Here is a 922,746-nt window from a genome sequence, read left to right on the forward strand (position 1 = left end):
ATGAGATTTCCCATTCCGCAAGGAAGTAAGATCCCTGAAAGATGATCAGGTTGATAGGTCTGAGGTGGAAGTGTGGCGACACATGGAGCTGACAGATACTAATCGATCGAGGACTTAACCATATTTTTGAATGATGGCACACCTGTTATCTAGTTTTGAGAGAATAAGTTTTTCGAAAAAACACTTGATTTTCTCAAGAATACATAGTATAATGTTAAATGTCACTGAAATTGTCTGGTGATGATGGCGAAGAGGTCACACCCGTTCCCATGCCGAACACGGAAGTTAAGCTCTTCAGCGCCGATGGTAGTCGGGGGTTTCCCCCTGTGAGAGTAGGACATCGCCAGGCAGACTTCATTCCGCAGTAGCTCAGTGGTAGAGCTATCGGCTGTTAACCGATCGGTCGTAGGTTCGAATCCTACCTGCGGAGCCATTATTGGAGAGCTGTCCGAGTGGTCGAAGGAGCACGATTGGAAATCGTGTAGGCGGTCAACTCCGTCTCAAGGGTTCGAATCCCTTGCTCTCCGCCACTGATACTTATACATAATTACAATTGAAAGTCTGGGCCCGTTGGTCAAGCGGTTAAGACACCGCCCTTTCACGGCGGTAACACGGGTTCGAATCCCGTACGGGTCATTATATGATGGAGGATTAGCTCAGCTGGGAGAGCATCTGCCTTACAAGCAGAGGGTCGGCGGTTCGAGCCCGTCATCCTCCACCATTATATCATCGCGGGGTGGAGCAGTTCGGTAGCTCGTCGGGCTCATAACCCGAAGGTCGCAGGTTCAAATCCTGCCCCCGCAACCAAATTTCAAAATGGTCCGGTAGTTCAGTTGGTTAGAATGCCTGCCTGTCACGCAGGAGGTCGCGGGTTCGAGTCCCGTCCGGACCGCCATTTAAATACTTAGGCTCGGTAGCTCAGTTGGTAGAGCAACGGACTGAAAATCCGTGTGTCGGCGGTTCGATTCCGTCCCGAGCCACCACCTATGCCGGTGTAGCTCAATTGGTAGAGCAACTGACTTGTAATCAGTAGGTTGGGGGTTCAAGTCCTCTTGCCGGCACTGTTTTTTCTAAATTTAATGTGGAGGGGTAGCGAAGTGGCTAAACGCGGCGGACTGTAAATCCGCTCCCTCAGGGTTCGGCAGTTCGAATCTGCCCCCCTCCACCATTTATAGGGGCATAGTTTAACGGTAGAACAGAGGTCTCCAAAACCTCCGGTGTGGGTTCGATTCCTACTGCCCCTGCCAAATTTATGACATCTTGAGATTATGGCGGTTGTGGCGAAGTGGTTAACGCACCAGATTGTGGCTCTGGCACTCGTGGGTTCGATTCCCATCAATCGCCCCATATTATCATTGGGCTATAGCCAAGCGGTAAGGCAACGGACTTTGACTCCGTCATGCGTTGGTTCGAATCCAGCTAGCCCAGTCTCACTTTTTATATCAACTGCATATAATGTATTAAGTCCATTTAAAATGCGGAAGTAGTTCAGTGGTAGAACACCACCTTGCCAAGGTGGGGGTCGCGGGTTCGAATCCCGTCTTCCGCTCCAATTACGGCGGCATAGCCAAGTGGTAAGGCAGAGGTCTGCAAAACCTTTATCCCCGGTTCGAATCCGGGTGTCGCCTTCTTATTGCCGGGGTGGTGGAATTGGCAGACACACAGGACTTAAAATCCTGCGGTAGGTGACTACCGTGCCGGTTCAAGTCCGGCCCTCGGCACCAATTTTACTTACATGGTAAGTTGAATTGGTGTTTGTGTTTTATCATTATAACTAATCATATTAATGATCTACATAAGTAGATCATTTTTTTAATGCTTTGTTTTATCATAACAAGTTAAGTTCCGAGGCCTATTATAAAGCGGCTGTATAGCTAGTCTTTCAACACTTTTATTTTTATTTCCAAAAAAACTTTTTTGAAATACGTTGACACTTTATGAGATCCATGATATAGTTATATTCGTCGGTTAGATACGACGTAAAACTTGCCGGTGTGGCGGAATTGGCAGACGCGCACGACTCAAAATCGTGTTCCTTCTGGAGTGTCGGTTCGACCCCGACCACCGGTATACTGAAAAACCCGTTTCTTAATAGACACGGGTTTTTATTTTTTATTAAAGAAAAGGAGCCGAGGCTCCTTTTTATACTTACTCAGCGTATTGGTCTAAGATCTCTTCTAACACCTCTTCAAGCTCTTCTGCATCTTCAAGCTCTGATTGGCTGAAACGGACGCGTACAAGCTGTTCTCCGTCATTATACATCTCTTCCAGCCATCCTCGCAGTCCTCTTGCCCTGCGGTCGACTTCGAAAATGATTTCCAAACCGTCTTCGTCTAAAAGGAAAATGAGCTCTAATTCATCAAGCATCTGACGATAATATCCGGAAGTCGGAACGAATTCGAATTCTTGAACGAACGGAAGGCGGCGTCGGAAGTAGGGCGCTTGTTCACAGTCTGCTTCGTTAAGACGGAAGCCCAGGTTTTCGATTGCTTCCAGCACATTTTCAATCCAAGGGTGCGCTTCAACGAAAATGCGGTCATGATCGGATTTATCGATACCGCCTTGAATGTCAAGGTCTGTCACCACGGCAACCTCTACTTTCCCTACAGTCATCGGCGTATCTAGAGGCAGAGTGAATGTAAACGGAAATTGATGCTCTTCACCAGGCTGTATGGTAAATGAACCAGTGACCCGGAAAGAATGAATTGTAGCGTATTTCCGGTGCTCTTCATCGTCTTTTACAATGACATACCGTGTGCTAAGCTGTAAATCGATATAACGGATGTCCTGAGCGATTTTTCCGCCTTTGACATGTACCGTTCCCTGTACTTCTTCTCCTGGAAAATATGCGTCTTTTTCTAAAATTGTATCTACTTTTGCAGCTCCAATTCCGGCACTTGCCGCAAGTTTCTTAAAAAATGACATGTTAGATCTTCCCCTTTTTCTTTTTTCTCAACAGATATACGCAAGAAGGAGGAAAAAAGATTCGTTTGATTCATACTTTTTTCCTATTATTCGTCTCGGCCTAGGGACAGACTAAGAATAATATTGAAAATAAAGGAGTGGATGGAAGTGAATAAAGAAAGTTTGGTTGCAGATGAATTACACAGAATGTTTTTGGCTGGTGAGCTGCAAATCACAGTAGAGGAGGATATAAACAATATTTCCGAAAGGCTGAGAAACGGCGATCTCAGTTTAGACCGATTAAGCGGTGAAGACGCGTTTATAAAAGAAACGGTAAATGAGGCTTTAAGAAGAGTGGAGCAATAAAAAAGAGACGGCATCTCATCTTTGAGATCCCGTCTCTTTTTGTGGTCTTTGCTGTAAGATAAATCTAATCGATTTGATTTGGAATTGCTCACCCGAGCCATCCCTTTTCTAACAGAAGATCTGACAGTTCATCATGGAGATAAACAGTTGTATCTAATTGATCATGCAATGCTATTCTGATGTGGGGATTTTCGGCTTCTGTTATTGCGACAGAGTATTTGTTAATGCTGGTTTTTATTGTTGTTAACAAATCAAGAATATCTTTGGGACAAAGACTTTGTTCAATGGGAAACCACCCCCTTTGTTTTTATAGCAGCTCCTGATAAGAAAGTATTTGGCTTTGTTTCTTGCTTCTATACAAAATGCTATAATAAGCAACAAATTTTGTTGGGGGGTGTGATGATGAAGCAGATTATTGCGATGGGGGGCGGGGGTTTTTCGATGGAGCCGGATAATTTGTCCCTCGATCAATATATCCTCAATCAATCAAAACGAGAGCAGCCTCGTATTTGTTTTTTGCCGACGGCGAGCGGAGATTCCAGCGGTTTTATCATGCATTTCAAACACTGGATTGTGTGCCGTCTCACTTATCTTTGTTTAAGCCGCCATCAACAGATTTAACTTCTTTTGTTATGGAAATGGACGTGATTTATGTTGGCGGGGGAAATACGCGGAATTTACTTGTGTTATGGAAAGAGTGGGGGCTTGACCAGATTCTTAGGGAAGCATGGAAGAACGGTGTGGTTTTAGCTGGATTAAGTGCCGGTGCGATCTGCTGGTTTGAAGAAGGGGTGACGGATTCAGCCGGACCGCTGACAAGTTTGAAAAGTTTAGGTTTTTTGCAAGGGAGCTTTTGTCCCCATTATGACGGGGAAAAGGATCGGAGACCGGCATACCACCAGCTGATATCTAACAAGTTCTTATGCAGTGGCTATGCAGCGGATGATGGGGCTGCTCTCCATTTCATAAATGATCAGCTGTTTCAGACTGTGAGTTCAAGGTCGGAAGGAAAGGCATATCGGGTGATGATGGCTGAACATGAAATAGCTGAAATCCCGTTGCCGGTCAAATATTTAGGGTGAAATTGGCTGAATATTATCTATATTCCTCTTTTTTTCAGATTGATTTTATGATAAGATGAGTGCGAAATCAATAGTTACTGGGGGTGCCCGCTTTCGGGCTGAGAGAGAAGGTAAGCTTCTTAACCCTTTGGACCTGATCTGGTTCGTACCAGCGTGGGGAAGTAGAGGAATTGTTTTTGTTATTGTCTTGCTGGGCAATAATATGTTTCTTTCTGACTGTAACCGGGTTCATTTATATGAATCCGGTTTTTTGTGCTGGTTATGGGCTTGATTTTGTCCTTTCAAACGTAGAGAGGGGAAGGAAAAGTAATGCAAAACAATTCAGTGCAGCAAGCCAACATTTCCATTATGTCAAGTTTTTCAGGCAGCAAGAAGGTATACGTGGAGGGTTCTTCTTCGGACATCCAAGTGCCGATGAGGGAGATCCTATTGAGTCCGACGACGGGATCGTTCGGCGAAGAGGAAAACGCGCCTGTGCGTGTCTATGATACAAGCGGACCGTATACGGACCCTGAAGTAACCATTAATATTCAAGAAGGATTAAAGCCGCTCCGCCAAAAATGGATCACAGAGCGCGGTGACGTGGAAGAGTATGAAGGTCGGGCTATAAAACCAGAAGATAACGGTTATAAAAAAGCAAATCCAAACGTAAGCTACCCAGGATTAAAGCGGAAACCGCTGAGGGCGAAGGCAGGTCAAAATGTCACACAAATGCACTATGCAAAAAAGGGGATCATTACACCTGAGATGGAATTTATCGCCATTCGTGAGCATGTGTCTCCTGAATTCGTCAGAGACGAGGTAGCTAGCGGCCGGGCGATTATTCCTTCAAACATTAATCACCCTGAAAGTGAGCCAATGATTATCGGCCGGAATTTTCATGTGAAGATTAATGCGAATATCGGGAATTCAGCGGTTACGTCATCCATTGAAGAAGAAGTGGAAAAAATGACGTGGGCCATCCGCTGGGGAGCGGATACGATGATGGATCTCTCTACCGGAAAAGATATTCATACGACGCGTGAATGGATTATCCGCAATTGCCCCGTGCCTGTGGGAACTGTTCCGATTTATCAGGCGCTTGAAAAAGTAAACGGCGTAGCGGAGGATTTAACGTGGGAGATTTATCGTGATACGCTAATCGAGCAGGCAGAGCAGGGAGTGGATTATTTTACGATTCACGCGGGTGTTTTGCTTAGGTATGTACCGCTGACTGCCAAACGGACAACTGGTATTGTGTCACGCGGGGGAGCGATTATGGCGCAGTGGTGTCTGGCTCATCATCAAGAAAGCTTTTTATACACACATTTTGAAGAAATATGTGAGATTATGAAAATGTATGATATTGCTTTCTCACTTGGGGATGGTTTGCGTCCCGGATCAATTGCTGATGCCAATGACGAAGCGCAGTTTGCTGAATTAGAGACGCTTGGAGAGCTGACGCAAATTGCCTGGAAGCATGATGTTCAGGTGATGATTGAGGGTCCTGGACATGTTCCGATGCATAAAATCAAAGAGAACGTCGATAAACAAATGGACATTTGTAAAGAAGCGCCTTTTTACACATTGGGGCCGTTGACAACGGATATTGCGCCGGGATATGACCATATTACTTCAGCGATCGGAGCGGCGATGATCGGTTGGTATGGGACAGCAATGCTTTGTTATGTAACGCCGAAGGAGCATTTGGGGCTGCCAAACCGTGATGATGTTCGTGAAGGAGTCATTACATATAAGATCGCTACGCACGCTGCGGACCTTGCAAAAGGGCATCCCGGAGCGCAAATCCGGGATGATGCGTTATCGAAAGCCCGTTTTGAATTCCGCTGGCGGGATCAGTTTAATTTATCTCTTGATCCGGAGAGAGCCCTTGAATACCATGATGAAACACTGCCTGCCGAAGGAGCAAAAACCGCTCACTTTTGTTCCATGTGCGGTCCGAAATTTTGCAGCATGAGAATTTCACAGGATATTCGGGATTATGCGAAGGACAAAGAGATTAGTGAATGGGATGCTATTGAAGAGGGGATGAAAGAAAAAGCTGAAGAATTTGTGAATCAAGGCAGCAAGCTGTATAAATAATAGATTGACAGTCGAAATGGAATGCGTTTTAATATAGCTAATATCCATTTCCAGTATTTGCTGATCGGAACACCGAAGGCTCTTATCGTTTAGATAAGGGCCTTTTTTGTATGAAAAAGGAGGGATTATTGATGGGAGTCAAAAAAGAAAAGGGGAGAAAACGATTCAGGAAGCGAAAAACCTACGGGAATCAGATTTTGCCGCTTGAGCTGCTGATTGAAAAAAACAAACGAGAGATTATAAACAGCGCGGAACTCATGGAAGAAATTTATATGAAGATTGATGAGAAGCATACGCAATGTGTAACTAAATATAAAAAAACCCGCTGACTACAGCGGGTTTTTGCATTTCTACATTAAGCATCTTTTTTAATCGGCAATCCAAGGCCTTCTGCCACGCGTTTTCCGTATTCAGGATCCGCTTTGTAGAAGTGCTCGATTTGGCGCAGTTTGATTTCTTCTTTTTCTACCGGCTTCATAGCATTAACGATATTTTCAACAAGGCGGGTACGTTCATCTTCACTCATTAAACGATACAGATCACCGGCTTGAGTGTAGTGATCGTTGTGATCGTAGCTTACGCTGTCAGCGATGCCTTGTACCGGATATGCTGCTTGCTTATCCTCAGGTGACTCTTTTGGACCGCCGAAGCTGTTAGGCTCGTAATACACAGATCCGCCGCCGTTATCATCAAAGCGCATTTGTCCATCACGCTGATAATTGTTTACTTTGTTGCGTGCGCGGTTGATTGGCAGCGCTTGATGGTTTGCACCGACACGGTAGCGGTGTGCATCATGATAAGCAAACAGTCGGCCTTGAAGCATTTTATCCGGTGAAACATCAATACCAGGCACGAGTGTTCCAGGTGAAAATGTCGCTTGTTCTACCTCTGCAAAGTAGTTTTCCGGATTTCTGTCTAGAACCATGCGTCCGACCTCGATTAACGGGTAGTCTTTTTGAGACCAAACTTTTGTGACATCAAACGGATCGAAACGGTACGTGTTTGCATCTTCTAAAGGCATGATTTGCACATATAGTTTCCATGCAGGATAATCACCGTTTTCGATTGCATTGAAAAGGTCTTCTGTATGGTAATCAGGGTTTTCACCGGCAATTTTTGCTGCCGTATTGACATCAAGGTTTTTCACGCCTTGTTCCGTTTTAAAGTGATATTTAATCCATACGCCTTCGCCTTCGGCATTTGTCCATTTGAATGTATGGCTTCCGAAGCCGTGCATGTGGCGAAGTGTTGCAGGAATTCCGCGGTCAGACATCAGGATTGTCACTTGGTGAAGTGACTCTGGTGAAAGTGACCAGAAATCCCATACAGCCGTAGGGTTTTTCAGGTGTGTTTTAGGATCTCTTTTTTGTGTATGGATGAAATCAGGGAACTTAATCGCATCGCGGATAAAGAATACAGGCGTATTGTTGCCGACGATGTCGTAGTTTCCTTCTTCAGTATAAAATTTAACAGCAAATCCGCGCGGGTCGCGAACTGTGTCAGCAGAGCCAAGTTCACCGGCAACTGTTGAGAAACGGATGAACAACGGTGTGCGTTTGCCGACTTCAGAAAGGAAAGCGGCTTTCGTGTATTTAGTTACGTCGTTTGTCACTTCAAAATATCCGTGTGCGCCTGCTCCTTTGGCGTGAACAACACGTTCAGGAACACGTTCTCGGTTGAAATGGGCCAATTTTTCGAGTAAATGTACATCTTGAATTAAAGTTGGTCCGCGAGAACCGGCAGTCATTGAGTTTTGATTATCTCCAACCGGAGCGCCCCAGCTAGTTGTCAGTTTATTTGAACTCATGTTATCACCTCTTGGAATTTATAAGAACATAATATCATCTCTAAGTAAAAAGTCAATATTATTTTATAATTATTATAAAATAGTTATCTCTATTAATCGATATCTAGTATCGAAAGTGTTGAAAAACCTTGTTGTAACAGCTTTTTATGACACTTAATAATTTTTGGAGAAATAATTTTTCCTTCTCTATTTGCGAAACAAGCAGAGTAAGTGATAAACAAGGATATCAAAAATCGTATTTAAAAAAGAGTTGACATATCGGAATAATTTGAATTAACATGTTATTCAAACAAAAAAACAATTGGGCAGCTGATCGGACCGCCGAAGGCTCTCATCTCTACAAGAACAGAGATGGGGGCCTTTTTGTTTTTTTGAAGGCGGGGTTGGCAGAAAGAGAGGGATAAAAGTGGCTGTGACCATCAGCATCAAAGAAAAGGCATTTGTTCAAGAGGGCCGCAAAAACACGGTCTTAGAGAACATAGAATTATCAATCGCACCAGGCGAATTTCTAACGCTTATCGGACCGAGCGGGTGTGGAAAAAGCACCCTGTTAAAGATTATTGCAGGGCTTGATTCTGAATATGACGGGAGTGTGGAAATTAACGGCCGCAGCGTAACAGCTCCGGGTATTCAGCAAGGATTTATTTTTCAGGAACACCGCCTCTTTCCTTGGCTGACTGTTGAGCAGAATATTGCAGCCGACTTGAATTTGAATGACCCAAAAGTCAAACAAAAGGTGGATGAACTGATCGAGATTGTCAGATTGAAAGGATCGGAAAAAGCATATCCGCGCGAGCTGTCAGGCGGCATGTCACAAAGAGTAGCCATCGCCCGGGCCCTTCTGCGGGAGCCTGAGGTGCTACTTTTAGATGAACCGTTTGGTGCACTCGACGCTTTTACAAGAAAACACCTGCAGGACGTGCTGCTGGATATATGGAGGAGGAAAAAAACAACGATGATTCTCGTGACTCATGATATAGATGAATCTGTTTATTTAGGAAATGAGCTTGCGATCCTTAAGGCCAAACCGGGGAAAATCCATAAGCTGATGCCCATTCACCTGGCGTATCCGCGGAACCGGACGACTCCGGATTTCCAAGCGATCAGACAGAGAGTGCTGTCGGAATTCGAGAAAACAGAAGATTTGGAGTACGCAGAAGGATCAGGGATATAGAAAGGGCGGAAGCGGAAATGAAAAAAGGACTCATTGTATTGGTTGCCGTTATTTTTCTGCTCGCAGGCTGTGGAGCAAATGGAGCCAGCGGTGACCACAAACAATTGAAGGAAATTCGTATTGGTATTCAGCAAAGCTTAAGCCCGCTTTTGATCGCAAAAGAAAAAGGCTGGTTCGAAGATGCATTTGAAAAAGAAGGCATCAAAGTGAAATGGGTGGAGTTTCAAAGCGGTCCGCCCCAATTTGAAGGCCTTGCGGCAGACAAACTTGATTTTTCTCAAGTCGGTAATTCGCCTGTGATCGCTGGACAGGCGGCAGGCATTGACTTTAAAGAAATCGGTTTGTCTCAGGACGGCTTGAAAGCAAACGGCATCCTTGTCAATCGAAACAGCGGCATTCAAGACGTTAAGGGCTTAAAGGGGAAGAAAATTGCAGTCGCCAAAGGCAGCAGCGGGTTTGATTTTTTGTATAAAGCGCTTGATCAAGTGGGGTTGTCAGCTAACGATGTGACAATTATTCAGCTTCAGCCTGATGAAGCAGCTTCCGCATTTGAAAACGGATCTGTTGATGCCTGGTCCATTTGGGAGCCGTACTTGTCCTTAGAAACAATGAAACACGGAGCAAAAATCCTTGTGAACGGAGAAAGCACAGATTTATATTCACCGGGTTTTACTTTAGTAAGAACAAAGTTTTCAGAAGAGCATCCAGACGAAGTGGTCCGTTTTCTGAAGGTGTTTAATAAAGCCGTTGTATGGCAAAAGGAACATCTGGATGAAGCAGCGGACTTGTATTCTGACATTAAAGATCTCGATAAAAAGGTCGTCGAAAATGTGCTGAAAAATACTGAACCTCTGAATGAGGTCATCAGTGACGACATTGTGAAAGCGCAGCAGGAAACAGCAGATTTTCAATTTCGAACAAAGGCGATAGATAAGAAGATTGATGTGAAGGATGTTGTCGATAACACTTTTATCAAAAAAGCATTAGAGGAACATTCCTCAGGAGGTGACCAATGATGAAAGCAGAGGCTGCGGGCTCGCTGCCCAAAACGAATGCGGAAGCGGTGCGAAAAAAGCCCGGAAGGAAGAGATACGGCTGGATGAAGGGGCTTTTACTGCCCGCTGTCATCATTGCCATCTGGCAGATCATCGGCGGGCTGGGAGTTGTGTCCGCTACAGTGCTGCCTACACCTGTTACGATTGTTCTGACCTTTAAGGAGCTTATTTTGTCCGGCGAACTGTTCGGCCATCTGCAAATCAGCATTTATCGGGCGGCGCTTGGTTTTTTGCTTGGCGCAGGGCTTGGATTGATGATCGGGATTTTGGCCGGATTCTCCAAACGGACGGAGCTGTATCTTGATCCGTCGTTGCAAATGCTTAGAACCGTACCTCATCTGGCCGTCACGCCGCTGTTTATTTTATGGTTCGGATTTGACGAAGTATCTAAAATTTTGCTGATTGCGCTCGGTGCCTTCTTTCCTGTCTATATCAATACGTTTAACGGCATCCGCGGGGTTGACGCGAAGCTGTTTGAAGTCGCCCGGGTGCTTGAATTTAAATGGCATCAGCAGATATCCAAAGTGATATTGCCGGCAGCCCTGCCCAATATATTGCTAGGCATTCGCTTATCGCTCGGCATTGCATGGCTCGGGCTCGTTGTGGCAGAGCTGATGGGCTCAAGCTCGGGAGTCGGCTATATGATCATGGATGCGAGACAGTTTTCACAAACGAATAAAGTCTTTGCAGGGATTATCATTTTTGCAGTGGTTGGAAAGCTGACGGATTCCTTCGTCAGGCTGCTTGAACGAAAGCTGTTAAAGTGGAGAAACAGCTACGAAGGATAAAAGATATCAAGGGGAGATGAATATGGAAATTCTTTGGTTTATACCGACTCATGGAGACGCGAGATATTTAGGATCTGAAAGTGATGGACGGACTGCGGATCATCTTTACTTTAAACAAGTCGCGCAGGCGGCAGACAGGCTGGGATATACAGGAGTTCTTCTGCCGACGGGAAGATCGTGCGAGGACCCGTGGCTTACAGCGTCGGCACTGGCAGGAGAAACAAAGGACTTAAAGTTTTTAGTCGCGGTAAGACCTGGTTTAATGCAGCCTTCTCTGGCAGCCAGAATGACGTCCACTCTAGACCGCATTTCAGACGGCCGGCTGCTGATCAACGTTGTGGCTGGGGGCGATCCGTATGAGCTGGCAGGCGATGGCCTGTTTATCAGCCATGATGAGCGCTACGAGGCAACAGACGAATTTTTAACCGTTTGGCGGAGACTTTTGCAGGGAGAAACGGTTTCCTATGAAGGAAAGCATATAAAAGTGGAAAACAGCAATCTGCTTTTCCCGCCGCAGCAAGAGCCGCATCCGCCCATCTATTTCGGTGGTTCGTCACAGGCTGGGATTGAAGCTGCCGCAAAGCATACAGACGTGTACTTGACATGGGGTGAGCCGCCTGAACAAGTAAAAGAAAAAATAGAAAGAGTCAAAAAGCAAGCGGCAAAAGAAGGGAGATCCGTTCGATTTGGCATTAGGCTGCATGTCATTGCCCGTGAAACTGAACAAGAGGCATGGGAAGCGGCAGAGCGCTTGATCAGCCACTTGGATGATGACACCATTGCCAAAGCGCAGGCAGCTTTGAGCCGTTACGACTCTTCAGGCCAGCAGCGGATGGCCGTCCTTCATCAAGGCGATCGGACGAAGCTTGAAATCAGCCCGAATCTGTGGGCGGGGATCGGCCTGGTCAGAGGAGGGGCAGGAACAGCTCTTGTCGGTGATCCGCAGACGATTGCCGACCGGATAGCGGAGTACCAGGCACTCGGCATAGAATCGTTTATATTCTCCGGCTATCCGCATTTAGAAGAAGCGTATTATTTTGCAGAGCTTGTATTTCCGCTTTTGCCGTTTGAAAATGATCGGACGAGAAAGCTTCAGAACAAAAGGGGAGAAGCGGTAGGAAACACTTATTTTGTCAAAGAGAAAAATGCATGAGTTTAACTAAAATACAGCCCCCCCGAACATGGTATGATATTCAAAAAAAGGGGGCTTTTTTTCTGAAAACATTGAGAAGCGCGGCAGTCATTTGCCTCATAGCTATGCTGTCTGCATGCGGACATTCAAAACAGATGGAAATCAAAGCGGCGGACATATCAGATCTTGAAAAAAACAGAATGGATGTCGCAGCTTCACAGGCATTCACTGCCGAAGCCGTCAATATCGGTGAAGGTATTTCTTCAGCTGACATGTACATCGAACATTATCAAAAGGGAAAGCTTGTTGAGAGGTTTGGACCGGTTCGTGCAGATTATTCAGAGGAAAAACCCGATACCATACAATTTGTTTATTTTGAGAATGAAGAGGGGGAAGGAAAGAATAAACATACCACCATTCATTTTGGCATTGTGGATAAACAGGGAAATATAGCGGCTGATTCATCGGTGAAACGCGACGATAGCACAACACAGGAAATGACTCAGAATATTTCATCGCCGGAACCGATTACTTTCGAGAAGCCTGCTTTGATCGGCAGCAGTATTAGAGGGACTGACGAGACAATGCACACCTCTGAACATAAAAAAGAGCTCATTAAGCATCAAGATGCGTTACTGTATTATGTGGAATTGCATCATTAGAGTGGGCGGCTTCAAGCCGTCTGTTTTACAAAGCGGTATGCTTGCTTTTTTGAATGGTGCATGATACATTTTAAATCGTAACAATTTCGATTTAAAGGGAGGCTATGTGACTTGGCTAAAAAATCAAAAGTGGCAAAAGAGTTAAAACGCCAACAGCTTGTTGAGCAATACGCTGGTATTAGACGCGAGTTGAAGGAAAAAGGAGATTACGAGGCACTCAGCAAGCTGCCAAGAGATTCAGCACCGGGAAGGCTTCACAACCGCTGCATGGTAACGGGGCGCCCGAGAGCATATATGAGGAAGTTTAAAATGTCCAGAATCGCTTTCAGGGAGCTGGCCCATAAAGGCCAGATTCCCGGTGTGAAAAAAGCAAGCTGGTAAGAAAAAACTCCGGCCGATTACAGCGCGCCGGAGTTTTTTTCGTTTTTCTTGAAAGAGATGACGTAGGAAAGGTGCTGGATGATCATGATGATAAACACAATAATAATAGGGAAAAACGGAATGCGCGATTGAAATAGCGGATAAAAAATGAGAAGAACCGCTGCGGCAGGCAGCGAGAAGTAGACAGCGATATATGACGCGCGACATGCTTTTGCCGTCATCATCTGCTCTCTTTCATCCTGCTCTTCAAACTCATCAGGCAGAAGAAGCTGCTTTCTGGCAGGGCAGCTTTTTTTCTGTAAGTACAAATAAACCGCAGACGCCGCAACAAACAGAATAAAGGGGGTGAGGTTTAATTCAAACACCATCCCGCCGCTCTTTGTGCCGAAAAAAGATGCAATTCCTTCTGACGCTTCAAAGTATGCAATCAGCGTCCAGCATGCAAGGCCAAATAACACAAGGTGAAAAGCTGCTTTTGTTTTCATGCTCATCTTAGTTTTCCTCCTCTAACCAAAAGACATCCTCCATTTTCATGGAGAAGGCTTTGCAGATTTTCAGTGCTAACAGCAGTGAGGGAACATAATCGCCTTTTTCGATAGCAGCCACAGTCTGTCTTGTGACGCCGACTGTTTCTCCTAGTTTTTCCTGAGAATAGCCGAAGCGTGCCCTCAGCTCTTTTACTTTATTTTTCATCATGACGTCTGTCCCCTTCACAATCTCGATTGATTATATTGTATAGTATACTTAACATTATGTAAATGGAACTTAACAACTTTACAAAAAGATAACTTTTTTTCGACAAAATTTTTATATGCCCTTGACGAAAAATAAATAAACATGTAATATAAAAAAAGTCAGAGCGGTACTGTTGCTGACAATCACAAATGCGGGTGTAGTTTAGTGGTAAAACCTCAGCCTTCCAAGCTGATGTCGTGAGTTCGATTCTCATCACCCGCTCCATACATACGTTATTAACGCAGTGTTTCGTTTCTCAGATAAACGAAGTATTGCGTTTTTTTATGTAAAAAAGAACACGACATTCGTGTTCTTTTACGTAAGCCAATGTACTGTATGGGTGCCGCCGTGAATTTGTTCAAACATTTTCGTTAATGATGATAAGAGGTTAACAGCGCTGCTATTCTCAATCGATGGCGGGAAAAAAATGATTTGCAGCATATTCTTAGTCTCGTTTGAAACGGGATAGTGGTTGACGTTGTTTTTGAAATCGCCAAAAATGCCGTTTTCATCAGAGAAAAGCAGTATGTTTTCTTTTTCTCCCAATGAGATCCGGACCGGCTCATGAAGCTTTCCGGCATCATAAATCATAATAGGCAGAGAATATTTTAATGCGAAAAAATCGATTGTGTCATGGGCCGAGTCTTTACTTTCCATGAATTGTTCCTTGGATATCGGGACCAGCATGTCCTCCATTGGGGTTGTTTCTCCCTCAAATGAAGGGTTAAGCTGTTTAAAGAGTTCCTGCCATTCCTTGACGAAGGATTCATCGGATATACCGCCGTCCGCATAGTCGAAAAACAAGGATTCTTGAAACAGGCGGAGTCTGCCTTTCAGCATTTGCGGTGAGGAGCCGACTTCGATATTCTCATAAATGACAGCAGCTGCATGTAAGCCGGCCGCACGTTCAGTAATAACAGAATCAAGTTTGATATTCACTAGCATTCACTCCAGTTACGTGATATCAACCTATTATAAACGCTGTATCGTTTTATCACAAAGAAAGGAGGCTGTGCAAAACATGAACGTTTATCAGCTCAAAGAAGAATTAATTGAATACGCGAAAAGCATTGGCGTGGACAAGATTGGTTTTACGACCGCTGATACTTTTGACAGTTTAAAAGACCGTTTGATTCTTCAAGAATCGCTCGGCTATCTCTCCGGCTTTGAAGAGCCAGATATCGAAAAAAGGGTGACGCCGAAGCTTCTTTTGCCGAAAGCGAAATCTATAGTTGCAATTGCTCTCGCATATCCTTCCAGAATGAAGGATGCGCCGAGAAGCACGAGAACTGAGCGCAGGGGCATTTTTTGCAGAGCTTCCTGGGGAAAAGACTATCATGATGTGTTGAGGGAAAAGCTTGATCTGCTGGAGGAATTTCTAAAAAGCAAGCATGAGGATATCAGAACGAAGTCAATGGTTGATACAGGTGAATTGTCTGATCGCGCCGTTGCGGAACGTGCCGGAATTGGATTCAGTGCGAAAAACTGTATGATCACAACACCCGAGTATGGCTCTTATGTGTATTTGGCGGAAATGATCACAAATATCCCTTTTGAGCCTGATGTGCCGATTGAAGATATGTGCGGGTCCTGCACGAAATGCTTGGATGCCTGTCCGACGGGAGCCCTGGTTAATCCCGGGCAGCTTAATGCGCAGCGCTGCATCTCTTTTCTAACCCAGACAAAAGGATTTTTACCTGATGAATTCCGGACAAAAATCGGAAACCGCCTGTACGGGTGCGATACGTGCCAAACGGTATGCCCTCTCAATAAAGGGAAGGATTTTCATCTTCATCCGGAAATGGAGCCTGATCCTGAGATTGCCAAACCGTTATTGAAGCCGCTTTTGACCATCAGCAATCGGGAATTTAAGGAGAAATTCGGGCATGTCTCAGGTTCTTGGCGCGGGAAAAAACCGATTCAGCGAAACGCCATTCTCGCGCTAGCGCATTTTAAGGATGCTTCCGCACTGCCTGAATTGGCGGAACTGATGCATAAGGATCCGCGTCCTGTCATCAGGGGGACAGCCGCATGGGCAATCGGAAAAATCGGAGACCCCGCATACGCGGAAGAGCTTGAAAAAGCGCTGGAAAAAGAGAAGGATGAAGAGGCAAAGCTGGAAATTGAAAAAGGAATTGAGTTGCTAAAAGCTTCAGGCATGACTAAACAAGGCTTGTCCTGACATACGTATAGAGCAGAAGGAAAAAACACTTGAGATCATCCAAGTGTTTTTTCTCTATAAAAAAGTATGGCGGGTGGGGTGAGCTTGAAGCACATTTTAGAACAATTAGCGGAGGAGCGGCTGGGCTTTCTGGTTAACGGGCATGCTATGAGACAGGAGTCTCAAGTCGGAGACCTTAAAGTCATGGAGCGTAAGAAAAAGCTTCTGGAAAAACGTAAAGTTGACATCATAAAAGCGAAAGCAAAGGCCGTGATTAATCATGTGCGGGTTGAGGATGACGGAACGACCTGCCTTTCGTATACCATCCATTACGAATACGTGTGTAAGGAACAAGATGACAGCTTGTATATAGAAGAGCACATAGAGGAGCGAATGGCTTTCCTGTATGATCACATTTTGATTAGTGATCAGGAAATTGCGAAAAAGCCGGCTGGATTTCATGAAGGGACCAGTATTATTGACTATTCTGAAGCTGAAGAGGAAAGAGAAGCGTTTGGCAGGGCTTTTCAATACGATCGTCTCGGCGCTGTCCAATATGCCGAGAAATTTTGGAACAAGCGCAATCCTGCTTATAAAAATTTCAGCGATAACTGTACAAATTTTATTTCTCAGTGTCTTCATGCAGGAGGCGCGCCGATGCGCGGTCATCCGAACAGGGGATCAGGCTGGTGGATGAAACAAAGCTCATGGAGCTACAGCTGGACGGTGGCTCACTCTATGAAAATGTATTTGTCGAATTCAAAGGCCGGACTGCGTGCGGTGCGGGTGAAATCAGCGGAAGAACTGATGCCGGGCGATGTGATTTGCTATGACTTCGAAGGAGACGGCCGGTTTAATCATACAACGATTGTCGTGGCAAAGGACAAAGGCAATATGCCGCTTGTCAACGCCCAGACCTATGACAGCCGGATGAGGTATTGGTCATATGAGGATTCTACGGCATACACGCCGTCAATACGATATGCCTTTTTTCATATCGTTGATGATACGACAAAAGAGTAATTAATGTTATAATGATGGGCGGATAAGAAAAACAGAGGTGAACATTGTGGCATTACATGTCGTTTTATATCAACCAGAAATTCCCGCTAACACAGGGAATATTGCACGTACTTGTGCAGCAACCAATACAACGCTACACCTGATTCGTCCGCTCGGCTTTTCAACGGATGATAAAATGCTGAAGCGTGCCGGACTCGATTATTGGGAGTTTGTTAACGTTGTGTATCATGATTCGTTAGAAGAATTGTTTGAGGCATATAAAAAAGGCAAGTTTTTCTTTATTACAAAATTTGGCCAGCAGCCTCATACATCATTTGATTACACTGATCTTGACGAGGATTATTTCTTCGTGTTCGGAAGAGAAACAAGCGGTTTGCCAAAGGATTTAATTCAAAATAATATGGACCGCTGCCTGCGTCTTCCGATGACAGAGCACGTCAGATCGTTAAATCTGTCCAATACTGCCGCGATTCTTGTTTATGAAGCGCTGCGCCAGCAAAATTACCGTGATTTAAAATAGTGAAAAAACCCGCTCATCGATGATGGGCGGGTTTTTTTGCGGATGTTGAAATGCTTTGTTTCGTTTTTGGGCTTAACAACGTAACAGTGTTATGTTACAATGTACCCATCAAAGGAGCTGGACTTATGGAAGAACAATTAATCTCTAAAAAAGAATTACTTGAAAGAACATCGATTTCATACGGTCAGCTGTATCGATGGAAGCGGAAAAACTTAATACCTGAGGAATGGTTTATTCGTAAATCCACATTTACAGGGCAAGAGACGTTTTTTCCGAGAGAGGAGATTTTAAAACGTATATCAATGATTCAAAAGATGAAAGAAAATTTGTCTTTGGATGAAATGAGGGAAATGCTGTCGCCGAAAATGAAGGATGTCAGCATGACCGCTGATGAATTGCTTCATAAAGGTTTGGTTTCAAGGCCTGCTCTTGAAGCCTATTCAGAAGACGGAGGAAGTCCGGTTTTTTCATCCAGCGATTTGCTTTCGCTGTTTGTGCTTGAGGGCCTGCTGCAGTCTGGAAATGTCAGCCTTGCAGAAGCAAAAATGGCTGCAGAGGTATTAAAGAAGCATGATACTGAAGAGATTGAAAAACAGACGGAGCTGATTGTGCTCCGCAAGCTCGGTGTCACAACTTGTTTTATAGCGGCTGCGGCGGACAGCATTTTGTTTGAATCATCCGTAAAGGTTGTGGAACGGGTAGATTTATTAAAAGCTTCAGAGGAATTAAAAACAACATTTATGCAGGAGGGCCATCAATGGATGTAGTGGAAAAGCTGGTGATAAACGGATCAGGAAGTTCAAAGGGAGGAACATTTCAATCTGTTGAGATTAATGGCAGCGGGACAGTGGCCGGGGACGTGGAGTGTGACACTTTTTCTTTTAATGGAAACGGAAAAGCCGACGGCAGCGTCAAAGCGAAAGCGGTAACCATCAGCGGTTCAGGAAAGATACATGGAGACGTTGAAGCAGAATCTATCCGGATGAATGGCACTGGTTTTATTCAAGGAGAGGTATCTGCAAAACAATTGAAAATCGCTGGATCATCAACATTTGGCGGCACTGTCAAGGCTGATGGCATTGACATTAGCGGAAAAGCTGTCATGGAAGCAGATTGTGAAACAGAAACCTTTCAATCAGAAGGGAAATGCAAAATCAGCGGGCTTTTAAATGCAGACCAGGTGATCATTAAGCTTTCTGCAGGGGAAAGCTATGTGCGGGAGATCGGCTGCCGCCATCTTCAAGTGACCTGCAGAAAAGGAATGCTGACATTGCTCAGATTAATGCCGCAGCCTGTTCTAACAGCAGAGCTGATCGAAGGTGACGTGATTGAATTGACAAATACAAAGGCGAAAACCGTGCGCGGAAATAAAGTGGTCATCGGCCCGGATTGCCAGATTGAAACCGTCGAATACAGCGGGGACTATACCTGTGATCCAAGCGCGTCGGTTGAAACATCCACAAAGTTGTAAGGAGGATCGTAATGGAGACAACAAAACTGGGAAATTTAAAATTATATGGCGCTGGGCATGCCGCAGGAGGCGCGTATCACAATGTCAGCATCAAAGGAGAAGGTGTAGTTGGAGAAGGGCTGTCTGCTGTAGGCTGCCGCATATACGGAACGGGCCTTTTTCTCGGAAAAGCAGAGACTGAGCGGCTGCGTGTGCTCGGAGAAAGTGAATGTAAAGGCGATCTGACAGCCGGCAAAATCAATATATATGGGACAATGAAAGTCAGCGGCTCACTTCAATTTGATCGATTCAATCTGAAAGGCCAGACTGAAATTGGCGGGAATATGACTGGAGAATCCTGCGATGTGAAAGGGAAGCTTAGCGTAATAGGTGATTGTGAAACAGAAATGTTCCATGTCACAGGCTGTGTTGATGTATCGGGGTTATTAAATTCGGGTGAGATCAAGCTGAGATTGAGCCATGATATAAGCCATGTGCAGGAAATCGGCGGAACAACAATTACAGTGAAAAGACGCGCGAGTTTTTTTAGCCGGAAGAAAGGGAAGCTGATCGCCGATGTCATAGAAGGAGATCGGGTTTATTTGGAGAATACCGAAGCGGCAGTTGTCAGGGGAAAAGAAGTGATCATCGGGCCGGGATGCAGCATCGGAACGATTGAGTACGAAAACAAATGTGAATGCGATCCGCATTCACAGATTAAAGAAAAAACAAAACTGTAAAACATTGTTCTGTTATACAAAAAGGTGCTCTTTCAGGAGCACCCTTTTTTATTCTTTTCCAGGCTTGCTATCGTATCCTGCGGTAAAAATTGATACTAAAAAAGTGACAATGACACCCATCATGATGATTGTTTTCACCGTCTCTCCCCCTCTTCAATTTTTCCGTGCTGTCCGAGTCTGGATGATTCTGTATTTTTCTTTATTATGAACGGTCGCTGTCTGCCTTGTCAACGATGTATAAGTATCTTTATTTTTAAGAAACCAAAGCATGTATCACGAGATGGCGGCATAGATTGTATCAAAGTACCTTATTTGCATAGTGTATCAAACATGATAGAGGAGGTCCTTATGGATATATTAAAGAAAATTGAACAGTACAGAGAGGAAGAGCAGCGGCTGAAATGGGAAGGAACTTTCGCCGATTATTTGGAGATTATTAAAGAAAATCCGATGGTCGCGCAATCTGCTCATTCTCGAGTTTTTAATATGATAAAAGACAGCGGGATAGAGGAGATTGACGGACGCAAGAAGTACAGTTTTTTTGACCGCGAGCTGTTCGGGCTTGAAGAATCTCTGGAGCGTCTTGTGGAAGAGTATTTTCATCCGGCTGCCAAACGTCTAGATGTCAGAAAGCGGATTTTATTGCTGATGGGGCCTGTGAGCGGCGGTAAATCCACGCTGGTCACAATGCTTAAAAAAGGTCTCGAAGCGTACACGCTGACAGATAATGGCGCTGTATATGCGATTAAAGGCTGCCCGATGCACGAGGACCCTCTACATTTAATCCCCCATCATTTACGCGATGACTTTTACAGGGAATACGGCATTAGAATAGAAGGAAGTCTTTCTCCTTTAAATGTCATGAGGCTGGAGGAAGAGTACGGAGGAAGAATTGAGGATGTGAAGGTGGAGCGCATCTTCTTTTCAGAAGATAAGCGTACGGGAATTGGAACATTCAGTCCCTCTGATCCGAAATCTCAGGATATTGCCGATTTGACGGGGAGTATTGATTTCTCAACAATCGCCGAGTACGGTTCAGAATCAGATCCGCGTGCTTACCGGTTTGACGGAGAGCTGAATAAAGCGAACCGCGGGATGATGGAGTTTCAGGAGATGCTGAAATGTGATGAGAAATTTCTCTGGCATTTGCTTTCCTTGACACAGGAAGGGAATTTTAAAGCTGGGCGGTTTGCGTTAATTTCTGCTGATGAGCTGATCGTGGCTCACACGAATGAAACGGAGTATCGCTCATTTATTTCTAATAAAAAGAATGAAGCCCTGCACTCAAGAATCATCGTGATGCCGGTTCCTTATAATTTAAAAGTGTCTGAGGAAGAGAGAATTTATGAAAAAATGATCGCAGAAAGCGATGTGGCGGATGTTCATATTGCCCCGCATACGTTGAAGGTCGCCGCGATGTTCTCAATCCTTACCCGGTTAAAAGAGCCGAAGCGGTCGGATATTGATCTGGTCAAGAAAATGAGACTGTATGATGGAGAAAGTGTGGAAGGATATAATTCTGTCGACGTTGAGGATATGAAAAAAGAATATAATGATGAAGGCATGAGCGGAATTGATCCGCGGTACGTGATCAACCGGATTTCTTCAACGATTATCAGAAAAAATATGGAATCGATTAATTCTCTCGATGTCCTTCGTTCCTTAAAAGAAGGTCTTGATCAGCACCCATCAATTTCAAGCGAGGACAGAGAGCGGTATTTGAATTTTATTTCTGCCGCTCGCAAGGAATATGACGACATTGCGAAAAAGGAAGTTCAAAAAGCGTTTGTGTATTCGTATGAAGAATCAGCAAAAACACTTATGGACAATTACCTCGATAACGTAGAGGCTTATTGCAATAAAAATAAGCTTCGTGATCCTTTGACAGGAGAGGAAATGAACCCTGACGAAAAGCTGATGAGATCCATCGAAGAGCAGATCGGCATTTCGGAAAACGCCAAAAAAGCGTTCCGCGAAGAAATTTTAATCCGCATCTCGGCCTATGCGAGAAAAGGCAAGCGGTTTGATTACAATTCCCATGAAAGACTGCGTGAAGCTATTCAGAAAAAGCTGTTTGCTGATCTGAAGGATGTCGTTAAAATTACGACCTCAACAAAAACGCCGGATGAGCAGCAGCTGAAAAAGGTAAATGAAGTCGTGGCCCGTTTAATTGATGAGCACGGCTACAACTCGACGAGCGCCAATGAGCTGCTGAAATATGTCGGCAGCCTGCTGAACCGATAAGCAACGTGACCCGTCCGAATAGGGCGGGTTATTTTGTCCCATTTTCTAAATAGTTTGTCAATTAAACGTGCATATGTGCATATGATGAATATAAATCTTTTCAAAAGACTTGTTTCATAATCTGGCACAAGCCGGAATACGTATGTATCACGACCACAAATGGTTAAGGAGGGGAATTCATGTCCCAAAATGACAGCGGCCATTTTTTGATTTCTGAGGAAAACTGGTCCCTCCATCGCAAAGGCTTCGATGACCAGCAGCGCCACCAGAAAAAAGTGCAGGAAGCGATCAAAAACAATCTTCCGGACCTCGTAACTGAGGAAAGCATTATTATGTCTAATGGAAAAGATGTAGTGAAGATCCCAATCCGTTCACTTGATGAGTATAAAATCCGTTATAACTATGATAAAAATAAACATGTAGGGCAAGGAGACGGCGAGAGCCAGGTTGGAGATGTTGTGGCCCGGGATGGATCAGACAAAAAACAAGGGCCTGGAAAAGGGCAGGGTGCCGGTGATCAGGCAGGCGAGGATTATTATGAAGCGGAAGTTTCATTAATGGATTTAGAAGAAGCGCTTTTTAAAGAATTAGAGCTTCCGAATCTCCAGCAAAAAGAGCGGGACAATATCATTCATACAGATATCGAGTTTAATGATATCCGTAAAACAGGGTTAACCGGTAATATTGATAAGAAAAGAACGATGATGTCAGCCTTTAAACGAAACGCAATGTCAGGAAAACCGTCGTTCTACCCAATTTATCCGGAGGACCTGAAATATAAGACGTGGAATGACATCACAAAGCCCGAATCAAAAGCCGTCGTTTTAGCCATGATGGATACAAGCGGCAGTATGGGGGTTTGGGAAAAATACATGGCCAGAAGCTTCTTTTTCTGGATGACCCGTTTTTTGCGGACAAAATACGAGACTGTGGAAATTGAATTTATTGCCCATCATACAGAAGCAAGAGTGGTCTCGGAGGAGGATTTTTTCTCAAAGGGAGAAAGCGGCGGAACCATTTGTTCTTCCGTATATCGGAAGTCGCTTGAGCTTATTGATGAAAAGTACAATCCCGCCCGCTATAACATTTATCCGTTTCATTTTTCTGACGGTGACAACCTGACATCTGATAACGCGCGCTGTGTGAAGCTGGTCAATGATATTATGAAGAAGGCCAATCTGTTTTGCTACGGCGAGGTCAATCAGTACAACAGGCATTCAACGTTAATGTCTGCATATAAAAATGTAAAAGATGAGAAATTTAAGTACTATATTTTAAAACAGAAATCTGATGTTTTTCAGGCTCTAAAGAACTTTTTCAGAAATGAAGAGTCTGGTGTAAGCCATCAATTTTCGTAATGAAAAGCCCATTTCAGGGCTTTTTTTTATTTAATAAAAGCAAGAAAACGCTTGCGAAAAAAATACGGGAGAAAAAGAAATTTTTCCTTTGACAAATCTTCTTTCATTTATTAATATTTTATCTTGTGAACTATTATTGAGGAATGAGGTGAAAAGGAGTTGACTGAATCAGAACGTGCTTTGCTCACTTTTGAACAGCTCTTCGATACGTCTCGGGCGATATATAAAAAACAGAAGAAGATATTGGAGATTGTGCTTGAGCCTTTTGATATTACAGTCCTTCAATATTTGCTGATGTTTAAAATTCATCAAAGCGGAAGCACCCCGCTAAGCAAGCTGGCAATGTCGCTTGATCTTAAGCCTGCTTCTGTGACGCGGATGACAGATATTCTGTATAAGCGCCAATTGATGAATCGATATGACAGTCCGGATGACCGCCGTATCGTCATGATTCAGTTAACCGAAGAGGGGGAAGAACTGATAGAAAAAGCCGCTGTGCAATATGCAAAAATGGGTGCCGGCTTGTACCAAAAGCTTGATACCTCCCAGCTGCAGTATTTGCGCAAACTAGCCGGAAGCTTAACGAAGCTTGCTGAAGGCTGTTCAGAAAAAAGCGGTAATTAAAAACTTCTCACATATTTTCACCAGCTTTCCGCAAAATGATAGAGGATGAAACGAAAGGAGAAAACAAAATGAACAGAGGACGTTTAATTCTGACCAACATTATCGGTTTGATTGTTGTTCTTGCAATTATAGCTGGAGGTGCTTACTACTATTATCAAAGCACAAACTACGTAAAAACAGATGAAGCAAAAGTAGCGGGCGATATGGCTGCTATTACTGCTCCAGCAGCAGGTAAAGTATCTGACTGGGATCTGGACGAAGGAAAAACAGTGAAAAAAGGCGACACAGTTGCAAAAATCAAAGGCGAACAAACTGTTGACGTAAAATCCATTATGGATGGAACAATTGTGAAAAACGAAGTGAAAAACGGACAAACCGTACAAGCTGGTACAACAATTGCACAAACGATTGACATGGACAACCTATACATCACAGCAAATATTAAAGAAACAGATATTGCGGATATTGAAGTAGGAAATAGTGTAGACGTAGTAGTTGACGGAGACCCTGATACTACATTTGACGGTACTGTAGAAGAAATTGGCTATGCGACTAACTCAACTTTTGATATGCTTCCTTCTACAAATTCAAGCGGAAACTACACAAAAGTAACACAAAAAATTCCTGTGAAAATTTCAATCAAAAACCCATCTGATAAGGTGCTTCCTGGAATGAATGCATCTGTTAAAATTTCTGAGTAAAACAGATCAGTCATCAAACCATGAAAGGAGGTTGTCTTAGATGGCTACAGGCAAAGAAAAAAATACAAAAAGCCCTATGACATTGCTGATTGTGCTAATGGCGGGTTTATTTTTGGCAATACTAAACCAAACACTGCTTAACGTCGCAATGCCGCACTTAATGACTGAATTTGGCGTAAGTGCAACCACGATTCAATGGCTGACAACAGGTTACATGCTTGTTAACGGTGTATTGATTCCGTTATCTGCTTTCCTGATTACTCGATTTGGCCAACGGAGTCTCTTTCTCGTCGCGATGTTTTGTTTTACGCTCGGTACGTTAGTCTGCGGTATCGCACCTAACTTCTCTACAATGCTGATCGGCCGTTTGATTCAGGCCGTGGGCGGAGGTATCTTGCAGCCGCTCGTTATGACAACCATTCTGTTAATTTTCCCACCTGAAAGCAGGGGGAAAGGAATGGGGATTTTCGGGCTAGCGATGATGTTTGCTCCAGCGGTCGGCCCGACTCTTTCCGGGTGGATTATTGAGCATTATACATGGCGCATTATGTTTTACGGACTTGTGCCGGTCGGCGCAATTGTTATCATCGTGGCTTTCTTCATTTTTAAGAATTTGGTAGAGCCGCAAAAAATCAAACTCGATACACTGGGAGCGATCCTCTCGATTGTCGGATTCGCCTCCTTATTATACGGAGTCAGTGAAGCCGGGTCTGACGGCTGGACCGACCCGATTGTATTGTCTACAGTTATTATCGGAGCCATTGCAATTGTTGCTTTTGTTGTTCAGCAATTGCGTCATGATGATCCGATGCTTGATTTCAGAGTGTTTAAATATGACATTTTCTCACTCTCGAGTGTCATTAATATCATTATAACAGTGGCACTTTACACTGGTATGTTCCTTTTACCGATCTATCTGCAAAACCTGGTCGGCTTTACGGCGCTTCAATCCGGTCTGCTTCTGCTTCCGGGTGCGATCGTTATGCTGATTATGTCACCGATCTCAGGTATTTTGTTCGATAAATTCGGACCGAGACCGCTTGCGATTATCGGGCTTCTCGTGACAGTGGTAACAACATATCAATACACGCAATTGACAATTGATACACCATATACACACATCATGCTGATCTATTCAATTCGTGCATTTGGTATGTCTCTCTTAATGATGCCAGTCATGACAGCCGGGATGAACCAGCTTCCTGCCCGTCTGAACAGCCACGGAACGGCGATGAGCAACACGCTTCGCCAAATCAGCGGATCAATCGGAACAAGTTTAATTACGACGATTTATACAAACCGGACGACATTCCATTATTCACAAATTGCAGATAAAACAAGCACGGCGGACCCGAACTTCCTCCATGCGTTCCAAAATGCAGTTTCGAATTTAATGGTGAATATGAATGTGTCTTATGATACGGCGAAAACATATGTGTACTCACATATTTATAAACACGCGTCACTCGATTCCAATGTCATGGGGATAAATGATGCCTTTATGTGGGCAACCTTATTCTGTGTAGCAGGTTTGATTTTAAGTATCTTCCTGCGTGACGTCAGAAAAGATAAATTGCGTAAGAAGAAAAAAGAGGAGCTTTCATTACTTCCTGCTCCAAAAGAAGCTAAGGAATCTTAATCTGTACAGGGAGGTTTCCTGAATGAAAATTTATGTAGTGTATGATAGTGAAGGCGAACATACTAAAGTGCTTGCAGAAGCAATTGCTGAAGGCGCGCGAGAAAACGACGCGGCTGAAGTGTTCATCGACCATGTAGATCAGGCTGATATCCGCAAGCTTAAAGATATGGATGCGATTATTTGGGGATGCCCAGGGCATTTCGGAACAATCAGCTCCGGTCTTAAAACTTGGATCGACAGACTTGGCTACTTGTGGGCTGAAGGCGAGCTGATCAACAAAGTCGGTGCTGTCTTCTGCACAACGGCAACAACACACGGCGGCTTGGAAATGACAATGCACAATTTAATCACGCCGATGTTCCACCAAGGCATGATTGTTGTCGGACTGCCTGGCAACGTGCCTGAAAACGCACTTTATGGCTCTTATTACGGAGCAGGTGTCACTTGTCCGGTAGACAGTGATGAGTTAATGTCTGAGGAAGGTATTCAGCTTGGACGCGCGTTGGGAAGACGTGTCAGCCAAGTCACAGGAAACCTAACAGCAGGACAGTAAGGAGAGGTTGAAATGGCCATTATTATAGCAATAATTGCTGCTGTCATTGTCATTGCGGCCCTTATTACATTTAACGTCCGCAACGCCTCACCTGGACCTGAGAAGCAAGAAGCAACCGATAGAATCGCACCTCCAGAAGAGGAAAAAAACGAAGCGCATTACCCTGCTGAAGCAAGGGATGCCGAGCATACGCCATCCGTTGTCAAAAACGATTCTCCAAAAGAGAAGCGTGACACAATGGGTGATGATATTTACAGGCAGGCGCTGCAAAAGTTTAAGCATTCTGATGAAGTTCATGCAGAAGAAGAGGTCACTGAGGAAAGTGACAAAATGCAGGACCGCAGCTATCGTGATGCGCTGCTCTCTATGAAAAATAAGAAAAAGTAATGAAAAAGGCAAATCCGTTTACTCATGCGGGTTTGCCTTTTTTGCTGTTTCCATCAATTATGTTTTTATCAAATAAATCCATGGAATATGTTGTATTCCACCTTGATCTAGTGTACTATGTTACTCATACACCGAGGATTTTTTCCGGGAGGTAAAGACATGAATTCTTTTTTAGGTTTATTAAAGAAAGATATCAAGCTTTCAAGAATGTGGCTGCTAGTATGGATATGCGGAATCATTTTCTTATTGGGAACAGGCCATATTATAGCTTCTCGCACGAAAGAACCTCTAGTCATTTTTGGTTTTTTTGTTGCAGTTGCTTTTTTTCTGCTTTTCTTATCTCCTGTTTTTGTGTTTTATCACCTTCGCAAGGAAGGGAAATCACAGCTTTGGCTGTACAATCCAAATGGCGGCTTATGGCTGTTTTCTTCTAAATTGGCAGCATCTTTGCTCTATCAATTTGTGATTCAGTTGGCATTAACAGCCTATGGCATATGGATGTATCATATGCTCTCTGTAAAAAATCTGCTGGAGCATCAAGTTGATATAACGAGTACAGTGGCTTTGCTGAATATGTATGGGCTTATTTCTTCGTTAGATATGTCAGTAACAGTCATTGTATTTTGGACTGTTTTTCACTCTCTCAGAAATTGGCGCGGAATGCGGTGGGCTGCGATGGTTCTGTTGGTTGCAGTGTGGTTATTCTTCGATGAATACATCATAAGCCCTTTGGTTGAATCTCAAAAGCATTTCTGGCCTGTAACAGTCTATTGCAATTTTGATTTCCACTTCCACAATGTTTGGAGATTGGAACTAAAACCTATCCATCTGTCTGTGCTAGGGTTTCCTATTGCTATAGTCATCACGTTCTTGCTGCTCATCATGGCTTCAAAACTGCTTGATCGTAAAGTAGAGGTGTAAATATGGACAATCAATTCCAATCCTCGAAACCGATTTATCTGCAGATCGCTGATCAGATCTTTTATAGGCTGGTCAGGAAGGAGCTGCTCCCAGGAGACAAGCTTCCTTCAGTAAGAGAAATGGCGATTCAAACTAAGGTAAATCCCAATACAATTCAAAGAACGTACAGTGAGATGGAAAGGCTGGGTATTGTGGAGACAAGAAGAGGTCAAGGGACGTTTATTGCGGAAAAAGCAGAAATCGTAGACGAGCTGAAAGACAAGCTGACACGAGAGGTGCTGGAAGGCTTTGTCAAGCAAATGAAAGAGCTAGGGCTAACGAAAGAGGAAATGTTAGAAGGGATTAAAACATTCACAGAGGGAGGCTAAAATGGAAATCAAGCTAGAACATGTATCAAAAAAATACGGCCGCCATACGGCCGTCAATGATGTGTCAATCACCCTATCATCCGGACGGATTTATGGCCTGATCGGACCGAACGGCAGCGGCAAGTCAACGACCCTGAAAATGATGGCTGGCCTTCTGTTTCCGACTTCAGGATTTGTGAAAGTTGATGAAGAGCAGGTTACGAGAGAAATGGTGCGTCAAACGGCTTATCTTACTGAGCTTGATATGTTTTATCCGCATTTCACTGTTAAAGATATGGTGAATTTTTATCAGTCGCAGTTTCCTGATTTTCAAACAGAACAGGCTTATAAGCTATTGAATGAGATGCAGCTGAATCCGGAAAAAAAGATCAAAAAGCTATCAAAAGGAAATCGGGGCCGGCTGAAAATCGTTCTTGCTTTAGCGAGACGGGCAGACGTCATCTTGCTTGATGAACCTTTTTCCGGGCTTGATCCGATGGTCAGGGATTCCATCGTAAACAGCCTTGTGTCGTACATTGATTTTGAGCAGCAGATTGTCGTGATCGCGACACATGAAATTGATGAAATTGAGACTTTGTTAGACGAAGTAATCATCCTCGCCAATGGAGAAAAAGTTGCGCAGCGTGAAGTAGAAGATATTCGTGAACAGGAAGGCATGTCTGTGTTGCAATGGTTTAAATCAAAAATGGAAGTTTGCTAGAAAAGAGGAGGAATATGATGAAAACAGTGTTGGAATTGAAAAACGTGACTAAAAACATCAGAGGCCGAACGATCATTGATGATCTCAGTTTTACGATTCGTGAAGGCGAGGTATTCGGTTTTTTGGGACCAAACGGAGCGGGGAAAACGACAACCATCCGGATGATGGTGGGGTTAATGAAGCTGTCGAAAGGTGATGTCCTCATTTGCGGCCAATCAATTACGAAAGAATATGCCAAGGCAATTAAGCATATTGGAGCAATCGTTGAGAATCCCGAGCTGTATAAATTTTTGAGCGGATATAAAAATCTCCAGCAATACGCAAGGATGGTCAAGGGTGTCACGAAGGAAAAAATTGATGAAGTTGTTGAACTGGTCGGTTTAACAGACAGAATCCACGACAAGGTGAAAACATATTCTCTGGGGATGAGACAGCGTCTTGGCTTGGCACAATGCCTTCTCCACGATCCGAAAGTGCTGATTTTGGATGAACCGACAAACGGCCTTGATCCGGCGGGGATCAGAGAAATCAGAGATCATTTAAAGAAGCTGACCCGAGAAAGAGGAATGGCTGTCATCGTTTCAAGCCACCTGCTGTCAGAAATGGAACTGATGTGTGATCGAATTGCGATTCTGCAAAAAGGAAAGCTGATCGATATTCAAAATGTAAAAGATGAAAACATTGATGAGAACGATACATATTTCTTCCAGGTTGAGCAGCCGAATGAAGCCGCTGCTGTTTTAAATCAGTACGATTTGCTGAGTAAGACAAATGGTGTAGAAATCAAACTGGCTAAAGACGAAGTTCCTGCGGTTATTGAATTGCTGGTGATGCAGCAAATCCGTATTTATGAGGTCAAGGTCATAACAAAATCATTAGAGGACCGTTTCTTAGAAATGACAGGTGAAACAAAAGAGGAGGTTCAACATGCTTAATTTGATTTATAATGAGTGGCTCAAAATTTTCAGCCGTGCCGGAACATGGGTGATGATCGGAATTCTAGGGCTGACAATGGTTGGATTTGCATTTTTGGCGAATCATTTTTCTGCTGGTGAATCAAATTCCCATTGGAAACAAGAACTTCAAGCACAAAACGCCGAATTAAAGAAAGAAATCAAAGAAGATCCTTCACTGAAAGATGGGTATAAAGAAACAATCACACTCAACGACTATCGCATCGAGCATAATATCCCTAGTGACACGGGCTATACGGTATGGTCTTATGTAACGGATTCAGCAAACTTTACCATCCTTACCGGTCTGTTTACTATTATCATCGCGGCCGGAATTGTCGCGAACGAATTTAATTGGGGAACGATTAAGCTATTAATGATTCGGCCGCTCAGCCGTTTTCAAATTTTGATGTCCAAATATATTACAGTTCTCCTGTTTGGGCTCCTGTTGCTGTTGATTTTATTTATCGGTTCTACTTTATTAGGGTTGATCTTCTTCGGGACGGGTGGTGAAACCGCCGCGAATATTCATTTAATCTATAAGGATGGCCATGTCATTGAGCAAAACATGATGGGGCATTTGGCCACAACGTATCTTTCTGAATCCGTCTCGGCTTTAATGGTGGCGACGATGGCATTTATGCTGTCTGCGGTATTCAGAAACAGCTCTCTTGCGGTTGGTTTTTCCATCTTCTTATTGGTTGCCGGTACGACTGCAACTGCATTTATTGCAGCGAAATTTGACTGGGCAAAGTATATATTGTTTGCTAATGTCGACTTGACTCAGTATGTGGATGGCACACCGTTAATAAAAGGGATGACTATGACGTTTTCTATCGTCATGCTGGCGATCTACTTTATCATCTTCTTGTTGCTTGCTTTCGGAATCTTCATGAAGCGGGATATTGCAAACTAATAAAGAAAGCTGTTTTGCATAAGCAAAACAGCTTTTTTGTCAAAATAAAAACTGCAGGTTTGCACCTGCAGTTTTTCATATCAATTTATGCTTACGCTTCTTTAGTAACGTTAGCAGCTTGTGGTCCGCGGTTTCCTTCAACGATTTCAAAAGAAACAGCTTGGCCTTCTTCTAAAGTTTTGAAGCCTTCGCCTTGAATAGCAGAGAAATGAACGAATACATCGTCTTGACCTTCTACTTCGATGAATCCGAAACCTTTTTCAGAGTTGAACCATTTTACTTTACCTTCTAACATGAAATTTCCTCCTAAAGCGATCATAACGCTTAAATTCACTATTCTTGCTCTTAACAAACTTTCAAGACGAAAACTCTTACAAAACTTTCTTCTTAAAGATAGTTCGAACAAAAATAATTACCTTTACTCTACCAGTAATCTTCAGAAAAAACAACTGCTTATTGAAACTTTTTTCGGAAAATACCATATTTATTTTTCAATTTGATATTTATTTGCGGTAATTCATCTGCTTTCTCGATATGTGATCATACGTTTGCCTTAGTATTCCTTCATTTTGGGAAGATAAGTAATAGGAATTGACAACCTTATTGGATATGAGTAAGGTAAAAGTTAATCAATATTACAAATGACAACGTTTATCAACTAAGAGAGCGTATGATTTTTATGTCTGATATTGCTTGCATGCTCTAATACATAGATAGGAGTATGGTCACAATGAAAAAGTGGCTTATATGCAGTTTCGTCCTTGTTCTTCTCGTTTCATTTACTGCATGTTCACCGTCTGCAGAACATGAATCGATAAAAATCGGGATTGCTGAGTCTGACGGGGCAATATGGAACTATATTGCTCAAAAGGCTGAAGAGGCAGGGCTGGATATTCAGCTGATCCCTTTTTCTGATTATGCGGAGTCTGATATCGCACTTGCTAACAAAGAAATTGATGCCAACGCCTTTCAAACCATTTCATATTTTCAGTCGTTCACCCAAAAATACAAACTTAATTTGACGTCGCTCGGGACGACATACATAACGCCTATGGGCATTTATTCAAAACGATATGACCGAATCCAAGATATACCGCGAGGAGCTGTCGTTTCTGTTCCGGATAGAGCGTTCGATTTTGGCAGGGCGCTTACGGTGCTCCAGGAAGCGGGTTTGCTAACGCTGAAAAACGGATTTAACGGAACAGGTTCAGTTGATATGATTAAAGATAATCCGAGACACCTGAAATTAAAAGCTGTCCGGCAACAGGATGCAGTGAGCGGTGCCGACGTGTTTGTCATGAAACCATCAGAAGCAAAAAAAGCGGGCCTGAACCCGAAAAAGCATACGCTAAAGAGCGGCGGACTCATGTCTGAGGAAGAGATGAATTTGATTGTTGTCAGAGCGGAGGATCAAGACCGGGAAGCGCTGCAAACCATTCTTGAGCTTTATCAAGCTGATGATACAGCGGCATTTATAGAAAAAGAATATCAGGGAGATCTTGTCCCGGCTTTTCTGCCTTTGAAACGTCTTTCAGATTGGAAGAATGAATTCGAACATTGAATTCATTCTTTTTTTTCTGAAAAACACACTCTGTTCCGTCCCGTTTCTTTCGCTTTGTAAAGCATTTGATCGGCAAGAATGGGCAAGGATCCTGGCTGTTCCGTATTATTGGGGTAATGAGCGGCTCCTAGTGATATCGTAACTGAAAGCTCTTCGCCGTTTGTTAATACAATCGGTGCATCGCTTACAGCGCTCCTGATCCGTTCAGCGATTCGGGCTGCTTTATCAAGAGAACAGTTCGGCAGGAGAACGGCAAATTCTTCACCGCCGATCCGAGCGGCAGGATCTGTATTTCGGATGCTCTGCTTCAGACGTAACCCCAGCTCTTTGAGCACCTGATCTCCTTCATGATGGCCATATTGGTCATTGATGGTCTTAAAATGATCGATATCCATATAAATCAGTGCAAATTGAAAATGCGGGGTATCGGCCGCCTGCTGATACAGAGCTTTTGTGGTTTCTTCAAACTTTCTTCGGTTATACACGCCTGTTAAAAAGTCAAAGTGCGCCTGAAACTTATATTGTTTAAAAAGAAGATGTGCATTTGTTTCATGATCAATAATATATAAACTGAGCATGCCGCCCGCTATTGATATGATCCAAAAATACAAATGAAGTTCGTATGAATGTAAATCTATAAGAAAATAAAAGGAAAAGGAGATCAAGCTATTTGTGATGATTAAAAGATAGAAAGCATGTTTTAGTTGAACTTTTTTTCTTCTAGAAACAATGAGTGACGGAATGGCAGCGATACAAATGATAATAACCGAGTATAGTGCAGATGTGTTCATCGTAATCAGCAAGCGGCCTGCAGTGATCATGGCCAGGGCCGTTGCCGTTGATACCCAGCCTCCATAAAGAGCGGCAATCATAATAGGGATATTTCGAAGATCAATAATTGAATGCTGATAGGTAAATCCAAAAACCATCAGAATAACCCCGAGCAAACCGCAGGCCAGTCCTTTAACAGCTTGAAAGGATATGCTGTCTTTTTTATGTACTAGCCTTTCTTTAAACAGGTGGGTGAAGAGATAATTAAATGTGATTAAAATGGTCAAATTTACAAACAGTTCTTTCAGCAAATATTATCACCCTTATATAAGGTACTAAAGATGGAAGGGAAAGAAAAGAACAAAAAAGGCATTATATAAGGTTTTTTTACTTGAATTGATAAGTTAAAATAATTCGCACTTGACCCATCGGAATTAGTGTAATATAGTAAATGAGAAAATTTGAAGGGAGAGTTACCTGCTTTGGAGACTTTACTGGTTGTATTACATGTATTTATTTTATTTTTACTTATCTTAGGGCTCTTTGTTATGCAGAAAAAACATGTTTCCTTCTCTAAACGTGTATTTACTGCGCTGGGGCTGGGGATTGTATTCGGATTTGCTCTTCAGCTGATTTACGGCCCGACTTCAAATATAGTCATTCAAACAGCCGACTGGTTTAATATTGCCGGGGGCGGATATGTCAAATTGCTTCAAATGGTTGTCATGCCGCTCGTCTTTATTTCGATTCTCGGCGCATTTACAAAGCTGAAGCTGACAAAAAATCTTGGGAAAATCAGCGGTTTGATTATCGGGATTTTAGTAGCAACAACAGCTGTTGCTGCAGCTGTCGGTATCGCGTCCGCACTTTCATTTGATCTGCAGGCGATTCAGGTTGACCAAGGAAGTACAGAGCTTTCACGGGGACAGGAGCTTCAGCAGAAATCAGAGGATATGACAGCGAAAACGCTGCCGCAGCAGATTGTTGAACTGCTGCCTGGAAACCCGTTTTTAGATTTCACGGGAGCTAGACCGACTTCAACGATCGCTGTCGTTATTTTTGCCGCTTTCCTTGGAGTGGCATTCCTCGGCGTAAAACACAAACAGCCGGAACAGGCAGAAACATTTAAAAAACTGGTTGATGCCGTTTATGCCATTGTTATGCGTGTTGTCACACTCATTTTGAGACTGACGCCTTATGGGGTGCTGGCCATCATGACAAAAACAATTGCAACGAGTGATCTTGACAGCATTCTAAAACTGGGCATGTTCGTGATTGCTTCATATGCCGCGTTAATCACTATGTTTATCATTCATTTGCTGTTGCTGACGTTCAGCGGCTTGAATCCGGTGATTTATTTGAAAAAAGCGGTGCCTGTACTTGTATTTGCATTTACGTCAAGGTCTAGCGCAGGTGCTTTACCGCTGAATATTAAAACACAGAGAAGCATGGGTGTACCGGAGGGAATCGCAAACTTTGCCGGTTCATTTGGTCTTTCGATCGGCCAAAATGGATGTGCCGGCATTTATCCTGCGATGCTGGCGATGATGATTGCTCCGACTGTCGGCCAAAATCCATTTGACCCGGTGTTTATTATCACTGTTATCGCAGTCGTTGCCATCAGCTCCTTCGGGGTTGCCGGAGTCGGCGGCGGAGCGACATTCGCGGCGCTTCTTGTTTTATCATCATTAAACATGCCTGTCGCGCTCGCCGGTTTGTTAATCTCAATTGAACCGTTAATCGACATGGGGCGTACTGCTTTGAATGTCAGCGGAAGCATGACATCCGGTCTTATTACAAGTAAGGTCACAAAAGAAATTGATCAAGGGGCATTTCATGATCAATCCAGAGTGATTGAAGCTGAAGAAGCGTAACATATGAAAACGTGTAATCCGACAGGGATTACACGTTAATAAGACCCATGAACCTTGTAATATAAAGGTTTCATGGGTTTCTTTTTCTCATTTTTGGGGAAGATCAGCCGGCATTGCTGATCAATGGATTGATTTAATTGAAATGAAAATTGCTTTTTTAACGAGTATTCATGGTATCTTGGAAGACGCCAACTAATCTGAGGCACACATAAAAGATTCCTGCTAGACGATGAGTATCCAAATCTAATTCAATCGTGCTTCATTGAATTAAAAAAGTTCATAATGAACCTCTTCGCATTATTTTTCTATTAACATTGAATACTTTCGATACACTTTATAGAAACTGGCCGCAAATAAAACAACCATAAGGGCGGGAAGCGACCTCAAAAGAGCAAATGGAGTTTCAAATAAAAATGCTTTCCAAAACCATTCACCTTTCATACTCCAAAGACCTTCAGTTAAATATAAACCTGAATCCTTATAGATCATATAAGAAAAAAACAAACACATGAAACCTAAACCAGAAGAATAATTCATCAATCTTTTATAATAATTACTCTTTGATTGGCGATCCGAGAAGATTTCATTTTGACCATCATCTTCTTTTTGCCAATATCGAATCCCACTAAGCCAAGGGCCATTTATATAATTCCAACCGAAGTCTTCATATATCGCTTTGTAATCTTTGAACTTTTTCTTTGGTAAAATATCTTGGTAATCCAGTCTGATCACATATCTCTTGTCGGTTTTTACGAAAGTGTATATTCCTAATCCACTAATATTTGTACAACGATAGCCTTTTTGTAATTGCTCGTTCAGCCATTGTTCCTCTTTTTCAATATCAAAAAACATCTTAAATTTCTTCATTCGATTCACTTCCTTCGTACAAGGATAAAATATGCAATAACCTATCTTGTTCCATTTTTAAAATGGCGCTTCCTTCTTCAGTTATCATGTAAACTTTTCTCCGGCCTGACTCTCCAACAGGTTCAATCCAACCATGCTTATTCAAGTTTTCAATTGCACCGTATAATGTACCCGCTGCTAAAATAACAGTACCGTTACTTATCTTTTCTATCTTCTGCATTACGGCATAGCCATGGAGCGGCTCACGCAGAGCTAATAAAATATAATGCATGGTTTCAGACAATGGTAATAATTTGTGTTTCATATCTGCACCCTCTATTCAGTTCGACTATATAGTTCAACTTAATAATAATGTAATACAGTTCAACTGAATAGTCAATAGCATTTTACAACGCTCGAGTAAATTCTTAATGTTGAGTGTTGAAGCAAGAAACAAAATGAAAAGTATTCTGCCTTTTTCAGCTTTAGATGAGTAATGAATCAATAAAGATTGCTTCGGATAGAGTGGCAGCACAAACAAAAAAATCCTTCAAACGTTCTCATTGAACGAAAGAAGGATTTTTTTAGCTCATCAATTGTACTCCAAATAGGCGGAAAAATATAGAAAACAAGAAGTTTAGAAAAAAACACCTTAAAGGCAATATCTATTTGAGCCCTTATGCAATCCGACAGGTTACACGTTTTTTTAACGGCCGGGTTCTAAGTCCTCCAGCATTTCCATCATCGTGTTGTCGTCCATGACATTCATTGCGCTTTGTTCAAAATGGATGGGTTCAGCATAATGCGGCTGTCTTTTTTTCGCGGCTGTCTCAGTTTGCCTAGTTTGAGACTGTGTATGCTGATGCTGTGGTTGCTGCTGTCCTGCGTGCTGGTGCTGACGGCCATTTTGCCGCTGGCTTTGATGCTGCGAACGGTCCTGGTTATCACCGCTGCCGCCGCCAAATGCTTGTTTGACTATGTTTCCTACATTAGAAGCATCAAACGTGTTATTTTCTGAATTTCGTCTGTTCATTTGTCCTGTGATAAACCCGCTGATTCTGTGGCGGATCTGAGGTGATAATGCAGCAATAAGCATAGTTGATCCTATGATCAATGCTGCGGGGCTGATTCCTCTTCGCTGGTTGAACAACATGATCCCTCCTTTGCAGTGTATTCATATTTTCCCCCTCATTAGACAAATTAACCGTTATATTTCCCGGGAAAGCATTTCCTCCAGATTTGCATGCATAATTAAAGCCAGTTAGAAAAACCTATACGTAAAGTGATAAAGGAGGAATTCACATGCTTGGAAAAAAACAAGTCCTTGCGTCTGTGCTTCTTATCCCTTTGCTTATGACTGGCTGCGGTGTGGCCGACCAAGGTGAGGGCAGACGTGATAATAATGATGTAAGAAATGTAAATTATCGAAATCCGGCCAATGACGATATGCGCAATGTAAACAACCGGGATAATGTTGACAACAATGTTACTGATAATGTCAATAACAATAACAATCGTGTAAATGACGATAATAACAACGACCGGAAACTCGAGGTTGCTGATGAAGCAGCTGATAAAGTAACAGACCTAAAAGAAGTAAAACATGCCGATGTCATTGTTGCTGGAAATCAAGCTTACGTTGCAGTCGTTTTAACTAATGGAAATAAAGGTGCAGTAGAAGACAATTTGAAGAAAAAAATAGCCAAAAAGGTAAGATCTACTGACAAAAACATTGATAATGTTTACGTTTCAGCTAACCCTGATTTTGTAGAGCGTATGCAAGGATATGGAAAGCGCATTCAAAATGGTGACCCAATCGCCGGATTATTTGATGAATTTACACAAACTGTACAGCGCGTATTCCCTAACGCTGAATAAATAAAAAAAGCCGCACAATTTGTGCGGCTTTTTCTTTGCGTTAATGACACACTGCGAACTCAGGCTGCATAGAGTAAAAATAAAAAGGTACAAGACGGACCGGCTCAGGGAGGGAGACGTTTGCGGGATGGCATAGGAAAGCGTGCGGCATCCGCTCTATTCCTGTGCGGAGTCCTTGTGATGCTGGCTGTAAGCTCAGCCATCGTATCAAGCGCGATGTATATCCTGTCTTTTCCAGGTCAGGCATCTGGAATAACAAAAGAACAAGTGACGAAGCACATGAAGAAAGAGTCATTCAAACAGGCCGATATTTATTACACTTCTAAGGAAAAGTCCTTACTGCCATTGACGAAAGAAACGCTTGAATATGCGGTCAGTATTAATCAGATTATGATTGGATATTCGAATCAAAAGCCTATTGACATTATTTTTTTTCCTAATGAAAAACAGATGGAGGCTTACTCCGGTTTATTGGATGTAGTCGGTTTTTATTCTGAGCGGGAGCAGTTGATTGGACTGTTGCCTGAAGAGAAAAAGAAACTGTTAGAAGGGGACGAGGTAGCGGTTTATTTGTACCAGAGATTGTTGATTCATGAATACTCGCACCATGCGTTTCATCAGAAATTGAAGGAGCTTGAGACGGATCCCGATGAGTTTCCGTTATGGTTTCATGAAGGGTTAAGCGAGTGGATTGCGAACTATGAATTGCTCATAGATCCGATCACGTTTTCTGTCGTGCCCTTTGACCGTTTGCAGACTGATCGAGACTGGCAGGAAGCCAGAGCCGAATATGACACTGATGTCTATTTGCAAAGCTTTTATATGATCGATGAGCTGACCGGCAAATATGGGAAAGACATTATTTCAGAAATGATTAAGGAAACAGCAAAAAAAGGGGACTTTGAAAAAGGGTTTAAATCAGCAACAAAGGAAAGTCTTGATCATTTTGAAAAGGATTTTAAGAAGAAATTTGAAAAAAACAGTGCGGCATTGGATAGTATCTATCCAATGCCTTTGTTATTAGTGAAGTCCTTGCTGACCCATTCCGCCTTGTGTCGGAGGCATTTGTCCTTGGGCAGGGGCGAATGAATTTCTCAGCTGTTCCATATCCTGCGCATCAAGCTGAGGAACCTGGTAATAGCCGTGTTTGTTTTGGTATAGGAAAATTTCAAATGCCATTTCAACATACTCCTGAATTTGCGCAGACAGTACGCGTCTTACGGCCGGATTTGTCATTTCCAGAGAAGCCATCGTCAGCATAGAAGCTTGTGCTTTAATCGCGCAAAGCATTTGTCGGCTGATGATGCTGTCATCAATATCATTCATGGATTGAACAGGTTTTTTAGGCTGTGACGGCTGCATGCCGTAAACAGTCTGGTTGTCTTCCTTCATCATATAAGTTGCTGTTTTTTGTGAAGGTTCGCTTCCTGTTTTGAAGCATTCTGCAGTTATATTGTATTGAGATGTGATGAATTGATGTTGACGATCAAGGATGTTTAATAATTCTTGATCCTTACAGAATTGTCTCAGCATCATAAACTGATCAAGCACAGTAAGTGTTCCGGAAAGCACCTCATGCATATCAAACATTTCATGTCCGCCATGGTTTTTATGCGGTTTGCCAGGAATACCTTTGTTCATTTGGGATTGCTGCTGCTGATTGAACTGATCCAAACCGAATTCCTCCTTTTTTTTCAGATCAGCTGTATTTTGTGTCAGTCTGCCGCTTATTATGCAGAAGCCTGAAAGGAATTATATGCTGTCTGTCGAAATGATAGACAGACAAAGTCATTGTCATTATGTGTATATTAAGGGAGGAAATATGATGAGGCGTATTCTGCATATTGTGTTGATCACAGCATTGATGTTCTTAAATGTAATGTACACGTGCGAAGCTGTAATAGCAGCTGAACCGCAGCAGCCTATATCAGTTGAGAAGGCAATACAGCAAAAAGAAGGACAGGCGCTTATCGAAGGATATGCAGTCGGCCAGGCTGTTTCCCCGCAGCATTATAAGCTGACAAGTCCTTTTTCAAATGATTATAATGTCGCGCTGGCAGACCGTAAAAACGAGACATCGCCTGATCACATCCTTCCTGTGCAAATCCCCTCCGCCTTCAGAAGCCAATTTGGGCTGCAAACCAATCCGCTTCTTCTTGGGAAAAAGATAACGGTTCAAGGAAAGCTTGAAAATTACTTTAACACGACAGGACTTAAAAACGTTCAGTCGATGAACGTAACCGATGACACGAAAACTCCGCCGGCTGAACAGCCAGTGACCATAAATGAAGCCCGGGGAAGGCTGAATGAAGAAGTAACGATAAAAGGGATCATTACAGCTGATCAAAACGCAATCGGAGGCGGGAAGCTGTCGACCTTTTTGCAAGATGAAACCGGAGGCATTAACATTTATTCGCCATCCCCTGAACAATTTCCCGAATTAAAAGAGGGTATGGATGTCACGGTGACAGGGAAAATCGCGTCTTACCAGGGGCTGAAAGAAATCGTTCCAAGCTCATCAGGCATCAAAATCAACCAGTCAAACCAATCCCTCCCCGCCCCCAAACACTTAACAATCAATGAACTTATTAACGGCAGCCTAGGTGATCAGTATGAAGGACGCCTTGTAAAACTAACCGCTTTTGTTTCCTCAATTCCAAGTTCTCCTGCCGGCGGCGGTTACAATGTAACAATGATTGATGACGACCATCATGCAATGACGCTCCGGGTTATGAATGAAACAGGGGTGATAAACGAGCTTGATGAGGGCAAATGGTATGACTTTACCGGTGTGTTAAGCAGATACCAAACCTTTCAGCTGCTTCCGCGAAAATCGGCTGACCTGAAGCTGCTTGAAGAGCAGCCTGCACCTCCGTCTGCGGAGGGAGAATATGAAGGGATTGTTGACCGGGTCGTTGACGGCGATACCATTCATCTCAAATCTCCGGTGCTTGGCACGACAAAAATCCGGTTTGTAAATGTAGATACACCCGAAACATATCACACACCAAAAAATGACGCAGATGAAAATCAATTAAGATTTGGCAAAAAAGCATCTGACTATCTAAAAACGGTTCTGTCCCCAGGTGATAAAATTACTGTCAAGGTCGGAAGTGAAGCCAAGGACAGCTATGGCAGACTTCTCGGACAAGTCATAACCGAATCAGGATCAAACGTGAACTTAGAGCTTGTGAAAAATGGATATGCTCCGACGTATTTTATTTGGCCGGTTGACAATGAAGAGGATTACCAGCAGTTTCAGGCCGCAGTAGCCACTGCAAAAAAAGACCAAAAAGGAATCTGGAATGAAAACGATCCGCTCATGGAAATGCCGTTTGAATTCAGAGCCAGAGAGCAAAGGAAAGGCTTGACAAGATATGTAGGGGATTCGTCGAATAAAACATATGTGCAGCCAGCTGACTGGAAGAAGGTAGCTGTGGAAAACAGAATTTTCTTCGCTTCAGCAAGTGAAGCGGAGAGCGCGGGATATAAAAAAAGGCAAACGGCACCTCAAGAACATGTGCCGCTTAGAATTCTCAGCATGAATGATTTGCATGGCAAAATTGATCAGCAATATGAGCTTGATCTTGATGGAAATGGAACTGTAGACGGCACGTTTGGACGCATGGATTATGCCGCCGCATATTTAAAAGAAAAAAAGGCTGAAAAGAAAAACTCGCTGATTGTGCACGCAGGAGATATGATCGGCGGAAGCTCTCCAGTTTCCTCTCTTCTTCAGGATGAACCGACTGTAGAACTGATGGAGGACATCGGATTTGATGTCGGAACCGTGGGAAACCACGAATTTGATGAAGGCACGGATGAACTGCTGAGGATCTTAAATGGCGGTGATCATCCGAAAGGCACAAGCGGTTATGATGGACAGAACTTTCCCCTTGTATGTGCCAATTGTAAAATGAAATCAACTGGAGAGCCCTTTTTGCCGGCTTATGACATCATAAATGTGGAGGGCGTACCCGTTGCTTTTATCGGAGTTGTCACACAGTCGGCAGCTGGCATGGTTATGCCTGAAGGAATAAAAAATATCAAGTTTACAGATGAAGCAACAGCGGTGAATAAGGCGGCCAAAGAGCTGAAGAAAAAAGGCGTGAAGGCCATCGCGGTTCTCGCACATATGTCAGCTGAACAAAACGGCAACGCCATTACCGGTGAGTCCGCTGATCTTGCAAACAAAACAGATTCTGAAATTGACGTGATTTTTGCCGCGCATAATCATCAGGTTGTTAACGGTGAAGTGAATGGAAAACTGATTGTTCAAGCGTTTGAATATGGAAAAGCGATAGGTGTCGTTGATGTAGAGATCGATAAAACGACAAAAGACATTGTCAAAAAGTCCGCGGAAATCGTATATGTTGATCAAAGTAAAATCGAACCGGATGTCAGCGCGTCAGACATTTTAAAGAAATACGAAACAATTGCGGAACCGATTATCAGCGAGGTAGTCGGCGAAGCCGCTGTTGATATGGAAGGGGGGTATTCAAATGACGGCGATACACCTCTTGGAAACCTGATTGCGGATGGTATGAGAACTGCCATGAAAACGGATTTTGCCCTTATGAATGGCGGCGGCATACGTGAAGCGCTGAAGAAGGGCCCAATTACGTGGGGAGATCTTTACAATATTCAGCCATTTGGAAATGTGTTAACGAAGCTTGAGATTAAAGGAAAAGATTTAAGAGAGATTATCAATGCTCAAATCTCGCCGGTTTTTGGGCCTGACTACAGCATCAGCGGGTTTACGTATACGTGGGATAAAGAAACCGGAAAAGCAGTTGATTTAAAAATGGCAGATGGCACCGAGATCCAGCCCGATGCCACATATACATTGACTGTCAACAACTTTATGGCGACGGCGACAGGGACCAAATATCAGCCAATCGGACTGCTGGGAAAAAATCCGGTGACAGGGCCTGAGGATTTGGAAGCGACAGTTGAGTACGTGAAAAGTTTTGATGAGCCAATTGCGTATACAAAAGAGGGAAGAATTAAGCTTGCTGAAGCCAGTGATATTGAAGACCCTGTAACAGAAGACCCTATTACGGAAGAGCCTGGAGATGATCCGGTGACGGAGGATCCGATTAAAGAGGATCCAAGGCCAGGTGAAGATTTGCCTGATATAAAAGAAACTCCGGGAACAGCACCGGTTCATCAGCTGCCGCCTTCAGCCATTTCGAGATTCAATGAAATACCAATCAACAACACAAAAAACGCTGATACTGCTAATAGCATCAGCACATTGCCGTTACGAAACGAGGGCGGGGAAAGCGGGTCTGAGCATCCGCTTCCAGATACATCAGCAAACTACTATAACTTTATCGTAATCGGTGCGGCGGTGACATTGTCAGGAACTTATCTATATGTCAGAAGAAAAAGGAGCGCCTCCAGAACGTGAAAAAAGTTATTCCACTATTCATCATTGCTGCCGGCCTATTGATCGCAGGCTATGGAGGCTTTAAATTGATCGATACGAATATGAAAACAGAACAGACATTAAAAGAAGCAAAACTGGCGGCTGAAAAGCCGCAGGAACTTTTGGGGACGAAAAATAGCACAGATCAAGCAAAGAACAAAGCATCATTTAAGCCTGAGACCGGCCAAGCGAGCGGCATTTTGGAAATACCGAAAATCAATGCAGAGCTTCCGATCGTGGAGGGCACTGATGCTGATGATTTAGAAAAAGGTGTCGGGCATTACAAGGACAGCTATTATCCTGATGAAAACGGACAAATTGTGCTGTCGGGGCATCGGGATACCGTGTTTCGCCGGACGGGAGAGCTGGAAAAGGGGGATCGGCTCCGCATTCTCCTGTCATATGGAGAATTCACATATGAAATTGTAAAAACAAAAATTGTCGATAAGGATGACACATCTATTATCACGCTCCAGCATGAAAAGGAAGAGCTGATTCTGACGACCTGTTATCCGTTTTCATACGTCGGAAATGCCCCGAAGCGCTATATTATATATGGAAAACGAGTGACTTAAAAAGCCGAGGCAGTGCCTGCGGCTTTTCTTCATGAAAAATATGTGCGACAAAGGTTTTTCATATCAGCAGGGAAAGGGGCTTCAGCAACTATGAGCTCGTCTGTTATCGGGTGAACCGCTTGTACTTTATTGGCGTGCAGTGCCTGCCTGTTTAGCAGCTTGCTCCCGCCTCCGTAAAGCGAGTCTCCTGTCAACGGATGGCCGAGGCTCGCCAGATGAACACGGATTTGGTGTGTTCTGCCTGTTTCCAGCTCTAATTCAACGAGCGACAGCCGTTCTTTCGCATTGCTGGCCATTACCTTGAAATGAGTGACGGCTGTTTGCCCGCCTGGTGAAACCCGGCGTCTTGTCGGGTGTGATCGGTCTCTGCCGATTGGTGAATTAATTGTCCCTTTTTTCGTCCGTAGCTTACCTTCAGCGATGGCGGTATACGTACGCTTCAGCGTCTTTTTCTCTAACTGCTGGTCTAAGATGGCGTGTGCCAAACGATGCTTGGCAAAAACGATAGCGCCAGATGTATCCTGATCAAGACGATGGACGTGGCGCACCTTACATGTTTCGCCATTTATCTGATAATGATAAGCGATCAAATTAGCCAGTGTGCCGGTTTGCCCATCCTCATTCGGATGCGTCGCGATGCCAGCGGGTTTATTGACGATGAGCATATGATTGTCCTCATATAAAATATCAAGCTCGCCATACTCCGGAATGACCGAAGATGCTTCACTTTCCTGAAGATCAATGAACACACGGTCTCCCTTTTTTACAATCATATTGTTTAAGACGGATTCGTGATTGACCTTTATCTGTTGATGGGACATCCAGTCTTGTATCACTGGTTTAGAAGCTTTGAGCGCTGTTTTGAGTACGGAAAACAGCCATTGGCCGTCCTGTTTTTCATTGATGAGGATCTCAAGCCCTCTGCCTTTTTGGTTCATGTTAAATGGCTCCTTTTCGAAGCGGAAGGCTGCTGTTTCTCATAGGAAACACTTACCTTAGCTTTCGCGTTTTTTTCTGTGCTATTCTTGAGTAAGACTTAGGATATTCGATGGCAAGAAAGGTGATTGACGTGAGAATTGTGAACGCAGCAACTGCAGAACAGGAGAGCTTTATCAAGGAGCTGTCTATGGAGCTGATCCATGATGTATTTCCTCTTTATTTCTCCGAACTGGACATTCAGCGCTTTAAAAAGAAAGGCGTTCTGTCTTTAAATAACCATTATTACCAAGGAACATTAAAAGAAGCATTTCAAATTATGGCTTGTCTGCAAATGATACATATTATCCTGACCAAGCCTTCGCCGCACTCTGATTTGAGTGATCAGGCGATTTTTGAAAAAAACAGCAAGATGCTGAATGATTTTGGGATTTATTTTCCGTTTGCTTTTTCTGACTTTCAAAAGAAGACTAACAAAGCCTTTTTCGGTCAAAGAAGGCTGATATAATCATGTGGCAAGAGCTTTTCTATTTTTAGAAAAGCTCTTTTTGTATCAGAGAAATCATATCATAAAACCTTTCCTCTAACTCCCTTTTTAAACGGCTCGTGTCTGAACATACTAATGATTGAAAGGGGTGCTGACAATGAGTTCAGTTAAAGATACAATGACAACGCAGGTGGCAACCGTTTCTCCGAATCAAACGATTCAGGAAGCGGCTTCTCTAATGAAACAGCATAACGTCGGGGCGATCCCCGTTGTAGAGCAAGGTGTTTTAAAAGGAATGCTGACTGACCGTGACATTGCATTAAGAACTACAGCTCAGGGCCGTGATGGCCAGACACCCGTTTCAGAAGTGATGTCAACAGAACTCGTATCAGGAAACCCTAATATGAGTCTGGAAGACGCGTCGCAGCTGATGGCCCAGCACCAAATCCGCCGCCTTCCTATTGTAGATCAAAACAATCTAGTCGGGATCGTTGCGCTTGGAGACCTGGCAGTCAATCAGATGTCGAACGAGTCTGCGGGATCAGCGCTGACAAACATTTCTCACCAAAACATTCATTAATAAGAAAGAGCTTGCAGTGTGCAGGCTCTTTCTTCACATAAAACCTTACTTTTTGAAAGCAGACTTGTTTCGGGGTATAGTTGAGTGTATACATATGTCTCAATTCGGACTAAAGGAGTTGTACCCAGTGATTAAAGCGTTAATTTTTGATTTTGACGGGCTTATTCTAGATACAGAAACACACGAATATGAGGTTCTTCAGGAAATATTTGAAGAGCACGGCTCAGTGCTGCCGCTATCTGTCTGGGGGAAGGTCATCGGAACTGCTGCGGGTTTCCGGCCATTTGACTATTTAGAAGAGCAGATCGGGAAAAAGCTGAACCATGAAGAGCTCACACAATTGAGAAGAGAGCGGTTCGCCAAACGCATGGAAACAGAAAAAGCGAGACCTGGTGTCGAAGCGTATTTGAATGCGGCAAAGGATTTAGGCTTAAAAATAGGCCTTGCCTCCAGCTCTGATTATAAATGGGTTTCCGGCCATTTGAAGCAAATCGGCCTGTTTGATGATTTTGAAGTTATTCAAACGGCTGATGATGTGGAAGAGGTGAAGCCGAATCCTGAACTCTATTTATTGGCGGCAAAGAACCTCGGGGTATCGCCAGCGGAATGTCTCGCGTTTGAGGATTCTGTCAATGGTTCGATTGCTGCGAAACGTGCAGGCATGAAGTGTGTCATTGTCCCGAATAAAGTAACGGGTACCTTGATGTTTGAAGACTATGATCACAGGCTTGAATCAATGGCGGAGATGGAGCTCGCCCTATTGCTTGATCATCTGAACTCACAAAACTAGAAAGGAGCGAGTAGGTTGTCTGAGAAATTAGATTTGACCCGGTTTGAAAAGAAAATGGTGATCCGCAATATCGAAGAGAAAGACATCGACAAGATTATCGATCTTCAAAAGGACTGCTTTCCAGGAATGGAGCCTTGGAAGCGGGAGCATTTAATCAGCCATTTGGAGCATTTTCCAGAAGGGCAGTTTTGTGCAGAATTCGAAGGTGAAATTATCGGTTCGTGCTCAAGTCTCCTGATTAACTTTGATGAATATGATGACCGTCATACATGGCAGGACATTACAGATGACGGTTATATCACCAACCATAATCCTGACGGCTTGAATATGTATGGAATTGAAGTCATGGTGGACCCGAAGTACAGACGAATGAAGATTGGCCACCGTTTGTACGAGGCGAGAAAGGACTTAGCCAGACGCTTAAACCTGAAAAGCATCATCATAGGCGGACGGATTCCAAACTATCACAAATATGCAGAGGAAATGACAGCGAGAGAGTATGTTGAACAGGTGACACGCCACCAAATTTACGATCCGGTTCTTTCTTTTCAGCTGATGAACGGCTTTACCCTTATGCGAATTAACCCGAACTATCTCCCGGATGATACAGCTTCGATCAAGTATGCGACGCTGATGGAATGGAATAATGTGGATTATCTACCGCAGCAGACAAAACGCTATTATAAATCGGCGTTCCCTGTTAGAATTTGTGTGATCCAATACGAAATGAAGAAAATTTATTCCTTTGAGGAATTTGCGAATCAAGTAGAATACTATGTCGATGTTGCTTCCGACGCAAGATCTGATTTTGCGGTGTTCCCGGAAATTTTTACAACCCAGCTGATGTCCTTCCTTGAGGAACGGTCACCGAGCTTGGCGGTGCAGAGAATTACCGAGTATACAGAAGATTACATCAGCCTGTTTACTGACTTGGCTGTGAAGTATAACGTCAACATTATCGGCGGATCTCATTTCGTCGAAGAGGAAGGCAAGATCTATAATATCGCTTACCTGTTCAGACGGGACGGAACGATCGAGAAGCAATACAAACTCCATATTACGCCGAATGAACGCAAATGGTGGGGGATCAGCGCAGGAGACCAAGTTCGTGTGTTTGATACGGACTGCGGGAAAATCGCGATCCAGATCTGTTATGACATTGAATTTCCTGAGCTTGCCCGGATTGCGGCTGATAAAGGAGCCAAAATCATCTTTACGCCATTTTGTACAGAAGACCGTCAAGGCTATCTGCGTGTCAGATACTGTTCGCAGGCTAGAGCGGTTGAAAATCAAATATATACGGTTATCTCTGGAACGGTCGGAAACCTTCCGCAAACGGAAAACATGGATATCCAATACGCCCAGTCAGGCATCTTTGCCCCGTCTGATTTTGAATTCGCTCGTGACGGCATTGTCGGCGAAACAAACCCGAATATTGAAATGGTCGTCATCGGCGATGTTGACCTGGAAATTCTCAGAAGACAGCGCCAAAACGGTACAGTGCGCCAGCTAAAAGACAGACGGCGTGATATTTATCATATTCAATATAAAAAATAATTCCCAAAAAACCTGCCTGAATTGGCGGGTTTTTTAAAACAAAAGCGGAATTGTTTAGGTGCTATCTTTAAAATAAAAGTAGGTATAGTGGAGGTGCCTTATAGAGTTTCTGTATTTTCGCCATTTCCTATATCATACAGAAAACGGCTAGGCTTCACATTGCTATTGCAATGGCTGTCCAAGTTGTTTCGAGTGCGACCTTTATCAGTACGATGCTGAGCATTGTCACTTTGCCTGTTTTGCTTTGGAAGCTGCATCCTCTTTCTTCTTGAGAAAGGGGATGTTTTATTATTTACGCGGTTTATTGACTCTGACCCGGTCTGGCTTTATATTGAAGGCAGGGAAATCATCACCAAGACATCACATAAAGAGAAGGTCTGTTTCAATTGAATTGGCATTATAGGGAACGCTAATGAAATGGAGATGATGGGGATGGAAAACATTCAGCAAAATCAGGGATTAAAGCAAAAAGATGAGCAATTTGTGTGGCATGCCATGAAGGGAGCGCATCAAGCAGACAGCCTGATAGCCCAGAAGGCCGAGGGGGCCTGGGTAACCGACATAGACGGACGCCGCTATTTGGATGCGATGTCCGGTTTGTGGTGCGTCAACATTGGTTACGGCAGAAAGGAGCTTGCGGAGGCTGCCTATGAGCAACTAAAGGAGCTGCCTTACTACCCGTTAACGCAAAGTCACGCACCCGCAATTCAACTGGCGGAAAAGCTGAATGAATGGCTTGGCGGCGATTATGTTATCTTTTTTTCCAACAGCGGATCGGAAGCAAACGAAACTGCTTTTAAAATTGCCCGCCAGTACCATCTGCAAAACGGCGACCACAGCCGTTATAAATTCATCTCAAGATATCGGGCATACCACGGCAATACATTGGGAGCGCTCTCAGCTACCGGACAGGCGCAGCGGAAATATAAATACGAGCCTTTGAGCCAAGGATTTCTGCATGCAGCTCCGCCAGATATATACCGGAATCCTGATGATGCAGACACGCTTGAAAGCGCAAATGAAATCGACCGCATCATGACATGGGAATTAAGCGAAACGATTGCCGGGGTCATTATGGAGCCCATCATTACAGGCGGGGGCATCCTAATGCCGCCGGACGGATATATGAAAAAGGTGGAGGACATTTGCCGGCGCCACGGAGCCCTTTTGATTTGCGATGAAGTGATCTGCGGGTTTGGACGGACAGGTGAGCCGTTCGGGTTTATGCACTACGGTGTGAAGCCTGATATCATTACGATGGCAAAGGGAATCACAAGCGCGTATCTGCCATTGTCAGCGACTGCTGTGAAACGGGACATTTTCGAAGCGTATCAAGGGGAAGCTCCTTATGACCGTTTCCGCCACGTAAACACGTTCGGCGGAAGCCCGGCTGCCTGTGCTTTGGCGTTGAAAAACCTGCAAATTATGGAGGACGAACAGCTGATTCAGCGATCCCGCGATCTTGGAGCAAAGCTTTTAGGTGAGCTTCAAGCTCTGAGAGAACACCCGGCAGTCGGGGATGTTAGAGGAAAAGGGCTGCTGATCGGAATCGAACTCGTCAAAGACAAATTGACTAAAGAGCCAGCTGATGCCGCCAAAGTAAACCAAGTGGTTGCGGCGTGCAAAGAAAAAGGGCTGATCATCGGCAAAAACGGCGATACAGTCGCCGGCTACAACAATGTCATCCAGCTTGCGCCGCCATTTTGTCTGACAGAAGAGGACCTTTCCTTTATCGTGAAAACGGTGAAAGAAAGCTTTCAAACGATATAATATAAAAGTGAATTATTAAAGGAGCACATGATGAGTTTTCACAACCAGCCGATCTTACCGGCTATTCGCAATATGAAGCAATTTGATGAGTTTTTGAGCAGTTCGTTCTCTTACGGTGTTATTCTTGATATTCATCTCGGGCAGCTGAAGGGCGTGATCAAAGAAGCGCAAAAGCACGGAAAGAACATGATGGTGCACGTCGATCTCATTCAAGGGATTAAGCATGACGAATACGGTGCGGAATTTATATGTCAGGATATCAAGCCCGCTGGGATTATTTCCACAAGATCGAACGTGATTGCCAAAGCGAAGCAGAAGAAAATTTATGCCATTCAGCGCCTGTTTTTGCTTGATACAAGCGCGATGGAGAAAAGCATGGAGTTTATCGGCAAGCATAAGCCTGACTTCATCGAAGTGCTTCCCGGCATCGTTCCGTCACTCATTCAGGAAATAAAAGAGAAAACAGGGATTCCCATCTTTGCCGGGGGTTTCATCCGTACGGAAGAGGATGTAGAGCAGGCATTGAAAGCGGGGGCTGTAGCTGTCACAACATCTAATACCAAATTGTGGAAAAAATATGAAAACTTTTTGACGGAAAGTGATTGACACCGCTTTCATGCACTGATACAATTGCACTAGGTTAATACATTGTGATGGAGAACTCGGAGACCACAGCAGCTCTTTACGGCAAATGTTTATGCACCCGTAAAGCGGTTTGTTGTGGTTTTTTTATTCTCTTCTTCTCTATCATGCTTTTTAATCGTGACTTTAGGAGGAATGTGCTATGACAGCATTTTGGGGAGAAGTCATCGGTACGATGCTGCTTATCATTTTTGGTGCAGGTGTTTGTGCAGGTGTCAATTTAAAGAAATCGCTTTCATTCCAGTCTGGCTGGATTGTTGTTGTATTTGGATGGGGATTGGGTGTTGCCATGGCGGCATACGCGGTTGGCGGCATCAGCGGTGCCCATTTGAATCCGGCGCTAACGATAGCGCTTGCATTTGTAGGAGATTTTCCTTGGACAGAGGTTCCGGTTTATATTGCGGCGCAAATGATCGGAGCGATCATCGGTGCGGTGATTATTTACCTGCATTACCTCCCGCACTGGAAGTCAACGGATGATCCCGCTGCCAAGCTGGGTGTTTTCTCAACAGGGCCCAGCATTCCGCATACATTTGCAAACGTTTTAAGCGAAGTGATTGGGACATTTGTCCTTGTACTTGGAATCTTGGCCATTGGGGCAAATCAATTTACAGAAGGACTTAATCCTTTAATCGTCGGTTTCCTCATTGTAGCAATCGGTATTTCTCTGGGAGGCACCACCGGCTATGCTATCAATCCTGCACGTGACTTAGGTCCGCGGATAGCCCACGCTTTTCTTCCGATTCCGGGGAAGGGCTCATCAAACTGGAAATACGCATGGGTTCCGGTAGTCGGCCCGATTTTAGGCGGATCATTCGGCGGCGTATTTTACAACGCTGCATTTAAAGGGCACATCACAAGCAGCTTCTGGATTGTAAGCGTTATATTGGTTGTGGTATTGTTAGGACTCTATGTTTATACGAAATCACATTCTGCTAAAACATTATCAAATTCTAAATATATTTAAACAAAGGGGAGACATCTTATGGAAACGTACATTTTATCCTTAGATCAGGGGACGACAAGTTCAAGAGCGATTCTGTTTAATAAAGAAGGCAAAATTGTCCACTCTGCTCAAAAGGAATTTACACAATACTTCCCGCATCCTGGCTGGGTTGAGCATAATGCCAATGAAATTTGGGGCTCTGTCCTCGCGGTTATCGCCTCAGTCATCTCTGAATCAGGAATCAGCGCTTCTCAAATTGCCGGCATCGGCATCACGAACCAGCGCGAGACGACGGTTGTGTGGGATAAAGATACAGGAAGTCCTGTCTATAATGCAATCGTTTGGCAGTCCAGACAGACGTCCGGCATTTGTGAGGAACTTCGTGAAAAAGGATATAATGATAAATTCAGAGAAAAAACTGGGCTTTTAATCGATCCATACTTCTCCGGCACGAAGGTGAAGTGGATTTTAGACAATGTGGAAGGCGCGAGAGAAAAAGCGGAAAAAGGCGAGCTGCTGTTTGGAACGATTGATACGTGGCTCATTTGGAAAATGTCAGGCGGAAAAGCGCATGTGACCGATTACTCCAATGCCTCAAGAACACTGATGTTTAATATTTACGATTTAAAATGGGACGATGAACTGCTCGACATTCTAAGCGTACCGAAATCCATGCTCCCTGAAGTGAAGCCGTCCTCTCATGTGTATGCGGAGACTGTTGATTATCACTTCTTCGGAAAAAATATCCCGATTGCTGGAGCGGCAGGCGACCAGCAGTCCGCATTGTTCGGCCAGGCATGCTTTGAAGAAGGCATGGGGAAAAACACTTACGGCACAGGATGTTTCATGCTGATGAATACCGGGGAAAAAGCAATTAAGTCCGAACATGGGCTTTTGACAACAATCGCTTGGGGCATTGACGGAAAAGTGAACTATGCGTTAGAAGGAAGCATTTTTGTCGCAGGCTCTGCCATCCAGTGGCTTAGAGACGGTTTGAGAATGTTCCAGGATTCATCGCTAAGCGAATCTTATGCAGAAAAAGTGGATTCAACTGACGGCGTGTATGTCGTTCCGGCCTTTGTCGGACTGGGAACGCCTTACTGGGACAGCGATGTGCGCGGTTCGGTTTTCGGCCTGACAAGAGGGACAACAAAAGAGCACTTTATCCGTGCGACACTGGAGTCATTGGCTTATCAGACAAAAGATGTGCTTGACGCAATGGAAGCAGATTCAAACATTTCATTAAAGACGCTTCGTGTAGACGGAGGAGCTGTAAAAAACAATTTCCTAATGCAGTTCCAAGGAGACCTGTTGAATGTTCCTGTGGAGCGCCCGGAAATTAATGAAACGACTGCACTTGGCGCGGCTTATTTGGCAGGTATCGCTGTGGGATTCTGGAAGGACCGTTCTGAAATCGCGAACCAGTGGAATCTGGATAAACGGTTTGAACCTGAATTAGAAGAAGAAAAACGAAATGAGCTGTATAAAGGCTGGCAAAAAGCCGTAAAAGCAGCTATGGCTTTTAAATAAAGTAATACTATGGTATAATGGTTACAAGTTAATAAGAACGGTCCTGAGATGAGGAGAGACCACAGCACCAAAGTGTAAGCATGCACTTTGGCTGTTGTGGTCTCTTTTTCTATTTACCGTGACAACAAGGAGGAAACGTAATGATGAAACATCAATTTTCAAGTCTTGAAAGAGATCGCATGCTGACAGACATGACGAAAAAAACATATGACCTATTTATTATCGGAGGAGGAATTACAGGAGCCGGAACAGCTCTTGACGCGGCATCAAGGGGAATGAAGGTCGCACTAAGCGAAATGCAGGACTTTGCGGCGGGAACATCAAGCCGATCAACGAAGCTGGTACATGGCGGCTTGCGCTATTTAAAACAATTTGAAGTCAAAATGGTCGCTGAGGTAGGAAAAGAGCGGGCGATTGTGTATGAAAACGGCCCGCATGTCACTACACCGGAATGGATGCTGCTTCCGTTTCATAAAGGCGGCACATTCGGTTCATTTACAACATCTATTGGGTTAAGGGTTTATGACTTCCTTGCAGGTGTGAAAAAGTCAGAACGAAGAAGCATGCTTTCAGCAAAAGAAACGCTGCAAAAAGAGCCTTTGGTGAAAAAAGACGGCTTAAAAGGCGGCGGGTACTATGTGGAATACCGCACTGACGATGCGAGACTGACCATTGAAGTCATGAAGGAAGCGGTGAAATTCGGGGCAGAGCCTGTGAATTACTCCAAAGTGAAGGAGCTTCTTTACGAAAAAGGCAAAGCCGTCGGCGTATTAATTGAAGATGTGCTGACAAAGAAAGAATATAAAGTGTATGCGAAAAAAATTGTCAATGCTACAGGCCCTTGGGTCGATCAGCTCAGAGAAAAAGACCATTCGAAAAACGGAAAGCATTTGCAGCATACAAAAGGCATTCACCTTGTATTTGACCAGTCTGTCTTTCCGCTGAAACAGGCTGTATATTTCGATACACCTGATGGCCGGATGGTATTTGCGATTCCTCGTGAAGGCAAAACATACGTGGGAACAACAGACACTGTTTACAAAGAGGCGCTGGAGCATCCGCGGATGACAACGGAGGATCGTGATTATGTCATCAAATCAATCAATTACATGTTCCCGGAACTGAATATTACTGCGAATGACATCGAATCCAGCTGGGCGGGGCTGCGTCCGCTGATTCATGAAGAAGGCAAAGATCCTTCTGAAATTTCACGGAAAGACGAGATTTGGACATCTGACTCAGGCCTGATCACCATTGCCGGCGGAAAACTGACTGGATACAGAAAAATGGCGGAGCACATCGTTGATCTTGTCCGTGATCGCTTAAAAGAAGAGGGCGAAAAGGATTTTGGACCATGTAAAACGAAAAACATGCCAATCTCTGGCGGGCACGTCGGCGGTTCGAAAAATCTTATGTCCTTCGTTACCGCGAAAACAAAAGAAGGAATTGCAGCCGGTTTATCAGAAAAAGACGCAAAACAGCTTGCGATCAGATACGGCTCTAACGTAGATCGCGTCTTTGACCGGGTAGAAGCGCTGAAAGATGAGGCCGCGAAACGCAACATTCCGGTTCATATTCTTGCTGAGGCAGAATACAGTATAGAAGAAGAGATGACTGCAACCCCTGCTGACTTCTTTGTCCGCAGAACGGGACGTTTATTTTTCGATATCAATTGGGTAAGAACATATAAAGATGCCGTTATTGATTTTATGAGCGAGCGATTCCAATGGGATGAGCAGGCGAAAAACAAACATACAGAAAACCTCAACAAGCTTTTACACGATGCGGTCGTACCGCTTGAGCAATAAATCATAACGGGCTGTCTGCAGCCCGTTATTTCTTTTTACGTGCCGAAAGGGCCAGATCTCAGGTTATCAAGTGACAGAGGCACCCGCTTCATATAAAATAATGGCATAAGCTGATACATAGGAGGACGAATATGACTTGGAGAAAGAGCTATGAACGCTGGAAACAGACAGAACATTTAGATCCGGAATTAAAAGAGCGCCTTATTGAATTAGAGGGGGATGAACAGGCCCTTGAGGACTGTTTCTATAAAGACCTTGAATTCGGTACCGGCGGAATGCGCGGGGAAATCGGCGCCGGGACAAATCGGATGAATATTTACACTGTGCGCAAAGCATCGGCCGGGTTTGCGGCATACATCTCGAAGCAAGGTGAGGAAGCGGAAAAACGGGGCGTTGTCATTGCTTATGATTCCCGCCATAAATCTCCGGAGTTCGCGATGGAAGCGGCAAAAACACTTGCGACACAAGGCATTCAAACATACGTGTTTGATGAGCTTCGCCCGACGCCAGAGCTGTCATTCGCTGTCAGACAGCTGAACGCTTATGGGGGAATTGTGGTAACGGCAAGCCATAACCCGCCTGAATATAACGGCTACAAAGTATACGGGGATGATGGCGGCCAGCTGCCTCCAAAGGAAGCGGACATCGTCATTGAGCAGGTAAACGCGATTGAAAATGAGCTGACGATCACAGTGGACGAAGAAAATAAGTTAAAAGAAAAAGGCTTAATCAAAATCATCGGTGAAGATATTGATAAAGTTTATACAGAAAAACTGACGTCGATTTCTGTACATCCTGAATTATCGGAAGAAGTAGATGTAAAGGTTGTTTTCACACCGCTGCATGGAACTGCAAATAAACCGGTCAGACGCGGACTTGAAGCACTCGGCTACAAAAATGTAACGGTTGTCAAAGAACAGGAACTGCCGGATTCAAACTTCTCCACTGTTACATCGCCAAACCCCGAAGAGCATGCGGCATTCGAATATGCCATTAAGCTTGGGGAGGAGCAGAATGCAGATATTCTCATCGCGACAGATCCTGATGCTGACCGCCTCGGCATCGCGGTGAAAAACGATCAAGGCAAATATACAGTGCTGACAGGAAACCAAACCGGAGCGCTGCTGCTTCATTACCTGCTTTCTGAAAAGAAAAAACAAGGCATCCTTCCTGATAATGGTGTTGTTCTCAAAACGATCGTCACAAGCGAAATCGGCCGTGCTGTAGCTTCTTCATTCGGCCTTGATACGATTGATACGCTGACAGGCTTTAAGTTTATCGGTGAAAAGATTAAGGAATACGAGGCATCAGGCCAGTATACCTTCCAATTCGGTTATGAAGAGAGCTACGGTTATTTAATCGGGGATTTTGCCCGCGATAAGGACGCCATTCAGGCTGCGCTTTTGGCAGTTGAAGTTTGCGCGTTCTATAAAAAACAGGGAATGTCATTGTATGAGGCGCTCATCAATCTCTTTAACGAATATGGTTTTTATCGTGAAGGGCTGAAATCCCTGACGCTGAAAGGCAAACAAGGAGCAGAGCAAATTGAAGCGATTCTTGCTTCCTTCAGACAAAATCCGCCGCAGAAAATGGCGGGCAAACAGGTTGTCACAGCAGAAGATTACGCTGTAAGCAAACGGACGCTTCTGACTGAAAACAAAGAAGAAGCTATCGACTTGCCAAAATCAAATGTACTGAAATACTTCCTGGAAGACGGGTCTTGGTTCTGTCTTCGTCCTTCTGGAACTGAGCCGAAGGTGAAATTTTATTTCGCCGTAAAAGGATCATCTTTGGAAGACAGTGAAAAGCGACTTGCCGTCCTTTCTGAAGATGTAATGAAGACGGTTGATGAAATTGTTGAGTCGACGGCAAAATAATTCAAGTATGAGCTGGGTCATTGTAAATGATCCAGCTTTTTCTTTTTCTCATCCAAAAGTCTGAAAGAAAATCATCCCATCAGTGAAGTAATGAAATACAAAAAACTGGTATAATCTTAAATACAAGATCAATGCCGGAGTGAGAAACGTGAGCAAAACGAGGATGGAAAAATTAAAAACGCTGAAAACGATTGCGGAAACCTTAAATCAAGGGCACGATATCAAAGCAACACTGGATGAGGTTTTAAAAGAGTTGCTGAGTCTGACAAACCTTCAATCCGGATGGATTTTTCTGATCGAAGAAGATGGGTCTTATACGTTAGCGGCCGACGCTTATCTGCCCCCGGCTTTAAGCCGCAAGGAAAAAGTGCTGATGTGCGAAGGGGAGTGTTACTGCCTGACGAAATTCAATAACGGAGGGCTTAGAAAGGCTGCAAATATCATGAACTGCAAACGCATCGAATCAGCAGAAAACCTGCATTGTTTTGACACAGAAGGAATTACGCATCATGCAACTGTGCCTTTAGAAGACGGGGACAGAAGATTCGGATTGTTAAATGTAGCGGCGGCCGGAAAAACCATGTTTGATGAGGAAGAGCTGCATTTACTCGAGTCTGTCGCCTTTCAGATCGGAACGGCAATCCAGCGTATGAGGCTTTCTGAATATCAACAAAAAAATGCTCTTTTAATGGAGCGTAACCGCCTCGCTCAGGAGCTTCACGATTCAGTCAATCAAATGCTGTTTTCCGTCAGTTTAACTGCCAAAGCTGCGAAGACACTAACAAAAGATGAGAATTTACAGCAGATGATTGATTTCATCCAAAACCTATCACAGGACGCGCTCGCAGAAATGAAAGCGTTAATTTGGCAGCTTCGCCCCGGAGGATTGGAAAAAGGGCTGGCTGAAGCCATTAAAAGCTATGGTGCGCTCATTGGATTGAAGATCATTTTTACACAAAAAGGCTGTCCTGTTCTGACTGATGAGCAGGAGCATATGTTATGGCGTGTCGTACAGGAAGCTTTAAATAACTGCAAAAAGCATGCCGGAACGGATACGGCGTATGTTAGTCTGACTGCTTCTTTGTGCCATGCGGAGCTGGATATCATCGATCATGGGGCAGGATTTCGCTATGAAGCGCATGCCGGTCTGCCTTCACTTGGCATCAAGGGTATGAAAGAACGAGCGGAAAAAGCCGGAGCTAAGTTTTGGATTGAGTCAGCGCTTGGAACTGGAACAAAGCTGTCCATCAGGCTTCCGCTAACAAGCCGAAAAGGAGGGGCGGTATGAAAATTGTCATTGCTGATGATCATCATGTTGTCAGAAAGGGTCTGCGTTTTTTCTTTGCCACCCAGGATGATATTGAAGTTGTCGGAGAAGCTGCAACTGGAATAGAAGCTCTCCGTGTCATCGAAGAGACAAAGCCGGATCTTGTGCTAATGGATCTGTCTATGCCCGAGATGGACGGCATTCAAGCCATTAAAAAAGCAATACAGCAATTTCCGGAGACGAATATCATTGTGCTGACGAGCTACTCTGATCAGGAGCACGTCATCCCCGCGCTTCAGGCAGGCGCGAAGGCGTATCAATTAAAGGATACGGAGCCCGAGGAATTGGTGAAAACACTAAGACAAGTGCATGCTGGCGAATACAAGCTTTCTACAGCTATTATGCCCCATGTGCTGACACATATGAAAAATCAGCACGACCCGGAAAAAGAAAAATACTATCAATTAACAAGAAGGGAAAAAGACGTTCTGACTGAAATAGCGAACGGGAAAAGCAATAAAGAAATCGCAGCATCCTTGTTTATTTCAGAAAAAACAGTAAAAACCCATGTATCGAATCTTTTAGCAAAACTTGAAGCGGCCGATCGCACGCAAGCAGCGCTTTTCGCAGTGAAATATAACCTGAATGGAGAGATCTTAAAATGAACATGTTAGTCATAAATGGCACGCCTAGAAAACATGGCAGAACAAGAATTGCAGCATCCTATATTGCAGCTCTGTATCACACGGATTTGATTGATCTAAGCGAGTTTGTATTGCCGGTTTTTAACGGTGAAGCGGATCAATCTGAACTGTTGAAGGTACAGGAGCTTAAGCAACGCGTTACGAAAGCGGATGCGATTGTATTATTATCGCCTGAATATCACAGCGGCATGAGCGGCGCTTTAAAAAATGCCTTGGATTTTCTAAGCAGCGAACAATTCAAATATAAGCCCGTTGCATTATTGGCAGTAGCGGGAGGCGGAAAAGGCGGCATCAATGCGCTGAACAATATGAGAACTGTGATGCGGGGTGTCTACGCCAATGTCATCCCGAAGCAGCTGGTGCTTGATCCGGTGCATATTGATGTTGAGAATGCTACAGTGGCTGAAAACATTAAGGAAAGCATAAAAGAGCTTGTCGAAGAACTCAGCATGTTCGCAAAAACAGGAAATCCCGGCGTCTAAACGCCGGGATTTGTTTATGTGAGAAGGGCTATTTGATCTTCATAAGTCAGCTCTGTGGCATGATCAATATAACGGAGAAGGGAATACAGCATCTTTTCTAAAACGGCGTAATCCTGTTCAAAATGATACGCATGCAGAAAGTGCTCAATTCGTTTTGATAACAAATCGTCCTCTGTACGCACCATTAAAATTAATAAATTATCCCATTGAGAACGATGGGTGTAATAAAGCGCTTTATCGTAATCGGCATAATCCATGAATCGCTTCTCCTTTCTTGGGTGAGAAGTTCATGATTAGTTTATGCCGCATCTTCTGTTATTGACGGGGCAAAACTTGCCGTCTGCGTCAGTAAAGGGGTAGCAATATGAGGGAGACATAAAATCAAAATGCCTGAATGAAGATATCGCTTTTGGTAAACCTATGAGGGAACATATTCTGGGTACAGGAGACTGAAAAAATGAAATCTCTGCCGTATACCATTGCGCTTCTTTTTTGCGGATTGATTATCGTGTCAATGGCTGCAAAAGGTCATTCAACGGACACAAACGAGTCCGTTCAAAAGTGGGAACAGCTTGCCTGGAGCAAAATTCAGGATGAATATAAGGGCGCTTCATTTTCTGATTATGCTTATATGGGGCGTACAGAGGTGAATGATCAGCAGACGAAAGATGTCTTTCGGGTGACAGTCAGACAGAAAGATGACACTTTTTCTGTTCGGGCCGAAGTCTATTTTCATCCGGTGACAAATCATATGATCAGCATCAACGTCTTTAGGCTCTAATAAAAAACTGTACAGCCGTTAAGGCCGCACAGTTTCTGTTTTTAGAAATATCGTTTTGCACCGAGATAGCGCTGTTTCCAGTAAGAGTTATTCATATTGGAAATGACAACTCCGGAATCGTTGGCATTTATGAATTCCCCGTTGCCTAGGTAAATTCCGACGTGGGAAGGGCCGGCTTTATATGTTGTAAAGAAAACGAAATCTCCGACAGCAGGCTGGCTAACTGATTTCATTGTGTTCCAATATCCCGCTGCCGTTAATCTAGATACGGATGTGACTTTGTTCAGTACATAGTAAATGAATCCGCTGCAGTCAAACCCGGACGGTGTCGTGCCTCCCCAGCGATACGGAACCCCAAGCTGCGCTTTAGCGGCCGAAATCATTGTGTTAATCTTCGCACTCGTTGAGCTGGTGGTGTTTGAAGAACCGGATGAAGACGATGATGAAGCTTTTCCGGAAATGACCAGCTTTTGGCCAACCTGCAAGACATCCGTTTTTAAATTGTTTTTCTCACGAATCCGCTGAGCTGTTACATTAAATTTTTGAGCAATCACCCATAAGGAATCACCGCTTTTCACCGTGTATGTAGTCGTCGTGCCGGAGCTTGCATTTGACGAAGAAGACGACGATGATGAAGAGCCTGAAGATGCTTTACCTGTCAGCTTCAATACTTGTCCAACGTAAAGCACATCTGATTTCAGATTGTTGATATTTCGGATTTGCTGTACAGTCAGGTTATAGTTATTTGCGATTTTCCAAAGTGAATCACCGCTTTTAACGGTATATTTAGTTGTTGCTGAAGTTTGGTTCGATTTGGATGAATTGTCTTTAGAAGACGTATCAGAGCCGCTTGATTTTGTTTTCAACACCTGATTCACGTAAATGGTGTCTGATTTTAAGTTGTTCAAGACCTTCAATTCAGCGATGGACATATTGACTTTGTTTGCAATTTTCCAAAGTGAATCTCCAAGCTGCACCTTATATGTTCCCGTAGAAGATGAAGAACTTGAACTCTTATTAGAACTGCTTTTTGAACTTGAGCTTGAACTCTTATTGGAACTGCTTTTTGTACTGGAACTTGAAGAAACAGTACCGGACACCTTTAATTTCTGCCCAGCACGAATTAAATCGCTGCTTAGTCCGTTTAATTTTTTCAGTTCCTGCACCGTCATTTTAAACTCATTTGCGATCAGCCAAAGTGAATCTCCGCTTTTCACTGTGTAAACAGAACTTCCGCTCTTCTTGGTTGTTGAGCTTGAAGTAGATGAAGAAGTGCTGGATTTGCTGCCTGGAATAGTGAGCGTCTGGCCGATCGACAGAACAGTAGTCGAAAGATGATTGGCGGATGTGAGGGCCGCCACACTTGTGTTATAGGTTTGGGCCAGTTTCCATAAAGAATCTCCGCTTTTGACCTTAATCGTTGCTGCTTCAGCTGGTGTCACTACTAAAGTTGTGCCGACAATCGCAGATGCTGTCAGCCCTGCTGCTAATTTCTTTTTCATCTTAGCTCTCCTTTTTCCCCCAATGATTTTGCATTTGCTGTTTCTTTTTTATATCGGCACATTTGTCTCATCGTTTTGCCTTTTTATAAAATTAGCCATATTATCTTAACAATAAGGGGGAAAAAGGGCATAAAAAAAAGAAGGAATCTTGATTCATTCCTTCAATTTTAAAAGCTTCATGATATCTTCTTTGTTTTTGACGAGGTCGCGCAGTGTGTATCTGTCTAAAACTGCGAGGTAGGCTAAAAGCGCTTCATTCAGCACATGTTTTAAGCCGCACACCGGGGAAATAACGCAGAGATTCTTGTTCGCATCAAAACATTCAACAATATTAAAATCGTCCTCCGTTTTTCTGACAACCTCACCGATGTTGATGTCTTCAGGGTCCATGCCTAATCGTATGCCGCCGCCCCGTCCGCGTATCGTTTCTACGTAGCCGAGCTGGCCGAGCCTGTATATGACTTTCATGAGATGATTTTTTGAAATAGAATACGTTTCGGCAATCTGTTTTATATTTGAAAGTTCTCCGGGACGCTCTGCAGCCAGAAAAATCAACACTCTTAATGAATAATCTGTATAATTGGTTAACTTCATAATAAGACCTCAGAATAAGACATTTTCTATATCTTATCATAATCGATTGAAAAATGAAAAAAAAGGAATTAAAAAACATGCACCCGGCAGGGTGCATGTTTTTTGCTTACATGTCATTCGGCGGATTTTGGTTTTTACGGTTTTTTTCGATTTCTGTGTTTTGCATTTTGCGTTCAAATGTAGACAGATAACGTGATGCAAAATCCTTACCGCCAAGGCCGAAGGATAAACCAAAAGCAAGTGCGAAGCCGCTAAGTACGATGATGAACGCGGAATTGACGATTGTCGCAGCGACACCAAGCTGATCCAGGGCCATAAAGAAAGCAAGTGCGATAATCGTATATTTAGCAATAGGCGCTAAAGACTTGAATTCCTGGCCTTTTATCATGCTTGAGAGCACTTTTCTCACCAATTCTCCTGCGTAAAGGCCGAGTCCGAGAATGAATACTGCGACAAGGACATTCGGCAGATATGCGATGATGCCGGTGGCAATTTCTACGAGGAAGTGCAGCCGAACAATTTGAAGCGCCTCAGCTGTAAAGAGCAGAATGACAATGATTTGCGCAATCATACCGACAACTTGAGACAAGGACAGCTTTGCAGGCGTTCCGGCTTCCATGCCCATTTTCCCTAAGACAGAATCAAAGCCTGCGCGATGGAGCAGTCCGGACACCATGGATTTCACCCATTTTCCTGCCCAGATACCCGCTAATACAAGCACGATGGCAATTATGATGTTCGGAAGCATGTTTAAAATCGTATTCAGCATAGAGACAGCTGGTTTTGAAATGCCGGCGACATCCAGCTGATCAAGCGCTGAAATGACCACCGGAATCATAATGAGCACATAAGCGATTGTTCCGATGACTGCTGAAAGGCTTGTGTCTTTTAAGTAAATTGATAAACCCATACGTGCCGCGAATCTTTCCGTGCCGATGCTTGCAAGGAAATTCGTAATGATATCACGGACAAGGCGGGCAACAAGCCAGCCGATTAATACGATAAGCGCCGCTGCAAATAATTTCGGCAGAAAAGCGAGCACGCTTTCCATCATATTTGTAAAAGGACCTGAAATGCCGCTGATCCTCAAAGAAGATAAGACCCCTGGCAGAAAAACAAGCAGCACGAGATAAAAGACAATTTGTGAAGCGGTATTGACAGCCTGGTGAATATCTTTTCCTTCAGACACCAAATTCCACTTGCGCAGTTTGTCACTCGTGTTCAGCTTCATCCCGATTTTTTTGACAAGGAAGCTCAAAACAGAGGCTGCAGCCCATCCTAACAGCAGAATGAGTCCGGCTTTCAGCACGCTTGGGATCGCAGCTGCAATCGCCGAAAGCATACTGACAAACGGCGATGCCACTGTTGTCAGGTGCAAAATGTTAAAGAATAAAATAAAGACGATGATCAGTGCGATAAAATAAACGACCTTGCTTATGACTTTTTCCGAGGAATAGCGTGAAGGCTTTTTCCCAGCAAAGAGCTTGTCGTCGATTTTTGTTTTGCTGAGTCCTTTGTATACCGCTTTTTCAATGATTTTAGCAATAGCCCAGCCGATTAATAAGACGAGTAAAGCAATGATTACGTTTGGCAGCTTACTGAGATAAGAAGAAAGCACGTCTGCTACATTCAATTGGTATCGCTCCTTTTTCGTAGTATGGTGTGTGTTTACCCACTGATCCAATAAGCAAACAGATGAATGTGCCGGGGGAATTTTTTCTTGCCCGAGTGAGACTATCATCTTTTGTATGGCGGGCTCATACATTATAGATAAGTCCAAGTAGGGGGGATTCGGTTGAACGCGGAGGAGAAGAAGGGATTACAGCGGGCAATTGAGGAAATTACCGAAATTGCAAAAGGATTCGGCCTTGATTTCTACCCGATGAGATATGAAATCTGCCCGGCTGAAATTATTTATACATTTGGCGCGTACGGGATGCCGACAAGATTCAGCCACTGGAGCTTCGGCAAGCAGTTTCATAAGATGAAGCTGCACTATGATCTAGGGTTAAGTAAGATCTATGAGCTGGTCATTAACTCAGATCCATGCTACGCTTTTTTGCTGGACAGCAACTCACTGATCCAAAATAAATTGATTGTCGCACACGTTCTTGCCCATTGCGATTTCTTCAAAAACAACTGCCGTTTCCAAAACACGAAGCGCGATATGGTGGAAAGCATGGCGGCAACAGCTGAACGGATAAAACACTATGAACAGGTTCACGGGATAAAAGAAGTGGAATCTTTTTTAGATGCGATCCTTTCGATTCAGGAGCATATCGATCCGTCGTTGGTCCGACCAAAGCTTCAATGGAGTGTGGATGATGAGGAAGAGGAGATTGAAGAGGCAGCCACGCCTTACGATGATCTATGGTCTTTGGATGAAAAGAAACCGAAAAAACAAGTGAAAAAATCGAAAAAACCGTTCCCGCCGCGGCCTGAAAAAGATATCCTGCTTTTTATCGAGGAGCATTCCCGGGAGCTGGAGCCATGGCAGCGTGATATATTAACGATGATGAGAGAGGAAATGCTTTATTTCTGGCCTCAGCTGGAAACCAAGATTATGAATGAGGGCTGGGCTTCCTATTGGCACCAGCGAATTATACGTGAGCTTGATTTAACCTCTGATGAAGCGATCGAGTTCGCCAAGCTGAATGCAGGTGTCGTTCAGCCGTCCAAAACAGGCATTAATCCTTATTATTTAGGGCTGAAAATATTTGAAGACATTGAGGAGAGGTACAACAACCCGACGGAGGAAATGAAGAAAATGGGCGTGCAACCTGACTCCGGCCGGGAGAAAATGTTTGAGGTCAGGGAGATTGAATCCGATATCTCTTTCATCCGCAATTATTTAACCAAAGAATTAGTCATGCGCGAGGATCTTTATTTATTTCAAAAACAGGGCCGAGATTATAAAATCATCGATAAACAGTGGAAGTCGGTGCGCGACCAGCTCGTAAGCATGCGGGTAAATGGCGGTTTTCCATATTTGACAGTAAACGACGGCGATTATATGAAAAATAACGAGCTCTATATTAAGCATTGGTATGAAGGAATAGAGTTAGATTTGAAATATTTGGAGAAGGTGCTTCCTTATTTATTCCAGCTTTGGGGAAGAAGCGTGCACATTGAGTCTGTGCTTGAGGATAAGGAAGTCATGTTTTCGTACGACGGAAAAGGTGTTCACCGCAGATATTTATAAAAAAGAGGATGCAGCGTTCTGCATCCTTTTTATTTTCCAGTTTTTAAAATATTAAATATGATGTTTGCCTGGTCCGTATTATTAATCAATCCGCGGAATTTTTCTTTTCCGGGGCCGTACGCGTATACCGGTACTTCTTCGCCGGTATGATCGGTACTCGTCCATCCGCTGTTGGAGCGAGTATTAAAAATCTTGATGATGGCTTTGTAGGCCCCTTTGCTTTTGTCAGCCTGTGCAGCTGCTTCAACGCTTTTGATTTCTTCAGATGTGAATTTCAGATTGGCATAGCGGGCGAGCACATCTTTAGCCGGCTTGCCTTCACTGATTTTTTTGGCCATGAATTCAGGTGTTTTCTTAGCGGAGAGAATCGGTTCTGCGTGCCAATTCTTTTCCCCGTTTGCGCCAATGGTAAAGCCGCCGGTTGTATGGTCAGCAGTTGCAATCACAAGTGTATGTTTGTCTTTTTTCGCAAATTCAATCGCGGCTTTATAGGCCTGCTCAAAATCTTTAACCTCGCTCATGGCTCCTACTGTATCATTGTCATGGGCCGCCCAGTCAATCTGGCTCCCTTCGACCATCAAGAAAAATCCTTTTTTATTTTGGTTCAGGCGATCAATTGCTGAAACCGTCATGTCTTTGAGAGACGGTGTTTTACTGTCACGGTCGAGCGCTTTAGCAAGCCCTCCATCTGCGAAAAGCCCGAGCACCTGCTGATCTTTATTTTTTTTCAATGCTTGTTTAGTTGTCACATAGCTGTAGCCGGCTTGTTTGAATTCCTTTGTCAAGTTTCTGTCCTTGCGGTTAAAATAAGATTTTCCGCCGCCGAGCAGCACGTCTATTTTATGTTTGCCTTTTATTTTGTCATCCATATAGCTGTTGGCGATTTGGTCCATGTTTTTCCGTGATTCATTGTGGGCACCATATGCGGCTGGAGTGGCGTGGTTAATTTCAGACGTGGCGACAAGCCCTGTTGACTTGCCTTGCTGTTTGGCCTCTTCAAGTACTGATTTCACTTTTTTCCCGTTTTTATCGACACCAATTGCATTGTTATATGTCTTAACGCCTGTCGCTAATGCTGTTCCGGCTGCTGCTGAATCTGTAATATTATAGTCAGGGTCATCCGGATGCGTCATCATCATGCCTGTCAGGTTCCGGTCAAATTCTGTTAACTTCGGGTTATTCGGTGTGTCACCGTTATTTTTCATAGAACGGTAGGCTTTTATGTAAGGCGTCCCCATGCCGTCGCCTATCATCACAATGACATTTCTGATCTCAGCTTTGTCTTGTTTTTTGGCGCTGGCCTTTTCTGTTTGCTGAAGCTCAGCTCCGGCAAAGATTCCAGCTGTAAGGACAGAAACAGCGGCGATTGGCAGAAGTTTTGATTTCATATTTTGAAACAAACTCATTATTTTCATGCCTCCTTTAATGTATTCCGTTTATCATGTTAGGGAAATTTTGTTAAATGCGGCTGTTGATCATGTAAACAATAAGTAAAGCCTTGTAAGGAAATGAAAAAACGCTTTTCGTTATCTTGCCTTATTTGATGTAAAGCATTCATTTTTCAGAAAAATCTTTACCTCTCTGTCTTTGCATGATATGTTTGTTTAAATAAAAAAACTGCGGATAACCACAGCTCTCCTCGAATATTCTTTATCACTCATTTTTCCGATATGTGAGCCGACCCCGAAAGTTTTTCATTTATTTCCTTTATTTTGAAAAACATCCCATAAAACATGACAAAAGCACTCGTTTTTTGTCACCTTTGCAACGAAAATGAAATATTTAATACCCTTAAAAACTTTTTTTTAGAACGAATAATTAAGAAATTTGTCACATGAAGTCAAGACTATTTCTGATGGGAATCTATCCTTATAATAGAAATCAATAAGATTAATTTAAAAAAAGAGATACATATATAGAGAGTTAACATTTGGGGAGGAAAATATGAAAAAGCAAATCATTACAGCTACGACAGCAGTTGTTTTAGGATCGACGTTATTTGCAGGAGCGGCATCTGCACAAAGCATTAAGGTGAAAAAAGGCGACACGTTATGGGATCTTTCAAGAAAATACGACACAACGATCAGTAAAATTAAATCAGAGAACCACCTTCGTTCAGACATTATTTATGTGGGACAAACTTTATCGATTAACGGCAAATCTACAAGTTCAAAAAGCAGCAGTTCTTCTTCCTCTTCTTCTACATACAAAGTAAAGAGCGGGGACAGCCTTTGGAAAATTTCAAAAAAATACGGCATGACAATCAATGAACTGAAGAAGCTGAATGGCTTAAAATCAGATTTGCTTCGTGTTGGACAAGTCCTGAAACTGAAAGGTTCAACTAGTTCAAGCAGCTCCAGCTCATCAAAAGTGTCATCGTCTTCCACTTCTACTTATAAAGTGAAGAGCGGAGACAGCCTTTCTAAAATTGCGAGCAAATACGGTACTACGGTTAGCAAATTAAAAAGCTTAAACGGCTTAAAATCAGATGTAATCTATGTCAACCAAGTATTGAAGGTGAAAGGAACAAGCACAAGCAGCTCAAAACCTGCTTCATCTTCATCATCTTCAAGCAGCAAAACGTCATCTACATCACTTAATGTGAGCAAACTGGTTTCTGATGCAAAAGCGTTAGTCGGAACGCCATATAAATGGGGCGGAACGACAACTTCAGGCTTTGACTGCAGCGGATTCATTTGGTACGTACTGAATAAACAAACAAGTGTGGGCAGAACAAGCACTGCAGGATACTGGAGTTCTATGAAGAGCATTGCCAGCCCGTCTGTTGGTGATTTCGTCTTCTTCACAACATATAAATCCGGCCCTTCTCACATGGGGATTTACATTGGAAACAACAGTTTCATTCATGCAGGATCTGACGGCGTACAAATCAGCAGCCTGAACAACAGCTACTGGAAGCCTCGTTACCTCGGTGCGAAAAGATTCTAATTTTTAGAGAAAACCCGTTCATTGGAACGGGTTTTTTTCATTAGACGGAGCACAGGCGTTTTGGTTGCTCCTAAAAATGAAAATGTGATAAAAAATCCAAGAATTTTTTTTCTTTCTTATTTTCATAAAGGGCAATCGCGTAAGCGCCGGCATAGGGCAGCTGTACAGACTGATAAGGAATTCTGATCATCTGTTTCTCTGCTAACTCACGCTTTACTGTAGATAAAGGCAGAAATGAAACTCCGAGTCCTTCCTTGATAAACCGTTTCGTTATATGTGTTTGAGTGACCTTCATTGTTCTCACAAATGGAAATGTCATTCTGACTTGACGGAGCAAGTCGTCCCAGTAATCAGGGTGATTGTGGGTCAAAAGCAGGTATTGTTCGAGCACCTCTTTGGCATCAATTTCGTTGTCTTCTATGAAACGCTTATCGGGCGGGGCAACAAGGACGACAGGGTCTTTGTATAGGCAGTGGCAGCTTAAAGAAGAAGACTGTACCTTTAAACAGCTTAGTCCGATATCTGCTTCCCCGGCTTTAATCAGTGACGCGATTTCCGCTGATTCGAAAATTGTAACCGCCATTTCTGTTTCCGTATTCATTGCTGTGTACCGTTTCATGACAGAAGGAAGCACAGTATCTGCAATAAGCGGAGAAACCGCGAGCTGTAAGGTTTGAGAGTAGCCTTGTCTCACTCTGTGAAGCTCTGCCATGCTGTTTTCATAATCATCAAGAAGCCTGAGCGCATACGGCAAATACGCCCTGCCTTCATCAGTCAGCTGGATTTGCCTGCCTTTACGCTCGAACAGCTTGCAGCTGATTTCTTTTTCTAATTGCTTGATATGTACGGTCACAGTAGGCTGAGATAAGAAAAGCGTTTCCGCCGTTTTTCGGAAGTTCTCATATTTTGCAGCGGTCACAAAGGTGTGAAGCCATTTGAAATCCATTTCTATTCTCCCTCTGATTAATATTTTTAATTAATTCCCTTTAAAATATTCATTATTTTTTAAATATTATATTTACTATAATAACAGAAAAGGATAGGGGGAATACAAATGGTACATTACGGATTAAAGGGAATTACATGTGTGGAAACATCCATCAGCCATATTGATGGTGAAAAAGGGCATCTGATTTACAGAGGACATCATGCAAAAGACATCGCACTGAATCATAGCTTTGAAGAAGCGGCTTATTTGATTTTATTTGGAAAACTGCCTTCAACTGAAGAATTGCAGGTATTTAAAGATAAGCTGGCTGCGGAACGGAATCTTCCGGAACATATTGAGCGCTTGATTCAATCACTGCCAAACAACATGGACGATATGTCGGTGCTGAGAACGGTTGTTTCAGCATTGGGGGAAAATACGTACACATTCCATCCGAAAACAGAAGAAGCAATCCGGCTGATTGCAATCACGCCTTCCATCATTGCATACAGAAAAAGATGGACGCGCGGTGAACAAGCAATTGCACCTTCTTCCCAGTACGGACATGTCGAAAACTACTATTATATGCTCACAGGCGAACAGCCTTCAGAGGCAAAAAAGAAAGCGCTTGAAACCTATATGATTCTGGCCATGGAGCACGGCATGAACGCATCCACTTTTTCGGCACGAGTCACGTTATCTACAGAGAGTGATTTAGTGTCAGCCGTCACGTCTGCTCTCGGCACGATGAAAGGTCCGCTGCACGGAGGCGCTCCTTCTGCGGTGACAAAAATGCTTGAAGACATTGGAGAAAAAGAACATGCTGAAGCATATCTGAAAGAAAAACTCGAAAAAGGAGAGCGCTTGATGGGATTCGGCCACAGGGTGTACAAAACAAAAGACCCGCGGGCAGAAGCTTTGAGACAGAAAGCAGAAGAGGTGGCCGGCAATGACCGTGATCTTGATCTTGCGCTGCATGTAGAAGCAGAAGCGATTCGTTTGCTAGAAATCTACAAACCGGGACGAAAGCTGTACACAAATGTTGAATTTTACGCAGCTGCAGTGATGAAGGCCATCGATTTTGACGATGAATTGTTTACTCCGACCTTTTCAGCAAGCCGAATGGTAGGGTGGTGCGCCCATGTACTGGAACAGGCAGAAAACAACATGATTTTCCGCCCGTCAGCGCAATATACCGGTGCCATTCCCGAGGAAGTTCTTTCATAACATATTTTGGCGTTTATTCATTTCTGTCGTGTGGTAACGTTCAGTATCAACCACATGTCTAGGAGTGATGAATGTGAACCCAATGGACAGACAAACAGAAGGACAAGAACCGCAGCATCAGGACAGACAGCCGGGCATTGAGTCAAAAATGAATCCGCTGCCGCTGTCAGAGGACGAGGATTATCGAGGAAGCGGAAAACTGAAAGGAAAAGTTGCGATCATTACTGGAGGCGACAGCGGAATAGGGAGAGCAGCAGCTATTGCCTTTGCTAAAGAGGGGGCTGATATCTCCATTCTATACTTAGACGAGCATTCGGACGCAGAGGAAACACGCAAACGGATCGAAAAGGAGAATGTCCGCTGCCTGCTTATCCCGGGAGATGTCGGGGACGAGAACCATTGTGAACAAGCTGTGCAGCAAACAGTGGACCATTTTGGTAAACTCGATATCTTGGTGAACAACGCCGCTGAACAGCATCCCCAGGACAGCATTCTCAATATTTCAACAGAACAGCTGGAAAAAACCTTTCGCACAAATATTTTTTCCATGTTTCATATGACGAAGAAAGCTTTGCCTCACCTGCAAGAGGGGAGTGCCATTATTAATACGACATCGATTACCGCTTATGAAGGGGATACGGCGTTAATTGATTATTCCAGCACAAAGGGTGCGATTGTTTCCTTTACGCGTTCCATGGCGAAGTCGCTTGCAGATAAAGGCATCAGAGTGAATGCGGTGGCGCCCGGTCCGATTTGGACACCGCTTATTCCGGCGACATTCCCTGAGGAAAAAGTGAAACAGCACGGCTTGGATACCCCAATGGGAAGACCGGGACAGCCGGTTGAGCATGCAGGCGCCTATGTTCTGCTGGCGTCTGACGAATCTTCCTATATGACAGGGCAGACCATTCATGTGAATGGCGGCCGTTTTATTTCAACGTAATCAACGAAAAACCAGCTCAAGAGCTGGTTTTTTTGTGTGGTGAAAAATTTCAAAATAAAAAATTTGTCGATTTTTCTAACAATTTTGTTTTCATTTTTGCAATTTTATATATAATATTGAGTAGGAGAAAGGAATGATTCGCGACCAGTACAAATATAGTAGAAAAAAAGAAAAATGACCATTGTTGCTCATGAATTCAGAAAATTCAAATAAAATATATATAAAAATAGATGATCGGGAGTTGAAGGGGAATGAAAGGGAGCGTTTTTAGGAAGAAAAGCATTCAGGATTTAATCGCTGCGACGAGCGGGGAAAAGTCTTTAAAAAGAGAATTAGGAGCATTTGATTTAACGTTGCTTGGAATCGGCGCCATTATTGGCACAGGAATTTTTGTTCTGACGGGAACAGGCGCAGTCACGGCCGGTCCCGGGCTGACGATTTCATTTGTTGTGGCGGCGTTGGCTTGTTTATTCGCCGCCCTGTCTTACGCGGAATTTGCGTCAAGTGTGCCTGTTTCAGGTTCGGTGTATACATTCACTTATGCGACATTGGGAGAGCTTATGGCCTTTATTATCGGGTGGGATTTAATTTTAGAATACATGCTGGCGGTAAGTGCAGTGTCGGTCGGCTGGTCTGGTTATTTCCAATCGTTTTTATCAGGGCTTGGCATTCATCTTCCGGTTGCTTTAACAGCGGCACCGGGCGCAGTGAAAGGCACCTTTACCCTGTTTAATCTTCCTGCATTCGTCATTGTAATGGCGATCACATATTTGCTTTATTTAGGCATCAAAGAATCAAAAAGAGTCAACAATATCATGGTTATCTTGAAGATACTGGTTGTTCTGCTGTTTATCGCGGTGGCAGCCGTTTACGTGAAGCCGCACAACTGGCAGCCGTTTATGCCAATGGGCTTTGGCGGCGTGTTCAGTGCAGCGGCGCTCGTATTCTTTGCTTTTATCGGATTTGACGCTGTATCCTCTGCTGCGGAAGAGACGAAAAATCCCGCGAAAGATCTGCCTAAAGGCATTATTTTCTCTTTATTGGTCTGCACGATTTTATATGTCACCGTATCAGCAATCATGACTGGGGTTATCCCGTTTGCTCAATTTGCGGGTGTGGATCATCCGGTTTCTCTAGTTCTTCAAAGCGCAGGACAAAATTGGGTGGCAGGCATCATTGATATTGGCGCCGTGTTGGGAATGACAACAGTTATGCTCGTGATGCTTTACGGGCAGACACGCGTCATGTTTGCCATGTCGCGTGACGGACTTGTGCCGGGCTCACTTTCTAAAGTGCATCCAAAGCACAAAACACCTTATGTAGCCACTTGGTTTTTCGGAACGATGTCGGCGCTTCTCGGCTCACTTGTTCCGCTGGATGAACTTGCAAAGCTGGTAAACATCGGGACGTTGTCGGCATTTGTCCTGATTTCTGTGGCAGTTATCGTTTTGAGAAAGAAACAGCCTGATCTTCCGAGAGCTTTTAAATGCCCGGGAGTTCCCGTGATCCCAGGCCTGGCGATTCTGTTCTGCCTGTTCTTGATTTTAAATCTGGGATGGGTGACGATTGTCCGCTTCCTAGTGTGGCTGTTAATCGGCTTGGTAATCTATTTTCTGTATTCAAGAAAGCATTCAAAATTAAATCAATAACCTTTTGATAAAGAGAGCGGCCATACAGGCCGCTCTCTTTTCTGTTCTTGGCAAATGAATCTATAGAAAAGAAGACAAAAATAAGAGATAATATAGGCTGGAAAGGAAGTGACGTTTATTGTCTGAGCAAAAACCAGTCCAATGGGCTTCGAAAATCGGTTTCGTCATGGCAGCGGCCGGCTCGGCTATCGGCTTGGGCGCGATTTGGAAGTTCCCTTACGTAGCGGGGACCAATGGGGGAGGAGCCTTTTTTCTTATCTTCGTGTTATTTACCATCCTCTTAGGCTATCCGCTTTTGGTGGGGGAATTTATTTTTGGAAGACGGAACCAGACGAATGCCATTGATGCATATAAAAAAGAAGCGCCGCGATCAGCTTGGTTTCTTACGGGGTGGATCGGCGTAGCCGCGTGTTTCTTAGTGCTGTCGTTTTACAGTGTAATCGGGGGATGGATTTTGCTGTATATCGTGAAAACAGCGTCAGGATCACTGTCCGGGCTTTCTCAAGCACAGTATGGCGCTCTTTTTGCTTCTATTATCCAAAATCCGGTGCAGACGCTCGCGGCTCAGCTTGTCTTTATGGCACTGACTGTACTCGTTGTCGCAAGAGGGGTTCAAAAAGGGATTGAACGGGTAAGCGCGGTGATGATGCCGATTTTGTTTTTATTGTTTATTCTGCTCGTTCTTCGGTCTCTTACGCTTAATGGTGCAATGGAAGGCGTAAAGTTTCTGCTTGTGCCTCATTTCGGCGATTTGACTCCGGAATCCATATTATTCGCGCTGGGACAGGCCTTCTTTACGTTAACACTGGGGGTTTCGGTGATGGTGACCTACAGCTCCTATTTGCCGAAAACACAAAATATCCCTCGTTCGGCAGCCTCCATTGTCTTGATGAATATCATTGTGACACTCTTGGCAGGTTTGGCTATTTTTCCGGCGGTTTTCTCATTCGGTTTTCAGCCAAATGAAGGACCGACATTGCTGTTTACAGTGCTTCCGGCCGTTTTTGAACAGCTTCCGTTCGGCACGTTGTTTTTTATCGGCTTTCTCGTTGCATTTTTATTTGCAGCCTTAACCTCAGCATTTTCGATGGTTGAAATTATCGTTGCCACAATCGGAAAAGGGGACGAAAAGAAGAGAAAAAAACTGTCATGGACGAGCGGGCTTTTGATCTTTTTGGTCGGAATCCCATGCTGCTTGTCTTATGGCGTTTTGAGTGATGTGCACCTATTTGGCAAAACGTTTTTTGATATTGCCGATTTTACCGTCAGCAATGTTTTGATGCCTTCAGGCGCTCTGTTAATTTCTCTATTTATCCCGCTGAAAATTTCGAAAAGCGAACTCTTGGCTGAAATGCGAAATGGATCAAATGCAGGTAAAGCATTCTTTTACTCATGGTTTTATTTGCTTCGTTTTATCGTGCCGCTTGCCATTATTATCGTGTTCTTAAATTTAATCGGAATTTTATCATTTTAAAAAACAGGCTCCGTTTCCGGGGCCTGTTTTTTATTTAATAAGATGATATCAACGGTGCCCATGCCGTTTTCAGTTTTTGGATGCCGAGCCTGATATCCTCTTCTGACAAACCGCCATAACCGATTAAGACAGAAGTAAAAGGCGTCTGTTCTATATATGAGGGAGACACGGGATAGAGGGTTACACCGTGGTCTGCGGCTGCTTGTATTGCTTCTTCCTCACTTGCTGGAAACAAAAGGCGCAGCAGGATGTGAAGCCCCGAGTTCTTACCGAGAATCTCAACGGTGTTACCCAGTTCAGAGCGGATGGCTTCTAACAGGATAGCGTGTTTTTTTCGGTATAAGCTTCTCATTCTATTTATGTGTTTCTGCCACTCTCCGGTTTCGATGAAGTCTGCCAGTGCCAATTGCGAGTGGGCAGAAACGGTCTGCTTCATTAACTGAGCATTGCTTTTGATCGGTTCCATGAGTTCAGGGGGCACAATCATGAAGCTGAGCCGCAAGGAAGGCAGAAGTGACTTTGAAAAAGTGCCCAGATATATGACTCTGCCATTCGGATCAAGACCCTGTAAAGACGGAATGGGATGGCCGCTGTAGCGAAATTCTCCATCGTAATCATCTTCTATAATGAATGAATTTGTTTCTGCCGCCCATGCCAGCAGCTCCTGTCTGCGGGTAATCGTCATAATGGTCCCAATCGGAAACTGATGCGAAGGAGTCGTATACATGAGATAAGGATTCTGACGGTAGAGCTCATCCGGCAGGACGCCTTCTGCATCAGAACAAATCGGAGTGACATCCATGTGATTTGCTTCAAACATCCTTCTTGAACGGTGAAAGCCTGGTTCTTCAAAACCGATTTTTGTACCTGGCTTTAGCGAAAGGCAAAGAATTTGCAGAAGCACGGTGGTTCCTGCGCCGATGATAATCTGGCCGGGCTCGCAATTTACTCCCCGAGACAGCCTGACGAATCGGGCAATCATGTGTCTGAGTTCGTATTCTCCTTGAGGGTCGCCAGAGGTGTGAAACAATCCGGAATAGCGCTCAAGACTTTTTACTATGCTTTTTCTCCATGCGTTAAAGGGAAAGAGGGTCGGATCAACGCTGCCCTGATGGAAGTCAATAGCAGGTGCGTTCTTTTCAAGTAATCCCGGCTGTGCAGACTGATGAAAATGGTCAGGGGCTGTCGGGAAGCCTGGTTCTACTTCCGCCGCGAACCAGCCGATTTTTGGCTTGCTTTTGACATAGCCCTCAGCAGTTAATTGCTCGTAAGCTCGTTCTATAGTTGCCGTGCTGACATCGAGCAAGCCGGAGAGCCTGCGTTTTGACGGAAGTCTTGTTCCCTTTGTGATTCGCGCATGTGAAATTTCTTGTTTAAAAAAGGTATAAAGCTGCTCATACAGCGGTGTTTTGCTCTTTTTATCAAGAAACGGCGTGATATCCATCTCGTGTCTCCTTTTTATCTGGCATGGTCATTTTTTCTGAGATTGGCTATTTGGCAAATGCCATTTATTAGCTATGATCATTGTAACGAAAGGAAAGGGGATTGAGAAGATGATCCATATGAAACAATTAACCTCGAAAGAAGAATGGGCTGAGTCGTATCCGATTATGAGTGAATTGAGAACAGAACTGGATATAGAGACGTATTTACAAAGGCTTGAAGCCTGTGTGCAGAAAGAATCGTATATGCTGTTTGCCTTATATGAAAATACAGCAATCAGAGCGCTGTGCGGGGCTCTGCCGAGAGTTTCCATTCATAAAGGAGAGCACTTGTGGATTGCGGATCTTGTTACAACGGCACCTTGCCGATCAAAGGGATACGGCAAAATGCTTTTGGATTATGCCTCAGACTGGGCGAGAAAAGCCGGACTTGGTTTTGTCAGTCTTTCATCTGGCCTTCAGCGTAAAGACGCACATCGATTTTATACAGATAAAATGGGTTTTACTATAGAAAGTTATTTGTTCCGAAAACCGGTATAACGAAAAAAAGACGCCTGAAAAGGCGTCTTTTTTAAAAGCCAAACTGTAAATTCGTATCTACAGATACAATGGTATACACACAAATAATCACAAAGAGATTAAGGATGACGCCGAGCAGGCCTGGACCTGTGCGCCCTCTCTTGATGAAGAGTTCAACAACGCCGAACGGAACGGCAGCCATGGCGAACGGAAGCATTTGATAGGAATAAAACGTGACGTTGCTGATAATGGCCAAATTCAGCAACAGCAGGGACAGAACCGCTGTCCCGACAGAGATCCAGCCGAATACATTGTGTTCTTTAAAAATTCTTACCAGTTCCATAATTCCACCTCGCCGACATTCGCTGATTTTACAGATTTATTTTTCAGCATGCGCTGGATTTCCTTGGTTGGCCCTGTAACGACCGAACCGTATACATTGACACCGTTTTTCTCTACATAATCTAATCGGTTATCTACATTCAGGTCTTTCCGTTTTGAAATGACCTGAGCCCATTTTTCGTGTTTGGACATGAATTTTAGGGCGTTGATAAACTGATCGCCATTCGACTTGCCTTTTGTATTAAGGGCGGCCAAGAACTTTGAATCCTTTCCAGGATAGCCAAGAGGTTCTGTGGAAGCTGTCTTATTTGTGTTTTTCTCTGTTTCGATTGCGTTCCACAAAAAGCTCACATCATAGCCTTTGAATTTGTTATACACGTCTTTTGTCGGATATGCACGGTCATATGAAAGGTAGACCTCTGATACCGTTCCTTCAGGCAATGTGCTTAACGTTTTTTCTGCTTTTGCGGTCGTTTGTTCAGACTTGTTTGAAGGATGTGTAAAGTAATGTCCGGTTTTATTCACTTCTAAGTCATAGTAGTTTACTGCCGGCGCTTTTACTTTGTTATAAAACATTTCAACCCGTTCATTCCCTACGGCAGCCGTCTTCGTGCCAATCTGCTTTTGCAGCGGGAATTCCGTATTCATTCCAAATAGCTTCACTTGGCTTTTCAGTCCGGAAGTATCAACAAGAACATTCGGCATGGTCAGGGCTACAGTGACTGCGGCAGTTTCCATAAACTCATTGCCGGTGCTGTGTTTCCCACCCATTCCGTAATAGAGGTAGCTTCCCAGCGTACAAAGCGGCAAAATCATCAATGTCGAAATGACGGCAAGCACAGAAATTCGCAAATAAGACTTGCGTTTGCCGTAGGCTAAAATCGCTTTTTGTTTTTCAGGACTGATGCTGAGATCCCAATCGTTATCGTCCTCTAGTTCGCTGTCAATCAGTTCCTGATATACTTCGAGCTTCTCAAGTTCTTCCTCAAATGCAGTCATTTCCTGGTCGCTCATTTCCCCATTTTTATATTGATCAAAACGCTTTTTAAATTCTTCATTCATCATTAACACCTCTATTATAAAGTGCTTTCAGCCGCTGTCTGGCACGAAATAAAACACTTTTAAAATTCGCCTCTGAAATATTCATAATATGGGATGCTTCTTTGTAGTTTAACTCTTTTAAATAATATAGCGTTAAGGCCTCCCGATAATTATCGGGGAGCTCGGACATATAACCAGTCAGCACTTCCTTTATCTCTACCTGATGGGCAGGACTTTGAACAGCATTTTGAAAGAGGCTTCCGATTAAGTCATCAGAAATGGTTACTTCTTTCTTATGCTTTCTGACGTAATCAATGAAGGCGTTTCGCGCCACTTGAAAAAGCCAGGGCTTTACTTTGCTGTGATCATAGGAGTGAATGTGTATGTATGCCCGCATAAAGGTTTCCTGCAGCAAGTCTTCAGCAAGATGCTTGTCTTTTGTCATGGAGAGCAGGAACCTGTAAACATCATTCATGTACATTTGGTAAATTTCATCGATCGTCACTGCCTTTTCTCCCCTCTATGTTATACACGCATAAGAAAGGTTTAAAGTTGCACATTACATGCAAACGGCTTTTTTATACCTAATCAAACACCATTACTATATAGTACCCAAAAATGGCCGCAAAAGATAGTGCGGAGAAATGTTTAACATTTTTTCCAGAGGGGAAAAGATAGTGAAAAAGTGAAGGAGTGGCACAATGGAATATACCAGTATAGCAGATACAGGAATAGAAGCCTCCAGAATCGGCCTCGGCACATGGGCCATTGGCGGAACGATGTGGGGAGGCACTGACGAAAAAACATCGATTGAAACAATCCGCGCCGCTCTTGATCAGGGGATTACACTGATTGACACCGCGCCGGCTTACGGCTTCGGGCAGTCCGAGGAAATCGTCGGAAAGGCAATCAAAGAGTACGGCAAAAGAGACCAGGTGATTCTCGCAACGAAAACGGCTCTGGACTGGAAGAACAACCAGCTGTTCCGCCATGCGAACAGAGCGAGAATTGTAGAGGAAGTTGAGAATTCTTTGAAGCGGCTTCAAACAGACTATATTGATCTTTATCAGGTGCATTGGCCCGATCCGCTTGTGCCAATTGAAGAAACGGCTGAAGTCATGAAGGAATTATATGATGCGGGAAAAATCCGGGCGATTGGCGTCAGCAATTTTTCAATTGAGCAAATGGATACATTTCGCGCCGTCGCACCTCTCCATACGATTCAGCCTCCATATAATCTGTTTGAAAGAGAGATGGAAGAGAGTGTCCTTCCTTATGCGAAAGATAACAAGATAACAACATTATTATACGGCAGTTTATGCAGAGGGCTGTTAACAGGCAAAATGACCGAAGAATATACATTTGAGGGCGATGATCTGCGTAATCACGATCCAAAATTCCAGAAGCCCCGCTTTAAAGAGTATCTTTCTGCTGTGAATCAATTGGATAAGCTGGCGAAGACACGTTATGGAAAATCAGTGATTCACTTGGCTGTCAGATGGATCTTAGATCAGCCGGGAGCGGATATCGCTCTTTGGGGAGCAAGAAAGCCTGGGCAGCTTGAGGCCCTATCTGAGATTACAGGCTGGACGCTGAACAGTGAAGATCAGAAAGATATCAATACTATATTGGAAAATACGATATCAGACCCTGTCGGACCGGAGTTTATGGCCCCGCCGACCAGAGAGGAAATATAACAAAAGCTGAGGGCGAATCCTCAGCTTTTTGGCGTTTTAACGGGAGAAATCTTAAAAATTAGTACCAGGTAATAAAAAATGTTGTTATAATAGATGACAGAAAGAATCATTGATTACGACAAAGGAAGTGCGATATGTATAAGTTTTGTGCAAATGCTTTAAAAGTTATTCTTTCTCTTCGCGGAGGAGTGAAGGTGTATAACAAAGAAAACCTTCCGGCCGATTCAGGTTTTGTCATCGCGTGTACACATTCCGGCTGGGTTGATGTGATTACACTCGGAGTCGGGATTCTTCCTTATCAAATACACTACATGGCGAAAAAAGAGCTTTTTCAAAATAAATGGATCGGTTCGTTTCTGAAGAAAATTCATGCCTTTCCGGTAGATCGGGAAAATCCCGGGCCAAGCAGTATTAAAACGCCGATTAAGCTGCTGAAAGAAGGAGAGATCGTCGGTATCTTCCCAAGCGGAACAAGAACCTCTGAGGATGTGCCTTTGAAAAGAGGTGCGGTTACGATTGCGCAAATGGGGAAAGCGCCGCTTGTCCCCGCTGCATATCAGGGCCCTTCAAGCGGAAAAGAATTATTCAAAAAAGGAAAAATGAAGCTGATTATCGGTGAGCCTCTTCACCAGGCTGATTTTGCCCACCTGCCTTCAAAGGAAAGACTTGCAGCAATGACAGAGGCTTTGAATCAGCGGATTAAAGAACTAGAGAATAAACTTGATCAGCTATAAGGCGTTCTGAGAGATTGCCCTGAACTGTGAAAATAAGAAAAGCACCTTATACAAGGTGCTTTTCTTATTATGCTTCCTGCTGGTTAGCTGTCTCCAGAAGTTCTTCTTCTTGAAGCTTTTTCACTTCAATATATGCGACGTGATGGCCGTCAATTTCATTAATGATGAATTCGCAGCCCTCTTCGATGATGGAATCATCTTTTTCAACATCGTATTTTTGAGTAAGGAACCAGCCGCCGATTGTATCGACTTCTTCGTTCTCTAAATGAATGCCCAGCAGGTCGTTTACTTGGTCAATTAACACTTTTCCGTCAAGAATATAATGGCCTTCGCCGATTTTGCGGATTTCGCTAATTTCATCAATATCAAATTCGTCGCGGATTTCACCGACAATTTCCTCAATGATGTCCTCAACCGTCACAAGCCCGGCAGTACCGCCGTATTCATCAGACAATATGGCCATGTGGACCCTCTCTTTTTGCATTTTGACAAGCAGGTCTTGGATCGGCGCAGATTCAATGACATGAATGATCGGGTTGACGAATTGAGAAATGGTGGAATCAACAGATACCTCACCGCTTATGCAGGCTGTCAGCACTTCTTTAATGTTAATAACCCCGATAATGTTATCTTTATCGCCCTCTTCCACAGGGTAGCGGGTATATTTTTCAATCTGAATGATGTCCATCATTTCAGAAATCTTGATATCATGCGGAAGGCTGACAATTTCGGTCCGCGGAATCATAATTTCTTTCGCGAGCCTGTCGTCAAATTCAAAGATTTTATTCACATATTTAAACTCTGATTGGTTGATTTCACCGCTTTTATAGCTTTCAGACAAAATGATTCGCAGCTCTTCTTCTGAGTGTGCCAGTTCGTTTTCTGAAACGGTCTCCAGGCCAAATGCTTTGGTCAATAACCGTGCGGAATTGTTCAAAAGCCAAATGAATGGGAACGCGATGCGGTAAAACCAAATCAGCGGTTTCGCAAACAGCATAGACACTGCTTCCGCCTTTTGGATAGCGACTGTCTTAGGTGCAAGTTCTCCGACAACAACGTGTAAGAACGTGATAATGGCATACGCAAAAATAAACGATATGACATGTGAAAGGGAACCTGGAACGTTCATTTGGACGAAAAGCGGGTGAAGCAGCCTTTCAATCGTTGATTCACCTAAAACCCCTAATCCGATGGAAGTCAATGTAATTCCGAGCTGACACGCAGATAAATATTCATCAAGATGCGTGGTCACTTTTTTTACGGCTATTGCTGCTTTATTTCCTTCCGCGATCAGCTGATCGATCCGTGAGCCTCTGATTCTGATAATGGCAAACTCAGATGCCACGAAAAATGCCGTCAGGGCGATTAAAACAGCAACTAAAATCAAATTCACTATGTCCAATTAGAACCTTCACTCTAGCAATGAGAATGAAGGTAACACCTCCTGTTAGATAAAATGGTTTTAACTTAACAGCAGCATAAATGATTGGAACACGGCGAGCTTTTCAGGCGGGAGTTTGCTTTTCAGCTTGTCACGATCCTCGGGCTTCAGCCGTTCAAACCGATGCAAGATTCCGGAGATGTTTTGATTCATATGATCAATTTCTAATGCCAGATTTCCAATTTCATCATCAAGTTTAGCTGAAGAGGGAAACTGGTTCTCCAGTCGATCTTTAATATCGGACAGGGCCAATCGCTGCTTCTTGCAATCTACAATAAATATAAGTCGTTTTAGTGCATTTTCGTCGTAGTAACGGTAATTTGAACAGGATCTGGCCGGCGTAAGCAGACCGAGATTCGTATAATAATCAACTGTCCGTTTCGTTACTCCGGCGAGTGCCGCTAGTTCACTGATGCGATAAGTCTCAGCCCCATCTATATCCCTCCCAACCATCACGTTATAGTTATGAGAATAGTTTAATATATGAACGGTGTCTTGCACAAGTTTATTGTTTTTTTCAGACCGGAATTGGAAGTTGTGGAATTCATCATCTGATTGAAGTAACATAGGAAGATAGAATTTTCAAATTTTTATATGCGGAAGGGACAGATGAAATTGGCTGGGTTATCCCGGGAAGTTGAAGAAAATTTAAATAAAGGATCATGGATTCGCAAGCTGTTTGATGAAGGTGCAAGGCTGAAGAAGGAGTTCGGGGAAGACCAGGTATTTGATTTTTCACTCGGCAACCCGATTGTTGAACCGCCTGAAGCTTTTAAGAGAGCGTTAATAGAGGAAGCTGAAAAAGGCAGCCACGGATACATACAAAATCAAGGGCTTCCTGCAGCGAGAGAAAAAGTCGCGCAATTTCTGGGGTCGCGTTTTGAAGCTGATTTCTCAGCGGAGCGTATCGTCATGACGGTGGGTGCGGGAGGCGCTTTGAATGTTGCGTTAAAAAGCATCGTAAACCCTGGGGAAGAGGTCATTATTCTCGCACCTTATTTTGCCGAATATAAGTTGTATATTGAGAACTACGGGGGAAAGGCCGTCAGCTGCCCGTTGACAAGCCGGTTTGAGATCGACATTGAAGCGGTAAGGCAATCGATCACTCCACAGACGAAAGGGCTGATTCTCAATACACCGCATAACCCCACAGGCACTGTTCTCAGCCAGAAAAATATAGACAATTTAGGCGCTTTATTAAAAGAAATAGAAGAGAAGAGCGGCCAGACGATTTATGTGCTGTTTGATGAACCGTACAGTCAATTAATCTATGATGAAGAGCTGGCAAATCCGTTTCAATCGTACCATCGTGTGATATTGGCCAGCTCATTCAGTAAAGATCTCGGCATAGCCGGAGAGCGGCTCGGGTATATCGGATTGGACAGCCGAATGCCGGATGCGGACCTTTTGATCAACGCTTTTGTGTATTGTAATCGAACGCTTGGATTTGTGAATGCCCCTGTCATGATGCAGCGGGCTGTGGCACGAATGGATGATTTAAGAGTAGACGCGAGCGCTTATAAAGAGCGCCGGGATTTAATGGTAGACATTTTAAAAGAAGCCGGTTTTGAATTTGAAATGCCAAAGGGAGGTTTCTTTGTTTTTCCAAAATCGCCGATTGAAGATGAAGTTGCATTTTGCGTGCATGCCGCCCAAAAATACAAATTATTAATTGTGCCGAGCAGCGGTTTTGGAATGAGCGGGCATTTCCGATTATCCTTCAGTGTGCCGATCGAGCAGATTAAAAACTCACGGGACATTTTCATTTCTTTATATAAAGATTTTGCTTAAGTAGGCAAAGAAAAGAAAACAGTTTTCAAGGCTGTTTTCTTTTTATATCCGCAAAAACCTTCCTCTTCCAATCCAGACAGGCGCAGAATTGACAAGCAGGCATGCAGTTAAGGTTTTCTTCATGATAAAAGTCTAAAAATTAAAAATCATTTTTGGAATGAGTTATGTTACAATAAAATATACAATTTATAATCAAACTTTGACTTTTGGAGGTGGTATGATGGGGCCCTCTGCTTAGGCAACAATACACCGCGTACCTCAATGTTAAGGAAAAATGATTATATCAGGAGGTGACTCCTTATCCTTTGTTGAGAGGATAGGGTTAAATGGACGATATTGACAGTCTGATTTTAATTGGCGTGCTCATTGCTTTAACCGCGTTTTTCGTTGCAAGCGAGTTTGCGATTGTTAGAGTAAGGAGATCCAGAATAGATCAGCTTATCACAGAAGGAAACAAACGGGCGATACTCGCAAGGCGTGTCATTACAGATTTGGATGAATATTTATCCGCATCCCAGCTGGGCATTACATTGACATCAATTGGACTTGGCGTACTGGGTGAACCGGCCTTTGAACGGCTGCTGCATCCACTGTTTGAACCGCTCGGCTTGCCGGACTCGGTTTCACATGCAGCCTCTTTTGCAGTCGCGTACGGCTTGATCACGTTCCTGCACGTTGTTGTAGGTGAACTGGCCCCGAAAACGGTCGCGATTCAAAAGGCAGAACAGCTGACTTTACTGATAGCGGGCCCTTTGCGTTTATTCTATTTGCTCCTGTTTCCGTTTATTTGGATCCTCAATGGATCGGCGCGGCTTTTATGCGGGATGTTCGGTTTGAAGCCTGCATCAGAACATGATGGTTCCCATTCTGAGGAAGAACTCAGGATGCTGTTATCTGAGAGTTTAAAAAACGGAGAGATTAATCCGTCTGAATATAAATATGTGAATAAGATTTTTGAATTTGATAATCGGATCGCCAAAGAAATTATGATACCGCGGAAGGAAATGGCTACTGTGTCAACTAAGATGACGATGGCCGAGATGCTCGAAGTCATGCTGAAGGAAAAATACACGCGCTGGCCAGTCACAGATGGAGACAAAGACAGTGTGATCGGTTTGGTCAATACGAAGCATTTGTTTTCTGATTTGCTGTTTATGACAGAAGAAGAACGAATGAAGATGACGATCCATCCGTATGTGAGGCCGGTCATCGAAGTGATTGAAACGATCCCGGTTCATGACTTGCTGATTAAAATGCAGCGCGAGCGCATTCATATGGCTATATTGTCGGATGAATACGGAGGAACCTCGGGACTTGTGACGACAGAGGATATTCTTGAGGAAATTGTCGGAGAGATCAGAGATGAATTTGATGAAGATGAACAGCCGCTGATCCAAAAGCTTGGCGACGGCCATTATGTGATGGATGGAAAGGTTCGGATCGATCAGGTGAACAGCCTTCTTGGCGCATCGATTCAAGAAGACGTCGATACGGTCGGCGGGCTGATATTAAAAGAAAACATCGATATTGAGGCTGGTGAATCCATTCGCATCGGTTCATATACGATAAAGGTGCTGAAGATGGACGGCCGATTAATCAAGCAAATCGATATAAAAGATGAAGCCGGCAACACAACCGGGATTACGGCGCACCACAAGCTGCCGCTGCCTGAGCCTGTGATGCTGAACAGTGCAACCTTGAGCGAGAAATAAGCTCAAGGTTTTTTTACATTGTGATTGTCCAGCCGCACCAAAATGTCAAAAGCGATCCGCAAAGTGTCAGGGCGATGTACAAGATGCTTTCTATTACACGTTTGGCCATAAGGAGTTGAATACTTTCAACGCTGAAGGTGGAAAAGGTCGTAAAGGCGCCAAAAAACCCCGTGCCGATGATAAGCGAGACCGAAGCATTTGCAACGTGAAGTCCTGTAAATATTCCGAGCCCGAGAGCTCCGAGAATATTGACTGTCAGTATGCCAATGGGCAGGCTCAGACCTTTGGTTTTGGCGGTTATGACATTGCCAAGCCAGAAGCGAAGCATTGCGCCAAGTCCGCCCCCTATGAAAATACCCGCTAGTGTCATCTTTCCTGCAGCCCCTTTCTTTGCTGAATGCCTGCTATGCGCCGTCCCGCAAAAACACCAATCAGTGCAAATATGATCCCTGATATCAATGACGCTGCCACATATAAAAGAGCCAATGAGGGTTGTCCTTGCAAAAGCATCACTGTTTCCTTAGAAAACGTGGACATTGTTGTGAAGCCTCCGCAAAAGCCGGTGCCTAAAAAAGCCGACAGCAGAGGCCGTTTTGCCCCGATCATAAAAAATCCGGTCAAAATGCCTAATAGAAGGCTGCCTGCCGCATTTTCCAGCCAGGTTGCCGCCGGGAACTGACCGGTGTGTATCCATAAGTTTAATCCGTATCGGAGGCAGGCGCCAAGCGCGCCTCCGATAAAAACCGTGCTATATATTTTCATGTTTGCCATCCTTTATGATGAAATCCGGGTAATCTGTAACGATGCCGTCCACGCCCATGGCTTGTAATTTTGCCGCTGTCTTTTGATTGTTGACAGTCCATGCAAATATGTTTAAGCCATTTTTATGGACGGAGCCGATCATCAGACGGTTGAGCCGTGTGTATTTTATATTGACATAGTTTGCAAAAGAGCGGAAGGCCTTCATCTGATTTCTGGACAGCATGCCAAAGTTGGGCCTTGTAATGACCGCTGTCGGAATCGAAGGATAAAGCTCGCGGAACCTTTGGACGGAGCGGAACTGAAAGGATTGAACAATATTATTGATAGAAAAAGAAAATTGCCCTAATAGCTGTCCTACCTCTTCTTCAATTCCGACTTGAGACGGATGGCCTTTTAGTTCAATTAAAAGGCCGATTTTTTTGTGGTAGCGCTTGAGCACCGCTTTCAGGGTCGGAATACGCTCTCCTTGAAAAGCGGGACCGTACCAGCTTCCTGCATCGAGTTTTTGCAATTCCTCCAAGGTAAAATCCTTAACAAAGCCCGATCCGTTTGTTGTTCGGTCAACCCTGTCATCGTGTATCACAACAATCTGCCTGTCTTTTGTAAGCTGGACATCCAGTTCGATCATATCTGCATTCATTTTCACCGCAAGGTCAAATGCTGCAATCGTATTTTCCGGAGCGTAGCCGGATGCTCCGCGATGGGCAATGATGTACAAGCTAAGTCAGCTCCTCGTATGGGCATTTCTGTTATTGTATCAAATCCATATATGCACCGCGATACAAACTGGTGAATTTTTTCTGCCATATCGGAATGGTCCGGGCTGAGGAATGCGTATAACTAAAAAAAGACACTCAGCGTATCAGAACACATTTCGTCAGAAAATTAGGTCTTTCGACATGTTCACAACAAAATATGATCCTTTATAATAGCAAAAAAGGAGGCGAGATCATGGGAAAAGGGAGAATCAGAGTGGAGGAAAGAATTAAAGCCGAAACGGATGCTGAAATGCAAAAAGCAACTCTCCTTGATCAGACACAAACGAAAAAAGGTAAGTGACTGTCCCTATTGAATCTGGCTGATAGATGAATTGAGAAATGACCCCGGCGTTTCGCCGGGGTTTTGTGCTGCAAAAGACATTTAAATGAACATCTTTACGAATATTTTAGTATAATAAACAATTGATTGGGATAGAGGGGAGACAGTCATGCCGGATTATCTGCAGCAGTATTTTACGCTTGATATCATCATTCAAATCGGCATCAGCTTGGCGATTTTGCTGGTGTTTCTTATACTTAGAAAATTATTCACAAGATATTTCTTTAACCTGCTTTTTAATTTGACAAACCGGCCGAAAACAGAAATTTTTAAACAGGTGGTTCTGGCGTTTGATAAACCGGCCAGATGGTTTTTTGTTGCCCTTGGGCTGTTTTTAGCGATCCGGTATTCACCGTTTTTAGATGAGCAAATGCCGGTCATCAGCAAAATATACCGCTCACTGATTGTGGCGCTCTTGTGCTGGGGTCTTTGTAATTTGACCGCAACATCGTCGTTTATCTTCCATAAGGTGAATCAGCGCTTTGAGCTTGACATGGATGACATTCTGGCCCCGTTTTTATCCAAATTGCTCCGTTTTGTGATCATTGCGCTCAGTGTCAGTGTGATCGCTCAGGAATTCAATTATGATGTCAACGGATTTGTAGCGGGCCTAGGTCTTGGCGGGCTGGCTTTTGCGCTTGCCGCGAAGGATACCATCAGCAACTTCTTCGGCGGTATTATTATTATTACTGAAAAGCCGTTTACAATTGGTGACTGGGTGGAGACGTCGACAGTAACAGGATCAGTCGAGGATATTACCTTTAGGAGCACGAGATTCAGAACAGCACAGGGGGCGCTTGTAACGGTGCCGAACTCTACGCTGTCGATGGAAGCGATCACGAACTGGACAAGAATGACCAAACGCCAGATTACGTTTTCCATCCATGTGTCCTACGCTACGCCGATTGAGAACCTTGAACGCTCCATTCATTCTCTCAGAACAATGCTCTTAGAGCATGAGGGCGTTGATAATGAAACAATCATGGTCAACTTTGATACGTTTGCCGACAGCTACTACAATTTATTTTTTAACTTCTATACAAAAACGACGGTTTGGGCTGAAAACCTTAATATTAGAGAGGATATCAACTATAAAATTATTGAGATTTTAGGTGCAGAAGGTGTCCAGTTTGCATATCCCGGCCAAATGGTTGTTGTCAAGCAAAAGCACGAAAGCGACCCATTCCAGGTGAATCTAAATAAAGAGGAAAAGGAACGGGCTTAAAAGAGAGACTTCGTCTGACAGAGGCGGAGTCTTTTTCATGGTAAAATAAGAGAAAAAGGCGGTGTTGAGTTGGAAGCATTCAAAAGTATTCTACATGAAGCACAGCGAATTGTAGTGCTGACCGGAGCGGGAATGAGCACAGAATCAGGGATTCCCGACTTTCGTTCAGCAGGGGGCATTTGGACGGAAGATGCCTCAAGAATGGAAGCGATGAGCCTTGATTATTTTTTAAGTCATCCGCGTCTGTTTTGGCCCAAATTCAAAGAATTGTTCCAGATGAAAATGAGCGGCAGCTTTGAACCGAATGAAGGACACTTGCTTTTAGCTGAGCTGGAGAAGCAAGGGAAGCAGGTCGATATTTTCACGCAAAACATTGACGGTCTTCATAAAAAAGCGGGGAGCAGGCATGTATACGAACTGCATGGTTCTATCCAGACAGCAGCTTGTCCGGCATGCGGCGCCCGATATGATCTTCCCCATTTGCTGGAGCGGGAGGTGCCGGAGTGCACGGCGGCCGGAAACAATGGGGACATTTGCGGAACGGTATTAAAAACCGATGTTGTTCTCTTTGGCGACGCCGTCATGCACTTTGACACCCTTTATGAAAAGCTGGATCAAGCAGATCTTTTATTGGTTATCGGCACGTCTCTCGAAGTGGCTCCGGCTAGATTTGTGCCTGAGGATGCAAGTCTGATTCCCGGCATGAAGAAAGTCATCATAAACCTTGAACCAACGTATTGCGACAGCTTGTTTGACATGGTCATCCATCAAAAAATCGGTGAGTTTGCCCGAAGTTTGGGCATAAAAAAGTGAGCCGCCTTATGCGCCTCACTTTTTTATTCATGAACAGGAACCATTGTGTCCTCTAACACTCCGAAGGAATAGCCTTTTTCTTTTAATTTATTGATTAGTACCGGCAGCGCGTTTACGGTAGCGGGAAGATCATGCATGAGAATCACATTCGGGCGGCCTGAAGAGCTGTGTTCCATATTTTCAAGCTGCTCTAACACGGCCGTCACATACTTTGAATTTCGGTATTTCCAGTCCATGCTGTCAATCGTCCAATCCCAGTACACAAAACCGTCTTTCTCAAGATTGCGGATTTGTGAGGGGGTTAGTGACGGTTTGCTTCCGTAGGGCGTTCTGACAAGAGCGGTTTTATATCCTGTAATGTCCTGCAACGTGTCACGCGCCTCCTGCATTTCTTTTAGCGGAGATGTCGGTGTTTGATAGAACAATCTGTTATTGTGGGTAACGCCATGTAAACCGAGTGCGTGGCCTTCCTTTTCTGCTCTTTTCACAGCTTGTTTGAATTCGTTCATCCGCGGTGACAGCATAAAAAACGTCGCTTTTACATCAGCGCTTTTCAGTACATCGAGCAAGCGGTTTGTAAAGGCTGACGGGCCGTCATCGAAGGTTAAGTAAACCGTTTTATCTCCCATGTCCTGCTTTGTCTGCAGATGTTTTATCAGCAGATCGGGGGAGTCGTTTTTCAGCTTAAGGCTTTCCTTCTCATCTCGAAGCTGTCCGTTAGTTGTGACAGTGACTTCCTTTGCTTTCGTTGAACTGTTAGAATAACCCAAAATCACCATAAGCAAAAGCAGCACACATAAAACTGCTAAACTTGCAAATTTAAAAGCAAGCGAAACTGCAGAAGGAGAAGCCTCTCCTCTCGTTTGTCGCATAACAATCTCTCCATTGGCATAAAATCTCTACATAATGCTGTACAGCAGGCAGCTTATGAAGATGCCTTATGTTTACAACCTATGTATTACCAGTCAAGTATACAGGAATAAAACTGGAAAGCACATAGAAAATTTGTCGAAATGTCAGATTTTAAGGAAAAAATAAACTCCTTTCCGCTATAGATCTCTTGATCTTTCTGTTTTTCAGCTTGTCCAATATGGTAGAATTAGTGATAATGACAGCTTGAATGACATCAGGGACATCTCGAAAAGGGAGGGCTTTTATGAAGGTTTTAGTCAATGGCCGGCTGATTGGGCGCAGTGAAGCATCAATCGATTTGGAAGATCGCGGTTATCAGTTTGGTGACGGCATCTATGAAGTGATCAGGGTGTACAAAGGAGTATTGTTCGGCTTACGTGAGCATGCAGAGCGTTTTTTCAGAAGTGCTGCTGAAATCGGAATTTCACTGCCATTCAGTATAGAAGATCTCGAGTGGGACCTGCAAAAGCTTGTACAGGAAAATGCGGTCAGTGAGGGAGCGGTATACATTCAGACAACAAGAGGTGTGGCCCCGCGAAAACACCAGTATGAAGCCGGCCTAGAGCCGCAGACTACTGCTTATACGTTTACGGTGAAAAAACCGGAGCAAGAGCAGGCAAACGGAGTGGCGGCCATTACAGATGAGGATCTTCGCTGGTTAAGATGTGATATCAAAAGTCTGAATTTACTGTATAATGTCATGACGAAGCAAAGGGCCTATGAAGCGGGAGCATTTGAAGCCATTTTACTTAGGGACGGCGTTGTTACGGAGGGTACATCCTCTAACGTTTATGCCGTTATCAACGGCACGGTGCGAACACATCCGGCTAATCGGCTCATTCTCAATGGAATTACACGGATGAATATTTTAGGACTGATTGAGAAGAATGGGATCAAACTGGATGAGACTCCTGTCAGTGAAGAAGAGTTGAAACAGGCGGAAGAGATCTTTATTTCGTCAACGACGGCAGAAATTATTCCGGTCGTGACGCTCGATGGACAATCGGTCGGAAGCGGGAAACCCGGACCGGTGACCAAACAGCTTCAGGCTGCTTTTCAAGAAAGCATTCAACAGGCTGCTAGCATTTCATAAATGAACGAAGAAAAGAGCCCGCTTTTTACAGCGGGGCTCTTTTTATTTTTTAACAAATCCAATCAAAATGGAGATCATTGGCGATATATAGAGGAAGAACGTAAACGGGATGTAGTCTATGACTGGAACACCAAGTGCGCTCGCCATAAATGCGCCGCTGACGCCCCAAGGAATCAATGGGTTAATTAATGTTCCGCCGTCCTCTAATGATCTTGTCAGAAATTTTCGCTGGATGTTTCGTTTGTCATATAAAGATTTAAATGATTGTCCCGGTATTAATATCGATAAATACTGTTCGCCCGTTGCCAAGTTGACGCCGATGCTTGAGCAGACAGTTGCTGCAACAAGACGGCCTTTTGAGCGGATGCCTTTCATGACGCCTTCCAATAGTGCAGAAATCAATCCGATTTTCTCCATCAATCCGCCGAGTGCAAAAGCAATCATAATGAGAGAGACAGAGCCCATCATGGATTGCAGTCCGCCTCTGTTAATAATTTTAGCGGCTGCCTCATTGTCAGTTTCGAAAGTTGTGCCATTTTGTAAAGCTGTCATAAACGCCTGCAGGCTGCTGTCGGGTACAAAAATAGCAGTCAAAATTCCCGAGGAAATAATTCCGGCAGTCAGAACGGGGATTACTGATACCCGTTTTATTGCCAGCAAAACGACTAAGAGCGGAGAAAGAAGGGCCCACGGTGTCACGTTTGCGGCATCTTTTATTCCGGTTATGACCTGCTGAATATTCTCGGTTGAAGCAGCGTCCGCTGACACTGATGAACCGAGAAAGTAAAACAGAACGACAGTGATGAGCAAAGCTGGAATGGTTGTGCCCATCATATGGCGAATGTGTTCAAAGATCGGTATTTCGCCTATTCCGGCTGCAAAGTTGGTTGTGTCCGACATCGGCGACATTTTATCCCCAAAACAAGCGCCGCATATGACTGCGCCTGCTGTCCATTCAAGCGGAACGCTAGCCGCGCTCGCCACGCCGATCAGCGCTACTCCGATTGTGCTTACAGTTGTCAGGCTTGAGCCAACAAGTGTGCTGATGATCATACATGAAAACAAAGCAGTCAACAGAAGGTGGCTTGGTTCAATAAAGGATAGGGCATAAACTGTCACAGTCGGTATTGCGCCGCTGTACATCCAGGCGCCGATTAAGATGCCGATCAGCGCTAGAACAATAATCGGCTGTACGCCGTTTTTGATCCCATCTACAATCCCTTTTTCAATACTATTCCAGGAAAATCCAAACCATAAAGCTGCTGCTGAAAGCATGACAACACTTAAAAACAGCGGGATATGAGGTTCTACATGAAGCAAGAATAAGCAAGAAATAATAATGCATAACATCAATATAAATAAACCGACGGCTAACGGAAACGTCAGCTTTTTTTGAGAATCCAAAATAACACCCCATATTTATCTTTAATGCTTTTGTGCTTTTGGGCACGAAAGCATTATAACAGAAAAAAACGAAAATCTATGTTTTTTCACAATTATGAATATAAAAGAAGTGAGCACAGGGCGTGCTCACTTTACAATCAGGACGGGTATATCCGATTTCGCTGAAAGCTTTTCACTTACACTTCCGAATATTAGCTTTTTCAGCCTGTTTTGGTCTCTGCTTCCGGTTACGATCATATCGGCAGAAATGCGGTTTGCATGCTCGATAATTGATTCAGCCGGATCGCCTTCTAATATATCGATATCTCCATCTGCCTGCTGTTCATTCAGCATCATTCTGGCTTCGGCGATGACTTCTTCCGTACGGTCTTCATAGATCATTGGCTCAGGTGATGTTACATCCGATATCAGCGGATCAGGAACACTTGTCATGCCTCCGCTGATATAGCTTGCCTCAGCTGCGGGTCTGGGCGGGTCGATGACGGTCTGATTGTCTTTCATATCATGTGAATGGGCGACGGTAATAGCGGCATTTAAGGTTTTAGCAAGATCAATGGCTGTCTGAAGCGCTTTCTTACTATTTTCACTTCCGTCAAACGCAACAATGATACGGTCAGCATGGAACATCCTTCTCACCCTTTCAAAGCGTCTTACAACACTACTACCCGAATTTGAGCACCATTAACCTTTTCCTATTCAAGTAATGATTGACAATAAAAGGTTTTGTTTATATGATGATAAAAAGATGAAATCAGAATGGAAGGAGGATTTGCTATGCCAAGGAATTTGCATGTTTATCAAACAGTTTCATATTGGCGCGGCAAACCTTTTGTTCTGTTTTCGTGAACGGTTTTTTAGGTCGGACCGCGCGCTGAAAAGCGCTGTGCGTAACATATCGGTTAAAAAAGGCATGGAGCTGACGCTTCATGCCTTTTTTATATACAAAATCTAAGGAAAGACAGGTGTATGGGATGTGAAGACCAATACAGAGGCGAGGGCTGTTCGTGCCAAATTGGATGAAAAAAGCTGCAAGGAAAAAATAGAAGGCGGCTGATGAGGAGATGGGGATAGATGTTTTCAGTTTTGAAAAAGCTTGGCTGGTTTTTTAAGGCGTACTGGCTGCGCTATACGATTGCTATTGTCCTTTTATTAGCAGTCAATGTCATTGAAATGTTTCCGCCTAAGCTCTTGGGGAACGCCATAGATGATATGAAAGCAGGGGCATTTACTGCGGAAGGGCTGCTGTTTTATATCGGTATCTTTTTTGTGATGACGGCGGCCGTGTATATCATGTCTTATTTTTGGATGCATCAGCTGTTTGGCGGAGCGAATCTGATGGAGAAAATTCTTCGTACGAAGCTGATGGGGCATTTGCTGACTATGTCGCCGCCGTTTTATGAAAAAAACCGGACAGGCGATTTAATGGCACGTGGGACAAATGATCTTCAGGCCGTCAGTTTAACGACAGGATTTGGCATCTTGACGTTAGTCGATTCTACGATGTTTATGATGACGATCTTTTTGACGATGGGGTTTTTGATCAGCTGGAAGCTGACCTTCGCCGCCATTATCCCGCTTCCAGTCATGGCGATTGCAATCAGTCTATATGGAAGTAAAATTCATGAGCGGTTTACTGAGGCCCAAAACGCGTTCGGGGCGCTGAATGACAGAGTGCTGGAATCTGTTTCAGGCGTGCGGGTGATTCGCGCGTATGTTCAGGAAACAAACGATGTTCGCCGGTTTAATGAAATGACCGCTGATGTTTATCAGAAAAATATGAAAGTGGCTTTTATTGATTCACTGTTTGAGCCGACGGTAAAACTGCTTGTCGGCGCAAGCTATCTGATTGGGCTCGGCTACGGAGCGTTTCTTGTATTCCGGAACGAGCTGACGCTTGGAGAGTTAGTGTCCTTTAACGTTTATCTCGGCATGATGATTTGGCCGATGTTTGCAATCGGTGAACTCATTAACGTGATGCAGCGCGGCAATGCGTCATTAGATCGGGTAAATGAAACTCTTTCTTATGAAACGGATGTGACAGATCCAAAACAGCCCGCTGATCTTAAAGAGCCTGGAGATATCGTTTTCAGTCATGTCAGCTTTACATATCCAAGCTCAACAAGTGACAATCTTCAGGATATTTCATTTACGGTGCGAAAAGGGCAGACTGTCGGGATTGCCGGTAAAACCGGGAGCGGAAAAACGACAATTATTAAGCAGCTTTTGCGCCAGTACCCTCCAGGTGAAGGGAGCATTACATTTTCAGGCGTACCGATTCAGCAAATCCCTCTTGACCAGCTCCGCGGATGGATCGGATATGTGCCGCAGGATCATTTACTGTTTTCACGGACTGTAAAAGAAAATATTTTATACGGAAAACAGGATGCAACTGATAAAGAGGTTCAGCAAGCCATTGCCGAAGCACATTTTGAAAAAGATTTGCACATGCTTCCGTCCGGTCTGGAGACAATGGTCGGTGAAAAAGGCGTGGCACTGTCAGGCGGGCAGAAACAAAGAATTTCGATTGCGAGAGCACTCATGGCGAATCCGGAAATCTTGATTCTGGATGATTCACTTTCCGCTGTAGATGCCAAAACAGAGGCTGCAATTATCAAGAACATCAGAGAAAACCGCAAAGGAAAAACGACATTTATTTTGACACACCGATTATCCGCGGTAGAGCACGCTGACCTGATCCTTGTGATGGACGGCGGCGTCATTGCTGAGAGAGGCACGCATCAAGAACTGCTGGCCAATAATGGGTGGTACCGGGAACAATATGAAAGACAGCAGCTGTTCACTGCGGAAGAAGGGGGAGCAGGGGCATGAAAATAGGAAAAACGTTATGGAGATACGCACTTCTTTATCGAAAATTGCTGATCACAGCCGTCCTTTTGCTAACTGTTGCCGTCGGTGCAGAACTGACTGGGCCCTTTATTGGCAAAAAAATGATAGACGACCATATCCTCGGCATTGAGAAAACATGGTATGAAGCTGCGGAAAAAGATAAAAATGCCGTTCAGTTTCACGGCGTCTCATATGTCAGAGAGGACCGGTTGCAGGAGCCTGTTTCAAAAGCAAAAGAAGCGCATATTTATCAAGTGGGAATGGCGTTCTATTTTGTTGATCAGGCTGTCAGCTTCGACGGGAATAGAACGGTTTCTGACGGGAAGCTGACGATCACAAACGGAGACAAGAGCCGGGCATATGCTGCCGAAAAGCTGACTAAGCAGGAACTTTTCCAGTTCTATCAGCCGGAAATAAAGGGAATGGTGTTTCTGATCTGCCTGTATGGGGGCTTGCTTGTGTTTTCGGTATTCTTTCAATACGGACAGCATTATCTGCTGCAGATGAGCGCCAATCGGATTATTCAAAAGATGAGGCAGGACGTGTTTTCGCACATACAGAGTATGCCGATTCGCTATTTTGACAACCTTCCGGCCGGAAAAGTCGTTGCGCGGATTACCAATGATACGGAGGCTATCAGGGATTTATATGTCACAGTGCTTTCAACATTTGTGACAAGCGGAATCTATATGTTTGGGATATTCACGGCTTTGTTTCTGCTTGATGTGAAGCTTGCGTTTGTATGTCTGGCAATTGTGCCGATTATCTGGCTGTGGTCTGTCATATACCGGAGATATGCGTCATATTACAACCAAAAAATCCGCTCGATCAACAGTGACATTAACGCAAAAATGAATGAGTCAATTCAAGGCATGACCATTATTCAGGCTTTCCGCCATCAAAAGGAAACAATGAGAGAATTTGATGAATTAAATGAATCACATTTTTATTTCCAAAACAGGATGCTGAATTTAAACTCCTTAATGTCCCATAATTTGGTCAATGTCATCCGCAATCTTGCGTTCGTCTGTCTGATCTGGCATTTTGGCGGTGCGAGCCTGAATGCGGCCGGGATTGTTTCTATCGGTGTGCTGTACGCGTTTGTCGATTATTTGAACCGGTTATTTCAGCCGATCACAGGCATCGTCAATCAGTTTTCAAAGCTGGAGCTTGCAAGGGTCTCCGCCGGGCGTGTTTTTGAACTGCTTGAAGAAAAGAATACGGAAGAAGCGGGTGAACCGGCGAAGGAGCGCGCGCTGGGGCGGGTTGAATTTCGTGATGTGTCATTTGCGTATCAAGAAGGTGAAGAGGTATTAAAGCATATTTCCTTTACTGCGCAAAAAGGCGAAACCGTAGCGCTCGTCGGCCATACCGGATCAGGAAAAAGCTCGATTTTGAATCTTCTGTTTCGTTTTTATGATGCGCAAAAAGGTGATGTCTTAATTGATGGAAAAAGCATTTACAACATGTCAAGACAGGAACTCAGATCCCATATGGGCATTGTGCTTCAGGATCCGTACTTATTCTCGGGTACAATCGGATCTAACGTAAGTCTGGATGACGAAAGAATGACTGAAGAAGAAATAAAAAATGCACTGCGGCAAGTCGGTGCTGGGCCTCTTCTTAAGAAGCTTCCGAAGGGCATTAATGAGCCCGTGATTGAAAAAGGCAGCACGCTATCCTCTGGAGAGCGGCAGTTAATTTCTTTCGCTAGAGCTTTGGCGTTTGATCCCGCGATCTTGATTTTAGATGAGGCAACGGCGCATATTGATACAGAGACAGAGGCCGTGATCCAGAAGGCGCTTGATGTCGTCAAACAAGGACGCACCACCTTCGTCATCGCTCACCGGCTTTCAACAATCAGAAATGCTGATCAGATTTTGGTTCTTGATAAAGGAGAAATTGTTGAGAGAGGGAACCACGAGGAACTGATGGCATTAGAAGGCCAATATTATCAAATGTATGAACTGCAAAAGGGACAGAAACATTCCATTGCATAACGCTCAAAAACCCAAAACAATCGTGTTTTGGGTTTTTGGTTTATGTAGTCAATAAGCCAGTCCGACACGGTATCCGACATACTTACCTGTAACAAGCTCACGATATAAAAAGTCCGCAGTATCGCCGACCGAAATGCTTGTGCCGCCCTCAGGCAAAACGTTACGCTCCGTACGATAAACGCCGGTTGCTGTTCCGTCCGGGAGGTAAGTGGGGCAGATGATTGTCCAGTCTAATGATGATTGTTTAAGCATTTCGTATACTTTTGCATGCTCCTTGGCTGCGCGGGTCTGCTTTCGTTTCGATTCATTTGTTTCAAACCGGTATTTTCCCGGTTCATATCGGGAATCTAGGATCCCTGCGGTGCCGATCGTAATAAGCCGTTTGATATGCTGTTCCTCCATAGCGGAGAGAATGTGTGCCATAGCAGTTGACAAGGTATCATCACCATCTGTGCCTAGACAGCTGATCACGATTTCAGCATTCTCCATTATTTTTTTCACATCATCTAAGCGGCGGGCGTTCCCCATGACGGTTCTGTCTTTTGAAAGGGGAAGATCAGCATGTTGAGATCTGATCAGAGCGAAAATATCAAATCTTTCATCTGCTGCAGCTTGTGTTAAAAAGGCTTGTCCGACGCGGCCGCTGGCTCCTAATAAAGCGATTTTCATCAAAAAACCTCCTCGCCTTTCATTATAAAAGGATGTTCTCAGTTTGAACAGCGCGGGAAAGAATACCTGTACAAATAAACAGAACGATGGGAAACATATTCATGAATCATGGATACACTTACGAATTGAACCAGCTCCCAATTCACAATGGTGATGAATGACACCCCGATTCCCTCCCTTTTTTTCTAGGATATGTGGAGCAGGAAAAAAGGGTGACAAAATAAAGAGAGCGCGGAAACCGCGCCCTCTATAGCCATATATTGAATTGTTATTGAACTCTGCCGCCCATTTGCTGCTGAGCGAAAGATACTAAACGTTTTGTGATTTCTCCTCCGACAGAACCGTTAGCGCGAGAAGTTGTGTCCGCTCCAAGGTTAACGCCGAATTCAGAAGCGATTTCAAGTTTCATTTGATCGATAGCCTGAGCTGCGCCAGGAACTAGTAAGTCATTTGAAGAGTTTTGGTTAGCCATGTGTAAAATCTCCTTTTTATTTAGTATGGTTGGGTTAACTGGAGTTGCACCAATCTGTGAACCCTTCTCGGGTGTCACTGCCGCCTCGGCGTAACCCAATGCTTTGCCGGCTTGTTACTACGTATTATGTTAAAATGGCCGGAAACTCATGCGGAGAATTGTGTGGTAAATCTTGAGAAAGCAAAAAAAGCTTAGCCGTTTAGGCTAAGCTAGTCATAAATATGAAAAAGCATCAGTTCATGTATCTCGTTTGTAAGAGCAGGCTCGTCAGCGCGGGCGGGAAACAAGTCTCCCCATTCAATCTCACCGCTCTTATGATAGATGCCTTCATAATGGGTCCCTTTATAATAAAATGAAATTTTCCATCCGGGCAGCTTTTCTTTTGGGAACAAAGGTTTCCAGCTGAAATGAGAAATCATTACGGCCACGCTCCTTACATTTGGTATCAATTGACCTGAATAAAAACGGCTTATGTTCATTGTATCATTGTTTCAGAACATCATTGAAGAGGCCTTAATATGCAGATTGTCCCAGATTTGGATAAAGATAAGCCCGCTTTATTAAAAAAGCGGACAGGTTACGAAGGCCACAATGCTTCAGGAGATGTGATTGCCTTCTCAGATAAATATGACGCGTATTCAAAGCTTCTTCGTTTTGTAAGAGAATCAACATGATGCAAATTTGGATGAGAAAAAATGCTTCGGCCTGGGCGCGAATTCGCTTCAAACATCCATACTTTACCGTTCTGATCAATGCCAAAATCGAAACCAATCTCCCCGATAAACCCCTCGATATGATCATGAAGGACATGGCTTGCCGTCAGTGCCGCTGCAGAAAGCTTTTTTATGACCTCAACTCTTTCAGCGGGATCATCGTATACTTCCGCAAGTGTCTTTACAGTGCCGCCGTTAGAAAGATGTGTTGTAATGCTGTTCTTTCCGGAAATTTTTACGGCGATTGCTGTCACTGTCCATTTTCCTTTTCTGTTTTTATTGGTATGGACACGGAAATCCGCTGGTTTGCCGTGAAATTCGATGAGATCAACACCTTGCTGAATGAGAAAGTCGGACGTGTTGTGCTGTTTTTGAAATTCTGCAAGGAATGAGGCGGCATCGGAATAATCAATCGAAGTAAATGTTTTGGCGTCATTCGTATGCTTTACCGTCAGGCCGCCATCTGTTCTTTTCAGCTGATAAATGCCGGTGCCGAGTGCTCCATTTGCCGGTTTGATATAGACTTTTTTGTATGCGCCACAGAGCTCATCTATCAGCTCCACAGACGGTGTCAGCTCGGATCTAGGCAAAAAGGGTGCCGTTCTCGGATCTTTTTCGAGCAATTGATGAACGTTCCATTTATTGAAAAACGTTTTATTAAACCATGGGATCTGATATTCATCGATCAGCCTCTTTTTTGTATGTTGCAAGAGAAGTGAATCTTCAATTTTTCGGTTCGGCAAACGGTCATAAACGACGTTCGGCAATGGAACGATTTTTTTCTCCCAGCCGTTTTCCCTGTAAAGGAGGCCTTCAATCGTGCCTTCCTCCCAATTGATTTGGTGCGCGCCAAAAACGAAGCAGTAGCCTCCGGCTTGCTCGTGTAACGTGACAAGCTTAGAAAAAAAGAGGGAACGCTCCTTAAATGGACGTTCAAGAGATACAGTAAACCCTGCCGTAAAGATGCCGACTAACGGCCCGATATGCACTGTATGATCATGAATCAGTATATCAGTCCTGCTTCGGTGGGGGAGCAAAAGCTCATGAAACAGATTTTCAGAGAGCAGCACGGTTTGTTCCAGATGCCGTCTGTAAGCAACGTGGCATCTGACAACCTTCGTTCCGAATGCGGCATGCAAAAGTCCGTCTCGCTTCAGCGAAGAGGGCAGAAACAGGGTATTTTCACTGGTTTTGTCTATGCCGATCAAAAACCGTTTAGGATTCACGCGGAAGAACTCCTTTCTGGCTTTGTTCAGAAAACAGATATTGGCAGCGCTTTAGGGGACAAGTGTACAGCTGTTCTTTTTGCTCGGGAGAGACACGTAAGATTGACTTCCTGCCAGGTTTGGAATTGATATCTAAAATCCAAATTCTCCCGTCCTTAGCAAGACATATATCAAGACCGAGTTCAAATAACGGCCCGTAGCGCTCGTCAAGATAATACGGAACCGATTGGGTAATCGAAAACACATCATCTAGTAAGACCACTTGCTGTTTTTTCGGTATATCTTCAAACCAGGAGTCAAATGTCAGCGCATCAGATCCGCCTGACAAATTGGCCAGCAGCCCGTGTTTGTATCCGCGTCTTACTGCCTTTCCGACTGTATTCCATTCACCTGCTTCGTTTTTTTCCATAAACAGACGAATATCACAAGGGTATTGTTCCTTATCTTGAATGTTTAAGTAAGGCTGAAGCAAATATTGATGCTGAAGCACTTTTTTGCACCATGTTTTAAAAGAAGTCTGGTTGGAAAACGTTTTTGTCTGCTTATCCTTTCCGATGTGATAAGTAGCAGTGATGTTTTTCTTGCCCAGCTTCAAAAGAATCACGCCTCTGCCTCCCGCGCCGAATGCCGGTTTAAGGATGCAGGCTTTTTCTTTGGATAAAAAGGATTGAATTTGTTCGTAGCGGTTCACCTTTATCGTTTCGGGAATATAGGGATTGATTACAGAGTGCTGCTGCAAATCGTGAAGGACGGTCCACTTATCGGGAAGACCCCGCCCGATAAATTCCGTTTTCGGATATTTTTTGAGCCACTCAACGATTGGTTTTGCTTTTTGGGAATGTGAATCCTTGCCGTAAAAACAGCGATCATAAATATAATCTGGAATCGCCATTTCAGTTTCGTTCCATGTGCTGCTGGCCGAATGATAGACCGATGCTTTGACACGCAAAGTGTCAGGTAAAATATCAAATGGTGTAAACCGGATGAAACGTATGCCGAATTCGGGTGCTCTTTTGGCCAGTTCTGCGGAATAATCCGCTTCATGCTGGCGGGATAAGGACATAAAACCGAGTGTTATCATGGTGAGACTCCCCCTTTTATTCAAAAGCTGCCGGCGGGTGTCCGCAGCTTTACACTAAATACATGTAAGACGAACGCAGCTGACGGTATTCTACTTTACAGAATACGATTCTTCACCTTGCCCTATTCCAAAAGAACAAGCTGATTTTCTAAGAACAGGAATTTGTCTCCTCGTTTGCTAAGTGATTGCATGAGCCTCTATAATACGTATAGGTACATAATCTATATGAAAAAAGCTGAAGCACAGATGGAGGAAGATGAATAGGAATGGGTATTGCAGGAACCTTTATTTTTATGATCGTGATCGGCGCTGCCATTGGAGCGGTGACCAATCATTTAGCAATTCAAATGCTGTTTAGGCCGTATAAAGCGTACTATTTGTTTGGGAAGCGAGTTCCTTTTACGCCCGGGCTGATTCCAAGACGGCGAGATGAGCTTGCAAAACAAATGGGACTGATGGTAGTCAATCATCTCTTAACCCCTGAAGGCATTAAAAAGCGGCTCGTCTCTGATGCAGCCAAAACGCAGGCTCTTCGAGTGGGGGAACAGCTGATTCAAAAGCTGTCACTTTCTGAAGTGACAGTAAAAGAAGCTCTTGAAAAAGCTGGGATGAAGCGCCCCGAAAAAGCTGCTGATGCATGGATCAGCAGCTGGACCGATGATAAGTTGAATGAGCTTTTCCGCCAATACGGGGACCAATCGTTAAAAGAGCTGGTGCCTATAGAGGTGCAGGAAAAGCTTGAGGAAAAAATTCCGATGATTTCAGGATATATATTGTCACGGAGTGTCCGTTATTTTGAAAGTGATGAAGGAAAAATCCGTCTTGGCAATATGATTGATGACTTTTTAAAAGAGCGCGGCATGCTTGGAAGCATGGTGCAAATGTTTCTTGGCAATTCAAGCCTTGCGGATCGCGTGCTGCCGGAGCTGCTGAAATTCTTGCGGAATGAGGAAACAAATAAATTGCTTTCTGATCTCTTAAAAAACGAATGGGGCAAGCTGAGGGAGTATACGTTTAATGAAGCAGACGAAAAATGGAATGCAAAGGCGCTCATTTTCAGTTTGAAACGAAGAATGCTGCAAGCATTTTCGACTGCCCCTTTCTTCAACAATACGATTGGCACGCTTACCGTCCGCTATGAATCTGAGCTGACCCAGCAAATGCTGCCGGCACTGTTAGACAAATTGCTTGAAGGGATTTCGTCCAACCTTGAAAGTGTCTTAAAACGGTTGCGTCTTGAGGAAATCGTCAAGGAGCAGGTGGATCAGTTCCCGGTGGAGCGTCTTGAAGAAATGGTGCTGTCCATTTCAAAAAAAGAATTTAAAATGATTACCTATTTGGGGGGGCTTCTCGGCGGAATTATAGGCGCGATTCAAGCACTGTTTGTCATCCTTTTTTAAGAAGAAATGGGTTTTGATTAATGAAAGGATCTCCATAGTCTGTTATAGTGGAGTGGTATGTCAAACGGCAATGATGAAAGGAGCTATTTACAATGGCTGTTAATTTTTATGATGTAGCGTATGATCTGGAAAATGCATTACGCGGGAGCGAAGAGTTCACCCGTTTAAAAAACCTTTACGACGAAGTTAACGCAGATGAATCAGCGAAGCGCATGTTCGAAAACTTCCGTGATGTACAGCTTAGACTCCAGCAAAAACAAATGGCAGGAGAAGAGATTACACAAGAAGAAGTGACGCAGGCTCAAAAAACAGTTGCGCTTGTACAGCAACACGAAAAAATTTCTCAGCTGATGGAAGCGGAGCAGCGCATGAGCATGCTGATTGGTGAATTGAACAAAATCATTATGAAGCCTTTGGAAGAGCTTTACGGCAGTGTTGAAGGCTAATAAGCAAAATCCCTTCTTGGATAAGAAGGGATTTTTTATTCATTCAGCAAACTTGGAAATCCAATGAATCTTTTACCTCTCCATTGATGATGACTGATAATGTATGAATTCCTTTGTAATGCTTTCTGGTGGTTAAATCCTTAAAGGATTGGATTCTTGTGTATGATTTCGTTTCGTTTTTTCGTAAATTTGTTTCTGTTATTTTAAATACTTTCTGATGACGCTGGCCTCTTGCTTTTACAAAATCAATTGCGTACTCAATTCTTACTTTTTGATCCCTGTCTGAATGAATATAGAAAGAAAATTCAAGGCTTTCGCCAATAACTATACGTTTGGGCTGGCATGTTAAATCATGTAGTTGTATCGAATCAGCATTTTCATAACCAAAAAGCGCTAAGGCCTGTTTATCACCCTTTTTTAATAAGGTCCGATAGGCGTGTTTGATAATCCAGTCTGTATGGGGATGTGTTCCGTACCATTGATCTGCGACTTTACTCAGTAAATGAGGATGCGTTTTTGATATATCATTAAGGTTGTTGGCCACGCTTTTCCTTACATATAAGGACTCGTCCTGCATCAGCTTCTCAAGGATCGGCAATACGGGGGAAGGGTCCGATTTCAAAGCCGGTATCGATTTTCCCCATGGCAGGCGGGGCCTGCTGCCTTCGCTCGCTAGTCTTCTCACGTGTTCATTTTTATGCTCAGACCATGCAAGCAATTGTGCAATCATCTTTTCTTGATCTAACAGCAAAAAAGGCCTTACAGCAAATTCTGAGGTCGAATATTGCGTAAAGTATTCCAATGCCTTTATTGATTCTTCCCAATGCGCTAACCCGTACTGTTCCACATAATCTGGAAATAAAATTCCGCTGAGTCCTTTAAAATGAGGGGCTGTATCCCGTAAAATTGTGAGCGCTTCAACGTATTGTTTTGGCAAAGTTTCGTATAAAGAAACTGTCACGCGGCGCATCCGCTCTTTTAAAGTGAGTTCAGGCCAGTCCTCCAGCCGTAATGTATCCAAGAATCTGTTTTTGTTAAAATCAGGATAGGATGACCTTACATGATGGATCAACTGAGATATCAGTTCTTCATTATATATTTCTTTTAAATCAGCCATATAAACACCGCTTTTTCGTTTATTATTTATATTGTATGGGAATGTACGTTCTGGATCAAGTGTATAGTCCTAAAAATTAACAACTGATCCTACCACGGATATACAAAAGTTGGTTACTTTTTTTAGTTAAAAAAACCCTTGTCATCGGAAAGGAAAACTGAGATAATAACATTGAAAGCGCCTACACTTACCTATTTCAAATGGATACGGTCGCATATCATGCCGTTATATAGAGGGGATAAGCAACAGAGAGTAAGTGTTCGGAGCGCATCATTGGTCAAACAAGGGGTTCCTGATACATGATTTTTCGTAAATCGAAATAACGATATTAGGGAGAATGGCTGCTTCGATCGTATCCTATCAACAAGCCATACATAAAGTCTGCTGAGCCAGGCTTTTTTTGCTTTAAGAAAAGGTTGTTCTAAACACAGAGACAGGGTCATATCCTATACACAAGTACAGTCATCAAGGAGGGGGACATCTCTGTGTCAAAACAATTGCTTGCCTTAAATATAGATGGAGCGCTGCTTCGGTCGAACGGGAAGATTCATCAGGCAACGAAAGACGCGATTGAATATGTAAAGAAAAAAGGGATTTACGTCACACTTGTGACCAACCGTCATTTTCGCTCAGCACAGAAAATAGCGAAATCGCTAAAGCTTGATGCCAAGCTGATCACCCATAGCGGGGCATATATCGCTGAGAAAATTGACGCCCCGTTTTTTGAAAAAAGAATTTCTGATGATCATACCTTTAACATTGTTCAAGTGCTGGAGAGCTATCAATGTAATATTCGGCTTCTTCACGAAAAGTATTCCATCGGAAACAAGAAAAAGGTGAATTCGAATTTATTGGGGAAAGCACTCATTCATCCGTCTGACCCGATCTTTTATCCAGTCCAGTTCGTTGAATCATTAAGCGATCTCCTCATGGATGAGCCGGTGAGTGCACCCGTCATCGAGGTGTACACGGAGCACGACATTCAGCATGACATTACAGAAACGATTACAAAAGCCTTCCCTGCGGTGGACGTGATTCGCGTAAACGATGAGAAGCTGAATATCGTCCCGAAAGGTGTCTCGAAGGAAGCGGGTTTGGCCCTCGTCGCTTCAGAGCTGGGCCTTAGTATGGATGATGTCGTGGCCATTGGGCATCAGTATGACGATCTGCCGATGATCGAACTTGCCGGTCTTGGGGTAGCGATGGGGAATGCCGTTCCGGAAATTAAGAGAAAGGCAGATTGGGTTACAAGGTCCAATGACGAGCAAGGTGTCGCTTATATGATGAAGGAATATTTCCGAATGCAGCAGCGAAAAGGATTTCTTGATAAGTTCCACATGAAACGTGTGTAAAAAAGCCGCTCGCACCCTGACAGGTGCGGCGGCTTTTTTGCCGGATTGATTTTAGCAGTTTATTTCTGTACACTAAAGAAAGTTTTGAATCTGATAAATTAGGTGATGAAGTTGCAAATTAAAATAGAAGGCATACATGATGACCGCCTGCATCGGCCTCTGCAAAATATTGCAAATTTGTTTTATGAAGAGTGCGAGCTTGCGTATGGCGGAGAGGAGCCCGCAGATTTTGTCATTTCTTTAGCGTTGTCACAAACGGATGAGCATGTGACGGTTTCGGGAGAAGTGAAGGGAACTGGCATAAAGGAACAGCATACAAAATTCTTTTCTCCCGGCATGAATGAAAAAGAAGCTTTTAAGCAAGTGAAAAACACAATTTCTTATGTGTATCTCAATCTTCTTCAGGCGCATACGGGCATTACGCAGAAGTGGGGAATCCTCACAGGAATCCGGCCCACAAAGCTGCTTCATAAAAAACTGCAAAGCGGAATGTCCAAGGAGCAAGCGCATGCTGAGTTGAAAAAAGACTATTTAATTCATGATGAAAAAATCATGCTAATGCAGGAAATTGTTGACCGTCAGCTTGCGGCAGTGCCGGATTTGTACCGAGTAAAGGATGAAGTCAGCATTTATATCGGCATTCCGTTCTGCCCGACAAAATGCGCGTATTGCACATTCCCTGCGTATGCCATCCAGGGACAGGCGGGCAGAGTCGGCTCATTCCTATGGGGACTGCATTATGAAATGCAGAAGATCGGTGAATGGCTGAAGGAGCATGATGTTAAGGTTACAACCATTTACTTTGGCGGCGGGACGCCGACAAGCATTACAGCGGAGGAGATGGATCTGTTGTATGAAGAAATGGTCCGCTCCTTCCCGGATGTGAAAAACATTCGTGAGATTACGGTGGAGGCCGGTCGCCCTGATACGATTACAGAAGAAAAACTCGCCGTTTTAAACAAATATGACATTGATCGGATCAGCATCAATCCGCAATCCTATGAAAACGAAACGCTAAGGGCGATCGGGCGGCACCATACGGTTGAAGAGACCATTGAGAAATATCATCTGTCACGCCAGCATGGCATGAATAATATCAACATGGACTTGATTATTGGTTTGCCTGGGGAGGGCGTGAAGGAGTTCAGGCACAGTCTTTCAGAAACAGAAAAACTGATGCCGGAATCCCTTACCGTTCATACTCTTTCATTTAAACGGGCGTCAGAAATGACGAGAAACAAGCATAAGTACAAAGTTGCCGGCAGGGAAGAGGTTTCTCAAATGATGGAAGACGCGGTAGCCTGGACGAAAGAGCATGGGTACGTGCCTTATTATTTATACCGCCAGAAAAACATTCTTGGAAACCTTGAAAACGTCGGATACTCTTTGCCGGGACAAGAAAGCATCTACAACATTATGATTATGGAAGAGGTGCAGACGATTATTGGCATCGGCTGCGGCGCTGCTAGTAAATTTATTGATCGGGATACAGGGAAAATTACGCATTTTGCGAATCCGAAAGATCCGAAATCGTACAATGACCGCTTCGAGCACTACACGGACGAAAAAATCAAATATTTAGAGCAGATTTTTGAAAAAACGACAAAGCAGCACTGATTACAGTGCTGCTTTTTTTATCCCTGTTTTTTTGCGGGCTGAACCTCAGGCTTCCATTTAAATACCTTGTTCAGCAAGCGGTAAATTCGTTTTGATTCCTTTGTGACAAGCGGTCCCAAAATCGCCAGAATGAGGACATATAATGCGGCAAACGGCTTTAATGTGGCCGACAGTCCGCCGGCTATTCCGAGATTCGCAACGATAATCGAAAATTCTCCCCGCGATACGATCGTCAGCCCGATATTCGATGAAGCCTTATGAGAAAGCCCTGCGCGTCGTCCTGCCACCATTCCGGCGATAAAATTTCCCAGAATGGTCAAAATCACTGCACCCAACGCAAGCCAAACCGCTTCACCAAGCGAAAACGGATCGATGCTGAGGCCGAAGCTGAAAAAGAACATCGCACCGAAGAAGTCGCGAAACGGAACAACGAGGTGTTCAATCCTATCGGAATGCTCTGTTTCTGAAAAGACCAAACCGAGCAGCAGCGCGCCGATTGCTTCTGCTACATGAATCGTCTCTGAAAACCCGGCGATAAAAAAGAGTGCTGCGAAAATGACGATAATAAACACTTCGTTTGAGCGAATGTCCAACAGTTTGTTCAACAGCGGCGGGAGTTTTCTTGCTGCGATAAAAAACAGCAGCATATAACCGAAGGCGATCAAAATGGACAAGAGTGCACTCCCTACGGATGTCGCATCACCTAGTACAAGGCCGGAAACAACGGACAGATATACGGCAAGGAAAATATCTTCAAACATGATGATGCCGAGAATCAATTCGGTTTCCGGATTGGCGGTTCTTTTTAAATCAACGAGCACTTTTGCGACAATCGCACTTGACGAGATTGTGATGACGCCTGCGAGGATGAGGACTTCCAGAAAGGAAAATCCGGTGATAAATCCGTAAAGCAGTCCGAGGCTGAAGTTAATCAAAATATAAATCGTTCCGCCGACCGCGATTGATTTTCCTGATTTGATTAACTTCCCGACAGAGAATTCGAGTCCGAGATAGAAGAGGAGGAACAGTACGCCCATTCGCCCGAAAAACTCGATGATTTCACTGCTTTGAATAAATGTTAGATCAATAATCCCCATTTTCGGCGCGTGCGGTCCAACAAGCATTCCCAGCACAATCAGAAACGGAATAATCGAAAATTTAATTTTATTGGCGATCACACTGGCGATTGCCACAAGCACAAGTGCAGTTCCGACTTCAAATACAAGATGGTCCATCGGGGCTCACACGCCCTCTCCAGAAAGAAAATCGTGAATCAGTTTCTTCAGATGCTTTCTCTCACCTGAGAGGACAAGGGTGTCATTTTCTTCAATAATCGAATCGGCTCCGGGATTTAGGAGTTTTTCCTGGTTGTGTTTGATAATGGCAATCACAGTGACATCGTAATTCTGGCGGACATCAAGCTCTCCGAGTGTGCGCCCGATCGATTTGGCGCCTTTTTCGACCTTAAACCATTCAATAATAAGATCGCTGAAGGCCATTTCAATGGACTCCAGAGCTTGCGGTTTATAGACCATGCCCCCGAGAATAGCTGCAATTTGCCTTGCTTCAGAATCATCCAATGAAATATTTGAAAGAAGCTCATCCGGGTCCCGGTCATTAAACCGGTAAATTTCCCTTCTTCCGTCATCATGAATGATAATCGTCATTTTTTCGTGGCTTCTTGTTTCGATTTCAAACTTTTTGCCGATGCCCGGCAGATCGTTTTCTTTAATATTCAATGAAAATCCCTCCGAATGTAGTGTTGGCAGTATGGGGTGAGTTACAAATAAAACTTGAGCAAATTATATTCGGAGGTAATTAGACTGGTATTTGACAGGGACGGCCAAAGCCTTTTCCAGCCTGTTTATTAGCGGTTCGTCAAGTGGTTTGACAGAGAGCTGCCTGACAGACTGCGCCAGCGGGCTGTACTCTTTGATCAGCTCAGCCGGGTGCATGCTGCCCGGCGACGGGGTTTTTGCCGATTGTGTTTCCTGCGGATATGAAGTCATAGGCACATAGCTGTCAGTGCTTGCTTCAAACTGGGAAGGCAGAACCACGTCCGAAGGGGGAAAGTACACCATAAATAAACTTAACAGAAAACTGATCAGCAATTTATCCATGTTCCTTTCCTCCCTTCTCATCAAGATATCCCTTCTTTTTCACTATATAAAACTTTATGTTTCCATTCAAACAATATGCATTTTTCAGTATCTATTGACCTTGAAAAATAAAAAGGTTTATTTGAGGATGGCGGGGAATGTATAGGAGAAAGAAAAAAAGTAAGCGCATACATGGAGGTGCTTTATATGGAGTTTGTTCAATATGCATGTAATGGGGCCGTTGCAGAGATTATCCTGAATCGGCCTGATGCCCATCACGCCCTGAATGAACAGATGCTGTCTGAATTGAAGGAGGCAGTCGAAATGGCGGCTGCAAGCGAGGCGCTCATCGTTCTCCTGAGAGGAAGCGGGAAAGGCTTTTCGGCCGGCGGTGATATCAGGATGATGACGTCAGAGCATGACCCTGACCAATTTAAACGGCTGATGGATACGATTGAGGCTGTCACCCTGAATTTATATCAGATGAAGAAAGTGACAATGGCAGCCATTCATGGCGCTGCTGCGGGACTGGGCCTGAGTTTGGCGCTTTGTGCGGACATTGTGCTCGCTGAAAAAAACGCCGTCCTCGCGATGAATTTTATCGGCATTGGGCTTGTTCCGGACGGCGGAGGACATTATTTGCTGAAGAAAAGAATCGGTGAAGCAAAAGCGAAAAAACTGATTTGGAGCGGAAAAAAACTATCTGCCTCAGAAGCTGCCGATATGGGGCTTCTTGATGGGACATTTGCCGGAGACCCTGCCGAAGGCGCAAGACCCATTATCGAAACCCTGTTGGCCTCCCCTCTTTTGGCGATGATCGAAACGAAAGCTATTTTTCAAAGCCTCCAGATTGAAGAACTGAAAAAAGTGCTATCCCTTGAGCGCAGCGCCCAAGAGAGAATGAGAAGGACCAAGGATCACCAAGAAGGAATCCGTGCCTTTTTAGAAAAACGGGAGCCGAAGTTTCAAGCGTAACAGATCAGCCAGAAGCTGATCATCTGTGAAACAAAATCAGCTTTCCGGCTGCATTGACTAAACGATGAGTATGACTATGAAGCTCTTTTTCTTTTAAGAGGGCTTCACCATGCGTTTTTGCCGCTTCTTCATGTTCTGCCTCGAATCGCTCGTTTACCAGCGTGTTCCCCGAAGGATCAAATACGGTAAGGAAATAATCAGCCATCAGGTTTCTCCTCCATTTTAAGGTTTATCAGTCTTTCTTCATTTATATTCTAAAAAGGAAATCAAAATCCTTTATTATGCTTTATCCAAAATTAGTATATAATGGGTCAGGGAAGGAGGAGATTCAGTGCTTACAATTGATCACGTAACGAAGACATTTGGAGATTATAAAGCCGTTGACGGATTGGACTTAGATATTCCGGAACAGCAAATGTTCGGTCTGTTAGGCGCAAATGGAGCGGGAAAAACGACGACGTTTCGCATGATCCTAGGATTATTAAGCATTACGGAGGGCTCAATCAGCTGGAAGGGCCGACCTGTGAATTATCATATCAGCAACAAAATCGGTTATTTGCCGGAAGAGCGGGGCCTTTATCCGAAAATGAAGGTAAAGGATCAGCTTGTCTATCTCGCCAGATTAAAAGGGATGGAGAAGCGGGAGGCTGTAAAAGAGCTCGGGACATGGCTTGAACGCTTCAATATTACAGATTACGAGAATAAGAAGGTGGAAGAGCTTTCAAAGGGGAATCAGCAAAAAATCCAATTCATTTCGGCAGTTTTGCATAAGCCGGAGCTGCTTATTCTCGATGAACCTTTCAGCGGCCTGGACCCTGTCAATGTTGAGCTGCTAAAAGAGGCTGTGATCTCGCTGAAAAACAGCGGCGTTTCTATTTTATTTTCAAGCCACCGGATGGAACATGTGGAGGAGCTTTGTGAGAACCTTTGCATATTGCAGAAAGGAAGACCGGTCGTGCAAGGCAAGCTGAAGGAGATCAAGCGCTCCTTTGGCAAAAAGAACGTCACCATTCACTCCGATGACGATCTAAGCTTTTTGCAGTCTCATGAAGGCATTCTACAATGGAAGGAGACGGCCGACGGCGTCAAGCTGCAGATTGCCAATGAAGACATTTCTCAAGAGATTTTTGCGATGCTACAGGGAAAAGGGTTTATCAGAAAGTTTGAGCTTGAAGAGCCGTCACTGCATGATATTTTTATAGAAAAGGTGGGGGCCGTCTATGAATAAATTTTGGATCATGCTTTCTCATACATACAAAAATAAGATTATGGCAAAATCCTTTATTATTTCGACTGTCATCACGGTGCTGCTTGTTTTAGTTGTAACGAATCTGGAGTCGATCATTTCTTTGTTTCAAGGTGACGATGCGAAAGAAAAAATCGCCGTTGTTGATGAAACAAACGAATTATATCCGGTTTTTTCAAAGCAGCTGAAAGCGGTGGATACTGACGGCGATCTTGATGTGAAGCTGTCGAAGCAATCGGAGGATGAGGTCACAAAGCAAGTCAAAGATGAATCACTCGATGGCATGCTCATCATCAAACGAGATGAAAAAGGGACCATTTCAGGAACATATAAAGCGTTAACGATTTCTGATGAAAGCACGTATCAAACGCTGCAGCAGGCGCTGACGCAAACCAAAACAGCTGTCGGAACAGCGGAGCTCGGCGTGTCGCAGGAAACGATCAGCAGCCTTTATGCGCCCGTTACTGTGGGGCAGAAGGCGCTGAAAGAAGGGGCAAAGTCTGAGGAAGAGCTTGGCCAGACGGTAGGGCTTGTTTACATTATGCTGTTCGTCATTTATTTTTCGGTGATTATGTATGCCAGCATGATTGCGATGGAGGTCGCTACAGAAAAATCTTCGCGAGTTATGGAAATCCTGATCTCAAGTATGCCGCCGATCCAGCAAATGTTTGCAAAGCTGCTTGGTATTGGGCTTGTCGGGATCACACAGCTTGCTATTATTATAGGAGCCGGCTCTCTGTCGCTTAAGCTGAACCAAAAGAGCGAAACGGCTTCATCTGTCGGCGGATTCCTTAATTTGACCGACGTATCTGCAACCACTGTCATCTATGCTGTCATTTTCTTTTTGCTCGGATACTTTTTGTACGCGACACTTGCCGCGTTTCTTGGCAGTGTCGTCAGCAGAATAGAGGACGTGCAGCAAACGATCACGCCGATGACGCTTTTGGTTGTCGCCGGTTTTATGATCGCGATGTTCGGTTTGAATGCGCCTGACGCAGGATTTATTACGGTAACTTCGTTTATTCCGTTCTTTACGCCAATGATTATGTTCCTGCGCGTCGGCATGCTTGATATTCCGTTCTGGCAGGCGGCTGTCGGAATCGGAATCACACTGCTCACCATTGTCATACTGGCCGTTATCGGCGCCAGAATTTATAAAGGCGGTGTATTAATTTACGGCAATTCAAGCGCGTTCAAAGCGATCAAACAAGCGCTACGTTTAGCGAAAAACTGATTGGAAAACAGCCTGGGGATTCTCAGGCTGTTTCTTTTTTGACAGAACGTGCATTCGCAAGAATTCGGTGCTAAAATAAGGGTACTTCATCCTGGAAAGGAGCAGAATGTTGACTGATCTAACCTTTATTCATGCGGCAGATCTTCATCTTGACAGCCCGTTTTACGGGATATCGCATCTGCCGGAGCCGATTTTTGCCCGGATTAAAGAAAGCACGTTTGCAAGCGTGAGACATATGATAGACGCCGCAGTGAGAGAGCACGTTGATTTCATTTTGCTGGCGGGAGATCTGTTTGATGAAGCCAATCGAAGCTTAAAGGCTCAGCTCTTTTTGAAAAAACAGTTTGAAAGACTCAGAGAGTGCGGGATTTCGGTATACGTCATCTTTGGGAATCACGATCATCTTGGCGGGGAGTGGACACCGATTGAATGGCCTGAGAATGTCCATATTTTTTCGTCCGCTGTTCCAGAAGAAAAATCGTTTTTTAAAGAAGGCAGGCGCATAGCAAGCATTTACGGCTTCAGCTATCAAGCCAGAGCAGTGACGGAAAACCAAGCCGCCCGCTATCGGAGATCAACTGACGCACCGTTTCATATCGGCATGCTCCACGGCACGCTGTCAGGATCTGAAGGACACGATCCGTATTGCCCGTTTACACATGACGACCTCGTGAAAAGCGGGATGGATTATTGGGCGCTTGGCCATATACATAAACGCCAGGTTCTATCTGCCGAGCATCCGGCAGTCATTTACCCGGGAAACACGCAAGCACGCCATATAAAGGAGGCGGGAGATAAAGGCTATTATCTCGTTCATGTGACAAACGGAGATATATCTTATGAATTTCAGAGAGCGCATGATGTCCTGTGGGAAAAAGCGGCGGTTGATGTGACGGAGGCAAAGAATATGACAGCCCTCTTCCAAATGGTGGAGGACACGTTTTCGAAGCTGCGGAAAAAGGGGAGCCCTGTTTGTGTAAGGCTTGTTTTACAAGGGACGGCGCCGGAATGGCTGCTGGAGGCGCCAAAAGGCACCTTGGATGAGTTTCTTGAAGCTCTTCAGGAACAAGAAGCGGAAGAGGAACATTTCGTTTGGCCTCTTAGATTGGACGATGAGACAGAAAACGAAGCAAACCTAACAAACCTTGATCCTTTTTTTGGCGGTTTATTTGAAGACATTGATCGCAGCGATCTGTCAGACGTGCTGGAAGGGCTTGAGCGGCATCCAGTGTATAGAAGGCACGCGGACCGGTTTAGCCAAGAGGAGGTAAAGGAAATAAAAGAGCAGGCACAGATATTATTGAAAAGACAGCTTAAGGTGCTTGATACATGAGGCGGTGACAGCTTTGCGAATTATATCTTTACATATCTACCAATACGGAAAATTTTCCAATCGGACCTTTCACTTTTCCGCCTCTCCTGTCCAAGTCATCTACGGATTAAATGAGGCAGGAAAAACGACGATGATGTCATTCATTGAAAGTATGCTGTTCGGTTTTCCGAAAACGAAAAAATATGAACCGAAAACAGGCGGTGTCTACGGCGGTGTTCTTGAAGCTGAACATCCTGAGTATGGGGTGCTGAAGATCGAACGGACGAAAGGGACTGCCGAAAAACTAAGCGTGTACACAGAAAAGGGCGAAGTAAAGCAGGGAGATGTTTTAAAGCAGCTGTTCCAGGGCACAGACAGGTCGTTGTACAAAGCCATATATTCGTTCGACGTATTCGGGCTGCAGGAAATTCACGCCTTTAATCGGGACAAGATAGGGGAATTTTTGCTCTTTTCCAGCTTGTTTGGTGCTGAAGCCGTATCGAAGCTTGATTCAAGGCTGACGAAGGAAAGCGAAAGGCTCTATAAACCAAATGGGCGAAACCCTCAATTGAATCAGGAACTGGAAACGCTTAAGCAGCTGGCAGTGAAGCTAAAACAGGCTGAAGCAGAGGAAGCGGGCTATCATCAGCTTCTCGGGGAAAAACGAATGCTTGAAGCCCGCCTTGCAGCCGCGGAAACCGAATTGAAAGAGACGGCGGGACATATCCGAATGATTGAGGGAGCGATTGAGCGAAAACCATTGTTAAATGAAAAAGCGACACTCGAACAGGTGATTGCAGAATTTCCGGAACATGCAGGACAATTTCCTGCTGACGGACTGCATCAGCTGGAAAAATATGAATCCCATCTTCACCCGAAATCAGCACAGCTTGAGGCGCTTCGGGTGAAGATGGCGGAGTTGGACAAACAGAGGCAAAAGCTTATCCCCGATAAAGAACTATTGGCGAAAGAAACGCTGATACAAGAGCTTTCGGCAGCGTTTCATATGTACCAATCCTGTGGAGAACAGCTGGCAGCCATTCAGGCACAGCTGCGCCAGGCGTCTGCGCAGACAGCGGCAGGGCTGGAACAGCTCAATAAAACGGATGAAAATGAGCTCCTGAATATGAACACCTCATATGATTATGAATGGCAGCTTCAGCAAGCGGTGCAGCAATATGTACAGGCAAGAGACAGAAAACGGCAGCTTGACGAGACATTTGAACTTGCCCGGCAAGAGCTGGAAGACACGGAAAAGGCCGTTCGTGCCGCTTCGTCCGCGATTCTTGAAGATAGCCAAAGAAAAGATAAAGAAGCTGCTCTTAGAGCATATGATGAAACACAGGGGCAGCACCAAGAGCAAGCGAAGCTCAGAGAACAGCTAACGTTTTTTGAAAGACAGCAGGCTAAACAGAAAAAGACTGTCATTGCAGCTGGTATGTTGTTCATCGTACTCTTTTCTCTGCTGCAGCAATGGATTCCCGCCATAAGTTTCGGCGCTGCACTTATTGTGTATTGGCTTGTATCAGGAAAATCGTCTTCTCGAAACAGCCGAGAGACAAGACAGCCCATGACGGATATTTCACCAGCAGAAGCTGAAATGCTTAGAGAAGCGTTATGGGAGGATGACCGCAATAAGCAGCACCTTCTCACACAGCGTGCAGCGCTCCAGCAAAAGGAGGCGGCGTATGAAAGGGTCATCCAGCAGTTTGAACAGTGGGAAGCCGAAATGGCGCCGTCCTTTACACAGGTTGAGCGTTTTATGAATGAGCTCGGATTTAAGGAAGATCCATCATTTTTGCTTGATGCATACAGCTTAATGAAGGATGTTAAAAAAGAAGTGAAGAAAAAGCATGAGCTGACCATTGAAGCAGGCAGGCTGAAAAAGCACCGGAGAACATTCGAAGAACGCGTCAGTATGCTTCTTCCCGTGAATCAGAGTCAGGATATCTCCATTTCGGACGCCCTTCACACATTGCGGAAAAACATTGAACGTGAAAAAGAAATTGAGAAGCAAAAAAAGGAAATTGAAACAGATATTCATTATACAAAGGAACAGATGCTTGAACTTGAGCAAGAAATACAGTATTTCCACGCACAGATTGAACAGTTATTTGCCGCGGCTGCTGCAAAAGACAGAGATGCGTTTTTTGCCATAGCCGACATCAGCAGGCAATTGAAGGATACGGAGAACAAGCTTCATCACGTAAACGCACAGCTTCAAGGCGGGTACCCGGAGGAACTTGAACTGGCGGATTCCAATACGCTTTCTGAATTGAAAGATAAGCAATTTGTTGAGAATGAAAGAAAAGAGCGGCTGACTGAGGAGATCGAGCAGCTCCGCAGCCAAATCGCACTGCTCTCAGTCAAACAGGAACAATTAGAGGCTTCGGGATTGGTCTCAGACCTCAAGCTTCAAACCGAAATGCAAAAAGAACGTGTAAAAGAAACGGTTAAAAAATGGGCCTCGATACAAATGGTCAAACAGGTGATCAGAAACAAATTGGAGCGGCATAAAAAAATCGAGCTTCCGCGCCTTCTAGAGACGGCAGGAGAATTCTTCCGCCCTCTGACTGACGGAAACTACCAAACCATTTATTTTTCCGAAACGGATGATTCGATCATGGTTATGCATCGCGATGGAACTGTCTATCATGCGGAAGAGCTGTCACAAGGGACGTGTGAACAGCTGTATACAGCGATCCGATTTGCTTTGGCCGTTACGCGCCAGGGTGGGTCAAAGCTTCCGTTCCAGCTTGACGACAGTTTTGTTCATTTTGATCAGGAAAGGCTGAAACGTGTATTACATGTTCTGTATGATTTATCTGAAGGCGGTAGGCAGATTTTGTATTTTACATGCCATGAGCACGTAAAAGATGCATTTCATAGCAGCCAAATCATCCATTTGGTGTCATAAAAGAGGTTCTATAGCTGAAAATCGGTATGTGATATACTGGTATTATGTAAGATACGGAGGGAGCTTTAATAGAATGGCTAAAGGGATTATGCTACATGAGGTTGGCGAACAGGTGGACCAGTATCTATTGATTAAATCCTCGACGAAAGGGATTGCAAGCAATGGAAAACCGTTTTTGACGCTGATGCTGCAAGACCAGTCAGGCGATATTGAAGCGAAGCTGTGGGATGCCAAGCAAAGTGATGAAGTGACCTATGCGCCGCAGACGATTGTCAAGGTCGTCGGCGATGTTCATCATTATCGCGGGCGCACCCAGCTGAAGCTAAGAAATATCAGACCGGTAAGCGAGCAAGAAAACGTCAATATAGATGATTTTTTAGAAACCGCGCCGATTCCGAAAAATGAAATGATGGATACCATCACTCAATATATATTTGAAATGAAAAATCCGAATATCCAGCGAATCACAAGGTTTTTGGTTAAAAAACACGAAGCTGAGTTTATGGATTATCCGGCGGCTACGAAAAACCACCATGAGTTTGTCTCAGGTTTGGCGTATCATGTTGTCTCTATGCTGAACCTGGCGAAAGCAATAGCAGATTTATATCCGTCTCTCGATCGTGATCTGCTTTACGCCGGTGTCATCCTGCATGATCTTGGAAAAGTGAAGGAGCTGTCCGGCCCTGTTTCCACTTCATATACGGTTGAAGGCAATTTGCTCGGCCATATTTCCATCATGGTGACAGAGCTTTCAAAAGCGGCTGAGGAGCTTCAAATCGATTCTGAAGAGGTGTTAATTCTTCAGCATTTGATTTTGAGTCATCACGGCAAAGCAGAATGGGGCAGCCCAAAACCGCCGATGGTGAAAGAAGCGGAAATTCTTCACTATATAGACAATCTGGATGCAAAAATGAATATGATGGACAGAGCGCTTGAGCGCGTGAAGCCGGGCGAGTATACTGAACGTGTATTCGCACTGGAAAACCGTTCCTTTTATAAACCGACATTTCATAAATAACGTAAAAAGGACTGATGCTGACATATTCAGCTCAGTCCTTTTTGATGCGTCTTTCCCGCACATAACTCGTCTCATTCCCGCATATGGTTAAGAATAAAGAATCTATGCAAAAGGGGGAGGAGTCCGTGTTATTTTTTCCATGGTGGGTGTATCTTTGTATTGTAGGCATCATTTTCAGCGCATATAAACTTGTGGCGGCAGCCAAAGAGGAAGAAAAAGTAGACCAGGCTTTTATTGAAAAAGAAGGGCAGATTTATATGGAGAGGATGGAAAAGGAGCGAGAACGCCGCAGTTCTCAGCAGCATGAAGAAGAAAATCAAAACCATTCCATCGCATAAAAAAAGCTGTGCGGCTCAATGAGCCGCACAGCTTTTTATTATTTAGAATTGCTTGAAGATGAAGAAGTGCTGTTGCTTGTTGAAGATGTATTAAATGTGTCTTTCAGATCTTTATCTTTTACTTCGATGTCAGCTTTCTTCATGACTTTTTGAACAGCTTCCTGAACAGCTGCGTTGTCATTTAATTTTTGTTCAAGCACTTCAGATTTCAGTTCTTTTTTCATATCATCATATTTGCCGCGTTCTTCTGTCTTTTTAATGATATGGTAGCCGTATTGCGTTTTGACAGGATCACTGACTTCACCTGTTTTTAATTTGAATGCAGCTTTGCTGAATGTTTCGTCCATTTGGCCTTCTTTTGCGAACCAGCCAAGATCCCCGCCTTTTGAAGCAGAGCTGTCTGTTGAGTATTCTTTCGCAAGGTCTTCAAACTTCTCGCCTTTTTTCAGCTTTTTCTCTACTTCTTCAGCTGTCTTTTTATCAGCAACAAGAATGTGGCTTGCACGGATTTTGCCTTTTAAGCCTTCCCAGTACTCTTTGATATCGGCGTCTGTAACTTTGATGTTATCTTTAGCCGCTTTTTGTGTCAGCAATTCATATTTTACTTGTTCTTTCAGGTAATCCTTGCCATATTGCTTTTCGAGGGCAGTATATTGATCGCCAAGCTGCGTTTTGTATTCTTTCAGCTTGTTGTCAATTTCTTTATCCGAAACTTTATACTTCTTGTCCAATACTTTTTCTTGCACTAGTTGTGTCAGTACGCTTGCGCCAGCTGTTTTCTTCATGTTTGTGTAAAGCTCGCCTTTTGTTACATCGCCTGCGTCTGTTTTTGCGATGACTTCTTTGTCGCCGCTGCTGCAAGCACTGAGAGCGAGGATGCTTGTAGCAGTGATAGCTGCTATTGCGATTTTCTTCATTGTTTTCAAACACTCCTAATCATTCCAAATTAAATTACCTATGCGTATCATAACATATTGTGGCTTTCTGTAAAAAGATTTTAAATAAAGGGCATTCGTCTAGTCAAACTTTTGCTGATGACATACTTATATATTGATCAAGAAAAGGAGGTATGTAACATGAGCGGAGGATACTCTAACGGATTCGCGTTGCTCGTAGTACTGTTCATTTTGCTTATCATCGTAGGTGCAGCTTACATCTACTAAGCAGCCCGAGGATCGCTTGCAACATAAGCGATCCTTTATTTTCACTAGCGCCTAATCGTTTCAAACATGAATTGCATAACATGTAATTGGTAAATAAAGCTTATTACAGGAGGTGCTTTTTAAGATGGGTGAAGTATTTGCAGGCGGATTCGCTTTATTGGTTGTGTTATTTATTTTATTGATTATCATCGGCGCTTCTTGGCTGTACTAATCAACATAAAAAAGCATAGCTGCTTAATCAGCAGCTATGCTTTCTTTCGTATTTACACTGTAAAGGAGATCTCCACAAACGAAGAGATCAGTAAAATTAATATAGATACATTAATAAATCGGAATACCTTATCTTGCCGCTCTTCAGGAATCTCTCTGACAAGGCATAATGTATTGGTGAGCCTGTTTATGAAATATAAAATAAACACGGCAGCCACGATAAAGTAGAATAAAATGATGGGAGATTCCCCCTCTCTCTGAACTGTCCCATATTACATTACCAAATATTTATTAAAAAAGATAGAATGCAAATTGAAAAATCGCCACCAGCACCAGGGTTTGACTACTTTTCAACAAGAATATCCAAGCCGTCAGCTTCCTGATCAATAAAAGCGGTTTTCGGTGCTTTTATCAGCTTGAGAGCCAGCAGGAAATCAGGCAGACAGTAGCCGGCGTGAATGCCCGAGATCATGCAAAAATAATGAGCGTGATTCGGAAATGCCAGTGCTGCGTAAAACAATACCGGTGTAATCAGCAAGAACGGGCTGACGAGTGAAATCAGCATTGTTGTTTTTGGTATACGTTTCCATGTGCGCATGCGCAATATGTAAAACTTTTTTTCTATTTTTCTTTTTTTGCAGATGATTGGCAGGACATGGATGACTTTATGTACAAATAAAATAACGACGAGCAAACCGCCGAATAAAGATACATATTCATCGCTTAAGCTTGTGCCAGGCCGCAGCAGCTCAAAAGCTAAAAAGGTAGATATAAAAACCAAAATCATAAAACATACAGCAGTTAATATTATGCGAACGGCGCCATAATCCTTCATGAGATTTATGGTCTTCCAGCAATTCATCAAAGTCATCCTTCCATACATCTTGAATAGAATCTCAAAATAATTTACTCCTCCCAAGAGAAAAAATCAATGCTTTTTTAAGAAAAAATATCATCCGGCAGGTATTTTTTTGAAACAAGCAAACAAACTGCGAAATATGGGGTTAGAACTTTCTTCTCAGTGAATTATCAGCTAAAATAAGATTAAAGATAGAAAGAAGTGGTGTGGATGGATTCGATGGATCATCGCATTGAGCGATTAGAATATTACATACAATTATTAGTGAAAACAGTAGATATGGACAGGTACCCCTTCTATGCGCTTCTCATTGATAAAGGGCTGAGCAAGGAAGAAGGGGAAGCGGTTATGAGGATATGCGATGAATTGTCGGAAGAGCTGGCAACACAAAAAGCGCAAGGATTTGTAACCTTTGATAAGCTCCTTGCGCTTTTTGCCGGACAGCTGAATGAAAAATTAGATGTTCATGAAACGATTTTTGCCCTGTATGAGCAGGGGCTTTATCAAGAGCTGATGGAAGTCTTTATCGACATCATGAAGCATTTTGATTAACTGTTTACAGGTTCGAGCTCTTCAGCCGGTTCATCCGCCGCACTGTCCTTTGCTTTTTTCTTCAATTTTCCGTTTACGCTTTCAAAGTCATTGTCAATATTGGTGAGTGACGTTTCGAAAATTTCCATAAAATCATCGCCGTAGATATGGCGTATCATACACATCATTTCTGCCACTTCAGGAAATTTTCCGAATAAATGATACAAAGGCTGTGACCCTTTAAAAACAGCGTTGCGTGTCGGATCAAATTCCTCAAGCAAGCTCCAGAATACCTCGGTACCTTCCTCAGTCAATTGGACATATGTGTTCCTTTTATCATTCAGCCGTTTGGAGAACCTTAAATATCCCCGTTCTTCCAGCTTTTTTGAAAAGTTGAATGCGGTTGATACGTGCATGACCCCGAACTTCGCGATTTCAGAAATGGAAGCTCCATTCAATTGATACGCAATCCATAAAATATGATGCTCATTAATATTCAGGTCATACGGTTTGAGCCATTGCTGCCAATCCTTCTCGATTGATTTCCAAAGCGCCTTGCTAAGCTGAGCCATTTTCTGGGTGAAGACCAGAGCTTCTTTCACATCATAGGGCGGTTCCACTCGATTCATTACGTCACCTGCTTCTCTTTTTCTTTTTCTCTATTATGCCAATAAAATAAAGATTAATAAAGATGAAAATGTAAGAATTTTTTAATAAATTCACAAACCATTGCGGCGGAAGGGTTTTTCGGCCAAAAAAAATACGGGTCCAATTTTGGCCCGCATTTTTTTCTTTTGAATAGGATATTAGTTTTGTAAGGTTTTCTCCAGCTGTCTGATTTTCTCTTCGATATCGGCAATTTCTTTTTGCAGATCCTGCTGGTGAGGCTTGATCTCTTCCTGCCATTTTTTAATTGACGTTTGGAGCTCGCCGCCCACGTCTTTAATAACATCCGTGCTTTCTTTTGCCGCTTTGATCAGCTGGTCTTTTAAAGCAAGCCCGTCTGACTTTAAGCGTTTGATTGTTTCTTCAAAAGAATCATAATTGGTTTTCATTTTTTCACGCAGCTGCTTTCCTGAGGAAGGTGCAGTAAGAAGAACCGCTGCTCCTCCGATGATGCCGCCTACGAATAGTCCTGTTAATAGAGAACGTCCGCTCGCCATTACAATCACCCCGTCTTTTTCTTCAAATAGGATTCATTCAGCATTTTTCATTTTTGTTGAAAGCCTGAACTTCTATACATAGCTTGCTTTATTTTAGCATATTTTTTAAGTGAAAAGGAGGGAGAAGGTTGTCTGTCTTTTTGATTGTGTTATCCTGCATCACCCTTGCCTTCGCTTCAGGCGCTGTTTACTATATCAGACTTCTCAGCCAGGCTGCTTCTTATCCGCCCAAGAAAGTCATCCGGCAGAAAGCGCTTGTTTGTTCAACCGGAACCGCCTTTACACTATGTCTTATCTTTTTCACAAAACTCCTCGCTTAAAACATGCTGACATGCTGCGAGCGCTCTGTTCAAAAAAACCTCTCCCGGAAGCGGAAGAGGTTTTGTGTGACAATTATTTAGCAGCTTCCATAAAGCTTGAACGCCTTAAAATGGTTTGCACAATCGGATAAATAATGATCATTGAGATTGTATTCAGCACAGCGGCCGGCAGAACAACAGCCGCGAACAATGCGGCGAAACCGCCCGGTAAACCGACGATCAATAAAGCTGACGATAGAAACACAATTCCTGATAAGATGGTCCCGATCACTGTCAGCACAGCGGCTGCACCTGTTTTTCGGCTCTTTCTGAACAAAAGAAACAGGGAGAAGAACAGAAACGCTGATACCGGTTTATCAATGATGTTAGGGATCTGTCCAGCTGGAAACGCGGTTGTAAGCGCGGAAATGATTCCGGTCACGATCCCGATGACGAGTACATTTTGCACCCGCGGGAACAGCAGAATGCCCATGAACATCATGATCAGCATCATATCTGGTTTCATGCCGCCTAAAAAGGGCGGAATAATGGAATGAAGCGCTGCGCCGATTGCGGCAAACAGAGCCATAATGACTAACTCTTTTGTTTTCATAACTATGCTCTCCTCTGCTAAGCTTTTTGCCCTCCAATAATATGCTCATCATTTATTGCGAAGGCTTTACAGAATGTGTTATGCAAACAGTATACCAAACGGACGGTTTGCATAGCCAGACTTTTTACTCATTTTCCTGCTGGAATTTCTTCATGAACGCAGCTAATTTTTCACAGTCTTCGAGAGAGACCGCGTTATAAATAGAAGCGCGGCAGCCTCCCACCGAACGGTGTCCGCCAAGGCCGATCATCTTCGCATCTTTTGCTTTCTGGACGAATGTTTTCGTTAATTCGTCATCCCGAAGCGTGAAGGTGACATTCATGCGTGAGCGGCTGTCCTTTCTGGCATGTCCTTTATAGAAGCCGTTGCTTTCATCAATACAGTTGTAGAGAACCTGCGCTTTTTGTTCATTGCGCTGTTCAGCAGCTTCCACACCGCCGTTTTCCTTGAGCCATTCCAGAACAAGGCTCAGCATATAAATCGCAAAAGTCGGCGGAGTGTTGTAGAGTGAGTCCGCTTTGACATGCGTGGAATATTTCAGGATTTTTGGGACGTTCGCATTTTCATTTTTCAGCCAGTTTTTTTTCATGATGACTACAGTCACGCCGGAAGGACCGAGGTTCTTTTGGGCGCCTCCGTAGATCACGTCAAATTTAGACACATCGATTTTTCTGCTTAAAATATCGCTGGACATGTCGGCTACGAGCGGAATTGGAGAATTCGGAAACTCCTGCCACTGAGTGCCGAAAATTGTATTGTTGGATGTGATATGTAAATATGCGCCGTCTTTTACATCCGTAAGGTCAACCTCAGGAATATAGCTGTAATTGTCTGTTTCACTTGTAGCGGTGATAGACGTGTTCCCGAACAATTTCGTTTCTGCCAGTGCTTTTTCAGACCAAGCGCCTGTCATGACAAAATGTGCGGTTTTTTCAGGTGTTAAAAAGTTCATCGGAAGCATTGAGAATTGAAGGCTTGCCCCGCCTTGAAGAAACAATATATCGTAATCTTCCGGAATGCCCATCAGTTCGATTAAGAGGCTTTTCGCTTTTTGGTGCACCGCTTCATACTCTTTGCTGCGGTGGGAAAGCTCCATAACAGACATGCCGGATTCGTTAAAATCAATAAATTCTTTCTGTGCTTTTTCCAGAACTTCCAGTGGCAGCGCTGCAGGACCTGCGTTAAAATTCGTTGTACGTTCCATTATGATCTCTCCCTGTTTTCCACGTTAATGTATAAAATAATACAATTATCCTATCACAAAAATTCAGTTTTTTGATAAAAAATTAGAATTATCAAAAGAAATTGACGGATGTTTGCGGAATGTTCACAAAATAAAATAACCTCATCTTATGATGAGGCCAGGCGTTTTGCGATAGAGGAAGAGATGTTCTGCAGATCTTCCAGTTTATAATCATCAGCATGCGTTTTCCAAACCGCTCCGAATCCATCTCCTTTTCCGTAGCGAGGGATAATATGCATATGGTAGTGGAACACAGATTGTCCAGCTTTTTCGCCGTTATTGTTCAGCGTATTTAAGCCGATCGGTTCAAATTCATCCCGGATAGCGCGGGCGATTTTCGGAACCGCATGGAAATATTGTTTTGCTAATTCATCTGTAAATTCATATACATTCTCAATATGTGTTTTCGGAATGACAAGCGTATGGCCTTTTGTCACTTGGCTGATATCAAGAAAGGCAAGTACATGTTCATCTTCATACACCTTCGCGGATGGAATGTCGCCGGCAATAATTTTACAAAAGATACAATTCTCTGCACAATGCATGAGGGTTCCTCCTTATGAAATTGTTTAGTATGTATACACTCATCGTACCACAGAAATGCAGAAAATAGAAAACAGGATGAACGGCGAGCGTTCACCCTGAATGCAGAGGAAGAGCTTATATGAAGAAAATGTGTTATGCCTTTGGTAAGCACCTCATTTGTCAATAAAATGAAGACTTGTTTAATGCCTAACGATTCCTGCGATAAACACCTCATTTGACAATTTGCTTCATACATGAAGAATTCATCAATTCAGTGAAGAGAAATGGTTTGAGCATTGGACATGTTTATTTTCTATCCAACTGTTTCTAAGACGTCTTTGACAAACACCTCATTTTTCAGTTGATATGCTTTTCCTCTACAACTATTATGATGTCCAGAACCCTGTCTCTTTATGACAGCAAATTCATCATTTGTTAAAAGGGAATTGTTTCAAATCAGGCCTTGTTTTTGGTACTATGAAGAAAAACACTATAAGGGGAGAAACTATGTCTCTGCTATCGGTAAAAGACTTAACCGGCGGATATACAAGGAATCCGGTTTTAAAAAACGTATCATTCACCCTTGAACCGAATCAAATTGTCGGCTTAATCGGGCTGAATGGTGCTGGTAAAAGTACAACAATCAGACATATCATCGGGCTGATGGACCCGCATAAAGGTTCAATCGAATTAAACGGTAAAACGTTTGCTGAGGATCCGGAAGGCTACCGTTCACAATTTACCTATATACCTGAAACACCTGTTTTATACGAAGAATTGACGCTGATGGAGCATCTTGAACTAACAGCCATGGCATATGGACTGTCAAAAGAAACGATGGAGAAAAGGCTGCCTCCGCTTTTAAAGGAATTCCGAATGGAAAAGAGGCTGAAGTGGTTCCCGGCCCATTTTTCTAAAGGAATGAAGCAGAAGGTTATGATTATGTGCGCCTTTTTGGCAGAGCCTGCGCTCTACATTATTGATGAGCCTTTTCTAGGGCTTGATCCGCTTGCCATTAACGCGCTGCTTGAACGGATGAATGAAGCGAAAAAAGGCGGGGCAAGCGTGCTGATGTCAACGCACATTTTGGCAACGGCAGAACGCTATTGCGATTCGTTTATTATTTTACATAACGGCGAGGTGCGGGCGCGCGGCACGCTGTCAGAGCTCAGAGAGCAGTTTGGAATGAAGGACGCGGCGCTGGACGATTTGTATCTTGAGCTTACAAAGGAAGACGCTGGCCATGAATAATATGCTTGATATTTGGCAGTCGCGGCTGCAGGAGCATATCAAAGAAACAAGAACATACATGAAATATATGCTCAATGATCACCTCGTCATTGTTTTGATTTTTTTTCTAGCGGGCGCTGCAAGCTGGTACAGCAAATGGATACGGGACATTCCCGCTCACTTTCCATCCTTTTGGGTGATGGCCGGGCTGTTTTCGCTCGTGTTGACAAGCTCTTATGTGCGAACGCTTTTGAAGGAGGCTGACCTTGTTTTCTTATTGCCTCTTGAAGCAAAAATGGAGCCTTACTTGAAGCAGGCGTTTGTCTACAGCTATGTGTCTCAGCTGTTTCCGCTTATTGCGCTGAGCATCGTTGCGATGCCGCTTTATTTCGCAGTCACACCGGGGGCTTCGCTCGTATCGTATGCCGCGGTCTTTGTCCAACTGTTGCTGCTGAAAGCGTGGAATCAGGTAATGGAATGGCGAACGACTTTCCAAAACGACCGCAGCATGAAACGGATGGACGTCATCATTCGCTTTGCGGCGAATACACTCGTTCTTTATTTTGTTTTCCAATCTGTTTATATGTATGCGCTTCTCGTCTATGTCATTATGGCTGTTCTTTATCTGTATATGTCTTCCGCAGCAAAACGGAAAACATTTAAATGGGAGAGCCATATTGAGTCCGAATTGAGACGAAAGCAGCGTTTCTATCGGATTGCCAACCTGTTTACTGATGTGCCGCATTTGCGAAAGCAAGCCAAACGCAGAGCTTATCTCGACTTTTTGCTGCGGCTTGTGCCGTTTGAACAGCGCAAAACATTTGCCTATATGTTCACCCGCGCCTTTTTGCGTTCGAGTGATTATTTGGGCATTCTTGTCAGATTAACGATCGTTTTCGCGCTGATCATTATGTATGTCTCAGCTAGCCCGCTGATTGCAGCGGTTTTGACTGTGTTTGCCATTTTCATTACCGGCATTCAGCTTCTGCCGCTCTTCGGCCACTTTGACCATCTGGCGCTTCAAGAGCTGTACCCTGTGAAAAAAGAAACAAAGCTGAAAAGCTATTTCTCTCTATTAAAAACTTCACTTAGTATTCAAGCGCTGCTGATGTCTGTTGCGTCTGCCTATGCAGCCGGCTTGACCGGTTTTCTGTACGCGCTGATCGGTTCTGCCGTTCTGATTTTTGTTGTTTTGCCTTCTTATATGACAACCAGGCTGAAAAAGCACGGAAAGCTGTGAACTGAAAAGGGGTAATCAAATGACAGATAATCAGCTGCTGATGCAGGAAGCTTTGCAATGGAAAATGCATTTTTTGCGAAAGGATTCCATGTTTGAACGCTTTTCGAAGCGTGTCCAGACGAAGGTGAATGAACGGATTCCTGAAAAAATCCATACGGTCGTCACCGAGAGTGTGAAAAAAATGGTAGAAGCGACAATGACCGGCTCCAATATCATTACTTATAAAAAGGATACAAGTGCACTGTCGCTCAGTGAAAAAAACGAATTGGCGAAAAAAACGATTATTTCTTATCAGAAGGTGGCGGCTGCTGAGGGAGTCGGAACCGGAGCGGGCGGCATTTTTTTAGGCATTGCTGATTTTCCGCTGCTGCTTTCAATTAAGATGAAGTGTTTATTTACCTTGTCTTCCATTTACGGCTTTGATGTCAAGGATGCACAAGAAAGAATGTTTTTGCTGCTCGTGTTTCAGCTTGCGTTTTCGAGTGATGATGGCCGTAAATCGCTTTTTTCTGTCATCGAAAATTGGGAGACGGAGAAAAAGAGCATCGACTGGAGAGTGTTCCAGCAGGAATATCGCGATTATATCGACGTCGTGAAGCTTTTTCAGCTTTTGCCGGGCGTAGGAGCGGCAGTCGGCGGAATTGCCAATTATAAGCTGCTTGCTCAGCTTGGAGAAACGGCAAGACATGTTTTTCATCTGAGGATATTAAAGGAAACAGCCGGAGAATAAACACTCCGGCTGTTTTTTTATAGCTGATGATAGGTGATCGCAGCGCCGGCAAGGACCTTGGCCGCTGTCAGCATGGCTTTTTCGTTGATATCAAATTTCGGATGGTGGTGGGAATAAACTCGATCTGGCTGTTCGGGAGCGGCACCTGTAAAGAAAAAAGTGCCTTTCACGTTTTGTAAGTAATAAGCAAAATCCTCGCCGCCCATTTGCGGTTCACCGTCAATGACCTGCTGAACGCCCTCGGTATTCTTTGCGGTGCTCACCAAGTGGCTCGTTTCGGCAGGATGGTTCACAACCGCCGGATAACCCTGTTCATAGGTGTACTCATAGGACGCGCCGTGCATGCTGCATATTCCTTTTACAACCGCTTCAATTTCTTTCTCCAGAATGTCCCGGACATTTTCATCAAAAGAACGCGCTGTGCCGATGAGTACTGCTTGGTCTGCGATGACATTAAACGGATTGTCGGCGATGAAGGAGCCTGTCGAAATGACGGCGGATTGAATCGGATTGACTTTGCGGCTGACAATGTGCTGCAAAGAGGAAACGATTTGCGAACCGATCAGGACGGCGTCTTTAGTATCATGCGGATGAGCGCCGTGGCCGCCCTTTCCGAAGACTTTAATCGTAAATCGGTCTGCCGCCGCCATTACGGCGCCGGGGCGGCAGAGAATAGTTCCGAGCGGCTCAGTTGCCCAAAGATGAGTGCCGAATATCACATCCGTGTTTTCTAGACAGCCGTCATCGATCATTGGCTTTGCGCCTCCCGGATAATATTCTTCTGCATGCTGGTGGATCATCACAAATGTTCCCTTCAGTTCATGTCTGTTTTGGTGAAGGACCTTGGCCACTGCGAGAAGAGCTGCGGTGTGGCCGTCGTGGCCGCATGCATGCATGACACCAGGCACTTTGGAGGCGTAAGGGACATCTTTTTCATCTTGAATGGGGAGAGCGTCAAAGTCGGCCCTCAAAGCGACTGTAGGGCCGGGTTCGCTTCCTTCTATATATGCTAAAACCCCTCTGCCGCCAACGTTTGTGCGGATTGGGACTCCTAACGATTCATAATAGGAAGCAATAAATGCGGCGGTTTTTTCTTCTTGAAATGAAAGCTCAGGATACATATGAAAATGGCGCCTGATCTCAACCATTTCTTCAAAACAGCCGTCGAGCTGTTTGTTTATCTCTTTCTGCAGTGTGGATATGGACAAAGCCGCTTCCCCCTTTTCTATGTTTTCCATGATTGTATAGAAAAAGTCTGAATATTTCAACTCGTGCTGTTTTAAAGCATCATCACAGCTGCGAGGGTTGTCACCAAAAGGCCAATCGCGACGGGAATGAAGTTTTTTCTGGCAAGCTCAAAAGGATCAACTTTGCAAATGGCCGCCGCGGGAATCAACGCCCATGGGACCAGTGTTCCTCCGCCCACCCAGATGGCAGAGATTTGTCCGAGCGCGGTCAGAACGGCGGGATCGGCATGGAGAGCGGACGAAAAGAGCTTTGCGATGGAGCCGGCGAGAGAAATGCCAGAAAATCCTGAGCCGTCAAGGCCTGTTATGGCTCCAGCGGCAGTTAATGCAGCGGCGGCAAGTTCCTTTGACATAGGCATCATATGGGATAAAGCAATGCCAAGATCGTTGACAATGCCGTGGGAACCTTTAGGGAGTGAAGTGCCCAGTATGCTTTCATAGCCTGAGTCGCCAAGATAAAAGAAAGCGGCAATCGGGATGACGGGGCCGAAAACCTTAAAACCGAATTTAAATCCGTCAATAAAATAGCCGGTGATTTTTTCAAGCCCTTTATGCTTATACACGAAAAAATGAACGGTAAAGAGGATACAAATTGCAGACCCGCCAATTAACGCGGTTGCATCATTTCCTTGTAGGTTAAACAAGAGCATGCAGGCGATATCTGCAAGAAAGGCAAGCGGAATCAAAAAAGCCAGTATGGACCGCAGGCGTTTTGGCAAGTACAGCGAGTTGTCTTGTTCGCCGGAAAGAACGGGGGAAAAAGAAGCGGGATGCTCCTGTTTTTTGCGTTCGCGCTGAATCATGATAAAGGCAGCGGTTGTTGTTGTCGCACCCATAATCAGCACAAGCGGAATGCTGGCTGAGACGACATCACCGACTGGAATGCCTGCTGCATCTGCAGTCAGCTTTGGCGCCGCCTGAATGACAAAGTCGCCTGACAGGGCAAAACCGTGTCCGAATAAGTTCATGGCCATGGCCGCGGCAAGAGGCGTCAAACCGGCACGTGCGGCTGCGGGGAGCAGGACGGCGCCGATTAAAGCGACACCCGGAGAAGGCCAGAAGAAGAGAGAAATGGCGAACATCAGGCCCCCAATCAGCCAATAGGCAGTCACAGGCCCTCTCACAAGGCTTGCAAAGGGAGAAATCATCGCTTCATTTATCCCTGTTTTTGTTAACAAATCACTCATTGAAACGATAAAGCAAATGATGAAAATCGTGGGCAGCAGTTCGCCGGCCGCATAGATAAAGCTGTGGAATAAACTGCTGACAGAAGCTGAAAGTGAATGGCTGGCCCATAGCGATATGATAAAAATGCCGAATAGAGAAATAAATGTCGTGTCTTTTCTCAGCAGCATAAATAGGATAATTGCACCGATAAAAAACACATACAGAACATGGACAGACAAAATCCCGACTTCCATCATCGATCACTCCTTCCGCTTACAGATTATTCATAGGCGGGCGGAAGGTGCCGGGACAGAGGGGAGGGTTATGATGGAAGATGAACATTGATCTGTTTCAGCTGCTCAATCAGATGATGCCTTAATACTCTATTCGCTTTTTGCAGATGTTTTGGGAAGCATTCAGGAGAAAAAATGACGCACCCTTCAGCAAGCCAGTTTTTTCTATAGGCGATGATGCTTTCCGATGGCTCTAAATATGAATCATCCTCGTGCTGCATCTCGTAATCATCAAATCCGAACTGAAAACCGCAGCACGGGCAGATTTCATGAGAATGATTGCCTTCATGATCATATGGCGGTTCAGCCAATCCCTTAAACCCGCAGACTGGGCAAGTATGCTTCATTTTGCTTTCCTCCCAATAAAATAAGCTGCCGGACATGCCGGCAGCTATTCGACAGCGAAATATGTGGTGACATAGGAAGGCCGGGAGAAGATCGACGTTGTGTCAATTCCGGCAGATGTATCGCGTTTTTTGTGGGCTTCTTTGTAAGAACCGGACTGCTGCCAGTCTTGAAAGGCGCTTTCCGTTTCCCACAAGGTCAGAATGACATAGGTGTCACTGTCAAGCGGACGGAGCACTCGAATTGCTTCAAAGCCAGGCTCGTTTTCGACTTTTCCCGCTCTGTTTTTAAATCTGTTTTCAAACAGCGGACGCCCTTCCTGAGTAACGGCAATATTGTTCAATACTGCAAAACCGGGATGTTTGATCTCTCCGACTTGGTCAATGACTTCATAAGCGTGTGGTGCCTGGAAAACGGTATCTCCGTTTGTTTCATGAATTAAAATGGCGTTTTCCTGCCCCTGCATCAAAAGGATATTTTCTGAGGGATGCTTCTGTACGATCGTTTTTAAAAAATCGGCTGTCCCATATGTAATATAAACCTTCATATCAGCCACCTCCTGCTTGCTAGTATATCAAAACAATGGTATAAGTTTCTATTGGCGAGTGCTTCGAACATAATTCCAAACAATTTTTCCCATACTACCTTTAGAAAGGCGAGGTGAGTTCATGTTTAAGATAAAGAAAAAGAAACTTTTTATACCTATCATTATTTTAGTGTTAACTGCTTTTCTCGCTTTAATAGGATATATTTCAATTATTTTTCTCGGCCATTATGTCATAGATGAAAAAAAGCTTATTCTTCATGCTTCTTCAAAAATTGTTGATCAAAACGGAGATGAGGTTGCAAGCCTGTATACAGAAAATCGCGAGCCGGTCTCGATCAATGAGATTCCAAAGCAGGTCAGAGAAGCGTTTATCGCTGTTGAGGATAAAAGGTTCTATGAGCATCACGGCATTGATGCAAAATCTGTCGGAAGGGCAGTGTATCGCGATATATTAGCAGGCGGAAAGGTGGAAGGCGGAAGCACGATCACCCAGCAGCTTGCCAAAAATATTTTTCTGACACATGACAAAACGTTTCTAAGAAAAACAAAAGAAGTGATCATTGCGATCAATCTTGAACGGGATTACAGCAAGGACAAGCTGCTTGAAATGTATTTAAACCAGCTTTACTTCGGACACGGGGTTTACGGCATACAAGCGGCGTCCCACTATTATTTTAATAAAGAAGTAAAAGATTTGACTGTATCTGAAGGCGCTGTTTTGGCCGCTATTCCGAAGGCGCCTTCTACGTACTCTCCGATTTTGCACCCTGATAAAAATAAGGAGCGGCGTGATACAATTCTAGGCATGATGAATGACCAAGGCTATATCAGTGCGAAAGAGGCTGTCACCGCGCAAGGCCGAACGCTTGGACTGCATGTGAAGAAACAGTCGGAAACACCTTGGTTTGACAGCTACATTGACCTTGTGATCAAAGAAGCGGAGGACAAGTATTCCATTTCTGGGGAGCAACTTCTTCAAGGCGGATACACGATCAAGGTGCCGCTCGATTCGAAGCTGCAGAAGACGGCTTACCAGGTGATGAAAGAGGGAAGCTATTATCCCGGAACAGATCAGAATGCCGAGGGAAGCGCGGTCTTTATTAATAACAAGACAGGCGGTGTAGAAGCGGCCATCGGCGGAAGGGATTACACATCCAAAGGATATAACCGTGTCACAGCTGTCCGCCAGCCGGGTTCCACATTTAAGCCGCTTGCTGTATACGGACCGGCGATGCAGGAAAAGAAATTTAAGCCATATTCTCTATTGAAGGATGAGTTGCAGTCCTACGGAGATTATACGCCGAAAAACTACGACAGCCGGTATGAGGGCGAAGTCACTATGTCTGACGCCATTACGCACAGCAAAAACGCGCCGGCTGTCTGGACGCTGAATGAGATCGGCGTTGAAACAGGAAAATCTTATTTGAAAGCAAACGGCATTGATATCCCTGATGAAGGCCTTGCTCTTGCTCTAGGCGGCTTGGAAAAAGGTGTTTCGCCGCTCCAGCTTGCCGGCGCGTTTCATACATTTGCCGCGAATGGAACGTATACTGAACCCTTCTTTATCTCGAGCATAATAGATGAAGACGGAGAAACAATAGCCGATCATAAAGAGGAAGGAAAGCGGGTTTTCAGCAAGCAGACGTCTTGGAATATGACGAGAATGCTGCAGCAGGTAGTCAAAAAGGGAACGGCCACGTCCGGCACCTATCACGGCGACCTGGCGGGAAAAACAGGTTCTACATCTTATACAGGCGTCTCCGGCGCGACAAAGGACGCCTGGTTTGCAGGCTATACGCCGAAAATAACCGGGGCAGTCTGGATGGGCTATGACAAAACGGATCAAAACCATTATTTGAAAGCCGGGAGCTCATACCCGACGCGGCTGTTTAAGGATATTTTGACACAGGCAGGAGAAACCGGTCATGTGTTCACAAAGCTTAAAAACGTTAAAGAACTGGAAAGCCCGATTGAGCTGAAGCCGGTCAAAACACTCACAGCCGATTACACATTTAAAGCAGCGGGGCTCTTTACTATTGAATTAAAGTGGGACGCTCAAGAGGATGATCGGGCCGTATACAGAATTTATGTAAACAAGGACGGCGAGGAGTCGCTTCTTGATTCGGTTGAAGGGAAGGGAAGCTATGAAATTCCTTATGCCAACTTATTTTCGGGCGCGTCTTATAAAATTGTGCCTTATAATACACAGACAAAAAGAGAAGGGGAAGGAACCGATTACGTTCAGCCAAAATTGTTTTCCTCTTAATGGAATTCGGCGATTTTTTGAACTTTGAGCTACATTTCTATACCATTTGCCTAAAACAAGGTATAGTGTAATAAGTCAAGAAATACGAACGTATGGTTGCCGTATGAAAGGTGGAAATCAGATGAGTAAACGAGAAACGTTTAACGAGACGTTTTTAAAAGCTGCGCGGGGAGAAAAAGCGGATCACACGCCTGTGTGGTATATGAGGCAAGCAGGGCGCTCACAGCCGGAATACCGCAAGCTGAAGGAAAAGTACGGATTGTTTGAGATCACACATCAGCCCGAACTTTGTGCGTATGTCACAAGACTGCCGGTTGAGCAATACGGAGTCGATGCTGCAATCCTTTATAAAGATATCATGACGCCGCTGCCGTCAATCGGTGTGGATGTTGAAATCAAAAACGGGGTCGGTCCTGTGATTGATCAGCCAATCCGGTCTCTGGCGGACATTGAAAAACTCGGCCAAATTGATCCGGAACAGGACGTGCCGTACGTGCTTGAGACAATTAAACTGCTTGTCAATGAGCAGCTGAACGTCCCGCTCATCGGTTTCTCAGGTGCGCCTTTTACGCTAGCAAGCTATATGATCGAAGGCGGCCCGTCGAAAAACTACAATAAAACAAAAGCCTTCATGTACAGCATGCCGGATGCATGGAATCTGCTGATGTCCAAGCTTGCCGACATGATCATTGTGTATGTGAAAGCGCAGATTAAAGCAGGCGCAAAAGCGATTCAAATCTTTGATTCGTGGGTCGGCGCATTGAATCAGGCAGATTACAGAACATACATCAAACCCGTAATGAACCGGATTTTTTCAGAGCTCGCAAAGGAGAATGTGCCGCTGATCATGTTTGGCGTCGGCGCAAGCCATCTCGCAGATGATTGGCATGACCTTCCTCTCGATGTTGTCGGGCTTGACTGGAGACTCGGCATTGATGAAGCCAGATCAAAAGGAATCACTAAAACAGTGCAGGGCAACCTGGACCCGTCCATTTTGCTTGCGCCATGGGAAGTCATTGAGAAGAAAACGAAGGAAATACTTGATCAGGGTATGAAATCAGATGGCTTCATTTTCAATCTTGGCCATGGGGTATTTCCTGATGTCAGTCCCGAGGTTTTGAAAAAACTGACAGCGTTTGTCCATGAATATTCACAAAACAAAAAAATGGGTCAATATTCCTAAGCATATCTTTTGGTATCTTAATGATATCCTGTCAAAATGTTTGTATCAGATCATTAAAGAGGGTGTAAACAGTGAGTAGAAAGAAAATGGGGCTTCTCGTTATGGCGTACGGCACGCCTTATAAGGAAGAAGATATTGAACGTTATTATACACATATCAGAAGAGGCAGAAAGCCTGAACCTGAAATGCTTCAAGATTTGAAAGACAGATACGAAGCGATTGGCGGCATTTCACCGCTTGCCAAAATCACAGAAGAGCAGGCGCATAATCTGGAACAGCACTTGAATGAAATTCAGGATGAGATTACGTTTAAAGCGTATATCGGACTGAAGCATATCGAGCCGTTTATTGAAGACGCCGTAGCAGAGATGCATAAGGATGGCATTACAGAAGCAGTCAGCATCGTGCTGGCGCCGCATTTCTCCACGTTCAGCGTTCAGTCCTACAACAAACGTGCCAAAGAAGAGGCTGAAAAACTCGGCGGCTTAACGATTACGTCAGTTGAAAGCTGGTACGATGAACCGAAGTTCGTGAAATATTGGGTTGACCGAGTGAAGGAAACATATGCGTCAATGCCTGAGGATGAAAGAGAAAACGCGATGCTCATCGTATCCGCACACAGCCTGCCGGAAAAAATCAAAGAATTTGGAGACCCGTATCCGGACCAGCTGCATGAATCGGCGAAATTGATTGCTGAAGGCGCAGGCGTTTCCGAATATGCTGTCGGCTGGCAAAGTGAAGGGAACACGCCTGATCCTTGGCTCGGACCCGATGTTCAGGATTTAACACGTGATTTATTCGAACAAAAAGGATATCAAGCATTTGTATATGTTCCTGTTGGGTTTGTCGCGGATCACTTAGAAGTGCTTTATGATAATGATTATGAATGCAAAGTGGTGACTGACGATATCGGCGCAAGCTATTACCGGCCGGAAATGCCAAATGCCAAGCCTGAATTTATTGATGCTTTGGCAACAGTCGTATTAAAAAAATTAGGACGTTAAAGAAGGCGATGAACATGAGTGACGGCAAAAAACATGTAGTCATCATCGGCGGCGGCATTACCGGTTTAGCCGCCGCCTTCTATATGGAAAAAGAAATCAAAGAAAAGAATCTGCCGCTTGAACTGACGCTTGTTGAGGCAAGTCCGAGAGTCGGCGGAAAAATCCAGACTGTCAAGAAGGACGGCTATATCATCGAAAGAGGGCCAGACTCATTTCTGGAACGAAAGAAAAGCGCCCCGCAGCTTGTTAAAGACTTAGGTCTTGAGCATTTGCTTGTCAACAATGCGACCGGACAATCCTATGTGCTTGTAAACCGCACTCTGCATCCAATGCCGAAGGGCGCTGTAATGGGGATACCGACAAAAATTGCGCCGTTTGTTTCTACGGGTCTGTTTTCTTTGTCTGGGAAGGCGAGAGCTGCTATGGATTTCATCCTGCCTGCTAGCAAAACAAAGGATGATCAGTCATTGGGAGAATTCTTCCGCAGACGTGTCGGAGATGAAGTGGTCGAGAACTTAATCGAGCCGCTTCTATCAGGGATCTACGCAGGCGACATTGACAAGCTCAGCCTGATGTCGACATTCCCGCAATTTTACCAGACGGAACAAAAGCATAGAAGCCTGATTCTCGGCATGAAAAAAACAAGGCCTCAAGGCTCAGGCCAGCAGCTGACGGCAAAAAAACAAGGGCAGTTCCAGACTCTGTCAACCGGTTTGCAGACCCTTGTAGAAGAGATCGAAAAGCAGTTAAAGCTGACGAAGGTGTATAAAGGCACAAAAGTGACCAAACTCAGCCATAGCGGCTCTGGCTATTCGCTCGAACTGGATAACGGCGTCACACTTGATGCTGATTCAGTAATTGTGACTGCTCCGCATAAAGCGGCTGCGGGAATGCTTTCTGAGCTTCCTGCCATTTCTCATTTGAAAAATATGCACTCCACATCCGTGGCAAACGTCGCTTTAGGTTTCCTTGAAGGCTCCGTCCAAATGGAGCATGAGGGCACGGGTTTTGTCATTTCAAGAAACAGTGACTTTGCGATCACAGCCTGTACGTGGACGAATAAAAAATGGCCGCACGCAGCGCCGGAAGGCAAAACGCTGCTTCGAGCATATGTCGGAAAAGCTGGAGACGAATCCATTGTCGATCTATCAGATAATGACATTATCAACATTGTGTTAGAAGACTTAAAGAAAGTCATGAACATAAACGGCGAGCCGGAAATGACATGTGTCACCCGATGGCATGAAAGCATGCCGCAGTACCATGTCGGCCATAAGCAGCGTATCAAGGAGCTGCGTGAAGCACTTGCATCTGCGTATCCGGGTGTTTATATGACAGGCGCTTCTTTCGAAGGTGTCGGCATTCCCGACTGCATTGATCAAGGAAAAGCTGCCGTGTCTGACGCGCTTACCTATTTATTCAGCTAAAACCTCCGCTTTATCGCGGAGGTTTTTTTGATGTGCAATGGCAATATTGTGTAAAAAATGATTGAATTGAACAGCGGGTTATGATACATTTGCATATGTACTTAATGACTAAAATGTTCAAACGGTCAGTTTCGAGGTGAATACAATGTCAATAGATCGAAAAAAGCTCATTTTGGAGGCGGCTACAAAGTCTTTCACGCAGTTCGGGTATAAAGCGACGACAATGGATCTTGTCGCAAAACTTGCGAACGTGGGGAAGGGAACCATTTATACTTTTTTCAAAAACAAAGAAGAGCTGTTTGACGAGATTTTCACTACTTTATTAAAGGAAATGAAGCAAAAAGCGGATGAAGCGATGGAGCCGAACCTTCCGTTCCATGAAAATGTGCACAGAGCGCTGTTTGCCATTCTGGAGTTCAGGAAAACACATCAGCTGACGATTAAAATTTTCCAAGAGAATGCCGAGATTGGTACAATGGCAGTTCAGGAAGTGATCCAGAAAATGGAGCGAGCCATACTGTCTTATATCAAAAGTAAGATTGAAGACGGGATCAAAAGCGGCGCAATCAAGCCGTGCGACCCTGAACTGACAGCCTTTGTGATGCTGAAGCTTTATATCGCGCTCATTTTTGACTGGGAAAAACAACACCCCCCGCTTGATAAAGAGACAATTGCGGGACTGCTTGAATTGTATGTTGTCAAAGGATTGTCAGCGAACTAGATAATCCTTTCTCTTTGCAAGAAAATGACCATTTTTCATGATGAGTCAGTTTTAGAATGGAGGCATCAGGATGAACACAATACGAAGTCAGTGGAAAGACATCGTAACAAGTAAAAAATTATTGATTCCCATCATCGCCATTTTGTTTGTCCCGCTTATTTACAGCGGCGTATTCTTAAAGGCTTATTGGGACCCGTACGGCACAGTTGACCAGCTGCCTGTCGTTGTCGTCAACCAAGACAAGGGAGCAACGTATGAAGGAGAAAAACTTCAAATCGGTGATGATCTGGTCAAAGAATTAAAGGATAATAACAACTTTGATTGGCATTTTTCCAATGATCTCGACCAATCGTTAAAGGACTTATTGAATCAAAAATATTATTTAGTTGTCGAGATTCCTGAGGATTTTTCTAAGAATGCCAGCACTGTATTAGACAAAAATCCGAAAAAATTGGATCTGAAATACCACACAAATGCAGGTTCTAACTATGTAGGGGCAACGATCGGCGAAAAAGCGATTGATAAACTGAAAGCCTCTGTTTCAAAAGAAGTGACCGAGCAATATACGAAAGTTATTTTTGATAACTTTAAAGATATCGCAAAAGGTTTGAGCGACGCGAGCAGCGGCGCGAAAAAAATTGATGACGGCACAAAGGATGCGAAAAACGGAAGCGCACAGCTGAAAGAAAATCTGGCGAAGCTGAAGGAAAGCACCGCTACCATCAGTGACAAAACAGCGCAGCTTGCAGATGGAGCGGCTCAGGTGACGAGCGGCATCCAATCACTTGACAGCTCGCTCGGTAAATTCCAGGACAGCAGCAACCAGATTTATGATAAATCTGGTCAACTTGCAGCAGGATCAGGCAAGCTGACGGGCAAACTAAATGAACTGAATGCCGGCCTTCAAAAGGTGCAGCAGGGCTTACCTGATCTTACAAACGGGCTGAATCAGCTCAACAGTAAAGCACAAGAAGAGTCGGAGAAAGCAGCAAAAGCGGAAAAACTCATAAATGCGCTTGATTTAACACAGCTTGAAACAGCTGTGAACAATCTGGAAAAGTCAGAAACTGCGATGAAGGAATTTAAAAAACAGCTGTCTGACTTTGAAAACAGCTTGAAAAACCGTGATCAGGCATTCAAAAATCTCATCAACTCGAGTGATTTCTTAACAGCGGAGCAAAAAAGCCAGCTGATCAATTCTGTTGAAAAGCAGCTTCCGAAAGTTGATGCGCCTGATTTTGATGAAATTTTAAGTGGGCTTCCTTCAGCTGATCAGCTGCCTGACATCGCAACGATAAAAAGCTCATTGGAAGATGTGAAAGCGGAGGTTGCCCAGGTGAAGGCATTGCCGGAAGCTACCTCTAAGCTTTATAATGGCGCAAAAGCCACTCAAGATGCGATTGACAAATTAACTGCTGGATCTGAGAAGATATACAATGGTTCACAGCAGCTGACAGAAAACCAAAATAAACTGACAGCGGGCATCGGTGAATATAATAAGCAGTTCGCAAAAGCAAAAGCGGGCTCAGAGCAATTGGTGACAGGAAGCAGCCAAGTATCCGGCGGATTGTTTAAGCTGTTAGACGGGTCTAAACAGGTCCAAAGCGGATCATCAAAACTTGCAGACGGATCTGCATCACTTGATACAGGTTTAGGCAAGCTATTGGACGGCACAGGAGAGCTGTCTAGTAAGCTGAAGGATGCGGCTGACCAAACAGGAGATATCGATGCTGATGATCAAACATACGGCATGTTTGCGGATCCGGTTAAAACCAAAGATGATGCCATTCATTCCGTTCCTAACTATGGAACAGGGCTGACACCTTATATCCTGTCAATGGGCTTGTATGTCGGCGGCATCATGCTGACGGTTGTCTTCCCGCTGAAGGAAGCGTCAGGACGTCCGAGAAACGGTTTTGAGTGGTTCTTCAGCAAATTCAATGTCATGATGCTTGTAGGAATCATTCAATCATTGATTGTGGCGACGGTTCTTCTATTGGGAATTGGTCTCGAGGTAGAGAGCACGTGGAGATTTTACGTGTTTACGATCATTACGAGTCTCGCTTTCCTGGCGATGATTCAATTTTTGGCTACCACGATGGGCAACCCTGGACGTTTTATCGCAGTCATTATTTTAGTGCTGCAGCTGGGAGCGAGCGGAGGAACCTTCCCGCTTGAATTGCTCCCGAATTTCTATCAGGTCATCCATGGCGCGTTGCCGATGACCTACAGCATTAACGGATTCAGAGCGGTCATTTCAAACGGTGACTTTGGCTACATGTGGCAGATGGCCGGCGTCTTAATCGGCATCGCCCTCGTCATGATTGCACTAAGCATTACTTACTTTACAATGTTAAGCCGGAAGGAAGAATCATCAGAAGAACAGCCGGCTTCATAAAGAAAAAGAACTTGTTTCCTTGGAAACAAGTTCTTTTTTTGTTACATTCCCCATTTAATAAGCAATCCTGTATAGGTTAATCCGCCGCCAAACCCGAAAAGCAAAACAATTTGATCTTTTTGCAGCTTCCCGGCTTTCACTGCGAGATCGAGCGCCAAAACAATTGAAACCGAAGACGTGTTTCCGTAATGCTCAACACTAGTGAGCGTTTTTTCAATCGGGAACGGTGTTTTTTCACAAATTGACTCGATCATGCGCAAGTTGGCGCTGTGAGGAACAAACCAATCGAGATCATCAGAGCTGAGTCCTGCTTTATGTAAAAGCCGTTCAAATTCGCCAGGGACGGTTCTTGCGGCCCATTTATATACCTCGCGTCCGTTTTGCACCATTTTTCCAGAACCGACAAGCTGCACACCGTTTATTTCATTTCGCAGTCCGGCACGATACAAAATATCGCCGCCGTTCCCGCTTGTTCCTTGTACAGACGCAAGAAATCCCGGCGTCTCTTCATCTCGTTCCACTAACAGCGCACCAGCGGCATCGCCGAACAGAACGCATGTCGTTCGATCGGTATAATCCGTTACCTTTGATAACGTCTCTCCGGCGATCACGAGAATTTTTTGATGAAGGCCAGATGTGATCAATCCATTTGCCAAATGGAGGCCGTAAGTCAGCCCGGCGCATGTCGCATTAATATCCAGCGCGCCGGTGCTTTCCCAGCCGAAATATTCCTGTACGCGGCATGCCGTACTCGGAAAGGCGTAATCGGATGTGGTTGTGGCAACGAGGATCATATCGACATCATCAAGTGTTCCTTTATAACGGCTCTTGAGATTCTTCACCGCTTCTATGCATAAATCAGAGGTAAATTGATGTTCATCTGCAATCCGGCGTTCTCTCATTCCTGTGCGCTGAACGATCCATTCATCAGAGGTATCAACGATCTTTTCTAAATCTGCATTGGTTAAACGTCTGCTCGGCGCATAGGTGCCGATAGCTGTAATTTTTGCTTTTGACATATGAATCACTCCTTATGGTCAGATTATAACACTAGATATTAGTATCTGGTACTAAAAAGAAGGTTTTTTTACAAAAAAAGAGAAGTGTAGAATAGGGAATCTTTGAAAAAGAAAAAGGAGGCTGAAAAATGGTCAGTCAAGAAGCAGTAGTCTTTTTGGCATTATCCGGGGCTATTGCGTTTCTGTTGCCAATCGGGCTGATTGTATGGTTTAAGCGAAAGTATGGCGCCTCGCTTAAAGTGTTTTTTATTGGCGCTCTCACGTTTTTTGTCTTCGCTCAGCTGCTGGAAGGCGGCGTTCATGTTTATGTACTGCAAGTGAATGAAATCACGAAAGAAGTGATGCAACATCCATTATGGTATGGCGTTTACGGCTGCTTGATGGCCGGAATTTTTGAGGAGTGCGGAAGGTATATGATGATGCGATTTTTTATGAAGCGCCATCATACTTGGGCGGATGGTCTGGCTTTCGGGGCAGGCCATGGCGGGCTTGAAGCCATCCTGATTACAGGCTTGTCCTCTATCTCACTTATTGTATACGCATTTGCAATCAATAGCGGGACGTTTGAACAGCTTTTGGTCAATGGCGACGTCAAACGGGCGCTTTTGCCGATACAGGAGCAGCTGCTGCATACTCCTTCGTATGAATGGATGCTGGGCGGAATAGAAAGAATCAGTGCCATTGCCGTCCAAATTGGGCTGTCTCTGCTTGTTCTGTACGCGGTTAAAAGCCGCCGGCCGCTGTTTTTGTTGTATTCTATTCTTTTACATGCACTGTTTAATGTACCGGCGGTTTTATATCAGAGAGGAATCATAGAGCATGCTGCAGCTGTTGAAATCATTATTGCTCTTATAGCGGCTTTATCAGTTTATTGGATTGTAAAAGCAAAAAGGGTGTTTCAATAAAAGGTCCAAGCAGCAGCAATGCCCGCTTGGAAAAATGTGAATGGAAATATTCATTAAGCATGGGTCATCAGAATATTTCTGATTCAGTCTTTACAATGACAGCAAGAATGTCTGTGTTTTTTACAAGAGAAACAATGGTGTTTCTTTTTCTTCTTCTCGCAAGGGTCATGGCATTCTTTCTTTTTCTTGCAATGGTCGTGGAAATCTTTATCGAACCACTCGTCAAAGAACCAAAAATCATCGAACCAATCGTGACAACGACATTTCTGTTCATGTGAATGACGACAGCACATAGAAATCCCTCCTCTTCCCATGCTCTCTACAGCATATGAGAGATTGATAGGAAAAGATTGGACGGGTCCCTCGGGAAAAGAGTATATTTTAAGTAGAAAATAAAAGGAGGAATGCCCTATGACGTCTGTACGTAAAACGATGGAGCTCATTAAAGAACTGGTATCGATCCCAAGCCCGACCGGAAATACATATGAGGTGATCAATTATATTGAAAGCCTTTTAAAAGAATGGAAGGTAGAAACGGTTCGGAACCACAAGGGCGGCTTAATTGCAACGCTTCCAGGACGCGACACATCCCGGCATCGCATGCTGACTGCGCACGTTGACACCCTCGGCGCTATGGTAAAGGAAATTAAAGCGGACGGCCGGCTGAAAATCGATTTAATCGGCGGGTTCCGCTACAACTCGATTGAGGGGGAGTATTGCCAAATTGAAACCGCCTCAGGAAAAACGTACACAGGCACAATCTTAATGCATCAAACGTCTGTGCACGTATACAAAGACGCGGGAAAGGCTGAGCGGAATCAAGAGAATATGGAGATCCGCCTAGATGAACCTGTTCACTGCCGGAAAGATACGGAGGAGCTTGGCATTGGCGTCGGAGACTTTGTGTCGTTTGATCCACGTGTCGAGATCACATCAAGCGGATTTATTAAATCGCGCCATTTGGATGACAAAGCAAGCGTCGCCTTATTGCTCCGCTTAATTCATGAAATTCAAACAGAAGACATTGAGCTGCCGTATACAACCCATTTTCTTATTTCCAATAATGAAGAAATCGGTTACGGCGGGAATTCGAATATTCCTCCTGAAACAGTTGAATATTTGGCGGTTGATATGGGCGCTATCGGTGACGGGCAGGCGACAGATGAATATTCAGTATCAATCTGTGTGAAGGATGCGAGCGGGCCGTATCATTATCAGCTCAGAAAGCATTTAGTTCAATTAGCCGAGAAGCATCATATTGACTATAAGCTTGATATATATCCGTACTACGGGTCTGATGCGTCAGCAGCGATCAAATCCGGGCATGATATTGTGCATGGCCTCATAGGGCCGGGAATTGACGCTTCCCATGCATTTGAACGCACCCATAAATCATCTCTTCGCCATACCGCTAAGCTTCTGTATTACTATGTACAGTCACCAATGGTATAAGGGGGAGGACCAATGAAGATTTATAAGCTGAAAAGCACATTCGGCTGGGAAGGTGATGATGGGTTGGGAGAACAGCTGATTCAGCAGATCCTTGCCGGAGAAAAAACCGCCACGTGCAGGCCGAGATCATTGTATTCAAAAGATGAATTGAGGGACGTTTATCAAACAGCGGGTCAGCTTGTTACCGTTTATGATAAACATGACAATCCAAGATGCAATATAAAAGTGACAGATGTCTTTGAAACCACCTTTGGTGCGCCTGATATGAGGTTAGTCAAAGGAGAGGGCAATGGAGACCGAATTGAGGAGTTTCAAGAGGATCATCGGATGGCATGGGCGGAACTGATCAAAAGCGGTAAACTGGAGCTGAATGAGGATACTGTTTTGATTACAGAACTGTTTGTGCTTGTTAAAGATTAAAAAAGCCTGCGGGGCAAGAACCCCGCAGGCTTTTCATTAACCAGAAATGGTTGCGTTTTGTTCTGTTTTCGATTGGGACATAACAGTTTCTGCTTTCGCAGGATTAAACATGCCTTCCCATTTAGACATCACAACGGCAGCAAGCGCGTTACCAGTCAGGTTGACAACTGTACGTGCCATATCCATGATGCGGTCTACGCCGGCAATAAAGGCAAGTCCTTCAGCCGGAACGCCGATGGTGCCAAGCGTTGCAAGCAAGACAACAAAAGAAGTACCAGGCACGGCAGCCATCCCTTTGGATGTCACCATTAAGACGAGCACAAGCGTAATTTGGTGCCAAATCGTCAAATCAATGCCATATACCTGTGCTAAAAAGAGTGCGGCAATAGATTGATAGAGAACGGAACCGTCTAAGTTAAACGTGTAACCGATCGGAATGACAAATGAAACAATGCCTTTCGGACATCCGATTTTCTCCATTTTTTCCATGATGCGCGGAAGAACCGTTTCAGAGCTGGACGTACTGAACGCCAGTAAGATTTCGTCCTTCATATAAGCAAGGAACTTGAAGATGCTGATGCCGGCAATTTTTGCGACAATCCCGAAAATAACAATTAAGAAGAAAGCAAGCGCGACATAAACCAATCCGACGAGCTTTCCGAGAGAGATAAGAGAACCGAGTCCGAATTTAGACACAGTCACTCCGATAAGAGCGAAAACGCCGAATGGCGCCACTTTCATCACAAGGTTTACAACGTGGAACATGGCATGGGATACACCTTCAAAAAAGGCTAATACAGGCTTGCCTCTTTCACCGATCGCGGAAATACCCAATGCAAATAGTACTGTAAAGCAGATGATGGCTAGAAGATCCCCTTCGACCAATGACTGGAAGAAGTTTGTCGGCACAATATGGAGGAACGTTTCCGCCACTGATTTATTACTTTGTTCTTTTTCAGTTTCAACATATTGACTGATGTCCGATTTTTGAGCTTCGTGTATATTAACTCCTGTACCCGGATGGAAGATGTTTGCAAGGGCTAGTCCGAGAATAATGGCAAAAGTCGTGATGATCTCGAAGTACAGAATCGTTCTGAAGCCTAATTTACCGACTTGCTTTCCATTTCCTGCACCGGCTACACCGATGATTAAGCTGGAGACAACAATAGGAATCACTATCATTTTGATTAAGCGTAAAAAGAGATCCCCGATTGGCTGCAGGTAAGTAGGCAATGCTGGGTTGCCATACCAAATGACGCCAACAATGACACCTAGAATAAGTCCAACGAATATTTGTGTGGCTAATCCAAACTTAATTCTTTTCATAGATTACCTCCCAAAAAACAAAGTATCAACATATATCATGAATAGACATATATTTAATCTCACTATTAGATCAAATTATAATAGATAAGAAATCAATTCGTCTATAGTAAATTATATTTCGAAAATAAAGAATATTCAATGACATTATGATAATCACCAGAATTATCAAAAACAGGTGAGCTTTGACCTAACCTGACTATTATTTCAAAATTAAGAGATATGTGAAAAAATAAGAAAATCCCACGCGTAAGGCGCGGGATTTTCGCTCATTACAAATCGTTTACTTTTATACAGTCATTGCAGATATTACCATAACACTCATGCTGCTCTTCTATCTTTTTTCCGCATTCCGCACACTTTTTCGAAGGCAGGTTTCTAAAAAATTCTGTGATTTTCCCCAGCATAACCAATCCCTCTTTCCCCTTTGTAGTGATTTCATTGTAATATAACAGATTATAAAAATCAACAACTGTTTTGATACAATGTTTAAAACATGCTTTTTTTAAGAAAAATGGGTATATTGAAGGAGGATCAATTTTTTTGAAAAGATAGGAGGACATTATGAAAGTTACAGTTATCGGATGCTATGGCGGTTTTCCGGCCGCAAATGAAGCGACGTCAGGCTATTTGTTTCAGTCAGGTGATTACTCTCTGCTTGTTGATTGCGGCAGTGCCGTTTTGTCTAAGCTGTTCGGATATGTGCCGGCGGAAAAGCTGGATGCGGTCGTTCTGTCTCATTATCACCATGACCATATCGCTGATATCGGACCGCTGCAATTTGCCAAGCAAGTCGGTTCGTTTCTCGGCAAAGGAGAGCATACGCTTCCGATTTACGGACATGATGCTGATATAGAACAGTTTCAAAAGCTTACATATAAAACACATACGAAAGGGATCGCCTATCAGCCGGATCAGCCGTTGACTGCCGGTCCGTTTACGATCACCTTTTTAAAAACGATTCACCCGGTGACGTGCTATGCCATGCGGATTACTGACGGCAGCCACACTGTCGTTTATACTGCTGATTCCAGCTATCAGGATTCATTTATACCGTTTTCGAAAGATGCTGATTTATTGATCTCAGAATGCAATTTTTATGCCGATCAAGACGGAACAAGTGCAGGCCATATGAACAGCCTGGAAGCCGGGCGCATTGCAAAAGAAGCGGGAGCGGGAGAACTGCTGCTGACCCATTTGCCGCATTTTGGCGTGCATGACAACCTTCGCAAAGAAGCGAAAACCGTTTTTAACGGAGAAGTGAATATTGCGAAATCAGGTTTTGTGTGGGAAGGATAAAGGAGGAGCACCATGTTATTTATAGACAATCAAAATATCAATGATCCGCGGATCAATCTTGCTATCGAGGAGTACTGTGTAAAGCATTTAGACCCTGAACAGCAATATTTGCTCTTTTATGTGAATCAACCGTCTATTATCATTGGAAAAAACCAAAATACAATAGAAGAAATCAATACAAAATATGTTGAGGAAAACGGGATTATCGTCGTCCGCCGTTTATCAGGCGGGGGCGCTGTGTACCATGATCTGGGGAACTTGAACTTCAGCTTTATTACCAAGGATGACGGGGACAGCTTTCATAACTTTAAAAAATTCACTGAGCCGGTGATTCAGGCGTTACATCAGCTTGGGGTTGAGGCTGAATTAAGCGGCCGGAACGACATTGTAGTGGATGGCCGGAAAATATCCGGAAACGCTCAGTTTGCAACGAAAGGCCGTATTTTCAGCCACGGCACCCTCATGTTTGATTCAGCCATTGATCATGTTGTATCAGCATTAAAGGTGAAAAAGGATAAAATTGAATCAAAAGGCATCAAATCGATCAGAAGCCGAGTAGCAAACATCAGTGAGTTTCTCGATGATAAAATGACCACCGAAGAATTCCGCAGCCATTTGCTTCGCCATATTTTTAACACAAACGACATTGGAAACGTGCCGGAGTATAAGCTGACGGAAAAAGATTGGGAGACCATTCATCAAATTTCGAAAGAGCGCTATCAGAATTGGGATTGGAACTACGGCCGCTCGCCGAAATTTAACCTTAATCATTCGAAGCGTTATCCGATTGGATCGATCGATTTGCGCCTGAAAGTCAAGAAAGGCAAAATCGAGGACTGCAAAATCTTCGGAGATTTCTTCGGTGTCGGTGATGTATCTGAAATTGAAAACCTGCTGGTCGGAAAACAATACGAACGCAGCGTCATCGCTGATGTGCTCGAAGGTGTGAATCTCAAGCATTACTTTGGGAACATTACGAAAGAGGATTTCCTTGATCTGATTTATTAAGGCAAAACACATCGTTTGAAAGAGCGGTTGTGTTTTTGAAATAATGGAGGCAGGAGGGATTCACATGAAAGTGTTTTTAATCGGAGCGAACGGACAAATCGGGCAAAGACTTGTCTCTTTATTCCAAGGTAATCCTGATCATTCCATCAGAGCGATGGTCAGAAAAGAAGAACAGAAAGCGTCTCTTGAAGCTGCCGGTGCAGAAGCTGTGCTTGCGAATCTGGAGGGCAGCCCGGAAGAAATCGCCGCTGCGGCAAAAGGTTGTGACGCGATCATTTTCACAGCTGGTTCCGGCGGCAGTACAGGCTATGATAAAACACTGCTGGTGGATCTTGATGGAGCGGCAAAAGCCATTGAAGCTGCGGCCATTGCCGGAATCAAACGGTTTATTATGGTCAGCGCCCTGCAAGCCCATCACCGTGAAAATTGGAATGAGGCACTCAAGCCTTATTATGTGGCCAAGCATTATGCTGATAAAATTCTGGAAGCGAGCGGTTTAACCTATACGATTATCCGTCCGGGAGGCCTTCGCAATGAGCCTGGAACGGGAACTGTTTCAGCAGCGAAGGATCTTGAGCGGGGATTTATTTCCCGTGATGACGTTGCAAAAACGGTCATTGCTTCTTTAGATGAGAAGAATACGGAAAATCGGGCCTTTGATCTGACAGAAGGAGATACGCCGATTGCCGAAGCATTGAAGAAACTATGACAGTACTGACACTCAGGGCTTTTTGCTCTTGAGTGTTTTTTTCTGTTTCTCTATAATGGAGGAGAAAGCTTGGCTTCAATAATGAATGACTATTCATTCACTTTAAGGGGTGGGAGAATGAATCTTGTTTCAAAATTGGAAGAAACAGCATCTGAGAAGCCCGACAGCATCGCATGCAGGTTTAAAGATCACATGATGACGTATCAAGAGCTGAATGAATATATTCAGCGATTTGCGGACGGCCTTCAGGAAGCCGGTATGGAGAAAGGGGACCATTTAGCTTTGCTGCTTGGCAATTCGCCTGATTTTATCATCGCGTTTTTTGGCGCTTTAAAAGCTGGGATCGTGGTTGTTCCCATCAATCCGTTGTACACGCCGACAGAAATTGGTTATATGCTGACAAATGGCGATGTAAAGGCAATCGTGGGCGTTAGCCAGCTTTTGCCGCTTTATGAGAGCATGCATGAGTCGCTGCCAAAGGTTGAGCTCGTCATTTTATGCCAGACGGGGGAGGCCGAGCCGGAAGCTGCGGACCCAGAGGTCAGGATGAAAATGACAACGTTTGCAAAAATATTGCGGCCGACATCTGCCGCTAAACAAAACCAAGAACCTGTACCTGATGATACCGCGGTTATTTTATATACGTCAGGAACGACTGGAAAACCGAAAGGCGCGATGCTGACACATCAGAATTTGTACAGCAATGCCAACGATGTCGCAGGCTATTTGGGAATGGATGAGAGGGACAATGTGGTCTGCGCTCTTCCCATGTTTCACGTGTTTTGTTTAACCGTCTGTATGAATGCACCGCTGATGAGCGGCGCAACTGTATTGATTGAGCCTCAATTCAGTCCGGCATCTGTTTTTAAGCTTGTTAAGCAGCAGCAGGCGACCATTTTTGCCGGTGTGCCTACAATGTATAACTACTTGTTTCAGCATGAAAACGGAAAGAAAGATGATTTTTCTTCGATCCGGCTGTGCATTTCGGGAGGCGCGTCCATGCCAGTCGCATTGCTGACGGCGTTTGAAGAAAAATTCGGTGTTACCATTTTGGAAGGCTACGGGCTCTCGGAAGCATCACCCGTTACGTGCTTTAACCCGTTTGACAGGGGCAGAAAGCCGGGCTCCATCGGGACAAGTATCTTACATGTCGAAAACAAGGTCGTAGATCCACTCGGACGCGAGCTGCCCGCTCACCAGGTCGGCGAATTGATCGTGAAAGGCCCCAATGTGATGAAGGGCTATTATAAAATGCCGATGGAAACAGAGCATGCATTAAAAGACGGGTGGCTTTATACGGGGGACTTGGCAAGACGGGATGAGGACGGCTATTTTTACATTGTTGACCGGAAAAAAGACATGATCATTGTAGGAGGATACAATGTGTATCCGCGGGAGGTGGAGGAGGTGCTGTACAGCCATCCGGACGTCAAGGAGGCGGTTGTCATCGGCGTGCCGGACCCCCAAAGCGGGGAAGCGGTAAAGGGATATGTGGTGCCGAAACGCTCTGGGGTAACAGAGGAGGACATCATGCAGCATTGCGAAAAGCATCTGGCAAAATACAAGCGGCCTGCCGCCATTACGTTTCTTGACGATATTCCGAAAAATGCGACGGGGAAAATGCTCAGACGGGCACTGAGAGATATTTTGCCCCAATAAAATGAAAAAGCGAAGCGGTTAGCTTCGCTTTTTCATTTTCAATCTTTTGCTTCTTTTTTAATAATATTTAGCAGCGCCTTTGTATCATTTTTGCTCAATTTGTAGTATGTGCCATCCTTCGAAAAAACGGCTTGCTGGCTGCCGTCAATCCATAGTCTGAATGAGTCATACCGGTCTTTATGAAACTTGATTGTCCCTTCGTAATCAGGGGCTGATGTTTTTTCTGTCTTCACCTGTTTTCCCTGATTCATAATATCCAGCATATCTTTGACGTGCTGTCTTTTTTCAATCTCGATATCTTCCTGGCCGCTTGAAGACAGTGTGATCAAATCCGCGTCTACCGATTGATACACATCGCCTGATCGGCTGTAAAGATAAAAAAATGCTATAAACACAAGACCGATTACCACGATGGCTGCCACTATTTTTTTCATTTGCATCACTCCAAACATTGTTAGTTTTCCCAGCGATCGGGTTTTCCATGCTTAAAAGGGTGGAAAAGTGCGGAACACAGCTTGGTTCTAAGAATTTGAATTTATGATTACAATAGAAGTAACGGGTTGATGTGAGGAGTGAGGCGTTATGCGCAAGTGGATAGCGGCAGCAGGACTTGCTTACGTGCTGTACGGGCTGTTTTTTTATTGGTATTTTTTCCTGTCGGGTGATTCCGCAATACCGGAAGCCGTGAAAGGAACGCAGGCTGATCCGGCTTCTTTCATGAAGCCGTCTGATTTGGCAGTGGCCGAGCAGTATTCAAATATCAAGAATTTTTTATTTTTTATCGGGGTACCTCTTGATTGGTTTCTGTTTTTTGTTCTGCTGGTCAGCGGTGTTTCAAAGAAAATCAAGAAATGGATCGAAGCGGCCGTGCCTTTTCGGTTTTTGCAGACCGTTGGTTTTGTGTTTGTGCTTTCGCTGATTACAACATTGGTGACGTTGCCTTTAGATTGGATAGGCTATCAAGTATCGCTTGACTATAACATTTCCACACAGACAACGGCCAGCTGGGCTAAGGATCAGGTTATCAGCTTTTGGATCAGCTTTCCAATCTTTACGCTTTGCGTTCTCGTTTTTTATTGGCTGATCAAAAGGCATGAAAAAAAATGGTGGTTATACGCCTGGCTGTTAACAGTGCCGTTTTCGCTTTTTCTGTTTTTTATTCAGCCGGTCATTATCGATCCTTTATACAATGAATTTTATCCGCTGAAAAACAAAGAGCTTGAAAGCAAAATTTTAGAGCTGGCAGATGAAGCCAATATTCCGGCTGATCATGTATATGAAGTGAACATGTCAGAAAAAACAAATGCGCTGAATGCCTATGTTACAGGAATCGGGGCTAACAAACGGATTGTATTGTGGGATACGACACTGAACAAACTTGACGATTCAGAAATCCTGTTTATTATGGGCCACGAAATGGGCCATTATGTCATGAAGCACGTTTACATCGGTCTGGCTGGTTATTTGCTCGTGTCGCTCGCCGGATTTTATGTCATTGATAAGCTTTACAAGCGGACGGTTCGCCTAACCCGCAGCATGTTTCATTTAGAAGGGCGGCATGATCTTGCGGCACTTCCGCTGTTATTGCTTTTGTTTTCTGTTTTGAGCTTTGCGGTTACGCCTTTTTCAAATGCTGTCTCGCGTTATCAGGAGAATAAGGCTGACCAGTATGGGATCGAGTTGACAGAGAACAGAGAAGCCGCTGTTAAAACGTTTCAGGATTTGGCCGTGACGGGGCTGAGCCAGGTTGATCCTCCGGTGCTTGTGAAGATTTTCAGAGGCAGCCATCCTTCGATCATGGAACGGATTCAACATGCGGAGAAAGAAGAGAATGTGCCGGAACATCAGGATGCTGACAAATAAAAAGAAGCAGGTATGGAGGAACCTGCTTCTTTTTACTATTATTGTGCAGCTGCTTGTACGTTGATTAACCCTTTTCCATAGTAGAAAGAGTTTCCAAGATATGTTGCAGTGCTTTCTAAACGATCACGGACTTGCGCGTTTGTCCAAGTCGGGTGCTTAGAAAGAATTAACGCTGCTGCTCCGGCAACGTGAGGAGTCGCCATGGACGTGCCGTTGTAAGCACCGTAAGTGCCTCCAGGAAGTGTGCTTTGGATGGATACGCCAGGAGCCATCACATCAAGCTCAGAACCTGCGCTTGAGAATGAAGCTCTTTGGTTGCTGCTGTTTACCGCACCTACCGCAATAGTGGAAGGATATTTTGCAGGGTAGCCGACTGTGCTTGAGCTTCCGGACGAACCTTCGTTTCCGGCAGCGGCAGCAACGACGATACCGCTGGAAACGGCTTTATCAACGACTGTTTTCAGCGCTGTAGAACCAGAAGGTCCGCCAAGGCTCATGTTAATAACATCCATATTGTTGGAAATGGCCCATTCAATGCCGTTAATAATCCAGCTATATTGGCCGCTTCCTGTTGAATCAAGCACTTTTACTGCATATAATGATGCGCTTGGCGCTACGCCCAGAACACCGATTGAGTTATTAAGAGCGGCAATCGTACCGGCTACATGCGTACCGTGAGAACTGCCGTCCTGGTATGGGTTTGTTTCAGAAGGTACGAAGCTTGCTCCGCCTCTGACGTTTAAGTCAGGATGAGAAGAGTCAATTCCGCTGTCGATAACAGCTACTTTTACGTTAGAGCCTGTGTAGCCTTGAGAGTGAAGAGCCGGCGCTTTAATTTGAGAAATGCCATAAGGAACAGATTGCGCATATTCATGTGCAATATGATCTTCTTCCACATATGCAACGCTCGGATCTTTTTTCAATTCTTTTACAGCTTTTTCATCCAATGTTGCTGCGGCCGCGTTAACATACTTAAATTGCTTTTGAACCTTTCCGCCTTTTTCAGAAATAACATCCTTTTTCTTGGCGGAACTCATGGCACTCATTGTCTGTTTAAATCCGACAATGTATTTCTTTTCTGTACTGCTTTTTCCGGCAGCCTGCGCAGACATGTTGCTGAACGCCATCGTAAAGATTAACGTTAACGCAAACAACAAGCTGATCCACAATTTTTTGCTTCTCACTCTTTACCCTCTCCTTTTAAAAAATTCAGAGTAGACTTACTTAAAAGACTATTCTGTGAATTTATTGTAATAGATGGAATAATATTTTAGTAGACCCATTTTTTTGAGATGATTTTATCTCTATTTAGGTATATCATCTCTCGCTATTTCCGTAGAGACTCGAAATAACTATTTTCATACAGAAAAGAACGAAAATAGACATGAGTAAATGTTCATTATGCTGAAATGTCATGCTTTTTTAGGTTAAATGCTCCTGAGTCCCGGCAAATTCCTGTCGAAAAAATTCGTTCAAATGACCTGCATATGCTTCCGTGAGAACAATGGATATTATCGTGATATTTTTTCAAAGCATGATGATAAAAGTATTCTGAAAAATAAACTTTACAGAAAATGGATAGAATGAAAAAATTATTGAGAGGAAGGAAGAAATAAGATGAACATTCGCCAAGCAAAGACATCAGACTCGGCGGCCATTACGCCGCTGTTTAACCAATATCGGGAATTTTATAGACAGGCATCCGATTTGCAAGGGGCGGAGGCTTATTTGAAAGCTCGTTTGGAAAATCACGAGTCTGTTATTTTGATAGCAGAAGAAAATGGAGAATTCATAGGGTTTACCCAGCTCTATCCAACGTTTTCTTCTGTGTCAATGAAAAGGATCTACATATTAAATGACTTATTTGTCGTTCCTCATGCGCGTACAAAGGGAGCCGGCGGCCGGCTGCTTTCTGCCGCAAAGGATTATGCAGAGGAAAACGGGGCAAAATGTTTAACACTTCAGACTGAGCACCACAACCGGAAGGCAAGAAGCTTGTATGAGCAAAACGGCTATGAAGAGGATACCGGATTTGTCCATTATTGTCTCAATGTGCCGGCGAAGTGAAAATGGCGGCTTGATGATTTGGTTTTTTGAACGTTCTTCGGTTACGATATAAATGAAAAGGAGTGTGCCGAATGTCAACGTTATTTCAAGCATTGCAGGCAGAAAAAAATGCCGATGATGTTTCAGTCCATGTGAAAACCATATCAACAGAGGATTTGCCGAAGGATGGTGTCTTGATTAAAGTTGCTTATTCCGGCATTAATTACAAAGATGGTCTGGCCGGAAAAGCAGGAGGCAATATCGTCAGAGAGTATCCGCTTATTTTAGGCATTGATGCTGCGGGTACGGTCGTCTCTTCCAATGATCCGCGTTTTGCGGAGGGGGATGAGGTGATCGCGACAAGCTATGAGCTCGGTGTCTCCCGTGATGGCGGATTAAGTGAATACGCTTCTGTGCCTGGTGACTGGCTGGTGCCTTTGCCACAGAATCTTTCGTTAAAAGAAGCGATGGTGTACGGAACGGCGGGATTTACTGCGGCGTTATCAGTGCATCGGCTTGAACAGAACGGTCTGTCTCCGGAAAAAGGCAGCGTGCTAGTCACAGGAGCAACTGGCGGTGTCGGCGGAATTGCGGTATCGATGCTGAACAAGCGGGGCTATGATGTGGTGGCAAGTACCGGAAACCGGGAGGCGGCTGATTATTTGAAACAGCTTGGTGCAAGCGAAGTAATCAGCAGGGAAGATGTCTATGACGGAACGCTTAAGGCGCTGTCCAAGCAGCAATGGCAGGGAGCGGTTGATCCAGTCGGCGGAAAACAGCTTGCCTCGCTTTTAAGCAAAATTCAATACGGCGGATCTGTCGCAGTGAGCGGCTTAACCGGCGGAGGAGAAGTTCCGGCAACGGTGTATCCTTTTATTCTTCGCGGAGTAAGCCTGCTCGGAATCGATTCAGTATACTGTCCGATGGACGTCAGAGCCGCTGTTTGGGAGCGCATGTCTTCTGATCTCAAGCCTGATCAGCTGCTGACCATCGTGGACAGGGAAGTATCATTGGAAGAAACGCCGGGTGCGTTAAAAGATATTTTGCAAAATCGCATTCAAGGAAGAGTGATTGTGAAGCTTTAACAGGATCAGCTTGCAGAGAATGTTATTTTTCTGCAAGCTTTTTTGTGGACAGGATGTTCAGCTGCTGAACTGCTGTGTCGTGAAACAAGATTTTCCTGTAAGCCGAACTTTCTCTTCCCATTTAAAAAATAATTGGTGATAATGATTCTCATTCCGTGTTATACTACTCTTGGACATCTTAACCATAGAAACTACCAACAGGAGAGACTGGAACATATGAAAAAAACACTGATTATTCTTACAGTTTTACTTCTTTCTGTCTTAACGGCTGCTTGCTCGTCTTCAAGCGGCAATCAAAACAGTAAAGACCATAAAGTGGCGGTAACACATGATTTAGGGAAGACAAATGTGCCTGAGCATCCGGAGCGGGTTGTTGTTCTTGAGCTAGGTTTTATTGATACACTGCTTGATCTCGGCATTACGCCTGTCGGGGTTGCCGATGACAACAAAGCGAAGCAGCTGATCAACAAGGATGTGCTGAAGAAAATTGACGGCTACACATCTGTCGGCACTCGCTCACAGCCAAGCATGGAAAAAATCGCTTCATTAAAACCCGATTTAATTATTGCTGACACGACCCGGCATAAGAAGGTGTACGATCAGCTGAAAAAAATAGCGCCGACGATTGCACTTAATAATTTAAATGCTGATTATCAGGATACAATTGACGCTTCGCTTACGATTGCAAAAGCAGTCGGCAAGGAGAAGGAAATGGAGAAAAAGCTGACGGCGCATGAAGAAAAGCTTAGCGAGACAAAGCAGAAAATCAGCGCGAACAGCCAGTCCGTGCTTTTGATCGGAAATACAAATGATACCATTATGGCCAGGGATGAAAACTTCTTTACATCGAGACTTTTAACACAGGTCGGCTATCGATATGCAATCAGTACGTCAGGCAATAGCGATTCAAGCAATGGCGGCGACTCTGTGAATATGAAAATGACACTGGAGCAGCTGCTGAAAACAGATCCGGATGTGATCATCCTGATGACAGGAAAAACAGATGACCTCGACGCCGACGGTAAACGCCCGATCGAAAAGAATGTCCTTTGGAAAAAACTGAAGGCAGTGAAAAACGGGCATGTATACCACGTGGATCGTGCGGTGTGGTCTCTGCGCCGCAGTGTAGACGGGGCGAATGCCATTTTGGACGAGCTTCAAAAAGAGATGCCGGCTGCTAAGAAATAAAAGAAAAGACAGGCAAACGCCTGTCTTTTTCTTATTTGATAAAGCGGGATAAGTGGCTGTTGATATTATAGTCTTTTATCCGCCATTTTTCTTCTGCAAATTCAATGTTGCTGAGGCAGGCGTTGACGAGACGGGTGCTTTGAAGCTCCGGGTCACCGCCGGATATTTCTGTCAGCAGGGCGTGAATTGCCGCACCGTGCGCCACGATCAGCACCTTCTTGTTTGGATACGCCTGGTTCACTTTTGCCAAACCGCCCATCAGCCTGTCCGTGAGTTCTTCTAAGGTTTCCATATTCGGATAGATGTTATCTGGATAGCGCTTTGTCCGTTCCTCCAGCGGCATGCCCTCCGCGTCGCCGTAATCGCGTTCCTTAAAATCATCCATCTCGACTATCGGAAGATGCAGATATTCATTAATAATTTCCGCGGTTCTTTTCGCTCTTTTCAGCGGGCTCGTCACAATAACATCCCAAGAAAAGTCCTTTACATATTCTCCGGTTTCTCTTGCTTGGCGTTCACCTGTTGCGTTTAGCGGGATATCGGTTTTGCCTTGGCATTTTTGCTGCAGGTTCCAATCGGTTTCTCCATGTCTTACTAAACAAACGGCTGTCATAAAATCCCCTTCCTGACTTTATTCATATCGCTATTATACTAAATCGAAAGCGTGTGTCCTATGAAAAAGCCTATGCAAGAACTTCAAATAATAAAGCCAGTCCAATTCCGCCGCCGCTTCCGATGGCTGCAACCACATATTGACAGTCTGTCCGTCTTTTCGCTTCATAAAACAATCTGGTTACCAGAGCTGCACCTGATGCACCGTATGGATGGCCAAGAGCTAATGCGCCGCCGCGCACATTGATTTTTGAAAAGGGAATGCCGAGTTCTTGCGAGCAGACACAAATTTTGACGGCAAAGGCTTCATTGATTTCAAATAAACCGATATCCTCAGGTGTTACATCGTGTGTATGTAAGAGATTACGGATCGCATCAACCGGTGCCGCGGGCGGATAGTTGGGGTGAATCCCGCTGACAGCGCTGCCGATAAACCGGAGAACAGGCTTAAGTCCCAGGGCTGCCGCTTTTTCTTCTTCCATTACCAAAAGAGCCGCTGCTCCGTCTGCTATGCCACTGCTGTTGGCTGCTGTGACTGTTCCGGAGCTGGTGTCGAAAACCGGCTTTGCACGGGGAATAATCGCTTCTATTGGCCGCGTTTTCAAAAATGCTTCGTCCGTCTCCAATTCCCCGAGAGCAACAACTTCTTCACGGTAAAATCCTTCATCATGCGCGTTCCTGCTGCGTTGATGGCTGAGAAGCGCGTACTCATCCTGCATGCTTCTGCTGATGGAATAGCGTGCAGCCGTATATTCTGCCGCAATGCCCATGTCTGGATCGCCGATCGCATCTGGAGAAAAGCGGGCCCGTTCTGAAAAAGGGGATTGGCTGCTGCTTTCTGAGCCGCCCGCGATATACATCGTGCCGGCTCCCGCTTGAATAAGGCTGCAGGCATAGCGCACAGCTTCAAGGCCTGAGCCGCACTGTCTGTCAATTGTCATTCCGGGAACCGATAAAGGCAGTCCGGCTTGAAGGGCTGACATCCTGGCCAGGTTGCCGCCTCTGCCGGTAGCGTTTCCGAGAATGACCTCGTCAACTTGATCCTCTAGCTTTCGGCTGAGACAGCGGATGATGGGAGCCGCCAAATCCTCCGGCAGGAAGGGCTTCAGCAGTCCGTTTTGATTTCCAAAGATCGTTCGTTTTGCATCAACAATAACCGCATTCATTTATACTGTACACTCTCTTCCAGCCATTTTTTCACTCTGGAACGGGCAATTTTTCCGCTGCTCGTTTCCGGCAAGCTGTCTGCAAACACCCATTTTTTCGGAATTTTATAGGAGGCTAATTTCTGTTTACACAAGGCTTTCAGTGTTCTGGCATTAGCGTTTCCAAGAATGACAGCTACAGCGATTTCTCCCCAATACTCGTCGGGAATGCCAACGACAGCCGCGCTTTCAACCTCTGGGCAGGCGAGAAGCACACGTTCAATTTCTTCTGGGAAAATATTTAATCCTCCGTACACGATCATCCCGTTTTCTCTTCCTGATATGTATAGAAAGCCCTCTTCATCAACGTAGCCCATATCATCCACTGTCATCCATTCATCTGGTGTGCTGCCGTTCACATAGCCGGAAAACCGCATCGGGCTTTTGACAAATATTTTTCCGACTTCCCCTGGCTGACAGCGCTCTCCTCCAGCGTTGCGGATTTCGATCCGGACATTATGAAAAGGGCGGCCCGCTGAATGCGGCTTCCGTTTGCTGTCTTCCGGTGAAGAAAACGTCACAAAACTAAGCTCTGATGTGCCGTAAAAATCGTACAGCTTGAGATGAGGCCATGCAGCGGCAAGCTTCTCCTTGGATTCTGCCGGCCAGTCTGCGCCGGATGAGATGATTTTGACGGGACTGTCGGGAAAACCCTCAATCCTTGTGAGGGCGTCTGTCATCGTCGGTACGGTATAGAGAACACTGATGGATTCACGGCACAGCCATTCCTTCGCTTTGGCAGGAGAAAACTTTTTCAGCAAACAAACGGTTCCTCCGAGAAACAAAGTGCTGACTGCCCCGTATAAGAAGTGAGAGGACATTAACGTCCCGGGAATCAATACCGTGTCATTTGATGAAATCGAAAAATCTGTTTCTGTACAGGTAAAGCTCTCTATCCATGAGCGGTGAGATCGCGTAAAGGCCTTCGGTTTTCCTGTCGAGCCCGACGTAAATCCCATATAAAAAGGGTGCTCCGGATCAATGGTAGGCAAGGGATCAGCGGTTGCTTCAGAAATATCTGCCATACAGTTATCCAGCAAAACAACAGGTGTCTGGCTATCTGTCAGTTTGTTTTTGAAAAAGGCTAAAGTAACCACAAGATCCGCATTGCTTATGGACAGCCGCTCCTTACATTCAGCCGGGCTCCAGCGTGTGTCGATGGGAATGGCTGTGCATCCAGCCGCTGCGGCTCCGGCAAACAGCTGTAAAAACGCCAGACTATTTGGGAGCAGGATCGCCACACGATTCGGCATGCTCGGCTGTGACCGCAGCCAATTTGCGGTTTGAGAGACAAGCCGATCCCAATCATGGTACGTGATTTGCTCCGATTCAGTCTGGATCGCTACACGGCCGGGCGATGTTTCGGCAGTAGATGAATAGGTATGAGTAATTGTCATGTAGTGTCATCCTCCTTTTGTAAACATCGTATCAGAAAGAGACAAGGCTTGAGTGATTTTTATCGCCAGAAATGCAGATACAGCCGCTTTTATCAAATCACCAGGCACATATGCAAGGCTCATGAAGGCGGCCTGTGACAAATCAATATGCATGATAAAAGCTTGTACCGGTATACCAAGCAGATAAATAAAGATGATGCCGAATACGATATGAGTGAAAAAGAGACGCAATACTGTCACCTTCCGCAGCCTGTTAGCGGCTAAACTGATCAGCCATGAAGCGAGGGGATAAGCAATCAAAAAGCCTGCGCTCGGTCCGAAAAACACACCAAAACCGCCTCGTCCGCCGGGCAACAGCGGCGCTCCGAAGGCGACGAGCAGCAAAAAGACAAGCTGGCTTAAGAAAGCAGACTTTGGCCTGAGGATGCTGCCTGCCAACATGACACCAAGCGTTTGCAATGTAATCGGAACAGGTGTAAAGGATAAGAAGAGAGGGGGCATAAAGCCGAGCACTGCCATCAGCGCGGTGAAAATAGCAATATGCATCATGTCGATTAATTTCAGCATGTGAAATCCTCCAAACAGTAATCAAATATGGTTATACAATAAATGCAGGTAATTATTATGTCAACTGATTTTTAATTTAAGTTTACATAATGAACGCAAAAAAACCGGCCGTATCGCAGACCGGTTTTTGATGGTTATTCTTCTGTCAGGATGACAAGCGAATCAACGGAAGCGGCCACATGGGAAACGGCGCGGCTGACTTCCTGAAGTCCTCCAAGAAAGGCTTGCAGATCGACGTCGATTTTGCCTGATTGCTCTTTGCTGATTTTCATGCTGTGGACGATTTCATCGAATAAGCGGTTAATTTGCGTCATTTTTTCTTTACTTTCGCTGACTAGCTCATTCACGTCTTTGATATGCTTGGATACAATGTTGATTTGTGTATTCGTATTGTTCACAAGCTCAGAAACAGTAGAGACGGTTTTTTTCGTATCCTCAGAAAGCTTCCGCACTTCATTTGCCACGACAGCAAAGCCTTTGCCGTGTTCTCCGGCGCGGGCGGATTCAATAGATGCATTGAGCGAGAGAAGGTTTGTTTGTTCAGCTATGCCTGTGACGATGCCGAAGATTTTTTCAATTTGCTGCGCGATTTCATCCAGCTTGACCATTTCTTTTTCGATTTGGACAAGGCTTGTGTCAATTTTGTTCATCTGTTTTTGCTGGACTTCTAGCTCTTTTTTTCCGCCGATCGACTTTTCTTCAACAGTGCTGGATGTTACAGTGCCGGCTTTGGATGCTTGAGAAATGCCTTCAGATTTGTCCACAAGCTCTTGAACTGATCTGCTTGTTTCTGAAAACAGATTGGCAATCGATCCAGAGGTTTCTTGAATTTTCTGATGAAGAAGGTTTTTCTTTTCTTCTTGTTCATCACGGGTTTGGTTGTACTCGCTTTGAAACGCTTCAAGGACAAGCTGCTGTTCTAAGTTCAAGATTTTTGTTGTTGCTTTAATGGCTTTTAGCAGTTCTTGCTGATTTGAAATGGACGCTTCATAAATGTCAATCATTGACAAAAGAAGCTCTTGAAACGCACCCATATACCATTTTGGCAAAAGGCCGATTCTTAAATGGATGGAGGCGATTCGGTTACGCTTTTCAATGAATTCATCATCGATAACGCCTGCAAACATTTCCTGAATATGCCGTTTTAACGTTTGTTTTAAGCGGTCAACTGAGCTGTGATCATTAATGATATCCATCAATGAGCTTTCATGGTCAAGGTTTTTATAAAACGCATCAACGATATTTACGATATTTTCTTGAATGAGTGGCTGAAGCTGCTCTAACACGTAAAGCTCAGCATCTCCCAACCTGACCATTTTGAGCTGTTTTTTGACATCTGCATGTTTGTTTGTGAGCTGAATGCGGTTTTTTTGCTGTCCGTTTGAATCTGAAAAGTAAGCTGTTTCTTGTTTTCTGTCTTTTTTAAATAACAATACAATGATCCCCCTTGGGAAAAATATAATTTTTACTTTTTGGCTTTTTAAGCCTTTTTCTTTTTTATCGGCCAAGGGAAACATGAATGAAGCTGCAGATGAAAAATATTTGAAAAACCGTTCATTAAAATGAACGGTTTAATCGAGATCTATTTGTTTTAATGGTTTAATGGCCGGACCCTCTACAACTTCGCCAGATGGCTTAAAGCGTGACCCGTGGCACGGACAATCCCACGTATGCTCACTGTCGTTCCACTCGACCTCGCAGCCTAAATGGGTACAAGTCGTATCAACGAGATGGAGGCAGCCTGTCTCATCCCGAAATGCTCCCGCTCGCCTGCCGTTTATGGTGACGGCTTTCCCTTCTCCTGGCGAAATGTCTTCAAATTGGACATCAGGCTTTTCAAGCTTTCCTTTAATCAAATGCTTGGCGACATCGGCATTGTAGGAAATCACTTTCTGCAACCCGGGATTCAGATGGAAACGGGACGGAGTGAAAATGCTTTCGTATGGATTGTCTTTTTTCTCCACAAGGTCTGACAATAGAGTGGCTGCGACTGCTGAGGACGTCATGCCCCATTTTTTGAACCCGGTCGCTACTAGAATATTGTCCTCATTTTCCGACATCGGCCCGATAAACGGGATTTTGTCGATCGTCACTAGATCTTGTGTGGACCAATAATATGGAATGCTTTCGATGCCGATGGAGCTTTCGGCCAGTTGTCTCAGTGTTTCATAATGTGTAGACATGGCTTTTCCCTGGCCTGTTTTATGGCTTACTCCGCTGAAGAGAATCAGCTTTTCACCGTTTACAACCGTATAGCGGAGCGCCACTGACGGCTGATCGATACTCAAATACATGCCCTCGGGATACTCGATCTTCGGCTTGATGGCAAGGACATAAGATCTGTCGGAGTACATTCTCGCAGCATATAATCCGCCTCCGTCATAAAAAGGGAAGTGGGAACAGCATATGATAAAGCGGCTCTTAATGGCGTGCCGGCTTTTTGTTACCACTTCGGGCCTTTCGCCTTTTTTGATATCAAGCGCAACGGTCTCTTCATAAATTCGGCCGCCTTTTTGAACAATTTGCTCCAGAAGCGCTTTTAAGTATTGAAGCGGATGAAATTGAGCTTGATTCTTCATGACAAGCGCCAGCTTAGAACCTAAGGGAATTGGAAGATCCTTGATAAGGTCTCTTTCAATTCCGAGCTTTGTGTATGCCTCATGCTCGGTGCGGATTTTTTGAACAGCGTTTTCATTTGCCGTATAAAGATATGCGTCTTGCTCGATCCATTCACAATCAATTTGATGTTCATCCACAATGCCTTTTATGTAATCAATTGCGTTTTGGTTTGCTTCATAATAAAGCCTCGCATGGTTTAATCCGAAATGGCGGATAAATTCGTCGTATATCATGTCATGCTGTGCGGTAACTTTAGCAGTTGTATGTGCAGTGGTTCCGTTAAGAACCTGATTTGCTTCAATCAAAACGACACGGAAGCCTCTCTTCGTAAGTTCATATGCCGTTGTGATTCCCGTAATCCCGCCTCCGATAATGGTGACGTCACATTCAGTGTCCTCTTGAAGCGCAGGAAAAGAAGGCAGGTCAGTTGATGTTTTCCAGTATGTTTCAGGTGCTTCCTTTGCAAAATGTTGATTAGCCAAGCCGTTATACCTCCAATCAGATTTATTCTTAATTTTTCCATATTCTATCTTTTCATACATAGGAAGCAGGCATTGTTCATAACATAATAAGGTTGAAAAGGAGTGATTTCATTGGCGAATCAAAAAAAGAAAACATTACCGCCTCAGCACCAGAACCAGCAGCCTGGTTTTGAATATCTGATGGACCCGCGTCCGGTTTTTGATAAGCCGAAGAAAGCGAAAAAATTAGAGGGCAAAACCGCTATTATTACTGGAGGAGACAGCGGGATTGGACGCGCTGTCTCGGTGTTATTCGCAAAAGAAGGGGCTAATGTGGTCATTGTGTATTTGAATGAACATCAGGACGCCGAGGAAACAAAGCAGTATGTAGAAAAGGAAGGGGTAAAATGCCTGCTGATTGCAGGAGATGTCGGGGATGAAGCGTTTTGCAATGATGTGGTCGGGCAGGCAAGCCAAGTGTTTCCATCCATTGATATATTGGTTAACAATGCAGCTGAGCAGCATGTCCAGCCCAGCATTGAAAAAATCACCAGCCACCAGCTGATGAGAACCTTCCAAACAAACATTTTTTCCATGTTTTACTTAACAAAGGCAGTGCTGCCTCATTTAAAAAAAGGGAGCTCTATTATTAATACCGCTTCAATTACCGCCTATAAAGGCAATAAAACGCTGATCGATTATTCAGCGACAAAAGGCGCGATCGTTACGTTTACAAGGTCCCTTTCCCAGTCGCTTGTTCAGCAGGGCATACGGGTCAATGCAGTGGCACCGGGTCCCATTTGGACACCGCTTATCCCGGCCAGCTTTGCCGCAAAAGACGTGGAAGTGTTTGGTTCAGACGTGCCGATGGAACGCCCGGGACAGCCGGTCGAAGTGGCGCCAAGCTATCTATACCTTGCCAGCGACGATTCCACATACGTCACAGGGCAGACGATTCACGTCAATGGCGGAACAATTGTGAACGGATAATAAAAAGCCAATCCTTGAAGGATTGGCTTATTCGCTCTGCTTGAGCGCTGCATATTCTTTAGAGAGCGTAAGAAACGCATCTTTATCTTTTTCGTCCAAGGCTTTGTTAATTTGGTCCGTCAGCATGGCAAGCCGACGGTTATACAAGGATTCATCGAGCACCATTTGAATGTAAATATCCGTCATTGTGACATCGAATTCTTTTGTTTTTTGCGTGTTGCGGGACTTCATGAGCTCAGTGTACGATTTTTTCTCTTTCATAAAGAATCCCCCCAATGCCTTTTTTATAGTATATGGATAACGGTCGAAAAAATCAATAAATTTTTATAATTTTTAGACAACTAATACTTGGCAATCTATCGACATATCCTGCAAAATGCCGTAAACCGGCAAATCTTATGAAAGTAAAATCGGTTTATTACTAGTCATTTAGTACCAGTAAATATCATTAAAAGATGATTTTATCTTAAATGTTAAAAAAACCTGTCGTTTTACAAAAACAGATGATAGATTATTAGTATAAATTTTGCAGAAAAAGGATGGAGGCCATAATATGAGTCAGAAAACAGACGCACCTTTAGAATCGTATGAAGTGAACGGCGCAACAATTGCCGTGCTGCCAGAAGAAATAGACGGCAAAATCTGTTCCAGAATTATTGAAAAAGATTGCGTGTTTTATGTCAACATGAAGCCGCTGCAAATTGTCGACAGAAGCTGCCGATTTTTTGGATCAAGCTATGCGGGAAGAAAAGCAGGAACTTATGAAGTGACAAAAATTTCACACAAGCCGCCGATCATGGTGGACCCTTCGAACCAAATCTTTTTATTCCCTACACTTTCTTCGACAAGACCCCAATGCGGCTGGATTTCCCATGTGCATGTAAAAGAATTCAAAGCGACTGAATTCGACGATACGGAAGTGACGTTTTCGAATGGGAAAACGATGGAGCTGCCGATTTCCTATAATTCGTTCGAAAACCAGGTATACCGGACAGCGTGGCTTAGAACCAAATTCCAAGACAGAATCGACCACCGCGTTCCGAAAAGGCAGGAATTTATGCTGTACCCGAAAGAAGAGCGGACGAAGATGATTTATGATTTTATTTTGCGTGAGCTCGGGGAGCGGTATTAGAAAAATAGGAAGGAGCTGACCGAACAGGGCAGCTCCTTTCATAAAGCTATGCTGTCGGAATTCCTCCGGTGATGCCATATACCTGAGATGTCACATAGCTTGAATTCTCTGAAGCTAGAAATACATAAACATCGGCCAATTCCACTGGCTGACCAGCGCGATTTAATGGAGCTGGCGGCGTGCCTTGTCCGAATTTCGGGATGTTTTCCGTCGGCTGTCCGCCGGAAATTTGCAGCGGTGTCCAAATTGGTCCGGGTGCAACTGAATTTACTCTGATGCCTTTGGAAGCAAGCTGTTTTCCCAGTCCAACGGTAAAGCCGATAATGGCGTTTTTTGTTGCTGCGTAATCTAACAACATCGGGCTTGGATTATAGCCTTCAACTGAGGTAGTTGTGATAATTGAAGCTCCCTCCGGCAAATACGGAAGCGCCGCTTTTACAACCCAGTAAAGGGAAAAGACGTTCACTTCAAATGTTTTATAGATTTGTTCAGTAGGCAGATCTTCGATGTTTTCGACCGTTTGCTGTTTGCCTGCAACGAGCGCTAGCACATCAAGTCCGCCGAGTTTGTGATGCGACTGTTTGACTAGATCTTGGCAAAAGGATTCGTCGCTCAAATCTCCGGGGATCAGCACTGCTTTTCGGCCTTCTGCTTCAATCAGCTCTTTTACCTCTTCAGCATCTGGCTGTTCCTCGGGCAAGTAGTTAATGGCCACATCGGCACCTTCTCTGGCGTAAGCAATCGCGGCAGCGCGGCCGATACCGGAATCGCCGCCCGTGACAAGCGCTTTTCGACCCGTTAGTTTACCTGATCCTTTGTAGCTTTTTTCTCCGCAATCAGGGACAGGCTTCATGTTCTTTTGCAGGCCTGGCGGCTCTTGATATTGTTCAGGAAATTCATCATGAAAAAATGCTTTTATAGGATTCGTAAGATTTGAATCAGACATCATCAACGCTCCTTTTCTGTTTGGTGTACATTCGTATGTGTACCCCTGAGCATAAGCAGAAAAACATGTTTTGGCAGTTTGAATAGTGAAGGAAAAAGAAAACAAGAAAAAACAAAGACTTCTTCCATATTTATCTTGTCAAATAAGACTATATGAATTATGATAAATTCGATCTATAAATCAACTAAATATTGGGTGTTGGGGGAGTGAATCGTCATGAAAAAAGCTGCCGCGGTTTTGCTGTCACTCGGTCTCGTTTTCGGTTTTTCATACGGAGCTGACCATGTGGCAGAAGCCAAAACAAAGGTGAAGGTCTATAAGAACTGCAAGGAGCTAAACAAAGTATACAAAGGCGGGGTGGCCCGCACATCGAAGGTGAAAAACAAAGGCGGAAAAACGAAGTACAAGCCTTACGTCTCTAAGGCGCTTTATGATGCCAATAAAAATAAAGACCGCGATAAAGATCTTATCGCCTGTGAACGTTAAACAAGAAAAAGCAATCTGATGACCAGATTGCTTTTTCTATTGCTTATGCAGCCTGATCGGCCGCAGCGCTTTTCGCCTTCCTTGTCATAAGGCTGACTGCCATCATGACCGTGATATTCAAAAGCAGGGCGACGATGCCGACATTCAAGTCTTTTGCGGCTTGCGGCAGCGCCGGAAATAAAGTGCCGATGGTCGTTTCCGTCATTGTAATATAAGTAACTGCTCCAACACCTGCAATAATGCCGGCGAAGGCCCCCTGTTTTGTCACCATATTATGCTTGAGCAGGCTGAACAAAAGGGCGGGGAATAGCTGTGTGACAAGGCTGTAGCCCATCAAAAGCAGCGTAACGATGGTATTCCCGCCTTTGAAGGTAAAATAAACCGAAATCAGCGCAATCACCGGCACTAAAAACTTAGCAAGAGCCGATACCTGTTGTTCTGTCGTGCGGGGCTCAATTACCTTGTACACATTTTTTGCAAACAGCGTGGAGGCGGACATTAAGATCATAGACCCTGGCACAAGTGCTGTCAGCAGTCCGGCAGCACCGATAATTCCGACAAACCAAGGGTCAAATGCTTGCAGAGACAGTTTCAAAAGCGATAGATCCCCGTCTGCGCCTTTCAGATCTGGAACTTGCAGGATAGCCGCGAAGCCGACGAAAAGGACGAAGAGCAGGACCAGCTGGTACAAAGGCATGGTGATGGCGTTTTTACGAAACACTTTTGGGTTTTCGGCTGAATACGAAGCGGAAAACGTGTGAGGCCACATGTAAAACCCGAGCGCTGTCAAGAGTACGGTTGAACTGAACCAGGCCACACTTTGTCCCGATTCGGGTAGCGTAAGAAAGCCAGGCTTTGCCGTTTCAATCTGCTGAAACATGTCTTGAAATCCGCCGTAGTAATGAATTGGCAAATACACACCTAAAAACAGAACGACAACCAGAATCATGATGTCCTTCACAACCGATATCCAGGCAGACCCGTGAATGCCTGAAACCATAACATAAACCGTGATGGAAACAGCGCCGATCCAGATGGCGGCGGTCGGGGTGATTTTGCCGTACGAGGTTTCCGATACAATCAGCCCGAGGCCTTTCAGCTGCAGTACAAGATAGGGAATGAGTGCGGCGATGCCGACCAGTGAAACGAGAATGCCAAGCAGCGGACTGTTGTATTTTTTTGTGAAAAAATCAGACTGCGACATCAGTTTATGCTGTTTCGCGTACGTCCAAACTGCTGGAAGAAGCCAGTAAGAAAGGATGTAGGCCAGACATCCGTAGGCGATGATATAAAAGGCTGGACCGCCCTTTCCGTAGGCCCAGCCGCTGCCGCCGAGAAACGTAAAAGTAGTATAAATTTCGCCTGCCATCAAAAGGAAGACGAAAACAGTTCCGAAGCCGCGCCCTCCGACCGTCCACTGCTCCAGGTTCATGTCTTTTCCTTTTTGGGCGCGTATACCGAGAAAAATACTCAAGAGCAGGACACCGAAAATGATGATGAGAGCTGCATTCATTCTGCTTCCTCCTTTTTATTTTCCTTGTCGAGGACATACACAATCGCCATCAGCGCAGAGGTCAAAAGAGCCCACATCACAATATAGGCAAGAATAAACGGCATGCCGAACACATAGGGGGTCACCTTATTTGCAAAAGGGATGCCGAGTAAGATTCCGATAAAGGGCAAAGCGGCAAGAACGTGAATCAGTTTCATAGAATCCTCCTTCTATTTAGGATTGGGGTGTACAAGCCTAAGCGTAATGAAAATGATGTCGCAGATATGGCAGCACATGTCACTTTTTAGGGTGAAAGGCTGTGGTTCGAATTATAAATAAATTTATTTTGTTTGTATAGTGTGAATTGTCTGAAATTAATGCTCTGAATCGCCCGAAGAGGGAACGGGCAGTATGATTCAAAAGGCTCGGAGTCTGTCCGGGGCAAATAGATAGTATGTTAATAATTCGCTGACCTGCTCACGGATTCGCGGATTAAAATAGCGATGGTTTTCTTCATAACCGTCGATGACAAATGTATAGAGCGTAAAGGCTTCATCGCGTTCCGTCTCGCGGATTGCAATTTTTCTTTTCCTCAGTTCTTTTCTGACCTCCATCAAATCCTTTTGTGCTATTTTTAATGATTCGCTGATAAGCTGTTTATAAGGATGCTTCAATTTTAATGTGCTTTCTTCAATTCCGGCGAGATCACGGTTAAAAATCGTAATGGCCATGGGCAAAAAGAGAGCCCGTTCAATTAAATCGTATATTTCCTCCTGCAGATTTGGCATATTGACTCCTTCTTTCTAAGGGAACGTTTGTTCTATTTGTATTCTATATCGGCTGGTGAAATGTTTCAAGACAGAAAAAATCACCAAAACTTTTTAGTTTTCTGCTGATAATGTGTAGAATAAGGATAGACAAACCCGGTAAGGAGTATAAATGTTGGAGCATTTTTTATCCTATTTGACACAAGAACATTTAACTGAATTATTTCAAAGCTATAGGGCTTTCGGTCCGCTCATAGCTGTGCTGCTGCCTTTAATTGAAGCATTTCTCCCGTTTTTGCCGCTGATCGTGTTTGTGGTGGCGAATACGAACTCGTTTGGCTTGTGGGAAGGATTCATCCTGTCTTGGGCGGGATCAACTGCTGGTTCCATTCTCGTATTTTTGATTGTCCGTCAATACGGACAGAGAAAATTGCTTGGATTTATCCGCAGTCATCCGTCTGTAAGAAAGCTGATGTTATGGGTGGAAAGACACGGCTTCGGTCCCATGTTTCTTCTGCTTTGTTTTCCATTTACACCGTCAGCCGCGGTGAATGTTGTTGCCGGTTTGTCAAGGATCGGAACGCGGCCGTTTATTTTGGCGGCAGCCTCGGGGAAGTTTGTCATGATTTTTATGATCAGCTTCATCGGATATGATCTGCACGCGCTGATTACACAGCCGATTCGAACGGTCATCGCCGTATTGGTGATCACTGTCTTATGGTATGTCGGCAAAAAAGTGGAGCGGTATCTGCATGTAAGAGTCAGTCAGCGTGAGCATGATGGAGGGAGACAGTAACATGAAAAAACGGTTTTGGTTTCTTGCCGGTGTAGTGTCCGTTGTTCTCGCCATTCAGGTTAAAAATGCTGTCTTTATTGATTACAAGGTAGAAGGCATCAGTATGAACCCGACCTTCCAGGAAGGAAACGAATTGTTGGTCAATAAATTTTCGCATCGATTTAAAACCATCCATCGTTTTGACATCGTCCTTTTTAAAGGCCCTGATCATAAAGTGCTGATTAAACGGGTAATCGGCTTGCCCGGTGAAACGATCAAATATAAAGATGATCAGCTGTATGTGAACGGAAAGCAGGTTGCTGAGCCATTTTTGAAGCATTTGAAATCTGTTTCTGCCGGCAGCCATGTAACGGGTGATTTTTCTTTGAAAGATGTGACGGGAACAAGCAAGGTGCCGAAAGGAAAATATTTTGTCGTTGGAGATAATCGCATATACAGCTTCGACAGCCGGCATTTTGGTCCAATAAGAGAAAAAAATATTGTCGGTGTGATTTCTGATGCCGAATAAAAAGACGCTAACTGAAGAGGCGTCTTTTTGTATGCCGTTTGGAAAAATGTGTTGAAAAAAAATTTGTAAGGAGCTATAATCAAAATTGTTACGCTCGTAACAAAAATTATATACTTTTTTGATTGAAAGTCCATTTTTATTGGGTTTTGTTCGTTTTGTATGAAACAAAAGGAGTGGTGAATGATGATGAAATATGAAGCAGTGATTATAGGAGGAGGACCGGTTGGATTTATGCTGGCTTCTGAGCTTGCGATGGCCGGAGTGGGAACATGTGTGATTGAACGGCTTGAAAAACCTGTTCCGCATTCCAAGGCGTTGACGCTGCATCCCCGAACGCTGGAGCTCCTTGAGATGAGAGGGATTTTAGAGCGGTTCGTATCCAAGGGAAGCAAGATACTTTCCGGACATTTTTCAATGCTGGATACCCGTCTGGATTTTTCAGGCTTGGATACGAGCTGTCCTTACACGCTTTTGCTCCCGCAGTCCAAAACAGAAAAGCTGCTTGAAGATCATGCACGAAGGCTGGGAACAGAGGTGTTTCGGGGTGCAGAGGCGCTGTCGGTTACGCAAAACGGGGAAGCGGTCCAAACGATTTTTAAGGATCGGGACGGCAGTGTACGGACGATCACAAGCAAGTTTGCCGTTGGGGCAGATGGCGCCGGGAGTACCGTCCGGAAACAGGCAAAAATTGAGTTTCCGGGAACAGACAGCACTGTCACCGCTGCGCTTGGGGATGTGGCGCTCCTTTCTCCGCCGCCGTCAGGCGTGCTGTCCCTTTGCACAAAAGAGGGCGGTGTTATGATTGTTCCGTTATCTCCAGACCGATACCGTGTCGTTGTGATCAGTCCTTATCGCACACAAATGCCGAAAGATGTGCCTGTGACTGAGGAAGAGCTGAAAGCTGATCTCCTGCGAATTTGCGGAACTGACTTTGGTTTAAGCGACCCTTCGTGGATGTCGCGGTTCGGGAACGCCGCGCGCCAAGCGAAACGGTATCGGGACGGCAGAATCTTTCTTGCAGGTGATGCCGCGCATATTCATTTTCCGGCGGGCGGGCAAGGACTGAATGTCGGCCTTCAGGATGCAATGAACCTTGGGTGGAAACTGGCGGCGGCCATCAAAGGCTCTGCGCCTTCATGGCTTTTGGACAGCTACCATGACGAGCGGCACCCGGCAGCTGAAGGGCTCCTCAGAAACACGGAGGCACAGACAAAGCTGATCGATTTCACTCAAGCAGGCCTCCATTTGCGAAGCATGATGTCGGAGCTGCTGGCCTTCCCTGATGTGAATCGATATGTAGCAGGGCAAATTTCTGCACTCGATGTCAGATATGAAGCTGAGCGTACCATGCCGCCGAATCGTTTGAACGGGGCAAGGCTCCCTGACATGAAGCTGATTCTTTCCGACGGCAATTCGGAACGGCTGTACAGCTTTCTCCAAAACGGGACATTCGTTTTGCTGTCATTGAGGCAGGAAGCTGATGATCATATCGAAGTGAAAGGCTTACGTATGGTAACCGCCTCGCTTGCAGAACCGAATGAAAAGTTGCGGGATGTGCATACCATATTGATTCGTCCCGATGGACATGTAGCCTGGGCGGTGGATGCATCAGCGCCCGATTGTTCCGAGGTGATTCCAAAAGGGATAAGCCGCTGGTTTTCCGTCACCAGCCGAGTATAATTCAATTCGATTGTTTCATCTGTAACAAAACGGTATGATAGAAGAAACAATCGAATGAAAAAGGATGGAAAACCCGATGAACACAGATCATACGAAACGCAATCTTTTTGAATTGTATGCGGAGCTCATTCATCAACAGGAGAAATGGGAGGGGCTTATTAAAGCCTTTTTATCTGACGAATTGAGGAAGCTGGATGTAGAGCACGGGAGTAAATCTCAATTGACGATGACAGAAATTCATGTTCTATCCTGTGTCGGGGACAATGAACCAATTAATGTCACGTCGATAGCAGAAAAAATGAATACGACAAAAGCGACTGTATCACGCATCTGCACAAAATTGCTCGGCGCAGGCTTCCTTCACAGAACACAGCTCAGCGATAATAAAAAGGAGGTCTACTTCCGATTGACGCCTGCTGGAAAAAAGCTGCACAGTTTGCACAAATATTATCATCAGAAGGCTGAACAGCGTTTTCTGTCATTTTTTGACCGCTATACCGAGGAAGAGATTCTTTTTGCGGAACGGCTGTTTCGGGATCTGGTGACAAAATGGTATCCGTCGTCAGAAGAAATTGAAGGGGGGCTTCCTAGCATTTTTAAATAAAAAAACACGCACTGCGGTGCGTGTTTTTCACGTTTCTTCTTTCTTTTTCAAGATTGTAACGTAAATCAGATTTCCTCTTGAAGAATGAAATTCAAGATGTTCAGGAATTTGCACTGCTTATACGATATGTCTATTAGTATCTTTATTTTATACGTTTTTTACTGTGTTTTTGATGCTTTGTTTTCAAGTGAAATAGGGTCTTCTGTTTTAGTTCTCCTAATCTTTACAGAAATACCTACTAGAATGACCGCCATAGTTGTAAATATTCCCATGGTTAATAAGATCGTATCCTGATTTAAACTCCATCCAATTAAGAAAGAGATGATCGCTCCTCCGAAACTTGCCGAGGCAATAAATAAACTTGTAACTTCGTCAATGTACTTCTGAATAATGATTGATGCTAGTGTTAAGGCGATGGGAAATATCCCCGCTATACTTAGGCCAATCAAAAATGTACCACTCAATTGAAGTATTGGGTTACTTATATAAGAGAAGGCAATCAACAAAACAATTAAACAACTACAACTAAAAAGAAGGTATTTGGAAAAATCAAGCCTTCTACTTACGAAACCAATTAGTATTCTTCCTATGATGATCCCCACCCAGAAAAAGGAGACACTTATAAGACTAATTTGTTCATTGTCTTGATTTATCATGATTGAAGGTAAAAAATTGGCAAAATTTGTTTCAATTCCGGCATATAGGAAAGCAAAAAATACAAAAAAGCCTAATTGCTTTGATTTTTTTCTATCTCCTATAAAGTATTGAAATGCTCCTCCATCTGGAAAGGTCACTTGTTGGTTAGCATTCTTAGCGTACTCTCGGTTCTTAGACAAGAAAATTAACCACCCTACGAATAGGACGAATAAAAAGGTGAATATACAGTAATACGGTAAAAACCAGTTATTGATATCTATGAAGGAATTAATTAATAATGGGAAAGATAAAGCGCCTAATCCAAAGAGAACTTCCAGCTTACTCATTTTTTCTGCATTACTTTCGAAATTAGCAATAACAAATGAACCAACTGTCGTTTCTAATGTGCCTGCCCCATATCCTAAGAGAAAAGCCATTACAACAATATAATACCAATCCTTAGTTAGAAAAAAGATACTTAACGCTACAAGCATTATTGTCAAAGCTAAAGTAAGTGTCCTAAAATGACTGTATTTCTTAATCATTAACGGTGCGATTAATACTCCGCTTAGAAATCCGGTAAACTGAAAGAAGATTATGACCGAAATATCATCTGTTGTCTTGTTAAAAGCCTCTAATAGAAATGGTGTCAAACTCCCTGTTGATATATGGATAATACCTACTGTAAAAAAGAAAGCATATCCGAATAAATATGTCCCTCTTAACATTCATTACACCCCTATATGAAAAAGCAGGAAAGTAAATTCCTGCTTTTTTAGTAACTTCTCTCTTTGAAATACTAGTTGACTGCTGAAACAGACATTGGTTGAGAGTTGCTGTCTTTCTCAAAGAACATTTCTAACACTTCCTGAGATCTAAAACCATCACTAAAAGTAGGGATCTCAACCCAATCATTCTGAGTTGATGCAATCCAATTGATTAACTCGCTTCTAAAAGAATCAGCCCATCCATAAAACTCGTTTGGCGGATCGTTTAATAGGCTTTGCGGTACTGGGCAGTCTACCACGTTCAAGCCATCTATGAGCTTGTAAACGTGAGGATTACCTGTGTGGTATTTAAACTCTTTTTTGTGTCCAACTACCTCAATGCTAAAACCACAGTCTTCAGGTACAGAACATTTTGATGTGATGATATTTACAAATACCTTGTTCTTCAGCTGGCCATAAATTTCTGCATAGTCATCTACTAGTACCTGTTTATCCTCTTTTGTTTTTACATTTGTGTTCATCTTTGCCCTTACTGATTCTGTGATGAAATCACTCTCAAACAAATACCATACCATGTCGATAAGGTGAATACCCAGATCCCCCAATGAACCACTCGTCTTCCTACTGTTAGCGTCATCTCTCCAAGTAAATTTCTTGCGTCTAAGTGCACTATTTTTCTTGAAGTGTACTTTTATGGACAGGATGTTACCTAGTTCATTATTGATAATTAAGCTTTTTAAGATATTTACGTAAGATAAATATCTATAATTAAATCCCATACTGGCTCTTACGCTCAACCTTTCAGCAGTATCTTTCATTATGCTTGCTTCTTCAAGAGAAATAGCCATAGGCTTTTCACACAAAACATGCTTATGTTTTCCTAATGCTTGCAAAGCATGTTCTTTATGGCAAAAGTTTGGTGATGCTACAATTAAACCTTCTGAGGCATCAATTAGTTCATCTGCGTTTTCAAATGACTTCCCGCCGAAAGTTTTCACAAAGCTTTCCGCGTTTTGTTGATTTATGTCATATACCCCTACTAACTCTGCATTTTTTATTGTAGATAAAGCAGTTGCATGCGCTCTTGCAATACCACCTGCACCTATGATGCCAATCTTCTTCATTTTAATTTCCTCCTCATGATCCAATTAATTTTTTTAAGGTATTAGTAATTCCTTTTGAGTACTCACTATCAGTTATAAGGTGGTGCAAGTTTTTGGCTTCTTGTGTTGCATTTTTTAGCAGATATCCATTCCCTACTGTCTGTAACATACGAACATCATTTCCACTATCCCCAAATGCGATAGCTCTTTCGGTATTTAGGTTGTATTTCTCTAACATAAACGTTACAATTTCATTCTTTCCTGTCCCTATGGGGATAAAATCTACATCATAGCTGTCTTCTGGATCGCCTGCTAAGGGATTACACCGATTTATATTTACTGAAACGCCATATTCCTCGCAGATTTTTTCAATTGCTAATAGGTTTTTCTTGTCGTTTATTTCATCTTGTTCCTGATAGTAGAAGTTATGCTTATACCGTGACTTTCCTAATTGAGTTTGAGGATTCAAAAGAATGTTATGATTTTCATGCAGCTGTTTCACAAGTTTTTCAACCTTTTCTTTACTAAACCCTTCATTAATGCGACTGTTCCACTTGTTATCTTGCTGACCGAAGATATGCTCTGAAAAGTACGTAATTTCAGTTCCAAGATCACTAGCTATAAAATGCGGAAAATATCTAAATTTTCCTCGTCCCATTTTATCGAGAATAGATTCTATACTGCTCCCAGTAACCCATCCGATTATTAGCTCCCCATCTTTACTTTTTTGTTCTAGGTAGTCTTCGAGTTCATAAATGTCTTGTTGCTTTTGTTCGTCGATTGTATGCGGAAAATACGTTTCATCAAAATCACAAAAAACAATATACTGAGGATGTTCAACCGTGGATAACGTTTTATACTCCGATTTCTTGCTTAATAACATGAAACAGTCCCTCCATTACTCTGTCTTGTTCTTCTAAAGTAAATGACGGATATAAAGGCAAATGCAGTACCTGACTATGAGCCTTTTCCGTATGAACCAATGGGAGTCCTGCATACTTGTCCTGTACTAAAGGAGTTTTTTGCATATGAGACAGTATTGGATAATATACATCTGTTTGAACACCAAAATCTTCATCTAATTTAGTCATGATATCTGCTCTATCTTCTGTTCTCACCTTAATAGGAAACAGATGCCATACATGATCTTCACTTAATTCTGGTAATTCAATAAAGCCTTTATTCTGCAACTCTGCTAATTGGGTAATGTATCTATCCGCCAAGAACAGTCTTTTGAAGTTGTTTAATGAAAGGTACTTCATTCTCTCTAAACCAATTGCTGCCTGTAAATTGTCCATTTTTGAATTAAATCCAAAATTGATGACTTTCTTATTTTTCACATTTACTTCAAAACCATGATAACTAAATTGAATGCATTTTTTAGCGAGTTCTTCATTATCAGTTGCTATTGCCCCAGCCTTGCCACATACACCAAAATTCTTATAGGGATTAAAACTTAATGTAGTGATGTCTGCATACTTTCCTAAGTCTGTCAGTCCAATTCCTTGGCAGGCATCTTCAATTACTTTCAATTTATAACGATTTGCGATTTGACGGATATGCTGCATGTCTGAATGTTTTCCGTATAAATGCACAGGTAGAATAAACTTTGTATAAGGAGTTATTGCTTCTTCAATTTTGTCAGGATCGATGCAGAATGTTTGTGGGTTAATATCTACATAGATAGGAACGCCTCCCAAAGCTAACACAGCATTTTCAGTAGCTGAAAAGCTATTAGCCGGCATGATAACTTCATCCCCTGGGTTTAACCCTAAAGCCAATAAACCTATCATAATAGCATCGGTTCCACTGCTTGTTGAAATTACATACCTTTTATGTAAATATGTAGATAAAACGTTTTCGAATTGCTCTAAATAGGGGCCACTCGTAAATTTTCCAGTTGGCAAAACTTCAGTTAATGTATTTAAGATATCTTCCACTTCATCATTGGTTATTAATCTGTCTACAGGCAAAAAAGGGACTTTACTGATTTCACGATTTTTTTGATAGTTGAAAAGATCATGTTCAATATCTATCTTTTCCTTTAATACTTGTTTCCACCGCTCGTTTACAATACTGTCTTCAATAACAAGTTCTTTTCCTTGTACGTCACCTTTTAAGTGTTTTAATAGTGACATGTTTTCTTTGCTTTTACCTGAAATCTTAACCTGTTTTTGCATGAACAGTACCTCCAATGATTTTATAATCTAAAAATTTATTACAAATTTATCCTAATTTCTGAAATCGGTAACATGTCAACAACTTTTTTAAGGAAGGGAAAATATGCCTACAATTGATGAAATAGCAAAATTATGCAATGTGTCTAAAACCACAGTGTCAAGAGTATTGAATAATCATCCGTATGTGTCGAAAGAAAAAAGAGATATGATCTTAAAGGCAATTAACGAACTTGACTACACTCCCAATTATTTAGCTCGGAATTTTAGGAGAAATAAGACACAAACGATAGCTTTATCGGTTCCGAGTATTGACCATCCATTTTTTGCTCAATTAATAAAAGGGGTCTCACATGAAGCACTGTTTAAGAATTACAAGGTAATTGTATTTCAGACCTTTTATGACAAACAGACAGAGCTAGAATTGTTAGAGTTATTGAAGCATAAAGAAGTGGATGGTATTATTCTTGGAACTTTAGAAAATGAATGGGATCAGATATCCCCTTTCTTAAAGTATGGTCCTATCTTATTATGTAATGAATATCATCACTCAGCGGACATCACGATAATTGGGTATGATGAATTTGAAGCTACATACATGGGGGTAGTACATTTAATTGAAAGAGGGCATAAAAAAATTGGGTTTTGTTTTGATACTCCATATAGCGAAGCTCAATGTCAGAGGAAAGAGGGTTATTTGAAAGCTTTACAAGATTACGATTTACATCATAGAAGCGAATGGATATTCGGCGAAATGTTTAATATCGAGGATGGCTTTCGTGTTTTTCATAAGATAAAGGATCTAAAGGACAGACCCTCAGCAATATTTACAGGAAATGATCAAGTCGCCGCAGGGATTATTAAACAGGCGATGAAAAATGGCTTTAAAGTTCCAGAAGACTTAGCTGTAATTGGTTTTGACAACCAATTGATCTGCCAAGTCGTTACTCCGACCATAACAACAATTGATATCCCCGTAATAGAATTAGGTCAACAGGCTGTGTTGAAAATCATCGAGTCCATTTCGGGTAATGCCACTTTAAACAGAAGAATTATTAAACTGCCAACAAAGCTTATTATAAGAGAATCAACGTAACGATAGATTTCCCTTTATCATTTTATATCTTTATATAAGAAAAAGAGGTTATTCATTTTAACCTCTTTTTCAATCGTAAGTCGTCAATTATTTCTTTCATTTCACCCTCTGGCAGCATTCACTTCAAACCTGATCCATTAACAACGAAATATCCGCTTATATTTCCTCATCTCGATGGTTTGCGAATTAAAAGTTCTTGAACCCTTTTTTCAACTAGGCATTACTGCCGCTGATTGAGCTCTTTTTGTCTTTTTTTTCACCATGAAGATGGTGAAGCAGGCGATAAAACGGCGGCAGCAGGGCAATAACCAGAATGACGCGAATGACCTGAACCGCAACGACAAAGGTGGAATCAGCATGTAAGGTAACTGACGTCGTCGCCATCTCTGCAATCCCGCCGGGCGCAAATGCCAGAACAGAAGTGATGAGCGAAATTCCTGTCAGCTCGGAAACGATCACGGCGCTCAAAAACATTGCTGCGATTAAACCGACGGACGAGACAAACCCGACGATGATAATACGGGTGACGCCGGCAAACATGCTTTTATACATCTTAGAGCCGATCGTTGCCCCGAGAAATACTTGTGATACATGGTTAGCTTGTGACGGCCACCATGCCATCATGTCGTGCCCTGTCACCGCAGCTCCGCCAACATGTACAATTGCTACACCGAGCATGCTGCCGAGCAGCCATGGAGCTGGAAATTTTAAAAATTTCGCAGCTTTGCAAGCTCCCCAGGCAGCGAGAATAAGAATGATGGTCCACAAAACGGGAGCGAGCCTAAAATCTGTCGTTGCAGAAGAAATTGTCTCTGCTGCGGCACTTGCGGTACGATCTTGTTTTGTATAGATCAGAATGACTAAAAACGGAATGGAAAGCACCACGAGCAGCACACGCATCATTTGAACGAGGCTGACTATAGCGGTATTGGCGCCTACTTCCTGTGCGATGCTCGGCATGGCGGAAAGTCCGCCGGGAGCGGTGCCGACAAAGCTAGTCATCATATCCGTTTTGCTGAAACGCCAAAGCACATATCCTGACAGCATGGCCAGCAGGATAGACAATATCAGCATAACGCCGACTGAAAACCAATGGTCTTTGAGAACAGAGAGAACGGATAAATTCAGCTTTTGGCCCAATTCGATGCCGAGGATCATCTGCCCGAGGGCGAGCCATCGTCGGTTAATTCCTTTTTGGTCTGGTGCCATCATCAGCCATGCCGGCCGTATCATGGCGAGGCAGCAGGCGACAATCAGTGTTCCGATCATCCATCCAATTGATATTCCGGTTAATGAAAGAATAAACCCCCCGGCTGCACTGATTGCGATAAACCATAGATCTTTGAGGAGATTTTCGTCTTTCTTCAATGTAAAACCCTTCTTCCTTTTTCACGTAACACTCCAATTGTTCACGTAGTGAATGTATTTATTACTATAGTATATTTTTGTTGATAAAGAAATTATGAATTATTTTCTATAAGCGATTCACTTTTCTTATGACCTTGTGTTCGAGCTTTTCTATTGTGTAAGTCAGAGATAAACCCGCTGTCAGCAGACACACGGCAAGAGCGTAAAAAATCACTTCTCCGCCAAATGATGTCAGGATCAGCCCACCTGCCAGCGGTCCGATTGAGCGGGATATATCCCAATGCAGACCATAGACAGCATAAAACCGGCCCAGCAAATGAGGCGGCGCCAATTTCGATATGAAGGTCTGGATGTGGGTTAGCCCGATGCTTTCGCCAACCGTCATCACCGCTGCCGTCACTATAAGCATTGTCAGGGAGGTTGAGCATGCAAAACCGGCAGCCGCAAGGGAGTAGCAAATATAAGTAATGAAAAGGATTGTTTTCATTGAAAGCTTTTCGGTCCCTTTGACAAGAGGAACTTGGAGAACAAAGCTGAATAAAGCTTTTGCCGCCGAGTAGATCGTCAGTATTGACAGATAATCAGAAAACATGTTTTTGCTGAAGAGCCTGTATGTTGTTTCTGTTTGTGCATATAACATGCTTATGGGGAGAGAAAGCAGCAAAAGAAGCAGGACAGGCCTGTATATCATAAAGCTCGCGGACATTTTCGGGGTAACAGCTGGGTGTAGCGGCTTTGTCTCAGGCAGTTTCAGTGCAGCGATCAGAAAGTAGATAAACAATGCCGCAGCATCTAATGCGAATATCCACACGGGGTTATGATTGTAAAGAAGCATCCCCACTAGCGGCCCTGCCGTCAGACCCGCCGAATAGATCGCATTGATGACCGCAAACACTTCCGAACGTCTGCTTTCCGGCGTGCTTTCAGCGATTTGGGCGCGGGAAGCGGGAATGTACAACGATCTTCCGATGCCATTCATGACATAGAGAATAGCGAAAACATACGCATGCTCAGCAAATACAAACCCTGTCATTGCCGCTGATTGAAGAAGCAATGCGGTCAAAATCGCTGTGCGCCGCCCAATCCGGTCCGCCGCCTTTCCTGCAGCGAGCGTCAGGAAAATATCAGCAAATGGCTGAAGGCTGATGATCAGCATTGGCATCATGATACTGCCGTTTAATTGTTCATGCAGATACAGCACCATAAAAGGTCCCATCATTGCACCTGTCAGGCTTGTCAGCAATTCGCCGAAAAAGCGGAGCCGAACGGGAGCGGTATATCTCGATTTTATAGAGTGAAAACTGGTCAACATGTGATCGCCGCCTTTCGCTGTTTGATATAGTAGTAGTGTATAGAAGGGGCGGCGGCCCAAAAAGTGAAGAAAAGAAGAGATAAAAGTTCCCCTTTTGTCGGGAGGTGCGGGGATTGAAGCTGATAGAGCACTACGTGGCGCTTGTAAAAACAGGCTGCGCCGAGTATGGACAAATGAACGAAATGACACTCACTGAGATTGCCGACTGTTTATTTTGTACAGAAAGAAATGCAAAGCTCATTTTACATAAGCTGGAGAACAGCAATTGGATTATCCGGAAAAGCGGGGCGGGGCGCGGCCGCAAATCTAAAATCGCGTTTCTTCGGAGGCCTGAGGAACTGCTTCTTCAAACTGCAAAGGAATATACCATGTCAGGAAAGCTTAAAAAGGCAAAGAAGCTGCTTCAGCAGTATCAGTCCGCGTTTCCGGGGCTTCAAAACGAATATAACATGTGGCTTTCAGAGGTATTCGGATTTGTGACGGAGACAGGCGAGAATGGAGCGAAGGATGTTCTGCGGCTGTTCATCGCGCCTGAATCTGTCAGCAGTTTGGATCCATGCCAAATATTTTTGCGGTCTGAGGGCCATTTCGTCAAACAGATATTTGATACACTCTTGACGTTTGATTCGGATATACAGGAGCCGAAGCCTCATTTGGTTCATGGATGGGAAGAGGTCGAAAAAAAACAATGGAGATTTTTTCTTCGAAAAGGTGTGTCATTTCATAATGTACAGCCGCTGACATCGCGGGACGTTGCGTTTACGTTTCAGCGCTTTTTGGAACTGGGTGACAACCCGTATAAATGGCTTCTGCACGGAGTGAAACAAGTCTTAGAAAAGGGCCCTTATTGTGTGGAGCTCATACTCGATAAGCCGAATGCGCTTTTGCCGTATGCTCTTTGTGATGAACGGCTGTCCATACTTCCGGCAGAACAGGGCGGCGGGAAAAATGGAACAGGGCCTTTTCAGGTGAATCAGCAACACAGCGGGATGCTTGTGCTTGAAGCCAATGAGCGCTACTTCAAGGGACGCCCCTATTTGGATCGCGTTGAGTTTGTGTTTTCTGAGCAAGCCGGAGAGATGAACGGTTTTACCATTCAAGAAAAACAAACATGTCCTGAGCAGCAAACTGTTTTTGATGAGCGGCATGTTCAGTATTTGTCGCTCAATCTGAAAAAGAAGGGGCCTCTTCAGCACCAAAGCTTTAGAAAAGCGCTCCGGCTGCTGATTTCCTCTGAACGGCTCGTTCGTGAAGCGGGAGGGCACCGAAGAATCCCGGTTACGTCCTTTTTGCATCCGAGTTCTTTTGAGTGGGAGGGCGTTTCGCCATCTGAATTGTTGAAGAAAAGCGGTTACGAGGGCGAAACAATCGTGCTTTATACCTTTTCGGAAACGGATCATCGTGAGGACGCCGAATGGATTCAAAATATTTGCGCCCAGCACGGTATCAGGCTTACACTTCAATTCTGTGATGCTGCTGATCTGCGACGGCCGGAAATCGTGCAGATGGCGGATATCATTCATGACAGTGCGACGTTTTATCAAGACAGCGAGTTTGGTTTTCTGCATTTGCTGCTGTCGGAGAACAGTTTCTTGTATCAGCATCTATCTGAAAAGCTGACACAGATTTGCTCAGGAATGAGAGAGCGGATGTTTTCCATGCCTGATCGCTGTTCGAGAATCAACATCCTGCGTGACATTGACCGGCAGATGATACAGGAGCTGAACGCGATCCCGCTGTATCAAAATGTGCTCCAGGTGACATCAAGTAAAAATGTAAAAGGCCTGGTGCTTGATGAAGAGGGATGGATTGATTTGTACTCCGTATGGCTGTCCAAATAAAAAGAGGGTTCTTTTTTGAACCCTCTTTTTTACGCTGCCATGCTGCGGCATTGTTCAGCACAGGTGAAGCAGGCTTTCGCACATGCTTGGCAATGATCATGATCGTGCTTTCCGCATTCAGTGCCGCATGCTTCACAAATATCGGCGCAAAGTGCACAAATTTCTTTCATAAACGGGCTGTCCGTTTGCATGGCTTTGACCGCCAGCGCTCAAATATCCGCGTATTCCCTGTCAAGCCGGATGCAGCCGCTGAGATGATGCTGCACGCTTTCTTGCAAGCATTTAGTGAAACAATGATTGCAAGCCTTCATACAATCGATGCAAGCCTCAATACAAGCTTCAGAATATTGCTCCATGGTTGATTCCCCCTGTATGGCAGTATATGGTTTTATGTTTCCCGGCTGCATTTGAAAAAAACAGGGGAGTGTGTTTTTAGCTGAGGGGATATGTACATATACCCTGAACGGGTATATCTAACGTTCCATCAGATAGTATAGGAACCAGACAGCGTGATTTTGTTCATCACGTGCTGCGCGCGTAAAGACGCCTTTCGCTTTTAGGTTTGACGTTTCCTCGGCCGCACGCAAGTAAAAGTCGACGGTTTCTTGTTCATCTTTAAAAGCGGCGTCCAGTCCTCTTGTGAAATTGTCTGGGCATTCTTCCGTTTGTTTCGGCATGATGTGTTTGCCGGTAATTGAACCATACAGTGTGGAAAATTCACGGAGGTGGCGAATCTCGTCACGCCTGATTTCTTCAATCTGTTTTCTGACTTCATCGCTGTGGGCGAGTTCGGCGAGCTTGCGGTAGCATTGAATGGCACTGAATTCTCCGTTGATGGCCTTCTGCAAATTCCGAATCAAACCAGGATCTTCCCTGTATGGCACCGGATAGGGATAGTAGCTGTAATGCAAGGGGATTCAACTCCATTCTTAGGAATTGGGCTTCTGTAAAAGTATATGTTGGGCAGGGAGAGATGTGCGGAGATAATCAGCTTTTTATATGTGAAAAGGCCGTTTTTACCAATAGATCAGATTGGTCATTTTCGTCAACATTCGATAAAATATATAGAGATAAAAAGAGAGGGGTCTTCTAATTTGGGAGCAGAGTTTTTAGTAGGCAGGTCCGGGAGTGGAAAAACGAAGCTGATCATCGACAGCATTCAGGATGAATTGCGCCGGGCTCCATTCGGGAAGCCGATCATTTTTCTAGTCCCGGATCAAATGACGTTTTTAATGGAATACGAGCTTGCTAAAACGCCAGATATGGGCGGGATGATACGCGCTCAAGTGTTCAGTTTTTCACGATTGGCCTGGCGCATCCTCCAGCATACGGGAGGAATGAGCAGGCCGTTTCTGACGAGCACCGGCGTACAAATGCTCCTGCGGAAGCTCATTGAGGAGCATAAACAGGAGTTCAAAGTCTATCAAAAAGCGAGTGACAAAAGCGGGTTTACCGCACAGGTTGAGCGGATGCTGACAGAGTTTAAGCGCTATTGTCTGGAACCGGAGGATATCCGCCGGATGGCGGAAAGCGGAACGGCTTCTGAGTATCGCGGAGAACGAGTTTTATCTGAAAAGCTCCATGACTTATCAATTCTGTATCAGCAAATGGAAAAAAGCCTCGCAGACCAATATCTTCACTCTGAGGATTATTTGACATTGCTGGCAGAGCATATCCCGCTTGCGGAAGATATAAAAGGCGCCCATATCTATGTGGATGGCTTTTATCAGTTTACCCCGCAGGAATTCAGGGTGTTGGAGCAGCTTATGGTTCATGCGGAGCATATCACGTTTTCGCTCACAGCGGACAAGCCGTCATATGAGCGGGAGCCGCATGAACTGGAATTGTTCAGAATGACGGGGAAAACCTATTACCGCCTGCATCAGAAGGCGAAGGAACTGAATTTGGACATTACGTATAAAGAGCTGAGCGGGACTGAGCGGCATACAAAGACGCCGGAATTGGCGCATCTAGAGGCACAGTATGAAGCGCGTCCGGCCATTCCATACGCAGAAAAACAAGAAGCCCTTACTGTGATGCAGGCCGCAAACAGACGAGCTGAGCTGGAAGGCATTGCCCGGGAAATTCACGCCCTAGTCAGAGAGAAGGGATATCGCTATAAGGATGTAGCCATTCTTGCGCGCCAGCCGGAAGACTACAAGGATATGGTGAAGGAAGTTTTCGCAGATTACGAGATTCCTTATTTCATTGACGGAAAAGCATCTATGCTGAACCATCCGTTAATTGAATTTATCCGGTCAAGCCTTGATGTTCTGAAAGGGAATTGGCGTTATGAAGCGGTGTTTCGCTGCGTGAAAACCGAACTGCTATTCCCGCTCAATGAACCGAAGGCCAAAGTGAGAGAACAGGTCGATCAGCTCGAAAATTACTGTATCGCCTATGGTATTAAAGGCGACCGCTGGACAAAGGGCGATCGTTTCCAATACAGGCGTTTTGTGTCATTGGATGATGATTTTGCGCAGACTGATCAGGAAATCGAAATGGAAAACATGTTGAATGACACCCGCGATTGGATTGTTCCGCCGCTTTTTCAGCTTCAAAAACGCATGAAAAAAGCGAAGACGGTTCAAGAGAAGGCGGAGGCGCTCTATCGTTATTTAGAAGAGACGGATGTGCCGCTGAAGCTGGATCAGGAAAGGCAGCGTGCTGAGGATGGCGGCAGAATCATTGAAGCGCAGCAGCATCAGCAGGCGTGGGACGCAGTCATTCAGCTGCTTGAGGAGTTTGTTGAAATGATGGGAGATGATGAGATTTCTCTTGATTTGTTTCAGCAAATGATAGAAGCCGGCGCGGAGTCGCTTACATTTTCTCTAATTCCGCCTGCGCTTGACCAGGTGTTTGTCGGCAATATGGATTTGTCCAGAATGTATGGCACCTCCTGCACCTTTGTGCTCGGGGCAAACGACGGCGTTCTGCCGGCACGCCCTGATGAAAACGGAGTCCTGTCGGATGATGACCGGGAATGGCTGAAAACGATTGGGGTTGAGCTATCCTCAGGCGGACGGGAGCGTTTGCTTGATGAGCATTTCCTCATCTACATGGCATTTTCAAGTCCGTCTGACCGGCTTTACGTATCGTATCCGATTGCTGATGCAGAAGGAAAAACGCTTTTGCCGTCGATGATCGTTAAGCGGCTGGAAGAACTGTTTCCATATCATAAGGAGCGCCTGTTAACAAATGAACCTGAACAGGTCAGCGATGAGGAACAGCTGATGTATGTCGTGAATAAAAGCGTGGCACAGTCCTTTACCGCGAGCCAGCTCAGGTTATGGACACGGGAATACGACATCAGCGACGTCTGGTGGAGCACGTACAATGTGCTGATGAGTGAGCCGGACAGACTGCAGTCGAAAAAGCTGTTCTCAAGCCTGTTTTTCCGGAATGAAGTGAAGCAGCTTGAACGCAGCGTGTCGAGACAGCTCTATGGTGAACGCATTCAGGGCAGTGTATCGAGAATGGAAACCTTTAACGCATGCCCGTTTTCCCATTTTGCGTCACACGGGCTGCATTTGAAGGAACGGCAATTCTTCAAGCTTGAAGCACCGGATATCGGCCAGCTGTTTCATTCCAGCTTAAAGCTGATTTCTGACAGGCTGCGTGAGCAAAAGCTGGATTGGCGCGATTTAACGAAGGAGCAGTGCGAGCTGTTTTCCTATGATGCGGTAGAACGGCTGGCACCGAAACTGCAAAAGGAAATTCTGCTTAGCTCAAACCGGCATTATTATGTGAAGGAAAAACTGCAAAAAATTGTGACACGTGTGTCCGGCATTTTAAGCGAGCATGCGAAAGCGAGCGGATTCGTACCGATCGGGCTTGAACTGGGCTTTGGAGGAAAAGGGCCGCTTCCGCCGCTGACCTTTCAACTGAAAAACGGCTGTACGATGGAACTCGTCGGGCGAATTGACCGTGTTGATAAGGCTGAAAGCTCAAAAGGCCTGCTCCTCAGGATTGTCGATTATAAATCAAGCGACAAAGGCCTTGACTTAGCGGAAGTATATTACGGATTGGCACTGCAAATGCTGACGTACCTTGATTTATCGATTACACATTCAGCTGACTGGCTCGGGATGAGGGCGACGCCTGCCGGAGTGCTGTATTTCCATATTCATGACCCGATGATTCAATCTAATCTCCCGCTTGGGCTTGACGAGATTGAACAGGAGATCTTTAAGAAATTTAAAATGAAGGGCTTGCTCCTCGGTGATCAGGAAGTGGTTCGCCTCATGGATACAACCCTTCAAGAGGGACGGTCAAATATCATAAACGCCGGCTTGAAAAAAGACGGATCTCTTAGATCAGATTCGGCAGCAGTCGGTGAAAAGGAATTTGATCTTTTGACAAAGCATGTGCGCCGCACCTTCCAGGAAGCGGGCGAACAAATCACCGACGGGCGCGTATCCATTGAGCCGTACAAAATGAAGAACAAGACGCCGTGCACATACTGTGCGTTTAAATCAGTATGCCAATTTGATGAATCACTGGAAGAAAACGAGTATCGCCCATTAAAGGCTGAAAAGGACAAGACAATACTTGAGTGGATAAAAAAGGAGGCGGATGGCAATGAACATTCCTAAACCGGCAGACAGCACATGGACAGATGACCAATGGAATGCCATTGTTTCAACCGGCCAGGATATTCTTGTGGCAGCGGCTGCGGGCTCTGGTAAAACCGCTGTGCTCGTTGAACGAATGATTCGGAAAATCACCGCGGAGGAAAACCCAATAGATGTAGACCGTCTTCTCGTTGTGACATTTACAAACGCCTCAGCGGCAGAGATGAAGCACCGAATCGCAGAAGCCTTGGAAAAAGAGCTTGTACAGCGCCCCGGCTCGCTGCATATCAGACGCCAGCTGTCTCTTTTAAACCGGGCCAGCATTTCGACGCTTCATTCCTTTTGCCTGCAAGTGCTGAAGAAATATTACTACTTGATCGATCTTGATCCGGGCTTTAGGATAGCTGATCAGACGGAAGGCGAGCTGCTCGGTGATGAAGTGCTTGACGAGCTGTTTGAAGACGAATATGCAAAGGGTGAAAAGGCATTTTTTGAGCTTGTTGACCGCTATACGACAGACCGGCACGATCTGGATCTGCAATTTCTCGTTAAACAGGTGTACGAGTATTCCCGATCCCATCCCAACCCCGAGGCGTGGCTGGAAAGCTTTGTTCATTTGTATGATGTATCAGAAAAGAGCGCCATCGAGGAGCTGCCGTTTTATCAATATGTCAAAGAAGATATTGCAATGGTGCTTAACGGGGCGAAGGAAAAGCTCTTGCGCGCGCTTGAGCTGACGAAAGCGCCGGGCGGCCCGGCGCCGCGTGCTGACAATTTTCTTGATGATCTTGCGCAGATTGATGAACTGATTCAGCATCAGGACGATTTCAGTGAACTATATAAGCGGGTGCCCGCCGTCTCTTTTAAGCGTGCCAAAGCAGTAAAAGGGGATGAGTTCGATCCAGCGCTCCTTGATGAGGCGACAGATTTGAGAAACGGTGCAAAAAAACTGCTTGAAAAGCTCAAAAACGACTACTTCACGCGAAGTCCTGAACAGCACTTGAAAAGCCTAGCCGAGATGAAGCCTGTCATTGAAACGCTCGTACAGCTTGTCATCAGCTATGGAAAACGGTTCGAAGCCGCGAAGCAGGAAAAATCAATCATTGATTTTTCTGATTTGGAGCATTACTGTTTAGCGATTTTGACAGCTGAGAATGACAAAGGTGAAAGTGAGCCGAGCGAGGCTGCAAGGTTTTATCAGGAACAGTTTCATGAGGTGCTCGTTGACGAATATCAGGATACCAACCTCGTGCAGGAATCGATTCTGCAGCTCGTCACAAGCGGTCCGGAGGAGGCTGGTAACCTGTTTATGGTAGGAGATGTCAAACAGTCGATTTATCGATTCAGGCTTGCGGAGCCGCTTCTTTTCCTCTCTAAATACAAACGGTTTACAGAGAGCGGAGAAGGCACGGGGCGGAAAATCGATTTAAATAAAAATTTCCGAAGCCGGGCTGATATTTTAGAGAGCACAAACTTTTTATTTAAACAGCTGATGGGCGGCAAAATCGGTGAGGTCGATTATGACGAGCAGGCTGAGCTGAAGCTTGGTGCAGCGTATCCGGACAATGACGAGACGGAAACAGAGCTGCTGCTGATCGACAACGCAGAAGATACGGATGCAAGCGAGGAAGCAGAAGAGCTTGAAACGGTGCAGTTTGAGGCAAAAGCCATCGCTAAGGAAATTCGCAAGCTGATTTCATCGCCGTTTAAGGTGTATGACGGAAAAAAGAAAACACATCGCAATATTCAGTACCGAGATATCGTGATTTTGCTCCGTTCGATGCCGTGGGCTCCGCAAATCATGGAGGAGCTGAGAGCACAGGGCATACCGGTTTACGCCAATTTAACGTCAGGCTATTTTGAAGCGGTCGAAGTCGCCGTCGCGCTTTCTGTGCTGAAGGTGATTGATAATCCGTATCAGGATATACCGCTTGCCTCTGTGCTGCGCTCACCGATTGTCGGAGCAGATGAAAACGAGCTGTCTTTGATCCGGCTTGAAAATAAAAAAGCGCCGTACTATGAGGCGATGAAAGACTACCTGGCTGCTGGTGACCGGAACGATGAGCTTTATCAAAAGCTAAATACGTTTTACGGACATCTGCAAAAATGGCGCGCGTTTTCGAAAAACCACTCAGTATCTGAGCTGATTTGGGAAGTGTACCGCGACACCAAATATATGGATTATGTCGGCGGCATGCCGGGCGGAAAACAGCGCCAGGCCAATTTGCGTGTTCTTTATGACAGGGCGCGTCAATATGAATCAACGGCATTTCGCGGCTTGTTCCGTTTCCTGCGGTTTATCGAACGCATGCAGGAGCGGGGCGATGATCTTGGTACGGCGAGAGCGCTCAGCGAGCAGGAGGATGTTGTCCGCTTAATGACGATCCACAGCAGCAAAGGGCTCGAATTTCCAGTCGTGTTTGCAGCAGGTCTCGGCCGGAATTTCAACATGATGGATTTAAATAAATCGTACCTGCTGGATAAGGAGCTCGGATTTGGCACGAAGTATATTCATCCGCAATTACGCATCAGCTATCCGACACTTCCGCTCATTGCGATGAAGAAAAAAATGCGCAGGGAGCTGCTGTCAGAGGAATTGCGTGTGCTCTATGTTGCATTAACGAGAGCGAAGGAAAAGCTGTTTCTGATTGGCTCATGTAAGGATCATCAGAAACAGCTTGCAAAATGGCAGGCATCCGCGTCCCAAACTGATTGGCTTCTGCCGGAATTTGACCGCTATCAGGCGAAAACGTATCTAGATTTCATCGGCCCGGCTCTTGCCAGGCACAGAGACTTGGGGGATTTGGCTGGTGTGCCAGCACACGCTGACATCTCAGATCACCCGGCTCGTTTTGCCGTTCAAATGATCCATTCCTATGATTTGCTTGATGATGATCTGGAAGAAAGAATGGAAGAAAAAAGCGAGCGCCTAGAAGCGATCCGCCGAGGTGAACCAGTTCCCGGCTCGTTTGCGTTTGATGAAAAAGCCCGCGAGCAGCTGAGCTGGACATACCCGCATCACGAGGTGACGCAAATTCGGACAAAGCAATCGGTTTCTGAGATCAAAAGAAAAAGAGAGTACGAGGATGAATACAGCGGCAGGGCCCCTGTAAAACCGGCTGATGGAAGCATTCTGTACAGACGTCCCGCTTTTATGATGAAAAAAGGCCTGACAGCGGCAGAGAAAGGGACTGCCATGCATACGGTTATGCAGCATATCCCGCTGTCACATGTGCCGTCGATAGAAGAAGCTGAGCAGACGGTTCACAGGCTTTATGAAAAAGAGCTTCTCACTGAAGAACAAAAAGACGCTATTGATATAGAAGAAATCGTGCAATTTTTCCATACGGAAATCGGCGGACAGCTGATCGGCGCAAAGTGGAAGGACAGGGAAATACCATTCAGCTTAGCGCTTCCGGCCAAGGAGATCTATCCTGATGCACAGGAGGCAGATGAGCCGCTTTTAGTGCAGGGTATCATTGACTGTCTCTATGAAACTGAGGACGGATTATATCTATTGGATTATAAGTCGGACCGGATTGAGGGCAAATTCCAGCATGGATTTGAAGGAGCGGCCCCGATCTTGAAGAAACGATATGAAACGCAAATTCAGCTGTACACGAAGGCAGTGGAGCAAATTGCAAAAACAAAGGTAAAGGGATGTGCGCTTTATTTCTTTGACGGAGGGCACATTCTGACATTATAGCGAGATCCAAAAGCTCCGGAATTTCAGGCGGAGCGGGTCTCGTTTTCTATATAAAAGAGAGGTGAAAGCATTTGCGGATTTTACATACGGCTGACTGGCATCTTGGAAAAACGCTTGAAGGAAGAAGCAGGCTGAGTGAACAGGCCGATGTGCTGGATGAAATAAATACGATTGTAAAGGATGAGCAGATCGATGCCATTGTAATGGCGGGGGATGCATTTGACACCGTAAACCCGCCAGCTTTAGCCGAGCAGCTGTTTTATGAAAGCCTGTCTGCGCTTAGCGACAGAGGAAAGCGCCCGATCGTAGTCATTGCCGGAAACCACGATAATCCTGACCGTTTGTCCGCCGCTTCACCGCTGACACATGAAAACGGCATTCATTTAATCGGTTATCCGACAACAGAGCCGATTCATATTGAAGTGCCTTCAGCAGGAGAGCTTTTGGCGGTTGGAGCACTGGCGTACCCATCTGAAGCGCGGTTAAATGAAGTGCTGTCCGATACGTTTGATGAAAAGCTGCTCCGTGATCACTATGATGTGAAAATCAGGCAGGCGTTTGAGCATATGACAAGCCGGTTCCGGAACGATGCAGTGAAGATTGCCGCCAGCCATATTTATGTGGCAGGCGGAAACCAAACCGATTCAGAGCGGCCGATTGAAGTCGGAGGTGCATACACGGTGGCTGCTGAAAGCCTGCCGGCAGATGCTGCTTACGTTGCGCTCGGCCATTTGCATCGACCGCAAACGATCAAGCGGGCGCGGACGCTTGCGCGTTATTCAGGATCTCCGCTCGCCTACAGCTTTTCTGAAGCGGGCTACGCTAAATCAGTGACGATTGTGGACGCAAAGCCTGGGGAAGAGGCCACTTGGCAAGAGGTGTTATTATCAAGCGGCAAGCCACTTGTGAAGTGGAAAGCGGCAAATGGATTAAGTGAGGTGTACAGCTGGCTGGATGAAGGCAGAGATCAGAATGCTTGGATTGACTTGGAAATCCGTGTCGCGGACCAGTTGTCACTTGAAGAGATTCACAGGCTGCGGAAGGCGCACCCGGGCTTTATCCATATCAGGCCGGTTTTTGAAGAACAGAACAAAGACCGGGAACGGATCGAGGTTAAACATGTCTCAATCGAGGACCGCTTTAAGAAATTTTATGAAAAACAAACTGGCGGTGCGGTGCCGGATGAAGAAATGGTGAAGCTGTTTTTAGAGCTTGCATCAGGCGTTGAAGAGGAGGATGCGAAATGAAGCCGATCGCCTTAAGCATTAAGGGGCTCCACAGCTTTAGAGAGGAGCAGACGATAGACTTTGAAGGCCTTTCCGGTGCTGGTGTTTTCGGCATTTTCGGCCCGACAGGAAGCGGTAAATCCTCTATTCTCGACGCAATGACGCTTGCTTTATACGGAAAGGTGGAACGGGCGGCGAATAATACGCACGGTATCTTAAACCAGGCGGAAGATACGCTGTCTGTTTCCTTTACCTTTGCGCTTCAGACGAATCACCAAATCTCATACAAAGTCGAGCGTGTGTTTAAGAGAACGGATGAAATGAAGGTAAAAACGGCACTTTGCCGCTTCATCGAAATCAAGGATGAGCATACGGTGCTGGCTGATAAAGCCAGCGAAGTGAATAAAAGAGTTGAGGAGCTCTTAGGGCTGACGATCGACGATTTTACGAGAGCGGTGGTGCTGCCCCAAGGGAAATTTGCTGAATTTCTGTCTTTAAAAGGGGCAGAGCGCAGGCATATGCTTCAGCGTTTATTTAATTTGGAGCAATATGGAGACAGGCTTGTGAAAAAGCTGAGACGGCAGGCGCAGGAAGCCAATGCGAGAAAAAATGAAATGCTTGCTGAACAGTCCGGTCTCGGTGAGGCGAGCTCAGAGGCAGTGGAGCAGGCTGAAAAGGCTCTCGAACAAGCTGAAGCCCGGCTGGAAGCGATGAGGAAGAACCGTGATCAGGCGAAGGAGCGGTTTACAGAGCATCAGGAGATATGGAATGTCCAAAAGGAAAAATCCGCTTATGAAGAAGAGGAAAAACGTCTCGCAGAAGAACAGCCGCATATAGACAGCATGCAAAAACGCCTGCTGGAAGCAGAAACAGCAGCAGCTCTTAAGCCCTATGCGGACCGGTACGCAGAAGCGATCCAGCATGAGGAGCAAGCTGAAAAGGAACAAACGCTAGCCCAAAAGGATTTAGCAGACCGGACAGCTTTCTTTCAGCAAAAACATGAAGAGTATGAAGCGTGGCGCCAGCATAAAAGCGAGAAAGAGCCTGAGCTTTTAACAGAGCAGGAACAGCTTTCACGCTTGCAGGAAATCGAAATCAAACTGAGTGAGGCCAAGCAAGAGGAAGAGCGCAAAAAGACTGAACTCCAGCAGAAAGAAGAGGCTCTTCAATCTGTCATGAATGAATTGGAGACGGTAACAGACCGCCTGACACGAGGGCAAAACAGACAGACAGAATTGAAACAGCAGCTCAAATCCCTGCAGGTGACATCCAATGAGCGAAAAAGCTGCCATCAGGCCGCAGAAATGGCATTGCGCATCAGACAAACCGAGGAGCAAATCAAAAAAGAGAAAAAACGAAGTGAAGAATTGAACCTCGTGCTGCAGAAGATGAATGAAGAGAAGAATACACTCGTTCAAAAGACGGAAGCGGAAGAACACAACATCATTCAGGCATATGAGGCTGTACAAACTGTGTACCATTTGGTGTGCGAAACGGAACGGTCATTAACACATATGACTGACCAGGCTAGAAAAAGACAACACGCGCTTCACTTACAGCGTGAAAAAGCAAGGGTGGCACTGCTGACAAAAGAGTTAGCCCAAAAGCTGACTGCCGGAAAGCCTTGTCCGGTTTGCGGTTCAACCGATCATGATCCATCTGCCTCAGTACATGAAACATATGAAGCCGACAGCCATCTTGAAGAGGACATTAAACAGACAGATGTATTATTGACGGAAGCTGCAGCTCTCAGCCAGGAGATTCTTTCAGCCAAAATTACGCTTGAAGAACAGTCCGCGCGCTTTATTGAACAGTGCCCGTTTTTGCAGACAATTCAAGCGCAGAACCTTGAAGCGGCAGCTTCCTTCGAACATCAGCCGGTGTATGAAGCATTTGAAACTGCCAAATTTGAATGGAAACGAATCAAGCAGGACATTCTTTCTGTTAAGACACGAATGGCACAAATAATTGGCGCCTATCAGGAGTCTTTAAAAAAGGCCGAGCAGCTTAATGAAAAAATCGGTTTTGAAAAAAGAGAAGCTGACCGTATTGAAAGCATCATCAGCGAGCTTCAATCCTCAATGGACAGCAGTCTGAACATGTTTAAAGAAGCATTTCAGAATCAATCTGTGGACGAAGCAGAAAAATGGCAGCAAGCCATTGAAGAAAAGGACCGGGCTGCAGAAGAATGTGAAAAACGAATTGAGAAGAGTATCGCGTTTCTTGCTGAGCATGAAGCACAAAAGGAAAAACTGCGGGAATTGGGACACCGGCTTGAGCGGGAAAAGCTGGAGCTTCATTATGCGGCTGAACGCATCAAGAGCGTGATAGCTGATTATGAGCACGAACTCGGAGATTATGCAAAAGGAGATTCGATTCAAATCAAACTCCGCTCTGTCCAGCAGGATCTAAAGCTGTTAAAGGAAAAAGAACAATCTTTATATGAAGAACTGCAAAGCGCCCAAATGAAGCTCAACCAGGCGAAAAGCCGCGCTTCGGCAAGCGAGCTCACTCTTCAAGAGGCGAAGGGCAGATTGGAAAAAGCAAAAGCTGCTTGGCTTGAGCATACAAAAAACACCTCCATTACCCGGACTGAGGAGGTTGAACAAAGTCTCATCCCAGCCGATGAACTTGAAAAGATGAAAACCGGCATAGACCAGTTTATGGATAAACTGAAGCAAAATGCTGCAAACTTAAAACGAGTAGCAGAGATACTTGCCGGCAGAGCATTATCAGAGAGCGAATGGAACGAAACCGTTGCAGCATTACAAGAAGCTGAGGACGCATTTGGCGCTGCTATAGAGGAAAAAGGCGCGGCCGCAAAAGCACTGGCTGTCATTCGCGACCATCATAAACGGTTTAATGAAATTGAAGCTGAACTGAAAAAATGGCAGACGCATATCGACAGGCTGGATAAGCTGCAAGCTGTGTTTAAAGGCAATACCTTCGTCGAATTTTTAGCTGAGGAGCAGCTTGAAAGCGTTGCGAGGGACGCCTCAGCAAGACTCAGTATGCTGACAAGACAGCGCTATGCCATCGAAGTAGATTCAGAAGGCGGCTTCGTGATGCGGGATGACGCGAATGGAGGCGTAAGACGCCCGGTTTCCAGTTTGTCTGGAGGAGAGACCTTCCTCACCTCGCTTTCACTTGCTCTTGCGCTGTCTGCGCAGATCCAGCTTCGCGGGGAATACCCGCTTCAGTTCTTTTTCTTAGACGAAGGCTTCGGCACACTGGATCAAGATCTGCTTGATACGGTTGTAACGGCCTTGGAAAAACTTCAGTCAGACAATCTGGCTGTCGGTGTCATCAGCCATGTGCAGGAACTGCGTGCACGGCTTCCGAAAAAGCTGATTGTCCATCCGGCTGAACCGAGCGGCCGCGGTACGCGGGTATCACTTGAGTTGATGTAAGGGAGGAGCGGATATGGCAAAGCAGACTGCCGGAATATGTGAGCTGTGCGGCCGGAGCAATGTCCAGCTGACAGAGCATCATCTCACACCGAAAGAGGAAGGCGGAACGTTTTTGCCGACAGCGATGCTCTGTATTCCTTGTCATAAACAGATTCATGCCTTATATACCAATCAAGAGCTCGCTGTACGTTTAAACGGAATGGCTGAACTCAGAAGCGATCCAGAGCTTGCCCGGTTTGTCAAATGGATCAGAAAACAGCCGCCTGAGAAGCTGATCAAAACTAAGAAATCAAATGAACGAAAAAAGAAAAAATGACTAAAAAGCAGCCCTCTCTTTGCAGAGCGGCTGCTTTTATCCGTTTCCAACCATATCCTGATCGTTGACATCGGGGTCTATATAATTTGTCGCGTTGACTGCATTATTTAATAGAAGGAAATCTCCCGTGTTTCCTGCTCCCGAACCGAGCGCAGATTTTGAAGAGCTTTTCGGAGAAAGGTAAAAGGAATCACCAAAGTTTACGACTCCGCCCGATATGGAATTGATAGCTATAGGCCCGACAATTGCTGGCATAAACGACACCCTTTATCGAAGTCTCTGTTTATTATATGTTCTTGGCGGGCGATTGTGAGCGCGGAGACTGAATCTGTCTGATATGTTTGATTCTCGCATCACCGCGGATAAGCGAAGCTGAACCAGCATGTAAAACAGAAGAGGCGGACACCCCTTGAATTTTGATGCTGCGAACATAAATAGCCGGCACCTCGTGGCAAAATGCGCTTTGTACACCTGTTTCGCGAATCGGCTTCACTGCCTGCTGCTGAAAGATTTGGTACTCCTTTTTGTTAAATGAGCCTTCATTATTGTAAAACGTGGACAGAGAACGCTGAACAGCAAATACTTTTACACTCATATCGATTTCATTTGTGTCGCCAACTTGAAACACACTTGCGATCCCGAGGGAATTACACTTAACTAGTCTGATGCGTGATATGCGTTTAAGCATTATTCTGGCGTAATCGGAGCAAACGGCCCGATAATAAGAGATTCAGGCGGTGTATCAAAAATAGAAGACAGGTAGATGGATTCAGTGTCTCCGATGTGGAAAACGGAGGAACTGGACACACCGTTCATCCGGATGTCCCCGACTTCCAAGCTGCGGTTGATGACTGTAAAGATCATGCTTGCTCATCTCCTTTCATTTCTGATGGAATATGCTCCAGAAAGTGTTCTACAGCGCGGATGACATCACGCTTCACATGCTCAGCGATATGTTCTGCATATTGTGCAGGCGGTGTATTTTCTTCTTTTTTGATATGGGACATATAATAGTGAATCCGGCTGTCCATTTGTTTTCTGATGTCTTCAATAACATGATGTCTGTTTGTATCGTCAAGTCTGCTGTCATATTGGTTTTCAAGCTGTTCCAAAATATCTGGGATTTCTTCGGTTAAGTACATGTCGACATTCTGGCGGATCTGCTGCATGAGCTGAGCGCTCTCTTCCTGCTGCATCATCCCGATTTGCGGTGTCGACTGGCTGACTTCAAAGTTTTGGACGCTGTTCGGGTCAGTCGGATTTAAGCCGATATTCAAAGTCCCGTCGAGCCTTTCAATTTTCAGCTGATCAAATTTATACTCCACACGCTCAATGGTAGTGGCCGGCCGCTGTTTCATCGTATTCATTTCAGTTTGAATCTCTTTCAGCTGACGTTCGAGCTGCTGAATGTGAATCGCCTGCTGCTGAACGAAGGAATTCAAGTTTTGCAGGTAAGAGGAAACAGATTGATCATACATGTTCTTTCACCTCTTTCATATGATTAACGGCCAGGAGGCTGGAGCGGGACCAATGAACCTGTGTCGGGCTCCTGCAGCTGGAGCGGTTGCCCTGAGCCAGAAACTTCTGGTGCCGGTTCTACATAACTCCCTGTATTATACAAATTTGACAGAGACTTGATTGATCCGGCGCTCCCGATTTGCAGAATGGAGGAGTTGCTGATTGATTCCAGCCGGAGATAGTTGATTTGAATGGTTTGATTAATATAGAAGTTCATGAGCCTCACTCCTTTTACGCATTGGCCACGATCGGCTGATCAACCGCATCATTGTCATACACATTCGTCGCGTTTTGATAATTCATCACCTTGAGGCTGTCGCCGGTATTAAAGCTGCCAGCACCGGCAAACGTTCTGACCTGAGCCTGAGGAGAAATCGTAATGCAGTCCCCGATGTGAACGACTCCGCTCGTACCAATCGCATTAATTTTAAACGCTCCGACAATGGCCGGCATACGAGCACATCCTTTGTTGAAAAATTGAAAAAAGACAGGTAAAGTGAAATGACAATTCTGATTTCAATTGGGCTATTCACGATAGCTTATGACAAACGCACATATGTGTGAGAGAAATTTAAAGGGGATATATCGGCTTTTGATGAAAGCGTTTTATTTTTTGGGCCGTTATGTTTAAACATGGTAAAAGAGGATGTTGGGTATAAATTGAGCGGAAATGCGGCGAAGGATGCCGCTATCCGCCTATGGTGATTTTTGTTTATTTCTTTGGTGTTTTTGCGTGTAGAATGCTTTTTGGAGTATGTCGTGCTGCGGTATTCGATTTTTGGGCGGGCACATTCTCGCCCTGAGGTATATCTCAGAAGTGCTGAGCAAAAATCGGAGTTACATGTGGTGTATTCTAATTGTTATAGAAAATGATTTACATACGGGAGTTTTCAAGATATCTCCCAAAAATCATTTCTTCTTTAATCCGGGTATTCAGCAGGATATCCAGCTCTTGGCTGCATTGAATCGTTTCTTTTGAATTCATGCCGTATTTTTGTGCGGTTTCAATTAGTGTGATCCTCATTTCTTCAATTTTACTGTTCATTACGCTATCTCCAATTCTAGATTTTATTTTGATATAAATACAGGATATCGTTAGTATAACCTATTTTGGCTCAAAAGGTTGCCTTTCGTCAATTTGACTAAAAAAGCGACAATTTTTGCTGCGGCCTTTTTTAATGGAGAAAGGACTAAAGTCTTGCTAAGTGTGCTTGCAAAAAGTCCTGCCGTTCCTCCATTTCTCTAAGTATGTTGGTCTGCTCCTTTTCGATTTGAAAGGGGCTTTTTTTGATAAAAGGATCATCAGCAGCACTTTGACAAATGTCAAGGTGCCATTCGTTGATGAGAGGAGATAATCGTTCAATAGTAAACGACCGCTTCAGCACGTTTTTCATTAAGGTGTGATATTGCGACCTGAAGGCGGGAATGGATAGAAGCCTTGACGAAAGCGTCTTTCCTTTTGTCAGAAGCGGGTCTTCTTCATACCATTCTTGTACGGCAAGCGATCTTGTCTCCATCGGGGAAACGTAAAGCCGACCGGATTCGTTTAAACAAAATGTGCAGTAAAAGCCTTGATTGGTGCAGGTGTTGCCGATCAGCCACAAAAAAAACAGCTTGACATCCAGATACAATTTAATCCTTTCAGCCAATTCGTCATCTCCGGCTGTGCGGATCAGTATGAAAAATTCATGTAAGAATGCCGAGGAATCATTGTTAAAAAGGGACAATGGAACCCTTGGATCGGCCGTCTTCACTCCGTAACTCCTTTTACCGGCTGGCTGATGGTTCTTGATGTTCAAATAAATGCCTTCAGGCTGGCCATTGATGGTCAGAAAGCTGTACGAGGCAACGGGAGCAGGTACGCCGATCTGGTCAAAAAAACAATAGGCGAGTCTGCGCCGCATCAGGGACGGATCATCCTGTTCTGCATTCAAAAAAAGTGTCCTTTCACCAAGCAGAGACTTTTCCCAGCTGATTTCATAGGATGCCTTTTCCGCTCTGTCACGCTGTGTGAGAAGAATGGGAGAAACAGATCGATCTGTTACGAAAAGCCCCTTGGCTGTACCTTTCCTTTTCAGCTGCTCCCGATGAAAAAATAAATGCACGCGCTCCATATTCTTTCCTCCTTCTCAAAACGACATTTGTATGATATGTAGAGCAAGCCCGTCCTGAAACGAAATGAAAACGGAATTGAGAAAAAGGGATTTCAGCATTCGACAGAGAATACATGAAGGAGCATTCTGATTTAAAAGATGATGGAGGAATAACATGAAATTTGCGACAGGGGAACTTTACAACCGAATGTTTGTCGGCCTGATCATTGACGATGAGAAAATTATGGATTTGCAGAAGGCTGAAAAAAAACTGTTTGAACTTGAGACGATTCCGGGATCGCTGATTGAATGTATCGCAGAAGGGGATAAATTCGTTGCGCATGCAAGGCAGCTGGCCGAGTGGGCAAAGAAACCGAATGATGAGCTGGGATCATTTATGTATTCATTATCTGAGGTGAAGCTCCATGCACCCATTCCGAAGCCATCAAAAAATATCATCTGCATCGGCAAAAACTACCGGGATCACGCGATTGAAATGGGGAGCGAGGCTGATATTCCGGAGCATCCGATGGTATTTACAAAATCGCCGGTAACGGTTACGGGGCATGGTGATATCGTAAAGAGCCATGAAGAGGTTACCTCTCAGCTTGATTATGAGGGAGAACTTGCTGTCGTGATCGGAAAAAGCGGGACTCGCATTTCAAAAGAAGATGCATATGACCATGTTTTCGGATATACGATTGTGAATGATATCACGGCGCGTGATCTGCAAAAAAGGCATAAGCAGTTTTTTATCGGAAAAAGCTTGGATACGACATGTCCGATGGGGCCCGTGCTTGTACATAAATCATCTATTCAGGAGCCAGAGCGCCTCAAGGTTGAAACAAGAGTCAACGGCGAGCTGCGCCAATCCGGTTCGGCAAGCGATATGATCTTTTCCATTCCGGAATTAATTGAAACCCTCTCAAAGGGGATGACGCTTGAAGCGGGCGACATTATTGCCACCGGTACGCCGTCTGGTGTCGGCAAGGGGTTTACGCCTCCAAAATTCTTGCGGTCAGGTGACAAAATTGATATTACAATTGATCCGATCGGAACGCTGTCAAACCAAATTGGCTGAATAAAACTGGAGGGCGGACCCGGACCCGCCCGTTTTTTCTGATAATCATCTTTGTGACAGAGGACAAGTTCATGGTACTATAAGTGGGGTAATTTATCTGATAGGGGGAACATATATGACACACCTACATATTACGACATGGGTGGTAGCGCTGATTCTGCTTTTCGTCAGCTACTCGCTGTATTCGTCAGGAAGTGCAAAGGGCGCAAAAATCACTCATATGATTCTGCGGTTATTCTATATCCTTATTATTTTGACAGGAGCTGAGCTGTTTGTCCGTTTCGCCAACTGGAACGGAGAATACGCCGGCAAAATGATTCTGGGCATTATCACCATCGGCCTGATGGAAATGCTCCTCATCCGCAAGAAAAAAGAAAAATCAACAGGAGGCCTGTGGGTCGGCTTCGTCATTGTCCTTTTGCTGACAGTGCTGCTCGGTCTGCATTTGCCAATTGGTTTTCAATTGTTTTAATAGAAAAACCTATGAACCCGGCTCTTTGATAGAGCTGGGTTTTTTTATATTTATCCCCTCATATTCCAAATCATTTAAAATAACCTTAAAATTCCCTGTAAGCGGTATCTCGTCCTATGAAATTATGATACCTTCAAGGAGATTCATTATTTTGCAGGAGGGATAACATGAAACGCAGAAAATTCAGCTCGGTTGTGGCGGCAGTGCTTATTTTTGCACTGATTTTCAGCCTTTTTTCTCCGGGAACCAAAGCTGCAGCGGCCGGCGCGATCGATCAGGCGGCTGCTCTGGAAAACGGCAAAGAGCAGACAGGCGCCATGAAGGAGCCGGAACAGGTGAAATGGTACAAAGTGACCCCGGGAGCAACGGATATTCAGAAAAACTCACATATGGCACTGACCGTAAAGAGTGATTCAGTACTGAATGTATCTGTATATCCAAGTAAGGAAAAAGCGCTTAAAGATGAGACGTTTGAGATGTACCGTTCTTTCACAGCGGAGGATGGAAAAAGCGAAGTCATCTTTCCATACGCGTGGAGCGGCCCTTACTATGTAAAAGTTGAATACCTCGGAGAAGAAGAGCCAGAGGACGACGGAACGGCAGAAGCAGCTGCAGAAGCCAAGTATACGATTGGGTATAAAGGCACCAAAAAACAGCCGTCAGATTTAGAAGAGGAAGAAGCTTGTCCGGTTGAAATGAGTGTCGATCAGAAGAAATCAGGAAAAGGCATACTGGATAAGCTGAGAGCGATTCGTGATGAGCAGCTGAGCCAAACAGCAGAAGGCAAAGAACTGACAAGCCTTTATTACAAAGCAGCACCGTTTATCGTTGCAAAGCTCGCACTCAATAAAACAGCAAGAAATGAAATCTATCAGGATCTTGTGACATTAAAGCCGTTATTTGACGATGTGTCAGAAAACGGAGCATCATCTTCGTATAAGGTAACTGAAAAAGATCAAAAAGCGATCAACCGGCTATATGATAAAGCTTTGCAATCAGTCCCGTCTTTCCTTAAAGAGGAGATAAAGAAACAAGCGGACCGACTAAATATGAAGCAGCTGCAAGGCAAAACAGCCGGAGCCATTTTAACAGAAAACAATATTGCAGCAAAAAGTGAAGTTCAGACAACAAAGGTTATTTTCAAGGTGAAGGACAATAAAAGCCTCTCATCCGTACATAATGAAATGAAGGGCTTTTCTGCAAGCGCGCAATCGAAAAAAGACATATCCAATGTGAAAAAGGCAAAGAAACTGTTTGACAATCTGTATTCATTTGAACTTCCGAAAGACGAGAAACAGAACGGCGCATATACGGCAAGCGCCAAAAGGGTCAAAAGCGCTGCTGCGACACTATCCAAGATGTCCAATGTAGAGTTTGCGGAACCCGTACAGGAATACAAAAGCTTGGCAAACGATATTCAGTACCCTTATCAATGGCCGCTTAAAAACAACGGTGAAAACGGCGGTGTCAAAAATGCGGATGTGAAATATGAGCCTGCCAACACATTGCTGTCCAAACGCAAGCTTAACGATACACTCATTGCAGTAGTAGACACAGGCGTAGACAGCACGCTTGCCGATTTAAAAGGAAAAGTAAGAACAGATCTCGGACACAATTTTGTCGGACGGAATAACAATGCAATGGATGATCAGGGGCATGGGACGCATGTCGCAGGCATTATTGCGGCCCAAAGCGATAACGGCTATTCAATGACTGGATTGAATGCCAAAGCAAAAATCATCCCTGTAAAAGTGCTTGATTCCGCAGGTTCCGGAGATACTGAACAAATTGCTCTCGGCATCAAATATGCTGCTGACAAAGGAGCAAAGGTGATTAATTTAAGTTTAGGCGGAGGCTACAGCCGCGTGCTTGAATTTGCTTTGAAGTACGCAGCTGACAAAAATGTCTTGATTGCCGCAGCCAGCGGGAATGATGGAGAAAATGCCTTATCTTATCCTGCGTCTTCTAAATATGTGATGTCAGTCGGCGCAACGAACCGCATGGATATGACCGCTGATTTCTCTAACTATGGAAAAGGTCTGGACATCTCTGCTCCAGGGTCTGATATCCCGAGCTTAGTGCCGAACGGAAATGTCACGTACATGAGCGGAACGTCTATGGCGACGCCGTATGCTGCCGCTGCTGCAGGATTGCTGTTTGCTCAAAATCCTAAGCTGAAAAGAACAGAAGTTGAGGATATGTTGAAAAAGACGGCAGATGATATTTCCTTTGAAAGTGTCGATGGCGGAGAAGAAGAGTTGTATGACGATTATGGCGATCCGATTGAAATTCCGAAGACACCTGGTGTAGACTGGCATTCAGGCTACGGGCGGCTGAACGTCATGAAGGCTGTCAGCGCAGCTGATTTACAGCTTAAGGTCAACAAGCTGGAAAGCACTCAAACAGCTGTCAGAGGAAACGCGAAGGAAGGCACACTTATCGAGGTGATGAACGGCAAAAAGAAACTCGGCAGCGCCAAAGCCGGAAAAGACAATGCGTTCAAGGTTAATATCGCGACTCAAAAACAGGATCAAGTACTGTATGTGAAAGCAACAAAAGGTGATGCGAAAACATCGTATAAAGTTGTCGTCATCAAAGGAAAACCTTCCGGCACACCGAAAGTAAACGCGGTGAAAACGAAGGATACGGCAGTAAAAGGGAAGGCAAACAGCAAAGCGATGATCAGAGTGAAAAACAAATCAAAGAAAGTCATTGCTTCTGCCAAAGCTGACGCAAAAGGAACGTTTTCGTTGAAAATCAAAAAACAAAAAGCCGGAACGGTGCTGTACGTCACGGCTGCGGATACAGATAAAAAAGAAAGCAAGGAAGCAAAAGTTGTTGTTGAAAAGTAACCAAAAAGCGGTGCTCGATGCACCGCTTTTTTATTTGCGCCCCCGTTGGACTGCTGAATACATAATGGATCGCTTTCCGTTTGAAGCCGTCCATTCAAAACGGTCTCCTGTCCCTTCGCTGCTGTAGTGATGCTGCATCGCGCATTGTGCGGTGTCATTTGAAAAGTGATAAAAGGACACACCCTGCCCCGCCGAAGTATTCGAAAGGACTCCTTTATTATAAGAAAAGACGCAATCGAATACGGATAAGCCGAAGCTGTGCAAGTGCTGCAGAAATGCGAGAAAGGTTTCGTCGTCAAGCGAATCCAAAAGCGCCATAAGCGGCCGCTTGACTGATTTCTCATAGCGGATGCGTTCTCCCCCAGAAAGGGAGATGTTTTCTTCACCGCATGCCAGAACCAATTGATCCTGGAAGCCGGCTTGCTCCCACTTTCCTTTATGATGGACCCAGATTGGGCTGTGTTGGAGAGTGTCCGCCAAAAGTATATCACCTTCTCCGTTTTCGATTAAACAGATGCCGTCTTCGATGAGGATGGTGCCGTATTCCCATTTTCGTTCCTCTGTATATATCAATTGTTTCCGTTTCATGCATGCTGTCTCCTTTTTCTTCATTCCTCTCTTTTCTTTCCAATTCAAGCCTGTCCCATACAACTCTTTTATGGACAAATCAACTATCTGCCTATAGATGCATAAACTTACTAAGGTGCTGAAAGAAACGAAATTGTTACGACAGAAACGGGATTGGAGCTGATATCACATGTGTGGAATTACGGGTTGGGTCGATTTTAAAAAGCAGCTCGTCCAGGAAAAACAAACGATGGACAGAATGACAGACACTCTTTCCAAACGTGGGCCTGATGATTCAAACGTTTGGGGGGAGCACCATGTTTTATTCGGACATAAAAGACTTGCGGTTGTTGATATTGAAGGCGGACGCCAGCCGATGGCGTGTACCTATAAAGGGGATACGTACACCATTATTTACAATGGCGAGCTTTATAACACGGAAGATTTGCGCAAAGAATTGCGGGCGCGGGGCCATCAATTCGAACGTACGTCAGATACCGAGGTGCTTCTGCACAGCTACATCGAATGGCAGGAAGACTGTGTCGACCATCTCAATGGCATATTCGCTTTCGCTGTGTGGGATGAAAAGCGTAATCTGCTGTTTGCCGCGAGAGACCGTCTCGGCGTAAAGCCGTTTTTTTACACGAAGGAAGGCTCTTCATTTCTCTTCGGGTCGGAAATCAAAGCAATCCTCGCGCACCCTGATATAAAAGCGCGAGTGGACAGAACGGGACTTTCTGAAATTTTCGGGCTTGGACCGTCCAGAACCCCGGGCACTGGCATATTTAAAGGCATAAAAGAAATCCGCCCGGCTCACGCGCTGACATTTTCCAAAGACGGACTTAATATTTGGCGTTATTGGAATGTTGAAAGCGAAAAACATACGGACAGTTTTGATGACACGGTTGCCAATGTCAGATCGTTATTTCAGGACGCGGTGACGCGGCAGCTTGTGTCGGATGTGCCTGTTTGTACGTTCCTATCAGGCGGTCTGGACTCAAGCGCGATTACAGCGATTGCGGCGGGCCATTTTGAAAAGGAAGGAAAAGCACCGCTTCATACTTATTCGATTGATTACGAAGAGAACGATAAATATTTTCAAGCAAGCGCATTTCAGCCGAATGATGACGGACCATGGATTGAAAAAATGACAGAGACTTTCGGCACGACGCACCACAAATGCGTCATCAGCCAAAAAGATCTCGTTGATCATTTGGAGGAAGCTGTACTGGTCAAAGACTTGCCGGGAATGGCGGATGTCGACTCATCCCTGCTGTGGTTTTGCCGGGAAATCAAAAAGGACTTTGTCGTCAGCCTATCGGGAGAGTGCGCGGATGAGATTTTCGGCGGGTACCCGTGGTTCCATACGGCAGATGTTGAGTCTGGCTTTCCATGGATGAGATCAACGGAGGAGCGGATCAAGCTGCTTTCTGATTCATGGCAGAAAAAATTGAATCTGAAAGAATACGTAAATGCCAAATATGAAGAAACCTTGGCAGAAACGCCATTATTAGATGGTGAAACGGGTGTGGATAAAGCAAGAAGACAGCTGTTCTATTTAAATATGCTTTGGTTTATGACGAACCTTTTGGATCGGAAGGATCGCATGAGCATGGGGGCGAGCCTGGAAGTGCGGGTGCCGTTCGCCGATCACCGGCTTGTGGAATATGTTTGGAATATTCCGTGGGAAATGAAAATGCATGATAATCGGGAAAAAGGCATTTTACGCAAAGCGCTTGAAGGTATTTTGCCTGATGACATTCTGTATCGCAAAAAAAGCCCGTATCCGAAAACACATCATCCGGAATATACAAAAGGCGTCAGCGAATGGCTGAAAACGATCAGAAGCCAAAAGGACTCCGTGCTCCATACCTTGCTGGACAGAAAACAATTAGATCAGCTTTTAGAAACGGAAGGCTCCTCCTTCAAGGTGCCGTGGTTCGGACAGCTCATGAAGGGGCCTCAGCTGATCGCCCATCTTGCTCAAATTCATACATGGTTTGAAGCGTATCGCATTGATATTGACGAGAGGTAGGTTCAATGCAAATGTGATTAAAATCCAGAGATGTATAGATTTAAATAAGAAGGATAGATGAGCAGGGAAATATATGCTCTATCTATCCTTTTTTGTACAACGCACTATCGAATTGCCCCCGCATTCCTTCAATAAGAATGAATAGGTTTTAATGTTCTGCCGATAAAACTAGCTGATACCGGGCTTAACTTTAATTCCCTAGCCCATACAGAAAGTTGACCAATATGGTGAATTTCGTGAGCGATGATATGGTGTAATATTTCATCTCGCGTATATAAAACACCTGTCTCCCAAGGAACGCTTACAAGTTCATCTTTTATTTGATCTGAATGTGTTTGTAAAACATCAATTATTTCAGTTCGGAATGTATTTGAGAGAGATTTCACTTTATTGAGTGTTTGATAATCAGCGAACTGAACAGCGATATCTTCTTTTCCTTGGATAGCACGAATCCAACTATATTCCACATCAATAATATGAAAAAGGGTATATAAAATATTCTCTACTCCGCCAAGACGGTTATTAAGTAATTCTTCAGTGGTTAGTTGATGACACCAAGTAAACCATTGATCTCTAACCTGCCAGTTATATTCAAAAAATTTTATCACTGAACTCACTCCAATACTATCATGTATCATAACAATTAGCCCTTTTTTCCGTGATTCCTCTATTATTGAAGTGATGATTGAGAAATGTTTACATTCTACCTGTTGTATGGCATTAAAAATAATAATGTATATCTCGTCGATGATGCTGTACGTCTTGTTACTTTTACAAAGTAAGAATCGGCATTTTCTTCATATACAATTAGGAAAAAACATACTAGACTTGAAGAAGCAGTGATACATAGGAGTGAGAAAAATGAAAGAGATAAAAGAAGCTTACCAGCAATGCGGACAGATTGTTGGCGAATACGCGCCAGCCTGTTTCAAAGCATTATCATATCTCCCGCTAAAGCAAAGACAAGCCTCTTGGGCAGTATTGTCGTTTTGCCACACGGTGGCCAGTGCAGACGAAAAGGTATTGCCCGCATTTGAAGCTAAAGCTGATCATGTTTACCAAAGGACAAATAACGGTAATCAACATCTATGGAAGGCTTTTGATCATGCGTATCGGACCTTTACATTGGAAAGCGAACCTTTTCGGGAGTTTATTGCCGCACAAAAAGAAGACGCCAAGCCGTATGATGACCTTGATGAACTGCTCATGTACGCATATCGGACGGGCGGTTCTGCCGGATTGATGCTGCTGCCGATACTGACACGCCGAAAACAAGATCAGCTCAAACAAGCAGCCGTCTCTCTCGGCTTGGCCATACAGCTGGTTCGCTTCTTAAGTGATCTTGGCACAGATCAGCAAAAAATCCGCATTCCCCGTCAGGTAATGCAGCAATTCGGCTATACAGAGGCTGACCTCCAAAAAGGCACCGTAAATAAAGCGTTCACAATGACGTGGGAGTATATCGCTTTTGAAGCAGAAGCCTACCTTGAAGAGTGTCAGGATGCCTTGCCGCTATTTCCGCAGTATTCTCAAAAAACGGTGAAAGCCGCTCTTCATTTGTACCGGGCTGTTTTAGAAAAAATCCGGGCGAAGCAGCACGATGTATTTCAACATCACTTCGCTCTCACAGAGACCGAAGTGAAGCAGATTCTCTCTGATATCTAAAAAAACACCCGGCCTTGATTGAGCCGGGTGTTATGCCATACCTTTTTGAATCCAAATACGTGAGCGCCATCTTCTGTACATTAAGATTCCCCGGACCCATTCATCCGCGATAAAAGAAATCCAAATGCCGGCAAGACCGAAACCGAGATGGATGCCGAAAAGATAAGCAAGCGGGAGGCCGATGCCCCACATTGAAATCATTGCCATGTAAACCGGGAATTTCGCATCCCCCGCAGCCCGCAGAGAGTTAATGATAATGACATTAAACGAGCGGCCTGGTTCAAGAATAATGGTCATGGCAATCAATAGGCTTGCAGTTGCTATAATGTCAGGGCTTTGTGTGAAGAGTCCGATCAGGTCTTTTGAAAAGATCGTCATCAAAACAGAGGTAGCCGCAGCAATTCCGAGTGCCCAATATAAGCTCTTCATGCAGCGCTCATAAGCGGCATCAAATTGTTTGCCGCCGATATAACGGCCGATTAAGATTTGTGTACCCTGGCTGATCGCAGTGCCGAACAGCAAAATAAACATCGTAATATTTTGCGTATACACTTTTGTTGTCAACGCCTGCGCGCCCATGATGGCGATAAAATACGTGACAATCATTTGCGACAGGTTGTATGAAAGCTGCTCTCCCGCAGAAGGAATGCCGATTTTCAGCAGCTTGCGCAAATGCTCTTTATGCATATGAAAGACTTTTTTCAGCGACATCTTCAGCTGGATGCGTTTGTTGACAATCACAATCATCGCGATTAATCCGATGACGCGGGCGATAGATGTGGACATGGCCACACCGGCAACGCCGAGGACAGGAAAGCCGAACAAACCGAAAATCACAACAAAGTTTCCGGCAATGTTTAAAATGTTCATGCCGATAGTGACAAACATTGTATCTTTTGTGTAGCCGTAGCTTTTTAAGATCGCGCTGAATGTCATGATTAAAGCCTGAATAAAGGACAGACCTCCGACAACTTGTAAAAAGACTTTCGCATCAGGCATCAGTGCGTTTGATAATCCCATCATATGAAGCAGAGGGACAGCCGCGAAAAAGACGACGGCGCTGATGGCCAGGCTGATGAAGAAGTTGGCGCCGATTGACACATAAGCGACTTCCATGGCTTCTTTCTTTTGCCGTGAGCCTAGAAATTGTGAAATGATAACGGTCGTTCCTGTTGCGATAAAGCTGAACATCACGATAATTAAATTTAAAATCTGGTTGCTGACGCCGACTGCTGCCACGCTGTTATCCGAGTATTGGCTGAGCATCAGTGTATCGGCATTACCCATAAACATATATAATGAGACCTCAATAAAGATCGGCCAAGTAAGCGAAAATAATGAGAACGTTTTGTCAGCGGGTTTTTTCAAAGCAGTTGATTTGAAGACAGCTTGTTTCATAGTGTCTAACCCCTTTCGTAAATAAAATCAACGTTTTAAAGTGTACCTCCATTTCCTTATAATAAAAAGGGATAGAAACGATACTTCTTGTAAAAATCCGACTTAAAAAGGAGGATGATTCAAATGCCTCGCATCCTGTTTACAGTCCCGCCTTTTCCGGTATTTATCGCAGCTGGGGAAGGGGTTTTTAAAAAAGGAGAAACCCATGTGAAACGTGTATTCTCCGTGTTTGATCTGATATATGTCAAACAGGGAACGTTATATATAACGGAAAATGAAACATCGTTTTCTGTTGAAGGCGGCGAGTACATCTTGCTTTCTCCCGGTCTTGAACACTACGGGACGAAGGGCAGTGATGAAGCAACCTCCTACTATTGGCTTCACTTCGATGAACATCGATATGAATTTACGGCAAAGGGAGGCAGCAACTGGTCTGAGCTTCAGCAGGAAAAAGGGAGCTTCGAAGAGCCGGCCCGCTACGGATTGGCCTTGCCGAGAAAAGGCAAGGTGCAGCGCCCGCAGTTTATGGCGCAGCAGTTTGAAAAGCTGATCGATTACTCCGCGGAAAACTCTGATTTGCCGCTCAGAAAGCAAATTTTATTTGAGGAGCTGATGCTGCATCTTCAAAAAGAAGCGTTCCAAATACCGTCTGCGAAAGAGCGGGTAGCCTGGGAGGCGGCCCGGTATTTACAGGAGCACTATAAGGAAAAGACGACAATCAAGGATCTGTCGCTCGCCCTTCACTATCATCAGGATTATGTGAGCCGCTGCATGCAGCAGGTGCTCGGCGTAACTCCGGCACAATACACGAACCGGGTGAGAATGACGGAAGCGAAGCGTCTTTTATCCTCTACAAATGATAAAATGGGCGTTATTGCGGAAACGGTCGGAATGGAAGATCCGACATACTTTTCAAAACTCTTTAAGCAGATAGAAGGCATTTCACCAATTGAATACCGGAAAATCGTCAGCCGGAAAGTTCAATAACCAGACGAGGGATGAACATGAAAACAACAATTTACGATGTGGCAAAGGCGGCGGGTGTCTCGATCACAACTGTGTCCCGTGTGATAAACAATACGGGGAGAATCAGCGATAAAACACGGCAGAAGGTCATGAATGTCATGAATGAAATGGCATACACGCCCAATGTCCACGCCGCGGCGTTAACGGGAAAACGAACGAATATGATTGCTCTCGTGGCGCCTGATATTTCAAATCCGTTTTACGGCGAACTGGCCAAAAGCATTGAGGAAAGAGCGGATGAGCTCGGTTTTCAAATGTTGATTTGCAGCACCGATTACGATCCAAAAAAAGAAACAAAGTATTTTTCTGTGCTGAAACAGAAAAAGGTGGATGGCATTATTTTTGCAACAGGGATTGAAAGCCATGACAGTATGTCTGCTTTGGAGGAAATCGCCAGTGAACAAATTCCGATTGCCATGATTTCTCAGGATAAGCCGCTTCTTCCGATGGATATTGTTGTGATAGATGACGTTCGTGGCGGATATGAGGCTGCCAAGCATCTTCTGTCACTCGGCCACACGAACATCGCCTGTATTATCGGAGACGGGTCAACGACAGGCGAAAAAAATAGAATCAAAGGCTTCCGTCAGGCGATGGAGGAAGCGGGCGTGCCCATTGATGAATCACTTATCATCCAGACGAGATTTTCCCTGGAAAGCGGCAAGGAAGAAGCGGGAAAATTGCTCGACAGGAACGCTCCGACTGCTATTTTTGCCTTCAACGACGTATTGGCTTGTGCCGCTATACAAGCTGCGAGAATAAGAGGCATAAAAGTGCCGGATGATCTTTCTATCATTGGTTTTGATAATACGATACTCGCAGAAATGGCGGCTCCGCCCCTGACAACCATAGCCCAGCCGATAAAAGAGATGGGGCGGAGCGTCATCGAACTGCTGGCAGAAGCAATAGAGGGAAAACGAAAGGCGAAACAAAAAATAGTGCTCCCGCCTGAACTTGTAGTCAGACATTCTACATCACCGCTCAACACATGAGCCCGCTAATGAGCGGGTTTTTTCATTAGGACAGTTGAAGCCAAAAAACATATTGCGTGTAAACCAAAGGCAGTGTAAAATGAAACCATCTTTTGAGAAAGCGCTTGCGCAAAATGGCAGAGCGGATAGAACCGCTGTTTTTTTAGCTGTTAAGAGAAAGCGCTTTCTCAAAGCGAGCCTGAAATGAGATAAAGGAGAGGATGGGACGTGGAACATCAAGTAAGATGTGCAGTATTGGGATTAGGAAGGCTCGGTTATTATCATGCGAAAAATCTCGTCACCAGTGTGCCGGGGGCAAAGCTGGTTAGTGTCGGTGATCCGTTAAAAGGGAGAGCGGAGCAGGTTGCCAGAGAACTCGGTATCAAAAAATGGTCAGAGGACCCGTATGAAGTGTTAGAAGATCCCGGCATTGACGCTGTCATTATCGTAACGCCGACAAGCACACATGGTGATATGATCATCAAAGCAGCTGAGAACGGCAAACAGATCTTCGTTGAAAAACCGCTGACATTAAGCCTTGAGGAATCAAGAGCAGTTTCTGAAAAAGTGAAAGAGACAGGTGTCATCTGCCAAGTCGGCTTTATGAGACGGTTCGATCCAGCATACGCAGATGCCAAACGGCGGATCGACGCTGGAGAAATCGGCAAACCTATCTATTATAAAGGCTTTACGCGCGACCAAGGCGCGCCTCCCGCAGAATTTATCAAACACAGCGGTGGAATTTTTATTGACTGTTCCATCCATGACTATGATATTGCCCGTTATTTGCTAGGGGCGGAAATCACTTCTGTTTCAGGCCACGGCAGGATTCTGAACAATCCGTTTATGGAGCAGTATGGCGATGTGGATCAGGCGCTGACGTATATTGAATTTGACTCCGGCGCAGCGGGGGACGTCGAGGCAAGCAGAACCTCTCCATACGGACATGACATCCGGGCGGAGGTGATCGGGACAGAGGGCAGTATTTTCATAGGGACATTGAGAAATCAACATGTGACCATCCTATCGGCTAAAGGGAGCAGTTTTGATATCATTCCAGACTTTCAAACTCGTTTTCATGAAGCCTACTGCTTGGAGCTTCAGCATTTCGCCGAGTGTGTCCGGAATGGAAAAACACCGATTGTGACTGATATTGATGCGACGATCAATTTAGAAGTGGGTATCGCCGCAACCAATTCCTTTCGAAGCGGCAGGCCGGTACAGCTAGATGTGAAGCGCGCTTATACAGGTATGTAAAAGCTAATATGTTGCATTTGAGGCTTTCCGCAAAAAAAGCAAGGACATTTTAGCCCTTGCTTTCTCTTTTCTCATATAAATAGTACATATAATCAGTAGGTACGCCTAAATGGCCCAGCTGTCTCAGCATGGCGGTTACGTTCCCTCTGTGGTAAGTGCCGTGATTGACGACATGCAGGATGGTGTCTGCATAGGTTGATTCCAGTGTACCTAGTTTCGGATGCTGCATTGTGAAGGTCTGTTCTAAGTCCGTCTGGCGGCTGAAGAAATCATGATACTGTGACTCCAGCTCGGCAGCGTGCTGTTTAATCGCTGCCATATTACCTTGCGCGGACTCTAATTTGCCTGCGCTGTCTATAATCTCTTGGTAGGCCACTCCCGAAAGAACATTCAGCCAAATGTAGTCAGCCCTGCACATATGAAGCAGCACGTCGCTGACAGAAGGAAATACGCTCTTTACTTCTTGATAGGCAGTTCCCTCCGGCAGGTTTTCGATATGGTTAAATATTTTCTTGTTTGCCCATGAATGATAGTCATAAAACTGTTTTGCATCAGTCATCAGCATGCCTCCTTTTCTAAGAAATTCGTTGTTTTCATTCGTTTCTCCTTCAATTGTAAAAGAGTGACACCCCAAAATATCCTGCCGCTGCCCACATTACCGCTGCAGAGCATTTGTTTACGATCACCATTAGCCTGCCGCTCGTATCTATCGTCTGAAACAACCGGCCCGCTATTGCAAGGCTGATAAACCAAATCCAAGACACAGCGATGCAGGCGGCCATAAAGAGCCATTTCTCAAGCCCCGAATATTGAAGAGAGCTCGTGCCGATGACGCCGATCGTGTCCAGAATGGCATGCGGGTTTAAAAGAGAAACAGCGGCCGCAAATGCAACTTGCTTTTTTGGTGTGAACGTATGTTTCTCATTTTGGCTTGTGTTCGGACGGCTGTTCCAAGTCACCCAGCCCATATAGAGCAAAAATAAAAATCCGCCGGCCATCATGACTGTCTCAAACACAGGCAGCTCCTGCACAATGACAGACACGCCCGCAACGGCTAATACGATTAACAGGGTATCGCAGACTGAAGCACTGATGACAGCTGGGAGAGCCCGCCAAATATGCTTTTGCCACGCGCCTTGCTGAAAAATAAACACATTCTGCACTCCCAGCGGCAAAATTAAGCCAAACGCGAGCACAATTCCGTGAATGATTGCATTCATGCTGAAAAAGCTCCCTTCACATTTTTTTCAATCATAAGAGAGATTGTCACTAAAGTCTCCAGCCATTTGGTTGGGTTAGGAACCAGCCAAATGTATAATGTGTAAAAAAGGGGGGCATGACCTTGTCGCAATGGCAGCCAAGCCGAAAGTCGGATGTTCCGCTGCATCGGCAGATCGAACAATATATGAAAGACAAGATTCTTCACGGAGAGTGGGCTGTAGGGACGAAAATCCCCTCACAGAGAACGCTGGCCGGCATGTTTCAAGTCAACCGCAGCACAGTCACAGCAGCCATAGATGAACTCACGTCTCAAGGCTTGTTAGAGGGAAGAAGAGGCGGCGGTACGAAGGTTGTAAACAGTACTTGGAGCGTGCTGGCGGCTGAGCCTCCGCTTGATTGGAGCGATTACGTCCGTTCGGGCATTCATCGCGCCAATTCTTCCATCATTCAAGCTATTAATCAGAACGAACCAAGAGCGGATATCATCAGATTAGGGACTGGAGAACTTTCACCGGATCTTGTGCCTGCTGACACAATTGGACGGATGTTTCAGCAAATCAATCCGGGCGTCCTGTCTTTAGGATATGAGCAGCCGAAAGGAAACCGTAAACTGCGGGAGGCAGTGGCCGACCATTTAAAAGGAAAGAAGATCCATGTGTCACCGGCTGCAATTTTAATTGTGTCCGGTGCACTTCAGGCACTTCAGCTCATCTCAATTGGACTTTTAAAACGAGATTCTGTCATTTTGACGGAGAAGCCGTCCTACCTTCAATCCTTGCATGTATTTCAATCAGCTGGGATGCGGCTTCGCGGCTTGCCGATGGATGATGAAGGGGTCAAAGCGGGGCTTGTTTCTTCTAATCGAAAACAATATGGAGGACAGCTGCTTTACACGATTCCGTCGTTTCATAATCCGACAGGCACAGTCATGTCAGAGCAGCGAAGGAAAGAGATCATCAGCCTGTCAAAAAAAGAGCAGATGCCCATCATTGAGGATGATGCGTACGGTGATTTATGGTTTGAAGAAAAACCTCCGCAGCCGTTGAAAGCAATGGATCATGAGGGCAATATTCTGTATCTGGGCACGTTTTCAAAAACGGTTAGCCCCGGTCTGCGAATCGGCTGGCTTGCCGGTCCGGAGCCGGTTATTGAAAGGTTGGCGGACATTAAAATGCAGACAGACTACGGATCAAGCGGCCTGTCCCAGTGGGCGGCTGCCGAGTGGCTGTCACAGGGGTATTATGAAGAGCATCTGACTTGGGTACGCAGGAAGCTTAAAGAAAGGAGAGACGCCGCCGTTCATTTTCTCGAGCGGTATGCCGGGGACATTGCCACGTGGCGGATTCCCGCAGGCGGCTTTTATATTTGGGTGACATTTCACAAAAACCTGCCTGTCAGCCGTTTCTTTTATGGATTGCTGAAACGGCAGGTGCTTGTGAATCCCGGCTACATTTATGACGGTGAAGACCGAAACAGCATCAGGCTGTCATATTCCTATGCATCTCTTGGAGATTTGGAAACTGGCATTAAAGCGGCAGCTGAAACAGCACGCCGCCTGATGATGTCCTAGGCTTTGGTTATACGATGACAGCTCCCAGTGCCCTGGCGAAGGCAATCGCGTGCTCAGGTGCGATTTTGCAGCCTTTCAATTTGTCGAGGGAGACATGAAGCTGTTCAAAACGGCACGTGCTGATGTCCATGTTTTGAAGGGACGTGCCGGTAAAGCTGGCGCCTTCCAATTCGCATCCGTCAAAGTGTGTCTGCTGGAGCACCGTATCGCTGCATTCACTTTGCATAAGAGCACAGTGATCAAATCGAACTTGTTTCATATTTGAATACGAAAATGAGCTGAAATGTCCGTGGCATTCCTCGAATGAAACATTCCGCAGCGTTGCTTCCGCCACATTCATTCCAACCATTTTTGACTGCTTAACTGAAGTTCTGTGAATGACAGCCCCGCTGAAATCGGCGTTTGATAAATCGCACTTTTCAAAGATCACATCGGTCAGTTCAATATGCCGAAAAGACACATCGATAAAGACGACATTTCTGAATACCGTTTTTTCAACACAGAGTCTTTCGATATCTTCGCCGCAGATGGTACAATCTTCAAACAAATGCATGCTGATTACATCATCCTGCGTCACGGCATCATGAAAATCTGCGGTTTGCAGGTTTTCTGGTATGTTTGGTTTTTGAATTGCGATTTTATTCATGTGATGACATCCTTTGCTGCCCGAAAAACAGAGGCTTCCGGGTTCAATTTAATAGATCGTTAAGGAAATTGATACATATAGTAAAACGTGAAGAGCCTTTTCTTGGTATAGCAGCCCGCTTGTTTTGTAAGCATAAATGGAAAGCTTCCTATACGTCAAGGCGTTTACAGGCCGGGAAAGCCAAAGGGAACAGGAGGAATGCGGAATGGGGCATTACATCAAAACCGAGGAGCATGTGACACTGTTTGTAGAGGATATCGGACATGGAAGGCCGATCATCTTTTTGCACGGGTGGCCGTTGAATCATAAGATGTTTGAATATCAAATGAATGAGCTTCCGAAAAGGGGATTTCGTTTTATCGGCGTTGATTTGCGGGGATATGGGCAATCTGACCGCCCTTGGGAAGGCTACGATTATGACACGATGGCCGATGATGTGAAAGCAGTCATTTATACGCTGCAGCTTGAGAATGCGATTCTTGCCGGTTTTTCAATGGGCGGCGCCATTGCACTCCGTTATATGGCACGGCATGAAGGAGCCGATGTTGATAAGCTGATTTTACTGTCTGCGGCGGCCCCCGCGTTTACAAAACGCCCGGGTTATCCGTTCGGGATGAGGAAGCAGGATATTGACGATATGATTGAATTGTTCAAAGCTGATCGGCCCAAAACACTGGCTGATTTAGGGAAACAGTTTTTTGAGAAAAAAGTGTCTCCAGAGCTTAGGCAGTGGTTTCTCAATCTGATGCTGGAGGCTTCCTCCTACGGGACGATCCACTCGGGCATCGCATTAAGAGACGAAGATCTCAGGAAGGAACTTGCTGCAATCAAGGTGCCGACGCTGATCCTGCACGGGAGAAAGGATAAAATTGCGCCGTTTGATTTTGCGAAAGAGTTGAAGCGCGGCATCAAACAGTCGGAATTGGTTCCGTTTGCAAACAGCGGGCACGGAGCATTTTATGAGGAAAAAGAGAAGATCAACAGTTTGATTGCGCAGTTCTCCAACTCATAAGAAAAAACCCGACATTGATCGGGTTTTTTATATAATTCCTCTGTTTTGAAGTGCGTTAATGATGAGATCAGCTCCATCGGAAATAGAGGTCTGGTCTGACTCAATGATGAAATCGGGTGAAAGCGGCGCTTCATACGGAGAATCGATCCCGGTGAAATGTTTGATCTCTCCGTTTCGCGCTTTTTTATAAAGCCCTTTTGGATCGCGCTGTTCACAAACATGCAGCGGGCACTTCACATAAATTTCGAAGAACTCACCTTTAGGAAAGAGCGCTCTAACCATGTCCCGATCCTCTCTGAATGGAGAAATAAAAGCCGTTAAAATCATTTGCCCGCTGTCGACAAACAGCTTCGCCACTTCTCCGATCCGGCGGATGTTTTCAATCCTGTCACCAGTCTGAAATCCAAGATCTTTGTTTAAGCCGTGGCGGATATTATCACCGTCAAGCACGTAGCTCTGAATGCCCTTGCGGTAAAGCTTTTCATCGACTGCATTGGCCAGCACCGATTTTCCGGAGCCGGACAAACCTGTAAACCAGAGGACGCAGCTTTTGTGTCCGTTTAAGGACTGTCTGTCAGACTTTGAGATGGCAGCGGGATGCCAAATGATGTTCGGATTGTGTGTCATTGCAATTCCCCGCTGTTTTGTTTGATGGCAACAGGCTGTTGGTGAAGTCCCTTGATCAGCACGGCTGCGACCTCAGGCCGGCTGAATTCTTTAGGCGGCTTTTTGCCTTGGCGGAGAAGCTCTCTCACTTTTGTGCCTGATAAGTGGATGTGGTCTCTTGAGCTGTGCGGACATGTTTTGGAGGTGCCCATGTTTCCGCATTTTCGGCAATAAAAGCTGTGCTCAAAAAACATCGGCTTGATGCCCAGCTCTTCCTCTGTGAATGATTGAAAAATATTTTGGGCGTCGTATGTTCCATAGTAGCTGCCGACACCCGCGTGATCACGGCCTACAATAAAATGGGTGCAGCCGTAATTTTTTCGGACGAGCGCATGGAAAATCGCTTCCCGCGGACCTGCATAACGCATGGCGGCAGGGAAAACCGATAACATGACACGATCCTTTGGATAATAGTGATTAAGCAAAGCCTGGTAGCTCTCCATTCTGATATCGCTTGGGATATCGTCTGACTTTGTTTCTCCGACAAGCGGGTGAAGCAGCAGACCGTCGACCGTTTCTAATGCTGTTTTTTGAATGTATTCATGCGCTCTGTGAACAGGGTTCCTGGTTTGAAAGCCGACAATCGTCTTCCAGCCGAGTTTTTGAAAGGCCGCTCTTGTTTCTGCGGGCGTTGCATAAAACTGTTCGAAAGATTTGTCAGGCAGGCGGCTGACCGTGATAGGCCCTCCGATATAGTAATCCGGGCGCGCCAGCAATTTTTTTACGCCTGGGTGGGCAGGATCGTTTGTTTTAAAAACAGACAGTGCTTCTTGTGTTTTATCAGGCTGGTATATATCGGTGACTGTGATCATGCCGTAGGTAACACCGTCTTTCACAAGCTTGACGTGATCTCCGGCAGACAGCTGTTTTGCTGTTTTTTCTCCGACAGGCAGCGTAATCGGCAGGCTCCACGGCAAGCCGTTTGCCAGCCTCATTTCCTTCACAACACGATGATAATCTTTTTCTCCCAAAAAACCTGTTAACGGGCTGTATCCGCCGATCGCGATAAGCTCCAGATCACTCAGTGCAAGCTGATCCAGCTCTGCTTGGCACGCGCACCCTTCAAAATGGCATGCGGGATCACAGCGGTTGATTAATACCCCTCCATGGGGTTCGTTTCCATTCAACGTGTTCAACCTCCAATTATACGTTTCCTTGTTTTCTTTTCTGCGGTTAATGAAAGTTTGACATCAGCGTCTCAACATCATTTCGATTCTCACATCAAGAACCTGCCATCCGCTATTCCTGATGCAGGCCGCATTCTGTTTTCTCCCGTCCGGCCCATCTTCCAGCCCTCTCATCGTTCGGGTCCGGGGAAGGCAATGTACACATTTCACAGCCTATGCTCGGATAATGTTGATCGTGCAGTTTGTTATAAGGCAAATTGTGCAGGCGGATGTACGTCCAAACGTCATCCCATGTCCAGTGGATGAGCGGGCAAATTTTGATGAGCTTAAACTTCTGGTCCAGGTTTACGTATTGAATATGCTTTCTCGTTGGTGACTGCTCCCGGCGCAGTCCTGAAATCCAAGCTGTCATGCCGGACAGGTGCTTTTTGAGCGGTTCAATTTTCCGCAATTGGCAGCAGAGGTTCGGGTTATGCTTCCACAGCTCTCCGCCGTACTTCGTCTCCTGTTCTGTTAAGCTCAGATCGGGTTCGAGCATCTGGATTGCAAATCCCGGATATCGCTCTTTGACGGTCTCGATCAGCTCATATGTTTCCTGAAAATGAAGCCCGGTATCCAAAAAGATGATGTGTGCGTTTTTGTTGATTTTTGATATTAAGTCTAGAAGCACCATTCCTTCTGCGCCAAAGCTGCATGCGTACACAATCTTTTCTCCGTACGTTCGGTAAGCCCACTTCAACACATCGAGCTCATCGATCAATTGATCCGTTATCTGATTGGACAGCATGTCGTTCCATGTGTCATATGTGATGGTTTCGTTCAACGTTTTCCCCCCGTTTGCATCTGCTTTTTTTATCTATTGATCGAGTTATAGGCAGACTATTCATTTTTTGCATAAAGGTTCAGGGTTTTTACGTGCCGCGCCCGCCTAAAATGAGGTGCGGAACCATTAAGAGCCCGGCTGAATATGCTTTTTAGCAAAATGGTTTTATGCCCAAGGAGAGGTAGTATGCCGATTGCCATTTATCAGGGGCATCATCATTCGCTTGCCCCGGCGGACATTAACATCGTCATTGATGTCATCAGAGCTTTTACGGTCGCCCATTATGCGTTTATCGGCGGGGCGAAAGAGATTTTGTTGGTCCGGACAGCTGATGAAGCCTTTGCGCTGAAAGACACCTATCCGGATTATGTTTTGACGGGAGAGGAAAAGGGGGTCGGTATCAGCGGATTTGATTTAGATAATTCTCCAAAACGCATGGCTGGGCAGGATATGGCGGATAAGCGCCTAATCCAGAAAACAACAAACGGCGTCACAGCAGCATTGGGGGCGCTGAACGCAAAGCATCTGTTCGTAACTGGATTTTCCAATGCCAAAACAACGGCAGAGCATGTGAAAAAGCTCGCCGCAAACGATTGTGTCGTGAACATAGTGGCTTCCCATCCATCAGGTGATGACGATATGGCGTGTGCGGAGTATATCAAAGGCATCATTGAAGGGACAAATGCGGTAACGGCTGCGGAGGCGATTCAAAGAATAAAACGCTCTTCTGTTGCGGAGAAATTTTTTGACAGCCGCCAGCCATTGTTTGATTCGGAAGACATCGTTTACTGTACAAAAGAACTGACGGGCGATTTCGTGATGAAAGTGAAACAAGATGGAGAAGTTCCAACGATAGAGAGGGTCATAATATGAATGATTTTTCACTAGAATTGCCAGTGAGAACAAACAAGCCGAGAGAAACCGGGCAGTCCATTTTAATTGATAACGGCTATCCCTTGCAATTTTTCAAAGATGTCATAGCCGGAGCGTCCGACTATATTGATTTTGTGAAATTCGGCTGGGGCACATCATTACTTACGAAAGATCTTGAAGAAAAAATCAGCACACTGAAAGAACATGACATTACATTTTTCTTTGGCGGCACACTGTTCGAAAAGTACGTAAGCCAGAAAAAAGTGAATGAATTTCATCGGTACTGCACCTATTTCGGCTGTGAATATATTGAGATTTCAAACGGTACGCTCCCGATGACAAATAAAGAGAAAGCGGCTTTCATTGCCGATTTTTCTGATGAATTTCTTGTGCTCAGTGAGGTGGGCAGCAAGGATGCGGAATTAGCAAGCCGGCAAAGCTCTGAGGAATGGCTTGAATATATCGTTGAGGATATGGAAGCGGGCGCGGAAAAAGTGATTACAGAAGCCAGAGAAAGCGGAACGGGAGGGATCTGTTCCAGCAGCGGCGATGTCAGATTTCAAATTGTTGACGACATCATTTCCTCGGATATTGATATCAACAGGCTGATTTTTGAAGCGCCTAACAAAACGCTTCAGCAAGGGTTTATTCAAAAAATCGGGCCGAATGTGAATCTGGCCAATATTCCATTTCATGATGCCATCGCGTTGGAAACGCTGCGTTTAGGGCTAAGATCCGATACCTTTTTTCTGTAAAATAGCGGCTGCGGGGCTCTCGTCGTGAAGAGAGCCTCTGCCTATTATTTTTTATGGCGGTACATAGGCGTGAGATAGGGAAGTGAGGTCAGACGGATGTTGTAGATGAAGTCGATGACTCTTGTCGATATCACTTGGCATATGAGGGCTTGAATGACGATGCCCCAGTCAATAATAGACGCGGTGACCATAAAAATGATGCAATTCATGATGAGCAGGATCGTTCCGGGATTCCCACCGCGGTAGATAGAAATCATCAGAGCAAGTGCTCCGAACCCTCCGTTTGAAATTTTATATTTGTATAAAAGTCCGATGCCGAGTCCCAATAACACTGCGCCGCTTGCCAGATCAAGCCACAGATTAGATGTGATATCCGGAAAAACCGCATCAAAGATCAATACCGAGACAGAGGTGACGGTGATAGAAGCGAGGGTGCCGGTGAATGTTCTCATCTCCAGCCATTTTAAAGCGGTAAAAAGCATTGATACATTCACAGCCCACACTGAAAATCCGTGGGGGATTTGAAACAGATAATGCAATAGCACCGCAATACCTGCTGCACCGCCTGTTGGAATATCATGCGGAAATAAAAACAAGGACATGCCGAGTCCCTGTAGTACGCCGCCTACGACAATCATAAACGTAAGTTTTGCTTTCATCAGCAGTTCAGCCATTAAGTCATTTGCTCCTTTATGAAAAGACTTGTCCGCTGTTTTCATTTTATGAGGCTGTCCATTATTTATGTCTCAAAATAAAGAAATGGCCCAGCTTAATATGCTGAGCCATCCCACTTGTAGCGATTGACGATCTCCATATTGATCTCTGTTCCAATGTCTTTTCCTTTCGGGATGTGGACCATTCCTTTTGAAGGCTGCAGGCTGACGAGATCGGTAAAAGGATTCTCCATGACGTCCCACTCGATCGGTTCAATGTGATCGTTCTTCATTTTAGACCATGGGGGCAGACAGGCTTGTGCAAATAAAGCATAGAGCCGTGAGAGCGATCCGTCATATGCATGGGCGGATGCTCTGACGCCGAAATAACGCGCGAGCTGGAGGCAGTCCCGAAACTCATCAATTCCGTTGACATGCATGACATCGGGCTGAATGATATCCAAACAGCGCTGTGAAAGGAGAGGCACATATTGCGCCGGGCCTTTCATGTTTTCTCCGCCGGCAACAGGAACAGACAAACGGCTTCGAAGCATAGCGTAATCCTGCGGCTGATCAAAGGGCAAAGGCTCCTCAAGCCAGCCAATGTTCGTCCATTCGGAGAAATAACGCTCCCATTTAAAAGCCGCAGCGGCATCGTAGCTTTGGTTTGCGTCCAGAATCATCGTAATGGAGCTGCCTGCTGTATGCTGCAGCGCATTGATGTGCCGGACATCCTCCTTGAATGAAGTCCCGCCAATTTTGACTTTGATTTGCTCAAACCCTTTTTTCAACTGGGCTTCAACATTGGAGACTGAGCGGCTGATCCATTGCGGGGAGTCTGAGTACGATTGAAAAGACGCGTACACAGGAATCTCCTCTCTGTATCGCCCGCCCCATAATTCGCAAACCGAACAATCCGCAGCTTTGGCTGCAATCTCTGTCAGCGCCATGCTTACAGCGGAGGCCGCCCGCTGGTGCCATTTTTGAATCGTGCGCACTAATGACAGGCGGCTGCCGGCCTGTTTTCCTAATAGAAATGGGATGATCCGCTTCGTAAAACCGACATGGAGAGCAGGGAGCCAATCAACGCATTCTCCCCAGCCGTCTATCCCGCTTTCGGTGATAATCCTGATGAGATAACAAGTCCGATATCGTTTAAACCCATTGGCATCTCCGTATGGCTTTTCTAATCGGTGAAATAGCGGAAAGGTTTCAATCCGTACAATTTTCAAACTGGGTGCTACCTTTCCTCAGCGGGCTGGAGCCGATTGCCAGCCATTTTAGGGTCTTCTTTTTCTTTTGTTTCTTCATTGTTTTGCTTCACATGGATGAGCATCATCACAAGAATCCCGACAACGAGAGTCAATCCCGCGATGCTTAAAAACATGCCGGGTCTGGACCATTGCATCAGGCGGCCGAAAATCGGAGGACCGATCGCTACCCCTAAGAAACGTACAGAGCCGTACAGCGAGGTGACAAATCCCCGTCTTTCTTTGCCGACAGCCCCGGTAATAAAACTGTTCACACAAGGAAGGACAAGACCTGAGCCTATACTGCTCAGTACAAGAACACTGATAAAAAGGACAAGATTTTCAATGAATGACAGTGCCGCGTAGGATACGGTCATGAACGCCAATCCAAGTACGATCAGCTTTTTCATTAACGATTGCTTTTGCCCGATTTTGCTTCCTGTTGTATAGGACGTCACACACATAACCAAAAGCGGGATCGCTAAAATCAAGCCTTTCTTCACGCCGTCGGTGTCGTATGTTTTTTCAAGAACATCTGAGAGATAAAACAGGATGCCGAATAAAGTAAACAAACAGGTCGCACCTGCTAAATAAGCGGTAAACAGCCATCTGCCTTCATGTTTAAAGACACTTAACAGCCCTTTTGCATATTTTCCGATTGGTGGCGGTTCTTTTTCCTTTTTCTTTTCTTTAATAAAAATCCAAGTCAGTACGATCGAAATGATACAAAACACAGGAAAGGCAAAAAACGCGCCATACCAGACAAGCAGGGCGATCAGCGAGCCAATGATCGGCGATAGCACTTTCCCCATGCCGTTTGAAGCTTCAACAAGGCCGAGCACCTTGCTCTCCTGGGCGCCTTTAAACAGATCTCCCGTCAGTGCCATGGCAATTGGGCCGGTTCCGGCTGCCCCGATTCCCTGTAACGCTCGTCCTGCCATGACCCAAGGGTAGGCATTGTCAAAAAAACCTGCCGCAAACCCGGCTAACAAACCGCCGGCACCATACAAAATTAAGCAGGGAATAATGATGACTTTCCTTGAGAATCGGTCTGCGAGATAACCGACAATCGGAATCGCAAAAGCTGCAATCAAGGAAAATACTGTGATCACGAGACTGACTTGAAATTGTGATAAATGAAGTTCAGATTTCATTTTTGGCAAAATCGGAATAAGCATCGAGTTTCCTAGGGTTAATATTAAAGGGATTGAACCGATTGCTACAACCGTCATTCCGTTATTTTGTTTTGATGATTCCATCTCAGAGCACACTCCTTTTCTTCTGCTTAGAATGTCCCTGATGGCTTCGTTTATTCAGCGATCAGACAGCAAAAAACCGAACAGAAGATACCTGTTCGGGAAAAAAGAGGGTTAACCGAGAGCCTGTGAAATCAAAGCATATAAGTGTCCATTTTGAATAGGCGCTTTTTTCTGAAAGAACAAAAGCGGAGGTTCATCATCTTTACGAAATCCCATTTCTATCAGGCTGTCATGCAGAGACGTGTGTTCACTCGGTATATCGATTCGCATCGGCCCTTGTTTGCCGGCCGCCAGCCTGTTAATTATTTGTGCTGCAACATCTGATGATGGAGCGATGATGGGGCCGAATTTCAAATTGGCCGGTGTCTGTACAGAAAGTCCGTAGCCAATTAGCTGTCCGTCATGATTTCTGGCGATGATACATTCGCATGAAGCAGAAATAAGCTGCTGCAAAAGGTTTGATCGATCTCCGCCAAAGGCAGCCAGATCCGCCGCAGTTAAGTCGTGAAAGTCTTGTTCTCTAAAGGATGTCAGTTCAGCATCAAGCTTTTTTGTATAAGGTTGAAAACTGTGACAGCTGTACTTTCGCACTGAACCTGCCGTATGAAAACCTGCTTTTTCATAAAGCGGCAAACCTTCTTTTGTGGCGCAAAGCCTGATGGCGGTGTTTTCACCCGCTTGGGGGATACAGGCGTTTACCATACGCCGGCCGAGGCCGAGCCGTTGATATTCTTTGTCCACGATCACGAGGCCGATAGAAGCAAGCCGGCCAAACAAAAACAAGCCGATGCAGGAAATAATATCACCGCTGACATTTTGATAGCCGTAAAAGCGTCCTTGCTGGACAAGCAGTGCCAGCTCTTGTTCGCCGTAATCCGGCCACCCGGCTTGCCTGCAAAGCCGCAATAGACTAGGGATATGTTCTTCATGAAGCTTAATCAGCTTATCGATTATCCTCATACAGATCACCTGCTTGTTTCGAGTTTTTTATACATGATGATATGAGTGCCTATGCCGGGAATCTCAAACGGTTCGCCGAGTACTTCCCACCCAAGCTTTGAATAGTAGCCTTTCACATGGCTTCTGGCATTGCACCAGACTGCCTGAACGCCGTTCTTTGCCAGTTTCTCTTCCGCGTGTTTGATCAGCGTGCTCCCGCCTTTTTGATCGCGATATCCTTCAAGCGTTGCCATGCCTCTCAGCCGATATGCTGGGGATTCTGTTATTAATGGCTGATTTTGCGGGGAAAAAGAAGCGATGCTGATCAGCTTCCCTTCAAAAAACGCGCCGAGATGAAAGGAGCCTTTTGCATGATCCTCTTCATATTTGCATTGTTCAATGGATTGATGGGGGCGCAGAATGCGGTGCCGGATTTCATATGTATCTTCCGCGGATATGGTTTTGACTTCGAGCATAATGTTCCTCCTCATGACTGTTTTTCTATATCGTAACACGAATCCCGTTGAAAAAGACCGCCCGATTGGATCAGACAGTCTTTTAAGGGATTAATGCAAAAAGATATTTTGGCGCTGCTCATCTTTTTGCTGAATATATGAAGTGAGCTCAGCGGTTAAGTCAGATCTGAGGAAAGGCGTTATCAAGTAGATGCCGTTAAACAGCTCGCATGCCGTATCCAGCAGGGAGCGTGCAATTGCAAGGCCTTCCGCTTTTTGCTTTTCTTTATCTTCACCGGCATGGGCCATTTTTTCTCGAATCGTATCAGACAGCTTAATGCCGGGAATTTCATTATGGATGAATTCGGCATTCCGGCTGCTTGTCAGCGGCATGATGCCGATATAGATCGGCGTCTTCAGATGTTTTGTTTCGTTATGGATATCGACAAGCTGCTGCTCGGAATAGACAGGCTGAGAAACAAAATAATCTGCGCCGCAATCTATTTTTTTCTCAAGCCGTTTTACCGCTTTATCCAGATGGCGGACGTTAGGATTAAATGCGGCGGCAACTGAGAAATTCGTTTTCTTGCCGAGCGGTTTTCCAGACAGAGACAGACCTTCATTGAATTGTTTGATCAGCCTGATTAAATCAAAAGATGTTAAATCATATACAGACGTCGCACCAGGAAAATCCCCGATTTTAGAAGGGTCACCTGTAATAGCAAGCACGTCATTCAGCCCTAACGTATCAAGGCCCATTAAATGTGACTGTAAGCCGATAATGTTACGGTCACGGCACGTAATATGGACAAGGGAACGCATATCGAGCTGTTGCTTGATGAGAGCGCCGCAGGCAACATTGCTGATCCGCGGGGTCGCCAGAGAATTGTCGGCGAGTGTCAGGGCATCGATTCCCGCTTCTTTTAATTCAGCAGCAGCGGACAGAAATTTGTCAAAGCTCAGTTTTTTCGGCGGATCCAGCTCTACGATAATAGAGCGTTTTTTCGCTGCGATCTCATCCAGGCCGGGCTCGGTTCGCTCGTGATGAACAGAAATGAATTCTTTGGCCCGGGTTTTGACTTCTTTTTCCGTAATCGGAACCAGCCCGCCAACTGCTTCCGCCATCGCCCTGATGTGATTCGGCGTTGTGCCGCAGCAGCCGCCGATAATCCGCGCGCCTTGCTTTCGGAATTCTGACGCGCTGTTTTGAAAATACGTGTCGTCTGTTTCATAGACGAGCCGTCCCTCTTCAAGCGAAGGAAGACTGCTGTTCGGATAAACGGATAAGAATACGTCATCAAAAATTGGCACTTCGCTGAGCGCTTCAATCATGTGATAAGGCCCGAGCCGGCAGTTAATGCCGACGATATCAGCCCCGAGATCCGCAATCGATCGCAATGCGTCAGAAAGCGGTGTTCCGTCCTGCAATACGCCTTGCTCGTGCATGGAGACATTGAGCATAATCGGAAGATCAGTCTCTTTGCGCGCGATTTTCAGCACTTCACGGGCTTCTTCCAAATCATAATATGTTTCTAACAGCAAGCCATCCGGCTCTTCATGCAGCAGCAGATACAACTGCTCGCGGAAGCTGCGCTTAATTTCGTCAAGACTGTACGCGTTTTTATTAAATGTCCGTATGCCGCCCATCGTTCCAAGCACGTATGCATCGCCTGCTGAAGCCCGCGCGATCTTTACGGCCTCCTGATTCATTTTTTTGATGTCATCCTCAAGACCGTGTCTGGATAATTTAATATAGTTGGCCCCGTACGTATTCGTTTGAATAATGTTGGCTCCCGCTTCAACATACGCTTTATGTATGCGCTGAATTTCCTCCGGCTTTGAAATATTGAGCTCCTCAAAACACCTGTCAATGCCATAGGAGTAGAGGAGTGTCCCCATGGCGCCGTCACCGATTAACACCTGTCTTTGCAAATCTTCTAAAAGTCCCATTGTCTGCCTCCTTTATTCACGTCAGCAAGGAAAAAAGAGAAATAAAAAAAGTCCTCTTAAGAAGAAGACTTTGTCAGTGATTTTGTCTCTTCTTATCTTCCAAGCTGTTCGAGCTTGCTGGATTTAGCACCTTGGTCATGGCTGATCGCCATTACACCGGTTGCTGAAGCTTCGTCGGGCCAGTCCCTCTGCTTCTCTTGATAAGAACGGATATGAAATTTTCGTGTCAGGAAGTGCCAAAAGATACCTGGCGTTTTTCCCTTTCTCCAAATTTACCGAAAATAAAGACAATAATCAATAGGAATCAGAAAATTTATGTGAAATTTATAAATTGAACGTCAATTGGCAGGTCTGCTCCCCGCACAGCTGAGATAATCTGCTGCAGGTCATCTTTGTTTTTTCCGGTGACACGCACTTGATCATCCTGCACCTGAGACTTTACTTTCAGTCCGGAGTTTTTGATGATCGTATTGATTTTTTTTGCGTTGTCCTTGTCAATGCCTTGAACAAGCTTTGCACGCTGGCGCACCGTTCCGCCTGACGCGTTTTCAACCTTGCCGTACTCAATGTTTTTTGTCGGTACGTTTCGTTTAATCAATTTGCTGACCAGCACATCTTTCAGCTGGCTTAATTTGAAGTCGTCATCAGAAACGAGGACCAGCTCCTCTTTATCTAAAGAAATGTCACTTTTGCTGCCTTTAAAGTCGTATCGGGTACTGATTTCCTTCAGTGCGATTTGGATTGCGTTTTGCACTTCAGGCAATTCCACCTTGGATACAATATCAAATGAGCTTTCTTTTGCCATATGAAAACCTCCATAACATTTAACTTATGTGTTGATTATAGTAGAATAAAGAGAAACTTCCAACAGAACAAAGAATCAATTTGTGATGATTGGAAAAAATGTTAACAAAATCCGCAGAGAATAAGCGGAACAGGAAGGACGATAGCATGAGACCAGGGCAGCAATTAACCTTGAGTATAGATCACCAAACCGACTTCGGTTACTTTTTAACCGATGGGGAAGATACGATTCTCTTACATAACAGTGAAATGACTGAGGATATCGAGGACAGAGACGAAGTAGAAGTCTTTATATACGTAGACCAGCAGGAAAGGCTTGCGGCCACGATGAAAATTCCGGTCATCAGCGCGGATGAATATGGCTGGGTTGAAGTGGTGGATAAAGTGGAAGATATGGGCGTTTTCGTTGATGTCGGTTTATCGAAGGACGCACTAGTCGCAACTGAGCATTTGCCGCCGTACGAAGATGTCTGGCCGCAAAAAGGGGACAAACTTTACTGTATGCTGAAGGTGACGAACCGGGGGCGCATGTTTGCGAAACCAGCGCCGGAAGATATCATCAGCGAACTGTTTACCGACGCTTCAGAAGATCTGATGAATAAAGAGCTGACAGGTACGGTGTACAGGCTGATCGCATCGGGTTCATTCGTGATCACGGATGACGGTATCCGCTGTTTTATTCACCCGTCAGAAAGAAAAGAGGAGCCAAGACTCGGTTCAAGAGTCACAGGCCGGGTGATTCAAGTGAAAGAAGACGGTTCAGTCAACTTGTCGCTGCTTCCAAGAAAACAGGATGCAATGTCAGTTGATGCTGAGTGCATTCTAACGTATATGAGAACGAGAAACGGTGCCATGCCGTACAGTGACAAAAGCCAGCCTGATGATATCAGAGAACGTTTTAATATGAGCAAAGCCGCCTTTAAACGCGCACTGGGCCATTTGATGAAAAACGGAAAAGTGTATCAGGAAAATGGATGGACATACGAGAAAAAATAGCATGAAAACGGCTCGCCTGCAGCAGACTGCGGAGCGAGCCGTTTTTTTATGTCTAGTTTAATTCATCAACCAGTGTTCTGATTGCCATTTCGCGATCCACATTGTCTGAAATCGCAATCGGCGTAATATCAATGGCGAGAATGATCAGAATCAGGGCACCGGCTGCAGCAACATAAGAAACATAATAGAAATAGTTAGCGGTATCAACAGTGTTGACAAGCTCGGCCTGAACTCTGGATGTATCATCCTTGGAAGCGGCGATTTCCTTTGCTGCTTCTACTTTTTCTTTAACGATTTGACCTGCTTTTTTCAGCAGTTCATCCACTTTCAATGCATCTTTGCTGTAAACAGCTTTCTTCAGGTTATCAAAAAAGTCAGCATCCTCTTTTTTAATATCAGCGACAACCTGATTGGCAAAAGCCTTTGCCTGTTTTGTGTTGAGTTTGTCTGTCATCGCTTTATTAAAGACCTCTGGAAGCTGTTTGCCAACTTCCCCTTGGGCAAACACAAAGCCTTTAAAAATTTCCTCACCTGAATACTCAAGCTGCTTTGCCTGTGCCACACTTTCTTGCTGCTTCACCAAAAACACAGTCGTCACCAATACAACCGACAAAAAAACTAGAAACGCCTTCTTCAAACTGAAACCTCTCCCTTCTTGTGTTTTTTATTCCACAACAGTCTGCGAATATATGTAAATTGAATCGTGGAATCGATAGGAGTGAGATACAATATCAAAATGCCGGCCATGATAATCGAAAAACTGATGAGGCCCAGCATGACTGCAAAAATCTCATGCATAAAAACAGCGATGATCAAAATCAATCTCCAATGCTTCTTCGGCGCAAACAGCGCTGCGAAGATGACAATTTGAACCAGCAGCGTCCCCCATGTCGGAATCACCACGAACGGACTTGTTACAATTGGCTTCGTTAACGCCTGAAAAAAGCCGTTGAAGCCAATGGTTTTTTCCTGGGCAAAATAATAGACGGCCGTTCCGTCCACCCATTCCTGCTGAGACAGCTTAGCGACGGTAGAGTGAAAATAAAGCACCGCCACTTGGATTCTGATCACAAAATAAGAAATAAAAGCTGTTATTTTTCCAAGTGTTCTTTTGCCCTCTATAGGTCTCGTGCTCCAATGCCATTTTCTCGGATCGGTCAGCGTGATGGGAAGCAATAAAAAGGTCATGACGGCTGCTGCCTGCTCGCCTCCGTCGATGACGATCAGCGATGACTGCAGGCTGTAACTGACATACCAATGCAGAACCCCGGTGATTCTGGGGCGCCAGCCAATGACAACAAGCACCAGAATGGCAATGCAGACCCATCTGAAAAGATTTAACATCATATAGTTATTTTCGCCGAGGCAAAAGAGACTGAGATTCATTTTACAAGCTGGATAGCTGCTGATCCCGCTGGCTGGCTTCATAATGAGGCTCGGGTGATTGATGAGCAGCGTCAGCAGGCTGGATAGCGCAATGATGCTTCGCGCGAGGCCGTATACATTTGTCCACGGGTTTCTTTCGTCCCATCTGGTGATGGTCTGTTTTATGTTTTCGAGCATGAAATCACAACCTTGACTATGCTTTTTACCTGATAAGACGAAGGGGTGTATTTAGAATAGCTCCAAGGAACAATATCCTCTTTCGTCAAATAGTAGCTGCCACAAAGCAGCGGGCGGGGAGCGGGTGTTTTTAATTGCACGGTTTTGGCTTTGCTTTTGCATGCGCCGAGGTCCTTTTCTTTACATGCTGTCCACTGTTCCTTGCCGACTTGGCTGTAGATCACGCCCATTTCAACGCCTTGTGACCGCCCATACCGATACAGGCCGAATAGGTTGTCAGCCCTCATATTGGGCCATCTGACCTTGGCGCTGGCATTTTCAGCCTCATATAAGCCGATTGCAGTATCACGCGGATTTTTGCTGAAAAAGCCCCAGCCCTGAGGGAGGATGCTGGACATGAGAAATTTGGAGTCCTTTGTCAGCGGAATCGGGGTTGTCCCTAAGCTGCCAATAATAGAAAACAGAAATAGTGAACCCCAAAGGATTGAAAAAATGACAAAAAATGATATCGATTTCTGCATTCGACTGCTCCTTTTAACCTGAAGAATCGTTTTTACACTTTTCATAATATAAAAACATTTATGTAATAAAAAGGTTAAAAAGTATGAGAAATTCCATTTTTGTTAAAAGGAAAAACAGGACATTTTACACTGCTATATGTGATTGATATATAGTGGTTTTTTCGATATATTTAAACCATGAAAACGAATCAAGTTAATGACCGCTGGATTGTTCAATTTCGAAAAGGGATTTTCGAGCTGGCCATCCTATCCCTTCTGCGTTCTAAACCGATGTACGGTTATGAGCTGACGTCATCCTTAAAAACCACCTCGGCGCTGGCTATTTCAGAGGGAGCGATTTATCCGATTCTGAAACGTATGACCGAGAAGGGATGGATCGAATTTTTTTGGGAAGATTCACTGGACGGCCCGAAAAGAAAGTATTACAAAATGACGCAAAAAGGAGAAGAAATGTTAAAAGAACGGCTGGAGAAATACCTGGAAACCCATCAAGCCTTACTGTCTTTATCGGGGGATTTGCTATGAATGGACAGCTTATCATTGACCGATACATGGAGGAACTAAATGCAGAGCTGGCGAATATGCCTGATGTAGAGAGAGAAAACGCTATCGACGAATTAAAGGGGCATATCACCGCTTTCGTTCAAGACAGAATCAAAGCCGGCCTTAGTGAAGAGGAACTGCAGGAAGCTGTTGAATCTGAATTTTCTCATCCGAAGGAGCTTGCCGAATTGATGATGGGTGATGGGGGAGAGACGAAAAGGAGGAGGTCTTTATTGGGCAAAAGCTGGCTTTCGGTCCTTCTCATTGTCACGATTATCGCCCTGCCGCTGCTGCCGTCCGACTTCAGACAGCTGCCGCTGGCTGTTTATTTAATGGTGCTCGCCGGATATGTATGGAAGCGAAAAAAATTGATGATGTTTGCAGGTGTCAGAAAAAACAAAATGCGCTCTCAAAAGGAGATTGTTACGATTTCGCGAGTCGGTGCGGTTTATCTGCTGTTTTTAGCAGTGCTGCTTCTTTTGAGCCCGTTCCTCAATGCGCTTGTCGTCCTGCTGCTGATTGCAGTAAGCTGCGCCGCTTTTTTTCTTTTTCTTAACATCAAGTAATCTTGTAGGAGGCTGTAAGATGGAAATCAGCATCAATTATCTATTAATTGTCATCGCGCTTTTATTCTTTGTGGTTGCCTATTTTGTCGGAATCAAAAAACAAACCTGGATGCTGGCTGGGTTTAACGAGGCGCGTATACGGGATAAAGACCGGCTGGCCAGAATAGCAGGCTACTTTTTCTTGAATTCCGGTTTGTTCATTTTGCTGAATAGTTTTATCTCATTTCAAGGTCAGGAGCAGCTCATACCTCCGCTTATACTGGCATATGGAGCAGGGGTTATTATTTATGTCAATAAAAAATTAGTAGAGTAGAAAAAGAAGGGCAGAGCGAAATATCTCCGCCCTTCTTTTTTGGGAAAATAAGAACGAAGCACCACATACAAGTTTTTGTATTTTTGATAGGATGAAGAAAAATGGTAGATTCCAAAATAGGAAGGATGTGGTGTTTTGCGCAACCTGACCAAGACATCTCTATTACTGGCCGGCTTATGCACGGCGGCCCAAATGGTTTTTGTAACACATGCCTCAGCTGATCAAAGCATCAAATACGACCATACGTATCAAACCCCTTCATACATCATCGAAAAGTCATCGCAGAAGCCGGTACAAAACACAACCCAGAAAGAATCGCTATTTTCCTATCTTGACAAGCATCAAACGCAGTTTAAGCTCAAAGGGAATGCGAACAGTCATTTTCGCATTTCGAAAACCATAAAGGATCCAAAAACAAAACAAACGTTTTTTAAATTAACGGAGGTTTACAAAGGAATTCCGATTTACGGCTTTGAACAAGCGGTCGCGATGAAGGAAAACAAACAAGTGAAAAGTTTCTTTGGAAAGGTGCATCCGCAAATCAAGGACGTCTCCATCACACCGTCTATTTCTGAGAAAAAAGCAATACATACAGCAAGGCGTGAGCTCGAGGCTTCCATTGGAAAAATCGAATATCTTGATGGGGAACCAAAAGGCGAATTATATATCTATCCACACGACGGTGAATATGATCTCGCCTACCTTGTGAGACTCTCGACATCTGAACCTGATCCTGGCTATTGGCATTATTTCATCGATGCCAAAAACGGAAAGGTCATTGAGTCCTTTAATGCCATTCATGAAGCGGCAGGTACAGGAATCGGCGTATCAGGTGATGAAAAAAGCTTTGACGTCACAGAACAAAATGGGCGCTTTTATTTGGCTGACGAAACAAGGGGAAAAGGGATCAATACATTTGACGCGAAGAACCTGAACGAAACCTTGTTTACGCTTTTGTCTCAACTAATCGGGTATACGGGCAAAGAAATAGTCAGCGGCACGTCCGTATTTAATGAACCTGCGGCTGTAGACGCACACGCAAATGCGCAAGCCGTTTACGATTATTACAGCAAGACATTTGGCCGTGATTCTTTTGATCAAAACGGAGCAAGGATTACGTCTACCGTGCATGTCGGCAAACAATGGAACAATGCTGCGTGGAACGGTGTCCAGATGGTATACGGGGATGGAGACGGTTCGAAATTTAAGCCGCTGTCTGGATCGCTCGACATTGTCGCGCATGAAATCACACACGCAGTCACACAGTATTCCGCCGGTCTTTTATATCAAGGAGAACCCGGTGCATTAAATGAGTCCATTTCTGACATTATGGGCGCGATGGCTGACCGTGATGATTGGGAGATCGGCGAAGATGTCTATACTCCTGGTATTGCAGGAGATTCATTGCGGTCATTGGAGGACCCATCTAAGCAGGGAAATCCAGATCATTACTCGAACCGCTACACAGGAACAGAGGATTATGGCGGAGTCCATATCAATTCGTCCATTCACAATAAAGCAGCTTATCTTCTTGCAGAAGGAGGCGTGCACCACGGTGTACAGGTTGAAGGGATTGGGCGTGAAGCAAGTGAACAAATTTACTATCGGGCTTTAACATATTATGTAACGGCATCTACAGATTTCAGCATGATGAAGCAAGCGGCGATTGAAGCTGCCAATGATTTATACGGTGAAGGCTCGAAGCAATCAGCTTCAGTCGAAAAGGCGTATGAGGCTGTCGGAATTCTATGAGCAAACAAAAACAGTCAGACTCTGTGTCCTGACTGTTTTTGTTTGCTCATTTTCTTAAAAAGAATATCGCCAATGTACCTGGACCGGCATGCGAGCCGATTGCTGAACTGATTGGATGCATAATGATTTCTTTCGGCTTGAACGCTTCCTCAATCAGGTGTTTCATGTCCGTGGCTTTTTCTTTGTTCGCGGCGTAGCTGATCCCGACGGTTTGATCGCTCCAATCATCCCCGCGCTCTTTCATAAGCTCGATGATCCGTTTGAAAAGTTTCTTCTGTCCGCGGATTTTTTCCAGAGGCACAAGCTTGCCGTCCTCCATCTGAAGCAGCGGTTTAATATTCAACAGGCCGCCGACAAAAGCGGACGTTTTGGATATCCGGCCGCCCCTCGCGAGATATGTTAAATCATCAACGGTAAAAATGTGTTCAAGCTGGCTGCAAAAGTTCTTTACAGACGTTTCAATTTCTTGTATTGTATTCCCGTTGATACAGAGATCGGCAGCATGCCGGACAGCCAGACCGTATCCTAATGAAGCGCATTTGGAATCAATGACCCGCAAATCGAAATCGGGGAATTCCTCCTTCACTTCATTGGCGATCATTACAGCTGTCTGATACGTGCCGGAGAGACCTGAGGAAAAGGCAATGTAAAGAGCGGGATCACCTGTTTCGGCATATTGCAAAAACACATTTTTAATCGTTTGCGGTGAAGCTTGGGACGTCTTAGGTGTTTCTCCATTTTGCATCGCTTCAAATATTTGATCCGCATGAATTGTGACTGCATCTTCGAATTCTTTATCGCCGAGAGAAACCCTGAGCGGAATAAAGCCAATGCCTTTTTCTTCAAAATAAGAACGAGGCAAATCAGTAGCGCTGTCAGCGATGAGATGAACTGTCATATTGCTTCCCTTCTTTCCGTTATCGCTCGTTATCATGAGAGTTAAGCCAACTATATCATATTAATTTGCCAAAATCGTGTTCAAATATTTGTTTTAAGGGAAAACATAATAAAGAAGAAAGAGCGGAGGAACATGCCATGGTACTAGATCAAACAAAAAAATTACTCATCGTCATCATCGGCGCTTTACTCAATGCTGCCGGGCTGAACTTATTTTTGATACCTGCAGATGTATATGCCAGCGGATTTACAGGTGTTGCCCAGCTTTTATCAAGCGTCGTTGATCAATATGCCCCCTTTTACATATCGACGGGAACGCTCTTGTTCCTCTTAAACATTCCGGTCGGTATTTTAGGATGGCTGAAGGTCGGCAAATCGTTTACAGTGTACAGCATTTTAAGTGTCGCACTCACTACTCTGTTTATGGGGATCCTGCCGGAAACAAGCCTGTCACATGACATTTTGCTGAACGCGGTGTTCGGCGGCGTCATTTCCGCAGTCGGTATCGGCTTAACATTAAAATACGGAGCTTCGACAGGCGGGCTTGATATCGTCGCCATGGTACTTGCAAAGTGGAAGGATAAACCCGTCGGCACGTATTTCTTCATTCTGAACGGGATTATCATCTTGACGGCAGGATTATTGCAAGGTTGGGAGAAAGCATTATATACCCTGGTTACACTATATGTGACAACGAGGGTGATCGACGCCATTCACACTCGCCATATGAAGCTTACGGCAATGATTGTGACGAAAAAAGCGGACGAAATCAAGGAAGCCATTTACGGAAAAATGGTGCGCGGCATCACAACTGTTCCGGCAAAAGGAGCTTTTACGAACGAACAGAAAGAAATGATGATTATCGTCATCACGAGGTATGAACTGTACGATTTAGAAAAGATCGTCAAAGAAGTTGATCCAAAAGCATTTACGAACATCGTTCAAACGACAGGGATTTTTGGTTTCTTTAGAAAAGACTGACGAAAGCAGGTGGAAGTCGTGAAACGGCTGCTTGTGATGCTCCTCCCCGTGCTGCTTTTGATAGGCTGCGGGAAAGATGAGCAGACAGAACCCGATAAGGAGGTATCAGGCGGAATGGAGAATCAAGAGGTTGTTTTATCTATTGACGCAATTCAGGAGCCTGAACAAATCAAGTTTAACATGTCGCTGAAGAACCAAAGCGAACGTGCTATTGAGTTTCAATTCAGCACAGGGCAAAAATTTGAACTTGTCGTGTATGATTCTGAGCACAAAGAAAGATACCGTTATTCGAAAGACAAAATGTTTACGCAGGCTTTTCAAAACCTGACGCTTGAATCTGGAGAAACATATGATTTCTCTGATGTGTGGAAGGAAGTCCCGGAGCCCGGAACCTATGAGGTCAAGGTGACATTTAAGGGCAGGGCGGAAAATCTCAAGCAGGTTCAGGCTGTTCAGCAGTTTGAAGTCAAATAAGAGGCTATGGCGAGTCGCCATAGCCTTTTTTTATTGCAGTTTGTCCAGCTGATTTTGAAATTGATGCAACTGTTGACGTTCCGCATCTGTCGAATTGGCATACGCAGAAGATACAGCATTTTTGGCTCTCAGAATCGCTTGCTCCTGATCGCCTTCCTCAAAGCCGTTTGTCACCATGACCGCCTGTTGAACAAATGATTTTGCCTGCTGAAACAGTTCATTTCTCATTTAATATTCATACTGCCTTTCAGCCGAGTCTCGTGCCGCGGCATGCTGGTGAGCTTCTTCTAAAGTAGACCGATATGGAAATCTTGCGGCGTGTAGCCCGATGGAGTCTTTACCCTGCTGAATAAACCTTCTGGATTTGCTTCGTTTACCCATTTTGAGACTGCCCCCTTCCATACTTTGACGAGATGAGTCGTCTTCAATAGTATGGTGGGGGAAAGTAAGGTTTATGAGTGGGAAAAATTAATACGGACCTTCTTTAAAGTGAGAAATATTCTTTCAAAAACCTTGCCACGCCGTCCTCTTCATTTGTGGCCGTAGTTCGGTTGGCAATCTGCTTGACCGCGTCAATTCCATTTCCCATTGCAACGCCGCAGCCTGCAAATTCAAGCATTTCCAAATCGTTATCCTCATCTCCAAAAGCAATGATCCGCTCCCTAGGCACGCCGTAATAATCGCTGATTTTCTGCAGGCCGACCGCTTTATTCATGCCGCTTTTGATAATTTCAATGACATGCCACGGAGCGGCCCATCTTCTATGGTCGATCACCTCGGCATGCACATCCGATAAATATGAGCGTATTGCCGGCACATCCTCTTCCTTTGCATGTATGAGTACGGACGTCACATCTTCACCGAGATTTTCCCGCAAGTCTCCGACCGTTACATTTGTTGTGTTCATGTTAAAGGCATCAATCAGGTGCTCATCATGGTAATGAAAGTATACGTCATCAATGACTTCAGCAAGCACGTTATGTACGTTGTAGCTCTCGCTGATATCCACGAGCTGTTTGACAACATCAAGCGGCAGCGACGTATGATACCGTCCCCAGCTGTCGTCTTGCGGATGATGGACAAATGCTCCGTTAAAATTGACAATTGGCGTTGTCAGCTCCATCTGCTGGTAGTACATGGAACTTGAACGATACGGACGGCCTGTTGAGATGCAGACATGATGCCCGTCATCTTTTAGGCGCTGTATCGTCTGAAGGGTGTTTTCAGATATGGTTTTATCATCCTTTAATAATGTTCCATCTAAATCTAATGCGATTAAATAGGGTTTTGTCTCCATGAAAAGCTCCTTTAACCTTAGATTTTGCTTGTTTTGCCTTACTTACAGTGTAGCTTTTTACCATCTTTATTGTCTACATGTTACACTTATGATTATGGTTATCCTAAGGAGGGGCACATTGTGATACAAATTGAGAATCAAACCGTTTCCGGTATTCCGTTTTTACATATTGTAAAGGAAGAGAATAGGCACCGCGCTGTTCCTCTCGTGATCTTTATCCATGGTTTTACAAGCGCGAAGGAACACAACCTTCATATTGCTTACCTGCTTGCGGAGAAGGGTTTTAGAGCCGTTCTGCCGGAGGCTTTGCACCATGGGGAACGGGGAGAAGAAATGGCTGTCGAAGAGCTGGCGGGGCATTTTTGGGATATCGTCCTAAACGAGATTGAAGAGATCGGCGTACTTAAAAACCATTTTGAAAAAGAGGGCCTGATAGACGGCGGCCGCATCGGTCTCGCAGGCACGTCAATGGGCGGCATCACAACGCTTGGCGCTTTGACTGCGTATGATTGGATAAAAGCCGGCGTCAGCCTGATGGGAAGCCCCAATTACGTGGAGCTGTTTCAGCAGCAGATTGACCATATTCAATCTCAGGGCATTGAAATCGATGTGCCGGAAGAGAAGGTACAGCAGCTGATGAAACATCTCGAATTGCGGGATCTCAGCCTTCAGCCGGAGAAACTGCAACAGCGCCCGCTTTTATTTTGGCATGGTGCAAAAGATAAGGTCGTGCCTTACGCGCCGACCCGGAAATTTTATGACACGATCAAATCCCATTACAGCGAGCAGCCGGAACGCCTGCAATTTATCGGAGATGAAAACGCTGACCATAAAGTCCCGCGGGCAGCTGTGTTAAAAACGATTGAATGGTTTGAAACGTACTTATAAAGCACGAAGTTATTAACAAGAGCTGAATTTACGTTATACTGTAGAAAAAAGGAGTGAGGGAACGTGGAAGAAGCATTAAAAGAAAACATCATGGGCGCCCTGGAACAGGTTGTCGATCCTGAGCTTGGCGTTGATATCGTGAACCTTGGTTTGGTATACGACGTTGACATGGATGAAGACGGCTTAACGCACGTGACGATGACACTGACATCAATGGGATGCCCTTTAGCGCCGATTATCGTGGATGAGGTGAAAAAAGCATTAGCGGACCTTCCTGAGGTGAAAGACACAGAGGTTCACATTGTATGGAATCCGCCTTGGACTAGGGATAAAATGTCCAGATACGCAAAAATTGCGCTTGGCATTCAATAAAACAAAAGAGGACAGCCTGATATGTGAGGCTGTCCTTTTTTACAGCTGAAAGGAGTGAAAGGAAATGATGTACCTGCTGGCAGTTTTATGCCCGCCGCTTGCTGTTTTGTTTTCGGGAAAACCGTTTCAGGCCTTGCTGAATCTCATATTGACCTGTATCTTTTGGCTGCCGGGCGCGATTCACGCCTGCTTTATCGTCGCCGACCGCCGTGCCGAAAAACGGGCAAGAAGATAATTTGGAAAAATGAGGACGCAGTCATGGTATAATAGTCATAAAAAACAGCAGGGAGAGCACTATGAAAAAGAAATTGCTTGCATTCGCGCTTTGTACTGGCGCGTATGCGGCCCTGTTTGCGTACTCTGTGAACCCAGAGCAAAAAACAGACACAAGCGAGATGACGGATGTCAGCCGCCTGATGCCTGTAAAAATAAAGCAGACAGTGAAAGGGCAGGAAGAGGAAACGCTCATTGACACAGTCAAAGAGGCAAATCGAAAAAACATAAAAATTTCAATCGCCGGGGCCCAGCACTCCATGGGTGGCCATACATATTATGAGGACGGCATCGTTCTCGACATGACGGGCTACAACAAAATCCTGTCACTCGATCAAGAGAAGAAAACCATCAGGGTGCAAAGCGGTGCAACGTGGAATGATATCCAGAAATACGTGAATCCATACGGACTCGCGGTAAAAGTCATGCAGTCACAAAACATTTTTACAATCGGCGGATCTCTCAGCGCTAATGCACACGGACGTGATATTCGCTACGGCTCGCTGATTGATACAGTCAAATCATTTCGGCTTTTAAAAGCTGACGGGACGATTATCACTGTCACTCCAAAAGATGATTTGTTTACGGCGGTCATCGGAGGGTACGGCCTTTTTGGCGTGATTCTTGATGTAACGCTTGAGCTGACAGATGATGAGCTGTATGTCATGAAGACAGAAAAAATGAATTACAGCACATACTCAGACTATTTTTCAAAGCATGTAAAAGGAAATCCAGATGTCCGAATGCATCTGGCGCGAATTTCAACAGCGAAAAAAGGATTTCTGAAAGACATGTATGTCACGAATTACGTATTGGCTGATCATCAGGATCAACTGCCATCATACAGCGATCTCAAAGAAGATGAGTATACGGGAGCCACAAAGTTTGCACTCGGTTTGTCAAGACGGTATGAATGGGGCAGGAATTGGCTGTGGGACACACAGCAATCCTATTTCCTGAGCCAAAACGGCACAGAGATTTCACGCAATAACGTCATGCGGTCCGAATCAAAGTTTCTTGAGTATGAAAACAATGACAACACAGATGTTTTGCAAGAATACTTTGTGCCCGTGAAGGAGTATGGGTCCTATATTGATGACCTGAGACAAACGCTGTCGGACGAAGATCTGAACCTGCTGAACATTACGATCCGCTACGTGCAGAAAAATGAAAAGGCCGACCTTTCCTATGCGAAGGACGATATGTTTTCGCTCGTACTATTAATAAACGAGGGCTTTTCAAAAGAAGACCAGGCAGATACTGCCCGAATCATCAGGCACATGACAGACGTTGCCATCAAGCACGGCGGCAGCTATTATCTGCCTTATATGACCTACCAGACAAAAGCGCAAATGAGACAGGCATATCCGAAAAGTGAAGCGTTTTTTCAGAAAAAACGAACCTATGACCCGGATGAGCGCTTTATGAATTACTTTTATCAGAGGTATAAATAATGGGGAAAAACAAATTAAAATGGCTGACATTATCACAAAGCAGCGTGTTTTTCGCAAGCAGCTTAATCTTTCCGTTTTATATTCTGTTTGTGAAAAATATCGGCTCAAGCTACACACAGTTCGGTTTTTCCTACGGATTGTTCGGGTTAAGCGGAGCGCTCATTTACCCGCTCCTCGGACGGCTGTCTGAAAGGTTTGACAGCCGTTATTTTCTGCTTCTGAACTCGTGGGGGATGGCTGTTCTGCTTTTATATGTCCCGCATATCGGAAGCGTCGTTCAAGTGTACATCGTCCAAGTGCTGTTAGGGCTCTTTGGAGCGATGCAAAAGCATGGAGAAAAAGTGCTGATCGCTAATTTTACAGACAGCGGAGAGCGTGGAAAGAAGATTGGAAATTACCATTTTTGGACAGCTGTCTTTTCAGCAGCAGCCATTATGCTCGGGGGCTTTCTCGCTGACTTTTTTACAGTGCAAATGATTTTTTATGCAAGCTCTATTCTATATTTTTTGAGTGGATTGATGATGATGAAAACAGGCTGACGCGGTCAGCCTGTTTTTTTATGCGGCTGAAATGCGGTGCCGCATCAACGTTTTTGTGCTGAAGTCATGCTGATTTTTTTGAGCGGAATTTCCATTGAACAGAAAATTTATAAATGAATAAAAATATTAAATATACGATTGAATTAATTTTTATTCATGTTATAATGTTAAATAATTTCACAAAGACCAAGAGGGTGAACTTGTTTTGAAAATAGGAATTGTAGGTGCTACAGGATATGGAGGCACCGAACTTGTCAGGATTCTTTCGCAACATCCTCATGCAGAGGAATGCATACTTTATTCATCCAGCGGAGAAGGGAATGTCTATAGCGAGGGTTATCCTCATCTTACCGGCTTAGCGGATCAGCAGCTGAAGCCGATTGATATGAATACGATCAAACACGAAATAGATATCATGTTTCTCGCTGCGCCGCCCGGAGTATCAAGTGAATTGACTCCAAAGCTGGCAGACGCGGGAATTCCGGTTATTGATCTGTCAGGTGATCTGAGGATACAAGAACCGGCTGAATATGAAAAATGGTATAAACGGACAGCGGCACCGAAGGCGGTGATTCAAGAGGCGGTATACGGTCTGGCAGAACTGAATCAACAGCAAATTCAACAGGCGAAACTCATTGCCAATCCAGGCTGTTTTCCAACAGCTGTTTTGCTTGGCCTCGCGCCATTGGCTCAAAAGAAACTGCTCGATGAATCTTTCGTTATCGTTGACGCGAAGACGGGTGTTTCCGGAGCGGGAAGAAAAGCATCCATGGGAACCCATTTTTCTGAGCTGAACGACAATTTTAAAATTTACAAAGTCAATGAACATCAGCACACGCCGGAAATTGAGCAGGCGCTGAATGAATGGCAGCCAGGCCTCGGGCCCATTACATTTTCGGCTCACTTGGTTCCGATGACAAGGGGCATCATGGCGACGATGTATACCAGATTAACCTGTGATCTATCAGCAGATGACCTGCATGATTTATATTCGGAATTTTACCAAGATTCATATTTTGTGAGAGTGAGGCCAAAAGGTCAGTACCCGCAAACGAAAGAAGTGTACGGCAGCAATTTCTGTGATATCGCCGTGACCCTCGATGAGAGAACGAACAGAGTCACGATCGTCTCGGTAATCGATAATCTAATGAAGGGTGCCGCCGGTCAGGCAGTGCAAAACTTTAATTTGATGAATGGCTGGAATGAAGAAACTGGACTCACCATCACGCCAATTTATCCATAGAACGGGAGAGAATCGAACCATGATTCAGTTAAGTGAAGATCAAATTGTAAAAGTAACAGGGGATGTATCCTCGCCAAAAGGGTTTCAGGCAAAGGGTGTGCATTGCGGGCTGCGCTACTCGAAAAAAGACCTCGGCGTCATTATCAGCGAGACACCGGCTGTGAGCGCAGCAGTTTATACCCAAAGCCACTTTCAGGCTGCTCCGATCAAAGTGACACAAGACAGCTTAAAGCACGGACCGACACTGAAAGCCGTCATCGTCAACAGTGCCATTGCCAATGCCTGCACGGGAGAACAAGGCCTAAAGGACGCATACACAATGCGGGAGAGCTTTGCTTCACAGCTTGGCATTGAGCCGGAGCTTGTCGCTATTTCATCAACGGGTGTCATCGGCGAGCATTTAGACATGGAAAAAATCCACGCGGGGATCGAGCTGCTGAAAGAAACACCTGCGGGATCAGGCGATTTTGAGGAAGCAATTTTAACAACTGATACGGTGATCAAGCAGACGTGCTATGAACTGGCAATCGGCGGCAAAACAGTCACGATCGGCGGAGCGGCCAAAGGCTCAGGGATGATACACCCGAACATGGCCACGATGCTGGGATTTGTGACAACTGACGCGGCAATCGAAGAAAAAGCGCTGCAAAAGGCGCTTCGGGAAATCACTGACGTTTCATTTAACCAAATCACAGTTGACGGAGAAACATCCACGAACGATATGGTATTAGTTATGGCGAATGGCTGCGCCGAAAACGAGTGCCTGACAGAAGACCATCCAGACTGGCAGGTCTTTAAAAAAGCACTCTTGCTCACTTGTGAGGATCTGGCTAAAGAGATTGCCAGAGACGGAGAAGGCGCGACAAAACTAATTGAAGCACAAGTACAGGGAGCGAAAAACAATCTTGATGCAAACGTCATTGCCAAAAAGATTGTCGGCTCAAATCTCGTGAAAACGGCAGTATACGGAACAGATGCCAACTGGGGGCGGATCATCGGAGCCATTGGACACTCCGCAGCTCAAGTGACGGCAGAAGAAGTAGAGGTTTATCTTGGCGGCCAATGCCTGTTTAAGAATAACGAGCCTCAGCCATTCTCTGAATCTCTCGCCAAGGAATACCTTGAAGGAGATGAAATCACCATTGTCATCAAGATGGATGAAGGGGACGGAAACGGGAGAGCGTGGGGCTGTGACCTGACCTATGACTATATCAAAATTAACGCGAGCTATCGCACGTAATAAAGGGGAGCGAAATGAAGAAAACAATCGTTTTTAAATGCGGGGGAAGCGTCATCCGTGAGCTGTCGGAAGAATTTTTTCAAAATCTGAAAGAGCTGATGGCGTCAGGCTGGAAGCTGGCGATCGTACATGGCGGGGGACCGGAAATCACGAATATGCTGAAACGGTTAAATATCAAGACAGAGTTTTCGGGCGGACAGAGGAAAACAACGAAGCCGGTGCTGGAAGTGGCGGAAATGGTTTTATCCGGTTCTGTCAATAAATTTTTCGTTGCTGAGCTTGCCAAACACGGACTGCGAGCCGCAGGCATTTCTGGTAAGGATGGAGGTCTTTTGGAGGCTGATTATCTAGATCCGGAAACATACGGAGAAGTGGGAGAAATCAAAAAAGTCGATGCGTCCATGGTGAACGCGCTGATGGAAAATGGCATCATCCCAGTTATTGCGCCGCTGTCTATGACAAGCGACTGCAAAACGCTGAATGTAAATGCTGATCTGGCTGCTTCAGCAGTCGCCGGAGCGCTTGAAGCCGATAAGCTGATGTTCGTCACGGATGTCGATGGAATCATGAAGGAAAAGCAGCGTCTGGACGTCCTGACCCCTAAGGAGATTCAGATGCTGATCAAGCAGGAAGTGATCACAGGAGGGATGATCCCGAAGGTCAATTCAGCCTTGTCAGCTTTATCAGATCAGGTGTCTGAAGTCATGATCGTAAACGGAAAAGGATCATTCTTCGCAGAACAAACCTTTCAAGGGACAAAAATCGTCAAAGCAAAGGAGGCTGTTTCATGAGCAGCTTGTTTCAAACCTACGGCCGTTGGGATATTGACATCAAAAAAGCAAAGGGAACGTACGTTGAGGATCAAAACGGCAAAACGTACCTCGATTTCATTCAGGGGATTGCGGTATCAAATCTAGGACACTGCCATGAAGCGGTGACAGAGGCAGTCAAAAAACAGCTTGACAGCGTATGGCACGTATCCAACCTGTTTCAAAACAGTCTCCAAGAGCAAGCGGCGCAGAAGCTGGCAGCGCATAGTGCGGGAGATCTAGTCTTTTTCTGCAACAGCGGCGCGGAGGCGAATGAAGGTGCGATAAAGCTTGCCAGAAAAGCAACTGGAAAAACAAAAATCATCACTTTTCTTCAGTCGTTCCATGGCCGCACGTATGCTGGGATGGCTGCGACCGGACAGGATAAAATCAAAACAGGCTTCGGCCCGATGCTTGAAGGCTTTCACTACCTGCCATACAATGATCCTTCTGCTTTTAAAGCTCTTGGGGAGGAAGGCGATATTGCCGCGGTGATGCTTGAAACAGTGCAGGGAGAAGGAGGAGTCAATCCGGCGAGCGCTGAATTTTTATCAGCCGTACAGTCGTTTTGCAAGGAAAAGCAAGCTCTTCTCATTATTGATGAAATTCAGACCGGCATCGGACGGACGGGAAAAGGCTTCGCATATGAGGACTTCGGACTCTCACCGGATATCATTACAGTCGCCAAAGGATTGGGAAACGGCTTTCCGGTCGGCGCTGTCATCGGAAAAAAACAGCTTGGAGAAGCGTTTACCCCTGGTTCTCACGGAACGACTTTCGGAGGAAACATGCTGGCGATGGCTGCTGTGAATGCCACATTGCAAATTGTATTCCAGCCTGACTTTTTGCAAGAGGCTGCTGACAAAGGGGCGCTTTTAAAAGAACAGCTTGAGGCAGAGCTAAAGAGCCCTTTTGTTAAACAAATCCGAGGTAAAGGATTAATGCTTGGAATTGAGTGTGATGGCCCGGTTGCTGACATTATTGCTGAATTGCAGACATTAGGCTTGCTTGTATTGCCGGCCGGCCCGAACGTGATTCGGCTGCTGCCGCCGCTCACCGTAACTAAGGATGAAATAGCAGAAGCCGTCAGCAAGCTGAAACAGGCAATCGCTCATCATTCCGCTGTAAACCAGTGATTTTTTTTCGATATAAAGGCATAAAAATGCATTTTTATAATTAATTATTCATCAAGAGGTGGGCTGTTAGATGGAAGGTTATTTAGTGTTAGAAGATGGGACATCGTTCAGCGGCGAGCTGGACGGTCATGAAAACTGTACGGGAGAAGCTGTTTTTTTCACAGGAATGACAGGCTACCAGGAAGTGCTGACAGATCCATCATATAAGGGACAGATTATTGTATTTACCTACCCGCTGATTGGCAACTACGGCATAAATGAAAAGGATTTTGAAAGCAAGAAACCGCAAGTAAAAGCCGCGGTTGTCTATGAGGCGTGTGATCACTTTTCTCATTATGAAGCGGTATACAGCCTCAAGGAGTATTTACAGAAATGGAACATTCCGCTGTTAACCCATGTTGATACGAGGGCTGTCGTGAAAAAAATCCGGGCAAACGGGACGATGGGTGCGACAGTCACAGCCTCTAAAGAAGGAGCTGAGATTGCCCTTCAACCAGAGAATGTGGCAGAGCAGGCTTCCGCCCAGGAAATCAGCACATTTGGCGACGGGAATAAACATATCGCTCTCATTGATTTTGGCTATAAAAAGTCAATCGCATCATCACTTGTCAAACGAGGCTGCAAGGTTACCGTGGTGCCATACCAGCAAATGGAGGCCGTATACAACATCAAACCCGATGGCATTGTGCTATCGAACGGACCTGGAGATCCGAAAGCAATCCATCCATATTTAGGAAAGATCAAAAGCATCATCAGCCGCTTTCCGACTCTAGGCATTTGTCTCGGACATCAGCTGATCGCGCTCGCGTTTGGAGGGAATACTTTTAAGCTGCCATTCGGGCACAGGGGAGCTAATCATCCGGTCATCGACCGTGAGACGAAACGGGTCTTTATGACAAGCCAAAACCACAGCTATGTGGTTGATGAACAGTCGATTAATGAAGAAGAGCTCACCATCAGGTTTCATCATGTCAATGATACGTCAGTTGAAGGGCTTGCCCATAAAAAACTGCCTGTCATGAGTGTTCAATTCCACCCGGAAGCCCATCCCGGACCTGCGGAAAGCGAATGGATTTTTGATGATTATCTAAAGAATGTGATACCAGCAAGGAGAGAAATCGCGCATGCCTAAAGACACCAGTATTTCAAGCATATTAGTAATCGGCTCAGGCCCGATCATCATCGGGCAGGCGGCAGAATTTGATTATTCAGGCACTCAAGGGTGCATCGCGCTGAAGGAGGAGGGCTACCGGGTCATTCTCGTCAACAGCAATCCGGCGACAATTATGACTGATGAAGCCTTCGCTGATGAAATTTATTTTGAGCCTCTGACAGCAGAAAGCCTGACAGCCATCATTAAGAAAGAACGGCCTGATGGGCTCCTTGCCAATTTAGGCGGTCAGACCGCGTTGAATTTAGCGGTGGAGCTTGAAGAAACGGGTGTTTTAAAAGAGCACGGCGTCAAACTCCTCGGCACATCTGTTGAAACGATACAAAAAGGAGAGGACCGGGAAAAATTCCGTTCGTTAATGAATGAATTAAAACAGCCCGTGCCGGAGAGTGAAATTGTTGATAACGAGGCCGATGCCCTCCATTTTGCGGAATCCATCGGTTTTCCTGTTATTATCAGACCGGCTTACACATTAGGCGGAAAGGGCGGAGGAATCGCCCCTGATAAAGAAGCCTTTACAGCTATGATTAAACAGGCGCTATTAGCAAGTCCGATCAATCAATGCCTTGTCGAAAAAAGCATTGCCGGTTTTAAAGAAATTGAATATGAAGTCATGCGTGACAGCAATAACACATGCATTACCGTCTGCAATATGGAAAATATCGATCCGGTCGGCGTGCATACAGGTGACTCTATCGTTGTGGCGCCGTCACAAACATTGACAGACGAAGACTATCAAATGCTGCGGACAGCAAGTCTGACGATCATCTCAGCACTTGATGTTGTAGGCGGCTGTAACATTCAATTCGCGCTTGATCCATTCAGCAAGCAATATTACGTCATTGAAGTGAATCCGCGTGTAAGCCGGTCATCGGCTCTCGCATCTAAAGCGACCGGTTATCCGATTGCGAAGATGGCCGCGAAACTGGCAGTCGGATACACCCTTGACGAGCTGAAAAATCCGCTCACAGGCTCGACTTACGCAAGCTTTGAACCGGCACTGGACTATGTGATCGTCAAATTTCCGCGCTGGCCGTTTGATAAATTCAAAAACGCAGACCGCAAGCTTGGCACAAAAATGAAAGCCACCGGTGAAGTGATGGCGATTGAACGGAATTTAGAAGCGGCGATACAAAAGGCAGCCGCGTCGCTTGAATTAAAAAATATCGGGACACACCTTCCAGAGCTCAGCGGGTTGTCAATTGATACGCTATGGGATTTGGCAATCACTCCGGATGACCGCAGATTTTTCGTTGTCATGGAGCTGTTGAGCCGCAGCGTCTCGATTGATGACATCCATGAAAAAACAAAAATTGATCCGTTTTTCCTTCATACCTTTGACAACATCATCAAATTGGAAAACCGCCTGATGGAAGCAGGGAGCGATCTCTCTTTTGAATTATTGAAGAAAGCAAAGGAAAAGGGATTCTCAGACGCAACGATTGCCTCGCTGATCAGCAAAACAGAAGAAGAGGTGCGCGTGCTTCGCAAGGAGATGGGCATTACGCCTTCCTTCAAAATTGTCGATACATGCGCGGCAGAGTTTGATGCGAAAACAAACTATTTTTACTCCACATATTTCGGAGAGACCGATGGAGACATCAGCCGCAAAGAGAAAAAACGCGCGCTCATTATCGGATCAGGCCCGATTCGGATCGGCCAAGGCGTTGAATTTGATTACAGTGCGGTTCACGGCGTGCTGACACTGCAAGAGCTTGGGTTCGAAACCATCATGATTAACAATAACCCGGAAACGGTCAGCACCGATTATGAAATTGCGGATCGCCTGTATTTTGAACCGATGACAACGGAGCATATTGTAAACGTGGCGGAGCAGGAGAATATTGATTTTGCAATCGTGCAATTCGGCGGCCAAACTGCAATCAATGCTGCTGAAGCACTCGAAAAAGCCGGCATTACCCTTCTCGGCACTTCGTTTGAAACGCTCGATGTGTTAGAGGATCGGGATCAATTCTATCAGCTTCTTGATGAGCTGGGATTGAAGCATGCAAAAGGAGAAATTGCCTATACAAAAGAAGAAGCCGCTTCAAAAGCGAGTGAGATCGGCTATCCGGTGTTAATCCGCCCATCTTATGTTATCGGCGGAATGGGCATGATCATTGTTGACTCGCAAGCCCAGCTTTCTCAGCTGCTGAATGATGAGGACAGCATGCCATACCCGATTTTGATTGATCAGTATGTGTCTGGAAAGGAAGTCGAAATTGATTTGATTTCCGACGGCGAGGATGTCTTTATCCCGACATATACCGAGCATATTGAACGGGCGGGTGTCCATTCGGGGGACAGCTTTGCCATTCTTCCGGGACCGTCCATCACGAGCGGGCTGCAGCAGGGCATGAAAGATGCGGCACAAAAAATTGCCCGGAAACTTTCATTTAAAGGCATCATGAACATTCAATTTGTGATCGACAATGGAAACATACTCGTTCTTGAAGTGAATCCGAGAGCGAGCCGCACGGTTCCTGTCGTCAGCAAAGTAATGGGCGTTCCGATGATTCCGCTCGCCACACGACTGCTGGCGGGAGCGTCCTTAAAAGATCTAAATCCGACAGTTCAAAATCATCATGGAGTTGCCGTGAAGTTCCCTGTTTTTTCTTCTCATGCGATCCAGGATGTGGATGTCAAGCTTGGACCGGAAATGAAATCAACGGGAGAAGGCATGTGTGTCGCATATGATGCTAACAGCGCCTTGAAAAAAATCTATACAAGAGTCTGGAGTCAAAAAGGCAGCATTTATTTGCAAAACGTTCCGGAAGATGTGAAGGAGTTAGCAGAAAACGCAGGTTTTACAATACATGAAGGAACATTTGCCTCATGGATGGAACAGGAAGGAAAATCGCTCCACATTAATCTGAGCGGTTCTGAAGAAGCACGCAAAGAACGTTTGGAAGCCATGACGCACGGCATCCCCGTCTTTACAGAAGAAGAAACTGTGCGAGCGTTTTTACAAAGCGGTTCAGGCCATCCGCAACCTGTATCTCTCAAAGACCTCTATAAAAAGGAAGTGGCATCATGCACACAGTGACGCAAACCAGTTTATACGGAAAAGATTTATTAACGTTAAAGGACCTTAGTGAAGAGGATATAAACGCCTTGCTCGCAGAGGCCGGTGAGCTGAAACAAAACAAAATTCAGCCTATATTCCATGGCAAAACCTTGGCGATGATTTTTGAAAAATCATCAACGCGGACACGTGTTTCATTTGAAGCGGGCATGGCGCAGCTCGGCGGGAACGCCCTCTTTCTAAGCCAGAAAGATCTGCAGCTGGGGCGCGGTGAGACTGTCGCTGATACGGCAAAAGTGCTGTCAGGCTATGTGGATGCCATCATGATCCGGACCTTTGAACATGAAAAGGTGGAGGAACTTGCCAAAGAAGCTGACATTCCGGTGATCAATGGACTTACCGATAAATACCACCCATGCCAGGCGCTGGCGGATCTCTTGACGATTAAGGAGATAAAAGGGAAGCTTAAAGGCGTAAAAGTCGCATACATCGGTGACGGAAATAACGTGGCGCACTCCTTGATGATCGGCTGCGCGAAAATGGGCTGTGATATCTCAATCGCTTCGCCAAAGGGATATGAAGTGTTAGATGAAGCAGCTGAAGCGGCAAAAACATATGCACTTCAATCCGGCTCTTCTATCACGCTGACAGATGATCCGATTGAAGCTGTAAAAGACGCGGACGTGATTTATTCTGATGTGTTTACAAGCATGGGGCAGGAAGCGGAAGAGCAAGAACGTCTTGCTGTCTTTGCGCCTTATCAGGTGAATGCGGCGCTAGTCAGCCATGCCAAGCCTGACTATACATTTTTACATTGTCTCCCTGCGCATCGCGAGGAAGAAGTGACTGCGGAGATTATTGACGGGCCGAACTCTGCAGTGTTCCAGCAGGCGGAAAACCGTCTTCATGTGCAAAAAGCACTGCTGAAGGCCATTTTATACAAAGGGGAATCATCAAAAAACTGCTGAGCCAAACTCAGCAGTTTTTTTGATGGCAACATATTCACAGCCGCTTAGGCGCATACTACAGCAAAAAGGAAAAGGAGGAAAAACAGTGGGACAGCAGCACCAATTCCGGCCCGGACAGAAAGCGCCTAATAACGGTGTCTACGTAGAAATCGGCGAGACAGGGAGCATGGTTAAAAACCCTCAAAAGGTCCATCTGTCAGCAGGGGAAATGTTTCCCGAAACATCAAACCACAACCGGCTGTGGACCTACAAAAGAAAGCCGTGACCACTAAAAAACCCAAAACAATAAATGTTTTGGGTTTTTGGCTTTTTAATGCTGGCTTGCATTTTTGTTCATAGGCATGATTTCTGCTAAAACCATGATTAAGACATACAGTACAACAGCAATGACAGATGATGTTTTGAAATTATACGTAACGCTGTTCATGCTTGCAACCAAGTAGCATGCCATATGTGATAAAAGGAACGTCCAAATAAAGGCAATAATATATCGCACGTTTCCACCTCGTCCTTCTCATTCTATTCTAAAAGTTATCATACCATACAAAAAGCGAAGGGGGAATCCAATTTTAGCAGAAAGTGAGGTGACAAAAGAGTCTGATTCGTCACACTTTAATGGTAAAATATAAAACGTCAACCAGTATAATAGCCAAAAATGTAAAAGGCTAGGACTTTACCTTATTCGTTTCTTTTCTATTTACATAAGATAGCGTGAGATGAAGTGTGAAAGGAGGCGGGCAAGCGATGGGAATAACGGAAAGATACTTTCAACTGGGAACGGAGCATAATGTCATTCATCTGCCCTATCGCCCGAACGGCTTCGGCATCTTTATCTTGGGGGACAGAACCCACTTTGTCGGACATGATTCAAGCTTTTGGCAGCAGCATTATGGCAGAAATCAGCTTCTGAGCATGTTGATGAATGAAGGATACACTCTTTTTAACAGCAATCTGTTCGGAAGGCATTGGGGGGCGGAAAAAGCAGTCACCTATGCCAAACAGCTGATACATTCTGTGTTGAAGCAGGAAATCCTCAATCCGAAGATTCATATTTTAGCAGAAGGCATGGGTGCTCTCGTGGCCGATGAACTGCTTCGTTTTTCCCCGGATCATATCCGCTCAGCCGCAATGTTGAATCCTTGTCTCGATCTTCAGGCACATTATGAATCGGAAAAAGAAAATAAATTTTTCTATAAGCAATTTTTGAAAGAAGTATCGAAAAGCTACGGAATTTCTGAAAAAGAAGCGGAAGCGCTTCGTTATAAAACAATTCAAAGCTACCCGAGCGGCGTACCGGTTCATATATGGCAGCGTATGACCGGAGCTCCATATCCCTACAGTGTACATGCGGAAGTTTTCAAGGAAAAACAGCAAAAGCAAGGCTCACCGGTCGACATGACATTTCATTTATTTGAGCATCCAAGCAGAATTTATGCATCAATTTGCAAATTCTTTCATAGTCATGAAAAAGAATTATAGAGAATATAATGACAGCAGCCTTCTCTTTTGCGGAGGCTGTTTTGTTTTGGGAAATGAAAAACCGGAAGGGCGGCAGATGCAATGGAATCAACGCTGATTGTAGGTGCGGACGAATTTTTCGGCCTTTCATTATGTGAGCGAATGATGGATGAAGGCATACATGTTGACGTTGTTCTGGCGGAAACAGAAGATAAAATGAGACAAATGTACTTAGAAGAAAGACTCATGTGGCTTGGGAGAAATGAACTCTTTCGCCAGCTTGAACACATTGGAGACCAAAATTATGATACAATTTGTATCCAGTTCGGAAGTTTTTTGCCTTTAGACCAATGTGATTCTCCTTATATTTTAGTATATGAAGAAGACCGAAAAGAATGGGAAAAACGTGAAAAAACAGGCTCGGAAAAAACCGTGATCCTGCCGAAAATGTATGGGCCATGGAAAGAAGAAACAGAGGAAAAAGGCTATTACACAAACGACGTGGCTGACGAGTTGCTGAGATTCCTGTTAGAACCAAGCCGTCATAGCAAAGATCAGCTTTTTGAATTGCAAGTCACAGAGAAAACCTCAAAAGAAGAAGCAAAAACAAAAATTATCGAGTGGAAAAGACAATTTTCATCAATTTTCGACAAATATTAAGAAAAACCTTCCATGTTTCGAGTTTTCTAGATACAATAAACGTATAAAAATAATACATGTTATAGCTTGTCAAAAGGAGTTGAACATGACTTGATCACAAGGCTTGTCATGATCTTTTCTGTCCTCCTTTTATTGAGTGGATGTGGACAAACTCCGTTCAAAGGAAAAATTGAGAAGGTCGGCATGCTCTTTCCTGATACGATTAATGACCTCGTATGGGGCACAAAAGGGTATAAAGGATTACTGAATATACAATCCAAATACAATGTGGACGTCTATTATAAAGAAGGCGTTAAAACAGAAGAAGATATCATAAATGCGATTGAGGATTTTCATAAGAGGGGTGTCAATCTGCTCTACGGCCATGGGAGTGAATATGCTGAGGTGTTTAACTTGGTCGGCGAAGATTATCCAGATATGGAATTCGTCATTTCCAATGCGAAAGCGAAAGCTGATAATGTAACGAGTGTCCATTTTAGCGGGGAAGCAATGGGCTTTTTTGGAGGAATGACTGCTGCCCATATGTCGAAAACGAATCAGGTCGGTGTAATTGCTTCCTTTACGTGGCAGCCTGAGGTTGACGGTTTTATCAAAGGGGCCAAGTATGAAAATCCGGATATAGAGGTAAATACGAAATATACGGATCATTGGGATGATGATACAACAGCAGTAAAGCTTTATCAGAAAATGAAGAACGAAGGCGCGGATGTTGTGTATCCCGCCGGAGACGGGTATAATGTTCCTGTTATTCAGCAAATCAAAAAAGACGGTCTTTATGCCATTGGCTACGTCACAGATCAATCGGATCTGGGCGAGAATACCGTATTAACCAGCACGGTGCAAAATGTGGACAAGGCCTATGAAATCATTGCTGAACAATTTAATAAAGGCACCCTTGAGGGCGGCGATCATTACTACGACCTGAATACGGGAGTCGTTGAGATGGGAACATTCAGCCCGCTCGTCGACAAAGACTTTCAGCAAAGAATCGCCAAGCTGATCAAAACATACAACAAAACAGGCGAGCTGCCAAAAAACGAGTAATGGAGTGACGTCACATGCAGCACGAAAAATCACTTGAATTCTTGCAAATTGCCATGAAATATCTCCCTGAAGCGAAAGAACAGCTTGAGAAATCAGGCATTGAGCTCTCAATGGAGGCCATCCAGCCGTTTATGAATCTATTTACAACGGTAATGGCGGAAGCTTATGAGCTTGGCAAGTCTGACGCTAAATCTGAAACAGAATAAGAAGAAGCCACTTTTTTGAAAGTGGCTTTTCACATGATTTTCTTTTTAATAGCGGAGAGCATGGGCGCAAGCTCCTTTAAAGCGGGCTTGATTTGATCAAGAGAGTTCATAATTGAACCGATTTGGTCCATAATATGCATGTAATGAATCGTCTCTTCGTCGTTTGTCTGAGAAACCTCCTCTTGTTGTTCCTCCTTTTCTTCTGTTGGTTTTGCTGCATCGCCGAACATCATTCTTGAAAACACATCCAACTGCATACGCCTCCTTTCCATATACCATACTCTATGAGTAAGATGAACTGATAGTTTAGACGAATATATTGCCATGTGAAAAAAAATAGGATAGAATTAGTACCTGATACTAATAATTGATCACAACCTGATTGATCTTCTAAATTTAAGATATAAAGGAGTCTTCCCTTATGAAAGCTGGAATACTTGGTGTTGGACGTTACATTCCTGAGAAGGTTTTAACAAATCATGATCTTGAAAAAATGGTTGAAACTTCTGACGAGTGGATTCGTACAAGAACAGGAATAGAAGAAAGAAGAATCGCAGCAGATGATGTGTTTTCATCACATATGGCTGTTGCAGCAGCGAAGAATGCGCTGGAACAAGCTGAAGTGGCTGCTGAGGATCTGGATATGATCTTGGTTGCAACTGTTACACCTGATCAGTCATTTCCTACGGTCTCTTGTATGATTCAAGAACAGCTCGGCGCGAAGAAAGCGTGTGCTATGGATATCAGCGCAGCTTGTGCGGGCTTCATGTACGGGGTTGTAACCGGTAAACAATTTATTGAATCTGGAACCTACAAGCATGTTCTAGTTGTCGGTGTAGAGAAGCTCTCAAGCATTACCGACTGGGAAGACCGCAATACAGCCGTTCTGTTTGGAGACGGAGCAGGCGCTGCGGTAGTCGGGCCAGTCAGTGATGACAGAGGAATCCTTTCATTTGAACTAGGAGCCGACGGCACAGGCGGTCAGCACTTGTATCTGAATGAAAAACGACATACAATCATGAATGGACGAGAAGTTTTCAAATTTGCAGTCCGCCAAATGGGAGAATCATGCATAAATGTCATTGAAAAAGCCGGACTTTCAAAAGAGGATGTCGACTTTTTGATTCCGCATCAGGCGAACATCCGTATCATGGAAGCTGCTCGCGAGCGTTTAGAGCTTCCTGTCGAAAAGATGTCTAAAACTGTTCATAAATATGGAAATACTTCTGCCGCATCCATTCCGATCTCTCTTGTAGAAGAATTGGAAGCCGGTAAAATCAAAGACGGCGATGTGGTCGTTATGGTAGGGTTCGGCGGAGGACTAACATGGGGCGCCATTGCAATCCGCTGGGGCCGATAAAAAAAGGTGAGGTGCACACAAGATGACTAAAAAAAGAGTAGTTGTTACAGGACTTGGAGCATTATCTCCACTTGGCAACGACGTCGATACAAGTTGGAATAACGCAATCAACGGTGTGTCCGGAATCGGTCCGATCACTCGTGTTGACGCTGAAGAATATCCGGCAAAAGTTGCCGCTGAATTAAAAGATTTTAATGTTGAAGATTATATGGATAAAAAAGAAGCCAGAAAAATGGACCGCTTTACACAATATGCGGTTGTGGCTGCGAAAATGGCGGTTGAAGACGCAGATCTTAACATTACCGATGAGATCGCACCGAGAGTCGGTGTTTGGGTAGGCTCCGGTATCGGAGGACTTGAAACACTAGAGTCTCAATTTGAAATCTTCTTAACAAAAGGCCCAAGACGGGTAAGCCCGTTTTTCGTGCCAATGATGATTCCTGACATGGCGACAGGCCAGATTTCTATTGCATTAGGAGCAAAAGGAGTGAACTCTTGTACGGTTACAGCATGTGCTACAGGAACGAACTCCATCGGTGACGCGTTTAAGGTTATTCAGCGCGGCGATGCAGACGTGATGGTCACAGGCGGAACAGAAGCGCCGCTGACAAGAATGTCATTCGCCGGCTTTAGTGCCAACAAAGCGCTGTCTACTAATCCAGATCCGAAAACAGCGAGCCGCCCGTTTGATAAAAACCGTGATGGCTTTGTCATGGGGGAAGGTGCAGGGATTATCGTTCTTGAAGAACTTGAGCATGCCCTGGCCCGCGGCGCTAAAATTTACGGAGAAATTGTCGGCTACGGATCAACCGGAGACGCTTATCATATCACAGCGCCGGCCCAAGACGGTGAAGGCGGAGCGAGAGCGATGCAAGAAGCCATTAAAGATGCAGGCATTGCACCTGAAGAAATTGATTACATCAATGCTCACGGGACAAGCACGTATTACAACGACAAATACGAAACAATGGCGATTAAGACCGTTTTTGGCGAGCATGCGCATAAACTTGCGGTAAGCTCTACAAAATCGATGACAGGCCACCTCTTAGGAGCAGCCGGCGGTATTGAAGCCATTTTCTCTATCCTGGCCATTAAAGAAGGCGTGATTCCGCCGACAATCAATATTCAAACACCTGACGAAGAATGTGATTTGGATTATGTGCCTGATGAAGCCCGCAGACAGGAACTTAATTATGTTCTCAGCAACTCATTAGGATTCGGCGGACACAACGCAACATTAATCTTTAAGAAATATCAATCATAATCAAGCCAAACCGGCTGCCCCCAAAGGGTAGCCGGTTTTTTTTGTGTGCATAGGATTAAAAGAGGAGGCGATCACATGAGTGTAGAACAAACATATAGCTGGCTCAGGAAGGCTGATTCAATAGATGATTTGGCGCATTACATTATCCCGCTTTTTTCAGGTGCGGAGAAAAAGAACTGGAAGGGCATTCTGGGACACCTTCAGCATCATGGGATGTTTAAAAACATAAAAGAGGGTATTCAGACTGTTTCCAAGCTGAAGGAAAAAGGTTTTTACGGACATATCCAAAAGGAAGAACAGTACCTCAAAAACAAATGGCAAGGTCCTGATGTACCAATTGTCACGCTGCCGGTTGATGAACGAAACAGGAGAATTCGTTTAGAATTCGGATCAAAATCAGGACTCGCCTTTCAAGACAAAATGTTCCTTTTTCTTTCGTCAGATTTAGATTTTGGGTCAGTATCTGCCCTTATGACGCATGAGTATCATCACGTTTGCCGGTTAGGTCATCTGACAAAAGAGGAAAAGGATGTCACATTACTTGATACAATCATCATGGAAGGGCTGGCGGAATATGCTGTTTATGAGAGGTTCGGCCGAAGTCAAACGGCTGAATGGACGACTTGGTATACACCGGAGCAGCTTCAGGCTTTATATGAAAAAAAGATTGCGCCCCATCGGGATATCAAACGGGATAATCGATTATTTCCCCAGCTGTTATTCGGCAAAGGATATCAGCCAAAAATGCTTGGATACGCAGTTGGATTCAATATTGTAAAAAAATATTTAACTGCCAGTAAGGCAAGCACCGCAGACGGACTGTCCATTCCTGCTGAAACCTTTTTGGATGCAATGCTTTAAAAGGATAAAATAATGGAATTTCATTAATAATATTACATTTATCCTAAAAAATTCTTGATTTTGCAAAATGATTGTAATAATATACAACTATAAAATTTTTCGATAATTCAATATTATTTATTATTTCTGAATAAAGGGATTGCTTTCTCTTGAAAACGTTTGACAACAAGAGGGGGGAAAGGGGAGCTAGCATGAGCACACTTTTAGAAGTGAATAATTTAAAGACTTATTTTTTCAGGAAAAAGGAGCCGATCCCTGCGGTTGACGGAGTCGATTTTCACATCAGCAAAGGCGAAACCGTCGCGCTTGTAGGTGAATCGGGCTCCGGAAAAAGCATTACTTCTTTATCAATTATGGGCCTCGTCCAAAGCTCAGGCGGAAAAATCATGGACGGCTCTATTAAACTCGAAGACAAAGACCTCACCTCATTCACTGAAAACGATTATTGCAAAATCCGCGGTAACGAAGTATCCATGATCTTTCAGGAACCAATGACCTCCCTTAATCCGGTGTTAACAATCGGAGAACAAATTACCGAAGTGCTGATTTACCATAAAAACATGAAGAAAAAAGAAGCCCGTCAACGAGCTGTTGAACTCTTGCAGATGGTCGGTTTTTCCCGGGCGGAGCAAATTATGAAAGAGTACCCGCATCGGCTGTCCGGCGGTATGAGACAGAGGGTGATGATTGCCATCGCACTGAGCTGTAATCCTAAACTGCTCATTGCTGATGAACCAACGACAGCGCTGGACGTGACAATACAAGCCCAAGTGCTGGAGCTCATGAAAGATCTCTGTCAGAAGTTCAATACATCGATTCTTCTGATCACACACGACTTAGGTGTCGTGTCTGAGGCTGCCGATAGAGTAATTGTCATGTACTGCGGACAAGTCGTAGAAAACGCTACCGTTGATGACTTATTTTTAGAACCGCTTCATCCGTATACAGAAGGCCTGCTTACGTCAATTCCTGTTATAGATGGAGAGATTGATAAATTAAATGCGATTAAAGGCAGTGTGCCTACACCGGATAATCTGCCGCCGGGATGCCGTTTTGCCCCAAGGTGCCCGAAAGCTATGGATAAGTGCTGGACAAATCAGCCTTCGCTTTTGACACACAAAAGCGGAAGAACGGTGAGATGCTTTTTATATGAGGAAGAGGGTGCCGAACAATCATGACAGCAGCTAATCAAGAAACAATCTTAGAGCTTCGTGACGTAAAAAAATACTTTCCGATCCGGTCAGGCCTTTTTCAAAGAAAAGTCGGTGATGTAAAAGCGGTGGATGGTGTTTCATTTTCGTTAAAAAAAGGAGAAACACTCGGAATCGTTGGAGAGTCGGGCTGCGGAAAATCGACTGCCGGCAGAACGATGATCAGACTGTACAAACCGACAGAGGGCCAAATTCTTTTTAAAGGGCAGGATATTTCCAATCTCTCAGAGGAGAAGCTGCGGAAGAGTGTCCGCAAAAATATTCAAATGGTTTTCCAAGATCCATTTGCTTCGTTAAACCCGAGAAAGACCCTGCGTTCCATCATAAAGGAGCCGTTTAATACGCACAACATGTATACCATGCGTGAACGAAACGAAAAAGTTGAAGAGCTGCTTGCAAGAGTAGGGCTTCACCCGTCGTTTGCCAGCCGTTATCCCCATGAATTTTCCGGCGGCCAGCGCCAGCGGATCGGCATTGCCAGAGCACTCACTTTGAATCCAGAGCTGATCATTGCAGATGAGCCGGTTTCCGCACTTGATGTATCCATTCAGGCCCAAGTGATTAACTTGATGGAGGAATTACAGGAAGAATTTAATCTTACGTATCTATTTATCTCTCATGATCTGAGTGTCGTACGCCATATCAGCGACAGAGTCGGAGTAATGTATCTTGGCAAAATGATGGAACTGACCGGCAAGCATGAGCTTTATGACAACCCGCTTCACCCATATACCCAAGCGCTTTTATCCTCCGTTCCGGTTACAAGAAAAAGAGGATCTGTCAAACGTGAACGCATTGTCCTGAAGGGAGAACTGCCTAGTCCGGCCAACCCGCCAAAAGGCTGCGTATTCCACACAAGATGTCCTGTTGCAAAATCGATATGCAAGGAACAAATACCAGAATTTAAAGAAGCTGCTCCCAGCCACTTTGTGGCTTGTCACCTTTATAGCTAATGTTGCCCGCACAGCTTTGAGAGGGGGTATGCACACTACATAAACAACAGCTGAGAAGAACGAACATTTCAAGAGGGGGAATATCTAATGAAAAGACGGAAAACCGCACTGATGATGCTAAGTGTATTGATGGTTCTGGCCATCTTTTTATCAGCCTGCTCGGGATCAAAATCGAGCAACAGCAGCGCGAAAAAATCAGCAGGCAAACCGCAGCAAGGCGGGGATTTGGTTGTTGGTTCAATCGGAGCGCCAACACTTTTCAACTCATTATATTCAACAGATGAATCAAGTACAGATATTGAACAAATGATTTACAGCTTTTTAACGAAAACCGATGAAAACTTAAATGTCAAAATGTCACTGGCGGAAAGTGTGAAAGAGCTGGATGGCGGATTGAAATATGACGTAAAAATCAAAAAAGGCGTTAAGTTCCATGACGGAGAAGAGCTTACTGCCGATGATGTCGTCTTTACGTACAGCATTCCGCTTAATAAGGATTACAAAGGAGAGCGCGGCTCTAACTTTGAAATGCTGAAATCAGTAGAGAAAAAGGGCGATTATGAGGTTTTATTTACGCTGAAATACAAAGACCCTAACTTCTATAACAATACGTTAGACAGCTACGGGATTCTGCCTGAGCACATTTTAAAAGATGTACCGGTTGCAGAGCTTGAAGATAACGAATTTAATAGAAAAAATCCAATCGGCTCAGGGCCTTTCAAATTTAAAGAATGGAAAGACGGACAATACGTGAAGCTTGTTGCCAATGATGATTACTATGACGGCCGTCCGTATTTAGACAGTGTCACGTATAAAATCATTCCTGACGCCAATGCAGCAGTTGCCCAGCTTCAGGCCGGAGATATTGATTTCTTTAACGTGCCGTCAACTGACTATAAGACAGCTGAATCGTTTAATAATGTCAAAGTCGTAACAGATTTAGCGTTAAGCTATACGTATATCGGCTGGAATGAGAAAAATGAGCTGTTTAAAGACAAAAAAGTGCGCCAGGCGCTTACGACAGCTTTAGACCGTGAAACAATGGTGCAAACCGTATTAGATGGGGACGGGAAGGTCGCTTATATCCCTGAAAGTCCGGTTTCATGGAACTATCCGAAAGATATAGAGGTTCCTAAATTTGAATACAACGTCAAAAAAGCTAAGAAGATGCTGAAAGAAGCCGGCTGGGAAGATACTGACGGTGACGGCATCCTCGATAAAGACGGTAAAAAATTCGAGTTTACACTGAAAACGAATCAAGGAAATAAAGTTCGTGAAGACATTGCAGTTGTTGTTCAAGAACAATTGAAGAAAGTCGGGATTAAGGTAACGCCGCAAATCGTTGAGTGGAGTGCATTAGTAGAACAGACAAATCCACCTAATTGGGACTATGACGCAATGGTTTTAGGATGGAGTTTATCAACGTTCCCAGACCATTACGATATCTTCCATTCTAGCCAGTCTGAAAAAGGCTTAAATAACATGTGGTACAAAAACCCTGAAGTTGATAAGCTTCTCAAAGATGCAAAATCAATCAGTGACCGTAACGAATACTCAAAAGCTTACGAAAAGATTTACCAAAAACTTGCTGAAGATCAGCCGTATACCTTCCTTTACTATCCGAACAACCATATGGCGATGCCGGCTAACTTAGAGGGTTATGTGTATCATCCAAAACGCGAGTTGTACCAAATTGAAAAATGGTGGCTTGCCCAATAATTTTCCCTTGCAGGGGAGGGAGTGCGTTTCCTTCCCCTTTGAATTTGAAAAAGAACAACGAAGGGGACAAGAATATGGTTACATATATTATTCGAAGAACGTTATCTTCGATTCCTATTCTTTTGGGAATTACAATTTTGTCTTTCATTATTATGAAAGCCGCTCCAGGGGACCCGATGACACTTATGATGGACCCTACGATCAGCCAGGCAGACAGGGCTCAGTTTATTGAAAAATACGGTCTCAACGACCCTGAGTATGTTCAATATTTAAAATGGCTCGGCAATATGGTCCAAGGTGATTTCGGCACATCCATCATCAGAAAAGGGACGCCTGTTTCAGAACTGATTTTAGCAAGGCTGCCAAACACACTCCTCTTGATGCTGGTGTCAACAATTTTGGCGCTGATCATTTCCATCCCATTCGGGGTAATTTCTGCAAAAAAACCTTATTCGAAGCTGGACTACGGCATTACATTTACTTCATTCATCGGTTTGGCGATTCCGAATTTTTGGTTCGGATTAATTTTGATCATGGTGTTTGCCGTGAATCTCGGCTGGTTTCCAACCGGGGGAGTCGCCACCCTGAACTCAGATTTCAGTATAGTAGACCGGATTCATCATTTGCTTTTACCCGCTTTTGTGCTGGCGACAGCTGATATGGCAGGCTTAACGAGATATACAAGATCCAATATGCTTGATGTTTTAAATCAAGATTATATCCGGACTGCCAGATCAAAAGGTTTCAAAGAGAATCGAGTATTATTTAAGCACGGCTTGCGGAATGCACTATTGCCTGTTATTACGATTTTCGGCTTAATGATTCCTTCCTTTATTGGCGGAGCGGTTGTCGTAGAGCAGATTTTCACTTGGCCGGGATTAGGAAAGCTGTTTGTCGATTCAGCATTCCAGCGCGATTATCCGGTTATCATGGCAATGACTGTGATCTCGGCGGTTCTTGTCGTTGTCGGAAACCTCATTGCAGACATCCTTTACGCGATTGTTGATCCGCGGATCGAATATTAAAAGGAGGGAAACAGAGATGTCAGAGCTACAAACAACTCCCTCGCCGGAGATCAGGCTGAAAGAAAATATTTCGAAAAAGCCAGAAACAATGACAAAGATTTTCTGGGAAAAATTCTCGAAAAACAAACTGGCCATTTTAGGTGCCGTTATTCTTTTTATCATTATTATGTCGGCTGTTTTCGCCCCTTTAATTGCACCTTATCCCCAAGAGCAGCAAAGCCTGCTTGATAAATATAAGGCGCCGGGCCTTGAACATCTGATGGGAACGGATAAATTTGGACGTGATATTTTCAGCCGGATCCTATATGGAGCGCGTGTCTCTTTATTGGTTGGATTTGCGTCCGTAGTCGGTTCGATTTTGATCGGAACGGTTTTAGGAGCATTAGCTGGATACTTCAGAGGAATAGTGGATGCTGTCATCATGCGTGTAGTTGACATTGTGTTATCCATTCCTGATATTTTCTTGTTGATCACGCTGGTCACCATCTTCAAGCCGGGTGTGGACAAACTGATTTTAATTTTCTGTCTCACAGGATGGACCACAACAGCACGATTAGTAAGGGGAGAATTCTTGTCGCTCCGTTCAAGGGAATATGTTCTTGCTGCTAAAACAATTGGAACAAAAACGCACAAAATTATTTTTTCTCATATCCTCCCCAATGCGTTAGGACCGATTATTGTGTCAGCTACGCTGAAAGTGGGGTCTGTTATTCTAGCTGAATCGGCGCTAAGCTACTTAGGCTTTGGAATCCAGCCGCCAATCGCTAGCTGGGGGAACATGCTTCAAGACGCACAGAATTTCACAGTAATGATTCAAGCATGGTGGTACCCGTTATTTCCCGGGCTATTTATTTTAATGACCGTTTTATGCTTCAACTTTGTCGGTGATGGCCTGCGGGATGCGCTTGACCCGAAAAATATTAAATAAAAATGAATATCATATCTGTTATAAAATATCACCAAATCAGAAAAAAGCAGGTCTCCTTTTGTCAGAAAATATACAAAGAGATCTGCTTTTTATGATTCTTACATAAACCCAGTGATTCCAGATTTCCTCAATCTCTTTGGAATAATTTCTCTATCCCTTGCCTATACTGTGGACAACAGTTTTTATAAAAGTGAGGGGTTAGAGATGTTATTTCTTCATGATGTGTGGGTCAATTGGTTTGAAGGGGAAGAAAATGGCTACAATGTATGCCACTTTCACGAATGGCGCAAGGAAGATACGGTTGAGCTTTTGGATCAGGTGCCGCTGTTAAGGGTGCCGTCAGTACTGTTTCATTACATAGAAAACGATTTGTCAGAGCTTCCGAAAGGTTTGCTTGAAGACGTACATCAGAAATCGTACATTCGGAAAAATCATGAGCGGACAAAGCTTGAGTATTGTTTTGTCGTAACAGACGGAATCGGCATTTTAGCTGTCGACACGATCGGCTACACGATCCCTGTCAGAAAAAGCCGTCTGATCCCAAGACAGGAGCAGCTCGTTTATGAAATGGTAAAAGATGTAGAGCCTGAAACATATGAATTTGAGCCAAAGAAGCTGGAATCCTCCAAGGAATATCACATCTTATCATTAGCACCAGAACATGTCAGAGGACTGACGAGAAAAGAACGGCAAATCAAGCAGCTGATGTTTATGGCGCTTGACCAATTAAAAGGGCTGAAAAACCGAGCGGAAATTGGCTACTGGTACACAGAGTGGAATCCGCATATGTATGAACAAATCAAAAGGATGAGCTTTGAAGAGATTTGGGACATGCTGTATAACGAAACAATTGAAGGCTGGTCGGACAAGCACCTAGCTTTTTGCGAAAACCTAATAAAAGGACAGCCTTTTTTCGAAAAGCTTTGGGAAATGGAAAACGAATCAAAGGTCAACTAAAAAAACCGCTCTTTGCAAAGAGCGGTTTTTTGATTAGCGTCTTTTTCTTCCAAGACCCATGGCATTCTCCATTTTTTTCAGCATTTTGTTTGCTGTCCGGTTCGCTCGTTCCGCGCCTTCATCAAGAATCCGGTCTAATTCTTCAGATTCTATCAGCTCGTAATAGCGGTCCTGGATCGGTTTTAATGCGTTCACCACGACTTCTGCCAAATCACCTTTAAACTCGCCGTAGCCTTTTCCTTCGTACTTTGCTTCAAGCTCTTCAATGGTCGTATTGCCGAGGATTGAATAAATTGTAAGAAGGTTGGAAACGCCCGGTTTGTTTTCCTTATCAAATTTGACAATGCCTTCAGAATCCGTTACAGCGCTTTTGATTTTCTTTTCAAGCTGCTTCGGCTCATCCAGCAGGGTAATATAAGCTTTCTGGTTCGGATCAGATTTGCTCATCTTCTTCAGCGGATCATTCAGAGACATGATGCGTGCACCGACTTTTGGAATTTTCACTTCCGGAATCGTGAAGATGTCGTTGTATTTTTTGTTGAAGCGTTCTGCGAGATTCCGCGTCAGCTCAAGGTGCTGCTTTTGATCCTCACCGACAGGCACAAGATCCGTTCCGTACAGCAGAATATCAGCGGACATTAGCGGCGGATATGTTAACAGGCCGGAGACGACAGCTTCATTGCCTTTGGATTTGTCCTTAAATTGAGTCATCCGCTCAAGCTCGCCGATATATGCGACACACTGCATCATCCATCCGGCCTGCGCATGCGCGGGGACCTCTGATTGAATAAACAATGTTGCTTTTTCTGGATCAAGTCCGACAGCTAAGTAAAGCGCTGCGAGATTGCGGATATTCTTTCTAAGCTCAAGCCGGTCTTGAGGAACAGTTATCGCATGCTGGTCCACGATGCAAAAATAGCTATTATAATCATGCTGCAGTTCGACAAACTGCTTCATTGCACCGATATAGTTGCCGAGCGTCACTGAGCCGCTTGGCTGAATGCCTGAAAAAATCGTTTGTTTCATGAAAACATCAACCTCATTTCTTAAAACATAATAAAAAAGGCTCATTCTTCCCCTGTAAAAAAGGGACGAATGAACCGTGGTACCACCCTGATTATTCCATTAAAATGAAATCACTCTGACGTTTGTAACGGAGACTGCTCCGGCTGAGCCTACTTTTTTCCAGTTCGGTCAGCTGCTCCAAAGTCCATTCCACATTGCCCGTTATCTGCTCCCAGCACCGCAGACTCTCTTCAAACAGGTGAAATGTGTACTACTCTTTTTCATAGCAAGCTTTTCTTTTGATTGCTTCATTATAAATCAATTATAACCAATTGTCATCATGAAAAAACATTCTTTTTTCCAGTAAAATTGTAATAATATAAATAACACGGGTGCTGTAAAATCCTTAAATGATAACTGCTATCAGCGTAAAAACAGGCAGATATTATATGTAAAAAGCAATATGGGCAGAAAACACATGAAAAAGTTTTTAATCAATTTATGCTTTAAATGGTAGAAGGATATTATGTTCATGGAAGAAAAACTAACGAAGTTTAAATATTTTAAATTGATAAAATAATATTGCAATAAATTATTTGTTTCATTATAATGAACTTGTTCACTCTATTGGTACAGCTTTTTTACAAAAATAATCAGAAAAGACGGAACAGAATAAAAGTTGTGGAAACTCAGGTTCATTTGTCTGATATTTCTGAGGATTTAGCCGTAAGGAGCTGAAAATTATTATTAGGGGGTTTGCGAATATGAAAAAACGTTGGTCGATTGTCACGTTGATGCTCATTTTCACTCTCGTGCTGAGCGCGTGCGGCTTTGGCGGCAGCGGATCAAACGGTGAAGGGAAAAAGGACAGTAAAGGAAAGACGACACTTAACATTAATATTAAAACTGAGCCGTTCTCCTTACATCCGGGATTGGCAAATGATTCAGTATCAGGCGGTGTCATCCGTCAGACTTTTGAAGGATTGACACGTATCAATGCAGATGGTGAGCCTGAAGAAGGCATGGCTTCTAAAATTGAAACGAGCAAGGACGGAAAGACATATACATTTACCATTCGTGATGGTGTGAAATGGTCTAATGGAGACCCTGTAACAGCACAAGATTTTGAATATGCTTGGAAATGGGCGCTTGATCCTAATAACGAATCACAATACGCTTACCAGCTCTACTACATAAAAGGTGCTGAAGCAGCGAATACCGGCAAAGGCAGCCTAGACGATGTGGCAGTAAAAGCTGTGAATGACAAAACGCTGAAGGTTGAATTAAATAACCCGACTCCATATTTCACTGAATTAACTGCGTTCTATACGTATATGCCGATCAATAAGAAAATTGCAGAGAAAAATAAAAAGTGGAATACAAATGCCGGAGATGATTATGTATCAAACGGGCCGTTCAAAATGACGGCATGGAAACACAGCGGTTCTATTACTCTCGAAAAAAATGACCAGTATTGGGATAAAGACAAAGTCAAACTGAAGAAAATCGATATGGTTATGATCAACAATAACAATACGGAACTGAAAAAATTCCAAGCTGGCGAACTTGATTGGGCCGGTTTGCCGCTCGGGCAGCTTCCGACAGAATCTCTCCCTTCCTTGAAAAAAGACGGTTCTTTACATGTTGAGCCGATGGCAGGTGTGTATTGGTACAAATTCAACACTGAAGCTAAGCCGTTAGACAACGTCAATATCCGTAAAGCATTATCTTATGCGATTGACCGTCAATCGATTGTTAAAAACATTACGCAAGGTGAACAAATTCCGGCTATGGCTGCGGTGCCGCCGACAATGAAGGGATTTGAGGATAACAAAGAAGGCTACTACAAAGACAACGATGTTAAAACGGCAAAAGAATACCTTGAAAAAGGCCTAAAAGAAATGGGCTTAAGCAAGGCATCTGACCTTCCGAAAATCAAATTGTCTTATAACACTGATGATGCACATGCGAAAATCGCTCAAGCTGTACAAGAAATGTGGAAGAAAAATTTAGGCGTTGATGTTGAGCTTGATAACTCAGAATGGAATGTCTATATTGATAAGCTCCACAGCCAAGATTATCAAATCGGCCGTATGGGCTGGCTTGGGGACTTTAACGATCCTATAAACTTCCTAGAATTGTTCCGTGACAAAGACGGAGGAAATAACGATACAGGCTGGGAAAACCCAGAATTCAAAAAATTGCTGAATCAGTCACAAACTGAAACAGATCAAAACAAACGTGCAGAGCTGCTGAAAAAAGCGGAAGGTATTTTCATTGATGAAATGCCGGTAGCTCCAATTTATTTTTATACGATTCCTTGGGTACAAGACGAAAATCTGAAAGGAACTATTATTACTGGAACTGGAGAAATTTACTTCAGAAACGCGTACTTTCAATAAGTCTTATTTGTGAAAACAATAACCTCAAGGTATATGGGGACCTATTTCCCATATACCTTTCTTACTGAAGAATATAAAAAAGTAGAAACCATGGAGGTGTTCCCCCTTGCTAAAATATATCGGAAGACGCTTAGTCTATATGATTATCACACTATTTGTGATTGTAACTGTGACATTCTTCTTAATGCAAGCAGCACCGGGCGGGCCATTTTCAGGTGAGAAAAAGCTTCCGCCTGAAATTGAAGCAAACTTAAATACGCACTATGGCTTGGACAAGCCGCTGTTTGTACAATACGTCAGTTATTTGAAATCAGTTGCAATGTGGGATTTCGGACCATCATTTAAATATAAAGGTCAGAGTGTTAACGACCTGATCAATTCAGGTTTCCCCGTTTCATTCACTCTTGGAGCAGAAGCTATTCTCCTCGCTTTAGCATTAGGTGTATTGTTTGGAGTCATTGCAGCTCTTTACCATAATAAGTGGCAGGATTATACCGTCGCGATTTTAACGATATTTGGTATTTCGGTTCCAAGCTTTATCATGGCGGCTGTTCTGCAATATGTGTTCTCCATGAAGCTTGGGCTGTTTCCGGTCGCGGGGTGGGAGTCCTGGGCATACACCTTTTTGCCTTCAATCGCACTTGCTTCCATGCCGATGGCGTTCATTGCCAGACTTTCCCGTTCAAGCATGATCGAAGTGTTAAACAGTGATTATATCCGCACTGCGAAAGCGAAAGGGCTGTCTCGTCCGTCAGTTACTGTGCGGCACGCCATTCGAAACGCGCTTTTGCCGGTTGTTACATACATGGGCCCGATGGCCGCCCAGGTCTTAACGGGAAGTTTTATCATTGAAACGATTTTTGGGATCCCGGGTCTTGGTTCCCACTTCGTAAACAGTATTACAAACCGTGATTATACAGTCATTATGGGTGTAACGGTGTTCTTCAGTGTCATCCTGCTATTGTGTGTATTAATCGTAGACGTGCTTTACGGCATTATTGATCCAAGAATCAAGCTTTCCAAAGCAAAGAAAGGAGCCTAGGCCATGCAGAACATTCCAAAAAACATGTTTGAACCAGCCGCAGCGAATGCCGGCGATGCAGAAAAAATAAGTAAAAAGAGCCTTTCCCTCTGGAAAGATGCGATGCTTCGCTTCCGCAGCAATAAGCTTGCAATGGTCGGGCTTATCATTATCGTACTTATTATCCTTATGGCAATTTTTGCGCCGGTGTTCTCAAGGTATGATTATTCAACTACTAATCTTTTAAATGCGGATAAGCCGCCTTCAAAAGATCACTGGTTCGGCACAGATGATCTTGGACGGGACATTTTCGTCCGTACATGGGTAGGGGCGCGAATCTCAATCTTTATCGGTGTTGCAGCCGCTGTTCTTGATTTGCTGATCGGTGTCATTTGGGGGAGCATTTCAGGCTTCCGCGGAGGCAGAACGGATGAAATCATGATGCGTATCGCTGATATCCTTTGGGCAGTTCCTTCATTATTAATGGTTATCTTACTGATGGTTGTTCTTCCGAAAGGTCTATTTACGATTATTATTGCCATGACGATTACAGGCTGGATTAATATGGCCAGAATCGTGCGCGGACAAGTGCTGCAGCTGAAGAATCAGGAGTATGTGCTTGCATCACAGACACTGGGTGCAAAAACATCCCGTCTTCTGTTTAAACATATCGTGCCAAACGCAATGGGTTCTATTTTGGTCACGATGACACTGACAGTTCCTACTGCAATTTTCACAGAAGCCTTTTTAAGCTATTTGGGACTTGGTGTTCCAGCTCCGCTGGCAAGCTGGGGAACGATGGCTTCTGACGGATTGCCTGCATTGACCTATTATCCGTGGCGTTTATTCTTCCCTGCCGGATTTATCTGCATTACAATGTTTGGTTTCAACGTTGTCGGCGACGGATTAAGAGACGCATTGGATCCTAAGTTACGTAAATAAGGGAGTGATACGGGTGACACGCCTATTAGAAGTAAAAGATTTAGCAATTTCATTTAAAACATATGGCGGAGAGGTCCAGGCGATCCGCGGAGTGAATTTCCATCTGGATAAAGGGGAGACGCTGGCCATTGTTGGAGAATCAGGTTCCGGAAAAAGTGTAACCTCTCAAGCGATTATGAAGCTGATTCCAATGCCTCCGGGTTATTTCAAACGCGGTGAGATCCTGTTTGAAGGAAAGGATCTGGTGCCGCTGTCCGAAAAAGAAATGCAAAATGTCCGGGGAAAAGAGATCGGCATGATATTCCAAGATCCGATGACCTCTTTAAATCCAACGATGAAGGTCGGTAAACAAATTACGGAAGTGCTTTTTAAACACGAAAAGATCTCGAAGGAAGCGGCTAAAAAACGCGCGGTTGAACTGCTGGAATTAGTCGGTATCCCAATGCCGGAAAAGCGGGTGAACCAATTTCCGCACGAATTTTCAGGCGGTATGAGGCAGCGGGTTGTCATTGCGATGGCGCTTGCGGCGAATCCGAAGCTTCTGATCGCCGACGAGCCGACCACTGCACTTGATGTAACGATTCAAGCGCAAATTCTGGAATTGATGAAGGATTTGCAAAAGAAAATTGATACGTCCATCATCTTTATTACACACGATCTTGGTGTTGTGGCAAATGTTGCTGACCGGGTCGCTGTCATGTACGCGGGACAGATTGTAGAAACAGGTACGGTAGACGAAATTTTCTACGATCCGAGACATCCGTATACTTGGGGGCTTCTTGCATCCATGCCGACACTGGAAAGTTCAGGAGAGGAAGAGCTGACTGCCATTCCGGGCACACCGCCTGATTTGACAAACCCGCCAAAAGGAGATGCTTTTGCCCTGCGGAGCCCTTATGCGATGAAAATCGATTTTGAACAGGAGCCGCCAATGTTTAAGGTATCTGATACTCATTATGTCAAATCGTGGCTGCTTCATCCCGACGCGCCAAAGGTAGAGCCGCCTGAAGCGGTAAAAGCGAAAATGCGTAAACTGGCAAACACGTTTGAAAAACCTGTCTTAGTGAGAGAAGGTGAATGAATTGACTGAAAAACTATTAGAAATCAAACATTTAAAACAGCACTTTGTCACGCCGAGGGGAACGGTTAAGGCTGTAGATGATTTATCATTTGATATCTATAAAGGTGAAACATTAGGGCTGGTTGGTGAATCTGGCTGCGGTAAATCGACAACAGGCCGAAGCATTATCCGGCTGTACGAAGCAACCGATGGTGAGGTGCTGTTTAACGGTGAAAATGTGCACGGGAAAAAATCGCGGAAAAAGCTGCTGGAATTCAACCGCAAAATGCAGATGATTTTCCAAGACCCATATGCATCCCTGAATCCGAGAATGACAGTTGCTGATATTATTGCTGAAGGCCTTGATATTCATAAGCTGGCAAAAACGAAAAAAGAGCGGATGCAACGAGTTCATGAACTATTGGAAACAGTGGGATTGAACAAGGAACACGCGAACCGCTATCCTCATGAATTTTCCGGCGGCCAGCGCCAAAGAATCGGGATTGCCAGAGCGCTTGCTGTTGATCCGGAATTCATTATCGCGGATGAGCCGATTTCCGCTTTGGATGTATCCATTCAAGCGCAGGTCGTGAATTTAATGAAAGAACTGCAAAAAGAAAAAGGGCTCACATACCTGTTTATTGCTCACGATTTATCGATGGTCAAATACATCAGTGACCGCATTGGCGTCATGTATTTCGGGAAACTGGTTGAGCTTGCGCCGGCAGATGAGCTTTATGAAAATCCGCTTCACCCATATACAAAATCATTGCTTTCTGCGATTCCGCTTCCAGATCCGGACTATGAGAGAAATCGAGTTCGCCAGAAATATGATCCGTCCGTCCATCAATTAAAGGATGGGGAAACGATGGAATTCCGTGAAGTCAAACCGGGACATTTTGTGATGTGCACGGAAGCCGAATTTAAAGCTTTTTCATGATTCATCAATCCTTCAAGAGAAATCTCTTGAAGGATTTTTTTGCGTCCTCATAGAAAGTGAGAATGATAACATTTACAATTAGAGGAAAAAGCGGAGGCGAAATACGATTCAATTTCTGCATAACAAAAATGTTTTTGCGCTATTGCTGTCTCAATCTTTTCAATCCTTAGCAGGAGTCCTCGTCACAATCGTTTTAATGGTCCGGGTCTATGAAATGACTGACTCCGTTTTTTTGGCGGGCCTTATTTTATCGTTCATGTCGTTTGCGAGTATAGCAGCAAGCTTTTGCGTCTCTCCGGTGCTTCGCATTCTCGGTTTTAAAAAGGTGCTTGCGGGAGCGAATCTGCTGAGAGCGGTCTTTACAATCCTGATGGCATACAGCGTCACTCATCACGGACAGGCATTCTTTTGGATTACGCTGCTGTTTGTGTTTTGTTTTTCCTTCGCGGGCGCTTTTTTTCAGCCGGCAAGATTTGCGCTGTTGCCGATTATTGTTCCAAAGAAGCAATATGTAAAAGCGAATGGTGTGATCTCCCTCTCGAATCAATTGTTCTTAACAGCAGGCTGGGGCCTTGGAGGCCTTCTGACGTACGCCGTCCCTTTTGAACTCGTTGTCGGCGCTGCCATTTGCCTGTTTGTTCTATCGGGAGCTTCCATCAGTGTGCTGCATGTAAATGAAGAAGAGGCTGCAGGAACTGCTGAAACAGCATCTGTCAGAAGTATATGGAAGGATTTAATGATCATCCCTATTGTAAGAGACATTACTGTAATGGACATGATAGAAGCTTTGGCGGGTTCCGTATGGTCATCTGCCATTCTCCTCGCATTTACTGCGGCTGTTTTGCATGAAACAGAGGTGTGGTGGGGGATGTTTAACGCTTCCTATTTTATAGGCGCAATTGTCGGCAGTGTGATTGCCATTCGTTTTTCTTCTTTTTTTGAGCGGAATATGGGCTATGCCATTATGTTCAGCTCGCTTGTAATGTCGGCGCTGACCCTTTTGTTTTCATTTTCTCCAGTCCCATTTTTATGCGCTCTGGCTTGTGCTGCAATGGGGCCTTTTTATCAGGTGCGTGATATTTGCCAGGAAACCATGCTGCAGGAAGTTATTCCCGAGCAGAAACGAATCGGAATCATGGCTGCAAAAAATGCGATTTTGACTCCTTGGTCAGGCGTCACCTACTCCATTATGGGGCTAGTGGCTGATGCTGCTGGTGCGAAAATAGCTTTTATTGCGGCTGCTGCATTATATATCATGACATTTCTGATTGCACTGGCGCAGCCCCGCCTGATTCATTACAGGCGGGAAAACCGAGTTCAATGAGATACACTTCAAAATGAACGGAGCAGCTGGCTCCGTTTTTGCTGAAAAAAAATGAAACCATGGCGGAAGTTCGCACGTCTTTATAGATGTAAGGCTGTTTAAACAAGAAGAAATGGGGTATATCTAAAAGTATGAAGACAACGAACTCATAAGGAGCAAATCAATGAACTGGTATGAAAAGCTTAGCGAGTACTTTCCAATTGAAGAAATGAAATCAAAAGCGCATATGGAAGCTCTTCTGAAAGAGCGAAGCGATATTTATCATAAAGATGAAGGCAAACATCATATTTTAATGTTTGCGGAATTCGATTCTTTTATCTTCGTTGATTATCTGTATGTGTCTAAGGATGCAAGAGGGCAGGGGCTTGGCGGCAAATTGATCGCGAAGCTGAAAAAGAAAAATAAGCCCATATTGCTCGAGGTGGAACCTGTGGATGAAGATGATACTGATACAGAAAAACGCCTGAGGTTTTATCAAAGAGAGCATTTCAAGCATGCTCAGTCAATTGGGTACCGGCGCCGGTCATTGGCTACGAATGAAGTAAACAAGATGGAGATTCTGTACTGGTCACCAAAAACAGAATCAGAAGAAGAAATTCTTGAAGCCATGAAACAAACATATGAAAACATTCATACTTATAAAGACGAGAAATGGTACGGGGAATCGTACGAAAAAACGGATGAAGTCCTGAAACTCATTGATGAAGAAAAACAAAAAAATATTTTCGATCAGTTAAGCTAATTGAGAATTAGAACATATCATGAACATTAAAAATTTGCTGGATTGACACATTTTTTTCTTAGGATACTGTTCACACTTACTTTTTTATAGTATAATACCTGTAAAGATTCCTTTTTTAGAGTAATTTCAATTTAAGAATAAAATAGATGTTCATCCTACTAATTAGAGGAGTGAAGATGAATGGTTACACTATACACATCACCAAGCTGTACTTCATGCAGAAAGGCGAGAGCGTGGCTCGAGGAGCACGATATTCCATTTGTAGAAAGAAACATTTTCTCTGAACCTTTATCAATTGATGAAATAAAACAAATTCTTCGAATGACTGAGGATGGAACAGATGAAATCATCTCAACCCGTTCAAAAGTATTCCAAAAACTGAATGTGAACGTTGAATCTATGCCGCTGCAAGATTTGTACCGCTTGATCAACGAGCATCCAGGTTTGCTTCGCCGTCCGATCATCATTGACGAAAAACGTTTGCAGGTCGGATATAACGAAGACGAAATCAGACGTTTCCTGCCAAGAAAAGTTCGCTCTTTCCAATTAAGAGAAGCACAGCGTTTGGCAAACTAATAGATCGTATCATCAAAAGAAGGCTGAGTCATCAGCCTTCTTTTATTATTTTTCAACCTGCTGGTAATAAATGCTCGCAAGAATGACAAACGCAACCGTCAAAATGGGGAGGAGCGTTTCAACTGTGCCGTGCTGCGCCATAAAAAGCGACAGCTTTTTGTCTCTGACAATCATTTCTCCGCCAGTATAAGCAAGCAGCCCGCTTCCCGCGTAAATCAGAAGCGGTATTTTCTCTAGTGCAATATGGATGAGTTTGCTGCCCCAAATAATAACCGGAACCGATACACACAAACCTATAACAACGAGAGAAAACTCACCGTGTGATGCTCCCGCAACTGCGATGACGTTGTCCAGCGACATAAAGAGATCTGCAAGCACAATCGTTCGTATCGCTCTCCACAGGGAGGTGCTGCTTTTAATGTGTTTCGTGTCTTTTTTTTCAATCAGCAGCTGATATCCTAAATACAGCAGGAAAATTCCGCCGGCGCACTGCAAGAACGGAATGTTCAAAAGATATACTGCTGCACTTGTTAATCCGATTCTCATAGCAACGGCAATAAATGTTCCGAGAATAATGGCTTGCTGTCTTTGCTTGTCCGGCAAATGTCTGCTGGCCATGGCAATAACAACCGCGTTATCTCCGCCGAGGATCAGGTCAATCCCAACAATGACAAGCAGAGAAATCAGATAGTCATGCTCCATGAAGCGGCACCTCGCTTTCAGTCCTTCGCTTGTACTACTACTATATGAGACAGGTCATATTTTATGATATCAGCCGCCTGATCTGCCGTTTTTTAGGCAAAGGTGCATTTTTATTTCTTTTGTGACTGTTTTATCATAAAATAGAAATACAAAGGAATTCACACTGGCCTTGGTTAAGGTTAAGATGTGGACGGAATGGGTAAAGTGTAGTAAAGTACAATTAATCGGGAGCTTAGATGTCCCTTCAACATCTTATATAGAAGGGAAGGTTGGCAAATGGAAATTGAAAGAATTAACGAGCATACAGTAAAATTTTATATGTCTTACGGAGATATTGAAGATCGCGGTTTTGACAGAGAAGAAATTTGGTATAACCGTGAGCGCAGTGAAGAACTTTTCTGGGAAGTCATGGATGAAGTTCATGAAGAAGAGGAATTCGCTGTGGAAGGCCCACTTTGGATTCAAGTTCAGGCACTGGACAAAGGATTAGAAATCATCGTCACAAAAGCCCAGCTTTCCAAAGACGGACAAAAGCTCGAACTGCCGATTCCTGAGGATAAAAAGCAAGAACCAGCATCTGAGGATCTTGACGCCTTGCTGGATGATTTCCAGAAAGAAGAGCAAGCCGTCAATCAGGAAGAGAAGGAGCAAAAGCTTCAATTTGTCTTGCGATTTGGCGATTTTGAGGATGTTATTTCTCTATCTAATTTGAACGTTAACGGAAGCAAAACGACTTTATATTCGTTTGAGAACCGATATTATTTATATGTAGATTTTTGCAATATGACTGATGAAGAGGTTGAAAATCAGCTAAGCATCCTGCTGGAGTACGCAAATGAATCCTCAATCAGCATACACCGTCTTGAAGAGTACGGCAAGCTGATTATTTCAGAGCATGCTCTAGAAACGATAAAAAAACACTTTGCATCATAGCAAACCGATTTCCTTCCGGAAATCGGTTTTTTTTATGCACGAAAATGCCATTTTAGAGATGTAAAAAATCAAAAACATATAGACATACGGAAAATACAGCGAACAGGAGTTGATCATCTTTTCCAGAAAGTATACTTCATCTGGAAAGGAGAGATGACAATTGTTTAGTGCTGTGACTGAAGACGGCCAAATGTTTCACCTTCTAGGCGCTCAGCAAAACCAGAAATTAAAGCGGAGACGGTTCTTCTGTCCGGTATGCGGGGGAGAGCTAGCTGTGAAGCTTGGACTTCAAAAAGCGCCGCATTTTGCCCATAAACAGAACAAATCCTGCTCCATAGACATCGAACCGGAAAGCGCCTACCACTTAGAAGGAAAAAGACAGCTGTATGTATGGCTGAAAACGCAACGGGCTTCACCAATATTGGAGCCGTATATAAGGACAATCAACCAAAGACCGGACGTCATGGCAAGAATTAAGGAGCATATGCTTGCTGTTGAATATCAATGCGCCACTATCGCTCCAGATGTCTTTCAAAAGCGGACAGAGGGCTTCAAACAAGAAGGAATCATCCCGCAGTGGATTATGGGATACAGCCGCTTAAAACGGACTGCTTCGTCCTTTTATCAGCTTTCAGCTTTTCATTGGCAGTTTATCAATGCAAGTCCATACAGAGAGCTGATATGTTATTGTCCTGAAAGGCGTTCTTTTCTCCGGCTCAGCCACATCATTCCATTCTACACAAACCATTCTTATTCCTCAGTCCAAACGATCCCTATCCATCGGGCAGGTGCAGGCGATCTTTTTTTCACTGAACCGAAACCCTCATTTCAATATTCAGGCTGGACGAAAGCGATTCACCGTTTTCGCCATAAACCCCATCGGTTTAACTCAAAGGAAACAAATCGCCTTAGGCTGCTGTTTTATGAGAAGCGGCAGACGCCTTTTTCTTTTCTGCCGACTGAAGTGTTTGTTCCTGTTAGAAAAGGGGCAGTTTTTAAGAGTCCGGTTTTTGTGTGGCAGGGGTTTCTTTATTTGTTTATGACGGATCTTGGAGATAAACGTGCGCCAATTCGTTTTTCAGCCGTTTTGCAGCAGTGCAAACTGCACATTCATAATAAGAACATTGCACTCAGGTTCGAATGCAGCGAAGAGTGTCTTTCAGAAGCGGTTAAACAGTATATTGATTTTTTGTGCAAGAAGGGATTTTTAAGGGAGACTCAGAAAGAAGTATATGTGCTGAATCAGCCTGCAGGCGGCATACACTCCATGCAGGATCTCATAGAAAGAGACCGCAGCTGTTTTATAGAATGAGTTTGTCTTATTTGGCTCACTCTAAGACAAAGGTGGTGGGCAGGCTGTGAAAGGCACAAAAGGAAAGGTTTTTCGTGTTTTTACTGCTTTTTTGGCATTCGTTCTCTTCATTACTGCATATGATTTGACAAAAGGCAGTGAAAAACCGGAAGATATTCACAACACAAGTTTATTGAGAAACAGCTGTTTTTTCAATTGGCTTGAATCAAAGAAGACGAGGGGGATCACCATGGCTGAGGAAAAAAAAGCAAACCAACTGCCTGACAGAAGTGAGGTAAAGGCAGAAGACACATGGAGACTTGAGGATATTTTTCCTAGTGATGAGGCCTGGAATAAAGAATTTCAAGCTGTAAAAGAATTAATTCCGAATTTATCTAAGTATAAAGGAAAGCTGGCAGATTCAGCTGATCATTTATACGAGGCTCTTACGTATCAAGATAAAGTGATGGAGCGGCTGGGTAGGCTGTACACATATGCGCATATGCGCTCTGACCAGGATACTGGGAACTCCTTTTACCAGGGGCTGAATGACAAGGCGGGAAACCTGTATACACAGGCCGCAAGCGCGACAGCTTATTTGGTTCCGGAGATTTTATCCATAGAAGAAGACAAACTGCAGCAGTTCATTCTTGAAAAAGAAGAATTAAAGCTGTATTCTCATGCGATTGAGGAGATTACAAAGGAACGTCCGCATGTGCTGAGCGAGAAGGAAGAGGCACTGCTTGCTGAAGCCTCCGAGGTACTGGGGTCATCTTCAAATACATTCAGCGTGTTAAATAACGCAGATATAACGTTTCCGTCCATTAAAGACGAAGATGGGAATGAAAAACAGATCACTCACGGCAACTTTATTAATTTCTTGGAAAGTGAAAACCGTGAAGTCCGCAAAAATGCGTTTGACGCAGTGTATAAAACGTACGGACAATATAAAAACACAATGGCCACGACGCTAAGCGGCACTGTGAAAAAGGACAACTTCTACGCGAGAGTGAAAAAGTACAAGTCAGCGCGTGAGGCTGCGCTTTCTAACAACAGTATTCCTGAGGAAGTATACGATAACCTTGTTAAGACGATTAATAAGCATTTGCCGCTCCTGCACCGCTATATTGCGCTAAGAAAGAAAGTGCTTGAGCTTGATGAAGTGCATATCTATGACCTGTATACACCGCTTGTGAAAGATGCTGGGATGAAGGTGACATACGAGGAAGCCAAAGATTACATGCTGAAAGGCCTTGCACCTTTAGGGGAAGAATATGCCTCTATCCTAAAAGAAGGACTGGAAAACCGCTGGGTGGACGTTTACGAGAATAAAGGCAAACGCAATGGGGCTTATTCATCAGGAGCTTACGGCACGAATCCGTATATTTTGATGAACTGGCATAATAACGTCAATAATCTCTTTACGCTCGTGCACGAGTTTGGACATTCCGTACACAGCTACTATACGAGAAAGCACCAGCCTTATCCATATGGCAATTACAGTATCTTTGTCGCGGAAGTTGCCTCTACGACAAATGAAGCGCTCCTTGGCGAATATTTGCTGAACAATCTAGAGGATGAAAAACAGCGCTTATATATTCTCAACCATATGCTTGAGGGCTTCAGGGGAACGGTTTTCAGACAAACGATGTTCGCTGAATTTGAACATCTGATCCATACAAAGGCGCAAGAAGGCGAGCCGCTTACACCTGAGCTTCTGACAAATGTCTATTACGACCTGAATAAAAAGTATTTTGGAGACGGCATGGTGATTGATAAGGAAATCGGCCTTGAATGGTCGCGTATTCCGCACTTCTATTACAATTACTATGTGTATCAGTATGCGACAGGGTACAGCGCTGCCCAAGCATTAAGCAGCCAGATTTTGAAGGAAGGAAAGCCGGCGGTTGACCGTTATATTGACTTCCTGAAAGCGGGAAGCTCACAATACCCGATTGATGTCCTGAAAAAAGCGGGTGTTGATATGACGTCTCCAGAGCCAATCGAAGCCGCGTGCAAAATGTTTGAAGAAAAACTTGATGAAATGGAAGAGCTGCTGATGAAAGTCAAGCAGTCTTAAAAAAGTAAGCCTGTGCGGAAATGACGCACAGGCTTTTTTAAAACCCTTTAAAGGTTTTTCGGTGATTCAAGCGGTAGAGGGTAAACAAAATAGACAGAAACAGCAGAGGAGAGGTAATATAAAGCGGCAGCATATGCATCATGCCTAAGATATTCAAGCAGAAAAAAACAGCAATGCACACAATTGAGATCAAAGTAGACATCATGGCGGTCCTCCTCGTCCTTTTTCCTTATAAGGATATGAGTGAATGCACTTCGTTATGTTTTGTGACAAAAATATGAACATTAAGCATAGAGGTTGTCAAAAGTCGACATCTTTTGTTATCATAAGGATGTGAAATTGATCACAAACAAACATTACCCCTTTGTTTGACCGTGAAAAATTTCTCCCATCCCCTTTGTTGTCGTTAAGACATATGAAACCGCGCTTATCCCGGCGCGGTTTCTTTAGTGCTAAAAACAGAACGTATGTTTGGTTCAGGGCGTAAAAAAACAGCCTCAAGCATATGCACGCCTGCGGCTATTTTTCACATGATTGATATTCATCAGAATAAGTGCTGAGAGACTTCCAAAACATTCCGTGTTTGGCTTCCACTTTGGCAACCTTTTTAGCAAACGCCAGTTTTTTCATTTCTTTTTCTACCTCTTCAAGGCTCAGGTCATATACAAGAGCAATTTCCTTCGAGGCAACGAAGCGGAAATATTCAATAAAACATTCTAAAGGCGGTGTTTCCGACGGCTTCGGCTCGTCGCCAAGCATCTCAAATAAAATTTCTTCATATACATCATATGAGTAGCTGCCAGGAACTTTAAGCCCTTCATCCTCATGCTGCGTATTAAAAAACGTCAGTGTCGGATTAACAGAAACATCCATCTCAGCAGCAATTTTCATGTCACATTGAAGCGCCTTGACCGCGCTTTGAGAATGCAGATCTTTTTTGAATTCTTCAAGATCGAGACTTGTATTTTCAGCAATCTCCAAAAGCACGTTTTCATCCGTAATATTTTTCTTTGAAACAAATAGGCTCTCCTGCATATTTCTGAGAAATTGCATGCCGGCTTTTCGTCCTTGCAATTCGGCTGCTTTAAAAGCGAGAGCAGCCATATAAGGCGATGAAAGCGGCTGATCCTGTTCGAACCAGACATTGCCGTCACATGACATGCCAGAGCGGCTCGCGATCTTTTCCCATGCTTCTGCGAGAAGATGCTTTTTTCGCTTTTTATTTAAAGCGGTAAGGCTTGCGGAAGCGATAATGCGTAAGGTGAAAAAACGTCCGTATCTGATTTTCAGCTTTTTGATGACGGGCTCTAAGGACCAGCATTCAGGACATAAAGGGTCTACAAACATATAAATTTCAAGCGGTTTTTTTGGATGACCGTGGCAATGGGCGAAGTATAGCTCATGCTGATAGTTTGTCAAGATGATCGATCCTCCGCTTCCGTTTGATTCACCATATGCCTTGCTGTCAACTCCAGCCGGCCAAACAAAAACTCACGAATTTCGCCCTCCAGCCCTACATGGTCCATTGCGTCCTTCATACAGCTGAGCCACGCATCAGCTCTCTCGTTTGTAATTGGAAAGGGAAGATGCCTTGCTCTGAGCATAGGATGGCCGTGCTCCTCGGTATAAAGCGGAGGCCCGCCTAAATACTGAGTTAAGAATTGCTTCTGTTTCCTGGCGGTTTCTGTCAAATCGCTAGGAAAAATCGGCTTCAGCAAAGGATGAGACGCGACACGCTCATAAAAAGTATCAACAAGTTGCGATAGAAGTTCTTCTCCAATCGCTTCATAAGGTGCGTTAAACGATTGTCCCATGTTGACTACTCCTTTAAATATGGCTAATAGGAATCATAAATCCTATTGCAAAAAGTAATTTTCTGTATTTCATTGTTTCATCTAGATTTATTTTAGCAACAAGGCATCATTTCTACAAACAAACTGCCTTTTATGCGTTTGATGACTCATTTCGGCTGACAGCCGGGGTTTGTATTTCATATCATATCACATAAAAATCAGGAATGCGTAAGATTTCACTTCGCAAAAAAACCAGAGGGAAAGAGCACCTCTGGTTACGCGTAATAAGCTGAAGTTATTTTTTTTACATAGTTTTGCGTTTCTTGGAAAGGAGGAATGCCTCCGTATCGGTCAACATTCCCCGGTCCGGCGTTGTAAGCCGCTAATGCCATAGACACATTGCCGTCGTATTTATCCAGCATTTGTTTTAAATATTTCGTTCCGCCCTCCACATTTTGCTGCGGATCAAGCGGATTGGAAACGCCAAGTGAGCTTGCTGTTGACGGCATCAGCTGCATGAGGCCCATCGCACCTGCTCCGCTGACCGCTTTTGCATTAAAGCCTGATTCCTGTTTGATGACGGAACGGATCAGTTTTTCATCAACGCCATATTTATCAGCGGCTTTTTTAATCGCACTGTCAATAGAGAAGTCTCCCGAACTGATCTGATTTGCTTCATGTTTGTTTGAAGCTGAATCTGCAGCAGCTGTTTTAGTGCTTTCTGCCGCTTTTGTGATTGAACCTGAATTGCTGCTTGTATATGAGTTAAGCCCATACGCTGAAAGCAGTGACGGCGCTGTTGTATTCGCGCTGTTCAGCATGCTGAGCGGGCTTGGCGATGAAGAAGGTGCTGATTGCTGAGATGCCAGACCGTTTGTATATTGGCTGAGCAAAGAACTGAAACTTGAAAGCGGGCTTTCCGTATTCTGATTGTCCGAGCTGCTGCGTGCATTAGATATGGACTGTAGTGCCTGAAGCTGAAGTAAAGCTGCCCAATTCGTTACATTCACGATGTCATTCCACCTTATATAGACTTTCGTTTTTCTTCATAAAAACGCAGAATTTTATTTTTGGTTTCGCGCTGAGGAATGCTGAATTGCTGAAGCAGCTTTTCGAAGGCTTGTCTGCCCTCATGCCAATCCGCCGCCTCAAATTCAATTTCATAGTCCTCTTTATTTAAATATCGGCTGTGGTCTAAAACTATTAAGCCTTTTTCTGTTTCTTTTTCCGCACGGTTTGTTGCTAAAGATCCAAAGTATTGAATGGCATCCGTATCGATCTGAAGCTTGTGCAGCTGGTCCTTCACGGGGCCCTCGGGAACTGAAAATCCAGCGAGATCTGATATCTCTGAAAGCTGCTGGTGCGTTTCCAGAAGCCCCACATCAGCCGGCTCCTTTAATGTAAGGACATACTTTCCGTTTTTTCTGCGGATACGAAGCGCAGCATGTTTTTGTTTCAGCGCGAAGCTGTCTGTATCAAAATAATGATTCTTTTGATCTGTAAAATCTTTTTCTGTCAGCTGGAGTGCCGCTGCTATGTTTTTGAATTCTTGTTTGGTCAGCATGTTTTTAAATTCGATTTCAATTTCTTGGCTCATGATGCTCTTCCTTTCCGCCCTGTAAATCTTATTTTTACTATTATCTCTTTAGATGTTAGGTTTATCAATATCGAGCTCGATATGATAAAATGAATCTGTACTTTGTTTAAAAAAGGAGAGCATTATGCAAAACAGAATCGAAATTTTGAATGCAACATTATCGGATGATCAGCTTCGCCTTGCCTGTCAGACAGAAGGAAACGAAGCGGAACGCAAGCCGTCAGGTCAAATGCTTGTTGATTCTGACCACTTTGCTTTTGTATACATACTTGAATTAGCTGATTCTTTTGAATATGTCATTATAAAGGAACATGTATGGCCGGAACTGAAGCAGGCCCATGCACAAAAAACACCGGTTGTTTTAGAGGCAGGAGACCAAACAATTGAACTGGCAGGCCTGCATGAGGAGCTGGAATATCTTTTAGAAAATATAAAAGATAATGCAAACTATGGAGAAGAAATGGAAGAAAAAGTGAAACGCGTGTTTTTATAGAAACTGGTTCGGAATTGGGGGATGTATGATGGATGACAAACAATGGGAGCGTTTTTTAGTGCCGTATCGCCAGGCTGTCGAAGAGTTGAAAGTGAAGCTCAAGGGGATCCGCACACTATATGAATACGAGGACGACCATTCACCGATCGAATTTGTGACCGGACGCGTCAAGCCTGTGGCCAGCATACTTGAAAAAGCGAGACGGAAAAGCATACCGCTGCATGAAATTGAAACCATGCAGGACATTGCTGGCCTTAGAATCATGTGCCAATTTGTCGATGACATCCAAATCGTAAAAGAGATGCTTTTTGCCAGAAAAGATTTCACCGTTGTGGATCAGAGGGATTATATTGCGGAACATAAAGAGAGCGGATACCGATCATACCATCTTGTTGTGCTGTACCCTTTGCAGACGGTATCCGGAGAAAAGCATGTTCTCGTAGAAATACAGATCCGTACACTGGCGATGAATTTTTGGGCGACCATTGAGCATTCATTGAATTATAAATACAGCGGAAACATTCCTGAAAAAGTAAAACTAAGGCTTCAGCGCGCTTCTGAAGCGGCTTCCCGGCTTGATGAAGAGATGTCGGAGATCAGGGGTGAAGTACAGGAAGCTCAAGCTGCCTTTTCAAGAAAGAAAAAAGGAAGCGAGCAACAATAGGTAAAGGGGAAGAAGAGCATGAAATTTGCCGTATCATCAAAAGGAGATCAAGTTTCTGATACGCTGAAAAGCAAAATACAGGCGTATTTATTGGATTTTGATATGGAACTGGATGAAAATGAACCGGAAATCGTTATTTCAGTCGGAGGCGACGGAACGCTTTTGTATGCTTTTCACAGATACAGCGACCGCTTGGACAAAACAGCATTTGTCGGCGTTCACACAGGTCATCTGGGTTTTTATGCCGACTGGGTTCCTCATGAAATTGAAAAACTTGTTCTTGCCATCGCGAAAACGCCGTATCATACAGTCGAATATCCGCTTCTCGAAGTCATTGTGACCTATCACGAAAACGAGCGGGAAGAAAGATACTTAGCTTTGAATGAATGTACGATTAAAAGCATCGAAGGAAGCCTTGTTGCTGATGTGGAAATCAAAGGGCAGCTCTTTGAAACCTTCCGTGGCGACGGCCTCTGCCTGTCAACTCCATCAGGCAGCACAGCCTACAATAAGGCGCTGGGCGGAGCGATTATCCATCCGTCTATCAGGGCAATCCAGCTTGCGGAAATGGCTTCAATTAATAACCGCGTGTTCCGTACGGTTGGGTCACCTCTGCTTCTCCCATCCCATCATGATTGCATGATTAAGCCGAGAAACGAAGTTGACTTTCAAGTGACGATTGACCACTTAACCCTTCTCCATAAGGATGTAAAGTCGATCCGCTGCCAAGTTGCATCCGAAAAAGTGCGGTTTGCGAGATTCCGTCCGTTTCCATTTTGGAAAAGAGTCCAGGATTCGTTTATTGGAAAAGGTGAATAGAAAGAGGACATATCGTGGAGCATTTTTTTATCAGAAAGAACATTACTTCCGCTGAGGACGGGATGACTGTAAAGGAATATGCCAGTGAACTGGGAATTTCAAAACGTCTGCTGACCGATATTAAGTTTGGCGGGGGCGACCTGCAGATTAACGGTGAGCATGTGACGGTCAAATACGTTTTGAAAGAGGGAGATCTTCTTATCGTGAAGTTTCCTGAGGAGCAGGTGAGCGAGACGCTGTTGGCAGAGCCTGTTCCGCTCGATATCCTTTATGAGGATGAACATGTGCTTGTGATAAACAAGCAGCCGTATGTGTCATCAATCCCTTCGAGAGAGCACCCCTCCGGCAGCATTGCCAATGGAATTATTGATCATTATCAAACAACCGGAGTGAGGGCGACAGTTCATCTTGTCACCCGGTTAGACCGGGATACATCAGGTGTCATGCTTGTTGCCAAGCATCGATTTGCCCACTCCATTTTATCGTCTGCGCAAAAAAACGGCCTTGTGAAACGCCGGTATGCGGCAGTGGTTCACGGGCGGATGGCACAGATGGAGGGAACAGTCGATGCCCCGATTGGCAGACATCCTGACAGTATAATTGAACGGACGGTAACGCCAGACGGCCAGAAGGCTGTTACGCATTTTTACGTCACATGTGCAAATGACGATATGACCTCGGTGACGTTGCAGCTTGAGACTGGACGAACCCATCAAATTCGTGTTCATATGAGTTATCTCGGGCACCCGTTGTGCGGCGATACACTGTACGGCGGAACGAGACAGGAAATTGGCCGGCAGGCTCTGCACAGCGAGCATCTTTCGTTTATCCATCCGCTGACACAGGAGAACATGACATTTCATGCTCCACTGTCTCAGGATATGAGAAAACTGATAAAAGGAGAGAATCATTGATTCTCTCCTTTTTTATATGGGGCGAAATCTTGATTCGTCGTAAGGCAGGGAGCTTGGAACAGAGACGGTTTCTATTTCTGGAAAGCGAAAGCCTGTCAGTTGATTTCCGAACACGCAGCCTGTATCAATGTTGATGGTGCGCTTGACCTTCCGAGGCTCTTTCACAGGTGTATGACCGTATACCACCCAAGCCTTTCCGTTATAGGCTGCCGCCCAATCACGTCTGACGGGTCTGCCGTCCGGATATGTTTCACCCGTCACGTCACCGTAAAGCACAAAGTCCTTCACTCTCCGGGTATATTTGCCGATATCGTCAGCTCTTATGCCAGCATGGGCGACAACTAATTCTCCATTATGTAAGATGTCGTAAAGCGGCGCTGTTTCGTACAGCTTCATAAACTGTTCGCTGACTGATTTTCTCTCATCTTTAGAAAGTTCCTCAAGCTCTGCCGCTGTTGTTTCGAGACCATGCATCACTTTTACCGGATTTCCTTTTAAGTAACGATATAATTTATTGCAATGGTTTCCCGGGACATAACGCACAGCGCCTTTTTCGTAAGCGCCGGCTACAAATCGGATGACCTCTATCGATTTGGGCCCTCTGTCAGTTAAATCTCCGGCAAAAACAAGCACCCTGCCTTCTTCATGGACAGGTACTCCATTTTTGATTGTATAGCCAAGCTTTTGGATTAATGCAGTCATTTCGTCATAGCAGCCATGAATATCGCTGATGATATCGTAAGCCATGCGGTATCCTCCTTACCGATTGTTTTATTTATTATGAAGCAAAGTGTTGTGAGTCATCACAAGCTTTTATGTGCAAATTATAGAAGAAGAATCATTTTCTAAACAGCATTAAGACCTTATCACTTTATTTTTCATCATCACCCTTGTTAAAATCGCGTTATGTTTTTTAAAAATGAGGTTTTGTTCTCTGAGTGAGAACTAGCATAACCCTGACTTAAAAAGGAGGTTCTGATTATGGCGCATACATCTGTCGCATCTTTAGTTGTTGTACTTATCGTTGCATTTTTGACACCCATCCTTTTGCATCGGTTTAAACTCAGCATCCCGGTTGTTGTTGCTGAAATCATTATGGGGCTGATAATTGGGAAAAGCGGCCTTAATTTAGTTGTGGAGGGTGACACCTGGCTCCAGACACTCTCTATGCTCGGATTTATCTTTTTAATGTTTTTAAGCGGGCTTGAAATTGATTTTTCGTCGTTTGAGAAAGGAAAGAAAAAGCAGTTCCTGCCGAATGGCAAGGAAGCGCCGAATACGTTTGCTGCGGCATCTGTTATTTTCGTCGGTATTTTTATTTTATCATTGCTCTTGTCCTATGGGTTCGTCTTGGCCGGATTTATCCAAAATGCATTTTTGATGACCCTGATTATTTCAACGATTTCATTAGGCGTTGTCGTTCCAACATTAAAAGAAGAACGGATCATGAATTCGAATATCGGGCAGATTATTTTGCTTGTTGCTGTTATTGCTGATTTGGCCACGATGATTCTTCTTGCTGTTTTTTCTTCTTTATACGGAGAGGACAGCGGAAACATGTGGCTCCTGATGATTCTGTTTGCGGCCGGAGTGGTGCTTTACTTTTTCGGCCGGGTCTTCAAACATCGCTCTTTTGTTCAATCCATGTCAAAAGGGACGATCCAGATCGGGACGCGTGCCATTTTTACGTTAATTATTGTACTCGTTGCCCTGTCTGAATCACTTGGGGCGGAAAATATTCTCGGCGCTTTCTTAGCGGGGGTTCTTGTTTCCCTGCTTTCGCCAAACAAAGAACTTGTTCAGCAGCTGGACTCATTCGGTTATGGGTTCTTAATACCGATCTTCTTCGTGATGGTCGGTGTGAAGCTTGATATTTGGACTCTTTTCCAGGATAAAACAATTTTAATCATGATTCCGCTCCTGCTGCTGGCGCTGTTAGTCAGCAAAATCATTCCTGTCATGTACTTAAAGAAGTGGTATGATAACCGAACCATTTTCGCGTCTGGTTTCCTGCTGACATCAACGCTTTCGCTCGTGATTGCCGCTGCAACAATCGGCCAGCAGCTTCACGTGATCAGTGCAAATATGTCAGGAGCGCTAATTTTAGTAGCTGTCATTGCAAGTATTTTTACGCCGATCTGTTTTAAAAAATTATACAAACGGGAAGAGCAGCCGGAGGAGAAAAAGACGATTACGTTCATTGGCGCCAATCAAATGACTTTGCCTGTTACACTTGAATTGCCAGAGGAAGAGTATGACGTGCGTGTTGTACACGTCTACCAAGAGAATGCGGAGGAAAAGCTGTCAGAATCAGTGTTTGCTGTTGAAACAATTTCTGACTATGAACACGAGACGCTTGAATCACTCGGCATTTTTGAAACGGATATCCTCGTTGTGGCGACAGGAAATGAAGATATGAATGCAGACATTGCATTACTTGCAAAAGAAAAAGGCACAGAAAGAGTCATTGCAAGCGTAGGATCACCGGAGCATGAAGCAGCTCTGAAGGAGCAGGGAATCAGCATCTTTTCTATTCTGCTGTCGACAAAAACGCTGCTTCGCGCACTGATTGAAGCGCCTGGCGTCATGAAGCTGCTCACGAACCAAGAGTCTTCGCTGTATCAAATTAATATGGAGAACAGTAAATATGATGGTGCCATTTTACGGGAATTCCCTTTAACAGGTGACGTCATCTTTGTCAGGATCTTCAGAGGTGTGGACAGCATCGTTCCTCATGGGGATACAAGGCTGAAACTTGGAGACCGTTTAATTGTCACCGGATCTCGGGGGTACGTAACGGATCTTAAGAAAACATTGGAAGGATAAATCTTGACCAAATAAGGATTCGTGTTAATATAGAGGTGCAGAACAATTCAATATGTATTCGTTTAACCACTAGGGGTGTCCTTCATAAGGGCTGAGATAAAAGTGTGACTTTTAGACCCTCATAACTTGAACAGGTTCAGACCTGCGTAGGGAAGTGGAGCGGTATTTGTGTTATTTTACTATGCCAATTCCAAACCACTTTTCCTTGCGGGAAAGTGGTTTTTTTATTTTCAGAGGGGGAATGATTTGTGAAGTTTTCAGAAGAATGCCGCAGTGCAGCCGCAGAATGGTGGGAGGGGAGCTTTGTCCATCCGTTCGTTCAAGGAATCGGTGACGGAACGCTTCCGATTGACCGTTTTAAATACTACGTACTTCAGGATTCCTATTATTTAACGCATTTTGCAAAGGTGCAGTCATTTGGCGCCGCTTATGCGAAGGATCTTTATACAACGGGGCGGATGGCAAGCCATGCCCAAGGTACATATGAGGCGGAAATGGCGCTTCATCGGGAGTTTGCCGAGCTGTTGGAAATCAGCGAGGAAGAGCGTAAGGCGTTTAAGCCGTCTCCTACTGCGTATTCTTATACATCCCATATGTACCGTTCGGTTTTGAGTGGGAATTTCGCAGAAATCTTAGCGGCCTTGCTGCCATGCTATTGGCTCTATTACGAGGTTGGTGAGAAATTGCTGCATTGTGATCCGGGGCATCCAATTTATCAGAAGTGGATTGGCACATATGGCGGTGATTGGTTTAGACAACAGGTCGAGGAGCAAATCAACCGCTTTGATGAGCTGGCGGAAAACAGCACGGAGGAAGTGCGTGCCAAGATGAAAGAGAATTTTGTCATCTCCAGCTACTATGAATATCAATTTTGGGGAATGGCCTATCGAAAAGAAGGCTGGTCTGACAGCGCCATAAAAGAGGTGGAGGAATGTGGAGCTTCACGCCATAACGGATGACAGCAAGCCGGTAGAAGAGCTAGCGAGAATCATCATTACGATTCAGAATGAAGTTGATTTTATTCATATTCGGGAACGTTCAAAATCGGCGGCGGATATTTTGAAACTGCTCGAGCTTATTTTTGAAGGCGGTATAGATAAACGAAAACTGGTGATGAACGGGCGCGTGGATATTGCGCTTTTCTCTACTATTCACCGCGTGCAGCTGCCAAGCGGCAGCTTTTCACCAAAGCAGGTCAGAGCCAGATTTCCACACCTTCATATCGGGAGGTCGGTGCATTCACTGGAGGAAGCGGTTCAAGCAGAAAAGGAAGACGCGGACTACGTGCTGTTCGGCCATGTGTTTGAAACGGATTGCAAAAAGGGTCTTGAAGGCAGAGGAGTATCTTTGCTGTCAGATATCAAACAGCGGATTTCCATCCCGGTTATAGCCATCGGGGGGTTGACGCCGGACAGGTTAAGAGACGTAAAACAAGCAGGGGCAGACGGCATTGCTGTTATGTCAGGAATTTTCTCTTCCGCTGAGCCCTTGGAAGCAGCCAGACGATATTCCCGCAAGCTAAAGGAGATGCGCTATGAAAAGGCATTATGAAGCAGTGGTGATTGGAGGCGGAATTATCGGTTCCGCGATTGCTTATCATTTGGCAAAGGAAAACAAAAGCACCGCATTGTTTGAAAGCGGAACAATGGGCGGCAGAACGACAAGTGCCGCTGCCGGAATGCTGGGCGCCCATGCCGAATGCGAGGAACGTGACGCGTTTTTTGATTTCGCCATGCACAGTCAGCGTCTGTACAAAGGTCTTGGAGAAGAGCTTTATGCATTATCCGGTGTGGATATCAGGCAGCATAACGGCGGTATGTTTAAGCTTGCATTTTCTGAAGAAGATGTGCTGCAGCTGAGACAGATGGACGATTTGGACTCTGTCAGCTGGTATTCAAAAGAAGAGGTGTTAGAAAAAGAGCCGTATGCGTCTGGTGACATCTTTGGTGCATCTTTTATTCAGGAGGATGTGCATGTGGAGCCTTATTTTGTTTGCAAGGCATATGTGAAAGCAGCAAAAATGCTTGGGGCGGAGATTTTTGAGCATACGCCCGTCCTGCATGTCGAACGTGACGGTGAAGCCCTGTCCATCAAGACCCCTAGCGGAGACGTATGGGCTAATCATGTTGTCGTTGCCAGCGGGGTGTGGAGCGGAATGTTTTTTAAACAGCTCGGACTGAACAATGCTTTTCTCCCTGTAAAAGGGGAGTGCCTGTCCGTTTGGAATGATGATATCCCGCTGACAAAAACGCTTTACCATGATCACTGCTATATCGTACCGAGAAAAAGCGGCAAACTGGTTGTCGGCGCGACAATGAAGCCGGGGGACTGGAGTGAAACACCGGATCTTGGCGGATTGGAATCGGTTATGAAAAAAGCAAAAACGATGCTGCCGGCTATACAGAATATGAAGGTGGAGCGTTTTTGGGCGGGACTCCGGCCGGGAACAAAGGATGGAAAACCGTACATCGGCAGACATCCTGAGGACAGCCGTATTTTATTTGCGGCTGGCCATTTCAGAAATGGGATCCTGCTTGCTCCAGGAACGGGCGCTTTGATCAGTGATCTCATCATGAATAAAGAGGTCAACCAAGACTGGCTGCACGCATTCCGAATTGATCGCAAGGAGGCGGTTCAGATATGATGCTACAGCTGAACGGTAAAGACGTGAAGTGGGAAAAAGACACAGGTACAATTCAAGACCTGCTGGCGTCTTATCAGCTTGAAAATAAAATTGTTATCGTGGAAAGAAATAAAGAAATAATCGGGAAAGAACGCTATCACGAGGTTGAGCTTTGTGATCGTGATGTCATTGAAATTGTCCATTTTGTAGGAGGCGGATGAGCATGTTAACAATTGGCGGAAAATCATTTCAATCAAGATTGCTGCTGGGCACGGGGAAATACCCATCGTTTGACATTCAAAAGGAAGCAGTAGCTGTTTCTGAGTCTGATATTTTAACATTTGCTGTGCGGAGAATGAACATTTTTGAAGCATCTCAGCCGAATTTTTTGGAACAGCTTGATTTATCCAAATATACGCTTTTGCCGAATACAGCGGGCGCCAGTACTGCTGAAGAAGCGGTTCGGATTGCAAGGCTGGCGAAAGCGTCAGGCCTTTGTGACATGATTAAAGTTGAAGTCATCGGATGCAGCCGTTCCTTGCTGCCTGACCCTGTTGAGACATTAAAAGCGTCTGAACAGCTTCTTGAAGAAGGCTTTATTGTGCTCCCGTACACGTCGGATGACGTTGTGCTGGCGAGAAAGCTGGAAGAGCTCGGCGTTCATGCCATCATGCCGGGTGCATCTCCGATTGGATCAGGACAAGGAATCTTAAATCCTTTGAATCTGTCGTTTATTATTGAACAGGCGAAAGTGCCGGTCATCGTGGATGCGGGAATCGGCTCGCCTAAAGATGCGGCATACGCAATGGAGCTTGGAGCGGATGGCGTACTGCTCAATACGGCTGTATCTGGCGCTGACGATCCCGTGAAAATGGCTCGTGCCATGAAGCTCGCAGTGGAAGCAGGGCGCCTTTCTTATGAGGCGGGCCGCATCCCGCTTAAGCAATACGGAACGGCAAGCAGTCCGGGAGAAGGTCTTCCTGTATGACAGGCAGGTATTCAAGGCAGGAGCTGTTTGCTCCGATCGGCCCATCCGGCCAGAAAAAATTGAAAGAAGCGCGCGCCGTGATTATCGGCGCCGGCGCGCTCGGAACAGCCAGTGCAGAAATGCTGGTGAGAGCGGGAGTCGGCTCTGTGAAAATTGCCGACAGAGATTATGTTGAATGGAGCAACCTCCAGCGCCAGCAGCTTTATACAGAAGATGATGTCAAAAAAGAAATGCCGAAAGCAGCCGCTGCGGAGCGCCGTCTCCGTTCGATTAACAGCGATGTTGATGTGACCGGCCTTGTCATGGATGTGACAGCAGAAAATATCTTCGAGCTGATTAGGGATGCATCAATTATAGTGGATGCGGCTGATAATTTTGAAACCCGCCTGATCGTAAATGATGCTGCGGTAAAGGAAGGGATTCCTTTTCTTTACGGTGCCTGTGTAGGGAGCTACGGCCTCACCTTTACCGTGGTGCCGGGTTCTACTCCTTGCCTGCATTGCTTGCTCGATGCACTTCCGATTGGCGGAGCAACATGTGACACAGCTGGCATCATCAGTCCGGCTGTTTTGCAGGTAGCAGTCTTTCAGGTAACAGATGCACTGAAGCTGCTGACGGGAGAGGAGTGCGAGCCGGTGCTGCGCTCCTTTGATTTGTGGAAAAACGAGCGGTCAGAAGTGAGAGCGGCCAGTCTCAAACATGACGCATGCCCAAGCTGCGGCACAAAGGATTTTCCGTTTTTGTCTTATGAAAATCAAACAAAAGCGGCTGTATTGTGCGGCAGGAACACGGTGCAGATCAGATCATCTATTACGAAAGAAGCGGATCTTGAAGCGCTTGCCGCTCAGCTGAGGCAGGCCGGGCTTGAAGTAGCTGCGAACCCGTATTTAATTTCCTGCCGCTCGGATGATATGAAAATGGTGTTGTTCCGGGACGGCAGAGCTTTGATCCATGGAACAAATGATATTGCCCGGGCAAAATCCATTTATCATAAATGGATTGGGTAATAAAAGGAGTGTAGTGTAATGAGTATATATAAAGCATTGACAATCGCCGGATCAGATTCAGGCGGCGGCGCAGGGATACAGGCTGATATTAAAAGCTTTCAAGAGCTTGATGTATTCGGAATGTCTGCAATTACAGCGGTAACCGCTCAAAATACGCTTGGCGTTCATGGGGTGCATCCGCTGACTGTAGAGGCGTTGAGACAGCAAATTGACGCTGTTGCTGAGGATTTGAGACCGGATGCAGTCAAAACGGGAATGCTCTGGAATGCCGACATGATTGAAGAAGTGGCAAGAAAAATTGACGAGTACGGATTCAATCGTGTAATTGTTGATCCGGTTATGATCGCAAAGGGCGGGGCATCCTTGCTGCGTGATGAGTCAGTTGCCACCTTAAAGGAGTTGCTCATTCCAAGAAGCTACGCGATTACGCCGAATGTCCCGGAAGCAGAAACGCTGACAGGAATGACAATCAGCTCGCTGGATGACCGGAAAAAAGCAGCGGAGCAGCTCGTCAAGATGGGTGCGCAGCATGTCATTATCAAAGGCGGGCACCAGCCTGAGGACAATCACATTACTGACCTTCTTTTTGATGGCAGCATGTTTATGCAAATCACCCATCCTTATATCAATACGAAGCATACGCATGGCACAGGCTGCACCTTTGCTGCGGCTTTAACGGCCCAAACGGCTAAAGGAGACAGCATCCATCAGGCATTTGAGGTTGCGGCCAACTTTGTCCGTGAAGCGGTGGAAAATACGCTCGGCATCGGATCGGGACACGGGCCGACAAACCATTTCGCTTTTAAACGAAACAGCTTAAATACAAGCCGATGAGATCACCAGCTGATGGTGATCTCTTTTGCGTTTGCTACGTATGCGCTTTTCATCTGGACAAGGTTATGATATGATAGGAATTAAGATCAGGTACTAATACTATGTCTTTATTAAATATAGGAGGCTTTATACATATGAATTTTTCACTTGAAGGCCGCAACATTGTTGTGATGGGGGTAGCCAACAAACGCAGCATCGCCTGGGGCATTGCGCGTTCTTTACATGAAGCGGGTGCACGTTTGATTTTCACATACGCTGGTGAACGCCTGGAGAAATCCGTTCACGAGCTTGCCGGAACATTAGACCGCAACGATTCCATCATCCTCCCTTGCGATGTTACAAACGACGCAGAAATCGAAACTTGCTTCGCAAGCATTAAGGAGCAGGTCGGTGTAATCCACGGTATCGCGCATTGTATCGCGTTTGCCAACAAGGAAGAGCTTGTCGGCGAATACTTAAACACAAATCGTGACGGCTTCCTTTTGGCTCATAACATCAGCTCATATTCTCTGACTGCTGTTGTCAAAGCGGCACGTCCGATGATGACTGAAGGCGGAAGCATTGTCACTTTGACGTACCTTGGCGGAGAGCTTGTGATGCCAAACTACAACGTTATGGGTGTAGCAAAAGCTTCTCTTGATGCAAGTGTGAAATATTTAGCTGCTGACTTAGGAAAAGAAAATATCCGCGTCAACAGCATTTCTGCCGGCCCGATCAGAACATTATCTGCTAAAGGCATCAGCGATTTCAACTCTATCTTAAAAGACATCGAAGAGCGTGCACCGCTTCGCCGCACGACAACACCTGAAGAAGTGGGCGATACAGCTGCGTTCTTGTTCAGCGATATGTCCCGCGGGATTACAGGTGAAAATCTTCACGTTGATTCTGGTTTCCATATCACTGCCCGCTAAGCAGGATCTATATCAAGCAATCCCGAATAGGGATTGCTTTTTTATTTCTTCTGATTTTCAGCTTTCTGTCATATAGATAGAATATGACACAATCGGAGGGATGAAGATGTCTAATAAGAAAAGAAACGCGGATAAAAAACCGCTCATGTATATTGTTCAGCCGGATTATGCAGAAACTACAAGGTCATCCATGCAGGAGATTGTCATCAAAAGAAAGGCCGACAAACCCGCTCCGCCAAAAGCTGAGGAAAAGCCGGCTTACCATGAGAAGCAGCAGGAGGAAGCCGTGGCACAGGATGTCCTGCAAGAAGACCAAAAGCCTGCAGCCGAACCAGTGAGTCAGCAAACACAAGAGGTGAGAGAGCCAGAGAACATAAAAAGCCAAGAGGAACAGAAAGCAGAGCCGCAGGCCGTAGAAGAAACCGTTGAACACGAGCCCCCGAAAGCAGAAAAAAAGGAAGAGCCTGCACTTGAGGCCCGGAAGCCTGAGAAAGAACCGGAAGCTGTCCATAGTGCTGATAAAGCGGAGGAAAAAGCACCGCCGGCACGAAAAGTGAAAAAACCGATGAGCAAGATGACGATCCACGAAAAAATTGATTTTTTAACAAAGCTGCCTCATAACATGCCGAGAGCGCTCTGTTTGATTGAAGCCAATGGAAGAACGTACAGGGGCGTAATTGTCGGAAGAAGAAATGATTCCGTCCTGCTTCGAACAACCGGAAACGGAGCCCCAACCGAACTGGCAATCGATGATATTACCTCTTTGCACCCGCTCGGTTTTTAACGGAAAAGAAAAAAGCTGCCCGGCTGATGTTGCCGGACAGCTTTTTTTACATAGAGAAAAGCCTGCAGGCCTGCAAGCTTTTCCAGCTTATGATTAATGATGATGTGTACGATTGATTAATCGAGGATTTAAGCAGTTGATTGCGCAGAAGCAGTCTAAATCAACTTCAATACAGTAGTTCGTTTTTTCGAGTCGGAACACTTCACACACCGTATCTTTATCGGTGAAGTCCAAAATGTGTTTGTGTTCGTCAAATGCGATTAATAATGACAGTGTTGCGCAGCTTCCATGCACTCTTTCGACCCTGAAAAATACTGTATTAAAGCAAGGGCCGTTATCGAGTTCGCCGACATTTCCGAAGGCGACTAATGGCGTTGATTTTGATGTAAATATTGCAAAAGGCACTGTGTCGCCTAACGAATGGCTTACAGATAAAAGCTTAGAGTGGCAGCCGGTCGGGCAGTCTTCTTCAACAGCGTTTTGCAGATCTTCAATATTTTCTACAGCTTCACGCACGCAGCTTGATGTTTTCTGGCTCATATTATCCCTCCTGCCTTATAAATTTGAGACTGGCGAAATGATGGAGAGTCAGCTGCCTCACGCTGGAAGCAGCTGAATGATTTGCACCTGTAATAGAGTTTGGAAGGGGATTCCTCTTTACAAGTGTTTATCCATTGTGATGATGCTTTTTATCTTTGTGAGGCGATGTTCTGTCAACTAGCTCTGGTGACAGGCACTGAATCGCGCAGAAGCATCCGAGATCCACTTCAATGCAGAAATCTGTTTTTTCTAGCCCGAAGAAATCCGGGTCGCAAGGGTGGCAAACACTTAAGGTATCGCCTTTGACATCGACCGGGCGTAAAATAGACAGTGTTGCACAGCAATCGCATAATTTTTCGACGCGGAAGAAAATGGATTCAAAGCATTGCATATCATCCACAAATCCCCCTACGTTTCCGAATGTGGAGAACAATCCGCCTTTTTTATCAAAAACGAGAAACGGAATTGTGTCTTTTCCAGCAATCGTAGGGTTTAAAAGGTTGGTATAGCAGCCAGTCGGACACTGTTCTTCAACTGCCTCCTGCTCTGCTAAAATCTTTTCCACTGCATCGCATACACAGTTCTCATGCCGGCCATGGGTTTTTCCGCAGCTCATTGATTTCAGCTCCTTCTTTATAGGGTATTTGACTTTAGTCCTTAACAACATATGTACCCGTGCCCCACTTGGTGTGGGTGAACGTCTATATATTCATCATATGCTTGGAAAATAAGAAAAAGCAGAGCGTTTTTAGCTCTGCTTTTAGGTCCTAGAGGACAAGAGTGATAACTAGGATGGCTACGAGTGTATTTGTTGCTGTAGAAATAAGGGTTGCGATATCGGCATCTACTGTTGTGACGTTTACGCCGCGGGAACATTCGATGAGAAGTTTTTGGCGGTTTACTTGTTTGTTAGCTGTAAGCTGTAACAAATCTTGTGCGACTAATTCGGCAATTACCCCGTCTGCAATTGATGTCAGAGTTGCCGTTACGACAGCGGCATTAAGTGCTGTTACAACTGATGTTACGGCTTGAACGTCTGTAGATGTAACATTGATGTCACAAGAATCTCTAATAATAATCGTTTCATCTGAAACTTGTTTGTTGAGATTTGCTTGAGCTAGATCTTGGTCGATGAAGGCGTTGTCGTTGCCAAAAAAACCATTGCCATTACAGCAAACGTCGCAATGACATTTTCTTTCGTGTTTTTCTTTATCTTTCTCTTTGTCATCTAACGGATGGTCACAGTCAGGATCAAGTGCAACCCAAGAATATGGTCTGCTTTCCATATCTATTCCTCCTTTTCTTTTACTGTTATTAAATGAGCGAGCCTCTTATTTTGACTGAGTCATATATCCTGATGAAGAACCCTATTTTTTTATGATTGGCTAATTGTTATCGTTTTTCCGTCTTTGTCTGATCTGTTCAATGAGCTGCTCTCTGCGGCTTAACGGTTTTGTGTTCTTTTGCTCTTGCGCGGCTGCTTCTTCTTTTTTCTTCTTTTGGTTTTCTATTAGCGCTTGTGATTTAGCTTGTAAGTCTTTTACAAGATTTAAGAGCATTTCTTTTTCTTCGTCTGATACTTTTTTCATTTTGTCTTTTGTGACCCCATGTTTAGAAAATATATTTTGGACCAGCATTTTCGTCATTGGATCAACTTCTGGAAGCTTTGCAAGCTCTTCTTTGAATTTATCGTTATCTGACATTTGTTTTCACCTCGTCTTTTAAGTTTGTGAAAAAGAAAGGGTTAAAGGACGTCAAGTTCACTGAGAATGCTGTTTAACACCTGAAGCAAGATTTGTACAAAGGTTATTATCTCGTCGGCAGACAAAGTAATTTTGATGTTGCGGCTGTTGATAATTTTAATGATGGTTCTTTTTTTGATTTGGGAGCTATCGAGAATAAGAATTTCACTTGCCACTGCGTCAGCCAAATCCTCGTCGGCGATGACGAGCTGAGTCGCCACGATAATCATGGTTGTCACAAAGGCTTGTATAGAAAGGGCAGCTGTTATATGTGACGTGTCAATTGTGATATTTTCGCAATCAATCACTTCGATCTGCTGTTCGAATTCGCTTGATAATTGCTCAAATATTGCAGGGTGCAGGGATTCGACTTTTTCTTCAAATGACATAACCTTCACTCCTTTCTTATCCATACTCTATATAATGCAAATGGGGTGCCGAGCGGAATAATAAAAATAACCAATTTTCTGCCGGACAAGATACAATTCATGAAGAATAGGGTTTTCGCATATATGTGAAGGGATCATGATTGGCAAAGGAGTGAACGAGTGGTTATAAATGGGCTGACAATTGTTCTTCTATCGCTTGCGGTCTTTCGGCTCGCCCGCCTGCTGGTGTTTGACACGATTATGGCGCCGCTTCGAAGTCTGTTTCATGAAGAGAAGGAAGAAAAGGATGCGGACGGGAACATTGAAACCTATATCGTGATTAAGGGAACCGGTGTCAGGGCGTTTATTGGTGAATTGCTGAGCTGCTATTGGTGCACAGGCGTGTGGTGTGCCGGCTTTTTGATTTTATGCCAGGCGGTGATCCCGCAAGCGGCGCAGTGGCTGATTTTACTTTTGGCGATCGCCGGCCTTGCCGGCATCATAGAAACGCTCGTATCAAAATGGCTGCAAGAATAAGGCGTTACTACCAGCAACTTTCTGTCAGAATACGCATAAAGTAGCATATATGACATAAGGAAAGGAAGGGGACAAAAATGAATCAGCACCATAAACCTTCCCAAAAATCTCCATATACAGATTCATCGTATCAATCAAAAAAGATAAAAAAGAAAGGCTGCGGGTGCGGAAATAAAAAGAAAAAGCCTCAATAGCCTGGCAAAGAAACCGGAGAACTCCGGTTTTTTGTTTTTTTAACGGGGCGGCCTTGCTCAGCATATATCATAAGCGGGGGGATAAAAGTGAATGAGTTTGAAAAATGGATAGAAGGAAGATATGAACCTCACGAACAAAAGCAAAAAAAGCATGAAGACACGATGGGCAGTATCAGAAAAGACTTGGATGCATTTGATAAAGCCGGTCTGGAATTTGAAGATGAGATTGAAGAGCTGGCTGAAAAAACAGAGGCCTTACTTAAAAAACATCAAGCTCAATATGATCAATCGTAAATCCGCAAACGCCCTATGCGAATATCCAAGCCGATCCAAGCAGCTCACATAGTGTATAGAGAGTAAAGGAGGTGCTTATCTATGGGCTTTGGATACGGATTCGGCGGCGGCTACGGCGGCGGCTGTTATGGCGGTTATGCTGGCGGTTACGGCGGCGGCTATGGTTCAACATTTGTTTTGTTGGTCGTATTATTCATTCTCCTCATCATCGTAGGTGCATCTTTCTTTTAAGATGTATTGAGGAAGTACGGGTTATAACCCGTGCTTCCTTGCCTTGTGTTTATTTTTGAAAATGTTGGAAAAGCACATTGTATTATGTGCATTCATACAATACCGTATTACTCCGCCAAAAGGAGGCGCATTATGGATAATCAATTTTTTAAGAACATCGAAAAGAAAACAGGTGTGAAGATGCAGGATGTAATGAATCTAGCCGGATCACTCCAAAACGCTAATTTTAAAGATGAAAATACAGTGCGCAGTGTGATTAACCGCGTAGCGCAGATGGCAAACAGACGCGTGCCAAAAGAATTAGAAGATAAAATTGTGGAATCTATTACAAGCGGAAAAGAAAAGCTTGATTTTGGCACGATTTCTAAAATGATGGATAATAAATAAGTGGATGGCCTGGCTGACTCACTGCAGCGGGCCTTTTTTTACAGTAAAAACCCGGCAGTAATCTGCCGGGCTGTTAATGATGCAAGGGCTGTCTTGCTTTTTGTAGAAGGGGATACAAAAATCTTGAGCGGTTGGCTGTTTTGCCGCGCCTGTTAGCGGGGCAAGACAAATATAAATGCTGTTTCGCCCGGGTCATGGCTACATATAAAAGGCGTCTTTCCTCCTCAAGAGCGGCCTCGTCTCCTTTTCTTGCCGTTTCTAATGAGAAATCGTGCGGAATCGAGCCGTCTACAGTGCCTAACACGTAGACTGTTTTGAATTCAAGGCCTTTTGACCGGTGAATGGTCATCAGCTGAACGCCAAGTTCATCCGTTCTGTTTTTCTCAGCGGCCCTCATATGGTCTACGTGGGCAAGAAAGTCAGGAATCGTTTTGAACTTCTTGGCGACAACCTTGATGTCGCGCAGGTCATCGGAACCTTTTTCCAGCTTGTTGCCCTCATTGCCCCGCTTTTTTAAATACTCGGAGAAGCCCATTTTTCCTTCTGCAAAGGTGATGGCTTCTACGGGCTTCATCGTGCGGAGGCTTGCAAAAAACGGTACGATTTTCTTGATTTTGTCCAGCTGGAATGGCTTCAGATCAGGCAATTTGGCCAGCGCTTTGATCATGGTACAGTCCTCTGTGATCGAGAGCGCCTTCAGCGTATTCAAAGCGGACTGTTTTAAAAACAAGGCGGGAAGCAAGTGTTTAATCGCCTCGGTGTCATCCTCATTTTGGCTGGCGTACAAGTAGGCGAGAATCTGGCGGACGATCCGTCTGCTGTAAAACGATTGGACGCCGCGGTCAGCTGTATACGGAATTGACGATTGATGAAGCCTTTCATATATAGCACGGCCTCCGCTGTTTGTGCGGTAAAGAACCGCAAAGTCTTCTGGACTGGCTCCATTTTGAATTTTTTCTTTGATATCGGAAACGACCATTGTGGCTTCTTCCTCTTCATCATAAGGATAAAACAGCACAGGGACCTGAATGTCATCGCGGGCCGCTTCAAGCGTTTTGGCATATCTGTTTTTGTTCTTTTTCACAACGATATCAGCACTAGAGACGATCGGGTGCGTAGACCTGTAGTTCGCAGTTAAATAGATCGTCTTCGCTCCCGGATAATCCTTTTGAAAATCAAGAATGAAAGACGGATTGCTTCCGCGAAACGCGTAGATGGACTGGTCATCGTCTCCGACACAGCACAGGTTTTGCTCCGGGCTGGCGAGCATTTGCATGATTTTGTATTGAACCGGATTAATGTCCTGAAACTCATCAATTAAGATATACGTAAACCGAGATTGATATTGTTCCAGAAGGTCAGGCCGCTCGATAAACAATTCATAGCAGGCTGAAGCCATGTCATCAAAATCAAATTGGCTGTGTTCTTTTTTCTGGCGTTCATAATGTTCATATAAACGATAAACTTGTTTTTCCCACTCATCTTTTAGAGGGATGCGTTCATTTGGGACATAAGTGTTTTTCCAAAAACCGATCTGTTGCAGAGCTTGGTCAACTGGGAATTCTTTCTCATCGATGCCTTCTTCATAGAGTGCTTTTTTGATATATTGTTCCCGCTGCCACTCCATTTTCAGCAGATGCTCACCGTTCCATTTAGCAGAATTAGAGTGATACAAGATCTTATAAAACAGACTGTGGAATGTTCCTGTCACAATTCTTCTGACTTTTGCCGGCTGTAATCCGTACTGGTTCGCCATACGCTCTTTCATTTCAGCGACAGCTTTTGTTGTAAAGGTGACAAGCAGCATATTTTCAGGCGGTATGCCTAAGTGTTCGATCATGTGGGCGGCACGGGCTGTCAGCACCCGTGTTTTTCCGCTCCCCGCACCTGCAAGCACGAGGAGCGGGCCCTCTGTTTCCGTGACAGCTTTCAGCTGATCCGTGTTTAAACCGACAGACGGAAAAAGGCTCGTATCGGGTTCTATTGTTTTTGGCACAAATGGTGTTCCTGGTTTAATGCTTCTAGGACGGTGCCATTCTGTAACAGCTGGGGACGGGTCAGCGGCGATCGCTTTTCCCTTGGGTAAACGAATCACACCAGATTCCTGATCATCTTCTTTTTTCCCCTCTTTAGAGGGCTTCGGTTCGCACGCCTCCTCACATGCCGGAAAATCGCCTGGCTGGCGATGGATAAACTCTGGCGGATCGGCGATGTTAAGCCGTAACAAAACGGGCTTTCCGCAATGAGAACAAAATAAATGTCCTTTTATTCCCTCTTCAAAGAGGAATTGATAATGTTCTCTCGAATATGTATGTAAATGTATGATTCTATCATTCAGTCGGGCGCATTTCAAAAAGGGGTCCTCCCAATCAAAAGGTGTTCATTACAGACAATGACTATCATATCAAAAGAAATGTGTTTCAAAAAGTAAGTTTAAGGGAAAAGAGACAGCAGAGGGGTGGGTATTGTATGATATATGCAGGTCAAATTCAGAACCAGCAATACGCTCAATATGCTAATAGAACGATTGGACATAAGCAGGATTATGCCGGAACCGAAAAAATCAGCTATGTCCCGTTTCAGCGGGTATACAAAGAACTGGAAAAGCAGCAGGAGAATCAAACGGCAGCTGAAAGAAAAGTAAACGAGATGAAACGTAAGCGCTCTCTTTATAAGAGATTGCGAGAAAAAGGAATGGGCACATATATTAATCGATATGTATAAAAAACCGTTCATACCAGAGAACGGTTTTTTTATATGCAGTAAAAATCCGGATCTCAAAAGATCCGGATGCGTTCAGTCCTTCATCATTTGTAAGTGCGGAATGCCGGCGAGGAATTCTTTTTCAGAAAGCACGCGATACCCGTGTTTCTTGTAAAACGGCACAGCCTGTGTTTGCGCGTTTAAAATGAAACCGGAAGCGCCTCCGTCTGCCGCGGCTTTTTCGAGCGCTTTCATAATGATGCCGCCGACACCGGCTGAGCGGTGGCTTTTCAGTACGCAAATCCGCTCTAACTTGCCGTAGCCGTCCTTCATGCGCCATCTTCCGGCACCGACTGGCTTTTCACCGTCATACACGACGATATGCTCTGACTCATTTTCAAGTTCGTCAATTTCTTCTTCAGCAGGCACGTTTTGTTCTTTGACAAAGACTTCTTCTCTTACATAGAATGCATCTTTCAGTTGTTCTTCATTTTTTGCGATAACTGCTTTCAAACATTATTCTCCTCTGCCTAGCAAGAAGGTTTCATATACTGTCCACGATCCGTTTTCCAACTGGTAGAGCAAGTGGAAACGGTCAACGATTTCTTCATGCGACACTTCCTGCATTTTTAATTGTCCCAGCACATCTGAATGCTCATCGTCGGAAAGATTTTGGCCGACCGTCACATGCGGAACGAAATTATATTCCTGTTCTCCTGCCAACACACCGGTGTATAGCTTTTCATTGAGTGTTATTAACTCTTCCGTCGGTTCTGCTTTGATGTAAATGACATTATTGACAGGCGCAAATGAGCTGTATTTTGTCATTTTGAGAACGAGTGGGTGGGACTCTTTTGCGATGTTTCTTAAATGTGATACGAGCTGATCCGCTTTCTCCTCCGCGCATTCAAAGGATGCTCTCAGCGTCAAATGAGGCGGGATTAGAGAGTAGCTTGGGTCATAGCGCTTTCTGTAAGAGTTTGCAAGGTCTTGGAGCTTTTTTGATGGAAATAAAACGATTCCGTATTTCATATTATGTCCCTCCTGGAAATAAAGTATGATAGAGTGTTAAAGCATTTTTTTCAGCGCCGGGGTGATGAGCGGCTGCCAGTATGTCCATTTGTGGTCTCCGTCAAATGGCTCGAAATCATAATCGGAAAGCTTTTTCTCCAGCAGCTGTTTCAGCTCCCGGTTCGGTTCTGTAAAGTCCAGAATGTTCCCGTCTGTCGTGTGGACGTCAGTTTCTTTTGTTCCGATTTGGTGATAAATAGAGAGGTGTTGGATATCGCCTGACTGTTTCACGGCTTCTAGTACGTGTTTGTCAACATAGGGAGACTGCATGATGATGTTGCCAAACATATTCGGATAATCAAGCGCTGTCATAAGTGACACGGTTGCTCCGAGCGAATCACCGATCAGCGTTCGGCCGTAACCGATCTGATAGGTTGGATACTCATCATCTGCAAAAGGAACGAGCTCATGGGCGATGAACCGTTTATAAGCCGAAAATTTTGAACCCTCCGGATGATAAGTGTTTCTGCGCTCTTTTACATCCTTATAGGGAACACCGATAATAATGCTCCGGTCTATTTCGCGTTTCGACAGCAATTCCTCAACCTGTCTGCCGATTCTCCCCAGCCTGAAATAATCGTGGCCGTCCTGCGCGATAATGACATGGTATTTATAAAGCGGGGAGTAGTTGGACGGCAGATAAACAAGCAAGGTCATTTCCTCGTTAAGCTCTTTTGAAAAGAATTTCTTTTCTTGCACTGTGCCGTTTTTCGGTGCCATAAAAACATTCCTCCAGGACATCACTATACTTTCTTGCATTTTCAATTATTGTACCATGAATTATTAGAAATTTCTCTCTTTAAACGGTTCGGCACACGAAGAAAAAAGTGTTGAAATAAACTGTGAATTGCGCTAATATAAAACAATCAGAAAATTGAAATCGATATTTCTTATCGTGAGAGGTGGAGGGACTGGCCCTTAGAAACCTCAGCAACCGGCTTGTTTTGCATGTGCAAAGCGCCAAGGTGCTAAATCCAGCAAGCGTTTTTTATGCTTGGAAGATAAGAAGAAGCGTTAAACCCCTTCTTCTTATGAAGAAGGGGTTTTTATTTTGAAAAGGGAAGGTGTCAGCTATATGTCACAGCACGTTGAAACGAAATTAGCTCAAATTGGGAACCGTAGCGATGAAGTCACGGGAACAGTGAGTGCTCCTATCTATTTATCAACAGCATACCGCCACAGAGGGATCGGAGAATCTACCGGATTTGATTATGTCCGCACAAAAAATCCGACACGCCAGCTTGTTGAGGACGCGATCGCTAACTTAGAAAACGGCGCGAGAGGGCTTGCCTTTAGTTCGGGAATGGCTGCTATCCAAACGATTATGGCGCTGTTTAAAAGCGGAGATGAACTGATCGTTTCATCGGACCTATATGGCGGCACGTACCGTTTATTTGAAAATGAATGGAAAAAATACGGCTTGACTTTTCATTATGATGATTTCAGCGATGAGGACTGTTTACGCTCTAAGATTACGCCGAATACAAAAGCGGTGTTTGTGGAAACGCCGACAAACCCCCTCATGCAGGAGGCGGACATTGAACATATTGCCCGGATTACAAAGGAGCACGGTCTTCTGCTGATTGTAGATAATACATTTTATACACCGGTCTTGCAGCGGCCGCTTGAGCTGGGAGCTGACATTGTCATTCACAGCGCAACCAAGTATTTAGGCGGGCATAACGATCTGCTTGCTGGACTTGTCGTGGTGAAGGATGAGCGGCTCGGAGAGGAAATGTTTCAGCATCAAAATGCAATCGGCGCCGTCCTGCCGCCATTTGATTCGTGGCTTCTGATGAGAGGAATGAAGACGCTGAGCCTCAGAATGCGCCAGCATCAGGCAAACGCGCAGGAGCTTGCGGCGTTTTTAGAAGAGCAGGAAGAAATTCCGGATGTGCTGTATCCCGGAAAAGGCGGCATGCTGTCCTTCCGTCTGCAAAAAGAAGAATGGGTCAATCCGTTTTTAAAAGCACTGAAGACCATTTGTTTTGCAGAAAGCCTCGGCGGGGTGGAAAGCTTTATTACATACCCTGCGACCCAGACGCACATGGATATTCCTGAAGAGATCCGCATCGTAAACGGGGTGTGCAATCGGTTGCTGCGCTTTTCTGTCGGTATTGAACATGCGGAAGATTTAAAAGAGGATCTAAAACAGGCATTATGTCAGGTCAAAGAGGGAGCTGTTTCATTTGAGTAAACACAATTGGACGCTGGAAACCCAGCTCGTGCACAATCCATTTAAAACAGACGGCGGAACCGGGGCGGTCAGTGTACCGATTCAGCACGCCTCGACTTTTCACCAATCTTCATTTGAAGAGTTCGGGGCATATGATTACAGCCGCTCTGGCACGCCGACAAGAACAGCTCTCGAAGAAACAATTGCCGCACTGGAAGGCGGAACAAGAGGATTTGCTTTCAGTTCAGGCATGGCTGCCATCTCAACAGCATTTTTACTGCTGTCACAGGGTGATCACGTTCTTGTGACAGAAGATGTATACGGCGGAACCTTCCGTATGGTGACAGAGGTGCTGACCCGGTTTGGCATTGAGCATACGTTTGTCGACATGACGGATCGTAATGAAGTGGCGCGGAGCATCAAGCCGAACACAAAGGTCATTTATATGGAGACGCCATCAAATCCGACACTTGGGATTACGGATATTAAAGCAGTTGTTCAGCTTGCAAAAGAAAACGGCTGCCTGACCTTTCTGGACAATACATTTATGACACCGGCACTGCAGCGTCCGCTTGATCTCGGCGTGGATATTGTACTTCACAGCGCGACAAAATTCTTAAGCGGACACAGCGATGTGCTCTCAGGTTTGGCTGCTGTCAAAGATGAAGAGCTTGGGAAGCAGCTGTATAAGCTGCAAAACGCGTTCGGCGCCGTCCTTGGCGTGCAAGATTGCTGGCTTGTCCTGCGCGGATTAAAAACATTGCAGGTCCGTTTAGAGAAAGCGAGTCAAACAGCTCAGCGGCTTGCGGAATTTTTCCAGAAGCACCCAGCGGTCAAGCGCGTGTATTATCCGGGACTGGCTGATCATCCCGGCGCTGAAACCCATAAAAGCCAGTCAACGGGAGCGGGCGCCGTGCTATCTTTTGAGCTTGAAAGCAAAGAGGCCGTTAAGAAGTTAGTCGAGAATGTGTCACTGCCGGTCTTCGCTGTCAGCCTTGGCGCCGTGGAATCGATTTTGTCCTATCCGGCAACGATGTCTCACGCGGCAATGCCTAAGGAAGAGCGTGAAAAACGCGGTATCACTGATGGCCTGCTCCGTCTGAGTGTGGGCGTCGAACATGCAGACGATTTAGAACACGATTTCGAACAAGCGCTGAAAGAAATTGTTCCAGTTGCGGTTCGTTAAAAAAGAAGCCGGGGATGGCCCGGCTTCTTTTATTATTGTTCGTCATCAGGATTCAGAATCGCAAGGACTTGATGATCCTCCCAAACGCCATTAATTTTTACATTTTTTCGGGCGATGCCTTCTTTATGAAATCCCGCTTTTTCTAAAACACGCATGGACCCGAGATTACGGGGCATCACACCGGCTTCAATCCGATGCAGTTTCAATTCGTGGAACGCATAATCAACAACCAATCTGACTGCCTCTGTCATAATATCCTTTCCATTATGGGCTTTGTCTAAAAAATACCCAATGAACGCAGTTTGCAGCGCTCCACGGATGATTTGAAAGAGCGAAACCGTCCCGATTAATCTATCGTCTGACGCTGTAAAGATGCCAAAATGATATTCTTCATCTTTCTCAAGTCTTTCCTGATACTCGGTTATTCGTTTTCTTTGCCCCTCAACCGTATAGTAATCGTCTGCGCGTATCATAGAAAACTGTTCGAAAAAATCCCGATTTTCGCTTTGCAGTTGCAAATTTTCTTCGGCATCCGTTACTTCTAAAGGTCTAACATAAATGGTTTTTCCTTTTAACATACAGTGATCTCTCCGTTCTCATGTCAGCATTCCTCTTACATTATTCTCAGGGAAATGCAAATATCCTTTTTATAAGAAGGAAGAAAACCAATTTCCTATAAAAGTGCCAACATAGTTGCCGATTAAGTAGCCGAGCGTACCGACAAGCATGATCGGGGCGACAAGCTCCCGCCATCCCTTGGCAATTGCCATCGCAGCCGCAGTCGTCGGTCCCCCGACAGTAGCATTGACGGCGAGCAGAATTTCTTCAAGCCGCACACGGAACAATTTTCCGGCAGCTAAGGAAACCGCTAAATTGCTAATCGCAATGATAAACACGAATAATAGAATAAGAGGCGCATTCGTGACGATTAAGCGGAGATCTGCAGGAATGCCGATCACCACAAAAAATAAATAAATCAAAAAGGTTCCAAGCTCCTGAGGTCCATTGAGCCTTTCAAAAAAACGCGGGAAAAGAAAAATGATAAGAACAGTTAAAGACGTAAGCACCAGGTACTGATCGCCAAGCGTACCGGTCAGCAGGGGATGAGAAAAAATGCTTTTAAAATAACCGGAAACCTTCATACTCACCGCAACAAGCGCGAAAGCAGCACCGACATTAAATGCGATATCCTTTAAGGAAATATCCTTCCGTTTCCAATAGCTTTCAGCACTGTTTCCGCTGTTTCCATCGGCTTTTACCTTCTCTTCAAACGGCATGGCATAATGCCGCTGAAACCATTTAAGTGCAGGAATGCTGATTAAAATAAAAAACAAAAGCGCCATCATAAAATTATCAGCCACAACGGTAGCCGACACATATTCACCAGGCGTCTCAAATTTTCCCGCCATCGCCGCAAAGTTGACCCCGCCGCCGATATAAGAGGCGCTGATCATCCCGCCGATTTTATCGAGATAAGGAATATGCTGTTTGAGAAGAAAAAAAGCTAGAATGCTCCCAAGGACAGTGCCAGCGGAGCTAATCAGAAAAATAAACAGCAAACGCCTGCTTTCCTTAAAAATTTGCCGAACATTGATCTGAAACAATAAAAGTGGTATCGCCAGCGGCACCACATAAGACCACACAGTATCATACACAGGCGACTCAACAGGAAGCACTCCTACATTTGTAAACACCATAGCACCTGCAAGGGCGATAATAGCGCCCGACACAGCAGAAGCCCACTTAAAGCGCTGCTCCAGCCCGATGCTCACTGCCGCCCACACCGCAATAAACCCCCATAATACCCAAACATCATCGGAAGAAATCAAAGAATGCAAAACCCCATCACCTCTATTGTTAGAAAATTAAGACATATTATAATAGCCGGGGAACGGAACAGCAAGTCCAAAAAAAGTTTTTCTAAAAAAGCAGTTGACGAATAGAAGGGAAGGTTATATAATAGAACTTGTCAGAAAGACAATAACATACCCAGCAACACATACATATCATGATTCCGTAGCTCAGCTGGGAGAGCGCTACCTTGACAGGGTAGAGGTCGCTGGTTCGAGCCCAGTCGGAATCATAGCTTAAACCCTTGCCTAGCAAGGGTTTTTTACTTTCCTTTAATAAAGCCGGTTTATCAAATTCGCGAGTTGTTGGCAAACTGTTGGCGAACTTGATTTTTTGGCTTCGAAATTCATTGACCGTATCTCTTTTTAGGGTCAAAATTGTTGAATAGTTCAGCTGTCTCATCAGCTAATTTTTTTGTTACATGGCCATATCTATCGAATGTAGTTCGATAGCTGGCGTGACCGACTCGTTCTTGAATCGCTCTATAATTTGCACCAGCTTCAATTAATAAAGTAACCATTGTATGACGCAACTCATGAAGTCGTATTTTTTTCAGGCCATACTTTTTAGTGAACTTGGACCATTTTGCAGTGGGGGTTGTGTAATAATAGGGTTTACCTTTCCCACTATGAAAAATGTATTGATGCTCTCCACCTTCCCAAGCATCACATAATCTCAGTTTCTCTTTTTTCCACATTCTATAGTACTTCTCAAGCTCTTCCATGTACCAATCAGGCATTTTTACAAAGCGCTTGGATTTTTTTGATTTAGGATCTTTGATAAGTGGTTTTCCATCAATTGTTTTTGGAATTGAACGATTTACATAAAAACCTCCTGCATCCCAATCAACATCTAAATGCCATTCAAAGGCTAATCCTTCTGCTCTTCTTAGACCTCCAATCATTGCGCCCAAAAAGTACAATCTCCACATTATATCAATCTGATAAAGAGCTTCAATGCATTTTTTAGCTGCTTCTGAATCATAAAATTGCATTTCTTTGGTTTCAACAGAAGGGGGGTCTAAATCTTCGGTTGGATCTACTTTTATTAGTTTCCATTGCTTAACAGCAACTTTGAACATTGCCTTTAGAACTTTGAATATGTCGTATCTGGTTGAACTTGATAAACCTCCTGGTTTGCCGTCTTTTCGAATTCCGTCTTTTTCAAGTGAATCCATAAAGTCAACAATATGCATTGTTTTGATCTGATCTAATCTCCTATGACCGATTGCTGGCAGAATATAGTTTTTAATATGACTCTCATGCATTTCAGATGTTCTATGAGCAAATTTCTTATATAAAATTCGTTCTTTATATTCGTTTGCAAAAGACTCGAAGGTTGTTTTTTCGGGCGATATATATTCACCAGACGTTACTTCCATTTCAAACATTAGGAGTTGCTGTGATAAATATTTTTCTCGCTTTCTAACGCTGTTTAGAATTTTTGGATCTTCAATTTTGATTGTTTTAGTCTTCCTATTGCGTTTGCCTTTTGAATCATAACCGTTCTCAACAACTAATAAAAATGACTTTTGACCTCTAGCCATCCAATGACCCATGATTAACACCCCGCTAAATAAAGTTTCTCTGAAAACAGTTTCCTTTTGTACATTTCAAGCCGTTTAGTTGCGAAAGGGTATGTGACGTTAAAGGTATCCCCAATTAACTTTATAGCCTCCGATTGCATGCGCGGCAACGAAATCTTTTCGAGCATGAATGTCGGTACACAAAAGTGATACATGAAACTATTGGCCTGGTACTCTTGCAGCTGGCGAAACATACGATTCATATTGAATTGGTTTCCGCAATGTTTAATCACATGCCCGAGTTCATGGACAAAGTCCTCCCATTGCTGTTGACGAGAAGTCCTTGAATCCAAAACCATGCTATAAAGACCATTTATACAAAACATGCTGCTGCCTTTTCTTTCGTAGTGAATCCAAATCTGAAAAGCAGCCGCAATCCGTTCCATGTAAACCTCTTCAGGAGTAAACATATTCAATTTTGTATAAATCTTCTTTACTTCTTCTTCTAGATGAGATAACTGAATTGTCATAATAGCACCACCTGGTGGGAATATATGTTCTGTTTTTGGTGTGAAAGAAAAGCCCTTTGAAGGGCTCTTCGTTACGCTGCTGTTGTCTGAGATTTGTCTTTTCTAACGAGTCCCATGATACCAGGGATAATAAGAAGTACAGCAGGCAGTAAGTAGAATAAAGAAATACAAATTATGCCACCGACACCGGAAATGATGAGTAAGATTCCACCTAGTTTTCCTTTCTTTCTAACAATTACAGAAGCAACAATACCAAGGATGGAGAGGAAGATAGCGCCCCAACCTAAACCGATAATATCGCTTGTGCCAGATGAGTTAAAAGAGGCATCAAGACCACCAACAATTAACGCCAAAAAGGCTCCAATAAATCCAAAAATTCCACCAATTAGACCTAAAACAAATTCAGTTGTTCTTTTCATTTCAAAATCCCCTTACTTAACTGGTACTGTGATTGATACTGCTTTGTTATTCATAAAGTCTTCAGTTATAACTTCACCAAAGTTCAATTTGATTTCTTTAACGCTATCAACGTCAATCTCTTTTCCTTCAGGAGCCGTAAATTCAAGAACTCCTTCTTGTTTAACGCCACCTTGAACTTCTCCGCCAACTTCTCCATCTGTTAAGAACATGTTTGCAGATAACTGCATGCTGCCAATAACTGCATTTCCTTGGTCAGGATAGAAAGTTAGGACCTTGTCGGTAGTATTTTCAATGTTTAGACCAACGTTTATTTTGTCTTTCATGATCTTTACGTCGCCCAGGTTAACTTTCATTCCCAGAGCTTCAGCAGATTGTTTGCTTGCATCGACTTTTTTAGAGCCGTCATCTTTAGTCTCTTCAGTTTTTTTGTCTTTTGAATCACTACTCCCTGTAGAGACATCATCTGTCGAGCTACATGCTGCTAACGCAAGTGCTAGTCCCAAAGACATGAATAAAACGAACCACTTTTTCAACCTAATTCCCCCAGTTCATAAATTAGAATACCTATTAATAATCGGCTAAAACTGCCAAAAATTCAAGAGGATTTTGCCAAAAATGTTAATAGATTCATAAAATTAACGGGGATAAGATGGTGAATTCACTTAACGGATCACCTCAAAATTTGCGGTTGAAAGAGAATATAACCTCAAAGATCACCTCAATTTTTGAGGTTGAAATCTTTTCAACTGAATAGTTTACCTCAAATTTTGAGGCGAAGTGTTCAGCATTAATTAAACTAAACAAAACAATAATAATAAATAAAGAATAATGAGCTTGTTATATCATTATTTGTATCATTTGAGTTAATCATCATCTTTTGAACTTTTACGTCCTTTTGATTTTTCTTTCTCTTTTAGGTAATTGATAAAATCTATAGTTTGTCTACGGGCTTCCTCAGAAAAGTCCGCTGCTTCTTTAAAGGCAATTTGAAGGTCAGGATCATCTGTAACATTGTAAGGAGTCTTTTCTTCTTCGACCACAGGCTTTGTATTAGAGTAACCCAATAAATAATCGGTTGTTACTTCAAAGAAGTCGGCTATCTTTTTTAATGTTTCATAATCAGGCTGTCTATTTCCGATTTCATACTGAGACAAAGATGAACGTGTAATCTTCAATTTATCTGCTAAGCCCTGCTGTGTAAGCTTATTACTTTTTCGTAGTTCAACTAAACGGTCACTTAACATAATTAACTCCAACTTTCTTGTGACATTTTGATCCAATCACAATTATAAGACACATTATGTAGCAAAATAAACATTTGCCACAAAAAGTTGCAAAAGGATATTGACAGCCACAAAGTGTAGCATTATACTTTAGTTAAGTTGTTACTAATTGTGGCAAAAGTGAGGTGAGAAATTTGGAAAACGTTAAAGAAAGAAAACTCCTTTCAAACATTAGAAAATCAATAGGTTCACAACAGATAGTCGCCGATGATCTAAAAATATCGAGACAATATTTAAGTGCTTTAGAAACTGGTGAAAGAAATCCAACAGTAAAATTAATGGTCAAAATGTCTAAGTACTTCAACGTAAGTGAAAAAGAACTATTTCCCGATCTTTTTTTTGAAATCGAATGCCACGATTCGTTGCAAAAATCATATACAGCATAGGAGGTTACGAAATGACTCGCAATACAATGACCGTGCAGGAAGCGGCTGAATACCTTGGTGTTCACCACGACACGATTTACACAATGGTTCGTGAAAAAGAAATTCCACACTTCCGAGTGCGCACACGTATTTTCTTCACTAAGCACAACATAGATGCGTGGATCGAAGCACAGGAACAAGCAAATATGAAGGAGGCTCTATAGAGTGAATCAGATTGTTTTTATTGAAGGCAACCAAGCCGTAACAGACAGCCTGACGGTGGCTGAGGTATTCGGAAAACGACACGCCGATGTAATAAAAAGTATTGAAACACTCAATTGCTCCAAGGAATTTACTGAACGAAATTTTTCGTTGAGTGATTATCAAGATGCAACTGGTCGAACGTTAAAAAAATATCTAATCAAACGTGATGGACTCACATTTTTAGTTTTTGGTTATACAGGCGCAAAGGCAGCGATATTCAAAGAAAAATACATTGCGGAGTTTAACCGCATGGAAGCAGAGTTGCAAAAAATGACTCAGCCGTCCTACATGATCGAAGATCCAGTCAGCCGGGCAAAGCGATGGATCAGCGAGCAGGAAGAACGGCAGCAACTTGAACAAACATTGAAGATTCAAGAACCATTAGTCAACTTTGCACAGAGTTGTATGGCATCAGAAAGATCAATGCTTGTTCGTGAACTGGCAAAGCTTGCTTGTAAAAACGGCATTGTAATCGGTGAGAAACGGCTCTTTCAAAAGCTACGCGAATGGAAGATGATCATGGCCAATAGAAATGAGCCATACCAGGCATATATCGAGCGCGGTTACTTTGAAATCGCACAGGGGGTGCGAGATGTAAACGGCACGCAGAAGTCCTGGCTGACAATGCGTATCACTCCGAAGGGACAAGCCTTCATCATCAATAAGCTGAAACAGCAAGCGAGCTAGTTCCTTCATTAATTAAATTTTACCATTTAAAACTAAATATATCAGGGGGCGAACTTATGTCGAACAATCCATACAATATGGACAATTTACCCAGCATTCTCAGGCGGGAACGCAAAAGGGCGAAATTGTCGCAGTACCAAATTGGCAAGGTTATCGGGAAAAGAGATCAGTCGTATGTCTCGAATGTCGAAAACGGTATTTTTCCTTTAACGCCTGAATTGTGTATCAAGTGGTTTGAGGCTTGCGGGGCTTATGAACATATCGATCTCGTTCATTTCTTGTTTAAGCTTCATCCAACAGCAGCGGCGCCTATTGATCCAGCGTTAAATGAGAGCGCAAGTAGCGCAGTTATCAATATGATTCATCAGCTCGAAGAGGCATTACAAGCTACAAAGCATTTGGCGCGCTGGCTGGCAAATGATCGGCCCGGGAGGTCAGATGATTTACCGATGGGGGATATTAAACAAATATTTGATCTAATCCCAGCAAATAAAACACTGATTTATTCGTTAGTGCGGAGTCATGGATTGAATATGCAAGAACTGGCTGACAGGTGGACTCGCAAAGCATTAATGGATCGGGTTGCTATGGCAAAACAAGAAGAAAGGAAGGCCGTTTTAGTATGAAAACTAATCAGTTTTTGAAGTCAGATGTAGATGCAGCAAAAAGAAAAATTGAATCTGCGGAAGAGCTTTCTATCATGCTTTCAGAAGCACTACGTGATGGTGATTATGAAGAGGCAATCAGTCTCGCCGGGAGTATCAAAGTTCTTACTGAGGATATCAGCCGACTGGCTAATAAAGGTAAATTGTATGAAACAGCTATGAAAATGAAACAACGAGGTATCAATTTGGCAGTGATAAGTAGGTGTTTGGGATGAATCTTAGAAAATTTGAGCTCGCGGCAAGCTTCTTGCGACATGCCCAAAAGGCGGCATATTCAGAGGAAGATATCAAAGGAGCTGTGAGCATTCTCCATAAGGAATTTTACTCTTTAGAAAATGCAATCGACAGTCTTGCTGAACTTGCTAAAGCAAAAGAAGGAGCTGGAGAAGATTGAACATCGAAAACCCAATGATTCTGAACAACTGGCACGACAGGCTGACTGAGCCAGAAACACAAAAGGATTTTTTCGGGGATGAAGTAACACCAGTTGATGATTATATAATCGATTGCGGCGCGGTGATCTTGAGAGAGAACCTTGAACGCTATCTCAGGGAGCAGCTTGGTTTCAAATTTAAAAATGGGCAATAAAAAATCCACTCGGCAAAGTGGATTAGGTATGACTTGTTAAATTGATTGGTTAACTAATTATACCAAAATGCCCCATGAAAATCAATGGAGGTTGTTAGATATGAAATTGACGAGTGAACACATCAAATTAATGCGTGATGCTGATGAAATTGATTTATACATCGCTATTAGTCACCAAGAGAAAGAAAGATTTAAAGAAATACAGAAGTTTAACCCAGCCTTTATAAAGTGTTTTGAAGGTGATGAATTTGAAAGATTAACAGGTATAAAAGCGCCTGAAACTCCAAAAGAACAGATTTTAGCTGTATCACTTACTTATGATGGCAGAGCTTATTTGGAAAGGGAAGGAGAAAGAATTTTAGCGGAGGGGGATCGGCGATGACAAGAACAGTTAAAGTGGCATTCAGCGAGCGTGCGGAGGATCAGCAACGTTTAAGACAGGTCGGCGGTTCAATTGTATTCGCCAAAAACGGTAAAGCGCAGTTTAGTTTCCCTTCTATGGATCACTACTGGGAATGGCAGCGGCTTGGTGCAGAAGCGTACAAAAGAAAGGTGGGGCTGATCTGATGCAAGCCGAGGTTTTCGCTTCGACAGCGGACATGAGTCGGGACGAATGGCTTCTTGAGCGACGGAAGGGCATAGGCGGTTCTGATGCTTCCGTAATTTTAGGCATAAACAAATGGCAAACACCGTTTGAATTGTGGTTAGACAAAACAGGCCAGGTACCTGTAAGTGAATCAGGCAGTGAAGCTGCATACTTTGGCTCACTTCTTGAAGACGTTGTTGCAAAAGAGTTCGAGATTCGTAGCGGCAAAAAAGTTAGGCGGAGAAAAGCGATGCTCAGGCATCTCAAGCACGATTTTATACTGGCGAATGTTGACCGAATGATTGTTGGTGAAAAAGCCATTTTGGAGTGCAAAACCACGTCGGCATACAACCTGAAAGAGTGGGAAGATGATGAGATTCCCGACAGCTATATTGTGCAGGTTCAACACTATCTAGGAGTGCTGGGGTCTGAATATAAAAAAGCGTACTTCGCTGTCCTAATCGGCGGCAATAAATTCATTTGGAAAGAGATTGAGCGTGATGATGAGCTCATTGCGATGATCTTTCAAGCTGAGATTGAATTTTGGAATGAAAATGTATTGGGCGGACAGGCCCCTGTGCTTGATGGTTCGAGTGCAGCAGAAGAATATCTCAAGCAACGCTATGCCGAGGCAGAGGGCGGTAAAGTCGTTGATCTCACTTCAGCGAATAAAACACGGATTCAGCAATATTTGCAGCTTAAAGATCAGATCAACGAACTCCAATTGCAAGCGAAGGAATTAGAAAACCAGATTAAGCACGAAATGAAGGAAGCTGAATATGGCTTCATCGGAAACTATCAAACTAGTTGGAAGTCAGTTTCAACTAATCGGATCGACTCTAAGAAACTAAAAGAGCAGTTTCCAGACGTATACGAGAAAGTCATTAAAGAAGTCCAATTTAGACGCTTTGGAATCAAGGAGGTTAGCTGAATATGGCTACAAATCAATCGCTAAAAAGCAATATCCAGAAGAAACAAAACAGTGCTCCAGCACAACAGCAAGGGACAACAATGAAAGGTCTGCTTTCTTCTCCGGCAGTCATGAATCGTTTCGAAGAAGTTCTAGGGAAAAGGGCTTCCCAATTCACAGCGTCAATTCTGAGCCTTTACAACGGTGAAAAAATGCTCCAAAAGGCAGAGCCTATGAGCGTAATTTCATCGGCTATGGTGGCGGCTACGCTTGATCTGCCAGTGGATAAAAACTTGGGTTATGCCTGGATCGTTCCATATGGCGGCCGTGCACAATTTCAGCTTGGTTACAAAGGGTACATTCAGTTGGCTTTACGTACGGGTCAGTACAAATTCATCAATTGCATACCGGTCCATGAAGGAGAATTGCAAAAGTGGAACCCATTAACTGAGGAAATAGAAATTGATTTTGAAAAACGGGAATCAGATGTGGTTATTGGTTACGCTGCTTACTTTGAGCTTTTAAACGGTTTCCGGAAAACAGTGTATTGGACAAAGGCTCAAGTTGAAAAGCATAAAAAGAAGTTTAGTAAGTCGGACTTCGGCTGGAAAAACGATTGGGATGCAATGGCATTAAAAACTGTTTTGAAAGCGATTCTGAGCAAATGGGGCATCTTATCAGTAGAAATGCAGAAGGCTGTCATTGAGGACGATGAGGCACGAGAGCGCATTGACATCACTGACGAAATGTCTGAGCCAGAAATCATTGACGCAGAAGTATCAGAGGAAAAACCAAGTGCGCAGGATGCTGATCCTTTTGACGGCAAGCCTGTTGACATCAGTGACGATGACCTCCCATTTGATTAAGGTCGGCATCCCCTTCTGTTACAAGTGGCTGGCAGAAGGGGCGCCGAATCGCGCGCAGCTATTCCGTGCTTACGTCGAAGGCTATCTCAGAACTAATGAACCTGGCTTACGTTTAGTCCGCATCAGCGGAATGACAGCACTGTGTGAAAGGAAGTAGGTGAGCCATGAACTACCTGAAAGAAATGAACGGATTCATGAATTGGCTAGAAACGAATCCGTTGTCTGCTACAACTCAAGCATTATGGTTTCATCTTTTGCACATCAACAACAAGGCAGGGTGGCGGGAGTGGTTCACCACTTCAAATACCACTTTGCAAGCAAAGATTGAGATTTCCGAAAACACGTTGATCAAACACCGAAAGATGCTGATTGATCTTAAAAGAATTGAATATAAGCCGCAGGGGAGGAAAGCAGGGCAATACAGGATGATCTCATTTGAAACGCCTGTAACGGAGCAGGAACCTTCGGAAAAGCCTGTTCCTGAACCGACACCAGCACAAAAAAAGCAGCAGGAGGATGAGAAGAAAATGAAGAGTAACGCATTTGCATTTTTCGAGGATGAGGGATTTGGCCTTCTATCATCGTTCATGGCTGAGAAGCTTAATAGCTTGATAGACGATTATGGCGAAGATAAGGTGCTGGAGGCAATGAAAGAGGCAGTAACGCGGAACGCTCGCAACTTGGCCTACGTGCAGCGCATTCTCCAGTCAAATAAGAACAAAAGTAAGGAGTGGCAACATGGAAACACACAAAACGCAAAGTACGGACGCGGCAATGGCAGCAATACTGAAAAAGCTTCAGGAAAGGTCAGCCCAATTTTCGGCGGGGTCGGCCGGGTCAGAAGAAAAGGCTGAATACGAATGCCCGAAATGCAAAGATCAACTTGGCTACATCGAGAACAAGGACGGATATGAGGTTTGGGTCCGGTGTAAATGCATAGAGCGCCGACGGATCCGGAAGCTGATGAATTCTAGTGACATAACTGCTGAATTTGAGAAGTTGAAGTTCAAGAATTTTATCACCGACGGGAAGCCAGCTGTCGTGAAAGACACTTACGATACTGCGGTGGAATACTACAAGGATTTTGACAGCATCCGGGGCACCCGAAGCAACAGCATTGCATTACTGGGACAGCCGGGCTCAGGGAAGACGCACCTGTTAACAGCTATTTCAAACAAGCTGATCAAATCAAAGAACATCGCAGTTCAGTATTTTCCTTACGTGGAAGGCTTCAACGATCTGAAAGATGATTTTGACAAGCTTGAAGAAAAACTTAATCGCATGAAAGAGGTTGAAGTGCTGTTCATAGATGATCTGTTCAAGCCTGTGTACACAAATACCAAAGAAGGACGGATTAAGAAACCACGGGCAACCGATTGGCAGGTGGAGCAGACATACTCCGTCATCAATTATCGATATCTGAACCATAAACCGGTTCTTATCTCAAGTGAATTAGACATCGGAGAGCTGGTGGATATAGACGAAGCACTCGGCACCCGGATTTACGAAATGTGCGCGGATTATTGCGTGATCATCAAGGGCGACAGAATGCAATTAAATCATAGATTGGCAGGGTTGCGGAATGGATGAAAAAACGAACGTTATAGGATCCAAAGGAATGTATTTGTTCGGGCCTGCTGAACAAAAGGGCGGCAAGGACCTCACACCGGCTATCCGGGTGCTTGAGGAAAAGATCAGACAAATGGAGCTGATGCGCAGTGCTTAAAGCGGTGATCCTGCTGCCGGCCATCATACTGACCGCGCCGTACAAGGAAAGGCAGATCCAGCATTGGGAACAGATTGACGGGAGGTAAGGAGAATGAGGGAAATTAAGTTTCGGGCTTGGAGCAATAAATATCAGCATATGTTTAGGGGTAGTGAGATTTCACAAGACAGAAGCGGTTATACACACGGAATAGTCGATGCAGAGTTTAAAAATGAATTTGAACCGGAATTTGACAGTCCGTTTGCTTGGATTGGCCGTGTAGATTTTAAAAAGTCATCTGATGGACGTGTTGCTGCTTTAGGTCAGAACCCAGATGATGAACCCTTTTATTTGATGCAATACACCGGATTGAAGGACAAAAGCGAGGCCAGGCAGGAGATTTGGGAGGGAGACATTCGAAAAGACGCTTTGGGGAGAATATTTAAGGTTGTTTACGACAATGATTTGGCCGCATTTTACGGAGAATATACTAACGGGCATTATGAGTCTCTTGGTGATTGCGGGCCGGATTCTGAATTTCTCGGACAGTCTATCAAAATCCTGAGCTTTTGGAGGCATCACATGTTAGCCAATAAATACGGCGCCAGAAAAACACTAGTGGACGGCATCACGTTCGATAGCCGGGCCGAAGCTAAATACTATGAGCAGCTGAAATGGCTCAAGGTGAGCAAGCAGATCAAAGATTTTAAGCTGCAGCCACGGTTCCTATTGCAAGAGGCATTCAAAAAGAACGGCAAAACTTTTCGGAAGATTGAATATATTGCAGACTTTGAGGTTCATAACTTGGACGGCAGCATCGAGATCATTGACATCAAGGGCGTGGAAACAAAGGAATTTGCCATCAAACGCAAGCTGTATGAGCGGCTTTATGATACGCCACTCAAGGTGCTGGCTCTGGATAAGTCACTTGGCTTCATCGAGCTGGACGAGCTGAAAAAACTCAAAAGAAAGGCGGAAAAGTCCACTGTTAAACGTGGTAATCGCAGACGATCGGCCGTTGTGGGTGCAGGAAGAAGATAATCTCATGGCCTGTATGACACGTTGCTCTCAGTTTAAGGCATGCGCCAGCCGAATGGGTTCTGATTGTAAGAAGCTCGGCGGCACGGAAATTCCCAAAATCAATTCAGGAGGTAGATACCATGGAACAGCAAAGCATCAATCCTTACCTGCCAGGACCGGTTGAGGAATGGAAGATGACACCGGAACAGCTGGCGGAATACGTGAAAAAGCATCCGATCGTTTACCGGGAGGAATTGAAACCATCGCCAACATTCACAATGGCCGGATGGAAACCTGATCACTATTAAACACAAAAAAAGCACCGAAGCAGAGCCCCGGCGCTTTGATATGAACTGGTACTTCTATCATAGCACAGGGGGCGCTAAGAATGTACAACCCAAGAGAAATTAATTTAAGCAAAGATACAACAATCGAACAGGCAATTGAGCCGGGCAAAATACAGATCATCGTTTTAGACGGGAGCCAGGGCACCGCACATGTCTTGGAAGCCCCGGAGCATGGCAAAACAATCATTCAAACGGCAAAGGGAAGCTTTGCTCGAGTTGATCATGAAATAGGTTTCAAAATCAAATAGCAGGGGCTTTCCCCTGCGGGGGAGGAACGGACATGGATAAATTACAGGAAGTTAAAAAATTTGAAATTACCATCTTCACGAGTTGGTTAAAGAAATACGCCGAATGCGGGGAAGGTTTAGAAAAAGCTTGGCACTTTCTGATTGAACAAGCTGAACTGGCTGAAAAGCGTCAGGAAATCATCAAGGAAAACAAGCGTCAGCAGGAAGTAGCGGTTCATCAATTCAAGCAGGCACAGGAAGAGATTCGGCTGCTTAAACAGGAAAATGCGCGATATGAATATCTTTTAGGTGAGTCGGAGTTGAGCGATAAAATTCAAAGCATTTGTGATCATTGTAAACTCACTAGCGGTGGTAGGGAGATAACCATAAAAGACGAAGAATTCGGCTTTCTAATTGAGGAGGCCAATAAATCACATCGGCTACAAGAGGAGAACAAGCGTTATAAAAACGCATTAAAATTTTACGCGGAAGAAACAACATACACAGTAGAATTTGAAGACTGTCCGCCTCCTATTGATATGGATTGGGGAGATACCGCAAAAAAAGCATTAGTAGGTGATGCGGAATGATTCCTTTACAAGTAGAGCTTCAGCGGGCAGTCAAAGCCACGAAAGACGAAGCGATGACAGTTGAGCAGGCGGCGGAACATTTGAAAGTGCATCCAGATTACATACCGGTGCTCGTGGCAAAATCAGACGATCTGAAAATGATCGGTGATGAAACTATCATCGCAAAGCGTGATAAGACAAACGGTTGGCTCATTGGGGCGATGGTTTTGGTTTTATTCTTTGCAATCGCAGTCGGCTGGGAATAGGGGGATAGGGACTTTTTATAAAGCCCCGTAAGGAAAGTGAGTTAAACCATAAAGAATGGCTGCAGTTGCTAAAACACTGAATAAAATTCCAGCCAGTGGTTTTTCAAGAACAAATCTTATGTAGTCCAAAAACTTACCTCCAAACATACTTGATTAGTTCAATAGTAACAAATGGAAGAGTGAATTTCTGTTAAATCTTCATTACAAAAGGGAAGGTGAGCATGATCGAATACAGCTGCCCTGAATGTGGTCACAACGAATTAGATATAAAAATCCGCCCAGATGCTGCTTTTAAAATGAAAAAAAGCAATCAAAAATAGATTGCTTTTTCCAGAAGTCAATTAGTTGTAAACATTACCAGCGAAATTCACTGGGTAACTGCCAAGGTTGGTAACCCTAACATAGTATTTATCTGTAACTTTTATATTGGAGCTGGTAAAGGATAAAGTTGGCCAAGTACGTCCATCACTTGCTTTAACTTCACCATAATAACTGACTTGAGACACCGTGTTACCGGTAGATGCATTTTTTAATTCGTACTTAAGATACGCAGCTGCGTTGGCTCTTTCAGATTCTTGCCACCCTTTATAATTTGTTCCAGTATTATTTGATAGGGTAAACACTTGTGAGTCTAAATAATCCTTGTTTGAACCATTAGCTTCTAGTCTGCCACCAACATATACAACACTTGCAGCTATCGATGCTTTCCCATTTGTGGTGAAAATAGAGTCAGTTTGAAATTTATTAGGGACAGGCAAGACCTCCCCTTTACTATCTAAACTTGTAGCACTGGCAATTGAGCCTGATCCTAAAATAGCTGAAGTTAATAAGGTGGTTGTTACTAACTTTTTAAAATTCATTATCAACACTCCTTTAGTTTTTTGATACACCTAAAGAATTCGTCCTAGGTTAAAAATAAACCTGTAAATAAATGTTAATTATTTGTGAACAATAGGGGGATTGGATGGCACTTAGAATACTATTTCTATTGATGGGATGCGGATTCTGGATATATTTCCAACACGATTACAGGCCGGACATGAAAGCGAACCTTGCTTTGATCGGGGCAATCATTTCATTCACGGCTGCGGCTTACTTTAAAGATATTGATAAGTATATAGAGAAGAGGGAAGACAAATGATTTTAGTTCTGGTTCTAGTTCTATATCTAGCATCCATACCTTTTGCATGGTTAATGACAAAGTTAGGGCATCAAATTGCTTTTAAAAGCATATCACCAAACTTTTCAGATGCTGTAATTGTGTTTATTCCAATTTTAAATATTTTTGCTGGTTTGTTTTATTTAGCTGAGATTTCAAAAACCAAATATAGAGGCAAAGTTGATACCAGCAAATTCTTTAAATTATAGAAAGCAATATATAGAGTCTAGTATAATAATACCTAAAAAGGGGTTTATTATGAGCTGGGCACAATTCTTTACTATAGCGTTAACTGCAATTTTATCAGCGCTCTTTGCAAATTTCGCAACATATCTAAAAGAAAAGAAAATACGTAATGAAAATGCATCAGTGAAATACAAAGAAGAAGCATTGAGCAAAATTTATACACCTATATATAGAATAGTTACGAAAGAATTATATACGGCAAAAGGATATGACGGTTTAAATCATGAACAAATCACTCAGGTAAAAGGTTTTGTTGATAACTTCCCTGAATATTGCACAGCAGAATTAATTCATTTAGTAAATCATCTGTTTGATGATTCAGCAAGATTAGATGACATGGCTAAAATGGGATATTCTGAACCGTCAAAAGTTGATGGGGATAGCAGACTTTATAATTATGTAACAAATAAATTTAATTCGATTAGAAAAGAATTAGGGATGATAACTAAATAAATGGTCCAAGACGGAAAGCCTGCGGACACTGATCGCTGTACAGAGAAATCTGTGCTTTGGTCGGTGTCCTTTTTTTATTTCGCAACTATCTGGATGTCTATCGCGATTACTAGTGATGAAAGGAGTGATGAGACATGAAACAGTCCAAAAAGAAGCCATCACAGAAGCAACAGGAGCGCTCAGATCGTTTCTGGCAACAAATGATGAACACGAACATGCAAACACTCAGACGCGGCAAAGGCGGCGCTTTTAAGCGTAAATAAGAGGAGGATAAACATGCAAGATTTAATCATTGAATATAAAAGAGCGTTAAAAGAAGTGAGAAAGATGTACCGGGCATACTCGGAAACGCCAGAAATTGAAATGAAAGCAGGACAAAAGAATGACAAGAAAATCATTGGTAATATGATCAGCGATATTGAATTCACTCTCGAATGGCTGCAGAACGGGAGACAACCAGGAGCACGCCGGGGAGCTGACAGAAGGGACGTTTATCAAAGAACGATTCTTGCTGATTCACGTATCATTGATGCAATGCCAGAAGAATATGCGATCAATCAGGAGCCAGAAGGAGAGGTAAGCGATTGGGACAAAGAAAGAATTGCTGATGCTCTTTCTGTCCTTACCGAAAGAGAAAAGGACATTTTCATCATGCACACTGTGCAAAACATGTCTTTTGAAGAGATCGCCCAGCTGCTGAACATTAAAAAAGGAACAGTGCAGAAAAACATTGAGCGTTCCCGTTTGAAAATGAAAAATAGAGCAGAACACAGCCTATTCTGTTTAGCCGAATAGGCTTTTTGTTTTATTTAAAAGTAAGAAAAAATCCTTTAAAACTACTTTTGATATAGTTATAATCATATTGGTTACTTTTTCAATATTAGGGAATTTAAAGAGGGCGCTGTTGATGTACAATCTAAAAGAACGTGATGCAATTAAAAGGTTTTTAAATGAGGAGATCGTTAATACAAGCGAAGCAATTGAAATATTGGGCTTTACTCGTCAATATCTCAATCGGCTAATTAAAACGGGTCAACTTGAACCGGTTAAAGAAATGCCGAGGGACAGACTTTTTATAAAAGAGGATATATTGGAATTCCAAAAGCATAGGAAGAAATGAGCACCCGGATAATGGGTGTGTTTTATGTCCTGATATACCTTAAAGAGGACTAAATTAATAAGCCCCCAGGTATAAAAAGAGGTGGAAAAATGAAGGACTTTTTTGTGGGTTTCTGGAGAAAGATATACAACCGAAAGAAAAATGAGGTTGAGAAGATACCCTTTGATGAGATAACAGAAGTAACAAAATATCTTGAATTCTTTGGTAAACCTTATAAAAAAGGATCTACAATCAAGGATGAAGAAGATTTCAAAACAAAAATTAGGCTAGAAAAGCTTAAAGAAAATCAGCTAAATAAATTAATTAATAAATTAGATGGTAGTTTAGAAGTTTCTAACGATACTTCTAATTTAACCCCGATTCCTTTCGCTATAAATACAGCAGTAATGACAAGTACGGTGAGTATTATTACAAGTTTAATTGCTTTTTACACTGCAACAGCTAATTCATTTTCAAAGATAGCACTAGACATAGATGAAAAGAAAACAATCAAGCCTTCAGAGCTATTTCAAATGATTATAGATGGAGGATTAGACTTAGGTTCTGTTGCTGTTATTTTAGCTGTTCTTCTGTATTTTATAATAATGGGAATTTGGCTTCGAATCACTACAAAAAGAACTGAATTTTCATCAAAATTACGATGTTATAAGATGCTTTTGGAAGAAATAATTGAAGAGGAATCAGAAACTGAAGAAAAGAAAAATGGACAAACAGAAGATATAAAAAAAGAAAAACAAACAAAAAAGAACAGAAAAAAAAGAAATAAAAAGTGAGACTCTTGAGTCTTCGTTTGACAAATTTTATAAAAGGATAGTTGGGAGAGAAGATATTGAATAAAGAAAAATTGAGATATGCTATAGCTAAAGAGATATATGAAGGTAACACCCCTTTGACAGAAAAGGACTTTGAAGTTTCCGAAGATCATTTTGATGAAGCAGTGAACTTTTTAAAACGGGAAAATTATTTAATCGGTGTTTTTTATTCAGATAATCGTCCGCATTTATATAAACTAGGTCCTGAACTAACTGAAAAGGGTGAAAACTTTTTAAAAGAGAATGGCGCTTGGTCCAAGACTTATAAAACTATTAAAGAAATAAGGGATTGGATTAAATGAACAAGAGTATCTTATGAGGACTTTCGTCTTACGGTTGCCACCTATTTATGAAGAGCGCTTTCGTTCGACAAATTTTGCGAATGTTACCATTGTCATACTCCTTAACCGATAATAAGGTAGGGGGGTGAATAGCTTGAAGCCAATGGTGAAAGAATTTCATGATTTTTTAGAGAAGCAAGGGCATAGATCATGGGACGATATAGAAAAAGAAATGCAAGATGAGTTGTGGCGAATTGGAAATAAGTACAATGTATCGGGTCCTACTGTATTCCATGAGTATATGGACTGGAGAGCAAGTCAACTGAAGAAATAAAGGTAGCATCCTGCGGGGTGCTTTTTTTGTTCCCTGTAAACTGCTTCCGGTAAGTCTCAGGATAGACTATTGGCGGTTAACGGCTTGAGCACGGTGGTGGTTTAGAGGGAATATCTTTTCCAAAACAACACGAATCAGAAGGGGGCGGCGGTGAATGTAGATGGCCGAAAAGCACATTCAGGCGTATAAGGATTACGTCAAAGGCATGAAATACAAGGACCTTGCCGAAAAATACGGGGTGTCAGTGAACACCATAAAATCGTGGAAGCAGCGGCATGGTTGGGAAAGGAAAAAGGGTGCACCCATTGAAAAAAGTGTGCACACAAAAAAAGGCGGGCAACCGGGCAACAAAAATGCATTAGGGAACAACGGCGGCGCACCACAGAAGAATCAAAACGCTGTTACTCACGGCTTTTTCTCTAAATTCTTGCCAGAAGAAACACTTAAGATCATGGAAGAGATTCAGGAGCGTTCGCCAGCTGATATGATATGGGATCAAATTCAGATTCAATATGCGGCTATTATCCGGGCGCAGCGCATCATGCACGTACAGGATAAAGACGATATGACTAAGGTTTTGAAAAAAGAGAAACCGGGTGCATTTGGCGATGAGCAAGAATGGGAGTTTCAATTCGGTTGGGATCGTCATGCAACCTTCCTGAACGCTCAATCTCGGGCAATGGGGGAGCTGAGGAGCTTGATAAAGCAATTTGATCAGCTGGCCCATGAACAAGATGAACGGCGCCTTAAATTGGAGCAAATGCGCTTGAATATCGAGAAGGCGAAGAAAGATATTAACGGCGATAACGGAAACTCTAAAGAAAATGAAGTTGCTGCCATGCTGCGGAAGATGGTGAAACCTCATGGAACTTAACTCTAAGCAACAAGAGGTATGGAATAGCTTTATTGAAGAACAGCCGAAAATCTTAATATGCAGCGGGGCGAAAAGGGCAGGGAAAACATTCGTGCTCCTTTTGACGTTCCTCGGGCATATCAGCAAATATCAAAACATGGGGCTTTCTTTTATCATCGGCGGGGCAACTCAGGCTTCTATAAAGCGGAATATACTAAATGATTTAGAGCTGATCCTAGGGAAAGAATTGCGCCTTGATAAAGCGAATGCCGTTGAGATATTCGGCAACCGTGTTTATTGCTTTGATGGTGCAAATGCAGACTCATGGAAAAAGGCGCGGGGTTTCACGTCAGCTGGCGCATTCTTAAACGAAGCGACGGCCCTGCATGATTCATTCGTGAAGGAAGTCATTTCACGTTGCTCCTATAAGGGTGCAATGGTCATGATGGATACAAACCCTGAAAACCCGATGCACACCGTCAAAACGGACTATATCGACAAAGACGGGCAGCGGCTGAAAAACGGCCGGCTGAATATCCGGTCTTTTCACTTCTCGTTATTTGATAACAACTTTCTTGATCCTGAGTATGTCGAAAGTATTGTTGCTTCAACACCGAGCGGTATGTTTACGGACCGGGATATTTACGGCTATTGGGTTGCTCCAGAAGGCGTAATATATAAGGATTTCAACAAAGACAAGCACTATATCAGTTCTAAAGAAATGGAAAATAGACAAATCAACTTCACAAAATACTTTGCTGGAGTTGACTGGGGATATGAGCACCCGGGTTCTATAGTCGTAATCGGACAAGATGACCAAGGGTGTTTTTATTTGCTCGAAGAACATTCTAAGCAACACGAAGAGATTGATTACTGGGTGAAGGTAGCAAAGGACATCAAAGGGCGATACGGCAACATTAATTTCTACTGTGATACAGCACGGCCAGAACACGTTGTTCGTTTCCGACGTGAAAAACTTCGGGCTATCAATGCTGATAAAGCTGTCGTATCCGGCATAGAAGAAGTGGCGCGGCTGTTCAAACAAGAACAGCTTTTTGTCGTTGAAGACAAAGTTGACCGATTTAAAAAAGAAATCTTTATGTATGTCTGGAATCAGAAGACAGGCGAACCAGTTAAGGAATGGGACGATGTTCTGGACTCCATGCGTTATGCCCTTTATACGAACAACAAACCAATGAGACGAAAAGGGAAGGGGTGATCATGTGAATCATTTGATAGATAAGATCAGAGCTTCAGGAATTACATCTGAATTGATTGCAGACATCATCGAAGCGCATAAAAGCGATCATGATAGAATGAAAAACTTATACGACCGATACAAGGCAGAGGTTCAGGGCGTGCCGATCTTAACCAGAGAAGCCATTGAGTATGAGGATTTCGAGACCGGCCATGTTAAGCGGATAGATCATAAGGTCAATAACAAGCTTAATAACTCATTTGATTCAGACATTGTTGATACGAAGGTGGGCTATCTCTTCGGACATCCGATCACATATGAGTTTGATGACAAGCGAGAGGCGGGCACTACTTCTTCCGGAAAGCAGATGATTGATGACTTTAACACTTTGAATAATATTGCTGACGAAGATAGTGAATGGGGGAAGATGGCTACCATTTGCGGTTATGGGGCTCGGCTGGCTTACATTGACCGATCCGGTAACGAACGAGTCAAAAACATTGAACCATGGGAAGCGGTTATCCTCAGCGATGGGAATATTCATGAACCAGAATATGCTTTGCGTTATTACGAGACATATAACGGGCAGCAAAAAGCGGAATTTTACGATAGCAAAACGATTTATTATTTTAGTACAAAAGATAGTTCAGCTTTTACCCTGGACCGCAAACAGCCCCATATGTTTGATGGCTGCCCTTTATTCGGGCTGGCAAACAATAAAGAGCTCAAAGGCGATGCCGAGAAGGTATTGTCTCTTATTGATGCCTATGACCGGACCCTGTCAGACGCCTCAAATGAAATTGAGCAGTACAGACTGGCGTACTTGATCCTAAAGGGACTGGGAGCCGATGAGGACACACTCCAACAGCTTAAAAAGACTGGGATTCTTGAACTTTACGATGAAAAAGACGATGTCAGCTATCTGACAAAGGATATAAATGACGCAATCATTGAAAATCACTTGAATCGGCTCGAAGAAAACATTCTCCGTTTTGCAAAGTCGGTCAATTTCTCTGATGAATCATTTGGCGGGAATGTCACTGGCGTTGCAATGAAATTTAAATTGATGGCGCTTGAGAATAAGTGCATCACGATGGAACGGAAAATGACTGCTGCCCTCCGTTATCAATACAAGTTGATCTTTTCAGCTTGGGCAACGAAAAATAAAGCTAAAGCAGAAGATTATTTGAAAGTATGGTTCGGATTCAAGCGTAACCTTCCAGCCAACGTTCTTGAAGAGGCACAGACAACATCGCAGCTTAAAGGCTTAATCAGCGAAGAAACACGCCTTTCTCTCTTGTCCTTTGTCGATGATGTTCAGTATGAGCTTCACAAGATGAAAGAGGAGGAAGAGGAGTACAGGAACAGCATGCCACCGTTGACTGATATCGAAACAGATACGGGCGGTGATGAAGATGAACCAGAATGATATTGATAAGTACCTGGATGACATGATCACAGAGGACGCGAAAAAGATTGATGTCGTTTTTGCTCAACGGCTAAAAGAGATCAATCAACAAATCGCGGCCCTTTATGCGAAATACGGCAGAGATGGTCAGCTATCCATGGCTGATATGAATAAATACAACCGGTTCAAAAAAGAAATGGAGCGCATGACTGAGGAATCCAGTAAGGCATTCAAAACTATCCTCACAATCGTTGAAGCTTTGGCTGCTAAGCAATTCCTTGAGAGTTACATGCGCTCTGCCTATTTGTACGAGATGGAAGCTGCAGTTGATTTAGGCTTCAGCATTCCTACTGTCGAAGTAATCAAGCAGGCTATATTAAACCCGATAGCTGAATTGACTCTCTCAGCTTTGTATAAGCGCCACAGGGATGACTATGTTCGGCAAATACAGATTTCAATTGCTCAAGGTATTCAAGCTGGGGAAGATTACTCCAAGATTGCCCGGCGTATTGAGCAAACGACCGAATTTGCCCGCAGAAAGGCTCGTGACGTGGCGAGAACAGAGACTCATAGGGTACAAGTCTCGGCGAGGATGAAAAGCGCTGAGCAGGCTTCTAAAAAGAGCAAACTCGAAAAGATGTGGAATGCGACTCTTGATCTAAAGACTCGTTCCGGTCACAGGAAGCTTGATGGCAAGACTGTTGGACGAAACGGCCTATTCAAATCAATATATGGCGGCGTCGGACCGGCTCCGGGGCACATGAATAATGCCAAGGATGATATTAACTGCCGTTGTACGATTGCTTTCAAAGTAAACGGCGTGCTACCGGATACAAGAAGGGCCCGTAAGCACGGCAATGGTGCTGGCGAGACTATCCCATACCAAACCTATGAAGAGTGGTATAAAAAGATTTCTAAGGAAACAAATAACAGTTGAAAGATACTATGTTATTCTCTTATTAAATTCATTTTAATTGGAGAGTGTGGACATGGAGTATGATATCAGCTGTATTCCTGAAAAAGCATTTAAACATGCATTGGATTTGTTGAAGAAAAAAGGGATTATTCTGGATGAAAACACGTATCTAGGAAGCGTTTATTTTAACAATGCAAGTATTGCTTTAATAGAAACCTTTAAAAAAATGGGCTATGAAGGAACATTAGATAGCTATGCTGTTTATTTTAATACGTATGGAGCTGTCTACGCTATTTTTGATACAGAAGATTTTCCAGACTATAAAAAAGTCAAAGCGTATTTAGAAAATTATGTGGAAAACTATAGGAAATAAATTATCCCCGTCCTGAGCATGACGTAAAAAGGCTTATTTTTCATGCACTCATAACAGGCGCGCACTGTAGAGGGCGAAGGAGGAAGAACTGTAATGCCAACATTAGACGAAGTGAAAAAATTTCTCGAAGAAAATAAAGAGAACGAAGAAGTAAAAGCATTTGTAGGAGAACTTTCGGCCGTATCAGCAGATAAGGTGGAAGGGTTCCTCGAAACAGACGAAGGGAAACGACTTATTCAGCCTCGGTTGGATTCCCATTTTACGAAAGGCCTTGAGACATGGAAGGCGAACAACCTCGATGCTCTGGTTGATGCAAAAGTAAAAGAGCTTTATCCGGAAGAAACAGAGGAACAAAAGCGTATCAGGAAGCTGGAAAAAGAGCTGGAAGATCAGAAGACAGCAGCACAACGTGAAAAGCTTTTAAACAAAGCTGTCTCTTATGCTTCTGAAAAGCAACTGCCGGCAGATGTAGTGGAATTCTTTATCGGTGAGGATGAAGAATCAACGATGAAGAACCTCGGAGCATTCGAAGAGAAATACAATGCTGCACTTCAAAAGGCGATTGAATCCAAGTTCCAAGAGAATGGCCGTGATGTTCAGTCCGGCAGCAATGAACCGACAAATCAAAGTTTAGATATTAGCTCGCTTGCAGCTGAAGCAAGTATTAGAAAATAAGGAGGGCTATCTTTATGCCAACATTTGATCCAAACAATGCATTGATGCAAGACGCAGTAAACGGAAAGGTCCCAACTGAACAAGGTACTCTAGTTTTAAAAGAGTTTATGACTCAATCTGCTGTTACAAAACTCGCAAAATATGAAGAAATGACTAAGCCGGAGAAAGAATTCACATACTTGGCTTCTGGACCAGGGGCTTACTGGGTTGGAGAAGGCGAGAGAATCAAAACTTCTAAGGCCCAATGGTTAACAGCAAAAATGATTTCAAAGAAATTGGGTGTCATCATCCCTGTTTCTAAAGAATTCTTGCGTTATACCATCGCTGATTTCTTCACACAAATGCGCCCGGCTATCGCTGAAGCCTTTGCTATTAAATTCGATCAGGCTGCGTTATTCGGTGTCGATTCACCATTTGGTCAAGGTGTTTCTGTATTTGAAAAAATCAAGGAATCTGGTAACACTGTTGCTTTAAACTCACTTGGCAACCTATATGACGAGCTTAATGGAGTAATGGCGTTAGTTGAGGATGCGGATAAGGATGTAAACGGCTTTACAACAACACGCCGATTCCGTCAAAAACTTCGCGGTACTAAGGATGGTAACGGGCTTCCGATCTTCAACGATGCAACTGGCGGCGCAACTCAACAGGCGTTGGGTCTTCCGATCGGATATGCCGATTCTAAGTCATGGGATTACGAAAAAGCGGCATTACTTGCGGCTGACTGGAATTATACACGTTACGGCATTCCTCAAGGTATGGAATACAAGATCTCTGAGGATGCAACCTTGACAACAATTGTTGATGCTGATGGCAATCCAATCAACTTGTATGAGCGTGACATGGTTGCTCTTCGTGTCACTCAGCAAGTCGGTTTCATGACATTGACTGATGATGCGTTTGCAGCTATTACTCCAGCAACGGGGGCGTAAGTTTATGGGATACACATCTAAAAACTATAAGACTAATAACGGCGACAAATTGGTGATCGGCGGCGAATTAGAGATCAAATCAGGCGCAAAAGTGACCGGCTTGCCCGGTTCAACGCCTGCTGCTAAAAGCATCACTTCTCAAATGATTGGCGACGGAGAAGTGAAAAACATCAATATTGGTGATGGTTCTGTTCAAAGTCGAAATATTGGGTCCAGCAGTGTGCAAAACGCAAATATCGCTGCAAAGGCTGTTACGTTAGCTAAGCTTGGTGATGATGTAACTGCCAAACTCACTGATATTGAAAACCGCCTGAAAGCATTGGAAGGAGGGAGCGCGTGATATGAAAGCATCTAACGGTTCCAAAACAATTGAATGCACTGAAAAGGCTTTTGAGGTGGTTTACTCTCATATTGGGTTTAAGAGAGTGGATGAGGTCAAAAAGCCAGTTGCTGATCTTTTTGATATGACTGAGGCTAAACTGCAGAAAGTAAACAAAGATGAGATTATTGCTTTCTTGAAAGAGAATGAATACGAGTTTGATCCCAAAGCGCCTAAAGACGAACTGATCAGGATTGTCTTGGGTGAAGAGTAGGTGATTCAGTGGACATCGGACAAGTAAAACGAATGACAGGGATTAAGACAGATAGACATGATGAATATTTGTCTGAAATAGTCCCTATTTTGATTGAGTCTGCCAGTGATTTTTGTAGTAACACTTTCGATCCGGAGGCTTTGCCAGCTGGCGTGAAGCTTTTTGTTGCGAAGGCTGCAGAATATAACATGACTCCTTCTGGACTCTCGGGAAGAAGCATGGGGGATGTATCGTATTCGTACAATACAGAATTTCCTCGGTATATTACAAAGCACCTTACGCCATATCGAAGGCTGAGAGTTAAATGATTTATGAGGAATTTCCCCACGAAATCACGTTTCAGCGGATGGGCAAGGTGCCGGACGGCGGCGGTGGTTATGAAGAAGGGTACGTTGACTACATCACAACAGAAGCTTTAGTCAGTGGCGTCAGTTCCCGAGAGTTTTATCAGGCTCAGCAGCTACAAAACCCGGTTGAATGCAACGTGTATTTCCCTTATCGGACTGATATCGAGAAAACAATGAGGATCATTTACGAAAACAAGATCCTCATTCTCAAATCAGAGCCGATTGACCAAGGCGGTATGCATGAGGTCTTGAATCTTAAATGCCAGGTATCGGAGGTGCTTGAGTCTGATGGCGAGAGTTAGCGGCAGATGGGTCAGGCAAATGCGCAGAGCCACTGAAGAGTTCAGGAACAATGTGATTGAAGAAGCCAAACGGATTGTAACTGACACGGCCGAGCTGATTTACAGCAACGCTGTTTTAAATGCTCCAACTGCCATGATCGACGGCGGGAACTTGAAAAATTCAATAGAAATTGATTATCGTGACGGCGGCTTAACGGCCGTTATTTCTGTTGGTGCGGATTATGCAATTTATGTCGAATACGGTACCGGAATTTATGCGGAGGACGGGGGCGGCCGGCAAACTCCTTGGGTCTATTATGACACCAAGCTTAACCAATGGGTTATGACGCGGGGGATGCGAGCCCAGCCGTTTTGGAATCCGTCTATTGAGGAAGGTATGCGGTACTTCGCCAGTCAAATGTGATAGAAAGGGGCTGTCTTTATGCGGTCAGCCATGTGGCCGTTGCAAATGGCTATATTTCAAAGGCTATCAACTGATGAAGAGCTGAATGCACGAGTCACTGGTGTGCTTGATGCAGTCTCAAAAGATCAGAAAAAGCCATATGTGACAACAGGCGATGATGACGTTTCGCCTTTTGAAACAAAAACGTCTAAAGGTGAGATCATCAATGTTGTTCTCCATTGCTGGAGCGATTACAACGGCAAAAAAGAAGCAATGCAGATCCTTGATTTGATGCTGCAAGCAATAACGAGAGAGCCCCTAGAAATAGAGGGCTTTTCTTTATGCCGTTCTGAGATGCGCGGTATGCAGGTGATCACTGATATTGACGGATACACCAGACACGGCATTCTCAGGATGCGATACACAATAAACAATTGAGAGGATGAAGGAAATGCCAGAATTATTGAACGGTATTGATGAGGTTTACTTCGTTCAGCCGATGAATGCAACTGGAACAGAGGGTTTATTCATTGCGTTCCAAACAGAAGGCAACCATACAAAGGAACAAGATACAAAAGATGAATCAACAAAGTCTGGCCGAATCGTTGGTTACGGTCCTAAATCAGAGAACTTTGAGCTGACTTATTATGCTGCTACAAATGATCCAGGGCAATCTGCAATTGAAGATGCCTACGATAATGAAGAAACACTCCAGGTATGGAAAGTAAACCTGAATAAGAACGCAAACCAAAAGCATGATTCAGAATATGGGCATGCAATCATTGAGAGTTTAGAGAAAAGCGCTCCACAAGATGGATTTATTGAGGTTTCAACAACCTTGCCTGTACTCGGTAAGACTCGTAAAGGGGAACTTGATCCTCTGCCTCAAGAATTAATTGATCAGATCAGATCTTCTGCGGGTGCGAAAAAGTTCATGCAGTTTGGCGAGAACGGCAAAACAACAACTACACCCTAAGGCGCCCCAAAATCTATCGTTCACGGCTACTACTGACAGCGTGACCGTGAAGTGGGATGCGGTAGATGGGGCAACGTCATACAAAGTGTATAGAGGAGCGGACAAGAAGCTTGATGCTACTGTCACAGGCACATCCCACACACTGACAGGCATTGCGGCAGATACCCAGCTGACGGTCAATGTCTCAGCGGTTAACGATGCTGGGGAATCACCGATGACCGAGATTATTACGAGAACTCAAGCAACTGCGCCCTGATACACCCCGTAATATAACCATGACAAGCGTTACTTCAAATCAAGTGGGATTTAAATGGGACGCGGTGAAAGGGGCGACCTCGTACAACATTTACAGATATTATGCAAAGATAGCAACTGTCACGACAAACTCATATCTCTCCAACCCGACTCTTAAACCCGATAGTTCATACATTTTCAATGTTTCTGCGGTAAATACCGCAGGGGAATCGGCTTGGTCAGAGAAATTCACAATTCGCACAAATAAAGAAGAAGCATAAGAGCCCGGTTGTTACCAGGGCTCTTTTTAATATAAAAATTTGGAGGTTTTATATATGGCTCACTTAACAATTGACGGAAAAGATTATGCTGCACGTTGTGATTTCGCATTCGACAGAACAGCAAACGAGAAATATGCGAAAGAAGATAAAAACGGTGACAAATCAGGCGGTACATTAACGATTTACAACAGCTTACTGAATGATGATGCTGTTTATCTTTCTGCATTTTGGGATTGCGCACTTGCTCACTTGAAAAAAGGCAAGCCGTCTGTCGAGCAGATTGAGGATGCGATCGCCAAAATCATTGAAGAAGATGAAACTGGAAACGCCGTTGATGAGATGGTGAAAGAAGCTTTTAACACACTGGATTCAGCGGGTTTTTTCAAAGGAAAGATCCGTCAGCAATGGAAGATGATGAGCAAGCTGTCGAAACCGAAGAAGGCCAGCCCGAACGAGACTCCGGAAATCGAAGCGAAGCGTCTGGAGGAAGACGAAATGAACAAGGACATGCTGGAGACGATGGAAGAAGCGTACAAAGAGAAGACGGGATCGACTATCTCCAAGTAATTGAAAACGCGGCTCGTTGGATGGGTGTCTATGACAATGATGTCATTATGTCATGGACTCCAAACGAGTATAAACGAAAGCTAAAAGCAGCCAAACTGCGTGAAATTGACGAGATGGAAAAGTTGGCGAGAAATGCTATGTTTCATCGTTATGCATTAAACGAAAAGAGACCAAAAGAATCAAAGATGTTTGACGCTAGAAAAGCGCGCAGAGAGCTTGAGCGTTCTCTGACAAGCGAAGAAAACAAATGGCGTGAATCAGACGTAAACAAGCTTGGTCCGAGAGCCAAAGGCGTGCAGATGTTAAACGACGCTGTACGGTCTTATTTTGGAAGACAATCAAAAGAAAAGGGGTGAGGGCATGATCGAGAGGCTTACTGCTGTTGTAGAAGCTCAGACGCAGAGATTCAACAGAAGCATGGATCGGGTCAACGACATGATGCGGCGAATGGCTGATACCCATACTGTTGAAGTTGAAGCAGAAACCGCAAGCTTCCAAGCGCGAGTCAGACAAGCAGAGCAGCAGATCGACAACTTTATTCATCGGCATCAGAGAACCCGAGTCGATTTAGACGCAGACTCTGACGACGTACAAAGAGCAGTATCGGCGGCGCGAACAGAACTTGCATCATTGCCCAACAGGGTTACAACCAACATTAACGGGGATACTTCGGATTTAACTCGCGCAGTCGCTACTGCACAAACTGAGACGAGATCCTTACCAAACAGAGTATGGATTTTCATTGAAGCCCGTACGGATCGTTTCGAAAACTCTATGAATCGTCTGGCGAAAATCACTAACTCCGTTTCTACTGTCATAGGCCATTCACTTGCGGGGGCTTTCACATCTGCATTGCCAGCAATTTCTCCAGTTCTTGCCAGCATTACTGGCGCTATAGGTTCACTAGGTCCGATGCTTGGTGTGGCAGCTGGTGGAGTTATGGGGCTAGGGAGTGCTTTTGCAGTAGCAGGAACAGGAGCGGCTTCATTCGGGGCGCTGGCGGTTTCTTCATTAAGCGGTGTATTTAAAGCATCTGAGGACTTGAAAAAGCTTCAAGAAAAATTGGATGAAACCACTGACGCCAAGGAACGCGCAAAAATCATGGAGAAGATCAAGGTCATTCAGCAATCTCTTGGAAAAGAAGAGAAGAAGGCCCTTGATACTTTAGAAGATTTTAAAGCAAATTGGCAGAGCATCGCTCAATCTGTGCAGAAACCAATTTTAAAAACGTTCACGAGCTCGCTGACGACGTTCAAAGGCGTTCTGAATAGTTTAAGACCTATGTTCAAAAGCGTGGCAAATGGTGGCGTTACATTAGCTAAAAGCATGAATGCGGCGTTTAAAGATACTGACATGCGGCGCTTTATAGATTACATGAACAAAAATGCTGGTCAGGCTTTCGTTACGTTTGGGAAAATAGCCGGCAATGTCCTCAGAACAGTTATGAATTTGATTGTTGCTTTTGGACCTCTTGGGAACGACATGTCGGCCAGTTTGGAAAAGGCCACAGCTTCATGGGTGAAGTGGTCAGCCAATTTAGGTTCATCTGAGAAGTTCCAAACGTTTATTGAATATGTCAAAACGAACGGTCCTAAATTGCTGCAGATTATCCGGAACTTATCGGGCGGCTTGACTAAGTTATTCACCGGTTTTACTCCAATGTCTCAAGACATGATGACATCCCTTGTCAACATGACTAAAAGGTTTAATGAATGGGCCGGCAGCGTCACGAAAACGAAAGAATTTCAGTCGTTTATTGACTACATTAAAACGAACGGTCCGACTGTTTGGAGTACGATTGGTGAAATCGCCAAAACAATCATCAATTTGCTTGTTGGTATGGCTCCGTTAGGACAAACCATTTTACAAACAGTAAATAGTTTCTTGAAATTCACTAATGCAGCGATGCAAGCAAATCCTGCAATTGGTCAGTTTATCGCTGTTGGAATTTCATTAGTGGGAGCATTGAGAGCTATAGTTCCTGCTATGGTAGCTGTGAGTGCTGTTACAAATGGACTTAAAGATTTTAGGGATGCGGCACAATACCTAAGAACCTTTAAAGATACGGCTGCAGGGATAAAGCTAGCTGGACTTGTGACTCAATTAAAAACAGCCATTTTAGAAGTAGGACGATTCATTGCCAGATACACGGCCGCGGCTGCAGCATCCACAGCAAATGCAGTAAAGATGGCAGCATCTTGGACAGCGATGAAAATATCTGCTCTTGTATCTTCCCTAAAGAGCGGCATCGTTCAAATGGGTTTGTGGATCAAGAATATGACTGTTATGGCGGCGCAGTCGATTGCTCAGGCAACACGAACGGCAACAGCATGGACAATCATAAAAATAAGCTCTTTTGTAACTTCCCTTAGAGCTGGGATAGTGCAGATGGGACTTTGGATCAAACAGATGGTTCTCATGGCTGCTCAGTCTGTGGCACAAGCGGCACGTATGGCTGCGGCGTGGACGGCAGCGCAAATCAGTTCATTTGCATCTATGTTGGCAGCTGGAATAACTCAAATGATCGCCTTCGGTAAACGCCTTGTGATCCTTGCGGCTCAGGCGGCTGCAAACGCGGCGAGAATGGCAGCATCTTGGGTCATTGCTATGGGTCCTATTGGATGGATCACAGCGGCTGTAGTGGCTTTGGTTGTGCTCATCATTGCGAACTGGGATAAGATCAAGGCTTATACAATCAAAGTCTGGGGCGTTGTTTCTAAATGGCTTTCATCTGCTTGGACAGGGATTAAGAATGCGGCTTCGAAAGTATGGTCAGCTCTTGTTACCCTTATAAAGGCAAATTTCGAGTTGCAAAAAAAGATCGTCATGACCGTCTGGAATGCCGTAAAATCATTTGCTTCAAAAGTTTGGAACGGAATCAAAAACACCGTCACAAACATCTGGAATGGTTTGAAAAATGCGGCTTCAACAGCGTTTCTCTATATGAAAAACCAGATTGCAAACAGAATTCTGGCTACTAGAGAAAAAATACTCAGTGTATGGAACGCCATAAAAAGCAAAGTGTCTGCGATATGGAATGCACTAAAATCTGCAGCATCCAACGCTTTTTTGTACATGAAGAACCAAATAGCAAACCGGATTTTGGCGACACGTGAAAAAATCCTTAGCACTTGGAATGCAATCAAGAGTAAGGTTCAATCCATCTGGAATGGGATAAAATCAGCGGCGTCAAATGCGTTCCTCTACATGAAAAATCAGATCGCAAATCGCATAATTGCAACCCGAGAAAAGATAGTGAGTATCTGGAATAGCGTGATGAAGTTTTTCAAAGGCATCAACCTGAAAACCATTGGCCGCAATATTATCCAAGGCCTGATAAATGGTATTAGCGGAATGGCGGGGGCATTAGCCAGCAAAATTAAATCAATGGCAAATGCAATCCCTAACGGCATGAAAAAACTTCTAGGAATTCACTCGCCATCAAGGGTTATGCGCGATCAGGTCGGTTATCACGTCGGCACCGGTATGGCAGCCGGTATTGATAAGTCACAGGCCAAAGTAAAAGCGGCTGCGGCGAGAGCGGCAAAAGCGGCTCAAAAAGCTGCTGAAGTGAAAGTGACCAACAAAATTAAAAACGCTGAAGTTAAATATGACACCAAGAAAATGGGCGCTGACACTTATATCAAGACGTTGCAGAAAATCCAGAAGCAAAACAAGCTGACAAGCGAACAAAGCCGGAAAATCCAGCGTGAAATCTATCAAGCTGCTAAAAACGCCTCTGACAAACAGAAAAAGCTTTTGAAAGAGCAGCAACGCAAGCAAGCGAAGGCAAAGCTTGCGTACACCAAAAAGGTGTCTGATCAGATTAAACGAGCTGAGGCCAAGTACGATACAGGGAAAATCAGTGGTAACACATACGTCAAGACTCTCCAGAAGATCAGCAAGAAGAACAAACTGACTTCTGATCAGCAGATCAAGGTACAGCGTGAGATTTATCAAACTCAAAAAGCAATGGCTGATAAGGTCAGGAAGCAAAAAGAGAATGAGAGAAAAGCGGCAGATAAAATCAACAAAGGTATTCTCTCAGCCAATAACACATATCTATCCAAATTCAAAAGCATCAATGACAAACTAACCTCAGACATAAAAGCGGCAAATGATGCCTATAAGAAGGAGCTCCAAGACCGAACAAATGCGATTTACAACGCAATCGGTCTATTTGACGATGTTTCAAGCGAGAAGGTTAACGGTTCAAAGTTGACATCAAACCTTAAAAATCAGCTGGCGAAATTAAAGCAATTTGACAGCGATATCGCAAGCATCGCAGGCAGGGCACCAAAGGCATTCGCTGATGAACTGAAAGAAATGGGAGTCGGTTCAGCAGATCAGATCAATGCAATTGCCCGCATGACTTCGTCTGAATTAGATGAGTACGTAAGACTTTGGACAGAGAAGCATAAACTCGCAAGCACACAGGCGGCTCAGGAATTAACTGGCCTGAAGAATGAGACTGCCAAGAAAATCAATGAGCTTCGTTCAGCTGCCAATAAAGAACTGAGCCTCCTGAAGAGCGACTACATGAGAAAAATTGGCGAGCTCACTGTCAATGTGAAGCAGTTGGGCTCCCTGAAGAACAGCGGGAAGGCAATCGGCTATAACACGATAGCCGGCATTATTTCCGGAATGAGAAATATGAAAGGCGAGCTTGCGAAGGAAGCCAACACTATTGCCTCTACAATCGAGAAGACAATCAAGAAAAAGCTGAAGATCCATTCTCCTTCACGGTTAATGAGGGATCAAGTCGGTGTGATGGTGCCAGCGGGAATCGCAGTTGGTATCCAGAACGGTATCGGAACGGTTCAGCGGGCGATGACTGCTGTCAGCGATGCCATGTATATCGAGCAGAAAGATATGAATCTTGCGTACGATACATCCATATCTAGAAGCGATCTCGGCACTGTCAGAAAAGAACTAAGTGCAGATGTCAAAAACCTTGAGTTACCTGAAAAAACTATCATTGTGGAAATGGACAGTAAGAAAGTCGGACAGGGCGTTGAGAAGCCAGTAACAGACGCACAAAGAAGATCAAATGCAAGGAGGGTGAGATTTAATTGATCAACTATCAGGAGATTTTGCCCAACCAGTGGAGAATCACATTCAATGGGATCGATATTTCACCCTTCTTTTATGTGAAATCAACCACTGGGCGGGGAGTAATGAGCCGAGAGGTAAACACAGCCACGATCGGGAACCGTCCAGGCGGTTTCTATCGTGGCACCAGACTACCAATTAGAACGATAACTATAGACGTTCTTTTTGCATTCAGCAGTGAAGAGGAATTGAAGAAGAAGCAAGAAGAACTGACTTATATTCTCCATACAGACGAGCCGAAACCCCTCGTTTTCCATGATGAGCCCGACAGAACCTATTACGCAATATTTGAGAGTGTATCTGAAAGCGAGGAGCAGGGTGGCTTTCAACAGGCTACATTGACTTTTATCTGCCCTGATCCTAAAAAATATGGAGCGGCTGCGGAATCAGAACTAAATGCCGGGGTACAGGTTTTCACAAACCCGGGGTATGCGGAGATTGAACCAAAAATCGAATGCGTTTTTAAAGAGGCGGCCACTTCATATGAAGTGGCTATTTTAAATGGTGATGGATCTGTTTCTAAGAAAATAAAAGTTGTTTACAACTTCATCGCCGGCGACACTCTCATTATTGATTCATCAAAGAGAAAAGTGACATGCAGCGGTAAATTGATCATGACTGCTCTGCAAATACAATCTGAGTGGTTCACGCTGCCACCAAAAGTACCAACAAAATTGAAGTTAAGCCACGCAAGCAGCATCAAATTCGATGAGGCTTATTTGTAAGGGGGTCCGTTAATGGCTGACATGTATATTCTTTCACCAGATGATCAAGTGCTGACAGTGCTGTCCAGCGACGGACAAGAAGCGTGCAGATTTTGGGATGCCAAATACAAAGAAGAGCTGAATAAAGGCTCTTCTTTTTCTTTTGTAGCAGATGCTTCCCATCCTGATGCGCGCTATTTGTTTGAGGAGAATCAAGTCATTTTTAGAGATAAAGACGGCATTCTCCGATTGTTTGTAATCAAAGAGCTCGATGATACAGATGAAAACTCAGAGGTCAACACTCTAGTAACATGTGAAGCTGCCATGATGGAGTTGGCAGAAACCTTCGTGAAAGACTTCCGGCCAACTGACAAAACAGCACAATTTGTTTTAGACAACGTGCTTGCCCGTTCTCGGTGGGTTGCGGAGGTAAGTGCTGAACTCGGTACAAACTCCACTACGTTTTATAAGAAAACAGCTTTAGAATGTATCGCTGAAGTAATAAACATCTGGGGCGGCGAGCTTCAAGATTCTATCGAATTTGATGGAAACAAGATCACAAAGAGAATTATCAAGATATTGCCACGACGAGGAAAAGACAGCGGGAAACGCTTTGAGATAGATAAAGATACAGAGAATATCAAAAGGACAGTCATCAGCTACCCATTGACAGCTCTTTGGGGATATGGTGCATCTATTGCTTCAACGGATGATGACGGGGAAGAGACGGGCGGTTATTCGCGGTTTATTGACTTCTCAGAAGTAGAGTGGAAGAAATCAAAAGGTGATCCTGTTGATAAACCACTGGGGCAGGAATGGGTTGGAGATCCTGATCTATTAAAAAGGCTGGGACGCCTTAAAAACGGTGAATTAATCCACAGAGAAGGGCAATACAACAACGAAGACATCACTGATCCAGCTGAGCTTTTAAAAGCCACATACAACCATCTCATTACGACAGCATCAAAAACTGAGGTGAATTATGAGCTGTCAGTTCAATTGCTTCAGAATGTACCTGGTTATGAGCATGAGCACGTTGAGCTGGGCGATACGACAATTGCCATAGACCGAAACTTTGCTATTCCGATAGAAACGTCACAGCGTATCATATCAATGGAATATGACATAACAGATCCAGATAATACATGCGTTGTGGAAATAGGGCAGTTTTTATCAGTGCTCCAAGGTGATGATCGGATTAATCAGATAGAGAATATACTAGATAAAAATCGAGGTACTTGGGAGAGGAAGCCAGACGTTGCCGAAGTCACTGACGGCAGTTTCCCAGATAAAAAGCCACCAGTACCTAAAAATGTTGAAGTAAAGCCGATGTTTCAAAATATCACTTTAACGTGGGACTATGATCCATCTAGTTATATTGCTGCCTATGAAATTTATGCTTCTCAGATTAAAGGGTTTACACCTCTGACAGAAAACAGGATTTTTCGAGGGAAAACAAGCGGATATGAGCATTTTACAGGTGTGAATGAAGTTTGGTATTACCGTCTTCGAGCAATCAATACAAGAGGCACAGCAAGCGATTTTACAGATGAGTTCTCGGCCACTACCCATCGAATACTGACTGATGATATTTTATTTGGAGCAGTAACAGCAGACCGATTGGCGGACTTGGCAGTAACAGCAGATAAGCTCTCTCGTGATTTTTCAGAGGCTAATATTTTGCCGGGTTCATTGCTAAGAGCAAGCGACATTAACGGTCTTAATAGTGCCGGTATATCTGTCGTGAAAAACGGCGAGCACAATGAATTAACAGCAACTAAAACGAAAACGGATAACGCCTTATTCGGAATAAGTACATCACCAAGAAAAACACTTTCTTTAGTAAAGGGTCAGACTTATACCATCTCATTTGAGCTAAAACGCGGTGATATACCTGGCATAACTTATTTAAATTTCAGATCCACTAATTCAAGCTCTGAAAATAACCTGATAAATACATCAAGCATTTCAGATCTCACAAAAAATCCCGCCGATCAATTTGTGCGTGTTGATTTGTCCTTTGAATCACCATTATCAAGCGACACTATACATTTGTTGCTGGGTGGTAGCGTTGGAGACGTAGTTGCAGCTGGATCTTTTTCTATACGGAAACTTCAAATCAGAAGGGGCATTGTTAAAAAAGATTACACCTTCAGCCCTTTTGATGTTCTATTAACAGATGGTTCCGTTACATCTGATTTTATTGCTAATGCTGCTATTGGTTCTGCTCATATACAAAATGCAGCCATCAACTCAGCAAATATAGTTGATGCCGCAATCACATCGGCTAAAATTGCTGAAGCGGCCGTAGGTACTGCAGCAATTCAAAATGCAGCCATAACAAAAGCACATTTAAAAACAGCAATTATTGACACTGCACATATTATTGATGGGGCAATCACCAATGCAAAGATCGGGAGTTTGTCTGCGGACAAAATCACGTCAGGTACGATCAAAGCCATTGATATTATGGGGTCATTAATCAAGGGTGGACGCTTTGAACCGTTGAATGAATCAACCGCGTATACTTCTTATATCGAAGGCAATAAGATTTACCAACGCAGAAACTATTCGACTACTTCAACGCCTTTTGATAGATACGAAGAAATGAACATAACAAGTAGTAAGTTATCTCTGATTATGGGTAGTCGCGAGGGTGGAACTGATAAACCTTTACGCAATCTTGATCTTGAAGATGCATCTATAAAAATGACCAGTAACAAAACTGAAACGGGTTATGCATCTATGGACATTTTGTGTAATGACACAGTGTTGGGAGGCGCGCGCCCGTCGTCTCAATTAAGAATGAAAATTGGCGGTACAACAACGTTGAACGCTTGGTCAGGAACCAGCGGAACTGCCGATAAAAAATACAGCAACATTGACGCAAGGAATGCGGACTTTATGCAACTTCTAGGTCCGGAGATAGATATATTCGCCGATAACGCCATGCAATTAAGAGCCGGTAACGGCATCAACCTTAAAGTGACAGGAACAGGCGGCATAGATTTAGTGCCCGGAGGAGAAAACCCAGTGAGGATAAGAGCAGGGAACAATCCCGGTTCATATCAACCATTAATCTCTGCGCTTGTTGATTCTTCTATATCTAACATACACGGGGCATTACAAACAAATTTGAGCGTCAAACTGCAACAATTCAACGTGTATATGCCTTCCACTGGCAATGCGTACGCGGCGGCTTATGCTGATGTGCCACCGCCATACGATTCCGAAAATGTATTTCTGATTGTGCCTACGGTTTACGGATCTTATTCTGATCATGTCCATGCAACGATAACAACACAGTCAGCAAGCGGTAACTTCCGTTGTTATGTCAGGGGTACAGGTAGTTCTACAGCCATTCTTGGTAGGACATTTCCGGTCAGAGTAGTTATTTTCTACGAGGAAACATAAAGGAAGGAATAAAAATGATTGAATACAGATACCAAAATAACTCATGGTTTTTCACATCTGAAATCAAAGAAACGGATACAGGAATAGAAATTTCTGCGGGCGAGCTACGACACAAAGGAGAAGTCTATCCATTGGAAGCGGTTAGTTTCGATTTAACGCCAGATGATACTTTTCCGGTGGAATACACTCTGTATATGCATATGAACAAAGAAACAAAAATTGTTTCCTGGAGCCTTTGTAAATGCTATCTGGACGGAACTACGTTCTGCGATTATTACGGCTCTGATCAGCTTATTCATTTCCCGGTATCAGTAAGGGTATCGCCGGACGGTACAAGAGAAGGCACAATTTTGATGTGCAGAGAAGAGGAGGAAGCAAAAAATGAAGCTTGAGCCGATTATTATAAACCCTAATCCAATTTCAAAAGAAGAAAAAACTGAAGTTGAACAGTTAAAAGAACAAATATTGGATCTTCAACGTGTATGCAATGTCTTAATGGCGAATCAATCGTAATACTCGGAGGGAAGCCCTATGGAAAGTCGAAGTACACTGTACGGGTTTTTTGAGGATTGTTGGAGAAACGGGACTGTCTTAACCATCGAAATGAAACAAGCTGTTGAAAAAGGCAGAATAACTCAATCAGAATACGATCAAATTACTGCGATGGAACGCGGCGACGCGTATCCTGATCAAGTATAAAGGAGTGTTCAGAATGCAAGAAATGACGAAAGAGCAACTTCAGGAACAGCTGCAGATTGAAAGCTATAAATCTGTCTCATTACAACAAGAATTGGATCAAAAGAATAGAGAGCTTGCAGAATATAAAGCTCTGTATACCTTTACAGCAAAGAAACTAGATGAGTTGGCACAACAGCTAAATGAAGGACAATCAGACCAAGACAATGTAAGCGAACCAGAAAGCACACCTGTAAACGCATAGGTGTTTTTATTTTGCCTCAAAGGAGGTGAAATCGAATGAAATAGATAAAAGGGGGGCGTACTAATGTCACAATTGACGGAGGTACCGGATGTGAATGTGTTTCAGCAGGATTTAACAGTCATGAAAGGTGAGCATAAAGCGCTTGAGCAGCGAGTTTCCGCACTGGAAAGAGTATCTGACCGACAAGACCAGCAAATCATGACGCTAAACGAAAAGCTCAACAAAATTGAAGAGAACACAACTTGGATCAAGCGCACAATCACGGGTGCTATCATTACAGCGATTTCCACCGGAGTTATAGGGGGAGCAATCGCTATTTTTTATACCGTTTTGCAAAAATAAGGAGGAATACACAATATGAAAAACTTCGACAAAGGCACGGTCGTCCGGACGGTGCTTCTTTTAATTGCGCTGATTAACCAAACAATGCTGATGTTCGGTAAATCGCCTTTGGATATCACAGATGCACAAGTGAATCAGCTTGCAGATGCTTTGTACACTGCCGGCTCTCTGCTCTTCACAATCGGCACGACACTTGCTGCATGGTTCAAAAACAACTATGTGACTGCCAAAGGACACAAGCAAAAAGCGGTTTTAAAACAAAATAATCTTACAAAATGAGCTGCCAGCTGGCGGCTCTTTCTAATTTAAAAACAGAATAGGAGAGATTTTCATGACAATTGTAGTGAAAAAGAACCTTGTATCAGAAGCAAAATACGCTTTGAAATGTCCTAATCCGATGACCGCGGAATACATCACCATTCATAACACTTACAATGATGCATCTGCTGCTAATGAGGTCAGCTACATGATTGGAAACACCAGTTCAACGAGCTTTCACTTTGCTGTTGATGATAAAGAGGTAAGGCAGGGCATCCCAACAGATCGCAATGCATGGCACACAGGAGATGGAACGAACGGTACAGGGAATCGAAAGTCGATTGGTGTCGAAATTTGTTATAGCAAGTCGGGAGGCGCTAAATACTACGCTGCTGAAAAGTTGGCAATAAAGTTTGTGGCGCAGCTACTTAAAGAACGCGGCTGGGGTATTGATCGTGTACGAAAGCATCAAGACTGGAGCGGAAAGTATTGCCCGCATCGCATCTTATCGGAAGGGCGCTGGAATGAGGTCAAAGCGGCGATTGATGCTGAATTAAAAGCGCTTGGCGGCAAAACATCAAGTAGAAAAACAACTTCGTCCAAGGCAGTGAAAAAACCAAGCTCAAGTAAAAAGAAATCATCTTTCAATCTGCCTTCCGGCATTTTCAAAGTGAAGAGCCCATTGATGCACAGCGATGCCGTCAAGCAGATCCAAACAGCGCTGGCTGCGTTGCATTTCTATCCGGATAAGAAAGCCAAAAACTTCGGTATCGATAGCTATTACGGACCGAAAACTGCCGATGCCGTAAGACGGTTCCAGCTAATGAATGGATTAAAGGCTGACGGCATTTATGGGCCTAAGACTAAAGCGAAACTTGAAGAGAAATTATAAAAAATTAACCCCCTTCTGTTGTAGAAGGGGGTTAAAATTCATTTTATCAATTTTCTTGTGGAGCAATCTTTGCCACTGGAGCACCACAGAGTAGGAAGAATGCAAATACTGCTGGTGGGGAAACTGCTAAACCTATAGTTCCTAGAAATCCTACAACAGTCAACCAATCGCCATTTTGAATGGCTTTTTGAACTTGGTTCAAAGCACCTTTACTTAAGTTAAGTGCATCTTCTAAACAACCTTGAACACTACTGATTTTGACATCCGTATAATTATATTCCTTATTCATATAATTAGCGAAAGCGATCATGCCCTCTTTTTGACCTGGAGGATAAGGAGCTTTTTCAAGCTCGTCCTCATTGACTGTATACCCCTTCTCTTTGTCAAAAACTAAAATTTTAGTAAAGATGTACTCAACTTCTGCTACAGACTTTTCAATTTGTTCTTCAGTTAAGCCATCTAAACCGTCCTCCGGATTCAATTCTGTTGCTGAAGCTGCTGGTGCTATTGTGGCAATAGCAAGAAAGAAAACCGACGCCAGAAAAAACAATCTTTTCAACATGTGTGAACTCCCCCTTTTTTGAAATGGTAAAGCAATTTAATGGTAACATACATTTTTTCAAGAAAAAGGGAATTTAATTTAGAATTAAGCAAATTTGACATAATAAGTCATATATCGACAGAAGATTGTTACCATAAATGCAAAGCAAGAAACGAAAGTGCCCATGCAAATATGCCGAACATTACAAAGAACCTGAGAAAAGTTTCATATTTTGTAAGTTTTCGTTCTTTTTTTGTTTTACCTAATCTCCAATAAAGGGCGTAGCCGGAGAACAATAAAATTATTTGTCCCAGTTGAGACACGGACTCTAAAAACTCTATACCATTCATTGATTTCACCTCTTATTTAATTATCGCAGACGGAAAAACCGTTTCCAACAGTTATATAAAAATTGAGCAATCAGTAATATGTCTAATGGTATAAGAAGCAACGTTTCCCTTATTCATATGAAGCGCAGTTCCTGCCGGAGTGTAATAAAACTGCTCTAAGAATTGTTCGATCCATGTTTGTTTCTTCTGATCTCATTTATAACCAATCCAATTGATAAATAAAGTCCAACTCATATGAATTGGGCTTTTTTAAATAATCCATATTTTCATTTCTTATCCCCAAAAATCAAAGCAAAGGAATTTTTTTGTGATATCTATTTACAACGGTCAACAGATATTGTATAATTAAGGTATAGAAAGGAGGTGCTGAAGTGGACGAGGTAAGAAACTGGATTCTTGCTATCGCTGGTATCGTGACCATCATCAAACACATCTACGACATATGGCAGAAGGAAAGCGAAAAGCATAGCAAGAAAAAGAAAAAGCGCTCCCGCCGGACAAGCAAGAAGCGCTGATACTAGTGAGACAAGGGGAGAAATCCCCTTGCTCATACATTATATCACGTCCACGATAGTATGAAAAAATATTTTAAGCAATACAGCACAGGTGACTTTGCCGTTTTGCTCATATTGGTTGCCGGGATCGTTGCAATTGATCTAACCGATGAGGGTATGTCTGGAAAGATTGCGCATACTGTATTGATGACAGCCGTTATTATTACCTTGTTAAAAGGATTCATTATGATGTGGAGAGAAAACCGACATGAAAGAAAGCGAAAAAATTAAGTTTATCCAGGAAGAAGTTTTGACTGCAGCGGAAGCGGGGGAGCTGCTTGGAGTCACCCGGCAGCGTTTAAGCACCCTTGTGACTTCCGGAAAGCTCAAGCCGGTTAAAAAGGTTGGAACAGTCGCATTGTTTTTGCTTGGACATGTACAAGCCCTAAAAAAAGAATTAGAAGCCGGCCGGAAGAAATACCGGCCGTATGATTAATAGGTACTTTCAATGACATGTAAGTAACAATTCCTTTTTCTTTACAGAATATGATATAATTTCCCTATAAACTTTTGGGGGGATATTGTTGAATTTAGAAGAATTAATTGAAGAATATGAAATACCTGTCGTGCAAATAGACGATAAACGAAAATATTGGCTAGTTCGTACACAATCCGGAGAGTATTATGAACAATTTTATTTTGAAAATTTTATATCAGTTGGATGGGACGAATTTAATGATATTGAAAAATTTAAAACAGCTGATAAGTCTGTAATTATTAAAGAAATTGAAAAAGCATATCCAGAAAATAAAAAACCCGGACTAATTTATAGCCAAATAAAACGATTTTTGTTTGAACTCTCCCCTGGAGATGTTGTGATGATTCCAAGTCCAAACTCAACCAGAATATCATTTGGAATTATTTTGTCTGATGTAGAAATTAAAAATATTAGCGAGACTGATATTGAAGAAGGGGAATGTCCATTTACAAAAAGAAGAAATGTAAAATGGCTAAAAACTATTAGAAGGGCAGAACTCGATCCATATTTATATAAAATGATGCATACACACCTTACTATTAGTAATGCAACAGAATACGCAGAAGTAATAGATAGAACACTGCATTCTTTTTATATTAAAAAAGGTACTGCCCATTTAGTATTAGAAGTCAAACAAGAGAATGACATTCCAGCTATGGATTTAATAAACGGCATTAATAACATCCTAGATATTGTACCACTTCTTAAAAATCCTCAAGACGAAAATGTGGATTTTAATAAAAGTGATATTGATTTAAAGTTAAGAGTTCAGTCACCTGGCGTGATTGAATTTATTTCCAATGATGTTCCTTGGGCTATTTTTGGTATAGGAATTGTATTAACTTTTGTTGTTGGAGGCACAATTAAGGGATCATTCACAAAAGAAAAGACAGAAGTGGAAGCATCTTCACAAGGACTAATTGAGAAAATTTTAAAATTGAGGAAACAAAAAGATTCTCATAAATTAAAAGAGTTAGACCTAATACGAACTATTGAAAGTTTAAAGTTGCAACTTCCTGAAGAAACAAAAAATCTTCCTAAAAAAGACTCTAAGGAAGATTAAAAATTACTGGTATGGAGTTGATATCCTTACATAACGCTTCATAAATAAAAGTGTAGTAAAGGTATATATTAATATGTGAATAGGAAATTTTAGTATCTTTAACTCGTTTAGAGATAATAATAGACCAATGGTGTATTTTTGAAATAGATAAAGACCCCCAAATACAAGCATAAAGGTACCAATTAACGAAAGTGCATGAAATGTTTTCCTTAATATTGGGTTTAATATTAATACTTCTTTCACCATTGGTCACTTCCTTAGTTGAATTTTGTTTATGCTATACAATATTATGATATCATTGTCAACAGTTTTTTGCAACTTTTATTTGAAGACTTTTTATGCCACTCAAAATCAGTCATTGGATCATCTTCCAACTTCATATGCCCCAACGGATAAAAGAGAATCAAATGCAATAAACCACATATCACCTTTTAAATCCTTTACATGGAGCTTCTGTTTCACTTCGTTTATGTAATGCACATGCCCTGTTACATCTTCAATAAAGCCGTCTCTGTATATACTGATGATCAGAACCGAGTTGAATTCCATCGCTTCGCAAATAGTGCGTGCCATCTCCTCCAGCTGGTATTCATCGAGAATGGGTTTTTCGATTTTCTGAACTTCTCTCTTTCTGTTTAAAAGGGCAGCCCTTTGCTCAGGTAATATGAATTTTTGTTCCCATCTCTTGTCGTAAATTCCTTGACTCATTCCGATCATCTCCTTGAATAAATTATATGCGAACAAACGTTCTTTAATCAATGGAGAAAATATTGGTAAGCCTGTGAATTCTACTCATTGGTTTTAAATGGGAAATTGTTGGCGAGTTGTTGCCCAAACCTGCCAACAATTAATATTTTTATTCAGAAGGGATCAGACATCTATTTTGAAATCCCTTGGGGTATAAGTATTTGTCAGGAATAAAAATAACAGCTCAGAAGGTAATCACTACCTTGACAGGGTAGAGGTCGCTGGTTCGAGCCCAGTCGGAATCATAGCTTAAACCCTTGCGCAGCAAGGGTTTTTTACTTTGCTTATTAATTGATTTTGTCATCATTCATCGAGTTGGGGACGAATTGGGGACGAAAGTTTTTTTAAGCTGATTTTGAAGTGAATTCAAAATCAGCTCTGTTTCTATGCTAGGTTAAAGTTTCAATATTCTTTTCGATTTTTTAAAATAACTTGTTCGAGCCATATGATTGGAGATACGCCGTAACTAAGAACGTCCACTCCGTCAGCAGCTTCATCGATAAAATCATTCTTTTCTTCATCCGAATAATCGCTGTTAAAAAAATCTTTCAATGCAGCTATATCAGTTTCTTGCTCTTCTTTTGAAATCTCTTCTAAGTATTCGTCCAGTGCTGACTCTGGAGCTTCTATATCTTGATGAAATATACCTCCTAGAAATTGAAATACAGGTTCAGATATTTCGATTTCAATCATTACTTATCACCACCAAGAAAAGTTAACTTCAAATCTGAGAAATGGTGCGTATCTTATTCTATATAACTTTCTGTTATATCAATATCATTTGTCATTTCTAAGTCAGGGTATTTTTCATCTAATTTTTCTTAAACAATTAATAAGTTCTTTACTTTGTAAACTTTTAGCTAAATCTTCAAATACTTCACTGATCCAATATAAATCTTCTTTATTACAATTTTCTAGATAGCTAATTGTATTTTCTTCAGGTATCGATGGCTATTATGAACCAGCTACAAAAGCGAAATTGAAGTAATATAAAAAGGCCCTCTTAAAATGGGGGCCTTTCAGTGTTTCTTTTAAATAGCTTCTTTTAGTTTTTCTATTACACTTTTCAACCATTCTATAGGTGGTAATCCAATTGTCGGGAAATATATTTCTGCATTACACTTTATAATGTCTTCCTTTTTTTCTTTAGTTAGATCGCTATTTAGAAACTCTTCGCAAAACTTAACTGTAAATAGCAAACCTTCTTTACTAATTTCCTCAATAAATTCGTCTAATGCGTGTTCAGGGGATCTGATATCTTGATGAAATGTTGCACCTAAAAAATTTTCTAATTCGTCCAAGAAATCATAACTTTCATCCATGATACTTCCTCTCTTTCTATTTGGTTGGATATCCTGTAAGAATAAAGTTACCGTTGTTATCTTTTTTGAGTATAATTTTTGCGTTTGTAACGTTCTCTACTAGTTCTGAATTTCTTGTTACACTTCTGCCGATTATTTCTCCATCGCCCTTGTATTTTAACATTAATTTAGGTTTTTTAGGATCATCAATCCAATTTTCGATTTTCTTTATATTTTTTGGATCGTTTAAGACTGCATTAGCAATTCTCTCAGCGGTAGCCCTATCTTTAAAAGTAGATGAAGCTGTAATATGTGGGTTAGGATCAGTTCTCAGTCTTTCTATTAATTCTTCATCAGTCTTTCCGATATGTCTTTCTATAAGATGCCCGCCTTTTGCTTCATGAGCAGCTAATCCGCCGCCAGGTGCGAGAGGGGTACTATCACCTTGTTTGATATTACCTGTACCCATGTTGTTAGAACTTTCAGATCTTCTGAGAACACTCTCTTTTTTATCTTCCGCAATACTTTTTAGCAGCGGAGTATTTTTCACATTAATGGTATTTTCAGCATCTTGAAGGATTCCTTCTAATGCAGGAGTATACCGGTTAACAGGAGATTTGACAAACTGTTTTACAGACTTTCCACCTTTCTTAACTGTGCCACCAGCTACTTTCCCAACTGTAGCAAGATCCTTCGATCCTGTTGAGACAGAGGACTTTCCACCTTTCAATAACAGAAGACTTCCGCCCAAATAAGTAACATAGTGCATCCGTGTATATGCATCCCCGTGAATCATTTTTTTATCCCAATTATCCTTCAATGTGTCAACCATACTTTGAAAGGCAGCTTGATAGTCGTATTCCAAAACGGTATCCAGCACTTTTTGAGGCTCCTTGTTTAAGTTGTCAATTGTCCAACCGATATTCCATCCGAATTGAATGGCTCCTTCACCGGTATCCTTGGCAAGATCGTATATACCAACAATCGCACCCTTGGCGCCATCACCTATGATTTGCAACACTTCTTTTCCGTTATCCATGAAAGCTTTACGCTGTTCAAGAAATGAAACAAATTCAAGCTGTTCAGGGGTAAGATTCTCATAGCCGACCTTCTTGGCAATTTCTAAGTATTCATCCGGATCCGTCACTCCATCAGCTAGCTTCTTCTTCAGTTCTTTGATTTCTCGTTCTTTAGCTTCATCTTTCTTGATCTTTAAATAAGCTTCAGTCTGTTTCTCGATATCGCCTTTTCTCTTATGTATATCACTTTCTCGATAAGCCTTGGCATTATAATGGATTGGTGTAGCATTCTTGCCTTTGCCTGTGGAGTCCTCAAGCTTTTGGAAGTCCTTCTTGATGAATTGCTCGTTTGGCTCTGATTGGGCATATTCAGTAACAAGTGCTTCGTCCACGCTGCCTAGTTTATCGACTGTTTTTTTGCGTTTGTCCTCCGCATCGGCGAGTTCGTCTTTAAAGTCCTCAGTTGAAAACAGATCAAGCGGAAGGATATCGTCGATATCATGTAAGATATCTTTCATGGCTTTCTTTTGTTCAGACATAATAGATTTTGATTTTGTGTAGGCGTTAGCCAGCTCGTGTTCTAAGAAGGATTCTTCTATATAAGCATCAGATAAGCTGGCGTCCTCTAGAGTGCCTGAAATGCTTGTCAAGAAAGCAATTTTCATATCAAGTAAGTCAATCCAATTGTCAGCTACACCTGCATGGTCTTGATAAAATGCTTTAATGTTGTCGGCGCCTTTGCCGGAAAACTCACTGTCATCTAAATCAGCTACAGCTTTAAAAGCCTTTTTTAGATTGACCATCTGACTTCTTAATTCTTTGTATTCCTTTGCACGTCTATCTGCTTCTGAAAGCAGTGATTTGGCTTCAAATACTTTCATGATCATATCCTTTCGTTTGAATAGCTCCAACAAGATTTTACCATGGGAAAATGAAGAAATAGACACGGATGTGATTCAAAAGTGTGAAATGAATAATTTGATCTGTGTCAATTTACCTACTCGGATTATTTGTTTGGAAACTGATGACGCAGTAAGACGATTCCAGCTGATGAATGGTTTAAATCCTGATGGCATTTATGGTCCTAAGACTAAAGCTAAACTCAAATCTCTTCTTAAATAAAAATAGCCCTCCTCAATTGGAGGGCTATTTTTATTTAATAGAAACGTGATGTGTGTACCAGTTTCCGGTTGCAGTGAATCGTAATTCCATATGGCCGTGGCGGTTACCTCCATACTTTACAAACGTGTAATCAGAATTGGCGATTGCATCCTTAGCCGTTTTATCAATGTTTGCAATTTTCTTGGAAGTGATTTTACCATTCCAGCCAGCAAAACCTGAAGCGGATGCACTTGGCGGGCTTTCCCACTTTGTTATTTTCTTTCCATACTCGTATGAATAGTTGTCACTTACTCGAATATCATATAATTTTATCCCTGTAAACTTTACAGCGTAATAGCCACTTGCAGTTTTATTTTGGGCGGCCTGTGTTTTTATCTTTTCCATTCCCATATCTGTACTTACGCCCATTTCCACAGTGAAACCATTACCGAGATCAATTTCTTGATATGGATGATCTTTGCTGACATGCATACTGTTTAAAGCCTTATTCACTTCTTTAACAGTTGGGATTTTCTCAGATGAAAGGGTTCTTAAGTTTTTTTGTTTTGTTACCTCGTGAAAGGTCGCCTTATCAATAATCAGATCAGAATTCTTGTCCACTTTTTCGGCAGCATTTGCACTTTGAAGACTAAACAGAGATGAAAAACTCAAAGCTAGGGCAAAAACCACACCCACAAGTGACTTTTTCATTTTATCCCTCCTTAATGTTTTCGTCCCCATCTTATCTTAATGTATAATATTGGTAAATGGGATGAAAGTAACAAATGGTGCTATTGATTAAAGTATTAGGCTTTGAAGGAGCGGGAAGATTGAAAAGTAAATGAATGGTTTTACCCATTTAAACAACCTTATATCACGTGTATATTGGATTGTAGGGGAGGGATATCATGGTCAAGATCATATTGGCATTTGTTTATCTATTTGGCTTCGTTGTGTTGAGCAATTGGGCTTTCGACGGAATATTTTCCGAGAGCTATTTCTCGCCAATCGGTTTCCTTTGGTCTATCTTATTTACATTTTTCATAGGGGTTTATACCGGCTTGCCTTTAATCTACAAAAAGTTTACTCAATCAAGCCGTTTGACTTTGAAAAGTAAAAAGCCGATTTATTTCACTATCGGTACAGCCGTTATTCTCTTTGGGCTTTATTTTCTCAAAAACGAAATCGCCCCCTATTTTATGCTATGTGGCTATTTTTTAACTCTGGCATCAGGTATAGCCCTGACCATCTTATTACAGCCCAAAACCAACAACTGTAAAACAGTATAACCAACAAGAATTAATTAAAAGCCCGTCGTTTTTTAGACGGGCTTTATACAAATTTAATCAAAAAGGAATATTTTTTAGGGTTTGAGAATAAAACGTCTGTTCGTGTCAGAACATAATCGCTACCTTGTGACAGGGGGGAGATCCCTGGTTCGAGCCCAGTCGGAATCATAGCTTAAAACCTTGCGTAGCAAGGGTTTTTTACTTTTTATGGGCTGTCGGTTTATTAATGCAGTATATGATTTAAATGAAAACTCAGGAATAATATTGAGTTGAGAAGATAAAATAAAAACCCCATTTCTAAAGTCCAAAATGGGGTTATTTCTTAATATCATATTAAGTTGCTGCTCTATCTGCGACCTTATAAGTGGACTGCTCAGAAAGAGCGTATGAAGCGCTGGATACTCCAACAATGCCAAGCAAGAGCGCTAAACAAATTGCAATTTTACATTTTTTCATTTAAATGTTTCCCCCTTTGAATTTGTTTACGTGCTTCAATTGCCATTTGATAAAAATCGACCGCATCATGTCTGTCTTCTTTGTTGGTCAAAAAATCAGCAACAGCAACAGCGTATTCTTCCATATCACCATAAAGGTTTTTCTCTTTGAAGAACTTGAACACTTCTCTAAGTGTTTGTAAGTCAAATGATAAATAAAGACCTTTAACCAGTTTTAATTTCTCGGTTACTTCCTGGTTGTTGTGTCGGGCAGCAACCTTCTGACCTTCCTGGTATAATTCTAACGCAGCCTTTAAATCATTCTTCTTTGCTTTGACATACGCCAGATTAAAAATCGCTTTGGACTCATAAATGTGCTTTCGATTCTTATGAATTTCATAGGCGATTTGAAAATGTTTCTCAGCATTGTCAAGTTCTTCAAGATTATTATAACATAATCCCACATTAAAATGAGCTGAACCAATTAAATGTTGTTCCCCTATTTTTATAGCATCATTTAAGGCTTTTTCAGCTGTTTCTAAAGCGTCCTCATAACACATTTTATCTAGCCAGTTCCCAAAGATAACAAACTGACATTGGACCATTTCCTTGCCATATGTAAGGTTCCCCTGAGCATCTTTTTGCTCTTTAAATATAGAGTATGCTCGCTGGGCATAATTCATTGAAAAATGAGTCTCTTTCATATAGTAATAGACTTCTGACATTTTGAAATAGAACTCTGCCTTATCTGTATTTGCGTTCTTATCTAATAAATCAAGATATTTTTCGGCTTCGCGATAATATGTTAAAGCAATAACTAAATCTCTCGTTCTAAAAAGATACATGCCGGTAAAAAAATGATAATAGAACTCTATTGTATTGGTGAGGGATTCAGGAGCCATATTTTCCCTTGTCTTTTTGAGATCAGCATAAACACCATCTATATTTTTAACAGAGTCAGGTTCGAGATACGAAAGCATTATTTCGTGCCGCAGCTTTAATAGCTGGAGATAGACTGCTACTTTTTCATTTTTCTCCATCATATCGAATTCTTTTTCAACTTTTTGTTTCATTTCTTTTGCTTTCTCAACTCGACCCTGTTTTATGACAACATACCAATGATTAATGTCTGTAGTTACGTAATGATATGGGATTAAATCCGAAACAGACAATCAAATACCTCCTTTTATTTACATATATTTAATATTATACCGCTAAGGACACCCTCTAAAAGAATTATTTTTTGAAAAGTCCATCTATTTAGACTGAAAAAAGGTCAGAATAAACATAAATAAGGACTGTATCGTCTGATATGAACTCTTTAGCTTGCTTTAGAATTTAAGAAAGCTGATCTAAAAGGCACTCGAAGTCGTCTAATGATTTATAAATGGCATCTATCTTTTTCAAGAAAATGTTATAATGAAAAGCCATAAAATGATAGGAGGGGGAATTTCGATGCATTACATAACGGCATGTTTAAAAATCATCAGTGATAAAGACCTTAATGAGATAATGAAGGAATTCAAAAAACTTGAGGAAGAAACGAACAAAGAAGAGGGTTGTATTACATTCCATGCTTATCCGCTTGAGCCATCAGAACGTAAAATAATGCTTTGGGAGATTTGGGAAAACGAAGAAGCTGTGAAAACCCATTTCACGAAAAAACACACAATAGACGTTCAAAAACAAGAATTAACGGAAGTAGAATGGTTAATGAAAAGCAATGTGAATGATTAAAAAGGCGTCTTCAAAAGAGACATTCAAAAACTAAGAAGCGGAAAGTTGTTGGCGGATTGTTGTCCAACTCCGACAACAATATCATGCGGAGAATTAAATACATTTATTAATAATAAGTTTAAAAGCTTGGAGAAAAAAATGAAAAAGAAAACCCAAATTATACTTTCCCTTTTAGCAGCACTTATAGTTATATTGATAGCACTACCAGTTCTATCTCCTGTTGTTTTTACAGCTGCTTCTGAAAAAGGAGCAATCAGACACGAAATTTATAAAAGAGGATATCCCTATCAGAGCTACTTTGCAGTTCTCCAAAAAGAAGGTGACAATGAATCTGGGAATCTTTATGATGTGAATTGGCTTGATTGGAAAGGTGAAACGGGACAAACGCCTCACTTATGCTATTCAAAAAAAGCATCAAACGGTAAATACAAAGTAGACTGTGGAACCGGGCCGTAAAAAAATGCCCGAGATGAAAGGTCTGCGGATACTGATCACTGGACAGAGAACGCTGTGCTTTGGTTGGTGTCCGTTTTTTATTTCGTATACTAAGCTGACATAAAACGAAAACAAGAAGCTATCACAGAATCAGGTCGTTTCTAGCAGTTAACTCAAAATCATAAAATCGCATTTTTCCGGAAGCTTCGGTAAAAAACGAAACTTTTGTCTCTATGATTTTATTTTATAATGTAAACGGTTTCTTATATAGTATACTTATACTATCAATTTGCTCAAGTAGACACTGACAGGAAGGATAGAAAAACAGATGGAATACATAAATACAAGACAAAAAGAGATTTTGTATCTGTTGTTATCTGAACCTGATGACTATTTAGTTGTGCAAGATTTCGCAGATAGGGTACAGTGTTCTGAAAAAACAATCCGGAATGATTTGAAAGTGATCGAGGATTATCTCAATGAGCATTCTCATGCACAGCTTATTCGAAAACCAGGGTTGGGCGTTTATTTACATATAGAAGAACAGGAAAGGACCTGGCTAAGCCAACAATTACATACTGAACATTTTTCTTCTAGGCAGCGGAGCGATGAAGAAAGAATACTGCACATTGCTTATGACTTATTAATGAATCCGAAGCCTGTTTCCGCAAAAGACATTGCCGCTCGGCATTTTATCAATCGATCTTCCATTAAAAAGGATTTATACGCAGTAGAAGAGTGGCTGAAGCGTTTTGATCTCACACTGGTTTCTAGGCAGCGGCTTGGATTAAAGGTTGAAGGGAACGAAAGAAATAAAAGAAAGGCATTGGCAAGAATATCTGATTTGATCCACAATACAGCGTTTACCAGCCAATTTATTAAAAGTAAGTTTTTACATTATGAAGTAGACTTTGTGACGAAAGAAATCAAATCACTACAAAAAAAGCATGCCCTCTATTTCACAGACGAAACGTTTGAAAGCTTGCTGCTGCATACATTGTTAATGGTCCGCCGCATCAAAATGAAGCAGCCGATTTCATTGTCCCCAAAAGAAATGGCGGCAGTAAGAAAGAAGAAAGAATATCAATGGACATTTGCTTGTTTACAGCGGCTTGAACCGGTTTTTGCAATCCGCTTCCCTGAAGAAGAAGCCGTGTACTTAACATTACATATATTGGGCGGTAAAGTTCGTTATCCATTGCAGACAGAAGAGAACTTTGAAAATGCTGTGCTTCCTAAGGTTGTAGGGCATTTAATCAATCGTGTTTCAGAGCTGAAAATGATGGATTTTCATAAGGATCAGGATTTGATCAATGGTTTGAACATTCATCTCAATACTGTGCTGCAACGGCTGAGCTACGATCTTTCTGTAGCAAATCCTATGCTCAATGACATCAAAAAGATGTACCCTTATTTGTTCCACCTCATCATTGATGTTTTGGAAGATATCAATCAAACTTTTGATCTTCATATTCCTGAGGAAGAGGCAGCATATTTGACATTGCATTTTCAGGCAGCGATCGAACGGATGCAGTGCAGCAGCGAGACACATAAAAAGGCGATTATCGTCTGCCACATGGGGATTGGGATGTCACAATTGCTGCGGACAAAAATTGAACGGAAATGTCATCAAATCGCTGTAATGGCCTGTATTGCAAAGGCCGATTTAAAGGATTATATCAAAAAGCATAAGGATATTGATGTTGTCATATCCACCATTGCGCTGGAGAATATAACGGTTCCCCATATTGTTGTGTCTCCGCTTTTAGAGCCTGGCGAAGAGAAGAAATTAAGTGCGTTTATACGTCAGCTGGGCGAATCACACCGCCAAAAACAAAAAACGTTTCAAATGCTGAACAATACGACTCCTTTTTTGGTTTTTTTGCAGCAGGAGGCGGAGCATCGCTACAAGTTAATCGAACAGCTGGCGACAGCTTTGTTTGAGAAAGGCTATGTTGATAAGGACTATGCGGTTCATGCGGTGATGAGGGAAAAAATGTCGGCGACAAATATTGGGTCAGGCATTGCCATTCCTCATGCAAACGCTAAATTTATTAAACAATCAGCAATCGCGATTGCCACATTAAAGGAGCCGCTTGAATGGGGAAATGAAAAAGTTTCGCTCGTTTTTATGCTGGCTGTCAAACACGAGGATCAAACCATGACAAAGCAGCTGTTTAGCGAGCTTTCATATCTTAGCGAGCAGCCGGCCTTCGTCCAGAAGCTGACGAAAGAAGCCAATGTCATGACATTTTTATCTCATTTGGATTATTAAAAGCAGGGATTATTCCTTGCTTTTTTTTGTTATAGGGAAAAATGCCTTTATTACCGGAACCTATGGTAAAAAAAGCGATTTTAATGAGCTGATTTCGGTATACAGTTGAGACAAGATCTTATTATTCACACTTTAAAGGAGGTTTCCTATGAAACTGTTAGCGATTACATCTTGTCCGAATGGAATCGCCCATACGTATATGGCAGCGGAAAATCTGCAAAAAGCTGCTGACAGACTGGGCGTTAGCATCAAAGTTGAGACCCAGGGAGGGATTGGTGTCGAAAATAAGCTAACCGAAGAGGAAATTCGCGAAGCGGACGCAATCATTATTGCTGCAGACCGCTCGGTAAACAAAGACCGGTTTATAGGCAAAAAACTGCTGTCTGTAGGGGTACAGGACGGCATCCGCAAACCGGAAGAATTGATTCAAAAAGCTCTTAACGGGGATATACCGGTCTATCGTTCCGCTTTAAAATCGGAATCCGGCAATCATCAGGAGAAAAAACAAAATCCAATTTACCGTCATTTAATGAACGGCGTTTCATTTATGGTTCCTTTCATTGTCGTCGGTGGATTATTGATAGCGGTTGCATTAACGCTTGGAGGGGAGAAAACACCTAAAGGCTTAGTTATTCCGGATGATTCCTTCTGGAAAACGATTGAACAGATTGGCAGTGCTTCATTTTCATTTATGATTCCGATTTTAGCCGGCTATATCGCCTATAGCATCGCTGATAAACCGGGACTTGTGCCAGGGATGATCGGCGGTTATATTGCGGCGACTGGAAGTTTTTATGACAGCGCAAGCGGCGCCGGATTCCTCGGGGGGATTATTGCCGGGTTTTTGGCCGGATATGCTGCACTTTGGATAAAAAAATTAAAAGTTCCAAAAGCAATCCAGCCAATTATGCCGATTATTATTATTCCGGTGTTTGCATCACTGATTGTAGGTTTAGCGTTTGTGTTTTTGATCGGCGCGCCTGTAGCTCAAATTTTCGCCTCTTTAACAGTTTGGCTGGCGGGGATGAAAGGGTCGAGCTCGATCCTTCTGGCATTGATTTTAGGGGCGATGATCTCATTTGATATGGGCGGTCCCGTAAATAAGGTGGCGTTTCTGTTTGGATCGGCAATGATTGGAGAAGGAAATTATGAAATTATGGGACCAATTGCTGTCGCCATTTGTATCCCCCCGATTGGCCTTGGCATTGCGACATTTTTAGGAAAAAGAAAATTCGAGGCATCTCAAAGAGAAATGGGGAAAGCGGCATTTACGATGGGACTCTTCGGCATTACTGAAGGAGCGATTCCATTTGCGGCGCAGGACCCTCTGCGCGTTATTCCAAGTATTATGGCAGGCTCAATGACAGGTTCTGTGATAGCCATGATTGGCAATGTGGGAGACAGAGTGGCGCACGGCGGACCTATCGTTGCAGTGCTTGGCGCAGTTGATCATGTCTTGATGTTTTTTATTGCTGTGATTGCAGGATCTCTTGTCACTGCTCTATTCGTCAATGTACTAAAAAAGGATATTACGGCGTCTCCTGTGCTCAGTGAAACTGCACCGCCCTCCGCGCCAAGTGAAGCTGCGGCATCAAATGAAATAAAGCAGCCAATTCAAAGCCAAAAAGCTGAGATGTCGGAATTTAAAAAACTGACAGACATTATCAGCCCGGAATTAATTGAACCAAATTTATCGGGGGAAACGAGGGATGACATCATAGATGAATTGATTCAGAAATTGTCCCGAAGAGGTGCGCTGCTTTCAGAGAGCGGGTTTAAACAAGCCATTTTGAATCGTGAACAACAGGGAACAACGGCGATTGGCATGAATATCGCGATTCCGCACGGAAAGTCTGAGGCGGTCAGGGAGCCGAGTGTTGCCTTTGGGATCAAACGATCAGGCGTTGATTGGAATAGCCTGGATGGATCAGAAGCTAAATTAATCTTTATGATTGCTGTACCGAAAGAGAGCGGGGGGAACCAGCATCTCAAAATACTACAGATGCTATCTCGAAAGCTTATGGATGACAATTATAGGGAGCGGCTGCTTTCCGTGCAAACAACAGAAGAAGCATACAAGCTGCTAGAAGAAATCGAATAAAGCGGGGGATTTTCATGACGATTGAACCGTTATTTTTCAAGCCTGTTTTCAAAGAAAGAATTTGGGGCGGGACCGCTTTAGCTGATTTTGGCTATACCATTCCGTCACAACGAACAGGAGAGTGCTGGGCTTTTGCCGCGCATCAAAATGGTCAAAGCGTTGTTCAAAACGGAATGTATAAGGGGTTCACGCTCAGCGAATTATGGGAACATCACAGACATTTATTCGGACAGCTTGAAGGGGACCGTTTCCCTCTGCTTACAAAAATAATAGATGCTGACCAGGACTTATCTGTTCAGGTGCATCCGAATGATGAATATGCCAACATACATGAAAACGGTGAGCTTGGAAAAACAGAATGCTGGTACATTATTGATTGCCAAAAAGATGCCGAGATTATTTATGGCCACAATGCAACAACAAAGGAAGAACTAACTACCATGATAGAGCGTGGAGAATGGGATGAGCTCTTGCGCCGTGTAAAGGTAAAGCCGGGGGATTTTTTCTATGTGCCAAGCGGTACTGTTCATGCGATTGGAAAAGGAATTCTTGCTTTGGAGACGCAGCAGAATTCAGACACAACCTACAGATTATATGATTATGACCGAAAAGATGCAGAAGGCAAGCTGCGCGAGCTTCATCTGAAAAAGAGCATCGAAGTGATAGAGGTCCCGTCTATTCCAGAACGGCATACAGTTCACCATGAACAAATTGAGGATTTGCTTACAACGACATTGGTTGAATGCGCTTACTTTTTGGTGGGGAAATGGAACTTATCAGGATCAGCAAGCTTAAAGCAGCAAAAACCATTCCTTCTCATCAGTGTGATTGAAGGGGATGGCCGTATGATCTCTGGTGAGTATGTCTATCCTTTCAAAAAAGGAGATCATATGTTGCTGCCTTACGGTCTTGGAGAATTTAAACTCGAAGGATATGCAGAATGTATCGTCTCCCATCTGTAACATGCAGGGCTTGAGAAATAAATTTGCGAGTGAAGACGCCTATTCTCCAGCAATGATCTAAATAAATTAAGAGTTTAATAGTTGGAGAAGAAATGTTACACTCTTTTCTGTATATGGTAAAGAATGAAAAAACACGATTCGGTTGGTAGTCCGGATGCATGATTGAGAATGTCAGTAACCTTCCCCTCCTCGGGATGTCCATCATTCTTTAATATCTTTTATGAGGAGGGAATCGTTATGAAATTAACGATTTACTACGATGGTCAGTTTTGGGTAGGCGTTGTTGAAGTTGTGGACAATGGAAAGCTAAGAGCCTTTCGGCATCTTTTTGGCAAAGAGCCGAGGGATTCTGAAGTATTAGAGTTTGTTCATAACCAACTCCTGAATATGTTGGCCCAAGCTGAGCAGGAAGGAGTGAGTTTACAAGGCAGACGTCAAAAAAAGATCAATCCAAAAAGATTGCAGCGCCAGGTTTCAAAAGAGTTGAAAAACGCCGGAGTAGCTTCTAAAGCTCAAGAGGCGATAAAGCTAGAGCTTGAAGCAAGAAAGCAAAAGAAAAAACAAATAATGAAAGAACAGCGAGAACATGTAAAAGAGCAAAGGTATATGCTCAAAAAGCAAAAAGCGAAAAAGAAGCACAGAGGTAAATAATCCAAACAAAAGCAGGCGCAGTGCCTGCTTTTGTAATTAAGGACTCTACTTTGTAACATATAGCCAATATTTATAATCCGCTGATTTATGATTCAATATAAACCCTAACTTCTCCAAGGTTTTTTGTGAGCCTAGATTATCATGTTCGCATCTTGCGGTGATCCGGTTTACTGTTTCTTGGTTTAATGCCCAGTTTATTAGTTTTTGGGCGGCTTCCACACAATAACCTTTGCGGCGATGACTTTTATTTGTTGCAAAACCGATTTCAATCATGCCATTTTCGTCTGGGTCACCTAAAAATCCAGTTCCCCCAACAATTTCATGACTGTCCTTCTTTACAATAATCCATGAATCAAATCCTTTTGTTCCATTGTTTTTGACTAAAATCTCGCGGAAATAAGGTATTGCTTCAAAAAAATCAGAATTTGGCCATTCACCATTTGTTTCATAACCTAAGTCTTTGATAGCCTGATGATCTTGTCTAGACGCGGCGTCAAGAAGGGGAATATCAATCGTTTTTAAACGTAATCGATTCGTTTCAAGGAGAACCATATATCTAATCCTCTTTTCTTTTTACTGGGAATAATGATAACATATAACAATTTTCTCTGATACCTTGGCAGTAGAGAAAGATGAAGAAATTGAGGGGAATTGAAAGAGTGACAGGTAAGAGTTTGCCCAGACCAAAAACGGGTGGGAAAATACCGATGTTAATGTGTCCCTACCCGTTTTTCTGTTCCTGAATGCAGGGTTTCTGATAACATGTTGTGCTACCTTTTCGCAATCAAATAAAGCGATATAGCTCTTTGGGTTTGCACAGGATTATGAATGATAATGACCCATTGGTTTCTTCGTCTTGGAAAGCTTGCTACAGCATACAATGGAGCAGTATCGCGCGGAGTGAATCCACCATTTATCACGTTGATATCTCTTCCTTCAAGATGACAAACTAAGTATTCACCTGGATTGATGACCTGTTGGTTCGTCCATGCGTAAGAATAAAAGCCGTCTCCAAGATCTTCGGTGGAAGATGGGGGGACAATGCCATCTACAGTCAATGTGATTTCTCTTCTTCGCTGTCTTTCTGAAAAGTCTGGACTTCTTTGAGGGTTATGAGTATGTGAAAAGTAAGGAATTAACGCAGGGCCATAAAAGTAATGATACAAAGCAACCACTCCTTTATTTTCCATTCATACAAATTGTATGTGGGAGTTATTTGTTCATTCCTGTTTTGTTCCATGTAGACTAATAATGGGCTATAGGCGTCCAAGGAAATCAATTTGTCCTTTCGTTGATTCAATGCTAGTAACCTTGAAAATGCAGGTTAGGATGATAGAATTTACATATTACTGCAAGAAGTTAGACATACATCATTTTGATAGTGGGTGAAAACAATGGCGAAAAAAATGGCAAAAACAAATGCGGTTCGTCTGATAGAACAGCAGAACATCTCTTATGAGGTATTAGGGTATAAAACAGACGGCCAGCCGGTAGATGGCATCTCTGTTGCGGAAAAAATCGGTTATCCTTTGAAATATGTATATAAAACGTTGGTTGCAGCAGCAGGAACAAATCATTATTATGTCTTTGTTGTACCCGTTGCAGAAGAGTTAGATGTAAAAAAGGCAGCAAAGGTGACAGGGGAAAAGAAAATAGAAATGATTGCAATGAAGGAGCTATTAGCGGTAACTGGCTATCTTCGCGGCGGCTGCTCGCCAATTGGCATGAAAAAATTGTTCCCGACCTATATTGATGCATCTGCAGAAACGCTTGATTTTATCATTGTCAGTGCAGGGAAAATCGGTATGCAGCTAAAGTTGGCGCCACAAGATTTAGCCAAATCATGTGATGCCGCATTTGCAGAAATTGTATAGATGCAGATATAGGGGGAAACAAAAAAGCTTAGTCATATCGATTAAGCTTTTTCCGCATCCCTTTCAAATATGATTTCAAAATAAGCAGCTGCCCCATACCCATCTATACTGGGAGCGAAAATCTGAACGAATCTCCAGCCTCTTTTCGCATAATCATGGATGATTTGCTGGTAGTCTTCTTTAGGCCTTCTTCTCATCGTACTCAGTTCAACTCTTACGAATTCATATTCTTTCATCGTTTGATCCCTCCTATTAAGGTATACACATAATTGAGCAAGAAGTTCCAAAAACCTAGGTTAAGGTCTGCCTCACTAAACACAGGAACATCTTGAAGAGTTAATGGGCTATAAAAACGAATTTCACCGGGTCAGCAGTCCAAATGAATCTCTTGCTTATTGCATTTGACTGAGTATATAAGTAAAAATAGAGCGGCCAGAACATATAAGAAGGAGATGATCATTAACGCACTCATAACAGGGTAGTGTTTAGCGGAATAGATGAAAAAATCAAGCTATGAAATTTGTTTGGGGCTGCTGACGGCATCAATTCCATTTAGCAGTTTTGAGAGTTTAGCAGTATAGTTCCAATCAAATCGATCTGAAACAAGCTCGCTTCCTTGATACCAATTAACAGCAGCTAAAAACAGAAATACCATAATAGAAAATCCAAGCTGAACAACTAAAAATATTCCCTTCACTTTTGTATGACCTCCAAATCTATGAATATGGGAAAATCAAACAATATATTACCACCGTATGGGTTATTCTTGCAATTTCACTTCCATACAACTCAAACGCAAGTCTATTTTTTTGTTTGTTTTTGGCTTATAATACCTGATGATGGAAAAAGAGTGAGGGTTTATAGATTAGAGAAACAAATGTATTTATTTGTGGAGAGAGTATAGAAGCATTCGATTAGATCTGCTTTTTCACAGAAACGGTTTTCATCTGTTTGCCTGAGCTTTACAATTGGCTGGCTAAAAAACAATGATTTCTTTCAATCAAAACATGCAACGATGCGACACATTTTATATCTTGATGACTTATCTCATTGCCTTTAAGTCATCCTATCGAGAAAGCGATGGTATTTTATGAACAAAGAAACCCTAAAAAACATACTCATGATTTTTTCAATATGCGCAACCCTCCGAGAAACCGATGGTATGCGCATAGCTGATAGCTGGATTTTGAGTGAGATTATACGATTTTTGATTTGCATGGTTGTGTTTTTTGCCATGACATTTCTATTAGATGCTGTTTTTCCAAACAAAAAAGAGTCACATTAATGTGTGGCTCTTTTTGCATCATCTGATCAGAAACATCATAAATGAATCGATCATCATGATGAAGAACAGCAAGCAAAAATAAATAAGTGAGTAGACAAACATATCCTTTGCCCACTTCACGTCATCGTCTATTTTGAATCCCTTGATGCTTTTTTTGATCCATATGCCTCCGAGAACCAAGGCTGCTAAAAAATAAAATGGGCTCATATGGCCGGTGCCGAGAGAGAAAGGAAATAATAGCGTGACCGGCACCAGGACGGCAATATATTGCATCATTTTTATTTTTGTTACATGATTTCCTTTGACTACTGGCAAGAGCGGAATGCCAGCGGCACGATATTCCTCTTTGCGTCTTATCCCAATCGCCCAAAAATGCGGCGGCTGCCACAGAAACATAATCGTGTACAACAGCACTGCTGTCATACTGAAGTCACCGGTTACGGCACAATACCCCATCAATGGCGGCGCAGCTCCTGGAAAGCTCCCGGCAAATGTGCTCCACACAGACGTTCGTTTCACCCATACCGTATAGATGATCGCATAAAAAATAAAGGCGGCCAGTCCGAGAAAGGCCGTTAATGGATTAAGGGAATAAAGCATGGCAAGACCTGCGATTCCTAACACAGAGCCATATGTTAAGATCATGGCTGGCGGCATTTTCCCTGTGACCGAGGCCCTGCTGCGAGTGCGTGCCATTTTTGCGTCCATATGCCGATCAAAATAGTTGTTATAGACAGTGCCGGAAGCCATCACAAACGCGGTTCCCAACATTGCTGTTACCATTGTCATCAAAAAAGCCATGCCGGTTAACGTTTTTTCTGCGCTTGCAAACGCGATCCAAAACCCGCCGAAGGCTGCTATCGAGTTTGATATGATAATGCCGGGTTTTGCAAGTTTGATAAAATCGTAAATGGTTACCCGGTTTGAAGCTTTTATGTATTTTGTTTCAGATATGGCTGCAGAATCTCTTGTATTCTCCAAAAATAGACGCCTCCCCCTAAAACTGCATGCTTTTGTTATCGTAACAAGAGGGATACGGAATCACAATTATTTCCTATATTTGTCATGATATTGTCGTTTTTAAAATAAAAAAATGGGGAGCTGGACTGCCCCCATTTTGATATGCGGCGACTAGTAACCGTAACCTCCGCCATATCCTCCGCCATAACCGCCGCCGTAACCGTACCAAGGGTAGTAAGGCGGTCGCGGGCGCGGGTAGTAATAAGGCGGGCGCGGATAAAACGGGTAGAACGGATAATAATAAGGCGGATAAAATGGCCGTCTCGGACGCGGATAATAATAAGGCTGTCTTTCATCATAAGGGGTAATTTGTTCAAATGGCTGTTCATTCAAAGGGTAATCCAAGAGGAAAACCTCCCTAGCTTTTTTTATTCCTTTTACCATATTCTTGATACTTAAGTTGGGTGTATGTACATTCATGAAACTCGGTTTTTTTTATGATGAAATTCCTTAAAAAGGATTGACATGAACTTCTAAATCTCATAGTATTACAAATGTGAAATAAATGTTACTACAATATTACAAAATCATTTCTAAATAGATACAGTTCCAACTGACGAAGAGTAAATCGAAATGGCTACGAAAGAAGGAGTTTTTGTTGTTAGCAAAAAGAATCAAATGGTTTCATGTATTAATAGCAGTTGTATGTGTGGTGGGCCTTATCGGCTTTTTCCATAATCATTCATTGAAAAAAGAAACGGTCATGAATAAAGTAAGAACTGATTCTCAATATGGGAATGTTGAGATCGCAACGCTTGTGAATGACGGGAAAACTTTTAATTACGCGGTTAACTATCCCGTTTTCAAAAATGAACAAATGGATTCGGCATTAAAAAGATTCGCAGAAAAAGAGGTTCGTCAATTTCAAAAGGAAACAAAAGACGTTGATCAAGAGCATACGACAAAACGCAACGAATTAAATGTTGATTATAAAATTGTCCATTATGCCAAACAGACAGTGGCGATTGTATTTAATGAATATAAATACATCGGCGGGGCACACGGGCAAACCGTGAAAAAAACGTTTAACTATGATTTTAGTAAACAAGCGTTTCTTTCCATTGATGATATTTTCAAAGAGGACGCTGACTACTTACATAAGCTTTCGTTAATCGCTTATCACGAGCTGAAAAAGAATAAGGACATTGCAGCGGACGATGCACTGTTAAAGGAAGGGACGGCTCCGAAAAAAGAAAATTTCAGCCGCTTTGCCATCAAGGAGGATTATATCGAACTTTACTTTGACACATATCAGGTTGCAGCAGGCTATCTTGGAGAGCAATCGATTGCCATTAAGAAAAGTCTTTTGAAAGACATTCTGAAAGAACAATATATTGATAAAGCAAAAAATAAAAATAAAATCAAAGAACAAAAGCCGAAGCATGAAGTGATTTCTTTACCCAAAGAGGAAACGGTTGATCCAAATCAAAAAGTCATTGCGCTTACTTTCGACGACGGCCCGAATCCTGCGACAACAAATCAGATTCTAGACTCCTTGAAGAAATATAAGGGTCATGCCACGTTTTTTGTTTTGGGGAGCAGGGTTCAATATTATCCGGAAACGCTAATAAGAATGCTGAAAGAAGGAAATGAGGTGGGGAACCATTCATGGAGCCATCCGCTTCTCACAAGGCTTTCAGTGAAAGAAGCGTTAAAGCAGATTAATGATACGCAAGACATCATTGAAAAAATAAGCGGATACCGTCCGATGCTTGTAAGACCCCCATACGGCGGCATTAATGATGAACTGCGGAGTCAAATGAAAATGGATGTTGCGTTATGGGATGTTGACCCGGAAGATTGGAAAGACCGTAACAAAAAAACAATTGTTGACCGTGTCATGAATCAGGCGGGAGATGGAAGAACCATTTTGATTCACGATATTTACCGCACCTCTGCTGATGCGGCCGATGAAATTATGAAAAAGCTCACCGATCAAGGCTATCAATTGGTGACAGTTTCTCAGCTTGAAGAGGTTAAAAAACAAAGAGAAGCGAAATAAATTAAAAAAGGCTGTCCGTACGGACAGCCTTTTTTCTATTTAATAAGAGCCTGTGGTCGCCCAAACATTTAAGTTTGGTCCTGAATACTTGCCGAAAGCGTAAGAAGTCCTTGGATCTAAATCATATACCATCGGTGTATAGCAAGACTTTTGGCCGGCCACCGCTTTTCCATTGCCGCCTGCAGAATCACAATTATATCTCTTGCCGTCCGTGTTTCGGGTAATCTCCGCATTTGCTTCAAAGCCAGACGTCAATGTATTATTCATCGTGATTTTTGCCCAAGCCGTTTTACATGTACTGCTGAATTTAAGCTCGACTACTCCGATGACTTGATTGCTGGCATTCACTAAGTTTGAGGATTTTTTTGTAGAGCCGGTGGACGCACAATCATTGTAATAAGGGCTTTTTCCATCGTAGGCATGGGTTTCCGCATTGGCGGGTACTCCTTTGACGGCAAAAACAAATACTACTGCGAATAACACCAATGAAGCCTTCGTAAACAGTCTTTTCATATCCTTTATGACCTCCTTAATATGGCAAACAATAAATCATACGGAGGAACAATCAAAACATGCATGCTTTTTTGTGAACAATAAAGGCGGCCGGGAGGATGGAGTTATTGGCCGCCTTTGGTGTGAGGTTAAGCTTTTACATCAATAGTTTGTCCGAGAGTCGGATGCTGAATCATCTTTAAGGTTTGATCGGCATTTTGCTGGGCGGTGTCCAGCATTTTTTTCGTTAAAGCAATATTAACATTCTGGGCAAGGGATGCTTGATGCATCGCAACTGATAAAGCAGGAATATCCATCGTTCCACCTCCTATGCCTTACCTATCGGCGGCTTTGTATCATTTTACAGTGAAAAATGGCTTAATTTCTCCTGTTGACCCTTACGCTAGAGCATACCGTATGTTTTTGACAAGGAGGGATCAGGATGAATCTTGTAATGGAAAAGACCTTTGAGCAATACGAAAAGCTGTTTTCAATGGAAGAACAGAAAAGAGAAGATGAATTTCGGTATACGATGATGAGGCCGTTTGAAAAGATGTGGACCGCCATCCAAGTTCCGCTGAAAGCGAAGGAGCCAAACGGCTATGATGTGATCATGGCTGCGAAAATGCTGGGCTATTTGGATGTCCGTGATGCTGAAAGCGGCCAGAAAGCACTGCAAATACTGAAAGAATCACATGTTTCAGAGACAGCTGAATCTGCACTTCGGCAATGCATATTTTTTGCTGAGCGCGAACAGCTGCGGGTGAATGCAGAGGAGATCAAATTCGGCCTTTATATCGCTGATCCAAATAAACTTCAGCTGAAAAAAGGCTACTGCGGGTTTGGCGGGATACCGGGCTTTATTCATGTATGGATTGATCCGAACCGTTATAACCTGCCAAGGATTCCTTCAATTATTGCTCATGAGTTTCATCATAATGTGCGGTTTTCGTATATAGTTTTTCATCATGGCTCTGTAAGTGTCGGGGATTATCTTGTGATTGAAGGATTGGCGGAATCATTCGCCAGAGAGCTGTTTGGTACGGAACGATTGGGCCCTTGGGTAACTCGTTTTGATCATGAAGATTTGCAATATTCCATTGATGTGATCAATGAGGTGCTGGATGTGAAAGGATTTTCGGAAGTCAGCCGTTATATGTTTGGTGATCCAATTGCTAACGACCAAGGCTTTAAGCCTGCAGGTTTATCGGCTTTTGCAGGTTATGCGGTTGGATATCATGCCGTTCAGTTATTTATGAATCAACATCATATCACGATAAGCGAGGCCACGCGTTTGGATGCGAAGACCATTCTTTCTCAATGCGGGCTGTTTTCTACATGAAAAAAGCGTCACATACAGCGGCGCTTTTTGATTCCCAAAACCAGCAGTTCTATGGCGGCGCAGGCGGCAATTCCGATTGTATATGCTTCGATATCGCTCCATAAAAAACCGTACCCCAGTACAAGCCCGCCAAGAGAAGTATCCCTAATCTGGTCGATCCATTCGGCATGATAGAGCTGGCTGAATTCAATGACAAAACAGAAAGAAAGACTGATAATGCCCGTTATCATTGTCTTCAGCTTCCGAAATAGAAATCCGCATCCCGTAAAGATCATGGCGGCCCACAACGAGTCTCCCAGATAAGTATTGAGGGTATCAGGAAGAACACTGGAGAATGCTCTGGATCCAAGCCCCAGCCCAATGATCAGTACGGTGAAAACTGCATATATCCAACGATTTCGCTTCATTGCGAATTGATACCCCGTCTCTGCTTCATCTCCCTGTATTGTAAGGAATATAGCTTTTATTTGTCCACTAAAAAAGCGGCTGAATAGCCGCGTAGGGTGTTTATTTTGCTTTTAGGTTTACATGGTCGGCTGTCTGATCCGTGCCTATTACAAAATGGAGTTCATAGCGGCCTGTATCATATACATAATCGATTTCATCGGTAAACGGGACGGTTAACACCCGATTTGCTGGTCCTAATTGCTTCTGCAGCACTTCCGGCGTAACTCCGCCTAAATTCAGCTGCCGTTCCACACTGGTTCCAAAGTAGCGGATTTCTGAAATTGTCATGTCTTTATGATAGGAAAATCCGTAGCCCGGCTGTCCCATATTCCAGTGATATAAATCAAATCGATTGTCTCCCCCGACTGGTCTTTCCGGTTCCCCAAACGCAGCGTGGACATCCCCTTTTGTGCTTTTGTTAATGGTAAGGCCTTGCGCCTGCTGAGGCATTTCCCCTTTATAGGCGGTGTTATAGAGGTTTTTGACAAGCTCGGCGGCTGATTGATTCGTGTTTTCTGAGAGCGTGTTTGTTTGAGCTGCGGCATTTGCCGGTGCTGAAAAGGACGCAGCCCCAAAGCCGGTAAAACAGCTTGTTACTGCTGCCGCAGCGGTAATAGCAGACATTGTCTTTTTCATGTTGATCCCTCCTTATTGATCTACCATCCCGTTTCCCGGTGTTAGTGCAATAAAACATGTGAGTGCGCTTTGTATGTTTTATTGAGTTGTTGTAAGGGAACTGAAATAGGTAATTCGGTATATAAAGCAAGAAAGGGGAATGGAGATGGCTGGCAAGAAAAAAATCACAATAAACGGCGTTGAAATGGAAGCGTCCGAGGAACAGACGGTGCTGCAGCTTTTGAATAACAGCTCGATTGAAGTGCCGCAAGTTTGCTATCATCCAAGCTTAGGGCCGATTGAAACATGTGATACGTGCATCGTCAGCATCAATGGTGAGCTGAAGAGGTCGTGCTCCGCTGAATTAAAGGATGGGGATATCATTGATACGCTCTCACCTGACGTGAAAAAAGCGCAGGTCATCGGGATGGACAAGATTTTATATAATCATGAGCTTTATTGTACAGTTTGCGATTACAACAATGGGGGATGCGAAATACATAATACGGTGAAGGAAATGAAAATCAATCACCAAAGCATTCCGTTTGATCACAAGCCATACCATAAGGATGAATCCCATCCGTTTTATCGGTATGATCCAGATCAATGTATATTGTGCGGACGCTGTGTTGAAGCATGCCAGGACGTTCAGGTAACTGAAACGCTGACCATTGACTGGGAGCGGAAACGCCCGCGCGTCATTTGGGATAACGACGTGCCGATCAATGAGTCGTCATGTGTGTCATGCGGCCATTGTTCAACGGTCTGTCCGTGCAACGCGATGATGGAAAAAGGAATGGAAGGGGAAGCCGGATATTTAACAGGCATCAATAACGAAACGCTGCGACCGATGATCGAGATCACGAAAGGCGTAGAGACAGGCTACGGCTCGATTCTCGCGATTTCTGATATGGAATCTGCTATGCGCGATGAACGAATCAAAAAAACGAAAACCGTCTGCACGTATTGCGGCGTCGGCTGCAGCTTTGATGTCTGGACAAAGGGCAGAGACATTCTGAAAGTAGAGCCGCAGGAGGAAGCGCCAGCCAACGGCATTTCTACTTGTGTGAAAGGCAAGTTCGGCTGGGATTTCGTTAACAGCGAAGAACGCCTGACAAAGCCGCTGATCCGTGAAGGTGACCATTTCCGTGAAGCAGAGTGGGAGGAGGCGTTATCGCTGGTCGCCAGCAAGTTCACGGAATTAAAAGAGGCGTTTGGCCCGGATTCTCTCGCTTTTATTACATCTTCTAAATGTACAAATGAAGAATCCTATCTTATGCAAAAGCTGGCCAGAGGGGTCATTGGCACAAATAATGTGGACAACTGCTCTCGCTATTGCCAATCTCCTGCGACTGCCGGCCTGTTCCGGACAGTCGGCTATGGCGGTGATTCAGGATCAATTACAGATATCGCGCAAGCGGACCTTGTTTTGATTATCGGTTCGAACACGTCTGAGTCGCATCCAGTCTTATCCACTCGCATTAAACGGGCTCATAAGCTGAGAGGGCAGAAAGTGATCGTCGCGGATATCAGAAAGCACGAAATGGCAGAGCGCTCAGATTTATTTGTCCAGCCGCGTGCCGGATCGGATATCGTCTGGCTGAATGCGATCGCCAAATATTTAATAGAAAACGGCAAGGCCGATGAACGATTTTTGAGAGAAAGAGTGAACGGACGGGATGAATATGTAAAAAGCCTCGCGCCGTACACACTTGAATATGCTGAGGAGAAAACCGGGATTGATCAAGAAACCCTTATCCAAATGGCAGAGATGATCGGGCAAGCTGACAGTGTGTGCGCATTGTGGGCGATGGGCGTGACACAGCATATTGGAGGAAGCGACACGAGCACGGCGATCTCTAACCTGCTACTTGTGACAGGAAACTACGGAAAACCGGGAGCAGGTTCTTACCCATTGCGCGGTCATAATAACGTGCAGGGAGCAAGTGACTTCGGGAGTATGCCTGACAGAATGCCAGGCTATGAAAAAGTGACGGATGAACAAGTCCGCCAAAAATACGAGCGTGTGTGGGGTGTGCCGCTGCCGAAGGAGCCGGGTATGACCAACCACGAAATGATTGAAAAAATCCATTCCGGACAGCTGAAAGCGATGTATGTAAAAGGTGAAGAAATGGGCCTGGTGGATTCCAATATCAATCATGTACACGCCGCATATGAAAAGCTTGATTTCTTTGTGGTGCAGGACATTTTCCTTTCACGTACAGCGGAGTTTGCTGATGTGGTTCTTCCTGCGAGCCCAAGCCTTGAAAAAGAAGGAACGTTTACAAACACAGAACGCCGGATTCAGCGTTTGTATCAGGTATTTGAACCGCTGGGCGAATCAAAGCCGGATTGGCAGATTATTATGGAGGTTGCCAATAAGCTTGGCGCCGGCTGGCACTATAAGCATCCTGCAGACATTATGGAGGAAGCAGCCAAGCTGTCGCCGATTTATGCCGGTGTCACCTATGAACGTCTTGAGGGCTATAATTCCCTGCAATGGCCTGTAAACGCTGATGGAAAGGATTCGCCTTTACTCTTTACAGAGCGCTTCCCTTTCCCGGACGGCAAGGCCATTCTCTACCCTGTCCAGTGGACAGAGCCTGAGGAATTCGGTGAGGAATATGATATCCATGTCAACAATGGGCGGCTCTTGGAGCATTTCCACGAAGGGAATCTGACTTACAAATCAAAAGGGATTTCCGAAAAAACACCGGAAGTATTCTTAGAAATTTCTTCTGAGCTTGCGGCAGAACGAGGGATTCAGGACGGAACCCTCGTCAGACTCACATCGCCTTTCGGAAATGTCAAAGTGAAGTGCCTGATTACTGATCGAGTAAAAGGGAAGGAAGTATATCTGCCAATGAACGATTCAGGGGAAGCGGCGATCAACCTGTTAACAGGCAGCCATGCCGATAAGGATACCGATACGCCTGCTTACAAAGAAACATCGGCCAAGATGGAAATTTTGAAGCACGACGGAATCAGCCCGCTGCCTAAGATCAACCACCGCAACGGCAATCCGCAGCCGCAAATCGGTGTGCAGGTTCATAAGAAATGGGCGCGGAAGGATTATATTTTCCCTGGTGACGCTGTGAAAAGGGGGATGGGCTATAATGGCTAAAGCGATTAAACGAATCCAAAAAATCGAGGTAACAGAAGAGGATCAGCGAAAGCGTGATTTAAGAGAAATTGAAGATGCTCTAGTTGACCATAAAGAAGCGATTCTCGAAACCTTGCATATGCTCGGCCATATGAACGAGCGCGGCGTGCTGCCATTGCTGCGCGGCCTTTTTGGCCAAGGAGATAAAGTTCTTGACATCTTAGTGAAAAAGGCTGATACAGAGGAAACGGCCAACACATTGAAAAATCTATTGCTTCTGTTTGGAACCCTCGGCATGCTGGACGTGAAGCAGCTGGAGCCCCTCATTTTGAAAGTGAATGCGGGTGTGGCAAGCGCTGTAGAGCAGAAAAACAGTGAAGAAAAGACAGGTTATTTTGATATTATCCGCTCGCTAAAAGACCCAGAAATCAACAAATCAATTACACTACTCTTTTCTTTTTTAAAAGGAATGGGACAAGATACAAAGGAGCTAGAACGCACGACGCAGCCTCCGGAACACCAAAAACATCATCAGGAACCCCGAGAGAAAAGAGGAATGAACAAGCGAGATTGACCTCCCGCCCGAGCCGGCTTCAGCCAGCTCGGGTTTTTTGATGAAAAGGTCTAATGGACTAGTAAAAAATATTCAAATACTAGGAAGAAGTAAGATTGTGATGAATGAGATAGAAATAATCGTTACTTTCTTACCTGTTAGGAAAAGGAAAAATCTGATTATAATAGAAATCGATTACTTTAGATGGGGGAACAATCATGAAAAAAGTCTTATTACTATTATTTGTCTTGACGATCGGGTTAGCGCTTTCAGCGTGCAGCCAATCGAGCGATGCGTCAGAGAAGGAAAAACCGAAAGAGAAAAAATCGCAAGAAGAGCTTGAAAAGGAACTTGATAAGGAATTGAAAAAAGGCGGTGAGCCGAAGACCAAAAAAGATGATCAAATACATAAAATAGGAGAAACATTTAAAGCAGGACATACGAATTTTACAGTGAATAAAGTTGATAGAGTGCAAAAAGGTGAATATATGAATGTTGGCGGAGCTGTAAATGAGGAGACAAAAACAATAAAAGATGATGAGGAACGGCTTATTATAGAAGTTACGATGGAAAATATAGGGGAAGATTCAATAAGCTACAATTTTATCGGGTTTGATTTAAGAGATAAGAATGATCAATCAGTACGGCCTGTTTTTTCTATAGAAGAGAAGGGCAGAATCCTTATGGGAGGAACACTAGTATCGGGGAAAAAGGTTACAGGTGTACTCAGTTATGTCATCCCTAAAGGAGAACAGAAACATTACACACTGGTATATAATCCGTTTTTAGCTGATACAAATAGCAGTAATACAGAAGAGAGAGTAAAGGACGATATTGATTACTTGGTGAAGTTAGATTAGAAGCTAATTTACAGTTGCACGTTTTTCATCTGTGGAAAACGTGCATTTTTTATAGCGAAACTTGACTTGAAAGGATGAGTGATAAAAGTGCAAACCAAATGGCTGGAACGGGCACAGCGGATTCAAGCGATTGCACAGGCTGGGCTTGCTTTTTCCAAGGATGTGTACGACAGGGAGAGGTACGAAGAGCTAATGAAGCTCAGTGCAGAAATGATGGTGGATTACTCACAGATGGACATTGAAGTTATCACTGATTTATGGAATGGGGAGAGCGGCTATCCAACACCGAAAGCGGATGTTCGCGGCGCAGTATTCCGAGAGAATCAGATTTTGCTTGTCCGGGAGAAGCATGATGAGCTGTGGTCGCTGCCGGGTGGATTTTGCGAGATTGGTTTATCGCCAGCTGAAAACGTCGTCAAGGAAATCAAAGAAGAGTCGGGGTACGATACAGAGCCGTCTCGATTGCTGGCCGTGCTAGACAGCCATAAACACTCTCATCCCCCTCAGCCTTATCACTATTATAAAATCTTCATCGCATGCAGCATGACGGGCGGGCAGGGGGAAACAGGGATCGAGACGAATCATGCCGCTTTTTTTCCGGAAGACAGCCTCCCGCCGCTTTCTCCAAAACGAAACACACCCTCACAGCTTAGCATGCTGTTTGACTTTTTGCGCCATCCGGACAAGAAAACGATATTTGACTAAAAAAGAAAGAGCCTATGGGCTCTTTCTTTTTTATAATGTAATGTGTTTTTCGTTGGCGAGTTTCAGAAGGGTCAAAATAGAATCGGCTTGTTTATGGCCGAGTTTTTGCTTTAATTTGTTTTCTTCAACTAATCGGCTGCCATAAATTTTGACAGAGGCTTTGTCGACGACAGTATGCCAGTTTTCCTGTTTTTTTCCCTCAACAAGCGGTTTTTCATGTCTCTCAGAAAAAGAGAACACAAAGAGTACGAATGCAAGTGAAAGTAGGATTCCGACAACTTGTTTTTTGTAATCAGTCTGTGCTGCCACGTTGTTCTCTCCTTCACCTTTTACCTTCTATTTAATCATAGAACCAAATTATTTTACATAATGGGAAAGTCATTTTTGGAGTTAGTGCATTTGGTTGAAAACAGAGACGTTTTTTGAGCGGAGCGGTGCAATTGAATCCATATTGGATTTGCGTGCTTATGCCTAAGGTCACGTTGTGAGCCAAAACAGCAGTGCAGAATAGAAAAAAATTGAAAGATTATGGTAAGATGAACGAAATTCGAGGGGGAATATATGATGCCTGCATCGAACATCGTGATCGCCTGCCTGCTGTTATCAATTTAATTATTTGTGGTAGTCCCTCTCTTTTTCGAAAGCGGGAGGTGAAGTGGAACATTCATTGCTGAATTTTTTCAAGGGAGTGACCATAATGAGTGTGTTAAACCGCCGGCAAGCCTTGCAGCGAGCGCTGCTCAATGGGAAAAACAAACAGGATGCGTATCATCCGTTTCCATGGTACGAATCGATGAGAAAGGATGCGCCTGTTTCCTTTGATGAAGAAAACCAAGTGTGGAGCGTTTTTCTTTATGATGATGTCAAAAAAGTTGTTGGGGATAAAGAGCTGTTTTCCAGTTACATGCCGCAGCAGACAAGCTCTATTGGAAATTCCATCATTAACATGGACCCGCCGAAGCATACAAAAATCCGTTCAGTCGTGAATAAAGCCTTTACTCCGCGCGTGATGAAGCAATGGGAACCGAGAATTCAAGAAATCACAGATGAACTGATTCAAAAATTTCAGGGGCGCAGTGAGTTTGACCTTGTTCAAGATTTTTCATACCCGCTTCCGGTTATTGTGATATCTGAGCTACTGGGAGTGCCTTCAGCGCATATGGATCAGTTTAAAGCATGGTCTGATCTTCTGGTCAGTACACCGAGGGATAAAAGTGAAGAAGCTGAAAAAGCCTTTTTGGAAGAACGAGATAAGTGTGAGGAAGAACTGGCTGCGTTTTTTGCCGGCATCATAGAAGAAAAGCGAAACAAACCGGCGCAGGATATTATTTCTATTTTAGTGGAAGCGGAAGAAACAGGCGAGAAGCTGTCCGGTGAAGAGCTGATTCCGTTTTGCACGCTGCTGCTGGTGGCCGGAAATGAAACCACTACAAACCTGATTTCAAATGCGATGTACAGCATATTAGAAACGCCAGGCGTTTACGAGGAACTGCGCAGCCATCCTGAACTGATGCCTCAGGCAGTGGAGGAAGCCCTGCGTTTCAGAGCGCCCGCCCCGGTTTTGAGGCGCATTGCCAAGCGGGATACGGAGATCGGGGGGCACCTGATGAAAGAAGGTGATATGGTTTTGGCGTTTGTGGCATCGGCAAATCGTGATGAAGCGAAGTTTGACAGGCCGCACATGTTTGATATCCGCCGCCATCCTAATCCGCATATTGCGTTTGGCCATGGCATCCATTTTTGCCTTGGGGCTCCGCTTGCCCGTCTTGAAGCAAATATCGCGTTAACGTCTTTGATTTCTGCTTTTCCTCATATGGAGTGCGTCAGTATCACTCCGATTGAAAACAGTGTGATATACGGATTAAAGAGCTTCCGTGTGAAAATGTAATAGATAAGGAGACTGGAGATTCATGAAAAAGTACCATATTTCGATGATCAATATCCCGGCATACGGACATGTCAATCCTACGCTTGCTTTAGTAGAGAAGCTTTGTGAGAAAGGGCACCGTGTCACGTACGCGACGACTGAGGAGTTTGCGCCCGCTGTTCAGCAAGCCGGTGGAGAAGCATTGCTCTATCATACATCCTTGAATATTGATCCTAAGCAAATCAGGGAGATGATGGAAAAGAATGACGCGCCCCTCAGCCTTTTGAAAGAATCACTCAGCATTCTGCCGCAGCTTGAGGAGTTATATAAGGATGATCAGCCTGATCTGATCATCTATGACTTTGTTGCGCTGGCTGGTAAATTGTTTGCTGAAAAGCTTAATGTTCCGGTCATTAAGCTCTGTTCGTCATATGCCCAAAATGAATCCTTTCAGTTAGGAAATGAAGACATACTGAAAAAAATAAGAGAAGCAGAGGCTGAATTTAAAGCCTACTTGGAGCAAGAGAAGTTGCCGGCTGTTTCATTTGAACAGTTAGCTGTGCCGGAAGCATTAAATATTGTCTTTATGCCGAAGTCTTTTCAGATTCAGCATGAGACGTTCGATGACCGTTTCTGTTTTGTCGGCCCCTCTCTCGGGGAACGGAAGGAAAAAGAAAGCCTGTTGATTGACAAGGATGATCGCCCGATTATGCTGATTTCTTTGGGTACGGCGTTTAACGCATGGCCGGAATTTTACAAGATGTGCATCAAGGCATTTCGGGATTCTTCATGGCAAGTGATCATGTCTGTTGGGAAAACGATTGATCCAGAAAGCTTGGAGGATATTCCTGCTAACTTTACCATTCGCCAAAGTGTGCCGCAGCTTGAGGTGTTAGAGAAAGCTGATTTGTTCATCTCTCATGGCGGGATGAACAGTACGATGGAAGCGATGAACGCAGGTGTGCCGCTTGTCGTCATTCCGCAAATGTATGAGCAAGAGCTCACTGCAAATCGGGTTGATGAATTAGGCCTTGGCGTTTATTTGCCGAAAGAGGAAGTGACTGTTTCCAGCCTGCAGGAAGCGGTTCAGGCTGTATCCAGTGATCAAGAGCTGCTCAGCCGCGTCAAGAATATGCAAAAGGATGTAAAAGAAGCTGGCGGAGCGGAGCGTGCGGCAGCTGAGATTGAAGCGTTTATGAAAAAATCCGCTGTCCCGCAGTAAAAACATAAAAACCGAAATCAATTTGATTTCGGTTTTCTGTTTAAATATTTTTTTTCATCCCGCATCTCCGGCATTCTCTAAGAAATTTTCCGCCTTTTACAGAGCTTTTGAACAGTGTGTAATCACAGTTGTCGCAGCGCCCGCTGCGGGCGTCCGGATATTCATTGAATTCGTAAACGATTGATGTATCGTAGCCTTTTGTTTCATATTCTTCTTTTTTTGTTTCCATGTCGTCCCTCCGTTACAAGACGTGTCTGCTGTTTATCTTACAGCAAGCTTCCGGCGTATTCAATGGATTTTAGGAGTTTGGGTTTATCTTGATTTCTCCCTTGGTTTGCGCCAAAATAGCTTTATTAAGCTTATATACATAAAAAGCCTATGCAAAGAGGAGAGGAAACGGGTATGGGAAAAGGGTTACTTGGAAAACGCGTGGCAATCGGTGGCTCACGAAAAACGGAAGAAATCAGTACAATCATTGAAAAACAGGGCGGAATACCTGTCATCCGGCCTCTCCAAGGTACAGTTTACTTAGCAGAGAAGCAGGTGGAGCCGGATTTGCGGACGTTTGCGGAAGAAAAAGCTGACTGGGTCATTTTCACGACAGGCATCGGGTTGGAGACTCTTGTCGATATGGCAGAGAAAATTGGACTGAAAGATGAGTTTCTGCAGGCCATTCGCCAAGCGAAAGCGGCATGCCGGGGATACAAAACGCTGTCTGCGCTGAAAAAGCTTGGAATCACACCGGAAGCTTCGGATGAAGACGGGACAACAAGAGGCTTAATCCGTTCCTTGGAGCCTCACGACTTTTCAGGAAAAACAGTCATGGTGCAGCTTCATGGCGAAAAAGCGCCGGCTCTCATGGCATTTCTTGAAGAAAAAGGCGCGTCTGTCCTGCCGATTCTGCCTTATCAGCACATCCCGCCGGAGGAGGAAACGGTGGAGCGGTTATGCCGAGAGCTGATGAACGGTGAGATCGATGCCGTTTGTTTTACAACGGCCATTCAGGTTCGTTCCCTGTTTGATTTTGCTAAGGGGCGAGGTTATATCAATGAAGTGAAGAAGGTATTCGAAGAACGCGCTATCGCAGCTGCTGTCGGAAAAGTGACTGCTGAAGCACTGCGGGAAGAGGGCATTACGAGACTGCTTGCGCCAGAGATTGAGCGGATGGGTGCGATGATTGTTGAGCTGGCCAAGTATTATGAAGAAAAGGAATAACAAGTACAAAAAGCCGCTTTTCCCTCGGAAAGCGGCTTTTGTCTGTCATTCATTCTGCTTCAGCTGCTGATGAACGGTGAATAATGATGGGTATGTCAGCACGCTTAAGATTACACAAGTCAGCGCGGCTGAGGCCATCGTTGTAAACACGATTAAGAGTTGAAAACGTACTGCCTGAATCGGGTCCGCGCCGGCTAGAATCTGGCCTGTCATCATGCCGGGAAGCTGAACAAGACCCAGTGTTTTCTGGCTTTCGAGCGTCGGGATCATACTCATTTTCATCGCTGAAGTAAGAATGCGCTGTATGGATTGCTTCGGTGTGCCGCCAAGTGACAATATTAATTGAATTTCTTCTTTGCGAACGCCGACTTCTGAGTTAAGCCGGTTTAGAAACAAACTTGAGAGCACCATCGAATTTCCGATGACCATCCCGCTGATCGGAATGACATATCGTGCCGTAAGCGGAATGATATGAAGAGACAGCAGGATTCCCTGCGTCACAATTTCTACGATTGCTAACGCGGCAAACACCCTCCAAAACGAACCGATAGTATTTTTCTTTCGCTTGATGACATTTTGCGCCGCCACCGCGAGCATTAACAGCACCATCAGCAGGATAAAAACAGGGTGGTCTCCGCGAAAAATCAGCGACAAAACATAACCGATGATAAGCAGCTGCACCGCGGCCCGGATGGTGGCGATGATCATGTCTTTTTCTACACCGGCTTTAAAGGATTTTGATAAAAACAAGGCGATCAAAACAAAGATCATCGTTAAAGAGAGAGAAAGGTAATCCATTACCGAGTGCCTCCCTTCAAAAATTCTTTCGCTGCTTCATGCTGCGGAGCGGAGAAAAATGTGTCGGTTTCAGCGATTTCAAGCAGCCGGCCATCTGCCATAAACCAAATGGTATCGGCTATTCGTTTTGCCTGCTCCATATTATGAGTGACCCACATGACTGTCCATTTTTTCTCTTGATGCTGACGTTTGATCAGTTCTTCAATCTCAAGAGCAGAAACCGGGTCCAAGGCCGACGTGATTTCGTCCAACAATAGAATGGAGGAAGGATTTGAGAGCGTTCTGGCCAGTGACAGTCTTTGCCGCTGCCCGCCCGATAAGTCTCTGGCGCTTCTGTCTAACAGCTCTGGCGGCAGCCCTGCAAGAGAAGCCAGCTTTTCAGGAGAGTACAGCTGGGATTGATGCAGCCTTTGTACAAGACTTAAATTGTCACGCACTGTCCCGTCGAGCACGGGAGCCGATTGAAACGCGAGGGCTGCTGTTCTCCTCAGTTCATTGACATTCCATTCTCTGACTTCCTTTCCGTATATGTTGACTTCGCCGCTGTCAGGCGTTCTCATTAAATTACACATAGAAAGGAGGGTGCTTTTGCCTGAGCCGGAAGGACCTAAAACGGCTACGATTGCACCCTGTTGAATGTCTCCGGTGACATCCTGCAGCACATCATAGGTTTGTCCATCTTGTTTATAGCTTTTTCTGACTGATCTGAAGGAGATGGCTGGTATGTTTTGTGTTTGATCGTTTGCTTCCATTACAATAATCACCTTTCAATATAAGTAGGCTGACATTATATTTAACTATAACGTGAAACAGATTCCTTTTGGTAGCACAAATAAAGGAGAACAGGCTTTCACCCATTCTCCTGCAGATGCTACGCAGTCAGATTTGACTGTGCTTTCTTTTTCGGTTTTCTCGGCTGTGAAGCGAAGGTATGTAACATCATACCCGCTATTATAATGAATAAACCGGCAAATGATAAAAGAGATGGGAAAACGCCTGACAGCAGAACAATTTCACCAAGCAGCGCGAAAATCACTTCACCGGATTGAGTGGCTTCAACAGCTGCGAGTTTTTGCGGATTGTCTCTTACCATATCAGTGGCCCAGAAAAATAAAACCGTCGCAATGATGCCTGAGCTGACGGCAACGATAAAGGATTGAACGGTTTGACTTGCTGTTGGAAGGCCATCTGACCACCAGCCGTAAGCTGCTAATATAAGCCAGAATGGAAGGCTTGCCAATGTCATTCCAAGCACGCGCTGAAATGTATCAAGCCGGCCTCCGTATTCTTCGAGCATTCTCCTGTTTCCTAACGGATAGGCAAAAGCCGCAATGACAACCGGCAGCACACTGAAAAGCAGCATCCTCCCAGAAAGCGATTCTGCATGCTGAAGCTGAATCAGAGCCGCTCCAATCAGGATGATCATGGAAGTGCCAAGTGAAACCAGGGGAATCTTTTGGCGAACGAGCTGCGGACCGCCCGGCATATCTTGTTTGACATAAAACAAAGGAGATAAGAGCACCCCGGCTACAATTGTAATTTGCCAGGTTCCGGCTATGAGCCACCCCGGACCGTATGCAGCCGCAAATGTAATCGGCGCGTAAAAAAGCACGAAGCCGACGAAGCTCCATTTGATCCAATAAAACGGCTTTTTCCTCATCTCTAGTAAGAGAGGCGTGAATGTCCCTCTCATGATGACAATCAAACATAAAAACGGCACCATAAAAATAAAGCGCAGCGAAGAGCTCCAAAGCCAGCTGCCTCCTGATAACTCCATCGCTCTGTTTAATATAAAGGTAACGGCGAAAAAGAGTGAAGCCAATATTCCGATAACGATAGCTTTCATGATATCCCTCATTCTGGCATTATTTTTTTATACTATACTATTCGGTATCATGCAGATCAATGGAATCATGAGAAAAACATCATGTTTTGCGAACCGCTATGTGTGGAAGACAAAAAAGGGAGGTGAAATTGATGGAAAAAGAGACACAGACATACTTCTTTCCGGATGACGGCAGGATTCCGAATCACCCTGATTTTCCGCTCGTGGTGTATCAAAACGCGCTTAAGGACACCGGACTGGCAGAGCGGATCGTCATCCGGCATGGCTGGTCAAACAGCTGGTCAGGGAGTGTTTTTCCATACCATCATTATCACAGCAATACGCATGAAGTCCTGATTGCCCTTAGTGGAGAGGCTGTGATTCAGTTTGGGGGAGAAAAAGGGGCTGCCATTCCTTTCAAATCAGGCGACGCAGTCGTGATTCCAGCCGGAGTCGGACATAAAAAGCTCAGCTCAAGTCCCGATTTTACTGTCCTTGGCGCCTATCCCGGTGGCGTTCAGTATGATATGAAGACGGGGAAGCCCAATGAGCGGGAGGAAGCGGTCAAACAGATTAAGCAGGCGGCGTTGCCGGCGAATGATCCGATCACAGGAAAAAGAGAGCCTCTATTGGAAATATGGGTAAAGTGAAGGGGAGAAATTGCTGGATTGTCAATAACTAGTGCCGCAGAAACGATATGACATGAGCTCCATATAAATTAATTTCATAATCGAAGCAATTCACGTTCAAATTTTGTTCAAAAAGTGTTATCATATAGAAGGTAATCGAATTGGAGTTTTTTGTGTTTGCTATTTTCAGAGAGAGTAAAGGATTTTGACTTATTCAATTGTTTATTTTTAGATAAAAATAATACTGAATATGGCAAGATGAAAAACTGGGTAGTAAACATTTATTTTTGTAAATGATTGTGCACGAATTCACAATCCTTATTCTTATGCCTTAAAAGCGTGAGACAGGGAGAGGCACTACCCTTTCCAAAAAAATCAGCAAACTGCTTATAGTAAAGGAGAATTGGATATGCCAGAAACAATCGATCAAACAAATGCGTCTGTCAGCCAAAGCCAGCAAGATCTTATTGATCAGCTATTAAAGCCAGAAGTTCAAGAATCATTGACTGTTTTAGTTGACCAGCTTCCGAAGCTGACTGAGTTAGTGAATATTTTAACGAAGTCTTATGATTTCGCTCAGTCTGTAGCGACTGACGAAGTGTTAAAGAGCGACACAGTCGGTGCGATCACTGAAATTCTCGAGCCTGTAAAAGAAACAGCGAAAGAAGTAGCTGCGACTGCGATTGAAGCAAAAGACCGCGCGGAAGCAAGCAACGAAACAATTGGACTTTTCGGCCTTCTTCGCATGCTGAAAGATCCTCAAGCTCAAAAGCTGTTCCGTTTTGCTAACAGCTACCTTGAAGTCATGAACGAACGCGAAAACCAAAAATAATCTCAGATTCAAATTGATATAAAGGACGGAGGATATACGATGTCAAAACATATTGTCATTCTAGGCGCTGGTTATGGCGGAGTTCTTTCTGCTCTAACAGTTCGCAAACATTACACAAAAGAACAAGCACGCGTGACAGTGGTAAACAAATACCCTACTCACCAAATCATTACGGAATTACACCGCCTTGCTGCAGGCAACGTGTCTGAAAAAGCGGTTGCAATGCCATTAGAAAAACTTTTCAAAGGCAAAGACATTGATCTTAAAATTGCGGAAGTAAGCTCTTTCTCTGTTGATAAAAAAGAAGTTGCGCTTGCTGACGGTTCTACATTAACTTACGATGCGCTTGTTGTTGGTCTTGGTTCTGTAACGGCTTACTTCGGCATCCCAGGTCTTGAAGAAAACAGCATGGTATTGAAATCTGCTGCTGATGCGAACAAAGTCTTCCAGCATGTTGAAGATCGTGTGCGCGAGTACTCTAAAACGAAAAACGAAGCAGATGCAACAATCCTTATCGGCGGCGGCGGCTTAACAGGTGTTGAGCTTGTTGGTGAGCTTGCTGACATCATGCCGAACCTTGCGAAAAAATACGGCGTAGACCATAAAGAAATCAAATTGAAACTTGTTGAAGCAGGTCCGAAAATCCTTCCTGTTCTTCCGGATGATCTTATCGAACGTGCGACTGCAAGCCTTGAAAAACGCGGCGTTGAGTTCTTAACAGGTCTTCCTGTTACAAATGTAGAAGGAAACGTAATTGATCTGAAAGACGGATCTAAAGTTGTTGCCAACACATTTGTTTGGACTGGCGGCGTACAAGGTAACCCATTAGTCGGTGAATCAGGTCTAGAAGTGAACCGCGGACGCGCGACTGTAAATGACTTCCTGCAATCTACATCTCATGAAGATGTATTCGTTGCTGGAGACAGCGCAGTTTACTTCGGTCCAGACGGCCGTCCATACCCGCCAACTGCACAAATCGCATGGCAAATGGGTGAGCTGATCGGTTACAACCTATTCGCTTATCTGGAAGGCAAAACGCTTGAAACATTCAAGCCAGTAAACTCTGGTACACTTGCAAGCCTTGGACGCAAAGACGCGGTTGCCATCATTGGTGCTAATTCTACACCGCTTAAAGGTCTTCCTGCTTCCTTGATGAAAGAAGCAAGTAACGTACGTTACTTAACACACATTAAAGGACTTTTCAGCCTGGCTTACTAAGACTTTTAATGAATCTGACATTGCCAAAAGCGTTCCTTACCGAGTGCTTTCTGGCAATGTCTTTTTTTATGTTTATGACAGCGTTAACATTTCATTTTCAAAAAAGAGATTGATCCTAGAGGAATATAAAGGTAAAATAAAAACAAATCAAAATGTTAACGTTAACATTTTGAAATAGAATGAAAGACGGTGAGGACATGGAACCCTTCATGGGCGAAAACTTTTTATTGAAAAATGAAACCGCTGTCAGCCTCTATCATAATTATGCGAAAGACATGCCAATTATTGATTACCACTGCCACTTAAGTCCGAAAGAAATCTATGAAAATAAGACATTTCAAAACATCACGGAAGCCTGGCTGTATGGTGACCATTATAAATGGCGCATCATGAGAGCCAATGGAATTGAGGAGACATACATCACCGGAGATGCGCCTGATGAGGAGAAATTTATGGCTTGGGCGAAAACCGTGCCGATGGCGATTGGCAATCCACTCTACAACTGGACTCACTTAGAATTACAGCGTTTTTTTGGCATTTATGAGATTTTAAACGAGAAGTCCGGGCCGGCTATATGGAAACGGACAAATGAACTGCTCAAAGGAGAAGGCTTCGGGGCAAGGGATTTAATTGTGAAATCAAATGTAAAAGTTGTGTGCACCACAGATGACCCTGTTGATTCTCTTGAATACCATCTATTATTAAGAGAAGACAAAGACTTTCCTGTCAGCGTGCTGCCTGGATTTCGGCCGGATAAAGGACTTGAGATCAATCGTGAAGGCTTTCCTGAGTGGGTGCAGGCGCTTGAAGATGCCGCCGCCATATCGATTACAACCTATGATGAGTTTTTAAATGCGTTGGAAAAACGAGTGCGATTCTTCCACTCAGCCGGCGGCAGAGTTTCTGATCACGCGATAGATTCAATGGTATTTGCCGAAACAACAAAAGAAGAAGCTGGACGGATTTTTTCTGACAGATTACAAGGAACAGAGGTTTCTTATGAAGATGAGAAGAAATTTAAGACACATACGCTTCAGTTTCTTTGCGGTTTGTATGCGGAGCTCGATTGGGCGATGCAGTTTCACATCAACGCTTTAAGAAACACGAATACAAAAATGATGAAAAGGCTCGGACCTGATACAGGCTATGATTCAATGAACGATGAAGAAATTGCTAAGCCTTTATACAAGCTGCTGAACTCAGTTGAGATGAAGAACCAGCTGCCGAAAACGATTTTATATTCATTGAACCCAAATGATAACTATGTCATCGCCAGCATGATCAACAGTTTTCAGGACGGTATTACCCCGGGAAAAATACAATTCGGCACAGCCTGGTGGTTTAACGATACTAAAGACGGGATGCTCGATCAAATGAAAGCGTTATCAAATGTTGGCCTTTTCAGCCGTTTTATCGGCATGCTCACCGATTCCAGAAGCTTTCTTTCGTATACGCGTCACGAATATTTCAGGCGGATCGTCTGCAATTTGATTGGAGAATGGGTGGAAAACGGCGAAGTGCCGCGCGATATGGAGCTTCTGGGAAGCATCGTTCAGGGGATTTGCTATGACAATGCGAAACACTACTTCCAATTTCAAGAAGAGAAAGCAAACGTGTAACAAAGTGTCCGCTCATCATCGCTGAGCGGATCACTATCCGAAAATTCTTAAGACACAGAGGTGGAACATGCGAACTGAACTGGCAAATAAGGTTGTGTCGGTCGAAACGGAAAAAAGGCTTTCATTGAAAGAGAAAATGTCCTATGGTTTTGGTGATTTTGGCAACGGTTTTATGTTTGATCTCGGCCAGATTTATTTATTGAAGTATTTCACTGATGTAGCGGGAATCCCCGCTGCGATGGCCGGCGGCATTTTTTTAGTCAGTAAGCTGTTTGCAGCGATAACAGATCCAATTGTCGGCTCATCAATCGATTATCGCAAAAACATTGGCAAACGGGGGAAATTCAGGCCTTATCTATTAATCGGCAGCATCGTGCTTGCGGTGCTTACTGTTCTTATTTTTCTGTCTCCCAATGTATCAACGACCGGAAAACTGATTTATGCATATGCATCCTATATGATTTGGGGCATCGGCTATTCGTTTGTGAATATTCCGTACGGCTCATTAGGGGCAGCGATGACTCAAAATTCTGAGGACCGGACCTCCATTTCGACGTTCCGCCAAATCGGATCACTTGGCGCCTTGTTTATCACAAGTGTGGCCGTGATGCCGCTGCTCGTCAAGTTTGATAATCCGAAGGTCGGCTACCCGGTGGTCATGGGCTTATTCGCCGCGCTCGGTGTGTTTTGGTTTTATATTTGCTACCGCAACTGCAAAGAGCGCATTGTCATATCGGAAGCACCAAAAGAAAAATTAACACTCTCATCTGTCGTCAAAACATTTATTACAAATAAACCGCTGTTAACCCTTGTCCTGATGACGATTTTTTCAATTTCCGCATACAACATTAAATCTGCCATGCTCGTCTATTTCGCACAATATAACTTGGGCAATGTTGAATTAATGGCTTATATGAACTTCATCATTATTGGTTCTTCCTTTTTGGGCGTCGTATTCCTTCCAAAGCTCGTCAAGATGTTTGGAAAGAAACGAACGGCAATGATCGGCTTCGGCATCAGTGTGGCCGCGGATCTGATCAACTTTATGCTTCCATCTAACGTTTATGTGTTTACAATTCTCGCCAGTATCGCCTTTATCGGAATCAGTATCCCAAATGGCATCACGTGGGCTCTTGTCTCCGATATTATCGACTATGGCGAATGGAAATCCGGTGAACGGAAGGAAGCAACGACATATTCACTTTTCAATTTCTCAAGAAAGCTTGCTCAATCTTTGTCTGGCTTTCTCTCAGGGATCGGTTTGGGGATTATCGGCTATGTGCCGAATGCAGTCCAGACAGCACAGGCGCTGATTGGCATCAAAGCGCTTCTGCTTCTGTATCCGGCCATTGCTTTGGCATTAGCGATGATCATTATCGGCTTTCTTTATAAACTCACAGACCAGCAGCATGCTCAGATCGTTCAGGATCTTCAGCAAAAGATCTGACAATATAATATAGAGAATATTTAAAATAATTTGTAAATAAAATGTGTTTGTAGGGGGTTCGCTAGGAGAGTGCCCAAAAAACTGAAAAGGAAGGAGGCACTTGCTTGAAAACGATAACAATTGCAGCTAAAGAAGCAAAGGAACTCGTTCGGCAAAAGCTGGCCAGTGCCGGTTTGAATGAACGAGATGCTGAAAAAGTAGCAGATGTTCTCGTACACGCTGATTTGCGCAATGTACATTCGCATGGCGTGCTGCGCACAGAACACTATGTGAACAGGCTTTTAGCGGGAGGGATCAATCCTGGGGCACAGCCTGTTTTTAAAGAAACGGGGCCTGTGACCGGGGTGCTTGACGGAGACGATGGTTTCGGTCATGTGAATTGCGACATGGCGATGGACCATGCAATTGACATGGCGAAGAAAAAAGGAGTCGGCATGGTCACGGCCGTAAACAGCAGCCATTGCGGAGCGCTAAGCTATTTTGTGCAAAAAGCGGCTGACGAAAAGCTGATCGGAATAGCAATGACGCATACAGACAGTATCGTTGTCCCGTTTGGGGGGAGGACTCCTTTTTTAGGAACAAATCCGATTGCTTACGGTGTTCCGGCTAAGCATAAAAAACCGTTTATCCTAGATATGGCGACATCCAAAGTGGCTTTTGGGAAGATTCTGCAGGCCCGTGAAGAGGGCAAAGAAATTCCTGAAGGATGGGGAGTCGATGAAAACGGAGAAGCAGTAACTGATCCTGACAAGGTCGTCTCACTTTCAACATTCGGGGGCCCGAAAGGCTATGGACTATCGATTGTGGTGGATGTGTTTTCAGGATTGCTGGCGGGCGCGGCTTTTGGCCCTCATATTGCCAAAATGTACAGCGGCCTTGATCAAAAAAGAAAGCTGGGGCATTACGTTTGCGCGATCAATCCAGCCTTTTTTACTGACTGGGATACGTTTTTAGAGCAGATGGATGCCATGATTGATGAACTGCAGCAATCACCGCCGGCTGTTGGATTCGAAAGAGTGTATGTGCCCGGCGAGATCGAGCAGCTGCATGAAGAAAGAAATAAGAAAAACGGAATTTCTATCGCTCGGAGCGTGTATGAATTCTTAAAAAGCAGGTGAGTAAAATGAAAGCGGTTCAAGTACGAAAAGCGTATGATCTGGTGACAGCGGAGGTGAAGAAGCCAGTTCTTTCAAAGGATGATGAAGTGCTCGTGAAAGTCAAGCGAGTCGGCATTTGCGGTTCAGACATGCACATTTATCATGGAACGAATCCGCTTGCTACCCTCCCGAGAGTTATCGGACACGAGGTAACGGGACAAGTGGAGGCAGTTGGTGCGAATGTACAGAGCCTAAAACCCGGTGATCATGTGGTGATTGAGCCGATTTCTTATTGCGGATCGTGCTATGCCTGCCGCAAAGGGCGGCCGAATGTTTGCGCCAAGCTTTCTGTATTTGGCGTACATGAGGACGGAGGCATGCGGGAATATATTGTGCTTCCGGAAAGGCAGCTTCACGCGGTCTTAAAGGACTTGCCTTGGGAGGAAGCAGTCATGGCCGAGCCTTATACGATAGGCGCCCAGGCAGTGTGGAGAGGCCAGGTGGAAAAAGGTGATACCGTCCTGATCCAGGGAGCGGGGCCCATTGGGATCTGTGTGTTAAAAATGGCAAAGCTGGCGGGCGCTGCTGTCATGATGACTGACTTGAACAACGAGCGGCTGTTATTTGCGAAAGAAAACGGCGCCGATGCTGTTGTAAATGTCCAAGCAGAACATGTTGCCGAGCGGGTCCTTGAATGGACTAGGAATGAAGGAGCAAACGTGGTCATTGATGCTGTTTGCCTGCCGGAGACATTTGCACTTTCAATTGAGGCCGTGTCACCGGCGGGACATGTGGTTGTGCTTGGATTCGATGAAAGAGCGGCTCAGGTTTCTCAGCTGCCGATTACAAAAAAAGAAGTCACGATAACCGGATCGCGATTGCAGACCAATCAGTTTCCAAAAGTGGTAGAGCTTTTGAATAGAGGCCGGTTAGTGCATAACGGACTGGTGACCCATACATTTTCAGTTGATGACGTTCATCATGCATTTCAGTTTATTAAGGAGCATCCAGATCAGGTGCGGAAAGCCGTCATCACGTTTGATTAAATGACTGAATCCGGAGGTGCGAGCATGAATATGACATTCCGATGGTATGGACGAGGCAACGATACAGTCACACTTGACCACGTGAAGCAAATTCCCGGAGTCAAAGGCATCGTTTGGGCTCTCCATCAAAAGCCTGTCGGCGACGTGTGGGAAAAAGAAGAAATCAGAGCCGAGACCGAATATATTCAATCCTATGGTTTTCATGCTGAAGTTGTAGAAAGCGTGAATGTTCACGAAGCAATTAAACTTGGGAACGAAGAACGCAGCCGGTATATTGAAAACTACAAGCAAACGATCCGCAACCTTGCCGGATTTGGCGTGAAAGTGATCTGCTATAATTTTATGCCGGTTTTTGACTGGACACGCACGGACATGTTCCGGCCGCTAGAAGATGGATCGACCGCTCTGTTTTTTGAAAAGGCCAAGGTGGAAAGCCTTGATCCTCAAGAGCTGATTCGGACGGTGGAGGATGCATCTGACATGACACTGCCGGGGTGGGAGCCCGAAAAATTGGCTCGGATCAAAGAGCTTTTTGCTGCCTACAGAACGGTCGATGAAGAAAAGCTATGGGACAATTTATCATTCTTTTTGCAGGAAATTCTTCCTGTTGCTGAGGCCTATGGTGTTCAAATGGCCATTCATCCGGATGACCCGCCGTGGCCGATTTTCGGACTGCCGCGCATTATCACAGGAGAGGCAAGTTATAAGAAACTGCGGGCGATATCAGATTCACCGTCTAATTGTATCACCCTTTGTACAGGTTCAATGGGAGCCAATCCCGCTAACGACATGGTGGAGATCGCTAAAACGTATGCCGGCATCGCTCCATTTTCACATATTCGCAATGTGAAAATTTATGAGAATGGTGATTTTATTGAAACATCTCATTTAACAAAGGATGGTTCAATCAACATTCAAGGCGTGATGGAAGAACTGCATAAGCAGGATTACGAAGGATATGTCAGACCGGATCATGGGCGCCATCTTTGGGGCGAGCAATGCCGCCCGGGATATGGCTTATACGATCGGGCACTTGGCATCATGTATTTGAACGGGCTGTGGGACGCCTATGAAGCAATGGCAAAAAAAGAGGTGGACGTATGATCCCGCTGCATGAGAACCTGGCTGGTAAAACGGCTGTCATCACTGGCGGCAGCGGCGTGCTTTGCTCTGCGATGGCACGGGAGCTAGCCCGTCATGGCATGAAGGTGGCGATATTGAATCGGAGGGCTGAAAAAGGCCAAGCGGTCGTGAAGGAGATAACGGCGGCTGGCGGCACAGCGTGCGCTGTTGCTGCGGATGTGCTGGACAGGATGTCACTGGAGCGGTCAAAGGAAGACATCCTTGGCCAATTTGGCGCTGTTGATCTGTTAATTAACGGGGCTGGCGGCAATCATCCTGCCGCGATAACCGATGTGGAGACATATGAAGAAGCGGGAGAAGGCCAATCCTTTTTTGATATGGATGAGAGGGGCTTTCTAACTGTATTCTCCACCAATTTCACCGGTGCGTTTCTGGCCTCGCAAGTGTTTGGAAAAGAGCTGCTGAAAGCCGATTCACCGGCGATTATCAATCTTTCTTCGATGAGTGCTTATTCACCTATGACGAAGGTTCCGGCATACAGTGCCGCCAAAGCATCGATCAATAATTTTACGATGTGGATGGCTGTTCATTTTGCCGAAACCGGGCTGCGGGTCAATGCGATTGCCCCAGGCTTCTTTCTGACAAAACAAAATCATGATCTGCTGATCAACCAAGACGGAACATTCACCAGCCGATCTCACAAAATTATTGCGGGAACACCGATGAAGCGCTTCGGAAAACCCGAGGATTTGCTCGGTACGCTTCTTTGGCTGGCGGATGAATCCTATTCCGGTTTTGTCACTGGGATCACCGTTCCTGTCGATGGAGGATTTATGGCTTATTCAGGTGTGTAACGAAAGCGATGCAACAGAAACTGAACCAACATAGGGGTGAGGTTGAGATGTTTTCAAAAGATAAGCTTCCCGTTATCCTTTTTTTGTTCCTGGCAGGGGTGATTAATTACCTGGATCGCTCGGCGCTTTCCATTGCAGCTCCTTTTATTCAGGATGATCTCACATTGTCTGCCACGCAAATGGGCTTGATTTTCAGCAGTTTTTCGATTGGTTATGCCATTTTTAACTTTCTTGGGGGCGTGGCATCCGACCGCTATGGGGCAAAGCTGACCTTGTTTGTCGCGATGGTTGTTTGGTCGCTGTTTAGCGGAGCAGTCGCCCTCGCTTTTGGCTTTGTCAGCCTGCTGATTATACGCATTCTCTTCGGAATGGGAGAAGGCCCGCTTTCGGCGACCATCAACAAGATGGTGAACAACTGGTTCCCGCCGACCCAGCGGGCGTCTGTTATCGGTGTAACCAACAGCGGCACGCCGCTCGGGGGAGCCATTTCTGGCCCGATAGTCGGCATGATCGCAGTGGCGTTCAGCTGGAAGGTATCCTTCGTTCTCATTATGATTATTGGATTGATATGGGCAGTGCTCTGGTTCAAGTTTGTCAAAGAAAAGCCGCAAGAGACGATGAAGGAAGCACCGGCAATAAAAGCAGAAACGTCTCCCGGAGAAAAAATTCCGCTCACCTTTTACCTGAAGCAAAAAACGGTCCTGTTCACGGCGTTCGCTTTTTTCGCTTACAACTACATCCTCTTCTTCTTTTTGACGTGGTTTCCGAGCTATCTTGTCGACGAACGGGGATTAAGTGTTGAATCGATGAGTGTCATTACGGTCATCCCGTGGATTTTAGGCTTTATCGGGCTGGCTGCGGGGGGATTTGTTTCTGACTATGTGTACAAAAAAACGGCCCGAAAAGGTGTGCTGTTCTCGCGCAAGGTTGTGCTTGTCACGTGTTTGTTTTCATCAGCTGTCCTGATTGGTTTTGCCGGGCTTGTGGCAACGACTGCGGGGGCTGTCACTCTTGTCGCTCTGTCAGTGTTCTTTCTTTATTTGACCGGTGCTATCTATTGGGCTGTCATTCAAGATGTGGTTGATCAAAACAATGTCGGTTCTGTTGGCGGCTTCATGCATTTCCTCGCCAACACGGCAGGAATTATCGGCCCGGCTCTAACCGGATTTATTGTTGACCAAACAGGCACGTTTTCTGGAGCATTTTTGCTTGCCGGAGGGCTGGCTGTCTTCGCTTCACTTGCTGTGATTCGTTTTGTCCGTCCAATCATTGGCAAGCCAGCAGGAACAGAAGCTGAGAATCCTGTGTCTTATTAATCTGGAAATATAGTGGGAGAGGCGGTATGTTTGATGATACAATATACAGTAAATAATCGCAGCCGGTATGATAAGGAAGGGAATTAGATGGTAACCATAAAAGATATCGCAAAACTCGCAAACGTATCCCACACAACCGTTTCCAGAGCACTCAACAACAGTCCTTACATCAAAGAACATACGAAGAAAAAGATATTAGAGCTAGCAGAGCAGCTCAACTATACACCAAATGTAAATGCGAAAAGCCTTGCGATGCAAAAGTCGCATACGATCGGGCTATTCTTTACAAGCATTACAAACGGAACCTCACACAGCTTCTTTGCAGACACAATCAAAGGCGTCAATCAAGCCATAAGTGAGGATTACAATCTGTATGTGCGCGGCATTGATGATCTGAAAAACTATGACTCCGTTACACCGATGAGGTATGACGGCATCATTTTAATGAGCCAAAGTGACATTGATAATTCTTTCATTTACCATATTCGCGAAAAAAACATTCCGCTTGTCGTGCTGAATCGTGATATTGATGATCGCACCATCACGAATATTTTGTCCAATGACAAGGAAGGCTCTCAAGAAGCTGTAGAATACTTCATTCAGTCCGGCCATCAAGACATCGCCATCATCGAGGGGATCGAAGGCTTTAAATCCTCCCAGCAGCGAAAGGAAGGCTACTTATCTGCACTGATTCAACATCATATTCCGATCAAGCATGAATACAGTGTCAAAGGACAGTACGATATGGAAAGCGGCTTTCAAGCGATGGAGAGGCTGCTGGCACTGCCGAATCCTCCAACCGCTGTTTTTTGTTCGAATGATGACATGGCAATCGGAGCGATGAATGCGATATTCGCAAAGGGCCTGCGCGTTCCTGATGATATTTCGGTGATCGGGTTTGATGATATTGGGTTTTCACAGTACATCACGCCAAGACTTACAACAGTAAAGCGCCCAGTGGAGAAAATCAGCGTGCTCGGTGCGCAAAAACTCTTGTCTCTGATCAGCGAGCCCGAAACAAAAGCAGAAAAAATCTTGGAAAACACAGAATTCATGGTGCGTGATTCAGTCAGACGATTGACGACGTGATGTCCCGTTTTTCAGCGGGCATTCTTTTATAAAGAAAAATGTTAACGTGTGCATAAAAAGAGGGAGGCAATAAGGATGCAGAAACTGAATAAAAATGTGTACGATCACTATACTCGGTATCCAGAAAAAATTCTCCAATTCGGAGAAGGAAACTTTCTTCGGGGATTTGTTGATTGGCAGATTGATCAATTGAATCAACACGCTAATTTTAATGGGAGCGTGGCAGTTGTCCAGCCAAGAGGCTCAGAAAAAATCAAACGATTAAATCAGCAAGATGGATTATATACGCTTTTTTTACAAGGAATGAAAGACGGAGAAGCGGTAAACGAGCATATGATTATCAACTCAATCAGCCGGGGAATTGACCTGTTTTCTGATTATGAAGCATACAAAGAATTGGCATCAAGCGAAAGGCTTCGGTTTATTATCTCCAACACCACTGAGGCTGGGATTGTATGTGATAAAAAAGATCGTTTAGAGGATAGGCCGCAAAAAACATTCCCTGGGAAATTAACTGCATTTCTCTACTTCCGCTATCAGGCTTTTAAAGGAGATCAGACAAAAGGGTGTGTCCTAATCCCATGTGAACTGATTGAGAACAACGGCGAAAAGCTGAAGGAAACGGTTCTTCATTATGCAGGTCTGTGGAAGCTGGAGGAAGGATTTACACAGTGGATTCATGAGGCCAATACATTTTGTAATAGTTTAGTAGACCGGATTGTTCCGGGTTTTCCCGTCGACAGCATTGATGAGATCACGGCGGATCTTGGCTATCAGGATGATTTGATAGTTGTGGGAGAGCAATATTATTTATGGGTTATCGAGGGGCCTGATTGGATTGGAAAAGAACTTCCCTTTGCGGCTGCAGGGCTCCATACAAAGATCGTCAGCGACCTCACCCCATACCGGACTAAAAAAGTAAGAATTTTAAATGGCGCTCATACAGCAATGACGCCAGTGGCTTTATTATACGGCTTAAAAACTGTTAGGGATGCTGTCGAGCATCCGGAAGTTGGGCGATTTATAAGAGAGCTGATTGACGACGAAATTCTTCCTGTTTTAAAAATGGAAGGTCTTTTTCAGTATGCTGACGATGTGCTGAACCGTTTTAAAAACCCGTATATTAAGCATTACCTGGAAAGCATTGCATTGAACTCCGTTTCCAAATTCAAAACGAGAAACCTGCCGACTCTTAAGGAATATGCTGAACAAAAGGGACAGCTTCCTGAACGCTTGGTGTTTTCTTTCAGCGCTCTTCTGTATTTTTATCATGATAACGAGACATTGCAGGATGATCCGGCAGTGCTTCAATTTTTCAAAGAGGTTTGGTGTCAGGAGGATGGCGACATGCTTCGGATTGCATCAAGAGTGTTAAGCGAACAGCGGCTGTGGGGGGCAGATCTCAATGAGATACCGAAGCTGACTGATAGAGTCGCTGTTTACTTGAATCTTATTCATGAGCTGGGCATGCAGCGGGCTCTTGAACAATACTGCATACAAGGGGGAGAGGTACGTTGAAGTCGTTTATAAAGATTCATAAGCAAGATAATGTCCTTCTTGCTCTGCGGGATATCCAAAAGGGAGAGAGGCTGCATGCGGACGGCGTGTCGATTGAAGTAAAGGATGATATAAAAAGAGGCCATAAGATTGCATTGCAGCCTATTAAAGAAAACGACAGCATCATCAAGTACGGGTTTCCAATCGGTCATGCATCACAAGATATCTCGATCGGAGAGCATATTCATGTCCATAATACGAAAACAAACCTGTCTGATATCCAATCATACAGCTATACACCAAGATTTGATGAAAATCCGTATACTAATGAGAACCGGACGTTTAAAGGTTTTAGAAGAGAAAACGGAGATGCGGGTGTACGGAATGAATTGTGGATTGTCCCAACTGTCGGCTGTGTCAATGGAATAGCAGAAAAAATGCTGCAGCGTTTTGTCAGAGAAACAGGGGATATCACTCCATTTGATAACGTACTGGTGTTAAAGCATCAATACGGATGCTCGCAGCTTGGCGACGATCATGAAAATACGAAGCAAATCCTGCTGAATGCTATTCGCCATCCAAATGCCGGCGGCGTCTTGGTGTTAGGGCTTGGCTGTGAAAACAATGAGCTGGCAAGAATGAAGGAAGCACTGCAAGATGTGAACTTGAAGCGGGTGAAGTTTCTGGAATCCCAGTCGGTGACCGACGAAATGGAGGCAGGCGTTGCTTTGCTGAAGGAAATTCATGAAGCGGCCAAAGGAGATAAGAGAGAAGACATTCCGCTGTCTGAACTGAAGATCGGGCTGAAATGCGGAGGTTCGGACGGTTTTTCCGGCATAACCGCAAACCCGCTGCTTGGACGTTTTTCAGATTATCTCATTGCACAGGGAGGGAGCACGGTGCTGACGGAAGTACCGGAAATGTTCGGTGCAGAAACCATCCTGATGCAGCGGGCTGCCAATGAAGAAGTGTTTCATAAGATAGTCCAATTAATCAATGATTTTAAACAATATTTTATCAAACATGATCAGCCGGTGTACGAAAATCCTTCACCGGGCAACAAAGCAGGCGGCATTTCTACACTTGAGGATAAATCGCTGGGCTGTACGCAAAAAGCGGGGATTTCTCCTGTCACGGATGTCTTGAAATACGGGGAAGTGCTCAAGACAAGAGGGCTGACGCTTTTGAGCGCGCCAGGCAATGATTTGATCGCCTCCTCCGCATTGGCGGCGGCCGGCTGCCAAATTGTCCTCTTTACAACGGGGAGAGGCACGCCGTTTGGCACCTTTGTCCCGACGGTGAAAGTAGCGACAAACACCGAGCTGTATGAAGCGAAGCCGCATTGGATTGATTTTAACGCAGGCCTTTTAGCAGAGGATGATGTTCATGAGGAATATGTGCTGCGTGAGTTTATCCACTATATGGTTGAGGTGGCAAGCGGCCAGCTTGTGAACCATGAAAAAAATGATTTCAGAGAACTCGCCATTTTTAAATCGGGTGTGACGCTATAATAAGAAAAGGCTATCCTTCAAGCGGATAGCCTTCTTCATTAAATCAATTTTAAACCGCTGACTAAAATAATGGACGCCATAATAAATTGCAGTGGACGCGGGGAGAATCGAGGCGAAAGATGGCTTCCGATCAGCACGCCGGGAATTGAACCAATGAGCAGATTAGCTGCCAGCATGTAATCCACGCTTCCGAAGCTAGCGTTCAAAATGCCTGCTGCCGTAACAAGAAGAAATGCATGCGCGATATCTGTTCCGACAATCTGTGACGCTTTCATGTTAAATAAGTAAATCATGGCGATTGCAAATAATGAGCCGGAACCGATTGATGTTAAGCCGACGATAAACCCAAACACAACACCAATAAGAATCGTCAGCGCCCGCTTATTTTCAAGCGGCATCAGCTGCCAGCGGTTGGGACGAAGTTTTCTATCCAAAAACAAACGAACGATGATTGAAATGGCAACCAGCGTTAACACATATCCTAGAGCGTGCTTAATAATTTCTTCCTGATGCTGGTGAAAGGCGGGGAACAAATGCAAGATGCCAATGGCTAGCGAAGCACTCGGAATACTGCCGATGGCTAAGTATTTTACCAATTTAAAATTAATCGTTTTCTGCCGCCAATGGGAGGCAACGCCAAACAGCTTTGTGATCGAGTTATATACAAGATCTGTACCGACCGCGATGGAAGGATTAATTCCAAGCACAATTAAAAGGGGAGTTAATAAGGCCGCTCCACCCACTCCCGTCAATCCGACTAAGGCTCCGACAAACAAACCCATCAATATGATGCTTACACTCATGATAAAGGCCTCCTGAAAACCCGACTATTTTTATCAGATTATATATGATTAGGACGCGTTAATCAATTAAATTTTTTGAATTTTTGCACGTTAGCTGCTTGAAATTTTGGTATGCTCAATATCTCTATTCATTTGCCCTATAATGAGTGTCTGGACGAAATCGAGAAGTACTAAAGGCGCAAAAAAAAAGATACCTCTTAACAGGTATCTTTTTTCTTGTTTACGCTACATGCGCTGCTGATAGAAAGGAAGCTCAGTGTGGCCCATTTCCCGCACATAAACGAACAGGTTGCCTTTATGGTGAATTTCATGCTCCATTGCAAGCTGAAGTAGCGCGCGGCCTGTGACTTTTCTGCCGAAAGCGGATGTCAGATCAATTTCTCTGTCCAGCTGCTCTTCAGTCAGCTGTTCAAGGATAGCGGCCGTTTTTTCTGTATATGTTTTTGCCAGAACATTGAGATCTGTTTCTGTTTCTTCCTGCTTGTTTTGAAATGGTGAGGCATTGCCTTCCTTAATGACATTTGCGAACAAGTGGAAAGACGTAAGAATGTGTTTGACCAGCTCTTCTGCTGACATTGATGTTTCTGCCGGTTTGTAGCTGTAATGGTCTTTGCTGATTTTTTCGGCAAGCTCATTGGTCACGTTTCGATGGGATAAAAAATGGCTGACAATTTGATTGGATTGGCTCATTATGATCTCCTCCATATGTAAAAATAAATGGTGCAATGAAATCCTATATCAATGGTTACGAATTCACAAGTAATATGCTGTGGGATGAAACAAAATGCTATGTCAATCGTATATATAACGTTCACAAAACATGAAATGGAGTATAAACATGACTAACATACCTTTCATTTATCAGTACGAAGAAAAAGAGAATGAAAGAGCTGCGGCGGGCTACGGCACTTTCGGTTACCTTATCACACGGATTGAAGAAACGCTTTATGATCAATACGGTGTATTCTATGAGCTCTATGCCAGTGATGATCCAAATACGGAATACTGGGAGCTTCTTGTAGAAGATGTCCGCAGCGGTTCATTGGAGCCTGAGCATGTGGCATATATATTTGAAAAGCTTGAAAAGAAAACCTTTGCTTACGATGAAGATGAGAAAGAACCGGATTATACCGTCCATAAGTCTATAAGAAACAGTGTATACGCGTATCCTGAAAAGGGAGTTGCTTTTGCCAGAATTCCATATTTTCAAGATGGGAGCATTATGAGTTTTGATTGTCTGTTTGCGGTTAACGATGAAAGGATGCGTGCATTTCTGGAGGGAGTCAGACCGCGTCTTTGGGAAAAAAGCAAGCGGAAAGTGACCGTGTTTACGGATGGAGATGGAGGGACTTCAAGAGAGCAGGAAGCCATTGTCAGAGAGGTTCAGCGGAGTCAAGTCATCATGAATCCGCTATTGAAAAAGGAGATATACAGATCAATTGATCAGTTTTTTCATAGTGATAAATCGTTTTATCAAACATATGACATCCCTTACAAGCGCGGCATTCTGTTATATGGACCTCCTGGAAACGGAAAGACGACGTTAGTGAAGTCGATCGCAGGCAGTATCGATGCACCTGTTGCTTATTGGCAAATTACTGAATTTACGTCGAGCGAGACAATAGAAGAAGTCTTTCAGGCAGCGAGACGCCTCGCTCCTGCAGTTCTGGTCATCGAGGATATAGATTCGATGCCGGAAGATGTGCGGTCCTTTTTTCTCAATACGCTGGACGGCGCGACATCAAAAGAGGGGCTATTTCTCATCGGTACGACAAACTATCCCGAAGAGATCGATCCAGGTTTGATGAATCGTGCAGGGCGATTTGACCGTGCCTATGAAATCGGGCTTCCGGATGAAGAGCTGCGGCTGGAATATATGAAAATGAGAGGCTTTGGCATCTTTTTGAGTGAAGGAGAAATAAAAAACGCCGCAAAACTTACAGAAGGCTTTTCCTTTGCACAGCTGGGAGAATTATATGTATCTTCAGCCCTTCAATGGCACCAAGAAGGGAATCACCATATTGAAACCATGGTGAAAGACATGACAGGAGAGCAAAGAAAAAGCCAGCGGGGAAGCTGGATGGAAAGAAACAAAGTCGGTTTTCACTAAAAGAAAGCACGGGTGTTTGAAAAACCCGTGCTTTTTTGTTGCGGTTAGCCGAAATTCGACAATTGCGGTTATTTTGCGTTCTTCTTTTTCTTGTAAATATGATAAAATATGACATATCTCGGGTAATTCAAAAGGGGGGATTAATTGAGGATGAAGCAGACGATTCCGTCCTCTTATGTCGGGCTTAAAATTAATGAATGGTATACTCATATCCGGCAGTTCCACGTCGCTGAAGCCGAACGGGTCAAGCTCGAAGTAGAAAGAGAAATTGAGGATATGGAAGAAGACCAAGATTTGCTGCTGTATTATTCTTTAATGGAGTTCAGGCATCGTGTCATGCTGGATTACATTAAGCCTTTTGGAGAGGACACGTCGCAGCTAGAGTTTTCAGAATTATTAGAAGACATCGAAGGGAATCAGTACAAGCTGACAGGGCTTCTCGAATATTACTTTAATTTTTTTCGAGGAATGTATGAATTTAAGCAGAAGATGTTTGTCAGTGCCATGATGTACTATAAACGGGCAGAAAAGAATCTTGCCCTCGTCTCGGATGATATTGAGAAAGCCGAGTTTGCTTTTAAAATGGCTGAGATTTTTTATAATTTAAAACAAACCTATGTTTCGATGAGCTACGCCGTTCAGGCATTAGAAACATACCAAATGTATGAAACGTACACCGTCCGCAGAATCCAATGTGAATTCGTTATTGCAGGTAATTATGATGATATGCAGTATCCAGAAAGAGCATTGCCCCACTTAGAACTGGCTTTAGATCTTGCAAAGAAAGAAGGCAATCCCCGCCTGATCAGTTCCGCCCTGTATAATCTCGGAAACTGCTATGAGAAAATGGGTGAACTGCAAAAGGCAGCCGAATACTTTGAGAAATCTGTTTCTATTTGCAAGTCGGAAAAGTTCGATAATCTTCCGCATTCTATCTACTCTTTAACACAAGTTCTGTATAAACAAAAAAATGACGCCGAAGCGCAAAAAAAGTATCGTGAAGGATTGGAAATCGCCCGTCAATACAGTGATGAATTATTTGTGGAGCTTTTTCAATTTTTACATGCGTTATACGGAAAAAACATTGACACAGAATCGGTCTCACACACCTTTCAATTTCTTGAAGAACATATGCTGTATCCTTATATTGAAGAGCTGGCGCATGATGCTGCCCAATTCTATATAGAAAACGGACAGCCCGAAAAAGCACTTTCATTTTATGAGAAAATGGTGCACGCACAAAAACAAATCCAGAGAGGAGATTGTTTATATGAAATCTAAATGGATGTCAGGTTTGTTGCTCGTTGCGGTCGGGTTCAGCTTTACTCAGGTGATGGTTCATGCAGGTGAAACAGCAAACACAGAAGGGAAAACATTTCATATTGCGGCACGCAATCAAACATGATGCATAAAAAAAGACCCTTAGGGGTCTTTTTTATTTCTTCAGCTTCCATTCTTTTATCGTCAGCTCAGAAGATCCACTTGCCACCAGCGGATCCGCATGGCCGATTTCCGCTGCCTCTTCCAGTGAATCTGCTTCGATGACATACGCTCCGCCTGTGGCGTCGCTAAATGGCCCAAACATTTTTAAACGTTTTTCTGCTTGTAAACGATCCAGAAATTCATAGTGCCCAGCCACATGCTCCTGATTAAATTTCTCCGTTCTCATTGTCAGCATTAAATATGTATACATATTCAGACCCTCCGTGAACTTCAGTTTAACACATTTATCCATATTACGGTGATAGATGATATGAGCTTTTCGTCCTACGAATGCCACCTATTTATGAAAAAAGAAAAGGAGAGATGATAGGTGAGCATTCCAGTAAAGAAAAATTTGGTTTCTGAGGCGAAATACGCGTTGAAGTGTCCTAATGCAATGTCCGCTGAATACATTACCATTCACAACACGGCAAACGATGCATCAGCGGCCAATGAAATCAGCTATATGATCGGGAACACAAGCTCGACAAGCTTTCATTTTGCGGTCGATGATCAAGAGGTGATTCAAGGTCTGCCGCTTAACCGAAACGCTTGGCACACTGGTGACGGCACAAACGGTCCGGGAAACCGCAAATCAATCGGTGTTGAGATTTGCTACAGCAAATCGGGAGGCCCGAAGTATGAGGCAGCTGAAGCCTTGGCGATTTCATTTGTTGCACAGCTTTTGAAGGAGCGCGGCTGGGGCATCGATCGTGTAAGAAAGCACCAGGACTGGAACGGAAAGTATTGCCCGCACCGCATTTTATCAGAGGGGCGCTGGGATCAAGTGAAGGCGGCAATTGAAAAGGAATTAAACGGGGGCTTATCAGCTAAAAAAGCTGCAGTCTCTTCTTCAGCGTCTGTATATCAGGTGAAAAAAGGCGACACATTGTCAGGGATTGCCGCATCACACGGAGTCAGTGTGAAAACGCTGCAAAGCATCAATCATATTACTGACCCGAATTACATTAAAGTCGGACAAGTGATCAAACTGCCTCAGACGGCATCTGCTTCTAAAAGCCATGCCGCATCCTCATATCCGCTCCCATCCGGCGTGATCAAAGTGACAAGCCCGCTGACGAAAGGGACAAAAGTAAAGCAGGTGCAGACCGCTTTAGCCGCTCTTTATTTTTATCCTGATAAAGGAGCGAAAAATCACGGCGTTGACGGCGTTTATGGCCCGAAAACAGCAAATGCAGTGAAACGTTTTCAGTCTGTCAGCGGTTTAACGGCTGATGGGATTTACGGTCCGAAAACGAAAGCGAAGATGGAGGAAAAGCTGTAAATGAAAAGACGGAAGCTGTGAAGCTTCCGTCTTTTTATCTTACATACAAACTGCGGCAAGCACCTTTTGAATATCATAAATGCTCTCATCTTTTTTAAACTGCTTTGAGACGGCAGGAAGTTCTGCGCCGGAAATCCAAATTTTCAGCTCTGAATCGAGGTCAAAGCGGCCGGCCGTTTCCACGCTGAATCTGGAAATGCTTTTGTACGGAATCGATTGAAACTCCGTTTTCTTGCCTGTGATTCCCTGCTTGTCCACAAGAATAAGCCGCTTGTCAGTGAAGACAATCAAATCGCGAACCAGCTTAAACGCGGCTTCAACCTTCTCACCCTCAAGTAAAATATGAGCAAGCTCTTCTTTTACAGCAGCCGTTGACAGTGTTGACGCATTGCCGAGTAATCCATCAATAAACCCCATCATATACCTCCTCTGCGTATTCTATCAAATCATACTATAAAAAAGGTTTTCATTCATGGATGAGTAGAGTAAACTTGTGCTGACTGGTAAAGGGGGCGTTCAAAATGACAGATAGGTATGACAGCTTTGCAGCCCTTTCTGCTTCTGAGTCGGAATACCGGATTATTTATGAGGAAAAAAACGGAAGTGAATTTATCGTCCTCGGTCCCCACGGCGGCAGAATTGAGCCTGGGGTCAGTGAATTGGTACGGGCATTTTCGGATCGATGTTCCATCTATTTGTTTGAGGGTCTAAAGCCGCGAAACAACCGTTCCTTGCATCTCACCAGCATTCGTTTTGATGAGCCGCTGGCTTTAGAAAAAGTGAATGACCACCATTACGCATTAGCGTTTCACGGGTATTATGATCCGAAAATCCCGCATACATTGGTCGGCGGGGCGGATCGTAAAAAAGCCAAGCTCATTTGTGAGCGTCTGAATGAAGCGGGTTTTAGCGCCGAGCTCACTAATGAGAAAGACCGCCTCGCAGGTGTACACCCAAACAATATTGTCAATCGGACGAAAAGAGAAATGGGGCTGCAATTGGAGGTGAGCACGGCACAGCGAAACGCGCTGTTCTGCAATTTTGGGTGCCGTGATAAAAGCTACATACAAAACGATTTGTTTGATCGATATGTGGAAGCTGTCAAGCTTGGCTTTTATACATAAAACGAAACGGGACCTGCACTGTCAGCCTATTCCTTCATACGCTGGGATTGTGCGAAAGTGTAGGGAGGAATGATTCATGTTTTATCATATAAAAGAGCTTCAATATCAAGCAAAGCCAGCTCATCCCGATCCGGTTTATGCGAAAAAACTTCAAGAGGTGCTCGGCGGCCAATTCGGTGAAATTAGCGTCATGATGCAGTATTTGTTTCAAGGGTTTAACTGCAGGGCGGATGCTAAGTATAAAGATTTGTTATATGATGTGGGGACCGAAGAGATCGGGCACGTAGAAATGCTGGCAACGATGATTTCCAGGCTTCTGGACAATGCACCCGCGGATGTACAGGAGGATGCTTATAAAAGCAATCCCGCTATCGCAGCAGTCATGTCAGGGATGAATCCTCAGCACGCGATTGTGTCCGGATTGGGGGCGATGGCATCAGATAGTGAGGGCTATCCGTGGAATGCAAAATACATTATCTCAAGCGGAAACCTGCTGGCCGATTTTCGCGCTAACTTAAATGCGGAGGCCCAAGGACGCCTTCAGGTGACACGGCTTTATGCCATGACCGATGATCCAGGGGTAAGAGATATGCTGTCATTTTTGATTGCAAGGGATACCTATCATCAAAATATGTGGTACGCGGCCATTAAAGAGCTGGAGGAAAGAGAACGGGATATTGTCGTCCCGACGACGTTCCCGCGTGAGCTCGAAAAGCAAGAAGTCTCCTATGATTTGTTTAACTTTTCCAGGGGGGATGAAAGCTCGCAAGGAAGATGGGCACATGGGGAAGCCTTTGACGGCCGGGGTGAATTCAGGTATATCCCGGCTCCGATTGCGTTCGCATCTGCGCCTCATCTTAAACCGGCGCCCATGTGGCTGCATAATACAGTTCCCCCAATGTCGAAATGTTAGGTTCTCTTCTGGGCTGAGGAATATATCCTTAGCCCGTATTTGATCAGATGTTTTTGCCAATATGATATAACGCTTTTTCCTCAGCCACCTGCAAGTGCTGCTGATCGCCTTCCTCGTACGCATTTGGCCGCTTGTGAGATAATAAATAAGCGAGCCGCTTCTGAAATTGAATACCTGCTTTACGCCGTTCAAACATGTCAAGCCTTTTATCAGCAAATTCCTTTGTTACCCGGAATACCGCCGCAATTGTGGCGAGTGCCTGGCTTCTCCATTGCGGCAGTTCCATCTGCAACAGCATAAAGGTTGGCACACAGAAGTGGTACATAAATTGATTTGCCTGGAATTCTTGAAGCTCTCTGAAGAGCTTGTTCATCTGAAAATGATTGCCTGCATGCTTTAACACGTGGCACAGCTCATGGCCAAAATCCTCCCATTGCTCTTCCCGTGACTTTTTTTGGTTCAATACGATACTGTACATGCCGTCGTATTTCACCATCATGCTCCCCATATCCTCAAAATGCACCCAAATATCCAGATCCTTTGCGATTTTCAGCATGTCAATGTGATGAGGGGATGTGATGCCCAGCCGGCCGTATAAATTTTTAACGTATTCTTCCAGATGTGATAAGTAATCGCCCAATTGAATACTCCCTTTCGAACATTTGTTCTGTTTTTAGCGAGAAAGAAAAGCCCGTATAGGACTGGAAAGTAGTGTAGAAATCTTTCCCTTTTCTTTAAAAAATAAACACTTTTTTCTTTATATCGGTCTACTTTTTATATGTTTTAGAGAACAGAGAACGATTTATTTATTTTTCGGTTTGCGGTTTTTCTCTTTTTCTTTTAAATAGTTGATAAATTCGATGGCCTGCTGTTTGCTTTCTGGGGAAAAATCCTGCATATCGCGGTATGCAAGCTGCAGGTCCGGATCTGAGAACATATCGTCATCGGATTTTTTGTCTTTTCCCGTTAATAAGTAATCAGTCGTTACTTGAAAGTAATCAGCCAGCTTTTGGAGTGTGTCGTAATCAGGTTCGCTTCGCCCATTTTCATAGTGGGAATATCGTGCCCGTGACACACCGATGTGTGATGCGATTTCTTCCTGTGTCCTTTTCCCTCTGAGACTCTTCAATCTGCCGCCTATCATACTATGACCTCTCTTTTTTAAACTCCCTACGTTACTTATGATTATAGATACAATATGTATCAAAATAAAGTTATGATAAAAAAAGTATCAAAAATAACTTGATGATACAGTTTGTATCGTTTATACTTGGTAACAGTTGATACGAAATGTATCGAAAACAAACCAGGAGAGTGATCACATGTATCCAATCCAAATTGTTTTTAGTGAAAATCCCATAGATCAGCGCCATCTCGGACAATCCGGCGGCACCATTTCGTTTACGGCATGCGGCCTTCCGGTGTTCCACTTTGAAACGCAAGAGCAGTTTCAAGCATACATGATGTTAAAGGGAGAAGCGGCGTACAATGAAAAACGATAAAAGCTATCCTTTTCCGACGTATTCAGGGTTATTGAATTCAGAACATTATGACAAAATGGGCCCGGCGCTATGGCTGTTTCTCTGGTTTATCAGCTCAACAACAAAAGAAATCGAAAAAGACGGCGTAAGCTGGGGCATCGTACTCGGCCATAAGCCGTTAAAAGCGAGAGAAATGGCGGCAGTCTTCGGCGTAAGTGAAAAAACCGTCAGAAGATGGCTGGAGCTTCTCGAAAACCATGATTACATAAAGGCCGTCCGTGCGCCATACGGACTGATGATTTCGGTCAAGCATTCCAAAAAATTCAGCTTCAGATCGGACAATACTGTACACGGGAGTCTAAAAGAACGGCCATTTTCGCCGCAGACACCGGACACAAACGACCGTACAGATATAGATAAAACAAACAAATATACTGCTGCTGATGATGCAGTGGATCACATTGCGAAGCGGTTTACACAATTACGGTCGGCTCAAGAAGGACGCACCGTGTATCCTTCCTCAAGAGATTATCAAGCCATCGCCCGCATTGTTGCCATCGGCGTTCCTGTCACGCAAACAATCAAATGGCTTGAAGAATGCTTTCAGGCTTTTGAAAACCGGCGGACCGCCGCTTCTGAAACAATCAAGGCTTTTCGCTACTGCTCGAAATTCATTGAAGACAGATTTTTCGCGCAGCAAGCCAAAAAGAATGCCGCAATTCAGCATGAGAGGATGAAAAAACATGACAAAACGAACAATCGAACAGATTTTGGACGAGCTGAGAAGAGGGAGACGTCCATTACTGGCGGACAAACCGGCCGAATCAGACGCAAGCAGGTATGATTGCCTGCGCTGCAAGGATCAGGGAGGTTATCTCGTCAGGCAGAATGGCCTGGAAGTCTGGACGATGTGCAGCTGCATGGCAGAACGGAAAGTGAAGCGGCTGCTGGGTGCAAGTGAGATTACCCACGCTTTCAGACAGCTCGGCTTCAAGGAATTCCGCACGGAGGGAAAGCCGCAGGCCATAAAAGACGCATTTGAGTGTACAAAAGAGTATGTTGCCGATTATGAACAAATCAAGGATTGCCGAAAAAACAGCATTGCCCTTTTAGGACAGCCCGGATCAGGGAAAACACACCTTTTGACTGCCGCTGCCAACGAATTAATGAGAACATGCTATGTGCCTGTCATTTATTTTCCGTTCGTGGAAGGCTTTACTGATCTGAAAAATGATTTTGCCCTATTAGAAGCGAAGCTGAACCGGATGAAGCAGGCGGATGTGCTGTTCATTGATGATCTGTTTAAACCGGTTAACGGCAAACCCCGCGCTACAGATTGGCAATTAGAGCAAATGTATTCGGTACTCAACTATCGCTACTTAAATCATAAACCGATTTTGCTTTCGAGCGAGCTGACAATTGAAGCACTTGTACGGGTCGATGAAGCGCTCGGCACGAGAATCTATGAGATGTGCAGTGACTATTTAGTGATTATCAAAGGAGCAGCCTACGAGCTTAACCATAGATTGGAGGGCGTCAGATAATGTGCAAGCTTTGTCAAACAAAGAAAGTCATTGTGGAACATACCGGTATTGGAGTCGTTTTTCATCCATGTCCGAACTGCCGATCCGGCACTGACTTAACGCCTGTCATTCAAAAGCTGGAGCAAATGCTGACAGCGGGAAAAGCGAGGCTGAATATCTATGATTAAACAGCTGACTGCTCTAATCACTTTGCTGTTTCGGGCAAAGCGAACAGAAAAAAACATTGAACAATGGTATAAGGACGACGGGAAGTGAAAGTGTTGGCAAAGACAAAACAGGCAGAGAAAAGCCCTGCGCCGTGGCGTGCTGTCCCGTGCGGGGATACGAAACCGATCTATATTTATTCAGCTTACAGTGAAGAAGAAAAAGAAAGATTCCCATATTCAAACGGACGGCTGATTGCCGCTGTATTTGACCTTAGCTCTTATTCGCAAAAAAGCAATGCCGCTTTGATGGCCGCTGCGCCTGAATTGCTGGAAGCGTCTAAAGCAGCGCTTGATTTTCTGAAAGGGAATTCTGTTCATTCAAAGGAGCGCATCATTCAGCTATTAGAAAAAGCTGAAGCAAGCGCTGCACCGAAAAGGGGAGGAAATAAAACATGATTCATCCTAAAAAACTGCAGCATATTGATTCCGTCACGCTTAAGAGCCAGCTGGAGGACGGGAAAATCCGTGTCATTATTGTGGATGGCATCAAGCAAGAAGCATGGATCACAGAAGCGCCCGAGCATGGAAAAACGCTCGTCGAAACAAGAAAGGGCGACCTTGCCCGTGTGGAATTTGAAATCGGCTACAAATTAAATTAAAGCGAAAACAGAATACGTCCAAGACGGAAAGCCTGCGGACACTGATCAACTGCACAGCATTTGTGCGTTGATTGGTGTCCGTTTTTTATTTGCCAAAAATAAGGAGGATCATAGAATGCAAGACTTACTATTTGAATATAAACGCACGCTCAAACAAACAAGAATACAATATAAACCGCTCGCTGAGGCAGATGAATCCGTGCTCTCAGCTGAAGAGCTGAAGGATAAAAAAATCATCAGAAATATGATTACTGATCTTGAATATGTAACAGAATGGCTTGAAAAAGGAAGGCAGCCCGGCATCAGACGGGCGATTGACCGGCGTGATGCCTACCAGCGGCTGATGATCAAAGACCCGAGAATCATCGAATCATTTTCCAGCGCTATGATGTTTGAGCCGGACGGACAGGTATCAGAAGAAGACAGAGAGAGAATTCGAGAAGCATTAGCCCTGTTAACAGACAGAGAAAAGGAAATGTTTTTGCTGCATAAGGTAGAATGTTTTTCTTATGAACGGATCGCCGATCTTCTCGGCGTAAAAAAATCGACAGTGCAAACGACGATTAAACGGGCGAGTTTAAAGATGCAAAGACAGCAGGAAGAAATGAATCGATCACTTGCCTGAAAGCTTGTCATACGTTTGCCACCTATAAGTGAATAGAGCATGACACATAAGCGGCTGGCATGATCAGCCGCTTTTATGAATAAACAACCATGCTGGAGGTGGCGGTGATGCCGTAGCATGAAAACACAACAGCGCGAACAAGCATTAGCAATCTATCAACAACATCAAGGAAAGATCACAAATCGGGCGATTGCGGACACAATCGGTGTTTCCGCGAAAACAATCGGCATCTGGAAAAAACAAGACAAATGGAAAGAGGCGCTGTTTTCTGCATCCAAAAACGAACAAAAACAGCGCCCTATAGACAACGATGAATTAAATGAACGCCAGCGGCTGTTTTGCCTGTATTACGTCAAAAGCTTCAATGCCACACAGTCAGCAATCAAAGCGGGCTATTCTCCGGACAGCGCTCATGTGACGGGCAGCCGGCTCTTAAAAAACGAAAAGGTCGCTGCTGAAATCAGACGCATAAAAAAAGAAATGGTCAATGAGATGTTTATTGAAGCGATGGATGTGCTGCAGGTTTATATCAAGATCGCGTTTGCGGATATTACGGACTATGTGACCTTTGGAAAAAAAGAGGTCCAGGCTGTCGGGAAATCGGGTCCGCTGTTTGATGAAGATGATAACCCGATTATGAAGGAAATCAGCTTTGTCGATGTCAAAGACTCGGGGCTCGTTGACGGCACCATTGTAACGGAAGCAAAGCTTGGCAAAGAAGGCATTGCCATCAAGCTTGCAGATAAAATGAAGGCGCTTGAGAAGCTGTCCTTATATTTTGATTTGTTTCCAGATCAATTTAAACAAAAAATTGAAAATGAGAAATTGAAGCTTGCCAAACAAAAAGCGGAGAAAACAGATGACAGCCAGGAGCCGATTGAAATTATGATCAAACGAAAAGAGGGCAAGTCATGATTGTAAAAGAAATCAATCCTCATTTCGAAGATTACGTGTTCAATTGGGAGCAGACGTACCAATTTCTCGTCGGCGGCTACGGCTCCTCCAAAAGCTATCATACCGCATTGAAAATCGTGCTAAAGCTGCTGAAGGAAAAACGGACGGCCCTTGTGATCCGGGAGGTGTTCGATACCCATCGGGATTCGACCTTCGCCTTGTTTCAAGAGGTGATCGAAGAGCTCGGTCTCACAAAGGCTGTGGCATCTCTTTCTTCCCCGCTGCAGCTGCGATTTCACAATGGCAGCCGGATCATGTTCAAAGGAATGGACAATCCGGCAAAATTAAAATCGGTTCATAACATTTCATTAATATGGATTGAAGAGTGCTCAGAGGTGAAGTATGAGGGGTTCAAGGAATTAATCGGACGTCTTCGCCATCCTGAGCTGAAGCTTCATATGATCTGTACCACCAATCCCGTCGGCACCTCCAATTGGACGTATAGGCATTTTTTTCGGGATGAACGCAAGAAACGGTTTGTGCTGGATGACAGCGAACTTTACGAAAAGCGGACAATTGTGAAGGGAGATACGTATTACCATCATTCCACCGCTAACGACAATCTTTTTCTCCCGGAAAGCTATCTGAAACAGCTTGACGGACTCAAAGAGTATGATCCTGACCTGTACCGGATTGCCCGCAAAGGACGATTCGGCGTCAACGGGATCAGGGTGCTGCCGCAGTTCGAGGTACTCCCGCATGATCAAGTGAAAAAATGTATCGCAGACATCAGCAAGCCAATCTTTCGTACAGGCATGGATTTTGGATTCGAGGAATCCTATAATGCCGTCGTCCGGCTTGCTGTAGATCCTGAAAAAAAATACCTCTACATTTATTGGGAGTATTATCAAAACAAAATGACAGATGACAGGACGGCTGAGGAGCTGCGTGAGTTTATTGAGACACAGGAATTGATCAAAGCCGACTCGGCTGAGCCGAAAAGCATTCAATATTTCCGCCAGCAGGGCTTTCGGATGGTTGGAGCCAGAAAGTTTCCCGGCTCCAGGCTTCAATATACCAAAAAGGTAAAACGGTTCAAAAAAATCTTCTGTTCGGATCGCTGTGAAAATGTCATCTATGAGCTCAAGACACTTACGTATGCCAAAGATAAAAACGGAGCTCTGATTGAGGATGAATTCACGATTGACCCGCATACGCTTTCTGCCATTTGGTATGCGCTTGATGATTATGAGGTTGCTGATATGAAAGAGACAGCACACAAACGAATCCGGCCGAACAGAGAAAGGAGGAGGTCATAAATCATGCACAATCAAACAGTCAGAGCAACTGTATTTAAAGCCAATGCCGCGGCTCCACAAACAAAGCAAATCTATGAAGATGACTTTTCTGAGCTGTACGGAGAGGACATTATCGCTCCGCCCTACAATATCATCGAGCTCAAAACCATTGCCGAATACTCGACCATTCTTCAGCAATGCATTGATGCGTACAGAGTGAATATTACAGGCTTTGGATTCGATGTTGAGTACACATTTGATGTCAACGCAAGTGATGTCGATCAGGCAAAAAAGAAAAGAGCGGAAAAAGACTGGGCCAGACTCGAAGCCTTTTATAAATGTCTTCACTTTGATGAATCAGCTGAAATGATTTTAGGCTATGCCATCGAAGACAGAGAAAAAACAGGCAACGGATTTATGGAAGTGCTTCGCGACGGGGCGGGAAAACCTGCCGGCATCGAATATTTAGATGTGAAATATATGCGTGTATGCGGAGCAGGCGAGCCTGTAGAGGTTTCATTCGTATATGAAGAAAACGGGAAAATGAAAAGGATCAAAAGGCAAAAACGCTTCCGAAAATATGTGCAGATGATCAATGGAAAGAAAGTATTTTTTAAAGAATACGGCGATCCGCGAAAAATGGATATTCGCACAGGTGAATATGTAAACACATTGGCAGAGAAGTATCAAGCAAATGAAGCCATTCACCTCAAAATCGGAAGCGGCGTATACGGTGTACCCCGCTGGATCGGCAATATTGTCAATTTATACGGGGCCCGAAAAGCAGAAGAGCTCAATTTTATGTATTTTAAGCAGGGACGTCACGTCCCCGCTGCGATTACAGTGGAAAACGGGATGCTGTCTGAAGCTTCTTACCGGGAGCTGCAGGAATACATGAATGATCTTGAAGGTGTTGAAAACGCCCATAAATTTCTCCTGATCGAAGCGGAAGGAATCGCAAAAGAAAAGGATCTCCACGGAGGCGAGGATATTACGCCGGTTTCCGTGGAAATCAAATCCTTGGCTGAAATTCTCCAAAACGACGCCCTGTTTCTTGAATACGATGAAAAAAGCAGAAATAAGCTGCGTTCCGCGTTCCGTCTCCCGCCGCTGTATACAGGCGAGGCCCAGGAATACAACCGGGCGACAGCTGATACTGCTAGAAAAATTACGGAGGAGCAGGTTTTTCAGCCGGAGCGAAAAACGCTCGTGAATAAACTGAATACGCTGCTTTTGCCGGAGCTGAATATCCATGACGTCAGGCTGACATTAAAAGGACCAGACTTTCGTGATCCGCTTGAGATTGCAAAGGTGCTCGGTCCTTTTATTACAGCAGGAGCAGTCTCGCCGAATGATTTACGCGACCTTGCCGGACGGGTGCTTGGCAAAACACTGGAGGAGTGGCCGGAGGACATTTATAAACGGCCTGCAGGACAGGATGCGGAAAAGACAAACCTGACTGCGCTCATGCAGGAGTTGAAAGAAAGCATCGAAGATATCAAAACGTCCTGAAGGGAGGTGAATCAAGCAGGTGGCGCGAGAATTAAGAAATGCCAAAATCAGCTTTGTCAGTTATGTGGACAAGGCGGCTAACCAGACAGAATTTTTCTTTATGAAGTCAGCCGAACCTCCGTCATTTGAAAAAAAGGTTCGGCTGTTTACAAAAAGTGAGCAGGATGAACAAAAGCTCGTGTACGGAATCGTGTATGAGCCTGATGTTCCTGATGCCCACGGCGATTTTATGACCGCCGAGGAAATTGAAAAAGCGGCGCACGGTTTTCTCGCGGAGGCACGGGAGATTGATATCAATCACAACTTTGAGGGCGGAACCGGCGTCGTGGTCGAGTCCTATGTGGCGCCCGATGATTTTATGATCGGGTCAAAGCGGATTACAAAGGGCTCATGGGTACTCGTGACAAGAGCGTCTGACGAGGTGTGGGAACAGATTAAGGCTGGAATTATCACCGGCTACAGCATGGCTGGCACTGCAGATGTGTATGAAGAAGAACCGGTCGAAAAAGCAGGGTTCTTTAGTGTATTCAAGCAAATGCTTGCTGACAAAACAGGGAAGGAGACTGAAGAAATGAGAAAAGAAGACATGAAAGAATCATTCGAGCATGCGCTTTACCCTCTGCTCAAACGGCTTGAGCGGATTGAAAAAAACACAGACACGGAGGAAAAGCCGGAGCAGACGGGTGATGACGAGCGTCTGAAAAAGCTCGTTGAAGACATGCTTGCCCCGCTGATCGAACGCATCGAGGCTTTGGAAAAAGCGCGAGGCGCGTCTAAGCAGACAGCGGACGATACGGGCGGCAATACAGAGCAAGTCAAAAAATCAATCTGGAGCGGACTGCTGTAAAACCAGTCAAGGAGGAGGAAATCAATTGAGAAATCAAGAGATCATTCGGAAAGCGGAAATGTCGCTTTCTGCTTTAAAAAGCGGCGGGCTTATGAACCCTGCGCAAGCATCGGCTTTTATCCGCATGGTGCAAAACACGCCGACCATTTTCAGTGAATCCCGCGTGATTCAAATGGAAAATGACTCGCAAAAATTTGAGAAAATCGGCTTCGGCCAGCGTATTCTGCGGGCTGCGCAAGAAGGAAAAGCACTGTCAAACGACGAGCTGACAGTTCCAACGACAAGCACTGTCCAGCTGAACACGAAGGAAGTCATTGCGGAAATTAACATTACGTATGACACACTTGAAAACAATATTGAAAAAGACGGCCTGCAGCAGACAATCATGCAAATTTTAGCAGAGCGCGCAGCAGTTGATATTGAAGAGCTGATCGTTAACGGTGATACAGCATCAGCTGATCCGTATCTGGCACAGCTGGACGGCATCCGTAAACAGGCGGTTTCCCATATCGTTGACATGAACGGTGAAGAACTGTCCAGAGCGACATTCAAGAAAGGCTTAAAGGCAGTTCCGCCAAAATATTTGCGCATCCCTCAGGAATTCAGATTCTATACGTCTCACGGCTTAGAAGTTGAATGGAAGGACCGCGTGGCAGACCGCCAGACAAACCTTGGGGACCAGGCTGTTCAGGGCGGCTTGTCAACAGCATTCGGCGTACCGGTCAAAGGAGTATCCAATATTCAGCCGTACACAGTCGGTGAGGGAGACGCGCAATATGACGCTTCTGATATCATTCTCACACATCCGAAAAATATCATTCTCGGCTTCTCCCGCAATATCCGAATTGAAGTCGACAAAGACATCCGCTCCCGTAAATTCATTATTGTCTTAACGGCCAAGCTGGACAGCAAGTTCGAGGAAGAGGATGCCTGCGCGAAATTAATTAACGTAAAAGAATAATAGAAACGAGGTGGTCAGCTCATGCTCATTGAACCGACTGACGTAGCCTCCTATTCGGTCTATGATCGGGTGAAAAACAGGCCGGAAGAGCTGCTGGCGCAGGATATCATCGAGGCGGAAGCAGAAGCGGCTCTCATCACGGGCCACCGCTTTGAAGACAGCTTGTATGATCCGCTGCCCGGTAAGGTGAAGCTGGCTTTAGTAAAGCTTGCCCAGTATTTTGCGCTTGTCAACAGCGATGAATCTGCCTCATCAAGCTATCAGTCTGAGAAAATGGGGGATTATTCCTACACGGTTTCCGGAGAAGGCGGGATTCAGCGGCCTGAGGTGTATCATTTGCTCGAAGAGTTTATCAAGCCGGGCTACGTCCCTGAATCCTCCAGACTGAAGGTGAGATCTTTATGAGCTACAAGCAGATGCTCATTCACCGTTGCGACATTTATCATGAAGCAGCCCAAGCGCCGTCTGCAGGCCGATTTGGGATTCCGGCAGACAGGCTGCAGCCGGTGATTTCATATCCCGATACACCCGATGAACAAGATGTCCCTTGTTATTTTACCGAAAAAACACAGCAGCTGATTCAGGAGAAGCCGGATCAAACTGTATATCATAGCTTTCTCGTCCATTTTCCGTTGTCAGCGGACATCCGAGTGAACGATAAAATCATTTGGGAGAATCATAAATATATACTAAAGCTGCCGAAAAGGATCAGGCATCATCATTGGGAGGTCGTCGCAGTCAGGGATGAAAGCCTATGAAAATAGCGGGATTGAAACAGCTGAACACGGCATTAAAAGAAGCGGCTTCAGGCGGTTTTTCCAGACAGGCGTCCCGGTGGCTTGAGGAGTGCGGGCAAGATTTTCTGGAGATCGTCCAATCTGAACTCATCAGCACACAAACGATTGATACAGAAAAACTGCTCAGTTCCTTTGAGAAAGGCGCAGAGGACAATCTCTGGATTGTGCAAAGCGGCGGGCTTTCGCTTGAGGTGGGGACACAGCTTGATTACTCCTCATTTCTTAATGACGGCCATTGGACGTCAAAACAAGATGTGAGATGGGTGCCGGGGCGTTTTCAAGGCTCACGGTTTATTTATGATCCAGCGGCTTCAACGGGAATGGCGCTCAAGAGAAAATGGATACCGGGCACGGGCTACTGGGATCATGCACTGCTTTTATATGAACAGCTGTTTGAAAAATCGCTGGAAAGCAAACTGCGCCAGTGGCTGAAGAAGCTGTAAAGGAGGAGCAGGATGAACAGTGAAACAGGATCGATCATGGCGTTTTTGTACAGCCGGTGGTCTGTTCCCATTTATGAACGCGAGCTTCCTGATCACTTTCAGGTGCCGTCGTTATACGTCCCGCCACCATCTGTTTTCGAGGAAACAGATACGGTCTCCACATTTAAAAAAACCTACAGTCTCAATGTAAAACTGTTTCATCTGGACTCCGTTCAGGCACTGGATGAAGCGGACAGGCTCGCGGATGCCATCAGAGAAGCGAGAAATATGATTCCGCTGCTGAGTGAATCCGGTGAGAAGACGGGGGATATGGTTCGCATCTCCCAAATCGAGACAAGGGTAGGGGACAGGGGCGAGGCGGCCATGGTGATCAGGTGGAGCAGCCGATATTATTATCACAAAACAGAACAGCCTGTCTTACAGGATATCGACATGAACAGCGGGGTGAAATAAACGGTGTCAAAGGACAAACAACAGAAGAAGGCTGTACATACAAAGAGCCGAGAAGCTCTATTTGATACAGCGGATTTGATTAAGCACGCGAAGGAACTGTTCGGCGTTAAGCCGGATATTCTTCAGGGGGCTTTATTTGGCGTGGATCAACCACGTATGACGAAATCAGAAGCCAACCAATTGATTCAAACATTTCTAACCAAGGAGGTCATGTCATCATGAATGGCGGAACATTTACAACAGGCAAAGAAAAAGAACGTGCAGGCATTTATTTTAACTTTAAAACGACGGCACAGGAGCGGGTATCACTCAGTGAACGGGGAACAGTCGCACTTCCGGTCGCATCAAGCTGGGGCGAAGCGAAAACGTTCGTCTCCATTTCCAGCGTTGAAGACCTAAACAAAAAAGTGGGCCTCAGCATTGATGACCCGTCTTTATTGCTGCTGCGTGAAGCGAAGAAAAATGCGAAAACGGTATTGATGTACCGTCTAACCGAAGGTGTCCGAGCGTCTGCTGATATTGCTGAAGGCGTCAAAGCAACTGCAGTATATGGCGGAACAAAAGGAAATGACATTATCATCCGCATCAATCAAAATGTGCTGGATGCTAATTCTTTCGATGTGACAACATATATGGACGAATCAGAGGTTGATAAACAGACTGTCAAAAAGGCTGAAGAATTAACAGCTAACGGCTATGTCACTTTTACCGGAACAGGCGATCTTTCTTCAACGATTCCTCTCACTGGATCAGAAGGAGACACTGCAGCTGAGACGCTGAATGCATCCGCGGGAATCCGTTTATCTGGCGGTACGGATAAAGCCCCTGTCAACTCCGATTATACAGATTTCTTAGCCGCGGCTGAAACGGAGAGCTTTGATGTGATTGCGCTGCCTGTTGCAGAAGGTGACCAGTTGAAGGCGACGTTTGCTGCTTTCATTAAACGCCTTCGCGACGGCCAAGGACAAAAAGTGCAAGGCGTCACAGCCAATTATGCCGGTGATTATGAAGGCATCATCAACGTAACTGAGGGTGTGCTGCTTGAAGATGGCACGGAAGTTACACCCGACAAAGCAACAGCTTGGGTAGCTGGAGCGAGTGCAGGAGCAACCTTTAACCAATCACTTACATTTGTAGAGTACGAAGGCGCAGTTGATGTGTTACACCGCCTCGACCACGATACGATTGTTGAACGTCTGGGCAAAGGTGAATTTTTATTCACATTCGACGCCCGTGATAAATCCGTCAGCGTAGAAAAGGACATTAACTCACTCGTGACGTTCACAGCTGAGAAAAACAAGAAATTTGCGAAGAACAAAATCGTTCGTGTCCTGGATGCTGTGAATAATGATTTAACACGCGAGCTGAAAGCCTTAATTAAATCAAGAAAAGGCAGCGGAAGCGATATCCCGGCATCTGAAGACGGACTGCAGTATGTAAAAACGATGATCACGCAATACATGACAACGCTTCAGGATGCGGGCGGCATCACTGGCTTTGATTCTGATGAAGATATCACAATTTCAATGAATGAAGATCGTGACGGCTTCTTGATTGACCTGGCTGTTCAGCCTGTCGACGCAGCAGAAAAATTCTACTTTAATGTGGAGGTAAACTAATATGGCATTAAAAGCACAAAACACAATTTCAGGAAAAGAAGGCCGCTTATTTCTCGATGGTGAGGAAATGGCGCACATCAAAACATTTGAAGCAAACGTTGAGAAAAACAAATCCGAAGTCAACATTATGGGCCGCCGCATGACAGGCCATAAAACAACAGGGGCAAATGGAACAGGGACCGCAACGTTCTACAAAGTCACATCAAAATTCGTGCTATTGATGATGGACTATGTCAAAAAAGGCAGCGACCCTTATTTCACGCTCCAAGCTGTGCTGGATGATCAATCCTCCGGCCGGGGCACAGAGCGAGTCACGCTGTACGACGTCAACTTTGACTCTGCCAAAATTGCAAGCCTTGATGTCGATTCAGAAGCGTTAGAGGAAGAAGTTCCATTTACATTCGAAGACTTCGACGTCCCTGAAAAGCTATCTGACACGTTTTAATCAAAGCTGAATCAGCCCATACGCAGACCTTTCTCAGAAAGGTCTGTTTTTAAAAGATGAAACCAAACAATAGACAAGGGAGTTTTTTACATGAGCGAGAAGAACGAAAACGTATATGATCTTTCCTTTTTTATGCCGGGAAAAACAATTGAAGCTGAGGAAATCAAAGTGCCGATCTCAAAGCGTTTTGTTGATAAAAAAGGGAATGTCATTCCGTTTATTTTAAAACCAATTACTACTGAACGTATTGATGAATTAGAGAAAGAAAACACCACATTTAAAAATGTGAAAGGCCGCGGCCGTGTCAAAGATTTAGACTCCCAGCGCTTTTATGCGAGAATTGCCATCGAATCTACTATTTATCCTGATTTTCGTTCAAAAGATTTAAGGGAAGCATACAAAACTGCGGATCCGGTAGAAGTTGCCAAACGTGTATTATCTGTTGGGGGAGAGTATGCGAACTGGCTGAATAAAGCAATTGAAATCAATGGTTTTGAAGATGATCTTGAAGATCTAGAAGAAGAAGCAAAAAACTAGTAAAGGATGGCGATAAGGAAGCTGTGTATTTGTACTATGCAATGCATGAGCTTCATTACTCGCCATCCCAACTTCTTGAATTATATGAAGCACCAAAACATTTTAAAGCTCTTTTATTTGGGTTGATAGGTTATAAGCTAGATCTATTAGAAAAAGAATCAAGGAGAGGAGGGAACTAATATCGCAAAATTAACAGCCCGTTTTGATCTCGAAGACAAGGTATCTAAAAAACTAAAACGGATACATAAAGGATTCCAAGAGGTCGAAAAAAAAGTCAAAACCATTAATCGGCAAATCAAAATCAGTATCAGAGCGGAAGATCAGGCATTTTACCGGCTGAGAAAAATAAACGACTATATCATTTTGAAATTCGCGAAATCGCTTGAAATTAATGTTGTACTTGATGACCAAGTCACTTCAAAGCTTGATGCAATTGAAAGAAAACTTAAACGGCTGCCGAAAGAAACGAAGCTGACTGTCTCTTTGGTAGACCGGACAGCAGCTGCGTATAAAAAAATAAAGAAGATGCTTTCTTATCAAAAGCTATCATTCCTTTTGATTCCAGATGACAAGGTTACTTCTACAGTTAAAAGGATTATCGGTTATATTAAGAAAAATTTGAAAAAAGGATACACAGTCAAACTAAAGGTCATCGATGAAATCACCAAAACAGTTAATCGATTAACAGCCCTTCTAAGGAAATTTGAAAAAACCTATTATGTAAAAGTGGTTGTTAAAACAAAAGTATCAGACAAAATCAATAAAAAAGAAAGCCCGATTAACAAAGAAACTTCTAAGAGAGAATCAGACAAATCCTCAGATAAAGGCTCTGATAAGAGCTCAGATCAAAAACCTGGTTGGGTCGGAAAAATAAAAGGCTGGCTGAAGGATTGGTGGACAAAATCAGCTTGGCCTTGGATCAAAGATACGCTCAATGAAATAGGCAAAGCTTTTTTGGATCGTTTCAAAGAGAGATTGATAGAAAAGCTGAAAAATGATGTGTTTGATAAGATCATTGATAAAATTCTAGGACCACAAAAAAAGGACGATTCTGGTGAAAATTCTGACACAGATAAAAAAGTCCTTAACCGTAATACAGGAGGAAATTGTTGCTGTGACTGCTGTGAAGGCGGTATCAGCCCGGGCACTAAAAATAAAAAAAACTATAGAAAAAAGAAAAGTCCCACAAAGGCTCCAAACAGAACACTCAAGGTTCCTGGAGAGGTGATAAGAAGACGCCAGAGCGGCACACCTGCTGAAAGTGCACCTAGGACCTCGGGTTCCAAGTTAAAGAACTGGCTTGGAGGGTTAAAATCGCTAGGGAAAGATTCATCCAAACTAGGTAAAGCGTTCAGAGGAATGGGAAAGGCTGTTCCATACGTAGGATCTGCTTTAGCAGTGTTTGATTTAGCTGGAATCAATAAAGATAATGCTGGCGAAAAGGTTGGTTCAATTGGAGGACGCATTGCCGGAGCGGAAGCTGGTGCAACAGCCGGAGCGGAAGCTGGTGCAACGATTGGATCTTTCGTTGGTCCGGAAGGTACAGCAATCGGCGGGGCAATCGGCGGAATTGGCGGCGGGTTAGTAGGCGGAATCGGCGGCGAAGAAGCAGGTAAGAACATTGGTAAGATGTTTGATACTTCTAAGTTAAAGGAGAGCATAAGCAATTCACTATTTAACAAAGAGTGGTGGAGTGGAAAATGGAACTCCATTTCTGATACTGCCAATGGGGCTATTACTTGGATTGAAGATACATGGAGTAAAGTTTCAACTTGGTTTGACCAGTATGTGTTTACACCTATTTATAATGTTGCTGTACCTGTAATTAATTTTATAGTAGGATTGTTTGCCTATGCATGGGATGGCATATTGGCAGTATGGAACATTGTCTACCCGTGGTTTAAGGATAACGTGTGGGATCCAATAAGCGGAGCAGTTACTAATGTTGCTACAACGATATGGACTGGGTTGTGCAACGCCTGGACGGTTATTTCAGGCATATGGTCTACTGTTTCAACATGGTTTATGGACAATGTGTGGAATCCTGTAAGTGAAGCCGTAACCACTGCGGCAACATGGATTTGGAGTAAGATCAATGATGCATGGACAATGATTTCCAATATTTGGACAGGGGTATCGAATTGGTTTTATGATAATGTATGGAACCCGATCGTCAAAAAAGTAGAAGATATTAAAACTTCAATAAAAGAAAAATTCGATGATGCAAGGAAATTTTTTGAGGATGCATGGGATGGAATTGAAACTTGGTTTAATGAACATGTGAAAGATCCATTGGTTAAAGTATCAGAGAAAATTGCTGAGAAATTTCAATGGCTATTCGATTTAAAAGATTCAGTTGGTGGTTTCGTTGCAAAAGTAATACACAGGGGGGAAGAAGTTACTCACCTCAAGAAAAAACCAAGCAAAAAGGACTCGAAAGAGAAAAAAACTAGTTCCAAACCAACTACTAATAACATTTTTGCTCAATCTCCATCAAATAATAATATGACTGTTTTTCAACAAGCACTAGATCAGAACGCCACAGGCGGCTACATCACCAAACCAACCATCTCGTGGATCGGTGAAGCCGGCAAGGAATTCGTTATCCCGGTTGATAACAACCGAGGCCGGGGGAAGATGCTTCTTTCACAAGCGGCGTCTAAGCTGGGTATGCAAGTTGTAGACGACATGGGAGCAGCTTCGTCTTCTGGCGGAAGTCCAGCATCTGTTTCAGGAGGAGCAGCTGTCAGTCCTCTATCAGGTTCAGCCTCACCAGCAATGAACACTGCAAATCTTACAGGCCAAGCGTCCACACTCGGACAGCAATTTTCAGAAGGCTTTGGTAAAGGCATCAGCGATCAACCTGTCAAAATGGAAGACTGGAAAAAGAAAAACATCAATACGCCATTTACACAAATGATTTCTGCTTCACCAAATTACGGTAAACAAATGGTAAGCGGGTATGCCAAGGGCCAAAACGGCACTGCAACCGGAACGGACGGCTTTTTGCAATCAAAAGTTAAAACGCCGTACCAAGCCACTGTGAACAAATCGTCTTCATGGGGCACAGGAACGGTCAAAGGCTTTGCGCAAGGACAAAACTCAACCCAAACAGGGACTGCACAGTATGTGAGTACACATGTTGACAAACCGTTCCTGCGTTCAAAAGACACATCGAACAGCTGGGGCTCCGGTTTGATCGGAAACTTTGTGACAGGCATGAATTCTAAATCCAGTGAAGTAAAACAAGCAGCAAAGGATATGGCCAAGAGAGTGGAGCAGGCTTTCCGTGAGGAGCTAGATATTCATTCACCTTCCCGTGTCATGATGAGCTTGGGGCGTTTTGCTTCAATTGGTGTTGTCAAAGGCCTTGGCTCAGTAGATGTAAAGAAATTTGCTGAAAAACAAGCCGGATCACTGGCGGCTGCCTATTCCGGAATGGGAGCCATGGGCGGGAACGTAAAACAATGGATTATGGCTGCTCTCATGGCCACCAAGACACCGATGAGCTGGCTACCGGGACTCATGACGATTGCGCAGCATGAATCCGGAGGCAATCCGAATGCAATTAACTTGTGGGACAGCAACGCAAAAGCGGGGCATCCGTCACAAGGGCTGATGCAGACGATCCCAAGCACCTTTAATGACCATAAAGCACCGGGTATGGGTAACATTAAAAACCCGATTCACAACGCAGCTGCTGCGATCGGCTACATTAAAAGCAGATATGGATCAATCAACAATGTGCCGGGTATTAAAAGCCTGAATCATGGCGGACCGTATGTCGGTTACGCAAACGGCGGGCTGATTACAAAAGAACAAATCGCCCGTGTCGGTGAAGGAAACAAGCGGGAATGGATCATCCCAGAGGAACGGGGCATCCGCGGCCGCTACCTCCTTCAGAGAGCTGCGCAAGCTCTTGGTATGGAAGTGACAGATCCGTCTCAATCCCAGCAGTCTGAGCTTTCTTCAGGACAAGTTTCAGCAGTTACATCCGGTACACGGCAAACGATACAAACAGCCGGAATGAAAGAAATAAAGATTGAGTTTAACGGAGACCAGCACTTCCATAATGGACAGGACGCTGAAACCCTTGCAGCGAGAATCAAGCAGGCGCTTATAGACGAACTGCAAAAGGATATCAATATTGGCACGAAGGGAGTCGTTGCATTTGACTAAATCCGTATATGAATTTTGGATTTCACAAGGGAAGGACAAGCTGCGGCTCCCCGTTCTTCCCGACCAGTTAAATATTTCAAATACGGTTCAGAATGAGACGGTTAAAGTAGCCAAGTTCGGTGACCTTACATTTATTGACGAACAAGGCGCGAAAGAAATTTCGTTCTCTTCGTTTTTTCCGAAGAAATACAGCCCAATAGCTGAATATCAAACCTTCCCGTCGCCGGAAAATGCGATAACAAAAATTGAAAAATGGATGAAGGCCAAAAAACCGGTTCAGTTTTTGATTACGGGAACTAAAGTGAATTTAACATGCAGTATTGAAGGTTTTTCCTATAGCGAAGGCCAGCAGGATATAGGTGATCGCACCTTTGATATTCAATTAAAAGAATACAAAACCGCTTCCCCGCGGAAAATCAAGCAGAAGAAAAAAACAAAGGCAAAACGTCCGTCGAAGGCTGCGCCGAAGACGTACACAGTGAAAAAGGGAGACACGCTATGGGACATTGCAGGCAGATTTTACGGGAACAGCACTCAATGGCGCAAAATTTGGAACGCCAATAAAACAGCAATGATCAAACGAAGCAAACGGAACATCAGGCAGCCGGGCCACTGGATTTTTCCCGGCCAAAAATTAAAGATACCGCAATGAAACAGGTGATGTATGATGATAGAACTGTTCGTCATTAAAGACACAGAGTGGCTTGAGCTGGTTGCTGAAAGCGTATCGCTTGAAGGCCACCGTTATCAGGCGCCGCGCTCTATTGAAGCGACCATCGTCACCAAGCAGGGCGACCAGACGTATTACAGTGTCTCAGAAGGAGATACGGTTTTGTTTAAATGGAAGGGAAAAGAGCTGTTTCGGGGCATTGTTTTTGCAAGAACCCCGGACGAGCATACGCTTGCCTTCAGCGCCTATGACATGCTTCAGTACCTGGTCAAAAACCAGGATATGTACGTGTTTTCCAATCAGCGGGCCGACCAGATCATCAGAAGGATTGCTAGTGACTTCCAGATACCGACAACCTCGATCGCAAACACAGGCCATACGATCAAAAGTCTTGTCATTAAAAATGATACGACATTGTATGACATCATATTAAAAGCGCTGAAACAGACGAAAAGCCAGACAGGACGACATTACCAGCTGTATTCGGAAAAAGGAAAGCTCGGTCTGCGCGCTTGGCCAGATCCGTCAGAGGTATGGGTGCTTGAAACGGGCGTCAATATCACGGGCTACCAATACAGCACTTCTATAAACGACACTGCTACTCGGGTGGTGCTTCGCCGGCAGAAGGACAATAAGACATATAAAGCCTCTGCCAAGGACAGATCAGGCTTAAATAAATACGGTGTGCTTCAATATACGGAAACGGTCACGGATGACATCAACCAGGCACAGCTTCAGCAGCGGGCAGATGTAAGCCTTGCTGAAAAAAAGGGCGTGAAAAAAGAACTGAAAAATATTCAGGCAGTGGGCATCCCGGAAGTGCAGAGCGGCTTGCCCGTCTATATTTCGATTCCAGAGGCCGGCATCAAGAAAACCTATTGGGTAGATACGGACCGGCATGAATTTAAAGGAACGAAACATACGATGACGATCGATGTTGTTGAAAAGAATACGATGCCGGAAGGAGTATCCTGATGAGATTAAGTGAGGCTATAAAACATTTGGCAGTCGGCGCAATTGACGCTGAGTCTCCGGTAGAACTGCTCCCGGCTGAAGTCGTTTCGGTTTCTCCTGTGGAAATCAAATTAAAAGAAAACAGCAAACTGATCATACCGGCTGACGCCATCATTATCCCAAAACGGATGCAGTCCGGAGGAGACGATGCACTCGAGCCGGGGGATCGCCTCATGACCGCGGCTCTGACTGGCGGGCAATCGTTTTTTATTTTAGATAAGGTATAGACAAAACCGCTTCAGTACGAAGGGGTTTTTATATTTAGCATGTAAAAGGAGTGGGCATCATGGCCCTGACACCAGAAGTAGAGTTTGAGGATTTTGAAGATGAGAGCGAAGTCATTGAAACCTCGCAAACGTATAAAATAGATTTTGAAAACGGAAGAATTACGAATGAGCTGATTACCGGGCTTGAAGCGATCAGGCAGTTCGTGTATATCGCCTTACAAACAGAACGCTATGCGTATGCCGTATATAGCCATAATGTCGGAAATGAGCTTCAGGACGTGCTGACAGATCATGAGACAACTGATGCGTATAAAAAGATGGAGATTCCGAGGCTGATAGAAGAGGCGCTGGTTTATGATGACCGGATATCGGCTGTAACAGATTTTGAGATTGAAAAACAAGGCGACGCGTTTCATGTGTCCTTTGTAGTGGAGACGGATGAAGGGACGCTTGAGATTGAGGAGGTGCTTGGCGAACATGTTTGAAGATCAGACCTTTGAAAATATTATGGAGCGTATGCTGAACAGCATTTCCGCAGATATTGACACAAGAGAAGGCAGCGTCATTTATAATGCGTTAGCCCCAGCGGCGGCCGAGCTTGCGAAGTCTTATATATGGCTGGATACTGTGCTTGAGCTAGTTTTTTCTGATACCGCACAAGGCGAATTTTTAGACAGGCGTGCAGCGGAAGCGGGAATTGAACGGACAGCCGCGACAAAGGCGGTCAGAGCGGGAGAGTTTACATCTGGAGTTACTATTCCTGTCGGCTCCCGCTTTTACGTGGATAATCTTTATTTTCAATATACGGCAGACGGGACGCTCATCTGTGAAACACCTGGTGAAGCGGGAAACGCCAATCTGACCGGACGCAATTTACTGTCATTGGATACCATTCCCGGTTTAGAAACGGCCATTGTCAAAGAAATCCTGATTCCGGGGCGCGAGGAAGAGGGAGATGACAGCTTGCGAGAACGGTATTTTACAAGGGTTCGGCGTGAGGCCGTCAGTGCCAATAAAATGCATTATAAAGAGTGGGCTGAGGAAGTGGACGGTGTGGGAAAGGCAAAGGTCTTCCCGCTTTGGAACGGTGAAGGCACTGTCAAAATTGTCGTCACCAATGCGAATCTTGAGCCCGCTTCTCATATTTTAATTCAAAAAGTGAAAGATTATATCGACCCTGAACCAGGACAGGGAGAGGGACAGGCGCCAATCGGAGCCGTTGTCACAGTGGAGAGCGCGGTCTGGAAAGAAGTTGAGATTTCTGCCGAAGTGCTGCCTGAGATCAATCACTCAATTGACGAAGTGAAGTCAGAAATTGAGGAAGGCGTTTTAAATCTCTTTAAGAAAATGGCTTTTGAAGATAACGTCATCCGCCTTTCTCAAATTAACAATATCGTCTATAATTCACCATCAGTCAGTGACTACTCCAATATTCAAATCAACGGCACGTCTGAAAATCTGGTGCTGAGCGACGTGGAAATTCCTAAGCTTGGGCAGGTGAAGATCATTGAGCAAACAAGATGACATGACAGCGTATCTGCCGCCGTTTCTTACCAGCCTTAAAGAAATGGCTGAGCTGCTGAAAGCGGAAGCGCCTGAGTTTGATAAACAAAATGACAGCATATTTGATCTGACGGATCAGTTATTCGTACCGACGGCGACATGGGGGCTCAGCCGCTGGGAAAAGATTTTAAACGTACCGCGGGAATCAGGTGACACTGATGAGATCAGACGATTGAGGCTCATTTCCAAAATGTCGAACATCCCGCCAATCACATACAGGGCCATTGAGCAGGCGGTAAACCGTTTCTTGAAAAACCCGTCTGCACAGGTCCGCCTGATTCCCGGCGAATACCGATTTAACGTCGATATCAATGTTGATGACCTCCAGCACATGAATGAGCTGATCGAAGCGATAGAAAACATGAAGCCCGCTCATTTGGCGTATACGCTCAGAGGCGGATTGAACGAGACGCTGCAAATCAAAGACACAGTCATCCTGAATCATCGCAGATACCGAACAGTCAGTGAGCTCAAGGTCGGTTATTCTGTCACTCTTAACAATAATGAGGTGGTCTTAACTTGATTTCAACCATATACAGAGAACGCACAGCGGCTGATCTAAAAAGCAGAATCGATCACGTGCTGCTCAACGGCCAAAAAACAGAAATAGTAGAGCTCGCCATTGACGGTGCGACCGTCACCGTTCTGACAAAACGTGAGGAAGACATCAAGCATATCGAAACGGTACAAATTTTTGACGAGCTGGGCAATGTGATCACAGAGAGAAAGACTGACCTGGACGTCAGCGAAAACAGAACACTCGATTTCAGATTTACCTTTGAGGTGGTGTAAACATGGCATACGAAGAAAAAACAGACTGGCTTCCGGACGACCCAATCAACGAAGATGACGTCAACCGCTGGGAAAAAGGCATAAAAGACGCCCACACCGACCTGGCCGCCCACAAAAACGACATGAACAACCCCCACAACACAACAAAGGCGCAAATCGGGCTGGGGAACGTGGATAATGTGCAGCAGGCGGCGAAGAAGGATTTTGACAAGCATGAGCAAGATCAGGTGCGGCATATCACATCGACAGAGCGTGAAAACTGGAATGCAAAAGAAACTCCAGCTGGTTCTCAAAGTAAGGCTGATACAGCTGAGAGGAATGCAAAAGCATACACTGATGATCTGGCTGCAAGAAGAGATAATCCAAACCAAGTCACAAAGGCACAAGTTGGGCTGGGGAATGTTGATAATGTACAGCAAGCTTCTAAAGCTGAATTTAATTCACATACGAATGATTCAATCCGTCACATCAAATCAGATGAGCGTACTAAGTGGGATAATTCACAACTATTCAAAATAACAGCCGACAATGGAACACAAAAAATCAACCTAACTTCTGGGTCTTTTTATGAAGCTCTAAAAGATTCAGGATCTATGTCTTTTTATGGAACAAATGCTGTAACGGATAACCCATCTGACACAAGCTTGCGCGGTATGCAATTAGTTGGTCAGCCTGGAATTGGCGTAGGTTATGCAGTAGATGTAAAGGGAAATGCTTGGTGGTTCTACTATAATGCGAATCAAACTGCGATAAATTGGTATCCGATTGAGTCTACAACAGGGGCACAGTCAAAAGTAAATGATCATGCTAAGGATCAAACGCTCCATATATCTTCATTAGAAAGAAAGAAGTGGAATAGTGGACAGTTATATCCGTTTACAACCACAAACGGTCAGAGGATTCAGATTGAAAATGAGGGAAGCCTATTTGATTTACCGACAGGTTTTTATTTCGGTGCTGCTGTACAAAATCATCCAGGCGGTGATAAGTCAGCTTGGTATTACTATGATATTACAGAAGTACCGGCAGATCTGGCTCCGCCGCAAGGATTAAAAAAAATTGTCGCTACAAGATCTTTTGATAATCGTACATGGATTGGAACAATTCATAAAGAAGGTGAATTCACGGGTTGGCGTGAAGTCATTACTAATTTAGATTTTGAAGATATATCTTGGAATGATGTACCATATAAAAACGGCGCTAAATCAGGTGATAGGCCCCTTCAGTATCGTAAAGTAGGAAATACTCTTCATCTAAATGGTCACGTTCTGACTGACAGAGAGATTGTTTTTGCAAGCATCCCTTCTTCGTGTGCTCCTTCAAAAGGAGTTGTAAAGTTAGTATCTGCAAGTGGAACAACAGGTTATAGCAAAATAATTATTTACGCATCAGGTGACATGAAATTAACAGGTATTATGGCTAATGTTGAAAATAATGTAAATGGCTATTATATCGATTTAGTAATACCTTTAACATAGGTACAAAGGAGAAAAATATGAAATTAATATATCCTTACGGAGCAGATAAAATCTATCTTGGTAATCCTGTTGAGTTATTTAGAGATCAAGATACAGGGGATTATATTATTCCTAAAAATGCTACAGACATACCTCCAGAATTGAATGGAGAGGGCATGTGGCGACCAATGTTTAATGAAGAAAAGCAAACATGGATAGAAACAGCAGATCAAGCTTATAAAAAAAGCTTACTGGAGGATGTTCCATCTGAATCCAATCCAACGAATGACCAGCTTTCTGCACTTGGCAAACAGTTAACAGAGGAAAAACTAGCGAGAATACAAGCAGACCAAGCACAGAAGGCTTTAGGTATGCAGTTAACTGAAGAAGTAATAGCTAGAAAGGAAGCAGAAGCATTAAGCCAATCTTTAGGTAAACAAATAGCAGCCTTAAAATTAGATCTACTGAATTTAAAGGGAGGAATGACAAGTGAGTCTTAATTTCTGGGTATATGCCCTGTTTTATAAATGGGCTACAACATCAATGGTAAGGGAAGCTATGATGTTTCATGACTGTTCAGTTGATGACTTAAAGGAAGGTGTTAGTGAAAAATATGTTACACTTGCCCAATTTAAAGAAATAACAGATCAAACATACGAGGAAACGATGAAAGCCAACTAAAAGGCTTTTTTATTTTGCCTCAAAGGAGGTGAATGTATGAAAGAAGTAAGGAGGAAGTTTATATGTCAGAATTGTCTGAGGTGCCTGACATGAATTTACTTGAAAAAGAGATAACAGAAATAAAAACAGAACAAAAAACGCTTGAGCAGCGAGTCAGTGTTCTAGAGAGGTCATCAGATAGGCAAGACCAGCAAATCATGACGCTGAACGAAAAATTAAACAAAATTGAAGAAAACACCACGTGGATTAAACGCACCATCACAGGTGCCATCATTACAGCAGTGTCTACAGGCATCATTGGCGGAGCCATCGCCATTATGTACAGCCTGCTGCAGCATTAAAGGGGGATTTTCATGAACACGTTTGACAAGGGCACGGTCATCAGGACGGTGCTTCTTTTAATTGCTTTAATCAACCAGACCATGCTGATGCTCGGCAAATCACCATTGGACATTCAGGAGGAGCAGGTCAATCAGCTCGCTGACGCCCTTTATTCAGCCGGTTCCATTGCATTTACAATTGGAACGACACTTGCCGCTTGGTTTAAAAACAACTATATAACAGAAAAAGGAAAAAAACAGCGCGACTTGTTAAGGGACAATAATCTGACGAAATAAGGAGAGATGAAAATGGTTAACATTATTCAAGACTTTATTCCGGTTGGCGCAAATAACCGTCCAGGCTACGCAATGACGCCGCTCTACATTACGGTGCACAATACAGCGAATACCGCAGTAGGGGCAGATGCTGCAGCGCATGCCCGCTATTTGAAAAATCCTGATACGACGACAAGCTGGCATTTTACAGTTGATGATACAGAAATTTATCAGCATCTGCCTTTGAATGAAAACGGCTGGCATGCGGGAGACGGAAATGGCAGCGGCAACCGGGCTTCTATCGGAATTGAAATTTGCGAAAATGCCGATGGCGATTTTGAAAAAGCAACAGCAAATGCCCAGTGGCTCATCAAAACATTAATGGCTGAACAAAATATCAGTCTCGCCAATGTCGTCCCTCATAAGTATTGGTCAGGGAAGGAATGTCCGCGAAAATTGTTAGATACGTGGGATTCGTTCAAAGCAGGAATTGGGGGAGGCGGCAGCCAAACTTACGTCGTGAAACAGGGCGACACGCTCACATCCATAGCGAGAGCATTTGGTGTTACGGTTGCTCAGCTGCAAGAGTGGAACAATATCGAAGACCCGAATCTTATTCGCGTTGGTCAAGTATTAATTGTAAGTGCTCCATCGTCCACTGAAGAACCCGAGCTCTATCCGCTCCCTGATGGTATCATTCAATTGACAACACCTTATACCTCAGGAGAACACGTCTTTCAGGTGCAACGAGCACTTGCGGCTCTGTATTTTTACCCTGATAAAGGCGCTGTCAACAACGGAATTGACGGCATTTACGGCCCGAAAACAGCTGACGCAGTCGCGCGTTTTCAGTCTGTTAACGGCCTGACTGCCGACGGTATTTACGGACCTGCGACGAAAGCGAAGATCGCAGCGCAATTAAGCTGATCACAGACCACAAAAATCCCGGAGCTGGTTCCGGGATTTATTTTTTCTTCTTCAACTTTTTAATAATTCCAGCACTGCGCTCCCTCACCCGAAGCGAGTACCCGGAAAGCCCAAACCTTCCGTAATCAACAAACTTCACACGCCTCACCAATTTTTTCACTGTATCACCTGACATTATCCTCTGTTTGTATTTATTATATGTAACCCTTTAAGAAAAGGAATAAGGACAAGAGCTGTTTTCCCTTGTCCTTTTAGTGTGATCATGCTTTTTTTCGTTTATACTCGTCAATCAGCCGTTCGTTTTCTTTGAATATTCTTGCTGTATGCGGACTGACTTGATAGCTTGCGACACTGGTGGTTGAACGTTTTTTCAGGATTTTAAACGGCTTCGCCGCTCTGGGCTCGCATCTGTTTTGAAACGCACGTTCCATTATCCTTCACCTTCCTCCTCAATTGGCAGCACCAAATCATATATGCTCGTTAATGACGTAAATAGCAAATAATCAAATTCCGTGACAATGCTGTCAGACGTCAGCTTGATGACATAGTTCTGTGTCTCGATGGTAAAAGGGATGAGAACCACTTTTCCGTATTGGTCGTAATAAACATCCTTTCGATCGAGCCGTGTTTGTACATCTGCCGGATCATCCATATGCTCGGTTAACCGGTCTTTATCAGCCTGTGTCGAATAGTGGCAAAGAGAGGCCGTTAAGTTCATTTTATCAGCATAGGTTTTCAGCAGCTTATCAATACCTTCAGCATAAGCATCTATACTTCCATAATAAACATGGATCGGTTCGTTTTTCAATAGGTATTGGTATGTTTTCAGCCGATTGAGGTACATGTGGAGCATTTCGTTGTTTTCTTCAAGAATTTCTCTTGTGTCTGTTTCAAGCTCGCTGCCGGCCAGTTTTTTGACGTATGCACTTAAGAAGATAAAAGCATCAATCAAAGCAAAACTGACTGCGACAATGAGATACCGTTCCCAGTGGGTAAATAGGGAAGTGGGCTCATATGTCCAGTATACCATAGCGCCCAGAACAAACAGCAAATACCAAGTTTTCCGGATGGCGGACATTTTTTCTTTGACCTTCGCTTCGAAACGCCACGTGGCATACACGTATAACCCCAGTCCGGCCACGATGCACCAGACCATGATCTGAAAGAATAAAACCATATTCGAATCCCTCACATCTGAAATAGGTTCTGCTTATTGTATTCGAGAGATCCGGATGGTTTTCCTGTTCCATCAAAAAAACCGCTCCTTTGACAGAAGCGGTGTGACATTAAAATATCATATTTAAAATAAAGTAGGCGATGGCACCAAGTGTCGCTGAAATCGGAAGCGTGATGACCCATGTAATGAGCATTCGCTTGGCCGTACCCCAGTTTACGCCTTTTACCCGGTGTGACGCACCGACGCCAAGAATTGATGAAGAAATGACGTGGGTTGTACTGACCGGCAAATGAATAAACGTGGCGCCGAAAATAATGGCTGCTCCGGTTAAGTCAGCGGAAACACCGTTTACCGGACGGATTTTCATAATCTTTCCGCCGACGGTTTTGATGATTTTCCAGCCGCCGATTGATGTTCCGAGACCCATGGCTGTCGCGCAGGCGAATTGCACCCAGGTAGGAATATCATTAGCAGAAGTATGTAAATTCGCTGTGATGAGAGCCATTGTGATAATTCCCATTGCTTTTTGCGCATCGTTTGTTCCGTGTGTATACGATTGCAGGGCAGCTGTTACAATCTGCACTCTGCGGAATTGCTTATTCGTTTTCGCCAAGTTGCTGTCTTTGAAAATCAGCTTAACGATGCTATAAAGAATAAAACCAAGGACAAAGGCAATAATTGGTGATAGGATCAGTGCTTCAATGATTTTAATGAAGCCCTTATAGTTTAACGCTGCAAATCCGGCTGCCGCAATGGCTGCACCGGCAATAGCGCCGATGATGGCATGGGATGAGCTGCTTGGGATACCGTAGTACCATGTGATAAGGTTCCAGGCAATTGCAGCGAGTAGCGCAGCCAAGATGACAACAGAGCCATTTTCCAGCGTATAAGGATCTACGATGTCTTTCGTAATGGTTTTGGCAACACCTGTAAACGTCATTGCTCCGACAAAGTTCATCACAGCAGCCAATATAATGGCATGGCGTGGTTTTAACGCTTTTGTTGATACCGAAGTCGCAATTGCGTTTGCCGTATCATGAAACCCGTTGATGAAATCAAACGCCAGAGCACAAATGACTATTAGTATCGTTAATATTAATAGAATATCCATTTTTACCCCTCGTTACGCGTTTTTCATAATGATGGTTTCAAGATTATTGGCAACACTTTGACAAGAGTCGGCGATTTCTTCAAGCGTTTCGTAAATTTCACGATATTGAATGACTTTGATTGGGTCTGTTTCATTTCCGAAAAGATTCTTTAATGATTTTCTGTGCAAGTTGTCACAGCTGTGCTCATACTCTTTTATTTTGATTGCGTGAGGCTGAATATCCTTTAAGCGATTTTCTGCCAGCAGCTCGATCGTAATCAAAATCTCTTTCGCACATTCTCTGATGTATCCGCTGAATTTATCGATATGCTCGTCTGATGAAGTAATTGAGAAAATCTCCATCATGGCAGAGAAATGTTCGATTCCGTCAAGCACATCATCCAAGCTGTTTGTCAGCTGAAGGATATCTTCGCGCTCAATAGGAGTGATGAACGCTTTGTTAAGCTCTTTAATCATGACATGAACATGATTGTCACCTTTTGTTTCATATTCCTTTAACGTATCTGCAAATTCTTTAAGAGTCGTTTGGTTAGTGACCTTAAAATTCACAAAATATTCTGCAGTTTCGTCTATGTTCTTTGCAATTTCTGTTAAAAGGAGTGAGAACTTATCTTTTTTTCTTCTTATCATTAAAAACCCTCCATAGTTTGAATGAACAATGCACACATCAAATTATTATATAGCCTTTTGTCGAAAAAAAACAGGTAAAGTCGAAAAAAACGTATCTTGACTTTTTTGATAAATCGTGTCTCCTTATTTTGACCTACTTCGCTTTAAAAAAACGACCCAAGTTTGCAAAAACTTTCTGCTTAACGTAAAAAGTATATCAAAAGTTGTGTTTTTCCTGTCAACTTTTATCTTCTGTTTCACCAAAAAACGGTTCCCTAAACAAGGGAACCGTTTTATCAGCTTGCTTTTCGTTTTTTCATCCTGTAATAGACAGGCAGTCCGGCAAGGCCGATGAGGATGGATAATCCGCAGCTCATTGTATCTGTAATGAGTGTGCTGCCTAACACAAAGAAGGAGCCCGCGATTGCCAGAATTGGCATAAATGGATAAAGCGGAACACTGTAGGCGCGCTTTTTTCCCTTTGCTCGCTTGCGGAGAATAAACACTGCAAAAAAGGCCATCACATAAAAGATGTAGATCATGAAAATGGAGATTTCTGAGAGCTTATCAGGGTTGCTGATCAGCATCATAATCAAAGCTAAAGCAATTTGAAAAGAAATTGCAATCCATGGTGTGCGGAACGACGGGTGTACATGTGACAGTTTTTCAGCAAATGGAAGCTGTTTGCGTTCCGCCATTGCAAATGAAACACGCGGGAAAGAAAGCACCTTTCCATTTAAGCACCCAAAGATGCTGACGATAATCCCTACACTGATCAGCTTTCCGCCAATTGACCCGAACAGCATGGTTGCCGCGGTGCTTGTCGCATTTTCACCAAGCGTGACAATTTCGTTCGCTGACAGGATGTGGAGCAATGCAAAATTAATGAAAATATAGATCGCCGTTACAATTAATAACCCGCCCGTCATTGCACGCGGCAGCAGCTTTTCGGGATTTTTCATTTCTCCGCCGAGAGCGGCCAGAAGAATCCATCCGTCGTAAGCAAACAGTGTAGCCAAAATAGCCGCTCCGAAGTTCATATCGGAAATGCTTTCGTTTACTGCTGTGAAGATGTGCTGATCGCCTTTCCAAAGACCAAAGATGATGATGCAGGCAATCGGAATCAGTTTTCCGATCGTTGTCAGCGTTTGGACAAAGCCGCCGTATTTTGTACCGATAATATTAATGACGCATAAAAAGAGAACTGCTATAATTCCGATTACTTTTGATAGGCCAGATCCCCAGCCGAAAAGATTCGCCATTAAAGATCCAAAATATAAACCCAGTGCGCCAATAATCGCCGGACCGTAAATGATAATCTGCACCCAGCCGCACAAAAATCCCCAAAATTCGCCGTACACTTCTTCAAGGTACGTATAGAGCCCGCCGGTTTTTGGAATCTGCGTTCCGATTTCCGCGATTGTCAAACCGCCCGCCAGAGTTAAAATACCGCCTAACAGCCAGGCGAAAAGCGCCGTTTTTGAATCACCTGAATAAGCAAGCACAGCGCCGGGCTTCATAAAAACACCAGAACCGATAATGGTTCCGATGACAAGAGTAAGGGCAAACAAGAGGCCTATCTCTTTTTTCAAACCGTTGTCTTCAGTATGCATGTCCTTAACCTCCTATGATGTTGAAGCTTCATGTTGAAGAATCTATTTTTTCATATTGTAAACCCTATTTTAGAAAAGTGAAATAAAATAAATTTTCTGATTTTCGAAATTTGCTTTGTGTACAGCAGATAAAACTGTGGAAACACCTGTTTTAACAATCTATAAACGAATAAACTTCATGATTTTTATTTGTAAAGTTCGCGTTTTCTGTATTAGGATTTTAGCCGGTACAGAGGGGAGATGAGAATTCAGAAAGTGAACGAGCCTTCGGTGAAGCTGATATGTTGACTTTCTCATGCGAATAAAATACTTTGTTATTAGAACAATAAATATACAACTATGATATGATATCTCGAAATCGAGATAAATTAACCTGGAGGGACAGCATATGAAAGTTAACGGCATTCACCACGTATCGGCATTAACGGCCGACGCACAAAAAAACTTGGATTTTTATAAGAAAGTATTAGGATTAAAGCTCGTCAAAAAATCCGTCAATCAGGATGAACCGACAATGTACCATCTGTTCTACGGAGATGAAGTGGCAAACCCGGGAACTGAGCTGACGTTTTTCGAGATTCCCCGCATTGCACCGTTTCATGCGGGAACAAACAGTATTTCTTCTATTGGATTGCGCGTTCCAAGCACAGAAGCCCTGCATTACTGGAAAGAACGTTTTGAAGAGCAGCAAGTAACGCACAGCGGCATCTCCAAAAGAGCCGGACGTGACATATTGGCATTTCAAGATCATGAAGGGCAGCGACTTGTGCTGACTGCTGATGAGGAAGGAAAAGGATATGGCCTGCCTGTTAAACAGAGCGGCATACCGGAAGAATTTTCGTTTCGCGGGTTAGGGCCGGTTGAACTGACTGTGCCATATGCTGAACCAACCTTACACGTATTGACGAATATTCTTGGATTTACAGAAATCAGCCGTGAACCAGTCGAAGGGCAAGGAACCGCCGTTATTCTGGAATCAGGAGAAGGCGGTGCTGCAACGGAAATCCATTTAATAGAAAGAAACGATCTTCCGCGCGAGCGTCAAGGCAAAGGGAGTGTTCACCACGTCGCATTTCGGGTAAGAGATGAAGAAGAACTTGCCGGGTGGCACCGGATCATCAGCCGCGAAGGCTTTAGCAATTCAGGCATAGTTGAGCGCTACTATTTCAAGGCGTTGTATTTCAGAGAACCGAACGGCATTTTGTTCGAGTTATCAACGGACGGACCGGGCTTTATGGTAGATGAAAATCTTGATGAGCTTGGCCAAACGATTGCTCTTCCGCCATATCTAGAGCATCGAAGAGCAGAAATTGAAGCAAAATTGAAACCGATCCAGTAAATTGTGATTCATTTGCCTTCCGGCGTGCCGGAAGGCTTTTTTATTTTGGGAAAACGCATCGCCGATTACGATTTGGAGAAAGGGCTTGAAACCAGCTGTATATAGGATGATTGGCATGAAATGACCTCGGCAAAAATATTGTCTTTGTTTATTAATAGTTTATTCATATTTGCTTGTTACACTATTTCAAAGTTAGACAAAAAGGAGTGAAAAATAAGTGGAAAAGAAAAAACGCGAGCTGGATATCGTCCTCCTCCTCATTTTGCTCGCATCTGCATTCTTAAATATCTATAACATTTGGAAGGACGACACGGTGAATCCTTATTACACCGCGGCAGTTACAAGTATGATGCAAAGCTTTCATAATTTCTTTTATGCTTCGTTCGATGCTGCCGGCTTTATAACAGTAGATAAACCGCCTGTTACATACCAAATCCAAACGATCAGCGCACTGATATTCGGTATGCACGGCTGGAGCGTCATTCTGCCTCAGGCATTGGCGGGTGTAGGTTCAGTCCTTCTTATGTACTTGCTGATAAAGCCGACATTCGGAAAAACGGCGGCGCGTATTGCCTCATTTGTAATGGCATGTACGCCGATAGCTGTAGCTGTAGCACGTACAAACAATGTTGATGCATTACTGGTATTTTTCTTATTGCTTGCTACATGGCTTCTCTTTAAAGCGATCAGAACAGGAAAGCTGATCTGGCTGTTAGCGGCGTTTTTCGTTGTTGGAGTAGGTTTCAATACAAAAATGCTGCAGGCTTACATGATTTTACCGGCCTTCCTATTGTTCTATTTGATTGCGGCAAATGCCGCGGTGAAGAAAAAAATCATTTCGCTGGTAAGTGCGTTAGCCGTATTAGCAGCCGTTTCGTTATCGTGGCCGCTCATTGTCGACAATATCCCTGCAAGCAAGCGGCCTTATATCGGAAGCAGCCAGACCAACTCTGTTTTGGAATTGGCTTTTGGCTATAACGGAATCCAGCGGCTGACAGGCCAAAATTCAGGCGGCGGCCAGGGTGCGCCAAACAAAGACGCTTCAAAAGAAATGTCTTCTTCTGATAACACTCAAGCACCGCCTAATCAGTCATCAAGCAGCAGCTCATCAAGCGATGGTAAATCCTCAAATGGCAATATGACGGCACCTCCATCCAATGGCCAAATGCCAAGCGGAGGAGAAATGCCAAGCGTCGGTCAAGGAGGCCCTCCAAGCGGCGGAGATGGCGGCCAAGGCGGACCTGGCGGAGACGGAGGGAAAGGCGGTACAGGAACCGGTTCGAAAATGCAATCAGGTTCAGGGATGTTTGGAACGGGAACACCTGGTCCACTGCGGCTTTTCCAACAAGAGTTATCTGATCAAATCAGCTGGCTTCTGCCATTTGCGATATTTGGAATCGCAGGCTTACTGATCGCAGGCGCGAGAGAAAGAAGAAGATTATCTGTAGAGCAGAAGGAAACGGTGTTCTGGGTTGCGTGGCTTGTGCCGATTGCCGGATTCTTCAGTGTCGCAGAATTTTTCCATCATTATTATCTCATCATGCTGGCACCGCCGATTGCGGCTCTTGTCGGTGCGGGATGGGTTGCTCTTGTTCATCTGTACCGCAATCAGACAGGCTGGAAAGCATGGCTTTTGCCGGGAGCAATTATTGCGACAACTGGATTTGAATTGTTTATTCTCAGAAACTACAACGATCAAATCGGTGCAGGCTGGAGCATCGGTGTAGGTGTTATCGGCGTGTTGTCAGCGATTGCTTTGCTGCTGTTTAAACAGCGCCAAAAACCGTTCAGTTATTATATTTCACTTGCAGCTCTCCTCGCATTGCTGGTGATGCCGATTTATTGGGCAAGTACACCACTTCTGTACGGAGGCAACAGCTCACTGCCTGAAACAGGCCCTCAGCTCGCATCAATGAGCGGAAAAGGCATGGGAATGTCTGATGCGACTGTAAATGAAAAACTGATCAAATATCTAGAGGAGAATAACTCCGGAGCTGAATACCTATTCGCCACAACCGATTCGAACACAGCGGCACCATATATCATTAAAACGAAAAAAGCTGTCATGGCTATTGGCGGATTCAGCGGTTCTGACCCGGCGATCACGCTGACTCAATTCAAAAAGCTTGTAAAAGAAGGAAAAGTGAAATACTTCTTGGCTTCTGGAATGGGAAGAGGCGGAAACAATGACATTGTTGAATGGGTTGAGAAAAATGGAAAAGAAGTAGCATCAGAAAAATGGCAATCAAGTGCTGATCAAAAAACAGAAAATACTGATTCAGCTGATACATCAAGCAGCAAGGCTTCAGGTAAAAACGGAAAAATGGGCGGACCTGGCGGAATGAATCAGTCAGCAACATTATACGAACTACATGCTGATGAATAGGAGGCAAAAACATGAGCAGACATATTCAATATTCAATTGTTGTACCTGTGTATAATGAAGAGCTTGTCATTCATGAAACCTATCAGCGCTTAAAAGAGGTCATGGATCAAACGAAGGAAAACTACGAGCTGCTTTTTGTCAACGATGGCAGCAAAGACCGCAGTATTGAGATTTTAAGAGAGCACAGCCTGATCGATCCGAGAGTGAAAATTATTGATTTTTCAAGGAATTTTGGACACCAGATCGCCATTACAGCGGGTATGGATTATGCACAGGGGAATGCAATCGTCGTCATTGACGCCGATTTGCAGGACCCTCCTGAACTGATATTAAATATGATTGAAAAGTGGAAGGAAGGCTATGAGGTCGTGTACGCCGTGCGGACTAAACGAAAAGGGGAAACCTTTTTCAAAAAACAAACCGCGGCTATGTTTTACCGGCTTCTCAGCGGTATGACAGATATTGATATCCCGATTGATACGGGGGATTTTCGTCTCATGGACAGAAAAGTCTGTGATGAAATGAAGAGATTAAAAGAAAAAAATCCATTTGTCAGAGGGCTAGTCAGCTGGGTGGGTTTTAAACAGACAGCGGTCGAGTATGTACGTGATGAAAGGCTCGCCGGAGAAACAAAGTACCCGCTCAAGAAAATGCTGAAGCTGTCAATGGACGGCATCACGACATTTTCACATAAACCGCTGAAGCTGGCAAGCTATGCGGGGATTTTAATGTCAGGTGCTGGATTTCTGTATATGTTTATCGTGCTGTATCTGAAGCTATTCACAGACAGCACGATTACCGGCTGGTCATCACTTATTGTGATCCAGCTCCTGTTCAGCGGCATTGTCCTTCTGATTTTGGGCGTGATCGGCGAATATATCGGCAGAATCTACGATGAAGCCAAAGACAGGCCGCTTTACATCGTCCAAAAATCGTATGGAATTGAAAATAAAAGACTCTATAGAGACCAGCATATGTCATAACCTTAAACCCCCTGTCCGTTACGGACAGGGGGTTTTTATGCTCTGCGCACGATCTAAAGCAAAAGATGCAGATAGATATATGGAGATTGGGTAAAGAAGAGATTGTGAGCTTGTACTGCGGTTCAGTCATGCTGAAATAAAAACAGCAAAACTTAAAGATTTCGTCATCGGCTTTGCTGCATGTCAGCTGTTAGATTGGGGGGCTATTAAGAAACGCATGATTAGAGCCGTACCAGTTATGTTTAATAGAATACTGGTACCCAATACAATTCCCCACGTCAACGTCGATTCAGAGAGAAGAAAGCTCAGCAAAAGAAAAGCCAATCCTGCGCAGATCATACTCAGTCCCACGGTTTTCATGTTCATGCCTCCTAGCAAACGATGTTTCTAGCGTCTGATGAGAATGATGTCAATCTGTATGATATACGGATATCTCGTCAGAAAGTTTCATAGAACAATTAGGTCTTTTATCTAATAAAAAGCCTCAGACCGCTTTTGCGGCCTGAGGCATTATGTCTTACGAAGTTTTCTCTTCTTTTTGATCAAGTTTAATTTTTTTCGTCATTTCTTTGCCGTTTCGGAGAATTTTCACTTCAACGGTATCACCGATCTTTGCGTCTTTATATAAGATATTGCGCAATTCACTGCCTGTATCAATTTCTTTACCTTTTAGGCCGATGATAATATCCTCCGCTTTTAATCCGGCCTTTTCAGCAGGAGAGCCTGAAGCGACCTCACGGATGTAAACACCTTTATTCAGCTGGCTGCCGAACAGGCCGAGTGTGCCTTCTTGGTAATTTTGCGGCACTTGTTCCAGATCAAGCATGCTGACACCGATATATGGACGTTCAATTTGTCCTTTAGAAAGCAGTTCTTCAGCAATCGGTTTTACGTCATTGCTTGGAATGGCAAATCCGATGCCCTCAACATCATCCTCACTGATTTTCATACTGTTAATGCCGACAATTTTGCCGTCTGTATTTAACAAAGGACCGCCGCTGTTACCTGGATTAATTGCTGCGTCTGTCTGAATGACGTTAATGCTCGTTTCGCCGGCTGATGTAGACATTGAAACCGTTCTGTCCACGCCGCTAACAATTCCTTGTGTTACTGTGCGAGACAGATCTTTTCCAAGCGGATCCCCAATCGCAATAACGGTCTCGCCTGTTCTGAGATCAGATGAATCACCGAAGTTTGCCACTTTTGTGACGTGGTCATCACTGATTTGGAGGACGGCTAAATCAGTTAACGAGTCACTGCCTACCAGCTTTGCAGTAACCTCAGTGCCGTCATATAAAGATACCTTCAGTGATGATGCCCCTTCTACGACGTGGTTATTTGTAATGATATAAGCCTTGCCATTCTCTTTTTTGAAAATGACACCTGACCCTGAACCGCTTTCTGTATCTTCGCTGGAATCAGAAGAACTAGAGCCGAACAAAGAGCTGTTTGATTGTGCCTGAAGATTTGTAATACCGACAATCGCTGGTGAAAGGTCTTCTACCATATCTGAGATTTTAGAAGAGTCCTCGCTCTTGAATGCAGATGAGCTGCTTGAGCTTGATGAGCTTTTTTTAGATTCAGAGGAGGTGCTTGTTGCTGTAACAGATTGCGTTTGCTGCTGGCTGGATGATTGTTTTGCAGTGTCCTGAGAATCATGGTCGCCAAGCGGTGTAAACGTGTAAATGCCAAGGGCAAGACTGCCGCCGATCACTCCGCCAAGCAACGGTCTGAACCATCCGAATCCTCGTTTTTTCTTCTCCTGATCATGAATGACATTGCGGGCCGAGTAGGAGGTGCTCTGATCGTTCTCTTTCGTTAAAAAGACCTCATTCTCATTACCTTTCGTTCTGTTTTCATCACGATAGTTATCCATCATGTTCACTCCGTTTCTCTATTTTCACATGTCTATTTATATTGATAGGTTTATGACTTGAGTTTATCATAAACAAAAACTGTGGGATAAAAATGAAAAGATTATGGGAAATTGTGAAAAAGTGGGGAAAACGGTACACTTCATATTGTATATGAAAGGACTGAGTCGATGGAACAGATTGGATTGATTGGATATGGCAGCATGGCGGATATGATCGCCAGACAGCTGTTGAAACATGAACAAATAAAAGAGAATGAGCTATTTATTGAGACGAGAACGAAGGGGGAGCGGCTGCGGGCACTCCTGTCAGATTATCCAAACGTATCGGCTGATCCGTTGGAGAATTGGGCAAATACGTGCCAATTGATTTTGATATGCGTCCCGCCGCTCCATGTCATCGAAACAATGCGCCGTCTGCACCCGTATGTGAACAGAAATACTCACATCGTATCCATAGCTGCCGGTGTGCCGCTGCGTCTTTTGGAGGCAGAAACAGAAGCGGGTATCTCACGTGTTATTCCTGCCATTACGTCCGAAGCAGAAGCTGGCATCTCACTTGTCGTTCACAGTGAAACACTGGCTGCGGAGAAAAAAGAACGTCTGAATGAATTGTTATCGGTTTTCAGCCGTGTACGAGAAATCAAAGAATCGAATGTTGATGCGGCCAGCAATTTAACGAGCTCGGCACCGGGATTCATAGCGGCAATCTTCGAAGAACTGGCACTGTCTGCGGTCAGAAACAGCAGCCTGTCCAAAGAAGAAGCCTTTGATTTTCTGATTCATTCGCTATACGGAACTGGCAAGATGCTGATCGAAAAAAATATGTCTTTCGAGGAGACGCTGGAACGTGTCGCAACCAAAGGCGGAATAACGGGAGAGGGGGCTGAGGTGATACGCGCCTCTGTGCCTGACGTTTTTGATGAGGTGTTTGAAAGAACCCTGAAAAAATATGAACTGCTTACAGAACAGGTTGGTAAACAGACATGAATCCTTGAAAGAGGATTCTTTTTTTATCACTGAGTGGTTGAGATTTTCCCCAGTTATATTGCATTTTTCCTCTTTTTTTAATATAATCTGTTAGAATATTCATAATTTAGTAAAAAAGGAGGAGCGTTATGAAATTGTACATGTCAGTAGATATGGAAGGTATTTCGGGTCTTCCGGACGATACCTTTGTGGATTCCGGCAAGCGGAATTATGAACGCGGACGGCTTATCATGACTGAAGAAGCAAACTACTGTATTGCTGAAGCGTTTAACAGCGGGTGTACCGAGGTGCTGGTCAATGACAGTCATTCGAAGATGAATAATCTGATGGTTGAAAAGCTTCACCCTGAAGCAGACTTGATTTCTGGTGACGTCAAACCATTTTCAATGGTGGAGGGACTGGATGATACGTTTACAGGCGCTTTGTTTCTCGGTTATCATGCGAGAGCCTCGACTCCTGGTGTCATGTCACACAGCATGATTTTCGGCGTCCGTCATTTTTACATAAACGATCGGCCTGTCGGTGAGCTTGGATTAAATGCATACGTTGCCGGTTATTATGATGTCCCGGTATTAATGGTAGCCGGGGATGACCGGGCGGCGAAGGAAGCGGAAGAGCTTATCCCGAACGTGACGACAGCCGCAGTCAAACAAACCATTTCAAGATCCGCAGTGAAGTGCTTGTCCCCTGCGAAAGCCGGACGGCTGTTGACAGAAAAAACTGCGTTTGCCCTGCAAAACAAGGACAAAGTCAAGCCGCTCACCCCGCCTGACAGGCCGGTTCTGAGCATTGAATTCGCCAATTATGGCCAAGCAGAATGGGCGAATCTGATGCCGGGAACGGAAATCAAGACGGGAACTACAACCGTTCAATTTCAGGCGAAGGACATGCTTGAAGCCTATCAGGCGATGCTTGTCATGACTGAGCTTGCGATGCGGACATCATTCTGCTAAAGGGGTGTTTTAGGCTTTGGCGCGATACATGATAAAGCGTTTTTGGGCAATGGCAGCTACGATTTTGGTGATTACCACCCTGACTTTTGTTCTCATGAAGGTCATTCCCGGATCTCCTTTTAACGAGGAGAGAGGCACAAATGAAGCCGTTCAAAAAAATCTCGAAGCCTACTATCACTTAGACGATCCTCTCATTTTCCAATACATTTTCTACTTAAAATCCATCATTACATTCGATTTCGGACCTTCAATTAAAAAACCGTCGGACAGCGTAAATGATATGCTGGAACGCGGATTTCCCGTTTCCTTTGAGCTTGGGATGACAGCGATTGTCATTGCTGTGATTTCTGGGCTGGTGCTGGGCGTAATCGCTGCACTCCGCCGCAATGGCTTTTTGGACTACGCCGCGATGAGTCTTGCAGTACTCGGCATCTCCATCCCGAATTTTATTCTGGCAACATTGCTCATTCAGCAATTTGCTGTCAATCTCAAACTATTTCCCGCTGCGACATGGACGAGCCCGATTCATATGGTGCTTCCGACCGCAGCGCTTGCTGTAGGGCCAATGGCGATCATTGCCAGGCTGACACGCTCGAGCATGGTTGAAGTTCTGACACAGGATTATATCCGCACAGCAAAAGCAAAAGGGCTTTCTCCGTTCAAAATTATCGTAAAACACGCACTCAGAAATGCACTCATGCCCGTCATTACCGTCCTGGGCACACTCGTCGCCAGCATCTTAACAGGAAGCTTTGTCATTGAAAAAATCTTTGCCATTCCGGGAATGGGAAAATATTTTGTTGAAAGCATTAATCAGCGGGACTACCCCGTGATTATGGGAACGACCGTTTTTTACAGCGTCATTCTGATTATCATGCTGTTTTTGGTCGATTTGGCCTACGGTCTCTTAGACCCGCGCATTAAACTGCATAAGAAAGGGTGAAGCGTGTGAATCTCCCTGTACAAACGGATGAACGCCAGCCAGAACAGCACAATCAGGTGCCTGATGAGTGGTTTGTCTTGAATCAGGAAAAAAATCGGGAAGCCGATTCGGTCAAGCGGCCGAGTTTGTCATACACGCAGGATGCCTGGAGGAGGCTGAAAAAAAATAAATTAGCGATGGCTGGACTCTTTATTCTTTTATTTCTTTTTGTCATGGCAGTTATCGGGCCCTTTTTATCGCCCCATAGTGTCGTACGCCAATCGCTGACAGAACAAAATCTTCCGCCCTCAGCCGATCATTGGTTCGGCACCGATGAACTCGGCCGGGATGTGTTTACCCGAACATGGTATGGCGCGAGAATCTCGTTGTTTGTCGGCGTGATGGCAGCACTGATTGATTTTTTGATCGGTGTCATTTACGGAGGCGTTGCCGGTTATAAAGGCGGCAGGATTGACAGCATTATGATGCGGATTATCGAAGTGCTGTACGGCCTGCCGTACCTGCTTGTTGTCATTTTGCTGATGGTGCTCATGGGACCGGGACTGGGCACTATTATTGTGGCGCTGACTGTGACCGGGTGGGTCGGCATGGCGAGAATTGTAAGAGGCCAGGTGCTTCAGATTAAAAATTATGAATATGTACTCGCCTCGAAAACCTTTGGCGCGAAAACCTTTCGCATCATCCGAAAGAATTTGCTGCCGAATACTATGGGAGCGATCATCGTACAAATGACATTAACCGTACCTGCCGCCATATTCGCAGAATCATTTTTAAGCTTTCTCGGCCTCGGCATACAGGCTCCGTTTGCAAGTTGGGGCGTGATGGCAAATGACGGCCTGCCTACGATTTTATCTGGCCATTGGTGGCGCCTGTTTTTTCCGGCCTTTTTCATATCTCTGACGATGTACGCGTTTAATGTGCTGGGGGACGGATTGCAGGATGCGCTTGACCCTAAGCTGAGGAGGTAGCTGTATGGAAAAAGTTCTGTCTGTCCAAAATCTGCACGTGTCTTTTACGACTTACGGCGGGACGGTTCAGGCGGTCAGAGGGGTGAGCTTTGATTTGTATAAAGGAGAAACCTTTGCGATCGTCGGCGAATCTGGCTGCGGCAAAAGCGTTACCTCCCAAAGCATCATGGGCCTGCTTCCGCCTTATTCGGCGAAGGTGACAGACGGCAGCATTCTATTTAAAAACAAAGACCTTTGCCGTCTCTCTGACAAAGAAATGAGAGGTATAAGGGGAGCCGACATTTCTATGATTTTTCAAGACCCGATGACGGCGTTAAACCCTACGCTGACTGTCGGCGACCAGCTGGGGGAAGCGCTATTGCGCCACAAAAAAATGAGCAAAAAAGCGGCACGGAAAGAGGTGCTTTCCATGCTGTCATTGGTTGGTATTCCAGATCCCGAAGAGCGCCTAAAGCAATATCCCCACCAATTCAGCGGCGGCATGAGACAGCGGATTGTCATTGCGATGGCGCTGATTTGCGAGCCTGACATCTTAATTGCGGATGAACCGACCACCGCCCTGGATGTAACCATTCAGGCACAGATTTTAGAGCTGTTTAAAGAGATTCAGAGAAAAACGAATGTGTCTGTCATCCTGATTACACATGATTTAGGGGTCGTTGCCCAGGTAGCTGACAGAGTCGCAGTCATGTATGCCGGGAAAATCGCGGAAATCGGCACGAGAAAAGATATTTTTTATCAGCCGCAGCACCCTTATACAAAAGGACTGCTGGCTTCTGTCCCGCGGCTGGATTTAGATGGCGCTGAGCTGATCCCAATCGACGGAACGCCGCCGGATTTATTTTCGCCTCCGCCGGGCTGCCCGTTTGCCGCCCGCTGTCCGAACAGGATGGTTGTGTGTGACAGGGTGTACCCGGGCCAGACGATCAGATCTGACTCGCACACCGTCAACTGCTGGCTGCAGGATCAACGAGCAGAGCATGCGGTGCTGTCAGGGGATGCGAAGGATTGAACATGAAAAGGGGGAAGAGGATGAAACGAGTGAAAAAGCTATGGGGCATGGGTCTTGCATTAGGACTTTCGTTTGCGCTGATGGGGTGCACAGCAAATGAACAGGCCGGAAAAGAAGGCAGTCATGATAAGGCAAAAACCAGCGGAGAAAAGGTGCTGTATGTAAATAATGAAAATGAACCGACTTCATTCGATCCGCCGATCGGCTTTAATAATGTGTCATGGCAGCCGTTAAATAACATCATGGAGGGGCTGACGCGTCTTGGCAAAGATCATGAGCCCGAGCCGGCAATGGCGGAGAAATGGTCTGTTTCGAAAGATAATAAAACTTACACATTTAAGATTCGGGGAAATGCGAAATGGACAAACGGAGATCCTGTAACAGCCGGAGACTTCGAATACGCGTGGAAGCGGATGCTTGATCCGAAAAAAGGCGCTTCATCGGCATTCCTAGGTTATTTTATTGAAGGCGGCGAAGCATATAACAGCGGGAAAGGGAAAAAAGACGATGTGAAGGTGACGGCAAAGGATGATCGAACCCTTGAAGTTACACTGGAAGCACCGCAAAAATATTTTCTGAGCGTTGTGTCCAATCCTGCGTATTTTCCGGTAAATGAAAAGGTCGATAAAGACAATCCAAAGTGGTTTGCTGAGGCGGATACATTTGTCGGAAACGGCCCGTTTAAGCTGACGGAATGGAAGCATGATGACAGCATCACAATGGAGAAAAGCGACACGTATTGGGATAAAGATACAGTGAAACTTGATAAGGTGAAATGGGCGATGGTCAGTGACAGAAATACAGATTACCAGATGTTTCAATCAGGGGAACTTGATACCGCTTATGTCCCTGCTGAGCTGAGTGATCAGCTGCTTGATCAGGATAACGTCAATATTGTTGACCAGGCGGGTCTCTATTTCTATCGATTTAATGTCAACATGGAGCCGTTTCAAAATGAAAACATCAGAAAAGCCTTTGCGATGGCTGTGGATCAAGAGGAAATTGTAAAGTATGTCACGAAAAATAATGAAAAACCGGCGCGCGCCTTTGTATCGCCTGGGTTTACGCAGCCTGACGGCAAAGATTTCCGTGAAGCAGGCGGAGACCTGATCAAGCCTAACGAAAGCAAAGCGAAGCAGCTGCTCGAAAAGGGCATGAAGGAAGAAAACTATAATAAGCTTCCTGCGATCACGCTTACTTACAGCACAAAGCCGGAGCATAAAAAGATTGCCGAAGCTATTCAGCAAAAATTGAAAAATAGCCTTGGAGTCGATGTAAAGCTGGCCAATATGGAATGGAACGTATTTTTAGAGGATCAAAAAGCGCTGAAATTCCAATTCTCTCAAAGCTCATTTTTGCCTGATTACGCGGACCCTATCAGTTTTCTGGAAGCCTTTCAAACGGGAAATTCGATGAACCGCACAGGCTGGGCCAATAAAGAATACGATCAGCTGATCAAACAGGCGAAAAATGAAGCCGATGAAAAAACACGGTTCTCTCTTATGCATCAAGCTGAAGAGCTGCTCATCAATGAAGCGCCGATCATTCCGGTTTATTTTTATAATCAGGTTCACCTGCAAAATGAACAAGTAAAAGGAATTGTCCGTCACCCTGTCGGCTATATCGATTTAAAATGGGCAGATAAAAACTGATGGCGGTGATTGAGGAAATACTGCTTCTTTATGCGAAGGAGCGGTATTTTTTCTCTTTCTTGCACGTATACGTAGGGTGCAGAGCAAATGAAAGGAGTGTTTTCGTTGAATTACAAGCCGAAAGCGCTGAAAAAGGGTGATACAGTCGGAGTGATCGCGCCCGCAAGTCCGCCGGATCCAAAAAAGCTTGACACCGCGCTTTTATTTTTAGAAGAGCTCGGTCTTCAGGTGAAGCTAGGCAAGGCGCTGAAAAACCAGCACGGCTATTTAGCGGGACAGGATGATGAGCGGCTGGCGGATCTCCATGAGATGTTCAGAGACAAGGAGGTAAAAGCAGTGTTGTGCGCATGCGGGGGTTTTGGGACAGGACGTATCGCCGCGGGCATTGATTTCAGCTTGATCCGCAAACACCCTAAAATCTTTTGGGGATACAGCGATATTACGTTTTTACATACTGCCATTCATCAAAACACAGGTCTTGTCACCTTCCATGGCCCAATGCTCAGCTCGGATATTGGCCTTGACGACGTTCACCCGCTGACAAAAGCGTCATATAAGCAGCTCTTCCAGGAGACGGAATTCACCTATACAGAAGAGCTTTCTCCGCTGACCACGCTTGTTCCTGGAAAAGCGGAAGGCGAGCTTGTCGGGGGAAATCTGTCTTTGCTGACGTCTACACTGGGCACGCCATTTGAAATTGATACGAGAGGAAAGCTTCTGTTTATTGAAGATATTGACGAGGAGCCTTATCAAATCGACCGGATGCTGAATCAGCTGAAAATGGCGGGGAAGCTGACGGACGCGGCAGGAATTCTAGTTTGTGATTTTCACAATTGTGTCCCGGTGAAGCGAGAGAAGTCTCTCTCGCTTGAGCAGGTGCTGGAAGACTATATTATTTCTGCGGGCAGGCCTGCTCTGAGAGGATTTAAAATCGGCCACTGCTCGCCAAGTATTGCCGTTCCGATCGGTGCGAAAGCTGCAATGAATACAGCAGAAAAAACAGTCGTAATAGAGGCAGGCGTTTCAGAAGGGGCGCTGAAGACATGAAAATCATTCGAATCGAAACAAGCCGAATCGCTGTCCCGCTGACAAAGCCGTTTAAAACCGCGCTTCGCACTGTGTATACGGCTGAATCAGTCATAGTAAGGATTACTTATGACAGCGGTGCAGTCGGATGGGGAGAAGCACCCCCGACGTTAGTGATTACAGGAGACAGCATGGATAGCATTGAAAGTGCCATTCACCATGTGTTGAAACCGGCATTGCTTGGAAAAAGCCTGTCCGGCTGTGAGGCCATTCTGCACGACATCCAGCATCTTCTTACAGGAAATATGAGCGCGAAGGCTGCTGTAGAGATGGCGCTATACGACGGCTGGGCGCAGATGTGCGGGCTGCCGCTTTATCAAATGCTTGGCGGATACCGAGATACGCTGGAAACAGACTATACCGTCAGTGTCAACTCACCTGAAGAGATGGCAGCTGATGCCGAGAATTATCTCAAACAAGGCTTCCAAACGCTGAAAATAAAGGTCGGAAAAGATAATATTGCAACAGATATCGCCCGTATCCAGGAAATCAGAAAACGTGTCGGATCAGCTGTGAAACTGCGTTTAGACGCTAATCAGGGGTGGACGCCGAAGGAAGCGGTAACTGCCATTCGGAAAATGGAGGATGCGGGTCTAGGCATTGAGCTTGTCGAGCAGCCTGTCCATAAAGATGATCTCGCTGGGCTTAAAAAGGTGACAGATGCAACAGATACGCCGATTATGGCTGATGAAAGTGTTTTTACACCGCGCCAGGCGTTCGAAGTTCTGCAAACCCGGAGCGCAGACTTGATCAATATTAAATTGATGAAAGCAGGCGGCATCAGCGGAGCAGAGAAAATTAATGCCATGGCGGAGGCCTGCGGGGTGGAGTGTATGGTCGGCAGCATGATCGAAACGAAGCTGGGCATTACGGCCGCGGCGCATTTTGCGGCAAGCAAGAGAAACATCACACGCTTTGATTTTGACGCGCCGCTGATGCTGAAAACAGATGTATTCAAAGGCGGCATAACATATAGCGGCAGCACGATTTCGATGCCTGGCAAACCGGGCCTCGGAATCACCGGGACTGCGCTTTTGAAAGGGGAAAAAGAGCAATGATGCACACTGTCATATCAGCAGTGGCCAACATCTGGACAGCGCCTGATTCACCGCGCCCGTCTGATCAATTCATGCTTCAACCGACTGTAATGATCAGAGACTGGCTGGAGCGCATGACGTATGATGAACGGCTTGGATTATGTACAGACAATGTAATCCAAACTCAGGTTCTTTTTGGCGAAAAGGTACTTGTGATGGCAGAACAGGGGGAATGGGTTTCTGTGATCGTGCCTAGCCAGCCATCCCGAAAGGATCCGCGCGGATACCCAGGTTGGATGAAAAAGAACCAGCTGGAAAAATCTATGCCCATCGATACACAACACGATGTGATGATCAGCAAACCTGCTGCCTTTTTGTACAGAAGCAATGGGGAAAAGGAGATCGAATTAAGCTTTTTGACGGTTCTCCCCTTTATTGCAAAAGAAAACGGATATTTTAAGGTTTCGACTGTTTTGGGAGAAAGGTTTGTGAAGCAAAGTGATGCAGTGCCTGTCAGCAAACAGAAAGGGACTGCTGAAGACATCATTCAAACGGGTGCGTTTTTCCTTGGCCTTCCCTACCTGTGGGGAGGGATCAGCGGGTTTGGGTTTGATTGCTCCGGATTTATGTACAGTATATTTAAGGCAAATGGATATAGCATCCCCCGTGATGCGGGAGATCAGGCTAAGGCGGGGAAGGGTGTCCCGCTTGATGATATGAAAGCCGGTGACCTGCTGTTTTTTGCTTATGAGGAAGGAAAAGGAGCGATTCATCACGTCGGTCTCTCCGTTGGCGGCGGGAAAATGCTTCATTCTCCAAAGACAGGAAAATCAATCGAAATCCTCACATTAAAAGACACAATCTATGAAAAAGAACTTTGTGCGGTGCGCCGCTGTTTTTCAGAATAAGGAGGGAGACAAATGACGCCACTGCCTTTGTTAGAGGTCAGCCAGCTGAAAATGCATTTTGACGCAGGGAAAAAGCGGACAGTCAAAGCCGTCGACGGGGTCACCTTTCAGATTCGTGAAGGAGAAACGTTCGGGCTAGTCGGGGAATCAGGGTGCGGGAAATCAACCTTGGGGAGAGTGCTGATGCGCCTTTATCAGCCGACAGAAGGAAGCGTGACATACCGCGGCACAAATCTTCATGCACTGAGTGAAAAAGAGCAGTTTGCCTTCAACCGCAAACTGCAGATGATTTTTCAGGACCCTTATGCTTCACTTAACCCGCGCATGACCGTTCGAGAAATTATTTTGGAGCCGATGGAGATTCACAATCTCTACAATACCCATAAAGCGCGGCTTCTCGTCGTGGACGAGCTGCTTGAGGCAGTTGGGCTTCATCCCGATTTTGGCAGCCGTTATCCGCATGAATTCAGCGGCGGGCAAAGGCAAAGAATCGGGATTGCGAGAGCACTGTCGCTGAATCCGGAATTTATCGTGGCGGACGAACCGATTTCTGCTCTTGATGTCTCTGTTCAAGCGCAGGTGGTCAATCTGCTGAAGCGGCTTCAAAAAGAGAAAGGGCTAACGTTTTTATTCATTGCCCATGATCTTTCGATGGTGAAGCATATCAGTGACAGGATCGGTGTTATGTACTTAGGACACATGATGGAAATTACAGAGAGCGGCACCTTGTATCGTGAACCGCTTCATCCCTATACAAAGGCGCTTTTGTCCTCGATTCCGATTCCGGATCCCGAATTGGAGGACAAGCGTGAGCGTATTCTCTTGAAAGGGGAGCTGCCGAGCCCAGTGAATCCGCCGAGCGGCTGCGTGTTTCGGACCCGTTGTCCGGAGGCGATGCCTGAATGTGGAGAATCTCGTCCCCAGCTTCAAGAAATCGAACCCGGCCGTTTTGTCGCTTGCCATTTGTATCGAAATGCTGAAACGAAGGAAAAAGTGAGATAAATAAAAAGAGTGGCTCCTTTTTACTAGAGCCACTCCATTTGTTTTATACTTGATGTAAAAACTTTACACAAACCGGGTAAGGGACAGAAACCGTTGATGGGAGGAGTGTCAATCGGCCGGTTTCTTTGTCTCTTTCAAACAAGACAAGGTTGCCTGTTTCTTCATTTGAAGCAACGAGGAACCCTTCCGTTGGGTCAAGTACAAAGTCACGAGGCCAGTTTCCTTCTGTCGACACTCTTTCTACGAAAGCCAGCTCTCCTGAATATTGATTCACTTCAAATACGGCGATACTGTCATGGCCGCGGTTTGCGACATAAACAAAACGTCCATCCTGCGTGACATGAATTGCGCTTCCCTGGCTGTTATCTGTAAAATCATCAGGGATGGCAGAAACGACTTGGATTTCTCTAAATTCGCCGGCTGTCGGGTTGTATTCAAGCGCAATCACTTCATTGCTTAATTCTGTCATGACATAAGCGTATTTTTCTTTCGGATGAAAAGCGATATGGCGAGGTCCTGCACCGGGAGCGAAGGAATGGCTTCCGGATTCAGTCAACACGCCGTCATTCAGCTTATAGGTGTACAGCTTATCTATACCTAAATCAACCGCTACCACATAATTGTGTTCAGGTGTGAACCCCGCGTAGTGTGTATGCGGTTTTTCTTGTCTTTCGTGCGGCCCTTTTCCTGTGTGAGCGGCCTCTGAAACAGGTGATTGCAAGCTGCCGTCTTCCTGAACCGGAAAAACGTGTACCTTCCCGCTGTGATAATTGGCAGTCAGGACGAATTGATTTTGATCATCAATGCTTACGTGGCATGGCGAAGGGCCATCAATTAACTGATGATTCAGAAATGTCAATTCGCCGCTGTTTTTATCGATTTGATAGGCAGCAACTCCGCCTTGGCCGTCTGCTTTTTCGATGGAATAAAGGATGGTGTTGTTTTTATTCGGCGCCACATATGTCGGGTTGCCCAGCTTAGCGGCCAGCTTTGGCTCGCTGAGTGCTTTTTTCTCAGTATCAAGCTCAAATGAATAAATTCCTTCGCTTCCGCCTTTTGTATACGTCCCGACATATCCTATGTATTTTGTCATGCGATTTCCCCCTTAAAAATGATGTCACCTCTATATTAACGTATCTTGATAAAATAAGCTGTTCAAAACATGAAAAAGGGGAAGATTCTTCATTCGCCTCGAATCAGCGGCATTGTGCAGCACCTGAAGGAGCCGCCTGATTTAATAATTTCTGACAGGTCAATTTCGATAATGTGATAGCCTCTTTTCGATAGCTGTTGATTGACATGGCGGTTGCCAGGGAGACTGATGATCGTTTTTTTTCCGATTGAAAGGACGTTGGTGCCAAGCGTAAATTGTTCGTCCTCGGGCACCTCAATAAGATCATAACGTTTTGCCAGCATATCGGCTGCATCTGGCTCAATGGCCTGTGGATAAATTAACGCTTCGCTTTCAGATACAATGTTAAATACGCAGTCCAAATGCAAAAATTTTTCATGAAGCTTCACTGGAACGATCGTATATTCAGGAAGTGCCTCTTCCAGCTGGCCGATAGCTGAAATGTCGGTGCGCTGGCTGATTCCGACATAGACAATGTCATCATCGATAATGACGTCTCCGCCTTCAATACTCGTATCAAGCATGCGGGTATAAGAGATACCTTGGCTGTGAAAAAAATCTTTTATAACGGCTTCTTCTCCTTGGCGAATCGGTTCAGTCATGCTTGACAGAAAGGCTTTTTCTCCGATGACAAACCCTATATCCCTAGTGAAAACCTGTTCTGGGAGCCCGTCGCGAACGGGTAAAAGGATGACCTCAACGTTGTGTGACCTAAGTGCTTCCACTAAGCGGCTGTGCTGGTCGTTTGCGGTTTTTACATGAATATTGTCATCTTCAAAATGTTTTTGTGTTTCGTTTATAACATCTTTTATGGTCATGTGCTCAGGTTTGCATAAGATCACTTTCTGAAGTGTGCCGTATTCCGTTCGGCATACCGTTTTGTGCTGAGATTTCGGGATGGATACGTCCATTTGTTTTTCCTCCTAAAGTGTGAAGAATACATTTATTATTCCCTCATCATGAAAATCATTAAACCATTTTAAATTTTAGACAAATGGAAGAGAATATTGTTTAATAGGAGAATATAAGTGCATTTAGCTAAAAGATCAGACATCAAAGGGGAGAAAGGTATGGAAACACCGGAAACAAGATTTTGTAAAGAGTCAAAGGTTGTGAAAACCAGCAGGGTGTTCCCGCTTGACACGAACAACCATAATACGCTGTTTGGCGGAAAATTAATGAGCTACATAGACGACATTGCCTCTATTTCAGCGGCGCGCCATTGCAGACGTGAAACGGTAACAGCTTCAATGGATTCTGTAGATTTTTTAAAGCCGATCGGGCAAAAGGATTCTGTCTGCCTAGAGTCATATGTGACATGGGTCGGCACATCTTCCATGGAAGTATTTGTGAAAGTTATTAAGGAGCATTTGATGACTGGCGAACGGGAACTCGCTGCCACATCCTTTTTGACATTTGTCGCATTAGATTCAAATGGCAAGCCGGTGCCTGTACCGAGGGTTGTACCGGAAACAGAAGAAGAAATCATGCTGCATAATACAGCTGTACAGCGTGCTAATGAACGTAAGAACCGCAAGAAACACAGCCAGGCGCTTGCGAATGCGCTTGGAACTGATAAGCCTTGGTGAACGTTAAACCCAAAACATAAGTTGTTTTGGGTTTTTTTTTGTACTTTTCAATGGTGATTATTGCAATGGTTAGTCCGTTTTTGCTAGGGGATTCTATAAAAAAGCAACAAATGTCATGTTAAATTGATAATTTTGTGACAACTTTATTAAAGATTCATTTTAGATATATCTTTTGTTCGTAAGATCATGTATTTTAAAGATATATTATGAATACATCTTTTCGAAAGGATTGTTTATAAAATGTTAGATAACAAAACAATCGAAATTATTAAAAGCACTGTACCCGTATTGCAACAGCATGGAGAAACAATCACTGGCCGTTTTTACGATCGGATGTTTCAAGACCATCCAGAGCTTTTGAACATTTTTAATCAAACAAACCAAAAGAAAAAAACACAGCGAACTGCTCTGGCAAATGCCGTTATTGCAGCTGCGGCAAACATTGACCAATTAGGAAACATCATTCCGGTTGTCAAACAAATCGGCCACAAGCACCGCAGTATCGGAATTAAGCCTGAGCACTACCCAATCGTCGGTAAATATTTGCTGATTGCGATTAAAGATGTATTGGGAGACGCTGCAACTCCTGACATTATGCAGGCATGGGAAAAAGCGTACGGAGTCATTGCTGACGCGTTCATCGGAATTGAAAAAGACATGTATGAACAGGCTGAAGAGCAAGCCGGCGGCTGGAAGGAGTATAAGCCATTCGTTATCGCAAAAAAAGAGCGGGAAAGCAAAGAAATTACATCCTTCTATTTGAAACCGGAAGACGGCAAGCCGTTACCTGAATTCCAAGCAGGGCAATATATCAGCATCAAAGTGCGGATTCCTGATTCTGAATATACGCATATCCGCCAGTACAGCCTGTCTGATATGCCGGGAAAAGACTATTATCGAATTTCAGTGAAGAAAGATGGTGTCGTGTCTTCCTACTTACACGATGGGCTGCAGGAGGGAGATTCAATAGAGATCAGCGCACCGGCAGGGGACTTTGTTTTAGATCATGCATCACAAAAAGATCTCGTTTTGATCAGTGCCGGAGTTGGCATTACACCAATGATCAGCATGCTTAAAACATCTGTTTCCAAACAGCCTGAACGGCAAATTCTGTTCATTCATGCGGCGAAAAACAGTGAATATCATGCATTGCGCCATGAAGTAGAAGAAGCAGCAAAACATTCTGCTGTTAAAACAGCATTTGTGTATCGCGAGCCGACAGAGGAAGACCGTGCAGGTGATCTGCATTTTCATGAAGGACAGATTGATCAGCAATTCCTCAAAGAACTGATTGCCAACACAGATGCGGATTACTATATTTGCGGTTCACCGTCGTTTATTACGGCAATGCATAAGCTTGTATCAGAGCTCGGATCAGCGCCAGAATCTATCCATTACGAGCTATTCGGTCCGCAATTAAGTTTGGCGCAGTCCGTTTGAACACATACATGAAACTCTTCTCCTTTCAGAGAAGAGTTTTTTATTGAGATATAAGAAGGTAGACAAGCGCCGGTTTCTACATCCGGACAATCACAGACCCGCCGCCATTTGTGCATACACGGTTTTGCTGTTCTTGCATTGTTCTCAGTAATTCATTGTTTACCTCAATCGCTCTAATTAGTTGCTCCATCCTTAGCTCCAAACCGGCCAGCCTGTCAATTGTTTGCTGCTGGTAGCCCGCGGGTTGGGGAGCCAATGGCAGATCAAAGGGCCAATGGGTATTCGACTTCTGATTTTTCATATTGCGTATTGCGCCTCCAATCGGTGTCACTTTCTATTATGTTATGTTCAGGCGATGTGCACGTTCGCCTATTTAGACACTGATGCATAGCGGGCCTGCCACGGGGCACAATAGGCTCAATATGACCAGCGGATGGAGGTAAAGATCGGTGTTATGGATGGTATGGGTATTTTTACTGAAGCCAGTTATCGTATTTTCGATTGCATATATTTTGTTTCGGCTTGCCGGTAAAAAAGCTGTGTCACAAATGAACAATTTTGATCTGCTTTTGACCTTCGCAATCGGAACCATTATCAGTGAGCCGATCCTTACATCCAAGCTGCCGATGTCAATTTATTATGCGGGTGCTTTTTTGGTGCTTTATCTTATCATGAGCAAGCTCTCTTTATCTAATAAATGGCGATGGCTCCTGGTCGTGAGCCCGACTGTCCTAATCCGAAACGGGGATATTGATGAACGCGGCCTTCGTAAAGAAAGGCTGACTGTTAATGAGCTGCTCGGAAAGCTGAGGGAAAAGGGCTATGCCGACCCGGCTGACATTGATCTTGCTATCATTGAAGAAACAGGAGAAGTAAGCGTCATCCCGAAAGAGGAAGCGAGAGCGGTGCAGGTGCGGGATTTGAATATGGAAGCTGAACGGAATTTTATCCCGATTCCGCTCATACTGGATGGCGAAATCCTTGATCATAATTTGAAATATCTCCAAAAAAACCGATCTTGGCTGTTTGAGAAGCTTGAGGAAAAAGGGTACAGCCCCAAACTGCTGTCTTCGATTACCCTTGGCACGATGAATGCACGCGGTGATATATCCCTTGATTTAAATACCGCTAATGAACCGCAGCATGATCCTTACTTATATAAACCGGGAAATAACAATTAAGATGGCTCTCTCTTGTAATGAGAGCTTTTTTCTTTTTTAAAGGGAATTTTTGTTTGGTGTCAAATGTACCTAGTTAGGAGGGGAACTGAACATGAAGGACTTATCCATAAGAAACGACATGGCGCCAACGGTCAGTTTGCTGTATTCCGCAGTGGAACAAAACAGTCTCCGTCTGGCTTCCATCGTAAGCCATATGACACACAGTGAACTTTACTTTAAGGGGCGCTGCCAAACAAAAAACAGCACGGCTCAGCTTTTGCACCATATCACAAATGTTGATATCAGATGGGTCTGGCGTATCAAGGAAAATCGGATACCGGACCATATTGAACAGGCATACGGCCCGATGACAGATAAAAGCGGACGGCTGCCTGAACCGGTGAATCAGCCAGACTTAGATGAACTCCTGAGAAGACATCAGCATGTAGTAGAGGAGTTGAAATCGGTATGCTTCACTTTAACTGAAAATGCTTTGAACCAGCCGCTTTCCTTCGAAGGTGACACCGCGACGATACGATGGGGAATTTGGCATATGGCAGATCATAACCGCTATCATCAGGCACATATTGAAGCTCTCAAAAAAGAATGGAAGCAGGATGTGGCGAAGTATGAACGCTAAAACGAAGCTTGTGACTGATCGAATTCGTATGCGCTGTATGGAAGATCGGGATCAAGCCACTTTGTTTGGGCTGCTTTTTAATGATCCTGACGTCATGAAATATTATTCCGGTTTAAAAGATAAGAGGCAAACCCGCGAGTGGGTCAATTGGAACCAAAGAAATGAAAAAGGGTACGGCGTTAGTCTGTGGATTGCCGAAGATAAGCGGACAGGGGAGTTTTTGGGGCAATGCGGCATCGTTCCCCAGCAGATCGAAAATCAAACCGTAATGGAAATTGGCTATATGTTTGCCCGCCGCCACTGGGGGAACGGCTATGCGCAAGAAGCGGCTCGGGCCTGTCTGGACTATGGCTTTAACGAGCGGCAGTTCGGCAAAATGACGGCTTTGATTGATCCAGGTAACAAAGCGTCCATACGGGTAGCGGAGAAAATCGGCATGCATTACAGCAAAACGATCAGAAAATGGAATAAACCGATCGCGGTATATGAAAGAAAATCTTACAATTGAAAGATAGAGATGAGTTTAGTATCATGATATCATGTAAAGTTTTCTAGGGTTCCGCATGTCAATTGACATGGACTGGTCCGAGAGAAAACACATACGCGTAAATAGAAGCGCGTATGCACACGGAGGGAAAAAAGCCCGGGAGAGTCAATCTCATGTGAGACGACTGTCCGGGGTTTTTTTGTTTTCGGAGAATCCTAATAGATAGAAAGGAATGACTCAAAATGAAATGGGGATTGGTCGTGCTTGCCGCTGTTTTCGAGGTTGTTTGGGTGATAGGCTTAAAGCACGCTGACTCAGCCTTAACATGGAGCGGCACTGCCATCGGCATCATATTCAGCTTTTACCTTCTAATGAAGGCGACTCACAGTCTGCCTGTTGGTACCGTGTATGCCGTCTTTACCGGGCTCGGCACAGCGGGAACAGTACTTAGTGAAATCGTTCTTTTTCATGAACCGGTTGGATGGCCGAAGCTATTGTTAATTGGCGTGCTCTTAATCGGTGTAATCGGGTTGAAGCTTGTGACACAGGATGAGACAGAGGAAAAAGGAGGCGAGGCATAATGCTGCACTGGATCAGTTTATTGTGCGCGGGCTGTTTAGAAATGGCCGGCGTGGCCCTTATGAATCAATATGCGAAAGAAAAAAGCGTGAAATGGGTGCTGTTGATCATTGTTGGTTTTGCCGCTTCATTTTCCTTGCTGTCGTACGCAATGGAAACCATTCCGATGGGAACGGCTTACGCGGTCTGGACAGGAATTGGCACCGCCGGCGGGGCGCTTATCGGCATCCTCTTTTACAAGGAGCAGAAAGACGCCAAACGGATCTTCTTTATCGCGTTGATTTTATGCTCAGCAGTTGGTTTAAAAATTCTGTCATAAATTGATTTTTATCAAATCTTCAGTATAATGGATAAATAGTTTAGACTTACAAAGATAAGAGGGATTATTCATGAAATCATATATGACTCAGCGGTTGGACGAATACCGTGACGGAAATGAGGATAAAGGGCGGCTCTTGGTCAGCTGCCCCGATCAGCCGGGTATCGTCTCTGCAGTTTCCGCGTTTTTATTTGAACACGGTGCCAATATTATAGAATCAAATCAATATACGACAGACCCTGAAGGCGGCCGGTTCTTCCTGAGAATCGAATTCGACTGCGCAGGCATTCGTGAGAAAAAAACATCACTTCAGGCGGCGTTTGCCTCTGTAGCGGATAAATTCGACATGACATGGAGCTTAACTTTGGCAAGTGAATTGAAGCGTGTCGCCATTTTTGTTTCAAAGGAGCTTCATTGCCTGCATGAGCTGATTTGGGAATGGCAAACCGGCAACCTGATGGCGGAGATCGCTGTTGTCATCAGTAACCATGAGGAAGCGAGAGAGCTGGTTGAGCGCCTGAACATTCCATTCCACTATATGAAAGCGAACAAAGACATCAGAGCGGAAGTCGAAAAGAAGCAGCTTGAACTGCTGGAGCAGTACGATGTTGATGTCATCGTTCTCGCACGCTATATGCAGATTCTAACTCCTGATTTTGTTTCGGCTCATCCGAATCGCATCATCAATATCCACCATTCATTCCTGCCAGCTTTTATCGGTGCGAATCCGTACAAACGGGCCTACGAGCGCGGCGTGAAACTGATCGGTGCGACATCTCATTATGTGACAAACGATCTTGATGAAGGGCCGATCATTGAACAGGATATTGAGCGTGTGGACCACCGCGATAATGCGGAAGCGCTGAAAAACATCGGAAGAACAATTGAACGCAGCGTGCTTGCCCGTGCTGTGAAATGGCATTTGGAAGACCGTGTCATCGTTCATGAAAATAAAACAATCGTCTTTAACTAGACTGCAAGAGGCCCGCGCAAAGCGGGCTATTTTTGATGACAAAAAACCTTGACAAGTGTCTTTTTTCTTTGCATAATATAAAAAAATCATTGAGCGTTGAAGAGGATTAGTAAGCAGACCTTTCTGTGACAGAGAGCAAAATGAATCGCTGAAACATTTTGCCGCATGAAACCTGCCGAACCTGCCTTGGAGTCCTAGGGGGAAAACCTAGGCGCATAACCTGGCGTTACAGGAGAGCGGAGCGTGCACAAGCGCGTTCAATCAAGGTGGTACCACGGAAACCCATTTCGTCCTTATGAATCAGGATGAAATGGGTTTTTTTATTGTAGAAGAGCCGCGGAGGAGAATAAATGAAAAAACAAAGAATAGTAGTGAAAATAGGAAGCAGTTCGCTCACGAATAGCAAAGGAAGCATTGATGAGGCAAAAATCAGAGAGCATGTTCAGGCGATTTCCGTGTTAAAAAAAGCGGGGCATGAAATGATTCTGATTACCTCGGGTGCCGTAGCGGCGGGGTTTTCCAGCCTCGGTTATCCATCTCGTCCCGTTACCATCAAAGGAAAACAGGCGGCGGCCGCGGTCGGACAAACACTGTTAATGCAGCAATATATGAATCAATTTAAACAATACTCACTGACTCCGGGACAAATCCTTTTAACGAGAAATGATTTTTCGAAAAGAGAACGGTACCGAAACGCGTATGCTACGATAATGGAATTATTGGAACGCGGCGTCATTCCGATTATCAACGAGAACGATTCTACGTCTGTTGAAGAATTGACATTCGGAGATAATGATATGCTTTCTGCCTTAGTCAGCGGATTGATTCACGCGGACCAGCTCATGATTCTCACCGACATTAACGGACTGTATGATGCCAATCCAAATGAAAATCCTGAGGCGAAACGAATTGATTATTTGCCGGAGATCACGCCTGAATTGCTTGGATATGCAGGTTCAGCTGGATCAAAGGTCGGCACCGGCGGAATGAAATCAAAGCTGTTAGCCGCACAAACCGCGCTGTCTCTGGGAGTGAAAGTATTCATTGGAACTGGCAGCGGAGAGCAAAAACTTGCGGACATTTTGGACGGCAGGGGAGACGGCACTTATATCGGAGACAAAGAACTATCTTCGGTTAACAACACAAGGCAGTGGATTCAGTTCCACTCGCCGATATCGGGAGAAATTATCATTGATGCGGGTGCCGAGGAGGCGATGATCCATAATGGAAGCAGCCTTTTGCCCGCTGGCGTTGTGGGTGTGAACGGAAGCTTTCCGAAAGGGGCGGTCGTGGAAGTCAGGGGACCGGGCGGCGTGATCGGCAAAGGCCAAACCCATTACTCCTCTGAGGAGATTATGGAAGCCAAAGGAAAACGCAGTGACGAACTTGATTTTGAGAAAACGTTTGAGGTTATTCATAGGAATGACTGGGTCAATGTAAACGACTAGGAGGCGGAAAAATGAGTGAAGTTTCTGTAAAAGCGAAGCTGGCGAAAGAAGCAGCAGCCGAAATGATCATGAAAACAACAGCCGAGAAGGATGAGGCGCTCAGCCTCATTGCAAACGGACTCCGCAAAGAACTTGATTTTCTCTTGGCGGAGAATGCAAAAGACATTGAGAACGGAAAAGAGAATGGTTTAACTCCGGACATCATTGACCGTCTCACACTGGATGAGAAACGGATACGCGATATCGCGGACGCGGTGGAGCTCTTAATCGACTTAGCGGACCCAATCGGCGACTCTCTTGAAACGATTGAAAAAGAAAACGGCCTGTTTATTGAAAAAATCCGTGTGCCGCTCGGTGTCGTAGGAATGATTTATGAGGCGAGGCCAAACGTCACAGTTGATGCGGCTACCCTTTGCCTGAAGACAGGGAACGCGGTTGTGCTGCGGGGAAGCTCCTCAGCCATCCACAGCAACAAAGCGCTCGTCAGTGTCATTCACAGAGCACTTGAGCAATCAGCGCTTCCGATTCACGCTGTGCAGCTGATTGAGGATACGAGCAGAGAGACAGCAAAAGAGCTCTTTACGTTAAATGATGGCTTAGACGTATTGATTCCGCGCGGAGGCAAGAAACTGATTGATCTCGTTGTGAGAGAATCAACAGTTCCTGTATTAGAAACGGGAGCAGGAAACTGCCACATATTCATTGACGAAACAGCCAAACCGCAAATGGCAGAAAAGGTTGTCGTAAATGCCAAAACGCAACGCCCTTCCGTATGCAACGCGATTGAATCATTGCTGATTCACAAGGCTTGGGCAAGACAGCACGGGAAAGAATTGCTGGACCAGCTGGAAAACGCGGGAGTTGAAATTCGGGGTGATGAATTGGTGTGTGAACTTCATCCTTCAAGCAAACAAGCATCAAAAGAAGATTGGGAAACCGAATTTTTAGCGCCTGTCCTCAGTGTAAAGACGGTTGAAAACGTCCAAGAAGCTGTGAAGCATATCCAACAATACGGCACCAATCATTCAGAAGCGATTTTAACTGAAAATGACAAAAACGCGGCATATTTTCAAACGGCTGTCGATGCTGCCGCGGTCTATCATAACGCGTCAACCCGCTTTACCGACGGCTTTGAATTCGGCTACGGAGCCGAAATCGGCATCAGCACGCAAAAGCTTCATGCAAGAGGACCGATGGGGCTTCCTGCACTGACTTCTACAAAATACATCATTAAAGGAACTGGGCAAATCCGTGAATAGCGGGGTAATGTTCAATGAAAAAGCTTATCTCATTACGAGATAAGCTTTTTTATACGCGAAAAATTGACATTTCAAATTTAATTGTGTACAATTTAATTGTATAAAATATATTGGGGGAATGAAAAATGAGTCAGCCATTATTTACCGCAACTGTTTCAGCGGTAGGAGGAAGAGAAGGAAAGGTCATTTCATCAGACCGCGTTCTTGAGCTTGATGTCGCAATGCCGGGGACACCGAGAGCCAAGAAATTAGAAAAAGCGACAAATCCAGAGCAGCTGTTTGCAGCAGGTTATGCAGCTTGCTTTGACAGCGCCCTGCAGCTTGTCGCAAGAACAGAACGGGTAAAAGTAGAGACAGAGGTTACAGCAAATGTTAGCCTGTTAAAGGATGAAGCGGACCAGGGCTATAAGCTGGGTGTGACGCTGCAAGTAAAAGGAGAAGGAGTCAGTGCATCAGAATTGGAGGCGCTTGTGAAAAAAGCGCACGGCGTCTGCCCGTACTCAAAAGCAACCTCCGGAAATATTGATGTGACACTTGAAGTTGCTGAATAAATAAAAAGAGGATGCCTGTACAAGGCATCCTCAATTTTTTTGATGAAGTGTTTCCAGCAATGTATATAGAGCGGATTTTAACTGTTTGAGATCCTCCCCAGACTGCTTTGAGAGCCCCAGAATTGTCTCTGGAATGTCAACCGCTTTTTCTTTTAATAACGCTCCGTCCTCTGTCAGGCTGATCAACACGGACCGCTCATCCTCTTCAGATCTTTTTCTCGTAATCAAACCCTGTTGTTCCATTCGTTTAAGCATCGGAGTGAGCGTTCCTGAATCTAAATACAGCTGTTCGCCTATTTTTTTGACAGTAAGCGTTTCATGTTCCCATAACAAAAGCAAAGCCAAATATTGAGGGTATGTTATATTCAGCTTATCAAGCAGCGGCTTGTATTGCTTTGTCATTTCCCGCGAACTTGCATATAGCAAAAAACATAGCTGATTCTCCAATTTCATATGATCAAATTTATTTTCCATTTTGTTCACCAACTCTTTTTTGTCATTCGATTCTATTGTATCTGAAAAACCTCACTTTTCCTATTCTCGGCAAACATAGCATGTTTAAAAAGATCAGAAAGGGAAATATAACAACTAGATACAAATAAGGAGGTTGGGAAATATGGCACTATTTACAGCAAAAGTAACCGCGCGAGGCGGCCGGGCAGGACATATTACATCAGATGACGGTGTTCTTGATTTTGATATTGTCATGCCAAATGCCAAAAAAGAAGGACAAACCGGCACAAATCCGGAACAGCTCTTTGCGGCAGGGTATGCTGCATGCTTCGGCGGCGCGCTCGAACACGTAGCCAAAGAGCAGAATATCGAAATTGATTCGGAGATTGAAGGGCAGGTCAGCCTCATGAAGGATGAGAGCGACGGCGGGTTTAAAATCGGTGTCACACTTGTTGTGAACACGAAAGATTTAGATCGGGAAAAGGCACAAGAGCTTGTCAACGCCGCTCATGAATTCTGTCCTTACTCCAAGGCAACCAGAGGAAATGTTGATGTAAAACTAGAATTAAAATAATGACCGGCATCCTGAGTGTTCTCAGGATGTTTTTTGGTGTCGGAGCATGCGGGGCGGGCACAGATTTATGATAAAACTTCAGAGAAGCGTTTGAAGCATGCCTTTAAACCAAAAGTTACAGGTGAAGCGGGCGGCTGGCTCGGTGTCTGCCAAGCTGAATTCCGGCGCGCATGATTGCTGTTTTGTATTTGCACAGGGCATAGCGCTACTTGGAGAAATAACAAGGACCAGGCCGCGCATGCCTGATCCTTTTAATATTCTTTCTTATTGGCGAAGTTCCGCCATGCTTGAAACGGGGATAAATGCTCTGTTAGTGTCACTTGATAAAAGGGGATCGTTCTTTCTTCATCAGGTTTATCAATTTCTTTATAAATGAATGAATCATCAAACCCGGCTTCGGCAGCGTCTGTGTGCTCAGCTGCATAGAAAACGGCTTTAGGCCGGGTCCAGTAGATGGCGCCCAAGCACATTGGGCATGGTTCACAGCTCGTATACAAAATGCAGTCATCAAGCTGGTATGCTCCTAGCACCTTACAGGCTTTTCGAATAGCTGTGACTTCCGCGTGGGCAGTCGGATCATTGCTTGTTGTGACGTTGTTCTGTCCCTCTGCAATAATGGCTCCGTCTTTCACGATAACGGCTCCAAAAGGCCCGCCGATTCCTGCATTCACTCCTTCACATGCGAGAGTGACAGCCCGTTTTAAGAACGTTTCATGATTCATCCCAATCCCTCCTGTCAATAGAGTGTTATTAGTATAGCCGAAAAAAATGCAAAGAACATTCTTAAAAAAGTGCAAAATAAACAAAGTAATTGGGGGATTTGCTAAAATAAGAAACTATTGTGGCTGTATTATAGAAAAAAACCATCTGCCAAATGCAGATGGTTTTTTCAAATTATACTAGCTGTGTCTGTTGTGCTCTTGCCTGTTTTGCAGCTTCAACCATGTTTTTCAATGCTGCAACCGTTTCTTCCTGCTGTCTTGTTTTCAATCCGCAGTCTGGATTTACCCAGAAGCGGTCAGTCGGACAGACGGCAAGCGCATCAACGATAATATTGTACATTTCTTCAGTTGACGGCACACGAGGGCTGTGAATGTCATATACACCAAGGCCAAGCCCTTTCAAATACGGGTGGTTTTTTAAGTAATCTAAAAATCCTCCGTGGCTTCTGCTATGTTCGATTGTAATCACATCGGCATCAAGATCATTGATTGTATCAACGATATCTTCGAAGTTGCTGTAGCACATATGTGTATGAATTTGTGTCTCGTTTTTCACGGAAGAAGTGGTTAATCTGAAAGCTTCTGCCGCCCAAGTCAAATACTCATCCCAATCGCGGGTTTTCAATGGAAGGCCTTCACGCAACGCTGGTTCATCGACTTGAATGATTTGAATGCCTGCGTCTTCAAGCGCTTTAACTTCTTTGCGAAGGGCAAGCCCGATTTGGAAGGCGATTTCTTTCCTCGAGATGTCGTTTCGAGGGAAAGACCAGTTTAAGATTGTAACCGGGCCCGTCAGCATTCCTTTTACATTCTTGGAAGTCAATGACTGTGCGTAGACTGTGTCTTTCACTGTCATCGGTTCAATAAATTCAACATCTCCGTAAATGACTGGCGGGCGGACACAGCGTGAGCCGTATGATTGAACCCAGGCATATTTAGTGAAGGCGAAACCGGCCAGCTTTTCACCGAAGTATTCGACCATGTCTGTCCGTTCAAATTCGCCGTGAACAAGGACATCAAGCTCCAATTCTTCCTGAATATCAATCCATCTTTTTGTTTCCGCATTGATAAAGTTTTGATACTGTTCATCGGACCACTCAGCTTTCCGCCATTTTTGGCGTGCGCTCCGCACTTCAGCAGACTGCGGGAAGCTGCCGATCGTTGTCGTCGGCAAAAGCGGAAGGCCGAGAGATTCATTTTGCAGGGCTAAACGTTCTTCAAACGGAATCGGGCGCTTGAAGTCTTTATCAGTTAATTGCTCAAGCTCTTTCTTTTGTTCAGAATTGGCGCCTGTTGCAAACTGTTTAAGCGCCTGGATATCAGCCTTAGCCTGCTGAATCTCTTCGCTGATCGCCGCTTTTCCTGATACTAAGCCTTCTTTCAAAGCTGTCAGCTCGGCCAGCTTTTCTTTTGCGTAGGATAATCCGTTCAATAGGTCTTTTTCCAAATGCTCATCAGGGTGTTTCGCTACCGGAACATGCAGCAGGCTGCTGGAAGGCTGAATCCACAGTTCATCAACTTTTGCAATGCTGAGAATATCAAGAACGGCATCGAGACGCTCTTCAAGGTCCGCTTTCCAAATGTTGCGTCCGTCGATAACACCGGCTGCCAGCACTTTGTCTGTCGGAAAGCCATGTGTTTTAAGCTGTTCCAGGTTTCTGCCTTTGTCGTGAACGAAATCAAGGCCAATACCCTGAACCGGGTAAGAGATCAGCTCTTCATAAGCATCAACAGAATCAAAATACGTCTGCAAAAGCACATTCAAGGATGAAAGCTCACTTGTAATGCTTTCAAATAATTCTTTTACACCGCGGACATCTTCACTAGAGGCGGTAACGAGCGCCGGCTCATCGATTTGAACCCATTTTACGCCTTCTTCTTCAAGCTCTTTCAAAAGCTGTACATATAATGGCACAAGGCGTTTTTGGATCGCTTTTGCTTCAGACGGTTCATAGCCTTTAGCAAGCGTAACGAACGTATAAGGGCCGACAATCACAGGCTTTGTTTCCACACCGTATTCCTGTTTGATCCGGCGATAATCTTCGAGTTGTTTGTTTCTTGTCAGACGGAACTCAATGCTCTCGTCATATTCCGGAACGATGTAATGGTAATTTGTATTAAACCATTTTGTCATTTCACTAGATACGGCGTCTTTGATTCCGCGGGCGATAGCGAAGTATGTATCGGTAGCATCAGTCAAATGTCTGAAACGTTTCGGGATCCAGTTGAAGCTGACTGCTGTGTCGAGTACATGGTCATACTGTGTGAAATCAGAAACAGGCACAACATCAATCTGCTGGTCAATTTGTGTTTTTACTGCGGATAAAAAAAGTTCGTCGATTTGCTTCAAAAACGTATCTTTATCAGTACTGCCTTTCCAATACGCTTCAAGTGCTTTTTTCCATTCCCGGTTCAGTCCGATTCTCGGAAATCCTAAATTCGATGTTTTGATGGTTGTCATTGTTTCTCCTCCTTTATATGTAAAACACTCTCGTTAACCCGCGGATACAGGCTCCTAAGAGGTTTTCTCACAACAAAAAGCCTCTTTCCCATGAGAGAAAGAGGCTTTTCTGCGTAAAACACTGCCTCTCTCATCTCTCAGATTCAATCTGATGGAATTAGCACCGTGCCTTATGAGACATCAGTCTCGGCGCGAAAAGCAGTGCGCCCCATTTCACAATGGTATTACGGTCGGTTGCTGTTGGGGTCAAAAGGCCAATCCCTCGCCCAACTCTCGATAAGAGAAAATGTTATTAATTTTTTGAAAAGTTGAATCATTTGTTGGTAATCTTAACAGTAATTCAAATTCATTGTCAACATAGAATTTGAAATTTTTATTTATATGATGTGGTGTATATTATATAAGAAAAATAATCTTATAGGGTCAACAAATGTGATTGCTCTGCTTTTTCTGCGAGCTCATCAGGAGCTGTTAAATACAGGAATCCATTGCCTGCCAGCGTTTTTGCAATATCAAGAGGAAGTGTCCTGCGGATTAGCTGTGCGAAAACCTCAGATTCAGAAAGCTTTCTTTGAAATGATTCTTCTTCATAGCTTTTGATTAAAGCAAGCGCACCGCTGACATGAGGGGCAGCCATTGAAGTGCCGGTCAGCTTACCGTACTTCTTGTTGGGAAGGGTGGATAAGATGTTTTCTCCTGGTGCCACAAGGTCAATCTCTTTATTTGCGTTAGAAAATTCTGATAATTCTCGCGCTACAGAAACAGATCCAACTGCAATCACTTCATTATAAGCTGCGGGGTAGGAAAGCTCTTCTGTGCGTTCGTCGCCGTCACCTTCATTTCCCGCTGCACAAACGACAAGCACTCCGTTTTTCACTGCGTTTTTCACTGCTTCTTTTAGCTCTGGCACATCGCTTGGCCCTCCAAGGGACATTGAGATGATGTCGACTTTCTGTTCCACCGCGTAGTTGATGCCGTTAATTATCCATTCGTATTGTCCGCTGCCGTTCTCGCCGCCAAGAACCTTCACAATCAATAGGCTTGCCTCAGGCGCGACTCCGGCAATGCCTCCGTTTGAATCATTAGCTGCAATTGTTCCGGCGACGTGTGTGCCGTGTCCGTTGTAGTCGGAAATCGCATCTTCCTTGCCTCCGTCGTCATCCGTGAAGTTCTTTCCGCCGATGATTTGATTTTTTAAATCAGGGTGGCTTGTGTCGCAGCCCGTGTCTAATACAGCAACTTTAATATTTTTGCCTTTTACCCCTTTTGCCCACATTTCTGGCGCCTTAATCACTTTAATGCCCTCAGGAAGCTCGTTTACATCCATGATCTGCTCATTCGTCACATACGGGATCAAGCGGATTTCACCATTCATAAAAAAGCCCTCCTTTTTTATGCTTGCAAGTGGATTCAAGGGTGTTGCCTCATATTATATGAAAAAAGCAAGCGCTCGGACAGAGCCATTTGAAGCATTTTGAAAAAATAGGATACACACCAAAGAATTAGTAATCTTCAAAATATTGGATGGCTTCAACATGTATGACTGGGATTCAACTGTAAGTCAAGTTATAATAGTGTTGGGGAAAGGAGCAGTGTCATGAAACTGAATGAAAAATTATATGCATTTTTTTCAGAGCATGTGGAACAAATGGCCGAGGAATGGATTGAAACGATGGAGGAAAGTGATCCGAATTCGCTTTACGCCCTACATAATGCAACAGTAACGGAAGAATTGAAAGAGCAGGACAGAGAGTTTTACCGGCATCTGAATTACATGTATGTTTTACCGGAAAAACAATTTCTCGAAGAGTTTCAAGAGTGGGTCATTGAGCTGACCAACGATCAAAAACATCTCGACACACCGGTTCAGTATGTCATTCGGGAGTTTATGAGAAACAGGAGATTATATACGAAGTATTTTGAGAAGTTCGCAGAAGAAAATGAATCAGCGTTTGAACCGGGAGAGAAGCAAAAATGGGCAGATTTGATTGTAAAAGTATTTGATTTCACCATTTATACATTCGTTGATCACGCTGAAATGAATGCCAAGCAGCAATTAAACGCCCAAAGAGAAATGATATTGGAATTAAGCTCACCTGTCATTACCCTGAGCAAATCAACAGCTCTGCTGCCGCTTGTCGGTGACATTGATACCGAACGGGCGAAGTTTATTCTGGAAAACACGCTTCAAGCTTGTGCGAAAAGACGTGTGGAGCATCTGTTAATCGATCTGTCAGGTGTTGTTGTGGTGGATACGATGGTGGCGCACCAGATCTTTAAATTGATTGAGGCGCTTAATCTGATCGGTGTCCGGTCAACCCTGTCAGGAATCAGGCCTGAAATTGCGCAAACTGCTGTACAGCTGGGGATTGACTTTTCGAATATTACTATTAAAACCAACCTTGCCCAAGCATTAAACTATCATCAATAAAAAAATCCGCTATCTGTGATAGCGGATTTTTTATGATGCGAAACATAAAGATACGAGAAAGGATCCCGCGAATAATAAGAGGACGAGGCAAAAGAACACCCAGTCGCGCCGGTTCACGCTCAATGTCCTGTAGTATGTCCGGTTTCTGCTTCCTGTAAATCCTTTCGATTCCATCGCAAGCGCTGTCCGTTCCGCTTTTCTGATGGCGCTTGCCAATAGCGGTATGGTATATCGTTTTAACGCACTGATTTTATTCATGATGCCGCTCTCCGCCGCTCCTCCTCTGATTTTATGAGCCTGCTGAATCAGCTGGACCTCATCCTTTAACAGCGGAAGAAAGCGAAAGCCTGCAATGACACCGTACGCGAGCTTTGGTGAGAGCCTGCACTGCTGGACAAGGCTCAGCATAAATAAAATCGGATCGGTTGTAAAAACAAACATCATCGATAAGGCGGAAAAGCATAAAATACGAAACCCGAGAGAGATGCCGACAGACAAATTATCGCTGTTAATGGAGATAGGGCCTGCTTGAAACAAAAAATTATCCGGTGTTGTCGGCACTTTTCCAAAAACTGCGGCTGTCCACACGCACCCGAATGCTAAAATCAAAAACGGAATCGTAAACAACAACCATTTTTTCAATGGGATTCCGGCCGCCAGTAAAACGCCCGCAACGATGATGATATAAAAACATGCCGGAGTGAAAGGGTTGTAAATAAACGACAGCATGACGACACAACAAAAAACCGCCGCCGCTTTCACAGTCGGATTAATGAGATGTAACGGCTGCTTCATCACGCACCTCCTCTTGAAATGCCATCCATTCATATAGAAGGGGAAGGGTGAGCTTTGCTTTTTGGACAAGCCCTGTTTCTTGAGAAAACAACTGCGCTGGAGATCCGTCAAAGGCCAGGCCTGTATCGTGAAGCACAAGCACGCTGTCAGCATACGAAGAGACTAGCTCCATATCGTGTGTAATCATAAGGACAGCAGTTCCCTCTGCCTTGATACGTTGAATCATTTCCATGCATTCAGCCGCCGTGCGGGCATCCTGGCCAAAGGTTGGTTCGTCTAATAATAAAACCTTTACGTCATGCATGAGCATAGTAGCTACGCTCAGTCGCCGTTTTTGCCCTTGGCTGATCGCAAACGGATGATGATCAGCCAAATGCGCAAGACCAAAACGCTGCAGCAGGTGTTGCGCTTTTTTCTCAGTTTCAGCATTTGCTTTCTGGCCGAACAGAAGCTCGTCATACACCGTATCGGTGACGAATTGATGCTCAGGGTTTTGAAAAACAAATCCCATCCGTTTACGCAATTCTTTTTCTTTATATTTCTGCAGCGGCTGGTCATAAAGAAGGATTTTGCCGCTTTGCGGTTTCATGAGACGGGCCAGAACTGATAAGAGCGTCGATTTTCCAGTGCCGTTCGGACCGACAAGCGCCGTTAAAGAGCCTCCGCGCAACGAAAAGCTGATGTCTTTGAAAATCGTCTGCTGTCCTCTCGCGAACGAAAGGCTGCTGACTTCAAGCACACTCTCCCCAGAAGGGGCTTTCTTCTTTTTGACATGCCCGGCAGGAATAGGCTCTTTGAACAGCATCTCTTTTGATAAAGTAAACGGCATACTCAGCTTTTCCTGCAGATGACAGACCTTTGGAATGGCGATGCCCAATTTCTTTAGTGTCTCCGCTTCATGCTGAAATAGATTTTTCGTCAGGCCATCCAGTGCCTTTTTGCCTGATTTGTCGAGTACGATCGTTCTCTCAATCCAAGGCGCCCATTCATCAAGCTGGTGCTCAATGACGAGGAGGCTGAAACCTTTTTCCCGCTGAAGATCCTTCATCAGATGAACGAACTCCCGAGCTGAGAAAGGGTCTAAAAGAGAGGTCGGCTCATCTAAAATAATAAGCTCAGGCTCCATCGCCAAAATACAGGCGAGAGCCACTTTCTGCTTTTGTCCTCCTGAAAGGGTTGAGATCATTTTTTCTTTTAAATGGGTAATGCGTAATTTTTCTAATACGGCGTTGATTTTCTCTGTCATTTCTTCTTTTGGAATTTGCAGATTTTCCAGCCCGAACGCTATTTCGTCCTCCACCGTCAGCATGCAGAACTGCTGATCAGGATCCTGAAAAACGACCCCGGCATGCTGAGCAATCGTTTCGGAGGTTTCAGCATCTGTGACCGGCTTTTGAAATAGAAATACATGTCCGGACTGAATGCCGTCGCAAGCCTCCGGATATAGACCGTTTAAACAAAGGGCGAGCGAGCTTTTACCGCATCCGCTCGGTCCTAATAATAAAACACATTCTCCTTTTTGAAGCTCAAACGAAATGTCTTGAAAAACCGGTTTCTCGTCTTCTTCATAAGAGAAGCTGAGCTGCTCAACCGTCAGAAGCTCATCAAAGGCTTGCATGTTCTGACGCCCGCTTCCGTTTCTTTTTCAGTTCCTTTCCGAGTGCCATTCCGTTTAACACACCTGTATAAGCGAGAGAGTCGCTGACAGCTTTTCCAAGAAGCCCCGCCAAAAGCGCGCCGGAAATGAGGCGGATCACAAGCATAATGAGCAGATAACCTGGTGAATAGGCTGCATAGCCAGAAACAAAGAGATCATAGATAAAGCTGGCTACTGAAGATCCCATACCGGCCAGCATAAGGACAGGGAGAGAGTATGCTTTCCAGCGTGTTGCAAGAAACACAGCCTCAGCCCCGAGTCCTTGAACAATGCCAATGACGATGACCATCGGGCCAGACGGATTTCCCAGCAGGCACTCAACGAGAGCGGCAATGATTTCAGAAACGAGCGCCGCACCCGGTTTTCGAATCATGTACGCGGCGATCACAGAAACGATAAACCAAATGCCGTAAATCGGTTCATAGGCGATTGGCCCAAACATACCTGCAAGCACGTTTCCGAAATGTGTAAATAATAAATAAACAACGGCAAATACGATACTGATAACCGACATGATGACAATTTCTTTTACTTTCCAGCTTTTCATTTTATCCCTGCTTTCTGTTTTTTCTTGATGGACTGTTAGCCGAAAGATTCACAGTCATGGTGATATGGTTTGTTTGCTGCTCGGCCATGCGGAAAACGGCTTCCAATGTGCTGAATACGTCATGCGCATCCCCGTCAAGCTCGCTCGCGTAATGGACACCCTGTACGAAAGTGCCTTGGGCTTTTGCAATGTCGACAGCCTTCATAATCAATCCCATATAATCCGGCTCGTTCATTGGATAAAGGGCAAATTGGCACGGCGCTTCCGCCTTCAAGCCTCGGACAGCATCATCATTGACACGCTTATCACCTTTGGAAAGATATGTATCCCCCTGTGTGTCACCCGGGCATCCAATGGAAAACGTGCCGTTCATGACGATGTGTTGTTCGCTGTTTGCTGCATGAAGGTAAATGGCTTTTGCAGCATCGAATACATGATCAATCGATCCGCGTAACACCGTGCTGATATGGTCGGTTTTCGTCCATACCTTGGATGTATCTGTTTTTTTCAGCGCAGACTTGATCACACTGATAAAATCATCCGTCATCGGATATAAAGAGAAGCGAAAACCGGCGATTTTGCTTGTACCGCAAATATGCTCCATTTCTCCGACCTCCTGTTTTTTTGGTAAAATAAAAAACTGCATATCCTAAGGGAATATGCAGTCATAGATCGATTAAGCGCACAAAAAAATACACCATTCGGTCAACCTGCACTTCCCCACGCTGGTATTATCCAGATCGGGTCATAAGGGATCAAAGCGCGTTTCTTCCGCGCTTTATCTCAGCCAAAACAGCACCCCTAGTGCTTTCCGTATACAATTTTTTATTTTGACATCATAATAGATGATAAGAATCATTTTGTAAACAACGAAATCATTTTTTTCATATAGGGACAGGAGAGGATGATCACATTTGGACAAAGGACACATATTAATTGTGGAAGATGAAGAAAAAATCGCCAGGGTTCTGCAGCTTGAATTGGAATATGAAGGATACAGCGTCACGATCAAACAGAATGGCACAGAAGGTCTTGATGCGGCAGCGGAAGGCGGGTATTCCTTGGTGCTTCTTGATGTTATGCTTCCGGGGCTTAGCGGACTGGAAGTGCTGCGCCGCTTGAGAAAAACGGATTCGCAGACACCGGTCATATTATTAACGGCGCGAGACAGTATTCCTGATAAGGTAACAGGTCTGGACATCGGTGCGAATGACTATGTCACCAAGCCGTTTGAAATCGAGGAATTGCTTGCGAGAATCAGGGCGGCGCTGCGACAAAATGGAACAAAAACTGAAGATATCGGCACCTTTCTTACATATGACGATTTGCGGGTGAACGAAAAAACCCGTGAAGTGAGACGCGGAGACAAAGAGGTGGAATTAACGCCACGGGAATTTGATCTGCTCGTCTATATGCTAAAGCATCCGCAGCAAGTGCTGACACGGGAGCAAATTCTAAGCTCGGTATGGGGATTTGATTATATCGGTGATACAAATGTCGTGGACGTCTACATAAGATACATCAGAAAAAAACTGGACTATCCTTACGAAAAACAGCTGATCCATACGATTCGAGGGGTCGGCTATGCCATTAAGGGGTAAACGATGAAGCTGAAGACCAAGATTCATCTATACACTTCGATATCACTGTTGATTTTATTAATTTTGGTTCATACCGCAGTATATCTCATTTTTTCGTCTGCGCTGACATCAAAGGATGCGGCCCGGCTTGCTGATGAGACGGATAACATTGCCGAAGCGCTGCGTGCCGCTGAAACAGAAGGAGTGGCTTTGCAGGATATGCTGCAGGCCTATCTTCCGGCAAATGGCATGGTGCGTGTAGTGAATGGTGATCAAAAAGCCGTTATGACGATCACAAAAGAAAAAGCCTATAAAGATTTTCCTCTCTCTTTTCATAGCGGCGAAACGGCAGATGTGAGGAAACATGACGGCAAGCTGTTTGCCGAGGCTGCTGTTCCGGTGATTTGGACCGATGGACAAGTGGTGTCTCTTCAGCTGGTTGAAAGGCTGGAGAACACAGAAGAGAGTCTGTTTCTGCTGAAAATCATCTTAATCGCTGCAAGTGCTGCTGTCTGCATTGCTTCTTTTTTTGCAGGCAGCTTGCTTGCCCGCCGTATCATCAATCCGATCAGACGATTAATGATCACAATGAAAGACATACAGCGAGACAAAGAATTTAAAACGATTTCTTTAGAAGGACAGTCCAACGATGAATTGTATCAAATGGGGCTGACATTTAATGAAATGGCAATGATGCTGAAGGAGCACTATGATAAACAGCAGCAATTTGTTCAAGATGCTTCACACGAATTGAAAACCCCGCTCACTATTATAGAAAGCTACAGCAGTCTGATGAAGCGGTGGGGGGCAAAAAAGCCGGAGGTGCTTGAGGAGTCGATAGAAGCCATTCACTCAGAAGCGGTGCATATGAAAAAACTGACCAATCAGCTTTTGGCGCTGGCCAAAAGCCATCAAGGACTCGAGGTTGATCTGAAAACAATCGATCTGATTGAAGCGGCGCGCGCGGTTATGCAAACGCTCCAGTCCGTTTATCAGCGTGACATATTGCTTGAAACAGATAAAGAGAGCCTGCTTGTAAAGGCTGATGAAGAACGCATCAAGCAGCTGTTGACCATTTTGCTTGATAATGCAATAAAGTATAGTGAAAAGCCTATTGAGATGTCAGCCGGAACGAGGAATGGACGGCCATTTCTATCAGTGAGGGATGAAGGCATCGGAATACCTGAGGAGCATATCCCGCATTTGTTCGAACGGTTCTACCGGGCAGATGAGGCACGAAACAGAAAAACAGGCGGAACGGGTTTAGGCCTTTCCATTGCCAAGCAAATCGCTGATGAGCATGGCATTGAGCTGTCTGTCAAAAGCAAGCCGGGACAAGGAACAGCTGTCACCATGCAATTCAGCGAACAGAATGGGGGAGGCCGATGACTAAAACAATAAAAACAGTATCTTTTGCTGCAGCAGCCATTTTAGTTGTCATCATCTGTACGTTTCTCATCATTCGGCAAACCCATGAGAACGTATTGTCAAAGGAGACTGTCGTAAAAAAAGTTGAAGCCTCTTATGAAGGCAAGGTCACGAAAGCAACACAATCAAAGGATAAAAAAACATATGATATAACCCTTGAAAATCCAAAGGGAACTTACTTTGTAAAAGCAGACGCAATATCGGCTGACATTCTTTCAATGAATAGAGTAAAAGCAGTAAATCCATCTGCCATGACAGAAAAAGAAGCCGAGCATCTCGCGCTTGAGCGGGTGCCGGGAACGGTCAAAAAACAAACACGGCAAAGTCGAGTTGCCACTTATACCATACAAAAAGAAGACGGGAAAACATACGAAGTGAAGGTAGACATGCAGGCAAAAACAGTCTTGTCTGCCGATCAAATCAGCAGCAAAGATCAACAAAAAACGCCGATTACGAAAAAAGAAGCCAAAACAATTGCAGAGCGAAAAACGGGCGGTAAAGCGGATGACGCAGATCTCGAAGAAAGTGAGGGCACTCTCATCTTTGAAGTGGACGTTGATCTTCCTGATGATAAGGAAGCGACAGTGAAAATCAATGCCTACACAGGAAAGGTAGCTAACATTGTGTATGAAGACTGACGGTTTCTCATCAAATTCTCATCTTGCTCTCGTTTTCCTTTCATGTTGAGTGTGTAAACTGTACTCATACAAAACAAAGGAGGACTCACAAATGCTCAAGAAAAAATGGATGGTCGGTCTTTTAGCAGGATGCCTAGCGGCCGGAGGATTCAGCTACAACGCGTTTGCCAAAGAAAACAATGAAAACAGACAGGCTTCTTCTAAGACGGATGCACTCACTGAACAAGAAGCAGAAGCAATTGCTAAAACAGTTGTTGACGGCACAGTAGAAGACATTGACAGAGACCTTTACAACGGCAAAGAAGTCTATGAAGTGGAGATTGAAAAAGAAGGTGAAGACTACGACGTTTATGTAGATATTCATACAAAACAAGCGCTTAATGACCCGTTAAAGGAGAAAGCAGAACAAGTCGCCATAACCAAAGAAGAAGCTGAAGAAATTGCTTTAAAGCAAACAGGCGGAACCGTAACAGAAAGTAAGCTTGACGAAGATGACGGTGCTTACATCTATGAAATGGAAATCCAAACGAAACAAGGAACTGAGACAGAATTTGAAATTTCCGCAAAAGATGGACGCATTATCAAACAGGAGATAGATGACTAATCAAAACCCCCGCTGCGCGGGGGTTTTTCATGATAAGAAACCTTCTTTTGGACAATCTAAGTAGAAAAGGAGGCGAAACGCATGGAAAAGAAAGAGGAGCAATACATCAATCAGGCTGAATATGTCCCTCATCCGACGAAGGAAGGAGAGTATGCCTTATTTCTTCATGAAACGTATCATTTGCTTTCTGAAGATGACGAGACACAAACAACAGAATAAGGGCTTAGGCCCTTGTTTTGTTCCGTAATTGTGATGTAAGCGCATTTATTACTTTTTTGAGTTGACACAGCTTGTTTTTTTCTGTAATCTCAGTGTGTCAATTCAATTAGGAACTTCGTTAGGTGAGGCTCCTGTATGGAGATACGCTGCTGCCCAAAAATGTCCAAAGACGCCAATGGGTCAACAGAAATCATCGACATAAGGTGATTTTTAATGCAGCTGGATGCTTGTCCTATGCCATACAGTGCTAAAGCTCTACGATTGAAGGCGCCCGCACGCTTTTTTTGCCGTGCTTCTTTCACCTTCAATCCCGAAGGCTTTTTTTATGCCTTTAAAACGAAACCAATCAAAGGAGGTGCGGAGTATGGATTCTCCCCATTCGAGTCAATCTGAAGAAGTACCCATATACTATGACAGCAAGACAATTGATTACACGATGAGGAGACGAACTGCCGCACCTTCTGGCGAGGCCGGCACGTCTCCGTAGAGGAGGTACGAGTCCCGATGGTTCAAAACATGACCTATGACGAACTCATTTTACGCATCATTATTTTACTGCGAGACGGGAAAATCAGGGATTTCAGAAGTGTTATTGATGAGCTTCAGCCCTATGACATGGCATTTATTTTTAAAGAAATGCCGGAAAAACACCGTGCCCGCTATTTATCTTATTTAACTGTAGACGATATCACTGATATGATCGGGGAGCTGGAACGCGAATTTCAGCTTGTCGTCTTAAATAAAGTCGGAAAAACAAAAGCAACACTGGCGATGAATAAAATGGACAACGATGACCTCGCTCAATTGCTTGAAGAAATGGACGAAGAACTGAAGGAACAGCTTTTGTCCAGCATGGAAGCGTCAGAGTCAAAAGCTGTACAGCTCTTGATGAATTACCCGGCTGATTCAGCGGGACGCATGATGACAAACCGGTATGTGTGGATTCCTCAGCATTACACGGTAAAAGACGCGGTCGTCAAGCTGAAAAGCTTCGCTGAAATAGCTGAATCGATCAACTACTTATATGTTATTAATGAAAGCAAACAGCTGGTTGGGGTTCTTTCCTACCGCGATTTGATTCTGGGTGAACCTGAAGAAAAGGTGCAGGATTTAATGTTTACCCGCGTCATATCAGCAGATGCTCTTCAGGACCAGGAAGAAGTTGCCCGCCTGATTGAACGTTACGATTTTTTGGCAATACCGGTTGTAGAAGAAAACAACGTGCTTGTCGGTATTGTGACGGTCGATGATATTATCGACGTCGTTATTCGGGAAGCTGATGAGGATTACGAAAAATTTGCCGCTTCCGGTAAAGACATCACCTTTGACACAAAAGCTTACGTGGCGGCATACCGGCGCCTGCCATGGCTGATTTTACTCTTGTTTATCGGACTGATTTCAGGAAGCATTATCAGCTATTTTGAAGATGCGCTGAAGCAGGTTGTCGCGCTTGCGTTTTTCATGCCGATGGTGTCAGGGATGACAGGAAATACGGGAACACAATCTCTCGCGGTTGTCATCAGAGGTTTGTCTAAAGAAGAAATGAACAAAAAAACGATTGTGCGCCTGATCTTCCGGGAGTTCAGAACAAGCATTTTTATCGGAGCGGTTTGTTCTGTGCTGATTGCGATTGTCTCCATCATATGGCAGGGGAATGCGCTTTTGGGATTTGTTGTCGCCTCTTCACTGTTCTTAACCTTAATCATCGGCACGATGTCAGGAACGATTATTCCTATTATTTTGCACAAACTGAAAGTAGACCCGGCGATTGCTTCTGGACCGCTGATTACAACGTTAAACGATATTTTATCTTTATTAATCTACTTTGGCATTGCCACTGCATTCATTCACTCATTATAAACGTAAAAAGTCCGTCTCAACTGCGAGCCGGACTTTTATTATTTAACGGTTTTTGTACCGAAAGTGAGCATTAAGCTGCCCCTCCAGCATTTTTTTCCGCACTTGCGGATCGTTTTTTAACATCTGTTCTTTTTTGCGCATATCCTTTAAAATCTCTGCCGTCTGTACGCCGTCTTCACGCTTATTGGCGATATCCATCAGCCGCTCCACATCGGCAAAGGAGTATTTTCTTGTCCCCCTTGAAGAACGCTGCGGGTAAATGAGCTTTCGTTCCTCATAATACCTGATCTGTCTTACGGACAATCCTGTCAATTCACTCACAATTCCGATTGAAATCACTTTTTTGTCTTTATAAGAATGATCTTCTGTGGTCATTTTTCCACCCCTGGATGTCTTTTGATAATAGTATATAAAAAACAAAGAGAAAAAACCTGACGCTTGTCATATTTTCTAACATCAAATAGAAGATTTTTGAAAAAATACGGAAGAAAAATTAACAAGAATAATGCGTAACACCCAAGCGCGTTTTATCCTTTATGTAACGAATCAAACGAGGAGGAAGGATAATCATGGAGGAAGAAAAAGCGGTCTCACTGGCAAAAGAAATTATAGAGTTGGATATCAAGCGTGATGAAATGCTGGAGACGTTTATGCAGCTTGCCGGAGAACAGGCTTTTCAATTATTAAGATCGGTTCAAAACGGACAATACCGAAAATCTTCGTAAACATAAATTCTTTACATTAGATTCATACCACGTTCATTTAAAAAGAGTATCTTTTGTATAGGATACCTCAAAATGAAGGAGGACGCTATGAGTAATTTATTGAAATCCGCTTTAGAAAAAGAACGACGCCATTATTCTGAAAAACTCTATCAGATTGGGGTTTATAATAAAGAGGTCATGAACAAAATGACGATTTCTGAGCTTCGGAAAGAATACGCTTATTTCTTTCGAAGCATTACAAATCATAAAAATTATCCTTATACAAGATAATGTATAAGGATTTTTTTGCTTTTAGAAGGAATTTCTCGAATTATAGCGAATACGTATAGTAAGGGACTGAACTCTTATTATATGTAAGGGTTTTCATTATTTTTTTATAAAAATCCTATATACGAGGTAGATATGATGAGATTATCGTTTAACGAAGAAGAAGTTGAGCGTGCGATGAATTTGTACAGAGTTTTTGCAAGGGCTTTCAAAAGTGTGTCCGAACATAGTATCCGTGATAGCAAAGAGCACGGTTTTAATCCCACTGAATTTGCTGTACTGGAGCTCCTGTACACAAGAGGCCCGCAAAAATTACAGCAAATTGGGTCGAGACTTCTGCTTGTAAGCGGAAACGTCACATATGTTATTGACAAACTAGAAAGAAACGGGTTTTTAGTAAGGGAGCAGGACCCAAAAGATAAACGCTCTGTTTACGCACATTTAACTGACAAGGGAAATGAGTATTTGGATAAAATTTATCCGATTCATGCACTGCGTATTGCGAGAGCGTTTTCAGGTCTTTCGCCTGATGAACAGGACCAGCTGATCGTCCTGCTCAAGAAAGCAGGCATACACAGCCAGCATTTGCTGTTTCGTTAACTATTCTACACTCTCTATTTCAGGAGAGTGTTTTTTTGTTTCCATATGATTCTTTTTAAAACATCTTCAATCTTCCTATCAGACATTTCGCCAAGGTATCCATTGACGTGTTTTTTATACTCCTTCATCTGTTCGTTCGATTGAAAAAATACCGCGATATACTCTTCTGCTTTCTTCATGTCCCAGTTTCTCATATCTGTGACGAGCTTCCTTTCATGTAGAAGGTTTAAATTCATTTCCTCCTGTCCCGGCAGTGCATGATAAATAAATACCGGAAGCCGTTTCTGTAAGCATTCACTGATGGTCACGCCTCCGGGTTTAGTCATGATGCCTGTCGACTGTTCGTACAAACGGTTCATCTCTGCTTTGCTGTGAAGGTAAGGAATCGCCTCAATCAAGGGGTGGTGTAAACTTTTGACATAGGAGTAGAGCTTTTCGTTTCTGCCGCATAATATTTTGTATAAGATCTTTCCGCCTGGCGACAGTTCCTGCACCCATTTTAAAATCCCACCGACCCCCATACTGCCCCCTGTGATGATGATGGTATATGGCGGGTGGTGCTGCAAGGTATCTGCTGATTCCATTTCAAAATTTCGGTGAACTGGAATGCCGGTCAAGTATATGTTGTTCTGATCGATCCCCTCTGATATTAGCTGCTTCTTTACTTCCGTGCTCGGAACAAAATGGTAATCAATGTTCTTCCGTCCCCATAATTGATTCACGAAAAAATCAGTGTATACATTCACAACCGTCAGATTCGGATATTCAGGCTTTAGTCGGTTCAGCAGATAAGAGGGCAGCGCATGTGTGCAGAAGGCGATATCAGGCTGTTTTTCTTGGAGGATGTGCCTCATTTGCTGTGTGAACAGCCATTCGTACATGAAATAGCGTTTGTCATGCTGAAATTCTCCGCAGGCGAGGAGCCTGTAAATGCCGCTGTACGTTTTCGGGAAATATTGAATCCATTTTAAATAAGCCACGGAGGACAATTTTTCTAACCGGCTATACGCATGTGAAAAGATATCAATCTTTTCAGCTGCCAGCCCTTGAGACTCTAATTCAGCCTGCAATGCATCAGCCACATGATGATGGCCGGTGGAAATGCTTAAAAAAGGAAAAATGAGAATGTTTTTCATGACGCTCCTCCTAAAAAATATGGCAACTATATTTTGAGGAGAACGTTCACAAAATATAAGGGTGTTTTTGATCATAAGGAAGGTGAAAAGATGAAAACTTGTTTCCTTTCCATATGGAGAGTGGTTGACCCGATTTATTTCTTTTTTTCAAGGCTGACCTTGGTTGACAAAGATCGTAAAAGCGTCTTTCGAGTCAGGCTGACGAAGTACAAAGGACATCATGTCGTGCTTAGCGACGGAACGCATATAAGAAAAAATGATGTGCTCGTTAAAATCCACCTGCATAACATAAAGCTGATCAGGGAGCTTCAAAGCATTGAGAGCGCAGTCAGAAAGGGAATCATTATTTATCAGAAAGTATATCAATCGATGCCGCTTCTTCTTGACTATATTAACAATCATAAAAAAAGCGAGAAAATCAAAGGAATCATTGGGATTACAATGCTTGACAAAGGTGTGGAAAGGCTCGGCTTTGATGTGATCACCCCGGTGAATCCTTTTTACAGATGTTTTAAAAAAGTGTCCCATGTGCCGATTTTATATTTGACTTCAAAGCCTGTGAGCTTGCGGCATTTACCGAATTCATCCTATTTGTTTATCTCAAAAGAAAAGCTGCAGAAAACCTATCAAAAAAAAGACTGATGCCTCGGTCAGCACAGTCTTTTTTGATTAAATCTGATGAAATGTCACTTCAGGACGGCTTCCGACACGGATATTTACGCCGGTTTGTCCCAAGCCCTCGCTGATATAAAATGGTTTATCGTGATGATAATGAAGGCCTTTAATCATGTTCATTCGCACGAGGTTTCCCATTTTCACCAAATGATACGGTTTTGGCCAGTGAATTTGCCCGCCGTGAAAATGCCCTGACAGCAGGTAATCATAATGAACATCCTTCATATCCAGAATAATATTTGGGTCATGTGTTAAGACAAGATGATAGCCATTTTCCAGACTTTGATAAGAGCCGTTGATATTACTCCGATTCGTACTGTAATCATCAATGCCAATAATATTGACTGGCCCTGCAGCCGTCTCGATTCGAACATGTTCATTTTGCAGCGTGATACAGCCGTTTTCCTCTAAAACTCGCTTCAGTCTCTGAAAGTCCTCTTCTTTCAATACATAATCGTGGTTACCGAACACCGCGTACATTCCATATGCAGGCTTTAGCTTTTGCAAGGCGTTCAAGTAACCTGCCAGCTTCGGAATATTACGTTTCCGATCAAGAAAATCCCCGGTAAGAGCAATGATGTCCACAGGCTGATCTCTTGTTAAATGATACAGCTCCTCAGGTGAGACTGAAATGTTTTCCAAGTGAAGATCTGATAAATGAAGGATATTTAATTTTTTTCTGGCTGGAAGGCCGTCTTTTTGGTCGATTGAAATGGTGTTGACTTTCACATCTTTTGTATTGCGGTTCGCTTTATATAGAAATGGCACAAATACGAGTATGGCCAATGAAAGTAAGATTGTAAACAAAATATATCCCCTCCCTTCTATCAGTATAGTAAGTGATCAAGCCCTATGGATAGCGGGAATTAATGGGTAGAGACAGGTTGAAAAACGGATTGTCATATGATGAATGATTTGGAAGGGAAAAGGGATAATAAATTTTGACACATGAGGCAGAACATGCCGACGGAGTCAGAATAACAAATGGATGTGTAAGCAATGTTACGATTGATGAGACAACAAAAAAAAGAAACATATTATCTCTGGATCGCATTATTTCTTCTTTTATTGTATGTATCGCCGCTTTTTATTTTAAAGGAAGATGCCCATATCCGGGTCCATGATAATTTAGATTCCAACATCGCTTGGTACAAGGTTTTGGCCGATAGCGGAGAAATCGTCGGCAAGGTTGACGCTGCCATTCCGCAAATCATTAACGGGCTGCCCCGGGATGCCTTTGGCACCGAGTGGAGCGGAATTGTTTGGCTCCATGCTTTCTTTTCTTCCATGACCGCCTATGCAATAAGCCAGACGGTTACAAGAGTTGTCGCTTTTTTTGGAATGTATGTGCTGCTGAAGAAACATATAATCCCGGAACCAAAAGCGGCTTTCATCCGAATTGGCGTATCGCTTGCATTTGCCTTAACACCGTTCTGGCCTTCGGGAATGCTGAGTACGCTTGGGTACCCTTTGTCACTGTGGGCTTTTTTAAATATCCGAAAAGGGGATATCTCATGGAGAGAGTGGCTGACGCTGGGCTTGCTCCCTCTATACTCAAGCTTTGTTCTAGGCTTCTTCTTTTTCCTGGCAGGGATGGCGTGTTTTTGGCTGTATGATGCCATTACAAAAAGAAGATGGAATTTGATGTTCTTAGGCAGTATTGCATTTATGACGAGTATCTATCTTTTCGTTGAATATCGGCTTGTCTATTCGATACTGTTTGAGCACGCACCGATGCATCGTATCGAATTTATCTCATCTAGGCATGACGTTTGGCATTCTCTTCGGCTATCCGTAAAAAACTTTGTCTATGGCCATAATCATGTGATGACCGTTCATACCGTTGTCATCCTTCCGATCCTGCTGGTCGTTTTTGCTGCTCTGCTGTTCAAACGAAATCGGACAAAGCCAGAAAATGTTTATCTGTTTTTATGTGTGCTTAATTATGGATTGTCATTATGGTATGCGTTTTGGTTCAACAAAATTTGGGCTGTTCCAAAGCAGAAATTTGCCTTTTTAGCAGAATTTAATTTTGCCCGTTTTCATTTTCTTCGGCCGCTTGTTATATACGTGAGCTTTGCGCTTGCTTTATATCTCATTTGGCGGATGGGGAAAGGATGGAAATGGCTTGTGTACGCCGCAGTCGCTGCACAGCTAATGGTGTTGGCGCCTTTTAATGAAGAATATACGTATGGCGTTCATTACAACGCGCCGACATTCAAGGAGTTTTATGCATCGGAGCAATTCAAAGAGATTAAGGAATATATCGGACGTCCGCAGGATTCGTACAGGGTGGCGAGCATCGGACTGCATCCGTCTATCGCCCAATATAACGGGTTTTATACGTTAGATACGTATAACAATCTGTATCCGCTTTCATATAAATATGAATTTAGGAAAATCATCGAAAAAGAGCTGGAAAAAAATTCTCGGCTGAAACAATACTTTGATGAATGGGGCAGCCGCTGCTACCTTTTTGTCGATGAACTCGGTAAACGATATGATTTCAAAAAGAACTCGAAGAAAACGATCAACAACCTTCAATTAAATACAGATGTATTTAAAAAAATGGGCGGACGGTACATTTTTTCTTCAGTTCCGATCATGAATGCTGAACAAAACCATCTCGCGCTCGTAAAGACGTTTGACCATAAAGATTCCGCCTGGCGCATTTATTTATATGAAACAAGATAAGGAGGATATCGATTGAAACAGTCACAGCCAGTATTAACCATCGTCGTCCCGTGTTTCAATGAAGAGGAAGTGTTTCAAGAAACAAGCCGTCAGCTGACAGAGGTTGTAGATGATTTAATTGAAGAAAAATTAATTGCTGAAGACAGTAAAATTCTGTTTGTCGATGATGGCAGCAAAGACCGCACTTGGGCTTTGATTGCTATGGAGAGCATAAGAAACAAGAAGGTTACCGGCTTAAAATTAGCCTGCAATGTCGGCCACCAAAAAGCGCTTTTAGCCGGACTGCATAAAGCGAAGAATAGGTCAGACTGCGTCATTTCGATCGATGCCGATCTTCAGGACGATATCTCTGTGATCCGGGATTTTATGCTGAAATATCATGAGGGCTGCGAGATCGTTTACGGTGTACGCCGGAGCAGAAAAACCGATACCTTTTTCAAGCGCACGACCGCGTTAGGGTTTTATCGTCTCATGAATAAGCTTGGGATTAAATTAATTTATAATCATGCTGATTTTCGTTTAATGAATAAAAGGTCCCTTGAAGAGCTTGAGCGTTATCCGGAAGCGAATCTGTTTTTAAGAGGTATTGTCCCCATGATCGGCTTTAAATCGGCCGAAGTTTTGTATGACCGCAAGGAACGCTTTGCCGGCAAAACGAAATATCCGCTGAAAAAGATGCTATCCTTCGCTTTTAACGGGATTACTTCATTCAGTGTCGCACCAATTCGATTCTTTACGCTTTTAGGGTTTGTTTTGTTTTTCCTCAGCGCTGTGGCAGGGGTTGGCGCGTTTATTCAAAAGCTGCTCGGCCATACGAATGCAGGCTGGGCGTCTCTCATCATATCCATTTGGTTTTTGGGCGGGCTGCAATTGATGGGAATTGGCATCATCGGAGAGTATATTGGAACGATTTTTTCTGAAGTGAAAAGACGGCCGAAATACGCGATTGATATTGATTTGTATAATGAGCAGCTGAGCCCGCTTCAGCGCCAGGAAAAAGAGCGGTTAGAAAAAAAGTACAGTTAAACACGGAAAGAGCTGACTTCATTAGTCAGCTCTTTTTCTTCAACTGATGCAATATGGCCCTAAGCGGTTCGTCTTGCGGGTTGCGGTAAAAATCAAAAAATGGGCAGCCCTGCTTCTTAATTCGATCGATGACCGTATCAATTGTAAACAGAGCGGGTGTTAAAGATGATTGCACCTCATGCCAGTAGAGCGGGGCTGCAACAGTCCCAAGCTCATTTCCTCTCGTTGAATAGGGACAGATAATCGTTTTTCCTTCTGCATGCTGCAAATAATCAAGATACAATTTGCCGTGTCTGTTTTTAATCAAGCGTTCAGTGGTAAATAGCTCGGGAAATGCATTGGTGCAGTACTCTGCGATCAGCTGCGTAAAGTGGCGTGTTTCTTCATACGTAAATGCCTCGGGAGACAAGGGAATATAAAGCTGGATGCCTTTGTTGCCGGACAGCTTCGGGTACGATGTGATGCCAAAGGAATCCAACAGCCGCTTCAGTTCATTTGCGGCCTGCACGGCCATAAGAAAGTCATCTCGCGAAGGCGGGTCTAAATCAATGACAATCTCAGCCGGACGCCTGCTTTTAATGGTTTGAAAAGGAACGTGAAACTCCAAAGCAAGCTGGTTGCAAAGCCATAGCAATGTAGACATATCCTCACAGACAATATGTTCATGGCTCCCATCATAGAAAGATTGAACAAAATCCGGCGCATAGTCCGGCTTGTTTTTTTGGAAAAATGATTCGCTCCTAGATCCATGCGGATAGCGGATGACGGTGACAGCCCGGTTTTTCAGAAATGGGAGCAGATAGTCACTGACTTCAATCATATACTGAATAAAATCTTCTTTTGTTTTTTTATTCTTTTCAAATATGATTTTATCCAGGCTTGTGAACTGGAGCTTTGGGTGAACCGGTTTGGAGTGTCGTATGACTTGCGCATATGTGCATTCGGTCCAGTCCATTTGGAATTCGAAACCGATAAACGATACCTCTCTTAATGTGCCTTGGAGAATTGTTAAGTATTGAACAGCTGCACAAATCGAAGGTTCAAGCGTAAATTCGCCTGAGGGTGTTTGATGTCCGTGCTGTTCCATAATCTCGCGTATAGCGCTTTTTTCCTCATCGCGCATTCCGTGCGAGACAGAGGCAATCGGTGTCATTATTCCGTTTTTTAACACAGATACCGTCACAAACCCGTTGTTAGGGTTGAACCCTGTTATGCAAACATAAGCTTGTTTAAAGTTTTTATATTTGAGCCAATCGGACGACCGCTTCTTTTCAAGCCATTTGCTGTTTGTTTTCTTCGCTACAATTCCTTCTCCGTCATATTTTATTACCATCTCCCAGAGTTGATCAAAATGATCATAACAGGGAATGGATTGAATGGTTTCTTTTGCGTAAGGATCTGGAGATGCAGGAAGCTTTGCTGCGGATATGAGTTCACGCAGAGATTTTTTGCGGTCCAAATACGAAAGAAGCGTTACATCTTCTCCGCTTCGCTCTAACAAATCAAAGGCGAGAAAGCAGCACGGCCGGGCGTTTGCCGATTCCTGAATCTTGTCTGGCCTTTTCAAACGCCCCCGCACTTGAAGGTGTTCAAAATCTGCACGACAAGGATTCACCAAACATACGATTTCACCATCAAGTGTCAGCGGAAGCTCTTTTTCCATGTGCTGAAAGGCAGTTTTGGCGATTTGTGTGATTTCAGGGAAGGTGCTGCTGAGCTCCACACCATTTCTGCTGGTTAAGGTCACACCTGAAGAATGGATGCGGAGAATACAGCGGTACCCATCATATTTTACTTCGTAACGCCATTCTGCTCCGATTGGCGGTGACGAAGTTAAGACCGGCTGCATGGTAAACGCCATGGGCTATGACGTGCCGGAGGCTTTTTTTCTAGTTGTTTTTTGTTTTTTATCTCCGGCTCCTTTCGGTTCAGCGGCTTGTGCAGGTGCGGCAGCCGGTGTCTCCCTGTTCGGCCTTCTGGTTCTGTCAATGCTGGCTTGCAGAGCGCTTACCAGGTCAATGACATCTTCACGAGGTGGCGCTTTATCAGGAGTGACGGCCGTTTCTTTATTTTCTAGCTTGTCGTTGACTCTTTGCAGCAGCGCCTGTCGGTACGTGTCTTCATATTTTTCAGGTTCAAACTCAGCAGTCAGTTCATCTATTAATGTGATAGCAGTTTGCAGTTCCTTATCGTTTACATTCGATTGATCAGGTACACCTGGGACATGAGCGGCGCTTCTGACCTCATCGGGATAATGGATAGACTCCATGACGATACAATTTTCATAAACGCGGAGAATCGCCAGCTGCTGCTTTGACCTGATTGTCATATTGGCGATACCGATCTTTCCGGTTGAGCGCAGCGCCTCACGCAGCAGGGTATAGGCCTTCGTCCCATTATCCCCGGGGCCGACAAAGTAGGAGCGGTTAAAGTAAATCGGATCAATTTCCTGAAGCTGAACAAAGTCAACAATCTCAACCGCTTTCTCCTCATGCTCCTGTTTTAAGCTTTTTAAATCTTCGTCTGTCAGCACTACATATTTCCCTTTTACATATTCATATCCCTTCACAATTTCATCAGGACTAAGAGTTTTTTCGCAATTTGTGCAAACTTTCTCGTATTTGATTGGTGCGTGATCCTCTTTATGGAGGCTGCGCAGTTTAATATCTTTATCTTCTGTGGCCGCATATAGCTTGATGGGGATGTTTACTAATCCGAAGCTGATCGATCCCTTCCACATTGTATGCATATCGATAAACCCCTTTTTTTCTTTAGTGTGAAGAGAAGGAGTACGATTCATGTGTAGTAACTTATGGGTGAAAAAAAGCCGGCGCTGTTATTGCGACGGCTGTTCAATAATGAATTGTTCGAATTGTTCCGGAGGTATTGGCCTGCTGAAAAAGAAGCCCTGCAAATGGTCGCAGCCTTTTTCATATAGAAGCTGCTTTTGAGCTGCATTTTCCACACCTTCGGCAATCACCTGCAAAGACAGCTGATGCCCCATGGCAATAATAGCTCCGGTAATTTGCTCTGATTTAGGATGGGTCTGAATATCGTCAATAAATGATTTGTCAATCTTCAGCCTGTGAATCGGGAAGTCCTTCAAATAGCTAAGGGAGCTGTGACCAGTACCGAAATCGTCAATACTGATTCTGATTCCTAATTCTGTAAGGGATGACAAAACCTTTTTGGAGTGATCGAGATTGTCCATTGTCATGCTTTCCGTCACCTCCACTTCAAGAAGCTGCGGAGGAAGCTGGTATTTATTAAGCGTATCCTTGATGAGGGGAATCAGATCTTCGGATTGGAACTGTCTGGCGGAAATATTAATGGCGACAGAAAGATCATAGCCTTTGTCGTGCCAAATCCTTGCCTGCTTGCATGCTTCATCTATAATCCACTTTCCGATATCAATAATAAGTCCCGTTTCTTCTGCGACACCGATGAATTCTCCGGGCGGACGCAGTTGCCCGTCTGGTGTCACAAGGCGTATCAGTGCTTCTGCTCCTGTCATTTTTTGTTTTTTTACACTGAATTGCGGCTGATAATGCAAGACAAATCTATCGTTTTCGATTGCTTCTCTGAGTACCATCTCTTGGTTAAGCTTGACGGTTTCTTTGTTGCCGATTGAAAAAGAATAGTATCTGTATTTGCTTTTGTTTCGTTCTTTAGCCGCATACATCGCCATATCAGCCTTTTTCATCAATTCAAGGCCATCAGTCCCGTCTTTTGGAGATATCGCAATCCCGATACTGACAGATGTGACAAGGGTGTGATCTTGAATCTTGAAAGGTTTTTTGAATTTTTGGATAATTTTTCTTGCTAAAACATCTGCTTCGCCTGTTCCTGTATTGGCGTCTGTTAATATAATAATAAATTCATCACCGCCAAGACGGGCGATAAATCCGTTATCAGGGACTACAGATGACAAACGTTTAGCCGCAAACTGAAGCAGTTGATCGCCGACATTATGCCCTAATGCATCGTTAATCACTTTAAACCGATTTAAGTCGAGAAAGAAAACAACGGTGTTATAATGCAAGGTATGCTCGCGATTCAGTACCTTTGTTAGATGAGAGATGGCATGTCTTCTGTTAGGTAAGTCTGTAAGCGAATCATAATGAGCCATTCTATGGATTTCTTTTTCTGCTTTGTACTGCTTCGTCATGTCTTTGCAAATGACATAAATGCTGTCCAGTTCTTGATTGACCTCAACAGGTATGAGCGTAATATTTAAGTGAAACTGGCCTTTTTCAGTGATAAGTTCGCTATCGCTGTTCATCGCTTGTTTATCTTTTTTAACTTGCTCAAAAAGGCGCTTAATCTTCTGTGATGTGTAATTCCTCCAGTCATGCATGCTGAAGCCAAATTTGCTGATCATTTCCTCACCAGCGTGATTGGAAGATATTATGTCTCCTTCTAATGATAAAATAAAGATTGCATCAATATTGTGGACGATTAAAGACTGAAATCGCTGTTCGTTATCCTTTATGCGTTCGCTCTGTTTAATAAACTTTCGATCTGCATGGGAACTGAATAACAATAACGTTTGGATACAAAAAATAATTAAAGTAACAAAAATTGACCAATGAAACGTTTGCACCTCCATATGGCTTCCGGGCGTAGCCGTGTCCTTATGGAAAGTTGCCGCAAGCATCCCTGTGTAGTGCATGCCCGAAATCCCAATACCCATTACAATTGAACTGACGACTTTATAGAATATAAGATGCTCAGAATGTTTTTTTACGGCCAAGTCAAAGAATATTTTTAACGAGACGAAAGAGGCTGCAATCGCAATGATAATTGAAGCTGTAAATAAAATCGGTTCGTAAATAATCATTACCCGGGAAATGGCAGACATTCCGATATAGTGCATAGAAGCAATAGATGCACCAAGCACAACTGATCCGGTAAGCAGTCTGTAATATGTAAGTATGTGCCGGCTGACAAAATATAATGACACAAATGATCCCGAAACAGATGCGCCAATGGCTGCCATTAAAGGCATGAATTCATATTCCATCGGCATTTCCATATGGACGGCCATCATCCCTACAAAATGCATTGACCAAATACCGAATCCCATAATAAGTGAGCCGCCGATCAGCCAAATTTTACTTTTTAAGCCTGTATTGATGGTGACTTTCCTTGAAAGTTCAAGGGAAATATACGAGGCGGTACAGGCGATAAGAAAAGATAAACATATGAGCGTCGTATTATATGTAACGTGTATTTCCAAATGGAGATTCCCCCCGTATCGTGTGTTCCAGTCTTGTTGACTCTCTTTATTATCGGCTGCTTAACCGCAGAGTTTCAGCCTTCAAAACGATAGAAATACGAGGGAGATCTATTTTTAGTTCAACTGACCGTGAAAAATGTGTTAAAATCATCTTGACGTTTTCCGAAAAAACAAAAATGTATGATACATAAACATGAAACAAGGGAGTTGGTGGCTATCGAAGAGCTGGTTATGTCATGGATAGAAGCATTTAAAAGCTTATCTTATTTTGGAATATTTCTAGCGCTCAGTATTGAGTTTATCCCGGCCGAAGTCGTCTTGCCGCTTGCGGGCTATTGGGTATCTAAAGGCGATATGACACTTGCCGGCGTTGTTTTGGCAGGATCGCTTGGGGGAGTGGCCGGTCCGCTTACGCTGTATTGGATAGGCCGGTACGGAGGAAGGCCGTTTCTTGAACGTTTTGGGAAGTATCTCTTTATTAAACCTGAAGCGCTTGATAAGTCAGATGAATTTTTCAAAAAACATGGAGGCTTTGTCGCCTTCAGCGGCCGTTTCTTGCCTGGCATCAGGACATTGATTTCCATACCGTGCGGAATTGCAAAAATGAATGTTTGGGTGTTTTCGCTTTATACATTCATTGCTATGCTTCCGATTACATTTGTATATGTTTATCTCGGTGTGAAGCTCGGTGAAAATTGGAAGGAAGTCGGCTCTATTCTTGATCAATATATGCTTCCGATCGGGATAGCCATTTTGGCGCTTTTCCTGCTCTACTTACTGATGAAAAAGAGGAAGAAACGCACGCACTCCGAACAATTATCTGTATTTTTGAAAAATAAACGTTGACAAATCATTGCGCTGCGCATATCATTGACGTATAAAATCATATTTCTTGAAATCCCAAAGGGGAGTAGCGTCCGGAATGTATTCCGGAAACAAAGTCGTCATTTCATGGATTGTATCCATCGGCTTTGTTGGCATGCCTGAATTCATGTCTAGCAAGACCTTTGCCTTATGTCGGCAAAGGTCTTTTTTGCATGGTCCGGCCGGCATAAGATCGGATGAAGAGAAAGAAAACAACTTTTTTGGGAGGGTATCATTTATGGATGCAGCATTATTATTAGAGTATGGTTGGGTTCTTCTCGTCTTGATCGGGCTGGAAGGGATTTTAGCCGCCGATAACGCGCTGGTTATGGCGGTAATGGTAAAACATTTGCCGGAGGAAAAAAGAAAAAAAGCGTTATTTTATGGATTGGCAGGGGCTTTTGTTCTGCGATTTGGCTCTTTATTCGCCATTTCATTTTTGGTCAACGTATGGCAGGTTCAAGCGATTGGCGCGATCTATTTGCTGTATATCTCAGCAAGCCACTTATTGAAAAGATATGTATTTAAGAAAGAAGACACACATAAAGAGACGAAGCAAAGCGGTTTTTGGCCGACTGTTTTAAAAGTTGAACTGGCAGATATCGCGTTTGCTGTTGATTCCATCTTAGCAGCAGTAGCGCTGGCGGTTACACTTCCTGGGACATCACTCCCGAAGATCGGCGGACTTGACGGAGGACAATTTCTCGTCATTTTGGCCGGCGGTATCATCGGACTGGTGATCATGCGGTTTGCGGCTTCCATGTTTGTGAAGTTATTAAAGGAACGTCCAAGCCTAGAAACAGCAGCCTTTGTGATTGTCGGCTGGGTCGGAGTGAAGCTTGCTTTATATACGCTTGCCCATCGCGACATAGCGGTTGTTTCTGAGCACTTTATCCATTCTGGAACATGGAAACTGATATTCTGGGGTGTCTTAGCAGCAATCGCGGTTTGCGGCTGGTTTATGTCAGGTGGGAAAAAACAGCCGGAGGGCGCACAAAACGAACAAAAAAACAGCACCCGTGAACGGGCGTAATCTGAAAGACTCTGCTTAAAAGCAGAGTCTTTTTGTGTTTGAAGCGTTTTCATAAGCGAAATAAAATAACATTTTTATAACATCTTTGTTACAAAAAACACGCATAAAACCCCCTTAATTCTTTAGAAAGGCACGAAATCATGTATAGGACGTCAGAATGGTTTGTCATAATTGAGACATTGGAAATCAATATTTCTTTTTCTCCTTTGCGAATCCCTATCAAATTAGCTATCATTAATGAGTAGTTATAGGGAGGAACTGAGGTGAAACCAGTGCTTAGCCTTTTGTTTAAATTGGGAAAAAAGAAGCAAACACTTGAAAAAGCTGTTGAGAGTATACAAAAAGGCAATAAAGATCTGCAAAATGAATTAATACAGCAATATAAGCCATTTATCGCAAAGACGGTTTCATCCGTTTGTAAACGATATATAGATGAAAAAGACGATGAGTTCAGTATTGGACTGATCGCGTTTAATGAAGCTATAGAAAAATATTCACCTGAAAAAGGAAATTCTCTGCTCGCATTTGCTGAGCTTATTATAAAAAGAAAAGTCATTGATTACATTAGAAAAGAAGCCAGAAGCGCACAAAATATAAATATCGATTTACAGGAAGGAGACGATCAGGAGTCATCACAAAGCCTGATTGAAGCCGAGCTTTCCATAGATGAATACCGCCGTCAGATTGAACAGGAGCAGAGGCGGGAGGAAATCCTCTATTTTCAAAAGCAGCTCAAGGATTATGGTTTATCGTTTAAAGAACTGCTTGAAAATTCTCCAAAGCACACGGATGCAAGGCAAAACGCCATAAAGGTGGCAATGACGCTTGTTGAACATGAAGAATTGGCCGCTATCCTGTATACAAAGAAGCAGCTTCCGGTCAAACAGCTTGAACAGCTTGTCTCTGTAAGCCGAAAAACGATTGAGAGAAACAGAAAATATATTATTGCGATGTGTATTATCATTACGGGTGATTATATTTATTTAAAAGATTATCTTAAAGGGGTGCTGCACTCATGAGAAGAGGGATTATAGTAGAGAAAAATAAAAAATTCGTCACGTTGCTGACCCCTGACGGACAATTTTTAAAAGCCAAAAATGATCGACACAGCTATGAAATCGGAGAAGAAATCATGCTTCCGAGTGAAACACGCATGGGCAGAAGGGCCAGCTTTTTTGATTTTTTTAAACTGCGCCCTTTCAAAATGGGGATTTTTACGATGACTGCTATTATGCTCTTTATTTTTATAGTTCTCCCCGTTTTTTCTAATAATAAGGCCTATGCGTATATGACAATCGATATCAATCCAAGCGTCGAAATGGCGTTAAACAGCGATTATGAAGTGATTGAACTGACGCCTCTAAACGATGAGGGACAGAAAGTCGTGAATGATATAGATGATTGGGAGAAGACTGATTTTAAAAAGGTGATTGACGATATTATAACCGACTGCAGTGAACACGGGTATGTAAAGAAATCGAAAGAAATATTGATTTCCACTGTTTATGAAAACACAGAAGACAATACATATAAAAAGGCTGTGAAAAAACAGCTGAATGATGTGACTGAAAAATATAAAACGACATACCGCATGGAATCTCTCGAGTCAGATATGCAAACGAGGGAAAAAGCGAAGAAAGAAGGCGTCTCAACAGGCAGCTACATCAAATCAAATGAAAAGAATGACAATAAAGATTTAAAAGATGACTCCAGCAAACCATCCGGGGAAGAGGATCAAAAGAGTGATGAAAATGAGGATGAAAACAACGATCAAACTGACACCCAGGACAGCAAGCAAGGAGATAATGAACAGCTGAATGATGCGGATTCCGGAGACCAGAAAGAAGATAAAGCGGATGACCAGATTGATGATAGTGACAAAGATAAAAAAATAAAGGAATCAGATGAAAATACAAATACCGAAAAAGATGGGGACCATGAGCAAACCCCAATACAAGATCCTCAAGATAAAGGAAATGAAAATAACGGCGCTGACAAGGGTCAAAGCCAATATCACAGGGACTGGAACAATGGTGAACAAGGCAAGAACCGTTCTTCGTCCAGAAGGGATAACGCTTCAGACCGACGTAATCCAAACGGCTACAGCAGTGATAATAATTCAGCTCAAAATGAAGATTCGCCGAGTGCCCCCGGCGAATAAAGACCTGAATTTATTTAGTTGTGCCATTTAATTGTGATTGTGCTTGCTGTACCAGCCGCTTTGTCATTTCTCCGCCTACAGAGCCGTTAGCGCGTGCGACTGTATCAGAACCAAGGTTCACACCGAATTCTTGAGCCACTTCGAGTTTAAATTGGTCTAGTGCCTGCTCCACCCCTGGAACAACGAGTTTATTTCTGCTCGCCATCTTTTTCATCTCCTTTTTCGATAAAGAAATTCTTAACGCGTATTTAGTTTGATATATACGGGGTTTATTTATGCTGGCAATTGTTGTGGAGAAAAATAAAACCCCGGCCTCTGAGCCGGGGTGACGCAGACTATAGAATGTCTGCTGTCATTTTATGTGCGGTTGCCTGAATATGGAACGTCAAAATGGAGAGAACTGTAATGGCGATAATTTGTCTGATTTTAAGCCATTGGCCGTCATTCAGTTCTTCAAAACGGTGACGGAGACGCTCTGTCTCCTGTTCGGCGATCTCCTGCAGATTGGATTCTTTCATAGAAGGAGTATCTTGGTGATGGATGGCATCAAGCACATATGCGCAGCTTTCATAATAAGCAATCGGGCTGATGACATCATCAGATCTGTCTGAGATTGTGTTAAAGGCCACTTTTAAAATAGCCCGTATGTGTTCAAAGTCATAAATGGATTTTAAATCACGTACAATTAAAAGAATAACTGCCTGTTCAACTGAGTATTTTTTGCCCAGCTCAGGGTGTCCGATCAGATCTTTGATATCACGCTTTACCCAGTTTTGAATCGCGGTTGACTTTAACGAAGTCAGCTCGCATAAGTTGCCAAGCTCTACTATTTCATTTGTAGAAAGACCGTATTCTTTTTTCTGTTTTTTTCGTTCGTATCTTGTAAGAAATTCAGGAATTTCTAGATGATTGGCTGCTTTTTCTGCTGACATGTTCGCTGATTGGACGAGAATGTCGAGCGGGCTATGTTCTCCTTGTCCTTTTAGGGAATAGAGCAGCCGCACCATATCGGTTCGAGAGAGTTTAAAAATGTTCATTGTTCACCTCTTTAAACAATTTGACGCGGATATAGGTATATGTATAAATTCAAAGTTCAAGCGTCAGCAAATTACATTAACATCATACGTCGAATTCCTTGCATTTTCAAATGGATGTTTTATAATTTAAATATACGGGTTCTTTTGAACTTAAAATAACGGAGGTTGTTATGGCGAAAAGAATTTTTCTGTTTATTCTAACGAATATTTTGGTGCTTACAACAATCGGGATCGTTTTGTCTGTTTTAAGCTCTGTTACAGGAGTCGGGACGTATTTTACAGCTGATGGCGGTATCGATCCAATGGCGCTTCTTGTGTTCAGTTTAGTCGTTGGATTTGTCGGTTCCTTTACGTCTCTTGCGATGTCCAGATGGATGGCAAAGACGATGATGGGCGTCAGAGTGCTGAATCCGAAAAAACACTCGCTCAGCTATGAGGAACAGCAATTGGTTGATCGTGTTCACAGATTAAGCCGCTCTGCCGGTTTAACGAAAATGCCGGAAGTCGGGATTTACCGTTCACCTGAAGTAAACGCGTTTGCGACTGGACCGTCAAAACGCCGTTCACTTGTCGCAGTATCGTCAGGGCTGCTGGAGCAGATGGATGACGCAGCGGTTGAAGGTGTGCTTGCCCACGAGGTCGCGCATATCACAAATGGTGATATGGTAACAATGACGCTTTTACAAGGTATCGTTAATACCTTTGTAGTCTTTTTATCGCGTATCGCCGCTTGGATAGCAAGCCGTTTTGTCAAAGAAGATCTAGCGCCGATCGTTCATTTTATTGCAATGATTATTTTTCAGATTGTCTTTTCGATACTTGGCAGCCTGGTTGTGTTTGCGTATTCACGCCATCGTGAATTCCATGCTGACAGGGGAGGAGCGGATCTTGCCGGCAAGGACAAGATGATTCATGCGCTGCGGACGCTTAAAAGCTATTCTTCCCGGATTATGGAAGACGATCAGACAGCTGTCCAAACGTTAAAGATTAATGGCAAGAAGCGCTCTTCACTTTTCTCTACTCATCCTGATTTAGATGAACGAATCAGACGGCTGGAAGCTAAATAATACAAACACATTGTTCCTCTGAGAGAATTCTCAGAGGTTTTTTATTTTATCCATTGACTAAAATCATAAAAAAATAAGCAAGTTAAGAAAATGTTTCGTAAAAGCCTTTAAAAATGGACCTAATATCTTTAGAATAATTACCGTACTTAAAAAGAGAGGCAGAAGGATTTTACATGAGATTAAAGTTTGGAAAATTGATACAGGCCTTGTCACCGGCCCAGCTGATCGCATTATATTATTTTCTTGCAGTTACTGTGGCCGTTATATTGCTGAGTTTGCCGGCGGCCCATAAACCGGGGGCAGATTGGACGTTTATTGATGCGCTTTTTACAGCTGTCAGTTCAGTCAGTGTAACGGGGCTGACAGTTGTTGATACAGCTGATACATTCAGCACAATAGGGATTTTTATATTAGCATTTGTTCTGCAATTTGGCGGAATCGGAATTATGACGCTCGGAACGTTCATTTGGCTGATCATGGGAAAACGAATCGGGCTGAAAGAACGGAAGCTGATTATGGTTGATCAAAACCAATCCCAGTTTTCAGGAATTGTCAATCTGATGAAGCAGGTACTGTTTCTGATCTTGTGGATTGAATTTTTTGGCGGGCTGATACTCGGCACATATTTCTTAACCTACTATGACTCCTATCAGGAAGCCTATTTACACGGATTTTTTGCCAGTATCAGTGCAACGACAAACGGCGGATTTGATATTACCGGTAATTCGATGATTCCATTTCGCCAAGATTACTTTGTGCAGTTTATTACAATGCTTTTAATTATATTTGGAGCGATTGGATTTCCCGTGCTTGTTGAAGTAAAGGATTTCCTGTTTTCAAAGCATCGGCGTTATCCATTTACGCTTTTTACAAAGATCACGACGATTACGTTCGGCTCACTTGTCTTGTTTGGAGCCATTGGCATCTTTGCCCTGGAAGCAAACCATGCGTTCGCAGGAAAATCATGGCATGATGTTTTGTTTTTGTCCCTGTTTCAATCAACGGCAACCCGAAGCGGGGGGCTGGCAACAATCGATATCAGCCAATTATCAGATTCCACACTCTTTTTTATTTGTGCGCTGATGTTTATTGGAGCGTCGCCAAGCTCAGTCGGGGGAGGCATACGGACAACGACTTTTGCTTTGAACCTTCTTGCGCTGTTTCATTTTGCCCGCGGCAATAAGGCCGTAAAGGTATTCAAACGGGAGCTTCACCCTGCTGACTTGATGAAGTCGCTTGTTGTCACGATGATGGCGATCCTGCTCGTTTTTGGCGCGACACTCATTCTGACCATTACAGAAAAGCATTCCCTGCTGGAGCTTTTGTTTGAAGTGTGCTCGGCATTCGGTACAACCGGCCTGTCGCTTGGAATTACGGCAGATTTGAGCAGTGTTGGAAAATGCGTCATTATGATTGTCATGTTTATCGGGCGAATCGGCATTCTAACCTTCCTGTATCTGATCGGAAGAAAGGAAATTGAAGCGAACTATCACTATCCGAAAGAAAGAGTGATTATCGGATAGGCAAAACACCGCATACTTTGCGGTGTTTTTTGATTGCCAAAAAAAAGATGTGTGCCTCCTGTTCAGTTGGAGAACCTAACTTCGACAGGTGCAATTTACGCTCCTGCATCTTAAAATGTCTGAAAACTGGCGAGGAGGATTCGTATGAAGCGTAAAGCTGAAGTGAATGAAGCCATTAAAAATAACAATACACCTACCGAGAGCATGGACCCCAATTCATATAAGACACAATATCATGACGACCCCAATTTTAGAGGGGCAAACCGCAATTCCAAACAGGGCCAGCAGGGAGGCATGTAGTTGTGAAGAAAAACCGTCATAGCAGAGACATGCAAAATCATAAAAAGCCTATGAATAAAAAGGTGCTGGAGGAAGAGTTCTCAAGTGAACTTGGGGATTACAATGCCGGGAAGATCATCGAAACGCTGGAAGTCACCAAGCCTGAAAAGAAAAAAGAAAAAAACAAAAATAAAAAACAAAAATAAAAAAGACCTCTTAGGCGGCGTCCGCTTAAGAGGTGCTTTTTCTATTTTAAATAAGCATTTTTGCCCGTTCCTCTGACAAATTGCAATAAGCTGGTCATCCTCAGCTCAATGAAGGGCTGAGCGACTGTCTTAACAAAGTTGCTGGAGAGGACTGATGTCAGGGCTGCTGTTAAAAGCAAGAGGATCACTAAGCTTTGATAGTCAGTAAGCCAATCCTCAAGCCCGACCTGCCGTAATGTTTTAATAATAAACCCGTGAAGCAGATACACGTAAAATGTCCGGGTCCCCCATTTGGTAAAGAAATACCTTTTTTGCGGAACAAGCGCTAAAAAGCTGAAGGTTGCCCCAAAGGCGAGTACATACCAGCCGATTCGGGATAGTCCGCTTACCAGGGTAACGTCTCCAAATGAAGAATACGGTTTTGAACCAAACAGAAAAGAATAGTCAAAATCGATACCCCAGCAGATGACGAATACTGCGGCAAGCACTCCGAGCGCAATTTGTTTGCCGCGTTTTGATCTCAATAAATCAAAATGATGTTTATTTAAATAAAAACCGACAAGGAACATCGGTAAGAATACGAATGTCCGTGACAAGCTCAGCGTGCTGCTGACAAAGTCCAGATAACCGATCAGCACGGCGATTCCGCAGCTGACAAACAGCGCCCACTGTTTTGAAAGCTTTGAAAAAGGATATAGGAGCAGGTTCCAAAAGAATAAGCTTACAAGAAACCATAACGACCATTGCGGATCAATCGGGTTCACATTTGCCATGCTTTCATCTTGCATAATGTAATAAAAGACGGAATAAATGATTTGGAAAATCAAATACGGAATAATCAGCTTGACCGCCAGCTTTTTTACATATCCCGCCCGTTTAAAGCCTTTCGCGAAATAACCGGATACAAGAATAAATGCAGGCATATGGAATGTGTAAATGAACTTGTAGAGGTAGAGCATAAAATGATTATCATTAATAAAGGAACGAAGGATATGACCGAATACAACAAGGAATATTAATAAAAATTTTGCGTTATCGAAATAACTGTCCCGCGATTTACTCATAGCATCACCTTCTCTTTCATCAATCACTAAGAGATTATTCCCTGCTGGTACATATTTTAAAATAAAAGATGAAAAAGGAATCTAAAAAAATGCTGATTGTTAGGTCGATGTAAAGTGACGGTAAGGATCGTAGAAAATGTCTTCGTAATGTAATGGCGCTGAAATTTTCTGAAATTTATAGGGCAAATGAAGGAAGTTCCCGCATTTTGTAGAAATATTGAGGGATAGGTTTTGAAGAAGGAGTGTACATGCATGGAAACTCTTGGTGTCCAGACAAACTCGGAGCTGCGAGAGGAACTGAATCGCCTCAAAGAAGAAAACGCGCGACTGAAAAAGGAATTGAATCAGCATCAAGTGATTGTCAACAATACGCTCGATGCTATTTTTATTTGTGATAACGAAATGCGGATTGTTCAGGCAAATGAAGCAACAGAAAGGATGCTTCAAGTTGACTCGGAAGATTTGAAAAAGCGTTCTGTTTTGGATTTTTTGTTTTCCATTCCAAAGGATGAACTGAATCTTTCCGTAAAGAAGTTTTTTAAAAAAGGCTTTCTGTGGAAGGAGGTTCCGATCAGGCTTGATTGCGGGGCAACAAAATACATAGAGTTTCTGGCCAAAAGAGGTATTGGTGAGGATTTCTTTTTTGTTGTCATGAGGGACATATCTTCTAAGAAGATTCTGGAGCGGGAATTCTCTATGAATGAACAGCTTTTTAAGGACTTGTTTGACAGAGCAGTTGACGGAATCGTCCTGTTTGATAAAGATGGCGGTTTTATTGATGCCAATTTGTCCTTTTGTAAAAGCTTTGAAATCAATCATAATGAGCTGTCTCATTTATCTTTGTATGAGTTCATAGACAGCGGCTCACGAAAAGATTTCGACAATATCTGGAAGGCGCTCAACCGCAAGGGAAAAGCGAAGGGGGAGCTGCCTGTCAAGCTTCGTTCAGGAGTTCAAAAACTATTTGAATTCACGATTACATCAAACATCATCAGCGGTTTTTATATGTCCATTATGAGGGATATCACAGAGAAGCGGTCTATGGAGCTGCAGCTCTTTAAAAGTGAGGAGCGCTTCAGAGAAATCTTTGAAAATGCAATGGACGCCATCATCATCTGGTCGAATGACGGAAGAATCGTAAAAGCGAATCAATCTGCCTGTAAAATTTTTGAGCTGCCGATGAATTTGCTGTTGAAAAGAAAGCTGTGTGATTTTCTCGTTGACTCGCAGCAGAAATACAGCATAACGAAGAGGAAATACGCAAAATACGGAGAGATCAGAGAAGAGCTGCTGTTTCAAATGGGGAACGGCCAATTCAAAGAGCTTGAATTTACTTCAAAACGGACAATCCTTGAAAATCAGCATTTGACGATCTTAAGAAATGTAAGCGACAGAAAGCGAATGGAAAAGGAGCTTCGGGAAAGCGAGCTGAAATTCAGAAAAGTGTTCAACGGCTCAATGGACGGCAATGTATTGTTCGACAATCAATACAGGATCATCGACGCCAACCCGTTAGCAAGCCATATTTTGGGCCTGTCACATGAAGAGATCAAACAGCACAGCCTGTTAGATATTATTTCTGCTTATGAAATAGAAAATCTGGCATCACCGGCAAGGCAGATTAATTTTGATGAAATGGACAACGAAATTCCATTTTTGCTGAGCAGCGGTGATAACAGAAAACTCGAATTCTCATTTAAACGGAATATTATTCAAAATATGAACTTGGCTATCTTTAAAGACGTAACAGAGCGAAAAGAATTGGAGGAGCGCCTGCGCAAATCAGATACCCTTCATGTTGTCGGCGAACTCGCAGCAGGCATTGCTCATGAAATCAGAAATCCGATGACTGCTCTTAAAGGCTTCATTCAGCTTCTGAAAGGGAGTGTCGAGGGAGACTACGCCCTTTACTTCAACGTGATCACCTCAGAACTAAAGCGCATCGAATCCATCATCACCGAATTCTTGATTTTAGCCAAGCCCCAGGCCATTATGTATGAGGAAAAACATGTTACCCAAATTATGAGGGACACGATAGACCTTCTAAATGCGCAAGCCAATCTCAGCAATGTACAAATGCAACTTGATTTAATTGACGACATTCCCCCGATTTACTGTGAACCGAATCAGCTGAAACAGGTTTTTATCAATATATTAAAAAACGCCATCGAAGTGATGCCTGACGGCGGAAATATTTTTGTAACGATAAAGGCATTGGATCAAGATCATGTTCTAATCTCCTTAAAAGACGAGGGAATCGGAATGACAGAAGATAAATTAAAGCGACTTGGTGAACCGTTTTATACGACAAAGGAACGGGGAACTGGACTTGGGCTTATGGTAAGCTATAAAATTATTGAAGAACATCAAGGCGAGATTATGGTAGAAAGTGAAGAAGGGAAGGGCACCGTTTTCCATATTACGCTTCCTGTCAGACAGAATGCTGAAGAAAGAAGGAATGATGAATGAACTACTATACGACAGCCGAAACGCCGCTCGGTGAACTTATCATTGCCGAAGAGGAGGACCGGATCACTCGTCTATTTCTCAGTCAGGAAGATTGGATGGATTGGAAAGAAACGGTTCAGAATACTGAGCACATGGAAACACCTAATCTTGCAGAAGCGAAACAACAGCTTCAAGAATATTTTGCAGGCGAAAGGAAGACATTCACCCTGCCGCTCAGCCAAAAGGGCACTCCTTTTCAGCAAAAAGTGTGGCAAGCGCTGGAGAGGATTCCATATGGTGAATCCCGAAGCTATGCGGATATTGCCGCTGCGGTCGGCAGTCCGAAAGCGGTGCGCGCTGTCGGGCAAGCTAATAAACGTAACGACCTGCCGATTTTTGTTCCGTGCCACAGAGTGATCGGCAAAAACAGTGCGTTAACAGGATACGCCGGAAGCAAAACGGAGATCAAAGCATTTTTGCTAAACATCGAGCGAATCTCCTATAAAGAAAAATAAAACATATGGCACGTTCCCTTTTTTCACGGCCGACATATCATTTTATTAAGTTAAAAAAGTTGGTCTGATGAAAAAGGAGGACAAAGCAATTGAAGCCGAGCCGCTCTGAGAAACTTGCCGTTTTTGCCGAACTGTTTGTGAAACTGCATATCTTATCAAGCGCTCAAAAAGATGAAATCATCAATGTTAACAAAAAGAAACAAAAAAACCGCTGACTCGGCTCCAAATGAGCAAAGTCCAGCGGTTTTTTAATGCACCTTTTCTCCTCTAAACAGCTCTTCAATCTCTTCTTCATAGTTTCCGGTCATAATCCCTTTTTCTGTGATGATTCCTGAAATGAGATCATGAGGTGTAATGTCGAAAGCGGGATTAAAGACAGGCACATTGGATGGAGCGGTCCGAACTCCGGAAATCTGCCTGACTTCCTCGGGATCTCGTTCCTCTATCGGGATATCAGCGCCGCATTTGACCTTTGTATCAAATGTAGATAAAGGTGCGGCGACAAAAAACGGAATGTCAAAGGCGTTTGCTAAAATAGCAAGACCGTATGTGCCGATTTTATTTGCCGTATCACCGTTCTTTGCAATTCGGTCGGCTCCGACGATAACAGCGGAAATTTGTTTTTCCTTCATCGTATGGGCGGCCATGCTGTCTGTGATCAGAGTGACATCAATGCCCCCCTGCATCAGCTCCCAAGCAGTAAGGCGTGAACCTTGCAGGACAGGCCTTGTTTCACAGGCATAAATGTGTAATCCCAAATCTTTTTGTTTGGCCAAGTAAAACGGAGCTAGCGCCGTTCCATAGCGGCTTGTCGCGATTGAGCCGGCATTGCAGATTGTCATAATCCTGTCGCCTTTTTTGAAAAGCTGCAGGGCGTTTTGGCCGATCAACCGGCACGTTTCCTCATCCTCGACCTGAATCTGAATGGCTTCATGGACAAGGTTTGTTTTTGCTTCATTTACGGAAATCGCGTTTTCGACCGAATGACTCAGTCTCTCAAGCGCCCATGACAAATTAATGGCGGTAGGCCGTGAGCTGTTTAAATATTGTTTGATGTCTTCCAGTCTGCGGCGGAATTCCGTGACATTATCTGTTTCAATGTTTTTGGCAGCAAGCGCTAGTCCGAAGGCAGCCGTAATGCCGATCGCCGGAGCGCCCCTTACTTTGAGCGTGACAATCGCATCAAATACATCCTCTTTCGTCGTCAGCTCCAAATATTCCGTCTCATCAGGAAGCTTTTGCTGATTTAAAATGGTAATAGCTGTTTCTTTCCATTCAACAGAACGTGGAACAGCAAATGAATGGGTCATGAATAGATCATTCCTTTACAAGTAACTTAAATAATTCAATAACATCTGTTATCGTTTTGAATTCCGAACGTTTTTCGATAAAGGCTGTGCCGGTTTCGAGCGCCAAGCGTTTTCTGCCGATTCGTTTATCAAACGGCACGATCGTATCCAGGTCAGCTACATGGGCAAGGCCGATCGTGCGTCGTATCAGCTCACAGCCCGCAAATCCGATTGCTTCTTCAAAAATATGGCTGAGCGTATCAGTGAGGTAACCGTCGATGTTGGCGTAAACATCCAGACTGTCCTTCCGCCAGGCTTCACTAAACGTCTTTTCAAACGTTTCCCAGACCTGGTTGACATGTTCATATAACGGCTCTCTGTCAGCCCCGTCACGGCTGAGTGCGTTCAAAAATAAGTTGGCGATAAATTGCCCTACATCAAAGCCGATCGGTCCGTAAAAAGCAAACTCAGGATCAATCACCTTTGTTTCGTGCTCACTTGCGAAAATGCTTCCTGTATGCAAATCACCATGAATCAACGTTTCTGCAGACGTTAAAAATGACTTTTTCAGCTTAGCGGCTTCGATTTTAACGCTGTCATTATTCCAAAGCTTTTCGACAAAAGGACGAAGCTCTTCTTCAAAATCATTTGTGTCATGGTCGAAGAAAGGATCTGTAAAAACAAGTCTTTCCGTAATGTCGCATAGCTCTGGATTTGTAAACTGTTTAACAAGCTGTTTTTTCACCTTAGGTTCAAGCGCGTAATCTGATGAGTAGAAAAGTGTTTTTCCTAAAAATTCACCGATGTGCTGCGACAGATGAGGATAGTTTTCACCCTCAATGAGTCCTTTTCTTGCGATCTTGAGGTGAGAGAGATCCTCCATGACGGTAACCGCCATTTCCGTATCAGAATAAAACACTCTTGGAACCAGGTGAGGCACATGCTCGCCCTGACGGATGAGAGCGCTGCTTTCGATTCTTGCACGGTCGATTGTCAGCGGCCAGCTTTCTCCCACCACTTTTGCATACGGAACCGCCTGTTTAATGATCAATGCTCTGTCATGTTCTTGATCATAAATATGAAAAACGTAATTTAAGTTGCCGTCTCCGATCTCCTGGCATGTCAGCGTGCTTTTGCTTGGAAAAAGGCCAAGCTTCACCGCCAACGCCACAGCGGAGCTTTCATTTAACGTTTCGTATAAAGGTGTTTTTGTGACTCCCATCATCATAACCTCCAATTATGTAATCACTTAATATGTAGCCGTAAAAAAGCCTCCTTCTCAGAGAGAAGGAGGCTTAACATCTATGTCCGCCTCTCTTATCTCTCAGATCAGATCTGAATGGAATTAGCACCGTGCCTTAAGAGACCAGCGTCTCGGCGCGAAAAAGATGCGCCCCATTTCACAATGGAATTACGGTCGGTTGCTGTTGGGGTCAAAAGGCCAAATCCCTCGCCCAACTCTCGATAAGAGAATATATTCACTTGTTTGACAATTCTAATTTATCAGTTGATGAACATGGTAACAGGTAATTTAGTTAGTTGTCAATATATTTTTTAATATAAATCTTTTCTGATATCATCGAAAACAGGAATGCTCTCCCGAACTTCTGCGCTTTCTTGAAGGTCGATTTCCGCTCGGACTATGCCTTCTTCCCGACCGCCTTCAGCAAGTACACGCCCCCATGGATCAATAATCAGGCTATGTCCTGCAAATTCATTATCCGGATTTGAACCGGTACAATTGCAGGCTGCGACAAAGCATTGATTTTCAATGGCCCGCGCAATAAGCAGGCTTTTCCAATGATCAAGGCGGGGAAGAGGCCATTCCGCAGAAATAAACAGCACGTTGGCGCCTTTTGTCGTATGTTTTCTGATCCATTCCGGAAAACGGATATCGTAACAGATCAATCCTGAGCTTTTGACGCCGTCAAGCTCAAAGTATCCGTCTTCGGAACCGGCTGATAAATACAGATGCTCATCCATCAGCTGAAAAAGATGGGCTTTTCTGTACTCTTTAATGATTTGCCCTTCCTTATCCGCGATGTACATTGTATTATAAACATCAGAATTCTTCCTGACAGCGACCGACCCGGCGACAATATGAACACCATGTTTTTTTGCCGTTTTCTTCAGCCAGCTCTGAGCGGAGCGGCCGTCTTCGTCAGCGAGTTCATCAAGATTGGCCAGATCATATCCGGTCGTCCATAATTCAGGCAGAACAAGAACATCAGCATGTTTGCTTTCTTTTCCGATGAAAAATTCAGCCTTTTTTATATTTTCCGAAGGTTTGCCGTATGAAATATCAAATTGAAGACAAGATATCGTCCATTTCATCTTTTTAACACCCCAAATTTTTCTTTACTTTTTTCATTTAACCATATATGATGATGGACTATCATTTCAAGATTTTTTTAGAAGGTGAGAATAGATGAAATTTGAACAGTCTCATGTATTGAAGGAATTGCCTAAACAATTCTTCGCTTCTCTGGTGCAGAAAGTGAACCGAAAGCTCGCAGAAGGACATGACGTTATCAATCTAGGACAGGGAAATCCAGATCAGCCGACTCCTGAGCATATTGTTGAGGAGATGAAACGAGCTGTCGCTGATCCTGAGAATCATAAATATTCGTCTTTTCGTGGCTCATACCGTCTGAAGTCAGCGGCTGCTGCATTTTACAAAAGAGAATACGGCATTGATCTGGATCCGGAAACTGAAGTCGCTGTATTATTCGGCGGAAAAGCCGGTTTAGTCGAGCTCCCGCAATGCTTGTTGAATCCCGGTGATACGATTTTAGTTCCCGATCCGGGTTATCCTGATTACTGGTCGGGTGTCACACTTGCAAAAGCAAAGATGGAAATGATGCCGCTCGTAAAGGACAGGGCGTTTCTCCCTGATTACAGCAGCATAACCGCTGAAATAAGGGAACAGGCGAAATTGATGTATTTGAATTATCCGAATAATCCGACTGGAGCTGTTGCTACTTCCGAGTTCTTTGAAGATACCGTGCGTTTTGCGGCTGAAAACGGAATCTGCGTCGTTCACGATTTTGCTTACGGCGCTGTCGGATTTGACGGCTGCAAGCCTTTAAGCTTTTTGCAGACTGAAGGTGCGAAGGATATCGGAATTGAAATTTACACGCTGTCAAAAACGTATAATATGGCAGGATGGCGGGTTGGCTTTGCCGTCGGAAACGCTTCGGTCATTGAAGCGATCAATCTTTATCAAGACCATATGTTTGTCAGTCTTTTCAGAGCGACTCAGGAGGCTGCAGCAGAGGCACTGTTAGCCGATCAGACGTGTGTGGCAGAGCAAAATGCCAGGTATGAGAGCAGGAGAAACGCTTGGATCACGGCATGCCGGGAAATCGGCTGGGATGTAACAGCTCCCGCAGGTTCTTTTTTTGCATGGCTGCCTGTGCCTGAAGGCTATACTTCTGAGCAGTTCTCAGATCTTTTGCTGGAAAAAGCGAATGTGGCAGTTGCGGCTGGAAACGGCTTCGGTGAATATGGCGAGGGCTACGTCAGAGTCGGACTTTTAACAAGTGAAGAAAGACTTAAGGAAGCCGCTTATCGAATTGGCAAACTGAACCTGTTTACCCAAAAAAGCATTGACAAGACCTTATAACGATGGGATAATTCAAAATAATTTATAAAATCTATATTTTCTTATCAAGAGCAGGCAGAGGGACGAGCCCGATGAAGCCCGGCAACCGACTTATAAAGCACGGTGCTAATTCTTGCAGCTAGCGGCTGAGAGATAAGATTCGGACGAGAAACGAAACCTCTTTAGACGCGATTGCAGTTTGAAGAGGTTTTTTGATATGGATGAAAATGAAAGGAGCTCTGGCATGAGTGAGTTATTAGCGACATATCTCCTGACCGAACCGGGAGCCGATACAGAGAAGAAAGCAGAACAAATCGCAACAGGATTGACAGTAGGCTCCTGGACTGATCTGCCCCTTGTAAAACAGGAGCAAATGCAAAAGCACAAGGGGCGGGTGATAAAAGTTGAGGAGAGAGAGGGAACTGCTGCATCAGAAAAACAAGCGGTCATCACAATTGCCTATCCTGAAATCAATTTCTCTCAGGATATTCCGGCTTTGCTGACAACAGTGTTTGGCAAGCTGTCCCTGGACGGAAAAATCAAATTAATCGATCTTCACTTCTCTGAAGCATTTAAGCGTGCACTGCCGGGACCGAAGTTTGGCGTATACGGCATCCGGAAGCTGCTGGGAGAGTTTGAGAGACCGCTGTTAATGAGCATATTTAAAGGCGTAATCGGAAGGGACCTGAGTGATATTAAAGAACAGCTCCGGCAGCAGGCGCTTGGCGGAGTTGACTTGATTAAAGACGATGAAATTTTCTTTGAGACTGGTCTAGCGCCTTTTGAAACAAGAATTGCAGAAGGAAAGCAAATATTGAAAGAAACGTATGAACAAACTGGACATAAAACGCTGTATGCGGTGAATTTGACCGGACGTACGGCTGATCTGAAAGACAAAGCGAGACGCGCCGCCGAGTTGGGAGCGGATGCGCTTTTGTTTAATGTCTTCGCTTACGGCTTGGACGTTATGCAAGGCTTTGCGGAAGATCCTGAAATCCCAGTTCCGATTATGGCGCATCCAGCAGTGAGCGGAGCGTTTACGTCTTCTCCGTTTTACGGTTTTTCTCACGCTCTTTTACTCGGAAAATTAAACCGATATTGCGGTGCTGACTTCAGCCTCTTTCCGTCTCCATATGGTTCGGTTGCGCTTCCAAGAGCAGATGCACTGGCGATTCATGAAGAATGTGTGAGAGAGGATGCTTTTAACCAAACATTTGCTGTTCCGTCAGCAGGCATTCATCCCGGCATGGTTCCGCTATTAATGCGTGATTTCGGCATAGACCACATTATTAACGCCGGAGGAGGCGTACATGGACATCCGAACGGTGCCCAAGGCGGGGGGCGAGCGTTCAGAGCCATTATTGATGCGGTCCTAGAGGCCCAGCCGATTGATGAAAAAGCCGAACAATGCAAGGATCTTAAGCTTGCGCTAGATAAATGGGGAAAGGTTGAAGCCGTATGACGACTCGAAAACCTTTTATTATTTGTGATTTTGACGGAACAATCACGATGAACGACAACATTATAAATATCATGAAAACATTTGCTCCCCCAGAGTGGGTGGCATTAAAAGACGGCGTACTTTCCAAAACGCTGTCGATCAAGGAAGGTGTCGGGCGGATGTTCGGCCTTCTGCCCAGCCGTTTAAAAGAAGAGATTACAAGTTTTGTATTGGAAGATGCAAAAATCAGGGAAGGCTTTCGGGAATTTGTAGCATTTATCAATGAGCACGAGATTCCGTTTTATGTCATAAGCGGTGGAATGGACTTTTTTGTATATCCTTTGCTTGAAGGCATTGTGGAGAAAGACCGCATTTATTGCAATCATGCTTCATTTGACAATGACTATATCCATATTGACTGGCCTCATTCCTGCAAGGGTACATGCAGCAATCAATGCGGGTGCTGTAAGCCGTCGGTCATCCATGAACTTTCTGAACCGAACCAATATATCATCATGATCGGTGATTCGGTTACAGATGTGGAGGCAGCAAAGCTGTCTGACCTATGCTTTGCAAGGGATTATTTATTAAACGAATGCCGGGAGCAAAACCTCAATCATCTTCCGTATCAAGATTTTTATGAGATCAGAAAGGAAATTGAGAATGTAAAGGAGGTACAGGAATGGCTGCAAAACAAGAACGCTGGCGAGAGCTCGCTGAAGTAAAACGGGAATTGGCAGAGAGAGATTGGTTTCCGGCTACTAGCGGTAATCTGTCAATTAAGGTTACAGATGAGCCTTTAACATTTCTCGTCACTGCAAGCGGAAAAGATAAACGCAAAGAGACGGTTGAAGATTTTCTGCTGGTCGATCAAAACGGAGAGCCTGCTGAAAGCGGGCATTCTCTGAAACCGTCAGCAGAAACGCTTTTGCATACACATTTGTACAATAAAACCAATGCCGGATGCTGCCTGCATGTCCATACGGTAAACAATAATGTGATTTCAGAGTTATACGGAGACCAAAAGAAAATCACATTCAAAGGCCAGGAAATTATAAAAGCACTCGGCTTGTGGGAAGAGAACGCAGAAGTGACCGTTCCGATTATAGAAAATCCGGCACATATCCCGACGCTTGCGGCACTGTTTGCGGAAGAGATTTCAGAAGATTCAGGAGCTGTTCTGATCCGAAATCATGGTATTACGGCTTGGGGGAAAACAGCATTTGAGGCAAAAAGAGTGCTTGAAGCGTATGAATTTTTGTTCAGCTACCATTTGAAATTGAAAACACTCCAGCATCAGCTGGTTAAATAAAAGGAGGAATTGAAATGGCTACAATTCGAATTCATGATGAGGCAAATACAACGATTGAAAATCAAGAGGAAGTGGCAAGCTTTCTGGACAGTCAAGAGGTTATTTATGAGCAATGGGATATCACGAAGCTTCCGGAACATCTCTCAGAGAAATATGACCTGACAGAAGAAGAAAAACAGCAAATTCTTGATACCTTCGAAACTGAAATTAAAGATATCTCAACCCGCCGCGGCTATAAAGCACAGGATGTTATTTCATTGTCAGACAGCAATCCGAAACTTGATGAACTGCTTGAAAACTTTAAAAGAGAGCATCACCATACAGACGATGAGGTTCGTTTTATTGTAAGCGGACACGGTATTTTTGTCATTCAAGGCAAGGACGGCACGTTTTTTGATGTCCGTTTAAACCCTGGAGATTTAATCTCCGTGCCTGAGAATATCCGCCATTACTTCACGCTTCAGGAGGACCGCAAAGTTGTCGCGGTGAGAATTTTTGTCACAACTGAAGGCTGGGTTCCTATTTATGAAAAAGACAGCGTGAATCAATAAGCATGAGATAGCCCCGTTCATCGAACGGGGCTTTTTATATTTATTGCAAACGCCACTTTTCATACTGTGACAGTTCTTTTTTAATCATTGTCCAAATCAAACCTAAAACAGCTGCATCGTCAATGAATCCAAGACCGAGGATGACGTCTGGAATGATATCGAGCGGCATGACGATATACAGGATTGCGGCAGTTAACAGCAAAAGTGTTTTAACCTGTGAACGAGGGTAGTCGCCATTTCGCCAATCGCGAAGCATCTGAAAAAAAGTAGTGATGTGCTGGATACATTTTTTTCGGTTTTTCCTCTTTAAAATCGCTTTTCCGCCTGCCGCTCCGAGCATTATTGCTTTCTTTTTCTTCATTGGGCATACCTCCTGCCTGGCGGCGTGTTTAAGATATTCTTCACCTGGGTATTGTTCTTCTAATCCTATCAATATATCTATTATACCTGAAAAATTAACTTATTTAATGAAAATATGTTTACAAATAAAGTATAATCTGTAATAATGCACAATAACCCAATCAAACTTGTTTCCTATTTCTTAGCGGCGAGGGGTGAAGTGAATGGGCGGTTCTTCTGAACAAGAAAGATTGTTGGTGTCTATTGATGAAAAAAGAAAGTTAATGATAGATGCCGCTAGAAAGCAGGGATTTACAGGGCATGACACGATCAGGCACAGTCAGGAGCTGGATTGTTTAATAAATGAATATCATCAGCTTATGCAAGAAAACGAACATTCCCAAGGGATTCAAGGCCTTGTAAAGAAATTAGGCTTGTGGCCCCGCAGAGATGTTATGCCAGCATATGATGCAAATAAATAGCGGCCTATCAGATGCATATATAAAGAGAGAGCTTTTCGGAAGCGCTCTTTTTTTCTGGAAAAAATTCATATGAAAGAGGGAACTAATGAAGGAACTGGTGATTCTCATTACCGAAATGGTCAATCAATTTCATGATGCTTTTATTTCCTTATGCGGAATATTTGGCATTCATTTAACTGACAAAGAAATGCATTTTTGGGTGATCGGCATTTTTGGCATATTCTTTTTCGGCGTCACTCACGCTGTGTTTACATGGCTTTCTAAATGGAGTATGACAGCCTTGTCCTTTATCTATACCGTTACAGTCATCATTGTCATCGTATTTGCGATTGAGATTCAGCAAAAGGTGACGGGGAGAGGGAATATGGAGTTTTTAGATGCCACGGAAGGTATAAAGGGTTTTTTAGTATTTTTTATGTTTTTTTTGCTTTTGAAAATGCTGTTGCGTTTCATCAAAATCCTTTTTTCTGGAAGACCAGCAAGCAAATCGAATGGCAATGCCCGATCACGAAGATAAAAAACCCTCCTGACATGGTCAGGGGGGCTATGATGCGGATACGGGGAGGGTGATCGTCACCTCTGTGCCTCTTCGCACTTCACTTTCAATATGAATAGAGCCTCCGTACATCAGCACGATCCGTTTACAAACAACAAGGCCGAGACCGGTTCCTTTTTCTTTAGAAGTAACAAAGGGAAGGAAGATGTGATCCAGCATTTCCTGAGAAATCCCTTCACCGTTATCCACAACTTTGATTATGGCTTTTTTATCTAAAGCTCCTAGGGAGATCGTCAGTTTGCCTCCTTCAGGCATTGACTCGAGGCCATTTTTTGCTACATTTAAAATCACTTGTTTAATATGATCTTTTGTACATTTTACGAGTAAGGGCTGCTCGGTTAAATACTGTAATTCGACTTCAACATTGTATAGATTGCCCTCAGAATAAATGATCGGCATAATTTCTCCGATAATGTCCTGAAGTGAGTTCAGCTCCCATTTTTCAGCTGTCGGCTTGCCGAGAACGAGAAACTCACTCACTATTTGATTGATGCGTTTGATCTCCTGTTCGATAATGGAGAAGTAAAGCTGATCTTCCTCACCTTTATATTTCTTTTGCAACAGCTGAATAAAGCCGCTTATCCCGGTGAGGGGGTTACGGATTTCATGGGCTGTGCTGGCAGCAAGCGTCCCGATCAGCTCTAATTTTTGCGCCTCGTTTTCTGAGCGCTCCAGCTGGGTCTGCCGCTTCAGCAAATAATACAGCACGAGAATAAAAAGGATATTCAGCAGAACAATAATACATGAAAGCGGAAGCACAAGGCTTTTCGACAGTTCTTCTATTGTGACCGGGTTCGGATAGACTTTCATATTCCAGCTGATATCATCCAGATATCCGCTGACAGGTTTCTGATCCTCTGCATGAGAGGCTTGTCCGCTCGCAAAAATCATTTTCCCGTCTTGGTTCACAACTTCAATATAAACATCAGGGCTCAGCAAGTTAATGAGATTTTTCAAATAATCAATTTGAATAGCTGCGACAAGATAATCTGTCACATTTCGTTTTGAGTCCAAAACAGGCACACAAATTGTGAAAATTGGCTGACCAGTAATTCTGCTCGAATAACTATCTGAAATGACTGTCTTTTTAGTTTCCTTTGCTTTTGTAAAAAAAGATCTGTCGGCCAGGTTTACTTTCGTTTTTAATTCGGTTGTGCTTGCGGTGACGTCTCCTTTGGCATTGAGAAAATAGAGACCGGAAAATCTCGGCTCTGAATCAAAGGTCTTTTCCAAAATTGACTGCATTTTCTTTATATCAACCGGTCTGTCGATGGCGATGGACAAGGAGGTCATTCTCGCCATTGTTTCTCCGATTAAATAATTGATTTTGTTGCGGTGAAGGTTTAGCAGGACACTTGCTTCTTGTTTATGTTCTGCAGCTATTGTATCTTTTTCTTTTTCATATACGAAAAAGCTGATGACGATTGCCGGAATCACGACCAGTATGATATAAAGTTTGACTCTCCCGCAGGCGCCTTTTAGTATTTTCAATTTGCATCGCTCCAACATACACCTGATTAGAGGTATTATATCATTGTTTCTTCTTCTTTAATAAGAAAAAATAACCAAAAAAATTAGAAAAAGGTGTTGGCAAGCTTACATTTTAAAAAAGAAGAGAAATATTGGAAAGATTTTTATTGACATTTTGGTCTTTGTTTATTAATGTTTCTCTGTAACGGTTTCTAAAAGGATGATTGAGACATGACAGAAAAATCACTGAAGTTATTTATCGTGCTGTCGCGCGCGTATCGGTCTATTAACGATCATATGAATAAGCATATTCATAAGCATGGGCTGAATCCGACTGAATTTGCTGTGCTAGAGCTTTTGTACCATAAAGGCGATCAGCCGCTGCAGCAGATAGGAGATAAAATTCTCTTGGCTAGCGGGAGCATCACATACGTTGTAGATAAGCTGGAGCAAAAAGAACTTCTCATTCGGAAAGCGTCTCCTACAGACAGACGAGTGACATTTGCGCAAATTACTGAAAAAGGCATCGGTCTTTTGAACGATATTTTCCCTGATCACGCTGCTGAAATTAATGAAATGATCAGCGTATTAAGCGAAGAAGAGGTAGAGATGTGCACCGAAATGTTAAAAAGAGTAGGATTAAACGCAAAACAGTTTCATAATAAGTAAAAAAAGGAAGCCTGATATGTCACAAGGCTTCCTTTTTTGCTATTTTTCATTTGTTTCCGCTGCGCCTCTTGGCAAAATGAGAACTTCAACCCGCCGGTTTTTGCTTCGGCCTTCCGCAGTTTTGTTGGAAGCCACCGGTTTATACTCGCCATAACCCTTGGCGCTGAACACTTTTGCATCGAGCTTGGGGTTTTCAATCAGGAGCCCCATAAAGTTTACCGCTCTCATGACGCTTAAATGCCAGTTTGATTGGAATTCAGAATTTTTAATTGGCATATTATCAGTATGTCCGCTGATAATGATATTTCTTGGCGGGTTAATCACAAGAAGATTTGAAATCTCTTTTGCAAGCGGCACATCTTCCTTACGGATGGTCGCTTTTCCAGAATCAAAGAAGATGCTGTCTTTAATCGTAATCAGAAGGCCTTCACTAGTCATCTTCGTCTCCAGCTGATGTTCCAGCTTTTTATCTTTGATGAACTTTTCCACCTGGCTCTTCACATTTTCAAGTTCTTCTTGATCAGCTGCTTTTTCTTTTTCTTTCTTGGTTTTCTCTTTCTCTTCTTTTTCCTTTTTCACTTCATCGATGCCGTCTGACTCGTTTTCAGGAGGAGTGACACTGGAGTAGTCCAGTACACCGGTTCCGCCTGTAAAAACTTCATTAAATGATTTTGAGAGCATTTGAAACTTAGCTGCGTCAATCGAGCTGCTCGCGTACAGCACAATAAACAATGCCAGGAGAAGAGTAAGGATGTCGGCGTAAGGAACGAGCCATGATTCATCAACGTGCTCGTCCTCATGCTTCTTCTTCTTTTTTCTCGCCATTTTGCGCCTCTCCTTGTTCTGCAAATTTCAAGCGGTCCTTCGCAGGAAGATACATTAAAAGCTTTTGTTCGATGACTTTCGGTGCTTGTCCTTCTAAAACGGATAAAACACCTTCAATCATGACCTCACGCAGTTTTACTTCCTGTTTTGATTTTCGTTTTAATTTATTTGCGAAAGGATGCCATAACACATACCCTGTAAAGATACCGAGAAGTGTGGCAACAAAGGCAGCACTGATGGCGTGTCCAAGCTCATCTGTGTTATCCATATGAGAGAGAGCGGCAATCAGCCCGATTACAGCGCCGAGTACTCCAAGTGTCGGAGCGTACGTTCCTGCTTGTGTAAAAATAGCGGCTCCTGCTTGGTGCCTGTCCTCCATTGCTTCGACTTCCTCTGTCATAATATCTCTTATAAATTCCGCGCTTTGCCCGTCAACAGCCATGCTGAGCCCGTTTTTCAAGAAAGCATCATCTACATCCTCAATGCTTGCTTCTAAAGCAAGCAGACCTTCGCGGCGTGCAAGCTGAGCCCATTCAGAGAACATAGGAATGAGTTCCTCTATTGTGAGCTGTTTATTTTCCTTAAATAACACTCGAAACAGCGTAGGCACTTTTTTAATTTCTTTTGTTGGGAACGCAATAACGACTGCTGAGATTGTCCCGGCGATAATAATTAAAATGGCAGCGGGGTTTGCAAGGGCGCTGAAACTGACGCCTTTCAGAACCATCCCGACGCTCAATGCCACAAAAGCAAGAATAATACCGATTAACGAAGTTTTATCCATAGTTTTCACCAAATCCTTTTTTACTAGCTTGTCTATGGTTAATATCGGTTTTGGTGCCCGGAACTTTAGGGACATTGTGAATTTGTTCATGAAATATTCAAGGAAGAGGCATAGAAGGGAGAAATAAACAAAAACGGGCTCTCCAAAATTGAAAAGCCCGGGGGTCTACTGAAATTAGCAGCTTGCTTGCAAGCTGTCCTTCAGATGGTATTCATATAATAGTAGAAATACATATTCACTGTATATAAACATGTTCCATCCCTCCTTAAAAAAAGTGTAAAGGATGAAGGGAAGTAGCGCTTCAGGAGAAGGGACGGTAATTTCTAAGTCAAGAGTATGAAAGTATAAAAAAAGCGGCTTCCTAAAAGGAAACCGCTGATTGTTATTTCGCCCGCACTTTGATTTTATCATCTTCTAAAATCACGTGAAAACTTGTGATCTCGCCATTATCAAGCAGCAGATCGGTCATTTCATCCTCAACCCATTCTTGGATGGTTCTTCTAAGCGGACGTGCACCGAATGAAGGGTGGTAGCCCAGCTCAGCGATTTTTTCTTTCGCTTCATCTGTCACATTCAAGCTAATGCCCCGTTCAGCCAATGTTTCTTCAAGTTCTCCAAGAAGAAGGCTGACGATTTTGACAAGATGTTCTTTTTCCAATGAGCGGAACTCAATAATGCTGTCAAAACGGTTGAGGAACTCAGGTTTAAAGAACATGCTCAGTGAATCAATCAATGTTTGTTCTTCGATGACACTGTCATCTGATTGGAAACCGACTTTCGTTTGTTTCTCACCAGCACCCGCATTACTTGTCATGATGATCACTGTGTCTTTGAAGCTTACGGTTCTGCCTTGGCTGTCTGTCAGACGGCCATCCTCCATAATTTGCAGGAACATATGCTGAACGTCTGGGTGTGCTTTTTCAATCTCATCCAGCAACACAATGCTGTATGGATTGCGGCGCACTTTCTCAGTTAATTGTCCAGCTTCCTCATGGCCGACATATCCAGGCGGTGAACCGATAATTTTAGATACGGCGTGTTTCTCCATGTATTCGCTCATATCGAGTCGGATAATAGCGTCTTTTGTGCCGAATAATTCATCTGCCAGTGTTTTAGAAAGCTCTGTTTTCCCTACGCCGGTAGGACCGACGAAGAGGAAGGAGCCGACTGGTCTGTTTTTGGATTTTAAACCGGCGCGGCTTCGTCTTACCGCCTTTGCCACTTTTTGAACAGCGGCTTCTTGTCCAATCACGCGTTCATGAAGTTTTGCTTCGAGTTCTTTCATTTTCGTTTGTTCGTCTGCCTGCAGTTTGCCGACAGGGATGCCTGTTTTTTGTTCAACAATTTCCTGAATGTGCTCAGCTTCCACAGTGACAGCGGTATGAGCGGAGGAGCTGTTCAGTTTTTTCTCCAATGCGAGTTCTTCATCACGGAGTTTTGCCGCCAGTTCGTAATTTTCATCTTCCAGGGCTTTTGTTTTTTCGGCTTCAATTGCAGTTAAGCGTTCAGCGGCATCCTCATCATTCAGTTCATCAATTAACAGGTTGGCTTTTGAACCTGCTTCATCTAATAAATCAATTGCTTTATCCGGCAGGTGTCTGTCCTGAATGTAGCGGGATGATAAAGTGACACACGCTTTGATTGCTTCATCACTGAATGTTACGCCATGGTATGCCTCGTATTTGTCTTTAATCCCTTGCAGAATGAGGATAGCCTGTTCAATTGAAGGCTCCTGCACCATGACAGGCTGAAAACGTCTTTCCAGCGCGGCATCTTTTTCGATTTGACGATATTCTTTCAGTGTTGTCGCGCCAATGACTTGCAGTTCGCCTCTGGCTAGGGCCGGTTTGAGAATGTTGCTGGCGTCCATTGATCCTTCTGCAGAGCCTGCGCCGACGAGAAGGTGAATTTCATCAATGAACAGAATGACATTTTTTCGTTCCTTCAGCTCAGTGATCAGCTGTTTCATTCTCTCCTCAAATTGGCCTCTGATCCCTGTGTTTGCAACAAGGGATGCAACATCAAGCAAATATAGCTCTTTGTTTTTCAGTTTGTTTGGAACATCACCTTCAGCAATTTTTAAAGCGAGCCCTTCAGCGATGGCAGTTTTCCCTACACCCGGCTCACCAATAAGAACCGGATTGTTTTTGTTTCGGCGGTTTAGAATTTCGATCACTCGCGCCACTTCATCATCACGGCCGATGACGGGGTCAATGAGACCGGCTTTTGCACCGTTTGTAATATTTTGAGCCAGCTCATCAAGCAACCCTTTTTTTCCGCTTTGTTTTGCTGCGCTCTTTTCTTTCGGCTGGAATGCCTGTTCAAACGGAAATCCGAAAGATTGAGGACCCATACTCATTGAAGGTTTACGGGTCAGTTCGTTATAGCAAGTTTCACAAAGAACCATCTGTTTATGAACGGAATTTATTTGCATGTTAAGGCGAATCGTCGCCTCGTTTTGATGACAATGTTGACAACGCATTTGCCAAAACCTCCTTAATAATTTGATCTTCTTTGACCAATGAAAGTGAATAAAAAGGTCTATTGGATTTGACCTTCTTTGACTATTAGTATACGGCAAACTTAACGGCATTCAAACCAATATGCTCAAAGCAGACTGAATATTTGACTATCTTTGACCAATTGATTTTTAAAAAAGGCCGGTTTGTTTGACCAACTTTGATTAATAGTATACTCTGACCATCTTTGACTTTCAAGTCTTATGCACAAAAAATTTTTGATTTGTTACAAAGTAAAACATGTTTTCTTCGTCTTTTCAAGGAACTTGTCTCATAGGTTATAAAAAGGCATATATGGACAAAACTGCGGTTCGTTCGGAGGGAAGAAATGGAACAATCAAAAGGGTCTGCAAGTCAGCTTGCTTTTGTGTATGTCGGCACAGTAGTCGGAGCTGGATTTGCGACTGGGAGGGAAATTGTTGAGTTTTTTCTGAAGTTCGGCTGGTTCGGTTTATTCGGCATTCTCGTCAGCGGCGGAATGTTTACGTTACTGGGGGCCAAGCTGATGATCATTTCAAAGCGAATCAATGCCAAGTCATATCAAGAAATGAACATCTTTTTATTCGGGGCGACGGCTGGGCGGATTATCAATGTATTTATGCTGTTTGTTCTCCTTGGAGTTACATCTGTTATGCTTTCAGGGGCAGGGGCGCTTTTTGAGGAACAGCTGGGGATGTCCGCTCAGATTGGGATGCTCATTACAATCGGTCTGAGCTTAATTGTGATGACTAGAGGAGTAAAAGGCATTTTCGGTGTCAATGTGTTTGTTGTTCCCCTTTTAATCCTCTTTTCAATGATTGTAGTGGCCGACTCTTTTATATTCAGCGAATCACGAAACGCAGCTCAGTGGGTCTGGCCGCATCGCTGGGATTGGCTGTTATCAGCTGTTTCTTACGGGGCTTTGAATTTATCGCTTGCCCAAGCAGTTTTGGTTCCGCTGGCGAATGAAATGTCCTCGGAGAAAGTGATCAAAAAAGGCGCTTTAATCGGAGGGACGATGCTTACGATTGTGCTGTCCGCGAGTTTTCTGTCTTTGTCGACTCTTCCGGATGTATTTTTATATGATATACCGATGGCGCAAGTGGTTTATCTCTTTGCACGTTCTGTCCATTTGATTTATTTACTCATTATTTTCGGAGAAGTGTTCACATCAGTTATCGGTAATCTATATGGATTAGAAAAACAAGTGCAAAGCTTTCTTCCAGTGAAAAGCAAATATATCTTTACAGCTATTATGATCACGGCTTATATTACGAGCCAAATAGGGTATGGCAAGCTTATTTCAACGATTTATCCCTTGTTTGGCTATGTGAGCTTGGCCTTCATAGGCGCTTTGCTATGCAAAAAGGCTCCTCGACGGCGCAGTTTATAAATATATATAATGAAGCGAACCGTCACTATAGAGCGATAATTGATCTAGGAACCGGGGATTGACTTTTTTATTGTCATGAAAAACAACATTATGGTAAGATAGCAGAAGTGAAAAAATTGAAGAAAATCCGTGCGATATGCGGGAGAGGTTCTAGCTACACCCTCTATAAAAAACTAAGGACGAGCTGTATCCTTGGATACGGCCTTTTTTATGTTTTTCTAGAGCACCTTCCGAAAAAAGGTGTTTTTTTGCGTGAATTAGCTGTAGCGATGTCTCTCGCCGGCGTTTTTATTGCGGAGAAGGAGAGGAATCATGAAAAAAGAAAAAGCAATTGTCGTATTTAGCGGCGGTCAAGACAGCACAACATGCTTACTGTGGGCCTTAAAAGAATTCGAAGAAGTCGAAACGGTGACTTTTCATTATAATCAGCGACATTCGCAGGAAATTGAAGTGGCAAAATCCATTGCGGAAAAGCTTGGTGTGAAAAATCATTTGCTTGATATGTCACTTTTAAATCAGCTTGCACCGAATGCCCTGACTAGAAATGATATTGAGATAGAAGTAAAAGACGGCGAACTGCCATCCACATTCGTTCCAGGCCGCAATTTGGTATTCTTATCCTTTGCGTCTATCCTGGCTTACCAAATTGGCGCGCGCCACATTATTACAGGAGTTTGCGAGACAGACTTCAGCGGTTACCCTGACTGCCGTGACGAATTCGTGAAATCTTGCAATGTAACGGTGAATCTGGCGATGGAGAAGCCGTTTGTGATCCACACGCCTCTCATGTGGCTCAATAAGGCGGAAACGTGGAAGCTTGCAGATGAGCTTGGCGCGCTGGATTTTGTGAAAAACAACACGCTGACATGCTATAACGGCATCATCGCCGACGGCTGCGGCGAATGTCCGGCATGTCACCTTCGTTCAAAAGGTTATGAAGAATATATGATGATGAAAGGAGAGCGTGCATAAATTGTTATCTCAAATTTATCCGCAGGCCCAGCATCCTTATTCGTTTGAACTGAATAAGGACATGCATATCTCAGCCGCTCATTTTATCCCTCGGGAAAGTGCGGGAGCGTGCAGCAGGGTTCACGGACATACGTATACCGTAAATATAACCGTTGCCGGCGACGAACTTGACGATTCAGGCTTTCTTGTCAATTTCAGCGTACTCAAAAAACTGGTGCACGGAAACTATGATCACACGCTATTAAATGATCATGAAGATTTTTCTCAGGACGACCGGTATTCGCTGCCGACAACTGAAGTCGTGGCGAAAACGATTTATGATAACGTACAGGCTTATTTAGACACTTTGGAGAATAAGCCGACCTGTGTACAGGTGTTTGTCCGTGAAACACCGACAAGCTACTGTGTCTACCGTCCGAAAAAGGGTGGTTTGAATGGCTAAAGGAATTCCTGTATTAGAAATTTTCGGCCCGACGATTCAAGGAGAAGGCATGGTGATCGGACAGAAAACGATGTTCGTCCGGACAGCCGGCTGCGATTATTCCTGCAGCTGGTGTGACTCCGCTTTCACTTGGGACGGGTCTGCTAAAAAAGATATTCGCTGGATGACGGCGGAGGAGATTTTTGCGGAGCTTAAGGACATTGGGGGAGACGCGTTTTCTCATGTGACGATCTCAGGCGGTAACCCGGCTCTGTTAAAACAGCTGGATGCTTTTATTGAACTGCTGAAGGAAAATAACATCCGTGCAGCGCTTGAAACTCAAGGGACCGTTTATCAGGATTGGTTTACGCTGATTGATGACCTGACAATTTCTCCAAAACCGCCAAGCTCAAAAATGGTAACGAACTTTCAAAAGCTTGACCACATTTTAACTTCACTTCAAGAGAATGATAGACAGCATGCTGTCAGCTTGAAGGTTGTCATCTTTAATGATGAAGATCTGGAATTTGCCAAAACTGTGCACAAGCGGTATCCGGGAATCCCGTTTTATTTACAAGTCGGAAATGATGACGTGCATACGACAGATGATCAGTCACTGATTGCACATTTGCTTGGGAAATATGAAGCGCTTGTTGATAAGGTAGCTGTCGATGCGGAGCTGAATCTCGTCAGAGTGCTCCCGCAGCTGCACACCCTGTTATGGGGCAACAAACGCGGAGTATAATAGAAAGGAAGATGAACATGACGACAAGAAAAGAATCAGAATTAGAAGGTGTAACATTGCTAGGCAACCAAGGTACAAATTATTTGTTCGAATATGCACCGGACGTGCTGGAATCCTTCCCGAATAAACATGTAAACCGTGATTACTTTGTAAAATTCAATTGCCCGGAATTCACATCTTTATGTCCTAAAACAGGGCAGCCTGACTTTGCAACAATCTACATCAGCTACATTCCTGATGAAAAAATGGTTGAAAGCAAATCATTAAAGCTGTATCTATTCAGTTTCAGAAACCATGGTGACTTCCACGAGGACTGCATGAACATCATCATGAATGACTTGATCGAATTAATGGACCCGCGCTACATTGAAGTATGGGGCAAATTCACGCCAAGAGGCGGAATTTCCATTGACCCGTACACAAACTATGGAAAACCTGGCACGAAGTATGAGAAAATGGCCGAATACCGCATGATGAATCATGATTTGTATCCGGAGACGATTGATAATCGTTAATTATTCCGTTGTGTGATACGGAGTGTGAAAGGAAGTGGAGTCACAGTAAAATCCGAACATTCAGCGCTAATTTTCAGCGGAAATGTGACCCGAAGTGACCGGAGTGTGACCTGAGGTGCAACCTGAACTGTGACTTTTATGCAGTGAAAAATTGATAGTACAGAAGCAGATTAAGGCGTACAATTTGTACGTCTTTTCTTTTTTATCCGAAAGAAAAAATGCCTATCTAGAGATCATAGGCATTAAATATTATTATCAATATCTTCATTATTTTTTGGCTAAGTTTCTGAATCTTCTCTTTAACATTTGAAACAGCTCTTTTTTGAATTTCATCAAAGTTCTCCTGAATATAATCGACACTTCTTATTAGAACTTCACTTTCAAAATTGAATATCTGATTTATTTCTGACTGTTCTTCATCTGTTAGGTGATGGTATTGAAGTTGTTTAGCATTTACTTCAGCAGCTACATCAATCCTAACTTAGTTGTTCTGGTTGTACAATTTCATATTCACCTTCTGCATACTCTTGCTCCGCATAATGGCTTCCCCATTGACAGAGCTCCTGCAAGATAGGTTTAAGAGATTCTCCAAGTTCAGTGGATGAATATTCAACCTTCGGCGGTACTTGATTATACATCTTTCTGCTCACAAGTCCACTGGCTTCAAGCTCTCTAAGTGTTTGAATCAGCATTTTCTGAGTTATATTTGGGATAATGCGGTTTAATTCACTCGTTCTCTTTGGTCCATTCATTAAAAAGTATAATACAAGGCCTTTCCATTTTCCGCCAATAACTTCCTTTGTCACTTCAAACCCACAACTAAATTTTTTTTTCATGTCTAAAGCTCTCCATTCCACATTTATTACTTTTTAGTTACTATATCACAAAAAAGTGGGTACTTCCGATAATGTGCTTACTGAAGGATACTATATCTTGTAAGTTGTTCTTCAAGTACTTAAAGGTACTAGACATAAAATAAAATTAATTCAAAAGGAGTGTTAAGTATGGGTAAATTTGAAGGTAAAATAGCGCTTGTAACGGGTGGAACAAGTGGGATTGGTCTTGCTACAGCACAAAAATTTGTAAACGAAGGTGCATATGTTTATATCACGGGACGTAGACAAAACGAACTTGATAAAGCTGTTAACCAAATTGGCAAGAACGTAACCGGTGTTCAAGGTGATATTTCTAAGCTTGAAGACTTAGACAAACTATATGACATTATAAAGCAGGAAAAAGGTAAGTTGGACATTCTTTTTGCTAATGCAGGCATCGGCAACTTCCTTCCATTAGGTGAAATTACTGAAGAGCAGGTTGATAGAACGTTCGACATTAACGTTAAAGGAACCATCTTTACTGTTCAAAAAGCATTATCACTATTCCCAGACAAAGTAGGTTCTATTATTGTAACGGGCTCTACTGCTGGATCAATTGGCAACCCAGCGTTTAGTGTATATGGAGCATCTAAAGCAGCATTAAGAGCACTAGTTCGCAACTGGATTCTTGACCTAAAAGGTAATGAAATCCGTGTAAATGTGGTTAGTCCAGGAGGTATTCTTACACCTGCCTACGATGAGCTTTTTGGTGATGCACTTGAAGAGGTACTGGAAAATAGCAGAAATACTGTTCCAGCTGGAAAAGTTGGGACACCTGAAGAAGTAGCAAACGCTGTATCTTTTCTTGCTTCAGACGAAAGCAGTTACTTGACGGGTGTTGAATTGTTCGTAGATGGCGGGCTAGCACAGGTATAATTTCACTGCAAAAAAGGTTAATGGGGATTTACTTGAAGAAGTCGTATAAAAAAGTCGTTTTCCTTTATGTTTGAATTTGATTAACGTTGTAAATTCGCATTTTCCTGGGGCTATCACTAAATGACCTGTAAAAAAGATTACTTTGTGAATAAATGTACTTAAAGTAACGGGGGCGTTGTATGTTCTAAAACAGGGAACTGGGTAAATCCTAATAATTATAGGAGATCATTTAATGTAACAAGAGATGCATTGAATTTACCTAAACTTCGCTGCCATGATTAAAGACATACACATGCTACCTTTTTAATTGGGATTCTAAATTTTAACCCTAGGATTGTTCAGGAAAGATTGGGGCACGCACGAATTACAACGACACTAAAAACATATACTCATGTTCTTCCTGCAATGGACGCTGAAGTGTCTAAAAAACCTGATCAATCGTTTGGTAAGGTGTGAAATTGGTGTGACTTCATGATTAATGTCTAGAGCAAGTACTTATGGGACAAGACTTTGACCTGCCTTTTCTTCCACGAAGACTTCATGAACATCATCATGAATGACTTGATCGAATTAATGGACCCGCGCTACATTGAAGTATGGGGCAAATTCACGCCAAGAGGCGGAATTTCCATCGATCCGTACACAAACTACGGAAAACCTGGCACGAAATATGAGAAAATGGCCGAGTACCGCATGATGAAAATGACTTGTATCCGGAGACGATTGATAATCGGTAATGGTACAAGATGTCCTAACCTAGACGTGTGTAACAGCACGTCTATTTTTTGTTTTTTAAAGCATCTTCTTAGTTACTTGTTTTACACACCCCGATTATGTAAAAAAGACGAGCGAATCCGGGGGGAATTCCACTCGCCGCTTTCTAATGAAAAGACGGGATGCTGGATGGCAGCTCGTCTGTTTTATTATAATTTAACGAACGTATGTTTGTAAAGGTATCTTTTCGAATGAATTGGTTCATATAACCGTTAAGAACAGATTCATTGTAAACATACGCTAAGGTATGCTAAGATGCATGGACTATAAAGGAGTGATATGAAGTGAAGACATTGCGGTTAAACAATGTAACGTTAGAAATGGCTGCATATCAAGAGGAGAGCGAGCCGAAGCGAAAAATTGCATTTACCTTAAACGTTACGAGTGAGACTTACCATGATATCGCTGTCCTGTTGTATGAAAAAACGTTTAATGTCGAGGTTCCGGAACGCGGTCTTGCCTTCCGGGGGGAAATGACAAATTATTCAACATCATTGACCAACCTGTACGAACCAGGGGCCGTCAGCGAGTTCTATATAGAAATAACGGAAATAGACAAAAACGCCGATTCATGATCGGTGTTTTTTATGTAAAAAAGCTGCCGGCCGGCAGCTTTTGAGAAAGCGAATTTCATATGTAAGGTGTTAAATTGTCCGTCTTGCAGTTTTTGAATAAATGTGGAAATAAGGAGGTTTTAATAGGAGTCTCTGATGATCTTATAATTTTTATGATTAACAACTGTCAATGAATCTAACTCAAGATCCCGATAGTTATCCATGATCGTCACATCAACGATAACAGAATTCTCATTTACTTTTTCAACAACACCGGTTAATCCGTTTTTAAATTCAATGACATTCCCAACCTTAGCGATTTTCACAAGCTTCCTCTCCTTTAAACATAATAATGCCTTTTGAAAGTATTTTGCAGTATTTTCATTGAGAAGTAAAGCGATAAGGAGTTTTATCTCCCTTATGAATTGTTCTGTCGCTATAAAGATGATATATTGATTTTCGTCAATAGAAAGAAAAGGGGGGAATTTTCGTTGCGTCCCGAAGAAATAACAGAAATGATTGAACAGCTGCGCACCGGCGCCATAAACGAACTGAGAGTCCAGAAAGAGCATTTTCTTGATTTCAGGGCCGTGTTATCTAAACAAGATGATTTTAAACATTTCCGAGGAATTGCCCAGCAAGGCGGAGATGTTATCTTTCAATACTTAGAACAGCCAAGAAGCTGAAGGTTTCTCATACGTGAGAAGCCTTTTTATCATATATGACAGAATACAAGCCTTTTATTACAGCTGTCTGTAACAGGCGTAAATAAAATGTAAAGTGTCAAAGATGGATAAACATGTTTTAATTTGACAATATTTATAGAATTTCAGACTGTTTTTTTGCCATTAAGCAGTGAGTCATCCTCTTTATTCCATCCTGATACCTCCTTGGGAGAGTTGGAAAATCTTTTTCCGTGAAAATGAATGGATCTCTTGTTAAGGTTATGAAGTGTTTTTTGGAGCACTTTAAGGAGGAAACTGTATGACAACGAAATTCACTGCTCTGGCTGTTTTTCTTCTTTGTTTCATGCCTGCAGCCAAAATTGAGCATACACAAGCTTCACTACTGAGCGCAAAGAAGACAAAACATGAAGAAGCGAAATGGCTTACACATATAGATCGAAATACGAATGAATCTTTCCCTTCACTGTCTGCTGATAAAGACAAGAAAATAAAACCGATTAAGCTATCAGCACACACTGAAAAGAAAGAGAAAGATAAACCGGACAAAACAAATGATGAGAAAGAAACATATACACAGTCTGAAAAAGAGTTGCTGTCCCGTCTCGTTCACGCAGAGGCCAAAGGAGAATCATATAAAGGCAAGGTCGCTGTAGCAAGCGTTGTACTGAACAGAACGGAGAAAAAAGGTTTTCCTGATACGATAAGAGGAGTTATTTATCAGAAAAACGCCTTTGAACCGGTCGCAAACGGGAGCATTAACCAAAAGCCTGATAAAGAATCGATTGAAGCTGCCGAAGAAGCGCTGTCCTCAAAAAATAGAGAAACAGATGCCATATTCTTTTATAATCCGAAAACAGCGTCAGATAATTGGATTCGTTCAAGAAAAATCGTAGAAAAAATCGGCAGACACGTTTTTGCCGTCTAAGCATAGAAGAGACAATTTGTCTCAGCTGTGCTTTTTTTCATATAAAGAGTAAAAATAAAATAATTTTTGAACTTGTCTCATATGATGTTGGTAGTACAAGAGACAAGGAGAGACATCATGAATCGATTTGTGAAAGGGATCATTCTTTTATCCATTGCCGCCTTTTTCGCTGAATGCCTTGAATTTGTCGTCAATATGATTTTGGCGCGGGAGCTTGGCGAGCATGGGATGGGGCTTTACATGAGTATTTTGCCCACGATCTTTTTAATTATTGTCATCGCGAGCCTGGAACTGCCGATATCCATTTCTAAATTCATTGCCGAGTCAAATCCTAAGCTTCATGAAAGCATGCTGAGGCACGCTTTCAGAATGACAGCCATTTTTACTGCTTTTTCTACTGCCGCCGCTAGTATTGCGCTTCCGTTTATTCCGGTATTTGATACATACCACCCGTTTATTAAAGGGATTGTCATCGGCTTAATTCCTGTTGTCGCTTTTACCTCAATCGCCAGGGGCTACTTTATGGGTGTGCAGAAAATGGGGAAGATCGCAATCGCCAATGTGCTGAAAAAAATCATCCAGCTCTTGTGCTTATTCCTCTTTTTTCAATGGTACTCATTTGAATTGGACATGGCTGTGCTGGTTTCCTTGTTTGTTCTAGTCGTGAGTGATGTGGTCGTGCTTGTTTACTTATATTCACAATTTATCATGGCAAGGCGGGCGTTATCCGGCCAGCAGCACATTCATTTGCGCGGAAAGGATGTAAGGAAAAGACTGCTTGCTGTTTCAATTCCTACAACAGGACTGCGTATTTTTCATGCGGTTGTCAATGCAATTGAACCCTTTTTAGTAAAAGGAGCTCTTTTGGCTGCGGGCGTTGCCGGGACAGCGGCGATCGATCAATACGGAATGCTGGCAGGAGTGGCTGTGACGATAGGGTCGTTCCCTGCTTTTATTGCCCATTCGTTAATGGTCGTCATGATACCGAGTATTTCGGAAGCTTATGCGCTTTCTCAGTATGACATCGTGTTAAAAAGACTGAAGCAGTCGATTTTCATTACATTAGGTTACGGTATACCTGCCGTCTGGGTCATGTTCCAGTTTGCGGGACCTCTCACGCATTTGTTTTTTCACTCTCCTGAAGCGCAGTATTACCTGCAGCTGTTGTGGCCTTACTTTCTCTTTCATCTGTTTGTCATGCCGCTGCAGGCGTGCTTAATCGGGATGGGTTTTGTGAAGGAGGCTTTTTATCACAATGTATGGAGCCATATCGTTGCGCTAAGTATGATGTATGTACTGGGATCAATGGAGAATCTGCAAATGCTCGGGATTATCCTTGGAATGAACACTGGCATGATTCTTTTGACGAGCCTGCACTATGCCACGATCTGCAAAGCATTGAAGGTATCCGTATTTCTTACGGGAGGGACCAGAACGCCGCGAATTGAAGGATGATAAAGGAACTGCAGGGGCAAGCTAATTGAAAAGCATGAAAGGAAGATTCCATGTTGACGAAGCGCTTGCTTACTATATACATTATGTTATTAGGGTTGATTGCATGGTTTCCAGGTGCGGCACAAGCTGAGGAAAAACAGCCTGCTGTTCCCGCTGTTTTTCTTATGAAAACGATAGAAGGGGAGGACATCTCGATTCCGAATAAAGGGCAAAAAACAATTCTCCATTTTTGGACGTCATGGTGTCCGCCCTGCAAAAAGGAGCTTCCACAGTTTCAATCGTTTTATGATGCCCATCCATCCGACAGTGTAAAGCTGGTAACGGTGAATTTAGTGAATTCGGAACAAAATCAGCAAGTCGTTGAAGACTTTATTAAAGCGAACAAGCTGACGTTTCCAATTGTCCTTGACTCAAAAGGGGAATTGATGAAGGAGTATCATATCATCACGATCCCAACATCATTTTTGCTGAATGAAAAGGGAGAAATTGAAAAAACAAAAATTGGCCCGATGACGGCGGAACAACTGAAGGAATGGACGGAAGAATAGCTGAGAGCATCGACTCTCAGCTTTTTTCATATAGAGAAGAAGTGAATAAACATTAATGATAATTATTATCAAAAAGAAATTAAAATAATTATAATTGAAATTCTCTTCGTGCGTGCTATAATAAAGGAAGACATCAAGAAATAACTGACGATAAAGCTGCCTTTTGGGCAGCGATTTTGTTTTTATAAGAGAAATGAAGATGATTTACGTTCTCAATTAGAGAGGAGAATTCGATATGAATGAACAAGTTATCGTTCAACGCGACCCGCATGAGCCATTGAAAACAGACAAGAGGGAAAAAAACTGGGCACAGCACGCGGAGCTTATTGCAGCACTTGTATCAGGCGCTCTTATTTTGGCAGGCTGGCTCTTATCCGGATATCAGGTATTATCCATAATACTTTTCTTGCTGGCTTTTGTGATCGGCGGATTTGCTAAAGCAAAGGAAGGAATCGAAGAAACACTCGAATCCAAAACGCTGAATGTAGAACTTTTAATGATTTTCGCTGCCGTTGGTTCCGCCTTGATCGGATACTGGGCAGAGGGTGCTATTTTAATATTTATTTTTTCCTTAAGCGGAGCTTTAGAAACATACACGATGAATAAAAGCAGCAGAGATTTAACGTCTTTAATGCAGCTTGAGCCTGAAGAAGCGACATTGATGGTCAATGGTGAAACCAAAAGAGTTCCGGTTTCAGACTTGCAGGCCGGTGATATGATTGTGATCAAACCTGGAGAACGCGTAGCGGCAGACGGTATCATTGAATCGGGCTCGACAAGTCTTGACGAGTCGGCTTTAACAGGTGAATCAATGCCTGTAGAAAAAAACAGAGGCGACGCTGTATTCACAGGAACGGTGAATCGCAATGGCTCCTTGACTGTCCGTGTCACGAAAGCAAATGAAGATTCGTTATTCAGAAAAATTATCAAACTGGTTGAATCAGCGCAAAATAGTGTTTCACCCGCGCAGGCTTTCATCGAACGATTTGAAAATGCTTATGTGAAAGGTGTGCTAATTGCGGTGGCGCTCCTTTTATTCGTCCCGCACTTTGCGCTGGGCTGGAGCTGGAGTGAAACCTTCTACCGCGCAATGGTGTTTATGGTTGTCGCGTCACCTTGTGCGCTTGTCGCCTCTATTATGCCGGCGGCGCTGTCCCTGATTTCAAATGGCGCCCGCAACGGTATGCTTGTGAAAGGAAGCGTCTTTCTTGAACAGCTGGGCTCAGTGCAAATTATCGCCTTTGATAAAACCGGCACTGTAACAAAAGGCCAGCCTGCCGTAGAGACGATTAGAATAGCAGAAGGATTCAGTGAAGCGGAAGTTCTTGAGGCTGTCTATGCCATCGAAATGCAATCAAGCCATCCGCTCGCCCAAGCCATAACGGCGTACGCTGAAAGCCGCGGCGTGAATCAGTCCGGCTACATATCTATAGAAGAAACCTCAGGGTTTGGCGTTATGGCAGAAGTGTCGGGTGCGAAATGGAAGGTCGGTAAAGCAGGTTTTATCGGCGAGGAAATGGCAGCACAATTTTTGAAACAAACAGCATCAGATGTCATTCAAAGCGGTCATACAATTGTATTTGTGAAAAAGGATGATCAAATAGCAGGCTGTATCGCACTGAAGGACCAAATCAGGCCTGAAGCAAAAGAGGTCATGGAAGAACTGAACCGACTTGGGATTAAAACGGCCATGCTGACAGGAGATCACGAAGACACGGCTCAAGCGATTGCCAAGGAAGCCGGCATGACAACTGTCGTAGCAGAATGCCTGCCTGACCAAAAAGTGAATGAAATCAAACGGTTAAAAGAAGAATTCGGAACGATTGCAATGGTGGGTGACGGAATCAATGATGCGCCGGCACTCAAAGCGGCGGATGTCGGCATTGCGATGGGCGGCGGAACCGATGTAGCACTTGAGACCGCTGATATGGTCCTCATGAAAAACGATTTGAAAAAGCTCGTAAACATGTGCCGCTTGTCTCGGAAAATGAACAGGATCATCAAACAAAATATCGTGTTTTCTCTAGCTGTAATCTGCCTGCTGATTTGTGCAAACTTTTTGCAGGTGATGGAATTGCCATTTGGCGTGATTGGTCATGAGGGCAGCACGATTTTGGTCATACTAAACGGTTTAAGACTCCTAAAATAAAACCAGCAGCCCTAATCAGGCTGCTGGCTTTTTATGTATCAAGCTTTCCCTTCATTTTTGTCTTTATCAGATCTTTTCATAACCAGGATGAGAGCGAGGATGCAGCAAAGGAAACCCGCTGCACAGCCTATGATAGAGCTGTAATAATAAAAGCCCACCATCTTCATCCCGATAAAAGGAGCGGAAATTCCCAAAACCGTTAAGAGCATAACTGCTTTTCGTCTGAAAAAATTCATCAGCAAACGGAACAACCCCCCTGCGATTGAACGTTACTGTCAGTATACAGGAAGAGGAGCAGGAAATAAAATGCATCAGAAAATGAAGGCGTCGTGAAAGGCAAACACCGGTAAAACCTGTTACAATGGAAGACAGAACAATGCATTGCAAATGGCAGGGAGGAACAAGAAGTGAATAGAATACAACGCGTCTCTTCATGGCTGAAGGAAGCGGGGCATACTGCCGCATTTATTCATACAAAAGAAAATGTTTTTTACTTAACCGGTTTTTACACAGAGCCGCATGAAAGATTAATGGGGTTATTTATTTTTCAAGAAGAGGAGCCTTTCTTTGTTTGTCCAGGAATGGAAGCAGGACAGGCCCGCAACGCAGGCTGGAATCATGAAATCATTGGCTATGCGGATCACGAAAATCCGTGGGAGCTGATAGAGAAGGCCTTGAAAAAGCGAAATATCAGCATACATACGCTTGCGGTAGAAAAGGATTCAATCTCGCTATCACGTGCAGAACAGCTGAAGCATGCGACGGGCGGGGCTCAATTTGTTTCAGCAGAAGAAACACTCAATCAATTTCGCCTGATTAAAGATGACAATGAGATTCGTTTGCTGAAAGAGGCGGCAAAGCTTGCAGATTACGGTGTTGAAGTCGGCACAGCCGCTTTGCGTGAAGGCATCAGTGAAGTGGAAGTGCTCGCTCAAATTGAGTATGAGCTGAAGAAAAAAGGAATTCAGGGCATGTCTTTCTCTACAATGGTTTTATTTGGAGAAAAATCTGGCCAGCCTCATGGAAATCCTGGTACAGCCACGTTGAAGAAAGGTGATTTTGTTTTATTTGATCTCGGTGTTATTCTTGATGGCTATTGCTCTGATATTACAAGAACGTTTGCATACAAAACCATCAATTCGAAGCAGGAGGCCATTTACGAGACTGTGCTTCAAGCGGAAAAAGCCGCGATTGAGGCAAGCAAACCCGGTGTGAGAATCGGAGATCTGGATTTAACAGCCCGCGGAATCATTGAAAAAGCGGGATACGGTGACTATTTTCCTCACCGGCTTGGGCATGGACTCGGAATTTCTGTCCATGAGTATCCATCAATGAGCCAGGCCAACGATACACTGCTGCAGGAAGGCATGGTCTACACGATCGAACCGGGGATTTATGTGCCTGAAATCGGCGGCGTGCGCATTGAGGATGACGTTCACGTAACAAAGGACGGGGCAGTTGCTCTGACCCAATATCCAAAGGAATTAATCATACTGCCGTAATAAGAAATAAAAAAGGACTTTGTTCTCGACATCGTCCTTTTTTATCTGCATTAAATAAAAAAATCATCAAATGTTCGAAAGGGTTTAATTTCATGTTTTTGGTTGAGAGGTTTTACAGCAAGACAGCTGCCACCGAGAACAGTGAGACATAACCCAATTAAAATGAAGAAACCCATGTGATCTTCTCCTTTCAGCTTAAAACACAAAAAGATATCTAGTACGTCCATATCATATTGTATGAAACGCATTCCAGATCAAGGGGATTTAGAAAGAAGGGAATCTATGGCTAATATTAAAGACATTGCAGAAAAAGCCGGTGTCTCTGTTACAACGGTTTCCCGAGTCATAAACAATCATCCATACGTCAGTGAAGACAAACGAAAAAGAGTGTTTGAGGCAATGGAATCATTGGAGTACACGAGAAATATTCACGCTGTACATTTGTCGAAAGGATTTTCAAACATGATTGGTGTTGTCTTGCCGACGGTTAATCTGCCATATTTTGCAGAGCTGATTGCAGGAATAGCCGACGCAGCCGCGGAATCCGGGGTACACCTCTCTTTATTCCAAACAAACTATGAGGTACAAAAAGAAATCTTTGCGCTGTCCCAATTAAAGCAGCGCCAGGTTGACGGCCTGATTTTTTGCTCAAAGGCGCTTGCTGATGAGAAACTCATGGAATGGGAGGGCCCGATTTTGCTTTGCCAGAATTCAGATATTGCCCGCTTCCCAACCATCAGCATTCCTCACCAAGAAGCATTTCGGAACGGCTTGGACTATTTAATTGCCAAAGGGCACAAAAAAATAGCTATCTGTTTGGCAAGAAAAAAAGGCATGAACAGTCATTTTCGAATCAAAGCCTACAAAGAGGCATTGGAAGAGATCGGCGAGGCATTTCGTGAAGACTGGGTAATTGAGAAAGCGATTACAATCAATGATGGGAAGGCGCTTTTTCATAAATGGAATACGTGGAAGGAAAAGCCGACGGCTATTTTTGTTGCCAATGACCAAGTCTCAGCAGGGCTTTTTCTTGAAGCAAAGAACCAGCGGGTGTCAGTACCGGATGAGCTTGCAATCTTAAGCGTTGATAACCACGAAATCAGCCAAGCGCTTGGGATCACAACGATCGATATTCAGACAAGGGAAATGGGAAAGCAGGCATTTGCCATACTGGAAAAAAGAATTCAAGGACAGCCGATTGAAAGGAAAGTTCTGGATTACCGTCTCGTCGAAAGATCGACTGTTTAGTGAATGCATTGAAAAAAGGTTTGACGTGCATTCTGTTCGTTATGTACGATATGAGGTATTGAATGACAAAGGAGCTGAGGATCGTGAATGGGTCCTTCACAGTGAAAAAGGTACTGAATAATAACGTATTAATTGCTTCTCATCATAAATACAGCGAAGTCGTTTTAATCGGAAAAGGTATTGGTTTCGGAAAAAAACAAGATGATGTCATTGAAGATAAAGGCTACGATAAAATGTTCATTTTAAAAGACGAGAAGGAACAAAAGCAGTTTAAAAAGCTCCTTGACTATGTTGATGAAAAGCTCGTTGATATTTCAAACGATGTCATCTATCACATAAGCAATAGGACTAATCACTCATTAAATGAACATATTCACATTGCGTTGACAGACCATATCGCATTTGCGATCAAAAGGCAGCAGCAGGGATTTGATATGAAAAATCCATTTCTAATGGAGACTCAGTCACTATATCCTGAGGAGTACCAAATTGCCAAAGAAGTCATAGATATGATCAATGAAAAAGCGGGAATCTGCCTTCCGGAAGGGGAGATTGGTTTTATCGCTCTGCATATCCATTCAGCGTTGACAAACCGTCCGCTGTCCGAGGTCAATCAGCACTCTCAGCTCATGGCGCAGCTTGTCGAGGTGATTGAAGACTCATTTCAAATGAAAGTAAATAAGGAAAGTGTCAACTATTTGCGGCTGATCAGGCATATCAGATTTACAATAGAAAGAATTAAAAAAGAAGAACCGACTAAAGAACCAGAAAAATTAATGTTGTTATTGAAAAATGAATATCCGCTATGCTACAATACAGCTTGGAAATTGATTAAAATCTTGCAGCAAACATTGAAGAAACCAGTTCATGAGGCGGAAGCGGTTTATCTGACGCTTCATCTGTACCGATTAACCAATAAAATTTCATAAATTCAGTTTATCCTTATAACGTGTTACTGATTCGATCAGGCATGAGTGATTGAGGGAAAAAAACGGGAAGTTCATTCTCGTTCTTTTGCGCACCCAATTTTGCTCATGCCTTTTTGTTGTGTAAAAGGGCAAATGTAAACGGTTAAACTGGAAGACTTACGCCTGTGAATTCGTTGTCATGATTTTTAGCTGTAAGGTCAGACTAGTAAAAAGAGGAGGTCAATTCTTATGTTTAAAGCATTATTCGGCGTTCTTCAAAAAATTGGGCGTGCGCTTATGCTTCCAGTTGCGATCCTTCCGGCTGCGGGTATTTTGCTTGCGATCGGGAATGCGATGCAAAATAAGGACATGATTCAGGTCCTGCATTTCTTGAGCAATGACAATGTTCAGCTTGTAGCAGGTGTGATGGAAAGCGCTGGGCAGATTGTTTTCGATAACCTTCCGCTTCTTTTCGCAGTAGGTGTAGCCATCGGGCTTGCCAACGGTGATGGAGTTGCAGGGATTGCAGCAATTATCGGTTATCTTGTAATGAATGTATCCATGAGTGCGGTTCTTCTTGCAAACGGAACCATTCCTTCGGATTCAGTTGAAAGAGCCAAGTTCTTTACGGAAAACCATCCTGCATATGTAAACATGCTTGGTATACCTACCTTGGCGACAGGGGTGTTCGGCGGTATTATCGTCGGTGTGTTAGCTGCATTATTGTTTAACAGATTTTACACAATTGAACTGCCGCAATACCTTGGTTTCTTTGCGGGTAAACGTTTCGTTCCAATTGTAACGTCAATTTCTGCACTGATTCTGGGTCTTATTATGTTAGTGATCTGGCCTCCGATCCAGCATGGATTGAATGCCTTTTCAACAGGATTAGTGGAAGCGAATCCAACCCTTGCTGCATTTATCTTCGGGGTGATTGAACGTTCGCTTATCCCATTCGGATTGCACCACATTTTCTATTCGCCGTTCTGGTATGAATTCTTCAGCTATAAGAGTGCAGCAGGAGAAATCATCCGCGGGGATCAGCGTATCTTTATGGCGCAGATTAAAGACGGCGTACAGTTAACGGCAGGTACGTTCATGACAGGTAAATATCCATTTATGATGTTCGGTTTGCCTGCTGCGGCGCTTGCCATTTATCATGAAGCAAAACCGCAAAACAAAAAACTCGTTGCAGGTATTATGGGTTCAGCGGCCTTGACATCCTTCTTAACGGGGATCACAGAGCCATTGGAATTTTCTTTCTTATTCGTTGCTCCAGTCCTGTTTGCGATTCACTGTTTGTTTGCGGGACTTTCATTCATGGTCATGCAGCTGTTGAATGTTAAGATTGGTATGACATTCTCCGGCGGTTTAATTGACTACTTCCTATTCGGTATTTTACCGAACCGGACGGCATGGTGGCTTGTCATCCCTGTCGGCTTAGGGTTAGCGGTCATTTACTACTTCGGATTCCGATTTGCCATCCGCAAATTTAATCTGAAAACACCTGGACGCGAAGATGCTGCGGAAGAAACAGCAGCACCTGGGAAAACAGGTGAAGCAGGGGATCTTCCTTATGAGATTCTGCAGGCAATGGGTGACCAGGAAAACATCAAACACCTTGATGCTTGTATCACTCGTCTGCGTGTGACTGTAAACGATCAGAAAAAGGTTGATAAAGACCGTCTGAAACAGCTTGGCGCTTCCGGAGTACTGGAAGTCGGCAACAACATTCAGGCTATTTTCGGACCGCGTTCTGACGGGTTAAAAACGCAAATGCAAGACATTATTGCGGGACGCAAGCCTAGACCTGAGCCGAAAACATCTGCTCAAGAGGAAGTAGGCCAGCAGGTTGAGGAAGTGATTGCAGAACCGCTGCAAAATGAAATCGGCGAGGAAGTTTTCGTTTCTCCGATTACCGGGGAAATTCACCCGATTACGGATGTTCCTGACCAAGTCTTCTCAGGGAAAATGATGGGTGACGGTTTTGCGATTCTCCCTTCTGAAGGAATTGTCGTATCACCGGTTCGCGGAAAAATTCTCAATGTGTTCCCGACAAAACATGCGATCGGCCTGCAATCCGACGGCGGAAGAGAAATTTTAATCCACTTTGGTATTGATACCGTCAGCCTGAAGGGCGAAGGATTTACGTCTTTCGTATCAGAAGGAGACCGCATTGAGCCTGGACAAAAACTTCTTGAAGTTGATCTGGATGCAGTCAAACCGAATGTACCATCTCTCATGACACCGATTGTATTTACAAACCTTGCTGAAGGAGAAACAGTCAGCATTAAAGCAAGCGGTTCAGTCAACAGAGAACAAGAAGATATTGTGAAGATTGAAAAATAAGGGTGTTAGTACGCCGTGCTTGTCAGATGACAAGTACGGTTGTATGATATAATATTGTGAAGTAATAAAGCTTTAAGTTAAAAGGAGAATGATAAAAATGGCACAAAAAACATTTAAAGTAACTGCAGATTCTGGAATCCATGCTCGTCCTGCGACAGTTCTTGTACAAACTGCTAGCAAATACGACGCTGACGTTAATTTAGAATATAACGGCAAAACAGTTAACCTTAAATCTATTATGGGTGTTATGTCTTTAGGTATCGCTAAAGGCGCTGAGATCACAATCTCTGCTTCCGGAGCTGACGAAAACGATGCTCTTAACGCTTTAGAAGAAACAATGAAAAGCGAAGGACTCGGCGAGTAATGCAAGAATTAAAAGGGATTGGTGCTTCAGCCGGCATCGCGATTGCAAAAGCATACCGGCTTGAAGAGCCAGATTTAACGGTTGAAAAGAAAAACATCTCTGATTCTGAAGCGGAAGTAAGCCGTTTTGATGAAGCGATTGCACGTTCAAAAGAAGAGCTCGAAAAAATCAAAGAGCACGCTTTGAAAGAACTGGGTCAGGATAAAGCTGATATTTTTTCTGCTCACCTTTTAGTTCTCAGTGACCCTGAGCTTCTGAACCCTGTGAAAGAAAAAATCAGCACTGATTCAGTGAACGCTGAATTCGCTTTAAAAGAAACGTCTTCTATGTTCGTTACCATGTTTGAATCTATGGACAACGAATATATGAAAGAACGTGCGGCAGATATCCGCGATGTAACAAAACGCGTAACCGGCCACCTGCTTGGCGTCGAAATTCCAAACCCAAGCATGATCTCAGAAGAGGTTATTATTGTAGCTGAAGACTTAACACCGTCTGACACAGCCCAATTAAACCGTGAGTTCGTAAAAGGATTCACTACTGATATCGGCGGACGCACATCTCACTCTGCCATCATGGCACGTTCTCTTGAGATTCCAGCAGTTGTTGGAACGAAAGCGGCTACAGGCACGATCCAAAACGGCGTGACTGTTATCGTTGACGGTATCAATGGCGATGTCATTATTGACCCATCTGCGGAAACTGTAAAAGAGTATGAAGAAAAACATAATGCTTATTTGGCTCAAAAAGCTGAGTGGGCGAAGCTTGTCAATGAACCGACTGTCTCAAAAGACGGACATCATGTAGAGCTTGCAGCGAACATCGGTACTCCTGATGATGTAAAAGGTGTTCTTGAAAACGGCGGAGAAGCAGTTGGCCTTTACCGTACAGAATTCCTTTACATGGGAAGAGATCAGCTGCCTACAGAAGATGAGCAGTTTGATGCTTACAAAACGGTTCTTGAGCGTATGGAAGGAAAATCAGTCGTCGTGCGGACACTTGATATCGGCGGAGACAAAGAGCTTCCTTACCTGCAGCTTCCTAAAGAAATGAACCCGTTCCTGGGATATAGAGCGATTCGTCTTTGCCTTGAAGAGCAAGAAATCTTCAGAACACAGCTTCGCGCGCTGCTTCGTGCAAGTACATACGGAAACTTGAAAATCATGTTCCCTATGATTGCGACAGTTAACGAATTCAAAGAAGCAAAAGCGATCCTTCTTGAAGAGAAAGAAAAGCTCGTAAAAGCGGGACAGGCTGTATCTGACGATATTGAAGTCGGAATGATGGTTGAGATTCCGTCAACTGCAGTCATCGCTGATCAGTTTGCTAAAGAGGTTGATTTCTTCAGTATCGGAACAAACGATTTGATCCAATACACAATGGCAGCTGACCGTATGAATGAACGTGTATCTTACCTGTATCAGCCATACAACCCGGCAATCCTTCGCTTAATTACACTGGTAATTGAAGCAGCACACAAAGAAGGAAAATGGGTTGGCATGTGCGGAGAAATGGCAGGAGACGAGATTGCGATTCCAATCCTTCTCGGCTTAGGCTTAGATGAGTTCTCAATGAGCGCAACGTCTATTCTTCCGGCAAGAACACAGATCAGCAAATTGTCTAAACAAGAAGCTGAGTCATTCAAAGAGAAAATCTTATCTATGAGCACGACAGAAGAAGTTGTCGCGTTCGTAAAAGAAACATTCAAGTAATGTACAAAAACCAGACGGCCTCCGGCCTGTCTGGTTTTTTTCATAAGTAAGGGTATAGAAGGACACAATAACATGGCTAGGAGGGATAGTATGTCAAACCAATTTAACGCAGGAGATACTGTTTATGTGATCTACAGAAATCCGCACGCTGCCAATGTAGCTCACATAAAGGAAGCCGAAATTGTGCACCATCCATACCATGAAGGCGAGCTTTCCCTGTTTATTTATGAAACCTATCATCCGTTCGCAGAGGACGATGCTGTGTTTGCAAGCTATGAAGAAGCTAAATCGCTTTACAAAGAACTCTTTGATATTGATCCGTATGAGTAACAAGGAAATCATTACAACTCATATCCTTTCCGCCTAGTGAGAAAAGTAACGTTAGTAAAGGAAAAGGATGTGGCATCATGCAGAACCCATTTGTTCCGCAGCTTGTATATATAGAACCGAGGGCACTGGAATACCCGCTAGGCCAAGAATTACAAGAAAAATTTGAGAATATGGGCATTGAAATCAGAGAAACAACATCCCACAATCAGGTGCGTAATATTCCTGGGAAAAATCATCTTCAGCAATATCGCAATGCGAAATCAACTTTAGTTATCGGTGTCCGGAAAACATTAAAGTTTGATTCATCCAAACCCTCGGCTGAATATGCCATTCCGTTTGCAACAGGCTGTATGGGGCATTGTCATTACTGCTACCTGCAAACAACCATGGGATCAAAGCCGTATATCAGAACTTATGTAAACGTCGAAGAGATTTTGGATCAGGCAGATAAGTATATGAAGGAGCGCGCACCAGAGTTCACAAGGTTCGAAGCATCATGTACGTCAGACATTGTAGGAATTGATCATCTGACACACACGCTGAAGCGCGCCATTGAACATTTTGGCCAAAGTGATCTCGGAAAGCTCCGATTTGTAACGAAATTTCATCATGTCGATCACCTATTAGACGCAAAGCATAACGGGAAAACGAGATTCAGATTCAGTATTAATGCCGACTATGTGATTAAAAACTTTGAGCCGGGAACTTCACCTCTTGATAAGCGGATAGAGGCGGCAGTAAAAGTTGCAAAAGCAGGCTACCCGCTAGGCTTTATTGTTGCTCCGATTTATATTCATGAAGGCTGGGAAGAAGGATACAGACATCTGTTTGAAAAGCTTGATGCTGCTTTGCCGCAGGACGTTAGACATGACATAACGTTTGAATTAATTCAACACCGTTTTACAAAACCGGCCAAACGAGTGATAGAGAAAAATTATCCGAAGACGAAGCTCGAATTAGATGAAGAAAAGCGCCGTTATAAATGGGGACGCTACGGGATCGGAAAATATATTTATCAGAAAGATGAAGAGCATGCACTTCGAGAAGCACTTGAATCCTATATTGATACCTTTTTCCCTAACGCGAAAATTGAATATTTTACTTAAACGGGCTGTTGTGATCAACAGCTCTCTTTTTATAAAAAGGATTTTTCCATTCCATCAAAACGCCGTAATTCAATGATTCTTTATCCTCTACATAATTGCTTACTACACGAATAGGTGAACGCCCGCAACGGAGGAGAAAGGACAGCACAGGGTCGTTTTTCCTGCCTTCCATCACATCTTCAACGTACTGAACAGCGCTGATCTCGTGTGCGTATTTATGATATAAAGGAATGCGGCCGCCGCCGAGAAGGCGCTCCAGTCTCTTATCAACAGTCAGCTCATACATCGTATTCATCAGCCATTTTCCGATTCCAAGCTTTCGATAATGAGGAGAAACAGAAATATCCACTACATATAAAGTATTTCCATAAGGTTCATGGTTTTTAATCGATCCGTTGTCTGTTGCTTGTGCCCATGTATGGTCAGGAGATTCAGGCTCAAATTGTACAATAAGAGCAGTCATGGAACCGATAATTCTGCCATTGATGAGCGCACATAAAGCGCCTTCTGGAAAGGTTTTGATATGGCTGGCAAGCTGGTCCTCTGACCACAGCAATTCCTGGGGAAACGGAGGAGGAAAACATTCTTTTTGAAGAGAAATCAGCCTCTGGATGTCAGTCTCAGTGTAGTTTCTGATGGTCAGAGCCTCAAATTTTCTGCCGTCGTGCACATACATTTGTTTTAGTATGATCATCACTCTCCTTATGTTGTTTCATTATAACGAAAATTGAATTTTCAGTAAATATATTCCGATTTTCTTATAATTTATTTTTTGATTATTCATTTTTCAAACGAAAGGGCCGATATAGAAATTAGGAGGGGATTGGTTTGTTTAAAAAACTTCACATGAAGATTGCTGTTTTTGTTTCGATTATGTTAATCGTCACAGTTGTTCTTTTAATGCTGTCTTCTTATTTGACGCTAAAACCGATGATTACAGAGGATGGGAAAAATACAACTCAAAACGTGACGCAGTCACTTGAACAAAATATTGAATTGCAATTAAAGAGTTATGCCATTTCGTTATCAAGATTGGCTAATGGGGAATTAACGCATACATTTGTAACGAAACCAAGTAAAGAAGCTGCTCGGCTGTTTCACGATGACATTAAGCAAATCAAAGACAACGATGATTATGTTGCGATGGCTTACATAGGCACCGCAAAAAAAGAAATGTTTACATATCCAAAAGCGGATTTCGCTGAGGATTACGATCCAACATCAAGACCATGGTATAAGCTTGCAGCTGAAACCCCGGATCAAGTTGTTTGGACGGAACCTTATAAAGATGTCGTGACAGGAGACATGATTGTTACTGCATCGAAAGCGATCTTAGACGGGCAAAAAGTGATAGGGGTTGCCAGCTATGACTTGAAACTCTCTGCTATCCAGAGTATGGTCAATAAACAAAAGGTGCCTTACAAAGGATTTGCCTTTTTAGCTGATGCGAGCGGCAATCTTTTAGCCCATCCGTCAAATCAAGGAAAAAATATATCAAAGGATCAAACACTGCAAACCATCGCATCCGAGAAAAAAGGGATACAAGATGTGAATGGGAAAATGGTTGTGTACCAAATGATTGGCGAGACAGGCTGGAAGGTCGGAACGCAATTTGATACCGATCAATTAATGTGGATTTCAGATAAAATGAATCGGGCAAATCTTTGGATATCATTGATTGCGCTTATCATAACAATTATTCTCAGCTACTTCCTGGCCAAAACGATAACCGGTCCGATACAGCAGCTGATCGCAAAAACGAAAGCTGTTTCCGCAGGCGATTTAACAGTGCGCGCGGAATCAAAATCTAAGGATGAAGTCGGTATTTTAACAAGAGATTTCAATCTGATGGTTGAAAATATGAAGGAAATGGTTGAGCAAGTGAGACTCTCTTCAGGGAAAGTATCTGACACCTCTGAACAACTAACGGCTGTCTCTGCCGAAACTAATGAAACAAGCGGCCAAATTGCAAAAGCGATTGAAGAAGTAGCCGCAGGAGCATCGGAACAGGCTTCTGAAGTTGAAACCATTAATGAAAAATCGGAAAGCCTGTCAACGAAAATCAGGCAAATCGCTGAGGAGGCAGGCGGAATTAAAGAACGCTCAAAATCGTCCGAGGATGCAAGCTATAAAGGACTTGACGCGCTCGGCCAGCTGCTGATGAAATCAAACGAAGCCAATATGGAAACGAAAAAGGTTGAAACGATGCTGCTGGATTTGGAAAATCAAACTAAGAATATTGAAGAAGTCGTTACAGCGATTTCAAACATATCTGATCAAACCAACTTGCTTGCCTTAAATGCCAGTATTGAGGCAGCCAGAGCCGGAGAAAGCGGGCGCGGTTTTGCCGTCGTAGCCGATGAAGTGCGGAAGTTAGCTGAGCAATCAGCCCTTTCTACAAAGCATATCAGTGAGACTGTGAAGCTTATCCAGCTTGAGACAAAAGAGGCCTCTCACGCGATGGTTGAGGCAAGCAGAATGAATGATGAACAAAACAGTGCCATTCACGAAACTGGAGAGGTATTAAATACGATAACTGCAGAAATGCAGTCACTGGTACAAGGTATTGATCACATTTACGCGGAAATTCAAAGAATGAGTGAAGAACAGCTTGCGATTTCTGAAGCTATTCAAAGCATTTCAGCCATATCACAGGAATCAGCTGCCGCAGCAGAGGAAGTGAACGCATCAACCGATGAACAGCTTGTCACCCTTGATAAAGTCAAACACTCAACGGAAACACTAAAACATGCAAGCCAAGAGCTTATGAACACAATTGCAAAATTCACATTGTAATCCAATTACATCCCCAAACATCATTTGTTTTGGGGATTTTTTATGTTATAAGATGAATAGATATGGTAGTCTAAAAAATGAAGGAAAAATGATAAATTTTAACTAAAATCAAAACGAAACATCAGGGAGGAATGACCTTGAAAAAAACAATTGGTTTTATCGGTCTTGGAGTGATGGGAAAGAGCATGGCATCACATATTCTGAATGACGGCCACCCTGTTTTGGTGTACACCCGGACAAAAGAAAAAGCAGAAAGCATACTTCAAGAAGGCGCGATCTGGAAAGATACGGTCAAAGATCTTTCGAAAGAAGCGGATGTCATCATTACAATGGTCGGCTATCCCAGCGATGTTGAAGAAGTGTATTTCGGAAGCAATGGAATTATTGAAAACGCAAAAGAAGGCGCATATCTTATTGATATGACGACATCTAAGCCTTCGCTTGCGAAGAAGATTGCTGAAGCGGCCAAAGAAAAAGCATTGTTCGCTTTAGACGCTCCTGTTTCCGGTGGAGACGTCGGTGCACAAAACGGAACACTCGCGATTATGGTCGGTGGAGAAAAAGAAGCTTTTGAAGCCTGCATGCCGATTTTCTCTTTAATGGGAGAGAATATTCAGTATCAAGGATCGGCTGGAAGCGGACAGCATACCAAGATGTGCAATCAGATTGCAATTGCAGCCGGTATGATCGGTGTTGCTGAAGCGATGGCTTATGCCCAAAAATCAGGCCTAGAGCCAGAAAATGTTCTGAAAAGCATCACAACGGGCGCAGCCGGAAGCTGGTCATTGTCAAATCTTGCTCCCCGTATGCTGCAAGGCAACTTTGAACCGGGATTTTATGTGAAGCATTTTATTAAGGATATGGGAATTGCACTAGAGGAAGCAGAATTAATGGGGGAAGAAATGCCAGGCTTGTCGCTCGCAAAATCCTTATATGACAAGCTAGCTGCTCAAGGTGAAGAAAACAGCGGAACACAGAGTATATATAAGCTTTGGGTGAAATAAAAGGACTGCTTGTATCCTGCAGGCAACCATCAGGCTGTCGTGAAAATCTCGACAGCCTTTTTTTGGACTATAAGTGCGTAAAAGAGAAAAATACCACTTGTTTTAATTAATTGACAAAACGGAAGGGTGAAAATAAGAACATGATTCTATAATTCTAGCTTTAAGAAAGAATCAATAGCTTAACCTATACATTCAACATCAGTGACTATTTTTCTGATGATCTAAATGCTGATTTGTTTTGTTTATTGATTTATTCTCTGAGATAGGATTATGGGGTAATATTCTTATTACTAAAGCGGCTTTGGAGTGAAGTCGATTTAGCATTGCCTCCTATCTCAGAAAAGTGAGTATAGGAGGCTTTTTTTGTAGATTATTATTGATGGGGGTATTGATATGAAGCTTGAACAGCAAGAAATAAATATTTTACATTCTGATTCTGGTCCATACGGGATAGCCATTTCACCCGAAGGAAAGGTATGGTTTACTCAACATAAAGCTAACAAGATCAGCTGTCTTGATAGAACGGGCCAAATTCAAGAGTATATTGTTCCGACACCTGATGCTGGAGTCATGTGTTTAACGGTGTCTTCAGAAGGTGATATTTGGTTTACAGAAAATAGGGCTAATAAGATAGGGAAACTGACAGCAAAACGGCAATTTATAGAATATCCATTGCCGCATCAACATTCAGCCCCATATGGGATTACGGAAGGTCCAGACGGAGATATCTGGTTTACTGAGATGAATGGAAATCGTATAGGTAAATTGACATCAGAGGGCAAAATTCATGAATACGAACTGCCTAATGAAGGATCGTACCCTTCTTTTATTACGTTGGGTTCAGATCACTCACTTTGGTTCACTGAAAACCAGAATAATGCTATCGGCAAAATAACTGAATCAGGTGAGTTAACGGAGTTTCCGATTCCTACACCAGCAGCAGGACCGGTAGGCATTACAAAAGGGCATGATGATGCACTTTGGTTTGTAGAGATAGTGGGTAATAAGATAGGTAAGATTACGGTTTCCGGTGACATAACTGAATATGATATCCCTACACCAAATGCACGGCCTCACGCTATCGCTGCAGGTGTAAAATCTGATTTATGGTTTACCGAATGGGGGGGGAATAAAATCGGAAGGCTGACAAGTGATCAAACAATTGAAGAATATACAATCAACACACCTCATGCTGAGCCTCATGGAATAGGATGCGATAATGATGGCACAGTATGGTTTGCATTAGAATGTAACAAAATAGGGAAATTAAAATTAACTAAATAAAGGAAAAGAGGATCCTTTGCATCTCATGCGAAACCTATGTTGCTCAACCTGACCCAAACATTTCTCCTTTATTATAAAAAGTCAAATCTATCAATGGCATAAATCTGTTGCAGCAGCTTTGCTATTGAAGGTGAAAGAAAAACGGATTGTAGTGAATAAGTTCCCTTCGCAGCCGGATGAAGAAGACTGCCGTAACTTGACCTTGCTTGGCTGGGGGTCTGGCGGCTTTTTTCTGTTTCTCCATACATTTAGATGAATACAAAAAAAGCTTGTAGAAAAAACATGGTTTTCTCTACAAGCTGAAGATTACCTGTATCATACAGGGAATTTTTTTTATTATTTTCCGATGAATTGTTGTGTCCAGATGCTTCCAGACTCAACGTAGCCAACACCGATGTGAGTAAAGTTAGGGTTTAGAATGTTTTTTCTGTGTCCTTCACTGTTCATCCAAGCTTTTACTACTTCTTCTGGTGTCTTTTGGCCCTTCGCAATGTTTTCACCTGCTGTTTTGTAGCTGATTCCGAAAGATTTCATCATATCAAACGGTGAGCCGTATGTTGGGCTTTGGTGATCAAAGTAGTTTTTGTCCTTCATATCCTGAGATTTTGCTCGTGCAGATTTGCTTAACGTTTCATCAATTTGAAGCGGTTTTAAGCCTTGTTTTTGTCTTTCTGCATTTGTAAGTTCAACAACTTTTTTCTCATATGCACTTACAGATGAAGGTGCAGATGTTGTTGTGTTTGTTTTTTCAGCAGTTGCGGGTGCTTTAGAAGCAGTGCTTTGATCAGCAGCTGCTTTTTCAGTAGTCTTTTGTGCAGGTTTTGCCGTTTCTGTCTTTTGAACATCCTGAACTTTCACGTTAGATTGCTTCGCATGTTTTTGAAGAAACTGCTTAATCTCTTTTTCGTTTGCAGCGTTTAACGTTTTGATATTTGTGTTAATATGCAGTTTTTTCACTGCATCGTTAAGTGACATGTTTTGTACTGTGTTCCCCGTTTTTACTGTAACCACAGGCTGGCAGGAGAGTTCTTTCGCTGATGCTTGCTGTACGCCCCCGAATGTGAATAATCCAACCGCAGCGGCAGCAGATAAAATAAATGCTTTCTTCATTAGTTCGTAACCTCCTAGAGTTGTTTGTTTCTACAGAAAAATCATAACATAGCTTTTTTGTCATAAAGATTCCAGCACTTTCCTTTGACAAATAGAGATTGTCATTTTCGTAAAGTAAATGCGTTGAATCACTAAGAATAAGGGAATCAGCGGTATATATGATTTTATCGTACCGTTACATAGCTTCCTTTTTTTTGAACCGTTAGTTATATTTTAATGTGTTTTTATATTGACAGCTTTTTTTACTCCTTTTCGCTGTAACAACTATTACAAAGGTGTTACAATTAATCTCAGTATATGTAAATTTATTGAATGATTTGAGAGGGGTAACCAGAAGTGACTGAAATAGGACGTGAACCAAAGAAAAAGAGCAAAGGAAACAGAGCAATCAGAATGAACCTTTTTTTCCTAGCTGTCTTTGTTCTATTCACTGCATTAATTTTTAAGCTCGGGGTTGTTCAAATTGTTGAAGGCGAACAGCATGAAGAAGACGCTGAGAAATCAAATGCAAAAACAGCTTACTATCCTGCGCCTCGCGGGAAGATGTACGACAGAAATCAGAAAGTTGCTGTCGATAACCAGAGCGTTCCAGAAATTGTGTATGTATCAACATCTAGCACAAAAACAGAAGATAAAATCAAAACAGCGAAGCGGCTTGCTTCTTTCATTCATATTGATACCGAATTTTTGAAGGAAAGGGATCTTCGTGATTACTGGATCGCAGCTCATCCGAAAAAAGCCGCCGCTCTGCTTAAGGAATCAGAAAGCAATCTGAAAGGAGACCAGGCTTACAAGCTTCAAATAGAGCGTGTTCCGGATCAAGAATTAAAGGCTATTCAGCAAGATGACGAAGAAATGGAAACTGCTGCGATATATACAAGGTTTTCAAGCGGAAATGCTTACGAACCTCAAATCGTAAAGGCAATGAATCCAAATAAGAGCAATAGCAATGGAAAAAACGGAGCGCTGCTTGATGAGAAGAAAAACTCCTCGCAAAGACCAAAAAATGACTTAACATATGATGAAATTTCCATTGTTTCTGAGCATTTAGAAGAACTTCCGGGAATCGATATCGTAAACGATTGGACACGAAAATATCCTTATGACAAAACCCTTTATTCTGTTTTCGGGGGCGTTACGACACCTGATCAGGGCCTGCTGAGCGACCGGAAAGATTTCTACTTAACAAGAGGCTATGCGAATAATGACAGGGTGGGAAAAAGTTATTTAGAGTATCAATATGAAGAATATTTAAATTCGCATAAAGAAAAAGTGGAATACGTAGAAGATAATAAAGGAAATGTCGTCAGCCAAAAAACCATTGATAAAGGCAGCAGGGGATACGATCTTCAGCTTTCTTTTGACATGGAGCTTCAGGCAAAGGTAGAAAAGATCATTGAAGAAGAAGTAAGAAACAGCCGTGCACGCGGAAATTACATGCTTGACAGAGCCTTTGTCGTGATGATGGACCCGAATAACGGCGATATTTTATCGATGGCAGGGAAAAAGATAGATTTAAAAACCAACAAAATTGAAGATTATGCGATAGGGGCATTTACCACCCAATATGAAATGGGATCAGCAGTAAAGGGGGCCACCGTGCTAGCCGGCTATCAGGACGGGATCCCGCATTATAAATATTTTGTTGATACACCTCTTTATTTAGCAGGATACGGTAACAAACCGAAGAAATCCTACATGAACATGGGAACCATCAATGAATTAACCGCTCTGCAAAAAAGTTCAAACGTATATATGTTTAATGTTGCCATGCACATTGCCGGTGTCACATACAAGCCGTATGGACCTCTTCCTGCTGACCAGAAGGATTTAAACAAAATGAGAAATTACTACAGCCAATTTGGCCTGGGAGTAAAGACAGGTATCGATCTGCCGCAGGAATCAGCCGGTATGCAAACTACACCTGATGCGGTAGGGGGGTTAATTTTAGACTTGGCCATTGGACAATACGATACATATACACCGCTTCAAATGGCACAGTACATCTCATCAATTGCCAATGGGGGCTACCGTGTTCAGCCAAGAATTGTTACAAGTATCCATGAGCCCAGCAAAAAAGAAGGCCTTGGGAAGACCATTGAACAAAGAAAGCCAAACATTCTCAACAAAATTAACAACTCAGAAAGTGACATTCAGCAGGTGAAGACCGGAATGAAGCTAGTTACCACTTCAGGGACAGCAAAAAATACGTTTACAGAAGATGTATCAGGGAAAACGGGAACAGCGGAAACATTTTACTACGGCACGAATCGCAACTGGTGGGGGAAAAAAACATACAATCTGACTTTTGTCGGCTATTACCCATCGAAAAATCCAAAAGTGGCTTTTAGTGTTGTTGTTCCATCAGTAAATGATGATGATAAGATCAATAAAATTATTGCCAAAAGAGCTATCCACGCCTACGCAGAGCTCGAAAAAAAACACAGTAAAAAATAAAAAACAGGGTGCACAACTAAAAGATTGTGTGCCCTTTCTTTTATTCAAAAATTGACGTTCACCATAAGAATAGAAGGAGAATACTCATTTTCTAGCGAATCATACTAGGTAAAAGTCAATCTGTATATGTCGAAACACGATGATCATGCAAAGGAGGGATTCTGTGGAACAGGATACGCAGCATGTTAAACCACTTCAAACAAAAACCGATATTCATGCAGTCTTGGCCTCTAATGGACGCATCATTTATATATCTGCCAACTCCAAACTGCATTTGGGCTATCTCCAAGGAGAGATGATCGGATCATTCCTCAAAACGTTTCTGCATGAGGAAGACCAATTTTTGGTTGAAAGCTATTTTTATAATGAACATCATCTGATGCCGTGCACCTTTCGTTTTATTAAAAAAGATCATACGATTGTGTGGGTGGAGGCTGCGGTAGAAATTGTTACGACAAGAGCTGAGCGGACAGAACGGGAAATCATTTTGAAAATGAAGGTTCTTGAAGAAGAAACAGGCCATCAATCCCTAAACTGCGAAAAACATGAAATCGAACCTGCAAGCCCGGAATCGACTACATATATAACGGATGATTATGAACGGTTGGTTGAAAATCTCCCGAGTCCGCTATGCATCAGTGTCAAAGGCAAGATCGTCTATGTAAACAGCGCGATGCTTTCAATGCTGGGAGCCAAAAGCAAGGATGCTATTATTGGTAAATGGTCCTATGAATTTATTGAAGAAGAATATCATGATATCGTGAAAAACAGGATTATACGAATGCAAAAAGGAATGGAAGTCGGAATGATTGAACAGACGTGGAAAAGGCTTGATGGCACACCTGTTCATTTAGAAGTGAAAGCATCCCCGACCGTCTACAAAAACCAGCAGGCTGAGCTGCTGCTGCTGATCGATATCTCTTCAAGGAAAAAATTCCAAACCATCCTGCAAAAAAGCCGTGAACGATATCAGCTGCTGATTCAAAATTCCATTGATACCATTGCGGTGATTCACAATGGAAAATGGGTGTTTATGAATGAATCGGGAATTTCCCTGTTTGAAGCGGCTACTTATGAGGACTTAATTGGCAAAAACATATACGATCAGCTGCATCCTTGCGATCACGAGGATGTAAAAGAGAGAATCCAAAACATCGCCGAGCAAAAAACAGAATCTGAAATTGTCAAGCAATCCTGGTTCACCTTTCAGAACAGGGTCATTTATACGGAGATGGTCTGCATTCCGACGACCTTTTTTGGTGAAGCGGCCGTCCAGGTCATTCTTCGGGACATTTCAGAGAGAAAACAAACAGAAGAATTGATGCTGAAATCGGAAAAATTATCAATCGCAGGGCAGCTCGCGGCGGGAATCGCCCATGAGATCCGCAACCCTCTTACAGCGATCAAAGGATTTTTACAGCTGATGAAACCGACAATGGAAGGAAACGAACATTACTTTGATATTGTGTTTTCTGAACTCAGCCGTATCGAATTAATACTCAGTGAATTGCTCATGCTGGCGAAACCTCAGCAAAATGCTGTCAAAGAATATTTGAACTTGAAAAAATTAATTGGTGAGGTTTCAGCCCTGTTAGAAACGCAGGCGAATTTAAATGGCATTTTTATCAGAACAAGTTATGAAAAAGACAGCATTTATATAAACGGGGATCAAAACCAATTAAAGCAGGTATTCATTAATTTAATCAAAAATGCAGTTGAATCAATGCCTGATGGGGGAACAGTAGACATTATCATAACCGAAGATGAGCATTCTGTTCATGTTACTGTCAAAGACGAAGGGGAAGGTATACCTGAAAAGGTACTAAACCGGATTGGAGAGCCATTTTTAACAACAAAAGAAAAAGGTACGGGGCTTGGATTAATGGTGACATTTAATATCATTGAAAACCATCAGGGAGTTATACATGTGGACAGCCATCCTGAAAAAGGCACAGCGTTTAAAATTTCATTTCCAAAAAAATAAAACAACGGCTTAAACGCCGTTGTTTATCGTCTGCATTGCTTCACGTTTTTTTAATACAAATAATTCTAAACGGTCCAGGCCTTCTCTCAGCGTGTCCATTGAGCATGCAAAAGACAGCCTTACATATCCTTCACCATATGTTGAGAACGAGCTGCCCGGCACGAGTGCCACGCCAGCGTCTTCCAAAAGAGCCATACTAAAATCAAATGAAGTCATTCCAAATGATTTAATAGAAGGGAAGATATAAAACGCACCGGATGGTTTAACAACATCAATTCCCATGGAAACAAGACGGTCATAAACATAGTCGAGACGTTTTTTGTATTGTTCTCTCATAATTAGGGCATCGTCAAAGCCATTTGTGACAGCTTCAAGCGCGGCTTTTTGAGAAATGGATGAGGCACATGATACATTGTATTGATGAACCTTTAAAATGTGCTTTGCAATGTCTTTCGGTGCGTATAAAAATCCAATTCTCCAACCAGTCATGCTGTGTGATTTTGACAAGCCGTTAATGACAATTGTTTGATCCCGCAAATGGTTTGCGATGGAGTAATGCGATCTGTCATATGTTAATTCACTGTATATTTCATCGGACAATACGAAGACATTTCTGCCTTTTAAAAGGGCTGCGATGCTTTTCAGTTCTTCTTCAGATAAAGTCACGCCGGTAGGATTTGACGGATAAGGAAGCACTACACACTTGGTGTTGGGTGTCAGAGCATCTTCAATCAGCCGGGCGGTAAGCTTAAAGCCGTGTGATGTAGTATCAACAATGACAGGCTTGGCCCCGCACAAATTGATAATAGGTTCATAGCCCGGATAAATAGGCCCTGGCATAATGACTTCATCACCGGGAGATAAAATCGTCCGGAATGCAGCATCAATGGCTTGGCTTGCGCCTGTTGTGATGATAATTTCAGATTCAGCATCATAGTTGAAATCCGCTTTTTTCTTCATATAAAGCTGCACAGCTTGTCTCAGCTCCAGGTAGCCGGCATTCGGAGTATATGACGTCACGTTTTCATCAATGGCTTTTTTTGCGGCAGCTTTCACATGATGCGGTGTGAAAAAATCAGGCTGGCCGATTGTAAGTGAAATGACGTCTTCGTGTTGGGCTACAAGATTCGAGAATTTGCGTATTCCTGAAATTTCGATCTCTCTTGCTTTCGGATTCAGCAAATGTTCCATAATTCATCACCTTAACAAATATAATGAGTTTATCCTATTTTACCACTAGCTGATCATTTGTCACCTTTTTAACTGATATATTTCGATTGTATGCGCCTTTTTTCTAAACATACCTTTCTTTTCAGAAAAAAAGAAGACAACCAGCGATTTGATTGTCTTTATTGTATCATGTTCTATTATTGTTTATATGTGCCAATTTCATTAATAGCCATAATCAAAATGAAGGTCTTCGTGCCAAATCAGATACGGAGGATGCTCTTCTCGAAGGTCAGCTGATTCTTTCTTCATATTCAGGTAAGTTTCTTCACTGATATCCTCTAAAACAGTCATTTCGTTTTCTTTAAATATTACTAAGGTACCCATTATTTACACCCTTCTTTGGAAAAATCCTTGACTATTTTATCACTGTTAGTTGGAAAGTCAATGGTTATTAGGAAAAAAGTTTCTTTTTTGAGGAACGCGGCTTGTTGCCTTCGGAATTCGATTTTGAAGAGCTGCCATTCACTTTTTACAAATTACGCCGATATATACAGTACAATACTGAATGCGAATAGCGAGGGATTGAATTGTCGTTACAACAATACGAAATTTTATTGGATTCTGGTACAAATGAATTAGAAATTGTGAAGTTTGGCGTGGGTGAAAATGCTTTCGGAATTAACGTCATGAAGGTAAGAGAAATTATTCAGCCTGTCGAGGTGACATCAGTACCTCACTCCCATCAGCATGTAGAAGGAATGATTAAACTCAGAGGAGAAATTCTCCCTGTGATCAGTCTCTTCTCATTTTTTGGAGTAGAGCCTGAAGGATCAAAAGATGAGAAATATATCGTGACTGAATTTAATAAACGGAAAATTGTTTTTCATGTCGGCTCTGTTTCTCAAATTCACAGAGTATCCTGGGAAGCGATTGAAAAGCCGACATCGTTAAATCAAGGAATGGAGCGGCACCTTACCGGGATTATTAAGCTCGAAGACCTGATGATCTTTTTGCCTGACTATGAAAAAATTATTTATGACATTGAATCAGATTCAGGTGTTGACACGTATAATATGCATACCGAGGGCTTCGATGAAAGAAGAACTGATAAAAAGCTTATCATTGTAGAGGACTCACCGCTTTTGATGCGCCTCTTGCAGGATGAATTAAAAGAAGCAGGGTACAACAATATCGCTTCGTTTGAAAATGGAAAAGAGGCATATGAATACATTATGAACCTTGCTGAAAACGAAACTGATTTATCAGAACAGATTGATATGATCATCACTGATATTGAAATGCCAAAAATGGACGGACACAGGCTCACAAAGCTGCTGAAGGAAAATCCGAAAAGCTCAGATGTGCCGGTTATGATTTTCTCATCGTTAATTACGGATGATCTGCGTCACCGCGGCGAAGTTGTAGGCGCAGATGAGCAAATCAGCAAGCCTGAGATCAGTGATTTGATTAAAAAAGTGGATACGTATGTTATTGAATAAATAAAAACAGCCGTTGCCAGAAAGAGGCACGGCTGTTTTTATTTTAAAAGTAACTCTCGCCAAGTTTTTTAAAGACCGGTTTATGGTAAGCTGGCTGCTGGCGATTTGGCACTAGCGGCTTTTCTTTCATGCCGACATATTCTTGCAATAGGTGTTTCGCTTTTGTTAAAGACATTTGAGCTTTAGGATTTCGGTACGATTGATTAAGTGTACCTAAATGCGGAAGATGTTCGAAGTCTTCTTTAGTTGGAGGCATGTGAAAATAGTAGTCTCCGATTGAGATAAGCACGTCCGATTGCTGTTGGCTGAACCTTGGATTTTTTGAAAAATGAAGCCCTATTTTCTTTCCTTTACCTTCTTTGACAAGCTTTTGCAAAGCCCGTTTTTTCAGCAGATATAGGTATTTAGGGTTGGGGGCGGTTTTTGCATGGCGGTTCACAGTGTAAACTGCTTTTGAAAGATTTTCTACGGTTGGCTGCAGATCTTTCGTATATGCATGGTCGTCCATTATTTCTCTCCTTTGCTCTTATCAATTTCTATATGTTTAGATTATACTTTTTTAAAGTTGAAATGCAAATATTGAATGTAAAAATGCGCTTTTTTCTAAGAAAAAAAGCGCATTTTTAACCTGCATTATACAGATCTTGCCTTCTTTTTCGGCTGTTCTTGAAATGCTTCCTGAACATTCACTTCCACAGCCTGAGCACTGTATTTTGGCAGTGCAATAAAATAAAAAATAAAAACGAGCAGGATAATAACACCCATGCCGTAATAAAGATAATCAATGTTTGAAACAAACTTAGGGAATAACAGTGCGACTAAGCCAAGTGTCAAAGACTGTGCAAACATCATAAAAGGGTCCTGCATGCCGCTTACACGTCCCATCAGTTTTGGATGAACAATTTTGGGCATCCACCCTCCGATTGCAATGTTGATCGGTCCGATGCACATTCCCAGTGCAAAAGCTGCCGCGTAATACACCCATAAAATATTGGTGTAGCCGAGGACGAAGATCAGCAAACCTGCAATGAAAATCGGTATCGACATTAAAAAGTGCGGCTTCACTTTTTTAGAGATGATCGTGCTGATTACGCTGCCTGCCAGCAGCCCAAACCCGAGTGCGATCGTAAATACAGACGTATGCCACTCATAACGGTCAGGCGCCAATCCATATTTCATTGTAAACATCGGCAATACAGCGAATCCTCCGTTGACAAATCCAAAAATGAAAAAGCCAAAAATAAGAGATGCCAGCAATTTGTTTTTTAAAATATAGAGGATGCCTTCTCTAAAGTCATTTATTGAATCCTTAACAGAAGTCTTTCTCCAGCTGAATGCACCGTTTGGCTGTCGGGCTTCTTTTGGAATCCGGCAGCTGCGGATCAGCAGCCCGGAAATGATAAAGCTGACAAAATCAAGAATAATGGCGCCTTCAATACCGATGGTGTTGTACATAAACGCGCCTATACCGACTCCAAACACCATAAAAATGCTAAAAAGCATCTGATTAAGCCCTGCCGCTTTCGCATAATGCTCCTTCGGCAGAATGGCTTGTACCAAACTGTTTTCTGCCGGAAAGAAAAACTTTGTTACAGCGCTTCTGATAAATAAGATACAAAAAACAAGAGGAATATTGCCGGTAAATAAAGTGAAAAAAAGCACGACAGTCAGGCCTGCTCTGATCCAATCACAATTTTCTGCCACCTTTTTTCTGTCAAACCGGTCCGCGACGACTCCCACGATCAGAAATACAAATATGGTCGGAAGAGAATACATCAGCTCCGCCAAGGTCGTATATGAAGGCTGGCTGCTGAATCGGTCCAGCAAAAAAAATGCAAAGGCCATGTTGCCTACTGTCGTGCCCATTTGAGAAGCGAGTGCTGCGAAAAATAGACGAACAAAATTACGATTTTTAAATATATCCATAAAAACGCTCCTTACCCTAAAGGTCCCACTTTATCATATTATAAACCGCCTGTTTTTGAAACAAATAAGAAAACATTACCGGTTAATCGTGACTCTTGTTCCGTTTGGCACAATTGAAGCAAGTTCAATCACGTCTTTGTTATGCATGCGAATGCAGCCTTTAGAAACAGCCTTACCAATCGAAGCGGGATTATTCGTCCCGTGTATTCCGTAGTGCTGCTTTGAAAGGCTCAGCCAATAAGCGCCAAATGGGCCGCCGGGATTGCGCTGGCGGTTAATAATGTAAAACTCGCCAGTAGGCGTTTGCGTTAGTATTTTACCAACGGCGATGGGATAGGTTTTCATTACCCGATTATTTAGGAACAGCGTAAGGGTCTTCGCTCCGATTGAGACTGCGATATGATACGGAATTGTATAAGGGTCCGGCAGTCCGGGGATGACTATGGACTGTCCCGCTGTGAGCCCTGCCTGCAGTGACGGATTAGCCTGGAGTAATGCAGCCGTGCTGATTCTGAAATCAGCCGCGATGCTGTTCAGTGTATCACCTTGCTTCACCTGGTACGTAAGCAGTTTCCTCATCCTCCTTTTTTACTTATAAGTATTGATGAGGAGCCCATCCTGCTACATTAATTTGTGCTTTTTAAGGTGAAGACAGTGATTTCAGGCTTGGCCAGAAACCGCAAAGGCAGCCTGGTCATCCCGAGGCCTCGGTTTACGTAAATATGAGTGCTGCCCGTTTGATACATTCCCTCTGTGTAGACTTTTCCATATGGAGGCGTAATAATCGGTCCGTAAAAAGGCAGCTGAATCTGGCCGCCGTGTGTATGGCCGGAAAGCTGAAGGTTCACGGGATAATCTGTTGTTTTCAAGGCCGCATCAGGTTCATGGACGAGAAGAATGGAAAAAAGTCTGTCGCTCAGCCTTGAAAGGGTGCCTTCATAATCTGGGTTTCCCAGCATTAAGTCATCAAGCGAAGCAATTTCGATTTTGCTGCCATCTGCGAGTGACAATGTTTGATAGCCATTGCGATATACCGTGAAACCTCCGGCCGTCATCAGGCTTTTGTAAACGGCAGTTCCAAAGCCTCCGTGATCATGATTGCCGTAAATACAAAGCTTGCCGAAGGGAGCATTAAGCTTTCTCAATAATGGAATGACTGCCTGGTGGTGCTGGTACGTATCAGGATTATCGATAATATCACCTGTAAAAACAATGAGATCAGGTTTAGATTCATTAATTGTAAGAATGACAGTTTTTAAATCTTCGAGAGTAAAGTAATCACTCAAGTGTGCATCGCTGAACTGCACGATTTTAAAACCGTCAAATCCGTGCGGGATGAGAGAGCTTTTTATTGTGTGTTCGGTTGTCTCGATCATATGAGGCTCGAGATACCTGGCATAGCCATATCCCCCGCCGGCCGTTAAAGCCCCGGCAGCAAGAGCGCCGAACATTCCTTTTAGAAATTGTCTTCTGGACATCTTTTTCATTTCAAACCAACCTTTAATAGAGTTTTTCTATTATATCATCTGTATCTGACAAAAATCTCATATGAGCATGTGCTGACAGAGGCAGGGATATAATGATAGAATATTATTGAATGAATACTCATTCACAATTGGAGGGATAAACATGGAAAAAAAAGCGGTAATTATTACCGGCGGGTCAAGCGGCATGGGAAAAGCGATGGCAAAAAAACAGGCTGAATTAGGGTGGCACGTTATGGTGACAGGGAGGAACCATGAAGCACTTGAGGAAACAAAAAAAGAAATTCAGACCTTTGAGGGACAGGTCGCTTGTTTTCAAATGGATGTCCGTTCCGATTCCGCTGCTTCAGACATGATAAAAGAAGCGATAAAAGCCTTTGGCCGGCTTGACGCGCTGATTAACAACGCGGCCGGAAACTTTATTTGTCCGGCAGAAAAGCTGACGCCCAATGGATGGAAAGCCGTTATTGAGATTGTTTTAAACGGCACATTTTTTTGCAGCCAAGCAGCGGCAAGGCATTGGATTGACCAGAAGCAGCAGGGTGTCATTTTAAATATGGCAGCCACGTACGCTTGGGGAGCGGGAGCGGGGGTCGTTCATTCCGCTGCAGCGAAAGCGGGGGTATTGTCATTGACAAGAACGCTGGCCGTTGAATGGGGGAGCAAATACGGCATTCGTACAAACGCGATAGCCCCCGGACCGATTGAACGAACAGGCGGTGCGGAGAAGCTATTTGAATCGGAAAAAGCGATGGCCCGCACGATGAACAGTGTGCCGCTCGGCCGATTGGGCACACCGGAGGAAATCGCCGCTTTGGCAGCGTTTTTGCTTTCTGATGAAGCATCCTATATAAACGGGGATTGTATCACAATGGACGGGGGGCAATGGCTGAATCCTTATCCGTTTTAAAGAATATTAATCTTTGGATTCAATGTGGTATAATCAGACAAAGATAGAGAAGCAGGTGATAACATGTTGGATCCACTTGATATTTTAACGAACATTGATGATGTCCTTCCATATTACCAGGCGATTTTTAGTGCCGAGGAGCAGAAGGTTGTCGGATATGAGGTGCTTGGACGAATTTTGGCAGATTCAGAAATCCAAAGTCTCGGGCCCTTCTTTTTAGATGCGGGGATACCCGAAGAATATAAATTAGAGGTTGATAACAGAATTATCCGCCAGGCTCTTGACCGCTTTTTAGAGGCGGATTCTGATCTGCTGATTTTTATGAATCAGGATGCCAATCTGCTGATGCTGGATCATGGTGAAAGCTTTCTGGAGCTTCTGAAAGAATATGAAGCGAAGGGAATCGAACTCCACCGTTTTGTTCTTGAAATTACAGAGCACAATTTTGAAGGGGATATTGAGCAGCTCTACCATATGCTTGCATACTATCGTACATACGGAATTAAAATCGCAGTTGACAACATCGGAAAAGAAAGCAGCAACTTGGACAGAATCGCGCTGCTCTCACCAGATCTGTTAAAAATCGATTTGCAGGCGCTGAAAGTGTCACAGCCGTCACCGTCATATGAGCATGTGCTGTACAGCATATCTTTATTAGCAAGAAAAATCGGTGCGGCGCTATTGTATGAAGACATTGAGGCGAACTTCCAGCTTCAGTACGCCTGGAGAAACGGAGGCCGCTATTTTCAGGGCTATTACTTAGTGTCTCCATCTGAAACGTTTCTAGAGAGAGATGTATTGAAACAAAGACTTAAAACTGAATTTCACCAATTTATCACACATGAGAAAAAGAAACTGGAGACCGTCTATGAGCACTCTGAACAGTTTTATAAACGAGTGCATCAGGCTGTGACCTCTTTGAGAAAAAACAATCTGTCTTCTGATGATGACTTTATTAAAAAGCTGGCGGAAGAGCTGACAGATTGCAGCTTCAGGATTTACATGTGTGATGAAGAAGGCGATCAGCTGACGGGAAATGTGTTTAAGCAAGATGGAGAATGGATTTACCAGCCGGAATATGCGGAAAAGAACTGGAGCTGGCGCCCTTATTTTCTGGAGAACATTATGAGAATGAGAAATCTCAGAAAAGGTTTTTTCAGTGATCTGTACAGTGATTTAGAAACAGGTGAAATGATCAGAACGTTTTCATATCCGATGGATGATCAGATGTATTTATTTATAGACTTGCCTTATTCTTATTTATATGAGCAGGACGGACTGATTTAACGGCTGAAAGGCCGTTTTTTTTTTATGAAATGAAAAAAATATCAAAAAACGATTGACATTGATACTGAGAATCATTATCATTTAATTATAGAGAGAAGCTACTCTCTGTTCCCCAACCCCTCTATCAGATCAAGATCCGAAAAAACTTGGCGCTACCCCCGCCAAGTTTTTTATTTGTCAAAGCATAGGACAATCCAATGAAACAATAAACCTAACTAGTGGTAAACGTTTAACACAGGGAGAAACATTGAGTGCCGAACACCCCTGACACTGCTGCACGGGTGTTCAGTTCCGTTGTTTACCTCTATCCAGCATGACTCCCATTGATTATGGCCACGCGGAACTTCACCATAACATTTAAAAGAAGGTTTTGACAAAGTTGCAAAAAGGCATTCTTAATGCTGCCAAAGATTCGAAAAAAATTATAATTGTGTGCATGACATTCAAAAAAAGCCTCAAACTAAAGAAAAATAGTTTTTTTCACTTTTTTTCTTTGCTTAAATTCAGCAGTGAAAATGCCATCCTGTCCGACTTTATGGTATGATGCTCAATAGAACTTGTATTATAATAAATACTTGTTGATTTGAAGTTGCTTTTTGAAAGGAGTCTTTTTTTAGAATGTCACAATTAATGGGTATCATCACACGGCTGCAAAGTCTGCAAGAAACAGCGGAAGCGGCTAACGAGCCAATGCAGCGTTATTTCGAAGTGAATGGTGAGAAAATATGCAGTGTTAAATATTTCGAAAAAAATCAAACGTTTGAACTGACGGTTTTCCAAAAAGGTGAAAAACCTAACACATATCCGTTTGATAATATCGACATGGTTTCCATCGAAATCTTTGAACTTCTTCAGTAAGATTCCTGAAATAGGGGGAACAAGCTTCCGCCTTTGCAAAAGTAATCGAAATAAACGGTAAGGAACATACTTGTTTCATGGTTGTAAATCCTTGAAAAGGAGTGTCGTGATGGCTGATTCTTTTCTGTTTTATAATCTTTCAGAAGCACAGATGACCTTTCAAGATGTGATGGAACGGCTTAAAGCCTTTGTTCAAAAGGACCCCCGTTCTTCTTATGTGTTATCGATCGGAACCGATTCACAGGTTTACCGCGATTACACAAAGTTTATTACCGCATTGCATTTGCATCGTACAGGCAAGGGAGCTTGGGGCTGCTTGAAAAATCATACAGTCGACAGACCCATACATAGCCTTCGGGAGAAGATTTCGTTAGAAACGGCGTACAGCCAAGAAACGGCCGCTCATATTCTTGATGGACACTTAATGGATATTACCGATCTGCTCCTGCCCTTTACCGGTGAGGGGGCGGATCTTACCTTTGAAGTTCACTTGGATATTGGGAAAAAAGGGCTTACAAAAGATCTGATCCAAGAAATGACTGGACGTATTACCTCCATGGGGATTGAGGCCAAAATAAAGCCGGATTCATACACTGCCTTCAGCTATGCAAATCGTTTCACAAAATAATTTGACTGAAAAAGCCAAGGTAAATGTCGAATTATGCGGTTGACGTTTGTTATCTGATTACTTATTCTAGCGGTAGAGCTGAAAGTAAGTTGTCTTGCTTTCAGAGGTATTCAGTATAAAACAGGGGGCCTGATTGCGAATGAGTCTTATCGGTGAACGATTTACAGAAGAAGAACAAAAACTTCTGCTGAATATCCTGATCAACCATGAGTATGCCATCGAGCTATTAAGCAGTGAGATCAACGATATAGAGACAGGGACCAAAAACGTTGACGGAACCACCTACAAAAAACTTGTAACGCTATACGACCGATTTCGATTTGAAAATTAATGGGACACCCTATAATTGATACTCCACAAAGAGTATCTTTTTTATTGAAAGGAAACTTTTCGACAAATACTGATAAAGTTTATATTATTGCAATATAGGGAATGTATTGATGATGAAAATGAAAAGGGGTCGAAAACATGATAAGCTTACAATCAGATCAACTTCTTGAGGCAACAGTCGGACAATTTATGATTGAGGCGGACAAAGTAGCGCACGTGCAAGTCGGAAATAACCTTGAGCACGCATTATTAGTATTGACAAAAACCGGATACACAGCCATCCCGGTTCTGGATCCTTCCTACCGTTTACATGGCTTAATCGGGACAAATATGATCATGAACAGTATTTTTGGACTTGAGCGAATTGAGTTTGAAAAGCTTGACCAAATCACTGTTGAGGAAGTCATGCTGACCGACATTCCGCGCCTTCATATCAATGATCCGATTATGAAGGGATTCGGCATGGTCATTAATAACGGATTTGTCTGTGTTGAAAATGACGAGCAGGTATTTGAAGGGATTTTTACGAGAAGAGTCGTTTTAAAGGAATTGAATAAGCATATACGCTCGTTGAATAAGTAGGCTGTACGGCCTATTTTTATTATATAGCCAGAGTGAAAAAGAAAGCGCATACATAATTTAAACGAGAATAGGGCTTGAATAAGAAACTAAGATTTTATTAGAATGGGAGATAAGAAAAACTTATTGATAACAAAAAGGAGGACGACATGCAGCTTCAAGAGCTTCATATGCTCGTAGTTTTAGCTGAGGAATTAAATATGAGAAAGGCGGCAGAACGGCTTTTTGTATCTCAGCCGGCTTTATCTCAGCGCTTACAAACCATTGAAAAGGCGTGGGGAACAAAAATCTTTTTAAGATCCCAAAAAGGATTAACGGTAACGCCCGCCGGTGAGAAAATCATTCAGTTTGCGAATGATGTGACATTAGAGCAGGAAAGAATAAGAGAAAATATTGACGAGCTTGAAGGTGAAATTCACGGCACATTGAAGCTTGCCGTCGCCTCCATAATCGGTCAGCATTGGCTCCCTAAAGTCCTGAAGACGTATGTGGAAAAGTATCCGAATGCAAAGATCTCGCTCATAACCGGGTGGAGCAGCGAAATGCTGAAAAGCTTGTATGAGGATCAGGTTCATATCGGCATTATAAGAGGCAACCCTGAGTGGAAGGGGCGCAAAGATTACTTAATGACAGATCATCTGTATTTAGTAGATACTGAGATTTCCTGCATCGAAGATATTGCCCATACAGAACGGCCATTTATCCAGTTTAAAAGTGACAGCACTTATTTTCAGGAAATTCAGCACTGGTGGCACCAAAAATTTAAAACGTCGCCGAAACAGACGATATTGGTTGATCAGATTGAAACGTGCAAACAGATGGCGCTGCACGGAATCGGGTATGCCATTTTGCCGTCTGTTACCCTTCAAAATGAAGATAAAGTGAATAAAATGCCTCTTTTAGACATGAAAGGGCATCCGATCGGTCGGGATACATGGTTATTAGGCTATGAGCCTGCCTTTGAACTGAAACAAGTCCAAGCTTTTGTACAAGTGATAAAGGATATGCTGGATCAGGAAAATCCATTTTAAAGACAGCGAGGTGCTGTCTTTTTTTATTTATCTGTTGACAATGAAAATCATTATCATTTAAAGTGATACATATGATATTGAAAATCATTATCAATTAATGGGGTGATAACATGGCTAAAGCCTTGATTACATATGCCAGCATGTCAGGAAATACAGAAGACATTGCCTTCATAATAAAAGATACGCTTCAGGAATATGAGTTGGATATCGATTGTGTCGAGATAGATGATGTGGATGCGTCTTGTTTAACCTCCTATGATTATGTACTGATTGGCACCTATACATGGGGGGACGGCGATTTGCCCTACGAAGCGGAGGATTTTTTCGAAGAGGTCAAACAGCTTCAGCTTAATGGTTTAAAAACAGCCTGCTTCGGGTCTGGCGATTATTCTTATCCAAAGTTTTGCGAAGCGGTGAATTTGTTCAATGCCATGCTGCAAGAGGCGGGAGCTGCTGTTTATCAGGAAACACTAAAAATTGAATTAGCGCCTGAAACAGATGAAGATGTGGAAAGCTGCCGAGCGTTTGCGAGAGGTTTTCTTGCATGGGCAGATTATATGAACAAGGAAAAAAGCCATGTTTCATAAAGGAGCAACTGCTGTTACGGCATCGGCGTTTTCTGGATATTTTGTGGCGGTACAAAGAGAAGGCATTTTTCATTATTCTTTGGAGCAGGGCTGGAGAAAGCTTTTTCGTTTGAAAAGTAAGATACACTGTATCAGCTACATAGGGCCTTACTTATTTGGCGTTGGTGAAAAGGGAACAGTCATTCGTTCGGCTGATGAAGGGAAAACCTGGACGATGTCGAGCTTTCCGACAAATGCAACAGTGTGGGCGATTACCGGCAGAAACAACGGGTTTGTCTGCGCCCACGGTAAGCATTGTATTTATGTATCGGATGATTTTGGTGTCTCATGGCGCGTAGCCAAACCTTTTGCCGAATTTCATAATCCCCCTGTTATCCGGTCGCTATGCCTTCACGGGGGCAATCTTTTTATCGGCACGCAAATACATGCATATTTTGGCGGCATTTGGGCTTACGACATTAAGCGTGACACTGTCCAAGTTGTCAAAAAAGAAAAAAACCGGATGACGGCATCCATGCTCGTGTTCAATGAACATTGGCTGGTGGCGGCGATGGGTTCTGTGAAAGGAAAGCACGGTGCTGTCACTGTACGGAATCTTTTGAATGGTGAAGAATTCATCATTCAATCCAGTATGATCAGAAAAGAAGAGTCATTTCTTGATCTTTCAGAGGATGATGGCATTATATATGTCACTACAACACAAGATGAAAACGGTTTTTCGAGAATTTACCAGGCTGATCTCGAAGCCCGGTCGTTAAAATGGTTCGATACCATTAAGGGACATGGATGGAGAGTGGCCAATCAGAAAGAGAATTTCTTTTGCGCAGGCTTGTATGAATGTAAATTTGTCCAGCCGTACGAAGTTTCAGCAATGATTCATTAGAGGAGGAACAAGGAATTGGCGAAGATTTTGCTCGTTTATGCAACAATGTCAGGCAACACTGAAGCTATGGCAGATTTGATTGAAAAGGGGCTTCAGGAGGCGGAAGCAGAAGTAGACCGTTTCGAAGCAATGGATATTGATGATGCCCAGCTGTTTACCGATTATGACCATATCATAATGGGAACCTATACATGGGGAGACGGAGATCTGCCTGATGAATTTTTAGATCTGGCTGAAGACATGGATGAGATTGATTTTTCCGGCAAAACATGCGCTGTATTTGGTTCCGGTGATACAGCATATGAATTTTTCTGCGGAGCGGTTGATACGCTAGAGGCAAAAATAAAAGAACGCGGTGGAGACATTGTGCTGCCTTCGGTAAAAATCGAAAATAATCCAGAAGGTGAAGAAGAGCAAGAATTAATAAACTTTGGGAGACAATTCGCAAAGAAAAGCGGATGCGCTGTCTGATCACTCACTGGGAACTGCTAAAACGGCTGTTCCTTTTTTTCTTGTCTTTGTATCTTTCCTTTGATACAGTAATGAGGTAGAAAATCAGGAGGAGGACTATACATATGAAAATGATGGATGCAAATGAAATTATTTCATTTATTCAAAATAGTACAAAATCAACACCTGTAAAGGTTTACGTGAAAGGTGAGCTGGAAGGAATCAATTTCGGCGAATCTGCGAAAGCTTTTATCAATGGAAACACTGGTGTCGTTTTCGGTGAGTGGAGCGAAATCCAAACAGCAATCGAAGAAAACCAAAGCAAAATCGAAGACTATGTGGTTGAAAATGACCGCCGCAATTCTGCGATCCCAATGCTTGATCTTAAAAACATCAAAGCGCGTATCGAGCCGGGCGCGATCATCCGCGACCAAGTTGAAATCGGTGATAACGCAGTCATCATGATGGGTGCTTCTATTAATATCGGTTCAGTCATCGGCGAAGGCACAATGATTGATATGAACGTTGTGCTTGGCGGACGAGCTACTGTCGGAAAAAACTGCCATATCGGCGCGGGTTCTGTACTTGCGGGCGTTATTGAGCCGCCATCCGCTAAACCGGTTGTGATTGAAGACGACGTCGTAATCGGCGCAAATGCTGTTGTGCTTGAAGGTGTAACAGTAGGTAAAGGAGCTGTTGTTGCTGCGGGAGCGATCGTGGTAAACGACGTTGAGCCATACACTGTCGTTGCAGGCACACCAGCTAAAAAAATCAAAGACATTGATGAAAAAACAAAAGGCAAAACTGAAATCAAGCAGGAATTACGCCAGCTGTAAGGAAAAGTTTGATAAAAAAGGCGTGGATAATATATCCACGCCTTATTCGTATAGGCAGGAGGAATAGAAATGAAGAAAGAGGAGCTCATCGCAATTCGCAGAGATCTGCATCGTATACCGGAGCTTGGATTTCAGGAGTTCAAAACCCAGCAGTATTTATTACATGTCTTGGAACAATATCCGCAAGACAGAATTGAAATTGAGAAATGGCGAACAGGGCTTTTTGTAAAAGTGAACGGGACGGCGCCGGAAAAAATGCTGGCGTACAGAGCGGATATCGATGCGCTTTCTATAGAAGAGCAAACTGGTCTTCCATTCGCATCAGAGCATCACGGCAACATGCACGCCTGCGGTCACGATTTGCATATGACGATTGCACTCGGCATTATTGATCATTTTGTTCACCACCCAGTCAAACATGATTTGCTTTTTCTGTTTCAGCCGGCAGAGGAAGGGCCTGGCGGTGCGGAACCAATGCTTGAGAGCGATGTATTAAAAAAGTGGCAGCCTGATTTCATCACTGCGCTTCATATTGCTCCAGAGCTTCCGGTAGGCACCATTGCGACAAAAAGCGGCCTTCTATTTGCGAATACATCAGAGCTAGTCATCGATCTGGAAGGCAAAGGGGGACATGCGGCATATCCGCATTTGGCTGAGGATATGGTTGTAGCAGCAAGTACACTTGTCACCCAGCTGCAAACGATTATCTCTAGAAACACAGATCCGCTAGACAGTGCTGTTATTACAGTTGGTACCATTACCGGAGGCTCGGCACAAAATATCATTGCGGAAACGGCCCACCTGGAAGGCACGATCCGCACGCTTTCTGAAGAATCGATGAAACAGGTAAAGGAACGGATTGAAGATGTAGTGAAAGGAATCGAAATCGGATTCCGCTGCAAAGGAAAAGTGACATATCCGTCTGTATATCACCAAGTTTACAATACGAGCGGATTAACAGAAGAATTTATGTCTTTTGTTGCTGAACATCAACTGGCGACAGTAATTGAAGCAAAAGAAGCAATGACTGGGGAGGATTTTGGCTACATGCTGAAAAAATATCCCGGCTTCATGTTCTGGCTCGGCGCTGATTCTGAACATGGGCTTCATCATGCTAAGCTGAATCCCGATGAAAATGCGATAGAAACAGCGGTTAATGTCATGACAGGTTATTTTTCTGTTTATGCCAATTAAGTACAAATGAAAGAATAAAATTCCATAAAATGAGCACTCTAGTAAACGGAGGTGTTCAAAAATGGCTAAAAAAATTGGAATTGAACAATCGTTATCAGATGTAGAAGCTGCTTTAAAAGAAAAAGGATATGACGTTGTAATGATGAAAAGCCCTGCTGATGCTCAAGGCTGTGACTGCTGTGTCGTAACAGGTCTTGATAATAATGTGCAAGGGATAGCCGATACGGTAACACAAGCACCTGTCATTACAGCTTCCGGGATGACGGCTGAAGAAATTTGCAGCGAAGTTGAGAGCAGAATTCAGTAATAAAAAAACCGAAGCAAAAAGCTTCGGTTCTTTTATTTATTCTGTTTCTTTAGGGAAAGCGCGGTCGAACGCGTTCTTTATTTCTTTTCTCAACACTCGTTCGACTCGCCACTGTTCCATATTTTCTGTTTTGGCAATGACCCTGATTACAATTTCAGAAGTCCCCAGTTCTTGAATCCCGATGACATTTGGGCCTTCTTTTATTTGTGGAAGAGCCGCTGCCGTTTCATCACAAACCTGCTGTAAAATATGAATCATTTCATCAATATTTCTTTCAGCCGGCACTTTAATGTCAACAAGAGCCTGCATGGTACCACGAGAATGATTGCTCACGTTTGTGATGTTTCTGTTGGGGATGTAATGCAGTGTTCCGTCAAAGCTGCGGATTTGAGTTGTTCTTAAGCCAACCTGCTCGACAATTCCGTCAAAGGTGGAAACGGTAATATAATCTCCGACATCCAATTGTTTCTCAAGCAAAATAAAAAAACCTGTCACGATATCACTGACAAGCCCTTGGGCGCCAAATCCGACAGCCAGGCCGACGATTCCTGCCCCCGCTAAAAGAGCGCTTGGATCATAATGAAACAAATCTAGAACCATGACGAAAAATATGAAAATCAATGTATAAGCAAATATGTTAAGAGTCAGGCTTCGGAGCGTATGTGCACGTCCGATAGACAAGCTATTCTGCTCCTCGAATTTTGCAAAAAGATGTTTAATGATTTTCATGCCTAATGATCGAACGATAAAATAGAGCAATATCATAATGGCGAGTTTAATGAGCAGAACACCGGCATTTGTAATCAGTCCCGCCCAATCATATTGTTTAATAAAGTCCATGTTGAGCTCCTTTTCTAATTGATTGCTGCACATTGAGACTAGTTACCCTGTACATGACCATGTTAAACGTTTTATTCAAAAATGTCGAAGCCAAAGACATACATGATTTGTTAAAAATTGACTCGGGAAATCTGCTTTTATATAATGGCATTGCAATATAACTAAAAATGGTTAATCACCCTTTATTTTCATGCGATTTTGACCTTTAAGCCAAACAATAAATTGGAGGGATACATATGGCAGAACGTATGGTAGGTAAACAAGCTCCTCGTTTTGAAATGGAAGCAGTCCTTGCAAGCAAAGAATTCGGTAAAGTAAGTCTTGAGGAAAACATGAAAAACGACAAATGGACAGTGCTGTTCTTCTATCCAATGGATTTCACTTTTGTTTGTCCGACAGAAATTACAGCAATGTCTGACCGCTATGACGAGTTCGAAGATCTTGATGCAGAAGTCATCGGGGTTTCAACTGATACCATCCATACTCATTTAGCTTGGATCAATACAGACCGCAAAGAAAACGGTCTTGGCCAGCTGAAATACCCGCTTGCTGCTGATACAAACCATGAGGTATCCCGGGAATATGGCGTTTTAATCGAAGAAGAAGGTGTGGCTTTGCGCGGATTGTTTATTATTAATCCTGAAGGGGAGCTTCAATATCAAACTGTTTTCCATAACAATATTGGGCGTGATGTTGATGAAACGCTTCGTGTTCTCCAGGCGCTGCAAACTGGCGGACTCTGTCCGGCTAACTGGAAACCAGGCCAAAAAACACTTTAATTCTTTCCAAGAACGAAAAGCGGTCTAGCATATTCGTTAGGCCACTCTGTTAAATAGGAGGGAAAAAGCAATGAAATTACGTCAGCCCATGCCGGAATTGACGGGAGAAAAAGCTTGGTTAAATGGTGAAGTGACGAGAGAGCAATTGATTGGGGAAAAGCCGACGCTTATTCATTTCTGGTCCATCAGCTGCCACTTGTGCAAAGAAGCGATGCCGCAAGTGAATAAATTTCGTGATAAATATAAAGATCAACTGAATGTTGTAGCTGTGCATATGCCCCGTTCCGAAGATGATCTTGACCTTGGTAAAATTAAAGAAACAGCCGCTGAACACGATATCACTCAGCCGATTTTTGTTGACAGTGACCATGCTTTAACCGATGCATTTGAAAATGAATACGTACCTGCGTATTATGTGTTTGATAAAACAGGACAGCTCCGTCACTTCCAAGCCGGCGGGAGCGGTATGAAAATGCTTGAAAAACGTGTGAACCGCGTTCTGGCTGAAACGGAATAGGTATCTGACTAAATAGTATTTCCTAAAAACCTGATCACATCAGGTTTTTTATTTGTGCAAAAAGCAATGGAAGAAGAGTAAGAAGCTTATTTTTCCAAATTTGGGTATAGGAATTGATGGTTTGTTTGATTGATACGCTAGAAAACACAGCTAATTTTTGATGTTTTTCCTCAATTTTAGATAAATCTCATATCTCATAACTCGAAAATTGTAGATATTACACTAAATTTCTTTAAAGAAGTAAGTAAAATATATATTTTCAACATTATACCAAATAAACTAGAAAGCCCCTTAATCCCTTGAGAATAAAGGACTCTTTTGAAAAATAAAACATTTTCAGAAAATAAGGAATTTTTCATAGAGTAAATATAATAGTAAAATGCTAAAATAATAGTTGATAAAATTACTTTTGTAATCTAATATCTTAATTAAAGATGTTAATTTTGATAGGGGGTACATTGAGGAATGTTTAATGAAAGAGAAGCTTTGCGCTTGCGGTTAGAACAATTAAATGAAGCTGAAGTGAAAGTCATTCGTGAATATCAAATTGAACGTGATAAAATATACGCAAAATTAAGAGAGCTGGACAGAAATGGAAGCCCTTCCGAAATCAAAAAGGATTTCCGTTCTGAAAAAAAACCTGACTCTCTGCCGGTTCTCGCTGAGCTTGCGGCTCAGGAAATCAGAAGCTATCAGCCGCAATCACAGCAGCAGTCTGTCCAGCCTCAGCTTCAATCTATTTCCTCTCTTCCTGCCGGTATACCAGACGGAACAACACGAAGAAGAAGAGGAACGGCAAGACCGGGATCAAAAGCAGCGAAGCTGCGTGAAGCTGCTATTAAAACATTAAAACGCCACAACGCGGCGATTAAGAGCTCCGAGCTTCAAAAAGAGATTGAAAAAGAAAGCGGTCTTGAAATCCCTAATATGACAACGTTTATGCAAAGCTTAATTAAAATGTACCCGGAAGTGAAAAAACCATATCGCGGGCAGTACATTTTAGAGGGTGAAATCGAATCTGCAGAATCAGCTGAATCAGCTAATGAATAAATATAAAGAAAAACTGCTTGGCATCGCTCAAGCAGTTTTTTTATTGAGGTTTTTTCTGTGAAGGTTTGTTTTCTTTTTCAAGATTAAGCTTATACACCCACTTTTGATAAGGCTTTTCTTCAGCGGCTCTGTTTTTCAGCTCTTCGATTGTATGGCTCTTGGCCTGGTCTGATGATTGGGCGCGGGCAAGCTGTTTTTGGAGCACATGTATCTGTTTGGTGACATCTTCAAGGATGGTCTCTACATGATATGGCTGCGCGTAGGCCGCTGGAGCTTCTTCTTCCGTTTTTTCTTTTTGTTTTGTGCCGCCATCAATATCGGCAAAATGAGAAGCAATCCAGGCATCGCTTTCATCAAGCTGCCGTTTATACGATATAATAGTTTCGTGAAATAATTTTTCTTTCGTTTTTTCTATGTCTAGCAGTCTTTCTTTCGTTTCTATGATTCGATCTTTCATATGATCAACTTCTATTTTAATATGTTTTAGCTGATATTCTTTTTCTACCATTTGCTCTTTTAGACGCCCATTTTCGGCTTTTATCAATTCGGCTTGCTGTTTTGCCTGAAGCAGTGCATTTTGTTCTTGCTCAATTGAGGCTTGAAGTTCGCTGATCCGTTTATGAAGATTTTTATTTTCTTCTTCGATTTTGACTTTAGCAATATGAAGTTTATGTTTTTCTTCGATTTCGGCTCTGCGTTTATAGGTTTCAGCAGATAGAAGCTCCTGCAAAACAACGATTTTATCAAGCAGTTCAGCTCTTATTTGGTGCAGGGTTTGGCTGGTGTGGGAGGCATGTTTTTCTTTTGTTGACATGTGTGTTAATTCGGCAGACAGCTGCTGGAGTTTTTCTTTCATATCGGTATTTTCTTTGAGCAATTTGTTATTTTTCTGATGAAAGTAGCTTGCTTCAAGTTCAGAAATCAGCTTATGGCACCTTGAAAGCTCGGATTTTAAATAAAGGTTCTCCTGAGACACGTCGTGGAAAAAAGGACCTGATCTTTTCATTCGAACCATCTCCCTCATGATGTTAACACTACAATATGCAAATACTGAACAGCTATTCCTCTTTAATAAACAGACAAGCAGTAGCGTTGAGCCTTTGCTTTTGCTATGCTTTTAACGAAACTAGAGGTGAGATGATATGAAGCATGTAAACGTACTGCTGGCAGGGGGAGCCTCGCGGCGATTTGGAGAACCGAAGGCGTTTGTCAAATGGAAGGGCAGGATGCTTTACGAATGCGCTAAAGAGGCACTTGGAGAACAAACGGTTATCATCAGCCGTCCCGAATTTATTGATAGATTTCAAGAAAATGGTGAAAATGAAGTGTATCAAGATGCTGAGCCATTTCAAGGCATGGGGCCATTGGCTGGTATATATACCGCTTTTAAAAAGACAGACGGTGATCTTTATACTGTTCTTTCCTGTGACACACCGCTGATACAAAGAAGGACGATGCTGGAGCTCAAATGTCTGATGACTGCCGGTGCGGACGCGGCAGTCCCAATTTCAGACGGACAAGTGCAGCCATTGATTGCGATTTACCACAAACGTATCATGCCAGTTCTATACGATCAGCTTTCTGAGAAGAGGTTGAGAATATCAGATTTATTAGGCAGAATTTCGGTTTGTTACGTACAGGCTGAAAATATCGGAGCAAACCCGGCAGAGTTTATCAACATTAATACACGTGATGATTTTAGCTGTTTGGAAGAAAAATCGAACTCCCTCAAGCGGGACTGACGGGGCAATAACATGATAAGATGACATAAAAGATAAGGAGAACAGGTTTGATGGAGGAACGTTATTCACGGCAAATCAGATTTAAGCAAATTGGGGAAGAGGGCCAGAAAAGACTGGCAGACAGCCATGTGCTGATTGTCGGAGCGGGAGCGCTCGGCACTGCAGGAGCTGAAGGGCTTTCGAGAGCGGGAGTCGGTACTATTACCATTATTGACCGTGACTATGTGGAGTGGAGCAATCTTCAAAGGCAGCAGCTTTATACAGAAAGCGATGCCAAACTCCGCATGCCGAAAGCCATGGCTGCCAAAGAGCATTTATCAGCGATTAACAGCGAGATACATATTGAGGCGTATGTTACCGAAGGAACAGCCGAAACGCTTGAGCCGCTGATTGAAAAAGCAGATGTCGTGATCGACGCGACAGATAATTTTGAAACCCGCATGCTGATAAACGATCTTGCCCAGAAAACAAAGACACCTTGGGTCTATGGCGCCTGTGTAAGCAGCCAGGGAATGTTCATGACTGTCATTCCCGGAGAAACCCCTTGTCTGTCTTGTTTGTTTGAGCAAATTCCTGTCGGCGGGGCGACGTGTGATACTGCCGGTATTATTCCGCCTGCTGTGCATATCGTTTCAGCATATCAGCAGGCTGAGGCATTAAAGCTGTTAACCGGCCAAATAGAAGCAATACAGCGGGGTTTTGTGACATTTGATGTCTGGAACAATTCGCATATGAAGATTAACGTTAATCATGTACGCCGTGAGGAATGCCCATCTTGCGGAGCAAATGCGGTATATCCTTATCTTCAGGATTGGAACACACCAAAAGCTGCTGTACTATGCGGCCGTGACACAGTGCAGGTAAGGTCAGAATCATTAAAAAGAATCCCGAAACAGGAGCTCATTAAGCGGCTGAAAGCAATCGGCAAGGTCGAGGCTAATGCGTTTTTGCTGCATATTTTTTACGAGGATTTCAGAATTGTCATTTTCAATGACGGACGGGCACTGGTGCATGGAACAAATGATGTGAAAGAAGCCAACTCCGTGTTGGCAAGAGTGATTGGACTGTAACAACAGGAGGGGTCAGAATGCTGGAGAAAAGAACACCGATACCGGTAGACGAGGCAGTTCGGCGTGTCTGCCATTTTCAAAAACAAGGTGAAACAGAATGGGTGGCGCTTGAAGACAGCCTTCATCGGTTTTTAGCCGAAGATATAACTGCGGATCACCACGTACCTGCATTTGATCGTTCGCCATACGATGGTTTTGCTGTCAGAGCGTGCGATACGGCAGAAGCTTCACGTGAAAACCCAGTTCGGTTTGAAGTTATTGACCATATTGGAGCGGGAGCAGTATCTGAAAAAAAACTTGGCCCGTTTCAGGCCGTGCGGATTATGACTGGCGCGCAAATCCCTGAAGGGGCAGATGCAGTCGTCATGATTGAACTGACTCAAACCTTTGAGGAGAATGGGAAGTCATTTATGTCTTTAAAACGCCGCTTTCAGACGGGGGATAATATTTCAAAAACAGGTGAGGACGCTCAAAAAGGGAGTGTTTTACTGACAAAGGGCACCCGGGTGACACCAGGAGTGACGGCTCTTTTGGCAACATTCGGATACGCATCTGTGCCTGTCGTGAGAAAGCCTGTAGTCGGGATTATCGCAACCGGTACCGAATTGCTGAATGTCAGTGATCCGCTGGAACCGGGAAAAATCCGCAACAGCAATGCGAGTATGGTATATGCGCAAGCGATAGAAGCAGGCGCAACACCGCTTTATTTAGGGAAAATCTCTGATGAACTGGATAAAAGCTTTGCTGCAGTTAAAGAAGCGATGAAAAAGGTGGACTTCCTGATCACAACTGGCGGTGTGTCAGTCGGTGACTTTGACTTTTTGCCTGCGATCTATGAAAAACTCGGAGCGGACGTGCTGTTTAATAAAGTTGCCATGCGCCCGGGCAGCGTGACAACGGTGGCGCATGCAAACGATATGCTGCTGTTTGGCCTTTCAGGTAATCCGTCGGCATGCTATGTTGGTTTTGAACTGTTTGTCAAACCGATAATCCAGACATGGCTGCTCAATGAAACACCGCATTCAATTTGTGCGGAAGCTGTTTTGACCAAGGATTTTCCGAAGCCGAACCCATTTACCCGATTTGTTCGTGCGCTCGTGCACCATCAGGAAGGGAAGCTGTTGGCGACACCCGTTGGCTTAGATAAGTCGAGCTCTGTCACATCACTTGCAGATGCCAATGCATTTATTATCCTGCCGGGCGGCACGCGAGGCTACGAATCTGGCAGAACGGTTCAAGTACTGCTCATCAGAGAAGAGAATGGAAGTGAATGGCCTTGGTCCGTCCTTTCCCGATCGTCCAAGTTGTAGGATTTCAAAACAGCGGGAAAACAACGTTTATTGAGCGCATTCTTGAAAAAGCCTCTGAACAGGGAGTCCATTTGGGCTGCCTGAAGCATCATGGTCACGGCGGTGAACCGCAAACGCTCACGGAAGGAAAAGACACGGACCGTTACAAGGCCGCAGGTGCTGATGTAACAGCGGTAGAAGGTGCTGGTGTGTTACAGCTGACTGCCCGCCGCAATTGGGATTTGGCACGGCTGATTGAGTTATACCAATTTCTCGAAACAGACTGTCTTCTGATTGAAGGCTTTAAAAAAGCCTCTTATCCTAAAGTGGTTATCCTAAGTGAAAAGGAAGATCTGGAAGCGCTGCAAGCAGTAAATATAATCGCCATCATCTATAGAAAAAAAGAGCATATGACAGAGCATCAGGGATTACCCGTTTTTCATGCGGATGATCCGGTTGCCGTGGACTTTGTGCTTTCACAGCTGAAGGGGGAATCTGCATAATGGAACGGTTTGAGATTACGAAAACACCCATTAATACTGAAAACATCATCAAAAAAGTGGAGAAACGGGAAGCAGGAGCCATTACAACATTTATTGGTACGGTTCGGGAATGGACAAACGGAAAAAGAACGGTTCGGCTTGAATATGAGGCATATGAACCGATGGCCGTGCAAATGCTTGCTCAAATCGGCGCTGAAATCGAAGAAAAATGGGAAGGTGCCTCAGCTGCGATCACGCACCGTATAGGTGTGCTCGATATCGGTGAAGCAGCGGTAGTGATTGCTGTATCTTCTCCCCATCGAAAAGCCTCATATGAAGCCAATGAGTATGCGATTGAACGCATTAAACAGATTGTGCCGATTTGGAAAAAAGAAATTTGGGAAGACGGTGAGCAATGGATCGGCGACCAGCTAGAAACAACAGCTTATCCGAATGGAAAACCAGACCTAAGCGAGGGAGAGCAGCATGATTAAAATTCTTTTATTTGCAGGACTGGCTGAACAGGCCGGTACACAAGCAATAGAAATAGATGTGGAACAAGCAACCACAGATGAAATAAAAGCGAGTCTAAAAGAACAATACGGTCTTGAATCTATTGATACGGCTATGATTGCCGTTAACGAAAGCTATGTAAAAGAAAATACCTCTGTATCTTCGGGTGACACGGTAGCCATCATACCGCCGGTCAGCGGGGGATGAAAACCGGACGGCATTTCAGCCGTCTGGTTTTTCTGTATTTCATTGGCATATCCCCAAGTATCCTCAGCATACAATGATTTTCTGTAAGCGTTTATTCTACATATGTTACTCTCTATAAAGTAAGAGACTCACTCCATAATTAGACTGAAATTTTGAAAAATAATAGAAATTTATTTCGGGTATCGATATAGTGAAGATGATAAATGTTGGAAAGGTGCTGGATATGGAGACATTTAAAAGATTAAAAATGTATTATTGGCCGTACAGAAAAGTGTTTATGTGGTCGCTTCTAGCCATGCTTTTGATGACTGCAATTACTGTCGTTTATCCGATTATCCTGCAAATTACGATTGATGAGATCGTACTGGGACGGCAGTATCAGCTTGCGGCGTGGGTCAGCTTAGGATTTATTGCGGTAATGGTTTTGAAAGGAATGGCTACCTTTTTTCATCAGTATTTAGGTGATATGTTCGGGATCAAATCCGTTTATCGGCTGAGAAATGGTCTGTATGAAAAACTGCAGCGGCTTTCTTTTTCTTACTATGATAACGCGAAAACAGGAGATTTGATGTCCAGGCTGACTGCTGATGTTGAAGGGCTTCGTTTTTTCTTATCATACGGTCTCGCTGAGCTCATTCGCTTCGGCCTGCTGGTAGCCATCAGCCTGTCGGTTATGTTTTACTATTCTGTTCCTCTCACGCTTGTGACAATAGCTGTTCTGCCATTTCTCGCGGTTGCGGTATACCGGTTTGACAAAAGAGTCCATCCCGCCTTCAGAGGCATCCGCAAATCGTTTGCGAAACTCAATACAAAAGTTCAGGAAAATATCAGCGGCATTAATACGGTTAAATCTCTTTCAAGGGAAGATTTTCAGATCAGCACTTTCAATAAAGCCAATGCAGAATACAGGGCGCAGTATTTACAAACATCATCCATCTGGTCTGCGTATTTCCCTTTAATGGAGTTCATTGGTAACATTTGTATTGTAGCTCTTCTCTCATACGGCGGTTACTTGGTTATGCAAAATCAGCTCAATCCCGGCGAGCTTGTTGCTTTCTTCAGCCTTGTCAATTATATGATGTGGCCCATTATGAACTTAGGTTTTGTCATCAATATGTTCTCTCAAGCAAAAGCGTCAGGGGAACGCCTGCTCGACATTCTGGAAAAAGAAGAAGACATTACAGATCATCCTCATGCTTTGCATAAACAAAAATTAACCGGAGATGTCCATTTCAAAAATGTTTCTCTTGCATACGGGAAAGAACAAACAAACGCGCTGTGCAATGTAAGCTTTGAGGCAAACAGCGGGAAGGTAATCGGACTGTTGGGCCCGACAGGTTCAGGCAAAAGCTCAGTGACACAGCTTCTCACCAGATTTTACAGTCCTGTTAGCGGAATGATTACCATTGATCACAAACCCATCACAGATTATTCGTTAAAAACCCTTCGCTCCAATATCGGGGTCGTACTTCAAGAATCCTTCCTGTTTTCATCTACGATTAGATCAAATATTTCGTATGGGCGGCCGGATGCCTCAATGGAAGACGTCATCGAAGCGGCAAAAAGGGCGCAGGCTCATAACTTTATTATGGAGCTTCCTGATGGGTATGACACCATGCTGGGAGAGAGGGGAATGGGGCTTTCCGGCGGGCAGAAACAGCGTATTGCCATTGCGAGAGCCATCTGCTTGAACCCGAGCATTTTAATATTGGATGATGCCACAAGCGCAGTAGATATGCAAACGGAGCACAGCATACAGCTTGCCTTAAAAGAAGTCATGAAAAACCGCACAACCTTTATCGTTGCTCACCGCATTTCTTCACTGAAACACGCCGATGAAATTCTCGTTTTTAATAAAGGACGCATTCGTGAAAGGGGAACACATCACGAGCTTCTTGAAAAAGGCGGCTACTATAAAAAGATTTACGATTTGCAATACCGTGATGTCAAAATGATTAATGAGCCGCATGAGGTCGGATAGGGAGGGGCCAAATGAAACAAACGAAAAAACAGGGGATTTTAGAGCGTTTCTATTACTCTTCAGATGAAATCATTGAAAAGCCGTTTAACTGGGCTCAAATGTGGCGGCTGCTGAGCTATGTCAAACCATATCGAAAAACAATTTTGCCGCTTTCTTTTCTCACCGTATTGATTGGCACTGCTGTGAAGCTTGTGATCCCCATTCTGATCGGCGTTTATGTTCTTGATCAAGCGATTACAGGAAGAAACTCGGAGCTGCTGATTCAGCTCATTTTTATTATTAGCGGTTTATATGTCCTCAATTACGCCGCCAATGTGTTAAGAATCAGGTGGATGAATCAGCTTGGCCAGCATGTCATTTACGATTTGCGACAGCATTTATTTACCCATGTGCAGCGCTTATCCCATCGATTTTTTGATCAGCGGTCGGCGGGATCGATCTTAGTCAGGATCATGAATGATATTAACTCTCTTCAGGAGCTCTTTACAAGCGGAGTCATCAATTTGTTGACCGACTTGCTGCTTCTGGCCGGCGTGATTATCATTTTGTTTACGCTGAGCCCTGAGCTGACTATAGCCATCATGGTGACATTGCCGATTATGTTTTTTATTTCAACAAGTCTCAGAAAAAAAATACGCCGATCCTGGCAAACGGTACGGCTAAAGCAATCGAAGCTCAACTCTCATCTAAACGAAAGCATTCAGGGCATCCGGGTCACACAGGCATTTACGCAGGAAGAAGAAAACATGGCGTATTTTGACGGTGTCAATCAGGAGAACTACGAATCATGGCGGGAAGCAACTAGAAAAAATGCCATGTTCCGTCCGCTTGTAGAAATGACGAATGCGATTGGGACGGCTGTCTTGATTTGGTATGGAGCCACACTCATCATGAATGAAACCATTACGATTGGCGTCTTCGTTTCTTTTGCTTTCTATCTGGGAATGTTTTGGGAACCTATTTCGAGACTGGGTCAGGTCTATAATCAGCTGTTAATGGGGATGGCATCATCAGAACGGATTTTTGAGTTTCTGGACGAACAGCCAAATGTCAAGGAGAAGCCGAATGCCATTCATAATGAAAAGATAAATGGGGAGATCAGTTTTGAAGAGGTTGAGTTTTCGTATGATGAAAAACGAAAAGCCCTTCACGCCGTTTCTTTCTCTATTCCGGCGGGCTCAACGCTTGCGCTTGTCGGGCATACAGGGAGCGGGAAGACGACGATTGCCAATTTAATCAGCCGTTTTTATGATGCGACCGGAGGCACCATTAAAATAGACGGTATACCGATTAAGGATCTTTCCCTTGCCAGTCTGCGCTCTCAAATCAGCATTGTCCTGCAAGATACATTTATTTTCTCTGGGACCATCATGGAAAATATTCGTTTTGGAAGGCCAAATGCTTCGGATGAGGAGGTGATGAAAGCGTCCCAAGCGGTCGGAGCGGATGAGTTTATTTCCGATTTAGCGGAAGGATACGCAACAGAGGTAGAGGAAAGGGGCAGCGTACTGTCTGCCGGTCAGCGTCAGCTCATTTCATTTGCAAGAGCATTGCTCGCCGATCCGGCTATTATCATCCTTGACGAAGCAACGGCAAGCATTGATACAGAGACAGAAGTAAAAATTCAGCAAGCGTTAAAAACGCTTCTGAAAGGGCGTACAGCAGTGATGATCGCTCACAGATTGTCTACGATCCGCGACGCCGACCGCATCATTGTTCTTGATCACGGCAGGAAAATAGAAGAAGGGAACCATGATCAGCTGCTCGCTAAAGGAGGCATTTATGCCGGGCTTGTGAAAGCGCAATACAGCACAGCGATAGAATAATATGAAAAGCCTTCAATATTGAAGGGTTTTGGAAATTTATTAGAAAAACATGAAACTTTTTGATATCCTTCCCGTACTATTTGTTAGATATTCTCAAGGAGGTTTTGAAATGGAAACGAATGTAGAAAAAAACAGCGGAACGGCGACTGAAAAGCCTTCACTTTTCGGAGTAATCACAAGTCCGTCCGTTCAATTTGAAAGAATAAGAGAAAGGCCGGCTGTATGGGGACCGCTTTTGATTGTTGCAGCAATTATCATCGTCGGTGCCGTGCTGCAATCACTCGGTACGGATTATAGTGAGCTTTTGAAAAGCCAGGATACGCAAGGGCTATCTGCTGAACAAATGGAAACTTTCGCAACAATAACCAAAGTTGGCGGAATGGTAGGCGCTATTATCGGCGGTATCGCAGCATTATTTATTGCCCCTCTTATTTATTGGCTCTGTGTAAAAATATCAGGCGGAGTTACGACATATAAAAAAATGCTTTCTCTCGGTCTGTTTGTCTCTTTAATTAGCAGTCTCGGATTATTGGTTAATGGAATCGTTGCTTTTACGACTGACGTGAATCCTCTTTACAGCACGACGTCACTGGCAGGGATTATCCCATCTGACGGGGCTCTTGCCAGCGTGTTAAATACCTTTGAAATTTTCAGCATCTGGAGCTTTGTATTATTAGCAATCGGACTTCACAAAACGGGAGGCATCTCCAAAAAAGCCGGGTGGATTTCAGCAATCATTCTATTCGGAATTTTAGTTGTATTTTCATTCTTTTCAGGTTTAATCAATTCTGTGGCGGGTGCATAAGCTCATGAAAAAAGTCTGGATCGGAATTGGAATCGCAGTTATAGTCGCTCTTTTTGTTGGAATCAATATATACCGGTCTGCCGCTCCGACAAGCGGCAGCGCCGGCAAGGAGATACAGACGGGGAGCGTTGAAGAAAATGAAATCTCATCAACGGTTATGGTTCCTGGCACGCTAAAATTTTCAAATGAACAGTATGTCTTTTATGAAGCGGATAAAGGGACATTAGAAGACATTAAAGTTAAGGAAGGCGATAAAGTTAAAAAGGGCACGCCTTTAGTCACCTATACAAATGAGCAGCTGAGCCTGGAAAAAGAACAGAACCAGTTAACGTCTGAATCCAACCGGCTTCAAATTGACCAAATTCAAGAAAAGTTAAAAGCGTTAGGTAATAAAGAAAAAGAACTAGAAAAACAGGTAGGAAAGAAAGAAGCAGAAAAACAAATCGAATCTGAACGGACAGAGCTTCAAATGCAGAAAAAAACAGCTGAAATCGAATTAAAACAAACTGAGCTTCAGCGGCAGTCACTTGCCAACCGGGTGTCAGATTTAGAAGTGAAAAGCGAAATTGAAGGCACCGTTATTTCTGTCAACCAAGAAGCGGCATCCAAAAAGTCAGATATTCAAGAGCCTGTCATACATATTGGCAACCCAAAAGACCTTGTCGTCTCAGGGAAATTGTCTGAATACGATACATTGAAAGTCAAAAAAGGCCAGAAGGTCACACTCACTTCAGATGTAATACAGGGTAAAACATGGAAAGGCACGGTTTCCGCAGTCGGGCTTGTTCCGGATCAGCAGGAGAGCGTTGCGGCACAAGGAACAGAACAGGCGGTCCAATACCCGCTTCAAGTGAAAATAAAAGGAAATCTTCCAGAAGGAAAGCCAGGCTTTAAATTTATCATGAATATTGAAACAGATAAACGGAAAGCAAATACGCTTCCTTCAAAGGCAGTCAAAAAAGAAGATGACCAATATTATGTGTATACAGTAAAAGACGGAAAAGCAAAGCGAGTTGATGTCAAAATCGGCGAAGTGACAGATGACCTGACAGAAATTAAAGAGGGGCTTACCCAAGATGATCAAGTCATTTTGAATCCATCTGATCAGGTGACTGACGGAATGGAAGTGAAATCTTAAATGATTCAGCTTTCTAATGTGCGAAAAAGCTACCAGATCGGAAAGGAAACGTTTGATGTTCTCCATTCTATTGATTTGGACATTCATCAAGGTGAATATGTCTCGATTATGGGGCCGTCAGGATCAGGAAAATCGACGATCATGAATATTATCGGCTGTCTTGATCGGCCGACTTCCGGTACATATCAATTGGACGGCGAAGACATTTCTTCATATAAAGATAAAGAACTGGCGGCAGTCCGTAACCGGTCCATCGGTTTTGTATTTCAGCAATTTCAGCTTCTTCCGCGGCTGAACGCAAAAAAAAATGTCGAGCTGCCGATGATTTATTCCGGGATAGGCAAAAAGGAACGTCAAGAGCGGGCTGAGAGAGCATTGGAAAAGGTCGGGTTAGCAGATCGAATGCTCCACATGCCCAACGAGCTGTCGGGCGGGCAGAAGCAGCGGGTGGCGATTGCGAGGGCGATCGTGAATGAGCCAAAATTGATTTTAGCTGATGAACCGACCGGCGCGCTGGATACGAAAACAAGCGAGGCGATTATGGATCAGTTTACAGCATTAAATGCCGAGGGAACGACAATCGTTCTGGTTACTCACGAGCCTGAAGTAGCAGATTGCACGAATCGGATCGTCATGGTGCGTGACGGAAACATTGTTCCTGCCAGCTCCGGACAAAGGAGTGTGGGAGAATGAGCCTGTTAGAAAACATCAGAATGGCTCTAAGCTCTGTCCTTGCCCATAAAATGCGTTCGATCTTAACGATGCTCGGCATTATCATTGGTGTAGGCTCTGTCATTGTTGTCGTTGCGGTAGGACAAGGAGGCGAGCAAATGCTGAAGCAGTCGATCAGCGGCCCGGGAAATACTGTGGAGCTGTACTATATGCCTAGCGACGAGGAGCTGGCAAGCAACCCGAACGCCGCAGCTGAATCTACGTTTACAGAAAACGATATTAAAGGTTTAAAAGGAATAGAAGGCATTAAACAAGTCGTTGCTTCGACTTCTGAAAGTATGAAAGCGCGTTATCACGAAGAAGAAACCGATGCTACGGTTAACGGAATAAATGATGGATACATGAATGTCAATTCTTTAGAAATCGAAAGCGGCAGAACATTTACCGACAATGACTTTCTCGCGGGGAATAGAGCCGGAATCATCTCTCAAAAGATGGCTGAAGAACTGTTCGATAAAACCTCCCCTTTAGGTGAAGTTGTCTGGATAAACGGACAGCCCGTTGAAATTATCGGTGTGCTGAAAAAAGAAACAGGCTTGCTTTCTTTCGGTTTAAGTGAAATGTATGTGCCATTTAATATGATGAAATCCTCTTTTGGCACAAGCGATTTCAGTAACGTATCATTGCAGGTCGAATCAGCAGACGACATAAAATCGGCAGGAAAAGAAGCAGCACAGCTGGTAAATGACAATCATGGCACAGAGGATTCGTATCAAGTGATGAACATGGAGGAGATTGCGGCCGGAATTGGCAAGGTAACGGCAATTATGACGACGATTATCGGCTCAATTGCAGGTATTTCCCTTTTGGTCGGCGGAATCGGTGTCATGAATATCATGCTCGTATCAGTCACAGAACGGACACGGGAAATTGGAATCAGAAAATCCCTCGGTGCGACGAGGGGACAGATTCTGACTCAGTTTTTAATTGAGTCAGTCGTATTGACGCTGATTGGCGGTCTGGTCGGGATTGGCATTGGATACGGAGGGGCCGGGCTTGTTTCAGCCATTGCGGGCTGGCCGTCACTCATATCCTGGCAGGTTGTATGCGGGGGCGTGCTGTTCAGTATGCTCATTGGTGTTATTTTCGGCATGCTTCCTGCAAATAAAGCTGCAAAGCTTGATCCCATTGAAGCGCTGCGTTATGAGTAGCCTCATGCAACATGCATGAGGTTTTTTTATGTTTAGTGATTTCTACTATGAATATAAAAGACTTTTTTCATTAAAATAAGAAGAAAATGTCGTACAATTGTCCTTATTTTTGTCGAATTTACAGTTTACAAACCCTATAGACATACGTTAATATGGAGAAACGTGAAAGATTTTGATAGTTATTGAATGAATTTGAATGATTTTAGTTGCCTAAACCGAAAATAGCGTTTACAATGAAATTGTATTCAAAATGAATACGTTTTCATTAGGAGGTGAAGCATGCTAACTCCTGAACGGCATCAATTGATTATTGATCAAATAGAAAAGCATGATGTGGTAAAGATTCAAGAGCTTATAAATCTGACTAATGCTTCTGAATCAACAATCAGAAGAGATTTATCGACCCTTGAAGAACGCGGTTTTTTAAAGCGCGTTCATGGTGGAGCGGCCAAGCTTTCCGATATCAGACTTGAACCCGATATGCTTGAAAAATCATCCAAAAACCTTCACGATAAATTGAAAATTGCTGAAAAAGCAGCTTCTCTTTTAGAAGAAGGGGATTGCATTTACCTTGATGCAGGCACGACGACATTGCACATGATTGATTTTATGGATAAAACCAAAGATATTGTCGTTGTCACAAACGGGGTGATGCATATCGATGCATTAATAAGGAAAGAAATTTCTTTTTATCTGCTTGGAGGATACGTAAAGCACAGAACGGGCGCGATTATTGGAGGCGCTTCACTGATTGCCATGGACCAGTACAGATTTGACAAGAGTTTTCTGGGGACAAACGGTGTCCATACAGAGGCTGGATTCACAACGCCGGACCCTGATGAGGCCCTTTTAAAACAGAAAGCGATCAAACAGGCAAAACACGCTTACGTCTTAGCAGACCCTTCGAAGTTCGGAGAAATTTCATTTTCGGCATTCGCCGGAATAGGCGACGCAACAATCATTACGACTGACGCTGAAGAGCTTACATTCGATAATTACCAAGAAAAAACTGTCGTAAAGGTAGTGAAACCATGATTTACACTGTAACACTTAATCCATCTGTCGATTATATTGTTCACGTTGAAGATTTTACTGTAGGAGGCCTGAACCGTTCTTCGTATGATACCAAGTATCCAGGGGGCAAAGGCATCAACGTATCGAGACTGCTGAAAAGACACCATGTGGCGTCTAAAGCGCTCGGATTCGTCGGCGGATTTACCGGAGAATATATCAAAACATTTTTACGGGAAGAAAACCTGGAAACAGCTTTTTCTGAAGTAAAAGGGGATACCCGTATCAATGTAAAGCTGAAAACGGGTGATGAAACTGAAATTAACGGGCAGGGACCGACAATTTCGGATGAAGATTTCAAAGCCTTTTTAGAACAGTTCCAATCTTTGCAAGAGGGAGATATCGTCGTTCTTGCAGGAAGCATTCCATCTTCACTCCCTCACGATACTTATGAAAAAATCGCAGAGGCCTGCAAACAGCAGAACGCACGAGTTGTTCTGGATATCTCAGGCGAGGCTCTTTTGAAAGCAACAGAAATGAAACCATTTTTGATGAAGCCAAATCATCATGAGCTTGGAGAAATGTTCGGCACGACTATTACATCTGTTGAGGAAGCCGTTCCTTATGGGAAAAAGCTTGTAGAACAAGGCGCTGAACATGTAATTGTATCAATGGCCGGAGACGGAGCGCTTCTGTTTACGAACGAAGCTGTTTATTTTGCTAACGTGCCAAAGGGGAAATTGGTAAACTCAGTCGGAGCAGGGGATTCCGTTGTTGCAGGTTTCCTTGCCGGAATTTCCAAACAGCTGCCGCTTGAAGAAGCATTCCGCTTAGGAGTTACTTCAGGCAGTGCTACCGCGTTCTCTGAAGAACTTGGAACAGAAGAATTTGTCCAGCAGCTTCTTCCTGAAGTTAAGGTCACACGTCTATAGAGGAGGAAACACAAGTGAAAATAACTGAGCTTTTAACGAAGCATACGATAAAGCTTAATATTGAGAGCAAAGAAAAAGAAAATGTTATTGACGAAATGGTCACTGTTCTTGATAAGGCTGGAAAGTTAAATGACCGACAAGCCTATAAAGAAGCCATTTTAAATCGCGAAAGCCAAAGCTCCACGGGTATCGGTGAAGGAATCGCTATCCCCCATGCGAAAACGGCAAGCGTTATCAACCCGGCGATCGCGTTCGGACGTTCAAAAGACGGCGTCGATTATGAATCATTAGACGGCCAGCCGGCTCACTTAGTGTTCATGATCGCGGCGACTGAAGGCGCAAATAACACTCACCTTGAAGCATTGTCAAGACTTTCAACGCTGTTAATGCGTGAAGAAATCCGTAAGCAGCTCCTTGAAGCTGAGTCTGAAGATGCCATCATCGACATTATTAATCAGCACGATAAAGATGATGACGAAGAGGAAGAAGAAGAAGAAGCGGCACCAGCACCTGCCGGAAAAGGAAAAATTTTAGCGGTTACTGCATGTCCGACAGGTATTGCCCATACATTCATGGCTGCGGATGCCCTTAAAGAAAAAGCGAAAGAGCTTGGAGTGGAAATTAAGGTCGAAACAAATGGGTCAAGCGGCATTAAGCACAAGCTCACTGCCCAAGAAATCGAAGATGCCCCTGCAATCATTGTCGCAGCGGACAAGCAGGTTGAAATGGAACGTTTTAAAGGCAAGCGCGTACTTCAAGTTCCTGTAACGGCGGGTATCAGACGTCCGCAAGAGCTTATCGAAAAAGCGATGAATCAAGATGCGCCGATTTATCAAGGCAGCGGCGGCGGTTCAGCAGCTTCAAACGATGATGAAGAAGCGAGAGGCAAGTCTGGAAGCGGTATCGGAAACGCGTTTTATAAGCACCTGATGAGCGGTGTCAGCAACATGCTTCCGTTCGTAGTCGGCGGCGGTATTCTCGTTGCGATTTCATTCTTCTGGGGAATTCACTCTGCTGATCCGAATGATCCTAGCTACAACACGTTTGCAGCAGCATTAAACTTTATCGGCGGCGACAATGCATTAAAACTGATTGTTGCAGTTCTGGCCGGTTTCATTGCGATGAGTATTGCAGATCGTCCTGGTTTTGCGCCTGGTATGGTCGGAGGATTTATGGCTACTCAAGCGAATGCTGGATTCTTAGGCGGCTTAATTGCCGGATTCCTTGCCGGTTATGTCGTGATTTTACTGAAAAAAGTATTTACGTTTATCCCTCAGTCACTTGATGGATTAAAACCTGTTTTGATTTACCCGCTGTTCGGTATTTTTATCACTGGCGTATTAATGCAATTTGTCGTCAATACACCTGTAGCGGCATTTATGAATTTCTTAACAAACTGGCTTGAAAGCCTTGGTACTGGAAATCTTGTGTTAATGGGTATTATCTTGGGCGGCATGATGGCGATCGATATGGGTGGCCCGCTTAATAAAGCAGCCTTTACGTTCGGTATCGCCATGATCGATGCAGGCAACTATGCGCCTCATGCAGCAATCATGGCCGGCGGTATGGTTCCTCCGCTTGGTATCGCACTTGCAACAACCATTTTCAGAAACAAATTCACTCAGCGTGACCGTGAAGCTGGTATTACATGCTATTTCATGGGAGCTGCTTTCGTAACAGAGGGAGCGATCCCATTTGCTGCGGCTGATCCGCTTCGCGTCATACCAGCTGCTGTAGTCGGTGCAGCTGTTGCCGGCGGATTAACTGAATTCTTCCGAGTAACGCTTCCGGCGCCTCATGGAGGAGTATTCGTAGCTTTCATTACAAACCATCCGATGCTTTACCTTTTAAGTATCGTGATCGGTGCTGTCGTGATGGCAATTATCCTCGGTATCGTCAAAAAACCTGTTACAGAAAAATAAGAAAAAAAGCGTCCTTGGTTCGAAAGGACGCTTTTTCTTATCCGGCCGGCAGGGAGCGCGGTTAAGTTATGTATTTTATTCTTTTTTATGATAAAGTAAAAGAAGAGAAACAACTGACATAGCAATTGTCTAGGAGGAAACACTTTGACCGAGGAAAAAAATACGAATACTGAGAAAACGGCGAAGAAAAAAACCAATACGTACCTGGAATGGGGTAAAGCGATTGTCATCGCTGTTCTGCTGGCTCTCCTGATCCGTCACTTTTTGTTTGAACCGTATTTAGTTGAAGGTTCATCTATGTATCCCACATTACATGACGGAGAAAGGCTGTTTGTGAATAAAACAGTCAACTATATCGGCGAGCTGAAGCGCGGAGATATCGTTATTATCAACGGTGAAACTTCTAAAATCCATTATGTAAAAAGATTGATCGGAAAGCCTGGAGAAACCGTTCAAATGAAGGATGACACGCTTTATATAAACGGTAAAAAAGTAGCCGAGCCTTACTTGTCTAAAAACAAGAAGGAAGCAGAAAAACTTGGTGTCAGTCTGACAGGAGACTTTGGACCGGTTAAGGTTCCGAAAGGCAAATACTTTGTCATGGGAGATAACCGGCTGAATTCTATGGACAGCCGAAACGGGCTGGGACTGATCGCGGAAGATCGAATTGTCGGCACATCGAAGTTTGTCTTTTTCCCGTTTAACGAAATGCGTCAAACAAAATAAAAACGCCTTGCTGGCCTAGGACAGCAGGCGTTTTTATTTTGAAAAAGAAGCGACCAATGCAATGCATAAAACCGTGATGAACACTGAACCGATAATAGCTAGCACACTGAAGAAAAGGTGAACCTGTTTGTTCTCTTTTCCGCGCTTTTCTAAAAGCCGTTTAGAAAAAATGTGCGAAAATATGTAAATAAGGGCTATGCCTATATATAAGCCGATATCTTTGGCGGTAAAGCCTGTTACGGCAAGGTAAAAGCCCGTAAAAAAGATCAGTAAGCAATATTCAGTAAGTGTTAAAAGCCTCAACGTGTTCCTCCATGAGAGTGTGTAATTTTCCGAGCGGATGCATTCTCTCTCTTTAATTGTAACACAGCTGGCTGGTTTGGGTGTATAAGTGTTTTCTCTCTGTTTTATCAGGGAATCATTTCTCTTGCCCTGCATTCATGGTATACTTTTATTGATGATAGACATGATGGAGGATAATAAATGATTGCTGTAAATAATGTAAGCTTGCGGTTTGCGGATCGCAAGTTATTTGAAGATGTTAATATTAAATTTACCCCAGGCAACTGCTATGGGTTAATTGGTGCAAACGGTGCCGGTAAATCAACGTTTCTAAAGGTGCTGTCAGGCGAAATCGAGCCTCAGACAGGCGACGTGCATATGAGTCCTGGCGAGCGTCTTGCCGTCTTGAAGCAGAACCATTTTGAGTACGAAGAGTATGAAGTGCTGAAAGTGGTCATTATGGGCCACAAACGCCTGTATGAAGTCATGCAGGAGAAAGACGCTATTTACATGAAGCCTGATTTCTCAGATGAGGATGGGATTCGTGCTGCTGAGCTAGAAGGTGAATTTGCGGAACTGAACGGTTGGGAAGCGGAAAGTGAAGCTGCGATCCTGTTAAAAGGCCTTGGTATCTCAGAAGATCTGCACACAAAAAAGATGGCAGACCTCGGCGGTTCGGAGAAGGTAAAAGTTCTCTTGGCGCAGGCATTATTCGGCAAGCCGGATGTTCTGCTCCTCGATGAGCCGACGAACCACTTGGACCTTCAGGCAATCCAGTGGCTTGAAGAGTTTCTGATTAACTTTGAAAACACAGTTATTGTCGTATCCCATGACCGCCACTTCTTAAATAAAGTATGTACCCACATTGCCGACCTTGATTTTAACAAAATTCAAATCTATGTCGGAAACTATGATTTCTGGTACGAGTCAAGCCAGCTGGCGTTAAAGCTTTCTCAAGAAGCGAACAAGAAAAAAGAAGAGCAGATTAAACAGCTTCAAGAGTTTGTCGCTAGATTCAGCGCCAATGCGTCTAAATCTAAGCAGGCTACATCAAGAAAGAAACTTCTCGAAAAAATCACGCTGGATGATATTAAACCGTCTTCCCGCCGCTATCCTTATGTTAACTTCACGCCGGAACGGGAAATCGGAAATGATGTTCTTCGCGTGGAAGGCTTAACAAAAACAATCGATGGCGTAAAGGTGCTTGACAATGTCAGCTTTATTATGAATCGAGAAGATAAAATTGCTTTCACTGGCCGAAACGAACTTGCTGTTACTACGCTGTTTAAAATCATTTCCGGGGAAATGGAAGCTGACAGCGGAACGTTTAAATGGGGTGTTACCACATCTCAGGCGTATTTTCCAAAAGACAACAGCGAATATTTCGAAGGCAGTGATCTGAACCTTGTAGACTGGCTTCGCCAATATTCTCCGCACGACCAAAGTGAGAGCTTTTTACGCGGCTTCTTAGGACGCATGCTGTTCTCTGGAGAGGAAGTCCACAAAAAAGCAAACGTACTCTCCGGGGGAGAAAAGGTCCGCTGTATGCTGTCGAAAGCGATGCTTTCTGGCGCCAATATTTTAATTTTGGATGAGCCAACTAACCATTTAGACCTAGAGTCCATTACAGCGCTCAATAACGGCTTAATCAGCTTTAAAGGCGCTATGCTGTTTACTTCCCATGACCATCAGTTTGTGCAGACCATTGCCAACAGAATTATAGAAATTACACCTAACGGCATCGTCGATAAGCAAATGAGCTATGACGAGTTCCTTGAAAATGCTGATGTGCAGAAAAAATTGACTGAACTATACGCGGAATAAAAAAAGCAGAGATTTCTCTGCTTTTTTTGATACCTAAATATGAAAGGAGATCACAACATGAAATTTTTGGTTGTCGGAGCAGGTGGAGTAGGTGGGTATATTGGCGGACGGCTTTCGGAGAAAGGAAATGATGTGACATTTCTCGTGCGCCAAAAACGAGCTGAGCAGCTGAAAAAAACCGGGCTTGTCATCCATAGTGAAAAAGGGAATGTATCATTTCAGCCCGAACTAATCAGTGCCGGAGAAACAGGGCAATTTGATGTCGTTATCATTGCTTCTAAAGCATACTCGCTTGGTCAAGTGATAGACGATGTCAAACCATTTATCCATCAGGAATCTGTCATTATCCCTTTTTTAAATGGGTACCGCCACTATGAGCAGCTATTTGCGGCATTTTCAAAAGAACAGGTGCTGGGCGGCCTGTGTTTTATAGAAAGTGCTTTAGACAACAAAGGAGAAATTCATCATACGAGCGCATCGCATCGTTTTGTATTTGGAGAATGGAACGGCGAGCGTACGGAGCGGATAAGAGCGCTTGAAGAGGCATTTTCAGGTGTGAAGGCTGAAGTCATCATTAGCGGGCATATCGAGAAGGACATTTGGAAAAAGTATCTCTTTATTGCAGCGCAAGCGGGGATCACAACGTTATTTCAACGACCGCTTGGCCCAATCCTCGCCACAGAAGCCGGACGTCACACGGCTCAAACTCTTATTGGGGAAATTTGCGCTGTTTTACGAAAAGAAGGTGTTCCGGCTGATCCGGATCTTGAGGAAGAGAGCTTTCGTACGATGACCAGCATGTCTTATCATATGAAGTCCTCCATGCTTCGGGATATGGAAAACGGCCAAACGACAGAAGGCGACCACCTGCATGGATTTTTGCTTGAAAAAGCTAAACGTTTATCTCTCGCTGCACCAGTATTAGAAACAGTTTATGCGAATCTGCAAATGTATGAAGCAGAAAAATAAAAAAAGGAGGCGGAAAAGCCTCCTTTTATTTACTTAAAAAGCCCAATTTCCGTTTCTGAAGATAGGCTCTCTTTTCCCGTCTGCCGTAATTCCGTCAATATTCATATCCTTAGAACCGATCATAAAGTCCACGTGTGTAATGCTCTCATTTAGGCCTTCTTTGACAAGCTCTTCACGAGACATCTGCTTTCCGCCTTCAATATTAAAGGCATAGGCGCTTCCGATCGCCAAATGATTTGACGCGTTTTCATCAAACAGCGTGTTATAGAAAAGAATGTTTGATTGTGATATAGGCGAATCGTAAGGAACAAGTGCCACTTCACCTAAATAGTGAGAACCTTCATCTGTTTCCACCAGTTCTTTTAAAATATCCTCACCTTTTTCAGCTTTAATGTCGACTATACGGCCATTTTCAAACGTCAGGGTGAAATTTTCAATAATATTTCCGCCGTAGCTTAATGGTTTTGTGCTTGATACCACACCGTCAACCCCGTCTTTTTGCGGCAGCGTGAACACTTCTTCTGTCGGCATATTGGCCATAAACTCATGGCCGCTTTCATTCACGCTTCCCGCACCTGCCCAAACATGCTTCCTAGGCAGCTTAATTGTTAAATCAGTTCCTTCAGCTTGATAATGTAAGGCAGCGTAATGTCTCTCGTTCAAATGGTCAACTTTTTCATGAAGATTTTGGTCATGATTGATCCACGCCTGAACCGGGTTGTCTTCATTTACGCGCGTCGCTTTAAAAATTTCTTCCCACAGAAGGTGGATCGCTTCCTCCTCTGATTTGCCAGGAAACACCTTGTGAGCCCAGCCTGCTGATGCCGCACCTACGACAGTCCAGCTGACTTTGTCTGATTGAATATATTGTCTGTATGTATGTAATGCTTTGCCTGCTGCTTTTTGGAATGCCGCAATCCGTTTGGAATCTATACCTTTTAGCAAGTCTGGGTTTGACGACACAACAGAAATGAAAGCAGCTCCATTTTTGGCAAGCTCTTCTCTGCCTTTTGCTTCCCATTCAGGATATTCTTCAAATGCTTCAAACGGCGCTAGTTCGTATTTTAATTTGGCGACTTCGTCATCCTGCCAATTCACGGTGACGTTTTTTGCGCCCTTTTCATATGCGTGTTTTACAATTAAACGGACAAAATCCCGAACGTCTGTTGAAGCATTTACGACTACATACTGGCCTTTTTGAACATTAACGCCGACTTCTACCGCCAGCTGTGCATATGTATTTAATTTCTGTGAAAATGAATCCATGAATCATTCCTCCAAGCTTTTTTCTCATCATATCAAATATGATCCTATAAAGGAAAGAAGGAGCCCAAAGTGAAAAACCCAAAACGACACGTCTTGGGTTTTTCAATATTATGGATGATTCAGTTTTACAGTGCCGCCTGCAGGCGAATGAGGCATATTTGCCAAAGAAATGCTCATGCCTCCAAGAATAATTCCGCTTAAAATGGCTGCGATCGCTACTCTTCTTCCTAAATCTCTTAGCATCTGTTTCCTCCTTAACGTTTCTCCATTTCCCACAATATGAAGGAAGTGAGGAAAAAAGAAGCAAGAAATTTGCCGCGTGTGAGAATTTTGCGGGTAAAGACTATTTAATTGCCTTTTGCAGCTTATCAATCACTTCTAAAGAACGGCCTGTGCCGATTGCTACAGATTCAAGCGGGTTTTGCGCCACGTGTACAGGCACGACAATCTCTTCTGTGAGCCATTCTTTAATTCCATTAAGGAGCGCGCCGCCGCCTGTTAAAATAACGCCGCGATCAACAATATCTCCGCTCAATTCAGGCGGACAGTCCTCAAGTGTCGCTCTGATGGCTTCAAGAATATGCAGGAGGGATTCACGCATTGCATCTTGAATTTCGTTGGATTGAAGCATAATGGTTTTTGGAAGACCTGTCACGAGGTCGCGTCCCCGAATTTCCATTGCCTCTGGTATATGTTCAATCAGAGCATGGCCAATTTCCATTTTTACCTGCTCAGCTGTGCGTTCGCCGATCAGCAAATTGTATTTTTTACGGACGAAAGAAACGATATCCTCATCAAGCTGGTCTCCGCCGATCCTGATAGAATGGCAGGAAACAACGCCACCGAAGGAAATAATAGCGACCTCTGTCGTCCCTCCGCCGATATCTACTACCACATTGGCAACCGGCTCATCAACCGGTAAATCCGCTCCGATGGCAGCTGCGACTGGCTCTTCGATTAAATGAACGTTTTTCGCGCCGCAATTTTTCACTGCGTCACTGATGGCGCGGCGTTCTACTGCTGTTGAGCCTGACGGTGTGCAAACGACTACGTTCGGTTTTCTGAACGACATGCCGATGCTTTTTGCGGCTTTTTTCATAATGTGCTTTAGCAGATCAGTTGTCATATCATAGTCTGCGATCACGCCATCTTTCATCGGTCTGACAGCGACAATTTTTCCCGGTGTTTTACCGATCATGTTTTTCGCGTCAGCTCCGATTGCAAGCACTGATTTTGTCGTCGTATCCACTGCGACAACAGATGGTTCATTTAGGATAATCCCTTTATTTTTGCTGTAAACAAGTATATTAGCTGTTCCTAAGTCAATCCCGATTTCAGTTGATTGAAACATGTTTTCACCCAATCTCTATCCTAATTTAATATGATTCTACATTTAAAGTTTCTCAGAAATACTGCGATTTTTGGGGGTGTGCGTCGGTAAAGAAATGTTTTTGTAAAAAATCAAGGAACTGTGTAACAGAAGTAATACATTTTTCGGTTTTATGGAAAAAATATCTTGTAATTCTTATAGAAAGCGGGAAACTTTTTCAAAGTTTCATTCGTCTACGATATATTGAGGTACATCCTTAAAACATTACATGAGAAAAGAAACATTTAAAGGAAGAAGGGTTTTTATGAAATCAATAGGTGTTGTGAGAAAAGTAGATGAATTAGGCCGCATTGTCATGCCGATTGAGTTGAGACGGGCATTGGATATTGCCATAAAAGACAGCATTGAGTTTTTTGTTGACGGAGATAAAATTATCTTGAAAAAGTACAAACCTCATGGCGTTTGTTTAATGACTGGAGAAATCACTTCAGAAAATAAAGAATACGGCAACGGTAAAATTACGCTAAGCCCTGAGGGTGCACAGCTGCTTCTCGAAGAAATTCAAGCCGCTTTAAAAGAATAAAATTATGCTAAAAAAGGCGGAGCGATATCATCTCCGCCTTTTTTGCGTATCAATTTTTGATTACCGCCGCCTAAGATAAGACATCAAGATATTTGGTAATGAATGATTTGGGATACTTTACATATTTTACTCAATTATTTGTCGAAGAATGGTACAATAAGTAGAGAAACACAAGCGGCAGGTGGTCATATGAGAAAATATCAAGCTCGTATCATTTCCATCATTTTGGCAATGATTTTTATAATGTTTTGGGATTATTTATTTTATTTTATAGGCAAAAACCCGATTAATTGGCCTGTTGATATTGTGTATACTGCAGTCACGCTGGTAAGTGTCTGGATGCTGGCTTATTATATTGATGAGAAACAGCAGCTGGTTAAGAAAATGAAGGATAACGAATGGAAGTATAAACAGCTTTCAGAAGAAAAAAACCGCATCATGGATAATTTGCAGGAAATCGTATTTCAAACGAATGCAAAAGGCGAAATTACATATTTAAACCAAGCGTGGGCATCAATAACCGGCTTTTCAATCAGTGAATGTATGGGAACAATGTATAACGATTACTTCATAAAAGAAAAGCACGTAGCCGACCACATTAACACCCAAATTCAAAACAAAGCGTCTTCTGGCATGTTTACGGCAAAATACGTGACAAAAAACGGCACGATTTTTTGGGGAGAAGTTCATTATAAACTTTACTATGACCGGGATGACCAATTTACAGGCAGCCTGGGTACAATGTCAGATATCACTGAGCGGAAAGAGGCTGAAGATGAGCTCATTGAGATTAATGAACGGCTGGCGAGGGAATCCCAGAAACTATCAATCACAAGTGAACTTGCCGCAGGTATTGCTCATGAGGTCAGAAACCCTTTAACATCTGTCAGCGGTTTCCTCCAGATTATGAAAACACAATATCCGGACAGAAAAGACTATTTTGACATCATCTTTTCAGAGATTAAAAGAATCGATTTAGTGCTCAGCGAGCTGCTGCTGCTTGCAAAACCGCAGGCAATCACATTTAAAACACACCAGCTTAATGAGATCTTGAAACAAGTCACGACATTGCTTGATACCAATGCAATTCTGTCCAATATCGTCATAGAGAAAAATTTCAAAGAGACAGATGGCTGTATGATTAATGGAGACGAAAATCAGCTGAAGCAGGTCTTTATCAACATCATTAAAAACGGAATTGAGGCAATGCCAAAGGGCGGTGTCGTAACCATTTCAACTGCTAAAACCGCCTCTCATGCAGTGATAAGCGTAAAGGATGAAGGAAACGGCATGCCGCAGGAAAAGCTGAAGCAGATTGGCAAACCTTTTTATTCAACAAAAGAAAAGGGCACTGGACTGGGACTTCCCATTTGTTTGAGAATCCTGAAGGAACATGACGGGGAATTGAAAATCGAAAGTGAAGCTGGAAAAGGCAGCGTCTTTCAAGTGGTTTTGCCTTTAAAATCAGACAGCTGAGAGGAGAAAAATAAAGTGAACTCGCTTCTGTTTGTATACGGGACATTAAGAAAGTATGAAAAAAACCATCATTTGCTGGCACAATCGGCATGTATCAATGAGCAGGCGAGAACAAAGGGAAGTTTGTTTGCTGCAAAAGAGGGGCCCACAGTTGTTTTCAATGATGAAGATGAAGGCTATATATACGGCGAAGTATATGAAGCAGATGAATTGTGTATACATAAGCTCGATCAATTTTTTCAAGGATATCATAAACAAACGGTGTTTGTAGAAACGGATGTCGGGATTAAAAATGCGCTTATTTATTTTATGAACAAAGACGGGTTTGCCGGCTTTACGAAAATAAGCAGCGGCGACTGGAAAGAACATCAGATGATCAGCAAATCGAAAAATCCCATTTATTATTTTGCCTATGGATCATGCATGGATAATGCCCGCTTTCAAAAAGCGGGAGTCGATCACTATTTTCAAGATCCAGTAGGAAGAGCTGTTTTAAAAGGATACACAACCCGCTTCACGCTAAAAAGGGATGACGGTTCAAGAGCGGACATGTTGGAAGACGGAGGAACAACAGAAGGCGTTTTATACCGTATTCCTTATTCTGCTCTCTCCTATCTATATAAAAGGGAGGGCGTCGAATCTCTTACGTATCGGCCGGCATTTGTAGACGTTGAAGCTGGCGGAAGGCACTACAAAGACTGCTTAACCTTTCTCGTCCTCCAAAAAGAAGCGGAAATTGCCCCGCCTCAGCACTATCAGATTGAAATCGAACGCGGAGCGGAGCTGTATTTGTCGCCTGAGTTTACTGAAAAGCTCAAGCGGCATATGAATTCGCTGCCAAAAGGATAACACTGTAACAAAAGAATATGATAAAATTTGATCAATATCATGTCATATAAAGGAGCACCATGATGAAAAAAGAATTTGCGGTAATTGGGCTGGGCCGTTTTGGTGGCAGTATTTGCAAAGCATTAAGCGAAGAAGGCGTCGAGGTTATGGCAATGGATATCGATGAAGATAAAGTCAACGAGTATGCCAAGATTGCATCTCACGCAGTTATCGGTGATTCGACAGACGAATCTGTCCTGAAAAATTTAGGCCTGCGAAATTTTGACCACGTTATTGTAGCAATCGGGGAAAATATTCAAGCGAGTATTTTAACGACACTCATTCTGAAAGAACTTGGCGTCCATACAATTACAGTTAAAGCGCAGAACGATTATCACGAAAAAGTGCTGTCTAAAATTGGCGCGGATCACATCGTCCACCCAGAACGCGATATGGCAAAACGAATTGCGCATAATATCGTGTCCAACAATGTACTTGACTATTTGGAGCTGTCTGAAGAGCATAGTCTTGTTGAAATCGTAGCTAACAGCCGCCTGGCTGGAAATACACTTCTCGATTTAGATATTCGCGCAAAATACGGTATTAATATCGTAGCCATAAAAAGGGGCAAGGAAGTCATCGTATCACCGCTTGCAACCGAAGTCATCCACCAAGAAGATATACTCATTGTTATTGGATCAGTTACAGACATCTCCCGTTTTGAAAAAAGAGTTCTTCATACTAAATAGCAGTCAAATAAGCCGTCCTCAAAGGGCGGTTTTTCATATTATCAGAATATAACAACTTTAATGAACTGAGCGCCAATTTCTTAAAATTTCATTGACTAAGCACAGGCGTTCCGATAGCATATTGTACCATATAATAAAAAAGAGGAGGGGCCTATTTGAATAAAGAAGCGCTAGTCAATAGGCTGAATGCTTCAGCAAAAAGACAAAAAGCTGATATCGTCATTAGGAACGGAAAAATCATGGACGTATATAATCAAGAATGGATATATGAAGATATTGCGATTACAGATGGAGTTATTGTAGGCCTCGGTGAGTATGAAGGCGAAAATATTATTGATGCAGAGGGACAAATGATTGTTCCGGGTTTTATTGATGGACATGTACATATTGAGTCATCAATGGTTACACCGATTGAGTTCGCTAAAGCAGTGTTGCCTCATGGCGTGACGACGGTTGTTACAGATCCGCATGAGATCGCAAATGTGTCTGGTGAAAGAGGGATTGTGTTTATGCTTGAACAAGCTCGGCATACACCTTTGAATATCCATTTTATGCTTCCTTCCAGTGTGCCTGCCGCAAGTTTTGAGCGATCAGGCGCAATTCTCAAAGCTGCCGATCTCAAGCCTTTTTATGAAGAAGAAGAAGTATTAGGGCTGGCTGAAGTTATGGATTATGTGTCGGTTCAGCAGGCTGAAAAAGACATGGTTCAGAAACTGCTCGATGCCCGTGTTGCAGGAAAACGGATAGACGGTCATTTAGCTGGTTTATCAACAGACCTCATTAACATTTACAGAACCGCATTTGTCTTAAATGACCATGAAGTAACATCGAAGGAAGAAGCCCTTGATCGTATCAGAAGGGGCATGTATGTCATGATGCGTGAAGGATCTGTCGCCAAAAACACGCTCAATGTGCTGCCGGCGGTGAATGAAAAGAACGCACGCCGGTTCTTTTTTTGTACGGATGATAAGCATGTGGATGATTTATTGTCAGAGGGAAGTGTAAACCATCAGGTGAAAATGGCGATTCAAGCCGGACTTGATCCGTTTTTAGCCTATCAATTAGGAAGCCTCAATGCGGCCGAATGCTACGGATTAGATACAAAGGGAGCGATTGCCCCGGGTTTTGACGCTGATTTGCTCTTTGTATCTGATCTGGAAAATGTCACTGTCACAATGACGATGATAAAAGGGCAGACTGTTGCTGAAGACAGCAAAGCGGTCTATCAGGATCATGCTTCAACTGCAGCACCAGATCAGGCACTGCTTGATTCTGTTAAGCTTGCTGCTCCTCTTAACAAACAGGATTTTCATATGCCAATCGATTCAGAGCAGCAGATCAATGTCATTCAAATCATACCAAATCAGCTTGAAACAAGATTAGTACAAGTTCCGGCTCCTGTTGCCCGCGAATTTGAGCCTGACACTGAGCTTGATTTGTTAAAGATTGCAGTTGTTGAGCGGCATAAAGGATTAAAAGAAACCGGACTTGGTGTTGTGAAAGGTTTTGGATTCAAGAGCGGAGCGATTGCCACAACCATTTCACACGACTCCCATAATATTATTGCTGTCGGAACGAATGATGAGGATATCGCGGCGGCAGTTAATAAGCTGCAGGAAATTGGCGGAGGATTAACGATTATAAAAAATGGGGAAGAGCTCCATTCAGTACCGCTGCCGATTGCAGGGTTATTATCCGACCAATCTGCAGAGCAAGTGAATCAAAGCTTGCTGACGCTTCATGATAAATTGCCGTTAATCGGTTTCACAGGCGGATTTAATCCATTTTTGACATTGTCGTTTTTAGCGTTGCCTGTCATTCCTGATATTAAAATGACGACTACGGGCTTATTCGATGTAAAATCATTTCAACACATATCACTGCAATAAAAAGAGGCACTCCCTTAGGGAGTGCCTCTTTTTTTAAACCTCCATAATGATCGGCAGGATCATTGGACGGCGCTTTGTTTTTTCGTACAAGAAAGGTGCAAGCGTGTCTGTAATCTCGTTTTTGATTTCAGACCATTGAGTCGTTTTTCGTTCCATTACTTTTTGTAAGTGATTTGAAATGAGCTCTTGAGCGTCGTTGATCAAGTCGCCAGATTCTCTCATGTACACAAATCCTCTGGAAATCAAATCTGGGCCCGCTGAAATCTTGAAGTCGTCCATGTCAATGCTGACAACAACGATGACAAGTCCTTCTTCAGAGAGAATTCTGCGATCACGAAGTACGATATTGCCAATATCACCGATACCGCTTCCGTCAATGTACACTGAACCGGACGGGATTTTTCCTGCAACTGAAGCCTCGTCGCCTTTAAGCGCTAATACTTCACCATTATCCATGATAAAGCAGTTTTCCTCTGGGATGCCACAATCTGTTGCAAGTTTGACATGCATCTTTTGCATTCTGTACTCACCGTGAATCGGCATGAAGAATTTAGGTTTGATTAAACGAAGCATCAGCTTCTGTTCTTCCTGTCCGCCGTGACCGGATGTATGGATATCGTTAAGAGGGCCATGAATAACCTCAGCACCCGCACGATACAGCTGGTTGATTGTTCGACTCACGCTGATTGTGTTGCCTGGGATAGGGGATGAAGAAAATACGACTGTATCCCCAGGATTGATTGAAATTTGGCGGTGTGTGCCGTTTGCAATTCTTGATAACGCCGCCATTGGTTCTCCTTGGCTTCCTGTACATAAAATTGTTACTTTATTAGCAGGCATACGATTGATTTCGTTATGCTCAATAAACGTATTTTTAGGACAGTTAATATAACCGAGTGTCTGTCCAATTTCGATAGCCGATTCCATACTGCGTCCAAATACGGCAACTTTTCTTCCATTTTGTACAGCAGCTTCAATTACCTGCTGCAAGCGGTGAATATTCGACGCAAATGTAGCGAAGATAATTCGGCCGTCCACCTTGCGGAAAATGTCATGAATGCTTTCTCCTACACGGCGCTCAGACATGGTAAACTCCGGATTTTCACTGTTTGTGCTGTCTGAAAGAAGGCACAAAACGCCTTCTTTACCGATTTCGGCCATTTTCGTTAAGTTTGCCGGCTCGCCGACTGGAGTAAAGTCGAATTTAAAATCCCCAGTATGTACGATGTTTCCGGGCGGCGTTTTTACAACAATGCCGTAGGAATCCGGAATACTGTGTGTTGTTCTGAAGAATGACACAGCCGTTTTTCGGAACTTTACAATATCATCCTCGCCGATAATGTTCAGTTTCGTCTGTCTCAATAATCCATGCTCTTCAAGTTTATTCCGAAGTAAGCCGATCGCGAGTTTTCCGCCGTATACAGGAATATTCACTTGTCTAAGCAGGTATGGAATACCGCCGATGTGGTCTTCGTGCCCGTGGGTGATAAAAAGCCCTTTAATTTTATCTTCGTTTTTGACTAAATACGTATAATCAGGGATGACGTAGTCAATTCCGAGCAGTTCGTCCTCGGGAAACTTGATCCCCGCATCAATCAGTACAATTTCATCCTGGAATTGCACCGCGTACGTATTTTTACCGATTTCGCCCAAACCTCCGAGGGCGAAAACAGCAGTCTGATCATTTTTTACAAATTTCATACCGCTCATAACTCCAATACTTTAAAATTTTCGCTCTGTTGTTCATATTCTAAGAATGCACCATCAACAGGTGTAATAAACTCAATATTAAATTTCTTTTCTTTCAGCTTTGTTCTGACGTCACGCTCAGATACGCCTTCAATATAAAGTGAATCTGTCTTTTCCCGAACAGGTACTTCGTCAGCCTTCTCTTGATAAAATACCTTATAAATCATTCCAAATCTCTCCTTAAATGCCGTATGTTAGACTCGCTCATTCTATTATATTCGAAAACGGAATATAAGGAAAGCCTTGAGCAAAATAAGGATCTCTCAAAAAGTGAAAGATCCCTTGTCAGGCAATTGCTTTCTTACGGAGCATTCCGTTCCATTGTCTTCTGAGTTTCTTTCTTAATTTACGCAGCATTAGCCAGTCCCTCCTTTAATGAAAAATTTGTCCCAGAGTTCTTTTATACAAATAGTATACGGAGATTGAGGAAGACTTTTCGTGGTTATTAATGGAATTTAATATGATTTTTGAACGAAATTGTTTGCTGAATGACAATCTTTTTGTATGATGAGGGTGGGAATTGCAGACCAAGACGATAAAGGGGAAGTTGCGATGGATTCTAAATTAATCTTTTTTGATATTGACGGCACAATATATGATCATGATAAGAATATACCGGAAAGTACGAGAAAAACCGTGGCGGAGCTGCAGCGCCAAGGGCATCATGTGTTTATTGCCAGCGGCCGGTCTCCATTTTTGGTTAAGCCGATTTTGGAGGAGCTGGGCATCCACTCATTTATTTCCTACAATGGACAGTTTGTTGTCTTTGAAAATCAAGTGATTTATAAAAATCCGCTGCCTGAAGATGCAATCAGACGATTATTAAAGCAGGCGGATGAAGGCAAGCATCCTGTTGTGTTTATGGCCGAGGACACGATGAAAGCGACTGTTGCGGATCACCCTCATGTTCTCGAGGGAATCGGCAGCCTTAAAACCGATTACCCAGAGACCGATGACCTTTTTTATGAAGGAAAAGAAATTTTTCAGCTTCTTTTATTTTGTCAGGATGAAGAAGAAAAAGCTTATGCCGCTTTTCCTGAGTTTGATCTAGTTCGCTGGCATGAGCTATCGACTGATGTTCTGCCGCACGGAGGTTCGAAGGCAGAAGGAATCAAAAAAGTGATTGAGCGTCTTCCGTTTGATATCGGCGATACATATGCTTTCGGCGACGGATTAAATGATCTGCAAATGATTGAATATGTAGGGACAGGCGTAGCTATGGGAAATGCTGTTCCCGAACTGAAAGAAATCGCGGACTTTGTAACAAAGCCGGTGGATGAAGATGGAATTGCATACGCTGTCAAAGAATTGGGCCTTTTAAAATAAAGAAACGGCTGGCATTGTGCCAGCCGTTTTTTCTTTTAGCGCTCAATTGCGATTGCATTTTCAGGTTCTTTGAAAGGATTTTCCTTATCAATATGATCATAGAACATAACGCCGTTCAAATGATCGATCTCATGCTGAAACACAATAGCCGGAAATCCTTTTAAACGAATATCAATATTTTCGCCTTCTAGTGTTGTTCCTTTTACTCTGATGCGAGCATAGCGGGGAACATAACCGGGAATCGCTTCATCTACAGAGAGGCAGCCCTCGCCGCTTGTTAAGTAGCTTTTTTCAACTGAATGGCTGACGATTTTAGGATTAAACAGAGCATAGCTGTATAATTTACCGGAAGCATCTTCCGCATGAACGGCGATCATTCGTTTTTTGATATTAATTTGAGGAGCTGCGAGCCCTACGCCAGGGCGCAGCTTGTATTTTTCGGCTAATTCCGGATTTTGGCTGTTTTTAACAAATTCGATCATGTCGGCCAGCTGCTGTTTTTCTGCATCAGTTGGAGGCAGCTCAACAGGTTCGGCAGTCTCTCTGAGGGCTGGATGGCCGTCACGTACGATGTTTTCCATAGTAATCAAGAAACTTCACTCCTAAAGCTTAATATGTAAATTATATCGGATTTCTTCACAAAGGTGCAACGAAACGAATGACCAGCCGTATATGGCTGGTCAATTTCATGCTGTGTGGTTAGCAACAGCCTCCGCCTAAATAAGCAGCTCCGACAATGATTAACAGAATGAATAAAACAACGATTAGCGCAAAGGTGCGGCCGTAGCCATATCCGTAGCCACCATATCCGTAACCACCATAACTGCAGCAGCCTCCGCCGTAACCATATCCATACATATTACATAACCTCCTCTTTTAATTACGCCAGAGCCTTTATAAGTAGGCATAGCGTCTAATATAACCTATGTAAAAACAAAAAAGTTGTATGGTCATCTGTCCTGATTTTTCACTTTTTTGATTTAATTTCAGTATTGCATTAATACAGCACGGCTATTGCCAAATGTCCCCATGGATTCTATAGTAGAAATTGTCAAGATTGGGGGATTTAACGTGAAAGACGCAATAAAACGGCGGCCTGGAATGAAGATCGGAGCTTTTTGTGCCATGGCACTGATATTAACAGGATGCATGGGACAGGACCCGGTTGATTCACTTCATCATTCATTAGAAAAAGCCGCGGAATCGGAAAAGCCGTTTCAAGAAGAACAAAAAACACTCAAAGAATTAGAGGCCAAAGAAAATCAGCTTTACGATAGTGTTATGAAGCTCAATATGGATGATTATAAAAAAATTGTTGCTTTATCTGATAAGGCGCTTGAAAATGTCAGCAAGCGCGAAGAACACCTAAAGCTTGAAAATGACAGCATGAAAAAATCGGAAACGGAATTTGAGGAAGCAAAAACGTCAGCGGAACATATTAAGGAAAAAGACATAAAAGAAAAGGCCGATGCCGCAGCAAACCATATGGAGAAAAGATATACATCATATGGCACTATGTATAAAGAGTATAAAAAAGCGCTTGAGCTTAATAAAAAACTGTATATGCAGCTGAAAGACAAAGATTTGACAAGAGATGATCTGGATCAGCAGATCGATAAAGTCAATGCTTCTTATGAAAAGATCCTTAAATATAGCGGAGAATTTAATGAACAAACCGAAAAATATAATAAAGCCCGGGAAGATTTATATGATGCTGCAGGCTATCGTGTGAAAAAGAGCTGACTCGATCAGCTCTTTTTTTGAATGAAATGCGATTCGGATTTCGTTCAAAATTTTCATTTCTATTGTAGTACAGCATAGTAAGGTATACTAGTACAGTTTTGGGTGCGGTTGGCATCTGTTTTTTTGTTGAAAATGTAAAGCGAATACATTTATTGAAAATCAGCGATGAAAACGATTGACGGTTCTTCTTTATTTGGTGTAAACTAATCCATGTTAAGCGGTGTTGTATTAGTTTTTTACAACTTCGAAATAATACAGTTCAAAGCAGAGTGTAACTATCCTACATAAAAGGTTTTGGCAAACTGGGGATCGGCTAAAATATAATACGACTTACTGCTGATACTTTAGGGTACCCTAAGTTTGTATGTATAAAAGGAATGCACGTCTAATGACTGTTTAAAAGAAAGGAAGAGGTGACTTAGTATGGCTGCAAAAACGAAAAAAGCTATCGTTGACAGTAAGAAGCAATTTGATGCCATTAAAAAGCAGTTCGAAACGTTCCAAATTTTAAATGAAAAGGGAGAAGTCGTGAATGAAGCGGCGATGCCTGATTTAACTGATGATCAATTAAAAGAGCTAATGCGCCGCATGGTATTTACGCGTGTGCTTGACCAACGCTCTATCTCATTAAACCGTCAAGGACGTCTCGGATTTTACGCTCCTACTGCGGGTCAAGAAGCTTCTCAGATTGCAACGCATTTCGCGCTTGAAAAAGAAGACTTTGTTCTTCCTGGATACCGTGATGTGCCTCAGTTAATTTGGCACGGCCTTCCATTATATCAAGCGTTTCTTTTCTCTCGCGGACATTTCAGAGGAAACCAAATGCCTGATGATGTGAATGCCCTTTCTCCACAAATCATTATCGGTGCTCAATACATTCAAACTGCCGGTGTTGCGCTAGGTCTTAAAAAACGCGGTAAGAAAGCTGTCGCAATCACTTACACTGGTGACGGCGGAGCTTCTCAAGGGGACTTCTACGAAGGAATTAACTTTGCCGGAGCTTATAAAGCACCTGCGATCTTCGTGGTACAAAACAACCGTTACGCGATTTCAACTCCTGTTGAAAAACAATCTGCAGCTGAAACAATTGCACAAAAAGCTGTAGCTGCCGGTATTGTCGGCGTACAAGTAGACGGAATGGATCCGCTTGCTGTATACGCAGCAACTGCTGAAGCACGCGAGCGTGCAATCAACGGCGAAGGTCCAACACTAATTGAAACACTTACATTCCGTTATGGCCCGCACACAATGGCTGGTGACGATCCTACTAAATATCGTACAAAAGAAATCGAAAATGAGTGGGAACAAAAAGATCCGCTTGTACGTTTCCGTGCGTTCCTTGAAAACAAAGGCTTATGGTCTGAAGAAGAAGAAGCCAAAGTAATTGAGGATGCGAAAGAAGAAATTAAGCAAGCGATCAAAAAAGCTGATGCTGAACCGAAGCAAAAAGTAACTGATTTAATGAAAATCATGTACGAAAAAATGCCTCACAACCTTGAGGAGCAATTTGAAATTTATACACAGAAGGAGTCGAAGTAAGCCATGGCGCAAATGACAATGATTCAAGCAATCACGGATGCGTTACGCACAGAACTGAAAAATGACGAAAATGTCTTAGTTTTCGGAGAAGACGTTGGTGTAAACGGCGGCGTATTCCGTGCGACAGAAGGATTGCAAAAAGAATTCGGTGAAGACCGTGTGTTTGACACGCCACTTGCTGAATCTGGTATCGGCGGTCTTGCCCTTGGTTTAGGCTTAAACGGCTTCCGTCCGGTAATGGAAATCCAATTCTTCGGATTTGTTTATGAAGTAATGGATTCAGTTTCTGGCCAAATGGCTCGTATGCGCTACCGTTCTGGCGGACGCTGGACTTCACCTGTAACAATTCGTTCTCCATTCGGCGGCGGTGTTCATACTCCTGAACTTCACGCTGACAGTTTGGAAGGTCTTGTTGCACAACAGCCTGGTATCAAAGTTGTGATTCCATCAACTCCTTACGATGCCAAAGGACTTTTAATTTCTGCGATCAGAGACAATGATCCTGTTGTCTTCTTAGAGCATATGAAGCTTTACCGTTCTTTCCGTCAGGAAGTTCCTGAAGAAGAATACACAATTGAGCTTGGAAAAGCTGACGTGAAACGTGAAGGTACCGATCTTTCAATCATCACTTACGGCGCAATGGTTCATGAATCATTAAAAGCTGCTGAGGAGCTTGAAAAAGACGGCATTTCTGCTGAAGTTGTCGACCTTCGTACAGTAAGCCCACTTGATATCGATACAATCATCGCTTCTGTAGAAAAAACAGGACGCGCGATTGTCGTTCAAGAGGCACAAAAACAAGCCGGTATTGCTGCAAACGTAGTAGCAGAAATTAATGACCGTGCGATCCTGAGCTTGGAAGCACCTGTACTTCGCGTTGCGGCGCCAGATACAGTATTTCCTTTCTCTCAAGCGGAGAGCGTTTGGCTTCCAAACCATAAAGACGTTCTTGAAACAGCAAGAAAAGTGCTTGAATTTTAATCAAACTGCATAATCGAGAGGGAAGATGAACGTTTTCCCTCTATTATATATCTGTTTTCAATGCTTACGATGTAAACTTTAAAATTGCTTAATCAAACTAGGAGGTCGAGAACTGTGGCATTTGAATTTAAACTTCCAGATATCGGGGAAGGTATCCACGAAGGCGAAATCGTAAAATGGTTTGTCAAGCCTAACGACGAGGTAGACGAAGATGATGTACTGGCTGAAGTCCAAAATGATAAAGCAGTAGTAGAAATTCCTTCACCTGTTAAAGGAAAAGTATTAGAATTAAAAGTTGAAGAGGGAACGGTTGCAACTGTTGGACAAACGATTATTACGTTTGATGCACCTGGTTACGAAGATCTTCAATTTAAAGGCAGCGACGAGTCTGACGATGCGAAAACTGAAGCACAAGTTCAGTCAACTGCAGAAGCTGGACAAGACGTTGCGAAAGAAGAGCAAGCTCAAGAGCCTGCAAAAGCTACTGGCGCAGGGCAGCAGGATCAAGCTGAAGTTGACCCGAACAAACGCGTGATCGCTATGCCTTCCGTACGTAAATATGCTCGTGAAAAAGGCGTAGACATCCGTAAGGTTACTGGTTCAGGCAACAACGGACGTGTTGTAAAAGAAGATATCGACAGCTTTGTAAACGGAGGAGCGCAAGAAGCTGCACCGCAAGAAACAGCTGCACCACAAGAAACAGCTGCTAAACCGGCTGCTGCACCAGCTCCAGAGGGCGAATTCCCAGAAACACGCGAAAAAATGAGCGGTATCCGTAAAGCAATTGCAAAAGCGATGGTTAACTCTAAACACACTGCTCCTCACGTAACGTTAATGGACGAAGTGGACGTAACAAACCTTGTTGCACATCGTAAACAGTTCAAACAAGTTGCTGCTGATCAAGGAATCAAGCTGACTTACTTGCCTTACGTTGTAAAAGCTCTTACATCTGCACTGAAAAAATTCCCTGTTTTAAACACGTCAATTGACGATAAAACAGATGAAGTCATCCAAAAACATTACTTCAACATCGGTATCGCTGCTGACACTGAAAAAGGCTTGCTTGTACCGGTTGTGAAAAATGCAGATCGTAAATCTGTCTTTGAAATTTCTGATGAGATCAATGGCCTTGCAACAAAAGCTCGTGAAGGCAAGCTTGCTCCAGCTGAAATGAAAGGCGCATCTTGCACAATTACAAACATCGGTTCTGCCGGCGGACAATGGTTCACTCCGGTTATCAACCATCCAGAAGTTGCGATTCTTGGTATCGGACGCATTGCAGAAAAAGCGATTGTTCGTGATGGCGAAATCGTAGCAGCTCCAGTCTTAGCTCTTTCTCTCAGCTTCGACCACCGTATGATCGACGGAGCAACTGCGCAAAATGCATTAAATCACATCAAGCGTTTACTGAACGATCCACAATTAATTTTAATGGAGGCGTAATGTTATGGTAGTAGGAGATTTCCCTATTGAAACAGATACTCTTGTAATTGGTGCGGGACCTGGCGGCTATGTAGCTGCCATCCGCGCTGCACAGCTTGGACAAAAAGTGACAGTCGTTGAAAAAGCAACTCTTGGAGGCGTTTGTCTGAACGTTGGATGTATCCCTTCAAAAGCGCTGATCAATGCAGGTCACCGTTATGAGAATGCAAAACATTCTGATGACATGGGAATCACTGCTGAGAATGTAACAGTTGATTTCACAAAAGTTCAAGAATGGAAAGCTTCTGTTGTCAACAAGCTTACTGGCGGTGTAGCAGGTCTTCTTAAAGGCAACAAAGTAGATGTTGTAAAAGGTGAAGCTTACTTTGTAGACAGCAATTCAGTTCGTGTTATGGATGAGAACTCTGCTCAAACATACACGTTCAAAAACGCAATCATCGCTACTGGATCTCGTCCTATCGAATTGCCAAACTTCAAATATAGTGAGCGTGTCCTGAATTCAACTGGCGCTTTGGCTCTTAAAGAAATTCCTAAAAAGCTCGTTGTTATCGGCGGCGGATACATCGGAACTGAACTTGGAACTGCGTATGCTAACTTCGGTACTGAACTTGTTATTCTTGAAGGCGGAGATGAAATTCTTCCTGGCTTCGAAAAACAAATGAGTTCTCTTGTTACACGCAGACTGAAGAAAAAAGGCAACGTTGAAATCCATACAAACGCGATGGCTAAAGGCGTTGAAGAAAGACCAGACGGCGTAACAGTTACTTTCGAAGTAAAAGGCGAAGAAAAAACGGTTGATGCTGATTACGTATTGATTACAGTAGGACGCCGTCCAAACACTGATGAGCTTGGTCTTGAGCAAGTCGGTATCGAAATGACGGACCGCGGTATCGTGAAAACTGACAAACAGTGCCGCACAAACGTACCTAACATTTATGCAATCGGTGATATCATCGAAGGACCGCCGCTTGCTCATAAAGCATCTTACGAAGGTAAAATCGCTGCAGAAGCTATCGCTGGAGAGCCTGCAGAAATCGATTACCTTGGTATTCCTGCGGTTGTTTTCTCTGAGCCTGAACTTGCATCAGTTGGTTACACTGAAGCACAGGCGAAAGAAGAAGGTCTTGACATTGTTGCTGCTAAATTCCCATTTGCAGCAAACGGCCGCGCTCTTTCTCTTAACGAAACAGACGGCTTCATGAAGCTGATCACTCGTAAAGAGGACGGTCTTGTGATCGGTGCGCAAATCGCCGGAGCAAGTGCTTCTGATATGATTTCTGAATTAAGCTTAGCGATTGAAGGCGGCATGACTGCTGAAGATATCGCGATGACAATTCACGCTCACCCAACATTGGGCGAAATCACAATGGAAGCTGCTGAAGTGGCAATCGGAAGTCCGATTCACATCGTAAAATAATTTTCATATCAAAAACAGCCCTCGCTCAAAGCGGGGCTGTTTTTTTATTTTGACAGCACATGCTGTAATGGTTTAATGATGTCTTCTTTCTTTTTCACACATCCCTCGATTTTCACCACGACATGGCGCTGATCAACAACCATAAGGGTAGGGACAGTTTCAATCTCATCTTCCCAGCCTTCTTTTTTATCATAGACCTTCATTTTATCTATTTGCTCGGGATAATCTTTTTCTAAATCAAGCAGTGCATCGTAATAAGGCGCTTCCTGGTCTATTTGGTTCTCATCAGAAAAAAACAGGATTTGTGTATGATGAATGTTGTCAATCCGGCTTTTTTTCATCGGATTGATGGTGGAAAGCGTACAGCCCGATAAAGCAAATACTATTATCAGCATGGGGAATACCGCGCGATATCGCATCTATCTTCTCCTCTGTATAAACAGTAGTTAACTAGCTTTAGTTTATCACGAGAGGCGGCTTAATCTGCTTCTTGTTACCTAATTGTTATATAATTGAAACCGTTTTTAAAGTGAGATTACATATTATATCAATCGTTTAAAATAGCAACCTGGGGTATATTGAATTTTTTGCTGCATTCTTGGATGAAAGTTCAAGAAAACGTGAAATTACATTATGTGCTGTGGCATATATATCGAGTAAAGCTTCTGTATGAAGAAGATATTGTATGAGGGAAAATGGAAAAACAAGGTGAATATGATGAGATGAAATAAAATGTGTTATACAGTTTGTTGTTGACATTTTAAATGTGACATATTAATATAATAACAACAAAAGAAATTAAGCGTTTTCAAATTTCAAAGAAATGGGGAATAAGAGATGGGTACGATTGTTTGCCAAGATTGCAACGAAGCCATTCATTACTTTGAAGATGAGAAAGTGACAACATTATACGGAACATGCTGCGGACAATGTCAATGTCCTGTTGATGAAGAGTAAAAAAAGCATGCGGCTTAAAGCCGCATGCTTTTTATTTTTTATTGAATTGCTTTTTGTTCTTTGATGACTCGGATCATATGTAAAGTCGAGTCCTCAGGTCCTTGAACAGGGAGGCCTGCGTCAAGGTTTTTAAAAATGTAGCTGATGTTTTCTTCTGTAATAATTTCTCCTGGGATGAAGATTGGAATACCAGGCGGATATACCATGACAAATTCAGCAATAATCCGTCCGGATGCTTCTTTTAATGGGATGACTTCCGTATTTGCATAGAAAGCATCACGCGGAGTCATTGCCAATAAAGGTATTTCTGGAAGCAGAACCTCAGTTTGCTGATGTGTTACATCTTGTTCTGACATTTGCTGTGCGATCTCAGTTAAAGCCTCTACAAGCCGGTCTGCATCATTTTGGCTGTCACCAGGAGTGAAAATACACAAAATATTGTACAGATCAGAAAGCTCAACCTCAATATTAAAGGATTCACGAAGCCATTTTTCCACGTCATGTCCTGTCAGGCCAAGACTTTTCACAGAGATAATCAATTTTGTCGGATCATAGCTGTAAGCTGCTTTCGACCCAAGAATCTCAGAACCGACACAATAAATGCCTTCAATCTGGTTGAGGCGATCTCTCGTCTGATTGGCAAGCTTTAGTGTTTCCTCAGCAAGCTGGTGGCCTTCTGTTGCAAGGCGTTTTCTGGCAACATCCAAAGAAGCAAGAAGCAAGTAAGAAGTTGACGTAGTTGTCAGCATGCTCAGGATGGATTGCACTCTGTCTTTTGATACAAGGCCCTCTCTCATGTTTAAAATCGAACTTTGCGTGAGTGATCCGCCCAGCTTGTGTACACTTGTCGCTGCTATGTCCGCTCCTGCCTGCATAGCCGATAGCGGCAATTCGTCGTGAAAATGAATGTGAACGCCGTGTGCTTCATCCACAAGCACTGGCACATCAAACGAATGAGCGAGTTCTACGATGCTTTTTAAGTCGGCTGCAACACCGAAATATGTCGGGTTGATGACGAGAAGCCCTTTTGCATCCGGATGTTCGGTAAGCGCCCGTTTAGCAGATTCAAGTGTAATGCCGTGGGAGATGCCCAATTCATTGTCAATTTCAGGATGAATAAAAATTGGAACCGCTCCGGAAAATACAATAGCTGTCATAATTGATTTATGAACATTTCTTGGAATAATAATTTTATCACCAGGTCCGCAAACAGCCATTACCATTGTCATAATGGCGCCGCTTGTTCCTTGAACAGAAAAAAATGTATGATCCGCTCCAAATGCTTCAGCAGCCAGATCTTGTGCTTGTTTAATAATGCCTTTTGGCGCGTGCAGATCGTCTAATGGTTCAATATTAATTAAATCTATGCTTAACGCGTTTTCACCGATAAATTGTCTGAATTCTGGGTCCATTCCTGCCCCTTTTTTATGGCCGGGAATGTGGAATTGAACAGGCTGTCTGCTTGCATGCTTTTTCAGTCCTGTGTATAAGGGTGTTTCATGTTGCGACAATTGTTTTCCCACCTTTGTAATCATACCTATGCATAATAGTGTGTATTAAAATCAGTTTCTCAACCGTTTTTTAGACGTAAAACAAATGAATTATATTATGAACTTGAAAGAATGTAAAGAACAATTTATGATCAAATGAAGATGCTTTCTCTTAAGGGAAGTAAATCTACAAGGAGTGAAGAAAATGGAGTATCAATATCCGATGAATGAAGATTGGACAACCGAAGAAGCAGTGGATGTGATTGCATTTTTCCAGCAGGTTGAGCTTGCATATGAAAAAGGGGCGGATCGTGAAGAACTGCTTAAAGCTTACCGCCGTTTCAAGGAAATTGTACCGGGGAAGGCCGAGGAAAAAAAGCTATGCGGCGAGTTTGAGGAACAAAGTACATATTCTCCTTATCGCACGGTCAAACAGGCGAGAGAATCTGATATCGCGAAGATTAAGATGTAAGAAAAAGAGCCGGGGGATATCCCGGCTCTTTTTTATGCTTGTGATACTTTTTGGGTGAGACGGTACAGAAAAGCAAGCTGCTTAAAGGCATCGTCGATACGCTGAAGGAATTCCTGGTTATTCATATTCAGCACTTCTTCTTTTTGGAGCTGGATGCCGCATAACAGCTCAGCTTTCTTTACAGTCTGCAAACGCTCAAACAGTGTCTTCAGCTGTTCCTTGTCCATTTCAGACTGTTTATGTACTCCCGGTTTTGTGTGATCTGCAGACCAAACGAAGCTGTCAGGGATATTTTTCGTAATGGTTTCTTGGTTCATTTCAAGCAATTTGCCGTATTCTTCTTTGATAGGGGATTCATAAATAATCGCAAACCACACAAAGACATGGCTTTCCCATAAACCAATTTGGAAATGCGGCAGTTTTTTATAGCCTCTTTTGCTGTTTGCGAACGCCACCCAGCTGTCAGCAGGGGGATTGACGGATCTTCTTGCATGCTTTGCCACATGCGGAAACATTTCATCTCCGGTTAAAGCTGATAAAGTTGGGGCAAAATGTTCGCCTAGAGCTGTAAGCTTCGGACGGACCGTCTCTTTTAATACTTCCATGCGCGCGTCTAAGCCTTCTATTGTAAATGTGTTAAAGTCCTCTTCAGTGAAACGCATTTGTGTCATGATTTTCCTCCTTCATGCTAAGTATACATATTTTATCACAGTTCATACGAGCTTCAAAAAGATTGAGTGCGTTTGAAGTAAGGGGAAATGTGGTAATAAACGAATAGGTAAACACACAATTTTCAGAATCATGTTGCGCGTAAATAGAACAATCATACGATATAAGAAGTAATCATTGTTGAATGGCAAAATGGGATGCTTTTTTACAAACAAATGATCTCTGGAAGGGGCGAAAGACAATGAGGCAAGTTGTAAAAGAGGGATTTAAGGAAGAGAAAAACAATCGTGTTGCTGTCTGGAGACTAGAGGTTGATTATGAATTGGCAACCCTATATGAAGCAATGCAGAAAGAAAATGAAGAGCAGATTGAACAAAGCAAAAACAAACTTGAGCGACTTAGAAAAGAATGGATTCGTCTTAACGGGTAAAAAAGCGATAGTGAAAACGAACCGCATGAATGGTTCGTTTTTACGTGAGAAGGGATATTTTTCATTTTCCTTGCTTTTTCATTGCCGTTATCAGTATCCTATAAAATAAAAGGTCTACATAGAAGAGAGGTACGAACGAATGACAAATTGGACGGAAATTGATGAGATTGCAAAGAAATGGATAAGAGAAGCAGGCGCGAGAATTAAACAATCCATGCATGAAAGCCTGACAATTGAAACGAAATCAAATCCGAATGATTTAGTCACCAATATTGACAAAGAAACCGAAAAGTTTTTCATTGATCGAATTCAAGAAACATTTCCGGGACATCGGATACTCGGTGAAGAGGGGCAAGGAGACAAAATCGACTCACTTGAGGGAGTCGTATGGATTATTGATCCGATTGATGGGACGATGAATTTTGTGCACCAGCAAAGAAATTTTGCGATTTCCATTGGGATTTTTGAAAACGGTGAAGGGAAAATCGGTTTAATTTATGATGTGGTGCACGATGAGCTGTATCACGCATTTAGCGGCAGAGGAGCTTATATGAATGAAACGAAGCTGGCTCCATTAAAAGAAACCGTCATTGAAGAAGCGATTCTTGCCATTAATGCAACATGGGTAACGGAAAACAGAAGAATTGATCAAAGTGTGTTAGCGCCACTTGTGAAAAGAGTCAGAGGCACACGCTCATACGGTTCTGCCGCTTTAGAGCTGGCAAATGTCGCGGCAGGAAGAATAGATGCTTACATCACGATGCGCCTTGCGCCATGGGACTACGCAGCCGGCTGTGTGCTGTTAAATGAAGTAGGAGGCATCTATACGACCATTGAAGGAGAGCCGTTTACCTTTTTAGAAAACCACAGTGTGCTAGCCGGAAACCCATCTATACATAAAACGATATTTGAAGAGTATCTTCATGCTGGGAAGTAGGCCATTTGAGCAGGATGATCTCAGCTTGTTAGAAAAGCTCGCGGAGGCTCATCCTGTATGGAAAGAGGAGGAGTTTGGAGATAAAGATGCACAAGACTATATCATCTCCTATTCCATGTACAACGGGGTATGGCTTGTATGGGAAAAAGACGGTCTGCCTGTTGCCGTCAGCTACCATCTCGAGTGGTCTCCTTCAAACGGTAAGCCGTGGCTCGGAACGGTCCTGATTGACCCGGCTGAAGAAAAAAAGGGACATGCGAAGATGATCATTGAACAGATCAGCAAATTGCTTAGAGCCAAACACAAAGCGATGTTTGCGGGAGTTCCCATTGAGCGCAGTGAATGGATACTGTTTTTAAGCCAATGCGGCTTTGAACAGCTGAAAACGGAAAAAGATGAGAAAGGCAAATCATTTATGATCTTGGTGAAGCCTTTAGCAGAAGCTGCCGTATGATAACGGCAGCTTATTTGCTGCATGCGGGTTCAATAAAAAGCCTCTCAAAACATTGAGAGGCTTCTGATGATTTGAAAATTATTTTTTTACCGCATGAATATAATGAATCGTTTCAAACGCTGACAAATTGTCTTTTCGATTACTAAAGAAAAGGTCATTGATGTCGTCTGGTGATAGATGTTCATAGATCAGTAAACCAGATGACTCTAACAGATGTTCAATCTCTTGATAAGTGAAACATGATTTCATCGGTTCCCCGCTTGCGGCAGCCATCTTCACCATATGTTCAACTCGATTCGACGTCCCCTTTGCTGTAAAAAGTGTTTCGTCCGCATAATCAAAAACAATAGAGCTTCCAGGCGGGACATGAGAAAATAAATTGCTTATCAAGCTTGCATTTTCTTCCTGTGTTACATAATAAGACACTCCGAGAAGGCTGAAGAATGTTTTTGTGTTCTTAAATCCTTCATCTAAAAGAGGATCATATGAAAACGTTTTGGTGAAATCCATAGGAACAAAATGAAGATGACCCGGAATTGTCAGATTTGCATCCTTCAGCTTATTTTTTTTGAATTGCTGTGTAGCCGGATGGTCAACCTCGAAAACCTGTAAGCTGTTTTCTAATTCTGGATGCCGAAAGCAGAAAGTATCCAGCCCCGCTCCAAGAATGACATACTGTTTTGCTCCCAGCATTAATTCGTTGTGCAAGACTTTTTCACAATAAGAAGCACGTGCTAGGGGCGTGGGAGACAGCTGGATTTGTGCAACCCATTTTAATATTTTTTCAGGATCATTTTGAAGACGTTCGGCGATCTCTTTGTTGAAAAACGATATTCCTTGAATCATATTTTTACTGATGTCGATAAACTCTTTTTCGTTAATGAGATCTTTTGCGATAAAATCATCAAAAATAAGAGGTGTGTCATATCGGCTGTGATATGCACGGGCAAAAGCTGAAATTAGAGACGTTAAGCTGGACTCATTTTTCCTCATGAAATGATCCTCCACAAAAAATAAGATTCCCCTGGCCAGGAGAATCTTATTATACATACAAATATATTAATAGTAAATTTTAGCATAAATAAATTTTTTTGTCAATGTTTTTGCTCTTAACTGGACGCGCGATCCTTCACATAGCCACGTGACCTGTAGCAGAATTCGTCTATCAATTATGTGGACTGAATCATTAGCTTTTATAAAATGCGCACTTGCGGCTGCATCCCTCTTTTTGCAAATCAGAAGCGGTTGCTGTCTCATGACAGCATCTTTTCGTTGTTTCTGCTGAAGAGAGAAATCAAGATATGTAACAAAAAAGCCTGAGGGATCTCAGGCTTTTCCTAATATTACAATCCAACAGCATTCCAGGCTGCTTCAACTTTAGCGGCATCAGTTGAGCCGTAGAGGTCACGGGCAGACTGAATGAGAGCTGCCTTGGCATCTTTGAACGTGGAAGAAGGCGTGAGGTACGTTGTTAACGCACGGTAATAGATTTGCTGTGATTTAGATACACCAAGTTTTGTGATGGTGTTGTAAGCGGCTTTGTTTGGAATTCCGCTGTTTGTGTGTACACCGCCATAATCGCCTTCATCTGTGTTTGGAAGGTTTCTGTAATTGGCGTAATTGTCAGGCTGGTTGTATTTTGTAGGGTTGGACAGGCTGCGAAGAGCAGGCTGGCTGACCGTAATGTCTTCACCGATGTCCCAGTCTTCTGTATCGTTAAAATACCCGAATACGTCAGAGAAAGACTCGTTTAATGCACCTGGCTGATTTTCATAAATCAAGTTGGCTGTTTCTTGGGTGACGCCATGTGTCATTTCATGCGCTGTCACATCTAATGAGCCGGAAAGCGGAGAGAAGAATGAACCGTCGCCATCACCGTAAATCATCTGGTCTCCTGTCCATGCAGCGTTATTGTATTGAGTGCCGTAGTGAACGGAAGAAACGATTTTACTGCCTCTGTTATCATAGCTGTTTCGTTTAAAGTTTGAATAAAAATAATCGTACACTTTACCGAGGTTATAGTGTGCGTCAACGGCTGCCCGCTGTGATGAAGATGTAAATGTTTTCGTTGTGCTTGAGACAAGCGTGCCCGGAAGGCGGCTTTGTCTGTTTTGCAAATCATATGTGATGATTTGGGTGCCTGTTGGTTTTGAAAGATCTCTTAGAACATATTTTCCGCCTTCATAAGAGATGTTCAAAGGAACAGTTGCGCCCTTTAGAGTTGTTCCGCTTCCAGTGGCGGCGGCATGTTCTACTTTATTTTGCTGTTTTAAAATGCTGCCTGTTTCAGCGTCAACTAAGACTTCCCAGTTTGCAGGTTCAGGCTCGACATAGCGAATCGTCACGTCGTAAGCAAGACGATAGCTGCCGTCCTTTGTTTCTATCGCTTTCAATTCGGCTTTATTGCTGTTTTTGGCCGCTCCGTTAGAAACAGCGTCTGGTGATTTGCCGATAGCTTTGAAAGCGAGTGCCAGCGCTTTTTCAGAAGAGACTTTTTGGCTGTTATCTGTTTTTGCAGCAGATTGATTGTGTAATTCACCATTGACCGCATAGACATTATCGGATTTATCGACGTGAACGATCACTTGCGAATCTTTAATTGGCACTCCGTTAACGACAGGCGCATATCGAAAGTGCTTGTATCCAAGGGCATCAGTCGTGCTTTCAACAAGCTTTAGCCTTTTGGAAGGGTCACCTTTAAAAATGTTGCTGTTCTTTTTCAAAAACTGCTTGACAGCCTTGTCATTTGGTGCAGAGAGTTCTGATTGCGCAATCGCGTTTTTGGAGAGGAAATTTGTTTGATTCTCTTTAAGCTGATGACCTTCAGCAGCCTGAACACCAGGAAGGCTGATTGATAAACTCATAAACGAAGCAGCGACAGCAACAGACAATTTCTTACCTAAACCCACAATAAATCCCCCTTTTTGAAAATACTGAAAACTTTATATTGTTATATTAAACTAGCATTCTGGAATACTCAACAAAAACTAACATAACTAGACAAAATTGATAGTATTGTCCTGTGTTTGTTTTTGTTGAATAATATCAAGATGAGTCAAGTGTCATGTGACGGTTCACTCAAGAGTTATGTTTTTTACATATCAAGGGGAAGATGAGATATTTTTGTTTCAACTTGAAACTTTTTGAAAAGTCCGCTGTCTAACCGAATGAGGCCTTAATAAGAAGTAAAGGATTGTTGTTCGTGTTGGAGTTATTCAGTCATTATGTATTGCATTTCGAACGTTATTTTATATTAAGCAGACAAAGCACCCTGCTGATTCAATGGTCAATTGTTGTTCTGGCGGGTTTATATCTTTTGGGGCATCATCCCAAAATAAACCGGCAGCGCACAATGTTCTTGGCGGGTGTTATGTTGCGGATTGTGCTGCTGGCGGGAGTGTCTGTTGAACTTATTCACCAGGTGCAATCAACAAACTTCACCAGCGCTTACTTAAGAGAGGACGGAAAAGAACTGTTGCCGCTGCTGCATTTTTTGTTATACGGATATGTGCTGCTGACGGCTTTTCACTATATGCTGATGCCGCGTGATCATGGCGGAAAGGGTATGTTTTATACGTTCGACCTCGCCGTTGTCAGTTTGCCGATCGTACAAATGATATTCAGTTTCTTTACGTATTGGAAGGAAAATCCGGATGGAGTCGAGCCAATTGCATTCGTGTTTCTGTTTTTCATTATTACTCTTCCTATTGTGTTGGATGTTGTGTTTTTCAAGCTGTATTGGAGAACGGATAAGATCTTACTAGGCTTATTTTATACGCTGATTATCGGACTGCTTGTCTTGCTGCTTGCGCCATATCCCAATCAAATCTCAAAAGATTATGGTGCAGTAATGCCATATACGATTTATTTGGCAATGGCGGGATTTTTGATGAGCTATCATCTGTTCCAAAAGTCAGGAAAGGTTTATGTGCGTGTGAATAAGTGGGTGACGATGGCTGTCCTGGTGTTTTTTGTCCTGCTGTTAAATCCGATATATAACATAGGAACGGCTGCTTTCGCTGTATCAAAGCCAGCAAATGTCCATGATTCATTCAATTTTGTCGGGGAGCACATTTCATCAGAAAAAGCGGAACAGATACTAAAGTCATTTTTTCCTACGGATGAAACACTTTATTTGCATGATACAAACATGGATGTGCATTATTTCTACTCATTTGAAAGCAAAGGTTATAAAGCTGAGGTAGATGAAGTATCGCAGCTGATTCGTAATTATGAATACTTACAAAAAGCACATGGGAAAAAGCTAACGAATCAGGAGTACAAGCGAAAGTCCATCGCTTTCCTTGAGCGACACGGACGTGTGTTACATAAGGATCTTATCGAAACAAAGGTATCGAATGAGGACGACCAGACAGTCGTACGTATATACCTGAAAAACCAGCTTCATAAAAAAGATCATGCTGATGATGGCGCGGTATTTTATTGGGAAAAGGAAACCTTAATGGGTTTTAGTGAAGATCCATCGATTTACCAGCTTGACTCTCTATTGCATGTTCATATAACAGAACAAGACATTCAAGACAAAGTGGAACAAATGTTTAGAGCGCTGAACATATTGAAACAGCCTTATCAGATCACTGATATTGAAAGCGACAGCCTGCTCGGAAGCATGGTGATAGTTGAAACAAAAGATGGAATTGTATTGGAGTTTGATGGAGAATCCGGTAGTTTACACAGTCTCTCGATTCCAATGAAAAAGGAAATTTCACTGACTAACAGCCGGCTGCAGCGGCAGGTATTAACGGTCTTCGATGCTGATGTATCAGAAATGAAGAAAAAAAGCAGTCAGAGTGACATGGTGATGTATACTGATTCTTCTAAAACATATGAGTTTTTTGAAGATCAAGGTCAGCTAAACGTTTATGTATACAGCGATACACCTGATCAGTCATTCCCCTATACGTATCGTAATGGAACATTGGCTTACGAAAAGGTAGCTTCTCTATATCAGGATGTTATTTACAAAAAGCGTATGCGTCCGATTATCGTTCAAAGAGAGGATGAACGGCATTATGCATGGCTGATCATTATTCAGCCGTTTGGTTCAAATCGCCATGATGCCTATGTAGTGGATGGAGAAACACAAGAGGTGAAAAGTCTTTATGAATCATAAAGAAAAAGAATCTGTTTTTGTAGACTTATACGACCTGTATAAAGAAGGAGAGCTAGAGGATGAATCAATGGAATGGATGAAACAGCATGAATCCCTATTTCAAAAGAATGCGGAAGACTTAAAGAGTAAAACTTGTTTAAAGAGAAGTCCTGGTGCTGAAGAAGAAAGCCAAATCAGATATATGAAAGTATACCTGTCTTCCATGTATATCTGTTTCATTTTATTGGCCATTTGGATGACGGTGTGGTTTTACTTTTAATGAAGCATAGGGATTCCATTGAGGACTTGTATCGGCAGTATTATCAAGAAATTTTAAATTATTTATTCAGAAGGACTCATCATCTTGAAACAGCCAAGGACTTAGCGCAGGACACGTTTGTGAAAGCTCTTAACGGTCTGGCTTCGTTTAGGGGGCATTCTTCCATCAGAACATGGCTCTACACCATTGCGCATCATACCTTTATCAATTGGTACCGCAGGGATGTCAAATACCAATTTACTGATATCAGCAAAAATGAAGGGGTAACGCAAACAACTTATGAGCAGCCTGAACAGTATCTGTCACGGACGGTGAAAAGCGAAACACTGCGGCAGGAGCTCCTGAAGTTAAAAGATCAGCATCAATCCGTTTTGATTTTAAGAGAATTCCAAGAGCTTTCTTATGAAGAAATCGCTGAGATATTAGGATGGAGTCTTTCTAAGGTGAAAACCACATTGCACCGGGCTAGATTAGAACTTAAGAAAAACATGACGAAAAGTAGAGAGGAGGAGCGGATATGACCTGCTTTCTAGTAAGAGACCTGCTTCCTCTGTATCTTGAAGGTGATTGTAAAAGAGAAACGGAACACGTTATAGAAGAGCATTTAAAAATGTGCAGCAGCTGCAGAGACATGTATGACACGATGGCTGAGCCATTTGAATTGGAAAGCGAACAGGCCGTTGAGGAGGCTTATCTGCCGGAAGAAGAACTGCGTTTTAAACAGAGGTACTATGGATTACTTATCATGAAAGCTGCCTGCTGGTTTGGAGCGGCGGTTGCCATGATGCTGATCATCAAATTGCTGATATAAAAAAAGCGCTTGTCCGATTCCGGCAAGCGCTTTTTCACATTAAGCCTGGGGATGAATCATATCGTAAATAGCGGCAAGCTGTTCTTGTGACATGGCACTGAAGAGTTTTTCATAAACGTCAGCTTGCAGTGGCGTTGCACCTGCTTGTAGCGCTGCGTCTTTATCATAGCTGTACACATCATCTTGTAGCACAATGGCTGCTTGAAGAATGTGAATCTTGAGAGAAACAGTGGAGAAAAATTGTTCAAGTGCAAGTGCTTCTTTTTCTGTGAAGCCAAGTTCAACTGCTTTTTCTGTATCAAATTTGTAATTTCCATCCTCGAGATACACACATTGTGAAACAATGCTGAAAAATTCTGATGTCGATTCCCAGAGTGTAGCAATTACCTGAGCCTCTTCTTTTGTCATTCCTAACTCGACAGCTTTTTCGCTGTCAAAATAATATACACCGTCTTGTTCGTATATACATTGATTTAATATATCAATGAATGTATTGAGATCTTCGTTAGTGCTCGCCTGATGCTGGAGTTGAACAGCAGTGTTATCAACCAGTGTTTTTGCGCTGGCTGCATCAGGACCGAACGTTAATAGAGCAGCTGATGTCATTGCGGCAGTCGTTAACATAGCTTTTTTTACAAATGTTTTCTTCATGTTTCTTCTCTCCCTTTTATGAATTGTGCTACAAATTCCATTATAGGGAGTAGTTTCCGGTGGAGGAATAGGCGCTATGGTATTTTATGTGTATCGTTGCCGAACTACTTTTTGAAGGCTGCACGTGTGATCGTTAGAACGATTGTCTATGTATGAAGGCTGTTTTGCATCTTCCTGACTAAGAAACAGGGGAGATAAGGCTTAAGAAATGAAAAACACCGCTATCTTTGCGGTGTTTTTTGATTACAATGTCGCCGGCGGGGCAATGCTTTTAATCAAGCAAGCCTTGTTCGCGCATTTTCTTTTTTAATGTAAATCCGCCGCCCATGACAGCGCAAACAAGTACAATGCTGGCGATGATGCCTGCAGGGCTTTTTTCAGCGATAAAGACGCCGATCAGCATAATGCTGAAAACCGCTGCAAATGCAAATAATAGTAAAAGCCAATTCATTTTTTTCATAAATTCCATCCCCTTTTACGTCTTATATTAAGTTTACTGAAAAACGTGACGCTTTTAAAGAGGATGTGTGGTATAATATGAAAGTTATCTAATTTTTTTAGGAGATGAAAAAGTGAAACTTCGAAATGATCTTCGCAACATCGCGATTATTGCCCACGTTGACCATGGGAAAACGACTTTAGTCGATCAGCTTTTACATCAGGCTGGTACGTTCCGTGCCAACGAACAGGTTGCTGAACGCGCAATGGACTCTAATGATCTTGAACGCGAACGCGGCATTACAATATTGGCGAAAAATACTGCGATTAACTATAAAGATACACGTATCAATATTTTGGACACCCCTGGACACGCAGACTTTGGGGGAGAAGTAGAACGGATTATGAAAATGGTTGACGGCGTAGTGCTTGTCGTTGACGCATATGAAGGCTGTATGCCTCAAACTCGTTTTGTTCTGAAAAAAGCTCTTGAGCAAAACCTGAACCCTGTTGTTGTTGTAAACAAAATTGACCGTGACTTTGCTCGTCCAGAGGAAGTTATCGATGAAGTTCTGGATCTGTTCATTGAGCTTGATGCTAATGAAGAGCAGCTTGAGTTCCCAGTGGTATATGCTTCCGCGATTAATGGAACAGCGAGTCTTGATCCGAAACAACAGGATGAAAACATGGAAGCTTTATATGAAACCATTATTAAGCATGTTCCGGCACCTGTTGATAATGCAGAGGAGCCGCTTCAATTCCAAGTTGCCCTTCTTGACTACAACGACTATGTAGGCCGTATCGGAATCGGACGCGTATTCCGCGGCACAATGAAAGTCGGACAGCAGGTTTCTCTTATGAAGCTTGACGGAACGGCAAAGTCATTCCGTGTTACAAAGATTTTTGGTTTCCAAGGCTTAAAGCGTGTGGAAATTGAAGAAGCAAAAGCGGGAGACCTCGTTGCGGTTTCCGGGATGGAAGATATCAACGTTGGTGAAACGGTATGTCCTGTAGACCATCAAGATCCGCTTCCGGTGCTTCGAATTGATGAGCCGACACTTCAAATGACATTTGTCGTGAATAACAGTCCGTTTGCAGGCCGTGAAGGCAAATATGTAACGGCCCGCAAAATCGAAGAGCGTCTTCAATCACAGCTTCAGACGGATGTGAGCTTGCGTGTTGAGCCAACAGCTTCTCCTGATGCTTGGGTTGTTTCAGGACGCGGTGAGCTGCACTTGTCAATTTTAATTGAAAATATGCGCCGTGAGGGCTATGAGCTTCAAGTGTCAAAACCTGAAGTTATTATCAAAGAAATCGACGGCGTACGCTGTGAGCCTGTTGAACGTGTGCAAATTGATGTTCCTGAAGAGCATACTGGCTCTGTCATGGAATCAATGGGTGCCCGCAAAGGCGAAATGGTTGATATGATCAACAACGGAAACGGCCAAGTCCGTCTCATCTTTACAGTTCCTTCCCGCGGATTGATCGGTTACTCTACAGAATTCCTATCATTAACACGCGGATTCGGTATTTTGAACCATACGTTTGACAGCTACCAGCCGATGCAGGCGGGCCAAGTCGGCGGACGCCGTCAAGGTGTACTTGTGTCAATGGAAAACGGAAAAGCAACATCATACGGTATTCAAGGAATTGAAGACCGCGGTGTCATCTTCGTTGAGCCGGGTACTGAAGTATACGAAGGAATGATCGTTGGAGAGCATAACCGTGACAATGACCTTGTTGTTAACGTCAGCAAAATGAAACAGCAAACAAACGTCCGTTCCGCGACAAAGGATCAGACAACTACAATTAAAAAAGCGCGCATCATGTCTCTTGAGGAGTCTCTAGAGTACTTAAACGAAGATGAATATTGTGAAGTAACACCTGAATCCATCCGTTTAAGAAAGAAGATCCTCAATAAGAACGAACGTGAAAAAGCAGCTAAAAAGAAAAAAACAGCAGGATTGTCTTAATCTCGTGCAGAATTTGAAAAGATAGAACCCGTACGTTTACAGGGGAGGGAATCTTTTTGAATGACGTAAGCGAACGTCTGTCGTTCTTCGCCGCTCTATATCAAGTAGACCGGCAGCCTGCGGCAGGCATGTGGCTGCTGTACGGCACGATTTTTGTGTTGGCCGTTATTGTATTTAAGCTTGGATTTGCTAAACGGCTTCCTGTATTAAAATCTGCAGTGGTGTATGTATTTTTGGCGTTGGGCTGCACTGTTTTGACTTTTTTAGGGGTGTTTTTGCCCGTGGCAGAAGGATTGGTCGTCGCTGCGCTGATTTTAATCATTTACAAAATCCGGCTGTATCAGTCGAAAAAAGGACAGTCTGCAAAATCATAAAAGACTCAGCTGAAAGCTGAGTCTTTTTTGTGTTCTGTATGGTTAAGCGGCCGCTTTATTTTTTGACTTTTTCTTTTTTCTGCTGTCCCGGGTGAAAAGTAAATTTTCCCGTTTTCAGCCGTTCCTCTGTTTTTTTGGCAATCCGATCGTGGCATTCCTGGCACATATATGTATGGATCGGGCGGTTTCGAAGCCGTTTCGCGATCAGGGTATCATCATCAATTGTTTCAATTTTATCGCAAATAGAACATTTGACCCTCATCATATCACCTCTTTCACTAACATGTATTATAGCACGGATCAGAAGCTGTCCAAAATAAGAAAAAGCTAAAGCGCAAGGCTATAGCTTAGTCATTGTTGTTCATTTTCATATGATGATCAGATTGATCGTTTTGCTCCTTCTCCATTTCCTGCTGCTGTTTTCTATTTAATTGGTCATTTTGCTGCTTTGTTTGCGGTTCGTCTTCATTGTCAATCACATCGTTAGGCACTTCGGGAAGCACTCGGCCGACAATTGCAGCTAATTCATCCAGTATGCCTGTTACCGGACGGCCCTCGCTGATTTCTCTGCTCATTTCGCGAAGGCGGCTGACCGTATCGGGATCAGCAATGACTACTGCGTTGGCGCCATATCGATCATTCTTTAGCGCCTGAGCTACAGAATATTTAATGGTTTCCACTTTGCTTCTGTCCAAAGTATCATCGACATCAATCCCAACAACAGCATAACCTCCCAGCACAACGGCTGTTGCATCCTTGACGTCGGGGTTTTTTTCAGCAACGCTGACAAGATGTTTGGCAATATCCGTTCTTGTTCCATTGTTTTTTGTTTCTTGAGTTGTGTCCTTTACGTGAATCGGTTTAGTCTCCTGCTGTCTTGTTGATTCTTTTTCAACATTCTGGCCCTGTTTTCCTTGTTGATAGGCACAAGCGGACAGGATAAGTGTCAGCTGTATGATAATGAAAAGAATTCGCACTTGCGGGTTCCCTCCTTAAAATGCTTTCATTAATTTTATTGTTGAATTAACCTTCTATCTTTATGCACAAAAACATATATTTTAGCAGGCATTCATCTTTTTCATCAAAAGAGAAGCAGGAAGAACTTTGACCCTTATATCAGGAGGCTGAGACTTGAGTAAAATTTATGTGTTAGATACGAATGTGTTATTACAGGATCCTAACGCGATATTTTCTTTTGAAGAAAATGAGGTTGTCATCCCTGCTGTCGTTTTAGAAGAGGTTGATTCAAAAAAACGGTATATGGACGAAGTTGGAAGGAATGCAAGGCACGTATCTAAGCTAATCGATGCGCTAAGACAAAAGGGCAGGCTGCATGAGCATGTCCCGCTTGACACCGGCGGCACACTGAGAATTGAACTGAATCATCGTTCGTTTCACCAGCTGCAAGAGATCTTTATTGAAAAGACGAACGATAATCGCATATTAGCCGTTGCGAAAAACTTGAGCCTCGAGGAAGAAACCAAGGAAAATGGCAGGCCGGTTATCCTCGTCAGTAAGGATGTACTGGTCAGGGTTAAAGCCGACGCAATCGGACTGCTTGCTGAAGATTTCTTGAATGACCGGGTTGTGGACAATGATGAAATGTACAGCGGCTATAAAGATTTATATATCAGTCAGCAGCTGTTCAGCTCTTTTTACGGAAAAAATCAAATTTCAGTAAACGATGTGAAACAGCATGCGTTTTATCCGAATCAGTTTGCTTTAATGAAGGATGAGCTAGGAGGATCCTCCTCGGCAGTCGGAATTGCAGATAAAACCGGAACGGTATTAAAAAGACTCGTATTTGATGATGAACATATATGGGGAATCAGGCCGAAAAATGTACAGCAGACAATGGCATTAGAGCTTTTGCTGCGGGAAGATATTCCGCTTGTCACCCTGATCGGCAAAGCGGGAACCGGCAAAACGCTCTTAGCTTTGGCGGCAGGGCTATTACAGACAGAAGACTTGGGAATATACAAAAAGTTGGTCGTCGCAAGGCCGATTGTTCCTGTTGGCAAGGACATCGGATATTTGCCAGGCGAAAAAGAGGAAAAGCTAAAGCCTTGGATGCAGCCGATTTTTGACAACTTAGAGTTTCTGTTTAATGCGAAAAAACCAGGGGAGCTTGATGCTATTTTGGCGGGAATTGGCTCAATTCAGGTAGAGGCGCTGACTTATATCAGAGGGAGAAGCATTCCAGATCAATTTATTATCATTGATGAAGCGCAAAATTTGACCAGGCATGAGGTGAAAACTTTGCTGACGAGAGTCGGTGAAGGCAGTAAAATTGTCTTAATGGGTGACCCTGAACAAATTGATCACCCATATTTAGACAGTCTGAATAATGGTTTGGCCTATGTGGTTGAGCGGTTTAAAGGACAACCCATCTCAGGCAGCGTGAAGCTGTTAAAAGGTGAGAGATCAGGTCTCGCCCAGCTCGCAGCTGATTTGCTGTAACATTAAATGATTTCGATCTCTTTTACATCGGTAATCGGCTGTTTGTGATGGACCGGGTCTTCAAAGTAAATATGCACGGGGCCGCCTTCTTGAATCGGCTTGCCTGCCTCACTGAAATGGACAATACTGTTCAGAGCGGTTTCCAGAGAAACGGCGGCCTTTCCCGAACTTGTGACAAATACACATTGTGTCGCAGAGCTGTTCGGCTCAGCATTTTTCAGGACAGTCCCAAGTCTCATTGCGAAACTGCCGTTCATCAGTTTTTGCTTCTCATATTGCTTTTCCGTCTTTAATGTAGGCGGCGCGATTCGCCCCTCTCTGATGACGCGTTCCGGATCAAGGTCTGATTCATCCCCGGCTGATTGTGTGTCTTGACTGTCCCCTTTGCGGTCAAACGAAAATTTGCGATCATCAAAAATCCATACGCTTGGATCAATGGTAATTGGATATGTAACATTACCTTTTACTTGGATAACGCTCATGATATGACCCCCTTCTCTCAAAATTATAAAAGTTTTCGCATGAATTGTCACTTTGTGTACAAATTATGTGTATTGAAATGCTGAGGGAACGAGGGTGTTTGCATGGTATGCCGGCATAATGATGAGCTTGAAGCCTTAGTGAAAAAGGCGAAAAAAGTAACGGACAAGGGGGAGGTAGCCAGCTATATTCCCGCCTTGGCAAAAGCTGATAAACACGACCTGTCAGTGGCGATTTATTATTCCAATAATGTTTGTCTGTCAGCAGGTGACGTAGAAAAAACATTTACGCTTCAAAGTATATCGAAAGTCCTTTCCCTTGCTTTGGTGTTAATGGAATACGGCAAAGATAAGGTCTTCAGTTATGTTGGACAGGAGCCGACCGGTGATCCGTTTAATTCAATTATCAAGCTCGAAACGGTGAATCCGAGCAAGCCGTTAAACCCTATGATTAATGCCGGGGCATTGGTAGTGACAAGTCTGATAAGAGGAAGAACGGTGAAAGAGAGACTTGATTATTTGCTTTCTTTTATCAGAAGGCTGACAAACAACCAAGAGATTACATACTGCCGGGAAGTGGCTGAATCTGAATACAGCACTTCAATGATTAATCGGGCGATGTGTTATTATATGAAGCAGTACGGCATTTTTGAAGATGATGTAGAAGCAGTAATGGATTTATACACGAAGCAATGCGCGATTGAGATGAACAGCTTGGATTTAGCGAAAATCGGATCTGTATTTGCATTGAACGGCAGACATCCAGAGACTGGGGAGCAAGTCATCTCAAAAGATGTCGCTAGAATTTGCAAAACGTTTATGGTGACGTGCGGAATGTACAATGCAAGCGGGGAATTCGCAATTAAGGTCGGAATTCCTGCGAAAAGCGGCGTATCCGGCGGGATTATGGGCATTTCGCCTTGCGATTTCGGGATCGGCATATTCGGCCCCGCATTAGACGAAAAAGGGAACAGCATTGCAGGTGTAAAGCTTTTGGAAATAATGTCTGAGATGTACAGGCTGAGTATTTTTTAATTTATGTCATATGCTTAAATCCTCTTGCATTTTCTGTTGATACCCTTTATGATAAATAGAAGAATTAGGTACTCGCCTGGGGAACGGAGGGATACTTTTGGCTTCAGAGATGATAGTTGACCATCGGCAAAAAGCTTTTGAACTCTTAAAAGTGGACGCTGAGAAGATTTTGAAGCTGATCCGAGTACAAATGGATAACTTAACGATGCCTCAATGTCCTCTATATGAAGAGGTTTTAGATACTCAAATGTTCGGGCTTTCGAGGGAAATCGATTTTGCTGTCCGCCTGGGATTGGTTGATGAAAAAGACGGTAAAGACCTTTTATACACATTGGAACGCGAATTGTCTGCTTTACATGACGCGTTTACAGCTAAATAAATGATAAAACTCAAACTTATTAACAGTTTGGGTTTTTTTATAACCGCTATTTTTCTCTCATCTCATAAAAGACGGACTTTTTTTACACATTCCTTCCGAATCGTATAGAGATTCTTCGTCTCGTTTGATAAATTGTAGTAAAATAAAAAAGATAAATACATAAAAACCATAGATAATGGAAGTTAGAAGCAGGGAAGAGGATGTTATGTTAAAAAAAATGCTAAAATCTTATGATTACTCACTGATATTCGCAATCGTTTTATTATGCGGATTCGGTTTAGTGATGGTATACAGCTCAAGCATGATTACAGCTGTCTCCCGGTATGGAGTAAGCAGTAATTTTTTCTTCATGCGGCAGCTGTTTGCTTTAATTGCGGGTGGCGCTCTATTTATTCTCATGGCGTTGTTTCCTTACAAGGCACTGGCCCATCAAAAGTTTCAGAAGGGGATACTGCTTGTATCTGTTCTTGCGCTTATCTCACTGTTTGTTTTCGGGCATGTTGCCGGAAACGCGCAGAGCTGGTTTAAAATCGGCGGAATGAGTATTCAGCCTGGGGAGTTTGTGAAACTGGTCGTGATTTTATACCTTGCAGCCGTATATGCAAAAAAACAAAGTTATATCGACCATCTGTTAACGGGAGTAGCCCCTCCGGTAGTCATGACGCTTATAATTTGCGGGTTAATTGCCATGCAGCCAGATTTCGGTACAGCCATGATTATAGGGTTAATTGCGACGTGCATGATCTTGTGCTCCGGATTCAGCGGAAAGACGCTGGTGAGGCTGCTTTTGCTCGGCGGAATTGTTTTCATTTTAGTCAGCCCGATTCTCTATTTAAATCAGGATCAAATTTTAACTAAAGGCCGTTTGGCGCGTTTTGAGAGTCTTGAAGACCCATTTAAGTATGCAAATTCATCAGGTTTGCAAGTGATCAATTCTTATTATGCGATCAGCTCAGGCGGCATTTTCGGCCTGGGGCTCGGTGAAAGTATCCAAAAATACGGATATCTGCCTGAATCACACACTGACTTTATTATGGCTGTCATTGCTGAAGAGCTCGGCATTTTTGGGGTATTGTTTGTGATTTTCTTATTGGGTTTTGTCGTCATAAAAGGTTTTTATATTGCCAGAAAATGTGAGGACCCGTTTGGAAGTCTTCTGGCGATCGGCATTTCAAGCATGATTGCCATCCAGTCGTTTATTAACCTTGGCGGTGTCAGCGGATTAATTCCGATTACAGGGGTTACTCTGCCATTTATCAGTTACGGGGGCTCTTCTTTGGTGCTGCTGCTGGGGAGTATGGGGATATTAGCGAATATCAGCATGTTTGTGAAATATTCAGAGAATAAGAAAAAGAAAGAGCCCTTGGCGCCGAAGGGAATGAAAAAGAAACAGCTCAAAAAAACTGTTTATCTGTAAAAAACAAGTGTGTACAGGGGAAGGATATTCCGCTATGATAGATTATATTCCATTCGGGTAAGGGGGAGAAAAGTTTGTCTCAGCAATCGATACAAAAAGTATTAGTAGCAAACAGGGGAGAAATTGCAATCCGAATATTCCGGGCGTGTACCGAGTTGAATATTCGAACAGTTGCGGTCTATTCAAAAGAAGATTCCGGTTCCTACCATCGGTACAAAGCGGATGAAGCATACTTGGTCGGTGAAGGGAAAAAACCGATTGATGCTTACCTGGATATTGAAGGTATCATTGATATTGCGAAAAGAAACAAAGTCGATGCAATTCATCCGGGATACGGTTTCTTATCTGAAAATATTCATTTTGCGAGACGATGTGAAGAAGAAGGCATCGTATTCATTGGTCCAAAATCCGAGCATCTCGATATGTTTGGTGACAAGGTAAAAGCGCGTGAGCAGGCAGAAAAAGCGGGAATCCCCGTGATTCCGGGAAGCGACGGTCCTGCCGAAACGCTTGAAGCCGTCGAACAATTTGGACAAGCTAACGGTTATCCGATCATCATTAAAGCCTCGCTTGGCGGCGGCGGCCGCGGTATGCGGATTGTCAGATCTGAAAGTGAAGTTAAAGAAGCATATGAGCGTGCTAAATCAGAGGCGAAAGCAGCCTTTGGCAATGATGAAGTTTATGTAGAAAAATTAATTGAGAATCCGAAACATATTGAGGTTCAGGTCATTGGAGACAAGCAGGGAAATGTCGTCCATCTTTTTGAAAGGGATTGCTCCGTTCAAAGACGCCATCAAAAGGTCATTGAAGTGGCGCCGAGTGTCTCGCTGTCACCTGAATTAAGGGACCAAATTTGTGAGGCGGCAGTTGCGCTTGCCAAAAATGTAAACTATATAAATGCGGGGACGGTCGAATTCCTTGTTGCAAACAACGAGTTCTACTTTATTGAAGTAAACCCTCGCGTACAAGTTGAACACACGATAACAGAAATGATTACTGGTGTCGATATTGTTCAAACTCAGATCCTTGTTGCCCAAGGGCACAGCCTTCACAGCAAAAAAGTAAATATTCCTGAGCAAAAGGACATTTTTACAATCGGCTATGCCATTCAGTCACGGGTTACGACTGAGGATCCGCAAAATGATTTCATGCCTGATACAGGAAAAATCATGGCTTACCGCTCAGGCGGCGGTTTTGGTGTCCGTCTTGATACCGGAAACAGCTTCCAGGGCGCCGTGATCACACCTTACTATGATTCACTTCTCGTTAAGCTTTCAACTTGGGCTTTAACGTTTGAACAGGCAGCTGCCAAAATGGTGCGAAACCTTCAGGAGTTTAGAATCAGAGGCATAAAAACGAACATTCCATTCCTTGAGAACGTTGCAAAACATGAGAAGTTCCTGACAGGGCAATATGATACATCTTTCATTGATACAACGCCTGAATTATTTAATTTCCCTAAACAAAAAGACCGCGGAACGAAAATGCTCACTTACATCGGCAATGTGACAGTAAACGGTTTCCCCGGAATCGGGAAAAAAGAAAAACCGGCGTTTGACAAACCGTTAAGCGTAAAAGTAGACGTTGATCAGCAGCCTGCCAAAGGAACAAAGCAAATTCTCGATGAAAAAGGCGCAGAAGGGCTTGCAAATTGGGTTAAGGAGCAGAAATCTGTCCTTTTAACTGATACGACATTCAGGGATGCCCACCAATCGTTATTGGCAACTAGAATCAGATCGCATGATTTGAAAAAAATCGCAAATCCGACGGCTGCGTTATGGCCTGAACTATTCAGTATGGAAATGTGGGGAGGCGCGACCTTCGATGTAGCCTACCGATTCCTGAAAGAAGATCCGTGGAAGCGTTTGGAAGATCTTCGCAAAGAAGTGCCGAATACCTTATTCCAGATGCTGCTACGCTCATCAAATGCGGTCGGCTATACGAATTATCCGGACAATGTGATTAAAGAATTTGTGAAGCAATCAGCTCAATCCGGTATTGATGTGTTTCGTATTTTCGACAGCTTAAACTGGGTAAAAGGGATGACGTTAGCCATTGATGCTGTTAGGGATACCGGCAAAGTGGCAGAAGCTGCGATTTGTTATACGGGAGATATCCTTGACAAGAACCGGACGAAGTACGACCTTGCATATTATACATCGATGGCGAAGGAGCTTGAGGCGGCCGGAGCCCATATTCTCGGGATTAAAGATATGGCAGGGCTGTTAAAACCGCAGGCTGCATATGAGCTCGTTTCTGCGTTGAAAGAAACGATCGACATTCCGGTTCACCTTCATACGCATGATACGAGCGGAAACGGTATTTATATGTATGCGAAAGCTGTTGAAGCCGGCGTTGATATCATAGACGTGGCGGTCAGCTCAATGGCGGGATTAACGTCACAGCCTAGCGCGAGCGGATTTTATCATGCGATGGAAGGCAACGACCGCCGTCCGGAAATGAATGTCCAAGGCGTTGAATTGCTGTCCCAATATTGGGAGTCGGTGCGTAAATATTATAGTGAATTTGAAAGCGGAATGAAGTCTCCGCATACTGAAATTTATGAACACGAAATGCCAGGGGGCCAATACAGCAACCTGCAGCAGCAAGCCAAGGGAGTAGGCCTTGGCGACCGCTGGAACGAAGTCAAGGAAATGTACAGACGCGTGAACGATATGTTCGGTGACATCGTCAAGGTAACGCCTTCCTCAAAAGTAGTCGGAGATATGGCACTCTACATGGTGCAAAACAATCTGACTGAAAAAGACGTTTACGAAAAAGGTGAATCTTTAGATTTCCCTGATTCTGTCGTGGAGCTTTTTAAAGGAAATATCGGCCAGCCTCATGGCGGATTCCCGGAAAAACTGCAAAAGCTGATCTTAAAAGGACAGGAGCCGATTACAGTCAGACCGGGCGAACTGCTTGAGCCGGTGTCATTTGAAGCGATCAAACAGGAATTTAAAGAGCAGCATAACTTGGAAATTTCAGATCAGGATGCTGTGGCATATGCCCTTTATCCTAAAGTCTTCACTGATTATGTGAAAACGACAGAAAGCTATGGAGACATCTCGGTATTAGATACACCGACATTCTTCTACGGTATGACATTAGGTGAAGAGATAGAAGTTGAAATTGAACGCGGCAAAACGCTGATCGTTAAGCTGATTTCAATCGGTGAGCCTCAGCCTGATGCCACCCGCGTCGTTTATTTCGAACTCAACGGGCAGCCGCGTGAAGTAGTCATTAAAGATGAAAGCATTAAGTCTTCCGTTCAGGAAAGGCTGAAAGCAGACCGGACAAATCCAAGCCACATCGCAGCTTCCATGCCTGGAACAGTTATTAAGGTATTGGCTGAAGCAGGCACAAAAGTCAATAAAGGTGATCATTTGATGATTAATGAAGCGATGAAAATGGAAACAACGGTTCAGGCGCCTTTCTCAGGAACAATCAAGCAGGTTCATGTGAAAAATGGTGAGCCGATCCAAACGGGAGATCTGCTCCTTGAAATTGAAAAAGCATAAAAAACAAAGAGTGTATATCATTTGATATACACTCTTTGTTTTTTATATAGAAAATGTGGAGTGAAACAGATGGTTAGAAGAGATATAAGGGGACTTCAGAGATTATAGAGTACTGTCACAAGCCCAAAATAAAAAGAGGCTTATATACCACCAATTTTTTAGATGCTTTGTAGTAGTCCATGCATATTTCTATAAGCACTAACTGATTTTCCAATGGCCAAAATGATTAATACTTATGTTCGCGGGCTATAGATGCATATGAAATTTCTATAATCACGATGAGAAAGGAGACAGCCTTAAGTGAGCCGCTCACTGATCATCAAGTTCAGCGAAGGCTGGCCATTGAAACAATAAAGCGCCAAAACAAGACATGAAAAAAGACCAAAGCCGCCTAAGGCTTTGGTCTTGAGTCCTTATGATTGCCTGGATTCGTAACGGAAACGAGCAATCAATAATAAGAAGTAGCATAGAACGCCAAACAGACAGGCAATAAAGAACGAGTGGGCAAGTGCAAAGCCCAGAGCCAGTTCAGAGTATACGATCATAATCCCGGACAGTGCCTGTAATGTAATGAAAATAAGACATGAGATCCATCCCCAAAAGATCTGTTTTTGATCTTTATAGGAGATAATAGCATGAACAGCGGCAACAATAATCCATACAAATAACAGTAAGGCTGCTGCTCTGTGGCCCATTTGCACCCATTCATGGAATTGGGTCGGAAGTCCATTGTTCAGCGGGCTGCACAGCGGCACATCAGGACATGCCAGACTTGATTCAGTGTGTCTTACATATGCGCCTGTATACACAACGATATAGGAATATATCAAAATTCCTATCATGTGAAATTGCATCTTTTTGCCGATTTGAAGCGGCTTAACCAGTGTTCTGACTGATTTATCAGCTTCAAATATGAGCAATGTCAAAATAAGCACTGAAGCAAAAGAAATTAATGATATGCCGAAGTGAAGCGCCATAATCAGCGCGTTCGAACCGAATACGACAGCCAATGCGCCAAGCAATGCCTGAAGAAATAAAAAGATAATTGACATGATCGCGAGAAACGTTGTTTCACGGAAAATCGGCGTGATTTTTCTCCATGACCAAAACGCAAGGCTTAGCACAAGGACAATAGAGATTCCGCTTGCGAATCGGTGGCTCCATTCAATAATTGAAGCCGGATTCAGTTCAGGGAAAAAACGGCCGTGACACAGCGGCCACTGTCTGCCGCATCCTTGGCCGGAACCTGTTTTTGTAACGAGGGCACCCCCGATTAAAACAATTAGCATGACAAATGTCGTCAGAACACCGAGAGCTTTTAATGCTTTATTCATACAATATTCACCTTCTCAACATACTGCTGCAATTTTATATACGTTCCAAGTGTAAGCGAATATGTGTTTTGTGGCAATTCCCAGAGCCTTTTGTTCACAAAAATATAATAGAATGACGGCTTCTGGAAAATGTACACTTGATTATTCATGCCGGGTCTGATAGAAATAAGGTAAACGCAATGCCGATTTGGAGATTGCCTTCATCTTTGGTAAAATTCATAAAAAGTTCACAAATAAATTCCTGTTTGTCGTTTAATATTTAATAGGATGTTTTTTTACAAGATGTTATCTTGTATGATAGAGTTGCAGGTTATTTTATTCTCCTGCGTTAGGTTTGTAAGGGAGGTTTACGTTATGGCTAACTCCAGAATCTTAAATGATACAGCTATAGACGGACAAATTGAAGAAACAACGGCATGGAAAGATTTTCTGTCCCTTATTAAAATAGGGATCGTCAATTCTAACCTCATCACGACTTTCACTGGAATGTGGCTTGCACTGCATATTTCCGGTTTAAGTTTTTTAGGCAATATAAACACCGTTCTTCTTACGTTAATCGGGTCTTCACTGATTATTGCGGGCTCCTGTGCGATCAATAACTGGTATGACCGGGACATTGACCATCTTATGGAGCGTACGAAAGTAAGACCGACGGTTACGGGTAAAATTCAGCCGAGTCAGGCGTTATGGTCTGGAATTTTGCTGGTTGCTTTAGGATTGATCATGCTGCTGATGACAACTGTCATGGCTGCTGTTATCGGTTTTATCGGAGTCTTTACGTATGTTGTATTGTACACAATGTGGACGAAACGCCGCTATACGATTAACACAGTAGTAGGAAGCGTTTCCGGTGCAGTGCCGCCGCTTATTGGATGGACGGCAGTGGAAGGGAATATCGGTGTCGTAGCATGGGTGTTATTCATGATTTTATTTATTTGGCAGATTCCTCACTTCTTAGCATTGGCTATCAAGAAAACTGAGGATTACAGAGCTGCAAATATTCCGATGCTTCCTGTCGTATATGGTTTTGAAGTGACAAAAAGACAAATTATTGTGTGGGTTGCGTGCCTGATGCCGCTTCCGTTTTTCCTTGGTAGCCTGGGTCTTCCGATTGTCATTCTCGGCTTGCTGTTAAATATCGGCTGGCTGATTCTTGGCTTAATGGGATTCCGCTCCAAGAATATCATGAAGTGGGCAACGCAGATGTTCGTTTACTCGCTTAACTACATGACAATCTATTTCGTTGCCATGGTTGTCTTGACGCTTTTCTAAAAAATAGATATGATGCTTGTTTTATCGCTTCAAAATAAACGATGACAACTAGTAAATGCCGCCTTGACCTCTTGTTTAATCAGGCGGCTTTACTTTTATACATAGATGGCATTTTGAGTAAAAAAACTCATAATTTAAGAGAAGAGGAAATGTAAGTGCTTTATTGGTGATAGGTTGGATGGCGATAGATTTCGATCCGCTTTCCGCCTTTGTATTGACCAGAAAAGGGGTTGGGTGAAATGGTAAAGCATTGGCGTCTTATTTTATTATTAGCCTTAGTGCCGCTTCTATTAAGCGGATGTGGAAAACCTTTTTTATCCACGCTCAAGCCTGCTGGCGAGGTGGCTGATAAACAGTATGACCTGACAGTGCTCAGCACATTGATTATGGTGGTTGTTGTTGCAGTAGTATCTGTTATCTTCTTTTATGTGATTGTGAGATTCAGAAGATCACGGGTCGGTGAGAACACGATACCGAAACAGGTAGAGGGGAATAAATTTTTAGAAATCACATGGACCGTGATCCCGATTTTGCTGCTCATTATTCTTGTGATTCCTGTTGTATTATATACGCTGGAGCTAGCGGACACATCACCAATGGATAAAAAAGGCCGCAAAGCTGAGGATGCTCTTGTAGTCAATGTTAGGGCAAATTTATACTGGTGGGAGTTTGAGTACCCTGATTACGGCATTATCACAAGCCAGGAGCTGATTGTACCAACAGATCAGCGTGTATATTTTAATTTAAAAGCCTCTGATGTAAAACATTCCTTCTGGATTCCTTCAGTTGGAGGAAAACTTGATACGAATACGGATAATGAAAATAAGTTCTTCCTGACATTTGATTCAAAACGAAGCAAAGAGGCAGGAGATATGTTTTTTGGGAAGTGTGCGGAGCTTTGCGGCCCTTCACATGCGCTGATGGATTTTAAGGTGAAGACAATGTCTGCAAAGGAATTTCAGGGCTGGACAAAAGAAATGAAAAACTATAAATCTACAGCAGAGAGCGATTTGGCTAAGCAGGGTGAAGAACTGTTTAAAGAGAAAAACTGCCTGAGCTGCCATGCGGTAGAGCCGAATGATAAGCGTGCAGAAGCCGCTAGAACGGCACCCAACTTGGCGACCTTCGGTGAAAGGACAAAAGTGGCAGGGGTGAAAGAGGCCAACAAAGAAAATGTGAAGGCTTGGCTGAAGGACCCTGACAGCATAAAGCCGGGGAACAAAATGACAGGCACATATCCAAAGCTCTCAGACAGCGAAACAGATGCGCTTTATGAATACTTAAAAGGCTTAAAAGCGGAAAGCAAGTAGGGAAGAAAGGGAGATATTGGGGGAGGTCACATATGTTGAATGCGCTTACAGAAAAGCGGACGCGCGGATCTATGCTTTGGGATTATTTGACGACGGTGGACCATAAAAAAATCGCGATTCTTTATTTAGTGGCAGGGGGATTCTTCTTTCTTGTCGGGGGAATTGAAGCGATGTTTATCAGAATTCAGCTTGCAAAGCCGGAAAATGCGTTTCTCAGTGCTCAAGCGTACAATGAAGTAATGACTATGCACGGAACGACGATGATCTTTCTGGCTGCGATGCCGCTCTTATTTGCCTTGATGAATGCGGTTGTGCCTTTGCAGATCGGGGCTCGGGACGTTTCGTTTCCATTTTTAAACGCGCTTGGTTTTTGGCTCTTCTTTTTCGGGGGCATTTTCTTAAATCTAAGCTGGTTTTTGGGCGGAGCGCCAGATGCGGGCTGGACGTCATATGCCTCACTTTCGCTTCATTCTAAAGGGCACGGCATAGACTTTTTCGTCCTCGGACTCCAAATATCGGGGCTCGGGACGCTGATAGCCGGGATTAACTTTTTGGCCACGATTATCAACATGAGGGCTCCGGGCATGACGTATATGAGGCTGCCTTTGTTTACATGGACGACATTTGTGGCCTCGGCATTGATTTTGTTCGCGTTTCCGCCGCTTACGGTTGGATTGGCTCTCATGATGCTGGATCGACTGTTCGGAACCAATTTCTTTAATCCGGAGCTTGGCGGAAATACGGTCATTTGGGAACATTTATTTTGGATCTTCGGCCACCCGGAGGTTTATATCCTAATTTTGCCTGCATTCGGTATTTTTTCTGAGGTCATCCCTGTGTTCGCCAGAAAGCGTTTGTTTGGCTATTCTTCAATGGTTTTTGCAATCGTGCTCATCGGCTTTCTGGGCTTTATGGTTTGGGTGCACCACATGTTCACGACTGGTCTCGGCCCGATTGCAAATGCCATTTTTGCGGTTGCAACAATGGCTATCGCGATTCCGACCGGGATTAAGATTTTTAACTGGCTGTTGACGATTTGGGGAGGAAATGTGAAGTATACAACCGCTATGCTGTATGCTGTCTCATTTATTCCATCCTTTGTGCTCGGCGGTGTGACGGGAGTCATGCTGGCAGCTGCTGCGGCTGATTATCAGTTCCATGATACGTATTTTGTGGTTGCGCACTTCCACTACGTCATTATTGGCGGCGTTGTATTCGGCCTTTTAGCCGGTGTTCATTTCTGGTGGCCGAAAATGTTCGGTAAAATTCTGCATGAAACGATGGGGAAAATTTCATTTGTATTGTTTTTTATCGGCTTTCACCTCACGTTTTTCATTCAGCATTTTGTCGGCTTAATGGGGATGCCGCGCCGGGTTTATACGTTTTTGCCAGGACAGGGTCTGGAAACCGGCAACTTGATCAGTACAATCGGGGCGTTTTTTATGGCGGCAGCTGTTATTCTTCTGCTGGTCAATGTCATATGGACATCGGTAAAAGGTGAATATGTAGGTGCTGATCCATGGCATGACGGACGTACGCTGGAATGGACCGTTTCTTCACCGCCGCCGGAGTATAACTTTAAACAGCTTCCTTTTGTCAGAGGACTTGATCCGTTTTGGATTGAGAAGCAGGCAGGGCACGAATCAATGACGCCGGCGGAACCGGTTGATGATATTCATATGCCAAACGGCTCAATCCTGCCGCTCGTCATTTCCTTCGGCCTTTTTGTCGCAGCGTTCGGGCTGCTGTACAGAAGTGATTACGCTTGGGGCCTGCCGGTGATCTTTATCGGGCTCGGCATCACATTTATTACGATGCTGCTTCGTTCAGTAATTGATGATCACGGCTATCATATTCATAAAGAGGAACTGCCGAACGATGATAAAGGGGTGAAGGCATAATGCAAGTTCAAGAAAAATTCACCGCAGAAACCTTTCCGGCTTCTCCTGAAAAAGTAACCCTGGAAGGGAAAAATAAATTTTTAGGCTTTTGGCTTTTTCTTGGCGGAGAGACTGTTCTGTTTGCGTCTCTCTTCGCCACGTTTCTTGCGCTTCGGAATTCAAATGCCGGTGATCCGCCTACGACGGAAATGTTCGATGTGACACTTGTATTCATTGCCACAATGCTTCTATTAACGAGCAGTTTAACGAGTGTGTACGCGATGTACCACATGAAGAACTTTTCCTTCGGCAAGATGCAGCTTTGGCTGGGAATTACGATTTTATTGGGGGCGGGCTTTTTAGGACTGGAAATCTATGAGTTCAAGCATTACACCCATGAATTTGGCTTTACCATCACAAGCTCTGCCCTTGGTTCTGCGTTTTACACGCTTGTCGGTACACACGGCGCCCACGTGGCATTTGGGCTTATGTGGATCAGCACGCTTATGATCCGCAATGCCAAGAGAGGGCTGAATCTGTATACGGCGCCTAAGTTTTACGTTGCCAGCCTTTATTGGCACTTTATTGATGTCGTGTGGGTCTTCATCTTTACCGTTGTATATTTAATGGGGATGGTGGGATAAACATGGTCGATAAAAAAAGCAGAGGGCATATCAATAGCGACCTTGAATTTAAGAAAAAAAAGCATGCCCGAGAGATGAAATATCAAGTCCTGTCTTTTGGTTTAATGATCGGTCTTACGATTGTTGCATTTCTGACTGTGGCCACGGACGGTGTCGGCAGCTGGTTTACGATTCCTTTCATTATTTTGCTAGCTGCAATTCAAGTCATCTTTCAGCTGTATTATTTCATGCATATGAATCAGAAAGGGCATGAGGCGCCGGCACTGTTTTTGTATTCAGGGGTGTTTGTCGCGTTTATCACTGTGCTTGCGTTTGTGACAATTATATGGTGGTAATTTGAACAGCCGCCGGAGGTGAAGAAATGAATCAGTTGGAGATATTTGGGTTTCGCGCGATGTGGAGCCCTTATCTTTTTTGTATCCTGTTAGGCATTACGGCGCTTTATCTCTATTTTTACAGGCGAATGTCTTCAAAGCCAAATCGAATAACTGGTAAAGAGATGGTATGCTTTCTGTCGGCGATGCTGTTTTTATATGCAGCCGAGGGAAGCCCGGTTGATCTGCTCGGACATATTATGTTCAGCGCACATATGGTGCAGATGGCCGTCCTGTATTTGGTTGTCCCGCCGCTGTTAATCGCGGGAATTCCTGCATGGCTCTGGGAAAAAATCATTTTCAGGCCTTCAATCAAACCGTTTTTTTCCTTTTTTACGACGCCTTTAATTGCTTTGCTTTTGTTTAACGGCATTTTTTCTTTATATCATGTACCGCTTATATTTGATACTGTCAAAACGGATCCGTTTTACCATACATTAATCACTTGGCTTATCTTTGTGCTTGCGTTCTTCATGTGGTGGCCGCTTGTTCATAAGGTTGAGCGTCTACGGCAGCTCAGCGGCTTGATGAAGCTGGGTTATATTATGGCGGACGGTATGCTGCTCACACCTGCTTGCGCCTTGATCATGTTCAGCGGTGCACCGTTATACGCCACCTATACAGATCCGGCTTTATGGGCTGAGGCAATGAGGCTTTGCGTGCCAGCGGATATGATGGGGCAGGTCCCATTAACAGGGCCAGAGATGTTGAATACACTGCCTTTGTTAGAGGATCAGCAGCTCGGAGCAGTCATGATGAAAATCATTCAGGAAATTGTGTACGGTACTTTTTTGGCCATTATTTTTTTCCAATGGGTGAAGAAAGAAAGGGAAAAGGACGGGCAGGAGGAGCCGCCGTATATTCAGCAGACGATATCATAAAAGGTACAGCGAAATATGCTGTACCTTTTCGTTACATTTGAACTGTTTTTAACATGTTGGCTATGTCCTGAATCAGTGCCTTGCTTTTTGTCACAACCTGTACGGGAAACTCTTCCGTTTCTCCATATTCTACTCCATGAGGGTAGTAATGCTTTCCTAGGAGAGGGGACATTAATTGAATCACGGCGCGCCCGCTTCCGACATCGCCTTCTGCCGCAATACCTTGTATCCGCAAGTAAAACGTACCCTCAATCGTCGAAAACTTCTTGTCATAGGTGACTCTCTCGTAATCCCATTGACCCGCTCTGATAAGACCTTTGCTTTCCATTAAGTCGTCTAGCCAGCTGAGCTCAGCCTTAACCCCTTCAAGTCCGCTTTCAGTAAACTTCAACACTGACCCCTCCTTATAAAAATTACCTTTCCTGACAATCATAGTATGAAAGCGTTAAACTTTCAATGAATCTTCTTCTTTTGAAAGTATGCAAAAATTAAATTTTGACGACAATAGCACTAAACTAAAGGAGGTTAAACGGATGACAAAAATAAAAGATCTGATGACAGCCGACTTGCAATATTGCACGGTATTAGATAATGTATATGAAGCTGCAGTAAAGATGAAGGACGCAAATGTAGGAGCGATTCCGGTAGTTGATGAGGACGGGGAAACATTGGTCGGCATCGTAACCGACCGCGATCTCGTATTAAGAGGAATCGCCATCAAAAAACCGAACTCGCAAAAAATCACTGACGCGATGACTGAAAAACCTGTCAGTGTGGAGGAAGATGCTTCAGTCGATGAGGTTCTTCATTTGATGGCATCGCATCAGCTCAGAAGGATACCAGTTACAAAAAATAAAAAACTGACTGGAATTGTCACGCTTGGTGATCTTTCTTTATCTGAGCAAACGAATGAACGTGCCGGCAGCGCCTTATCGGATATTTCCGAAGGTGATAATAGAGAAGAAGGCTTTTTTCATTAACACATAAATCTTTGACATGTTAAATAGGCTGTATTGTAATGGGATGTAAACAAGAGATTGTGAATCGCCACGGGGGTGATAGATTGAAAAATATATTGAGAGCAATGGTTATCCTTTTGATTATCTGCGGAACTTATGTTCTGTTTATTCAATATGGATCTGTTCCTGAAAAGAAATCAAATGACAGCGAGCCTCAGGTGTCGAATGAGGAAGCGCAAAGCGGCAAACGAATACATATGCCGACTTCAGGGTTATTGTCCTTCATGGGCAAGCCCGCCGATGAAGTAACAAAAAAGCTTGGGGAACCTGAACGTATTGACCCTTCGGCTTATGATTACGATTGGTGGGTATACAATCAAGGTAAGGATCAATATATCCAAATCGGGGTATTAAACAATAAAGTGGTCACATTATTCGCGTCGGGTAATGATATTAACGCCAAGCCTTTCAAAATTGGAGAATCAACTGGCGATGTATTCAAGACCACCCAGGTGGCACCATTTGTGAATGTAGAGTATAAAGAAAATTCCTATCGGTTTGAATTTTCTGAAGAAGATATCAATACAAGACCGACTGTAAAGGTAGGAAAGATGTATGTCCAGCTGTATATGGACAAATTTGAGGGGAAGCTATCCAGCATCAGGGCGTTTGATGCGCAAACCTTTGTAAAGCAAAGACCTTATGAGGTAGTGTACCGCGGGGAATTAATTAAACCGAAAGCCGTTTCAGATGAGAAATGGAAAAAGATCCAAACGACGAGCGAAAAGCAAATCCTTGATTTGACGAATGTCATACGTGTTAAACATGGGCTTGCAAAGCTTGAGTGGGATCAGCCGACGGCGGAAGTGGCCTTCGGACATAGTGAGGATATGAAAGAAAATAATTATTTCTCCCATGTCTCCAAAAAATACGGCACGCTGAAAGACCGCTTAGAAAAAGGGCATGTTGACTTTCAGCAAGCGGGAGAAAATATCGCATACAATTATGTGGACGGTCCGGCCGCTGTAGAAGGCTGGCTGAATAGCGAAGGCCATCGAAAAGCGCTTCTGAATTCAGATTATACGCATCTTGGAGTCGGAGTAGACCGAAAATATTACACCCAAAATTTTATTAAACGATGGTAATGAAAGCCGCGGACGAATGGTCCCGGCTTTTTCTATTTCCATACAAACTGGTCTGAATGAATGTGCTGATAGCTTACAGATAAGGCCGTTTCCAATTCCTTCAGTCAGGCTTTTTCACCAGTGTATATAGGGATATCGGTAAAAATTCATTTGGGAATGAATATAGGCGAACACAATGCCCGACAAAACGATACATTGTAGTAGGTAACGATTTTCGGAGGGGGTGAGGATTGTGGCGAATCAACATGCCAATCATTCAATCAATGACTTTAAACAATTCGTCAAAAAGCATCCCAAGCTGATAAAAGAAGTGCGCAAAGAACAAAGAAGCTGGCAGGACGTATATGAAAATTGGGTCCTCTTCGGGGAGAGCGACCCGATTTGGGATCCGTATCGGGAACCGGAAGCAGCTGCTGAAGCTGTGCCTGAAACACCGCAAAAAAATGATTTTGTCTCGAAAATGGTGACAGCGGTGAAAAAGATGGATGTCAATCAAATGAACGAACAAATCAATAAAATGAGCCAGTCGATCTCATCGTTGCAAAGCCTTCTTAATACATTTTCCGGAAGCGGACAGAAGCATTCTCAGCCAGGTTCTGGACAGCATCCTTTTTCTTTTCGAAAGGATTAAAAAAGGGGAGCTCATATGCGCAAAGAGGTTCAGGAATATATTTTAGCAAACGAAGAACGGAAACGATTCATCAGAGAACAGCCGATATGGTACCGCAGGCTTTCAAGAAAACCGGATGATCTGTCCTCCTTTCAGCTTGAAATGATGAATTTTTATGAAAAAACCATTCCGCATCGGGTGAATCAGTTTACGAACGGGATTCAAATGGCGCAAATGATGATGCAAATGTTTCAAGCGATGCGGACAAAAGATTAAAAGACCCTGAAAAAGGGTCTTTTTTCATGCGGTCATAAGGTTTTGTTGGCGGCTGCGGTTAAGCATTTTCCAATTGGCTGGTTTCATGGTAAACTAACAACTGGAGGTGCATGTTATGTATGCGACGATGGAATCCGTGCGGCTTCAAAGTGAAGCTCAGCAGCTTGCCGAGATGATTCTGCAGTCGGAGACGGCTGAGAACTACCGCAATTGTTACAAGCGTCTCCAGGAAGATGAAGAGGCAGGTCGGATTATTCGTTCTTTTATCAAAATAAAAGAGCAGTATGAGGATGTACAGCGTTTTGGCAAATATCATCCTGACTATAGAGAAATATCCCGGAAAATGAGGGAGATCAAACGTGAGCTGGACCTGAACGACAAGGTGGCTGACTTCAAGAGAGCTGAAAATGAGCTCCAGTCCATTCTTGATGAGGTCAGCGTTGAGATTGGGACAGCTGTTTCGGAGCATGTGAAAGTTCCGACTGGGAACCCTTATTTTGACGGTTTGTCTTCATGCGGAGGCGGCTGCGGTTCAGGCGGAAGCTGCGGATGTAAAGTGTCCTGACGAGACTGGCCGTCTCGTCTTTTACATATAAGAGAAAACAGGCAGGTGATTGTATTGGAGAATAGGCGCCAGGGCATGGTTGTGTATCTGCACTCCCTAAAGCAGAGCAAAATGCTGAGGAAGTTCGGGAATGTGCACTATGTATCAAAACGATTAAAATATGTCGTACTGTACTGTGATATGGACCAAATTGAAAAAACAATGGACAAGATTGCGTCTTACTCATTTGTGAAAAAAGTGGAGCCTTCTTATAAACCGTTTTTAAAATTGGAATTCGAGTCAAAGCTTGATAAGGCAAAAGAATACGATTATAAAATCGGCATATAGCTATAAAAAAATCCCCGCAGGCATCTGCGGGGTCCTTCTATTCCTTAATATGTTAAGGAGAAGGCAAAGGGAGAGGAGAAACCGGAGGAAGAACTTATGGGGAAACGTAAGTCTTCTCCGCGGTTGGCAACAACATCCTCTAGATGCTGTTGCTTATAGTATGGACAAGGATGATTCTGCTTATACACCTGTTTATCAAGATTAGCGTTCATTGTTTGGAAGAATGCTTTATGTTAAGATAGGATTGATTTTTTTCTATGTACGTAGCGGCGTCCGGCCGAATAAAGAAACAAAATAGCTTTTAGAAAAAGTGGTGTGGAACATGAGAGTAATTTCTGGATCAAAAAAAGGCCGTTCACTAAAGGCTGTACCCGGAACATCAACAAGACCGACAACCGATAAAGTGAAGGAATCCATTTTCAATATGATCGGCCCTTATTTTGACGGGGGCATGGGACTTGACTTATTCGCAGGGAGCGGAGGACTTGGAATCGAAGCGCTTTCACGCGGGTTTGAGCATTGTATATTCGTTGACCGTGATTTTAAAGCGATTCAAACGGTAAAATCTAATTTGAAAACGCTGGAGCTTACAAAACAAGCACAGGTATACCGCAATGATGCGGAACGTGCTTTGCACGCTGCTGCTAAAAGAGAAACCGGCTTTCGCGGAATTTTTCTCGATCCGCCGTATAAGGAACAAAAGCTGAACGCGCTTTTAACGATGATTGACGAATATCAAATGCTGGAAGAAGACGGCTTTATCGTCGCTGAGCATGACAGAGAGGTCGAGCTTCCCGAAACCGTAGGAGATCTTGTGATGACAAGAAAAGAAACCTATGGGTTAACAGGTGTGGCGATTTATAAAAAGAGGGGGTAGTGAGGTGGCGAGTATAGCTGTCTGTCCCGGCAGTTTTGATCCGGTGACCTACGGGCATCTGGACATCATCAAACGCGGGGCGCATATTTTTGAACAAGTGTATGTATGTGTGCTGAATAATTCTTCAAAAAAGCCTTTGTTCAGTGTGGAAGAACGGTGTGAGCTTCTGAGAGAAGTGACAAAAGACATTCCGAACATAACAGTTGAAACATCGCAAGGCCTGTTAATTGATTATGCAAAAAGAAAAAATGCGAAAGCGATTTTAAGAGGCTTGAGAGCTGTATCCGATTTTGAATACGAGATGCAGGGGACATCAGTAAACCGGGTGCTTGATGAATCTATTGAGACGTTTTTTATGATGACAAACAATCAATATTCGTTTCTAAGTTCAAGCATCGTAAAAGAAGTGGCGAGATACAACGGCTCGGTATCAGAGTTTGTACCGCCGGAAGTAGAGCTGGCGCTTCAGCAAAAATTCAGACAAGGATGAGGGTTTTGACTCATCCTTTTTTTGTTCCGTTTGTCAGTCTGTAAGAAAAAATGATAATGTACGTAAACAGCGCGCATAGTGTGACAGCAGGTCCGATCTGCACAAGCAGATTCCAGCCGTTTATGAAGGCAGTTGGCATTTCACTGCTGTTAAGAGATTTAAATACATACTGATACGGATCATGCCATGCCGTGTAAAGAGGTTTCCATAAAAGCATGACGAAGACAGCGGCATAAACGCCCTGCAGCAAACGTGCGATAAAGAATGGTTTAAATCGAATGTCGGTTTCCGATAAAATACCTGCCACCTGAGCTTGTACGGAAAAGCCGCTAAACCCGAGAATAAAGCTGACGATAATGGCTTTTTGCAGAAGAGAAACATCTGTCTCGCTGACAAGCTTGCTGCCTAATGTAATTTCAAACATCCCTGATAAAAGCGGAATGTCCAATTGAGTCGGAAGCTGAAACAAAGTCAGTGCTCCTTTTGTGAAAACAGACAAAACATCAGTCAGCTGGACCACTGACAACAGCCGATTGAAGACAGAAAATAAAATAATAAAGCCGCCTACCATAAGAAGCGTTTGAACAGAAGACGTCACGGCGTCGCCTAAAATTTTACCCAAGGGCCGTTTTTCTGCAAGTCTGGCGGTATGAAGAGCGCGTAAAGCATCTTTGACTGAAGGGAAAGGTATCGTTTTCTTTCTTCTGAGATGCTGCTCTTCCTTGCGGCCATAGGAACGCATTGTTAAACCGACAGCCAGATTCCCTAAATAGTGTGCAGAAGCTAATAAAATGCCTAGTGATGCGTTTTGAAAGAAACCGACGGCAACAGCGCCGAAAATAAAGAGCGGGTTTGAAGAATTGGTAAACGACGCGAGCCGTTCTGCCTCTACTCTTGAAATCTGATTTTCCTGCCGCAGACGGGCAGTGAGTTTTGCTCCCGCTGGGTTTCCTGATGCCATTCCCATAGCAAGAACGAAGCCGCCGACACCCGGCACGCGAAAGATCGGCCGCATAAAAGGCTCAAGCAAAACACCGACAAATCGCACAATGCCAAAGCCGATTAAGAGTTCGGACAGAATAAAAAATGGCAGCAATGACGGAAACACAACCTCCCACCACATAGACAGCCCGGTTTTAGAGGCTTCGAATGAGGCCTGTGGATGTGAGATGACAGTCGCTGTTAAAAAAAGAAAAAACGAGGCAATCAAAAGTGTATTAATCTTCGACAAGTTCATTCTTACCTCCCCGATGCTAAAAATGCCCAATGACATGTATATCATGATAAAATAATGTATGATGTAAAACGGCCAAGCAGTACCTGTCCTCTTGATTCTTTGTACTAATATACGAGCATAGGGGTTCAGTTTAGACCATAGAATTCGGTATACAGGGAATTCAGGCAGGAGGTTAACGCTTTGGCCAAACCTAAAATCGGGTTAGCGTTAGGATCGGGAGGGGCCAGAGGGCTTGCTCATCTCGGTGTGCTTTCCAGTTTACATAAGCACCAAATTGAAGTGGATATGATTGCAGGAAGCAGCATGGGCGCTTTGGTGGGCAGTTTTTACGCCGCCGGACATGACGTGGCAACGATGAAAAAAGTAGCCAAAGCCTTTAAACGAAGGCTTTATGCTGATTATACGGTTCCGAAACTCGGTTTTTTAAAAGGTGACCGCGTCAGACAGCTTGTGCATGCTTATACATTCGGAAAACCGATTGAAGAGCTCCAAATCCCGCTGGGCATTGTTGCGTGTGATCTACAGACGGGAGAAAAGATTGTGTTCCGAAAAGGATCAGTGTCAGATGCAGTGAGGGCCAGCATCAGCATCCCGGGTATCTTTATTCCGCAGCGGCTGGACGGACGCCTTCTTGTAGACGGCGCGGTCGTCGATCGAATTCCGGTTTCTGTTGTGAAAGACATGGGAGCTGATATTATCATCGCTTCGGATGTTTCCAGGGTTCGAAAAACTGAAACAGCAGTGCATATTTTTGATGTGATTATGCAAAGTATGGATATACTGCAAAATGAATTAGTGCGGCATCAAACAATTGCCGCAGATATCATGATTCGCCCTTCCCTTGAAACATACAGCTCAAGCTCGTTTGCCAATATTGAAGAAATGATATCGGCAGGCGAAGAGGCGACAAATCGAATGATCAGCAAGATAAGAAAAGAAATAGAGAATTGGGAGGGCTCATAATTTGCTACGTAAAAAACATTTTAGCTGGATGCTCGTCATCCTCATACTGATCGCCGTTTTATCATTTATAAAACTTCCATACTATATTACAAAACCGGGAGAAGCGACAGAGCTTGCTTCATTGATAAAAGTGGAGGGAGGCTACCCGGAAAAAGGAAGCCTGTCCTTAATGACTGTTAAAGTGGGACCGGCTAATCCGTTTACATATGTGTGGGCAAAGATGCACCCTTATTATGAAATTGTTCCTGATGAGAGCATTAAGGAGCAAGGCGAGTCAGATAAGGAGTATATGAAAAGACAGCTCCAAATGATGAAAAGCTCGCAAGAAAATGCGGTTATAGCCGCCTATCAAAAGGCAGGAAAAAAAGTCAGCTATTCCTTTAACGGCATATACGCAAGCTCAGTTGTAGAAAACATGCCGGCAAAAGGGAAAATAGAAGTCGGTGATAAAATCATCAGCGCAGACGGCAAAAACTATCAGTCTGCTGAAAAGCTGATTGATTATATCAGCAGCAAAAAAGCGGGAGATAAAGTCACGTTAAAGATCGAAAGAGAAGAAAAAGAAAAGCGTGTCACCCTTACGTTAAAACAATTTCCTGATGAGCCGGATCGGGCAGGAATCGGAGTTTCGCTTTATACAGACAGAAACGTGAAGGTAGAGCCTGATATTGATTTTGAAATTGAAAATATTGGCGGCCCGTCAGCAGGGTTAATGATGTCCCTTGAAATCTATAATCAGCTGACAAAACCAGACGAAACAAAAGGCTACGATATTGCGGGAACAGGTACCATTGATGTTGATGGGAAAGTAGGCCCGATCGGCGGCATTGATCAAAAAGTCGTCGCCGCAGACAAAGCCGGAAAAGACATTTTCTTCGCGCCAAATCAAAACGGCGCCAGCAATTCCGATTATAAGAACGCAGTAAAAACAGCAAAAGATATTGATTCAAATATGAAGATTGTGCCTGTTGATACCATGCAGGATGCGATTGATTATTTGAATAAGCTGAAAGCGAAAAGCACCTGATTCTCAGGTGCTTTTTCTATACATTTAAAAAGTGTTGTTCATCTTCATCATATCGAATCGGTGCATGTCCGTATTCCTGCAGGTCAAACTCAGTTCTCAGCGGCTCTTCTATTGGCAGGCTGTAAATCCTGCTTGCTTTTACGTCCAGATCGAGAGCTGGATGGGAGAAAGAGGACAGTTTGCTGACAAGCGGAACAGACAGTGCTTTTTTCTTTTCGGATAAATAAGCCTGTCCTTTTTTCGTCATGCCGAGAAGCCTGATATACGGCGCCTTATCGTTGTCAAGCAGCTTTTGCATATCCTGTTTTTTTGTTCTGGTTAAAATGTGTGTATTCATCCGCTGGAGCCTTGTCCACGTATAGCGTTTTGTTTTCAGCAGTTCCATAAATTCCTGATAGGAGCTGGATTTTCTGATCGAACGAAGAATTCTGTGCTCTAAACCTTCCTCCACCTCGTATACTTGCTGTAATTCCTGTGCTGTTACAGTTGAAAGGCTGTATTTTAAGTAAGAAAAGTAGCTCTCAGGTGTATGCCACAATCCGAAAGATTTGCGGTAAGCTGCTAATTCACGTGCAGAGGCAGCAGGGAGAAAACGAAGGCAGGCTTCGAGATTCTGGCCAGTCATCGCTTTTCTGATGCTTGTGGCGCTTGCGATGTGGTTTTCGCCTTCAGGGAGATCGGCATCATGATAGTCCGAAGAGATGCGTGCCGTAGTATAAGGTTTCATAGGATATCCCCCGGTTAGAATCGAGGTCACATACTGGTATCCCAAAATGTTATTTGGTTTTGACAAGTCAAGTGCACTTTCAGTATGCAAAATGGAGCTGAAGGCGCTAGCCGCCGCTGCTGGGTAACTGGCCCCCTTTTTAAGTTCTTCTTTAATTCGGTCATTCAATATATGTTTATGCTCACCAATAAGCTGTGCTGTTTCTAAAAACGGCTTGATATCCCCATTTTCACTCCCGAAAAACAGCGCCTCACATTCAAGTTCGTTCAGGATGGAAACACTGCCGCGTGCAAAAATGTCTGCTTTTTGCACGGCATAAAGATAAGGCAGCTCAATAACAAGATCAACTCCGCTTTGCAGCGCCATTTTTGTTCGGGCCCATTTTGACACAACAGCCGGTTCCCCACGCTGTAAAAAATGCCCGCTCATGACCGCGACAGCCGTGTCACATCCGGTTTGCCGCTTTGCTGTTTGGGCATGATAAAGGTGACCGTTATGAAAGGGATTATATTCAACCACCAATCCGACAGCTTTCATATTTTTTCCGCCTTTCTTGCTATGTTTAAAAACGTATGGTACATTTGCAAATGAAAACTCTTACGCCTTATTTTTGTTTTAAGTGTATGCATAGCATATTCCGCTGTCAACGATACTTCAATGGCAGCATTATGCTGTAAAGAAAAAATATTGACAAAAACAATCTTAAAAGCTATAATCATGTTTGTTGCTTTCCTGAGGTGATACAAATGAAATGGACGATTTATCAGCTGCATCAAATGCCAAAACAAAGTTTTGAGTTTGATGAAACAGTTGAGTTAAATGAGCTGACAAAGCTGAATTCTGACATTCGCCGCATTTCTCCCGTCCGGGTGAAGGGCAGAGCGGATATCAAATCCAAACAGGTTTCGTTTGATTTTACAATTTCAGGCGAAATGATTTTGCCATGCTCAAGAACACTCGTTGATGTCCCGTATCCATTTGAAATTTCAACAAAAGAACTGTTTATATTTCATCACACGGATGATATAGAAGATGATGACGTTCACATTGTTGAGGACGATACTATCGACTTAACTCCGATCGTGAAAGAAGAAATTCTTTTAGAAATCCCTATGCAAATCTTTTGTGAATCTGAACAAGAAAAAGGAGCTGCTCCTCAAGAAGGAAAGGATTGGCAAGTCATTTCGGAAGAAGACAAGAAGAATCAAGTTGATCCGAGACTTGCAGCCCTTGAAAAGCTCTTAAAACAAGATGATGAATCTTAACTCTTTAAGGAGGTGGGAATAATGGCTGTACCTTTTAGAAGAACTTCTAAAATGAAGAAAAGATTGCGCCGTACACATTTCAAACTTAATGTACCTGGTATGACAGAATGTCCGTCATGCGGAGAGATGAAGTTGTCTCACCGTGTATGCAAAGCATGCGGATCATACAACGGCAAAGACATAAATGTAAAAAGTAACTAATAAGAAAAGCGCGGGGTGAAAGCCCTGCGCTTTTTCTTTTTCTCTTCCTGTCAGCTTGCGGAAAATTTGTGAGTGCAAATAGTCTATCTAATCTATTACCGGCATATGTATGAGATAAATAAGCTGACATGGAGGGAGATTGAATTTGACCATTACAAGACAAGATGCTTGGACTCAGGATGAGGATTTGCTGCTGGCAGAAGTGGTGCTTCGTCATATTCGAGAGGGAGGAACACAGCTTTCAGCCTTTGAGGAGGTTGGGAGGGCGCTGACCAGAACCGCGGCAGCCTGTGGTTTCAGGTGGAACTCGTATGTGAGAAAACAATACCAGTCAGGTATAGAGCTTGCAAAAAAGCAAAGGAAAGAACTGAGAAAGCAAATCGGCGTTCATTCGGTCAATATGCCGAATTCCATGAAGCAGACTGCCTCGGCATCGTCAGAAGGAAAACGAGATTTGTCTATTCAGGATGTCATTCAATTTCTCGAACAATTCAAAGAAGCACCGTCTGCACAAGAATTTCAGCTTGAAAGGGAAAAATTGAAGGAGCAAATCCAATCGCTGCAAAAAGAGCTTGAGGATTTGCGGAGTGAAAATCAGACATTGCGGAATCAGCTAGAGATGACAGAAGAGGATTACAAGGCACTGATCGATATCATGGATCGGGCCAGAAAAATGGTTGTTTCGAAGGAAGACGGAAGAATGAAAAAAGCGGCTCAAGAAACGTAAAGAAACGCCTGAAATGAACCGGCCCTATAGTAAGAATAGGCCGGTTGTTTTTATTTCTATGCAGACTCTCCCGGTGTCATTTCATGATCCATATCAGGATGCCAGATGAGCGGGTTTTCCCCTTTGTCCCGCGCCATATCATACTTAACAGTTTTAAAGTTCATTTTGTTCCAAAATTCCGCTGATTTCATTCTCGGATTTGTCCGGATCGGCATTTTGAATGATTTTGCAAATTCAACCAAGGCTCTCCCGTATCCCCTGTTCTGGTAGCCCGGAAGAACCTCAAGCTTCCACAGCTCCAAATAATCCTGGCGGTTGTCAAAATAGGGATTCGATTTGCCGTTAACTTGATACAGACTCATTCGTGCTACAAGTTTATCGCCAAAATAAATCCCGTAAAAAGGCGAGGTGCTGTCATTTTCAATAATATTATCCTGAAGTTCTTCAAGCATTGAAAGCTCCTGAATGCCGTATTCTTTGAATTTCTTGAATTCTTCCAGCGTTTTATAGTTGATAAGCAGACGTTCTACCTTTGTCAAACAAATCTCCCCCTTTGTTGTTTCTACATATATTGTAAACGCTTTATTTAAAAAATCCAAATATTTAAACTTTAATTTTAAGCACATGGGATCTTTGAGAAGTAATTTCTTCTTACTTCTGCTATGATAATACGTAAATGCTAAATTGGGTGTGACATCATGAAAATTGGAATTATCGGCGGAGGCTCCGTCGGTCTTTTATGCGCCTATTATTTGTCACTTTATCACGACGTGACTGTTGTGACGAGGCGGCAAGAACAGGCTGCGGCCATTCAGTCTGAAGGAATCCGGCTTTATAAAGGCGGGGAGGAATTCAGGGCTGATTGCAGTGCGGACACGAGTATCAATTCGGACTTTGACCTGCTTGTCGTGACAGTGAAGCAGCATCAGCTTCAATCTGTTTTTTCGTCGCTTGAACGAATCGGGAAGACGAATATATTATTTTTGCAAAACGGCATGGGGCATATCCACGACCTAAAAGACTGGCACGTTGGCCACTCCATTTATGTTGGAATCGTTGAGCACGGAGCTGTAAGAAAATCGGATACAGCTGTTGATCATACAGGCCTAGGTGCGATAAAATGGAGCGCGTTCGACGATGCTGAACCAGACCGGCTGAACATCTTGTTTCAGCATAACCATTCGGATTTTCCGATTTATTATGAGACGGATTGGTACCGTCTGCTGACGGGCAAGCTGATTGTAAATGCGTGTATTAATCCTTTAACTGCTTTATTGCAGGTGAAAAATGGAGAACTGCTGACAACGCCAGCTTATCTGGCTTTTATGAAGCTGGTATTTCAGGAGGCATGCCGCATTTTAAAACTTGAAAATGAAGAAAAGGCTTGGGAGCAGGTTCAGGCCGTTTGTGGACAAACGAAAGAGAATCGTTCATCAATGCTGGTTGACGTCATTGGAGGCCGGCAGACGGAAGCTGACGCCATTATCGGATACTTATTGAAGGAAGCAAGTCTTCAAGGTCTTGATGCCGTCCACCTAGAGTTTTTATATGGCAGCATCAAAGCATTGGAGCGAAATACAAACAAAGTCTTTTGAGCTTTTTCGGTAACATGCTATACTCATTTCGGATCACTAACTATTTATTGGAGAAAGGAAGTTCTAGAAGATGCAGCTAACTGAACTTTCCATCAAAAATCAGAATGTGTTTGTACAGCACTATATAGATGGCAAAGAAGAAATGTCTTCTTTTTTTGATTACAGTATTCATCATAAGGACATGTGGCGAGAAAGACTGGAAGACTTATCTTCCCGGTTTTTCGCAAGAGAGGAATTGGCGGCGTACTTAACCTCTTACCATAATAAATTCGGTTCAAGTGCGATGCAGTCTGCTATTGAGAAGCTGAAGGACCCGTCAAGTGCCGCTGTAGTCGGCGGACAGCAGGCAGGACTTTTAACAGGACCGCTTTACACCATACATAAAATCATTTCAATCATTGTTTTAGCAAAGCAACAAGAAAAGGAACTGCAAGTGCCTGTCATACCAATCTTCTGGGTGGCTGGAGAAGACCACGATTTGGATGAGATTAATTTTGTTCACACATCTGAAGAGAATGGGCCTGTGAAAAAAAAGCTGCCTCAGTCTTATTGGAAGAAATCATCAGCAGCGAGTACATCGCTTGATCAGGAAAAGTGTGCCGCGTGGATAGATGATGTTTTTGCCGCTTTTGAAGAAACAGACCATACGAATACACTTCTCGACAATGTGAAACGATGTTTAAGGGAATCTGTTACGTTTACTGACTTCTTTGAGCTGCTGATCGCGGATTTGTTCCAAGAAGAGGGCTTAGTTTTATTAAATTCTGGAGATCCGGGGATTAAAAAGCTGGAAACGGCCATGTTCCAAAAGATTCTTCGAGAAAATGATGAACTCGCCCGCGCTGTATCAGATCAGCAGGACTTCATGCGTCAAGCAGGCTACAAACCGATTATCGAGTCCGGAAAAGAGCAGGCGAATCTGTTTTATGAATACGAAGAAGAGCGTTTTTTAATTGAAAAAGACAACGGCCGATTTGTCATCAAAGAGCTTGATCTAGGATGGACGAGGGATGAACTTCATACACATATGGAAGAACATCCAGAGCGTTTCAGCAACAATGTTGTAACGAGGCCGTTAATGCAGGAATTTCTCATTCCGACTTTAGCATTTATTGCAGGGCCTGGAGAAATCAATTATTGGGGCGAGCTCAAACAGGCTTTTGCGGTGATGGGCTTTAAAATGCCTCCTGTCATGCCAAGGCTGAACATTACGATACTTGAGCGGCATATTGAGAAAAAACTGGCTGAACGGAATATCTCGTTACAAGACGCGATTGAGCGCGGAACGGAGAATCAAAGAGAGACATACTTCGAGCGCCAGATTCCGGAAGAGTTTACGGCGGTGATGGATCAGGCGAAAAGCCAAATTGAAGCGATTCACAAGACGGTCAGGCAGGAGGCGTTAAAGGTTGATCAAAGCATGGAACCTTTACTCCTGAAAAATGCCGCTTTTATTCAGGATCAGCTTCAATTCTTAGAGCGCACGGTAACGAAGCGAATTGAAGAAAAAGAAGGCTACGTCTTGAAGGATTATGAAAGAATTCAAAATAGCATTAAGCCGCTTCTTGCGCCGCAAGAACGGATTTGGAATATCATGTATTATTTGAACAGGTACGGTCCAAAATTCTTCACGACATTCAAGAATCTGCCATTTTCTTTTCAAAATCAACATCAAGTTGTCAAACTTTGAAATAAAGTTTTAAAGAACCCTGACTAGTTCAGGGTTTTTTTTTATGGGTAAACAGTGTAAAATGAAGTTGTGGAGCGAAGTGGTGAATAGTGGTGAGTTAAGGAGAGAAAGTGGGGCAAGAGATCATGTTTATGGGTGAATATCAGCATACCATCGATGCGAAAGGCCGCATGATCGTACCCGCTAAATTCAGAGAAGGCCTAGGTGAGCAATTTGTGCTGACTAGAGGACTTGACCAATGTCTCTTCGGCTACCCTATGCACGAATGGAAACAAATTGAAGAAAAACTAAAAGCTCTTCCTCTCACAAAGAAAGATGCCCGCGCGTTTACCCGTTTCTTCTTTTCAGGGGCGACTGAATGCGAGCTGGACAAGCAAGGCAGGGTAAATATCGCATCATCTCTATTGAATTACGCCAAACTGGAAAAAGAATGTGTTGTTATCGGGGTTTCTAATCGAATTGAATTGTGGAGTAAAGTAATTTGGGAACAATACACAGAAGAGCAAGAAGATTCATTTGCTGAAATTGCTGAAAACATGATTGGGTTTGATATATAATGATTCTTCGTGTATAACACTCTAAAAACAATTTCAATTCATCCTGATAAAAGGTGGGACCAACACAATATGTTTCAACACAAGACAGTACTTCTTCGTGAAACCGTAGACGGACTTAATATTAAACCAGACGGTACATATGTAGACTGCACACTCGGCGGAGCTGGGCATAGTACATACTTATTGCAGCAGTTATCCGAGAAGGGGCGTTTAATCGCTTTTGACCAAGATGATACGGCATTACAGCATGCTAAAGAAGTGTTGTCCGATTATAAAGGACAGCTCATTCTGATTAAAAGCAATTTCAGGTATTTAAAAGAATGTTTGAATGAACAAGGCATTACAGAAGTAGACGGTATTTTATTTGATTTAGGGGTGTCCTCTCCGCAGCTGGATACACCTGAGCGCGGATTCAGTTACCATCATGACGCACCGTTGGACATGAGGATGGACCAGTCGGCTACGCTTTCGGCGAAAGAAGTCGTTAATGAGTGGCGCTATGAGGATCTCGTCCGTATTTTCTTTAAATACGGAGAAGAGAAGTTCAGTAAACAGATCGCCAGAAAAATTGAGGAGGCAAGAATGAAGTCTCCTATTCAAACTACGGGCCAACTGGTCGATCTAATAAAAGACGCGATTCCCGCTCCAGCGAGAAGGAGCGGCGGACATCCCGCTAAACGCGTGTTTCAGGCAATCAGAATTGCCGTAAACGATGAACTTAGGGTGTTTGAAGAAGCTTTGGAGCAGGCAATTGAGGTTCTGAAGCCAGGGGGCAGGGTATCGGTCATTACCTTCCACTCGCTAGAAGACAGAATTTGCAAAACCACTTTTAAAGAAAAGTCGTCGCTTCCGGAACTTCCTCCGGGGCTTCCTGTTATACCGGAAGAGTTTGAACCGGAGCTGAAGCTCATCACACGAAAACCGATTACGGCATCTCAAGAAGAGCTTGAAGAGAACAACCGGGCTCGTTCTGCCAAGCTTCGGATTGCTGAAAAAAGAAAATAACGAAACGCGAACGCAAAATTAAAAGGAGGTCATCAGCCTATGAGCAATTTAGCTTACCAACCAGAGAAACAGCAGCGGCATGCGATCAGTCCTGAGAAAAAAGTGATTGTCAAGAAAAGGGCTTCCATTACTCTCGGAGAAAAAGTGCTTCTTGTCCTCTTTGCTGCGGCGGTGCTCAGCGTATCGCTTTTGATCGTATCGAAGGCGTATGCGGCATATCAAACCAATATTGAGGTGCAAAAGCTTGAGGAGCAAATTTCATCCGAAAATAAGCAAATTGGTGACCTCGAAAAAAGCGTTGCTGATTTAAGCAAACCGCAGCGCATTATGGACATTGCGAAAAAGAACGGCTTGAATTTAAAAGATAAAAAAGTGAAAAACATACAGGAATGATTCAAATGCCAAAAAAGAATAAATTTATGAATAGAGGAGCAGCGATTCTAAGTATTTGTTTCGCTCTCTTTTTCTTTGTCATCCTGGGGAGAATGGCATATATTCAAATAACCGGAAAAGCGAACGGCGAAGTGCTTGCGACAAAAGCGACAGAGCAGCATGAAAAGAAACGGACCATCGAAGCGAGCCGCGGCTCGATTTTAGACCGAAAAGGAAAAGTCATTGCAGAGGACACAGCGACGTATAAACTGATTGCGATTCTCGATAAAAAAATGACCACTGATGTCAAGCATCCTCAGCATGTTGTAAACAAAGAAAAAACGGCGGAAGCATTGTCTAAAGTGATAAACTTGGACAAGGCCGACATCCTTGATATCTTAAATAAAGATGCAAAACAAGTCGAGTTTGGCTCAGCTGGCCGGGATATTACGTATTCACAAAAGCAAAAAATTGAAAAAATGAAACTCCCGGGCATTTCATTTTTGCGGGATACAAAACGCTACTATCCAAATGGTATTTTCGCATCCAATTTAATCGGCTATGCCGAGGTTGATCAAGACACAAATGAAATTTCCGGCGCGATGGGGTTAGAAAAAGTGCTGGATAAGTATTTGAAGGAGCGCGACGGATATGTGACATATGAAAGCGACAAATCCGGCTGGGAGCTCCCGAACAGCAAAAATAAAATTACAGCGCCAAAAAATGGTGACAATGTATATTTAACCATTGACCAGAAAATTCAAACCTTTTTAGAAGACAGCATGACAAAAGTAGCGCAAAAGTATAATCCGAAAAAAATCATGGCCGCAGTTGTCGATCCGAAAACGGGCAAAGTCCTTGCTATGGGACAGCGCCCAAGCTTTGATCCGAACAAGCGTGATGTGACAAACTACTATAATGATTTGATTTCATATGCGTATGAACCCGGATCCACGATGAAGATCTTTACACTCGCTGCTGCGATGCAGGAAAACGTGTTTAATGCGAACGAACAATATAAGTCAGGGACATTTGAAGTTGGCGGAGCACCTGTTAGGGACCATAATGGAGGCGTTGGCTGGGGTCCGACAACCTATCATGACGGCGTCCTAAGATCGTCGAATGTCGCTTTTGCGAAACTTGCGAAAGAAAAGCTGGGATATGACCGCCTCAATCAATATTTGCACAAATTCAATTTTTACCAGAAAACAGGTATTGATTTGCCAGGAGAAGTCTCCAGTAAAATCAACTTTAAATATGAATTTGATAAGGCGTCAACTGCATACGGACAAGCGTCTGCGGTCACACCAATTCAGCAGCTTCAGGCCGCGACGGCAATTGCGAATGACGGCAAAATGATGAAACCTTATGTCATTGACCATATCGTTGACCCAGATAAAGATAAAACTATTTATCAAAATAAGCCGGAATCAGCCGGAACCCCAATTTCTGCAAGCACAGCGAAAAAGGTGCGGGATATATTGGGAGAAGTCGTTACATCGAAGATCGGAACAGGGCAAGCTTATAAAATCGAAGGTTTTGATGTTGCCGGGAAAACAGGTACTGCGCAAATAGCCGGTAAAGGCGGATATTTAGACGGCACAGATAACTATATCTTTTCGTTTATGGGTATGGCACCAAAAGATGATCCTGAGCTTTTAATTTATGTTGCTGTACAGCAGCCGCAGTTAAAAGCAGGACAGAGCAGTTCAGAACCAGTATCTGAAATCTTCAACCCAACAATGAAAAACAGCCTGCACTACCTGAACATTGAACCAACTGAAAAATCTGACTCAGATAAGGAAGAAACAAAAGCGCAGACAATGCCTGATTTAACAGATCAAACGGTAGCTGCTGCTCAAAAGAAAGCAAAAGAGGAGAATCTCACACCAATTGTCATCGGCAGTGATGTCGCTGTAAAAGAACAGTATCCGAAAGCGGATGAGGAAGTTCTCACCAATCAAAAGGTCTTCCTGAAAACGGACGGCAAAATCAAAATGCCTGATATGACAGGCTGGTCGAGAAGAGAGGTTCTTCAGTACGGCGAGCTCGCGGGAATTCATATTGAAGTAAACGGGCAAGGCTACGCTGTCAGCCAAAGTGTTAAGAAAGACAAAGAAATCAAAGACAAAACCGTAATCAAGGTTAAGTTTAAAAATCCTGATTAAAAAGAAAGCTTGCGTTATGCAGGCTTTCTTTTTTTATGCCTTCAGAGGAGCATCGTTCTACCTGTCCAATTTCAGGCATAAAATGAAACAAGCCTAAATAAGGAGTGAACGGTCTCTTGCGCGTCTCGAATGTAACGGTTAGAAAACGTTTATTATTTGTTTTGCTTTTTGGCGTGATCGTGTTTCTGATCATTGATACAAGGCTGGGGTATGTTCAGTTTGTGATGGGCGAAAAACTGACTTCGCTGGCGAAAGATTCCTGGAGCCGGAACTTGCCGTTTGAGCCGGAGAGAGGCGAGATACTGGATCGGAATGGTGTGAAGCTCGCAACAAACAAAAGTGCGCCGACCGTATTCGTCGTGCCGCGCCAAGTTCAGAATCCGATGAAAACGAGCAAGCAGCTTGCGGCGGTGCTCAATATGTCAGAAGAAAAAGTATATAAACATGTGACAAAAAAAGCGTCAATCGAAAAGATCACTCCTGAAGGGAGAAAAATTTCAAATGAGAAGGCGAAAGAAATCAAAGCGCTTGATTTAAAAGGTGTGTATGTTGCGGAGGACAGTATCCGTCATTACCCGTTCGGCAGCTTTTTATCTCATGTGCTTGGATTTGCAGGAATTGACAACCAAGGGCTCCTTGGACTTGAAGCCTATTACGACGATGATTTAAAAGGGGAAAAAGGTTCTGTTAAGTTTTATACAGATGCCAAGGGTAAAAAAATGCCTGATGAAGCGGATGACTATACGCCGCCTAAGGATGGGCTTGATATGAAGCTGACGGTTGATTCAAAGGTCCAGACGATAATGGAAAGAGAGCTTGATAACGCTGAGGCCAAATATCATCCGGACGGCATGATTGCCGTAGCCATGAATCCGAAAAACGGAGAAATTTTGGGGATGTCTAGCAGGCCTGACTTCGACCCTGCTGATTACCAATCTGTTGATCCGTCCGTCTACAATCGAAATCTGCCAGTATGGAGCACGTATGAACCGGGATCTACCTTTAAAATTATTACACTTGCAGCAGCCCTTGAAGAGCAAAAAGTAAATTTGAAACGGGATCAATTTTATGATAAAGGGCATGCGGAAGTGGACGGAGCGAGACTGCGGTGCTGGAAAAGAGGCGGGCACGGGCTGCAGACGTATCTGGAAGTTGTGCAGAACTCCTGCAACCCGGGGTTTGTTGAATTAGGCGAGCGCTTAGGAAAGGAAAAGCTTTTCAAATATATCAAAGACTTTGGTTTTGGACAAAAAACGGGGATTGATCTCCAAGGCGAGGGAACAGGCATCTTATTCCCGCTTGAGAGAGTGGGCCCGGTGGAGCAAGCAACTACGGCTTTCGGACAGGGAGTATCCGTCACGCCGATTCAGCAGGTTGCAGCAGTATCCGCCGCTGTAAACGGAGGAACGCTCTACACACCTTATATTGCAAAGGAATGGATCGATCCTGTTACGAAGAAAACGGTCAAAAAACAATCACCAATCGCAAAGAAACAAGTCATTTCTGAGGAAACATCCAAACAAATCCGCTATGCTCTAGAAAGCGTCGTCGCAGAAGGCACCGGCCGCAATGCATTTGTAGAAGGATATCGTGTCGGAGGAAAAACGGGAACTGCGCAAAAGGTTAAAGATGGAAAATACCTTGAAAACAACCATATTGTATCATTTATCGGTTTCGCGCCAGCTGATGATCCGAGTCTAGTCGTCTACGTTGCGGTGGATAACCCGAAAGGCACGATTCAATTTGGGGGAACGGTTGCAGCGCCTATTGTCGGAAATATTATGAGAGACAGTCTGCCGGAACTTGGTGTGAAGCCCCGGAAAAATCAAATCGAGAAAAAATACCAATGGAACGACACAAAAACAATAGAAGTTCCGAATGTTGTAGGGATGTCTGTCTCAGATCTTGAGTCACTATTGGTGAATCTCAATGTGGATGCTTCCGGGAAAGGGAGCAAAATCGTTAAACAATCGCCAGCTGCCGGAACGAAAGTAAAAGAAGGCTCAAAGATACGCGTGTATTTGACTGAAGAAGATGAAAAGGAGGCAGCCGATTGATTCGGGCTGCCTATTCTTTTATTGCAGAAAAAATGCTGATAACTTTCAAGATTAGCTGGATGTATCCTTTTATTTACGCTAAAATATGAACTGTATGCTTAAAATCATTACCACATCATTTGATGTGACTTCAATGATAAAAAGAACGAATTAGAATGTTGAGAGGTTTGATACGATGAAACTTACAAAGCTGCTTACATACTTAACAACCGAACCTTCTGTAAACGACTCACAAGACCCTGAAATAACTTCAATTGAGATGGACTCCAGAGAAGTAAAGAAAGGGAGTCTTTTTGTATGTGTAAAAGGGTATACGGTGGATGGCCACGATTTTGCGCAAAAAGCAGTAGAAAACGGCGCAGCGGCTATTGTGGCAGAAAGAGAGGTCGATGTGAATGTTCCTGTTATTATTGTCCGGCAGTCACTTCGCGCGCTCAGCGTTTTGTCTGATGCGTTTTACGGACAGCCGACGAAGAAGCTTCAGCTGATTGGCATAACAGGGACAAACGGCAAAACATCAACGACCCACATGGTCGATGAGATTCTGAAAAAAGCGGGAAAACGCACAGGCTTGATCGGTACAATGTACATGAAAATCGGAGACGAAACACTTCCTGTTAAAAACACGACTCCGGAAAGCGTCACGCTGCAGAAAACGTTTAAGAAAATGAATGACAAGCACGTTGACACTGCAATCATGGAGGTTTCTTCCCACGCTTTGTCTTTAGGGCGCGTCCATGGCTGTGATTATGATATTGCCGTGTTTACGAATTTAACACAGGACCATCTGGACTATCATAAAACGATGGATGAGTACCGGCATGCAAAAAGCTTGCTCTTTTCCCAGCTTGGCGGGGCTTTCAACCATGAACATCCAAAGCGTGCCGTCCTGAATGCTGACGATGAGGCGAGCGCTTATTTTGAAAAGGTAACAGCGGCGCATATCTCTACATATGGAATTAAAAACGATGCTGATGTGATGGCGAAGAACATCAGTATCACTGCACAGGGCACAAGCTTTGATCTCGTGACAAACAAAGGCACGAAGCACATCACGATGTCTCTCGTCGGACAATTTAATGTGTATAACGTGCTGGCCGCTGTTGCGACATGTATTGCAGCAGGCATACCGTTTGAAATCATCACTGAGGCTGTTGAAGAATTGCATGGTGTAAGAGGCCGTTTTGAATTGGTCAATCAGCAGCAGGAGTTTCCTGTCATTGTAGACTACGCGCACACACCGGACAGCCTTGAAAATGTACTGGAGACATGTAGAGATATGACGGAAGGAAAGCTATTTGTCGTTGTCGGCTGCGGAGGAGACAGAGATAAGACGAAGCGCCCGAAAATGGCTAAAATTGCTGTGGAGCTGGCTGACGAGCCGATTTTCACGTCAGATAACCCGAGAAGCGAAGATCCTCGCGCGATTTTAAGAGATATGGAAGCCGGAGTAGAGAACGCATACTATCACAGTATTGCAAACCGCGAGCAGGCGATCTTTTTCGCAATTGCCAATGCCAAAAAAGGCGACGTTGTCCTCATTGCCGGAAAAGGACATGAAACCTATCAGCAGATCGGAAATGAAACTTTCGATTTTGATGATGCTGAAGTAGCGGCGAGAGCCATTGTTGAACTCAATAAGAATAAGACGAATTCATAGGAAAGAGATGTTACTGAATAATGGAGCTTGAAAAGATTTTTCATATGGAAAAAAATCATGAATATGATAACTACGTATGTCGTTTGAAAGAAACAGGAGGAGAAAAGGACAATGCTTGAGCAAGTCATTCTGTTTACAATTTTAATGGGGTTTTTAATTAGTGTTCTGCTCTCTCCGATTCTTATTCCGTTTTTAAGAAGATTAAAATTCGGCCAGAGTATTAGAGAAGAAGGACCGAAATCACATCAGAAAAAATCAGGGACACCGACAATGGGCGGGGTCATGATCATACTTTCTATCATAGTGACAACAATTGTGATGACACAGAAGTTTTCAGAAATAAGCCCCGAAATGGTGCTGCTTCTGTTTGTTACGCTAGGCTACGGTTTGCTTGGCTTTTTAGATGATTACATCAAGGTTGTCATGAAGCGCAATCTTGGGTTGACATCAAAGCAAAAGCTGATCGGACAAATTATTATTGCAGTTGTATTTTACGCCGTGTATCATTACTACAATTTTGCGACTGATATTCGCATTCCTGGAACTGACTTATCATTTGATCTTGGCTGGGCTTACTTTATCCTTGTGCTCTTTATGCTAGTCGGCGGATCAAACGCAGTTAACCTGACTGACGGCCTTGACGGGTTATTATCCGGTACTGCGGCGATTGCCTTTGGCGCCTTTGCCATTCTGGCATGGAATCAGTCTCAATATGACGTAGCGATTTTCTCAGTTGCCGTTGTCGGTGCAGTTCTGGGCTTCCTTGTATTTAATGCTCATCCGGCCAAAGTTTTTATGGGAGATACGGGATCGCTTGCATTGGGAGGAGCCATCGTTACCATTGCCATTTTAACGAAATTAGAGATCCTGCTGGTTATCATCGGCGGTGTATTCGTTATCGAGACATTATCTGTTATTTTGCAGGTCATCAGCTTTAAAACGACAGGTAAACGAATCTTTAAAATGAGTCCGCTTCATCACCATTATGAGCTTGTCGGCTGGTCTGAATGGAGAGTAGTCGTGACGTTTTGGGCTGCGGGACTTTTGCTTGCCGTTTTAGGAATTTACATCGAGGTGTGGTTATAAGTGGAAAATGATCAATTTTTACAGAAACAGCATTTTTTAATCCTTGGGCTTGCGAAAAGCGGATATGCGGCGGCCTCCATTCTTCATGAAAAAGGCATTTATGTTGCAGTCAATGATCAAAAGCCTTTTGAAGAAAATGAACCGGCACAAAAGCTTTCTGAAAAAGGAATCGAAGTTGTTTGCGGAGAGCATCCAGTTTCTCTGTTCGATCAGCATCAAATCACGATTCTGATCAAAAACCCGGGAATTCCTTATGAAAATATTATGGTTCAGGAAGCGGAGAAAAGAGGCATTCCGGTTTGGACGGAAATTGAGCTCGCTTACTACCTGACCAGCGCCAAGTTTATCGGGATTACCGGATCGAACGGTAAAACGACCACGACAACGCTAATTTACGAAATGCTCAAAGCTGACTCGCAAAAAGCACTGATTGCCGGAAACATCGGCACAGTCGCAAGTGAGGTTGCCTATCATGCTGATGGAGATGAATGGATCGTTACTGAACTGTCTTCGTTTCAGCTGATGGGAACACACGCTTTCAGACCGGAAATCAGCCTGATTTTAAATGTATTTGACGCCCATCTGGATTATCACCATACGCGCGAAAACTATGAAAAAGCGAAACAGAAAGTATACCTTCATCAGACTGCTTCAGATAAAGCTATTGTCAACCAGGATGATGAAACCGTCGTGCGTCTTGCTGAAGCCGGAAAAGCCGAAATCGTCCCGTTTTCAGTCAGCAAAACGCTTGAACAGGGCGCATATGTAAAAGACAGTATGATTATGTTTAACGGCGAAGCCATTCTTCCTCTGGAAGAGGTTGTACTGCCCGGTGCTCATAACCTGGAGAACATTTTAGCAGCTATTGCAGTTGTGAAAACGGCAGGAGCTTCCAATGAGGCGGTTAAAAAGGTGCTGACAAGCTTTACTGGTGTGAAGCACCGCCTCCAATATGTCACAACTGTGAATGGCCGCAAATTTTATAACGACAGTAAAGCAACAAACATTCTGGCGACAAGCAAGGCGCTTTCAGCTTTTGATAAGCCGGTCATTCTGCTTGCGGGCGGACTGGATCGCGGAAATGGTTTTGATGACTTGAAACCTTATATGAAGCATGTCAAAGCAGTGCTTACATTTGGCCAGACGGCGCCAAAACTTGAGAAACTCGGCAATGAACTGGGAATACAACATGTCAAACGTGTCGATAATGTTGAACAAGCAGTATCTGCGGCGTTTGCGCTCTCAAATGAAGGAGATGTCATCCTGCTGTCACCCGCGTGTGCGAGCTGGGATCAATTCAAAACATTTGAAGAACGCGGTGACATGTTTATAGATGCCGTGCATATGCTTAAGTAAGGGCTTGTCTTGAAGTAAATCGGCAGCCCTAATGACTTTAAGCTTGGGGTGTCGATTGCTTTGACTACTAAAAAAACATCGCCTGATTTGTTATTGGTCATCATTACGTTATTATTATTAACAATCGGATTAATTATGGTGTACAGTGCGAGTGCGGTATGGGCGGATTATAAATTTGACGACTCATTCTTTTTCGCGAAACGGCAGCTTTTGTTTGCGGGAATCGGCGTCATTGCTATGTTTTTTATCATGAATGTCGATTATTGGACTTGGAGGACATGGTCCAAATTGCTGATGGTTATCTGCTTTTTCCTTCTGGTGCTTGTTTTGATACCGGGCGTCGGAATGGTGCGGAACGGTTCAAGAAGCTGGATCGGAGTCGGAGCATTCAGCATACAGCCTTCAGAGTTTATGAAGCTTGCGATGATTGCATTCCTTGCTAAATTTCTCTCTGAAAAACAAAAAAACATCACATCGTTCAGACGGGGGTTCGTCCCTGCACTTGGCATCGTGTTTTCAGCATTTTTGATTATCATGTGCCAGCCTGACCTCGGAACGGGGACAGTAATGGTCGGAACTTGTATTGTCATGATTTTTGTAGCCGGCGCACGGATCGCCCATTTCGTCTTTCTCGGGCTGATCGGCCTCAGCGGATTTGTCGGGCTCGTACTATCGGCTCCATATCGAATTAAACGGATTACCTCATACTTAAATCCATGGGAAGATCCGCTCGGAAGCGGATTTCAGATCATTCAATCGCTTTATGCAGTGGGGCCCGGCGGGTTGTTCGGAATGGGGCTCGGACAAAGCAGACAGAAGTTCTTTTATCTGCCTGAGCCGCAAACAGACTTTATTTTCGCCATCTTGTCAGAGGAGCTGGGCTTTATCGGGGGAACACTTATTTTGCTCCTCTTTAGCGTCCTGCTGTGGAGAGGAATCAGAATTGCGCTTGGTGCGCCTGATCTGTACGGAAGCTTTGTCGCAGTCGGTATTATTTCAATGATTGCCATTCAAGTCATGATCAATATCGGCGTAGTCACGGGCCTGATTCCTGTAACAGGCATCACGCTCCCGTTTCTGAGCTACGGAGGCTCTTCATTGACTCTAATGCTGATGGCAGTTGGTGTGCTGCTGAATGTAAGCCGCTACTCGAGGTATTAACGAATGTATGTCCATGCTTCCTGTCTAACATGAAGCTTGGAAACAATTGATGCGATAACCCTGTCCAACAAAACAGGGTTATCGTTATGTTATAGAGAAACTTAGACTGGGGGAAAAGAAATGCGAATTGCAATAAGCGGAGGCGGTACAGGGGGACATATTTATCCTGCGCTTGCTTTTATTAAAGAAGTGCAAAGACGTCATCCTAATGTGGAATTTTTATATATCGGAACAGAAAACGGGCTGGAGAAAAAAATTGTTGAGCGGGAGAATATACCGTTTCGTTCAATTGAAATTACAGGATTTAAAAGAAAATTGTCATTTGAAAATGTCAAGACTGTGATGCGTTTTCTGAAGGGCGTCAAAAAGAGTAAATCGTATTTAGCGGAATTTAAGCCCGATGCCGTAATTGGAACGGGCGGTTATGTATGCGGGCCGGTTGTTTATGCCGCTGCGAAAATGGGAATTCCGACTATTGTCCATGAACAAAACAGCCTGCCGGGCATCACGAATAAGTTTCTTTCAAAATATGTTAATAAAGTAGCGATTTGTTTTGAAGAAGCGAAATCACATTTTCCTAGCGAGAAAGTTGTATTTACGGGAAACCCGAGAGCCTCTGAAGTCGTCTCAATAAAGACGGGACGATCAATGGCTGAATTTGGGCTTTCTGAAGACAAAAAAACGGTCTTAATTTTCGGCGGAAGCCGAGGCGCTGCACCGATTAACCGCGCTGTCATTGACATGCAGGTTGCGCTGAAAACAAGAGACTATCAAGTGCTGTATATCACCGGTGAAGTTCACTATGAAAAAGTAATGAATGAGCTGAAAAGCAAGGGTGCCGCTGATAATATGGTCACAAAGCCGTTTCTTCATCAAATGCCTGAGTATTTAAAGGCCATTGATGTCATTGTGGCCAGAGCCGGTGCGACAACGATTGCCGAAATTACTGCTCTCGGAATCCCAAGTGTTCTGATCCCAAGTCCATATGTGACAGCGAATCACCAGGAGGTCAATGCGAGATCTCTTGGCCAGCATGATGCGGCGATTGTACTGAAAGAAACAGAGCTCAGCGGGGAGAAGCTGATTGAAGCGCTAGACCGGATTGTACTGAATGAGCAAACGTTAAAGGAAATGAGCGAACGAACAAAGTCACTCGGTGTTCCTGACGCGGCTGCCCGTTTATACAGCGTACTCGAGGAATTAAAAAAATAGTAGAAAAGCAAATGGAATGCGGAGGTTTACGATGGAGAAAGTGATACAGGAATTAAAAGAACGCGAAGTCGGCAAGGTTCTTGCAAATGAACCGCTCGCGAATCATACAACGATGAAAATCGGCGGACCTGCGGATGTATTGGTCATTCCAAGCAGTGTAGATGCTGTTAAAGACATCATGGACGTGATTAAAAAATATGATGTGAAGTGGACAGTCATCGGCCGCGGATCAAATCTTCTTGTTTTAGATGAAGGAATTAGAGGCGTAGTAATCAAGCTGGGTGCGGGTCTTGACCATTTGGAGCTTGAAGGGGAGCAAGTAACAGTCGGAGGCGGTTATTCAGTGGTCCGCCTTGCTACATCATTGAGCAAAAAAGGCCTGTCCGGTTTGGAATTTGCTGCCGGCATTCCAGGATCAGTCGGCGGAGCGGTTTATATGAATGCCGGCGCTCACGGTTCTGATATGAGCGAGATCCTCGTCAAAGCGCATATTTTGTTTGAAGACGGAACGATTGAGTGGCTGACAAATGAGCAGATGGATTTCAGCTACAGGACATCTGTACTGCAAAAGAAACGCCCGGGCGTTTGCCTTGAAGCTGTTTTGCAGCTGGAGCAGAAGGATAAGGAATCAATCGTTCAGCGAATGCAAAGCAATAAAGACTATAGAAAAAATACACAGCCGTATTCAAGTCCTTGTGCGGGAAGCATATTCAGAAATCCGCTTCCCAATCATGCCGGGAACCTTGTAGAAAAAGCAGGCTTGAAAGGATATCAAATCGGCGGTGCAAAGATATCGGAGATGCACGGAAACTTCATCGTCAATGCGGGGGGAGCATCAGCAAAAGATGTGCTTGATCTCATTGACCATGTGAAAAAGACAATCCGTGAAAAATACGAGATTGATATGCACACAGAGGTTGAAATCATCGGCGGAAATCGCTGATTCAAGTTCTGACTGAAGCTGTTCATATGATATACTGTAAGCAAACGACAAACGGCATCATAGTATGCCGTTTGTTTTGGAATAGACAGACTTTTAACAGCTGTTTCATTTGAATGAGGTGAACAGGCAATGAACCCGGGTCATGACCGAGAAAAAATCGTTAACATTGAAGAGCGGATCCCTAAAATTAAAGAGCAGAGGAAACAAAAGGCAAACCGCCGTCTCATTTCATTTATTATGCTCTTTTTTATTATGGTGCTGATCATTGTGTACCTGCAAACACCAATCAGTAAAGTATCAACAATCTCTGTTACAGGGAATGAAAATGTATCAAAAAAGGAAATTATCGACCTTTCCGATATTAACAGCGGAGATACTGAGTTTTGGAGTTTGGACAAGCAAAAAACAGAAAAGAAGATTCAGCAAAATAAATTAGTGAAAAAAGCGGAGATCAGCAAATCGCTTCCTAATAAAATCAACATTGCAATCGAAGAATATAAAGCGATTGCTTATTTAGAAAAAGACGATGTGTACTATGAAGTGCTTGAAAACGGCTCAGTTCTGCCAAACGAAGTAACGCCGGATGATGCCGGACCGATTTTAGTGAATTGGACAAACGCGAAGAAGCGGTCTCAAATGGCCAAGCAGCTCGATGCGTTGTCAAATTCGTTAAAACAGTCGATTTCAGAGATTTATTATACGCCTGTAAAAATGGATGAAAACCGTATTAAGTTGTACATGAACGACGGTTATGTTGTCACTGCATCTATTAAAACGTTTGCAGACCGAATGAAGACGTATCCTTCTATCATTTCTCAGCTAAGCAGCAATAAAAAAGGAATCATTCATTTAGAAGTTGCCACCTATTTTGAAGAGTTTGGGAAAAACGATAAAGCTGCTAAAAAGGAAGATGAAAATTGAGGGGCAAATCAGCAGTCCTTCTTTCCTTGATTATGCTTATCGCAGGCTTTTTGATTTCATTTTCTTTTCAAATGACAAAAGAAAACAACAAAAGCGCGGCTGAGACGGAAGAGTGGAAAAAAGAATATGCGCTGAGAGATGAACTTCTGAAACAAGAGAAAGAAAATAAGAAGCTTGAAAAAGAATTATATCAAAAGCAAAACAAAGTCCGCCAGGCGGAAAATAAGCTGAAGAAAGAGAAGTCGGAATACTATAATGTCCTCGAAGATACAGAAAAATACAGGATGTATATTGGGGAAGTCGGTGTGCAGGGAGAAGGCGTTGAGGTGACATTGGAAGATGCGTCATACATACCGGAAGGGGAGAATGTGAATAGTTACATCGTTCACGAAAGCCATATCTTCCAAGTAGTAAACGAACTGTATATCTCAGGAGCGGCAGCTGTCGCCGTTAATGGACAGCGTTTGACGCATGATTCGTATATCAAATGCAATGGTCCTGTGGTAACAGTAGACGGGGTGCAGCATCCCGCTCCGTTTACGGTATCCGCTATTGGAGATCCAGATGTCCTGCTACCCTCGTTAAATATCGCAGGAGGCCTAATTGATCAGCTGTCAATGGATCATATTTCTGTGTCGGCAGAAAAAGAGAAAAACGTACAAATGAAACCGATTCTGAAAACGAAGGAATGACTGAAAAAGCGGGTGAAATAGATTGAAAATAAAGCGTTCCTTCATAAGCATCAGTGTGCTTATGGTCATCTTCGGCCTGATGATATCTGTTCAGTTTAATTCGTTAAAGCACCCCAAAGTCCGGGATACAAGAGATATGTGGGATATTAGGGAAGAGCTGACATCAGAGCAGAAGAAGCAGGAAAAGCTGCTGTCTGAAATAAACAAATATGACAAACTGCTGAATAGCTATTCGCAAGCGAAAGAAATGACAAAAGAAACCGCGCTAAATAATACCTTGCAATCCTTAAAAAAAACAGCCGGCATGACCGATATAACAGGTAGCGGAATTGTCATTACGATTTCCCCGCTTTTTTCTGAAAGCTTAACAGGAGAGCCGGTCGAAAATCCGCCTCCGGATTTGCTGAAAAAGCTGATTAATGAACTCAACTCCTACGGTGCAGAGCATATCTCGATTAACGAGCGAAGAGTTGTGAATCATACAGTCATCAGAGATATAAACGGCACTACAAAAATAGACGGATACGCCCTTGACGATTATCCTTTAACAGTAAAAGTGCTTGCCAAAGATCCGGACATGTTACACAGCAGAGTGAAGGGGTCAGGCCTTGAGGATCTTTTTGCATCTGAAAATTTAGCATTAAAAGCCGGTAAATCTGAAAGCAAACTAACATTAAAAGCATATGACAGACCACTGGACGTACAACAGCTGAAACTGCTTAAAGACTGAAAAGGAGGAGAATTGTCATGTGGCTGCCCGTGTTGGGACTGGTGCTCGGAATAGCGATTGGACTAATGACAAACTTAACGATACCGAGTGAATACTCAAACTATTTATCGCTTGCGGTGCTTGCCGCACTTGATACATTAATCGGCGGAATCAGGGCGCATTTACAAGGTACATATGATGAAATGGTATTTGTTTCCGGTTTCTTTTTTAATATTATATTGGCAATAAGTTTAGCTTTTCTGGGAGTCCATCTTGGTGTAGACTTGTATTTAGCAGGTATATTCGCATTTGGAGTCAGATTATTTCAGAATATAGCCGTTATCAGAAGAAATCTACTAACAAAGTGGACTCTTTCTAAAAAAAATAAAAAAAATGTGATATAAAAGAGGATATACATAGGATATAACGAATATTTTCAATAAACATAAAATGTGAAAAGCACATAAAAATATTCTGTTGTTATTTTTTGTTACACACTTGTAAAGCCACATTCATTGTATTGTTGTTCCGCAAATAATAGAATAGAAATGATCGAAATGTGAGGAGGTGCCATAGAATGAACAACAATGAACTTTACGTCAGTCTTGACATCGGTACGTCCAATACAAAAGTGATCGTCGGAGAAATGACAGATGATTCCCTTAATATTATCGGTGTGGGAAATGTACCGTCTGAAGGGTTGAAAAAAGGCTCAATCGTTGATATAGATGAGACCGTTCATTCTATAAGAAAAGCGTTTGACCAAGCTGAAAGAATGGTAGGTTTTCCGCTTAGAAAAGCTATTGTCGGCGTTAATGGAAATTATATCAATATTCAAGATACAAACGGTGTTGTAGCAGTTTCCAGTGAAAATAAAGAAATTCAGGTTGAAGATGTACGCCGTGTCATGGAGGCGGCACAGGTTGTTTCCGTACCGCATGAACAGCTGATTGTTGACGTCATTCCTAAACAGTTTATCGTAGATGGAAGAGATGAAATCACCGACCCGAAAAAAATGCTGGGTGTGCGTTTAGAAGTAGAGGGCACCTTGATCACCGGTTCAAAAACAATCTTACATAACTTACTCCGCTGCGTTGAAAGAGCTGGTATTGAAATAACTGATATTTGCCTTCAGCCGCTGGCAGCCGGTTCTGCTGCATTATCAAAGGACGAGAAAAACCTTGGTGTGGCTCTCATTGATATAGGGGGAGGGTCAACAACCATTGCCGTATTCCAGAACGGACATCTCACTTCTACCCGTGTCATTCCTCTCGGAGGCGAAAATATCACCAAAGATATCTCCATCGGATTGAGAACGTCAACAGAAGAAGCAGAACGCGTGAAAAAGCAATTTGGACATGCCTACTATGACGAAGCCTCGGAAGATGAAATATTTGAGGTAACCGTTATAGGCACCAATCAAAAACAAACATTTACACAGCAAGAAGCAGCGAATATCATTGAAGCGAGAGTAGAGGAAATTCTTGAAATTGTTTCAGAAGAGCTTCGCAGTATGGGAATTACCGATCTGCCGGGAGGCTTCGTGCTGACAGGAGGACAAGCAGCTATGCCGGGTGTCATGTCTTTGGCACAGGATGTGCTGCAAAACAATGTCAGAGTGGCAAGCCCGAATTATATCGGTGTAAGAGATCCTCAATATATGACGGGAGTGGGCCTGATCCAATTCGCCTGCCGGAATGCAAGAATCCAAGGCAGAAAAATAGGCTTTAAGATGCCTGAAGAAGCGATACAGGAAATCGCAGTCTCATCATCTGAGGAACAAGAGCAGCATCATCACCAAAATGAGGTGCAGCAGCGGCCAAAAGGAAAACAAAAAACACAAGCCGAACATAATAAACAGAGCAAAATGAAAAAACTATTAAGCATGTTTTGGGAATAGATAGATAGTCATTCGGCAGATTAGGAGGATTTAGCATGTTGGAGTTCGAAACAAACATAGACGGCTTAGCATCAATTAAAGTAATCGGAGTAGGAGGCGGCGGTAACAACGCCGTTAACCGAATGATTGAAAATGAAGTGCAAGGAGTAGAGTATATCGCGGTAAACACGGACGCTCAAGCTCTTAACCTGTCAAAAGCAGAAGTGAAAATGCAAATCGGCGCAAAGCTGACTAGAGGATTGGGAGCAGGTGCGAATCCGGAAGTCGGGAAAAAAGCCGCTGAAGAAAGCAAAGAGCAGATTGAAGAAGCACTTAAAGGTGCTGACATGGTATTCGTGACAGCTGGTATGGGCGGCGGAACAGGAACAGGTGCCGCACCGGTTATCGCACAAATCGCGAAAGACTTAGGCGCATTAACAGTCGGCGTTGTGACAAGACCGTTTACCTTCGAAGGACGCAAAAGACAGCTTCAGGCTGCAGGCGGAATCTCGGCAATGAAAGAAGCGGTGGATACACTGATCGTGATCCCGAACGACCGTATCCTTGAAATTGTTGATAAAAACACACCGATGCTTGAAGCATTCCGTGAAGCGGATAACGTACTTCGCCAAGGGGTTCAAGGTATTTCTGACTTGATTGCTACACCTGGTCTTATCAACCTTGACTTTGCTGATGTGAAAACAATCATGTCAAACAAAGGATCTGCTTTGATGGGTATCGGTATTGCTACTGGGGAAAATCGCGCGGCAGAGGCAGCAAAAAAAGCAATTTCCAGCCCGCTTCTTGAAGCGGCCATTGACGGTGCGCAAGGCGTCCTCATGAACATCACTGGAGGAACAAACCTCAGCCTATATGAGGTTCAAGAAGCAGCAGACATTGTCGCTTCGGCGTCTGATCAAGACGTAAACATGATTTTCGGTTCTGTTATTAATGAAAATCTAAAAGATGAGATTGTGGTGACAGTGATTGCAACCGGCTTTATCGAACAAGAGAAGGACGTGACGAAGCCTCAGCGTCCAAGCTTAAATCAAAGCATCAAAACACACAATCAAAGTGTTCCGAAGCGTGAGCAAAAACGTGAGGAGCCTCAGCAGCAGAACACAGTAAGCCGTCATACTTCACAGCCGGCTGATGATACGCTTGACATCCCGACATTCTTAAGAAACCGTAATAAACGCGGCTAATGTAAAGGACAAAATCGTTTTCGATTTTGTCCTTTTTTGTTTTTCTCTTCACACTTTCCTTCTTATAAAGTCTTTTTCCCTATTGCTTCCTTCGCTTAGTAACAAAACAGATAATTAGACCCATTTATTTTTGTGACATTTTTATCATTTTCATATATATGGAAATTGAATGACATGAAACGACAATATCTGTAATTCAGATTGTCTACAGTTAATATACAGCGATGTTCTGACAAACCATTCATTATTAAAAGGAGGGACGACACTTTTTTTAAAAAGCATGTTGAAAAAGGGGGATGAAAATGAGGAAAAAAACGAAAAACAGACTCATCAGCTCTGTTTTAAGTACAGTTGTCATCAGTTCACTGCTGTTTCCGGGAGCAGCCGGGGCAAGCAGTAAAGTCACCTCACCTTCTGTTAAAAAGGAGCTTCAATCTGCGGAATCCATTCAAAACAAGATTTCGAGTTCATTAAAGAAAAGCTTTAAAAAGAAAGAAAAAACGACTTTTCTGATTAAATTTAAAGATCAGGCTAACACAGAAAAAGCGGCAAAAGCGGCTGTTAAAAAAGCGAAATCGAAGAAGCTGTCTGCCGCTAAGACGGAATATCAAAAGCGTTCTGCTGTTGTGTCATCTTTAAAAGTCACAGCCGATGAATCCCAGCAAGATGTCCTAAAATACTTGAACACCCAGAAAGATAAAGGAAATGCAGACCAAATTCATTCTTATTATGTGGTGAACGGGATTGCTGTTCATGCCTCAAAAGAGGTTATGGAAAAAGTGGCGCAGTTTCCCGAAGTGGAAAAGGTGCTTCCTAATGAGAAACGGCAGCTTTTTAAGTCATCCTCCCCATTTAATATGAAAAAAGCACAGAAAGCTATTAAAGCAACTGACGGTGTGGAATGGAATGTAGACCAAATCGATGCCCCAAAAGCTTGGGCACTTGGATATGATGGAACTGGCACGGTTGTTGCGTCCATTGATACCGGGGTGGAATGGAATCATCCGGCATTAAAAGAGAAATATCGCGGATATAATCCGGAAAATCCTAATGAGCCTGAAAATGAAATGAACTGGTATGATGCCGTAGCAGGCGAGGCAAGCCCTTATGATGATTTGGCTCATGGAACCCATGTGACAGGCACGATGGTGGGCTCTGAACCTGATGGAACAAATCAAATCGGTGTAGCGCCTGGCGCAAAATGGATTGCTGTTAAAGCGTTCTCTGAAGATGGCGGCACTGATGCTGACATTTTGGAAGCTGGTGAATGGGTTTTAGCACCAAAGGACGCGGAAGGAAATCCCCACCCGGAAATGGCTCCTGATGTTGTCAATAACTCATGGGGAGGGGGCTCTGGACTTGATGAATGGTACAGAGACATGGTCAATGCCTGGCGTGCGGCCGATATTTTCCCTGAGTTTTCAGCGGGGAATACGGATCTCTTTATTCCCGGCGGGCCTGGTTCTATCGCAAATCCGGCAAACTATCCAGAATCGTTTGCAACTGGAGCGACTGATATCAATAAAAAGCTCGCTGACTTTTCTCTTCAAGGGCCATCTCCATATGATGAAATAAAGCCGGAAATATCTGCACCGGGCGTTAATATTCGTTCATCCGTTCCCGGTCAGACATATGAGGATGGTTGGGACGGCACATCAATGGCAGGGCCGCATGTATCCGCTGTTGCTGCACTGCTGAAACAGGCGAATGCCTCACTTTCTGTTGATGAGATGGAGGATATATTAACCAGCACGGCTGAACCGCTCACGGATTCAACATTTCCTGATTCACCGAATAACGGATATGGCCATGGTCTGGTGAATGCTTTTGATGCTGTATCCGCTGTTACAGATGGATTAGGGAAAGCGGAAGGACAAGTTTCTGTAGAGGGGGATGACCAAGAGCCTCCTGTCTATCAGCATGAGAAAGTAACTGAAGCTTATGAAGGTGGCAGCCTGCCACTGACTTTGACAGCTGAAGACAATGTAAGTGTGACATCTGTAAAGCTGTCCTACAAGCTTGATCAAGGCGAATGGACGGAAATAACGGCTAAACGAATCAGCGGTGATCATCTAAAAGGAACGTATCAAGCAGAGATCCCAGACATAAAAGGAACTAAACTAAGCTATAAGTGGATGATTCACGATTTTGGCGGTCATGTCGTTTCGTCTGACGTATACGATGTAACAGTGAAACCAAGCATCACGGCGGGATATAAGCAGGACTTTGAAACTGCACCCGGCGGCTGGGTTGCGAGCGGAACAAATAATAACTGGGAATGGGGAGTTCCGTCAACTGGCCCAAATACAGCAGCATCCGGAGAAAAAGTATATGGAACGAATTTGACAGGAAATTATGCCAACTCAGCAAACATGAACCTTGTTATGCCTCCTATTAAAGCACCTGATTCAGGAAGTCTGTTCCTTCAATTTAAAAGCTGGCACAATTTAGAGGATGATTTTGATTACGGCTACGTTTTTGTTCTTCCGGAAGGTGAAAAGAATTGGGAGCAGGCTGGTGTCTATAACGGAAAGACATCAAGCTGGACGGAGGAAGAAATTGATTTATCGGCTTATAAAGGCCAAAACATTCAAGTGATGTTTAACCTTCAATCTGATGAAAGCATTGCAAAAGAGGGCTGGTATATTGATGATGTAGTGCTTTCTGACAAATCAGCCGGAAAAACAGTCAAAAAGAATAAGCTGGGCGTCGAAAAGCCGTCTGGAAAGCAAAAGAAAAAGCCAGTAAATCCGAAAAAGGCTAAGCCATCTGCAAACACAGCGGTAAAACATCAGAACAAGTCTATACAGCCTCAAGTTTTGCCGCTCAGGGCACAAGTCAGTGTAGTGGAAACAGGAAAATCAACATATTCAGATCAATCCACAGGGCAGTACACGCTGAAGCACAAAGCGGGAGACTATACGCTTATGGCAGAAGCATATGGTTATCAGTCGAAAACACAAAAAGTATCTTTAAAGACGGATCAGACGACACAAGCTAATTTTACGTTAGAAGAGATGAAGAAGGGCACATTAAAAGGCACGGTCATCAATAAAACGACAGGAGAGCCGGTAAAAGGCGCTTCCGTTTATGTTGTAGAGGATGCTGCGGTGGAACCGGCTATGACAAACGACAAAGGTGAATATACGCTGGAGGCCTATGAAGGCGCTTATACGATTAAAGTCGCTGCACCGGGTTATTACAGTGATGAATTTTCCGTTGAGTTAAAAGGTGATGTTACAAAAGAAACTGCATTGAAGCCTTTTGTCGGTTACCCGGGTGAAATTGCATATGATGACGGAACAGCGGAGAATGCCAATTCCTATTTTGCTGCCGGGAACGGATGGGCAGTAAAAATGACGCTCGCTGACGGCAAGGACAAAGGCATGCTTACAGGAGGGCTGTTCAGATTCTGGGATACAGAGTTCCCTGATCCGGGCGGAACAGAGTTTAAGGTTGAGGTATACGATGCTACAGGAAAAGACGGAGCACCGGGCAAGAAAATTGCCGGGCCATTTAACGCTGAAGCTCTTCGCAATGGCGAGTGGACTAAGGTAGATCTCAGTTCAAAAGGGATTATGGTCGATAGAGACTTTTATCTCGTATATATCCAGTCAAAACCTGATCCGTATTCACCTGGATTGGCAATGGATGAAACCGGCCAGAATTCCGGCCGCAACTGGCAGTATATAGATGGAAAGTGGCAGCCAGGTGACAAAGCGGACGGCAACTATATGATTCGCGCATTAGTTAATTATGAAGCTGCTGTACCTGAGATTACTTCACCGACAGACAAGTCATACACAAATAAGGAGAACGTCACTGTAAAAGGAAAAGCTTCTCCTGGTACAACGGTACACATTTATAATGATGAGAAAGAAGCAGGAGAAACAAAAACTGCCGCGGACGGCACGTTCCAGACAGGCATCACACTCAACAAGGGTGATAATGAGCTGACGGCAACTGCATCAACTGACAACGGAACAACAGATGCCTCCAGTCCAATCACGGTCACGCTTGATCAAGACAAGCCTGAGTTAACGCTGGACACTCCAAAGGATGGCGGGAAAACAAATAAAGAAACGCTGACTGTCAAAGGGGCAGTATCCGATGACAATCTGAAAGACGTCAAGGTGAATGGCAAAAAAGCAACAATAACTGATGGTTCATACTCAGCCCGGATTCTTTTGGAGAATGGAAGCAATGAAATCAAGGTGATTGCTACAGACTTAGCAGGCAACAAAACCACGAAAAAGGCTGTCATTGATGTCAATTTTGACAAGCCTGTCATTTCCGGCTTAATTCCGGGAGAGGATAAAAACTTAAAAGCCGGTGAATCTGTGAAAATCGCTTTCTCAAGCGCTGAGGATTTAGATGCAACGTTTACCATTCGTATGCCGCTGACCAATGCAAGAGCGAGTGTGCAAAATGCCACCGAACTCCCGTTAAGAGAAATCTCTCCGGGGAGATATGAAGGCTATTGGACTGCCACTTCTTCTATTAAAGCAAAAGGAGCAAAAGTAGAAGTGATCGTCCGAGATGATTATGGAAATGAAACAAGAAAAACTGCTAATGGAAAACTTAATATCAACACAGAAAATTAAGTGGAAAAAAGCTGCCGTCATTGGCAGCTTTTTTATATCCTCTCATTATACTTCCTCGACAAATTAAGCAGATTTCCCTGAAAAATTGTATTTTCCTCTCAACATTAATTGACAGACTTTCCCACAGAGCTTGCTTTATACTTATGAAGCAAGAAGGGAACAGCGTGAGGCAAGAAAGAAAGGAGTCAGATGTGAAAATCTATTTAGATGTCATTTGGCTGTTAAACTTTTGTTTTGATGCACTTTTGCTTTTGCTCACGGCATTTATTTTAAAACGGCATGTAAAAAAAAGAAGACTGGTAGGCGGAGCGTTCATCGGTTCCAGTATTGTCCTTTTGATGTTTACTCCTTTTTCGCCGATTGTTGAACATCCGGCTGGGAAGTTAGCTTTTTCAGTTGTGATTGTGGTGGTGACATTCGGCTTTAAAAGATTTCGGTTTTTCTTTCAAAATTTGTTTTCCTTTTATTTTGCCACTTTTTTAATGGGGGGAGGAATTATCGGAGCCCATTCTTTGCTGCAGTCAAATTCTATTGTTCAAAACGGTGTCATGATTACCAATCAAACAGGGTTTGGAGACCCGATCAGCTGGTTGTTTATTGTTGGTGGCTTTCCAGCATTATGGTTTTTTTCTAAAAGAAGAATTGAAGATATTGAAACAAAAAACATTCAATATGAGGAACGAGTCAGCGTGCAGGCAGATTTGGGCAGCCAAACACTTCATGTCAGAGGCCTGATTGATTCCGGTAATCAGCTGTACGATCCTCTTACAAAAACACCGGTAATGATCATTTACATTGATAAACTGGAGCCGATTTTCGGAACAGCCGAAACGATGATCATTCGAAACACAGACCCATTGGAAGCCATCGAACAGCTCGATGATTCCTTTCGCTTTTTAGATAAAATGAGGTTGATTCCATACAGGGGAGTTGGTCAGCAAAATCAATTTTTATTATGCGTTAAACCGGATCACGTAACGATTATGACAAAAGAAGAAATGATCTCTGCAGATAAATGTTTAATCGGCATCAGCACAACAAAGCTGTCGGCAGATGGAGAGTTTGACGCGATTATTCATCCGAAAATGCTTTCGGGCAAGGCTGTCAAACACGTTTCATAATGTTCGCAAATGTCCGTTACTTATCATACTCAAACGACGTGACATTTAGAAGGGAGAGGAAGATGAAAAAACTGAAATTACGGTTGACGCACCTCTGGTATAAGCTGCTGATGAAACTTGGGCTGAAAAGTGATGAAGTCTATTACATAGGCGGGAGTGAAGCCCTGCCGCCTCCATTATCTAAAGATGAGGAGCAGGTTTTGTTAATGAAGCTCCCAAACGGCGATCAGGCGGCGCGCGCCATTCTAATTGAACGCAATTTGCGTCTGGTCGTATATATCGCCCGTAAATTTGAAAATACGGGAATTAATATAGAGGATTTAATCAGCATCGGTACCATCGGTCTAATCAAAGCTGTGAATACATTCAATCCAGAAAAGAAAATCAAGCTTGCTACCTATGCCTCCCGGTGTATAGAAAATGAAATCCTGATGTATTTAAGAAGAAATAACAAAATCCGTTCAGAGGTTTCCTTTGATGAACCGCTTAATATTGATTGGGACGGCAATGAGCTTTTGCTTTCTGATGTGCTCGGCACTGACGATGACATCATCACTAAAGACATAGAAGCTAACGTCGATAAAAAGCTTTTGAAAAAAGCGCTTGAACAGCTTAATGAGAGAGAAAAGCAAATCATGGAGCTGCGGTTTGGGCTTGTCGGTGAAGAAGAAAAAACCCAAAAGGATGTAGCGGATATGATGGGGATTTCTCAGTCTTATATTTCGCGGCTTGAGAAAAGAATTATAAAAAGATTGAGAAAAGAGTTCAACAAAATGGTGTAAAAAATTTTATGGTTAGAACCCCTTGATTTTACAGGGATTTCCTGATTTCGACAGTTTTTCGGTCTGAGTGCAGTGCATATTTTTCCCACCCAAGGAGATACTTAACGTTGTACAGCAGCTCCTGTAGGGAGGGAAAAAAGTGTCGAGAAATAAAGTCGAAATCTGCGGGGTGGATACCTCCAAATTACCAGTACTCAAGAATGAAGAGATGAGAAAGCTGTTTAGGCAGCTGCAGGATGAAGGCGATGATTCAGCAAGAGAAAAGCTTGTAAACGGGAACTTGCGTCTTGTCTTAAGTGTCATTCAACGATTTAATAACAGAGGGGAGTATGTTGATGACTTATTTCAAGTCGGCTGCATCGGACTAATGAAATCCATTGATAATTTTGACCTAAGCCACAATGTTAAGTTTTCAACATACGCTGTACCTATGATTATCGGAGAGATCCGCAGGTATTTACGTGATAATAACCCGATCCGTGTCTCAAGATCACTCCGGGACATCGCTTACAAGGCGCTTCAGGTAAGAGAGCGGTTAATCAGTGAGACAAGCAAGGAGCCGACTGCAGAAGACATCGCAAAAGTTCTTGAAGTACCGCATGAGGAAATTGTATTTGCGCTTGATGCCATCCAGGATCCGGTTTCTCTATTTGAACCGATCTATAACGACGGCGGAGACCCGATCTATGTGATGGACCAAATCAGTGATGAGCGTAATACAGATTCACAATGGATTGAAGAGCTGGCTTTAAAAGAGGGCATGAGAAGGCTGAACGATAGGGAAAAAATGATTTTGAGAAAGCGATTCTTCCAAGGGAAAACCCAAATGGAAGTCGCCGAGGAAATCGGAATTTCTCAAGCGCAGGTGTCCAGACTTGAAAAAGCGGCTATCAAACAAATGAATAAAAATATTCATCAATAATGAAAAGCCTTTAAAACGATGTTGTTTTAAAGGCTTTTCTATTGATTACGGATGGTTTACGTTTTGGGAAAAGTAAGGTATCCTAGTTCGTACAAAGTTTTATGAAAATTAAAACAATTATAAAAGGCAATAAAGAGGAGGACCACGATGATTTTGCAGCTTGACAATGTCTCACTAAAACGGAATGGGAAATGGATACTGAGAGATATTCATTGGAAGGTGGAAGAAAAGGAAAATTGGGTGCTTTACGGCCTAAATGGCGCCGGGAAGACAGCGCTGTTAAATATGCTTTGCTCTTATTATTTTCCAACATCAGGCGAGATGCAGGTGCTTGGCCATGAATTTGGCAAAACAGAGCTTGGGGAAAAGCTCAGACGTAAAATTGGCCTCGTCTCAGCAGCTCTTCAGCAAAAATTGTATCCGGCAGATTCAGCCTTTGAAATTGCTTTGAGCGGAGCTTACGCTTCGATTGGGTTATATGAAACGCCAAGTAAGAAAACCAGGGAAAAAGCGATTGGTTTGTTAGAGGACTTGGGAGCAATTGAATATGCCGATCGCCGCTATGAAACCCTTTCTCAAGGGGAAAAACAAAGAGCGTTGATTGCTAGAGCACTAATGGCCGATCCGGAGCTGCTGATACTGGATGAACCAGTCACAGGACTGGATTTTATTGCCCGGGAAAAGTTGTTAGATACGATTACATACATTGCAAACAAAGAAAATGCACCATCTATCCTTTATGTGACTCATCATGCTGAAGAAATTTTGCCTGTCTTTGATAAAGCCCTTTTATTAAAACAGGGAGAGGTCTTTGGATCCGGAGAAATAAAGGAAATGCTTACTGATCAAATACTTTCCGCTTTTTTTGATACGCCAATCCATGTATTATGGAATCAGGATCGGCCGTTTTTAACTAGAGCTGAGCCGATAACGAATGCCTGACAAATATATATAGATTCATCCTAGGGGTGCTTTGCGAAGCTGAGAGAGACTTTGTCTCAACCCTTTTGACCTGATCTGGATCATGCCAGCGGAGGGAAGCGGTGAAAAGCGGAGTACATCGGACTCCGTTTGTTTTTATTAAGCCGTTTCATCACATTTGAAACGGCTTTTTTGATTTTAAAGAATAGGAGCGGATTTACATTGGATCAACAAATAGACTCTTTGCTCAAAAAAGTGGAAGAACAAAAGGAGGAGCTTATTCAGCTTGCGAAAACGCTGATTTCTTATCAAACACCTGCTCCGCCTGCAAGAAATACAGAGGGCATTCAGTCATGGATTGCGGGATATTTAAATGAATTGGGATTCTCGATCGACAAATGGGATGTGTACCCTGGTGATCCCAATGTTGTAGGGAAGCTAAAAGAAACAGATTCAGCAGATTATTATAGCCTGATTATCAATGGCCATGTAGATGTGGCAGAGGTAAAAGAGGATGAAGAATGGGAGCATGATCCATTTCATCCAATTGAAAAAAACGGTCTCTTAATCGGTCGAGGCGCTTCCGATATGAAGGGCGGAATGGCGTGTGTGTTGTTTGCTGTCAAATTAATTCGTGAAGCCGGCATTGAGCTTCCCGGTGATCTGATTCTGCAATCGGTTATCGGGGAGGAAGTTGGAGAAGCCGGCACGCTTGAATGCTGCAAGAGGGGCTACCACGCTGATTTTGCAATTGTCGCTGATACGAGCGATATGCATATTCAAGGCCAAGGCGGTGTTATTACAGGCTGGATCGAAATCAAAAGCAGTCAAACATTTCACGATGGAACGAGACGGAATATGATTCACGCAGGCGGAGGAACATTCGGAGCAAGCGCAATTGAAAAAATGGCGAAAATCATTGCGGGGCTCGGTGAACTTGAGCGCCACTGGTCTATTATGAAAAGTTATCCCGGCTTTAAACCTGGAACAAATACAATTAACCCGGCTGTTATAGAAGGCGGCAGACATGCGGCTTTTATAGCGGACGAATGCCGGCTGTGGATCACTGTCCATTTTTATCCAAATGAAACCCATGACCAAGTGGCAGCGGAAATAGAAGATTACGTCAATCGGCTGAGTGACAGTGATATTTGGCTTAGGGAAAACCGCCCTGTATTCAAGTGGGGAGGCTCATCTATGATAGAAGACAGAGGAGAAATTTTTCCGGCATTGGAAGTTGACCCTGGCCACCCAGGCGTCTTAGCGCTAACTGCCTCTCATCAGAAAGTGAAACGGGAGTGTCCAATTATTGACGTTTCTCAATCAGTTACAGATGGCGGATGGCTGTATGATGCCGGTATTCCATGCGTAATATACGGTCCTGGAGATCTGCACAATGCACACTCTGTGAACGAGAAGGTATCGATTGAGCAGCTAGTAGAGTATACAAAAATTATACTCGATTTTATCATCAGCTGGTGCAGCCGGAAAAAAGAGCAATGACATGAAAATTTCTTCTTGCTGACAAGGTTCAGCCTGCCCGTTCATATACTTGAACAAAAGGACGGAAAAAGGACGTGATGGAATGATCAGCATTTCAGAATTTCAGGTAAAGGATGTCGTCAATGTCTCAAACGGAAAAAAGCTGGGGAGTATTGGTGATATTGATATCAATGTGACCACTGGTAAAATTCAGGCGATCATACTAGGAGGAAATGGGAAAGTTCTCGGATTTTTTGGAAAAGAAGAGGAATTGGTCATTCCATGGCGAAATATAGTAAAAATCGGGGAAGATGTAATCTTGGTCCGATTAAGTGAACCACATGCATAAACCTGCTTGTCTGCCGCAGATTGGCAAATGCCGGAAGTCTCGATTCTTCCGGCACATTTCATTTAGAAATATGCAAATCGGCGCTCAACGTATGCAGTAAGATGTGGTAAAATAAGTGGGAAATTCCGCTTTTTTAAATGTTTGTCGAAAGGTTGGATCATCATGAATACATATCACCCATTCAGTCTTACCACACCCTCGACACTCATGATACAAGACTGGGCTCAAACGAATCAAAACAACAAAGAGGTCATTGCCGGATTTACGACAAAAAACGGCGGTGTCAGCCAAAAGCCTTTTGAATCGTTAAATACAGGATTGCACGTTCATGACAAAGATGCAGATGTAGTTAAAAATCGTGAATATATTGCCGATATGTTTAATACTGATTTGCAGTCTTGGGTATTCGCTGATCAGACACATGATAATCGCGTTCAGAAAGTGACGCAGAGGGATAGGGGAAAAGGCGCCCGTGAGTATCACACGGCTCTAAAAGCAACGGACGGGCTCTATACAAATGAAAAAAATGTATTTTTGGCATTATGCTTTGCTGATTGTGTGCCTCTTTTCTTTTATGATCCGGTTAAGTCGCTTGTCGGAGTCGCCCATGCCGGGTGGAAAGGCACCGTCAAACAGATTGGCAGAGAAATGGTGAAGCAATGGACTGAGAAGGAAGGTTCAAATCCCTCAGATATTTACGCTGTTATTGGCCCGTCTATCAGCGGAGCATGCTATACGGTAGACGACCGCGTAATGGATGCTGTCCGCGCATTGCCGGTTTCAGCAGACCTTGCCGTTAATCAGACGGCAAAGGCACAATATCAGCTTGATCTGAAAGAGCTGAACCGTCTTATACTGATGGACAGCGGTTTGGCAAGTGAACAAATTTCTGTCAGCGGTTTATGCACGGAAAGCGAGCCGTCTCTTTTCTATTCTCACCGCCGCGATCAGGGGAAAACTGGACGGATGATGTCCTTTATCGGAATGAAGGAGGCATAAAAGATCTTGCGTGTTGTTGATAATTTACGACATATAAACGAACGAATAAACGAAGCATGTAACAGATCGGGCCGCAGCTCCGATGAAGTTACGGTTATTGCAGTCACTAAATATGTATCGCCTGAAAGAGCACAGGAGGCAGTAGATGCTGGCATCACCTGCCTCGGAGAGAATCGGGATGCGGAACTGCTCCGCAAACAGGAATTGATAAAAGGGAATCCGGAATGGCATTTTATCGGCAGTCTGCAATCAAGAAAAGCAAAATCTGTCGTCAATTCGGTTTCCTATATCCATTCCCTAGACCGGCTCTCATTAGCGAAAGAAATTGAAAAACGGGCTGAAGGTACTGTACGATGCTTTGTGCAGGTCAATACCTCTCTTGAGCCTTCTAAACACGGCATGAAAAAAGAAGAAGTCATTCCATTCATACAGGAGCTTTCCGGTTTCGAACATATCCTTGTTGCCGGGCTGATGACAATGGCTCCGCTGACTGATGATCAAGATCAGATCAGAAGCTGTTTCAGGTCGCTGAGAGAACTCCGTGACCAGGTTCAGAAGCTGAACCAGCCGAACGCTCCGTGTACTGAACTGTCGATGGGCATGTCAAATGATTTTGAAATTGCAATTGAAGAAGGAGCTACTTATATTAGAATCGGCTCATCGTTAGTCGGAAATGAAACAGGGGGTGTACAGCAATGAGTATGAAAAATAAACTGAAAAACTTTTTCTCAATGGAAGATGAAGAATACGAATATGAATATATTGAGACAGAGCGGGAATCTCATGAGGAGCATGAGCAAAAAGAAAAGCCGGCTTATACGGGGAATAAACCTTCGGGCAAACAGAATGTAGTGAGCTTGCAAAGTGTTCAGAAATCCTCTAAAGTGGTGTTGAGTGAGCCGCGCGTTTATGCGGAGGCGCAGGAAATAGCCGACCATTTGAAGAACCGGCGGGCAGTTGTCGTCAATCTTCAGCGGATACAACATGACCAGGCGAAGCGGATTGTTGACTTTTTAAGCGGAACCGTTTATGCCATTGGCGGCGATATTCAAAGAATCGGCTCAGATATTTTCCTCTGCACGCCTGACAACGTAGATGTATCAGGCACAATTTCTGAGCTCATATCTGAAGACGAACATCAGAGGTGGTAAAGCGAGATGATCCTTTATCAAGTTTTTTCGGTTTTAAGCTTATTAATCACAATATACTCATTTGCCCTGATCATATATATTTTTATGTCATGGGTGCCGAGTACGAGGGAAACAGCAGTCGGGCGTTTTTTGGCTTCGATTTGTGAACCATATCTCGAACCATTCAGAAAAATCATTCCTCCGATTGCAATGCTGGATATTTCACCAATCGTAGCAATACTTGTGCTTCGGTTTGCGACAACCGGCTTGTGGGGACTTTATCGCATGATTGCGTTTTAATGTGACAGTTTGATAGGGGCTTGGCAGCAGCCAAGCCTCTTTACATAGAAGGGAAAGACGATGAGCGATATATATCAGCACTTCAGAAAAGACGAGCGGGCCTTTATTGATCAGGCGCTCGAATGGAAAAGAATTGTCCAGGAGCAGTACCGGATGAAGCTGACCGACTTTTTAGATCCCCGAGAGCAGGTCATCCTCTCTGCTGTTACGGGACAGGCTGACGTCGGGCTTGCTTTTTCCGGCGGCTATGACAGAGCGGAGCGGAAACGGGCGATTCTGTATCCAGAGTACATTACTCCGGAAGAATCGGATTTTGAATTGCAGGCGTTTAACGTCCGTTATGCTGACAAGTTTGTCTCAGTAGATCATCGTTCTCTGCTTGGTGCATTAATGGGCATAGGATTAAAGCGGCAAAAATTCGGTGACATCGTGTTTTCTGAGACAGCAGTGCAATTGATTGTCTCAGCCGATACCGCTGATTTTGTGGCTGCACAGCTGACCCAAGCAGGCAAAGCGGCGGTCAGCCTAGAGAAAATCGACTTGTCAGACCTTAACATTCCAGCAGTTGATGTCGAAATAAGAGATGACACGGTTTCTTCTTTAAGGCTTGACGCCGTCTGCGCCGCTATGAGCAGGCAATCCCGCCAAAAATCACAGACGCTTGTGAAAAACGGCCTTGTGAAAGTGAACTGGAAGGTGGTTGAAGATCCTTCATACATAGTCGCGGAAGGGGACATGCTGTCAATCAGAGGTTTTGGCCGGTGCAGCTTAACAAAAATCGAAGGGAAAACCAAAAAAGACAAATGGAGAGTTACGTTTGAACGACAAAAATAGTCGGTTTTTCAGTTTTTTTCTCCATCTGTGCGAAATTTGTTTTATAATGTGAACTAGATAACCGTACTGAAATGTAAAAATGGAGGTGGCATCATGCCATTAACGCCAAATGATATTCACAACAAGACGTTTACAAAAAGTTTTCGCGGATATGATGAAGATGAAGTAAATGAATTCCTAGCCCAAGTCAGAAAAGATTACGAAATTGTTCTCCGCAAGAAAACTGAGCTTGAAGCGAAAGTCAATGAGCTTGATGAAAGAATCGGACACTTTGCAAATATTGAGGAAACATTGAATAAATCAATTTTAGTTGCTCAAGAAGCGGCTGAAGACGTAAAACGCAATTCTCAAAAAGAGGCAAAGCTGATTGTTCGGGAAGCGGAGAAAAACGCTGATCGCATTATCAACGAATCGTTATCAAAATCAAGAAAAATTGCAATGGAAATTGAAGAGCTGAAAAAACAGTCTAAAGTGTTCAGAACACGTTTCCAAATGCTGATTGAAGCTCAGCTTGATCTTCTGAAAAATGACGATTGGGATCATCTCCTTGAGTATGAAGTCGACGCTGTATTTGAGGAAAAGGAATAAATTCTCTGATTATCTTGACATTTTCTTAGCTTGTCGAATATAATACGTTCATAAATTCAGATGAAAAAACGGTTGAAAGGGACAGTCATGTTTCCTTCAGGCCTTCATAGCGACCCGGAGATGGTGAGAGTCCGGGATGGCCGGAATCATGTAGATCAGCCCTTTAGTTTCCTTGCTGAACTCACAGTAGGTTAGGACGTTCATCACGTTACGATGCTCAAGAGGAAAAAGTGTATGCTTGCTTTTTCTAAAAGGGTGGTACCGCGAGATAAGCTTTCTCGTCCCTTATGGGATGAGAGGGCTTTTTTTATTTTCTGAAAAAATGCAGTGGAGGAATGAAAATGGATTTTAAAGACACGCTCTTAATGCCGAAAACAGATTTCCCGATGCGTGGAAATTTGCCAAACCGGGAGCCTGACATTCAAAAAAAATGGGAGGAAGAGGATATCTACCGTCTTGTTCAGGAACGGACGAAAGACCGCCCGAAATTTGTTTTACATGACGGACCTCCGTATGCAAACGGCGACATCCATATGGGCCATGCACTTAACAAGATTTTGAAAGACTTCATTGTCCGCTATAAATCAATGAGCGGCTACAACGCACCGTATGTGCCGGGCTGGGATACACACGGATTGCCAATTGAAACAGCTCTGACAAAAAACAAAAAGGTCAACCGCAAAGAAATGTCAGTAGCGGAATTCCGCAAACTATGCGAAGAGTACGCTTGGAAGCAAATCGAGGGACAGCGTGAGCAATTCAAACGTCTTGGTGTCCGCGGTGACTGGGAAAACCCATATGTGACATTAAAACCGGAATACGAAGCGCAGCAAATCCGCGTATTTGGTGAAATGGCAAAACGAGGCTACATTTACAAAGGCCTTAAACCGGTTAACTGGTCACCTTCAAGTGAGTCTGCTCTGGCTGAAGCCGAGATCGAATATCAAGACAAACGTTCAGCATCTATTTACGTCGCTTTTGGTGTAAAAGACGGAAAAGGCGTTCTTGAAAACGGCGAGCGCATCATCATTTGGACAACAACGCCTTGGACAATTCCGGCGAACCTTGGAATCTCAGTGCACCCTGATCTTGAGTACAGCGTGATTGCAGTAGGTGAAGACCGCTTTGTCGTAGCAAGTGCCTTAGTCGAAAATGTTGCATCGGCATGCGGATTTGATCAGTATGAAGTGACAAGAACGGTCAAAGGGAAAGATCTTGAGAACATTATCGCTGAACACCCGCTATATGGCAGAGACTCTCTCGTTATGCTTGGTGAACACGTAACAACTGATGCCGGAACAGGCTGTGTTCATACAGCGCCAGGACATGGGGAAGATGACTTTATCATCGGCCAAAAATACGGTTTAGATGTGCTTTGCCCGGTTGATGAAAAAGGTGTAATGACAAGCGAAGCTCCTGGGTTTGAAGGCATGTTCTATGATGATGCAAACAAAGCGATCACACAGCAGCTCGATGAAAAAGGCGCACTTGTGAAGCTTGAATTCATTACTCACTCTTATCCGCATGATTGGAGAACAAAAAAACCAACCATTTTCAGAGCGACAGCGCAATGGTTTGCGTCTATTAAAGATTTCAGATCAGACCTGCTGGATGCCATTAAAGAAACCAAATGGGTTCCTGAATGGGGCGAGCAGCGTTTGCACAACATGGTTCGGGACCGCGGAGACTGGTGTATTTCCAGACAGCGTGCGTGGGGCGTGCCGATTCCGGTATTTTATGCCGAAAATGGAGAACCAATTATTACGGATGAAACCATTGAACATGTTTCTGAATTGTTCAGACAGCACGGATCAAACATTTGGTTTGAAAAAGAAGCAAAGGATCTTCTTCCGGAAGGCTTTACGCATCCTGGCAGCCCGAACGGCACATTTACAAAAGAACAGGATATCATGGATGTTTGGTTTGATTCAGGCTCTTCACATCAAGCAGTGCTTGAAGAACGTGATGACCTCGTTCGCCCGGCTGATCTATACCTAGAGGGATCTGACCAATATCGCGGCTGGTTTAACTCTTCTCTTTCTACAGCAGTAGCCGTAACAGGGAAGGCGCCGTATAAAGGTGTGCTCAGCCATGGTTTCGCACTGGATGGCGAAGGACGCAAGATGAGTAAATCAATCGGTAACGTTGTTGTTCCGGCTAAAGTCATGAAACAGCTTGGTGCCGACATCTTAAGATTATGGGTATCTTCAGTGGATTATCAGGCGGATGTTCGCGTGTCTGACGCTATTCTGAAGCAGGTTGCGGAAGTATATCGTAAAATCCGCAACACGTTCCGTTTCCTTCACGGCAACCTTTTCGATTTTGATCCAAAAACAAATGCGGTGGCTGTCGAAGATCTTCGTGAAGTGGACCAGTATATGCTGATTAAGCTGAACAAGCTGATTGATAAAGTGAAAAAAGCGTATGATGAGTACGAATTTGCGGTTGTGTATCACAGCATTCATAATTTCTGCACAATCGAATTGAGCTCATTCTACCTTGATTTTGCAAAAGATATTGTCTACATCGAGCATGCGGATCATCCGGATAGACGCAGCATGCAGACAGTATTCTACGAAACGCTTCTTGCATTAGTGAAGCTTTCTGCGCCTATCCTTCCACATACGGCAGACGAATTGTGGTCTCATTTAACATTTGTTGAAGAGCAGAGCGTTCAGCTGACCGATATGCCGGAAACAATCGCGGTTCCAAACAGTGAAGCGACTGAAGAAAAATTTGACCGCTTTATGGCTCTTCGTGATGACGTGTTAAAAGCATTAGAAACTGCGCGAAATGAAAAAATTATCGGTAAATCTTTGGAAGCAAACCTGAAATTGTATCCAAACAAAGAAAACAAGGAGCTCTTGGCTTCCATAAAAGAAAACCTTTCTCAGCTGTTTATTGTGTCTGAACTGACAATCAGCGAAGAAAATGATGCGCCGAACGATGCGCAAAGCTTTGCGACGGGTAAAATCGCTGTCGAGAAAGCGGAAGGCGAAATGTGTGAGAGATCACGTGTGATTTCAAAAGATGTAGGGGCAAATCCGAAATATCCTACACTTTCATTACGCAACGCTGAAATCGTTGAAAAATACTATCAAAAATAATGAAAAGGGCCCGGCGTAAAAGCCGGGCTTTTTTTGTGCCAAGAGTGACATCCTTTAGAACGGCAGGAAAAATCTTATGGGCTTTAGATCATCATTCATAGGCAACAATAAAGGTACTACGTTAAGAGCAGGAGTTGTGAAGAATGAATGATCAACTGACCGCAATTTATACGGAACTTCTTCTGATGAAAGAAGAATTACAGTCGAGATTATTTGAGTATTCTTGCTTTCAGGTTTCTACAAGCCCGCAAGCAGCAATCAATCATAAACAAAAAGCAACTCTGATCTATCATATTAAAGAAGAGCTTCAAGACGTTCTCCTTGCATTGTCCAAAATCGAAAACGGCACATTCGGATACTGTGAAGAAACAGGGGCCCCCATTCCTCTTGCAAAGCTGGCAGTGCTGCCGACGGCCCGAACAGCAAACGATTTTCTTTATTCTGTCCAATTTGAGAAAAAAACGCTTCCGATATGGAAATCAACGGATATCGAATATGGTCAGGCACTGTATGAATAACAGTGTCTGTCCGGTTAATGTGCCTGATATTTCTTTACTCCAGTGCTTTTTATTGATAAAATGCATAATGGATTAAAGTAACCGTAAACTGGAGGAACGTTTGTGCTGTATTATATGATTGCACTACTTATTATTGCAGCCGATCAATTGACAAAATGGCTAGTTGTTAAGAACATGGAACTTGGCCAAAGCATTCCGATCATTGATCAGGTATTCTATATCACCTCCCATCGCAATACGGGTGCTGCATGGGGGATATTAGCGGGTCAGATGTGGTTTTTCTACCTCATAACAACCGCTGTTATTATTGGTATTGTTTATTACATACAGCGTTATACAAAAGGACAAAGGCTTCTTGGTGTTGCCCTCGGACTTATGCTTGGCGGTGCCATCGGCAACTTTATCGATCGGGCTGTCAGACAGGAAGTTGTGGATTTTATCCATGTTATTATTGTCAATTACAATTACCCGATATTTAACATCGCGGACTCTTCACTATGTGTCGGCGTAATGCTTTTATTTATACAAATGCTGTTGGACAGCGGGAAAAAGAAAAAGGAGCAATAGCATGAATCAAATTGATATAACCGCTTCAGAAGAACAAAAAAGTGAGCGGATTGATAAATTTTTGGCATCGACTGAGAATGATTGGTCAAGAACCCAGGTTCAGCAATGGGTAAAAGACGGACAGGTTATCGTGAACGGAAGCGCGGTGAAAGCGAATTATAAAATTCAGCCGGGTGATCAGGTGACCGTCACTGTACCTGAACCGGAAGCGCTCGACGTCCTGGCAGAGCCTATGGATCTGGATATTTATTATGAGGACCAGGATGTGCTGGTCGTCAACAAACCTCGCGGAATGGTTGTTCACCCAGCACCCGGGCATCTTACGGGCACACTTGTAAACGGCCTTATGGCTCATTGCACAGACCTTTCCGGAATAAATGGCGTGATGCGTCCGGGTATTGTTCACAGAATCGATAAGGACACGTCCGGTTTATTAATGGTGGCGAAAAATGATATGGCGCACGAGTCACTTGTAAACCAATTGGTCAACAAAACGGTCACGCGGAAATATACGGCAGTTGTCCACGGGCTTATTTCTCACGATGATGGCACAATTGACGCGCCGATCGGACGAGATAAGAAAGACCGTCAAAGCATGACTGTGACACGTGATGGCAAAAACGCTGTCACTCATTTTCATGTACTAGAGCGTTTTCAGGATTTTACGTTAGTGGAATGCCAGCTTGAAACAGGGAGAACCCATCAAATTCGTGTTCATATGAAATATATCGGATTCCCATTAGCAGGCGATCCGAAATACGGCCCAAGAAAAACAATCGACTTTAATGGCCAAGCGCTTCACGCGGGAGTTTTAGGTTTTGACCATCCACGAACAGGAGAATATGTCGAATTTGAAGCGCCGCTTCCCGAGGATATGGCAGAATTAATCGAAAACCTTAGAAAAAACGGTTGACAGAGGGTTTCTTTTCTGAAATAATAAACGAAGCTGAATAGATTCTTTAAAACAGTCCAGAGAGGCTGAGAAGGATAACGGATAGACGGGATGCGTGTACAGGCGCGCACCTTGTCCTAAAACCCCTCTATGCTCTGGCAGGAGGGGTTTTTTCTTCTATATGAACTGTGAGGTGTCACACATTGAATCAAAAAGCTGTCATTCTCGACGAACAGGCAATCAGACGGGCGCTGACCAGGATTGCTCACGAAATGATCGAACGCAATAAAGGAATGAATAACTGCATTCTTGTCGGCATTAAGACAAGAGGGATTTACCTGGCAAAACGCCTTGCGGAACGCATTGAACAGATTGAGGGAAATCCTGTTACAGTCGGTGAAATTGATATTACTCTTTACAGAGACGATCTTTCTAAAAAAACGAGCAACGATGAACCGCTTGTAAAAGGTGCAGATATTCCGGTAGATATTACAGATCAAAAAGTCATTCTCGTTGATGATGTTCTGTATACCGGAAGAACAGTCAGAGCAGGAATGGATGCGCTTGTTGATGTAGGCAGACCTTCCTCCATTCAGCTTGCAGTGCTTGTGGACAGAGGACACCGGGAGCTGCCGATCCGAGCGGATTATATCGGGAAAAACATCCCGACATCAAAGTCTGAAAAGGTTATGGTTCAGCTTGATGAGGTAGACCAAAACGATCTCGTCGCCATTTATGAAAACGAATAATAGATCACCTTTTTAAGGGCAATCCAGAGAGGTTGCAAAGAGGTGCACAACAAAGGCCCAAAAAGTATTCGGCAGGTCTTTGTATGCCTCTTTGCGTAAAAAAGCAAAGAGGTTTTTTTATACAGTCATTGAGTCATCCTAAAATGAAAGTCAACAATCAGGGGGAAATCATCATGAGTAAGAAAAAAGTAAATTTAGGGGTCAGGGATGTCCCGACACCTTTCTCTTGGGTTTCATTCAGCCTTCAGCATTTGTTTGCCATGTTTGGCTCAACCATTTTGGTTCCGAAGCTCGTCGGAATGAGTCCTGCTGTGGCGTTGGTGACAAGCGGCATCGGAACACTGGCGTACCTTCTTATTACGAAAGGGCAAATTCCGGCGTATCTCGGTTCATCCTTCGCCTTTATTTCTCCGATCATTCTGGTAAAAGCGACCGGCGGGCCGGGAGCGGCAATGGTTGGAGCGTTTCTTGCAGGGCTGGTGTACGGGCTGATTGCCTTATTGATTAGGCAGCTTGGAACAGGATGGCTGATGAAGATTCTCCCGCCTGTAGTCGTAGGGCCTGTTATTATCGTCATCGGGCTGGGACTGGCAAGCACTGCAGTAAACATGGCGATGTATGCTGATCCGAACGCGAGTGAGTTGGTCTACAGCTTAAAGCACTTTAGTGTCGCAGGAGTTACGCTGGCAATTACGATTATTTGTGCGATTTTCTTACGAGGGTTTTTAAGCCTGATTCCGGTTCTGATCGGAATCATCGGCGGATACCTGTTTGCCCTTACTCAAGGGATTGTCAACTTCCAGCCGGTGCTTGACGCGAAATGGTTTGCAGTGCCTGAATTTATCATTCCGTTCAAAGATTATTCACCGTCAGTTACGCTCGGCATCGCAGCCGCAATGGTTCCTGTCGCATTTGTCACAATGTCAGAGCATATCGGCCACCAAATGGTGCTGAGCAAGGTTGTCGGACAAGACTTCATTAAAAAGCCAGGTCTTCATCGCTCTATTATGGGTGACAGTGTGGCGACAATCCTCGCTTCCCTGATCGGCGGCCCTCCGACAACGACTTACGGAGAAAACATTGGCGTGCTGGCCATCACAAGAGTATTCAGCGTCTTTGTCATCGGGGGCGCGGCAGTGATTGCCCTTTGCTTCGGCTTTATCGGCAAAATTTCAGCGCTGATCAGTTCAGTGCCGTCAGCGGTCATGGGAGGCGTCTCCTTCCTGCTGTTCGGAATCATTGCTTCAAGCGGCCTGAGAATGCTGATTGACAACAAAATTGATTATGAAAACAACAGAAACCTCATTATTACATCAGTTATCCTTGTCATCGGTGTAGGAGGCGCTTTTATCCAAGTGTCTCAGGGCGGATTCCAAGTGTCAGGAATGGCGCTTGCCGCAATTGTCGGTGTCATCTTAAACCTGATTCTTCCGCAGGCGAAGGAAGAGCAGGCAGACACATCTGAACAACATCATATTTAAAACCTTTTAATGAAAGTCCAGAGAGGCTTGGAAGGGTTATGAAGAGAAGGAAGCTTCAATGCTGCCCTCTATTTAACCATACCCCGAGTCTATCTTAGACCGGGGTTTTTTTCAGCCTTAAGTTGAAAAGAGAGGGGAAAGAACATGAAGCATTTAACGACGATGAGTGAACTCAGCACTGAGGAAATCAAAGATTTGCTTCAAACAGCACAAGAGCTCAAAAGCGGAAAAACAGACAATCAGCTTACAGGAAAGTTTGCCGCAAACCTGTTTTTCGAACCGAGCACGAGAACGCGGTTCAGCTTTGAGGTCGCAGAAAAAAAGCTGGGCATGAATGTGCTAAACCTTGATGGAACAAGCACAAGCGTGCAAAAAGGCGAAACCTTATATGACACGATCCGGACGCTCGAATCAATAGGTGTGGACGTCTGCGTCATCAGGCACAGTGAGGATGAGTATTATGAAGAGCTTGTCAGCCAGGTGAACATTCCGATTCTGAATGCGGGAGACGGATGCGGCCAGCATCCAACACAATCACTGCTTGATTTAATGACGATTTATGAAGAGTTCAATACGTTCAAAGGGCTTACCGTCTCCATTCACGGCGACATCAAGCATAGCAGAGTGGCAAGGTCAAATGCGGAAGTGTTGACAAGATTGGGTGCCCGGGTCCTATTTTCCGGCCCTTCGGAATGGCAGGATGAAGAAAATACATTCGGCACGTATGTCTCAATAGATGAAGCAGTTGAGTCTTCCGATGTCGTCATGCTGCTGCGCATTCAAAATGAACGACATCAGTCCGCTGTCAGCCAGGAAGGCTATTTAAACAAATACGGCTTGACCGTAGAACGGGCTGAGCGTATGAAGCGGCATGCGATCATCATGCATCCTGCTCCGGTAAACAGAGGAGTGGAGATTGATGACAGCTTAGTAGAAAGCGAAAAATCAAGAATCTTCAAGCAAATGCAAAATGGCGTATTTATCAGAATGGCAGTGATACAGCGTGCCTTACAAACCAATGTGAAAAGAGGAGAAGCAGCATATGTCATATCTCATTAAAAACGGCTGGATACTAAACGAAAATGGTGAAAAAACAGAAGCGGATATCCGAGTGACTGGAGAAACCATCACCGCAATCGGCAAGCTTGATGCAACGGATAATGAAACGGTAATTGATGCAAAAGGTTTGCTCGTTTCACCTGGGTTTGTTGATCTCCACGTGCATTTCAGAGAGCCGGGCGGAGAGAAAAAAGAAACTATTGAAACCGGGGCCAAAGCGGCGGCACGCGGCGGCTACACTACAGTAGCAGCAATGCCGAATACGCGGCCGGTTCCTGATACAAAGGAGCAGATGGAATGGGTGCAAAACAGAATTAAAGAAACATCATGCGTCAGAGTTCTTCCATATGCATCCATTACGATCAGACAAATCGGCGATGAAATGACAAACTTTGAAGCGTTAAAAAAAGCCGGGGCATTTGCTTTTACAGATGACGGCGTTGGTATACAGACAGCAGGAATGATGTATGAAGCGATGAAACGGGCAACCGCAATTGACAAAGCGATTGTTGCACATTGCGAGGACAACTCCTTAATTTACGGAGGAAGCGTACATGAGGGGACATTCTCCAAAGCGAACGGGCTCAACGGCATACCTTCTGTGTGTGAATCGGTTCATATTGCCCGCGATGTGCTGCTGGCTGAGGCGGCAAACTGCCATTATCATGTATGCCATATCAGCACGAAAGAATCTGTCAGGGTTGTACGCGATGCGAAAAAAGCGGGAATCAGAGTGACAGCAGAAGTGTCGCCGCATCATTTGCTGCTTTGTGATGAGGACATCCCGGGGCTGGATACAAACTATAAAATGAATCCTCCGCTCCGCAGTGCAGAAGACAGAGCTGCTTTAATTGAAGGTCTTTTAGACGGAACAATTGATTTTATCGCAACAGACCATGCACCGCATACGGAAGAAGAGAAAAACACAGAAATGAAACTGGCGCCATTCGGAATTGTCGGCTTAGAAACAGCATTTCCGCTTCTTTACACACACTTTGTCAAAAATGGCAGCTGGTCGCTAAAGCAGCTGATTGACTACATGACAATCAAGCCATGCGAAGCGTTCGGTCTCCCATATGGAACATTACAAACGGGGCAAGCTGCGGACATTACGTTAATCGATTTAGAAAAAGAAGCAGTTATAGACAAAGACACGTTTTTATCAAAAGGAAAAAATACACCATTCAACGGCATCAGCTGCACCGGCTGGCCGGTCGCTACAATTGCGGCAGGGAAGCTTGCTTATGAAGAGGGGAGACTTGTCAAATGAAGAGACGATTAGTACTGGAAAACGGAGCGGTATTCGAGGGGGAAGCCTTCGGAAGCTTAGAACACAACATGGGAGAAGTCGTTTTTAATACTGGGATGACAGGCTATCAGGAAATTTTATCTGACCCTTCTTACTGCGGACAGATCGTAACATTAACATACCCGCTTATCGGAAATTACGGCATTAACCGTGATGATTTTGAATCTATTACCCCTTTTGTGAAAGGGCTGATCATCAAAGAATTATGTGAGCTGCCTTCCAACTGGCGTTCAGCATACACCTTAGACGAGTATTTAAAAATGAAAAACATTCCCGGACTCCAGGGGATTGATACAAGGAAGCTGACAAGAATGATCCGCACGGCAGGCGCGCTAAAAGGAACATTCGCTTCATCTGATGAAGATATCGAAGCAGTTCTGAAAAGACTGAACGAAACGGAATTGCCAAGAAATCAAGTATCCCAAGTATCAGCAAAAACAGCATATCCGAGCCCGGGAAGAGGCAAACGCATCGTCTTGGTTGACTTCGGCATGAAACACGGAATTCTAAGAGAGCTGAACAAACGGAAATGTGACGTCATCGTTGTGCCTTACAACATTACAGCGGAAGAGGTGCTTCAGCTGAAACCGGACGGTATCATGCTTTCTAACGGACCTGGAGACCCGAAGGATGTGCCTGAAGCGATTGAAATGATTAAAGGTGTTCTTGGAAAAGTGCCATTATTCGGAATATGTCTTGGCCACCAATTATTCGCGCTGGCGTGCGGGGCGAATACTGAAAAAATGAAATTCGGACACAGGGGCTCAAACCACCCGGTAAAAGAGCTGGCTACAGGAAAAGTTGCCTTAACATCTCAAAACCATGGATACACAGTTTCGTCTATCAGTAAAACAGAACTGGAAGTGACGCATATCGCAATTAACGACGATACGATTGAAGGGCTGAAGCATAAAACATTGCCGGCATTTACGGTTCAATATCATCCCGAAGCCTCACCTGGTCCTGAGGATGCCAACCACCTATTTGACAGATTCATCGAAATGATCGAAACAACAGAGAAAGAAGGGGAAGCGGTATGCCAAAACGCGTAGACATTAACAAAATTTTAGTAATCGGATCTGGACCGATCATCATCGGCCAAGCAGCAGAATTTGACTATGCGGGAACACAAGCCTGTCTTGCTTTGAAAGAAGAAGGTTATGAAGTCATCCTTGTCAACTCAAACCCTGCCACGATCATGACAGATACAGAAATGGCTGACCGGGTTTATATCGAACCGCTCACACCTGAATTCCTGACAAGAATCATCAGAAAAGAGCGACCAGATGCCATTCTTCCTACACTCGGAGGCCAAACCGGTTTGAATCTAGCGGTTGAGCTTTCTGAAAGAGGTGTTCTGGCAGAATGCGGCGTCGAAGTGCTTGGCACAAAACTGTCTGCGATTCAGCAAGCTGAAGACCGTGACTTGTTCAGAACATTAATGAATGAACTGAATGAACCGGTGCCTGAAAGTGAGATTATCCACTCCCTTGAAGAAGCAGAAAAATTCGTCAGTCAAATTGGATTCCCTGTCATTGTCCGCCCGGCATATACATTAGGCGGAACAGGCGGAGGCATCTGCTCGAATGAGACAGAGTTAAAAGAAATCGTTGAGAACGGCTTGAAATTAAGCCCGGTACACCAATGTCTGCTTGAAAAAAGCATCGCCGGCTATAAAGAAATCGAGTATGAAGTCATGAGAGACAGCCAGGATCACGCCATTGTCGTTTGTAACATGGAAAACATTGATCCAGTTGGAATCCATACTGGAGACAGTATTGTTGTCGCGCCGAGCCAAACGCTCAGCGATCGCGAATATCAGCTCTTGCGGAATGTATCGTTAAAACTGATTCGCGCGCTTGGAATCGAAGGCGGATGTAACGTCCAGCTCGCTTTAGACCCAGACAGCTTCCAATATTACATTATTGAAGTAAATCCGCGTGTCAGCCGTTCATCTGCCCTTGCATCAAAAGCAACGGGGTACCCGATTGCAAAGCTCGCTGCTAAAATTGCAGTCGGACTTTCATTAGATGAAATGATGAACCCGGTGACAGGAAAAACATATGCAGCATTTGAACCAGCTCTTGACTATGTCGTATCCAAAATTCCGCGCTGGCCGTTTGATAAGTTTGAATCAGCAAACAGAAAGCTTGGCACGCAAATGAAAGCGACAGGTGAGGTCATGGCAATCGGCCGCACGCTTGAAGAGTCATTGCTGAAGGCAGTGAGATCACTGGAAGCGGATGTGTATCATCTTGAATTGAAGGACGCCGCTGACATTTCAGATGAGCTTCTTGAAAAGCGAATTAAAAAGGCCGGTGATGAACGCTTATTCTACTTAGCTGAAGCGTACAGAAGAGGCTACACGGTAGAAGACCTCCATGAATTTTCCGCTATCGATGTCTTCTTCTTGCATAAGCTGTTCGGAATCGTACAGTTTGAAAAAGAATTGAAGGCCAATGCGGGCAATACGGATGTGCTGAGACGGGCAAAAGAACTCGGCTTCTCTGATCAGTACATTAGCCGCGAGTGGAAAATGAAAGAATCCGAGCTTTACAGCTTGAGAAAACAAGCGGGGATTGCGCCGGTATTCAAAATGGTAGATACGTGCGCGGCGGAATTCGAGTCAGAAACGCCATACTTCTATAGCACATACGAAGAAGAAAATGAATCTGTCGTTACAGATAAGAAAAGTGTGATGGTGCTTGGTTCGGGGCCGATTCGAATCGGACAGGGTGTCGAGTTCGACTATGCGACGGTTCACTCTGTATGGGCAATTAAACAAGCAGGCTATGAAGCCATTATTGTCAACAACAACCCGGAAACCGTTTCAACAGACTTCAGCATCTCAGACAAGCTGTATTTTGAACCGCTTACGATTGAAGATGTTATGCACATCATTGACCTTGAACAGCCAATGGGCGTTGTCGTACAGTTCGGCGGACAAACTGCGATTAACCTTGCTGACGAGCTTTCTGCGCGCGGAGTGAAAATCCTTGGAACTTCATTAGAAGATTTAGACCGTGCAGAAGACCGGGATAAATTTGAACAAGCGCTTGGAGAACTTGGTGTTCCTCAGCCGCTTGGCAAAACAGCGACATCAGTTGATCAGGCGGTAAGCATCGCAAGTGATATCGGTTACCCGGTATTGGTACGCCCTTCCTATGTACTTGGCGGCCGGGCGATGGAGATTGTGTATCATGAAGAAGAGCTGCTTCATTACATGAAAAACGCAGTTAAAATCAATCCGCAGCACCCTGTATTAATTGACAGATACTTGACAGGAAAAGAAATTGAAGTCGATGCAGTATCCGACGGTGAAACAGTCGTCATTCCGGGAATTATGGAGCACATTGAACGTGCGGGCGTTCACTCCGGAGACTCAATCGCTGTTTATCCGCCTCAGTCTCTCACAGAGGACATTAAGAAAAAAATTGAACAATACACGATCGCATTGGCTAAAGGGCTGAATATTGTCGGTTTGCTCAATATTCAATTCGTCTTGTCGCAAGGCGAGGTGTACGTGCTAGAAGTGAATCCGAGATCAAGCAGAACCGTACCATTTTTAAGCAAAATTACGGGTATCCCAATGGCAAATCTCGCAACAAAAATCATTCTTGGTCAAAAGCTGGCTGCGTTTGGCTATACAGAGGGCCTTCAGCCTGAACAGCAAGGTGTATTTGTAAAAGCGCCGGTCTTCTCCTTTGCCAAGCTGAGAAGAGTGGACATTACGTTAGGGCCTGAAATGAAATCAACAGGTGAAGTCATGGGGAAAGATTCGACACTTGAAAAGGCGCTCTACAAAGCCTTGATTGCTTCAGGTATTCAAATCCCGAACTACGGTTCCGTGCTTTTAACAGTAGCTGATAAGGACAAAGAAGAAGGGCTTGCCATTGCTAAGCGGTTCCACGCGATCGGCTACAACATTTTAGCGACGGAAGGAACGGCAGGCTACTTGAAAGAAGCTTCCATTCCAGCGAAGGTCGTCGGAAAAATCGGTCAGGATGGCCCGAACCTGCTTGACGTCATCAGAAACGGAGAAGCGCAGTTTGTCATCAATACGCTGACAAAAGGAAAGCAGCCGGCAAGAGACGGTTTTAGAATCAGACGTGAATCAGTAGAAAATGGTGTTGCCTGCCTAACATCTTTAGATACGGCAGAGGCGATATTGCGAGTGCTGGAAAGCATGACATTCCGTGCTGATGAAATGCCGACAGTCAACACAAATCAGGAGGCGGCAGTCACTATATGAAAAAAGCGTATTTGACAGTATGTTCTAACCAGCAAATTGCAGACCGGGTGTATCAAATGGTTCTGAAAGGGGAGCTTGTCCAAGGGTTTACAACCCCTGGACAGTTCCTTCATCTTAAAGTGAGCGAAGCGGTTACGCCTCTTTTGAGAAGACCAATCAGCATCGCAGACGTCAACTTTGAAAAAAATGAAGTCACCATCATTTATCGGGTAGATGGGGAAGGGACAAGACTCTTGTCACTGAAGCAGCAGGGAGAATTTGTGGATGTCCTCGGGCCTTTGGGAAATGGCTTTCCTGTTAATGAAGTTCAACCCGGAAAGACGGCTTTGCTGGTAGGAGGCGGAGTAGGTGTGCCGCCTCTCCAAGAGCTGTCGAAACGCTTGAATGAAAAAGGGGTAAATGTCATCCACGTTTTAGGATTCCAATCGGCAAAGGATGTTTTTTACGAGGAAGAATGCCGGCAGTACGGAGACACGTATGTGGCAACAGCTGACGGAAGCTACGGGGAAACCGGATTTGTCACAGATGTGATTAAACGGAAAAATCTAGAGTTTGATATCCTCCTCAGCTGCGGGCCGACACCGATGCTCAAGGCGTTAAAACAGGAATATGCCCATAAAGAAGTATATCTGTCCATGGAGGAACGAATGGGCTGCGGAATCGGCGCATGCTTCGCGTGTGTGTGCCATACAAACGAAAGTGAGACATCCTATGTAAAAGTATGTCTCGACGGGCCTGTATTTAAAGCTCAGGAGGTGGCGCTGTAATGCTAGAGGTGAAATTGCCGGGACTTGATTTGAAAAACCCAATCATTCCTGCATCAGGCTGCTTCGGTTTTGGAAAAGAATTTTCACGTTTTTATGATTTGTCTTGTCTTGGAGCCATCATGATTAAGGCTACGACAAAGGAGCCGCGCTTTGGGAATCCGACGCCGCGGGTAGCTGAGACTGGTGCTGGAATGCTCAATGCGATCGGTCTCCAAAATCCGGGGCTGGATAGCGTGTTGCATAATGAGCTGCCGTGGCTTGAGCAGTTTGATACGCCGATCATTGCCAATGTCGCAGGTTCTCAAGTCGAGGATTATGTTGAAGTTGCAGAGCATATCAGCAAAGCGCCTAATGTTCATGCTCTTGAATTGAATATTTCCTGCCCGAATGTGAAAACAGGCGGAATCGCTTTTGGCACGAATCCTGAAATGGCTGCCGATTTGACAAAAGCGGTGAAAGAGGTTTCGAATGTACCCGTTTATGTGAAGCTTTCTCCGAACGTGGCCAATATCACAGAAATTGCATTAGCGATCGAGGAAGCGGGAGCGGACGGTCTTACGATGATCAACACACTAATTGGCATGAGACTCGATTTAAAAACCGGCAAACCGATATTAGCGAATAAAACAGGGGGACTTTCGGGTCCTGCTGTGAAGCCGGTTGCCATTCGCATGGTGTATGAAGTCAGCCAGATGGTCAATATCCCGATTATCGGAATGGGAGGCGTGCAAACGGCTGAAGATGCCCTGGAATTTCTTCTCGCGGGAGCAAGCGCAGTCGCTGTCGGAACAGCAAACTTTGTGAATCCTTTTGCATGTCCAGAGATTATTGAACAGCTCCCATCTGTTTTGCGCCAATACGGCTATCAATCAATTGAAGAATGCATCGGAAGGAGCTGGAATCATGAAAAACAACCTGCCCATCATCGCGCTTGATTTTGCATCAGCTGAAGAAACACTCGCGTTCTTAGCTCCTTTTCAGCAAGAACCGTTATTTGTAAAGGTTGGAATGGAGCTTTTTTATCAAGAAGGGCCATCGATCGTGAAACAATTAAAAGAAAGAAACTGCGAGCTGTTTTTAGATCTCAAGCTTCATGACATCCCGACTACTGTAAACAAAGCGATGAAGCGCCTTGCCAGTCTCGGAGTAGATCTCGTCAATGTTCATGCTGCCGGGGGCAAAAAAATGATGCAGGCAGCTCTCGAAGGCTTAGAAGAAGGTACGCCGGCTGGAAAAAAACGTCCGTCACTGATCGCGGTAACCCAGCTGACAAGCACATCTGAACAAATCATGAAAGATGAACTGCTAATCGAAAAATCTCTGATTGATACGGTTGTGCACTACAGCAAACAGGCGGAAGAGAGCGGACTGGATGGAGTGGTCTGCTCTGTTCATGAAGCAAAAGCCATTTATCAAGCGGTGTCGCCTTCATTTCTGACGGTCACTCCGGGGATCAGAATGTCTGAGGACGCTGCGAATGACCAAGTCCGCGTAGCGACGCCTGCTATTGCAAGAGAGAAAGGTTCATCAGCGATTGTAGTAGGACGCTCGATTACAAAAGCGGAAGACCCGGTAAAAGCCTATAAGGCTGTCAGACTTGAATGGGAGGGAATTAAATCTTGAAACAAATCATCGCAAAACATCTATTAGACATCCAAGCTGTATTTTTACGCCCGAACGAGCCGTTCACATGGGCAAGCGGCATTTTATCTCCAATCTACTGTGACAACCGCCTTACGCTATCTTTCCCAGAGGTCAGAAATGATGTCGCCTCAGGCATCAGCAAGCTTGTCAAAGAGCATTTTCCTGAAGCTGAAATGATTGCGGGAACAGCAACCGCGGGTATTCCTCATGCTGCTCTTGCGGCTGACCGTTTGAATCTTCCGATGTGTTATGTGAGGAGCAAGCCGAAGGCGCACGGTAAAGGCAATCAGATTGAGGGAGCTGTACAAGAAGGGCAAAAAACAGTCGTCATTGAAGACTTAATCTCCACAGGAGGCAGCGTGCTTGAAGCTTGTGCAGCTTTACAAGCGGCCGGCTGTGAAGTGCTTGGTGTCGTCTCAATCTTTACGTACGGACTTCCTAAAGCGGAGGAAGCCTTCGCAAAGGCAGAACTGCCATACTACTCATTAACTGATTATGATACGCTCACAGAGGTCGCGCTTGAAAACGGAAATATTCATTCAGATGATCTAAAAAAGCTGCAAACATGGAAACGAAATCCCGAGTCAAAAGATTGGTTTAAAAAATAAAAAATAAATTCAAATGATGTAAAGAGGCTTCAAAGCCTTGCTGTACTTGAAAACAGGCTGTGGGGCCTGTTTTTTTATTAATCCTATAAAAAAAGTCGGGTTGACTTATGTTAGAATTGTGCTAAAATTTACTACAAATCTAAAAACTTATCAAGAGCGGCTGAGGGACTGGACCTATGAAGCCCGGCAACCTGCATAGTTTGTAAGGTGCTACTTCCAGCAAAATGAATTCCATTTTGAAAGATAAGGGCTGCATGCTGTTCCTGTCTTTCTTTCCGCCGGATTGAAAGTTTTTTATTTTAAGAGGAAAAAAGGCTGTCTGTGATATCAGCAGCCGCGAATCACATTACAATTGGGAAAAGACAACCGGCAGAAAGCTACTGTTTGTTTGTCTCCGAAAGGAGGAAAGAAGAAATGTTAACGTACGATAATTGGGAAGAACCAACGATTACATTTCCGGAAGACGATCCTTACAAAGGAGCGCTGTCAGTTTTAAAATGGGCATACGGCCATTACGGCAATCAGCTTGTTTATGCCTGCAGTTTCGGAATTGAGGGAATCGTTCTGATTGACTTAATTTATAAAGTGAAAAAAGACGCAGAGATTGTGTTTCTTGATACAGGACTTCATTTTAAAGAAACCTATGAAACAATTGAACGAGTGAAAGAGCGTTATCCGGGTCTTAATATCATCCTGAAAAAACCAGACCTCACCCTTGAGGAACAAGCCGAAGAACATGGTGACAAACTGTGGGAAAGAGAGCCGAATCAGTGCTGCTATCTTAGAAAGGTCGTTCCTTTAAGAGAGGCGCTTTCAGGACATCCAGCCTGGCTTTCCGGCCTGCGTCGTGATCAAGGGCCAAGCCGTGCCAATACGAATTTCTTAAACAAAGATGAAAAATTCAAGTCAGTAAAAGTTTGCCCGCTTATCCATTGGACTTGGAAAGACATTTGGAGATACACATCCCGGAATGAACTGGACTACAATCCGCTTCATGACCAAGGATATCCAAGTATTGGCTGTGCGCCTTGCACTGCTCCCGCTTTTACAGCAGAGGATTTGCGCTCAGGCAGATGGAATGGTATGGCGAAAACAGAATGCGGACTGCATGAATAAGGAGCTGCAAAATGGAATTAGCCGCTATTTTATTTAGCTTGTTTTTCGCGATGAATATTGGTGCAAGCGGCGCTGCAGCTTCGATGGGGGTTGCTTACGGCTCCGGAGCCATCAAAAAGAAAACCTACGCTTTGATCCTATGCGCAGTCGGTGTCTTTGCCGGGGCGGTCATTGGCGGAGGCGAGGTTGTAAAAACAATCAGCTCCGGCATTATTCCTGAGCAGACGATTACACTGACGATTGTTTGCATCATTATTGGAGCTGCTGCCCTGTCGCTCTTTACTGCTAATCTGCTCGGCATTCCTTTGTCGACAAGTGAAGTAACAGTCGGCGCGGTTGTCGGCGTGGGAGTGGCTTATAAAGTATTGTTTGTGAACAATCTTCTGATCATTGTGTCATTTTGGGTTTTTGTCCCGCTGTTCGCTTTCGGCTTCACCTATTTCGTATCTAAGCTGTTTCGTTATTTTAAGATTGAAGTAAAATCTTCTAAAAAGCAAAAAATCCTCGGCGTTGTTTTGTTAGTTGCCGGATTTTTCGAAGCATTCTCTGCCGGCATGAATAACGTGGCGAATGCTGTTGGCCCGTTAGTAGCTGCCGGTGTGCTTGATGTCGGAAAAGGAACCTTGTATGGAGGAGCTTTTGTTGCTCTTGGCGCACTGTTATTAGGCCGGCGTGTGTTAGAAACAAACGGGAAGAAAATTACGAGATTCTCTAAAGGGGAAGGCATTCTCTTATCCGGTACAGGAGCCGGACTGGTGATCATCAGTTCTGTATTTGGGATGCCGGTGCCCTTGGCGCAAGTCACGTCATCGTCTATTATCGGAATAGGCATGGCAAAAAACGGGCCGAACGTGTTCCATAAACAAGTTGTTCAAACGATGCTGAAGGTATGGATCGTATCGCCGTTTTTATCTTTATCGATTTCTTATCTGCTTGTATCCTTGTTTTTAAAAGCGGATTATTATTCGATCTTTATCATGGTAAGTGTGCTTTTAGCGGCGGGCGGTGCCGTCAGCCTGACAAAGGCCATTCGTAAAGAGAGACGCTCAGTCCACGAACAAGGCGGGGGAATCTGATCATTAATCTGAGTAATTTTATAAGTTAACTAGGAGGAGATGGATATTATGAGCTTAGCACCACACGGAGGAACATTAGTAAACAGAGTAGATGAATCATATGATGTGAGCGGCATCCAAAAAGAAATTGAACTTGATTTAATTTCTTTCGCGGATTTGGAATTGATCGGTATCGGTGCATACAGCCCGATTGAAGGTTTCTTTAATGAAAAAGATTACGTATCTGTAGTCGAAAACATGCGTCTTTCTTCCGGCGTTGTCTGGTCTCTTCCGATCACGCTTCCGGTCGATGCGCAAAAAGCAGCGGAACTGTCACTTGGTGAAACGGTAAAGTTAACGTATGAAGGAGAAACATACGGCGTTATCCAAATCGAAGATCTGTACGTGCCTGACAAACAAAAAGAAGCTGTCAATGTGTACAAAACAGATGAACAGGAGCATCCTGGTGTTAAAAAGCTGTTCAGCCGCGGCAATACATATGTCGGCGGGCCGATTACGTTGATTAAAAAAGCTTCAAAACAGTTCCCTGAATTTACATTTGAACCGTCAGAAACGAGACGCCAGTTTGCGGAAAAAGGCTGGGAAACCATTGTCGGTTTCCAAACAAGAAACCCTGTTCACAGAGCGCATGAATACATTCAAAAAACGGCTCTTGAAACAGTAGACGGCTTGTTCTTGAATCCGTTAGTAGGTGAAACAAAATCTGATGACATTCCAGCTGATGTACGGATGGAAAGCTACCAAGTGCTTCTTGATCATTATTACCCGAAAGATCGCGTTTTCCTTGGTGTCTTTTTAGCGGCGATGCGTTATGCAGGCCCTAGAGAAGCAATTTTCCACGCGCTTGTCAGAAAGAACTACGGCTGCACACATTTCATCGTCGGCCGTGATCATGCAGGTGTAGGTGACTATTACGGAACATACGAAGCACAGGAGCTGTTTGACACATTTAAACCTGAAGAACTCGGGATTACACCGCTGAAATTCGAGCACAGCTTCTTCTGTAAAAAATGCGGAAATATGGGAACAGCGAAAACTTGCCCTCATGGCAGAGAGCATCACGTCATTTTATCAGGCACTAAGGTAAGAGGTATGCTGAGAGACGGTGTGCTGCCGCCTGCTGAATTCAGTCGAAAAGAAGTCGTAGAAGTGTTAATCAAAGGGATGAAGAAAAAAGAAGAAGTAGGCGTATCTTAAGGAGGAATGGCAGTGACAAATCGCGATATTGTATGGCATGAAGCCTCTATCACAAAAGAAGAGTACCAGCAAAAAAACAAGCATAAAAGCTCCATTCTCTGGCTGACAGGGTTAAGCGGCTCAGGCAAATCAACGATTGCCAACGCCGCTGCGAGAGAATTGTTTGAGCAAGGCTACCAAGTCATTGTGCTGGACGGGGATAATATCCGTCACGGCCTAAATAAGGATCTTGGTTTTTCTGATGAAGACCGAAAAGAAAACATCCGCCGGATCGGAGAGGTGGCGAAGCTTTTTGTTCAGCAGGGAACCATTGTGATTACTGCTTTTATCTCTCCTTTCCGCGAGGACAGACAACAGGTTCGCGAGCTTGTGGAAGCGGGCGAATTTAATGAAGTCTACATTAAATGCGACCTTGATATTTGTGAACAAAGAGATCCGAAAGGGCTTTACAAAAAAGCAAGAAACGGAGAGATTCCGTTCTTTACAGGAATTGATTCACCTTATGAAGAACCGGAAGCTCCAGAGCTCGTTCTTGATTCAGGACAGCATGACCGTGAAGCGTGTAAAAATCAGCTGATCGAGTTTGTTAAACAAAAATTGAGCTGAATATGATCTGCTGCGTTCTTCTCAGGTGCCGGAATGCAAGCGAGAACATCATCACAGCGAATGCTCTGGAAGAACTCGAATAGATCGGGGGAAATACGATGGGGAAAGTATATATTGTAGGAGCGGGTCCCGGTGACCCTGATCTGCTGACAATTAAAGCGCTGAAAGCCATTGAAAAAGCTGATGTCATCTTATACGACAGATTAGTAAATAAAGAGATTTTACAATATGCCAAAGAGCAAGCAGACCTGATCTACTGCGGGAAGCTTCCGGATTTTCATACGATGAAGCAGGAAACCATCAATCGGTTTCTTGTAAAGTATGCGCAAAAAGGGAAAACCGTTGTCAGGCTGAAAGGCGGAGACCCTTTTGTGTTCGGCAGGGGGGGAGAAGAAGCGGAATGCCTCTCTGAAAATGGAATTCCGTTTGAAATCATCCCCGGCATTACGTCTGGAATCGCGGCAGCCGCTTATGCCGGGATTCCTGTTACTCATCGGGAGGCGGGCTCTAACGTCGCTTTTGTAACGGGTCATTATAAAAAAGAAGAAGATTTTGAGGAAAAGTGGAAAGCGCTGGCTACAGGAATTGATACACTTGTCATCTATATGGGTATCAAAAACGTGCAGCAGATTGAAAGAAAACTCCTTGAAAACGGCCGGGACGGTTCTACGCCGGCAGCCTTTATTCATTGGGGAACAACGGACAAGCAAAAATCTGTTTTTTGTACAGTTGACACTCTTTCAGAAACGGTGATAAAAGAAAACATTACAAATCCGAGTTTAATTGTCATTGGAAATGTTGTAAATTATCACTATAAGCTGGAATGGTTTGAATCTGAACTGAAAAAACAAGATTTAAGCGAGGCGTTGTAAAAATGAAACAAGCAATTTTATATGTCGGCCACGGCAGCCGGGTCAAAAAAGCGCAGCAAGAAGCCGCAGCCTTTTTGGAAGGATGTAAGGCCCACATCTCTGTGCCAGTACAAGAAATCAGCTTTTTAGAGCTTCAGGAGCCGGCAATTGAGACAGGATTTGAAGCATGTGTGAAGCAAGGCGCCACTCATATCGCAGTGGTGCCTCTGCTTCTTTTAACAGCTGCGCATGCAAAACATGATATTCCGGAAGAAATTGCCCGTGCTGCATCCCGATATCCGTCAATCCGCATTTCATACGGAAAGCCGATCGGGATTGACGAAGAAGTAGTCAAGGCTGTATATCACCGAATGAAAGACATAGGTGTTCCGTATGAAAATGCCAGAGTGGTGCTCATCGGAAGGGGAAGTTCAGATCCAGATGTCAAAAGAGACGTAATCGGAATTGCTAATCTTCTTCAGGAAATGGTTCCAGTGAAGGAAGTCATTCCGTGCTTTTTGACAGCATGCGGCCCGAATTACAAAGAGGTTTTTTCAGAACTTGAAAAAGATGACGGCATAACAACCTTTATCGTTCCATATTTGCTCTTTACGGGTATGCTGATGAATGAAATCGAACGAGAGGTTCAGAAATTAAAAGCCCATAATCCGAACGTCTACCTCTCTTCTTATATCGGTTTTCACCCTCATGTGAAGAACGCATTTTTGAATCGTGTGAGAGAAACTGTGGCAAATCCTGAGGGACAATTTGATTTTGATGGAGGTTCATATGCTTCCGCTGCACATTAGCCTGGAAAAGAAGAGGGTTGTCATTGCGGGGGGCGGCAGCATCGCTCTCAGAAGGCTGAAAACGGTGATTTCTGAGGGAGCTGATATAACGCTCGTCAGTCCAGATGTTGAACCGGAAATCAAGCAAATGGCAGAAGAGCGACGTATCAAATGGGAAAAACGGACAATTGCAAAAGAAGATTATCTCAATGCTTTCTTCATTATTGCTGCGACGGATAATGCGGCAGTGAACAAAGAAATTGCCCAATCCGCTTCGCCTTTTCAGCTTGTCAATTGTGTCAGTGACGCTGAGCTTGGCAATGTATATATGCCGAAAATCGTAAAAAGAGGGCATGTCACTGTGTCTGTTTCTACAAGCGGAGCCAGTCCAAAGCACACGAAAGAGCTTGCTGAAAACGTGGATAAGCTGATTGACGGCGATTTTGTTGCTGAAGTGAACAGGCTTTATCAGATGAGAAGAAAGAAATAAGCCAGAGCATACAAATGCTCTGGCTTTTCTTTATGCGGTTCAGCTTTTTTTCAGCTTGATGACAGTATCAGCATCGGGCGTGACAAAGACGGTATGCTGGCTGTCATAGGTGACGAAACCGGGTTTCGCGCCGTTTGGTTTTTTGACATGCCTGATTTTTGTATAATCTACAGGCACTGAACTTGAATCTTTAGCTTTTGAAAAATAAGCTGCAATTGTCGCGGCTTCCATGATTGTTTGCTCATCCGGTTCGCTGCTTCTGATCACAACGTGGGAGCCGGGAATGTCCTTCGTGTGAAGCCAGATATCGTCCCTAGCCGCCGCTCTGGTCGTTAAATATTCATTTTGACGATTGTTCTTACCCACTAAAATTGTCAGGCCTGAGGTGGATTCATATGTTTCTAACACCGGATTGTGCGATTTTTGCTTTTTCTGGCCCTTTTGCTGCTTAGGTCGCAAATATTTGCCCTCAACAAGCTCTTCCCTGATTTCGCTGATATCCCGGGGAGAAGCGGACGAAAGCTGCTGAATCAGCTGATCAAAATATTCGATCTCTTCCTGTGCCAGCCTGATTTGCTCCTCGACAACTGCGACCGAATTTTTCGCTTTCTGATACTTCGTGAAATAGGCCTGTGCGTTTTCAGAAGGCGTTTTGTTCGGGTTTAAAGGAATTGTGATTGTCGGGCTTTCTTCATCATAATAGTTGATGACCTCGGCCTGTTTATCACCTTTTTTCAACATATATAAATTAGCGGTTAAAAGCTCTCCGTAAAGCTGAAATTCCTTCGCGTTTTCCGAATACTCCAAGGTTTTCTCTAATTTTTTGATTTTGTTGGCATTCTTCTTCCGTTCGTTCACAACAAAACGCTCAAGATCCTGAGCCTGCTGTTTGACTCGGTCTCGTTCAGCTTTTCCGAAATAAAAACGGTCGAGCAGTTCGCTTAATGAATCAAAACGGCGCGCTTCGCCCTTTAGATGAGTCAGCTCCAGTAAATAAAAATATTCCTTTCCGTTTACAGTCGTAATGTTGGGAATGAAACGGTGCTCTTTCACTTCGGCAAACAGTGCCAGCAACGCTTTTGGCAGTGTGACTTTGTTGGCAAGACCTGCTCTGTGAACCGCTTCTTTGGCGAAAAGCGGAGACACGCCTGAAAAGTGGTCGACAATTTGTTTATCAAGCCTTCCTTCTTGAAAGCTGAGGTGACGCAAAATATCATCTTCTGACGCCTCAAGAGGCGATATTTTGTCCTGAGCAGGCGGAAGCTTATAATCTTGGCCGGGCAGTACTGTACGGTAGCTGTTCATTGACGGTGATAAATGCTTAAGTCCGTCGATAATCACATTTTCTGCTGCGTCAGTCAAAATGATATTGCTGTGACGGCCCATAATTTCTACATAAAGCTTTCGTACGGTTTCATCGCCAATTTCGTTTCGGCTTTTGATATGAAAAATCATAATGCGGTCTAAGCCCGCTTGTTCAATTTTCTCAATGAATCCGCCTTCGATATGCTTTCTCAGCAACACGCAAAACATTGGCGGTTCGCTTGGATTTTCATAAGCTTGTGCCGTGATATGCACCCGTGAATAGCTCGGATGTGCCGATAATAATAGTTTTTGGTTTTTTCCCTTGGCACGGATGTGGAAAATCACATCGTGCTTATATGGCTGATGGACTTTTGTAATTCGTCCGCCCATTATTTTCTCGTTAAGTTCGTGTGTCATTCCGTATGTAAACATGCCATCAAACGACATATGCAATACACCCTCTCATTCTTCCTGCATTCGATAATTATAGCATGAAATGGGACGAGTCAGAATAAGCATGCTTATAGAGTGATATCTCTATAAGAGAGCAGGGGAGTGGACGAGCGGAATGAAGTTTCATGAAATGGGACAAACAGATTTACTAGAGGCAACCAATACGTCCATGAAACAAGGATTAACAGAAAAAGAGGTAAAAAAACGCCTTGACAAGCATGGACCAAACGAGCTGCAAGAAGGGAAAAAAACTTCAGCGCTTCTCTTGTTTTTCGCGCAGTTCAAAGATTTTATGGTGCTTGTGCTTCTGGCGGCAACGTTAATCTCAGGATTTCTTGGTGAATATGTAGATGCGGTTGCGATTATTGCGATTGTGTTTGTGAATGGCATACTCGGTTTCTTTCAAGAAAGGCGTGCTGAGCAATCTCTTCAGGCTTTAAAAGAGCTTTCAACACCGCATGTCATGGCACTAAGGGAAGGAAGCTGGACAAAGATTCCATCTAAGGAACTGGTGCCGGGGGATATTGTGAAATTTACGAGCGGGGACAGAATTGGCGCAGACGTTCGAATTGTTGAAGCGAGAAGCCTTGAAATAGAAGAATCAGCGCTGACCGGGGAATCAATCCCGGTTGTGAAGCATGCTGATAAATTGAAAAAACCGGATGTTTCACTCGGCGATATTACCAATATGGCATTTATGGGAACGATTGTGACCCGCGGCAGCGGTGTCGGGGTTGTCGTCGGGACAGGAATGAATACGGCTATGGGGAAAATTGCCGACATGCTTGAATCGGCAGGGACATTGTCAACCCCGCTGCAAAGAAGACTGGAGCAGCTCGGGAAGATTTTGATTGTTGTTGCATTGCTTCTGACCGTACTTGTCGTTGCTGTCGGTGTTATTCAGGGTCATGATCTGTACAGTATGTTTTTAGCAGGTGTCTCGTTAGCGGTAGCCGCTATTCCGGAGGGGCTGCCGGCGATTGTGACTGTGGCGCTATCGCTTGGTGTACAGCGGATGATTAAACAAAAATCCATTGTTCGAAAGCTTCCTGCTGTTGAAACGCTTGGGTGTGCGTCTATCATTTGTTCAGATAAAACAGGGACAATGACCCAAAACAAAATGACGGTGACACATGTCTGGTCCGGAGGGAAAACATGGAGAGTGGCAGGGGCCGGCTATGAACCGAAAGGAAGCTTCACACTAAACGAAAAAGAGATCAGTGTCAATGAACATAAGCCGCTTCAGCAGATGCTTCTGTTCGGAGCGCTTTGTAACAACTCCAATATTGAGAAAAGAGACGGCGAATATGTGCTTGACGGAGATCCGACAGAGGGAGCGCTGCTCACCGCGGCAAGAAAAGGCGGTTTTTCAAAGGAGTTTGTTGAATCTAACTACCGGGTGGTCGAAGAATTTCCGTTTGATTCTGCACGGAAAATGATGACTGTCATCGTAGAGGATCAAGACAGAAAGCGCTATATCATTACAAAAGGTGCACCGGATGTACTGATGCAGCGATCTTCCCGTATTTATTATGACGGCTCAGCGGCTCTTTTTTCAAATGAAAGAAAAGCAGAAACAGAGGCGGTATTAAGACATTTGGCATCACAGGCGCTCAGAACGATAGCGGTCGCCTACAGGCCGATAAAAGCAGGCGAAACACCGTCAATGGAGCAGGCGGAAAAAGATCTGACCATGCTTGGCCTTTCAGGTATCATTGATCCCCCACGGCCGGAAGTCAGACAGGCGATAAAAGAATGCCGTGAAGCAGGAATTAAGACCGTTATGATTACAGGTGATCATGTAGAAACCGCTAAAGCGATAGCGAAAGACTTGCGCCTCCTTCCAAAAAGCGGCAAAATTATGGATGGCAAGATGCTGAATGAACTTTCTCAAGAAGAGCTTTCTCATGTGGTGGAGGATGTATATGTTTTTGCCCGCGTTTCCCCTGAACATAAACTAAAGATCGTAAAAGCCTATCAGGAGAACGGGCATATTGTGGCGATGACGGGAGACGGCGTCAATGATGCTCCTGCCATTAAACAAGCTGATATCGGCGTCTCTATGGGCATTACCGGGACAGATGTGGCCAAAGAAGCATCATCTCTTGTTCTCGTAGATGATAATTTTGCGACGATTAAATCAGCGATAAAAGAAGGCAGGAACATCTACGAAAATATCAGGAAGTTTATCAGATACCTGTTGGCGTCTAACGTCGGAGAAATCCTTGTCATGCTGTTTGCGATGCTGCTCGCCCTTCCTTTACCGCTCGTTCCGATTCAGATTTTGTGGGTCAACTTGGTGACGGACGGATTGCCGGCAATGGCGCTCGGCATGGATCAGCCGGAAGGAGACGTCATGAAGCGCAAGCCCCGTCATCCGAAAGAAGGGGTATTTGCCCGCAAGCTAGGATGGAAGGTCGTTTCCAGAGGATTTTTAATCGGAGTTGCCACTATTTTAGCGTTTATCATTGTGTACCACCGCAATCCGGAAAACTTGGCTTATGCCCAGACGATCGCGTTTGCCACATTGGTGCTCGCTCAGCTTATTCACGTGTTTGACTGCCGCAGCGAAACTTCTGTTTTCTCTAGAAATCCGTTTCAAAACCTGTATTTAATCGGCGCGGTATTGTCATCCATTTTGCTGATGCTTGTAGTAATCTACTATCCGCCGCTTCAGCCGATTTTCCATACTGTAGCCATCACGCCGGGGGACTGGATGCTCGTCATCGGTATGTCCGCCATCCCTACTTTTTTGCTGGCGGGGTCACTTTTAACAAGAAAAAAATAAATTCATATGATATAATCTTAGGGGTAATAGCGTGTCTATTGCCCTTTTATTATGAGAACAGGGAAGAATTGGGTGTTTTAAAATGATACGAAGTATGACAGGCTTCGGCAGTGCAAGCAAAACACAAGACGATCTCTCTGTAAGCGTTGAACTTAAATCTGTGAACTACAGATTTAAAGAAGTGAACGCTCGTTTGCCAAGGCCTTTGCTATATTTTGAAGATAAGCTGAAACAGACCATTCTGCAGCATATTCAGCGCGGAAGAATTGAGCTTTTCGTATCCGTTGACAGTGATATGCTTGTTGAGAAAAGGCTTGAAATTGATTGGCCGCTGCTCGATGAGTTTGTCGCAGCCGCGAGAGATATGAAGAAGCGGTATCAATTGTCTGCAGAGCCCGATGTAATGGATTTCTTTAAGCTTGATCATGTCGTCCAGGTTCATGAAGAACAGACGCAAAATGACAAGCTGGAGGCGTTGATCATCGATGCTGCAGAAGAAGCGGTAAAAGGTCTCTGTGAAATGCGTGAAAAAGAGGGGCTGCTCTTAGCGAAAGACTGCCTGATGCATATTGACCAGCTTGAAGAGCTGGTGAGAGAAACTGAATTGCTGGCTGCAGATGTCGTATCTCGTTACCGGGAACGGCTGTACGCCAGAATCAAAGAATGGACTGAAGATGTATTAGACGAGAGCCGGCTTGTAACAGAATGCGCTATTTTTGCAGACCGCTCTGATATCACTGAAGAGATTACAAGGCTGAAGAGCCACTTCGCCCAGTTTCGTGATATATTAGCTAGTGGCGGAGCTGTCGGGCGCAAACTCGACTTTCTTGTTCAGGAGCTCAATCGGGAAGCAAATACGATCGGCTCAAAAGCAAATGATCATCAGATCACAAAGCTTGTCGTTGAAATGAAAAGTTCTATTGAAAAAATAAAAGAACAAGTGCAAAATATAGAATAGTGACTGTGCGTATTGTTTACAGACGGTCTTACTAGGCTAAACTAGAGACGTCTATTTTACAGGGGGAACGTAGAAGATGACGATTAAACTGATTAATATCGGATTTGGCAATATCATCTCCGCCAATCGGATGATTTCGATTGTCAGCCCGGAGTCTGCGCCAATCAAACGGATGATTCAGGATGCAAGAGACCGCGGAATGCTAATTGACGCTACATACGGACGAAGAACCCGTGCAGTTGTCGTCATGGATAGTGATCACATTATCTTATCTGCCGTCCAGCCTGAGACAGTTGCACACAGACTTTCTGTTAAAGAAGAAATTATGGATGAAGGGCAGGGGTAATTGCCGCATGAAAGAAAGAGGGTTATTAATCGTTCTCTCAGGTCCCTCAGGAGTTGGTAAAGGAACGGTTCGACAAGCGATCTTTTCGCAGGAAGACACAAAATTTGAATATTCGATTTCAGTAACCACAAGAAGTCCAAGAGAGGGCGAAGTGAACGGAGTCGATTATTTTTTCAAAACAAGAGACGAATTCGAACAAATGATTGCGGACAACAAGCTGCTTGAATGGGCAGAGTATGTCGGCAATTATTACGGCACGCCAGTCGATTATGTTGAACAGACGCTTCAAGATGGAAAAGACGTCTTTTTAGAAATTGAAGTTCAAGGGGCTCTTCAAGTGAGAAATGCTTTCCCGGAAGGCCTGTTTATTTTCCTTGCGCCTCCAAGCCTTTCTGAACTGAAAAACAGAATCGTGACACGAGGCACAGAAACAGACGCTCTGATTGAAAATCGAATGAAAGCCGCAAAAGCTGAGATCGAAATGATGGATGCTTATGACTATGTCGTTGAAAACGATAATGTCGAAACGGCTTGCGATAAAATCAAAGCAATCGTTCTTGCTGAACATTTGAAGCGTGAACGCGTTGCACCAAGATATAAGAAAATGCTGGAGGTTGAATAATCAATGTTAGATCCGTCAATTGATTCTTTAATGAATAAATTAGATTCAAAATATACGCTGGTGACTGTTTCTGCGAGACGCGCACGTGAAATGCAAATCAAAAAAGACCAAATGATTGAACATACGATTTCACACAAATATGTAGGCAAAGCTTTAGAAGAAATTGATGCAGGCCTGCTTTCGTTTGAAAAGGAAGACCGCGAATAGTAGCACAAGTAGCAACCTATATCATGTAGGTTGTTATTTTTTTCCGTGCGGTTTTGTAAAGTGCAGAGGGGGAGAATTCATTGCTTAACAATCGAAATGTGTTACTTTGCGTGAGCGGAGGCATCGCTGTTTATAAAGCCTGTGCGTTAACGAGCAAGCTGGTTCAGGCAGGAGCAAATGTCAAAGTGATTATGACTGAATCCGCTTGCCGATTCGTTTCACCGCTGACATTTCAGGCATTGAGCCGCCACGAAGTCTATACAGATACATTTAAAGAACAAAATCCAAGCGTTATTTCTCATATTGATGCTGCAGACTGGGCTGACTTGATTATCGTAGCACCGGCTACTGCAAATGTGATTGGAAAACTGGCAAACGGCATCGCTGATGATATGCTGACGACAACATTGTTGGCAGCAACGGCTCCCGTTTGGATCGCGCCGGCAATGAACGTTCATATGTATGACCACCCGGCAGTCAAACGAAACATTTCTGTTCTTTATCAGGACGGTTATCGTTTTATTGAGCCAAGTGAGGGCTATTTAGCATGCGGTTACGTAGGAAAAGGCAGATTGGAAGAGCCGGAAAACATCGTAAAGCTGGCCGAAAAACATTTTGCTGAAGAAACATCCGCTCCTTTAGAAGGCAAGCATGTGGTCATTACAGCCGGTCCAACGCGGGAAGCGGTTGATCCTGTCCGGTTTTTTACCAATAAATCGACGGGCAAAATGGGCTACGCGCTAGCGGAGGCTGCTGTTCAGCTCGGCGCACGGGTAACCTTAATTTCTGGGCCTGTTTCACTTGATCAGCCTAAAGGCCTTGCTGAGTTTATCCCGGTTCAATCGGCTGCGGATATGCGCGAAGCTGTGCTCTCTGTGTATGACGCAAGCGATATAGTCATTAAAACAGCTGCGGTAGCCGATTTTACGCCGAAAACAGTATTTGACCATAAAATGAAAAAACAAGACGGCGGCATGACCTTAGAACTGAAAAGAACAGTCGATATTTTGAAAGAATTGGGCGAGAAAAAGAAAGAGCAAATCTTGGTCGGATTTGCCGCCGAAACACAAGACATTGAACACTATGCACGTAAAAAGCTCGCCGCTAAAAACCTTGATTTGATTGTGGCAAATGATGTGAAAGCAAATGGGGCCGGTTTTGGTGCTGATACGAATATCGTGACAATCTTTTTCAAAGACGGGCATAAACGCGAACTCCCGATTATGTCTAAGCTCGATGTTTCTTTTGAAATCCTTCAGGAGATCGCAGCCCTTTCAAAACAAACCGGAGAGCGCTCATGAATTTTGCAGAAGTCATCGTTGATGTCAGCACCAAAAATATAGACAGGCCTTTTGATTATAAAATCCCAGACCATCTGAAGGGCATGATCAAAACGGGGATGCGGGTCATTGTTCCGTTTGGCCCCCGTAAGATTCAAGGGTTTGTGACAGCAGTCAAAGAAGCATCTGACCTATCGGGAAAATCTGTCAAGGAAGTAGAGGATTTATTAGATCTTACACCTGTTCTGACAGAGGAGCTTATGGATCTGTCATCATGGCTGTCAGACAAAACGCTGTCTTTTAAAATAACGGCGCTTCAAGCAATGCTGCCTGCCGCCTTAAAGGCGAAATATGAAAAAGAATTAAAAATTGTACACGGCGCCGATCTTCCGCCGCAAGTGGAACGGCTGTTTTCTGAAACAAAGACGCTGCTGTATTCAGATATACCCGATCATGATACGCTGAAACTGATTCAAAGGCATGTTCAAAAAGGGGTCATTGACGTGACGTATAAAGTCGCGCAAAAAACCAATAAAAAAATGGTCAGGCATATTCAGGCAAATGCGAGTAAAGAAGAGCTTGCTAAGCAGGCTGAGGGATTGTCCCGACAAGCAGCAAAACAGCAGGCGATTCTTCACTTTCTCATCTCTGAGCCGGAAGGTGTGAAAATTCCTGCAGCGGAATTGTGCAAAAAAACGGACACGAGCTCTGCAACCATCAAAACCCTTATCCAAAAAGGGCTTTTGAAGGAAAGCTATGAAGAGGTTTACAGAGATCCCTATCAGGACAAAATGTTCAAAAAAACAGAGCCCCTGCCGCTGACAGACGAACAGAGGGCTGCCTTTGAGCCCATACGCGAGACATTGGACAGCGATGAGCATAAAGTGTTCCTCCTTCACGGCGTGACAGGAAGCGGAAAAACGGAAATTTATCTGCAATCAATTGAAAAAGTACTGGCGAAAGGAAAAGAAGCCATCGTCCTCGTACCGGAAATATCGCTGACGCCGCAAATGGTCAACCGCTTCAAGGGCCGCTTCGGCTCCCAGGTGGCAGTCATGCACAGCGGTTTATCCACAGGAGAAAAATATGACGAGTGGCGTAAAATCCACCGGAAGGAAGTACGGCTTGTCGTCGGTGCCAGATCCGCGATTTTTGCTCCGTTTGAAAATCTCGGAATGATAATCATCGATGAAGAGCACGAGTCTTCCTATAAACAGGAAGAAATGCCGCGCTATCATGCGAAAGAGGTGGCAATCAAGCGGGCTGAGCATCACAGCTGCCCGGTTGTATTAGGGAGTGCTACGCCGACATTAGAGTCATATGCAAGAGCGCAAAAGGGCGTATACGAGCTTCTTTCACTGAAGCACCGTGTTAACCACCGGGTGATGCCTGAGGTTTCGCTTGTCGATATGAGAGAGGAGCTTAGAAACGGCAATCGTTCGATGTTTTCAGTTGAATTGATGGAAAAGCTTGAAGAAACGATTGCCAAGGGTGAGCAGGCGGTGCTGTTTTTAAATAAGAGGGGCTATTCTTCCTTTGTGATGTGCAGGGATTGCGGCTATGTCCCGCAATGCCCGCACTGCGACATTTCCATGACGTATCATCGTTACGGCCAAAGGCTGAAATGCCATTATTGCGGACATGAAGAGCCTGTTCCGCACACTTGTCCTGAATGCGCAAGCGAGCATATCCGCTTTTTCGGAACGGGAACACAGCGAGTGGAGGAAGAGCTGACAAAAGTGCTGCCAAGTGCGAGGGTGATTCGGATGGATGTTGACACGACATCACGGAAAGGCGCCCATGAAAAATTACTGTCAGCTTTCGGAGAAGGAAAAGCGGATATTCTTCTCGGAACGCAAATGATCGCGAAAGGGCTTGATTTTCCGAATGTCACGCTTGTCGGAGTGTTAAGTGCTGATACAACACTTCATATTCCTGATTTCAGATCGGCTGAAAAAACATTTCAGCTGTTAACGCAAGTCAGCGGCCGGGCAGGCAGGCATGAAAAGCCCGGCCATGTCATCATTCAAACGTATACACCGTCTCATTACAGTATCCAGCTGACGAAAACACACGATTATGAAACGTTCTATCAGCATGAAATGGCGCACAGGAGAGAGCAATCCTATCCGCCATACTACTATTTGGCTCTTGTGACTGTTTCTCATGAGGAAGTGGCGAAAGCAGCGGTTACAGCTGAAAAGATCGCTCATTTTTTGAAAGCAAACTGCGGAGCTGACACGAAAATTCTCGGACCAAGCGCGTCGCCGATAGCCAGGATCAAAGATAGATATCGCTATCAATGCGTGATAAAATACAAACAGGAAACCCAGTTATCCGCTTTATTGAAGAAGATACTGGAACATTATAAACGCGAAATTGAACAAAAACATGTAATGATTTCAATTGATATGAATCCTTATATGATGATGTAAGATCTCACGTCTTGGAGGGTAACAAATTGGCGGTAAAAAAGGTCGTCACACATCCTGCGGAGGTTTTGGAAACACCTGCGGAAACCGTGACTGTTTTTGATAAAAAATTAAAAAAACTGCTTGACGATATGTACGACACCATGCTTGAAATGGATGGAGTCGGACTGGCAGCGCCCCAGATCGGCATTTTAAAAAGAGCGGCCGTCGTAGATATCGGGGATGACAGAGGGAGAATTGATCTCGTTAATCCTGAAATTTTAGAAAAAAGCGGCGAGCAAACCGGAATTGAAGGATGCTTGAGCTTTCCTGGCGTCTATGGTGATGTCACACGTGCCGATTATGTCAAAGTGCGCGCGTTTAACCGTCAGGGAAAACCATTCATTCTGGAAGCGCGAGGCTTTTTAGCAAGAGCCGTGCAGCATGAAATGGACCACTTAGACGGTGTGCTGTTTACATCTAAAATAAGTAAATACTATACAGAAGATGAACTAGCGGATATGGAAGGATGATTTGATGACGAGAATCGTATTTATGGGAACGCCAGATTTTTCAGTTCCTGTTTTAAGAACCCTGATTGAGGACGGATATGAAGTAGTGGGGGTCGTCACACAGCCGGACCGTCCGAAGGGCAGAAAAAAAGTCATGACACCTCCTCCGGTAAAGGAAGAGGCATTGCGCCACGGCATCCCGGTTCTTCAGCCGGAAAAAGTCAGATTGACAGAAGAAATTGAGAAAGTGCTGGCATTAAAGCCTGACCTGATTGTAACGGCGGCATTCGGACAAATTTTGCCTAAAGAGCTTCTCGACAGTCCAAAATACGGCTGCATTAACGTTCACGCCTCTCTTTTGCCGGAACTGCGCGGCGGGGCACCGATCCATTATTCCATTCTGCAGGGAAAGAAAAAAACCGGGGTTACCATTATGTATATGGTAGAAAAATTGGATGCGGGCGATATGATCTCAAAAGTGGAAGTGGACATTGAAGAAACCGACAATGTCGGAACACTGCACGATAAATTAAGCGCGGCTGGCGCGAAGCTGTTGTCTGAAACGGTTCCAAACGTTATTACTGGCAGCATTTCACCTGAAAAGCAGGATGAAGAGAAAGCGACGTACGCGCCTAATATCAAAAGAGAGCAAGAGCTGCTCGACTGGTCCAGAACGGGCGAAGAGCTTTACAACCAGATCCGCGGCTTAAATCCATGGCCTGTTGCTTATACGACTCTAAACGGACAAAACTTGAAAGTATGGGCGTCGAAAAAAACACCGGCACCAACAACAGCAGAGCCCGGCACAGTCGTTGCGGTTGAAAAGGAAGGGATTATCGTTGCCACAGGTAATGATACGGCCCTGTTATTAACCGAACTTCAGCCGGCCGGCAAAAAACGAATGAAAGGCGAGGACTTTGTGCGAGGCGCTCATGTTGAAGCCGGTGATGTGTTAGGAGTAAACAATGAAAAAAACTAGTGTTCGTGACATCGCCCTTGAGGCGCTGATCAAATTAGAACAAAACCAGGCATACAGCAACCTGCTGCTGAAATCGGTCATTAAATCAAATGAACTGAGTGATCAGGACAGAGGGCTTTTGACTGAACTTGTCTATGGTACATTACAAAATAAGATCGCGCTTGATTATATGCTTAAACCGTTTATCAATAAGCCTCAAAAGGTAAAGGCGTGGGTGATTCAGCTTCTTCGCCTATCCTTATATCAAATGGAGTATTTAGAGAAGATTCCAGACAGGGCAGCCATCCATGAAGCGGTTGAGATTGCTAAAATCCGCGGACACAAAGGCATTGCTTCATTTGTCAACGGCGTGCTCCGTTCTATTCAGCGCGAAGGTGTTCCATCCTTTGACGCGATCGAAGATCCTGTACGCCGGCTGGCGACAGAAACAAGCCATCCGGAATGGCTTGTGAAAGAGTGGGCGGACGCGTATGGGTTTGACGCGGCCGAAAAGATTTGCCGTATCCATCTCATTCCGCCGAAGCAGACGCTGCGTGTCAATCAAATGAAAGCAGACAGAGCTGAGCTGCTTGACCAAATGGCTGCTGAGGGAATCGAAGTTGAAAAAGGCGACCTCGCTGAAGATGCTGTGAAGCTCTTAAAGGGAACAATTGCCGGAACTCATTTCTTCCAAAACGGCGAAGTTTCCATCCAGGATGAGAGCTCCATGCTCGTCGCCCGCGCCCTTGATCCTAAGCCAGATGAAACAGTGCTTGACGCGTGTGCGGCGCCTGGCGGAAAGTCGGCTCATATCGCAGAATTAATGAAGAACAAGGGGAGCGTTACGTCGCTTGATCTTCACAAACATAAAGTGAAGCTGATCAAAGAAGCGGCAGATCGGCTTGGCCTGACAATCATTCATGCGGAAACAATGGATGCAAGAAAAGCGGGGGAAACGTTTGAAAACGAACAGTTTGACCGAATATTGGTCGATGCCCCGTGCTCAGGTTTCGGTGTTATCAGAAGAAAGCCGGACATGAAATACACGAAAAAGCCTGACGACAGCGCCCGTCTAGCTGAAATCCAGCTGTCGATCTTGAGGGAAATCGCACCATTAGTAAAAAAAGGTGGCACTCTTGTCTACAGTACGTGTACAATGGACCGGACAGAAAATGATGAAGTAATACATGCGTTTATACAAGAACATCCTGATTTTGAACCCGATTTGTCTCTTGAAAAGCGGCTGCCTGAAAAGGTGAGACCCTTTGTTCGGGATGGAAGGCTTCAAATCCTTCCTCATTATTTCGGAACAGATGGTTTCTTTATTTGCAGCATGAGAAAGAAGGGATAAGCAATGACAGAACTTAATAAAACAAAAGTAAGAAAAGAATTGCGGACAGAGCGTCCGTCTATTTATTCTTTTGAATTAGATGAAATTAAACAATGGCTGACAGACAACGGAGAGAAACCGTTCCGTGCGGCTCAGATCTTTGAATGGCTATATGAAAAACGCGTATCTTCTTTTGAAGAAATGACAAACCTCTCAAAGGATCTGCGTGAGAAATTAAACACTCATTTTGTGTTAACAACGCTGAAAACGGCTGTTAAACAAACTTCTCAAGACGGTACGATGAAGTTTTTGTTTGAGCTTCATGACGGTTATACCATCGAAACCGTTTTAATGAGACACGAGTATGGCAATTCTGTATGTGTAACGACACAAGTCGGCTGCCGTATTGGCTGTACATTTTGCGCGTCAACGCTTGGAGGCTTAAAACGAAACCTTGAAGCGGGGGAAATTGTCGCTCAAGTAGTCAAAGTGCAAAAAGCTCTTGATGAAACGGATGAACGTGTCAGCTCTGTCGTGATCATGGGAATCGGCGAACCTTTTGATAACTTTAACGAAATGCTCGCTTTCTTGAAAATCATTAACCATGACAAGGGCCTGAATATCGGTGCTCGCCATATTACGGTCTCTACGAGTGGAATCATCCCGAAAATTTACGAATTTGCTGATCAGCAAATGCAGATTAACTTTGCAATTTCTCTGCACGCGCCGAACACAGAAATCAGAAGCCGTTTGATGCCGATTAACAGAGCATATAAACTGCCTGATCTAATGGAAGCCGTTAAATATTATATTAATAAAACAGGACGCCGTATCAGCTTTGAATACGGGCTGTTCGGAGGCGTAAACGACCAGGTGGAACACGCCGAAGAGCTTGCCGACTTGCTGGAAGGAGTCAAATGCCACGTGAACTTGATTCCGGTAAACTACGTGCCTGAACGGGACTATGTGCGCACACCGCGTGATCAGATTTTTGCTTTTGAAAAAACGCTGAAATCCCGCGGAGTAAATGTCACAATCCGAAGAGAGCAAGGACATGACATTGACGCAGCCTGCGGTCAGCTTCGCGCGAAGGAGCGTCAAGACGAGACGAGGTGATGAGGGTTGTTAACAGCCTTAAAAACAGATACAGGAAAAATCCGCCAGCATAATGAAGATGATGCGGGGATATTCAAGGGGAAAGATGAATTTATATTAGCGGTTGTCGCTGATGGCATGGGCGGCCATCTTGCTGGAGATGTTGCGAGCAAGATGGCTGTGAAAGCCATGGGGGAGAAATGGAATGAAGCAGAGACGATTCCAACTGCGCCCTCGGAATGTGAAAAATGGCTCATTGAACAGATTCTTTCGGTAAACAGCAAAATATACGATCACGCTCAAGCCCACGAAGAATGCCAAGGCATGGGGACGACGATTGTATGTGCACTTTTTACGGGGAAAACGGTTTCTGTTGCCCATATCGGAGACAGCAGATGCTATTTGCTTCAGGACGATGATTTCGTTCAAGTGACAGAAGACCATTCGCTTGTAAATGAACTGGTTCGCACTGGAGAGATCTCCAGAGAAGACGCTGAACATCATCCGCGAAAAAATGTGTTGACGAAGGCGCTTGGAACAGACCAGTCAGTCAGCATTGACACCCGTTCTTTTGATATAGAACCCGGAGACAAACTGCTTCTATGTTCTGACGGACTGACGAATAAAGTGGAAGGCACTGAATTAAAAGACATCCTGCAAAGCGATTCAGCTCCTCAGGAAAAAGTAAACCTGCTTGTGGAAAAAGCCAATCAGAATGGCGGAGAAGACAACATAACAGCAGTTTTGCTTGAGCTTGCTTTACAAGTTGAAGAGGGTGAAGATCAGTGCTAATCGGCAAGCGGATCAGCGGGCGTTACCAAATTCTCCGCGTTATAGGCGGCGGGGGAATGGCCAACGTTTATTTAGCTGAGGATATCATTCTAGACCGTGAAGTCGCAATTAAAATCCTGCGGTTTGACTATGCAAATGACAATGAATTTATCAGACGTTTCCGCAGAGAAGCCCAATCCGCATCAAGCCTCGATCACCCGAATATTGTCAGCATTTACGATTTGGGCGAGGAAGATGATATTTATTATATTGTCATGGAATACGTTGAAGGCATGACGCTTAAAGAATACATAACAGCAAATGGGCCGCTTCACCCTAAAGAAGCGCTGAACATCATGGAGCAAATTGTCTCAGCCATCGCTCATGCCCATCAAAACCAGATTGTTCACAGAGACATCAAGCCGCATAACATTTTGATTGATCATATGGGAAATATCAAAGTAACGGATTTTGGAATTGCGACGGCACTAAGTTCGACCACAATCACCCATACCAATTCAGTTCTGGGCTCGGTCCATTACTTATCACCTGAACAGGCCCGGGGCGGCTTAGCCACAAAGAAATCGGATATTTATGCGCTTGGAATCGTTCTATTTGAGCTTTTAACCGGCCGTATTCCGTTTGATGGAGAGTCAGCAGTCAGCATCGCCTTGAAGCATCTTCAAGCGGAAACTCCTTCGGCAAAAAGGTGGAATCCATCGGTCCCCCAAAGCGTTGAAAACATCATACTCAAGGCAACTGCCAAAGATCCTTTTCATCGCTACGAAACGGCTGAAGACATGGAAGCAGACATAAAAACAGCTTTTGATGCCGACAGACTCAATGAAAAGAGATTTACGATTCAAGAAGATGAAGAAATGACAAAAGCGATACCTATTATTAAAGATGAAGAACTCGCTAAAGCTGCTGGCGAAAAAGAAGCTGAAGTGACAACCGCACAAGAAAACAAAACAAAGAAGAACGGTAAAAGAAAAAAGTGGCCGTGGGTTTTGCTCACGATATGCCTCGTTTTTATCACAGCTGGAATTCTTGCTGTCACTGTTTTTCCGTCGCTTTTCATGCCTAAGGATGTCAAAATACCTGATGTCTCCGGAATGGAATACGAAAAAGCCGCAGGGCTCTTGGAAAAAGAAGGTTTACAGGTTGATTCCGAGTTGTTGGAAATCTCAGATGAAAAAATTGAAGAGGGCCTGATGGTAAAAACGGATCCTAAAGCGGATACCACAGTCAAAGAAGGCGCCACGGTCACCCTTTATAAGAGCACCGGAAAAGCAAAAACGGAGATCGGTGATGTGACAGGCCAAACGGTCGACCAGGCAAAAAAAGCGTTGAAGGACCAAGGGTTTAAACATGTAACAGTAAATGAAGTGAATGACGAGAAAAATGCGGGCACTGTCATTGACCAAAATCCTTCAGCAGGGACTGAGCTTGTCCCGAGTGAAGATCAAGTCAAACTTACAGTCAGTATCGGACCCGAAGACATTACGCTTAGAGACTTGAAAACCTACAGTAAAGAAGCAGCGTCTGGATATCTGGAAGACAACGGATTGAAGCTTGTAGAAAAAGAAGCATACTCAGATGATGTTCCAGAAGGACAGGTTGTCAAACAAAAACCAGCAGCAGGTACGGCAGTAAAGCCGGGAAACGAAGTTGAAGTGACATTCTCTCTCGGACCAGAGAAAAAACCTGCGAAAACAGTGAAAGAAAAGGTCAAGATCCCCTACGAACCAGAAAATGAAGGGGACGAGCTTCAAGTGCAAATCGCAGTTGACGATGCGGATCACAGCATCTCTGACACTTACGAAGAATTTAAGATAAAAGAGCCGACTGAACGAACGATCGAACTAAAGATTGAACCCGGCCAAAAAGGGTACTATCAAGTAATGGTAAACAATAAAGTTGTCAGCTACAAAACCATTGAGTATCCGAAAGATGAATAACAAGGAGGGAAAATATGCCTGAGGGCAAAATTATTAAGGCGCTAAGCGGCTTTTACTATGTATTGGATGAATCAGAGGATTCAGATAAAGTAATACAATGCAGAGGAAGAGGCATTTTCAGAAAAAACAAAATTACTCCTCTTGTCGGTGATTATGTTGTGTATCAAGCTGAAAATGACAAAGAAGGATATTTAATGGAAATTAAAGAAAGAACCAACGAGCTTATCAGGCCGCCAATTTGCAACGTTGATCAAGCGGTCCTTGTTTTCTCAGCGGTTCAGCCTTCTTTCAGCACGGCATTGCTCGACCGCTTCCTGGTTCTCGTTGAGGCCAATGATATTCAGCCGATTATATGCATTACTAAAATGGATCTGATTGAAGATCAAGATACTGAAGATACGATACAAGCCTATGCAGAAGACTATCGGAATATTGGTTATGATGTATACCTTACCTCCTCTAAGGACCAAGACAGTTTAGCGGACATCATCCCGCATTTTCAGGATAAAACAACGGTATTTGCCGGTCAGTCCGGTGTTGGGAAATCCTCGCTTCTCAACGCGATCAGTCCGGAGCTCGGATTAAGAACAAACGAGATTTCCGAGCATTTGGGCCGCGGGAAACACACAACCCGCCACGTGGAGCTGATTCATACGTCCGGAGGTTTGGTTGCAGATACACCGGGATTCAGCTCGCTTGAATTTACAGACATTGAGGAAGAAGAGCTGGGCTATACCTTCCCTGATATCAGAGAAAAAAGCTCTTCATGCAAATTTAGAGGCTGTTTACATCTGAAAGAGCCGAAATGCGCGGTGAAACAAGCTGTTGAAGACGGGGAATTAAAGCAGTATCGCTATGACCATTATGTTGAATTTATGACGGAGATTAAAGACAGAAAGCCGAGGTATTAGCATAATGATAAAGGTTGCACCATCTATTCTTTCCGCTGATTTTGCCGCTTTAGGCAATGAGATTAAAGATGTAGAAAAAGGCGGAGCCGATTGTATTCATATTGATGTTATGGACGGCCATTTTGTCCCGAATATCACAATCGGTCCGCTGATTGTAGAAGCGGTCCGGCCGGTAACGGATCTGCCGCTTGATGTCCATTTAATGATAGAAGAGCCGGATCGTTATATCCCGGCTTTTGCGAAAGCAGGAGCAGATATCCTGTCTGTGCATGCTGAGGCATGTCCGCACCTGCACCGTACCATCCAGCTCATTAAAGAGCAAGGAGTGAAGGCCGGAGTAGTTCTAAACCCGCATACCCCTGTACAAGTCATCGAACATGTTTTCGACGATCTTGATCTTATTCTTTTAATGACGGTGAACCCGGGCTTCGGCGGGCAGAAATTTATTCATTCAGTCCTTCCTAAAATAAAAGAGGTTAAGCGTATGGCGGATGAAAAAGGAAAAAAAGATCTGTTAATTGAAGTAGACGGCGGCGTCAACAAAGAAACCGCTCCGCTCGTCATTGAAGCGGGCGCAAATTTACTCGTTGCCGGTTCAGCTGTTTATGGGCAGTCTGACCGCAAAAAAGCAATTTCTGAAATCAGAGGAAGCAAATAAGCAGCTTTAGAAAAGAGCTGGGCATACAATAGCCTAAGCTCTTTTTCCTGTATGCAGAGAAAGGAATCAGAGATGAAAACAATTAATATCGTTGCGGGAGGCCCGAAAAATCTCATTCCCGATCTAACCGGCTATACGGATGAACACACGCTTTGGATCGGTGTTGACAAAGGCACCGTCACTCTCTTAGATGCCGGGATCATTCCTGTTGAAGCCTTCGGAGATTTTGACAGCATAACAGAGCAAGAACGCCGGCGAATAGAAAAAGCCGCTCCCGCCCTTCATGTGTATCAAGCAGAAAAAGATCAAACAGATTTAGACCTCGCCCTTGATTGGGCGCTGGAAAAGCAGCCGGATATTATTCAGATTTTCGGCATTACAGGCGGCAGAGCTGATCATTTTTTAGGAAACATTCAGCTTCTGTATAGAGGTGTAAAAACGAACATAAAAATTAGGCTGATAGACAAACAAAATCATATTCAAATGTTCCCTCCTGGTGAATATGATATTGAGAAGGATGAAAATAAGCGATATATCTCCTTCATACCGTTTTCCGAAGACATACATGAGCTGACCCTGACCGGTTTTAAATATCCTCTAAATAATTGTCATATTACGCTCGGTTCAACACTATGTATTAGTAACGAACTCATTCATTCACGAGGTACTTTTTCGTTTGCAAAAGGCATATTAATAATGATAAGAAGCACGGATTAAGCATGTGCTTTCATTCAATTGCTGAAAACAATGAACAAGGCGGTTACGGGACGTTATAGGAGGGGACAAAAATGAAATTTTACACCATTAAATTGCCGAAGTTTTTAGGAGGAATTGTCCGGGCGATGCTGGGCTCATTTAGAAAAGATTAATGCCCAGGGGTTCAAAGCCCTCTTTCACCACATAAAAACGCCTGCCACATATCGGGGCAGGCGTTCATTTTGTTATACACGCTCAACTTTACCGGATTTCAAAGCTCGAGCAGATACATATACTTTTTTAGGTTTTCCGTTCACAAGGATACGAACCTTTTGAAGATTCGCGCCCCAAGTGCGCTTAGAAGCGTTCATTGCGTGAGAACGGTTATTCCCAGCTGTTGTTTTTTTACCTGTGATAACGCATTTACGTGCCATTTGTTTCCCTCCTCACTTGCACAAAACATCTACTTTTTAACATTCATATAATCTTAGATGCTTTCGATATGGATACTTTAAATAATTTACCACAGCTAAAAAACGTTTGCAACTATTGTTTCATCATCTTTCAAGAAAATTCACTTGACATCTTGCGGAAACAGCAGCGCTATAGTATATGTAGAGGTACGGCCAGCGATTATTGCCTGGTCTTTTCATAATGGAAACCATATAGTAGAATAGCTGTAACTCTATGCATTCGAAGGAGGAACTAGTGTGTCCATTGAATTAAGAACGAAGTACGGACAGATTGATATATCTAATGAAGTCATCGCGATGGTTGCAGGAGGCGCGGCGGTTGACTGTTACGGCATTGTCGGCATGGCCTCTAAAAACCAGATTAAAGACGGACTGACTGAAATCCTTCGGAAAGAGAATTTCAGCAGGGGTGTCCAAGTTCGCCAAGAAGGAGAACAGATACATATCGACATGTATATCATTGTCAGCTACGGCACGAAAATTTCTGAAGTGGCACATAATGTCCAAACAAAAGTAAAGTACACAGTAAATCAAACCATCGGACTGGCAGTGGATTCTGTCAATATTTATGTCCAAGGCGTACGAGTGACGAACCCGTAGTTAGGAGGAGTAGGATTGTCTATCAGAACATTAGACGGCAGAACCTTTGCCGAGATGATTCTTGCGGGAGCGCAGAATCTGTCTCAAAACGCCAGTGCAGTTGATGCACTGAACGTGTTTCCGGTGCCGGACGGTGATACGGGAACAAATATGAACCTGTCGATGACTTCCGGAGCAAGAGAAGTTGAACAAATGGATACGGATGATATCGGGAAGGTGGGCTCCGCGTTATCTAAAGGGCTGCTCATGGGAGCACGCGGAAATTCAGGAGTTATCCTATCCCAATTGTTCCGCGGATTTAGCAAAAACATTGAAACGAAAAAAGAAATTAATGCACTTGAGTTTGCCGCTGCGCTGCAAGCAGGTGTAGACATGGCGTATAAAGCTGTCATGAAACCTGTAGAGGGCACCATTTTAACAGTTGCAAAAGACGCTGCAAAAAAAGCAATGATCTTAGCAGAAAAAGAAACCGATATCACTGCGCTGATGACTGCAGTGACAGAAGAAGCAGAGGCGTCTTTAAACCGCACCCCTGAATTGCTACCTGTCCTAAAGGAAGTAGGAGTTGTCGATAGCGGGGGCAAAGGCCTGCTCTGTGTGTATGAAGGTTTCCTTGCTTCATTAAAAGGTGAAACTGTACCTCAGAAAGCAGTTCTTCCGTCACTTGACGACATGGTCAGCGCAGAGCATCACAAGAGCGCGCAAAGCATGATGAATACCGAAGATATTGAATTTGGATTCTGTACCGAAGTGATGGTTAGGCTTGATCAGACAAAAAGAGAGTTCGACGAAGGCACGTTCAGGCAAGACCTCAGCCAGTTCGGAGATTCTCTGCTTGTGATTGCGGATGAATCGCTGGCGAAGGTTCATATTCATGCTGAAGAGCCGGGAAACGTGTTAAACTACGCCCAGCATTACGGTGAATTGATCAAAATAAAAATAGAAAATATGAGAGAACAGCATACCTCTATCATCAGTCAAGAAAGCAAACCTGCAGACAACGAAACACCGCCGGCAAAACAGCCGTATGGCATTGTGACTGTAGCGATGGGAGAAGGAATTGCAGACCTATTCAAAAGCATTGGCGCTTCTGTTGTGATTGAAGGCGGCCAGACCATGAACCCAAGCACTGAGGATATTGTTGATGCCGTGAAGTCTGTAAATGCAGATACGGTATTTATCCTGCCTAACAACTCCAACATTATCATGGCTGCTAACCAAGCGGCCAGCGTAGTGGATGAACAGGTTTTTGTCATTCCTGCTAAAACGGTTCCGCAAGGGATGTCAGCTCTGCTGGCTTTTAACCCGGATCAAGAAGCTGAAGCGAACGAGGCCAATATGCTAAGCGCCATTCAGCAAGTAAAAAGCGGACAGGTGACGTTCTCAGTCAGAGATACTCATATTGACGGTAAAGATATTAAAAAAGGCGACTTTATGGGCATTCTGAATGGAACGATTATCGGCACTTCTGAAAATCAGCTGTCAGCCGCGAAAATGCTGCTGTCAGAAATGATCGGAGAAGATGATGAAATCGTGACCATTCTATATGGTGAGGATGCGTCTCAGGAAGAAGCTGAGCAGCTTGAAGCGTTTCTCAGTGAAAAGTACGAGGAGATTGAGGTTGAGATCCACAATGGGAAACAGCCTCTGTATTCGTATATAGTTTCAGTAGAATAGAAGGGCAATTTGCCCTTCTATTCTTATGTCTGCTTTTAAGTGCGGCAGCGCTGTAACGCGCCCGCTTGCCATTTTATATCTGATCAATTAGTCTAGAAGCAAAGCGCTAATAAGCTCTGGTTCATAAGGAGGAATAGCATGAAATACAGAAGCGTTTTTGATATTATCGGCCCGGTTATGATCGGTCCGTCCAGCTCTCATACAGCGGGAGCTGCTAGAATCGGGAGAGTGGCCAGAAGTTTATTTGGCAGAGAGCCTGAGCGCATCATTGTATCTTTTTACGGCTCGTTTGCGGAAACGTATAAGGGCCACGGCACAGATGTCGCGATTATCGGCGGATTGCTTGATTTTGATACATTCGATGAACGGATTAAAACCGCTATACAAATTGCAGAAGCTAAAGGAATTGATATAGAGTTTCGGGTAGAAGATGCAGTCCCGGTCCATCCGAACACAGCAAAAATCACCATTTCTGATGAAAAGGGTGAGCTGGAACTGACGGGTATTTCGATTGGCGGAGGAAAGATTGAAATCACAGAATTGAATGGTTTTGAGCTCCGGCTGTCAGGAAATCATCCGGCCATACTAGTTGTTCATAATGACAAGTTTGGCACAATTGCCGGTGTTGCCAATGTTCTGGCGAAATTTTCAATTAACGTAGGACATATGGAAGTAGCCCGGAAAGATATCGGCCAGCTTGCGCTGATGACAATAGAGGTCGACCAAAATATTGACGACCACATTCTCGACGAGCTGTCGAAACTGCCGAATATTATTCAAGTGACAAAGATTGCTGACTAGCGAAAAGGGTCAGGAGGAGCCAGTTATGTTTCGTAATGTAAAAGAATTAATTGAGATTACTAAAGAAAAACAAATATTGATCTCTGATGTGATGATAGCTCAAGAGATGGAAGTAACAGAAAAAACAAAAGAGGACATTTTTCAGCAGATGGATCATAACCTGTCTGTTATGGAAGCGGCGGTTCAGAAAGGACTCGAGGGAGTTACGAGCCAAACGGGCTTAACAGGCGGAGATGCCGTTAAATTGCAGGCCTATATTCGATCAGGAAAAAGCCTGTCTGGCCCGCTGATTTTAGATGCTGTATCGAAAGCCGTTGCAACAAATGAAGTAAATGCAGCCATGGGAACCATCTGTGCGACACCGACTGCAGGTTCTGCCGGTGTGGTGCCCGGTACGTTATTTGCTGTAAAAGAAAAGCTGAATCCAACAAGAGAACAAATGATCCGCTTTTTGTTTACAGCCGGGGCTTTCGGATTTGTCGTGGCTAATAACGCAAGCATTTCCGGCGCCGCCGGAGGATGTCAGGCAGAGGTTGGATCAGCTTCAGGCATGGCGGCTGCGGCCATTGTTGAAATGGCAGGAGGAACACCAGAACAAAGCGCGGAAGCCATGGCCATTACATTAAAAAATATGCTAGGCCTCGTGTGCGATCCTGTTGCAGGGCTTGTTGAGGTGCCTTGCGTGAAACGGAATGCGATGGGCGCGTCAAATGCAATGATTGCCGCTGATATGGCATTGGCGGGCATTACAAGCCGTATTCCATGTGATGAGGTTATCGATGCCATGTATAAAATAGGCCAAACGATGCCAACTGCACTTAGAGAAACAGGCCAGGGCGGTTTAGCGGCAACACCGACAGGAAGAGAATTAGAGAAAAAAATTTTCGGAGGAGCGCTAGGTTCACGTGATACAACATCAGCAAACTAGTATAGCTAACATTAAGGGTATTGGGCCGGAAACAGAAAAAACATTGAATGAACTCGGTATTTATGACATTTCTGATCTTCTGAATTATTTCCCTTATCGCTATGATGACTACGAGCTGAGGGATTTAGAAGAAGTAAAGCATGATGAAAGAGTCACAGTCGAAGGGAAGGTTCATTCAGAGCCTTCTCTTACCTATTACGGAAAAAAACGAAACAGGCTGACATTCAGGCTTCTGGTCGGCCACTATTTAATTACAGCCGTATGTTTTAACCGGCCTTATTTGAAGAAGCAGCTTTCGCTCGGCTCTGTGGTGACGGTTTCAGGTAAATGGGACAAGCACCGCCAAACCATCTCTGTTCAGGAGTTGAAAAACGGGCCGCATCAAGAAGACAAAAGCATTGAACCAGTGTATTCTGTGAAAGAAAATGTTACCGTCAAAATGATGAGGCGCTTTATTCAGCAGGCGCTGACCCAATATGCAGACTCACTTCCTGATCCTCTTCCGGAAAAGCTAAGAAAAAGCTATAAACTGCCTGACTATTATCAAGCGTTAAAAGCAATGCACCAGCCTGAAACAAGGGAAGCATTAAAGCTTGCCAGACGGCGGTTTGTTTATGAAGAATTTTTGTTGTTTCAGTTGAAAATGCAGGCGTTCCGAAAGGCGGAAAGAGAGCAGACACAAGGGATACGGCAGCGTTTTTCAAACGAAGAACTCATGAGATTTATCAAAAGCCTCCCGTTTCCCCTCACAAACGCCCAGTCACGCGTTCTTCGCGAAATAACAGCAGACATGTCTTCTCCATACAGAATGAACCGTCTTCTTCAAGGGGACGTTGGATCAGGAAAAACAGCAGTCGCCGCCATTGCACTGTATGCCGCGATCCTATCCGGATACCAAGGAGCGCTCATGGTGCCGACAGAAATTCTGGCCGAGCAGCATGCTGATTCGCTCGTTTCGCTATTTGAAAAATGGGACGTCAGCGTTGCTCTTTTGACAAGCTCTGTTAAAGGAAAGCGGCGAAAAGAACTGCTTGAGCGTCTTGCGGCGGGTGAGATTGATATTCTTGTAGGAACCCACGCTTTAATCCAAGACGAGGTGGAGTTTAAGGCGCTGAGTCTCGTTATTACAGATGAACAGCACAGATTTGGAGTTGAGCAGCGCAAAAAGCTTCGGAACAAAGGGCAGGATCCCGATGTTCTCTTTATGACAGCCACTCCAATCCCAAGAACATTAGCGATCACAGTGTTCGGTGAAATGGATGTATCTGTCATTGATGAGATGCCGGCTGGACGAAAGCGAATCGAAACCTATTGGGTAAAACATGACATGCTGGATCGTATTTTGGCATTTGTCGAAAAAGAATTAAAGCAAGGCAGGCAGGCTTATATCATCTGTCCGCTGATTGAAGAATCAGACAAGCTTGATGTGCAAAACGCCATTGACGTGTACAATATGCTTTCTGATATTTTTCGGGGAAAATGGAAGGTCGGCCTTATGCATGGGAAGCTGCATTCCGATGAAAAAGACCAGGTCATGAGAGAATTCAGCGCAAATCACTGTCAAATTCTCGTATCAACCACTGTTGTGGAGGTTGGCGTGAATGTTCCGAATGCAACGATTATGGTGATTTATGACGCCGACCGTTTCGGACTATCACAGCTTCACCAGCTGCGCGGCCGTGTTGGACGGGGTGAGCATCAATCTTTCTGTATTCTGATGGCTGATCCAAAATCAGAAACAGGGAAAGAACGGATGAGGATCATGTCGGAGACCAATGACGGTTTCGAGCTGTCTGAAAAGGATCTGGAACTGAGAGGCCCCGGTGATTTCTTCGGAAAAAAACAAAGCGGAATGCCGGAATTTAAAGTGGCGGACATGGTTCATGATTACAGAGCGCTTGAAACGGCAAGGCAGGATGCTGCGAATCTTGTGGCTTCTGACGCGTTCTGGAAGGAGCCGGAATACGCTGTGTTAAGAGATGAATTGCTGAAGAGCGGAGTAATGGACGGGGAAAAATTAAGCTGAGTATCAGAAGTTTTTGGTGTTCAGCCAGAAACAATCGTTGCATTCCAATCTATGAAATTATATACTACTATTAGTACCTAGTCTTAATTGTCCGGATGGTGTTTAGATATGAGAAGAAATAAGAGAGAACGCCAGGAATTACTTCAGCAGACGATTCAAGCAACCCCCTTTATTACAGATGAAGAACTAGCGGGTAAATTCGGGGTGAGCATCCAGACGATACGTTTGGACCGCTTAGAGCTTTCCATACCTGAACTGAGAGAAAGAATTAAGAACGTGGCAGAGAAAACACTTGAGGACGAAGTGAAGTCCCTGTCACTTGATGAAGTTATCGGAGAAATTATTGACCTTGAGCTGGATGATCAGGCGATATCCATTTTAGAAATAAAACAGGAGCACGTGTTCAGCCGGAATCAGATTGCGAGAGGACACCATTTATTTGCACAGGCGAATTCTTTGGCCGTTGCAGTCATTGATGACGAGCTGGCGCTGACTGCAAGTGCAGACATCCGCTTTACAAGACAGGTAAAGCAGGGTGAACGTGTCGTAGCAAAAGCGAAAGTGACGGCTGTCGAAAAAGAAAAAGGAAGAACGGTTGTCGAAGTGAACAGCTACGTTGGCGAAGAAATTGTTTTTTCTGGACGCTTTGACATGTATCGTTCAAAACATTCATAAAGGTGGAGCATGCATGAGAATAGCTGTAGATGCAATGGGAGGAGACCACGCTCCCAAAGCTGTTATTGACGGAGTTATAAAAGGTATAGAGGCATTTGATGATCTCCATATCACACTTGTCGGTGACAAAACAACGATAGAATCACATTTAACAACTACATCAGATCGCATCACGGTGCTGCACGCAGATGAAGTGATTGAGCCTACGGATGAACCTGTCCGTGCCGTGCGAAGAAAAAAGAACTCATCTATGGTTCTTATGGCGCAGGAGGTTGCGGAAAACAGAGCTGACGCATGCATTTCAGCAGGAAATACCGGTGCATTAATGACAGCCGGTCTCTTTATTGTCGGAAGAATTAAAGGAATTGACCGTCCGGCGCTTGCCCCGACACTTCCGACTGTTTCGGGAGACGGATTTCTTCTCCTTGATGTCGGCGCCAATGTCGATGCCAAACCGGAGCACCTCGTTCAATATGCCATCATGGGTTCTGTTTATTCTCAGCAAGTGCGCGGTGTCACTTCACCGAGAGTCGGACTTTTAAATGTCGGAACAGAAGATAAAAAAGGAAACGAACTGACGAAGCAGACGTTCCAAATTTTAAAAGAAACAGCAAACATCAATTTTATCGGAAACGTGGAAGCGCGAGACCTTTTAGATGATGTGGCGGATGTTGTAGTAACAGACGGCTTTACCGGGAATGTTACACTCAAAACGCTGGAAGGCTCTGCGTTGTCAATTTTTAAAATGATGAGAGACGTAATGACGTCTACTTTGACATCCAAGCTTGCAGCAGCTGTGCTGAAACCAAAATTGAAAGAAATGAAAATGAAAATGGAGTATTCGAATTATGGCGGAGCAAGTCTTTTTGGCTTAAAAGCGCCTGTGATCAAGGCGCACGGCTCTTCAGATTCAAATGCTGTATTCCATGCGATTCGGCAAGCAAGAGAGATGGTCAGCCAAAATGTGGCTGCGCTCATTCAGGAAGAAGTGAAAGAAGAAAAAACAGATGAGTAGTCTGGAGGTTTTTACATCATGAGTAAGATTGCATTTTTATTCCCTGGTCAGGGATCACAATTTATCGGCATGGGAAAAGAGCTTTATGAGCAGGTGCCTGCTGCAAAGCGTCTGTTTGATGAAGCCGATGAAACGTTGGAAACAAAACTCAGCTCGCTTATTTTTGAGGGGGATGCTGAAGAATTAACACTTACATACAATGCGCAGCCTGCTTTGCTTACGACAAGCATCGCTGTTCTTGAGAAATTTAAAGAATCTGGCATTACACCTGATTTCACAGCAGGACACAGCCTTGGTGAATATTCTGCACTGGTTGCGGCTGGCGCTCTGTCTTTCAAAGATGCTGTTTATACCGTCAGAAAACGCGGAGAGTTTATGAATGAAGCGGTACCGGCTGGCGAAGGAGCAATGGCTGCGATTCTCGGCATGGATGCTGAAGCATTAAAGCAAGTAACCGATAAAGTCACAGAGGAAGGCAACCTTGTACAGCTTGCGAATCTCAACTGTCCTGGCCAAATCGTCATTTCCGGAACAGCTAAAGGGGTTGAGCTTGCATCTGAACTGGCAAAAGAGAACGGCGCAAAACGCGCAATTCCGCTTGAAGTAAGCGGTCCGTTCCATTCTGAACTGATGAGACCGGCTGCTGAAAAGCTAAAAGAGGTATTGGACGCCTGTGACATAAAAGACGCTGACATTCCGGTCATCTCAAATGTTTCTGCTGACGTGATGACTGAAAAAGCAGATATCAAAGAAAAACTTATTGAGCAGCTTTACTCTCCGGTTCGTTTTGAGGAAAGCATTAACAAGCTGATCGCAGAGGGTGTTACGACTTTTATTGAAATCGGTCCCGGAAAAGTGCTTTCAGGCCTTGTGAAAAAAGTAAATAGACGGTTAAAAACAATTGCTGTATCAGATCCGGAAATGATCGAGCTGGCAATTCAAACGCTTAAGGAGGAGAATGATAATGCTTAATGATAAAACGGCTATTGTCACTGGCGCATCCCGCGGAATCGGCCGCTCAATCGCCCTTGATCTGGCAAAAAGCGGAGCAAATGTTGTCGTGAACTACTCCGGCAATGAAGCGAAAGCAAATGAAGTGGTAGATGAAATCAAATCAATGGGCAGAAACGCAATTGCTGTCAAAGCGGATGTATCAAATCCCGAAGATGTACAAAACATGATAAAAGAAACGCTATCAGTTTTTTCTACGATTGACATTCTGGTTAATAATGCCGGGATTACAAGAGACAATCTCATCATGAGAATGAAAGAAGACGAATGGGATGACGTTATTAACATTAACCTGAAGGGTGTTTTCAACTGCACAAAAGCTGTTACAAGACAAATGATGAAACAGCGTTCAGGCCGCATTATTAACGTATCGTCTATCGTCGGCGTCAGCGGAAATCCTGGACAGGCCAACTACGTGGCTGCAAAAGCCGGCGTCATCGGTTTAACCAAGTCTTCTGCTAAAGAGCTCGCCAGCCGAAATATTACGGTAAACGCAATAGCGCCAGGATTTATCTCAACTGATATGACAGATAAACTTGCAAAAGACGTTCAAGACGAAATGCTGAAACAAATTCCGCTCGCGCGCTTTGGTGAACCTAGCGATGTCAGCAGTGTTGTCACGTTCCTAGCTTCAGAGGGAGCCCGTTATATGACAGGCCAAACGCTTCATATTGACGGCGGAATGGTGATGTAAGTTTTTTCTCGAAAATTTCATCATAGTTTCTCTAGTTTTTTAAAAACGAATCCACTATAATACTTGAGGGGAGGTGAATTGCTATGGCAGACACATTAGAGCGTGTAACGAAAATCATCGTAGATCGCCTTGGCGTTGATGAAGCAGACGTCAAACTTGAAGCTTCTTTCAAGGAAGACTTAGGTGCTGATTCCCTAGATGTAGTTGAGCTTGTTATGGAACTTGAAGACGAGTTTGATATGGAGATTTCTGACGAAGATGCTGAAAAGATTGCAACAGTCGGCGACGCTGTGAACTACATACAAAACCAGCAATAAGCTGATGCTAAAAGTCCCGCCGAAACGCGGGGCTTTAGCCCTTTATTCGTGCAGTTATTACAGCATGCCGCTTTTACGCGCGCTGTATCCGGTTTAGTCAGAGAAGCGCGGTGAACCTGATGTGCCTATGGAGGTTACTATGTCAAAACACTCACATTATAAAGATAAAAAAAAGTTCTATAAAAAAGTAGAACAATTTAAAGAGTTTCAAGAACGGATTTCGGTTCACTTTCAAAATGAAAAGCTTTTGTATCAAGCATTTACACATTCATCTTATGTGAATGAGCATCGGAAAAAGCCGTATGAAGATAATGAAAGGCTTGAATTTTTAGGTGACGCTGTTTTGGAACTGACGATCTCCAGATTCTTATTTGCCAAATACCCGGCTATGAGTGAAGGAGATTTGACGAAATTGAGAGCCGCAATTGTTTGCGAACCGTCTCTCGTTTCATTGGCTCACGAGCTGTCATTCGGCGATCTTGTCCTGTTGGGTAAAGGCGAGGAAATGACAGGCGGAAGAAAGCGTCCTGCTCTATTGGCGGATGTTTTTGAGGCATTTATCGGAGCCTTGTACCTTGACCAAGGATTAGAGCCGGTCGAAAGTTTCTTAAAAGTTTATGTGTTCCCTAAAATTAACGATGGTGCTTTTTCTCATGTGATGGATTTCAAAAGCCAGCTGCAGGAATACGTGCAGCGGGACGGCAAAGGCTCTCTGGAGTATAAAATCTCCAACGAAAAAGGACCTGCGCACAACCGTGAATTTGAAGCCATCGTATCTCTAAAAGGTGAACCACTCGGAGTCGGAAACGGCCGTTCAAAGAAAGAAGCCGAACAGCACGCTGCTCAGGAAGCTTTAGCTAAATTGCAAAAACACCATACGAAACAATAAAATCCCCCTTATGACTCAGGGGGATTTCAGTATGTATGCCGTCTTATTTCACCAATGTTTATGATAGAATTGAAATACTTATTACATAAGGAGGATCGCTATGTTCCTCAAACGTTTAGACGTTATAGGATTTAAATCATTTGCAGAACGGATTTCCGTAGACTTCGTTAAAGGCGTGACAGCGGTTGTCGGGCCGAACGGAAGCGGAAAAAGCAACATCACGGATGCCATTCGCTGGGTTCTCGGCGAACAATCGGCACGCTCTCTTCGCGGCGGAAAAATGGAGGACATTATTTTTGCCGGGAGTGATTCAAGAAAGCGATTAAATCTAGCTGAAGTTACGCTTACTCTTGATAATGATGATCATTTCTTGCCAATTGACTTCCACGAGGTGAGTGTCACAAGACGTGTGTACAGATCAGGTGAGAGTGAGTTTCTGATTAACAATCAGTCGTGCCGCTTGAAGGATATTATTGATTTATTTATGGATTCTGGCCTTGGTAAAGAAGCATTTTCTATTATCAGCCAAGGGAAAGTGGAAGAGATCCTGAGCAGCAAAGCGGAGGATCGCCGCAGTATCTTTGAAGAAGCGGCAGGGGTGCTTAAATATAAAACGAGAAAGAAAAAAGCAGAAAATAAACTGTTTGAGACACAGGACAATCTAAATCGGGTAGAAGATATATTACATGAGCTTGAAGGACAGGTTGAACCTCTTAAAATTCAAGCTTCAATAGCGAAAGACTACCTTGAGAAAAAGAAAGAGCTGGAGCATGTTGAAATTGCGCTGACTGCCTATGATATCGAAGAGCTGCATGGTAAATGGTCGACTCTTAAAGAGAAAGTGCAGATGGCAAAAGAAGAAGAGCTTGCTGAATCGTCTGCTATTTCTGCGAAAGAAGCAAAGATTGAGGATACAAGGGACAAAATACAAGCGCTTGATGAGTCAGTAGATGAGCTCCAGCAAGTTTTACTGGTAACTAGTGAGGAGCTGGAAAAGCTTGAAGGCCGTAAAGAAGTCCTGAAAGAACGAAAGAAAAACGCTGTGCAAAACCAAGAACAGCTTGAAGAAGCCATCGTTCAGTTTCAGCAAAAAGAAACGGTTCTGAAAGAAGAGCTTTCGAAGCAGGAAGCTGTCTTCGAAACGCTTCAGGCTGAGGTGAAGCAGTTAAGGGCGCAAGTAAAAGAAAAACAGCAGGCTCTCAGTCTTCACAATGAAAATGTCGAAGAGAAAATCGAGCAGCTGAAAAGTGATTATTTTGAGCTGTTAAACAGCCAGGCTTCGATACGCAACGAACTCCAGCTTCTTGATGACCAGATGTCCCAATCCGCTGTCACATTGCAGAGACTCGCGGACAACAATGAAAAGCACCTGCAGGAACGGCGTGATATTTCTGCGCGTAAAGCCGCATGTGAAACGGAATTTGCCCGAATTGAGCAGGAGATTCACAGTCAAGTCGGTGCATATCGTGATATGCAGACAAAATATGAGCAGAAAAAGCGTCAATACGAAAAAAATGAATCCGCTCTGTATCAGGCATACCAATACGTTCAGCAAGCGAGATCAAAAAAGGACATGCTTGAGACGATGCAGGGAGATTTTTCTGGCTTTTATCAAGGTGTTAAAGAAGTGCTAAAAGCGAAAGAGCGCCTTGGTGGAATTCGCGGAGCGGTTCTTGAGCTGATTTCTACAGAACAGAAGTATGAAACGGCCATTGAAATAGCGCTCGGCGCTTCTGCTCAGCATGTCGTGACCGACGATGAACAATCTGCCCGAAAAGCGATTCAATATTTAAAGCAGAATTCCTTCGGCCGGGCGACGTTTCTGCCTCTTTCTGTTATTAGAGACCGCCAGCTTCAAAGCCGTGACGCGGAAACAGCCGCCCGACATTCATCATTTCTCGGGGTTGCCAGTGAACTTGTCACATTTGATTCTGCGTATCGAAGCGTCATCCAGAATCTTCTTGGAACCGTTCTGATCACAGAGGACTTAAAGGGTGCAAACGAGCTTGCGAAGCTTCTCGGGCACCGGTACCGCATCGTAACCCTTGAGGGAGATGTTGTGAACCCCGGTGGTTCAATGACGGGCGGCGCGGTTAAAAAGAAAAATAACTCCCTCCTTGGAAGAAGCCGGGAGCTAGAAGATGTGACGAAACGGCTCGCTGAAATGGAAGAGAAAACAGCACTGCTTGAACAAGAGGTCAAAACCCTTAAGCAATCCATTCAGGATATGGAGAAAAAACTGGCTGACTTAAGAGAAACCGGGGAAGGCTTAAGGTTAAAGCAGCAGGATGTGAAAGGCCAGCTGTACGAACTTCAAGTTGCCGAGAAAAATATCAATACCCATTTAGAGCTCTATGACCAAGAAAAATCTGCTCTGTCTGAAAGCGATGAAGAGAAAAAAGCGCGCAAACGCAAGCTTGAAGAAGAGCTCTCTGCCGTATCTGAAAAGATGAAACAGCTTGAAGAGGACATAGACAGACTGACAAAACAAAAACAAACGCAATCCTCAACGAAAGAGTCTCTCTCCAACGAGCTGACTGAGCTGAAGATCGCTGCGGCCAAAAAAGAGCAGGCTTGCAAGGGGGAAGAGGACAACCTTGCCAGATTAAAGAAAGAGCTCACTGAAACAGAGCTTGCGTTAAAAGAAGCAAAAGAAGACTTAAGCTTCTTAACGTCAGAGATGTCATCTAGCACCAGCGGCGAAGAAAAGCTGGAAGAAGCAGCAAAACATAAATTGAATGACAAAACGAAAACGATCGAACTGATTGCATTAAGGCGCGATCAGCGCATCAAGCTTCAGCATGGGCTTGATACGTATGAGCGTGAGCTGAAAGAAATGAAACGTCTGTATAAACAAAAAACAACGCTCTTAAAAGACGAAGAAGTCAAACTCGGACGGATGGAAGTCGAGCTTGATAATTTACTCCAATACTTACGGGAGGAATACAGCTTGTCCTTTGAGGGGGCAAAAGAGAAATATCAGCTTGAAACTGATCCAGAGGAAGCCAGAAAGCGCGTGAAGCTGATTAAACTCGCAATTGAAGAGCTGGGTACCGTGAACCTCGGAAGCATAGATGAGTTTGAGAGGGTCAACGAACGGTACAAGTTTCTGTCGGAACAAAAAGAAGATTTAACAGAAGCGAAAAATACCTTGTTCCAAGTGATTGAAGAAATGGATGAAGAAATGACGAAGCGCTTTAACGACACATTTGTCCAAATCCGCTCACACTTTGATCAAGTTTTCCGCTCCTTATTCGGAGGAGGGCGAGCTGAACTGAGGCTCACCGATCCTAACGATCTGCTTCATTCAGGAGTCGAGATTATCGCTCAGCCGCCGGGGAAAAAGCTGCAAAACTTAAACCTCCTGTCAGGCGGAGAGCGTGCGCTTACTGCTATAGCGCTCTTATTCTCAATCCTAAAGGTTCGTCCAGTGCCGTTTTGCGTCCTTGACGAAGTAGAGGCTGCGCTCGACGAAGCGAATGTGTTCCGATTTGCGCAGTATTTAAAAAAATACAGCAGTGATACCCAGTTTATTGTGATTACCCACAGAAAAGGAACGATGGAGGAAGCGGATGTGCTTTATGGCGTAACCATGCAGGAATCCGGTGTTTCCAAGGTAATCTCCGTTAAGCTGGAAGAAACAAAAGAATTCGTTCAGTAACGAGGAAAGAGGTTAAAAGATGAGCTTTTTTAAAAAATTAAAAGAGAAAATCACAAAACAGACAGATTCCGTATCTGAAAAGTTTAAGGATGGCCTTGAAAAAACAAGAAACTCCTTTCAAAACAAAGTGAATGATCTTGTATCCCGTTACCGTAAAGTGGATGAGGATTTCTTCGAAGAGCTTGAAGAGGTTCTTATCAGCGCGGATGTCGGTTTTACGACCGTTATGGAATTAATAGATGAGCTGAAAAAAGAAGTCAAACGCAGAAATATTCAAGATCCAAAGGAAGTCCAGTCAGTGATTTCTGAGAAACTGGTCGAGATTTATAACAGCGGAGATGAGCAAATTTCAGAACTGAACATCCAGGATGGGCGTTTAAACGTAATCCTTCTGGTAGGTGTAAACGGCGTCGGGAAAACAACAACGATCGGAAAGCTTGCCCATAAAATGAAACAAGAAGGAAAATCTGTCGTACTTGCCGCCGGAGACACTTTTAGAGCGGGAGCCATTGAACAGCTGGAAGTATGGGGAGAGCGTACAGGAGTGCCTGTCATTAAGCAGACGGCCGGAAGCGATCCGGCAGCTGTCATCTACGATGCTGTTCATGCTGCGAAAGCAAGAAATGCCGATGTATTAATTTGTGATACGGCAGGTCGTCTCCAAAACAAAGTAAATCTCATGAAAGAGCTTGAAAAAGTAAAACGTGTTATCGAAAGAGAAGTTCCTGAAGCTCCGCATGAGGTGCTGCTTGCCCTTGATGCCACGACCGGCCAAAATGCAATGGCTCAGGCAAAAGAGTTCTCGAAAGCAACAAATGTTACCGGCATTGCTTTAACGAAGCTTGACGGTACGGCAAAGGGCGGTATCGTCCTTGCGATTCGCAACGAGCTTCACATCCCGGTTAAACTAGTCGGTTTAGGAGAAAAAGTTGATGATCTTCAGGAATTTGATCCAGAATCCTATGTGTACGGACTCTTTTCAGATTTAGTGGAAAAAGCCGACGATTAAGAAAAAGGCCCCAACATCTTGGGGCCTTTTCTTTTTTATCTTCTTACTTGATAGGCGAAATGATAAAGGCTGTTATCAGTGGATACCAGTCTTGACTCACCAGAAAAAACTCTGAATGGGATGATGTCATAGTAATGAACGGAAACAGATGTGTAATACGTGTAATACCCAGCAGCTGGCCCCAAATACATTGGAACCTCAAATGTTCCGTTTGCATCAGTCGTTCCTGAAGCAGTTTGTGTTGTGTTTCCGACCTTCGTGTCCGCTTCAAATCTTACGGGCGCGTTTGGCACTGGCTGTCCGTTTTGGTCGAGTAATTTGCCGCTTACTGTAATATTGTACTTGACTCGCCAATATTGACCTTGTCCGTAATTGATTTTACCGTATACCCCTCCATCTGTGCTGATATTTGTGATTGAGGCCTTATAAGGTGCCTCAGCAGCGTCTGCTTGCTGTGCCGGGAAACCTATTGTAAACAGGGCTGCCAGACATAACATAAACAATAAACCGATTTTTTTCATAAAAATCCTCCTTTAAATAGGGTTCATATACAATATCGGAATAAATTGGATGATATTTAGCGTTTTTTGGAAAAAAGTTAATCGCCGCTTTGACAAGATAAAAACTTGACAGTGTCAATAAAACCGTGTAAACTAAGTTATCGTAAAGGGATTTGACTTAACAAAGGGGAGAGCTCAAATGTCACTCGAAAAGACAACGAGAATGAATTATCTGTTTGATTTTTATCAGTCGTTGTTGACGTCAAAACAGAAGAGCTATATGTCGCTTTATTATTTGGACGATTTCTCCCTAGGCGAAATAGCCGAAGAATATGAGGTTTCAAGACAAGCTGTTTATGATAACATCAAACGAACAGAAGCGATGCTTGAACAATATGAAGAAAAGCTGCTCCTTTTGAAAAAGTTTCAGGAGCGTAAAGAGATGTTTAATAAGCTGAAGGAGCTTGCTTCCGGTTCAAAAGAAGAGGAAGAAATTACAGCTCTGATTGAAGCGCTTGAGAAATTAGATTAGGAGGCGGCAAACTATGGCATTTGAAGGATTAGCCGACCGACTGCAGCAGACGATTTCTAAAATCCGCGGAAAAGGGAAAGTCAGCGAACAAGATGTAAAAGATATGATGCGTGAGGTTCGTCTTGCGCTGCTTGAGGCTGACGTTAACTTTAAAGTAGTCAAAGATTTTGTCAAAAAAGTAAGTGAACGCGCTGTAGGCCAAGACGTCATGAAAAGTCTGACGCCCGGCCAGCAGGTCATTAAAGTTGTTAAAGAGGAACTGACTGAGCTGATGGGCGGCGAAGAGAGCAAAATCGCCGTCGCAAAAAGGCCGCCGACTGTTATTATGATGGTCGGTCTCCAAGGTGCCGGTAAAACGACAACAAGCGGTAAGCTTGCGAATCTGCTGCGCAAAAAGCATAATCGCAAACCGATGCTGGTTGCTGCCGATATTTACCGCCCAGCCGCAATTAAGCAGCTGGAAACACTCGGCAAACAGCTTGATATGCCTGTTTTCTCTCTTGGCGATCAGGTCAGTCCTGTAGAAATAGCTAAACAGGCTATTGAGAAAGCCAAGGAAGAACATTATGACTATGTCATTTTGGATACGGCAGGCCGCTTGCATATCGACCATGAACTGATGGATGAACTGACCAACGTCAAAGAAATCGCGAATCCGGAAGAAATTTTCCTGGTTGTCGATTCAATGACCGGTCAGGACGCTGTGAATGTTGCCAAAAGCTTTAATGAACAGCTCGGTTTAACCGGTGTTGTGTTAACTAAGCTGGATGGAGACACACGCGGCGGGGCAGCGCTTTCTATTCGCGCTGTCACAAACACGCCAATTAAGTTCGCAGGTTTGGGCGAAAAGCTTGATGCGTTAGAGCCGTTCCACCCTGAACGCATGGCATCAAGGATTCTCGGCATGGGCGACGTGCTGACATTGATTGAAAAAGCACAGGCCAGCGTTGATGAAGACAAAGCCAAAGAGCTGGAACAAAAAATGAGAACGATGAGCTTCACATTGGACGATTTTCTGGAGCAGCTCGGGCAAGTCAGAAACATGGGGCCGCTTGATGAGCTTCTGCAAATGATGCCGGGTGCAGGTAAAATGAAAGGCCTGAAAAACATCCAAGTTGATGAAAAACAGCTGAATCATGTGGAAGCAATCATTAAATCAATGACTGTTCTTGAAAAAGAACAGCCGGATATCATCAATGCCAGCCGGCGGAAGCGGATTGCAAAAGGAAGCGGGACATCCGTACAGGAAGTCAACCGTCTGCTTAAGCAGTTTGATGAAATGAAAAAAATGATGAAGCAGATGACAAACATGTCAAAAGGCAAGAAAAAAGGGTTTAAGCTACCTTTTATGTAATCGGTTATACATGATAAAACCGTTGTTAAGAAAAAACACTTTACAAACACTTTTATCATTGTTAATATACTATCTTGTTGAAATATTTTCGGAGGTGCTAGTAAAATGGCAGTAAAAATTCGTTTAAAACGTATGGGAGCAAAAAAATCTCCTTTCTATCGTATTGTTGTAGCAGATTCTCGTTCACCACGTGACGGCCGTTTCATCGAAACAGTCGGAACTTACAACCCGGTTGCAAAACCAGCGGAAGTAAAAATTGACGAAGAGCTTGCTCTTAAATGGCTTCAAACTGGAGCGAAACCATCTGATACAGTTCGCAACTTGTTCTCTAGCCAAGGAATCATGGAAAAATTCCACAACGCTAAACAAGGCAAGTAATGACTGATCAACACTTGGAAGATTTGATTGTCCACATTGTGACGCCGCTTGTTGATCATCCAGATGACATTCGCGTCATAAGAGAAGAAACCGATCAAAAGATTGCGCTGCGCTTATCTGTCCATAAGTCAGATACCGGTAAAGTTATCGGAAAGCAAGGCCGGACTGCAAAAGCGATTCGAACAGCTGTATTTGCAGCTGGCGCACAGTCTTCTAAGAAAGTTCAATTTGAAATATTTGACTAAAAGGGAGAGGGCCGGCACCTCCCCTTTTTTTACACGCAAAAAAAGGGTAAACTGATAGAAGCTTAGGCAAAATAGAAAAGCCTGGTCGAGTAAAAGTTTTAAAAGCGGGGAGCTTGGTGCGATGCAAATTATTCACCGTGTAGCCGTTATGCAAGTCTTAACCGAGCGCAGCAAAGAAAAGCTTTTAGCTTCTTTTGCCGAAAAGAAACAAATGCTTGAACGAGAATGCAGCCAGCTCTATTTTCAGCTTAGAAAACATGAGAAAGAACAGCAAAACCCTGATATGATTGAACAATTTAAAAAGGCAATAGAAAAGCGAAAAGATGATATAAAAATCATCGATTTTCAAATTGCCCAAGTACATACATTGCCGCTTGGCAGTGAGTTGAAAGAAAAGGAAGTCGATGCGCTGCTGACGATTGAAGCCGGGGATGACTGGCATGAGAAAACAGCAGCGAACACCATCGTCATAAAAGACGGAAAAGTAATTGAAATTCGCCAGAGGTGATCATATGACAAAGCGATGGTTTAACGTAGGCAAAATCGTAAATACCCACGGAATCAAAGGCGAAGTGCGGGTGATTTCAAAAACAGATTTTGCCGAAGAACGATACAAGCCGGGAAACACGCTGTATTTGTTTATGGACGGCCGTAACGAACCAGTGGAGGTAACGGTAAACACACATAGACTGCATAAGCAATTTCATCTCCTGCAGTTTAAAGAAAGACAAAACCTAAATGAAGTAGAAGAGCTGAAAAACGCAATCATTAAAGTTCCTGAAGAAGAATTAGGAGAGCTGAATGAGGGTGAATTTTATTTCCACGAAATTATTGGGTGTGAAGTATTTACTGAAGAAGGCGAACTCATCGGAAAGGTCAAAGAAATTTTGACGCCTGGAGCCAATGACGTTTGGGTCATCGGACGAAAAGGAAAAAAAGACGCACTCATTCCTTACATTGAATCAGTGGTCAAACATATCGATGTCAGGGAAAAGAAAATTGAGATTGAACTCATGGAAGGGTTAATAGACGAATGAAAATCGATTTTTTGACGCTGTTTCCCGAAATGTTTGAAGGCGTGCTCGGCTCATCAATTCTTCAAAAAGCCCAGGAAAAAGATGCGGTGCAGTTTCAAGTCGTAAATTTCCGGGAGTACTCTGATAACAAGCACAATACTGTTGATGATTATCCTTATGGCGGCGGGGCAGGCATGGTTCTCAAGCCTCAGCCTGTTTTTGACGCGGTCGAGGACCTGACATCAAAGGCAGCCGCTGCTCCGCGTATTATCCTCGTATGCCCGCAAGGTGAGCGTTTTACCCAAAAAAAAGCCGAGCAATTAGCAAAGGAAGAGCATTTGCTGTTCATTTGCGGCCACTATGAAGGCTATGATGAACGCATTCGCGAGCACTTGGTAACGGATGAAATATCAATTGGCGATTTTGTTCTGACGGGCGGTGAGCTCCCTGCAATGATGATCGCAGACAGTGTGGTCAGACTGCTTCCGGGTGTACTGGGTAAAGAGGCTTCCCATATTGAGGATTCCTTCAGCACCGGACTTTTAGAGCACCCGCATTATACAAGACCGGCAGATTACAAAGGTTTAAAAGTGCCTGAAACACTCTTGTCAGGAAACCATGCAAAAATTGAAGAATGGCGGAATAAAGAATCGATCAGAAGGACCTACCTAAGACGTCCGGATCTGTTGAAAGACTACCCGCTTACAGAGCAGCAAAGAAAGTGGATTTCTGAATGGGAAAAAGAATAGATTTTATTGCATAGGCTATGAAATTGTGATAAGATACTACTTGTGGCTTAAGCGGGCTTATCCGCTGCAAGCTTGAAAACGATGTTCCGCTGTGCCGGTTTTTGTGGCCAAGAGCATCTGTTGGAAGGAGTTGAAAACGATGCAAAAACTAATTGAAGATATCACAAAAGAACAGCTTCGTACTGATCTTCCTGCGTTCCGTCCTGGTGACACTTTACGTGTACACGTTAAAGTTGTTGAGGGTAACCGTGAGCGTATCCAGATCTTTGAAGGTGTTGTGATTAAGCGTCGTGGTGGTGGAATCAGCGAAACGTTCACAGTTCGTAAGATTTCTTACGGTGTTGGCGTTGAACGTACTTTCCCAGTACACACACCAAAAATCGCGAAAATCGAAGTTGTACGTTACGGTAAAGTACGCCGTGCTAAACTTTACTACCTGCGTGAACTTCGCGGAAAAGCGGCTCGTATTAAAGAGATCAGACGATAATGATAACGAACGAAAAGAGCTTGTTACCTGTAACAAGCTCTTTTTTTATACAGAATTTGAAAATGCCGGACAGGCATCGTAAAATACATAAAGGACAACAATGAATCATGCATACTGAAGATAAAGGCGGTGTTCGTGTCACATGACAATTCAATGGTTCCCGGGCCATATGGCAAAAGCAAGAAGGGAAGTAACCGAAAAATTAAAATTAATCGATATCGTATATGAATTGGTAGATGCCAGAATTCCAATGTCATCAAGAAACCCAATGATTGAAGATATTCTAAAAAACAAGCCGCGAATTATGCTGTTAAACAAGGCTGACAAAGCAGATGCGGCAGTTACACAGCGGTGGAAAGAGCACTTTGAGAAGCAGGGGATCCGCTCTCTGTCTATTAATTCTGTAAATGGACAAGGGTTAAATCAAATTGTGCCTGCATCAAAAGAGATCCTCCAAGAAAAATTTGACCGGATGCGTGCGAAAGGTGTGAAGCCGAGAGCGATTCGCGCTTTGATTATCGGCATTCCAAACGTCGGAAAATCAACGCTCATCAACCGGCTTGCAAAGAAAAACATAGCAAAAACGGGAGACAGACCTGGTATTACGACCTCTCAACAGTGGGTCAAAGTTGGGAAAGAATTAGAGCTATTAGATACACCGGGAATTTTGTGGCCTAAATTTGAGGATGAGCTTGTCGGTTTGAGACTGGCAGTCACCGGGGCTATTAAAGACTCGATTATCAATTTGCAGGACGTGGCCGTGTTTGGTCTTCGTTTTCTCGAAGAACATTACCCAGAACGGCTCAAGGAGCGTTATGGCCTTGAGGAGATCCCAGAGGACATTGCCGAGCTGTTTGATGCAATAGGTGAAAAGCGGGGCTGTCTCATGAGCGGTGGGCTCATCAACTACGATAAGACGACTGAAGTCATCATTCGCGATATTCGCACTGAAAAGTTCGGCAGGCTGTCATTTGAACAGCCGACGATGTAAAGGCGCGCAGAAATGCGGGTCTTTATTTTTTCTTGGCTGAACCGATACATACAGTAAGGGAGAAGAGAAAGTGAATACATTAACCGTAAAGGACATTAAAGACCGTTTGCAGGAAGTGAAGGATGCACAAGACCCATTTATTGCCCAATGCGAAAACGACCCGAGAAAAAGCGTTCAAACGCTTGTAGAGCAATGGCTTAAAAAGCAAGCGAAAGAAAAAGCGCTGAAAGAACAATGGGTGAATATGACTTCCTATGAAAGGCTGGCAAGAAACAAGGGATTTCGCTTGATTGCAGGTGTTGACGAGGTCGGCCGGGGGCCATTGGCAGGACCAGTTGTCGCCAGCGCAGTCATCCTTCCAGAGGAATGTGAAATACTTGGGCTGACAGACTCCAAAAAGCTTTCAGAGAAAAAACGCGAGGAATATTACGAGCTTATTATGAAGGAAGCACTGGCGGTCGGGATAGGAATTGTAGAAGCTACTGTGATTGATGAGATCAATATATATGAAGCTTCAAAAATGGCAATGGTGAAAGCGATACAAGATTTGTCGGCTACACCTGATTATTTGCTTGTTGACGCAATGACACTTCCCCTCGACACGGCTCAGGCGTCAATTATAAAAGGCGATGCCAAAAGCGTGTCTATTGCGGCAGGTGCGTGTATCGCAAAAGTGACGAGGGACCGAATGATGAGCGCTTATGCCGAAACGTATCCCATGTACGGCTTTGACAAAAATAAAGGCTATGGGACAAAAGAACATTTGGAAGCTCTCGCTGCATACGGCCCAACTGAATTGCACCGCAAAACTTTCGCTCCTGTTCAATCTTTCAGATAAATCACCATGGACAAGGAGGCACCTATTTAAAATGAACATACGAAATGATGTGCAAAAGGCACTGCAGCACCTTTTCGGGCGTACAGCCGTCCCGCAGGAAACATCAAAAGTAAACGAAGCGCTAAACGGGGAGAAGCGTCTCCTTTTAGGAAAAGTGCTTCGTTTACTAGGAGATCAGCATGCCCTGATCCAAGTCGGCAATCAAACTGTTCAGGGAAAACTTGAAACCCAGCTTCGTCCTCAGGCATACTATTGGTTTTCCTACGAAAAAAAAACGGCAGAGCAAACAGGCCGTCTTCAGGTCGTTCAAAGCTTTGATCAAAATCCTAAAACCATTCAGGATGCAGCTGGCAAGCTTTTAAATGCCATGTCAGTGAAGACGTCAAACGCAGCTCTCATGATGACAGGAGCGATGCTGAAGAGCAAAACACCCGTAACAGAAAATGATATCAAAACAGCTGTCCGCTGGATGGACACGCTGCCTTCGCAAGACACAAAAAAAGCAGTTGAAACGGTTCTCTTCGCTTTAAAGCGTGATCTTCCCATTCACTCCGAGATTTTGAATGGTGTTCACGCTGTGAAATCACCTGTTCCGTTGCATCAGCACGTATCCCAGCTGCTACAGGCAATCGACCAAAACCCTCAGCAGAGCCAAATGATGTCAAAGCTAAAGGAAGCAGTTACGGTGCTTTTAAATAGTGAAATCGATGTCCATGCAGAACGGCTGATTGATAAGCTTATTTCTTTAACCGACAATACGAAAGCACCTTTTCCGGCGAATACAGCTGGAAGCAGGGAGCTTAGCACACCAGCTGGCTCCCCCGGAAAAGCCAGCCTGCCGATTGCAAATCACACAGCAGAACAGGGAAGCATACAAGAAGAGCCTGTTAAAACAGCAGCAGACATTCCAATTAAAGAAGCCCGCCAGCTGCTGGTGAAGCTGACGGAATCTGCTGAAAAAAACAGTCTCCAAATTGTGAAAGAAGCAGCAAATTGGATTAAAGCAGCTGCTTCATCGGGTGATAGTAAGTCACTTGCAGCTTCAGCAGTTTTACAGGCGGCACAAGTCACAGACCAGGAAGCCGAAGTCTTTTTAAAGGCTGTTCAGCAGACAGCACCCCATTTGGCGGATAAGGCAGATGTTCTTTCTTTCTTATCCAAAGTGAAAATGGCAATCGGCGCAAGGGACGAGGTTGCGTTCATTAAAGCGTTTGAACAAGGAAGTGCAGTCACATCTGGCGAAATGCAATCCATCAAGCTGGCTCTTTCTGCCTTAAGAGCATCGCATGAGGTAGCCGAACCAGTCAAACAAGAAGCCGATCAGCTTTTTCATAAATTAAATGGCCAGCTTTTCATGCAGCAGGACCATCCATCATACAGCCAAATTGTAATGTCATTTCCGATGTTTTCGAAGTCAGGGGTTCAGGACATGACTGTTCTGTTTAAAGGAAAGAAAGAAGCGGATGGAAAGCTTGATCCTTCCCATTGCCGCCTTTTGTTTTTGCTGCAGCTTGATACACTAAAAGAAACCGTCGTTGATTGCTTGGTACAGCAAAAAGTCATGACCATTACAATAGAGACTGATTTCGAGCTGCAGGCTGCGATCGATCCGATGGTGCCCGCGCTTAAACAGGGGCTAAAGGAAATGGGGTACAGCCTTTCAGGGGTAAACGCTAAAAAAAGGGTTCACACCGAAGAAAAGGCTTCAATCGATCAATATATAACAAGTATCAGTGATCAGGAAGTGGATGTGAAAATATGAAAGAGCAGACACCGATCAGAAAAGCTGTTGCTCTCCATTATGACGAACAAAAAGACAAGGCGCCGAGAGTGATTGCCACAGGGAAGGGCCATGTAGCTGACAACATTATCAAAGAAGCGAAAAAAGCAGGGGTCCCGATTCAAGAAGATCGGACCCTTGTCGAATTAATGCGCCATTTGACGGTAGATGATCAAATTCCTGAAGCTCTTTATGAAACGGTAGCCGAGATTTTTTCATTCATTTACAAATTGGACGAAAGCGTAAAAAACAAAAAATAGCTAAAATATTCCCCATCCTCCTTTGAAATTTATGTTTTTAATAAAGTAAAAGTTTGAATGTTTAGAAGGATTAAAAGATTTTGCATCGAACTGTAGACAATTCTTCCAGTATTATTATAGAATGAAAGCGCAGTCTATTTTAGTTTTGTTACATAAGTTAGGAGGATGGGAAATGAATATCCATGAGTACCAGGGAAAAGAAGTCCTCAGAAAATATGGGGTATCTGTTCCTGAAGGTAAAGTGGCTTTTACAGCAGAAGAAGCAGTTGAGAGTGCAAAGAGCTTATCCAGCTCGGTTTATGTCGTAAAGGCTCAAATTCATGCTGGCGGTCGAGGCAAAGCTGGTGGGGTAAAAATAGCAAAATCATTAGACGAAGTAAAAGCGTATGCCGAAGAACTATTAGGGAAGACCCTAGTTACACATCAGACGGGTCCGGACGGCCAAGTAATAAAACGCTTACTTATTGAAGAAGGCTGCGATATTAAAAAAGAATATTACATCGGTCTAGTGCTTGACCGCGCCACTTCAAGAATCGTTTTGATGGCTTCTGAAGAAGGCGGAACGGAAATTGAAGAGGTTGCGGAGAAAACACCAGAAAAAATCAAAAAAGCTGTCATTGATCCGGCTGTTGGCCTTCAAGGCTATCAAGCCAGAGAAATTGCATTCGCTATTAATATTCCAAAAGAGCTCGTGGGAAAAGCTGCTAAATTTATGCTTGGACTATATAAAGCGTTTGTTGAGAAAGACTGCTCAATCGCCGAAATCAATCCGCTTGTTGTTACCGGCGACGGAAATGTGATGGCGCTTGACGCAAAATTGAATTTTGACAGCAATGCGTTGTACCGACAAAAGGACATTATGGAATACAGAGATTTGGATGAAGAAGATCCGAAAGAAATTGAAGCGTCCAAATATGATCTAAGCTACATTTCCCTTGATGGAAATATCGGCTGTATGGTGAACGGCGCGGGACTTGCAATGTCCACGATGGATATTATCAAGCATTATGGAGGAGAACCGGCCAACTTCCTTGATGTGGGCGGCGGTGCAACCGCGGAAAAAGTCACGGAAGCATTTAAAATCATTCTTTCTGATCAAAACGTTAAAGGGATTTTTGTCAACATTTTCGGCGGCATTATGAAATGTGATGTCATCGCAGAAGGGGTTGTTGAAGCGACTAGACAAGTTGGTTTGACATTGCCGCTTGTCGTCCGTCTTGAAGGCACAAACGTGGATCTAGGGAAGAAAATCCTTAGTGAATCAGGATTAAACATTACATCTGCGGAATCAATGGCTGACGGCGCGCAGAAAATCGTATCCTTAGTTTAAGAAAGAATGAAAGGCAGGGGACCAAATAATGAGTGTTTTCATTAATAAAGATACAAGAGTTATTGTGCAAGGGATTACAGGTTCTACCGCTTTATTTCATACGAAGCAGATGCTTGAATACGGCACAAATATCGTTGGCGGTGTAACACCTGGAAAAGGCGGAACAGAAGTGGAAGGTGTTCCTGTATTTAATACAGTGGATGAAGCAGTTCAAACGACCGGCGCTAACGCGTCTGTTATATATGTGCCCGCACCGTTTGCAGCTGATGCGATTATGGAAGCGGTAGATGCGGAGCTTGATCTCGTGATTTGTATCACAGAACATATCCCGGTTTTGGATATGGTGAAGGTCAAACGCTTCATGGAAGGCAAGAAAACGAGACTGATAGGGCCGAACTGTCCTGGTGTCATTACGCCTGAAGAGTGTAAAATCGGCATTATGCCCGGATACATCCATAAAAAGGGTCATGTAGGCGTTGTATCACGTTCAGGAACATTAACATACGAAGCGGTGCACCAGCTCTCAGAAGCGGGTGTAGGGCAATCTACAGCTGTTGGAATCGGCGGCGACCCTGTAAATGGAACAAACTTTATTGACGTTTTAAAAGCGTTTAACGAAGATCCTGACACACACGCAGTCATCATGATTGGCGAAATCGGCGGTACGGCCGAAGAGGAAGCGGCAGAGTGGGTAAAAGCCAACATGACAAAACCGGTAGTCGGTTTTATCGGCGGTAAAACAGCACCTCCTGGGAAGCGCATGGGGCATGCAGGCGCCATTATTTCCGGCGGAAAAGGGACAGCTGATGAAAAAATCAAAACCCTTAATGCATGCGGAATCGAAGTTGCAGAGACACCTTCTGTCATGGGTGAAACCTTAATCAAGGTGCTGAAAGAGAAGAACTTGTTCGAAACTTGTAAAACGCATTAATAAAAAAGGGACAGCCGTCAAGGCTGTTCCTGCTTTTTCTAACAAAAGGAGGTCAATCTATTGGATCAGGCCGCTGCCTGCCTAACGATTTGCAGAATCAATCAATTATTATCCCCATCCCTTCTATTAAAATGGTGGAAAGCCGATCCGTCTATGTCGCTGACATCACCTGTGTTACAAACGGTTACTCGTGATCAAATAAAAGCAGCTGCATTAAAAAACGAAATAGAACAACTTTATCCAAAGCTCCAGCGTGTACTTGCTGCTTATCGTGAGCAAGGCATTAACACCATCCCTATTTCTTCAAAGCAATATCCTTTCTGGCTTAAAAGCATTTATGATCCCCCCGCCGTACTGTTTGCAAAAGGTGATATGACTCTTCTTTCGAAAGGGAGAAAAATTGGAATTGTAGGGACAAGAAATCCAACAGCTTATGGGAAACAAGTTGTCAATCATCTTACAAAAGAGATCTGTCGTAAAGGTTGGGTGATTGTCAGCGGACTGGCGTCTGGGATAGACGGAATGTCCCATGCTGCAAGTATTAAGGCGAAGGGGCGGACAATTGGCGTCATTGCAGGCGGATTTCAGCACATTTATCCCCGAGAAAACCTTCAGTTAGCAGCTCACATGGCTAAACACCATATCCTGCTGTCAGAGCACCCACCTGAAACTAAACCCCAAAAATGGCATTTCCCTATGAGAAACCGTATTATCAGCGGACTAAGTGAAGGCGTTATTGTCGTTCAGGGCAAAGAAAAAAGCGGTTCGCTGATTACTGCCTATCAAGCATTGGAACAAGGGAGAGAGGTATTTGCCGTACCCGGTTCATTGTTTGACCCTTACGCCGGAGGTCCTATAAAACTGATCCAGCAGGGGGCTAAAGCCATATGGTCAGCAGAGGATATTTTCGAGGAACTTCCTGAGAGAAACGTTCAATATACGGAACCCTTTTGAATTATCGTTTGACAAACGGTATTGTAATATTTAATAATAGTGAGGATTTAAAGTTGCATATTGTTTTCTATTTAATTAATGACGTTCATGATAAAGAATGAAATGTTGAAAGCCAAATAAAGACAGCTGCAAAAATAAAATTGAAATATCTTGAAAAGAGAGAGAACACCTCTTGAGGGGGATGAAAATGTCTGATTATCTAGTCATCGTGGAATCGCCCGCTAAGGCGAAAACGATTGAACGTTACTTAGGTAAAAAATATAAAGTAAAAGCATCAATGGGACATGTCCGGGATCTTCCAAAAAGTCAAATGGGAGTTGACATAGAACAGAATTTTGAACCGAAATATATTACCATTCGAGGTAAAGGCCCGGTATTAAAAGAGCTGAAAATGGCTGCGAAAAAAGCCAAAAAAGTGTATCTCGCAGCCGACCCCGACAGAGAAGGGGAAGCGATTGCATGGCATTTGGCACACAGTCTTGATTTAGATCTCAACTCAGACTGCCGTGTGGTGTTTAACGAAATTACAAAAGACGCTATTAAGGAATCGTTTAAGCATCCACGCATGATCAATATGGATTTAGTGGATGCACAGCAAGCGAGACGTATTTTAGACAGGCTTGTCGGATATAAAATCAGTCCAATCTTATGGAAAAAAGTCAAAAAAGGGCTTAGCGCAGGACGCGTGCAATCCGTTGCCCTCCGTTTGATTATTGACCGTGAAAAAGAGATTAACGACTTTAAGCCTGAGGAATATTGGACAATTGACGGTACATTCTTAAAAGGTCAAGAAACCTTTGAAGCGAGCTTTTTCGGGAAAAACGGCAAAAAACTTCCTTTAAATAGTGAAGCTGATGTAAAAGAGATTCTTTCTCAGCTCAAAGGGAATCAATATACAGTTGAAAAAGTAACCAAAAAGGAACGCAAACGTAATCCCGCTTTGCCTTTTACCACTTCTACCCTGCAGCAGGAAGCGGCTCGCAAGCTCAATTTCAGAGCGAAGAAAACGATGATGATTGCACAGCAATTATATGAAGGAATTGATTTAGGAAGAGAAGGAACGGTTGGTCTGATCACGTATATGAGAACGGATTCAACCCGTATTTCAAATACGGCAGTTGATGAAGCAGCTGCATTTATTGATCAGACTTATGGAAAAGAGTTCCTAGGAGGAAAACGGAAGCCTGCGAAAAAGAATGAAAATGCCCAGGATGCCCACGAAGCAATTCGGCCGACATCAGTTCTTAGAAAACCAAGTGAATTAAAAGCAGTCCTCGGCAGAGACCAAATGAGACTGTATAAATTAATTTGGGAGCGTTTTGTTGCCAGCCAAATGGCACCGGCTGTTCTCGATACAATGAGTGTCGACCTGACAAACAACGGTTTGACATTTCGTGCAAATGGAAGTAAAGTCAAGTTTTCCGGGTTTATGAAGGTGTATGTTGAAGGAAAAGACGATCAAATGGAAGAAAAAGACCGGATGCTGCCTGACTTACAAGAAGGCGACACGGTATTATCAAAAGATATAGAACCTGAGCAGCATTTTACCCAGCCGCCTCCGCGATATACTGAGGCCCGGCTTGTTAAAACCCTTGAAGAACGCGGTATCGGCCGTCCATCCACATATGCTCCGACACTTGATACTATTCAGCGGCGCGGCTACGTGGCATTGGATAATAAACGTTTCGTTCCGACTGAATTAGGTCAGATCGTTCTTGACTTGATCATGGAGTTTTTCCCTGAGATCATTAACGTTGAGTTTACAGCTAAAATGGAGAGAGATCTTGATCATGTTGAAGAAGGAAATACCGAATGGGTCAAGATTATCGATAATTTCTACACCGATTTTGAAAAACGCGTGAAAAAAGCCGAATCGGAAATGAAGGAAGTTGAGATTGAACCAGAGTATGCTGGAGAGGATTGTGAATTGTGCAGTTCTCCAATGGTATATAAAATGGGACGGTACGGTAAATTCTTAGCTTGCTCCAACTTCCCTGACTGCCGGAACACGAAACCGATTGTGAAACAAATTGGTGTGAAGTGCCCGAGCTGCGGAGAAGGAAACATTGTTGAGCGAAAATCGAAAAAGAAACGGGTGTTTTACGGCTGTGACCGTTATCCGGACTGTGAATTCGTATCATGGGACAAACCAATTGAACGAAAATGCCCGAAATGCGGAAAAATGCTCGTCGAGAAAAAACTCAAAAAAGGCATACAAGTCCAATGCGTGGAATGCGATTATAAGGAAGAACCACAGAAGTAGCGGTGAGCAGGGTCTTGCTCACCTTCTTTGTGTGTTAAAAGAAGGCCTTGAATAATAAACTAGGAGATGTGAAAGATGAACCAACGAACAGTGAATGTAATCGGAGCCGGACTTGCAGGAAGTGAAGCAGCATGGCAGCTTGCCAAACGGGGGATTCAAGTCAAATTGTATGAAATGCGTCCAGTTAAACAAACGCCTGCGCACCATACAGATAAATTTGCAGAGCTTGTCTGCAGCAACTCTCTTCGCTCTAATACGCTTGCTAACGCTGTCGGTGTATTAAAGGAAGAAATGCGTGCACTTGATTCAGCTATTATCGCTGCGGCTGACGAATGTTCGGTGCCTGCCGGGGGCGCTCTTGCAGTAGACCGTCATGAATTTGCCGCAAGTGTGACAAATCGGGTGAAAAATCATCCAAACGTAACCGTTATTAATGAAGAAGTGACTGAAATTCCTGAAGGCCCTACTATCATCGCAACGGGTCCGTTAACATCTGAATCGCTGTCTGCCCAGCTGAAGGAGCTGACTGGAGAGGACTATTTATATTTTTATGACGCAGCGGCGCCGATTGTAGAAAAAGACAGCCTTGATATGGATAAAGTGTATCTGAAATCCCGTTATGATAAAGGTGAAGCAGCATATTTGAACTGCCCGATGACAGAAGAAGAGTTTGACCGTTTTCATGAAGCATTAACATCAGCAGAAACAGTGCCGTTAAAAGAATTTGAAAAAGAGATTTTCTTTGAAGGCTGCATGCCGATTGAAGTCATGGCAAAACGGGGTAAGAAAACAATGCTTTTCGGTCCGATGAAACCGGTTGGTCTAGAGCATCCTGTTACAGGAAAACGCCCTTATGCCGTCGTTCAGCTCAGACAAGATGATGCTGCGGGAACACTTTATAATATTGTAGGATTCCAGACACATTTAAAATGGGGAGACCAAAAGGAAGTTCTCAAGTTGATTCCAGGACTTGAAAATGTAGAAATCGTCAGATATGGCGTGATGCATAGAAACACATTTATTAACTCTCCAAGCCTGTTAAAGCCGACTTATCAATTTAAAAACCGCAGTGATCTGTTCTTTGCAGGCCAAATGACGGGAGTAGAAGGATATGTGGAATCAGCTGCCTCAGGACTTGTAGCAGGCATTAATGCGGCGAAGCTTGTATTGGGAGAAGAGCTTGTGATCTTCCCTCAGGAAACAGCAATTGGCAGTATGGCACATTATATTACAACAACAAACCAGAAGAACTTCCAGCCGATGAATGCAAACTTTGGGCTTTTGAAAGAATTGCCAGTTAAAATTAAAAATAAAAAAGAACGAAATGAACAATACGCGAACCGTGCGATTGAAACAATTCAAACAATTTCGAAAACAATATAGGTATTGATTGCAACCTGAGCGCGATTTGTGATACCATTTAAAAGCCCTTCCTGGGGAGGTATTAGGCATGGAGAATGTTAAGAATTTCGTAAAGTTATTCGTTGAATATTTACAAATTGAAAAAAATTATTCACAATATACTATTGTGAATTATGTGGATTCAATTGAAGAATTCGAGACTTTCCTGCGCGTTCAAGGTATAAATGGATTTGAAGAAGCTGCATATCAAGATACTAGGATTTTTTTGACAGAAGCCTATGAAAAAGGTTTATCGAGAAGAACAATAAGCAAAAAGATATCTGCATTAAGAAGCTTTTATAAGTTTCTGATGCGGGAAAAGCTTATTGAAGAAAATCCGTTTCAGCTTGTTCATCTGCCAAAACAGGAGAAACGGATACCGAAGTTTCTATATCAAAAAGAGCTTGAGGAGCTGTTTGAAGTTTCAGATATAAGCCAGCCGGCCGGAATGAGGGATCAAGCGCTGTTAGAGCTGCTCTATGCCACCGGAATGAGGGTCAGTGAATGCTGTTCCATAACTATTAACGACGTTGATTTATTTATGGACACTGTGCTTGTTCACGGCAAAGGCAAGAAGCAGCGCTATATCCCCTTTGGGTCTTATGCCCGCGAAGCGTTGAAGGTATACATGAATAGCGGAAGACAGTGCTTGCTGATGAAGGCAAAAGAACCTCATGATCTATTATTCGTAAATCAAAGAGGCGGACCGCTTACAGCCCGTGGCATCAGACATATTTTAAGCGGGCTTGTTCAAAAAGCGTCAAGCACTTTACATATCCATCCGCATATGCTTCGACATACGTTCGCCACGCATCTGTTAAATGAAGGAGCGGATTTGAGAAGCGTTCAAGAACTGCTCGGGCATTCCAATCTGTCTTCTACACAGATATACACGCACGTTTCGAAGGAAATGTTGAGAAACACATATATGTCTCACCATCCAAGAGCATTTAAGAAAAATTAAAGGAGGCCCTTTATGTCATCTTTTCATGCGACCACAATATTTGCCGTACAGCATAAAGGACGAAGCGCTATGTCCGGAGACGGCCAAGTAACATTTGGTCAGGCTGTTGTCATGAAACACACGGCACGGAAAGTGAGAAAACTGTTTAACGGCAAAGTTCTTGCTGGCTTTGCGGGATCTGTTGCAGACGCTTTCACTTTATTCGAAAAGTTTGAAGCTAAGCTTGAAGAATATAACGGCAACTTAAAACGGGCGGCTGTTGAGCTTGCGAAGGAATGGCGCAGTGATAAAGTGCTAAGAAAGCTCGAAGCCATGCTGATTGTTATGAATCAGGATACTTTGCTTCTCGTATCGGGAACAGGCGAGGTGATCGAACCAGATGACGGCATTCTCGCGATTGGATCAGGAGGCAATTACGCTTTGGCAGCGGGAAGAGCACTGAAAAAGCATGCCGGTGAAAGCATGTCTGCAAGTGAGATTGCCAGAGCCGCGTTAGAAACAGCAGGCGAAATTTGTGTTTACACGAACGATCAAATCATACTGGAAGAGCTTGAATAGAAAGGACTTGAGGCGCATGGAAAAAAAACCGTTAACTCCTAGACAGATTGTAGATCGGTTAGACCAATATATTGTCGGTCAGCAAAATGCGAAAAAAGCTGTCGCCGTGGCATTAAGAAACCGCTATAGAAGAAGTCTTCTGGATGAAAAGCTGAAGGACGAGGTCGTTCCGAAAAACATTTTAATGATGGGTCCTACCGGCGTCGGGAAAACTGAAATTGCCAGACGAATCGCTAAGCTTTCAGGTGCGCCATTTATCAAAATTGAAGCTACTAAATTTACCGAAGTCGGCTATGTAGGCAGAGATGTTGAATCAATGGTCAGAGATCTTGTGGAGACTTCTGTTCGTCTTATCAAAGAAGAGAAAATGAATGAAGTAAAGGAACAGGCAGAAGAAAATGCAAACAAACGCATTGTTCGTCTGTTAGTTCCTGGGAAGAAAAAACAATCTGGCGTTAAAAATCCGTTTGAAATGTTTTTTGGAGGCAGCCAGCCGAATGGTGAAGATGAGGCGGAGAGCCAGGAAGAAGCAAACATCGAAGAAAAAAGAAAACGAATGGCGCATCAGCTGGCTTTAGGAGAGCTCGAAGACTACTATGTAACAGTAGAAGTCGAAGAGCAGCAGCCTTCTATGTTTGACATGCTGCAGGGCTCGGGTATGGAGCAGATGGGTATGAACATGCAGGATGCGCTGAGCGGATTAATGCCAAAGAAAAAGAAACGGCGCAAAATGACAGTCAGAGAAGCCAGAAAAGTCCTGACGAATGAAGAAGCAAGCAAACTCATCGATATGGATGAAGTTAGCCAGGAAGCTGTTCAGAGAGCAGAAGAGAGCGGGATTATCTTTATCGATGAGATTGATAAAATCGCAAAGAACGGCGGTGCATCTTCTTCTGCCGATGTTTCAAGAGAAGGCGTTCAGCGGGATATTCTGCCGATTGTTGAGGGCTCAACCGTTGTCACAAAATATGGTTCTGTAAAAACAGACCATGTATTATTTATTGCAGCAGGAGCGTTTCATATGGCCAAACCGTCTGATTTGATTCCTGAGCTGCAGGGGCGTTTCCCGATTCGTGTAGAACTGAACAAACTCACGGTAGACGACTTCGTGAGAATTTTGGTTGAGCCGGATAATGCGCTGCTGAAACAATATCAGGCATTATTGCAGACAGAAGGTATATCTCTTGAATTTTCTGACGAAGCTATTCATAAGATTGCTGAAGTTGCTTATCATGTGAACCAGGACACAGATAATATCGGTGCGAGACGCCTTCATACAATACTTGAACGCCTATTAGAAGATTTGTCGTTTGAAGCTCCAGATGTAACGATGGAGAAAATAACGATTACACCTCAGTATGTCGAAGAAAAGCTCGGAACGATAGCCAAAAACAAAGATTTAAGTCAATTTATATTGTGAAAAATTTAATATGAGGAATGTTTAGGAGGATTATTTATCATGGCTTTATTACAAAAAACAAGAATTATTAACTCCATGCTGCAAGCTGCGGCAGGGAAACCGGTAAACTTCAAGGAAATGGCGGAGACGCTGCGGGATGTAATTGATTCCAATATTTTCGTTGTAAGCCGCAGAGGGAAACTCCTTGGGTATTCTATTAACCAGCAAATTGAAAATGATCGTATGAAAAAAATGCTTGAGGATCGTCAATTCCCTGAAGAGTATACGAAAAATCTGTTTAATGTCCCTGAAACATCTTCTAACTTGGATATTAATAGTGAATATACTGCTTTCCCTGTTGAGAACAGAGATCTGTTCCAAGCAGGTTTAACAACAATTGTGCCGATCATCGGAGGCGGGGAAAGATTAGGAACACTTATTCTTTCACGTTTACAAGATCAATTCAATGACGATGACTTAATTCTAGCTGAATACGGCGCAACAGTTGTCGGAATGGAAATCCTAAGAGAAAAAGCAGAAGAAATTGAAGAGGAAGCAAGAAGCAAAGCTGTCGTACAAATGGCTATCAGCTCGCTTTCTTACAGTGAGCTTGAAGCAATTGAGCACATTTTTGAGGAGCTTGACGGAAACGAAGGTCTTCTTGTTGCAAGTAAAATTGCTGACCGTGTCGGCATTACCCGTTCTGTTATTGTGAACGCACTCAGAAAGCTGGAGAGCGCCGGTGTTATCGAGTCTAGATCATTAGGAATGAAAGGTACTTATATCAAGGTGCTAAACAACAAATTCTTAATTGAATTAGAAAATCTAAAATCTCATTAATCACAAAAAGAACCCTTTTTGAGGGTTCTTTTTTTATTTCAAATAAAGGAAATCAATAAGCTTTATTTCCTGGGTTGAAAGTCTTTCTATGTAATAATTTTAATAAATTTTGCATTTTTCTTCAAAAAGTTTCAAAAATGCCGAAAAGAAAGGAGAAAAAACAGAAATTCTGCTATTTTCAGGCTTATATCAAGGCGAGAAATGTAGTTCTAACAATCTAGGACTTTATACCTAGTTGTAAAATAGATAATTGTGAGGACATTTTTTTACACGAACTTCATAGACTTTATGCCTGTTATTTCTTACAATAAGCATATAGTTTTACAATTCTCGACAAGGATATTGAGGGTGAAAAAAACTGAAATGGAGGTAAGTGGATTTGAGCTTATTTTCTGGAACGATACAAAATCTTGAAAATGCCTTGAGTAGAGCGGATATTAAGCAAAAAGTCATAACTAATAATATCGCCAATATAGATACACCGAACTATAAGGCAAAAAAAGTCTCTTTCCAAAATTTATTAGATCAAGAATCTTCGCGTCTTGAAGCGATAAAAACAGACTATCGTCATGTTGATTTTTCTGATACTGATTCGAATTATTCAATTGTTGCGAGCGGAGATACATCGTATCAGCAAAACGGAAACAATGTTGATGTTGACAAAGAGATGACAGAATTGGCGCAAAATCAAATCAACTATCAAGCTTTGGTTGAAAGAATGAACGGTAAATTTAATTCGCTGAAGACCGTATTAACAGGAGGAAAATGATGACAGCTTTTCATAGCTTAAATGTTTCAGCATCGGCTTTAACAGCTCAGCGAGTCAGAATGGACGTTGTATCATCTAACTTAGCAAATATGGATACGACAAGAGCTAAGCAGGTGAATGGAGAGTGGGTGCCTTACAGAAGGAAAATGGTCTCCCTTCAGTCAAAAGGTGAATCGTTCTCTTCCATTCTCAATTCTCAAATGAGCGGAAGCGGTAGTGCTGGAAACGGTGTGAAGGTTTCAAAAATTACGGAGGATTATTCGGATTTTAATCTTGTCTATGATCCGACAGACCCTGATGCAAACGCTGAAGGATATGTACAAAAGCCTAATGTTGATCCATTAAAGGAAATGGTTGATCTTGTCAGCAGCACCAGATCATATGAGGCGAATGTCACGGCGATGAATGCTACAAAGGGAATGCTGATGAAGGCATTAGAAATCGGAAAGTAGGTGAATGAATGTGATTAATGCAATTTCTCCTTTTCAGGTTCAAAATACTCAAAACACTCAAAATGCAACAAATCAAGTAAACAATAGCCAAAAAACAGATTCTTCAAATCAAACAAGCTTTTCGGAGCTTTTAAAAAACTCTATTAGTTCGTTAAATGAGTCCCAAGTAGCTTCTGACAACATGACTAATGCCTTGGCTGCAGGAAAAGATGTAAATCTTGATGAGGTCATGATCGCTGCTCAAAAAGCTAGCATCTCTCTAACTGCAGCAACAGAGTTCCGCAATAAAGCTGTGGAAGCTTATCAGGAGATTATGAGAATGCAAATGTAGGGGGTCTGACGATTTAGAGAAAGAGTGGAATGACCGGGGGTTAACATGAATCGTACTCTAATGCAAATGAAAAACAAAACGAGTGAGTTTTGGAAAAATAGATCTAAACTACAAAAGATTTTAATGGTTAGTGCTTTAGCGGCAATTATTATTATTGGAATTATTATTAGTGTTTTTGCTTCAAATTCTAAAATGGCGCCGCTGTACAAAGATTTGTCTGCCGAAGAAGCAGGACAAATCAAAAAAGAATTGGATGCAAAAAAAGTTCCAAACGAACTTTCGAATGGCGGTACAGTGATTAGTGTTCCGGAGGATCAGGTTGATTCTTTGAAAGTGCAGATGGCTGCAGAAGGACTTCCTAAAACGGGATCAATTGATTATTCGTTTTTTGGACAGAATGCCGGCTTTGGTTTGACAGACAATGAGTTTGATATGGTGAAAGTGAAAGCTACACAGACAGAACTGTCAAACTTGATCAATGAAATGGACGGCATTAAAAATTCAAAAGTAATGATTAATCTCCCGAAAGACGCTGTGTTTGTCGGTGAGGAGCAATCTGCAGCATCTGCATCAATCGTTCTGCAGATTCAACCGGGTTATACACTTGATCAAAGCCAAATCAACGGATTATATCATCTGGTATCTAAAAGCGTGCCAAACCTAAAAGAAGATAACATCGTCATCATGGACCAAAATTCTACATACTACGACAAATCAGACAGCGATGCAGGGTCCTACGCGGATAGTTATTCTTCTCAGCAAGGAATTAAGTCTCAAGTTGAAAAAGACATTCAAAAACATGTACAGTCACTGCTGGGTACGATGATGGGCCAAGATAAAGTCGTTGTCTCCGTTACAGCAGACATTGATTTCACAAAAGAAAATCGGACAGAAGACATTGTCGAACCTGTGGATAAAGAAAACATGGAAGGTATTGCAGTCAGCGCTGAAAAGGTATCTGAAACATATCAGGGCGACGGTGCAGCCAACGGCGGAACTGCCGGAACCGGCGAGGAAGATGTTACAAATTATAAGGCTGACGGTGAAAATACCGAAAGCGGGAACTACGAAAAAAACAGCAACAAAATCAATTACGAGGTTAACCGAATTCATAAAGAAATCGCTGAAAGTCCTTATAAGGTCAGAGATTTAGGGATTCAAGTAATGGTAGAGCCGCCTGATGCCAAAAACACTGCGTCGCTATCAACTGAAAGACAGGATGATATACAAAAAATCCTTTCAACTGTAGTCAGAACATCTTTGGATAAAGATGAAACGCAAAATCAGAATTTATCTGATGCTGATATCAATAATAAGATTGTTGTTTCCGTTCAGCCATTCGACGGAAAAGTCAATTTGGATACAAATACGGAAGAATCCTCAGGTATCCCGCTGTGGGCATATATTGTAGGCGGTGTTTTAATCGCAGCGATCATTGTTCTGATCATTATGCTTATCAGAAAGAAACGGGCGCAAGAGGATGAATTTGAGGAATATGAGTATGAGGTTCCTCAAGAACCAATCAATTTGCCTGATATCAACGAAGAGGAAAATGAAACAGCGGAATCAGTCAGACGAAAACAGCTTGAAAAGATGGCGAAAGACAAGCCGGAAGATTTTGCAAAACTGCTGAGAAGCTGGCTGGCCGAGGATTAGGAGGAATTAGAAATGGCGAGACGTGATCAAGATAAGCTTACAGGAAAACAAAAAGCAGCCATTCTCATGATTTCCTTGGGGTTAGATGTGTCAGCTTCTGTCTATAAGCACTTAACCGATGAAGAAATTGAAAGGCTTACTCTGGAAATATCAGGTGTTCGAAGCGTCGATCATCAAAAAAAGGATGAAATCATAGAAGAATTTCATAATATAGCCATTGCGCAAGATTATATTTCTCAAGGCGGTTTAAGCTATGCAAGACAAGTTCTGGAAAAGGCGCTTGGAGAGGATAAGGCGGAGAACATTCTAAACAGGCTGACTTCTTCTTTGCAGGTTAAACCATTTGATTTTGCCAGAAAAGCGGAGCCTGAACAAATTTTGAATTTTATCCAGCAAGAGCATCCGCAGACGATGGCGTTAATCTTGTCTTATTTAGATCCAGTGCAGGCTGGGCAAATTTTATCCGAGCTGAATCCTGAAGTACAGGCTGAGGTTGCGAGAAGAATCGCGGTCATGGATAGAACGTCTCCAGAAATAATTAATGAGGTAGAACGGATTCTGGAACAAAAATTATCTTCTGCATTTACTCAGGATTATACACAAACAGGCGGAATTGAAGCTGTTGTGGAAGTGTTAAACGGGGTAGACAGAGGGACAGAGAAGACGATCTTGGATTCATTGGAAATTCAGGATCCCGATCTTGCTGAAGAGATTAAAAAGCGGATGTTTGTCTTCGAAGATATTGTCACACTTGATAACCGTGCCATTCAGAGAGTCATTCGCGATGTTGAGAACGACGATTTGCTCCTTTCATTAAAGGTTGCAAGCGAGGAAGTCAAAGAAATTGTATTCAACAATATGTCACAGCGTATGGTTGAAACCTTCAAAGAAGAAATGGAATTTATGGGCCCTGTACGCTTGAAAGATGTTGAAGAAGCTCAATCGAGAATTGTAAGCATCGTCAGAAAGCTTGAAGAAGCCGGTGAAATTGTAATAGCAAGAGGCGGAGGGGATGATATTATTGTCTAATATCATTAAACAAGAATCATCTATTTCTCCACAAAAGGAAAAAAGAAAACTTTCTATACAAGAGGTGCGTATTGATCATTCTCACCTTTTGCAGGCTGAAGAGAACCCGGAGGCGCTTATGGCCCGAGTGAAAGAGGAAGCTGACCGGATTTCTGAGCAGGCAAACAGTCATATAGAAAATATTCGCCGTCAAATTGAACAGGAGAAAAACGATTGGGCGGCTGAAAAACAGAAGCTTATTGAAGAAGCAAAAGCCGAGGGCTTTGAACAAGGAGTAGCGCTGGGCAAAGCTGAGGCAATGAAACAGTATGCCGAACTGATCGGCCAAGCAAACAGTATAACTGAAATGTCCAGAAAAGCTGTTGAGGACAAGCTTGAAGACGCTAATGAAGAAATCGTTGAGCTTGCCGTTGCCCTAGCAAAAAAAGTTTGGCAGCAAAAGTCTGATGATAAAGAGGCTTTCCTCCTGCTTGTACAACAGGTTATAAACGAAGTGAAGGAATATGACGATATATCAATTTATGTTGATCCATATTACTATGAGACAATCTTTCAGCAAAAAGATGAAATCCAGCAGCTTCTTTATAAAGAATGCCGGCTTGGCATATATGCTGATGAAAAAGCTCAAAAAGGAACCTGTTATATTGAAACTCCTTTTGGCAGGGTAGATGCGAGTGTTGACACACAATTGATGCAATTGAAAGATAAACTTCTGACAGCGCTGGAAGCAGGTGCAGCTGAATGAAGACACAGAGTCTGATAGATTGTATAGAAATGACAGACTCGTATAAACGATACGGAAAAGTCAAGCGGGTAATCGGCCTGATGATTGAATCAAAAGGGCCAGCAAGCTCAATTGGCGACGTGTGCCTGATTTATGCAAAAGGACAATCTGGGAAAGTCATTAAAGCTGAGGTAGTCGGCTTCCAGGAAGAAAATATTTTGCTTATGCCTTATTTAGAGGCTGCGAGCATTGCACCTGGCAGCATTGTAGAAGCTACTGGGGAATCACTTCGGGTTAAAGTTGGAACGGGACTGATCGGACAAGTCATCGATGCTTTTGGAGAACCGCTTGACGGAAAACTTCTGCCGAAAGGGCTTTCGCCTGTATCAACGGAGCAATCACCGCCCAACCCGATGAAACGGCCGCCTATCCGTGAAAAGATGGGTGTTGGAGTCAGATCAATTGACAGCTTGCTGACAGTCGGGAAAGGCCAGCGGATTGGAATTTTTGCAGGAAGCGGTGTCGGAAAAAGCACATTAATGGGGATGATCGCCAAGCAGACAGAGGCTGACTTAAACGTCATTGCACTTGTCGGAGAACGCGGACGAGAGGTTCGGGAGTTTATTGAAAAAGATCTAGGGAAAGAGGGGCTGAAACGATCGATTGTAGTTGTTGCCACCTCAGACCAGCCAGCATTAATGAGATTGAAAGCGGCATATACAGCGACTGCAATTGCCGAGTATTTCCGAGATAAAGGCCAAAATGTCATGTTTATGATGGATTCTGTTACAAGGGTGGCAATGGCGCAGCGAGAGATTGGATTGGCTGCCGGAGAGCCTCCGACAACAAAAGGCTATACACCTTCAGTGTTCGCTATTTTACCTCGTTTACTAGAACGAACAGGTGCAAACGAGCATGGAACCATTACGGCATTTTATACAGTGTTGGTAGACGGGGATGACATGAATGAGCCGATTGCCGATACTGTACGCGGAATTTTAGACGGACATATTGTGTTGGATAGGGCGCTTGCCAATAAAGGTCAGTTTCCAGCAGTTAACGTACTAAAAAGCATCAGCAGGGTGATGTCAAACATATCGACAAGACAGCATCTGGATGCGGCAAATAAATTCCGTGAACTTTTATCGACATATCAAAATTCGGAAGATCTCATTAATATCGGAGCTTACAAAAGAGGATCATCCAGAGAAATTGATGAAGCGATACAGTTTTATCCGCAGCTTATTCAATTTTTAAAGCAGGGAACAGACGAACCGGCTTTATTGGAAGAAAGCATTGCTGTATTAACTAGTTTGACAGGAAATGAGGAATAAACGTGGCTTATCAATTTAGATTCCAAAAGCTACTGGAACTAAAAGAAAATGAAAAAGACCAATCCTTATCCGAGTATCAGCAATCAGTTTCTGAATTTGAAAACGTTGCTGAAAAATTATATGAAAATATGAGCAAAAAAGAATTGCTAGAACAAAATAAGGAAAAGAAATTAAAAAGCGGCATGAGTGTACAAGAAATGAGGCACTACCAACAATTTGTCTCAAATCTTGATAATACGATCTATCACTATCAAAAGCTTGTCATTATGAAAAGAAATCAAATGAATCAAAAACAAGAAATTTTGACAGAGAAAAACATTGAAGTGAAAAAGTTTGAAAAAATGCGTGAAAAACAGTTTAAAATGTTTGCTCTTGAAGATAAAGCTGCAGAAATGAAAGAAATGGACGATATTTCGATTAAGCAGTTTATGATTCAAGGCCATTAGGAGCGAATGTAATGTCCGGCAAAAAGAAAGAATCAGGTAAGTTCCGTTCGGTTTTGCTTATCATTATCCTCCCGCTGATGTTTCTACTAATCGCAGGGGGGATTGTTCTTTGGGCTGCTGGTATCAATGTCTTAAAGCCGATACAGGATGCTGCGGCAAAAACGCCGGTTCTTAAGGAATTGGTCCCTGAAACCGAAAATAAAAAAGACACAGCATCAAATAAGGATAGCAGTAATACGGCAGCTCTGGAAAAGACCATTAAGGATCAAAAAAGTGAAATCGGTATATTGAATAAAGATTTAGAAACAAGTAAATCGGAAATCGATAGGCTCAATCAAAAGATCCGTTCACTTGAAAAGACAGCTGAGGATCAAAAAAAGTCATCAGAAGATCATACTGAAGGATCAGCAGACTCGAAAGCTTCATCTGAAAATGACAAAGTGATCAGTGTGTACAAAAGCATGGACAGCGGAAAGGCTGCTAAAATTATTGCCCAATTAAAGGAGAAAGAAGCACTGAAAATATTGAATGGCCTAAGCAAAAAGCAGCTTGCTGACATATTGGCGAAAATGACTCCTGAGCAAGCAGCAACCTATACAGAAAAAATTGCTGCCAGCCAAGAATAGGGGGAATGAAAGGTGAAGCTGCTTGAATTAGCGGGACCTTTGCTGCAAACCACAACGGGTTCTGCCGCTAAAAACATGAAAAGTAGCCGGGGAGTTTTTCAAAACTGGCTTATTTCTGAGGCAGGATTGAAGGAACTCTCAGAACAAGGAAAGGGAACTCCTAATTCCGAAGATCAGCTTTTAGCAGATGCGCTTAAAAAGATCGGTGAATGGCTAAATGCAAGTCCTGAAGACCAAGACAAACAAAATGCGGATCTTTTGCAAACATTAAGCAAACTGACAGGGAAGCAATTGGATGCGAATGCTCTGCAAATATTGCAAAATCTTTTGCAAGCAGTTGAATCAAAAATGTCAGACGGGACGGATCAATTGCTCACAGAAACGGAGAAAATCTTTTCAGAAGCTAAAACGGCTCGGAATGCCAATGATTCTGTTTCTGACATTAATGGAGCACTGAAGTCGGATACAGAGCAATCAAATCAGGAAAATGAAGTATCCGATGCTGCTAAAGAGCTTATCTATATCCAGATGTTCATTAGCCAGCTCGTAGAAGGGAATAAGCTGACTGATCGCGGGAATGGCAATGAAGCTCATGCCATTTACCAAAATGGAGATCAATTCCTATCTGCATTAGAAAAAAAGGGTGTATCTCAACAACTCATTCAGGATCTTAAACAGCAAATATTCACTAAAGCTGAGTCAAGTTCAAAACTTTACTCCATGACAGCGTCAGAGCTGAAAAGTTTTCAAAGCTTAATGGACCAAATGTCTATGCTTCCTCAAAAAGGGACCAAAGAATGGAGTCTAGCTGAAAGCCAGCTGAAAGCCTTCTTGTTATCGAAATCATCCGAATCATCACAAGACTTTGGGAAGCGTGTTCTCACACCGCTTTCGCAGAGTTCATCCAGCAAAAATGCATCGGATGTTTCTGGAAGTATTCAGCCTGTAGATAGTAAATCAGGACTCCAAATGCTGTTTTCGGGGCATCGGAGCATAGGAGGAGTTCAAACACTAGATCTGCAGCAGATGTCATCTGATATACCAAATGCCGAAACAAAAACGGTGGCTGATCAAGTGATTAATGCGTGGAAGCAGATGAAATATACGCCTTTCGGCAGATCGACGGGAAGTTTCACTATTCGGCTGAACCCTGAACATTTAGGATTTGTCACAATCAAGCTGACAAATGAAAATGGAATGTTTCAGAGTAAAATCATAGCATCTAGCCAATCAGCAAAAGAATTGCTTGAACAGCATCTTCCTCAGCTGAAGCAATCATTGCCGAATATGGCCGTCCAAATTGACCGTTTTACTCTTCCGGTCCAAAGCGGGGATCAGCCGATATACGGCCAGCTTGCTGATGAACAGAAACAGCAGCAAGAGGGGCAGAGACAGCAAAGACAGAAAAAGCAATCAAATGATTTTGGCGATCTGCTCGATGAAGTGTCGATGGTTGAAATGGAGGAAGAAGAATGACTTCTATAAGTTCAGAATATAAACTGCCTGAAAAAACGAACACTGTGTCGACGAACAACAGCAGCTTGGGGAAAGACGAGTTTTTAAAAATATTAATGACTCAAGTTCAAAACCAAGATCCGCTTAACCCGATTGACGATAAAGAATTTATCAGCCAGATGGCGACTTTTTCAAGCTTGGAGCAAATGATGAATCTGAATACGACAATGACTCAATTCGTTGAAAACCAAGATCCGTTTACAACGTATGTTGATTGGATGGGAAAAGAAGTATCTTGGACTGATGGTAAAAGTGCAACAGATAAAACAGGCACAGTAAGCTCTGTTAAACATTTTAAAGGAAATTATTATCTCGTTCTTGATGATGGGACCGAGATCAGTCCTGCGAATGTCATGTCTGTGGGACAATCATCTAAATAAAAACATCTGGGGGAATATATTATGTTACGTTCACTTTATTCTGGAATCAGCGGTATGAAGAACTTTCAAACAAAGCTTGACGTAATCGGTAACAACATTGCCAACGTAAATACAGTAGGATTCAAAAAGAGCCGTGTGACCTTTAAAGATATGGTAAGCCAAACGATTGCCGGCGGTTCTGCTGCTGGTGCAACAATCGGCGGAACAAACTCTAAGCAAATCGGTTTAGGTTCATCATCTGGCACAATTGATACAATTCATTCAACAAGCGCGACACAAAGTACAGGAAGAACACTTGATTTAGCAATTGACGGCGACGGTTACTTCCGAATTGATACAGGTGACGGGACAGCTTATACAAGAGCAGGGAACTTCTATTTAGATAATACCGGAACACTGGTTACAGGTGATGGCTACCATGTGTTAAATATGAATGGGGGAACAATTAAAATTCCTACTGATGCTCAAAGCTTTAGCATTGGTTCTGATGGAAAGGTGTCAATTGTTGATGCTGAGGGGAAAACACAAGACGGGGGACAAATCGGGATTGTTACTTTTGCCAACAGTGACGGCTTAGATAAAATCGGAAGCAACCTATACCGTGAATCTTTAAACTCTGGAACGGCCAGTGCAGCGAACCAGCCTGGTGACGGCGGAACTGGTGCTCTTAAATCAGGATTTCTCGAAATGTCTAACGTCGATTTAACTGACGAATTTACTGAAATGATCGTAGCCCAGCGCGGATTCCAATCAAACTCAAAAATTATTACAACATCTGATGAAATCCTTCAAGAACTGGTTAACCTTAAACGTTAAGGAGGGAGGGGAGGCGAGTAATCGCTTCTCCGCTGTTTTATGATTAAAGTAACCCGTTTAAACGGGCAGCCCTTTACACTGAATGCGCTATTTATTGAACAGATTGAATGTTTTCCGGATACTACAATTACTCTGTCAAATGGTAAGAAGTTTGTAGTAAAAGAAGATGAAGAAGCTGTTCTGGAAAAGATCGCAGCTTTCTACCGAAAAATACAAATATTTGCAATGGATCAAGGAATAGAGGAACCGGAATGAAGAAAAAGTTAATGATCATATTACTAATTATTCTTATCGTAATTGGTGCTCTCGGGGCGGCGGCTTATTTTGTTTTAGGCGGAAAGTCCGAAAAAAGTGAAGCGAAAAAAAGTATTGATGAAATCGTTGCGTCTTCTGTTGATGTAGAAGAGATCACAACAAATTTAAAGTCTGATAACATTATCCGTCTTGCTATTAAGCTTGAAACTGATTCTGATAAATCAAAAGAAGAACTTGAGAAACGTGATTTCCAAGTGAAAGACGCTGTTATATCACTGCTGGCTGATACGAATGCTGATCAGATTGAGGGAGACAAGGGAAAAGAAACCTTTAAGAAGGAACTAAAAGATAAAATAAATAGCTACCTCCAAGAAGGAAAAGTAGAAAAAGTGTATATTACCTCCTTTAATCTGCAATAAAGCATAATTTGACAGAATACGGAGGTGAGGAAAATGTCAGGAGAAGTTCTCTCCCAAAATGAAATAGATGCACTGCTTTCTGCAATATCAACAGGTGAAATGGACGCTGAAGAGCTGAAAAAAGAAGAAAAAGAGAAGAAAGTCAAGGTTTATGATTTCAAACGTGCGCTGCGGTTTTCTAAGGATCAGATCCGCAGTTTAACGAGAATTCATGACAATTTTGCAAGACTTCTTACCACTCATTTTTCTGCTCAGCTCAGAACCTATATTCACATATCTGTCAGTTCTGTTGACCAGGTCCCGTATGAGGAATTTATCAGATCGATCCCGAACATGACGATTCTGAATCTATTTGATGTCCATCCGATGGAAGGCAGAATTATGATGGAGGTCAACCCCACGATAGCTTATACGATGATGGATCGGGTCATGGGCGGGATTGGAATCAGTCATAACAAGGTTGACAGTTTGACAGAAATTGAAACAAAAATCATTTCTAATTTATTTGAAAATGCACTGGGTAATTATAAAGAAGCTTGGCAGTCAATTGCTGATATTGAACCGGAAATGACTGAGTTTGAAGTGAATCCGCAATTTGTTCAGATGGTATCTCCTAATGAAACAGTCGTGGTGATCTCGCTCAATACTCAAATTGGTGAAATCAGCGGTGTCATTAATCTCTGTATCCCGCATATCGTACTCGAGCCGCTCATACCGAAGCTTTCAGTCCACTATTGGATGCAATCAGACCGAAATGAGCCAAAGCCTGAGGAAACAAAGTCGCTTGAAAAACGTATCATGACAGCACAAATACCTGTCGTGGCCGAGCTCGGCACATCTGAACTGACGATAGAAGAGTTTTTAAGTTTAGAAGTCGGAGACTGCATAACTTTGGACAAATCAGTCACGGATCCTCTTACTGTATTGGTCGGAGATAAGCCGAAATTTTTAGGACAAGCCGGCCGGGTGAATCGAAAACAGGCAGTGCAAATTTTAGATCACGACATAAGAGGTGAACAAGATGGAGAATAATAGATTATCTCAAGATGAGATTGACGCGCTTCTTAACGGTACTGGCAGCACGCTTGATGAGCCAGAGGTTCCGGAAGTAGATGACTTATCGGAAATGGAGCGTGATGCGATCGGTGAAATCGGTAATATTTCATTCGGCAGTTCTGCGACAGCACTTTCAACGCTTTTAAATCAAAAGGTCGATATTACGACTCCAAGCGTAACGGTCATTCCAAGAAGTAAAATCAGCGATGCGTTTCCTGAACCGTATGTAGCGATTGAAGTGAATTATACGGAGGGCTTCAGCGGAAGCAACCTGTTAGTCGTGGAACAAAGTGACGCGGCGATCATTGCTGACTTAATGATCGGGGGAGACGGAAAAGGTGCGGACCCTTCACTGGGTGAAATCCATTTAAGTGCGGTTCAAGAAGCAATGAACCAAATGATGGGATCGGCTGCCACATCAATGTCTACTGTATTCAGTAAAAAAATTGATATTTCACCTCCTCGGGTTGAATTGTTGGATGTTACTGAAGAAAAGGGTACAGACCGTATTCCTGATGATGAAATGCTGGTGAAAGTTTCTTTCAACTTAAAGGTGGGAGAATTAATAGACTCCAGCATTATGCAGCTTTACCCATTGACATTTGCGAAAGATTTAATTTCAAGCCTTATGAACTCAGAAAGTGCAGAGGAAGAAGAAACGGTGCAGCCTGAAGTTACATACGAACAGCCGAAAGAGCCTGTGACGCCAGAGCCGCGTATTGAACCGAAGCAACAGCAGCAGCCGCCAAAAAGGCAGGGAACAGCAAAAAAAGCAGCGCCAGTTCAGGTTTCACCGGTGGAATTTTCCGCGTTTGATCCAAACGAAGCTGTACAAGCCCCTATTCATAATCTGGATATGCTTTTGGATATCCCGCTTTCGATTACTGTTGAGCTTGGCAGAACGAAGAGAAGCGTAAAAGAGATTTTAGAGCTTTCTGCCGGAAGTATTATCGAGCTTGATAAATTAGCTGGTGAGCCTGTAGATATTTTAGTTAATCAGCGTATCGTTGCCAAAGGCGAGGTCGTTGTCATTGAAGAAAACTTCGGAGTAAGAGTCACTGACATTTTAAGCCAGGCAGAGCGCATTAATAATTTAAAATAACGAAACACAAGGAGAGAGATAGATTATGGCACATAGAATTTTAATTGTAGATGACGCAGCATTTATGAGAATGATGATTAAAGATATTTTAGTTAAAAATGGTTTTGAAGTTGTGGCGGAAGCTGAAAATGGAGCACAAGCGGTAGAGAAATATAAAGAGCATTCACCTGACCTTGTTACTATGGATATCACGATGCCAGAAATGGATGGTATTACAGCATTAAAAGAAATTAAACAAATTGATGCGCAGGCAAGAATCATCATGTGTTCTGCTATGGGACAGCAATCAATGGTTATTGATGCCATTCAGGCCGGCGCTAAGGATTTCATTGTGAAACCTTTCCAAGCTGACCGTGTGCTTGAAGCAATCAACAAAACATTAAGTTAAAGGGTGTACGACTGTTGAAAAAGAGTCAATATTTTATTGTTTTTATTTGTTTTTTCGTTTTATTCAGTGTACATCCGATTGCTGCTGCCGCGGCAGACTCTGATAATTCAACTGTAAACGAATGGTTTCAAAAGAAAGATGAAAAAACTGCAGATCAATCAGAGCAAAAGAAAGAAAAAACAACAAAAACTGCTGATGAGACGGAGGGAGCGGCTGCTCCTTCTGTCTCAGCTTTTGATTTTGTAAAGATGATTTTCGCTTTACTGTTTGTTATCGCGCTGATTTACGGGCTGGTTAAGCTCATGAACAAAAGAAATCGGCTCCTAAAGCCTTTTCAATATGTTGAAAATATTGGCGGTACATCGGTCGGCCAGAACAGATCCATACAATTGATCAAGGTCGGGAAAAGTGTGCTCGTCGTCGGTGTAGGAGAGACGATCCAGCTGCTGAAAGAAATTGAGGATGAAAAAGAGATTGAAGTCATTCTCAGTCAGCATGAAGAGGCAATGTCAAGCAAAATAGAGTGGCAAAAGTTTGTGAAGCCGCTTAAGAGTTCTGAACATCAGCCGCAGCAAAAACTGCCTTCATTTTCAAAAGCATTAAAAGAGCAACTTGAAGAGTTAAAACAAAACCGTTCTGAAGGAAAGAAGAAAGGCCCACGTCATCATGAATGAGTTTATAAATATTTTCAGTTCAAGCGATCCGGAAAACGTAAGTTCAACTGTTAAATTACTATTATTGTTAACTGTATTTTCAGTGGCGCCTGGAATATTGATTCTTATGACTTGTTTTACTCGCATCGTCATTGTTCTGTCATTTGTCAGAACTTCACTTGCGACGCAATCTATGCCCCCAAACCAGGTTCTTATCGGGCTTGCGCTGTTTTTAACATTTTTTATTATGGCTCCTACTTTTTCAGAAATTAATAAAGAAGCGCTGACCCCATTAATGGACAACAAAATCAGCTTGGATGAAGCGTATACGAAAGCTGAGGAACCGATTAAAGAATTTATGAGTAAACACACAAGGCAGAAGGATCTGGCGCTGTTTATGAATTACGCGAAAATGGATAAACCTGAATCATTAAAGGATATTCCGTTAACAACAATGGTTCCGGCTTTTGCCATATCGGAGCTTAAAACAGCATTTCAAATAGGTTTTATGATTTTTATCCCTTTTTTAATTATAGATATGGTAGTGGCGAGCGTCTTGATGTCAATGGGAATGATGATGCTGCCTCCAGTTATGATTTCTCTGCCCTTTAAAATATTACTTTTTGTTTTGGTAGACGGCTGGTATTTAATTGTGAAATCTTTGCTTCAGAGCTTTTAGGGTAGGTGCTAAACGTGAGTTCAGAATTTGTAATTTCTATGGCGGAAAAAGCCGTATACGTAACGCTGATGATCAGCGGGCCATTATTGGCTATTGCTTTACTGGTCGGTTTAATTGTCAGCATATTTCAGGCGACAACTCAAATCCAGGAACAGACTTTGGCGTTTATTCCGAAAATCGTGGCGGTTCTCCTGGCTCTCATTTTTTTTGGTCCGTGGATGCTGTCGACGATTCTTTCATTTACAACAGAGCTGTTTTCTAATTTAAATCGTTTTGCAGGGTAATGTAGAGATGAATTCAATTATTGACTTATTTCCTGCTTTTTTATTGGTTTTTATTAGAATCTCTGCTTTTTTTGTAACAATTCCGCTATTTGGACATCGAAATGTGCCAGCTGTTCATCGCATAGGTTTTGCTTTTTTTCTTGCGGTCATTTGTTTCAGCACCATTGATAAACCGCCCTCTTTGGAGATAGATGAGCACTATATGCTTTTGGCGTTTAAAGAAGCTTTGGTCGGCCTATGTCTGGGTTTAATTGCTTATATGATGATTGCCGCAGTGCAGATTGCCGGCTCGTTTATTGATTTTCAAATGGGATTTTCAATAGCAAACGTTATTGATCCGCAAACCGGTGCACAAAGTCCGTTGATTGGCCAGTTTATCTATACGATGGCACTTTTGTTTATGCTGAGTGTCAATGCCCACCATTTGCTGCTGGATGGTATTTACTACAGCTTTCAGTATATTTCAGTTGATCAGGCATTTCCGAATTTCGGCGATGAAAAGTTTGCCTATTTTATTGCGAAAAGCTTTAATGCAATGTTTATTATCGCTTTTCAAATGTCAGCGCCGGTTGTGGCCAGCTTGTTTCTAGTTGATTTAGCATTAGGCATCGTGGCTCGAACTGTTCCGCAGTTAAATGTATTTGTGGTCGGGCTGCCTTTAAAGATCGCTGTCAGTTTCATTATGCTCATTGTATGTATGTCCGTTATCTTCGTCGTTGTCCGGAATGTTTTCAGTTTAACGATTGAAACGATGCGGAATCTTTTAGCATTGGTCGGTGTTTCTTAATGAAGCTTAGAGTTGACCTGCAGTTTTTTGCGGGAGAGAAGACAGAAAAAGCAACTCCGAAAAAACGGAAGGATACGCGAAAAAAAGGGCAGGTAGCCAAAAGCTCGGATGTCAATACCGCCGTTTCTTTACTGGTAATATTCCTTTCGCTTATTGCAATTGGTCCGTATATGAGAGACAGGCTGCTGTCATTCATAGAAACATTTTATACCGAATCGCTCACAATGAAGCTCTCAGAATCAAATGTGCATACATTGTTTGTCAGCTTATTAAAGGATATGGGCATAATACTCGCACCGATTTTGCTTGTTGCTCTTGTTGCAGGAGTCGTAAGCAACTATATGCAGGTTGGGTTCTTATTTTCTGCTGAAGTGATACAGCCTAAGCTTGAAAAACTGGATCCGATCAAAGGCTTTAAACGAATATACAGTATGAGGGCGATTGTAGAGCTGATTAAATCAATTTTGAAAATCGTAGTCGTCGGTTTTGCGGCTTTTGCTGTGCTTTGGCTGCATTATGGAGAAATTCTCCGGCTTCCTCTCCTGACACCCGAAGAGGCACTATCTTTCGTTTCAAAACTCACTTTGTGGATGGGACTGAGCGGTGCAGGCGCTTTATTAATTCTTGCTGGTCTTGACTATTTATATCAGAGATTTGATTATGAGAAAAATATCAAAATGTCAAAACAAGATATAAAAGACGAGTACAAAAAATCTGAAGGTGACCCGATTATTAAGTCTAAAATTAAACAAAGACAGCGGGAAATGGCGATGAGGCGGATGATGCAGGAAGTTCCAAAAGCAGATGTCATTATCACAAACCCGACTCACTATGCGATTGCTTTGAAATATGATGAAGAAAAAATGGACGCTCCTTATATTGTTGCAAAAGGTGTCGACCACCTGGCGTTAAAAATCAGGAAAATTGCTAAAGAGCATGATGTCATGATGGTAGAAAACAGACCGCTTGCCCGTGCGTTATATGATCAGGTGGAAATTGACCAGGCAGTGCCGGAAGAATTTTTTAAAGTTTTAGCAGAAATTCTGGCTTACGTATATAAAACAAAACAAAAAGTATATTGAATTTTTCGATTTAAAAGGAGAGAAAAAACAGCATGTCAACAAGAGATTTATCCGTTTTAATAAGTGTTGTCCTCATTGTGGCGATGCTGGTGATTCCATTTCCTCCATGGCTGTTAAGTATTTTGATCATTATTAATATTTCTCTTGCGTTGATCGTGCTTCTCACCACAATGAATATGCAGGAAGCGCTTCAGTTTTCGATTTTTCCGTCACTGTTGCTGCTTTTGACCCTATTTCGTTTGGGCTTGAACGTCTCAACTACCCGTTCAATTCTTTCACACGGTGAAGGAGGGAAAGTCGTCGAGACTTTCGGAAATTTCGTTGTCGGCGGAAATGTATTAGTTGGACTCGTTGTATTTATCATCCTTATTATTATTCAGTTTATCGTCATTACAAAAGGTGCTGAACGTGTTTCCGAGGTTGCAGCAAGGTTTACGCTGGACGCAATGCCGGGGAAGCAGATGAGTATTGATGCTGATTTAAACGCAGGGATGATTACCGAACAGGAAGCGAAGCATCGCCGCGAAAAAGTGGCAAGAGAAGCAGACTTTTATGGAGCAATGGACGGTGCCAGTAAATTTGTAAAAGGTGACGCCATTGCCGGAATCATCATTGTGATGATCAATATTATTTTCGGAATCGTGATCGGAATGCTTCAGCAGGGCATGTCCATTCAAGAGGCTGCTTCACACTTTACGATGCTGACTGTAGGGGATGGAATTGTTTCGCAAATCCCGGCACTGTTAATTTCTACGGCTACGGGTATTGTGGTCACAAGAGCTGCCTCTGAAGGAAACTTAGGGCATGACATTACAGGCCAGCTGTTTGCGTATCCAAAGCTTTTATACGTCGCAGCAGCTACGATCATGCTTTTAGGTATTTTCACTCCGATCGGCATCCTTCTAACGGGGCCGCTTGCGGGATTGCTTGCTTTTGGCGCATATACACTATCTAAATCAGGTAAGGAAAAAGAAGAAGTGGATGAGATTCTTGAGGAAGAGGCTGAGGTGGACGAGCTTAAAAGCCCTGAAAGTGTTGTTCAGCTTCTGCATATAGATCCGATAGAATTTGAGTTTGGATATGGCCTGATACCGCTTGCTGATGCCAATCAAGGCGGTGATTTATTAGACCGAATTGTTATGATACGCCGTCAGTTGGCTTTGGAACTCGGGCTTGTCATTCCTGTCGTGCGAATCAGAGATAATATAGCGTTGCAGCCTAATGAATACCGATTGAAAATTAAAGGAAACGAAGTAGCAAAAGGCGAGCTGTTGCTTGATCATTATTTAGCGATGTCGCCTACTCCTGAGGACGATCTCATTGAAGGGATTGAAACAGTGGAGCCTTCATTCGGTCTGCCGGCTAAATGGATTAGCGAAGCGGTAAAGGATGAAGCCGACATGCTTGGTTATACAGTAGTTGATCCTGCATCAGTCGTTTCAACGCATATTACGGAGAAAATTAAGCAGCATGCCCACGAATTGATCGGAAGGCAGGAGACAAAACAGCTGATCGATCACTTGAAAGAATCGTATCCAGTCCTGGTTGAAGAGGTTACGCCGAATCCATTGTCTGTCGGTGATATTCAGAAAGTGCTTGCTAAGCTTTTAAAAGAAAAAGTTTCAATTCGAAACTTAGTAACGATTTTTGAAACACTTGCTGACTATGGGAAATTAACAACAGATTCTGATCTCTTGACAGAGTATACAAGACAAGCGCTTGCTAAACAAATTACAGCCCAGTTTGCCAAAGAAAATGAAGTATTGAAGGTTGTTACTTGTTCCGGCCGTGTAGAAAAAGCAATAGCAGACGGTGTGCAGCAGACGGAACACGGGAACTATTTATCACTTGAACCAGATATTTCAGAAAGTATAGTGCGCTCTGTCGCTAAAGAAGCTGAACAGCTCTCATTACGTCAGGAAACCGCGATTCTTCTTTGCTCGCCGCCTGTCAGAATGTATGTGAAACAGCTTCTGGAACGGTACTTCCCTGATCTTCCGGTACTCTCTTATAACGAACTTGAGGCGAATGTTGAGGTACAAAGCATTGGAGTGGTGGATATTTAATGAAAATAAAAAAATTTACTGCTGCTTCAATGCAAGAAGCGGCACTTCTCATCAGAAAAGAGTTAGGTAATGAAGCGGTCATATTAAATTCAAAAAAAATTAAAAAGCGAAAATGGTTTGGCCTCGTCAACAAGCCTGCTGTTGAAGTAATCGCCGTATTGGATCAGGACTTTCTTGAGAAAAAAACGCCTCAGAAGGCAGCTGAACCGAAACAAACATTAAAAACTCCGGTCAGCAGTCCGAAAATAGAGGAGAGAACATATCCCCCTCAAATTCCGGCGCAACAGGAGCTAGGTGATTTTTCAGCATATCAATCTGTACTTCCTGAGCCGCTGCGAAAAGCAGAAAAGCTTTTGCAAGAAACAGGGATCAAAGAGTCTACGAAAACGAACACTCTGAAAAAATTGCTTCGCTTCTCTGTTGAAGCAGGCGGCTTGACTGAAGAAAATGTTGTCGGCAAACTTCAGGAAATACTATGCGATATGCTGCCCTCAGCAGACAAGTGGCAGGAGCCAATTCATTCAAAATATATCGTTCTCTTTGGTTCAACAGGGGCTGGTAAAACAACTACACTGGCTAAACTCGCAGCCATATCTATGCTTGAAAAACATAAAAAAATCGCTTTTATTACAACAGATACGTATCGTATTGCAGCTGTTGAACAGTTGAAAACATACGCTGAACTGCTGCAGGCTCCTCTGGAAGTTTGCTATACAAAAGAAGAATTTCAGCAGGCGAAGGAGTTATTTTCTGAGTATGATCATGTGTTTGTTGATACAGCCGGAAGAAACTTCAAGGACCCGCAATACATTGATGAACTGAAAGAAACGATTCCTTTTGAGAGCAGCATTCAGTCATTTCTTGTTTTATCCGCGACTGCAAAATATGAAGATATGAAGCATATTGTCAAACGGTTTTCATCCGTCCCTGTCAATCAGTATATTTTTACGAAAATAGATGAAACGACTTCCTTAGGTTCTGTATTTAATATACTGGCAGAATCAAAAATAGGTGTCGGGTTTATGACAAACGGACAGAATGTGCCTGAGGATATACAGACTGTATCTCCACTTGGTTTTGTGAGGATGCTGTGCAGATGAACAGATATGACCAAGCAGCAACTTTACGGGCGAAAATGGAAAAACGTGAGCGCGTTCTGCCAATGGTTTATTCACAAAAAGCGAAGACACTTGCTGTCATCAGCGGCAAGGGCGGTGTCGGAAAATCCAATATTACCTTAAATATGGCACTTGCGCTACAGGATAAAGGTAAGAAGGTGCTGCTCATCGACCTTGATATCGGGATGGGGAACATTGATATATTAATAGGAAATTCATCGTCTGCCACGATAATTGATGTTTTAACCGATCGTAAGCCTTTGCTCCAGTCATTATCCATTGGCCCAAAGGGTTTGCGGTATATATCAGGGGGAACCGGTCTTGATGTGATGTTTCAGCTCGATCAGAGAAAATGGACGTTTTTTGCCAATGAACTTTCTCATGCATTAAGCCAGTTCGATTATGTGCTGTTTGATATGGGAGCGGGCTTATCAAAAGATCAACTGCCTTTTATTTTATCAGCAGAAGATATTTTGATTATAACAACTCCCGAGCCGACGGCCATTATGGACGCATACAGCGCTGTCAAGCACTTGGTTTTGACAGAAAATAAGCTTTCAATGAAGGTGGCTGTCAATCGGTGCCGTGACCAAAAGGAAGGGCTTGACGCTTTTGCCCGCCTCTCCCGTACAATTCATATGTTTTTGGATGTTCAGGTTCAGTTTGCCGGTTCCGTTTCTGACGATGTGATCGTGAGCAAAGCGGTTGTCGAACAGGTTCCTTTTTTCATAAAAAGCCCTCAGGCAAAAGCCAGCCGGTCAGTCCGTATTTTAGCGGACGCCTTGTTTGAAAGAGAAGAAACGAGACACAAAGAAGACAAACAGACATTTATTGAGAAATTATCTTCTTTTTTAATGAGGAGGGCTTAATTTGATTCGTGTGCTTGTAGTTGATGATTCAGCTTTTATGAGAAAAATGATAAGTGATTTTCTGACCGAGGAAAAGCAGATAGAAGTAATCGGAACTGCGAGAAACGGAGAAGAAGCGCTTAAGAAGATTGAATTATTAAAACCGGATGTTATTACTCTTGATGTTGAAATGCCGGTCATGAATGGGACAGATACGCTCCGCAAAATTATTGAGATTTATAACTTGCCGGTCATTATGGTGTCTAGCAAGACCGAGAAAGGTAAAGAATGCACAATTAATTGTTTGGAGATCGGTGCCTTTGACTTTATCACAAAGCCATCAGGCTCAATATCTCTGGATCTATACAAAATTAAAGAACAATTAGTTGAGCGTGTCGTCGCGGCAGGACTTTCCGGCAAGCGGAAACGTCCTGTTTCCCAGACAGTTCGGCCCGAACCTATTGTGCGTGCTGTCGTTAAGCCTGAATTAAGCAAACCGAAACCTGGCACGGGCAGACAAATTGTGTGTATCGGCACATCAACAGGCGGTCCACGGGCGTTACAAAAGGTGATACCGAAGCTCCCTAAGGATTTGAACGCACCAGTGGTTGTCGTTCAGCACATGCCTGAAGGGTTTACTGCTTCTTTGGCTGATCGGCTGAATCATTTATCTGACATTCAGGTAAAAGAAGCAAAAGATGGTGAAGCAGCTCTTAACGGCTGTGTTTACATAGCACCGGGCGGAAAAAACATATCCGTTATTAAAAACAGCGAAGGACTCCAGGTTGTGCTTGATAACCATGACACACCAAGCCGTCATAAACCATCTGCTGATTATTTATTCCGTTCTGTCGGGAAACTGACAGATTATGAAAAAGTAGCGGTTATCATGACCGGAATGGGCAGTGACGGCACTGCTGGGCTAAAGGACATGCTAACAGCCGGCAATGTGAAAGCCATTGCGGAGTCTGAAGAATCTTGTGTCGTATACGGGATGCCAAAAGCTGCTGTTAAAGCGGGTCTCATTCATGAGATTAAACATGTGGAAGATATCGCAGCATCCATCACAAGCTGTGTGAAAAAAGAGAGGGTGTGATTCAAATGGATATGAATCAGTATTTAGATGTCTTTATTGATGAGAGTAAAGAACATTTACAAACATGTAATGAAAAGCTTCTTCTTTTAGAGAAAGACCCGACTGATCTTCAGCTCGTACATGATATATTCAGGGCTGCCCATACATTAAAAGGAATGAGCGCAACGATGGGCTACACGGATTTAGCACATCTTACCCATCTGCTTGAAAACGTGCTGGATGCAATCCGAAACGGAGACATGGAAGTCACCTCAGACTGGCTGGATATTTTGTTTGAAGCTCTGGATCACCTGGAAGCAATGGTTCAGTCTATTATTGATGGCGGGGATGGTAAAAGAGATATCTCAGAAGTGAGTGCCAAGCTTGATGTGAATGGTGCGCACGCTGAATCCGCTGCCTCCGCTGAACCTGCAGAAGCACAGAGTTCAGCATCTGATTGGGAATATGATGAATTTGAACGCACAGTTATACAAGAAGCGGAGGAGCAAGGCTTCAAACGATATGAAATCAAGATTTCTCTGAACGAAAACTGTATGTTAAAAGCAGTTCGTGTCTATATGGTGTTTGAAAAACTAAATGAAGTCGGAGAAGTAGCCAAAACAATTCCAAGTGCTGAAGTGCTTGAAACAGAAGATTTTGGAACTGACTTTCAAGTTTGTTTCTTAACACATCAGTCAGCGGAAGACATTGAACAATTAATCAATGGCGTGTCGGAAATTGAGCATGTTGAAGTCATTCAAGGGGCTCCTTTAACATCAGCTGAAAAGCCTGAAGAATCTAAGCAAGAAGATTCACCAGCAGCAACTGTACCTGCGAAGCAGGAGAAACAAAAACAGCCTGCTAAAAACGATGAACAGGCGAAGCATTCAGCCGGCGGATCTAAAACAATTCGTGTCAACATTGACAGGCTTGATTCTTTAATGAACTTATTTGAAGAGCTTGTCATTGACCGCGGGCGTCTCGAGCAGATTGCGAAAGAGCTTGAGCACAATGAACTGACTGAAACGGTTGAACGAATGACGAGAATTTCCGGAGATTTGCAATCGATTATTCTGAATATGAGAATGGTCCCGGTTGAAACTGTTTTTAACAGATTCCCGAGAATGATTCGCCAGCTTCAGAAAGAGCTGAATAAAAAAATTGAACTCTCGATCATCGGTGCGGAAACTGAACTTGATCGTACAGTAATTGATGAAATCGGAGATCCACTCGTTCACTTGATCAGAAACAGTATTGACCATGGTATCGAGGCGCCGGAAACACGTTTGCAAAAGGGAAAACCGGAATCAGGAAAAGTTGTGCTTAAAGCTTATCACAGCGGCAACCATGTCTTTATCGAAGTAGAGGATGACGGCGCAGGCCTTAATCGCAAAAAAATTCTGGAAAAAGCGCTTGAGCGCGGGGTCATAACGGAAAAAGAAGCTGAAACCTTAGAAGACAACCAAATTTACGAATTGATTTTTGCTCCGGGGTTCTCAACTGCTGACCAAATTTCTGATATTTCCGGCCGCGGTGTAGGACTTGACGTTGTAAAAAACAAACTGGAGTCTCTTGGCGGTTCAGTCAGTGTGAAATCAGCCGAGGGTCAAGGCTCTCTATTCAGCATCCAGCTGCCGCTTACCTTGTCTATTATTTCAGTTCTGCTGATTAAGTTGGAAGAAGAGACATTTGCCATTCCGATTTCTTCAATCATTGAGACAGCAGTTATTGACAGAAAAGACATTTTGCAAACGCATGACCGTGAAGTGATTGACTTTAGAGGGCATATTGTCCCTGTCGTTTATTTAAAAGAAGAGTTTAAAATAGAAGATACAAGAAAAGATGCGGAACAGCTCCATATCATTGTCGTGAAAAAAGGCGACAAACCTACTGCATTTGTGGTGGACTCCTTTATTGGCCAGCAGGAAGTTGTGCTGAAATCACTCGGAGATTATTTAACAAACGTCTTTGCAATTTCCGGAGCTACTATTTTAGGAGACGGAGAAGTAGCGCTCATTATTGATTGTAATGCACTGATTATTTAACCATTCGAGGAGGTGTCTCACATGACTGCAGAAATTAAAACAGGCGAAAAAATGATAGTCTTTATGGTAAATGGCAAAGAATATGCCATTTCCGTCACTCAGGTGAAATCAATTGAAAAATGGCAAAAGCCAACGAGGGTACCTGGCGTCGAACCATATATTTGCGGGGTAATCAATTTACGCGGGGTGGTGACTCCGGTTATTGATTTAAGAAAACGCCTGAATTTGCCAGAGTATGAAATTACCGATGAAACACGAATTATCATTATTGCTTATCGTGATATTGAAGTCGGCTGGATTGTGGATGAAGCGAACGATGTGATTACCGTACACGAAAGTGAAATAGAATCTGCTCCAGAAGGCGTTCAGAAAGATACGGATGTGTCGATCGAACAGATTGTGAAACAAGAGAACAGACTCTTAAATATTATTGATGCGAACGCGGTTTTGGATAAAGAATCATCTCAGTCCGCTGTGCCCGATCAAGCTTAATCTTAAAGGGGTTATGACATGAGTATTTTTAATGGAATCAAAGAAGAGCAGATGGACATTTTGCGGGAAGTCGGCAATATAGGCGCCGGCCACTCCGCCTCTGCAATGGCCCAGCTGTTAAATAGAAAGATAGATATGGAAGTCCCATTTGCAAAGCTGCTGTCTTTTGATGAGCTTGTTGATTTTTTCGGCGGCGCCGATGTCCCGGTTGCCAGCATCTTTTTAAGAATGGAAGGCGATTTAACGGGTTCAATGTTCTTTATAATGCCTTTTTTTCAGGCGGAGCAGTTTATCAGAGAGCTGATTGGAAACCCCGATTTTGACATAGAGGACTTAGGTGAAGACCACATGAGCTCATCCGCTTTGCATGAACTGGGCAATATTTTAGCGGGGTCATATTTAACAGCTTTGGCGGATTTGACGAAACTCCAGCTCTATCCAAGTGTTCCTGAAGTCTCATTGGACATGTTCGGAGCTGTGATCAGCGAAGGGCTGATGGAGCTCAGTCAGGTTGGAGAACACGCCATTGTTGTCGACACGTCAATTTTTGACCAAAGCCATCAGCAGGAGCTGAAAGCGCATATGTTTATGCTGCCGGACTATGATTCATTTGAAAAGCTCTTTGTCGCTTTAGGTGCATCATTATGAGTACAACTGAGGCTGTTGTTATAAAGGTTGGGATTGCTGACGTGAAGATCGCCCGCTTCCCGGATACCATCCGGACCTCTGGTTTGGGCTCATGTGTGGGGCTGGTGCTTTATGATAAAGAAAAGCAAACGGCGGGTCTTGTTCATGTCATGCTTCCGGATTCGACGTTATCGAAAACTGCCGAGCTCAACCGGGCTAAGTACGCTGACACCGCCGTACAGACCACGATTGATATGCTGATAGAAGCGGGATGCCGGAAATTTGCATTAAAAGCAAAGCTGGCCGGCGGATCAGAGATGTTTAAATTTAAATCGACAAATGATTTGATGAAGATCGGACCGAGAAATGTATTAGCGATAAAAGAACAGCTGTCTTTATTTAATATTCCTATTATTAGTGAAGATACGGGCGGCTCAAGCGGCCGGACAATAGAATTTGAACCGAAGTCCTGCATGCTGCATATTCGAACTGTTAAACAAGGTGAAAAAACGATTTAATTAAGGTATTAGGGGGATAACAATGCAATCCTTGAATTATGAAGATCAGGTGCTTTGGACGCGCTGGAAAGAGTGGAAAGATCCTAAAGCCGGTGACGACTTAATGCGCCGTTACATGCCGCTTGTCACATATCATGTAGGCAGAATTTCTGTCGGACTGCCGAAATCAGTGCATAAAGACGATCTTATGAGCCTTGGTATGCTTGGTTTATATGATGCCCTTGAAAAATTTGACCCCAGCCGGGACTTAAAATTTGATACCTACGCCTCGTTTAGAATTCGCGGCGCAATCATAGACGGGCTTCGCAAAGAAGATTGGCTGCCCAGAACCTCGCGCGAAAAAACAAAAAAGGTTGAAGCAGCAATTGAAAAGCTTGAACAGCGGTATCTTCGCAATGTATCGCCCGCGGAAATTGCAGAGGAACTCGGAATGACGGTACAGGATGTCGTGTCAACAATGAATGAAGGTTTTTTTGCAAATCTGCTGTCAATTGATGAAAAGCTCCATGATCAAGATGACGGGGAAAACATTCAAGTCATGATCAGAGATGACAAAAATGTTCCGCCTGAAGAAAAGATTATGAAGGATGAACTGGTTGCACAGCTTGCGGAAAAAATTCACGAACTCTCTGAAAAAGAACAGCTGGTTGTCAGTTTGTTCTACAAAGAGGAGTTGACACTGACAGAAATCGGACAAGTATTAAATCTTTCTACGTCCCGCATATCTCAGATCCATTCAAAGGCATTATTTAAATTAAAGAATCTGCTGGAAAAAGTGATACAATAATGAATTTCATGGTTAGCGAGTGAAAAACATGTCAACACTATTATGGCTTTTAAGCTTTACGCTCCACGGCGTTCTTCTGTACGCTGTCATTATCCTGTATACGAGGCTCGCTGCAGTGAAAGAAACAGAAAAACAGCAAAAACAGATACTTGAAGAGACGGAAAACACCTTGGCGGCATTTCTGCTTGAATTAAAAGAAGAAAATGAGAAACTGATAGAAAATAAAGCTTCATCTGCAAGTCAATCAGATGAAGAATCCCAAAAGCCCAGCCTTCAGACCTCTGAAACATATCAAGAGCGGGATCCAGTCCAAGAGGCAGAGAATCTTCCTGAACATATTGAAGGTCTGATTACAGAGGTTGACCGTCGGGAAGAGCTCGTAAACAGTGAGGTCCAATCATTTGAAGACCAGGTCATAGAATTATATGAACAGGGATATTCGGCAAGTCAAATTGCCCAGATAATGAAGAGCGGAAAGACAGAAATCGAGCTATTTTTAAAATTTCGCTCCAAAGGTGTAAAGGATTCTTGATTGTCGGATAAAGCTGTGTTATATTATGTCTTGGTGTTAAATACACACGCTTAACGATTTATGCAGAGGGTGCTGCAGGCGGCAGTTCTGCACAAAAATGACCTAAGCGGAGGAAAAAAACCATTATATTAGGAGGAAATAACATGTCAGTCATTTCTATGAAGCAATTGCTTGAAGCTGGTGTTCACTTCGGTCACCAAACACGCCGTTGGAATCCAAAAATGAAGCGTTATATTTTCACGGAGCGTAACGGAATCTACATCATTGACCTTCAAAAAACAGTCAAAAAAGTAGAGGAAGCTTACAACTTCACTAAAAATCTTGCTGCTGAAGGCGGAAAAATCCTTTTCGTCGGAACAAAAAAACAAGCTCAAGATTCTGTTAAAGAAGAAGCTCAACGCTCTGGCATGTACTATGTCAACCAACGCTGGTTGGGCGGTACATTAACAAACTTCGAAACAATCCAAAAACGTATTAAACGTCTTAAAGACATTGAAAAAATGCAAGAAAACGGTACGTTTGATGTACTTCCTAAAAAAGAAGTCGTTCAATTGAAAAAAGAATTAGAGCGTCTTGAAAAATTCCTAGGCGGAATTAAAGATATGAAGGATCTTCCTGATGCATTATTCATCATCGATCCTCGCAAAGAGCGCATCGCTGTTGCGGAAGCTCGCAAATTAAACATCCCTATCATCGGTATCGTAGATACTAACTGTGATCCAGATGAAATCGATGTTGTTATCCCAGCGAACGATGACGCTATCCGCGCTGTTAAACTTCTAACTTCTAAAATGGCAGATGCAATCTTAGAAGCGAAGCAAGGCGAAGAAGAAGCGGAAGTTGCTGAAGAAACTGCACCAGAAACAGAAACAACAACTGCGTAACCTATTCAAAAGGTGATAAGAGGGACTGCCTTTTATCACCTTTTTTCAAGAAAAATGTGTAATATACATACTCTTGTTTAAACATATAAGGAGGAATACAAATGGCAATTACTGCACAGCAAGTAAAAGAACTGCGTGAAAAAACTGGCGCGGGCATGATGGATTGTAAAAAAGCGTTAACTGAAACTGACGGAGATATGGACAAAGCAATTGACCTTTTAAGAGAAAAAGGGATTGCAAAAGCAGCGAAAAAAGCTGACCGTATCGCAGCAGAAGGTTCTACTCTTATTAAAACTGACGGCAACAAAGGCGTTATCCTAGAAGTAAACTCTGAAACTGATTTCGTTGCGAAAAACGAAGGTTTTAAAGAGCTTCTTAACACTTTAGCTGACCACCTTCTTGCAAACACGCCAGCTGATGTTGAAGAAGCAATGGGCCAAAAAATGGAAAATGGCTCAACTGTTGAAGAGTACATCACAAGCGCAGTTGCTAAAATCGGTGAGAAAATCACTCTTCGCCGCTTTACAGTTCTTACAAAAGACGACAGCTCTGCATTCGGTGCGTACCTTCACATGGGCGGCCGCATCGGTGTATTAACTGTTCTCAACGGTACAACTGATGAAGAAACTGCGAAAGATATCGCAATGCACGTTGCTGCAGTTAACCCTCGTTACATTTCTCGTGATCAAGTATCTGAAGAAGAAACAAATCATGAGCGTCAAATCTTAACTCAGCAAGCCCTCCAAGAAGGCAAACCTGAAAACATCGTAGCGAAAATGGTTGAAGGCCGTCTAAACAAATTCTTCGAAGAAATTTGTCTATTAGACCAAGCGTTCGTTAAAAACCCAGATGAAAAAGTGAAACAAGTTATTGCAGCGAAAAACGCTACTGTTCAAACTTTTGTCCGCTATGAAGTTGGAGAAGGCATCGAAAAACGTCAAGAAAACTTTGCTGAAGAAGTAATGAACCAAGTGAAAAAATAATGGTGAAAAGATTTCGCGGCTAAGTCGCGTCTTTTCAGGCAGTATAGGGGACACATTTTGTGTTCCCTATTTTTAAAACTATATTTACAAACCTTTTTTTCTCTTGCATAATAGAAAACGGCAATGTTTACACTTGGAGGTTATCATGGAAAAACCAAAATACAAACGTATCGTATTAAAGCTTAGCGGGGAAGCATTGGCAGGAGAACAGGGAAATGGAATTAACCCAACTGTCATTCAATCCATTGCAAAGCAAGTGAAGGAAATCGCTGAGCTTGAAGTCGAAGTGGCTGTTGTAGTAGGCGGCGGCAACTTATGGCGCGGAAAAACAGGAAGTGACCTGGGCATGGACCGCGCGACTGCTGACTATATGGGAATGCTGGCGACAGTAATGAATTCGCTTGCTCTTCAAGACAGCTTGGAAACACTCGGAATCCAGTCCAGAGTGCAAACATCCATTGAAATGAGACAAGTTGCTGAACCGTACATAAGAAGAAAAGCGATACGCCACTTAGAGAAAAAACGTGTCGTTATTTTCGCTGCGGGCACAGGAAACCCATATTTCTCAACTGATACGACAGCTGCACTGCGGGCTGCTGAAATTGAGGCAGACGTTATTTTGATGGCTAAAAATAACGTTGACGGTGTGTATAATGCTGATCCTAGAAAAGATGAATCAGCTGTTAAGTATGAATCACTTTCTTATCTTGACGTTCTTAAAGACGGCCTGGAAGTCATGGATTCAACAGCTTCCTCTTTATGCATGGACAATGACATTCCGCTTATCGTCTTTTCTATTATGGAAGAAGGAAATATCAAACGTGCCGTTATCGGTGAATCAATCGGAACGATCGTGAGGGGGAAATAACGTGTCAAAAGAAGTATTAACTCAAACAAAAGAAAAAATGGAAAAGGCAATTGCTGCTTATCAGCGCGAATTGGCTACTGTACGCGCAGGCCGTGCAAATCCATCATTATTAGATAAAGTAACGGTTGAATATTACGGAGCGCAGACACCTTTAAATCAGTTGTCTTCTATTAACGTGCCTGAAGCTCGTATGCTCGTTATCACACCATACGACAAAACAGCAATCGGCGATATCGAAAAAGCGATTTTAAAAGCTGATTTAGGTCTTACACCAACAAGTGACGGCAATATGATTCGAATTGCAATTCCGGCACTAACAGAAGAGAGACGGAAAGAATTAGTGAAAGTTGTAAAAAAATATGCTGAAGAAGCAAAAGTAGCTGTTCGTAACGTTCGCCGTGATGCTAACGATGATCTCAAAAAACTTGAGAAAAACGGAGACATTACTGAGGATGAACTGCGTGCTTCCACTGAAGACGTTCAAAAACTGACAGATGAATATGTGTCAAAAATTGACAGTGTCACAAAAGACAAAGAAAAAGAAATCATGGAAGTTTAATGAAAAACTATGTACAATAGATAATAGTGAAAAGACCCTCTCATGTTTACAGGGGGTTTTTTTGTTAATACTGTTGATTACATTGATTATCAGCAGGGAATGTAACCTTTTTGGGTGACGGAGGAATCTCATGCTCAACATACTCAAAAATTGGAAGAATCAGCAAACAGCGGCTTCCAACTTAGAACGTTATACAAAAGAAGACATACTTAAGGGAGAAATTCCCGAACACATCGCCATTATCATGGATGGAAATGGCCGTTGGGCTAAAAAACGCTCTCTTCCCAGAATTGCAGGCCACCATGAAGGGATGAAGGTGGTAAAAAGGACCACGAAGCTCGCAAACGAATTAGGTGTCAAAGTACTGACATTGTATGCATTTTCAACAGAAAACTGGAAAAGACCGAAAATGGAAGTCGATTTTTTAATGAAGCTTCCGGAAGAATTTTTGAATACGTATCTTCCAGAGCTTGTTGAGGAAAATGTACAGGTTCGGATCATTGGGGATGAAACGGCTTTGCCCGCGCACACATTACGTGCGATTGAAAAAGCTGTACAGGACACGGCGCAAAACGACGGAATGATCCTTAATTTTGCTCTTAACTATGGAGGCCGTACTGAAATTGTCAGTGCTGCAAAATCACTCGCGGAAAAAGTGAAGGAAGGCTCTTTGAATATTGAAGACATTGATGAATCGCTTTTTTCTACTTATTTGATGACTGAATCTTTGCAGGATCCTGAACTTTTAATTCGAACGAGCGGCGAGATAAGGCTGAGTAATTTTATGCTATGGCAGGTTGCCTACAGTGAATTTGTCTTTACTGACGTCTTGTGGCCTGACTTTAAAGAAGATCACTTCTTGCAGGCGTTAGGAGAGTTTCAGCAGAGAGGCCGGAGGTTTGGCGGAATTTAGAGGATGGTGGACATGAAACAAAGAATTTTGACAGGTGTTCTGGCAGCAATTGTATTTTTATTTTTGGTTATTGTCGGGAAATTGCCGTTCACCATATTAATTTATGCTATGGGCAGTGTGGCGCTTTTTGAACTTTTACGGATGAAAAAGCTGAAGCTGGTTTCACTGCCGGGTTTGATTGGTCTTTTATTATTGTGGATGTTCTTATTACCAAGCCAGTATTCGTTTTTTGAAGCGGACGGGATTTCCAAAATGGAAATCGCTTTATTTGCGGTACTGCTATTGCTGACTTACACAGTGTTGGTCAAGAACACCTTTACTTTTGATGAAGTCGGGTTTATTACGCTTGCAGCAATTTACATCGGAATGTGTTTTCATTATTTTATCGAAATCAGAAATCTTGACCAATACGGATTAACATACATTTTTTATGCGTGTGTTGTCATTTGGTCCACCGATTCCGGTGCCTATTTTGTCGGTAAATCGCTTGGGAAGCGGAAACTATGGCCTGAAATCAGTCCGAATAAAACAGTGGAAGGGTTTGCAGGCGGAATTGTCATCGCACTTGTATTGGCGACGATTTTTCAGCTTGTTGCACAACTTCCGATCCCGTATATCTATCTGCTGTTGATCACGCTGTTTTTGTCTGTTTTCGGACAACTTGGAGATTTAGTGGAATCCGCCTTGAAAAGACATTACGATGTAAAGGATTCTGGGAATATTCTTCCCGGGCATGGCGGTATATTAGACCGTTTTGACAGTTTCTTGTTTGTCATGCCTTTCTTGTACTTTCTGCTTGCCCTTTTTTCATAAAAAAGTCTAATATGAATATGAGACTGATCATGCAGCAATAAGAATAGGAGTAGTGGCAACTTTGAAAAATATTTGTCTTTTAGGAGCAACAGGATCAATCGGCGAACAGACTCTTGATGTACTGCGTGCACATCAAGATCAATTTCAGCTGGTATCTATGTCGTTTGGCAGAAATATTGATAAGGCCGTTCCAATGATTGAGGTCTTTCAGCCGAAGTTTGTCTCTGTCGGTGATCTGGATACATATCATAAATTAAAACAAATGTCTTTTTCTTTTGAATGCCAAATCGGGCTGGGAGAAGAAGGACTGATAGAAGCAGCAGTGATGGAGGAGGTTGACATTGTTGTCAACGCTTTGCTTGGAAGCGTCGGTCTTATCCCGACGTTAAAGGCAATTGAACAGAAAAAAACAATTGCGCTTGCAAATAAGGAAACTCTTGTCACTGCAGGGCATATAGTAAAAGAACATGCTAAGAAATATGATGTTCCGCTGCTGCCTGTTGACAGTGAGCATTCAGCCATTTTTCAAGCTCTTCAAGGCGAACAGGCTAAAAACATTGAACGCCTCATCATTACGGCATCCGGCGGAAGTTTTCGGGACAAGACGCGGGAGGAGCTCGAATCAGTAACGGTTGAAGATGCATTAAAACATCCAAACTGGTCAATGGGTGCAAAAATTACAATTGATTCGGCTACAATGATGAATAAGGGATTAGAGGTGATCGAGGCACACTGGCTTTTCGATATACCTTATGAACAAATTGATGTGGTTTTACATAAGGAGAGCATCATCCATTCAATGGTTGAGTTCCATGATAAAAGTGTGATCGCACAGCTCGGAACTCCGGATATGAGAGTCCCCATTCAATATGCGCTCACTTATCCTGACCGATTGCCATTACCAGATGCGAAAAGGCTTGAATTATGGGAAATCGGCAGCCTTCATTTTGAGAAAGCTGATTTTGACAGGTTCCGATGCTTACAATTTGCTTTTGAATCAGGTAAAATAGGAGGAACAATGCCGACAGTGCTAAATGCGGCAAACGAAGTAGCTGTCGCTGCCTTTTTAGCTGGCAAGATACCGTTTTTGGCTATTGAAGACTGTATCGAAAAGGCACTAACCCGCCATCAATTACTGAAAAAACCGAGCCTGGCGGACATTCAAGAAGTGGACAAAGATACCCGGGGATACGTCAATTCAATACTCACATAAGGTGGTATGTTCGTGAATACAGTTATAGCGTTTATCATTATTTTCGGAACGCTCGTTTTCTTCCATGAACTGGGCCATTTATTGCTAGCCCAAAGAGCGGGAATTCTCTGCCGTGAATTTGCGATCGGCTTCGGTCCAAAGATTTTTTCTTTCAAAAAAAATGAAACAGTTTATACGATCAGGCTGCTTCCGGTCGGCGGATTTGTTCGTATGGCCGGCGAAGATCCGGAAATGATTGAGGTGAAACCCGGATACACGGTCGGGCTTCTGTTTAATAAGGAAGATCAAGTTGAGAAAGTCATCATCAATCAAAAGGAAAAATATCCGGATGCTTTAGTCATTGAAGTGGAAACAGCGGATCTAGAGCATGACATGAAGATCACCGGTTATGAACAGGGGAAAGAGGACGAACTTTCCAGCTTTACTGTCAGCGAAACATCCTTTTTTATTGTAGACGGAGAAGAAGTGCAGATTGCGCCGTATAATCGCCAATTTGGTTCCAAACCTGTGTGGCAGCGGATTAAAGCAATTGCTGCAGGGCCGATTATGAACTTTATTTTAGCTTACGTCATTTTAGTGATGCTTGGGCTGATTCAAGGCGTACCGTCAAATGAACCTATGCTCGGGCAGCTGACAGACAATGGACGGGCAGCTGAAGCAGGGCTAAAAGAAGGGGATTATATCCAAAGCATTAACGGAGAGAAAATGAGGTCTTGGACTGACATTGTCTCCGCTGTAAAAGAAAACCCGGAGAAAGAAATGGACGTTGCAGTAAAAAGAGATAACAAAACGCTTCATATTTCGGTGACTCCGGAAGCTGTTAAAGATGAGAACAAAAAAACAATCGGACGTTTCGGTTCCTATGCGCCGACTGAAAAAGGCGTACTCTCAGCGGTTGCTTACGGCGCGACATCAACAGTTGATGTCACCAAAGCCATTTTAACCAATCTGAGCAAATTAGTAACAGGCCAATTTAAACTCGATATGCTGTCAGGTCCTGTCGGCATATATGACATGACAGACCAAGTGGCGAAAACAGGGATCGTGAATTTATTTCAGTTTGCGGCGTTTTTAAGCATTAATCTTGGGATTGTCAACCTGCTTCCGATTCCGGCACTTGACGGAGGAAGACTGTTGTTTCTATTTATTGAAGCGATTCGGGGCAAACCGATTAACAGGGAAAAAGAAGCATTTGTTGTGTTTATCGGAGTAGCTTTCTTAATGCTTCTTATGCTGGTTGTCACATGGAACGATATCCAGCGGCTGTTTTTGTAAACGAAAAGTAAATCAATCAGAGGTGCGAAGAAATGAGACAAAGCTTGACGCTTATTCCTACGCTCCGTGAAGTTCCAGCTGATGCCGAAGCAAAAAGTCATCAGCTTCTTCTGAGAGCAGGATTTATCAGACAGAATACGAGCGGGGTATACAGCTATATGCCTCTTGCGTATAAGGTGATTCAAAACATTCAGCAAATTGTTCGAGAAGAAATGGAGAAAATTGATGCCGTAGAAATGCTCATGCCTGCGTTGCAGCAGGCAGAGACATGGCAGGAATCAGGCAGATGGTATACGTATGGTCCCGAACTGATGAGACTAAAAGACCGTCATGGCCGTGAATTTGCTTTAGGGGCAACGCATGAAGAGGTTATCACTTCGCTTGTTCGCGATGAGGTTAAATCTTATAAGCGTCTCCCTCTGACTCTTTATCAAATTCAGTCTAAGTTCAGAGATGAAAAACGTCCTCGCTTCGGTTTGTTAAGAGGCCGCGAATTTATTATGAAGGATGCGTACTCTTTCCATGCATCTGCAGAGAGCCTGGATGAAACGTATCAAAAAATGTACGAGGCCTATTCTAATATTTTTGCCCGCTGCGGCATTAATGTAAGACCTGTTATCGCTGATTCAGGCGCAATGGGAGGAAAGGATACGCACGAATTTATGGCACTTTCTGCGATCGGAGAGGATACGATTGCGTATTCTGATGAATCACAGTACGCGGCTAATATCGAGATGGCTGAAGTTCTTCACCAGGAAGTTCCTTCAGATAAAGAGCCTAAAGCTCTAGAGAAGGTTCATACGCCTAACGTGAAAACAATCGAAGAACTGACTGCGTTCTTGCAGGTTTCGGCTGAAGCGTGCATTAAGTCAGTATTGTTTAAAGCTGATGACCGTTTTGTCTTAGTGCTTGTAAGAGGGGATCATGAAGTTAACGATATTAAAGTGAAAAACTTGCTTCATGCAGAAGTTGTAGAGCTTGCCACACATGAAGAGGTCATTCAGCAGCTCGGAACAGAGCCAGGCTTTGTAGGCCCTGTCGGTATTCATCAGGATGTGGAAGTATATGCCGATCAAGCTGTGAAAGCAATGGTTAATGCTGTTGCCGGGGCAAATGAAGGAGATCATCATTATAAAAATGTCAATGTGAATCGTGACGCGCAAATTAAAGAATTTGCTGATCTTCGTTTTATTAAAGAAGGTGATCCTTCACCAGACGGCAAGGGAACGATCCGTTTTGCTGAGGGAATCGAAGTCGGACAAGTCTTTAAGCTCGGAACACGCTATTCAGAAGCGATGAATGCGACATATTTAGATGAAAACGGACGCGCGCAGCCAATGCTGATGGGCTGTTACGGAATCGGTGTGTCAAGAACGCTTTCTGCTATTGCTGAACAGCATCACGACGAAAAAGGATTAATATGGCCAAAAAGCGTTGCCCCGTTCGATCTTCATATTCTTGCATTGAACATGAAAAATGATGGGCAAAGAGAGCTTGCTGAAAAGCTGTATGCCGATTTAAAAGCGGAAGGCTATGAAGTGCTCTATGACGACCGTGCTGAGCGTGCCGGTGTAAAATTCGCTGATTCAGATCTAATCGGCCTTCCAATCCGCATCACTGTCGGAAAACGGGCTGACGAAGGAATCGTCGAAGTGAAAATTCGTCAAACTGGTGAGTCAACTGAGATTTCAGTAGACGAATTATCTGCGTTTATCAGCAAGCAGTAATCACCATAACGATTTATCAAAAAACATGTTAAAATAGAAATAATAGAAGGTACCTCATTGCCTGAGGTACCTTCACTTATGATGTTTTTAGGGAGGGATACTGTCTTAATGGAACAGTTATCAGTAAACAGAAGGCAGTTTCAAATTCTTCTGCAGCAGATTAATATGACAGATGATACCTTCATGACATACTTTGAACATGGCGAGATTAAAAAGCTGACAATTCACAAAGCTTCTAAATCTTGGCATTTTCATTTTCAATTTAAATCTTTGCTGCCTTTTCAAATATATGACACATTAACAACGAGGCTGACGCAATCGTTTGCCCACATAGCAAAAGTGACATCTTCAATTGAAGTTCAGGATGCCGAGGTCAGTGAAAGTATCGTTCAAGACTACTGGTCACGCTGCATTGAAGAACTGCAGGGCATTTCGCCGCCGATTATCAGTCTTTTAAACCAGCAAAAACCGAAGCTGAAGGGCAATAAACTGATTGTCAAAACCAAAACGGATACAGAAGCGGCTGCGCTAAAGAACAAATACAGTTCCATGATACAAGCAGGCTACCGTCAATTTGGCTTTCCGGATCTTCAGCTTGATGCTGAAATATTTGTATCCGAGCAGGAAGTTCAAAAGTTTCGGGAGCAAAAGCTTGCGGAAGACCAAGAGCGGGCTATGCAGGCCTTGATTGAAATGGAGAAGAAAGATAAAGAAAGTGATGAAGACCAAGCACCATCTGGTCCTCTTGTTATCGGTTATCAAATTAAAGATAACGAGGAAATCCGGACACTTGACAGCATCATGGACGAAGAACGAAGAATTACGGTCCAAGGTTATGTGTTTGATGTGGAGACGCGCGAGCTGAAGAGCGGGCGCACGCTGTGTATCTTCAAAATTACAGACTATACAAATAGTATTTTGATCAAAATGTTTGCACGTGAAAAAGAAGATGCGGCACTGATGAAGTCTCTGAAAAAAGGAATGTGGGTAAAAGCACGCGGAAGCATTCAAAATGATACATTTGTCAGAGACCTTGTCATGATCGCAAATGACGTAAACGAAATAAAAGCAAAAACCCGTGAAGATTCAGCACCTGAAGGAGAAAAAAGAGTGGAATTGCATCTTCATTCCCCAATGAGCCAAATGGATGCTGTTACGGGTATCGGAAAGCTTGTCGAACAGGCGAAAAAATGGGGGCATGAGGCCATCGCTTTGACTGACCATGCTGTCGTTCAATCCTTCCCTGATGCGTATTCTGCGGCCAAAAAGCATGGAATTAAAATGATTTACGGGATGGAAGCGAATCTCGTGGATGATGGCGTGCCAATTGCTTATAATGCCGCACATCGTCTGCTCGAAGAAGAAACTTATGTTGTTTTTGACGTTGAGACGACAGGATTGTCTGCTGTATACGATACCATTATTGAGCTGGCTGCAGTAAAAGTAAAAGGCGGAGAAATTATTGATAAATTTGAGGCGTTTGCGAACCCGCATCGTCCGCTTTCCGCCACAATCATAGAGCTGACAGGGATCACTGATGATATGCTACAAGACGCTCCGGATGTCGTAGATGTAATAAGAGATTTCAGAGAATGGATTGGCGATGATATCCTTGTCGCTCATAATGCAAGCTTTGATATGGGATTCTTAAATGTAGCCTATAAAAAGCTTCTTGAAGTCGATAAAGCTAAAAACCCAGTCATTGACACGCTAGAACTAGGACGTTTTCTCTATCCGGAATTTAAGAACCACCGGCTGAACACACTTTGTAAAAAGTTTGATATCGAACTCACACAACATCACCGTGCGATCTATGATACTGAGGCAACCGCTTATTTGCTTCTGAAAATGCTGAAAGACGCGGCTGAAAAAGGTATTCAGTACCATGATGAGTTGAATGAAAATATGGGTCAGTCCAATGCTTATCAAAGATCAAGACCGTATCATGCAACATTACTTGCCGTGAACAGCACGGGACTTAAAAATTTATTTAAGCTTGTGTCACTTTCTCATATTCATTATTTTTACAGAGTGCCGCGTATTCCGAGATCTCAGCTTGAGAAATACAGGGAAGGGCTGCTGATCGGTTCTGCCTGTGACAGGGGAGAGGTTTTTGAGGGAATGATGCAAAAATCGCCTGAAGAGGTGGAAGATATCGCGTCATTCTATGATTACCTTGAGGTTCAGCCGCCTGAAGTGTATCGTCACTTGCTGGAGCTTGAACTGGTCCGTGATGAAAAAGCGCTGAAAGAAATTATTGCGAATATCACGAAGCTGGGGGAAAAGCTTAATAAACCGGTTGTTGCTACGGGAAATGTTCATTACTTGAATGATGAGGATAAAATCTACAGAAAGATTTTAATATCCTCACAAGGCGGGGCAAATCCGCTGAATAGGCATGAACTGCCGAAAGTGCATTTCAGAACGACAGACGAAATGCTTGAAGCTTTTTCTTTCTTAGGTGAAGAAAAAGCGAAGGAGATCGTAGTCACCAATACCCAAAAGGTTGCTTCTTTAGTTGATGACATCAAGCCGATTAAAGATGATTTATATACGCCGAAAATCGAAGGCGCTGATGAAGAGATCAGAGAAATGAGCTATCAGCGTGCAAGAAGCATTTACGGGGAAGAGCTGCCTGAAATTGTCGAAGCGCGGATTGAAAAAGAGTTAAAGAGTATTATTGGCCACGGATTTGCTGTTATTTACTTGATCTCTCACAAACTTGTAAAACGTTCACTAGATGACGGGTATCTCGTTGGTTCCCGTGGTTCCGTAGGATCTTCATTAGTTGCGACACTTACTGAGATTACTGAGGTAAACCCGCTGCCGCCGCACTATGTTTGTCCTGAGTGCCAGCATTCTGAGTTCTTTAATGACGGTTCTGTCGGTTCCGGTTTTGACCTGCCTGACAAGACATGTCCTCATTGTGGAACGCCTTTGAAAAAAGACGGCCATGATATTCCATTTGAAACGTTCTTAGGATTTAAAGGGGACAAAGTACCTGATATCGATTTGAACTTCTCAGGGGAATATCAGCCGCAAGCACACAATTACACAAAAGTATTGTTCGGGGAAGACAATGTATATCGTGCGGGAACAATAGGCACGGTGGCAGAAAAAACAGCCTACGGTTATGTAAAAGGCTATGCCGGAGACAACAATCTTCATATGCGCGGTGCCGAAATAGATCGGCTCGTACAGGGATGCACAGGTGTAAAACGTACAACTGGACAACACCCTGGCGGTATTATCGTAGTTCCGGATTATATGGATATTTATGATTTTTCACCGATCCAGTTCCCGGCAGATGCCACAGGTTCAGAGTGGAAAACGACTCATTTTGATTTCCACTCCATCCATGACAACCTGTTAAAACTTGATATTCTCGGACACGATGACCCGACTGTTATTCGGATGCTTCAAGACTTAAGCGGAATAGATCCGAAAACAATTCCGACGGATGATCCTGAAGTGATGAAGATCTTCCAGGGAACCGAATCACTCGGTGTGACTGAAGAACAGATTGGCTGTAAAACGGGCACTCTTGGAATTCCTGAATTCGGAACCCGATTTGTCCGGCAGATGCTTGAAGATACAAAGCCGACCACTTTTTCTGAGCTCGTTCAGATTTCAGGCTTGTCTCACGGAACTGATGTATGGCTTGGCAATGCACAGGAGCTCATCCACAATAATATTTGTGAGCTGAGTGAGGTTATCGGCTGCCGTGATGACATTATGGTTTATTTAATCTATCAAGGCCTTGAACCGTCCCTTGCCTTTAAAATCATGGAATTCGTGCGTAAAGGAAAAGGATTAACGCCTGAATGGGAAGAAGAAATGAAAAATAACAATGTCCCAGCCTGGTATATTGATTCTTGTAAAAAGATTAAATACATGTTCCCGAAAGCCCACGCCGCGGCATATGTCTTAATGGCAGTCCGCATCGCTTACTTTAAAGTGCATCATGCTCTTTTGTATTATGCGGCTTATTTTACCGTTCGTGCAGATGACTTTGATATTGATACAATGATCAAGGGCTCTACAGCAATCAGAGCGGTAATGGAGGATATAAACGCTAAAGGACTTGATGCTTCACCGAAGGAAAAGAACCTTCTGACTGTTTTAGAATTAGCGCTTGAGATGTGTGAGAGAGGCTATTCATTCCAAAAAGTCGATTTATATCGCTCTAGCGCTACAGAGTTTATTATTGACGGCAACAGTCTTATTCCGCCGTTTAACTCTATTCCAGGGTTAGGGACGAACGCTGCTTTGAACATTGTAAAAGCTCGCGAAGAAGGCGAATTCCTCTCAAAAGAAGATTTGCAAAAGAGAGGGAAAGTATCAAAAACGATTTTAGAGTACTTAGATCGCCACGGCTGTCTGGAATCACTGCCTGATCAAAACCAATTGTCACTGTTCTAATATGGAAAGCAGAATTTCTCAGAAATTCTGCTTCTATGCATACATAAGCGCAAAAAGTGCCATCGTAATATTAGAGTTTCTGTCACTTGCTTAGGTAAGAAGGTAAGCGTATATCCATTTGCAATAAAAATATGGTTATGGTATAGTTTTATTGGAAATGCTAACGATTACCGAGGCAAAGAGTGGGGAAACCCGCTCTTTTGTATTGAACAGGAGAATTTTGTCTCGACATGTTCATCGTTTACTTTTTAGCCCCTGCTCTTTTGAAGCAGGGTTTTTATGCAGAGTGACGAGACGAATATGAGATCGACAGCACAAGGAGGAAGAACATGAGCAAAAAAGTGACTGACACCGTTCAAGAAATGGCTCAGCCAATCGTAGACAGCCTTCAGCTGGAACTCGTTGACATTGAATTTGTCAAAGAGGGCCAAAGCTGGTTCCTTCGCGTGTTTATTGATTCCGATGACGGTGTGGATATTGAGGAATGTGCCAAAGTAAGCGAAGCTTTAAGCGAAAAGCTTGATGAGGCAGACCCAATCAGCCAAAATTACTTTCTTGAAGTCTCATCTCCAGGAGCTGAGCGTCCGCTAAAGAAAAAAGCCGATTTCGAAAAATCACTAGGAAAAAACGTATACATTAAGACGTATGAGCCTATTGACGGCGTAAAAGTGTTTGAAGGTGAACTGGCTGAATTTGATGGACAAACAGTGACAGTTGAGATCACGATCAAAACAAGAAAGAAACGGATCAATATTCCGTATGAAAAGATAGCTAATGCAAGATTAGCTGTTACATTCTAATGAATACAAATGTTTTAAGGGGGGAGACCGTTAAATGAGCAGTGAATTATTAGATGCTCTCACGATTCTTGAAAAAGAAAAAGGCATCAGTAAAGAAATTATCATCGAAGCAATCGAAGCTGCGTTAATTTCTGCTTATAAGCGGAATTTTAATCAAGCGCAAAATGTACGGGTGGATCTAAACCGTGAAACTGGCTCCATCCGTGTATTTGCAAGAAAAGATGTCGTTGACGAAGTATACGACCAGAGATTAGAGATCTCAATTGAAGAGGCACAGGGCATCCATCCGGAATATATGGTCGGCGATGTCGTCGAAATCGAAGTTACACCTAAGGATTTCGGGCGCATAGCTGCTCAAACAGCGAAGCAGGTCGTCACACAGCGTGTGCGCGAAGCTGAGCGCGGCGTGATCTATTCTGAATTTATCGACCGTGAAGAAGACATCATGACAGGGATCGTCCAGCGTCTGGACAATAAATTTATCTACGTGTCTTTAGGCAAAATAGAAGCCTTGCTGCCGGTTAATGAGCAAATGCCGAATGAAAGCTACAAGCCCCATGACCGCATTAAGGTATATATCACAAAAGTAGAAAAAACAACGAAGGGCCCGCAGATTTATGTGTCAAGAACACATCCAGGCCTGTTAAAGCGTTTGTTTGAAATTGAAGTGCCTGAAATTTATGATGGAACTGTCGAGCTAAAATCTGTTGCCAGAGAAGCCGGCGACCGTTCAAAAATTTCTGTTCGCACAGATGATCCTGACGTTGATCCTGTCGGTTCATGCGTAGGGCCTAAAGGCCAGCGTGTGCAAGCAATCGTCAATGAATTAAAAGGTGAAAAAATTGACATTGTCAACTGGTCCAGTGATCCTGTAGAATTTGTCGCGAATGCGCTCAGCCCTTCCAAAGTGCTTGATGTCATTGTTAATGAAGAAGAAAAAGCGACAACTGTTATTGTTCCTGATTACCAGCTGTCTCTGGCAATTGGCAAAAGAGGACAAAACGCACGCTTAGCTGCTAAACTGACAGGCTGGAAGATTGATATTAAGAGCGAAACGGACGCAAGAGAACTTGGAATCTATCCGAGAGAACTTGAAGAAGATGATGAGCCGCTCTTTACGGAGCCTGAAACTGCTGAATCGGATGAATAAGAGGTGACTTTAGGTGAATAAACACAAAAAGATCCCATTACGCAAATGTGTAGTGACTGGTGAAATGAAGCCTAAAAAGGAACTGATCCGAGTTGTACGGTCAAAAGAAGGCGAAATCTCAGTGGACCCGACCGGAAAAAAGAATGGGCGGGGTGCTTATTTAACGCTGGATAAAGAGTGCATCTTAGCAGCAAAAAAGAAAAACACTTTGCAAAATCAATTTCAATCACAAATCGATGACCAGATTTTCGATGAATTGCTGGAACTGGCGGAAAAGGTGAAAAAATAAAATGTCTGGAATGGAATGGTTTCCCTTGCTGGGTCTGGCCAATCGAGCTCGTAAGGTCGTGTCAGGCGAAGACTTGGTAATAAAAGAAATCAGGAATGCGCGTGCAAAGCTTGTCCTGCTTACAGAGGATGCATCATCTAACACAGCAAAAAAAGTAACTGACAAGTGCAATTATTATAAAGTCCCTTATAAAAAAGTCGAGAGTCGCGCGGTTCTTGGACGCTCTATCGGTAAAGAAGCCCGTGTCGTTGTCGCCGTCACTGACCAAGGTTTTGCGAATAAGCTGATCAGCTTGCTCGATTAATATTTTTGGGGGTGAACGAATGGCTAAAATGAGAGTATACGAATATGCAAAAGCGTTAAATGTTTCAAGTAAGGAAATTTTGACCGCACTGAAGAACATGGATTTAGAAGTGAATAATCACATGGCCATGCTTGAAGAAAAGGCCATTAAAAAGCTTGATGCCAAATATAAAAAAGGCGGCGCAGCTGCTAAATCTCAAAAGCCAGCAGAAACGAACAAAAACAAACAGCCACAAGGGGTTAATCAGCAATCAGCTGGAAATCAACCAAATAAAATTCGAGACGGAAAGAAGAATGACGTGCAGAATAATCAATTTAACAAAAACAAGAAGAATAACAACAACAAAAAAAATAAACGCAACAACAATAATAAAAACCAACATCAGCAAAAGCCTGTAAAGCCGAAAAAAGAGCTTCCTGAGAAAATTACATTCTCTGGCACTTTAACAGTTGGCGCACTTGCTGAAGAGCTTGGCAAAGAGCCTTCAGAAATCATTAAAAAGCTGATGCTTCTTGGCGTAATGGCAACTATTAACCAAGAGCTTGATAAAGACACAATCGAACTCATTGCATCAGAATATGGTGTTGAAACAGAAGAGGTCATTGTGCTTGAAGAAACAGAGCTGGAAAAATACGAAGAGCCTGATAATGAAGAGGATCTTGAAATTCGTCCTCCTGTCGTGACAATCATGGGCCACGTTGACCATGGGAAAACAACGCTTCTTGACAGCATCCGTAAAACAAAGGTTGTTGAAGGAGAAGCAGGCGGAATCACTCAGCATATCGGCGCTTATCAAATTGAAGAGAACGGCAAGAAAATCACGTTTTTGGATACACCAGGCCACGCCGCATTTACAACAATGCGTGCACGCGGTGCAGAAGTAACTGATATTACGATTCTTGTCGTAGCTGCCGATGACGGTGTCATGCCGCAAACAGTTGAAGCGATTAACCATGCAAAAGCAGCAGAGGTTCCAATCATCGTTGCTGTGAATAAAATAGATAAAGAATCCGCAAACCCTGACCGTGTGATGCAAGAACTGACGGAATACGGACTTGTCCCTGAAGCTTGGGGCGGAGAAACCATTTTTGTGCCGCTTTCCGCTTTAACTGGAAAAGGCATTGATGAGCTCGTTGAAATGATTTTGCTTGTCAGTGAGGTAGAGGAACTGAAAGCGAATCCGAACCGTCAGGCAAAAGGAACGGTTATTGAAGCTGAACTCGATAAAGGCAGAGGGTCAGTCGCGACATTGCTCGTACAGACTGGAACACTGCATGTCGGTGATCCGATCGTAGTCGGCAATACATTTGGCCGTGTCCGTGCAATGGTTAACGACATTGGCCGCCGTGTGAAAACTGCCGGCCCGTCAACTCCGGTTGAAATTACCGGTTTGAATGATGTCCCTCAAGCGGGAGACCAATTCCTTGTCTTTAAGGATGAAAAAACAGCTCGTTCTGTCGGTGAAGCCCGTGCTTCGAAACAGCTTGAAGAGCAGCGCAGCGATAAAGCGAAGCTCAGTCTTGATGATTTATTCGAGCAAATTAAGCAAGGTGATGTAAAAGACATCAACCTCATCGTAAAAGCTGACGTTCAAGGATCTGCTGAAGCTTTAACGGCTGCACTTCAAAAAATTGAAGTAGAAGGCGTTAAAGTGAAAATCATCCATACAGGCGTTGGTGCGATTACTGAATCAGACATTATCTTGGCATCTGCTTCCAATGCAATTGTTATCGGGTTTAATGTGAGACCGGACGGAAATGCTAAGAGTACGGCTGAAGCTGAAAATGTAGATATTCGACTTCACCGTATCATTTACAAAGTAATCGACGAGATTGAAGCTGCCATGAAAGGTATGCTTGATCCTGAATATGAAGAAAAAGTAATTGGTCAAGTAGAAGTACGCCAAACATTCAAAGTATCTAAAATCGGTACAATTGCCGGCGGATATGTTACTGAAGGAACCATTACGCGCGACAGCGGCCTCCGTTTAATTCGTGACGGCGTCGTCATCTTTGAAGGCGAAGTAGATGTTCTGAAACGCTTTAAAGACGATGTGAAAGAAGTTTCACAAGGCTATGAATGTGGTATTACAATTAAGAAATACAATGACATTCGTGAAGGTGACATCCTTGAAGCGTTTGTCATGCAAGAAATTGAAAGAACGTGATCGGATTTGCGGAGTGTGAATGCATCATTTATGATGCAGGATCGCTAAAAGAAAAGCGTGCCGTTCTGAAGCGGGTTTTAACCAGGGTTCAAAACAAGTTCAATGTTTCGATTTCGGAGATTGGCTATCAGGACACCTGGCAAAGAACCAGCTTCGGAATCGCCGCTGTTTCTTCCTCTCGCGTTCAAACAGAAAAAGAACTGCAACGCGTCCTAGCGTTTATCGATTCTTTTCCTGAAATTGAACGGACGATCACTAGGACAGAGTGGTTTTAACTTAGAGGTGATTGAATTGAGTATGAGAGCAAACCGTGTCGGCGAGCAAATGAAAAAAGAACTCGGTGATATTATCAGCCGCAAGCTGAAAGACCCGAGAATTGGTTTTCTGACAGTAACGGATGTACGTGTATCAGGTGATTTGCAAATTGCAAAGGTGTATATCTCGGTTCTCGGTGACGAGAAAAAACGGGAAGAAGCGCTGAAAGGGCTGGCAAAAGCGAAAGGATTTATCCGATCCGAAATCGGCAGCCGCATCAGACTTCGAAAAACGCCTGAAATTGAATTTGAGTTCGATGAATCAATCGATTACGGGAATCGGATCGAAACACTGATTCACGAATTACATTCAGAGAAACCATCTGAATAAAAAATGAGAGGATAGGCGTATATCGTCTGTCCTCTTTCTTCGTTTAAAAGAAAAAAGCTCAAAAGAAGGAGTGAAAGGCAAATGGTTAACGGAGTTCTCCTTTTACATAAACCTGTTGGCATGACATCGCACGACTGTGTCATGAAGATCCGAAAGCTGTTAAAAACAAAAAAAGTAGGACATACAGGAACGCTCGATCCGGAAGTGTCAGGCGTGCTTCCGATTTGTGTAGGAAGAGCGACAAAAATAGTCGAATACTTAACTGAGAAATCTAAAACGTATGATGCAGAAATAACGCTTGGCTTTTCAACCACTACAGAGGATCAAACCGGAGAAACGGTGGAAATAAAGCCTGTCAATCACGACATTGATAAAGCGGATGTAGAAAAGGTTTTAAACAGTTTAAAGGGGAAACAAGAACAAATTCCGCCCATGTATTCCGCTGTAAAAGTAAACGGCAAAAAATTATACGAATACGCAAGAGCAGGGATTGAAGTAGAACGTCCGAAACGTATGATAACCATTGAAGACATTGCCCTGACGACAGAGATTAAACATCATGGAGAAACCGCAAGCTTCCGGTTTACAGTGACTTGCTCCAAAGGGACCTATGTAAGGACGCTGGCGGTCATGATCGGAGAAAAGCTCGGATATCCGGCTCATATGTCTCATTTAATCCGTACGGCATCCGGAGATTTTTCTCTCGACGAATGCTTTACTTTTGATGAGCTCGAAGCACAGGCCCAATCCGGAACCGTGGAAGAGCATACAGTTCCTATTGAACGTGCGCTCAATCATTTGCCGAAATGGATCATAAGTGATACATTAGCTAAGAAAGTAGAAAATGGGGCTTTGCTTGAGACGCCCGAGCAGTTTTCTGAAATGACAAGTGAAGACCGTATCGCCGTCTTTACTGAATCCGGAACCTGTTTGGCGATCTATTTCCCTCATCCTGCAAAAAAAGGGCTGTTAAAGCCGGCAAAAGTATTGATGCAAAAAAGCGAACAATAGAAAAAAGGTGACCGTTCTGTGAAGACGATACATATTACACATCCTCATCATTTAATAAAAGAGGAGCAGGCAAAATCAGTGATGGCGTTAGGATATTTTGACGGCGTTCATCTCGGGCATCAAAAGGTAATCGGCACAGCGAAGCAAATAGCCGAAGAAAAAGGTCTGACATTGGCTGTGATGACCTTTCATCCCCATCCTTCTCACGTGTTGGGCAGAGATAAGGAACCTAAGGATCTGATTACGCCTCTTGAAGACAAAATAAATCAAATTGAACAATTAGGTACAGAAGTTCTGTATGTCGTTAAATTTAATGAAGTGTTTGCTTCTCTTTCTCCTAAGCAGTTTATAGACCAGTATATTATCGGCCTTAATGTGCGGCACGCAGTGGCAGGCTTTGACTTTACGTACGGCAAATACGGCAAGGGAACAATGGAGACCATGCCGGATGATTTAGACGGAAAAGCTGGGTGCACAATGGTAGAAAAATTAACGGAGCAGGATAAAAAAATCAGTTCTTCGTATATCCGTACCGCGCTTCAAAACGGAGATGTTGAATTGGCGAATGTCTTGCTTGGACAACCTTATTTTATTAAAGGAATTGTCATTCATGGTGATAAAAGAGGGCGGACCATCGGGTTTCCGACAGCGAATGTCGGTTTAAATAACAGCTATATCGTCCCGCCCACAGGTGTATATGCCGTAAAAGCGGAAGTGAACGGCGAAGTTTACAATGGCGTTTGCAATATTGGCTATAAGCCAACGTTTTATGAAAAGCGCCCTGAGCAGCCTTCCATCGAGGTCAATCTGTTTGATTTCGATCAAGAGGTATATGGAGCCGCTATAAAAATCGAATGGTACAAACGGATTCGGAGCGAGCGGAAATTCAATGGCATCAAAGAATTAACAGAGCAAATTGAGAAAGATAAGCAGGAAGCCATCCGTTATTTCAGCAATTTACGGAAATAACTTGCAACGCACGCAAATTTTATTCTAAAATATTTGCATATAGGCACGATTTTTAGTATGATAGTTTTCGTAGTCTTAAAACCATTGCTTGGCAATCCGAAGTCACCGACGGTTGCTAGGTAACTGGGGCTAAATATGATTTGGAGGTGAAACAGGATGGCAATTACTCAAGAGCGTAAAAACCAACTCATCAATGAGTTCAAAACACACGAATCTGATACTGGATCTCCAGAAGTTCAGATCGCTATCCTAACTGACTCAATTAACAACTTGAACGAGCATTTACGTACTCACAAGAAAGACCACCACTCACGTCGCGGTCTTCTTAAAATGGTAGGTAAGCGTCGTAATCTTCTTACGTATCTGCGTAATAAAGACGTAACTCGTTACCGTGAGTTAATTAACAAACTAGGCTTACGTCGATAATCGTAAAAAGCGGGAGGATTCCCGCTTTTTTATCGTATTAAAGCGAAATTTCTTATAACAAATCATTGAAATCCTTTTACATACTACTTTGACATTGATATGTTCAATTCATTTCGTTCATAATAGGAGTAATTGATTATTTCACACAACGAAGAGAGGAGTTCGTAATTGTATGGGACAAGAAAAACATGTCTTTACCATAGATTGGGCCGGAAGAACGCTTACTGTTGAAACCGGCCAGCTTGCCAAACAGGCAAATGGTGCTGTGATGATCCGCTACGGTGATACAGCAGTACTTAGTACAGCAACCGCTTCAAAAGAACCTAAACCGCTTGATTTCTTCCCTCTTACTGTAAACTATGAAGAAAGATTATATGCGGTAGGGAAAATTCCGGGCGGATTTATTAAAAGAGAAGGGCGTCCAAGTGAAAAAGCGGTTCTTGCCAGCCGTTTAATTGACCGTCCGATCCGTCCTTTGTTTGCCGATGGATTCCGTAATGAAGTTCAAGTCATCAGCATTGTCATGAGTGTTGACCAAAACTGCTCTTCAGAAATGGCTGCCATGTTCGGTTCATCTCTTGCACTTTCTGTATCGGATATTCCGTTTGAAGGACCGATTGCAGGGGTTACTGTCGGACGCATTGATGATCAATTTATCATTAACCCGACAGTCGATCAGCTTGAAAAAAGCGATATCAATCTTGTCGTTGCCGGCACGAAAGATGCGATTAACATGGTAGAAGCGGGAGCGAACGAAGTTCCTGAGGAAATCATGCTTGAGGCCATTATGTTCGGCCATGAAGAGATTAAACGCCTGATTGCATTCCAAGAAGAAATTGTTGCAGCAGTCGGCAAAGAGAAATCTGAAATTAAGCTCTTTGAAATTGATGAAGAGCTTAATGAAAAAGTAAAAGCTTTGGCAGAAGAGGATCTGCTGAAAGCCATCCAAGTTCATGAAAAGCATGCCCGTGAAGATGCCATTAACGAAGTGAAGAACGCAGTTGTGGCAAAATTCGAGGATGAAGAACATGATGAAGACACAATCAAGCAAGTGAAGCAGATTTTATCCAAGCTGGTGAAAAATGAAGTTCGCCGCCTGATTACTGAAGAGAAAGTAAGACCGGATGGCCGCGGTGTCGATCAAATCCGCCCGCTCTCTTCAGAGGTTGGCCTCTTGCCAAGAACGCACGGTTCAGGTCTATTTACAAGGGGACAAACTCAGGCCCTCAGCGTATGTACGCTAGGTGCTCTGGGAGATGTGCAAATCCTTGACGGCTTAGGTGTCGAAGAGTCGAAACGGTTTATGCATCATTACAACTTCCCGCAATTCAGCGTTGGGGAAACAGGACCGATGCGCGGACCGGGACGTCGTGAAATCGGACACGGAGCACTGGGTGAGCGTGCGCTTGAGCCAGTTATTCCGTCTGAAAAAGACTTCCCTTATACTGTCCGTCTTGTTTCAGAAGTGCTTGAATCAAACGGTTCTACATCTCAAGCAAGCATTTGCGCAAGCACACTTGCAATGATGGATGCTGGTGTACCGATTAAAGCGCCAGTTGCTGGTATTGCGATGGGTCTTGTCAAATCAGGCGAACATTACACTGTCTTAACTGACATCCAAGGCATGGAAGATGCGCTCGGAGATATGGACTTTAAAGTAGCGGGAACTGAAAAAGGCGTAACGGCCCTGCAAATGGACATTAAAATTGAAGGCCTTTCCAGAGAGATTCTTGAAGAAGCGCTTCAGCAGGCGAAAAAGGGCAGAATGGAAATCCTCAACAGCATGCTTGCAACATTAAGCGAATCAAGAAAAGAGCTTTCTCGATATGCGCCTAAGATCTTAACAATGACCATTAATCCTGATAAAATCCGCGATGTCATCGGACCAAGCGGAAAACAAATCAATAAGATCATCGAAGAAACCGGTGTTAAAATTGATATTGAGCAGGACGGCACAATCTTTATTTCCTCTACAGATGAAAGCGGCAACCAAAAAGCGAAAAAAATCATCGAAGACCTTGTTAGAGAGGTTGAAGTCGGCCAACTTTACCTAGGTAAAGTGAAACGGATTGAAAAATTCGGGGCTTTCGTTGAAATTTTCAGCGGAAAAGACGGTTTGGTGCACATTTCAGAGCTTGCGCTTGAACGCGTAGGGAAAGTTGAAGATGTTGTAAAAATCGGAGACGAGATTCTTGTCAAAGTCACTGAAATTGATAAACAAGGACGAGTGAATTTATCCCGCAAAGCGGTGCTCCGTGAAGAGAAAGAAAAAGAAGAACAACAATCTTAAATGAAAACATAAAAGGAGCCTGGGAGACCCGGCTTCTTTATTTTGAAGCTTTTCAAAAGCAGGCGGGTTCTACCTTGTCCTTCTCCTTCATAATGTGAGGTGAGGGGGGACAGAACATGTACAAAAAATTTGTACCGTTTGCCGTTTTTTTATTTCTTTTTTTTGTCTCATTTGAGATGATGGAAAATCCGCATGCACTTGATTATATAGGGGCAATGAAAAAAGATACGGTGACTGTCACGGCGTCAAAAGACCAATTATATGAAGAATTGCTTCAAAAAGCGCCGGAGTACGAAGTTAAGCCCCAGAATGCAAGAATTGATAAAGTGTGGAAAAGCATTCCAGGCTACAATGGATTAAAGGTCAATATTGAACAATCATATAAAAAAATGAAAAAGCATGGTGAGTTTCGGGAAAAAGATTTGGTGTACAGTCAAGTAAAACCAAGTGTTCATCTTGAGTCACTTCAGCCTGAGCCTATTTATAAAGGAAATCCTGACAAACCGATGGTGGCTTTTTTAATCAATGTGGCATGGGGAAATGAGTATTTGGAAAAAATGCTCCCTATTCTGCAAAAGCACCAGGTTAAAGCTACGTTCTTTTTAGAAGGCAATTGGGTGAGAAACAATGTACAGCTCGCTAAGAAGATTGCAAAAGACGGACATGAAATCGGAAATCATTCATACAATCATCCGGATATGAGCAAACTGACTACAGGAAGAATTTCCGAGCAGCTCGACAAGACCAATGAACAAATAGAACAAACGATCGGCGTTAAGCCAAAGTGGTTCGCTCCGCCAAGCGGAAGTTTCAGAAAAGCGGTTATCGACATTGCAGCAGAGAAACAGATGGGAACAGTCATGTGGACAGTTGATACAATCGATTGGCAAAAGCCGGCTCCGTCTGTACTTCAGACGAGAGTGTTAAGCAAGATACATAATGGTGCCATGATTTTAATGCATCCGACTGACCCTACGGCGGAAAGTCTTGAAGCGCTGATTACACAGATAAAAGACAAAGGATATGCGCTTGGAACAGTCACTGAACTAATGGATGAAACAAGACTATTGAAGTAACAGATGAAGGCAGCTTGTCTTTGAATAGGAGGAACAAATTTGATTAAACGATATACGTGTCAAAATGGTGTAAGAATTGTGCTGGAAAATAACCCGACAGTCCGTTCTGTTGCGATCGGCGTATGGATCGGCACAGGTTCGAGACATGAAACGCCGGAGATAAACGGAATTTCTCACTTTTTAGAGCACATGTTCTTTAAAGGGACGAGCACAAAATCTGCACGCGAGATAGCAGAATCTTTTGATCGTATTGGCGGCCAGGTCAATGCGTTTACTTCAAAGGAATATACCTGCTACTATGCAAAGGTGCTTGACGAGCATGCGAATTACGCGCTGGACGTATTAGCAGATATGTTCTTTCATTCAACGTTTGATGAAAACGAGCTGAAAAAAGAGAAAAATGTAGTATATGAAGAAATTAAAATGTATGAAGATGCGCCGGACGACATTGTACATGATTTATTGAGCAAAGCCACTTACGGCAATCATTCTTTAGGCTACCCAATTCTAGGCACGGAAGAAACGCTTGCTTCCTTTAACGGTGACTCTCTCAGACAATACATGCATGATTATTATACGCCGGACCGAGTGGTGATTTCGGTAGCGGGCAATATATCTGACAGTTTTATCAAAGATGTAGAAAAATGGTTCGGGTCATACGAGGCGAAAGGCAAAGCGACAGGCCTTGAGAAGCCTGAGTTCCACACGGAAAAACTGACGAGAAAAAAAGAAACAGAGCAGGCTCATTTGTGCCTTGGATTTAAAGGCTTAGAGGTTGGCCATGAACGTATTTATGATTTAATCGTCCTCAACAATGTGCTCGGAGGCAGCATGAGCAGCCGGCTGTTCCAAGATGTGCGTGAAGATAAAGGACTTGCTTATTCTGTTTACAGCTATCACAGCTCATATGAGGACAGCGGAATGCTCACTATTTACGGTGGAACGGGTGCAAATCAGCTTCAGCAGCTGTCGGAAACAATTCAAGAAACCCTTGCCACATTAAAACGTGACGGCATTACCTCAAAAGAACTGGAAAACAGCAAAGAGCAAATGAAGGGAAGCTTAATGCTGAGCTTAGAAAGCACAAACAGCAAAATGAGCCGAAACGGAAAAAATGAACTGCTGCTCGGCAAACATAAAACATTAGATGAAATCATCAATGAATTAAACGCCGTGAACTTAGAGCGTGTTAACGGCCTTGCCAGACAATTGTTTACCGAAGACTATGCATTAGCACTTATCAGCCCTTCCGGCAATATGCCGTCTTAAAAAGGAAAGCCTGCTCCATAATGGAGCAGGCATTTTTTAATCCCTTTCATCATACATAGTACAAGGGGGTGACAGACATGCGGCTCAGTGAATTATCAGGAAAGGAAATTGTAGACATCAAAAGAGCTGAACGGCTCGGAGTGCTCGGCCAGACCGATTTGGAAATCAATGAACAGGATGGACAGATTACAGCACTCCTCATTCCCACAGTTAAGTGGTTTGGTTTGAGAAAGCAAGGTCATGACATTCGTGTCCCATGGCACCATATTCAAAAGATCGGTTCAGATATGATTATATTAGATGTACCTGAGGAAATGCCTCCTCGACAAGAGTAAATAGCCCAATTGACTGTGAAGCGGGCTCTAAAGAAAACATCTGAAACATCGGCTACCGGAGCCGATGTTTTTTTATATGGAAAAAGCGCATCTTTTATATTCACCGGTATTTCCTTTTGATCATAAGATGAAGGGGAGCTTAACAACTAGAGATCCAGTATATACAAAGAAGGTGAACGTTTAGAATGTTAACCGGATTGAAAATTGCAGTTATCGGCGGTGACGCAAGACAGCTCGAAATTATAAGAAAGCTCACTGAACAGCAGGCTGACATCTATCTTGTCGGTTTTGACCAATTGGATCACGGTTTTACCGGGGCAGTAAAATGCAATATTGATGAAATTCCTTTTCAGCAAATAGACAGCATCATTCTTCCAGTATCCGCGACAACAGGAGAAGGTGTCGTATCAACTGTATTTTCTAATGAAGAAGTTGTGTTAAAACAGGACCATCTCGACAAAACGCCTGCACATTGTGTCATTTTCTCAGGCATTTCTAACGCCTATTTAGAAAACATTGCAGCTCAGGCAAAAAGAAAACTTGTTAAACTGTTTGAGCGGGATGACATTGCGATATACAACTCTATTCCGACAGTAGAAGGAACGATCATGCTGGCTATTCAGCACACGGATTATACGATACACGGATCACAGGTGGCCGTTCTCGGTCTGGGGCGCACCGGGATGACGATTGCCCGTACATTTGCCGCGCTCGGGGCGAATGTAAAAGTGGGGGCAAGAAGTTCAGCGCATCTGGCACGTATCACTGAAATGGGGCTCGTTCCTTTTCATACCGATGAGCTGAAAGAGCATGTAAAAGATATAGATATTTGCATTAATACCATACCGAGTATGATTTTAAATCAAACGGTACTTTCTAGCATGACACCAAAAACCTTAATATTGGATCTGGCCTCACGTCCCGGGGGAACGGATTTTAAATATGCCGAGAAACAAGGGATTAAAGCACTTCTTGCTCCCGGGCTTCCAGGGATTGTCGCTCCTAAAACAGCTGGGCAAATCCTTGCAAACGTCTTGAGCAAGCTTTTGGCTGAAATACAAGCTGAGGAGGGGAAATAAGGATGTCGTCATTAAAAGGAAAAAGAATCGGGTTTGGGCTGACCGGGTCGCATTGCACATATGAAGCGGTTTTCCCGCAAATTGAGGCGTTGGTCAATGAAGGAGCTGAAGTCCGTCCGGTTGTCACATTTAATGTAAAATCCACAAATACCCGATTTGGAGAGGGCGCAGAATGGGTTAAAAAAATTGAAGACCTGACTGGATATGAGGCCATTGATTCGATTGTAAAGGCAGAACCTCTTGGACCGAAGCTGCCCCTTGACTGCATGGTCATTGCGCCTTTAACAGGCAATTCAATGAGCAAGCTGGCAAATGCCATGACGGACAGCCCGGTGCTGATGGCGGCAAAAGCGACAATCCGAAACAATCGGCCTGTCGTTCTGGGTATCTCGACAAATGATGCTCTTGGTTTAAACGGAACAAATTTAATGAGGCTCATGTCAACAAAAAATATCTTTTTTATTCCATTCGGGCAAGACGATCCCTTTAAAAAACCGAATTCAATGGTAGCCAAAATGGATCTGCTACCGCAAACGATTGAAAAGGCACTCATGCACCAGCAGCTTCAGCCGATTCTAGTTGAGAATTATCAGGGAAATGACTAAATTTACAGAAAATCTTTCCCAAACTAAAAAATTCGGTCATCACCCGCATATTCTATGGTAAAATAAAACGTAAAATCATAGTCAAATCAATTCAATGAAGCTGATTGGCGGAAGGAGTTTTACAGATGGGAAGAGGTTTACACGTAGCTGTTGTCGGAGCGACAGGGGCTGTGGGACAACAAATGCTTAAAACACTTGAAGACAGAAACTTTGAAATGGACACACTTACATTGCTATCTTCAAAACGCTCTGCGGGGACAAAAGTCACGTTTAAAGGCCAAGAACTGACTGTTCAGGAAGCTTCTCCTGAGAGCTTTGAAGGGGTAAATATTGCTTTGTTCAGCGCCGGCGGAAGCGTATCACAAGCATTGGCACCAGAAGCTGTAAAACGCGGCGCTATTGTTATAGATAATACGAGCGCGTTCCGCATGGATGAAAATACACCGCTTGTTGTGCCAGAAGTGAATGAGGCAGACTTGCATGAACACAACGGCATTATTGCCAATCCAAACTGCTCTACAATCCAAATGGTTGCGGCACTTGAACCGATCCGCAAAGCATATGGCTTAAACAAGGTCATCGTATCAACTTACCAGGCAGTATCAGGAGCGGGTAATGAAGCTGTAAAAGAGCTTTACAGCCAAACACAGGCGATTTTAAATAAAGAAGAAATAGAGCCTGAGATCATGCCTGTAAAAGGTGACAAAAAACACTATCAAATCGCCTTCAACGCGATTCCGCAAATCGATAAATTCCAAGATAACGGCTATACGTTTGAGGAAATGAAAATGATAAATGAAACGAAAAAAATCATGCACATGCCTGACCTTCAAGTTGCGGCTACATGTGTGAGACTGCCAATCCAAACTGGGCACTCAGAGTCCGTCTACATTGAGGTAGACCGTGATGACGCTACAGTTGAAGATATTAAAAATCTATTGAAAGAAGCTCCGGGCGTGACACTTCAGGATGATCCAAGCCAGCAGCTTTATCCGATGCCTGCTGATGCTGTCGGCAAAAACGATGTGTTTGTGGGCCGCATTCGCAAAGACTTGGACAGAGCAAACGGTTTTCATTTATGGGTTGTTTCTGATAACCTATTAAAAGGCGCGGCATGGAACTCTGTTCAAATTGCAGAAAGCCTGAAAAAACTAAACCTCGTATAAAAGAGAGAATTTTCTAAAGACGAATAGAAGAGAGTAAGGCGCTATCAGCCTGCTCTCTTCTGTTACGTCCGAATAATTTGGAGTGAAAACAGTGAAGATAATTGTTCAAAAGTTCGGCGGAACATCAGTAAAAGATGATAAAGGCCGCAAACTGGCTTTAGGGCATATTAAAGAAGCAATCAGTGAAGGATATAAGGTTGTCGTTGTCGTTTCAGCGATGGGCCGAAAAGGAGACCCGTATGCAACAGATTCTTTGCTCGGGCTGCTTTACGGCGATCAGTCAGCGATTTCTCCTAGGGAACAGGATTTGCTTTTATCTTGCGGAGAGACTATTTCCTCTGTCGTCTTTACAAGCATGCTGCTTGATAACGGTGTGAAAGCAGCTGCGCTGACAGGGGCTCAGGCTGGCTTTTTAACGAATGATCAGCATACCAATGCAAAAATCATTGAAATGAAACCGGAGCGTTTATTCAGTGTGCTCGCCAATCATGATGCGGTAGTCGTCGCAGGCTTCCAGGGCGCAACTGAAAAGGGTGATACAACAACAATCGGCAGAGGGGGCAGCGATACGTCTGCAGCCGCACTCGGAGCAGCTGTTGATGCGGAATACATCGATATTTTCACCGATGTAGAAGGCGTGATGACTGCTGACCCAAGAGTGGTGGAAAATGCAAAACCGCTTCCTGTTGTGACGTATACAGAAATCTGCAACCTGGCGTATCAGGGGGCCAAGGTCATTCATCCGCGTGCTGTGGAAATCGCAATGCAGGCCAAGGTTCCGATCCGCGTCCGTTCGACTTATTCGAATGATAAAGGTACATTGGTGACATCACATCACTCTTCCAAGGTCGGCAGTGATGTTTTTGAAAGGCTGATTACGGGAATCGCCCATGTCAAAGATGTCACGCAGTTCAAAGTGCCTGCGAAAATCGGCCAGTATAACGTTCAGACTGAAGTGTTCAAGGCTATGGCAAACGCTGGAATCAGTGTCGATTTCTTTAACATTACACCTAGTGAAATCGTCTATACGGTAGCCGGAAATAAAACAGAAACAGCTCAGCGTATTTTAATGGATATGGGCTATGATCCAATGGTGACGAGAAACTGCGCGAAGGTATCGGCGGTCGGCGCGGGCATTATGGGTGTTCCCGGTGTTACGTCCAAAATTGTATCGGCTCTTTCAGAAAAAGAAATTCCGATCCTTCAGTCGGCTGACAGCCATACGACGATATGGGTGCTCGTCCATGAAGCGGATATGGTTCCTGCTGTAAACGCTTTGCATGAAGTGTTTGAACTTTCGAAGTAAATGTGATTGAATCATGATGAGGTGAATAAAATGAATTTCGGAAATGTGTCTACAGCGATGATTACACCCTTTGACAATAAAGGGAACGTAGACTTTCAAAAACTGTCTACACTGATTGATTACTTGTTGAAAAACGGAACGGATTCTTTAGTAGTAGCGGGAACAACTGGAGAATCTCCGACCCTTTCAACTGAAGAAAAAATTGCGCTTTTTGAATATACGGTAAAAGAAGTAAACGGACGGGTGCCCGTTATCGCTGGTACTGGAAGCAACAACACGAAAGATTCCATTAAGCTGACAAAAAAAGCTGAGGAAGCGGGCGTGGACGCTGTTATGCTTGTTACCCCGTATTACAATAAACCTTCTCAAGAAGGAATGTACCAGCATTTTAAAGCAATTGCGGCAGAGACATCTCTTCCGGTTATGCTCTATAATGTTCCTGGCCGTACGGTTGCTTCTCTTGCTCCTGAAACGACGATCCGTTTGGCGGCGGACATTCCGAATGTGGTTGCGATTAAAGAAGCAAGCGGAGACCTCGAAGCGATTACAAAAATTATTGCTGAAACACCGGAAGACTTCTATGTCTATTCAGGGGATGACGCTCTGACGCTTCCTATTCTTTCAGTTGGAGGAAGAGGAGTTGTATCAGTGGCGAGCCATATTGCAGGCTCTGATATGCAGCAAATGATCAAAAATTATACGAATGGGCAAACAGCTAATGCGGCACTGATCCATCAGAAACTGCTGCCGATTATGAAGGAACTGTTTAAAGCGCCTAATCCTGCTCCAGTCAAAACAGCGCTTCAGCTGAGAGGTCTTGATGTCGGTTCTGTGCGTCTGCCTCTAGTCCCGTTAACTGAGGATGAACGTCTGAGCTTAAGCAGCACGATCAGCGAACTGTAAGAAAATTTCATACAGTGAAACAAACGCGGTCATTCTCACATTCAGCTGAGTTTGACCGTTTCTTTTACATATTGGTTTTCCCTAAACCTTCTGCTTTATCTTGTTTTCTAAATTTACTTTCAGTTATAATAGGAACAAGTGATGATGGACGGGTATGAGACTAGGAGGATATAGATTTTGAAAAAGAAAAATACAGAAAACGTTAGAATTATCGCCCTTGGCGGTGTCGGAGAGATTGGGAAGAACCTTTATGTCATTGAAATTGACTCAGACATATTTGTCGTTGATGCCGGCCTTATGCATCCAGAAAACGAAATGCTCGGTATTGATGTAGTGATTCCTGACATATCATATTTGATTGAACGGGCTGACCGCGTCAAGGCAATCTTTTTAACGCACGGGCACGATGAAAATATCGGCGGCGTTTTTTACTTATTAAACAAGCTGTCCGTTCCAGTGTACGGAACAAAACTGACGCTTGCACTGTTAAGAGAGAAATTAAAACAATACGGACATAACCGAAAAACTGATTTAAGAGAAATTCACTCAAAATCTGTCATTACATTTGAATCAACAAAAGTATCGTTCTTTAGAACGATTCACAGCATTCCTGATTCTGTAGGTGTGAGCTTTAAAACATCACTTGGATCTATTGTATGCACGGGAGACTTCAAATTTGACCAAACACCTGCACTTAATCAGACGTGCGACATTGGCGAGATCGCCAAGATCGGCAATAGCGGCGTGCTCGCTCTGCTTTCTGACAGTGCAAATGCGGAACGGCCGGGTTACACCCCTTCGGAAGCGGCTGTCAGCGGAGAAATTTCGGATGCGCTGTATAATTCACAGAACCGGGTGATTATTGCTGTTTTCGCATCCAATATTAACCGGATTCAGCAAGTCATTCATGCAGCGGCTCAAAATGGCAGAAAGATTGCCGTAGCCGGAAAAAATCTTCAATCTGTCCTGCAGCTGGCGAGAAAGTTAGGATACATTGAAGCAGATGATGAATTGTTTATTTCTGTACAGGATGTCAAAAAATATCCGAAGCGCGAAGTGGCCATTATTACAGCCGGAAGCCAAGGTGAACCATTAGCTGCTTTGACAAGAATGGCAAACAAAGCTCACAAACAGCTGAACATTGAAGAAGGGGATACGGTGGTCATTGCGTCAACTCCGATTCCCGGGCAGGAACTCATTTACTCTAAAACAGTAGATCTTCTTGCGAGAGCCGGTGCACAAGTCATCTTTGCCCAAAAGCGTGTTCATGTATCAGGCCACGGCTCACAAGAAGAGTTAAAGCTGATGATCAACCTGCTTAAACCAAAATATTTGATTCCTGTAAACGGCGAATACAGAATGCAAAAAGCTCATTCAAAAATCGCTGAAGAAACCGGCATGAAGCGCAGTGACATCTTCTTAATTGAAAAAGGAGACGTCGTTGAATTCCGCGGCCAAAACGTAAAAATTGGGGATAAAGTTCCTTACGGCAATATTTTAATTGATGGTTTAGGTGTCGGTGATATCGGCAATATCGTATTGAGAGACCGCCGCTTGCTTTCACAGGACGGAATTTTAATCGTTGTCATTACACTTGATAAACAAAAGAAACATCTTGTATCAGGACCAGAAATTATCACTCGCGGCTTTGTTTATGTAAGAGAGTCTGAAGGTCTAATCGTACAGGCTACTGAGCTCGTCCGGTCCATCGTGACAGAAGCGACTGAAACATCAAATGTCGAATGGTCAACGCTGAAGCAGGCAATGCGGGATGCTTTGAACCAATTCCTTTATGAAAAAACGAAACGTAAACCGATGATCATCCCAATTATTATGGAAGTATAATGACTGACTAAAGACCGGAGCTGCTCCGGTCTTTATTTTTTGTCCTTCAAGCCGGGATTGAATGAAGTATCTTTGTTCATAATACAAAGAGAAACTCGGAAAGGATGAAAGCGAGATGGATCATCGTATGGAAAACACAGAAGAAGAGCGTCCTGAAAAAAATGATGCGAAGGACAGCATTATGAATAAAATACAGCAGCTTGGTGAAACGACGCTTCCGCAGCTGCCCCAAGATACAAATATTCATTGTCTGACCATTATCGGACAAATTGAAGGCCATGTTCAGCTTCCTCCGCAAAACAAAACAACAAAATATGAACATGTCATCCCGCAGATTGTGGCAATTGAACAAAATCCCAAAATTGAAGGCTTGCTGATCATATTAAATACTGTCGGAGGAGATGTTGAAGCTGGTCTTGCAATAGCGGAAATGCTTGCATCTTTATCGAAACCGACCGTTTCTATCGTGCTTGGCGGGGGGCATTCCATCGGCGTTCCGATTGCTGTATCCTGTGATTACAGCTATATCGCCGAAACAGCAACGATGACGATTCATCCAGTTAGGCTCACCGGGCTGGTCATCGGGGTGCCGCAAACGTTTGAATACCTGGATAAGATGCAAGAAAGAGTTGTTAAATTTGTGACAAGCCATTCCAATATAACCGAAGAGAAATTTAAAGAGCTAATGTTTTCAAAAGGAAACTTAACACGCGATATCGGAACAAATGTAGTCGGTAAGGATGCAGTTAAATACGGATTGATCGATCACGCAGGCGGTGTCGGACAGGCAATCAATAAACTGAATGAGCTCATCGACGAAGCAAGGAAAGAAGAAGGACGGATGATTCAATGATTCTTTATACCGTGATGCCGCAGGAAATTGTGTTTGCAGAACAGAACCAAGAGACAAGCGCACATGAGCAAATTGAATATAAAGGTGTACCGCTTCTAGTCGAAATGAAAGGGAATGAAGCGGAAGTCATTCAAATCATGAGCACCAATCCAATGCATTTTCTGCATCCGGACATTTCACCCGGACAAAAGCTGAAATTAAACGTATAAGAATCCAACCCTTTTTTAAGGGCAAAATATGCTATAATAGGGGAATCCTACAGAAAAAACGCAGCCTGTAAACGGCTGCTTTCTTCATTATGTATGAACTTACATTTTTTAACGCAGTAAGGTGATGAGTGTGGCAAAGAAAAAACGAAAATCAAGAAAAAAACAGGCGAAACAGCTAAATATAAAATACGAGCTCAACGGATTGCTGTGTATAGCCATTTCAATTATCGCAATCTTGCAGCTGGGGGTAGTCGGGCAAACGTTTATCTATTTGTTCCGCTTTTTTGCTGGAGAGTGGTTTATTTTATGCTTGTTAGGTTTATTGGTGTTAGGAGTCTCACTGTTTTGGAAGAAAAAAACCCCAAGCCTTTTAACGAGACGAAAGGCCGGGTTGTACTGTATCATCGCAAGCATATTGCTGCTTTCTCACGTGCAGCTATTTAAAAATTTGACGCACAAAGGGTCTATTGAGTCTGCAAGCGTGGTGCGCAATACGTGGGAATTGTTTTTAATGGACATGAATGGCAGCTCTGCTTCACCTGATTTAGGCGGAGGGATGATCGGTGCGCTGCTGTTTGCGGCTTCACACTTTTTGTTTGCGTCGACTGGTTCTCAGATCATGGCGATTGTCATGATTTTGATCGGAATGATTTTAGTAACAGGACGCTCACTGCAAGAAACGCTAAAAAAGTGGATGAGCCCGATTGGACGTTTTATAAAAGAACAATGGTTAGCATTTATTGATGATATGAAATCCTTCAAATCAAATATGCAGTCATCGAAAAAAACGAAAGCGCCGAGCAAAAAACAAAAACCGGCCCGCAAAAAACAGCAAATGGAACCGGAGCCTCCTAATGAAGAGGGGGATTATGAAACAGTATCGCCTCTTATTCATTCAGAGCCGATTATCTCAAGCTTTTCTGATCGTAATGAAGAGGAAGAGTCTCCAGTTATAGAAAAGCGCGCCGAACCTGTGTCGAAGCCGCTTCAGGACATCCAACCGGAGACAGGTGATCAGGAAACTGTTTCTGCTCCTCCTATGACCTTTACAGAGCTCGAAAATAAGGATTACGAGATGCCGTCACTGGATTTGCTGGCAGATCCGAAGCATACCGGCCAGCAGGCTGATAAAAAGAATATTTATGAAAATGCCAGAAAGCTTGAACGCACATTCCAAAGCTTTGGCGTAAAGGCGAAAGTCACACAGGTTCATCTCGGACCGGCCGTAACAAAATATGAAGTATATCCTGATGTCGGAGTGAAGGTTAGCAAAATTGTCAATTTAAGCGATGATTTAGCGCTTGCGCTTGCTGCGAAGGATATCAGGATCGAAGCGCCTATACCAGGCAAATCAGCAATCGGAATTGAAGTTCCAAACGCAGAAGTGGCAATGGTTTCGCTGAAGGAAGTGCTGGAGTCTAAATTGAATGACAGACCGGATGCGAAGCTGTTAATTGGACTTGGCCGCAATATTTCAGGTGAAGCTGTATTGGCTGAGTTAAACAAGATGCCCCACCTTTTGGTCGCAGGCGCAACCGGTAGCGGGAAAAGTGTCTGTGTCAACGGCATTATTACAAGTATTTTAATGCGCGCGAAACCGCATGAAGTGAAAATGATGATGATCGATCCTAAAATGGTAGAGCTAAATGTCTACAACGGGATTCCGCATTTGCTTGCTCCGGTTGTAACCGATCCGAAAAAAGCGTCGCAGGCTTTGAAAAAGGTTGTCAATGAAATGGAGCGACGGTACGAATTATTTTCTCATACGGGTACACGAAATATTGAAGGATACAATGATTATATAAAACGCGCCAACAATGAAGAAGGAGCGAAACAGCCAGAGCTGCCCTATATTGTTGTCATTGTGGACGAGCTTGCCGATCTCATGATGGTCGCTTCATCTGATGTGGAAGATTCGATTACGAGATTGTCCCAAATGGCGCGGGCTGCTGGCATCCATCTTATTATTGCGACACAGCGGCCATCGGTGGATGTTATCACAGGGGTGATCAAAGCGAACATTCCGTCACGAATCGCGTTCAGCGTATCTTCACAGACGGATTCAAGGACCATTCTTGACATGGGTGGCGCTGAGAAGCTTCTTGGCCGCGGCGATATGCTGTTTTTACCTGTAGGGGCTAATAAACCTGTCCGTGTGCAGGGAGCATTTTTGTCGGATGACGAAGTGGAGAAGGTCGTCGACCATGTGATTACGCAGCAGAAAGCGCAATATCAAGAAGAAATGATTCCTGAGGAGACAACGGAAACTCATTCCGAGGTTACTGATGAACTTTATGATGAAGCTGTTGAATTAATCGTCGGCATGCAGACGGCATCTGTTTCAATGCTGCAAAGAAGATTCAGAATCGGCTATACGAGAGCGGCGCGCCTGATTGACGCAATGGAAGAACGCGGTGTTGTCGGACCGTATGAAGGCAGCAAACCTAGGGAAGTATTATTATCAAAAGAGAAATATGATGAGCTCTCTTCTTAATGAAGGGAGTTCCGCTTTCTATAGTTGTCAATAATAACATTATGTAAACTGGTCACCTTTCTATTTATTTTTTCGACAAAACATGATATAGTTGTCCCAATTGTTCAATAATTTTTATCGAAAGTGGTTTACGGAGGGGAAACATGTCTACAAAAGCTGATAATCGGCACTTGTATTTGAAAGTAATTGAACGAATTAAAGAGGATATAAAAAATGGGATCTACACTGAGAAGGAAAAGCTGCCTTCTGAATTTGAGCTTTCCAAAAAGCTTGGTGTCAGCAGAGCAACGCTAAGAGAAGCCTTGCGGATACTGGAAGAAGAGCATGTGATTATCAGAAGGCATGGTGTAGGCACTTTTGTCCATTCTAAGCCGTTATTTCTTTCGGGCATTGAACAGCTGAACAGTGTAACCAAGATGATAGAACAGGCGAATATGACCCCTGGCACGATTTTTCTATCATCACAAGTGCTTATGCCGTCTGAAGATGATACGAAGAGATTTCATTTGGCAGAAGGGCAAGAACTTTTTTACCTTGAACGAGTCAGGACAGCTGACGGACAGCCGATTGTGTATTGTATAGACAAAATTCCGATGAATATTTTGCCGAATTCTTTTTCTCATCAGCAAGAATCTATGTTTGACCTGCTTGAGAAAAATTCAGGCTCCGTAATCAGCTATGCAGTAACTGATATAGAACCGATCGGTTATCACGATACAATTTCTCCAGTACTTGAATGCGATCCGGAAACAGCTCTTTTGCTGTTAAAACAAACCCATTACGATCAGCACGATAAACCGGTGCTTTATTCTTTAAATTATTTTAGAGCAGATAAATTCAGATTTCATGTTTTGCGTAAACGATTCTAAAAACGGACGCCTGTATGTGTCTGTTTTTTTATTTGCACTGATTCATGTTTCTTTGTACATACTTTCATTCCGGTTAACGCAATATATAAGGGATGACAAGAAAGTGAATGGGTGAAAATGTTGAGAGAGAAAAATGGAATGAAAAATATTATTGCATTGTCTTCCGTCCCGCTTGTGATGACACTCGGGAACTCCATGCTGATTCCTGTTCTTCCGATGATGGAGAAAAAGCTGTCTGTGACTTCATTTCAAGTGTCTTTAATCATTACTGTATATTCAGTAGTAGCAATTATTTGCATTCCGATTGCCGGATATTTGTCGGATCGTTTCGGGAGAAAAAAAATATTGCTTCCATGCCTCCTCATTGCAGGATTGGGGGGAGCGGTAGCTGCTTTTGCCTCGACCTATATGAAAAATCCTTATGCTATGATCTTGGCGGGGCGGGTTCTTCAAGGCATTGGTTCTGCAGGTGCCGCTCCGATCGTCATGCCGTTTATCGGCGACTTGTTTAAAGGAGACGATGAAAAGGTCAGCGCTGGTCTTGGCGATATTGAAACCGCCAACACGTCAGGGAAGGTACTGAGTCCCATACTTGGAGCCTTACTGGCTTCTTGGTATTGGTTTGTACCGTTTTGGTTTATTCCGTTTTTCTGTTTGATCAGCTTTTTGCTCGTATTGTTTTTGGTGGCCAAGCCTGAAGAAGATGAAGATGCGCCTGCTGTTTCTGAGTTTATTAAGAGTGTGAAGAAAATTTTTAAACAGGATGGTCGCTGGCTTTATACGGTCTTCATTATCGGGTGTGTCATTATGTTTTTGTTATTTGGCGTATTATTTTATTTATCAGATACGCTGGAGAACAAGTATGCCATTGACGGAGTAGCTAAAGGCGGATTACTGGCAATCCCACTTTTGTTTTTGTCAACCAGTTCTTTTATAGCTGGCAAAAAGATCGGTAAAGATAAAGGCCGAATGAAATTTTGCGTTGTTACAGGAATGATTCTGTTAACCCTTTCGTTTATTGCCTTGTGGTGGAACCACAGTTTTTATTTTTTATTTGTCTTTTTAAGCTTTGGCGGGATTGGGATTGGAATGGCTCTTCCTGCTTTAGATGCATTGATAACCGAAGGGATTGAAAGTGAACAATGCGGAACCATTTCCTCCTTCTACAATAGCATGCGATTTATAGGAGTAGCTCTCGGTCCACCTGTTTTTGCTGCATTAATGTCTAATGCAAACTGGATTATTTTCATACTCTCGGCGTTTTGCAGCATCGTTTCTTTATTTTTAGTGCTCTTTACTGTAGATGCTAAAAAAAGTGAAGAAGAAGAAAAAAACTTAGGGACGGTCTAGCCAGCCGTCTTTTTTTGCGCTTTCTTGCACAGTTTACAACTGTACCTATACAGCATGCGGAGGTTATTGTTTCCTTATAAATCCTACAGTTGCTATAATTACATGAAAGAGTGTTTCTGCGAATGCTGAAAATTGGTCATAATACATACTAATTAAGAAATGAACGAAGGAGGTTCCATATGTCATATGTTAATGAACTCAAATCAAAGCACGGCGGTTTAACCGCACACATTGTAAAAACAGAAAAATTCAAAACCGTCTCGCTTATTTTTAAGATGCTTGCGCCGCTGACAAAGGATCAAGTCACCAAAAGAGCGCTGCTCCCGCATGTGCTTCTTCGCGGAACGAAAAGCCATCCGAAAACCGCAGAATTGCGTTCATACCTGGATGAGCTGTACGGCACGTCAGTATCCGCTGATCTTACGAAAAAAGGAGAGCGGCACGTCATTACGTTCAGGCTTGAAATCCCAAATGAAAAATATTTAAAAGACCAAACGCCGCTACTTGAGAAAGGGCTCCAGCTTCTTGCAGAAATCGTCTTTTCACCTGCTTTGGAGGGAGACGCTTTTCAGTCACAATATGTGGCTCAAGAAAAACGGACGCTTAAGCAAAGAATCCAAGCCGTCTATGATGATAAAATGCGCTATTCGAATTTAAGGCTGATACAGGAAATGTGCAAAAATGAGCCTTACGCGCTTCATGTCAATGGTGAAATCGACGATGTCGATGACATTACGGCAGAGCAATTATACGAAACATACCAAAGCGCTATCCAAAAAGACCAGCTTGATTTATATGTAGTTGGCGATGTGGACAGTAACCAGGTACATTCGGCAATTGATAAGTATTTCAAAACAGAAGAGCGCACTCTTGGCACGATTGAAAACAATCACCCTGATGAAAAAGTTCAGCCAAAAGAAGTAATTGATGAAGAGGATGTCAAGCAAGGAAAACTGAATATCGGCTACCGCACCAGCATCACTTATACAGATCAGGATTATCCTGCTTTACAAGTGTTTAACGGATTGTTCGGCGGATTCTCTCATTCTAAACTTTTCATTAATGTTCGGGAAAAAGCCAGTCTTGCTTACTACGCGGCTTCGCGTATAGAAAGTTTTAAAGGCTTGTTAATGGTGATGTCAGGCATTGAAGTGAAAAATTATGAACAGGCGGTTTCGATTATTGCTGAGCAATTCCAGGCAATGAAAAATGGCGATTTTAGTGAGCAGGATATAGCACAGACAAAGGCCGTCATTCGAAATCAAGTGCTGGAAACGATTGATACAGCATACGGTTTATCTGAGTTTTTATATCAGCAGGCCGCTGCTCAAGTCGAGATTCCTATCGAAGACTTTCTTGCCAATATTGAGAATGTCACAAAAGAGGATATCATTAAAGCCGGCGAAAAGATTCAGCTTGATACGACTTATTTCTTAAAAGGGACGGAGGGTGCATCTTGATCAAACCAATCGAATATGAACAGCTTCAGGAGACGCTGTATCATGAAAAAATGTCCAACGGCCTTGATGTTTACGTTTTGCCGAAAAAAGGCTTCAACAAGACATATGCGGTCTTTACAACAAAGTACGGCTCGATAGATAACCGGTTTGTCCCTTTAGGTAAAAACGAGATGGTTCACGTGCCGGACGGGATTGCTCACTTTCTTGAGCACAAGCTGTTTGAGAAAGCGGACGGAGACGTTTTTCAAGATTTCAGCAAACAGGGGGCTTCTGCCAATGCGTTTACGTCATTTACAAGAACGGCTTACCTTTTCTCAAGCACATCAAATGTTGAACGCAATTTAGAGACGCTTATCGATTTCGTACAGGACCCATATTTTACTGAAAAAACGGTTGAAAAGGAAAAAGGGATTATCGGGCAGGAGATTAATATGTACGACGATAACCCTGATTGGAGGCTTTACTTCGGGGTCATTGAAAACATGTACAAAGAGCATCCTGTCAGAATTGACATAGCGGGAACAGTGGAAAGCATTTCACATATTACAAAAGACCTTCTTTATGAATGCTATGAAACGTTTTATCACCCGAGTAACATGCTCCTTTTCATTGTCGGACCTGTAGATCCTGAAGCGATTATTTCTCAGGTAAGAGAAAACCAGGGGAAAAAGCCGTATACTGATCAGCCGGAGATCAAACGGGAAGAAGTGAAAGAGCAAGAAGCGGTTTTCCGAAAAGAAAAAGAGATCAAAATGAACGTGCAGGGACCGAAATGCCTTGTTGGGCTGAAATCCAAAAATCCGTTTAAATTAGGCAAAGAGCTCTTAAAGCATGAACTTTCAATGAACTTATTGCTTGAAGCTCTTTTTGGCAAAAGCTCTGCCCAGTATGAATCACTTTATGAAAAAGGATATATTGACGAAACGTTTAGCTTTGATTTTACTGCTGAATATGGGTTTGGTTTTGCGGCGATCGGCGGAGATACGCCTGAGCCTGATCAATTGGCTGAAGACATTTCAAGCATGCTTTTGCGCGCCGGTGAACTGATTAATGCTGAAAAGATTGAACTTGCCAGAAAGAAAAAGATTGGTACATTCTTAAAAGCGCTGAATTCCCCTGAATACATCGCCAATCAATTTACCCGTTATGCGTTCTTGGATATGAGCCTGTTTGACGTTGTAACGGTACTCGAGCAGATTACCCTTGAGGATGTCCAGAACGTAATACAAGAGGAAATCGCTGCAGACAGGCTGACTGTCTGCAAGGTTGTTCCTAAATCATAAATAAAACATCCCTCCAGTGTGAGGGGTGTTTTTCTGCGGAAAGAAGGAAAGAGGATGAACAAAACAGCACTAATCACCGGAGCAAGCGGCGGCATTGGCAAAAGCATCAGCGAAACCCTTGCGGCTAAGGGATACAATCTGCTGCTGCATTACAATACAAATCAATACGCGGCAGCGGAGCTTGCTGAAAAACTAAGTCAGATGTTTGGCGTAAATGCGGAGATATTACAAGCTGATCTGTCTGCGCAAGATGGAGCAGATAAGCTGACAAGTTCAATTGTTCAGCCGATTGATGCGATTGTTTTAAACAGCGGACGAAGCCATTTTGGGCTGATTACGGATGTAGATAACGCAACGGTTCAGGAAATGGTTCAGCTTCATGTGGCAAGTCCGTATATGCTGACGAGAAACCTTCTGCCAGGCATGATTCGGAATAAATCGGGAGCGATTGTGGCTGTCAGCTCGATTTGGGGAGAGACTGGAGCATCCTGTGAAGTACTGTACAGCATGGCAAAAGGAGCTCAGCATTCATTTGTAAAAGGATTGGCTAAGGAGCTGGCACCAAGCGGAATCAGGGTAAACGCAGTAGCGCCAGGTGCAGTTGATACAAATATGATGAATCAATTTACCCCGGCTGAAAAAGAAGAGATCGCTGATGAGATTCCGATCGGCCGGCTGGCCCGGCCGCAAGAAATTGCTGATGCAACAGCTTTTCTCCTGTCTGAAAAAGCGTCATATATCACCGGCCAAATTCTGTCGGTGAATGGCGGCTGGCACTGTTGACACGAAAATATTCGGTGTATAGTTTCTTTTGTGAAGGACACAATAATCTTGTAACTTCACATGAAATGGAGGAAACAAGCATGTCAGTATTAGAAAACTGGGATAGCTGGAAAAACTTCCTTGGCGACCGTCTGAACTATGCGCAAGATAAAGGTATGAGCCAGGATACGATTACAGATCTTGCGACAGAAATCGGCAGCTACTTGGCTAATGAAGTGGAATCTAAGAACGAGCAGGAAAAAGTGCTGGCAGATCTTTGGAGTGTAGCATCAAAAGATGAACAGCACGCCATTGCCAATATGATGGTTAAGCTTGTTGAAAATAACAGCACTCACTAGGAAGAGAGGGGATTTTTCCTCTCTTTTTTATGTTTTCCTCATCACAGCAACATTCTTCTTTCTAATTAGAGAAAAATGCTTTATGATAAAGGAAGGTAAAATTTTGCCACAATGAAGGGGGTATATCATTTGGCAAAGCTCGAATGGTATTTTGAATATGAAATTCAAGTGAACCGCCCCGGACTGCTCGGGGATATTTCATCTCTTCTTGGGATGCTTTCTATCAACATCGTAACGATAAACGGCGTCGATCTTTCCAGAAGGGGAATGCTTCTCAGGTGCCGCCATATAGATCAAATTAAACGATTAGAATCAATCTTAAAAACGATGGAAACAATTAAAGTAACGAAGCTTAGAGAACCGAGGCTTCGCGACCGACTTGCCGTACGCCACGGCCGTTATATTCAACGGGATGCCGATGACAAGAAAACGTTCCGCTTTGAACGGGACGAGCTTGGCTTATTAGTCGATTTTATGGCCGAATTGTTCAAAAAAGAAGGCCATAAATTAATCGGAATCAGAGGTATGCCGCGTGTCGGGAAAACGGAATCGATTGTAGCCTCTAGTGTGTGTGCAAGCAAAAGGTGGCTGTTTGTGTCATCAACCTTGCTGAAGCAGACCATAAGAAGCCAGCTGATTGCCGATGAATACAGCACTGAAAATGTCTTTATCGTTGACGGAATTGTGTCAACACGAAGAGGATCGGAACGCCATCTCCAGCTGGTCCGAGAAATCATGCGGCTGCCTGCAACAAAAGTGGTGGAGCATCCGGACATATTCGTTCAAAATACAGAGTATACACTAGATGACTTTGATTATATTATTGAACTGAGAAATGACCCTGATGAGGTTATTACATATGAACATGCCGAGGAACCCCAAATGTTTGATCAATCCGGGTTTTCAAGCTTTGATTTTTAAAATTGGAAGGTGTTTGTTGTGACTGAACTAGGAATCCGGCTCAAAGAAGCCAGAGAGGAAAAAGCAATGTCATTGGATGATCTCCAAGCGGCAACAAAGATTCAAAAAAGGTATTTAACCGCCTTGGAGGAAGGAAACTATGACATTATTCCGGGGAAGTTTTATGTTCGGGCATTCATCAAGCAATATGCAGAAGCCGTTGGGCTTGATGCGGATCAGCTGTTTGAGGAGCATAAAAAAGATATCCCTAATACGTATCATGACGATGTGTCTGAAAAGATCTCCGGCATGAATCTTCAAAAGGAAATGCCAAAGCCAGCATCTAAGGCGCTGGAGCTGCTGCCAACGATACTTGTTATTCTCGGCGTGATTGTCGTGATTGCCATTGTGTACGCGATCATTCAGTTTGCCAATCACAAAAACAGTGATGATCACAATGCGGCATCAGAAAAAGCAATTACGCAAAGTGAGAGCAAGTACGAAATCCCTAAAGATTCAACGCTGAAAGAGAATCAAAATAACAGCTCTGAAAAAGAGACAGACACTAAAAAAGAAACGAAAGAAAACGAAGATAAGAAAAAAGAAAATGACAGTGATAAGCTGGAGATTAAAGCTGCTGGCACTGAAGGATCGTTAACGACTTATGAAGTGTCCGGCGCTGATAAAATCGAGCTGGAACTGAAGGCATCAGACAGCTCCTGGATTCGAGTGCGCGATGAAAACAGCAGCTCTTTAAAAGAAGGAACGCTGAAAAAAGACGAGACCTATAAAAAAGACATAACTGATCAGAAACAAGTTGATATCCGCACCGGATATGCACCTAATCTGAAAATAAAAATCAACGGTAAGGTTCTTTCATATGAACTTGATCCGAAAAAAGTGATGGCACAAACTATAAAGATTGTAAATAAAAAGGAAGAAAAGTCATCTTAATTACCAGATGACTTTTCTTCACGTCCGAGTATGAAATTGGAGGGGCTTTATGTTTAACTTACCAAATAAAATCACACTAGCTAGAATCGCATTAATCCCAATCTTCATGATTATCATGCTGGCGCCGTTTGACTGGGGCAGGCTCGAAGTTGGAGTCGAATCGATCCCGGTCGCACATTTGGCGGGGGCCATTCTATTTATTATTGCATCTACAACAGACTGGGTGGACGGGTATTATGCCCGAAAATTGAATCTCGTAACAAACTTCGGGAAATTTCTTGATCCGCTTGCGGACAAACTGCTGGTATCCGCAGCGTTAATTATCCTTGTTCAATTTGATCTCGCTCCAGCTTGGATGGTCATTGTGATTATCAGCAGGGAGTTTGCCGTGACAGGTTTAAGGCTTGTCTTAGCCGGAACAGGAGAAGTCGTAGCTGCTAACATGCTTGGTAAAATCAAAACCTGGGCACAGATTATTGCGGTATCCGCATTGCTTCTTCATAATCTTCCATTTGAACTTGTGTCATTCCCGTTTGCAGACTTGGCACTGTGGGTAGCCGTCTTCTTTACTGTCGTCTCAGGATGGGAATATTTCTCTAAAAACTGGGAAGCGTTAAAAACATCTAACTAAGAAAGAAGGACTTCGTCATGGAATTTCCAAAAAAAGCAGAAATAATTGCAGTCGGTTCAGAGCTGCTGCTTGGCCAAATCGCCAATACAAATGCTCAATTTATCAGCAAACAGCTCGCTGAAATCGGGGTCAACGTATTTTATCATACAGCGGTCGGAGATAACCCGGAGCGGCTGAAGCAGGTCATCCGCATTGCTGAAGAACGCTCTGACTTCATTATTTTTTCAGGAGGGCTTGGACCCACAAAAGATGATCTGACGAAAGAAACGATTGCAAATACGCTGGGACGTCCGCTTGTGTTAAATGATGAGGCATTCCAATCCATTGAGGACTATTTCAAACGAACAAAACGCACGATGTCACCTAATAACCGAAAACAGGCGCTTGTGATCGAAGGCTCTGACGTGCTGGCGAATCACTTTGGAATGGCCCCGGGAATGCTCACAGAGCATGAATCGCGCTATTATATGCTTCTTCCTGGACCGCCGAGCGAATTGCGTCCAATGTTTGAAAACGAGGCAAAGCCTCTTCTGCTGAAAAAGATGGGTTCAAATGAAAAAATTGTGTCAACCGTTCTTCGCTTTTTCGGTATCGGTGAATCTCAGCTTGAAGCCGATTTGGAAGATATTATTGATGCGCAAACCAATCCGACAATTGCGCCTTTGGCGGCTGATGGAGAGGTGACGCTGCGTCTGACAGCCAAACACGCCGATGAAAAGGAAACAGAGCGTCTGTTAAAAGAAACAGAGGCCGTTATCTTAGAGCGTGTCGGTGAATTTTTCTATGGTTACGATGATACTTCTCTTGTAAAAGAGCTATCTATAGCGTGCAAGGAAAAAGGCATTACAATTTCTGCGGCAGAAAGTTTTACCGGAGGGCTGTTTTCTGAATGGCTGACGGATCATAGCGGTGCCTCAAAATTATTTGCCGGGGGCGTTGTTTGCTATACAAACGCCGTGAAGCAGAATGTGCTTGGTGTCAAGAAGGAAACATTAGATCGTTTTGGGGCGGTCAGCAAGGAGTGCGCATCCGAACTGGCTAAGGGTGTTCAAAAACTCACTGGCAGCGATATCGGCATTAGCTTTACTGGTGTAGCAGGACCTGATGCTCAAGAAGGGCATGAGCCTGGGCATGTGTTTATCGGCATTTCCGCAAATGGTAAAGAAGAGGTTCACGAGTTTCACTTTGCGGGCTCCAGAACGGGGATCAGAAAACGCGGCGCTAAATACGGCTGCCATTTAATCTTAAAGCTTTTAGAGCAAAAATAATATTTTCAGCACATTATCCTCCTAAGAAAACATGATTTCTCTGATACATTATGATATTTTGATAGGAATCACGCCAAGAAAAAATCCGAATATGCGTTCGCTTTTTTCTTGGCAAATCCCTTCAAACAGGGTATAGTATATGTAGTGGTAACATAAAGGAGGAAAAAATAGAATGAGTGATCGTCAGGCAGCCTTAGATATGGCTCTTAAACAAATAGAAAAACAGTTCGGCAAAGGTTCCATTATGAAACTGGGAGAAAAGACAGATACAAGAATTTCTACTGTACCAAGCGGCTCCCTCGCTCTTGATACAGCACTGGGAATTGGCGGATATCCTCGCGGACGGATTATTGAAGTATACGGTCCTGAAAGCTCAGGTAAAACAACTGTGGCGCTTCATGCGATTGCTGAAGTTCAGCAGCAGGGCGGACAAGCCGCGTTTATCGATGCGGAGCATGCGTTAGATCCGGTATACGCGCAAAAGCTCGGTGTTAACATCGAGGAGCTTTTACTGTCTCAGCCTGACACAGGCGAGCAGGCGCTTGAAATTGCGGAAGCATTGGTTCGAAGCGGGGCAGTTGACATTGTCGTTGTCGACTCTGTAGCCGCTCTCGTTCCGAAAGCGGAAATTGAAGGCGACATGGGAGATTCTCATGTCGGTTTACAAGCACGCTTAATGTCTCAAGCGCTTCGTAAGCTTTCAGGGGCCATTAACAAATCGAAGACAATCGCGATTTTCATTAACCAAATTCGTGAAAAAGTCGGCGTTATGTTCGGGAACCCAGAAACAACTCCTGGCGGCCGTGCGTTGAAATTCTACTCTTCCGTGCGTCTTGAAGTGCGCCGTGCTGAACAGCTGAAACAAGGCAACGACGTAATGGGGAACAAAACGAAAATCAAAGTCGTGAAAAACAAGGTGGCTCCGCCGTTCCGTACAGCCGAGGTTGACATTATGTACGGAGAAGGCATTTCAAAAGAAGGCGAAATCATTGATCTAGGAACTGAACTTGATATCGTGCAAAAAAGCGGTTCATGGTACTCTTATGAAGAAGAGCGTCTTGGCCAAGGCCGTGAAAATGCAAAACAATTCCTGAAAGAAAATAAAGATATCATGCTGATGATCCAGGAGCAAATTCGCGAACATTACGGCTTGGATAATAACGGAGTAGTGCAGCAGCAAGCTGAAGAGACACAAGAAGAACTCGAATTTGAAGAATAAAAATAAAATAAGTTTCAAATGATACAAAAGGCTGAGTGAAAAACTCAGCTTTTTTGTATTTTGCAAAAAAATGATAAAAATATTGCTTTTTTTGACAACTTTTTTATGGCTTTATTCGTCTAACAAAACGTGTGCAAAATGGAATTTATTTTGGGAGGAAAAAATGAATGACAAGCCCAACCCGCAGAAGAACTGCGAAACGCAGACGGAGAAAACTAAATAAAAGAGGAAAACTGTTGCTTGGTCTTTTAGCAGTGATGGTTTGCATTACGATTTGGAATGCTCTTCATCGGAATAGTGAAGAAAACGAACCATCTCAAGAAACTGCAGCGGTTTCAAATACCGATCAGAAAAAAGAGGTCAAAAAGAAAACTGCCAAAAAATCAGAGGAACAAATCAAAACAGTGGATCGAAATCAAAAAATCAGCAATTATTTAGAAGAAATCGGTTTCAGTGGAACAGCCATGATTGTCAGAAATGGAGAAATCGTAACAAATAAAGGTTTTGGCTATGCTGACCGTAAACACTACATTCAAAATAATCCATTGACATCTTTTTATGTCGGTTCATCACAAAAAGCGCTGATTGCAACTGCTATTTTGCAGCTAGAGGAAAAGGGGAAACTTCAGACAAGTGATCCGGTAAGTACGTATTTACCTCACTTTCCTAACGGACAAACGATTACTTTGAAGAATCTGCTTACACATACATCGGGGATAAACGGACATATTGAAGGAAACGGCGCCATTACGCCGGACGATTTAATAAAAGACATAGAACTGCAGGGAATCAAACGTCAGCCGGGCGTATGGGACTACAAGGATTCCAACTATTCTGTTCTCGCTTATATTATTGCTGAAGTAAGCGGTGAGTCCTATGAACAGTACATAAAGAATCATATTTTTAAACCTGCGGGAATGACGCATGCAGGCTTTTACAAAACATATGAAAAAGAACCTTATCCTGCTGTCGGGTATAAGATGAAGGGCGGCAAAACAGTTACACCGTATATACCTGATCTATCCCAGCTGTATGGAGCCGGTGATATTTATATGAGCGCTATAGATATGTACAAATTTGACCAAGCGCTGATAGACGGAAAACTGTATTCGCAAAATAGCTATGAAAAGATGTTTACGCCAGGGAGCAGCTCCACATACGGCATGGGATTTTATGTTGCTCCCGGAAGCTATTCAAACCATGGTGTTATGCCGGGCTTCAATATCTTGAACAGCTTTAGCAAATCTGGGCAAACCATTGTTATTTTGTTCTCAAACATTCAAAATAATGCTAAATTGGGCCAAGTGAACAATAAAATATACCAGCTTCTGAATCAAGAATGATTGGCGTTCTTCTTTTGGATGAATTGCATTCGGAACGTGAAAAGACGACTGGCCTGCAAACGTTAAGATGGCAAGCTTGACAAGTATTTCCGACACATTTACAATGAAGTTGTAACATTTGTTTTTTTAACATGATTGTTAAACCATTTAAACTTGACAAGGGCGATGAACACACTCATTCCCTGTGAAGGTTCTGTATGTTGAGAAAACTAGACAATGTACATGCCGACACTTTTTAAGCAACAACCAAGTTCATAGCAAGAGGAGGTGAAAGTATGACCCCAATTATGATGGTTCTCATCTCCATTTTGCTGATTCTACTCGGTTTAGTTGTTGGCTACTTTGTTCGTAAAACCATTGCCGAAGCGAAAATTGCGGGCGCACGCGGTGCAGCCGAGCAAATTCTTGAAGATGCGAAGCGTGATGCTGAAGCACTGAAAAAAGAAGCTCTGCTTGAAGCAAAGGATGAAATCCACAAACTTCGAATAGATGCTGAACAGGAAGTTCGTGAAAGACGAAATGAGCTTCAAAAACAAGAAAACCGTTTACTCCAAAAGGAGGAAAACCTTGATCGCAAACATGAGGGAATTGATAAACGGGAAGCGATGTTGGAGAAGAAAGATCATTCTCTGAATGAACGACAACAACATATTGAAGAGATGGAAAGCAAAGTGGATGAGATGATTCGTATGCAGCAGTCAGAGTTGGAACGAATTTCGAGTCTGACTCGTGATGAAGCAAAACAAATCATTCTTGAGCGGGTTGAAAACGAGCTTTCACATGACATCGCCATCATGACAAAAGAAACTGAAAACCGTGCGAAAGAAGAGGCGGATAAGAAAGCGAAAAACATTCTTTCACTCGCCTTACAGCGCTGCGCAGCGGACCACGTTGCCGAAACAACGGTATCAGTTGTCAATCTTCCAAATGATGAGATGAAAGGACGTATCATCGGACGGGAAGGGCGTAACATTCGTACGCTTGAAACGCTGACAGGAATTGACCTGATTATTGATGATACGCCTGAAGCTGTCATTCTTTCCGGATTTGATCCGATCAGACGTGAGACAGCCAGAATTGCTCTTGATAAACTCGTTCAGGATGGCCGTATTCATCCGGCACGGATTGAAGAAATGGTTGAAAAATCTCGCCGCGAGGTCGATGACTATATTCGTGAGATGGGTGAGCAAACGACATTTGAGGTTGGCGTTCACGGCCTCCACCCAGATCTCATCAAGATCCTCGGCCGCTTAAAGTTCCGTACAAGCTACGGTCAAAATGTGCTTAAGCATTCCATGGAAGTCGCATTCTTGGCCGGTCTAATGGCATCGGAGCTTGGTGAAGACGCAAAGCTTGCTAAACGTGCGGGTCTTCTTCACGACATCGGGAAAGCAATTGACCATGAAGTAGAAGGAAGCCACGTTGAAATCGGGGTAGAGCTTGCGACCAAATATAAAGAGCACCCAGTCGTGATTAACAGTATTGCATCACACCACGGGGATGAGGAGCCGACTTCCATTATCGCTGTGCTGGTAGCTGCAGCAGATGCGCTTTCCGCTGCAAGACCTGGCGCAAGAAGTGAGACGCTCGAGAATTATATTCGAAGACTTGAAAAACTCGAAGAAATTTCTGAGTCCTACGAAGGTGTTGAAAAATCATTTGCCATTCAGGCTGGACGCGAAGTGCGTATTATGGTGAAGCCGGATTCAATTAATGATCTTGAGGCTCATCGACTGGCGCGAGATATCCGCAAGCGAATTGAGGACGAGCTCGATTATCCAGGTCATATTAAGGTGACAGTAATCAGAGAGACTCGAGCCGTAGAGTATGCAAAATAAAGTGATGCGCTAAGCATCACTTTATTTTTTTGACGGCAAGGAATTTTCAAGAAGAAAGGATTTACAAAATGAGAATTTTATTTATCGGAGATGTTGTCGGTTCACCGGGCCGTGACATGGTCAAAGAATATGTACCAAAGCTAAAAACAAAATATAAGCCTCACTTTACCATTATTAATGGTGAAAACGCCGCACATGGAAAAGGCCTGACGGAAAAAATTTATCACAGCTTAATCCAGTCCGGCGCAGATGCAATCACAATGGGGAACCACACATGGGACAAAAAAGAAATATTTGATTTTATAGATGACGTTCCGAACTTGGTTCGCCCGGCAAACTTTCCTGAAGGAACACCGGGGAAAGGGATCACATATGTGAAAGCAAACGGCAAAGAACTAGCAGTCATTAATTTGCAGGGACGTACGTTTTTGCCGCCGCTTGATGACCCGTTTTTAAAAGCGGACGAATTGATCGCAGAAGCTGCGAAAAGAACACCGTACATTTTTATCGACTTTCATGCCGAAGCGACAAGTGAAAAGCTCGCACTTGGCTGGTACACGGATGGGAGGGCGTCGGCTGTAGTAGGAACTCATACACACGTGCAAACAGCGGATAACCGCATTTTGCCGAAGGGAACGGCATATATTACTGATGTGGGAATGACTGGCCCGTATGACGGTATACTGGGGATGGACAGAGAGACGATTATTAAGCGATTCAAAACGAACCTTCCAGTCCGGTTTACTGTCGCTGAAGGAAAAACAACGCTCAGCGGAGTTGTCATTGACATTGACGATCAAACGAAAAAAGCCGTGAAAATTGAGCGTATTTTAATCAACGATGATCACATGTTCTTTGAATAGTTGAACATATGGTTATTTTATAAAAATATTAAAAAGAAAAGCAGGAATATAGCAACTCCTTAGTGAATATAGTAAAAATGGAAGGTAGCCCGCTATTTTTGAAAAGCATTGTGGGGATGGCTTTTTGGATAGCAACATCTAATAATGATTGTTCTAATGAACACTCACTTATCCATTGTAAAACTAAGGGGGAGCAGAAATGGAAATCTTAAAAGTTTCAGCAAAATCGAGTCCAAATTCAGTGGCAGGTGCGCTTGCAGGCGTGTTGAGAGAGCGAGGAGCCGCCGAGATTCAAGCGATCGGAGCGGGTGCATTAAACCAGGCTGTAAAAGCTGTGGCGATTGCCAGGGGATTTGTGGCGCCTAGCGGCGTTGATTTGATTTGTATTCCGGCTTTTACAGATATTCAAATCGATGGGGAAGAAAGAACAGCGATTAAATTAATCGTGGAGCCTCGCTAAAAACAAATAAAGCATTCTCAACCTGTTTGCGTAATGCAAACAGGTTGTTTTTCATTTATTGTGATATTTTCTCCCAATAGTATTTTTAGCACATAAATGAGCGAATATACAAAATCAGAAATGAGCTAAAACGTTTCAAAAAAAATTCCGCTCATTTTTCAAGACAGATACTTTTGTCCTTCTGGAGAAGACAGTGCTGTTTACGCTTATTCCATATCATGGTACAATCCGAATATAACAAGAATTTTTCAAGGAGGATTGTACATGCAGAGTGGAAAGATGAAAGCTCTAATGAAAAAGGACGGGGCGTTCGGTGCTGTGCTGACTGAAGTTCCCATTCCTGAGATTGATAAACATGAAGTCCTCATAAAAGTGAAAGCCGCTTCCATATGCGGCACGGATGTCCACATTTATAATTGGGATCAATGGGCACGTCAGAGAATCAAAACACCCTATGTTTTCGGCCATGAGTTCAGCGGCATCGTAGAGGACGTGGGAGAGAATGTCATTAGTGTAAAAGTGGGAGAGTATGTGTCTGCGGAAACACACATTGTCTGTGGTGAATGTGTCCCTTGCCTAACAGGAAAATCTCATGTGTGTACCAATACTGCTATAATCGGAGTGGACACGGCAGGCTGTTTTGCAGAGTATGTAAAAGTCCCAGCTGATAACATTTGGAGAAATCCCGCTGATATGGACCCGTCGATTGCTTCCATTCAAGAGCCTTTAGGAAATGCAGTTCATACCGTACTCGAGTGCCAGCCTGCAGGAGGAACGACTGCAGTCATTGGATGCGGACCGATTGGTCTTATGGCTGTTGCGGTTGCAAAAGCAGCAGGAGCTTCTCAGGTGATAGCGATTGATAAGAATGAATACAGGCTGAGGCTTGCAAAACAAATGGGCGCGACTTGTACTGTTTCTATTGAAAAAGAAGACCCGCTCAAAATTGTAAGCGCTTTAACGAGTGGGGAAGGAGCAGATCTTGTTTGTGAGATGTCGGGCCATCCCTCAGCGATTGCCCAAGGTCTTGCGATGGCTGCAAATGGCGGAAGATTTCATATTCTCAGCTTGCCGGAACATCCGGTGACAATTGATTTGACGAATAAAGTGGTATTTAAAGGGCTTACCATCCAAGGAATCACAGGAAGAAAAATGTTTTCAACATGGCGCCAGGTGTCTCAGTTGATCAGTTCAAACGTGATCGATCTTGAACCTGTTATTACCCATCAATTTCCGTTAGAGGAGTTTGAAAAAGGTTTCGAACTGATGAGAAGCGGGCAGTGCGGAAAAGTAATTTTAATTCCATAAAGGGGGATAAACATGACGAAGGAATTTGAGTTTTTAAAAGCAGAGCTTGATAGTATGAAAGAAAACCATACATGGCAAGACATAAAACAGCTTGAATCTATGCAGGGCCCATCTGTCACAGTGAATCACCAAAAAGTCATTCAGCTATCTTCTAATAATTACCTCGGATTCACTTCACATCCTAGACTCATCAACGCCGCACAGGAGGCCGTTCAGCAGTATGGAGCCGGCACCGGATCAGTGAGAACGATTGCCGGTACATTTACAATGCATCAAGAGCTTGAGAAAAAGCTGGCAGCCTTTAAAAAAACGGAGGCGGCACTTGTATTCCAATCAGGCTTCACAACAAACCAAGGCGTACTTTCAAGTATTCTATCAAAAGAGGACATTGTCATCTCAGATGAATTGAACCATGCCTCTATTATTGACGGAATTCGACTGACAAAGGCGGATAAAAAGGTGTATCAGCACGTCAATATGAGTGATTTAGAGCGGGTGCTGAGAAAGTCAATGAATTATCGGATGCGTCTGATTGTGACAGACGGCGTATTTTCCATGGATGGCAACATAGCTCCTCTGCCTGATATTGTAGAGCTTGCTGAGAAATATGACGCATTTGTGATGGTGGATGACGCCCATGCATCCGGAGTACTTGGCGAAAACGGCAGGGGAACGGTGAATCACTTCGGCCTTGACGGCAGAGTTCATATTCAGGTCGGAACATTAAGCAAGGCAATCGGAGTGCTCGGCGGCTACGCTGCAGGTTCAAAGGTGCTGATCGATTATTTGCGCCATAAAGGCCGTCCATTTTTATTCAGCACATCTCATCCGCCGGCTGTCACTGCAGCTTGTATGGAAGCAATTGATGTCTTGCTTGAAGAGCCGGAGCATATGGAGCGCTTATGGGAGAATACTGCCTATTTTAAAGCAATGCTTGTGAAAATGGGCCTGACTCTCACGAAGAGTGAAACGCCGATTCTTCCTATTTTAATAGGTGATGAAGGTGTGGCAAAGCAATTTTCAGATCAGCTCCTTTCCCACGGTGTTTTTGCCCAAAGTATCGTTTTCCCGACTGTAGCAAAGGGAAAAGCCAGAATTCGCACGATTATAACAGCAGAGCACACCAAAGATGAACTGGATCAGGCGCTTGATGTCATCGAAAAGACGGCAAAGGAGCTCCAGCTATTGTAACAAGAGGAAGAGTTTACTCTTCCTCTTTTGATTCCTTATTGATTATTATTCTCAATGAGTGTACAATGATAGGTTGCCAGTTGTGCAGAGCTTCAATAACCTTTATACTGAAGGGAGGAAGTTTGGTTTGAAAGGAGAAAATATGACATGAATGAAAAACAAAAATTAGAGAGCGGACAAGTTAATCCATCGGACAAAAAATCCGAGAAGGATTACAGCAAGTACTTTGAAGCTGTTTACATTCCGCCTTCTTTAAAAGACGCGAAAAAACGAGGCAAGGAAGCCGTTACTTATCATAATGACTTTAAAATTTCTGAACAATTTAAAGGATTGGGAGACGGAAGAAAGTTCTATATCCGTACGTACGGCTGCCAAATGAATGAACACGATACAGAGGTTATGGCAGGGATCTTTATGGCGCTAGGTTATGAAGCGACAAACTCTGTTGACGATGCCAATGTCATTTTGTTAAACACATGCGCAATCCGTGAAAATGCTGAGAACAAGGTGTTTGGTGAGCTTGGGCACTTAAAAGCACTGAAAAAAAACAATCCCGATCTGATTTTAGGCGTGTGCGGCTGTATGTCCCAAGAGGAATCAGTCGTGAACCGTATTTTGAAAAAACATCCGTTTGTCGATATGATTTTCGGAACGCATAACATTCATCGCCTGCCGGAGCTTTTGTCAGAAGCATACCTTTCAAAAGAAATGGTTGTAGAAGTTTGGTCTAAGGAAGGGGACGTTATTGAAAACCTTCCGAAAGTCCGAAATGGAAAAATTAAGGGCTGGGTCAATATCATGTACGGCTGTGACAAATTCTGTACGTATTGCATTGTGCCTTACACACGCGGAAAAGAAAGAAGCCGCCGCCCTGAGGATATCATTCAGGAAGTGAGAAGGCTCGCAAGTGAAGGCTATAAGGAAATTACTCTGTTAGGCCAAAACGTAAACGCGTATGGAAAAGACTTTGAAGATATGACGTACGGACTTGGTGATTTGATGGATGAACTGAGAAAAATCGATATCCCGAGAATCCGTTTTACAACGAGTCATCCGCGCGACTTTGACGACCGCCTCATTGAAGTGCTGGCAAAAGGCGGAAATCTGCTTGATCACATTCATCTTCCGGTTCAATCAGGAAGCTCAGAAGTTCTCAAGCTGATGGCCCGCAAATATGACAGAGAGCGTTACATGGAGCTGGTGCGAAAAATTAAAGAAGCAATGCCAAACGCTTCATTGACAACGGACATTATCGTCGGATTTCCAAATGAAACGGACGAACAGTTTGAAGAAACGCTTTCTCTATACCGTGAAGTGGAGTTTGACAGCGCCTATACGTTCATTTACTCTCCGCGTGAGGGCACTCCGGCTGCTAAGATGAAAGATAATGTACCGATGCGTGTGAAAAAAGAACGCCTGCAGCGTCTGAACGCGCTGGTGAATGAAATTTCTGCTAAAAAAATGAAGGAATACGAAGGCAAGGTTGTCGAAGTATTAGTTGAAGGTGAAAGCAAAAATAACCCTGATATTCTTGCCGGCTATACTGAAAAAAGCAAGCTTGTCAATTTTAAAGGGCCGAAGGAAGCCATCGGCAAAATCGTCCGCGTGAAAATCCAGCAAGCGAAAACATGGTCGCTTGACGGAGAAATGGTAGGAGAAGCAATCGAGGTGAAATAAGATGACGCTCTACTCAAAAAAAGACATTGTGCAGCAGGCACGAAACCTTGCAAAAATGATTTCTGAAACAGAAGAGGTTGATTTTTTCAAACGGGCTGAAGCGCAAATCAATGAGAATGACAAAGTGTCCACAATCGTTAATCAGATTAAAGCCCTGCAAAAGCAGGCTGTCAATCTGAAGCATTATGAAAAGCATGAAGCGCTCAAACAAGTAGAAGCAAAAATTGACGCGCTGCAAGAAGAGCTTGAAGAGATTCCTGTTATCCAGGAATTCAGAGACTCGCAGATGGAAGTAAATGACCTACTGCAGCTCGTTGCACACACCATTTCCAACCAAGTCACAAATGAAATCATCACATCAACCGGAGGCGACCTGCTGAAAGGGGAAACCGGTTCAAAGGTGAAGCATTCAAATAACAGTTGTTCTCTCTAAACACGGTGCCTTTACAGGCCCGTGTTTTTTTATCATTTGTGCGGTTAAAAATGAACTAAATAATCTATGTACCAAATGTTCAATTGGTTTTTCTGTGCTCAGCCGCGTATAAACTTTATCGCACTTATAAGTAAAGTTTCTAGGCACCCCTGCATACAATGGAACAGAAACTTTGTATTTTTATATTTTATTTATAAAAATGCACACTAGACAAATGCCCAGCATAAGATAACACGAAGAAGAACAAGGAGGCATGCCGGAATGTCTGAATACAGGGAAATTATTACGAAGGCAGTAGTAGCGAAAGGCCGAAAATTCACCCAATGCACCAACACCATCTCGCCTGAGAAAAAACCGAGCAGCATTTTGGGTGGTTGGATTATTAACCACAAGTATGACGCTGAAAAAATTGGAAAAACGGTAGAGATTGAAGGGTATTATGATATAAACGTATGGTACTCTTACGCGGACAACACAAAGACAGAGGTTGTCACAGAACGGGTAAAATACGTAGATGTCATTAAACTCAGATACAGAGACAATAATTACTTAGATGATGAGCATGAAGTGATTGCCAAAGTGCTTCAGCAGCCAAACTGCCTTGAAGTGACCATTTCGCCGAATGGAAATAAAATCGTTGTGCAGGCAGAAAGAGAATTTTTGGCGGAAGTGGTAGGGGAAACAAAGGTAGTTGTTGAGGTCAATCCTGACTGGGAAGAGGATGACGAGGAAGATTGGGAAGATGAGCTTGATGAAGAGCTTGAAGACATCAACCCGGAGTTTTTAGTGGGAGATCCTGAAGAATAAAAAAGGGACTAGGGGAGACAGTACCCCCAAGTCTCTTTTTTATATTGATATATCATTCTTTTATCACTTTTTGTTTATGTTATAATGAAGGTTGGAAAATAGAAACGTTGATACATAGTGAGGGATTAAACAATGGCCGGTTATACGCCTATGATACAGCAATATTTAAAAATAAAGGCAGAGCACCAGGATGCCTTTTTATTTTTTCGCCTGGGTGATTTTTATGAAATGTTTTTTGAGGACGCCAAAAAAGCGTCACAAGAGCTGGAAATTACGTTAACGAGCAGAGACGGCGGTGCGGCTGAAAAAATACCGATGTGCGGTGTGCCGTATCATTCTGCTTCCGCGTATATCGAACAGCTTATTAAAAAAGGATATAAAGTGGCGATCTGTGAACAGACGGAAGATCCGAAAGCCGCAAAGGGCGTTGTGAAAAGAGAAGTAGTTCAGCTGATTACGCCCGGAACTGTAATGGACGGCAAAGGCATCCATGAGTCGGAAAATAATTTTATCGCATCTGTTTCAGCCTGCTCGAACGGATACGGACTTGCGCTGTCTGATTTAACAACGGGAGAAAATTTGGCTGTTTTGATTGAACGGCTTGAAGACGTCATATCAGAAATTTATTCAGTCGGCGCACGGGAAATCGTGGTTTCAGGAAGCTTGGATGCCGATACAGTGGCACAGCTGAGAGAGCGGTGCGGTGCAACGATTTCAATTGAAGACGGAGAAACAGACGAACACGTAACGATCATTGAGCACTTAAATAATGAAGATATAACAAAAACATTTCTGCGCTTATATACGTATTTGAAAAGAACCCAAAAGCGCAGCCTTGATCATCTTCAGCCCGTGCAGGTGTATGAGCTTGAGGAAGCGATGAAAATTGATTTGTACTCAAAGCGTAATCTGGAGCTGACCGAAACGATCCGTTCAAAAAATAAAAAAGGCTCCCTTTTGTGGCTGCTGGATGAAACAAAAACGGCAATGGGAGGCCGGCTGCTTAAACAGTGGATTGACCGGCCGCTTATCAGAGTCAATCAAATCGAAGAGCGCCAAGAAATGGTAGAAACATTGATGTCCCATTTCTTTGAACGGGAAGATCTGCGTGAACGTTTAAAAGAAGTATATGACTTAGAACGCCTTGCTGGCCGCGTTGCATTCGGAAATGTCAATGCCCGGGATTTGATTCAGCTGAAGGAATCGTTAAAGCAAGTTCCTGGCATCAAACAGCTGGTTGCTTCACTGGCTCATGACAAGGCCAAGGAACGTGCAGAGCGCATTGACCCTTGCGGGGATGTACTTGAACTGCTGGAAGAAGCGCTGTACGAAAACCCTCCTTTATCGGTAAAAGAAGGGAACCTGATTAAAGATGGTTATAATCAAAAGCTTGATGAATATCGTGATGCAAGCAGAAACGGAAAAGACTGGATTGCCCGCCTGGAACAGCAGGAGCGGGAATACACAGGCATTCGCTCTTTAAAGGTCGGCTTTAATAAAGTTTTCGGTTATTACATTGAAGTGACTAAAGCAAACTTGCATTTGCTTGAGGAAGGGCGTTATGAGCGGAAGCAGACGTTAACCAATGCAGAGCGCTACATTACACCTGAATTAAAAGAAAAAGAAGCGCTCATTTTAGAGGCGGAAAATAACATCTGTGAGCTGGAGTACGAGCTGTTTACCGAGCTGCGCGAGAAAGTGAAGCAGTATATTCCGCGGCTGCAGCAGCTTGCAAAACAGATGAGCGAGCTGGACGCACTGCAATGCTTTGCGACAATCAGTGAAAATCGCCACTACACGAAACCAGAGTTCTCTAAAGATGAAGTCGAAGTGATTGAAGGCAGACACCCGGTTGTTGAAAAAGTCATGGACAGCCAGGAATATGTCCCGAACAACTGTATGATGGGCGATAACAGACAAATGCTTCTCATTACAGGTCCAAACATGTCAGGGAAAAGCACGTATATGAGACAAATCGCGCTCATTTCCATTATGGCGCAAATCGGCTGCTTTGTACCCGCGAAAAAAGCGGTGCTTCCGATTTTCGATCAAATTTTTACGCGAATCGGCGCTGCAGATGATTTGATTTCCGGACAAAGTACATTTATGGTAGAAATGCTTGAAGCGAAAAATGCGATTGTCAACGCGACGAAAAACAGCCTCATTCTGTTTGATGAAATCGGGCGGGGAACGTCCACTTATGACGGCATGGCGCTGGCACAGGCGATTATTGAATATGTTCACGATCATATCGGCGCCAAGACGCTGTTCAGCACACACTATCACGAGCTGACCGTTCTTGAGGACAAGCTGCCCCAGCTGAAAAACGTTCATGTTCGCGCTGAAGAATATAACGGAACGGTTGTCTTTCTTCATCAAATTAAAGAAGGTGCGGCTGATAAAAGCTATGGTATCCATGTAGCTCAGCTTGCCGAACTGCCGGGAGATCTGATTGCGCGCGCCCAAGATATTTTAAAAGAGCTTGAGCATTCAGGAAACAAACCGGAAGTGCCGGTGCAGAAACCTCAGGTGAAAGAGGAGCCGGCACAGCTGTCCTTTTTTGACGAAGCGGAAAAGCCGGCTGAAACACCAAAGCTTTCAAAAAAAGAAAAGCAAGTGATCGATGCTTTCAAATCACTTAATATACTGGATATGACACCGCTTGAAGCGATGAATGAAATGTACAAGCTGCAAAAGAAATTACATTAAAACGGGGTGATGAATGTGGCAAAAGTCATCCAGCTGTCAGATGAGCTTTCAAATAAAATAGCGGCGGGCGAGGTTGTGGAACGGCCCGCCTCAGTCGTCAAAGAATTGGTGGAAAATGCGATCGACGCTGACAGCACAGTCATTGAAATCGATATTGAGGAAGCAGGCCTTGCATCCATTCGGGTCTTGGATAACGGCGAAGGAATGGAGAATGAAGATTGCAAGAGAGCTTTCCGCCGCCACGCAACGAGTAAAATAAAAGATGAAAATGATTTATTCAGGGTGAGAACGCTCGGTTTCAGGGGAGAAGCCCTGCCGAGTATCGCGTCAGTCTCTCATCTGGAGATTACAACAAGCACTGGTGAAGGAGCTGGGACGAAGCTCGTCCTCCAAGGAGGAAACATCATTTCCGAATCGCGTTCCTCAAGCAGGAAGGGAACTGAAATTGTCGTTTCCAACCTGTTTTTTAACACACCGGCCCGTTTGAAATATATGAAAACCGTTCATACAGAGCTTGGAAACATTACAGACGTGGTTAACCGTATTGCTCTGGCGCATCCAGAGGTATCGATCCGCCTGCGCCATCATGGGAAAAACCTGCTTCAAACGAACGGAAACGGAGATGTGCGCCATGTACTGGCAGCGATTTACGGCACGGCTGTCGCCAAAAAAATGCTTCCGCTGCATGTGAGCTCCTTAGATTTTGAAGTAAAGGGATATATCGCTCTCCCAGAGATTACACGGGCGTCGAGAAACTATATGTCGTCTGTGGTCAATGGCCGTTACATTAAAAATTTCCCGCTCGTCAAAGCGGTTCATGAAGGCTATCATACGCTTCTGCCGATCGGACGCCATCCGATTACTTTTATAGAAATTACGATGGACCCGATTTTAGTCGATGTCAATGTGCATCCATCGAAGCTTGAGGTCCGGCTCAGCAAGGAAACAGAGCTTCATGACTTAATTCGTGACGGAATTAAAGATGTATTTAAACAGCAGCAGCTGATTCCGAGTGCCCAGCTTCCGAAAAAATCGGCACCTGTTATCAAAAATGAGCAGCAGTTCATAACCTTTGATGAAAAGCCTCCGGAAAGAAAAGTACCGGAAAAAGCGCATGCGCCATCTTATTCACCAATGAAGCTCAGCTCAGTCGTGAAAGAGCCGGTTGATACGGAGGAAGAATTGCCTCCTCACCAATTTGATGCTCCTCCTATCGTTGATCAGGAACAAACCCTTGAGGTGTCCGATGTTTCAGAAGAACTGCCTGAAACATTTGAGCAGGAATGCCATGAGGAACAGCAGCAGCCAGCGTCTGAGCGGGTTCCGATTATGTACCCGATCGGCCAGATGCACGGGACTTATATATTGGCACAAAACGAAAACGGCCTGTATATTATCGACCAGCACGCCGCCCAAGAACGTATTAAATATGAGTACTTTCGTGAAAAGGTGGGGGAGGTTGAGCCTGAGGTGCAGGATATGATTGTACCGCTGACGTTCCACTACTCCACAAATGAGGCTTTGATTATTGAACAGCACAAACAAGAGCTCGAAAGCGTCGGTGTCTTTTTAGAGTCATTCGGCTCCAACAGTTACATCGTCCGCTGCCACCCGGCCTGGTTTCCAAAGGGAGAAGAAGCAGAGCTTATAGAAGAAATCATTCAGCAGGTGCTCGACTCCAAAAATATAGATATTAAAAAACTCCGCGAGGAAGCGGCGATTATGATGAGCTGCAAAGGCTCCATCAAAGCAAATCGCCACCTCAGAAACGATGAAATCAAAGCGCTTCTCGACGACCTCCGAAGCACATCAGACCCATTTACATGCCCGCACGGCCGCCCGATCATCATACACCATTCCACTTATGAGATGGAAAAGATGTTCAAACGCGTGATGTAGCGGGGGTGGTAGGCATTGATCCATTCTCTGAATGGATCAATGCTTTTTTTTGTACTCCTTCGAGTGTCAGATTATAAGAAACGGTTGTAAACGTGTGAGCAGTGTTAACGCATTATACTTCATGGTTCCTCCGTATAACAAAATATCCATTTACAGGCAATTGGGATTAATGTATATTTTGGGTGAGGAGGTGGAAACATATGGCATGTGGTCCGAAGATCATTATCTTTTTGGATGAACTTGATGATCCAAATGTGAGAATCATTTTAGAATGCAGAATTTAAATTACAACATTGTGTTTTGCTCCCTGTTCGTGTGAACAGGGAGATTTTTTCGTTTATATAACTGGTGATGTCCAAATATAGGGTGTTATGAATTTTCCATATCTGCCATCGGCTTTAAGCTGCTTCTCTATTAGGCTGGTTATCAAAAGCAAGTTCAATGATAGCCATGAAAGCTGATATCACAACAAGCAAGACATCTGGAATATAAATAGACTGCATAAAGTAATCTGCAAAACAGATCGTTATAAGATTGCTGATAAAATACAGTATAAAAGCAAAAAGTGCAGTCTTTTTCAATGAAAGTGATTTTGCCAAAATGATAGAGATAATCTTTGTGAGTGGGTCTATGATTAATCCTACAGCAAAGCAGGCTAAAATAAATAAAGCTAATGTTTGATTGGAAGCGTATGTGATGCCAAGTATGGAGAATAAGCCTTTCATCCCGAAGAAAAAGCCGCCGAAGATGACTGCAAGCGCAATGGCCGCGATAAAAGTGATAGATACAATTCCGATTAATTTTGATCTCAGGTTAAAATCTTTAGAGTGCTCGTTCTGTTCTTTTTGGTTCAAGTATGACACTCCCTTCACCTGCTTACTCATACAAACAGCACCCTTGAATCAGCCCAAAATATCTATAAGTCTATTTTCTAACGAAAATAGTATAGCATATTTTAACAAAACCAAAAAAGGCCCTTTCCACTAGGGAAAGGCCTTTTTCATCATGTTAACTCCTGAGATTCGCCGAAGCTTTCTCTTTTTTTGGCCAAATAAAATAGCTGGCTGTAATGAGAAAGTCAATGCCTATAATGACAGACCACAGTTTAAGAATGCCGCTCAACGCCTCGGTTCGGGCAGAGTCATTGATAAAATAGATCATCCCTGCCAATAGTCCCGCACCAATTAAGTAGGCCAGCACATGTCTTAGCCAGCCTTTCGCACCGTGCTTGGCATGGTCCATTCCAAAACGTTTCAGCGGTTTTGCGCCTTTTTTTGTCACATAATATTGAAATTTTTCATCTGCCCATTGAATCATTTGTTTTCCATAAGCGATCGATATACCGATGTAAACAGCTGCAATCCCATGGGCTGCGGTCGCTGAGGCTCCGCGGTAAAGGTCCACACCAGTTGCCGCTAACAAAATCAAATCGATAACTGGAGTTAAGCCAAGGAATAGTAGTCCTAATGTATGTCGTTTGAATACGTAACGTACAGCAAGCCCCAAAACAATGACAACCCAAAACGCAATTTCACAGAAAACAATCATCCATGCGATACCGTTCAATCCATTTCCCTCTTTTCAATACAGTTGTATTATTTTAATAATATGTTATCATCTTTGTTTTTGTAACACAACTGTATTATAAAAATTGCCCTCTCATTTTTTTCTTGTTACAATAAAGCTATGCCAAAACAAATTGACCATGAGAAAAGAAGAAAACAAATTGCAGAAGCAACGTGGCGCGTCATTTTAGAACGAGGGATGGAGGGAGCATCAGCCAGGAACATTGCAAAGGAAGCAGGATTGTCATTAGGTGCGCTGCGCCATTATTTCTCTACACAGGATGAATTGCTTGCTTTTGCAATGAAACTTGTCCAAGAAAAGGTGACGGCCCGAATTAAGGACATTGCAGTGAGGGATTTGCTCCCTAAGAAAAAAGTGTTGCAAATTTTGCTTGAAATGGTCCCAACGAATGAAGAAACGATTAGAGAGATGGAGGTTTGGTTTGCTTTTACTGCTTACGCCAGACATAAAAAGGATATGTTTGATGCGAATCATGACGGGATTTTCAGCGGCATGCGGAATCTGATTGCCTATTTAGATGAATCCGATTTACTGAAGCAGAATGCTGATAAAGACATTGAAGCTGAGAGACTTTACGCGCTTGTTGACGGCTTGGCTTTACATGCCATGCTTGACCCTGTGCGCGTGAATAAAGACCGAATCAAGCGGGTCATTATGCAGCATGTAGAGTCAATTTGCGTGGAAGATACACGTGAGACACAAAAACGACATCCTTAAGGCACTAGTGCGAAAAGCGATTCTTGTTGGGCATGCGTCCAAGAGAGTCGCTTTTTTATTTTCAAAGAACAAGGATCTCTGAAAAAAATGGAAAACAATCATGCTGTTTGGTAAAGTGGAATGAAAGACGGACTGAGGGGTGAACACTGGTCCATCGTTTAAGAACTTTACATGATAGGGATGGTATAAATGAATCTTACTTACAAGGTGCATCCAATTAAAACAAGGTATCAGGGCTGGACGAATTATTGCTATATCATTGAAGATATTGTAAGCAGATCTGCAATTGTTGTTGATCCCTCATGGGAATTGAGTAAGATAACCACTACACTTTCTGAACTCGAAGCGGAATTAAAGGCAGTCGCATTGACACACTCTCATTATGATCATGTAAATCTGGTAGACCCGCTGACGAAGATGTTTAACGCTCAAGTTTATATGTCAAAAAAAGAAATTGATTATTATCAATTCCGATGCAGAAATTTAATTAGCCTAGATGATCATCAGACAATCAGCATAGGAAACACAAGAGCACAATGCCTTCTCACACCGGGGCATACAGCCGGCGGAATGTGTTATTTGTTTTCTGAGAGTATTTTTACCGGAGATACGGTGTTTACAGAAGGGTGCGGCATATGTGAGGATGATGGCAGCTCTGCGGAAGAGATGTTTGATAGTATTCAAAGAATAAAGTCGGAGGTTTCACCCCATGTACGGGTGTATCCTGGTCACTCATTTGGCAAATTGCCCGGCCATTCGATAAAGGATCTTTATCAGCATAATATTTACTTTCAAATTGATAAGAAAGAATATTTTGTGAAATTTCGCACTCGTAAAAACCAAAAAGGTATTTTTGATTTTAAATAATCCTTCTGAATCTATTATCCTATTTTTCTTCGAATATCTAAATGATTTTTATTTTCGAAAATGATTACATAGATGGGTGTTATTTATTTTGAAAACTCATTTGAAAGAAAATGAAGCGCATTATCATGATATGGCGCCCTATACGTAATCCGGGTCTTTTTTCTTATGATCTGTTATATCTCCTGATCCTTTATTCCTCAATGGAAAAAAGCAGAAAAACAATCGAGCAAACTGTAGGAAAAATTAACTTGACGGATAATATTTACAGAGGTTACCATCAACATGAACATGCTACTATTTATCCGGTCATCACTATTATAAAGTCATACAGAAGTGAAACACATCTACTAATCGGAAGGGTGGCTTTGAGAGAATGATCACATATGTTTTTCCAGGTCAGGGTTCACAGAAACAGGGAATGGGCAGCGGCCTATTCGATGAATTTAAAGAACTGACGGATCAGGCAGATGAGATCTTAGGATATTCAATCAAACGTCTTTGCCTGGAAAATCCTTATTCCAATTTAAACAAAACGCAATTTACTCAGCCGGCGTTATACGTGGTAAACGCACTAAGCTATCTGAAAAAAATCAAGGATGAAGAAGTTAAACCTGACTTTGTCGCCGGGCACAGCTTGGGTGAATACAATGCGTTATTTGCAGCTGAAGCCTTTGATTTTAAGACAGGTTTACAGCTTGTCAGAAAAAGAGGCGAACTGATGAGTCTGATAAGCAACGGCGGTATGGCAGCTGTTATGGGACTAAATGAAGAGCAGGTTGCAAAGGCTCTGAAAGAATATCATTTACATGATGTTGATATCGCTAATGTGAATGCCCCATATCAAATTGTAATTTCAGGAAAAAAAGATGAGATTGAAAAAGCCACATCTCTTTTTGAAACGATGACTGAAGTTACAATGGTACTCCCCTTAAACGTAAGCGGCGCGTTTCATTCCAGATACATGAATAAAGCAAAAGAAGAATTCGAGGAATTCCTTCATGCCTTTTATTTTTCGCCTCCGTCTATCCCGGTTATTTCTAATGTGTATGCCAAACCGTATACATACGAATTCATGAAACAGACGCTGGCTGATCAAATTAATCACTCAGTGAAATGGACTGACAGCATAAGATACTTAATGAAAAAAGGCCATATGGAGTTTGAGGAGGTAGGGCCTGGAAATGTTTTAACTGGGTTAATTCATCGCATAAAGAAAGATGCGGAAGCAATGCCCCGCTAAAGCATTTGCCCCTATGGCCGTGTACCTCATCAATCAGGTCTAAACACAGATTTCCTTTCATTTAAGGTATAAAGTTTTAAAGATTCAATCGTTCGATTGACACTGTTTCTAATTGAATAACTTTATATACTGTTACATAAAGAGGCTGATAAATTAAGTTAGACATTTGAACTATGTCAGCCGGTCTGTCAAACCATCGCTCCCACATCTAGATGGTCCATTTTTTAACCTCACCCACCAATCATAGAGTCGATGTTCTTTGCTGATCCTGTTATCATGTTACATCAATTTTGAGATATCAACATACATCTACGATCACATCATAAATGAACCGCATCCAGAGCACCAATAGCAATCCTTCCAAGTTGAATCTCCTTTACTTTTTCACATATGTCTTTTCCATTTATTAATTTCATTTCAATCGCTGCTATGTGCTTTACAACATACATGGAAATAAGAAATCCAATAGCCGTCATAAATATAAAAAAAGAAGGTTATACACATGAATGAACCGCTTGTTTTTATGTTTTCCGGGCAAGGTTCCCAATACTATCACATGGGGAAAGAACTATTTAAGGAAAATACCGTGTTTCGCCAATCTATGCTTGAAATGGATGACATTGCAGCACGGCGAATTGGCACATCCATTGTTGAAGAAATCTACCATCCAGGTAAACGTATGTCAGATCCGTTTGACAGTATTCTTTTTTCCCACCCCGCCATTTTTATGATTGAGTATTCCTTATATAAGGTTTTGGAAGACAGGGGAATCTCTCCTGATTACGTATTGGGATCAAGTCTGGGAGAATTCGCAGCAGCGGCAGTTTCTGGTGTGTCAGACGCAGAGGATATACTGGATTGCATACTTGAACTGGCTATTATCATCCAAAATTCCTGCGATAAAGGAAAAATGGTGGCCATTCTGGACAAACCGCAATTGCTGAATGATTATCCGCTACTGTTTGGAAATAGTGAACTCATTTCTATCAATTATGATTCGCACTTCGTCATTTCTGGTGAAGAAGATCATATAAGGAAGATTATGGAGGATTTAAAGGAGAAGCAGATTCTTTGCCAGCTGCTTCCTGTGGCCTATGCCTTTCATTCTTCGCTTATTGATCCGGCAGAGAGTGCCTATGCAGAATTTTTAAGATCAAAATCTTTTAAAAAACCGTCAATACCGATTGTATCGAGCTTAACGGGAAGCTGCCTTCACGTAATGGACGAGAATTTCTTTTGGAATGCGGTCAGAAAGCCAATGATGTTTCGTGAAGCGATTCGATATTTGGAAAGCCAGCATACATGCAAGTTTATCGATTTAGGGCCATCCGGCACCTTAGCTGCTTTTGTGAAACAGCTGATTCCGGGTGATTCAGCTGACCGTTGCTGCTCAATCATAACACCATTTCATCAGGAGCTGAAAAATCTGAATACGGTTGAGTATTTCCGTACACCAGAAAGGAAGTTTACAAGATGATTACATATGTCTTTCCAGGGCAAGGCTCCCAGCAAAAGGGGATGGGACAAGGCCTATTTGAACAATATCAGCATTTGACTGATCAAGCAGATCAAATATTGGGCTATTCAATAGAGAAGCTATGTACCGAAAAATCATATCTGGATGTAAATCATACTGAATACACGCAGCCGGCTTTGTACGTTGTTAATGCACTTAGTTACTTGAAGAGAGTAGAGGAGACCGGCAGAAAACCTGATTTTGCGGCAGGACACAGCTTAGGAGAATACAATGCGCTGATGGCAGCCGGTGCCTTTGATTTTGAAACCGGATTAAGGCTCGTCAAAAAAAGAGGAGAATTGATGGGACGAATTACAGGGGGCGGAATGGCTGCTGTGATCGGCCTGAGTAAGGAACAAGTTACAGCCGTTTTAGGAGAGCACCGTCTTCATGACATTGATGTGGCAAATGAAAATACGCCCCGGCAAATTGTGATTTCTGGCCCGAAAAAAGAGATTGAAAAAGCTCGGGCTGTTTTTGAAAACACCAAGGATGTAAAGCTGTTTCATCCATTAAATGTGAGCGGAGCTTTTCATTCCAGATATATGAATGAAGCCAAACAGGTATTTAAGCAATATATTGACTCATTCCAATTTGCACCTTTGGCGATCCCGGTTATCTCCAATGTCTACGCAGAGCCATACCATCAAGACAGATTAAAAGATACATTATCTGAACAGATGGACAACACAGTGAAATGGACGGACAGCATTCGTTTCCTGATGGGAAGAGGAGAAATGGAGTTTGAAGAGATTGGGCCTGGAACTGTTTTAACCGGTCTCATTCATCGGATTAAAAATGAGTCTGAACCATTGACATATATACCGAAAAAGAACCCCGCGATCAGTGCGCATCTAAAGGAACAGGCGGAAGCCGCTGACCATCAATCGAATGTTCAAGCCGGGATTACGGCAGAATCTTTAGGAAGTGCTGAATTTAAACAAGATTATCATCTTACATATGCTTATCTTGCAGGAGGAATGTACCGCGGCATTGCTTCGAAAGAAATGGTAGTAAAGCTGTCAAGAGCGGGAATGATGGGGTTCTTTGGCACAGGAGGTCTGAGCCTGAAAGAGGTTGAAGATGCGATCCATGCTATACAAGGTGAATTAGGGAAAGGACAAGCCTATGGCATCAATCTGGTCCACAATATGAAACATACTGAATCAGAAGAAAAAATGATCGATCTTTTATTGAGGAATCAAGTGAGCATTGTGGAGGCTTCAGCATTTTTAAGTGTCACTCCTGCATTAGTAAGGTACCGCGCAAAAGGAGTGAAACGAAATCAAAATGGTGACGTTATATGCTCAAATCGTCTCATAGCAAAAATATCACGGCCGGAAGTTGCAGAATCATTTCTGAGTCCTGCGCCTGAGAATATGCTGCAAAAGCTTTTAGGAGAAAATAAAATCACTATGAACGAAGCTGAGTTGTTGCGGTGTATTCCGATGGCTGACGATATTTGTGTAGAAGCTGATTCAGGCGGTCATACAGATGGCGGTGTAGCATACAGCCTGATGCCGGCGATGACATCTTTAAGAGATGAAATGATGAAAAAATATCAATACCGGAAAAAAATAAGAGTTGGTGCAGCTGGAGGAATTGGAACACCTGAGGCAGCGATGGCGGCTTTTATGCTAGGAGCTGATTTTATTCTAACAGGCTCAATCAATCAATGTACGGTTGAGGCGGCAACAAGTGATAAAGTAAAGGATTTGCTTCAGCAGATGAATGTACAAGATACAGCCTATGCGCCTGCAGGTGATATGTTTGAATCGGGCAGTAAAGTGCAGGTGCTAAAGAAAGGTGTGTTCTTTCCCGCACGGGCAAACAAGTTATATGAACTGTACCAGCGGTATGGGTCTATACGTGAGCTGGATGCAAAGATGCTGGCCCAGCTTGAGGAGAAATACTTTAAACGCAGTATAGAAGACATATATAAAGATATTGCATTGCATTATCCCGCGGCAGACATTGAGAAGGCTGAACAAAACCCGAAGCATAAAATGGCTTTGATTTTCCGATGGTACTTCAGATACAGCTCAAAATTGGCAATCAGCGGAAGCGAACATTCGAAGGTTGATTATCAAATTCACTGCGGTCCCGCGCTGGGAGCCTTTAATCAATGGGTTAAAGGATCGCAATTAGAAAATTGGCGAAACCGCCATGTGGATGAAATCGGGAAAAAATTAATGACAGAAACGGCGGTATTGCTTCATGAACGGATGCAATCGATGTATCAGCCGTCGCATGAAACAGACAACATAAAAATGAAAGTTTGAATATTATGAAAATACACCTATAAAAATCATTAAAATAATCCCTCGAAGGAGAGAGCGTATTATGGATAAACAGAGAATCTTTGAAGTACTAATCACCAATATTTGCGAGGTGCTCCCTGAATTAGACGGACACAGATTTGAGCCTGAAGATCAGTTAGTTGAGCTAGGAGCTGACTCTGTAGACAGAGCTGAAATTATCACGATGGTGCTAGAGGATTTATCGTTAAAAATCCCTCGCATTGAGCTATCCGGGGTGAAAAACATCGGTGAATTAGCTGAGGTGCTTTATGACAAAGTGCAATCTGCCTGAGGTGGTGGTGACCGGTGTAGGCGTTACGGCCTCTATCGGTCAAGGGAAAGAGGACTTTGCTTCCTCGCTGCTGTCCGGCAGACATGCCTTTGATGTCATGAAGCGTTCAGGCAGACAAAAAGACAGCCGGTTTATCGGAGCCGAAATTGCGTCATTGTCTTATCCTGACCGACTCTCTAAAAAAATGTTGCGAAAAGCATCATTCTCCAGCCGCGCTGCATTGGTAACTCTCACAGAGGCTTGGGAGGAGGCTGAATTGGACGATGCAGATTCCTCACGTATCGGACTGGTTGTTGGCGGATCAAATTTTCAACAGAGAGAAAACTTTGAAGTTTATGAAAGGTATCAAGACCGCTCCGGTTTTATTTCTCCGGCGTATGGTCTGTCTTTCATGGACAGCGATCTTTGCGGGATATGTACAGATCAGTTTGGCATCACGGGATTAGCATATACGGTGGGAGGAGCTTCGGCCAGCGGCCAGTTAGCAGTCATTCATGCGATTCAGCAAGTCCTGTCAGGCGAAGTTGATACTTGCATAGCACTTGGTGCTTTAATGGATCTTTCTTATATGGAATGCGAGGCGCTAAGGGCTTTAGGCGCTATGGGGACGGACAAATATGCTGATGAACCTGAAAATGCGTGCCGTCCTTTCGATCAAAACAGAGACGGGTTTATCTATGGAGAATCGTGCGGTGCATTGGTAATAGAACGAAAGGAGACGGCTTTACGAAGAGGTCTAAAACCTTATGCAGCATTGTCTGGCTGGTCAATCAAACTGGACGGAAACCGGAATCCTGATCCTTCATTAGAAGGAGAGATTCATGTCATCCAGAAGGCACTGGAGCGTGCCAGGCTTTTACCAGAAGATATTGATTATATTAATCCTCATGGAACAGGCTCTTTTATTGGAGATGAAATAGAATTAAAGGCGCTCCGTGCATGCCGGCTTTCCCATGCTTATATCAATGCAACAAAATCGATAACCGGACACGGGCTTAGTGCGGCGGGCATCGTAGAGATTATTTCTGTTTTGCTGCAAATGAAAAAATCTGCCCTGCATCCGAGCAGGAATTTGGATCATCCAATCGATGATTCCTTTCATTGGGTAAATGAGAAATCGATTTCATACCGCATCAAAAATGCGCTGAGCTTAAGCATGGGGTTTGGCGGAATGAACACCGCGGTTTGTATACAAAACATTGAGAAATGTGGAGGCGAATCATAAATGGTTTCAGCCGGAATAGAAGCGATGAATGTCTTTGGCGGAACGGCATACCTTGATGTCATGGAGCTGGCCAAATACAGACACTTAGATACTGCGAGATTTGAAAACTTATTAATGAAAGAAAAAGCGGTAGCACTGCCTTATGAAGATCCCGTGACCTTCGGAGTCAATGCAGCTAAGCCGATTATTGATGCTTTATCTGAAGCAGAGAAGGACCGGATTGAATTGCTGATCACTTGCTCTGAATCCGGGATCGACTTTGGGAAATCGTTAAGTACATATATCCATGAATATTTAGGTCTCAACCGCAACTGCCGTTTGTTTGAGGTTAAACAGGCGTGTTATTCAGGGACAGCGGGATTTCAGATGGCGGTGAATTTTATATTATCCCAGACTTCTCCGGGTGCCAAAGCACTGGTTATCGCCAGTGATATTTCACGTTTTTTAATCGCTGAGGGCGGAGACGCTTTAAGCGAAGATTGGTCTTATGCGGAACCGAGCGCCGGAGCGGGAGCGGTGGCCGTTTTAGTTGGCGAAAATCCCGAGGTGTTTCAGATAGATCCCGGAGCAAATGGTTATTACGGCTATGAAGTGATGGACACGTGCCGCCCCATTCCCGACAGTGAAGCGGGAGATTCTGATCTGTCTTTAATGTCATATTTGGATTGCTGCGAACAGACCTTTCTGGAATATCAAAAGCGTGTACCGGGTGCCAATTATCAGGACACGTTTCAATATCTTGCTTACCATACGCCCTTTGGCGGGATGGTGAAAGGCGCGCACCGGACAATGATGCGTAGGGTAGCGAAGGTGAAAACATCCGGGATTGAGACGGATTTTTTAACTCGGGTAAAACCAGGGTTAAACTACTGTCAACGAGTTGGAAATATTATGGGGGCAGCCTTGTTTCTGGCATTAGCCAGCACGATAGACCAAGGGAGGTTTGATTCGCCTAAACGAATTGGCTGTTTTTCCTACGGATCCGGCTGCTGTTCTGAATTCTACAGCGGAATTACAACTCCGCAAGGCCAGGAGCGTCAGCGAACATTTGGTATTGAGAAGCATTTGGATCGCCGGTATCAGCTCTCCATGGAAGAGTATGAGCTATTGTTTAAGGGGAGCGGGATGGTGCGGTTTGGGACGCGCAATGTAAAGCTGGACTTTGAGATGATACCGGGTATCATGCAGTCCACTCAAGAGAAGCCGCGCTTGTTTTTAGAAGAAATTTCTGAGTTTCATCGGAAGTACAGGTGGATCTCGTGACCTATCAAACGATAAAGGTCCGCTTTCAAGCGTCGGTTTGCTATATTACCTTTCACCGTCCTGAAGCGAATAATACGATTAATGACACGCTGATAGAAGAATGCTTGCAAGTGTTAAATCAATGTGAAACATCAACGGTGACGGTTGTCGTTTTAGAGGGGCTTCCCGAGGTGTTTTGTTTTGGAGCTGATTTTCAAGAAATCTATCAGGAAATGAAAAGGGGCAGAAAACAGGCAAGCTCCCAAGAGCCTCTCTATGATTTGTGGCTGAAATTGCAGACCGGCCCTTATGTCACGATTTCGCATGTCAGGGGAAAAGTGAATGCCGGCGGTATTGGATTTGTATCTGCCACAGATATTGCCATTGCTGATCAGACGGCGTCATTCAGTCTCTCTGAGCTGCTATTCGGCCTGTACCCTGCTTGTGTTTTACCGTTTCTGATCCACCGTATCGGCCGGCAGAAAGCGCATTATATGACGCTTATGACAAAGCCGATTTCCGTTCAGGAAGCCAGTGAATGGGGGTTAATAGATGCTTATGATGCTGAAAGTGACGTGCTGCTGAGAAAGCATTTATTGCGTTTGCGGAGGCTGAATAAAAAAGGAATCGCACATTATAAACAGTTTATGAGCTCACTTGATCATCAAGTCAGTCGTGCGAAAGCCACCGCTTTAACTGCAAATCAAAACATGTTTTCTGATCCTCAAAACCAAATGGGAATCATCAGGTATGTTGAAACAGGACAATTCCCATGGGAGGATCAGTAACCGTTTCAATCAGAACCATTAGGAGGACATCATGACGCATTCTGTTGTAGAGCTTATCGAAATTGAATCCGCCATTATTCAGGTAAAGATGCAAGATCGCACTCATAAAAACGCGTTTTCACAAGAACTTACAGATGGTTTAATTCAAGCGTTTGAATACATACGGCAGAACCCCAAATACAAAGCGGTTATTTTGACAGGATATGATAATTATTTTGCTTCAGGAGGAACGCAAGAAGGACTGCTTCGAATTCAACAGGGATTGACCAAGTTCACTGATGACAATCTTTATTCTCTGGCGCTGGATTGTGAGATTCCAGTTATTGCGGCAATGCAGGGCCATGGAATTGGAGGCGGCTTTGTCATGGGGCTCTTTGCTGACATTGTCATTCTGAGCAGAGAAAGCGTGTATACGGCTAATTTTATGAAATACGGATTTACGCCTGGAATGGGCGCTACCTTTATCGTTCCTAAAAAACTGGGTTTCAGCCTGGCCCAGGAAATATTATTGAATGCGGGCAGCTACCGCGGAGCTGATCTTGAAAAAAGAGGGGTTCCTTTTAAGGTGCTGCCCCGTGCAGAAGTGTTAAATTATGCAGTGGAGCTGGCGCAAGAACTGGCGGAAAAGCCGAGAAACTCACTGGTTACACTGAAAGATCATTTGGTTGCCCCGCTTCGCGATCAGCTGCCGCGCGTCATTGAACAGGAACTGATGATGCATGAGAAAACATTTCATCATGAAGAAGTCAAAAGTAGAATCAAAGGCTTATATGGTAATTAACTGAAAATATATATAAAATTTTGCAGGTGAAATGGAGGCAGCGTGATGAGAAATAATGATAATATCCGCATATTAGCTAATCCTTCTGTCAGTCATGGTGAGCCTTTACATATATCTGAAAAGCAGCCGGCAACAATACCTGAAGTTTTATACAGAACGGCGGCGGAGCTTGGGGATACAAAGGGAATCATTTATTTGCAGCCGGATGGAACTGAAGTTTACCAATCATACAGACGACTATGGGATGATGGACTGCGAATTGTGAAGGGGCTTCGCCAATCAGGCCTGAAAGCAAAACAAAGCGTGATTTTGCAGCTTGGTGACAATTCACAGCTTCTCCCTGCGTTCTGGGGGTGTGTGTTAACAGGGGTTGTTCCGGCTCCATTAGCCGTTCCGCCAACGTATGCTGAATCGAGCAGCGGCACTCAAAAGCTGAAAGACGCATGGACGCTTCTTGACAAGCCAGCGGTGATTACGGACCGGGGGATGCACCAGGAAATGCTCGATTGGGCAAAAGAACAAGAGCTTGAAGGGTTCAGGGCAATTGCTGTAGAGGATCTGCTCAGCGCTGAAGCGGACACAGATTGGCATCAATCCAGTCCTGAAGACTTAGCGCTTTTATTGCTGACTTCAGGCAGTACGGGAACGCCCAAAGCAGTTATGCTTAATCATCGTAACATTATGAGCATGGTGAAAGGGATTATTCAAATGCAAGGCTTCACCAGAGAGGATATTACGTTTAACTGGATGCCGTTTGACCATGTCGGAGGGATCGGAATGCTTCATTTGCGGGATGTTTATCTTGGCTGTCAGGAAATTAACGTCTCAAGTGAAACAATCTTAATGGAGCCGTTAAAATGGCTGGATTGGATTGATCATTACCGAGCTTCTGTTACGTGGGCGCCGAATTTTGCGTTTGGTCTGGTTACTGATTTTGCAGAAGAAATAAAAGATAGGAAATGGAATCTGTCTTCAATGCGATACATGTTCAATGGCGGTGAAGCAATGGTAGCCAAGGTAGGGCGCAGAATACTTGAGCTTTTAGAACCACATGGACTGCCTGCTGACGCCATCCGACCTGCATGGGGAATGTCCGAAACTTCATCGGGTGTTATTTTTTCTCATGAATTTACCCGGGCTGGAACAAGTGATGATGATCATTTTGTTGAAATAGGCTCTCCAATCCCCGGCTTCTCTATGAGAATTGTGAATGACCATAATGAATTGGTTGAAGAGGGCGAGATCGGCCGTTTTCAAGTCTCGGGTCTTTCTGTTACTAGCGGTTATTACCAGCGGCCTGATTTGAATGAGAGTGTGTTTACAGAAGACGGCTGGTTTGAAACCGGAGATCTTGGCTTTTTGCGAAACGGGCGCTTAACCATAACAGGCCGTACGAAAGATGCAATTATCATTAACGGCATTAATTATTACAGTCATGCAATTGAGTCTGCAGTTGAAGAATTATCTGAAATTGAAACTTCTTATACTGCTGCTTGCGCTGTCCGTCTGGGCCAGAATTCAACAGATCAACTGGCTATCTTCTTTGTTACTTCCGCAAAATTAAATGATGAGCAGATGTCTCAGCTTCTTAGAAACATACAATCCCATGTCTCACAGGTGATCGGAGTCACCCCGGAATATTTGCTGCCTGTACAAAAAGAAGAGATTCCAAAAACGGCTATCGGAAAGATCCAGCGCACCCAGCTAAAAACTTCATTTGAAAATGGAGAGTTCGACCGCTTGCTACATAAACCCAATCGGATGAACGATGCGGTCCAGGATGAGGAGATACAGCAAGCAGACCAGGTGAAAAGAGTAAGGGAAGAAATACAGAAGCATCTGCTCACCTGTTTGACTGAGGAGCTGCACGTTTCCCGCGATTGGGTGGAGCCAAATGCAAATATCCAAAGTCTTGGTGTGAATTCTATCAAGTTGATGAAGCTCATTCGATCGATCGAGAAAAACTACCATATCAAACTAACAGCCAGAGAGATACATCAATATCCTACAATTGAACGCTTAGCCAGCTATCTATCAGAACATGAAGACCTCAGCAGCTTGTCTGCTGACAAAAAGGGCACGGACACATATAAAACCGAACCGGAAAGGAGTCAGGCAACTTTTCAGCCTCTCTCTGAGGTTCAAAAAGGATTATGGACATTGCAAAAAATGTCACCCGAAAAAAGTGCATATCACGTACCTCTCTGTTTTAAATTTTCGTCAGGGCTTCACCTTGAAACATTACAGCAGGCTTTCGGCCTTGTATTGAATCAGCACCTAATCTTAAAGCACGTCATCCAAGAGAAAGACGGAATGCCATTTCTTAAAAATGAGCCAGCACTTTCAATTGAAATCAAGACAGAAAATATCTCAAGTATGAAAGAGTCTGATATTCCTGCTTTTCTTAGGAAGAAAGTAAAGGAGCCGTATGTAAAGGAAAACAGCCCGTTAGTCCGTGTCATGAGCTTTTCCAGATCTGAACAAGAGCATTTTTTATTAGTTGTCATTCACCATTTGATTTTTGACGGAGTTTCGTCTGTCACATTTATACGCAGTCTGTTTGATACCTATCAGCTTCTTTTAAAAGGACAGCAGCCGGAAAAAGCTGTTTCTCCTGCCATTTATCATGATTTTGCGGCATGGGAGAAAAACATGCTTGCCGGCAAGGACGGTGTGAAGCATCGTACATATTGGCAGAAACAGCTATCGGGAACTTTGCCGAATCTTCAGCTGCCTAAGGTCAGCGCAAGTTCAGTCGATTCTGAGTTTAGAGAGAATACATACACCAGGCGGCTGTCCAGCAGCTTCATGAATCAGGTCAGAACGTTTGCGAAAGAGCATTCTGTAAATGTCACGACGGTATTCTTAAGCTGCTATATGATGCTGCTTGGCCGTTACACCGGCCAAAAGGAACAGATCGTCGGCATGCCGGCCATGGTGAGGCCGGAAGAAAGATTTGATGATGCCATTGGACATTTTCTCAATATGCTCCCGATTCGGAGTGAGCTGAACCCGGCAGACTCTTTTTCTAGCTTTATATCAAAATTGCAATTAACGATATTGGATGGGCTTGATCATGCAGCATATCCTTTTCCAAAAATGGTGAGGGATCTGAATATTCCTCGCAGTCAAACAGGTTCACCGGTATTTCAAACCGCTTTTTTCTATCAGAATTTTCTTCAATCCGGAAGCTATCAAAGCTTGCTGAGCCGCTATGCTGACTTCTTTTCTGTCGATTTCGTTGAGTATATTCACCAAGAGGGCGAATACGAATTAGTATTTGAACTGTGGGAAACAGAAGAAAAAATGGAGCTGAACATCAAGTACAATACTGGGCTGTTTGATGCGGCTTCTATATCCGCCATGTTCGACCATTTTGTTTATGTAACAGAGCAGGCGATGTTGAATCCTTCTCAGCCTTTAAAAGAGTATTCTTTATTACCTGAGGCAGAGAAGCAGATGATTCTCAAAACATGGAACGCCACAGGAAAAACGTATCCATATATAACTTTTCATGAGTTGTTTGAGCAGCAGGCGAAAAAGACGCCTGATAGAGCGGCTGTCAGCTATGAAGGTCAAACATTGACGTATCGGGAGCTTGATGAAAGAAGCACACAGCTGGCCATTTATTTGCAGGCGCATGGAGTGGGTCCTGACCGTCTGGCGGGGATCTATGTGGATCGATCGCTGGACATGCTAGTGGGCTTATTAGCGATCCTCAAGGCTGGGGGAGCGTATGTGCCGCTAGACCCGTCCTATCCGGCTGAACGCTTAGAATACATGCTTGAGGACAGTGAAGTTTTCATTACACTGACGACATCGGAATTAGTAAATACGTTGAGTTGGAACGGTGTCACAACAGCTCTTTTAGATCAAGATTGGGATGAAATTGCTCAAACAGCCTCTGATCGAAAAGTGCTTACACGCACTGTCACGCCAGAGAACTTGGCATATGTCATTTATACATCCGGCAGCACAGGAAAGCCAAAAGGTGTCATGATACCGCATAAAGCTTTGACAAACTTTCTCGTTTCGATGGGGGAAACACCAGGTCTTATGGCAGAGGATAAAATGCTTGCCGTCACAACCTACTGTTTTGATATCGCAGCTCTGGAATTATTTTTGCCTTTAATAAAGGGCGCACACTGCTATATTTGTCAAACGGAGCATACAAAAGACGTTGAAAAACTGAAACGGGACATCCGCACGATCAAACCGACAGTGATGCAGGCAACCCCCGCTACGTGGAAGATGCTCTTTTATTCAGGCTGGGAAAATGAAGAGAGCGTGAAAATTTTATGCGGTGGCGAAGCATTGCCTGAGACATTAAAACGATATTTCTTAGATACGGGCAGTGAAGCCTGGAATATGTTCGGGCCAACCGAAACAACTATCTGGTCAGCGGTTCAGCGCATTAACGATGAATGCTCTCATGCCACGATAGGAAGGCCAATTGCCAATACACAAATCTATATTACGGATTCTCAGCTCGCGCCAGTGCCGGCAGGTGTCCCGGGTGAGCTTTGCATTGCAGGAGACGGTGTGGCGAAGGGCTACTACAAAAAGGAAGAATTAACGGATTCGAGATTCATTGACAACCCTTTTGAGCCTGAGTCTAAGCTTTATAGAACGGGAGACATGGCCCGCTGGCTTCCGGGAGGGCGAATTGAATATATAGGCCGCATCGATAATCAAGTAAAAATCCGCGGATTTCGTATTGAACTTGGTGATATTGAAAGCAGGCTAAGTGAGCATCCCGGCATTCTGGAATGCGTTGTGGTCGCAGATATGGATAACCTAGCCGCCTATTATACAGCTAAACATGCAAATGCTTCCCTCACAGCGAGAGAGCTGCGTCATTTTGTGAAAAACGCTTTGCCTGCCTATATGGTGCCTTCTTATTTTATTCAGCTTGATCATATGCCGTTAACTCCGAACGGAAAGATAGATAGAAACAGCCTTAAGAATATCGATTTGTCAGGGGAGCAGTTAAAGCAAAGGCAGACCTCTCCTAAGAACATTCAGGATACTGTTTTTACCATTTGGCAGGAAGTGCTGAAAACGAGTGATATTGAATGGGATGACGGATTTTTCGATGTGGGCGGGGATTCGCTTCTCGCGGTCACTGTGGCTGATCGTATCAAACATGAACTATCCTGTGAGTTTTCTGTCACAGACCTGTTTGAGTATTCAACCATTAAAAATATCAGCCAGTACATCACTGAACAGCGAATGGGCGATGCAAGTGACCATGTGCTGATAGAACCGCCAGCTCATATAGAAGATCAGTCTACCGAGATGAGTGATCTCCCGGACTATTATGACGATAGTGTGGCGATTATTGGCATATCGTGTGAATTTCCAGGGGCAAAAAATCATGATGAATTTTGGGAGAACCTCAGAGACGGCAAGGAAAGCATTGCGTTTTTCAATAAAGAAGAGCTTCAGCGCTTTGGCATTTCAAAGGAGATAGCGGAGAATGCCGACTATGTCCCGGCTAAAGCTTCAATTGAGGGGAAAGACAGATTTGATCCAAGCTTCTTTCAAATCTCTCCTAAAGACGCTGAATTTATGGACCCTCAGCTTCGGATGCTGCTGACTCATTCATGGAAAGCAATAGAAGATGCCGGTTATGCTGCGGGACAGATTCCGCAAACCAGTGTCTTTATGTCGGCAAGCAATAATTCTTATCGCGCGCTGTTACCGTCAGATACAACAGAGAGCCTGGAGACGCCGGACGGCTATGTTTCGTGGGTGCTTGCACAGAGCGGGACGATTCCGACAATGATTTCTCATAAGCTCGGGCTGAGAGGGCCAAGCTATTTCGTTCATGCCAACTGCTCATCATCTCTGATTGGATTGCATTCTGCCTATAAAAGCCTGCTGTCGGGTGAATCTGATTATGCTTTAGTTGGCGGGGCAACGCTGCATACCGAGTCAAATATCGGATATGTGCATCAGCCGGGGCTGAACTTTTCGAGTGATGGACATATTAAAGCTTTTGACGCTTCAGCTGACGGAATGATAGGCGGTGAGGGCGTTGCTGTTGTATTGCTGAAAAAAGCAGCTGATGCAGTAAAGGACGGGGATCATATCTATGCCTTGCTGAGAGGCATTGGTGTAAATAACGACGGCGCTGACAAAGTCGGCTTTTATGCTCCAAGCGTTAAAGGCCAGGCTGACGTGGTTCAACAGGTCATGAATCAAACGAAGATACAGCCTGAATCCATCTGCTATGTAGAAGCACACGGAACCGGAACGAAGCTGGGGGACCCGATCGAGCTGGCGGCTTTAACAAACGTTTACAGGCAATATACAAATAAAACGCAATTTTGCGGCATTGGGTCGGTGAAAACCAATATCGGACATTTAGATACAGCCGCCGGTCTTGCGGGCTGCATTAAGGTCGTGATGAGTCTTTATCATCAAGAGCTTGCACCGAGTATCAATTATAAGGAGCCGAATCCAAATACAGACTTAGCCAGCTCTCCTTTTTACGTCGTCGATCAAAAGAAAACGTTAAGCCGTGAGATCAAAACGCACAGGGCTGCACTTAGCTCGTTCGGGCTTGGCGGGACAAATACCCATGCCATTTTTGAACAATTCAAAAGGGATTCAGATAAGGGAAAGATAGACGGAACCTGCATCGTCCCGATCTCGGCGAAAAATAAAGAGAGGCTGCAAGAGTATGCAGAAGACATTCTGGCCTATTTAGAAAGAAGAGGGCTTGAGAACAGCCAGCTGCCTGATTTTGCGTATACCCTTCAGGTGGGGCGCGAAGCGATGGAGCATCGCGTTGTCTTTATTGCCGATCATGTAAATGAGTTAAAACAGAGGCTCACAGATTTTATCAATGGTAAAACAGCGATTGAAGGCTGTTTTCAAGGAAGTAAGCACAATGCCAGAGAGGTTTCATGGCTGACGGAGGATGAGGACAGCGCTGAACTCATACGTAAGTGGATGGCCAAAGGAAAGGTAAACAAGCTTGCAGAAATGTGGAGCAAGGGAGCACATATAGATTGGATGCAGCTTTACAAGGGTGAGCGCCCAAACAGAATGAGTCTGCCGACTTATCCATTTGCAAAGGAACGATACTGGCCGTCGCAGGATGACCGCAAACCGGTGGCGCAGATATCCGGAAATCAGACAGGGATCGGCTCTATTCATCCATTGCTTCATCAGAATACATCTGATTTTTCTGAACAGAAATTCAGTTCGGTTTTCACTGGTGACGAATTTTTCCTGAGAGACCATGTGGTAAGAGGAAAGCCTGTGCTTCCTGGTGTTGCGTACCTTGAAATGGCGTACGCGGCTATAAACCAGGCGGCAGGAAGTGAAATTGGCCAAGATGTCAGAATCAGATTGAATCATACAGTCTGGGTTCAGCCTGTTGTGGTTGACAGACATTCAGCTCAAGTGGATATCAGTCTCTTTCCTGAAGAAGATGGAAAAATCACCTTTGACATTTACAGTACACAGGAAGACGGGGATGACCCTGTTATTCATAGTCAAGGCAGTGCGGAGCTGGCATCTGCCGCCGAAACGCCAGTCGCAGATCTCTCTGAAATTTCACGCCGCTGCGGCAAAGGAAAGATGTCGCCTGATCAATTTTACGAAGAAGGCAGAAGCAGAGGAATGTTCCATGGTCCGGCCTTTCAAGGAATTAAGAATGTGAATATAGGAAACAGAGAGGTTTTGGCACAGCTGCAGCTTCCAGAAATCGTTTCTGGAACGAATGAACAGTTTGTGCTGCACCCAAGTATCATGGACTCCGCCTTGCAGACAGCAACAATATGCATCATGCAGGAATTGACGGATCAAAAGCTGATTTTGCCATTTGCGCTTGAGGAGCTTGAAGTGATCAAAGGGTGTTCTTCTTCTATGTGGGCTTATGCTCGCTTAAGTGACAGCGATCACTCCGGAGGGGTTGTTCAGAAAGCGGATATCGATGTCATTGACGAGAGTGGAAGCGTATGTGTCAGGATCAAAGGATTTTCAACGAGAGTATTAGAAGGGGAGGTTCATCCTTCAAAGCCTTCATCACGGCACGAACGCTTAATGCTTGAACCGGTGTGGGAAAAACCGAATGAAGAACGAGAGGACGAAGATCCTTCGTACACGGAGCATATCATTGTTCTCTTCGAAACTGAACGAAGTGTCACAGACAGCATTGCCTCCCACATGAAAGATGTCCGTGTGATTACTCTGAATGAAGCTGAAGGACATATTGCTGAACGTTATCAATGTTACACGCAGAACATTTTTGAACTCCTGCAAAGCAAGGTCCGTGAGCTTTCTGCAGGCCGTATCATCATTCAAGCGATTGTTCCGCTGGAAAAAGAGAAGCAATTGTTTGCCGGCGTTTCTGGTCTGTTTAAAACAGCAGAAATAGAGTTCAGCAAACTGACTGCTCAGGTCATCGAAATTGAGAAACCTGAAGAGATGATAGACCTTCACCTCAAGCTGAAAGACGACAGCCGGAGACCATTTGACAAACAGATTCGATATGAGGCTGGACACCGTTTTGTGAAAGGCTGGAGGGAAATGATGCTTCCTTCAGCTGATACGCTTCACATGCCGTGGAGAGACGAGGGTGTTTATCTAATCACAGGCGGAGCAGGAAGCTTAGGCCTTCTGTTTGTAAAGGAAATTGCCAATCGAACTGGCCGGTCTACTATTGTGCTGACGGGACGATCTGTTTTAAATGAGGATAAGGAAAACGAGCTGGAGGCTCTTCGAAGCATCGGAGCGGAGGTTGTCTATCGAGAGGCTGATGTAAGTGATCAGCATGCGGTTCATCATCTTTTTGAGGAAATCAAAGAAAGATATGGCACTCTCAATGGAATTATTCACGGTGCAGGCAGCATTAAAGATCACTTCATCATTCATAAAACGAATGAAGAGTTTCAAGAAGTATTGCAGCCAAAAGTGAGCGGGTTGTTACATGTAGACGAATGCAGCAAGGATTTCCCATTGGACTTTTTCATTTTCTTCTCATCTGTTTCGGGATGTTTAGGAAACGCTGGACAAGCCGATTATGCGGCAGCCAATTCGTTTATGGATGCATTTGCTGAATACCGCCGTTCTCTTGCGGCATCAAAAAAGAGATTCGGCTCCACCATTTCCTTCAATTGGCCGTTATGGGAAGAAGGCGGTATGCAAGTCGGCGCTGAAGATGAAAAGAGAATGCTGAAAACGACGGGAATGGTCCCGATGCCGACAGATAGTGGCTTGAAAGCATTTTATCAAGGGATAGTATCTGATAAGCCGCAAGTTTTTGTGATGGAAGGACAGCTTCAGAAAATGAAACAAAAACTGCTTTCCGCAGGATCGAAAGCCAAGCGGAACGATCAGAGAAAGGCGGATCAGGATCAAGGACAAACTAGAAAATTGGAAGCAGCCTTAATCCAAATGGTTGGCGCAATTTTGAAAGTAAACACTGACGATATCGATGTCAACACAGAGCTGAGTGAGTACGGATTCGACTCAGTTACATTCACTGTCTTTACAAACAAGATCAACGAAAAATTTCAGTTGGAGCTAACACCGACCATTTTCTTTGAATATGGTAGCGTCCAAAGCCTGGCTGAATATGTAGTTGCTGCGTATCAGGGCGAATGGAATCAAGATGCTACTGCTAAAGGCATAGATGAAAGAACAAACTCATTGCACAGTTTAAACAGCCTGGAGGCATCATTAAGCAACATGGTCAGTGCAATTTTAAAAGTAAATAGTGAAGATATTGATGTCAATACAGAGCTGAGTGAATACGGATTTGATTCCGTTACATTTACGGTCTTTACAAACAAGATTAACGAAGAATTTCAGTTGGAGCTAACGCCGACCATTTTCTTTGAATATGGAAGCATCCAAAGCCTGGCTGAGTATTTGACTGCTGAACATGAGGACACCCTGGTTCAGGAGCTCGAAAAAACAGAGGGGCAGGAAGAGTTACAGACAAAATCATCTGAAGCGCCGAAAATCACATCACGTAGAAAGCGCCGCTTTACACAGCCTATTATTGCAAAAGCAGAAAGAAACAAAAAGCAGGCTGCCGATTTTGAGCCGGTTGCAATTGTCGGCATCAGCGGCCGATTCCCTGGCGCTATGGATATAGACGAATTTTGGAAAAACCTAGAAGAAGGAAAAGACAGCATCACAGAAGTTCCAAAAGATCGATGGGATTGGCGGGAGCATTATGGAAACCCAGACACTGACGTCAATAAAACCGACATCAAATGGGGCGGGTTTATTGATGGTGTCGCAGAGTTTGATCCGTTGTTTTTTGGTATTTCGCCGCGAGAAGCTGATTATGTAGACCCTCAGCAGCGCTTGTTAATGACATACGTGTGGAAGGCACTGGAAGATGCGGGTTGCTCGCCGCAAAGCCTTTCGGGTACAGGGACTGGTATCTTTATCGGTACGGGAAACACCGGTTATAAAGATCTATTCCATAGAGCGAATCTTCCAATTGAAGGCCATGCTGCTACAGGTCATATGATTCCTTCGGTAGGCCCGAATAGAATGAGTTATTTTTTAAATATTCATGGTCCGAGCGAACCAGTAGAGACGGCTTGTTCCAGTTCTCTTGTAGCCATTCACCGTGCTGTGACTGCGATGCAAAACGGTGATTGTGAGATGGCGATCGCTGGAGGCGTGAATACGATCTTAACCGAGGAGGCGCATATTAGCTACAGCAAGGCGGGTATGCTCAGCAAAGACGGCAGGTGTAAAACCTTCTCCGCCGATGCGAATGGCTATGTCAGAGGCGAAGGGGTCGGAATGGTCATGTTGAAAAAGCTGAAAGATGCCGAGCGCGACGGAAATCATATTTACGGCGTTATTCGGGGGACGGCGGAAAATCACGGCGGAAGAGCCAATACCCTGACATCGCCTAATCCGAAAGCACAAGCTGATTTGTTGGTGCGTGCATATCGCCAAGCAGGCATAGATCCAAGCACTGTCACATATATCGAAGCACATGGAACAGGGACGGAATTGGGAGATCCGATTGAAATAAATGGGCTGAAAGCCGCGTTTAAGGAACTATCCAATATGAGAGGCGAGAGCCAGCCGGATGTTCCGGATCGCCGTTGCGGCATCGGCTCAGTTAAAAGCAATATCGGTCATTTAGAGCTAGCAGCAGGTATTTCCGGTTTGATCAAAGTGCTTTTGCAAATGAAGCATAAAACGTTAGTGAAAAGCCTGCATTGCAAGACGCTTAATCCTTATCTTCAGCTGACTGACAGTCCGTTTTACATCGTTCAGGAAAAACAGGAATGGAAGTCTGTCACAGATCGTGACGGAAACGAGCTTCCGCGCCGTGCCGGAATCAGTTCGTTTGGGATTGGCGGAGTAAACGCGCATATTGTGATTGAAGAATATATGCCAAAAGCCAATTCAGAACACACGGCTACAGAACAGCCAAACGTAATTGTGCTGTCGGCTAAAAATAAAAGCAGGCTGATGGATCGTGCTTCGCAATTACTTGAGGCGATTCGCAATAAAAAATATACAGATCAGGATTTGCACCGCATCGCTTACACCCTGCAAGTCGGGCGCGAAGAAATGGATGAGCGTCTGGCGTGTGTTGCGGGGACGATGCAGGAACTTGAAGAGAAACTGCAGGCGTTTGTTGACGGTAAGGAAGAAACAGACGAATTTTTCCGGGGACAGTCTCATCGAAATAAAGAGACCCAGACTATATTTACAGCAGATGAAGATATGGCGTTGGCACTTGATGCTTGGATCAGAAAAAGAAAATACGCCAAACTTGCTGATTTATGGGTCAAAGGGGTCTCAATCCAGTGGAACACATTATACGGAGAGACCAAACCGCGCCTGATCAGCCTCCCTTCATATCCGTTTGCGAAGGATCACTATTGGGTGCCGGCAAAGGAACATTCAGAAAGAGACAAAAAAGAACTGGTTAATGCGATTGAAGATCGGGATGCATGTTTTTTGACGAAACAATGGAGTTTGAGTCCAATTGGCTCAGCAGTGCCGGGGACAAGAACTGTTGCCATCCTGAGCAATCAAGAGACAGCAGATTTAGCAGCAGAAGTGTCTTCGTATTTTCCGAATCATCTCTTAATAGATGTGAGCCGGATAGAAAATGATCAGTCAGACATTGATTGGAAAGAGTTTGACGGCCTAGTGGATGTCATCGGATGCGGTAAGGATGATGAGGGCCGGCTGGATTGGATTGAATGGGTGCAAAGACTGGTTGAATTCGGGCATAAAGAGGGACTCAGGCTGCTTTGTGTGACGAAGGGGCTCGAATCGTTTCAAAACACATCTGTCCGGATGGCTGGCGCGTCACGGGCTGGGTTGTATCGAATGCTCCAATGCGAGTACAGCCATCTTATATCAAGGCATATGGATGCTGAGGAGGTTACTGATCATCGCCGTCTCGCGAAGTTGATCGCTGATGAGTTTTATTCCGATTCTCATGATGCCGAGGTTTGCTACAGAGATGGTTTACGGTATCAAGCTTTTCTAAAAGCTCATCCGGAAACAGGTAAGCCCACGGAACAGAGCGCGGTCTTCCCGAAAGATCATGTGCTTCTCATTACAGGTGGCACACGAGGCATCGGACTATTATGCGCCCGTCATTTTGCAGAGTGCTATGGAGTGAAAAAACTGGTGCTGACCGGACGAGAACAGCTTCCTCCGCGAGAGGAGTGGGTGCGTTTTAAGACATCAAACACATCATTGGCAGAGAAAATCCAGGCAGTGCGGGAGCTGGAAGCGAAGGGTGTACAGGTGGAGATGCTGTCGCTGACGTTATCTGATGATGCCCAGGTTGAGCAAACGCTGCAACATATCAAGCGAACATTAGGACCGATTGGCGGTGTCATTCATTGTGCAGGTCTGACGGATATGGATACGCTGGCATTTATCCGAAAAACTTCAGATGATATCCAGCGGGTGCTGGAACCTAAGGTGTCAGGTCTTACAACGTTATATCGCCATGTGTGTAACGAGCCTTTACAGTTTTTTATCTTATTTTCTTCTGTTTCAGCCATTATTCCGGAGCTTTCGGCGGGACAAGCTGACTATGCGATGGCCAATAGCTATATGGATTATTTTGCAGAAGCACATCAGAAACATGTGCCGATCATCAGTGTTCAGTGGCCGAACTGGAAAGAAACCGGTATGGGTGAAGTGTCAAATCAAGCGTATCGGGAAAGCGGCTTGTTGAGCATTACGAATTCAGAAGGCTTACGTTTTCTAGATCAAATTGTATCGAAAATGTTCGGACCGGTTGTTCTCCCTGCAATGGCGAATCAAACAAACTGGGAGCCGGAACTGCTGATGAAGAGGAGGAAACCGCATGAGGGCGGTTTGCAGGAAGCTGCTTTACAGAGCCCGCCAGCCAGAGACATTGAAGAGGCCGATGAAGTTTCCAAATGTGATGGATTATTATCTGAGACACAGTCCTGGCTTGTTGATCTGTTTACCGAAGAGCTGAGAATAGATCGTGAAGACTTCGAGATTGACGGGTTGTTTCAGGATTATGGCGTGGATTCGATCATTTTGGCACAGGTGCTCCAGCGTATAAACCGCAAATTAGAGGCAGCGCTCGATCCATCGATTCTATATGAATACCCGACAATTCAAAGGTTCGCAGATTGGCTGATCGGTTCTTATTCCGAAAGGCTGTCCGCTTTATTCGGAGGCAGGATATCGGATGCATCAGCACCTTTGGAGAACAAAATAGAGGCGGAGGTATCTGTTCCTGCGGAGGATCGAGCTCTTACACCTCAGATTCAGGCGCCAGCGATTTTGTCACCGGACTCTCATGCAGAAGGTATTGCCGTTGTCGGACTCTCTTGCCGATTCCCTGGAGCAGATACATTGGAATCATATTGGTCGTTACTATCCGAGGGGCGTTCGTCAATCAGCCCGATTCCGGCAGAGCGTTGGGGCTGTAAGACGCCATATTATGCCGGCGTGATTGATGGCGTCAGCTATTTTGATCCTGATTTCTTTTTGCTTCACGAAGAAGACGTAAGGGCGATGGACCCGCAAGCACTGCTCGTGTTGGAAGAGTGTCTGAAGCTCTTGTGTCACGCCGGTTATACACCTGAGGAAATAAAGGGCAAGCCCGTCGGTGTTTATATCGGAGGCAGAAGCCAGCACAAACCTGATGAAGACAGCCTTGATCATGCCAAGAATCCGATCGTGACAGTCGGCCAAAATTATTTAGCGGCTAATCTTTCACAATTTTTTGATGTCCGCGGCCCGAGTGTTGTAGTTGATACCGCATGCTCGTCAGCTCTGGTCGGCATGAATATGGCCATTCAGGCGCTGCGTGGCGGAGATATTCAATCCGCCATAGTCGGCGGTGTCAGCTTGCTGAGCTCAGATGCCTCTCACAGGCTGTTTGACCGGCGCGGCATTTTAAGCAAGCATTCATCCTTCCATGTGTTTGATGAGCGTGCTGACGGAGTTGTGTTAGGTGAAGGCGTCGGAATGGTTATGCTAAAAACCGTAAAACAGGCACTGGAAGACGGAGATACCATATATGCTGTCGTGAAAGCGGCCTCGGTCAATAACGACGGAAGAACGGCGGGGCCTGCAACACCTAATCTTGAGGCGCAAAAGGAAGTCATGAAAGATGCGCTTTTCAAAAGCGGAAAAAAACCAGAGGACATCAGCTACCTTGAGGCAAACGGGTCAGGTTCAATCGTAACCGATCTCCTTGAGCTAAAAGCGATCCAATCAGTGTACCGTTCTGGGCACTCATCGCCTCTTTCTCTTGGCTCAATCAAGCCGAACATCGGGCATCCGCTATGTGCTGAAGGGATCGCCAGCTTCATTAAGGTTGTGCTGATGCTGAAAGAGCGCCGCTTTGTCCCATTTTTATCAGGTGAAAAAGAGATGGCGCATTTCGATCAACAGAAAGCGAACATCACGTTCAGCCGAGCCCTGGAAAAATGGACAGATTCGCAGCCTACTGCGGCTATTAACTGCTTTGCCGATGGGGGGACGAATGCCCATGTCATCGTAGAGGCGTGGGAAAAAGATGAAAAACACGCCATCAAGCGCAGTCCAATATCGCCTCCTCAATTAAAGAAACGAATGCTTTCGCCAGGCGAGCCAAAGCTGGAAGCGGAGACTTCAAAAATGACTGCGGCAAACATATGGGATACTTATGAGGTGGAGGTCTAACGTGAAAAAGATAACGAAACAACTCACATTATCGTTAAAAAATCCGTTTATTTATCACCATGTGGTTTACGGACAAAATGTCCTGCCGGGATTGGCTTATATCGATATAATCTACCAGATATTCAGAGAACACGGTTTCTCCTGCTCAGAGCTTCAGCTGCAGAATTTATCCATCTATCAGCCATTGACGGCGGAACAGGATGCAGTAATTGTTCTGAATATCCAATGCGCGGAGAAAAAAGAAGGAAAGTGGAAAATCACAGCCAAGGGAATTGAAAAACGTGATGGGAAAGAAGTTTCAGAAGAAAAGCTCTATATGAAGGCTGACATGCACGCAGACTCCCCAGCCATATTTGAAGAAACACTGGATCTCAGTCAAATCAAAGCATCTGCACAGAACGCTGTTCAGCTTGATGAAGTATATGAACAATGCAGACGTCAGGAATTGGTGCACAGCGAATATATGAAAGCAAGTGGCTGCATCTATGAAGAGGAAGATGGCGTCCTTCTTGAGCTTTCTCTCGGTTCGGAAGCCATGCTTCACGCAGAAGGCTTTATGTTTCACCCCACTCTCATAGACGGGAGCGGGGTGGGTGCCAATCATTTGCTCACATCTTTGCTTAAAGGAGAACAGAGGCTGTATTTGCCTCTGTTCTATGAATCCTTTTCAGCTTCTGCACTTTTGCAAACGGATTGCATGACAAGAATTAAGCGCTCCTCCGTCCGGCGGGAAAAAGAGCTGATTTATGTAACACTTGAATTTTTTAATGCGTCGGGAGAAAAAGTGGCTGAGTTGAAAAACTTTACAAGCAAACTGGTGCGAGAAGCGGAGCTGATTAGCGGAAAACATCAAGATGCACAGGAGACACAGATGACAAGAGCGGACACTGCTGAGCGTGATAAACCTGCTGACATGGTATCTTCTCCCGTTAATTCCTTTAGTGGGGCTGAACAGTTCGTAAGTCAATTAATCGCAGAGAAAATCAATAAGCCGGTAGAACAAGTTGAAAAACATGTCGGTTATTACCAAATGGGACTGAATTCATCGGGCTTGCTTGAGGTGGTAGAAACAATCAGTGATAAGATCGGTGAGAGTCTTTCGCCGACTCTTCTGTTTGAGCATACCACCATAGCGGAGCTGTCAGCGTTTCTTGCCGAGGAATATGCTGAGCATTTTAGTGCCGCTGGTTCTCTTGGCCAGAATGAAAGAGCACGGGTTTCCGACACAATAAACGATCGTAAGACTGTTGAAGCTTCTCGTCCTGCACCTATTGAGGCAGCAGGCGATATTGCGATTATCGGCTTGGCGGGCAGGTATCCTAAGGCAGCCAATATTCATGAATTTTGGAACAATCTGAAAGAGGGGAAGGACTGCGTTAGCGAGATTCCTGAGTCGCGCTGGGATTGGCAGAAACTTGAAGGAATCACATCTCCTTCGGGTAAGGACATTTCCAAATGGGGGGGATTTATTGATGATCCCGACTGCTTCGATCCCCAATTTTTCAGAATCACGCCAAGAGAAGCGGAGACAATGGACCCTCAAGAGCGGCTGTTTTTAGAAACATGCTGGGAAACGATTGAGGATGCGGGCTATACGCCAAAGACGTTGGCCAAGCCTAAAGGACGAAATAAAAGGCAGCATGTAGGAGTTTTTGCCGGTGTCATGCACAAGGATTATACATTAGTCGGAGCTGAAGAAGCATCAGCAGAGAATGCGTTTCCTCTTTCGCTCAACTATGCGCAAATCGCCAACCGTGTTTCTTACTTTTGTAATTTCCACGGTCCGAGTATGGCTGTCGATACGGTATGTTCATCCTCTTTGACCGCAGTGCACTTGGCGTTGGAAAGCATACGTCACGGTGAGTGCGATGTTGCGTTAGCAGGCGGAGTGAACCTGTCTTTGCACCCGAATAAATATATGACATACGGGGTCTGGGATATGTTTTCCACTGACGGACACTGCCGTACGTTTGGAAAGGATGGGGACGGTTATGTGCCTGCCGAGGGTATAGGCGCGGTTTTATTAAAGCCTTTGCGCCAGGCGGAGGAAGACGGAGATCGCATTTATGCAGTTATTAAAGGAAGTGCTGTGAATCATGTGGGCACTGTAAGCGGCATTTCAGTGCCGAGCCCTGTTTCTCAAGCTGATCTGATTGAGACATGCTTGGAGAAAACGGGAATCGACCCGCGGACGATCAGTTATGTGGAAGCCCATGGAACCGGCACGTCCTTAGGAGATCCGATCGAAATACAGGGATTAGTGAAAGCGTTCCGCCAATATACGCAGGATCGGCAGTTCTGTTCAATCGGTTCTGTAAAGTCAAACATTGGGCACGCCGAATCCGCCGCGGGGATCAGCGGTTTAAGCAAGGTTGCCCTTCAGCTTCACCATCAAAAACTTGTGCCCTCTTTGCATTCGGAAGAACTGAATCCTTACGTTGATTTTGAAAAGTCTCCATTTTATGTACAGCATAAAACAGAAACGTGGAAGCAGCCTGTTATCAAGGAGAATGGGGAAGAGGTCCCTTATCCGCGGCGGGCTGGTATCAGTTCCTTCGGAGCAACTGGTTCAAACGCACATATTATCCTTGAGGAATATATTCCTCAAGCAGCGGAGCAGGACGTTTCTTTGTCCTCAGATTCTGACATATCCGCAGTTATTCCGCTTTCTGCCCGTAATCAAGAACGTCTTCGTGTATATGTAAAACGTCTCTTGGATTTTCTTCATGATGGGATTCAGATTAAAGATTTGGCGTATACATTGCAGGTAGGCCGTGAACCAATGGAAGAACGGGTTTCTTTCTTAGCATCCGGAATTCAAGAATTAAGCGACCAATTGAAGGCTTTTATAGAAGGACAAAAAACCATTCAGCATTGCTGGAAGGGCCGCGTGTCAAGAGGAAGCGAACCATCGCGTCCCGCCGAATCGGTACATAAATTGCTGGAGCAAAGAAAACTCGATCAAATTGCGGAGCAGTGGGCGAACGGATCTGGGGTTGACTGGAAACTGCTTTACGACGGAAACAAACCAAAGCGGATCAGCCTGCCGACTTACCCATTTGAGAGGGTGCGTTATTGGGTGCCGAAAGCGGAGAAAAAGACTGATCGTTTAAAGGAGGAGCGACACATCCTGCATCCTCTCCTGCATCAAAATGTGTCCGACATATCGGGTGTCCGCTTCCGTTCAGCGTTTACAGGACGTGAATTTTTCTTGAAGGATCATGTCATAAAGGGCGAACACGTTTTACCTGGCGCAGCTTTATTGGAGATGGTTCGGGCAGCTGTGGAAAGGGCAGCTGCGGATCAGTTCCCGACAGGATTCCGACTCCGGAATATCGTCTGGGTCCGGCCGTTCGCCGTCACGGAACAGCAGAAAGATATAGATGTACGTCTATATCCTGAGGAAAATGGTGAGATCACATTTGAAATCTGCCGGGACCCTGAAAGCGCAGAGGAGTCGCCGATTGTATATGGGCAAGGGAGTGCAGTGCTTTGTGAGGCTGGTGAAAATCCGGTTATCAACATTGAAGAATTGAAGGCAAGCTATAATGGCCGGACGCTGTCACCTTTTGATTGCTACGAGGCTTATACAGAAATGGGTATTCATTATGGTGACAGCCACAGAGCGATCGACAGCCTATATGCAGGCGAAAACGGAGTTCTAGTGAAATTGACGATGCCTCCTGTAATCTCTGATACAGAAGACCATTATATTCTGCATCCGAGCATGATAGATTCGGCATTTCAAGCATCTATCGGTTTGAGGCTGGGAGGAGCTACGAGTTTAGAAGACAGAAAGGCAATGCTGCCTTTTGCCATACAGGATGTCCACATCTTCAAAGGCTGCGAGGCATCTATGTGGGCGCGGATCACATATAGCGAGGGCAGTACAGCTGGGGATCGTATGCAGAAGCTTGATATCGATTTATGCAATGAAGAGGGGCAGGTTTGCGTGCGATTGACGGGCTATTCTGCAAGAGTGTTAGAAACAGATCAAGAAGGTCCTTCTGAAGCGACTGACACGCTACTGTTCGAACATATTTGGGAAGAACGTGCTGCAGAGAGGCAAGAGCTCATAGAGTACGACACGCATAAAGTCGTTGTCTGTGATGTTGGAGAACAAATGGAAAGCCTCCAAAATCATCTTGACTGTACAGTTCTGCAGCATGATACAGAGACAATTGATGAACGGTTTGAAGGTTATGCCATACAGTTATTTGAAGAAATCAAACAGCTAATGCACTCAAAAACAGGGGGACATACATTCATTCAAGTGGCGGTGCCTGCGTTGGACGAGCCTCAGCTATTAAGCGGCTTAACTGGATTGCTCAAAACGGCTGAATTGGAAAATCCAAAACTGACAGGACAGTTGATCGAAATAGAGACCGGGATGTCAGCTGGTGACCTATTCGAAATATTGGAGGAAAACAGACGCTATCCGCGTGACACGCATATCCGCCACTGGCAAGGGAAGCGATTTGTAAGCAAGTGGAAAGAAGTGTCTGGTGAGCACCTAAGAGCTGACATGCCATGGAAGGATAAAGGCGTGTATCTGATCACAGGCGGTGCAGGCGGTCTTGGATTCATCTTTGCAACTGAAATTGCGAACCAAACGAATGACGCGGTTGTGATCCTGACAGGACGCTCTCCGCTTGATGAAAGGAAGAAGAAGAAGCTTCAAGCCTTACAGAAACTTGGCATCCAAGTGATTTACAGACAAGCTGATCTGGCTGACAAACAAGCGGTTGATGCCTTATTAAAAGAAACCCAAAACGTTTACGGAGACTTAGATGGCATCATTCATAGCGCCGGTTTAATAAAAGATAATTTCATTATGAAGAAAAAGAAAGAAGAGGTTCAAACCGTTCTTGCTCCAAAGGTCACAGGACTGGTTCACCTTGACGAAGCAACGAAAGATATTCCGCTCGATTTCTTTATCCTTTTTTCCTCAGGTGCCGGAGCAGTAGGAAGCGCGGGACAGGCTGATTACGCAATGGCCAATGCATTTATGAATGCATTCAGCGAATATCGAAATGGCCAAGCAGAGCTGCACAAGCGTTACGGAAAAACTCTTTCAGTGTGCTGGCCGCTGTGGAAAGACGGGGGCATGCAAATTGATGCGGAAACTGCAAGGATGCTGAAAAGAGAAACAGGCATGGTGGCCATGGAAACAGATCGTGGGATTCAGGCGCTATATCATGGCTGGACGTCAGGAAAGCCGCAAGTGTTAGTTGCTTCCGGTGTTACTGATCGGATTCGTGCATTTTTACATGAAACGGGACATGGCAAAGGCCAATCTCACGATATCAAAAAAAGCAGTCTCAATCAGGAGGCAGAAAAAGCAGACATGATCGGGGAAATTGATGAAGAGATACTAAGAGAAAAAGCGGAGAACTATTTTAAACAGGTGCTTTCTTCGGTGATTAAGCTGCCAGCCGGCCAGATTGATGCTGAAGCTCCTCTCGAGGATTACGGGATCGATTCTATCATGATCATGCATGTAACGGGTCAATTAGAAAAAGGATTCGGTTCTTTGTCCAAGACGTTGTTCTTTGAATATCAGGATATTCGCTCATTAACACGGTATTTTATTGATTCCCGCAGAGAAAAACTGCTGGACATCTTGGGAATTGAAACAGGAAAACCTTCTGTTGAAAGAAAATCAGAACCTGAAAAACAAGAAATCCCAGTTACCCTAAGAAAGTCTGGATTTCTTCCTTTGCGAGATAAAGAGCAGAAGCAGTTAAGAGAGAAGGAAACGGAAGAAATCGCGATCATCGGTATCTCAGGTCGCTATCCGCAGGCAGACAACATTGATGAATTGTGGGAAAACCTGAGAGACGGTCGAGACTGTATTACTGAAATTCCTGCAGACCGCTGGGATCACAGTCTTTATTATGATGAAGATAAAGACAAGCCTGGAAAAACCTACAGCAAGTGGGGAGGCTTCTTGAAGGATGTAGACAAGTTTGATCCGCAGTTTTTCCATATATCGCCGCGTGAGGCAAAATTAATGGACCCGCAAGAGCGTTTATTTTTGCAGTGCGTGTATGAAACGATGGAAGACGCAGGCTATACAAGAGAGCACCTCAGCCGTAAGCGTGATGCTGAGCTTGGCGGAAGCGTCGGTGTTTACGTCGGTGTCATGTACGAAGAATATCAGCTGTACGGGGCACAAGAGCAGGTGCGGGGAAGGTCTCTGGCTTTAACGGGAAATCCATCATCCATCGCGAACCGGGTATCTTATTATTTTGATTTTCACGGACCGAGTATTGCATTAGACACCATGTGTTCTTCTTCTTTAACGGCTATCCACTTGGCCTGCCAAAGCCTGCAGCGCGGAGAGTGTGAGGCGGCATTCGCGGGCGGCGTGAATGTGTCAATCCATCCAAATAAATATTTGATGCTCGGGCAGAACAAATTTATGTCCAGCAAAGGCCGGTGTGAAAGCTTCGGACAGGGCGGAGACGGCTATGTGCCGGGGGAAGGCGTTGGAGCAGTGCTTCTGAAGCCATTGTCTAAAGCAGTTGAAGATGGTGATCACATTTATGGAATCATTAAGGGGACAGCCATTAACCACGGGGGAAAAACAAACGGATACTCAGTGCCCAATCCGAATGCCCAAGCAGATGTCATCAAAAAGGCGTTTGTGGAAGCGAAGGTTGATCCGCGGACAGTCAGTTACATCGAAGCCCACGGCACGGGAACCTCTCTCGGTGATCCTATTGAAATCACAGGGCTGTCCAAAGTGTTTACGCAAGAAACCGATGACAAACAATTTTGTGCAATAGGGTCAGCCAAATCAAATATCGGGCACTGTGAGAGTGCGGCAGGTATCGCAGGAGTAACGAAGGTATTGCTCCAAATGAAATACAGGCAGCTTGCGCCTTCCCTGCATTCAAACGTGCTGAACCCGAATATTGATTTCCTTAACTCGCCGTTTAAAGTACAGCAAGAGCTAGAAGAGTGGAAGAGGCCGATCATCAGTGTCAATGGCAAAGACATCGAATTACCGAGAATCGCAGGAGTCTCTTCATTTGGTGCCGGGGGTGTGAACGCCCATATTTTAATAGAAGAGTATGCTCCGGAACCTGTGGAGGAACGTTTACCAGCGAGGAAACAGCCGGCTGTCATTGTGCTCTCAGCAAAAAATGAGGAAAGACTTCAGAAACGCGCGGAGCGATTGCTGCATGCCATTCGTGAACAAACATATGTTGAAGCAGATTTACACCGAATTGCCTATACGCTTCAAGTCGGACGGGAAGCGATGAACGAACGGCTGGCGTTCGTTGCGGAATCGATGCGGGAGCTTGAAGAAAAGCTGAATGAATGTATCTCCGGAACAGAAAATCGTGAATATGTCTATCGCGGACAAGCAAAGCGCAACAAAGAAGCCATTGCTGCTTTTGCTGCTGATGAGGATATGTCAAAAACAATTGAGGCATGGCTGCAAAAAGGCAAATATGCGAAGGTTTTAGACCTATGGGTAAGAGGTTTGCGCATCGACTGGAGCACGCTATATCAGGATCAAAAACCGCGGCGCATCAGTTTACCTGTCTATCCTTTCGCAAGAGATCGCTATTGGATAGACGTACATGCAATGGCTGAGGAAAAAAGAACGGAGGAGCCATTTGCTCCAGTACAGCCTGTCATTCCAAAGCCGTCTGTAGACAGAGAAGCCAGTGGCAAACCTGCCAATATTACGTTACAGCCTTTAATGACCAATCAGGATCGTTTGGAGCGGACAGCATCTCTGGTTCCATCAGATACAGAAACAGAGACGATCACGGCGGAGTCCTTGTGCGATGAACTGACAGCGGGCTTAGCGGAAGTGCTGTACATGGACCAAAACGAGATTGATCCAGACGAAGCATTCATAGATATCGGTATGGACTCGATTACCGGGCTCGAATGGATAAAAGCAATAAATAAACAGTATGGCACATCACTAAATGTCACAAAGGTATATGATTATCCGACAACACGTGATTTCGCTGTTTACTTAGCACACGAGTTAAGCACACAAGCTGGGGAGAAAAAACAAACGGAGACGTACACGCCGATCAGACAAAAAACAGCGGTACCTGCTGCTAAACCGGCTAATATATCTCTGCAGCCGTTAGAACATCATCAGCCAGTGCAAGAGGAAGCTGAAGAAACGATTCAATATGCAGCGGCAGAAATATCTGCATCAAGACAATATACTGTAGCAATTGAAACGCTGCATGAAAACTTGAGGGAAAGCATAGCAGACGTGTTATACATGGAGCCATACGAGGTGGATATTGACGAAGCGTTCATAGATATCGGAATGGACTCGATTACCGGACTCGAATGGATAAAAGCGGTGAACAAGCAATACGGAACGTCTTTTACGGTAACCAGAGTATATGATTATCCAACGATACGTGATTTTGCCGAAATGCTAAAGTCCGAGCTTGGAACTCATCTTGATAGAAAGATAGAGCATACTGACTCTTTCGAAGCAGCCCTGCAAAAGCCAGCAGCATCATCTAATCCAAAGCCGGCAGAACGGCCCCTTCAGCCTGTTCAACATCCAAAAAAGAAAGAACATGTGAAGAAAACGGTTCCTGTTCATCAAGACCGCCCGGAGGATGCGATAGCGATTGTCGGGATGTCGGGAAGATACCCGGGCGCTCGTAATGTAAGAGAGTACTGGGATAACCTGGTTCATGCGAGAAATGCCATTCGGGACATTCCAACATCACGGTGGGATGTAGACAAATACTATGATCCTGTCCTCAACAAAAAAGGGAAAGTCTACTGCAAATCAATGGGGATGCTGGATGATATTGAACATTTTGATCCATTGTTTTTTAATATTCCGCCATCAGAAGCGGAACTGATGGACCCGCAGCATCGAATCTTTTTGCAGGAAGGCTATAAAGCCTTTGAGGATGCCGGATATAATGCCCGAACATTAAATGAGAAAAAATGCGGCGTTTATCTTGGGATTATGAGCAATGAATATGGAGTTATGCTGAATCGGCAGGCAAGAGCAAATGCCACCGGGAACAGCTTTGCGATCGCTGCGGCGCGTATTCCATATTTTCTTAATTTAAAAGGGCCAGCGATTCCTATTGATACCGCATGTTCATCTTCATTGGTCGGCACACATTTAGCGCGCCAGGCACTTATAAACAAAGAAATTGATATGGCGCTGGTCGGCGGGGTCAGCTTATACCTGACGCCGGAATCTTACATGAGTATGTGTGAGGCCGGCATGCTTTCACCTGATGGACAATGTAAAGCATTTGACAATAGCGCGAATGGTTTTGTGCCCGGCGAGGGTGCGGGTGCGCTGGTTCTGAAAAGGCTGAAAGATGCGGAAGCGGACCGTGACCATATTTATGGCATTATCATTGGCTCGGGTATTAATCAGGACGGGAAAACAAACGGAATCACGGCACCGAGTGCGAAAAGCCAAATGGATCTGGAAAGAGACATATATGAAACATACGGTATACATCCTGAGAGTATCAGTTATGTCGAGATGCACGGCACAGGAACAAAACAAGGCGATCCAATTGAATTAGAAGCTCTGGCCACCGTATTTCAAGAAAAAACAGACAAAAAGCAGTTTTGCGCAATCGGTTCCGTCAAAAGCAATATTGGCCATACATCCGCGGCGGCAGGAGTAGCCGGGGTTCAAAAAGTGTTATTGTGCATGAATCATAAAACACTTGTGCCGACATTGAACTTCACGACACCGAATGAGCATTTTGAATTTGAGCATTCTCCTTTATACGTTAATACGGAGCTTAAGCCTTGGGAAACGGGTGATGGAAAACCGCGGAGAGCATGTGTGAGCTCCTTCGGATATAGCGGAACGAATGCCCATATTGTGATAGAGGAATATCAGCCTGACAAGAGGAACGATCGATTAACAAAGCAGCACCGCTCAGCATTATTTGTACTCTCAGCGAAAAAAGAGAAGCAATTGAAGGCCTATGCGGAAGCAATGAAAGATTTCGTAACTTCCAATGAAGATATCGATCTGGAGGATATGGCATACACACTTCAGACGGGCCGGGAAGCAATGGATTATCGCATGGCGTTTTTGGCGGATTCGAGAGAAATGCTGATCAAAGCTTTAGATGATTATTTGGCTGAAATGCCGAACGGCAGCATATTTGCTGCTCACGTGAAAACGAAGAAGAGCGAAATCAAGCTGTTTGAAACGGATCATGATGCCAAAGCATTGCTGCAAACATGGATAGAGAAAAAAAGGCTGGAGAAAGTAGCGGAACTATGGGTGAAAGGGCTGCAGATAGATTGGAATGAGCTTTATGGAGAATACACGCCTCGCCGAATCAGCCTGCCTGCTTATCCGTTCGCGGAAGAGTATTACTGGCTGCCAACTCAAGAAGGTGAACCCGAAACCATTGCTACAGCTCTGCCTCAATCCGAACTGATGCCAAAGCGCTGCTTTCTGCGTAAACAGTGGCAGCCTTGTCCGATTGAACCGGCAGAAATGACGAATCAAATCGTCGCGATTTTGGCAAATGAGGAGACAATGGCATTAGCGGAAGAGCTTTCGACGTATTTCTCGAATTACCGTATATTTGACAGCCAAGAGCTGGATCGGGTATCTGCTGCTGACAATGAACACGTTGCTGGAGCAATCGATCTGATCGGGTGCGGAATGAGCCATGAGCATTCTATGGGCTGGATAAACTGGCTCCAAAAGCTGATTGAGCAAGGACGTACAAGCAAGCATCATTTGACGATCTTGGGTGTAACAAAGGGGCTGGAGGCCTATGCAAATGACGCTGTTCATTTGTCTGGTGCTTCACGGGCCGGTTTATACCGTATACTTCAAAGTGAGTACAGCCATCTTACTTCAAGACATGCAGATATGGAATGGGAAGCCTCTCATGAGGAGCTGGCCAGACTGATTGCAGCGGAGTTTTATGCCAAGAGCACAGAATCAGAAGTCTGTTATCGAAACGGACAGCGATATCGCGCATATTTGGCAGAGCAGCCAGCAGAAGCCGCTCTTAGTCATAAGCAAGTATCGTTTTCAACAGACAAAGTCCTGCTTATTACAGGCGGGACAAGAGGTCTCGGCTTGCTGTGTGCACGGCATTTTGTGAAAACATACGGCGTTAAGCGGCTGGTCCTTATCGGCCGTGAAGAGCTTCCGCCGGCTGACCAGTGGAATTCGGTAAAAATGGCCTCGCTTGCCGAGAAAATAAAAGCCGTTCAAGAGCTAGAAGACATGGGCGCGCAAGTTCAGGTGCTGTCTTTGGATCTCACAGACAGGGTTGCTGTCGAACAGAGCCTGAAGACAATACACGAAACAATGGGGGCGATTGGCGGAGTCATCCATTGTGCCGGGATGGTGAACAAACAAAACCCGGCTTTTATCAGAAAATCACTAGAAGAGATCGAACAGGTGCTTGAACCGAAAGTCGAAGGTTTGCAAACGTTGTTTGACCTGCTTCAGGATGAACCATTGGCGTTTTTTACCTTGTTTTCATCAGTATCAGCGGTCATCCCTGCACTAGCAGCAGGACAAGCTGATTATGCGATGGCAAATGCTTTTATGGATTATTTTGCGGAGGCTCATCAAGATAAATGTCCCATTGTAAGCATTCAGTGGCCTAACTGGAAGGAGACCGGTTTAGGCGAGGTTCGAAGCAAAGCTTTAGAACAAACTGGATTGATCAGTTTGACAAATGACGAGGGATTACAGCTGCTTGACCAGATTCTATCAGACAGACAGTATGCTGTCGTGCTGCCGGCAGTACCAGATACAAACGTTTGGAAGCCGGACAAGCTGATGCAGCCGTCACTGCCTGTCGAAGCTCTTTCGCATCCTGAGACAAAAGATCAAGCCGGCACTCGCAACCTGTTCCATGAAACAGTCGACTGGCTCGTAACTCTTTTTTCAGATGAATTGAAGATAGCGGCAGAAGACTTTGAAACGGATGAACCTTTCCAAGAATACGGAATCGACTCGATTATATTGGCCCAGCTGGTACAGCAGATCAACCAACAATTAAATGGAGAGATTGATCCGTCAACTTTGTTTGAATACCCGACAATAGAATCCTTTGCACACTGGCTCATTTCCAAATATGACATATCAGCTGTTTTACAGCCATCTGTTCCTGAGAAACAGACACCTGTCAAACCGCAATCAGCAATGAAACAGAAGCTGGTGCCAGAACAGCGGTCGCAACAGATAAGCCATGAAAAACCGGCACTTCTTGCTGAGGACATCGCTATCATCGGTCTTAGTTGCAGGTTCCCAGGAGCGGAAACCCTAGAGGGATACTGGGATTTAATACGTGATGGACGGTCTGCGATTGAGCCTGTTCCGCCTGAACGATTCGGGAACTTCAGCTCAAATTACGCGGGCCTCATTGATGAAATGAACCGATTTGATCATGATTTCTTCATGATGTCCGAAAACGATGTCAGAGCGATGGACCCTCAAGCTTTGGCTGTATTGGAGGAAAGCTTGAAGCTGTGGTATCACGCCGGTTATACAGAGAAAGAAGTGAAAGGCATGAGGGCTGGTGTTTATATAGGAGGCCGCAGCCAGCACAAGCCTGATCCGGTCAGTCTTTCAAAAGCAAGAAATCCGATAGTCGCTGGCGGACAAAACTATTTAGCAGCTAACATCTCACAATTTTTTGACTTGAAGGGACCGAGTATTGTCCTGGATACAGCTTGTTCCTCTGCGCTGGTGGGGCTGAATATGGCCATTCAGGCTCTGCGAAGCGGAGATATTGAGGCAGCGGTTGTAGGCGGCGTCAGTTTGCTTGATGCTGATGTGCATCGAATGTTTCATGAGCGCGGACTTTTATGTGACAAACCGTCATTCCATATTTTTGATAAGCGGGCAGACGGTGTCATTTTAGGAGAAGGCGTGGGCATGGTTCTCGTCAAAACCGTCAGCCAAGCGCTTGAGAACGGAGATTCCATATATGCAGTCATTAAGGCTGCAGCAATTAATAATGATGGAAGAACGGCTGGCCCATCATCTCCGAATCTCGAGGCACAAAAGGACGTCATGCTGTCAGCGCTTGAAAAAAGCGGCAAAAAGACTGAAGAGATCAGCTATCTCGAAGCGAACGGATCGGGGTCGGCAGTAACAGATTTACTTGAATTAAAGGCAATCCAGTCCATTTACCGTTCTGAATCAAAGGCTCCGTTAGGGCTGGGATCGGTGAAACCTAACATCGGCCATCCATTATGTGCAGAGGGGATTGCGAGCCTGATTAAAGTAGCTTTAATGCTGAAAAATAGACAATTGGTTCCATTCCTGTCAGGTAATGAAAATATGCCGTATTTTGATATAGAAAAGACAGATTTGTATTTCAGCAGATCGCAAGCCGAGTGGAAGGAGACAACGCCGGCTGCGGCAATTAATTGTTTTGCAGATGGCGGAACGAACGCCCATCTCATTATAGAAGGTTGGAAAGACTCGGCTGAGCGTCCAATTAGAAGAAAACCTCTGCCTTTACCGGAATTAAATAGGCAGCCCGTTTTAATCAAACCATCAGCTCAAAACGTGCAGAAAAAAGTGCATTCAGACACAGGGGCTTCTAAAGATATGTTTTGGAAAACTTTCAAATAAGAGAGGAGTGGGAAAATGATAACTGAACAACTGCACATTTCATTAAATAATCCAATCATGTCCAACCATAAGGTATATGGACAAGCGTTATTACCCGGCCTTGCTTATATAGATTTGATCTACCAAGTATTCCAGGAACATGGTTATGCATACCAAGAGCTTGAATTAAAAAACCTGACCATTTTTTACCCTTTGATCGCAGATGAGTCATATGACATTGCCCTGACCATTCACGTGTCTGAAAGAAAGGAAGGGACATGGTCCATCATCATCGACGGACAAAAACAGCATGGAGAATCACTATCTGACAAGAGACAATATGTGACTGCTGACATGCATCGTAAAGAGCAAATTTCTTTTGCCGAATCAATAGACCTTAATCAGTGGAAAAGTACAGCTGATAGGATTCTGAATTTAGATGAAATCTATGAACAATGCCGATCTCAAGAGTTAGTGCATACCGGCATGATGAAGGCAAAAGGGCGGATTTATGAAGCCAAAGAGGGTGTTTTAATTGATTTAGCAGTCGGACAGGAAGCGCTTCGCCATTCTGAAGCTTTTCTGTTTCATCCGACGCTTATTGACGGGAGCGGCATAGGTTCAAGCTGCCTGATCTCAGATCAAACGATGTACCTGCCATTGTATTATGAATCGTTTTCTGCTTCAGAACGATTGCAAAAAGGATGTACAGCACGGATCCTCTCCTCATCTGTGCACCAAAAGAAAGAACTCATTTATATGACGATTGAATATTTTAATTCAGCAGGACAAAAAGTGGCCGAGCTGAAACAGTTTGCAGGCAAGTCTGTACGGAATGGATCAGCCTTTCATTCCGCAAAAGAAATTCAAGAAGAAAGAGCTGCTGTCTCTCAGAACATCAGTCGGGACTATCCCGCATTTGAAATGTATTTGCGTCAGCTGCTTGCTAAGCAGCTTGAAAGGCCGGCAGACCAAATGGATATCCACGCTGGGTACTATGAGCTTGGTCTGGATTCTCCGTCATTGCTTACCGTGGTTCAGGAAATTGGAGATAAGGTTGGAGCGGATCTTGCTCCGACACTGCTGTTTGAATTTACAACAATTGCAGAACTAGCTGCTCATCTTGCTGATCACTATTCAATTGGAGAGGCGGACGATGCTGTCCGCCAATCTCCTTCACCAATTGATGGTGTTACCTCTTCACCAGAGATCGGGGAGGACATAGCCATTATCGGAATGGCGGGACGCTATCCTAAGGCGAAAAATATACAGGAATTTTGGGAACAGCTTAAAGCGGGTACCGACTGCATCACAGAGATTCCAAACTCACGCTGGGAATGGAAAGAAAACAATGGACTGGATTCACCTTCGGGCAAGCCATTGTCAAAATGGGGCGGGTTTATCGAGGATGCTGATTGTTTTGATCCTCAATTTTTCAGAATCTCTCCGCGTGAAGCGGAAATGATGGACCCTCAGGAACGGTTATTTTTAGAGACGTGCTGGGAAGCTATTGAAGATGCGGGTTATACACCAGAGACAATTGCTTCACCGCAGGGAGAAAATAAAAGACAGCATGTCGGTGTGTTTGCCGGCGTTATGCATAAGGACTATTCCCTTATAGGAGCTGAAGCTCTATCAGAACACAATCCATTTCCTTTATCGCTGAATTATGCGCAAATCGCCAACAGGGTCTCTTACTATTGTAATTTCCACGGCCCAAGCTTGGCGGTGGACACGGTCTGCTCTTCCTCATTAACTGCGGTTCATCTGGCAATAGAGAGCATCCGGAATGGAGAATGCGAGGCCGCGCTTGCCGGAGGCGTCAATTTGTCATTGCATCCGGCTAAATATATCAGCTATGGCAGTGTAGGAATGCACTCAAGTGACGGCTATTGCCATACTTTCGGCAAAGGCGGAGATGGCTACGTATCTGGAGAAGGTGTCGGGACAGTATTGCTAAAACCGCTGCGAAAAGCTGAACAGGACGGTGACCGAATCTATGCTGTCATCAAAGGCAGTGCGATCAATCATGTAGGAAAAGTAAGCGGAATTACAGTACCGAGCCCGGTAGCTCAAGCTGATGTTATCGAAGCGTGTCTAGAAAAAACAGGAATTGATCCGCGCACCATCAGCTATGTTGAAGCCCATGGCACTGGCACCTCATTGGGAGATCCGATTGAAATACAGGGGTTAGTAAAAGCTTTCAGCCGCAATACACAGGACAAGCAATTCTGTTCAATCGGTTCTGTGAAATCAAATATTGGCCATGCTGAAGCTGCAGCCGGCATTAGCGGCTTAACGAAGACTGTCCTGCAGCTGCATCATAAAACCTTGGTGCCGTCATTACATTCAGCAGAGCTGAATCCTTATTTGAAGCTTGATCAAACCCCATTTTTTGTCCAGCATGAAACAAAGGAATGGGAGCAGCCATCTTTTACAGAAAACGGGGTGGACGTCACATATCCCCGCCGCGCCGGTTTAAGTTCGTTTGGCGCTTCAGGATCAAATGCGCATCTTATTTTGGAAGAATATATTCCGGCAGAGAGCCATTCAGAGACGATTTTAACGAAAAATGAAGAAATAGTGATACCTTTGTCTGCGAGAAACAAAGATCGTCTGCAGGCTTACGCTCTTAAACTTCTTGATTTTCTTAGCGAGGACGTCAATCTTTTAGCGTTAGCTTATACCATGCAGGCAGGGCGGGTTGAAATGGAGGAGCGTGCGGCCTTCATTGTAAAAGACATAAAAGATTTAACGGCTAAACTTCGAGCGTTTGCCAATGGCGAAGAAGAGATCGAGGGCTGCTGGACCGGACAAGCCAAGGAGAATCAGGAGGCGGCTGGGCCGACATCGGTAAATGCGCTGAATAACCATTTGATAACAGACAGTGAAATGATGGAAATGGCGAAAGCATGGGTTCAAGGAAAGCGGGTCACCTGGGAAGACCTATACGGCGATCGCAAGCCGCTTAAAATCAGTGTTCCGACCTATCCGTTTGCAAGGGAGCGCTACTGGATCCCGGTTCCTGAAATGAAAACCAGCACTGTGAATCATATCTTACATCCGCTGGTGCACCGCAATACATCAGACTTTACTGAGCAGCGCTTTAGCTCTGTATTTACAGGCACGGAATTTTTCCTTTCAGATCATGTTGTACAGGGACAGAAGATTTTGCCGGGCGTTGCCTATTTAGAAATGGCAAGGGAAGCAGCGGAAAAAGCTGCAGGCGATCTGGACGGCGAACAAAGAGTGGTGTCGCTTAAAGACATTGTGTGGGTGCGTCCTATCACGATAGAAAGTGAACCAAAAGAAATACATATTGGCCTTTTTCCTGAGGATAACGGGGACATCTCCTTTGACATTTATAGCAGCTCTGAACATAAAGAAGAAGCCCTGACGATACACTGCCAAGGCCGCGCTGTCATTTCAGATGAAGCGGACACTTCCATTTTAAACCTTTCATCAATACAGACAGAATGCAGTTTGGACACAGTGACGTCAGAACAATGCTATGCAGCGTTTCGAAAGATTGGGCTTGACTATGGAGAGGGCTATCAAGGGATTGAAAAAGTCTATGTCGGCAAAGATCAATTGCTTGCAAAAATCTCGTTACCCGCTTTTCTAAAAAACGACAGGCAGCATTTTGCGCTCCACCCGAGTTTGATGGATTCCGCGTTCCATGCCACGGTCGGTTTTATCGTTAGCTCAGTCAATGCCACTGGACAAGCTCAGACGCTGTCTCTTCCATTTGCGTTGCAGGAGGTTGATATTTTCAGCCCATGTCCAGAGAATATATGGTCTTATATTCGATATAGTTCAGACAGTAAAGCGGAGGACAAAGTCAGAAAGTATGATATTGATTTATGTGATGAGAACGGACACGTTTGTGTGCGAATGAAGGGTGCCTCGATGCGGGCACTTGATGGAGAGCGGCATTCAAGGTCTCAACTAGTAACTGATTCTCAGCTGACCGGGCATACGATGATGATCCCCGTCTGGGAACCAGTCTCTCTAGAAGCGGAGGATAATGCTTCGTTTGCTGGTACACGAGCTGTTTTATGCGGTGCTGCTGAAGCTGATCGGGCATTCATAAAGCATCATTATCCGCAAGTTTCCTTTATCGATATCCGGCCTGCAGATGACATTGAGGGAATAGCGGACAAACTGCGAGCGTACGGAAGCATTGACCATGTATTGTGGATTGCCCCGTCACACCGGGGAAGTATAGGTAGTGATGGACAAGAAGAAGCTGTTCTTCACTTATTTAAGTTTTTGAAAGCATGCCTGCAATTAGGCTATGGCGAGAAACAACTTGAATGGTCTCTTGTGACCGTCCAAGCGCAGCCGGTTACGCAACATGAAGCAGTACAACCCGCTCATGCAAGCATTCATGGGCTTGCCGGCACAATGGCAAAGGAATATCCACACTGGAAAATCCGTCTTCTCGATCTTGAAAAAGGCTGCACATGGCCGGTAAATCACATGTTTGCGCTCCCAGCTGACCGCCTTGGCCATGCTTGGGCCTATCGTAATCAGCAATGGCATCAGCAGCAATTGATCCCATATCGGCACTCACTGTCAGGCGACACGCTGTATCGGAAAGGCGGAGTCTATGTGGTCATCGGAGGAGCCGGGTATATCGGAGAGGCGTGGAGTGAGTACATGATCCGCCGCTACCAAGCGCAAATCGTTTGGATTGGGCGAAGTCAACTTAATGCTGCCATCCAGTCAAAAATAGACCGACTTTCGGCGCTTGGCCCTGAGCCTTTCTACATTGCAGCCGATGCAGCCGATAAGCATTCATTGCAGCAGGCTTATGATCAAGTGAAAATGCGCCATCCTCATATTCACGGGATTGTTCACTCTGCGATGGTTTTATTTGAGCAAAGCCTGGAAAAAATGAAGCCGGAAGAATTCACCGCTGGACTGGCGGCGAAGATCGATGTCAGTATTCGGATGGCCCAAGTGTTCCGCCAGGAGAATGTAGATTTTGTTTTATTCTTCTCTTCGCTTGTAGCCCATATCAAAAATGTGAAGCAAAGCCATTATGCCTCTGGCTGTACATTTGCAGATGCTTTTGCTCACCGGCTTTCTCAGAGCTGGGCATGCCCTGTAAAAGTCATGAACTGGGGATATTGGGGGAATAGTGAAGCGGCTGAGGATGAACATTATGTACAGCTCATGAATCAAATCGGCTTAGGTTTAATTGAGCCTGCGGAGGCTATGAAGGCGCTGGAAGCCCTGCTTTCTGGGCCAGTCAGCCAAACAGCTTTCATTCATACGACAAAGCCTGTAGCAGTCGAAGGCGTGAATCAGAATGAATTCATCACTCTTTATCCAGAGCAACCTTCAGCAGATGCAGAGAGCCTGATGGAGCGTCTGCCGACTACGGGACGATTTCAAAGAGTGACACATGAAGAGCTTGATGATCTTCTTTACAGGCTGTTGTTAGGACAGCTTCAAACAGCCGGGCTGTTTGATGGTTATACATTATCGGTTGAACGTCTTCAACAATATAAGACTCGTGAATTTTATGGAAAATGGATTCGGCAAAGCAGCGAATTTCTCTTGCGGCATGGCTATCTTAAGAAAGTTGGAGATTCATTGGTGAGGAAGGACCAAGCAGAGGATATCGAGCTGCTTTGGCAAGAATGGAATGCGAAAAAAGAAAAGTGGCTTAAAGACAGCGAGACAAAGGCGATGGTTGTATTAGCAGAGGCCATGCTGAAAGCATTACCGGATATTTTGACAGGGAAAGTCCCTGCAACAGATATCATGTTCCCGCATTCCTCGATGGAACTGGTGGAAGGCATTTATAAGCATAACCAAGTGGCAGATTATTTTAATAAAGTGCTTGCCGATACATTATTAGCTTATCTGGATGAATGTCTGAAGCACAACCCTGAGGCATCGATTCGCATTATGGAAATAGGCGCAGGCACAGGCGGCACGAGTGCCGGAATCTTTGAAAAACTGAAACCATATCAAAAGCACATCAATGAATATTGCTATACAGATCTGTCTAAAGCATTTTTGCTGCATGCAGAAAAGGAATATGGGGCGGAAAATCCGTACCTGACATATCAGCTTTTTGATGTAGAAAAACCGATTGACCAGCAGGAATTTGAAGCGGGAGGCTATGATGTCGTCATTGCCGCTAATGTCCTTCACGCAACAAAAAATATCCGTCAAACACTGCGGCATACAAAAGCAGTAATGAAAAACAACGGAATGCTGCTGCTGAATGAAATGGCGGGAAACAGCCTGTTCCCTCACATTACCTTTGGTCTTTTGGAAGGCTGGTGGCTGTATGAAGATCCTGCAGTGCGGATTCCCGGCTGTCCAGGCTTACATCCTGACAGCTGGAAAGCGGCACTTGAAAGCGAAGGCTTTGAATCTGTCTTTTTCCCGGCTGAGGCGGCACATGATCTGAGTCACCAAATCGTCGCAGCCTCAAGCAACGGGCTGGTTCGCCGTATGATGAAAAATGTGGTCTTGCCGGAGAAGGATGTTTCACAAGCGTCTAATCAGGAGCCAGCCTACATTCATACCATAGATTCAGAGGAAGCTGGACAATCAAAACATGCTCTCCTAAGAGAAAAAAGCACAGAATATATGAAAAAACTAATCGGGGAAACGTTGAAAATTCCTGCAGGAAAGATTGAGTCATCTGAACCGCTTGAAAAGTACGGGATTGATTCTATCGTTGTTGTCCAGCTGACGAATACATTGCGCAAAGAATTTGACCATGTAAGCAGCACTTTATTTTTCGAGTACCAGACCATTGACGCATTGGTGGAGCATTTCATCAAAACAAAAACAGAAGCGCTGATGAAATTAACAGGTCTTGACCGTCAAGTTCTACAACAGACACCGGCCGAAAGCAGAACCCAATCCTCACAGAAACCTGATCAGGCCGCTAAAAGAACACGGCGCTATCGCAAGCTTGGCTTCAGCGGGGAGAAAGAAACACCGACAAACACTCTTGCAAGCCGTGACGTTGCTATTATCGGCATTTCTGGACGCTATCCTCAGGCGGAAACAGCAGAAGACTTTTGGAACAACCTAAAAGAAGGAAGAAATTGTATTGAGGAAATTCCGAAAGATCGCTGGGATTGGAAAGCTTATTACGATAAAGAAAAAGGAAAAGAAGGATCAATTTATACGAAATGGGGCGGATTTATCAAGGATATGGACAAGTTTGACCCATTATTCTTTCAGATTTCTCCGCTTGAGGCAGAAAGAATGGACCCTCAGGAGCGATTATTTCTGCAAACCGCTTATGCAAGTATTGAAGACGCGGGATACACGCCTGACTCGCTCTGTTCAAGCAGAAAAATCGGCGTCTTTGCCGGAGTCATGAACAAAAATTATCCGACCGGCTACGGCTATTGGTCTATCGCCAACAGAATATCCTATTTACTGAATTTCCAAGGCCCCAGTCTTGCAGTCGATACAGCCTGCTCATCCTCCCTGACAGCGATTCATTTAGCGCTGGAAAGCATCTATAGCGGATCGAGTGATTGTGCCATTGCCGGCGGTGTCAATTTAGTTGTCGACCCGGTTCACTATCAGAATTTATCTGTCATGAATATGCTCTCTGCTAGTGATACATGTAAATCATTCGGCGATGATGCAGATGGATTTGTCGACGGTGAAGGCGTAGGCGCCATTGTGTTAAAGCCGCTGCAGCAAGCAATAACGGACGGTGACCATATTTACGGTGTGATAAAGGCAAGTGCCATTAATAGCGGAGGAAAAACAAATGGATACACGGTTCCAAATCCTCATGCACAGGCACAGGTAATTAAAGAAGCAATGGAGCGCGCCGACATTCCTGCCCGAACCATCAGTTATTTAGAGGCGCATGGAACAGGCACTGCATTAGGAGATCCGATTGAGATAGCGGGGTTAACAAAAGCATTTGAGAAAGATACGCAGGAGAAACAGTTTTGTGCGATCGGCTCCAGCAAATCAAATATCGGTCATTGTGAAAGTGCAGCCGGAATTGCAGGGCTGACAAAAATACTTTTTCAGTTTAAATATAGCCAAATTGCACCATCATTGCATGCTCAGCGGTTGAATCCGAACATCGAGTTCAGCCATACGCCATTTGTCGTTCAGCAGCAACTTGGTGAATGGAAACGCCCGGTGATTGGCGGGCAAGAGGTGCCTAGGCGCGCTGGCTTGAGCAGTTTTGGCGCCGGAGGGTCCAATGCCCATATCATCCTGGAAGAATATATTCCAAGAACGGGGACGCAAACGCCGAAAGACCATCCTCCAGCGCTGATTGTGCTGTCGGCCAAAAACATGGAACGCTTGCAAGAAAAAGCGAAACAGCTGCTTACAGCCATCAAACAAAAAAGGTACCGCGAAACAGACCTGATCAGGATTGCCTATACCTTGCAAACAGGCCGTGAAGCAATGGAGGAACGGCTGGCCTTTATAGCGGAATCACTAGAGGATCTTGAGAGAAAGCTGAACGATTTTATCGAAAACAAAGCAGACAGCCTGTATCTGGATCGCATCGATGATAACAAAAAAGCGTTAGCAGTCTTATCAGCGGATGAGGATACGGAAAAAATCATAGAAGCATGGATGAGCAAAGGGAAATACACGAAACTGCTGGATCTTTGGGTGAAAGGCTTGTCTTTCGACTGGGGCATGCTGTACGGCACCCAAACGCCTGTCCGGATCAGTCTTCCGGCATATCCATTTGCAAAAGAACGTTACTGGGCACCAGGCGCGGCAAAGGCTCCGGCGTCTATAGAACAGGATCATGATCAGCAAACAGAAGAACCTTTCAAGGTTATGACTTTTCAAGAAGTGTGGAAAGAAGAGCCGGCTACTCTCACATCGAAACGTATCAAAACGCTCATCTGTTTTCTGACTGAAAGAGAAAAGCAAAACGCATTTGCTTCAGCCCTGAAAAACGTTGATCAAGACACTAAGGTCATTTTTATATCACAGGGCGAAGTGTACAGCAAACAGTCTGAATATAGCTACCAGATTGTGCGGCAAGAACCCGTTACTTTTGAAAAGGCCTTCCAGAGCATTAAAGAAGAACTTGGAGAGCCAGATGCAATCCTCTATATGTGGCCTATGGAAGACAAGCGCTGTATAAAGGACCATTCTTGTATTGTTTACCTATTACAAGGTATGTCCGCAGCAAAGCTTCATCCTTCACGGCTGCTGCTGGCAGGATGTTTTGAAGATGGTCTTGACAGAAGCTATCTGGAATCATGGATTGGCTTCGAACGTTCACTCGGGCTTGTCCTTCCGCACACAAAAGTGACTGGAATCTTTCAGCCGGCGGAACAAGGATCGATGGATGATTGGACACGTAATATATGGGCAGAATTACAGGCTTCAGCTGAACAAACGGTTTTGTATCAGAATGCGAAACGATATGTAAATCACATTGAACAGACAACGATACAACCGGACGACAGCAAATTGAAGTCTGGCGGTACTTACCTGATTACAGGCGGTGTAGGAGGGCTTGGTTATTTATTTGCCAAGCATTTGGCCAAAAACTATGCCGCAAACCTGATTTTGACAGGGCGGTCGCCTTTTAATGATGAGAAGCAAAAGCAAATAAAAGAATTAAATGATCTAGGCGGCGAAGCGATGTATGCAGAAGCCGATGTGTCTGATCCTATCGCAATGGGAGACTGCGTAAAAAGAGGGAAAGACCGATTCGGTGCCATCAACGGTGTCATTCATGCAGCCGGAATCGAAAGCGACTCTGCTATTTTTGACAAAAAGATCGAAAGCTTCCAGCGCATCATTGAACCGAAAATCAACGGCACGATAGCGCTTGATGAATGGCTTAAAAATGAAGTCCTTGATTTTATGTGTTATTTTTCTTCTTCTTCTGCGGTTTTAGGGGATTTTGGATGTTGTGATTATGCGATTGGCAACAGGTTTCAGATGGCTTACGCACAATACAGAAATGAGCTGCATAACGGTAAAACGTTTGTCATCAACTGGCCTGTATGGAAGGATGGCGGAATGAAGATCGGTGATGAAGAAACAACGGATATGTACCTAAAATCAAGCGGCCAACGCTTCCTAGAAGCCGAGGAAGGTATCCGTATGTTTGAGCACATCCTAGCTCAGCAGGATGCTCAGCATCTCGTCATAGCCGGTCAGCTCAGCCGTGTCAGCCGATTTTTAGGAATGACTGAACCAGCTATTCCAGAACCGGCCACTCAAGCCCCTCTAGCACAAGAAAACAAGGATGAGGTAAAAACGTTAAGCGTTGAAAAGCGTTTAGAACACGACTTGAAAGAGCATATTCACACATTGCTTAAGATTTCAAAGGACAAGCTGAATTTGAACAAAAATTGGGCCGACTTCGGATTTGATTCAATCTATTTGGCTAAATTTTCGAATGTGTTATCAAAGCATTTCAACATCGAAGTGACACCAGCTTTATTTTTCGGCTATTCGACTTTACAAGAATTGATCGGCTTTTTCTTAACCGATCATAAAGAGCTGATTGAAGCATTTTACCGGGATGATGCATCAGAAGCGCAAAAGTCCCCTGAAGCTTATGCAGCAATTCCTGTAGCTTTAGAACCAGAAACCAGTAAAAAAAGCATTCGGCAGGTTCACGATGAGCCTATTGCCATTATCGGCATGAGCGGCAGGTTCCCTCAAGCTGATTCGGTCCATGAGCTGTGGGATAATCTGAAAAACGGTAAATCGTGTATCTCTGACATCCCGGGCGAACGCCGGGACTGGGGGAGAGCTAACAGAGATCCAGAAAAAGCAGTGCCAAGGTGGGGTGCATTTTTGAAGGACATAGACCGGTTTGATCCGCTGTTTTTTCAAATATCGCCTAAAGAAGCTGAAAGCATGGACCCGCGCCAGCGCATTTTTCTAGAGGAAGCATGGCACACGTTTGAAGACGCCGGCTATATGGGAGATCGGATAAAAGGAAAATCCTGCGGTGTTTATGTAGGTGTGGAAGAAGGGGAATATGCGCATCTAACCGGAGATACGGATTACATTAACGGAACACAAAACGCCACATTGTCTGCGAGAATCGCATACGCATTGGATTTAAAAGGGCCTAATATGGCTTTGACAGCAGCATGTTCATCTGGACTGGTGGCGATTCACCAGGCATGTTCAGCTCTGCGTCAGGGGGATTGTGAAATGGCTTTAGCCGGCGGCGTCAGCTTGAATATTTCTCACATGTCTTTTGAGGCGCTGACAAGGGCCGAAATGCTGTCTCCGAACGGACAATGCAAAGTGTTTGACCAGGATGCCAATGGTCTTGTGCCAGGTGAAGCGGTGGCTGCTGTTCTCTTGAAACCATTATCAAAGGCAATTGAAGATAAAGATCATATTTATGGCTGCATCAAAGCCAGCGGCGTGAATTACGATGGCAAAACCAACGGCATTACTGCGCCAAATCCTTTTAGCCAGGCAGAATTGATCGAAAACATTTATGAAAAAAATGAAATCAATCCGCTCGATATTCAATATGTGATGGCGCACAGTACCGGCTCGAATCTTGGTGATCCGCTTGAGGTCCAAGCGTTAACGAGCGTGTTCAGCAAATATACGAAGCAGAAGCAATTCTGTATGATCAGCTCAATTAAACCTTTAATCGGACATACATTTGCAGCGTCAGGAACGGTTGCTTTAATCAGTATGCTGATGGCTATGAAAAACCAGATCATTCCGGCCACTCATCACTGTGAATCGGAAAACCAGTATATTCCGTTTAAAGAAAGCCCATTTGTGCTTTGCAAAGAAAACCGTTCGTGGATCAGGAAAAATCAGAAGCCGAGGATGGGAACGATCAGCACGACTGGAATCAGCGGCACCAATGCACATGCAGTCATTGAAGAATACATTCCGGATGATCAGCCGTCCACACAGCGGCATCAAGGGTCACCGCAGATCATTGTGCTTTCAGCCCAAAATGACGATCGGCTTCAGGATGCTGCCTGCCGCATGATTGCGTATCTGGAGCAGAATCATAACCTTTCTTTACCTCATGTGGCATATACGCTTCAGGTTGGGAGAAAAGCCATGGAAGCAAGGCTCGCGATCGTTGCAAACAATCAGAAGCAATTGGTGCGAAAATTGAAGGAATATGTGGAAGCAATGAAGAATGGTGGGGTATCAGGCCAACAGAGATCCCTTTATACAGGATATACAGAAGGGATTTTAGAAGAACAAGATGAAGCAGTTCTGCAAGCTCTCGCAAAAGAAAGAAATTTGGAAAACATCGCGGAATGCTGGGTGAAAGGATATCAGATTCCTTGGGAACTCCTTCATGATGGCGATCACGTTCGGATGGTTTCTTTACCTGGTTATCCATTTGCAAGGGAACGGTATTGGATTTCGTCAGGCACTCAGCAATCAGAGGCCGTTAAACAGCATTCACAAGATATGAAAACAGAGATTGACGAGCCGAATGGCAAAACCCATATTCAAAAGATCATTGTTCAATTTTTAGCACGAGAATTGGGCATATCTGAGGATCGAATCAATTTCAAAAGAAACTTTCTGGATTATGGGATGGATTCAATTCTTGGCCGAAAATTGATGCGGCATATCGAAAAAACCACGCAGCTGAAGATGGCCGGCCGGGAAATCCTTGAATGTCAGACAGTCCAAGCTCTATCTGACCATTTGGCCTTAAAAGCGGAAAAACAAAATCATAGCGCAGCAGCACATCACATAAAGGGCACGTATACAGACGAGCAAATCATCGGATTGATGCAAGAGGTGGCGCTAGGGAAATTGGATTTTAAGAGTGTGCAAAACATCATAGAAGGGAGTAAATCGTATGAATCATAAAGAAATTCTCGATGCCTTCAGATCAGGAGAATTAACCATTTCTGAGGTGGAAGAACATCTTAAAGGCATGAAGCGGCAGTTGAAAAGCCCGCTTTCAGAAGGGCAAAAAGGGCTGTGGATGCTTCAAAAAATGTCTCCTGGGATGAGTGCATATAACATTCCTTTATGCTTTCGCTTCAGCAAACCAATACATGCAGAGACGTTCAAGAAAGCCCTTCTGTTTGTACAGAGACAATATCCGGTCTTAGCCAGTGTGATTCAAGAAGAAAATGGCATTCCATTTCAATCGGTTCAGTTATCAAAGGATCTTTATTTTGTGGAAGAGGATATATCAGCAATGAAATCAGCAGATATTTTGCCTTTTCTAAAAGAAAAAGCAAAAGAACCTTTCCAGTTGGAAGCTGGTCCGTTATGGCGCACACACCTTTTTCATCGGTTAGAAGAATGCATTGTTCTTATAACAATTCACCATATCATATTTGATGGTGTGTCGATGCTGACATTGATATCGGCGCTATTCGAAGCGTATCAACAATTGCTGAATGGGATTGAACCCTTGCAGCAGCCATCAACAGCTGATTATTACGATTTTGTCGATTGGGAAAAACGGATGCTGACTGGCAGAGAAGGGGAAGAGCATCTCGCTTACTGGAAAGAACAGTTGTCTGGGAGTCTGCCAGTTCTTGATTTGCCTGCTGACCGTCCGCGGTCTTCAGCACGAAAATTCAAGGGGCAAGCTTATAAAAGCTTGCTCCCCCATCACCTGAGAAATCAAATTAAATCGTTTGCCCGCACCAATCATGTGAATGAATCGGTTGTGTTTCTCTCCATTTACAAAGTACTGCTGCATCATTATACAAAACAAAAGGATATCATTGTTGGCGTTCCGACAATGGGTCGGCAAGAAGACAGATTTGAAACCCTAATCGGTTATTTTATCAATATGATGGCTGTTCGGAGCAAGAATATCGGATCTCAGCCATTAACAGCATTTATTCGGGAACTGCAGCTGACAGTGGCTGACGGTCTGGATCATGCGGCGTTTCCGTTTCCTGCATTGGTAAGAGAGCTGAATGTAGACCGCTCGGCCGCGGATTCTCCGGTTTTTCAAACAGCCTTTCTGTACCAAAATTTTTTTCAGGCAACAGGTTTGCAAAAAGTGCTCGAACCGTATCAAACGCTTGGCATCGAATATATTGAAGACATTCGGCAAGAGGGTGAATTTGAGCTGGCGCTCGAAATATATGGGCAAGAAAATGAAACAGTGCTTCATCTTCTGTACAACCCTGATTTGTACGAACTGTCCTCCATTGAAAGCATGATGGAGAACTATATGAAGCTCGCGCAGCACATGATGGAGGACCCGTCTTTGCCGCTTGAAGCTTACTCTTTGCAATTAAATCAAGAACAAACTAGTTTGCTGGAACAATGGAATGCGACAGGGACAAACATCGCAAATGACAAGTGTATACATGAGGTGTTTGAGGAAAAAGCGAAACAAATCCCTGATGCGGTTGCTGTCATGTTTGAAGACAGATCACTTACATATAAAGAAGTAGATGAAAAAAGCACATCTGTGGCAGTCTACCTTCAACATCAGGGTGTTGGACCTGAACAGCCCGTTGGCATTTGTGCAGAGCGTTCGTTTGATATGATCATCGGAATTTTAGGAATACTGAAAGCTGGCGGAGCGTATGTGCCGTTAGATCCAAGTTTTCCGCAAGAACGATTAGAGTACATGCTCAAAGACAGTCAGGCATCCATTGTCCTCACCCAACCTAACGTTCATGATAGGATTAGCGGATTAACTGGCAGCCGTGTAAAAGCGATCAATATCGAGTTAGCTTGCCGAAACGATTATACAGACCAGCAAAGCAGCGGTTTAAAGCGGGAAGTAAAACCGGAACACCTCGCTTATATTATTTATACATCGGGAAGCACTGGAGAGCCTAAAGGGGTTATGGTAGAGCATCGGAGCATTATGAATACCCTGAATTTTCTTGAATCTCACTATCCTGTAACGGCTGAGGATGCATATCTATTGAAGACGAACTATGTGTTTGATGTATCGATCTCAGAATTATTCGGATGGTTTATTGGAGACGGCCGTCTTGTGATTCTTCCGCCTAATGGGGAGAAATCACCGCAGCTTTGCATGGATTATATTGAAACATATAAAGTGACTCACATTAATTTTGTGCCGGCCATGCTGCATGTTTTTTTAGAAATAGCGAAAGACAACAAGCGATTCACAGAGGATGGTCCGCTGAAGTATATGATGGTTGCAGGTGAAGCCTTCCCTAAAGAATTAGTGAAAAAGGCGGTATCACTCTTTACAAACTGCCGTGTTGAAAATATATACGGACCGACGGAAGCCTCCATTTACGCTGCGTATTTCGGATGCGGAAAAGGAGATATCGCGAGTCACCATACACCGATTGGAAAGCCTGTCTCCAACACGAAAATTTACATTGTGGACCAGCATTTGAAGCCTGTCCCGATCGGAAAGCCTGGTGAGCTTTGCATCGCTGGAGCCGGCTTAGCAAGAGGCTACTTTAAAAAGCCGGGGCTTACGGCTGAAAAATTTATTGATAATCCCTTTGAACCAGGGACGAAGCTATATCAATCGGGTGATTCAGCAAGGTGGCTTCCTGACGGCAACATAGAATACTTGGGACGGATTGACAGCCAAGTCAAAATACGCGGTTTTCGCGTAGAGCTGGGCGCAATAGAAACAAAGCTGAGTGAATTTCCGGGCATTTTAGATCAGGCGGTAGTGGTGAAGCAGCTGGAGGGCCATCAACAGCTCGCTGCTTATTATACAGAGGAAAGCGGACATGCCTCTGCCAATCCAAAAGATCTGCGCCTTCATCTAAAATCGAGTCTGCCCGAATATATGATACCTTCACACTTTATCCGCTTAGATGAGCTTCCATTATCGCCCAGCGGAAAAGTGAACCGTAAAGAATTAGAAAAACGCGATATCGTGTTCAACAGAAGGAAACCAAATCACTTGCAATTAACGGAAATAGAGGATCAGGTGCTGCGCATTTGGGAGGAAACGCTCAAGGTCAGCGGAATTGGGCCGGA

Annotated in this window: 931 protein-coding genes, 18 tRNA genes, 2 rRNA genes, 15 pseudogenes, 13 riboswitches and 2 other annotated features (2 of these 981 running past the window's edge); of the genes and pseudogenes, 722 read left to right on the forward strand and 244 right to left on the reverse strand. The window is 43.8% G+C overall.

Annotated features, from left to right (window positions below):
- The 18 genes from NYE20_RS04745 to NYE20_RS04830 form a co-directional block, all read left to right on the forward strand.
- A 23S ribosomal RNA gene (locus NYE20_RS04745) occupies window positions 1-122 on the forward strand (it extends 2,806 nt beyond the left edge of the window).
- Window positions 123-233: 111 nt separating this feature from the next.
- Window positions 234-349 (forward strand): 5S ribosomal RNA (gene rrf, locus NYE20_RS04750).
- Window positions 350-358: 9 nt separating this feature from the next.
- A tRNA-Asn gene (locus NYE20_RS04755) sits at window positions 359-433 on the forward strand.
- 5 nt (window positions 434-438) lie between these two features.
- A tRNA-Ser gene (locus tag NYE20_RS04760) sits at window positions 439-530 on the forward strand.
- 34 nt (window positions 531-564) lie between these two features.
- A tRNA-Glu gene (locus tag NYE20_RS04765) sits at window positions 565-636 on the forward strand.
- Between the two features lie 9 nt (window positions 637-645).
- A tRNA-Val gene (locus tag NYE20_RS04770) sits at window positions 646-721 on the forward strand.
- A 9-nt stretch (window positions 722-730) separates the two neighbouring features.
- Window positions 731-807 (forward strand) — tRNA-Met (locus tag NYE20_RS04775).
- Window positions 808-818: 11 nt separating this feature from the next.
- A tRNA-Asp gene (locus NYE20_RS04780) sits at window positions 819-895 on the forward strand.
- 12 nt (window positions 896-907) lie between these two features.
- Window positions 908-983, forward strand: a tRNA-Phe gene (locus NYE20_RS04785).
- 5 nt (window positions 984-988) lie between these two features.
- Window positions 989-1,061: transfer RNA gene (locus tag NYE20_RS04790), tRNA-Thr, on the forward strand.
- Between the two features lie 22 nt (window positions 1,062-1,083).
- Window positions 1,084-1,168 (forward strand) — tRNA-Tyr (locus tag NYE20_RS04795).
- A gap of 5 nt (window positions 1,169-1,173) precedes the next feature.
- A tRNA-Trp gene (locus tag NYE20_RS04800) sits at window positions 1,174-1,247 on the forward strand.
- Window positions 1,248-1,271: 24 nt separating this feature from the next.
- Window positions 1,272-1,347, forward strand: a tRNA-His gene (locus tag NYE20_RS04805).
- 9 nt (window positions 1,348-1,356) lie between these two features.
- Window positions 1,357-1,428, forward strand: a tRNA-Gln gene (locus NYE20_RS04810).
- 49 nt (window positions 1,429-1,477) lie between these two features.
- Window positions 1,478-1,552, forward strand: a tRNA-Gly gene (locus tag NYE20_RS04815).
- Between the two features lie 5 nt (window positions 1,553-1,557).
- Window positions 1,558-1,628 (forward strand) — tRNA-Cys (locus NYE20_RS04820).
- A gap of 7 nt (window positions 1,629-1,635) precedes the next feature.
- Window positions 1,636-1,724 (forward strand) — tRNA-Leu (locus NYE20_RS04825).
- Window positions 1,725-1,988: 264 nt separating this feature from the next.
- Window positions 1,989-2,070, forward strand: a tRNA-Leu gene (locus NYE20_RS04830).
- 78 nt (window positions 2,071-2,148) lie between these two features.
- Here NYE20_RS04830 and spo0M read toward each other — a convergent pair.
- Window positions 2,149-2,925, reverse strand: a complete 777-nt coding sequence (gene spo0M, locus NYE20_RS04835; RefSeq protein WP_017697518.1) for a sporulation control protein Spo0M — start codon at window positions 2,923-2,925, stop codon at window positions 2,149-2,151.
- A gap of 141 nt (window positions 2,926-3,066) precedes the next feature.
- Between spo0M and NYE20_RS04840 the strand changes: the two genes are divergently transcribed.
- Complete coding sequence (locus tag NYE20_RS04840) at window positions 3,067-3,270, forward strand: hypothetical protein (RefSeq protein ID WP_014479229.1); 204 nt, start codon at window positions 3,067-3,069, stop codon at window positions 3,268-3,270.
- An 88-nt stretch (window positions 3,271-3,358) separates the two neighbouring features.
- Here the strand turns inward: NYE20_RS04840 and NYE20_RS04845 are convergent, their stop codons facing one another.
- The gene (locus NYE20_RS04845) at window positions 3,359-3,556 is read right to left on the reverse strand and encodes a spore coat protein (protein WP_250622378.1); all 198 of its coding nucleotides are present in this window, start codon (window positions 3,554-3,556) and stop codon (window positions 3,359-3,361) included.
- Between the two features lie 116 nt (window positions 3,557-3,672).
- Between NYE20_RS04845 and NYE20_RS04850 the strand changes: the two are divergent.
- The 3 genes and pseudogenes from NYE20_RS04850 (at window position 3,673) to senS (ending at window position 6,763) form a co-directional block, all read left to right on the forward strand.
- Window positions 3,673-4,352 (forward strand): annotated as a pseudogene (locus NYE20_RS04850) (Type 1 glutamine amidotransferase-like domain-containing protein).
- A gap of 69 nt (window positions 4,353-4,421) precedes the next feature.
- Window positions 4,422-4,529: riboswitch (TPP riboswitch) on the forward strand.
- A 132-nt stretch (window positions 4,530-4,661) separates the two neighbouring features.
- Complete coding sequence (thiC, locus tag NYE20_RS04855) at window positions 4,662-6,434, forward strand: phosphomethylpyrimidine synthase ThiC (protein WP_339184654.1); 1,773 nt, start codon at window positions 4,662-4,664, stop codon at window positions 6,432-6,434.
- A 131-nt stretch (window positions 6,435-6,565) separates the two neighbouring features.
- Window positions 6,566-6,763 (forward strand): transcriptional regulator SenS, encoded by a 198-nt coding sequence (gene senS / locus NYE20_RS04860; RefSeq protein ID WP_003245192.1) that lies wholly within the window; start codon window positions 6,566-6,568, stop codon window positions 6,761-6,763.
- A gap of 26 nt (window positions 6,764-6,789) precedes the next feature.
- Here senS and katA read toward each other — a convergent pair whose 3' ends face one another.
- On the reverse strand, window positions 6,790-8,241 hold the full coding sequence (gene katA / locus NYE20_RS04865) for a catalase KatA (RefSeq protein WP_014476225.1): 1,452 nt from the start codon (window positions 8,239-8,241) through the stop codon (window positions 6,790-6,792).
- Between the two features lie 406 nt (window positions 8,242-8,647).
- Here katA and NYE20_RS04870 point away from each other — a divergent pair, with 406 nt between their 5' ends.
- The 6 genes from NYE20_RS04870 to rpsN all read left to right on the forward strand — a co-directional run bounded on the left by NYE20_RS04870 (window position 8,648) and on the right by rpsN (window position 13,433).
- Window positions 8,648-9,415 (forward strand): ABC transporter ATP-binding protein, encoded by a 768-nt coding sequence (locus NYE20_RS04870; protein WP_014479236.1) that lies wholly within the window; start codon window positions 8,648-8,650, stop codon window positions 9,413-9,415.
- Window positions 9,416-9,432: 17 nt separating this feature from the next.
- On the forward strand, window positions 9,433-10,431 hold the full coding sequence (locus NYE20_RS04875) for an aliphatic sulfonate ABC transporter substrate-binding protein (RefSeq protein WP_249852598.1): 999 nt from the start codon (window positions 9,433-9,435) through the stop codon (window positions 10,429-10,431).
- Complete coding sequence (locus tag NYE20_RS04880) at window positions 10,428-11,258, forward strand: ABC transporter permease (RefSeq protein ID WP_072176038.1); 831 nt, start codon at window positions 10,428-10,430, stop codon at window positions 11,256-11,258. Before NYE20_RS04875 ends, NYE20_RS04880 begins: the two co-directional genes overlap by 4 nt.
- Window positions 11,259-11,280: 22 nt before the next feature.
- On the forward strand, window positions 11,281-12,411 hold the full coding sequence (gene ssuD / locus NYE20_RS04885; RefSeq protein ID WP_003245787.1) for an FMNH2-dependent alkanesulfonate monooxygenase: 1,131 nt from the start codon (window positions 11,281-11,283) through the stop codon (window positions 12,409-12,411).
- Between the two features lie 104 nt (window positions 12,412-12,515).
- A complete protein-coding gene (locus NYE20_RS04890) occupies window positions 12,516-13,052 on the forward strand; it encodes a hypothetical protein (RefSeq protein WP_032725752.1) in 537 nt (178 codons plus the stop codon).
- A 111-nt stretch (window positions 13,053-13,163) separates the two neighbouring features.
- A complete protein-coding gene (gene rpsN, locus NYE20_RS04895; protein WP_003233455.1) occupies window positions 13,164-13,433 on the forward strand; it encodes a 30S ribosomal protein S14 in 270 nt (89 codons plus the stop codon).
- 17 nt (window positions 13,434-13,450) lie between these two features.
- Here the strand turns inward: rpsN and NYE20_RS04900 are convergent, their stop codons facing one another.
- Entirely contained in the window at window positions 13,451-13,924 is a 474-nt protein-coding gene (locus NYE20_RS04900) for a hypothetical protein (protein WP_003233453.1), read from the reverse strand.
- A 1-nt stretch (window position 13,925) separates the two neighbouring features.
- Window positions 13,926-14,126 carry a helix-turn-helix transcriptional regulator gene (locus NYE20_RS04905; RefSeq protein ID WP_009966860.1) on the reverse strand — a complete coding sequence of 67 codons (201 nt, stop codon included), beginning with the start codon at window positions 14,124-14,126 and terminating at the stop codon, window positions 13,926-13,928.
- 193 nt (window positions 14,127-14,319) lie between these two features.
- Between NYE20_RS04905 and NYE20_RS04910 the strand changes: the two genes are divergently transcribed.
- Window positions 14,320-14,393 (forward strand) — tRNA-Gly (locus tag NYE20_RS04910).
- A 90-nt stretch (window positions 14,394-14,483) separates the two neighbouring features.
- On the opposite strand, the gene NYE20_RS04915 is transcribed toward NYE20_RS04910, so the two are convergent.
- Window positions 14,484-15,107 (reverse strand): B3/4 domain-containing protein, encoded by a 624-nt coding sequence (locus NYE20_RS04915; RefSeq protein ID WP_212082849.1) that lies wholly within the window; start codon window positions 15,105-15,107, stop codon window positions 14,484-14,486.
- A gap of 82 nt (window positions 15,108-15,189) precedes the next feature.
- On the opposite strand from NYE20_RS04915, the gene queG reads away from it, so the two are divergent.
- From queG to NYE20_RS05010, 19 genes are all read left to right on the forward strand, one after another.
- A complete protein-coding gene (queG, locus tag NYE20_RS04920; protein WP_339184664.1) occupies window positions 15,190-16,350 on the forward strand; it encodes a tRNA epoxyqueuosine(34) reductase QueG in 1,161 nt (386 codons plus the stop codon).
- A gap of 66 nt (window positions 16,351-16,416) precedes the next feature.
- A complete protein-coding gene (locus tag NYE20_RS04925; RefSeq protein WP_015252502.1) occupies window positions 16,417-17,352 on the forward strand; it encodes an amidase domain-containing protein in 936 nt (311 codons plus the stop codon).
- A gap of 37 nt (window positions 17,353-17,389) precedes the next feature.
- Window positions 17,390-17,872 carry a tRNA (uridine(34)/cytosine(34)/5-carboxymethylaminomethyluridine(34)-2'-O)-methyltransferase TrmL gene (gene trmL, locus NYE20_RS04930; protein ID WP_010886453.1) on the forward strand — a complete coding sequence of 161 codons (483 nt, stop codon included), beginning with the start codon at window positions 17,390-17,392 and terminating at the stop codon, window positions 17,870-17,872.
- 125 nt (window positions 17,873-17,997) lie between these two features.
- Window positions 17,998-18,639, forward strand: a complete 642-nt coding sequence (locus tag NYE20_RS04935; protein WP_003245603.1) for a YhbD family protein — start codon at window positions 17,998-18,000, stop codon at window positions 18,637-18,639.
- Window positions 18,630-19,343 carry a polymer-forming cytoskeletal protein gene (locus tag NYE20_RS04940; protein ID WP_021479697.1) on the forward strand — a complete coding sequence of 238 codons (714 nt, stop codon included), beginning with the start codon at window positions 18,630-18,632 and terminating at the stop codon, window positions 19,341-19,343. Before NYE20_RS04935 ends, NYE20_RS04940 begins: the two co-directional genes overlap by 10 nt.
- A gap of 11 nt (window positions 19,344-19,354) precedes the next feature.
- A complete protein-coding gene (locus tag NYE20_RS04945; RefSeq protein ID WP_032725262.1) occupies window positions 19,355-20,062 on the forward strand; it encodes a hypothetical protein in 708 nt (235 codons plus the stop codon).
- A 348-nt stretch (window positions 20,063-20,410) separates the two neighbouring features.
- Window positions 20,411-22,306, forward strand: a complete 1,896-nt coding sequence (prkA, locus tag NYE20_RS04950; protein ID WP_003239626.1) for a serine/threonine protein kinase PrkA — start codon at window positions 20,411-20,413, stop codon at window positions 22,304-22,306.
- A gap of 179 nt (window positions 22,307-22,485) precedes the next feature.
- The gene (gene yhbH, locus NYE20_RS04955; protein ID WP_003233432.1) at window positions 22,486-23,664 is read left to right on the forward strand and encodes a sporulation protein YhbH; all 1,179 of its coding nucleotides are present in this window, start codon (window positions 22,486-22,488) and stop codon (window positions 23,662-23,664) included.
- A 159-nt stretch (window positions 23,665-23,823) separates the two neighbouring features.
- Window positions 23,824-24,288: a MarR family transcriptional regulator gene (locus tag NYE20_RS04960; protein WP_003233431.1), complete on the forward strand. Its 465-nt coding sequence runs from the start codon at window positions 23,824-23,826 to the stop codon at window positions 24,286-24,288.
- Between the two features lie 35 nt (window positions 24,289-24,323).
- Entirely contained in the window at window positions 24,324-24,989 is a 666-nt protein-coding gene (locus tag NYE20_RS04965) for an HlyD family efflux transporter periplasmic adaptor subunit (RefSeq protein WP_014476241.1), read from the forward strand.
- 40 nt (window positions 24,990-25,029) lie between these two features.
- A complete protein-coding gene (locus NYE20_RS04970; protein WP_032725263.1) occupies window positions 25,030-26,628 on the forward strand; it encodes an MFS transporter in 1,599 nt (532 codons plus the stop codon).
- Window positions 26,629-26,650: 22 nt separating this feature from the next.
- On the forward strand, window positions 26,651-27,181 hold the full coding sequence (locus NYE20_RS04975) for an NAD(P)H-dependent oxidoreductase (RefSeq protein WP_003233428.1): 531 nt from the start codon (window positions 26,651-26,653) through the stop codon (window positions 27,179-27,181).
- A gap of 12 nt (window positions 27,182-27,193) precedes the next feature.
- Window positions 27,194-27,568, forward strand: a complete 375-nt coding sequence (locus tag NYE20_RS04980; RefSeq protein ID WP_339184670.1) for a hypothetical protein — start codon at window positions 27,194-27,196, stop codon at window positions 27,566-27,568.
- A complete protein-coding gene (locus NYE20_RS04985; RefSeq protein WP_003233426.1) occupies window positions 27,568-27,723 on the forward strand; it encodes a hypothetical protein in 156 nt (51 codons plus the stop codon). The genes NYE20_RS04980 and NYE20_RS04985 overlap by 1 nt, the downstream gene beginning before the upstream one ends.
- Window positions 27,724-27,727: 4 nt before the next feature.
- Window positions 27,728-28,489, forward strand: a complete 762-nt coding sequence (locus NYE20_RS04990) for a hypothetical protein (protein ID WP_038829220.1) — start codon at window positions 27,728-27,730, stop codon at window positions 28,487-28,489.
- 2 nt (window positions 28,490-28,491) lie between these two features.
- A complete protein-coding gene (locus NYE20_RS04995; RefSeq protein WP_003233424.1) occupies window positions 28,492-28,857 on the forward strand; it encodes a GntR family transcriptional regulator in 366 nt (121 codons plus the stop codon).
- A gap of 1 nt (window position 28,858) precedes the next feature.
- Entirely contained in the window at window positions 28,859-29,557 is a 699-nt protein-coding gene (locus tag NYE20_RS05000; RefSeq protein ID WP_015252494.1) for an ABC transporter ATP-binding protein, read from the forward strand.
- A 17-nt stretch (window positions 29,558-29,574) separates the two neighbouring features.
- Window positions 29,575-30,492 carry an ABC transporter ATP-binding protein gene (locus NYE20_RS05005; protein ID WP_021479692.1) on the forward strand — a complete coding sequence of 306 codons (918 nt, stop codon included), beginning with the start codon at window positions 29,575-29,577 and terminating at the stop codon, window positions 30,490-30,492.
- A complete protein-coding gene (locus NYE20_RS05010) occupies window positions 30,485-31,426 on the forward strand; it encodes an ABC transporter permease (RefSeq protein ID WP_024572924.1) in 942 nt (313 codons plus the stop codon). The genes NYE20_RS05005 and NYE20_RS05010 overlap by 8 nt, the downstream gene beginning before the upstream one ends.
- Before the next feature lie 91 nt (window positions 31,427-31,517).
- On the opposite strand, the gene cspB is transcribed toward NYE20_RS05010, so the two are convergent.
- A complete protein-coding gene (gene cspB, locus NYE20_RS05015; RefSeq protein WP_003224086.1) occupies window positions 31,518-31,721 on the reverse strand; it encodes a cold shock-like protein CspB in 204 nt (67 codons plus the stop codon).
- A gap of 435 nt (window positions 31,722-32,156) precedes the next feature.
- Between cspB and NYE20_RS05020 the strand changes: the two genes are divergently transcribed.
- Complete coding sequence (locus tag NYE20_RS05020) at window positions 32,157-32,987, forward strand: MetQ/NlpA family ABC transporter substrate-binding protein (RefSeq protein WP_339184675.1); 831 nt, start codon at window positions 32,157-32,159, stop codon at window positions 32,985-32,987.
- 2 nt (window positions 32,988-32,989) lie between these two features.
- Here NYE20_RS05020 and dgcK read toward each other — a convergent pair whose 3' ends face one another.
- Window positions 32,990-34,069, reverse strand: coding sequence for a diguanylate cyclase DgcK (gene dgcK / locus NYE20_RS05025; protein WP_021479688.1), 1,080 nt, complete (start codon window positions 34,067-34,069; stop codon window positions 32,990-32,992).
- A gap of 171 nt (window positions 34,070-34,240) precedes the next feature.
- Here dgcK and tcyP point away from each other — a divergent pair, with 171 nt between their 5' ends.
- Together tcyP and NYE20_RS05035 are read left to right on the forward strand one after the other, a co-directional pair.
- Window positions 34,241-35,632, forward strand: a complete 1,392-nt coding sequence (tcyP, locus tag NYE20_RS05030; protein ID WP_003244685.1) for an L-cystine transporter TcyP — start codon at window positions 34,241-34,243, stop codon at window positions 35,630-35,632.
- Between the two features lie 106 nt (window positions 35,633-35,738).
- Window positions 35,739-35,825: pseudogene (locus NYE20_RS05035) on the forward strand (hypothetical protein); the annotation flags it as partial.
- A gap of 104 nt (window positions 35,826-35,929) precedes the next feature.
- On the opposite strand, the gene NYE20_RS05040 reads toward NYE20_RS05035, so the two are convergent.
- From NYE20_RS05040 to NYE20_RS05050, 3 genes are all read right to left on the reverse strand, one after another.
- Entirely contained in the window at window positions 35,930-36,499 is a 570-nt protein-coding gene (locus tag NYE20_RS05040; protein ID WP_041851042.1) for a DUF2812 domain-containing protein, read from the reverse strand.
- Complete coding sequence (locus tag NYE20_RS05045) at window positions 36,486-36,803, reverse strand: helix-turn-helix transcriptional regulator (RefSeq protein WP_021479686.1); 318 nt, start codon at window positions 36,801-36,803, stop codon at window positions 36,486-36,488. Before NYE20_RS05045 ends, NYE20_RS05040 begins: the two co-directional genes overlap by 14 nt.
- A gap of 381 nt (window positions 36,804-37,184) precedes the next feature.
- Complete coding sequence (locus tag NYE20_RS05050; RefSeq protein ID WP_038829229.1) at window positions 37,185-37,631, reverse strand: hypothetical protein; 447 nt, start codon at window positions 37,629-37,631, stop codon at window positions 37,185-37,187.
- Between the two features lie 149 nt (window positions 37,632-37,780).
- Between NYE20_RS05050 and NYE20_RS05055 the strand changes: the two genes are divergently transcribed.
- Together NYE20_RS05055 and NYE20_RS05060 are read left to right on the forward strand one after the other, a co-directional pair.
- Complete coding sequence (locus NYE20_RS05055) at window positions 37,781-38,356, forward strand: YhcN/YlaJ family sporulation lipoprotein (RefSeq protein WP_038829230.1); 576 nt, start codon at window positions 37,781-37,783, stop codon at window positions 38,354-38,356.
- 120 nt (window positions 38,357-38,476) lie between these two features.
- Entirely contained in the window at window positions 38,477-39,445 is a 969-nt protein-coding gene (locus tag NYE20_RS05060) for a hypothetical protein (protein WP_041851041.1), read from the forward strand.
- On the opposite strand, the gene NYE20_RS05065 is transcribed toward NYE20_RS05060, so the two are convergent.
- A complete protein-coding gene (locus tag NYE20_RS05065; RefSeq protein WP_009966881.1) occupies window positions 39,377-40,030 on the reverse strand; it encodes a spore coat protein in 654 nt (217 codons plus the stop codon). The genes NYE20_RS05060 and NYE20_RS05065 overlap by 69 nt on opposite strands.
- 82 nt (window positions 40,031-40,112) lie before the next feature.
- On the opposite strand from NYE20_RS05065, the gene yhcR reads away from it, so the two are divergent.
- Window positions 40,113-43,769 (forward strand): endonuclease YhcR, encoded by a 3,657-nt coding sequence (gene yhcR / locus NYE20_RS05070; protein WP_339184683.1) that lies wholly within the window; start codon window positions 40,113-40,115, stop codon window positions 43,767-43,769.
- Window positions 43,766-44,362 (forward strand): sortase SrtA, encoded by a 597-nt coding sequence (srtA, locus tag NYE20_RS05075; protein WP_003233407.1) that lies wholly within the window; start codon window positions 43,766-43,768, stop codon window positions 44,360-44,362. Before yhcR ends, srtA begins: the two co-directional genes overlap by 4 nt.
- Before the next feature lie 29 nt (window positions 44,363-44,391).
- Here srtA and NYE20_RS05080 read toward each other — a convergent pair whose 3' ends face one another.
- Window positions 44,392-45,300 (reverse strand): RluA family pseudouridine synthase, encoded by a 909-nt coding sequence (locus NYE20_RS05080; protein WP_003233404.1) that lies wholly within the window; start codon window positions 45,298-45,300, stop codon window positions 44,392-44,394.
- A gap of 110 nt (window positions 45,301-45,410) precedes the next feature.
- On the opposite strand from NYE20_RS05080, the gene NYE20_RS05085 reads away from it, so the two are divergent.
- The 13 genes from NYE20_RS05085 to yhdA all read left to right on the forward strand — a co-directional run bounded on the left by NYE20_RS05085 (window position 45,411) and on the right by yhdA (window position 59,738).
- Window positions 45,411-45,806 (forward strand): YhcU family protein, encoded by a 396-nt coding sequence (locus NYE20_RS05085; RefSeq protein ID WP_003233401.1) that lies wholly within the window; start codon window positions 45,411-45,413, stop codon window positions 45,804-45,806.
- A 136-nt stretch (window positions 45,807-45,942) separates the two neighbouring features.
- Complete coding sequence (locus NYE20_RS05090; protein WP_003245462.1) at window positions 45,943-46,365, forward strand: CBS domain-containing protein; 423 nt, start codon at window positions 45,943-45,945, stop codon at window positions 46,363-46,365.
- 127 nt (window positions 46,366-46,492) lie between these two features.
- A complete protein-coding gene (locus NYE20_RS05095) occupies window positions 46,493-47,155 on the forward strand; it encodes an HAD family hydrolase (protein ID WP_003233396.1) in 663 nt (220 codons plus the stop codon).
- A gap of 15 nt (window positions 47,156-47,170) precedes the next feature.
- Complete coding sequence (locus NYE20_RS05100; protein ID WP_032725279.1) at window positions 47,171-48,712, forward strand: bifunctional GNAT family N-acetyltransferase/carbon-nitrogen hydrolase family protein; 1,542 nt, start codon at window positions 47,171-47,173, stop codon at window positions 48,710-48,712.
- A 417-nt stretch (window positions 48,713-49,129) separates the two neighbouring features.
- A complete protein-coding gene (locus tag NYE20_RS05105) occupies window positions 49,130-50,482 on the forward strand; it encodes an aspartate aminotransferase family protein (protein WP_003233390.1) in 1,353 nt (450 codons plus the stop codon).
- Between the two features lie 27 nt (window positions 50,483-50,509).
- Window positions 50,510-51,088, forward strand: coding sequence for a glycerol uptake operon antiterminator GlpP (gene glpP, locus NYE20_RS05110; RefSeq protein WP_080121267.1), 579 nt, complete (start codon window positions 50,510-50,512; stop codon window positions 51,086-51,088).
- A 178-nt stretch (window positions 51,089-51,266) separates the two neighbouring features.
- Window positions 51,267-52,091, forward strand: a complete 825-nt coding sequence (glpF, locus tag NYE20_RS05115) for a glycerol uptake facilitator protein GlpF (RefSeq protein WP_161621448.1) — start codon at window positions 51,267-51,269, stop codon at window positions 52,089-52,091.
- An 18-nt stretch (window positions 52,092-52,109) separates the two neighbouring features.
- The gene (gene glpK / locus NYE20_RS05120; RefSeq protein WP_128746991.1) at window positions 52,110-53,600 is read left to right on the forward strand and encodes a glycerol kinase GlpK; all 1,491 of its coding nucleotides are present in this window, start codon (window positions 52,110-52,112) and stop codon (window positions 53,598-53,600) included.
- A 140-nt stretch (window positions 53,601-53,740) separates the two neighbouring features.
- On the forward strand, window positions 53,741-55,408 hold the full coding sequence (gene glpD / locus NYE20_RS05125; RefSeq protein WP_021479678.1) for a glycerol-3-phosphate dehydrogenase: 1,668 nt from the start codon (window positions 53,741-53,743) through the stop codon (window positions 55,406-55,408).
- 131 nt (window positions 55,409-55,539) lie between these two features.
- On the forward strand, window positions 55,540-57,285 hold the full coding sequence (gene pgcA, locus NYE20_RS05130) for a phosphoglucomutase (protein ID WP_049140652.1): 1,746 nt from the start codon (window positions 55,540-55,542) through the stop codon (window positions 57,283-57,285).
- Between the two features lie 148 nt (window positions 57,286-57,433).
- Window positions 57,434-58,573 carry a two-component system sensor histidine kinase YhcY gene (yhcY, locus tag NYE20_RS05135; RefSeq protein WP_021479676.1) on the forward strand — a complete coding sequence of 380 codons (1,140 nt, stop codon included), beginning with the start codon at window positions 57,434-57,436 and terminating at the stop codon, window positions 58,571-58,573.
- Window positions 58,570-59,217: a two-component system response regulator YhcZ gene (gene yhcZ / locus NYE20_RS05140; RefSeq protein ID WP_072173881.1), complete on the forward strand. Its 648-nt coding sequence runs from the start codon at window positions 58,570-58,572 to the stop codon at window positions 59,215-59,217. The genes yhcY and yhcZ overlap by 4 nt, the downstream gene beginning before the upstream one ends.
- On the forward strand, window positions 59,214-59,738 hold the full coding sequence (gene yhdA, locus NYE20_RS05145) for an FMN-dependent NADPH-azoreductase (RefSeq protein ID WP_021479674.1): 525 nt from the start codon (window positions 59,214-59,216) through the stop codon (window positions 59,736-59,738). The genes yhcZ and yhdA overlap by 4 nt, the downstream gene beginning before the upstream one ends.
- Before the next feature lie 14 nt (window positions 59,739-59,752).
- Here yhdA and NYE20_RS05150 read toward each other — a convergent pair whose 3' ends face one another.
- Window positions 59,753-59,995 (reverse strand): YhdB family protein, encoded by a 243-nt coding sequence (locus NYE20_RS05150; RefSeq protein WP_003233373.1) that lies wholly within the window; start codon window positions 59,993-59,995, stop codon window positions 59,753-59,755.
- 200 nt (window positions 59,996-60,195) lie between these two features.
- Between NYE20_RS05150 and NYE20_RS05155 the strand changes: the two genes are divergently transcribed.
- Window positions 60,196-60,519 (forward strand): YqzG/YhdC family protein, encoded by a 324-nt coding sequence (locus NYE20_RS05155; protein WP_014476269.1) that lies wholly within the window; start codon window positions 60,196-60,198, stop codon window positions 60,517-60,519.
- 41 nt (window positions 60,520-60,560) lie between these two features.
- Here the strand turns inward: NYE20_RS05155 and lytF are convergent, their stop codons facing one another.
- From lytF to NYE20_RS05170, 3 genes are all read right to left on the reverse strand, one after another.
- On the reverse strand, window positions 60,561-62,021 hold the full coding sequence (gene lytF, locus NYE20_RS05160; RefSeq protein WP_339184697.1) for a peptidoglycan endopeptidase LytF: 1,461 nt from the start codon (window positions 62,019-62,021) through the stop codon (window positions 60,561-60,563).
- Window positions 62,022-62,174: 153 nt separating this feature from the next.
- Entirely contained in the window at window positions 62,175-62,615 is a 441-nt protein-coding gene (gene nsrR, locus NYE20_RS05165) for a nitric oxide-sensing transcriptional repressor NsrR (RefSeq protein ID WP_101501936.1), read from the reverse strand.
- A gap of 106 nt (window positions 62,616-62,721) precedes the next feature.
- Window positions 62,722-64,380 carry a mechanosensitive ion channel gene (locus NYE20_RS05170; RefSeq protein ID WP_134991632.1) on the reverse strand — a complete coding sequence of 553 codons (1,659 nt, stop codon included), beginning with the start codon at window positions 64,378-64,380 and terminating at the stop codon, window positions 62,722-62,724.
- A gap of 30 nt (window positions 64,381-64,410) precedes the next feature.
- On the opposite strand from NYE20_RS05170, the gene spoVR reads away from it, so the two are divergent.
- Window positions 64,411-65,817, forward strand: coding sequence for a stage V sporulation protein SpoVR (gene spoVR / locus NYE20_RS05175; protein ID WP_014479295.1), 1,407 nt, complete (start codon window positions 64,411-64,413; stop codon window positions 65,815-65,817).
- Window positions 65,818-65,846: 29 nt separating this feature from the next.
- Here spoVR and phoA read toward each other — a convergent pair whose 3' ends face one another.
- Window positions 65,847-67,232, reverse strand: a complete 1,386-nt coding sequence (phoA, locus tag NYE20_RS05180) for an alkaline phosphatase PhoA (protein ID WP_161621450.1) — start codon at window positions 67,230-67,232, stop codon at window positions 65,847-65,849.
- A 529-nt stretch (window positions 67,233-67,761) separates the two neighbouring features.
- On the opposite strand from phoA, the gene lytE reads away from it, so the two are divergent.
- Complete coding sequence (lytE, locus tag NYE20_RS05185; RefSeq protein WP_003244816.1) at window positions 67,762-68,766, forward strand: peptidoglycan endopeptidase LytE; 1,005 nt, start codon at window positions 67,762-67,764, stop codon at window positions 68,764-68,766.
- A 70-nt stretch (window positions 68,767-68,836) separates the two neighbouring features.
- Here lytE and citR read toward each other — a convergent pair whose 3' ends face one another.
- Window positions 68,837-69,712: a transcriptional regulator CitR gene (gene citR / locus NYE20_RS05190; RefSeq protein ID WP_003233357.1), complete on the reverse strand. Its 876-nt coding sequence runs from the start codon at window positions 69,710-69,712 to the stop codon at window positions 68,837-68,839.
- Between the two features lie 108 nt (window positions 69,713-69,820).
- Here citR and citA point away from each other — a divergent pair, with 108 nt between their 5' ends.
- From citA to NYE20_RS05210, 4 genes are all read left to right on the forward strand, one after another.
- Window positions 69,821-70,921: a citrate synthase CitA gene (citA, locus tag NYE20_RS05195; RefSeq protein ID WP_161621451.1), complete on the forward strand. Its 1,101-nt coding sequence runs from the start codon at window positions 69,821-69,823 to the stop codon at window positions 70,919-70,921.
- A gap of 73 nt (window positions 70,922-70,994) precedes the next feature.
- The gene (locus NYE20_RS05200; protein WP_015483011.1) at window positions 70,995-71,864 is read left to right on the forward strand and encodes an SDR family oxidoreductase; all 870 of its coding nucleotides are present in this window, start codon (window positions 70,995-70,997) and stop codon (window positions 71,862-71,864) included.
- 251 nt (window positions 71,865-72,115) lie between these two features.
- Entirely contained in the window at window positions 72,116-73,513 is a 1,398-nt protein-coding gene (bcaP, locus tag NYE20_RS05205; RefSeq protein WP_003245791.1) for a branched-chain amino acid transporter BcaP, read from the forward strand.
- Window positions 73,514-73,631: 118 nt separating this feature from the next.
- Window positions 73,632-74,987, forward strand: a complete 1,356-nt coding sequence (locus tag NYE20_RS05210) for a sodium-dependent transporter (protein WP_151870316.1) — start codon at window positions 73,632-73,634, stop codon at window positions 74,985-74,987.
- Between the two features lie 34 nt (window positions 74,988-75,021).
- Here NYE20_RS05210 and NYE20_RS05215 read toward each other — a convergent pair whose 3' ends face one another.
- Window positions 75,022-76,431 (reverse strand): PLP-dependent aminotransferase family protein, encoded by a 1,410-nt coding sequence (locus NYE20_RS05215; RefSeq protein ID WP_151870315.1) that lies wholly within the window; start codon window positions 76,429-76,431, stop codon window positions 75,022-75,024.
- Between the two features lie 109 nt (window positions 76,432-76,540).
- Between NYE20_RS05215 and NYE20_RS05220 the strand changes: the two genes are divergently transcribed.
- Window positions 76,541-76,969, forward strand: coding sequence for a GNAT family N-acetyltransferase (locus NYE20_RS05220; RefSeq protein ID WP_009966899.1), 429 nt, complete (start codon window positions 76,541-76,543; stop codon window positions 76,967-76,969).
- Window positions 76,970-77,000: 31 nt separating this feature from the next.
- On the opposite strand, the gene NYE20_RS05225 is transcribed toward NYE20_RS05220, so the two are convergent.
- Genes NYE20_RS05225 through sigM form a run of 3 tightly spaced genes read right to left on the reverse strand, consistent with a single transcriptional unit; the run spans window position 77,001 to window position 78,836 of the window.
- Window positions 77,001-77,291 carry an anti-sigma-M factor gene (locus tag NYE20_RS05225; RefSeq protein ID WP_003233341.1) on the reverse strand — a complete coding sequence of 97 codons (291 nt, stop codon included), beginning with the start codon at window positions 77,289-77,291 and terminating at the stop codon, window positions 77,001-77,003.
- Window positions 77,279-78,355 carry an anti-sigma factor gene (locus NYE20_RS05230; RefSeq protein WP_010886459.1) on the reverse strand — a complete coding sequence of 359 codons (1,077 nt, stop codon included), beginning with the start codon at window positions 78,353-78,355 and terminating at the stop codon, window positions 77,279-77,281. Before NYE20_RS05230 ends, NYE20_RS05225 begins: the two co-directional genes overlap by 13 nt.
- Window positions 78,345-78,836 (reverse strand): RNA polymerase sigma factor SigM, encoded by a 492-nt coding sequence (sigM, locus tag NYE20_RS05235; RefSeq protein WP_003224177.1) that lies wholly within the window; start codon window positions 78,834-78,836, stop codon window positions 78,345-78,347. Before sigM ends, NYE20_RS05230 begins: the two co-directional genes overlap by 11 nt.
- A 196-nt stretch (window positions 78,837-79,032) precedes the next feature.
- Between sigM and akrN the strand changes: the two genes are divergently transcribed.
- Window positions 79,033-80,028: an aldo/keto reductase AkrN gene (gene akrN / locus NYE20_RS05240; protein ID WP_003245422.1), complete on the forward strand. Its 996-nt coding sequence runs from the start codon at window positions 79,033-79,035 to the stop codon at window positions 80,026-80,028.
- Between the two features lie 134 nt (window positions 80,029-80,162).
- Window positions 80,163-80,762: a 1-acylglycerol-3-phosphate O-acyltransferase gene (locus NYE20_RS05245; RefSeq protein WP_003233335.1), complete on the forward strand. Its 600-nt coding sequence runs from the start codon at window positions 80,163-80,165 to the stop codon at window positions 80,760-80,762.
- A gap of 67 nt (window positions 80,763-80,829) precedes the next feature.
- On the opposite strand, the gene NYE20_RS05250 is transcribed toward NYE20_RS05245, so the two are convergent.
- Together NYE20_RS05250 and cueR are read right to left on the reverse strand one after the other, a co-directional pair.
- Window positions 80,830-82,164 (reverse strand): hemolysin family protein, encoded by a 1,335-nt coding sequence (locus tag NYE20_RS05250; RefSeq protein ID WP_009966903.1) that lies wholly within the window; start codon window positions 82,162-82,164, stop codon window positions 80,830-80,832.
- A gap of 60 nt (window positions 82,165-82,224) precedes the next feature.
- Window positions 82,225-82,656: a Cu(I)-responsive transcriptional regulator gene (cueR, locus tag NYE20_RS05255; RefSeq protein WP_010886460.1), complete on the reverse strand. Its 432-nt coding sequence runs from the start codon at window positions 82,654-82,656 to the stop codon at window positions 82,225-82,227.
- Window positions 82,657-82,812: 156 nt separating this feature from the next.
- Here cueR and NYE20_RS05260 point away from each other — a divergent pair, with 156 nt between their 5' ends.
- Together NYE20_RS05260 and NYE20_RS05265 are read left to right on the forward strand one after the other, a co-directional pair.
- Window positions 82,813-83,994, forward strand: a complete 1,182-nt coding sequence (locus NYE20_RS05260; protein WP_159376737.1) for a pyridoxal phosphate-dependent aminotransferase — start codon at window positions 82,813-82,815, stop codon at window positions 83,992-83,994.
- 326 nt (window positions 83,995-84,320) lie between these two features.
- Window positions 84,321-85,706 (forward strand): hemolysin family protein, encoded by a 1,386-nt coding sequence (locus tag NYE20_RS05265; protein WP_159376738.1) that lies wholly within the window; start codon window positions 84,321-84,323, stop codon window positions 85,704-85,706.
- Between the two features lie 13 nt (window positions 85,707-85,719).
- Here NYE20_RS05265 and crcB read toward each other — a convergent pair whose 3' ends face one another.
- From crcB to NYE20_RS05280, 3 genes are read right to left on the reverse strand one after another with little or no spacing between them, the layout of a single operon-like run.
- Window positions 85,720-86,076: a fluoride efflux transporter CrcB gene (gene crcB / locus NYE20_RS05270; protein WP_032725293.1), complete on the reverse strand. Its 357-nt coding sequence runs from the start codon at window positions 86,074-86,076 to the stop codon at window positions 85,720-85,722.
- Window positions 86,073-86,468, reverse strand: a complete 396-nt coding sequence (locus NYE20_RS05275; protein WP_015715584.1) for a CrcB family protein — start codon at window positions 86,466-86,468, stop codon at window positions 86,073-86,075. Before NYE20_RS05275 ends, crcB begins: the two co-directional genes overlap by 4 nt.
- Window positions 86,455-87,186, reverse strand: coding sequence for a glycerophosphodiester phosphodiesterase family protein (locus NYE20_RS05280; protein ID WP_080529117.1), 732 nt, complete (start codon window positions 87,184-87,186; stop codon window positions 86,455-86,457). The genes NYE20_RS05275 and NYE20_RS05280 overlap by 14 nt, the downstream gene beginning before the upstream one ends.
- 233 nt (window positions 87,187-87,419) lie before the next feature.
- On the opposite strand from NYE20_RS05280, the gene NYE20_RS05285 reads away from it, so the two are divergent.
- The 3 genes from NYE20_RS05285 to srtN all read left to right on the forward strand — a co-directional run bounded on the left by NYE20_RS05285 (window position 87,420) and on the right by srtN (window position 89,604).
- The gene (locus NYE20_RS05285; protein WP_009966908.1) at window positions 87,420-87,527 is read left to right on the forward strand and encodes a YhdX family protein; all 108 of its coding nucleotides are present in this window, start codon (window positions 87,420-87,422) and stop codon (window positions 87,525-87,527) included.
- 148 nt (window positions 87,528-87,675) lie between these two features.
- Entirely contained in the window at window positions 87,676-88,791 is a 1,116-nt protein-coding gene (gene mscY / locus NYE20_RS05290; protein ID WP_015383218.1) for a small-conductance mechanosensitive channel protein MscY, read from the forward strand.
- A gap of 69 nt (window positions 88,792-88,860) precedes the next feature.
- Window positions 88,861-89,604: a sirtuin NAD-dependent deacetylase gene (gene srtN / locus NYE20_RS05295; protein ID WP_014476294.1), complete on the forward strand. Its 744-nt coding sequence runs from the start codon at window positions 88,861-88,863 to the stop codon at window positions 89,602-89,604.
- A gap of 23 nt (window positions 89,605-89,627) precedes the next feature.
- On the opposite strand, the gene NYE20_RS05300 is transcribed toward srtN, so the two are convergent.
- On the reverse strand, window positions 89,628-90,476 hold the full coding sequence (locus NYE20_RS05300) for a polysaccharide deacetylase family protein (RefSeq protein WP_032725295.1): 849 nt from the start codon (window positions 90,474-90,476) through the stop codon (window positions 89,628-89,630).
- A 284-nt stretch (window positions 90,477-90,760) separates the two neighbouring features.
- On the opposite strand from NYE20_RS05300, the gene dat reads away from it, so the two are divergent.
- The gene (gene dat / locus NYE20_RS05305) at window positions 90,761-91,609 is read left to right on the forward strand and encodes a D-amino-acid transaminase (RefSeq protein ID WP_161621452.1); all 849 of its coding nucleotides are present in this window, start codon (window positions 90,761-90,763) and stop codon (window positions 91,607-91,609) included.
- A gap of 42 nt (window positions 91,610-91,651) precedes the next feature.
- On the opposite strand, the gene nhaC is transcribed toward dat, so the two are convergent.
- Window positions 91,652-93,013 carry a Na+/H+ antiporter NhaC gene (gene nhaC / locus NYE20_RS05310; RefSeq protein WP_161621453.1) on the reverse strand — a complete coding sequence of 454 codons (1,362 nt, stop codon included), beginning with the start codon at window positions 93,011-93,013 and terminating at the stop codon, window positions 91,652-91,654.
- Between the two features lie 126 nt (window positions 93,014-93,139).
- A complete protein-coding gene (locus NYE20_RS05315; RefSeq protein WP_106073766.1) occupies window positions 93,140-93,640 on the reverse strand; it encodes a universal stress protein in 501 nt (166 codons plus the stop codon).
- Between the two features lie 163 nt (window positions 93,641-93,803).
- On the opposite strand from NYE20_RS05315, the gene NYE20_RS05320 reads away from it, so the two are divergent.
- The 3 genes from NYE20_RS05320 (at window position 93,804) to bmrD (ending at window position 97,860) form a co-directional block, all read left to right on the forward strand.
- The gene (locus tag NYE20_RS05320) at window positions 93,804-93,965 is read left to right on the forward strand and encodes a hypothetical protein (protein WP_010886461.1); all 162 of its coding nucleotides are present in this window, start codon (window positions 93,804-93,806) and stop codon (window positions 93,963-93,965) included.
- Between the two features lie 119 nt (window positions 93,966-94,084).
- Window positions 94,085-95,842 (forward strand): multidrug ABC transporter ATP-binding protein BmrC, encoded by a 1,758-nt coding sequence (gene bmrC / locus NYE20_RS05325; protein WP_161621454.1) that lies wholly within the window; start codon window positions 94,085-94,087, stop codon window positions 95,840-95,842.
- A complete protein-coding gene (gene bmrD, locus NYE20_RS05330; protein WP_161621455.1) occupies window positions 95,839-97,860 on the forward strand; it encodes a multidrug resistance ABC transporter ATP-binding protein/permease BmrD in 2,022 nt (673 codons plus the stop codon). Before bmrC ends, bmrD begins: the two co-directional genes overlap by 4 nt.
- 48 nt (window positions 97,861-97,908) lie before the next feature.
- Here bmrD and NYE20_RS05335 read toward each other — a convergent pair whose 3' ends face one another.
- The 6 genes from NYE20_RS05335 to spaC form a co-directional block, all read right to left on the reverse strand.
- The gene (locus NYE20_RS05335; protein WP_161621456.1) at window positions 97,909-98,529 is read right to left on the reverse strand and encodes an SDR family oxidoreductase; all 621 of its coding nucleotides are present in this window, start codon (window positions 98,527-98,529) and stop codon (window positions 97,909-97,911) included.
- A gap of 38 nt (window positions 98,530-98,567) precedes the next feature.
- Window positions 98,568-98,693, reverse strand: coding sequence for a hypothetical protein (locus NYE20_RS05340; RefSeq protein ID WP_003245136.1), 126 nt, complete (start codon window positions 98,691-98,693; stop codon window positions 98,568-98,570).
- Window positions 98,694-98,797: 104 nt separating this feature from the next.
- A complete protein-coding gene (gene sspB, locus NYE20_RS05345; protein WP_003233287.1) occupies window positions 98,798-99,001 on the reverse strand; it encodes a beta type acid-soluble spore protein SspB in 204 nt (67 codons plus the stop codon).
- A 209-nt stretch (window positions 99,002-99,210) separates the two neighbouring features.
- Window positions 99,211-99,429 (reverse strand): YheE family protein, encoded by a 219-nt coding sequence (locus NYE20_RS05350; protein ID WP_010886462.1) that lies wholly within the window; start codon window positions 99,427-99,429, stop codon window positions 99,211-99,213.
- 149 nt (window positions 99,430-99,578) lie between these two features.
- A complete protein-coding gene (gene yheD, locus NYE20_RS05355; RefSeq protein ID WP_161621457.1) occupies window positions 99,579-100,940 on the reverse strand; it encodes a spore coat associated protein YheD in 1,362 nt (453 codons plus the stop codon).
- A complete protein-coding gene (gene spaC, locus NYE20_RS05360; protein WP_032725304.1) occupies window positions 100,930-102,021 on the reverse strand; it encodes a spore coat associated protein SpaC in 1,092 nt (363 codons plus the stop codon). Before spaC ends, yheD begins: the two co-directional genes overlap by 11 nt.
- Window positions 102,022-102,287: 266 nt before the next feature.
- On the opposite strand from spaC, the gene NYE20_RS05365 reads away from it, so the two are divergent.
- Entirely contained in the window at window positions 102,288-103,421 is a 1,134-nt protein-coding gene (locus tag NYE20_RS05365; protein ID WP_021479649.1) for a DUF445 domain-containing protein, read from the forward strand.
- Between the two features lie 92 nt (window positions 103,422-103,513).
- Complete coding sequence (locus tag NYE20_RS05370) at window positions 103,514-103,867, forward strand: YlbF family regulator (RefSeq protein ID WP_003224239.1); 354 nt, start codon at window positions 103,514-103,516, stop codon at window positions 103,865-103,867.
- Between the two features lie 43 nt (window positions 103,868-103,910).
- On the opposite strand, the gene NYE20_RS05375 is transcribed toward NYE20_RS05370, so the two are convergent.
- Window positions 103,911-104,984: a DNA alkylation repair protein gene (locus NYE20_RS05375; protein ID WP_161621458.1), complete on the reverse strand. Its 1,074-nt coding sequence runs from the start codon at window positions 104,982-104,984 to the stop codon at window positions 103,911-103,913.
- Between the two features lie 485 nt (window positions 104,985-105,469).
- On the opposite strand from NYE20_RS05375, the gene NYE20_RS05380 reads away from it, so the two are divergent.
- Both NYE20_RS05380 and NYE20_RS05385 read left to right on the forward strand, forming a co-directional pair.
- Complete coding sequence (locus tag NYE20_RS05380; protein WP_003233277.1) at window positions 105,470-106,336, forward strand: Cof-type HAD-IIB family hydrolase; 867 nt, start codon at window positions 105,470-105,472, stop codon at window positions 106,334-106,336.
- A 111-nt stretch (window positions 106,337-106,447) separates the two neighbouring features.
- Window positions 106,448-107,953, forward strand: coding sequence for a coproporphyrinogen III oxidase (locus NYE20_RS05385; protein WP_161621789.1), 1,506 nt, complete (start codon window positions 106,448-106,450; stop codon window positions 107,951-107,953).
- Between the two features lie 17 nt (window positions 107,954-107,970).
- Here NYE20_RS05385 and khtU read toward each other — a convergent pair whose 3' ends face one another.
- The 3 genes from khtU to khtS all read right to left on the reverse strand — a co-directional run bounded on the left by khtU (window position 107,971) and on the right by khtS (window position 110,094).
- Entirely contained in the window at window positions 107,971-109,188 is a 1,218-nt protein-coding gene (khtU, locus tag NYE20_RS05390; protein WP_038428703.1) for a K(+)/H(+) antiporter subunit KhtU, read from the reverse strand.
- Window positions 109,189-109,194: 6 nt separating this feature from the next.
- Window positions 109,195-109,692: a K(+)/H(+) antiporter subunit KhtT gene (gene khtT / locus NYE20_RS05395; RefSeq protein WP_003233269.1), complete on the reverse strand. Its 498-nt coding sequence runs from the start codon at window positions 109,690-109,692 to the stop codon at window positions 109,195-109,197.
- A gap of 63 nt (window positions 109,693-109,755) precedes the next feature.
- Window positions 109,756-110,094: a K(+)/H(+) antiporter modulator KhtS gene (khtS, locus tag NYE20_RS05400; RefSeq protein WP_077670575.1), complete on the reverse strand. Its 339-nt coding sequence runs from the start codon at window positions 110,092-110,094 to the stop codon at window positions 109,756-109,758.
- Between the two features lie 165 nt (window positions 110,095-110,259).
- Here khtS and NYE20_RS05405 point away from each other — a divergent pair, with 165 nt between their 5' ends.
- Complete coding sequence (locus NYE20_RS05405) at window positions 110,260-111,027, forward strand: enoyl-CoA hydratase (protein ID WP_072175901.1); 768 nt, start codon at window positions 110,260-110,262, stop codon at window positions 111,025-111,027.
- Between the two features lie 19 nt (window positions 111,028-111,046).
- On the opposite strand, the gene NYE20_RS05410 is transcribed toward NYE20_RS05405, so the two are convergent.
- Window positions 111,047-111,232: a YhzD family protein gene (locus tag NYE20_RS05410; protein ID WP_015715596.1), complete on the reverse strand. Its 186-nt coding sequence runs from the start codon at window positions 111,230-111,232 to the stop codon at window positions 111,047-111,049.
- Window positions 111,233-111,358: 126 nt separating this feature from the next.
- Here NYE20_RS05410 and NYE20_RS05415 point away from each other — a divergent pair, with 126 nt between their 5' ends.
- From NYE20_RS05415 to yhaL, 6 genes are all read left to right on the forward strand, one after another.
- Entirely contained in the window at window positions 111,359-112,255 is an 897-nt protein-coding gene (locus NYE20_RS05415; protein WP_032725309.1) for an ABC transporter ATP-binding protein, read from the forward strand.
- Entirely contained in the window at window positions 112,248-113,507 is a 1,260-nt protein-coding gene (locus NYE20_RS05420) for an ABC transporter permease (protein WP_003244912.1), read from the forward strand. Before NYE20_RS05415 ends, NYE20_RS05420 begins: the two co-directional genes overlap by 8 nt.
- Before the next feature lie 106 nt (window positions 113,508-113,613).
- Window positions 113,614-114,840: an exonuclease SbcCD subunit D gene (locus NYE20_RS05425; RefSeq protein ID WP_038829285.1), complete on the forward strand. Its 1,227-nt coding sequence runs from the start codon at window positions 113,614-113,616 to the stop codon at window positions 114,838-114,840.
- A gap of 4 nt (window positions 114,841-114,844) precedes the next feature.
- On the forward strand, window positions 114,845-117,736 hold the full coding sequence (gene sbcE, locus NYE20_RS05430) for a DNA repair/recombination ATPase SbcE (protein ID WP_128740169.1): 2,892 nt from the start codon (window positions 114,845-114,847) through the stop codon (window positions 117,734-117,736).
- 73 nt (window positions 117,737-117,809) lie between these two features.
- Window positions 117,810-118,754, forward strand: coding sequence for a 3'-5' exoribonuclease YhaM (gene yhaM, locus NYE20_RS05435; protein ID WP_003245698.1), 945 nt, complete (start codon window positions 117,810-117,812; stop codon window positions 118,752-118,754).
- Window positions 118,755-118,879: 125 nt separating this feature from the next.
- Window positions 118,880-119,092 (forward strand): sporulation protein YhaL, encoded by a 213-nt coding sequence (yhaL, locus tag NYE20_RS05440; protein WP_003233252.1) that lies wholly within the window; start codon window positions 118,880-118,882, stop codon window positions 119,090-119,092.
- Between the two features lie 38 nt (window positions 119,093-119,130).
- On the opposite strand, the gene prsA is transcribed toward yhaL, so the two are convergent.
- A complete protein-coding gene (gene prsA / locus NYE20_RS05445) occupies window positions 119,131-120,009 on the reverse strand; it encodes a peptidylprolyl isomerase PrsA (RefSeq protein WP_003245079.1) in 879 nt (292 codons plus the stop codon).
- 159 nt (window positions 120,010-120,168) lie between these two features.
- On the opposite strand from prsA, the gene yhzE1 reads away from it, so the two are divergent.
- Together yhzE1 and yhzE2 are read left to right on the forward strand one after the other, a co-directional pair.
- On the forward strand, window positions 120,169-120,255 hold the full coding sequence (gene yhzE1, locus NYE20_RS05450) for a sporulation protein YhzE1 (protein ID WP_003327753.1): 87 nt from the start codon (window positions 120,169-120,171) through the stop codon (window positions 120,253-120,255).
- Window positions 120,256-120,379: 124 nt separating this feature from the next.
- Complete coding sequence (yhzE2, locus tag NYE20_RS05455; protein WP_003155248.1) at window positions 120,380-120,466, forward strand: sporulation protein YhzE2; 87 nt, start codon at window positions 120,380-120,382, stop codon at window positions 120,464-120,466.
- A gap of 52 nt (window positions 120,467-120,518) precedes the next feature.
- Here yhzE2 and NYE20_RS05460 read toward each other — a convergent pair whose 3' ends face one another.
- Together NYE20_RS05460 and NYE20_RS05465 are read right to left on the reverse strand one after the other, a co-directional pair.
- Window positions 120,519-120,701, reverse strand: a complete 183-nt coding sequence (locus tag NYE20_RS05460; protein ID WP_024571667.1) for a hypothetical protein — start codon at window positions 120,699-120,701, stop codon at window positions 120,519-120,521.
- A gap of 107 nt (window positions 120,702-120,808) precedes the next feature.
- Window positions 120,809-121,327: a DUF3267 domain-containing protein gene (locus NYE20_RS05465; protein ID WP_003245590.1), complete on the reverse strand. Its 519-nt coding sequence runs from the start codon at window positions 121,325-121,327 to the stop codon at window positions 120,809-120,811.
- Window positions 121,328-121,534: 207 nt separating this feature from the next.
- Between NYE20_RS05465 and NYE20_RS05470 the strand changes: the two genes are divergently transcribed.
- On the forward strand, window positions 121,535-121,876 hold the full coding sequence (locus tag NYE20_RS05470) for a YhaI family protein (protein ID WP_009966921.1): 342 nt from the start codon (window positions 121,535-121,537) through the stop codon (window positions 121,874-121,876).
- Here NYE20_RS05470 and NYE20_RS05475 read toward each other — a convergent pair.
- Together NYE20_RS05475 and NYE20_RS05480 are read right to left on the reverse strand one after the other, a co-directional pair.
- A complete protein-coding gene (locus NYE20_RS05475) occupies window positions 121,873-122,484 on the reverse strand; it encodes an HTH-type transcriptional regulator Hpr (protein ID WP_003239501.1) in 612 nt (203 codons plus the stop codon). The genes NYE20_RS05470 and NYE20_RS05475 overlap by 4 nt on opposite strands.
- A gap of 177 nt (window positions 122,485-122,661) precedes the next feature.
- Complete coding sequence (locus NYE20_RS05480; RefSeq protein ID WP_003245875.1) at window positions 122,662-123,018, reverse strand: YtxH domain-containing protein; 357 nt, start codon at window positions 123,016-123,018, stop codon at window positions 122,662-122,664.
- Window positions 123,019-123,146: 128 nt separating this feature from the next.
- Between NYE20_RS05480 and NYE20_RS05485 the strand changes: the two genes are divergently transcribed.
- Entirely contained in the window at window positions 123,147-123,338 is a 192-nt protein-coding gene (locus NYE20_RS05485; protein WP_014476318.1) for a hypothetical protein, read from the forward strand.
- Window positions 123,339-123,411: 73 nt separating this feature from the next.
- On the opposite strand, the gene trpP is transcribed toward NYE20_RS05485, so the two are convergent.
- From trpP to NYE20_RS05500, 3 genes are all read right to left on the reverse strand, one after another.
- Window positions 123,412-123,930, reverse strand: coding sequence for a tryptophan transporter TrpP (gene trpP / locus NYE20_RS05490; RefSeq protein ID WP_003233236.1), 519 nt, complete (start codon window positions 123,928-123,930; stop codon window positions 123,412-123,414).
- Between the two features lie 124 nt (window positions 123,931-124,054).
- Complete coding sequence (gene serC, locus NYE20_RS05495; RefSeq protein WP_038829293.1) at window positions 124,055-125,134, reverse strand: 3-phosphoserine/phosphohydroxythreonine transaminase; 1,080 nt, start codon at window positions 125,132-125,134, stop codon at window positions 124,055-124,057.
- A 146-nt stretch (window positions 125,135-125,280) separates the two neighbouring features.
- Window positions 125,281-125,718, reverse strand: a complete 438-nt coding sequence (locus NYE20_RS05500; RefSeq protein ID WP_038829294.1) for an HIT family protein — start codon at window positions 125,716-125,718, stop codon at window positions 125,281-125,283.
- Between the two features lie 487 nt (window positions 125,719-126,205).
- Here NYE20_RS05500 and ecsA point away from each other — a divergent pair, with 487 nt between their 5' ends.
- Genes ecsA through NYE20_RS05515 form a run of 3 tightly spaced genes read left to right on the forward strand, consistent with a single transcriptional unit; the run spans window position 126,206 to window position 128,898 of the window.
- A complete protein-coding gene (gene ecsA, locus NYE20_RS05505; protein WP_003233230.1) occupies window positions 126,206-126,949 on the forward strand; it encodes an ABC transporter ATP-binding protein EcsA in 744 nt (247 codons plus the stop codon).
- Window positions 126,942-128,168, forward strand: coding sequence for an ABC transporter permease EcsB (ecsB, locus tag NYE20_RS05510; RefSeq protein ID WP_161621459.1), 1,227 nt, complete (start codon window positions 126,942-126,944; stop codon window positions 128,166-128,168). The genes ecsA and ecsB overlap by 8 nt, the downstream gene beginning before the upstream one ends.
- Window positions 128,169-128,187: 19 nt before the next feature.
- Complete coding sequence (locus NYE20_RS05515; protein ID WP_032725322.1) at window positions 128,188-128,898, forward strand: EcsC family protein; 711 nt, start codon at window positions 128,188-128,190, stop codon at window positions 128,896-128,898.
- A gap of 17 nt (window positions 128,899-128,915) precedes the next feature.
- Here the strand turns inward: NYE20_RS05515 and sndC are convergent, their stop codons facing one another.
- The 4 genes and pseudogenes from sndC to hmoB form a co-directional block, all read right to left on the reverse strand.
- Window positions 128,916-130,106, reverse strand: a complete 1,191-nt coding sequence (gene sndC, locus NYE20_RS05520; RefSeq protein WP_120027942.1) for an N-acetyl amino acid acetylase SndC — start codon at window positions 130,104-130,106, stop codon at window positions 128,916-128,918.
- Window positions 130,107-130,177: 71 nt separating this feature from the next.
- Complete coding sequence (locus NYE20_RS05525) at window positions 130,178-131,569, reverse strand: hypothetical protein (protein WP_103804234.1); 1,392 nt, start codon at window positions 131,567-131,569, stop codon at window positions 130,178-130,180.
- A 65-nt stretch (window positions 131,570-131,634) separates the two neighbouring features.
- Window positions 131,635-131,952: pseudogene (locus NYE20_RS05530) on the reverse strand (hypothetical protein).
- 44 nt (window positions 131,953-131,996) lie between these two features.
- On the reverse strand, window positions 131,997-132,497 hold the full coding sequence (gene hmoB, locus NYE20_RS05535) for a heme-degrading oxygenase HmoB (RefSeq protein WP_003244748.1): 501 nt from the start codon (window positions 132,495-132,497) through the stop codon (window positions 131,997-131,999).
- A gap of 121 nt (window positions 132,498-132,618) precedes the next feature.
- Between hmoB and NYE20_RS05540 the strand changes: the two genes are divergently transcribed.
- The 6 genes from NYE20_RS05540 to NYE20_RS05565 all read left to right on the forward strand — a co-directional run bounded on the left by NYE20_RS05540 (window position 132,619) and on the right by NYE20_RS05565 (window position 141,496).
- On the forward strand, window positions 132,619-134,763 hold the full coding sequence (locus tag NYE20_RS05540) for a transglycosylase domain-containing protein (RefSeq protein WP_339184725.1): 2,145 nt from the start codon (window positions 132,619-132,621) through the stop codon (window positions 134,761-134,763).
- 121 nt (window positions 134,764-134,884) lie between these two features.
- Window positions 134,885-135,946: a uroporphyrinogen decarboxylase gene (gene hemE, locus NYE20_RS05545; protein ID WP_187954402.1), complete on the forward strand. Its 1,062-nt coding sequence runs from the start codon at window positions 134,885-134,887 to the stop codon at window positions 135,944-135,946.
- Between the two features lie 71 nt (window positions 135,947-136,017).
- Window positions 136,018-136,950, forward strand: a complete 933-nt coding sequence (hemH, locus tag NYE20_RS05550; protein WP_014479346.1) for a ferrochelatase — start codon at window positions 136,018-136,020, stop codon at window positions 136,948-136,950.
- 14 nt (window positions 136,951-136,964) lie between these two features.
- On the forward strand, window positions 136,965-138,377 hold the full coding sequence (gene hemY, locus NYE20_RS05555; protein WP_141949380.1) for a protoporphyrinogen oxidase: 1,413 nt from the start codon (window positions 136,965-136,967) through the stop codon (window positions 138,375-138,377).
- Window positions 138,378-138,522: 145 nt separating this feature from the next.
- Window positions 138,523-139,098 carry a TetR/AcrR family transcriptional regulator gene (locus NYE20_RS05560; protein ID WP_014479348.1) on the forward strand — a complete coding sequence of 192 codons (576 nt, stop codon included), beginning with the start codon at window positions 138,523-138,525 and terminating at the stop codon, window positions 139,096-139,098.
- Window positions 139,099-139,168: 70 nt separating this feature from the next.
- Complete coding sequence (locus NYE20_RS05565) at window positions 139,169-141,496, forward strand: YhgE/Pip domain-containing protein (protein ID WP_124073100.1); 2,328 nt, start codon at window positions 139,169-139,171, stop codon at window positions 141,494-141,496.
- 41 nt (window positions 141,497-141,537) lie between these two features.
- Here the strand turns inward: NYE20_RS05565 and fabHB are convergent, their stop codons facing one another.
- Window positions 141,538-142,515 carry a beta-ketoacyl-ACP synthase III FabHB gene (gene fabHB / locus NYE20_RS05570; RefSeq protein WP_163117587.1) on the reverse strand — a complete coding sequence of 326 codons (978 nt, stop codon included), beginning with the start codon at window positions 142,513-142,515 and terminating at the stop codon, window positions 141,538-141,540.
- 128 nt (window positions 142,516-142,643) lie between these two features.
- Between fabHB and NYE20_RS05575 the strand changes: the two genes are divergently transcribed.
- The 4 genes from NYE20_RS05575 (at window position 142,644) to NYE20_RS05590 (ending at window position 145,292) form a co-directional block, all read left to right on the forward strand.
- Window positions 142,644-143,420 (forward strand): YhfC family intramembrane metalloprotease, encoded by a 777-nt coding sequence (locus tag NYE20_RS05575; protein ID WP_038829127.1) that lies wholly within the window; start codon window positions 142,644-142,646, stop codon window positions 143,418-143,420.
- 26 nt (window positions 143,421-143,446) lie between these two features.
- Entirely contained in the window at window positions 143,447-143,698 is a 252-nt protein-coding gene (locus NYE20_RS05580; protein WP_015715616.1) for a hypothetical protein, read from the forward strand.
- Between the two features lie 133 nt (window positions 143,699-143,831).
- Complete coding sequence (locus tag NYE20_RS05585; RefSeq protein ID WP_014479351.1) at window positions 143,832-144,872, forward strand: M42 family metallopeptidase; 1,041 nt, start codon at window positions 143,832-143,834, stop codon at window positions 144,870-144,872.
- A gap of 12 nt (window positions 144,873-144,884) precedes the next feature.
- A complete protein-coding gene (locus NYE20_RS05590; RefSeq protein ID WP_021479627.1) occupies window positions 144,885-145,292 on the forward strand; it encodes an ASCH domain-containing protein in 408 nt (135 codons plus the stop codon).
- 36 nt (window positions 145,293-145,328) lie between these two features.
- On the opposite strand, the gene gltT is transcribed toward NYE20_RS05590, so the two are convergent.
- Both gltT and yhfH read right to left on the reverse strand, forming a co-directional pair.
- Window positions 145,329-146,618: a glutamate/proton symporter GltT gene (gene gltT / locus NYE20_RS05595; RefSeq protein WP_003245579.1), complete on the reverse strand. Its 1,290-nt coding sequence runs from the start codon at window positions 146,616-146,618 to the stop codon at window positions 145,329-145,331.
- Between the two features lie 269 nt (window positions 146,619-146,887).
- A complete protein-coding gene (gene yhfH, locus NYE20_RS05600) occupies window positions 146,888-147,022 on the reverse strand; it encodes a protein YhfH (RefSeq protein WP_003244802.1) in 135 nt (44 codons plus the stop codon).
- 157 nt (window positions 147,023-147,179) lie between these two features.
- Here yhfH and NYE20_RS05605 point away from each other — a divergent pair, with 157 nt between their 5' ends.
- The 4 genes from NYE20_RS05605 to lcfB all read left to right on the forward strand — a co-directional run bounded on the left by NYE20_RS05605 (window position 147,180) and on the right by lcfB (window position 151,290).
- The gene (locus NYE20_RS05605; RefSeq protein WP_003233185.1) at window positions 147,180-147,914 is read left to right on the forward strand and encodes an MBL fold metallo-hydrolase; all 735 of its coding nucleotides are present in this window, start codon (window positions 147,180-147,182) and stop codon (window positions 147,912-147,914) included.
- A 12-nt stretch (window positions 147,915-147,926) separates the two neighbouring features.
- Window positions 147,927-148,922 (forward strand): lipoate--protein ligase LplJ, encoded by a 996-nt coding sequence (gene lplJ, locus NYE20_RS05610; RefSeq protein ID WP_161621461.1) that lies wholly within the window; start codon window positions 147,927-147,929, stop codon window positions 148,920-148,922.
- A 64-nt stretch (window positions 148,923-148,986) separates the two neighbouring features.
- On the forward strand, window positions 148,987-149,631 hold the full coding sequence (locus NYE20_RS05615; RefSeq protein ID WP_161621462.1) for an SDR family oxidoreductase: 645 nt from the start codon (window positions 148,987-148,989) through the stop codon (window positions 149,629-149,631).
- A gap of 117 nt (window positions 149,632-149,748) precedes the next feature.
- Window positions 149,749-151,290: a long-chain-fatty-acid--CoA ligase LcfB gene (lcfB, locus tag NYE20_RS05620; RefSeq protein WP_003244686.1), complete on the forward strand. Its 1,542-nt coding sequence runs from the start codon at window positions 149,749-149,751 to the stop codon at window positions 151,288-151,290.
- A 38-nt stretch (window positions 151,291-151,328) separates the two neighbouring features.
- Here the strand turns inward: lcfB and NYE20_RS05625 are convergent, their stop codons facing one another.
- Window positions 151,329-151,724: a hypothetical protein gene (locus NYE20_RS05625; RefSeq protein WP_014479359.1), complete on the reverse strand. Its 396-nt coding sequence runs from the start codon at window positions 151,722-151,724 to the stop codon at window positions 151,329-151,331.
- Window positions 151,725-151,872: 148 nt separating this feature from the next.
- Here NYE20_RS05625 and NYE20_RS05630 point away from each other — a divergent pair, with 148 nt between their 5' ends.
- Window positions 151,873-153,153: a M48 family metallopeptidase gene (locus NYE20_RS05630; protein WP_134991613.1), complete on the forward strand. Its 1,281-nt coding sequence runs from the start codon at window positions 151,873-151,875 to the stop codon at window positions 153,151-153,153.
- A gap of 38 nt (window positions 153,154-153,191) precedes the next feature.
- Here NYE20_RS05630 and aprE read toward each other — a convergent pair whose 3' ends face one another.
- A complete protein-coding gene (gene aprE, locus NYE20_RS05635; RefSeq protein ID WP_015715621.1) occupies window positions 153,192-154,337 on the reverse strand; it encodes a subtilisin AprE in 1,146 nt (381 codons plus the stop codon).
- A 433-nt stretch (window positions 154,338-154,770) separates the two neighbouring features.
- On the opposite strand from aprE, the gene NYE20_RS05640 reads away from it, so the two are divergent.
- From NYE20_RS05640 to NYE20_RS05650, 3 genes are all read left to right on the forward strand, one after another.
- Window positions 154,771-155,220 carry a GNAT family N-acetyltransferase gene (locus tag NYE20_RS05640; RefSeq protein WP_128747005.1) on the forward strand — a complete coding sequence of 150 codons (450 nt, stop codon included), beginning with the start codon at window positions 154,771-154,773 and terminating at the stop codon, window positions 155,218-155,220.
- A gap of 71 nt (window positions 155,221-155,291) precedes the next feature.
- Window positions 155,292-156,284: an acryloyl-CoA reductase gene (locus NYE20_RS05645; protein WP_003233163.1), complete on the forward strand. Its 993-nt coding sequence runs from the start codon at window positions 155,292-155,294 to the stop codon at window positions 156,282-156,284.
- Window positions 156,285-156,500: 216 nt separating this feature from the next.
- On the forward strand, window positions 156,501-157,472 hold the full coding sequence (locus NYE20_RS05650; RefSeq protein ID WP_046160241.1) for an ABC transporter substrate-binding protein: 972 nt from the start codon (window positions 156,501-156,503) through the stop codon (window positions 157,470-157,472).
- A 31-nt stretch (window positions 157,473-157,503) separates the two neighbouring features.
- Here the strand turns inward: NYE20_RS05650 and phoE are convergent, their stop codons facing one another.
- The 6 genes from phoE to NYE20_RS05680 all read right to left on the reverse strand — a co-directional run bounded on the left by phoE (window position 157,504) and on the right by NYE20_RS05680 (window position 164,354).
- Window positions 157,504-158,085 carry a phosphatase PhoE gene (gene phoE / locus NYE20_RS05655; protein WP_128747006.1) on the reverse strand — a complete coding sequence of 194 codons (582 nt, stop codon included), beginning with the start codon at window positions 158,083-158,085 and terminating at the stop codon, window positions 157,504-157,506.
- 70 nt (window positions 158,086-158,155) lie between these two features.
- Entirely contained in the window at window positions 158,156-159,250 is a 1,095-nt protein-coding gene (locus NYE20_RS05660) for an acetyl-CoA C-acyltransferase (protein WP_049140683.1), read from the reverse strand.
- Window positions 159,247-160,686, reverse strand: a complete 1,440-nt coding sequence (locus tag NYE20_RS05665) for an acyl-CoA synthetase (RefSeq protein WP_128747007.1) — start codon at window positions 160,684-160,686, stop codon at window positions 159,247-159,249. Before NYE20_RS05665 ends, NYE20_RS05660 begins: the two co-directional genes overlap by 4 nt.
- 6 nt (window positions 160,687-160,692) lie before the next feature.
- Complete coding sequence (locus tag NYE20_RS05670) at window positions 160,693-161,253, reverse strand: biotin transporter BioY (protein WP_003233151.1); 561 nt, start codon at window positions 161,251-161,253, stop codon at window positions 160,693-160,695.
- Window positions 161,254-161,387: 134 nt separating this feature from the next.
- Window positions 161,388-162,686 carry a heme-based aerotactic transducer HemAT gene (hemAT, locus tag NYE20_RS05675; RefSeq protein ID WP_064671445.1) on the reverse strand — a complete coding sequence of 433 codons (1,299 nt, stop codon included), beginning with the start codon at window positions 162,684-162,686 and terminating at the stop codon, window positions 161,388-161,390.
- Between the two features lie 138 nt (window positions 162,687-162,824).
- Window positions 162,825-164,354, reverse strand: a complete 1,530-nt coding sequence (locus NYE20_RS05680) for an FAD-dependent oxidoreductase (RefSeq protein WP_049140685.1) — start codon at window positions 164,352-164,354, stop codon at window positions 162,825-162,827.
- 111 nt (window positions 164,355-164,465) lie between these two features.
- Between NYE20_RS05680 and NYE20_RS05685 the strand changes: the two genes are divergently transcribed.
- Window positions 164,466-165,323: an SDR family oxidoreductase gene (locus NYE20_RS05685; RefSeq protein WP_021479616.1), complete on the forward strand. Its 858-nt coding sequence runs from the start codon at window positions 164,466-164,468 to the stop codon at window positions 165,321-165,323.
- 27 nt (window positions 165,324-165,350) lie between these two features.
- On the opposite strand, the gene NYE20_RS05690 is transcribed toward NYE20_RS05685, so the two are convergent.
- Complete coding sequence (locus tag NYE20_RS05690) at window positions 165,351-165,584, reverse strand: IDEAL domain-containing protein (protein ID WP_003233142.1); 234 nt, start codon at window positions 165,582-165,584, stop codon at window positions 165,351-165,353.
- A gap of 292 nt (window positions 165,585-165,876) precedes the next feature.
- Here NYE20_RS05690 and comK point away from each other — a divergent pair, with 292 nt between their 5' ends.
- Entirely contained in the window at window positions 165,877-166,455 is a 579-nt protein-coding gene (gene comK / locus NYE20_RS05695; protein WP_029317573.1) for a competence transcription factor ComK, read from the forward strand.
- Between the two features lie 46 nt (window positions 166,456-166,501).
- On the opposite strand, the gene NYE20_RS05700 is transcribed toward comK, so the two are convergent.
- Window positions 166,502-167,401, reverse strand: coding sequence for an SDR family oxidoreductase (locus NYE20_RS05700; protein WP_161621463.1), 900 nt, complete (start codon window positions 167,399-167,401; stop codon window positions 166,502-166,504).
- A gap of 216 nt (window positions 167,402-167,617) precedes the next feature.
- Here NYE20_RS05700 and NYE20_RS05705 point away from each other — a divergent pair, with 216 nt between their 5' ends.
- Complete coding sequence (locus NYE20_RS05705; RefSeq protein WP_021479615.1) at window positions 167,618-167,887, forward strand: excalibur calcium-binding domain-containing protein; 270 nt, start codon at window positions 167,618-167,620, stop codon at window positions 167,885-167,887.
- 43 nt (window positions 167,888-167,930) lie between these two features.
- Here NYE20_RS05705 and NYE20_RS05710 read toward each other — a convergent pair whose 3' ends face one another.
- From NYE20_RS05710 to NYE20_RS05720, 3 genes are all read right to left on the reverse strand, one after another.
- Window positions 167,931-169,400 (reverse strand): sodium:solute symporter, encoded by a 1,470-nt coding sequence (locus NYE20_RS05710; RefSeq protein WP_339184747.1) that lies wholly within the window; start codon window positions 169,398-169,400, stop codon window positions 167,931-167,933.
- Complete coding sequence (locus NYE20_RS05715; protein WP_003224377.1) at window positions 169,397-169,597, reverse strand: DUF3311 domain-containing protein; 201 nt, start codon at window positions 169,595-169,597, stop codon at window positions 169,397-169,399. Before NYE20_RS05715 ends, NYE20_RS05710 begins: the two co-directional genes overlap by 4 nt.
- Window positions 169,598-169,795: 198 nt before the next feature.
- A complete protein-coding gene (locus tag NYE20_RS05720; RefSeq protein ID WP_014476361.1) occupies window positions 169,796-170,167 on the reverse strand; it encodes a hypothetical protein in 372 nt (123 codons plus the stop codon).
- A gap of 151 nt (window positions 170,168-170,318) precedes the next feature.
- Between NYE20_RS05720 and NYE20_RS05725 the strand changes: the two genes are divergently transcribed.
- The 4 genes from NYE20_RS05725 to NYE20_RS05740 all read left to right on the forward strand — a co-directional run bounded on the left by NYE20_RS05725 (window position 170,319) and on the right by NYE20_RS05740 (window position 173,734).
- Window positions 170,319-170,942: a TVP38/TMEM64 family protein gene (locus NYE20_RS05725; RefSeq protein ID WP_249851149.1), complete on the forward strand. Its 624-nt coding sequence runs from the start codon at window positions 170,319-170,321 to the stop codon at window positions 170,940-170,942.
- Window position 170,943: 1 nt separating this feature from the next.
- A complete protein-coding gene (gene lepB, locus NYE20_RS05730; RefSeq protein WP_043857244.1) occupies window positions 170,944-171,450 on the forward strand; it encodes a signal peptidase I in 507 nt (168 codons plus the stop codon).
- 180 nt (window positions 171,451-171,630) lie between these two features.
- Window positions 171,631-173,130: a monooxygenase gene (locus tag NYE20_RS05735; protein ID WP_339184751.1), complete on the forward strand. Its 1,500-nt coding sequence runs from the start codon at window positions 171,631-171,633 to the stop codon at window positions 173,128-173,130.
- Between the two features lie 76 nt (window positions 173,131-173,206).
- The gene (locus NYE20_RS05740) at window positions 173,207-173,734 is read left to right on the forward strand and encodes a MarR family transcriptional regulator (RefSeq protein WP_134991607.1); all 528 of its coding nucleotides are present in this window, start codon (window positions 173,207-173,209) and stop codon (window positions 173,732-173,734) included.
- A gap of 158 nt (window positions 173,735-173,892) precedes the next feature.
- Here NYE20_RS05740 and glcP read toward each other — a convergent pair whose 3' ends face one another.
- The 4 genes from glcP to ntdA form a co-directional block, all read right to left on the reverse strand.
- A complete protein-coding gene (glcP, locus tag NYE20_RS05745; RefSeq protein ID WP_161621465.1) occupies window positions 173,893-175,098 on the reverse strand; it encodes a glucose/mannose transporter GlcP in 1,206 nt (401 codons plus the stop codon).
- A gap of 71 nt (window positions 175,099-175,169) precedes the next feature.
- Window positions 175,170-176,222, reverse strand: coding sequence for a glucose-6-phosphate 3-dehydrogenase NdtC (gene ntdC, locus NYE20_RS05750; protein ID WP_161621466.1), 1,053 nt, complete (start codon window positions 176,220-176,222; stop codon window positions 175,170-175,172).
- Between the two features lie 13 nt (window positions 176,223-176,235).
- Window positions 176,236-177,084 carry a kanosamine-6-phosphate phosphatase gene (gene ntdB, locus NYE20_RS05755; RefSeq protein WP_161621467.1) on the reverse strand — a complete coding sequence of 283 codons (849 nt, stop codon included), beginning with the start codon at window positions 177,082-177,084 and terminating at the stop codon, window positions 176,236-176,238.
- The gene (gene ntdA / locus NYE20_RS05760) at window positions 177,056-178,381 is read right to left on the reverse strand and encodes a 3-dehydro-glucose-6-phosphate--glutamate transaminase (RefSeq protein WP_161621468.1); all 1,326 of its coding nucleotides are present in this window, start codon (window positions 178,379-178,381) and stop codon (window positions 177,056-177,058) included. The genes ntdB and ntdA overlap by 29 nt, the downstream gene beginning before the upstream one ends.
- A 103-nt stretch (window positions 178,382-178,484) precedes the next feature.
- Here ntdA and ntdR point away from each other — a divergent pair, with 103 nt between their 5' ends.
- Window positions 178,485-179,474, forward strand: coding sequence for an NTD biosynthesis operon transcriptional regulator NtdR (ntdR, locus tag NYE20_RS05765; RefSeq protein WP_014479382.1), 990 nt, complete (start codon window positions 178,485-178,487; stop codon window positions 179,472-179,474).
- 213 nt (window positions 179,475-179,687) lie between these two features.
- Here ntdR and NYE20_RS05770 read toward each other — a convergent pair whose 3' ends face one another.
- Together NYE20_RS05770 and NYE20_RS05775 are read right to left on the reverse strand one after the other, a co-directional pair.
- Window positions 179,688-180,842: an AbrB family transcriptional regulator gene (locus NYE20_RS05770; protein WP_161621469.1), complete on the reverse strand. Its 1,155-nt coding sequence runs from the start codon at window positions 180,840-180,842 to the stop codon at window positions 179,688-179,690.
- A gap of 106 nt (window positions 180,843-180,948) precedes the next feature.
- The gene (locus tag NYE20_RS05775) at window positions 180,949-182,154 is read right to left on the reverse strand and encodes an MFS transporter (RefSeq protein ID WP_161621470.1); all 1,206 of its coding nucleotides are present in this window, start codon (window positions 182,152-182,154) and stop codon (window positions 180,949-180,951) included.
- Between the two features lie 113 nt (window positions 182,155-182,267).
- Here NYE20_RS05775 and NYE20_RS05780 point away from each other — a divergent pair, with 113 nt between their 5' ends.
- On the forward strand, window positions 182,268-183,995 hold the full coding sequence (locus NYE20_RS05780) for an SgrR family transcriptional regulator (protein WP_161621471.1): 1,728 nt from the start codon (window positions 182,268-182,270) through the stop codon (window positions 183,993-183,995).
- A gap of 29 nt (window positions 183,996-184,024) precedes the next feature.
- On the opposite strand, the pseudogene NYE20_RS05785 reads toward NYE20_RS05780, so the two are convergent.
- Both NYE20_RS05785 and NYE20_RS05790 read right to left on the reverse strand, forming a co-directional pair.
- Window positions 184,025-184,351: pseudogene (locus NYE20_RS05785) on the reverse strand (four-helix bundle copper-binding protein).
- 117 nt (window positions 184,352-184,468) lie between these two features.
- Window positions 184,469-184,906 carry a ferritin family protein gene (locus tag NYE20_RS05790; RefSeq protein ID WP_029317584.1) on the reverse strand — a complete coding sequence of 146 codons (438 nt, stop codon included), beginning with the start codon at window positions 184,904-184,906 and terminating at the stop codon, window positions 184,469-184,471.
- Window positions 184,907-185,089: 183 nt separating this feature from the next.
- On the opposite strand from NYE20_RS05790, the gene addB reads away from it, so the two are divergent.
- The 5 genes from addB to hlpB all read left to right on the forward strand — a co-directional run bounded on the left by addB (window position 185,090) and on the right by hlpB (window position 197,227).
- On the forward strand, window positions 185,090-188,590 hold the full coding sequence (addB, locus tag NYE20_RS05795) for a helicase-exonuclease AddAB subunit AddB (protein WP_161621472.1): 3,501 nt from the start codon (window positions 185,090-185,092) through the stop codon (window positions 188,588-188,590).
- Window positions 188,577-192,275: a helicase-exonuclease AddAB subunit AddA gene (gene addA / locus NYE20_RS05800; RefSeq protein WP_128747011.1), complete on the forward strand. Its 3,699-nt coding sequence runs from the start codon at window positions 188,577-188,579 to the stop codon at window positions 192,273-192,275. The genes addB and addA overlap by 14 nt, the downstream gene beginning before the upstream one ends.
- Window positions 192,276-192,346: 71 nt before the next feature.
- On the forward strand, window positions 192,347-193,522 hold the full coding sequence (sbcD, locus tag NYE20_RS05805) for an exonuclease subunit SbcD (RefSeq protein ID WP_021479600.1): 1,176 nt from the start codon (window positions 192,347-192,349) through the stop codon (window positions 193,520-193,522).
- On the forward strand, window positions 193,519-196,911 hold the full coding sequence (gene sbcC, locus NYE20_RS05810) for an exonuclease subunit SbcC (RefSeq protein WP_161621473.1): 3,393 nt from the start codon (window positions 193,519-193,521) through the stop codon (window positions 196,909-196,911). Before sbcD ends, sbcC begins: the two co-directional genes overlap by 4 nt.
- A 13-nt stretch (window positions 196,912-196,924) precedes the next feature.
- Complete coding sequence (hlpB, locus tag NYE20_RS05815; RefSeq protein WP_015252406.1) at window positions 196,925-197,227, forward strand: HNH nuclease-like protein HlpB; 303 nt, start codon at window positions 196,925-196,927, stop codon at window positions 197,225-197,227.
- 36 nt (window positions 197,228-197,263) lie between these two features.
- Here hlpB and NYE20_RS05820 read toward each other — a convergent pair whose 3' ends face one another.
- From NYE20_RS05820 to NYE20_RS05855, 8 genes are all read right to left on the reverse strand, one after another.
- Window positions 197,264-197,482 (reverse strand): spore germination protein, encoded by a 219-nt coding sequence (locus NYE20_RS05820; RefSeq protein ID WP_003233096.1) that lies wholly within the window; start codon window positions 197,480-197,482, stop codon window positions 197,264-197,266.
- A gap of 31 nt (window positions 197,483-197,513) precedes the next feature.
- Complete coding sequence (locus NYE20_RS05825) at window positions 197,514-197,915, reverse strand: spore germination protein GerPE (protein ID WP_041851009.1); 402 nt, start codon at window positions 197,913-197,915, stop codon at window positions 197,514-197,516.
- Complete coding sequence (gene gerPD / locus NYE20_RS05830) at window positions 197,915-198,091, reverse strand: spore germination protein GerPD (protein WP_021479597.1); 177 nt, start codon at window positions 198,089-198,091, stop codon at window positions 197,915-197,917. The genes NYE20_RS05825 and gerPD overlap by 1 nt, the downstream gene beginning before the upstream one ends.
- Window positions 198,088-198,705, reverse strand: coding sequence for a spore germination protein GerPC (locus NYE20_RS05835; RefSeq protein ID WP_014476381.1), 618 nt, complete (start codon window positions 198,703-198,705; stop codon window positions 198,088-198,090). Before NYE20_RS05835 ends, gerPD begins: the two co-directional genes overlap by 4 nt.
- A 23-nt stretch (window positions 198,706-198,728) precedes the next feature.
- Window positions 198,729-198,962, reverse strand: a complete 234-nt coding sequence (gene gerPB / locus NYE20_RS05840) for a spore germination protein GerPB (RefSeq protein WP_003233090.1) — start codon at window positions 198,960-198,962, stop codon at window positions 198,729-198,731.
- 14 nt (window positions 198,963-198,976) lie between these two features.
- Window positions 198,977-199,198: a spore germination protein gene (locus NYE20_RS05845; protein WP_003233088.1), complete on the reverse strand. Its 222-nt coding sequence runs from the start codon at window positions 199,196-199,198 to the stop codon at window positions 198,977-198,979.
- A 421-nt stretch (window positions 199,199-199,619) separates the two neighbouring features.
- Window positions 199,620-199,790, reverse strand: a complete 171-nt coding sequence (gene yisI / locus NYE20_RS05850; RefSeq protein ID WP_003233086.1) for an aspartyl-phosphate phosphatase YisI — start codon at window positions 199,788-199,790, stop codon at window positions 199,620-199,622.
- Between the two features lie 145 nt (window positions 199,791-199,935).
- Complete coding sequence (locus NYE20_RS05855; protein WP_161621474.1) at window positions 199,936-200,859, reverse strand: CotH kinase family protein; 924 nt, start codon at window positions 200,857-200,859, stop codon at window positions 199,936-199,938.
- 154 nt (window positions 200,860-201,013) lie between these two features.
- On the opposite strand from NYE20_RS05855, the gene NYE20_RS05860 reads away from it, so the two are divergent.
- The 3 genes from NYE20_RS05860 to wprA all read left to right on the forward strand — a co-directional run bounded on the left by NYE20_RS05860 (window position 201,014) and on the right by wprA (window position 205,243).
- Window positions 201,014-201,919: a fumarylacetoacetate hydrolase family protein gene (locus NYE20_RS05860; RefSeq protein ID WP_003245441.1), complete on the forward strand. Its 906-nt coding sequence runs from the start codon at window positions 201,014-201,016 to the stop codon at window positions 201,917-201,919.
- Between the two features lie 115 nt (window positions 201,920-202,034).
- Complete coding sequence (locus tag NYE20_RS05865) at window positions 202,035-202,391, forward strand: YisL family protein (RefSeq protein WP_003244937.1); 357 nt, start codon at window positions 202,035-202,037, stop codon at window positions 202,389-202,391.
- Window positions 202,392-202,558: 167 nt separating this feature from the next.
- Window positions 202,559-205,243 (forward strand): cell wall-associated protease WprA, encoded by a 2,685-nt coding sequence (wprA, locus tag NYE20_RS05870; protein WP_161621475.1) that lies wholly within the window; start codon window positions 202,559-202,561, stop codon window positions 205,241-205,243.
- Window positions 205,244-205,273: 30 nt separating this feature from the next.
- Here the strand turns inward: wprA and NYE20_RS05875 are convergent, their stop codons facing one another.
- Window positions 205,274-205,855, reverse strand: a complete 582-nt coding sequence (locus tag NYE20_RS05875) for a DUF2777 domain-containing protein (protein ID WP_161621476.1) — start codon at window positions 205,853-205,855, stop codon at window positions 205,274-205,276.
- A gap of 145 nt (window positions 205,856-206,000) precedes the next feature.
- On the opposite strand from NYE20_RS05875, the gene asnB reads away from it, so the two are divergent.
- Window positions 206,001-207,845, forward strand: a complete 1,845-nt coding sequence (asnB, locus tag NYE20_RS05880; RefSeq protein ID WP_015715643.1) for an asparagine synthase (glutamine-hydrolyzing) — start codon at window positions 206,001-206,003, stop codon at window positions 207,843-207,845.
- 128 nt (window positions 207,846-207,973) lie between these two features.
- Here asnB and NYE20_RS05885 read toward each other — a convergent pair whose 3' ends face one another.
- Complete coding sequence (locus tag NYE20_RS05885; RefSeq protein ID WP_077670602.1) at window positions 207,974-208,453, reverse strand: DinB family protein; 480 nt, start codon at window positions 208,451-208,453, stop codon at window positions 207,974-207,976.
- A 231-nt stretch (window positions 208,454-208,684) separates the two neighbouring features.
- Between NYE20_RS05885 and farP the strand changes: the two are divergent.
- Window positions 208,685-209,510: pseudogene (farP, locus tag NYE20_RS05890) on the forward strand (farnesyl diphosphate phosphatase).
- A gap of 30 nt (window positions 209,511-209,540) precedes the next feature.
- Here farP and NYE20_RS05895 read toward each other — a convergent pair.
- Window positions 209,541-210,908, reverse strand: a complete 1,368-nt coding sequence (locus NYE20_RS05895; RefSeq protein WP_014476390.1) for an MATE family efflux transporter — start codon at window positions 210,906-210,908, stop codon at window positions 209,541-209,543.
- A gap of 123 nt (window positions 210,909-211,031) precedes the next feature.
- Between NYE20_RS05895 and NYE20_RS05900 the strand changes: the two genes are divergently transcribed.
- From NYE20_RS05900 to iolX, 3 genes are all read left to right on the forward strand, one after another.
- Window positions 211,032-211,895 carry an AraC family transcriptional regulator gene (locus NYE20_RS05900; RefSeq protein ID WP_003245539.1) on the forward strand — a complete coding sequence of 288 codons (864 nt, stop codon included), beginning with the start codon at window positions 211,032-211,034 and terminating at the stop codon, window positions 211,893-211,895.
- 17 nt (window positions 211,896-211,912) lie between these two features.
- Entirely contained in the window at window positions 211,913-212,926 is a 1,014-nt protein-coding gene (gene degA / locus NYE20_RS05905) for a transcriptional regulator DegA (protein ID WP_161621478.1), read from the forward strand.
- Between the two features lie 207 nt (window positions 212,927-213,133).
- Complete coding sequence (iolX, locus tag NYE20_RS05910; protein WP_038829187.1) at window positions 213,134-214,162, forward strand: scyllo-inositol 2-dehydrogenase; 1,029 nt, start codon at window positions 213,134-213,136, stop codon at window positions 214,160-214,162.
- Between the two features lie 49 nt (window positions 214,163-214,211).
- Here iolX and NYE20_RS05915 read toward each other — a convergent pair whose 3' ends face one another.
- Both NYE20_RS05915 and NYE20_RS05920 read right to left on the reverse strand, forming a co-directional pair.
- On the reverse strand, window positions 214,212-214,721 hold the full coding sequence (locus NYE20_RS05915; protein WP_032725371.1) for a DinB family protein: 510 nt from the start codon (window positions 214,719-214,721) through the stop codon (window positions 214,212-214,214).
- 49 nt (window positions 214,722-214,770) lie between these two features.
- Window positions 214,771-215,432 (reverse strand): annotated as a pseudogene (locus NYE20_RS05920) (LysE/ArgO family amino acid transporter).
- A 66-nt stretch (window positions 215,433-215,498) separates the two neighbouring features.
- Between NYE20_RS05920 and NYE20_RS05925 the strand changes: the two are divergent.
- Window positions 215,499-216,953, forward strand: coding sequence for a PLP-dependent aminotransferase family protein (locus NYE20_RS05925; RefSeq protein WP_125121299.1), 1,455 nt, complete (start codon window positions 215,499-215,501; stop codon window positions 216,951-216,953).
- A gap of 7 nt (window positions 216,954-216,960) precedes the next feature.
- Here the strand turns inward: NYE20_RS05925 and NYE20_RS05930 are convergent, their stop codons facing one another.
- Window positions 216,961-217,599 carry a pentapeptide repeat-containing protein gene (locus NYE20_RS05930; protein ID WP_003233060.1) on the reverse strand — a complete coding sequence of 213 codons (639 nt, stop codon included), beginning with the start codon at window positions 217,597-217,599 and terminating at the stop codon, window positions 216,961-216,963.
- A gap of 205 nt (window positions 217,600-217,804) precedes the next feature.
- Between NYE20_RS05930 and NYE20_RS05935 the strand changes: the two genes are divergently transcribed.
- Complete coding sequence (locus NYE20_RS05935) at window positions 217,805-218,611, forward strand: alpha/beta hydrolase (protein WP_072175665.1); 807 nt, start codon at window positions 217,805-217,807, stop codon at window positions 218,609-218,611.
- 27 nt (window positions 218,612-218,638) lie between these two features.
- Here the strand turns inward: NYE20_RS05935 and cysC (NYE20_RS05940) are convergent, their stop codons facing one another.
- The 3 genes from cysC (NYE20_RS05940) to NYE20_RS05950 form a co-directional block, all read right to left on the reverse strand.
- Window positions 218,639-219,238 carry an adenylyl-sulfate kinase gene (gene cysC, locus NYE20_RS05940; protein ID WP_003245829.1) on the reverse strand — a complete coding sequence of 200 codons (600 nt, stop codon included), beginning with the start codon at window positions 219,236-219,238 and terminating at the stop codon, window positions 218,639-218,641.
- Window positions 219,235-220,404, reverse strand: a complete 1,170-nt coding sequence (gene sat, locus NYE20_RS05945; RefSeq protein ID WP_038829192.1) for a sulfate adenylyltransferase — start codon at window positions 220,402-220,404, stop codon at window positions 219,235-219,237. Before sat (NYE20_RS05945) ends, cysC (NYE20_RS05940) begins: the two co-directional genes overlap by 4 nt.
- A 112-nt stretch (window positions 220,405-220,516) precedes the next feature.
- Window positions 220,517-221,227 (reverse strand): phosphoadenylyl-sulfate reductase, encoded by a 711-nt coding sequence (locus NYE20_RS05950; protein WP_072173833.1) that lies wholly within the window; start codon window positions 221,225-221,227, stop codon window positions 220,517-220,519.
- 186 nt (window positions 221,228-221,413) lie between these two features.
- Here NYE20_RS05950 and NYE20_RS05955 point away from each other — a divergent pair, with 186 nt between their 5' ends.
- Window positions 221,414-222,100: a 2-phosphosulfolactate phosphatase gene (locus NYE20_RS05955; protein ID WP_049140710.1), complete on the forward strand. Its 687-nt coding sequence runs from the start codon at window positions 221,414-221,416 to the stop codon at window positions 222,098-222,100.
- Window positions 222,097-222,855 (forward strand): phosphosulfolactate synthase, encoded by a 759-nt coding sequence (locus NYE20_RS05960; protein ID WP_021479581.1) that lies wholly within the window; start codon window positions 222,097-222,099, stop codon window positions 222,853-222,855. The genes NYE20_RS05955 and NYE20_RS05960 overlap by 4 nt, the downstream gene beginning before the upstream one ends.
- 44 nt (window positions 222,856-222,899) lie before the next feature.
- On the opposite strand, the gene NYE20_RS05965 is transcribed toward NYE20_RS05960, so the two are convergent.
- The 7 genes from NYE20_RS05965 to NYE20_RS05995 all read right to left on the reverse strand — a co-directional run bounded on the left by NYE20_RS05965 (window position 222,900) and on the right by NYE20_RS05995 (window position 230,166).
- On the reverse strand, window positions 222,900-223,529 hold the full coding sequence (locus NYE20_RS05965) for a YitT family protein (RefSeq protein ID WP_009966972.1): 630 nt from the start codon (window positions 223,527-223,529) through the stop codon (window positions 222,900-222,902).
- A 95-nt stretch (window positions 223,530-223,624) separates the two neighbouring features.
- Window positions 223,625-224,740, reverse strand: a complete 1,116-nt coding sequence (locus NYE20_RS05970; RefSeq protein WP_339184776.1) for a mandelate racemase/muconate lactonizing enzyme family protein — start codon at window positions 224,738-224,740, stop codon at window positions 223,625-223,627.
- A gap of 8 nt (window positions 224,741-224,748) precedes the next feature.
- Window positions 224,749-226,017, reverse strand: a complete 1,269-nt coding sequence (locus NYE20_RS05975; RefSeq protein ID WP_014476404.1) for an MFS transporter — start codon at window positions 226,015-226,017, stop codon at window positions 224,749-224,751.
- A gap of 111 nt (window positions 226,018-226,128) precedes the next feature.
- The gene (locus NYE20_RS05980) at window positions 226,129-226,977 is read right to left on the reverse strand and encodes a GNAT family N-acetyltransferase (RefSeq protein ID WP_163135609.1); all 849 of its coding nucleotides are present in this window, start codon (window positions 226,975-226,977) and stop codon (window positions 226,129-226,131) included.
- A 5-nt stretch (window positions 226,978-226,982) separates the two neighbouring features.
- Entirely contained in the window at window positions 226,983-227,432 is a 450-nt protein-coding gene (locus NYE20_RS05985) for a GNAT family N-acetyltransferase (RefSeq protein WP_021479578.1), read from the reverse strand.
- A 90-nt stretch (window positions 227,433-227,522) separates the two neighbouring features.
- A complete protein-coding gene (locus NYE20_RS05990) occupies window positions 227,523-229,361 on the reverse strand; it encodes a bifunctional homocysteine S-methyltransferase/methylenetetrahydrofolate reductase (RefSeq protein WP_103803890.1) in 1,839 nt (612 codons plus the stop codon).
- Window positions 229,362-229,450: 89 nt separating this feature from the next.
- A riboswitch (SAM riboswitch) is annotated at window positions 229,451-229,568 on the reverse strand.
- A gap of 106 nt (window positions 229,569-229,674) precedes the next feature.
- Window positions 229,675-230,166, reverse strand: a complete 492-nt coding sequence (locus tag NYE20_RS05995; RefSeq protein ID WP_339184781.1) for a YajQ family cyclic di-GMP-binding protein — start codon at window positions 230,164-230,166, stop codon at window positions 229,675-229,677.
- Between the two features lie 98 nt (window positions 230,167-230,264).
- Here NYE20_RS05995 and NYE20_RS06000 point away from each other — a divergent pair, with 98 nt between their 5' ends.
- Complete coding sequence (locus NYE20_RS06000; RefSeq protein ID WP_072173900.1) at window positions 230,265-231,161, forward strand: S1 RNA-binding domain-containing protein; 897 nt, start codon at window positions 230,265-230,267, stop codon at window positions 231,159-231,161.
- A 52-nt stretch (window positions 231,162-231,213) separates the two neighbouring features.
- On the opposite strand, the gene NYE20_RS06005 is transcribed toward NYE20_RS06000, so the two are convergent.
- From NYE20_RS06005 to NYE20_RS06015, 3 genes are read right to left on the reverse strand one after another with little or no spacing between them, the layout of a single operon-like run.
- On the reverse strand, window positions 231,214-231,798 hold the full coding sequence (locus tag NYE20_RS06005) for a sporulation delaying protein family toxin (protein WP_161621480.1): 585 nt from the start codon (window positions 231,796-231,798) through the stop codon (window positions 231,214-231,216).
- A complete protein-coding gene (locus tag NYE20_RS06010; RefSeq protein ID WP_003233028.1) occupies window positions 231,795-232,724 on the reverse strand; it encodes a sporulation-delaying protein SdpB family protein in 930 nt (309 codons plus the stop codon). Before NYE20_RS06010 ends, NYE20_RS06005 begins: the two co-directional genes overlap by 4 nt.
- Window positions 232,709-233,245 carry an SdpA family antimicrobial peptide system protein gene (locus NYE20_RS06015; RefSeq protein WP_003245405.1) on the reverse strand — a complete coding sequence of 179 codons (537 nt, stop codon included), beginning with the start codon at window positions 233,243-233,245 and terminating at the stop codon, window positions 232,709-232,711. Before NYE20_RS06015 ends, NYE20_RS06010 begins: the two co-directional genes overlap by 16 nt.
- Before the next feature lie 177 nt (window positions 233,246-233,422).
- On the opposite strand from NYE20_RS06015, the gene NYE20_RS06020 reads away from it, so the two are divergent.
- The 4 genes from NYE20_RS06020 (at window position 233,423) to nprB (ending at window position 236,419) form a co-directional block, all read left to right on the forward strand.
- Complete coding sequence (locus NYE20_RS06020) at window positions 233,423-233,770, forward strand: PadR family transcriptional regulator (RefSeq protein ID WP_003245674.1); 348 nt, start codon at window positions 233,423-233,425, stop codon at window positions 233,768-233,770.
- Window positions 233,767-234,354 (forward strand): hypothetical protein, encoded by a 588-nt coding sequence (locus NYE20_RS06025; protein WP_046160269.1) that lies wholly within the window; start codon window positions 233,767-233,769, stop codon window positions 234,352-234,354. The genes NYE20_RS06020 and NYE20_RS06025 overlap by 4 nt, the downstream gene beginning before the upstream one ends.
- Window positions 234,355-234,373: 19 nt before the next feature.
- Window positions 234,374-234,667 (forward strand): DUF3784 domain-containing protein, encoded by a 294-nt coding sequence (locus tag NYE20_RS06030; protein ID WP_003233021.1) that lies wholly within the window; start codon window positions 234,374-234,376, stop codon window positions 234,665-234,667.
- A 135-nt stretch (window positions 234,668-234,802) separates the two neighbouring features.
- On the forward strand, window positions 234,803-236,419 hold the full coding sequence (nprB, locus tag NYE20_RS06035) for a neutral protease NprB (RefSeq protein ID WP_015715662.1): 1,617 nt from the start codon (window positions 234,803-234,805) through the stop codon (window positions 236,417-236,419).
- Between the two features lie 46 nt (window positions 236,420-236,465).
- Here nprB and NYE20_RS06040 read toward each other — a convergent pair whose 3' ends face one another.
- Window positions 236,466-237,317 carry a DegV family protein gene (locus NYE20_RS06040; RefSeq protein WP_014476410.1) on the reverse strand — a complete coding sequence of 284 codons (852 nt, stop codon included), beginning with the start codon at window positions 237,315-237,317 and terminating at the stop codon, window positions 236,466-236,468.
- A gap of 137 nt (window positions 237,318-237,454) precedes the next feature.
- Between NYE20_RS06040 and NYE20_RS06045 the strand changes: the two genes are divergently transcribed.
- Complete coding sequence (locus NYE20_RS06045) at window positions 237,455-238,297, forward strand: YitT family protein (RefSeq protein WP_003245017.1); 843 nt, start codon at window positions 237,455-237,457, stop codon at window positions 238,295-238,297.
- Between the two features lie 18 nt (window positions 238,298-238,315).
- Window positions 238,316-238,771, forward strand: coding sequence for a BsuPI-related putative proteinase inhibitor (locus tag NYE20_RS06050; protein ID WP_014479419.1), 456 nt, complete (start codon window positions 238,316-238,318; stop codon window positions 238,769-238,771).
- 30 nt (window positions 238,772-238,801) lie between these two features.
- On the opposite strand, the gene NYE20_RS06055 is transcribed toward NYE20_RS06050, so the two are convergent.
- The 3 genes from NYE20_RS06055 to yitU form a co-directional block, all read right to left on the reverse strand.
- Window positions 238,802-238,999: a DUF3813 domain-containing protein gene (locus NYE20_RS06055; RefSeq protein WP_003245613.1), complete on the reverse strand. Its 198-nt coding sequence runs from the start codon at window positions 238,997-238,999 to the stop codon at window positions 238,802-238,804.
- On the reverse strand, window positions 239,000-239,152 hold the full coding sequence (locus NYE20_RS06060) for a hypothetical protein (RefSeq protein ID WP_003245103.1): 153 nt from the start codon (window positions 239,150-239,152) through the stop codon (window positions 239,000-239,002). It lies immediately after the preceding gene.
- A gap of 103 nt (window positions 239,153-239,255) precedes the next feature.
- Window positions 239,256-240,068, reverse strand: coding sequence for a 5-amino-6-(5-phospho-D-ribitylamino)uracil phosphatase YitU (gene yitU, locus NYE20_RS06065; protein ID WP_021479570.1), 813 nt, complete (start codon window positions 240,066-240,068; stop codon window positions 239,256-239,258).
- Between the two features lie 120 nt (window positions 240,069-240,188).
- Here yitU and NYE20_RS06070 point away from each other — a divergent pair, with 120 nt between their 5' ends.
- The 13 genes from NYE20_RS06070 to NYE20_RS06130 all read left to right on the forward strand — a co-directional run bounded on the left by NYE20_RS06070 (window position 240,189) and on the right by NYE20_RS06130 (window position 253,451).
- Entirely contained in the window at window positions 240,189-240,956 is a 768-nt protein-coding gene (locus NYE20_RS06070; protein WP_161621481.1) for a prolyl oligopeptidase family serine peptidase, read from the forward strand.
- A 63-nt stretch (window positions 240,957-241,019) separates the two neighbouring features.
- Window positions 241,020-241,328, forward strand: coding sequence for a metal-sulfur cluster assembly factor (locus NYE20_RS06075; RefSeq protein WP_014479422.1), 309 nt, complete (start codon window positions 241,020-241,022; stop codon window positions 241,326-241,328).
- A 64-nt stretch (window positions 241,329-241,392) separates the two neighbouring features.
- Complete coding sequence (locus NYE20_RS06080; RefSeq protein WP_003232996.1) at window positions 241,393-241,563, forward strand: YqaE/Pmp3 family membrane protein; 171 nt, start codon at window positions 241,393-241,395, stop codon at window positions 241,561-241,563.
- Between the two features lie 61 nt (window positions 241,564-241,624).
- Window positions 241,625-243,055 carry an FAD-binding oxidoreductase gene (locus tag NYE20_RS06085; protein ID WP_161621482.1) on the forward strand — a complete coding sequence of 477 codons (1,431 nt, stop codon included), beginning with the start codon at window positions 241,625-241,627 and terminating at the stop codon, window positions 243,053-243,055.
- On the forward strand, window positions 243,055-243,594 hold the full coding sequence (locus NYE20_RS06090; RefSeq protein ID WP_003232993.1) for an MFS transporter: 540 nt from the start codon (window positions 243,055-243,057) through the stop codon (window positions 243,592-243,594). The genes NYE20_RS06085 and NYE20_RS06090 overlap by 1 nt, the downstream gene beginning before the upstream one ends.
- 205 nt (window positions 243,595-243,799) lie before the next feature.
- Window positions 243,800-244,837 (forward strand): N-acetyl-gamma-glutamyl-phosphate reductase, encoded by a 1,038-nt coding sequence (gene argC / locus NYE20_RS06095; protein ID WP_021479565.1) that lies wholly within the window; start codon window positions 243,800-243,802, stop codon window positions 244,835-244,837.
- A gap of 19 nt (window positions 244,838-244,856) precedes the next feature.
- The gene (gene argJ, locus NYE20_RS06100) at window positions 244,857-246,077 is read left to right on the forward strand and encodes a bifunctional ornithine acetyltransferase/N-acetylglutamate synthase (protein WP_339184794.1); all 1,221 of its coding nucleotides are present in this window, start codon (window positions 244,857-244,859) and stop codon (window positions 246,075-246,077) included.
- Between the two features lie 14 nt (window positions 246,078-246,091).
- Window positions 246,092-246,868, forward strand: a complete 777-nt coding sequence (argB, locus tag NYE20_RS06105; protein WP_014476417.1) for an acetylglutamate kinase — start codon at window positions 246,092-246,094, stop codon at window positions 246,866-246,868.
- Window positions 246,865-248,022, forward strand: coding sequence for an acetylornithine transaminase (locus NYE20_RS06110; protein WP_161621484.1), 1,158 nt, complete (start codon window positions 246,865-246,867; stop codon window positions 248,020-248,022). The genes argB and NYE20_RS06110 overlap by 4 nt, the downstream gene beginning before the upstream one ends.
- A 70-nt stretch (window positions 248,023-248,092) precedes the next feature.
- Entirely contained in the window at window positions 248,093-249,154 is a 1,062-nt protein-coding gene (locus NYE20_RS06115) for a carbamoyl phosphate synthase small subunit (protein WP_021479562.1), read from the forward strand.
- The gene (locus NYE20_RS06120) at window positions 249,147-252,239 is read left to right on the forward strand and encodes a carbamoyl phosphate synthase large subunit (RefSeq protein WP_161621485.1); all 3,093 of its coding nucleotides are present in this window, start codon (window positions 249,147-249,149) and stop codon (window positions 252,237-252,239) included. Before NYE20_RS06115 ends, NYE20_RS06120 begins: the two co-directional genes overlap by 8 nt.
- Window positions 252,227-253,186, forward strand: coding sequence for an ornithine carbamoyltransferase (argF, locus tag NYE20_RS06125; RefSeq protein ID WP_032721338.1), 960 nt, complete (start codon window positions 252,227-252,229; stop codon window positions 253,184-253,186). Before NYE20_RS06120 ends, argF begins: the two co-directional genes overlap by 13 nt.
- Before the next feature lie 85 nt (window positions 253,187-253,271).
- Window positions 253,272-253,451 (forward strand): YjzC family protein, encoded by a 180-nt coding sequence (locus NYE20_RS06130; RefSeq protein ID WP_003245356.1) that lies wholly within the window; start codon window positions 253,272-253,274, stop codon window positions 253,449-253,451.
- A 45-nt stretch (window positions 253,452-253,496) separates the two neighbouring features.
- Here NYE20_RS06130 and NYE20_RS06135 read toward each other — a convergent pair whose 3' ends face one another.
- Window positions 253,497-253,682 carry a DUF2929 domain-containing protein gene (locus tag NYE20_RS06135; protein WP_003245236.1) on the reverse strand — a complete coding sequence of 62 codons (186 nt, stop codon included), beginning with the start codon at window positions 253,680-253,682 and terminating at the stop codon, window positions 253,497-253,499.
- 248 nt (window positions 253,683-253,930) lie between these two features.
- Between NYE20_RS06135 and NYE20_RS06140 the strand changes: the two genes are divergently transcribed.
- The 4 genes from NYE20_RS06140 to comZ all read left to right on the forward strand — a co-directional run bounded on the left by NYE20_RS06140 (window position 253,931) and on the right by comZ (window position 256,554).
- Window positions 253,931-254,665 (forward strand): hypothetical protein, encoded by a 735-nt coding sequence (locus NYE20_RS06140; protein WP_032721340.1) that lies wholly within the window; start codon window positions 253,931-253,933, stop codon window positions 254,663-254,665.
- Window positions 254,666-254,746: 81 nt separating this feature from the next.
- The gene (locus NYE20_RS06145) at window positions 254,747-255,304 is read left to right on the forward strand and encodes a hypothetical protein (protein WP_029317608.1); all 558 of its coding nucleotides are present in this window, start codon (window positions 254,747-254,749) and stop codon (window positions 255,302-255,304) included.
- Between the two features lie 90 nt (window positions 255,305-255,394).
- A complete protein-coding gene (med, locus tag NYE20_RS06150) occupies window positions 255,395-256,348 on the forward strand; it encodes a transcriptional regulator Med (protein WP_014476425.1) in 954 nt (317 codons plus the stop codon).
- 14 nt (window positions 256,349-256,362) lie between these two features.
- Entirely contained in the window at window positions 256,363-256,554 is a 192-nt protein-coding gene (gene comZ, locus NYE20_RS06155; RefSeq protein ID WP_003224559.1) for a ComG operon transcriptional repressor ComZ, read from the forward strand.
- 29 nt (window positions 256,555-256,583) lie between these two features.
- Here the strand turns inward: comZ and yjzB are convergent, their stop codons facing one another.
- Window positions 256,584-256,811 (reverse strand): spore coat protein YjzB, encoded by a 228-nt coding sequence (gene yjzB / locus NYE20_RS06160; RefSeq protein ID WP_120027973.1) that lies wholly within the window; start codon window positions 256,809-256,811, stop codon window positions 256,584-256,586.
- Between the two features lie 164 nt (window positions 256,812-256,975).
- Between yjzB and fabH the strand changes: the two genes are divergently transcribed.
- From fabH to NYE20_RS06205, 9 genes are all read left to right on the forward strand, one after another.
- Window positions 256,976-257,914 (forward strand): beta-ketoacyl-ACP synthase III, encoded by a 939-nt coding sequence (gene fabH / locus NYE20_RS06165; RefSeq protein ID WP_160244044.1) that lies wholly within the window; start codon window positions 256,976-256,978, stop codon window positions 257,912-257,914.
- 22 nt (window positions 257,915-257,936) lie between these two features.
- A complete protein-coding gene (fabF, locus tag NYE20_RS06170) occupies window positions 257,937-259,178 on the forward strand; it encodes a beta-ketoacyl-ACP synthase II (protein ID WP_003244890.1) in 1,242 nt (413 codons plus the stop codon).
- A gap of 75 nt (window positions 259,179-259,253) precedes the next feature.
- Complete coding sequence (locus tag NYE20_RS06175) at window positions 259,254-260,039, forward strand: DUF2268 domain-containing protein (protein ID WP_032725393.1); 786 nt, start codon at window positions 259,254-259,256, stop codon at window positions 260,037-260,039.
- Window positions 260,040-260,230: 191 nt separating this feature from the next.
- Entirely contained in the window at window positions 260,231-261,217 is a 987-nt protein-coding gene (gene appD / locus NYE20_RS06180) for an oligopeptide ABC transporter ATP-binding protein AppD (RefSeq protein WP_003232965.1), read from the forward strand.
- A complete protein-coding gene (gene appF / locus NYE20_RS06185) occupies window positions 261,214-262,203 on the forward strand; it encodes an oligopeptide ABC transporter ATP-binding protein AppF (RefSeq protein WP_041056494.1) in 990 nt (329 codons plus the stop codon). Before appD ends, appF begins: the two co-directional genes overlap by 4 nt.
- A gap of 87 nt (window positions 262,204-262,290) precedes the next feature.
- Window positions 262,291-263,922, forward strand: coding sequence for a peptide-binding protein (locus tag NYE20_RS06190; protein WP_032725394.1), 1,632 nt, complete (start codon window positions 262,291-262,293; stop codon window positions 263,920-263,922).
- A 74-nt stretch (window positions 263,923-263,996) separates the two neighbouring features.
- Complete coding sequence (locus tag NYE20_RS06195) at window positions 263,997-264,947, forward strand: ABC transporter permease (protein ID WP_014476430.1); 951 nt, start codon at window positions 263,997-263,999, stop codon at window positions 264,945-264,947.
- A gap of 16 nt (window positions 264,948-264,963) precedes the next feature.
- Window positions 264,964-265,875, forward strand: a complete 912-nt coding sequence (gene appC / locus NYE20_RS06200; RefSeq protein ID WP_003232961.1) for an oligopeptide ABC transporter permease AppC — start codon at window positions 264,964-264,966, stop codon at window positions 265,873-265,875.
- Between the two features lie 204 nt (window positions 265,876-266,079).
- On the forward strand, window positions 266,080-266,832 hold the full coding sequence (locus NYE20_RS06205; protein WP_003239298.1) for a YjbA family protein: 753 nt from the start codon (window positions 266,080-266,082) through the stop codon (window positions 266,830-266,832).
- 33 nt (window positions 266,833-266,865) lie between these two features.
- Here NYE20_RS06205 and trpS read toward each other — a convergent pair whose 3' ends face one another.
- Window positions 266,866-267,858: a tryptophan--tRNA ligase gene (gene trpS / locus NYE20_RS06210; RefSeq protein WP_339184802.1), complete on the reverse strand. Its 993-nt coding sequence runs from the start codon at window positions 267,856-267,858 to the stop codon at window positions 266,866-266,868.
- Between the two features lie 58 nt (window positions 267,859-267,916).
- Window positions 267,917-268,131, reverse strand: a binding site (T-box leader).
- Between the two features lie 470 nt (window positions 268,132-268,601).
- Here trpS and oppA point away from each other — a divergent pair.
- From oppA to spx, 8 genes are all read left to right on the forward strand, one after another.
- Complete coding sequence (gene oppA, locus NYE20_RS06215; protein WP_021479550.1) at window positions 268,602-270,239, forward strand: oligopeptide ABC transporter substrate-binding protein OppA; 1,638 nt, start codon at window positions 268,602-268,604, stop codon at window positions 270,237-270,239.
- 106 nt (window positions 270,240-270,345) lie between these two features.
- A complete protein-coding gene (gene oppB, locus NYE20_RS06220; RefSeq protein ID WP_161621486.1) occupies window positions 270,346-271,281 on the forward strand; it encodes an oligopeptide ABC transporter permease OppB in 936 nt (311 codons plus the stop codon).
- 3 nt (window positions 271,282-271,284) lie between these two features.
- A complete protein-coding gene (oppC, locus tag NYE20_RS06225; RefSeq protein ID WP_043857278.1) occupies window positions 271,285-272,202 on the forward strand; it encodes an oligopeptide ABC transporter permease OppC in 918 nt (305 codons plus the stop codon).
- 4 nt (window positions 272,203-272,206) lie between these two features.
- Entirely contained in the window at window positions 272,207-273,283 is a 1,077-nt protein-coding gene (oppD, locus tag NYE20_RS06230; RefSeq protein WP_072173823.1) for an oligopeptide ABC transporter ATP-binding protein OppD, read from the forward strand.
- Window position 273,284: 1 nt separating this feature from the next.
- A complete protein-coding gene (oppF, locus tag NYE20_RS06235) occupies window positions 273,285-274,202 on the forward strand; it encodes an oligopeptide ABC transporter ATP-binding protein OppF (protein ID WP_003239287.1) in 918 nt (305 codons plus the stop codon).
- Between the two features lie 106 nt (window positions 274,203-274,308).
- Window positions 274,309-275,526: an MFS transporter gene (locus tag NYE20_RS06240; protein WP_161621791.1), complete on the forward strand. Its 1,218-nt coding sequence runs from the start codon at window positions 274,309-274,311 to the stop codon at window positions 275,524-275,526.
- A gap of 163 nt (window positions 275,527-275,689) precedes the next feature.
- On the forward strand, window positions 275,690-276,268 hold the full coding sequence (locus NYE20_RS06245) for a GNAT family N-acetyltransferase (RefSeq protein ID WP_003224597.1): 579 nt from the start codon (window positions 275,690-275,692) through the stop codon (window positions 276,266-276,268).
- Window positions 276,269-276,448: 180 nt separating this feature from the next.
- Window positions 276,449-276,844, forward strand: a complete 396-nt coding sequence (gene spx / locus NYE20_RS06250; RefSeq protein ID WP_014476435.1) for a transcriptional regulator Spx — start codon at window positions 276,449-276,451, stop codon at window positions 276,842-276,844.
- A 45-nt stretch (window positions 276,845-276,889) separates the two neighbouring features.
- On the opposite strand, the gene NYE20_RS06255 is transcribed toward spx, so the two are convergent.
- Complete coding sequence (locus NYE20_RS06255) at window positions 276,890-277,546, reverse strand: TerC family protein (protein ID WP_003232944.1); 657 nt, start codon at window positions 277,544-277,546, stop codon at window positions 276,890-276,892.
- A 169-nt stretch (window positions 277,547-277,715) separates the two neighbouring features.
- Between NYE20_RS06255 and NYE20_RS06260 the strand changes: the two genes are divergently transcribed.
- On the forward strand, window positions 277,716-277,856 hold the full coding sequence (locus NYE20_RS06260) for a hypothetical protein (RefSeq protein WP_119122854.1): 141 nt from the start codon (window positions 277,716-277,718) through the stop codon (window positions 277,854-277,856).
- The gene (gene mecA / locus NYE20_RS06265) at window positions 277,823-278,479 is read left to right on the forward strand and encodes an adaptor protein MecA (RefSeq protein ID WP_003232942.1); all 657 of its coding nucleotides are present in this window, start codon (window positions 277,823-277,825) and stop codon (window positions 278,477-278,479) included. The genes NYE20_RS06260 and mecA overlap by 34 nt, the downstream gene beginning before the upstream one ends.
- Here the strand turns inward: mecA and NYE20_RS06270 are convergent.
- The gene (locus NYE20_RS06270; RefSeq protein WP_161621487.1) at window positions 278,474-278,596 is read right to left on the reverse strand and encodes a hypothetical protein; all 123 of its coding nucleotides are present in this window, start codon (window positions 278,594-278,596) and stop codon (window positions 278,474-278,476) included. The genes mecA and NYE20_RS06270 overlap by 6 nt on opposite strands.
- 43 nt (window positions 278,597-278,639) lie before the next feature.
- On the opposite strand from NYE20_RS06270, the gene coiA reads away from it, so the two are divergent.
- On the forward strand, window positions 278,640-279,791 hold the full coding sequence (coiA, locus tag NYE20_RS06275) for a competence protein CoiA (RefSeq protein ID WP_161621488.1): 1,152 nt from the start codon (window positions 278,640-278,642) through the stop codon (window positions 279,789-279,791).
- A 229-nt stretch (window positions 279,792-280,020) separates the two neighbouring features.
- Window positions 280,021-281,850 (forward strand): oligoendopeptidase F, encoded by a 1,830-nt coding sequence (gene pepF, locus NYE20_RS06280; protein WP_003245178.1) that lies wholly within the window; start codon window positions 280,021-280,023, stop codon window positions 281,848-281,850.
- Window positions 281,851-281,887: 37 nt separating this feature from the next.
- Here pepF and NYE20_RS06285 read toward each other — a convergent pair whose 3' ends face one another.
- From NYE20_RS06285 to NYE20_RS06305, 5 genes are all read right to left on the reverse strand, one after another.
- Window positions 281,888-282,055, reverse strand: coding sequence for a hypothetical protein (locus NYE20_RS06285; RefSeq protein ID WP_003244944.1), 168 nt, complete (start codon window positions 282,053-282,055; stop codon window positions 281,888-281,890).
- A gap of 314 nt (window positions 282,056-282,369) precedes the next feature.
- Complete coding sequence (spxH, locus tag NYE20_RS06290; protein WP_003245184.1) at window positions 282,370-283,269, reverse strand: protease adaptor protein SpxH; 900 nt, start codon at window positions 283,267-283,269, stop codon at window positions 282,370-282,372.
- On the reverse strand, window positions 283,266-283,664 hold the full coding sequence (locus tag NYE20_RS06295) for a group 2 truncated hemoglobin YjbI (protein ID WP_003232928.1): 399 nt from the start codon (window positions 283,662-283,664) through the stop codon (window positions 283,266-283,268). Before NYE20_RS06295 ends, spxH begins: the two co-directional genes overlap by 4 nt.
- A 254-nt stretch (window positions 283,665-283,918) precedes the next feature.
- Entirely contained in the window at window positions 283,919-284,653 is a 735-nt protein-coding gene (cwlQ, locus tag NYE20_RS06300) for a bifunctional muramidase/murein lytic transglycosylase (protein ID WP_250622360.1), read from the reverse strand.
- A gap of 14 nt (window positions 284,654-284,667) precedes the next feature.
- Window positions 284,668-285,240 carry a CYTH domain-containing protein gene (locus NYE20_RS06305; protein ID WP_128422170.1) on the reverse strand — a complete coding sequence of 191 codons (573 nt, stop codon included), beginning with the start codon at window positions 285,238-285,240 and terminating at the stop codon, window positions 284,668-284,670.
- Between the two features lie 124 nt (window positions 285,241-285,364).
- On the opposite strand from NYE20_RS06305, the gene NYE20_RS06310 reads away from it, so the two are divergent.
- From NYE20_RS06310 to NYE20_RS06325, 4 genes are read left to right on the forward strand one after another with little or no spacing between them, the layout of a single operon-like run.
- Complete coding sequence (locus NYE20_RS06310; RefSeq protein WP_021479543.1) at window positions 285,365-285,733, forward strand: hypothetical protein; 369 nt, start codon at window positions 285,365-285,367, stop codon at window positions 285,731-285,733.
- 28 nt (window positions 285,734-285,761) lie between these two features.
- Window positions 285,762-286,397 carry a GTP diphosphokinase gene (yjbM, locus tag NYE20_RS06315; RefSeq protein WP_003245294.1) on the forward strand — a complete coding sequence of 212 codons (636 nt, stop codon included), beginning with the start codon at window positions 285,762-285,764 and terminating at the stop codon, window positions 286,395-286,397.
- 18 nt (window positions 286,398-286,415) lie between these two features.
- The gene (locus NYE20_RS06320; protein ID WP_003232918.1) at window positions 286,416-287,216 is read left to right on the forward strand and encodes an NAD kinase; all 801 of its coding nucleotides are present in this window, start codon (window positions 286,416-286,418) and stop codon (window positions 287,214-287,216) included.
- Between the two features lie 14 nt (window positions 287,217-287,230).
- The gene (locus tag NYE20_RS06325) at window positions 287,231-288,130 is read left to right on the forward strand and encodes an RluA family pseudouridine synthase (protein ID WP_202629482.1); all 900 of its coding nucleotides are present in this window, start codon (window positions 287,231-287,233) and stop codon (window positions 288,128-288,130) included.
- 12 nt (window positions 288,131-288,142) lie between these two features.
- Here NYE20_RS06325 and prpE read toward each other — a convergent pair whose 3' ends face one another.
- Window positions 288,143-288,877 carry a bis(5'-nucleosyl)-tetraphosphatase PrpE gene (gene prpE, locus NYE20_RS06330; RefSeq protein ID WP_021479541.1) on the reverse strand — a complete coding sequence of 245 codons (735 nt, stop codon included), beginning with the start codon at window positions 288,875-288,877 and terminating at the stop codon, window positions 288,143-288,145.
- A 234-nt stretch (window positions 288,878-289,111) separates the two neighbouring features.
- Between prpE and NYE20_RS06335 the strand changes: the two genes are divergently transcribed.
- From NYE20_RS06335 to cotO, 10 genes are all read left to right on the forward strand, one after another.
- Window positions 289,112-290,956 (forward strand): monovalent cation:proton antiporter family protein, encoded by a 1,845-nt coding sequence (locus tag NYE20_RS06335; RefSeq protein WP_128740220.1) that lies wholly within the window; start codon window positions 289,112-289,114, stop codon window positions 290,954-290,956.
- Between the two features lie 61 nt (window positions 290,957-291,017).
- Window positions 291,018-291,126: riboswitch (TPP riboswitch) on the forward strand.
- Between the two features lie 78 nt (window positions 291,127-291,204).
- Entirely contained in the window at window positions 291,205-291,915 is a 711-nt protein-coding gene (gene tenA / locus NYE20_RS06340; RefSeq protein ID WP_003232909.1) for a thiaminase II, read from the forward strand.
- Window positions 291,890-292,507, forward strand: a complete 618-nt coding sequence (gene tenI, locus NYE20_RS06345; protein ID WP_049140729.1) for a thiazole tautomerase TenI — start codon at window positions 291,890-291,892, stop codon at window positions 292,505-292,507. Before tenA ends, tenI begins: the two co-directional genes overlap by 26 nt.
- Window positions 292,491-293,600: a glycine oxidase ThiO gene (gene thiO, locus NYE20_RS06350; protein ID WP_161621489.1), complete on the forward strand. Its 1,110-nt coding sequence runs from the start codon at window positions 292,491-292,493 to the stop codon at window positions 293,598-293,600. The genes tenI and thiO overlap by 17 nt, the downstream gene beginning before the upstream one ends.
- Window positions 293,600-293,800: a sulfur carrier protein ThiS gene (gene thiS, locus NYE20_RS06355; RefSeq protein WP_072173897.1), complete on the forward strand. Its 201-nt coding sequence runs from the start codon at window positions 293,600-293,602 to the stop codon at window positions 293,798-293,800. Before thiO ends, thiS begins: the two co-directional genes overlap by 1 nt.
- Window positions 293,797-294,567, forward strand: coding sequence for a thiazole synthase (thiG, locus tag NYE20_RS06360; protein WP_010886483.1), 771 nt, complete (start codon window positions 293,797-293,799; stop codon window positions 294,565-294,567). The genes thiS and thiG overlap by 4 nt, the downstream gene beginning before the upstream one ends.
- A complete protein-coding gene (thiF, locus tag NYE20_RS06365) occupies window positions 294,564-295,574 on the forward strand; it encodes a thiazole biosynthesis adenylyltransferase ThiF (RefSeq protein ID WP_032725415.1) in 1,011 nt (336 codons plus the stop codon). The genes thiG and thiF overlap by 4 nt, the downstream gene beginning before the upstream one ends.
- Window positions 295,575-295,592: 18 nt before the next feature.
- Window positions 295,593-296,408 (forward strand): bifunctional hydroxymethylpyrimidine kinase/phosphomethylpyrimidine kinase, encoded by an 816-nt coding sequence (thiD, locus tag NYE20_RS06370; protein WP_032725416.1) that lies wholly within the window; start codon window positions 295,593-295,595, stop codon window positions 296,406-296,408.
- A gap of 134 nt (window positions 296,409-296,542) precedes the next feature.
- Window positions 296,543-297,319 carry an enoyl-ACP reductase FabI gene (fabI, locus tag NYE20_RS06375; protein ID WP_003232896.1) on the forward strand — a complete coding sequence of 259 codons (777 nt, stop codon included), beginning with the start codon at window positions 296,543-296,545 and terminating at the stop codon, window positions 297,317-297,319.
- A gap of 100 nt (window positions 297,320-297,419) precedes the next feature.
- On the forward strand, window positions 297,420-298,103 hold the full coding sequence (gene cotO, locus NYE20_RS06380; protein WP_128737751.1) for a spore coat protein CotO: 684 nt from the start codon (window positions 297,420-297,422) through the stop codon (window positions 298,101-298,103).
- A gap of 93 nt (window positions 298,104-298,196) precedes the next feature.
- Here the strand turns inward: cotO and cotZ are convergent, their stop codons facing one another.
- From cotZ to cotV, 5 genes are all read right to left on the reverse strand, one after another.
- Window positions 298,197-298,643 (reverse strand): spore coat protein CotZ, encoded by a 447-nt coding sequence (gene cotZ, locus NYE20_RS06385; protein WP_003244982.1) that lies wholly within the window; start codon window positions 298,641-298,643, stop codon window positions 298,197-298,199.
- Window positions 298,644-298,770: 127 nt separating this feature from the next.
- Complete coding sequence (cotY, locus tag NYE20_RS06390; protein ID WP_003239243.1) at window positions 298,771-299,259, reverse strand: spore coat protein CotY; 489 nt, start codon at window positions 299,257-299,259, stop codon at window positions 298,771-298,773.
- A 151-nt stretch (window positions 299,260-299,410) separates the two neighbouring features.
- A complete protein-coding gene (cotX, locus tag NYE20_RS06395) occupies window positions 299,411-299,929 on the reverse strand; it encodes a spore coat protein CotX (RefSeq protein ID WP_003244668.1) in 519 nt (172 codons plus the stop codon).
- A 99-nt stretch (window positions 299,930-300,028) separates the two neighbouring features.
- Window positions 300,029-300,346, reverse strand: a complete 318-nt coding sequence (gene cotW / locus NYE20_RS06400; protein ID WP_003245818.1) for a spore coat protein CotW — start codon at window positions 300,344-300,346, stop codon at window positions 300,029-300,031.
- A 41-nt stretch (window positions 300,347-300,387) separates the two neighbouring features.
- Window positions 300,388-300,774 carry a spore coat protein CotV gene (gene cotV / locus NYE20_RS06405; protein WP_003244871.1) on the reverse strand — a complete coding sequence of 129 codons (387 nt, stop codon included), beginning with the start codon at window positions 300,772-300,774 and terminating at the stop codon, window positions 300,388-300,390.
- A 159-nt stretch (window positions 300,775-300,933) separates the two neighbouring features.
- On the opposite strand from cotV, the gene yjcA reads away from it, so the two are divergent.
- The 4 genes from yjcA to spoVIF all read left to right on the forward strand — a co-directional run bounded on the left by yjcA (window position 300,934) and on the right by spoVIF (window position 302,396).
- The gene (gene yjcA, locus NYE20_RS06410) at window positions 300,934-301,290 is read left to right on the forward strand and encodes a sporulation protein YjcA (RefSeq protein WP_003244844.1); all 357 of its coding nucleotides are present in this window, start codon (window positions 300,934-300,936) and stop codon (window positions 301,288-301,290) included.
- 281 nt (window positions 301,291-301,571) lie between these two features.
- Window positions 301,572-301,778, forward strand: a complete 207-nt coding sequence (locus tag NYE20_RS06415) for a hypothetical protein (protein ID WP_014479470.1) — start codon at window positions 301,572-301,574, stop codon at window positions 301,776-301,778.
- A gap of 81 nt (window positions 301,779-301,859) precedes the next feature.
- A complete protein-coding gene (gene yjcZ, locus NYE20_RS06420; protein WP_003232872.1) occupies window positions 301,860-302,009 on the forward strand; it encodes a sporulation protein YjcZ in 150 nt (49 codons plus the stop codon).
- A 132-nt stretch (window positions 302,010-302,141) separates the two neighbouring features.
- The gene (gene spoVIF / locus NYE20_RS06425) at window positions 302,142-302,396 is read left to right on the forward strand and encodes a sporulation-specific transcription regulator SopVIF (RefSeq protein ID WP_003232870.1); all 255 of its coding nucleotides are present in this window, start codon (window positions 302,142-302,144) and stop codon (window positions 302,394-302,396) included.
- A 73-nt stretch (window positions 302,397-302,469) separates the two neighbouring features.
- Here the strand turns inward: spoVIF and NYE20_RS06430 are convergent, their stop codons facing one another.
- A complete protein-coding gene (locus NYE20_RS06430; protein ID WP_161621492.1) occupies window positions 302,470-304,749 on the reverse strand; it encodes an ATP-dependent helicase in 2,280 nt (759 codons plus the stop codon).
- Window positions 304,750-304,865: 116 nt separating this feature from the next.
- Between NYE20_RS06430 and NYE20_RS06435 the strand changes: the two genes are divergently transcribed.
- The gene (locus NYE20_RS06435; RefSeq protein WP_003232866.1) at window positions 304,866-305,120 is read left to right on the forward strand and encodes a hypothetical protein; all 255 of its coding nucleotides are present in this window, start codon (window positions 304,866-304,868) and stop codon (window positions 305,118-305,120) included.
- A gap of 72 nt (window positions 305,121-305,192) precedes the next feature.
- Here NYE20_RS06435 and NYE20_RS06440 read toward each other — a convergent pair whose 3' ends face one another.
- From NYE20_RS06440 to NYE20_RS06450, 3 genes are read right to left on the reverse strand one after another with little or no spacing between them, the layout of a single operon-like run.
- Window positions 305,193-305,612 (reverse strand): GNAT family N-acetyltransferase, encoded by a 420-nt coding sequence (locus NYE20_RS06440; protein ID WP_161621493.1) that lies wholly within the window; start codon window positions 305,610-305,612, stop codon window positions 305,193-305,195.
- A gap of 3 nt (window positions 305,613-305,615) precedes the next feature.
- Entirely contained in the window at window positions 305,616-306,131 is a 516-nt protein-coding gene (locus NYE20_RS06445; RefSeq protein WP_049140732.1) for a YjcG family protein, read from the reverse strand.
- A 36-nt stretch (window positions 306,132-306,167) separates the two neighbouring features.
- On the reverse strand, window positions 306,168-306,890 hold the full coding sequence (locus NYE20_RS06450) for an esterase family protein (protein ID WP_064671246.1): 723 nt from the start codon (window positions 306,888-306,890) through the stop codon (window positions 306,168-306,170).
- 167 nt (window positions 306,891-307,057) lie between these two features.
- Window positions 307,058-307,178, forward strand: a riboswitch (SAM riboswitch).
- Window positions 307,179-307,245: 67 nt separating this feature from the next.
- Between NYE20_RS06450 and metI the strand changes: the two genes are divergently transcribed.
- Window positions 307,246-308,367 (forward strand): cystathionine gamma-synthase/O-acetylhomoserine thiolyase, encoded by a 1,122-nt coding sequence (gene metI / locus NYE20_RS06455; RefSeq protein ID WP_064671448.1) that lies wholly within the window; start codon window positions 307,246-307,248, stop codon window positions 308,365-308,367.
- Window positions 308,360-309,532, forward strand: coding sequence for a cystathionine beta-lyase (gene metC / locus NYE20_RS06460; RefSeq protein ID WP_161621494.1), 1,173 nt, complete (start codon window positions 308,360-308,362; stop codon window positions 309,530-309,532). Before metI ends, metC begins: the two co-directional genes overlap by 8 nt.
- A gap of 32 nt (window positions 309,533-309,564) precedes the next feature.
- On the opposite strand, the gene NYE20_RS06465 is transcribed toward metC, so the two are convergent.
- Both NYE20_RS06465 and NYE20_RS06470 read right to left on the reverse strand, forming a co-directional pair.
- Window positions 309,565-310,110, reverse strand: a complete 546-nt coding sequence (locus NYE20_RS06465) for a GNAT family protein (protein WP_161621495.1) — start codon at window positions 310,108-310,110, stop codon at window positions 309,565-309,567.
- A gap of 69 nt (window positions 310,111-310,179) precedes the next feature.
- Entirely contained in the window at window positions 310,180-311,370 is a 1,191-nt protein-coding gene (locus NYE20_RS06470; protein ID WP_161621496.1) for a DUF819 family protein, read from the reverse strand.
- Between the two features lie 172 nt (window positions 311,371-311,542).
- Between NYE20_RS06470 and NYE20_RS06475 the strand changes: the two genes are divergently transcribed.
- Window positions 311,543-311,615 (forward strand) — tRNA-Val (locus NYE20_RS06475).
- Between the two features lie 114 nt (window positions 311,616-311,729).
- On the opposite strand, the gene NYE20_RS06480 is transcribed toward NYE20_RS06475, so the two are convergent.
- The 5 genes from NYE20_RS06480 to NYE20_RS06500 form a co-directional block, all read right to left on the reverse strand.
- The gene (locus tag NYE20_RS06480) at window positions 311,730-312,941 is read right to left on the reverse strand and encodes a site-specific integrase (RefSeq protein WP_061188381.1); all 1,212 of its coding nucleotides are present in this window, start codon (window positions 312,939-312,941) and stop codon (window positions 311,730-311,732) included.
- Between the two features lie 2 nt (window positions 312,942-312,943).
- Window positions 312,944-313,438, reverse strand: a complete 495-nt coding sequence (locus NYE20_RS06485; RefSeq protein WP_161621497.1) for an ImmA/IrrE family metallo-endopeptidase — start codon at window positions 313,436-313,438, stop codon at window positions 312,944-312,946.
- Window positions 313,439-313,509: 71 nt separating this feature from the next.
- Complete coding sequence (locus tag NYE20_RS06490; RefSeq protein WP_033884323.1) at window positions 313,510-313,857, reverse strand: DUF4064 domain-containing protein; 348 nt, start codon at window positions 313,855-313,857, stop codon at window positions 313,510-313,512.
- A gap of 12 nt (window positions 313,858-313,869) precedes the next feature.
- Entirely contained in the window at window positions 313,870-314,391 is a 522-nt protein-coding gene (locus NYE20_RS06495; protein WP_090558330.1) for a hypothetical protein, read from the reverse strand.
- A 330-nt stretch (window positions 314,392-314,721) separates the two neighbouring features.
- Window positions 314,722-315,102 carry a helix-turn-helix transcriptional regulator gene (locus NYE20_RS06500; protein WP_061188384.1) on the reverse strand — a complete coding sequence of 127 codons (381 nt, stop codon included), beginning with the start codon at window positions 315,100-315,102 and terminating at the stop codon, window positions 314,722-314,724.
- 173 nt (window positions 315,103-315,275) lie between these two features.
- Between NYE20_RS06500 and NYE20_RS06505 the strand changes: the two genes are divergently transcribed.
- The 20 genes and pseudogenes from NYE20_RS06505 (at window position 315,276) to NYE20_RS06600 (ending at window position 324,206) form a co-directional block, all read left to right on the forward strand.
- Window positions 315,276-315,527, forward strand: a complete 252-nt coding sequence (locus NYE20_RS06505) for a helix-turn-helix transcriptional regulator (RefSeq protein WP_061188385.1) — start codon at window positions 315,276-315,278, stop codon at window positions 315,525-315,527.
- Between the two features lie 11 nt (window positions 315,528-315,538).
- Window positions 315,539-315,730, forward strand: a complete 192-nt coding sequence (locus NYE20_RS06510) for a helix-turn-helix domain-containing protein (RefSeq protein WP_061188386.1) — start codon at window positions 315,539-315,541, stop codon at window positions 315,728-315,730.
- A 1-nt stretch (window position 315,731) separates the two neighbouring features.
- Complete coding sequence (locus NYE20_RS06515) at window positions 315,732-316,457, forward strand: phage regulatory protein/antirepressor Ant (RefSeq protein WP_061188387.1); 726 nt, start codon at window positions 315,732-315,734, stop codon at window positions 316,455-316,457.
- A 56-nt stretch (window positions 316,458-316,513) separates the two neighbouring features.
- Window positions 316,514-317,083, forward strand: coding sequence for a helix-turn-helix transcriptional regulator (locus NYE20_RS06520; RefSeq protein WP_061188388.1), 570 nt, complete (start codon window positions 316,514-316,516; stop codon window positions 317,081-317,083).
- Window positions 317,080-317,337: a YqaH family protein gene (locus NYE20_RS06525; RefSeq protein WP_061188389.1), complete on the forward strand. Its 258-nt coding sequence runs from the start codon at window positions 317,080-317,082 to the stop codon at window positions 317,335-317,337. The genes NYE20_RS06520 and NYE20_RS06525 overlap by 4 nt, the downstream gene beginning before the upstream one ends.
- Complete coding sequence (locus NYE20_RS06530; protein WP_061188390.1) at window positions 317,334-317,516, forward strand: hypothetical protein; 183 nt, start codon at window positions 317,334-317,336, stop codon at window positions 317,514-317,516. Before NYE20_RS06525 ends, NYE20_RS06530 begins: the two co-directional genes overlap by 4 nt.
- Window positions 317,517-317,530: 14 nt before the next feature.
- On the forward strand, window positions 317,531-317,710 hold the full coding sequence (locus NYE20_RS06535) for a hypothetical protein (protein ID WP_088884317.1): 180 nt from the start codon (window positions 317,531-317,533) through the stop codon (window positions 317,708-317,710).
- Between the two features lie 100 nt (window positions 317,711-317,810).
- A complete protein-coding gene (locus tag NYE20_RS06540; RefSeq protein WP_061188392.1) occupies window positions 317,811-318,092 on the forward strand; it encodes a hypothetical protein in 282 nt (93 codons plus the stop codon).
- Complete coding sequence (locus tag NYE20_RS06545) at window positions 318,089-318,277, forward strand: hypothetical protein (protein ID WP_061188393.1); 189 nt, start codon at window positions 318,089-318,091, stop codon at window positions 318,275-318,277. Before NYE20_RS06540 ends, NYE20_RS06545 begins: the two co-directional genes overlap by 4 nt.
- The gene (locus NYE20_RS06550) at window positions 318,277-319,227 is read left to right on the forward strand and encodes a YqaJ viral recombinase family protein (protein ID WP_061188394.1); all 951 of its coding nucleotides are present in this window, start codon (window positions 318,277-318,279) and stop codon (window positions 319,225-319,227) included. Before NYE20_RS06545 ends, NYE20_RS06550 begins: the two co-directional genes overlap by 1 nt.
- Before the next feature lie 2 nt (window positions 319,228-319,229).
- Window positions 319,230-320,072 carry a recombinase RecT gene (locus NYE20_RS06555; protein WP_085186883.1) on the forward strand — a complete coding sequence of 281 codons (843 nt, stop codon included), beginning with the start codon at window positions 319,230-319,232 and terminating at the stop codon, window positions 320,070-320,072.
- Between the two features lie 164 nt (window positions 320,073-320,236).
- On the forward strand, window positions 320,237-320,926 hold the full coding sequence (locus tag NYE20_RS06560; protein WP_061188395.1) for a DnaD domain protein: 690 nt from the start codon (window positions 320,237-320,239) through the stop codon (window positions 320,924-320,926).
- Window positions 320,811-321,662: an ATP-binding protein gene (locus NYE20_RS06565; RefSeq protein WP_241777408.1), complete on the forward strand. Its 852-nt coding sequence runs from the start codon at window positions 320,811-320,813 to the stop codon at window positions 321,660-321,662. The genes NYE20_RS06560 and NYE20_RS06565 overlap by 116 nt, the downstream gene beginning before the upstream one ends.
- Window positions 321,655-321,798 (forward strand): hypothetical protein, encoded by a 144-nt coding sequence (locus tag NYE20_RS06570; RefSeq protein ID WP_038428453.1) that lies wholly within the window; start codon window positions 321,655-321,657, stop codon window positions 321,796-321,798. Before NYE20_RS06565 ends, NYE20_RS06570 begins: the two co-directional genes overlap by 8 nt.
- A 138-nt stretch (window positions 321,799-321,936) precedes the next feature.
- Window positions 321,937-322,263: pseudogene (locus NYE20_RS06575) on the forward strand (YopX family protein); the annotation flags it as partial.
- Between the two features lie 96 nt (window positions 322,264-322,359).
- Complete coding sequence (locus NYE20_RS06580; RefSeq protein WP_061188398.1) at window positions 322,360-322,818, forward strand: DUF1064 domain-containing protein; 459 nt, start codon at window positions 322,360-322,362, stop codon at window positions 322,816-322,818.
- A 119-nt stretch (window positions 322,819-322,937) separates the two neighbouring features.
- Complete coding sequence (locus NYE20_RS06585; RefSeq protein ID WP_176720973.1) at window positions 322,938-323,105, forward strand: hypothetical protein; 168 nt, start codon at window positions 322,938-322,940, stop codon at window positions 323,103-323,105.
- An 80-nt stretch (window positions 323,106-323,185) separates the two neighbouring features.
- Entirely contained in the window at window positions 323,186-323,392 is a 207-nt protein-coding gene (locus NYE20_RS06590; RefSeq protein WP_017697395.1) for an XtrA/YqaO family protein, read from the forward strand.
- Between the two features lie 32 nt (window positions 323,393-323,424).
- Complete coding sequence (locus NYE20_RS06595) at window positions 323,425-323,961, forward strand: hypothetical protein (RefSeq protein ID WP_061188399.1); 537 nt, start codon at window positions 323,425-323,427, stop codon at window positions 323,959-323,961.
- A complete protein-coding gene (locus NYE20_RS06600) occupies window positions 323,958-324,206 on the forward strand; it encodes a hypothetical protein (RefSeq protein ID WP_061188400.1) in 249 nt (82 codons plus the stop codon). Before NYE20_RS06595 ends, NYE20_RS06600 begins: the two co-directional genes overlap by 4 nt.
- Window positions 324,207-324,547: 341 nt before the next feature.
- On the opposite strand, the gene NYE20_RS06605 is transcribed toward NYE20_RS06600, so the two are convergent.
- Window positions 324,548-325,066, reverse strand: coding sequence for a hypothetical protein (locus NYE20_RS06605; protein ID WP_061187540.1), 519 nt, complete (start codon window positions 325,064-325,066; stop codon window positions 324,548-324,550).
- Window positions 325,067-325,170: 104 nt separating this feature from the next.
- On the opposite strand from NYE20_RS06605, the gene NYE20_RS06610 reads away from it, so the two are divergent.
- The 37 genes from NYE20_RS06610 to NYE20_RS06790 all read left to right on the forward strand — a co-directional run bounded on the left by NYE20_RS06610 (window position 325,171) and on the right by NYE20_RS06790 (window position 350,310).
- The gene (locus NYE20_RS06610) at window positions 325,171-325,347 is read left to right on the forward strand and encodes a hypothetical protein (RefSeq protein WP_163136108.1); all 177 of its coding nucleotides are present in this window, start codon (window positions 325,171-325,173) and stop codon (window positions 325,345-325,347) included.
- Window positions 325,344-325,574, forward strand: a complete 231-nt coding sequence (locus NYE20_RS06615) for a hypothetical protein (RefSeq protein ID WP_061187541.1) — start codon at window positions 325,344-325,346, stop codon at window positions 325,572-325,574. The genes NYE20_RS06610 and NYE20_RS06615 overlap by 4 nt, the downstream gene beginning before the upstream one ends.
- 49 nt (window positions 325,575-325,623) lie before the next feature.
- Window positions 325,624-326,064, forward strand: a complete 441-nt coding sequence (locus NYE20_RS06620) for a hypothetical protein (protein ID WP_061187542.1) — start codon at window positions 325,624-325,626, stop codon at window positions 326,062-326,064.
- 134 nt (window positions 326,065-326,198) lie between these two features.
- Window positions 326,199-326,327, forward strand: coding sequence for a hypothetical protein (locus NYE20_RS06625; RefSeq protein WP_061187543.1), 129 nt, complete (start codon window positions 326,199-326,201; stop codon window positions 326,325-326,327).
- A gap of 13 nt (window positions 326,328-326,340) precedes the next feature.
- Entirely contained in the window at window positions 326,341-326,859 is a 519-nt protein-coding gene (locus NYE20_RS06630) for a sigma-70 family RNA polymerase sigma factor (protein ID WP_061187544.1), read from the forward strand.
- Window positions 326,860-326,971: 112 nt separating this feature from the next.
- Window positions 326,972-327,184, forward strand: a complete 213-nt coding sequence (locus NYE20_RS06635; RefSeq protein ID WP_061187545.1) for a helix-turn-helix domain-containing protein — start codon at window positions 326,972-326,974, stop codon at window positions 327,182-327,184.
- 89 nt (window positions 327,185-327,273) lie between these two features.
- Window positions 327,274-327,957 (forward strand): hypothetical protein, encoded by a 684-nt coding sequence (locus NYE20_RS06640; protein ID WP_061187546.1) that lies wholly within the window; start codon window positions 327,274-327,276, stop codon window positions 327,955-327,957.
- A gap of 56 nt (window positions 327,958-328,013) precedes the next feature.
- Window positions 328,014-328,298, forward strand: a complete 285-nt coding sequence (locus NYE20_RS06645) for a YjcQ family protein (RefSeq protein WP_061187547.1) — start codon at window positions 328,014-328,016, stop codon at window positions 328,296-328,298.
- Between the two features lie 133 nt (window positions 328,299-328,431).
- Complete coding sequence (locus NYE20_RS06650) at window positions 328,432-328,611, forward strand: hypothetical protein (protein ID WP_061187548.1); 180 nt, start codon at window positions 328,432-328,434, stop codon at window positions 328,609-328,611.
- A gap of 160 nt (window positions 328,612-328,771) precedes the next feature.
- Complete coding sequence (gene terS, locus NYE20_RS06655; RefSeq protein ID WP_161621498.1) at window positions 328,772-329,485, forward strand: phage terminase small subunit; 714 nt, start codon at window positions 328,772-328,774, stop codon at window positions 329,483-329,485.
- The gene (locus NYE20_RS06660; protein ID WP_061187151.1) at window positions 329,475-330,683 is read left to right on the forward strand and encodes a PBSX family phage terminase large subunit; all 1,209 of its coding nucleotides are present in this window, start codon (window positions 329,475-329,477) and stop codon (window positions 330,681-330,683) included. Before terS ends, NYE20_RS06660 begins: the two co-directional genes overlap by 11 nt.
- 4 nt (window positions 330,684-330,687) lie before the next feature.
- Entirely contained in the window at window positions 330,688-332,091 is a 1,404-nt protein-coding gene (locus NYE20_RS06665; protein ID WP_061187152.1) for a phage portal protein, read from the forward strand.
- The gene (locus NYE20_RS06670) at window positions 332,078-333,007 is read left to right on the forward strand and encodes a phage minor head protein (protein ID WP_061187153.1); all 930 of its coding nucleotides are present in this window, start codon (window positions 332,078-332,080) and stop codon (window positions 333,005-333,007) included. The genes NYE20_RS06665 and NYE20_RS06670 overlap by 14 nt, the downstream gene beginning before the upstream one ends.
- 52 nt (window positions 333,008-333,059) lie before the next feature.
- Window positions 333,060-333,359, forward strand: coding sequence for a hypothetical protein (locus NYE20_RS06675; protein WP_061187154.1), 300 nt, complete (start codon window positions 333,060-333,062; stop codon window positions 333,357-333,359).
- A 93-nt stretch (window positions 333,360-333,452) separates the two neighbouring features.
- A complete protein-coding gene (locus NYE20_RS06680) occupies window positions 333,453-334,034 on the forward strand; it encodes a DUF4355 domain-containing protein (protein WP_061187155.1) in 582 nt (193 codons plus the stop codon).
- Window positions 334,035-334,048: 14 nt separating this feature from the next.
- Window positions 334,049-334,966, forward strand: a complete 918-nt coding sequence (locus NYE20_RS06685; RefSeq protein WP_061187156.1) for a phage major capsid protein — start codon at window positions 334,049-334,051, stop codon at window positions 334,964-334,966.
- A 4-nt stretch (window positions 334,967-334,970) separates the two neighbouring features.
- Window positions 334,971-335,306: a hypothetical protein gene (locus tag NYE20_RS06690; RefSeq protein ID WP_061187157.1), complete on the forward strand. Its 336-nt coding sequence runs from the start codon at window positions 334,971-334,973 to the stop codon at window positions 335,304-335,306.
- 1 nt (window position 335,307) lies between these two features.
- Window positions 335,308-335,559 (forward strand): hypothetical protein, encoded by a 252-nt coding sequence (locus tag NYE20_RS06695; protein ID WP_061187158.1) that lies wholly within the window; start codon window positions 335,308-335,310, stop codon window positions 335,557-335,559.
- Window positions 335,560-335,567: 8 nt separating this feature from the next.
- Complete coding sequence (locus tag NYE20_RS06700) at window positions 335,568-335,867, forward strand: phage head-tail connector protein (RefSeq protein WP_061187159.1); 300 nt, start codon at window positions 335,568-335,570, stop codon at window positions 335,865-335,867.
- Window positions 335,864-336,208, forward strand: coding sequence for a phage head closure protein (locus NYE20_RS06705; RefSeq protein WP_061187160.1), 345 nt, complete (start codon window positions 335,864-335,866; stop codon window positions 336,206-336,208). Before NYE20_RS06700 ends, NYE20_RS06705 begins: the two co-directional genes overlap by 4 nt.
- The gene (locus NYE20_RS06710) at window positions 336,195-336,611 is read left to right on the forward strand and encodes an HK97 gp10 family phage protein (protein ID WP_010329802.1); all 417 of its coding nucleotides are present in this window, start codon (window positions 336,195-336,197) and stop codon (window positions 336,609-336,611) included. Before NYE20_RS06705 ends, NYE20_RS06710 begins: the two co-directional genes overlap by 14 nt.
- Window positions 336,612-336,629: 18 nt before the next feature.
- Window positions 336,630-337,028, forward strand: a complete 399-nt coding sequence (locus tag NYE20_RS06715) for a DUF3168 domain-containing protein (protein WP_061187161.1) — start codon at window positions 336,630-336,632, stop codon at window positions 337,026-337,028.
- Window positions 337,029-337,041: 13 nt separating this feature from the next.
- Entirely contained in the window at window positions 337,042-337,566 is a 525-nt protein-coding gene (locus NYE20_RS06720) for a phage major tail protein, TP901-1 family (protein ID WP_061187162.1), read from the forward strand.
- The gene (locus NYE20_RS06725; RefSeq protein ID WP_061187163.1) at window positions 337,532-337,822 is read left to right on the forward strand and encodes a fibronectin type III domain-containing protein; all 291 of its coding nucleotides are present in this window, start codon (window positions 337,532-337,534) and stop codon (window positions 337,820-337,822) included. The genes NYE20_RS06720 and NYE20_RS06725 overlap by 35 nt, the downstream gene beginning before the upstream one ends.
- Window positions 337,823-337,835: 13 nt before the next feature.
- On the forward strand, window positions 337,836-338,081 hold the full coding sequence (locus NYE20_RS06730; RefSeq protein WP_268475849.1) for a fibronectin type III domain-containing protein: 246 nt from the start codon (window positions 337,836-337,838) through the stop codon (window positions 338,079-338,081).
- Between the two features lie 54 nt (window positions 338,082-338,135).
- The gene (locus NYE20_RS06735; RefSeq protein WP_061187164.1) at window positions 338,136-338,648 is read left to right on the forward strand and encodes a tail assembly chaperone; all 513 of its coding nucleotides are present in this window, start codon (window positions 338,136-338,138) and stop codon (window positions 338,646-338,648) included.
- A 20-nt stretch (window positions 338,649-338,668) separates the two neighbouring features.
- Window positions 338,669-339,004: a hypothetical protein gene (locus NYE20_RS06740; protein ID WP_250622363.1), complete on the forward strand. Its 336-nt coding sequence runs from the start codon at window positions 338,669-338,671 to the stop codon at window positions 339,002-339,004.
- A gap of 4 nt (window positions 339,005-339,008) precedes the next feature.
- A complete protein-coding gene (locus tag NYE20_RS06745) occupies window positions 339,009-343,724 on the forward strand; it encodes a hypothetical protein (RefSeq protein WP_161621499.1) in 4,716 nt (1,571 codons plus the stop codon).
- The gene (locus tag NYE20_RS06750) at window positions 343,721-344,485 is read left to right on the forward strand and encodes a distal tail protein Dit (RefSeq protein WP_061187166.1); all 765 of its coding nucleotides are present in this window, start codon (window positions 343,721-343,723) and stop codon (window positions 344,483-344,485) included. The genes NYE20_RS06745 and NYE20_RS06750 overlap by 4 nt, the downstream gene beginning before the upstream one ends.
- 12 nt (window positions 344,486-344,497) lie before the next feature.
- Complete coding sequence (locus tag NYE20_RS06755) at window positions 344,498-347,878, forward strand: phage tail spike protein (protein WP_161621500.1); 3,381 nt, start codon at window positions 344,498-344,500, stop codon at window positions 347,876-347,878.
- 14 nt (window positions 347,879-347,892) lie between these two features.
- The gene (locus NYE20_RS06760; protein ID WP_161621501.1) at window positions 347,893-348,270 is read left to right on the forward strand and encodes a hypothetical protein; all 378 of its coding nucleotides are present in this window, start codon (window positions 347,893-347,895) and stop codon (window positions 348,268-348,270) included.
- The gene (locus tag NYE20_RS06765; RefSeq protein WP_277814725.1) at window positions 348,260-348,391 is read left to right on the forward strand and encodes a hypothetical protein; all 132 of its coding nucleotides are present in this window, start codon (window positions 348,260-348,262) and stop codon (window positions 348,389-348,391) included. The genes NYE20_RS06760 and NYE20_RS06765 overlap by 11 nt, the downstream gene beginning before the upstream one ends.
- Window positions 348,392-348,409: 18 nt before the next feature.
- Window positions 348,410-348,577 (forward strand): XkdX family protein, encoded by a 168-nt coding sequence (locus tag NYE20_RS06770; protein WP_161621502.1) that lies wholly within the window; start codon window positions 348,410-348,412, stop codon window positions 348,575-348,577.
- 13 nt (window positions 348,578-348,590) lie between these two features.
- On the forward strand, window positions 348,591-348,818 hold the full coding sequence (locus NYE20_RS06775) for a hypothetical protein (RefSeq protein ID WP_161621503.1): 228 nt from the start codon (window positions 348,591-348,593) through the stop codon (window positions 348,816-348,818).
- Between the two features lie 72 nt (window positions 348,819-348,890).
- Entirely contained in the window at window positions 348,891-349,160 is a 270-nt protein-coding gene (locus NYE20_RS06780) for a hemolysin XhlA family protein (protein ID WP_161621795.1), read from the forward strand.
- A gap of 15 nt (window positions 349,161-349,175) precedes the next feature.
- Window positions 349,176-349,439, forward strand: coding sequence for a phage holin (locus tag NYE20_RS06785; protein WP_072566752.1), 264 nt, complete (start codon window positions 349,176-349,178; stop codon window positions 349,437-349,439).
- Window positions 349,440-349,491: 52 nt separating this feature from the next.
- On the forward strand, window positions 349,492-350,310 hold the full coding sequence (locus tag NYE20_RS06790) for an N-acetylmuramoyl-L-alanine amidase (RefSeq protein WP_161621504.1): 819 nt from the start codon (window positions 349,492-349,494) through the stop codon (window positions 350,308-350,310).
- A gap of 46 nt (window positions 350,311-350,356) precedes the next feature.
- Here the strand turns inward: NYE20_RS06790 and NYE20_RS06795 are convergent, their stop codons facing one another.
- Together NYE20_RS06795 and NYE20_RS06800 are read right to left on the reverse strand one after the other, a co-directional pair.
- The gene (locus tag NYE20_RS06795) at window positions 350,357-350,872 is read right to left on the reverse strand and encodes a hypothetical protein (protein ID WP_161621505.1); all 516 of its coding nucleotides are present in this window, start codon (window positions 350,870-350,872) and stop codon (window positions 350,357-350,359) included.
- A 128-nt stretch (window positions 350,873-351,000) separates the two neighbouring features.
- On the reverse strand, window positions 351,001-351,201 hold the full coding sequence (locus tag NYE20_RS06800; RefSeq protein WP_015715692.1) for a hypothetical protein: 201 nt from the start codon (window positions 351,199-351,201) through the stop codon (window positions 351,001-351,003).
- A gap of 371 nt (window positions 351,202-351,572) precedes the next feature.
- On the opposite strand from NYE20_RS06800, the gene NYE20_RS06805 reads away from it, so the two are divergent.
- The 4 genes from NYE20_RS06805 to NYE20_RS06820 all read left to right on the forward strand — a co-directional run bounded on the left by NYE20_RS06805 (window position 351,573) and on the right by NYE20_RS06820 (window position 353,296).
- Window positions 351,573-351,716 carry a hypothetical protein gene (locus tag NYE20_RS06805; RefSeq protein ID WP_015715414.1) on the forward strand — a complete coding sequence of 48 codons (144 nt, stop codon included), beginning with the start codon at window positions 351,573-351,575 and terminating at the stop codon, window positions 351,714-351,716.
- Between the two features lie 60 nt (window positions 351,717-351,776).
- On the forward strand, window positions 351,777-351,986 hold the full coding sequence (locus tag NYE20_RS06810) for a hypothetical protein (protein WP_202629483.1): 210 nt from the start codon (window positions 351,777-351,779) through the stop codon (window positions 351,984-351,986).
- Entirely contained in the window at window positions 351,964-352,191 is a 228-nt protein-coding gene (locus tag NYE20_RS06815) for a helix-turn-helix domain-containing protein (RefSeq protein ID WP_161621506.1), read from the forward strand. Before NYE20_RS06810 ends, NYE20_RS06815 begins: the two co-directional genes overlap by 23 nt.
- Before the next feature lie 88 nt (window positions 352,192-352,279).
- The gene (locus NYE20_RS06820; protein ID WP_161621507.1) at window positions 352,280-353,296 is read left to right on the forward strand and encodes a hypothetical protein; all 1,017 of its coding nucleotides are present in this window, start codon (window positions 352,280-352,282) and stop codon (window positions 353,294-353,296) included.
- A gap of 363 nt (window positions 353,297-353,659) precedes the next feature.
- Here the strand turns inward: NYE20_RS06820 and NYE20_RS06825 are convergent, their stop codons facing one another.
- The 5 genes and pseudogenes from NYE20_RS06825 to NYE20_RS06845 all read right to left on the reverse strand — a co-directional run bounded on the left by NYE20_RS06825 (window position 353,660) and on the right by NYE20_RS06845 (window position 357,244).
- A complete protein-coding gene (locus tag NYE20_RS06825) occupies window positions 353,660-354,004 on the reverse strand; it encodes a YolD-like family protein (protein WP_161621508.1) in 345 nt (114 codons plus the stop codon).
- 428 nt (window positions 354,005-354,432) lie between these two features.
- Window positions 354,433-354,736, reverse strand: a pseudogene (locus NYE20_RS06830) (contact-dependent growth inhibition system immunity protein).
- A gap of 53 nt (window positions 354,737-354,789) precedes the next feature.
- Window positions 354,790-354,982, reverse strand: a pseudogene (locus NYE20_RS06835) (hypothetical protein); the annotation flags it as partial.
- Between the two features lie 92 nt (window positions 354,983-355,074).
- The gene (locus NYE20_RS06840; protein WP_070548821.1) at window positions 355,075-355,365 is read right to left on the reverse strand and encodes a contact-dependent growth inhibition system immunity protein; all 291 of its coding nucleotides are present in this window, start codon (window positions 355,363-355,365) and stop codon (window positions 355,075-355,077) included.
- A gap of 16 nt (window positions 355,366-355,381) precedes the next feature.
- Entirely contained in the window at window positions 355,382-357,244 is a 1,863-nt protein-coding gene (locus NYE20_RS06845) for a T7SS effector LXG polymorphic toxin (RefSeq protein ID WP_161621510.1), read from the reverse strand.
- Between the two features lie 136 nt (window positions 357,245-357,380).
- On the opposite strand from NYE20_RS06845, the pseudogene NYE20_RS06850 reads away from it, so the two are divergent.
- A pseudogene (locus tag NYE20_RS06850) lies at window positions 357,381-357,485 on the forward strand (peptidoglycan-binding domain-containing protein); the annotation flags it as partial.
- 30 nt (window positions 357,486-357,515) lie between these two features.
- Here NYE20_RS06850 and NYE20_RS06855 read toward each other — a convergent pair.
- Window positions 357,516-358,175 (reverse strand): hypothetical protein, encoded by a 660-nt coding sequence (locus NYE20_RS06855; protein ID WP_163135527.1) that lies wholly within the window; start codon window positions 358,173-358,175, stop codon window positions 357,516-357,518.
- Window positions 358,176-358,372: 197 nt separating this feature from the next.
- Here NYE20_RS06855 and NYE20_RS06860 point away from each other — a divergent pair, with 197 nt between their 5' ends.
- Window positions 358,373-358,753 carry a hypothetical protein gene (locus NYE20_RS06860; RefSeq protein ID WP_029317635.1) on the forward strand — a complete coding sequence of 127 codons (381 nt, stop codon included), beginning with the start codon at window positions 358,373-358,375 and terminating at the stop codon, window positions 358,751-358,753.
- A gap of 442 nt (window positions 358,754-359,195) precedes the next feature.
- Here NYE20_RS06860 and NYE20_RS06865 read toward each other — a convergent pair whose 3' ends face one another.
- Window positions 359,196-360,359 (reverse strand): tetratricopeptide repeat protein, encoded by a 1,164-nt coding sequence (locus NYE20_RS06865; protein WP_161621511.1) that lies wholly within the window; start codon window positions 360,357-360,359, stop codon window positions 359,196-359,198.
- 247 nt (window positions 360,360-360,606) lie between these two features.
- On the opposite strand from NYE20_RS06865, the gene NYE20_RS06870 reads away from it, so the two are divergent.
- The 6 genes from NYE20_RS06870 to NYE20_RS06895 all read left to right on the forward strand — a co-directional run bounded on the left by NYE20_RS06870 (window position 360,607) and on the right by NYE20_RS06895 (window position 367,348).
- Window positions 360,607-360,924 (forward strand): putative quinol monooxygenase, encoded by a 318-nt coding sequence (locus NYE20_RS06870; RefSeq protein WP_015252322.1) that lies wholly within the window; start codon window positions 360,607-360,609, stop codon window positions 360,922-360,924.
- A 138-nt stretch (window positions 360,925-361,062) separates the two neighbouring features.
- A complete protein-coding gene (locus tag NYE20_RS06875) occupies window positions 361,063-361,380 on the forward strand; it encodes a hypothetical protein (RefSeq protein ID WP_041345315.1) in 318 nt (105 codons plus the stop codon).
- A 307-nt stretch (window positions 361,381-361,687) separates the two neighbouring features.
- Window positions 361,688-363,634 (forward strand): mannose transport/utilization transcriptional regulator ManR, encoded by a 1,947-nt coding sequence (gene manR, locus NYE20_RS06880; protein ID WP_103803750.1) that lies wholly within the window; start codon window positions 361,688-361,690, stop codon window positions 363,632-363,634.
- Window positions 363,635-363,782: 148 nt separating this feature from the next.
- Window positions 363,783-365,735 carry a PTS mannose transporter subunit IIABC gene (manP, locus tag NYE20_RS06885; protein ID WP_339184850.1) on the forward strand — a complete coding sequence of 651 codons (1,953 nt, stop codon included), beginning with the start codon at window positions 363,783-363,785 and terminating at the stop codon, window positions 365,733-365,735.
- Between the two features lie 14 nt (window positions 365,736-365,749).
- A complete protein-coding gene (gene manA / locus NYE20_RS06890) occupies window positions 365,750-366,697 on the forward strand; it encodes a mannose-6-phosphate isomerase, class I (RefSeq protein WP_339184852.1) in 948 nt (315 codons plus the stop codon).
- Between the two features lie 168 nt (window positions 366,698-366,865).
- The gene (locus NYE20_RS06895) at window positions 366,866-367,348 is read left to right on the forward strand and encodes a YjdF family protein (RefSeq protein ID WP_129110624.1); all 483 of its coding nucleotides are present in this window, start codon (window positions 366,866-366,868) and stop codon (window positions 367,346-367,348) included.
- A 45-nt stretch (window positions 367,349-367,393) separates the two neighbouring features.
- Here the strand turns inward: NYE20_RS06895 and NYE20_RS06900 are convergent, their stop codons facing one another.
- Window positions 367,394-367,900, reverse strand: a complete 507-nt coding sequence (locus NYE20_RS06900; RefSeq protein ID WP_249851123.1) for a GNAT family N-acetyltransferase — start codon at window positions 367,898-367,900, stop codon at window positions 367,394-367,396.
- Between the two features lie 218 nt (window positions 367,901-368,118).
- Window positions 368,119-368,514 (reverse strand): hypothetical protein, encoded by a 396-nt coding sequence (locus NYE20_RS06905; RefSeq protein ID WP_072175761.1) that lies wholly within the window; start codon window positions 368,512-368,514, stop codon window positions 368,119-368,121.
- A 228-nt stretch (window positions 368,515-368,742) separates the two neighbouring features.
- Here NYE20_RS06905 and ybaK point away from each other — a divergent pair, with 228 nt between their 5' ends.
- On the forward strand, window positions 368,743-369,222 hold the full coding sequence (gene ybaK, locus NYE20_RS06910; protein ID WP_041850956.1) for a Cys-tRNA(Pro) deacylase: 480 nt from the start codon (window positions 368,743-368,745) through the stop codon (window positions 369,220-369,222).
- A gap of 41 nt (window positions 369,223-369,263) precedes the next feature.
- Here ybaK and NYE20_RS06915 read toward each other — a convergent pair whose 3' ends face one another.
- From NYE20_RS06915 to cotT, 4 genes and pseudogenes are all read right to left on the reverse strand, one after another.
- Window positions 369,264-369,458: a DUF4177 domain-containing protein gene (locus tag NYE20_RS06915; RefSeq protein ID WP_003232825.1), complete on the reverse strand. Its 195-nt coding sequence runs from the start codon at window positions 369,456-369,458 to the stop codon at window positions 369,264-369,266.
- A gap of 131 nt (window positions 369,459-369,589) precedes the next feature.
- Window positions 369,590-369,919: pseudogene (locus NYE20_RS06920) on the reverse strand (YjdJ family protein).
- A 606-nt stretch (window positions 369,920-370,525) separates the two neighbouring features.
- A complete protein-coding gene (gene cyoE, locus NYE20_RS06925; RefSeq protein ID WP_170948340.1) occupies window positions 370,526-371,527 on the reverse strand; it encodes a heme o synthase in 1,002 nt (333 codons plus the stop codon).
- Window positions 371,528-371,638: 111 nt separating this feature from the next.
- On the reverse strand, window positions 371,639-371,872 hold the full coding sequence (gene cotT, locus NYE20_RS06930) for a spore coat protein CotT (protein WP_014479515.1): 234 nt from the start codon (window positions 371,870-371,872) through the stop codon (window positions 371,639-371,641).
- A 253-nt stretch (window positions 371,873-372,125) separates the two neighbouring features.
- Here cotT and pdaC point away from each other — a divergent pair, with 253 nt between their 5' ends.
- Window positions 372,126-373,529: a peptidoglycan-N-acetylmuramic acid deacetylase PdaC gene (gene pdaC, locus NYE20_RS06935; protein ID WP_161621514.1), complete on the forward strand. Its 1,404-nt coding sequence runs from the start codon at window positions 372,126-372,128 to the stop codon at window positions 373,527-373,529.
- Between the two features lie 39 nt (window positions 373,530-373,568).
- On the opposite strand, the gene NYE20_RS06940 is transcribed toward pdaC, so the two are convergent.
- Both NYE20_RS06940 and NYE20_RS06945 read right to left on the reverse strand, forming a co-directional pair.
- On the reverse strand, window positions 373,569-374,042 hold the full coding sequence (locus NYE20_RS06940) for a YjfA family protein (protein WP_014476498.1): 474 nt from the start codon (window positions 374,040-374,042) through the stop codon (window positions 373,569-373,571).
- A 128-nt stretch (window positions 374,043-374,170) separates the two neighbouring features.
- Entirely contained in the window at window positions 374,171-374,338 is a 168-nt protein-coding gene (locus tag NYE20_RS06945) for a YjfB family protein (RefSeq protein WP_014476499.1), read from the reverse strand.
- A gap of 125 nt (window positions 374,339-374,463) precedes the next feature.
- Here NYE20_RS06945 and NYE20_RS06950 point away from each other — a divergent pair, with 125 nt between their 5' ends.
- A complete protein-coding gene (locus NYE20_RS06950; protein WP_161621515.1) occupies window positions 374,464-375,363 on the forward strand; it encodes a DUF2268 domain-containing protein in 900 nt (299 codons plus the stop codon).
- Between the two features lie 8 nt (window positions 375,364-375,371).
- Here NYE20_RS06950 and NYE20_RS06955 read toward each other — a convergent pair whose 3' ends face one another.
- Window positions 375,372-375,770, reverse strand: a complete 399-nt coding sequence (locus NYE20_RS06955; protein WP_017697549.1) for a DUF2809 domain-containing protein — start codon at window positions 375,768-375,770, stop codon at window positions 375,372-375,374.
- A 100-nt stretch (window positions 375,771-375,870) separates the two neighbouring features.
- The gene (locus NYE20_RS06960) at window positions 375,871-376,446 is read right to left on the reverse strand and encodes a YjgB family protein (protein ID WP_049140745.1); all 576 of its coding nucleotides are present in this window, start codon (window positions 376,444-376,446) and stop codon (window positions 375,871-375,873) included.
- Window positions 376,447-376,591: 145 nt separating this feature from the next.
- On the opposite strand from NYE20_RS06960, the gene fdhF reads away from it, so the two are divergent.
- The 4 genes from fdhF to NYE20_RS06980 all read left to right on the forward strand — a co-directional run bounded on the left by fdhF (window position 376,592) and on the right by NYE20_RS06980 (window position 381,646).
- Window positions 376,592-379,549, forward strand: coding sequence for a formate dehydrogenase subunit alpha (fdhF, locus tag NYE20_RS06965; protein ID WP_161621516.1), 2,958 nt, complete (start codon window positions 376,592-376,594; stop codon window positions 379,547-379,549).
- Window positions 379,542-380,102, forward strand: a complete 561-nt coding sequence (locus tag NYE20_RS06970) for a DUF1641 domain-containing protein (protein WP_029726254.1) — start codon at window positions 379,542-379,544, stop codon at window positions 380,100-380,102. Before fdhF ends, NYE20_RS06970 begins: the two co-directional genes overlap by 8 nt.
- Before the next feature lie 197 nt (window positions 380,103-380,299).
- The gene (locus tag NYE20_RS06975) at window positions 380,300-380,941 is read left to right on the forward strand and encodes a DUF4352 domain-containing protein (protein WP_003244850.1); all 642 of its coding nucleotides are present in this window, start codon (window positions 380,300-380,302) and stop codon (window positions 380,939-380,941) included.
- Window positions 380,942-381,019: 78 nt separating this feature from the next.
- Window positions 381,020-381,646, forward strand: a complete 627-nt coding sequence (locus NYE20_RS06980; RefSeq protein ID WP_161621517.1) for an NUDIX hydrolase — start codon at window positions 381,020-381,022, stop codon at window positions 381,644-381,646.
- A 30-nt stretch (window positions 381,647-381,676) separates the two neighbouring features.
- On the opposite strand, the gene NYE20_RS06985 is transcribed toward NYE20_RS06980, so the two are convergent.
- On the reverse strand, window positions 381,677-381,955 hold the full coding sequence (locus NYE20_RS06985; RefSeq protein ID WP_003232791.1) for a hypothetical protein: 279 nt from the start codon (window positions 381,953-381,955) through the stop codon (window positions 381,677-381,679).
- 388 nt (window positions 381,956-382,343) lie between these two features.
- Here NYE20_RS06985 and yjiB point away from each other — a divergent pair, with 388 nt between their 5' ends.
- The gene (gene yjiB / locus NYE20_RS06990; RefSeq protein WP_161621518.1) at window positions 382,344-383,534 is read left to right on the forward strand and encodes a monooxygenase YjiB; all 1,191 of its coding nucleotides are present in this window, start codon (window positions 382,344-382,346) and stop codon (window positions 383,532-383,534) included.
- Between the two features lie 22 nt (window positions 383,535-383,556).
- Window positions 383,557-384,735, forward strand: coding sequence for a glycosyltransferase (locus NYE20_RS06995; RefSeq protein ID WP_161621519.1), 1,179 nt, complete (start codon window positions 383,557-383,559; stop codon window positions 384,733-384,735).
- 40 nt (window positions 384,736-384,775) lie between these two features.
- On the opposite strand, the gene NYE20_RS07000 is transcribed toward NYE20_RS06995, so the two are convergent.
- The gene (locus tag NYE20_RS07000) at window positions 384,776-384,964 is read right to left on the reverse strand and encodes a hypothetical protein (protein ID WP_003232781.1); all 189 of its coding nucleotides are present in this window, start codon (window positions 384,962-384,964) and stop codon (window positions 384,776-384,778) included.
- A gap of 173 nt (window positions 384,965-385,137) precedes the next feature.
- On the opposite strand from NYE20_RS07000, the gene NYE20_RS07005 reads away from it, so the two are divergent.
- Window positions 385,138-385,950: a uroporphyrinogen-III synthase gene (locus NYE20_RS07005; protein WP_124073146.1), complete on the forward strand. Its 813-nt coding sequence runs from the start codon at window positions 385,138-385,140 to the stop codon at window positions 385,948-385,950.
- Window positions 385,951-385,995: 45 nt separating this feature from the next.
- Here the strand turns inward: NYE20_RS07005 and fetB are convergent, their stop codons facing one another.
- From fetB to NYE20_RS07020, 3 genes are all read right to left on the reverse strand, one after another.
- Entirely contained in the window at window positions 385,996-386,748 is a 753-nt protein-coding gene (gene fetB, locus NYE20_RS07010; RefSeq protein ID WP_003232776.1) for an iron export ABC transporter permease subunit FetB, read from the reverse strand.
- On the reverse strand, window positions 386,748-387,500 hold the full coding sequence (locus tag NYE20_RS07015; protein ID WP_003232774.1) for a phosphate ABC transporter ATP-binding protein: 753 nt from the start codon (window positions 387,498-387,500) through the stop codon (window positions 386,748-386,750). Before NYE20_RS07015 ends, fetB begins: the two co-directional genes overlap by 1 nt.
- A 119-nt stretch (window positions 387,501-387,619) precedes the next feature.
- Window positions 387,620-388,594 (reverse strand): multidrug resistance efflux transporter family protein, encoded by a 975-nt coding sequence (locus NYE20_RS07020; RefSeq protein WP_020425117.1) that lies wholly within the window; start codon window positions 388,592-388,594, stop codon window positions 387,620-387,622.
- A gap of 131 nt (window positions 388,595-388,725) precedes the next feature.
- Here NYE20_RS07020 and NYE20_RS07025 point away from each other — a divergent pair, with 131 nt between their 5' ends.
- The 13 genes from NYE20_RS07025 to NYE20_RS07085 all read left to right on the forward strand — a co-directional run bounded on the left by NYE20_RS07025 (window position 388,726) and on the right by NYE20_RS07085 (window position 403,811).
- Window positions 388,726-389,223, forward strand: a complete 498-nt coding sequence (locus NYE20_RS07025) for a cupin domain-containing protein (protein WP_161621520.1) — start codon at window positions 388,726-388,728, stop codon at window positions 389,221-389,223.
- Between the two features lie 388 nt (window positions 389,224-389,611).
- Window positions 389,612-390,034, forward strand: a complete 423-nt coding sequence (locus tag NYE20_RS07030) for a DUF1641 domain-containing protein (RefSeq protein ID WP_003220510.1) — start codon at window positions 389,612-389,614, stop codon at window positions 390,032-390,034.
- A 39-nt stretch (window positions 390,035-390,073) separates the two neighbouring features.
- Window positions 390,074-391,252 (forward strand): FAD-dependent oxidoreductase, encoded by a 1,179-nt coding sequence (locus NYE20_RS07035; protein WP_003232765.1) that lies wholly within the window; start codon window positions 390,074-390,076, stop codon window positions 391,250-391,252.
- A 197-nt stretch (window positions 391,253-391,449) separates the two neighbouring features.
- On the forward strand, window positions 391,450-392,871 hold the full coding sequence (uxaC, locus tag NYE20_RS07040; protein WP_038828741.1) for a glucuronate isomerase: 1,422 nt from the start codon (window positions 391,450-391,452) through the stop codon (window positions 392,869-392,871).
- Window positions 392,872-392,938: 67 nt separating this feature from the next.
- A complete protein-coding gene (locus tag NYE20_RS07045) occupies window positions 392,939-394,318 on the forward strand; it encodes an MFS transporter (RefSeq protein ID WP_038828740.1) in 1,380 nt (459 codons plus the stop codon).
- Window positions 394,319-394,422: 104 nt separating this feature from the next.
- Window positions 394,423-395,436, forward strand: coding sequence for an ureidoglycolate dehydrogenase (gene allD, locus NYE20_RS07050; RefSeq protein WP_021479490.1), 1,014 nt, complete (start codon window positions 394,423-394,425; stop codon window positions 395,434-395,436).
- 5 nt (window positions 395,437-395,441) lie between these two features.
- Window positions 395,442-396,461: a zinc-binding alcohol dehydrogenase family protein gene (locus NYE20_RS07055; protein WP_038828738.1), complete on the forward strand. Its 1,020-nt coding sequence runs from the start codon at window positions 395,442-395,444 to the stop codon at window positions 396,459-396,461.
- A gap of 24 nt (window positions 396,462-396,485) precedes the next feature.
- Window positions 396,486-397,565 carry a mannonate dehydratase gene (gene uxuA / locus NYE20_RS07060; RefSeq protein ID WP_161621521.1) on the forward strand — a complete coding sequence of 360 codons (1,080 nt, stop codon included), beginning with the start codon at window positions 396,486-396,488 and terminating at the stop codon, window positions 397,563-397,565.
- Window positions 397,562-398,398 carry an SDR family oxidoreductase gene (locus NYE20_RS07065; protein WP_161621522.1) on the forward strand — a complete coding sequence of 279 codons (837 nt, stop codon included), beginning with the start codon at window positions 397,562-397,564 and terminating at the stop codon, window positions 398,396-398,398. Before uxuA ends, NYE20_RS07065 begins: the two co-directional genes overlap by 4 nt.
- A 47-nt stretch (window positions 398,399-398,445) precedes the next feature.
- Complete coding sequence (locus NYE20_RS07070; protein ID WP_021479487.1) at window positions 398,446-399,714, forward strand: MFS transporter; 1,269 nt, start codon at window positions 398,446-398,448, stop codon at window positions 399,712-399,714.
- 87 nt (window positions 399,715-399,801) lie between these two features.
- Window positions 399,802-400,803: a LacI family DNA-binding transcriptional regulator gene (locus NYE20_RS07075; protein WP_021479486.1), complete on the forward strand. Its 1,002-nt coding sequence runs from the start codon at window positions 399,802-399,804 to the stop codon at window positions 400,801-400,803.
- 75 nt (window positions 400,804-400,878) lie between these two features.
- Complete coding sequence (locus tag NYE20_RS07080) at window positions 400,879-402,321, forward strand: tagaturonate reductase (protein ID WP_161621523.1); 1,443 nt, start codon at window positions 400,879-400,881, stop codon at window positions 402,319-402,321.
- On the forward strand, window positions 402,318-403,811 hold the full coding sequence (locus NYE20_RS07085) for an altronate dehydratase family protein (protein ID WP_072174218.1): 1,494 nt from the start codon (window positions 402,318-402,320) through the stop codon (window positions 403,809-403,811). The genes NYE20_RS07080 and NYE20_RS07085 overlap by 4 nt, the downstream gene beginning before the upstream one ends.
- Window positions 403,812-403,849: 38 nt before the next feature.
- Here the strand turns inward: NYE20_RS07085 and NYE20_RS07090 are convergent, their stop codons facing one another.
- Both NYE20_RS07090 and NYE20_RS07095 read right to left on the reverse strand, forming a co-directional pair.
- Window positions 403,850-404,614: a sulfite exporter TauE/SafE family protein gene (locus NYE20_RS07090; protein ID WP_014476525.1), complete on the reverse strand. Its 765-nt coding sequence runs from the start codon at window positions 404,612-404,614 to the stop codon at window positions 403,850-403,852.
- A gap of 225 nt (window positions 404,615-404,839) precedes the next feature.
- Complete coding sequence (locus NYE20_RS07095; protein ID WP_014479541.1) at window positions 404,840-405,304, reverse strand: DinB family protein; 465 nt, start codon at window positions 405,302-405,304, stop codon at window positions 404,840-404,842.
- A 148-nt stretch (window positions 405,305-405,452) separates the two neighbouring features.
- Between NYE20_RS07095 and yjoB the strand changes: the two genes are divergently transcribed.
- The 3 genes from yjoB (at window position 405,453) to phrA (ending at window position 408,129) form a co-directional block, all read left to right on the forward strand.
- The gene (yjoB, locus tag NYE20_RS07100; protein ID WP_003232739.1) at window positions 405,453-406,724 is read left to right on the forward strand and encodes an ATPase YjoB; all 1,272 of its coding nucleotides are present in this window, start codon (window positions 405,453-405,455) and stop codon (window positions 406,722-406,724) included.
- A gap of 144 nt (window positions 406,725-406,868) precedes the next feature.
- Window positions 406,869-408,005 carry a response regulator aspartate phosphatase RapA gene (gene rapA, locus NYE20_RS07105; RefSeq protein WP_015252291.1) on the forward strand — a complete coding sequence of 379 codons (1,137 nt, stop codon included), beginning with the start codon at window positions 406,869-406,871 and terminating at the stop codon, window positions 408,003-408,005.
- Window positions 407,995-408,129 carry a phosphatase RapA inhibitor PhrA gene (phrA, locus tag NYE20_RS07110; RefSeq protein ID WP_003245487.1) on the forward strand — a complete coding sequence of 45 codons (135 nt, stop codon included), beginning with the start codon at window positions 407,995-407,997 and terminating at the stop codon, window positions 408,127-408,129. Before rapA ends, phrA begins: the two co-directional genes overlap by 11 nt.
- A gap of 30 nt (window positions 408,130-408,159) precedes the next feature.
- Here phrA and NYE20_RS07115 read toward each other — a convergent pair whose 3' ends face one another.
- A complete protein-coding gene (locus tag NYE20_RS07115) occupies window positions 408,160-408,417 on the reverse strand; it encodes a YciI family protein (RefSeq protein ID WP_003232731.1) in 258 nt (85 codons plus the stop codon).
- A 120-nt stretch (window positions 408,418-408,537) separates the two neighbouring features.
- Between NYE20_RS07115 and NYE20_RS07120 the strand changes: the two genes are divergently transcribed.
- Entirely contained in the window at window positions 408,538-409,491 is a 954-nt protein-coding gene (locus NYE20_RS07120; RefSeq protein WP_124059755.1) for an N-acetylmuramoyl-L-alanine amidase, read from the forward strand.
- A 39-nt stretch (window positions 409,492-409,530) separates the two neighbouring features.
- On the opposite strand, the gene NYE20_RS07125 is transcribed toward NYE20_RS07120, so the two are convergent.
- Window positions 409,531-409,908, reverse strand: coding sequence for a PH domain-containing protein (locus tag NYE20_RS07125; protein ID WP_014479546.1), 378 nt, complete (start codon window positions 409,906-409,908; stop codon window positions 409,531-409,533).
- A gap of 104 nt (window positions 409,909-410,012) precedes the next feature.
- Here NYE20_RS07125 and NYE20_RS07130 point away from each other — a divergent pair, with 104 nt between their 5' ends.
- On the forward strand, window positions 410,013-410,615 hold the full coding sequence (locus NYE20_RS07130; RefSeq protein WP_038828723.1) for a poly-gamma-glutamate hydrolase family protein: 603 nt from the start codon (window positions 410,013-410,015) through the stop codon (window positions 410,613-410,615).
- Window positions 410,616-410,691: 76 nt separating this feature from the next.
- Window positions 410,692-411,528 carry a manganese catalase family protein gene (locus tag NYE20_RS07135; protein WP_003245071.1) on the forward strand — a complete coding sequence of 279 codons (837 nt, stop codon included), beginning with the start codon at window positions 410,692-410,694 and terminating at the stop codon, window positions 411,526-411,528.
- 43 nt (window positions 411,529-411,571) lie between these two features.
- Here the strand turns inward: NYE20_RS07135 and NYE20_RS07140 are convergent, their stop codons facing one another.
- Window positions 411,572-412,168, reverse strand: a complete 597-nt coding sequence (locus NYE20_RS07140) for an ImmA/IrrE family metallo-endopeptidase (RefSeq protein WP_003232721.1) — start codon at window positions 412,166-412,168, stop codon at window positions 411,572-411,574.
- Between the two features lie 162 nt (window positions 412,169-412,330).
- Window positions 412,331-412,672: an HTH-type transcriptional regulator Xre gene (gene xre, locus NYE20_RS07145; RefSeq protein ID WP_003232719.1), complete on the reverse strand. Its 342-nt coding sequence runs from the start codon at window positions 412,670-412,672 to the stop codon at window positions 412,331-412,333.
- A 178-nt stretch (window positions 412,673-412,850) separates the two neighbouring features.
- Here xre and NYE20_RS07150 point away from each other — a divergent pair, with 178 nt between their 5' ends.
- The 35 genes and pseudogenes from NYE20_RS07150 to NYE20_RS07320 all read left to right on the forward strand — a co-directional run bounded on the left by NYE20_RS07150 (window position 412,851) and on the right by NYE20_RS07320 (window position 437,895).
- Window positions 412,851-413,030 carry a hypothetical protein gene (locus NYE20_RS07150; RefSeq protein ID WP_003232712.1) on the forward strand — a complete coding sequence of 60 codons (180 nt, stop codon included), beginning with the start codon at window positions 412,851-412,853 and terminating at the stop codon, window positions 413,028-413,030.
- Window positions 413,017-413,853 (forward strand): phage-like element PBSX protein XkdB, encoded by an 837-nt coding sequence (locus NYE20_RS07155; RefSeq protein WP_021479480.1) that lies wholly within the window; start codon window positions 413,017-413,019, stop codon window positions 413,851-413,853. Before NYE20_RS07150 ends, NYE20_RS07155 begins: the two co-directional genes overlap by 14 nt.
- Window positions 413,753-414,553 (forward strand): ATP-binding protein, encoded by an 801-nt coding sequence (locus NYE20_RS07160; RefSeq protein ID WP_015252287.1) that lies wholly within the window; start codon window positions 413,753-413,755, stop codon window positions 414,551-414,553. Before NYE20_RS07155 ends, NYE20_RS07160 begins: the two co-directional genes overlap by 101 nt.
- The gene (locus NYE20_RS07165) at window positions 414,553-414,720 is read left to right on the forward strand and encodes a hypothetical protein (RefSeq protein ID WP_003245588.1); all 168 of its coding nucleotides are present in this window, start codon (window positions 414,553-414,555) and stop codon (window positions 414,718-414,720) included. The genes NYE20_RS07160 and NYE20_RS07165 overlap by 1 nt, the downstream gene beginning before the upstream one ends.
- Before the next feature lie 84 nt (window positions 414,721-414,804).
- On the forward strand, window positions 414,805-415,155 hold the full coding sequence (gene xkdD / locus NYE20_RS07170) for a phage-like element PBSX protein XkdD (RefSeq protein ID WP_021479479.1): 351 nt from the start codon (window positions 414,805-414,807) through the stop codon (window positions 415,153-415,155).
- The gene (gene xtrA / locus NYE20_RS07175; RefSeq protein WP_021479478.1) at window positions 415,152-415,358 is read left to right on the forward strand and encodes a phage-like element PBSX protein XtrA; all 207 of its coding nucleotides are present in this window, start codon (window positions 415,152-415,154) and stop codon (window positions 415,356-415,358) included. Before xkdD ends, xtrA begins: the two co-directional genes overlap by 4 nt.
- Window positions 415,359-415,473: 115 nt before the next feature.
- Window positions 415,474-415,983 carry a sigma-70 family RNA polymerase sigma factor gene (locus NYE20_RS07180; RefSeq protein ID WP_014479550.1) on the forward strand — a complete coding sequence of 170 codons (510 nt, stop codon included), beginning with the start codon at window positions 415,474-415,476 and terminating at the stop codon, window positions 415,981-415,983.
- A gap of 117 nt (window positions 415,984-416,100) precedes the next feature.
- Window positions 416,101-416,898 (forward strand): phage terminase small subunit, encoded by a 798-nt coding sequence (gene xtmA, locus NYE20_RS07185; protein ID WP_029317665.1) that lies wholly within the window; start codon window positions 416,101-416,103, stop codon window positions 416,896-416,898.
- Window positions 416,895-418,196 (forward strand): PBSX family phage terminase large subunit, encoded by a 1,302-nt coding sequence (locus tag NYE20_RS07190; RefSeq protein WP_161621524.1) that lies wholly within the window; start codon window positions 416,895-416,897, stop codon window positions 418,194-418,196. The genes xtmA and NYE20_RS07190 overlap by 4 nt, the downstream gene beginning before the upstream one ends.
- A 3-nt stretch (window positions 418,197-418,199) precedes the next feature.
- Window positions 418,200-419,687 (forward strand): phage portal protein, encoded by a 1,488-nt coding sequence (locus tag NYE20_RS07195; protein ID WP_032725514.1) that lies wholly within the window; start codon window positions 418,200-418,202, stop codon window positions 419,685-419,687.
- Between the two features lie 19 nt (window positions 419,688-419,706).
- Window positions 419,707-420,534, forward strand: a complete 828-nt coding sequence (locus tag NYE20_RS07200; protein WP_161621525.1) for an XkdF-like putative serine protease domain-containing protein — start codon at window positions 419,707-419,709, stop codon at window positions 420,532-420,534.
- 25 nt (window positions 420,535-420,559) lie between these two features.
- Complete coding sequence (locus NYE20_RS07205; RefSeq protein WP_003232690.1) at window positions 420,560-421,495, forward strand: phage major capsid protein; 936 nt, start codon at window positions 420,560-420,562, stop codon at window positions 421,493-421,495.
- A 21-nt stretch (window positions 421,496-421,516) separates the two neighbouring features.
- Window positions 421,517-421,900: a DUF3199 family protein gene (locus tag NYE20_RS07210; RefSeq protein ID WP_021479474.1), complete on the forward strand. Its 384-nt coding sequence runs from the start codon at window positions 421,517-421,519 to the stop codon at window positions 421,898-421,900.
- A complete protein-coding gene (locus NYE20_RS07215) occupies window positions 421,897-422,253 on the forward strand; it encodes a YqbH/XkdH family protein (RefSeq protein ID WP_003232682.1) in 357 nt (118 codons plus the stop codon). Before NYE20_RS07210 ends, NYE20_RS07215 begins: the two co-directional genes overlap by 4 nt.
- Entirely contained in the window at window positions 422,250-422,735 is a 486-nt protein-coding gene (locus NYE20_RS07220; RefSeq protein WP_021479473.1) for an HK97 gp10 family phage protein, read from the forward strand. The genes NYE20_RS07215 and NYE20_RS07220 overlap by 4 nt, the downstream gene beginning before the upstream one ends.
- A 12-nt stretch (window positions 422,736-422,747) precedes the next feature.
- Window positions 422,748-423,188, forward strand: coding sequence for a phage-like element PBSX protein XkdJ (locus tag NYE20_RS07225; RefSeq protein ID WP_003232680.1), 441 nt, complete (start codon window positions 422,748-422,750; stop codon window positions 423,186-423,188).
- A 3-nt stretch (window positions 423,189-423,191) separates the two neighbouring features.
- Window positions 423,192-423,410, forward strand: a complete 219-nt coding sequence (locus NYE20_RS07230) for a hypothetical protein (protein WP_003232679.1) — start codon at window positions 423,192-423,194, stop codon at window positions 423,408-423,410.
- The gene (locus NYE20_RS07235) at window positions 423,407-424,807 is read left to right on the forward strand and encodes a phage tail sheath family protein (protein WP_003245369.1); all 1,401 of its coding nucleotides are present in this window, start codon (window positions 423,407-423,409) and stop codon (window positions 424,805-424,807) included. Before NYE20_RS07230 ends, NYE20_RS07235 begins: the two co-directional genes overlap by 4 nt.
- Before the next feature lies 1 nt (window position 424,808).
- Window positions 424,809-425,252 (forward strand): phage tail tube protein, encoded by a 444-nt coding sequence (locus NYE20_RS07240; protein WP_003232677.1) that lies wholly within the window; start codon window positions 424,809-424,811, stop codon window positions 425,250-425,252.
- A gap of 90 nt (window positions 425,253-425,342) precedes the next feature.
- Window positions 425,343-425,789, forward strand: a complete 447-nt coding sequence (locus NYE20_RS07245; RefSeq protein WP_003232676.1) for a phage-like element PBSX protein XkdN — start codon at window positions 425,343-425,345, stop codon at window positions 425,787-425,789.
- Window positions 425,790-425,818: 29 nt separating this feature from the next.
- Window positions 425,819-425,968, forward strand: coding sequence for a hypothetical protein (locus NYE20_RS07250; protein WP_003239113.1), 150 nt, complete (start codon window positions 425,819-425,821; stop codon window positions 425,966-425,968).
- 1 nt (window position 425,969) lies between these two features.
- On the forward strand, window positions 425,970-429,968 hold the full coding sequence (locus NYE20_RS07255; protein WP_161621796.1) for a transglycosylase SLT domain-containing protein: 3,999 nt from the start codon (window positions 425,970-425,972) through the stop codon (window positions 429,966-429,968).
- Window positions 429,961-430,620, forward strand: coding sequence for a LysM peptidoglycan-binding domain-containing protein (locus NYE20_RS07260; protein ID WP_033884962.1), 660 nt, complete (start codon window positions 429,961-429,963; stop codon window positions 430,618-430,620). The genes NYE20_RS07255 and NYE20_RS07260 overlap by 8 nt, the downstream gene beginning before the upstream one ends.
- 15 nt (window positions 430,621-430,635) lie before the next feature.
- A complete protein-coding gene (locus tag NYE20_RS07265; protein WP_069703542.1) occupies window positions 430,636-431,613 on the forward strand; it encodes a phage portal protein in 978 nt (325 codons plus the stop codon).
- Window positions 431,613-431,879: a DUF2577 family protein gene (locus NYE20_RS07270; RefSeq protein ID WP_069703541.1), complete on the forward strand. Its 267-nt coding sequence runs from the start codon at window positions 431,613-431,615 to the stop codon at window positions 431,877-431,879. The genes NYE20_RS07265 and NYE20_RS07270 overlap by 1 nt, the downstream gene beginning before the upstream one ends.
- A gap of 59 nt (window positions 431,880-431,938) precedes the next feature.
- Window positions 431,939-432,364: a DUF2634 domain-containing protein gene (locus tag NYE20_RS07275; RefSeq protein ID WP_101502036.1), complete on the forward strand. Its 426-nt coding sequence runs from the start codon at window positions 431,939-431,941 to the stop codon at window positions 432,362-432,364.
- Entirely contained in the window at window positions 432,357-433,403 is a 1,047-nt protein-coding gene (locus tag NYE20_RS07280; RefSeq protein WP_161621526.1) for a baseplate J/gp47 family protein, read from the forward strand. Before NYE20_RS07275 ends, NYE20_RS07280 begins: the two co-directional genes overlap by 8 nt.
- Window positions 433,387-433,965: a YmfQ family protein gene (locus NYE20_RS07285; protein ID WP_161621527.1), complete on the forward strand. Its 579-nt coding sequence runs from the start codon at window positions 433,387-433,389 to the stop codon at window positions 433,963-433,965. Before NYE20_RS07280 ends, NYE20_RS07285 begins: the two co-directional genes overlap by 17 nt.
- Window positions 433,962-434,234 carry a hypothetical protein gene (locus NYE20_RS07290; RefSeq protein ID WP_003232665.1) on the forward strand — a complete coding sequence of 91 codons (273 nt, stop codon included), beginning with the start codon at window positions 433,962-433,964 and terminating at the stop codon, window positions 434,232-434,234. The genes NYE20_RS07285 and NYE20_RS07290 overlap by 4 nt, the downstream gene beginning before the upstream one ends.
- Window positions 434,235-434,236: 2 nt before the next feature.
- Window positions 434,237-434,566 (forward strand): annotated as a pseudogene (locus NYE20_RS07295) (terminase); the annotation flags it as partial.
- 1,163 nt (window positions 434,567-435,729) lie between these two features.
- Window positions 435,730-436,191 (forward strand): hypothetical protein, encoded by a 462-nt coding sequence (locus NYE20_RS07300; protein ID WP_072174134.1) that lies wholly within the window; start codon window positions 435,730-435,732, stop codon window positions 436,189-436,191.
- A complete protein-coding gene (locus tag NYE20_RS07305) occupies window positions 436,181-436,372 on the forward strand; it encodes a phage portal protein (protein WP_080375511.1) in 192 nt (63 codons plus the stop codon). Before NYE20_RS07300 ends, NYE20_RS07305 begins: the two co-directional genes overlap by 11 nt.
- Before the next feature lie 71 nt (window positions 436,373-436,443).
- A complete protein-coding gene (locus NYE20_RS07310) occupies window positions 436,444-436,713 on the forward strand; it encodes a hemolysin XhlA family protein (protein ID WP_072174140.1) in 270 nt (89 codons plus the stop codon).
- A 12-nt stretch (window positions 436,714-436,725) separates the two neighbouring features.
- On the forward strand, window positions 436,726-436,989 hold the full coding sequence (locus NYE20_RS07315) for a phage holin (RefSeq protein ID WP_014479566.1): 264 nt from the start codon (window positions 436,726-436,728) through the stop codon (window positions 436,987-436,989).
- Window positions 436,990-437,001: 12 nt separating this feature from the next.
- Window positions 437,002-437,895, forward strand: a complete 894-nt coding sequence (locus NYE20_RS07320) for an N-acetylmuramoyl-L-alanine amidase (RefSeq protein ID WP_015715742.1) — start codon at window positions 437,002-437,004, stop codon at window positions 437,893-437,895.
- Between the two features lie 37 nt (window positions 437,896-437,932).
- Here the strand turns inward: NYE20_RS07320 and spoIISC are convergent, their stop codons facing one another.
- The 6 genes from spoIISC to steT form a co-directional block, all read right to left on the reverse strand.
- Window positions 437,933-438,070, reverse strand: a complete 138-nt coding sequence (spoIISC, locus tag NYE20_RS07325; protein ID WP_003232648.1) for a three component toxin-antitoxin-antitoxin system antitoxin SpoIISC — start codon at window positions 438,068-438,070, stop codon at window positions 437,933-437,935.
- Between the two features lie 85 nt (window positions 438,071-438,155).
- Window positions 438,156-438,326, reverse strand: a complete 171-nt coding sequence (gene spoIISB / locus NYE20_RS07330) for a three component toxin-antitoxin-antitoxin system antitoxin SpoIISB (RefSeq protein WP_003232646.1) — start codon at window positions 438,324-438,326, stop codon at window positions 438,156-438,158.
- Window positions 438,326-439,072 carry a toxin-antitoxin-antitoxin system toxin SpoIISA gene (spoIISA, locus tag NYE20_RS07335; protein ID WP_003244695.1) on the reverse strand — a complete coding sequence of 249 codons (747 nt, stop codon included), beginning with the start codon at window positions 439,070-439,072 and terminating at the stop codon, window positions 438,326-438,328. The genes spoIISB and spoIISA overlap by 1 nt, the downstream gene beginning before the upstream one ends.
- 109 nt (window positions 439,073-439,181) lie before the next feature.
- On the reverse strand, window positions 439,182-440,183 hold the full coding sequence (locus tag NYE20_RS07340) for an inorganic phosphate transporter (RefSeq protein ID WP_003232642.1): 1,002 nt from the start codon (window positions 440,181-440,183) through the stop codon (window positions 439,182-439,184).
- Window positions 440,184-440,195: 12 nt separating this feature from the next.
- Window positions 440,196-440,813, reverse strand: coding sequence for a DUF47 domain-containing protein (locus tag NYE20_RS07345; protein WP_003218470.1), 618 nt, complete (start codon window positions 440,811-440,813; stop codon window positions 440,196-440,198).
- A gap of 275 nt (window positions 440,814-441,088) precedes the next feature.
- On the reverse strand, window positions 441,089-442,405 hold the full coding sequence (gene steT, locus NYE20_RS07350; protein ID WP_144453062.1) for a serine/threonine exchanger: 1,317 nt from the start codon (window positions 442,403-442,405) through the stop codon (window positions 441,089-441,091).
- 388 nt (window positions 442,406-442,793) lie between these two features.
- On the opposite strand from steT, the gene NYE20_RS07355 reads away from it, so the two are divergent.
- From NYE20_RS07355 to NYE20_RS07370, 4 genes and pseudogenes are all read left to right on the forward strand, one after another.
- Window positions 442,794-443,744: a ring-cleaving dioxygenase gene (locus NYE20_RS07355; RefSeq protein WP_015252261.1), complete on the forward strand. Its 951-nt coding sequence runs from the start codon at window positions 442,794-442,796 to the stop codon at window positions 443,742-443,744.
- 108 nt (window positions 443,745-443,852) lie between these two features.
- Window positions 443,853-443,954: pseudogene (locus NYE20_RS07360) on the forward strand (hypothetical protein); the annotation flags it as partial.
- A gap of 7 nt (window positions 443,955-443,961) precedes the next feature.
- The gene (locus NYE20_RS07365) at window positions 443,962-446,130 is read left to right on the forward strand and encodes a glycosyltransferase family 39 protein (protein WP_161621528.1); all 2,169 of its coding nucleotides are present in this window, start codon (window positions 443,962-443,964) and stop codon (window positions 446,128-446,130) included.
- Between the two features lie 11 nt (window positions 446,131-446,141).
- Entirely contained in the window at window positions 446,142-447,113 is a 972-nt protein-coding gene (locus NYE20_RS07370; protein WP_161621529.1) for a glycosyltransferase family 2 protein, read from the forward strand.
- Between the two features lie 517 nt (window positions 447,114-447,630).
- Here NYE20_RS07370 and htrA read toward each other — a convergent pair.
- The gene (gene htrA / locus NYE20_RS07375) at window positions 447,631-448,989 is read right to left on the reverse strand and encodes a serine protease HtrA (RefSeq protein WP_015252257.1); all 1,359 of its coding nucleotides are present in this window, start codon (window positions 448,987-448,989) and stop codon (window positions 447,631-447,633) included.
- Between the two features lie 168 nt (window positions 448,990-449,157).
- Between htrA and proG the strand changes: the two genes are divergently transcribed.
- The 10 genes from proG to NYE20_RS07425 all read left to right on the forward strand — a co-directional run bounded on the left by proG (window position 449,158) and on the right by NYE20_RS07425 (window position 459,537).
- Entirely contained in the window at window positions 449,158-449,976 is an 819-nt protein-coding gene (gene proG / locus NYE20_RS07380) for a pyrroline-5-carboxylate reductase ProG (RefSeq protein ID WP_161621530.1), read from the forward strand.
- Window positions 449,977-450,104: 128 nt separating this feature from the next.
- Window positions 450,105-450,929 (forward strand): D-aminopeptidase DppA, encoded by an 825-nt coding sequence (gene dppA, locus NYE20_RS07385; protein ID WP_014479576.1) that lies wholly within the window; start codon window positions 450,105-450,107, stop codon window positions 450,927-450,929.
- Window positions 450,930-450,945: 16 nt separating this feature from the next.
- Complete coding sequence (gene dppB, locus NYE20_RS07390) at window positions 450,946-451,872, forward strand: dipeptide ABC transporter permease DppB (protein WP_003245446.1); 927 nt, start codon at window positions 450,946-450,948, stop codon at window positions 451,870-451,872.
- Between the two features lie 5 nt (window positions 451,873-451,877).
- Window positions 451,878-452,840: a dipeptide ABC transporter permease DppC gene (dppC, locus tag NYE20_RS07395; protein ID WP_003245702.1), complete on the forward strand. Its 963-nt coding sequence runs from the start codon at window positions 451,878-451,880 to the stop codon at window positions 452,838-452,840.
- 4 nt (window positions 452,841-452,844) lie between these two features.
- Window positions 452,845-453,852 carry a dipeptide ABC transporter ATP-binding subunit DppD gene (dppD, locus tag NYE20_RS07400; RefSeq protein ID WP_032721399.1) on the forward strand — a complete coding sequence of 336 codons (1,008 nt, stop codon included), beginning with the start codon at window positions 452,845-452,847 and terminating at the stop codon, window positions 453,850-453,852.
- A gap of 2 nt (window positions 453,853-453,854) precedes the next feature.
- On the forward strand, window positions 453,855-455,504 hold the full coding sequence (dppE, locus tag NYE20_RS07405; protein WP_161621797.1) for a dipeptide ABC transporter substrate-binding protein DppE: 1,650 nt from the start codon (window positions 453,855-453,857) through the stop codon (window positions 455,502-455,504).
- A gap of 87 nt (window positions 455,505-455,591) precedes the next feature.
- Window positions 455,592-456,551, forward strand: coding sequence for an LD-carboxypeptidase (locus tag NYE20_RS07410; protein ID WP_032725543.1), 960 nt, complete (start codon window positions 455,592-455,594; stop codon window positions 456,549-456,551).
- Window positions 456,548-457,648: an L-Ala-D/L-Glu epimerase gene (gene ykfB, locus NYE20_RS07415; protein ID WP_032725545.1), complete on the forward strand. Its 1,101-nt coding sequence runs from the start codon at window positions 456,548-456,550 to the stop codon at window positions 457,646-457,648. The genes NYE20_RS07410 and ykfB overlap by 4 nt, the downstream gene beginning before the upstream one ends.
- Complete coding sequence (eepC, locus tag NYE20_RS07420) at window positions 457,645-458,535, forward strand: gamma-D-glutamyl-L-lysine dipeptidyl-peptidase (RefSeq protein WP_161621532.1); 891 nt, start codon at window positions 457,645-457,647, stop codon at window positions 458,533-458,535. The genes ykfB and eepC overlap by 4 nt, the downstream gene beginning before the upstream one ends.
- A gap of 12 nt (window positions 458,536-458,547) precedes the next feature.
- Window positions 458,548-459,537 (forward strand): oligopeptide/dipeptide ABC transporter ATP-binding protein, encoded by a 990-nt coding sequence (locus tag NYE20_RS07425; protein WP_003232600.1) that lies wholly within the window; start codon window positions 458,548-458,550, stop codon window positions 459,535-459,537.
- A gap of 43 nt (window positions 459,538-459,580) precedes the next feature.
- Here NYE20_RS07425 and pgl read toward each other — a convergent pair whose 3' ends face one another.
- On the reverse strand, window positions 459,581-460,630 hold the full coding sequence (gene pgl, locus NYE20_RS07430; RefSeq protein WP_070548863.1) for a 6-phosphogluconolactonase: 1,050 nt from the start codon (window positions 460,628-460,630) through the stop codon (window positions 459,581-459,583).
- A gap of 89 nt (window positions 460,631-460,719) precedes the next feature.
- Window positions 460,720-461,580, reverse strand: a complete 861-nt coding sequence (locus NYE20_RS07435; RefSeq protein WP_032725552.1) for a dimethylarginine dimethylaminohydrolase family protein — start codon at window positions 461,578-461,580, stop codon at window positions 460,720-460,722.
- Window positions 461,581-461,739: 159 nt separating this feature from the next.
- On the opposite strand from NYE20_RS07435, the gene NYE20_RS07440 reads away from it, so the two are divergent.
- Window positions 461,740-462,258 carry an acyl-CoA thioesterase gene (locus tag NYE20_RS07440; protein WP_003232595.1) on the forward strand — a complete coding sequence of 173 codons (519 nt, stop codon included), beginning with the start codon at window positions 461,740-461,742 and terminating at the stop codon, window positions 462,256-462,258.
- A 240-nt stretch (window positions 462,259-462,498) separates the two neighbouring features.
- Entirely contained in the window at window positions 462,499-463,698 is a 1,200-nt protein-coding gene (hmpA, locus tag NYE20_RS07445; protein ID WP_003232593.1) for an NO-inducible flavohemoprotein, read from the forward strand.
- Between the two features lie 76 nt (window positions 463,699-463,774).
- Here the strand turns inward: hmpA and NYE20_RS07450 are convergent, their stop codons facing one another.
- A complete protein-coding gene (locus NYE20_RS07450; protein ID WP_032725555.1) occupies window positions 463,775-463,999 on the reverse strand; it encodes a hypothetical protein in 225 nt (74 codons plus the stop codon).
- 148 nt (window positions 464,000-464,147) lie between these two features.
- Between NYE20_RS07450 and NYE20_RS07455 the strand changes: the two genes are divergently transcribed.
- From NYE20_RS07455 to NYE20_RS07495, 9 genes are all read left to right on the forward strand, one after another.
- A complete protein-coding gene (locus NYE20_RS07455; protein WP_015715759.1) occupies window positions 464,148-464,879 on the forward strand; it encodes a DUF421 domain-containing protein in 732 nt (243 codons plus the stop codon).
- A gap of 91 nt (window positions 464,880-464,970) precedes the next feature.
- Complete coding sequence (locus NYE20_RS07460; RefSeq protein WP_161621533.1) at window positions 464,971-465,498, forward strand: DinB family protein; 528 nt, start codon at window positions 464,971-464,973, stop codon at window positions 465,496-465,498.
- Window positions 465,488-466,006 (forward strand): GNAT family N-acetyltransferase, encoded by a 519-nt coding sequence (locus NYE20_RS07465; protein ID WP_038829045.1) that lies wholly within the window; start codon window positions 465,488-465,490, stop codon window positions 466,004-466,006. The genes NYE20_RS07460 and NYE20_RS07465 overlap by 11 nt, the downstream gene beginning before the upstream one ends.
- Window positions 466,007-466,038: 32 nt before the next feature.
- Window positions 466,039-466,150, forward strand: a riboswitch (guanidine-I (ykkC/yxkD leader).
- Window positions 466,151-466,227: 77 nt separating this feature from the next.
- Window positions 466,228-466,566: a multidrug efflux SMR transporter subunit YkkC gene (ykkC, locus tag NYE20_RS07470; RefSeq protein WP_003232583.1), complete on the forward strand. Its 339-nt coding sequence runs from the start codon at window positions 466,228-466,230 to the stop codon at window positions 466,564-466,566.
- Entirely contained in the window at window positions 466,566-466,883 is a 318-nt protein-coding gene (gene ykkD / locus NYE20_RS07475; RefSeq protein ID WP_015252242.1) for a multidrug efflux SMR transporter subunit YkkD, read from the forward strand. Before ykkC ends, ykkD begins: the two co-directional genes overlap by 1 nt.
- A gap of 70 nt (window positions 466,884-466,953) precedes the next feature.
- On the forward strand, window positions 466,954-467,856 hold the full coding sequence (gene purU / locus NYE20_RS07480) for a formyltetrahydrofolate deformylase (protein WP_041850915.1): 903 nt from the start codon (window positions 466,954-466,956) through the stop codon (window positions 467,854-467,856).
- Window positions 467,857-468,206: 350 nt separating this feature from the next.
- Window positions 468,207-469,304, forward strand: a complete 1,098-nt coding sequence (gene proB / locus NYE20_RS07485; RefSeq protein WP_161621534.1) for a glutamate 5-kinase — start codon at window positions 468,207-468,209, stop codon at window positions 469,302-469,304.
- Between the two features lie 11 nt (window positions 469,305-469,315).
- A complete protein-coding gene (gene proA, locus NYE20_RS07490) occupies window positions 469,316-470,563 on the forward strand; it encodes a glutamate-5-semialdehyde dehydrogenase (RefSeq protein ID WP_014476586.1) in 1,248 nt (415 codons plus the stop codon).
- 125 nt (window positions 470,564-470,688) lie between these two features.
- Entirely contained in the window at window positions 470,689-471,114 is a 426-nt protein-coding gene (locus tag NYE20_RS07495; protein WP_003232574.1) for an organic hydroperoxide resistance protein, read from the forward strand.
- A 30-nt stretch (window positions 471,115-471,144) separates the two neighbouring features.
- Here the strand turns inward: NYE20_RS07495 and ohrR are convergent, their stop codons facing one another.
- Window positions 471,145-471,588, reverse strand: coding sequence for an organic hydroperoxide resistance transcriptional regulator OhrR (gene ohrR, locus NYE20_RS07500; RefSeq protein WP_101502047.1), 444 nt, complete (start codon window positions 471,586-471,588; stop codon window positions 471,145-471,147).
- Between the two features lie 142 nt (window positions 471,589-471,730).
- Here ohrR and NYE20_RS07505 point away from each other — a divergent pair, with 142 nt between their 5' ends.
- Both NYE20_RS07505 and NYE20_RS07510 read left to right on the forward strand, forming a co-directional pair.
- Window positions 471,731-472,141: an organic hydroperoxide resistance protein gene (locus NYE20_RS07505; RefSeq protein WP_003232570.1), complete on the forward strand. Its 411-nt coding sequence runs from the start codon at window positions 471,731-471,733 to the stop codon at window positions 472,139-472,141.
- 26 nt (window positions 472,142-472,167) lie between these two features.
- Window positions 472,168-472,344 (forward strand): annotated as a pseudogene (locus NYE20_RS07510) (hypothetical protein).
- 48 nt (window positions 472,345-472,392) lie between these two features.
- Here NYE20_RS07510 and guaD read toward each other — a convergent pair.
- The 3 genes from guaD to isp form a co-directional block, all read right to left on the reverse strand.
- Window positions 472,393-472,863, reverse strand: a complete 471-nt coding sequence (guaD, locus tag NYE20_RS07515) for a guanine deaminase (protein ID WP_103803692.1) — start codon at window positions 472,861-472,863, stop codon at window positions 472,393-472,395.
- 172 nt (window positions 472,864-473,035) lie between these two features.
- A complete protein-coding gene (metE, locus tag NYE20_RS07520) occupies window positions 473,036-475,324 on the reverse strand; it encodes a 5-methyltetrahydropteroyltriglutamate--homocysteine S-methyltransferase (protein ID WP_103803693.1) in 2,289 nt (762 codons plus the stop codon).
- 127 nt (window positions 475,325-475,451) lie between these two features.
- Window positions 475,452-475,607: riboswitch (SAM riboswitch) on the reverse strand.
- 132 nt (window positions 475,608-475,739) lie between these two features.
- Complete coding sequence (gene isp / locus NYE20_RS07525; RefSeq protein ID WP_003232562.1) at window positions 475,740-476,699, reverse strand: serine protease Isp; 960 nt, start codon at window positions 476,697-476,699, stop codon at window positions 475,740-475,742.
- A 222-nt stretch (window positions 476,700-476,921) separates the two neighbouring features.
- On the opposite strand from isp, the gene rsbRB reads away from it, so the two are divergent.
- On the forward strand, window positions 476,922-477,755 hold the full coding sequence (rsbRB, locus tag NYE20_RS07530) for an RsbT co-antagonist RsbRB (RefSeq protein ID WP_003232560.1): 834 nt from the start codon (window positions 476,922-476,924) through the stop codon (window positions 477,753-477,755).
- Window positions 477,756-477,785: 30 nt separating this feature from the next.
- Here rsbRB and thiX read toward each other — a convergent pair whose 3' ends face one another.
- The 4 genes from thiX to thiU are packed head-to-tail and all read right to left on the reverse strand — an operon-like array spanning window position 477,786 to window position 481,358.
- Window positions 477,786-478,550, reverse strand: a complete 765-nt coding sequence (thiX, locus tag NYE20_RS07535; protein ID WP_041850914.1) for an HMP/thiamine ABC transporter permease ThiX — start codon at window positions 478,548-478,550, stop codon at window positions 477,786-477,788.
- Window positions 478,525-480,168: an ABC transporter ATP-binding protein gene (locus tag NYE20_RS07540; RefSeq protein ID WP_101502049.1), complete on the reverse strand. Its 1,644-nt coding sequence runs from the start codon at window positions 480,166-480,168 to the stop codon at window positions 478,525-478,527. The genes thiX and NYE20_RS07540 overlap by 26 nt, the downstream gene beginning before the upstream one ends.
- Window positions 480,155-480,754 carry an ECF transporter S component gene (locus NYE20_RS07545; protein ID WP_003232554.1) on the reverse strand — a complete coding sequence of 200 codons (600 nt, stop codon included), beginning with the start codon at window positions 480,752-480,754 and terminating at the stop codon, window positions 480,155-480,157. Before NYE20_RS07545 ends, NYE20_RS07540 begins: the two co-directional genes overlap by 14 nt.
- A 1-nt stretch (window position 480,755) precedes the next feature.
- Window positions 480,756-481,358 carry an HMP/thiamine ABC transporter substrate-binding protein ThiU gene (thiU, locus tag NYE20_RS07550; RefSeq protein WP_021479434.1) on the reverse strand — a complete coding sequence of 201 codons (603 nt, stop codon included), beginning with the start codon at window positions 481,356-481,358 and terminating at the stop codon, window positions 480,756-480,758.
- Window positions 481,359-481,454: 96 nt separating this feature from the next.
- A riboswitch (TPP riboswitch) is annotated at window positions 481,455-481,567 on the reverse strand.
- A 101-nt stretch (window positions 481,568-481,668) separates the two neighbouring features.
- Between thiU and ykoG the strand changes: the two genes are divergently transcribed.
- The 7 genes from ykoG (at window position 481,669) to mgtE (ending at window position 487,083) form a co-directional block, all read left to right on the forward strand.
- On the forward strand, window positions 481,669-482,355 hold the full coding sequence (gene ykoG / locus NYE20_RS07555; protein WP_103803695.1) for a two-component system response regulator YkoG: 687 nt from the start codon (window positions 481,669-481,671) through the stop codon (window positions 482,353-482,355).
- Window positions 482,356-482,358: 3 nt separating this feature from the next.
- Window positions 482,359-483,723 (forward strand): two-component system sensor histidine kinase YkoH, encoded by a 1,365-nt coding sequence (ykoH, locus tag NYE20_RS07560; protein WP_064671308.1) that lies wholly within the window; start codon window positions 482,359-482,361, stop codon window positions 483,721-483,723.
- Window positions 483,720-484,400 (forward strand): PepSY domain-containing protein, encoded by a 681-nt coding sequence (locus NYE20_RS07565; protein WP_103803696.1) that lies wholly within the window; start codon window positions 483,720-483,722, stop codon window positions 484,398-484,400. Before ykoH ends, NYE20_RS07565 begins: the two co-directional genes overlap by 4 nt.
- Before the next feature lie 91 nt (window positions 484,401-484,491).
- Window positions 484,492-485,004, forward strand: coding sequence for a PepSY domain-containing protein (locus NYE20_RS07570; protein WP_014479606.1), 513 nt, complete (start codon window positions 484,492-484,494; stop codon window positions 485,002-485,004).
- Between the two features lie 81 nt (window positions 485,005-485,085).
- Complete coding sequence (locus NYE20_RS07575; protein WP_003218541.1) at window positions 485,086-485,223, forward strand: transcriptional regulator SplA domain-containing protein; 138 nt, start codon at window positions 485,086-485,088, stop codon at window positions 485,221-485,223.
- Between the two features lie 107 nt (window positions 485,224-485,330).
- Window positions 485,331-485,496: riboswitch (M-box (ykoK) riboswitch) on the forward strand.
- Between the two features lie 91 nt (window positions 485,497-485,587).
- Entirely contained in the window at window positions 485,588-485,710 is a 123-nt protein-coding gene (locus tag NYE20_RS07580) for a hypothetical protein (RefSeq protein ID WP_009967087.1), read from the forward strand.
- 17 nt (window positions 485,711-485,727) lie between these two features.
- Window positions 485,728-487,083: a magnesium transporter gene (gene mgtE, locus NYE20_RS07585; protein ID WP_003232543.1), complete on the forward strand. Its 1,356-nt coding sequence runs from the start codon at window positions 485,728-485,730 to the stop codon at window positions 487,081-487,083.
- Between the two features lie 42 nt (window positions 487,084-487,125).
- On the opposite strand, the gene tnrA is transcribed toward mgtE, so the two are convergent.
- The gene (tnrA, locus tag NYE20_RS07590; protein WP_003232541.1) at window positions 487,126-487,458 is read right to left on the reverse strand and encodes a MerR family transcriptional regulator TnrA; all 333 of its coding nucleotides are present in this window, start codon (window positions 487,456-487,458) and stop codon (window positions 487,126-487,128) included.
- A 194-nt stretch (window positions 487,459-487,652) separates the two neighbouring features.
- Between tnrA and NYE20_RS07595 the strand changes: the two genes are divergently transcribed.
- The 3 genes from NYE20_RS07595 (at window position 487,653) to NYE20_RS07605 (ending at window position 488,675) form a co-directional block, all read left to right on the forward strand.
- Window positions 487,653-487,808, forward strand: a complete 156-nt coding sequence (locus tag NYE20_RS07595) for a hypothetical protein (protein ID WP_003232538.1) — start codon at window positions 487,653-487,655, stop codon at window positions 487,806-487,808.
- Window positions 487,809-487,895: 87 nt separating this feature from the next.
- Window positions 487,896-488,078, forward strand: coding sequence for a stress response protein YkoL (ykoL, locus tag NYE20_RS07600; protein WP_003245766.1), 183 nt, complete (start codon window positions 487,896-487,898; stop codon window positions 488,076-488,078).
- A gap of 132 nt (window positions 488,079-488,210) precedes the next feature.
- Entirely contained in the window at window positions 488,211-488,675 is a 465-nt protein-coding gene (locus NYE20_RS07605) for a MarR family transcriptional regulator (RefSeq protein WP_003232536.1), read from the forward strand.
- A 14-nt stretch (window positions 488,676-488,689) separates the two neighbouring features.
- Here NYE20_RS07605 and NYE20_RS07610 read toward each other — a convergent pair whose 3' ends face one another.
- Window positions 488,690-489,811 carry a glycosyltransferase gene (locus NYE20_RS07610; RefSeq protein ID WP_273797380.1) on the reverse strand — a complete coding sequence of 374 codons (1,122 nt, stop codon included), beginning with the start codon at window positions 489,809-489,811 and terminating at the stop codon, window positions 488,690-488,692.
- 90 nt (window positions 489,812-489,901) lie between these two features.
- Here NYE20_RS07610 and NYE20_RS07615 point away from each other — a divergent pair, with 90 nt between their 5' ends.
- Window positions 489,902-490,453 carry a hypothetical protein gene (locus NYE20_RS07615; RefSeq protein ID WP_031314982.1) on the forward strand — a complete coding sequence of 184 codons (552 nt, stop codon included), beginning with the start codon at window positions 489,902-489,904 and terminating at the stop codon, window positions 490,451-490,453.
- A 27-nt stretch (window positions 490,454-490,480) separates the two neighbouring features.
- On the opposite strand, the gene NYE20_RS07620 is transcribed toward NYE20_RS07615, so the two are convergent.
- Complete coding sequence (locus NYE20_RS07620) at window positions 490,481-491,293, reverse strand: metallophosphoesterase (protein WP_161621535.1); 813 nt, start codon at window positions 491,291-491,293, stop codon at window positions 490,481-490,483.
- Window positions 491,294-491,485: 192 nt separating this feature from the next.
- Here NYE20_RS07620 and NYE20_RS07625 point away from each other — a divergent pair, with 192 nt between their 5' ends.
- A complete protein-coding gene (locus tag NYE20_RS07625) occupies window positions 491,486-493,180 on the forward strand; it encodes a DUF6044 family protein (RefSeq protein ID WP_041850905.1) in 1,695 nt (564 codons plus the stop codon).
- A 12-nt stretch (window positions 493,181-493,192) separates the two neighbouring features.
- Complete coding sequence (locus NYE20_RS07630; RefSeq protein ID WP_014476605.1) at window positions 493,193-494,206, forward strand: glycosyltransferase family 2 protein; 1,014 nt, start codon at window positions 493,193-493,195, stop codon at window positions 494,204-494,206.
- A 25-nt stretch (window positions 494,207-494,231) separates the two neighbouring features.
- Here NYE20_RS07630 and NYE20_RS07635 read toward each other — a convergent pair whose 3' ends face one another.
- From NYE20_RS07635 to NYE20_RS07645, 3 genes are read right to left on the reverse strand one after another with little or no spacing between them, the layout of a single operon-like run.
- A complete protein-coding gene (locus tag NYE20_RS07635) occupies window positions 494,232-496,067 on the reverse strand; it encodes a DNA ligase D (protein ID WP_161621536.1) in 1,836 nt (611 codons plus the stop codon).
- A gap of 3 nt (window positions 496,068-496,070) precedes the next feature.
- Window positions 496,071-497,006: a Ku protein gene (locus tag NYE20_RS07640; protein ID WP_003232529.1), complete on the reverse strand. Its 936-nt coding sequence runs from the start codon at window positions 497,004-497,006 to the stop codon at window positions 496,071-496,073.
- Window positions 497,007-497,042: 36 nt separating this feature from the next.
- Entirely contained in the window at window positions 497,043-499,445 is a 2,403-nt protein-coding gene (locus NYE20_RS07645) for an EAL domain-containing protein (RefSeq protein ID WP_125121324.1), read from the reverse strand.
- Window positions 499,446-499,625: 180 nt separating this feature from the next.
- Between NYE20_RS07645 and NYE20_RS07650 the strand changes: the two genes are divergently transcribed.
- The 4 genes from NYE20_RS07650 to rsgI all read left to right on the forward strand — a co-directional run bounded on the left by NYE20_RS07650 (window position 499,626) and on the right by rsgI (window position 503,503).
- Window positions 499,626-500,291 (forward strand): DedA family protein, encoded by a 666-nt coding sequence (locus tag NYE20_RS07650; protein WP_026113618.1) that lies wholly within the window; start codon window positions 499,626-499,628, stop codon window positions 500,289-500,291.
- Between the two features lie 76 nt (window positions 500,292-500,367).
- A complete protein-coding gene (locus NYE20_RS07655) occupies window positions 500,368-501,342 on the forward strand; it encodes a TerC family protein (RefSeq protein WP_009967096.1) in 975 nt (324 codons plus the stop codon).
- A 263-nt stretch (window positions 501,343-501,605) separates the two neighbouring features.
- The gene (gene sigI / locus NYE20_RS07660; RefSeq protein WP_003245855.1) at window positions 501,606-502,361 is read left to right on the forward strand and encodes an RNA polymerase sigma factor SigI; all 756 of its coding nucleotides are present in this window, start codon (window positions 501,606-501,608) and stop codon (window positions 502,359-502,361) included.
- The gene (rsgI, locus tag NYE20_RS07665; protein ID WP_032725586.1) at window positions 502,358-503,503 is read left to right on the forward strand and encodes an anti-sigma-I factor RsgI; all 1,146 of its coding nucleotides are present in this window, start codon (window positions 502,358-502,360) and stop codon (window positions 503,501-503,503) included. Before sigI ends, rsgI begins: the two co-directional genes overlap by 4 nt.
- Before the next feature lie 10 nt (window positions 503,504-503,513).
- On the opposite strand, the gene sspD is transcribed toward rsgI, so the two are convergent.
- The gene (gene sspD, locus NYE20_RS07670; RefSeq protein WP_003218568.1) at window positions 503,514-503,708 is read right to left on the reverse strand and encodes an acid-soluble spore protein SspD; all 195 of its coding nucleotides are present in this window, start codon (window positions 503,706-503,708) and stop codon (window positions 503,514-503,516) included.
- A gap of 130 nt (window positions 503,709-503,838) precedes the next feature.
- Complete coding sequence (gene htpK, locus NYE20_RS07675) at window positions 503,839-504,540, reverse strand: transcriptional regulator HtpK (RefSeq protein WP_021479421.1); 702 nt, start codon at window positions 504,538-504,540, stop codon at window positions 503,839-503,841.
- 170 nt (window positions 504,541-504,710) lie between these two features.
- On the opposite strand from htpK, the gene htpX reads away from it, so the two are divergent.
- The 4 genes from htpX (at window position 504,711) to NYE20_RS07695 (ending at window position 507,615) form a co-directional block, all read left to right on the forward strand.
- Complete coding sequence (gene htpX, locus NYE20_RS07680; RefSeq protein ID WP_003232513.1) at window positions 504,711-505,607, forward strand: protease HtpX; 897 nt, start codon at window positions 504,711-504,713, stop codon at window positions 505,605-505,607.
- A 173-nt stretch (window positions 505,608-505,780) separates the two neighbouring features.
- Window positions 505,781-507,130 (forward strand): Ktr system potassium transporter KtrD, encoded by a 1,350-nt coding sequence (gene ktrD, locus NYE20_RS07685; RefSeq protein WP_153256724.1) that lies wholly within the window; start codon window positions 505,781-505,783, stop codon window positions 507,128-507,130.
- Window positions 507,131-507,274: 144 nt separating this feature from the next.
- Window positions 507,275-507,430, forward strand: a complete 156-nt coding sequence (locus NYE20_RS07690) for a hypothetical protein (protein WP_003232510.1) — start codon at window positions 507,275-507,277, stop codon at window positions 507,428-507,430.
- 2 nt (window positions 507,431-507,432) lie between these two features.
- Entirely contained in the window at window positions 507,433-507,615 is a 183-nt protein-coding gene (locus tag NYE20_RS07695) for a hypothetical protein (RefSeq protein WP_015715779.1), read from the forward strand.
- Window positions 507,616-507,656: 41 nt separating this feature from the next.
- Here the strand turns inward: NYE20_RS07695 and NYE20_RS07700 are convergent, their stop codons facing one another.
- Window positions 507,657-508,679 (reverse strand): acyltransferase family protein, encoded by a 1,023-nt coding sequence (locus tag NYE20_RS07700; RefSeq protein WP_003245573.1) that lies wholly within the window; start codon window positions 508,677-508,679, stop codon window positions 507,657-507,659.
- Window positions 508,680-508,931: 252 nt separating this feature from the next.
- On the opposite strand from NYE20_RS07700, the gene kinE reads away from it, so the two are divergent.
- The 3 genes from kinE to NYE20_RS07715 all read left to right on the forward strand — a co-directional run bounded on the left by kinE (window position 508,932) and on the right by NYE20_RS07715 (window position 511,857).
- The gene (gene kinE, locus NYE20_RS07705; protein WP_003232504.1) at window positions 508,932-511,148 is read left to right on the forward strand and encodes a sporulation two-component system sensor histidine kinase KinE; all 2,217 of its coding nucleotides are present in this window, start codon (window positions 508,932-508,934) and stop codon (window positions 511,146-511,148) included.
- Window positions 511,145-511,642, forward strand: coding sequence for a methylated-DNA--protein-cysteine methyltransferase (ogt, locus tag NYE20_RS07710; protein WP_038829016.1), 498 nt, complete (start codon window positions 511,145-511,147; stop codon window positions 511,640-511,642). The genes kinE and ogt overlap by 4 nt, the downstream gene beginning before the upstream one ends.
- An 89-nt stretch (window positions 511,643-511,731) precedes the next feature.
- On the forward strand, window positions 511,732-511,857 hold the full coding sequence (locus NYE20_RS07715) for a hypothetical protein (protein WP_003232500.1): 126 nt from the start codon (window positions 511,732-511,734) through the stop codon (window positions 511,855-511,857).
- 33 nt (window positions 511,858-511,890) lie between these two features.
- Here NYE20_RS07715 and mtnA read toward each other — a convergent pair whose 3' ends face one another.
- The 3 genes from mtnA to NYE20_RS07730 form a co-directional block, all read right to left on the reverse strand.
- The gene (gene mtnA, locus NYE20_RS07720; protein WP_161621537.1) at window positions 511,891-512,952 is read right to left on the reverse strand and encodes an S-methyl-5-thioribose-1-phosphate isomerase; all 1,062 of its coding nucleotides are present in this window, start codon (window positions 512,950-512,952) and stop codon (window positions 511,891-511,893) included.
- Window positions 512,953-512,959: 7 nt separating this feature from the next.
- The gene (gene mtnK / locus NYE20_RS07725) at window positions 512,960-514,153 is read right to left on the reverse strand and encodes an S-methyl-5-thioribose kinase (protein ID WP_161621538.1); all 1,194 of its coding nucleotides are present in this window, start codon (window positions 514,151-514,153) and stop codon (window positions 512,960-512,962) included.
- Between the two features lie 92 nt (window positions 514,154-514,245).
- Window positions 514,246-514,402: riboswitch (SAM riboswitch) on the reverse strand.
- A gap of 83 nt (window positions 514,403-514,485) precedes the next feature.
- A complete protein-coding gene (locus NYE20_RS07730; RefSeq protein ID WP_038829015.1) occupies window positions 514,486-515,265 on the reverse strand; it encodes a carbon-nitrogen family hydrolase in 780 nt (259 codons plus the stop codon).
- A 94-nt stretch (window positions 515,266-515,359) separates the two neighbouring features.
- Here NYE20_RS07730 and mtnE point away from each other — a divergent pair, with 94 nt between their 5' ends.
- The 5 genes from mtnE (at window position 515,360) to mtnD (ending at window position 519,839) form a co-directional block, all read left to right on the forward strand.
- Window positions 515,360-516,556 carry a methionine-glutamine aminotransferase gene (mtnE, locus tag NYE20_RS07735; protein WP_003244774.1) on the forward strand — a complete coding sequence of 399 codons (1,197 nt, stop codon included), beginning with the start codon at window positions 515,360-515,362 and terminating at the stop codon, window positions 516,554-516,556.
- Window positions 516,557-516,594: 38 nt separating this feature from the next.
- Window positions 516,595-516,695: riboswitch (SAM riboswitch) on the forward strand.
- 84 nt (window positions 516,696-516,779) lie between these two features.
- Window positions 516,780-517,997 (forward strand): 2,3-diketo-5-methylthiopentyl-1-phosphate enolase, encoded by a 1,218-nt coding sequence (mtnW, locus tag NYE20_RS07740; RefSeq protein ID WP_161621539.1) that lies wholly within the window; start codon window positions 516,780-516,782, stop codon window positions 517,995-517,997.
- Entirely contained in the window at window positions 517,994-518,701 is a 708-nt protein-coding gene (gene mtnX, locus NYE20_RS07745) for a 2-hydroxy-3-keto-5-methylthiopentenyl-1-phosphate phosphatase (protein ID WP_003232486.1), read from the forward strand. The genes mtnW and mtnX overlap by 4 nt, the downstream gene beginning before the upstream one ends.
- On the forward strand, window positions 518,659-519,288 hold the full coding sequence (locus tag NYE20_RS07750; RefSeq protein WP_003232485.1) for a methylthioribulose 1-phosphate dehydratase: 630 nt from the start codon (window positions 518,659-518,661) through the stop codon (window positions 519,286-519,288). Before mtnX ends, NYE20_RS07750 begins: the two co-directional genes overlap by 43 nt.
- Before the next feature lie 14 nt (window positions 519,289-519,302).
- Complete coding sequence (gene mtnD / locus NYE20_RS07755; RefSeq protein ID WP_003232483.1) at window positions 519,303-519,839, forward strand: acireductone dioxygenase; 537 nt, start codon at window positions 519,303-519,305, stop codon at window positions 519,837-519,839.
- Window positions 519,840-519,879: 40 nt separating this feature from the next.
- Here mtnD and NYE20_RS07760 read toward each other — a convergent pair whose 3' ends face one another.
- Window positions 519,880-520,200: a YkvA family protein gene (locus NYE20_RS07760; protein ID WP_032721424.1), complete on the reverse strand. Its 321-nt coding sequence runs from the start codon at window positions 520,198-520,200 to the stop codon at window positions 519,880-519,882.
- A 202-nt stretch (window positions 520,201-520,402) separates the two neighbouring features.
- On the opposite strand from NYE20_RS07760, the gene spo0E reads away from it, so the two are divergent.
- On the forward strand, window positions 520,403-520,660 hold the full coding sequence (gene spo0E, locus NYE20_RS07765; RefSeq protein ID WP_003218598.1) for an aspartyl-phosphate phosphatase Spo0E: 258 nt from the start codon (window positions 520,403-520,405) through the stop codon (window positions 520,658-520,660).
- Window positions 520,661-520,745: 85 nt separating this feature from the next.
- The gene (locus NYE20_RS07770) at window positions 520,746-521,177 is read left to right on the forward strand and encodes a hypothetical protein (protein ID WP_161621540.1); all 432 of its coding nucleotides are present in this window, start codon (window positions 520,746-520,748) and stop codon (window positions 521,175-521,177) included.
- 27 nt (window positions 521,178-521,204) lie between these two features.
- Here the strand turns inward: NYE20_RS07770 and kinD are convergent, their stop codons facing one another.
- Complete coding sequence (kinD, locus tag NYE20_RS07775) at window positions 521,205-522,725, reverse strand: sporulation kinase KinD (protein WP_015252216.1); 1,521 nt, start codon at window positions 522,723-522,725, stop codon at window positions 521,205-521,207.
- Between the two features lie 192 nt (window positions 522,726-522,917).
- On the opposite strand from kinD, the gene mhqR reads away from it, so the two are divergent.
- Window positions 522,918-523,355 (forward strand): MarR family transcriptional regulator MhqR, encoded by a 438-nt coding sequence (gene mhqR, locus NYE20_RS07780; RefSeq protein ID WP_049139814.1) that lies wholly within the window; start codon window positions 522,918-522,920, stop codon window positions 523,353-523,355.
- A 39-nt stretch (window positions 523,356-523,394) separates the two neighbouring features.
- On the opposite strand, the gene motB is transcribed toward mhqR, so the two are convergent.
- The 3 genes from motB to clpE all read right to left on the reverse strand — a co-directional run bounded on the left by motB (window position 523,395) and on the right by clpE (window position 527,446).
- Window positions 523,395-524,180 carry a flagellar motor protein MotB gene (motB, locus tag NYE20_RS07785; protein ID WP_339184908.1) on the reverse strand — a complete coding sequence of 262 codons (786 nt, stop codon included), beginning with the start codon at window positions 524,178-524,180 and terminating at the stop codon, window positions 523,395-523,397.
- Window positions 524,152-524,964: a flagellar motor stator protein MotA gene (gene motA / locus NYE20_RS07790; RefSeq protein ID WP_003244739.1), complete on the reverse strand. Its 813-nt coding sequence runs from the start codon at window positions 524,962-524,964 to the stop codon at window positions 524,152-524,154. Before motA ends, motB begins: the two co-directional genes overlap by 29 nt.
- Window positions 524,965-525,346: 382 nt before the next feature.
- Window positions 525,347-527,446, reverse strand: coding sequence for an ATP-dependent protease ATP-binding subunit ClpE (gene clpE / locus NYE20_RS07795; RefSeq protein ID WP_070548885.1), 2,100 nt, complete (start codon window positions 527,444-527,446; stop codon window positions 525,347-525,349).
- Window positions 527,447-527,811: 365 nt separating this feature from the next.
- Between clpE and NYE20_RS07800 the strand changes: the two genes are divergently transcribed.
- The 5 genes from NYE20_RS07800 to queF all read left to right on the forward strand — a co-directional run bounded on the left by NYE20_RS07800 (window position 527,812) and on the right by queF (window position 531,508).
- Window positions 527,812-528,855, forward strand: a complete 1,044-nt coding sequence (locus tag NYE20_RS07800; RefSeq protein WP_161621541.1) for a hypothetical protein — start codon at window positions 527,812-527,814, stop codon at window positions 528,853-528,855.
- Between the two features lie 138 nt (window positions 528,856-528,993).
- A riboswitch (PreQ1 riboswitch) is annotated at window positions 528,994-529,038 on the forward strand.
- 129 nt (window positions 529,039-529,167) lie between these two features.
- Window positions 529,168-529,827 carry a 7-cyano-7-deazaguanine synthase QueC gene (queC, locus tag NYE20_RS07805; RefSeq protein WP_032725593.1) on the forward strand — a complete coding sequence of 220 codons (660 nt, stop codon included), beginning with the start codon at window positions 529,168-529,170 and terminating at the stop codon, window positions 529,825-529,827.
- Window positions 529,820-530,269: a 6-carboxytetrahydropterin synthase QueD gene (gene queD / locus NYE20_RS07810; RefSeq protein WP_003232462.1), complete on the forward strand. Its 450-nt coding sequence runs from the start codon at window positions 529,820-529,822 to the stop codon at window positions 530,267-530,269. The genes queC and queD overlap by 8 nt, the downstream gene beginning before the upstream one ends.
- Window positions 530,262-530,993, forward strand: coding sequence for a 7-carboxy-7-deazaguanine synthase QueE (queE, locus tag NYE20_RS07815; protein ID WP_003232460.1), 732 nt, complete (start codon window positions 530,262-530,264; stop codon window positions 530,991-530,993). Before queD ends, queE begins: the two co-directional genes overlap by 8 nt.
- A gap of 17 nt (window positions 530,994-531,010) precedes the next feature.
- A complete protein-coding gene (gene queF, locus NYE20_RS07820) occupies window positions 531,011-531,508 on the forward strand; it encodes a preQ(1) synthase (protein WP_003218613.1) in 498 nt (165 codons plus the stop codon).
- Window positions 531,509-531,984: 476 nt separating this feature from the next.
- Here the strand turns inward: queF and NYE20_RS07825 are convergent, their stop codons facing one another.
- Complete coding sequence (locus NYE20_RS07825; protein ID WP_161621542.1) at window positions 531,985-532,344, reverse strand: winged helix-turn-helix transcriptional regulator; 360 nt, start codon at window positions 532,342-532,344, stop codon at window positions 531,985-531,987.
- Between the two features lie 168 nt (window positions 532,345-532,512).
- On the opposite strand from NYE20_RS07825, the gene NYE20_RS07830 reads away from it, so the two are divergent.
- The 3 genes and pseudogenes from NYE20_RS07830 to NYE20_RS07840 all read left to right on the forward strand — a co-directional run bounded on the left by NYE20_RS07830 (window position 532,513) and on the right by NYE20_RS07840 (window position 534,608).
- Window positions 532,513-533,259, forward strand: coding sequence for a glucose 1-dehydrogenase (locus NYE20_RS07830; RefSeq protein WP_161621543.1), 747 nt, complete (start codon window positions 532,513-532,515; stop codon window positions 533,257-533,259).
- Window positions 533,260-533,784: 525 nt separating this feature from the next.
- Window positions 533,785-533,996 (forward strand): annotated as a pseudogene (locus NYE20_RS07835) (NADPH-dependent 7-cyano-7-deazaguanine reductase QueF); the annotation flags it as partial.
- A gap of 321 nt (window positions 533,997-534,317) precedes the next feature.
- Entirely contained in the window at window positions 534,318-534,608 is a 291-nt protein-coding gene (locus NYE20_RS07840; protein WP_015252208.1) for a YkvR family protein, read from the forward strand.
- A 119-nt stretch (window positions 534,609-534,727) separates the two neighbouring features.
- Here NYE20_RS07840 and NYE20_RS07845 read toward each other — a convergent pair whose 3' ends face one another.
- Window positions 534,728-534,913: a YkvS family protein gene (locus NYE20_RS07845; protein WP_003232446.1), complete on the reverse strand. Its 186-nt coding sequence runs from the start codon at window positions 534,911-534,913 to the stop codon at window positions 534,728-534,730.
- A gap of 165 nt (window positions 534,914-535,078) precedes the next feature.
- On the opposite strand from NYE20_RS07845, the gene NYE20_RS07850 reads away from it, so the two are divergent.
- The 5 genes from NYE20_RS07850 to pfeT all read left to right on the forward strand — a co-directional run bounded on the left by NYE20_RS07850 (window position 535,079) and on the right by pfeT (window position 540,350).
- Window positions 535,079-535,273: a hypothetical protein gene (locus NYE20_RS07850; protein WP_003218622.1), complete on the forward strand. Its 195-nt coding sequence runs from the start codon at window positions 535,079-535,081 to the stop codon at window positions 535,271-535,273.
- Between the two features lie 298 nt (window positions 535,274-535,571).
- A complete protein-coding gene (locus NYE20_RS07855; protein ID WP_003232442.1) occupies window positions 535,572-536,198 on the forward strand; it encodes a cell wall hydrolase in 627 nt (208 codons plus the stop codon).
- 117 nt (window positions 536,199-536,315) lie between these two features.
- The gene (ykvU, locus tag NYE20_RS07860; RefSeq protein WP_161621544.1) at window positions 536,316-537,653 is read left to right on the forward strand and encodes a sporulation protein YkvU; all 1,338 of its coding nucleotides are present in this window, start codon (window positions 536,316-536,318) and stop codon (window positions 537,651-537,653) included.
- Window positions 537,654-537,703: 50 nt separating this feature from the next.
- Window positions 537,704-538,201, forward strand: coding sequence for a sporulation thiol-disulfide oxidoreductase StoA (gene stoA, locus NYE20_RS07865; protein WP_003245444.1), 498 nt, complete (start codon window positions 537,704-537,706; stop codon window positions 538,199-538,201).
- Window positions 538,202-538,436: 235 nt separating this feature from the next.
- Window positions 538,437-540,350, forward strand: coding sequence for a metal-transporting ATPase PfeT (gene pfeT, locus NYE20_RS07870; protein WP_161621545.1), 1,914 nt, complete (start codon window positions 538,437-538,439; stop codon window positions 540,348-540,350).
- Window positions 540,351-540,388: 38 nt separating this feature from the next.
- Here the strand turns inward: pfeT and NYE20_RS07875 are convergent, their stop codons facing one another.
- The gene (locus tag NYE20_RS07875) at window positions 540,389-540,592 is read right to left on the reverse strand and encodes a hypothetical protein (protein WP_014476643.1); all 204 of its coding nucleotides are present in this window, start codon (window positions 540,590-540,592) and stop codon (window positions 540,389-540,391) included.
- A gap of 165 nt (window positions 540,593-540,757) precedes the next feature.
- Here NYE20_RS07875 and papB point away from each other — a divergent pair, with 165 nt between their 5' ends.
- From papB to splB, 8 genes are all read left to right on the forward strand, one after another.
- Window positions 540,758-541,852, forward strand: coding sequence for a di/tri-peptidase (papB, locus tag NYE20_RS07880; RefSeq protein ID WP_032721447.1), 1,095 nt, complete (start codon window positions 540,758-540,760; stop codon window positions 541,850-541,852).
- 282 nt (window positions 541,853-542,134) lie between these two features.
- A complete protein-coding gene (locus NYE20_RS07885) occupies window positions 542,135-543,100 on the forward strand; it encodes a LacI family DNA-binding transcriptional regulator (protein ID WP_038827528.1) in 966 nt (321 codons plus the stop codon).
- Between the two features lie 62 nt (window positions 543,101-543,162).
- Window positions 543,163-544,029 (forward strand): ptsGHI operon transcription antiterminator GlcT, encoded by an 867-nt coding sequence (glcT, locus tag NYE20_RS07890; protein ID WP_003218635.1) that lies wholly within the window; start codon window positions 543,163-543,165, stop codon window positions 544,027-544,029.
- A 228-nt stretch (window positions 544,030-544,257) separates the two neighbouring features.
- Entirely contained in the window at window positions 544,258-546,357 is a 2,100-nt protein-coding gene (ptsG, locus tag NYE20_RS07895) for a PTS glucose transporter subunit IIABC (RefSeq protein WP_064671323.1), read from the forward strand.
- Between the two features lie 97 nt (window positions 546,358-546,454).
- Window positions 546,455-546,721 carry a phosphocarrier protein HPr gene (locus tag NYE20_RS07900; RefSeq protein ID WP_003154654.1) on the forward strand — a complete coding sequence of 89 codons (267 nt, stop codon included), beginning with the start codon at window positions 546,455-546,457 and terminating at the stop codon, window positions 546,719-546,721.
- Complete coding sequence (ptsP, locus tag NYE20_RS07905; protein WP_003218638.1) at window positions 546,721-548,433, forward strand: phosphoenolpyruvate--protein phosphotransferase; 1,713 nt, start codon at window positions 546,721-546,723, stop codon at window positions 548,431-548,433. Before NYE20_RS07900 ends, ptsP begins: the two co-directional genes overlap by 1 nt.
- Before the next feature lie 90 nt (window positions 548,434-548,523).
- Window positions 548,524-548,763: a splAB operon transcriptional regulator SplA gene (splA, locus tag NYE20_RS07910; RefSeq protein ID WP_003218644.1), complete on the forward strand. Its 240-nt coding sequence runs from the start codon at window positions 548,524-548,526 to the stop codon at window positions 548,761-548,763.
- Between the two features lie 77 nt (window positions 548,764-548,840).
- Window positions 548,841-549,869 carry a spore photoproduct lyase gene (splB, locus tag NYE20_RS07915; RefSeq protein ID WP_003232425.1) on the forward strand — a complete coding sequence of 343 codons (1,029 nt, stop codon included), beginning with the start codon at window positions 548,841-548,843 and terminating at the stop codon, window positions 549,867-549,869.
- On the opposite strand, the gene NYE20_RS07920 is transcribed toward splB, so the two are convergent.
- Window positions 549,862-550,563, reverse strand: a complete 702-nt coding sequence (locus NYE20_RS07920) for a GNAT family N-acetyltransferase (protein ID WP_160244988.1) — start codon at window positions 550,561-550,563, stop codon at window positions 549,862-549,864. The genes splB and NYE20_RS07920 overlap by 8 nt on opposite strands.
- 134 nt (window positions 550,564-550,697) lie before the next feature.
- On the opposite strand from NYE20_RS07920, the gene mcpC reads away from it, so the two are divergent.
- The 3 genes from mcpC (at window position 550,698) to NYE20_RS07935 (ending at window position 554,953) form a co-directional block, all read left to right on the forward strand.
- Window positions 550,698-552,665: a methyl-accepting chemotaxis protein McpC gene (gene mcpC / locus NYE20_RS07925; protein WP_041850891.1), complete on the forward strand. Its 1,968-nt coding sequence runs from the start codon at window positions 550,698-550,700 to the stop codon at window positions 552,663-552,665.
- Window positions 552,666-552,802: 137 nt separating this feature from the next.
- Window positions 552,803-553,669, forward strand: a complete 867-nt coding sequence (locus NYE20_RS07930) for an NAD(P)-dependent oxidoreductase (RefSeq protein ID WP_161621546.1) — start codon at window positions 552,803-552,805, stop codon at window positions 553,667-553,669.
- Window positions 553,670-554,062: 393 nt separating this feature from the next.
- Entirely contained in the window at window positions 554,063-554,953 is an 891-nt protein-coding gene (locus NYE20_RS07935; protein WP_151870257.1) for a Virginiamycin B lyase, read from the forward strand.
- 336 nt (window positions 554,954-555,289) lie between these two features.
- Here the strand turns inward: NYE20_RS07935 and NYE20_RS07940 are convergent, their stop codons facing one another.
- Window positions 555,290-556,063: a CAP domain-containing protein gene (locus NYE20_RS07940; protein ID WP_041850889.1), complete on the reverse strand. Its 774-nt coding sequence runs from the start codon at window positions 556,061-556,063 to the stop codon at window positions 555,290-555,292.
- A 336-nt stretch (window positions 556,064-556,399) separates the two neighbouring features.
- Between NYE20_RS07940 and NYE20_RS07945 the strand changes: the two genes are divergently transcribed.
- Both NYE20_RS07945 and kinA read left to right on the forward strand, forming a co-directional pair.
- The gene (locus tag NYE20_RS07945) at window positions 556,400-558,520 is read left to right on the forward strand and encodes a penicillin-binding protein 2 (RefSeq protein ID WP_032725601.1); all 2,121 of its coding nucleotides are present in this window, start codon (window positions 556,400-556,402) and stop codon (window positions 558,518-558,520) included.
- A gap of 163 nt (window positions 558,521-558,683) precedes the next feature.
- Window positions 558,684-560,504: a sporulation histidine kinase KinA gene (gene kinA, locus NYE20_RS07950; protein ID WP_015252197.1), complete on the forward strand. Its 1,821-nt coding sequence runs from the start codon at window positions 558,684-558,686 to the stop codon at window positions 560,502-560,504.
- Window positions 560,505-560,513: 9 nt separating this feature from the next.
- On the opposite strand, the gene NYE20_RS07955 is transcribed toward kinA, so the two are convergent.
- Window positions 560,514-561,695: an aminotransferase A gene (locus tag NYE20_RS07955; protein WP_161621548.1), complete on the reverse strand. Its 1,182-nt coding sequence runs from the start codon at window positions 561,693-561,695 to the stop codon at window positions 560,514-560,516.
- A gap of 201 nt (window positions 561,696-561,896) precedes the next feature.
- Window positions 561,897-562,058 (reverse strand): hypothetical protein, encoded by a 162-nt coding sequence (locus NYE20_RS07960; protein ID WP_014476654.1) that lies wholly within the window; start codon window positions 562,056-562,058, stop codon window positions 561,897-561,899.
- Between the two features lie 203 nt (window positions 562,059-562,261).
- Between NYE20_RS07960 and cheV the strand changes: the two genes are divergently transcribed.
- On the forward strand, window positions 562,262-563,173 hold the full coding sequence (cheV, locus tag NYE20_RS07965) for a chemotaxis protein CheV (RefSeq protein WP_014476655.1): 912 nt from the start codon (window positions 562,262-562,264) through the stop codon (window positions 563,171-563,173).
- A gap of 43 nt (window positions 563,174-563,216) precedes the next feature.
- Here cheV and NYE20_RS07970 read toward each other — a convergent pair whose 3' ends face one another.
- From NYE20_RS07970 to NYE20_RS07985, 4 genes are all read right to left on the reverse strand, one after another.
- Window positions 563,217-563,681 (reverse strand): YkyB family protein, encoded by a 465-nt coding sequence (locus NYE20_RS07970; protein WP_003232406.1) that lies wholly within the window; start codon window positions 563,679-563,681, stop codon window positions 563,217-563,219.
- Window positions 563,682-563,806: 125 nt separating this feature from the next.
- Entirely contained in the window at window positions 563,807-565,099 is a 1,293-nt protein-coding gene (locus tag NYE20_RS07975; RefSeq protein WP_161621549.1) for an MFS transporter, read from the reverse strand.
- A 75-nt stretch (window positions 565,100-565,174) separates the two neighbouring features.
- Window positions 565,175-565,669: a L,D-transpeptidase family protein gene (locus NYE20_RS07980; RefSeq protein ID WP_072174092.1), complete on the reverse strand. Its 495-nt coding sequence runs from the start codon at window positions 565,667-565,669 to the stop codon at window positions 565,175-565,177.
- Between the two features lie 56 nt (window positions 565,670-565,725).
- The gene (locus tag NYE20_RS07985; RefSeq protein ID WP_049139861.1) at window positions 565,726-566,586 is read right to left on the reverse strand and encodes a metallophosphoesterase; all 861 of its coding nucleotides are present in this window, start codon (window positions 566,584-566,586) and stop codon (window positions 565,726-565,728) included.
- 142 nt (window positions 566,587-566,728) lie between these two features.
- Between NYE20_RS07985 and fadH the strand changes: the two genes are divergently transcribed.
- The 13 genes from fadH to NYE20_RS08050 all read left to right on the forward strand — a co-directional run bounded on the left by fadH (window position 566,729) and on the right by NYE20_RS08050 (window position 576,463).
- Window positions 566,729-567,493 (forward strand): 2,4-dienoyl-CoA reductase, encoded by a 765-nt coding sequence (gene fadH / locus NYE20_RS07990; protein ID WP_015383534.1) that lies wholly within the window; start codon window positions 566,729-566,731, stop codon window positions 567,491-567,493.
- A gap of 63 nt (window positions 567,494-567,556) precedes the next feature.
- Window positions 567,557-568,780, forward strand: coding sequence for an EAL-associated domain-containing protein (locus NYE20_RS07995; RefSeq protein ID WP_003232391.1), 1,224 nt, complete (start codon window positions 567,557-567,559; stop codon window positions 568,778-568,780).
- Window positions 568,781-569,398: 618 nt separating this feature from the next.
- On the forward strand, window positions 569,399-569,638 hold the full coding sequence (locus NYE20_RS08000; RefSeq protein WP_003218671.1) for a DUF1797 family protein: 240 nt from the start codon (window positions 569,399-569,401) through the stop codon (window positions 569,636-569,638).
- Window positions 569,639-569,747: 109 nt separating this feature from the next.
- Window positions 569,748-570,266: a ribonuclease H-like YkuK family protein gene (locus NYE20_RS08005; protein WP_003232389.1), complete on the forward strand. Its 519-nt coding sequence runs from the start codon at window positions 569,748-569,750 to the stop codon at window positions 570,264-570,266.
- A 133-nt stretch (window positions 570,267-570,399) separates the two neighbouring features.
- Window positions 570,400-570,597 carry an AbrB antirepressor AbbA gene (gene abbA, locus NYE20_RS08010; protein WP_010886502.1) on the forward strand — a complete coding sequence of 66 codons (198 nt, stop codon included), beginning with the start codon at window positions 570,400-570,402 and terminating at the stop codon, window positions 570,595-570,597.
- Window positions 570,598-570,734: 137 nt separating this feature from the next.
- Window positions 570,735-571,178, forward strand: a complete 444-nt coding sequence (cbpB, locus tag NYE20_RS08015) for a cyclic-di-AMP-binding protein CbpB (protein WP_003218674.1) — start codon at window positions 570,735-570,737, stop codon at window positions 571,176-571,178.
- Window positions 571,179-571,324: 146 nt separating this feature from the next.
- Window positions 571,325-572,206, forward strand: a complete 882-nt coding sequence (gene ccpC / locus NYE20_RS08020) for a transcriptional regulator CcpC (RefSeq protein ID WP_003232387.1) — start codon at window positions 571,325-571,327, stop codon at window positions 572,204-572,206.
- Window positions 572,207-572,316: 110 nt separating this feature from the next.
- The gene (locus NYE20_RS08025; protein ID WP_038827511.1) at window positions 572,317-572,793 is read left to right on the forward strand and encodes a flavodoxin; all 477 of its coding nucleotides are present in this window, start codon (window positions 572,317-572,319) and stop codon (window positions 572,791-572,793) included.
- Window positions 572,783-573,676, forward strand: a complete 894-nt coding sequence (locus NYE20_RS08030) for an exo-alpha-sialidase (RefSeq protein ID WP_161621550.1) — start codon at window positions 572,783-572,785, stop codon at window positions 573,674-573,676. Before NYE20_RS08025 ends, NYE20_RS08030 begins: the two co-directional genes overlap by 11 nt.
- 15 nt (window positions 573,677-573,691) lie before the next feature.
- Window positions 573,692-574,147, forward strand: a complete 456-nt coding sequence (locus NYE20_RS08035) for a flavodoxin (RefSeq protein ID WP_161621551.1) — start codon at window positions 573,692-573,694, stop codon at window positions 574,145-574,147.
- 104 nt (window positions 574,148-574,251) lie between these two features.
- Window positions 574,252-574,962: a 2,3,4,5-tetrahydropyridine-2,6-dicarboxylate N-acetyltransferase gene (dapD, locus tag NYE20_RS08040; protein ID WP_003218680.1), complete on the forward strand. Its 711-nt coding sequence runs from the start codon at window positions 574,252-574,254 to the stop codon at window positions 574,960-574,962.
- Between the two features lie 69 nt (window positions 574,963-575,031).
- Window positions 575,032-576,156 (forward strand): N-acetyldiaminopimelate deacetylase, encoded by a 1,125-nt coding sequence (locus tag NYE20_RS08045; RefSeq protein ID WP_014476668.1) that lies wholly within the window; start codon window positions 575,032-575,034, stop codon window positions 576,154-576,156.
- A gap of 61 nt (window positions 576,157-576,217) precedes the next feature.
- Window positions 576,218-576,463 (forward strand): YkuS family protein, encoded by a 246-nt coding sequence (locus NYE20_RS08050; protein WP_003232382.1) that lies wholly within the window; start codon window positions 576,218-576,220, stop codon window positions 576,461-576,463.
- 36 nt (window positions 576,464-576,499) lie between these two features.
- On the opposite strand, the gene mscT is transcribed toward NYE20_RS08050, so the two are convergent.
- A complete protein-coding gene (gene mscT, locus NYE20_RS08055; protein ID WP_003244994.1) occupies window positions 576,500-577,303 on the reverse strand; it encodes a small-conductance mechanosensitive channel protein MscT in 804 nt (267 codons plus the stop codon).
- 236 nt (window positions 577,304-577,539) lie between these two features.
- Here mscT and ahpA point away from each other — a divergent pair, with 236 nt between their 5' ends.
- The 3 genes from ahpA to rok all read left to right on the forward strand — a co-directional run bounded on the left by ahpA (window position 577,540) and on the right by rok (window position 579,649).
- On the forward strand, window positions 577,540-578,082 hold the full coding sequence (gene ahpA / locus NYE20_RS08060; protein WP_003245371.1) for a biofilm-specific peroxidase AhpA: 543 nt from the start codon (window positions 577,540-577,542) through the stop codon (window positions 578,080-578,082).
- Between the two features lie 70 nt (window positions 578,083-578,152).
- Window positions 578,153-578,599 (forward strand): thiol-disulfide oxidoreductase YkuV, encoded by a 447-nt coding sequence (gene ykuV / locus NYE20_RS08065; RefSeq protein ID WP_128740301.1) that lies wholly within the window; start codon window positions 578,153-578,155, stop codon window positions 578,597-578,599.
- Between the two features lie 465 nt (window positions 578,600-579,064).
- Window positions 579,065-579,649, forward strand: coding sequence for a transcriptional regulator Rok (gene rok / locus NYE20_RS08070; protein WP_014113628.1), 585 nt, complete (start codon window positions 579,065-579,067; stop codon window positions 579,647-579,649).
- Between the two features lie 40 nt (window positions 579,650-579,689).
- On the opposite strand, the gene cse15 is transcribed toward rok, so the two are convergent.
- Window positions 579,690-580,655, reverse strand: a complete 966-nt coding sequence (cse15, locus tag NYE20_RS08075; RefSeq protein WP_021479381.1) for a spore protein Cse15 — start codon at window positions 580,653-580,655, stop codon at window positions 579,690-579,692.
- Between the two features lie 136 nt (window positions 580,656-580,791).
- Here cse15 and NYE20_RS08080 point away from each other — a divergent pair, with 136 nt between their 5' ends.
- The 16 genes from NYE20_RS08080 (at window position 580,792) to lepB (NYE20_RS08155) (ending at window position 597,176) form a co-directional block, all read left to right on the forward strand.
- Complete coding sequence (locus NYE20_RS08080; protein WP_339184938.1) at window positions 580,792-581,391, forward strand: molybdenum cofactor guanylyltransferase; 600 nt, start codon at window positions 580,792-580,794, stop codon at window positions 581,389-581,391.
- Window positions 581,392-581,441: 50 nt separating this feature from the next.
- Window positions 581,442-582,461: a molybdopterin-synthase adenylyltransferase MoeB gene (locus tag NYE20_RS08085; protein WP_041335765.1), complete on the forward strand. Its 1,020-nt coding sequence runs from the start codon at window positions 581,442-581,444 to the stop codon at window positions 582,459-582,461.
- Between the two features lie 17 nt (window positions 582,462-582,478).
- Window positions 582,479-583,771, forward strand: a complete 1,293-nt coding sequence (glp, locus tag NYE20_RS08090; protein WP_021479378.1) for a gephyrin-like molybdotransferase Glp — start codon at window positions 582,479-582,481, stop codon at window positions 583,769-583,771.
- Complete coding sequence (mobB, locus tag NYE20_RS08095; protein WP_014479673.1) at window positions 583,732-584,253, forward strand: molybdopterin-guanine dinucleotide biosynthesis protein B; 522 nt, start codon at window positions 583,732-583,734, stop codon at window positions 584,251-584,253. Before glp ends, mobB begins: the two co-directional genes overlap by 40 nt.
- Entirely contained in the window at window positions 584,253-584,726 is a 474-nt protein-coding gene (locus NYE20_RS08100) for a molybdenum cofactor biosynthesis protein MoaE (protein ID WP_038829591.1), read from the forward strand. The genes mobB and NYE20_RS08100 overlap by 1 nt, the downstream gene beginning before the upstream one ends.
- Window positions 584,719-584,952, forward strand: a complete 234-nt coding sequence (gene moaD / locus NYE20_RS08105; protein ID WP_014476678.1) for a molybdopterin converting factor subunit 1 — start codon at window positions 584,719-584,721, stop codon at window positions 584,950-584,952. The genes NYE20_RS08100 and moaD overlap by 8 nt, the downstream gene beginning before the upstream one ends.
- Before the next feature lie 223 nt (window positions 584,953-585,175).
- A complete protein-coding gene (locus NYE20_RS08110) occupies window positions 585,176-586,933 on the forward strand; it encodes an ABC transporter ATP-binding protein (protein WP_124048360.1) in 1,758 nt (585 codons plus the stop codon).
- 11 nt (window positions 586,934-586,944) lie between these two features.
- Complete coding sequence (locus NYE20_RS08115; RefSeq protein ID WP_072175382.1) at window positions 586,945-588,759, forward strand: ABC transporter ATP-binding protein; 1,815 nt, start codon at window positions 586,945-586,947, stop codon at window positions 588,757-588,759.
- A 109-nt stretch (window positions 588,760-588,868) separates the two neighbouring features.
- Complete coding sequence (yknW, locus tag NYE20_RS08120; RefSeq protein ID WP_128740302.1) at window positions 588,869-589,564, forward strand: toxin SDP protection protein YknW; 696 nt, start codon at window positions 588,869-588,871, stop codon at window positions 589,562-589,564.
- A 4-nt stretch (window positions 589,565-589,568) separates the two neighbouring features.
- A complete protein-coding gene (locus tag NYE20_RS08125; protein ID WP_161621552.1) occupies window positions 589,569-590,702 on the forward strand; it encodes an efflux RND transporter periplasmic adaptor subunit in 1,134 nt (377 codons plus the stop codon).
- The gene (yknY, locus tag NYE20_RS08130; protein WP_003232356.1) at window positions 590,703-591,395 is read left to right on the forward strand and encodes an ABC transporter ATP-binding protein YknY; all 693 of its coding nucleotides are present in this window, start codon (window positions 590,703-590,705) and stop codon (window positions 591,393-591,395) included.
- Entirely contained in the window at window positions 591,392-592,585 is a 1,194-nt protein-coding gene (skiZ, locus tag NYE20_RS08135; RefSeq protein ID WP_014479680.1) for a sporulation-delaying-protein transporter subunit SkiZ, read from the forward strand. The genes yknY and skiZ overlap by 4 nt, the downstream gene beginning before the upstream one ends.
- 279 nt (window positions 592,586-592,864) lie before the next feature.
- Complete coding sequence (locus tag NYE20_RS08140; RefSeq protein ID WP_014476685.1) at window positions 592,865-593,620, forward strand: DeoR/GlpR family DNA-binding transcription regulator; 756 nt, start codon at window positions 592,865-592,867, stop codon at window positions 593,618-593,620.
- Window positions 593,617-594,528: a 1-phosphofructokinase gene (gene pfkB / locus NYE20_RS08145; protein ID WP_032725621.1), complete on the forward strand. Its 912-nt coding sequence runs from the start codon at window positions 593,617-593,619 to the stop codon at window positions 594,526-594,528. Before NYE20_RS08140 ends, pfkB begins: the two co-directional genes overlap by 4 nt.
- A gap of 14 nt (window positions 594,529-594,542) precedes the next feature.
- Window positions 594,543-596,450, forward strand: a complete 1,908-nt coding sequence (locus NYE20_RS08150) for a PTS fructose transporter subunit IIABC (protein ID WP_038829599.1) — start codon at window positions 594,543-594,545, stop codon at window positions 596,448-596,450.
- A 144-nt stretch (window positions 596,451-596,594) separates the two neighbouring features.
- Window positions 596,595-597,176 (forward strand): signal peptidase I, encoded by a 582-nt coding sequence (lepB, locus tag NYE20_RS08155; RefSeq protein ID WP_003232348.1) that lies wholly within the window; start codon window positions 596,595-596,597, stop codon window positions 597,174-597,176.
- Window positions 597,177-597,209: 33 nt separating this feature from the next.
- Here lepB (NYE20_RS08155) and NYE20_RS08160 read toward each other — a convergent pair whose 3' ends face one another.
- Window positions 597,210-597,479, reverse strand: a complete 270-nt coding sequence (locus NYE20_RS08160; protein WP_003232345.1) for a hypothetical protein — start codon at window positions 597,477-597,479, stop codon at window positions 597,210-597,212.
- 180 nt (window positions 597,480-597,659) lie between these two features.
- On the opposite strand from NYE20_RS08160, the gene NYE20_RS08165 reads away from it, so the two are divergent.
- Window positions 597,660-599,282, forward strand: coding sequence for an ATP-binding cassette domain-containing protein (locus tag NYE20_RS08165; RefSeq protein WP_003232344.1), 1,623 nt, complete (start codon window positions 597,660-597,662; stop codon window positions 599,280-599,282).
- 57 nt (window positions 599,283-599,339) lie between these two features.
- On the forward strand, window positions 599,340-600,251 hold the full coding sequence (locus tag NYE20_RS08170) for a ketopantoate reductase family protein (protein WP_021479370.1): 912 nt from the start codon (window positions 599,340-599,342) through the stop codon (window positions 600,249-600,251).
- A 33-nt stretch (window positions 600,252-600,284) separates the two neighbouring features.
- Here the strand turns inward: NYE20_RS08170 and NYE20_RS08175 are convergent, their stop codons facing one another.
- From NYE20_RS08175 to mreBH, 3 genes are all read right to left on the reverse strand, one after another.
- Window positions 600,285-601,517 carry an aminopeptidase gene (locus tag NYE20_RS08175; RefSeq protein ID WP_003232341.1) on the reverse strand — a complete coding sequence of 411 codons (1,233 nt, stop codon included), beginning with the start codon at window positions 601,515-601,517 and terminating at the stop codon, window positions 600,285-600,287.
- Between the two features lie 108 nt (window positions 601,518-601,625).
- The gene (locus NYE20_RS08180) at window positions 601,626-601,760 is read right to left on the reverse strand and encodes a protein YkpC (protein ID WP_003238865.1); all 135 of its coding nucleotides are present in this window, start codon (window positions 601,758-601,760) and stop codon (window positions 601,626-601,628) included.
- A 100-nt stretch (window positions 601,761-601,860) separates the two neighbouring features.
- Complete coding sequence (mreBH, locus tag NYE20_RS08185) at window positions 601,861-602,868, reverse strand: cell shape-determining protein MreBH (RefSeq protein ID WP_024572115.1); 1,008 nt, start codon at window positions 602,866-602,868, stop codon at window positions 601,861-601,863.
- Between the two features lie 283 nt (window positions 602,869-603,151).
- Here mreBH and abhA point away from each other — a divergent pair, with 283 nt between their 5' ends.
- The 5 genes from abhA to ade all read left to right on the forward strand — a co-directional run bounded on the left by abhA (window position 603,152) and on the right by ade (window position 608,372).
- The gene (abhA, locus tag NYE20_RS08190) at window positions 603,152-603,430 is read left to right on the forward strand and encodes a transcriptional regulator AbhA (RefSeq protein ID WP_003244728.1); all 279 of its coding nucleotides are present in this window, start codon (window positions 603,152-603,154) and stop codon (window positions 603,428-603,430) included.
- 189 nt (window positions 603,431-603,619) lie between these two features.
- Entirely contained in the window at window positions 603,620-604,906 is a 1,287-nt protein-coding gene (gene kinC, locus NYE20_RS08195; protein ID WP_003232333.1) for a two-component sensor histidine kinase KinC, read from the forward strand.
- A gap of 15 nt (window positions 604,907-604,921) precedes the next feature.
- Window positions 604,922-605,755 carry a gamma-glutamylcyclotransferase gene (locus NYE20_RS08200; protein WP_049139895.1) on the forward strand — a complete coding sequence of 278 codons (834 nt, stop codon included), beginning with the start codon at window positions 604,922-604,924 and terminating at the stop codon, window positions 605,753-605,755.
- A 62-nt stretch (window positions 605,756-605,817) separates the two neighbouring features.
- On the forward strand, window positions 605,818-606,483 hold the full coding sequence (ktrC, locus tag NYE20_RS08205; protein WP_003222311.1) for a Ktr system potassium transporter KtrC: 666 nt from the start codon (window positions 605,818-605,820) through the stop codon (window positions 606,481-606,483).
- Window positions 606,484-606,638: 155 nt separating this feature from the next.
- A complete protein-coding gene (gene ade / locus NYE20_RS08210) occupies window positions 606,639-608,372 on the forward strand; it encodes an adenine deaminase (protein WP_049139897.1) in 1,734 nt (577 codons plus the stop codon).
- A 33-nt stretch (window positions 608,373-608,405) separates the two neighbouring features.
- On the opposite strand, the gene rnjA is transcribed toward ade, so the two are convergent.
- Both rnjA and rnpZA read right to left on the reverse strand, forming a co-directional pair.
- Complete coding sequence (gene rnjA, locus NYE20_RS08215) at window positions 608,406-610,073, reverse strand: ribonuclease J1 (protein ID WP_003245660.1); 1,668 nt, start codon at window positions 610,071-610,073, stop codon at window positions 608,406-608,408.
- A 5-nt stretch (window positions 610,074-610,078) separates the two neighbouring features.
- Window positions 610,079-610,288 (reverse strand): RNA polymerase subunit omega 1, encoded by a 210-nt coding sequence (gene rnpZA, locus NYE20_RS08220; RefSeq protein ID WP_003222303.1) that lies wholly within the window; start codon window positions 610,286-610,288, stop codon window positions 610,079-610,081.
- Window positions 610,289-610,673: 385 nt separating this feature from the next.
- On the opposite strand from rnpZA, the gene NYE20_RS08225 reads away from it, so the two are divergent.
- Window positions 610,674-611,447, forward strand: coding sequence for a Cof-type HAD-IIB family hydrolase (locus NYE20_RS08225; protein WP_015252170.1), 774 nt, complete (start codon window positions 610,674-610,676; stop codon window positions 611,445-611,447).
- Window positions 611,448-611,482: 35 nt separating this feature from the next.
- Here NYE20_RS08225 and def (NYE20_RS08230) read toward each other — a convergent pair whose 3' ends face one another.
- A complete protein-coding gene (gene def / locus NYE20_RS08230) occupies window positions 611,483-612,037 on the reverse strand; it encodes a peptide deformylase (RefSeq protein ID WP_003245474.1) in 555 nt (184 codons plus the stop codon).
- A 109-nt stretch (window positions 612,038-612,146) separates the two neighbouring features.
- Entirely contained in the window at window positions 612,147-612,305 is a 159-nt protein-coding gene (locus NYE20_RS08235; RefSeq protein WP_014476697.1) for a YjcZ family sporulation protein, read from the reverse strand.
- A 213-nt stretch (window positions 612,306-612,518) separates the two neighbouring features.
- Here NYE20_RS08235 and NYE20_RS08240 point away from each other — a divergent pair, with 213 nt between their 5' ends.
- From NYE20_RS08240 to lpdA, 5 genes are all read left to right on the forward strand, one after another.
- Window positions 612,519-613,190 (forward strand): YkyA family protein, encoded by a 672-nt coding sequence (locus NYE20_RS08240; protein WP_021479365.1) that lies wholly within the window; start codon window positions 612,519-612,521, stop codon window positions 613,188-613,190.
- A gap of 423 nt (window positions 613,191-613,613) precedes the next feature.
- Window positions 613,614-614,729, forward strand: coding sequence for a pyruvate dehydrogenase (acetyl-transferring) E1 component subunit alpha (gene pdhA, locus NYE20_RS08245; protein WP_003222294.1), 1,116 nt, complete (start codon window positions 613,614-613,616; stop codon window positions 614,727-614,729).
- A 3-nt stretch (window positions 614,730-614,732) separates the two neighbouring features.
- Complete coding sequence (pdhB, locus tag NYE20_RS08250) at window positions 614,733-615,710, forward strand: pyruvate dehydrogenase complex E1 component subunit beta (RefSeq protein ID WP_014113660.1); 978 nt, start codon at window positions 614,733-614,735, stop codon at window positions 615,708-615,710.
- Between the two features lie 114 nt (window positions 615,711-615,824).
- A complete protein-coding gene (gene pdhC / locus NYE20_RS08255) occupies window positions 615,825-617,153 on the forward strand; it encodes a pyruvate dehydrogenase complex dihydrolipoyllysine-residue acetyltransferase (protein WP_003232311.1) in 1,329 nt (442 codons plus the stop codon).
- 4 nt (window positions 617,154-617,157) lie between these two features.
- Window positions 617,158-618,570, forward strand: a complete 1,413-nt coding sequence (gene lpdA, locus NYE20_RS08260) for a dihydrolipoyl dehydrogenase (RefSeq protein WP_003232309.1) — start codon at window positions 617,158-617,160, stop codon at window positions 618,568-618,570.
- Between the two features lie 44 nt (window positions 618,571-618,614).
- Here lpdA and slp read toward each other — a convergent pair whose 3' ends face one another.
- Entirely contained in the window at window positions 618,615-618,989 is a 375-nt protein-coding gene (gene slp / locus NYE20_RS08265; protein ID WP_003245672.1) for a peptidoglycan-associated lipoprotein Slp, read from the reverse strand.
- Between the two features lie 418 nt (window positions 618,990-619,407).
- On the opposite strand from slp, the gene NYE20_RS08270 reads away from it, so the two are divergent.
- A complete protein-coding gene (locus NYE20_RS08270) occupies window positions 619,408-619,527 on the forward strand; it encodes a GapA-binding peptide SR1P (RefSeq protein ID WP_003232305.1) in 120 nt (39 codons plus the stop codon).
- Window positions 619,528-619,565: 38 nt separating this feature from the next.
- On the opposite strand, the gene speA is transcribed toward NYE20_RS08270, so the two are convergent.
- Window positions 619,566-621,038, reverse strand: coding sequence for an arginine decarboxylase (speA, locus tag NYE20_RS08275; RefSeq protein WP_014479695.1), 1,473 nt, complete (start codon window positions 621,036-621,038; stop codon window positions 619,566-619,568).
- 184 nt (window positions 621,039-621,222) lie between these two features.
- Between speA and NYE20_RS08280 the strand changes: the two genes are divergently transcribed.
- The gene (locus NYE20_RS08280; protein ID WP_014479696.1) at window positions 621,223-621,489 is read left to right on the forward strand and encodes a UPF0223 family protein; all 267 of its coding nucleotides are present in this window, start codon (window positions 621,223-621,225) and stop codon (window positions 621,487-621,489) included.
- Window positions 621,490-621,521: 32 nt separating this feature from the next.
- Here the strand turns inward: NYE20_RS08280 and NYE20_RS08285 are convergent, their stop codons facing one another.
- Window positions 621,522-622,160, reverse strand: coding sequence for a YktB family protein (locus tag NYE20_RS08285; RefSeq protein ID WP_014479697.1), 639 nt, complete (start codon window positions 622,158-622,160; stop codon window positions 621,522-621,524).
- Between the two features lie 239 nt (window positions 622,161-622,399).
- Here NYE20_RS08285 and NYE20_RS08290 point away from each other — a divergent pair, with 239 nt between their 5' ends.
- The 3 genes from NYE20_RS08290 to NYE20_RS08300 all read left to right on the forward strand — a co-directional run bounded on the left by NYE20_RS08290 (window position 622,400) and on the right by NYE20_RS08300 (window position 623,979).
- Complete coding sequence (locus NYE20_RS08290) at window positions 622,400-622,588, forward strand: hypothetical protein (RefSeq protein WP_009967148.1); 189 nt, start codon at window positions 622,400-622,402, stop codon at window positions 622,586-622,588.
- Between the two features lie 139 nt (window positions 622,589-622,727).
- Window positions 622,728-623,525 (forward strand): inositol-1-monophosphatase, encoded by a 798-nt coding sequence (suhB, locus tag NYE20_RS08295; RefSeq protein ID WP_161621553.1) that lies wholly within the window; start codon window positions 622,728-622,730, stop codon window positions 623,523-623,525.
- A 25-nt stretch (window positions 623,526-623,550) separates the two neighbouring features.
- A complete protein-coding gene (locus NYE20_RS08300) occupies window positions 623,551-623,979 on the forward strand; it encodes a GNAT family N-acetyltransferase (protein WP_072174091.1) in 429 nt (142 codons plus the stop codon).
- A 78-nt stretch (window positions 623,980-624,057) separates the two neighbouring features.
- Here the strand turns inward: NYE20_RS08300 and NYE20_RS08305 are convergent, their stop codons facing one another.
- Together NYE20_RS08305 and nprE are read right to left on the reverse strand one after the other, a co-directional pair.
- On the reverse strand, window positions 624,058-624,972 hold the full coding sequence (locus NYE20_RS08305) for a class I SAM-dependent methyltransferase (protein WP_049139907.1): 915 nt from the start codon (window positions 624,970-624,972) through the stop codon (window positions 624,058-624,060).
- A 350-nt stretch (window positions 624,973-625,322) separates the two neighbouring features.
- Window positions 625,323-626,888, reverse strand: a complete 1,566-nt coding sequence (gene nprE / locus NYE20_RS08310; protein ID WP_014479700.1) for a neutral metalloprotease NprE — start codon at window positions 626,886-626,888, stop codon at window positions 625,323-625,325.
- Window positions 626,889-627,172: 284 nt separating this feature from the next.
- Here nprE and NYE20_RS08315 point away from each other — a divergent pair, with 284 nt between their 5' ends.
- The 4 genes from NYE20_RS08315 to sigQ are packed head-to-tail and all read left to right on the forward strand — an operon-like array spanning window position 627,173 to window position 630,183.
- Window positions 627,173-629,113 (forward strand): hypothetical protein, encoded by a 1,941-nt coding sequence (locus NYE20_RS08315; RefSeq protein ID WP_161621554.1) that lies wholly within the window; start codon window positions 627,173-627,175, stop codon window positions 629,111-629,113.
- Window positions 629,103-629,372 (forward strand): hypothetical protein, encoded by a 270-nt coding sequence (locus NYE20_RS08320; RefSeq protein WP_003232287.1) that lies wholly within the window; start codon window positions 629,103-629,105, stop codon window positions 629,370-629,372. Before NYE20_RS08315 ends, NYE20_RS08320 begins: the two co-directional genes overlap by 11 nt.
- Window positions 629,372-629,893 carry an RNA polymerase sigma factor YlaC gene (gene ylaC, locus NYE20_RS08325; RefSeq protein ID WP_032725760.1) on the forward strand — a complete coding sequence of 174 codons (522 nt, stop codon included), beginning with the start codon at window positions 629,372-629,374 and terminating at the stop codon, window positions 629,891-629,893. The genes NYE20_RS08320 and ylaC overlap by 1 nt, the downstream gene beginning before the upstream one ends.
- Window positions 629,890-630,183 carry an anti-SigP sigma factor SigQ gene (gene sigQ, locus NYE20_RS08330; protein ID WP_003232283.1) on the forward strand — a complete coding sequence of 98 codons (294 nt, stop codon included), beginning with the start codon at window positions 629,890-629,892 and terminating at the stop codon, window positions 630,181-630,183. Before ylaC ends, sigQ begins: the two co-directional genes overlap by 4 nt.
- Window positions 630,184-630,222: 39 nt before the next feature.
- On the opposite strand, the gene NYE20_RS08335 is transcribed toward sigQ, so the two are convergent.
- Entirely contained in the window at window positions 630,223-630,834 is a 612-nt protein-coding gene (locus tag NYE20_RS08335; protein ID WP_072174078.1) for a hypothetical protein, read from the reverse strand.
- A gap of 271 nt (window positions 630,835-631,105) precedes the next feature.
- Window positions 631,106-631,294, reverse strand: a complete 189-nt coding sequence (locus tag NYE20_RS08340) for a YlaF family protein (protein WP_003245500.1) — start codon at window positions 631,292-631,294, stop codon at window positions 631,106-631,108.
- A 112-nt stretch (window positions 631,295-631,406) separates the two neighbouring features.
- Between NYE20_RS08340 and typA the strand changes: the two genes are divergently transcribed.
- Together typA and NYE20_RS08350 are read left to right on the forward strand one after the other, a co-directional pair.
- Complete coding sequence (gene typA, locus NYE20_RS08345) at window positions 631,407-633,245, forward strand: translational GTPase TypA (RefSeq protein ID WP_003232278.1); 1,839 nt, start codon at window positions 631,407-631,409, stop codon at window positions 633,243-633,245.
- 56 nt (window positions 633,246-633,301) lie between these two features.
- The gene (locus NYE20_RS08350; RefSeq protein WP_003232274.1) at window positions 633,302-633,619 is read left to right on the forward strand and encodes a YlaH-like family protein; all 318 of its coding nucleotides are present in this window, start codon (window positions 633,302-633,304) and stop codon (window positions 633,617-633,619) included.
- Window positions 633,620-633,674: 55 nt separating this feature from the next.
- Here the strand turns inward: NYE20_RS08350 and NYE20_RS08355 are convergent, their stop codons facing one another.
- Both NYE20_RS08355 and NYE20_RS08360 read right to left on the reverse strand, forming a co-directional pair.
- Window positions 633,675-633,884: a YlaI family protein gene (locus NYE20_RS08355; RefSeq protein ID WP_003232271.1), complete on the reverse strand. Its 210-nt coding sequence runs from the start codon at window positions 633,882-633,884 to the stop codon at window positions 633,675-633,677.
- An 82-nt stretch (window positions 633,885-633,966) separates the two neighbouring features.
- Entirely contained in the window at window positions 633,967-634,596 is a 630-nt protein-coding gene (locus NYE20_RS08360; protein WP_161621555.1) for a YhcN/YlaJ family sporulation lipoprotein, read from the reverse strand.
- A gap of 154 nt (window positions 634,597-634,750) precedes the next feature.
- Here NYE20_RS08360 and NYE20_RS08365 point away from each other — a divergent pair, with 154 nt between their 5' ends.
- Entirely contained in the window at window positions 634,751-636,079 is a 1,329-nt protein-coding gene (locus NYE20_RS08365; protein WP_003245272.1) for a PhoH family protein, read from the forward strand.
- 2 nt (window positions 636,080-636,081) lie between these two features.
- Here NYE20_RS08365 and NYE20_RS08370 read toward each other — a convergent pair whose 3' ends face one another.
- Entirely contained in the window at window positions 636,082-636,561 is a 480-nt protein-coding gene (locus NYE20_RS08370) for a hypothetical protein (protein WP_101502076.1), read from the reverse strand.
- Window positions 636,562-636,663: 102 nt separating this feature from the next.
- Here NYE20_RS08370 and glsA point away from each other — a divergent pair, with 102 nt between their 5' ends.
- From glsA to pyc, 4 genes are all read left to right on the forward strand, one after another.
- Window positions 636,664-637,593, forward strand: coding sequence for a glutaminase A (glsA, locus tag NYE20_RS08375; RefSeq protein ID WP_161621556.1), 930 nt, complete (start codon window positions 636,664-636,666; stop codon window positions 637,591-637,593).
- A gap of 97 nt (window positions 637,594-637,690) precedes the next feature.
- Window positions 637,691-637,972: a YlaN family protein gene (locus tag NYE20_RS08380; protein WP_003245286.1), complete on the forward strand. Its 282-nt coding sequence runs from the start codon at window positions 637,691-637,693 to the stop codon at window positions 637,970-637,972.
- A gap of 205 nt (window positions 637,973-638,177) precedes the next feature.
- Entirely contained in the window at window positions 638,178-639,389 is a 1,212-nt protein-coding gene (ftsW, locus tag NYE20_RS08385; RefSeq protein ID WP_021479353.1) for a cell division protein FtsW, read from the forward strand.
- Window positions 639,390-639,463: 74 nt separating this feature from the next.
- Window positions 639,464-642,910 (forward strand): pyruvate carboxylase, encoded by a 3,447-nt coding sequence (gene pyc / locus NYE20_RS08390; RefSeq protein ID WP_032725637.1) that lies wholly within the window; start codon window positions 639,464-639,466, stop codon window positions 642,908-642,910.
- A 413-nt stretch (window positions 642,911-643,323) separates the two neighbouring features.
- Here the strand turns inward: pyc and ctaA are convergent, their stop codons facing one another.
- Complete coding sequence (ctaA, locus tag NYE20_RS08395) at window positions 643,324-644,244, reverse strand: heme A synthase CtaA (protein ID WP_021479351.1); 921 nt, start codon at window positions 644,242-644,244, stop codon at window positions 643,324-643,326.
- Between the two features lie 354 nt (window positions 644,245-644,598).
- Here ctaA and cyoE (NYE20_RS08400) point away from each other — a divergent pair, with 354 nt between their 5' ends.
- From cyoE (NYE20_RS08400) to ctaG, 6 genes are all read left to right on the forward strand, one after another.
- Window positions 644,599-645,516, forward strand: a complete 918-nt coding sequence (cyoE, locus tag NYE20_RS08400) for a heme o synthase (protein ID WP_003232250.1) — start codon at window positions 644,599-644,601, stop codon at window positions 645,514-645,516.
- A gap of 239 nt (window positions 645,517-645,755) precedes the next feature.
- A complete protein-coding gene (gene coxB, locus NYE20_RS08405) occupies window positions 645,756-646,826 on the forward strand; it encodes a cytochrome c oxidase subunit II (protein ID WP_014663859.1) in 1,071 nt (356 codons plus the stop codon).
- 32 nt (window positions 646,827-646,858) lie between these two features.
- Window positions 646,859-648,727: a cytochrome c oxidase subunit I gene (ctaD, locus tag NYE20_RS08410; protein WP_021479350.1), complete on the forward strand. Its 1,869-nt coding sequence runs from the start codon at window positions 646,859-646,861 to the stop codon at window positions 648,725-648,727.
- Window positions 648,727-649,350, forward strand: coding sequence for a cytochrome c oxidase subunit III (gene ctaE, locus NYE20_RS08415; protein ID WP_003232244.1), 624 nt, complete (start codon window positions 648,727-648,729; stop codon window positions 649,348-649,350). The genes ctaD and ctaE overlap by 1 nt, the downstream gene beginning before the upstream one ends.
- Window positions 649,351-649,352: 2 nt before the next feature.
- Complete coding sequence (gene ctaF / locus NYE20_RS08420; RefSeq protein WP_003232242.1) at window positions 649,353-649,685, forward strand: cytochrome c oxidase subunit IVB; 333 nt, start codon at window positions 649,353-649,355, stop codon at window positions 649,683-649,685.
- Between the two features lie 26 nt (window positions 649,686-649,711).
- Window positions 649,712-650,605, forward strand: coding sequence for a cytochrome c oxidase assembly factor CtaG (gene ctaG, locus NYE20_RS08425; protein WP_015715837.1), 894 nt, complete (start codon window positions 649,712-649,714; stop codon window positions 650,603-650,605).
- A gap of 31 nt (window positions 650,606-650,636) precedes the next feature.
- Here the strand turns inward: ctaG and NYE20_RS08430 are convergent, their stop codons facing one another.
- Window positions 650,637-650,999: a YugN family protein gene (locus NYE20_RS08430; RefSeq protein ID WP_003232238.1), complete on the reverse strand. Its 363-nt coding sequence runs from the start codon at window positions 650,997-650,999 to the stop codon at window positions 650,637-650,639.
- Window positions 651,000-651,138: 139 nt separating this feature from the next.
- Between NYE20_RS08430 and NYE20_RS08435 the strand changes: the two genes are divergently transcribed.
- The 8 genes from NYE20_RS08435 (at window position 651,139) to coaD (ending at window position 655,854) form a co-directional block, all read left to right on the forward strand.
- Window positions 651,139-651,585 carry a CBS domain-containing protein gene (locus tag NYE20_RS08435; protein ID WP_003221362.1) on the forward strand — a complete coding sequence of 149 codons (447 nt, stop codon included), beginning with the start codon at window positions 651,139-651,141 and terminating at the stop codon, window positions 651,583-651,585.
- Window positions 651,586-651,668: 83 nt separating this feature from the next.
- Window positions 651,669-652,709 (forward strand): CAP domain-containing protein, encoded by a 1,041-nt coding sequence (locus NYE20_RS08440; protein WP_161621557.1) that lies wholly within the window; start codon window positions 651,669-651,671, stop codon window positions 652,707-652,709.
- A gap of 232 nt (window positions 652,710-652,941) precedes the next feature.
- Window positions 652,942-653,340, forward strand: a complete 399-nt coding sequence (locus NYE20_RS08445) for a YlbD family protein (protein ID WP_032725642.1) — start codon at window positions 652,942-652,944, stop codon at window positions 653,338-653,340.
- Between the two features lie 15 nt (window positions 653,341-653,355).
- Window positions 653,356-653,595, forward strand: a complete 240-nt coding sequence (locus NYE20_RS08450; RefSeq protein WP_003232231.1) for a YlbE-like family protein — start codon at window positions 653,356-653,358, stop codon at window positions 653,593-653,595.
- A 115-nt stretch (window positions 653,596-653,710) separates the two neighbouring features.
- A complete protein-coding gene (gene ricF, locus NYE20_RS08455) occupies window positions 653,711-654,160 on the forward strand; it encodes a regulatory iron-sulfur-containing complex subunit RicF (RefSeq protein ID WP_003221370.1) in 450 nt (149 codons plus the stop codon).
- Window positions 654,161-654,214: 54 nt separating this feature from the next.
- On the forward strand, window positions 654,215-654,487 hold the full coding sequence (locus NYE20_RS08460) for a YlbG family protein (RefSeq protein ID WP_009967171.1): 273 nt from the start codon (window positions 654,215-654,217) through the stop codon (window positions 654,485-654,487).
- Window positions 654,488-654,809: 322 nt separating this feature from the next.
- A complete protein-coding gene (gene rsmD, locus NYE20_RS08465) occupies window positions 654,810-655,364 on the forward strand; it encodes a 16S rRNA (guanine(966)-N(2))-methyltransferase RsmD (protein WP_070548911.1) in 555 nt (184 codons plus the stop codon).
- 4 nt (window positions 655,365-655,368) lie between these two features.
- Entirely contained in the window at window positions 655,369-655,854 is a 486-nt protein-coding gene (gene coaD, locus NYE20_RS08470; protein WP_003245283.1) for a pantetheine-phosphate adenylyltransferase, read from the forward strand.
- A gap of 10 nt (window positions 655,855-655,864) precedes the next feature.
- On the opposite strand, the gene spoVV is transcribed toward coaD, so the two are convergent.
- The gene (gene spoVV / locus NYE20_RS08475) at window positions 655,865-657,091 is read right to left on the reverse strand and encodes a dipicolinic acid transporter SpoVV (RefSeq protein WP_128737828.1); all 1,227 of its coding nucleotides are present in this window, start codon (window positions 657,089-657,091) and stop codon (window positions 655,865-655,867) included.
- A 180-nt stretch (window positions 657,092-657,271) separates the two neighbouring features.
- Here spoVV and NYE20_RS08480 point away from each other — a divergent pair, with 180 nt between their 5' ends.
- Both NYE20_RS08480 and ddcP read left to right on the forward strand, forming a co-directional pair.
- Window positions 657,272-658,054, forward strand: a complete 783-nt coding sequence (locus NYE20_RS08480; RefSeq protein ID WP_003232221.1) for a patatin family protein — start codon at window positions 657,272-657,274, stop codon at window positions 658,052-658,054.
- A gap of 1 nt (window position 658,055) precedes the next feature.
- On the forward strand, window positions 658,056-659,081 hold the full coding sequence (ddcP, locus tag NYE20_RS08485) for a protease DdcP (protein WP_161621558.1): 1,026 nt from the start codon (window positions 658,056-658,058) through the stop codon (window positions 659,079-659,081).
- 16 nt (window positions 659,082-659,097) lie between these two features.
- Here ddcP and NYE20_RS08490 read toward each other — a convergent pair whose 3' ends face one another.
- Both NYE20_RS08490 and NYE20_RS08495 read right to left on the reverse strand, forming a co-directional pair.
- Window positions 659,098-660,345 carry a nucleotidyltransferase gene (locus NYE20_RS08490; RefSeq protein WP_064671352.1) on the reverse strand — a complete coding sequence of 416 codons (1,248 nt, stop codon included), beginning with the start codon at window positions 660,343-660,345 and terminating at the stop codon, window positions 659,098-659,100.
- Entirely contained in the window at window positions 660,342-660,527 is a 186-nt protein-coding gene (locus NYE20_RS08495; RefSeq protein ID WP_003232215.1) for a hypothetical protein, read from the reverse strand. Before NYE20_RS08495 ends, NYE20_RS08490 begins: the two co-directional genes overlap by 4 nt.
- 27 nt (window positions 660,528-660,554) lie before the next feature.
- Between NYE20_RS08495 and NYE20_RS08500 the strand changes: the two genes are divergently transcribed.
- The 3 genes from NYE20_RS08500 (at window position 660,555) to gerR (ending at window position 662,001) form a co-directional block, all read left to right on the forward strand.
- Window positions 660,555-661,073 (forward strand): DUF177 domain-containing protein, encoded by a 519-nt coding sequence (locus NYE20_RS08500; protein ID WP_014479718.1) that lies wholly within the window; start codon window positions 660,555-660,557, stop codon window positions 661,071-661,073.
- 21 nt (window positions 661,074-661,094) lie between these two features.
- Window positions 661,095-661,274, forward strand: coding sequence for a 50S ribosomal protein L32 (gene rpmF, locus NYE20_RS08505; protein WP_003154457.1), 180 nt, complete (start codon window positions 661,095-661,097; stop codon window positions 661,272-661,274).
- A 145-nt stretch (window positions 661,275-661,419) separates the two neighbouring features.
- Complete coding sequence (gerR, locus tag NYE20_RS08510; RefSeq protein WP_015383592.1) at window positions 661,420-662,001, forward strand: sporulation specific transcriptional regulator GerR; 582 nt, start codon at window positions 661,420-661,422, stop codon at window positions 661,999-662,001.
- A gap of 56 nt (window positions 662,002-662,057) precedes the next feature.
- On the opposite strand, the gene NYE20_RS08515 is transcribed toward gerR, so the two are convergent.
- Window positions 662,058-662,540 carry an N-acetyltransferase gene (locus tag NYE20_RS08515; RefSeq protein WP_014476736.1) on the reverse strand — a complete coding sequence of 161 codons (483 nt, stop codon included), beginning with the start codon at window positions 662,538-662,540 and terminating at the stop codon, window positions 662,058-662,060.
- Window positions 662,541-662,699: 159 nt separating this feature from the next.
- Here NYE20_RS08515 and NYE20_RS08520 point away from each other — a divergent pair, with 159 nt between their 5' ends.
- From NYE20_RS08520 to sirC, 53 genes are all read left to right on the forward strand, one after another.
- Window positions 662,700-663,596, forward strand: coding sequence for a 2-dehydropantoate 2-reductase (locus tag NYE20_RS08520; RefSeq protein ID WP_077670707.1), 897 nt, complete (start codon window positions 662,700-662,702; stop codon window positions 663,594-663,596).
- Window positions 663,597-663,666: 70 nt separating this feature from the next.
- A complete protein-coding gene (gene bshC / locus NYE20_RS08525) occupies window positions 663,667-665,286 on the forward strand; it encodes a bacillithiol biosynthesis cysteine-adding enzyme BshC (protein ID WP_064671355.1) in 1,620 nt (539 codons plus the stop codon).
- Between the two features lie 125 nt (window positions 665,287-665,411).
- On the forward strand, window positions 665,412-665,843 hold the full coding sequence (gene mraZ, locus NYE20_RS08530; protein ID WP_003221402.1) for a division/cell wall cluster transcriptional repressor MraZ: 432 nt from the start codon (window positions 665,412-665,414) through the stop codon (window positions 665,841-665,843).
- 69 nt (window positions 665,844-665,912) lie between these two features.
- Complete coding sequence (gene rsmH, locus NYE20_RS08535; protein ID WP_014479723.1) at window positions 665,913-666,848, forward strand: 16S rRNA (cytosine(1402)-N(4))-methyltransferase RsmH; 936 nt, start codon at window positions 665,913-665,915, stop codon at window positions 666,846-666,848.
- A gap of 39 nt (window positions 666,849-666,887) precedes the next feature.
- On the forward strand, window positions 666,888-667,241 hold the full coding sequence (ftsL, locus tag NYE20_RS08540; protein WP_003232200.1) for a cell division protein FtsL: 354 nt from the start codon (window positions 666,888-666,890) through the stop codon (window positions 667,239-667,241).
- A complete protein-coding gene (pbpB, locus tag NYE20_RS08545) occupies window positions 667,238-669,388 on the forward strand; it encodes a penicillin-binding protein 2B (protein WP_169037492.1) in 2,151 nt (716 codons plus the stop codon). The genes ftsL and pbpB overlap by 4 nt, the downstream gene beginning before the upstream one ends.
- 116 nt (window positions 669,389-669,504) lie before the next feature.
- Window positions 669,505-671,445: a stage V sporulation protein D gene (locus tag NYE20_RS08550; RefSeq protein ID WP_003245048.1), complete on the forward strand. Its 1,941-nt coding sequence runs from the start codon at window positions 669,505-669,507 to the stop codon at window positions 671,443-671,445.
- A 175-nt stretch (window positions 671,446-671,620) separates the two neighbouring features.
- Window positions 671,621-673,105 carry a UDP-N-acetylmuramoyl-L-alanyl-D-glutamate--2,6-diaminopimelate ligase gene (locus NYE20_RS08555; protein WP_003245326.1) on the forward strand — a complete coding sequence of 495 codons (1,485 nt, stop codon included), beginning with the start codon at window positions 671,621-671,623 and terminating at the stop codon, window positions 673,103-673,105.
- A gap of 111 nt (window positions 673,106-673,216) precedes the next feature.
- Window positions 673,217-674,191, forward strand: a complete 975-nt coding sequence (mraY, locus tag NYE20_RS08560; RefSeq protein WP_003232192.1) for a phospho-N-acetylmuramoyl-pentapeptide-transferase — start codon at window positions 673,217-673,219, stop codon at window positions 674,189-674,191.
- On the forward strand, window positions 674,192-675,547 hold the full coding sequence (murD, locus tag NYE20_RS08565; RefSeq protein WP_003232189.1) for a UDP-N-acetylmuramoyl-L-alanine--D-glutamate ligase: 1,356 nt from the start codon (window positions 674,192-674,194) through the stop codon (window positions 675,545-675,547). It abuts the gene before it with no gap.
- A 60-nt stretch (window positions 675,548-675,607) separates the two neighbouring features.
- The gene (gene spoVE / locus NYE20_RS08570) at window positions 675,608-676,708 is read left to right on the forward strand and encodes a stage V sporulation protein E (RefSeq protein ID WP_003244810.1); all 1,101 of its coding nucleotides are present in this window, start codon (window positions 675,608-675,610) and stop codon (window positions 676,706-676,708) included.
- Between the two features lie 120 nt (window positions 676,709-676,828).
- On the forward strand, window positions 676,829-677,920 hold the full coding sequence (gene murG, locus NYE20_RS08575) for an undecaprenyldiphospho-muramoylpentapeptide beta-N-acetylglucosaminyltransferase (protein WP_120028069.1): 1,092 nt from the start codon (window positions 676,829-676,831) through the stop codon (window positions 677,918-677,920).
- Between the two features lie 31 nt (window positions 677,921-677,951).
- The gene (gene murB / locus NYE20_RS08580) at window positions 677,952-678,863 is read left to right on the forward strand and encodes a UDP-N-acetylmuramate dehydrogenase (RefSeq protein WP_021479336.1); all 912 of its coding nucleotides are present in this window, start codon (window positions 677,952-677,954) and stop codon (window positions 678,861-678,863) included.
- 129 nt (window positions 678,864-678,992) lie between these two features.
- The gene (gene divIB, locus NYE20_RS08585; protein ID WP_021479335.1) at window positions 678,993-679,784 is read left to right on the forward strand and encodes a cell division protein DivIB; all 792 of its coding nucleotides are present in this window, start codon (window positions 678,993-678,995) and stop codon (window positions 679,782-679,784) included.
- Window positions 679,781-680,476: a DUF881 domain-containing protein gene (locus tag NYE20_RS08590; protein WP_015483203.1), complete on the forward strand. Its 696-nt coding sequence runs from the start codon at window positions 679,781-679,783 to the stop codon at window positions 680,474-680,476. The genes divIB and NYE20_RS08590 overlap by 4 nt, the downstream gene beginning before the upstream one ends.
- A gap of 22 nt (window positions 680,477-680,498) precedes the next feature.
- A complete protein-coding gene (locus NYE20_RS08595; RefSeq protein ID WP_080529288.1) occupies window positions 680,499-681,206 on the forward strand; it encodes a DUF881 domain-containing protein in 708 nt (235 codons plus the stop codon).
- Between the two features lie 17 nt (window positions 681,207-681,223).
- A complete protein-coding gene (locus tag NYE20_RS08600; protein ID WP_003238683.1) occupies window positions 681,224-681,589 on the forward strand; it encodes a small basic family protein in 366 nt (121 codons plus the stop codon).
- Between the two features lie 173 nt (window positions 681,590-681,762).
- Window positions 681,763-683,085, forward strand: coding sequence for a cell division protein FtsA (gene ftsA, locus NYE20_RS08605; RefSeq protein ID WP_003232169.1), 1,323 nt, complete (start codon window positions 681,763-681,765; stop codon window positions 683,083-683,085).
- Between the two features lie 35 nt (window positions 683,086-683,120).
- Complete coding sequence (ftsZ, locus tag NYE20_RS08610) at window positions 683,121-684,269, forward strand: cell division protein FtsZ (protein WP_021479331.1); 1,149 nt, start codon at window positions 683,121-683,123, stop codon at window positions 684,267-684,269.
- A gap of 302 nt (window positions 684,270-684,571) precedes the next feature.
- Window positions 684,572-688,873 (forward strand): bacillopeptidase F, encoded by a 4,302-nt coding sequence (locus NYE20_RS08615; RefSeq protein WP_163135694.1) that lies wholly within the window; start codon window positions 684,572-684,574, stop codon window positions 688,871-688,873.
- Window positions 688,874-689,064: 191 nt separating this feature from the next.
- A complete protein-coding gene (gene spoIIGA, locus NYE20_RS08620; protein WP_003232163.1) occupies window positions 689,065-689,994 on the forward strand; it encodes a sigma-E processing peptidase SpoIIGA in 930 nt (309 codons plus the stop codon).
- A 62-nt stretch (window positions 689,995-690,056) separates the two neighbouring features.
- Window positions 690,057-690,776: an RNA polymerase sporulation sigma factor SigE gene (gene sigE / locus NYE20_RS08625; RefSeq protein WP_003221446.1), complete on the forward strand. Its 720-nt coding sequence runs from the start codon at window positions 690,057-690,059 to the stop codon at window positions 690,774-690,776.
- Window positions 690,777-690,915: 139 nt separating this feature from the next.
- Complete coding sequence (gene sigG, locus NYE20_RS08630) at window positions 690,916-691,698, forward strand: RNA polymerase sporulation sigma factor SigG (RefSeq protein ID WP_009967190.1); 783 nt, start codon at window positions 690,916-690,918, stop codon at window positions 691,696-691,698.
- 147 nt (window positions 691,699-691,845) lie between these two features.
- Window positions 691,846-692,640, forward strand: coding sequence for an ABC transporter ATP-binding protein (locus NYE20_RS08635; protein ID WP_021479328.1), 795 nt, complete (start codon window positions 691,846-691,848; stop codon window positions 692,638-692,640).
- A 12-nt stretch (window positions 692,641-692,652) separates the two neighbouring features.
- Window positions 692,653-692,754, forward strand: a riboswitch (TPP riboswitch).
- 87 nt (window positions 692,755-692,841) lie between these two features.
- The gene (gene ylmB, locus NYE20_RS08640; protein ID WP_161621561.1) at window positions 692,842-694,122 is read left to right on the forward strand and encodes an N-formyl-4-amino-5-aminomethyl-2-methylpyrimidine deformylase; all 1,281 of its coding nucleotides are present in this window, start codon (window positions 692,842-692,844) and stop codon (window positions 694,120-694,122) included.
- Window positions 694,123-694,204: 82 nt separating this feature from the next.
- Entirely contained in the window at window positions 694,205-694,450 is a 246-nt protein-coding gene (locus tag NYE20_RS08645; RefSeq protein WP_003232153.1) for a YlmC/YmxH family sporulation protein, read from the forward strand.
- 162 nt (window positions 694,451-694,612) lie between these two features.
- Window positions 694,613-695,449 (forward strand): peptidoglycan editing factor PgeF, encoded by an 837-nt coding sequence (gene pgeF / locus NYE20_RS08650; protein WP_015483207.1) that lies wholly within the window; start codon window positions 694,613-694,615, stop codon window positions 695,447-695,449.
- 6 nt (window positions 695,450-695,455) lie between these two features.
- Window positions 695,456-696,148, forward strand: coding sequence for a YggS family pyridoxal phosphate-dependent enzyme (locus NYE20_RS08655; protein ID WP_014476752.1), 693 nt, complete (start codon window positions 695,456-695,458; stop codon window positions 696,146-696,148).
- The gene (gene sepF, locus NYE20_RS08660) at window positions 696,145-696,600 is read left to right on the forward strand and encodes a cell division protein SepF (RefSeq protein WP_014479735.1); all 456 of its coding nucleotides are present in this window, start codon (window positions 696,145-696,147) and stop codon (window positions 696,598-696,600) included. Before NYE20_RS08655 ends, sepF begins: the two co-directional genes overlap by 4 nt.
- A 6-nt stretch (window positions 696,601-696,606) precedes the next feature.
- Window positions 696,607-696,879: a YggT family protein gene (locus NYE20_RS08665; protein ID WP_003221463.1), complete on the forward strand. Its 273-nt coding sequence runs from the start codon at window positions 696,607-696,609 to the stop codon at window positions 696,877-696,879.
- Window positions 696,880-696,939: 60 nt separating this feature from the next.
- Window positions 696,940-697,713, forward strand: a complete 774-nt coding sequence (locus NYE20_RS08670) for an RNA-binding protein (RefSeq protein WP_038828187.1) — start codon at window positions 696,940-696,942, stop codon at window positions 697,711-697,713.
- 93 nt (window positions 697,714-697,806) lie between these two features.
- A complete protein-coding gene (gene divIVA, locus NYE20_RS08675; RefSeq protein WP_003221468.1) occupies window positions 697,807-698,301 on the forward strand; it encodes a septum site-determining protein DivIVA in 495 nt (164 codons plus the stop codon).
- Between the two features lie 62 nt (window positions 698,302-698,363).
- Window positions 698,364-698,590, forward strand: a binding site (T-box leader).
- Between the two features lie 52 nt (window positions 698,591-698,642).
- Window positions 698,643-701,408 (forward strand): isoleucine--tRNA ligase, encoded by a 2,766-nt coding sequence (gene ileS / locus NYE20_RS08680; RefSeq protein ID WP_021479325.1) that lies wholly within the window; start codon window positions 698,643-698,645, stop codon window positions 701,406-701,408.
- Between the two features lie 143 nt (window positions 701,409-701,551).
- Window positions 701,552-701,926 (forward strand): sporulation-related RNA polymerase-binding protein YlyA, encoded by a 375-nt coding sequence (gene ylyA / locus NYE20_RS08685; protein WP_014479740.1) that lies wholly within the window; start codon window positions 701,552-701,554, stop codon window positions 701,924-701,926.
- 102 nt (window positions 701,927-702,028) lie between these two features.
- Entirely contained in the window at window positions 702,029-702,493 is a 465-nt protein-coding gene (gene lspA, locus NYE20_RS08690; protein ID WP_003245047.1) for a signal peptidase II, read from the forward strand.
- 1 nt (window position 702,494) lies between these two features.
- Window positions 702,495-703,406 (forward strand): RluA family pseudouridine synthase, encoded by a 912-nt coding sequence (locus NYE20_RS08695; RefSeq protein WP_086343823.1) that lies wholly within the window; start codon window positions 702,495-702,497, stop codon window positions 703,404-703,406.
- Window positions 703,407-703,588: 182 nt separating this feature from the next.
- Complete coding sequence (gene pyrR, locus NYE20_RS08700) at window positions 703,589-704,134, forward strand: bifunctional pyrimidine operon transcriptional regulator/uracil phosphoribosyltransferase (protein ID WP_003232127.1); 546 nt, start codon at window positions 703,589-703,591, stop codon at window positions 704,132-704,134.
- A 173-nt stretch (window positions 704,135-704,307) separates the two neighbouring features.
- Window positions 704,308-705,615, forward strand: coding sequence for a uracil permease PyrP (gene pyrP, locus NYE20_RS08705; RefSeq protein ID WP_003221479.1), 1,308 nt, complete (start codon window positions 704,308-704,310; stop codon window positions 705,613-705,615).
- A gap of 144 nt (window positions 705,616-705,759) precedes the next feature.
- On the forward strand, window positions 705,760-706,674 hold the full coding sequence (locus tag NYE20_RS08710; RefSeq protein ID WP_128740317.1) for an aspartate carbamoyltransferase catalytic subunit: 915 nt from the start codon (window positions 705,760-705,762) through the stop codon (window positions 706,672-706,674).
- A complete protein-coding gene (locus NYE20_RS08715; RefSeq protein WP_339184987.1) occupies window positions 706,658-707,944 on the forward strand; it encodes a dihydroorotase in 1,287 nt (428 codons plus the stop codon). The genes NYE20_RS08710 and NYE20_RS08715 overlap by 17 nt, the downstream gene beginning before the upstream one ends.
- Entirely contained in the window at window positions 707,941-709,035 is a 1,095-nt protein-coding gene (locus NYE20_RS08720) for a carbamoyl phosphate synthase small subunit (RefSeq protein ID WP_003232115.1), read from the forward strand. The genes NYE20_RS08715 and NYE20_RS08720 overlap by 4 nt, the downstream gene beginning before the upstream one ends.
- Window positions 709,020-712,235, forward strand: coding sequence for a carbamoyl-phosphate synthase (glutamine-hydrolyzing) large subunit (carB, locus tag NYE20_RS08725; protein ID WP_339184990.1), 3,216 nt, complete (start codon window positions 709,020-709,022; stop codon window positions 712,233-712,235). The genes NYE20_RS08720 and carB overlap by 16 nt, the downstream gene beginning before the upstream one ends.
- Complete coding sequence (gene pyrK, locus NYE20_RS08730) at window positions 712,232-713,002, forward strand: dihydroorotate oxidase B electron transfer subunit (protein WP_032725668.1); 771 nt, start codon at window positions 712,232-712,234, stop codon at window positions 713,000-713,002. Before carB ends, pyrK begins: the two co-directional genes overlap by 4 nt.
- On the forward strand, window positions 713,002-713,937 hold the full coding sequence (locus NYE20_RS08735) for a dihydroorotate dehydrogenase (RefSeq protein ID WP_103803460.1): 936 nt from the start codon (window positions 713,002-713,004) through the stop codon (window positions 713,935-713,937). Before pyrK ends, NYE20_RS08735 begins: the two co-directional genes overlap by 1 nt.
- Complete coding sequence (pyrF, locus tag NYE20_RS08740; RefSeq protein WP_003232107.1) at window positions 713,906-714,625, forward strand: orotidine-5'-phosphate decarboxylase; 720 nt, start codon at window positions 713,906-713,908, stop codon at window positions 714,623-714,625. The genes NYE20_RS08735 and pyrF overlap by 32 nt, the downstream gene beginning before the upstream one ends.
- Window positions 714,622-715,254 (forward strand): orotate phosphoribosyltransferase, encoded by a 633-nt coding sequence (gene pyrE / locus NYE20_RS08745; protein WP_015715860.1) that lies wholly within the window; start codon window positions 714,622-714,624, stop codon window positions 715,252-715,254. Before pyrF ends, pyrE begins: the two co-directional genes overlap by 4 nt.
- A gap of 144 nt (window positions 715,255-715,398) precedes the next feature.
- Window positions 715,399-715,504, forward strand: a riboswitch (SAM riboswitch).
- A 164-nt stretch (window positions 715,505-715,668) separates the two neighbouring features.
- Window positions 715,669-716,370 carry a phosphoadenylyl-sulfate reductase gene (locus NYE20_RS08750; protein WP_003221498.1) on the forward strand — a complete coding sequence of 234 codons (702 nt, stop codon included), beginning with the start codon at window positions 715,669-715,671 and terminating at the stop codon, window positions 716,368-716,370.
- Window positions 716,371-716,381: 11 nt separating this feature from the next.
- Window positions 716,382-717,446, forward strand: coding sequence for a sulfate permease (cysP, locus tag NYE20_RS08755; protein WP_014479750.1), 1,065 nt, complete (start codon window positions 716,382-716,384; stop codon window positions 717,444-717,446).
- A 48-nt stretch (window positions 717,447-717,494) separates the two neighbouring features.
- Complete coding sequence (gene sat / locus NYE20_RS08760; RefSeq protein ID WP_003245745.1) at window positions 717,495-718,643, forward strand: sulfate adenylyltransferase; 1,149 nt, start codon at window positions 717,495-717,497, stop codon at window positions 718,641-718,643.
- Between the two features lie 12 nt (window positions 718,644-718,655).
- On the forward strand, window positions 718,656-719,249 hold the full coding sequence (cysC, locus tag NYE20_RS08765; RefSeq protein ID WP_015252120.1) for an adenylyl-sulfate kinase: 594 nt from the start codon (window positions 718,656-718,658) through the stop codon (window positions 719,247-719,249).
- Between the two features lie 98 nt (window positions 719,250-719,347).
- A complete protein-coding gene (gene cobA / locus NYE20_RS08770; protein WP_015715864.1) occupies window positions 719,348-720,121 on the forward strand; it encodes a uroporphyrinogen-III C-methyltransferase in 774 nt (257 codons plus the stop codon).
- A gap of 2 nt (window positions 720,122-720,123) precedes the next feature.
- Window positions 720,124-720,909, forward strand: coding sequence for a sirohydrochlorin chelatase (sirB, locus tag NYE20_RS08775; protein ID WP_339184996.1), 786 nt, complete (start codon window positions 720,124-720,126; stop codon window positions 720,907-720,909).
- Window positions 720,890-721,378, forward strand: coding sequence for a precorrin-2 dehydrogenase (sirC, locus tag NYE20_RS08780; RefSeq protein ID WP_161621563.1), 489 nt, complete (start codon window positions 720,890-720,892; stop codon window positions 721,376-721,378). Before sirB ends, sirC begins: the two co-directional genes overlap by 20 nt.
- A gap of 39 nt (window positions 721,379-721,417) precedes the next feature.
- Here sirC and rqcH read toward each other — a convergent pair whose 3' ends face one another.
- On the reverse strand, window positions 721,418-723,130 hold the full coding sequence (gene rqcH, locus NYE20_RS08785) for a tRNA modification protein RqcH (protein ID WP_172861364.1): 1,713 nt from the start codon (window positions 723,128-723,130) through the stop codon (window positions 721,418-721,420).
- A 121-nt stretch (window positions 723,131-723,251) separates the two neighbouring features.
- Between rqcH and NYE20_RS08790 the strand changes: the two genes are divergently transcribed.
- The 17 genes from NYE20_RS08790 (at window position 723,252) to spoVM (ending at window position 740,813) form a co-directional block, all read left to right on the forward strand.
- A complete protein-coding gene (locus NYE20_RS08790) occupies window positions 723,252-725,924 on the forward strand; it encodes a calcium-translocating P-type ATPase, SERCA-type (protein ID WP_015252116.1) in 2,673 nt (890 codons plus the stop codon).
- Window positions 725,925-726,006: 82 nt separating this feature from the next.
- A complete protein-coding gene (locus tag NYE20_RS08795; RefSeq protein ID WP_009967215.1) occupies window positions 726,007-726,882 on the forward strand; it encodes a YicC/YloC family endoribonuclease in 876 nt (291 codons plus the stop codon).
- A gap of 76 nt (window positions 726,883-726,958) precedes the next feature.
- Window positions 726,959-727,228, forward strand: a complete 270-nt coding sequence (remA, locus tag NYE20_RS08800; protein ID WP_003154355.1) for an extracellular matrix/biofilm regulator RemA — start codon at window positions 726,959-726,961, stop codon at window positions 727,226-727,228.
- Between the two features lie 7 nt (window positions 727,229-727,235).
- Window positions 727,236-727,850: a guanylate kinase gene (gene gmk / locus NYE20_RS08805; protein WP_003232083.1), complete on the forward strand. Its 615-nt coding sequence runs from the start codon at window positions 727,236-727,238 to the stop codon at window positions 727,848-727,850.
- Window positions 727,851-727,853: 3 nt separating this feature from the next.
- The gene (rpoZ, locus tag NYE20_RS08810) at window positions 727,854-728,057 is read left to right on the forward strand and encodes a DNA-directed RNA polymerase subunit omega (RefSeq protein WP_003221520.1); all 204 of its coding nucleotides are present in this window, start codon (window positions 727,854-727,856) and stop codon (window positions 728,055-728,057) included.
- Between the two features lie 80 nt (window positions 728,058-728,137).
- Window positions 728,138-729,358: a bifunctional phosphopantothenoylcysteine decarboxylase/phosphopantothenate--cysteine ligase CoaBC gene (coaBC, locus tag NYE20_RS08815; RefSeq protein WP_017694849.1), complete on the forward strand. Its 1,221-nt coding sequence runs from the start codon at window positions 728,138-728,140 to the stop codon at window positions 729,356-729,358.
- The gene (gene priA, locus NYE20_RS08820; RefSeq protein ID WP_124073210.1) at window positions 729,355-731,772 is read left to right on the forward strand and encodes a primosomal protein N'; all 2,418 of its coding nucleotides are present in this window, start codon (window positions 729,355-729,357) and stop codon (window positions 731,770-731,772) included. The genes coaBC and priA overlap by 4 nt, the downstream gene beginning before the upstream one ends.
- A 26-nt stretch (window positions 731,773-731,798) precedes the next feature.
- On the forward strand, window positions 731,799-732,281 hold the full coding sequence (gene def / locus NYE20_RS08825; RefSeq protein WP_015383630.1) for a peptide deformylase: 483 nt from the start codon (window positions 731,799-731,801) through the stop codon (window positions 732,279-732,281).
- A gap of 4 nt (window positions 732,282-732,285) precedes the next feature.
- On the forward strand, window positions 732,286-733,239 hold the full coding sequence (gene fmt / locus NYE20_RS08830; RefSeq protein WP_161621565.1) for a methionyl-tRNA formyltransferase: 954 nt from the start codon (window positions 732,286-732,288) through the stop codon (window positions 733,237-733,239).
- Complete coding sequence (gene rsmB / locus NYE20_RS08835; protein ID WP_161621566.1) at window positions 733,226-734,569, forward strand: 16S rRNA (cytosine(967)-C(5))-methyltransferase RsmB; 1,344 nt, start codon at window positions 733,226-733,228, stop codon at window positions 734,567-734,569. Before fmt ends, rsmB begins: the two co-directional genes overlap by 14 nt.
- 3 nt (window positions 734,570-734,572) lie before the next feature.
- Complete coding sequence (rlmN, locus tag NYE20_RS08840; RefSeq protein WP_100506558.1) at window positions 734,573-735,664, forward strand: 23S rRNA (adenine(2503)-C(2))-methyltransferase RlmN; 1,092 nt, start codon at window positions 734,573-734,575, stop codon at window positions 735,662-735,664.
- A gap of 6 nt (window positions 735,665-735,670) precedes the next feature.
- Complete coding sequence (gene prpC, locus NYE20_RS08845) at window positions 735,671-736,435, forward strand: protein-serine/threonine phosphatase PrpC (RefSeq protein WP_161621567.1); 765 nt, start codon at window positions 735,671-735,673, stop codon at window positions 736,433-736,435.
- Window positions 736,429-738,375 (forward strand): serine/threonine protein kinase PrkC, encoded by a 1,947-nt coding sequence (prkC, locus tag NYE20_RS08850; protein ID WP_014479763.1) that lies wholly within the window; start codon window positions 736,429-736,431, stop codon window positions 738,373-738,375. The genes prpC and prkC overlap by 7 nt, the downstream gene beginning before the upstream one ends.
- A 14-nt stretch (window positions 738,376-738,389) precedes the next feature.
- Window positions 738,390-739,286, forward strand: coding sequence for a ribosome small subunit-dependent GTPase A (rsgA, locus tag NYE20_RS08855; RefSeq protein WP_003232060.1), 897 nt, complete (start codon window positions 738,390-738,392; stop codon window positions 739,284-739,286).
- A gap of 4 nt (window positions 739,287-739,290) precedes the next feature.
- On the forward strand, window positions 739,291-739,944 hold the full coding sequence (gene rpe, locus NYE20_RS08860; protein ID WP_161621568.1) for a ribulose-phosphate 3-epimerase: 654 nt from the start codon (window positions 739,291-739,293) through the stop codon (window positions 739,942-739,944).
- Between the two features lie 72 nt (window positions 739,945-740,016).
- Window positions 740,017-740,661, forward strand: a complete 645-nt coding sequence (locus tag NYE20_RS08865; RefSeq protein WP_014479765.1) for a thiamine diphosphokinase — start codon at window positions 740,017-740,019, stop codon at window positions 740,659-740,661.
- Window positions 740,662-740,732: 71 nt separating this feature from the next.
- Window positions 740,733-740,813, forward strand: a complete 81-nt coding sequence (gene spoVM / locus NYE20_RS08870) for a stage V sporulation protein SpoVM (RefSeq protein WP_003221545.1) — start codon at window positions 740,733-740,735, stop codon at window positions 740,811-740,813.
- A 72-nt stretch (window positions 740,814-740,885) separates the two neighbouring features.
- Here the strand turns inward: spoVM and rpmB are convergent, their stop codons facing one another.
- A complete protein-coding gene (rpmB, locus tag NYE20_RS08875) occupies window positions 740,886-741,074 on the reverse strand; it encodes a 50S ribosomal protein L28 (RefSeq protein ID WP_003221548.1) in 189 nt (62 codons plus the stop codon).
- Window positions 741,075-741,350: 276 nt separating this feature from the next.
- On the opposite strand from rpmB, the gene NYE20_RS08880 reads away from it, so the two are divergent.
- The 13 genes from NYE20_RS08880 to ftsY all read left to right on the forward strand — a co-directional run bounded on the left by NYE20_RS08880 (window position 741,351) and on the right by ftsY (window position 756,416).
- Window positions 741,351-741,713, forward strand: coding sequence for an Asp23/Gls24 family envelope stress response protein (locus NYE20_RS08880; protein ID WP_003232054.1), 363 nt, complete (start codon window positions 741,351-741,353; stop codon window positions 741,711-741,713).
- Between the two features lie 15 nt (window positions 741,714-741,728).
- Window positions 741,729-743,390: a DAK2 domain-containing protein gene (locus tag NYE20_RS08885; protein ID WP_032725682.1), complete on the forward strand. Its 1,662-nt coding sequence runs from the start codon at window positions 741,729-741,731 to the stop codon at window positions 743,388-743,390.
- A gap of 138 nt (window positions 743,391-743,528) precedes the next feature.
- Window positions 743,529-744,191 carry an L-serine ammonia-lyase, iron-sulfur-dependent subunit beta gene (gene sdaAB, locus NYE20_RS08890; protein ID WP_003232050.1) on the forward strand — a complete coding sequence of 221 codons (663 nt, stop codon included), beginning with the start codon at window positions 743,529-743,531 and terminating at the stop codon, window positions 744,189-744,191.
- A 25-nt stretch (window positions 744,192-744,216) separates the two neighbouring features.
- Window positions 744,217-745,119 (forward strand): L-serine ammonia-lyase, iron-sulfur-dependent, subunit alpha, encoded by a 903-nt coding sequence (sdaAA, locus tag NYE20_RS08895; protein WP_032725684.1) that lies wholly within the window; start codon window positions 744,217-744,219, stop codon window positions 745,117-745,119.
- Window positions 745,097-747,145 carry an ATP-dependent DNA helicase RecG gene (gene recG, locus NYE20_RS08900; protein ID WP_064671372.1) on the forward strand — a complete coding sequence of 683 codons (2,049 nt, stop codon included), beginning with the start codon at window positions 745,097-745,099 and terminating at the stop codon, window positions 747,143-747,145. Before sdaAA ends, recG begins: the two co-directional genes overlap by 23 nt.
- A 108-nt stretch (window positions 747,146-747,253) precedes the next feature.
- Entirely contained in the window at window positions 747,254-747,820 is a 567-nt protein-coding gene (fapR, locus tag NYE20_RS08905; protein ID WP_003232044.1) for a transcription factor FapR, read from the forward strand.
- A 13-nt stretch (window positions 747,821-747,833) separates the two neighbouring features.
- The gene (gene plsX / locus NYE20_RS08910; protein ID WP_003232041.1) at window positions 747,834-748,835 is read left to right on the forward strand and encodes a phosphate acyltransferase PlsX; all 1,002 of its coding nucleotides are present in this window, start codon (window positions 747,834-747,836) and stop codon (window positions 748,833-748,835) included.
- Between the two features lie 18 nt (window positions 748,836-748,853).
- Window positions 748,854-749,807 (forward strand): ACP S-malonyltransferase, encoded by a 954-nt coding sequence (gene fabD / locus NYE20_RS08915; protein ID WP_161621569.1) that lies wholly within the window; start codon window positions 748,854-748,856, stop codon window positions 749,805-749,807.
- The gene (gene fabG / locus NYE20_RS08920) at window positions 749,800-750,540 is read left to right on the forward strand and encodes a 3-oxoacyl-[acyl-carrier-protein] reductase (RefSeq protein ID WP_014476789.1); all 741 of its coding nucleotides are present in this window, start codon (window positions 749,800-749,802) and stop codon (window positions 750,538-750,540) included. Before fabD (NYE20_RS08915) ends, fabG begins: the two co-directional genes overlap by 8 nt.
- A gap of 83 nt (window positions 750,541-750,623) precedes the next feature.
- Window positions 750,624-750,857 carry an acyl carrier protein gene (acpP, locus tag NYE20_RS08925; protein WP_003154310.1) on the forward strand — a complete coding sequence of 78 codons (234 nt, stop codon included), beginning with the start codon at window positions 750,624-750,626 and terminating at the stop codon, window positions 750,855-750,857.
- Window positions 750,858-750,996: 139 nt separating this feature from the next.
- Window positions 750,997-751,746: a ribonuclease III gene (gene rncS / locus NYE20_RS08930; RefSeq protein ID WP_003232030.1), complete on the forward strand. Its 750-nt coding sequence runs from the start codon at window positions 750,997-750,999 to the stop codon at window positions 751,744-751,746.
- Window positions 751,747-751,846: 100 nt separating this feature from the next.
- The gene (smc, locus tag NYE20_RS08935; RefSeq protein WP_161621570.1) at window positions 751,847-755,407 is read left to right on the forward strand and encodes a chromosome segregation protein SMC; all 3,561 of its coding nucleotides are present in this window, start codon (window positions 751,847-751,849) and stop codon (window positions 755,405-755,407) included.
- A gap of 19 nt (window positions 755,408-755,426) precedes the next feature.
- Entirely contained in the window at window positions 755,427-756,416 is a 990-nt protein-coding gene (ftsY, locus tag NYE20_RS08940; RefSeq protein ID WP_003232026.1) for a signal recognition particle-docking protein FtsY, read from the forward strand.
- Between the two features lie 35 nt (window positions 756,417-756,451).
- Here the strand turns inward: ftsY and NYE20_RS08945 are convergent, their stop codons facing one another.
- The gene (locus tag NYE20_RS08945) at window positions 756,452-756,937 is read right to left on the reverse strand and encodes an Ig-like domain-containing protein (RefSeq protein ID WP_003245834.1); all 486 of its coding nucleotides are present in this window, start codon (window positions 756,935-756,937) and stop codon (window positions 756,452-756,454) included.
- A gap of 178 nt (window positions 756,938-757,115) precedes the next feature.
- Here NYE20_RS08945 and NYE20_RS08950 point away from each other — a divergent pair, with 178 nt between their 5' ends.
- From NYE20_RS08950 to mutL, 108 genes are all read left to right on the forward strand, one after another.
- Window positions 757,116-757,448, forward strand: a complete 333-nt coding sequence (locus tag NYE20_RS08950) for a putative DNA-binding protein (RefSeq protein WP_003238590.1) — start codon at window positions 757,116-757,118, stop codon at window positions 757,446-757,448.
- Between the two features lie 13 nt (window positions 757,449-757,461).
- Window positions 757,462-758,802 (forward strand): signal recognition particle protein, encoded by a 1,341-nt coding sequence (ffh, locus tag NYE20_RS08955; RefSeq protein WP_014113771.1) that lies wholly within the window; start codon window positions 757,462-757,464, stop codon window positions 758,800-758,802.
- Between the two features lie 105 nt (window positions 758,803-758,907).
- Window positions 758,908-759,180 (forward strand): 30S ribosomal protein S16, encoded by a 273-nt coding sequence (rpsP, locus tag NYE20_RS08960; RefSeq protein WP_003220815.1) that lies wholly within the window; start codon window positions 758,908-758,910, stop codon window positions 759,178-759,180.
- Entirely contained in the window at window positions 759,180-759,425 is a 246-nt protein-coding gene (locus NYE20_RS08965) for a KH domain-containing protein (protein WP_014476792.1), read from the forward strand. The genes rpsP and NYE20_RS08965 overlap by 1 nt, the downstream gene beginning before the upstream one ends.
- Before the next feature lie 121 nt (window positions 759,426-759,546).
- Window positions 759,547-759,933 carry a YlqD family protein gene (locus NYE20_RS08970; protein WP_014476793.1) on the forward strand — a complete coding sequence of 129 codons (387 nt, stop codon included), beginning with the start codon at window positions 759,547-759,549 and terminating at the stop codon, window positions 759,931-759,933.
- A gap of 4 nt (window positions 759,934-759,937) precedes the next feature.
- On the forward strand, window positions 759,938-760,462 hold the full coding sequence (rimM, locus tag NYE20_RS08975) for a ribosome maturation factor RimM (RefSeq protein WP_003232013.1): 525 nt from the start codon (window positions 759,938-759,940) through the stop codon (window positions 760,460-760,462).
- Window positions 760,459-761,190 carry a tRNA (guanosine(37)-N1)-methyltransferase TrmD gene (trmD, locus tag NYE20_RS08980; protein WP_003232011.1) on the forward strand — a complete coding sequence of 244 codons (732 nt, stop codon included), beginning with the start codon at window positions 760,459-760,461 and terminating at the stop codon, window positions 761,188-761,190. Before rimM ends, trmD begins: the two co-directional genes overlap by 4 nt.
- Before the next feature lie 139 nt (window positions 761,191-761,329).
- Window positions 761,330-761,677: a 50S ribosomal protein L19 gene (rplS, locus tag NYE20_RS08985; protein ID WP_003220825.1), complete on the forward strand. Its 348-nt coding sequence runs from the start codon at window positions 761,330-761,332 to the stop codon at window positions 761,675-761,677.
- A gap of 142 nt (window positions 761,678-761,819) precedes the next feature.
- Window positions 761,820-762,668 carry a ribosome biogenesis GTPase YlqF gene (gene ylqF, locus NYE20_RS08990; protein WP_046381020.1) on the forward strand — a complete coding sequence of 283 codons (849 nt, stop codon included), beginning with the start codon at window positions 761,820-761,822 and terminating at the stop codon, window positions 762,666-762,668.
- A 70-nt stretch (window positions 762,669-762,738) separates the two neighbouring features.
- The gene (gene rnhB, locus NYE20_RS08995) at window positions 762,739-763,506 is read left to right on the forward strand and encodes a ribonuclease HII (protein WP_161621571.1); all 768 of its coding nucleotides are present in this window, start codon (window positions 762,739-762,741) and stop codon (window positions 763,504-763,506) included.
- A 31-nt stretch (window positions 763,507-763,537) separates the two neighbouring features.
- Window positions 763,538-765,268 (forward strand): hypothetical protein, encoded by a 1,731-nt coding sequence (locus tag NYE20_RS09000; RefSeq protein ID WP_153529743.1) that lies wholly within the window; start codon window positions 763,538-763,540, stop codon window positions 765,266-765,268.
- The gene (locus NYE20_RS09005; RefSeq protein WP_003232001.1) at window positions 765,265-765,546 is read left to right on the forward strand and encodes a FlhB-like flagellar biosynthesis protein; all 282 of its coding nucleotides are present in this window, start codon (window positions 765,265-765,267) and stop codon (window positions 765,544-765,546) included. The genes NYE20_RS09000 and NYE20_RS09005 overlap by 4 nt, the downstream gene beginning before the upstream one ends.
- Window positions 765,547-765,718: 172 nt before the next feature.
- A complete protein-coding gene (gene sucC / locus NYE20_RS09010) occupies window positions 765,719-766,876 on the forward strand; it encodes an ADP-forming succinate--CoA ligase subunit beta (RefSeq protein WP_003244732.1) in 1,158 nt (385 codons plus the stop codon).
- A gap of 28 nt (window positions 766,877-766,904) precedes the next feature.
- Window positions 766,905-767,807 carry a succinate--CoA ligase subunit alpha gene (gene sucD, locus NYE20_RS09015; RefSeq protein WP_161621572.1) on the forward strand — a complete coding sequence of 301 codons (903 nt, stop codon included), beginning with the start codon at window positions 766,905-766,907 and terminating at the stop codon, window positions 767,805-767,807.
- 60 nt (window positions 767,808-767,867) lie between these two features.
- Entirely contained in the window at window positions 767,868-768,761 is an 894-nt protein-coding gene (gene dprA, locus NYE20_RS09020; protein WP_038828237.1) for a DNA-processing protein DprA, read from the forward strand.
- A 187-nt stretch (window positions 768,762-768,948) separates the two neighbouring features.
- Window positions 768,949-771,024, forward strand: a complete 2,076-nt coding sequence (gene topA / locus NYE20_RS09025; RefSeq protein ID WP_161621573.1) for a type I DNA topoisomerase — start codon at window positions 768,949-768,951, stop codon at window positions 771,022-771,024.
- A gap of 75 nt (window positions 771,025-771,099) precedes the next feature.
- Window positions 771,100-772,407, forward strand: a complete 1,308-nt coding sequence (gene trmFO / locus NYE20_RS09030; RefSeq protein ID WP_015715883.1) for an FADH(2)-oxidizing methylenetetrahydrofolate--tRNA-(uracil(54)-C(5))-methyltransferase TrmFO — start codon at window positions 771,100-771,102, stop codon at window positions 772,405-772,407.
- Window positions 772,408-772,474: 67 nt separating this feature from the next.
- The gene (xerC, locus tag NYE20_RS09035) at window positions 772,475-773,389 is read left to right on the forward strand and encodes a tyrosine recombinase XerC (protein WP_003231988.1); all 915 of its coding nucleotides are present in this window, start codon (window positions 772,475-772,477) and stop codon (window positions 773,387-773,389) included.
- 12 nt (window positions 773,390-773,401) lie between these two features.
- Window positions 773,402-773,947 (forward strand): ATP-dependent protease subunit ClpQ, encoded by a 546-nt coding sequence (gene clpQ / locus NYE20_RS09040; protein ID WP_003238555.1) that lies wholly within the window; start codon window positions 773,402-773,404, stop codon window positions 773,945-773,947.
- 7 nt (window positions 773,948-773,954) lie between these two features.
- Complete coding sequence (gene hslU, locus NYE20_RS09045; RefSeq protein ID WP_255220399.1) at window positions 773,955-775,367, forward strand: HslU--HslV peptidase ATPase subunit; 1,413 nt, start codon at window positions 773,955-773,957, stop codon at window positions 775,365-775,367.
- A gap of 39 nt (window positions 775,368-775,406) precedes the next feature.
- Window positions 775,407-776,186, forward strand: coding sequence for a GTP-sensing pleiotropic transcriptional regulator CodY (codY, locus tag NYE20_RS09050; protein ID WP_003220850.1), 780 nt, complete (start codon window positions 775,407-775,409; stop codon window positions 776,184-776,186).
- Between the two features lie 379 nt (window positions 776,187-776,565).
- On the forward strand, window positions 776,566-776,955 hold the full coding sequence (gene flgB / locus NYE20_RS09055; RefSeq protein WP_003245656.1) for a flagellar basal body rod protein FlgB: 390 nt from the start codon (window positions 776,566-776,568) through the stop codon (window positions 776,953-776,955).
- Window positions 776,955-777,407 (forward strand): flagellar basal body rod protein FlgC, encoded by a 453-nt coding sequence (gene flgC / locus NYE20_RS09060; protein ID WP_161621574.1) that lies wholly within the window; start codon window positions 776,955-776,957, stop codon window positions 777,405-777,407. Before flgB ends, flgC begins: the two co-directional genes overlap by 1 nt.
- Window positions 777,408-777,417: 10 nt before the next feature.
- Window positions 777,418-777,738, forward strand: coding sequence for a flagellar hook-basal body complex protein FliE (gene fliE / locus NYE20_RS09065; protein ID WP_003238544.1), 321 nt, complete (start codon window positions 777,418-777,420; stop codon window positions 777,736-777,738).
- A 45-nt stretch (window positions 777,739-777,783) separates the two neighbouring features.
- Window positions 777,784-779,394 (forward strand): flagellar basal-body MS-ring/collar protein FliF, encoded by a 1,611-nt coding sequence (gene fliF / locus NYE20_RS09070; protein ID WP_043940114.1) that lies wholly within the window; start codon window positions 777,784-777,786, stop codon window positions 779,392-779,394.
- A gap of 12 nt (window positions 779,395-779,406) precedes the next feature.
- Window positions 779,407-780,423, forward strand: coding sequence for a flagellar motor switch protein FliG (gene fliG, locus NYE20_RS09075; protein ID WP_003231981.1), 1,017 nt, complete (start codon window positions 779,407-779,409; stop codon window positions 780,421-780,423).
- Window positions 780,416-781,168: a flagellar assembly protein FliH gene (gene fliH, locus NYE20_RS09080; RefSeq protein WP_003244804.1), complete on the forward strand. Its 753-nt coding sequence runs from the start codon at window positions 780,416-780,418 to the stop codon at window positions 781,166-781,168. Before fliG ends, fliH begins: the two co-directional genes overlap by 8 nt.
- Window positions 781,165-782,481, forward strand: coding sequence for a flagellar protein export ATPase FliI (gene fliI, locus NYE20_RS09085; RefSeq protein ID WP_032725698.1), 1,317 nt, complete (start codon window positions 781,165-781,167; stop codon window positions 782,479-782,481). The genes fliH and fliI overlap by 4 nt, the downstream gene beginning before the upstream one ends.
- Before the next feature lie 2 nt (window positions 782,482-782,483).
- Entirely contained in the window at window positions 782,484-782,927 is a 444-nt protein-coding gene (gene fliJ, locus NYE20_RS09090; protein ID WP_003231977.1) for a flagellar export protein FliJ, read from the forward strand.
- Window positions 782,928-782,938: 11 nt separating this feature from the next.
- Complete coding sequence (locus NYE20_RS09095; RefSeq protein ID WP_032725699.1) at window positions 782,939-783,553, forward strand: MotE family protein; 615 nt, start codon at window positions 782,939-782,941, stop codon at window positions 783,551-783,553.
- 12 nt (window positions 783,554-783,565) lie between these two features.
- Window positions 783,566-785,029: a flagellar hook-length control protein FliK gene (locus NYE20_RS09100; RefSeq protein ID WP_032725700.1), complete on the forward strand. Its 1,464-nt coding sequence runs from the start codon at window positions 783,566-783,568 to the stop codon at window positions 785,027-785,029.
- On the forward strand, window positions 785,026-785,448 hold the full coding sequence (gene flgD, locus NYE20_RS09105; protein WP_003231970.1) for a flagellar hook assembly protein FlgD: 423 nt from the start codon (window positions 785,026-785,028) through the stop codon (window positions 785,446-785,448). Before NYE20_RS09100 ends, flgD begins: the two co-directional genes overlap by 4 nt.
- A 21-nt stretch (window positions 785,449-785,469) precedes the next feature.
- Window positions 785,470-786,264, forward strand: coding sequence for a flagellar basal body rod protein FlgG (flgG, locus tag NYE20_RS09110; protein ID WP_003231968.1), 795 nt, complete (start codon window positions 785,470-785,472; stop codon window positions 786,262-786,264).
- Between the two features lie 39 nt (window positions 786,265-786,303).
- A complete protein-coding gene (gene swrD, locus NYE20_RS09115; protein WP_003231966.1) occupies window positions 786,304-786,519 on the forward strand; it encodes a swarming motility protein SwrD in 216 nt (71 codons plus the stop codon).
- The gene (gene fliL, locus NYE20_RS09120) at window positions 786,516-786,938 is read left to right on the forward strand and encodes a flagellar basal body-associated protein FliL (RefSeq protein WP_003231964.1); all 423 of its coding nucleotides are present in this window, start codon (window positions 786,516-786,518) and stop codon (window positions 786,936-786,938) included. The genes swrD and fliL overlap by 4 nt, the downstream gene beginning before the upstream one ends.
- A 33-nt stretch (window positions 786,939-786,971) precedes the next feature.
- Window positions 786,972-787,970 (forward strand): flagellar motor switch protein FliM, encoded by a 999-nt coding sequence (gene fliM / locus NYE20_RS09125; protein WP_003220879.1) that lies wholly within the window; start codon window positions 786,972-786,974, stop codon window positions 787,968-787,970.
- Window positions 787,960-789,096 carry a flagellar motor switch phosphatase FliY gene (gene fliY / locus NYE20_RS09130; protein WP_014479788.1) on the forward strand — a complete coding sequence of 379 codons (1,137 nt, stop codon included), beginning with the start codon at window positions 787,960-787,962 and terminating at the stop codon, window positions 789,094-789,096. The genes fliM and fliY overlap by 11 nt, the downstream gene beginning before the upstream one ends.
- 25 nt (window positions 789,097-789,121) lie before the next feature.
- Entirely contained in the window at window positions 789,122-789,484 is a 363-nt protein-coding gene (gene cheY / locus NYE20_RS09135) for a chemotaxis protein CheY (protein ID WP_014476812.1), read from the forward strand.
- A gap of 14 nt (window positions 789,485-789,498) precedes the next feature.
- Window positions 789,499-790,158 (forward strand): flagella biosynthesis regulatory protein FliZ, encoded by a 660-nt coding sequence (fliZ, locus tag NYE20_RS09140; RefSeq protein WP_014479789.1) that lies wholly within the window; start codon window positions 789,499-789,501, stop codon window positions 790,156-790,158.
- Window positions 790,151-790,816: a flagellar type III secretion system pore protein FliP gene (fliP, locus tag NYE20_RS09145; RefSeq protein ID WP_003245692.1), complete on the forward strand. Its 666-nt coding sequence runs from the start codon at window positions 790,151-790,153 to the stop codon at window positions 790,814-790,816. Before fliZ ends, fliP begins: the two co-directional genes overlap by 8 nt.
- 14 nt (window positions 790,817-790,830) lie before the next feature.
- Window positions 790,831-791,100: a flagellar biosynthesis protein FliQ gene (fliQ, locus tag NYE20_RS09150; RefSeq protein ID WP_003220888.1), complete on the forward strand. Its 270-nt coding sequence runs from the start codon at window positions 790,831-790,833 to the stop codon at window positions 791,098-791,100.
- Between the two features lie 7 nt (window positions 791,101-791,107).
- Window positions 791,108-791,887, forward strand: a complete 780-nt coding sequence (gene fliR / locus NYE20_RS09155) for a flagellar biosynthetic protein FliR (RefSeq protein ID WP_003245510.1) — start codon at window positions 791,108-791,110, stop codon at window positions 791,885-791,887.
- On the forward strand, window positions 791,887-792,969 hold the full coding sequence (flhB, locus tag NYE20_RS09160; RefSeq protein WP_014479790.1) for a flagellar biosynthesis protein FlhB: 1,083 nt from the start codon (window positions 791,887-791,889) through the stop codon (window positions 792,967-792,969). The genes fliR and flhB overlap by 1 nt, the downstream gene beginning before the upstream one ends.
- Before the next feature lie 32 nt (window positions 792,970-793,001).
- Window positions 793,002-795,035 carry a flagellar biosynthesis protein FlhA gene (gene flhA / locus NYE20_RS09165; RefSeq protein WP_003231947.1) on the forward strand — a complete coding sequence of 678 codons (2,034 nt, stop codon included), beginning with the start codon at window positions 793,002-793,004 and terminating at the stop codon, window positions 795,033-795,035.
- Entirely contained in the window at window positions 795,035-796,135 is a 1,101-nt protein-coding gene (gene flhF, locus NYE20_RS09170; RefSeq protein WP_003231945.1) for a flagellar biosynthesis protein FlhF, read from the forward strand. Before flhA ends, flhF begins: the two co-directional genes overlap by 1 nt.
- Entirely contained in the window at window positions 796,126-797,022 is an 897-nt protein-coding gene (gene flhG, locus NYE20_RS09175; protein ID WP_080030667.1) for a flagellum location/number ATPase FlhG, read from the forward strand. Before flhF ends, flhG begins: the two co-directional genes overlap by 10 nt.
- A gap of 1 nt (window position 797,023) precedes the next feature.
- Window positions 797,024-798,097 (forward strand): protein-glutamate O-methylesterase CheB, encoded by a 1,074-nt coding sequence (cheB, locus tag NYE20_RS09180; protein ID WP_120028092.1) that lies wholly within the window; start codon window positions 797,024-797,026, stop codon window positions 798,095-798,097.
- Between the two features lie 5 nt (window positions 798,098-798,102).
- Window positions 798,103-800,121 (forward strand): chemotaxis protein CheA, encoded by a 2,019-nt coding sequence (gene cheA, locus NYE20_RS09185; protein WP_161621576.1) that lies wholly within the window; start codon window positions 798,103-798,105, stop codon window positions 800,119-800,121.
- A gap of 21 nt (window positions 800,122-800,142) precedes the next feature.
- A complete protein-coding gene (gene cheW, locus NYE20_RS09190) occupies window positions 800,143-800,613 on the forward strand; it encodes a chemotaxis protein CheW (protein WP_003231938.1) in 471 nt (156 codons plus the stop codon).
- Between the two features lie 18 nt (window positions 800,614-800,631).
- Window positions 800,632-801,261: a CheY-P phosphatase CheC gene (gene cheC, locus NYE20_RS09195; protein ID WP_003231935.1), complete on the forward strand. Its 630-nt coding sequence runs from the start codon at window positions 800,632-800,634 to the stop codon at window positions 801,259-801,261.
- The gene (gene cheD, locus NYE20_RS09200; protein ID WP_003244852.1) at window positions 801,258-801,758 is read left to right on the forward strand and encodes a chemoreceptor glutamine deamidase CheD; all 501 of its coding nucleotides are present in this window, start codon (window positions 801,258-801,260) and stop codon (window positions 801,756-801,758) included. The genes cheC and cheD overlap by 4 nt, the downstream gene beginning before the upstream one ends.
- A gap of 22 nt (window positions 801,759-801,780) precedes the next feature.
- Entirely contained in the window at window positions 801,781-802,545 is a 765-nt protein-coding gene (gene sigD, locus NYE20_RS09205; RefSeq protein WP_032725704.1) for an RNA polymerase sigma-28 factor SigD, read from the forward strand.
- A gap of 28 nt (window positions 802,546-802,573) precedes the next feature.
- Window positions 802,574-803,077 carry a swarming motility protein SwrB gene (gene swrB, locus NYE20_RS09210; RefSeq protein WP_161621577.1) on the forward strand — a complete coding sequence of 168 codons (504 nt, stop codon included), beginning with the start codon at window positions 802,574-802,576 and terminating at the stop codon, window positions 803,075-803,077.
- 143 nt (window positions 803,078-803,220) lie between these two features.
- Window positions 803,221-803,961 carry a 30S ribosomal protein S2 gene (gene rpsB, locus NYE20_RS09215; RefSeq protein ID WP_003220918.1) on the forward strand — a complete coding sequence of 247 codons (741 nt, stop codon included), beginning with the start codon at window positions 803,221-803,223 and terminating at the stop codon, window positions 803,959-803,961.
- 101 nt (window positions 803,962-804,062) lie between these two features.
- Window positions 804,063-804,944, forward strand: coding sequence for a translation elongation factor Ts (tsf, locus tag NYE20_RS09220; RefSeq protein WP_003231929.1), 882 nt, complete (start codon window positions 804,063-804,065; stop codon window positions 804,942-804,944).
- 145 nt (window positions 804,945-805,089) lie between these two features.
- A complete protein-coding gene (gene pyrH / locus NYE20_RS09225) occupies window positions 805,090-805,812 on the forward strand; it encodes a UMP kinase (RefSeq protein ID WP_003220923.1) in 723 nt (240 codons plus the stop codon).
- 1 nt (window position 805,813) lies between these two features.
- On the forward strand, window positions 805,814-806,371 hold the full coding sequence (gene frr, locus NYE20_RS09230; protein WP_003231927.1) for a ribosome recycling factor: 558 nt from the start codon (window positions 805,814-805,816) through the stop codon (window positions 806,369-806,371).
- Window positions 806,372-806,501: 130 nt separating this feature from the next.
- Window positions 806,502-807,284, forward strand: a complete 783-nt coding sequence (locus tag NYE20_RS09235; protein ID WP_003231925.1) for an isoprenyl transferase — start codon at window positions 806,502-806,504, stop codon at window positions 807,282-807,284.
- A gap of 3 nt (window positions 807,285-807,287) precedes the next feature.
- Window positions 807,288-808,097 (forward strand): phosphatidate cytidylyltransferase, encoded by an 810-nt coding sequence (cdsA, locus tag NYE20_RS09240; protein ID WP_003231924.1) that lies wholly within the window; start codon window positions 807,288-807,290, stop codon window positions 808,095-808,097.
- Between the two features lie 61 nt (window positions 808,098-808,158).
- On the forward strand, window positions 808,159-809,310 hold the full coding sequence (gene dxr, locus NYE20_RS09245; protein WP_003245155.1) for a 1-deoxy-D-xylulose-5-phosphate reductoisomerase: 1,152 nt from the start codon (window positions 808,159-808,161) through the stop codon (window positions 809,308-809,310).
- A gap of 6 nt (window positions 809,311-809,316) precedes the next feature.
- Window positions 809,317-810,585 carry an RIP metalloprotease RseP gene (gene rseP / locus NYE20_RS09250; protein ID WP_010886508.1) on the forward strand — a complete coding sequence of 423 codons (1,269 nt, stop codon included), beginning with the start codon at window positions 809,317-809,319 and terminating at the stop codon, window positions 810,583-810,585.
- A 32-nt stretch (window positions 810,586-810,617) separates the two neighbouring features.
- Complete coding sequence (gene proS / locus NYE20_RS09255) at window positions 810,618-812,312, forward strand: proline--tRNA ligase (RefSeq protein WP_161621578.1); 1,695 nt, start codon at window positions 810,618-810,620, stop codon at window positions 812,310-812,312.
- A gap of 108 nt (window positions 812,313-812,420) precedes the next feature.
- Window positions 812,421-816,734, forward strand: coding sequence for a PolC-type DNA polymerase III (locus NYE20_RS09260; protein WP_161621579.1), 4,314 nt, complete (start codon window positions 812,421-812,423; stop codon window positions 816,732-816,734).
- Between the two features lie 329 nt (window positions 816,735-817,063).
- Window positions 817,064-817,534, forward strand: coding sequence for a ribosome maturation factor RimP (gene rimP / locus NYE20_RS09265; protein WP_003231915.1), 471 nt, complete (start codon window positions 817,064-817,066; stop codon window positions 817,532-817,534).
- 34 nt (window positions 817,535-817,568) lie between these two features.
- Window positions 817,569-818,684: a transcription termination factor NusA gene (gene nusA / locus NYE20_RS09270; protein WP_003231912.1), complete on the forward strand. Its 1,116-nt coding sequence runs from the start codon at window positions 817,569-817,571 to the stop codon at window positions 818,682-818,684.
- Window positions 818,685-818,697: 13 nt separating this feature from the next.
- Entirely contained in the window at window positions 818,698-818,973 is a 276-nt protein-coding gene (gene rulR, locus NYE20_RS09275; protein ID WP_009967250.1) for a glucose-induced regulator RulR, read from the forward strand.
- 1 nt (window position 818,974) lies between these two features.
- Window positions 818,975-819,277: a YlxQ family RNA-binding protein gene (locus NYE20_RS09280; RefSeq protein WP_003220946.1), complete on the forward strand. Its 303-nt coding sequence runs from the start codon at window positions 818,975-818,977 to the stop codon at window positions 819,275-819,277.
- A 19-nt stretch (window positions 819,278-819,296) separates the two neighbouring features.
- Window positions 819,297-821,444, forward strand: a complete 2,148-nt coding sequence (infB, locus tag NYE20_RS09285) for a translation initiation factor IF-2 (protein ID WP_047182617.1) — start codon at window positions 819,297-819,299, stop codon at window positions 821,442-821,444.
- Window positions 821,441-821,719, forward strand: a complete 279-nt coding sequence (locus NYE20_RS09290; RefSeq protein WP_003231905.1) for a DUF503 domain-containing protein — start codon at window positions 821,441-821,443, stop codon at window positions 821,717-821,719. The genes infB and NYE20_RS09290 overlap by 4 nt, the downstream gene beginning before the upstream one ends.
- A 16-nt stretch (window positions 821,720-821,735) precedes the next feature.
- Complete coding sequence (gene rbfA, locus NYE20_RS09295; protein WP_009967251.1) at window positions 821,736-822,089, forward strand: 30S ribosome-binding factor RbfA; 354 nt, start codon at window positions 821,736-821,738, stop codon at window positions 822,087-822,089.
- Window positions 822,090-822,170: 81 nt separating this feature from the next.
- On the forward strand, window positions 822,171-823,100 hold the full coding sequence (gene truB, locus NYE20_RS09300; RefSeq protein WP_014479802.1) for a tRNA pseudouridine(55) synthase TruB: 930 nt from the start codon (window positions 822,171-822,173) through the stop codon (window positions 823,098-823,100).
- Window positions 823,101-823,118: 18 nt separating this feature from the next.
- Entirely contained in the window at window positions 823,119-824,069 is a 951-nt protein-coding gene (gene ribF / locus NYE20_RS09305) for a bifunctional riboflavin kinase/FAD synthetase (RefSeq protein ID WP_032725707.1), read from the forward strand.
- A 156-nt stretch (window positions 824,070-824,225) separates the two neighbouring features.
- On the forward strand, window positions 824,226-824,495 hold the full coding sequence (rpsO, locus tag NYE20_RS09310; protein ID WP_003220957.1) for a 30S ribosomal protein S15: 270 nt from the start codon (window positions 824,226-824,228) through the stop codon (window positions 824,493-824,495).
- Window positions 824,496-824,667: 172 nt separating this feature from the next.
- Window positions 824,668-826,785 (forward strand): polyribonucleotide nucleotidyltransferase, encoded by a 2,118-nt coding sequence (gene pnp / locus NYE20_RS09315; RefSeq protein ID WP_161621580.1) that lies wholly within the window; start codon window positions 824,668-824,670, stop codon window positions 826,783-826,785.
- 116 nt (window positions 826,786-826,901) lie between these two features.
- The gene (locus tag NYE20_RS09320; protein ID WP_015252081.1) at window positions 826,902-827,861 is read left to right on the forward strand and encodes a polysaccharide deacetylase family protein; all 960 of its coding nucleotides are present in this window, start codon (window positions 826,902-826,904) and stop codon (window positions 827,859-827,861) included.
- 39 nt (window positions 827,862-827,900) lie between these two features.
- On the forward strand, window positions 827,901-829,130 hold the full coding sequence (locus NYE20_RS09325; protein ID WP_003245717.1) for a pitrilysin family protein: 1,230 nt from the start codon (window positions 827,901-827,903) through the stop codon (window positions 829,128-829,130).
- A 77-nt stretch (window positions 829,131-829,207) separates the two neighbouring features.
- Window positions 829,208-829,465 (forward strand): YlmC/YmxH family sporulation protein, encoded by a 258-nt coding sequence (locus tag NYE20_RS09330; RefSeq protein WP_003231890.1) that lies wholly within the window; start codon window positions 829,208-829,210, stop codon window positions 829,463-829,465.
- Between the two features lie 185 nt (window positions 829,466-829,650).
- Complete coding sequence (gene dpaA, locus NYE20_RS09335) at window positions 829,651-830,544, forward strand: dipicolinic acid synthetase subunit A (RefSeq protein WP_161621581.1); 894 nt, start codon at window positions 829,651-829,653, stop codon at window positions 830,542-830,544.
- 2 nt (window positions 830,545-830,546) lie between these two features.
- Window positions 830,547-831,149: a dipicolinate synthase subunit B gene (gene dpaB, locus NYE20_RS09340; protein ID WP_003231884.1), complete on the forward strand. Its 603-nt coding sequence runs from the start codon at window positions 830,547-830,549 to the stop codon at window positions 831,147-831,149.
- Between the two features lie 125 nt (window positions 831,150-831,274).
- On the forward strand, window positions 831,275-832,315 hold the full coding sequence (gene asd, locus NYE20_RS09345; RefSeq protein ID WP_014479807.1) for an aspartate-semialdehyde dehydrogenase: 1,041 nt from the start codon (window positions 831,275-831,277) through the stop codon (window positions 832,313-832,315).
- Window positions 832,316-832,406: 91 nt separating this feature from the next.
- Window positions 832,407-833,621 (forward strand): aspartate kinase, encoded by a 1,215-nt coding sequence (gene dapG / locus NYE20_RS09350; RefSeq protein WP_015483233.1) that lies wholly within the window; start codon window positions 832,407-832,409, stop codon window positions 833,619-833,621.
- Window positions 833,622-833,651: 30 nt separating this feature from the next.
- Window positions 833,652-834,524 carry a 4-hydroxy-tetrahydrodipicolinate synthase gene (gene dapA / locus NYE20_RS09355; RefSeq protein WP_014476832.1) on the forward strand — a complete coding sequence of 291 codons (873 nt, stop codon included), beginning with the start codon at window positions 833,652-833,654 and terminating at the stop codon, window positions 834,522-834,524.
- Window positions 834,525-834,701: 177 nt separating this feature from the next.
- Window positions 834,702-836,369, forward strand: a complete 1,668-nt coding sequence (gene rnjB, locus NYE20_RS09360; protein WP_003231875.1) for a ribonuclease J2 — start codon at window positions 834,702-834,704, stop codon at window positions 836,367-836,369.
- 115 nt (window positions 836,370-836,484) lie between these two features.
- Entirely contained in the window at window positions 836,485-837,222 is a 738-nt protein-coding gene (tepA, locus tag NYE20_RS09365; protein ID WP_003245712.1) for a translocation-enhancing protein TepA, read from the forward strand.
- Window positions 837,219-837,431, forward strand: coding sequence for a TepA modulator TepJ (gene tepJ, locus NYE20_RS09370; protein WP_003231871.1), 213 nt, complete (start codon window positions 837,219-837,221; stop codon window positions 837,429-837,431). Before tepA ends, tepJ begins: the two co-directional genes overlap by 4 nt.
- Before the next feature lie 130 nt (window positions 837,432-837,561).
- Window positions 837,562-839,925, forward strand: coding sequence for a DNA translocase SpoIIIE (spoIIIE, locus tag NYE20_RS09375; protein ID WP_041850823.1), 2,364 nt, complete (start codon window positions 837,562-837,564; stop codon window positions 839,923-839,925).
- A gap of 143 nt (window positions 839,926-840,068) precedes the next feature.
- A complete protein-coding gene (locus tag NYE20_RS09380) occupies window positions 840,069-840,794 on the forward strand; it encodes a GntR family transcriptional regulator (RefSeq protein WP_003245732.1) in 726 nt (241 codons plus the stop codon).
- A 138-nt stretch (window positions 840,795-840,932) separates the two neighbouring features.
- The gene (gene bcbE, locus NYE20_RS09385) at window positions 840,933-842,144 is read left to right on the forward strand and encodes a bacillibactin exporter BcbE (RefSeq protein ID WP_031600514.1); all 1,212 of its coding nucleotides are present in this window, start codon (window positions 840,933-840,935) and stop codon (window positions 842,142-842,144) included.
- 179 nt (window positions 842,145-842,323) lie between these two features.
- Window positions 842,324-843,604 (forward strand): pitrilysin family protein, encoded by a 1,281-nt coding sequence (locus NYE20_RS09390; protein WP_064671391.1) that lies wholly within the window; start codon window positions 842,324-842,326, stop codon window positions 843,602-843,604.
- Window positions 843,601-844,887 carry a pitrilysin family protein gene (locus tag NYE20_RS09395; protein WP_064671392.1) on the forward strand — a complete coding sequence of 429 codons (1,287 nt, stop codon included), beginning with the start codon at window positions 843,601-843,603 and terminating at the stop codon, window positions 844,885-844,887. The genes NYE20_RS09390 and NYE20_RS09395 overlap by 4 nt, the downstream gene beginning before the upstream one ends.
- A 54-nt stretch (window positions 844,888-844,941) precedes the next feature.
- A complete protein-coding gene (gene efpI / locus NYE20_RS09400; RefSeq protein WP_015483236.1) occupies window positions 844,942-845,670 on the forward strand; it encodes an EF-P-5 aminopentanone reductase in 729 nt (242 codons plus the stop codon).
- 80 nt (window positions 845,671-845,750) lie between these two features.
- Entirely contained in the window at window positions 845,751-846,008 is a 258-nt protein-coding gene (locus NYE20_RS09405; RefSeq protein ID WP_003245199.1) for a DUF3243 domain-containing protein, read from the forward strand.
- 129 nt (window positions 846,009-846,137) lie between these two features.
- Window positions 846,138-846,929, forward strand: coding sequence for a YmfK family protein (locus tag NYE20_RS09410; RefSeq protein ID WP_003220998.1), 792 nt, complete (start codon window positions 846,138-846,140; stop codon window positions 846,927-846,929).
- Between the two features lie 66 nt (window positions 846,930-846,995).
- Window positions 846,996-847,862 (forward strand): cell shape determination protein RodZ, encoded by an 867-nt coding sequence (gene rodZ, locus NYE20_RS09415; RefSeq protein WP_014476837.1) that lies wholly within the window; start codon window positions 846,996-846,998, stop codon window positions 847,860-847,862.
- Window positions 847,863-847,911: 49 nt separating this feature from the next.
- Window positions 847,912-848,493, forward strand: a complete 582-nt coding sequence (gene pgsA, locus NYE20_RS09420) for a CDP-diacylglycerol--glycerol-3-phosphate 3-phosphatidyltransferase (protein WP_159376805.1) — start codon at window positions 847,912-847,914, stop codon at window positions 848,491-848,493.
- Window positions 848,494-848,510: 17 nt separating this feature from the next.
- Entirely contained in the window at window positions 848,511-849,761 is a 1,251-nt protein-coding gene (locus NYE20_RS09425) for a competence/damage-inducible protein A (protein ID WP_038828262.1), read from the forward strand.
- Window positions 849,762-849,933: 172 nt separating this feature from the next.
- On the forward strand, window positions 849,934-850,980 hold the full coding sequence (recA, locus tag NYE20_RS09430) for a recombinase RecA (RefSeq protein WP_003245789.1): 1,047 nt from the start codon (window positions 849,934-849,936) through the stop codon (window positions 850,978-850,980).
- 167 nt (window positions 850,981-851,147) lie between these two features.
- Entirely contained in the window at window positions 851,148-852,323 is a 1,176-nt protein-coding gene (locus NYE20_RS09435) for a serine hydrolase domain-containing protein (protein WP_032725712.1), read from the forward strand.
- Window positions 852,324-852,598: 275 nt separating this feature from the next.
- On the forward strand, window positions 852,599-854,161 hold the full coding sequence (rny, locus tag NYE20_RS09440; protein WP_003221010.1) for a ribonuclease Y: 1,563 nt from the start codon (window positions 852,599-852,601) through the stop codon (window positions 854,159-854,161).
- A 68-nt stretch (window positions 854,162-854,229) separates the two neighbouring features.
- Complete coding sequence (gene ymdB / locus NYE20_RS09445) at window positions 854,230-855,024, forward strand: 2',3'-cyclic-nucleotide 2'-phosphodiesterase (RefSeq protein ID WP_003245138.1); 795 nt, start codon at window positions 854,230-854,232, stop codon at window positions 855,022-855,024.
- A gap of 199 nt (window positions 855,025-855,223) precedes the next feature.
- On the forward strand, window positions 855,224-855,484 hold the full coding sequence (gene spoVS, locus NYE20_RS09450) for a stage V sporulation protein SpoVS (RefSeq protein ID WP_003154135.1): 261 nt from the start codon (window positions 855,224-855,226) through the stop codon (window positions 855,482-855,484).
- 264 nt (window positions 855,485-855,748) lie between these two features.
- Window positions 855,749-856,792 (forward strand): L-threonine 3-dehydrogenase, encoded by a 1,044-nt coding sequence (gene tdh / locus NYE20_RS09455; protein ID WP_128747111.1) that lies wholly within the window; start codon window positions 855,749-855,751, stop codon window positions 856,790-856,792.
- Between the two features lie 12 nt (window positions 856,793-856,804).
- Window positions 856,805-857,983, forward strand: coding sequence for a glycine C-acetyltransferase (locus tag NYE20_RS09460; RefSeq protein ID WP_014664025.1), 1,179 nt, complete (start codon window positions 856,805-856,807; stop codon window positions 857,981-857,983).
- A gap of 147 nt (window positions 857,984-858,130) precedes the next feature.
- Window positions 858,131-859,660: a tRNA (N6-isopentenyl adenosine(37)-C2)-methylthiotransferase MiaB gene (gene miaB, locus NYE20_RS09465; protein ID WP_014664026.1), complete on the forward strand. Its 1,530-nt coding sequence runs from the start codon at window positions 858,131-858,133 to the stop codon at window positions 859,658-859,660.
- A 1-nt stretch (window position 859,661) separates the two neighbouring features.
- The gene (ricA, locus tag NYE20_RS09470) at window positions 859,662-860,093 is read left to right on the forward strand and encodes a regulatory iron-sulfur-containing complex subunit RicA (RefSeq protein WP_003231834.1); all 432 of its coding nucleotides are present in this window, start codon (window positions 859,662-859,664) and stop codon (window positions 860,091-860,093) included.
- A gap of 261 nt (window positions 860,094-860,354) precedes the next feature.
- Entirely contained in the window at window positions 860,355-860,900 is a 546-nt protein-coding gene (gene cotE / locus NYE20_RS09475) for an outer spore coat protein CotE (RefSeq protein ID WP_003231833.1), read from the forward strand.
- A 132-nt stretch (window positions 860,901-861,032) separates the two neighbouring features.
- Entirely contained in the window at window positions 861,033-863,609 is a 2,577-nt protein-coding gene (gene mutS, locus NYE20_RS09480; protein ID WP_003231832.1) for a DNA mismatch repair protein MutS, read from the forward strand.
- 15 nt (window positions 863,610-863,624) lie between these two features.
- Window positions 863,625-865,508 carry a DNA mismatch repair endonuclease MutL gene (gene mutL, locus NYE20_RS09485; RefSeq protein WP_021479271.1) on the forward strand — a complete coding sequence of 628 codons (1,884 nt, stop codon included), beginning with the start codon at window positions 863,625-863,627 and terminating at the stop codon, window positions 865,506-865,508.
- Between the two features lie 398 nt (window positions 865,509-865,906).
- On the opposite strand, the gene NYE20_RS09490 is transcribed toward mutL, so the two are convergent.
- A complete protein-coding gene (locus NYE20_RS09490) occupies window positions 865,907-866,362 on the reverse strand; it encodes a regulatory YrvL family protein (RefSeq protein ID WP_003231830.1) in 456 nt (151 codons plus the stop codon).
- A 154-nt stretch (window positions 866,363-866,516) separates the two neighbouring features.
- Window positions 866,517-867,074 carry a hypothetical protein gene (locus NYE20_RS09495; RefSeq protein WP_161621582.1) on the reverse strand — a complete coding sequence of 186 codons (558 nt, stop codon included), beginning with the start codon at window positions 867,072-867,074 and terminating at the stop codon, window positions 866,517-866,519.
- A 120-nt stretch (window positions 867,075-867,194) separates the two neighbouring features.
- Here NYE20_RS09495 and NYE20_RS09500 point away from each other — a divergent pair, with 120 nt between their 5' ends.
- The 15 genes from NYE20_RS09500 to NYE20_RS09570 all read left to right on the forward strand — a co-directional run.
- On the forward strand, window positions 867,195-867,812 hold the full coding sequence (locus tag NYE20_RS09500) for a TetR/AcrR family transcriptional regulator (protein ID WP_015715907.1): 618 nt from the start codon (window positions 867,195-867,197) through the stop codon (window positions 867,810-867,812).
- A gap of 189 nt (window positions 867,813-868,001) precedes the next feature.
- Window positions 868,002-868,679: an MBL fold metallo-hydrolase gene (locus tag NYE20_RS09505; protein WP_029726478.1), complete on the forward strand. Its 678-nt coding sequence runs from the start codon at window positions 868,002-868,004 to the stop codon at window positions 868,677-868,679.
- A 110-nt stretch (window positions 868,680-868,789) separates the two neighbouring features.
- Window positions 868,790-869,056: a hypothetical protein gene (locus NYE20_RS09510; protein WP_021479265.1), complete on the forward strand. Its 267-nt coding sequence runs from the start codon at window positions 868,790-868,792 to the stop codon at window positions 869,054-869,056.
- On the forward strand, window positions 869,053-869,919 hold the full coding sequence (fabD, locus tag NYE20_RS09515) for an ACP S-malonyltransferase (protein WP_161621584.1): 867 nt from the start codon (window positions 869,053-869,055) through the stop codon (window positions 869,917-869,919). Before NYE20_RS09510 ends, fabD (NYE20_RS09515) begins: the two co-directional genes overlap by 4 nt.
- A gap of 502 nt (window positions 869,920-870,421) precedes the next feature.
- Window positions 870,422-871,396 (forward strand): acyltransferase domain-containing protein, encoded by a 975-nt coding sequence (locus NYE20_RS09520; RefSeq protein ID WP_161621585.1) that lies wholly within the window; start codon window positions 870,422-870,424, stop codon window positions 871,394-871,396.
- Window positions 871,393-873,717: an ACP S-malonyltransferase gene (gene fabD, locus NYE20_RS09525; protein WP_049140050.1), complete on the forward strand. Its 2,325-nt coding sequence runs from the start codon at window positions 871,393-871,395 to the stop codon at window positions 873,715-873,717. The genes NYE20_RS09520 and fabD (NYE20_RS09525) overlap by 4 nt, the downstream gene beginning before the upstream one ends.
- Window positions 873,718-873,778: 61 nt before the next feature.
- On the forward strand, window positions 873,779-874,027 hold the full coding sequence (locus NYE20_RS09530; protein WP_003231809.1) for an acyl carrier protein: 249 nt from the start codon (window positions 873,779-873,781) through the stop codon (window positions 874,025-874,027).
- The gene (gene pksF, locus NYE20_RS09535; protein WP_003245287.1) at window positions 874,005-875,252 is read left to right on the forward strand and encodes a polyketide biosynthesis malonyl-ACP decarboxylase PksF; all 1,248 of its coding nucleotides are present in this window, start codon (window positions 874,005-874,007) and stop codon (window positions 875,250-875,252) included. Before NYE20_RS09530 ends, pksF begins: the two co-directional genes overlap by 23 nt.
- Window positions 875,253-876,515 carry a polyketide biosynthesis 3-hydroxy-3-methylglutaryl-ACP synthase PksG gene (gene pksG / locus NYE20_RS09540; protein WP_032725729.1) on the forward strand — a complete coding sequence of 421 codons (1,263 nt, stop codon included), beginning with the start codon at window positions 875,253-875,255 and terminating at the stop codon, window positions 876,513-876,515. It begins immediately after the preceding gene.
- Complete coding sequence (locus tag NYE20_RS09545) at window positions 876,503-877,282, forward strand: enoyl-CoA hydratase/isomerase (RefSeq protein ID WP_072173348.1); 780 nt, start codon at window positions 876,503-876,505, stop codon at window positions 877,280-877,282. The genes pksG and NYE20_RS09545 overlap by 13 nt, the downstream gene beginning before the upstream one ends.
- Before the next feature lie 31 nt (window positions 877,283-877,313).
- Complete coding sequence (locus NYE20_RS09550) at window positions 877,314-878,063, forward strand: polyketide synthase (protein ID WP_021479258.1); 750 nt, start codon at window positions 877,314-877,316, stop codon at window positions 878,061-878,063.
- A gap of 45 nt (window positions 878,064-878,108) precedes the next feature.
- Window positions 878,109-893,240: a polyketide synthase PksJ gene (pksJ, locus tag NYE20_RS09555; RefSeq protein WP_339185039.1), complete on the forward strand. Its 15,132-nt coding sequence runs from the start codon at window positions 878,109-878,111 to the stop codon at window positions 893,238-893,240.
- Complete coding sequence (gene pksL / locus NYE20_RS09560; protein ID WP_161621587.1) at window positions 893,224-906,852, forward strand: polyketide synthase PksL; 13,629 nt, start codon at window positions 893,224-893,226, stop codon at window positions 906,850-906,852. The genes pksJ and pksL overlap by 17 nt, the downstream gene beginning before the upstream one ends.
- 15 nt (window positions 906,853-906,867) lie before the next feature.
- Entirely contained in the window at window positions 906,868-919,656 is a 12,789-nt protein-coding gene (pksM, locus tag NYE20_RS09565; protein WP_161621588.1) for a polyketide synthase PksM, read from the forward strand.
- Between the two features lie 67 nt (window positions 919,657-919,723).
- Window positions 919,724-922,746 carry the start of an amino acid adenylation domain-containing protein gene (locus tag NYE20_RS09570; protein WP_339185227.1) on the forward strand. The gene runs 13,444 nt beyond the window's last position, so only the first 3,023 of its 16,467 coding nucleotides appear in the window; its start codon is at window positions 919,724-919,726; its stop codon lies beyond the right edge, outside the window.

Source organism: Bacillus sp. FSL R5-0416, from assembly GCF_037975425.1.
Classification (GTDB): Bacteria; Bacillota; Bacilli; order Bacillales; family Bacillaceae; genus Bacillus; species Bacillus subtilis.

What these genes read in the sequence shown, in the direction of transcription:
- spo0M (WP_017697518.1), bottom strand. Translation starts at nt 2,925, where the DNA reads ATGTCATTTTTTAAGAAACTTGCGGCAAGTGCCGGAATTGGAGCTGCA.
- NYE20_RS04840 (WP_014479229.1), top strand. Translation starts at nt 3,067, where the DNA reads ATGGAAGTGAATAAAGAAAGTTTGGTTGCAGATGAATTACACAGAATG.
- thiC (WP_339184654.1), top strand. Translation starts at nt 4,662, where the DNA reads ATGCAAAACAATTCAGTGCAGCAAGCCAACATTTCCATTATGTCAAGT.
- senS (WP_003245192.1), top strand. Translation starts at nt 6,566, where the DNA reads ATGGGAGTCAAAAAAGAAAAGGGGAGAAAACGATTCAGGAAGCGAAAA.
- katA (WP_014476225.1), bottom strand. Translation starts at nt 8,241, where the DNA reads ATGAGTTCAAATAAACTGACAACTAGCTGGGGCGCTCCGGTTGGAGAT.
- NYE20_RS04875 (WP_249852598.1), top strand. Translation starts at nt 9,433, where the DNA reads ATGAAAAAAGGACTCATTGTATTGGTTGCCGTTATTTTTCTGCTCGCA.
- NYE20_RS04880 (WP_072176038.1), top strand. Translation starts at nt 10,428, where the DNA reads ATGATGAAAGCAGAGGCTGCGGGCTCGCTGCCCAAAACGAATGCGGAA.
- ssuD (WP_003245787.1), top strand. Translation starts at nt 11,281, where the DNA reads ATGGAAATTCTTTGGTTTATACCGACTCATGGAGACGCGAGATATTTA.
- NYE20_RS04890 (WP_032725752.1), top strand. Translation starts at nt 12,516, where the DNA reads ATGCTGTCTGCATGCGGACATTCAAAACAGATGGAAATCAAAGCGGCG.
- NYE20_RS04900 (WP_003233453.1), bottom strand. Translation starts at nt 13,924, where the DNA reads ATGAGCATGAAAACAAAAGCAGCTTTTCACCTTGTGTTATTTGGCCTT.
- NYE20_RS04905 (WP_009966860.1), bottom strand. Translation starts at nt 14,126, where the DNA reads ATGAAAAATAAAGTAAAAGAGCTGAGGGCACGCTTCGGCTATTCTCAG.
- queG (WP_339184664.1), top strand. Translation starts at nt 15,190, where the DNA reads ATGAACGTTTATCAGCTCAAAGAAGAATTAATTGAATACGCGAAAAGC.
- NYE20_RS04925 (WP_015252502.1), top strand. Translation starts at nt 16,417, where the DNA reads ATGGCGGGTGGGGTGAGCTTGAAGCACATTTTAGAACAATTAGCGGAG.
- NYE20_RS04935 (WP_003245603.1), top strand. Translation starts at nt 17,998, where the DNA reads ATGGAAGAACAATTAATCTCTAAAAAAGAATTACTTGAAAGAACATCG.
- NYE20_RS04940 (WP_021479697.1), top strand. Translation starts at nt 18,630, where the DNA reads ATGGATGTAGTGGAAAAGCTGGTGATAAACGGATCAGGAAGTTCAAAG.
- NYE20_RS04945 (WP_032725262.1), top strand. Translation starts at nt 19,355, where the DNA reads ATGGAGACAACAAAACTGGGAAATTTAAAATTATATGGCGCTGGGCAT.
- prkA (WP_003239626.1), top strand. Translation starts at nt 20,411, where the DNA reads ATGGATATATTAAAGAAAATTGAACAGTACAGAGAGGAAGAGCAGCGG.
- yhbH (WP_003233432.1), top strand. Translation starts at nt 22,486, where the DNA reads ATGTCCCAAAATGACAGCGGCCATTTTTTGATTTCTGAGGAAAACTGG.
- NYE20_RS04965 (WP_014476241.1), top strand. Translation starts at nt 24,324, where the DNA reads ATGATAGAGGATGAAACGAAAGGAGAAAACAAAATGAACAGAGGACGT.
- NYE20_RS04970 (WP_032725263.1), top strand. Translation starts at nt 25,030, where the DNA reads ATGGCTACAGGCAAAGAAAAAAATACAAAAAGCCCTATGACATTGCTG.
- NYE20_RS04975 (WP_003233428.1), top strand. Translation starts at nt 26,651, where the DNA reads ATGAAAATTTATGTAGTGTATGATAGTGAAGGCGAACATACTAAAGTG.
- NYE20_RS04980 (WP_339184670.1), top strand. Translation starts at nt 27,194, where the DNA reads ATGGCCATTATTATAGCAATAATTGCTGCTGTCATTGTCATTGCGGCC.
- NYE20_RS04985 (WP_003233426.1), top strand. Translation starts at nt 27,568, where the DNA reads ATGAAAAAGGCAAATCCGTTTACTCATGCGGGTTTGCCTTTTTTGCTG.
- NYE20_RS04990 (WP_038829220.1), top strand. Translation starts at nt 27,728, where the DNA reads ATGAATTCTTTTTTAGGTTTATTAAAGAAAGATATCAAGCTTTCAAGA.
- NYE20_RS04995 (WP_003233424.1), top strand. Translation starts at nt 28,492, where the DNA reads ATGGACAATCAATTCCAATCCTCGAAACCGATTTATCTGCAGATCGCT.
- NYE20_RS05000 (WP_015252494.1), top strand. Translation starts at nt 28,859, where the DNA reads ATGGAAATCAAGCTAGAACATGTATCAAAAAAATACGGCCGCCATACG.
- NYE20_RS05005 (WP_021479692.1), top strand. Translation starts at nt 29,575, where the DNA reads ATGAAAACAGTGTTGGAATTGAAAAACGTGACTAAAAACATCAGAGGC.
- NYE20_RS05010 (WP_024572924.1), top strand. Translation starts at nt 30,485, where the DNA reads ATGCTTAATTTGATTTATAATGAGTGGCTCAAAATTTTCAGCCGTGCC.
- cspB (WP_003224086.1), bottom strand. Translation starts at nt 31,721, where the DNA reads ATGTTAGAAGGTAAAGTAAAATGGTTCAACTCTGAAAAAGGTTTCGGA.
- NYE20_RS05020 (WP_339184675.1), top strand. Translation starts at nt 32,157, where the DNA reads ATGAAAAAGTGGCTTATATGCAGTTTCGTCCTTGTTCTTCTCGTTTCA.
- NYE20_RS05040 (WP_041851042.1), bottom strand. Translation starts at nt 36,499, where the DNA reads ATGAAGAAATTTAAGATGTTTTTTGATATTGAAAAAGAGGAACAATGG.
- NYE20_RS05045 (WP_021479686.1), bottom strand. Translation starts at nt 36,803, where the DNA reads ATGAAACACAAATTATTACCATTGTCTGAAACCATGCATTATATTTTA.
- NYE20_RS05050 (WP_038829229.1), bottom strand. Translation starts at nt 37,631, where the DNA reads ATGTTGTTCAACCAGCGAAGAGGAATCAGCCCCGCAGCATTGATCATA.
- NYE20_RS05055 (WP_038829230.1), top strand. Translation starts at nt 37,781, where the DNA reads ATGCTTGGAAAAAAACAAGTCCTTGCGTCTGTGCTTCTTATCCCTTTG.
- yhcR (WP_339184683.1), top strand. Translation starts at nt 40,113, where the DNA reads ATGCTGTCTGTCGAAATGATAGACAGACAAAGTCATTGTCATTATGTG.
- NYE20_RS05080 (WP_003233404.1), bottom strand. Translation starts at nt 45,300, where the DNA reads ATGAACCAAAAAGGCAGAGGGCTTGAGATCCTCATCAATGAAAAACAG.
- NYE20_RS05085 (WP_003233401.1), top strand. Translation starts at nt 45,411, where the DNA reads ATGGCAAGAAAGGTGATTGACGTGAGAATTGTGAACGCAGCAACTGCA.
- NYE20_RS05090 (WP_003245462.1), top strand. Translation starts at nt 45,943, where the DNA reads ATGAGTTCAGTTAAAGATACAATGACAACGCAGGTGGCAACCGTTTCT.
- NYE20_RS05105 (WP_003233390.1), top strand. Translation starts at nt 49,130, where the DNA reads ATGGAGATGATGGGGATGGAAAACATTCAGCAAAATCAGGGATTAAAG.
- glpP (WP_080121267.1), top strand. Translation starts at nt 50,510, where the DNA reads ATGATGAGTTTTCACAACCAGCCGATCTTACCGGCTATTCGCAATATG.
- glpF (WP_161621448.1), top strand. Translation starts at nt 51,267, where the DNA reads ATGACAGCATTTTGGGGAGAAGTCATCGGTACGATGCTGCTTATCATT.
- glpK (WP_128746991.1), top strand. Translation starts at nt 52,110, where the DNA reads ATGGAAACGTACATTTTATCCTTAGATCAGGGGACGACAAGTTCAAGA.
- glpD (WP_021479678.1), top strand. Translation starts at nt 53,741, where the DNA reads ATGATGAAACATCAATTTTCAAGTCTTGAAAGAGATCGCATGCTGACA.
- pgcA (WP_049140652.1), top strand. Translation starts at nt 55,540, where the DNA reads ATGACTTGGAGAAAGAGCTATGAACGCTGGAAACAGACAGAACATTTA.
- yhcZ (WP_072173881.1), top strand. Translation starts at nt 58,570, where the DNA reads ATGAAAATTGTCATTGCTGATGATCATCATGTTGTCAGAAAGGGTCTG.
- yhdA (WP_021479674.1), top strand. Translation starts at nt 59,214, where the DNA reads ATGAACATGTTAGTCATAAATGGCACGCCTAGAAAACATGGCAGAACA.
- NYE20_RS05150 (WP_003233373.1), bottom strand. Translation starts at nt 59,995, where the DNA reads ATGGATTATGCCGATTACGATAAAGCGCTTTATTACACCCATCGTTCT.
- NYE20_RS05155 (WP_014476269.1), top strand. Translation starts at nt 60,196, where the DNA reads ATGAAATCTCTGCCGTATACCATTGCGCTTCTTTTTTGCGGATTGATT.
- lytF (WP_339184697.1), bottom strand. Translation starts at nt 62,021, where the DNA reads ATGAAAAAGAAATTAGCAGCAGGGCTGACAGCATCTGCGATTGTCGGC.
- nsrR (WP_101501936.1), bottom strand. Translation starts at nt 62,615, where the DNA reads ATGAAGTTAACCAATTATACAGATTATTCATTAAGAGTGTTGATTTTT.
- NYE20_RS05170 (WP_134991632.1), bottom strand. Translation starts at nt 64,380, where the DNA reads ATGTATGAGCCCGCCATACAAAAGATGATAGTCTCACTCGGGCAAGAA.
- phoA (WP_161621450.1), bottom strand. Translation starts at nt 67,232, where the DNA reads ATGAAAATAATGAGTTTGTTTCAAAATATGAAATCAAAACTTCTGCCA.
- lytE (WP_003244816.1), top strand. Translation starts at nt 67,762, where the DNA reads ATGAAAAAGCAAATCATTACAGCTACGACAGCAGTTGTTTTAGGATCG.
- citR (WP_003233357.1), bottom strand. Translation starts at nt 69,712, where the DNA reads ATGGATTTCAAATGGCTTCACACCTTTGTGACCGCTGCAAAATATGAG.
- citA (WP_161621451.1), top strand. Translation starts at nt 69,821, where the DNA reads ATGGTACATTACGGATTAAAGGGAATTACATGTGTGGAAACATCCATC.
- bcaP (WP_003245791.1), top strand. Translation starts at nt 72,116, where the DNA reads ATGAAAGGGAGCGTTTTTAGGAAGAAAAGCATTCAGGATTTAATCGCT.
- NYE20_RS05215 (WP_151870315.1), bottom strand. Translation starts at nt 76,431, where the DNA reads ATGGATATCACGCCGTTTCTTGATAAAAAGAGCAAAACACCGCTGTAT.
- NYE20_RS05220 (WP_009966899.1), top strand. Translation starts at nt 76,541, where the DNA reads ATGATCCATATGAAACAATTAACCTCGAAAGAAGAATGGGCTGAGTCG.
- NYE20_RS05225 (WP_003233341.1), bottom strand. Translation starts at nt 77,291, where the DNA reads ATGGAACTGGTAAGAATTTTTAAAGAACACAATGTATTCGGCTGGATC.
- NYE20_RS05230 (WP_010886459.1), bottom strand. Translation starts at nt 78,355, where the DNA reads ATGATGAATGAAGAATTTAAAAAGCGTTTTGATCAATATAAAAATGGG.
- akrN (WP_003245422.1), top strand. Translation starts at nt 79,033, where the DNA reads ATGGAATATACCAGTATAGCAGATACAGGAATAGAAGCCTCCAGAATC.
- NYE20_RS05245 (WP_003233335.1), top strand. Translation starts at nt 80,163, where the DNA reads ATGTATAAGTTTTGTGCAAATGCTTTAAAAGTTATTCTTTCTCTTCGC.
- cueR (WP_010886460.1), bottom strand. Translation starts at nt 82,656, where the DNA reads ATGGTTGGGAGGGATATAGATGGGGCTGAGACTTATCGCATCAGTGAA.
- NYE20_RS05260 (WP_159376737.1), top strand. Translation starts at nt 82,813, where the DNA reads ATGAAATTGGCTGGGTTATCCCGGGAAGTTGAAGAAAATTTAAATAAA.
- NYE20_RS05265 (WP_159376738.1), top strand. Translation starts at nt 84,321, where the DNA reads ATGGACGATATTGACAGTCTGATTTTAATTGGCGTGCTCATTGCTTTA.
- crcB (WP_032725293.1), bottom strand. Translation starts at nt 86,076, where the DNA reads ATGACACTAGCGGGTATTTTCATAGGGGGCGGACTTGGCGCAATGCTT.
- NYE20_RS05275 (WP_015715584.1), bottom strand. Translation starts at nt 86,468, where the DNA reads ATGAAAATATATAGCACGGTTTTTATCGGAGGCGCGCTTGGCGCCTGC.
- NYE20_RS05285 (WP_009966908.1), top strand. Translation starts at nt 87,420, where the DNA reads ATGGGAAAAGGGAGAATCAGAGTGGAGGAAAGAATTAAAGCCGAAACG.
- mscY (WP_015383218.1), top strand. Translation starts at nt 87,676, where the DNA reads ATGCCGGATTATCTGCAGCAGTATTTTACGCTTGATATCATCATTCAA.
- NYE20_RS05300 (WP_032725295.1), bottom strand. Translation starts at nt 90,476, where the DNA reads ATGCGACAAACGAGAGGAGAGGCTTCTCCTTCTGCAGTTTCGCTTGCT.
- dat (WP_161621452.1), top strand. Translation starts at nt 90,761, where the DNA reads ATGAAGGTTTTAGTCAATGGCCGGCTGATTGGGCGCAGTGAAGCATCA.
- NYE20_RS05315 (WP_106073766.1), bottom strand. Translation starts at nt 93,640, where the DNA reads ATGTTCCATGCTGACCGTATCATTGTTGCGTTTGACGGAAGTGAAAAT.
- NYE20_RS05320 (WP_010886461.1), top strand. Translation starts at nt 93,804, where the DNA reads ATGTTTATCAAACAGTTTCATATTGGCGCGGCAAACCTTTTGTTCTGT.
- bmrC (WP_161621454.1), top strand. Translation starts at nt 94,085, where the DNA reads ATGTTTTCAGTTTTGAAAAAGCTTGGCTGGTTTTTTAAGGCGTACTGG.
- bmrD (WP_161621455.1), top strand. Translation starts at nt 95,839, where the DNA reads ATGAAAATAGGAAAAACGTTATGGAGATACGCACTTCTTTATCGAAAA.
- NYE20_RS05335 (WP_161621456.1), bottom strand. Translation starts at nt 98,529, where the DNA reads ATGAAAATCGCTTTATTAGGAGCCAGCGGCCGCGTCGGACAAGCCTTT.
- sspB (WP_003233287.1), bottom strand. Translation starts at nt 99,001, where the DNA reads ATGGCTAACCAAAACTCTTCAAATGACTTACTAGTTCCTGGCGCAGCT.
- spaC (WP_032725304.1), bottom strand. Translation starts at nt 102,021, where the DNA reads ATGATAACACTCGGTTTTATGTCCTTATCCCGCCAGCATGAAGCGGAT.
- NYE20_RS05365 (WP_021479649.1), top strand. Translation starts at nt 102,288, where the DNA reads ATGGGTATTGCAGGAACCTTTATTTTTATGATCGTGATCGGCGCTGCC.
- NYE20_RS05370 (WP_003224239.1), top strand. Translation starts at nt 103,514, where the DNA reads ATGGCTGTTAATTTTTATGATGTAGCGTATGATCTGGAAAATGCATTA.
- NYE20_RS05375 (WP_161621458.1), bottom strand. Translation starts at nt 104,984, where the DNA reads ATGGCTGATTTAAAAGAAATATATAATGAAGAACTGATATCTCAGTTG.
- khtU (WP_038428703.1), bottom strand. Translation starts at nt 109,188, where the DNA reads ATGGACCATCTTGTATTTGAAGTCGGAACTGCACTTGTGCTTGTGGCA.
- khtS (WP_077670575.1), bottom strand. Translation starts at nt 110,094, where the DNA reads ATGAGAAGGGAGGAAAGGAACATGGATAAATTGCTGATCAGTTTTCTG.
- NYE20_RS05405 (WP_072175901.1), top strand. Translation starts at nt 110,260, where the DNA reads ATGGAGTTTGTTCAATATGCATGTAATGGGGCCGTTGCAGAGATTATC.
- NYE20_RS05410 (WP_015715596.1), bottom strand. Translation starts at nt 111,232, where the DNA reads ATGGCTGATTATTTCCTTACCGTATTTGATCCTTCGGGGAACACGCTG.
- NYE20_RS05420 (WP_003244912.1), top strand. Translation starts at nt 112,248, where the DNA reads ATGAATAAATTTTGGATCATGCTTTCTCATACATACAAAAATAAGATT.
- NYE20_RS05425 (WP_038829285.1), top strand. Translation starts at nt 113,614, where the DNA reads ATGTTGACTGATCTAACCTTTATTCATGCGGCAGATCTTCATCTTGAC.
- yhaM (WP_003245698.1), top strand. Translation starts at nt 117,810, where the DNA reads ATGGCTAAAGGGATTATGCTACATGAGGTTGGCGAACAGGTGGACCAG.
- prsA (WP_003245079.1), bottom strand. Translation starts at nt 120,009, where the DNA reads ATGAAGAAAATCGCAATAGCAGCTATCACTGCTACAAGCATCCTCGCT.
- yhzE1 (WP_003327753.1), top strand. Translation starts at nt 120,169, where the DNA reads ATGAGCGGAGGATACTCTAACGGATTCGCGTTGCTCGTAGTACTGTTC.
- yhzE2 (WP_003155248.1), top strand. Translation starts at nt 120,380, where the DNA reads ATGGGTGAAGTATTTGCAGGCGGATTCGCTTTATTGGTTGTGTTATTT.
- NYE20_RS05465 (WP_003245590.1), bottom strand. Translation starts at nt 121,327, where the DNA reads ATGAATTGCTGGAAGACCATAAATCTCATGAAGGATTATGGCGCCGTT.
- NYE20_RS05470 (WP_009966921.1), top strand. Translation starts at nt 121,535, where the DNA reads ATGGATTCGATGGATCATCGCATTGAGCGATTAGAATATTACATACAA.
- NYE20_RS05475 (WP_003239501.1), bottom strand. Translation starts at nt 122,484, where the DNA reads ATGAATCGAGTGGAACCGCCCTATGATGTGAAAGAAGCTCTGGTCTTC.
- NYE20_RS05480 (WP_003245875.1), bottom strand. Translation starts at nt 123,018, where the DNA reads ATGGCGAGCGGACGTTCTCTATTAACAGGACTATTCGTAGGCGGCATC.
- trpP (WP_003233236.1), bottom strand. Translation starts at nt 123,930, where the DNA reads ATGAAAACAAAAGAGTTAGTCATTATGGCTCTGTTTGCCGCAATCGGC.
- serC (WP_038829293.1), bottom strand. Translation starts at nt 125,134, where the DNA reads ATGGAACGTACAACGAATTTTAACGCAGGTCCTGCAGCGCTGCCACTG.
- NYE20_RS05500 (WP_038829294.1), bottom strand. Translation starts at nt 125,718, where the DNA reads ATGCATTGTGCAGAGAATTGTATCTTTTGTAAAATTATTGCCGGCGAC.
- ecsA (WP_003233230.1), top strand. Translation starts at nt 126,206, where the DNA reads ATGTCTCTGCTATCGGTAAAAGACTTAACCGGCGGATATACAAGGAAT.
- ecsB (WP_161621459.1), top strand. Translation starts at nt 126,942, where the DNA reads ATGAATAATATGCTTGATATTTGGCAGTCGCGGCTGCAGGAGCATATC.
- NYE20_RS05515 (WP_032725322.1), top strand. Translation starts at nt 128,188, where the DNA reads ATGACAGATAATCAGCTGCTGATGCAGGAAGCTTTGCAATGGAAAATG.
- NYE20_RS05525 (WP_103804234.1), bottom strand. Translation starts at nt 131,569, where the DNA reads ATGATGGAAGTCGGGATTTTGTCTGTCCATGTTCTGTATGTGTTTTTT.
- hmoB (WP_003244748.1), bottom strand. Translation starts at nt 132,497, where the DNA reads ATGAAGGTTTATATTACATATGGGACAGCCGATTTTTTAAAAACGATC.
- NYE20_RS05540 (WP_339184725.1), top strand. Translation starts at nt 132,619, where the DNA reads ATGTTTAAGATAAAGAAAAAGAAACTTTTTATACCTATCATTATTTTA.
- hemE (WP_187954402.1), top strand. Translation starts at nt 134,885, where the DNA reads ATGAGTAAACGAGAAACGTTTAACGAGACGTTTTTAAAAGCTGCGCGG.
- hemY (WP_141949380.1), top strand. Translation starts at nt 136,965, where the DNA reads ATGAGTGACGGCAAAAAACATGTAGTCATCATCGGCGGCGGCATTACC.
- NYE20_RS05560 (WP_014479348.1), top strand. Translation starts at nt 138,523, where the DNA reads ATGTCAATAGATCGAAAAAAGCTCATTTTGGAGGCGGCTACAAAGTCT.
- NYE20_RS05565 (WP_124073100.1), top strand. Translation starts at nt 139,169, where the DNA reads ATGAACACAATACGAAGTCAGTGGAAAGACATCGTAACAAGTAAAAAA.
- fabHB (WP_163117587.1), bottom strand. Translation starts at nt 142,515, where the DNA reads ATGTCAAAAGCAAAAATTACAGCTATCGGCACCTATGCGCCGAGCAGA.
- NYE20_RS05575 (WP_038829127.1), top strand. Translation starts at nt 142,644, where the DNA reads ATGGTCAGTCAAGAAGCAGTAGTCTTTTTGGCATTATCCGGGGCTATT.
- NYE20_RS05585 (WP_014479351.1), top strand. Translation starts at nt 143,832, where the DNA reads ATGACGTCTGTACGTAAAACGATGGAGCTCATTAAAGAACTGGTATCG.
- NYE20_RS05590 (WP_021479627.1), top strand. Translation starts at nt 144,885, where the DNA reads ATGAAGATTTATAAGCTGAAAAGCACATTCGGCTGGGAAGGTGATGAT.
- gltT (WP_003245579.1), bottom strand. Translation starts at nt 146,618, where the DNA reads ATGAAAAGAATTAAGTTTGGATTAGCCACACAAATATTCGTTGGACTT.
- yhfH (WP_003244802.1), bottom strand. Translation starts at nt 147,022, where the DNA reads ATGCTGGGGAAAATCACAGAATTTTTTAGAAACCTGCCTTCGAAAAAG.
- NYE20_RS05605 (WP_003233185.1), top strand. Translation starts at nt 147,180, where the DNA reads ATGAAAGTTACAGTTATCGGATGCTATGGCGGTTTTCCGGCCGCAAAT.
- lplJ (WP_161621461.1), top strand. Translation starts at nt 147,927, where the DNA reads ATGTTATTTATAGACAATCAAAATATCAATGATCCGCGGATCAATCTT.
- NYE20_RS05615 (WP_161621462.1), top strand. Translation starts at nt 148,987, where the DNA reads ATGAAAGTGTTTTTAATCGGAGCGAACGGACAAATCGGGCAAAGACTT.
- lcfB (WP_003244686.1), top strand. Translation starts at nt 149,749, where the DNA reads ATGAATCTTGTTTCAAAATTGGAAGAAACAGCATCTGAGAAGCCCGAC.
- NYE20_RS05625 (WP_014479359.1), bottom strand. Translation starts at nt 151,724, where the DNA reads ATGAAAAAAATAGTGGCAGCCATCGTGGTAATCGGTCTTGTGTTTATA.
- NYE20_RS05630 (WP_134991613.1), top strand. Translation starts at nt 151,873, where the DNA reads ATGCGCAAGTGGATAGCGGCAGCAGGACTTGCTTACGTGCTGTACGGG.
- NYE20_RS05640 (WP_128747005.1), top strand. Translation starts at nt 154,771, where the DNA reads ATGAACATTCGCCAAGCAAAGACATCAGACTCGGCGGCCATTACGCCG.
- NYE20_RS05645 (WP_003233163.1), top strand. Translation starts at nt 155,292, where the DNA reads ATGTCAACGTTATTTCAAGCATTGCAGGCAGAAAAAAATGCCGATGAT.
- NYE20_RS05650 (WP_046160241.1), top strand. Translation starts at nt 156,501, where the DNA reads ATGAAAAAAACACTGATTATTCTTACAGTTTTACTTCTTTCTGTCTTA.
- phoE (WP_128747006.1), bottom strand. Translation starts at nt 158,085, where the DNA reads ATGACAGCCGTTTGTTTAGTAAGACATGGAGAAACCGATTGGAACCTG.
- NYE20_RS05660 (WP_049140683.1), bottom strand. Translation starts at nt 159,250, where the DNA reads ATGAATGCGGTTATTGTTGATGCAAAACGAACGATCTTTGGAAATCAA.
- NYE20_RS05665 (WP_128747007.1), bottom strand. Translation starts at nt 160,686, where the DNA reads ATGACAATTACTCATACCTATTCATCTACTGCCGAAACATCGCCCGGC.
- NYE20_RS05670 (WP_003233151.1), bottom strand. Translation starts at nt 161,253, where the DNA reads ATGCTGAAATTAATCGACATGATGCATATTGCTATTTTCACCGCGCTG.
- NYE20_RS05690 (WP_003233142.1), bottom strand. Translation starts at nt 165,584, where the DNA reads ATGAAAGAGAAAAAATCGTACACTGAGCTCATGAAGTCCCGCAACACG.
- comK (WP_029317573.1), top strand. Translation starts at nt 165,877, where the DNA reads ATGAGTCAGAAAACAGACGCACCTTTAGAATCGTATGAAGTGAACGGC.
- NYE20_RS05700 (WP_161621463.1), bottom strand. Translation starts at nt 167,401, where the DNA reads ATGTCTGATTCAAATCTTACGAATCCTATAAAAGCATTTTTTCATGAT.
- NYE20_RS05705 (WP_021479615.1), top strand. Translation starts at nt 167,618, where the DNA reads ATGAAAAAAGCTGCCGCGGTTTTGCTGTCACTCGGTCTCGTTTTCGGT.
- NYE20_RS05710 (WP_339184747.1), bottom strand. Translation starts at nt 169,400, where the DNA reads ATGAATGCAGCTCTCATCATCATTTTCGGTGTCCTGCTCTTGAGTATT.
- NYE20_RS05715 (WP_003224377.1), bottom strand. Translation starts at nt 169,597, where the DNA reads ATGAAACTGATTCACGTTCTTGCCGCTTTGCCCTTTATCGGAATCTTA.
- NYE20_RS05720 (WP_014476361.1), bottom strand. Translation starts at nt 170,167, where the DNA reads ATGCCAAATCTGCAGGAGGAAATATACGATTTAATTGAACGGGCTCTC.
- NYE20_RS05725 (WP_249851149.1), top strand. Translation starts at nt 170,319, where the DNA reads ATGTTGGAGCATTTTTTATCCTATTTGACACAAGAACATTTAACTGAA.
- lepB (WP_043857244.1), top strand. Translation starts at nt 170,944, where the DNA reads ATGAAAAAACGGTTTTGGTTTCTTGCCGGTGTAGTGTCCGTTGTTCTC.
- NYE20_RS05735 (WP_339184751.1), top strand. Translation starts at nt 171,631, where the DNA reads ATGATGATGAAATATGAAGCAGTGATTATAGGAGGAGGACCGGTTGGA.
- NYE20_RS05740 (WP_134991607.1), top strand. Translation starts at nt 173,207, where the DNA reads ATGAACACAGATCATACGAAACGCAATCTTTTTGAATTGTATGCGGAG.
- glcP (WP_161621465.1), bottom strand. Translation starts at nt 175,098, where the DNA reads ATGTTAAGAGGGACATATTTATTCGGATATGCTTTCTTTTTTACAGTA.
- ntdC (WP_161621466.1), bottom strand. Translation starts at nt 176,222, where the DNA reads ATGAAGAAGATTGGCATCATAGGTGCAGGTGGTATTGCAAGAGCGCAT.
- ntdB (WP_161621467.1), bottom strand. Translation starts at nt 177,084, where the DNA reads ATGTTATTAAGCAAGAAATCGGAGTATAAAACGTTATCCACGGTTGAA.
- ntdA (WP_161621468.1), bottom strand. Translation starts at nt 178,381, where the DNA reads ATGCAAAAACAGGTTAAGATTTCAGGTAAAAGCAAAGAAAACATGTCA.
- ntdR (WP_014479382.1), top strand. Translation starts at nt 178,485, where the DNA reads ATGCCTACAATTGATGAAATAGCAAAATTATGCAATGTGTCTAAAACC.
- NYE20_RS05775 (WP_161621470.1), bottom strand. Translation starts at nt 182,154, where the DNA reads ATGTTGACCAGTTTTCACTCTATAAAATCGAGATATACCGCTCCCGTT.
- addA (WP_128747011.1), top strand. Translation starts at nt 188,577, where the DNA reads ATGAACATTCCTAAACCGGCAGACAGCACATGGACAGATGACCAATGG.
- sbcC (WP_161621473.1), top strand. Translation starts at nt 193,519, where the DNA reads ATGAAGCCGATCGCCTTAAGCATTAAGGGGCTCCACAGCTTTAGAGAG.
- hlpB (WP_015252406.1), top strand. Translation starts at nt 196,925, where the DNA reads ATGGCAAAGCAGACTGCCGGAATATGTGAGCTGTGCGGCCGGAGCAAT.
- NYE20_RS05820 (WP_003233096.1), bottom strand. Translation starts at nt 197,482, where the DNA reads ATGCCAGCAATTGTCGGGCCTATAGCTATCAATTCCATATCGGGCGGA.
- NYE20_RS05825 (WP_041851009.1), bottom strand. Translation starts at nt 197,915, where the DNA reads ATGCTTAAACGCATATCACGCATCAGACTAGTTAAGTGTAATTCCCTC.
- gerPD (WP_021479597.1), bottom strand. Translation starts at nt 198,091, where the DNA reads ATGATCTTTACAGTCATCAACCGCAGCTTGGAAGTCGGGGACATCCGG.
- NYE20_RS05835 (WP_014476381.1), bottom strand. Translation starts at nt 198,705, where the DNA reads ATGTATGATCAATCTGTTTCCTCTTACCTGCAAAACTTGAATTCCTTC.
- gerPB (WP_003233090.1), bottom strand. Translation starts at nt 198,962, where the DNA reads ATGAACTTCTATATTAATCAAACCATTCAAATCAACTATCTCCGGCTG.
- NYE20_RS05845 (WP_003233088.1), bottom strand. Translation starts at nt 199,198, where the DNA reads ATGCCGGCCATTGTCGGAGCGTTTAAAATTAATGCGATTGGTACGAGC.
- yisI (WP_003233086.1), bottom strand. Translation starts at nt 199,790, where the DNA reads ATGAACAGTAAAATTGAAGAAATGAGGATCACACTAATTGAAACCGCA.
- NYE20_RS05855 (WP_161621474.1), bottom strand. Translation starts at nt 200,859, where the DNA reads ATGGAGCGCGTGCATTTATTTTTTCATCGGGAGCAGCTGAAAAGGAAA.
- NYE20_RS05860 (WP_003245441.1), top strand. Translation starts at nt 201,014, where the DNA reads ATGAAATTTGCGACAGGGGAACTTTACAACCGAATGTTTGTCGGCCTG.
- NYE20_RS05865 (WP_003244937.1), top strand. Translation starts at nt 202,035, where the DNA reads ATGACACACCTACATATTACGACATGGGTGGTAGCGCTGATTCTGCTT.
- wprA (WP_161621475.1), top strand. Translation starts at nt 202,559, where the DNA reads ATGAAACGCAGAAAATTCAGCTCGGTTGTGGCGGCAGTGCTTATTTTT.
- NYE20_RS05875 (WP_161621476.1), bottom strand. Translation starts at nt 205,855, where the DNA reads ATGAAGAAAAAGGAGACAGCATGCATGAAACGGAAACAATTGATATAT.
- asnB (WP_015715643.1), top strand. Translation starts at nt 206,001, where the DNA reads ATGTGTGGAATTACGGGTTGGGTCGATTTTAAAAAGCAGCTCGTCCAG.
- NYE20_RS05895 (WP_014476390.1), bottom strand. Translation starts at nt 210,908, where the DNA reads ATGAAACAAGCTGTCTTCAAATCAACTGCTTTGAAAAAACCCGCTGAC.
- NYE20_RS05900 (WP_003245539.1), top strand. Translation starts at nt 211,032, where the DNA reads ATGCCTCGCATCCTGTTTACAGTCCCGCCTTTTCCGGTATTTATCGCA.
- degA (WP_161621478.1), top strand. Translation starts at nt 211,913, where the DNA reads ATGAAAACAACAATTTACGATGTGGCAAAGGCGGCGGGTGTCTCGATC.
- NYE20_RS05915 (WP_032725371.1), bottom strand. Translation starts at nt 214,721, where the DNA reads ATGACTGATGCAAAACAGTTTTATGACTATCATTCATGGGCAAACAAG.
- NYE20_RS05925 (WP_125121299.1), top strand. Translation starts at nt 215,499, where the DNA reads ATGACCTTGTCGCAATGGCAGCCAAGCCGAAAGTCGGATGTTCCGCTG.
- NYE20_RS05930 (WP_003233060.1), bottom strand. Translation starts at nt 217,599, where the DNA reads ATGAATAAAATCGCAATTCAAAAACCAAACATACCAGAAAACCTGCAA.
- NYE20_RS05935 (WP_072175665.1), top strand. Translation starts at nt 217,805, where the DNA reads ATGGGGCATTACATCAAAACCGAGGAGCATGTGACACTGTTTGTAGAG.
- cysC (WP_003245829.1), bottom strand. Translation starts at nt 219,238, where the DNA reads ATGACACACAATCCGAACATCATTTGGCATCCCGCTGCCATCTCAAAG.
- NYE20_RS05955 (WP_049140710.1), top strand. Translation starts at nt 221,414, where the DNA reads ATGCCGATTGCCATTTATCAGGGGCATCATCATTCGCTTGCCCCGGCG.
- NYE20_RS05960 (WP_021479581.1), top strand. Translation starts at nt 222,097, where the DNA reads ATGAATGATTTTTCACTAGAATTGCCAGTGAGAACAAACAAGCCGAGA.
- NYE20_RS05965 (WP_009966972.1), bottom strand. Translation starts at nt 223,529, where the DNA reads ATGGCTGAACTGCTGATGAAAGCAAAACTTACGTTTATGATTGTCGTA.
- NYE20_RS05975 (WP_014476404.1), bottom strand. Translation starts at nt 226,017, where the DNA reads ATGGAATCATCAAAACAAAATAACGGAATGACGGTTGTAGCAATCGGT.
- NYE20_RS05980 (WP_163135609.1), bottom strand. Translation starts at nt 226,977, where the DNA reads ATGAGGATAATCGATAAGCTGATTAAGCTTCATGAAGAACATATCCCT.
- NYE20_RS05985 (WP_021479578.1), bottom strand. Translation starts at nt 227,432, where the DNA reads ATGCTCGAAGTCAAAACCATATCCGCGGAAGATACATATGAAATCCGG.
- NYE20_RS05990 (WP_103803890.1), bottom strand. Translation starts at nt 229,361, where the DNA reads ATGGGACTTTTAGAAGATTTGCAAAGACAGGTGTTAATCGGTGACGGC.
- NYE20_RS05995 (WP_339184781.1), bottom strand. Translation starts at nt 230,166, where the DNA reads ATGGCAAAAGAAAGCTCATTTGATATTGTATCCAAGGTGGAATTGCCT.
- NYE20_RS06000 (WP_072173900.1), top strand. Translation starts at nt 230,265, where the DNA reads ATGTTAACAAAATCCGCAGAGAATAAGCGGAACAGGAAGGACGATAGC.
- NYE20_RS06010 (WP_003233028.1), bottom strand. Translation starts at nt 232,724, where the DNA reads ATGCTCGAAAACATAAAACAGACCATCACCAGATGGGACGAAAGAAAC.
- NYE20_RS06015 (WP_003245405.1), bottom strand. Translation starts at nt 233,245, where the DNA reads ATGCAGAAATCGATATCATTTTTTGTCATTTTTTCAATCCTTTGGGGT.
- NYE20_RS06020 (WP_003245674.1), top strand. Translation starts at nt 233,423, where the DNA reads ATGAAAACGAATCAAGTTAATGACCGCTGGATTGTTCAATTTCGAAAA.
- NYE20_RS06025 (WP_046160269.1), top strand. Translation starts at nt 233,767, where the DNA reads ATGAATGGACAGCTTATCATTGACCGATACATGGAGGAACTAAATGCA.
- NYE20_RS06030 (WP_003233021.1), top strand. Translation starts at nt 234,374, where the DNA reads ATGGAAATCAGCATCAATTATCTATTAATTGTCATCGCGCTTTTATTC.
- NYE20_RS06040 (WP_014476410.1), bottom strand. Translation starts at nt 237,317, where the DNA reads ATGACAGTTCATCTCATCGCTGACAGCGCTACTGATTTGCCTCGTTCT.
- NYE20_RS06045 (WP_003245017.1), top strand. Translation starts at nt 237,455, where the DNA reads ATGGTACTAGATCAAACAAAAAAATTACTCATCGTCATCATCGGCGCT.
- NYE20_RS06055 (WP_003245613.1), bottom strand. Translation starts at nt 238,999, where the DNA reads ATGAGAAATGAACTGTTTCAGCAGGCAAAATCATTTGTTCAACAGGCG.
- NYE20_RS06060 (WP_003245103.1), bottom strand. Translation starts at nt 239,152, where the DNA reads ATGGGTAAACGAAGCAAATCCAGAAGGTTTATTCAGCAGGGTAAAGAC.
- yitU (WP_021479570.1), bottom strand. Translation starts at nt 240,068, where the DNA reads ATGGAGACAAAACCCTATTTAATCGCATTAGATTTAGATGGAACATTA.
- NYE20_RS06080 (WP_003232996.1), top strand. Translation starts at nt 241,393, where the DNA reads ATGATGTACCTGCTGGCAGTTTTATGCCCGCCGCTTGCTGTTTTGTTT.
- NYE20_RS06085 (WP_161621482.1), top strand. Translation starts at nt 241,625, where the DNA reads ATGAAAAAGAAATTGCTTGCATTCGCGCTTTGTACTGGCGCGTATGCG.
- NYE20_RS06090 (WP_003232993.1), top strand. Translation starts at nt 243,055, where the DNA reads ATGGGGAAAAACAAATTAAAATGGCTGACATTATCACAAAGCAGCGTG.
- argJ (WP_339184794.1), top strand. Translation starts at nt 244,857, where the DNA reads ATGATTCAGTTAAGTGAAGATCAAATTGTAAAAGTAACAGGGGATGTA.
- argB (WP_014476417.1), top strand. Translation starts at nt 246,092, where the DNA reads ATGAAGAAAACAATCGTTTTTAAATGCGGGGGAAGCGTCATCCGTGAG.
- NYE20_RS06110 (WP_161621484.1), top strand. Translation starts at nt 246,865, where the DNA reads ATGAGCAGCTTGTTTCAAACCTACGGCCGTTGGGATATTGACATCAAA.
- NYE20_RS06115 (WP_021479562.1), top strand. Translation starts at nt 248,093, where the DNA reads ATGGAAGGTTATTTAGTGTTAGAAGATGGGACATCGTTCAGCGGCGAG.
- NYE20_RS06120 (WP_161621485.1), top strand. Translation starts at nt 249,147, where the DNA reads ATGCCTAAAGACACCAGTATTTCAAGCATATTAGTAATCGGCTCAGGC.
- argF (WP_032721338.1), top strand. Translation starts at nt 252,227, where the DNA reads ATGCACACAGTGACGCAAACCAGTTTATACGGAAAAGATTTATTAACG.
- NYE20_RS06140 (WP_032721340.1), top strand. Translation starts at nt 253,931, where the DNA reads ATGGGAATAACGGAAAGATACTTTCAACTGGGAACGGAGCATAATGTC.
- NYE20_RS06145 (WP_029317608.1), top strand. Translation starts at nt 254,747, where the DNA reads ATGGAATCAACGCTGATTGTAGGTGCGGACGAATTTTTCGGCCTTTCA.
- comZ (WP_003224559.1), top strand. Translation starts at nt 256,363, where the DNA reads ATGCAGCACGAAAAATCACTTGAATTCTTGCAAATTGCCATGAAATAT.
- yjzB (WP_120027973.1), bottom strand. Translation starts at nt 256,811, where the DNA reads ATGCAGTTGGATGTGTTTTCAAGAATGATGTTCGGCGATGCAGCAAAA.
- fabH (WP_160244044.1), top strand. Translation starts at nt 256,976, where the DNA reads ATGAAAGCTGGAATACTTGGTGTTGGACGTTACATTCCTGAGAAGGTT.
- fabF (WP_003244890.1), top strand. Translation starts at nt 257,937, where the DNA reads ATGACTAAAAAAAGAGTAGTTGTTACAGGACTTGGAGCATTATCTCCA.
- NYE20_RS06175 (WP_032725393.1), top strand. Translation starts at nt 259,254, where the DNA reads ATGAGTGTAGAACAAACATATAGCTGGCTCAGGAAGGCTGATTCAATA.
- appD (WP_003232965.1), top strand. Translation starts at nt 260,231, where the DNA reads ATGAGCACACTTTTAGAAGTGAATAATTTAAAGACTTATTTTTTCAGG.
- appF (WP_041056494.1), top strand. Translation starts at nt 261,214, where the DNA reads ATGACAGCAGCTAATCAAGAAACAATCTTAGAGCTTCGTGACGTAAAA.
- NYE20_RS06190 (WP_032725394.1), top strand. Translation starts at nt 262,291, where the DNA reads ATGAAAAGACGGAAAACCGCACTGATGATGCTAAGTGTATTGATGGTT.
- NYE20_RS06195 (WP_014476430.1), top strand. Translation starts at nt 263,997, where the DNA reads ATGGTTACATATATTATTCGAAGAACGTTATCTTCGATTCCTATTCTT.
- appC (WP_003232961.1), top strand. Translation starts at nt 264,964, where the DNA reads ATGTCAGAGCTACAAACAACTCCCTCGCCGGAGATCAGGCTGAAAGAA.
- NYE20_RS06205 (WP_003239298.1), top strand. Translation starts at nt 266,080, where the DNA reads ATGTTATTTCTTCATGATGTGTGGGTCAATTGGTTTGAAGGGGAAGAA.
- trpS (WP_339184802.1), bottom strand. Translation starts at nt 267,858, where the DNA reads ATGAAACAAACGATTTTTTCAGGCATTCAGCCAAGCGGCTCAGTGACG.
- oppA (WP_021479550.1), top strand. Translation starts at nt 268,602, where the DNA reads ATGAAAAAACGTTGGTCGATTGTCACGTTGATGCTCATTTTCACTCTC.
- oppC (WP_043857278.1), top strand. Translation starts at nt 271,285, where the DNA reads ATGCAGAACATTCCAAAAAACATGTTTGAACCAGCCGCAGCGAATGCC.
- NYE20_RS06245 (WP_003224597.1), top strand. Translation starts at nt 275,690, where the DNA reads ATGAACTGGTATGAAAAGCTTAGCGAGTACTTTCCAATTGAAGAAATG.
- spx (WP_014476435.1), top strand. Translation starts at nt 276,449, where the DNA reads ATGGTTACACTATACACATCACCAAGCTGTACTTCATGCAGAAAGGCG.
- NYE20_RS06255 (WP_003232944.1), bottom strand. Translation starts at nt 277,546, where the DNA reads ATGGAGCATGACTATCTGATTTCTCTGCTTGTCATTGTTGGGATTGAC.
- mecA (WP_003232942.1), top strand. Translation starts at nt 277,823, where the DNA reads ATGGAAATTGAAAGAATTAACGAGCATACAGTAAAATTTTATATGTCT.
- NYE20_RS06270 (WP_161621487.1), bottom strand. Translation starts at nt 278,596, where the DNA reads ATGATCAACTCCTGTTCGCTGTATTTTCCGTATGTCTATATGTTTTTG.
- pepF (WP_003245178.1), top strand. Translation starts at nt 280,021, where the DNA reads ATGGCTGAGGAAAAAAAAGCAAACCAACTGCCTGACAGAAGTGAGGTA.
- NYE20_RS06285 (WP_003244944.1), bottom strand. Translation starts at nt 282,055, where the DNA reads ATGATGTCTACTTTGATCTCAATTGTGTGCATTGCTGTTTTTTTCTGC.
- NYE20_RS06295 (WP_003232928.1), bottom strand. Translation starts at nt 283,664, where the DNA reads ATGGGACAATCGTTTAACGCACCTTATGAAGCGATTGGAGAAGAACTT.
- NYE20_RS06305 (WP_128422170.1), bottom strand. Translation starts at nt 285,240, where the DNA reads ATGAGCCAAGAAATTGAAATCGAATTTAAAAACATGCTGACCAAACAA.
- NYE20_RS06310 (WP_021479543.1), top strand. Translation starts at nt 285,365, where the DNA reads ATGCAAAACAGAATCGAAATTTTGAATGCAACATTATCGGATGATCAG.
- yjbM (WP_003245294.1), top strand. Translation starts at nt 285,762, where the DNA reads ATGGATGACAAACAATGGGAGCGTTTTTTAGTGCCGTATCGCCAGGCT.
- NYE20_RS06320 (WP_003232918.1), top strand. Translation starts at nt 286,416, where the DNA reads ATGAAATTTGCCGTATCATCAAAAGGAGATCAAGTTTCTGATACGCTG.
- prpE (WP_021479541.1), bottom strand. Translation starts at nt 288,877, where the DNA reads ATGGCTTACGATATCATCAGCGATATTCATGGCTGCTATGACGAAATG.
- NYE20_RS06335 (WP_128740220.1), top strand. Translation starts at nt 289,112, where the DNA reads ATGGCGCATACATCTGTCGCATCTTTAGTTGTTGTACTTATCGTTGCA.
- thiO (WP_161621489.1), top strand. Translation starts at nt 292,491, where the DNA reads ATGAAAAGGCATTATGAAGCAGTGGTGATTGGAGGCGGAATTATCGGT.
- thiS (WP_072173897.1), top strand. Translation starts at nt 293,600, where the DNA reads ATGCTACAGCTGAACGGTAAAGACGTGAAGTGGGAAAAAGACACAGGT.
- thiG (WP_010886483.1), top strand. Translation starts at nt 293,797, where the DNA reads ATGAGCATGTTAACAATTGGCGGAAAATCATTTCAATCAAGATTGCTG.
- thiF (WP_032725415.1), top strand. Translation starts at nt 294,564, where the DNA reads ATGACAGGCAGGTATTCAAGGCAGGAGCTGTTTGCTCCGATCGGCCCA.
- thiD (WP_032725416.1), top strand. Translation starts at nt 295,593, where the DNA reads ATGAGTATATATAAAGCATTGACAATCGCCGGATCAGATTCAGGCGGC.
- fabI (WP_003232896.1), top strand. Translation starts at nt 296,543, where the DNA reads ATGAATTTTTCACTTGAAGGCCGCAACATTGTTGTGATGGGGGTAGCC.
- cotO (WP_128737751.1), top strand. Translation starts at nt 297,420, where the DNA reads ATGAAGATGTCTAATAAGAAAAGAAACGCGGATAAAAAACCGCTCATG.
- cotZ (WP_003244982.1), bottom strand. Translation starts at nt 298,643, where the DNA reads ATGAGCCAGAAAACATCAAGCTGCGTGCGTGAAGCTGTAGAAAATATT.
- cotY (WP_003239243.1), bottom strand. Translation starts at nt 299,259, where the DNA reads ATGAGCTGCGGAAAAACCCATGGCCGGCATGAGAACTGTGTATGCGAT.
- cotX (WP_003244668.1), bottom strand. Translation starts at nt 299,929, where the DNA reads ATGGAAAGCAGACCATATTCTTGGGTTGCACTTGATCCTGACTGTGAC.
- cotW (WP_003245818.1), bottom strand. Translation starts at nt 300,346, where the DNA reads ATGTCAGATAACGATAAATTCAAAGAAGAGCTTGCAAAGCTTCCAGAA.
- cotV (WP_003244871.1), bottom strand. Translation starts at nt 300,774, where the DNA reads ATGTCATTTGAAGAAAAAGTCGAATCCCTGCACCCTGCAATATTTGAG.
- yjcZ (WP_003232872.1), top strand. Translation starts at nt 301,860, where the DNA reads ATGGGCTTTGGATACGGATTCGGCGGCGGCTACGGCGGCGGCTGTTAT.
- spoVIF (WP_003232870.1), top strand. Translation starts at nt 302,142, where the DNA reads ATGGATAATCAATTTTTTAAGAACATCGAAAAGAAAACAGGTGTGAAG.
- NYE20_RS06435 (WP_003232866.1), top strand. Translation starts at nt 304,866, where the DNA reads ATGATATATGCAGGTCAAATTCAGAACCAGCAATACGCTCAATATGCT.
- NYE20_RS06445 (WP_049140732.1), bottom strand. Translation starts at nt 306,131, where the DNA reads ATGAAATACGGAATCGTTTTATTTCCATCAAAAAAGCTCCAAGACCTT.
- NYE20_RS06450 (WP_064671246.1), bottom strand. Translation starts at nt 306,890, where the DNA reads ATGGCACCGAAAAACGGCACAGTGCAAGAAAAGAAATTCTTTTCAAAA.
- metI (WP_064671448.1), top strand. Translation starts at nt 307,246, where the DNA reads ATGTCACAGCACGTTGAAACGAAATTAGCTCAAATTGGGAACCGTAGC.
- NYE20_RS06465 (WP_161621495.1), bottom strand. Translation starts at nt 310,110, where the DNA reads ATGTTAAAAGGAAAAACCATTTATGTTAGACCTTTAGAAGTAACGGAT.
- NYE20_RS06480 (WP_061188381.1), bottom strand. Translation starts at nt 312,941, where the DNA reads ATGGGTCATTGGATGGCTAGAGGTCAAAAGTCATTTTTATTAGTTGTT.
- NYE20_RS06485 (WP_161621497.1), bottom strand. Translation starts at nt 313,438, where the DNA reads ATGACAATTCAGTTATCTCATCTAGAAGAAGAAGTAAAGAAGATTTAT.
- NYE20_RS06490 (WP_033884323.1), bottom strand. Translation starts at nt 313,857, where the DNA reads ATGAAAAGAACAACTGAATTTGTTTTAGGTCTAATTGGTGGAATTTTT.
- NYE20_RS06500 (WP_061188384.1), bottom strand. Translation starts at nt 315,102, where the DNA reads ATGTTAAGTGACCGTTTAGTTGAACTACGAAAAAGTAATAAGCTTACA.
- NYE20_RS06510 (WP_061188386.1), top strand. Translation starts at nt 315,539, where the DNA reads ATGACTCGCAATACAATGACCGTGCAGGAAGCGGCTGAATACCTTGGT.
- NYE20_RS06520 (WP_061188388.1), top strand. Translation starts at nt 316,514, where the DNA reads ATGTCGAACAATCCATACAATATGGACAATTTACCCAGCATTCTCAGG.
- NYE20_RS06525 (WP_061188389.1), top strand. Translation starts at nt 317,080, where the DNA reads ATGAAAACTAATCAGTTTTTGAAGTCAGATGTAGATGCAGCAAAAAGA.
- NYE20_RS06530 (WP_061188390.1), top strand. Translation starts at nt 317,334, where the DNA reads ATGAATCTTAGAAAATTTGAGCTCGCGGCAAGCTTCTTGCGACATGCC.
- NYE20_RS06535 (WP_088884317.1), top strand. Translation starts at nt 317,531, where the DNA reads ATGATTCTGAACAACTGGCACGACAGGCTGACTGAGCCAGAAACACAA.
- NYE20_RS06540 (WP_061188392.1), top strand. Translation starts at nt 317,811, where the DNA reads ATGAAATTGACGAGTGAACACATCAAATTAATGCGTGATGCTGATGAA.
- NYE20_RS06545 (WP_061188393.1), top strand. Translation starts at nt 318,089, where the DNA reads ATGACAAGAACAGTTAAAGTGGCATTCAGCGAGCGTGCGGAGGATCAG.
- NYE20_RS06550 (WP_061188394.1), top strand. Translation starts at nt 318,277, where the DNA reads ATGCAAGCCGAGGTTTTCGCTTCGACAGCGGACATGAGTCGGGACGAA.
- NYE20_RS06555 (WP_085186883.1), top strand. Translation starts at nt 319,230, where the DNA reads ATGGCTACAAATCAATCGCTAAAAAGCAATATCCAGAAGAAACAAAAC.
- NYE20_RS06560 (WP_061188395.1), top strand. Translation starts at nt 320,237, where the DNA reads ATGAACTACCTGAAAGAAATGAACGGATTCATGAATTGGCTAGAAACG.
- NYE20_RS06565 (WP_241777408.1), top strand. Translation starts at nt 320,811, where the DNA reads ATGGAAACACACAAAACGCAAAGTACGGACGCGGCAATGGCAGCAATA.
- NYE20_RS06570 (WP_038428453.1), top strand. Translation starts at nt 321,655, where the DNA reads ATGGATGAAAAAACGAACGTTATAGGATCCAAAGGAATGTATTTGTTC.
- NYE20_RS06580 (WP_061188398.1), top strand. Translation starts at nt 322,360, where the DNA reads ATGTTAGCCAATAAATACGGCGCCAGAAAAACACTAGTGGACGGCATC.
- NYE20_RS06585 (WP_176720973.1), top strand. Translation starts at nt 322,938, where the DNA reads ATGGAACAGCAAAGCATCAATCCTTACCTGCCAGGACCGGTTGAGGAA.
- NYE20_RS06590 (WP_017697395.1), top strand. Translation starts at nt 323,186, where the DNA reads ATGTACAACCCAAGAGAAATTAATTTAAGCAAAGATACAACAATCGAA.
- NYE20_RS06595 (WP_061188399.1), top strand. Translation starts at nt 323,425, where the DNA reads ATGGATAAATTACAGGAAGTTAAAAAATTTGAAATTACCATCTTCACG.
- NYE20_RS06600 (WP_061188400.1), top strand. Translation starts at nt 323,958, where the DNA reads ATGATTCCTTTACAAGTAGAGCTTCAGCGGGCAGTCAAAGCCACGAAA.
- NYE20_RS06605 (WP_061187540.1), bottom strand. Translation starts at nt 325,066, where the DNA reads ATGAATTTTAAAAAGTTAGTAACAACCACCTTATTAACTTCAGCTATT.
- NYE20_RS06610 (WP_163136108.1), top strand. Translation starts at nt 325,171, where the DNA reads ATGGCACTTAGAATACTATTTCTATTGATGGGATGCGGATTCTGGATA.
- NYE20_RS06615 (WP_061187541.1), top strand. Translation starts at nt 325,344, where the DNA reads ATGATTTTAGTTCTGGTTCTAGTTCTATATCTAGCATCCATACCTTTT.
- NYE20_RS06620 (WP_061187542.1), top strand. Translation starts at nt 325,624, where the DNA reads ATGAGCTGGGCACAATTCTTTACTATAGCGTTAACTGCAATTTTATCA.
- NYE20_RS06625 (WP_061187543.1), top strand. Translation starts at nt 326,199, where the DNA reads ATGAAACAGTCCAAAAAGAAGCCATCACAGAAGCAACAGGAGCGCTCA.
- NYE20_RS06630 (WP_061187544.1), top strand. Translation starts at nt 326,341, where the DNA reads ATGCAAGATTTAATCATTGAATATAAAAGAGCGTTAAAAGAAGTGAGA.
- NYE20_RS06635 (WP_061187545.1), top strand. Translation starts at nt 326,972, where the DNA reads ATGTACAATCTAAAAGAACGTGATGCAATTAAAAGGTTTTTAAATGAG.
- NYE20_RS06640 (WP_061187546.1), top strand. Translation starts at nt 327,274, where the DNA reads ATGAAGGACTTTTTTGTGGGTTTCTGGAGAAAGATATACAACCGAAAG.
- terS (WP_161621498.1), top strand. Translation starts at nt 328,772, where the DNA reads ATGGCCGAAAAGCACATTCAGGCGTATAAGGATTACGTCAAAGGCATG.
- NYE20_RS06660 (WP_061187151.1), top strand. Translation starts at nt 329,475, where the DNA reads ATGGAACTTAACTCTAAGCAACAAGAGGTATGGAATAGCTTTATTGAA.
- NYE20_RS06670 (WP_061187153.1), top strand. Translation starts at nt 332,078, where the DNA reads ATGAACCAGAATGATATTGATAAGTACCTGGATGACATGATCACAGAG.
- NYE20_RS06675 (WP_061187154.1), top strand. Translation starts at nt 333,060, where the DNA reads ATGGAGTATGATATCAGCTGTATTCCTGAAAAAGCATTTAAACATGCA.
- NYE20_RS06680 (WP_061187155.1), top strand. Translation starts at nt 333,453, where the DNA reads ATGCCAACATTAGACGAAGTGAAAAAATTTCTCGAAGAAAATAAAGAG.
- NYE20_RS06685 (WP_061187156.1), top strand. Translation starts at nt 334,049, where the DNA reads ATGCCAACATTTGATCCAAACAATGCATTGATGCAAGACGCAGTAAAC.
- NYE20_RS06690 (WP_061187157.1), top strand. Translation starts at nt 334,971, where the DNA reads ATGGGATACACATCTAAAAACTATAAGACTAATAACGGCGACAAATTG.
- NYE20_RS06695 (WP_061187158.1), top strand. Translation starts at nt 335,308, where the DNA reads ATGAAAGCATCTAACGGTTCCAAAACAATTGAATGCACTGAAAAGGCT.
- NYE20_RS06705 (WP_061187160.1), top strand. Translation starts at nt 335,864, where the DNA reads ATGATTTATGAGGAATTTCCCCACGAAATCACGTTTCAGCGGATGGGC.
- NYE20_RS06710 (WP_010329802.1), top strand. Translation starts at nt 336,195, where the DNA reads ATGGCGAGAGTTAGCGGCAGATGGGTCAGGCAAATGCGCAGAGCCACT.
- NYE20_RS06715 (WP_061187161.1), top strand. Translation starts at nt 336,630, where the DNA reads ATGCGGTCAGCCATGTGGCCGTTGCAAATGGCTATATTTCAAAGGCTA.
- NYE20_RS06720 (WP_061187162.1), top strand. Translation starts at nt 337,042, where the DNA reads ATGCCAGAATTATTGAACGGTATTGATGAGGTTTACTTCGTTCAGCCG.
- NYE20_RS06735 (WP_061187164.1), top strand. Translation starts at nt 338,136, where the DNA reads ATGGCTCACTTAACAATTGACGGAAAAGATTATGCTGCACGTTGTGAT.
- NYE20_RS06740 (WP_250622363.1), top strand. Translation starts at nt 338,669, where the DNA reads ATGGGTGTCTATGACAATGATGTCATTATGTCATGGACTCCAAACGAG.
- NYE20_RS06745 (WP_161621499.1), top strand. Translation starts at nt 339,009, where the DNA reads ATGATCGAGAGGCTTACTGCTGTTGTAGAAGCTCAGACGCAGAGATTC.
- NYE20_RS06755 (WP_161621500.1), top strand. Translation starts at nt 344,498, where the DNA reads ATGGCTGACATGTATATTCTTTCACCAGATGATCAAGTGCTGACAGTG.
- NYE20_RS06760 (WP_161621501.1), top strand. Translation starts at nt 347,893, where the DNA reads ATGATTGAATACAGATACCAAAATAACTCATGGTTTTTCACATCTGAA.
- NYE20_RS06765 (WP_277814725.1), top strand. Translation starts at nt 348,260, where the DNA reads ATGAAGCTTGAGCCGATTATTATAAACCCTAATCCAATTTCAAAAGAA.
- NYE20_RS06770 (WP_161621502.1), top strand. Translation starts at nt 348,410, where the DNA reads ATGGAAAGTCGAAGTACACTGTACGGGTTTTTTGAGGATTGTTGGAGA.
- NYE20_RS06775 (WP_161621503.1), top strand. Translation starts at nt 348,591, where the DNA reads ATGCAAGAAATGACGAAAGAGCAACTTCAGGAACAGCTGCAGATTGAA.
- NYE20_RS06785 (WP_072566752.1), top strand. Translation starts at nt 349,176, where the DNA reads ATGAAAAACTTCGACAAAGGCACGGTCGTCCGGACGGTGCTTCTTTTA.
- NYE20_RS06790 (WP_161621504.1), top strand. Translation starts at nt 349,492, where the DNA reads ATGACAATTGTAGTGAAAAAGAACCTTGTATCAGAAGCAAAATACGCT.
- NYE20_RS06795 (WP_161621505.1), bottom strand. Translation starts at nt 350,872, where the DNA reads ATGTTGAAAAGATTGTTTTTTCTGGCGTCGGTTTTCTTTCTTGCTATT.
- NYE20_RS06800 (WP_015715692.1), bottom strand. Translation starts at nt 351,201, where the DNA reads ATGAATGGTATAGAGTTTTTAGAGTCCGTGTCTCAACTGGGACAAATA.
- NYE20_RS06810 (WP_202629483.1), top strand. Translation starts at nt 351,777, where the DNA reads ATGAAAAAATATTTTAAGCAATACAGCACAGGTGACTTTGCCGTTTTG.
- NYE20_RS06815 (WP_161621506.1), top strand. Translation starts at nt 351,964, where the DNA reads ATGAAAGAAAGCGAAAAAATTAAGTTTATCCAGGAAGAAGTTTTGACT.
- NYE20_RS06825 (WP_161621508.1), bottom strand. Translation starts at nt 354,004, where the DNA reads ATGAGTCAAGGAATTTACGACAAGAGATGGGAACAAAAATTCATATTA.
- NYE20_RS06840 (WP_070548821.1), bottom strand. Translation starts at nt 355,365, where the DNA reads ATGGATGAAAGTTATGATTTCTTGGACGAATTAGAAAATTTTTTAGGT.
- NYE20_RS06845 (WP_161621510.1), bottom strand. Translation starts at nt 357,244, where the DNA reads ATGAAAGTATTTGAAGCCAAATCACTGCTTTCAGAAGCAGATAGACGT.
- NYE20_RS06855 (WP_163135527.1), bottom strand. Translation starts at nt 358,175, where the DNA reads ATGAAAAAGTCACTTGTGGGTGTGGTTTTTGCCCTAGCTTTGAGTTTT.
- NYE20_RS06860 (WP_029317635.1), top strand. Translation starts at nt 358,373, where the DNA reads ATGGTCAAGATCATATTGGCATTTGTTTATCTATTTGGCTTCGTTGTG.
- NYE20_RS06870 (WP_015252322.1), top strand. Translation starts at nt 360,607, where the DNA reads ATGAAAAGCCATAAAATGATAGGAGGGGGAATTTCGATGCATTACATA.
- NYE20_RS06875 (WP_041345315.1), top strand. Translation starts at nt 361,063, where the DNA reads ATGAAAAAGAAAACCCAAATTATACTTTCCCTTTTAGCAGCACTTATA.
- manR (WP_103803750.1), top strand. Translation starts at nt 361,688, where the DNA reads ATGGAATACATAAATACAAGACAAAAAGAGATTTTGTATCTGTTGTTA.
- manP (WP_339184850.1), top strand. Translation starts at nt 363,783, where the DNA reads ATGAAACTGTTAGCGATTACATCTTGTCCGAATGGAATCGCCCATACG.
- manA (WP_339184852.1), top strand. Translation starts at nt 365,750, where the DNA reads ATGACGATTGAACCGTTATTTTTCAAGCCTGTTTTCAAAGAAAGAATT.
- NYE20_RS06895 (WP_129110624.1), top strand. Translation starts at nt 366,866, where the DNA reads ATGTCAGTAACCTTCCCCTCCTCGGGATGTCCATCATTCTTTAATATC.
- NYE20_RS06900 (WP_249851123.1), bottom strand. Translation starts at nt 367,900, where the DNA reads ATGGTTCTCCTTGAAACGAATCGATTACGTTTAAAAACGATTGATATT.
- ybaK (WP_041850956.1), top strand. Translation starts at nt 368,743, where the DNA reads ATGGCGAAAAAAATGGCAAAAACAAATGCGGTTCGTCTGATAGAACAG.
- NYE20_RS06915 (WP_003232825.1), bottom strand. Translation starts at nt 369,458, where the DNA reads ATGAAAGAATATGAATTCGTAAGAGTTGAACTGAGTACGATGAGAAGA.
- NYE20_RS06940 (WP_014476498.1), bottom strand. Translation starts at nt 374,042, where the DNA reads ATGAAAAGACTGTTTACGAAGGCTTCATTGGTGTTATTCGCAGTAGTA.
- NYE20_RS06945 (WP_014476499.1), bottom strand. Translation starts at nt 374,338, where the DNA reads ATGGATATTCCTGCTTTATCAGTTGCGATGCATCAAGCATCCCTTGCC.
- NYE20_RS06950 (WP_161621515.1), top strand. Translation starts at nt 374,464, where the DNA reads ATGAATCTTGTAATGGAAAAGACCTTTGAGCAATACGAAAAGCTGTTT.
- NYE20_RS06955 (WP_017697549.1), bottom strand. Translation starts at nt 375,770, where the DNA reads ATGAAGCGAAATCGTTGGATATATGCAGTTTTCACCGTACTGATCATT.
- NYE20_RS06960 (WP_049140745.1), bottom strand. Translation starts at nt 376,446, where the DNA reads ATGAAAAAGACAATGTCTGCTATTACCGCTGCGGCAGCAGTAACAAGC.
- fdhF (WP_161621516.1), top strand. Translation starts at nt 376,592, where the DNA reads ATGGCTGGCAAGAAAAAAATCACAATAAACGGCGTTGAAATGGAAGCG.
- NYE20_RS06970 (WP_029726254.1), top strand. Translation starts at nt 379,542, where the DNA reads ATGGCTAAAGCGATTAAACGAATCCAAAAAATCGAGGTAACAGAAGAG.
- NYE20_RS06975 (WP_003244850.1), top strand. Translation starts at nt 380,300, where the DNA reads ATGAAAAAAGTCTTATTACTATTATTTGTCTTGACGATCGGGTTAGCG.
- yjiB (WP_161621518.1), top strand. Translation starts at nt 382,344, where the DNA reads ATGAGTGTGTTAAACCGCCGGCAAGCCTTGCAGCGAGCGCTGCTCAAT.
- NYE20_RS06995 (WP_161621519.1), top strand. Translation starts at nt 383,557, where the DNA reads ATGAAAAAGTACCATATTTCGATGATCAATATCCCGGCATACGGACAT.
- NYE20_RS07000 (WP_003232781.1), bottom strand. Translation starts at nt 384,964, where the DNA reads ATGGAAACAAAAAAAGAAGAATATGAAACAAAAGGCTACGATACATCA.
- NYE20_RS07005 (WP_124073146.1), top strand. Translation starts at nt 385,138, where the DNA reads ATGGGAAAAGGGTTACTTGGAAAACGCGTGGCAATCGGTGGCTCACGA.
- fetB (WP_003232776.1), bottom strand. Translation starts at nt 386,748, where the DNA reads ATGGATTACCTTTCTCTCTCTTTAACGATGATCTTTGTTTTGATCGCC.
- NYE20_RS07015 (WP_003232774.1), bottom strand. Translation starts at nt 387,500, where the DNA reads ATGGAAGCAAACGATCAAACACAAAACATACCAGCCATCTCCTTCAGA.
- NYE20_RS07020 (WP_020425117.1), bottom strand. Translation starts at nt 388,594, where the DNA reads ATGAAAGCTATCGTTATCGGAATATTGGCTTCACTCTTTTTCGCCGTT.
- NYE20_RS07025 (WP_161621520.1), top strand. Translation starts at nt 388,726, where the DNA reads ATGGAAAAAGAGACACAGACATACTTCTTTCCGGATGACGGCAGGATT.
- NYE20_RS07030 (WP_003220510.1), top strand. Translation starts at nt 389,612, where the DNA reads ATGCCAGAAACAATCGATCAAACAAATGCGTCTGTCAGCCAAAGCCAG.
- NYE20_RS07035 (WP_003232765.1), top strand. Translation starts at nt 390,074, where the DNA reads ATGTCAAAACATATTGTCATTCTAGGCGCTGGTTATGGCGGAGTTCTT.
- uxaC (WP_038828741.1), top strand. Translation starts at nt 391,450, where the DNA reads ATGGAACCCTTCATGGGCGAAAACTTTTTATTGAAAAATGAAACCGCT.
- NYE20_RS07045 (WP_038828740.1), top strand. Translation starts at nt 392,939, where the DNA reads ATGCGAACTGAACTGGCAAATAAGGTTGTGTCGGTCGAAACGGAAAAA.
- NYE20_RS07055 (WP_038828738.1), top strand. Translation starts at nt 395,442, where the DNA reads ATGAAAGCGGTTCAAGTACGAAAAGCGTATGATCTGGTGACAGCGGAG.
- uxuA (WP_161621521.1), top strand. Translation starts at nt 396,486, where the DNA reads ATGAATATGACATTCCGATGGTATGGACGAGGCAACGATACAGTCACA.
- NYE20_RS07065 (WP_161621522.1), top strand. Translation starts at nt 397,562, where the DNA reads ATGATCCCGCTGCATGAGAACCTGGCTGGTAAAACGGCTGTCATCACT.
- NYE20_RS07070 (WP_021479487.1), top strand. Translation starts at nt 398,446, where the DNA reads ATGTTTTCAAAAGATAAGCTTCCCGTTATCCTTTTTTTGTTCCTGGCA.
- NYE20_RS07075 (WP_021479486.1), top strand. Translation starts at nt 399,802, where the DNA reads ATGGTAACCATAAAAGATATCGCAAAACTCGCAAACGTATCCCACACA.
- NYE20_RS07080 (WP_161621523.1), top strand. Translation starts at nt 400,879, where the DNA reads ATGCAGAAACTGAATAAAAATGTGTACGATCACTATACTCGGTATCCA.
- NYE20_RS07090 (WP_014476525.1), bottom strand. Translation starts at nt 404,614, where the DNA reads ATGAGTGTAAGCATCATATTGATGGGTTTGTTTGTCGGAGCCTTAGTC.
- NYE20_RS07095 (WP_014479541.1), bottom strand. Translation starts at nt 405,304, where the DNA reads ATGAGCCAATCCAATCAAATTGTCAGCCATTTTTTATCCCATCGAAAC.
- yjoB (WP_003232739.1), top strand. Translation starts at nt 405,453, where the DNA reads ATGACTAACATACCTTTCATTTATCAGTACGAAGAAAAAGAGAATGAA.
- phrA (WP_003245487.1), top strand. Translation starts at nt 407,995, where the DNA reads ATGAAATCTAAATGGATGTCAGGTTTGTTGCTCGTTGCGGTCGGGTTC.
- NYE20_RS07115 (WP_003232731.1), bottom strand. Translation starts at nt 408,417, where the DNA reads ATGTATACATATTTAATGCTGACAATGAGAACGGAGAAATTTAATCAG.
- NYE20_RS07125 (WP_014479546.1), bottom strand. Translation starts at nt 409,908, where the DNA reads ATGGGGTTTATTGATGGATTACTCGGCAATGCGTCAACACTGTCAACG.
- NYE20_RS07130 (WP_038828723.1), top strand. Translation starts at nt 410,013, where the DNA reads ATGACAGATAGGTATGACAGCTTTGCAGCCCTTTCTGCTTCTGAGTCG.
- NYE20_RS07135 (WP_003245071.1), top strand. Translation starts at nt 410,692, where the DNA reads ATGTTTTATCATATAAAAGAGCTTCAATATCAAGCAAAGCCAGCTCAT.
- xre (WP_003232719.1), bottom strand. Translation starts at nt 412,672, where the DNA reads ATGATAGGCGGCAGATTGAAGAGTCTCAGAGGGAAAAGGACACAGGAA.
- NYE20_RS07150 (WP_003232712.1), top strand. Translation starts at nt 412,851, where the DNA reads ATGTATCCAATCCAAATTGTTTTTAGTGAAAATCCCATAGATCAGCGC.
- NYE20_RS07155 (WP_021479480.1), top strand. Translation starts at nt 413,017, where the DNA reads ATGAAAAACGATAAAAGCTATCCTTTTCCGACGTATTCAGGGTTATTG.
- NYE20_RS07160 (WP_015252287.1), top strand. Translation starts at nt 413,753, where the DNA reads ATGACAAAACGAACAATCGAACAGATTTTGGACGAGCTGAGAAGAGGG.
- NYE20_RS07165 (WP_003245588.1), top strand. Translation starts at nt 414,553, where the DNA reads ATGTGCAAGCTTTGTCAAACAAAGAAAGTCATTGTGGAACATACCGGT.
- xtrA (WP_021479478.1), top strand. Translation starts at nt 415,152, where the DNA reads ATGATTCATCCTAAAAAACTGCAGCATATTGATTCCGTCACGCTTAAG.
- NYE20_RS07180 (WP_014479550.1), top strand. Translation starts at nt 415,474, where the DNA reads ATGCAAGACTTACTATTTGAATATAAACGCACGCTCAAACAAACAAGA.
- xtmA (WP_029317665.1), top strand. Translation starts at nt 416,101, where the DNA reads ATGAAAACACAACAGCGCGAACAAGCATTAGCAATCTATCAACAACAT.
- NYE20_RS07190 (WP_161621524.1), top strand. Translation starts at nt 416,895, where the DNA reads ATGATTGTAAAAGAAATCAATCCTCATTTCGAAGATTACGTGTTCAAT.
- NYE20_RS07195 (WP_032725514.1), top strand. Translation starts at nt 418,200, where the DNA reads ATGCACAATCAAACAGTCAGAGCAACTGTATTTAAAGCCAATGCCGCG.
- NYE20_RS07210 (WP_021479474.1), top strand. Translation starts at nt 421,517, where the DNA reads ATGCTCATTGAACCGACTGACGTAGCCTCCTATTCGGTCTATGATCGG.
- NYE20_RS07215 (WP_003232682.1), top strand. Translation starts at nt 421,897, where the DNA reads ATGAGCTACAAGCAGATGCTCATTCACCGTTGCGACATTTATCATGAA.
- NYE20_RS07220 (WP_021479473.1), top strand. Translation starts at nt 422,250, where the DNA reads ATGAAAATAGCGGGATTGAAACAGCTGAACACGGCATTAAAAGAAGCG.
- NYE20_RS07225 (WP_003232680.1), top strand. Translation starts at nt 422,748, where the DNA reads ATGAACAGTGAAACAGGATCGATCATGGCGTTTTTGTACAGCCGGTGG.
- NYE20_RS07235 (WP_003245369.1), top strand. Translation starts at nt 423,407, where the DNA reads ATGAATGGCGGAACATTTACAACAGGCAAAGAAAAAGAACGTGCAGGC.
- NYE20_RS07240 (WP_003232677.1), top strand. Translation starts at nt 424,809, where the DNA reads ATGGCATTAAAAGCACAAAACACAATTTCAGGAAAAGAAGGCCGCTTA.
- NYE20_RS07245 (WP_003232676.1), top strand. Translation starts at nt 425,343, where the DNA reads ATGAGCGAGAAGAACGAAAACGTATATGATCTTTCCTTTTTTATGCCG.
- NYE20_RS07265 (WP_069703542.1), top strand. Translation starts at nt 430,636, where the DNA reads ATGATAGAACTGTTCGTCATTAAAGACACAGAGTGGCTTGAGCTGGTT.
- NYE20_RS07270 (WP_069703541.1), top strand. Translation starts at nt 431,613, where the DNA reads ATGAGATTAAGTGAGGCTATAAAACATTTGGCAGTCGGCGCAATTGAC.
- NYE20_RS07275 (WP_101502036.1), top strand. Translation starts at nt 431,939, where the DNA reads ATGGCCCTGACACCAGAAGTAGAGTTTGAGGATTTTGAAGATGAGAGC.
- NYE20_RS07280 (WP_161621526.1), top strand. Translation starts at nt 432,357, where the DNA reads ATGTTTGAAGATCAGACCTTTGAAAATATTATGGAGCGTATGCTGAAC.
- NYE20_RS07300 (WP_072174134.1), top strand. Translation starts at nt 435,730, where the DNA reads ATGAAATTAATATATCCTTACGGAGCAGATAAAATCTATCTTGGTAAT.
- NYE20_RS07315 (WP_014479566.1), top strand. Translation starts at nt 436,726, where the DNA reads ATGAACACGTTTGACAAGGGCACGGTCATCAGGACGGTGCTTCTTTTA.
- NYE20_RS07320 (WP_015715742.1), top strand. Translation starts at nt 437,002, where the DNA reads ATGGTTAACATTATTCAAGACTTTATTCCGGTTGGCGCAAATAACCGT.
- spoIISC (WP_003232648.1), bottom strand. Translation starts at nt 438,070, where the DNA reads ATGTCAGGTGATACAGTGAAAAAATTGGTGAGGCGTGTGAAGTTTGTT.
- spoIISB (WP_003232646.1), bottom strand. Translation starts at nt 438,326, where the DNA reads ATGGAACGTGCGTTTCAAAACAGATGCGAGCCCAGAGCGGCGAAGCCG.
- spoIISA (WP_003244695.1), bottom strand. Translation starts at nt 439,072, where the DNA reads ATGGTTTTATTCTTTCAGATCATGGTCTGGTGCATCGTGGCCGGACTG.
- NYE20_RS07340 (WP_003232642.1), bottom strand. Translation starts at nt 440,183, where the DNA reads ATGGATATTCTATTAATATTAACGATACTAATAGTCATTTGTGCTCTG.
- NYE20_RS07345 (WP_003218470.1), bottom strand. Translation starts at nt 440,813, where the DNA reads ATGATAAGAAGAAAAAAAGATAAGTTCTCACTCCTTTTAACAGAAATT.
- steT (WP_144453062.1), bottom strand. Translation starts at nt 442,405, where the DNA reads ATGCATACTGAAGACAACGGTTTGAAAAAAGAGATAGGCCTCTTGTTT.
- NYE20_RS07355 (WP_015252261.1), top strand. Translation starts at nt 442,794, where the DNA reads ATGAAAGTTAACGGCATTCACCACGTATCGGCATTAACGGCCGACGCA.
- NYE20_RS07370 (WP_161621529.1), top strand. Translation starts at nt 446,142, where the DNA reads ATGAGCAGACATATTCAATATTCAATTGTTGTACCTGTGTATAATGAA.
- htrA (WP_015252257.1), bottom strand. Translation starts at nt 448,989, where the DNA reads ATGGATAACTATCGTGATGAAAACAGAACGAAAGGTAATGAGAATGAG.
- proG (WP_161621530.1), top strand. Translation starts at nt 449,158, where the DNA reads ATGGAACAGATTGGATTGATTGGATATGGCAGCATGGCGGATATGATC.
- dppA (WP_014479576.1), top strand. Translation starts at nt 450,105, where the DNA reads ATGAAATTGTACATGTCAGTAGATATGGAAGGTATTTCGGGTCTTCCG.
- dppD (WP_032721399.1), top strand. Translation starts at nt 452,845, where the DNA reads ATGGAAAAAGTTCTGTCTGTCCAAAATCTGCACGTGTCTTTTACGACT.
- dppE (WP_161621797.1), top strand. Translation starts at nt 453,855, where the DNA reads ATGAAAAGGGGGAAGAGGATGAAACGAGTGAAAAAGCTATGGGGCATG.
- NYE20_RS07410 (WP_032725543.1), top strand. Translation starts at nt 455,592, where the DNA reads ATGAAAGGAGTGTTTTCGTTGAATTACAAGCCGAAAGCGCTGAAAAAG.
- ykfB (WP_032725545.1), top strand. Translation starts at nt 456,548, where the DNA reads ATGAAAATCATTCGAATCGAAACAAGCCGAATCGCTGTCCCGCTGACA.
- eepC (WP_161621532.1), top strand. Translation starts at nt 457,645, where the DNA reads ATGATGCACACTGTCATATCAGCAGTGGCCAACATCTGGACAGCGCCT.
- NYE20_RS07425 (WP_003232600.1), top strand. Translation starts at nt 458,548, where the DNA reads ATGACGCCACTGCCTTTGTTAGAGGTCAGCCAGCTGAAAATGCATTTT.
- pgl (WP_070548863.1), bottom strand. Translation starts at nt 460,630, where the DNA reads ATGACAAAATACATAGGATATGTCGGGACGTATACAAAAGGCGGAAGC.
- NYE20_RS07435 (WP_032725552.1), bottom strand. Translation starts at nt 461,580, where the DNA reads ATGGACGTATCCATCCCGAAATCTCAGCACAAAACGGTATGCCGAACG.
- NYE20_RS07440 (WP_003232595.1), top strand. Translation starts at nt 461,740, where the DNA reads ATGGAAACACCGGAAACAAGATTTTGTAAAGAGTCAAAGGTTGTGAAA.
- hmpA (WP_003232593.1), top strand. Translation starts at nt 462,499, where the DNA reads ATGTTAGATAACAAAACAATCGAAATTATTAAAAGCACTGTACCCGTA.
- NYE20_RS07450 (WP_032725555.1), bottom strand. Translation starts at nt 463,999, where the DNA reads ATGAAAAATCAGAAGTCGAATACCCATTGGCCCTTTGATCTGCCATTG.
- NYE20_RS07460 (WP_161621533.1), top strand. Translation starts at nt 464,971, where the DNA reads ATGAAGGACTTATCCATAAGAAACGACATGGCGCCAACGGTCAGTTTG.
- NYE20_RS07465 (WP_038829045.1), top strand. Translation starts at nt 465,488, where the DNA reads ATGAACGCTAAAACGAAGCTTGTGACTGATCGAATTCGTATGCGCTGT.
- ykkC (WP_003232583.1), top strand. Translation starts at nt 466,228, where the DNA reads ATGAAATGGGGATTGGTCGTGCTTGCCGCTGTTTTCGAGGTTGTTTGG.
- ykkD (WP_015252242.1), top strand. Translation starts at nt 466,566, where the DNA reads ATGCTGCACTGGATCAGTTTATTGTGCGCGGGCTGTTTAGAAATGGCC.
- purU (WP_041850915.1), top strand. Translation starts at nt 466,954, where the DNA reads ATGAAATCATATATGACTCAGCGGTTGGACGAATACCGTGACGGAAAT.
- proB (WP_161621534.1), top strand. Translation starts at nt 468,207, where the DNA reads ATGAAAAAACAAAGAATAGTAGTGAAAATAGGAAGCAGTTCGCTCACG.
- proA (WP_014476586.1), top strand. Translation starts at nt 469,316, where the DNA reads ATGAGTGAAGTTTCTGTAAAAGCGAAGCTGGCGAAAGAAGCAGCAGCC.
- NYE20_RS07495 (WP_003232574.1), top strand. Translation starts at nt 470,689, where the DNA reads ATGAGTCAGCCATTATTTACCGCAACTGTTTCAGCGGTAGGAGGAAGA.
- ohrR (WP_101502047.1), bottom strand. Translation starts at nt 471,588, where the DNA reads ATGGAAAATAAATTTGATCATATGAAATTGGAGAATCAGCTATGTTTT.
- NYE20_RS07505 (WP_003232570.1), top strand. Translation starts at nt 471,731, where the DNA reads ATGGCACTATTTACAGCAAAAGTAACCGCGCGAGGCGGCCGGGCAGGA.
- guaD (WP_103803692.1), bottom strand. Translation starts at nt 472,863, where the DNA reads ATGAATCATGAAACGTTCTTAAAACGGGCTGTCACTCTCGCATGTGAA.
- metE (WP_103803693.1), bottom strand. Translation starts at nt 475,324, where the DNA reads ATGACAACCATCAAAACATCGAATTTAGGATTTCCGAGAATCGGACTG.
- isp (WP_003232562.1), bottom strand. Translation starts at nt 476,699, where the DNA reads ATGAATGGTGAAATCCGCTTGATCCCGTATGTGACGAATGAGCAGATC.
- rsbRB (WP_003232560.1), top strand. Translation starts at nt 476,922, where the DNA reads ATGAAACTGAATGAAAAATTATATGCATTTTTTTCAGAGCATGTGGAA.
- thiX (WP_041850914.1), bottom strand. Translation starts at nt 478,550, where the DNA reads ATGAAGCAGCCGTTACATCTCATTAATCCGACTGTGAAAGCGGCGGCG.
- NYE20_RS07540 (WP_101502049.1), bottom strand. Translation starts at nt 480,168, where the DNA reads ATGCAAGCCTTTGATGAGCTTCTGACGGTTGAGCAGCTCAGCTTCTCT.
- NYE20_RS07545 (WP_003232554.1), bottom strand. Translation starts at nt 480,754, where the DNA reads ATGAAAAGCTGGAAAGTAAAAGAAATTGTCATCATGTCGGTTATCAGT.
- thiU (WP_021479434.1), bottom strand. Translation starts at nt 481,358, where the DNA reads ATGGAGCATATTTGCGGTACAAGCAAAATCGCCGGTTTTCGCTTCTCT.
- ykoH (WP_064671308.1), top strand. Translation starts at nt 482,359, where the DNA reads ATGAAGCTGAAGACCAAGATTCATCTATACACTTCGATATCACTGTTG.
- NYE20_RS07565 (WP_103803696.1), top strand. Translation starts at nt 483,720, where the DNA reads ATGACTAAAACAATAAAAACAGTATCTTTTGCTGCAGCAGCCATTTTA.
- NYE20_RS07570 (WP_014479606.1), top strand. Translation starts at nt 484,492, where the DNA reads ATGCTCAAGAAAAAATGGATGGTCGGTCTTTTAGCAGGATGCCTAGCG.
- NYE20_RS07575 (WP_003218541.1), top strand. Translation starts at nt 485,086, where the DNA reads ATGGAAAAGAAAGAGGAGCAATACATCAATCAGGCTGAATATGTCCCT.
- NYE20_RS07580 (WP_009967087.1), top strand. Translation starts at nt 485,588, where the DNA reads ATGGATTCTCCCCATTCGAGTCAATCTGAAGAAGTACCCATATACTAT.
- mgtE (WP_003232543.1), top strand. Translation starts at nt 485,728, where the DNA reads ATGGTTCAAAACATGACCTATGACGAACTCATTTTACGCATCATTATT.
- tnrA (WP_003232541.1), bottom strand. Translation starts at nt 487,458, where the DNA reads ATGACCACAGAAGATCATTCTTATAAAGACAAAAAAGTGATTTCAATC.
- NYE20_RS07595 (WP_003232538.1), top strand. Translation starts at nt 487,653, where the DNA reads ATGGAGGAAGAAAAAGCGGTCTCACTGGCAAAAGAAATTATAGAGTTG.
- ykoL (WP_003245766.1), top strand. Translation starts at nt 487,896, where the DNA reads ATGAGTAATTTATTGAAATCCGCTTTAGAAAAAGAACGACGCCATTAT.
- NYE20_RS07605 (WP_003232536.1), top strand. Translation starts at nt 488,211, where the DNA reads ATGATGAGATTATCGTTTAACGAAGAAGAAGTTGAGCGTGCGATGAAT.
- NYE20_RS07610 (WP_273797380.1), bottom strand. Translation starts at nt 489,811, where the DNA reads ATGAAAAACATTCTCATTTTTCCTTTTTTAAGCATTTCCACCGGCCAT.
- NYE20_RS07615 (WP_031314982.1), top strand. Translation starts at nt 489,902, where the DNA reads ATGAAAACTTGTTTCCTTTCCATATGGAGAGTGGTTGACCCGATTTAT.
- NYE20_RS07625 (WP_041850905.1), top strand. Translation starts at nt 491,486, where the DNA reads ATGTTACGATTGATGAGACAACAAAAAAAAGAAACATATTATCTCTGG.
- NYE20_RS07635 (WP_161621536.1), bottom strand. Translation starts at nt 496,067, where the DNA reads ATGGCGTTTACCATGCAGCCGGTCTTAACTTCGTCACCGCCAATCGGA.
- NYE20_RS07640 (WP_003232529.1), bottom strand. Translation starts at nt 497,006, where the DNA reads ATGAATCGTACTCCTTCTCTTCACACTAAAGAAAAAAAGGGGTTTATC.
- NYE20_RS07650 (WP_026113618.1), top strand. Translation starts at nt 499,626, where the DNA reads ATGATACATAAACATGAAACAAGGGAGTTGGTGGCTATCGAAGAGCTG.
- NYE20_RS07655 (WP_009967096.1), top strand. Translation starts at nt 500,368, where the DNA reads ATGTATTCCGGAAACAAAGTCGTCATTTCATGGATTGTATCCATCGGC.
- rsgI (WP_032725586.1), top strand. Translation starts at nt 502,358, where the DNA reads ATGAGAAGAGGGATTATAGTAGAGAAAAATAAAAAATTCGTCACGTTG.
- sspD (WP_003218568.1), bottom strand. Translation starts at nt 503,708, where the DNA reads ATGGCGAGCAGAAATAAACTCGTTGTTCCAGGGGTGGAGCAGGCACTA.
- htpK (WP_021479421.1), bottom strand. Translation starts at nt 504,540, where the DNA reads ATGAACATTTTTAAACTCTCTCGAACCGATATGGTGCGGCTGCTCTAT.
- htpX (WP_003232513.1), top strand. Translation starts at nt 504,711, where the DNA reads ATGGCGAAAAGAATTTTTCTGTTTATTCTAACGAATATTTTGGTGCTT.
- ktrD (WP_153256724.1), top strand. Translation starts at nt 505,781, where the DNA reads ATGAGATTAAAGTTTGGAAAATTGATACAGGCCTTGTCACCGGCCCAG.
- NYE20_RS07690 (WP_003232510.1), top strand. Translation starts at nt 507,275, where the DNA reads ATGAAGCGTAAAGCTGAAGTGAATGAAGCCATTAAAAATAACAATACA.
- NYE20_RS07700 (WP_003245573.1), bottom strand. Translation starts at nt 508,679, where the DNA reads ATGAGTAAATCGCGGGACAGTTATTTCGATAACGCAAAATTTTTATTA.
- kinE (WP_003232504.1), top strand. Translation starts at nt 508,932, where the DNA reads ATGGAAACTCTTGGTGTCCAGACAAACTCGGAGCTGCGAGAGGAACTG.
- ogt (WP_038829016.1), top strand. Translation starts at nt 511,145, where the DNA reads ATGAACTACTATACGACAGCCGAAACGCCGCTCGGTGAACTTATCATT.
- mtnA (WP_161621537.1), bottom strand. Translation starts at nt 512,952, where the DNA reads ATGACCCATTCATTTGCTGTTCCACGTTCTGTTGAATGGAAAGAAACA.
- mtnK (WP_161621538.1), bottom strand. Translation starts at nt 514,153, where the DNA reads ATGGGAGTCACAAAAACACCTTTATACGAAACGTTAAATGAAAGCTCC.
- NYE20_RS07730 (WP_038829015.1), bottom strand. Translation starts at nt 515,265, where the DNA reads ATGAAATGGACGATATCTTGTCTTCAATTTGATATTTCATACGGCAAA.
- mtnE (WP_003244774.1), top strand. Translation starts at nt 515,360, where the DNA reads ATGAAATTTGAACAGTCTCATGTATTGAAGGAATTGCCTAAACAATTC.
- mtnW (WP_161621539.1), top strand. Translation starts at nt 516,780, where the DNA reads ATGAGTGAGTTATTAGCGACATATCTCCTGACCGAACCGGGAGCCGAT.
- mtnX (WP_003232486.1), top strand. Translation starts at nt 517,994, where the DNA reads ATGACGACTCGAAAACCTTTTATTATTTGTGATTTTGACGGAACAATC.
- NYE20_RS07750 (WP_003232485.1), top strand. Translation starts at nt 518,659, where the DNA reads ATGGCTGCAAAACAAGAACGCTGGCGAGAGCTCGCTGAAGTAAAACGG.
- mtnD (WP_003232483.1), top strand. Translation starts at nt 519,303, where the DNA reads ATGGCTACAATTCGAATTCATGATGAGGCAAATACAACGATTGAAAAT.
- NYE20_RS07760 (WP_032721424.1), bottom strand. Translation starts at nt 520,200, where the DNA reads ATGAAGAAAAAGAAAGCAATAATGCTCGGAGCGGCAGGCGGAAAAGCG.
- spo0E (WP_003218598.1), top strand. Translation starts at nt 520,403, where the DNA reads ATGGGCGGTTCTTCTGAACAAGAAAGATTGTTGGTGTCTATTGATGAA.
- NYE20_RS07770 (WP_161621540.1), top strand. Translation starts at nt 520,746, where the DNA reads ATGAAGGAACTGGTGATTCTCATTACCGAAATGGTCAATCAATTTCAT.
- kinD (WP_015252216.1), bottom strand. Translation starts at nt 522,725, where the DNA reads ATGTTGGAGCGATGCAAATTGAAAATACTAAAAGGCGCCTGCGGGAGA.
- mhqR (WP_049139814.1), top strand. Translation starts at nt 522,918, where the DNA reads ATGACAGAAAAATCACTGAAGTTATTTATCGTGCTGTCGCGCGCGTAT.
- motB (WP_339184908.1), bottom strand. Translation starts at nt 524,180, where the DNA reads ATGGCGAGAAAAAAGAAGAAGAAGCATGAGGACGAGCACGTTGATGAA.
- motA (WP_003244739.1), bottom strand. Translation starts at nt 524,964, where the DNA reads ATGGATAAAACTTCGTTAATCGGTATTATTCTTGCTTTTGTGGCATTG.
- clpE (WP_070548885.1), bottom strand. Translation starts at nt 527,446, where the DNA reads ATGCGTTGTCAACATTGTCATCAAAACGAGGCGACGATTCGCCTTAAC.
- NYE20_RS07800 (WP_161621541.1), top strand. Translation starts at nt 527,812, where the DNA reads ATGGAACAATCAAAAGGGTCTGCAAGTCAGCTTGCTTTTGTGTATGTC.
- queC (WP_032725593.1), top strand. Translation starts at nt 529,168, where the DNA reads ATGAAAAAAGAAAAAGCAATTGTCGTATTTAGCGGCGGTCAAGACAGC.
- queE (WP_003232460.1), top strand. Translation starts at nt 530,262, where the DNA reads ATGGCTAAAGGAATTCCTGTATTAGAAATTTTCGGCCCGACGATTCAA.
- queF (WP_003218613.1), top strand. Translation starts at nt 531,011, where the DNA reads ATGACGACAAGAAAAGAATCAGAATTAGAAGGTGTAACATTGCTAGGC.
- NYE20_RS07825 (WP_161621542.1), bottom strand. Translation starts at nt 532,344, where the DNA reads ATGAAAAAAAAATTTAGTTGTGGGTTTGAAGTGACAAAGGAAGTTATT.
- NYE20_RS07830 (WP_161621543.1), top strand. Translation starts at nt 532,513, where the DNA reads ATGGGTAAATTTGAAGGTAAAATAGCGCTTGTAACGGGTGGAACAAGT.
- NYE20_RS07855 (WP_003232442.1), top strand. Translation starts at nt 535,572, where the DNA reads ATGACAACGAAATTCACTGCTCTGGCTGTTTTTCTTCTTTGTTTCATG.
- ykvU (WP_161621544.1), top strand. Translation starts at nt 536,316, where the DNA reads ATGAATCGATTTGTGAAAGGGATCATTCTTTTATCCATTGCCGCCTTT.
- stoA (WP_003245444.1), top strand. Translation starts at nt 537,704, where the DNA reads ATGTTGACGAAGCGCTTGCTTACTATATACATTATGTTATTAGGGTTG.
- pfeT (WP_161621545.1), top strand. Translation starts at nt 538,437, where the DNA reads ATGAATGAACAAGTTATCGTTCAACGCGACCCGCATGAGCCATTGAAA.
- NYE20_RS07885 (WP_038827528.1), top strand. Translation starts at nt 542,135, where the DNA reads ATGGCTAATATTAAAGACATTGCAGAAAAAGCCGGTGTCTCTGTTACA.
- glcT (WP_003218635.1), top strand. Translation starts at nt 543,163, where the DNA reads ATGACAAAGGAGCTGAGGATCGTGAATGGGTCCTTCACAGTGAAAAAG.
- ptsG (WP_064671323.1), top strand. Translation starts at nt 544,258, where the DNA reads ATGTTTAAAGCATTATTCGGCGTTCTTCAAAAAATTGGGCGTGCGCTT.
- NYE20_RS07900 (WP_003154654.1), top strand. Translation starts at nt 546,455, where the DNA reads ATGGCACAAAAAACATTTAAAGTAACTGCAGATTCTGGAATCCATGCT.
- ptsP (WP_003218638.1), top strand. Translation starts at nt 546,721, where the DNA reads ATGCAAGAATTAAAAGGGATTGGTGCTTCAGCCGGCATCGCGATTGCA.
- splA (WP_003218644.1), top strand. Translation starts at nt 548,524, where the DNA reads ATGTCAAACCAATTTAACGCAGGAGATACTGTTTATGTGATCTACAGA.
- splB (WP_003232425.1), top strand. Translation starts at nt 548,841, where the DNA reads ATGCAGAACCCATTTGTTCCGCAGCTTGTATATATAGAACCGAGGGCA.
- NYE20_RS07920 (WP_160244988.1), bottom strand. Translation starts at nt 550,563, where the DNA reads ATGATCATACTAAAACAAATGTATGTGCACGACGGCAGAAAATTTGAG.
- NYE20_RS07935 (WP_151870257.1), top strand. Translation starts at nt 554,063, where the DNA reads ATGAAGCTTGAACAGCAAGAAATAAATATTTTACATTCTGATTCTGGT.
- NYE20_RS07940 (WP_041850889.1), bottom strand. Translation starts at nt 556,063, where the DNA reads ATGAAGAAAGCATTTATTTTATCTGCTGCCGCTGCGGTTGGATTATTC.
- NYE20_RS07955 (WP_161621548.1), bottom strand. Translation starts at nt 561,695, where the DNA reads ATGGAACATTTGCTGAATCCGAAAGCAAGAGAGATCGAAATTTCAGGA.
- NYE20_RS07960 (WP_014476654.1), bottom strand. Translation starts at nt 562,058, where the DNA reads ATGGGTACCTTAGTAATATTTAAAGAAAACGAAATGACTGTTTTAGAG.
- NYE20_RS07970 (WP_003232406.1), bottom strand. Translation starts at nt 563,681, where the DNA reads ATGGACGACCATGCATATACGAAAGATCTGCAGCCAACCGTAGAAAAT.
- NYE20_RS07975 (WP_161621549.1), bottom strand. Translation starts at nt 565,099, where the DNA reads ATGGATATATTTAAAAATCGTAATTTTGTTCGTCTATTTTTCGCAGCA.
- NYE20_RS07985 (WP_049139861.1), bottom strand. Translation starts at nt 566,586, where the DNA reads ATGAAAAAGATGTCCAGAAGACAATTTCTAAAAGGAATGTTCGGCGCT.
- fadH (WP_015383534.1), top strand. Translation starts at nt 566,729, where the DNA reads ATGGAAAAAAAAGCGGTAATTATTACCGGCGGGTCAAGCGGCATGGGA.
- NYE20_RS07995 (WP_003232391.1), top strand. Translation starts at nt 567,557, where the DNA reads ATGTTGGATCCACTTGATATTTTAACGAACATTGATGATGTCCTTCCA.
- NYE20_RS08000 (WP_003218671.1), top strand. Translation starts at nt 569,399, where the DNA reads ATGTCACAATTAATGGGTATCATCACACGGCTGCAAAGTCTGCAAGAA.
- NYE20_RS08005 (WP_003232389.1), top strand. Translation starts at nt 569,748, where the DNA reads ATGGCTGATTCTTTTCTGTTTTATAATCTTTCAGAAGCACAGATGACC.
- cbpB (WP_003218674.1), top strand. Translation starts at nt 570,735, where the DNA reads ATGATAAGCTTACAATCAGATCAACTTCTTGAGGCAACAGTCGGACAA.
- ccpC (WP_003232387.1), top strand. Translation starts at nt 571,325, where the DNA reads ATGCAGCTTCAAGAGCTTCATATGCTCGTAGTTTTAGCTGAGGAATTA.
- NYE20_RS08025 (WP_038827511.1), top strand. Translation starts at nt 572,317, where the DNA reads ATGGCTAAAGCCTTGATTACATATGCCAGCATGTCAGGAAATACAGAA.
- NYE20_RS08030 (WP_161621550.1), top strand. Translation starts at nt 572,783, where the DNA reads ATGTTTCATAAAGGAGCAACTGCTGTTACGGCATCGGCGTTTTCTGGA.
- dapD (WP_003218680.1), top strand. Translation starts at nt 574,252, where the DNA reads ATGAAAATGATGGATGCAAATGAAATTATTTCATTTATTCAAAATAGT.
- NYE20_RS08045 (WP_014476668.1), top strand. Translation starts at nt 575,032, where the DNA reads ATGAAGAAAGAGGAGCTCATCGCAATTCGCAGAGATCTGCATCGTATA.
- NYE20_RS08050 (WP_003232382.1), top strand. Translation starts at nt 576,218, where the DNA reads ATGGCTAAAAAAATTGGAATTGAACAATCGTTATCAGATGTAGAAGCT.
- mscT (WP_003244994.1), bottom strand. Translation starts at nt 577,303, where the DNA reads ATGGACTTTATTAAACAATATGATTGGGCGGGACTGATTACAAATGCC.
- ahpA (WP_003245371.1), top strand. Translation starts at nt 577,540, where the DNA reads ATGGCAGAACGTATGGTAGGTAAACAAGCTCCTCGTTTTGAAATGGAA.
- ykuV (WP_128740301.1), top strand. Translation starts at nt 578,153, where the DNA reads ATGAAATTACGTCAGCCCATGCCGGAATTGACGGGAGAAAAAGCTTGG.
- rok (WP_014113628.1), top strand. Translation starts at nt 579,065, where the DNA reads ATGTTTAATGAAAGAGAAGCTTTGCGCTTGCGGTTAGAACAATTAAAT.
- cse15 (WP_021479381.1), bottom strand. Translation starts at nt 580,655, where the DNA reads ATGAAAAGATCAGGTCCTTTTTTCCACGACGTGTCTCAGGAGAACCTT.
- NYE20_RS08080 (WP_339184938.1), top strand. Translation starts at nt 580,792, where the DNA reads ATGAAGCATGTAAACGTACTGCTGGCAGGGGGAGCCTCGCGGCGATTT.
- NYE20_RS08085 (WP_041335765.1), top strand. Translation starts at nt 581,442, where the DNA reads ATGGAGGAACGTTATTCACGGCAAATCAGATTTAAGCAAATTGGGGAA.
- glp (WP_021479378.1), top strand. Translation starts at nt 582,479, where the DNA reads ATGCTGGAGAAAAGAACACCGATACCGGTAGACGAGGCAGTTCGGCGT.
- mobB (WP_014479673.1), top strand. Translation starts at nt 583,732, where the DNA reads ATGGCCTTGGTCCGTCCTTTCCCGATCGTCCAAGTTGTAGGATTTCAA.
- NYE20_RS08100 (WP_038829591.1), top strand. Translation starts at nt 584,253, where the DNA reads ATGGAACGGTTTGAGATTACGAAAACACCCATTAATACTGAAAACATC.
- moaD (WP_014476678.1), top strand. Translation starts at nt 584,719, where the DNA reads ATGATTAAAATTCTTTTATTTGCAGGACTGGCTGAACAGGCCGGTACA.
- NYE20_RS08110 (WP_124048360.1), top strand. Translation starts at nt 585,176, where the DNA reads ATGGAGACATTTAAAAGATTAAAAATGTATTATTGGCCGTACAGAAAA.
- NYE20_RS08115 (WP_072175382.1), top strand. Translation starts at nt 586,945, where the DNA reads ATGAAACAAACGAAAAAACAGGGGATTTTAGAGCGTTTCTATTACTCT.
- yknW (WP_128740302.1), top strand. Translation starts at nt 588,869, where the DNA reads ATGGAAACGAATGTAGAAAAAAACAGCGGAACGGCGACTGAAAAGCCT.
- NYE20_RS08125 (WP_161621552.1), top strand. Translation starts at nt 589,569, where the DNA reads ATGAAAAAAGTCTGGATCGGAATTGGAATCGCAGTTATAGTCGCTCTT.
- yknY (WP_003232356.1), top strand. Translation starts at nt 590,703, where the DNA reads ATGATTCAGCTTTCTAATGTGCGAAAAAGCTACCAGATCGGAAAGGAA.
- skiZ (WP_014479680.1), top strand. Translation starts at nt 591,392, where the DNA reads ATGAGCCTGTTAGAAAACATCAGAATGGCTCTAAGCTCTGTCCTTGCC.
- NYE20_RS08140 (WP_014476685.1), top strand. Translation starts at nt 592,865, where the DNA reads ATGCTAACTCCTGAACGGCATCAATTGATTATTGATCAAATAGAAAAG.
- pfkB (WP_032725621.1), top strand. Translation starts at nt 593,617, where the DNA reads ATGATTTACACTGTAACACTTAATCCATCTGTCGATTATATTGTTCAC.
- NYE20_RS08165 (WP_003232344.1), top strand. Translation starts at nt 597,660, where the DNA reads ATGATTGCTGTAAATAATGTAAGCTTGCGGTTTGCGGATCGCAAGTTA.
- NYE20_RS08170 (WP_021479370.1), top strand. Translation starts at nt 599,340, where the DNA reads ATGAAATTTTTGGTTGTCGGAGCAGGTGGAGTAGGTGGGTATATTGGC.
- NYE20_RS08175 (WP_003232341.1), bottom strand. Translation starts at nt 601,517, where the DNA reads ATGGATTCATTTTCACAGAAATTAAATACATATGCACAGCTGGCGGTA.
- NYE20_RS08180 (WP_003238865.1), bottom strand. Translation starts at nt 601,760, where the DNA reads ATGCTAAGAGATTTAGGAAGAAGAGTAGCGATCGCAGCCATTTTAAGC.
- mreBH (WP_024572115.1), bottom strand. Translation starts at nt 602,868, where the DNA reads ATGTTTCAATCAACTGAAATCGGGATTGACTTAGGAACAGCTAATATA.
- abhA (WP_003244728.1), top strand. Translation starts at nt 603,152, where the DNA reads ATGAAATCAATAGGTGTTGTGAGAAAAGTAGATGAATTAGGCCGCATT.
- kinC (WP_003232333.1), top strand. Translation starts at nt 603,620, where the DNA reads ATGAGAAAATATCAAGCTCGTATCATTTCCATCATTTTGGCAATGATT.
- ktrC (WP_003222311.1), top strand. Translation starts at nt 605,818, where the DNA reads ATGAAAAAAGAATTTGCGGTAATTGGGCTGGGCCGTTTTGGTGGCAGT.
- rnjA (WP_003245660.1), bottom strand. Translation starts at nt 610,073, where the DNA reads ATGAAATTTGTAAAAAATGATCAGACTGCTGTTTTCGCCCTCGGAGGT.
- rnpZA (WP_003222303.1), bottom strand. Translation starts at nt 610,288, where the DNA reads ATGATTTATAAGGTATTTTATCAAGAGAAGGCTGACGAAGTACCTGTT.
- NYE20_RS08225 (WP_015252170.1), top strand. Translation starts at nt 610,674, where the DNA reads ATGGATTCTAAATTAATCTTTTTTGATATTGACGGCACAATATATGAT.
- NYE20_RS08235 (WP_014476697.1), bottom strand. Translation starts at nt 612,305, where the DNA reads ATGTATGGATATGGTTACGGCGGAGGCTGCTGCAGTTATGGTGGTTAC.
- pdhA (WP_003222294.1), top strand. Translation starts at nt 613,614, where the DNA reads ATGGCTGCAAAAACGAAAAAAGCTATCGTTGACAGTAAGAAGCAATTT.
- pdhB (WP_014113660.1), top strand. Translation starts at nt 614,733, where the DNA reads ATGGCGCAAATGACAATGATTCAAGCAATCACGGATGCGTTACGCACA.
- lpdA (WP_003232309.1), top strand. Translation starts at nt 617,158, where the DNA reads ATGGTAGTAGGAGATTTCCCTATTGAAACAGATACTCTTGTAATTGGT.
- slp (WP_003245672.1), bottom strand. Translation starts at nt 618,989, where the DNA reads ATGCGATATCGCGCGGTATTCCCCATGCTGATAATAGTATTTGCTTTA.
- NYE20_RS08270 (WP_003232305.1), top strand. Translation starts at nt 619,408, where the DNA reads ATGGGTACGATTGTTTGCCAAGATTGCAACGAAGCCATTCATTACTTT.
- NYE20_RS08280 (WP_014479696.1), top strand. Translation starts at nt 621,223, where the DNA reads ATGGAGTATCAATATCCGATGAATGAAGATTGGACAACCGAAGAAGCA.
- NYE20_RS08285 (WP_014479697.1), bottom strand. Translation starts at nt 622,160, where the DNA reads ATGACACAAATGCGTTTCACTGAAGAGGACTTTAACACATTTACAATA.
- NYE20_RS08290 (WP_009967148.1), top strand. Translation starts at nt 622,400, where the DNA reads ATGAGGCAAGTTGTAAAAGAGGGATTTAAGGAAGAGAAAAACAATCGT.
- suhB (WP_161621553.1), top strand. Translation starts at nt 622,728, where the DNA reads ATGACAAATTGGACGGAAATTGATGAGATTGCAAAGAAATGGATAAGA.
- NYE20_RS08305 (WP_049139907.1), bottom strand. Translation starts at nt 624,972, where the DNA reads ATGAGGAAAAATGAGTCCAGCTTAACGTCTCTAATTTCAGCTTTTGCC.
- NYE20_RS08320 (WP_003232287.1), top strand. Translation starts at nt 629,103, where the DNA reads ATGAATCATAAAGAAAAAGAATCTGTTTTTGTAGACTTATACGACCTG.
- ylaC (WP_032725760.1), top strand. Translation starts at nt 629,372, where the DNA reads ATGAAGCATAGGGATTCCATTGAGGACTTGTATCGGCAGTATTATCAA.
- sigQ (WP_003232283.1), top strand. Translation starts at nt 629,890, where the DNA reads ATGACCTGCTTTCTAGTAAGAGACCTGCTTCCTCTGTATCTTGAAGGT.
- NYE20_RS08335 (WP_072174078.1), bottom strand. Translation starts at nt 630,834, where the DNA reads ATGAAGAAAACATTTGTAAAAAAAGCTATGTTAACGACTGCCGCAATG.
- NYE20_RS08340 (WP_003245500.1), bottom strand. Translation starts at nt 631,294, where the DNA reads ATGAAAAAAATGAATTGGCTTTTACTATTATTTGCATTTGCAGCGGTT.
- NYE20_RS08355 (WP_003232271.1), bottom strand. Translation starts at nt 633,884, where the DNA reads ATGATGAGGGTCAAATGTTCTATTTGCGATAAAATTGAAACAATTGAT.
- NYE20_RS08370 (WP_101502076.1), bottom strand. Translation starts at nt 636,561, where the DNA reads ATGAGCGTTATCCAAGTAAAAGGTAATGTTACATATCCAATTACCATT.
- glsA (WP_161621556.1), top strand. Translation starts at nt 636,664, where the DNA reads ATGGTATGCCGGCATAATGATGAGCTTGAAGCCTTAGTGAAAAAGGCG.
- ftsW (WP_021479353.1), top strand. Translation starts at nt 638,178, where the DNA reads ATGTTAAAAAAAATGCTAAAATCTTATGATTACTCACTGATATTCGCA.
- ctaA (WP_021479351.1), bottom strand. Translation starts at nt 644,244, where the DNA reads ATGAATAAAGCATTAAAAGCTCTCGGTGTTCTGACGACATTTGTCATG.
- cyoE (WP_003232250.1), top strand. Translation starts at nt 644,599, where the DNA reads ATGGCTAACTCCAGAATCTTAAATGATACAGCTATAGACGGACAAATT.
- coxB (WP_014663859.1), top strand. Translation starts at nt 645,756, where the DNA reads ATGGTAAAGCATTGGCGTCTTATTTTATTATTAGCCTTAGTGCCGCTT.
- ctaD (WP_021479350.1), top strand. Translation starts at nt 646,859, where the DNA reads ATGTTGAATGCGCTTACAGAAAAGCGGACGCGCGGATCTATGCTTTGG.
- ctaE (WP_003232244.1), top strand. Translation starts at nt 648,727, where the DNA reads ATGCAAGTTCAAGAAAAATTCACCGCAGAAACCTTTCCGGCTTCTCCT.
- ctaF (WP_003232242.1), top strand. Translation starts at nt 649,353, where the DNA reads ATGGTCGATAAAAAAAGCAGAGGGCATATCAATAGCGACCTTGAATTT.
- ctaG (WP_015715837.1), top strand. Translation starts at nt 649,712, where the DNA reads ATGAATCAGTTGGAGATATTTGGGTTTCGCGCGATGTGGAGCCCTTAT.
- NYE20_RS08435 (WP_003221362.1), top strand. Translation starts at nt 651,139, where the DNA reads ATGACAAAAATAAAAGATCTGATGACAGCCGACTTGCAATATTGCACG.
- NYE20_RS08450 (WP_003232231.1), top strand. Translation starts at nt 653,356, where the DNA reads ATGCGCAAAGAGGTTCAGGAATATATTTTAGCAAACGAAGAACGGAAA.
- ricF (WP_003221370.1), top strand. Translation starts at nt 653,711, where the DNA reads ATGTATGCGACGATGGAATCCGTGCGGCTTCAAAGTGAAGCTCAGCAG.
- rsmD (WP_070548911.1), top strand. Translation starts at nt 654,810, where the DNA reads ATGAGAGTAATTTCTGGATCAAAAAAAGGCCGTTCACTAAAGGCTGTA.
- spoVV (WP_128737828.1), bottom strand. Translation starts at nt 657,091, where the DNA reads ATGAACTTGTCGAAGATTAATACACTTTTGATTGCCTCGTTTTTTCTT.
- NYE20_RS08490 (WP_064671352.1), bottom strand. Translation starts at nt 660,345, where the DNA reads ATGAAAGCTGTCGGATTGGTGGTTGAATATAATCCCTTTCATAACGGT.
- NYE20_RS08495 (WP_003232215.1), bottom strand. Translation starts at nt 660,527, where the DNA reads ATGATTATAGCTTTTAAGATTGTTTTTGTCAATATTTTTTCTTTACAG.
- NYE20_RS08500 (WP_014479718.1), top strand. Translation starts at nt 660,555, where the DNA reads ATGAAATGGACGATTTATCAGCTGCATCAAATGCCAAAACAAAGTTTT.
- rpmF (WP_003154457.1), top strand. Translation starts at nt 661,095, where the DNA reads ATGGCTGTACCTTTTAGAAGAACTTCTAAAATGAAGAAAAGATTGCGC.
- NYE20_RS08520 (WP_077670707.1), top strand. Translation starts at nt 662,700, where the DNA reads ATGAAAATTGGAATTATCGGCGGAGGCTCCGTCGGTCTTTTATGCGCC.
- bshC (WP_064671355.1), top strand. Translation starts at nt 663,667, where the DNA reads ATGCAGCTAACTGAACTTTCCATCAAAAATCAGAATGTGTTTGTACAG.
- mraZ (WP_003221402.1), top strand. Translation starts at nt 665,412, where the DNA reads ATGTTTATGGGTGAATATCAGCATACCATCGATGCGAAAGGCCGCATG.
- rsmH (WP_014479723.1), top strand. Translation starts at nt 665,913, where the DNA reads ATGTTTCAACACAAGACAGTACTTCTTCGTGAAACCGTAGACGGACTT.
- ftsL (WP_003232200.1), top strand. Translation starts at nt 666,888, where the DNA reads ATGAGCAATTTAGCTTACCAACCAGAGAAACAGCAGCGGCATGCGATC.
- pbpB (WP_169037492.1), top strand. Translation starts at nt 667,238, where the DNA reads ATGATTCAAATGCCAAAAAAGAATAAATTTATGAATAGAGGAGCAGCG.
- NYE20_RS08555 (WP_003245326.1), top strand. Translation starts at nt 671,621, where the DNA reads ATGAAACTTACAAAGCTGCTTACATACTTAACAACCGAACCTTCTGTA.
- mraY (WP_003232192.1), top strand. Translation starts at nt 673,217, where the DNA reads ATGCTTGAGCAAGTCATTCTGTTTACAATTTTAATGGGGTTTTTAATT.
- murG (WP_120028069.1), top strand. Translation starts at nt 676,829, where the DNA reads ATGCGAATTGCAATAAGCGGAGGCGGTACAGGGGGACATATTTATCCT.
- murB (WP_021479336.1), top strand. Translation starts at nt 677,952, where the DNA reads ATGGAGAAAGTGATACAGGAATTAAAAGAACGCGAAGTCGGCAAGGTT.
- divIB (WP_021479335.1), top strand. Translation starts at nt 678,993, where the DNA reads ATGAACCCGGGTCATGACCGAGAAAAAATCGTTAACATTGAAGAGCGG.
- NYE20_RS08600 (WP_003238683.1), top strand. Translation starts at nt 681,224, where the DNA reads ATGTGGCTGCCCGTGTTGGGACTGGTGCTCGGAATAGCGATTGGACTA.
- ftsA (WP_003232169.1), top strand. Translation starts at nt 681,763, where the DNA reads ATGAACAACAATGAACTTTACGTCAGTCTTGACATCGGTACGTCCAAT.
- ftsZ (WP_021479331.1), top strand. Translation starts at nt 683,121, where the DNA reads ATGTTGGAGTTCGAAACAAACATAGACGGCTTAGCATCAATTAAAGTA.
- NYE20_RS08615 (WP_163135694.1), top strand. Translation starts at nt 684,572, where the DNA reads ATGAGGAAAAAAACGAAAAACAGACTCATCAGCTCTGTTTTAAGTACA.
- sigE (WP_003221446.1), top strand. Translation starts at nt 690,057, where the DNA reads ATGAAAAAACTGAAATTACGGTTGACGCACCTCTGGTATAAGCTGCTG.
- NYE20_RS08635 (WP_021479328.1), top strand. Translation starts at nt 691,846, where the DNA reads ATGATTTTGCAGCTTGACAATGTCTCACTAAAACGGAATGGGAAATGG.
- NYE20_RS08645 (WP_003232153.1), top strand. Translation starts at nt 694,205, where the DNA reads ATGATCAGCATTTCAGAATTTCAGGTAAAGGATGTCGTCAATGTCTCA.
- pgeF (WP_015483207.1), top strand. Translation starts at nt 694,613, where the DNA reads ATGAATACATATCACCCATTCAGTCTTACCACACCCTCGACACTCATG.
- sepF (WP_014479735.1), top strand. Translation starts at nt 696,145, where the DNA reads ATGAGTATGAAAAATAAACTGAAAAACTTTTTCTCAATGGAAGATGAA.
- NYE20_RS08665 (WP_003221463.1), top strand. Translation starts at nt 696,607, where the DNA reads ATGATCCTTTATCAAGTTTTTTCGGTTTTAAGCTTATTAATCACAATA.
- NYE20_RS08670 (WP_038828187.1), top strand. Translation starts at nt 696,940, where the DNA reads ATGAGCGATATATATCAGCACTTCAGAAAAGACGAGCGGGCCTTTATT.
- divIVA (WP_003221468.1), top strand. Translation starts at nt 697,807, where the DNA reads ATGCCATTAACGCCAAATGATATTCACAACAAGACGTTTACAAAAAGT.
- ileS (WP_021479325.1), top strand. Translation starts at nt 698,643, where the DNA reads ATGGATTTTAAAGACACGCTCTTAATGCCGAAAACAGATTTCCCGATG.
- ylyA (WP_014479740.1), top strand. Translation starts at nt 701,552, where the DNA reads ATGAATGATCAACTGACCGCAATTTATACGGAACTTCTTCTGATGAAA.
- NYE20_RS08695 (WP_086343823.1), top strand. Translation starts at nt 702,495, where the DNA reads ATGAATCAAATTGATATAACCGCTTCAGAAGAACAAAAAAGTGAGCGG.
- pyrP (WP_003221479.1), top strand. Translation starts at nt 704,308, where the DNA reads ATGAGTAAGAAAAAAGTAAATTTAGGGGTCAGGGATGTCCCGACACCT.
- NYE20_RS08710 (WP_128740317.1), top strand. Translation starts at nt 705,760, where the DNA reads ATGAAGCATTTAACGACGATGAGTGAACTCAGCACTGAGGAAATCAAA.
- NYE20_RS08715 (WP_339184987.1), top strand. Translation starts at nt 706,658, where the DNA reads ATGTCATATCTCATTAAAAACGGCTGGATACTAAACGAAAATGGTGAA.
- NYE20_RS08720 (WP_003232115.1), top strand. Translation starts at nt 707,941, where the DNA reads ATGAAGAGACGATTAGTACTGGAAAACGGAGCGGTATTCGAGGGGGAA.
- carB (WP_339184990.1), top strand. Translation starts at nt 709,020, where the DNA reads ATGCCAAAACGCGTAGACATTAACAAAATTTTAGTAATCGGATCTGGA.
- pyrK (WP_032725668.1), top strand. Translation starts at nt 712,232, where the DNA reads ATGAAAAAAGCGTATTTGACAGTATGTTCTAACCAGCAAATTGCAGAC.
- NYE20_RS08735 (WP_103803460.1), top strand. Translation starts at nt 713,002, where the DNA reads ATGCTAGAGGTGAAATTGCCGGGACTTGATTTGAAAAACCCAATCATT.
- pyrF (WP_003232107.1), top strand. Translation starts at nt 713,906, where the DNA reads ATGAAAAACAACCTGCCCATCATCGCGCTTGATTTTGCATCAGCTGAA.
- NYE20_RS08750 (WP_003221498.1), top strand. Translation starts at nt 715,669, where the DNA reads ATGTTAACGTACGATAATTGGGAAGAACCAACGATTACATTTCCGGAA.
- cysP (WP_014479750.1), top strand. Translation starts at nt 716,382, where the DNA reads ATGGAATTAGCCGCTATTTTATTTAGCTTGTTTTTCGCGATGAATATT.
- sat (WP_003245745.1), top strand. Translation starts at nt 717,495, where the DNA reads ATGAGCTTAGCACCACACGGAGGAACATTAGTAAACAGAGTAGATGAA.
- cobA (WP_015715864.1), top strand. Translation starts at nt 719,348, where the DNA reads ATGGGGAAAGTATATATTGTAGGAGCGGGTCCCGGTGACCCTGATCTG.
- sirB (WP_339184996.1), top strand. Translation starts at nt 720,124, where the DNA reads ATGAAACAAGCAATTTTATATGTCGGCCACGGCAGCCGGGTCAAAAAA.
- sirC (WP_161621563.1), top strand. Translation starts at nt 720,890, where the DNA reads ATGCTTCCGCTGCACATTAGCCTGGAAAAGAAGAGGGTTGTCATTGCG.
- rqcH (WP_172861364.1), bottom strand. Translation starts at nt 723,130, where the DNA reads ATGTCGTTTGATGGCATGTTTACATACGGAATGACACACGAACTTAAC.
- NYE20_RS08790 (WP_015252116.1), top strand. Translation starts at nt 723,252, where the DNA reads ATGAAGTTTCATGAAATGGGACAAACAGATTTACTAGAGGCAACCAAT.
- NYE20_RS08795 (WP_009967215.1), top strand. Translation starts at nt 726,007, where the DNA reads ATGATACGAAGTATGACAGGCTTCGGCAGTGCAAGCAAAACACAAGAC.
- remA (WP_003154355.1), top strand. Translation starts at nt 726,959, where the DNA reads ATGACGATTAAACTGATTAATATCGGATTTGGCAATATCATCTCCGCC.
- gmk (WP_003232083.1), top strand. Translation starts at nt 727,236, where the DNA reads ATGAAAGAAAGAGGGTTATTAATCGTTCTCTCAGGTCCCTCAGGAGTT.
- rpoZ (WP_003221520.1), top strand. Translation starts at nt 727,854, where the DNA reads ATGTTAGATCCGTCAATTGATTCTTTAATGAATAAATTAGATTCAAAA.
- priA (WP_124073210.1), top strand. Translation starts at nt 729,355, where the DNA reads ATGAATTTTGCAGAAGTCATCGTTGATGTCAGCACCAAAAATATAGAC.
- fmt (WP_161621565.1), top strand. Translation starts at nt 732,286, where the DNA reads ATGACGAGAATCGTATTTATGGGAACGCCAGATTTTTCAGTTCCTGTT.
- rsmB (WP_161621566.1), top strand. Translation starts at nt 733,226, where the DNA reads ATGAAAAAAACTAGTGTTCGTGACATCGCCCTTGAGGCGCTGATCAAA.
- rlmN (WP_100506558.1), top strand. Translation starts at nt 734,573, where the DNA reads ATGACAGAACTTAATAAAACAAAAGTAAGAAAAGAATTGCGGACAGAG.
- rsgA (WP_003232060.1), top strand. Translation starts at nt 738,390, where the DNA reads ATGCCTGAGGGCAAAATTATTAAGGCGCTAAGCGGCTTTTACTATGTA.
- rpe (WP_161621568.1), top strand. Translation starts at nt 739,291, where the DNA reads ATGATAAAGGTTGCACCATCTATTCTTTCCGCTGATTTTGCCGCTTTA.
- NYE20_RS08865 (WP_014479765.1), top strand. Translation starts at nt 740,017, where the DNA reads ATGAAAACAATTAATATCGTTGCGGGAGGCCCGAAAAATCTCATTCCC.
- spoVM (WP_003221545.1), top strand. Translation starts at nt 740,733, where the DNA reads ATGAAATTTTACACCATTAAATTGCCGAAGTTTTTAGGAGGAATTGTC.
- rpmB (WP_003221548.1), bottom strand. Translation starts at nt 741,074, where the DNA reads ATGGCACGTAAATGCGTTATCACAGGTAAAAAAACAACAGCTGGGAAT.
- sdaAB (WP_003232050.1), top strand. Translation starts at nt 743,529, where the DNA reads ATGAAATACAGAAGCGTTTTTGATATTATCGGCCCGGTTATGATCGGT.
- sdaAA (WP_032725684.1), top strand. Translation starts at nt 744,217, where the DNA reads ATGTTTCGTAATGTAAAAGAATTAATTGAGATTACTAAAGAAAAACAA.
- fapR (WP_003232044.1), top strand. Translation starts at nt 747,254, where the DNA reads ATGAGAAGAAATAAGAGAGAACGCCAGGAATTACTTCAGCAGACGATT.
- plsX (WP_003232041.1), top strand. Translation starts at nt 747,834, where the DNA reads ATGAGAATAGCTGTAGATGCAATGGGAGGAGACCACGCTCCCAAAGCT.
- fabD (WP_161621569.1), top strand. Translation starts at nt 748,854, where the DNA reads ATGAGTAAGATTGCATTTTTATTCCCTGGTCAGGGATCACAATTTATC.
- fabG (WP_014476789.1), top strand. Translation starts at nt 749,800, where the DNA reads ATGCTTAATGATAAAACGGCTATTGTCACTGGCGCATCCCGCGGAATC.
- acpP (WP_003154310.1), top strand. Translation starts at nt 750,624, where the DNA reads ATGGCAGACACATTAGAGCGTGTAACGAAAATCATCGTAGATCGCCTT.
- rncS (WP_003232030.1), top strand. Translation starts at nt 750,997, where the DNA reads ATGTCAAAACACTCACATTATAAAGATAAAAAAAAGTTCTATAAAAAA.
- smc (WP_161621570.1), top strand. Translation starts at nt 751,847, where the DNA reads ATGTTCCTCAAACGTTTAGACGTTATAGGATTTAAATCATTTGCAGAA.
- ftsY (WP_003232026.1), top strand. Translation starts at nt 755,427, where the DNA reads ATGAGCTTTTTTAAAAAATTAAAAGAGAAAATCACAAAACAGACAGAT.
- NYE20_RS08945 (WP_003245834.1), bottom strand. Translation starts at nt 756,937, where the DNA reads ATGAAAAAAATCGGTTTATTGTTTATGTTATGTCTGGCAGCCCTGTTT.
- NYE20_RS08950 (WP_003238590.1), top strand. Translation starts at nt 757,116, where the DNA reads ATGTCACTCGAAAAGACAACGAGAATGAATTATCTGTTTGATTTTTAT.
- ffh (WP_014113771.1), top strand. Translation starts at nt 757,462, where the DNA reads ATGGCATTTGAAGGATTAGCCGACCGACTGCAGCAGACGATTTCTAAA.
- rpsP (WP_003220815.1), top strand. Translation starts at nt 758,908, where the DNA reads ATGGCAGTAAAAATTCGTTTAAAACGTATGGGAGCAAAAAAATCTCCT.
- NYE20_RS08965 (WP_014476792.1), top strand. Translation starts at nt 759,180, where the DNA reads ATGACTGATCAACACTTGGAAGATTTGATTGTCCACATTGTGACGCCG.
- NYE20_RS08970 (WP_014476793.1), top strand. Translation starts at nt 759,547, where the DNA reads ATGCAAATTATTCACCGTGTAGCCGTTATGCAAGTCTTAACCGAGCGC.
- rimM (WP_003232013.1), top strand. Translation starts at nt 759,938, where the DNA reads ATGACAAAGCGATGGTTTAACGTAGGCAAAATCGTAAATACCCACGGA.
- trmD (WP_003232011.1), top strand. Translation starts at nt 760,459, where the DNA reads ATGAAAATCGATTTTTTGACGCTGTTTCCCGAAATGTTTGAAGGCGTG.
- rplS (WP_003220825.1), top strand. Translation starts at nt 761,330, where the DNA reads ATGCAAAAACTAATTGAAGATATCACAAAAGAACAGCTTCGTACTGAT.
- ylqF (WP_046381020.1), top strand. Translation starts at nt 761,820, where the DNA reads ATGACAATTCAATGGTTCCCGGGCCATATGGCAAAAGCAAGAAGGGAA.
- NYE20_RS09000 (WP_153529743.1), top strand. Translation starts at nt 763,538, where the DNA reads ATGAACATACGAAATGATGTGCAAAAGGCACTGCAGCACCTTTTCGGG.
- NYE20_RS09005 (WP_003232001.1), top strand. Translation starts at nt 765,265, where the DNA reads ATGAAAGAGCAGACACCGATCAGAAAAGCTGTTGCTCTCCATTATGAC.
- sucC (WP_003244732.1), top strand. Translation starts at nt 765,719, where the DNA reads ATGAATATCCATGAGTACCAGGGAAAAGAAGTCCTCAGAAAATATGGG.
- sucD (WP_161621572.1), top strand. Translation starts at nt 766,905, where the DNA reads ATGAGTGTTTTCATTAATAAAGATACAAGAGTTATTGTGCAAGGGATT.
- topA (WP_161621573.1), top strand. Translation starts at nt 768,949, where the DNA reads ATGTCTGATTATCTAGTCATCGTGGAATCGCCCGCTAAGGCGAAAACG.
- trmFO (WP_015715883.1), top strand. Translation starts at nt 771,100, where the DNA reads ATGAACCAACGAACAGTGAATGTAATCGGAGCCGGACTTGCAGGAAGT.
- xerC (WP_003231988.1), top strand. Translation starts at nt 772,475, where the DNA reads ATGGAGAATGTTAAGAATTTCGTAAAGTTATTCGTTGAATATTTACAA.
- clpQ (WP_003238555.1), top strand. Translation starts at nt 773,402, where the DNA reads ATGTCATCTTTTCATGCGACCACAATATTTGCCGTACAGCATAAAGGA.
- codY (WP_003220850.1), top strand. Translation starts at nt 775,407, where the DNA reads ATGGCTTTATTACAAAAAACAAGAATTATTAACTCCATGCTGCAAGCT.
- flgC (WP_161621574.1), top strand. Translation starts at nt 776,955, where the DNA reads ATGACAGCTTTTCATAGCTTAAATGTTTCAGCATCGGCTTTAACAGCT.
- fliF (WP_043940114.1), top strand. Translation starts at nt 777,784, where the DNA reads ATGAATCGTACTCTAATGCAAATGAAAAACAAAACGAGTGAGTTTTGG.
- fliG (WP_003231981.1), top strand. Translation starts at nt 779,407, where the DNA reads ATGGCGAGACGTGATCAAGATAAGCTTACAGGAAAACAAAAAGCAGCC.
- fliI (WP_032725698.1), top strand. Translation starts at nt 781,165, where the DNA reads ATGAAGACACAGAGTCTGATAGATTGTATAGAAATGACAGACTCGTAT.
- NYE20_RS09095 (WP_032725699.1), top strand. Translation starts at nt 782,939, where the DNA reads ATGTCCGGCAAAAAGAAAGAATCAGGTAAGTTCCGTTCGGTTTTGCTT.
- flgD (WP_003231970.1), top strand. Translation starts at nt 785,026, where the DNA reads ATGACTTCTATAAGTTCAGAATATAAACTGCCTGAAAAAACGAACACT.
- flgG (WP_003231968.1), top strand. Translation starts at nt 785,470, where the DNA reads ATGTTACGTTCACTTTATTCTGGAATCAGCGGTATGAAGAACTTTCAA.
- swrD (WP_003231966.1), top strand. Translation starts at nt 786,304, where the DNA reads ATGATTAAAGTAACCCGTTTAAACGGGCAGCCCTTTACACTGAATGCG.
- fliL (WP_003231964.1), top strand. Translation starts at nt 786,516, where the DNA reads ATGAAGAAAAAGTTAATGATCATATTACTAATTATTCTTATCGTAATT.
- fliM (WP_003220879.1), top strand. Translation starts at nt 786,972, where the DNA reads ATGTCAGGAGAAGTTCTCTCCCAAAATGAAATAGATGCACTGCTTTCT.
- fliY (WP_014479788.1), top strand. Translation starts at nt 787,960, where the DNA reads ATGGAGAATAATAGATTATCTCAAGATGAGATTGACGCGCTTCTTAAC.
- cheY (WP_014476812.1), top strand. Translation starts at nt 789,122, where the DNA reads ATGGCACATAGAATTTTAATTGTAGATGACGCAGCATTTATGAGAATG.
- fliP (WP_003245692.1), top strand. Translation starts at nt 790,151, where the DNA reads ATGAATGAGTTTATAAATATTTTCAGTTCAAGCGATCCGGAAAACGTA.
- fliR (WP_003245510.1), top strand. Translation starts at nt 791,108, where the DNA reads ATGAATTCAATTATTGACTTATTTCCTGCTTTTTTATTGGTTTTTATT.
- flhB (WP_014479790.1), top strand. Translation starts at nt 791,887, where the DNA reads ATGAAGCTTAGAGTTGACCTGCAGTTTTTTGCGGGAGAGAAGACAGAA.
- flhA (WP_003231947.1), top strand. Translation starts at nt 793,002, where the DNA reads ATGTCAACAAGAGATTTATCCGTTTTAATAAGTGTTGTCCTCATTGTG.
- flhF (WP_003231945.1), top strand. Translation starts at nt 795,035, where the DNA reads ATGAAAATAAAAAAATTTACTGCTGCTTCAATGCAAGAAGCGGCACTT.
- cheA (WP_161621576.1), top strand. Translation starts at nt 798,103, where the DNA reads ATGGATATGAATCAGTATTTAGATGTCTTTATTGATGAGAGTAAAGAA.
- cheW (WP_003231938.1), top strand. Translation starts at nt 800,143, where the DNA reads ATGACTGCAGAAATTAAAACAGGCGAAAAAATGATAGTCTTTATGGTA.
- cheC (WP_003231935.1), top strand. Translation starts at nt 800,632, where the DNA reads ATGAGTATTTTTAATGGAATCAAAGAAGAGCAGATGGACATTTTGCGG.
- cheD (WP_003244852.1), top strand. Translation starts at nt 801,258, where the DNA reads ATGAGTACAACTGAGGCTGTTGTTATAAAGGTTGGGATTGCTGACGTG.
- sigD (WP_032725704.1), top strand. Translation starts at nt 801,781, where the DNA reads ATGCAATCCTTGAATTATGAAGATCAGGTGCTTTGGACGCGCTGGAAA.
- swrB (WP_161621577.1), top strand. Translation starts at nt 802,574, where the DNA reads ATGTCAACACTATTATGGCTTTTAAGCTTTACGCTCCACGGCGTTCTT.
- rpsB (WP_003220918.1), top strand. Translation starts at nt 803,221, where the DNA reads ATGTCAGTCATTTCTATGAAGCAATTGCTTGAAGCTGGTGTTCACTTC.
- tsf (WP_003231929.1), top strand. Translation starts at nt 804,063, where the DNA reads ATGGCAATTACTGCACAGCAAGTAAAAGAACTGCGTGAAAAAACTGGC.
- pyrH (WP_003220923.1), top strand. Translation starts at nt 805,090, where the DNA reads ATGGAAAAACCAAAATACAAACGTATCGTATTAAAGCTTAGCGGGGAA.
- NYE20_RS09235 (WP_003231925.1), top strand. Translation starts at nt 806,502, where the DNA reads ATGCTCAACATACTCAAAAATTGGAAGAATCAGCAAACAGCGGCTTCC.
- cdsA (WP_003231924.1), top strand. Translation starts at nt 807,288, where the DNA reads ATGGTGGACATGAAACAAAGAATTTTGACAGGTGTTCTGGCAGCAATT.
- rseP (WP_010886508.1), top strand. Translation starts at nt 809,317, where the DNA reads ATGTTCGTGAATACAGTTATAGCGTTTATCATTATTTTCGGAACGCTC.
- proS (WP_161621578.1), top strand. Translation starts at nt 810,618, where the DNA reads ATGAGACAAAGCTTGACGCTTATTCCTACGCTCCGTGAAGTTCCAGCT.
- NYE20_RS09260 (WP_161621579.1), top strand. Translation starts at nt 812,421, where the DNA reads ATGGAACAGTTATCAGTAAACAGAAGGCAGTTTCAAATTCTTCTGCAG.
- rimP (WP_003231915.1), top strand. Translation starts at nt 817,064, where the DNA reads ATGAGCAAAAAAGTGACTGACACCGTTCAAGAAATGGCTCAGCCAATC.
- nusA (WP_003231912.1), top strand. Translation starts at nt 817,569, where the DNA reads ATGAGCAGTGAATTATTAGATGCTCTCACGATTCTTGAAAAAGAAAAA.
- NYE20_RS09280 (WP_003220946.1), top strand. Translation starts at nt 818,975, where the DNA reads ATGTCTGGAATGGAATGGTTTCCCTTGCTGGGTCTGGCCAATCGAGCT.
- infB (WP_047182617.1), top strand. Translation starts at nt 819,297, where the DNA reads ATGGCTAAAATGAGAGTATACGAATATGCAAAAGCGTTAAATGTTTCA.
- truB (WP_014479802.1), top strand. Translation starts at nt 822,171, where the DNA reads ATGGTTAACGGAGTTCTCCTTTTACATAAACCTGTTGGCATGACATCG.
- rpsO (WP_003220957.1), top strand. Translation starts at nt 824,226, where the DNA reads ATGGCAATTACTCAAGAGCGTAAAAACCAACTCATCAATGAGTTCAAA.
- pnp (WP_161621580.1), top strand. Translation starts at nt 824,668, where the DNA reads ATGGGACAAGAAAAACATGTCTTTACCATAGATTGGGCCGGAAGAACG.
- NYE20_RS09320 (WP_015252081.1), top strand. Translation starts at nt 826,902, where the DNA reads ATGTACAAAAAATTTGTACCGTTTGCCGTTTTTTTATTTCTTTTTTTT.
- NYE20_RS09330 (WP_003231890.1), top strand. Translation starts at nt 829,208, where the DNA reads ATGCGGCTCAGTGAATTATCAGGAAAGGAAATTGTAGACATCAAAAGA.
- dpaA (WP_161621581.1), top strand. Translation starts at nt 829,651, where the DNA reads ATGTTAACCGGATTGAAAATTGCAGTTATCGGCGGTGACGCAAGACAG.
- dpaB (WP_003231884.1), top strand. Translation starts at nt 830,547, where the DNA reads ATGTCGTCATTAAAAGGAAAAAGAATCGGGTTTGGGCTGACCGGGTCG.
- asd (WP_014479807.1), top strand. Translation starts at nt 831,275, where the DNA reads ATGGGAAGAGGTTTACACGTAGCTGTTGTCGGAGCGACAGGGGCTGTG.
- dapA (WP_014476832.1), top strand. Translation starts at nt 833,652, where the DNA reads ATGAATTTCGGAAATGTGTCTACAGCGATGATTACACCCTTTGACAAT.
- tepA (WP_003245712.1), top strand. Translation starts at nt 836,485, where the DNA reads ATGGATCATCGTATGGAAAACACAGAAGAAGAGCGTCCTGAAAAAAAT.
- tepJ (WP_003231871.1), top strand. Translation starts at nt 837,219, where the DNA reads ATGATTCTTTATACCGTGATGCCGCAGGAAATTGTGTTTGCAGAACAG.
- NYE20_RS09380 (WP_003245732.1), top strand. Translation starts at nt 840,069, where the DNA reads ATGTCTACAAAAGCTGATAATCGGCACTTGTATTTGAAAGTAATTGAA.
- bcbE (WP_031600514.1), top strand. Translation starts at nt 840,933, where the DNA reads ATGAAAAATATTATTGCATTGTCTTCCGTCCCGCTTGTGATGACACTC.
- NYE20_RS09390 (WP_064671391.1), top strand. Translation starts at nt 842,324, where the DNA reads ATGTCATATGTTAATGAACTCAAATCAAAGCACGGCGGTTTAACCGCA.
- efpI (WP_015483236.1), top strand. Translation starts at nt 844,942, where the DNA reads ATGAACAAAACAGCACTAATCACCGGAGCAAGCGGCGGCATTGGCAAA.
- NYE20_RS09405 (WP_003245199.1), top strand. Translation starts at nt 845,751, where the DNA reads ATGTCAGTATTAGAAAACTGGGATAGCTGGAAAAACTTCCTTGGCGAC.
- rodZ (WP_014476837.1), top strand. Translation starts at nt 846,996, where the DNA reads ATGTCATTGGATGATCTCCAAGCGGCAACAAAGATTCAAAAAAGGTAT.
- pgsA (WP_159376805.1), top strand. Translation starts at nt 847,912, where the DNA reads ATGTTTAACTTACCAAATAAAATCACACTAGCTAGAATCGCATTAATC.
- NYE20_RS09425 (WP_038828262.1), top strand. Translation starts at nt 848,511, where the DNA reads ATGGAATTTCCAAAAAAAGCAGAAATAATTGCAGTCGGTTCAGAGCTG.
- recA (WP_003245789.1), top strand. Translation starts at nt 849,934, where the DNA reads ATGAGTGATCGTCAGGCAGCCTTAGATATGGCTCTTAAACAAATAGAA.
- NYE20_RS09435 (WP_032725712.1), top strand. Translation starts at nt 851,148, where the DNA reads ATGACAAGCCCAACCCGCAGAAGAACTGCGAAACGCAGACGGAGAAAA.
- rny (WP_003221010.1), top strand. Translation starts at nt 852,599, where the DNA reads ATGACCCCAATTATGATGGTTCTCATCTCCATTTTGCTGATTCTACTC.
- ymdB (WP_003245138.1), top strand. Translation starts at nt 854,230, where the DNA reads ATGAGAATTTTATTTATCGGAGATGTTGTCGGTTCACCGGGCCGTGAC.
- spoVS (WP_003154135.1), top strand. Translation starts at nt 855,224, where the DNA reads ATGGAAATCTTAAAAGTTTCAGCAAAATCGAGTCCAAATTCAGTGGCA.
- tdh (WP_128747111.1), top strand. Translation starts at nt 855,749, where the DNA reads ATGCAGAGTGGAAAGATGAAAGCTCTAATGAAAAAGGACGGGGCGTTC.
- NYE20_RS09460 (WP_014664025.1), top strand. Translation starts at nt 856,805, where the DNA reads ATGACGAAGGAATTTGAGTTTTTAAAAGCAGAGCTTGATAGTATGAAA.
- miaB (WP_014664026.1), top strand. Translation starts at nt 858,131, where the DNA reads ATGAATGAAAAACAAAAATTAGAGAGCGGACAAGTTAATCCATCGGAC.
- ricA (WP_003231834.1), top strand. Translation starts at nt 859,662, where the DNA reads ATGACGCTCTACTCAAAAAAAGACATTGTGCAGCAGGCACGAAACCTT.
- cotE (WP_003231833.1), top strand. Translation starts at nt 860,355, where the DNA reads ATGTCTGAATACAGGGAAATTATTACGAAGGCAGTAGTAGCGAAAGGC.
- mutS (WP_003231832.1), top strand. Translation starts at nt 861,033, where the DNA reads ATGGCCGGTTATACGCCTATGATACAGCAATATTTAAAAATAAAGGCA.
- NYE20_RS09500 (WP_015715907.1), top strand. Translation starts at nt 867,195, where the DNA reads ATGCCAAAACAAATTGACCATGAGAAAAGAAGAAAACAAATTGCAGAA.
- NYE20_RS09505 (WP_029726478.1), top strand. Translation starts at nt 868,002, where the DNA reads ATGAATCTTACTTACAAGGTGCATCCAATTAAAACAAGGTATCAGGGC.
- NYE20_RS09510 (WP_021479265.1), top strand. Translation starts at nt 868,790, where the DNA reads ATGAAGCGCATTATCATGATATGGCGCCCTATACGTAATCCGGGTCTT.
- fabD (WP_161621584.1), top strand. Translation starts at nt 869,053, where the DNA reads ATGATCACATATGTTTTTCCAGGTCAGGGTTCACAGAAACAGGGAATG.
- NYE20_RS09520 (WP_161621585.1), top strand. Translation starts at nt 870,422, where the DNA reads ATGAATGAACCGCTTGTTTTTATGTTTTCCGGGCAAGGTTCCCAATAC.
- fabD (WP_049140050.1), top strand. Translation starts at nt 871,393, where the DNA reads ATGATTACATATGTCTTTCCAGGGCAAGGCTCCCAGCAAAAGGGGATG.
- NYE20_RS09530 (WP_003231809.1), top strand. Translation starts at nt 873,779, where the DNA reads ATGGATAAACAGAGAATCTTTGAAGTACTAATCACCAATATTTGCGAG.
- pksF (WP_003245287.1), top strand. Translation starts at nt 874,005, where the DNA reads ATGACAAAGTGCAATCTGCCTGAGGTGGTGGTGACCGGTGTAGGCGTT.
- pksG (WP_032725729.1), top strand. Translation starts at nt 875,253, where the DNA reads ATGGTTTCAGCCGGAATAGAAGCGATGAATGTCTTTGGCGGAACGGCA.
- NYE20_RS09550 (WP_021479258.1), top strand. Translation starts at nt 877,314, where the DNA reads ATGACGCATTCTGTTGTAGAGCTTATCGAAATTGAATCCGCCATTATT.
- pksJ (WP_339185039.1), top strand. Translation starts at nt 878,109, where the DNA reads ATGAGAAATAATGATAATATCCGCATATTAGCTAATCCTTCTGTCAGT.
- pksL (WP_161621587.1), top strand. Translation starts at nt 893,224, where the DNA reads ATGAGGTGGAGGTCTAACGTGAAAAAGATAACGAAACAACTCACATTA.
- pksM (WP_161621588.1), top strand. Translation starts at nt 906,868, where the DNA reads ATGATAACTGAACAACTGCACATTTCATTAAATAATCCAATCATGTCC.